Annotated in this window: 654 protein-coding genes, 9 tRNA genes, 3 rRNA genes, 4 pseudogenes, 1 CRISPR repeat array and 1 riboswitch (1 of these 672 running past the window's edge); of the genes and pseudogenes, 390 read left to right on the top strand and 280 right to left on the bottom strand. The window is 69.3% G+C overall.

Features of this window, described 5'->3' with window-relative positions; all coding sequences use genetic code 11:
- Positions 1-383: 383 nt before the first annotated feature.
- The 8 genes from rpmH to JJJ14_RS12495 all read left to right on the top strand — a co-directional run bounded on the left by rpmH (position 384) and on the right by JJJ14_RS12495 (position 6,388).
- Positions 384-521, top strand: coding sequence for a 50S ribosomal protein L34 (gene rpmH / locus JJJ14_RS12530; RefSeq protein ID WP_003788507.1), 138 nt, complete (start codon positions 384-386; stop codon positions 519-521).
- A gap of 1 nt (position 522) precedes the next feature.
- Entirely contained in the window at positions 523-891 is a 369-nt protein-coding gene (rnpA, locus tag JJJ14_RS12525) for a ribonuclease P protein component (protein WP_201444323.1), read from the top strand.
- Between the two features lie 23 nt (positions 892-914).
- Positions 915-1,199: a membrane protein insertion efficiency factor YidD gene (gene yidD / locus JJJ14_RS12520; protein WP_070510270.1), complete on the top strand. Its 285-nt coding sequence runs from the start codon at positions 915-917 to the stop codon at positions 1,197-1,199.
- Between the two features lie 93 nt (positions 1,200-1,292).
- Positions 1,293-2,477: a membrane protein insertase YidC gene (gene yidC / locus JJJ14_RS12515; RefSeq protein ID WP_201444322.1), complete on the top strand. Its 1,185-nt coding sequence runs from the start codon at positions 1,293-1,295 to the stop codon at positions 2,475-2,477.
- A 50-nt stretch (positions 2,478-2,527) separates the two neighbouring features.
- Positions 2,528-3,142 (top strand): Jag family protein, encoded by a 615-nt coding sequence (locus JJJ14_RS12510; protein WP_075378086.1) that lies wholly within the window; start codon positions 2,528-2,530, stop codon positions 3,140-3,142.
- Positions 3,143-3,144: 2 nt separating this feature from the next.
- A complete protein-coding gene (gene rsmG / locus JJJ14_RS12505) occupies positions 3,145-3,789 on the top strand; it encodes a 16S rRNA (guanine(527)-N(7))-methyltransferase RsmG (protein WP_075378085.1) in 645 nt (214 codons plus the stop codon).
- Between the two features lie 107 nt (positions 3,790-3,896).
- Positions 3,897-4,799: a ParA family protein gene (locus tag JJJ14_RS12500; RefSeq protein ID WP_003788519.1), complete on the top strand. Its 903-nt coding sequence runs from the start codon at positions 3,897-3,899 to the stop codon at positions 4,797-4,799.
- Positions 4,799-6,388, top strand: coding sequence for a ParB/RepB/Spo0J family partition protein (locus JJJ14_RS12495; protein ID WP_201444321.1), 1,590 nt, complete (start codon positions 4,799-4,801; stop codon positions 6,386-6,388). The genes JJJ14_RS12500 and JJJ14_RS12495 overlap by 1 nt, the downstream gene beginning before the upstream one ends.
- Positions 6,389-10,966: 4,578 nt before the next feature.
- On the opposite strand, the gene JJJ14_RS12490 is transcribed toward JJJ14_RS12495, so the two are convergent.
- The 8 genes from JJJ14_RS12490 to JJJ14_RS12455 all read right to left on the bottom strand — a co-directional run bounded on the left by JJJ14_RS12490 (position 10,967) and on the right by JJJ14_RS12455 (position 23,898).
- Positions 10,967-11,914, bottom strand: a complete 948-nt coding sequence (locus tag JJJ14_RS12490; RefSeq protein ID WP_201444320.1) for a D-alanine--D-alanine ligase family protein — start codon at positions 11,912-11,914, stop codon at positions 10,967-10,969.
- A gap of 8 nt (positions 11,915-11,922) precedes the next feature.
- Positions 11,923-13,236, bottom strand: a complete 1,314-nt coding sequence (locus JJJ14_RS12485; protein ID WP_201444319.1) for an aminotransferase-like domain-containing protein — start codon at positions 13,234-13,236, stop codon at positions 11,923-11,925.
- A gap of 229 nt (positions 13,237-13,465) precedes the next feature.
- Positions 13,466-14,905: a threonine synthase gene (gene thrC, locus JJJ14_RS12480; RefSeq protein WP_201444318.1), complete on the bottom strand. Its 1,440-nt coding sequence runs from the start codon at positions 14,903-14,905 to the stop codon at positions 13,466-13,468.
- A 262-nt stretch (positions 14,906-15,167) separates the two neighbouring features.
- Positions 15,168-15,494, bottom strand: a complete 327-nt coding sequence (gene trxA, locus JJJ14_RS12475; RefSeq protein WP_003788529.1) for a thioredoxin — start codon at positions 15,492-15,494, stop codon at positions 15,168-15,170.
- 108 nt (positions 15,495-15,602) lie between these two features.
- Positions 15,603-16,529 (bottom strand): thioredoxin-disulfide reductase, encoded by a 927-nt coding sequence (gene trxB / locus JJJ14_RS12470; RefSeq protein WP_101559258.1) that lies wholly within the window; start codon positions 16,527-16,529, stop codon positions 15,603-15,605.
- An 87-nt stretch (positions 16,530-16,616) separates the two neighbouring features.
- Positions 16,617-20,918, bottom strand: a complete 4,302-nt coding sequence (locus tag JJJ14_RS12465) for a murein biosynthesis integral membrane protein MurJ (protein ID WP_201444317.1) — start codon at positions 20,916-20,918, stop codon at positions 16,617-16,619.
- Complete coding sequence (locus tag JJJ14_RS12460; protein ID WP_201444316.1) at positions 20,915-23,392, bottom strand: DUF6049 family protein; 2,478 nt, start codon at positions 23,390-23,392, stop codon at positions 20,915-20,917. Before JJJ14_RS12460 ends, JJJ14_RS12465 begins: the two co-directional genes overlap by 4 nt.
- Entirely contained in the window at positions 23,389-23,898 is a 510-nt protein-coding gene (locus JJJ14_RS12455; protein WP_003788538.1) for an NUDIX hydrolase, read from the bottom strand. The genes JJJ14_RS12460 and JJJ14_RS12455 overlap by 4 nt, the downstream gene beginning before the upstream one ends.
- A 203-nt stretch (positions 23,899-24,101) precedes the next feature.
- Here JJJ14_RS12455 and JJJ14_RS12450 point away from each other — a divergent pair, with 203 nt between their 5' ends.
- The 3 genes from JJJ14_RS12450 (at position 24,102) to JJJ14_RS12440 (ending at position 28,464) form a co-directional block, all read left to right on the top strand.
- Positions 24,102-25,589, top strand: coding sequence for a CCA tRNA nucleotidyltransferase (locus tag JJJ14_RS12450; RefSeq protein ID WP_201444315.1), 1,488 nt, complete (start codon positions 24,102-24,104; stop codon positions 25,587-25,589).
- Between the two features lie 10 nt (positions 25,590-25,599).
- Positions 25,600-26,799, top strand: coding sequence for a Gfo/Idh/MocA family protein (locus JJJ14_RS12445; protein WP_201444314.1), 1,200 nt, complete (start codon positions 25,600-25,602; stop codon positions 26,797-26,799).
- A 156-nt stretch (positions 26,800-26,955) separates the two neighbouring features.
- Positions 26,956-28,464 carry a glycoside hydrolase family 36 protein gene (locus JJJ14_RS12440; RefSeq protein ID WP_201444313.1) on the top strand — a complete coding sequence of 503 codons (1,509 nt, stop codon included), beginning with the start codon at positions 26,956-26,958 and terminating at the stop codon, positions 28,462-28,464.
- A 43-nt stretch (positions 28,465-28,507) separates the two neighbouring features.
- Here the strand turns inward: JJJ14_RS12440 and JJJ14_RS12435 are convergent, their stop codons facing one another.
- On the bottom strand, positions 28,508-29,818 hold the full coding sequence (locus tag JJJ14_RS12435) for an ATP-binding protein (RefSeq protein WP_201444312.1): 1,311 nt from the start codon (positions 29,816-29,818) through the stop codon (positions 28,508-28,510).
- A 389-nt stretch (positions 29,819-30,207) separates the two neighbouring features.
- Here JJJ14_RS12435 and cas3g point away from each other — a divergent pair, with 389 nt between their 5' ends.
- From cas3g to csb2, 5 genes are all read left to right on the top strand, one after another.
- Positions 30,208-32,997 carry a type I-G CRISPR-associated helicase/endonuclease Cas3g gene (gene cas3g, locus JJJ14_RS12430; protein WP_201444311.1) on the top strand — a complete coding sequence of 930 codons (2,790 nt, stop codon included), beginning with the start codon at positions 30,208-30,210 and terminating at the stop codon, positions 32,995-32,997.
- Positions 32,990-33,901, top strand: a complete 912-nt coding sequence (locus JJJ14_RS12425) for a hypothetical protein (protein ID WP_236592848.1) — start codon at positions 32,990-32,992, stop codon at positions 33,899-33,901. The genes cas3g and JJJ14_RS12425 overlap by 8 nt, the downstream gene beginning before the upstream one ends.
- A gap of 24 nt (positions 33,902-33,925) precedes the next feature.
- Complete coding sequence (locus JJJ14_RS12420; RefSeq protein ID WP_201444309.1) at positions 33,926-34,501, top strand: type I-E CRISPR-associated protein Cas6/Cse3/CasE; 576 nt, start codon at positions 33,926-33,928, stop codon at positions 34,499-34,501.
- 64 nt (positions 34,502-34,565) lie between these two features.
- Positions 34,566-35,777, top strand: a complete 1,212-nt coding sequence (gene cas7g, locus JJJ14_RS12415; RefSeq protein ID WP_201444308.1) for a type I-G CRISPR-associated RAMP protein Csb1/Cas7g — start codon at positions 34,566-34,568, stop codon at positions 35,775-35,777.
- Positions 35,770-37,086 (top strand): type I-G CRISPR-associated protein Csb2, encoded by a 1,317-nt coding sequence (gene csb2, locus JJJ14_RS12410; RefSeq protein WP_101559248.1) that lies wholly within the window; start codon positions 35,770-35,772, stop codon positions 37,084-37,086. The genes cas7g and csb2 overlap by 8 nt, the downstream gene beginning before the upstream one ends.
- 18 nt (positions 37,087-37,104) lie before the next feature.
- A CRISPR array of direct repeats spans positions 37,105-37,866; the repeat unit is 28 nt; unit sequence GTCAGCCCCGCGCATGCGGGGGTAGAGG.
- A 384-nt stretch (positions 37,867-38,250) separates the two neighbouring features.
- On the opposite strand, the gene JJJ14_RS12405 is transcribed toward csb2, so the two are convergent.
- Positions 38,251-39,807 carry a DUF4832 domain-containing protein gene (locus JJJ14_RS12405; RefSeq protein ID WP_201444307.1) on the bottom strand — a complete coding sequence of 519 codons (1,557 nt, stop codon included), beginning with the start codon at positions 39,805-39,807 and terminating at the stop codon, positions 38,251-38,253.
- Positions 39,808-40,067: 260 nt separating this feature from the next.
- Between JJJ14_RS12405 and serC the strand changes: the two genes are divergently transcribed.
- Both serC and JJJ14_RS12395 read left to right on the top strand, forming a co-directional pair.
- Positions 40,068-41,147, top strand: a complete 1,080-nt coding sequence (gene serC / locus JJJ14_RS12400; protein WP_003788576.1) for a 3-phosphoserine/phosphohydroxythreonine transaminase — start codon at positions 40,068-40,070, stop codon at positions 41,145-41,147.
- A 112-nt stretch (positions 41,148-41,259) separates the two neighbouring features.
- Positions 41,260-42,450 (top strand): phosphoglycerate dehydrogenase, encoded by a 1,191-nt coding sequence (locus JJJ14_RS12395; protein ID WP_101559244.1) that lies wholly within the window; start codon positions 41,260-41,262, stop codon positions 42,448-42,450.
- 172 nt (positions 42,451-42,622) lie between these two features.
- Here JJJ14_RS12395 and JJJ14_RS12390 read toward each other — a convergent pair whose 3' ends face one another.
- Positions 42,623-43,840, bottom strand: coding sequence for a Fic family protein (locus JJJ14_RS12390; RefSeq protein WP_201444306.1), 1,218 nt, complete (start codon positions 43,838-43,840; stop codon positions 42,623-42,625).
- A gap of 253 nt (positions 43,841-44,093) precedes the next feature.
- Positions 44,094-44,855 carry a DUF4352 domain-containing protein gene (locus JJJ14_RS12385; protein ID WP_201444305.1) on the bottom strand — a complete coding sequence of 254 codons (762 nt, stop codon included), beginning with the start codon at positions 44,853-44,855 and terminating at the stop codon, positions 44,094-44,096.
- 789 nt (positions 44,856-45,644) lie between these two features.
- On the opposite strand from JJJ14_RS12385, the gene JJJ14_RS12380 reads away from it, so the two are divergent.
- Both JJJ14_RS12380 and JJJ14_RS12375 read left to right on the top strand, forming a co-directional pair.
- The gene (locus JJJ14_RS12380) at positions 45,645-46,925 is read left to right on the top strand and encodes a sensor histidine kinase (protein WP_236592847.1); all 1,281 of its coding nucleotides are present in this window, start codon (positions 45,645-45,647) and stop codon (positions 46,923-46,925) included.
- Positions 46,926-47,059: 134 nt separating this feature from the next.
- On the top strand, positions 47,060-47,821 hold the full coding sequence (locus JJJ14_RS12375; protein WP_101559240.1) for a response regulator: 762 nt from the start codon (positions 47,060-47,062) through the stop codon (positions 47,819-47,821).
- Between the two features lie 822 nt (positions 47,822-48,643).
- Here the strand turns inward: JJJ14_RS12375 and pknB are convergent.
- The 7 genes from pknB to JJJ14_RS12340 are packed head-to-tail and all read right to left on the bottom strand — an operon-like array spanning position 48,644 to position 57,609.
- Positions 48,644-50,692 (bottom strand): Stk1 family PASTA domain-containing Ser/Thr kinase, encoded by a 2,049-nt coding sequence (gene pknB, locus JJJ14_RS12370; protein ID WP_201444303.1) that lies wholly within the window; start codon positions 50,690-50,692, stop codon positions 48,644-48,646.
- Entirely contained in the window at positions 50,689-51,816 is a 1,128-nt protein-coding gene (locus JJJ14_RS12365) for a serine/threonine-protein kinase (protein WP_075253675.1), read from the bottom strand. The genes pknB and JJJ14_RS12365 overlap by 4 nt, the downstream gene beginning before the upstream one ends.
- On the bottom strand, positions 51,813-53,315 hold the full coding sequence (locus tag JJJ14_RS12360; RefSeq protein WP_201444302.1) for a peptidoglycan D,D-transpeptidase FtsI family protein: 1,503 nt from the start codon (positions 53,313-53,315) through the stop codon (positions 51,813-51,815). Before JJJ14_RS12360 ends, JJJ14_RS12365 begins: the two co-directional genes overlap by 4 nt.
- Complete coding sequence (locus tag JJJ14_RS12355; RefSeq protein WP_201444301.1) at positions 53,312-55,009, bottom strand: FtsW/RodA/SpoVE family cell cycle protein; 1,698 nt, start codon at positions 55,007-55,009, stop codon at positions 53,312-53,314. The genes JJJ14_RS12360 and JJJ14_RS12355 overlap by 4 nt, the downstream gene beginning before the upstream one ends.
- Before the next feature lies 1 nt (position 55,010).
- Positions 55,011-56,432 (bottom strand): PP2C family protein-serine/threonine phosphatase, encoded by a 1,422-nt coding sequence (locus tag JJJ14_RS12350; RefSeq protein WP_101559236.1) that lies wholly within the window; start codon positions 56,430-56,432, stop codon positions 55,011-55,013.
- Complete coding sequence (locus JJJ14_RS12345) at positions 56,429-56,905, bottom strand: FHA domain-containing protein FhaB/FipA (RefSeq protein ID WP_003788599.1); 477 nt, start codon at positions 56,903-56,905, stop codon at positions 56,429-56,431. The genes JJJ14_RS12350 and JJJ14_RS12345 overlap by 4 nt, the downstream gene beginning before the upstream one ends.
- Positions 56,902-57,609: an FhaA domain-containing protein gene (locus JJJ14_RS12340; RefSeq protein ID WP_003788601.1), complete on the bottom strand. Its 708-nt coding sequence runs from the start codon at positions 57,607-57,609 to the stop codon at positions 56,902-56,904. The genes JJJ14_RS12345 and JJJ14_RS12340 overlap by 4 nt, the downstream gene beginning before the upstream one ends.
- Positions 57,610-57,866: 257 nt before the next feature.
- Here JJJ14_RS12340 and JJJ14_RS12335 point away from each other — a divergent pair.
- Positions 57,867-57,950: transfer RNA gene (locus tag JJJ14_RS12335), tRNA-Leu, on the top strand.
- Positions 57,951-58,242: 292 nt separating this feature from the next.
- Here the strand turns inward: JJJ14_RS12335 and JJJ14_RS12330 are convergent.
- The 3 genes from JJJ14_RS12330 to JJJ14_RS12320 form a co-directional block, all read right to left on the bottom strand.
- The gene (locus tag JJJ14_RS12330; RefSeq protein ID WP_236592846.1) at positions 58,243-58,782 is read right to left on the bottom strand and encodes a VanZ family protein; all 540 of its coding nucleotides are present in this window, start codon (positions 58,780-58,782) and stop codon (positions 58,243-58,245) included.
- Positions 58,783-58,870: 88 nt separating this feature from the next.
- Complete coding sequence (locus JJJ14_RS12325) at positions 58,871-59,158, bottom strand: CstA-like transporter-associated (seleno)protein (RefSeq protein WP_185988922.1); 288 nt, start codon at positions 59,156-59,158, stop codon at positions 58,871-58,873.
- A complete protein-coding gene (locus JJJ14_RS12320) occupies positions 59,155-61,545 on the bottom strand; it encodes a carbon starvation CstA family protein (RefSeq protein WP_201444299.1) in 2,391 nt (796 codons plus the stop codon). The genes JJJ14_RS12325 and JJJ14_RS12320 overlap by 4 nt, the downstream gene beginning before the upstream one ends.
- 271 nt (positions 61,546-61,816) lie before the next feature.
- Between JJJ14_RS12320 and JJJ14_RS12315 the strand changes: the two genes are divergently transcribed.
- On the top strand, positions 61,817-63,400 hold the full coding sequence (locus tag JJJ14_RS12315; protein WP_201444298.1) for an aspartate:alanine exchanger family transporter: 1,584 nt from the start codon (positions 61,817-61,819) through the stop codon (positions 63,398-63,400).
- A gap of 289 nt (positions 63,401-63,689) precedes the next feature.
- On the opposite strand, the pseudogene JJJ14_RS12310 reads toward JJJ14_RS12315, so the two are convergent.
- Positions 63,690-63,833, bottom strand: a pseudogene (locus tag JJJ14_RS12310) (carboxymuconolactone decarboxylase family protein); the annotation flags it as partial.
- 29 nt (positions 63,834-63,862) lie between these two features.
- Between JJJ14_RS12310 and JJJ14_RS12305 the strand changes: the two are divergent.
- Positions 63,863-64,171 carry a thiamine-binding protein gene (locus JJJ14_RS12305; protein WP_201444297.1) on the top strand — a complete coding sequence of 103 codons (309 nt, stop codon included), beginning with the start codon at positions 63,863-63,865 and terminating at the stop codon, positions 64,169-64,171.
- A gap of 131 nt (positions 64,172-64,302) precedes the next feature.
- Here the strand turns inward: JJJ14_RS12305 and JJJ14_RS12300 are convergent, their stop codons facing one another.
- The 5 genes from JJJ14_RS12300 to JJJ14_RS12280 form a co-directional block, all read right to left on the bottom strand.
- Complete coding sequence (locus JJJ14_RS12300) at positions 64,303-64,962, bottom strand: DUF4276 family protein (protein ID WP_101559230.1); 660 nt, start codon at positions 64,960-64,962, stop codon at positions 64,303-64,305.
- The gene (locus JJJ14_RS12295; RefSeq protein WP_201444296.1) at positions 64,962-66,110 is read right to left on the bottom strand and encodes an AAA family ATPase; all 1,149 of its coding nucleotides are present in this window, start codon (positions 66,108-66,110) and stop codon (positions 64,962-64,964) included. Before JJJ14_RS12295 ends, JJJ14_RS12300 begins: the two co-directional genes overlap by 1 nt.
- A gap of 143 nt (positions 66,111-66,253) precedes the next feature.
- A complete protein-coding gene (gene mtnN, locus JJJ14_RS12290; protein ID WP_201444295.1) occupies positions 66,254-66,997 on the bottom strand; it encodes a 5'-methylthioadenosine/S-adenosylhomocysteine nucleosidase in 744 nt (247 codons plus the stop codon).
- 358 nt (positions 66,998-67,355) lie between these two features.
- Complete coding sequence (locus JJJ14_RS12285) at positions 67,356-68,309, bottom strand: hypothetical protein (RefSeq protein ID WP_101559227.1); 954 nt, start codon at positions 68,307-68,309, stop codon at positions 67,356-67,358.
- 324 nt (positions 68,310-68,633) lie between these two features.
- On the bottom strand, positions 68,634-69,257 hold the full coding sequence (locus JJJ14_RS12280; protein ID WP_201444294.1) for a TetR/AcrR family transcriptional regulator: 624 nt from the start codon (positions 69,255-69,257) through the stop codon (positions 68,634-68,636).
- Positions 69,258-69,386: 129 nt separating this feature from the next.
- Here JJJ14_RS12280 and JJJ14_RS12275 point away from each other — a divergent pair, with 129 nt between their 5' ends.
- Positions 69,387-71,735 (top strand): MMPL family transporter, encoded by a 2,349-nt coding sequence (locus JJJ14_RS12275; RefSeq protein WP_201444293.1) that lies wholly within the window; start codon positions 69,387-69,389, stop codon positions 71,733-71,735.
- Positions 71,736-71,865: 130 nt separating this feature from the next.
- On the opposite strand, the gene JJJ14_RS12270 is transcribed toward JJJ14_RS12275, so the two are convergent.
- Positions 71,866-72,834: an AlbA family DNA-binding domain-containing protein gene (locus JJJ14_RS12270; RefSeq protein WP_201444292.1), complete on the bottom strand. Its 969-nt coding sequence runs from the start codon at positions 72,832-72,834 to the stop codon at positions 71,866-71,868.
- A gap of 458 nt (positions 72,835-73,292) precedes the next feature.
- On the bottom strand, positions 73,293-73,775 hold the full coding sequence (locus tag JJJ14_RS12265; RefSeq protein ID WP_201444291.1) for an S-ribosylhomocysteine lyase: 483 nt from the start codon (positions 73,773-73,775) through the stop codon (positions 73,293-73,295).
- A 40-nt stretch (positions 73,776-73,815) separates the two neighbouring features.
- On the opposite strand from JJJ14_RS12265, the gene JJJ14_RS12260 reads away from it, so the two are divergent.
- Both JJJ14_RS12260 and JJJ14_RS12255 read left to right on the top strand, forming a co-directional pair.
- Positions 73,816-74,640, top strand: a complete 825-nt coding sequence (locus JJJ14_RS12260; RefSeq protein WP_201444290.1) for an alpha/beta fold hydrolase — start codon at positions 73,816-73,818, stop codon at positions 74,638-74,640.
- Between the two features lie 194 nt (positions 74,641-74,834).
- A complete protein-coding gene (locus JJJ14_RS12255) occupies positions 74,835-76,145 on the top strand; it encodes an AI-2E family transporter (RefSeq protein WP_201444289.1) in 1,311 nt (436 codons plus the stop codon).
- 278 nt (positions 76,146-76,423) lie between these two features.
- Here the strand turns inward: JJJ14_RS12255 and JJJ14_RS12250 are convergent, their stop codons facing one another.
- The 5 genes from JJJ14_RS12250 to JJJ14_RS12230 form a co-directional block, all read right to left on the bottom strand.
- Complete coding sequence (locus tag JJJ14_RS12250) at positions 76,424-77,371, bottom strand: ROK family glucokinase (RefSeq protein WP_075378051.1); 948 nt, start codon at positions 77,369-77,371, stop codon at positions 76,424-76,426.
- Between the two features lie 191 nt (positions 77,372-77,562).
- On the bottom strand, positions 77,563-78,510 hold the full coding sequence (locus JJJ14_RS12245) for a DsbA family protein (RefSeq protein ID WP_201444288.1): 948 nt from the start codon (positions 78,508-78,510) through the stop codon (positions 77,563-77,565).
- Between the two features lie 219 nt (positions 78,511-78,729).
- Positions 78,730-79,227, bottom strand: coding sequence for a fluoride efflux transporter FluC (locus JJJ14_RS12240; protein WP_201444287.1), 498 nt, complete (start codon positions 79,225-79,227; stop codon positions 78,730-78,732).
- Positions 79,224-80,021 (bottom strand): fluoride efflux transporter FluC, encoded by a 798-nt coding sequence (locus tag JJJ14_RS12665; RefSeq protein WP_236592845.1) that lies wholly within the window; start codon positions 80,019-80,021, stop codon positions 79,224-79,226. Before JJJ14_RS12665 ends, JJJ14_RS12240 begins: the two co-directional genes overlap by 4 nt.
- Positions 80,014-81,735, bottom strand: a complete 1,722-nt coding sequence (locus JJJ14_RS12230) for a DUF2079 domain-containing protein (protein ID WP_101559217.1) — start codon at positions 81,733-81,735, stop codon at positions 80,014-80,016. The genes JJJ14_RS12665 and JJJ14_RS12230 overlap by 8 nt, the downstream gene beginning before the upstream one ends.
- Before the next feature lie 80 nt (positions 81,736-81,815).
- On the opposite strand from JJJ14_RS12230, the gene JJJ14_RS12225 reads away from it, so the two are divergent.
- The 4 genes from JJJ14_RS12225 to JJJ14_RS12210 all read left to right on the top strand — a co-directional run bounded on the left by JJJ14_RS12225 (position 81,816) and on the right by JJJ14_RS12210 (position 88,596).
- Complete coding sequence (locus JJJ14_RS12225; RefSeq protein ID WP_201444286.1) at positions 81,816-83,282, top strand: amino acid permease; 1,467 nt, start codon at positions 81,816-81,818, stop codon at positions 83,280-83,282.
- On the top strand, positions 83,279-84,145 hold the full coding sequence (locus JJJ14_RS12220; RefSeq protein ID WP_201444285.1) for an inositol monophosphatase family protein: 867 nt from the start codon (positions 83,279-83,281) through the stop codon (positions 84,143-84,145). The genes JJJ14_RS12225 and JJJ14_RS12220 overlap by 4 nt, the downstream gene beginning before the upstream one ends.
- Before the next feature lie 224 nt (positions 84,146-84,369).
- Positions 84,370-85,932, top strand: a complete 1,563-nt coding sequence (locus tag JJJ14_RS12215) for an MFS transporter (protein ID WP_201444284.1) — start codon at positions 84,370-84,372, stop codon at positions 85,930-85,932.
- 795 nt (positions 85,933-86,727) lie between these two features.
- The gene (locus JJJ14_RS12210) at positions 86,728-88,596 is read left to right on the top strand and encodes an alpha/beta hydrolase (RefSeq protein WP_201444283.1); all 1,869 of its coding nucleotides are present in this window, start codon (positions 86,728-86,730) and stop codon (positions 88,594-88,596) included.
- A 126-nt stretch (positions 88,597-88,722) separates the two neighbouring features.
- Here JJJ14_RS12210 and JJJ14_RS12205 read toward each other — a convergent pair whose 3' ends face one another.
- From JJJ14_RS12205 to JJJ14_RS12125, 18 genes are all read right to left on the bottom strand, one after another.
- Positions 88,723-89,997, bottom strand: a complete 1,275-nt coding sequence (locus tag JJJ14_RS12205; RefSeq protein WP_201444282.1) for an SGNH/GDSL hydrolase family protein — start codon at positions 89,995-89,997, stop codon at positions 88,723-88,725.
- Positions 89,998-90,101: 104 nt separating this feature from the next.
- Positions 90,102-90,782 (bottom strand): hypothetical protein, encoded by a 681-nt coding sequence (locus tag JJJ14_RS12200; protein WP_101559212.1) that lies wholly within the window; start codon positions 90,780-90,782, stop codon positions 90,102-90,104.
- A gap of 432 nt (positions 90,783-91,214) precedes the next feature.
- On the bottom strand, positions 91,215-91,907 hold the full coding sequence (locus tag JJJ14_RS12195; RefSeq protein WP_101559211.1) for a response regulator transcription factor: 693 nt from the start codon (positions 91,905-91,907) through the stop codon (positions 91,215-91,217).
- Entirely contained in the window at positions 91,904-92,953 is a 1,050-nt protein-coding gene (locus JJJ14_RS12190; RefSeq protein WP_233431657.1) for a sensor histidine kinase, read from the bottom strand. The genes JJJ14_RS12195 and JJJ14_RS12190 overlap by 4 nt, the downstream gene beginning before the upstream one ends.
- A gap of 192 nt (positions 92,954-93,145) precedes the next feature.
- Entirely contained in the window at positions 93,146-94,171 is a 1,026-nt protein-coding gene (locus tag JJJ14_RS12185) for a YcaO-like family protein (protein ID WP_201444281.1), read from the bottom strand.
- Entirely contained in the window at positions 94,164-95,300 is a 1,137-nt protein-coding gene (locus tag JJJ14_RS12180; RefSeq protein ID WP_101559208.1) for an iron-containing alcohol dehydrogenase, read from the bottom strand. The genes JJJ14_RS12185 and JJJ14_RS12180 overlap by 8 nt, the downstream gene beginning before the upstream one ends.
- Entirely contained in the window at positions 95,297-96,538 is a 1,242-nt protein-coding gene (gene mpaD / locus JJJ14_RS12175; RefSeq protein ID WP_101559207.1) for a daptide-type RiPP biosynthesis aminotransferase, read from the bottom strand. Before mpaD ends, JJJ14_RS12180 begins: the two co-directional genes overlap by 4 nt.
- 27 nt (positions 96,539-96,565) lie before the next feature.
- Positions 96,566-97,309 (bottom strand): daptide-type RiPP biosynthesis methyltransferase, encoded by a 744-nt coding sequence (mpaM, locus tag JJJ14_RS12170; RefSeq protein ID WP_201444280.1) that lies wholly within the window; start codon positions 97,307-97,309, stop codon positions 96,566-96,568.
- A complete protein-coding gene (locus tag JJJ14_RS12165) occupies positions 97,302-98,210 on the bottom strand; it encodes a helix-turn-helix domain-containing protein (protein ID WP_201444279.1) in 909 nt (302 codons plus the stop codon). Before JJJ14_RS12165 ends, mpaM begins: the two co-directional genes overlap by 8 nt.
- A complete protein-coding gene (locus tag JJJ14_RS12160) occupies positions 98,210-99,832 on the bottom strand; it encodes a hypothetical protein (RefSeq protein ID WP_201444278.1) in 1,623 nt (540 codons plus the stop codon). Before JJJ14_RS12160 ends, JJJ14_RS12165 begins: the two co-directional genes overlap by 1 nt.
- The gene (locus tag JJJ14_RS12155) at positions 99,825-100,667 is read right to left on the bottom strand and encodes a hypothetical protein (protein WP_070511308.1); all 843 of its coding nucleotides are present in this window, start codon (positions 100,665-100,667) and stop codon (positions 99,825-99,827) included. Before JJJ14_RS12155 ends, JJJ14_RS12160 begins: the two co-directional genes overlap by 8 nt.
- Positions 100,664-101,398: an ABC transporter ATP-binding protein gene (locus tag JJJ14_RS12150; protein ID WP_020992116.1), complete on the bottom strand. Its 735-nt coding sequence runs from the start codon at positions 101,396-101,398 to the stop codon at positions 100,664-100,666. Before JJJ14_RS12150 ends, JJJ14_RS12155 begins: the two co-directional genes overlap by 4 nt.
- A gap of 74 nt (positions 101,399-101,472) precedes the next feature.
- Positions 101,473-101,601, bottom strand: coding sequence for a hypothetical protein (locus tag JJJ14_RS12745; RefSeq protein ID WP_267892485.1), 129 nt, complete (start codon positions 101,599-101,601; stop codon positions 101,473-101,475).
- A gap of 168 nt (positions 101,602-101,769) precedes the next feature.
- The gene (locus JJJ14_RS12145; RefSeq protein WP_201444277.1) at positions 101,770-102,768 is read right to left on the bottom strand and encodes a quinone oxidoreductase family protein; all 999 of its coding nucleotides are present in this window, start codon (positions 102,766-102,768) and stop codon (positions 101,770-101,772) included.
- Positions 102,769-102,839: 71 nt separating this feature from the next.
- Positions 102,840-103,013 (bottom strand): hypothetical protein, encoded by a 174-nt coding sequence (locus JJJ14_RS12140; protein ID WP_003788668.1) that lies wholly within the window; start codon positions 103,011-103,013, stop codon positions 102,840-102,842.
- A 13-nt stretch (positions 103,014-103,026) separates the two neighbouring features.
- Entirely contained in the window at positions 103,027-105,369 is a 2,343-nt protein-coding gene (locus JJJ14_RS12135; RefSeq protein ID WP_201444276.1) for a class III lanthionine synthetase LanKC N-terminal domain-containing protein, read from the bottom strand.
- A gap of 116 nt (positions 105,370-105,485) precedes the next feature.
- Positions 105,486-105,623, bottom strand: coding sequence for a hypothetical protein (locus JJJ14_RS12130; RefSeq protein ID WP_164719318.1), 138 nt, complete (start codon positions 105,621-105,623; stop codon positions 105,486-105,488).
- Between the two features lie 399 nt (positions 105,624-106,022).
- The gene (locus JJJ14_RS12125; RefSeq protein ID WP_201444275.1) at positions 106,023-108,992 is read right to left on the bottom strand and encodes a lysylphosphatidylglycerol synthase domain-containing protein; all 2,970 of its coding nucleotides are present in this window, start codon (positions 108,990-108,992) and stop codon (positions 106,023-106,025) included.
- A gap of 158 nt (positions 108,993-109,150) precedes the next feature.
- Here JJJ14_RS12125 and JJJ14_RS12120 point away from each other — a divergent pair, with 158 nt between their 5' ends.
- Together JJJ14_RS12120 and JJJ14_RS12115 are read left to right on the top strand one after the other, a co-directional pair.
- On the top strand, positions 109,151-109,804 hold the full coding sequence (locus JJJ14_RS12120) for a hypothetical protein (RefSeq protein ID WP_201444274.1): 654 nt from the start codon (positions 109,151-109,153) through the stop codon (positions 109,802-109,804).
- 1 nt (position 109,805) lies between these two features.
- Positions 109,806-110,207 (top strand): winged helix-turn-helix domain-containing protein, encoded by a 402-nt coding sequence (locus JJJ14_RS12115; RefSeq protein ID WP_141406024.1) that lies wholly within the window; start codon positions 109,806-109,808, stop codon positions 110,205-110,207.
- Positions 110,208-110,252: 45 nt separating this feature from the next.
- Here the strand turns inward: JJJ14_RS12115 and JJJ14_RS12110 are convergent, their stop codons facing one another.
- Positions 110,253-111,242, bottom strand: coding sequence for an IS481 family transposase (locus tag JJJ14_RS12110; protein WP_201443842.1), 990 nt, complete (start codon positions 111,240-111,242; stop codon positions 110,253-110,255).
- 288 nt (positions 111,243-111,530) lie between these two features.
- On the opposite strand from JJJ14_RS12110, the gene JJJ14_RS12105 reads away from it, so the two are divergent.
- The 11 genes from JJJ14_RS12105 (at position 111,531) to JJJ14_RS12815 (ending at position 121,456) form a co-directional block, all read left to right on the top strand.
- On the top strand, positions 111,531-112,535 hold the full coding sequence (locus JJJ14_RS12105) for an alpha/beta hydrolase (RefSeq protein ID WP_201444273.1): 1,005 nt from the start codon (positions 111,531-111,533) through the stop codon (positions 112,533-112,535).
- Positions 112,536-112,748: 213 nt separating this feature from the next.
- The gene (locus JJJ14_RS12100; RefSeq protein ID WP_201444272.1) at positions 112,749-113,477 is read left to right on the top strand and encodes a response regulator; all 729 of its coding nucleotides are present in this window, start codon (positions 112,749-112,751) and stop codon (positions 113,475-113,477) included.
- Positions 113,478-114,367: 890 nt separating this feature from the next.
- Entirely contained in the window at positions 114,368-115,021 is a 654-nt protein-coding gene (locus JJJ14_RS12095) for a hypothetical protein (protein WP_144033427.1), read from the top strand.
- Positions 115,021-115,221, top strand: a complete 201-nt coding sequence (locus JJJ14_RS12090; RefSeq protein ID WP_144033426.1) for a hypothetical protein — start codon at positions 115,021-115,023, stop codon at positions 115,219-115,221. The genes JJJ14_RS12095 and JJJ14_RS12090 overlap by 1 nt, the downstream gene beginning before the upstream one ends.
- Before the next feature lie 2 nt (positions 115,222-115,223).
- Positions 115,224-116,237 carry a TOMM precursor leader peptide-binding protein gene (locus JJJ14_RS12085; RefSeq protein ID WP_201444271.1) on the top strand — a complete coding sequence of 338 codons (1,014 nt, stop codon included), beginning with the start codon at positions 115,224-115,226 and terminating at the stop codon, positions 116,235-116,237.
- On the top strand, positions 116,230-117,570 hold the full coding sequence (locus JJJ14_RS12080) for a YcaO-like family protein (RefSeq protein WP_101559196.1): 1,341 nt from the start codon (positions 116,230-116,232) through the stop codon (positions 117,568-117,570). The genes JJJ14_RS12085 and JJJ14_RS12080 overlap by 8 nt, the downstream gene beginning before the upstream one ends.
- A gap of 23 nt (positions 117,571-117,593) precedes the next feature.
- Positions 117,594-118,403, top strand: a complete 810-nt coding sequence (locus JJJ14_RS12775) for a SagB/ThcOx family dehydrogenase (protein WP_330831695.1) — start codon at positions 117,594-117,596, stop codon at positions 118,401-118,403.
- Between the two features lie 25 nt (positions 118,404-118,428).
- Positions 118,429-119,361: an ABC transporter ATP-binding protein gene (locus JJJ14_RS12070; RefSeq protein ID WP_101559194.1), complete on the top strand. Its 933-nt coding sequence runs from the start codon at positions 118,429-118,431 to the stop codon at positions 119,359-119,361.
- Entirely contained in the window at positions 119,351-120,121 is a 771-nt protein-coding gene (locus tag JJJ14_RS12065) for an ABC transporter permease (RefSeq protein ID WP_201444269.1), read from the top strand. Before JJJ14_RS12070 ends, JJJ14_RS12065 begins: the two co-directional genes overlap by 11 nt.
- Positions 120,037-120,819, top strand: a complete 783-nt coding sequence (locus JJJ14_RS12060) for a class I SAM-dependent methyltransferase (RefSeq protein ID WP_180806227.1) — start codon at positions 120,037-120,039, stop codon at positions 120,817-120,819. Before JJJ14_RS12065 ends, JJJ14_RS12060 begins: the two co-directional genes overlap by 85 nt.
- A gap of 85 nt (positions 120,820-120,904) precedes the next feature.
- On the top strand, positions 120,905-121,456 hold the full coding sequence (locus JJJ14_RS12815) for a CPBP family glutamic-type intramembrane protease (RefSeq protein WP_442859500.1): 552 nt from the start codon (positions 120,905-120,907) through the stop codon (positions 121,454-121,456).
- Positions 121,457-121,692: 236 nt separating this feature from the next.
- On the opposite strand, the gene JJJ14_RS12050 is transcribed toward JJJ14_RS12815, so the two are convergent.
- The 4 genes from JJJ14_RS12050 to JJJ14_RS12040 all read right to left on the bottom strand — a co-directional run bounded on the left by JJJ14_RS12050 (position 121,693) and on the right by JJJ14_RS12040 (position 124,225).
- Positions 121,693-121,926, bottom strand: coding sequence for a hypothetical protein (locus JJJ14_RS12050; protein WP_236592844.1), 234 nt, complete (start codon positions 121,924-121,926; stop codon positions 121,693-121,695).
- Positions 121,927-122,042: 116 nt separating this feature from the next.
- Complete coding sequence (locus JJJ14_RS12740) at positions 122,043-122,168, bottom strand: hypothetical protein (protein ID WP_269089883.1); 126 nt, start codon at positions 122,166-122,168, stop codon at positions 122,043-122,045.
- Positions 122,169-122,198: 30 nt separating this feature from the next.
- A complete protein-coding gene (locus JJJ14_RS12045; RefSeq protein ID WP_236592843.1) occupies positions 122,199-122,939 on the bottom strand; it encodes an ABC transporter permease in 741 nt (246 codons plus the stop codon).
- The gene (locus tag JJJ14_RS12040; RefSeq protein WP_236592842.1) at positions 122,939-124,225 is read right to left on the bottom strand and encodes an ABC transporter ATP-binding protein; all 1,287 of its coding nucleotides are present in this window, start codon (positions 124,223-124,225) and stop codon (positions 122,939-122,941) included. Before JJJ14_RS12040 ends, JJJ14_RS12045 begins: the two co-directional genes overlap by 1 nt.
- 415 nt (positions 124,226-124,640) lie before the next feature.
- On the opposite strand from JJJ14_RS12040, the gene JJJ14_RS12035 reads away from it, so the two are divergent.
- Together JJJ14_RS12035 and JJJ14_RS12030 are read left to right on the top strand one after the other, a co-directional pair.
- Entirely contained in the window at positions 124,641-125,966 is a 1,326-nt protein-coding gene (locus JJJ14_RS12035; RefSeq protein WP_233431655.1) for a sensor histidine kinase, read from the top strand.
- A 127-nt stretch (positions 125,967-126,093) separates the two neighbouring features.
- A complete protein-coding gene (locus JJJ14_RS12030) occupies positions 126,094-126,828 on the top strand; it encodes a response regulator (protein WP_101559189.1) in 735 nt (244 codons plus the stop codon).
- Between the two features lie 376 nt (positions 126,829-127,204).
- On the opposite strand, the gene JJJ14_RS12025 is transcribed toward JJJ14_RS12030, so the two are convergent.
- Together JJJ14_RS12025 and JJJ14_RS12020 are read right to left on the bottom strand one after the other, a co-directional pair.
- The gene (locus JJJ14_RS12025; protein ID WP_075378928.1) at positions 127,205-127,873 is read right to left on the bottom strand and encodes a response regulator transcription factor; all 669 of its coding nucleotides are present in this window, start codon (positions 127,871-127,873) and stop codon (positions 127,205-127,207) included.
- Positions 127,870-129,045, bottom strand: a complete 1,176-nt coding sequence (locus JJJ14_RS12020) for a sensor histidine kinase (RefSeq protein WP_201444266.1) — start codon at positions 129,043-129,045, stop codon at positions 127,870-127,872. Before JJJ14_RS12020 ends, JJJ14_RS12025 begins: the two co-directional genes overlap by 4 nt.
- A gap of 150 nt (positions 129,046-129,195) precedes the next feature.
- Between JJJ14_RS12020 and JJJ14_RS12015 the strand changes: the two genes are divergently transcribed.
- Positions 129,196-130,305, top strand: coding sequence for an ABC transporter ATP-binding protein (locus JJJ14_RS12015; RefSeq protein WP_330831694.1), 1,110 nt, complete (start codon positions 129,196-129,198; stop codon positions 130,303-130,305).
- On the top strand, positions 130,302-131,045 hold the full coding sequence (locus tag JJJ14_RS12010) for an ABC transporter permease (protein WP_101559186.1): 744 nt from the start codon (positions 130,302-130,304) through the stop codon (positions 131,043-131,045). The genes JJJ14_RS12015 and JJJ14_RS12010 overlap by 4 nt, the downstream gene beginning before the upstream one ends.
- A 115-nt stretch (positions 131,046-131,160) precedes the next feature.
- Here JJJ14_RS12010 and pulA read toward each other — a convergent pair whose 3' ends face one another.
- Complete coding sequence (gene pulA / locus JJJ14_RS12005; protein WP_201444264.1) at positions 131,161-134,058, bottom strand: pullulanase-type alpha-1,6-glucosidase; 2,898 nt, start codon at positions 134,056-134,058, stop codon at positions 131,161-131,163.
- A 376-nt stretch (positions 134,059-134,434) separates the two neighbouring features.
- On the opposite strand from pulA, the gene JJJ14_RS12000 reads away from it, so the two are divergent.
- The gene (locus JJJ14_RS12000) at positions 134,435-135,823 is read left to right on the top strand and encodes an IS30 family transposase (RefSeq protein WP_201444263.1); all 1,389 of its coding nucleotides are present in this window, start codon (positions 134,435-134,437) and stop codon (positions 135,821-135,823) included.
- A gap of 136 nt (positions 135,824-135,959) precedes the next feature.
- Here the strand turns inward: JJJ14_RS12000 and JJJ14_RS11995 are convergent, their stop codons facing one another.
- Positions 135,960-138,569, bottom strand: a complete 2,610-nt coding sequence (locus tag JJJ14_RS11995; RefSeq protein WP_201444262.1) for a (Fe-S)-binding protein — start codon at positions 138,567-138,569, stop codon at positions 135,960-135,962.
- Between the two features lie 371 nt (positions 138,570-138,940).
- Complete coding sequence (locus tag JJJ14_RS11990; RefSeq protein WP_070510195.1) at positions 138,941-139,258, bottom strand: DUF4235 domain-containing protein; 318 nt, start codon at positions 139,256-139,258, stop codon at positions 138,941-138,943.
- A 448-nt stretch (positions 139,259-139,706) separates the two neighbouring features.
- Between JJJ14_RS11990 and JJJ14_RS11985 the strand changes: the two genes are divergently transcribed.
- Positions 139,707-140,024: a hypothetical protein gene (locus tag JJJ14_RS11985; protein WP_236592840.1), complete on the top strand. Its 318-nt coding sequence runs from the start codon at positions 139,707-139,709 to the stop codon at positions 140,022-140,024.
- A 257-nt stretch (positions 140,025-140,281) separates the two neighbouring features.
- Here JJJ14_RS11985 and JJJ14_RS11980 read toward each other — a convergent pair whose 3' ends face one another.
- The 3 genes from JJJ14_RS11980 to JJJ14_RS11970 form a co-directional block, all read right to left on the bottom strand.
- The gene (locus tag JJJ14_RS11980) at positions 140,282-140,647 is read right to left on the bottom strand and encodes a hypothetical protein (RefSeq protein WP_003788709.1); all 366 of its coding nucleotides are present in this window, start codon (positions 140,645-140,647) and stop codon (positions 140,282-140,284) included.
- Positions 140,648-140,722: 75 nt separating this feature from the next.
- Positions 140,723-141,172, bottom strand: coding sequence for a TetR/AcrR family transcriptional regulator (locus JJJ14_RS11975; protein WP_201444260.1), 450 nt, complete (start codon positions 141,170-141,172; stop codon positions 140,723-140,725).
- 78 nt (positions 141,173-141,250) lie between these two features.
- Positions 141,251-142,318, bottom strand: coding sequence for a YdcF family protein (locus JJJ14_RS11970; protein ID WP_201444259.1), 1,068 nt, complete (start codon positions 142,316-142,318; stop codon positions 141,251-141,253).
- 679 nt (positions 142,319-142,997) lie between these two features.
- Here JJJ14_RS11970 and JJJ14_RS11965 point away from each other — a divergent pair.
- From JJJ14_RS11965 to JJJ14_RS11925, 9 genes are all read left to right on the top strand, one after another.
- The gene (locus tag JJJ14_RS11965; RefSeq protein ID WP_201444258.1) at positions 142,998-144,095 is read left to right on the top strand and encodes a thiamine ABC transporter substrate-binding protein; all 1,098 of its coding nucleotides are present in this window, start codon (positions 142,998-143,000) and stop codon (positions 144,093-144,095) included.
- Positions 144,095-146,176 carry an ABC transporter permease gene (locus tag JJJ14_RS11960; protein ID WP_236592839.1) on the top strand — a complete coding sequence of 694 codons (2,082 nt, stop codon included), beginning with the start codon at positions 144,095-144,097 and terminating at the stop codon, positions 146,174-146,176. The genes JJJ14_RS11965 and JJJ14_RS11960 overlap by 1 nt, the downstream gene beginning before the upstream one ends.
- Entirely contained in the window at positions 146,173-147,303 is a 1,131-nt protein-coding gene (locus JJJ14_RS11955; protein ID WP_201444257.1) for an ABC transporter ATP-binding protein, read from the top strand. Before JJJ14_RS11960 ends, JJJ14_RS11955 begins: the two co-directional genes overlap by 4 nt.
- 536 nt (positions 147,304-147,839) lie before the next feature.
- Positions 147,840-148,895, top strand: a complete 1,056-nt coding sequence (locus tag JJJ14_RS11950) for a hypothetical protein (RefSeq protein ID WP_040322109.1) — start codon at positions 147,840-147,842, stop codon at positions 148,893-148,895.
- Positions 148,896-149,056: 161 nt separating this feature from the next.
- Positions 149,057-149,548 (top strand): hypothetical protein, encoded by a 492-nt coding sequence (locus JJJ14_RS11945; protein WP_201444256.1) that lies wholly within the window; start codon positions 149,057-149,059, stop codon positions 149,546-149,548.
- A 123-nt stretch (positions 149,549-149,671) separates the two neighbouring features.
- Entirely contained in the window at positions 149,672-150,112 is a 441-nt protein-coding gene (locus JJJ14_RS11940) for a YbjN domain-containing protein (protein ID WP_201444255.1), read from the top strand.
- Entirely contained in the window at positions 150,112-150,963 is an 852-nt protein-coding gene (locus JJJ14_RS11935; RefSeq protein WP_201444254.1) for a hypothetical protein, read from the top strand. The genes JJJ14_RS11940 and JJJ14_RS11935 overlap by 1 nt, the downstream gene beginning before the upstream one ends.
- 390 nt (positions 150,964-151,353) lie before the next feature.
- Positions 151,354-154,389 carry a hypothetical protein gene (locus JJJ14_RS11930; RefSeq protein WP_201444253.1) on the top strand — a complete coding sequence of 1,012 codons (3,036 nt, stop codon included), beginning with the start codon at positions 151,354-151,356 and terminating at the stop codon, positions 154,387-154,389.
- 173 nt (positions 154,390-154,562) lie between these two features.
- On the top strand, positions 154,563-155,429 hold the full coding sequence (locus JJJ14_RS11925) for a glutathione S-transferase C-terminal domain-containing protein (protein WP_201444252.1): 867 nt from the start codon (positions 154,563-154,565) through the stop codon (positions 155,427-155,429).
- Positions 155,430-155,502: 73 nt separating this feature from the next.
- Here JJJ14_RS11925 and JJJ14_RS11920 read toward each other — a convergent pair whose 3' ends face one another.
- From JJJ14_RS11920 to JJJ14_RS11900, 5 genes are all read right to left on the bottom strand, one after another.
- Complete coding sequence (locus tag JJJ14_RS11920; RefSeq protein WP_201444251.1) at positions 155,503-156,018, bottom strand: GNAT family N-acetyltransferase; 516 nt, start codon at positions 156,016-156,018, stop codon at positions 155,503-155,505.
- Complete coding sequence (locus JJJ14_RS11915; protein ID WP_003788750.1) at positions 156,015-156,320, bottom strand: type II toxin-antitoxin system TacA family antitoxin; 306 nt, start codon at positions 156,318-156,320, stop codon at positions 156,015-156,017. The genes JJJ14_RS11920 and JJJ14_RS11915 overlap by 4 nt, the downstream gene beginning before the upstream one ends.
- Positions 156,321-156,512: 192 nt before the next feature.
- Complete coding sequence (locus JJJ14_RS11910; protein WP_101559169.1) at positions 156,513-157,859, bottom strand: DUF4921 family protein; 1,347 nt, start codon at positions 157,857-157,859, stop codon at positions 156,513-156,515.
- A gap of 87 nt (positions 157,860-157,946) precedes the next feature.
- Entirely contained in the window at positions 157,947-158,387 is a 441-nt protein-coding gene (locus tag JJJ14_RS11905; RefSeq protein ID WP_101559168.1) for a TA system VapC family ribonuclease toxin, read from the bottom strand.
- Entirely contained in the window at positions 158,374-158,604 is a 231-nt protein-coding gene (locus JJJ14_RS11900; protein WP_040322114.1) for a hypothetical protein, read from the bottom strand. Before JJJ14_RS11900 ends, JJJ14_RS11905 begins: the two co-directional genes overlap by 14 nt.
- Before the next feature lie 193 nt (positions 158,605-158,797).
- On the opposite strand from JJJ14_RS11900, the gene JJJ14_RS11895 reads away from it, so the two are divergent.
- Positions 158,798-160,408, top strand: a complete 1,611-nt coding sequence (locus tag JJJ14_RS11895) for a cation:proton antiporter (protein ID WP_201444250.1) — start codon at positions 158,798-158,800, stop codon at positions 160,406-160,408.
- Positions 160,409-160,731: 323 nt separating this feature from the next.
- On the opposite strand, the gene JJJ14_RS11890 is transcribed toward JJJ14_RS11895, so the two are convergent.
- Complete coding sequence (locus JJJ14_RS11890) at positions 160,732-161,391, bottom strand: GOLPH3/VPS74 family protein (protein ID WP_201445184.1); 660 nt, start codon at positions 161,389-161,391, stop codon at positions 160,732-160,734.
- 256 nt (positions 161,392-161,647) lie between these two features.
- Between JJJ14_RS11890 and JJJ14_RS11885 the strand changes: the two genes are divergently transcribed.
- From JJJ14_RS11885 to JJJ14_RS11870, 4 genes are all read left to right on the top strand, one after another.
- The gene (locus tag JJJ14_RS11885; RefSeq protein WP_201444249.1) at positions 161,648-165,319 is read left to right on the top strand and encodes a DEAD/DEAH box helicase; all 3,672 of its coding nucleotides are present in this window, start codon (positions 161,648-161,650) and stop codon (positions 165,317-165,319) included.
- 509 nt (positions 165,320-165,828) lie between these two features.
- A complete protein-coding gene (locus JJJ14_RS11880; RefSeq protein WP_020992132.1) occupies positions 165,829-166,080 on the top strand; it encodes a DUF4244 domain-containing protein in 252 nt (83 codons plus the stop codon).
- A 200-nt stretch (positions 166,081-166,280) separates the two neighbouring features.
- The gene (locus tag JJJ14_RS11875; RefSeq protein ID WP_043538407.1) at positions 166,281-166,595 is read left to right on the top strand and encodes a TadE family type IV pilus minor pilin; all 315 of its coding nucleotides are present in this window, start codon (positions 166,281-166,283) and stop codon (positions 166,593-166,595) included.
- Positions 166,592-166,966 carry an Rv3654c family TadE-like protein gene (locus JJJ14_RS11870; protein WP_201444248.1) on the top strand — a complete coding sequence of 125 codons (375 nt, stop codon included), beginning with the start codon at positions 166,592-166,594 and terminating at the stop codon, positions 166,964-166,966. The genes JJJ14_RS11875 and JJJ14_RS11870 overlap by 4 nt, the downstream gene beginning before the upstream one ends.
- A 48-nt stretch (positions 166,967-167,014) precedes the next feature.
- Here JJJ14_RS11870 and JJJ14_RS11865 read toward each other — a convergent pair whose 3' ends face one another.
- The 7 genes from JJJ14_RS11865 to JJJ14_RS11835 form a co-directional block, all read right to left on the bottom strand.
- Positions 167,015-169,153: an ABC transporter ATP-binding protein gene (locus JJJ14_RS11865; RefSeq protein WP_236592836.1), complete on the bottom strand. Its 2,139-nt coding sequence runs from the start codon at positions 169,151-169,153 to the stop codon at positions 167,015-167,017.
- The gene (locus JJJ14_RS11860) at positions 169,150-170,883 is read right to left on the bottom strand and encodes an ABC transporter ATP-binding protein (protein WP_201444247.1); all 1,734 of its coding nucleotides are present in this window, start codon (positions 170,881-170,883) and stop codon (positions 169,150-169,152) included. The genes JJJ14_RS11865 and JJJ14_RS11860 overlap by 4 nt, the downstream gene beginning before the upstream one ends.
- A gap of 196 nt (positions 170,884-171,079) precedes the next feature.
- A complete protein-coding gene (locus tag JJJ14_RS11855; protein ID WP_201444246.1) occupies positions 171,080-173,989 on the bottom strand; it encodes a DEAD/DEAH box helicase in 2,910 nt (969 codons plus the stop codon).
- A 266-nt stretch (positions 173,990-174,255) separates the two neighbouring features.
- Entirely contained in the window at positions 174,256-174,873 is a 618-nt protein-coding gene (locus JJJ14_RS11850) for a zinc transporter (protein WP_201444245.1), read from the bottom strand.
- A gap of 212 nt (positions 174,874-175,085) precedes the next feature.
- On the bottom strand, positions 175,086-175,727 hold the full coding sequence (locus JJJ14_RS11845; RefSeq protein ID WP_201445182.1) for a DUF6318 family protein: 642 nt from the start codon (positions 175,725-175,727) through the stop codon (positions 175,086-175,088).
- A gap of 409 nt (positions 175,728-176,136) precedes the next feature.
- Positions 176,137-177,927, bottom strand: coding sequence for a M20/M25/M40 family metallo-hydrolase (locus JJJ14_RS11840; protein WP_201444244.1), 1,791 nt, complete (start codon positions 177,925-177,927; stop codon positions 176,137-176,139).
- 139 nt (positions 177,928-178,066) lie between these two features.
- Positions 178,067-179,659, bottom strand: a complete 1,593-nt coding sequence (locus tag JJJ14_RS11835; protein ID WP_236592835.1) for a serine hydrolase domain-containing protein — start codon at positions 179,657-179,659, stop codon at positions 178,067-178,069.
- Positions 179,660-180,199: 540 nt separating this feature from the next.
- On the opposite strand from JJJ14_RS11835, the gene JJJ14_RS11830 reads away from it, so the two are divergent.
- From JJJ14_RS11830 to JJJ14_RS11805, 6 genes are all read left to right on the top strand, one after another.
- Complete coding sequence (locus JJJ14_RS11830) at positions 180,200-181,078, top strand: hypothetical protein (protein WP_442859499.1); 879 nt, start codon at positions 180,200-180,202, stop codon at positions 181,076-181,078.
- A gap of 569 nt (positions 181,079-181,647) precedes the next feature.
- Positions 181,648-183,627 (top strand): ribonucleoside triphosphate reductase, encoded by a 1,980-nt coding sequence (locus JJJ14_RS11825; protein ID WP_201444241.1) that lies wholly within the window; start codon positions 181,648-181,650, stop codon positions 183,625-183,627.
- A 179-nt stretch (positions 183,628-183,806) separates the two neighbouring features.
- The gene (locus JJJ14_RS11820; RefSeq protein ID WP_201445181.1) at positions 183,807-184,517 is read left to right on the top strand and encodes an anaerobic ribonucleoside-triphosphate reductase activating protein; all 711 of its coding nucleotides are present in this window, start codon (positions 183,807-183,809) and stop codon (positions 184,515-184,517) included.
- A 296-nt stretch (positions 184,518-184,813) separates the two neighbouring features.
- A complete protein-coding gene (locus tag JJJ14_RS11815) occupies positions 184,814-186,565 on the top strand; it encodes a catalase (protein ID WP_201444240.1) in 1,752 nt (583 codons plus the stop codon).
- Positions 186,566-186,690: 125 nt separating this feature from the next.
- On the top strand, positions 186,691-187,077 hold the full coding sequence (locus JJJ14_RS11810; protein WP_075378963.1) for a hypothetical protein: 387 nt from the start codon (positions 186,691-186,693) through the stop codon (positions 187,075-187,077).
- 122 nt (positions 187,078-187,199) lie between these two features.
- Positions 187,200-188,270 carry a glycoside hydrolase family 16 protein gene (locus JJJ14_RS11805; RefSeq protein WP_201444239.1) on the top strand — a complete coding sequence of 357 codons (1,071 nt, stop codon included), beginning with the start codon at positions 187,200-187,202 and terminating at the stop codon, positions 188,268-188,270.
- A gap of 170 nt (positions 188,271-188,440) precedes the next feature.
- Here JJJ14_RS11805 and JJJ14_RS11800 read toward each other — a convergent pair whose 3' ends face one another.
- Together JJJ14_RS11800 and JJJ14_RS11795 are read right to left on the bottom strand one after the other, a co-directional pair.
- A complete protein-coding gene (locus tag JJJ14_RS11800; protein ID WP_075254072.1) occupies positions 188,441-189,079 on the bottom strand; it encodes a malonic semialdehyde reductase in 639 nt (212 codons plus the stop codon).
- 457 nt (positions 189,080-189,536) lie between these two features.
- Positions 189,537-190,334: a CPBP family intramembrane glutamic endopeptidase gene (locus JJJ14_RS11795; RefSeq protein ID WP_201444238.1), complete on the bottom strand. Its 798-nt coding sequence runs from the start codon at positions 190,332-190,334 to the stop codon at positions 189,537-189,539.
- A gap of 713 nt (positions 190,335-191,047) precedes the next feature.
- Between JJJ14_RS11795 and JJJ14_RS12770 the strand changes: the two genes are divergently transcribed.
- Positions 191,048-191,287 carry an excalibur calcium-binding domain-containing protein gene (locus JJJ14_RS12770; RefSeq protein WP_101559148.1) on the top strand — a complete coding sequence of 80 codons (240 nt, stop codon included), beginning with the start codon at positions 191,048-191,050 and terminating at the stop codon, positions 191,285-191,287.
- Between the two features lie 286 nt (positions 191,288-191,573).
- Here the strand turns inward: JJJ14_RS12770 and JJJ14_RS11785 are convergent, their stop codons facing one another.
- The 5 genes from JJJ14_RS11785 to JJJ14_RS11765 form a co-directional block, all read right to left on the bottom strand.
- Positions 191,574-192,014: a hypothetical protein gene (locus tag JJJ14_RS11785; RefSeq protein ID WP_201444237.1), complete on the bottom strand. Its 441-nt coding sequence runs from the start codon at positions 192,012-192,014 to the stop codon at positions 191,574-191,576.
- 69 nt (positions 192,015-192,083) lie between these two features.
- The gene (locus JJJ14_RS11780) at positions 192,084-193,043 is read right to left on the bottom strand and encodes an HNH endonuclease (protein ID WP_233431646.1); all 960 of its coding nucleotides are present in this window, start codon (positions 193,041-193,043) and stop codon (positions 192,084-192,086) included.
- 190 nt (positions 193,044-193,233) lie between these two features.
- Positions 193,234-193,977: a cupin gene (locus JJJ14_RS11775; RefSeq protein ID WP_201444236.1), complete on the bottom strand. Its 744-nt coding sequence runs from the start codon at positions 193,975-193,977 to the stop codon at positions 193,234-193,236.
- Positions 193,974-194,783: an ABC transporter gene (locus JJJ14_RS11770; RefSeq protein WP_201444235.1), complete on the bottom strand. Its 810-nt coding sequence runs from the start codon at positions 194,781-194,783 to the stop codon at positions 193,974-193,976. Before JJJ14_RS11770 ends, JJJ14_RS11775 begins: the two co-directional genes overlap by 4 nt.
- Complete coding sequence (locus JJJ14_RS11765; RefSeq protein ID WP_201444234.1) at positions 194,780-195,592, bottom strand: ABC transporter ATP-binding protein; 813 nt, start codon at positions 195,590-195,592, stop codon at positions 194,780-194,782. Before JJJ14_RS11765 ends, JJJ14_RS11770 begins: the two co-directional genes overlap by 4 nt.
- A gap of 130 nt (positions 195,593-195,722) precedes the next feature.
- Between JJJ14_RS11765 and JJJ14_RS11760 the strand changes: the two genes are divergently transcribed.
- Positions 195,723-196,787 (top strand): sensor histidine kinase, encoded by a 1,065-nt coding sequence (locus JJJ14_RS11760; RefSeq protein ID WP_201444233.1) that lies wholly within the window; start codon positions 195,723-195,725, stop codon positions 196,785-196,787.
- The gene (locus JJJ14_RS11755) at positions 196,784-197,515 is read left to right on the top strand and encodes a response regulator transcription factor (RefSeq protein ID WP_201444232.1); all 732 of its coding nucleotides are present in this window, start codon (positions 196,784-196,786) and stop codon (positions 197,513-197,515) included. The genes JJJ14_RS11760 and JJJ14_RS11755 overlap by 4 nt, the downstream gene beginning before the upstream one ends.
- Positions 197,516-197,652: 137 nt before the next feature.
- On the opposite strand, the gene JJJ14_RS11750 is transcribed toward JJJ14_RS11755, so the two are convergent.
- Positions 197,653-198,831, bottom strand: a complete 1,179-nt coding sequence (locus tag JJJ14_RS11750; protein ID WP_201444231.1) for a bifunctional glycosyltransferase family 2/GtrA family protein — start codon at positions 198,829-198,831, stop codon at positions 197,653-197,655.
- Between the two features lies 1 nt (position 198,832).
- Positions 198,833-199,864: a phosphodiester glycosidase family protein gene (locus tag JJJ14_RS11745; RefSeq protein WP_201444230.1), complete on the bottom strand. Its 1,032-nt coding sequence runs from the start codon at positions 199,862-199,864 to the stop codon at positions 198,833-198,835.
- A gap of 299 nt (positions 199,865-200,163) precedes the next feature.
- On the opposite strand from JJJ14_RS11745, the gene JJJ14_RS11740 reads away from it, so the two are divergent.
- The 4 genes from JJJ14_RS11740 (at position 200,164) to JJJ14_RS11725 (ending at position 203,852) form a co-directional block, all read left to right on the top strand.
- A complete protein-coding gene (locus JJJ14_RS11740; RefSeq protein ID WP_233431644.1) occupies positions 200,164-200,328 on the top strand; it encodes a hypothetical protein in 165 nt (54 codons plus the stop codon).
- Between the two features lie 421 nt (positions 200,329-200,749).
- Positions 200,750-201,922 carry an ABC transporter substrate-binding protein gene (locus JJJ14_RS11735; protein ID WP_201444229.1) on the top strand — a complete coding sequence of 391 codons (1,173 nt, stop codon included), beginning with the start codon at positions 200,750-200,752 and terminating at the stop codon, positions 201,920-201,922.
- Positions 201,922-203,097, top strand: coding sequence for a FecCD family ABC transporter permease (locus JJJ14_RS11730; protein ID WP_201444228.1), 1,176 nt, complete (start codon positions 201,922-201,924; stop codon positions 203,095-203,097). Before JJJ14_RS11735 ends, JJJ14_RS11730 begins: the two co-directional genes overlap by 1 nt.
- Positions 203,094-203,852 (top strand): ABC transporter ATP-binding protein, encoded by a 759-nt coding sequence (locus JJJ14_RS11725; RefSeq protein ID WP_201444227.1) that lies wholly within the window; start codon positions 203,094-203,096, stop codon positions 203,850-203,852. The genes JJJ14_RS11730 and JJJ14_RS11725 overlap by 4 nt, the downstream gene beginning before the upstream one ends.
- 60 nt (positions 203,853-203,912) lie before the next feature.
- On the opposite strand, the gene JJJ14_RS11720 is transcribed toward JJJ14_RS11725, so the two are convergent.
- From JJJ14_RS11720 to JJJ14_RS11710, 3 genes are all read right to left on the bottom strand, one after another.
- Positions 203,913-204,347: a serine/threonine protein phosphatase gene (locus tag JJJ14_RS11720; protein WP_201444226.1), complete on the bottom strand. Its 435-nt coding sequence runs from the start codon at positions 204,345-204,347 to the stop codon at positions 203,913-203,915.
- Positions 204,348-204,423: 76 nt separating this feature from the next.
- Positions 204,424-204,693, bottom strand: a complete 270-nt coding sequence (locus JJJ14_RS11715; RefSeq protein ID WP_236592833.1) for a hypothetical protein — start codon at positions 204,691-204,693, stop codon at positions 204,424-204,426.
- A 5-nt stretch (positions 204,694-204,698) separates the two neighbouring features.
- The gene (locus tag JJJ14_RS11710; protein WP_201444224.1) at positions 204,699-204,926 is read right to left on the bottom strand and encodes a hypothetical protein; all 228 of its coding nucleotides are present in this window, start codon (positions 204,924-204,926) and stop codon (positions 204,699-204,701) included.
- Between the two features lie 818 nt (positions 204,927-205,744).
- On the opposite strand from JJJ14_RS11710, the gene dnaK reads away from it, so the two are divergent.
- The 8 genes from dnaK (at position 205,745) to JJJ14_RS11670 (ending at position 215,312) form a co-directional block, all read left to right on the top strand.
- Complete coding sequence (gene dnaK / locus JJJ14_RS11705) at positions 205,745-207,604, top strand: molecular chaperone DnaK (RefSeq protein WP_009407705.1); 1,860 nt, start codon at positions 205,745-205,747, stop codon at positions 207,602-207,604.
- Entirely contained in the window at positions 207,601-208,230 is a 630-nt protein-coding gene (locus JJJ14_RS11700; protein WP_009407629.1) for a nucleotide exchange factor GrpE, read from the top strand. The genes dnaK and JJJ14_RS11700 overlap by 4 nt, the downstream gene beginning before the upstream one ends.
- Before the next feature lie 195 nt (positions 208,231-208,425).
- Positions 208,426-209,469, top strand: a complete 1,044-nt coding sequence (locus JJJ14_RS11695) for a DnaJ C-terminal domain-containing protein (protein WP_201444223.1) — start codon at positions 208,426-208,428, stop codon at positions 209,467-209,469.
- Positions 209,466-209,963, top strand: a complete 498-nt coding sequence (locus JJJ14_RS11690) for a heat shock protein transcriptional repressor HspR (RefSeq protein WP_201444221.1) — start codon at positions 209,466-209,468, stop codon at positions 209,961-209,963. Before JJJ14_RS11695 ends, JJJ14_RS11690 begins: the two co-directional genes overlap by 4 nt.
- A gap of 204 nt (positions 209,964-210,167) precedes the next feature.
- On the top strand, positions 210,168-211,619 hold the full coding sequence (locus JJJ14_RS11685) for a DUF418 domain-containing protein (protein WP_201444219.1): 1,452 nt from the start codon (positions 210,168-210,170) through the stop codon (positions 211,617-211,619).
- A 124-nt stretch (positions 211,620-211,743) separates the two neighbouring features.
- Positions 211,744-213,108, top strand: coding sequence for a DUF418 domain-containing protein (locus JJJ14_RS11680; protein WP_201444218.1), 1,365 nt, complete (start codon positions 211,744-211,746; stop codon positions 213,106-213,108).
- 160 nt (positions 213,109-213,268) lie between these two features.
- Complete coding sequence (locus tag JJJ14_RS11675; RefSeq protein ID WP_201444217.1) at positions 213,269-214,588, top strand: DUF418 domain-containing protein; 1,320 nt, start codon at positions 213,269-213,271, stop codon at positions 214,586-214,588.
- Between the two features lie 259 nt (positions 214,589-214,847).
- Entirely contained in the window at positions 214,848-215,312 is a 465-nt protein-coding gene (locus tag JJJ14_RS11670) for a collagen-like protein (protein WP_201444216.1), read from the top strand.
- Positions 215,313-215,393: 81 nt separating this feature from the next.
- Here the strand turns inward: JJJ14_RS11670 and JJJ14_RS11665 are convergent, their stop codons facing one another.
- Positions 215,394-216,677 (bottom strand): sensor histidine kinase, encoded by a 1,284-nt coding sequence (locus JJJ14_RS11665; protein ID WP_442859451.1) that lies wholly within the window; start codon positions 216,675-216,677, stop codon positions 215,394-215,396.
- Positions 216,674-217,333 carry a response regulator transcription factor gene (locus JJJ14_RS11660; RefSeq protein WP_003788865.1) on the bottom strand — a complete coding sequence of 220 codons (660 nt, stop codon included), beginning with the start codon at positions 217,331-217,333 and terminating at the stop codon, positions 216,674-216,676. The genes JJJ14_RS11665 and JJJ14_RS11660 overlap by 4 nt, the downstream gene beginning before the upstream one ends.
- A gap of 178 nt (positions 217,334-217,511) precedes the next feature.
- Between JJJ14_RS11660 and JJJ14_RS11655 the strand changes: the two genes are divergently transcribed.
- From JJJ14_RS11655 to JJJ14_RS11640, 4 genes are all read left to right on the top strand, one after another.
- Positions 217,512-217,979: a hypothetical protein gene (locus JJJ14_RS11655; RefSeq protein WP_009407646.1), complete on the top strand. Its 468-nt coding sequence runs from the start codon at positions 217,512-217,514 to the stop codon at positions 217,977-217,979.
- An 81-nt stretch (positions 217,980-218,060) separates the two neighbouring features.
- A complete protein-coding gene (locus tag JJJ14_RS11650; RefSeq protein ID WP_201444215.1) occupies positions 218,061-219,236 on the top strand; it encodes a peptidoglycan-binding protein in 1,176 nt (391 codons plus the stop codon).
- Entirely contained in the window at positions 219,233-219,946 is a 714-nt protein-coding gene (locus tag JJJ14_RS11645; protein ID WP_070658356.1) for an ABC transporter ATP-binding protein, read from the top strand. The genes JJJ14_RS11650 and JJJ14_RS11645 overlap by 4 nt, the downstream gene beginning before the upstream one ends.
- Positions 219,921-221,174 (top strand): ABC transporter permease, encoded by a 1,254-nt coding sequence (locus JJJ14_RS11640; RefSeq protein WP_081386014.1) that lies wholly within the window; start codon positions 219,921-219,923, stop codon positions 221,172-221,174. The genes JJJ14_RS11645 and JJJ14_RS11640 overlap by 26 nt, the downstream gene beginning before the upstream one ends.
- Before the next feature lie 221 nt (positions 221,175-221,395).
- On the opposite strand, the gene JJJ14_RS11635 is transcribed toward JJJ14_RS11640, so the two are convergent.
- A complete protein-coding gene (locus tag JJJ14_RS11635; RefSeq protein ID WP_009407609.1) occupies positions 221,396-221,578 on the bottom strand; it encodes an Rv0909 family putative TA system antitoxin in 183 nt (60 codons plus the stop codon).
- Positions 221,579-221,809: 231 nt separating this feature from the next.
- Between JJJ14_RS11635 and JJJ14_RS11630 the strand changes: the two genes are divergently transcribed.
- The gene (locus tag JJJ14_RS11630) at positions 221,810-223,198 is read left to right on the top strand and encodes an IS30 family transposase (RefSeq protein WP_201444035.1); all 1,389 of its coding nucleotides are present in this window, start codon (positions 221,810-221,812) and stop codon (positions 223,196-223,198) included.
- 117 nt (positions 223,199-223,315) lie between these two features.
- On the opposite strand, the gene JJJ14_RS11625 is transcribed toward JJJ14_RS11630, so the two are convergent.
- The 3 genes from JJJ14_RS11625 to JJJ14_RS11615 form a co-directional block, all read right to left on the bottom strand.
- Positions 223,316-223,789 (bottom strand): MmcQ/YjbR family DNA-binding protein, encoded by a 474-nt coding sequence (locus JJJ14_RS11625; RefSeq protein WP_101559123.1) that lies wholly within the window; start codon positions 223,787-223,789, stop codon positions 223,316-223,318.
- A 211-nt stretch (positions 223,790-224,000) separates the two neighbouring features.
- Entirely contained in the window at positions 224,001-224,714 is a 714-nt protein-coding gene (locus JJJ14_RS11620; protein WP_201444214.1) for a hypothetical protein, read from the bottom strand.
- Positions 224,715-224,857: 143 nt separating this feature from the next.
- Complete coding sequence (locus JJJ14_RS11615; protein WP_180806221.1) at positions 224,858-225,544, bottom strand: hypothetical protein; 687 nt, start codon at positions 225,542-225,544, stop codon at positions 224,858-224,860.
- Between the two features lie 244 nt (positions 225,545-225,788).
- On the opposite strand from JJJ14_RS11615, the gene clpB reads away from it, so the two are divergent.
- On the top strand, positions 225,789-228,470 hold the full coding sequence (gene clpB, locus JJJ14_RS11610) for an ATP-dependent chaperone ClpB (protein ID WP_201444213.1): 2,682 nt from the start codon (positions 225,789-225,791) through the stop codon (positions 228,468-228,470).
- Between the two features lie 168 nt (positions 228,471-228,638).
- Here the strand turns inward: clpB and JJJ14_RS11605 are convergent, their stop codons facing one another.
- The 3 genes from JJJ14_RS11605 to JJJ14_RS11595 form a co-directional block, all read right to left on the bottom strand.
- On the bottom strand, positions 228,639-229,670 hold the full coding sequence (locus JJJ14_RS11605) for a DUF3152 domain-containing protein (RefSeq protein WP_201444212.1): 1,032 nt from the start codon (positions 229,668-229,670) through the stop codon (positions 228,639-228,641).
- 85 nt (positions 229,671-229,755) lie between these two features.
- On the bottom strand, positions 229,756-230,385 hold the full coding sequence (locus JJJ14_RS11600) for an RES family NAD+ phosphorylase (RefSeq protein WP_236592832.1): 630 nt from the start codon (positions 230,383-230,385) through the stop codon (positions 229,756-229,758).
- Positions 230,382-230,972: a hypothetical protein gene (locus tag JJJ14_RS11595; protein ID WP_201444211.1), complete on the bottom strand. Its 591-nt coding sequence runs from the start codon at positions 230,970-230,972 to the stop codon at positions 230,382-230,384. Before JJJ14_RS11595 ends, JJJ14_RS11600 begins: the two co-directional genes overlap by 4 nt.
- 423 nt (positions 230,973-231,395) lie before the next feature.
- On the opposite strand from JJJ14_RS11595, the gene JJJ14_RS11590 reads away from it, so the two are divergent.
- Entirely contained in the window at positions 231,396-232,199 is an 804-nt protein-coding gene (locus JJJ14_RS11590) for a TetR/AcrR family transcriptional regulator (protein WP_236592831.1), read from the top strand.
- 157 nt (positions 232,200-232,356) lie between these two features.
- On the opposite strand, the gene JJJ14_RS11585 is transcribed toward JJJ14_RS11590, so the two are convergent.
- Entirely contained in the window at positions 232,357-233,037 is a 681-nt protein-coding gene (locus JJJ14_RS11585) for an HAD family hydrolase (RefSeq protein ID WP_010613339.1), read from the bottom strand.
- Between the two features lie 198 nt (positions 233,038-233,235).
- On the opposite strand from JJJ14_RS11585, the gene JJJ14_RS11580 reads away from it, so the two are divergent.
- Complete coding sequence (locus JJJ14_RS11580) at positions 233,236-234,246, top strand: LacI family DNA-binding transcriptional regulator (RefSeq protein ID WP_201444210.1); 1,011 nt, start codon at positions 233,236-233,238, stop codon at positions 234,244-234,246.
- 167 nt (positions 234,247-234,413) lie between these two features.
- Here the strand turns inward: JJJ14_RS11580 and JJJ14_RS11575 are convergent, their stop codons facing one another.
- Positions 234,414-237,245 carry a GH32 C-terminal domain-containing protein gene (locus JJJ14_RS11575; RefSeq protein ID WP_201444209.1) on the bottom strand — a complete coding sequence of 944 codons (2,832 nt, stop codon included), beginning with the start codon at positions 237,243-237,245 and terminating at the stop codon, positions 234,414-234,416.
- Between the two features lie 244 nt (positions 237,246-237,489).
- Here JJJ14_RS11575 and JJJ14_RS11570 point away from each other — a divergent pair, with 244 nt between their 5' ends.
- The 10 genes from JJJ14_RS11570 (at position 237,490) to JJJ14_RS11525 (ending at position 247,183) form a co-directional block, all read left to right on the top strand.
- The gene (locus JJJ14_RS11570) at positions 237,490-237,786 is read left to right on the top strand and encodes a PspC domain-containing protein (RefSeq protein WP_075414517.1); all 297 of its coding nucleotides are present in this window, start codon (positions 237,490-237,492) and stop codon (positions 237,784-237,786) included.
- A gap of 446 nt (positions 237,787-238,232) precedes the next feature.
- Positions 238,233-240,491: an NAD(+) synthase gene (locus JJJ14_RS11565; protein ID WP_201444208.1), complete on the top strand. Its 2,259-nt coding sequence runs from the start codon at positions 238,233-238,235 to the stop codon at positions 240,489-240,491.
- A gap of 302 nt (positions 240,492-240,793) precedes the next feature.
- Positions 240,794-241,234 carry a PTS sugar transporter subunit IIA gene (locus JJJ14_RS11560; protein WP_009407652.1) on the top strand — a complete coding sequence of 147 codons (441 nt, stop codon included), beginning with the start codon at positions 240,794-240,796 and terminating at the stop codon, positions 241,232-241,234.
- Positions 241,234-241,725: a PTS system mannose/fructose/N-acetylgalactosamine-transporter subunit IIB gene (locus JJJ14_RS11555; protein WP_201444207.1), complete on the top strand. Its 492-nt coding sequence runs from the start codon at positions 241,234-241,236 to the stop codon at positions 241,723-241,725. The genes JJJ14_RS11560 and JJJ14_RS11555 overlap by 1 nt, the downstream gene beginning before the upstream one ends.
- Before the next feature lie 109 nt (positions 241,726-241,834).
- Entirely contained in the window at positions 241,835-242,767 is a 933-nt protein-coding gene (locus JJJ14_RS11550) for a PTS mannose/fructose/sorbose transporter subunit IIC (RefSeq protein ID WP_003788909.1), read from the top strand.
- Positions 242,768-242,788: 21 nt separating this feature from the next.
- Positions 242,789-243,646, top strand: coding sequence for a PTS system mannose/fructose/sorbose family transporter subunit IID (locus JJJ14_RS11545; RefSeq protein WP_075373720.1), 858 nt, complete (start codon positions 242,789-242,791; stop codon positions 243,644-243,646).
- 224 nt (positions 243,647-243,870) lie between these two features.
- Positions 243,871-244,653, top strand: a complete 783-nt coding sequence (locus JJJ14_RS11540) for an HAD family hydrolase (protein ID WP_201444206.1) — start codon at positions 243,871-243,873, stop codon at positions 244,651-244,653.
- Complete coding sequence (locus JJJ14_RS11535) at positions 244,646-245,245, top strand: hypothetical protein (protein WP_201444205.1); 600 nt, start codon at positions 244,646-244,648, stop codon at positions 245,243-245,245. The genes JJJ14_RS11540 and JJJ14_RS11535 overlap by 8 nt, the downstream gene beginning before the upstream one ends.
- 82 nt (positions 245,246-245,327) lie before the next feature.
- The gene (locus tag JJJ14_RS11530; protein ID WP_201444204.1) at positions 245,328-246,221 is read left to right on the top strand and encodes an HAD family hydrolase; all 894 of its coding nucleotides are present in this window, start codon (positions 245,328-245,330) and stop codon (positions 246,219-246,221) included.
- Positions 246,222-246,379: 158 nt separating this feature from the next.
- The gene (locus tag JJJ14_RS11525; RefSeq protein ID WP_233431634.1) at positions 246,380-247,183 is read left to right on the top strand and encodes an HAD family hydrolase; all 804 of its coding nucleotides are present in this window, start codon (positions 246,380-246,382) and stop codon (positions 247,181-247,183) included.
- A gap of 183 nt (positions 247,184-247,366) precedes the next feature.
- On the opposite strand, the gene JJJ14_RS11520 is transcribed toward JJJ14_RS11525, so the two are convergent.
- Together JJJ14_RS11520 and JJJ14_RS11515 are read right to left on the bottom strand one after the other, a co-directional pair.
- On the bottom strand, positions 247,367-247,813 hold the full coding sequence (locus tag JJJ14_RS11520; protein ID WP_003788918.1) for a GNAT family N-acetyltransferase: 447 nt from the start codon (positions 247,811-247,813) through the stop codon (positions 247,367-247,369).
- Positions 247,814-248,193: 380 nt separating this feature from the next.
- Positions 248,194-249,537 (bottom strand): serpin family protein, encoded by a 1,344-nt coding sequence (locus JJJ14_RS11515; RefSeq protein WP_101559110.1) that lies wholly within the window; start codon positions 249,535-249,537, stop codon positions 248,194-248,196.
- Between the two features lie 321 nt (positions 249,538-249,858).
- Here JJJ14_RS11515 and JJJ14_RS11510 point away from each other — a divergent pair, with 321 nt between their 5' ends.
- Positions 249,859-251,223, top strand: a complete 1,365-nt coding sequence (locus JJJ14_RS11510) for a PAS domain-containing protein (protein ID WP_101559109.1) — start codon at positions 249,859-249,861, stop codon at positions 251,221-251,223.
- An 8-nt stretch (positions 251,224-251,231) separates the two neighbouring features.
- On the opposite strand, the gene JJJ14_RS11505 is transcribed toward JJJ14_RS11510, so the two are convergent.
- The 3 genes from JJJ14_RS11505 to JJJ14_RS11495 all read right to left on the bottom strand — a co-directional run bounded on the left by JJJ14_RS11505 (position 251,232) and on the right by JJJ14_RS11495 (position 253,673).
- Positions 251,232-252,458, bottom strand: coding sequence for a methyltransferase domain-containing protein (locus JJJ14_RS11505; protein ID WP_201444203.1), 1,227 nt, complete (start codon positions 252,456-252,458; stop codon positions 251,232-251,234).
- An 88-nt stretch (positions 252,459-252,546) separates the two neighbouring features.
- Positions 252,547-252,622, bottom strand: a tRNA-Thr gene (locus JJJ14_RS11500).
- Between the two features lie 121 nt (positions 252,623-252,743).
- A complete protein-coding gene (locus tag JJJ14_RS11495) occupies positions 252,744-253,673 on the bottom strand; it encodes a DsbA family protein (protein WP_101559107.1) in 930 nt (309 codons plus the stop codon).
- Between the two features lie 256 nt (positions 253,674-253,929).
- On the opposite strand from JJJ14_RS11495, the gene JJJ14_RS11490 reads away from it, so the two are divergent.
- On the top strand, positions 253,930-254,370 hold the full coding sequence (locus JJJ14_RS11490; RefSeq protein ID WP_236592830.1) for a hypothetical protein: 441 nt from the start codon (positions 253,930-253,932) through the stop codon (positions 254,368-254,370).
- Between the two features lie 421 nt (positions 254,371-254,791).
- Positions 254,792-255,214: a hypothetical protein gene (locus JJJ14_RS11485; RefSeq protein WP_101559106.1), complete on the top strand. Its 423-nt coding sequence runs from the start codon at positions 254,792-254,794 to the stop codon at positions 255,212-255,214.
- Between the two features lie 97 nt (positions 255,215-255,311).
- Here JJJ14_RS11485 and JJJ14_RS11480 read toward each other — a convergent pair whose 3' ends face one another.
- Positions 255,312-257,363: a serine/threonine protein kinase gene (locus JJJ14_RS11480; RefSeq protein ID WP_201444202.1), complete on the bottom strand. Its 2,052-nt coding sequence runs from the start codon at positions 257,361-257,363 to the stop codon at positions 255,312-255,314.
- A 354-nt stretch (positions 257,364-257,717) separates the two neighbouring features.
- Here JJJ14_RS11480 and JJJ14_RS11475 point away from each other — a divergent pair, with 354 nt between their 5' ends.
- From JJJ14_RS11475 to JJJ14_RS11460, 4 genes are all read left to right on the top strand, one after another.
- A complete protein-coding gene (locus JJJ14_RS11475) occupies positions 257,718-258,845 on the top strand; it encodes an ABC transporter ATP-binding protein (protein WP_003788927.1) in 1,128 nt (375 codons plus the stop codon).
- Between the two features lie 182 nt (positions 258,846-259,027).
- Entirely contained in the window at positions 259,028-260,401 is a 1,374-nt protein-coding gene (locus JJJ14_RS11470; RefSeq protein WP_070513438.1) for a DUF4032 domain-containing protein, read from the top strand.
- A 112-nt stretch (positions 260,402-260,513) separates the two neighbouring features.
- Positions 260,514-260,993 (top strand): hypothetical protein, encoded by a 480-nt coding sequence (locus JJJ14_RS11465; RefSeq protein ID WP_201444201.1) that lies wholly within the window; start codon positions 260,514-260,516, stop codon positions 260,991-260,993.
- 40 nt (positions 260,994-261,033) lie between these two features.
- Positions 261,034-261,498: a hypothetical protein gene (locus tag JJJ14_RS11460; RefSeq protein WP_201444200.1), complete on the top strand. Its 465-nt coding sequence runs from the start codon at positions 261,034-261,036 to the stop codon at positions 261,496-261,498.
- A 261-nt stretch (positions 261,499-261,759) separates the two neighbouring features.
- Here the strand turns inward: JJJ14_RS11460 and JJJ14_RS11455 are convergent, their stop codons facing one another.
- A complete protein-coding gene (locus tag JJJ14_RS11455) occupies positions 261,760-262,554 on the bottom strand; it encodes an SDR family oxidoreductase (RefSeq protein WP_236592829.1) in 795 nt (264 codons plus the stop codon).
- Between the two features lie 55 nt (positions 262,555-262,609).
- Between JJJ14_RS11455 and JJJ14_RS11450 the strand changes: the two genes are divergently transcribed.
- The gene (locus JJJ14_RS11450; protein WP_201444199.1) at positions 262,610-263,158 is read left to right on the top strand and encodes a TetR/AcrR family transcriptional regulator; all 549 of its coding nucleotides are present in this window, start codon (positions 262,610-262,612) and stop codon (positions 263,156-263,158) included.
- Between the two features lie 26 nt (positions 263,159-263,184).
- On the opposite strand, the gene JJJ14_RS11445 is transcribed toward JJJ14_RS11450, so the two are convergent.
- From JJJ14_RS11445 to ispF, 4 genes are all read right to left on the bottom strand, one after another.
- On the bottom strand, positions 263,185-264,426 hold the full coding sequence (locus JJJ14_RS11445) for a hypothetical protein (protein ID WP_075414415.1): 1,242 nt from the start codon (positions 264,424-264,426) through the stop codon (positions 263,185-263,187).
- A gap of 159 nt (positions 264,427-264,585) precedes the next feature.
- Positions 264,586-265,584 (bottom strand): 23S rRNA (guanosine(2251)-2'-O)-methyltransferase RlmB, encoded by a 999-nt coding sequence (gene rlmB, locus JJJ14_RS11440; protein WP_201444198.1) that lies wholly within the window; start codon positions 265,582-265,584, stop codon positions 264,586-264,588.
- A 63-nt stretch (positions 265,585-265,647) separates the two neighbouring features.
- On the bottom strand, positions 265,648-267,240 hold the full coding sequence (gene cysS, locus JJJ14_RS11435; RefSeq protein ID WP_201444197.1) for a cysteine--tRNA ligase: 1,593 nt from the start codon (positions 267,238-267,240) through the stop codon (positions 265,648-265,650).
- Positions 267,241-267,365: 125 nt separating this feature from the next.
- Positions 267,366-268,004 (bottom strand): 2-C-methyl-D-erythritol 2,4-cyclodiphosphate synthase, encoded by a 639-nt coding sequence (gene ispF / locus JJJ14_RS11430; RefSeq protein WP_201445177.1) that lies wholly within the window; start codon positions 268,002-268,004, stop codon positions 267,366-267,368.
- 293 nt (positions 268,005-268,297) lie between these two features.
- Here ispF and JJJ14_RS11425 point away from each other — a divergent pair, with 293 nt between their 5' ends.
- Complete coding sequence (locus tag JJJ14_RS11425; protein WP_236592828.1) at positions 268,298-268,690, top strand: transcriptional accessory protein; 393 nt, start codon at positions 268,298-268,300, stop codon at positions 268,688-268,690.
- A 575-nt stretch (positions 268,691-269,265) separates the two neighbouring features.
- Positions 269,266-270,306 (top strand): DUF559 domain-containing protein, encoded by a 1,041-nt coding sequence (locus JJJ14_RS11420; protein ID WP_201444196.1) that lies wholly within the window; start codon positions 269,266-269,268, stop codon positions 270,304-270,306.
- A 317-nt stretch (positions 270,307-270,623) separates the two neighbouring features.
- Here JJJ14_RS11420 and JJJ14_RS11415 read toward each other — a convergent pair whose 3' ends face one another.
- A complete protein-coding gene (locus JJJ14_RS11415; protein WP_201444195.1) occupies positions 270,624-271,301 on the bottom strand; it encodes a uracil-DNA glycosylase in 678 nt (225 codons plus the stop codon).
- A gap of 118 nt (positions 271,302-271,419) precedes the next feature.
- Between JJJ14_RS11415 and JJJ14_RS11410 the strand changes: the two genes are divergently transcribed.
- The 3 genes from JJJ14_RS11410 (at position 271,420) to groL (ending at position 275,514) form a co-directional block, all read left to right on the top strand.
- A complete protein-coding gene (locus tag JJJ14_RS11410; RefSeq protein WP_101587766.1) occupies positions 271,420-272,058 on the top strand; it encodes a LytR C-terminal domain-containing protein in 639 nt (212 codons plus the stop codon).
- A gap of 6 nt (positions 272,059-272,064) precedes the next feature.
- A complete protein-coding gene (locus tag JJJ14_RS11405) occupies positions 272,065-273,576 on the top strand; it encodes a glycoside hydrolase family 15 (RefSeq protein WP_201444194.1) in 1,512 nt (503 codons plus the stop codon).
- Between the two features lie 315 nt (positions 273,577-273,891).
- On the top strand, positions 273,892-275,514 hold the full coding sequence (gene groL, locus JJJ14_RS11400; RefSeq protein ID WP_065361822.1) for a chaperonin GroEL: 1,623 nt from the start codon (positions 273,892-273,894) through the stop codon (positions 275,512-275,514).
- A gap of 228 nt (positions 275,515-275,742) precedes the next feature.
- Here the strand turns inward: groL and JJJ14_RS11395 are convergent, their stop codons facing one another.
- The 7 genes from JJJ14_RS11395 to JJJ14_RS11365 all read right to left on the bottom strand — a co-directional run bounded on the left by JJJ14_RS11395 (position 275,743) and on the right by JJJ14_RS11365 (position 284,675).
- Complete coding sequence (locus JJJ14_RS11395) at positions 275,743-276,120, bottom strand: WXG100 family type VII secretion target (protein ID WP_101559713.1); 378 nt, start codon at positions 276,118-276,120, stop codon at positions 275,743-275,745.
- Positions 276,121-276,325: 205 nt separating this feature from the next.
- Positions 276,326-277,735 (bottom strand): HD domain-containing protein, encoded by a 1,410-nt coding sequence (locus JJJ14_RS11390; RefSeq protein WP_201444193.1) that lies wholly within the window; start codon positions 277,733-277,735, stop codon positions 276,326-276,328.
- A gap of 141 nt (positions 277,736-277,876) precedes the next feature.
- On the bottom strand, positions 277,877-279,475 hold the full coding sequence (locus tag JJJ14_RS11385; RefSeq protein WP_020992167.1) for a sensor histidine kinase: 1,599 nt from the start codon (positions 279,473-279,475) through the stop codon (positions 277,877-277,879).
- Positions 279,475-280,212 (bottom strand): response regulator transcription factor, encoded by a 738-nt coding sequence (locus tag JJJ14_RS11380; protein ID WP_009407606.1) that lies wholly within the window; start codon positions 280,210-280,212, stop codon positions 279,475-279,477. Before JJJ14_RS11380 ends, JJJ14_RS11385 begins: the two co-directional genes overlap by 1 nt.
- Before the next feature lie 243 nt (positions 280,213-280,455).
- The gene (locus tag JJJ14_RS11375; protein WP_043538398.1) at positions 280,456-281,058 is read right to left on the bottom strand and encodes an NYN domain-containing protein; all 603 of its coding nucleotides are present in this window, start codon (positions 281,056-281,058) and stop codon (positions 280,456-280,458) included.
- Between the two features lie 347 nt (positions 281,059-281,405).
- Complete coding sequence (locus tag JJJ14_RS11370; RefSeq protein ID WP_009407809.1) at positions 281,406-282,254, bottom strand: PspA/IM30 family protein; 849 nt, start codon at positions 282,252-282,254, stop codon at positions 281,406-281,408.
- A gap of 219 nt (positions 282,255-282,473) precedes the next feature.
- On the bottom strand, positions 282,474-284,675 hold the full coding sequence (locus JJJ14_RS11365; protein ID WP_201444192.1) for a TPM domain-containing protein: 2,202 nt from the start codon (positions 284,673-284,675) through the stop codon (positions 282,474-282,476).
- 112 nt (positions 284,676-284,787) lie between these two features.
- On the opposite strand from JJJ14_RS11365, the gene JJJ14_RS11360 reads away from it, so the two are divergent.
- Complete coding sequence (locus JJJ14_RS11360) at positions 284,788-285,696, top strand: type 1 glutamine amidotransferase (RefSeq protein WP_201444191.1); 909 nt, start codon at positions 284,788-284,790, stop codon at positions 285,694-285,696.
- Between the two features lie 82 nt (positions 285,697-285,778).
- Here JJJ14_RS11360 and JJJ14_RS11355 read toward each other — a convergent pair whose 3' ends face one another.
- Complete coding sequence (locus JJJ14_RS11355; RefSeq protein ID WP_201444190.1) at positions 285,779-287,473, bottom strand: DNA repair helicase XPB; 1,695 nt, start codon at positions 287,471-287,473, stop codon at positions 285,779-285,781.
- A gap of 487 nt (positions 287,474-287,960) precedes the next feature.
- On the opposite strand from JJJ14_RS11355, the gene JJJ14_RS11350 reads away from it, so the two are divergent.
- From JJJ14_RS11350 to JJJ14_RS11340, 3 genes are all read left to right on the top strand, one after another.
- On the top strand, positions 287,961-288,260 hold the full coding sequence (locus JJJ14_RS11350) for a hypothetical protein (RefSeq protein ID WP_201444189.1): 300 nt from the start codon (positions 287,961-287,963) through the stop codon (positions 288,258-288,260).
- Between the two features lie 84 nt (positions 288,261-288,344).
- Positions 288,345-290,933, top strand: a complete 2,589-nt coding sequence (locus JJJ14_RS11345; protein ID WP_236592827.1) for a helicase-associated domain-containing protein — start codon at positions 288,345-288,347, stop codon at positions 290,931-290,933.
- A gap of 156 nt (positions 290,934-291,089) precedes the next feature.
- Positions 291,090-292,787, top strand: a complete 1,698-nt coding sequence (locus tag JJJ14_RS11340; RefSeq protein ID WP_236592826.1) for a DUF3027 domain-containing protein — start codon at positions 291,090-291,092, stop codon at positions 292,785-292,787.
- A gap of 24 nt (positions 292,788-292,811) precedes the next feature.
- Here the strand turns inward: JJJ14_RS11340 and JJJ14_RS11335 are convergent, their stop codons facing one another.
- Both JJJ14_RS11335 and JJJ14_RS11330 read right to left on the bottom strand, forming a co-directional pair.
- Entirely contained in the window at positions 292,812-293,648 is an 837-nt protein-coding gene (locus JJJ14_RS11335; protein ID WP_201444187.1) for a uracil-DNA glycosylase, read from the bottom strand.
- A 67-nt stretch (positions 293,649-293,715) separates the two neighbouring features.
- Complete coding sequence (locus tag JJJ14_RS11330) at positions 293,716-298,719, bottom strand: DEAD/DEAH box helicase (RefSeq protein ID WP_236592825.1); 5,004 nt, start codon at positions 298,717-298,719, stop codon at positions 293,716-293,718.
- Positions 298,720-298,813: 94 nt separating this feature from the next.
- On the opposite strand from JJJ14_RS11330, the gene JJJ14_RS11325 reads away from it, so the two are divergent.
- Complete coding sequence (locus tag JJJ14_RS11325; protein WP_081379302.1) at positions 298,814-300,337, top strand: NCS2 family permease; 1,524 nt, start codon at positions 298,814-298,816, stop codon at positions 300,335-300,337.
- A gap of 336 nt (positions 300,338-300,673) precedes the next feature.
- Here the strand turns inward: JJJ14_RS11325 and JJJ14_RS11320 are convergent, their stop codons facing one another.
- The gene (locus tag JJJ14_RS11320) at positions 300,674-301,303 is read right to left on the bottom strand and encodes a hypothetical protein (protein ID WP_101559720.1); all 630 of its coding nucleotides are present in this window, start codon (positions 301,301-301,303) and stop codon (positions 300,674-300,676) included.
- A 41-nt stretch (positions 301,304-301,344) separates the two neighbouring features.
- On the bottom strand, positions 301,345-303,699 hold the full coding sequence (locus tag JJJ14_RS11315) for a Tox-REase-5 domain-containing protein (RefSeq protein ID WP_101559721.1): 2,355 nt from the start codon (positions 303,697-303,699) through the stop codon (positions 301,345-301,347).
- A 638-nt stretch (positions 303,700-304,337) separates the two neighbouring features.
- On the opposite strand from JJJ14_RS11315, the gene JJJ14_RS11310 reads away from it, so the two are divergent.
- From JJJ14_RS11310 to JJJ14_RS11275, 8 genes are all read left to right on the top strand, one after another.
- A complete protein-coding gene (locus JJJ14_RS11310) occupies positions 304,338-305,672 on the top strand; it encodes an MFS transporter (RefSeq protein WP_075379493.1) in 1,335 nt (444 codons plus the stop codon).
- Positions 305,673-305,934: 262 nt separating this feature from the next.
- Complete coding sequence (locus JJJ14_RS11305; RefSeq protein ID WP_101559722.1) at positions 305,935-306,606, top strand: metal-dependent transcriptional regulator; 672 nt, start codon at positions 305,935-305,937, stop codon at positions 306,604-306,606.
- 449 nt (positions 306,607-307,055) lie between these two features.
- Positions 307,056-307,218, top strand: a riboswitch (cyclic di-AMP (ydaO/yuaA leader).
- A 3-nt stretch (positions 307,219-307,221) separates the two neighbouring features.
- Positions 307,222-308,046, top strand: a complete 825-nt coding sequence (locus JJJ14_RS11300) for a C40 family peptidase (protein ID WP_101559723.1) — start codon at positions 307,222-307,224, stop codon at positions 308,044-308,046.
- Between the two features lie 227 nt (positions 308,047-308,273).
- The gene (locus tag JJJ14_RS11295) at positions 308,274-309,212 is read left to right on the top strand and encodes a universal stress protein (RefSeq protein WP_009407622.1); all 939 of its coding nucleotides are present in this window, start codon (positions 308,274-308,276) and stop codon (positions 309,210-309,212) included.
- 101 nt (positions 309,213-309,313) lie between these two features.
- Positions 309,314-309,386 (top strand) — tRNA-Arg (locus JJJ14_RS11290).
- A 219-nt stretch (positions 309,387-309,605) separates the two neighbouring features.
- The gene (locus JJJ14_RS11285; protein ID WP_201444185.1) at positions 309,606-313,919 is read left to right on the top strand and encodes a DNA helicase; all 4,314 of its coding nucleotides are present in this window, start codon (positions 309,606-309,608) and stop codon (positions 313,917-313,919) included.
- 82 nt (positions 313,920-314,001) lie between these two features.
- The gene (locus JJJ14_RS12655; RefSeq protein WP_233431779.1) at positions 314,002-314,316 is read left to right on the top strand and encodes a hypothetical protein; all 315 of its coding nucleotides are present in this window, start codon (positions 314,002-314,004) and stop codon (positions 314,314-314,316) included.
- A 50-nt stretch (positions 314,317-314,366) separates the two neighbouring features.
- Positions 314,367-314,543: a hypothetical protein gene (locus JJJ14_RS11275; RefSeq protein ID WP_180806273.1), complete on the top strand. Its 177-nt coding sequence runs from the start codon at positions 314,367-314,369 to the stop codon at positions 314,541-314,543.
- Positions 314,544-315,055: 512 nt separating this feature from the next.
- Here the strand turns inward: JJJ14_RS11275 and mscL are convergent.
- The 3 genes from mscL to JJJ14_RS11260 all read right to left on the bottom strand — a co-directional run bounded on the left by mscL (position 315,056) and on the right by JJJ14_RS11260 (position 317,291).
- Complete coding sequence (mscL, locus tag JJJ14_RS11270) at positions 315,056-315,448, bottom strand: large conductance mechanosensitive channel protein MscL (protein ID WP_201444184.1); 393 nt, start codon at positions 315,446-315,448, stop codon at positions 315,056-315,058.
- 102 nt (positions 315,449-315,550) lie between these two features.
- Positions 315,551-316,336: an SAF domain-containing protein gene (locus JJJ14_RS11265; protein WP_201445175.1), complete on the bottom strand. Its 786-nt coding sequence runs from the start codon at positions 316,334-316,336 to the stop codon at positions 315,551-315,553.
- Positions 316,337-316,628: 292 nt separating this feature from the next.
- The gene (locus JJJ14_RS11260) at positions 316,629-317,291 is read right to left on the bottom strand and encodes a 5-formyltetrahydrofolate cyclo-ligase (protein ID WP_201444183.1); all 663 of its coding nucleotides are present in this window, start codon (positions 317,289-317,291) and stop codon (positions 316,629-316,631) included.
- Between the two features lie 95 nt (positions 317,292-317,386).
- Between JJJ14_RS11260 and JJJ14_RS11255 the strand changes: the two genes are divergently transcribed.
- From JJJ14_RS11255 to JJJ14_RS11240, 4 genes are all read left to right on the top strand, one after another.
- Entirely contained in the window at positions 317,387-318,598 is a 1,212-nt protein-coding gene (locus JJJ14_RS11255) for a molybdopterin molybdotransferase MoeA (RefSeq protein ID WP_201444182.1), read from the top strand.
- Positions 318,598-319,344, top strand: a complete 747-nt coding sequence (locus JJJ14_RS11250; protein ID WP_201444181.1) for a GNAT family N-acetyltransferase — start codon at positions 318,598-318,600, stop codon at positions 319,342-319,344. The genes JJJ14_RS11255 and JJJ14_RS11250 overlap by 1 nt, the downstream gene beginning before the upstream one ends.
- A 253-nt stretch (positions 319,345-319,597) precedes the next feature.
- Positions 319,598-321,196 carry a hypothetical protein gene (locus JJJ14_RS11245; RefSeq protein ID WP_236592823.1) on the top strand — a complete coding sequence of 533 codons (1,599 nt, stop codon included), beginning with the start codon at positions 319,598-319,600 and terminating at the stop codon, positions 321,194-321,196.
- A gap of 110 nt (positions 321,197-321,306) precedes the next feature.
- Positions 321,307-321,382 (top strand) — tRNA-Ala (locus tag JJJ14_RS11240).
- Positions 321,383-321,564: 182 nt separating this feature from the next.
- Here the strand turns inward: JJJ14_RS11240 and JJJ14_RS11235 are convergent.
- The 3 genes from JJJ14_RS11235 to JJJ14_RS11230 all read right to left on the bottom strand — a co-directional run bounded on the left by JJJ14_RS11235 (position 321,565) and on the right by JJJ14_RS11230 (position 322,834).
- Positions 321,565-321,789, bottom strand: a complete 225-nt coding sequence (locus tag JJJ14_RS11235) for a hypothetical protein (RefSeq protein WP_201444179.1) — start codon at positions 321,787-321,789, stop codon at positions 321,565-321,567.
- 81 nt (positions 321,790-321,870) lie between these two features.
- The gene (locus JJJ14_RS12810) at positions 321,871-322,314 is read right to left on the bottom strand and encodes an integrase catalytic domain-containing protein (protein ID WP_442859498.1); all 444 of its coding nucleotides are present in this window, start codon (positions 322,312-322,314) and stop codon (positions 321,871-321,873) included.
- The gene (locus JJJ14_RS11230) at positions 322,304-322,834 is read right to left on the bottom strand and encodes a hypothetical protein (protein WP_201444178.1); all 531 of its coding nucleotides are present in this window, start codon (positions 322,832-322,834) and stop codon (positions 322,304-322,306) included. The genes JJJ14_RS12810 and JJJ14_RS11230 overlap by 11 nt, the downstream gene beginning before the upstream one ends.
- Positions 322,835-322,997: 163 nt before the next feature.
- On the opposite strand from JJJ14_RS11230, the gene JJJ14_RS11225 reads away from it, so the two are divergent.
- The 8 genes from JJJ14_RS11225 (at position 322,998) to rrf (ending at position 336,584) form a co-directional block, all read left to right on the top strand.
- Positions 322,998-323,561 carry a DUF5710 domain-containing protein gene (locus tag JJJ14_RS11225; protein WP_201444177.1) on the top strand — a complete coding sequence of 188 codons (564 nt, stop codon included), beginning with the start codon at positions 322,998-323,000 and terminating at the stop codon, positions 323,559-323,561.
- Positions 323,562-324,544: 983 nt separating this feature from the next.
- Complete coding sequence (locus JJJ14_RS11220; RefSeq protein WP_201444176.1) at positions 324,545-325,810, top strand: polysaccharide deacetylase family protein; 1,266 nt, start codon at positions 324,545-324,547, stop codon at positions 325,808-325,810.
- Positions 325,811-325,865: 55 nt separating this feature from the next.
- On the top strand, positions 325,866-327,398 hold the full coding sequence (locus JJJ14_RS11215; protein ID WP_201444175.1) for a glycosyltransferase family 2 protein: 1,533 nt from the start codon (positions 325,866-325,868) through the stop codon (positions 327,396-327,398).
- Between the two features lie 238 nt (positions 327,399-327,636).
- The gene (locus JJJ14_RS11210) at positions 327,637-329,631 is read left to right on the top strand and encodes an OPT family oligopeptide transporter (RefSeq protein ID WP_201444174.1); all 1,995 of its coding nucleotides are present in this window, start codon (positions 327,637-327,639) and stop codon (positions 329,629-329,631) included.
- A gap of 114 nt (positions 329,632-329,745) precedes the next feature.
- Positions 329,746-330,513, top strand: coding sequence for a polyphosphate--glucose phosphotransferase (gene ppgK / locus JJJ14_RS11205; protein ID WP_075379507.1), 768 nt, complete (start codon positions 329,746-329,748; stop codon positions 330,511-330,513).
- Between the two features lie 604 nt (positions 330,514-331,117).
- Positions 331,118-332,661, top strand: a 16S ribosomal RNA gene (locus JJJ14_RS11200).
- Positions 332,662-333,087: 426 nt separating this feature from the next.
- Positions 333,088-336,266, top strand: a 23S ribosomal RNA gene (locus JJJ14_RS11195).
- Positions 336,267-336,466: 200 nt separating this feature from the next.
- Positions 336,467-336,584: ribosomal RNA gene (rrf, locus tag JJJ14_RS11190) — 5S ribosomal RNA — on the top strand.
- The 16S, 23S and 5S rRNA genes sit together here, the layout of an rRNA operon.
- A 235-nt stretch (positions 336,585-336,819) precedes the next feature.
- Here the strand turns inward: rrf and JJJ14_RS11185 are convergent.
- Positions 336,820-337,710, bottom strand: a complete 891-nt coding sequence (locus JJJ14_RS11185; RefSeq protein ID WP_201444173.1) for a LysR family transcriptional regulator — start codon at positions 337,708-337,710, stop codon at positions 336,820-336,822.
- An 88-nt stretch (positions 337,711-337,798) separates the two neighbouring features.
- Here JJJ14_RS11185 and JJJ14_RS11180 point away from each other — a divergent pair, with 88 nt between their 5' ends.
- Both JJJ14_RS11180 and JJJ14_RS11175 read left to right on the top strand, forming a co-directional pair.
- A complete protein-coding gene (locus JJJ14_RS11180; RefSeq protein WP_236592822.1) occupies positions 337,799-338,752 on the top strand; it encodes an EamA family transporter in 954 nt (317 codons plus the stop codon).
- Positions 338,749-339,441 (top strand): NAD(P)-dependent oxidoreductase, encoded by a 693-nt coding sequence (locus tag JJJ14_RS11175; protein WP_201444172.1) that lies wholly within the window; start codon positions 338,749-338,751, stop codon positions 339,439-339,441. Before JJJ14_RS11180 ends, JJJ14_RS11175 begins: the two co-directional genes overlap by 4 nt.
- On the opposite strand, the gene JJJ14_RS11170 is transcribed toward JJJ14_RS11175, so the two are convergent.
- Entirely contained in the window at positions 339,394-341,589 is a 2,196-nt protein-coding gene (locus JJJ14_RS11170; RefSeq protein WP_201444171.1) for a dolichyl-phosphate-mannose--protein mannosyltransferase, read from the bottom strand. The two genes, JJJ14_RS11175 and JJJ14_RS11170, sit on opposite strands and share 48 nt — an antisense overlap.
- A gap of 53 nt (positions 341,590-341,642) precedes the next feature.
- Between JJJ14_RS11170 and rsmI the strand changes: the two genes are divergently transcribed.
- Entirely contained in the window at positions 341,643-342,572 is a 930-nt protein-coding gene (gene rsmI, locus JJJ14_RS11165) for a 16S rRNA (cytidine(1402)-2'-O)-methyltransferase (protein ID WP_201444170.1), read from the top strand.
- A 44-nt stretch (positions 342,573-342,616) separates the two neighbouring features.
- Positions 342,617-343,219 carry an isochorismatase family protein gene (locus JJJ14_RS11160; protein ID WP_070510127.1) on the top strand — a complete coding sequence of 201 codons (603 nt, stop codon included), beginning with the start codon at positions 342,617-342,619 and terminating at the stop codon, positions 343,217-343,219.
- Positions 343,220-343,340: 121 nt separating this feature from the next.
- Here the strand turns inward: JJJ14_RS11160 and JJJ14_RS11155 are convergent, their stop codons facing one another.
- A complete protein-coding gene (locus JJJ14_RS11155; protein ID WP_201444169.1) occupies positions 343,341-344,408 on the bottom strand; it encodes a hypothetical protein in 1,068 nt (355 codons plus the stop codon).
- Between the two features lie 259 nt (positions 344,409-344,667).
- Here JJJ14_RS11155 and metG point away from each other — a divergent pair, with 259 nt between their 5' ends.
- The 7 genes from metG to JJJ14_RS11120 all read left to right on the top strand — a co-directional run bounded on the left by metG (position 344,668) and on the right by JJJ14_RS11120 (position 354,012).
- On the top strand, positions 344,668-346,515 hold the full coding sequence (gene metG / locus JJJ14_RS11150; RefSeq protein WP_101559749.1) for a methionine--tRNA ligase: 1,848 nt from the start codon (positions 344,668-344,670) through the stop codon (positions 346,513-346,515).
- Between the two features lie 6 nt (positions 346,516-346,521).
- A complete protein-coding gene (locus JJJ14_RS11145) occupies positions 346,522-347,448 on the top strand; it encodes a TatD family hydrolase (protein WP_201444168.1) in 927 nt (308 codons plus the stop codon).
- Positions 347,449-347,768: 320 nt separating this feature from the next.
- The gene (locus JJJ14_RS11140; RefSeq protein WP_101559751.1) at positions 347,769-348,791 is read left to right on the top strand and encodes a G5 domain-containing protein; all 1,023 of its coding nucleotides are present in this window, start codon (positions 347,769-347,771) and stop codon (positions 348,789-348,791) included.
- Positions 348,792-348,960: 169 nt separating this feature from the next.
- Positions 348,961-349,896, top strand: coding sequence for a resuscitation-promoting factor (locus tag JJJ14_RS12765; RefSeq protein WP_201444167.1), 936 nt, complete (start codon positions 348,961-348,963; stop codon positions 349,894-349,896).
- 119 nt (positions 349,897-350,015) lie between these two features.
- Positions 350,016-351,119, top strand: coding sequence for a 16S rRNA (adenine(1518)-N(6)/adenine(1519)-N(6))-dimethyltransferase RsmA (gene rsmA, locus JJJ14_RS11130; RefSeq protein ID WP_201444166.1), 1,104 nt, complete (start codon positions 350,016-350,018; stop codon positions 351,117-351,119).
- Entirely contained in the window at positions 351,116-352,102 is a 987-nt protein-coding gene (locus JJJ14_RS11125) for a 4-(cytidine 5'-diphospho)-2-C-methyl-D-erythritol kinase (RefSeq protein WP_201444165.1), read from the top strand. Before rsmA ends, JJJ14_RS11125 begins: the two co-directional genes overlap by 4 nt.
- Complete coding sequence (locus tag JJJ14_RS11120; protein ID WP_201444164.1) at positions 352,102-354,012, top strand: ABC-F family ATP-binding cassette domain-containing protein; 1,911 nt, start codon at positions 352,102-352,104, stop codon at positions 354,010-354,012. The genes JJJ14_RS11125 and JJJ14_RS11120 overlap by 1 nt, the downstream gene beginning before the upstream one ends.
- A gap of 132 nt (positions 354,013-354,144) precedes the next feature.
- Here JJJ14_RS11120 and JJJ14_RS11115 read toward each other — a convergent pair whose 3' ends face one another.
- Positions 354,145-354,690 (bottom strand): hypothetical protein, encoded by a 546-nt coding sequence (locus tag JJJ14_RS11115; RefSeq protein WP_003780678.1) that lies wholly within the window; start codon positions 354,688-354,690, stop codon positions 354,145-354,147.
- Between JJJ14_RS11115 and JJJ14_RS11110 the strand changes: the two genes are divergently transcribed.
- The 3 genes from JJJ14_RS11110 to JJJ14_RS11100 are packed head-to-tail and all read left to right on the top strand — an operon-like array spanning position 354,647 to position 359,138.
- The gene (locus JJJ14_RS11110) at positions 354,647-355,501 is read left to right on the top strand and encodes an FHA domain-containing protein (protein WP_309342313.1); all 855 of its coding nucleotides are present in this window, start codon (positions 354,647-354,649) and stop codon (positions 355,499-355,501) included. The two genes, JJJ14_RS11115 and JJJ14_RS11110, sit on opposite strands and share 44 nt — an antisense overlap.
- 8 nt (positions 355,502-355,509) lie before the next feature.
- A complete protein-coding gene (locus tag JJJ14_RS11105) occupies positions 355,510-357,672 on the top strand; it encodes an FHA domain-containing protein (protein ID WP_201444163.1) in 2,163 nt (720 codons plus the stop codon).
- Positions 357,672-359,138, top strand: a complete 1,467-nt coding sequence (locus JJJ14_RS11100; RefSeq protein ID WP_101559757.1) for a serine/threonine-protein kinase — start codon at positions 357,672-357,674, stop codon at positions 359,136-359,138. Before JJJ14_RS11105 ends, JJJ14_RS11100 begins: the two co-directional genes overlap by 1 nt.
- Positions 359,139-359,427: 289 nt before the next feature.
- Here the strand turns inward: JJJ14_RS11100 and JJJ14_RS11095 are convergent, their stop codons facing one another.
- The 7 genes from JJJ14_RS11095 to JJJ14_RS11065 form a co-directional block, all read right to left on the bottom strand.
- Positions 359,428-362,823, bottom strand: a complete 3,396-nt coding sequence (locus tag JJJ14_RS11095; RefSeq protein WP_201444162.1) for an RDD family protein — start codon at positions 362,821-362,823, stop codon at positions 359,428-359,430.
- Positions 362,820-365,405 (bottom strand): transglutaminase domain-containing protein, encoded by a 2,586-nt coding sequence (locus JJJ14_RS11090; protein WP_101559759.1) that lies wholly within the window; start codon positions 365,403-365,405, stop codon positions 362,820-362,822. Before JJJ14_RS11090 ends, JJJ14_RS11095 begins: the two co-directional genes overlap by 4 nt.
- Positions 365,402-366,781, bottom strand: a complete 1,380-nt coding sequence (locus JJJ14_RS11085; RefSeq protein WP_201444161.1) for a DUF58 domain-containing protein — start codon at positions 366,779-366,781, stop codon at positions 365,402-365,404. The genes JJJ14_RS11090 and JJJ14_RS11085 overlap by 4 nt, the downstream gene beginning before the upstream one ends.
- Before the next feature lie 5 nt (positions 366,782-366,786).
- Positions 366,787-367,752, bottom strand: a complete 966-nt coding sequence (locus JJJ14_RS11080; protein WP_003787581.1) for an AAA family ATPase — start codon at positions 367,750-367,752, stop codon at positions 366,787-366,789.
- 80 nt (positions 367,753-367,832) lie between these two features.
- Positions 367,833-374,123, bottom strand: coding sequence for an Ig-like domain-containing protein (locus tag JJJ14_RS11075; RefSeq protein WP_201444160.1), 6,291 nt, complete (start codon positions 374,121-374,123; stop codon positions 367,833-367,835).
- Positions 374,120-374,560: an adenylyltransferase/cytidyltransferase family protein gene (locus JJJ14_RS11070; protein WP_009407724.1), complete on the bottom strand. Its 441-nt coding sequence runs from the start codon at positions 374,558-374,560 to the stop codon at positions 374,120-374,122. Before JJJ14_RS11070 ends, JJJ14_RS11075 begins: the two co-directional genes overlap by 4 nt.
- A complete protein-coding gene (locus JJJ14_RS11065) occupies positions 374,560-376,014 on the bottom strand; it encodes a sugar transferase (protein ID WP_201444159.1) in 1,455 nt (484 codons plus the stop codon). The genes JJJ14_RS11070 and JJJ14_RS11065 overlap by 1 nt, the downstream gene beginning before the upstream one ends.
- 718 nt (positions 376,015-376,732) lie before the next feature.
- Here JJJ14_RS11065 and JJJ14_RS11060 point away from each other — a divergent pair.
- From JJJ14_RS11060 to JJJ14_RS11050, 3 genes are all read left to right on the top strand, one after another.
- A complete protein-coding gene (locus tag JJJ14_RS11060) occupies positions 376,733-377,992 on the top strand; it encodes an oligosaccharide flippase family protein (RefSeq protein WP_201445174.1) in 1,260 nt (419 codons plus the stop codon).
- Between the two features lie 169 nt (positions 377,993-378,161).
- Positions 378,162-378,896, top strand: a complete 735-nt coding sequence (locus tag JJJ14_RS11055; RefSeq protein WP_201444158.1) for a CDP-alcohol phosphatidyltransferase family protein — start codon at positions 378,162-378,164, stop codon at positions 378,894-378,896.
- A gap of 123 nt (positions 378,897-379,019) precedes the next feature.
- Positions 379,020-379,925, top strand: coding sequence for a NodZ family protein (locus JJJ14_RS11050; protein WP_201444157.1), 906 nt, complete (start codon positions 379,020-379,022; stop codon positions 379,923-379,925).
- An 88-nt stretch (positions 379,926-380,013) separates the two neighbouring features.
- On the opposite strand, the gene JJJ14_RS11045 is transcribed toward JJJ14_RS11050, so the two are convergent.
- Together JJJ14_RS11045 and JJJ14_RS11040 are read right to left on the bottom strand one after the other, a co-directional pair.
- Positions 380,014-381,189: a glycosyltransferase family 4 protein gene (locus tag JJJ14_RS11045; RefSeq protein WP_201444156.1), complete on the bottom strand. Its 1,176-nt coding sequence runs from the start codon at positions 381,187-381,189 to the stop codon at positions 380,014-380,016.
- Positions 381,186-382,319, bottom strand: a complete 1,134-nt coding sequence (locus JJJ14_RS11040; protein WP_201445173.1) for a DUF1972 domain-containing protein — start codon at positions 382,317-382,319, stop codon at positions 381,186-381,188. Before JJJ14_RS11040 ends, JJJ14_RS11045 begins: the two co-directional genes overlap by 4 nt.
- A gap of 712 nt (positions 382,320-383,031) precedes the next feature.
- Here JJJ14_RS11040 and JJJ14_RS11035 point away from each other — a divergent pair.
- The 5 genes from JJJ14_RS11035 to JJJ14_RS11015 all read left to right on the top strand — a co-directional run bounded on the left by JJJ14_RS11035 (position 383,032) and on the right by JJJ14_RS11015 (position 391,148).
- Positions 383,032-384,588, top strand: coding sequence for a hypothetical protein (locus tag JJJ14_RS11035; RefSeq protein ID WP_201444155.1), 1,557 nt, complete (start codon positions 383,032-383,034; stop codon positions 384,586-384,588).
- A gap of 146 nt (positions 384,589-384,734) precedes the next feature.
- Positions 384,735-385,418, top strand: coding sequence for a hypothetical protein (locus JJJ14_RS11030; RefSeq protein WP_236592821.1), 684 nt, complete (start codon positions 384,735-384,737; stop codon positions 385,416-385,418).
- Positions 385,419-385,871: 453 nt separating this feature from the next.
- Positions 385,872-388,967, top strand: a complete 3,096-nt coding sequence (locus JJJ14_RS11025) for a LamG domain-containing protein (protein WP_201444154.1) — start codon at positions 385,872-385,874, stop codon at positions 388,965-388,967.
- Positions 388,968-389,110: 143 nt separating this feature from the next.
- A complete protein-coding gene (locus JJJ14_RS11020) occupies positions 389,111-389,353 on the top strand; it encodes a type II toxin-antitoxin system ParD family antitoxin (protein WP_201444153.1) in 243 nt (80 codons plus the stop codon).
- 823 nt (positions 389,354-390,176) lie between these two features.
- Positions 390,177-391,148, top strand: coding sequence for a diaminopimelate dehydrogenase (locus JJJ14_RS11015; protein WP_075375548.1), 972 nt, complete (start codon positions 390,177-390,179; stop codon positions 391,146-391,148).
- A gap of 72 nt (positions 391,149-391,220) precedes the next feature.
- Here the strand turns inward: JJJ14_RS11015 and JJJ14_RS11010 are convergent, their stop codons facing one another.
- A complete protein-coding gene (locus JJJ14_RS11010) occupies positions 391,221-392,300 on the bottom strand; it encodes a glycosyltransferase family 2 protein (RefSeq protein ID WP_201444152.1) in 1,080 nt (359 codons plus the stop codon).
- 142 nt (positions 392,301-392,442) lie between these two features.
- Between JJJ14_RS11010 and JJJ14_RS11005 the strand changes: the two genes are divergently transcribed.
- Positions 392,443-393,516 (top strand): glycosyltransferase family 2 protein, encoded by a 1,074-nt coding sequence (locus tag JJJ14_RS11005; RefSeq protein ID WP_201444151.1) that lies wholly within the window; start codon positions 392,443-392,445, stop codon positions 393,514-393,516.
- Entirely contained in the window at positions 393,513-394,565 is a 1,053-nt protein-coding gene (locus JJJ14_RS11000; RefSeq protein WP_201444150.1) for a glycosyltransferase family 2 protein, read from the top strand. Before JJJ14_RS11005 ends, JJJ14_RS11000 begins: the two co-directional genes overlap by 4 nt.
- Positions 394,566-394,763: 198 nt before the next feature.
- Here the strand turns inward: JJJ14_RS11000 and JJJ14_RS10995 are convergent, their stop codons facing one another.
- The 5 genes from JJJ14_RS10995 to JJJ14_RS10975 all read right to left on the bottom strand — a co-directional run bounded on the left by JJJ14_RS10995 (position 394,764) and on the right by JJJ14_RS10975 (position 400,662).
- Positions 394,764-396,080 carry an MFS transporter gene (locus tag JJJ14_RS10995; RefSeq protein WP_236592820.1) on the bottom strand — a complete coding sequence of 439 codons (1,317 nt, stop codon included), beginning with the start codon at positions 396,078-396,080 and terminating at the stop codon, positions 394,764-394,766.
- 292 nt (positions 396,081-396,372) lie between these two features.
- Positions 396,373-397,638 carry a hypothetical protein gene (locus JJJ14_RS10990; RefSeq protein ID WP_201445172.1) on the bottom strand — a complete coding sequence of 422 codons (1,266 nt, stop codon included), beginning with the start codon at positions 397,636-397,638 and terminating at the stop codon, positions 396,373-396,375.
- Between the two features lie 114 nt (positions 397,639-397,752).
- Positions 397,753-398,412, bottom strand: coding sequence for a YveK family protein (locus JJJ14_RS10985; RefSeq protein ID WP_075254898.1), 660 nt, complete (start codon positions 398,410-398,412; stop codon positions 397,753-397,755).
- A gap of 242 nt (positions 398,413-398,654) precedes the next feature.
- A complete protein-coding gene (locus JJJ14_RS10980; protein ID WP_201444149.1) occupies positions 398,655-399,437 on the bottom strand; it encodes a TetR/AcrR family transcriptional regulator in 783 nt (260 codons plus the stop codon).
- Positions 399,438-399,441: 4 nt separating this feature from the next.
- Positions 399,442-400,662: an acyltransferase family protein gene (locus tag JJJ14_RS10975; protein WP_101559776.1), complete on the bottom strand. Its 1,221-nt coding sequence runs from the start codon at positions 400,660-400,662 to the stop codon at positions 399,442-399,444.
- A gap of 231 nt (positions 400,663-400,893) precedes the next feature.
- Between JJJ14_RS10975 and JJJ14_RS10970 the strand changes: the two genes are divergently transcribed.
- The 3 genes from JJJ14_RS10970 (at position 400,894) to JJJ14_RS10960 (ending at position 403,266) form a co-directional block, all read left to right on the top strand.
- A tRNA-Gln gene (locus tag JJJ14_RS10970) sits at positions 400,894-400,965 on the top strand.
- Between the two features lie 192 nt (positions 400,966-401,157).
- The gene (locus tag JJJ14_RS10965; RefSeq protein WP_201444148.1) at positions 401,158-402,150 is read left to right on the top strand and encodes a bifunctional UDP-N-acetylglucosamine diphosphorylase/glucosamine-1-phosphate N-acetyltransferase GlmU; all 993 of its coding nucleotides are present in this window, start codon (positions 401,158-401,160) and stop codon (positions 402,148-402,150) included.
- Between the two features lie 123 nt (positions 402,151-402,273).
- Complete coding sequence (locus tag JJJ14_RS10960; RefSeq protein WP_003787536.1) at positions 402,274-403,266, top strand: ribose-phosphate diphosphokinase; 993 nt, start codon at positions 402,274-402,276, stop codon at positions 403,264-403,266.
- Here the strand turns inward: JJJ14_RS10960 and JJJ14_RS10955 are convergent.
- A complete protein-coding gene (locus JJJ14_RS10955) occupies positions 403,222-403,380 on the bottom strand; it encodes a hypothetical protein (RefSeq protein ID WP_201444147.1) in 159 nt (52 codons plus the stop codon). The two genes, JJJ14_RS10960 and JJJ14_RS10955, sit on opposite strands and share 45 nt — an antisense overlap.
- A 303-nt stretch (positions 403,381-403,683) precedes the next feature.
- On the opposite strand from JJJ14_RS10955, the gene JJJ14_RS10950 reads away from it, so the two are divergent.
- A complete protein-coding gene (locus JJJ14_RS10950; RefSeq protein ID WP_201444146.1) occupies positions 403,684-405,612 on the top strand; it encodes a hypothetical protein in 1,929 nt (642 codons plus the stop codon).
- Between the two features lie 113 nt (positions 405,613-405,725).
- On the opposite strand, the gene JJJ14_RS10945 is transcribed toward JJJ14_RS10950, so the two are convergent.
- On the bottom strand, positions 405,726-407,981 hold the full coding sequence (locus JJJ14_RS10945) for a chain-length determining protein (protein WP_236592819.1): 2,256 nt from the start codon (positions 407,979-407,981) through the stop codon (positions 405,726-405,728).
- A 511-nt stretch (positions 407,982-408,492) separates the two neighbouring features.
- Between JJJ14_RS10945 and JJJ14_RS10940 the strand changes: the two genes are divergently transcribed.
- From JJJ14_RS10940 to JJJ14_RS10905, 8 genes are all read left to right on the top strand, one after another.
- On the top strand, positions 408,493-409,866 hold the full coding sequence (locus JJJ14_RS10940) for a hypothetical protein (protein ID WP_201444144.1): 1,374 nt from the start codon (positions 408,493-408,495) through the stop codon (positions 409,864-409,866).
- A gap of 10 nt (positions 409,867-409,876) precedes the next feature.
- Positions 409,877-413,644: a transcription-repair coupling factor gene (gene mfd, locus JJJ14_RS10935; protein WP_201444143.1), complete on the top strand. Its 3,768-nt coding sequence runs from the start codon at positions 409,877-409,879 to the stop codon at positions 413,642-413,644.
- Positions 413,645-413,722: 78 nt separating this feature from the next.
- The gene (locus JJJ14_RS10930) at positions 413,723-414,613 is read left to right on the top strand and encodes a hypothetical protein (RefSeq protein ID WP_101559782.1); all 891 of its coding nucleotides are present in this window, start codon (positions 413,723-413,725) and stop codon (positions 414,611-414,613) included.
- Between the two features lie 210 nt (positions 414,614-414,823).
- A complete protein-coding gene (gene eno / locus JJJ14_RS10925) occupies positions 414,824-416,110 on the top strand; it encodes a phosphopyruvate hydratase (RefSeq protein ID WP_065362329.1) in 1,287 nt (428 codons plus the stop codon).
- 234 nt (positions 416,111-416,344) lie between these two features.
- A complete protein-coding gene (locus tag JJJ14_RS10920) occupies positions 416,345-417,037 on the top strand; it encodes an FtsB family cell division protein (protein WP_201444142.1) in 693 nt (230 codons plus the stop codon).
- Positions 417,034-417,549, top strand: a complete 516-nt coding sequence (locus JJJ14_RS10915) for a DUF501 domain-containing protein (protein WP_201444141.1) — start codon at positions 417,034-417,036, stop codon at positions 417,547-417,549. The genes JJJ14_RS10920 and JJJ14_RS10915 overlap by 4 nt, the downstream gene beginning before the upstream one ends.
- Positions 417,550-417,686: 137 nt before the next feature.
- Positions 417,687-418,715: a Ppx/GppA phosphatase family protein gene (locus JJJ14_RS10910; protein WP_201444140.1), complete on the top strand. Its 1,029-nt coding sequence runs from the start codon at positions 417,687-417,689 to the stop codon at positions 418,713-418,715.
- Entirely contained in the window at positions 418,712-419,563 is an 852-nt protein-coding gene (locus JJJ14_RS10905; protein WP_201444139.1) for a type I 3-dehydroquinate dehydratase, read from the top strand. The genes JJJ14_RS10910 and JJJ14_RS10905 overlap by 4 nt, the downstream gene beginning before the upstream one ends.
- Before the next feature lie 29 nt (positions 419,564-419,592).
- On the opposite strand, the gene JJJ14_RS10900 is transcribed toward JJJ14_RS10905, so the two are convergent.
- On the bottom strand, positions 419,593-420,090 hold the full coding sequence (locus tag JJJ14_RS10900) for an NTP pyrophosphohydrolase (RefSeq protein WP_201444138.1): 498 nt from the start codon (positions 420,088-420,090) through the stop codon (positions 419,593-419,595).
- Between the two features lie 254 nt (positions 420,091-420,344).
- On the opposite strand from JJJ14_RS10900, the gene JJJ14_RS10895 reads away from it, so the two are divergent.
- The 3 genes from JJJ14_RS10895 to pth all read left to right on the top strand — a co-directional run bounded on the left by JJJ14_RS10895 (position 420,345) and on the right by pth (position 422,930).
- The gene (locus JJJ14_RS10895; RefSeq protein WP_201444137.1) at positions 420,345-420,932 is read left to right on the top strand and encodes a hypothetical protein; all 588 of its coding nucleotides are present in this window, start codon (positions 420,345-420,347) and stop codon (positions 420,930-420,932) included.
- A gap of 684 nt (positions 420,933-421,616) precedes the next feature.
- Positions 421,617-422,228, top strand: a complete 612-nt coding sequence (locus tag JJJ14_RS10890) for a 50S ribosomal protein L25/general stress protein Ctc (RefSeq protein WP_003787507.1) — start codon at positions 421,617-421,619, stop codon at positions 422,226-422,228.
- 99 nt (positions 422,229-422,327) lie between these two features.
- Positions 422,328-422,930 (top strand): aminoacyl-tRNA hydrolase, encoded by a 603-nt coding sequence (gene pth / locus JJJ14_RS10885; RefSeq protein ID WP_201444136.1) that lies wholly within the window; start codon positions 422,328-422,330, stop codon positions 422,928-422,930.
- A 153-nt stretch (positions 422,931-423,083) separates the two neighbouring features.
- Here pth and JJJ14_RS10880 read toward each other — a convergent pair whose 3' ends face one another.
- From JJJ14_RS10880 to JJJ14_RS10865, 4 genes and pseudogenes are all read right to left on the bottom strand, one after another.
- A complete protein-coding gene (locus JJJ14_RS10880; RefSeq protein WP_020991814.1) occupies positions 423,084-423,821 on the bottom strand; it encodes a response regulator in 738 nt (245 codons plus the stop codon).
- Positions 423,803-425,367: pseudogene (locus tag JJJ14_RS10875) on the bottom strand (sensor histidine kinase). Before JJJ14_RS10875 ends, JJJ14_RS10880 begins: the two are co-directional and overlap by 19 nt.
- A gap of 368 nt (positions 425,368-425,735) precedes the next feature.
- Positions 425,736-426,638 carry an ABC transporter permease subunit gene (locus JJJ14_RS10870; protein WP_185988807.1) on the bottom strand — a complete coding sequence of 301 codons (903 nt, stop codon included), beginning with the start codon at positions 426,636-426,638 and terminating at the stop codon, positions 425,736-425,738.
- A gap of 67 nt (positions 426,639-426,705) precedes the next feature.
- Positions 426,706-427,677 (bottom strand): ABC transporter ATP-binding protein, encoded by a 972-nt coding sequence (locus tag JJJ14_RS10865; protein ID WP_201444135.1) that lies wholly within the window; start codon positions 427,675-427,677, stop codon positions 426,706-426,708.
- 434 nt (positions 427,678-428,111) lie between these two features.
- Here JJJ14_RS10865 and JJJ14_RS10860 point away from each other — a divergent pair, with 434 nt between their 5' ends.
- From JJJ14_RS10860 to JJJ14_RS10825, 8 genes are all read left to right on the top strand, one after another.
- Positions 428,112-429,077, top strand: coding sequence for a Bax inhibitor-1/YccA family protein (locus JJJ14_RS10860; RefSeq protein WP_201444134.1), 966 nt, complete (start codon positions 428,112-428,114; stop codon positions 429,075-429,077).
- Between the two features lie 211 nt (positions 429,078-429,288).
- Positions 429,289-429,696: an FKBP-type peptidyl-prolyl cis-trans isomerase gene (locus JJJ14_RS10855; RefSeq protein WP_070513962.1), complete on the top strand. Its 408-nt coding sequence runs from the start codon at positions 429,289-429,291 to the stop codon at positions 429,694-429,696.
- A 357-nt stretch (positions 429,697-430,053) separates the two neighbouring features.
- Positions 430,054-430,566 carry a YjdF family protein gene (locus tag JJJ14_RS10850; protein ID WP_330831683.1) on the top strand — a complete coding sequence of 171 codons (513 nt, stop codon included), beginning with the start codon at positions 430,054-430,056 and terminating at the stop codon, positions 430,564-430,566.
- A 259-nt stretch (positions 430,567-430,825) separates the two neighbouring features.
- Positions 430,826-432,712: a dihydroxy-acid dehydratase gene (gene ilvD, locus JJJ14_RS10845; protein ID WP_009406970.1), complete on the top strand. Its 1,887-nt coding sequence runs from the start codon at positions 430,826-430,828 to the stop codon at positions 432,710-432,712.
- Positions 432,713-432,793: 81 nt separating this feature from the next.
- The gene (locus JJJ14_RS10840; protein WP_201444133.1) at positions 432,794-433,645 is read left to right on the top strand and encodes an ATP-binding cassette domain-containing protein; all 852 of its coding nucleotides are present in this window, start codon (positions 432,794-432,796) and stop codon (positions 433,643-433,645) included.
- Entirely contained in the window at positions 433,642-434,553 is a 912-nt protein-coding gene (locus tag JJJ14_RS10835; protein ID WP_201444132.1) for an ABC transporter ATP-binding protein, read from the top strand. Before JJJ14_RS10840 ends, JJJ14_RS10835 begins: the two co-directional genes overlap by 4 nt.
- Positions 434,554-434,615: 62 nt before the next feature.
- Complete coding sequence (locus JJJ14_RS10830; protein ID WP_201444131.1) at positions 434,616-436,172, top strand: ABC transporter substrate-binding protein; 1,557 nt, start codon at positions 434,616-434,618, stop codon at positions 436,170-436,172.
- A complete protein-coding gene (locus JJJ14_RS10825; RefSeq protein ID WP_236592818.1) occupies positions 436,169-437,914 on the top strand; it encodes an ABC transporter permease subunit in 1,746 nt (581 codons plus the stop codon). The genes JJJ14_RS10830 and JJJ14_RS10825 overlap by 4 nt, the downstream gene beginning before the upstream one ends.
- Before the next feature lie 151 nt (positions 437,915-438,065).
- Here the strand turns inward: JJJ14_RS10825 and JJJ14_RS10820 are convergent, their stop codons facing one another.
- Positions 438,066-438,599: a DUF4242 domain-containing protein gene (locus JJJ14_RS10820; RefSeq protein WP_201444130.1), complete on the bottom strand. Its 534-nt coding sequence runs from the start codon at positions 438,597-438,599 to the stop codon at positions 438,066-438,068.
- 461 nt (positions 438,600-439,060) lie between these two features.
- Between JJJ14_RS10820 and ilvA the strand changes: the two genes are divergently transcribed.
- From ilvA to JJJ14_RS10800, 4 genes are all read left to right on the top strand, one after another.
- Positions 439,061-440,626: a threonine ammonia-lyase, biosynthetic gene (gene ilvA, locus JJJ14_RS10815; protein ID WP_201444129.1), complete on the top strand. Its 1,566-nt coding sequence runs from the start codon at positions 439,061-439,063 to the stop codon at positions 440,624-440,626.
- Between the two features lie 204 nt (positions 440,627-440,830).
- On the top strand, positions 440,831-441,385 hold the full coding sequence (locus JJJ14_RS10810) for an NADPH-dependent FMN reductase (RefSeq protein ID WP_201444128.1): 555 nt from the start codon (positions 440,831-440,833) through the stop codon (positions 441,383-441,385).
- Positions 441,386-441,528: 143 nt separating this feature from the next.
- The gene (locus JJJ14_RS10805) at positions 441,529-443,544 is read left to right on the top strand and encodes an ABC-ATPase domain-containing protein (protein ID WP_201444127.1); all 2,016 of its coding nucleotides are present in this window, start codon (positions 441,529-441,531) and stop codon (positions 443,542-443,544) included.
- A 118-nt stretch (positions 443,545-443,662) separates the two neighbouring features.
- Complete coding sequence (locus tag JJJ14_RS10800; RefSeq protein ID WP_201444126.1) at positions 443,663-444,613, top strand: hypothetical protein; 951 nt, start codon at positions 443,663-443,665, stop codon at positions 444,611-444,613.
- Positions 444,614-444,716: 103 nt separating this feature from the next.
- On the opposite strand, the gene JJJ14_RS10795 is transcribed toward JJJ14_RS10800, so the two are convergent.
- Complete coding sequence (locus JJJ14_RS10795; RefSeq protein WP_201444125.1) at positions 444,717-445,445, bottom strand: hypothetical protein; 729 nt, start codon at positions 445,443-445,445, stop codon at positions 444,717-444,719.
- Between the two features lie 484 nt (positions 445,446-445,929).
- Here JJJ14_RS10795 and JJJ14_RS10790 point away from each other — a divergent pair, with 484 nt between their 5' ends.
- The 3 genes from JJJ14_RS10790 to JJJ14_RS10780 all read left to right on the top strand — a co-directional run bounded on the left by JJJ14_RS10790 (position 445,930) and on the right by JJJ14_RS10780 (position 448,477).
- Entirely contained in the window at positions 445,930-446,358 is a 429-nt protein-coding gene (locus JJJ14_RS10790) for a hypothetical protein (RefSeq protein WP_201444124.1), read from the top strand.
- A 50-nt stretch (positions 446,359-446,408) separates the two neighbouring features.
- A complete protein-coding gene (locus tag JJJ14_RS10785) occupies positions 446,409-447,806 on the top strand; it encodes a hypothetical protein (RefSeq protein ID WP_201444123.1) in 1,398 nt (465 codons plus the stop codon).
- A 284-nt stretch (positions 447,807-448,090) separates the two neighbouring features.
- On the top strand, positions 448,091-448,477 hold the full coding sequence (locus JJJ14_RS10780; RefSeq protein ID WP_201444122.1) for a hypothetical protein: 387 nt from the start codon (positions 448,091-448,093) through the stop codon (positions 448,475-448,477).
- A gap of 126 nt (positions 448,478-448,603) precedes the next feature.
- Here the strand turns inward: JJJ14_RS10780 and msrA are convergent, their stop codons facing one another.
- The 3 genes from msrA to trhA form a co-directional block, all read right to left on the bottom strand.
- Positions 448,604-449,320, bottom strand: coding sequence for a peptide-methionine (S)-S-oxide reductase MsrA (msrA, locus tag JJJ14_RS10775; RefSeq protein WP_201444121.1), 717 nt, complete (start codon positions 449,318-449,320; stop codon positions 448,604-448,606).
- Between the two features lie 168 nt (positions 449,321-449,488).
- Positions 449,489-449,974, bottom strand: coding sequence for a GreA/GreB family elongation factor (locus JJJ14_RS10770; RefSeq protein ID WP_003787454.1), 486 nt, complete (start codon positions 449,972-449,974; stop codon positions 449,489-449,491).
- Positions 449,975-450,312: 338 nt separating this feature from the next.
- Entirely contained in the window at positions 450,313-451,023 is a 711-nt protein-coding gene (gene trhA / locus JJJ14_RS10765; RefSeq protein WP_201444120.1) for a PAQR family membrane homeostasis protein TrhA, read from the bottom strand.
- Between the two features lie 366 nt (positions 451,024-451,389).
- Between trhA and uppS the strand changes: the two genes are divergently transcribed.
- The 4 genes from uppS (at position 451,390) to JJJ14_RS10745 (ending at position 455,644) form a co-directional block, all read left to right on the top strand.
- Positions 451,390-452,217: a polyprenyl diphosphate synthase gene (gene uppS / locus JJJ14_RS10760; RefSeq protein WP_101559811.1), complete on the top strand. Its 828-nt coding sequence runs from the start codon at positions 451,390-451,392 to the stop codon at positions 452,215-452,217.
- A 371-nt stretch (positions 452,218-452,588) separates the two neighbouring features.
- Positions 452,589-454,130, top strand: a complete 1,542-nt coding sequence (locus JJJ14_RS10755) for a DEAD/DEAH box helicase (RefSeq protein WP_201444119.1) — start codon at positions 452,589-452,591, stop codon at positions 454,128-454,130.
- Between the two features lie 64 nt (positions 454,131-454,194).
- Entirely contained in the window at positions 454,195-454,620 is a 426-nt protein-coding gene (locus tag JJJ14_RS10750) for a helix-turn-helix domain-containing protein (RefSeq protein ID WP_201444118.1), read from the top strand.
- Positions 454,621-454,738: 118 nt separating this feature from the next.
- Complete coding sequence (locus tag JJJ14_RS10745) at positions 454,739-455,644, top strand: hypothetical protein (RefSeq protein WP_236592817.1); 906 nt, start codon at positions 454,739-454,741, stop codon at positions 455,642-455,644.
- A gap of 342 nt (positions 455,645-455,986) precedes the next feature.
- Here the strand turns inward: JJJ14_RS10745 and JJJ14_RS10740 are convergent.
- Positions 455,987-456,060: transfer RNA gene (locus JJJ14_RS10740), tRNA-Lys, on the bottom strand.
- Between the two features lie 240 nt (positions 456,061-456,300).
- On the opposite strand from JJJ14_RS10740, the gene JJJ14_RS10735 reads away from it, so the two are divergent.
- From JJJ14_RS10735 to pstB, 7 genes are all read left to right on the top strand, one after another.
- On the top strand, positions 456,301-456,963 hold the full coding sequence (locus tag JJJ14_RS10735; RefSeq protein ID WP_201444117.1) for a hypothetical protein: 663 nt from the start codon (positions 456,301-456,303) through the stop codon (positions 456,961-456,963).
- 337 nt (positions 456,964-457,300) lie between these two features.
- Positions 457,301-460,270 carry an RNA degradosome polyphosphate kinase gene (locus JJJ14_RS10730; RefSeq protein ID WP_201444116.1) on the top strand — a complete coding sequence of 990 codons (2,970 nt, stop codon included), beginning with the start codon at positions 457,301-457,303 and terminating at the stop codon, positions 460,268-460,270.
- Positions 460,271-460,282: 12 nt separating this feature from the next.
- Positions 460,283-461,311: an NUDIX hydrolase gene (locus JJJ14_RS10725; protein WP_201444115.1), complete on the top strand. Its 1,029-nt coding sequence runs from the start codon at positions 460,283-460,285 to the stop codon at positions 461,309-461,311.
- A gap of 178 nt (positions 461,312-461,489) precedes the next feature.
- Positions 461,490-462,563, top strand: a complete 1,074-nt coding sequence (gene pstS, locus JJJ14_RS10720; RefSeq protein WP_201444114.1) for a phosphate ABC transporter substrate-binding protein PstS — start codon at positions 461,490-461,492, stop codon at positions 462,561-462,563.
- Positions 462,564-462,654: 91 nt separating this feature from the next.
- Positions 462,655-463,671 (top strand): phosphate ABC transporter permease subunit PstC, encoded by a 1,017-nt coding sequence (pstC, locus tag JJJ14_RS10715; protein WP_201444113.1) that lies wholly within the window; start codon positions 462,655-462,657, stop codon positions 463,669-463,671.
- 1 nt (position 463,672) lies between these two features.
- Positions 463,673-464,908 carry a phosphate ABC transporter permease PstA gene (gene pstA / locus JJJ14_RS10710; protein ID WP_201444112.1) on the top strand — a complete coding sequence of 412 codons (1,236 nt, stop codon included), beginning with the start codon at positions 463,673-463,675 and terminating at the stop codon, positions 464,906-464,908.
- Positions 464,909-464,997: 89 nt separating this feature from the next.
- Entirely contained in the window at positions 464,998-465,777 is a 780-nt protein-coding gene (gene pstB / locus JJJ14_RS10705) for a phosphate ABC transporter ATP-binding protein PstB (protein ID WP_003781705.1), read from the top strand.
- Positions 465,778-466,224: 447 nt separating this feature from the next.
- Here pstB and JJJ14_RS10700 read toward each other — a convergent pair whose 3' ends face one another.
- Positions 466,225-466,896: a winged helix-turn-helix domain-containing protein gene (locus tag JJJ14_RS10700; RefSeq protein WP_075374805.1), complete on the bottom strand. Its 672-nt coding sequence runs from the start codon at positions 466,894-466,896 to the stop codon at positions 466,225-466,227.
- A gap of 207 nt (positions 466,897-467,103) precedes the next feature.
- Between JJJ14_RS10700 and JJJ14_RS10695 the strand changes: the two genes are divergently transcribed.
- From JJJ14_RS10695 to JJJ14_RS10670, 6 genes are all read left to right on the top strand, one after another.
- Positions 467,104-468,240 carry a hypothetical protein gene (locus JJJ14_RS10695; RefSeq protein ID WP_201444111.1) on the top strand — a complete coding sequence of 379 codons (1,137 nt, stop codon included), beginning with the start codon at positions 467,104-467,106 and terminating at the stop codon, positions 468,238-468,240.
- A 303-nt stretch (positions 468,241-468,543) separates the two neighbouring features.
- A complete protein-coding gene (locus JJJ14_RS10690; RefSeq protein WP_101559822.1) occupies positions 468,544-469,293 on the top strand; it encodes an FABP family protein in 750 nt (249 codons plus the stop codon).
- Positions 469,293-470,522, top strand: a complete 1,230-nt coding sequence (gene ygfZ / locus JJJ14_RS10685) for a CAF17-like 4Fe-4S cluster assembly/insertion protein YgfZ (protein ID WP_201444110.1) — start codon at positions 469,293-469,295, stop codon at positions 470,520-470,522. Before JJJ14_RS10690 ends, ygfZ begins: the two co-directional genes overlap by 1 nt.
- 229 nt (positions 470,523-470,751) lie before the next feature.
- A complete protein-coding gene (locus JJJ14_RS10680) occupies positions 470,752-471,141 on the top strand; it encodes a DUF2516 family protein (RefSeq protein WP_075414079.1) in 390 nt (129 codons plus the stop codon).
- Positions 471,141-471,569 (top strand): D-aminoacyl-tRNA deacylase, encoded by a 429-nt coding sequence (gene dtd, locus JJJ14_RS10675; RefSeq protein ID WP_009747827.1) that lies wholly within the window; start codon positions 471,141-471,143, stop codon positions 471,567-471,569. The genes JJJ14_RS10680 and dtd overlap by 1 nt, the downstream gene beginning before the upstream one ends.
- 39 nt (positions 471,570-471,608) lie before the next feature.
- Positions 471,609-472,115: a DUF3995 domain-containing protein gene (locus JJJ14_RS10670; RefSeq protein WP_201444109.1), complete on the top strand. Its 507-nt coding sequence runs from the start codon at positions 471,609-471,611 to the stop codon at positions 472,113-472,115.
- A gap of 175 nt (positions 472,116-472,290) precedes the next feature.
- Here the strand turns inward: JJJ14_RS10670 and JJJ14_RS10665 are convergent, their stop codons facing one another.
- Together JJJ14_RS10665 and JJJ14_RS10660 are read right to left on the bottom strand one after the other, a co-directional pair.
- Positions 472,291-473,127 carry a DUF559 domain-containing protein gene (locus JJJ14_RS10665; RefSeq protein WP_201444108.1) on the bottom strand — a complete coding sequence of 279 codons (837 nt, stop codon included), beginning with the start codon at positions 473,125-473,127 and terminating at the stop codon, positions 472,291-472,293.
- A gap of 410 nt (positions 473,128-473,537) precedes the next feature.
- A complete protein-coding gene (locus tag JJJ14_RS10660) occupies positions 473,538-474,563 on the bottom strand; it encodes a threonine ammonia-lyase (RefSeq protein WP_201444107.1) in 1,026 nt (341 codons plus the stop codon).
- An 82-nt stretch (positions 474,564-474,645) separates the two neighbouring features.
- On the opposite strand from JJJ14_RS10660, the gene JJJ14_RS10655 reads away from it, so the two are divergent.
- Together JJJ14_RS10655 and JJJ14_RS10650 are read left to right on the top strand one after the other, a co-directional pair.
- On the top strand, positions 474,646-475,563 hold the full coding sequence (locus JJJ14_RS10655) for a LysR family transcriptional regulator (protein ID WP_201444106.1): 918 nt from the start codon (positions 474,646-474,648) through the stop codon (positions 475,561-475,563).
- A gap of 53 nt (positions 475,564-475,616) precedes the next feature.
- A complete protein-coding gene (locus tag JJJ14_RS10650; protein WP_201444105.1) occupies positions 475,617-476,600 on the top strand; it encodes a ribokinase in 984 nt (327 codons plus the stop codon).
- 103 nt (positions 476,601-476,703) lie between these two features.
- Here JJJ14_RS10650 and JJJ14_RS10645 read toward each other — a convergent pair whose 3' ends face one another.
- Entirely contained in the window at positions 476,704-477,645 is a 942-nt protein-coding gene (locus tag JJJ14_RS10645) for a hypothetical protein (RefSeq protein WP_236592815.1), read from the bottom strand.
- Between the two features lie 332 nt (positions 477,646-477,977).
- The gene (locus JJJ14_RS10640; protein WP_201444103.1) at positions 477,978-480,083 is read right to left on the bottom strand and encodes a hypothetical protein; all 2,106 of its coding nucleotides are present in this window, start codon (positions 480,081-480,083) and stop codon (positions 477,978-477,980) included.
- A gap of 548 nt (positions 480,084-480,631) precedes the next feature.
- On the opposite strand from JJJ14_RS10640, the gene JJJ14_RS10635 reads away from it, so the two are divergent.
- From JJJ14_RS10635 to ppdK, 8 genes are all read left to right on the top strand, one after another.
- A complete protein-coding gene (locus JJJ14_RS10635) occupies positions 480,632-483,232 on the top strand; it encodes an ATP-dependent Clp protease ATP-binding subunit (protein WP_003787373.1) in 2,601 nt (866 codons plus the stop codon).
- Between the two features lie 587 nt (positions 483,233-483,819).
- Positions 483,820-485,268 carry a hypothetical protein gene (locus JJJ14_RS10630; protein ID WP_201444102.1) on the top strand — a complete coding sequence of 483 codons (1,449 nt, stop codon included), beginning with the start codon at positions 483,820-483,822 and terminating at the stop codon, positions 485,266-485,268.
- Positions 485,265-487,778 carry a GT4 family glycosyltransferase PelF gene (gene pelF, locus JJJ14_RS12725; RefSeq protein WP_101559830.1) on the top strand — a complete coding sequence of 838 codons (2,514 nt, stop codon included), beginning with the start codon at positions 485,265-485,267 and terminating at the stop codon, positions 487,776-487,778. Before JJJ14_RS10630 ends, pelF begins: the two co-directional genes overlap by 4 nt.
- Positions 487,775-488,884, top strand: a complete 1,110-nt coding sequence (locus JJJ14_RS10620; protein ID WP_201444101.1) for a putative glycoside hydrolase — start codon at positions 487,775-487,777, stop codon at positions 488,882-488,884. The genes pelF and JJJ14_RS10620 overlap by 4 nt, the downstream gene beginning before the upstream one ends.
- A 202-nt stretch (positions 488,885-489,086) precedes the next feature.
- Positions 489,087-490,499, top strand: coding sequence for an MFS transporter (locus JJJ14_RS10615; protein ID WP_065361936.1), 1,413 nt, complete (start codon positions 489,087-489,089; stop codon positions 490,497-490,499).
- 28 nt (positions 490,500-490,527) lie between these two features.
- Entirely contained in the window at positions 490,528-490,974 is a 447-nt protein-coding gene (locus JJJ14_RS10610; RefSeq protein WP_065361937.1) for a universal stress protein, read from the top strand.
- Between the two features lie 443 nt (positions 490,975-491,417).
- Positions 491,418-491,543 (top strand): hypothetical protein, encoded by a 126-nt coding sequence (locus JJJ14_RS12720; RefSeq protein WP_255304779.1) that lies wholly within the window; start codon positions 491,418-491,420, stop codon positions 491,541-491,543.
- 139 nt (positions 491,544-491,682) lie between these two features.
- The gene (gene ppdK / locus JJJ14_RS10605) at positions 491,683-494,388 is read left to right on the top strand and encodes a pyruvate, phosphate dikinase (RefSeq protein ID WP_201444100.1); all 2,706 of its coding nucleotides are present in this window, start codon (positions 491,683-491,685) and stop codon (positions 494,386-494,388) included.
- A gap of 66 nt (positions 494,389-494,454) precedes the next feature.
- Here ppdK and JJJ14_RS10600 read toward each other — a convergent pair whose 3' ends face one another.
- Together JJJ14_RS10600 and JJJ14_RS10595 are read right to left on the bottom strand one after the other, a co-directional pair.
- Positions 494,455-495,795 carry an alpha/beta hydrolase gene (locus tag JJJ14_RS10600; RefSeq protein WP_236592948.1) on the bottom strand — a complete coding sequence of 447 codons (1,341 nt, stop codon included), beginning with the start codon at positions 495,793-495,795 and terminating at the stop codon, positions 494,455-494,457.
- 91 nt (positions 495,796-495,886) lie between these two features.
- A complete protein-coding gene (locus tag JJJ14_RS10595; RefSeq protein ID WP_201444098.1) occupies positions 495,887-498,445 on the bottom strand; it encodes a bifunctional lysylphosphatidylglycerol flippase/synthetase MprF in 2,559 nt (852 codons plus the stop codon).
- Between the two features lie 411 nt (positions 498,446-498,856).
- Between JJJ14_RS10595 and JJJ14_RS10590 the strand changes: the two genes are divergently transcribed.
- The 4 genes from JJJ14_RS10590 (at position 498,857) to JJJ14_RS10575 (ending at position 504,864) form a co-directional block, all read left to right on the top strand.
- Positions 498,857-500,776, top strand: coding sequence for a hypothetical protein (locus JJJ14_RS10590; RefSeq protein ID WP_101558779.1), 1,920 nt, complete (start codon positions 498,857-498,859; stop codon positions 500,774-500,776).
- 173 nt (positions 500,777-500,949) lie between these two features.
- The gene (locus JJJ14_RS10585) at positions 500,950-502,914 is read left to right on the top strand and encodes a serine hydrolase domain-containing protein (protein WP_201444096.1); all 1,965 of its coding nucleotides are present in this window, start codon (positions 500,950-500,952) and stop codon (positions 502,912-502,914) included.
- A 43-nt stretch (positions 502,915-502,957) separates the two neighbouring features.
- The gene (locus tag JJJ14_RS10580; protein ID WP_236592814.1) at positions 502,958-504,220 is read left to right on the top strand and encodes a sensor histidine kinase; all 1,263 of its coding nucleotides are present in this window, start codon (positions 502,958-502,960) and stop codon (positions 504,218-504,220) included.
- Positions 504,217-504,864 (top strand): response regulator, encoded by a 648-nt coding sequence (locus tag JJJ14_RS10575; protein ID WP_201444093.1) that lies wholly within the window; start codon positions 504,217-504,219, stop codon positions 504,862-504,864. Before JJJ14_RS10580 ends, JJJ14_RS10575 begins: the two co-directional genes overlap by 4 nt.
- 24 nt (positions 504,865-504,888) lie before the next feature.
- Here the strand turns inward: JJJ14_RS10575 and JJJ14_RS10570 are convergent, their stop codons facing one another.
- The gene (locus tag JJJ14_RS10570) at positions 504,889-505,959 is read right to left on the bottom strand and encodes an alpha/beta hydrolase (protein ID WP_201444092.1); all 1,071 of its coding nucleotides are present in this window, start codon (positions 505,957-505,959) and stop codon (positions 504,889-504,891) included.
- A gap of 176 nt (positions 505,960-506,135) precedes the next feature.
- Positions 506,136-507,083, bottom strand: a complete 948-nt coding sequence (locus JJJ14_RS10565) for an alpha/beta fold hydrolase (protein ID WP_101558774.1) — start codon at positions 507,081-507,083, stop codon at positions 506,136-506,138.
- A 185-nt stretch (positions 507,084-507,268) separates the two neighbouring features.
- Here JJJ14_RS10565 and JJJ14_RS12715 point away from each other — a divergent pair, with 185 nt between their 5' ends.
- The 5 genes from JJJ14_RS12715 (at position 507,269) to JJJ14_RS10545 (ending at position 512,477) form a co-directional block, all read left to right on the top strand.
- Positions 507,269-507,391: a hypothetical protein gene (locus tag JJJ14_RS12715; protein ID WP_267892468.1), complete on the top strand. Its 123-nt coding sequence runs from the start codon at positions 507,269-507,271 to the stop codon at positions 507,389-507,391.
- A gap of 241 nt (positions 507,392-507,632) precedes the next feature.
- The gene (locus JJJ14_RS10560) at positions 507,633-509,066 is read left to right on the top strand and encodes a dihydrolipoyl dehydrogenase family protein (RefSeq protein WP_233431576.1); all 1,434 of its coding nucleotides are present in this window, start codon (positions 507,633-507,635) and stop codon (positions 509,064-509,066) included.
- A 104-nt stretch (positions 509,067-509,170) separates the two neighbouring features.
- Positions 509,171-509,620, top strand: coding sequence for an RpiB/LacA/LacB family sugar-phosphate isomerase (locus JJJ14_RS10555; RefSeq protein ID WP_201444091.1), 450 nt, complete (start codon positions 509,171-509,173; stop codon positions 509,618-509,620).
- A 380-nt stretch (positions 509,621-510,000) separates the two neighbouring features.
- Positions 510,001-510,696 (top strand): TetR/AcrR family transcriptional regulator, encoded by a 696-nt coding sequence (locus JJJ14_RS10550; RefSeq protein WP_201444090.1) that lies wholly within the window; start codon positions 510,001-510,003, stop codon positions 510,694-510,696.
- A 59-nt stretch (positions 510,697-510,755) separates the two neighbouring features.
- A complete protein-coding gene (locus JJJ14_RS10545) occupies positions 510,756-512,477 on the top strand; it encodes an MDR family MFS transporter (protein WP_201444089.1) in 1,722 nt (573 codons plus the stop codon).
- Between the two features lie 28 nt (positions 512,478-512,505).
- Here JJJ14_RS10545 and JJJ14_RS10540 read toward each other — a convergent pair whose 3' ends face one another.
- A complete protein-coding gene (locus JJJ14_RS10540; protein ID WP_201444087.1) occupies positions 512,506-514,710 on the bottom strand; it encodes a hypothetical protein in 2,205 nt (734 codons plus the stop codon).
- Positions 514,711-514,963: 253 nt separating this feature from the next.
- Between JJJ14_RS10540 and JJJ14_RS10535 the strand changes: the two genes are divergently transcribed.
- The 14 genes from JJJ14_RS10535 (at position 514,964) to JJJ14_RS10470 (ending at position 527,737) form a co-directional block, all read left to right on the top strand.
- Complete coding sequence (locus JJJ14_RS10535) at positions 514,964-515,458, top strand: methyltransferase family protein (protein WP_201444086.1); 495 nt, start codon at positions 514,964-514,966, stop codon at positions 515,456-515,458.
- An 83-nt stretch (positions 515,459-515,541) separates the two neighbouring features.
- Positions 515,542-516,609, top strand: a complete 1,068-nt coding sequence (locus tag JJJ14_RS10530) for an LLM class flavin-dependent oxidoreductase (protein ID WP_201444085.1) — start codon at positions 515,542-515,544, stop codon at positions 516,607-516,609.
- A gap of 47 nt (positions 516,610-516,656) precedes the next feature.
- Positions 516,657-517,106 carry a hypothetical protein gene (locus JJJ14_RS10525; protein WP_236592813.1) on the top strand — a complete coding sequence of 150 codons (450 nt, stop codon included), beginning with the start codon at positions 516,657-516,659 and terminating at the stop codon, positions 517,104-517,106.
- Between the two features lie 181 nt (positions 517,107-517,287).
- The gene (locus JJJ14_RS10520) at positions 517,288-517,500 is read left to right on the top strand and encodes a hypothetical protein (RefSeq protein WP_003780572.1); all 213 of its coding nucleotides are present in this window, start codon (positions 517,288-517,290) and stop codon (positions 517,498-517,500) included.
- The gene (locus JJJ14_RS10515; RefSeq protein WP_060957359.1) at positions 517,500-517,715 is read left to right on the top strand and encodes a hypothetical protein; all 216 of its coding nucleotides are present in this window, start codon (positions 517,500-517,502) and stop codon (positions 517,713-517,715) included. Before JJJ14_RS10520 ends, JJJ14_RS10515 begins: the two co-directional genes overlap by 1 nt.
- Before the next feature lie 65 nt (positions 517,716-517,780).
- Positions 517,781-519,193 carry a Rep family protein gene (locus JJJ14_RS10510; protein ID WP_225792350.1) on the top strand — a complete coding sequence of 471 codons (1,413 nt, stop codon included), beginning with the start codon at positions 517,781-517,783 and terminating at the stop codon, positions 519,191-519,193.
- On the top strand, positions 519,190-519,780 hold the full coding sequence (locus JJJ14_RS10505; protein WP_201444083.1) for a hypothetical protein: 591 nt from the start codon (positions 519,190-519,192) through the stop codon (positions 519,778-519,780). The genes JJJ14_RS10510 and JJJ14_RS10505 overlap by 4 nt, the downstream gene beginning before the upstream one ends.
- Entirely contained in the window at positions 519,777-521,063 is a 1,287-nt protein-coding gene (locus JJJ14_RS10500) for a relaxase/mobilization nuclease domain-containing protein (RefSeq protein ID WP_201444082.1), read from the top strand. The genes JJJ14_RS10505 and JJJ14_RS10500 overlap by 4 nt, the downstream gene beginning before the upstream one ends.
- A gap of 37 nt (positions 521,064-521,100) precedes the next feature.
- Complete coding sequence (locus JJJ14_RS10495) at positions 521,101-521,556, top strand: hypothetical protein (RefSeq protein WP_076078060.1); 456 nt, start codon at positions 521,101-521,103, stop codon at positions 521,554-521,556.
- A gap of 88 nt (positions 521,557-521,644) precedes the next feature.
- Positions 521,645-522,013 (top strand): Cd(II)/Pb(II)-sensing metalloregulatory transcriptional regulator CmtR, encoded by a 369-nt coding sequence (gene cmtR / locus JJJ14_RS10490; protein WP_003780589.1) that lies wholly within the window; start codon positions 521,645-521,647, stop codon positions 522,011-522,013.
- Positions 522,010-523,914: a heavy metal translocating P-type ATPase gene (locus JJJ14_RS10485; protein ID WP_003780583.1), complete on the top strand. Its 1,905-nt coding sequence runs from the start codon at positions 522,010-522,012 to the stop codon at positions 523,912-523,914. Before cmtR ends, JJJ14_RS10485 begins: the two co-directional genes overlap by 4 nt.
- 28 nt (positions 523,915-523,942) lie before the next feature.
- Positions 523,943-524,767, top strand: coding sequence for an LLM class flavin-dependent oxidoreductase (locus JJJ14_RS10480; RefSeq protein ID WP_201444081.1), 825 nt, complete (start codon positions 523,943-523,945; stop codon positions 524,765-524,767).
- 48 nt (positions 524,768-524,815) lie between these two features.
- The gene (locus tag JJJ14_RS10475) at positions 524,816-525,796 is read left to right on the top strand and encodes an arsenic resistance protein (RefSeq protein WP_201444080.1); all 981 of its coding nucleotides are present in this window, start codon (positions 524,816-524,818) and stop codon (positions 525,794-525,796) included.
- Positions 525,797-526,378: 582 nt separating this feature from the next.
- The gene (locus JJJ14_RS10470; protein ID WP_201444079.1) at positions 526,379-527,737 is read left to right on the top strand and encodes a PAS domain-containing protein; all 1,359 of its coding nucleotides are present in this window, start codon (positions 526,379-526,381) and stop codon (positions 527,735-527,737) included.
- Positions 527,738-527,831: 94 nt separating this feature from the next.
- Here JJJ14_RS10470 and JJJ14_RS10465 read toward each other — a convergent pair whose 3' ends face one another.
- Positions 527,832-529,121: a M48 family metallopeptidase gene (locus JJJ14_RS10465; protein ID WP_201445168.1), complete on the bottom strand. Its 1,290-nt coding sequence runs from the start codon at positions 529,119-529,121 to the stop codon at positions 527,832-527,834.
- Positions 529,122-529,398: 277 nt separating this feature from the next.
- On the opposite strand from JJJ14_RS10465, the gene JJJ14_RS10460 reads away from it, so the two are divergent.
- Positions 529,399-530,211, top strand: coding sequence for a peptidyl-tRNA hydrolase (locus tag JJJ14_RS10460; protein ID WP_442859448.1), 813 nt, complete (start codon positions 529,399-529,401; stop codon positions 530,209-530,211).
- Between the two features lie 258 nt (positions 530,212-530,469).
- Here the strand turns inward: JJJ14_RS10460 and JJJ14_RS10455 are convergent, their stop codons facing one another.
- Entirely contained in the window at positions 530,470-531,033 is a 564-nt protein-coding gene (locus tag JJJ14_RS10455; protein WP_075373810.1) for a GtrA family protein, read from the bottom strand.
- A gap of 96 nt (positions 531,034-531,129) precedes the next feature.
- Positions 531,130-531,783 (bottom strand): HAD-IA family hydrolase, encoded by a 654-nt coding sequence (locus JJJ14_RS10450; RefSeq protein WP_201444078.1) that lies wholly within the window; start codon positions 531,781-531,783, stop codon positions 531,130-531,132.
- Positions 531,784-531,865: 82 nt separating this feature from the next.
- Between JJJ14_RS10450 and JJJ14_RS10445 the strand changes: the two genes are divergently transcribed.
- Together JJJ14_RS10445 and JJJ14_RS10440 are read left to right on the top strand one after the other, a co-directional pair.
- Complete coding sequence (locus tag JJJ14_RS10445; protein WP_201444077.1) at positions 531,866-533,200, top strand: M18 family aminopeptidase; 1,335 nt, start codon at positions 531,866-531,868, stop codon at positions 533,198-533,200.
- A gap of 2 nt (positions 533,201-533,202) precedes the next feature.
- Positions 533,203-533,658, top strand: a complete 456-nt coding sequence (locus JJJ14_RS10440) for a YchJ family protein (RefSeq protein WP_236592812.1) — start codon at positions 533,203-533,205, stop codon at positions 533,656-533,658.
- Between the two features lie 50 nt (positions 533,659-533,708).
- Here the strand turns inward: JJJ14_RS10440 and JJJ14_RS10435 are convergent, their stop codons facing one another.
- A complete protein-coding gene (locus tag JJJ14_RS10435) occupies positions 533,709-534,815 on the bottom strand; it encodes an NADH:flavin oxidoreductase/NADH oxidase (protein ID WP_201444076.1) in 1,107 nt (368 codons plus the stop codon).
- Between the two features lie 89 nt (positions 534,816-534,904).
- On the opposite strand from JJJ14_RS10435, the gene JJJ14_RS10430 reads away from it, so the two are divergent.
- Positions 534,905-535,870 carry a patatin-like phospholipase family protein gene (locus tag JJJ14_RS10430; RefSeq protein ID WP_201444075.1) on the top strand — a complete coding sequence of 322 codons (966 nt, stop codon included), beginning with the start codon at positions 534,905-534,907 and terminating at the stop codon, positions 535,868-535,870.
- A gap of 2 nt (positions 535,871-535,872) precedes the next feature.
- Here the strand turns inward: JJJ14_RS10430 and JJJ14_RS10425 are convergent, their stop codons facing one another.
- Positions 535,873-536,439, bottom strand: a complete 567-nt coding sequence (locus JJJ14_RS10425) for an NUDIX hydrolase (protein ID WP_201444074.1) — start codon at positions 536,437-536,439, stop codon at positions 535,873-535,875.
- A 388-nt stretch (positions 536,440-536,827) separates the two neighbouring features.
- Between JJJ14_RS10425 and JJJ14_RS10420 the strand changes: the two genes are divergently transcribed.
- From JJJ14_RS10420 to dapC, 17 genes are all read left to right on the top strand, one after another.
- Positions 536,828-537,853 carry an alpha/beta hydrolase gene (locus JJJ14_RS10420; RefSeq protein WP_201444073.1) on the top strand — a complete coding sequence of 342 codons (1,026 nt, stop codon included), beginning with the start codon at positions 536,828-536,830 and terminating at the stop codon, positions 537,851-537,853.
- Between the two features lie 131 nt (positions 537,854-537,984).
- Positions 537,985-538,572, top strand: coding sequence for a biotin transporter BioY (locus JJJ14_RS10415; protein ID WP_201444072.1), 588 nt, complete (start codon positions 537,985-537,987; stop codon positions 538,570-538,572).
- A 115-nt stretch (positions 538,573-538,687) separates the two neighbouring features.
- Positions 538,688-539,803 (top strand): MsnO8 family LLM class oxidoreductase, encoded by a 1,116-nt coding sequence (locus JJJ14_RS10410; RefSeq protein WP_201444071.1) that lies wholly within the window; start codon positions 538,688-538,690, stop codon positions 539,801-539,803.
- Between the two features lie 163 nt (positions 539,804-539,966).
- The gene (locus JJJ14_RS10405; protein WP_201444070.1) at positions 539,967-541,592 is read left to right on the top strand and encodes an ABC transporter substrate-binding protein; all 1,626 of its coding nucleotides are present in this window, start codon (positions 539,967-539,969) and stop codon (positions 541,590-541,592) included.
- 17 nt (positions 541,593-541,609) lie between these two features.
- The gene (locus JJJ14_RS10400; RefSeq protein WP_201444069.1) at positions 541,610-542,539 is read left to right on the top strand and encodes an ABC transporter permease; all 930 of its coding nucleotides are present in this window, start codon (positions 541,610-541,612) and stop codon (positions 542,537-542,539) included.
- Complete coding sequence (locus JJJ14_RS10395; protein WP_003787287.1) at positions 542,532-543,491, top strand: ABC transporter permease; 960 nt, start codon at positions 542,532-542,534, stop codon at positions 543,489-543,491. The genes JJJ14_RS10400 and JJJ14_RS10395 overlap by 8 nt, the downstream gene beginning before the upstream one ends.
- Entirely contained in the window at positions 543,488-545,353 is a 1,866-nt protein-coding gene (locus JJJ14_RS10390; protein WP_201444068.1) for a dipeptide ABC transporter ATP-binding protein, read from the top strand. Before JJJ14_RS10395 ends, JJJ14_RS10390 begins: the two co-directional genes overlap by 4 nt.
- A gap of 235 nt (positions 545,354-545,588) precedes the next feature.
- Positions 545,589-546,548 carry an ABC transporter permease gene (locus tag JJJ14_RS10385; RefSeq protein WP_003787284.1) on the top strand — a complete coding sequence of 320 codons (960 nt, stop codon included), beginning with the start codon at positions 545,589-545,591 and terminating at the stop codon, positions 546,546-546,548.
- 30 nt (positions 546,549-546,578) lie between these two features.
- Positions 546,579-547,565: an ABC transporter permease gene (locus tag JJJ14_RS10380; RefSeq protein ID WP_009747860.1), complete on the top strand. Its 987-nt coding sequence runs from the start codon at positions 546,579-546,581 to the stop codon at positions 547,563-547,565.
- The gene (locus JJJ14_RS10375) at positions 547,562-549,769 is read left to right on the top strand and encodes a dipeptide ABC transporter ATP-binding protein (protein WP_201444067.1); all 2,208 of its coding nucleotides are present in this window, start codon (positions 547,562-547,564) and stop codon (positions 549,767-549,769) included. The genes JJJ14_RS10380 and JJJ14_RS10375 overlap by 4 nt, the downstream gene beginning before the upstream one ends.
- 107 nt (positions 549,770-549,876) lie before the next feature.
- Positions 549,877-551,544 (top strand): ABC transporter family substrate-binding protein, encoded by a 1,668-nt coding sequence (locus JJJ14_RS10370; protein WP_201444066.1) that lies wholly within the window; start codon positions 549,877-549,879, stop codon positions 551,542-551,544.
- Positions 551,545-551,617: 73 nt separating this feature from the next.
- The gene (locus JJJ14_RS10365) at positions 551,618-552,313 is read left to right on the top strand and encodes a PH domain-containing protein (protein WP_236592811.1); all 696 of its coding nucleotides are present in this window, start codon (positions 551,618-551,620) and stop codon (positions 552,311-552,313) included.
- An 84-nt stretch (positions 552,314-552,397) separates the two neighbouring features.
- A complete protein-coding gene (locus JJJ14_RS10360) occupies positions 552,398-553,591 on the top strand; it encodes an MFS transporter (protein ID WP_236592810.1) in 1,194 nt (397 codons plus the stop codon).
- 207 nt (positions 553,592-553,798) lie between these two features.
- On the top strand, positions 553,799-555,721 hold the full coding sequence (typA, locus tag JJJ14_RS10355; RefSeq protein WP_201444064.1) for a translational GTPase TypA: 1,923 nt from the start codon (positions 553,799-553,801) through the stop codon (positions 555,719-555,721).
- A 15-nt stretch (positions 555,722-555,736) separates the two neighbouring features.
- Positions 555,737-558,571 (top strand): VanW family protein, encoded by a 2,835-nt coding sequence (locus JJJ14_RS10350; protein ID WP_201444063.1) that lies wholly within the window; start codon positions 555,737-555,739, stop codon positions 558,569-558,571.
- Positions 558,572-558,857: 286 nt separating this feature from the next.
- Positions 558,858-559,208, top strand: a complete 351-nt coding sequence (gene fdxA, locus JJJ14_RS10345) for a ferredoxin (RefSeq protein ID WP_201444062.1) — start codon at positions 558,858-558,860, stop codon at positions 559,206-559,208.
- Between the two features lie 54 nt (positions 559,209-559,262).
- Complete coding sequence (gene dapC / locus JJJ14_RS10340; RefSeq protein ID WP_201444061.1) at positions 559,263-560,471, top strand: succinyldiaminopimelate transaminase; 1,209 nt, start codon at positions 559,263-559,265, stop codon at positions 560,469-560,471.
- Between the two features lie 16 nt (positions 560,472-560,487).
- Here dapC and JJJ14_RS10335 read toward each other — a convergent pair whose 3' ends face one another.
- Entirely contained in the window at positions 560,488-561,723 is a 1,236-nt protein-coding gene (locus tag JJJ14_RS10335; RefSeq protein WP_201444060.1) for an ATP-binding protein, read from the bottom strand.
- Between the two features lie 240 nt (positions 561,724-561,963).
- Between JJJ14_RS10335 and JJJ14_RS10330 the strand changes: the two genes are divergently transcribed.
- Positions 561,964-563,385: a citrate synthase gene (locus tag JJJ14_RS10330; protein WP_070510519.1), complete on the top strand. Its 1,422-nt coding sequence runs from the start codon at positions 561,964-561,966 to the stop codon at positions 563,383-563,385.
- Between the two features lie 229 nt (positions 563,386-563,614).
- Here the strand turns inward: JJJ14_RS10330 and JJJ14_RS10325 are convergent, their stop codons facing one another.
- On the bottom strand, positions 563,615-564,463 hold the full coding sequence (locus JJJ14_RS10325) for a VOC family protein (protein ID WP_201444059.1): 849 nt from the start codon (positions 564,461-564,463) through the stop codon (positions 563,615-563,617).
- Between the two features lie 56 nt (positions 564,464-564,519).
- Positions 564,520-564,921: a VOC family protein gene (locus tag JJJ14_RS10320; RefSeq protein ID WP_201444058.1), complete on the bottom strand. Its 402-nt coding sequence runs from the start codon at positions 564,919-564,921 to the stop codon at positions 564,520-564,522.
- Positions 564,922-565,001: 80 nt separating this feature from the next.
- Here JJJ14_RS10320 and JJJ14_RS12755 point away from each other — a divergent pair.
- A pseudogene (locus JJJ14_RS12755) lies at positions 565,002-565,127 on the top strand (DeoR family transcriptional regulator); the annotation flags it as partial.
- Between the two features lie 180 nt (positions 565,128-565,307).
- Complete coding sequence (locus JJJ14_RS10315) at positions 565,308-565,958, top strand: helix-turn-helix transcriptional regulator (RefSeq protein ID WP_236592947.1); 651 nt, start codon at positions 565,308-565,310, stop codon at positions 565,956-565,958.
- Between the two features lie 10 nt (positions 565,959-565,968).
- On the opposite strand, the gene JJJ14_RS10310 is transcribed toward JJJ14_RS10315, so the two are convergent.
- A complete protein-coding gene (locus JJJ14_RS10310) occupies positions 565,969-567,123 on the bottom strand; it encodes an MFS transporter (RefSeq protein WP_236592809.1) in 1,155 nt (384 codons plus the stop codon).
- 104 nt (positions 567,124-567,227) lie between these two features.
- Here JJJ14_RS10310 and JJJ14_RS10305 point away from each other — a divergent pair, with 104 nt between their 5' ends.
- Both JJJ14_RS10305 and JJJ14_RS10300 read left to right on the top strand, forming a co-directional pair.
- Complete coding sequence (locus JJJ14_RS10305; protein ID WP_201444056.1) at positions 567,228-567,587, top strand: MerR family transcriptional regulator; 360 nt, start codon at positions 567,228-567,230, stop codon at positions 567,585-567,587.
- Positions 567,588-567,759: 172 nt separating this feature from the next.
- Positions 567,760-568,587: a class I SAM-dependent methyltransferase gene (locus JJJ14_RS10300; protein WP_201444055.1), complete on the top strand. Its 828-nt coding sequence runs from the start codon at positions 567,760-567,762 to the stop codon at positions 568,585-568,587.
- A gap of 126 nt (positions 568,588-568,713) precedes the next feature.
- Here the strand turns inward: JJJ14_RS10300 and JJJ14_RS10295 are convergent, their stop codons facing one another.
- The 4 genes from JJJ14_RS10295 to dapD form a co-directional block, all read right to left on the bottom strand.
- Positions 568,714-569,469, bottom strand: coding sequence for a succinate dehydrogenase/fumarate reductase iron-sulfur subunit (locus JJJ14_RS10295; protein WP_201444054.1), 756 nt, complete (start codon positions 569,467-569,469; stop codon positions 568,714-568,716).
- On the bottom strand, positions 569,466-571,427 hold the full coding sequence (locus tag JJJ14_RS10290) for a fumarate reductase/succinate dehydrogenase flavoprotein subunit (protein WP_201444053.1): 1,962 nt from the start codon (positions 571,425-571,427) through the stop codon (positions 569,466-569,468). Before JJJ14_RS10290 ends, JJJ14_RS10295 begins: the two co-directional genes overlap by 4 nt.
- Positions 571,424-572,203: a succinate dehydrogenase cytochrome b subunit gene (locus JJJ14_RS10285; protein ID WP_201444052.1), complete on the bottom strand. Its 780-nt coding sequence runs from the start codon at positions 572,201-572,203 to the stop codon at positions 571,424-571,426. Before JJJ14_RS10285 ends, JJJ14_RS10290 begins: the two co-directional genes overlap by 4 nt.
- A gap of 178 nt (positions 572,204-572,381) precedes the next feature.
- A complete protein-coding gene (dapD, locus tag JJJ14_RS10280; RefSeq protein ID WP_201444051.1) occupies positions 572,382-573,365 on the bottom strand; it encodes a 2,3,4,5-tetrahydropyridine-2,6-dicarboxylate N-succinyltransferase in 984 nt (327 codons plus the stop codon).
- 60 nt (positions 573,366-573,425) lie between these two features.
- Between dapD and JJJ14_RS10275 the strand changes: the two genes are divergently transcribed.
- Both JJJ14_RS10275 and JJJ14_RS10270 read left to right on the top strand, forming a co-directional pair.
- Positions 573,426-574,166: a histidine phosphatase family protein gene (locus JJJ14_RS10275; protein ID WP_075373838.1), complete on the top strand. Its 741-nt coding sequence runs from the start codon at positions 573,426-573,428 to the stop codon at positions 574,164-574,166.
- The gene (locus tag JJJ14_RS10270) at positions 574,163-574,933 is read left to right on the top strand and encodes a hypothetical protein (protein ID WP_236592808.1); all 771 of its coding nucleotides are present in this window, start codon (positions 574,163-574,165) and stop codon (positions 574,931-574,933) included. Before JJJ14_RS10275 ends, JJJ14_RS10270 begins: the two co-directional genes overlap by 4 nt.
- A 45-nt stretch (positions 574,934-574,978) precedes the next feature.
- On the opposite strand, the gene JJJ14_RS10265 is transcribed toward JJJ14_RS10270, so the two are convergent.
- Positions 574,979-575,422, bottom strand: coding sequence for a PLD nuclease N-terminal domain-containing protein (locus tag JJJ14_RS10265; protein WP_009407058.1), 444 nt, complete (start codon positions 575,420-575,422; stop codon positions 574,979-574,981).
- A 111-nt stretch (positions 575,423-575,533) separates the two neighbouring features.
- Here JJJ14_RS10265 and JJJ14_RS10260 point away from each other — a divergent pair, with 111 nt between their 5' ends.
- Complete coding sequence (locus tag JJJ14_RS10260; protein WP_201444050.1) at positions 575,534-576,898, top strand: AMP-binding protein; 1,365 nt, start codon at positions 575,534-575,536, stop codon at positions 576,896-576,898.
- Here JJJ14_RS10260 and JJJ14_RS10255 read toward each other — a convergent pair.
- A complete protein-coding gene (locus JJJ14_RS10255; protein ID WP_201444049.1) occupies positions 576,882-577,814 on the bottom strand; it encodes a PfkB family carbohydrate kinase in 933 nt (310 codons plus the stop codon). The genes JJJ14_RS10260 and JJJ14_RS10255 overlap by 17 nt on opposite strands.
- Complete coding sequence (locus JJJ14_RS10250; RefSeq protein ID WP_201444048.1) at positions 577,811-578,869, bottom strand: ADP-ribosylglycohydrolase family protein; 1,059 nt, start codon at positions 578,867-578,869, stop codon at positions 577,811-577,813. The genes JJJ14_RS10255 and JJJ14_RS10250 overlap by 4 nt, the downstream gene beginning before the upstream one ends.
- A gap of 177 nt (positions 578,870-579,046) precedes the next feature.
- On the opposite strand from JJJ14_RS10250, the gene JJJ14_RS10245 reads away from it, so the two are divergent.
- Positions 579,047-580,027 carry a 1,4-dihydroxy-2-naphthoate polyprenyltransferase gene (locus tag JJJ14_RS10245; RefSeq protein WP_101558733.1) on the top strand — a complete coding sequence of 327 codons (981 nt, stop codon included), beginning with the start codon at positions 579,047-579,049 and terminating at the stop codon, positions 580,025-580,027.
- 45 nt (positions 580,028-580,072) lie between these two features.
- A complete protein-coding gene (locus tag JJJ14_RS10240) occupies positions 580,073-580,828 on the top strand; it encodes a hypothetical protein (RefSeq protein ID WP_233431570.1) in 756 nt (251 codons plus the stop codon).
- A 555-nt stretch (positions 580,829-581,383) separates the two neighbouring features.
- On the opposite strand, the gene JJJ14_RS10235 is transcribed toward JJJ14_RS10240, so the two are convergent.
- Both JJJ14_RS10235 and JJJ14_RS10230 read right to left on the bottom strand, forming a co-directional pair.
- Positions 581,384-581,965: a YagU family protein gene (locus JJJ14_RS10235; RefSeq protein WP_201444047.1), complete on the bottom strand. Its 582-nt coding sequence runs from the start codon at positions 581,963-581,965 to the stop codon at positions 581,384-581,386.
- A gap of 276 nt (positions 581,966-582,241) precedes the next feature.
- Positions 582,242-582,778, bottom strand: coding sequence for a hypothetical protein (locus JJJ14_RS10230; RefSeq protein ID WP_075373846.1), 537 nt, complete (start codon positions 582,776-582,778; stop codon positions 582,242-582,244).
- A gap of 224 nt (positions 582,779-583,002) precedes the next feature.
- Between JJJ14_RS10230 and JJJ14_RS10225 the strand changes: the two genes are divergently transcribed.
- From JJJ14_RS10225 to JJJ14_RS10215, 3 genes are read left to right on the top strand one after another with little or no spacing between them, the layout of a single operon-like run.
- Entirely contained in the window at positions 583,003-584,700 is a 1,698-nt protein-coding gene (locus tag JJJ14_RS10225; protein ID WP_201444046.1) for a cytochrome c biogenesis protein CcdA, read from the top strand.
- Positions 584,701-584,739: 39 nt separating this feature from the next.
- Entirely contained in the window at positions 584,740-585,372 is a 633-nt protein-coding gene (locus tag JJJ14_RS10220; RefSeq protein ID WP_003787220.1) for a sigma-70 family RNA polymerase sigma factor, read from the top strand.
- Positions 585,369-586,322, top strand: coding sequence for an anti-sigma factor (locus JJJ14_RS10215; RefSeq protein ID WP_201444045.1), 954 nt, complete (start codon positions 585,369-585,371; stop codon positions 586,320-586,322). The genes JJJ14_RS10220 and JJJ14_RS10215 overlap by 4 nt, the downstream gene beginning before the upstream one ends.
- Before the next feature lie 381 nt (positions 586,323-586,703).
- Here JJJ14_RS10215 and JJJ14_RS10210 read toward each other — a convergent pair whose 3' ends face one another.
- The 4 genes from JJJ14_RS10210 to JJJ14_RS10195 all read right to left on the bottom strand — a co-directional run bounded on the left by JJJ14_RS10210 (position 586,704) and on the right by JJJ14_RS10195 (position 590,032).
- Positions 586,704-587,783, bottom strand: a complete 1,080-nt coding sequence (locus tag JJJ14_RS10210) for a 1,4-dihydroxy-2-naphthoyl-CoA synthase (protein ID WP_101558727.1) — start codon at positions 587,781-587,783, stop codon at positions 586,704-586,706.
- Between the two features lie 65 nt (positions 587,784-587,848).
- Positions 587,849-588,520 (bottom strand): response regulator, encoded by a 672-nt coding sequence (locus tag JJJ14_RS10205; RefSeq protein ID WP_201444044.1) that lies wholly within the window; start codon positions 588,518-588,520, stop codon positions 587,849-587,851.
- Entirely contained in the window at positions 588,513-589,301 is a 789-nt protein-coding gene (locus tag JJJ14_RS10200; protein WP_236592806.1) for a sensor histidine kinase, read from the bottom strand. Before JJJ14_RS10200 ends, JJJ14_RS10205 begins: the two co-directional genes overlap by 8 nt.
- A gap of 536 nt (positions 589,302-589,837) precedes the next feature.
- Positions 589,838-590,032 (bottom strand): hypothetical protein, encoded by a 195-nt coding sequence (locus tag JJJ14_RS10195; RefSeq protein WP_201444042.1) that lies wholly within the window; start codon positions 590,030-590,032, stop codon positions 589,838-589,840.
- Positions 590,033-590,227: 195 nt separating this feature from the next.
- Between JJJ14_RS10195 and JJJ14_RS10190 the strand changes: the two genes are divergently transcribed.
- Entirely contained in the window at positions 590,228-591,571 is a 1,344-nt protein-coding gene (locus JJJ14_RS10190) for an arginine deiminase (protein WP_201444041.1), read from the top strand.
- 19 nt (positions 591,572-591,590) lie between these two features.
- Here JJJ14_RS10190 and JJJ14_RS10185 read toward each other — a convergent pair whose 3' ends face one another.
- From JJJ14_RS10185 to JJJ14_RS10150, 8 genes are all read right to left on the bottom strand, one after another.
- Positions 591,591-592,856, bottom strand: a complete 1,266-nt coding sequence (locus JJJ14_RS10185) for a galactokinase family protein (protein WP_236592805.1) — start codon at positions 592,854-592,856, stop codon at positions 591,591-591,593.
- Positions 592,853-593,695 carry a nucleotidyltransferase family protein gene (locus tag JJJ14_RS10180; protein ID WP_201444040.1) on the bottom strand — a complete coding sequence of 281 codons (843 nt, stop codon included), beginning with the start codon at positions 593,693-593,695 and terminating at the stop codon, positions 592,853-592,855. The genes JJJ14_RS10185 and JJJ14_RS10180 overlap by 4 nt, the downstream gene beginning before the upstream one ends.
- Before the next feature lie 22 nt (positions 593,696-593,717).
- On the bottom strand, positions 593,718-595,136 hold the full coding sequence (locus JJJ14_RS10175; RefSeq protein ID WP_201444039.1) for a phosphoglucomutase/phosphomannomutase family protein: 1,419 nt from the start codon (positions 595,134-595,136) through the stop codon (positions 593,718-593,720).
- Between the two features lie 84 nt (positions 595,137-595,220).
- Positions 595,221-596,084 carry a carbohydrate ABC transporter permease gene (locus JJJ14_RS10170; protein ID WP_201444038.1) on the bottom strand — a complete coding sequence of 288 codons (864 nt, stop codon included), beginning with the start codon at positions 596,082-596,084 and terminating at the stop codon, positions 595,221-595,223.
- Positions 596,081-597,034 (bottom strand): carbohydrate ABC transporter permease, encoded by a 954-nt coding sequence (locus JJJ14_RS10165; RefSeq protein ID WP_003787199.1) that lies wholly within the window; start codon positions 597,032-597,034, stop codon positions 596,081-596,083. The genes JJJ14_RS10170 and JJJ14_RS10165 overlap by 4 nt, the downstream gene beginning before the upstream one ends.
- 66 nt (positions 597,035-597,100) lie before the next feature.
- Positions 597,101-598,393, bottom strand: a complete 1,293-nt coding sequence (locus JJJ14_RS10160; RefSeq protein WP_236592804.1) for an extracellular solute-binding protein — start codon at positions 598,391-598,393, stop codon at positions 597,101-597,103.
- A 145-nt stretch (positions 598,394-598,538) separates the two neighbouring features.
- A complete protein-coding gene (gene gnpA / locus JJJ14_RS10155; RefSeq protein WP_201444036.1) occupies positions 598,539-600,749 on the bottom strand; it encodes a 1,3-beta-galactosyl-N-acetylhexosamine phosphorylase in 2,211 nt (736 codons plus the stop codon).
- Positions 600,750-600,846: 97 nt separating this feature from the next.
- Entirely contained in the window at positions 600,847-602,058 is a 1,212-nt protein-coding gene (locus tag JJJ14_RS10150) for an ROK family transcriptional regulator (protein WP_236592803.1), read from the bottom strand.
- A gap of 646 nt (positions 602,059-602,704) precedes the next feature.
- Between JJJ14_RS10150 and JJJ14_RS10145 the strand changes: the two genes are divergently transcribed.
- From JJJ14_RS10145 to JJJ14_RS10135, 3 genes are all read left to right on the top strand, one after another.
- Positions 602,705-604,000, top strand: coding sequence for a quaternary amine ABC transporter ATP-binding protein (locus tag JJJ14_RS10145; RefSeq protein WP_101558718.1), 1,296 nt, complete (start codon positions 602,705-602,707; stop codon positions 603,998-604,000).
- Complete coding sequence (locus tag JJJ14_RS10140) at positions 604,000-604,878, top strand: ABC transporter permease (protein WP_101558717.1); 879 nt, start codon at positions 604,000-604,002, stop codon at positions 604,876-604,878. The genes JJJ14_RS10145 and JJJ14_RS10140 overlap by 1 nt, the downstream gene beginning before the upstream one ends.
- 66 nt (positions 604,879-604,944) lie before the next feature.
- Positions 604,945-605,820 carry a glycine betaine ABC transporter substrate-binding protein gene (locus JJJ14_RS10135; RefSeq protein ID WP_101558716.1) on the top strand — a complete coding sequence of 292 codons (876 nt, stop codon included), beginning with the start codon at positions 604,945-604,947 and terminating at the stop codon, positions 605,818-605,820.
- Between the two features lie 225 nt (positions 605,821-606,045).
- On the opposite strand, the gene JJJ14_RS10130 is transcribed toward JJJ14_RS10135, so the two are convergent.
- From JJJ14_RS10130 to JJJ14_RS10110, 5 genes are all read right to left on the bottom strand, one after another.
- Positions 606,046-607,434, bottom strand: coding sequence for an IS30 family transposase (locus JJJ14_RS10130; protein WP_201444035.1), 1,389 nt, complete (start codon positions 607,432-607,434; stop codon positions 606,046-606,048).
- Between the two features lie 196 nt (positions 607,435-607,630).
- Positions 607,631-608,221 (bottom strand): hypothetical protein, encoded by a 591-nt coding sequence (locus JJJ14_RS10125; RefSeq protein ID WP_101558714.1) that lies wholly within the window; start codon positions 608,219-608,221, stop codon positions 607,631-607,633.
- Positions 608,222-608,291: 70 nt separating this feature from the next.
- The gene (locus JJJ14_RS10120; RefSeq protein ID WP_101558713.1) at positions 608,292-608,882 is read right to left on the bottom strand and encodes a hypothetical protein; all 591 of its coding nucleotides are present in this window, start codon (positions 608,880-608,882) and stop codon (positions 608,292-608,294) included.
- A 35-nt stretch (positions 608,883-608,917) separates the two neighbouring features.
- The gene (locus JJJ14_RS10115; RefSeq protein WP_101558712.1) at positions 608,918-609,466 is read right to left on the bottom strand and encodes a hypothetical protein; all 549 of its coding nucleotides are present in this window, start codon (positions 609,464-609,466) and stop codon (positions 608,918-608,920) included.
- Between the two features lie 313 nt (positions 609,467-609,779).
- Positions 609,780-610,343 (bottom strand): hypothetical protein, encoded by a 564-nt coding sequence (locus JJJ14_RS10110; RefSeq protein WP_233431566.1) that lies wholly within the window; start codon positions 610,341-610,343, stop codon positions 609,780-609,782.
- Positions 610,344-610,558: 215 nt separating this feature from the next.
- Between JJJ14_RS10110 and JJJ14_RS10105 the strand changes: the two genes are divergently transcribed.
- The 3 genes from JJJ14_RS10105 (at position 610,559) to JJJ14_RS10095 (ending at position 615,507) form a co-directional block, all read left to right on the top strand.
- Positions 610,559-611,659 (top strand): o-succinylbenzoate synthase, encoded by a 1,101-nt coding sequence (locus JJJ14_RS10105; RefSeq protein ID WP_101558711.1) that lies wholly within the window; start codon positions 610,559-610,561, stop codon positions 611,657-611,659.
- Between the two features lie 85 nt (positions 611,660-611,744).
- Entirely contained in the window at positions 611,745-613,556 is a 1,812-nt protein-coding gene (gene menD, locus JJJ14_RS10100; protein WP_236592802.1) for a 2-succinyl-5-enolpyruvyl-6-hydroxy-3-cyclohexene-1-carboxylic-acid synthase, read from the top strand.
- A gap of 211 nt (positions 613,557-613,767) precedes the next feature.
- Complete coding sequence (locus JJJ14_RS10095; RefSeq protein WP_201444034.1) at positions 613,768-615,507, top strand: S1C family serine protease; 1,740 nt, start codon at positions 613,768-613,770, stop codon at positions 615,505-615,507.
- Between the two features lie 23 nt (positions 615,508-615,530).
- On the opposite strand, the gene JJJ14_RS10090 is transcribed toward JJJ14_RS10095, so the two are convergent.
- Both JJJ14_RS10090 and JJJ14_RS10085 read right to left on the bottom strand, forming a co-directional pair.
- On the bottom strand, positions 615,531-616,901 hold the full coding sequence (locus JJJ14_RS10090) for an isochorismate synthase (protein WP_201444033.1): 1,371 nt from the start codon (positions 616,899-616,901) through the stop codon (positions 615,531-615,533).
- 34 nt (positions 616,902-616,935) lie between these two features.
- Positions 616,936-617,661 (bottom strand): demethylmenaquinone methyltransferase, encoded by a 726-nt coding sequence (locus tag JJJ14_RS10085; RefSeq protein WP_201444032.1) that lies wholly within the window; start codon positions 617,659-617,661, stop codon positions 616,936-616,938.
- A 377-nt stretch (positions 617,662-618,038) separates the two neighbouring features.
- Here JJJ14_RS10085 and JJJ14_RS10080 point away from each other — a divergent pair, with 377 nt between their 5' ends.
- The 17 genes from JJJ14_RS10080 to JJJ14_RS10000 all read left to right on the top strand — a co-directional run bounded on the left by JJJ14_RS10080 (position 618,039) and on the right by JJJ14_RS10000 (position 639,103).
- Entirely contained in the window at positions 618,039-619,340 is a 1,302-nt protein-coding gene (locus tag JJJ14_RS10080) for a geranylgeranyl reductase family protein (RefSeq protein ID WP_201444031.1), read from the top strand.
- On the top strand, positions 619,337-619,696 hold the full coding sequence (ndhC, locus tag JJJ14_RS10075) for an NADH-quinone oxidoreductase subunit A (protein ID WP_003787163.1): 360 nt from the start codon (positions 619,337-619,339) through the stop codon (positions 619,694-619,696). Before JJJ14_RS10080 ends, ndhC begins: the two co-directional genes overlap by 4 nt.
- A 62-nt stretch (positions 619,697-619,758) precedes the next feature.
- Positions 619,759-620,373 (top strand): NADH-quinone oxidoreductase subunit B, encoded by a 615-nt coding sequence (locus JJJ14_RS10070; protein WP_178385014.1) that lies wholly within the window; start codon positions 619,759-619,761, stop codon positions 620,371-620,373.
- Entirely contained in the window at positions 620,370-621,146 is a 777-nt protein-coding gene (locus JJJ14_RS10065) for an NADH-quinone oxidoreductase subunit C (protein ID WP_010614069.1), read from the top strand. Before JJJ14_RS10070 ends, JJJ14_RS10065 begins: the two co-directional genes overlap by 4 nt.
- A complete protein-coding gene (locus JJJ14_RS10060) occupies positions 621,146-622,534 on the top strand; it encodes an NADH-quinone oxidoreductase subunit D (RefSeq protein ID WP_101558706.1) in 1,389 nt (462 codons plus the stop codon). The genes JJJ14_RS10065 and JJJ14_RS10060 overlap by 1 nt, the downstream gene beginning before the upstream one ends.
- Positions 622,534-623,304 carry an NADH-quinone oxidoreductase subunit NuoE gene (gene nuoE, locus JJJ14_RS10055; RefSeq protein ID WP_141406597.1) on the top strand — a complete coding sequence of 257 codons (771 nt, stop codon included), beginning with the start codon at positions 622,534-622,536 and terminating at the stop codon, positions 623,302-623,304. Before JJJ14_RS10060 ends, nuoE begins: the two co-directional genes overlap by 1 nt.
- On the top strand, positions 623,301-624,632 hold the full coding sequence (gene nuoF, locus JJJ14_RS10050; protein WP_101558704.1) for an NADH-quinone oxidoreductase subunit NuoF: 1,332 nt from the start codon (positions 623,301-623,303) through the stop codon (positions 624,630-624,632). Before nuoE ends, nuoF begins: the two co-directional genes overlap by 4 nt.
- A 3-nt stretch (positions 624,633-624,635) precedes the next feature.
- Complete coding sequence (locus JJJ14_RS10045) at positions 624,636-627,386, top strand: NADH-quinone oxidoreductase subunit G (protein WP_201444030.1); 2,751 nt, start codon at positions 624,636-624,638, stop codon at positions 627,384-627,386.
- Positions 627,383-629,011 (top strand): NADH-quinone oxidoreductase subunit NuoH, encoded by a 1,629-nt coding sequence (nuoH, locus tag JJJ14_RS10040; protein ID WP_201444029.1) that lies wholly within the window; start codon positions 627,383-627,385, stop codon positions 629,009-629,011. Before JJJ14_RS10045 ends, nuoH begins: the two co-directional genes overlap by 4 nt.
- Positions 629,004-629,714 (top strand): NADH-quinone oxidoreductase subunit NuoI, encoded by a 711-nt coding sequence (nuoI, locus tag JJJ14_RS10035; protein ID WP_003787147.1) that lies wholly within the window; start codon positions 629,004-629,006, stop codon positions 629,712-629,714. The genes nuoH and nuoI overlap by 8 nt, the downstream gene beginning before the upstream one ends.
- Complete coding sequence (locus tag JJJ14_RS10030) at positions 629,711-630,712, top strand: NADH-quinone oxidoreductase subunit J (protein WP_020991759.1); 1,002 nt, start codon at positions 629,711-629,713, stop codon at positions 630,710-630,712. The genes nuoI and JJJ14_RS10030 overlap by 4 nt, the downstream gene beginning before the upstream one ends.
- Complete coding sequence (gene nuoK, locus JJJ14_RS10025; RefSeq protein ID WP_003787144.1) at positions 630,709-631,014, top strand: NADH-quinone oxidoreductase subunit NuoK; 306 nt, start codon at positions 630,709-630,711, stop codon at positions 631,012-631,014. The genes JJJ14_RS10030 and nuoK overlap by 4 nt, the downstream gene beginning before the upstream one ends.
- Positions 631,015-631,031: 17 nt before the next feature.
- Positions 631,032-633,026, top strand: coding sequence for an NADH-quinone oxidoreductase subunit L (gene nuoL, locus JJJ14_RS10020; protein WP_201444028.1), 1,995 nt, complete (start codon positions 631,032-631,034; stop codon positions 633,024-633,026).
- Between the two features lie 13 nt (positions 633,027-633,039).
- Positions 633,040-634,644 (top strand): NADH-quinone oxidoreductase subunit M, encoded by a 1,605-nt coding sequence (locus JJJ14_RS10015; RefSeq protein WP_201444027.1) that lies wholly within the window; start codon positions 633,040-633,042, stop codon positions 634,642-634,644.
- The gene (nuoN, locus tag JJJ14_RS10010) at positions 634,641-636,254 is read left to right on the top strand and encodes an NADH-quinone oxidoreductase subunit NuoN (protein ID WP_009407422.1); all 1,614 of its coding nucleotides are present in this window, start codon (positions 634,641-634,643) and stop codon (positions 636,252-636,254) included. Before JJJ14_RS10015 ends, nuoN begins: the two co-directional genes overlap by 4 nt.
- Positions 636,251-637,357: a polyprenyl synthetase family protein gene (locus tag JJJ14_RS10005; protein WP_101558697.1), complete on the top strand. Its 1,107-nt coding sequence runs from the start codon at positions 636,251-636,253 to the stop codon at positions 637,355-637,357. Before nuoN ends, JJJ14_RS10005 begins: the two co-directional genes overlap by 4 nt.
- A 369-nt stretch (positions 637,358-637,726) precedes the next feature.
- Positions 637,727-639,103 carry an OmpA family protein gene (locus JJJ14_RS10000; protein WP_236592801.1) on the top strand — a complete coding sequence of 459 codons (1,377 nt, stop codon included), beginning with the start codon at positions 637,727-637,729 and terminating at the stop codon, positions 639,101-639,103.
- 12 nt (positions 639,104-639,115) lie between these two features.
- Here JJJ14_RS10000 and JJJ14_RS09995 read toward each other — a convergent pair whose 3' ends face one another.
- Positions 639,116-641,608 carry an HNH endonuclease signature motif containing protein gene (locus tag JJJ14_RS09995; RefSeq protein WP_201444026.1) on the bottom strand — a complete coding sequence of 831 codons (2,493 nt, stop codon included), beginning with the start codon at positions 641,606-641,608 and terminating at the stop codon, positions 639,116-639,118.
- 483 nt (positions 641,609-642,091) lie between these two features.
- Between JJJ14_RS09995 and JJJ14_RS09990 the strand changes: the two genes are divergently transcribed.
- From JJJ14_RS09990 to JJJ14_RS09920, 13 genes are all read left to right on the top strand, one after another.
- Entirely contained in the window at positions 642,092-643,573 is a 1,482-nt protein-coding gene (locus tag JJJ14_RS09990) for an FAD-dependent oxidoreductase (protein WP_101558694.1), read from the top strand.
- A gap of 604 nt (positions 643,574-644,177) precedes the next feature.
- Positions 644,178-644,423 (top strand): hypothetical protein, encoded by a 246-nt coding sequence (locus JJJ14_RS09985; RefSeq protein WP_134771934.1) that lies wholly within the window; start codon positions 644,178-644,180, stop codon positions 644,421-644,423.
- Between the two features lie 88 nt (positions 644,424-644,511).
- Entirely contained in the window at positions 644,512-645,447 is a 936-nt protein-coding gene (locus JJJ14_RS09980; protein ID WP_180806188.1) for a radical SAM protein, read from the top strand.
- A gap of 122 nt (positions 645,448-645,569) precedes the next feature.
- Positions 645,570-646,277: a hypothetical protein gene (locus JJJ14_RS09975; RefSeq protein ID WP_101558692.1), complete on the top strand. Its 708-nt coding sequence runs from the start codon at positions 645,570-645,572 to the stop codon at positions 646,275-646,277.
- Between the two features lie 7 nt (positions 646,278-646,284).
- Entirely contained in the window at positions 646,285-646,974 is a 690-nt protein-coding gene (locus JJJ14_RS09970) for an ATP-binding cassette domain-containing protein (protein ID WP_070512292.1), read from the top strand.
- Between the two features lie 382 nt (positions 646,975-647,356).
- A complete protein-coding gene (locus JJJ14_RS12635; RefSeq protein WP_232022927.1) occupies positions 647,357-647,701 on the top strand; it encodes a hypothetical protein in 345 nt (114 codons plus the stop codon).
- Between the two features lie 562 nt (positions 647,702-648,263).
- Entirely contained in the window at positions 648,264-649,541 is a 1,278-nt protein-coding gene (locus JJJ14_RS12630) for an IS1634 family transposase (protein ID WP_236592800.1), read from the top strand.
- A 3-nt stretch (positions 649,542-649,544) separates the two neighbouring features.
- Positions 649,545-650,123, top strand: a complete 579-nt coding sequence (locus JJJ14_RS09945) for a GNAT family N-acetyltransferase (RefSeq protein ID WP_101558690.1) — start codon at positions 649,545-649,547, stop codon at positions 650,121-650,123.
- 33 nt (positions 650,124-650,156) lie between these two features.
- On the top strand, positions 650,157-651,026 hold the full coding sequence (gene htpX / locus JJJ14_RS09940; RefSeq protein ID WP_003787115.1) for a zinc metalloprotease HtpX: 870 nt from the start codon (positions 650,157-650,159) through the stop codon (positions 651,024-651,026).
- Between the two features lie 2 nt (positions 651,027-651,028).
- Positions 651,029-651,571: an AAA family ATPase gene (locus tag JJJ14_RS09935; RefSeq protein WP_075374730.1), complete on the top strand. Its 543-nt coding sequence runs from the start codon at positions 651,029-651,031 to the stop codon at positions 651,569-651,571.
- Positions 651,572-651,669: 98 nt separating this feature from the next.
- On the top strand, positions 651,670-652,596 hold the full coding sequence (locus tag JJJ14_RS09930; RefSeq protein ID WP_236592799.1) for a phosphotransferase family protein: 927 nt from the start codon (positions 651,670-651,672) through the stop codon (positions 652,594-652,596).
- A 95-nt stretch (positions 652,597-652,691) separates the two neighbouring features.
- Positions 652,692-653,957 (top strand): sensor histidine kinase, encoded by a 1,266-nt coding sequence (locus tag JJJ14_RS09925; RefSeq protein ID WP_141406604.1) that lies wholly within the window; start codon positions 652,692-652,694, stop codon positions 653,955-653,957.
- Positions 653,945-654,589, top strand: a complete 645-nt coding sequence (locus JJJ14_RS09920) for a response regulator (protein WP_070512283.1) — start codon at positions 653,945-653,947, stop codon at positions 654,587-654,589. The genes JJJ14_RS09925 and JJJ14_RS09920 overlap by 13 nt, the downstream gene beginning before the upstream one ends.
- Before the next feature lie 20 nt (positions 654,590-654,609).
- On the opposite strand, the gene JJJ14_RS09915 is transcribed toward JJJ14_RS09920, so the two are convergent.
- Positions 654,610-655,107 carry a YajQ family cyclic di-GMP-binding protein gene (locus JJJ14_RS09915; RefSeq protein WP_003787109.1) on the bottom strand — a complete coding sequence of 166 codons (498 nt, stop codon included), beginning with the start codon at positions 655,105-655,107 and terminating at the stop codon, positions 654,610-654,612.
- Between the two features lie 159 nt (positions 655,108-655,266).
- On the opposite strand from JJJ14_RS09915, the gene JJJ14_RS09910 reads away from it, so the two are divergent.
- The 6 genes from JJJ14_RS09910 to JJJ14_RS09885 all read left to right on the top strand — a co-directional run bounded on the left by JJJ14_RS09910 (position 655,267) and on the right by JJJ14_RS09885 (position 657,962).
- Positions 655,267-655,348: transfer RNA gene (locus JJJ14_RS09910), tRNA-Tyr, on the top strand.
- 110 nt (positions 655,349-655,458) lie between these two features.
- Positions 655,459-655,531 (top strand) — tRNA-Thr (locus JJJ14_RS09905).
- Positions 655,532-655,569: 38 nt separating this feature from the next.
- A tRNA-Met gene (locus JJJ14_RS09900) sits at positions 655,570-655,643 on the top strand.
- 60 nt (positions 655,644-655,703) lie between these two features.
- A complete protein-coding gene (rpmG, locus tag JJJ14_RS09895) occupies positions 655,704-655,874 on the top strand; it encodes a 50S ribosomal protein L33 (protein WP_003779904.1) in 171 nt (56 codons plus the stop codon).
- Positions 655,875-655,977: 103 nt separating this feature from the next.
- A complete protein-coding gene (locus tag JJJ14_RS09890; RefSeq protein ID WP_236592798.1) occupies positions 655,978-656,784 on the top strand; it encodes a MaoC/PaaZ C-terminal domain-containing protein in 807 nt (268 codons plus the stop codon).
- Positions 656,785-657,290: 506 nt separating this feature from the next.
- Entirely contained in the window at positions 657,291-657,962 is a 672-nt protein-coding gene (locus JJJ14_RS09885; RefSeq protein WP_101558685.1) for a MarR family winged helix-turn-helix transcriptional regulator, read from the top strand.
- 13 nt (positions 657,963-657,975) lie between these two features.
- On the opposite strand, the gene JJJ14_RS09880 is transcribed toward JJJ14_RS09885, so the two are convergent.
- Positions 657,976-658,641, bottom strand: coding sequence for a Maf family protein (locus JJJ14_RS09880; protein WP_201444023.1), 666 nt, complete (start codon positions 658,639-658,641; stop codon positions 657,976-657,978).
- Between the two features lie 34 nt (positions 658,642-658,675).
- Here JJJ14_RS09880 and JJJ14_RS09875 point away from each other — a divergent pair, with 34 nt between their 5' ends.
- The 4 genes from JJJ14_RS09875 (at position 658,676) to JJJ14_RS09860 (ending at position 662,883) form a co-directional block, all read left to right on the top strand.
- Positions 658,676-659,593 (top strand): biotin--[acetyl-CoA-carboxylase] ligase, encoded by a 918-nt coding sequence (locus JJJ14_RS09875; protein ID WP_201444022.1) that lies wholly within the window; start codon positions 658,676-658,678, stop codon positions 659,591-659,593.
- 89 nt (positions 659,594-659,682) lie between these two features.
- Entirely contained in the window at positions 659,683-660,831 is a 1,149-nt protein-coding gene (locus JJJ14_RS09870; RefSeq protein WP_070512272.1) for an adenylate/guanylate cyclase domain-containing protein, read from the top strand.
- A 217-nt stretch (positions 660,832-661,048) separates the two neighbouring features.
- Complete coding sequence (locus JJJ14_RS09865; protein WP_009406998.1) at positions 661,049-661,720, top strand: response regulator transcription factor; 672 nt, start codon at positions 661,049-661,051, stop codon at positions 661,718-661,720.
- A gap of 86 nt (positions 661,721-661,806) precedes the next feature.
- Positions 661,807-662,883, top strand: coding sequence for a sensor histidine kinase (locus JJJ14_RS09860; protein WP_201444021.1), 1,077 nt, complete (start codon positions 661,807-661,809; stop codon positions 662,881-662,883).
- Positions 662,884-662,930: 47 nt separating this feature from the next.
- On the opposite strand, the gene JJJ14_RS09855 is transcribed toward JJJ14_RS09860, so the two are convergent.
- The 3 genes from JJJ14_RS09855 to JJJ14_RS09845 all read right to left on the bottom strand — a co-directional run bounded on the left by JJJ14_RS09855 (position 662,931) and on the right by JJJ14_RS09845 (position 665,628).
- The gene (locus tag JJJ14_RS09855) at positions 662,931-663,644 is read right to left on the bottom strand and encodes a VTT domain-containing protein (RefSeq protein WP_201444020.1); all 714 of its coding nucleotides are present in this window, start codon (positions 663,642-663,644) and stop codon (positions 662,931-662,933) included.
- A gap of 111 nt (positions 663,645-663,755) precedes the next feature.
- Complete coding sequence (locus JJJ14_RS09850) at positions 663,756-664,316, bottom strand: GtrA family protein (RefSeq protein ID WP_442859444.1); 561 nt, start codon at positions 664,314-664,316, stop codon at positions 663,756-663,758.
- A gap of 40 nt (positions 664,317-664,356) precedes the next feature.
- Positions 664,357-665,628: a hypothetical protein gene (locus tag JJJ14_RS09845; RefSeq protein ID WP_201444018.1), complete on the bottom strand. Its 1,272-nt coding sequence runs from the start codon at positions 665,626-665,628 to the stop codon at positions 664,357-664,359.
- Positions 665,629-665,694: 66 nt separating this feature from the next.
- On the opposite strand from JJJ14_RS09845, the gene JJJ14_RS09840 reads away from it, so the two are divergent.
- The 3 genes from JJJ14_RS09840 to galE all read left to right on the top strand — a co-directional run bounded on the left by JJJ14_RS09840 (position 665,695) and on the right by galE (position 669,442).
- On the top strand, positions 665,695-666,990 hold the full coding sequence (locus JJJ14_RS09840; RefSeq protein WP_201444017.1) for a 5-(carboxyamino)imidazole ribonucleotide synthase: 1,296 nt from the start codon (positions 665,695-665,697) through the stop codon (positions 666,988-666,990).
- Between the two features lie 51 nt (positions 666,991-667,041).
- Positions 667,042-667,593 carry a 5-(carboxyamino)imidazole ribonucleotide mutase gene (gene purE / locus JJJ14_RS09835; RefSeq protein WP_075374741.1) on the top strand — a complete coding sequence of 184 codons (552 nt, stop codon included), beginning with the start codon at positions 667,042-667,044 and terminating at the stop codon, positions 667,591-667,593.
- 859 nt (positions 667,594-668,452) lie between these two features.
- On the top strand, positions 668,453-669,442 hold the full coding sequence (galE, locus tag JJJ14_RS09830) for a UDP-glucose 4-epimerase GalE (RefSeq protein ID WP_101558677.1): 990 nt from the start codon (positions 668,453-668,455) through the stop codon (positions 669,440-669,442).
- A gap of 84 nt (positions 669,443-669,526) precedes the next feature.
- On the opposite strand, the gene JJJ14_RS09825 is transcribed toward galE, so the two are convergent.
- Together JJJ14_RS09825 and JJJ14_RS09820 are read right to left on the bottom strand one after the other, a co-directional pair.
- Entirely contained in the window at positions 669,527-671,023 is a 1,497-nt protein-coding gene (locus tag JJJ14_RS09825) for an LCP family protein (protein ID WP_236592797.1), read from the bottom strand.
- Positions 671,024-671,038: 15 nt separating this feature from the next.
- Positions 671,039-672,313 carry an LCP family protein gene (locus JJJ14_RS09820; RefSeq protein ID WP_236592796.1) on the bottom strand — a complete coding sequence of 425 codons (1,275 nt, stop codon included), beginning with the start codon at positions 672,311-672,313 and terminating at the stop codon, positions 671,039-671,041.
- A 119-nt stretch (positions 672,314-672,432) separates the two neighbouring features.
- On the opposite strand from JJJ14_RS09820, the gene JJJ14_RS09815 reads away from it, so the two are divergent.
- Positions 672,433-673,386: a glycosyltransferase family 2 protein gene (locus JJJ14_RS09815; RefSeq protein ID WP_236592795.1), complete on the top strand. Its 954-nt coding sequence runs from the start codon at positions 672,433-672,435 to the stop codon at positions 673,384-673,386.
- A 35-nt stretch (positions 673,387-673,421) separates the two neighbouring features.
- Here JJJ14_RS09815 and JJJ14_RS09810 read toward each other — a convergent pair whose 3' ends face one another.
- Both JJJ14_RS09810 and JJJ14_RS09805 read right to left on the bottom strand, forming a co-directional pair.
- Positions 673,422-673,835 (bottom strand): DUF2304 domain-containing protein, encoded by a 414-nt coding sequence (locus tag JJJ14_RS09810; RefSeq protein ID WP_003787089.1) that lies wholly within the window; start codon positions 673,833-673,835, stop codon positions 673,422-673,424.
- Between the two features lie 22 nt (positions 673,836-673,857).
- Positions 673,858-674,574 (bottom strand): glycosyltransferase family 2 protein, encoded by a 717-nt coding sequence (locus tag JJJ14_RS09805; protein WP_101558673.1) that lies wholly within the window; start codon positions 674,572-674,574, stop codon positions 673,858-673,860.
- A 253-nt stretch (positions 674,575-674,827) separates the two neighbouring features.
- On the opposite strand from JJJ14_RS09805, the gene JJJ14_RS09800 reads away from it, so the two are divergent.
- From JJJ14_RS09800 to JJJ14_RS09780, 5 genes are all read left to right on the top strand, one after another.
- Positions 674,828-676,231, top strand: coding sequence for a glycosyltransferase (locus JJJ14_RS09800; protein ID WP_201444015.1), 1,404 nt, complete (start codon positions 674,828-674,830; stop codon positions 676,229-676,231).
- Positions 676,232-676,451: 220 nt separating this feature from the next.
- Positions 676,452-677,108 carry an acyltransferase gene (locus JJJ14_RS09795; protein WP_201444014.1) on the top strand — a complete coding sequence of 219 codons (657 nt, stop codon included), beginning with the start codon at positions 676,452-676,454 and terminating at the stop codon, positions 677,106-677,108.
- Complete coding sequence (locus JJJ14_RS09790) at positions 677,108-678,241, top strand: DegT/DnrJ/EryC1/StrS family aminotransferase (RefSeq protein ID WP_201444013.1); 1,134 nt, start codon at positions 677,108-677,110, stop codon at positions 678,239-678,241. Before JJJ14_RS09795 ends, JJJ14_RS09790 begins: the two co-directional genes overlap by 1 nt.
- Before the next feature lies 1 nt (position 678,242).
- Complete coding sequence (locus tag JJJ14_RS09785; protein ID WP_201444012.1) at positions 678,243-679,310, top strand: Gfo/Idh/MocA family protein; 1,068 nt, start codon at positions 678,243-678,245, stop codon at positions 679,308-679,310.
- A gap of 26 nt (positions 679,311-679,336) precedes the next feature.
- Positions 679,337-680,686: a lipopolysaccharide biosynthesis protein gene (locus tag JJJ14_RS09780; protein WP_201444011.1), complete on the top strand. Its 1,350-nt coding sequence runs from the start codon at positions 679,337-679,339 to the stop codon at positions 680,684-680,686.
- Here the strand turns inward: JJJ14_RS09780 and JJJ14_RS09775 are convergent.
- Entirely contained in the window at positions 680,680-681,798 is a 1,119-nt protein-coding gene (locus tag JJJ14_RS09775; RefSeq protein ID WP_201444010.1) for a glycosyltransferase family 4 protein, read from the bottom strand. The two genes, JJJ14_RS09780 and JJJ14_RS09775, sit on opposite strands and share 7 nt — an antisense overlap.
- A 29-nt stretch (positions 681,799-681,827) precedes the next feature.
- Positions 681,828-682,910 carry a non-hydrolyzing UDP-N-acetylglucosamine 2-epimerase gene (gene wecB / locus JJJ14_RS09770; RefSeq protein ID WP_201444009.1) on the bottom strand — a complete coding sequence of 361 codons (1,083 nt, stop codon included), beginning with the start codon at positions 682,908-682,910 and terminating at the stop codon, positions 681,828-681,830.
- Between the two features lie 290 nt (positions 682,911-683,200).
- Between wecB and JJJ14_RS09765 the strand changes: the two genes are divergently transcribed.
- Genes JJJ14_RS09765 through JJJ14_RS09755 form a run of 3 tightly spaced genes read left to right on the top strand, consistent with a single transcriptional unit; the run spans position 683,201 to position 687,872 of the window.
- A complete protein-coding gene (locus tag JJJ14_RS09765) occupies positions 683,201-684,355 on the top strand; it encodes a glycosyltransferase (RefSeq protein ID WP_201444008.1) in 1,155 nt (384 codons plus the stop codon).
- Positions 684,352-685,773 (top strand): glycosyltransferase, encoded by a 1,422-nt coding sequence (locus tag JJJ14_RS09760; RefSeq protein WP_101558664.1) that lies wholly within the window; start codon positions 684,352-684,354, stop codon positions 685,771-685,773. The genes JJJ14_RS09765 and JJJ14_RS09760 overlap by 4 nt, the downstream gene beginning before the upstream one ends.
- Positions 685,770-687,872, top strand: coding sequence for a DUF6541 family protein (locus JJJ14_RS09755; RefSeq protein WP_101558663.1), 2,103 nt, complete (start codon positions 685,770-685,772; stop codon positions 687,870-687,872). The genes JJJ14_RS09760 and JJJ14_RS09755 overlap by 4 nt, the downstream gene beginning before the upstream one ends.
- 56 nt (positions 687,873-687,928) lie before the next feature.
- Here the strand turns inward: JJJ14_RS09755 and JJJ14_RS09750 are convergent, their stop codons facing one another.
- The gene (locus JJJ14_RS09750; RefSeq protein ID WP_236592794.1) at positions 687,929-689,599 is read right to left on the bottom strand and encodes an asparagine synthase-related protein; all 1,671 of its coding nucleotides are present in this window, start codon (positions 689,597-689,599) and stop codon (positions 687,929-687,931) included.
- A 102-nt stretch (positions 689,600-689,701) separates the two neighbouring features.
- Here JJJ14_RS09750 and JJJ14_RS09745 point away from each other — a divergent pair, with 102 nt between their 5' ends.
- Entirely contained in the window at positions 689,702-691,006 is a 1,305-nt protein-coding gene (locus tag JJJ14_RS09745; RefSeq protein ID WP_075378553.1) for a nucleotide sugar dehydrogenase, read from the top strand.
- 31 nt (positions 691,007-691,037) lie between these two features.
- Positions 691,038-693,104, top strand: coding sequence for a DUF6541 family protein (locus tag JJJ14_RS09740; RefSeq protein WP_101558662.1), 2,067 nt, complete (start codon positions 691,038-691,040; stop codon positions 693,102-693,104).
- A gap of 24 nt (positions 693,105-693,128) precedes the next feature.
- On the opposite strand, the gene JJJ14_RS09735 is transcribed toward JJJ14_RS09740, so the two are convergent.
- The 3 genes from JJJ14_RS09735 to rfbB all read right to left on the bottom strand — a co-directional run bounded on the left by JJJ14_RS09735 (position 693,129) and on the right by rfbB (position 695,013).
- Positions 693,129-693,470 carry a type II toxin-antitoxin system HicB family antitoxin gene (locus JJJ14_RS09735; RefSeq protein WP_043538171.1) on the bottom strand — a complete coding sequence of 114 codons (342 nt, stop codon included), beginning with the start codon at positions 693,468-693,470 and terminating at the stop codon, positions 693,129-693,131.
- On the bottom strand, positions 693,467-693,718 hold the full coding sequence (locus JJJ14_RS09730) for a toxin HicA (RefSeq protein ID WP_101558794.1): 252 nt from the start codon (positions 693,716-693,718) through the stop codon (positions 693,467-693,469). Before JJJ14_RS09730 ends, JJJ14_RS09735 begins: the two co-directional genes overlap by 4 nt.
- A gap of 299 nt (positions 693,719-694,017) precedes the next feature.
- Complete coding sequence (rfbB, locus tag JJJ14_RS09725) at positions 694,018-695,013, bottom strand: dTDP-glucose 4,6-dehydratase (protein ID WP_101558661.1); 996 nt, start codon at positions 695,011-695,013, stop codon at positions 694,018-694,020.
- Positions 695,014-695,424: 411 nt separating this feature from the next.
- On the opposite strand from rfbB, the gene JJJ14_RS09720 reads away from it, so the two are divergent.
- From JJJ14_RS09720 to JJJ14_RS09670, 11 genes are all read left to right on the top strand, one after another.
- Positions 695,425-697,905: an N-acetylmuramoyl-L-alanine amidase gene (locus JJJ14_RS09720; RefSeq protein WP_201444007.1), complete on the top strand. Its 2,481-nt coding sequence runs from the start codon at positions 695,425-695,427 to the stop codon at positions 697,903-697,905.
- A 123-nt stretch (positions 697,906-698,028) separates the two neighbouring features.
- Positions 698,029-700,074, top strand: coding sequence for a rhamnan synthesis F family protein (locus JJJ14_RS09715; RefSeq protein WP_201444006.1), 2,046 nt, complete (start codon positions 698,029-698,031; stop codon positions 700,072-700,074).
- Between the two features lie 106 nt (positions 700,075-700,180).
- Complete coding sequence (locus JJJ14_RS09710; protein ID WP_232211300.1) at positions 700,181-701,227, top strand: glycosyltransferase family 2 protein; 1,047 nt, start codon at positions 700,181-700,183, stop codon at positions 701,225-701,227.
- Positions 701,224-701,691: a GtrA family protein gene (locus tag JJJ14_RS09705; RefSeq protein WP_075374382.1), complete on the top strand. Its 468-nt coding sequence runs from the start codon at positions 701,224-701,226 to the stop codon at positions 701,689-701,691. The genes JJJ14_RS09710 and JJJ14_RS09705 overlap by 4 nt, the downstream gene beginning before the upstream one ends.
- Entirely contained in the window at positions 701,681-703,690 is a 2,010-nt protein-coding gene (locus JJJ14_RS09700; protein WP_201444005.1) for a hypothetical protein, read from the top strand. The genes JJJ14_RS09705 and JJJ14_RS09700 overlap by 11 nt, the downstream gene beginning before the upstream one ends.
- 35 nt (positions 703,691-703,725) lie before the next feature.
- Positions 703,726-704,568, top strand: coding sequence for an NAD-dependent epimerase/dehydratase family protein (locus JJJ14_RS09695; RefSeq protein WP_003787057.1), 843 nt, complete (start codon positions 703,726-703,728; stop codon positions 704,566-704,568).
- A 74-nt stretch (positions 704,569-704,642) separates the two neighbouring features.
- Positions 704,643-706,523 carry a rhamnan synthesis F family protein gene (locus tag JJJ14_RS09690; RefSeq protein WP_070510634.1) on the top strand — a complete coding sequence of 627 codons (1,881 nt, stop codon included), beginning with the start codon at positions 704,643-704,645 and terminating at the stop codon, positions 706,521-706,523.
- Positions 706,520-707,626 (top strand): acyltransferase family protein, encoded by a 1,107-nt coding sequence (locus JJJ14_RS09685; RefSeq protein WP_201444004.1) that lies wholly within the window; start codon positions 706,520-706,522, stop codon positions 707,624-707,626. The genes JJJ14_RS09690 and JJJ14_RS09685 overlap by 4 nt, the downstream gene beginning before the upstream one ends.
- Positions 707,627-707,810: 184 nt before the next feature.
- A complete protein-coding gene (locus JJJ14_RS09680; RefSeq protein WP_201444003.1) occupies positions 707,811-708,905 on the top strand; it encodes an NAD-dependent epimerase/dehydratase family protein in 1,095 nt (364 codons plus the stop codon).
- A gap of 4 nt (positions 708,906-708,909) precedes the next feature.
- A complete protein-coding gene (locus JJJ14_RS09675; RefSeq protein WP_009747800.1) occupies positions 708,910-709,776 on the top strand; it encodes an ABC transporter permease in 867 nt (288 codons plus the stop codon).
- 8 nt (positions 709,777-709,784) lie between these two features.
- Entirely contained in the window at positions 709,785-711,086 is a 1,302-nt protein-coding gene (locus JJJ14_RS09670; RefSeq protein WP_201444002.1) for an ABC transporter ATP-binding protein, read from the top strand.
- 27 nt (positions 711,087-711,113) lie between these two features.
- Here JJJ14_RS09670 and JJJ14_RS09665 read toward each other — a convergent pair whose 3' ends face one another.
- The 3 genes from JJJ14_RS09665 to JJJ14_RS09655 form a co-directional block, all read right to left on the bottom strand.
- Positions 711,114-712,187, bottom strand: a complete 1,074-nt coding sequence (locus JJJ14_RS09665) for a glycosyltransferase family 2 protein (RefSeq protein WP_101558652.1) — start codon at positions 712,185-712,187, stop codon at positions 711,114-711,116.
- Between the two features lie 136 nt (positions 712,188-712,323).
- A complete protein-coding gene (locus JJJ14_RS09660; protein ID WP_201444001.1) occupies positions 712,324-713,334 on the bottom strand; it encodes a glycosyltransferase family 2 protein in 1,011 nt (336 codons plus the stop codon).
- Positions 713,331-714,443: a glycosyltransferase family 4 protein gene (locus tag JJJ14_RS09655; protein ID WP_201445156.1), complete on the bottom strand. Its 1,113-nt coding sequence runs from the start codon at positions 714,441-714,443 to the stop codon at positions 713,331-713,333. Before JJJ14_RS09655 ends, JJJ14_RS09660 begins: the two co-directional genes overlap by 4 nt.
- 167 nt (positions 714,444-714,610) lie before the next feature.
- Between JJJ14_RS09655 and JJJ14_RS09650 the strand changes: the two genes are divergently transcribed.
- From JJJ14_RS09650 to JJJ14_RS09640, 3 genes are all read left to right on the top strand, one after another.
- Positions 714,611-715,732 (top strand): glycosyltransferase family 4 protein, encoded by a 1,122-nt coding sequence (locus JJJ14_RS09650; RefSeq protein WP_201444000.1) that lies wholly within the window; start codon positions 714,611-714,613, stop codon positions 715,730-715,732.
- Positions 715,733-715,880: 148 nt separating this feature from the next.
- Positions 715,881-716,810, top strand: a complete 930-nt coding sequence (locus tag JJJ14_RS09645) for an SDR family oxidoreductase (protein WP_201443999.1) — start codon at positions 715,881-715,883, stop codon at positions 716,808-716,810.
- A gap of 54 nt (positions 716,811-716,864) precedes the next feature.
- Entirely contained in the window at positions 716,865-718,430 is a 1,566-nt protein-coding gene (locus JJJ14_RS09640) for a DUF2142 domain-containing protein (protein ID WP_201443998.1), read from the top strand.
- A 90-nt stretch (positions 718,431-718,520) separates the two neighbouring features.
- On the opposite strand, the gene rfbA is transcribed toward JJJ14_RS09640, so the two are convergent.
- Positions 718,521-719,393 carry a glucose-1-phosphate thymidylyltransferase RfbA gene (rfbA, locus tag JJJ14_RS09635; RefSeq protein WP_075374394.1) on the bottom strand — a complete coding sequence of 291 codons (873 nt, stop codon included), beginning with the start codon at positions 719,391-719,393 and terminating at the stop codon, positions 718,521-718,523.
- 203 nt (positions 719,394-719,596) lie between these two features.
- On the opposite strand from rfbA, the gene JJJ14_RS09630 reads away from it, so the two are divergent.
- Complete coding sequence (locus tag JJJ14_RS09630; RefSeq protein ID WP_201443997.1) at positions 719,597-720,178, top strand: dTDP-4-dehydrorhamnose 3,5-epimerase family protein; 582 nt, start codon at positions 719,597-719,599, stop codon at positions 720,176-720,178.
- A 32-nt stretch (positions 720,179-720,210) separates the two neighbouring features.
- Complete coding sequence (gene manA, locus JJJ14_RS09625) at positions 720,211-721,401, top strand: mannose-6-phosphate isomerase, class I (protein WP_075374396.1); 1,191 nt, start codon at positions 720,211-720,213, stop codon at positions 721,399-721,401.
- A 35-nt stretch (positions 721,402-721,436) separates the two neighbouring features.
- Here the strand turns inward: manA and JJJ14_RS09620 are convergent, their stop codons facing one another.
- Positions 721,437-722,228 carry a TIGR03089 family protein gene (locus tag JJJ14_RS09620; RefSeq protein WP_201443996.1) on the bottom strand — a complete coding sequence of 264 codons (792 nt, stop codon included), beginning with the start codon at positions 722,226-722,228 and terminating at the stop codon, positions 721,437-721,439.
- 328 nt (positions 722,229-722,556) lie between these two features.
- Here JJJ14_RS09620 and JJJ14_RS09615 point away from each other — a divergent pair, with 328 nt between their 5' ends.
- From JJJ14_RS09615 to JJJ14_RS09605, 3 genes are read left to right on the top strand one after another with little or no spacing between them, the layout of a single operon-like run.
- Complete coding sequence (locus JJJ14_RS09615) at positions 722,557-722,877, top strand: WhiB family transcriptional regulator (protein ID WP_003787027.1); 321 nt, start codon at positions 722,557-722,559, stop codon at positions 722,875-722,877.
- Complete coding sequence (locus tag JJJ14_RS09610; protein ID WP_201443995.1) at positions 722,874-726,950, top strand: glycosyltransferase; 4,077 nt, start codon at positions 722,874-722,876, stop codon at positions 726,948-726,950. Before JJJ14_RS09615 ends, JJJ14_RS09610 begins: the two co-directional genes overlap by 4 nt.
- Positions 726,947-728,878, top strand: a complete 1,932-nt coding sequence (locus JJJ14_RS09605) for a DUF5719 family protein (protein ID WP_201443994.1) — start codon at positions 726,947-726,949, stop codon at positions 728,876-728,878. Before JJJ14_RS09610 ends, JJJ14_RS09605 begins: the two co-directional genes overlap by 4 nt.
- A gap of 31 nt (positions 728,879-728,909) precedes the next feature.
- Here the strand turns inward: JJJ14_RS09605 and JJJ14_RS12625 are convergent, their stop codons facing one another.
- On the bottom strand, positions 728,910-729,386 hold the full coding sequence (locus JJJ14_RS12625; RefSeq protein ID WP_009407400.1) for a metallopeptidase family protein: 477 nt from the start codon (positions 729,384-729,386) through the stop codon (positions 728,910-728,912).
- 60 nt (positions 729,387-729,446) lie between these two features.
- Here JJJ14_RS12625 and JJJ14_RS09595 point away from each other — a divergent pair, with 60 nt between their 5' ends.
- Positions 729,447-729,881, top strand: coding sequence for a DUF3499 domain-containing protein (locus JJJ14_RS09595; RefSeq protein WP_009407388.1), 435 nt, complete (start codon positions 729,447-729,449; stop codon positions 729,879-729,881).
- Positions 729,878-730,117, top strand: coding sequence for a Trm112 family protein (locus tag JJJ14_RS09590; RefSeq protein ID WP_201443993.1), 240 nt, complete (start codon positions 729,878-729,880; stop codon positions 730,115-730,117). The genes JJJ14_RS09595 and JJJ14_RS09590 overlap by 4 nt, the downstream gene beginning before the upstream one ends.
- 58 nt (positions 730,118-730,175) lie before the next feature.
- On the opposite strand, the gene JJJ14_RS09585 is transcribed toward JJJ14_RS09590, so the two are convergent.
- On the bottom strand, positions 730,176-731,057 hold the full coding sequence (locus JJJ14_RS09585) for an RDD family protein (protein ID WP_201443992.1): 882 nt from the start codon (positions 731,055-731,057) through the stop codon (positions 730,176-730,178).
- A gap of 14 nt (positions 731,058-731,071) precedes the next feature.
- Here JJJ14_RS09585 and JJJ14_RS09580 point away from each other — a divergent pair, with 14 nt between their 5' ends.
- The gene (locus JJJ14_RS09580) at positions 731,072-732,067 is read left to right on the top strand and encodes a stage II sporulation protein M (RefSeq protein WP_201443991.1); all 996 of its coding nucleotides are present in this window, start codon (positions 731,072-731,074) and stop codon (positions 732,065-732,067) included.
- Positions 732,068-732,090: 23 nt separating this feature from the next.
- On the opposite strand, the gene JJJ14_RS09575 is transcribed toward JJJ14_RS09580, so the two are convergent.
- The 5 genes from JJJ14_RS09575 to JJJ14_RS09555 all read right to left on the bottom strand — a co-directional run bounded on the left by JJJ14_RS09575 (position 732,091) and on the right by JJJ14_RS09555 (position 737,770).
- Positions 732,091-733,383 (bottom strand): DUF58 domain-containing protein, encoded by a 1,293-nt coding sequence (locus JJJ14_RS09575; RefSeq protein WP_201443990.1) that lies wholly within the window; start codon positions 733,381-733,383, stop codon positions 732,091-732,093.
- Positions 733,384-733,448: 65 nt separating this feature from the next.
- Positions 733,449-734,552: an AAA family ATPase gene (locus tag JJJ14_RS09570; protein WP_201443989.1), complete on the bottom strand. Its 1,104-nt coding sequence runs from the start codon at positions 734,550-734,552 to the stop codon at positions 733,449-733,451.
- Positions 734,549-735,760, bottom strand: coding sequence for a DUF4350 domain-containing protein (locus JJJ14_RS09565; RefSeq protein WP_201443988.1), 1,212 nt, complete (start codon positions 735,758-735,760; stop codon positions 734,549-734,551). Before JJJ14_RS09565 ends, JJJ14_RS09570 begins: the two co-directional genes overlap by 4 nt.
- Positions 735,757-736,443 (bottom strand): DUF4129 domain-containing protein, encoded by a 687-nt coding sequence (locus JJJ14_RS09560; protein WP_201443987.1) that lies wholly within the window; start codon positions 736,441-736,443, stop codon positions 735,757-735,759. Before JJJ14_RS09560 ends, JJJ14_RS09565 begins: the two co-directional genes overlap by 4 nt.
- A gap of 7 nt (positions 736,444-736,450) precedes the next feature.
- On the bottom strand, positions 736,451-737,770 hold the full coding sequence (locus tag JJJ14_RS09555; RefSeq protein WP_201443986.1) for a hypothetical protein: 1,320 nt from the start codon (positions 737,768-737,770) through the stop codon (positions 736,451-736,453).
- A 268-nt stretch (positions 737,771-738,038) separates the two neighbouring features.
- On the opposite strand from JJJ14_RS09555, the gene mtrA reads away from it, so the two are divergent.
- The 3 genes from mtrA to JJJ14_RS09540 are packed head-to-tail and all read left to right on the top strand — an operon-like array spanning position 738,039 to position 742,430.
- The gene (gene mtrA / locus JJJ14_RS09550) at positions 738,039-738,719 is read left to right on the top strand and encodes an MtrAB system response regulator MtrA (protein ID WP_003786992.1); all 681 of its coding nucleotides are present in this window, start codon (positions 738,039-738,041) and stop codon (positions 738,717-738,719) included.
- A gap of 34 nt (positions 738,720-738,753) precedes the next feature.
- Positions 738,754-740,637: an MtrAB system histidine kinase MtrB gene (gene mtrB, locus JJJ14_RS09545; RefSeq protein WP_009747734.1), complete on the top strand. Its 1,884-nt coding sequence runs from the start codon at positions 738,754-738,756 to the stop codon at positions 740,635-740,637.
- On the top strand, positions 740,634-742,430 hold the full coding sequence (locus tag JJJ14_RS09540; protein ID WP_101558792.1) for a GerMN domain-containing protein: 1,797 nt from the start codon (positions 740,634-740,636) through the stop codon (positions 742,428-742,430). The genes mtrB and JJJ14_RS09540 overlap by 4 nt, the downstream gene beginning before the upstream one ends.
- Positions 742,431-742,546: 116 nt before the next feature.
- On the opposite strand, the gene hpf is transcribed toward JJJ14_RS09540, so the two are convergent.
- Complete coding sequence (gene hpf / locus JJJ14_RS09535) at positions 742,547-743,197, bottom strand: ribosome hibernation-promoting factor, HPF/YfiA family (protein ID WP_201443985.1); 651 nt, start codon at positions 743,195-743,197, stop codon at positions 742,547-742,549.
- Between the two features lie 216 nt (positions 743,198-743,413).
- The gene (locus JJJ14_RS09530) at positions 743,414-744,334 is read right to left on the bottom strand and encodes a ComF family protein (RefSeq protein ID WP_201443984.1); all 921 of its coding nucleotides are present in this window, start codon (positions 744,332-744,334) and stop codon (positions 743,414-743,416) included.
- Between the two features lie 330 nt (positions 744,335-744,664).
- On the opposite strand from JJJ14_RS09530, the gene secA reads away from it, so the two are divergent.
- The gene (gene secA / locus JJJ14_RS09525) at positions 744,665-747,499 is read left to right on the top strand and encodes a preprotein translocase subunit SecA (protein WP_101558631.1); all 2,835 of its coding nucleotides are present in this window, start codon (positions 744,665-744,667) and stop codon (positions 747,497-747,499) included.
- Between the two features lie 71 nt (positions 747,500-747,570).
- On the opposite strand, the gene JJJ14_RS09520 is transcribed toward secA, so the two are convergent.
- Positions 747,571-748,086 (bottom strand): Rv3235 family protein, encoded by a 516-nt coding sequence (locus JJJ14_RS09520; RefSeq protein WP_075375734.1) that lies wholly within the window; start codon positions 748,084-748,086, stop codon positions 747,571-747,573.
- 109 nt (positions 748,087-748,195) lie between these two features.
- Positions 748,196-749,041, bottom strand: coding sequence for a LysM peptidoglycan-binding domain-containing protein (locus tag JJJ14_RS09515; RefSeq protein ID WP_201443983.1), 846 nt, complete (start codon positions 749,039-749,041; stop codon positions 748,196-748,198).
- Between the two features lie 180 nt (positions 749,042-749,221).
- Between JJJ14_RS09515 and JJJ14_RS09510 the strand changes: the two genes are divergently transcribed.
- A complete protein-coding gene (locus tag JJJ14_RS09510) occupies positions 749,222-749,770 on the top strand; it encodes a hypothetical protein (RefSeq protein WP_003786977.1) in 549 nt (182 codons plus the stop codon).
- A gap of 23 nt (positions 749,771-749,793) precedes the next feature.
- On the opposite strand, the gene JJJ14_RS09505 is transcribed toward JJJ14_RS09510, so the two are convergent.
- Positions 749,794-750,018 (bottom strand): helix-turn-helix domain-containing protein, encoded by a 225-nt coding sequence (locus JJJ14_RS09505; RefSeq protein WP_003786975.1) that lies wholly within the window; start codon positions 750,016-750,018, stop codon positions 749,794-749,796.
- Positions 750,019-750,218: 200 nt separating this feature from the next.
- On the opposite strand from JJJ14_RS09505, the gene JJJ14_RS09500 reads away from it, so the two are divergent.
- The 5 genes from JJJ14_RS09500 (at position 750,219) to rplL (ending at position 754,665) form a co-directional block, all read left to right on the top strand.
- Complete coding sequence (locus JJJ14_RS09500) at positions 750,219-750,899, top strand: hypothetical protein (protein WP_101558629.1); 681 nt, start codon at positions 750,219-750,221, stop codon at positions 750,897-750,899.
- The gene (locus JJJ14_RS09495; protein ID WP_201443982.1) at positions 750,896-752,779 is read left to right on the top strand and encodes an AAA family ATPase; all 1,884 of its coding nucleotides are present in this window, start codon (positions 750,896-750,898) and stop codon (positions 752,777-752,779) included. The genes JJJ14_RS09500 and JJJ14_RS09495 overlap by 4 nt, the downstream gene beginning before the upstream one ends.
- Before the next feature lie 83 nt (positions 752,780-752,862).
- The gene (locus tag JJJ14_RS09490) at positions 752,863-753,345 is read left to right on the top strand and encodes a DUF6912 family protein (protein WP_201443981.1); all 483 of its coding nucleotides are present in this window, start codon (positions 752,863-752,865) and stop codon (positions 753,343-753,345) included.
- Positions 753,346-753,690: 345 nt separating this feature from the next.
- Positions 753,691-754,212, top strand: coding sequence for a 50S ribosomal protein L10 (gene rplJ / locus JJJ14_RS09485; RefSeq protein WP_009407225.1), 522 nt, complete (start codon positions 753,691-753,693; stop codon positions 754,210-754,212).
- A gap of 63 nt (positions 754,213-754,275) precedes the next feature.
- Positions 754,276-754,665 carry a 50S ribosomal protein L7/L12 gene (rplL, locus tag JJJ14_RS09480; protein ID WP_009747839.1) on the top strand — a complete coding sequence of 130 codons (390 nt, stop codon included), beginning with the start codon at positions 754,276-754,278 and terminating at the stop codon, positions 754,663-754,665.
- Positions 754,666-754,992: 327 nt separating this feature from the next.
- Here rplL and JJJ14_RS09475 read toward each other — a convergent pair whose 3' ends face one another.
- Positions 754,993-756,114: a hypothetical protein gene (locus tag JJJ14_RS09475; protein ID WP_101558626.1), complete on the bottom strand. Its 1,122-nt coding sequence runs from the start codon at positions 756,112-756,114 to the stop codon at positions 754,993-754,995.
- A 695-nt stretch (positions 756,115-756,809) separates the two neighbouring features.
- On the opposite strand from JJJ14_RS09475, the gene rpoB reads away from it, so the two are divergent.
- Positions 756,810-760,331, top strand: a complete 3,522-nt coding sequence (rpoB, locus tag JJJ14_RS09470; protein ID WP_201443980.1) for a DNA-directed RNA polymerase subunit beta — start codon at positions 756,810-756,812, stop codon at positions 760,329-760,331.
- Between the two features lie 180 nt (positions 760,332-760,511).
- Positions 760,512-764,465, top strand: coding sequence for a DNA-directed RNA polymerase subunit beta' (locus tag JJJ14_RS09465; RefSeq protein ID WP_009407052.1), 3,954 nt, complete (start codon positions 760,512-760,514; stop codon positions 764,463-764,465).
- A 125-nt stretch (positions 764,466-764,590) separates the two neighbouring features.
- Here the strand turns inward: JJJ14_RS09465 and JJJ14_RS09460 are convergent, their stop codons facing one another.
- Positions 764,591-765,547: a DUF4862 family protein gene (locus JJJ14_RS09460; protein WP_201443979.1), complete on the bottom strand. Its 957-nt coding sequence runs from the start codon at positions 765,545-765,547 to the stop codon at positions 764,591-764,593.
- A 148-nt stretch (positions 765,548-765,695) separates the two neighbouring features.
- Between JJJ14_RS09460 and JJJ14_RS09455 the strand changes: the two genes are divergently transcribed.
- From JJJ14_RS09455 to JJJ14_RS09440, 4 genes are all read left to right on the top strand, one after another.
- Entirely contained in the window at positions 765,696-768,128 is a 2,433-nt protein-coding gene (locus JJJ14_RS09455; protein ID WP_201443978.1) for a sialidase family protein, read from the top strand.
- 70 nt (positions 768,129-768,198) lie between these two features.
- Positions 768,199-770,412: a beta-galactosidase gene (locus tag JJJ14_RS09450; protein ID WP_201443977.1), complete on the top strand. Its 2,214-nt coding sequence runs from the start codon at positions 768,199-768,201 to the stop codon at positions 770,410-770,412.
- Positions 770,413-770,513: 101 nt separating this feature from the next.
- Entirely contained in the window at positions 770,514-771,581 is a 1,068-nt protein-coding gene (locus JJJ14_RS09445) for a hypothetical protein (protein ID WP_201443976.1), read from the top strand.
- A gap of 365 nt (positions 771,582-771,946) precedes the next feature.
- A complete protein-coding gene (locus tag JJJ14_RS09440) occupies positions 771,947-774,568 on the top strand; it encodes a hypothetical protein (protein WP_201443975.1) in 2,622 nt (873 codons plus the stop codon).
- A 66-nt stretch (positions 774,569-774,634) separates the two neighbouring features.
- On the opposite strand, the gene JJJ14_RS09435 is transcribed toward JJJ14_RS09440, so the two are convergent.
- The 9 genes and pseudogenes from JJJ14_RS09435 to hisN all read right to left on the bottom strand — a co-directional run bounded on the left by JJJ14_RS09435 (position 774,635) and on the right by hisN (position 792,233).
- A complete protein-coding gene (locus JJJ14_RS09435) occupies positions 774,635-778,090 on the bottom strand; it encodes an AAA family ATPase (RefSeq protein WP_201443974.1) in 3,456 nt (1,151 codons plus the stop codon).
- Positions 778,087-779,412 carry a metallophosphoesterase family protein gene (locus tag JJJ14_RS09430; protein ID WP_201443973.1) on the bottom strand — a complete coding sequence of 442 codons (1,326 nt, stop codon included), beginning with the start codon at positions 779,410-779,412 and terminating at the stop codon, positions 778,087-778,089. The genes JJJ14_RS09435 and JJJ14_RS09430 overlap by 4 nt, the downstream gene beginning before the upstream one ends.
- A gap of 51 nt (positions 779,413-779,463) precedes the next feature.
- Entirely contained in the window at positions 779,464-782,622 is a 3,159-nt protein-coding gene (locus JJJ14_RS09425; protein ID WP_201443972.1) for a tetratricopeptide repeat protein, read from the bottom strand.
- A gap of 37 nt (positions 782,623-782,659) precedes the next feature.
- Positions 782,660-782,794 (bottom strand): annotated as a pseudogene (locus JJJ14_RS09420) (exonuclease SbcCD subunit D); the annotation flags it as partial.
- A 51-nt stretch (positions 782,795-782,845) separates the two neighbouring features.
- Entirely contained in the window at positions 782,846-786,343 is a 3,498-nt protein-coding gene (locus JJJ14_RS09415) for a tetratricopeptide repeat protein (protein ID WP_201443971.1), read from the bottom strand.
- 42 nt (positions 786,344-786,385) lie between these two features.
- Positions 786,386-788,812, bottom strand: a complete 2,427-nt coding sequence (locus JJJ14_RS09410; protein ID WP_101558617.1) for a tetratricopeptide repeat protein — start codon at positions 788,810-788,812, stop codon at positions 786,386-786,388.
- Between the two features lie 226 nt (positions 788,813-789,038).
- A complete protein-coding gene (locus tag JJJ14_RS09405; protein WP_101558616.1) occupies positions 789,039-789,875 on the bottom strand; it encodes an undecaprenyl-diphosphate phosphatase in 837 nt (278 codons plus the stop codon).
- A 247-nt stretch (positions 789,876-790,122) separates the two neighbouring features.
- On the bottom strand, positions 790,123-791,235 hold the full coding sequence (locus JJJ14_RS09400) for an ATP-binding protein (protein ID WP_075373760.1): 1,113 nt from the start codon (positions 791,233-791,235) through the stop codon (positions 790,123-790,125).
- A gap of 104 nt (positions 791,236-791,339) precedes the next feature.
- Positions 791,340-792,233 (bottom strand): histidinol-phosphatase, encoded by an 894-nt coding sequence (gene hisN / locus JJJ14_RS09395; protein WP_060957515.1) that lies wholly within the window; start codon positions 792,231-792,233, stop codon positions 791,340-791,342.
- 270 nt (positions 792,234-792,503) lie between these two features.
- On the opposite strand from hisN, the gene JJJ14_RS12750 reads away from it, so the two are divergent.
- Complete coding sequence (locus JJJ14_RS12750) at positions 792,504-793,826, top strand: NAD(P)H-dependent oxidoreductase (protein ID WP_201443970.1); 1,323 nt, start codon at positions 792,504-792,506, stop codon at positions 793,824-793,826.
- Positions 793,827-793,919: 93 nt separating this feature from the next.
- Positions 793,920-794,414: a GNAT family N-acetyltransferase gene (locus JJJ14_RS09385; RefSeq protein WP_201443969.1), complete on the top strand. Its 495-nt coding sequence runs from the start codon at positions 793,920-793,922 to the stop codon at positions 794,412-794,414.
- A gap of 82 nt (positions 794,415-794,496) precedes the next feature.
- Here the strand turns inward: JJJ14_RS09385 and JJJ14_RS09380 are convergent, their stop codons facing one another.
- From JJJ14_RS09380 to JJJ14_RS09365, 4 genes are all read right to left on the bottom strand, one after another.
- Positions 794,497-795,048 (bottom strand): NAD(P)H-dependent oxidoreductase, encoded by a 552-nt coding sequence (locus JJJ14_RS09380; protein ID WP_201443968.1) that lies wholly within the window; start codon positions 795,046-795,048, stop codon positions 794,497-794,499.
- Positions 795,049-795,094: 46 nt separating this feature from the next.
- Positions 795,095-796,117, bottom strand: coding sequence for a zinc-dependent alcohol dehydrogenase family protein (locus tag JJJ14_RS09375; protein ID WP_201445155.1), 1,023 nt, complete (start codon positions 796,115-796,117; stop codon positions 795,095-795,097).
- 283 nt (positions 796,118-796,400) lie between these two features.
- Entirely contained in the window at positions 796,401-797,267 is an 867-nt protein-coding gene (locus JJJ14_RS09370) for an ABC transporter ATP-binding protein (protein WP_201443967.1), read from the bottom strand.
- A gap of 3 nt (positions 797,268-797,270) precedes the next feature.
- Positions 797,271-798,338: an ABC transporter substrate-binding protein gene (locus tag JJJ14_RS09365; protein ID WP_101558612.1), complete on the bottom strand. Its 1,068-nt coding sequence runs from the start codon at positions 798,336-798,338 to the stop codon at positions 797,271-797,273.
- A gap of 188 nt (positions 798,339-798,526) precedes the next feature.
- Here JJJ14_RS09365 and JJJ14_RS09360 point away from each other — a divergent pair, with 188 nt between their 5' ends.
- On the top strand, positions 798,527-799,510 hold the full coding sequence (locus JJJ14_RS09360; RefSeq protein ID WP_236592790.1) for a FecCD family ABC transporter permease: 984 nt from the start codon (positions 798,527-798,529) through the stop codon (positions 799,508-799,510).
- Positions 799,507-800,622, top strand: a complete 1,116-nt coding sequence (locus JJJ14_RS09355; protein WP_201443966.1) for a FecCD family ABC transporter permease — start codon at positions 799,507-799,509, stop codon at positions 800,620-800,622. The genes JJJ14_RS09360 and JJJ14_RS09355 overlap by 4 nt, the downstream gene beginning before the upstream one ends.
- A 289-nt stretch (positions 800,623-800,911) precedes the next feature.
- Here the strand turns inward: JJJ14_RS09355 and moeB are convergent, their stop codons facing one another.
- From moeB to JJJ14_RS09315, 8 genes are all read right to left on the bottom strand, one after another.
- Positions 800,912-802,159 (bottom strand): molybdopterin-synthase adenylyltransferase MoeB, encoded by a 1,248-nt coding sequence (gene moeB / locus JJJ14_RS09350; protein ID WP_201443965.1) that lies wholly within the window; start codon positions 802,157-802,159, stop codon positions 800,912-800,914.
- 41 nt (positions 802,160-802,200) lie between these two features.
- Positions 802,201-804,327, bottom strand: coding sequence for an ABC transporter permease (locus JJJ14_RS09345; protein ID WP_201443964.1), 2,127 nt, complete (start codon positions 804,325-804,327; stop codon positions 802,201-802,203).
- Between the two features lie 42 nt (positions 804,328-804,369).
- The gene (modA, locus tag JJJ14_RS09340; protein WP_101558607.1) at positions 804,370-805,362 is read right to left on the bottom strand and encodes a molybdate ABC transporter substrate-binding protein; all 993 of its coding nucleotides are present in this window, start codon (positions 805,360-805,362) and stop codon (positions 804,370-804,372) included.
- A 34-nt stretch (positions 805,363-805,396) separates the two neighbouring features.
- Positions 805,397-806,185 (bottom strand): respiratory nitrate reductase subunit gamma, encoded by a 789-nt coding sequence (gene narI, locus JJJ14_RS09335; RefSeq protein ID WP_075254575.1) that lies wholly within the window; start codon positions 806,183-806,185, stop codon positions 805,397-805,399.
- Positions 806,182-806,949 (bottom strand): nitrate reductase molybdenum cofactor assembly chaperone, encoded by a 768-nt coding sequence (narJ, locus tag JJJ14_RS09330; RefSeq protein ID WP_101558606.1) that lies wholly within the window; start codon positions 806,947-806,949, stop codon positions 806,182-806,184. Before narJ ends, narI begins: the two co-directional genes overlap by 4 nt.
- 1 nt (position 806,950) lies before the next feature.
- Complete coding sequence (gene narH / locus JJJ14_RS09325; RefSeq protein ID WP_101558605.1) at positions 806,951-808,630, bottom strand: nitrate reductase subunit beta; 1,680 nt, start codon at positions 808,628-808,630, stop codon at positions 806,951-806,953.
- On the bottom strand, positions 808,630-812,406 hold the full coding sequence (locus JJJ14_RS09320) for a nitrate reductase subunit alpha (RefSeq protein ID WP_201443963.1): 3,777 nt from the start codon (positions 812,404-812,406) through the stop codon (positions 808,630-808,632). Before JJJ14_RS09320 ends, narH begins: the two co-directional genes overlap by 1 nt.
- A 164-nt stretch (positions 812,407-812,570) precedes the next feature.
- Positions 812,571-813,899, bottom strand: coding sequence for an MFS transporter (locus JJJ14_RS09315; protein ID WP_101558603.1), 1,329 nt, complete (start codon positions 813,897-813,899; stop codon positions 812,571-812,573).
- A gap of 319 nt (positions 813,900-814,218) precedes the next feature.
- Here JJJ14_RS09315 and JJJ14_RS09310 point away from each other — a divergent pair, with 319 nt between their 5' ends.
- Positions 814,219-814,752, top strand: coding sequence for a MogA/MoaB family molybdenum cofactor biosynthesis protein (locus JJJ14_RS09310; RefSeq protein ID WP_043538155.1), 534 nt, complete (start codon positions 814,219-814,221; stop codon positions 814,750-814,752).
- Positions 814,753-814,795: 43 nt separating this feature from the next.
- Here JJJ14_RS09310 and mobA read toward each other — a convergent pair whose 3' ends face one another.
- From mobA to JJJ14_RS09295, 3 genes are all read right to left on the bottom strand, one after another.
- Positions 814,796-815,446 carry a molybdenum cofactor guanylyltransferase gene (gene mobA / locus JJJ14_RS09305; protein WP_101558790.1) on the bottom strand — a complete coding sequence of 217 codons (651 nt, stop codon included), beginning with the start codon at positions 815,444-815,446 and terminating at the stop codon, positions 814,796-814,798.
- 19 nt (positions 815,447-815,465) lie between these two features.
- Positions 815,466-815,978: a cyclic pyranopterin monophosphate synthase MoaC gene (gene moaC / locus JJJ14_RS09300; protein ID WP_201443962.1), complete on the bottom strand. Its 513-nt coding sequence runs from the start codon at positions 815,976-815,978 to the stop codon at positions 815,466-815,468.
- Positions 815,979-816,065: 87 nt separating this feature from the next.
- A complete protein-coding gene (locus JJJ14_RS09295; RefSeq protein WP_201443961.1) occupies positions 816,066-817,403 on the bottom strand; it encodes a molybdopterin molybdotransferase MoeA in 1,338 nt (445 codons plus the stop codon).
- A gap of 222 nt (positions 817,404-817,625) precedes the next feature.
- Here JJJ14_RS09295 and JJJ14_RS09290 point away from each other — a divergent pair, with 222 nt between their 5' ends.
- Positions 817,626-818,048, top strand: a complete 423-nt coding sequence (locus JJJ14_RS09290; protein WP_201445153.1) for a molybdenum cofactor biosynthesis protein MoaE — start codon at positions 817,626-817,628, stop codon at positions 818,046-818,048.
- An 87-nt stretch (positions 818,049-818,135) separates the two neighbouring features.
- Here JJJ14_RS09290 and JJJ14_RS09285 read toward each other — a convergent pair whose 3' ends face one another.
- The 3 genes from JJJ14_RS09285 to JJJ14_RS09275 all read right to left on the bottom strand — a co-directional run bounded on the left by JJJ14_RS09285 (position 818,136) and on the right by JJJ14_RS09275 (position 820,084).
- Positions 818,136-818,447 (bottom strand): MoaD/ThiS family protein, encoded by a 312-nt coding sequence (locus JJJ14_RS09285; RefSeq protein ID WP_201443960.1) that lies wholly within the window; start codon positions 818,445-818,447, stop codon positions 818,136-818,138.
- Positions 818,448-818,469: 22 nt separating this feature from the next.
- Positions 818,470-819,660, bottom strand: coding sequence for a GTP 3',8-cyclase MoaA (moaA, locus tag JJJ14_RS09280; RefSeq protein ID WP_201443959.1), 1,191 nt, complete (start codon positions 819,658-819,660; stop codon positions 818,470-818,472).
- A gap of 127 nt (positions 819,661-819,787) precedes the next feature.
- Positions 819,788-820,084 (bottom strand): DUF2249 domain-containing protein, encoded by a 297-nt coding sequence (locus tag JJJ14_RS09275; RefSeq protein WP_003785642.1) that lies wholly within the window; start codon positions 820,082-820,084, stop codon positions 819,788-819,790.
- Between the two features lie 236 nt (positions 820,085-820,320).
- Between JJJ14_RS09275 and JJJ14_RS09270 the strand changes: the two genes are divergently transcribed.
- Genes JJJ14_RS09270 through JJJ14_RS09260 form a run of 3 tightly spaced genes read left to right on the top strand, consistent with a single transcriptional unit; the run spans position 820,321 to position 824,596 of the window.
- Complete coding sequence (locus tag JJJ14_RS09270; protein ID WP_201443958.1) at positions 820,321-821,502, top strand: hypothetical protein; 1,182 nt, start codon at positions 820,321-820,323, stop codon at positions 821,500-821,502.
- Positions 821,499-822,902, top strand: a complete 1,404-nt coding sequence (locus tag JJJ14_RS09265; protein ID WP_201443957.1) for a hypothetical protein — start codon at positions 821,499-821,501, stop codon at positions 822,900-822,902. The genes JJJ14_RS09270 and JJJ14_RS09265 overlap by 4 nt, the downstream gene beginning before the upstream one ends.
- Positions 822,899-824,596 carry a multicopper oxidase domain-containing protein gene (locus JJJ14_RS09260; RefSeq protein ID WP_201443956.1) on the top strand — a complete coding sequence of 566 codons (1,698 nt, stop codon included), beginning with the start codon at positions 822,899-822,901 and terminating at the stop codon, positions 824,594-824,596. Before JJJ14_RS09265 ends, JJJ14_RS09260 begins: the two co-directional genes overlap by 4 nt.
- Positions 824,597-824,724: 128 nt before the next feature.
- Here JJJ14_RS09260 and JJJ14_RS09255 read toward each other — a convergent pair whose 3' ends face one another.
- The 5 genes from JJJ14_RS09255 to JJJ14_RS09235 form a co-directional block, all read right to left on the bottom strand.
- A complete protein-coding gene (locus JJJ14_RS09255) occupies positions 824,725-825,456 on the bottom strand; it encodes a helix-turn-helix transcriptional regulator (RefSeq protein ID WP_009406985.1) in 732 nt (243 codons plus the stop codon).
- Positions 825,457-825,715: 259 nt separating this feature from the next.
- The gene (rsgA, locus tag JJJ14_RS09250) at positions 825,716-826,834 is read right to left on the bottom strand and encodes a ribosome small subunit-dependent GTPase A (protein ID WP_201443955.1); all 1,119 of its coding nucleotides are present in this window, start codon (positions 826,832-826,834) and stop codon (positions 825,716-825,718) included.
- A complete protein-coding gene (gene aroA, locus JJJ14_RS09245) occupies positions 826,834-828,297 on the bottom strand; it encodes a 3-phosphoshikimate 1-carboxyvinyltransferase (RefSeq protein ID WP_201443954.1) in 1,464 nt (487 codons plus the stop codon). Before aroA ends, rsgA begins: the two co-directional genes overlap by 1 nt.
- Entirely contained in the window at positions 828,294-830,570 is a 2,277-nt protein-coding gene (locus JJJ14_RS09240; protein ID WP_201443953.1) for an NADP-dependent isocitrate dehydrogenase, read from the bottom strand. Before JJJ14_RS09240 ends, aroA begins: the two co-directional genes overlap by 4 nt.
- A gap of 223 nt (positions 830,571-830,793) precedes the next feature.
- The gene (locus JJJ14_RS09235) at positions 830,794-831,294 is read right to left on the bottom strand and encodes a DoxX family protein (protein WP_009407349.1); all 501 of its coding nucleotides are present in this window, start codon (positions 831,292-831,294) and stop codon (positions 830,794-830,796) included.
- A 356-nt stretch (positions 831,295-831,650) separates the two neighbouring features.
- On the opposite strand from JJJ14_RS09235, the gene JJJ14_RS09230 reads away from it, so the two are divergent.
- From JJJ14_RS09230 to JJJ14_RS09220, 4 genes are all read left to right on the top strand, one after another.
- Positions 831,651-832,319 (top strand): sigma-70 family RNA polymerase sigma factor, encoded by a 669-nt coding sequence (locus JJJ14_RS09230; RefSeq protein WP_236592946.1) that lies wholly within the window; start codon positions 831,651-831,653, stop codon positions 832,317-832,319.
- Positions 832,316-832,753: a mycothiol system anti-sigma-R factor gene (gene rsrA, locus JJJ14_RS09225; protein ID WP_201443952.1), complete on the top strand. Its 438-nt coding sequence runs from the start codon at positions 832,316-832,318 to the stop codon at positions 832,751-832,753. Before JJJ14_RS09230 ends, rsrA begins: the two co-directional genes overlap by 4 nt.
- A gap of 158 nt (positions 832,754-832,911) precedes the next feature.
- A complete protein-coding gene (locus JJJ14_RS12805) occupies positions 832,912-832,986 on the top strand; it encodes a 50S ribosomal protein bL37 (protein ID WP_370538935.1) in 75 nt (24 codons plus the stop codon).
- 293 nt (positions 832,987-833,279) lie between these two features.
- Positions 833,280-834,014 carry a YczE/YyaS/YitT family protein gene (locus JJJ14_RS09220; RefSeq protein WP_201443951.1) on the top strand — a complete coding sequence of 245 codons (735 nt, stop codon included), beginning with the start codon at positions 833,280-833,282 and terminating at the stop codon, positions 834,012-834,014.
- Positions 834,015-834,032: 18 nt separating this feature from the next.
- On the opposite strand, the gene JJJ14_RS09215 is transcribed toward JJJ14_RS09220, so the two are convergent.
- Entirely contained in the window at positions 834,033-834,626 is a 594-nt protein-coding gene (locus tag JJJ14_RS09215) for a GDSL-type esterase/lipase family protein (RefSeq protein WP_003785741.1), read from the bottom strand.
- A gap of 130 nt (positions 834,627-834,756) precedes the next feature.
- On the bottom strand, positions 834,757-838,050 hold the 3' portion of the coding sequence (locus JJJ14_RS09210; RefSeq protein ID WP_201443950.1) for a multifunctional oxoglutarate decarboxylase/oxoglutarate dehydrogenase thiamine pyrophosphate-binding subunit/dihydrolipoyllysine-residue succinyltransferase subunit. 534 nt of this gene lie beyond the right edge of the window; only the last 3,294 of its 3,828 coding nucleotides appear in the window; the start codon falls outside the window, past its right edge; it ends in the stop codon at positions 834,757-834,759.

Below are 838,050 nucleotides of genomic sequence, written 5' to 3'. Positions count from 1 at the left end.
AAAACAGTAGGTATCGATGGCCCGGATGATCTGCTGCGAGCCCGCGGAATGACACATGTGTCGTCATTGACGGGGCTTTTGAGGAGGTGTGAGCGGGTCCAGGAGTTATCCACATATCCGCAAGGGTGTGGACGGAGTCCTTCCCACAGCCGTGGACACGGACGACCCCGCTTGTGGACGGAGTGTGGAGAGGATGTGGATGACGCCACCGGTCACAGTGGTCACAGTCGGCCACATTCGTTTGACCGGCAAGAGGGCCAAACGTAGGCTGTTGCAGACGTTCGTGCGGAGTCAGGTCCCGATCCATGGGGCAGCCGCACGAGCGACAGTGCCGCGAACCTCGCGATGCACTGTTCCGATCACCTCAAGCAGGAGTTAAGCCCGTGAGCAAGCGGACCTACCAGCCGAACAACCGTCGTCGTGCCAAGGTGCACGGCTTCCGTAAGCGCATGTCCACCCGCGCAGGCCGCGCCGTCCTCGCTTCGCGGCGCCGCAAGGGCCGCGTTCGCCTCGCCGCCTGAGGTGCTCGGCGCGGCGCACCGATTAGCGCGGGGTGAGGACTTCACTACCGCGATTCGTCGGGGTACGCGCTGCGGGAACCGCAGGCTGGTCGTGCACTACCACGCCGGCGGGAGAGGGGATAACTCCCCGGCTCTCGTCGGCGTCGTCGTGCCCAAGAAGCAGGTCCCGCTGGCCACTCGCCGCAACCGCGTCAAGCGCCGGGTCAGAGCCCTTATGGCGCAGCGGGTCGGTTCCCTGGAACCGGGAACTCGCGTCGTCGTGCGCGGACTGGCGGGTGCCGACGGCGCCGACAGCAGCACCCTGGGACGTGACCTGGATCGGCTTCTGAGCCGGTGCCGGGAGCGTCAAGCTGAAGGGCACCGGCGGTGAGCCGGCCGGTTGCGGGCGTAGCGATGAGCGGATGGCTGACGCGAGTCCTCGTGGCTCCGGTGCGTTTCTACCAGCGCTTCATCTCGCCCGCCCTGCCGGCCTCCTGTCGCTACTATCCCACGTGCTCGGCCTACGCCGTCACGGCGCTCAAGGTGCATGGTCCGATCAAGGGCCTGCTGCTGGCCCTGTGGCGTCTGCTGCGATGCAACCCGTTGACCCGCGGTGGAGTCGACCATGTTCCGGACAAGGGGCAGTGGCGATATCACCATCCCCGTGACGTTCCGAGGTTCACGGTCGAGGACCCCTGACCGAAGCCGCTGAACCGGCGGTCACGACGCCGGCTCAAGCCCTGAGCCCACACTGATACCTCTCGCACGAGAACCCTCATACAAGGAGTACGGATGGACACGTTGCTGTGGCCGCTCAAGGTGGCCGTGGCCTGGGTCATGGTCACGATCCACAAGGCCCTGGTCCTCATCGGCTTCCCCGACGGACCGGGTGTTGCCTGGGTGCTGTCCATCATCGGTCTGACGATCGTGGTGCGGCTGCTCATCATGCCGCTGTTCGTCAAGCAGATCCGAGCCTCCCGCGGGATGCAGCTCCTCCAGCCCGAGATGCAGGCCCTTCAGGCCAAGTACAAGGGCAAGAAGGATCCCGAGTCGCGCCAGCGCATGAACGAAGAGATGATGGCGCTCTATCGCAAGCACGGGACCAACCCCATGGCCTCCTGCCTGCCGATCCTGGTGCAGATGCCCATCTTCTTCGCCCTGTTCCGGGTGCTGGCCTCCCTGGGTGCCGTTGCTACCGGCAAGTACGGCCGCCCCTCGATCGGTCCGCTCACGCAGCAGCTGGCCGAGCAGGTCCAGGCCTCCAGCGTCTTCGGTGCCAGCCTGTCCTCCTCCTTCCTGGGCAGCTCCGACACGCAGGTCAAGATCGTCACGGTCGCCATGATCGTCATCATGTCGGTGACGCAGTGGTACACCATGGCGCAGCTGTCGATGAAGAACATGTCGACGGACTCCCTCAACTCCGACAACCCCATGATCCGTTCCCAGCGGATGATGCTGTATGTGATGCCGGTGATCTTCGCCGTCTCCGGCGTCAACTTCCAGATCGGTGTGCTCGTCTACTGGGTGGTCTCCAACCTGTGGACCATGGGTCAGCAGTTCTTCACCATCCGCAACATGCCCGCCCCCGGCAGCGAGGCCGAGAAGAAGTACCGCGCCCGCATCAACGCCAAGCGGGCCCGCAAGGGACTGCCCTCCCTGGAGGAGGAGGAGCGAGCCGAGGCGATCGCCAAGGCCGAGGCCGAGGGACGCACCGGAGGTCAGCGGGTGCAGCCGGTGCGCAAGAACCGGCAGAAGAAGTCCGGCGGTCAGGGCGAGTCCCGCAGTGAGGCCTTCGCCGACGACTCCGATGTCGAGCAGCTCGAGAACGCTGATGAGGACAAGGACTCGACCTCGTCCAAGAGTGGTGGCCTCAGCGATGAGGAGATCGCTCGACGTCGTTATGAGCGCCGTGCCCGTCAGCGGCGCGAGGCGGCGGCCCGACGCAAGGCCCAGGCCAAGAAGAAGCGCAACCGCTGAGACGTGTTCAGCGGCCAGACAACCCGGTTCCCAGCACAGATACGGATGACATGATGAGTGAGCAGCACAGTAACGACTCCTCCCACCAGGCGGCGGATGAGGCCGTGAGCAGCCCCGTGAGCAACACCGTCTCGCGCCTCGAGGAGGAGGGCGAGATCGGTGCCGACTACCTCGAGGAGCTTCTCGACATCGCCGACCTCGGCGGTGACATCGACATCGACATCGATCACGGGCGCGCCTCGATTGCCGTGGTCGCCTCCGAGGAGGGTGACGAGCGCGAGCTCGCCGACCTCGTTGGACGCGACGGGGAGGTTCTCGAGGCCGTTCAGGAGCTGACCCGCCTCGCGGTGCAGGCGCGTACCGGCAACCGCTCCCGGCTCATGCTCGACATCAACGGCTACCGCGCCGATCGACGTACCGAGCTGACCAAGGTCGCCCAGGAGGCGGTCACCAAGGTCCTCACCTCGGGAGAGGCCGTCAGCCTCGAGCCGATGAACCCCTTCGAGCGCAAGGTGTGCCACGACGTCGTCGCTGCCGCCGGACTGGTCTCCGAGTCCGAGGGTGCCGAGCCGCACCGCTACGTCGTGGTCCTGCCCGCCGATGAGGAGGGCGTGGACGACGACGCCGAGGACGCGGCTGACGACTCCGCTTCGGAGCAGTCCTGAGCATGAGTGAGGAGCAGCGGGCCCAGGTGGAGGAGCCGACGGCGGAGATGCGGGAGATCTTCGGGGTCTCCTTCTCCGCGGCGGAGCACTTCGCGCAGATGCTCGCTGAGGAGGGTGAGCTGCGCGGTCTCGTGGGGCCGCGCGAGCTTCCCCGCCTGTGGACCCGGCACATCGTCAACTCGGCGGCCGTGGTCCCCTTCCTGCCGGCCCGGGGAAGCGTGGCCGACGTGGGATCCGGGGCCGGCTTCCCCGGCATCGTCGTCGCGCTGCTGCGCCCCGACCTCGACGTCACGCTCATTGAGACGATGGAGCGGCGCACCCAGTGGCTCTCCGACGTCGTCGAAGAGCTGGACCTGGACAATGTGAGCATCCGGCGGGCCCGGGCCGAGGAGGTCAAGGACCGCTACGACGTGGTGACGGCTCGCGCAGTGGCGAACCTGTCCAAACTCGTGCGGCTGACGGCACCCTTGCTCCGACCGGGGGGTGCCCTGCTCGCCCTCAAGGGGATGCGGGCGCAGGATGAGGTCGACGACGCCAAGTATGTTATTAAGAAGGCTAAGTTATCAGTCGCTGTCGTTCATGAGGTTGTCACCGCTGGCGACGAAACGACGGCGGTGGTTGAGATTCGCCGCCCGAAGAGCCGTTGAGATACGGCGCGCGTTCGGTGTAACGCGTAAGGATCGACCTGCTCGCGTAGACTCGTAACTGCCCGACTGGCTCGGGCTGTTGGGTCGCCGTCCGAGGAGAAGCAGGTTTGTCCGGATCGTCTATCTTCGATCAGCTCCAGGCCGAGCACCTCGCGTTAGACGAGGTAGCGGGTGGAGAGTTCCCACATCCCGAGCGGACTCGTGTCATCGCAGTCGCCAATCAGAAAGGCGGCGTTGGAAAGACGTCGACCGCGGTGAATCTTGCGGCGGCTTTAGCTGAAGGTGGGCTGCACGTTCTGCTCATCGATGCCGACTCTCAAGGTAATGCCTCCACTGCACTGGGGGTGGAGCATGATGAGGACAGCGCCTCCATCTACGACGTCCTCGTTGACGCTATGCCGATCAAGGATGTCGTCGCCAAGACGCGATTCTGCGAGTCCCTGTGGTGTGTGCCTGCGACTATTGACGTGGCTGCGGTTGAGATAGAGCTCATCTCCACTGCTGAGCGTGAGTCACGACTGCGGCGTGCGCTGGTGGACTACCTGGTTTCACGTGAAACGGATGGTCTGGAGCCCCTCGACTACGTCATCATCGACTGCCCGCCGAGCCTCGGCATTATGACGATCAACGCCTTCGTCGCTGCTGACGAGGTGCTTATTCCGATGCAGGCCGAGTACTACGCTCTTGAAGGCCTCGCCCTGTTGACGCGCTCCATTGACAGGATCGCGCGTATTCACAATCCGGGACTGGGAGTCTCCATGATCGTGCTCACCATGTTTGACGGACGCACCACCCTGGCCCGTGAGGTGGAGTCCGAAGTTCGTTCCTATTTCCCTGATGCGACGCTGGACACCAAGGTGCCGCGTTCCATCCGTGTTGCCGAGGCCCCCTCCTTCGGTGCTCCTGTGGTGTTCTGGGATCCCCGGTCCACCGGCGCAATTGCGTACAAGAAAATGGCTCGTGAGGTCGCTCTGCGGGGCGCTCCCCGAATTGAAGGCGAGGAAGCCTGATGGCTCAGAAACGGCGCGGACTGGGACGAGGTCTGCAGGCGCTGATTCCCGAGGCGCAGAAGGAGAAGGTACCTGCTGCGTCTCGTCCTTCCGATGTGTTCTTCCCCGACTCCCGGAAGGACGAGTCGCGTGATGAGGATGCGGCTTCCCAGGCCACGCATGACGCTCCGGAGCCTGAGCCGGCCGCCGAGGCGCGCAGTACTCGCGATCTGGCCGCTACTCTCCTGGCTCCGTCTCAGCGGAAGCGTGGATCCAAGAGTCGCTCGACTCGATCCACGACCGCATCCAAGACCGGTGCTCAGAACAAGCAGAAGAAGCCGGTTTCACGTGAAACCACGCCGGATTCGACGACTGATGCGGAGGTGACGGAGAAGAAGACTGCGAAGAAGTCGTCATCCGCCGGCTCAGCGAAGCGGAGTGCATCGGCCGCGCCGAAGCGAGTAACCAAGAAGGCAACGAAGGCAGTCCCCGCTGTGGTGGAGGAGCCTTCGCATGAGGCCTCGACGGTTGAAGACGTCCAGGAGGAGAGCGCTTCGACGTCGGTTCCTCAACCGGAATCTACGCCCGTGGTCCCTGAGGTTTCACGTGAAACGGAGGAGGAGCAGCTTGAGGCTGCCGATCACGGGAACTCCGATGCCGAGAAGGAGAGGACCGAGGAGGACCTGGCGGCGGTCTCATCTGACGCTGGAACTGAGCCGTCCGACGCGACCGATGCCGAGGAGGAGACGGCGGATACAGGCGCCGATGAGCTTGTTCCCGTTCCGGGTGCCCGCTTCGCTGAGATTCCGGTGGAGCTGATCCACCCGAACCCTCGTCAACCCCGTCAGGTTTTCGATGAAGAGGACATCTCGGAACTGGCAGCCTCGATTGCAGAAGTGGGTCTGCTGCAGCCGATTGTGGTGCGTCAGGTGCCGACTGCTCCGGGAGAGGAGCTTCGGTACGAGCTCATTATGGGTGAGCGGCGTCTTCGCGCTTCCAAGGAAGCCGGGCTGGAGACGATTCCGGCGGTCGTTCGGGATACGGACGACGTCGATCTGCTGCGTGACGCGTTGCTGGAGAACTTGCACCGTGTTCAGCTCAATCCTCTGGAGGAGGCTGCGGCCTACCAGCAGCTGCTGGAGGACTTCCAGTGCACTCATGCGGAGCTTTCCGAGCGGATTGCCCGGTCTCGGTCCCAGATCTCCAACACCTTGCGCCTCATGAAGCTGCCGCCGCTGGTGCAGCGCAGGCTTGCTGCGAATGTCATTTCTGCAGGACACGCTCGTGCGCTTCTGGGTCTTCCCAATGCGGCGGAGATGGAGCGACTTGCTCAGCGCGTGGTGGCGGAGGGGCTGTCGGTGCGTGCCACGGAGGAGCTGGTTGCGCTGCATGAGGAGCCTGAGCCGGGATCGGACCAGCCGAGGGTCTTGCGTGCTCGGAGCACTCCTCTCCCGGCGCTTTCAACCCGGCTGTCCGATGCCTTCGACACTCGTGTGAAGGTGACACGTGGAGCGAAGAAGGGGCGCATCACCATTGAGTTTGCGGGCGATGAGGACCTCGCTCGCCTGGTCGACGCGCTGGCGCCGGGAACGTCTCTTGACGAGGAATAGCCTGCTCTGATCCTTTGAGCGTGGTGGGGCCGAGACACTCAGTGTCTCGGCCCCACCGTCGTCTTTACTGAATAGCCATTGATGGGGGCTTGTGGATGGGTCGACAGTCGTGTTTCACGTGAAACACGGTGGCGCTCACCGGTGATCCAATGGTTCGGGGTGAACTCAGGGTGTCACTCACGGTATCGAACGCTGATTGTGTCAGCCCAGGTTTCACGTGAAACATGTGAATACCGACTTGTCGGTCATTGCTGAGGTACGTGGACACCGGCGAACGCTTGATGAGTTGAGGCGGAATGGTTGCGGATGTATGACGCGCCAGAATGCTGGGTGTCGTGACAACCGAGCCGCTGGTTGGGGCGTTGCCTGGAACCATCGTGAAGTACGCACGAGGCCTGACCAATGCCTCTCGCTACTCGCAGAGTGGGTCGACCTGGGGAGGGGGTCGGAACCGGCCTCTACCGTCCGCCTCGCGCCTCTGTGCTGAAGTCTGGGGGCAAGTAGGGGAAGGTGCGGTCGACCCCCAGCTGAGAACGCCGGGCCAGGCCACCATGACCCCGCGGGGTCGATCAAGCTCGCGGCTTAGTGCCCGCAGCGTTGACCATCATGGTTCCGTGGGCAAAGTGAGAAGGGAGCGTCGCTGGAATACGACCTCGGTTTCACGTGAAACCACCGGTCGCTTCGGGTTCGCGGCGTGGAAGCGCTACCGATGTGAGATCCATGAACGCTGCTGCGTCCTCAGATGCCTTTGCTTGCTCATCCCCGAGACGATGAACACCACCCCACGCTCCTACTCGAGCAGAGTCTTGGACGTGAGGAGATCAGATATAGACAGGTCCTGGTACTCCCAAGGTTTCACGTGAAACACGGGAAGTGGCGGTTGCATCGCTACCGAAACTGTGTGCGTGACCGTATCGAGGCGTAGCGGTACTAGTCGATGTGGTTCTCAGGCGGCGATAGAGGAGTGCGTATGGCAAGGAGCGCGGAGTCCGGACGCCTCCCGTGCGGCGTTGTATGGGCGATGACGCTTGATGAGGCTGTACGCGTATGCCCTTTTCAGAGTCGTTGCTAGGGCCGCTCGAAACTGACGTGGTCGCTCGCATGGATACAGAGAAACGGTCAATGTTCGCCGCGTCAGCTCCTCAAGAACGGGGGCGGTGGGTCCTGAAATGCTGAGCTCGTCGTCATGGGTCTATGCGTCGTCGATTGCTCAGGCACTTCGGTCCCGACGGTAGCGGTGAGACTGGGGATCCTTGTGGTTTCACGTGAAACCACAAGGCGAGCCCTTCCCCTCCTCGTGGGGTAGGGGGTAGCGCTCTGCGGGGTATCAGTGTTTCGTCGTGGCCAGGTAGATCGGTGGCCGGAGAATGCCGCTTCCCGGTGGGACTCACGACCGCGGGGCCATGCTGACCTTAGTGTGTCGGCCACGAACAGCGGAGGAATGCACACAGGGGAACTCATACCGAATACTCGTGATCGCTGGTTTCACGTGAAACCAGAAGAGGGTCGATCGGGGATGGCTTTCGTCGAGGTTTCTAGTCGACGTGGTGCGTGCGCATGTAGCAGATGAGTGGTCGGTGATGCCGTCTCAGCCCCTTCCCCGGGCGAGGCATCGGTTCGCATTCCAACAGTGAGGATTCCTCGTGTTGCTCACGTCCTCTGTAGCGCATCTGTTGGCGCACCAAGCGCGGCGTCAAGGGCGGAGTTCTGCATCGTGGCGCAGTGCTGAGGCATGAGTGAGGTTCCTGGCTACTCACAGGCGTCATCTGCGTGGCAGACACCGCGAAGAGGAGCACCGTGCTTACCTATCCTGGGAGAGCGGACCGTGGAATGACGTCGGCGCTGCCATGACGCCCGCGCCGTGTTTGTGAGTCAGTTTCACGTGAAACCAATGGCGAAGCGTCCGACGGCAATGCTCCGTGAGACTCTGCAGACGTCACCGATCGTACAAGGTGTGATCTCAAGCTGCTGATGAGACGTGATGCCCTCTCCCTTCCCGGAGGCAGGTAGGGCGCATGCCGTAGCACGTGAGGAGCAACGTGATGCCGCCTCCCAGTGCCCGGTAGCGGTCTCCCGTTGAATATGTCGTGCCCGACGGGATGCGACCTACTGCTGCCGCGGATGAACGTGGCAGATACATCTGCTTTGGGCGGGACAGATCGGGTGCCGTCTGTTAGAGAAGCACGGCAAATCTGATCGTGACAACGTGCGCTGCCTGACTGGCGTGGGCGGCATGGCAGCCGTTTCTCGGGGACTGAGGCTGGTTTCACGTGAAACCAATGGCGAAGCCTCCGCCGGGAGTGTTCCATAAGAGTCTGCAGACGGAACTGAGGACTGAGTCCGTGACGTCAAGTTGCCGGATGGCGTTGATGACTGATGGACTCTCGTTCCTGGAGGGAGACCCGTCATGTGCTGTAGCACGTGAGGACGAGCCGGACGCCGCTGCTATGTGGATACTGGAGGTCGGCCGTCGAGTACGTCGCGTCCGATGGGATGGAAGGCTTTGTGCTGAGATGGAAGAGTGTGGAAGATACGGCTGCTTTGGCAGGTGCTGATCGAGTGCCGTGTATTGGGGAAGCACAGCGAATCCGAGCGTCACGACGTGTACCGCCGCACCGAAGGGGTAGGCATGGTGTGCACTTCCTGGGGCTGTGAGCCGGTTTCACGTGAAACCGCCGTAAGTCGCTGAAGAGCGCTCTCGTTCCGATTGGGCCAGCGGTGTCGCGTCAATGTTCGTAGGGTTTATCCTGGTGTGCGGGAACGGGATGCTCAGGCCTCCCCCGGGGGAGGTACCGCTCGTCCCCGTGCGATGAGTACGACGCGAAGGTCCCGCGCACGTTCCGATGCGAAGAACAGAAGTCGGTCATGCTCCTGATCGCATGTGCCGATAGTCAGTGTTGGGCACGGAGCCGTGCAGCAGACTACTCGACTCGTTCACTTGGATTGTGAATGCATCTGCCTCCGCATCGGCGCATGAGGATGACGGAGGAGACGATACAGCGGAGTCCTGACTGTGCTGACGCTATACCAACGCAATGCGGAGCATGTTTCACGTGAAACCGCGAGATCAACAGGGTACGCGGAGCGCTCCGTTTCAGAACGGCAGTCTGGAATACGTGCTGATCGATGAGAGGGCATGAAGGGTGTCGCGGGCCTGCCCATCGACCCGATGTGTGGGAGAGGCGGAGTGGACGCTCCAGATACCGGAGGCCATCGGTGTTGAGCTCGTTCGTCAGGCTTCATTGGCAGAGACAGGAACCTCTGGGGCCTTCGACACCCCTCCCCACCTACCCGGCAGGGAATCCTCGCTGGTTCGGCCACCCACTATCAGGGCAGGAGGGGCAGAGAACGGCGGTCGTCATCGGCCACCAGTAACGCGCCACGCGGTACGGTGGCTAGCTCCAGGGGATGGAGCCGGGGCTGTCATACATGAGCGTGTTCCATCCGAAACCGATCTATGGGGACGCCGCTTGCTGGCTTGGAGTACCCCTACCCCGGGGATGGCTGTCCCTTATGGGAACCGTTGGGTGTCAGGCTGAGCCGGGCTGTATCTGGAACCGGGCCTCCTTCTCGTCATAAGGCCCACGCCCGTCTGCGCAGGAATCGAATAAGGCCGCAGTCAACAGCAGGTTTCACGTGAAACAAATGGACGCAGTATCGGTACTCGGTCGCGGGCGCCAGTGCGAGTCCTACGTGGCTCTGCGTCGACCTCGCTGGTGGCATTGCCCCATGCTGACGATGAGAGCCGATTCGTGCCCTGCTCGTCTGACGTGCTCTCTCCCGCGTCTCCTCGTAGCAGCCGTGCGGCCCGCCTCATCGCAGCGCTGGGTAGACCGGATGCGCTACCGCGCTTCTGACGCGCCACACGGTCTCTCAACGGCACACGATGAGATAGTGAATGGGAGAAGGGCGTGTGTCAGCGGACGTAGCTGAGACTTGCTGAATTGGTCAGTGGCACCGTCGATGTCTGGTTTCACGTGAAACATGAATGCGCTGTGTTGAGCGTGCATGCTCCATCTCCCGATCGACTAGCGCTTGGGTATGGGCAATGACGTCCATACCTATGACGCGCCGGGCAGCATTGTTTGCCGTGCGTTGCACGCGAAGCGGATGAACGGGCGCCGCAGTGCCATGCGCTCAAACTACGTCGCTCCCCGAACGAAGGAACCGTAGAACCCCTCCATCGGTATGGGAAGCGGGCAACTCACAAGCAGGTTTCACGTGAAACACTGAGGGTTCCGAATGTGTCGATGCTCTGTTCTCCCGTCACGATGCCAGCACTGATCGTTCTGACGGGACATTGAGGCCGGTCCGAGCAACGCCAGCCCCTGCCCCGTTCCGAGAGCAGCGTGCCTCGATGAGCGCGCGACAGACGTGTGTCACCAGGGCGATGACACACGCGCACCGCATCCGGTTTCACGTGAAACCGCAGGCCCTCCGGTTACTCGTGATGGAGTGTCGTTGAGAAGAATGCACTGATCGATATCCGCTTGCCGCCCTGTGGAACGTCACATGAAAACAGCGGTGGCTCCACTCAAGAGGAGTGGAGCCACCGTTTCACGTGAAACAGAGCCGGCGTTACGGATGAACCAGTGGGTTCCTCACCAACGCGTCATACAGGTCGTCCAAGGAGCCCTCGGCCTTTGCGGCAATGGGCAGCAGGGAGGTCTCCGTCATTCCCGGAATGACGTTGACGTCGATGAACCACGGAGTCCCCTCGTCATCGAGAATGAGGTCGGTGCGCGAGAGATTGCCCAGCCCGAGAGTGGTGTGAACCGTGATAGCCGTCGTTTTCACCTTCTCGATGACCGCCTCATCCAGCCGAGCCGGCACAAAGTACTCCGAACGGCCCGGGTTGTACCGTGCATCGAAGTCATACTGTCCGTCGGTGACGACCTCAACAGGGGGAAGTGCGCGTGGCCCCTCTCCTGTGTCGACGACGGAGACCGCCAGCTCCGTCCCGCCGACGTAGCGCTCGATGAGGGCGCGCTCGTCGTAGGCGAAGCACGCCACCATCGCGGATCGCAGTTCGTCCGCCGTCGATGCGTAGGAGACACCAAGGCCGGAGCCTCCCTGATGCGGCTTCACCACCACTGGCAGGCCCAGATGACCCGCCACGACGGTGAGAACCTCCTGGGCCCCCAGTTGACTGAAATAGGACTGTGGAAGCGTCAATGAATCAGGAGTAATCACTCCTCCGGTGCGAACACTCGCCTTGGCGGTCGGTTTGAAGGAGGCCCGCTGGCAGCCGTCGGAGTGCGTGCCGACATACGGCAGTCCCAGGGAGATGAGGATGTTCTGAAGCCCCCCGTCCTCCCCGGGGCCACCGTGAACCAAGGGCCACACGACGTCGGGCCCGAAGGTCTTGAGCGATCCAATGGTGCGTGCGTCGATGTCCAAGACGAGGACGGTGTGCCCGAGGTGCTTGAGTACCTGGGCGACGCGATGCCCCGAGCGCAAGGAGATGTCGCGCTCATGGCTCAATCCGCCGGCGAGGACAGCGATACGGAGTGGAGACTGGTTCATCGTCAACCTCAGATCTGGTCGGGTGCGGGCGCGTGGACGCCCTCGGACGGATGGGGACTGTGGGTGGGCCCGAACAGGTTCAGCAGCTCGAGATCGCGGGTCACGACGCCGGAGAGCCGGCGCACCCCTTCACGGATCTCGGTGGGCTCGGGGTAGCAGAAGGACAGTCGCAGGTGGTCCTGCCCTGCCCTGCCGCCGGCGTAGAAGGCCGTCCCGGAGACGTAGGCGACCAGGCTCGTGACCGCGCGCGGCAGCATGTCCTTGGCGTCGAGTCCCTCGGGAAGCCGTACCCACACGTAGAAGCCGCCGTCGGGCACGTTCCAGTGGCACATGGGCAGGAACTCCTCCAGCGCCGAGACCATGGCGTCGCGCCGCTCCTGGTACATGGCCCGGAAGTCCACAATCTGCTGCTTCCAGTCGAACTGCTCCAGGTACATGGAGATCGAGAACTGACCCACTGACGACGGGCACAGGATCGCCGCCTCGGAGGCCAGCTTCATCTTCTCCCGCACGGCCGGCGGGGCCACCGCCCAGCCCACGCGGTAACCCGGGGCGAAGATCTTGGAGAAGGAACCCAGGTAGACGACGTCGTCGGGCGCGAGGGTCTTGAGCGCGGTGTAGGTCTGCCCCTCGAAGCCCAGAAGACCGTAGGGATTGTCCTCCACGATGAGGATGTGGTGGCGTCGGCAGATCTCAACGACCTGTCCACGGCGCTCCTCGGCGAGGGTCACTCCGGCGGGGTTATGGAAGTTGGGGAGGCAGTAGAAGAACTTGATACGGCGTCCTTCGCGTTCGAGGCGGACGATCGTCTCCTCCAGCGCCTCCGGGACGACGCCCCCGGCATCAATGGGCACCTGCTGCACATCGGCCTGGTAGGTCGCGAAGATCGACAGTGAGCCGACGTAGGTGGGCGCCTCGGTCAGCACGACGTCGCCGGGGTCGACGAAGAGCTCGGTGATGATGTCGACGGCCTGCTGAGAGCCGGTGGTGACGATGACGTCCTCGGGATCGGCCCTGATCCCCTCCAGGGCCATGACCTCGGTGATCTGCTCTCGCAGCCGCGGCAGTCCCTGCCCGTTCCCGTACTGCAGCGCCCGGCCGCCGTCCTTGCGGATCATCCGTGCAGTGGCCTCGGCCAGACGCTCCAGCGGGAGGTCCTTGAGGTTGGGCATGCCGCCGGCCAGGGAGACGACCTCGGGTCGGGAGGCGACGGCGAACAGGGACCGCGTCTCCGAGGCACGCAGTCCGTGGGCTCGTGCCGCATAGCTGTCCAGCCACGGGTCGAGTCGGTTGCCCTTTACCTGGTTACTGCTCTCACTCACCTGCGGTCCTTCCTTGGTCGCCACTGATGCGTCCGTGGCCCTAAGTCTGCCACGGACCCAGCCGTGTTCAGCAGTCGGCGGGGGCAGGAGTATTCCGCGGTGTTTCACGTGAAACACGCTCCTCACCTCATCGCTGGGACGGCGCGTGCGCCGGACAAGGACGCGCCGCGCATCGTAGGTGCGATGCGCGGCGCGGTGAGGTGTCAGTAGCCCTACGGGCCGACCTCGGTCAGCGGGTCAGGGCCCGCTCCTCGATGAGGGCGCGCAGAGGAGCCTCCTCGTTGTCGATCGTCTCGACCTTCTGGGGCCGGGCAAGCAGATCAGCGACGACGTCGGGGGTCTCCGGCTCGCTCCCGAGCGCCTCGGCCACCGTCTGCGGGAACTTCGCGGCCTTGGCGGTCTCCATGACGAGTGTGGGGAAACCGGGCTCCATGACGCGCAGAGCGACCGTCACGCCGTCGGCGGTGTGCGGGTCGATGAGCCGGCCGGAGCGCTCCTTGACGCTGCGGATGGCCTCCAGCCGGTCGGCGTGCGTGGACGTGCCGGCGACGAAGCCGAACTCCTCGCGCAGGCGCGGGAGCTGATCGCGCAGGTCGAGCGTGCCGGTGGCCTCCAGCTCGGCCCAGCGCTGCACGAAGACCTCGGGGCCCAGCAGCGTCCAGACGAAGCGCTCCAGGTTGGAGGCCTTGGAGATGTCCATGGAGGGGCTGGAGGTGGCCAGGGTGTCCTCCGCGGAACGGGGTCGGTAGATGCCGGTGGTGAAGAACTCCTCGAGTACGTTGTTCTCATTGGTGGCCAGAATGAGGCGCCGGATCGGCACTCCCATGGACCGGGCCAGGAAGCCGGCGTAGATATTGCCGAAGTTGCCCGAGGGCACGCAGACATCGATGCGGTAACCAGCGCGGCGCCCCTCCTCCACCGCGTCGGTGACCCGCAGCCAGGACCACACGTAGTAGACAGCTTGCGCGGCGATCCGGCCGATGTTGATGGAGTTGACGGCGCCCAGGTGATGAGCGGCCTTGAACTCCGCGTCGTTGCTCAGCGCCTTGACCAGCGCCTGGCAGTCGTCGAAGACACCGCGCACCGCGATGTTGTGGATGTTGGCGTCCTGGAGGGTGTACATCTGGGCGCGCTGCACCGGACTCATACGCCCGGCCGGCGAGAGCATGAAGACGCTGACGCCCTCCTGCCCCCTGAAGGCGTGCTCGGCCGCCGAACCGGTGTCGCCGGAGGTGGCGCCCAGAATGTTGAGCACCTGTCCGTGCTTCGCCAGCACATAGGGAATCGCCTGCCCGAGGAACTGCATGGCCAGGTCCTTGAAGGCCATTGTCGGTCCCTCGGACAGGCCCACGAGGGTCAGGCCGTCGGCGACGTCGTCAAGCCAGGTGACAGGGACGACCGGCTGTGGGAACCGCTGCGGGCCATAGGCGGCCTGGGTCAGCTCGGCCAGGTCCTCCCGGGGAATGTCGGTGGCGAACAGGCCGATGACTTCCGTGGCCAGGTCGGCGTAGCCCAAGGGCCTCCAGGCCTCGATCTGCTCGGGGCCCAGGGCTGGCAGTTGGCTGGGAACCGCCAGGCCACCGTCGGGCGCCAGGCCCGCCACAAGAACGTCCGTGAACCCCGCTGCCGCCATCTGGCCACGGGTGGAGATGTACTGGGTGTGCTGCATGTGCCGCCTTCTTGCCGTGTCGCATGACCTGGTGCCGCGTGCGAATCCGGTGCGATTCTACGGGGCCGTGACGGCGGGTGACAGGTGCGGTGTCAGATGCTGTGTCAGATACGGCCTCGCTGAGGTGACGGCCCGCCCGACGACGGAACCAGACATCAGACAACCGTCGGGACAGGACATCGGCCCCGCCGAGACGCCCGCAAGGGGGCAGCACGGCGGGGCCGATGCGTGAGAGTCAGAAGACAGGGCGGAGGGCCCGGGCTCAGGCCAGGACCTTCTCCACCTCGGCCTTGAAGGAGGCCTTGGGGCGCGAGCCGGCGAACTGGTGGAAGACCTCGCCGTCGCGCACCACCGCGAAGGTCGGGATGGAACGCACGCCGTAGGAGCGGGCCGTGGCCGGGTTGGCGTCCACGTCGACCTTGACGAACTTGACCTTGTCACCGAAGTCAGCGGCGACCTCGTCCACGATCGGCGCCATCTGGCGGCAGGGGCCGCACCACTGGGCCCAGAAGTCGATGACGACGGGCACCTCGGACTTGAGGACCTCCTCCTCGAAGGTGGCGTCGGTGACGGCGAGAGCCTCGGACATGATTGTTCTCCTCGAACGTTGTGGGTGGGTGAGTCAGGATGGACGGGACCGGCGATGCGACGTCGGCGGTGCCGACTCCGCCCTGTGCTGAGTGGAGGCAGCCGGCCCTCAGGCCTGCAGAGTGGTCAGATAGTGCTCGGCGTCCAGGGCCGCTCGGCAGCCGGACCCGGCCGCCGTGATCGCCTGCTGGTAGGTGGGGTCGGCGACGTCACCGCAGGCGAAGACCCCGGGGATGCGGGTGCGCTGAGAAGGCGCTTCGACCTTGATGTAGCCGGCCTCGTCGAGCTCGAGGACGTCGGCGACGAGCTCGCTGCGCGGCACCTGTCCGATGGCGACGAACAGACCCGTGGCCTCGAGCCGGCGGCGGTCCCCGGTGACGGTGTCCTCCAGGGTGACGCCGGTCAGCGAGTCCTCACCGTCGAGCTCGACGACTCGCGAGTTCCAGGCGAAGGAGATCTTCGGGTCCTCCTGGGCGCGCTTGGCCATGACGGCCGAGGCGCGCAGCTCGTCGCGGCGGTGGACCACCGTCACGGAGCGGGCGAAGCGGGTCAGGAAGGTGGCCTCCTCCATGGCCGAGTCCCCACCACCGACGACGACGATGTCCTGGTCCTTGAAGAAGAACCCGTCGCAGGTGGCGCAGTAGGACACGCCGTGGCCGGAGAGGCGCTCCTCTCCGTCGATGCCCAGGTGCCGGTACTCCGAGCCGGTGGAGATGATGACGGTGCGGGCCTCGTAGACGCCGTCAGAGGTGGTGATGCGCTTGACGTCGCCCTCCAGCTCGAGGGCGGTGACGTCCTCGTAGCGGATGTCGGCACCGAAACGCTCGGCCTGCTCCTGCATCTGGGTCATGAGCTCAGGGCCCATGATGCCCGTGACGAAGCCGGGGTAGTTCTCCACCTCGGTGGTGTTCATCAGGGCACCGCCGGCAGTCACCGAACCGGCCAGGATGACCGGATTGAGCTGGGCGCGGGCCGCGTAGATGGCAGCTGTGTAGCCGGCGGGACCGGAGCCGACGATGACGACGTCGTGAATCATGACTCTCCTGACGAGCGGATAGGGGGCCGCAGTGCGCGGCTACCTGAGGTAACTGGTTACCAGTACGGCCTGTTCCCAGGGAAGGTCCTATTTGATTGTGACCTCAGTCACTGTTGCCTTGTAGGGGAACTCGGTCGGATCACTGTTCTTGGGCAGCTGGGTCACCCTGATGACGATGGTGTCGACCTCCTGGGGGTTGTCGACCTTGAGGGTGGTGCTTCCCGAGGTGAAGGCGCCCTCGGCGAGGACCGTACCGCCGCCTGCGTTGCTGAGGTCCGTGGCGCGGATCTCAAGATGTCCGCCCTCGTTGGTTCCCTGCAAGTCGATCTCAGAGACCTTGGCGCGGCTCTTGAGCTTGATCTCGATGTCGATCGGCTGGAGCAGCTCTTGACTGCTGCTGTTGTGGGAGAACCAGGCGTGGCTCGTGTCCCCGTCAGCCAGGTACTGCTGGTTGTTGGCCTGTTGCGTGCTCAGGTTGTTGACCACGTTGACACCGGCGATCTCGGGCTTGGCCTCAGCCGGCTGGGGCGCGGGCTGCTGTCCGCCGCCGCCGTTCTCCTGGGCACTGGCCGAGGGGACGGTGTCAGCGGCCGCGCGGTCCTTGTCCGCGAAGGGGATGCCGATCGTCTGGTACACGATGTAGCTGGCCACCACGAGCAAGACGATGACCATGAGGAAGAAGGTGACCAGGACCGAGCTGGTCGTGCGCTGCTCGCGGCGAGCGGCCTCGGGGTCGACCTCCTCGTCCTCGTCGTCATCGAAGGCCGGGAAGCTGCCGGTGAAGGGCTCGGCCGGGACCGGCGCCGGCCCGGGAACGGTCTCGGAGGCGGTCGACAGGACGTTTGGGATCGGGTTCGTCGGCCCGGTGACCTGGACGTAGACGTCGTCGGCGGACTGGTCCTGCGCAGCCGCTGACTCCGGCAGCTGCGGACCAGGGGCCTGCGGGGCCGGTGCTGCGGCAGCCGAGGCCGTCTCGATGACGGAGGTCTGCTCGGCAGGTGCGTTGGAGGCGGTGGGCACGACGGACGGTGCTGGTTCCGGCTGAACCGGTGCGGGTGCCGTCTGCCCCGACGGTGCGCTGACCGTGGTGCTCTTGCCCGCACCGCTGCGCCGCAGCCGGTCCAGGACTCCGCGCGCCGCGTTGGCGACACCGGCTCCCGCGGCACTGACGGCGGCCGAGGCACCCGCAGCGCCACCATTGCCACCAGTGGCGCCGCCGCTCGGCGAGGGGTGCTGGGACGAGGGGCGCTGCGCCGGCCCGGACTCGTGGTAGCCGGCCACCTGGTCCCAGGTGCCCAGTGAGCGCGCCACCTCAGCGGCGGAGATGGGGGGCTGGCTGCTCCAGGTGCGTTCGCACAGCTCGTCCAGGACCGGGTCGATTCCCGGCACGAGCGTGGAGGGCTTGACCGGGACACCGCCCAGTCGAGGTGCGGAGGGAATACCCGGCCGCTTGCCCGGCCACCGGCCGGTCAGGCCGTAGTACAGGATCTCCACTAGGGAGCGGGCGTCGGCACGGTCCGCGGCCGACGGGTCATGGCCGGCGACCCGGCTCTCCAGATCGAGGGCGGCGGCCTCAATGCCCAGGCCACTGACCTTCACCGTACCGTCGGGAAGAACGCGGATGGACTCCGGCGACAGGTTGAGGTGGTGCAGTCCCCGGCGAGCACCGGCGTCCAGCGCCTGCGCGGTCTCACCGATGATGGCGCGCGCCTGCGCCGGGGGCATGCCCCGGGAGACCAAGGAGGAGAAGGTCCTTCCGGTCAGCGGCTCGGTGACGATGACGGAGGGTTCGGCGCGCTCGACGTCATAGACCTGCTGGAGACGCTGGTCCTCGACCAGGACTGCCCTGCTGGCCGACTCCAGGACGTTGTCACGATGAAGCGTCGCGTCGGTGAGAACCAGGATCGTGACGTCTCGATCCAGGATCGTGTCGACGCCACGGTGCCTGACAATGCGCGGCAGGGTGGTGGACAGCGTTCCCAGGAGCCCGTAGCGACCACTGCCGATCGGCGTCGCCTCCGACATGCGTCTCCTTCCTTGAGATGGTTGTCCATCTGAACCAGTCGACCCCATCGTAACTGTCCGCGGGCTCCAGACCGGGGTGATGTGGCCGGTGTGGGCAGAGCTGTGTGACGGGTGGGCGGCGGAGCGCCCTGTGGCCCCCCGCGACGGGGGAATGCTGGCTGGCAGCGACGGCGGGATACTCCCGGGTGCGTCGGCTGGGACGTGCCCCGGGGTGGGCCAGTGGTGGGAGGAGCCGGCTGCGGCATCGGCGCTCGGGGGCGGCGGTGCGGCCGCAGCCTGCGAGGGTGCCGGTGGTGGCGGTGCGAGACGCTGGACGGGCTGCCCGTGGTGAGGGTGGCCCGCCGCGGCCTGCGAGGGGTGGCCGGCCGCGGGCTGGGACCCCATTTGACCCGGCTGTCCCCAGGAGCGGGTCTGGGCCTGAGCCGGTGGCGGTGGTGCGGGCGGAATCGCTTGAGCACCCCCGGAGGTGTAGCCAACAGCACCATGCGCCGTCGTCCCCGTTGAAAGACCGGAGGGGCCTGAGGTCGCCTGAGCCGGTGGCGGCGGGGGCGCAGGCGTCTGGACGGCCGCCATCTGAGCGGTCATCTGGGTCTGCGGCTGCGCCGGCGACAACCAGGCCGCCGCCGCCAGGACCGCTCGCCCGGGGGCGCCGGGCAGACGCCGACCGAGCGTGGACAGGATCCGCGAGAAGGGCCGGAAGGCGACCGTGATCTCCTCGATCCGGACAATGCGCCCCATCAGCAGGTAGATGAGTGACATGACGGTGGCGACCACGGCGATGTGTCCGAGGGCCGCGGTCATGTTGGCCAGGGAGGAGTCGGCGTCGATGTCACCGAGCATCGTGTTGAGCAGGATCCCGACGACGACCGCGGGCGCCACCGCCATGATGAGACGCAGGTGGGTGGTGACGATCTTGCGGCCGTCGAGGCTGGGCAGGTGGGAGCGCATCATGGGGATGACGACCACGCAGCCCCCGATCTGGCTGATCGTGTTGGCCGCGCCCGCCCAGGTCATCCAGTGGTTGGCCGGGGCGACGAAGTAGGCCAGGACGCACAGGATCACGGGGATGACGCCGACGACGACGTCGGCCAGCAGCAGCCGCTTGGTATCGGAGTAGGCCAGCATCACCCGCTGGGTCCCGAACCAGATCCCCTGCGGGACGATGCCCAGTGCCAGAGCGATGAGCATGGGGGCGCTGGCCTGGGCCTCGGGCAGGGAGATCGAGGGGGTGAAGAGCTGCAGGGCCGGGACGGCCAGGACGCAGATGCCCGCGGTGGCCAGCACCGTGAAGACGCCCGCCGAGCGCAGTCCCAGGGAGAGGTCCTCGCGCACGCCGGCCGCGTCCCCGGCTGCGGCCTTCTCACTCATCCGGGTGAACAGGGCCGTGATGATGGAGGTGACCACGAGGGACTGGGGCAGCATGTACACCAGGTAGGCGTTGAGCCACATGGTCGTGGAGGGCACGATGACGTTCGCGTACTCGGGCTGCTCGGAGGCCGTGACCGCGTAGGAGCCCAGGTTGGAGGTGATCCAGTTGCTCAGACTGGCCACGCCCACCCCGGCCAGGGCCCACAGGGCCACCTTGACGGTCTTGCCCAGCCCCAGGCCCCGCACCCCGAAGATGATGCGCGGCCGGAACCCGGAGCGCACCAGGGGGATGTAGAGGATCAGCGCCTGGACCGCGATGCCCAGGGTCGTCGTCGCCCCGATGAGGGTGATCCGGCCCCAGCCCCAGATCTCTGCGCCTTCACCAGCGGTGTAGCGGCCGTAGATATGGAGGTAGAACAGGATCGAGGCGATCGAGATGATGTTGTTGAGCACCGGCGACCACATGTAGGGCCCGAAGCTCGAGCGGGCGTTGAGCACCTGCCCCCACAGGGCATACAGGCCGTAGAAGAAGACCTGCGGCATGAACCAGAACGCGAAGGCGAAGGACAGCGCTCGCCACTGCCCCTGGGCCAAGGAGTTGGCGTTGAGGGTGAAGATGAGGGGCGCGGCAGCGGTCGCGATGCAGGTGACCACCAGCATGAGCGTGGCCGCGGCGGTCAGGAGGCGGTTGACGACCTCCTCGCCGTTGCGCCGTCGTAGCGCCTGAACGATCTGCGGCACCAGGATCGCGTTGAGGATCCCGCCGATCATCATGTTGTACAGGTAGGTGGGCAGGTTGTTGGCCGTGTTGAAGGCGTCGGCGGCCCCCGACCCGGTGGCGCCCAGCGCCATGACGATCAGGGCGTTGCGCACCATGCCCAGAATGCGGGAGACCAGGGTCCCCGAGGCCATGATGGCCGAGGAGCGCGCCAGGGAGGCCTGGCTGCGCCCCTGGGAGGAGGATCGCCCGATCCGTACACGCTTGATGATGCTCATGCCGTCTCCTGTGCAGCCGGGGCCACTGCGGTGCGGCGGCCCCGTCGTACTGTCCTCACCGTACCGGTCACCACGATGGCGACCAGGACCCCGACGATGACTCCGGTGCCGCGTCCCTCCCAGTCGGCGCGTACGCGCATGTTGACGGTGGTGGGGGTGCCCACAGTGGTGCCGTCGGCGGCGAGCACCTGCACCGTCAGGGCGACGTCGCCGGAGCCGACGGCCTGGATCGGCACCGTGACCTTGGCCTGTTGGTGGGCCGGGACCCGCACGGTGGTGGTGCGCGGGACCTGGAGTCGCTTGTTGTTCGAGACCAGGTAGACCTGAACCGTCACGTCCTGGTTCAGGGAGGAGGTGATGCGCACCGGCAGCTGGGCCTCGGAGCTGATGACGTTGATGGTCGACGACGGCACCGCGGCCAGCGAGGAGGTGACGCCGACGCCGGCCGCCTCGGCATAGGGGATCTGGGCGCTGCGGGTCTTGGGGTCCGAGCGCCAGGACGCTGAGGAGACCACCGTCTCCAGGCTGGTGTAGTCGCCCAGGAGGGCGGCCGGTTCGGAAAGCACTGAGGAGATCGACTGCAGGGTCGCGGAGGTACGGCCGGCGGCGGCGAGGGTGTCGGCGGACAGCTCGTTGGTGTCGATCACCGTGTCCGGCGTCTCGGAGCGATCGATCCGAGAGGTGCCCTCAGCCACAGCCGAGACCTCCTGTTGGGCGCGCTCCTGGAGGGCGGACAGAGACTGGGACTGGGTCCAGGGGACTGAGCGCAGGGCGGCCACCCGCTCGCGCACGACCGATGACTGCACGGCGGAGGCGGCCCTGCGGGGCATCGCCACGACGATGTCCCGCTCCAGTGCCGGGGCCTGGCGGGCCAGGATGGCACTGTCGCTGCGCAGCAGCTGGCGGGTGTCGAGCGCGGTGGCCTGGGCGCTCTGGGTGGTCGGGGTGCCCTGATCGGAGGCAGTGGGTTTGGCGTCCTCACCGGTGAGCGCCCCCGACAGGGACTGCTCCGGGATCAGGATCGCGTGGTCCCCGGAGGCGCCCAGACCGGAGGGGGTGTAGGTGAGATCGTCGGGCGGAGGCAAGGACTCCGGTGAGGCGATGATGGTCGAATCCGGCTGCGCCAGCGCATTGACCGTGGTGGCGTCCGCAACGCTGGAGGCCAACCAGGACACCGATGTCGGGGCCCCCACCTTGACGATGGCCGACTCCTGGGTGCGCCGTGCGGCGGTCTCGATGAGGCTCGTCTGCTGCAGGTGCGCCAGGGCCGCGGTGTCGGAGTCGCCCCACGGCAGAGCCACGAGGCTGTCGGTGTGGATGGCCCGCGCGAGAGCCGCGGAGAGCTGGATGACCTCGTTGGAGACTTGAGACGTCTTCTTGTCCGACGGCGACGTTGCGGTGCCCCCCGCCTGCGGGGACGGGGCGGCGCTCGCCGAGGGGGCCGGCGTCGACGGCGCGGTCGGGGCCGACGACGCGGAGGAGTCGGCGCTCTGGGGCGCCTGAGGGGAGGCGTCCGGCGTGGAGGGCTGGGAGCTGCTGTTGCGGGCGGCCTGCTCGAGGCTGGCCGTGGTGACACCGAGGGCCTCGATCAGTGCCGGGTCGACGGCGACCACGACGCCGTCGCCGGCCATGCTCACCAGGCCCAGGACCCGGTTGTGGATGCGACTGAGGGCCTCCGTGCGCTCCTGGGTATGCGGGGCGGACAGCACCGCCATCTCCTGAGCGGAGGCGGTCACCGGCAGGAAGACGGTCATGCGCACCGGCGCGACGGAGGTGCCGCTGTCCCACACGAGGATGCTGCGGTCCTGGGCCAGGGAGACGTCCTGGGTCGCCAGGGCGACGGAGACGCCGCGCGGCCCCCACTGGTCAGTGCTGTCCAGCGGCAGCTCGTCGGCGGGAATGGTGATGGAGAACTGGGAGACGCCCCCCGGCTGGAGGTCGTGACCCAGTGGGACCGTGAAGGGATCGGACAGTCCCGACTCGTCGGTCCCGGTCAGCCACTTGCTCAGGCCCCGACTCGTGGCCTCCGTGGATCGCTGCACCCGCGTCACCAGGTCCGCCCCGGTGATGGTCTGAGCGGTTCCGTTGGTGATGGTGCCGGTCAGGTTGAGGTCCTGGTCGCTGTGGAGCACCTCGGGGGCCATGGCGTCGATGCTCACGGTCACCTGGTTGGTGGTCTTGTCCTTCTCCGCCGGGGCGGATGGGGCGGCCGTCGTCGAGGCCGACGTCGCGGACGGCTTCGCCAAAGCTGCCGGGGCGGCCGGGGCAATCTCAGCGGAGAGCCCGGCGGACTGCGCGAGCGGGAGTGTGCCGGAGCCCTGGTCCGCCTCGGCCACGGGCAGGGCGGCCACCGGCCACAGCACCAGGCCGGCCACCCCCAGTAGGGCGGCAATGGTCACCATCGCCCTGCTCCGCAGCCGGGAGCCCAGCGTGGTGACCACCTTCGCGTACACAGAGGCGGCGGTGCCCGTCATCCATCCCCCACCAGGATGTCCCAGGCCGCGGCCACGATACGGCGCTCGTTGGGGTAGGCCAGGCGATGGGAGACGTCGTCGAGGGCGACCCACTCCACGTCCTCGGCCTCATGGTCCGGGTCGTTCTCCGTGGTCAGCGTGCCGCTGACCGCCTCCAGCAGGAAGTGGTGCACCACCTTGTGGACGCGGTGCTCGTGGCCGGCGAACCAGTAGTCGATGGTCGCCAGGTGGCGAAGAACCCGACCGGTGATCCCGGTCTCCTCCATGATCTCGCGGACCGCGGCCTGCTCGGGGGTCTCGGCGCCCTCCAGGTGCCCCTTGGGCAGGCACCACTCCAGGCGCCCTCCCCGGTTGCGCCGGGCGATGACCGCGGTGAAGGCCTGCCCGTTCTGGACGTCGACGACCAGGCCGCCGGCACTGGTCTCGTTGACGATGGGCAGGGCGCGTGCACTCGCCCGGTGTGCCGGGTTTCCGGCGCGGGGCGTGCGAGTGCGTGGAGAGGGCATGGGGACACTCTAGGGCGTCCGGGCCGCCGGGCGCCGCTGGCCGAGTACGTCGTCGCACACAACTGCGCCATCCGCGGACGGACGTGAGGGGGCGACGGCGGTCGGTGGCGGCCGTGGCCGGGGTGCGGGATGGTCCTCACCACAGGGCGGCGGAGGCCGAGGACGACGGCGCACCGGTGAGGGTTCATGGCAGGCTTGGGCCGATGACTGCGCACCCCGCTCCCGCTGACCCCGCCGACTCCCCGGAAGCCGCCGAGAACCGCGGCCTGACGCCCAAGGCCCGTCAGGCGCTCGAGGGCCTGCCCCCCGCCCTGGCGGCCCTGGGCCACGCCTTCGTGCGCGCCGGGCACGAGATCGCCCTGGTCGGCGGGCCGGTGCGGGACGCCTTCCTCGGCGTCGCCCCCCACGACCTGGACCTGACTACCTCGGCCCGCCCCGAGCAGACCGAGAAGATCCTGGCCGCCTGGGGCGAGACCACCTGGGACGTGGGCCGGGCCTTCGGCACTATTGGCGCGCGCAAGGGCTCCACTATCGTGGAGGTCACCACCTACCGCACCGAGGCCTACGAGGTCGGCTCGCGCAAGCCCCAGGTGACCTATGGCGACACCCTCACCGGGGACCTCACCCGCCGCGACTTCACCGTCAACGCCATGGCGCTGCGCCTGCCCGACCTCGAGCTCGTCGACCCCTGCGGAGGCCTGGCCGACCTGAGCGCCGGCGTCCTGCGCACCCCCGTCAGCGCCGAGCAGTCCTTCGACGACGACCCCCTGCGCATCATGCGGGCCGCCCGCTTCGCCGCCCAGCTCGGCTTCGACGTCGAGATGGACGTCATGACCGCCATGGAGGAGATGGCCCCCCGCCTGGAGATCGTCTCCGCCGAGCGCGTGCGCGCCGAGCTCGAGCGCCTGCTCATCAGCCCCTGGCCCCGGCGTGGACTGGAGCTGATGGTCCACACCGGCGTGGCCGATGTCGTCCTGCCCGAGCTGAGCGCCCTGCGCGAGACCGTCGACGAGCACAAGCGCCACAAGGACGTCTACGAGCACACCCTGACCGTCCTGGACCAGGCCATCGACCTGGAGACCGGGCCCGACGGGCCCGTCCCCGGCCCCGACCTGGTGCTGCGCCTGGCCGCCATCCTCCACGACATCGGCAAGCCCGCCACCCGCCGCTTCCTGCCCGACGGCACCGTCACCTTCCACGGCCACGACCACGTCGGCGCCCGGATGACGGCCAAGCGGCTGCGGGCCCTGCGCTTCGACAAGCAGACCATCAAGGACGTCTCCCGGCTGGTCGAGCTCCACCTGCGCTTCCACGGCTACGTCGACGCCGCCTGGTCGGACTCGGCCGTGCGCCGTTACGCCACCGACGCCGGTCCCCTGCTGGAGCGCCTCCACCGGCTCACCCGGGCCGACGTCACCACCCGCAACCGCCGCAAGGCCGCCATGCTGGACCGCGCCTACGACGACCTCGAGGAGCGCATCGAGGCCCTGCGCGCCGCCGAGGAGCTGGCCGCCATCCGCCCCGACCTCGACGGCGGCCAGATCATGGCCGAGCTCGGCGTGGCCCCCGGGCCGGTCGTCGGCGAGGCCTACCGCTTCCTCATGGACCTGCGCATGGAGAAGGGGCCCATCGGCGAGGACCTGGCCCGCCAGGCACTGCGCTCCTGGTGGGCGGCCCGCCAGAAGAGCTGAGGGAGACAGAGTGCTTGAAGCCTCAAGGGAGCTGCGGGTCGGTGTCGTCGGCATCGGGGCCCGCTGCTACCTGGCCGCGCTCGCGGACTCCTCGCCGGTGTCGGCCCGGCTCGTGGTCGCGGCCGACACCGCCCCCGACGCCGTCGAGCGCGCCCGGCGGCTCCTGCCCGAGGGCGTGGCGGTCGTGGCCGACCACCGCGACCTGCTGGGGCACGGGATCGACGCCGTCGTCCTGACCACCCCCGACGACACGCACGAGGAGCTGGCCTGCTTCTTCCTCGAGGCCGGCGTCCCGGTCTACCTGGAGAAGCCCCTGGCCATCACCATCGAGGCCGCCGACCGCATCTTGGAGACCGCCCGGCGCACCGGCACCCGCCTCTACGTGGGCCACAACATGCGCCACATGGAGGTGGTGCGGCTGCTGAAGTCGATCATCGACTCCGGGCGGATCGGCGAGGTCAAGGCCATCTGGTGCCGCCACTTCGTGGGCAACGGCGGCGACTACTACTTCCGCGACTGGCACGCCGAGCGCCGCCACGTCACCGGCCTGCTGCTGCAGAAGGCCGCCCACGATATCGACGTCATGAGCTGGCTGGCTCACTCCGCGCCCGCCCGCGTCGTCGGCATGGGCGGACTCATGGTCTACGGGGAGGCCGAGCGGCGCCCGGCGGGGACGAGCGCCGGCACCGTCATGCAGGACTGGTTCAGCCTCGAGCACTGGCCCGCCGACGAGGTGGACGGGCTCAACCCCGTCATCGACGTCGAGGACCACTCCATGCTCATGATGACCATGCGCAACGGGGTCATGACCTCCTACCAGCAGTGCCACTTCACCCCCGACTACTGGCGCAGCTACACGGTCATTGGCACCCGCGGCCGGGCCGAGAACCTCGGTGACGGGGCCGGCGACGTCGTCAAGGTGTGGACCGAGCGCACCGAGCACTACGCCGAGCGCGCCACCCAGGAGTACGTCATCGCCGAGGAGGGCACCGGGCACGACAGCGCCGACCAGCTCGCCATCGACGAGTTCCTGCGCTTCGTGCGCGACGGCGGGGCCACCGAGGTCTCCCCGGTCAGTGCGCGCGACGCCGTCGCAGCGGGGGTGCTGGCCACTCGGTCCCTGCGCTCGGGCTCCGTGCCCTTCGACGTGCCCGAGCTCGACGCGGAGCTGGCGGACTACTTCCACCGTGGGCAGCACAATTCTCACTGATCGACGGAAATCTCATCAACGACGCGGCTCCGCGTCATCTTTGAAGAAAATGTCGGTCTGTACGGTCGGTAGCACGTACAGTGCGAGCCGGGCGGTGCCGGTGCCTCGTGGGGGACCCGAGCCGCGGGCAGGACAGGCCGGAGCCGAGGAGAGCGCATGATTCACCACATCACCCTGACCGGGCGCAGCATCGCCCTGGCCTGCGACGGCACGGTGACCACCCAGCACGGGGCCGGTGGCGCCACCGGCGCGGTCTATGTCGAGGCATCCCACCTGACTCTCCTGCACGACATGCGCGACGGCGAGTTCTACCGCACCGGCCAGAACTCCTGGTCGCCGTCGGGCTGGCGCCGCCTGAGCGAGGCGCCCATGCGCATCGCCGACGAGCAGCGCCGTCGGACCGCCGACGACGCCCCCTGGGACGACCCGGCCCGCCACCACTCGGCCTGGATGGCGGTCCTGGAGGACTCCGCCGGGGCACTGCTCGTGGGCTGCCTGGACGGGCGCACGCCGCGGCTGCGCGCCGACACCGCGGTCCTGGAGGCCTTCACCGAGTCCGGCGACCCGGCGCGCTGGGTGATCCTGCCCGGCCCGGCCACCGCCGTCATGGCCCGCTACGCCCGCGAGCTCGGCGAGAGCCTGGGTGGCCGGGCGATCGAGCCGCAGAGCGTGTGGTGCTCCTGGTACTCCTACTACGAGGGCATCTCGCAGGAGGCCCTCGAGCGCGAGATCCCGCAGGTCGCCGAGCTGGGCTTCAAGACGCTTCAGATCGACGACGGCTGGGAGGTTGCGGTCGGCGACTGGGAGGCCGGCGAGAGCTTCGGCGACGGCATGGAGGCCGCCGCGACCCGGATCCGGGAGGCCGGCATGCAGCCGGGCCTCTGGGTGGCGCCCTTCATCGCCCTGCCCGGCTCGCGGGCCGTGCGCGACTACCCGGAGATGTTCGTCCACAACGCCGACGGCGGACTGGCCGTGGCCGGCTCCAACTGGGGCGGCGACTACTACGCGCTGGACACGACCCACCCCACCGCCCAGACCTACGTGCGCAAGCTCATCGCCAAGATCGTCCACCGGTGGGGCTTCAGCTACCTCAAGCTCGACTTCATCAATGCCGCCGCCATCCCCGGCTACCGGCACCGCCAGATCGACCGGGAGGAGGCCTACCGCACCGGGCTGCGGCTCGTGCGCGACACGGCCGGGGAGGAGACCTTCCTCCTGGGCTCCGGGGCGCTCATCATGCCCTCCATCGGGCTGCTCGACGCGGTGCGGGTGGGGCCGGACGTGGCCCCCATGTGGGAGAACTACGCCTCCGACGACCTATCCGATGCCAAGGCCTATAACGCCCTGCACGCCGGCATCAACCGGCTCTGGCTGGGGCGGGTCATCGGGGTCGATCCCGACGTCGTCTTCTTCCGTCACCGCCGCAACCTCCTGGACGACACCCAGATGCAGTGGCTGCGCGACGTGGCCGAGGCCAGCCGCTACCGGTGCCTGTCGGACCAGATGACCTGGCTCGACGAGGAGGAGAAGGAGGCCGTGCGCACTTTCCTGGCCGCCGAGGACGAGCCCCTGGAGATCCTGGGCCGCTACCGCTTCAGCCTGGGCGAGCGCGAGATCGACCTCACCGAGGCCATCGAGGGGACGCCGTCGGCCTACCCCCTGTGAGGCGGGGCTGGGACGACGTCGGGGCCGGGAGTCGGCTGAGGTCCTACGGTCCCAGCAGGGCGGCGGGCACGACGGCGATCCCGTCCTCGTCCCGGTAGGCCAGACGGCCGGTGGTCACCAGGACTGCGTCCGCGAGCCTTGGCCCGATTTTCTTGCGCAGCCAGCGCAGGTGCTTGGTGTCCTCCGGCTTGGGGGTGGCCCTTGCCTTGATCTCGAAGGCGACAACTCGACGGTCGGCTCCTTCGAGGATGATGTCGATCTCCTGGAGCCCGCCTTTGGTGCGCAGGTGGAAGACCCGGGCGCTGAGGACCTCTGCGTAGACCTGAAGACTTTGAATCACCAGGGACTCGAATAGTGAGCCGAGTACTCGGGGGCGGCGCGGGGTGCCCCGAGGGCTGGTGAGGATCGGGTGGCCGACCCCGAGCACCTCGGAGGGACCGTATCCGAGAAGGCGAGCGGCCAGGGCCGGGTCGCACAGCTGGTGCTTGTCGGTCAGGTTGTTGCGGGAGAACTCGTTCTCGCTGGGGCTCCAGCCCGGAACCGGGTCCAGTAGCCACATCCCGCTGAGGTGGTCTCGGTAGGAGCGCGCCGTCGCCAAGCCCATATCGGTGCTCAGGGGCCTGGTCGCCAGTTCGGCGATGGAGCTGAAGCTCGCCGTTGTGGCCACTGCGCTGGCGTAGGCCGTCAGCCACTCCCTGACGGATCGTGAACGTCGCCTGCCGCCCGTCGCTTCCGGTAGATCATGTCGAAGCGTTTGTTCGATGTATCCGTCCAGCTGGGCCTTGCGCCCCAAAGGTGGCTGCTCCCTGATGGCGGGGAAACCCGAGCGGCAGATTTCATCGACGTACTGGTCGATCGTGACACTCGTGTACCCCTCGATCGGGGTCAGGGCGGAGAGATCCTGAGTGGCGAGACCACTGCCTAACAGGCGCCCCACCGAGACCGTTGGGGTCTCGATCGCGCGCTCGGCCAGGCTGAAGGGACGCATCCTCAGAGTGATGATCCGTCCTGCGCCGGTGTGGGTGGGGGCCTGGGACGGTGTGGAGGATCCGGTGAGCAGAAAACGGCCGGGAGAGGGATCGTCGTCGACGGCGCGACGTACCCGGTCCCACAGCTCGGGCATGCGTTGCCACTCGTCGATGACGAGAGGACTGGGAAGAGTGGTGAAGCGCGATCCGATGGCGGCGAGCTGGGCGCGCTCATCGGGATCGTCAACGGCAATGAAGGTAGTGCCGTGGGCCCTGGCGGTGCGGGTCTTCCCGACGGCGCGGGCTCCCTCGACGCTGACCGCCGGGACCGACCGCAGCAGCTCCTCGAGGCGCTGGTCCATGAGACGCGGCTGGTAGGTGGTCATGAACTGATCGTAAGGGCCACTTTGTGCTGCCGTACAGCCAAAAGAGTGGGTCTGTGGATAACTCTGGGGTCTGGGAGCGCTGGGTGACGATCAGATTGGTCGTGCCTTCATCGACTATTTGGTCAAGAGTTAATGATCGGTTTGGTCAAGTGTTGTGGTGACCGCTGTGCCCCTCTGGAGCTCTGGTACGGCAACGGGCAGTGACAGGGGGACTCACCGAGTGTAAGATGAGTCTCATCATCGCCGTGCCTCTCAAGGGACGCATCGGCTCCACAGCTGGTGGAGGTGGCGGATTATCAATGGTCCGCATGGAAGTGCTGGCGGTGCAGCCCCAGGGGACTGGGGGTTGAACTTATCTATGGTGATACCAAGTTCTCAGGAGTGTTGATGTGAGCGGCCTCGACTTCACAGACCTCTTCCGCGAGATCACTGGGCATGAGCCCAGGGACTACCAGGTGCGCCTGGCCGAACGACTCGCCCAGGGAGAGCCGCCGTCCCACCTCAGCGTCCCGACCGGGATGGGCAAGACCCTCGCGGTCCTCATCGGATGGCTGTACGCGCTGGCACAGGACGCCGAGCAGGTAAGCCGACGTCGTCGGAGACGGGTGGTCCCCCTGAGACTGCATCTCGTTGTCGACCGGCGTGCCGTCGTCGATGACTCCTTCGAGGCGGCGCAAAGGATCAGGAAGGCGCTCGCAGAAGGTGCAGGTGACCGGTCGACGGTGAGACGCGTGGCCGAGGTGCTGCGCTCGGCTTTCGCGATCCCCGCTGAGGCGGAGGTGCTCGAGGTGCGTCGCCTGCGCGGCGGACTCGCTGATGCTGATCGGGACCTCACGGAGCACACGCGCTACCCCTCCCGGCCGGCCATCATCGTGGGAACACTCGACATGACCGTGTCCCGTCTGCTGTTCCGCGGCTACCAGCTCTCGCCCTACCGCCGCAGCATCGATGCGGCGCTGACGGGGATGGATGCGTTCTGGGTCCTCGACGAGGCACACCTCTCCGAGCAGGCCCTGACCACCTTGTTCGTGCTCCGCAGCGAGGAGAGCAGGCTCGAGGATCGTTGTGGTGGCAGCATCCCGGGCCTGCAGGTCATGCCGATGACGGCGACACCCATGACGCTTCCCGCCCTTCACCGGGGGGCCGACCGGGAACCGACGCCCGGTCTCAGTCTGGACTGGGAGGAGGAGTGCCGCCTGGACCCGCAGTTGGCTGCGCGGTGGGCGCATCGTGACGGTGTTCCGGTGGACGTTCACTGCGTGGAAGGCAAGGCCGTAGCTGCTCTCACGGAGCAGGCATGTAGCCGCGCGAAGGAGCTGAGCCGGGGAGAGTCGCTGGTCGTCTTCTGCAACACTCTGGACACCGTCAAGACGGTCGTGGCCGGGTTGAAGAAGGAGGCCCGAAAGCTGAAGGAGCAGGCTCCTCACGTGGATGTCATGGTCGGTGGGATGCCTGCTCGCCGTGGCGAGCACGTCGTGGAGGGACTCTCCCCTTATCGGACGGGGGCCGAGGGCCGTCAGGACGCGCAGGCCACCGTCGTGGTGGCCACATCGACTCTGGAGGTTGGTGCCGACCTCGACTTCACCCACCTCCTGACGGAGAGCTGCCAGGCCGGCTCCCTGGTGCAGCGCCTGGGACGGGTCAACCGGGTTGGCGCCCGCTCCGACGGCAGCGTGACCATCGTTCACTCCACCACGAGTCAGGACCCGATCCACGGTGGAGCCGCAGACGCCGTCGTCGAGCTGATTGACGGAGCCACCACTCTCGGTGAGGTGGTGAAGCGGCTCGATGACGCTGATGGGCGGGAGGATCTGGTGAACGCGACTCAGGTTCCGGTCGTCATCCCTCCGAATGTCTTCGCCGCCTATCTGCGCACTCTGGGGTCCCGCAACGACGCCCCGGTTCACCCGTGGATCCGGCCGCTGGCCGATCCGCGGCCGGACACATTCATCGTCTTCCGCAAGAGCGTGGGAGACCTTGCCGGGGTCAGTCCCGAGGCCCTCCAGGAGGACCTGACTCGTTGGCGGCCCGATCTTCGAGCCGAGGCCTGGAGCATCCCGCTGAACGATGCTCAGGAGGTAGCGAAACTGGCGGTGAAAACGCAGCCCCTCGTCATCATCGATCCGACGTCGCAGGAGCCGCGCGTCCTTGAGGCCGGGGACTCTCTTCCCGATCTGGTTCCCGGTCAGATCCTCGTCTTGGCGCCGAGTGACGGCAGCAACCCCTATGGACTGGAGAACGCCGGCCGTGACTACTCCGGGCAGCACGTCATGCCCGGCGCCACGGCTGAGGAGGTGTCCAAGGAGCTGGTGTCCCTCGCGACGGGGACGGACCGGGGAATGATCCGGAGGGAGGCGGTCATCCTCACGGACCTGTCCGGGGGTGACCTACGAACTGACGACCCGTACGCCGATCTCCTGGAAGAGACGGCCCTGCTCGCAGTGCCACCGGGTTGGCAGATCGTCGACGACGTCCTTGGCGCCGACAGTGGTCACCCGTGGCTCCGCCTGCGGCTTGTGGAGACCACCACCGAACGTCCCGCGAGCACCGAGGATGACGCCGACGAGCGCACCCTGTGCGGCCACGGAGACCGGGTGGGTGAGCGTGCAGGACAGTGGGCCCGAGCCATCGGCCTGCCCGAGAACCTGGTGGAGGACCTCGTCACGGCCGGGTGTCACCATGACGATGGCAAGGACGATCCCAGGATGCAGGCCGCCCTCGGGGCTGCCGTGGATGAGAGCGGCTTTCTCGTCCTGGAGGATCCGGGGCAGCGGAAGCGTCGAAGGCCGCTGAGCAAGTCTCGGCTCCCTCGCAGGTACTGGAACCGCTCCATGCGCATGGCCGGTGTGCCCTCCGGCTGGAGGCATGAAGCGTTCTCAGCGGATCTCCTCAAGGAGCAGCTGGAAAAAGGTGAGCAGACGGCGCACGATCCTGACCTGGTGATGCATCTGGTTCTCAGCCACCACGGACGCTTCCGAGGTCCAGGACCGGTGTGCTTGCCCGAGCACGGACCAGCTCCACGGCATCAGGACCCGAATGCCCTCTCCTGGGCGGAGGCCATAAGCCGTTTCCACCGTCTCAATGATCGCTACGGCCCCTACACCCTGGCGCTGGTTGAGACGATCCTTCGCCTGGCTGACTGGGACGTCTCGCAAGAACTGGAGCAGAACCATGAGTAGTGCGCCATGCCCTGATGAGCCTGCCGAGTACCGCCTGACTGCGCTGCCGGGAAATCGTGCAGCCTATGTCCTGGCGACCTGGGGACTGGTGTCGCTGCTACCGGAGGCGACGCTCCGCTTTGACGGGGAAGGCGTCCCCGTCGTCGGCTATGGCGGGGATACGGACGAGCTGGTGAATGTGGCCGCTCGTGGCCTGGTGGAGCGAACCTGGGGCCTCGGGGAGGGTGGATTGCGCGGCATCACCACGACGACGCCCAGGCGATCCGCGGTCAACGTCCTGTCACATGCCGGCTGGCAGGCCGCTGACAAGACGAGCGACCTCAGCGCATCCGGACCGGTAGCCGTCTTCGATGCGTCGGTGACGTCGGTCCAGGGTGGGGAGATCAGGAAAACGCAGGACCTCAAAGTTTGGCGTTCCACGTTGACCCTGTTCAGCGGCAAGAGCCATACCGTCAAGTCGGTGCAGGACACCTGGGGGCTCATGGGTGCGTTACGGGCCACTGCCGACGATGTCGTCGCTGCGGGGGCGGCACACCTTGACCGACTGGTGCACGGCGACCTTGCCGTTGCTCGGGCCAAGCCGGGGCTGCGCTTCTCCGCCAGTCAGGTGACTCCACGTATTACCAGTGGATCGGAGGAGTGCGATGTGTACCCGCTCGTGGATCTCCTGGCTTTCTGCGGGCACTTGCTCCTCCAGCCGCGGCAGCGCGAGATGACGCGAGAAGGTCCGGTCAAGGCCCTCTCCTGGGTGCTGCATCCGGTTCCCCTCACGATGGAGGCAATCATCGATCTGCACGAGTCCCCACCGCCCGAACTGCCGTGGCGCCGGTGGACATCCCTCATTCGCGGCACCAACACCGCATCCAGTGTGAGATCGTTCGCGCCCGCTCGCCCCGGGGCATGAGAGAGGAAGAGGTGACAACAACCCATGCCTGATCGCATCGCAGTCCTTCCGCTGGCACAGGCGCTACCGGACCTGGGAACACCGGATGCAGTCCATCGTCTCGCCATGTCGTACTTGCCCGATCTCAGAGGTGCTTCGCGGTCGATTCGCGCAGACCTCGGTGTCCTCTACCGCCTGGCCCTACCAACCGAGTACGGCGGGCAGAAGGGCTCCCTGGTCATCAGATTCCGGGCCGATCTCGATCTGCCCGGAACACAGGCCATTGAGGCGCCGTCAGGGTTTGCTGTTGGTCAGCGCTTCACTGTTCGAGTGGTGGCTGAGAAACGTCATGCCGATGAATCGGGAAAGAACCGCGTTCGCGCCGTCCTCGATGAAGAAGCTCACGGTTGGGCCACCGATTTGCTGGAGCGCCATGGTGTGGGGCTCAGTGAGCTGACGGTCACGCCGAGGTGGTTCGTGGGCCGACGAGGTGGACGCTCCTTCACGCTCCGGGACCTCACCGGCACTGTGAGCAGTATCAGTGAGGTTGGCGCATCCGCCTACCACCAGGGCATCGGGAGGGGAAAGGCCTACGGCTACGGAATGCCCCTGGTGCTATGACGACGTGAATGAGAACTGTATTCGGCCAGCATGACAATAGATATGCAGATGAGGAGATTGAACGATGATGACGGCTCAAGAATTTCGCTCCACCATCGGTGCCCTCATGGAGGAGGGTGCGGTGGCTGGAATCAGCGTGACCAGCAAATACGACTCATTGTCGGGAATGACCGTGACACCTCCGGCGGGCACGATCCGTCAGGACGGCAAGGTTGTCGGCTTCTTTGAAACTGTCGACGATGGGAAGGCGGCCACGATTGATACGTGGGGGTCTCAGGCCTCGCGGTGCGAGGTGCTTCTCGCTAGTCGCTTCAGAGGAGGACCCAGCACTCTTGCCGAGGTGCTGGGGTTTCCCCTGGTGGTCCTCGTCGATGAGGAAGGGGAGGTGCTGACCACCTCAGCGGAGCTCTCCCACCGGCAGGCCGACGCCACCTGGAGGCTCATACGAGACGAGCTCACCGCCAAGGGGGTCGATTTCGAGGGAATTCAGAATGCCACCCGCTCCCAGCCGGATGCCCTGCTCACTGGATTCCCCACAGCGATCCCCTTCGGATGGTGGCACTCGCAGACGAAGCGCTCCCAGAAGGCTGCAGACAAAGCCAATCAGGGAGGCAACAAAGAGGGGGGTAAGAACGCTCGTGAGCTGAATGCGACGCGAGACAAATATCTTGGTTACTACGTCATGAATCCTGCGGAGTCGCGTTCCGCGAGACTGTTCACATCGGAGATTATCGCGACCGGAGTGTCTGAGCGCCTCCGTATGGCCGGGAAGACGGATTCGCTTTTTGCGGGAGTTGCTAAAGAAGTGAAGATTCAGGGGGTGGAGTTGTCCAACTTAGGGCTGGGGTCGATGCCTCCCACCAAGGTAACTAAGGCTCCTTCTGACCTCACTTACAAATTCATCAAGGGGAAGGCTTTCTTCTCCCTCGCGGGGTTGAGGACATTCGCCTTCTCTCGCCCGGAGCCTGCGCGAGCCCTGGTGGTCAGCCTTACCCTGCTGCTGTACCGACTGCTACAGGAACGGCTGGACCTGCGCGCAGGGGCGGAGCTGCGTCTGTGTGAACCGGGCCTCGAGGTCAAGGTCGAGAGGCATGGAGCGCCCTCCGAACCCCTCGCACTGCCGGAGGTCGACGAGCTGGTGGACCTCGTACGTGACCTGGGCCAGGAGATCGGTTGGAACGGCGCCACCGTTGTCACGATCACCCACGACTCCCCGCTGGGAAAGATCATCCTGGACGTCGACGGGCGCAAGACCGACGGACGCAGCGATGAGTGATCTGACCATCACGGCCTCGTTCCCCCTCGGAGAGTTCAACGCGCACGACGGAGAGGGGCGCGCTGAATGGCCGCCGGCTCCAGCGCGGGTACTGGCCGCGATGCTGTCTGCCGCCCATGGCCTCGGAGAAGGCGTTTCCGAGGTTGAGGCTCTCTTTCGATGTCCTTCTCCACGGATCACCGCCCCTCCGGCCGGTGAGCGTCAGATCGGCTACCGGCGGTGGGTCCCTGTCAACAATGAGCTGAAGATGGACAAAAACGGTTCTCCGACCGGGATTGTCGACCGAAACGACCGCCTCCTGGAGAAGCAGGCGAAGGATCCCGAGTGCGGCATGATGGTCGCTACCGGCCCGAGCGACATCGTGCGTTGGACCTTCGCCGCCGATGGTCCGGTCGATCTGGGCGTTCTGCAGAAGGTGGCGCGATCCGTAGGGTACCTCGGGCGTCCGACCTCACCTGTGCTGCTCGACGTCGTCGACGGTGCTGTCGAGGTGCCACCTGGCCATTCCTGTTGGGAACCGGACCCGACGGGCTGGATTCAACTCCGGGTGGGAACAGAAGAACTTCTGGCTGCTTTGGACGCCCGAGAGGAGGAGCGGCGCCGCAGCACCGTGACGGGGACGCATCCGTATATGAGCGTGCGACCCACCTATCCTTATCGGCTCGTGGGTAGGAGGTCGGGTGACGGGGCTGCGCCTGATACTCGGGAGCTGCTACGCACGTGCTCGCTCTACCGAATGCCCCACAGTGGGCGACAAGGTGCAGTTCTGGTGCATGCCGCTGACGCTGCTCTCGTCACGGAGCAGCTGCGAGACTCCCTTGGGGAGGCGGGCTGGATGCTGCCACTCATCGGTGGGTTGGGTCGCCGTCACCTGCCCGTCCTGCGGGGGGTGCTCGTGGCCGGGGGTTCTCGGCTTGCCTCCGTGGGACTTGCGGTGAGAACGGGGGTGGTGGAGGCCAGACTCGCCGAGACCAGGACATTGGCTTCCCTGCCTCGAGTTCTGCGGGCCGCTACGGCTCCTTCGTTACGGTGGACCACTGTTGTGCCGACGGCGGAAGAGCCTGAACGCATTGTGTCCTTGTTGGAGGAATGCGCCTCGGGGCTCGGCTGCAGACTTGTTGGGGCTGAGCGTCACTCCGACTCACGAAGCGACGGAGGTGTCGATGGGCAGGAGGATAACGGGCGCTGGCACGTTTCGGTCGCCTTCGACGCGGAGGTGCCCGGGCCGGTGGTCTTTGACGGCGCCCTCATGGTTCCCCTGGGGGCCACCACCTTGACAGTGAACCCACGGCGACCCCGAACCGACTAATACCGCAGGTCAGCAAGTGTCAGCCCCGCGCATGCGGGGGTAGAGGGGAGATGACGCCGCTGACGCCTGAGGACACTGCGTCAGCCCCGCGCATGCGGGGGTAGAGGCGCGGTCTTGACGAACTGCTCCGGATCTGCGGCGGTCAGCCCCGCGCATGCGGGGGTAGAGGCGGCGGCGACCACATCCACATCATGGTCAATGTGTCAGCCCCGCGCATGCGGGGGTAGAGGGTCGGTGGTGCTCAACAACATCATCTTTCACCTGGTCAGCCCCGCGCACGCGGGGGTGGAGGCGTCCGCCCGATCAGGTCGGAGGCGCTGAACGCGTCAGCCCCGCGCATGCGGGGGTAGAGGGGGTCTTGAGTCGGAGGAGGAGTGGCGGCGCCGGTCAGCCCCGCGCATGCGGGGGTAGAGGCGATCCTGTTGGCCGCGACCTTCGCCCGTTACGGTCAGCCCCGCGCATGCGGGGGTAGAGGTGATGTCGCCGAGAAGGTTCAGCGCAACGGCGTGTCAGCCCCGCGCATGCGGGGGTAGAGGCGCCACCGGGCGCACCAACGGCGCTAAGGATGTGTCAGCCCCGCGCATGCGGGGGTAGAGGCATCGACATCGAGGGTGGGCCGGACTCCTCGGAGTCAGCCCCGCGTATGCGGGGGTAGAGGGGCTGATGAGCTCCAGGCAACGCTCAACATGGTATCAGCCCCGCGCACGCGGGGGTAGAGGGTCCACGACGGCGGCCGAGCTCGTGCTCGCCCTGTCAGCCCCGCGTATGCGGGGGTCTAGACAGGTCATGCGGCTGACGCTGTCATGGGCAGGACCTGAGGTGAGGGCACCCGGTCCCACCACTGAGACCACGCAAGACCTCGCGGAGTCGAGCCCGTCGGCAGCTCAGTGTCCACGGTGCTGACATTAGCGGTCCCGCCGTCGAGGCGCCCAGCAGGAATCGTTGGAATTCCAAGGCTCCATCTCGGCTCGCGACGTCGGTGCGGCGTTAATGTCAGCGTCGTGGACACTGACGCCCCGCCAGGCCGCTGTCAGCGACCGGCCCCTCAGCCGGCCGTGACCTCGAAGGCTCCGACCCGCCCTGCGATCCCCGCTGCCAGGTCCTCGATCCCCCGGCCCCGGGTGGGGGCCGGGCGCCCGCCGGGACTCCGCCGTCGGGCCCCGCCTACTTGGTGGGGGTGCGGCCCAGGGTGAGGTAGCCGGGAAGCGTCTGGTCCTGGCCGGCGCTGGAGAAGCGCAGCGGCTGGCCCGAGTCCAGCGGGTTGACCACGCGCACCAGGATCGTGTTCTGTCCGGCCGGGTCCGCCGGGAGCTGCCCGGAGAAGGTCTGGGACTTGCCGACCGCGACCTTGCGCAGGTCGCCGCTGAGCGTGGTGCGCCCGACCTCCATGCCGTTGGAGGTGTTGATGGCCACCGCCTCCACGTTCCAGTTGTAGTAGAAGGGCGCCACCCCGTTGTTGGCGATCTGCACCTCGACCTTGCCGTTGCGCATCCGCCAGCGCGCCACCGCCAGGTCGTAGCCGGTCTCGGCGGAGGCCTGCACGGTCCGCTCGCGCTCGGAGCCGTTGAGGGTCGTGGTGAAGGCCCAGTTGTCCACCAGCCAGCTCGCGTGCGTGGCCTTGATGGAGGCGTTGATGTCCACCGTTCCTCCGTTGGAGCCCGAGGCCATGCAGCTGCCCGGGTTGCGCACGGAGCACTCCTGGATGCCCGGGTAGACCTCGCCGCCGATGGGGTGCTGCTGCCAGGCCTGGTCCGCCCTGGCCTCCTTCAGCTTCGGCAGGAAGTGCCAGTCGGCGGTGTCCATCGTCGCGTAGCCGAAGGAGTCGTCGTGGTAGCCGACCCCGTGCTTGACCGTCTCCGCGGACGGGTAGCGCGCCAGCGTCGGCGTCACCTGGAAGGCGCTGCCCCAGGTGTCAACGAGGGTGTTCTGGTTCGCCGCCGACGGCATCCAGTTCTCGCCGGAGGGGTTCTCGCCGGAGACCTTGCCGTTCATCGGGTAGGTGTGCCCCTCGCCCCAGAAGCCCACCAGGCCGTGGGTGATGAAGGCCAGGCGCGGGTCGCCGTCGTACTGCTGGCCCAGGGCCGAGATGAAGCCGGTGAGCATCGACATCATCTCGGGGTCGTTGTAGTCCGGCGCCAGCGACTGGCCCGGCGCGTTGCCGTGGAACGTGTAGTCGTGGGTCGGCACCGCGTGGGAACTCAGCAGGTAGGCCGGGATGCCGCTGGGGCGCCCGGGGTAGTCGACGTAGAAGCGCAGCACCGCCTGGTGCCCGCGCGAGGCGATGGCATTGAGGTGCGCATCGAGCCTGTCCCACGAGTACGAGCCGGGCCCGGCGACGACGTCACTGACCGGCAGCGTCAGCCACTCCATCGTGTGGGGCGGGGCGTTCTCCTGCAGCGCCGGCGAGTGGGAGGCGTCCGCCGGCGCGAAGGGCATCATCCCCTTGAGCGGGTTAGCCTCCGGTGTGGCCGCCGCGGAGACCTCGATCCAGGCCCGGTTGCAGTTGCAGGCCCGGAACCCGGTGGCCAGGGACACCACGGCGACGAGCGCCATGAGGATGGCGCCCAAGCGCGGCTTGCGCCCCCTGCGGAGCCGGTCGAGCACCTGGTGTCCCAGGGAGGGCGTGCGATCGGAACCTGGGCCGTGCGATTGCTGCGCGGCCGCCGACGTGGAGCCGGAAGCTGCTGCAGAAGTGGTCTCGTCGTGCTGTGAAGCGATCATAAAAACTTGTCAGGTAGGGACTTGGGCGTGGGTAAACCCTACCGGCCAGTTGAGCGGTCCACCTGTGCTATCGCTGACAACGTGCTCGGTTGACGGGGTGAAGGGCCTGTGCCACCCGTGCTTTTGGAGGACATGAGAATTTCGTGTTGTGCCGCGTTCTGGCCGCATTCCGGCAGCGTTCCGGCAGCGGTCCGACGTCGGCGGGCGACGCCATGCGGGACGACATTGCCGCCGCGCGCATAAGCGGCCATGATGACTCCGTGCGCGTTTTCAATTTCTCCGCCGGTCCCGCCCAGCTCCCCCTACCCGTCCTCGAGCAGGCCGCCTCCGAGCTCACCAGCTGGGGCGGATCGGGAATGTCCGTCCTGGAGGTCTCCCACCGCGGAGCGGACTTCGTGGCCTGCGCGGCCGACGCCGAGGCCACCCTGCGCCGCCTCCTGTCCGTCCCCGACAACTACCGCGTGCTCTTCCTCCAGGGCGGGGCCAGCGCCCAGTTCGCCGGCATCCCCCTCAACCTGACCGCCCCCGGCGACACGGTCGCCTACCTCAACACCGGCCAGTGGTCAGCCAAGGCCATCAAGCAGGCCGGCGCCTATGAGCTCGACGTCGTCGTGCCCGCCGATGAGGCTGCCTCCTCCTACACGACCACCCCCGAGCCCGGCTCCTTCACGGTGCCCGAGGCCGCCCGCTACCTGCACTACACGCCTAACGAGACCATCGGCGGCGTCGAGTTCGACTACGTGCCCGAGGCCGGCGAGGTCCCGCTGGTGGCCGACTTCTCCTCCACGATCCTTTCGCGGCCCATCGACGTCTCCCGCTACGGCCTCATCTACGCCGGGGCTCAGAAGAACATGGGGCCCTCGGGCCTGGCCGTCGTCATCGTGCGCGAGGACCTGCTGGGGCGGGCCCGCCCGGTGACCCCCACCGTCCTGGACTACCAGAAGATGGCCGACGCCGACTCCATGCTCAACACGCCCCCCACCTTCGCCATCTACCTGCTGGGGCTCATCGGCCACTGGATCGAGGACGGCGGCGGCCTGGAGGCGATGGCCGAGCGCAACCGCGCCAAGGCCGAGCTCCTCTACGGCTACATCGACTCCTCCGACTTCTACGCCAACCCCGTTCAGGAGCGCTCGCGGTCCTGGATGAACGTGCCCTTCACCCTGGCCGACCCCGCCCGCGACGCCGACTTCCTGGCCGGCGCCGAGGCCGCCGGGCTCACCAACCTCAAGGGGCACCGCTCCGTGGGCGGCATGCGCGCCTCCATCTACAACGCCATGCCGATCGAGGGCGTTCGCGCCCTCATCGACTACATGACCGACTTCGCCGCCCGGGCCTGAGCGCCCGCCGTCCTGGCCGTCTCGCCTGGCCTGCGGGCCCGATCACCCGCCCGCGCGCCCAGTCGCCCGTCACAACCTTCCCCACCCGGACCGCTCTGCAGAAAGTACTTCCGTGACCACCAGCAGCGTTGACCACAAGTTCCGTATCCGCACCCTCAACGCCATCTCCGGAGCCGGCCTGTCCCGCCTGCCCGACGAGCTCTACGAGGTCGGCGGCTCCGTGGAGGAGCCCGATGCCCTCCTGGTGCGCTCGGCCAAGCTCCACGACACCCCCATCGAGGAGTCGGTCCTGGCCGTGGCCCGGGCCGGTGCCGGCACGAACAACATCCCGGTCGAGGCGCTCACCGAGCGCGGTGTGCCCGTGTTCAACACCCCTGGCGCCAACGCCAACGCCGTCAAGGAGCTGGTCCTGGCGGGCCTGTTCATCGCCTCGCGCAACCTCATCCCGGCGGCCCGCTTCGCGCACACCCTCGAGGGTGACGACGCCGAGATCGCCAAGGCCGTCGAGGCCGGCAAGAAGCAGTTCGTCGGATTCGAGCTGCCCGGCCGCACGCTCGGCGTCATCGGCCTGGGGGCCATCGGCGTGCAGGTGGCCAACGCCGCCCTGGGGCTGGGGCTCAATGTCGTCGGCTTCGACCCGGGAATCTCCGTGGAGCACGCCTGGCACCTGAGCGCCGAGGTCGAGCGGGCCGACTCCATGGAGGAGGTCTTCCGCCGCGCCGACATCCTCACCGTTCACGTGCCCCTCATCCCCGCCACCCGCGGACTGGTGAGCACCCAGCGCCTGGCCCTCATGAAGGAGACCGCGGTGCTGCTCAACTTCGCGCGCGCCGAGATCGTTGACACCGACGCCGTCGTGGCCGCCCTGGACGAGGGCACGCTGCGCGGCTACGTGTGCGACTTCCCCTCCACGCAGGTCCACAAGCACCCCAAGTGCATCTCCCTGCCGCACCTGGGCGCCTCCACCAAGGAGGCCGAGCGCAACTGCGCCATCATGGCCGCCGATTCCCTGCGCGGCTTCCTCGAGGACGGGCAGGTCCACAACTCGGTGAACTTCCCCGAGGCCGTCATGGCGCGTCAGGAGGGCACGCACCGGCTCGTCATCGTCAACCGCAACGTGCCCAACATGGTCGGCCAGGTCTCCACGATCGTGGCCCAGCACGGGCAGAACATCGCCAACCTGCTCAACAAGTCACGCGGCGAGCTGGCGGTGACGCTGGTCGACGTCGAGGGCGAGATCGAGCCCAAGGTTCTTGAGGAGCTGCGCGCGATCGACGGCGTGCTGTCGGCGCGCTGCATCTAAGCCGGGGGCCCGCGCGGCCGGGGACGTCTCGCGCGTGCGGGGACATTCTCTTTCGGCCGGGGACCTCTCGCGCGTGCGGGGACGGGATTGCTGTCCCCGACGGCGTCGAACGCCCCCGGCCGGAAGGACACGCACCCGGCTGCGTGGAATGTCCCCGCCGTGACGACGTCCGTCAGACGTCCGCGGGAGCCTGCCGGCGCCCGAGTCCCTCGGCCACATCATCCATGAGGTCCAGGACGTCCTGAGCCCTCCAGGCTCGGCGGCCCCGGGAGACCTGGTAGCCCCGAAGGATGCCTGCGGTCTCCAGACGCTCCAGCGCGCGCCGCGCCGCCTGCTCCGACACTCCCGCCGCGGCGGCCGCCCCGCGAACATCCGTCACCGGCTGGGAGACCAGATGACGTACGAGGTCACGGTCGGGGGTCCCAGCACGGGAGGACACACGAGCTTGCATCTGCCTGTGCACGTCGTCGAGCTCCCGGCCCGCCCAGGCCCCGAGCTCCGCGGCGCGCTGCGCCGCATCAATGAACAGCTCGACCATTGCTAGCGGCGCCCCTGCTCGGTACTTGTCCAGGGCTCGGAAGTAGGTCCCCACATTGGTCAGGAGGATCGCCGACAGCGGCAGCGGCGCGTTGAGGGACAGTCCTTCCCCCGACAGGATGACGTGAATCAGCGCCCGCCCGGTGCGGCCGTTGCCATCTGCGAAAGGATGGATCGTCTCCAGCTGGGCGTGCGCCAGCGCCGCCTTGGTCAAGGGCGGCAGGTCTGAGCGCCGCAAGAAGGAGAGCAGATCCTCCAGTGCGCTCGGGACTCGTTCATGGTGAGGAGGGACGAACATGGCGCCTGCCGGGGACAGGTCCGAGCCACCGATCCATACCGGTTCTTGCCGGAGACGGCCTGCGATGGTCGGGGCGGAGTCCCCCAGCAGGGCCTGATGCATGGACAGCAGGGAGCTGAGGCCCAGGGGCCAGGGTGCTGCGGTGGCCGTCTCCATCGCTCGGGTGTTGGCCACGATGAGGGCGGCGTTTCCGCTGCTGCGGTCGCTGCCGAAGGTCTCCTCCTCCACGATGCGGCGTGCCGACGACGTCAGGTGCTCAATGCGCGAGGACGCGCTCGACTCACTGCGCAGAAGTAGGGGTGTGAAGGGAAGCAGGGCGCAGGCCGCCGTCGTATCGAAGCGCGTGATGGCGGACACCGCAGCCGCTTCACGTGCCATGACCTCGGTGGGGAGCTCGACCGCGGCGTCGGCGATGTTCGGTACGACGGCCGAGTCGTAGGAGCGTGGCAGACGAGAGCGTTGCCGAGCGCTGAGGGCAGCACCGTCCCGGGGGCGCCAGGGCAAGGTCTCCCAGGTCACGCGCGGCCATGAGGCAGTGGCGGCTGCATGAACCATTTCTGACACCCCCGGTTAATCCGATGACAGTTCACCACCATAAGTGTCAACAGAATGTGTGTCGACTCTTTTCCGTACTGCGGCCGGGGACATTTCTGTGCGGCCGGGGACAGGTGACGCGTGCGGGGACGGGATTGCTGTCCCCGACGGCGTCGAATGCCCCTGGCGGGAAGGACACGCACCCGGCCGCGTGGAATGTCCCCGGCCGGTGGGGTCCGCACGTGCCAGATGCACCTGCGGACCCCGTGGGATGTCAGAGGTTGTTGATCCAGGCCCGGCGGTGCCCGAACAGCGAGAGTGTGGGCTTGTAAAGGAGCACGTACTGCCCTCCGGCCGACACGTCGGCATCGAAGCAGACATCGCCGCTGACCGAGCCGCCCGCGATGAGCGTGGATGAGGACAGGTGGTTGCTCGACCCCAGGAAGCCGCTGTTGCTGATCGCCCCGGCCGGGTTCTGCAACGTGAAGTCGAAGGCATTGACGTCCAGGGTGTTCTTGGAGCCGTTGGTGATCGTGATGGTCGAACAGGCGGTGGGACCCAGGGTGGCGTCACCCGCGGCCACCGGTGTGGCGCTCACCTTGATGCCGCCGTCGTCAATCGTGTCACCGGCGTTTCCGACGACGTCGTCGCTCTGCTTCCCGGGGAAGCTCAGTGCGGAGTCCGACTTCTCGGCATCCTTTGCCGGTTCCTGCTGCCGGGGGCTGGGGGCGGCTGCGGAGTCCTGGCCGGCGGTTGCTTGAGCGGGTGCGCTGGCCATCGACTGGATGGACGGCAGGGTGGCGGCGGTAGTGCTCGAGTTCCCCGAGCCCCCACCGCCGTTGAGTGCGGAGGCGATCATGCCGACGGCGACGAAGGCGCCGATACCGGTGAGGATCTTGTGCCGGGCGAACCAGGAGCGCTTCGGCTCGGGGGCGGGGAAGCCCATGCCTGCGGCCGGGGCGGGGAAGCCCACGGCGGGGACACCGGAGGGGACACCGGCGGGTGAGGAAGGGACTGGGTTGACGGGGCTGGTCATGATGGGTCCTTCGAGATGCGGGAGGTGAGGCACTGAGCGGGATGCGGCAGTGCCCATCACGGTGTGTCGTCACCGGAGCTGACGGGATCAGCTGACGGGAACAACGATGGCCCCGGCCGTGCGGCGCGCACATCGACCGATGAGTCCGAGGCGGCCGTCCTAAAGGGCACTCATCGCGACTGTCCAAAAGGACGATGCCTCCCTCGCCGTAGCGCCCGAATCGTGTCCTATCGGGCGATCATGCGTGTCAGTGCCCGGTTCTACAGTGAGCACATGTCAGTCCCCACCTACCCGCCCACTCCTGGACCCGGCACCCCACCCGTGTCGGGCTGGAGCGGTAGCCCTGGGGGTGGTCGGACTGAGCCCACTGCGCCCGCCTTCGGGGCGCGGGCCCTGCCATACCCGCCGATCCCACCGGCCTACCCCTACCCCTCCCATCCGGGATATCCGGGGTACCAGGGGTACGCGGGACTCTCCCCGCATCCCTCATACCCCGCTCCTTCCGCTGCTCCCGGCACTCCTGCGGCGTCGGACCCGCGCCTCCGCCCCCCGATGACTGCGGTTCCCTCCACCCCTGTGCCGTACGCGCCTGTAAGACCGGCTCCGTCGTTCACGCAGTCCCTGTCCCCGTCACAACGTCGCACTCTCGGGACTGTCCTCGCAATCCTGCGATCCCTGAGCCTCTTCGCCCTGTGCCTGCTCGCCTCCATGTGTGCACTGGGGTACCACTTCGGTCATGAGCAGGCTCTCAAGATAAGCAACCCAGTTCTTGATGTCACAGGGTTTGTGGTGGGGCTGGCGCTCCTCGTGACGGTCTTCCTGCGCCGGCGCTGGCCGATGCCCATCACGGTCGCCTCGGCGCTCGCGGGTATCGCGGTCTACCTGGACACCACGGTGGGACTCATCGCCTTCACCACAGTAGTCCGCCGGGCCCGGTCCCTGCGCGACCCCTTGCCCTGGGCCACGGGCGCGCTGCTCGCTACCGGCACCCTGGTGTCGCTCTTCCGGGATGCGAGCCAGGGCTCCACCGGGAACTCGATGATCGGCGCCATCGTCAATGCCTCGCCCGATCCTGGCGCCGTGACCCACGTGTCGGTGATGCAGGTGCTGTTCCTCGCGGTGGTGGCCATGTCCCTGCCGGTCGGCGTCGGGCTGTGGCTGCGCGCGCGTGACGGGGAGAAGAAGGCCCGACATCGCGCCCAGGAGGCGGCCGACGCATCAGCGCGGGCCGAGCGCGCCGCCCAGGAGCAGACCCGGACCTCCACCCGGTTGGCGGACACCGTCAGCCTGCAGGCTGAGCGTGAGCGGGTGGCTCGCGAGGTGCATGACGGACTCGGCCACCGCCTGTCGCTGCTCGCCCTCCACGCCGCCGCCCTGGAGCAGGGCGTCCTGGAGACGTCGGAGAGCTCGAATGCCCCGGAGGGCTCGCAGGCCCCGGACTCAGCCGGCGCCGTCGGTGAGGACGATCCGCGGGCCGCCGCCCAGCGCGTGCGACAGGAGGCCCAGGGCGCCATGCGGGACCTGCGTTCCCTGCTCGCCGTGCTGCGCGAGCCGGTGGGGGCGGTCGAGCCCGCCCCGCGCCTGGAGGACCTCAGAGAGGTGGTGGACGGGGTCCTTGCCGCCCGTCAGCCGCTGAGTTCCTCGATCTACCTCGACCGCGCTGCGCAGGCCGATGAGGTGCTTTCGCGAGCCGTCTACCGGATCGTCCAGGAGTCCCTGACCAACGCCCGCAAGCACTCGCCCGGTACGAGTGTGCAGCTGCGCGTCGAGGGCGGTCCGGACACCGGTATCGACATCACCTGCTCCAACCGGATCTCTCGGACCGAGCCGGAGGCTCACACGGCAGAGGCCAGTGAGGCGCCTCAGACCTCGGGTACTGACCGAGGCGCGGCGTCAGGACCCGGAGTCGTCGTCGGTGACCTCCAGGGCGGCTCGGGCCTGCGCGGCATGGCCCAGCGGGCGGCGATCTGTGGCGGTACGTTCCATGCCGGCCCCGACGGTCAGGGCAGGTTCGTCGTGAGCGCGCACCTGCCCTGGCGCTCGGCGGAGTCGCCCCGTACCGGTCGGTGAGCGGCCGCCAACCAGTATCTGCACAGCCCGAGATCGGAGACACCAGTCGGCGCGCAGTTCACGGGGCTGCACCATCCGGGGCCTGGGCCGTTGGGATGGTGATTGTGTCGGCGCACGCACCTAGGCTGGGCTCCGTGCCCGATCCCTCCGCCTCCTCCGCCTCCTCGGCCTCCCGGTTCGCGTCCCCCGCACCGGCCCGCCCGGTGCGGGTCATCCTCGTCGACGACGACCCACTGACCCGCGCCGCCATCAAGCCGCTCCTGCGGCCGAGCCAGGACTACGTCGTCGTCGCCGAGGCCGGTGACGGCCGTGAGGCGATCGACGTGGTGGGCCGTATCGAGGCCGATATCGTGCTCATGGACCTGGGCATGCCCGTCATGGACGGGATCGAGGCCACCCGTCAGATCTGTGCCGCACCGCGCCACCCCCACGTCGTGGCGCTGACCACCTGGGACGTCGACGACGCCGTCGTGCGCGTCATTGAGGCCGGTGCTGTGGGGTACCTGCTCAAGTACTCCGCCTCCGAGGAGCTCCATGCCGGGCTGCGTCGGGTCATGGCGGGCGAGTCAGTGCTCTCGCCGGGGGCGCTTGCCGAGCTGCTGCGATACGTGCGTTCCCAGCCGACGGCACCGACGGCGGCGGCCTATGACCTTCGCTCGCAGGAGCGTCAGCACGCCGTGGCCCAGGCTCAGCAGGCGGCGGCGGGGCTCAGCCGGCGCGAGCTCGAGGTCATCGCGGCGGCCGCCGAGGGACTGACCACTGAGGAGATCGCGAACCGGCTGTATATCTCGGTCTCAACCGTCAAGGCCCACCTGCGCAGTGCGCAGGAGCGGGTCGGTGCCCGTAACCGGGTGCACCTGGCGGTCCTCGCCGAACGCGCTGGGCTGCTGGGATAGGGGTGAGCCACGCCGACCGGTGAGCGGCCGGTGGCGAGAACCCGCCGGACTCGGGCACCCAGGGCCGCAGGCCTGATCCACTCCGCCGGGTCGTGGCGGCGAATCTGGGGTTCTCAGCTCGGGGCCGGCCGCGCCTTCCCTGCCTGGTCCCTTCTAGTGTCTGTGTGGGGTCCGGCGGTTGCGGTTTCGACGGCCGGTTCCGGCCTGGGCCGTCTCCGGCGCGGTCTACTGCACGAGGGCGGGGATCTACTGGTCGGGGGTTGTGCGTACTGCACGAAGGCCCCACCTACCTGGAGTATCCCCGACCCTCCTCCAGTGGCACCCGACCCTCGTGCAGTAGATGACAGGTGCCATCCGAGTGACTGCGAGCAGCCGGGTCACCCCCTGCCGGGGGAGGCGAGTAGCGGCAATCGAAGCCCGCCCGACGCACCGGTGTCTTGGGACGGGGCATGAACACCCCGCACTCAGGCGCCGTGGCTGGGGACGTCCTGCGCGTGCGGGGACGGGATTGCTGTCCCCGACGGCGTCGAACGCCCCCGCCCGGGACGACACGCACCCGGCCGCGTGGAATGTCCCCTTCGGTGGCGGGGGCGTGTCAGTGACGGACCCCCGGGGTCGGTTACTCCCACGCAAGGAGTGACATGACGACAGCGGGTGCATCCCGACGCGCAGGACTAGTTGCACCTCCGGGGCTGACGGTGATCGTCACAACACGGCCCCATCGAAAGGACGTGACTGGTGTCCCAGGCCAGGAAGGCCTGGAGCACCAGTCACCTGAGCGAAGGGGACACCGCTCGCGCGGCGCCATGGACCATCAGGTGCTCAGCCGCCGTTGCCGTCGCCGGGATTGGGGTTACCTGGCTGCTGCTGGTTGTTGTTGTTATTGTTGTTGTCACTGTCTTTACCGGAGGAGACCGTGAGGTTAACGGTCGAACCGGCGGGCACTTGGTCTCCGGCCTTCGGGCTCGTGCCGATGACCTTATTGGCGTCCACCTTGTCAGAGGACTTGTAGTCCACGGTGACGTTGAGTCCGAGCTTCTTCAAATCAGCAGTCGCGTCCTCGACAGTCTTCCCGTTGAGGTTCTTGGGAATCGTCACTGGACTGGTCGGCGCCTGTGTGGCCGCGCCGCTGGAGAAGCTCACGGTGATCGTGTCTCCCGCGGAGACGCTGGTGCCCGCGGCCGGGTTGGAGGAGACGGCCTTGCCGCGCTCGACCTCAGCAGAGGCCACGTCGTCACCCCTCTTGAACTGCAGGCCGGCGTCCTCGATGGACTTCTTCGCCGTGGCCTCGTCCTGGCCCGAGACGTCGGGGACGGAGGTGTTCCCGGTGGAGAGCACCAGGTCCACCGTGGTGCCGCGCGCAACGGAGTTCCCCGCCTGCGGGTTGGTGTAGATGACCCGGTCCTTGGCGACCGTGGCGGAGTCCTCCTGGGAGGTGTTTCCGCCCTCGAGCCCGGCCTCCTTGAGGGCCTTGCGGGCGTCCTCCTGGGTCTTGCCGGACAGGTCGGGAACCTTGACCATCGCCGATCCGGTGGAGAAGTGCACGGTGACGGTGGAGCCCGGCTCGACCTTCGTGCCCTTGCCCGGGTCGGAGGAGACGGCCAGTCCCGCACCGACCTCCTCGTTGGCGACCTCGTCCTTGGCGAACTTCAGGCCGGCGTCCTCAATGGTCTTCTTGGCCGATTCCTCGTCCTGACCGGAGGTGTCGGGGACCTCCACCTTGCTGATGGTCGGACTCGGCGTCGGGGTGGGCTGGTTGTCGAAGCCCCCGGCGGCCCACAGCCCGGCGACGACGGCTAGGGTCATGAACAGCAGGAACATGAGGATCCAGACCCAGGCGTGGCTCTTGGGCTTCTCCTCGGGTTCTTCGGCCTCCTTGGCCGCCTGCATCGGAGAGGCCCCGGAGGGCACCTGGGCGAAGGAAGAGGTGGGCTGAACCGGTTCGGCGGCCGGTGAGGCCATGACTGAGGTGGCTGGGGACCAGGAGTCGGCGGCCGGCGCGGCCACGGACATGCCCCGCGCGGCCGCCTGCAGGTCGGCGCGCATGTGGGCGGCGTCCTGGTAGCGGTCCTCGCGGCTCTTGGCCAGGGACTTGAGGATCACCCGGTCCAGGGACTCGGGCACATCGGCCGCCAGCGAGGAGGGGCGCTTGGGAATCTCCCGCACGTGCTGGTAGGCGATGGCCACGGCGGAGTCGCCCTGGAAGGGCGGCTGGCCGGTGAGCAGCTCGTAAAGGAGACACCCGGTGGAGTACAGGTCCGAGCGGGCGTCCACGGACTCGCCGCGGGCCTGCTCCGGGGAGAGGTACTGGGCGGTGCCTACCACCGTGTGGGTCTGGGTGACCGTGGAGGCGGAGTCCTCAATGGCCCGCGCGATGCCGAAGTCCATGACCTTCACGGCGCCGGTGGAGGTCAGCATGATGTTTCCGGGCTTGATGTCGCGGTGGACGATCCCGACCCGGTGGGAGTACTCCAGGGCGTCCAGGACCCCGGAGACGATCTCCGCGGCCTCCGCGATCGGGACGGCCTCGCCCTCGCTGAGGAGCTCACGCACCGTGTGCCCCTCGATGTACTCCATGACGATGTAGGGGACGGTGCGGCTGGCGCCGCCCGGCTGGAGGAGCTCCTCCTCACCGGAGTCGTAGACGGCGACGACGGCGGGGTGGTTGAGGGCCGCCGCGGACTGGGCCTCCCGGCGGAAGCGGGCCTGGAAGGTGGGGTCGCCGGCGATGTCCGAACGCAGCAACTTGATGGCTACGACTCGCGACAGGCGAGTGTCGTAGCCGAGGTGCACCTCTGCCATACCACCACGTCCGATGAGGTCGCGGATCTCGTAACGGCCCGCGAGGACCTGGGGGAACTGACTGGTCACAGTACCTCCTTGACAGGGATGCTCAGCATCAAGGCTGGCACGACCTGATGCGCATGGGCAAGCGTACCTGTGCTGTGCAGGGTGATGAGCGAGAGCGCCGGGATGAGGGCCCTGAGCGTCAGCAGGTTGAGGCCGAGGAAGGAGCGTCCCGAGGCGTGCCGGGCGGTGCGCGACGGCGTCGGCTCCTCGGCCGCGTGACGGCCGGGACGTACGGCGGCGGGCCGGGGCAGCTCGCGGGTCTGCGGGCCGCGGCGGCCAGTGGACTCCCAGCTGAGCGCCTCACGGGGATCCCACGCGTCCGTGGGCAGGTTCACCACCGCCCGGTCCAGGGCACGGGCCACCTCGCGGGCGGAGTGCGGCCGGTCGGAGGGCTTCTTGGCGAGCAGCTTGAGGATGATGGCCTGGACCTGGGGCGGGACGGCGTCGGGGAGGGCGGGCACCTCCTCGTTGACGTGCGCGAAGGCGATATCGACCTGGGTGGCTCCGCTGAAGGGGCGCCGCCCCACCAGGGCCTCGTAGGCGATGATGCCCAGTCCGTAGAGGTCGCCGGCCGGGGTGGCCATGTTCCCCATGGCCTGCTCGGGGGCGAGATACTGGGCGGTGCCCATCACCATGCCGGAGGCCGTCAGCGGGCGCTGGTTGATGCCGGTGGAGATGCCGAAGTCGGTGAGCTTGGCCAGGCCCTCGCGGTTGATGAGGATGTTGGAGGGCTTGACGTCCCGGTGGACGACGCCGGAGTCGTGGACGACCTGGAGGGCGCGGGCCACCTGCGCCAGGACCGGCAGGATCTCCGCGGGTGACAGGGTCCCCTTCTCGGCGATGATGTCGGACAGGGCGCGCCCCTGGACGAGCTCCATGATGAGCCAGCCGGTCCCGTCCTTCTCCCCGGAGTCCAGGACGACGGCGAGGTTCGGGTGGCGCAGCCCCTTGGAGTTCTTGGCCTCCGCACGCAGGCGGGACAGGAAGATCTCGTCACCGGTCAGCTCGGGGCGCAGGATCTTGGCGGCCACGGCCCGGCCCGAGCGCAGGTCGGTGGCGCGCCACACCTGGCCCATGCCGCCCAGAGCGATCTGCTCGACCAGCTCGTAGCGGCCCTGGAGCTGGAGCCCGGCAACAGGTTTCACTGGTTCACCGCCGCATCGATGACCTGGGCGGCGACGGGGCCGGCGATCTTGCCGCCGGTGGCGCCGTCCTCGGTCTCCGCATTGCCGTCGAGCACGACGGCCAGGGCGATCTCAGGCTTGTCGATGTCGGTGCCGGCGAAGCCCACGAACCAGGTGGTGGGGCCGCTGTCCGTGCCGGTCTCGGCGGTACCGGTCTTGCCGGCCACCTGGACCCCGCTGACCTGGGCGCTGGTGCCCGTGCCCTCGGCAACGGCGGTCTGCATGAGGGAGGACAGGGAGGAGGCGGTGGCCGAGTCGATCGGGGTGCGGGCCACCTTCGTGGAGGTGGAGCTGACCTCGTTGAGGTCGGGGTCCAGGATGCGCGAGACCAGGTAGGGGGTCATCTGCTCACCCTTGTTGGCTACGGTGGCGGCCACCATCGCCATCATGAGCGGGGTCGCCTGCACCGAGGCCTGACCGATGCCGGCCATCGCGGTCTGCGCCTGGGAGTCGTTGTGCGGGTAGGTCGACGGCGTGACCTTCAACGGGATGGACAGGTCGGAGTCGAAGCCCCAGTTCTTCGCCTCCTTGGAGAGCTCCTCCTCGCCGACGTTGATGGCCAGTTGCGCGAAGGGAGTGTTGCAGGACTCGGCGAAGGCGTGGGAGAAGGTGGTCCGACCGCCGCCGCAGGACTCCCCTCCGTAGTTCTCCAGGGAGTGGCTGGTGCCCGGCAGGGTGATGGTGTCGGGGGCGTCGACCTCCTGGTCGGTCTTGATCTTGCCGGTGCGCAGCGCCGCCGCCGTGGTGAGGATCTTGAAGGTCGAACCCGGCGGGTAGCGGTTGCCGGCGATGGCCCGGTTGTCCAGAGGACGGGAGGAGTCCTGGCTGAGGGTCGCATTGGCCTCATTGGCGGCGTTCCCGTTGCGGGTCGCGAAGGCCGAGGGGTCGTAGGAGGGGGTGGAGACCAGCGCCAGGATGGCCCCGGTCTTGGGGTCCAGGGCGACGACGGCGCCCTCGCGCCCGGCCAGGGCGTCGTAGGCGGCCTGCTGGATCTCGGGCTTGATGGTCAGCTCCACGGCCCCGCCCCGCTGGGAGTCACCGGTGATGAGGGTCTTGATCCGGGAGGAGAACAGGGAGGGGTCGTCCCCGTTGAGCACGGAGTTGCCCTCCTTCTCCATGCCGGTCATGGAGGCGAAGGCGGGAGAGAAGTACCCGGTCACCGGGGCGTAGAGCGGCCCGTTGGCGTAGACGCGCTGATAGTCCTCAGAGCCCTGGCCGTTGTCGGACTTCTGGGTGCTGGCGATCGTGGTGCCGCCGGCCAGGAGGATCGGGCCCCGCTCGGTGTCGAAGTTGCGGCTGACGGTACGGCGGTTGCGCGGGTCGGAGTTGAGGGCCCCGTTGGCCGACCACGACTCCCACACGGAGGGGCGGGCCAGTCCCTGGACGCTGGTGACGGACAGGGCCAGCGTGGCGAACATGACCAGCACCAGGAAGGCGACCTGACGGATCTGTCGGTTCATGGCAGCTGCCTCCTGTCAGTGTCCTCAGTGAAGCCCGGGGCCCGCGATGAGCGCAGGGTCTCCCCGTTCGGTGCGGTGTGCGGCGGAGGCGGCGCCTCCGGACTGACGGCGACGGCGGGCCGGGCGTCATCCTCCAGGCTGCCGAAGCCGGGTGCGGCCGACGGGGAGGCGTAGCCCCCGGCGTCAGCCGGTGCGCCTCCAGCCGGTGCGTCGTCGGCGGCCTGGGCCATCGACTCCTCGGCCCCGGCGTCCTGGACCCGACGGCGCAGGGACAGCGGCAGCTCGGCGGTGTCGATGATCCGCGGTGCGTGGGTGGCTGGCCGCCGGGCGGCGTCGGACAGGCGCAGCAGGAGAGCCAGAATGATCCAGTTGGCGATGAGTGAGGAGCCGCCATAGGCCAGGAAGGGCAGGGTCAGCCCCGTCAGCGGGATGAGCCGGGTGACACCGCCGATGACCACGAAGATCTGCAGGGCGATGGCGAAGGACAGGCCCACGGCCAGGAGCTTGCCGAAGCCGTCGCGCAGCAGTACGGCGGTGCGCAGTCCCCGCTGGATGAGGACGAGGTAGAGCATGAGGAGGACGAGCGTGCCGGTCAGCCCCAGCTCCTCACCCAGTGAGGCGAAGATGAAGTCGGAGTTGGCGAAGGTGACCAGGGTCGGTGAGCCCTTGCCCCAGCCGGCGCCCATGAGCCCGCCGGTGGACATCCCGAACATGCCCGTCAGCAGCTGCCAGGAGCCGCCCGCGGCGTTGTACACGGCATTGTCGGTGGCGTGGAGCCAGCCGTTGATGCGCTGCTGGACGTGGTTGAGGTGCGTGGCCGCGAACCAGGCCGCCGGGAGGAACAGGGCGGCACCGATGAGCAGCCAGGAGGGCCGGTCAGTGGCCACGTACAGGACGACGACGAACAGGCCGAACAGCAGCACCGAGGAACCCAGGTCCTTCTGGAGGACCAGGACGCCGATGCTCACGCCCCACACGATGAACAGGGGGCCCAGGTGCCGGGCGCGCGGCAGGCTCATCCACAGGACCTTGCGGCCCGCCAGGGCCAGGTTGTCCCGGTTGGCCACGAGGTAGGAGGCGAAGAAGACCGCCAGCAGCACCTTGGACAGCTCGGCCGGCTGGAAGCTCATCGGGCCGATCCGGATCCAGATGCGGGCGCCGTTGATGCTCTGGCCGATCCCCGGGATGAAGGGAAGGACGAGGAAGACCAGGCCGGACCACATGGCCCACCGGTCCCAGCGCCGCAGGCGCCGGTAGTCGCGCAGCAGGAGGAGCGTGACGGCGAAGAGGATGACGCCCAGCAGCGTCCAGACCAGCTGCTTGGAGCCCACATAGAACTGCCACTGCTCGTTGACCTCATAGGCCAGATCCAAGCGCCGGATCATGGCCAGGCCGATCCCGTTGAGCGCTACCGCCGTCGGCAGGAGCACCGGATCGGCCCACGGGGCGGCGTAGCGCACGCACAGGTGCATGAGGACGGTCAGGACGAGGAAGGCGATCGCCACGCCCACGGTCTGCGCCGGGGAGGAACCCGTGCGGTTGAGAGCGGTGAGCACGAAGCCGCCCAGCCCCAGGACCAGGGCGACGCCGAGCAGCGCCGCCTCCGCCCAGCGTCCCGAGTATCGAGCGACGCCGGCGGGCTGGATGGTCGCGACGCCCGCGGGGGCGCCCAGGGGACCGGGAGCAGCAGTCATCTCACCCCTCCTGCCCGGGCTTGGCGGGCTGGGTCGGTGCGGCGGAGGCCGGCGACGGGGTGGAGGAGGACGAGGAGGAGGGCTTGGCCGTGGGGCTCGCGGTGCCCTGCGGGGCGGGGGCCTGCTTGCGGTAGGAGCGGACCGTCTTGTCCACGTAGGTCTCCGCAGCGCTCATTGACGACTGGGTGACGGTGGCCTCCAGGCGCTCGCGGATGTTGTGATCGAGGGACTCCACGGGCAGGTCCGCGTAGGTCTTGACCGAGTGGCTCAGCTTGAGCGGGCCGACGGACTGGGGGATCCCCTGGTAGATGGCGACCTCGCCCTTGTAGGTGGAGACGTAGTAGCGGGTCTGGGTCCAGCGGTAGAACAGGGCGCTGGCGCCGACGAGCGTGGCCAGCAGGACGAGGCTGCCCACGAGGACCCGACGGCGGTGGCGGCGTCGGGCCTTCTCCTGGGTGGCGGCCTCGGCGGCGATGGCCTCGTCGACCTCGGAGGACTCCTTGGCGGAGGCGGCCTCGGGCTTGTCCTCCAGGGTGGCCATGAGGGCTGCGGCCTTGGCGGCGGGGCTGGCGGCCTCGGTGTCCTTGGCCTCGGCCTGCTCCTCACCGGCACGGTGGGCTGCGGCGGCGCGCTCCTGGGCCAGGCGCTCGGTGGCGGCACTGCCCACCACCTGTGGGACGGTCTGGGGCTCAGGGTCGTCCTTGACGACGTCGAAGACGACGGCGGTGACGTTGTCCGGTCCGCCAGCGCGCAGGGCCAGGTCGATGAGCTGGTCGGCGGCCTGACCGGGGTCGGCGACGCCGGCCAGGACCTCACCGATGGTCTCGGCGGTCACCGGGCCGCTCAGGCCGTCGGAGCACAGCAGCCAGCGGTCGCCGGGAACGGCCTCGCGGATCGACTCGTCGAGCTGGACCTCGCCCTCGGTGTCCCCCAGGACGCGCAGGAGGACTGAGCGCTGGGGGTGCTGGCGGGCCTGGTCCCGGGTCAGGCGCCCGGTCTCCACGAGGTACTCCACGAAGGTGTGGTCGGTGGTGACCTGGGTGAGGGTGCCGTCGCGCAGCATGTAGGCGCGCGAGTCGCCCACGTGGACCATGGCGAGCTTGTTGCCGCTGCGCATGACGCCGATGCAGGTGGTGCCCAGGCCGGCGAGGTCGGGGTCCTGCGAGGACAGGGTGACGAGCTCGGTGTGGGCGGCCTGGACGGCGTCGCGCATGAGGCCCAACAGCTCACCGGCCTGGTGGGAGTCGGCGTCCAGGGGCATGAGGTGCTCGACGGCGACCGCCGAGGCGATGTCTCCGCCCGCAGGTCCGCCCATCCCGTCGCACAGAAGGCACAGGTGGGGGCCGGCGTAGCCCGAGTCCTGGTTGGACTGGCGGACCAGGCCGACGTCGGAGCGTGCGGCGAAGCGCAGGGAGATGGTCATGAGCGCAGCTCCAGCGTCGTTTGGCCGATTCGGACAGGAATGTTCATGGGGAGCTCCACGGCGCCGTGCACGGGGCGGCCGTCCATCATGGTTCCGTTGGTGGATCCCAGGTCCTCCAGCCACCAGGCGCCGTCCTTGGGGAAGACGCGGGCGTGGCGCGATGAGGCGTAGGAGTCATCGAGGACCAGGGTGCAGGAGGGTGAGCGGCCGATGATGATCGACGAGGGGCTCAGGGGCACGGTCGAGCCGGCCAGGGGGCCCTCGGTGATGACCAGGCGGGTGGCGCTGCGGCGTCGGCCCCTGGGGGGTGGGCCCGAGGGCTGCTCGGAGCCGCCCGCGGAGCGTCGACGTGACGGGCCGGCGACGGGGGAGTCGGCCATATCGCGGCGCATGACGCGCACGATGAGGTACAGGAAGAACCAGAGCAGGACCAGATAGCCCAGCCGCAGGATCGTGAAGGCGAGTGCGCTCAACCGTTGACTCCGCTGTTCTGGGTGCCATCCCAGAACAGGATCTGGGTGCGGCCGATGGTGAGGGTGTTGCCGTCCACGAGCGTGACGGCGTCGACCCGCTGGCCCTCGACGAAGGTGCCGTTGGTGGAGCCCAGGTCGCTGGCGATGGCGTTGCCGTGCGTCAGGCGGATCTCCAGGTGACGGCGGGAGACGCCGGAGTCGTCGACGATGATGTCCGCCTCCGAGCCGCGGCCGATGACGGTGACCGGTCCGGTGAGCAGGTAGCGCTGGCCGTTGATGTCGACGATCGGGTGCGCCGGGGTGGCGGTGGCGGAGGCGGCCGGGGCGGCGGCGCCGCGTCGCGTGGAGGACTCGATCTCGATGGCCGGGGCGTTGGGGTTGTTGTTGACGAGGAAGGAGACCTCCACCGGGCCGACGAAGGAGTAGCCCTGGTCCGCGGCGTGCGAGGTGGCGACCTCCTCCATCTGACGCACCATCTCGTCCTGGCCCCAGGCGGTGATGCGCTCAATACTCGGCGGGGTGAGGTGGATGCGGAAGATGTTGGGAACCACGGAGCGGTCGCGGGCGAAGGACGCGGCGCGCTTGTCCATGGTCTCGCGGAGCTTCGAGGCGATCTCGATGGGCTCGATGTCGTCCGAGAAACGGGACATGGCGCGGTTCGTGACGTTCTCGACGCCCTTCTCGAACTTGTCCAGGAATCCCATGGACAGTACCTCCCCCAAATATGGTGTGGCGGCCCCCGGGATGGAGCCGGGAGACGGGACTGTCCCGCCTCGCTATGGGCCTGCACGGACCTGCGTGCAGGCCGATACCGTTCCCATCGTAACGGTAGCGAAGCCATCGCAGGGAAGACGGCCCCCTCTGTGTGAGGTAATTGTGTCGTGAGCGGTCTCACGGCCGGATATGGCGGTGAGGATTGGACGCGGGCGGCGATGGCAGGCTAGTCTCATGCTCGCTTCTCGCGCGAGTGGCGGAATTGGTAGACGCGCACGGTTCAGGTCCGTGTGATCTTACGATCATGGGGGTTCGAGTCCCCCCCCGCGCACAGAACGGAAAGGCCCGGGCCACATGGTCCGGGCCTTTCGCCATCCCGTTCTCTTGTCGCTTTGCGCCGGGCGGGCGTGCCGGTTGCTCAGAAGGCGGCGGGTGGCCCGATGGAAGAGGTCCGACGGGGCGTCAGTGTCCACAGAGCTGACATTGGCCTTGTGCCGGTGCCGCACGGAGCAGAGAAACCCCGGAATTCCACGGATTCCCTCTGGACGCTTCGACGGCGGGGCCGCCAATGTCAGCCTGGTGGACACCGGGCCGCGGGTCGGCCTACTGCACGGGGGTGGGTTCTACTGCCGCGCGTGCAGGCGGCGCAGGAGGTACCAGGCGGCCAGGGCCCCGATCCAGGCGCCGACGGCGTTCTGACCGACATTGGCCAGCGAGGGGCGCCGTTCCAGCATCGGCAGGAGGCTCTGGAGCACCTCGGCGCTCAGCCCGACCACGCAGCCGACCAGCGCCCACATCCACCAGGGGATGTCCCGCCAGCCTACGACCGCGCAGAAGGTGGCCGGCGCCAGCATCACCAGGTTGAGGACGATGTCCTTGCCCTCGGAGCTGAGGAAGCCCGGTCCCATGGTGTCCTTGAGCTCGGCGACCTCGCGCCCGGAGGGCCACACCACCGCCACGCAGACGATGGCCAGGAGGATGACCGCCGCGACGCGGGCGATCCGCTCGTAGGAGGCCCGGCCCGGGGGATGAGTCTTGGAGGGCTGGAGGTCCGTGGCGCGGCCGGCCGACGGCGAAGCGGCCGACGCCGGTGATGTCCCCCAGGAGGTGTCAGGGGACTCGGCGGACGTCAGTGCGTCGGGCGCGGGCTGCTGGGCGGGCACGCTCACGACGCTACCGCCCGCCCTCCGGGAACCCCGGAAGGCGGGCGGTAACGATCAGAGCACATCGGAGTGCGGGAGCGGCCCCGGCTCAGCAGCAGCTGGCGTTGATCTCCGTCTCGGCCTGCTTGGCCCGGGCGCGCCAGAACTCGCGCTCACTCATGGGGCCGTGCCCGGAGCCGTGCTCAGAACTGTGGGCGCCCCCGTGTCCGTGGGGGCACTGCGCGTGCTCGCGGGCGTAGCGCTCCAGGTAGCGGTCATAGGCGGACTCCCCGGTCATGTCCCGCCACAGGGTGCGGGCCCGGGTCAGGACCTGGCGGACCCGATGTCGGGCGCTTGCCCGATCCGCCGGCTGCGGCGTCGAAGGAGAAGGTGTCATGACTTCTCCGCGTGGGCCTTGTGCGGGATGAGGGCCGGGTCGCCCACCTGCTCGTACTCCCGGGAGACCTTCTTCATGAGCGAGGAGGCGATCATCGTCTCGGGCGCGTAGAAGTTGGACTCCTGGTACGGGTCCTCCGACGTCGTCGTGTCCCGGTTGCGGAGCGTCTGGACGATGCGGATGAGGGCGCAGACCATGACGAAGGCCACCATGACCAGGAAGATGATCGACAGCGTCCCCTGAATCATCGTGTTGCGCACGATCGCCCGGGTCTCCTCGATCTTGGCCGGGTCGGTGAGTGTGCCCAGCTTGGCCACGGCCTCCTGATGCTGCTGGAAGTAGCCCACGAGCGGGTCGCTGGAGAAGATCTTCTGCCACGAGGCCGTGAAGGTGACGGCCGTGTCGAAGACCAGCGGGATCGCGGGGATCCACACCCACTTCGTGTAGCCCTTGCGCACCACCATGACGGTGACCACCAGGAGCGCCACGGCCGCGATGAGCTGGTTGGCGATACCGAACAGCGGGTAGAGCGTCTGGATGCCGCCGCGCGGGTCGGTGACACCCATGAGGAGCAGTGCCCCCCAGGAGGCGACGACGACCGCCGTGGTCCCCCAGGCGCCCACGTGCCAGGACGGGTCCTTGAACTTGGGGAAGGCGTTGCCCAGCGCGTCGGAGAGCTGGAAGCGGGCCACGCGGGTGACGGCGTCGACGGCCGAGAGGATGAACAGGGCCTCGAACATGATGGCGAAGTGGTACCAGAAGCCCATCATGGCCCGGCCTCCGCCGATCTGGTGGAGGATGTGGGCGATGCCCACCGACAGGGTGGGGGCGCCGCCGGTGCGCGAGACGACGTTGGGCTCGCCGACGTCGCTGGCCAGGCGCTCCAGGGCCTCGGCACCCGTGTAGGTCTTGGGGTTGCCGTTGTCGTCCCAGGAGTCCCACTCGGGGGTGGGCTTGCGGCCCTGGGCATCGGTGACGCCGAGGTTGCCGACGGCGACCTCGGCGAGCTTCTCGCAGTGGTGCTCGGGGTCGTCGGTGGTCTTGCAGGGGGCGGCGGCCACCGTCTCGGGGCCGGCGAGCTTATTCATGGTCGCCGTCGAGGTGTTCATGGAGAAGTAGATGCCCGGGCTCAGCGAGACCGCGGCGGCCAGCGCCATGATCGCCACGAAGGACTCCATGAGCATGCCGCCGTAGCCGATCATGCGGACCTGAGTCTCCTTCTCCACCATCTTGGGGCTGGTGCCCGAGGAGACCATGGCGTGCATGCCGGACAGGGCACCGCAGGCGATGGTGATGAACAGGAAGGGGAAGAGGGTGCCGGCGAAGACCGGGCCCGCGGTGTTGAAGGCGAACTCGGTGACGGCGGACATCTCCACCAGGGGGCGCACGATGATGATGCCCAGGGCCAGGATCGTGATCGTGCCGACCTTCATGAAGGTCGACAGGTAGTCACGCGGGGTGAGCAGGACCCACACCGGCAGGACCGCGGCCAGGAAGCCGTAGACAATCATGGCCCACACCAGGGTCTTGGGGGACAGGTGCAGGTAGTGGCCCAGGGGTGACTCGGCCACCCAGCGCCCGCCGATGATGACGGCGATGAGCAGGCCGAAGCCGACGAAGGAGACCTGGGTGATCTTGCCGGGCTGGACGAAGCGCAGCCACAGGCCCATCCCGATGGCGATCGGGATGGTCATACCCACCGAGAAGACTCCCCAGGGGGAGGCGGCCAGGGCGTTGACGCAGACCATGGCCAGGACCGCCAGGACGATCATGAGCATGACGAAGACGACGATGGTCGCCACGATGCCGCCGATCCGGCCGATCTCGTCAGTGGCCATCTGGCCCAGGGAGCGGCCGCCGCGGCGCATGGAGAAGAACAGGACGAGCATGTCCTGGACGGCGCCGGCCACGAGCACGCCGATGATGATCCACAGGGTGCCGGGCAGGTAGCCCATCTGGGCGGCCAGGACCGGGCCGACCAGCGGGCCGGCGCCGGCGATGGCCGCGAAGTGGTGGCCGTAGAGGACGACGCGGTGGGTGGGGTCGAAATCGCGCCCGTTGTTGATGCGCTCGGCCGGGGTGGCGTTGGTGTCGTCGGGGCGCATGATGCGCCGCTGGATGTAGAGGGCGTAGAAGCGGTACCCGATCGCGTAGGTGCACACGGCGGTGACCACGAACCAGATGGTGTTGACGTGCTCGCCGCGCACGACCGCCAGCATCCACCACCCCAGGACGCCCAGGGCAGTGATGGCCACCCATGTGGCGATCCGTACGGGTGTCCATCGATTGTCAGGACGTATGCCGACGGGGACGCCGTCGGCGTTGCGGATGATCCGCTTCTCCTCCTCCGGTGAGTAGGTCGGCAGAGAGGCTTCTTTCTGGGGCATCGGGATTCCGTTCTCGTCGTCGAGAAAAGGTGTGACGTCATCGTCTGCGGTGACTCTCCCAGGGTATTCCTCCTGGTGGCGGAAAGGAAGCAATCGTGAGACCAGCGGCGGGGCGTTCGTCTTTCTGCTCCGATATCAGCACCATTTATCCCACCTATTGAATAATGCTTCCGGTGGCTGCTGTGCGGCGTCGCGCATGACGCCGGCGGGCCCGGGTCGGGACCGGTGCGCGGGGTTCGGGGTGCCCGGGGCCTGCGACTACCCTGGCGTCGTGTCCGTGCTCCATCCCGTTCTCGACGTCCTCGCGCAGGCGCCGATCCTCACCGTCTTCCTCGTCATCGGCCTGGGGACCGCCGTCGGGCAGATCCCGCTGGGGCCGATCCGCTTCGGCGCCGCCGGGGCGCTCTTCGTGGGCCTCGCGGTGGGCGCCCTCGACCCCCGGCTCGGCGCCGACCTCACCCTGCTGCGAAGCCTCGGCCTGGCCCTGTTCTGCTACACGGTGGGCCTGGCTGCCGGCAACACCTTCTTCCGCGACCTGCGCAGGCAGCTGCCGCTCATGGCCCTGTGCGTCGTCGCGCTCGTGATCGCCGGCGTGGCGGGCGGCCTCTACTCCCACCTGACCGGGGTGAGCCCCGCCATGGACTCCGGCGCCTACGCGGGGGCCCTGACCTCACCGGTGCTCGACGCCGCCATCGAGGCGGCCGGCACCCAGGAGCCCGCCGTCGGCTACGCCCTGGCCTACCCCGTGGGCGTCGCCGTCGCCATCCTCATCGTGGCCGGGGTCGTGGGGCGCACCTGGCCCGGGCGGCGCGACCCGCGGCCCGCCAGCGCCGACGGCATCACCGCCACCAGCGTCTACCTCCTGCAGCGGGTGGCCCTGGGCGAGATGAAGGCCTTCAAGGAGGGCCGCATCCGCATCTCCTACCTGGAGCGCGACGGCGAGACCCGGGTCGTGGCCCCCGGTGAGGAGCTGTTGCCCGGGGACAAGGTCGTCATCGTCGGGGCGCCGGCCGCCGTCGAGTCCGCCATGCACGACCTGGGCACCGGGCTCCACAACTGCCTGGCCAAGGACCGCACCGCCGTCGACTTCCGGCGCCTGACCGTCTCCTCGACACGGGTGGCCGGGCGCACGATCGCCGAGGTAGACATGCCCGGGCGCTTCCAGGGCGTCATCACCCGCGTCAAGCGCGGCGACCTGGACCTGCTGGCCCGCGAGGACCTCGTCCTGGAGCTCGGCGACCGGGTGCTGGCGGTCGTCCCCAGCGACGAGCTGGAGAAGGCCGCCGACTGGTTCGGCGACTCCGAGCGCTCCATCGCCCAGATCGACGCCTTCTCCGTCGGGGCCGGCATGGCGCTCGGGGTGCTCCTGGGGCTGGTGGCGATCCCGCTGCCCGGTGGCATCACGCTGCGGCTCGGGGTGGCGGCCGGGCCGCTCGTCGTCGGCATGGTCCTGGGGTGGGTGGGGCGCACCGGGCCCTTCGTGTGGGGGCTGCCGCACGCCGCCAACTCCACCATCCGCCAGCTGGGGCTGCTGTTCTTCCTGGCCGCGATCGGGCTGGCCTCGGGGCCGGACTTCGCGGCCTCGGCCTTCTCGATGACGGGACTCAAGGTGGGGGTGCTCGCCGCGCTCATTGTGGTGGTCAATGCGATCGTCCTGCTGGCCGGGGCGCGGTGGGCCGGGGTGTCCGCGCAGCGCGCCTCCGGTGGCCTGGCCGGGCTCGTCGGGCAGCCCGCGATCCTCGCCTTCGCCCTGTCCAAACGCGATGACGAGCGCATCGAGGCCGGGTACGCGACCCTGTTCGCCCTGGCCATCGTCGTCAAGATCGTCATGGTTCAGGTCCTCGTGGCGCTGTAGGTGCGGATCCTGACGGTGGTGGGCGGGGGAGTGCCTCCTGGGCCGCCGGATCCGGGCGACGGTGTACGAAGGAGCGCTTCTTGGGTGGTCGGAGCCGGTCCGAGTCAGCCTTGGTGTCCACATCGGTGACAAAGAAGCCTGCGGCCCGATGAGGCCGTCAATAGAACCGCGGAATCATGCGGTTCATTCACGGCGGTGTGCACGTGGAGCCCGCCTTTGTCTCCGATGTGGACACGCACGCCTCTTTGGCGACCTGCTGAGGTCGTGCGATACGGGCCGATGCGGACGATCAGTCGGTCGCGTCGCGCCCGGCGAAGACCTCGCGGGCCACGAAAGTGGCGTTGAGCGCCCGCGGGAAACCGGCGTAGACCGAGGCGTGCAGGATCGCCTCGACGATCTCCTCACGGGTCAGCCCCACGTTGAGGGCGGCCCCGGGCGGCGGCGCGGGGATAGCCTGGCTGCATGCTTGTCGCCTTCTCCGTGTCCCCGACCACCACTGACGCCCCTGACGGCTCTGTCTCCGAGGCGGTGGCCCGGGCTGTGCGCGTGGTGCGCGACTCCGGCCTGCCTTATGAGACGACGTCGATGTTCACCACGGTCGAGGGCGAGTGGGATGAGTGCATGGACGTGGTCAAGCGGGCCTGCGAGGCGGTCGCCGAGGTGAGCCCGCGCGTGGCGCTCGTCCTCAAGGCCGACATCCGCCCCGGCTGGACCGGCCAGATGGCAGCGAAGGTCGAGCGCGTCGAGGCCCGCCTGCGCGAGGCTGACTGAGCGGGCCCGGCAAATCGACCAAAACTTCATAAACGACGCGGCTCCGGGTCGATTCTGAAGAAACGGTCGATCTGTGAAGAAAAAGTCGGTGAGGCGCCGGGCGACGACGGCCGTGGGGATGGTGTGGCCGCTCAGGCCAGGAGGTCCTCCCACCAGGCCGTGAAGGTGGGGCAGCGCTCCAGGACCGCGGGGAGCCCGGCCTCGCTGACGAGTAGAGGGCCGGTGACGGTCTTCATGTAGCCGGGGTCGGCCGCCTCCAGGCGCTTGGACGGGGCGGTGCTGGGGCCGTCGTTGACCCGCTCGGGGCCGCCGGCCCGGGTGATGGCCTGCCGCAGCTCAGCGAGTCCCTGCCGGAGGAGCAGTCCGTCCCCCCGCCCGGCGTCGATCGCCGCCAGGACGAGGGCCTCGATCTCATGGAGGACGACGAGCGGACGGAAACGCGGATCCGGGTACTCGGCGCGTAGAGCAGCCATGAGCGCCGACTGCCGGCCGGCGCTGTCGAGACTCCCGGAAGGAGTCGCCACCTCTCGCCCAGGTGCGCCCTTGGGGTACTGGTAGTAGTCGAGGAGGAGCCCCACCCGCTCCCAGTGAGACGCCTTGAGAAGAGCCTGGAGCTGGGCGTGGTAGTGCTTCCAGTGGCCGCCGCCGTGGTGGGCGCCGGTGGGAGTCGCCGAGGTCGTGACGACGACCGGCGTGACATAGGTTCCGCGCATCGAGGCCGCAGGTCCCAGAACCTCGTTGACCAGAGTCTCCTCGGTCTGCCCCTCCACGAGGATGACGACCTGCCTCATCAGGCCCGTCCCTCATGTGCCGGGCGCCCGCCCAGAAGATTCATCTCCCACAGCGAGCCGGTGGAGTAGTCCTCCAAGAATCCCTCCAGGGCCTCGCGGTCCGGACGAGTGGCCTGGGTGGCGCCGTCGACCCGCTCCAGAACCACGACCTCCTCCAGGGCGAAGTGGGACAGCAGCGGCACCGACTGGGTGGCCAGGATGACCTTGTGCCCGTTCCTGCCCGCGATATGCGTCATCTCCGCGAGCAGCCCGATCGCGGCCGGGTGGAGCCCCAGCTCGGGCTCGTCCAGCACCACGGTGGCCGGCAGGTCCGGCCCCAGCAGCAGCGTGGCCAGGCAGATGAACCGCAGGGTGCCGTCGCTGGCCTCATGAGCCAGGAAGGTGCGGTCCAGCCCGCGTTGCTTCCAGCGCAGTCGAATCCGCTCTGAGGGGTCGGGGACGAGCACGAAGTCGTCGAAGAATGGCGTGACGTGGCGGACCGCTGAGACGATGCGCTGATAGTGCTCGGGGTGACTGTGGCGCACCTTGAAGAGGTAGGCGGCGATGTTCTCCGCGTCCGAGCGCAGGTAGACGTCGTCGCCGACCGTTGACCTGCTCTTGACCGGAGCGTTCTCGGAGACGTCGTCGAAGTGGAAGACGCGGCAGCCTTCGAGGATCGGGCGAACGTAGGTCGCGAAGTTGTGGAGCCTCATGCTCTGCGTGGACTGCGCGATTCGAGGGACGCGGCTGCGTGAGCCGAATCCGAGGTCCTCGGTGAAGGGCCGCTCCCGGTCGCGCCCGACCTGGAACAGCAGCGACTCGTGAAGCTCAGCCGAGTCGGAGTCGTCCCAGTCGTTGGAGCGAAGGATGGCCCGGTAGCCGTTGCGCTGGTCCTCGTCGTTGAACTCCGAGCACATCTCGACGGAGATCTGCTCCGAGGTGCCCTCGTCACCCTCGAAGAAGAGGTTGCTGACCCCGCCGCGTCTGCGCAGGTACTCCTGGAAGGAGTCGTCCCAGATCCGCGAGACCAGCTCCAGGGCGCTCACCAGGTTCGACTTGCCGGAGCCGTTGGCGCCGATGAGCACGGTGACGTCGGTGGTCAGGTCCAGCTCGAGGCGCCGAATCGACCTGAACCCCTCCACGACCAGGCGTCCCAGTGCAGCAGTCATACGCCGAGCCTAGCCAACAACCAGCCGATGCGGAGGACGCCCGGCAAATCGACCAAAACTTCATCAACGACGCGGCTCCGGGTCGATTCTGAAGATTCTGTCGAAGTGTGGGTGGGGAGGGAGGCACGGGCGGCGTTAGCGACTCAGCTGAGCAGGGCCAGGACGACGGCGGCGCTGCGGGCGGCGGCCTCCTCGACGGCGATGTGGAAGTCCTGGCCCGCCTCGGGGCCGCACAGGTCGGACACGCCGCGCACCGAGACGAAGGGGACGCCGGCGCCCGCTGCCACCTGCGCCAGCGCCGTCGACTCCATGTCCGTGCTCAATGCCGCGGGGAAGACCTCACGGGTGTCGGCCACGTTCGCGGCCGTCACGAAGGAGTTGCCGGCCAGCATCTGACCGACGCGCAGTCGCGCCGAGCCCGACGACGCCGTGGCACCGCGCAGGGCCTCCTGGCCCACCTGCTCCAGGCGCTCCAGCAGGGCCGCATCCCCGGCGAAGGTCTCCGGCTGGCCCGGGGTCTGGCCGCGGGCGTAGCCGAAGGCGGTGGCGTCGGCGTCGGTGTAGGCCAGGGTCGCCGAGGCGCACACGTCGCCGACCTCGACCTGGCGGCCGAGCCCGCCGGTGGTTCCCGCCGAGACGACGGCGCTGGGGCGGACCTGAGCCAGGACCGTTGCCAGTGCGCTCGCGGCCGCCACGAGCCCAATGCCGCTGCGCACGAGGATGAGCTCGCGCTCGCCGTCGGGAAGCTGGAGGGACCAGGCGCGTGCGGGCCCCGGCAGGGTCGGCGCCTGGGCAGCCGCGCGCTCGGGCAGGGTGTCCAGGAAGGGCTGGGCCTCCTCGGCCATGGCGCAGGAGACGATGACGGGTGCGGCACTGGTGCGACTCACGCGCCGAGCCTACAGGGGCGGCCGAGCCCTGAAAGTGTCCAGAGGGGACGGCTTTGACGGCCGATCGCAGCCACTATCAGGAAGTAACAGGGCGATGACCTGGGCTTTTGTAGACCGCGGTGCGGTTGCCGTGATTCAAAGTCGTCCCAGATGGACAGAATCGCTGCATGGTGACTCTGCCGGTGTCGTTGCTCTGAAGACATGCTGCCGTCATACGTCCGCGGGTCAAGAGCTGGGGCGTCTGGTTCCTGGGCGGGGCAGATGCGGCGGGATGCGCCCGCCAACGATCCAGGTGACGGTTCCCTCCGGTTCGTCTGCCGTGCCCGTCGCACTCGGAACCTATGAGGTAAGAGTGCCATCACCCTGCCTGGAGCGGGATGATCGGGGTGATCCCCATGCGCATGGCGATGGGGGCGACAATTTCGACCGTGCTGTGCTGGAGGACCTGTCGGCTAGTCAGACGCACTGGAACGTGACTCGCGGTGAGTGCGGCCTGGTCGCGCAGGTGGTCGTGCTCCCAGTCGAGATGGGAGGAGTGAAAGGCGTAGCCGTCCGTCTCGATGAGAAGTGCTGGGTGACTGTCTGCTCGAAGCGCCTTGGTGTCGGGCGTGAGACCGGGGATGAGGTCGTGTGGATGAGCTGTCAGCACCAGATCCACCTCTCCAACGCCCGGGACGAACACTGCCGTCGCCGGCCGGTATCCCGCCTCTTCCAGCTCGTAACGAGCGATCGTCTCCAGAAGAGAGCGGGCATCGGGGAGCGACCGCGACACAAGCGTGCGGGAGCGGTGGTTTCGCGGACCCCGTAGGAGGCTCTCAAGCTGAGAACGGGTCGTCAGACCAAGTCGAAGGGCCGCATCGAGCGCGATGAGTGCATCAAGCTCATCCGCACAACGCAGGTAACAGATGAGTGCCGGCTCCACGGGTGCCACCGGTGCCGCATCTGCGGCGGGCAGAATGAGTCCACTCAACCGATGGGTGACGACGCGTCCGATTGCGTCCGGTATGTGACCCTGGTTGCAGGGGATGGCGATATGCAACGTTGTGGGCGCTGATTGCAGCGGTAGGCCGTAGTGCCGCATCGCGTGGGCACAGGTGATGACACCCCTGATGCGTCGGCAGAGGATGAAACGAGGGTCGGCGCCCTTCAGCGCGGCCACGTGGTTCGGGTGAAGAGTGACGAGCCCGTCGGCGGCGGCTTGGGCAACCAGACGACGCTCGGTCCGCGTGCTGCACAGCGTGCTCAGGCGCGCTGCTCCCTGGTAAGCGGCGAGACGCGCTAGCAGTCCCTCGACCCTGGATGACTTATCCATACGTAAATGATGTCAAACATCATCAAAACGCGCCTTGCTGGAGTGGGGGGGTTGTGGACTGAGGTGTGTCCGTTTTGTCCAGAGGGGACGGCTTTGACGGCCGATCGCAGCCACTATCAGGAAGTAACAGGGCGATGACCTGGGCTTTTGTAGACCGCGGTGCGGGTGCCGTGATTCAAAGTCGTCCCATCTGGACAGATTCGCCGCACGGCAACTCTGTCGAGGCGCTGTAGAGAGCGTGCAGTGGGGGTCGGTGGGGCGGTGGCCTTCTGTCGGGGTGGAATCCTCGCTTCGCCAGGAGGCAAGCTCTGGTGTGGAGCGACGTCAGGCGTCGCCGACCTGCGTCGGCGTGCTCAGCCCGATAATGATCGCCTCGATGAGGTCTCGCAGCCTGTCGCAGTCCGTGTTCTCAGTGATCGAGTCCATGAAGAGCAGGCTGACGAGGTCGGCCAGGCTCGCTGTGGGGACGGTGGGGCGGCGCCCCATGCGGGCGAGAACCTTCTCGACCGTTCCGGACAGTCTGGCGGTGAAGTCGGCGCGCGCCGTTCCGGGGATCGTCGGGCTGTCGGGGTTGCGCAGCTGGAAGAGGGAGTACTCGGTGGTCAGCAGGTAGATGGTGCGGGCCTCGGGGCGGATGGCCTCGAGCAGCTCCACGAGCGAGTCCATCGTGGGGGTGCCCTCGAAGGAGTCGATGGCCTGCGTGACCCGTGACAGCAAGGTGTTGGAGCGCGTGACGATGGCCTCGGTCAGGATGTCCTGGAGCGAGGAGTAGTTGGAGTAGAAGGCGCCCCGGGTGAAGCCGGCTTTCTTGACGACGTCGTCAATGCGAGTGCTGGCGATGCCCTTGGAGGCGACGATGTCCGCAGCCGCCTCGATGAGGCGGGCGCGGGTGTTCTCCCGCTTGCGCAGCGTGCGCTCGGCGGCGGGCGGGTCGGTGCTCGGTGTCATGAGACCGCCCACCTTACCGGCGCCATAGGGGTGCGAGGAGTCACAACGTCCTGGGTTTCAATACATGAATGTATCCAGTACGTTTGCGTATCGAATTCGATCACCTCCGTACCTTCTGAAAGGTCCGTCATGTCCACCTTCCTCTTATCCCTGGGGCGATGGTGCGCTCGTCACGCCACCCGGGTCCTCGCGGCCTGGGCGCTGCTCATCGCTGCCCTCGGCGGCGTCGTCGCCACCACCGGCATCCAGCTCGACGACACCTTCACCATTTCCGGCACTGAGTCGATGCGCGGCCTGGAGGTCCTCACCGATCGGCTTCCCCAGGCGGCGGGCACCAGCGAGCAGGTCCTCATCACCAGCTCCAACGGCCGCATCGAGAACCACGCCCCGGCGGTCAACGCCTTTGCTCTTCGGGCATCGCAGATCGACGGCGTTGCCACGGTTTCCCCGCCCTTCGGTGACAAGACCACCGGCGTTGCGTCATCCGTCTCCGCGGACGGCACCCACGTACTCGTCCAGGTGCAGACGGACGCCTCGGTCGGCTCCATCACCACCGGAACCACACCGAAGGCCAAGACCGTCGCCCAGGACCTCGACACCCTCGCCGAGCGCGCCGAGGCCATGGACCCGTCCCTGACAGTCCAGCGCAGCGGCAACATCGACCAGGAGGTGGGGATCGGCATCTCTGCCGTTGAGCTTGTCGGCGTCGCCATCGCCGCGATCGTCCTGCTCATCACCTTCGGCTCCCTCGTGGCCGCGGGTACCCCGCTCATCGCCGCCGCCGTCGGCGTGGGCGTCGGCATGCTCGGCATCCTCGCGACAGCAAGCTTCACCGACATCAACTCCACCACCCCGGTCCTGGCCGTCATGATCGGACTGGCGGTCGGCATCGACTACGCCCTATTCATCGTCTCGCGGGCGCGCGAGTACCTCGCCGACGGCGTCGATCCGGCCGAGGCCGCTGGGCGGGCCACCGCCACCTCCGGAGGGGCCGTCGTCTTCGCCGGCACCACGGTCATCGTGGCCCTGTGCGGTTTGAGCGTGGCCGGCATCAGGTTCCTGACCACGATGGGACTGGCCTCGGCGGCTGTCGTGGCGGTGGCCGTGCTCGTGGCCCTGACGGTCGTTCCCGCTCTCATCGGCCTCCTCGGTCAGCGCCTGCTCCCGCGGCGTCGTAGGGCCGCCGACGCCGGTGCGGACGCGGACCGGAGGCCGGCCTCCCGCTGGGTGCGCACGGTGACCCGCCGCCCGTGGGTGACCATCGGCGCCGTCGTCGTCCTTCTGGGACTGTGCGCCGTCCCCGTCAGCGGCCTGCGCCTCGCCCTGACCGACAACGGCTTCGCCGAGAAGGGATCGCAGCAGCGCGAGACCTACGACGCCGTTGCCGCGGCCTACGGAGAGGGCTACAACTCCCCGATCGTCGTGATCGCTGACATCTCTCAGCCCTCCGGTTCGGTCGCCGCGGTCCAGGGTCTGGCCCGTGACCTCTCCCAGCTCGACGGCGTCGAGGGAGTCTCCCTGGCCACTCCCAACGAGGACGGGACCCTCGCCTTCGTCCAGCTCCGCCCCGAGAAGTCGCAGGCCGACCCCTCCACGATGGAGCTCGTGCGCAACATCCGCTCCCACGCCGGCGACTATGAGAGCCGCTACGGGCTTACTAACGTCATGGTCACCGGTCAGACCGCCGTTGCGATCGATGTCGCCGAGGAGCTCAACGCCGCCCTCATCCCCTTCGGCATCGTGGTGGTGGGCCTCTCGCTCATCCTCCTCATGGTGGTCTTCCGCTCCATCGCCGTTCCCGTGACCGCGACCCTCGGGTACCTGCTGTCTCTGGGCGCGGGCATGGGCGCCGTGGGAGCCGTCTTCGGCTGGGGCTGGGCTGCCGACCTCCTGGCCGTCTCCAAGGTCGGCGCCGTCATCTCCTTCCTGCCGGTCATCGTCATGGGAGTCCTGTTCGGGCTGGCCATGGACTACCAGGTCTTCCTCGTCTCACGCATGCGCGAGGAGTGGAGCCGACGGCGCGGCGACGCGACTGATGTGACGCTTGAGGCTCGCCGTGAGGTGGCCGTGGCGGCGGTCGAGACCGGATTCCTGGGCAGCGCGAAGGTCGTGGTCGCGGCGGCCGTCATCATGATCGGCGTCTTCATGGCCTTCGTCCACACCGACAACGTGTACGTCAAGCCCATCGCCCTTGGCCTGACCGTCGGGATCGCCGCCGACGCCTTCCTCGTGCGCATGACCCTCATCCCTGCGCTCATGGCGGCGCTGGGAGAGAAGGCCTGGTGGCTGCCGGCATGGCTGGACCGGCTGCTCCCCGTCGTCGACGTCGAGGGGGAGGGCTTGGAGCAGGCACTGGAGCAGGAGGAGGCTGCCGCAGGCGAGTCCGCCCGACCGGTGACGGACAGCTCGGGCGATGAGGCCGAGGATGCTGAGGGCGCCGCGGACGCCGAGGACAGGCAGGCCGCTGTCGTGTCCTGAGCCCGCGCTCGCGGGGTCTGGCGAGGGCGGGGCAGGTGGATCGCTGCCGGGCCTTGCCTTGCCGCGCCCCTTCGCTGGTCCTCAGGCCCCGGGCCCCGCTGTGTTCCGGCGCCCCATGGTCTGTGACGCCCTACTGACCCGCGCCCTCGTCGTCTCGGGAGCCCGTGGCGGCGGTGACGGCCGCTGCCGGGTTGATGGGCAGTGCCCGGCGCGACTGGTCGCGGCGCAGCAGGAAGTTCGCCAGCCGGATCGGCCAGGCCACGTGGTTGATCCGCGGCCAGCGCAGCATGACGTAGTCGACCGCGTCGTCCACCTCCAGGCGCCGCGTCGAGTTGCCGACCCGCACCCACAGCGCCGCTCCGTCGTGCCCTTTGGCCGGCTTGAGGTAGACCGGCAGCGGGGATGGGGGTGCCGTCACCCGGCACACCTCCGCGGTCCCGTCCGGGGTGGGCGCGAAGTCCACCTGCGGCAGCGCCGCCGCGTTCGTGCCCATGCGTGTGCGCCACATGCCGCGCAGCCACAGCTCGAAACGGTCGGCGTCGGGCTGCTTGAGGGTCGTGTAGTCGGGGCCGAGCCCGATGAGGTTGCCGCCGTCATCGACGCCGAGCAGGAGCGTGCCGCCCGCGGAGTTCATGAAGGCCGCCACCGTCTTGGCCACGATCTCCTCCATGGCCTCATCGCGCTTGTCCGTGCGCAGGTTCCAGCGCGCCGAGGACTTGAACTCCAGGCGGTCGGACTCGCCCATCTGGGCGACCTCCGCGATCGGCAGCAGCGTGGGATGGTGCTGGACGCGCGCCAGCACCGCGGAGGTTGCCACCAGCACCACGACCGCCACGCCGCAGGAGGTCGCCAGCATCTTGAACGAGAACAGGTCGCCCTCGTCGAAGATCCACCCCGCCAGCAGCAGCCCCAGCCACAGGCCGACAAGCGCGATGAGCGTGGCCGCCGCACCCGACACGGAGACTCGCCCGCGCAGCAGGAACCGCGTCAGCCGCCCCACAAGGAAGGACAGCAGGAGCAGCAGCGGCTGAGCGATGACCCACCAGATGAGGATGGGGTTGGCGGGGTTGGTGATGGTGACGGTCTCGATGCTCTCCACGTGCGTTAGGTTCTCTTCGTCTCGGTGCCTCGCAGCGCGGGCACAGGGTGGGCGGGGGCGGGCTGAGTGCGATTCAGGATGCGGTTGGTGCCGGTGCTGGACCGGGCCCGACGTCGGAGCCCGGCGACGGCGCGCTGTCTCGCCCCATGACTGTGCCAGGCCCGGTGTTGCCAGACTGTGAGGACTGTCCTCTCCTCAAAGCCGGGTTTCCTCGGCTCCGCGTCTCGCCGGCGGGGACATTCCGCGCGGCCGGGTGCGTCTCGTTCCAGCCGGGGGCGTTCGACGCCGTCGGGGACCGGAATCCTGTCCCCGCACGCGCAGGTTGTCCCCGGCTGGGAGGGAGTGTCCCCGCACGCGCAGGTTGTCCCCGGCTGGGAGGGAGTGTCCCCGGGCGCGCAGGTTGTCCCCGGCTGGGAGGGAGTGTCCCCGGCCGGGCGGGACAGGGTCGCGCGGCTGCGTCAGGCCATGACCTGCGTCCACTCCTCGCGGGCGGCGAGGAAGTCGCGCACCGCCTCCTGGGCGGCGGCCAGCGAGTGGTTCGCCCCCCAGCCGCACTGGACCTCGTTGGCCGCCGGCACCGCCTGAGCAGTGAGGATGTCGCGGAAGGTCGCCTCCAGCAGTGGCAGGAACTCCTCGGTCTCCACCCCCAGCATGAGGGCGTAGAAGCCGGTCTGGCAGCCCATGGGGGAGAAGTCGATGAGCCGGTCGGTGTGGTTGCGCATGAGCTCGGCGCTCAGGTGCTCGATGGAGTGCACGGCCTCCATCTCCAGGTGCGCGCGGTTGGGCTGGCAGAAGCGCACGTCGTACTTGACGAGCACGTCCCCGCCGGGCAGCTCCTTGCGGTCGGCCACGCGCACGTAGGGCGCGGCCACCTTGGTGTGGTCCAGGTTGAAGGACTCGACGTTCATCCTCGGCGTGCTCTGCTGGCTCGTCTCGCTCATGGGCTCAGCCTACGGGGCGGTCACGAGGCAGGATGGGGCCATGACTTCACTGGCGCGCATCGTCACGGGGCCCGACGACGCCCCCACCCTGGTCCTACTCCACGGCATCACCGGCTCCGCGGTCTCCCTGGCCGAGGCCATCGACCACTGGGTGGGCCGCGGCTACCGGGTCGTAGCGGCCGACGCCCGCGGGCACGGCCTGTCCCCGCGGTGGGAGTCGGCCGAGCTCGAGCGGGCCGGGGAGGTCCTTGTGGAGGACCTCATCGCCGTCCTGGAGGAGTTGGAGGCCGCCTCGCGAGGCCGGGCCGCCCTGGGCCTGCCGACGCCGCCCGCCCCGGTCGTCATCGGTCACTCGATGGGTGCGGCCACCGCCATGGTGGCCGCCGTCCGCCGCCCCGACCTGCTCTGCGGCGTCGTCCTGGAGGACCCGGCCCGCTTCGGCACCCGCAGCCCGCGCGAGCTCCTGGCCCGCGGCGCCGCCCGGGAGCGGGCCCGCGCCACCGAGGTCGCCGACCTGCCGGCCGCCGTCGGCCGCGCCCTGGAGACCATGCCCGACGCCGAGGCCCTCCCGGGTGTATGGGCCTCCCAGCGCACCGACCCGGGCCTGCTGTTGTCCGGCGTCGTCGCCCCCGAGGTCCCCTGGGACGAGGCCATGGCCGCCCTCGAGGTCCCCGCCCTGCTGCTCACCGGCGACCGGCCCGGCAGCGCCCGCGTGGGCAGTGAGGGCCTGGCCGCCGCCGCCCGCAACCCCCGCATCACCCCGGTCCTCGTGCCCGGGGCCGACCACCAGGTGCGTCGCAGCGACCCGCAGGCCTTCTACCGCGCCGTCGACACCTGGCTGGCCGAGGTCCTGCCGGTGGACTGAGACGGGGGAGCAGGCGGCTGAAGTGCCACCCGGCCGCCGGACTGCAACCGGACTGCAACCGGACTGCAACCGGACTGCCGCCGGAGCACCGTCGCCGCGCCACCACCGAGACCGCGGAAAAAGGGGAGAGCTCCCACGGCGCGCACAGGCCCGTCGGGGCGCAGTGCGCCGCCCGTCCGTGGGAGGATGCGCCCATGGCAGCTGTGTCGGAAAAAGCTCGGAAGGCCGCCGTTCCCCTCCCCGGGGAACGCACGCAGGGGGAGACCATCGCCTATCTCCTGGCGGCACTGACCATTGGCGCGGTGGGGCTCTACCTCATCCAGGACCTCTTCGCCCCGGCCTTCTTCGCCCTCACCCTCGTGGTGACGGTCCGGCCGCTGGTGTCCTGGATGACGCGCCACCGGGTGCCGCGCGTGGTCGCGGCGACGGCGGCGATCGCGCTCATCTTCACCTTCGTCATCCTGCTGTTCGCGGCCCTGGCCGTCGCCGTCGCCCAGCTCGTCGACACCCTGCCGCAGTACGCCCCCAAGTTCCAGGCGATCTGGAAGCAGGTCGAGACCCAGCTCAACGGCATGGGGGTCGACCAGTCCGCGGTGCTCAAGCAGGTCACCAACGTCCTGGACACCTCCCAGCTCGTCATGGTGGCTCAGTCGGTCCTGGGGCAGCTGACCTCGGCCAGCGCGATGATGGGCGTCATGTCGATGGTGGTCGTCTTCCTCATGTTCGACACCGCCAAGATCGAGATCCGCACTGCGGCCCTGGGCGTCCTCAAGCCGGGCATGGCCTCCGCCCTGGTGTCCTTCTGTGAGGCGGTGCGCTCCTACTGGATGGTCTCGACGGTCTTCGGTCTCATCGTGGCCGTCATCAACGCGGTCACCCTGTGGTACCTGAACGTGCCGATGGCCATCACCTGGGGCGTGGTCTCCTTCATCACCAACTACATCCCGAATATCGGCTTCGTCCTGGGCGTGGTGCCGCCGGCGATCCTGGGGCTGGTGGACTCCGGCCCCTGGACGGCGCTGTGGGTGGTGCTGTCCTACACGGCGGCCAACTTCGTCATCCAGTCCCTCATCCAGCCCAAGTTCACTGGGGACGCGGTGGGGCTCAACACGACGACGACCTTCCTGTGCCTGCTGTTCTGGTCTACCGTCACCGGTGCGTTGGGGACGATCCTGGCGGTGCCGCTGACCCTGTTCGTCAAGGCCCTCCTCATCGACTCCGACCCGCGCTCGCGCTGGGTGGGGATCTTCCTGTCCGCCGGCGACTCGCCCGTGCGCGACCCCGATGAGCTCGACCAGGGCGTACTCGACCAGCTCGACCTCGACGGCGACGGCGTCGGCGAGGCCGATCCCGACTACGGCCGGGCCGTCGTCGAGAAGCGTGCTGAGGTCATCAAGGAGCGTGAGAAGGCCGGTAGGTCGGCCACGCGTGCCAGCGGCGGTGGGGACGGCGACGACGTCGAGGTCTCCGCGCCCGCGGACTCGAGCCGGGCCACCAAGGACTGAGCTCAGGCCCCCGCTTCGGCGCACTGCTGGCCGCAGGGCGAGCCTGGCGCATCCCCCAGGGAATCGGCGACTGCGTTTCGCCCCGAGAACGTACTTCTCCTCCAGATCACTGAGGTCCGCTCCCAGTCATCTGGAGGAGAACGCAGTCCTCGTGCAGAAAGTACGTTCTCGACGACGTGGCCTCCGGCCCGGCCGGTGTGTGCCGGAGCCCTCGGGCTCAGGCCTCGGCGCGGTCGGCCGGCTTCCCGGACGGCTCCGCGACCTGCTCCCCGCGGCCCTCAGGGCTGGCGGGCCAGGTCCGCGGCGCCGACGAGCCCGGCCTCCTGGCCGCCCTCGGCCAGGACCACCGGGATGGCGGGGCGGTGGGTGCCGGCCGTGAGGTTCTCGGCGAAGGCCTTGCGTGTGGGGGCGAGCAGGATGTCGCCGGCCTCGGCCAGGCCGCCGGCGATGACGATGACCTCGGGGTCCAGCAGCGCGCACATATCGGCCAGCCCCACCCCCAGCCAGTGGGTGAGCTGCTCGTAGCACTCCAGGGCGGCGGGGTCCCCCTCGCGGGCGGCGGCGGTGACGGCCTTGCCGGAGATGTGCTCCGGGTCGCCGCCGGAGAGCTCGATGATGCGGGCCGCATAGCCGGGGCGGAACTGCGCCAGCTCCCAGGCGTTGACGCCCAGGGCCGTGCCGGCGCTGTAGCGCTCCAGGCACCCGCGCAGGCCGCACCCGCAGGGGCGTCCGCCGGGAACGACGTTGAGGTGCCCGATCTCCCCACCGAATCCGGCCGCCCCGCGCAGGAGGTGCCCGTCGACGATGATGGCCCCGCCCACGCCGGTGCCGATGGCCACGATGAGGGCGTTGCGCTTGCCGCGGGCCGCCCCGAAGCGGGCCTCGGCCCACCCGAAGGCATTGGCGTCGTTCTCGACGACGACGGGCAGGCCCACGCCCTCGGAGACGACGTCGCCGATCCGCATCCCGGTCCAGTCCAGGTTGGTGCCGTGCGCCATCGTGTTGCGGTCGGAGGACACGAAGCCCGCCGCCCCGATGCCCACGGTGGCTACGTCGGGGAAGTCCTCCCGCAGCCGGCGCACTACCGTCGTGATCGTGTCAATGATCGCCTGGCGGTCGGCGGCGGGGGAGTCGCGCCGAATCGTCTGAAGAACCTTCCCCTCGTCGTCGACGACGCCGGCCGCGATCTTCGTTCCGCCGACATCCACTCCGATGCTCAGTGCCATGCTCGCGCTCCTTGGTGAAACGACCGTTGCTGACGTCGCTGGTTGCGTCGTTGCTCGTCAGACGATCAATGGGATAAGTGATGGAAGAATAGCGTCCCCCGGCCCGCCCAGGGGGCGAGTCGGGGGAGAGGCTCCGGGGTGGGTGGGCGGCGGGCGCCGAGGGGCGCCGTCGGCGTTCCGCTGCGCGGCGGTCAGTGCGCCGACGCCGGTGCCGCAGGGCTCGTCGTGCTCGCGGACCCGGTAGCGCCCTGAGCCCCCTTGGCCTCCTTGGCCTTGGCGGCCTGGCTCTTGACGACGGCCGTCATGTAGTCGGCGTCCTTGTACCCGTTGATGTAGGTCTCGCCCACGATCATGAACGGGGTTCCCTGAATGCCGATGGAGTGGACGTGCTGGGTGGACTCGGAGACGGCCTTGACGGTCTCGGCGGCAGTCATGTCGGCGCGGAACTTCGACAGGTCCGCCACCCCGGCCTTCTTGGCGAAGTCGACCAGGGAGTCCTCGGTGTAGGCCGGGTGGCCCTTGGGGTCGGCGGCGGCGTAGACGGCGTCGTGGAACTCCCAGAACTTTCCCTGCTTGGCGGCGGCCCGCCCGGCCTGGGCGGCCAGGGGTGAGGTCTCGCTGATCTGGGCCAGGTCGCGCCACTCGATGCGCAGTGTGCCCTCCTCCACCAGCTTGTTCAGCTCGGGCTCGACATTTTGGGCGAACTGGGTGCAGAAGGGGCAGGCGAAGTCGGAGTAGATGACCATGACGACCGGCGCGTCGACCTTGCCCTTGGCCTGGCCGTCGGCCGGGTCCCGGTGGATCTCGGAGTGGATGAGCTCCAGGGTCTGCTGGTCGGCGACCGGCGGGGCCGGTACGGGCTCGGGGACCGCGGCGGCCGAATCGGAGGAGGAGGCGGGTGCCTGGCTGGCGGCGGCGGCTTGATGGCGGCGGGAGGCGACGTTCTGCAGCAGCACTGCGGCGAGGACGGCCAGGATGACGGCGATGACCACGAGGGTGATGACCGTGGCGCGGTTGGTCTTCGACTGCGTCCGCGTCGGCGTCGAAGAAGGCGGCTGAACACTCATGGCAGCGAGTCTGTCAGAGGAGACAGGCCCCGCAATACGCCTGATATGGCTGATGAGAGCACAGTTCGTCACAGCCGTCTCAGGCCGATCTCGGCAGACCCGCCAACCTCACGGGGCGCTCACGAGCCGCTTACGGCACGCTCACGAAGGTCACCGAAATTCATCGGCCCTGGAGGCGCCGTCGCCCATCCCCGACCCACACACTTCGACCGAATCTTCATATTCGACCCGGAGCCGCGTCGTTTGTGAAGTTTTTGTCGAAGTGAGGCGGGGTCCCGGCCGGGCGGCGCTCTAACGCAGGGCTGCGCCGGCAGCCAGCCCGAGTCCGACGGCGCCCAGCGTCGCCGCCGTCATGAGGGTCGCGTGCGCCAGGGCTGGCCCCCACCGCCCGGCCAGCAGCAGGCGCGCTCCCTCGACGCAGGCCGTGGAGAAGGTCGAGTACCCGCCCAGGAAGCCGGTCCCCACGACGGTCAGTGCGGTGGCGGCCCAGGTTCCGGAGTGCGGCGGGTCTGCCGCCCGGCCCACGAGCAGGCCCATGAGGAGGCAGGCGGTCACGTTGACGACGACCGTGCCCCACGGCATTCGCAGCATCCGCGACATCCAGGGCGCCCGCAGCCCGGAACGACGCCGCTGCCGGCCTCCCGCCGCGGCCTCCCGGGCGGCTCGGCTGCTGAGGCGGCTGACGGAGGTGTCCACGCCCCAGCGGCAGGCCGCCCCTACCCCGCCGGCCATCGCCAGGGGGAGCCAGTCGGTGAGCCAGGTTCCCAGCCCGGCGGCGGCCCCGCTCATGACGCCTCCGGGAGGCGGCCGCTGCCCGCTCGGTCCACTCGGCCTGCTCGGCCCACACTGCCCGTGCGACCCGTGCGACCCGTGCGACCCGTGCGACCCGGGCGGCGCAGACGGCCGGCCAGCCACAGCCCGAGCCCGGCCGCCACCAGCCCGGCCACCATCGACCCCACCAGGTAGGCGGCGCCGAGGACCGGGCGGCCGCCGTCCCCACCGGAGGTCAGGAGCTGGTGGCTCTCCAGGATGAAGGTCGAGTGCGTCGTCAGCCCGCCCAGCACCCCTGTGCCCAGGGCCAGTCGCAGGCGCGGGCGGCCTTCGCCGAGCGCCCCGAGCAGCAGCCCCAGGGCGAGGGCCCCGACGACGTTGAGGGCCAGGGTCGTGACCGGCAGGTGCCCGGGGGAGGCGGGCCAGGCCCGCTCCAGGGCCGCGCGCACCAGCGTACCCGCGCATCCGCCCGCGGCGACCAGGGCCAGGGAGGCGGCCACGGACGGGGTTCGCCCGGCTGCCGATGGGGAGCCGGCTGCTGAGGGGGAGGTGGCCTTGGACGGGGCGAGAGAGGTGGTCACGGACGGGGTTCGCCCGGCTGCCGATGGGGAGCCGGCTGCTGAGGGGGAGGTGGCCTTGGACGGGGCGAGGGACGCAGCCACGGATGAGGCCCGCCCGGCTGCCGGCGGGGAGCCTGCTGCCGAGGGGGACGCAGCCATGGTCGGGGCCGGCTCAGTCCCCGGCGCGGAATCGCCCCCGGTCTCGGAGGCGCCGCGGGTTCCGGCGCCGGCGCCGGGGTCGGCCTCAGCCATTGCGCTTGGCGATCTGGTAGTTGTCCTTGTTGTAGATGAGGGTGTAGGTGGCCCCCTGCTTGGAGTGCTTCTTGCCCCAGGCGGCGGCATCACTACTGCCCCACTGGTTGGCGCTGGTCGGGGTCATGACGATGTACTCCTTGTCGGGGCCGCTCGTGCCCGCCCAGGAGACCTCGGCCCGGGGCACCAGGTAGGCCAGCAGCGACAGGTCGGTGACCACCGTGGCCCCCTCGGGGATCGTGGCGATGACCTCGTGGGCGACGGCCACCCGATGCGTCTCGGTTCTCTTCGCCTCGTCGCTCTGCTTGGCCTCGGCGGCGAGCGGGTCGAAGTTCTTGTTGGTGGCCTGCCACAGTGGGAGGTAGGGGGCGGTCAGCACCCCGGTGGCCACCGCGGTGAGGATGCTCGTGGCCACCACGAAGCGGTGCCGCATCGGCACCGTGAGCCAGGTGGGGAAGGCGGTTGGGCGCCGGCGCGGGCCGTCGACGTCGGACTCGCCGGCGGTGCCTGCCTCCCCTGCCTCCCCGGCAGCCAGGGCGGCCTGGGCGGAGCGCCCCATGACCGCTCGGCCATCGACCCCCACCTGCCTGACGGGGTGGTCGGCCACGTAGGAGCCGTGCGCCCGGCGCCGGGCGACGACGTCGAGCAGCGCCCCCAGCGCGATGGGCATGAGGGTGGCGTTGTAGTGCCAGTTGTCCCACACCCAGTAGAACTCCACCGACCCCAGGAACCGCCACGCCAGCGTCGGCAGCACCACGAGCAGCCACGGCGAGGTGACCCCGACGATTCCGCTGGTGAGGATCAGCATGACGACCACCGTGGCCTTCTGGGTCAGGGCGTCGGGTGAGGTGGGCTGGTCCTGTGAGCTCAGGCCGTAGTCCCACACCCCGTTGATGTTGAAGGCCGGCAGGAACACCTGGATCGCGAAGAGGAAGGCCGCGATCCCGCCGACGATCATGCCCACGCCCAGGCGCAGCCCCCGACGCCGGTTGCGGGCGGCGTCGTCCTGGGGAGCGCTTCCAGCGGCGTTCCCAGCAGCATCCCCAGCGGCATCGAGGCCGTCGGCCCCGCGGCCACCGGGCCGGATGACCGTGCACGTGCGATACCAGGCTGGGACCGCTGAGGTGAGAATGACGGCCACTCCGATCATGAGCACCGTCAGCCCCATGTCCTCCTTGACCAGGACCAGGGGCACCGACCAGGCCGTCACCGCCCCCCAGCGCCGCTCCACGAAGGCCACCGAGGCGTAGGCCAGCAGCGGCATCGCGAAGGCGATCTCATGGAACTGTGCTGCCACGGCCCCCTGCATCCCCCACGACAGGACGTAGACGAGCCCCAGCCCACCGGCCACCCACTGATTCGTCAGGCGGCTGGCCAGGCGGGTCAGCGGCCAGGCCGAGAACGCCAGCAGCAGGTCCTGAGTGATGAGCAGGCTCAGGGGCGTGGGGAAGAGCCTCCAGATCGGCCCCAGCAGAATGAGGATCGGGTGGAAGTGGTCACCCAGGAGGTTGTATCCGTCACCCTTGACCGGCACGATCGGGGTCTGGAAGTGGGCGTAGGCCTTAGCCAGCTCGGAGAAGATCGCCAGGTCCCAGCTGGGCACCGGCTTCATCGTCTCCCACTGGACGATCGAGTAGTAGATCATCACCCAGGCGCCGATGACGACGACGATCGCAGCCGGAATCGAGTGGCGGATCTGCTCCTTGAGGTTCACGGCGCCGAGCCTACCCGTGTGAATCGGGGATGAACCTGGTAGCGCTAGGCTCGTGGTGTCACCCACGATCAGGAGACGAGATGCCCCTCACGCCGCCGCCCGCCGATTCCACCTCGGCGGCCGAGTCCTCGCCGCCTCAGCGGCCTGACCTCGACCAGATGGTGGACCACGACGCCGAGCCCCAGCTCCAGCGCCACCTCACCAACCGCCACGTCCAGCTCATCGCCATCGGCGGGGCCATCGGAACCGGGCTGTTCATGGGGTCGGGGAAGACGATCTCCCTGGCCGGCCCCGGTGTGTTCCTCGTCTACGCGATCATCGGCGCCATCCTCTTCCTGGTCATGCGGGCCCTGGGCGAGGTGCTGCTGTCCAACCTGTCCTACAAGTCCTTCGCCGACGTCGCCCACGACCTCATCGGCCCGTGGGCGGGCTTCTTCGTGGGCTGGACCTACTACGTGTGCTGGCTGGTGACGGCCGTGGCCGAGGTCATCGTCATTACCGGCTACGTGAGGTTCTGGTGGCCGCACCTGCCTCTGTGGATCACGCCAGTGGTGACCGTGATCCTGCTGTTCAGCCTCAACCTCGCCACCGTCAAGGCCTTCGGGGAGATCGAGTTCTGGTTCTCCATCATCAAGATCGTGGCCATCATGGCGCTCGTCGTCGTCGGTGTCCTCATGGTGCTGCGCGGGTTCACGGCGCCCAACGGCGCCCACGCCCAGTTCTCCAACATCTGGAGCGGCGGATTCTTCCCCAACGGTGCGAGCGGGTTCTTCGGGGCCTTCCAGATCGCCATCTTCGCCTTCGTGGGCACCGAGCTCGTGGGGACCGCGGCCGCCGAGGCCAAGGACCCGGAGGTCACCCTGCCCCGGGCCATCAACGCCATCCCGGTGCGCATCGTCCTGTTCTACCTGGGGGCGCTCGCGGCCATCATGGCCGTCACCCCGTGGCAGGAGATCAACCCCGAGGCAAGCCCCTTCGTGGCCATGTTCGCCCTGGCGGGGCTCGGCGTGGCCGCCAGCGTCGTCAACTTCGTGGTGCTCACGGCCGCGGCGTCGTCGGCCAACTCCGGGGTCTACTCCACCTCCCGGATGCTCTTCGGCCTGTCCTGGGCGGACAACGCCCCCCACGTCTTCCGCAAGCTGACGGCCCGTTCGGTGCCGGGAGTGTCCCTGGCCGTCACCTGCGCCAGCCTGCTCACCTCGATCCCGCTGCTCTACACCTCCAAGTCCATCATCGCGGCCTTCACAACAGTGACCACGGTGGCCAGCGTCCTGTTCATCCTCGTGTGGTGTGTCATTGTCGTGAGCTACCTGCGGTTCCTCACCCTGCGGCCCGAGCTTCACCGCGCCAGCACCTTCCGCCTGCCCGGTGAGCGTGGGGCGGCCTGGCTGTGCCTGGCCTTCTTCGCCTTCGTCATCTGGACCCTCACTCAGGCCCACGACACTCGCATCGCGGTCTTCGCCTCGCCCCTGTGGCTGGTGGTGCTGGGCGTGGCCTGGCTCGTCCACAGCAGCCGGCTCGCCAGGCAGCAGGAGCTCCAGTCGTGAGTGCCGGTGGTGGGTCAGTGACACCGGAGCCGTCGGACGGGCCGACGTCGTCGGCCTGCCTGGAGGAGCTGCTCGCCCGCGGGGTGGCCGCGGTCCGCCAGGCGGCCGCCTTCGCCCTGGACCCGGGTGAGGAGCTGCGCATCGAGGCCAAGGCCCACCGCAACGACCTGGTCACCCAGGTCGATCGCGGCGTCGAGGAGCGCATCGCCGGCCACCTGGAGGCCACGGGCGTCCCCATCCACGGTGAGGAGGCGCACCGTGTCGAGGACTTCGAGACCTACCGCGGGCGGGCCTGGGTGCTCGACCCCATCGACGGGACCCTCAACTACGTGGCCACCCACCGCGACTGGGCCATCTCCCTGGCCCTGGTCGACGACGGCGTGCCCACGCTCGCCGTCCTCGCCGACCCCGTGGCGGGCCGGCTCTACACGGCCATCCGCGGGCGGGGCGCATGGGTGCAGCCGCTTCTGGCGGGGTCGGCGGGCACCGACGACGCGGCGCCGCGGGCCCTGGAGCGGCTGGAGGACCTGCCCTTGAGTGAGGGCATGCTCATCGCCCACTACCAGCTCACGCAGGATGCGGGCATCGGCCAGGCCATCGAGGCCTCGCGCGGCATGCGCTGCTACGGGGCGGCTGCCCTGGAGATGGCGGAGGTGGCCGCGGGCGGCGCGGTTGTCTATGCCCAGCCGCGGCTCCAGCCCTGGGACGTCGCGGCCGGTGCGCTGCTGTGCACCGAGACCGGCGCGGTCCTGACCCGGATGGACGGGGCGCCCTTCGACGTGCGCCGCGCCGGCTCGCTCCTCGTGGGCACCCCGACCGCCCACGCCGAGGTGCTGGGGCACCTGCGCGCCGTCGGGGCCTGAGGCTCGCTGCGGCGGGCAGGGTGCCTGCCTTCGCGCGGTCGTGCCTTATGCCTCGGGATCGAGGGGTAAGGGGTGCGACCGCGCGACCTACCCTACGACCGCGCGGTCGTGCAGCCGGGTGAGCGCTGCGCACAGGTGGTCGCCCCGGTGTTAATCTGTGTGGCGGTCGTTTAGGTCTGGGGGCGCGTGCCGCCACCCGAGAACCCTCGCGAAAGGTGCGCCATGTGAGGCAGACACTCGTCTTGCTGCTGATCTGCACCGCCAGCTTCATGAACGTCCTGGACGTCACGGTCGTCTCCGTCGCGCTGCCTGACATGGGGGCCGCACTGGGGGCGTCGCTGAGCGAGCTCCAGTGGGTCGTCAACGCCTACACCCTGCCGCTGGGGACACTCCTCATGTCGGCGGCGACGCTGAGCGGGTCGGTGGGGCGGCTGCGCCTCTTCCGCTGGGGCGTTGTCCTGTTCACGGCCGGCTCCCTGGTCTGCGCGCTGGCGCCGTCGGTCGGTGTCCTGGACTGGAGCCGCTTCATTCAGGGGGTCGGTGGCGCGATCTTCCTGGGCGTCGGCGTCCCCATGATCTCGGACCGCTACCAGGCGGGCCCCGCCCGGGCGCGCGCGATCGGTGTCTACGGCGCGGTCTCCGGTGCGGCGATCGCCCTGGGACCGCTCCTTGGCGGAGGGCTCGTGCTGATGGCGGGCTGGCGCTCGATCTTCTGGGTCAACGTCCCGGTGGGCCTGGCGGTCTGGCTCGGATCGCGCTGGGTTCCCGAGGTCGGCGCGGACCGGGGCGGCGCTGCGGGCAAGGCGGCATCCAGGAAGGTCGACTGGCCGGGCACGGTGCTGTGCGTCGCCATGACGGGGGCGCTCACACTGGCGCTCCTCCAGGGCAACACGTGGGGATGGGCCTCGCCCGTGATCGTCTCCCTGCTGGCCGGCTCGGCGGTGCTGCTCGCCGCGTTCTGCCTCGTCGAGAGACGATCGGCCAGCCCCATGGTCGACGTCTCGATCCTCACCGAACCCACCTATGCCGGCAGCGTCCTGGTCGGCTTCATCATCCAGGCGGCCCTCATCGGGCCAATGGCCTTCCTGTCCCTGTACGCGCAGAACATCTACCGGCTCACTCCCGCCCAGACCGGACTGTGCTTCCTGCCCTTCAGCGCCTCCGCCCTCATCGTGGCCGCCACCTGCGGGGGAGCGGTCAGACGCCACGGAGCCAGGGCGAGCTTGCTGGGAATCGTGCTGGGCGGCGTCCTCGGCTCCTGCCTGCTCATGCTCCTGCGCGGATCGAGTACCTGGCTGGTCCTCATTCCCGGGCTCGTCCTGGCGGGGGCCGCCACCGGGGCCACCGGGACGATCGTCAACCAGCTGGCGATCTCCTCGGCCGATGAGGACACCGCCGGGATGACCTCAGGGTTCTCCGCCTCCGCTCGGCAGCTCGGCATCGTCATGGGGGTCGCGGTCATGGGTGTGAGCTATGAGCGCGTCATCCGGAGCGTGATGACGATGGCCCCGCAGATCGGTGTCCTGGGGCGGACTGCGGATCGGGAGCGTCTCATCTCCCTGGTGGCCTCCGGCAAGGGGCTGCGGGCCCTGGACGGATGGCCCACCGCCATGACGGCTGACATGCGCTCCCACCTGGAACCGCTGGTCCGCTCCGCCACGGATGCGGGGCTCGGCGTCAGCCTGGGGGTGGGGGCCGCGGTGATGCTCGCCGTCGCGATCCACCTGGCCCTGACCGTCCCCGGACGGCGCGCAAAGAGCGAGGTCTCACACCTGTTCGTCTCGTGATCGTGCTCCCGCGCGGCCGTGGGTCATGTCGCGAGATCGAGGGTTCAGGGTGCTGTGCTGTCTCCTCACTTCTGAGACATGTGAGTGTCATGACTTCTGAGACACTCGCTCGGGCAGGAACCCGGGGCGGGCCGGTGGTCCAGGAGGCGAGGGTGGCTGAGGGGCGAGGCATGATGGGGCGTGGGTGTCCATGGTGCTGACATCACAGGCGCACTGGCACCGCACACCGAAGAAGAACCGCAGGATTCCAACGATCCCCGCTGGGCGCTTCAACGCCAGGCTCGTCAATGTCAGCACTGTGGACACCGGGCCGCGCAGGAGCGAGAGCCCGTGGTTCGTACGGCACGGCCCGGCGCCTCCGTCACAGATCCGCCCCACCGTCCCCTGACCACCGCCTGCGCAGGGACCTGAAGGCTATGACTCGACGCCGGCGCCTCGTTGAGTAAGCCTGCTCCACGAGGGTCGGGATCTACTGGCCAAGGGTTGTGCATACTGCACGAAGGCCCCACCTACCCAAAGTGCCCCCCACCCTCCTCCAGTAGCACCCCACCCTCGTGCACTGCATCCAGACGACGGCAACCACCACAGAGACCGGGACAGCCCCTCCGACAGACCGAAACAGCAGCTCTCCCATCTCTCTCCCATCTGGCAGACGCACCCCACCGGTGTCTTGAGATGTCATGACATCCGAAACTCTCAGAAGTCATGAGACAACACAGAGGGTTCAGGGTACGGCCGCGTGACTTACCCTACGAACACGCCGGGCATATGGGGGACACAGGTGGCCTTCGTAAAATGCCGCGCATGACAAGAACACTAAGGCGGCGTCCGGTCGATTCAGGGCGCGCCAGCGCGGCGCAGACGTCCGCGCAGTCCTCGATGACAGGCGGCGCACCGCGCCGTCGTCGCACGGGCATCAGTGCCCTGGCGGTCCTCGTCGGCGGATGCCTGAGCGCCTGCGGGGCGGGACTGTCCGCCGCAGCGGGCGGCTCGGCCACCGTCCCGGGCCCGATTCCCTCCGGCCTGGAGTCCTTCTACCGCCAGGCCGTCAACTGGTACCCCTGCGCCGCCACCGACGGCGTGGAGAAGGCCTCCGAGAAGACCGCCCAGGCGAGTGCCTCCACGACGGCCGCCAAGGCCTCGGCGCAGGCCACCGCCACCCCGAGCGCCGACGGCGCGACCGGGACGGCCGGCTCCTCCGAGGAGGAGACCGACACGGCCACCTTCAGCTGCGCCGTCATCACCGTCCCCCTGGACTACGCCAACCCCAAGGGCGAGACCATCTCGATCGCCGTGAAGAAGCGCGCCGCCACCGGTGGCCACGCCCAGGGCGCCCTGTTCATCAACCCCGGTGGTCCCGGCGACTCCGGGGTCTCCTTCGCCGAGCGGGCGAGCAACGCCTTCAGTCCCGATCTGCTCGAGGCCTACGACATCATCGGCTTCGACCCGCGTGGGGTCGGCTCCTCCACGGCCATCACCTGCTCCAGCGACGACGACTCATCCTCCGGCACCGCTGAGCCCTCCGCCTCGGCTGGGGCCACGGCCTCGCCGTCGGCCTCGGGCACGCCGTCGGCAGGTACTGAGCCCTCCACTGGGGCCTCCGCCGGGACCGCCTCGGGCGGTGAGTCCTACGAGGAGTGGGCGGAGTCGACCCGGCAGTCCTTCCAGGAGCTGACCGAGCAGTGCGCCGCCAACACCGAGCCCGCCGCCCTGCTCGACCACGTCGACACCGTCTCCGCAGCCCGGGACCTCGACATCCTGCGGGCGCTGGCCGGCCAGGAGAAGCTGAACTACCTGGGCTTCTCCTACGGCACCTACCTCGCCTCCGTCTACGCCGAGACCTTCCCCGGCAACACGGGCCGCATGGTGCTCGACGGCGCCATCGACCCCTCCCTGTCCCTCGCCGAGCAGGGACTGGGGCAGGCCAAGGGCTTCGAGCAGGCGCTGCGCACCTACGTGGACTACTGCCAGAACTCCACCGGCTGCCCGCTGAGCGGGGGCACCGACGCCGGAGTCCAGCAGATCCGTGACCTCATCACCTCCGCCAACAGCACGCCCCTGGCGACCGGTGACCCGAACCGCACCGTGACCGGCGCGGACATCGTCACCGCCCTGAGCGAGTACCTCTACACCACCGAGCAGAACTGGGAGCCCTTGAACAAAGCCCTTGACCAGGCCATCAACCACCGCGACGGCTCGGCCTTCGTGGCCTCCGAGGAGCAGGACACCTCCTCGAAGGATGACGGCGGCGGAGCCTTCCAGGCCGTCACCTGCCTGGACTACCCGGTGGAGGGCGACAAGACGACCTGGGCCGCGCAGTACGAGCAGGCCCAGCGCGAGGCCCCGATCTTCGGGAACACCGCGGTCGGCATGGACCTGGTGTGCAGCGTGTGGGGGCACAACGGGACCCGCAAGCCCACGCAGATCCACGCCCGCGGGGCGGCGCCGATCCTCGTGGTGGGAACCACCGGGGACCCGGCCACCCCGTACGCCTGGTCGAAGTCCCTGGCCGAGCAGCTCGACTCCGGCCAGCTGCTGACCTGGGAGGGCAATGGGCACACCGCCTACGGCGGCGACGCCTCCTGCGTCAACGACGCCGTCGACGCCTACCTGATCTCCGGCACCATGCCCAAGAAGGGCCTGACCTGCCACGGCAACGAGTAGGCGCGTCGCCAACGAGTCAGCGGGCGGGCCGAGGTGCACTCGGCCCGCCCGCTGACGTCACTGAGGGTGTGCGTTCGACGACCGGGGCTGCGCAGGGGCGACCTGCTGGGAGGAACGCGCGGCGGCTCAGGCGGCGGGGGCGATCTGGGTGGTGAAGTCCTCCTTGCCCTGGTTGTCAGTGATGACGGCGGTGACGGAGACTTGCTCATCGGCGGGCACGGTGGCGGTGGCCTGGGCCCCGGTGAGGATCTCCTCGGAGCCGTCAGCGCGCTGGATGTACCAGTCGATGTTCACGATCGTGCCGTCGGAGTCGGTGGAGGCCGAGGCGTCCAGGGCCAGTTGGTCGCCGTCGCGGGCAAGGGTGAAGGAACCGGCGGGGCGCGTGTTGTCCACCTGCGCCTGCGCGGCGGCGGGCAGCTCCTGCGCGGCGGCCGGCTGCTCCTTCAGGACGCCCATGATGGAGCCGGCGATGGCTTTGTGGCCGGCGGCGTTGGGGTGGAAGCGTCCGTCGTTGATGAGGCCGTCGAACCAGGACGACTGCTTGCCGCACAGCTCGTGTCCGGCGAAGGAGCCGGAGGGGTCGGCGAACCGGTAGCCGTGGCGCTGGGCCGCGGCCTTGGCGGCGGCGTTGATCTCGTTGGTCTTGGCGTTGATCCAGCGCTGATCCACCTTGGTGACGCCTTCGCAGCGCCCCGGTACTGGGAGGATCTGGCCGGCTCCCTGCGGGGTGAACATGCGCGGGTAGCCGACGGCGACGACGGTGGCGCCCGGGGCGCGGGAGGCGATGTCGGCCACGAGCGTGTCATAGCTGGTGATGCCTGCGCGCGTGGTCTTGCCGGCCAGGGCGCTGATGGCGCCGTCAACCTGCTCGGAGACCTCCTTGTTGCCGGAGCAGGTGGTGAAGGGGGCGGCGGTGATGCACTTGGTGAGGATCGTGGAGAAGCCGGCGTCGTTGCCACCGATGGAGAAGGTGACCAGGCTCGTGGAGGAGTTCAGGTGGTTGAGCTGGGCGGGCTCGTTCCAGGAGGTCCTGGGGTTGTAGAAGTCGGGGATCCGGGCTCCTGAGCAGGCGCCGAAGTCGAGTGTCTTGCCGGTCTGGCTGGCCACTTGGTGGGCGTAGGCACCCGCGGCCCGTTTGCACCCGTTACCGCCTTGGACATCCGTGCCACTGGCGTAGGGCGGTGCCCCGACTCCGGAGGCGTAGGAGTCGCCCAGGGCCACGTAGGTGTTCCCCTGGGGGGCGGAGTGGGCGGGTGAGCCGCCGCCGATGGTCCAGGCCAGGGCTGCGACAGAGGCCAGGGTGCTCAGCCGGATGAGGCCGCGACGACGCCTCCGACTGGCCCGGGCTGTTTCATGCAGCGCTGTCCGGGGGGTGGGGGAAGAGGGGGTGTGGTTGAGCATGCTGCCTCCGGTGAGTCTGTCGGTTGTGTGAAATGATTGAGAATCGAGCGCTTGACTGCGGATGAATGCGTGCGGGAGCAAGCCTATGCCGGTGAGAGGGTGTGTCAGGCGGTTTTCACGGAGCGGACGATGACTATCCGGTGCCGGGTGAGAATGGGGTGCGGCTCGGAGTACTGAAAGGTCAAGCGCATGCTGTGACGTTTGATGGCCTCGGCGAGCCAGGCGGGAGTCACGAGGTGAAGGGTGAGGGTGGACCAGTGCCCGGCCTGCCGCATGGTGACGGTCCGCAGTCCGGATGCCGGGTCGGCGTTCTCCGTGATGAGGCAGCCGTCGGGAAGCCGCCAGGTCTCCGACAGTAATCCGTTGCCGACGACGTGCTGGGCGGAGACGATCAGCTGACCATCGGGGGGAAGGAGGTCGGCTGCCTGCTCGATGAGCTGTTCACGCTCCTTGTCCGTCGGCTCGGTGATCGTGCCGGCCGGCAGCAGAATGCTGGTGACGCCGTCTGCGAGGCCGTGGGAGGAGTCGTCTGTCCTGAGTAGCCAGTCGCGGCTCGCCGTCTCGATGGGGGCGACCTGCTCCGCGGGCGCCTGCGGGGAGGCGGGGTCCGTGCGCAGCTCGACGGCGTCCTGAGGGGAGGTGTCGATGGCGAGGGTCGTGCCCTGGGAGTCGGCGATGAGCCGGCGGAGGGTTGCCGCCTCAGCCGTGTCGGCGGCGATCAGTGCGCAGTATGAGGAGGCGCTCAGGAGCGGTTGAGGCGTGGAGGGGGTGGGGGAGTCGGTCATCGGTCACCTCCTGGGGGTGTCGCGGTGCTGCCGGGGTGCTCGTGCGGGTCGAATGCCTGGGGCTCTTTCCCTTATTTCATCGGCATGCGTATCGCGAGGGGATCCTCCGATCGGGTCAGTGGGCCGAAGGAGGGGGACGGCGAGGGCGGCCCTCACCCGCGTTGGGGTCAGGGCCGCCGCTAGGTCTTTAAGACCAGTAGGGTTTCTTCTCGCCCCCAATCTTGAAGGGAAGCAGTGCGGCGAAGGAGGCGAAGGAGAAGGTGAACAAGACGAGGGGCCTTTCGGAAGCAGTGGTTGATGATGGCTCTAGCCTCGCCTGCTCCAGTGGGGGATTCATCGGCTCCTCGACTCAGTCGATGGGTGGAGACCTCGTCTCGAGGAGGGCTGAGGGGATGCTCGGCCTCACCGGTTCGTCGGGGTCTGATGCGGCGCTCAGCTGACCAGGCCGTGCTGCATGGCGAAGACGGCGGCTCCGACCCGGTCCGGGACGCCGAGCTTGGCGATGATGGCGGACACGTGCGACTTGATGGTGGCCTCGCTCAGGTTCAGCCGGTTGGCGATCTGCTTGTTGGTCAGGGCCTCGCTGATGAGTGCCAGGACCTCCAGCTCGCGGGCGGACAGGGTGACGCCGAAGGGGAGGGGGGAGGCCTCTTTTCTGCTGAAGGAGGGCGGGGTGGTGCTCCCGGAGCCGGGCGAGGTGGGTTGAAGGCGCTCGCTGAGCACTGCCGAGGACTTAGGGGTGAGGACGATGTTGCCCGCCACCGCCTGCTTGATGGCGCCGGCCAGGGCGTCGACGTCGTCCTCCTTGGCCACGAAGCCGCGGACACCGGCGGCGAAGGCCTCGTTCGAGATCGAGTCGGCGATGAGCGTGCTCAGGATGATGATGGCCAGCTCGGGGTTCTCCTCATGGAGGGTCTTTGCCAGGGTGAGGCCGTCGAGCCGGGGCATCTGGACGTCGAGGAGGACGGCCTGGACCGGCTCCGTCTCGGTGGAGTGGATCAGGTCCAGGGCCTCCTGGCCGTCCTGAGCCGTCCAGGCCACGGAGATGCCCTCCTCGGTGGAGAGCAGCCGGGCCAGGGTGCGGCGTACCAAGGGGTCGTCGTCGGCGATACCGATGCGGATCATGGCAGTTCCTCCAAGGGGGCGGGGCTCGTGGTTGGCGCGGAGGGCACGGTGGCGGAGACCATCCAGGTCATATTCTCCTCCATGGTCTCCAGAGTGCCTCCGATAGCGGTGACGCGTTCGCGCATGCCGAGGATTCCGGCGCCGGATGAGGGCAGGTCGTGGGTCGTGGAAACCCCGTTGGTCATCACCAGGTGCACCTTGCTCTCGCTCTGGATGAGGGAGGCGGTCACCGGGCGGCGCGGGTCGCCATGGCGCAGGACGTTGGCCCCCATCTCACGGCAGACCCGGGACAGGGTGGTGGCCTGGAGACGGCTGCAGGGCGCCGTGGCGGTGCACTGGAAGGTGACGGAGAACCCGGAGGCGGAGAGGTCGTCGACGATGGCCCGCACGGCGCCCTCCAGATCCGTGGTCACCGTGCCCAGTCCGCCCTCGGCGCTGTCGTCGTCGCTGTCGTTGCGGCGCAGGGCGCGCAGAATGAGGCGGAGCTCGTGGAGCGCGTCAGCGGCGGTGGCCTCGATGGCGGCGAACTCCTCGCGAGCACGGTCGGGGGAGAGCTCCTTGCTGGCGGCCAGCTTGGCCCGTAGGGCCGTCTGGGACATGGAGTAGGCGACGAGATCGTGCATCTCCCGGGCCACCTCGTTGCGGATGGCCTCCAGCTGCCCGGACACCGCGGAGATCTCGCTGCGCCAGGAGTTCACGGTGACGCGGACCAGGAGTCCTGCTGGAAGTGCAATAACGAGGTCAAACAGCATGGAAGCGAAGTACGCGCCGTCCCCGGTGGCTAGCAGCACGATGACGGGTGGGGTGAGGGCGAGGGAGGCAGCGAGCCTCAGGGGGAGAAAGCGGCCCATGAGGAAGGCGGAGACGGCGTTGGTGATGGCCAGGTCCCCGGTCTCAGCGACAGGGGCGAAGGCGAGTGCTATCCACACGATGAGGTAGCCGATCGATCCGAGGCGGGGGCGCAGGGGCGTCACCATCGTTGTCAGGAGCGCCAGCACCAGGAAGACGATCCGCTCCGGAACGACCGAGCCCCGCAGAGTCAGCATGAGGATGAGGTTCGCCGTCCCGAAGACCGCCGCTACCGCGACGTACAGCCAGGGCTTGGCTGATGCGTACTGCCAGGCCTCCGAGGACGGCCATGAAAGCCGCGTTTGTCTGATGTTCCTATCAGTCTTATTCCCTCGGAGCACATATTTATTGTTGGTGGAGGTAACGAAGAAATCAAGGTGGCGGAAACCTCAAAGAATGGGGTGAGGGATGGGGTGAGTGTCAGGTGTCACGAGCTCCTGCCCCAGTGCGCTCTCATCCGTCACCAGGGGTGTGAGCGCTGGGTTCTCCGCACGCCCGGCATGCCAGCCGCCCTGGCGGATCCGCTGGGGGAGTGTCGGTGTCAGGTCGGTGAAGCGGGTTGACTCCACGAGGCTCTCCCACTCCATCTCCGCGCAATTCGTCTCCGCGCAATTCGTTATTGGAACGGTCACAACCTGATCTGCTGTACTGATCTTTGTCAGCCAGGCCCGAAAGGCGGTGACGTTTCCCGGGGCTCCCCACCAGGTCGCGCGGTCCGTGTCGCTGCGCAGGTGCTCGGGCCGGTCGGGACGACCAAGGGCTTCTCGCATGATCGTGAAAAGGTCCACGATCTGACATGCCTCCCGTGCGGCTGTGGCGATCGCCCCGTCCAGGGCTGAGTCGCACCCCAAGCCGCAGGCGACGATCTGCTCGGAAGGCTCGATGATCGCGCACATGATGACGCTCAGCTCCCGGCAGCGCGACGGCATCTCCAGCGTCACGAGCTCGGCTCCCCGGTCACACAGCGGTGCGATCACCGATTGCAGCGGGCCCAGTGCTGATCGGGCCTGGGCGAGGGGAAGGCGCCGTACTCCCCGGCACAGGTACCAGCCGCGCATCGCTGCATCGCGCTCGATCAGCTCCCGCAGACCGCGGGTGCGGCAGAACTCGACGCTCGGTCCGGCCGCGGCTCCGGAGGGTCCCGCATCAGGGAAGAGCGGTGGCGGGCCGAGACGGTCCTGGGCCGCGACCGCCCAGCGCTCCACGACCTCGCCCGCAGCCCGCAGCAGAGTCTCGTCGCGGCGCTGCCCGCAGGCACCGACGGCGTGCATGGTGAAGGGCCCCTCCTCCTGGTCGTCACCGGTGAGGAGTGCTCCAACGGACCACAGCAGACGCCTCCCGGCTCGCGGGGGCGTGACATGAAGGGTGCGGACGATTCCTGAGCCCGGCTCCAGGACGCAACGGATGTCAGGCACAGGAGCCCTCGGAGGTGCAGAGCCCGAGCAGGGTCTCGAGCTGGCTGGTGGTGAAACGCCGCATCATGGGCAGTCGCCCGCCCCAGCGGCGTTCGATCCGACGGATGACTCGCTGCGTGCCTCCGCCGGGCAGCGGAATCGAGGTCGGCAGGCCCCACCGGCTGACGACCTCGGTGGGCTCTGCGGAGCCGAGCGGCCACAGCTCGGCCAGCACCTCCGACCTCCCCCATTCGCGGCGGCCGTTCAGCACGAGGTGGGCCCAGGGCCCCATGAGGGCGCTGAGAGCCTCGTTCTTGCGCACTCCTGCGACCATGGACAGCTCGGTGGCGATGAACCATACGGGTGAGGGGGCACTGCCCCGGCCCTTGAGACTCAGCCCCCGGTGCGTCATGGTCGAGGCGAAGGCGATGCGGTGGAGCAGGTCGGGGTCCGCGCCGTCGGTGAGAGCATCGAGCCCCTCTCGAAGCCGGGAGACGAGCATGCGGGCCTCCCACTCCGAGGCGGCGAGGCTCGAGGGGGTGCACACGGTGCTCACCAGCGCACGGCTGAGTGCCTCCAGGGCGCCCTCCCTGGCCAGGGGCAGAGGCAGCGTGGTCAGGAGGTCGGGGTCGAGCCATGCGCGATCGGCCTCGAGCGCCGCCCCGACGACCAGGCTGCGGGCCCGTTCCCCGTCGAACCCGACGAGCCGATGATCGAAGCAGGCCCCGCTGCTCGACTCCGAGCCGGTGCCCAGCGTGGTCGGGACCAGGGTGAGGCGGCGCCGTCGGCCGATCCCGGCCAGCGGAATGAGCCCGCACCGGTCGGCGGCCTGCTCCAGGTGGTCGACCAGCGCCGGACGTTCCGCCGTGAGGGCGGCGAGCTTGGCCAGATCCATGGTGGCGCCGCCGCCGATCGCGATCACCTCACGCGGATCGGTCCGCTCGATGGCCTGCGCGACCTCCCTGACTCCTCCGAGCCCGGTGGCGCCGTCGACCGGGATGACCGGAAGACGGGAGGGCAGCCCGGGAAGAGCATGGTCCACCACCGCTGCGTCGATGATCGCCAGCTCAGTGCGCGGGGACAGCGTGCGCGACCAGGAACCGGTGCCGAGCTCGGGTCCGGTTGGCAGCAGCAGGGACGATGTCTTCATGCGGCGACCGTTCCCCGACCCGCGAGGACCGATGAGACGGCGTCCTGGACCCGGTCCATGAGACGGTCCAGGTCGCGCGCATCGTAGACGAGGGCGGGCACCAGCTGGAAGCTGCTCGGGCCAGGCTGAACAATGGCGCCGTTGCGGCGGCACCGATCGATGATGCGGGTGATGGTCTGGCCGTCGGCATCGGGAAGCTGAACCGAGCGGAAGCAGCCCAGCCCCGTGGTGCTGGATCCGGGGATCCGCTCGGCCAGGGCGTCAAGACGCTCATCGAGCTGCCGGGCGACGGCGCGTCCACGGGACAGGACGTCCTCGTTCTCAAAGGCCTCAAGGGTGGCCAGGATGGCGGCGCAGGACGCCGGGCTGCCCGCCTGCGTCTCACCGTGCATGAACGGGGAGTCCGCCGAGTCCAGCGCCTCGGTCACCCGCGTTGCCAGAAGGATCGCGGAGGCGGCCTGGGTGCCGTTGGTCAGTCCCTTGGAGGTGACGAGGATGTCGGGGCTCTCCGCCCAGGTCTCGCTGGCGAACATCGGTCCTGTGCGGCCGAATCCGGTGGCGACCTCGTCGGCCACCAGGAGATAGCCGTGCCGGCGGCGACCTTCCAGGACCGTGGAGAGGAACTCGGAGCCCACGACGTGAGTGCCCGAGCCCTGTACCGGTTCAAGGACGACAGCGGCGACGCGGTCCCCCTCTCGCTCCAGCAGACGGGCGAGGTCCTGGGGGCGGCGATGGTCGATATGCCGCACGGAACGGCCATCGACCCCGTAGATCCTCTGCCCCAGGTTCTCTCCGGTCAGAGACATGGCCCCCAGAGTCGTTCCGTGGTAGGAGCCCTTGAGGGAGACGATGATCGTGCGACTCGGCTCGCCGCAGACGACCTGGTACTGACGGACCATCTTGATGACGCTGTCCAGTGCGGCCGATCCCGACGTCGCATGGACGACTCGACGATAGTGATCGGCCCCCGCTGCGGCGAGCAGGCGGTGCCCGGTGCGTTCGGCCCAGGTGTGGGAACCGCGGAAGTGAGTGAAGTAGGAGGCCTCCAGGAGAGCGGCGTGAACCGCGTCGGCCACGCCTCGGTGCCCGTACCCCAATGGAACGTTCCATAATCCGGAGATCCCGTCGAGGCACTGGCTGCCGTCGGCGTAGGTGATCGCCGTCCCGTGGGCCCGGGTGGGCTGGGGTGAGGAGGAGAAGGTGCTCGGAGGAGTGAAGAACTCGGTGGTGACAGACATGGAAGGAAGGCCTCGTGGTGTAGTCGACTAGGGTTTGCGGGCGACCAGAAGCACCCCGGAGTGGTCCGGCATGGCCTGGTCGGGAGTGGAGTGGCGCTCCACGATCGTCAGCCCGAGCTGGGTGCAGGCCTCACTGATCCAGGACGAGGGGACCAGGTGGAGCTCGGAGACGTAGCACTCCTCGCCCCATCTGAGGATGCTGCGACGGCGGCCGCGGGCCTGATCGAGCTCCTCAGTCAGGGAGATGCCGGGCTGGATCTCGATCGTCGTCGTGTGCTCCGCGGCGATGTCGTCCGTGGAGACGATGAGCAGTCCGCCGGGGGCGAGGCTGCGCGCGGAGCACTCGAGGGCCCCGAGCCGCTGCTCGGCGTCGAGCTGAGTGATGGAGGCCGTGGGCAGGCAGACGGCCTTGAAGCGCTCTGTGAAGGAGAAGGAGCTCATGTCCGCCTCCTGCACCTCGATGCGTGCGGCCAGGTCTCCGGGAGCATCGGCGACCGAGTCCTGCTCGGAGATACGGGAGCGCAGGACCTCAAGCATGTCGGGGCTCAGATCGGTGGCCAGGATCCGGTAGCCGGCCTCCGCCATCGGCAGCGTGACCCGACCCGAGCCGCAGGCGAGCTCGAGGATGCGCAGATCCGCCAGATCCGGGCTCAGATGGTTCTCCAGCGTCTCCAGGATCAGTGCGATCTCGGTGTCGTCGTGGGCGGACAAGGCGTGATAGCGCTGAGCCCCCAGGCCGCTGTACAGGGGGGAGAGAACCGGGCTACGCACTGCAGACCACCTCCCGTGGGCTGATGAGGCCGGCCTCGGACAGGGAGGCGACGGCGTGGTAGATGGTCGATGGCGGAAGATCGAGGACGTGGGCGAGGTCGGTGTCGTTAGGAAGGGTCATGAGCGTCTCCAGGATCGTGGCCAGGGTGGTCGATACGGACAGCATTCGGCCGTTGCCGGGGATCAGGCAGCGGATTCCCGCGCGGGAGCGCACGATGATGGGTGCGTCAGCCGGTTCGACCGGGGTCTGCGGGCTCGTCTCCGACAGGCGCATGCCCAGGCCGGAGATCTCGACCGGCTCCTCCTGCAGGGTGTGCAGTGTGGTGAGTGCGTTGATGATGGTGAGGTAGCGGGGCAGCCAGGCGCGGTCGCCCCGGTCCCGCTGCGCCGGGCTGCGGTCGGTGCCGGGGAAGTGGTGGTGCACCCCGGTGGAGGACACCGTCAGGCGGGTCTGCGGCACGGTGCCGGTCCTCAGCGCGTCGGCATCCTCCAGGACCGTCATCGGGTGGATGAGCTGAGCCGGGACGCATCCGGTGGTGATGGCTGCGTCGGCGTCCTGAAGGAAGAGCTCCCACTCCTCCCGGGTGGCCAGACGGATGAGGGTCGGGCCGGCCACGGGGAGGAACGCGGCCAGGGAGTAGTCCATGACTGCGATCTCCATGGCTCCGTCGATGACCAGCAGCTCGCAGTCCCGGGCGAGGTCTCCTTCCCGGACGACGATCTCGTGGCCGGCGGCGGGTGCGGAGATGGGCTGCGGGGTGATGACCAGTGCCGACGGCGGCAGCTCGGAGGGGGTGTAGCGGGCGCCGTCGTCGAGCCAGACGGCGGCCCGATCACCTCGGGCGCCGACCAGGTAACGCCGAAGATCGGCCATCGCCTGAGAGGCGCGCTTGGGGGTCATCAGTCCTCCTCGTCGTCGGAGTACAGGCTTCCTCCGGGAAGCACTGGACCGAGCTGGTGGCGGATGACGCGTGCGAGCGGCTGGTACACCTTCTGAGAGGTGATCCTGCCGGTCGTCCCCGGGGTGAGCTCCACGTCCGACTCGACGACCAGGCAGGTCCCGGGCGGCATCTGTGCGTCGGAGAGCAGGGGCGAGACGGCCCGGAGCGGGACCGTGCAGTTCTCGGTGGCGACGACGGTCCCCTGCCCGAGGGCGGGGCCCGTCAGGAGCCCTGAGCGGTGGAAGGAGACCTTCGTTCCGGTCGTCACCGGGGCCGAGCCCGCGGCGTCCCCAGTCAGAGCGACCGCGCGGTGGCTACCGGTGGCCTGGAACCCCAGGGAGGTGGTGGTGCCGATCGGGGTGAGCAGGACCAGAACGGCTGCGGAGAAGCCGGTCACGAACAGTCGGATCTGCTGGGTGCGCTTCAAGCCGCGCAGCCCGTGGATCATCTTGACCAGGGCGTTCATGAGGCAGAACCCGATGAGCATGCTCAGCATGATTCGGCCTCCGGCGCCACCGCGAAGCAGGTTCGGCGCGATCGCCGTGACGGCCGTCCAGACGATGACCAGGGGCGTGACCAGGCAACCCACCCCGAACAGCGCGACCCACAGGGGCTCGTGCGGCTCCGGGATGCCGGCGACCCGATTGCGCAGCGCCTGGATGGAGCGCTGCCTGAGACCGGACTGGTTGGTGAACCCGACCAGGGCCACGTAGCCGTCCAGACGGAGGAACGGAATGAGGTTGCTGAGCGCCACGAGGTAGGTGCTGGCCCCGTACCAGGTGAGGAAGGCGTGCTCCCCACCCAGCAGGAGGTTCGCGATCAGGGCGATGGCTCCGATGCTCGTCTGGATGACGATGCCGGCGAAGGCGACCGCAACCCTGTCCTTACGGGGAAGCAACCACGCCTCGGTGACGTCGCAGAAGGCCGCCGGGGAGAAGTAGAACAGCATGATCCCCATGCGGTGAGGCATGCCGCCGCAGGCGGTGAGGGTCAGTCCATGAGCAAGCTCATGAATGGCGGTTGTCAGGGTGAGGGCCAGCAGCAGAGCGCCGTAGGTGCCCAGCGTCAGCGGCTGGAACAAGGTGCTGTTCGGGTTCCCGGCGAGGGAGAGCAGCGCGGGGATCCCCAGGATCGCGATGACCAGCGGGACCCAGCGCAGGAAGGTCTTCCTCAACGCCTTCACGACCGGGGCCGCCTTGATGAAGAAGGCCTCAGGGCGGTTGAAGCAGAGCTTGAGGATGAGCGGTCCGTCGTTGTCGACGCTCCACAGCGGCTTCTGCTCCGTGGAGTCCATCTCGTAATCGGCCACGACCAGGCCGTACTTGCTGACGGCGTCGAGAGCGTGATCGACATCGGAGGGCTGCCACTGCGGTGGCATCTGCTCCAGAAGATCCGTCTTGGTCAGTGGCCCCTTGGTCTTGAGGGTCACCAGCAGCTCGCCGAGCTGTTCGCCGACTCCGAGGAGCTTGTTGTCTGGGGTGCGAACCGCCCACCCGTCTCCGGCCTGAGGGCGGACGACGGCGACGTCTCGGTGCAGCCGGAGAGCTCCTCGGGGGCGAGAGAGCACATCCTGCTCAGGCACGTAGATCACCCATCTTCGTCACTGCGGTGGCGATGATGGACAGACCGACCGTCCAGGCCACGAGGAGTCCCGCGGCCAGCGGAGCCGACATGTCGCCGACGGCCGTGGCGTCCTTGATGAGCGTGAGCTGGAGGCCGCCGGGCAGGTACTGGCCCAGGTCGTTGGGCAGGGCGCGCACGATGGCCGGCTCGATGTAGGTGGTCCAGGCGACCAGGAGGAGGATGACCGGCAGCGTGCGGCGCAGCAGCCAGCCGAAGCAGGTCCCCCACGGGGCGGCCAGGGCGCTGACGGCGATGATGCCGACGACGGTGCTGACGAGATCCTCGTTCATCGTGATGCTCAGGTCACGCTGGTGGAAGATCACGAAGGTGGGAATGGTGGAGCTCAGGGCGCCGATGAGGCCGAAGAGCAGGCCGGCCGGCAAGGAGGCCAGGGCGTGGCCGGCAACGAGCCTGCCGACGCCGCGGTGCTGGGTGACTCGGGCCGCCACAGTGGCGTCGCGGAACTCGGTCGTCACCTGGGTGGCTCCCCACAGGGTGGACACCAGCAGAACGGAGAAGCCGATGCGAATGAGTCGCAGGGCCACGGAGTCGACGGCGGCCTGGTTGGACAGGTCGATCTCGCTGAGGAACTTGCTGGCGTCGAAGATCGTGGCGAAGCTGCTCAGAGCGATCCCGATCACGAGGAACCACTTCAGGGAGGCCTCGGTGAGCCCTCGGCGGGTCAGAGCCCACAAGGAGCGGAACACGGACAAGCCGCTGGGGCTGGGGGCCGGCGTGGCCAGGGCCCGACCGGAGGTGATGGTCTGCGCGGAGGAAAGGACGTTGGTGGTCATGCTGCACGGCTCCTGGAGGTGGTGGAAGAGACAAGGTTGAGGTAGGCGTCCTCGAGCGTGGGGCCACCGTGGTGGCGCAGCTCGTCGAGGGAGCCGTTGAAGAGGCAGCGGCGCTTGATGACGACGATGCTGTCGACCATGCGCTCGACCTCGGCGAGAATGTGGCTCGAGATGAGCAGGGCGCCGCCGGAGTCGATGTGCTGCTGGAGCACGCGGCGCAGCCAGTGGGCGCCCTCGATGTCCAGACCGTTGGTCGGCTCGTCCAGAACGAGGAGCTGCGGCCGCCCCGCCATGGCGGTGGCCAGGTTGACCCGCTTGCGCTCGCCCGTGGACAGGTCCTTGATCCGGCGACGCATCAGAGGATCGAGATCGAACTCGTCGACGATGCTGTCCATCTCGTCGCGTGACAGGCCGGCCGCGAGCCGGTGGTTGACGAGGTGGTTGTGGACCGTGTGGCTGGTGGGCAGCCCGGTGTTGTCGAATGCGAAGCCGATGTGGTGGGCCGCATCGGGAATGGCCAGGGGCGCGTGGCCGAACACGGAGACGCTGCCCGACGTGGGGCGAAGAAGGCCGTGGACGGCTCGCAGCGTCGTGGTCTTGCCGGCGCCGTTGGGGCCGAGGAGCCCAAGAGACTGTCCGGGCTCAATGCTGAAGGTGACGTTGTCCACCGCAGTGGTGGACCGGTAGCGCTTGGTGAGATGGCTGATCTCTAGGAGTGGCTTCAGGTTCATGGTGTGTTCTCCTTACGGCGACTGAGCTGCTCCGGGCCGCTCGGGTCGCGTGGGGCCGAGGGGGTCGCGGTGGGTCAGATGAGCGCGATGAGGGCGCCGAGTCCGAACAGGACACCGAGAGCGGCTGCGGAGTCCTTCCAGTCAGGTGCATCGAGTGACTCGAACTCAGTGATCTCGGTATCGAGGTTCATGGGTTTGTCCATGGGGGTCTCCTTACGTAGTGAGGTGCCGGGGAGGCATTCGATGTGATGTCACTACTCCACCGGAAAATCACTGTTTCCGGATCGCCTGGTCGGGCGCTTGGGGCTCATCCGATGGGCTAGTCCGATTGACTGAGCAGTGGGTCATGGGAGGGACTGACGGCAGGGGGCCTACACCGTCGTCGAGGGGCTCAGGGACAGGACGACCTTTCCCGAGCGCTCGCGGGAACCGAAGGCCTCCAGCAGGAAGTCGTCGATGTCGTCCCGGGGGTGGATGGCGCTGGGATCCAGCGGGATCGATCCGGTCCGGGCCAGCTCGAGGGCGTGAAGCAGGTCCTCTCGGGTACCCAGGCAGTTACCCATGAGGGTGAGGTTCGCCGTGATGATCCTGGCGATGAGCTCCCCCGGTGATCCGCACGATCCGACCCCGTCCATGAGTGGGTGCTGGTGCAGCATCCCGCAGGTGATGTAGGTGCCGGCCATCTCCAGGGAGGCGACGGCCCCGGCGAGGTTGAGGTCGCAGAAGGGATCGATGACGTGACTGACCCGGATCTCGGTCGCCGCGGGATCCTCGAGACCGGGATGCCTGCGCTCGTTGGGGAGAAGGGGAGTATCCGGCTTCGATGACACCACCCAGCACGAGGCGCCGATCGCCTGGAGCTGGTGGCGCACGGCCATCGACGTCGAGCTGGTGGCGGCGGTGACCAGGACCCGGGACTGCGGCCCGACTCCCGACCTGCGGATCATCGCGGCGGCGGTCTGGTGGCACAGGCCGAAGGCAGCGGCCTGCGGCGTCGTCATCCACGAGGGCACGGCAACGAGCTGGGACTCGTGGACGAGCAGAACGCCCCGGGACGCCGTGTTGGTGACGACGCCGGGTGCGGCTCCTTCGGCGGCCTCGGGGTAGGCCGAGCAGGCCATCACCCGCTGTCCCGGAGTGACGCGGCAGTCTGGTGAGGCGGCCAGGACGGTGCCGCAGAACTCGGAGCCGAAGGCGGTCAGGGAGGGCTCGTTCGCGGGACCGCGGTGAACCGCCTGAGGATCGGTCCCCTGCAGGATGAGTGAGCGGTCGCGGTAGTTGCATGACAGGGCGTCGACGCGGACAACGACCTTTCCGGAGAGGGTGAGAACCCTGTCCTCCAGGCGACGGCTCTCCACCTGAACGGGCACAGCCCGGATCTCACGTCCATACAGTGAGATCCCGGCTGTGTCGGTACCAGTGAGGAAGACGGCTGGGCACTTCATCGGCTGGTGATCTGCTTGTTTCCTCGAACGAAGGTCCAGATGGAGCCGATGCTCAGGCCTCCACCGAGCCCTGTCAGCGCGATCTGAAGCGATCCGCTCAGCTGGATGAGTGCGATGGCGGCGATGATGATGCCGGCGACGACTCCGACGACGGTGAGAGCAAGACGCATGATGGGGTTCCTTTCAGTGACGGGTGACCACGGATGTGGTCGGGTTGGGGAAAGAGGTCGTTAAGGACAAGGCGGTCCGCAGGAGGTGGAGAGCCGCGAGGGCGCCTGTGACGCCGTCGGCCGAGTCCCCCTTGAGGGACAGGCCCGGATCGTCGACGACGCCGATGGTGCTCGGCGTGCAGATGACCAGGTCATCGGCCAGGCACTCCAGGGCCACCTGCTCGACGTCGGGCAGCGGGGAGCCGGCCAGGCGCAGGACGCTGAGGGCCAGCAGGCTGCCGATGGCGCCGTTGCGCACACTCGACCCGGCGGTGCTCGCCGAGGGGGCGGGACGCATGGACTCCTTCAGGTCGGTGGGCACGGTGAGCTCGGTGAGCCCTTCGAGTGCGGCGACGACGGCGAGCCAGCCGAGTCGGCCGTCGAGCCCGCCGGCATGCGGTGGGACGAGCGTGGCCAGCTGCGCCGCGTCCTGGATCAGGAGCGAGCGGGCCCGGTGCCGTGACCCGGGGATGAAGGACAGAAGGTCCGCCAGCAGCCAGAACACGGCCTGTCCGGTGGCTCCCTCCCACATGCCCGGTCGGGCCGGTGGCTCAGGGCGGTCCAGACGCCTGGCCGCCTCCTGGATGATGGCCTCCGCTTCGTGGCGGGGCAGGTCTCCGGTGTGGGCCAGCAGGCAGGCGATGGCTCCCGTTCCCGCTGTGCCGGTCATCAGCCCGGGACTGTGGCTCAGGGTGTCGTCGGGGTGAGAGGGGCTCAGGCCGAGCCGGCTGAACACGGTGGCCAGGGTGCGCAGGCAGGCGTCGAAGGCGGGAGCCGGGCCGACGTCGCCGGAGAAGGTCTCGGTGGCGGAGGTCGTCCCGACCGGTGCGGGGGACGGGTGTGGCCGCTCCTGGTGCGTGTCGAGGGCGGCGATGATGGCGTCCAGGGTCGGTTCGACAGTGCTGCGGCCGGTCACCCCGGGGGCGTCGGGTGGCACGGGCGTGAGGGCCAGCAGGCGCCCGGCCGCCGCCTCGATGAGGTCTGCGCAGGATGGATGACGGCGCCGTGCCTGGTGGGCCAGGGCCCGAATACGTGCCGGGCCGAGCCGGATTCCCCGCTTGGAACGCACGAACATCGACAGGGTCATAATGTCGAAGGAGTACCAGTCGACCGTCGTTCCGCGGATGTTGGGCGGCGGCGTGTAGTCAATGGCCGCCATCGCCAGCTCATCATCGGAGTCCGCGCATGAGGCGGCTTCCAGGTCGAAGAAGATGATGCGGTCGTCAGCAAGAAGAATGTTGTTCTCGTGGACGTCGTTGAGTACGACGCCGCAGTCGTGCACCGCCTCGAGCTCCCGGCGGATCGTCTCGAGAGTGGTGCGTGCCCACTCCTCATAGGCGGGGGTCGACTGCTCGCGCAGGCGTCGGTTGCGTTCACGCATCAGCGTGACGCCGTCGATCATCTCGCGAATGAGATAGGCGTGGCTGGTGCCGTCGACCTGCTCGAGGAAGGCGGGGACGGATGCGCGTCCCTGCAGCCTGCGCAGGATCTCGGCCTCGTGCCGGATCCTCCACACGGCATCATGGTGGAGCCGGTCGATCCCGGCGTGGGGACGTCCCTCCTTGACCAGGACGGTGGCACCCGTGGAATGCATCTGTCCGGCATAGACTCCTCCGCCCGCGTGATGGGCGAGGGCGTGCGTCAGCGTGCATGGCAGGTGTGATGAGCGGTTGGCGCGGCGGTGCCGACCGGGCCCGGTCCATGCCGGCCACGTCACCCAGTCCGGGATGTGGAGGCCGGGACGCCGCGTGTCTGCGATGAGCTCGCCGTCGGGACCGTGAATGGCCAGACGGCGAATGCCGTCGGCGTCGGTGCAGTACATGGGGGTGAAAGCGCCCCACCTGACGAAGACCGGGGCGTCCCCGCACCTGAGGTCGGTGAGAATATCCGGTCCGTGCATGTGGCGAAGCGCGTGGAGCAGAATGTTGACGATCCTCCCGCATTCCTCCTCATCGCGGGGGTAGAGGCAGCAGAACTTGCCGGCCGCTGAGCGGGAGACGTTCTTCGAGAGCTTGAAGGCCAGCATCTCGCGTGTCGGTGTGAACTTGAATCCTATGGAGTTCTGCCGGCATATCTCAGAGACGATGTCGAGCGCGTGATCGGCCTCATCCAGAACCGTCGAGATGTGGATCTTCCATCCCTCGTCGGGAAGCTCGGCGTCCGTGGGGAAGTAGAACTTCCACTGATCGTTCTCCGTGACCTCCCAGCCCTCCGGGGTGGTGCCGTCCCAGATGCGGAACGGTGAGGCCGGAACGGTTGTCGGGGAGAAGGCGGAGTCGCCCTCATGCTCGGTCAGTGCGATTTCTCCAAGATTCACGGGGTGCCTCCTTTCTCGGCGTTCTGAACGGTGGTGTGTGGTGATGAGACTGCATGGTGGGGGCGCCGCACTGGGAACCCGCCCGGGGCGCCCCCACCATGCCGACCTCAGGCGTCTCAGGTCAGGGCGACGGCGACGCTGACACCGCCGGCGAAGGAGATCGAGGCGATGGCGACGTCGTCCCAACCGGGGGCGTCCATCGACTCCAGCTCCTCGGCGTCGAGCTCGGTGTTCTTCTTGATGTTCTTGGCCATGGTGTTCCTTTCGGTGTGGCGGGGGTGAGTTCCCCGGGTTGTGGTTGTCCGTCCTCTTGGATGTCATGTGAGGCTCGGTGTGCCTCCGGATCGGATGACTGAAATGAAACTCCTGTTCGCGGCGTCCCAAATCGGTGAAACGGTCGGGTCGGTCGGCTGATATCTGACGGCTGGTTGGGGGAGGCGGTGCGGGATGGGGTGGCGTGGGGCCGCCGTCTCAGTCGTCCTGCTGACACGCTCGTCCGGCTCTCTGGGCCGACTGACGCTGCTGCAGCCGCTGGCCGGACGGCCATCCGGCCCCGGCTCGCCGTCGGGACCTCGACGCGAAGACCCGCCCCGCCCGTGTCTCAGACGTGAAGAGACGCGGGCGGGGCGGGGGTGAGGAGCTCGGAGGTGGGTTTAGAGATCCCCGACCTTCTGAAGGCGCTGGAGGCTGAGCCAGCCCACCGGGATCGGGATCCAGAAGGTCACCAGGCGGTAGACGATCGCCGTGGACAGCGCCACCCCGTAGGGGACGCCGGCGGCGACGAGCCCGGCGGTCAGGGCGAGCTCGACCGGCCCGATACCGCCGGGGGAGGGCACGATCGAGCCCACCGTGTTGGAGGCCAGGTAGGTGATGGCCAGGACCGCGAAGGGCACCGTGTAGCCGAAGGCCCACAGGCTCGCACTGAAGGACAGGATGTAGGACAGGGTCAGCATGAGCGCGCCGCCGACCCCCAGCACCAGGCGCATCGGGTTGGACATGACCCACACGAGCCGCGGCCACACCTGGCGGTAGGTGGGCTCGATCTTGGCCCAGGCCCAGGTGCGCGCCTTGGGGATGGTCAGGACCACCGCCGCCACCACGACGACGGCGCCCGCGGCGACCAGCACCCAGCCGGACGGCAGGGTCAGTCCGGTCGACTGGCCTGTCATGGCCGCCAGCACCACGAGCAGCACCACGGTGACGACGAACTGGACCACCTGGACCAGGGCCACCGTGGCCACGCCGACCGCGGTGGGCACCCCCTTGCGGTTGAGGAAGCGCAGGTTGATGGCCGCCCCGCCCACACCGGCCGGGGCCACGAGTGAGACGACGGCGCTGGCCAGGTGCACCTCGGTGGAGCGCCACAGGGAGAGCCGCTCGGGGCTGAAGGCCACCAGCGTGAGCCCCGCGCCCACGTAGGTCGCCACCGAGAAGAACAGGGCCGCCAGCATCCACCAGATGTTGGCCTGCGAGACGGCGGTGGAGACCTGCTGGAAGTCCAACTGGGCCAACAGTGTCCACACCGCCACCAGGGCCACCACGGCCATGAGGACGGTGCGCGTGGAGAAGCGGTTGAGGCGGGCCGGCTCGGCGTCGGCCGTGGGGGTCAGCGCCACGAGGGCGTCGCGCAGATCCTGGAGGACCTGCCGGCTCGCTCCGCCCCGCCCCATGACCTCGCGGGTCTGACGCGGCAGCACCACCCGCTGGAGCATGGGGGCGATCGAGGCCAGCTGCGCGGTGGTCAGTGAGCGGGAGGCGGCGTCGATGGCCCGCTGGGCACCGACCGCCAGCGCCGTCAGCGCCAGGGCCTGAGCCAGGTCCACGCGGCGGGAGAGCTCGGTGGAGATCGTCTCGCCCGAGGCCCAGTCCAGGAGCCACAGCCGCCCGGACTCATCGACGACGACGCTCGAGGCGTCGATGCTGCCGTGCGCCAGCCCCGCGGCGTGAGCGCGCTGGAGCTGGCTCCACAGCTGGTCCAGGACGTCGTCGTCCACCTCGGCCCCCAGGTCGCTGATGGACCGGGCGCCCACGACGTGGTCGGTCACCAGCAGCACGGACTCGGCGGCCTCGGCCATCCCCAGCAGGCCGGGGGTGCGCACGCGGGCGCGGCGGGCCTCCATCGTCATGAGGGCGGCGTGCTCGGCGGCCGGGCGCAGGGACAGGTCGCGGGTGGGGGACAGGCCCCGAACGCGGATCTGGTCCCAGATGTTGGAGAGGAATCCGGCCACCTGCCGGTCGGCGTCGAGGAGGGTGACGTTGTGGCGCTCACCGGCCGAGTCCCACACGGCGTACATGCGGTGGACCGAGGCCCGCTCCTGGGACAGGGCCTCGCTGGAGGCCTCGGCCAGGACGGCGGCCAGGTCGACGTCGGTGGCCGGCCTGATCGTGTTCGCGCCCGCCGGCGCCCCGGGGCCCCCGGTCCCGGCCGTGTCCAATGGCGTCGAGTCGAGGGGGGAGGCGGTCTCGCCGCTCGATGAGCCGGTGGGGGCGTCGGTGACCTGCGCGTCGGTGGGGGCGGAGGCGTCGTCGGTGGTGGGCTCGAGGCCCGCCGGCTCCTGCGGGGCCGGGGCCAGCGGGTTCTCGCTCACCTGCTCACGAACCTGCTCACGCACCTGCTCGGTGTAGCCCAGGGGGGCGTCGGTGGTGACGACCCAGGCGCGCGCCTCGGGGGCACGGTCCATGCGGACCACGCGCACGGCGTCGATCCCGGCCCGGCGCAGGGCGCGCACGAGCGTGACCCCGTGGGCGCGGCGGTCCTCGACCCCGAAGACGTAACGCACCAGCAGGCCGACGGTGCGGCCCAGCAGCAGGGAGAGCACCGCGCCCGGCAGGGTCAGGGCGCCGCGCAGGACCGCCATGCCCAGGACCACCCACAGGGCCGCCCAGCCCGAGCGCATCACGGTGGAGCTGTTGCGGTCGCCGGCGGCTGTGAGCAGGCCGGCCATGGAGGCGAAGACCGTGGAGATGCCCAGCTGGGCGGTGCCCGAGGCGGTGACCGTCAGCCCCATGACCAGGGCGGTGGGGCCCCAGGCCACGAGGCCGGTCATCGCGGCGATGGCGACCGAGTAGCTGGCGATCCCCGACAGGACGGCCTGGCCCAAGGACCGCCAGGAGCGGCGCAGCACCCGGTCCAGCAGAACGGCCAGCGGCACGATGAAGGTAGCCAGGCCCTCAATGGTCTGCAGGGGGAAGACGAGGATGCGGCGCAGGACCACCGCCAGGGCGTTCTGGACGTCCTGGGTGACGCCGGTGGTGGTCTCGTGGGCGTAGATCGCCAGGACGAGGACGGCGAAGATGCCCAGGAGCGTCAGGGTCAGGTCGAGCAGGTCCTCCGTGCGGCGCAGGCGGTGCGCGGTGGTGTCCACCAGGAGTGTCGTCGAGCGGGGGGCGGCAGGGCCGGAGGCCGGGGTGGGCTCGGCCATGGGGGCGACCCCGATGACCGGGATGCCGACCGGAGAGGTGGAGGTCGATTCCGCGGAGGGCGCGGAGGTGGCCGACGGGACGGCGGCCGCAGATGCCTGCTGGTCGACGGCGGTGGGGGACTCGCCAGGAGGCGAGGTGAGCGTCGAGGCGTGGTCGAGGTCGCCTGCGGGCGGGGGCGACCCTGGTGCCGCATCTGTCATGACGCCGATTCTAGGGGGAGAGCCTGGGTGGACCCTCCTACGCCGGAAGGAGCCGCGCGGCGGCGTTGGCTTGTTCAAAGTAGTTTGCAACACAAACTAAGGGGCGCTATCCTGGAGCTGGTTTGAAACGCAAACCACTGTTGACGAGGAGGTTCACCATGAGTGCTGTCACTGAGCACCCGAAGGTTCCGGTGGGGCCCGATGAGGCGCTCGCCGTCGTCGAGGCCCAGCGGAGCGCCTTTCTCAAGCGGCACGAGATCAAGGCGACCCCACTCCTGACCGCCTGGGGGCTGGCCTGGCTGGTCGGCTACGCCGCCCTGGCCCTCTACCGCGAGGCGGACTACAGCCTGCCGACGGCGCCGTACCTGTTCTTCTGCGGCTGCCTCGCGGCGGCCCTGCTGTTCACCTTCGCCTACATCGTCCCCAAGACGCGCGGCATCCGCGGTCGGAGCAGTCGCGAGGGCACCTACTACGGTCTCGCCTGGAGTCTCGGGATGCCGCTGGGGGCCATTATCCTCAGCCGGGTCAACGCCTTCCTGGGCACCCTCAACACAAGTGAGGCCAATGAGGTGATGAGCGTGGTGTCCAACGCCGTGCCCTGCCTCGTCGTCGGCGTCATCTTCCTCATGAGTGCCGCACTGTGGAATGAGGCGGTCATGGGCGTCCTGGGCGGATGGATCCTCCTGGTGACCCTCGTGGTCACGATTGTCGGGATGCCCTGGGCCTGGTGGATCATGTCGGTGGCCGGTGGGGGCGGCATGTTGATGGCCGCCGTCGTCGCTGCTGTCGTGGGACCGAAGCGAGGTGCGTGACATGACCGGAGAAGCGCGGGCTCAGCGGCCTGGGGAACCGGAGGATGCCGGCAGGGCGGGGGAGTCGGCGGAGCCGGGCGGTGCTGAAGCTCCGGCTGTCGCGACGGCCTCCGCCGTCGACATCGACCCCGTCATTCACGCCCAGGCCCGCCTGCGGATCATGGCGACCTTGGCCGCCGTGCCCGTTGGCGACGAGCTGCACTTCCCGCGGTTGCGCGAGCTGCTGGACATGACGGCGGGCAACCTGTCCACCCATCTGTCCAAGCTGGAGGGGGCGGGATACGTGCAGCAGAACAAGACCTACGCCGGGCGCAGTCCTGCCACGTACCTGGCGCTGACCCCCGAGGGGCGGGTGGCCTTCGACCGGTACGTGCGCAACCTACGTGCCCTGCTCGACGCCTGAGCTCCTCCGGGCTGGACGCGACAAGGGGTGGTATTAACCGAGCGGTTAGCTGTACTGATCGGGGAGGTTGGTTAGGCGGGTGATGGGTGGGTGGCCTTGGGTGGCGGTGTGGGGTCGGTGGTGATTGTAGAGGTGCAGCCATGCGGGTAGGGCCTGGCGGCGTTGGGTCTCGGAGGTGTAGTGGCGGGCGTAGGCCCAGCCGTCGGCCAGGGTGCGGTGGAAGCGCTCGATCTTGCCGTTGGTCTGGGGGCGGTAGGGGCGGGTGTGCTTGGCCTTGATGCCCAGCTGCTGACAGGCGGCTTGCCAGGCCTGGGAACGGTAGGCAGAACCGTTGTCGGACAGGACTCGCTCCACCTTGACTCCTCGGGCGCTGAACCATGACACCGCGCGCTGGAGCACTCCGACGGCGGTATCGGCCTTCTCATCGTCGTGGATCTCGCTGTAGACCACGCGGGAGTAGTCATCAATCACCGAGTGCACGCAGGCGTAGCCCATCACCGGTCTGCGGCTGGCCTGGCTACGGGCCTTGCCGGGGGTGGAGGCGCGGTTGCGCGCGCCCTGGCGCGCACCGACGTAGCGCCATCCACCACCGTCGGGGATGTTGCCGATCTTCTTGACGTCGACGTGGACAAGAGATCCGGGGTAGGGGTGCTCGTAGCGGCGCACGACCTGACCGGTGGCCCGGTCGGTGTACGACAGGCGGTTGAGGTGGGCGGCTCGCAGGATGCGGTGGACGGTCGAGGCTGCGACCCCGGTGCGGGCAGCGAGCTGGACGGGGCCCTCACGCAGGCGCATGCGCAGCGAGACGATCCGTTTGACCACTGCCTTGGGTGTGCGGTGAGGGCACGAGCGTGGGCGGCTGGAGCGGTCGGTCATGGGCTGGCCGGCCCTGTACCTGTCGGCCCAGCGCTTGACGGTGGGCCATGAGCACTGGAACCGGGCAGCAACCTCGCTGACGGGCCAGCCCTCCTCAACCACCAGACGGGCGACCCTCAAACGAGCACGCGGGGTCAGGGCTGCGTTAGCGTGGGACATGAGGAGAGCACCTTTCGTGTCTGGCTGATGGGGAACTGCAACACCTCCACTCAACCAGCCCAAGGCGCTCTCCTCACCTCAAAGACTCAGATCACACCCCCTCAACCAACCCTCCCGATCAGTACAGTTAGCGTATGGTGTGAAGCAAGTCTCATAGGTGGATGCCGATGGAGGCGCCGCCGTGAGGCCTTGTCGCAAGGGTCGGCCGGTGCCCGTCAGCCGGCCGGTCCCCGGGGCGGCAGGTCCGCCCCGCCACTGCCGTCATCGTCGACTCACCAAGGACACGCCATGCCTTTCAGTGCACAGACCCCGCCCGCTGACTCGCCATCCCACCTTCAGCCCAACCGTGCCTGCGCCCACCGGCTCAGCCGCCGGACCCTGCTCAAGGGGGTGGGTGGTCTCGCCGCCGCCTCCGTCATCGGGGGCGGCGCCGTCGTCGCCGGAGCGGCCCCGGCCCAGGCTGCCCTCACCGTGGCCGAGCACGAGGACCACGGCCGCATGCAGTACTACAAGCTGGCCACGTCCTCGATCGGCTGGCTGCCACGCGTCAACGTGCTGCTGCCCGACGGCTACGACACCTCGCGCCGCTACCCGGTGCTCTTCCTGCTGCACGGCGGCGGCGAGAACTACTCGACCTTCGACACGAAGTACGACATCCGCAACCACACCGCGGGGCGCGACCTCATCGTCGTCATGCCCGACGGCGGGGCGGCCGGCTGGTACTGCGACCCCGAGTCCTCCAACGTGGGGCCGCGCAACTGGGAGACCTTCCACATCAAGGAGCTCCTCCCTTGGGTCGATGCCACCTTCGCCACCACCGGGCAGGCCTCCCGTCGCGCGATCTCCGGCTTCTCGATGGGCGGCTTCGGAGCCCTGAAGTACGCCGCGAAGTACCCCGAGCTCTTCGCGTCGGTCTCCAGCCACTCGGGGCCGGCCGATCTGCGCATCCAGGACGGGGCGGTGGTCCACTGGGCGAACTTCACCGCCAGCGCCACCGACCTCAAGGGCGGCACCATCTATGGGATCCCGTGGGACCAGGCGCGGGTGAGCGCGGACAATCCGGTCGAGCACGTGGAGAGCTACCGCGGCAAGCGCGTCTTCCTCGTCTGCGGCACCGACAGTGATCGCTACGAGAGCATCGTGCTGCCCAGCCAGCAGAACTTCGAGAAGGCGCTCGACGGCGCCGGCATCGGCTACGAGCGCTACGAGGACACCGGCGCCCATGTCGTGCGCTGGGGCCGCATCCAGCAGGATATCGACTCCTTGCTCAACCACTTCGCCAAGGGCGCGTGAGGGCCGGGCGCCGGCGGGGTCGGTCGGATCGGCCGGCTCCGCCGGGATGGTGGGTGGCGGCAAGGCTCCCCGCCTGCTCACAGTGAGAGCCAATCACTCTGATATGGCGAACCTCGCAGGGCGTCGTCGGCACTTCATCAGGACAAAACCGCACCGGCCGAACCGGAAGGGCGGATACTTCCGGTGAGTTGCCGTCAAGAAGGGGAGGCGCCTGTGATCCGCCTGGGTCTGGCTGACGACGAGCCACTGCACATCATGGGCCTGGCCACGCTGCTGGGGGCGCAGCCGGACCTGGAGATCATCTGGCGGGCCGCCGACGGCAAGGAAGCGCTCACGCGCAACGCCGCCGACCCGGCCGATGTCCTCCTCCTCGACGTGCAGATGCCGGGCCTGAGCGGCCCGGCCACCACCCGCGAGCTCATGGCCCGCGGCGCGACCGGCAGAGTCGTCATCCTGACCGCCTCCGACACCGACGCCCCCGTCATGGACGCCATCGAGGCCGGTGCCTCCGGCCTCCTGCTCACAAGCACCCCACCCCAGGAGCTCGCCGCCGCGATCCGTGCCGTCCACGACGGCAGCTCCGTCATCTCCCCGGGGCCCACACGTCGGCTGCTCACCGCCGCGCGCACCGGCCACGTCAGTGGTGTACGGGCCAGGGAGGGGGCCGGGCGCCACGCCTCCCAGGACTCAGTCGAGGCACTCCGGGCCGCCGAGGCCTCCCAGCAGGTCGCAGCCCTCACCCAGCGCGAGCGCGAGATCCTGGCGCTCATCGCCCTGGGGCTCACCAACCAGGAGATCTGCGACCGGGAGTGGCTGTCCATGCCCACGGTCAAGACCCACGTGAGCCACCTGCTGTCGACAACTGGCTGCCGCGACCGGATCCAGCTCGTGCTGCTGGCCCTGCGCGGCGGCGTCGTCGACCCCGCCGACGTCCTGGGCTAGGTGTGTGAGGTCATTGACGCTGGCGACGTGTGATGGGATGCGGGTGGCGGGAGGCCGGTTGTGGCAGGCGGTGTGGGGGCGATGATGATTGTAGTCATGGGGTGAGCCCAGGTACTCCAGAACCCGGCGCACACAGCCGGAGTCGGATGGGATCTGCACCGCTACAGCCCCGTGAAGCGGCCCTGACCTTGTATAGAGATACGGGTCCGTGGTGTCCTGCCGCCAGGCCTCGATATAGCAAAACCAATGATAACTTTCACCAATCTACCGCAGTACCAGACGGCTTGAATAGAAATCAATCCGTAACCGCTCGATCTGGTCCAATGATCCACCCTTCCGCTCTACGTCAGCACCTCCACGTAAAACGCTCTAGCGTGCCCGTTGTGACGACAGTCCCGATCCGCCCCAGAGGTCTGCTGCGCATGCCCGCCTTGGTCAAATAACTTCAAGGGCAGTTCTCAGTCAGGGGCGAGCATCCTATGTAGAATCCTTGTAACATCCTATCGAACGATTGATTATCAATGCGCCGATTTTCCTGGAGGTTTGACTATTAATCTAGTGATCTGTAATATATCTGTCGCAGGGCACATCCACGTGTCCGCGATGTCATTGACCGCTCAAGTTAACAAGACGGGAGAATCGCATGACCGAGACCAAGGCCCCACAGGGGTTCAGTATCGTAACCTACGGCGAGGTTGAGAAGTTCTTCGAGCCTACAGCTGCACGTTGTAGTTCTTCGTCGAGCACCTGCTGCGTCGCCTGCTGGAGCTGATGATGACGATCTCGGCAGAGTCGAGGCTAGTTTCGAGAAAAACACCCATTCGTTTCTCTCAACAGATACGACGCCTTCGATTCTGCCGAGACCTCGATTTCTCGGTGAGTAGTTCCCCATGGCAATTAAGTACTACGGAAAGCGGTCGTTACTAGGCAAGGTCTTGGCAGCGACATTACCTAATTTGTCTGCGATCGTAATCGATTTGATTGGTCTGAATCGCGAGGAAGCGATTGAGCTCCCGAAAAACGCGCTTCGAAATTCGGCTGCATTAAAGGCGATTCTTCTTTCAGTCGAAAGTGCTGCGAACAGCAAGAACAGCTTAGTTCGATACTACTCCGAACTTGAAAAAGTGGCCCGAAGAGAGTTTGAGAATAATGGTTTAGAAGTTGTCACTATTCTCGCACCGGCGGTCATGGAAGAATTGGGGCCGTATGTCGCCTCGCAGAGAAAAATATTCGGAAGTTATCCAGAAGCTGCCATGCCGTGGTGTTCCGCAACAGATATCGCTCTTAGAATTGCCGACGAAAATCTCTACGACACTGGCGAGGTAATTCGAATCGGTCATACCGTTACTGCAACTGTGGAACAAGTCCTGCGTCGCATAGAAGGAGATTCAGCCATACGTTACGCCTATCACCATCTTCCTCCGGACATTCTTGCGGACTCATATCGACGTCGAAAAATGGATGAACGCGACTCGCAGATCGCAGACCAACTTCCTTATTATCAATACTATGTGGGCACCATAAGTTCGCGAAAGGAAAAGTAATGAACTCCAGCAACATGCAAGGGATGATAACCGGAGTATCCTGTGCTTTCCTAGGCGCGCTGGGGTACTATCTCATCAATCCAAACCTTGCGAAAAGCATATTCGTGGGCGCTATTGGTTTGACCGTGAGTTTGCTCGTGTATGCCGTTATTAAGTTTTCCGGTAGGCGGGAATCGGATAAAAATTCAACGGAGGGGTGAACGTGAAGAAAGAAATCAAGAAATACCATTGGAATCCACTGCTAGTGCTCGAATCCGAAACGCACCAGTTGAGAATACGCAAGGGCGACTCTGTTACAGTACTAACGGAACCGAGTGACGCAACGGCTCTATCACAGATGCGGGAATTTGGGTGGTTTGAAAGTTCGGAATTTTCAGTTTCGGATATGACAAGTTTGCCGGAGGAGATAAAATTCATTCTGGCTAAACTAATTGAAGTGTCTGCTATCCGGGAACTCGGACGGCATGATTCTGTCGCACCTTTAGTTCACGAGATGTGCGCGCGCAGCAACTATCAAGTGAGTGAAAGTGAAGCAACGATGAGGTTGCTGAGTACAAACGTATTTCTGACAGGAGACTCAGACCATCTTTTAACAAGAATATCTGAAGATTTAAAAAATGTTGGCATCGAAGTTAAAAACCTGAAAGTATCAGCAGATGAGTCGTTAACTCAAGCCACAGATACCAACAGCGAAAATGACGCCGAAAACATTGTGATCGCCGCATATCGAGACCTATTCTCGAAGAAAGCACTCGAACACAATGAAGCCATAACCAATAGTCTTCTTCCCGGAAGAACACTGTTTCTTGGTGGATTCGATGGCTCCAGGGCGGTTGTGGGTCCATGGGTCGTTCCAGGCAAAAGTGCGTGCTTGAATTGTTGGACCACTCGTCGTCGCGCTAATTTAGTAGATGTGCCATACGCTGTACGCCCCGGAAGCGTGGACGGAATCAAGGTAGCATCTCCGCATTATCAAACGCGTGCGCAACGTCCTAGTGTCGATCAGGTGATCGCAGCTTTCGTTACCGATATGGTCGCAGAGTACATTGTCCTCGGAAAGTATTCCGCGTCGTCACGACCAGGGAGTTATAGAGTGGTGGAATCCTCGAGGAACGGAATTGTCTTTGAAACACACCACATACTACGTTTGCCAAGATGCGAAGTGTGCGGAAAATCGAGATCTACCGGCTACCCTCAGGTATGGCATCATGGCTGACACGCGCAGGGGCTGGACCTCTCTAAAGGTCGCCGATACCGTCTACAGTCGTTTCGTTTCACCGTTAACCGGAATTGTTAATTCAATTTATAATCAGCTGCATGAGACTGATGACATTCCCGGCTATGCGGTAGGCGCACGTGCTTGTGAAGGGACTGATTTAGTAGGTGCGCCGGTCAACAGTTTGAATGGCGGCGGAGCCCTGAGTTATATCGAGGCAAGAGTTGCCGCAATAGGAGAAACAATTGAACGTTACTCTGCGGCATATGTCCCCGACAATCTAATTGTCGGCGATTATGCATCCGACCTAAACGACGATGCCTTTCGGTATGATTGGAACCTGTTTCATCCGAGACAGTACATAGAGGATCAGTTTCCTTTTGTTCCCATTACTCCCGGATTGCAAATGTCGTGGGCTAAAGGTCGAAATCTTGCTACTGGATCTCAGGTCGCTGTTCCTGCAGATCTTGTTTATTTAAGTCCATTGCCCCGACGAAATGCAACAGTCGGCTATTCCACAAGCAATGGTCTTGCTTGTGGTCTGACGGAAACTGAGGCTTTAGTCTCGGCAATATTTGAGGCCTTTGAGCGCCACGCTTTCGTGTTGACTTGGCATGCAAGTTTGACTCCGCCAAGAGTCGATGGAGACAGGCTGCTAGGCGGCACTCAGTTCTGGCAACAACATGTGAAGCCAACAGGGTTAGATGTCAGACTGTTTGCTCTGTCGGAACTTGTCGGCGTCCCTACGGTTCTGGCAGTGGTCCTTAATACGAAAACGGAGTCGGCACCAATTGCGTTTGGCGCAGCGTCGGCTGCATCCATCGCTACTGCTTGCCGTAAGGCAATCGTAGAAGCCTTTCAAACTAGAGTTTGGATTAAAGCCGAGCAGCGTTCGGGTAACACTCTCAGATTTGATGGAAACTGGGCTTCCAACATTAATAGTTTTGATGACCACGTTCGACTGTTTGCAGGACCTGACTCCGAACAACTCTGGGAAGCGATCCATTTCTTGACAGAGGCTGATCGGTTTGAAACCTGCCCTACGAACTTCGACTTCAAACCGAAACTTACTCCTGCGGAGACGCTAGATTCGCTGCTGAAGGTTGCGTGTTCCCGAAACATCGAACTGTTTGCGGTAGACGTTACTTCGCCCGACGTCAAGGAAGAGGGGGTCGTGGTTATGAAGGTGGTTTCACCACAACTTGCGCAACTTGATGCGACGTACTTAGGTCGCTTTCTTGGGAATCCTTCGTTTTATGGCCCACTGCCATGGGGAAACCAGAACAGCCGAGGTTTCGACGACCTTAATCTCGTCCCACATCCATTTCCTTAAGCCCAAGAGAGAGGTTGTCCGATATGGACGGATCGACTATTCATGGAGCGAACTTAACAACGATCGTTTACGGAGCGGATGTTCCGAGTTCACAGGATTGTTCTGAGGTCTGGTTTGAGGCTTCTAAGATCTATAATGAATCAATGGGCTGGGACTGTCCTGGAGTTCAAGCGTTGCAGAGCTCGCCCGAGTTGAGGGTAATTTCCTCACGTGGAGCCAAGAGTTTCGATAATCTTGCTCGAATAGACCTGGGGAGCCCAAGATGCCCAGCTTCATCGCTAGAGTCAGCGTTACTCGGGCGGCGCTCAGCTGACATTTTTACTGGAACGATGACGGAAAGTGAGTTGAGCGGGCTTCTTCGTTACGGTGCAGGTATGACAGACGTCGCTGGACAGCAAAGTCACTTGCGTACCGTACCTTCAGCAGGAGCGCTACATCCACTCGACCTCTTTGTGTATGTCCGAAATGTTAGCGGGGTTGAGGAAGGAGTATATTATTATCTCCCGCAAGAGGATAGAGTTGTTCTAGTAGCCGGGAGTATCGACGAAGCAGTGGCAGATTCCTTTTTTAATGCGACCGGCAGCGCTGAAAGTGCCGTAATCTTTTTCTTGGCTGCTTCATTTTGGCGCTCGAGATTCAAGTACGGTCACCGTGGGATGCGTTTTTGCCTTATGGAGTCCGGTCACCTGGCACAAAATTTATTGTTGTTGGCGTCCGCCTATGACCTACCTGCACGCGCTTTAGGCGGGTTCGTTGATTGTGAGCTCAACGAATTGATTCCGACGCTCAACGGCGTCGATACAGCTTTGCTTTACGCGCTGGCTGTCGGATGATCCGATGGAAGGGACTTTGTAGGTAATGTTGAGTTCTGGGTCTGTTGTCCTATCAGTTCGAGGCGTTTCCAAATGTTTTCGAGACTTTTCGGCAGTTTCCGACGTCAGTTTTGACGTGAATTCCGGCAGTATTGTAGGGGTTCTGGGACGCAATGGCGCAGGTAAGTCTACTCTAGTGTCGATGTTGTCAGGCTTAAGCAAGCCTACTGCAGGCACCGTCCGAGTTTTGGGTGGAGACCCCCAGCAACCGCGAGTTCGACAACATCTCGGGGTTGTTCCTCAGGAGGTTTCTCTGCCAGGTAATCTTACCGGCAATGAGATAGCTGAGTTTGTTTCCGCCCATTATATGAATGAGGATTCTGCAGACGGTTCCGTCAACGTGGATAGGTTTCGTGAGGTGTTCCGAACTTGGAACTTAGAGGAGTTTAGTCATAAGAAGATTAAGCATCTCTCAGGTGGCCAAAAACGCAGAATCGCTGTCGGATTGGCTTTTGTTGGCAATCCCCTGCTCGCTATTCTAGATGAACCGACGACAGGGCTGGATCCGGAAGCTCGACGGACTATGTGGAACCAGATCCAGGCAGCGGCGGGAGAAGGCGTGACTGTGGTGATTACGTCTCATTATCTAGACGAGATCGAATACCTAAGTAGTCGAATTTTACTACTCGACGGCGGCGCTCTGATCGAGGACCGTCCTGCCGAAGATTTTCTGGCAATGCAGAAGAGTGCAACGGTTACTTTCGTTTCTTCAGCATCGACAGTAGAAATTTCGAACCTGGCAGGAGCAACGACGGATATAAGCTCAGCTAACGGTATTTATACTGTTAGAACGGCGGATTCTGACAGGTTTATAAAACGTCTGGTGCAATCAAGTTTGCAGTTTACGGATTTGAGGGTGCGTGGATGGAGTCTAGAGGACGTCTTTCTGGAGAAGTTGGAGAGTTCGCATGGAAACTGAACGAGTACCTGACCGCTCTGCTTCTCAGTTAAAGGTACTGATCGCACATCTGCGACTAGTGCTGATTGATACCTTTCGAGATCCTGCCGCTTTGATAGGAAACATAATTATTCCGACGGTGTGTTTTGTCTTCTTCGTCTTACCTAACCGCGATGTTGTCAATTCTGAAGTTGCGTCCACGGAAGCGGTACTACAGCTGACGAGCATGCTGGGCTTTTCGACCTGCCTGTTTGGATACTCTGCTTCGGTTGCTCAGGATCGAGAAAGTGGTTTTGGAGTTTATCTTCGCACCCTGCCCGTAGGAATTGCTCCACGGTTTATCGCTATAGCAGTGGGAGCCATTTCTGTTACCATTGTGGGGCTGGTTTTTCTTTGGATCATGGCGCTGTTCTTCACCGCAGCCTCATTGACTGCGAGTCTTTTTGCTGGTTTTCTAGGCCTTGCGGTTACTATGATTACCTGGAGCCTTTTTGGTGCTTCGTTGGGGCAGATATTTAGTGTGAAGACCGTAATCACGGTTGCTCAGCTGCTGTTCCTGGTTCTCGCTTTTGGTGGGGGAATGTTGGTCGATCCCAGGTACATGCCTGATTCCCTTAATGCCATTAGTCGTTATCTTCCTTCTCGCGCTTCCAGGGATATTGTTATTGAGCTGGGTGCTGGCGAGGATCTTCAGGTGTGGACAATAGTTTCGGCCGCATTCTGGCTGCTTTGCTTTGGAATAACGATGTTGTTCACTGTTCGTTTGGCAAAACGCCGGTAGGCTCGCGGGATAACATGATGGCGCAGAATGGTTACGTGATGGGTCATGAAGAGGGTTGTGAGTTAGATGCTGTTTTACAGTACGACTACTTCACGTCCCTACGGTATGCGCATTATGTGCAGAAAAGGTTGAAATTAAATTCGGATGAGCGAAGCCTAAGCCTCCTGGACGCCGGTTGCCAGTTGGCGTCTTTAGGGCGCTTGTTGGAAGGCACAAACTATTTGTATAGTGGATTGGACATAGATGCAGATGTTATCCGTAAAGTTAGAAAAGCGCTGCCGGATGCGGTTTTTTATCTAGGTGATATTGGCGAATCATTTGCCGGTTATACAGGCGCATACGACTTCGTTGTCTGTAGTCTGGTTCTCGGATTATTAAATGAGCCTGAAAGAGCTTGTAGAAATCTTCTTGAGGCGACGAAGGCCGGGGGGGAGTTGCTGATTATCGACATGCTGAATGATTCGCAGCTTAACGATATTCCCCAATACTCCCTGGAGTCTTATGTTGAAGACCAGGTAGACGCGTCTCTGGGGTGGGCTGAGGTAGAGGAGTTAGCGAGAAGGTTTACTGAATGCAGGCGGGATTGCAAAGTGTCGCTCCGCCGCTTGTTCGACGACGGAGTTCGTATTAGCGATGACCGCCAATCGGGAGTGGAAGAATCCTATGGGGTCTGGGTATTCGAGATTCATGTAGTTTAGAGTAATAAATGCGATGCTGTAAAAAGGGGGAGCAGTGCGTAGTTTAGGGATAGTGGCCTCTCGCTTTCCGCTGCGTGGTTCATTAATGCGAGTTATGCGTATAGCCCATGTTTCCTCATCCTTTCTTGTTCCCTTAGTTATGCGGAAAATGGCTGTCAGCAATCGTGCGTGTTATTATGATATTCCGACGGTGACTTTGGGTGCAGTTGCGCTCTCTAGGGTTCACGGACGTGTGGGTATGCGATGGGGGGTTTCTAAGTCGTTGGTTGTTGAGGTGGTTGGAGGACTGTGTGTGGGCTTCGTATACCATACTGCCAGCGTTGTCGTTATTTCGAGGAGACTCCCGCATTATTCTGCACGTTCGTTTGATCGTTGGCTTCTGCCTACTGCCATCTCGGAAGAGATCATCTGGCGGCTGAATAAGGGTGCTTCACAGAAGTCTGTGCACTTATTGGACTCTGTGTTGTTTGGTGTTATTCATTTTTCGGTTGGGGGATGGAAAAGTGTCGCACATATGTCGACATTTGGGCTTATAGCAGACGCCTGTGCGCGGAAAATAGGGTTTGCGTCGGCAATTAGTTTTCATGTCGGATATAATGTAGCTCGCGAATTCGATTCGAGAGCTAGCGGTTCGTGAATGTGGGTAATTTGGCGTTGCGCTTTTTCGGTGTTTTAATTGGGGTGCGTGGTGTTTCTCGGACTGGGGGGCGACAGCTCCCGGTAGGGTGTCCGTTGACGGTGACCTTGCCACCGGTGGGCTTGTCCAGGCCCAGGATCGTGCGCATTGTGGTGGGCTTACCGACCCCCTGGCCCCGGGGTGTGCCCGAACCCTATAAATTTTCGTAACACGACCACTTGAAGCGCGCCGCCGGTTCAGCGGGCGACGAGGGCCAGTAGGCTCCACAGGGCGGCGCCCACGCCTGCGACGGCGGCCAGGAGAGGAAGCATGCTCGCTGCGTCCAGCTTTCCTGCCGTCGACATGGCCGACGATCCCAGGGCCAGGGTCTTGCTGAGGATGCCCTGTGGGACGGCGTAGGCCAGGGGCTTCTTACCTGACTCGTGACACCTTAGTGCCCCGAAACGACCACCCCACCCCCAGAATCCCAACGAAAAACCCCACTCTGAAACACAAACCACCCCAACCTGTGTAACTCAGGGGGCGGGCTGGGCGAAGTCGGCACCATGGGGCATGGCGGAAGCGTTGACGGGAGTGCTCACGGGCATCACCTCTCGATCCGGTCGAACCGGCGGGTTGCGACAGTGAGGACGGCAGCGGTCAGGACGAGAAAGCCCGCGATCCAGCCCATGGTGACCTGGACGTACTCGTGGACGCCGTGGCGGTCCACCATGGAGACCTTGGCGGGTGTGATGACGGCGTATTAGCCCCAGGGCAGCAGGCGCGCCAGCGCTGGTGGGGCGAGCATCATGTAGACCCCGACGAAGCCTCCCAGAAGCCCCGCGCTCATGACGACCAGCTGGTTCTCCACCGTGGCCGCGAGCCACAGGTGATAGGCGCACATCGTCGTGTTGACCACGGCGAGCAGAAGCGTGTAGTTGACCCAGGGACCAACGTCGAGCGGGAGGGAGAGTCCCACCGTCCGCGCCACGAAGATGAGGGCGGCACTCTGAACGACGGCCGCGGGAACGATGAGGAGCGTCAGCGCGGCGAGCTTGACTCGGCACAGGGCACCGGGCGTCAGGCCCGACGTCGCCGCAAGGTTCCACCCGGCCCCGCTGTGCTCGATGTCGGTCTGCCGGCTGGCGAGGACTGCCACGAAGACCGGCTGTGTCAGGGCGTTGAACAGGGCCATGGCCAGCAGGAGGGCCGCCCACGGCTTGGCGGCCGGGTCGTCGAAGGAGTTGATCGTCGACTGGCTGAACAGGTTGATGCTGCTCAGCGCCACCGAGGCGATGACGAGCAGCGCGGTCACCAGCAGCACCCGCAGGCGGCGCATCTTGAGGATCTCGACGCCCACCGACGTGAGGAAACCGGGCGCCGCAGACGTCCGGGTGCTGTGGGAGCCGCGCGCCGACGGAGCAGGTCTCGCCGAGCCGGCGGTCTCGGCCGCGGTGGGGGACTGGGAGGGGGCGGGTACTGACGAGAGCGCGACGCCGGTCATCACAGCACACCTCCCCGGCCGGTGAGGTCCATGAAGACGTCCTCGAGGCTCTGGGCCTCGCGGCGCACCTCGTGCAGCTCGACTCCGGCGGCGGCCAGTCGGCCGATGAGCTCGGCGACCGCTTTCTTCGACATCCCAGGGATGCGCACACCCTGTGCCGTGAGCACCGGGCCGGCGATAGGGACGCTGGCAGCGCCACCGACCGCTCCGGGCGCTCCGGCCGTCGTCGACACCGCCTGGCCGGGAGTCTGCGCCGGCACGAGCCCGGCCAGGATCTGCGGGTCCAGGACGGCCTGCGGTGTCGGGGTGACGATGAGGATGTCCGGCACCGAGTGTTCCATGAGCTCGGAGTGCGTGCCCTGGAAGACGAGGCGGCCGCCCGACAGGATGCCGAGTGTGGAGGCCATGCGGTCGATCTCGTCGAGCAGGTGGCTGGAGACCATGACGGTGATGCCCTCGCCGGCGAGCTCAATCAGCAGGCGGCGCACCTCCTCGATGCCGGCCGGGTCCAGGCCGTTGGTGGGCTCGTCGAGGATGAGCAGCTCGGGTTCGCGGGCCAGCGCCAGGGCGATCCCGAGGCGCTGCTTCATGCCCATGGAGTAGGTGCGCACCAGGCGGTCCTTGTGCTCGGTCAGGCGCACCAGTGCCAGTGCGCGGCTGACCTGCTGGTCGCTCAGGCCCTGCATCTTCGCCGCGATCCGCATGTTCTCGGCCTCCGTGAGATGGCCGTAGCCGGGCGGGTTCTCGATCATGGAGCCGGTGCGCGACATGATCTGTCCGCGCGTGCCCGGGGTGAAGGGCCGCCCGAGCTTGCTGATCTGCCCGCGGGTGGGAGCCAGGAGCCCCAGCAGCATCTTCATAGTGGTCGACTTGCCCGAGCCGTTGGGTCCGAGGAATCCGTAGACGGCCCCGCGCGGCACCACGAGGTTCAGCCCCTCGACGACGGTGCGCTTGCCGAAGGACTTGGTGAGGTCGTGAGTCAGGACGACGGCGTTGTCGACGGCTCCGGCGAGCGCTGTGCCGACCTGCGGGAGGGGAGCCGCCAGGGCGGGCGCTGACGCTGGGGAGACGACGCCGGGCACAGCGCCGGTGGGAAGACGGTTGGGGGGCGGTGCGTCGTCGAGGCTCAGCCGAGGGAAGGGCTGCTGGACGGCCTGAGGCGGGTGAGCCGGCTGAGCGGGAGCGGCCTGGGGCTGAGGGCCGGCCGGCGGCGCCGGTATGCCGGTCGGCGACGGCGCCTGGAGAGGTGTCGATGGAGCCGGTGGAAAGCGGTGTGAAGTCGTCATGGGATCAAGCCTGCTTGCGCCGAGCCGGGCGATCATCAGCCCGTGGTCTGCTTCCGGAGCGGGCCCGCAGGCCCGGCTCATACCCGGGTATGAAATCCCAGCCGCGGCCTCTGGGACGCGCGGCCGCGACGGTACGGTTCAGGCATGACAAAACGGCGAGGCGGCGAGGCTGAGCAGGCGGGAACGGTGGCGATAGCGCCGACGTCGGCCGGGCGCGTGCTGCCGGCGGGCCCGATCCCGGCCGCCTGGCGCGAGCCGCGGTCGGGTCCGTGGACGACGGTGCCCGACGTCGTCATTGCCCTCGCCTTTTTCTTCCTGTCCCTCATCGGTCGGCCGGAGGTGGAGTCCGGGATCACTCAGGGGGGGGGCAGCGCCGGCGCTCTACCTCCTCCTGCTGGGAGTCTGCGCCCTGGCCATGGTGGTGAGGCGCCACTCCCCGCTGCTCTTCGTCCTGGTGGCTGGCGTCTGCTTGACCGCCCATCTGGTGCTGTTCACGGAGTTCTCCATCTTCTTCATCCTCACTGGGCTCATCGCGGTGGAGACGACCCAGTCCCGTCTGGAGGCGCCGTGGCGGTGGGTGGGGCTCGTCCTCGAGCTGGTGGGGGCGGCTGTGGCGACGACGCGGGCGCACGGCCTCATCGGTGACCAGGTTCATGCCGGTGCCGGACGGCTGATTCTCCTCACCAATGCCTGGCTGGTGGTGGCGGTGGCCGCATTCGTCGGCGCCGCACGGCGCCGCAGCCGCGACCGCTACAACCAGGCCTTCGAGCGGGCCACGGTGCTTGAGGCGCAGCAGGCCACCGAGCGGCGCCTCGCGGTCATCGAGACCCAGCAGCGCATCGCCCGCGACGTCCATGACCTGCTGGGCCACAGTCTCACCGTCATCGCCATGCAGGCCGAGGGCGCCCGCGCCATCCTGGTCACTGACCCGGCCGCCGCCGACGAGGCCCTGGCCGTCATCGGGGAGACCTCCCGCCGCTCCGTGGACGAGGTGCACGCCCTGGTCGACATGCTGCGCTTCGACGCCGGTGCTGCCGATGTCGATGCGGCCGCCGCGCCCGGTTCCGGCTCCGCTGCTGGTAGGGACTCTGTTGCCGGTGCTGCCGGTGTGGGCGGTCCCGCTGCTGCCGGCCGTCCCACCGGTGGTACCGGCGGCGGGGCTGCCGGCACTGTTGACGCCGGAGCCGAGGACGGTGCCGGAACCGGAGAGGCGACGTCGGGCCAGCACGTGGAGCTCCTGCGCGAGCCGCTGCGCCAGGCGCAGCGGGCGGGACTGCCCGTCACCCTGGAGACCGAACCGATCGGCCAGATTCCGCCGGCAGCGGAGCACGTCCTCCACCGGGTGGCCCAGGAGTCGCTGACCAACGTCGTGCGACACGCCCCCGGAGCGGCCACGACCGTCTCGCTGCGCACCGAGATGGGCCGCGTCGCCCTCGTCGTCAAGAACGCCCCGGCCCCGGGGGCGCCAACGGGAGACGCGGTCCCTGCGTCGAGGAACGACGACCGTTCGTGTCTCGCGGGCGCAGGGGAACAGGCGGATGCGGCCCCTGCGGGGCCACCGCACGAGTCGGCCACGGTGTCCCGCCCCGTGGTGCGCCCATCCGCGAGTCTGAAGCACCGCGGCTTCGGCATCATCGGCATGCGCGACCGGGTCGCCGACCTCGGCGGCTCCTTCACCGCCGGGCCCACCCCCGAGGGTGGATGGCGGGTGAGGGCGGAGCTCCCCACGTCCCCTGAGTGAGGGCCAATCACTCTGATATGGCGAACCTCGCAGGGCGTCGTCGGCACTTCATCAGGACAAAACCGCACCGGCCGAACCGGAAGGGCGGATACTTCCGGTGAGTTGCCGTCAAGAAGGGGAGGCGCCTGTGATCCGCCTGGGTCTGGCTGACGACGAGCCACTGCACATCATGGGCCTGGCCACGCTGCTGGGGGCGCAGCCGGACCTGGAGATCATCTGGCGGGCCGCCGACGGCAAGGAAGCGCTCGCGCGCAACGCCGCCGACCCGGCCGATGTCCTCCTCCTCGACGTGCAGATGCCGGGCCTGAGCGGCCCGGCCACCACCCGCGAGCTCATGGCCCGCGGCGCGACCGGCAGAGTCGTCATCCTGACCGCCTCCGACACCGACGCCCCCGTCATGGACGCCATCGAGGCCGGTGCCTCCGGCCTCCTGCTCACAAGCACCCCACCCCAGGAGCTCGCCGCCGCGATCCGTACCGTCCACGACGGCAGCTCCGTCATCTCCCCGGGGCCCACACGCCGGCTGCTCACCGCCGCGCGCACCGGCCACGTCAGTGGTGTACGGGCCAGGGAGGGGGCCGGGCGCCACGCCTCCCAGGACTCAGTCGAGGCACTCCGGGCCGCCGAGGCCTCCCAGCAGATCGCGGGCCTGACCCAGCGCGAGCGCGAAATCCTGGCGCTCATCGCCCTGGGCCTGAGCAACCAGCAGATCTGCGACCGGAAGTGGCTGTCCATGCCCTCGGTCAAGACCCACGTGAGCCACCTGCTGTCCAAGACCGGCTGCCGAGATCGGGTTCAGCTGGTGCTGCTGGCCCTGCGCGGCGGCGTCATCGACCCCGCCGACGTCTTAGGCGGGGACTGAACCCGCGCATGCCCTGTGAATCAGCCGTCCGGGGCCGCTTCGTGTCACTGCGGGCGACTTTTAGAGCCGATCTGCTCCTCGCTCCTCCGCGGCTTGTGAGCGTATGCCCAGGTCAGGACGGTTTGCTGGTTGCCGCGGGGTACCTAAGGCCGGGGAAAAGTCGCCAAACGTGACAGTTTTCCTCATCGAGGAGCCGTCCGGGAACTCGCGCGCCGCCTCAGCGGCTCTGGGGCTGCACCAGGACGGCCACGGTGCGCGCCGGCACCGAGATCGTCCCGCCTCATCGACAGGACAGGTCATGATTGAGGCCGCACTGCGCCGCCTCCTCCCTGTGTTGGAGGCAAGGCGGTCGTTGAGATGAGGCCGATCGCGGGCATTAACCGCTGATACCCCGCTTGTGCGCCTCGACGACGATCTCGAGCCTGCTGCGCACGTCCATTTTCCGCATGATGGAGGAGACGTAGGTTTTCACGGTGGTCTCAGCGACGTTCATCTCGCGCGCGATCTGATGGTTCGTGTGGGCCTGGCACAGGAGGTGAAGCACCTGCTGCTCGCGGCCGGACAGGTCCAGGTCAGCGATCGTGCCGACGTTGGGGATCTGGCCGTGGATGTATCGCTCCAGGACCCGCTTCGTCGGACCGGGTGAGAGAACCTTGCCGCCGGCGTGGATGGTGCGGATCACTCCCGCGATCTCCGACGAGTGCGTCGTCTTGAGCAGAAAACCGGAGGCCCCGGCGGCAATCCCGCCATCGAGGAAGGTGTCCTCGTCAAAGGTGGTGAGCAGGAGGACGCGGGTCCTCTCGCTGGTCTTCCGAATCCGGGAAGTGGCCTCCACGCCATCGAGCACGGGCATCTGGATGTCCATCAGTGCGACGTCGACGGTGCGTTCGTGGACGAGGGCGACTGCCTCGGCGCCGTTGTCCGCGGTGGCGATGACGTCGATGTCCGGTTCCGAGTCGAGGATCGAGGACAGCGTCTCACGCACGATGGCGTCGTCATCGACGACGATGACTCGGATCGTTCCGGCTGGGTTCTGCTGCGTCACGGGGTGTCCTTGGGTGTGAGGGGGAGGGTGGTGTGGAGGATCCATTGGTGGGCGGTGGGGGTGATGGTGGTGGTGCCTCCTAGGGCTCGGCTGCGTTCTTGGATGCCGAGGAGGCCCAGTCCGGAGGAGAGCTGTTGGTCGTGGTGGTGGTTGGCCAGGGGGTTGATGACGAGGAGCTCGGCGTGGGTGTCGGTGATGTCGAGCTGGATGGTGCACTGGGCGTCGGGGGCGGCGTGCTTGATCATGTTGGCGGTGGACTCGTGGAGGATGTGAGTCAGGGTGGTGGTCAGGGTGGGGGACAGGGTGGTGAGGTCTCCTTCGTGGGTGATGGTGGTGTGTAGTCCGGCGGTGGTCAGGTCGTGCTGGGTCTGGGTCAGGGCGGTGTGCAGGTTGGCGGTGGGGGTGGGGTCCAGTGGGGTGTTGGTGTCCTGTCGTAGGAGGCGGAGCATGGTGCGTAGGTCGGTGACGGATTGTCGTCCGGTGGTGATGATGTCGTCCAGGGCGGTGGTGGTCTGGTGGTGGTCGTGGGGGTTGTTGCGGGCGTTCTGGGCGAGTAGGACGATGTGGGTGTTGGCGCGGGCGAGGGTGTCGTGGAGCTCGCGTGCGATGAGGGCTCGTTGGTTGTGGAGGGCCTCGATGCGGGTGGCCTCGGCCTTGGCCAGGCTCGTGTCTGTCCGGCGCAGCACAACAACTATCCCGAAGCAGACGGTCGTGAAGATGGTGAGCTGTTGCAGGTGCGGCCCTACCTCCTGACCCATGAGCCAGGCGACCAGGTTCGTGCAGACGAGGGTGAGCAGGGCGAGGAAGAGCTGAAGGTAGAGGCGTCGGTACATGAGGTGGCCGATTGCGAACCAGGTGGCCACCGTGGCGCCGGTGAGCTGAGAGGTCAAGATGTTGTACGCCTCGCTCGGGACGATGACCGTGACGGCCGTCCACGGGAAGCGGGGTACCAGCAGCAATGCAGCCGAGGCGAGGAAACCCAGGAACTGGTTGGTGTGTAAGCCGGACAGGCGCGCGTCGAGGATCGAGAGGGCGACATTGATCGTCGTCAGGGTGTACAACCCCCAGTTGGCGCTCCAAGCCGCCCGCAGGCGGGTGTAGGCGTGGCTCAGCGTGGGCGACGACAGATACGGCACCAGTGATCCCCCGGTGCCGTCAGTGTGCACAGGCATCAGTTCAGTCCTCCCAATGAAGGGGCCTACACAGAGCATTTAACACGTATTTCGGGCTCAGGTTGGCGATACGAGTGGCCGACTTCAGCTCGGCTCCTTCTAAAGGAGGAACGGCCTGGGACGGAAAGCAGGAATCCATAGGGCTTGTCGATGCGGGACTCTGATGTCATCACACAGATCGACGGCGCACCGCCGTCGCCGAGTAGAGGAGAGACAAGCATGACTATTGTCCTCGATCATCCAAGTCCGGCCCCCTCTCGGTCGGTGGACTCCCCGGAGAGTCCGCCCCGGGCCTCAACCCACCGCAGGGCGAACACTGCTCCCGTCGGTGTCTCCAAGACCGCCTCGGAGGTTGCCGCAGCACCGGTGATCGTCCGTGGTGTGCGTCAGTCGTATGGGGGGCGTGAGGTACTCAGGGGAGTGGATCTTGTTGTGGAGCGGGGTTCGTTCCACGGCGTGATCGGCCCTAACGGTGCCGGTAAGACCACCCTGGTGGAGATTGTTCAGGGGGTTCGTCGGTGCGAGGCCGGCAGCGTGCAGCTGCTGGGGCAGGCACCGCTGCCCAGGGACCCGCATCTCCTGGCGCGGGTCGGGATTCAGCCGCAGGCCACGGCGTTCTTCACACGGGCCACCGTGTGGGAGCACCTGTCGACGGTGGCCTCGATCTTCGGAGCCTCAGCCGCCCGCGCCGAGCAGCTGGTCGAGCTCATGGGACTGGGGCACGTGCTCAAGTCGCGTGTGGAGAAGCTCTCGGGTGGGGAGCGCCAGAAGCTGGCGGTGGCCTCAGCGATGGTGCATCGCCCGGAGGTGCTGTTCCTGGATGAGCCGACGGCGGCTCTGGACGCCACGGCGCGCCACGACCTCGTGGGGCTGCTGGGATCGGTACGTGAAGAGGGAACGACGGTGGTCTACACGACTCACTACCTGGAGGAGGCTGAGCGCCTATGTGACGTGGTCAGCGTTCTCGATGGGGGTCGAGTCGTGGCCACGGGGTCGCCGTCGTCGCTGGTGGCGGGTACCGGCGGTGGTGCATCGGTGCTGCTGCCCAGTGCCGGTGGCTTCCTGGACGTGGTCCGGGGACTGGGTCCGGTTACCAGTGCTGAGCTGGGGGCCGATGGCCTCACGGCCCATGTGAGTGACGTGGGTGAGGCGTTTGCGGCCTTCAACGCGGCGGGTGTGCCGGTCGGGGGAGCGCAGGTGCATGGCCCGACGCTGGAGGATGCGTTCATTGAGCTGACTGGAAAGGAGTACGCATCATGATCGCCTACAAGACACTGACCGCCTCACTGGCACGCACCTGCATGCGTGACCCCGTGACCCTGTTCTTCTCGTTCGTCTTCCCGCCGGTGCTGCTCCTGGCTCTCGGTATCGGCATGGGAGACCTGCCTGGAATGAACGGACACACCCTCATCGACACCATTGGCCCCAATGTCATGGGCTTCGGTATTGCCTTCGTGGGTATGTTCGCCGGTGCCATGAACATCGCCGAGTGGCGCGAGAAGGGCGTCATGCGCGTCCTGCGCAGTGCTCCGATGAGTGTCGGCTCGATCCTCGGATCAGCCCTGACCGTCGCCATTGTCACCGCGCTCATCCAGGCCGTCCTCGTCGTCGGCGTCGGGCTCATCCCCGCGGTGGGTGTCAACCTGTCCACCTGGGCGGCGCTGTCAGTCGTGCCGGTGTTCCTGGGGACGCTCTTCTTCTACTCCCTGGGCGTGCTCGTGGGGCTGGCGGTGCCAACCGTCTCCGCCGTGTCCCTCGTCGTCACGATGGTGGTTGTGCCCATGGGCTTCGCCTCCGGTGCGATGATGCCGGTGGAGGTCCTGCCGAACTGGGTGCAGACGCTCTCGGACTTCCTTCCGCTGACCTATCTGCTCGACTCCCTGCGCTGGTCACTCACCGGGGTGGCCGAGATGAAGGACGCGCTGATCGGCTGCGGGATCACCGCCGCTGCTGGACTGGCCCTCTTCCTGACCGCCACCCGACTCATGCGCTGGAAGTGATACGCACGCTCCATCCGGATCGCTCGGATGAACCGCCGGTGGGCCACATCGCACCTGCGAGGTGGCCCACCGATCCGCGTCCGCGCCCTCGCCGCCCGGGAACGAGCGCGCCGCCTCAGCGGCTCTGGGGCTGTACCAGGACGGCCACGGTGCGCGCCGGCACGGAGATCGTCCCGCTGGCGCGGTCGAAGCCGGTGCGACGCACCACCTCATCGGCCCCCTCGGACTGGATGGGGCAGAGGCGGAAGTCCCGGCCCGCCAGCTCGGGCAGCGACTGAGTGAGCGTCTGCCCCGAGGCGTTGAAGACCACCAGGACGGCGTCGAGCTCGGGGTCCACGTCGCTCCCGCCCCGGGTGTCGTCGATGAGCATGACGATCACTCCCGCCGGCGCCCCGAAGCCCGCCCCCGGGAAGCTCAGCTTGTCCTGGATGAGGCGGGCCGAGCCCAGGCTGAACAGCGGCGTCGAGGCGCGCAGCCGCAGCAGATCCAGGGCCTGGGAGCGGGCCGCCGCGATCTCCTCGGGCGAGGGCCGCAGCCAGTCGTCCTGCAGCAGCGGCCCCTGGATCGCCCAGGAGCCCTCGTTGCGGCTGGCCGGCGGCAGACCCCGCCCGAAACCGTTGGACTGCCCCGTGAAGTCGATGGTGTTGAACCAGTCCCCCGAGTTGTAGGAGTCCCGGTCCAGCGACTTGCTGCGCAGCAGCTCAGTGCCTGCGCTCCAGAAGGCCGGCGACTGCGCCAGCGCCACCGTGGCCAGGCACACCGTGTTCATGCGCACCCGCTCGGCCACCGGCATGCCCTGGGGCAGCTTGTAGGCCAGCAGGTCGTAGAGCGTCTCGTTGTCGTGGGCGTCGACGTAGTTGACGTTCTCCTGGGGGTGGGAGGCGAAGGCCGCCGGCGCCCCGTTGTGGATGAGGTCGATGCCACGGCGCACCGACCCGTCCGAGATCGTCATGACGTAGTCCTTGAGGTTGCCCGCCAGACCTAGGCGCACCAGGTCGGTGCGGTGGGCCAGGTCCGCCGACTGCTCGTGCCAGCCTCGATGGTCCAGGCCGCTGGGCTGCGTGAGCAGGCCGGTGCCGAAGCCCTGGAAGACGCGGTGGTCGGAGTCGAAGGCGCCCCCGCCATGGACGGCGTCACGCAGACGGTCGTTGAAGGCACCGATCCCGGTGCCGTCGAGCTGACCCTGGGTGGCCTGCACGAACAGGGCGTTGCCTGCGACCTCCCCGAAGTTCCAGCCCTCCCCGTACAGGTAGATGGAGCGGCCGTCGACGCCGTCGGCCTCCAGCGTCAGCTCGTCCAGGGCCGCCCGCACCTGCTCCATGACGGCTCGCGGGTGGTGGCCCATGAGGTCGAAGCGGAAGCCGTCGACCCGGTACCAGCGCGCCCAGCGCACCACCGAGTCGACCATGAGGCGCGCGCACAGGGCGTTCTCCGTGGCCGTGTTGGCGCAGCAGGTCGAGCTCGTCACCTGCCCGACGGCGTCGAGACGGTGGTAGTAGCCCGGCACCACCCGGTCCAGGACGCTGCGCGGGTCCTGCCCGCAGGCGGCCGTGTGGTTGTAGACCTGGTCCAGGACCACCTGGAGGCCCAGGTCGTGCAGGGCCCCCACCATCTCGCGGAACTCGACGACGCGCGCCCCGCCATCCTGGTGGCCCTCGGTCGCGTAGGAGCCCTCGGGGGTGCCCCAGTGGAGCGGGTCGTAGCCCCAGTTGTAGGCGTCGTGGTCGGCCACCTCCGCGATGGCCGCCTGCTGGTCGGCCGAGGCCGGGTGCGCGCCGTCGGGGATGTCGGGGTGGCGCTGGGAGCCGCGGTGCTCAGGGATGGTGGCGATGTCGAAGGTGGGCAGCAGGTGGATCGTGTTCATGCCGGCCCGGGCCAGCTCGGCCAGGTGGCGCACGCCCGCTGAGCCCACCACCGTGAAGGCCCGGTAGGTGCCGCGCAGCTCGGGCGGGACGGTGCCGTCGGCGGCGGAGAAGTCCCGCAGGTGGAGCTCGTAGATGCTGCGGGCCGAGTCGTTGCGGACCGCCGGCGCCCGGGTAGTGGCCCACTGCTCGGGGGCCAGGCGCGGGTCGGCCAGGTCGACGGCGACCGAGCGGGTCGAGTCCGTTGTCAGCGCCGTCGAGTAGGGGTCGGTGACGACGTTGGTCTCCACGCGTCGAGTGCTGGGTACGTAGACCCGCACTTCCCACAGGTACTGGCAGCCGGCACTGATGGGGGCAGCGGGGGCGCTCGAGGCGGCGTCGGCCGGGGAATCGGGGCGGTTGGCGACGACCCAGCGGCCGTCGCCGGCGCGCACCGCCGGGGTGCGTCGCGGCGGGCCGGGGACCTCCGGCACCGAGCCCAGCGGGTCGCCGGTCTCCCAGGTCAGGAGGGTGACGGCCTGTGCGGTGGGTGCCCACAGGGCGAAGGAGGGTAGGCCGCCGGAGAAGGTGACGCCCAGCTCGGCGCGGGTGGCGGCCTCGGCATAGAGGTGGTCCAGGAGGATGGCGGTCTGCACCCCGGTGAAGGCGTCGAGGCGGGCGCCACTGACGTCGGCGTCCTCGGTGGGGTCCGGGAGCCCGACGTACTGGGCGATGGCGACCTGGCCGGTCAGGGCGGAGGCGACGGCAGCGTCGTCGAGCAGGGGGGTGCCGGCGGCGTCGGTCGCACTCAGGGCGATGTAGCCCTCCAGGTGGGGGTGTGCGGCGAGGACCTCGTCGGGAAGGTTCCCGACGATGCGCAGCGGCGTGACCGTCGGGGCGGGCATGCCGTCCGCGCCCAGGATCCGGCCGTGGATGGCTGCGGTGCCGCCGTCGGGCGCCGTGATGAGACGCAGGGCGAGGCCGGAGCCGGGGAGGGGGTCGCCGGCGTCGGTGACGACAACCTCGCGGTCCATCCCCCGGGGCAGCAGCGACAGCGGCCACGCCAGGATGGTGGGGGTGACCCAGTAGGCGCGCTGCTCCTCACTGCCGGCCACGGGTGGGAGGGCCGTGGTGGTGTCGAGTGTGCAGGTGAGCGTGTAGGTGAAGGTCATGGGGTGTGTCCTCCCGAGTGGAGGCGCCGTGGTGGGACGCCGCCGGTCCTGCCGGTCGTGTCGCGGGCGGCCCCGTGTGCGGGGGTCGGCAGTGGGACCGCGCACCTCGTAGTCTCCCCCGGGTGGAGGGGCCATGTCAGCCCGATGGTGGGAATTGTCCTGCCCGGCGGGCGGTGTGTAGCTCTCCGGCGTTCCGTCATCGTGTACGTACTGCCCCGGCCCGGGGCATTCGACGCGTGCGGGGCCGTTTCGCGCGGCCGGTGACATTTCTCTGCGGTCGGGTGCGGTTCGCGCGTTTGGGGACGGTGGGGTCTGGTGGTGGATGCACCACTCGTGGGAGGGGTGTTTTGTGTCTGGTACTGGGGTTGGTCAGGATGTGCGTCGTGATGCGGTGGCGCGGGTGGTGGCTGGTGAGTCGGCCTCGGCGGTGGGTCGGGTTCTGGGGTACCGGCGTGGGACGGTGAGCCGGTGGTGCCAGGCGGCGGGGGTGGAGCTGGTGCGCGGCCCCAAGGGTGGCACGCTCGAGGCTGACCAGGCCAGACGCGCCAAGGTCGTTCAGGCCGTCCTGGCCGGAGCGTCCCTGACCCGGGCGGGAGCCGAGGCCGGGGTGACTCGGGACACCGCCAGGCGGTACTGGCACGATCAGGCTATGGAGGACGCAGCAACAGCATCAAGACGCTCGTCAGGACGCTTAACGGGGCGGCGGGGGCGTGAGGGCTGGTCGGCGTCGGCCTGCGCCGGGCGGGTCGGGCGCGGGCAGCGCGTCAGCGACGCCGAGCGGGTCCTGATCGCTCAGGGCCGGGCCCGCGGGGAGTCGGCCGCCGCCATCGCCCGCATTCTGGGGCGGTGCCGTCAGACCGTCTCACGAGAGATCACCCGCAACACCGGCCCTGACGGGGTCTACCGGGCCCCAGGGGCCTCAGCTGCGGCCCAGGAGCGCCTGGCCCGCCCCAAGACCAGGAGGCTCGACGCCGATCCCGTCCTGCGCGCCGAGGTGGTGGCCCTGCTCGAGGACGGGGCCAGCCCCCGCCAGATCAGCGCGCGCCTGCGCTGGGCCCACCCCGACAATGAGTCCATGCGCATATCCCATGAGCAGATCTACCAGGCCCTCTACGTCCAGGGCGCCGGGAGCCTGCGCCAGCAGCTGCGGGTGGACAAGGCCCTGCGCTCAGGACGCACCCGGCGCCTGCCCCGCTCACCACTGGCCGGCCTGCCCCGCAGATCAAGGCGTCCCTGGATCGAAGGAGCCCAGATCAGTGTGCGCCCGCCCCAGGCCGCCGACCGGGCCGTGCCAGGGCACTGGGAGGGCGACCTGGTCATCGGCGCCGGCGGGCGCAGCGCCCTGATCACCCTGGTGGAGCGCACCAGCCGCTTCGTGCTCATACACCGCCTGGGCGCCGGCCACGACTCCCAGACCGTCACCACCGCCTTGCAGACCATGGTCGCTGACCTGCCCCGAGCCGTAAGGGCCTCGATCACCTGGGACCAGGGAAGCGAGATGGCCCGGCACGCCGACTTCACCGCCGCCACCGACATCCCGGTCTACTTCGCCGACCCCCACAGCCCCTGGCAGCGCCCCACCAACGAGAACACCAACCGCCTGATCCGCGAGTACCTCCCCAAAGGCACCAGCTTCACCGACGTCACCGACACCCAGGTCCAAGCCATCCAGGACCGCCTCAACCGCCGACCCCGCATCGTCTTGAACGGACAGACCCCAACTGAGAAACTCAACGACATCATCAACGGTGCAAACACCACCTGACCCCACCGACCGGAATCCTGTCCCCGCACGCGCAAGATGTCCCCGGCCGGAGGGGAATGTCCCCCCACCGCGTGTGATGTCCCCAGTGGGAGGGGAATGCCCCCAGCTGAGCTGACGGGGTGAGGCCGACGTCCGCCTACTCCCCGCCGCGGCGCACGGCCTCCAGCATGAGGGTGGCCACGTCCGTGACCCGCACGTCGGCGCCCTCGGAGGCGACGCCGTCGGAGAGCATCGTGGTGCAGAAGGGGCAGGCCGTGGCGATGACCTGCGCGCCGGTGCCGATGGCCTCGCGCGAGCGCTCGACGGCGATGCGCGTCCCGATGGTCTCCTCCATGAAGGCGCGCGCCCCGCCGCCGCCGCAGCAGAATCCCCGCTCGCGGCTGCGCGGCATCTCCACCGTGGTCGCGCCGGTTGCCTCCAGCAGCTCGCGCGGCGGGGAGTAGACCTGGTTGTGGCGGCCCAGGTAGCAGGCGTCGTGGTAGGTGACCGTCGGGATGACCGGCTCGCCCGTTGCCTTGCTGGCGGTCTCCCCGCCCGACGGTACCGCTGGGGCCTCGGCCTGCGGCTCGGCGGCCTCGGAGCTCGGCGTCGGGGTGTCCCCGGTCGGTGAGCCCCCGTCCTGCCCGGTGGCGGGTGCCGGCGTGGCCGGGGCGGCGGAGGCCGATGGGGGGACGGAGGCAGATGAGGTATCGGGCGCCGTCGAACCACCCGCGGCCTGCGGCGGCGCCGGACGCAGCCGGCCCTCGCGCACGAGCCGGTTGAGCAGCTGGGTGTAGTGGACGACCTCGTAGCGGCCCCCGATCTGCGGGTACTCCCGCGAGATCGTGTTGAAGCAGTGCGCGCAGGTCACCACGATCCTCTGCGCCCCGACCTCACCCAGGGTCTCCACGTTCTGCGCGGCGAGCATCTGGTAGAGGATCTCGTTGCCGGCGCGCCGGGCCGGGTCGCCGGTGCAGGTCTCGGCGTCGCCCAGCACCGCGAAGCTCACCCCCGCGGTGTGCAGCAGCTCGGCCACCGCCCGCGTCGTCTTCTTGGCCCGGTCCTCATAGGCGCCCGCGCAACCCACCCAGAACAGGTAGTCGACGTCCGCGGCGCTCTCGACGTCGTCGCCGATGACCGGCACCTCGAAGTCCAGGTTCTTGGCCCAGTCCATGCGCTTGCGTGCCGGCAGCCCCCACGGGTTCCCCTTGGACTCCATCTTGCGGAACATGCCGCCGAGCTCCTTGGGGAAGGCCGACTCCATGAGCACCTGCTGGCGGCGCACATCGACGACGTGGTCGACGTGCTCGATGTCCACCGGGCACTGGTCCACGCAGGCCCCGCAGGTGGTGCAGGCCCACAGGACGTCGGCGGGGATGACCTCCCCGGCCAGGGGCGCCGGCCGCGTGGCCACACCCGTCTCGGTGGGGGCCGCCTTGGCCGCCAGCAGTGCGCCGAGCACGTCGCCGGTGTGTGCGGTGCCCGGCTCCAGGCCCAGGTTCGTCTCGCGCGCCAGCCCGTCATGCATGCCCAGCGCCTTGCCGACCAGCCCGCCGGAGGTGGGGCGGGAGGCCACCATCTCCTCGGTGACGTCGTCGGGCTCGACCCCCAGGGCGCTCGCGGCCCGCAGGTAGGGGGCGGCCGCCGCGTGGTGATCGCGCAGCGCCATGACGAACAGCTTGGGGGACAGGGGCTTGCCGGTGTTCCACGCCGGGCACAGGTCCTGGCAGCGGCCGCACTCGGTGCAGGTGGAGAAGTCCAGCAGGCCCTTCCAGGTGAAGTCCTCGATGCGGCCCACGCCCAGGCGCACCTCGGGGCCCTCGCCGGAGTCGGCGGCCTCCATGGCCTCCTCCAGCGTGTCCATGGTGGCCTCAGTCAGGGGCTCGTCGCCGACCATGAGCGGCTGGAGCGGGCCCAGCGCCTTGGAGCCGTCCACCTCGCGGCGCGCGTAGACGTTGAGGATCGCCAGGAACCGGTGCCAGGCCACGCCCATCGAGGGCTGCAGGCCCACGACGACGAACCAGGTCATCGACAGCACCACCTTGATGGTGGCGACGACGAGGATCGCGTTGGCCAGGGCGCCGGCGCTCGCGGGGGCGAGCAGCGGGCCGGTCCATGCCGTCAGGGGGAAATGTGTCCAGGAGGCCAGGGCCCGCTGCGCCGGGTCGGGGGAAGCGGCCAGGTGGGCGTGCTCCAGCATCCGCAGCGCCAGCACGCAGGCGACCACGCCGATGATGGTGGCCTCGACGAACTTCGCCTGGGCCGACGTCGAGCCGGCGAAGCGGGAGGTGCGCGGGCGCTTACCGCCGTCGGAGTCCGGGGCGTAGGGCGGGGCGGCCCGGCCGGCCCGGGTCAGGCGCCAGCGCAGGATGGTCAGCCCCACGATCCCGAAGGTGGACAGCCAGGCGATGATCTCGACGATCCAGGCCCACCAGGCGGCGTGGCCGATGAGCGGCAGCGCGAAGTCGGGACCGCCCAGCACCTGCCCGTAGCCGGCCACGAGCGTGAGGAACAGCAGGGGGAAGGAGACCATGACCAGCCAGTGGGCGGCCTTGATGAAGGGACGGCCCTTGAAGGCGGTGTGGCCCACGAGCGCCCCCAGCGTGAGCGCCAGGCGCCGGCCGACCGGGCGCAGGCGCTCCGGTGCGGTCGCGCGGCCCACGGCCATGCGGGCGCCAATAGTGCAACAGGCGCGTGCGAAAACTGCGATACCGATCGTCGTGGCGATGACGACGATGACGACACAGGCGATCTGCACGGCACTCATCGGGGCGGGTTTCCTCAGGTCTCCGAAGGCAAAGGCGGAAGCGCTGGGAGGTGGCCGGTGGCGCCCCGGAGGGTCGCCTGCGCGGCACACCGTTGGCGCTTCCCGTCAGCCTACCCGTGGGTCTGCGGGGAGCTGGAAGAGGCAGGTGAGGCGCGGTAGAGGAAAAGTGTCACGATTGGCGACTTTTCGGGGCGCGGCCGGCGGCCGCGAGCTAAGCCGGATCCTCGGAGACTGGCTCTGACCTGCGCAGACGCCGTGGTGCCGAGTGTGCGGAGGGTCTTTGCGAACGGTGTGCCGGCGGGAAAAGTCGCCAATCGTGACACGTAGCCACCAAAAAGTGCCGGCCCCGCGATGGGGCCGGCACGGAGTCCTCAGGCGCTGATGGCGCGCATCGCGTAGGGGGAGTCGGGGCGGCGGGCGCTGTACCACTTGGCGGCCTGGCGCAGCCCGAGCTCACGCACCAGGGTGACGGTGGCCCCGGAGATGATGGCGAAGGTGACGATTTCAGCCAGCTTGTAGTTGAGGAGCTGGTCCTCCTCGCGCGGGGCGGGCTTGCCGGAGATGGCTCGCCAGCCGAGCGCGACGACCTTCTCAGCCACGAACCCGGAGGCCAGCGTGGCCACGGCCGCGGTCGCCTTCCACATGAAGTCGGTGGTCTGGTCGATCTCGGCGGGGTCCTGTGCGCTCATGAGTCCTCCTTGCGCCCGGGCCGGGCGGTGTCGTGGGTGCCTGCGTGCTGGCGGCGGACCGATGGTGTCGGCCCGTTCTGTCCCGATCATGCCGTACCCGGGCCGACGCCGCAGCCAGTCCGGGCCCGCGTGGCGCCAACCGCCGGGCCCGGGTGGGAGGGATTCTCGTGGCGCTAGGCGCTTGAACGAGCAGGGCAGATGGCATCAATGCATTGGATTGTTAAGACGTTTCAGGGGGAGCCTAAGTGGTTCCCAGAAAACTGAGTGGCAGGTGCCTTGTACTCGTCAGTTTGCCCTGTTACCTTCCTTTGTGAGGTGTTGGAAATTTCCTGATCCTCCTTGAATGGCCAGGATGTCCAGGGGGCTCCGGTTGGTGGACTCGCCTGCTGAAGAGTAGGCGCTGCGCTTGCTTGATGGGGGTGCATGAATGCTGCGAGAGAACAGTGGTGTGAGTGCCCTGCTGACGTATGTCATCGTCATTGTTTTCGCAGTGCTCTTTGTTGCCGTTAACTGGTCGGGTTCGGGAAGAGTGTTGTCACTGGCCTCCGCTGCTGTCATTGCCTGCGCGTTGCTGGCGCTTCACTCAAAGTCCTTCGCTGCGGCTGTCGGTGCCGCGCTTCTCCTCGTGCCGCTGCCCTTGATAGCGGTGTGGACGAACGCCGGCTCAGCGGCGGGCGTCATCGGGCCGCTGGTTCTGCTGGTCGGAGTCGCCTGCTGGCGAACCTGGAGGTCCTCAAAGAAGGTGGGGCTGAAGCAATCTGGTTGAGTCACTCGGCTGGAGGTGGCCTACCCCTTCGTGTGTGAGCGTGTCGGAGTGCGTGGCACCTCCTGATCTGACGGCGCAGTCAGTGCCCGCCCGCGTGGCGCCAACCGCCGGGCCCGGGCGTTCGTACCGTGCGCCGCGCGTTCGGGGGTCAGGGCTTGGAGCAGCGCCCTGCTCCACGAACGCGCGGGAGAGTGATGGGTGTCGTGGTGTGTGTTGCCGAGCCCCTGCCTGGATGCGGCAGCGGCTCAGGCCTGGGCTCACGCCTGGGCTGGGCGGATGGCGGCGTTGATCTGTGCGGCCAAGCCTGCGGGGTCGTCGACCGTGAGGTAGAGGTGCGTGAAACGCTCGTCCTCCAGGGTGACGACCAGGGTGTTCTCGTAACCGGAGATGTTCCAGAACTGCGCGGTGCCCTCGGCGTGGAAGGTCCCGGAGAGCTTGCTGCCGGCCTGCAGGCCGGGCCCGCGCCAGCCCTTGGGCTCGTGGCGCAGGCCGGGGTCATGCGTGGCGCCGCGTACGTGCGCGAGCGGGATCTCCAGCCGGGAGGTGTAGGACCACATCTTGTCCAGCCCGTGCGGCTCAACGCTCAAGGTGGTGTCGGTGATGGTGACGGTGTTGCGACTCATGATGTCTGCTCCTCTCATGGGCAGGTCGGTTGGGTGGAAGTGAGCTGGTGGTCTGGCAGGTGGGGGCGGGGTGGGCTATGTCGGCGGTGAGGCCGATGCCGTCGGGGCTGACGCGGCCGAGCTCGACGTCGTAATGCCGGCCCGCTCCAGCAGACGTCGGCCCAGCGCCTCGGCGGTGATGCCCGCCCGGTTCAAGGCGACCTCGAGGGGCTCGCGCACGGCCGGGTCCCCGGGGGCGATCTCCATGAGTGCCACGAGGATCAGGTCGAGCCCCTCGCGTCCCGCCCCTGCGGCGTCGGTGGAATCGTCGGGGGTGGCTGCAGTGCTCAGAGCGGCCAGCGCCTCGGTGAGGCAGCGCTGGAAGAGCCCGTCCTTGGAGCCGAAGACCCCGTAGAGGCTGGCGCGATTGACGCCGGTGGCCCGAACCAGATCGTCCACAGAGGCTCCCGCGAAACCGCGCTCGGCGAAGACCGCCGTGGCGGAGCCGATGGCCTCACTCTCGATGAAGGTACGTCGTCGTCCCATGAATCCAGAATAGACGTTCTGGAATGGGCAGTCAAGAACAACCGTTCTGAAATTCTTGGGCGGGAAAGGCTGCCTCCCTCAGCCGATATGCCCCGTCTGCGCGCCGAGGACCAGCAGCGCGTACAGCACGGCGAAGACCCCGGCGATACCAGCGCAGGCCAGGGCGGGGCGGCGCCGGTAGGTCAGCACGGCGACGTACTCACGCAGCCAGGCGTTGACAATGTAGAACCAGGCCGTGCGCGCCGGCTCCACCGCCCACGGCACCCCCATGTCGGAGGCCAGGATCGCGGTGCGCACCGCGTGGAAGGAGCTCGTCACCAGCAGCACCTGCGGGTCGACGATGCCGCGCTCGGCCAGCAGGTCGCGCGTGTAGGAGATGTTCGTGCGGGTCGTCGTCGAGCGGTCCTCCAGGAGGATCAGCTCAGGCGGGACGCCGCGGGCGATCGCGTAGTCGGCCATGGCGCGCGCCTCGCTGACCGGCTCGTCGGCGCCCTGTCCGCCGCTCATGACCAGCAGCGGCACCCCGGGGCGCAGGGCCTCCTCATCGCGCCAGGCCTCGATGCCTCCGGCGATCCGCGAGCCCAGCAGCGGGCCGACCTTCCCGTTGATGAGCCCGGCGCCATGGACCACGACGACGTCGGGGTGCGGCATGGCCCGGCGCCCGCCCCAGATCCGCTGCACCGCCGTCTGGCCCAAGAAGATGAGAAGGAAGACGCCCAGGTAGGCGCAGGCGCAGAACATGAGCGCGGCAACCAGCAGGGCCCAGGGGTTGGCGGTGGCCACGAGGGCGACCGCGGCCATCGGCGTGGCGATGAGTCCCAGGCCGGCCGCCAGGCACAGCAGGTTGCTCAGGCGCCGGCCCTCGCGGCGGATGAGGACGACGCCGTTGAACATGAGCAGGAACGGCATGAGGGCGATGAGCAGGAAGAAGGCGACACTGCCCAGACCCACCGGGATCGTGAGGACGGGGATGAGGGAGGCCAGGTGGAGCAGTGCTCTCACCGTAGCGCCGACCAGGAGCAGGAACAGGAGTCCGTTGCGAAGCCGGCGGTTGTCGCGGCGCCGCGAGAGCCTGAGGAGCCCCCACCACAGCGCCAGGGCGGCGACGTCGACCAGCGGAGCGGGGAGGAACCAGGGGGTGCTCATGGGGCGGCTTCCTCTCGTGGTGCAGGGGGTGGGTTTGTCCTGGGTGCGGGGAAGGCGGGGCCTTCCCGGCATGGCACGGGACGGTGGGTGCTGATGGGGCGGCGCTCATCATAGAACCGGGGCCAGCTGGTGCCGCCTCGCGCTCATATGAGCAGGTTAGGAGGCGGCTGCCGGTGGGTGTGAGCGTCGTTGGGACGATTCGTGGGAGCCGGCCCTCCACCCTACGGACGACGGCGTGCGCCCCGACTCCTCCCTGGGGGGAGGTGGTCGGACCGGCCGGGTACCGGCCGTCGGACCCGCGCGGTCGTACCGTAGGTCGCGCTGTCGAGGGTTAAAGGTACGACCGTGAGGATTACCCTACGATCACGCGGAAAGGCGATGGCGCGGGAAGGCGAACGCGCGGGGGCCGCGGCAGAGCTCGGGTGTGCCGCGCGGGCCGGATGGAGTTGGTGTCAACGGACGCCCTCGAACTACAGTTGACCTGCAACGACAGGGGAGCGCCCCGTCGTCGGCCCGGCTGCCACTGGCCAACGGGCCGCCGCCGACGGCGCTGAGAGTGCGGAAGCCCGCAGACCCTCGAACCTGCTCCGGTTAGTACCGGCGAAGGAAGTCGAGACCATCTCCCCGGCGCGCCGCAGATGGTCGCCGGGCCCTCCGGAGAACCATCCAGGAGGCACACATGAGCATCCAGTCCACCCACCGCCCCGGCCGGCCCCGCCCGGCCCTCAGCCGCCGCGCCCTGCTCGCCGGAACCGCCGCCGGCGCCGTCGGCCTGAGCCTGGCCGCCTGCGGAAAGAGCAAGAAGGCCGGCTCCCAGGGCGACTCCAAGACCGTCACCGTCGTCACCCACGACTCCTTCCACGTCTCGGAGAACCTCCAGAAGGCCTTCACCTCCGAGACCGGCTACACCCTCAAGATCGCCACCTCCGGGGACGCCGGTGCCCTGGTCAACAAGCTCGTCCTGACCAAGGACGCCCCCCTGGGCGACGCCGTCTTCGGCATCGACAACACCTACGCCACCCGCGCCCTCGACCAGGGCGTCATCGACACCTCCGCCACCGTCACCCTCCCCAAGGGCGCCGAGAGCTACGTCGTCGCCGACACCCCGGCCCTGGCGCCCATCGACGTCGGCGACGTCTGCCTCAACATCGACACCGGCTACTTCACCGGCAAGGGCCTGACGCCCCCCGCCACCTTCGAGGACCTCACCAAGCCCGAGTACAAGGGCCTGCTCGTGGCCATCAACCCCACGAACTCCTCGCCCGGCATGGCCTGGCTGCTGGCCACCATCGGCCACTTCGGCGCCGGCTCCTTCGCCGGCTACTGGAAGCAGCTCATGGCCAACGGCGCCCGGATCGCCGAGGACTGGAGCGCCGCCTACGAGACCGACTTCTCCGGCAGCGGCAAGGGCACCTACCCCATCGTCGTGTCCTACGCCTCCTCGCCCTCCTTCACGGTCTCCAAGGACAAGAGCTCCAGTACCACCTCCGCCCTGCTGGACACCGCCTTCCGCCAGATCGAGTACGCCGGAGTCCTCAAGGGCGCCGCCAACCCCGAGGGCGGCAAGGCCTTCGTGACGTGGATGCTCTCCAAGGCCGTCCAGGAGGACATCCCCGGCCAGATGTACATGTACCCGGTCCTGCCCGACGCCGCCCTGCCCGAGGCCCTCACCAAGTTCGGCCAGCTGTCGAAGTCGCCGGTGAAGGTCGACCCCAAGGAGATCACCACCCACCGCGAGGAGTGGCTGAACACCTGGACCGAGGCCGTCGGCAAGTGATGGCGCCGGGCGAGAAGACCCCAGGAGCCGACGCCGCGCGAGCCGACGCCGGAGCCTCCCGGAACGCTGAGCCCGCCGGGACGCCCCGCCGGGCTCGGGCGGTGGCCGGGGTGCAGGGCTCAGCAGAGGTCTCGGGAGGCGGTCCGGTCCGGCCCGCCGCCGGAGCCTCCCCGGTGACAGCGGCGCCGGGGGTGAGGCTGACGTCGGGGCAGGCAGTCCGACCGGCCGGGGGTGACGCGGCTGCCCGGCGCGCCGGCGGCCCCCGGCCCGGTTGGGGCGAGCGGGCCGGCTGGACCCTGGCCGTCGTCGGCCCGCTGGCCTTCCTGGCGGTCTTCTTCGCCTGGCCCGTGGCCACGCTCATGGGCCGTGGCCTCGCCCCCGACGGCGCCCTGGACCTGAGCGGCTTCGGCGAGGTCCTGGCCCGCGAGCGCACCTGGCGGATCCTCACGCAGACCCTCACCCAGGCGGTACTCGGCACCGCCGTGTGCGTGGCCCTCGGCATCCCCGGTGCCCTCGTCCTCTACCGGCGCGCCTTCCCCGGCCGCGACCTGCTGCGCGGGGTGGTGACCGTGCCCTTCGTGCTGCCCAGCGTCGTCGTCGGCGTCGCCTTCCACGCCCTGGTCACCCGCGGAGGGCCCCTGGAGGCCCTGAACCTGGACGGGACGCTGACCGCGGTCGTGGCCGCGCTGGCCTTCTTCAACTACGGGCTCGTGGTGCGCACCGTGGGCACCATGTGGTCGCGGCTCGACCCGCGCGCCGTGGAGGCCGCCCGGGCGCTGGGGGCCTCGCCGATGCGGGCCTTCGCCACCGTCACCCTGCCCGCGCTGGCCCCCGCCATCGCCTCGGCCGCCTCCCTGACCTTCCTGTTCTGCGCCACCGCCTACGGGGTGGTGCTCGTGCTCGGCGGGGTGGGGATCGGCACCATCGAGACCGAGATCTACCGGCTGACCACCCAGTACCTCGACCTGCGGGGCGCCGCCGTCCTGTCGGTCGTCCAGCTCGGCGTCATCGCCCTGGCCCTGTGGGTGGCCGAGCGGGCGCGCGCCGCCACCCAGACGCGCCTGCGCCTGCGCACCGAGGTACCTGCTCCACGGCTGCGGGCCGCCGACACCCCCGCGCTCGCGGTCACCGCGGCCACGGTCGGGGGGCTGCTGGTGGCGCCGATGGCGGTGCTGGTGGCGCGCTCCCTGCAGCGCGACGGCGCCTGGACCCTGGCGAACTACACCGACCTGGGCTCGACCGGCGGGCGCAGCGCCCTGCTCGTGACCGTGTGGGAGGCGGCCGCCAACTCGGTGGCCGTGGCCGTGGCGGCTGCGGCCATCGCCCTGAGCCTGGGGGTGGCGGTGTGCCTGGTGGTCTCGCGCCGCCCGCGTAGCCGGGCGCTGACCCGGGTCATCACCGGGCTCGACGCCGCCTTCATGCTGCCGCTGGGCGTCTCCGCCGTGACGGTCGGTTTCGGCTTCCTCATCACCCTGGCGCGCCCGCCGCTGGCCCTGACCCGCTCCTGGTGGATCCTCCCGCTGGCGCAGGCCGTCGTGGCCGTGCCGCTCGTGGTGCGCACCCTGCTGCCGGCACTGCGTGCCATCGACCCGCGTCAGCGCGAGGCGGCCGCCGCCCTGGGGGCCGGGCCCGGCCGGGTGCTGGCGACCGTGGATGGTCCCCAGCTGCTGCGCGCCGGCGGGCTGGCGGCCGGCTTCGCCCTGGCGACGTCGCTGGGGGAGTTCGGGGCGACGTCGTTCCTGGCCCGCCCCCAGGAGCCGACCCTGCCGGTGGTCGTCTACCGGCTCATCGGCAGCCCCGGCTCGCAGAACCAGGGGATGGCGCTGGCCGGGGGTGTCGTCCTGGCGGTGGGCAGCGCCGCCGTCATGCTCGGCTGTGAGTGGCTCCAGACCCGGCTCGGTCCCGGGCGGGGCGGGAGCGCGGGCGCGACGTCGAGGCCGGGTGGGGCGTCGGCGCATCGATCCGCCCCGCAGCGCGCAACCTCCGTGGACGCCGGCCGGCATGCGGCGGGCACGACGGGCGGAAACAACGAGACGGCCCGGTCGCGCGGGCCCAGGACGGATGGAGGCGAGCGGCCATGAGCCCGACTGCCAGTGACACCAGTGCTTCTGCGGGTCTGTCCGTGCGCGGGCTCGCCGTGACCTACGGGGACCTGTGCGCCGTCGACGGCGTCGACCTGGAGGTGGCCGCCGGGGAGGTCGTCGCCCTCCTGGGGGCCTCGGGCTCGGGCAAGTCCTCCCTGCTGCGCGCGGTGGCCGGCCTTGAGGACGTGGCCGCCGGCGAGGTCGCCTGGGACGGGCGGAGCATGGTGCGCGTGCCCGTCCACAAGCGCGGCTTCGGCCTCATGTTCCAGGACGGCCAGCTCTTCGAGCACCGCGACGTCGGCAGCAATATCGCCTACGGGCTCACCGGCCTGCCGCGCGCCCAGCGGGGTGAGCGGGTGCGCGAGATGCTTGAGCTCGTCGGTCTGCCCGGATTCGAGCGGCGGCGTGTGACGACCCTGTCCGGCGGGCAGGCCCAGCGGGTGGCCCTGGCCCGGGCGCTCGCCCCGGCGCCGAGGTTGCTGCTGCTCGACGAGCCCCTGTCTGCCCTGGACCGGGCCCTGCGCGAGCAGCTGGCCACTGATGTGCGCACCATCCTGCGTCGGGGCGGCACGACGGCGCTCTACGTCACCCACGACCAGGACGAGGCCATGACCGTGGCCGACCGGGTCGGCGTTATGGAGGCCGGCCGCCTCCTGCGCCTGGACACGCCCCAGCGCCTGTGGGCCGACCCTGCCAGCCGCAAGGTGGCGCGGTTCCTGGGCTTCGACGTTGTCGGCGACCTCGCCCTCGCCCCCGGCGCGCTGCGCGTAGTGGAGGCCGCGGCGGGGAAGCCAGGGGAGCCGGACGGGCCTGCGCAGACGGAGATACCGGCGACACCGGGGACACCGGGGACGCTGCCGGCCACCGTGCTGGCCTCGCGGCTGCGTCGTGGCCAGTGGGAGGCCGAGGTCGAGCTCGACCCCGAGAGGCTCACCGCCCTGGCAGGGCCGGACGGGTCGGCGGGACCGGCCGGGCCGGCTGAGCCGTCCGGCGTCGAGGCTGATGCGGCGGCGGATCGTGAGCCGGTCCGTGCTGCCCGTGCTACCGCCCTGACCCGGCGCCCCCACGCTCCCGGGACGCGCGTCACCCTGTACCTCGACCCCGCCCGCACCGCCCGGCTGTAAAACACCGGTGCGCCGCCGCCGGACCCGTCATCGCGGTCGTGCCTTATGCCTCGAGGTCGAGGGTTAAGGGCACGATCTCGCGACCTACCCTACGACCGCGCGGTTAAAGGCCGTTGGGCCACCTGCCGATCACGGAAAGGTCTCGCTGCGCGTCCCAGCAGGGCGGATTGCGCCCGCAGTGACGCCGTGATCCTTGTCACTTGCTAGCGTTTCCCGGCTCGCCCCGGGACGGCCTCCACCAGGACTTTTCTCCCGTGTGGCGCCGCCGTTGTGGGCGGGCGAGAAGCCATAGCGTCGGAGGAATGGCAAGGGGGAGTCCTGCCCGGATGTCGAGCCTGGCGATGCCAAAAGATCACGAACAGGTCGCAGTTGAAGTCTCCAGTTGAGTAGCATCCACAGTGCTGGCAGCCGTGGGCGCCTCTGCGCTGGGCTCGTGCGTCGGCGTTGTCGCCGGCCCCGGGGTCGCGTGTCTCCCTCCTCGGCAATCGGCGCCTTCCTCAGTGATAATCCCGATCCTCCACCGCAAGGAGCCTGACATGTCCGCCTACGTCCGCTACTACCGGCGGCTTCAGGCACTCACTCAGCGCCTGAGCACCTACCTGGACCGGTTGGAGGCTCGCGCCCGGGAGTTCGGCGTCAGCTCGGCCCGCACCGCGATGGAGATGCAGATCACCGACCCGGCCTCCGTCTCAGCCTTCCGCTCGGAGGTCGAGGCCCAGATCATGTTCCTGCACACCAAGGCCCAGCGGGTCTTCGCCAAGCACTTCGCCCCCTTCCTGGACATCGACGCCGACCTGTCCATTGACGAGGACCGTCAGCTCTCCGCCCGCCTCCAGGACGCGGCCAACCTCGTGGGCAGCTTCGAGGTGCGCCTTCGCAACATCATCGAGGAGGTCTTCGCCCCCGGCCGCGCCGAGCAGGCCCGCGAGGAGTGGAACCGCGCCATGACCGACTGGCGCCAGGCCCAGTTCTCCTTCACCTGCGACAAGTGCGGCGACCCGGTGCCGCTGCCCGAGCTCTACCACATGCCGGTGTTCATCACCTGCCCGCGCTGCAAGTCGCGCGTGGCCTTCCAGCCCACCGAGGCCATGGCGGCCGCGCCCACCTGGGCCAAGGAGGTCGCCAAGACCACCTGCTACGCCGAGTGGCAGAAGTCCGAGTCGGAGCAGGCCGCCGAGGAGGGGGTGGGCCTGGCCTTCTTCTACTACGTCGACTACGCCATCGCCCACCACCTCATGATGAACCGGCTGCTGCCCTTCTACGTGCGCTCCCAGGGCGGCCAGGAGGCCCTGCGCCGCGACGTGCGCAAGGCGCTGGAGACCCGCACCCACCAGCTGCGCCCCGACGAGGTCTCCCCCCAGTACCACGCCATGGAGTACGTCAACTTCATGGGCGGCCTGGGCCGCTCGGCCCAGATCCTGGGCCAGGAGGGCCTTGAGGACCGCCGCGAGCTCATCCTGCAGACGGTGCGCGACATCATGCGCCCCGACGACCCGCTGGCCCGCTCCATCCTGGACAACACCTTCACCGAGGAGCTGTGGAGCCAGCAGGCCCATGCCGCCGACCAGCTCTCCTGCGAGGTGCCCCGCTAGCGTTCCCACCCGCCGTCCGCCCGGCCTGGCACACAGGCGGCGCGCAGACGGCTCGAGCCCGACGGCGCATCGCGCGACTCCTTCGTCGTCCCGTCGGCCTGTCAGCTCTTCGTCCCCCGGGCGGCCCGACGCCGCTCGGAACCGTTCCCGAAAGGACCACCATGGTCGGCTTCCGCAAGAAGTCCCAAGACAGCGCCTCCTTCTCCCGGTCATCCGGTGCCAAGGCGGACGGGAGAGCGGGGGCCGCCTCCTCGGGTGCTGCTCAGCGCTCCCGCACCGGGCGCACCGAGCCCATCGCGCGCGCAGGCCAAGGGCGACGCAGCCCGGCCGCCGGCCGCCGCGGATACAAGGCCTCCGAGCAGATGGACTCACGCTGCCTGACCCTGGCCGAGTCGGCCTCCGGCGTCCTGGGCCGCTCCCTGGACCAGGCGCTGGCACGACTCCCGGAGGGTCCCGGCGCCCCTGCCGCCTCCCGGGGCCCCGCCGGACCGGCGGGCGCAGCGGGCCCGGCTACCGGGAACCGCCCCGACGCCGTCGGTGCCCCGCGCTCGACTAGGGGCCGGGGGGCTTCAGCGGGTAGCGTGCGCAGCACACAGGCCGGCGCCGGCCAGGTCGACACGGTCGCGGACATCGCCTCCGACATCGAGTTCTGACGGCCCGCCCTGCGCCTGAACCGGCCCCGAGCCGGCTCATCAGCTGCGCGCCGCACCCCCAAGCGGCGCCATCCGCACCGAATCCGCATCATGTCCCGCACCGGGTAGGAGGCGAGAGATCCCATGAGCGCCCAACCGGCTCTGACCCTGGACCGGGTCGAGACCTGGCTGTCCCAGCACGACATCACCGCCGGCCCCGAGGAGGACGGCGCCGTCTTCATGGGCTTCCCGGGCTGCGACATCGGCGTCTACCTGCATGACGAGGAGGACGCCCTCGTCGTGGCCGGCATGTGGCGCGGGCGCCCGGCGGCCGAGCGCCTCGACGAGATGCGCGCCTTCATCGATGCCCAGCACCGCTCCACCTACGGCCCGGACCTGGCCGTCACCCCCGCCCACGACCCCGGCCACCTCCTGCTGAGCACTCAGATGGTGGCCTATGTTGGCGCGGGCATGAGCCAGGCCCAGCTCGACGCCTTCATGGACATGGGCCTGGGCATGACCCGCGCCTTCTTCTCCACGGTGGAGGAGCGCTTCCCCGAGCTCGTTACCTGGGAGGAGGACTGATGGCCTGGTGGAATCAGCCGGAGAGGTCGGTGACCCCGACCGTGACCCTCAGGCGGCTCGCCGCCTGGATGGCCGAGCGCGGCCACCGCTACGACCTCGACCTGTCCGAGGGTGTGGTGCACTTCTCGGTGGCCGGATTCGACTACGTGCTCATGGTGGTCGACCGGCGGATCCTCGCCGTGCGCGCCCACCACCGGCTCGCCGCCACCCGGCCGGGCTCCGCGGAGCTCTCCCGGGTGCGCGCCGTGGCCCAGGAGGTCTCCAGCGGCCGGCTCATCCCCGCCTTCTACACCGAGGTCGACGACGCCGGCCTGAGCCTGTGCGCCGAGGTCCTCACCAACATCGGGGCCGGGCTCGACGACGCCCAGCTGGCCGGCACCCTGGACTTCACCCTCGACGGCGTCGATCAGGCCCTGCGCGAGGTCCTCGACCTTCTGGCCGCCCAGGACGCCGCTGCCGACAGCTGGCCCGACGTCGGGCCGGAGGCTGAGGGCGCGCCCCGGGTCGAGAGCGGGCCTGATACCGTCGGTGAGATCGACACTGAGGGAGAGGACGGCGGGGCGACCGTGATCGCCCTGCCCGAGGCGCCCCGGCCCGCCCGGGCCGCAGAGACCGTCGGCACTGCTGAGGTCGCGGGAGGAGGGCCCACGCAGGTGAGCCAGCAGGCTCCTGCGGTGGCGACGCAAGGCGCGGCTGCCGGCATGGCTGCCGACACAGCTGCCGGCATGGCCGATGCGACGGTGGAGATGGCCGCCGTCGTCGACGGGCCGGGCCCCGCAGCCCCGGGTGATGCTGAGGGCGGAACCGGGTCTGAGACAACCGACACCCCCAAGCCCCTGCTCGTGTCCTAGCGCTCGCCGGCCTCGCCGACGCGGTGCGGTGGCATCCGTTGGAAATACTGGAGTGACGGGCGCCGGCGTCGGAGTGGGCGGTCCTGGGGTCGACCGGTGCGGTCGGAGGGTACCCACCTCCGACATGCCCCGCGGCCGAGTTGCCGCTGGCCGTTGCAGTAGCGGATTCTATAACTGTTCGGTAACACTGGATGTCGGACAACCGCCCTCTGGACGAAAGGAGCACGAGATGCCCATGCCGCCGTTCACCGGTGAGCGGTGCGGGATGACGCTCCACCCACGGCATCCCTGGGGTCGGCGGAGCGCATTCCGTGCGTTCTTGCAGCACACGGTGGAAGCCTTCGCCTCATGACGGTGCAACGTCAGGCTCCGCCCGGAAGGACAGACTCCATGACCACACGCGAAGACATCCTCGAGCGTCTGGCCTACGCCGATGCCCTCGGCCACGGCCCCCAGACCTCGGCCCTCATCGCGGAGGCCGTCAGCTGGGCGGACGCACTGGGCGACGAGGACCTGCGGATCGCCACCCGGCTGGCCCTGACCGAGGCCTACCAGCAGGGCAACGAGGCGTGGAAGGCGCTGGCACCCTTCTCGTGGAACCTCGGCCGCTACCAGCGCCGCCCCGAGGCCTTCGACGACGCCCAGGTGCGCACCCTGCACTGGCACTTCAAGTGGGCGGTGGCCGTGGCGGGCGCCAACCCCAGGGTCTCCAAGGACAAGGTGCGCCAGCTCGAGGCCAGCCTCGAGGAGTTCTACCGCTCCGGGGGCGCCTCCATGCACGTCGTCCACGGTGAGCGCGCCTCTGTCGCCGGCCTGCTGGGCCTCGAGGAGGAGGCCGCCGAGGAGCTGGCCGCCTGGCGGGCCACCCACCGCGACGAGAACGCCGACTGCGAGGGCTGTGACCCCATGCGTCAGGTCGCCTTCGCCTACCGCACCGAGGCCTGGGAACTGGCCGTGGCCACCGCCGTGCCCGTGCTGACCGGCGCCGTCAGCTGCTCCGTGCAGCCCCAGACCACGCAGTCCCTCGTGCTGCTGCCCCTGCTGGCCTCCGGCCGGCCCCGGGCGGCCTGGGAGGCGCACCTGCGCTCCTACCGGGAGATCCGCCGCAACCCCAAGGCCCTCATCTCCCTGGCCTACCACCTGGAGTACCTGGCCCTCGTGGGGCGGGTGGACCGGGGCCTGGAGCTCCTGCGCCGCCACCTGTCCTGGCTGGCCCAGGCCGAGTCCGCCTACGTGCTGCTGTCGGCCCTGCGCGGCATGAGCCTGGTGCTGCGCGAGGCCGAGCGGGCCGGCCGCGGCGAGGAGGCCCTCGGCGTCGAGGTCCCGGCCGCCGACCTGTGGTACCCGCTGCCGGGACTGGAGGCCTCCACCACCATCTCGCGCGTCTACGCCGAGATGACCGGCTGGGCCCGGCGCCTGGCCCAGCAGTTCGACTTGCGCAACGGCAACTCCACCATCTCCGACCACCTGGAGCGCTCCCTGGCCCGGGCGGCCTTCGACGCCGCCCCCGGCGCGGTCCACGGGCTGGGCGTGGAGGTCGACCTCCTGGAGCCCTCCGAGGAGCTGCCCGAGGCGGCCCAGACGAGCCTGACCGTGGACGAGGACGGCGCCGCACCTGACGTCGCCTCCCTCCTGGGCCTCGTGGCCGACGACAACGGCCTGGTTCAGGAGCACGCGCCCCGCACGACGTCGTCGAGCCAGGAAGCGGCCGGCCGACGAGCCCGCGCCGCCACCAGCCACCAGAGCGGCGACGCGCCCTTCCCCCTGGTGGACCTCGTGCGGCCCCGGCCGGTGCGCAACGGCGAGGAGGCGGTGCGTCGCTACGTCGACCACCGCCGCACCATCGGCTCCTCGACGATGGACTACTGGTACGTCGTCGACCAGGTGGCCACGCGCGACCTGCTGCCCCCGCGCGGCGAGGAGATCCCGGGACTGGAGTACCACACGGGACTGCTGCGGGCCGCCGCCATGACCTGCCGCACCGAGATGGATGAGGCCATCGCCGAGCGCCTGCGGATCCGCCCCCTCGTCGAGCTGGCCTTCGGGCCGCTGGGCGCCTACTACGTGGACCTGCTCAACCTCGACAACGAGATCACCGCCGACTCCATCGCCGAGCTATCCCAGGACGCCGTGCGCGATGAGCGCCTGCAGCGGGCCACCTCCCTCATCGGGCAGATCGAGGCCCAGGTCGAGGACCTGGTGTCCACCGAGCTGCTCGACCCCGGGGGCACCGATGCCCTCGTTCTGGCCGCCGACGCCCTGCTCGTGGGGGCCTCGGTCCTCACCGACCTGCATGCCAAGGACGAGGCGCTCGGGGCGATTCAGGTCGTCGCCCGCGCCGCTGAGGCCGTCCCCGAGGACCGGCATGCCGAGCGGATGGAGGACATCCTCGACATGGCGCGCGCTGAGGTCCTGGCCGAGTGCGGCGACGTCTACAACGGCTGCCTGCTGGCCGAGGAGGTCATGCGCCGCCACGAGAAGGTCTCCCCGGTCCTGGCCGCCCGCGGTCGGCGCCTGCTGGGCATCTCCTCGATGGAGGTGGGCCAGTTCGACGAGGCCATCGCCCAGTTCCGCGAGCAGGCCAACATCATGCTGGCCGCCGGCATCACCCTCTACGCCGTGGCCTCCCTGCTGTCCCTGGGCTCGGCGCTGGAGGCCTCCGAGCGCTACCTGGAGAGCGCCGAGGTCCTGGAGTCCGCGCTGTCCCTGGCCCAGCGCACCGGGGCCAAGAGCATCGCCCTGTACCTGCACCGGCTCCTGGCCCAGACCGGCATGGCCATGGGTGAGGAGGAGAGCGTCGCCGAGCACTCGCTGGCCGCCGCCCGCATCCTGCAGGAGCAGGGGCGCCGGGCGCTGGCGGGGGAATACCTCTCGCACGCGGCGATGGCCGCCTCCAACCTCAAGGACAATGTGGGCGCAGCCGGCCTGTTCCGCCAGGCCGCCGACCTGGAGGACACCCGCACCGACCAGGGCTGCCTGGACCGGGGGCGGGCGCTGCGCCGCTCGGCGCGGGCGCTGGTGGATGACCTCACCCTGCCTATGGCCCGGGGGAGGCTCGACGAGGCCCGCCAGATCATGGAGGAGGCCCGTCAGGCCTTCGCCGGCGTGGCCGACACCGAGGGCTACTCCTCGGCCTGGGAGATCGGCGACTGGCACGACGACATGGCCTGGATCCTGTGGCGCACCGGCCAGAACTGGCAGGCCGTCCAGCACTGCGAGTCCGCCTACGACGGCTACATGGACACCGAGGACCGCGACTCGGCCTCGCGGGCCCTGTGCATGCTGGCCCGCCTGCACGCCGAGCGTGGCGAGCGCGACGAGGCCCTGGCCGCCTGCGCCCGTGTGCGCGACCTGCTGGGTGAGCCGCACTGGGACGGGCATGACGCCCTGGAGTTCGTGGCCTCCGTGGAGGAGACGCTGCGCTGACGTGTGGCGCGGGCTCTGCCGCCGTTGCCCCCGGTCAGTGAGGACTATCCGGCGTCGGCGGGCGCGGAGTGGAGGATTCCGCCCCGTGTGAATCGGGTGATGGCGGCCGATGCGCGAGGAATGATTAGCCTTGGGCATCACGACCCCTCGACGACCCTTCCGGGAGGCACCCCTTGGCCATCGCAGTCTCACGCCGATTCTCACCCAGCGGCGACCTTCCCGTGGAGGCGGGGCGCTACCGACTCGTGGCGTCGGGGGCCTGCCCGTGGTGCCGCCGCGTTCTCATCGCCCGGCGCCTGCTGGGTCTGACCGAGGCGATCCCCGTGTCCTGGAGCTACGGTAAGGGTGCGGACGGATACTGGGAGCTGACCGGTCCCGACGGCGAGCCCGGCGTGGATCCGGCGCTCGGCGCCCGCTCCCTGGCCGAGGTCTACGAGAAGACACCCGGCTATACGCCTCCCCCCACCGTCCCGGCCCTCGTGGACACCACCACCGGCCAGGTCGTCAGCGACGACTCCGGCGACCTGCTCTTCGACCTGTCCACCGCCTGGTGGGACCTCCACCGCGAGGGAGCCCCGGACCTCTATCCGCTCAACCGCCGCAACTCCACCGACGCCTGGGACGCGTGGATCGGCTCGCAGATCAACGTCGGCCATGCGGTGGCCACCCACTCCCAGGACCCGGAGAAGGCCGCGGCGGCGGCCAACGGCGTCCTCGTGGGCTTCGACGTCATCGACACTCTCCTGGCCCGGGCCACGCGGATGGAGGCCTCCCGCGAGGACGGCCTGACGATGCTCGACGGGCCGGCCCTGTCCGCCGTCGTCGCCATCGGCCAGTACCTGTGCGGCGACAAACCCACCGGCAGCGACATCCGCCTGTTCACCACCGTCCAGTCCTACGAGTACGGCGGGCGCCAGCACTACCCCGGCGGGGAGGCGCCGTCGATCTCCTTCTGGCCGGCGCTGGCCCGCTGGTTCCGCGCCCTGGAGGGCCGCTCGGGCTGGGTGGGGCCGGAGGAGCGCAGCGCCCTGGGCTGCTGAAGACAGCGCCGGTCCGGCGCGGGGCCGCCGACGTCGGTCCGGGTCTGCGCTTGGCTCTCGCGGCCGGTTCGGGTCAGGAGGACTCGAGCATCCGGCTCAACTGCTTCATGGACAGCAGCAGGTGCAAGGTGTTGGCCGGTGAGGGAAGAAAGTCGCCGTTGGCGAGGTAGAAGGCGCGCGCCTGCTCGTCTCGGCAGTGCACGATGAGGGCGGCGGCGCCCACTTCTCGGCTGAGCCTGTAGCACCGCTCAATCGCGTTCTTGAGCAGTGCTGCACCAACGCCCCGCCCCTGAGCCCGCTCGTCCACCGCAAGCCGGGCCAGGAGGATGCACGGGATCTCCTCAGGGTGGCTGCGGTGGTTGAGTCCCTGGGGTGCATCGTCGCGGGAGTATGTGGCCGTCGTGATGGCGTAATATCCGAGAATGACGTCATCTTGGGCGGTGATGTACACGACGGCGTTGTTGGCCTTCTGGTTCTGCCATGCGTAGCGCTGGAACCAGTCATCCAGCTCGGTGGCCCCGCTGCGGAAACCGGCCGTAACGTCCTGGCGCCTGAGGCGCCGCGGGGACTCGAGAGCTCCGGTGCTCACGATTCGTCGTCAAGGTCGATGCGGGTCCCGAAGGGGGAGGGGCGGTTCCATAGGCGGGCGAAGCGGGACGTCTCCTCCAGCGGAGCGTCCAGTACGGCCTCGATGGCATCGAACTGCTCTGATGTCACGGAGAACCAGCGGCGGTCGGCAAGGACGCGTTCAGCTTCGAGCGTTGCTGAGGACAGGATGAACTCGCTGACGGAGCGGTCCGTCTGGGAGGCCGCTTGCTGAATCAGGGTCTCCTGGCGCGGCGTGGCGCGCAGATCGATTCTCTGGGTTCTGCGGGCTGTTGAGATCGGCATGCTTTGGCCTCCTTAGTGGTACGGACAATGTACGTACAGGCGGGAGGGTGTGCAAGGTCAGTGACGTGCACGGTGTGGGCGCTCGGGCTGGGTGGGGCCGGAGGAGCGCAGCGCCCTGGGCTGCTGAAGACAGCGCCGGGCCGATGACGTGCCGGCGCTGGGCCGGCGACGTCGATCCGGGCCTGCCGACTGCTACGGCCGGGCGGTGAGGACCGGGTTGTACAGGAGCCGGTTGGGCGTCGTCGGGCACTCCTCACCCACGGCCATCGGCGCGATGAGCCGGTCGGCCCGCAGGTCCTCCAGTCGCGCCACCACACGGTCGCGCAGCGTCCACGGGTCGATGGTGTTGAGGTAGATCTTCGTGCCGCCCTCGAAGCCCGCCAGGGTGGAGACCCGCCACTTGAGCGTGATGTGCCAGGGCATGGGCTGGTCCACGTCGAGCGGCTTGTGATGCCACTCCTCGTTGCTGGGCACGTCCGCGCCCGTGGCCGCGTGCAGGGCGTGAACCAGGTCGGAGACGGCGTCGACCTCCTCGCGGCTCATGAGCCACGGCTCGGGCATGGCCGACGTCGAGTACACCTCCAGCGTCGGGTAGCGGTGCCCGAACCCGGCGAAGGCCACCGCGTGCTCGTTGCTCGCCACCAGCAGCCCCTGGTAGGCGGCGTAGTCCACCGCCATCTCGTTGTACAGGTTGGGGTTGGCCCGCACCTTCTGCAGCTCCAGCTGGCTGGTGACCCCGCGCTCGTCGATGCCCACCAGCTGCTTGTGCAGGTGGTCGAAGCTCGCCCCGGCCGGCCGCAGCCAGTTCTGGAAGACGGCCACGTAACGCACCCACCGGTTGGCCTCGTACAGGCTGTGCATCGCGTGGATCGCCAGGCGCGTGTAGGCGCGGTGCTCGGCCACGCTCAGCGTCCCCGAGCCGGCCAAGCCCGTGGTGTCGTGAGCGTCGTCGGTGAAATGGCGCCGGCCGATGATGACGTCATGGCCCCCGGCGAAGAAGGCCGCCAGGAAGGTGTGGCGGGTCCGCTCGTCCATCGAGTCCCAGGAGGCCGGGTCCGCGCCCGCGGCCGCCAGCTTGGTGCGAGCCACCCGCTCCACGTGCTCGATGCCGACCGGGTCAGCCAGGTAGGCCTCCATGCGCTCGCGGGCGGCGTCGGGGATCTCGTAGCCGTGGTTGATGTGCCAGTAGTCGAAGGAGAGGATCTCAAAGAGGTTGGGCACCCGCCGGAACTCGGCCACCGTGTCGAACAGGGCGGAGGCGGCGACGGCGTCGAGGCGCTCGAAACCGCCGTCGGCTCCGCGCACGACGCGCGCCTTCTCCGGGGGCGTCTCCAGGTAGCGCGCTGAGCAGAAGGCGCAGCTGTGGGTGCGGTCGGCCTCTTCCAGCGGGCGGACCTCTGCCACCGGGTGCGAGATGGGGCGGTTGGCGCGGCCCGGCACGGTCCACACCTCGGTTCCGGTGAAGGGGCTGATCTGCTTGACCGTCCCGTCGGCCAGGCGCGTGAGTGGTTCGGCGGAGGGTGAGTACGGCATGAGCATGCTTCCATTGTGACGCCTGATGGCGGCCCGTGCGCCCGGTGGCCCCGATGGCGGGCCCGGTTCTCCTCCGAGGGCAGTGAGTCCTGCCTACAGGGGAATGAGCTCGATATGTCGTCGATCCTGAGACATGAGTGCCTGCGCCATGCGTCCGTCCATGGTGGCGAGAACAGCGTTGTGACGTGCCGCGAGGTCCACCAGGTGCAGGTCGGTGACCTGTTTTGGGCCCTTCAGCCTCGAAAAGCTGATGGACGGCTCAGCAGGAGGGGCGTCGTCGACAAGGAACACGTGATCGTCAAGCGATGTCAGCTCACCGAGTCCGGAGAGCACATCAGCGGCCGCTATCTCGAATCCGGTGACTCGAGGATTCATGAGGATACGCAGGTAGGCGGCTTGGGTGATGGAACAGGTCGCCCACTGATCCACACCGTCGAACCAGGCGCTGACCACCTCATGGTGCGCATGGTTGGGCAGTGACAACGCCACGAGGACATTGACGTCAAGCAGTCGCAGGCGATCAGTGGTCGTCATCTCGGTACTGCTCGATGAGCTCTGGCGTCACCACATGAGCCTGCTGGCCTGCGGGCGGGAAGAATAAGGGGATCCCGTGCCTGCTGGTGCGGCTCCCGTGGGAGATTCCCTGGAGCGCGAGATCGGACACGGCGCGTCCGAGTGACACTCCGTCGCGATGAGCGCGTTCACGAGCCAGGGACAGGACCCGGTCGTCGATCTCAAGTGTCGTCCTCATACGATCATGATCGCACCAGTGCATCACGTCATCAATGAGCCGCTGAACTGTTGTGGATTCTGACGGCGGGCCCGGCCGGCCGAGGTCGGGGTAGTCTCACAGGCTCGTGCGGACCTGCGCCGGGCCCGGCCCTGCGCCCCGCACATCCCCCATCCCCTGCACCCCCGCACCCGACTGGAGACAAGGAGACGATATGGCCGAGGTCTTCACCTCCCTGCTGCTCATCGTCGCGGTGGCCTTCGTGGCGCCGCTGATCTCCTGGACCATCCCCAAGCGGCTCGTGCCCGAGGTCGTCCTGCTCATCCTGGGCGGGATGCTCATCGGCCCCCACGGCCTGGGGCTGGCCGTCGATGACTCCTCGATCGAGCTGCTGCGCGAGCTCGGCGTCGCCTTCCTCTTCCTCATGGCCGGCTACGAGATCGACATCAACGAGCTGCGCGGGGCGGGAGGGCGCCACGCCGCCGTCGCCTGGCTGCTCTCGCTGGGGCTGGCCTTCGGCGCGGTCAGCGTCATCGGGGTGACCGGAGGGGCGGCGTCGGCCAACGGCATCGCCATCGCCACCGCCATGACCTCCACGGCCATCGGCACGATCCTGCCGATCCTGCGCGACCGCGGCCTGCTGCCCACGGCGGTGGGGGCCTCGATCCTCAACCACGGCGCCGTCGGTGAGGTCGGGCCGATCCTCGTCATGGCGCTGCTGCTGGGATCGCGCTCCACCTGGGCGAGCATGGCGATCTTGGGCGTCTTTCTCATCATCACCCTGCTCATCGTCCGCTTCACCAGCCGCGTCAAGCGCGTGGGGCGCCGCCTGGTCGAGGCCATCCACCTGGGGGCCTCGACGACGGCGCAGACCACCATCCGCGCCACCGTCCTGCTCCTGGTGGGGCTGTGCGCCATCGCCGCCATCTTCGACCTCGACGTCATCCTGGGGGCCTTCGCCGCAGGCTTCGTCCTGCGTCACGCCCTGCCCGAGGGGGATGCCGAGTTCGAGGAGAAGCTCGACGGGCTGGCCTACGGGTTCTTCGTCCCGATCTTCTTCGTCACCTCCGGCATGGGCATCGAGGCCGGGCTCGACGCCGGGGACCTGGTCAACCTCCTGGCCTTCTTCGTGCTGCTGGTGCTCGTGCGGGGCGTGCCGGTGTGGCTGGCCTCCCGGGCGGAGCGCCGCAGGGACGGCACGCGCATCTACTCGATGCGCCAGAGCCTCCAGATCGCCGTCTACTCGACGACCGCCCTGCCCATCGTTGTGGCCGTCACCCAGGTAGCGGTCAGTGCGGGGGCCATGTCGACCTCCTTCGCCTCCACCCTCGTGCTGGCCGGGGTGCTATCGGTGCTGGTCCTGCCGGCCGCCGGGCTGGCGCTGGGCCACCGGAGCGACCACGTGCCGGCCAACGAGGTGATGCGCGTGGTCCAGGGGCCGGCCGCCCCCGATGGACGCACCCCCGAGGAGGCCACGGCCCCGGTCGGCGAGCAGGTCTCGGAGCCGCGCCGACCGGCGTCGCCGCCCAGTGGCATCAGGCTGCCGGCGGGGGAGCGCACCCCGGCGACAGGCGTGAGGCGGCCGGCGCAGCCCGACCTGGTGGGCCTGCCCGACCTGCGCGAGCAGGCGACACCGGCGATGGCGCGCCTGGCCGAGCTGGGGATGCACGCCCGAGGGCTGTCGCTGGAGGAGTCGCACCGCCTGGCCGCGCGCCTGGCCGAGATCGAGCAGGATCACGCCCTGTGGCGCGAGCGCTGGCACCACGTGCGCAGGCGCGGCGGCACCTCCCGGGCGGCCCGCCGTCGTCGGCCCCGCGGCGAGTGACGGCCCCGGCCCAGCCCTAGTGGCGGTCCTGCCCAGGCCCAGTGACGGCCCCGGCACCAGCCTTCACTGACGGTCCCAGCCCTCTCGCCCAGCCTCTCGTCTAGCCTCCTGCCCGTCGTCGTGTCCGTCCTCCCGCCGACGGGGACATCTCACGCGGCTGGGGACGTTCCACTCCAGCCGGGGACGTCTTGCGCGTTCGGGGACAGGATTTCGGTCCCCGACGGCGTCGAAGGTCCCCGCCCGGAAGGACACGCACCCGGCTGCGCGGAATGTCCCCGACGGGGCCGGAGTGGGGGCGGTGGTTCCCGGAGGGCCGACCCCGATCAGCTCGACGAGGCCGCCGCAACGCTCCCTGCGGCGATGATGGCCATCGTCACGGCTTCCACGGCCCGCTGCACCGCACGACCCACGGGGCTCTCCCCCGCGAGCTCCTTGATCCGGCGCTTGAGCTCGCCGCGGCTGAGACCGGTCTCCTGCTGCGGCAGGACGGTTGGTGCGACACCGAGCGCCTGCAGGATCGATAGCAGGGCGACGTCGGAGGCGGTCGGCGGCTGCACCCCGCGCAGGGCGGCGTCGATGCGGGCGCGCAGCTGCCGCTCGGGGACGGGGTCCAGCGTGGGGTAACTGGGGTTCAGCGAACCGAACAGCCCGCCGGTGTGGATGCGCACCACCCCGGCCGCCGCCAAGGACTCGGCGATGTGGCGGGTGGGGTTGAGCTTGCCCCACGACACCAGGGAGGAGAATCGCTTGCCGTCCTTGGCGGGCAGGATCTCCAGGGCCCGGTCCAGGACGGGGTGCCCGGTCGGCTCGGAGCTGACGATATAGATGCGGGGGCTGCGCTCCTCGGTCAGGCTGATGCGGCCGGCCAGCAGCAGGTCGGTGAGCAGTGCCCCGGTGAGCCCGTAGGACGAGTGCGCCATGCGGCTCTCCGGCTTGCCTGAATCCTTGGTCAGCAGCAGGAACAGTTCTTCACAGGTCAGCATCGCGTTCATGAATCCAGTACAACGCACCGTCATCGGAATGTGATCCACCCGGGGTGCGAGATCCGGGACCGACCCGGCTCCTCCTCACGGGGGAGGCCTCCACCCGCCCGTCCGACCGGGCTACGGCCGGTCGCTCACCCCATCCCTCACCCGGTCCCACGTGACCGGGTGCGAGACCGACGCCGTTCGCGCCCAGCGTGCGATCAGTAGCCGGACGGCGCCCGAAGCTGTCGTACCCCGCGTTTAACCTGGGGTCATGGCTCGCGCGATTCGGCATGACGACTGGCCGGTGGAGCTCACTGATGACCAGATCATCAGTCGGGTCGGCCACCGGGCCTTTGAGCGCGGCCTGGACTATGCGCGCAAGGGGCGGGTGCGGGGCATCAGTGTCGCCGGGGACGGGGACATCATCAGCGCCCAGTCCAAGGGCTCGGGCGCGCACACCTACCAGACCATGGTCTTCCGCAAGCAGGGCGCCCGCAGCGCCCCGGCATCCTGGGCCGGCACCTGCTCGTGCCCGGTGGGCAGCGACTGCAAGCACACGGCCGCCTTGCTCATCACCGCGCGCGCCCTGGCGCAGGCCGAGCCCGACGTCGCCGCCCCCTCCGGCGGGCCCGCCCCCTGGGAGAGGCGGCTGGCCGACCTGCTGCAGGTGGAGCGAGCCCCGCGCCGTCGGATGGCCCTGGAGATCATCGACGACCCCGGCAACATGTGGGGCACCCCCGCCGGCCTGTCCATGCTGCCGCTCATCGAGGGCAAACGTGGCTGGAACCGGCAGGGCGCCGCCTGGAGCCAGATCTCCTCCGGGGGCCTGGACGACGACGTCGATCCCGCCGTCATGGGCGTCCTGCGCGAGCTGGCCGGCATGGCCGGCGGCTACGGCTTCTACTACGCCGACGACCGCCTCTCCCTGACGACCGCGCCCGCCCACGTCTGGGATGTGCTGCGCCGCGGGGTGGCGGCCGGCCTGACCCTCACCACGGCCCAGCGCCACGGCATGCCCGTCTACCTCGCCGACGGGCTGCGCGGCGGCATCCACCTCACCCGGGAGGGCGACGGCGACATCGCCATCACCCCCGCCCTCGAGATCGACGACGTCGAGGAGCTGCGCCGCCTCCAGGTCCCTGGACTGCGCCTGAGCTTCTCCCTCATGCCGATCGGGGACCCGGTTCACGGCTTCTACACGTGGATGCCCGGGCGCGAGCTGCTCCTCATGCCGCTCGAGCCGCGCCCCACTGAGGCCCTCTCCCGGGTGCTGCGGGGCGACGGCGAGGCCATCACCATCCCGGCCGGGGACGTCGAGCGTTTCGAGACTGAGCACCTTGAGGCCCTCACCCGGGCGCTGCCGGTCCTGTCCGCCGACACCTCCATCCGCATGCCCCGCCCCACGACGCTGCGCGCCGCGCTCGCGGTCCACGTCGATACCGCCGAGCACCACCTGAGCACCGAGTGGTCCATCCGTTACGTCGGGGAGGACGGCGAGGTCCGGAGCAGTCACGCCCTGCCCGACCTGGCCGCGGCGGCCGAGGGCCGCGTTGAGGACAGGACCGCCGGCCGGGACATTGACGGGGAGACCCGCCTGGCCCGCGAGGTCCTCAACCACCTGCTGCCCCTGGCCGGCCGGCACCCGGCCCTCTGGCAGCCCCTGGACCTGCGCGGCATGGACACGGCCCGTTTCATGACTGAGACGCTGCCGGTCCTGCGCGAGCTGGAGGCCTTCGACATCGAGGTCGACGACGACGTCCCCGACTACCGCGAGGCCGACGCCGCCCCGGTCATCACCACCAGCGTGAGCGATGATGAGGACCGTCCCGACTGGTTCTCCCTGTCCGTGCGCGTCCACGTGGGGCAGGAGGAGATCCCCCTGGCGCTGCTCATGGCGGCCGTAGCCGGCGGGGAGCCTGAGGTGCTCCTGGAGTCGGGCACCTGGGTGAGCATCGACCGCCCGGAGATCGAGGCCCTGGCCCGCCTCATGGAGGAGGGCCGCGAGCTGGCCGACCCGCAGGCACAGGGCGAGCTACGGGTCAGTGCCCTGCACGCCGGCTACTACGAGGTCCTGGAGTCACTCGGAGTCATCGAGCAGGCCACGGCTCGCTGGAAGGAGCGGGTCGGGCGACTGCTGGAGCGGGCGCGCGCCGCCGAGGCCGCGGGTGAGCCCTCCGGTGGACAGTCCGTCGAAGGCAACGACGCGGGCGGCACCAGTGGGAGGACCGGCGAAGGGGCCGGTGGGGCGCCCGTGCCCGAGGGGATGCGGGCGACGTTGCGCCCCTACCAGCTCGAGGGTTACCGGTGGCTGGACTTCCTGCGCCAGGCGGGCCTCGGCGGGATCCTCGCCGACGACATGGGACTGGGCAAGACCGTCCAGGTGCTCGCCGCAGTCCAGCGACTCATCGAACAGCGTGAGGAGACCCAAGGGAGCGAGCCGACCGGCTCCGGCGACCCCGGTGAGCCGGAGGGGACCGGGCCGGTGCTCGTCATCGCGCCGACCTCCGTCGTCGGCTCCTGGGTGGAGCAGGCCGAGCGCTTCTGCCCGGGGCTGCGGGTCCGGGCCGTGAGGCGGACCGCCGCCAAGCGTGAGGAGACTCTGGCGCAGATCGTGGAGGGCTGCGACGTCGTCGTCACCTCCTACACGATCGCGCGCCTGTGCGAGGAGGAGTTCATCGCCCAGGACTGGGCCTGGGTGGTGTGCGACGAGGCCCAGTTCGTCAAGAACCACACCTCGGCCACCTACAAGGCGGTGCGGCGGCTGCGGTCGCCGTCGACCATCGCGATCACGGGCACGCCGCTGGAGAACTCGCTCATGGACTTGTGGGCGCTCATGAGCATCGCGGCGCCGGGGCTGCTGCCCGACCCGGAGCGCTTCGGGCAGGTTTACCGCAAGCCGATCGACCGTGGGGACGCCGAGGCGCTGGGGCGGCTGCGGCGCAGGATGCGGCCGTTCCTGCTGCGGCGCACCAAGGAGCAGGTGGCCGCGGACCTGCCCGCCAAGACCGAGCAGGTCCTGTCCGTCGAGCTCGGCGCCAAGCACCGCAAGGCCTACGACCAGCGCCTGGCTCGCGAGCGGCAGCGGATCCTCGGGTTGCTGGAGGAGGACACCGCCCAGTCGCGCTTCATCGCGCTCAAGGCGCTGACCACCCTGCGGCAGATGGCGCTCGACCCGGCGCTTGTCGACGGCGAGGACGGGGCCGAGCCTGAGACTGCCGCGAGCGCGGGTGGTGGGGAAGCCGGGGAGGCCGCCGGCGGGACGGGCGGTTCCGGCAGGAGGGCGGCCCGCGGCGCGAAAGCCGTGAAGGGCAAGGCTGCCGGTGCCCCCGTAACGGGCCGCAGGGGGCCGGGGCGGCGGCCGAGCCCGTCGGCCAAGGTCGAGGTGCTGGTCGAGCACCTGGGGCCGATCCTCTCCGAGGGGCACCGCGCCCTCGTCTTCTCCCAGTTCACGCGCTACCTCTCCGGCGTGCGCGAGCACCTGGAGGCCACCGGTGTGCGAACCGCCTACATGGACGGCTCCACCCCCGACCGGCAGAAGGTCATCGACGCCTTCCGGGCCGGTGAGGCCGACGTCTTCCTCATCTCCCTCAAGGCCGGCGGCTTCGGGCTCACGCTCACCGAGGCCGACTACGTCTTCCTGCTGGACCCGTGGTGGAACCCGCAGGCCGAGGAACAGGCCGTCGACCGCACCCACCGGATCGGCCAGGACAAGCCGGTCATGGTCTACCGGCTCGTCTCGGCCGACACCATCGAGGAGAAGGTCATGGCCCTCAAGGAGAAGAAGGCCGAGCTCTTCGCCCGGGTCGTCGAGGGGGCCGGGGAGGCTGAGGCCGGCGGCGAGGGTGCTGGTGCCGCCGGTGGTGCGGCTGCTGCGGCGGGCTCGGGCGGACTCAGCCCGGCGGCCCTGACCGCCGCCGAGATCCGCGAGCTCATCGAGGGCTGAGGCGCTCGACGTCGTCGGGCGCCGCCGTGGGCCGGCCGTGCCCAAGCAACTGCGCTGCGGCCCCCATCCGGTTGTGCTCGGGCGGGGGCCTTCTGCGTGGCCGGGGACATTTTCTTCCGGTCGGGGACGTCTCGCGCGTTGGGGGACGGGATTGCTGTCCCCGACGGCGTCGAATGCCCCCGCCCGGAACGACACGCACCCGGACGCGCGGAATGTCCCCGGCCGGGAGTGACGGTGGTGGCGGCCGGTGGCAGTCTGCACCTCCTCCCCGGTGTCCTTCGCGGTATCCGGCCATCGCCTCACGGGCGCCTGCAGCGGACCCATCCACGCCGATCGGCCAGGGTTCAGGCGGTCCCCGATGCCACAGAGCCGGGACTGCAGGTGGTCTCCACAGGGCTGACAAGCCCCTGAGCGCGGCGGCTCGGGGCGGCCCGATGCTGGTGGGGCGGGCACGGCGCCCGCTGGGGAGCGGCGGTGCGCTGGTCCCCACCGACCAGAGGAGAACCACCATGAGGAGACCCACCCGGACCACCTTGCGTACCCTGCGCACCAGCGTGATGCTGGCCCGCCCGAGTGACGCCTCAACGCTGCCGGCGCTCCTGCGGCGCTTGACGAGCAAGGAGGAGGGCATGGCCACCGCCGAGTACGCCATCGGCACCTTGGCGGCCGCGGCCTTCGCCGGCCTGCTGCTGGCGCTCATGCGCTCGGGCAGCCTGAGCGGGGCGTTGCAGTCCATCATCGAGCAGGCGCTCTCGGTGTGATGTGCGCTGTCATCGCAGCAGGTGGGCGCGCTCGCCCCCGAGTAGCCCGGGTACCCGGCGGTGGCCGACGTCGCCGCCCGGGTCCCGCTTCCCGCCGGCCCTCCAGCCGCGCGGAACCGCATCCCTCACCTGGTCGCCGGCCCCGACGAGGCCGCTGGGGCGGCGACCAGGGCGGGTGCACCGGAGGAGGAGAGGAGGGGATGGTGACGGCTGAGACGGCGTTGTCACTGCCTGCCGTCGTCCTCGTCCTGCTGATGGTGCTGGCGGCGGTCAGCGCTGGCGTCACTCAGCTGCGGGTGGCCGACGCCGCCCGCACCGCCGCCCGTCAGGCCGCCATCGGCCAGGAGGACTACGCCGGCGCCGCCCAGCGCGTGGCAGGAGGGGTGAGCCTCGGCGTCGAGCAGGGCGAGCTCACCTGCGTCACCGCAGCCCGACCCGTTCCCGGTCCCCTGGGCGGCCTGGGCCTGACGGCCCGGGCCCGCGCCTGCACCTACACCGAACCGAGCAGCCCATGAACCGCCCCGGTTGTGACGAGCGCGGCTCGGGGACTGTCTACGCGCTCGGCGTCATCGCCGTGCTGCTGGCCGCGGCCGTCGGCATCGCGGGCCTCATCCAGGCCCAGAGCGCCACCGGCCGGGCCAGGGCCGCCGCCGACCTCGCCGCCATCTCCGGTGCCACGGTCCTGTCCTCTGTCATCGCCCCGGGCGACCCCTGCGCCATGGCGCAGCGCGTAGCTGCAGCCAATGGCGCCTCGGTGAGCACCTGCTCCGTGGCCGGTGAGGACGTCACCGTCAGCGTCATCGTCCCGACGACGATCCTCGGCCGACCCCGCCAAGCCACCGCCCAGGCCCGCGCCGGCCCCGTCGACGCCCCACCCACGCCGTGAACTGGACCGAACCTGGTCGCTGAGACGGTGCGCCGAGGCGCCCGGCCCTCAGTCCTCGACGGCGACGGTGGCGCCGCCCGCGAACTGGGCCGCGTGGAGGCGCGCGTAGGCGCCGCCGGCCGCGATGAGCTCATCGTGGCTGCCCTGCTCGACGATGTCGCCGTGCTCCATCACCAGGATGGTGTCGGCGTCACGGATCGTGGACAGACGGTGAGCGATGATGAAGCTCGTGCGGCCCTCGCGCAGCGCGTTCATGGCCTGCTGGACCAGCAGCTCGGTGCGGGTGTCCACGCTGCTGGTGGCCTCATCGAGGATGAGTACGGCCGGGTTGGCCACGAAGGCCCGCGCGATTGTGAGCAGCTGGCGCTCTCCGGCGGAGATGTTGGCGGCGTCCTCCTCCAGAACCGTGTCGTAGCCCTGCGGCAGGGCCTTGATGATGTGGTCGACGAAGCACGCCCTCGCGGCGGCCTCGACCTCCTCATCACTGGCCCCGGGCCGCCCGTAGCGGATGTTCTCGCGGATCGTGCCCGCGAACAGCCACGGGTCCTGCAGGACCATGCCGGTGCGGCGACGCACGTCGTGACGCGTCATGGTGGCGATGTCGCGCCCGTCGATGAGGATGCGTCCCCCGTCGAGCTCGTAGAAGCGCATGAGCAGGTTGACCAGGGTGGTCTTGCCCGCTCCCGTGGGCCCCACGATCGCGACTGTGTGCCCGGGGTCCACCCGCAGCGACAGATCCCGGATGAGCTCGACCTCCGGGCTGTAGGAGAAGCGCACGTGCTCCATCTCGATGACACCCGGGCCCGCCGGGCTCTTCGGTGAAGCCCCCGCGGCGCCAGCAGTACCTGCGGCACCAGCGCTCCCCGGGGCGTCGTCGGGGCGCTCCTCCTCGGCGTCGAGCAGCTCGAAGATCCGCTCGGCGCTCGCGGTCCCGGACTGCACGGCCGTGGCCATGCCGCCGAGCTGGCCCAGGGGCTGGGAGAACTGCTGGGAGTACTGGATGAAGGCCTGCACATCGCCCAGGCGCAGCGACCCGGAGGCGACCATGGCGCCGCCGACCACCGCGATGGCCACATAGTTGATGTTCCCGATGACCAGCATGATCGGCATCATGATCCCGGAGAGGAACTGGGCGCGCAGCGAGGCCCGGAACAGCTCCTCGTTCTCGGCGGCGAAGGCCTCGCGCACCGAGGCCGTACGCCCGTAGACCTGCACCAGGGCGTGCCCGGAGAAGGACTCCTCCACCCGGGTGTTGATCTTGCCGGTGCGGGCCCACTGGTGGGTGAAGGCCTTCTGCGAGCGCGGCCCGATCACCCCGAAGACCACGCCCATGAGCGGGAACATGATGAGTGCCACCAGTGCCAGCTTCCAGGAGATGGAGAACATCATCCCCAGCACGCCCACCACCGTGAGGATCGCGGTCAGGGCACCGGACAGGGACTGCTGGAGGGTGTTGGTGACGTTGTCGACGTCGTTGGTCAGGCGGCTGAGCAGCTCGCCGCGCTGGACGGTGTCGAAGTAGCTCAGCGGCAGGCGGTGGACCTTGTCCTCCACCTGGGCGCGTAGCCGGTAGAGGGCCTTGATCGTGATGCGGTTGATGAGCCAGCCCTCAAGCCAGTTGAGCAGGCTTGAACCCACGTACAGGCCCAGCACCACCATCAGGATCCGCCCCAGGCGGGTGTAGTCGATGCCCGCGCCGGGGACGACGTCCATCGCCGAGAGCATCGTGGCGAAGTCATCCATCCCCCGTGCCCGCAGGGCCTCGATGGCCTGGGCCTTGGTGGTGCCGGCCGGCAGCATCGTGGAGACCACGCCCTCGAAGATGACGTTGGTGGCCTGACCCAGCACCTTGGGGGCCGCCACCGCCAGCACCACCGTGCCCACGGCGGCCAGGGTCACGACCACCAGGGAGACCCGGTAGGCGCCCAGCAGCCCGACCATCCGCTTGAAGGAGGGCCAGAAGGCCTCGGCCTTGCCCGGAGGCGGCCCGTCGTGCCAGTCGCTCGAGGCGGCCTGCGCCTCAGCGGCCAGCTTGAGGTCCTCCTCGCTGAGCTCATCGGGGGCGACGACGGCGCTCGCGGCGGTACGCGCACCGCTCCCGGCCTTCTTGCCGGCGATCTTGTCAGCGTTCTCGCCGGTGTTCCTGCCGGCCTTCTTGCCCATGTGGCTGCTCGCGTTCCTGCTCATGCTGCGGCCTCCGCCCCGAGCTGGGAGGTGACGATCTCGCGGTAGACGGCGCAGGTGGCCAGCAGCTCGGTATGCGTGCCGCTACCCACCAGGTGTCCGCCGTCCAGGACGAGGATCTGGTCGGCCTCGACGATCGTGGAGACGCGCTGGGCCACGATCACCTTCGTGATGCCGGCCGTCGCCGGCCCCATGGCCTCGCGCAGCCGCGCGTCGGTGGACACGTCCAGGGCCGAGAAGGAGTCGTCGAAGATGAGGATGTCGGGTCGGCGCACCAGGGCCCGGGCGATGGCCAGGCGCTGACGCTGACCACCCGAGACATTCGTGCCGCCCTGGGCGATGGGCGCCTCCAGGCCCCCGTCCATCTTGGAGACGAAGTCCTTGGCCTGGGCGACTTCCAGGGCCTGCCACAGCTCGTCGTCGGTGGCCTCCTCGCGCCCCAGGCGCAGGTTGGAGGCCACGGTCCCGGCGAACAGGAAGGGCTGCTGGGGCACGAGCCCCATCTGGGCCCACAGTGCCTCGGGGTCGGCCTCACGAACGTCGGTGCCGCCGATGAGCACCTGCCCGCTGCTGGCCTCCAGCAGCCTTGCCAGCAGCCGCACCACCGTGGACTTGCCCGACGCCGTCGAGCCGACGATCGCCGTCGTCGTCCCGGGCTGGACCGTGAAGCTCACCTCCGCCAGGACGCGGGCGTCGGCGTCGGGGTAGACGAAGGTGACGTCCCGCATCTCAACCGTCCCGGGAGCCGGGAAGGTGTCGACGGCGTCGGGGGAGGAGGTGATGGTCGGCGGCGTCGCCAGCACCTCGCTGATGCGCTCGGCGCACACGGCGGCGCGCGGGATCATGATCGTCATGAAGCTCGCCATGACGATGCCCATGAGGATCTGCATGAGGTAGGACATGAAGGCGATGAGGGTGCCGACCTCCACGTCGCCGTCGCCGACCCGGTGGCCGCCGAACCAGATGACGCCGACGATCGTCACGTCCAGCACCAGCATCACCAGCGGGAACAGCAGGACGAAGAGCTGCCCCACGCGCTCGCCGACCCGGGCGATATCGGTGTTGGCGCCCTCGAATCGCTCGGTCTCGGCCTCCTCGCGCACGAAGGCGCGGATGACCCGGATGCCGGTGAGCTGCTCACGCATCACCCGGTTGATGGCGTCGAGCTTGTCCTGGTAAGAGCGGAACAGGGGCAGCATCCGGCTCACGATGAGCCCCACCGCCACGAGCAGGATCGGCACCGACACCCCGATCAGCCACGACAGGCCCGGGGCGCGCGTGACCGCCATGAAGATGCCGCCCAGCGCCATGAACGGCGCCGTCACCAGCATCGTGGCACTCATCATCACCAGCATCTGGACCTGCTGGACGTCATTGGTGTTGCGGGTGATGAGAGAACCCGCCCCGAAGGCGGAGATCTCCCGCTCCGAGAAGCCGCTGACCCGGTCGAAGACCTCGCCGCGCAGGTCCCGGCCCATGCTCATCGCCGCGCGCGCCGCCAGGTAGGTCGCCAGCACCGTGCACACGCCCTGGGCCAGGCTGACCCCCAGCATGAACGCGCCCATCCGCCAGATATATCCGGAGTCCCCGGTGGCCACACCCTTGTCGATGATGTCGGCGTTGAGGGTGGGAAGGTACAGGGAGGCCATTACCTCAGCGAACTGAAGCACCAGAACGCACACCAGCAGCCCCGTATAGGGGCGCAAATACGTGCGCAGTAATCGAAGGAGCATGCCGGGAACATATCAGCCTCACGGTGCGTGAGGGCCAGCATCTCATGAATATGAGGGAGAGCGTCTTATGAATTTTGGTTCATGCCCGCGTAGGGGCGGGCTCACGTCGCGTCAGGTCCGGCGGCTGGATTGACCGTCTCGGATGACTTCGCCGCCGCTCCTGCGAGGTGCGACTCGCCAAGCAGCAGGTCGGAGCTCAGTTGCCTCTGGTCACTGGGGTCGAGGGGGCGTTCGAGTCGTCCGTTCTGGACAGGTCTCGGTGGGCGGGGTCGGTGGTTGAGGGGTTCTGGGGCGCCGCATCAATCAGGAGCCGCAGCAGGACGGCGGCCCCGGCCTTGTCCAGGGGCTCGTTGTTGTTGCCGCACTTGGGCGACTGCACGCAGGAGGGGCAGCCGCTCGCGCAGCCGCAGCCCTCGATGACGGCCAGCGTCGCCTCCAGCCAGTCGCGCCCGGCCCGGTAGCCGCGCTCGGCGAAGCCCGCCCCGCCGGCGTGCCCATCGTGGACGAAGACCGTGGGCGCCGCCGTCTGCGGGTGCATCGCCGTTGACAGCCCGCCGATGTCCCAGCGGTCGCAGGTGGCCAGCAGCGGCAGCATCCCGATGCTCGCATGCTCGGCCGCGTGCAGGGCCCCGGGCAGGTCGGTGGGCTCCAGGCCCGCTGCCTCACAGACCTCCTGCGGGATCGTCCACCACACGGCGGCGGTGGGCAGCACATGCTCGTCCATCTCCAGGGCGTGCTGGGAGACGACCTCCCCGCCCGGCAGCGCCATCCGCTGGTAGCCGGTCACCTGACTGGTGACCTCCACCGAGCCGAAGGACCAGGTGATGGCGGCTGCGCCCGTGGGCTCGGGGGCGTCACCGGGGGATGAACCGGCCCGCCCGCTGCCGGTCGGGACGGAACTGCCGCTGGAACCGTCGCCGGGACCGGCCGGCTCGTCGGACTCACGCGCTGACGGCTCACGGCAGTCCTCCGACGTTGTCTGACCCGGCTCGCCCCAGACCTGCTGCTCGCGCTCGGCGATGATGCGCACGCTCGAGCGCGACCGGGCCCGCGTGCGGTAGCCGACCGCCGCCTTCTGCCGCACGAGGGCGACGTCGTCGGCCAGCTCCTCGACCACGTAGACGCGCCCCTGGTGGACGTAGACCGCGCCCTCGTGGACGGTGGAGTCGGCGGCCGCGCCGTCGACCGTGCCGATGACGACGCCCGTGTCGGCCTCCACCACCGGCACCTCGGGCGGCCCGTCGCCGCGCAGGGAGGTCAGGTCCTGGGGTCGCCCGGGCAGGTTGACGTTCCAGAACCAGCCCGTGGGTCGACGCCGCAGCGCGCCCCGGCCCTCCAGCTCGCGCAGCAGGGCATCGTCGGGCAGGCCGAACAGGGCCAGATCCGAGGCCCGTAAGGGCGCCTCGGAAGCGGCGGCGCACAGGTGGGGCGCGAGCACGTAGGGGTTGGCCGGGTCGAAGACCGTGGCCTCGGGAGCGGCGAAGACCGCCTCGGGATGGTGCACGAGGTAGGCGTCCAGCGGGTTGTCGGAGGCGATGAGGACGGCGAGGCCGCGGCCACCGGCGCGTCCGGCCCGGCCCGCCTGCTGACCCAGCGAGACGCGCGTGCCCGGCCATCCGGCGATGAGGACCGCGTCCAGCCCGGTGACGTCGATGCCCAGCTCCAAGGCGTTGGTGGTGGCCAGGGCGCGCAGCCGGCCCGAGCGCAGGTCAGCCTCCAGGGCCCGGCGCTCCTCGGGCAGGTAGCCGCCGCGGTAGGCCGACACCGTGCCGACGAGCTCGGGCAGCGAGAGCCCCAGCGTGTGGCGGGCCCGCTCGGCCACGACCTCTGCCGAGCGACGAGAGCGCACGAACACCAGCGCCCGGGCACCCACGCTCAGCAGGTCCACGAGCAGCTCGGCGGCCTCGACGACGGCGCTGCGCCGTGCCGAGGGATCCTCACCGGGATCGCCCGAGTCCGGCTCGGCGCTGCCGGGTGGGGTGGCGCCGCTCGTGACCGGAGGCCGGCGGTGGGCGGCGGAGGCGATGGCGTCGGTGCCGGCCTTCGGCGGGGCCTCTGTTCCCGACACGTGCTGCGGGGACGGCGTGACGTTGGGGGCGGGGAGGCTGTCGTCGTCGGCTGTGGCGTGTGTGGGCTGGGGCGCGTCGGGGCTCGGGGAGCCCGAGGGCGCCGGACCGCCCTCGCCGGGGGACGGCAGCACCCAGGGGTCGCGCAGGGCCGGCTGCCAGAGGGCCAGGGTGCGCTCCCCGGCGGGTGCGGCGTCGTCGGTGACGGCCACGACGTCGTCGGGCTCGACGCCGATGAGGCGGGCCGCGGTGAGGGCCGGCTCGGCCGCCGTCGCCGAGGCGCACAGGACCACCGGCTGCGGGCCGCGCGGGCGCAGGCGCGCCACGAGCCGCAGGAGACGGCGCAGCACGAGGGCGACGTGCGCCCCCAGGATCCCGCGGTAGGCGTGGCACTCGTCGATGACGATGTAGCGCAGGCCCCGCAGGAGACGGGTCCAGCGCTCGTGGCCCGGTAGCAGCGAGAAGTGGAGGAAGTCGGGGTTGGTCAGGACGACGTCGGCGTGGGCGCGCACCCAGTCTCGCTCGGGCAGGGGAGTGTCGCCGTCGCAGGTGCCGGCGCGCACCGTGCGCAGCGAGCCCGTGAGAGTGCCGGCCTCGCGCTGGACGGCCTCGAGCTCGCCGACGAGCCGGGCCAGGGCTGCGGCCTGGTCGGCGGCGAGCGCCTTGGTGGGGGAGAGGTACAGGGTGGTGGGGCGCCGGGTGTGGGCGGAGATGCGTGAGTCGGCGCCGGGGGACTGGGCGGCCAGGACGTCGGAGAGCGCCGGTAGCCAGGCCGCCAGGGACTTTCCCGAGCCGGTGCCGGTCGCCAGGACCGTGTGGCGGCCGGCGTGGGCGGAGTGCGCGGCGGCGACCTGGTGCGTCCAGGGGCGCTCGACGCCAAGGCGGCGGTAGGCGGCCACGAGGTCGGGGTCCGCCCAGTCGGGCCAGTCGGTGTGGTGGCCGGGGCGGGCCGGGGTGCGCTGGAGGTGGACGAGCCGGCCGTCGCGCCCGCCGATGGACTCCAGGAGCCCGGTGAGGTCGCGTGCGGTCCCGTCTGCCATGGGGCACAGTCTGCACCACCGGTGGATGGAGGTGTCCGTGGGGCCTCGGTGGTGGGTTGTGGGGTCGTGGTGTCATGGTTGGCGACTTTTAGGGTGTCCGTCGGCTGGCGCGCCTGGGTCTGTGGGGCTCTGACCAGCGCATATGTGCCAGGGTGCGGTGGTTGTCGGGCCGGGTGTGTTCTTAAAAGTCGCCGATTGTGACACCGTTCGTGGAGTGAGCCTGGTGGTCTGTGGCCTGGGCGTGGGCGTGGGTGCTGGGGTGGGGGTTAGTGGCCTTGGGCTTCTTCGGCGTCGTCGGTGAGGTAGGTGATGACGCGGACCAGGTCGTAGGGGGTGGAGGTCTCGGTGGTGGTGATGGTGCCCTCGATGGGCCGCCACTGGCTCTCGCCGGCGGGGCGGAACCGGGTGGTCCAGGTCGTGGTCAGGGTGGTGGTGACTCCGGTGGCGGTGTGCTGGTAGTGGTGGGTGACGGTCTGGTGGGGGTAGGGGGCTCCGGGGTCGGTGGTGGTTGTGGTGGTGCCGTCTCCCCAGCCCCAGGTGTAGGACACCGGGGTGAACTCCACCTCGATGGAGGTACCCAGGATGGTGGTGGTCTGGTAGCGCACGGCGGGGTTGGTGTAGACGATGAAGGCCTTGGAGATGATGACCTTGGGACCCGGGGGCTGACGCGTGATACCCGAGCCCGAGGCGATCAGCGTGGCGGCCTGGCGAGTAGTGATCGTGACCGCACGAGCACCACCACTGGTGGTGGGCTGGTCGGGCTGGCCGGGGCGGTTGAGGGTGGCCAGGTTGCACCTGTACTTGTCCAGCCCGTAGGCGTCCTTCTCAGGCGAGCACTCCCGATGAGACTGCTCCTCCCATAACGACGGATCCGAGGCCCTCACAGACGGATGCTCCTGAGACGGAGGCTCACCAGAATCCGATGGGCCTTCTTGGGTGATGGTCTCGCTCTTTTCTCCGCGGAAAGTCTGGGTGTTGTCCTGGCTCTCAACGCTGTAGTTTCCTTTTGTTTCGGAAGGTAATGTCAGGGAGTTGTGTCCATTGCTTATCAGATATGTGGAGGCTAAGGCGATAGTTAAGGCAATGGTGTGGCTGCTCATTTTTGCTCAACCCTTACTCCGCCAATCATCCAACGACCACCGACGTAGCGTACGGCAAAGTCTAGTATCTCATTTTCAGTGGGACTTGAGGTCTCAGTGGCCGCCCCACCTCCCGGGTGGGATGTAATTGTTTGTCGGCTCACGGTAGCTTCAACCCTATTGAAGTCGTATCCGTCAAGTTTCTCATAATACCTGATGTTCGTAATCTCTTGTTCCCACTTATCGTTCCAGCCTCCTGCGTTGTGGAGGGTCGTCGCGTTGTCGATTGTTGAGCGACAGAATTTGCACTGGTCTTCGCTCATCTTTGCTAGCTCGGTGGTGTTGCCGGTGACGTAGGCGTAGCGGTAGAGGTTGAGGAAGTAGCCGACGCTGGCTGCTGCGCCCTCGGCGCTCTCCTCGTTTAGCTGTGGGGGCTTGGCCGGTGCGGGTTCGGCCAGGGCGGCATCGCGCTTGGCGCGCAGCTCAGGAGTCAGGGCGGCTTCGCGCGAGGCGGTCGCGCTGGCGTTGGCGTCAGCGATGCCCTTCTCCGCCCGGGCAATGGCCGCCGACGCGCTGGCACTGGCGCTCGCACTTGCCTCTGCCTTGGCGTCCTTCACCGAGCAGGCCGCCACCCCCAACGCCAGCACACACACCGCCACCAACCCAGCCACACCCCTGCGGCGGCTGTGCGCGGCAGGGTGGCGATCCAACACGGTGACCCGGCCAGAGCCGGATGCAGGACGCCGGGTATCTGTGGGCTCGGGGGATCGTAGGGACGTACTCATCACGGAAGCCTCCTCGCCACCGAAACAACTCCATATCCCGCCCGGCCGGGCGACACTGCCCGTCCAGATGGTGCATTGACATTACCTGCCCCAACGCCCCCAAACCAGACCCCGAGGACACCCTGTGGAAAACCTCGAAAAGAGACTCGTGCACCAGCTCCGTCGCACCCGGCCGGAACCTTGATCCACCCCGCTCAACAGGCCGGGGCCTCGGTGCCACTCACCAGGAGTGGTCCCGAGGCCCCGAGGCCGCGCTCGCAGCTACTCCTTCCTGCGCGCTGTCCTACGCCGTCGCGGCAGCCCGACCTGCAGTGGCAGCGCCGTTGGGAAGGCCGTCAGAACTGCTGCTGGTCCACGCGATGGTGCTCCGGGTGCGCCGGGAACCGGCCTGCAGGAGCACAAGCGCCAGCGGCGCCACCGGCACGATCGCGAAGAACACGGTCACCCACACTGCGCTCAGGCTGAGCATCTCGTGGATGAGCAGGACCGCGGGGGCAAGGATCGCCACGATGATGAAGGCCGCCAGGGCCCCGACCACCGGCCGCACCCGCCTCGGCGCCAGCGCGGTCAGCGCCAGGGCGAGCGTGGGGAGGACCAGGACGTAGGCAGCGCCGGGCAACAGCACCATGAGTGGCACGCAGGCGGCCGCCAGCAGGAGCAGCACCGCGGCGAGGGTCTCCTGCCCGAGCCCCTCCTTCCAGCGCCGCACCACGAAGTGCGCCGTGAGCCCAACCCCGATGAGGGCCCCGCCGGCGAACATCCACGGCAGCAGAGGGTTCGGTCCGAGTCCGCTCTCCGGCGCCCACTTCATCGCCATGGCCCCGCGCTGCACCAGCCCCGCGGCGGCAGAGGCGAACGCGGCCCGCCACGTCAGACCCCAGACGCTCCCCAGGACCCGCTTCCAGCGCAGCGACCGTGCCCGTACCGCGACGGCGCCGAGCGCCGCGATGACGGCCAGGCAGCCCAGCCCTGTTCCGACCGCGGCCGGGTAGCGCACCGTCAGCCCCCGCCACAGCTGGAAGAAGTGGAGGTCGTCGTCGGCCGTGAGCGTGGGGGCCTGCCCGTCGAAGGCCCAGGCCCGCGCGAGGTCCAGGACCTGGTCGCCGTAGTGCTGGAGGGTCGAGTGGTCGACGTAGCGTGGGGCGTCGGTGGGGTGGTGGTAGTGCTCGGCGTCCCCAATCGCCGCGATGTTGAGCACCGTGAAGCCCTCCGGGATGAACGCCGCCATGTCAGTGGTGTTGGGCATGCGCGCGTACAGCGAGGGGAGGAGTGAGCCGGCCACGGGCTGCTTCACGTGGCTGAGGAAGTAGCCGGCGACGGCGCTGTTGTTCGAGGAGGTCTCAAACATGAGTGCCGGGCCGCTCGTGCCGCGCGCCTCGAGGTTGAGGACCAGGTCGACGTTCTCGTAGTCGGTGCGGTGGTGGCGCATCTCGTTGCGGGCGCCGATGAGGCCGACCTCCTCGCCGTCGGTGATGACGATCTTCAGCGAGTTCTCCGGCTGGCGCCCATCGGCCTTGAGGGCCCGAAGCGTCTCGACGATGGCGGCCACGCCGTAGCCATCGTCGGCTGCCCCGAGAGAGGTGCCGTCGGTGATGTGCTGATGGCCGCTCTCGTCCGCCTCGACCGTGGCCGAGTCGTAGTGGGCCATAAGCGCCATGGTGTGCTCGGACTTCCCCGGCACGTCGACGACGATCGTCTCAGCCGGCGCGTCCTTGAGCACCGCCTGCTGCTCGGCGGACAAGCCGTCGAAGATCCTCTTGTCCGCCGGGTCGCTGAGATCGAACATCGGGTCGGAGTGCACCTCGGCGGTGTAGCCCAGATCGGAGAACATGCCGATGACGTCGTCGCGTGCCCGGTCGTGCGCCTCGCGGCGCAGGACACTGTGGGGCTCGTCGGCGAGGCGGTTGATGGCGGCCATGGCGCGCTCGGCGGAGAACGTGATCGGGTCGGCGGTGGTCGGTGCGGGGGAGGGCAGGATGAGGACGCTCAGGCCCGCCACCAGCCCCAGCAGGGCGGCGATCGGGGCCAGCAGGCGCCGGGCGAGACCGGGCGTGGAGAAACGGCGATCAGTCATGGTGTCAGCTTTCCGGACGTGAATCGGTGGTGAATGAGGGGAGGGGCAGCGTCGCCTTCACGCCTTCAGCTCGCTGGTGGTGAGGACAGGGCCCCGGGATGCGGCGTGGGGAGCGAAGGCGGCGCCAGGCGTGGCCGGTTCAGGCTTTGGGCCAGGCGACGACCAGGCAGACGGCGACGAAGGCGACAGTCAGCGCCACCTGCGTCCAGCCGAGCCAGGCCCGGCGACGCGGCAGGGCGGGCAGGTCCGGCCACAGCGTGATGCCCCGGACGATGCCGTACAGGCCGGGCAGCGACGCCGCCGCCAGAATCCAGGTGGGCACGTGCGCCCAGGGCTCCGAGGCCGCGGCCGCCGCCAGGCAGGTGAGGAGCGCGGAGACGCGGCAGACCACCGCCATGCGGCTGGGCGCGCTCGCCGCGCGGGCGGCCGTGTACAGGCCCATGACCAGCGTCAGGATGGTGAAGACGCCGAGGATGATGCCCTGGAGCAGCATCTCGGCCGGCACCGGTAGGCGCGCCGTCGAGATCTTCTGCCCGTCGGTCAGGAGCGTCGCGGCGAGCGCGGCGGCGGTGCCGTCCGTGTTCTGGTCGGTGTAGACCATGACGGCCTTGCCCGACTCCTTGTCGATGGCCAGGTGCGTCATGTACTCCATCGTGGTGCCGCCGTGGCCGATGATCGTGTGTCCGTCGACGACGTCGGTGTACCAGGTGTAACCGACCCTCTCACCCGGCAGCTGGAAGCCGGCCAAGACCTCCGCGGGCCACCGAGCCTCCTGGGGAGCGGCCTCGCCGGGGACGGTGTCGGTCAGGACAGCCTGGGCGTAGCGGGTCATGTCCTCCGGGGTGCTCCACACCCCGGCGCCGGCCGGGTTGGAGCCCGGGCCGCTGAGCGACTGGCCGCGGCGTCCATTGGCCTGGACTCCGTGAATGGCGCCGTCGGGAATCTCCGACTGGCCGGCGGTGAGGGTCGTGTGCTCCATGCCCAGGGGCGTGAAGAGCCGCTCCGAGACGTAGGACTCCCAGGACTCGGCCCCGGCGGCGCGCCTGAGGGCCTCGCCCAGCAGCGAGATGCCCAGGTTGGAGTAGGCGAATTCGCCGCGCTTGCCCAGTGTGGTGGTGCGGGTCTTCTCGATGAGCTGGTCGGTGCTGTCGGTGAAGGGGTTGAGACCCAGGATGTTGCCTCGCAGCACGAAGCCGATCATGTCGTGAGAGGGGACGCCCGGGATGCCGGAGCGGTGCGAGGCGACCTCCTCCAGGGTGACCTCGCCCGCTGGGGTGCCGGCGAGCTCGGGCAGGTGGGTGGACAGCGGGTCGCTCGCCTTGACCTCGCCGCGCGCAATGGTGTCGGCCAGGAGCTGGCCGCTGAATGTCTTCGTGATCGAGCCGATCTCCATGGGGGTGGTGGACGTGTACTGCTGGCCGGAGGCGGCGGTGCCGATGCCGGCGTGGCGGGCGCCCTCGGCGGTGATGACAGAGACGTGGATGCCCTGGGCCCGGTAGTCATCAGGCAGGAGGCTGATGACCTGCTTGGCCAGGTCCCTGTCGCCCGTGATGGAGGAGGTGTCGGCCTTCGGCGCGTGTGGCCCGACGGCGAAGACCGCCAGGGCCAGGCAGGCCGCCAGGACCGCGCAGGCCCAGCGGGGCAGGAGGCTGCGCGACCGGGTGGGAAATGTGGGTCTGACCTGCTGCGACGGAGGTCGGGAACGATGGAAGGGAGAGGTATCCGTGCTCATGGACCCAGGCTGTCGGAGCATGATCGTCCACACGATCCAGCCACCTGGTCGGTCGATGTCGGGCCAGCCCGACAACACCGTGACGGTCCACGAGAAGGACGGGGTGGCGAGGTGAGGTGGGGTGTCCCGTCCGGATCCGGGTGAGCGCGGGTAACGGTGATGCCGGCGAACGGCCTCCCGTGTGGTTCCGGGCGTGCAGAGGGCCTTGGGGCGGTGGGGAGTGTCCAAATCGGATACAAAGGCGGCAACGAGTACTGAGCGCGTCTGACAGAACCGCATGATTCCGCGGTTCGTATCGCTGGGTGAAACGTTGTTGGGTTCCTTTGTGTCCGATTTGGACACCATGCCTTGGCTACTGGGGCGTGAAGTCTCTGGTTGTTGTGTCTCGGGACATGGGTGACAGTTCTGTGTCAGGACATCGGTGACACTTCGATGGGTCCTGGAGGCCACAGGCTGACGGATGCGCCAGTTGTCCACAGGGCGTCGGCGGCCGGGTTGCGCCCACTCCGCAGCCGGGCGGCAATGAGTCCCGTGAACACCATGGACGCTGAGCTGCTCGCCATTGTTCGTGGCTGCTACGGAGCGGTGCGCATGCGGGACCTGGAGCCGACTCGCACCCAGCGCCGTCACATCGACTCGCTGGTGAGGACCGGTGAGCTCATTGCCTATGAGCATGGGGTTGTTGGTATCCCGGGTGCTGAGCGCGCCGTTGTGCTGGCGCGCATTCACGGAGGGCTCCTCACCTGCCAGGCCGCTATGCGCTACTACGGGCTGCCCGTAGCCCAAGGGGCTGAGCAGGTTCATCTTGTCGTTGCGCCCGGCAGGCGATTCTCGACTGCCGGGCGGGAGGTGCTCCATGCAGACCGGTACCGGACTCGTATATCGCCAACCTCTTACCCGGTTCAGCCGCTCCCTGAGGCGCTGGCTCGTTTCCTGCGCTGCCACGTCCAGGACGACTCTCCACTCATCGCTCTTGACGCAGCACTTCATGATGAGCGGGTCACTGCCGAGCAGATTCGGGACCTGCTGCGCGGCCCCGGCTCGGCTCGGGCGCTCGCACGACTCGATCGCGCCAGTGACCGGGCCCGTTCCCCGTTGGAGACGCTGGCGCGAATGGACCTTGAGGCTGCCGGCCTGAGCTTCGAGGACGGGGTGGAGATCGAGGGAGTCGGCGAGGTGGACTTGGTGATCGAGGGCTGGGTGGTCGTGGAGCTCGACGGCTACACCTACCACTGCGACGAGTACCAGTTCGGCCTCGACCGCTGGCGCGACCGCCGGCTTGTCGCCCGCGGCTTCCTGCCGCTGCGCTTCACAAGGAAGGATGTCTACGCGCATCAGGTCGTTCCGGACGTGCTGAGGGCCTTGGAGAGGTGGGAAGTGTCCAAATCGGATACAAAGGCGGCAACGAGCATTGAGTGAGCCTGACAAAACCGCATGATTCCGCGGTTCGTGTGGCTCGGTGAAAAGTGGTTGGAGTCCTTTGTGTCCGATTTGGACACGAACCTCCCTCAAGAGGGCTTCCACGGTTCCGGTGATGCCACTTCGCCGGGGATGACAGGAGGTCGGCGGCAATGATGCCGGGGCACATGGGTCGTGCGGAGAGTGATCGCGCGCGGGAGTGAGAGGTGCGCTCCCGACCTCGCCCCAACACGCCGAGCAGGAGTGATCTGGACCTCACATGTGCTCTCTAGGCGATCCTGCCGGCTCGCGTTCCAGCTTCGACGGCATCCGCAGGATCGTGCGGGAAGGCGACGCCTATCGGGACGAAAGTCCATACCTCTATCGCAAGATGTTGTGGTTGAGATACAATTTAGACACAAGATGATGTGTCTCATCGGTGTGATTTGGGAGTATGGTCGGCACCGGTGCCGCCGACCGGTTGGCTCCCAACAGGCAGTGCTCAGTCACTGACGGCACCCGGAAGGACCGGCCCCATCCATGCTCGGCAGGGCCGCGAACAGGAACGAGAAGGACCATCGGAGAGACCCGTGCTCGAGAAGAACCTTGCCTCCACCGCCCCCGCAGCTGATGGCTCGGCGCAGCCGCCGGCCGCCATCCCCGCCACCGACCCGCGCCTCGTGGCCCCCGGCTCGGCCGACTCGGCGGTCGCCCGCGGCGAGCGCCCTACCGTGGACGCCATCGCCACCATCACCGAGTACCTGGACCGCTCCGACTGGCGCGTCAACGCCAACGCCAACCAGGGCTACTCGCTGGGCGGGATGATGCTCAACACCTCCGGCAAGGTCGTCGCCAACTACTGGCTCAGCCAGGTCTACCCGGCCGCCGCCGGCCAGGCCCACCGCAACGCGGACCTCCACATCCACGACCTGGACATGTTCGCCGGCTACTGCGCCGGCTGGTCCCTCAAAGATCTTCTCCAGCAGGGTTTCAACGGCGTCCCCGGCGCCATCGCCGCCGGCCCCGCCAAGCACTTCTCCTCGGCCGTCGGGCAGATCGTCAACTTCCTGGGGACCCTGCAGAACGAGTGGGCCGGCGCCCAGGCCTTCTCCTCCTTCGACACCTACATGGCGCCCTTCGTCCGCCTGGACGACATGACCTACGCCCAGGTCAAGCAGTGCATGCAGGAGCTCATCTTCAACCTCAACGTCCCCTCGCGCTGGGGCACCCAGACGCCTTTCACCAACCTCACCTTCGACTGGACCTGCCCCGCGGACCTCGCGGACGAGCACCCCCTCATCGGCGACGAGGTCTGCGACTTCGCCTACGGCGACCTCCAGGCGGAGATGGACCTCATCAATCGTGCCTTCATGGAGGTCATGACCGAGGGCGACGCCGAGGGTCGGGTCTTCACCTTCCCCATCCCCACCTACAACATCACCCGCGACTTCGACTGGGACGCCCCCAACACCGAGCTGCTGTTCACCATGACCGCGAAGTACGGCCTGCCCTACTTCCAGAACTTCATCAACTCCGAGCTCGACCCCGGCATGATCCGCTCCATGTGCTGCCGCCTCCAGCTCGACCTGCGCGAGCTGCTCAAGCGCGGCAATGGCCTGTTCGGCTCGGCTGAGCAGACCGGTTCGGTCGGTGTCGTCACCATCAATATGGCCCGGCTCGGCCACCTCTACGCCGACGACGAGGCCGGCCTGACCGCCCGGTTGGACGAGCTGCTCGAGATCGGCCGCGACACCCTGGAGCTCAAGCGCACCGTCATCCAGCACCACATCGACGCCGGCCTGTTCCCCTTCACCAAGCGCTACCTGGGCACGCTGGACAACCACTTCTCCACCCTGGGCGTCAACGGCATGAATGAGATGGTTCGCAACTTCACCCACGACGCCTACGACCTGACTGACCCGCGCGGCCACGCCATGTGCGTGCGCCTCCTGGACCACGTGCGCGACAAGATGGTCGAGTTCCAGGAGGCCACCGGCCACCTCTACAACCTCGAGGCCACCCCGGCCGAGGGCACCACCTACCGCTTCGCCAAGGAGGACCGCAAGCGCTACCCTGGCATCCTCCAGGCCGGCATGGAGTCCAACCCCTACTACACGAACTCCTCCCAGATCCCCGTGGGCTACACCGACGACCCCTTCGAGGCCCAGGAGATGCAGGAGGAGCTCCAGACCAAGTACACCGGCGGCACTGTCCTGCACCTGTACATGAACGAGCGGATCTCCTCGGCCGCCGCCTGCAAGGAGCTGGTGCGCCGCTCCCTGACCGCCTTCCGCACGCCCTACATCACCATCACGCCGACCTTCTCCATCTGCCCCGTCCACGGCTACCTCGTGGGCGAGCACCTCACCTGCGACAAGTGCGCCGAGCTCCACCCCGAGGCCGAGCCGGTCGAGTGCGAGGTGTGGACCCGCGTCATGGGCTACTTCCGCCCGGTGCGCTCCTTCAACATCGGCAAGAAGGGCGAGTACGCCGAGCGGCAGATGTTCACCGAGGTCGCCGCCGGCGGCCACGGCCCGGCCGTCTCGCGCCTGAGCGCGGTCAGCGCCTGAGAGGACCCGCCGGGACCGCTGGGTGCCGTCGGATGATCCGGCGACGGCGCCCAGCGGTCCCGGTGCTATGACGACAAGACGTGAGAGGAGCAGTCGTGACCTCCCTGCCGAGAGGCTCGCATGCCTCCACATCCGTTCCGACGGCGAGGGGGAACTCCGACCGCCGGCCCGCCGACGACCTGGTGATCGCCGGGCTCGTCCCCATGAGCACGGTCGACTGGCCCGACCACCTGACCGCGACGGTCTTCCTGCAGGGCTGCCCCTGGAACTGCTTCTACTGCCACAACCAGGACCTCATCCCCACCCGCACGCCCGGCCAGGTGGCCTGGGAGGAGGTGCGCGCCCTGCTGCGCCGCCGGCGGGGACTGCTCGACGGCGTCGTGCTGACCGGAGGTGAGGCGCTGCGCCAGGACGCCCTGGCCGACGCCGCCCGCGAGGTCATCGACATGGGCTTCCAGGTGGGACTGCACACGGCCGGGCCCTACCCGCGGCGGCTGCACGACATGATCGCGGCCGGGCTCGTCAGCTGGGTGGGGCTGGACATCAAGGCTCTGCCCGAGCACTACGGGCAGGTGGTCGGCCGGGCGAACGCGGCCGCGAGGGCCTGGGAGAGCCTGGAGGTGCTCATCGAGGCGGCCGGCCGCGGCGGGCCCGATTTCGAGGTGCGCACCACCGTGGTGCCCGGGGATGTGACGGCTGACGACGCCGTGGAGGTGGCTCGGCGGGTGCACGCGGCGGGGGCGCGGGTCTACGCCCTCCAGCAGGCCCGCTCCGAGGGGACGAGCGGCGAGTTCGACGTAGTGGCGCCCGGCTGGGACGGGGCGTGCGAGCGCATGGCCGAGCGCATCGAGGCCCTGGGCTGGGACCGCTTCACCTACCGCCCGGCTTAGAGAGGCTGCCGTGGAGGGCGGTGTTCATGGTCGGTGTCCGCTGGTCAGCCGCCGATGCGCTGGTGGTGACCGCCGGCGAGCTTGCACGGTGTCCGACACCCACCGACACATTAGCAATCCCATTCAGTAGAGCAACTACTTAGACATCTCCTTATTGTTCGGCTATGGTTGCTGACAGGCGGTCATCTCGTCGTCGCGGCTGACAGCGGTCAGCGGTACCCACGGCGCCCTGACCGGCTCAGGCGCACCTCGCGCGTCGCGACACCCCGGCCCGCTGGCCGAGCAAGGAGATACTCATGAACGACACCAACCTGCCCGAGACCCCTCAGGACGGTGCTCCCGCCGGCTGCCCCATGTCCCGCGCCGGCCTTGGCGAGCACCTGCCCAGCCGCAACAACGCCGTCGGCCAGGGCCGCATGACGATGGCCAACGGCTCGCCCGTCTACAACAACCAGGACTCCATGACCGCCGGGCCCCGCGGCCCCGTCGCCCTCCAGGACGCCTGGCTGCTGGAGAAGCACGCCCACTTCAACCGCGAGGTCATCCCCGAGCGCCGCATGCACGCCAAGGGCTCAGGAGCCTGGGGCACCTTCACCGTCACCCGCGCCATTCCCGAGCTCACCCGCGCCGCGATCTTCTCCGCCGAGGGCAACCAGTGCGAGCTCTTCATGCGCTTCTCCACCGTCGCCGGCGAGCGCGGGGCCGCCGACGCCGAGCGCGACATCCGCGGCTTCGCCATGCGTTTCTTCACCTCCGAGGGAAACTGGGACGTCGTCGGCAACAACACCCCCGTCTTCTTCTTCCGTGATGGCAAGAAGTTCATCGACCTCAACCACGCCGTCAAGCGCGACCCCCGCACCAACCTGCGCAGCCCCAACACCAACTGGGACTTCTGGACCAGCCTGCCCGAGTCGCTCCTCCAGGTGACCATCACGATGTCCGACCGCGGCATCCCGTTGTCCTACCGCTACATGCACGGTTTCTCCTCGCACGCCTACTCCTTCATCAATGCCGAGGGCGTGCGCACCTGGGTGAAGTTCCACTTCCGTTCCCAGCAGGGTCTCGCCAACCTCACGGACCAGGAGGCCGCCGCCGTCATCGCCGAGGACCGCGAGTCCAACCAGCGCGATCTGTACGAGTCCATCGAGAAGGGCCAGTACCCCCGCTGGACCATGTACGTCCAGACCATGACCGTTGAACAGGCCGAGGCCCTGACCGACTTCAACCCCTTCGACCTGACGAAGATGTGGCCCAAGGCGGACTTCCCCTTCCAGGAGGTTGGCGTCCTCGAGCTCAACAGGAACCCCGACAACTACTTCCAGGACGTCGAGCAGGCCGGCTTCACGCCCCAGAACATCGTGCCCGGCATCGGCTACTCGCCGGACAGGATGCTCCAGGCCCGCCTCTTCTCCTACGGTGACGCCCAGCGCTACCGCCTCGGTGTCAACCACCACCAGATTCCGGTCAACTCCCCGCGCGGCGTCGCCTGCCCCCACGGCTTCCACCGCGACGGCGCCATGCGGGTGGACGGCAACGCCGGATCCCAGAACGCCTACGAGCCCAACTCCTACGGCAACTGGCAGGACTCGCGCGAGCTCTCCGAGCCCGTCCAGGCCGGAGGCGACGTCGCCATGTACGACTTCCGCGAGGACGACCACAACTACTACACCCAGCCCGGGATGCTCTGGTGCGCCATGACGCCCGAGCAGCAGCTCGTCCTGTGCGAGAACACCGCCCGCGCCATGGGGGACTCGACCCTGCAGATCAAGCACCGCCACATCTTCAACTGCTACCAGGCGGACCCCGACTACGGCCGTGGTGTGGCCCAGGCTCTGGGCATCGACATCGACAGCGTGGACCTCAGCGGCGCTACCGCCGACTCCTACGAGCTGTGGCTCGCGCGCAACCGCGCCAACGCCGAGCTCGATGTCCCGACGTCGCCCGCGGCCCCCGCCTCGGCCGCGAACCTCGGTCCGGCAGGCCGCGACACGAACGTGGCTGACCCGACCACCCTGACCGACCCGATGAACGACCCCTACGTGCTCTGAGCACTGCGTCCCGGTGCCCGACGGTGGCCCGCCATCTCCCAGCGGAGGCGGTGGGCCGCCGTCGGGGATCGCTGTGGGGAGCGGTGTCCATGGTCGGGCGGTGGGTGCGCTACTAGCCTCGGGGCATGAGCTACGACATCCTGATCTTCGAGCCGGCGGCGGTCTCAGACGAGGAATTCCCGCAGTGGTGGGAACAGATCTCCCGTTGGGAGGAGCCGCGCGACTACTACACCACCGAGGGCTCTACCCCGGCGATCAGGTCCTTCTACCGAGACCTCATACGCGTCTTCCCTCCGTTCAACGGCCCCGATGCGCTGAGCGAGGAGGAGCTCGAGGAGCGGGAGGCCGAAGGGCTGCCGGTCGCCGACTACACCATCGGCGCTGACTTCATTTACGTCGGTGTCGGCTGGTCGGATGCGAACGCGCTCGTCAAGATCGTCGGCCAGATGGCCTGGACGCATCGGCTTGCAGTCGCCTACGTCAGTGATGACAGTTCGATCGTCCGGCCGTAGCGGCGGGCGGGGCCGCGGCGCCACGCTGACCTCTCATAAGCGCGGGTGTCTTGTCCGATAACTACCGACTGGTTAGGCTTCTCGTATCTGCTGGAAGGGTTCCCGCATCAAAGGAGACGACCGTGAAACCCGCACGAGCAACCCAGCTCCTCATGACCGCGGGTCTCGCCGTGGCGACGGTCACCGCTTGCTTCCCAGTCCAGCCCCAGGGTGCGGGCCCGGGGGCTGCTGCTCTGTCGACCAGTGTCGGCACCGAGCAGGCATCCCCCGGCGGCCCGGCCAGTGCGGCGGCCTCGGTGCCGCCGGCCGGTAATGCCTCCGTGCCGGCGGCACCGTCGTCGAGCATGGGGGAGACGACCACTGCTGCCCCGTCCGGTGAGCCCTCCGCCTTGCCGAGCGAGACCGCCGCCTCCCCGTCCGACGCCGCAACCGCCCCGCCCTCGCAACTCTCCGAGGGGTCGGGTCGGGGGCGCTCCGAGGTCGAGATCGACGGCTGGAACGTCGACTTCTTTGAGGGCTTTGACGCCTCCATCGAGGAGACTGGTTGGGAGCAATACGGCGATAACCCCCTCACCGATCCGGGAGCCATGGGCATGAGGTTGAGGAGGGACTCCTTCACTCAGAACGGCGAGCTCATCATCCGCACCCAGTACCAGGATGGTCAGTGGAGCGCCGGTGGTGCCTCGACCAACAAGGTCTTCACAGCTTCGCGTGGCCGGTGGGAGGTGCGCGCCAAGTTCCCCCGGGCAAAGGGCATCGGGTACGCGATCCTGCTGTGGCCCGAGGACCAGAAGGCGCCGCCGGAGATCGATTTCGTCGAGGGGCGCTTCCATGGTCCGCCGGTGGTGGGCACCTACCACTGGGGTGATGCCACTCCGGAAGGGCACATGCGGAAGCAAGTGAGCCTCGACAACCCTGACATGGGTGGTTGGCACACATATGGCGTCATCGTGGAGGACGAGTACATCGCCTTCACCTTCGACGGCCAGGAGTGGGGCCGGATCACTCGGGACGACGTCGGCGAGGACATCTCCAGCAAGCAGATGTTCCTCGGGGTCCAGAGTGGGGCGATGAATCCCAACCACGCCTACGCCAAATGGTACGAGACCGTTGACGGCGGTGTCCCCGGCCCGCTCACTCCGGCCGTCTCCGACATTCAGATCGACTACGTCGCCCACTACACCAGGGGGTAGCTCGGCGCGCCAGCGCCCTGACTGGTGAGCTGAAGTCTCTCGATGCCATTCACCTGGCGACTGCGACGCTGCTGGACGACCCTCGCCACCCGGTCACGGTTCTGACTCATGACGCCCGCCTGGCCGACGCCGCCCGGTCCCGAGGCCTGGGCGCGATCGACCCGCTGGGCTCATAGCACCCGATAGACCTCCTCGAAGGGCAGGCGCGGGTTGCGCTCCTGGTAGGCGTCTGGCCCTGGGTGACCGACGTTGATGACCAGCAGCACCTCCACGTCCTGACCGGCGAAGAACTCTGTCGCCAACGCCTCGGCGTCGTCTCCGTTCATGGGGCCGGCTGCCAGCCCGACGGCGCGAATCGCCTGAATGACGTAGGCCGTCTGGATCAGCGCTGAGGCGCGTGCCCAACGCGCCCGCATCTCCGCCCCGCCCTCCTCCAGCAGCCGCTGGTAGCGCTCGCCGCGCGGGTGCAGCCGTGGCAGGGACCCGGCGAAGGAGCGGTCGGCTGCGCAGACGAGGGTGAGAGGCGCCCCCGCGGCCTGCTCGCGATTACCGCGAGGAAGACAGGGCAGCAGGCGTTCCCGGGCTGCCGCCGATCGGACGGCTACCACCCGTAGCGGCTGGGCGTTGACCGCCGTCGGCGCCCACTTGGCCAGCTCATGGATCGCCCGCAGCTGGGCGTCGGTCACCGGCTCGTCGGTGAAGGTGTAGGCGGTGCGTGCCCCGCTGAACAGCAGCGAAGCGTCGGACTCGGTCAGGATGGACTCGTCGGGCACGGGGCCCGGAACCGGAACGGGGGAGACGACTGCCATACTCCGATTGAAGCACGCGCCGTCTCCCCCGGGGCGGATGTTGTCCCGACAAGGCAGTCTTGCTGTCCCCGCCCTTGCTCGCCTCGCCCTCCTGACGTGCGGCCTCGCAGCGGGTCTCCGTCGCGCAGGCGATCCATGCGATGGCGGAGAGTATGCGCTGTGAGGGCCACGGTCTTGCTGCACGAGAAGTAGCCGTTCTTCTCGATGGGAGGGTGAGGCTCCGGGCCGAGCGCTGTAGGGAATGAGGCAGGAAGTTATGGATGAGAATGCCGCTCCTGGCGCTCGGCCTGATTGTGGTGGTCTGTATCTCCTCCTTGTGTCCCGTGCTGACGAGGCGCGTCGAGCGCCGTCAACAGTGAAGCTGTCGAGGGCAAGCCAATCGGAGCCGATGTTGCGAGGGTGTTGGCGCAAACGCTTATGTTTCCGCAACGCCCGGGCGGGGTGGCGGGGAGTCGCTTCAGTGCAGGAGGAGGGGCAGGAAGGCGCTGAGGTTGTTGAGGCAGTGGATGCTCGCTGGGTAGAGCAGGTTGCGGTCAGTCTTGACATAGAGCAGCCCGCAGCTGAGCCCGAAGAAGGCGTGCGGGATGACGCTCAGCACCTCGGAGAGCGCGAACGAGTGCATGTGCAGCGCACCGAAAAGAACGCTGGAGACGACAACAGCCACCCAGGTCGGCGCGAAGCGCTCGATGAGCCCAATGAGGAACTGGCGGAAGAACATCTCCTCCACAATCGGCCCCACGATCCCGAGCACGACGACGATGATGATCGGCGGGAACATCTGAATGACTTCGGCAACGCTGGCGTCATTCTGCAGGATTGCTCCGGACAGGCCGGCGAGGTTGAGCAGGGCCGAGGAGGCCAGGCCGCCGATGAGCTCGATCACCAAGGTGGCGAGTCCGCCCACGATGAGAGTGAGGACGGCCCGCCGCTTACGGGCCGCTACCTGACGGGCGGCCAGGGCCAGTGGGTGGCGGAAGGCGACGCAGCCGACGGCGAAGAGAGCGATGTAGAGCGCGAGGCCGGTTGCGGGGCCGGCGTCCTCGGAGATGAGAAAGTGGCCGAGGTGGAGAGGGAAGAAGAAGGCGTAGACGCTTGTGAAAATGACCAGCGCGACGGTGCTCAGTCGGTCGGGGCGGGTGCTTGCGGTCGGAGTTGAGACCGGAGCGGGACTCGGAGCGGAGTCCGACGGCGCAGGATCCGGTGCTCCGAAGGCGGTCGGCGTCTGCTGGGACAGGGACGTGCGGGAGGTGCTCATGGCCGGGAGTGTGCGGCGGTCGGCCCGAGAGCGGCATCGCCCCGGCGGCTGAGCCTCGGTGCGCCCCTCAGACCCTGGTTCGTCAGACTCCGGTTTGACTCCTAAGCCTCGCTGAGCTGCCCGAGCGCATGTGTGGCCGGCTGTTGTGGGGTTGGAAGACTGCGCACTAATCGTAAAAATAAGGGACAATCGTCAAGCGGTCTCACTTCGATTTCTATTCTCGGCAACAGTAAAAAATATGTGTATCAATCCGATTGCATTTTATGGCTGCGTGAGTTATTACTACCCCTGGAGTGCTTCAATTCTATCGGCTAGCCGCCCACCATCCCTTCTCCTGACTCGAGGCTCTCGTGAACGCGCCCTCTTTGTCCCCTATTTCTCCCATATTTTCCCGCTCGTCTGTTTCATCAGTGTCTTCCTCGACGTCGAGGCTGCGGGGGCTGCTGAGGACCTCGGCTCCTGTGCTCCTCGCCCTGGTTCTTGGCGTTGGAATCGCCGGCTGCGGGGTTCCGTCCGTGGCTGATGATGCGGGTTCACCGACACCGGCACCATCTCCGACGGTGACTGCTTCGCCGTCGCCGTCACCCACTCCGACTCCCTCTCCGTCGCCTACTCCCAGTCCCACCCCATCCCCGACCCCGAGTCCTACGCCTAGGCCGTCGCCGATTCCGACGACGCAGGCCCCGCCATCGCAGCCTCCGTTGCAGCCTCTCATGCAGGAGTCTGAGCCGACGCAAGAGCCTGAGCCAGAGTCGACACCAGAAGAGGAGACTCAGGCCGGCGGTGGTGCGGCGGCTCCTGCGCCCGTGCCGGAGCCGAGGCAGGAGAGCATGTACTTTCCCAACTGCAAGAAGGCAAAGGAGGCGGGAGCAGCTCCCTTGTATCGGGGCGATCCTGGATACCGCGAGGAGCTGGATCGAGACCGGGACGGCATCGCCTGCGAGATCAAATAGAGGTATCCCATTGATGACCGCCATCGAGAGCGATGGTGGCGTGAGGGTCTCACCCGCTCCATGTGCGTCGTTCGCAACGTCCTGGCGTTGCGAACGACGCACATCGGTTGGGAGTGGCCCGTGGGCCATGCGTAAGGTGCGTGACGTTTGCGCACATCGTGCGACTTCGGGTGCCGCAATGCGAGCGGAGGTCGACCATGTGCGGGCGGAGACTTGCGGAACCCTTGAACCCGCGTGCCGTGCAGGGAGCAGTGCCCGCGACGGTCAGGATTTCACCGACGCCGCCTCAGGCGGCTGGCCGGTCCGCACGTGACGCTGCTCGGACGGCGTCTGCTGCGGTGGGTGCCTGAACCTGTGTGCTCCAGGCACCGATGGCTACCTCCAGCCGTCGCCGGCCCGGGAGGACGGCGACGGGCTCGCGCTGACCGTCCTTGGTCGTGCCGATGACGGTGAACCAGACCGGCCGGCCGAGGCGGTGGAGCAGATCTGTTCCTTCCGGCTCTGCGGCGAGATGATCCAAGACAACGTCGAGTGCCGCTCTCCAGGTCTGCATCTCGATCCCTGTCTCGGCGTGCGCGCGTAGGAGGTCGGCGACGAGTAGCATGACGTCGTCTTGAGCGGTGTCGTCTGTGGGGTGCCAGTGCTTGCCGATGATGGCGGCGAGGCGATCAGCGTGTTCAAGCACCGCCGCCTCGGCTTCAGTCGTGATGTCTCGTGAGTGGATCATGATGGGCTCCTTCGAGTGGTGAAAGCCCATTGTCTGGAGTGGTACGTAGCTTGCTGGAAGCTTTGGGGCCTACCCGACTGTCTGCTCCTCTGTCTGGAGGAACTCTTTGAAGTGTTCGGCAAGGCGGTCGCCATCAGGGCGCATCTGTTTGGCGGCAGGCACGTGCGTCAGGGAGCGGCCTTCAAATGGCAGTAAGCCAGTTTGCAGATGGACGGTCTCGATGCGTTTTGCTCGTGTCGCCACGTGGATACGACGGTCGGCGTCGATGCCGAGGAGGTGACGGTCGTAGGCGGTGTGGTGGAGCCTGCACAGGGCCAAACCATTGCTGACCTCAGGGACTCCCGCTTCCCTGGAGTCGGCGATGATGTGCGAGGCTTCCAGGAGCTGCGCGTGCGGAAGATCGCAGACTGCGCAAGAGATCTGGTAGGCACTGAGTACGTGCTCCCTGAAGTCGTGCTGGTGGATTCGCTCCTTCGTCCATCTGGAAACGTACTTCTTCTCGATCTGGCCAGAATCCTTGTGATATGAGGTGGCTGGTGTCGTCTCATCGATGGCGATGATGAACTCTGCATTGCGTTCGTCGATGTCGACGATGTAGGCGGGGAACCGGGCGTAATAGAACAGCGTTGACGGGGTCGGCTTCACTCCCACGAGCCAGGCGAGGGGATAGTTCCGCTGGGCGGCTACCTTCATCGCATCGTTAGCCCACTTCTTCGTATCGGAGAACTTGTAGCGAAGTAACCCACTGTCGTCAATCCGGTCGGCGTACGGTGCTTCTTTTCTGGGATCGGGGGCTGCTGTCTTGAATGTCAGGGCGGCCTCAAATTCTTGTGGCTTCCAAATCCCCTGCGATTGATGAGTGAGGCGGAAGTGGTGGCCATGCCAAGAGAAACCGTCCATTAACTCTTTGTGAGAGAAGAGTTCGTGGCCACTCATCTGCTCTGCCTCGAACCACTGCATGGCGGCCAAGTGCGCATCACGCTCCTCCAAAGGAGTAAAAATTTGCCGGTCCATGGTGGCGTTCCTCATGAAAAGAGCAGGTGAGAGATTGGGATGTCTGCCTGCGATGGCAGAATGTCTCTGCGAGAGTATATCGTGCTGGAACGATGCTGAGTGATCTGGGTCTACTCGGCAAGGGATAGGGGTGGGAGGGTCCTCACCCGCTCCCACCCCTGGCGTTGATGGGCGGTGGCTGGGTCGACCTGTGGCGTCCTGATACTCATCCGTCCGCCCGCACCAGCCGGACGATGCCGGCGGCCTGGGCGGCCGTCGTCCAGGCCAGGATGATGAGTCCGGCAGAGGTGACGTCCGCCCGCGATGCGTCCGCCGCAAGCCAGATCTGGGCCGCCTGCCCCGGAATCCAGCGGGTGGCGTCGCCCAGGAACACGGCCAGCTGCGGTGCCAGAACCACCAGCACCACAGCCGCCGTCGAGGCACCAATGACGCTGCGCAGCGCCGCACCGAGCCCAGCCGACAGCAGCAGCACCGCCGTCAACCAGACCACGGCCCTCCCGCCGGCCCACAGCGCCGCCGTCGATATCGTCGGGCACGCCGCCAGGCTCGCTCCGACCAGGACGCTCGCCGCCACCAGTCCCGTACCGGCCAGCACCATGAGCCGCGCCACCGCCAGCCGACCCCGTGCCGGCGTCACCAGCAGACTCGTCATGCCCTGCGCCGTGGAGTGCTCAGCACCCGCCGCGGCCACCCCGGCCGCCACGAAGCCGATCTGCACCGCCAGCGCCCACACCGGAGCGACCTCCTCGAAACCGAGGCCCCGCCCATCCACCACGTCACGCAGAACCGACATCATCGTGGCGGCCGCAGCCCCGCCCGCCACCGCCGCCGACCACCACATCGCCGGCAGCGTCACCACCTTCACCAGCTCCGCGCGCAGCGCCCGCCCCCAGACGGTCGCCACCCCAGCGGTAGCCCTCACCCTGCTGGCCGCACCGGCCCCGCTCATGCGTCCCGCCTCATCCACACCCAGCAGCACACCGCCGCGCACCCGCCCGCCCACGCCGCGCAGACGGCGGCCGCCATCGGGATCGACAGCAGCTCGACAAGCCGGTAGTAGTTGAGCGTCGTCGGGTTCGCAATGAGCCGCACCGCCGCCGTGTCCGGCAGGAACCGGGCCGCATCGGTGGACTTGATGAGCAGCACCCCCGGCGAGAGCATCGTCGACATCGCGACGAGGACCGTCATCGACACCAGCGCGCTGCGCGTCACCATCGCCAGCGCCATCGACGCCATCGCCGAGAACACCCACCACGTCAGGATCCCCGTCAGCATCCACCAGGGCACCGACTCGAAGGGCACGTTCGCCTCCAGCAGGTGCCGGCACAGCGCGAAAGTCCCCGCCCACGCCGTCGCCAGCAGCACCGTCGCAGCCCCCAGCACCACGAGCAGCTTCGCGGCCACCGCCGCCCCGCGCCGTGGCAGCACCAGCATCGTCGTCGCCACCTGTCGCGGAGCGCTGGAGGCCCCGCTCGTGCGCGGATCACTCGCGTACTCGCTGACCACCACACTCACCGCCAGCACCACGATCCCCGTCGTCCCCACGTACAGCCCGATGACGCCGACGTCGCCCAGTCGCGCAGGTGCATCCGGGTCGCCGGCCGCCAGCCGCGCCGCCAGGTCATGATCCGTGTAGTACTCGATCAGGAGCGGCAGGACGATCGCCAACGCAGCCCCCAGCCAGACCCCCGGCAGACCCACCGTCTTGCGCACCTCCGCCTTGAGGGAGCGCACCAGCGCCGTCGCCGCACTCATGAACGGCCCCCGTCCTCGCGCTCAGCCCGGCCCGCCCGGCCCTCCCGGTCGGCCCGTCCAGTCCGGCCAGCCTGACCGGCCCCACCGCCGACCCCGCTGCCGGCCTCGCCCCCGGTCGGGGCAGTCAGTGAGAAGAACGCCTCCTCCAGGTTCGCGTAACCCGCCGCGACCTCCTCCAGCGTCCCGGCCGCCCGCACCCGCCCGCCGGCGATGACGACAACGTCGTCGGCCACCTCAGCCAGCTCAGCCAGAACATGACTGGACAGCAGGACCGTGCCCCCGGCGTCGGCCCGCTGCCGAAGCAGCCTGCGGATCCACCGGATCCCCTCCGGGTCCAGGCCATTGACCGGCTCGTCGAGGATGAGCACCTCCGGGTCACCCAGCAGCGCCGTCGCCAGCCCCAGGCGCTGCCCCATTCCCAAGGAGAAGGTGCGCACCCGCCGCCCGGCCGCCTCACTCAGCCCGACGACGTCGAGCACCTCAGCCACCCGACGCCGACTGATTCCCGCACCCGAGGCCACCCAACCCAGGTGACCACGGGCCGTGCGCGAGGGATGCGCGCCCGAGCCGTCGAGCACCGCCCCCACCGTGCGCAGCGGCTCACGCAGCTCGCGGTAGGGGCGACCGCCGATGAGCGCCCGCCCACCGTCGACCCGGTCCAGACCCAGTAGACACCTCAGGGTCGAGGACTTACCGGCACCGTTCGGCCCCACGAATCCGGTGACGCGGCCCGGACGCGCCTCCAGGCTCACGCCGTGAAGCACCTCCCGCGCCCCGTGCCGCTTGACGAGGTTCTCAATAGCGATCATGGGCCAACTCCAGCGCGCCGAGCGGCAGCGCGCATCGGCCGCCCAGCCGAGGCGGTCCCGCCACCTCAGACCCAGGTCCGTCAGACCCCGGTTCGATGAAGCGCCCGAGCCGCCTTCCTAGACTGGCCGCGTGCCAGCCCCAGACGTCCCACCGCGCCACTCGCCGCTCGGGCGCGCCATCACCGGGCTGACCGTGATTGTTCTTGGCCTGGGCACCCTGGTCGGCTACTCCCCGGATCCTTCTCGGCGCGCCCAGATGACGGTGCTGCTCGTCATGGCTGGGCTCGTCGCCGCCTCCCTGTGGCTGCGGCGGCGCGACCGGCGTGCCCACGAGCGGCGCCTGACCCAGGAGACCGCCGCGCGCGCCGTCGCCGAGGACCGCCTCGTCATCGCACGTGAGCTGCACGACGCCGTCTCCGGCAACCTCGGCGCCATCACCGTGCGCTGCGCCGTGGCCCGGCGACTCGAGACCACCCCCGACGGGTTGCGAACCGCACTCGACGACGTCGAGACCGCCTCCCGCGAGGCCACCGACGCGTTGCGGCGCATGCTCTCCGTCCTGCGCGACGGAAACAGGCCCCCGACGCCCGGGGCGCTGGCGGCGGTCCCGGCGGGAGACGCGCCGGCAGCCGGCCCCGGCCCCGTCAACAGTCTCGCCGAGGCCCTTCGGGAGCTGATCGGCAGGGCCCGCCGCACCGGTGTCACCGTCGATCTCGACGCCGATGCGCCGCACATCGGCGCAGATGCGGGCGCTGCCCAAGCCTGGGCGATGACCGATGGTCTCCCGGCTTCGACGGCGCAGGCCGCTACCCGGGTCGTGGCCGAGGCGCTGGCCAACACCGCCCGCCACGCCGGCCCCACGCGCGCCCGCGTGATCCTCCGCCGGGAGCTGGGACGGCTGCGCATCGCCGTTGTCGACGACGGGCCCGTAACCGGATGGGAGCCCCACCCTGGGGCCGGGCAAGGACTGCGCGGACTTCACGAGACCCTGACCGCGCTCGGTGGAACCCTGACTGCAGGCCCCCGCGCCGACGCTCCCGGCTTCGCCGTCGAGTCCATCCTGCCCATTCCCACCGACGACGCGGCCGGGGCCACCGGCAGCACCCGGGGTTGCGGGGACAGTGCGGGCCCGGAACGCAGACCCGGTAGTGAGTCACCGGATACCGATCCCAGGAGCGACAGGGGCAAGCCATGACGGATCCCACCAGTGTGCCGACCGACAAGACCGACAAGACCGGCGGGTCTCCCGGCGCCCCCATCCGGATCCTCATCGCCGAGGACCAGGCCCTCCTGCGCACCACCCTGGCCGCCCTGCTCGAGTCCGAGCCCGGCATGAGCGTCGTCGGCCTGGCCGAGGACGGTGCCCGCGCAGTTGCCCTGGCTGCTGAGCTGCGCCCCGACGTCGTCCTCATGGACATCCAGATGCCGGGCCTGACCGGCATCGAGGCCACCAGAAGGATCTGCGCCGACCCGACGCTCGCGGCCACGCGCGTCCTCATCCTCACCATGTTCGAGATCGACGACTACGTCCTGGGCGCCCTGCGCGCCGGCGCCTGCGGCTTCCTGCTCAAGGACGCCGACCCGCAGTCCCTCGTTGACGCCGTGCGCACCGTCCACGAAGGGCAGTCGCTGCTCAGCCCCCAGGTGCTGGCCCGCCTCGTGGCCCGCATGCCGCGCACGACGTCGACCGGCACCTCCCGTAGCACCTGGACCGGTGAGGTCGAGGCCCTCACGCCCCGCCAGCGCGAGGTTCTCCTGCTCATCGCCCGGGGCCTGTCCAACAGTGAGATCGAGGTCGAGCTCGGCATCACCCGGGCCACTTGCCGCAGTCACATCACCGCGCTCCTGGCCCGACTGGGCGCCCGCGACCGCGCCCAGCTCGTCATCGCCGCCTACGAGGCCGGCCTCATCAGCCCCCGTTGAGGTCAACCGGGACGATCTGGCGCGAGGTCGTACCTTAGGGCGTGAGATCGAGGGGTAAGGGTACGACCTCGAGACCTACGGTACGACCTCGCGGAGGTCGGCACAGCCCTGGCCGCCCCAACCGTCCCGGGCCCGCCTCACCTCCGCTCCTTGAACACCAGCCGGCGCTGCGCCACGTAGCTGGCCACGTAGATGGCCCCGTCGCCGAGAACCTTGGCGATCCCCAGGGGAATCCCGACCGCCGTGAGCGCCTTGAGCATCAGGTAGCTGGCCGCCAGCAGGCTCACCGCCAGGACCGTGTACCGCACCGCCGTGCGCACCACGGTCCCGCGCCGCGCCCGGAAGACCCGGCGATTCATGAAGAAGTTCGCCGTCCCGGACACCAGCCGCGCCCCCACGACTGCCGCCAGCAGGCTGCCCGTCATCGCGAAGATGACCATGACACCCAGCCAGTCGATCCCGAAGCTCGCCAGCGACGCCCCTATGAACCGCAGCAGCGGAGCATAGATCCGCGCCGAGTCCTGCACCGGCCGGAAGTGGGAGGAGGTGTTGCCCGGCTCGTAGACCGTGGCGATCTCCACCTGCTCCACCGCCATCCCCAGCTCGTGAGCGCGCAGCAGCGCGGAGAGCTCGTACTCGTAGCGGTCCCCGGGAACCTCCTGCAGCCACGCCAGCTGCCCGGCGGGGTAGCCGCGCAGACCCGTCTGGGTGTCGCCCAGCCTCCAGCCGGTCGCGCCCCGGAACAGCAGGGCAGTCACGTCGTTACCGATCCGGCTGCGCAGCGGAACCGGCCCGGTGAAGCGCCGCACCCCCAGGGTCATGTGCCCGGTCTCCCGCACCCGAGCGGCCACGGCCTCAATGTCCGACGGCGTGTGCTGCCCGTCGGCGTCGGCGCACACCACGTCCGCATCGGGCCAGGTGACGGCCGCGTGAGCCAGGCCCGTGCGCAGCGCCTGGCCTTTGCCCTGGTTGACCGGGGAGCTGACGACCTCGGCGCCCCGAGTGCGGGCGGCGGAGAAGAAGGGCGCGTACTGCGGCCCCGAGCCGTCGTCGACGACCAGCACCGCGCAGTCCCGGCGCGCCTCGCGCAGACGGGCCACGAGCACTGCCAGACGCTCATCGGGCTTATAGGCCGGGATGAGGACCACGAGCGCCACCGCCGCCCGGGGACGGCGCTTGCCCCCGGCCCGCGCCGCCGTCCGGTTGGCCGCGGTCCGGTTGGCCGCCGTCCGATTGGCAGCGGTCCGGTTCGTGGGGGCGACGACCCGCGGCAGGACGCGCGGCGAGATCTGAAGGGCTGTGTCGGTGCCGCTCATCTCAGGCTCCGTTCGCGATGTAGAGGATGTCGGAGGTGTCGCGCTCGCCCCCGTTGGAGGGCTGGTTGATGATCGAGCCGTTGAAGTACATGGCCGACGAGCCGCCGCCGTCGATGTTGTAGGCGCAGGCGCACCCCAAGTCGGCCATGATCTGGGCGAGCTCGGTCATGGTCACGCCGCGCGAATAGCCCTCGTTGCGGCCGTCGACGACGACGAGCTTGAGGTGGTTCGTCTCCACCCACCCCACGGCGGTACGCGGCTGCTTGCCCTGGATGGAGTGGTTGCCGACGTTGGTGTCCACCTCGACCTGGTCGATACCGGAGAGCACCTTGGAATCGTTGACCAGCGCCGGCCCGAAGGACAGCGTGTTCCACACGCCCGCGTCCAGAAGCGTCTGGGCCTTGGTGGTGGTCTCGTCATAGACCTCCACGCGCCCGTCGCTGTAGAAGGCCATGCCGTCGCGCGTGCCGCTGTCGCGGTAGATGACGCCGTTGCGGATGAGGATGCCGTCGCTGCGGAAGCCGTAATAGTCGCCGTTGATGGCCAGGACGGCGTCGTGCTCAGAGGCCATCGTGGTGGGCTTGGCGACGATGTTGGTGCCGTAGGAGTTGTTGGCGAAGGCGCTGCGCAGGTCGGTGGCGTTGGTGAGCTTGACGTCGGCCACGTAGTAGGTGATGGTGTCGCTACCCGAGCCGGTGGAGACCTGCTGAATCTCGATGCTCGTATTCGATGAGGAGTAGGAACTGTCGCCGACCGTCACGTTGGTGGCCGGGGTCGCCGAGGAGCCTGCCGCCTTCTGCGCCTTGGCCTCCAGCGCGGTGACGTCGCTGACCTCCACGTGTTCGATGACGAAGCGGTTGAGCGCCCAGGCGCTGGTGCCGGTGGCGGCCAGACCCAGGACGGCGGCGCCGCCCAGGAGGAAGCGGCGGCGCGGGTGCTTGCTGGACGTTGAGGAGCGGTCGCGCTGGCCGGAGTCGTGGTCCTGGCCGGACTGGGGCGGCTCGGTCGGGCTGAGGGTGTCGGAGCTGTGCATGACTCAACCGTGTCGGCCCCGCGTATGCCAGGCGTAGGTTGACCTTGTGGGTCTCCTGTGAAGCCGCGGCTGGTGGAACGACGGGGAGAATGGCGTCGCGTCAGGTGTCAATACTCCCGGAGGGTGAGAGTCCTGCGCGCAGATGGTCCCTGAAATCCTTCCAAGGGTCCTGGCCTGCGCATACAGTGAAAGGGGATCGGGTAGCTGGTGCCCGTAGATGGTGCCCACCGTGAGAATCTGCGACAAAGGAGGCGGTCGTATTGTCGGAACGGACTCTGCGCATTATTCGCATTGTGGTTGTGGTGCTCAACGTGATGGTGGCCGTCGTCTCCTTCCGGCGGGGAGACACCTCGGCCATGGTCATCGCCATTGCTGTTGCGGCGTTGTTCCTGTATCAGCTGATTCGTCCATTCGTCGGCGGCAAGGATGATGACCGCGACGACCGGACCCCGCCGAGCTCATGAGCGCCGTCGAGTCTGCGGCGTAGCGAGTGAGAGACCGACGGAGGCCCACTGAGGTCTGATTGGCATGCGGCTTCCAGCCTGAGCCTCTGCTTGGGCCGCTACTGCACGAGGGTGGGGGTGTACTGGTCGAGGGTTGTGCGCACTGCACGAACCCCCGACCCCCGTGGAGTATCCCCGCCCCTCCTCCAGTAGGCCCCGACCCTCGTTGAGTACGCCGTCAGGCCCCACCACAGCAGTCACATCCAGCCCACTCGGCCTGCAGTGACTCGTCGCGAGCGGCCCCCTGTGTCAACCTCTACATACCTCCCGTAAGATTTGTATGACCTTACTAAAATTAGATGACGTCCCTTGGCAAATTAACTGAGGTGGACCTAAGGTCCTAGGTGCTTCGTGTTCGCCCTCGCCTCACCGAAGGACTCTTATGCGCCGTCGTACCCTGCTCATGGCCCTCCCGCTCACCGCCGTTCTCGCCAGCTGCGGAGTCGCCTCCCGCGCCGGAAAGGGCTCCAGCTCCGCCGCTTCCTCGGGCGCCTCCGGCGGCGGCTTCGAGGTCACTGACATCGTCGGCCGCAAGGTCACCTTCAGCGCCCAGCCCAAGAGGATCGTCCTGAGCGAGTCCCGCCACGTCTACTCCCTGGCCTTCCTCAACAAGACCAACCCCATCGACAAGGTGGTCGCCTGGGGTGAGGATCTCCAGAAGGCCGCCCCTGACTTCTACGAGAAGGTCCTCTCCGTGGCCCCCAAGGCCGCCGACCTGCCGAAGATCGGCAACATCGCCAAGGACGGCCTGCCCATCGAGACCCTGGTGAGCCACAAGCCCGACGTCTTCATCATGACCCTGGACGCCTACAACTCCGCCAAGGAGAAGGGCTACCTCGAGAAGCTGGACGGCCAGAAGATCACCTACGTCGTCACCGACTTCCGCCGCGACCCGGTGAAGAACACCGTCCCCTCGGTTACCCTCATGGGCGCCGTCTTCGACAAGCGCAAGGAGACCGAGACCTTCGTCAGCTTCTACAAGAAGCAGGTCGACCCCATCGTGGAGAAGGCGAAGTCCCTGTCCTCCAAGCCCACCACCTTCCTGTGGCGCGGCCCGGGCGTCAACGACCCCGGCTCCACCTACTCCACCGCGAACCTCGGTGCGATCGTCACCGCCACCGGCGGCACCAACATCGCCGACAGCCTCCTGTCCGGCGAGGAGGGCGTACTCACCCCCGAGCAGGTCATCGCCTCCAACCCCAAGAACATCATCGCCACCGGCGGCGAGTGGCAGCAGCAGAAGATCAAGGACACCGCCCAGACCAGCTACGTCCACCTCGGCTACAAGGCCGACGAGGCCTCCGCCAAGGCCAGCCTGGAGCAGCTGAAGAACCAGCCCGGCTACGACCAGATCCAGGCTTTCACCGACCGGCACGTCTACGGCATCTACCACCAGTTCTACGACGCCCCCTACAACTTCATCGCCTACCTCACCTTCGCCAAGTGGCAGAACCCCGAGGCCTTCTCCGACATCGACCCCGCCAAGGTCTGGAAGGAGTTCCACGAGCAGCACATGCCCTGGAAGGCCGAGGGCGTCTTCTTCGCCGCCATCTGATGGGGGACCCCAACGTCACGGCTCCTTCCGACGACGTCGCAGCGCACCAGTCCGATACCGGCCGGGTACCGGGCGGTGCGGCGTCGGTGACGAAGGCTGACGGGCCGGCCGATGCGCCCACGGACACGGCGGCGTCGGCCTACGCCTCCTACCGCCGTCGAACTGCGCGGCGCGTCGCGATGCTCCTGGGGCTGGCCACCCTGCTCCTGGCCGTCTTCCTCGTGGCCCTCATGGTGGGGCCCCTCGGGTTCAGCCCGGCCCAGGTGCTCGGAGCCCTCTTCGACGCCGACTACGACCCGTGGGTCGCCAACATCGTCATCAACCTGCGCCTGCCGCCGGCGCTGCTCGCGGTCCTGGTCGGTGGGGCACTGTCCCTGGCCGGCGTCCAGATGCAGACGATCCTCGACAACCCGTTGGCCGAGCCCTTCACCCTGGGGATCTCGGCGGCCTCGGCCCTGGGGGCGGCGCTGGCCATCGTCACGGGCCTCGTGCTGCCTGTGGCCACCGGCGCCACCCTGCCGATCGTCGCGATGACGGCGGGGCTGGCGGCCTCCCTCACCATCGCGATGGTCTCCAGGCTGCCCTCGGTGACCAAGGAGATGACGATCCTGCTGGGCATCGCCCTGGTCTTCAGCTGCCAGGCGCTCCTGGCGCTCGTGCAGTACCGGGCCTCCACCGAGAGCCTCCAGCAGATCGTCTTCTGGTCGATGGGCTCCCTCATGCGCGCCACCTGGCCGGCCGTGGCCACCGTCTCGGCGGCCCTGCTCGTGGCCACGCCCGTCTTCTGGGTCAACGGCTGGCGGCTGACCGCCATCACCCTGGGGGAGGCGCGAGCCGCAGCCATGGGCATCAACGTGGCGCGCCTGCGGGCGTGGACCCTGGTCGGTGTCTCGTTGCTGGCGGCCCTGTCGGTGGCCTTCGTCGGGATCATCGGATTCGTGGGGCTCGTGGGTCCGCACATGGCCCGCGGCCTGGTGGGGGAGGACCAGCGCTTCCTCGTGCCCGCCTCCATCCTGTGCGGCGCCACCCTGCTGACCGCGGCCCACACCGCCAGCCAGCTCATCGTGCCGGGTGTCGCCGTACCCGTCGGCATCCTGACCGCCCTGGTGGGTGTGCCGGTGTTCCTCACCATCATCTTCGGACGCCAGCGCTCGGCGGTCAGGAGCGGTTCATGAGCCTCATCCTGAACGACCTCACCTTCTCCTACGGCAGGCGGGCCGTCCTCCAGGGCGTCGACGCCACCTGGGAGACCGGCCAGACGGTCGGGCTGCTCGGCCCCAACGGCGCCGGCAAGTCCACCCTGGTCACCTGCGTGGCCCAGCTGCGCCGCCACCTGGGGGAGGTAACCTTCGCCGGGCGCCGGGGCCATGACCTGCGCGGCACGATCGGCTACATGCCGCAGGGCCTGCCCGGCGACGCCGCCCTGACCGCCCTGGAGTCGGTGCTCACCGCCTCGCGGCGCGGCATGACCTGGCACACGAGCCGGGCCGACATCGACCTGGCCTGGAGCGCCCTGGACGAGCTCGGGGTGGCCGAGCTGGCCGACCGCCCACTGGGCCAGCTCTCCGGCGGGCAGCGCCAGCTCGTCGCCCTGGCCCAGACGCTCGTGCGCGAGCCCGACCTCATCCTGCTCGACGAGCCCACCTCCGCCCTCGACCTGCGCCGCCAGGTCTCGGTCCTCTCCCACGTGCGCCGGATCTGCCACCGGGACACCGGGCGCCTCGCCGTCGTCGCCCTGCACGACCTCAACCTGGCGGCCCGCTTCTGCGACCGCCTCGCCATCCTCGCCGGCGGGACGATCCGCGCCGAGGGATCGCCCGCCGAGGTGCTTCAGCCCGACATCCTCGCCGAGGTCTACGGGCTGCGGGTGCGGATCGTGCCCGACGGCGACCACGTCATGGTCGCCCCCGAGGCCGAGCAGGGGGCTTGAGCGGGGGCCTGGCGTCAGGCGTTCCGGCGTCGCATGAGGGGGTCTTCCCCGCCACGTTCCTCACCGTCCTGGCTGCGCGCAGGAGGCTGAGCGCAGCCGCGTCGTCGGAAGAGGCAGTTCGATGGCGCCGATGAGGTCCACGGACTTGGCGATGTTGGTGGCCGAGAGGTCCTCCATCGCCCTGGCGACGATGACGCGGTCCCGGTGAATCTCGCGGATCCTGACCCGGGTCCAGCTCGCCTCGCCCGTCTGCAGATTGTCCTCCTCAAGGAGCCAGTCCTCCGCCAGAAGCCGCAGGCCGATCGCGTCTAGGACCGCCTCGGCCTCGTCGAGATCCATGGCCTCGCCGCGCCGGACCCACAGCCGGTCATACGGGATGAACCGGCCGTCCGCACTCATCTCGATATAGCCCACATGCTCGCCGTCCTCGCGGCGCAGATGATCGAAGACGTCCTCGGGATCGGGCGGGCCTGCCTGCGGGTGGGGAGCGCTCATACTCGCGAGGCTACCGGGCTGGTGAATGCCGCGACGTCAGTGCAGGGCTGTCGCTTCCGATGTGGCCTGATCTGCCTCACGCCACGAGTGGCTGATAGCGCTGGCGGGCGGCTTCACCGGAGGTTCCGACCATATTTCCGATGGCTGCCCAGGACATCCCAGCGTCCCGAGCGCCTCTGATGGCATCAAGGACATGCCGTTCGGCCTGGGCCTGTTCAGCAACTGCGTCTCGCAAGGCCGCTAATGCGGCCACGTCGACCTCTTCGGCCTCGATTGGGTCGTAGTTTTCGAAGCGAGCAGCCAGCTCGTCGGCATGCGCCAGGATCTCGTCGACAGTACGGGGCATCGTCATCACCTCAGAAACTTCTCTCGGGCACGCATGGCGTGGACGACGACGATTGCTGTGATGCCTTGAATGTAGCCAATCTCGAGAACAAGGGCAGCCCGGTTGGCTCCCAGGAGCATGGTGAAACCATCTCCCATATCCCAGGCTCGGATGGGGTGGTGATAGGCGTGAAGGATGTCGGCCTCGCTCAGGCCGTGCTTCAGCACCGATCTGGCAATGATCGGATCGTCCACAGATCCAAGGTAACTTGCGGCGCGCTGTGTGGTCGAGGGGTGTGGTCCCAGGGTGACGCTGGTGGTTGTCGCAGGTTTGACTGCCCGGTGGGTGTGCGGATACCGCAGATGCCTTGGGCGACATCGGCGTCGAGCGGGGCACTCATGTCCGTGAGGCTACCGGGCTGGCGAATGCCTCCCCATCAGCGCAGGCCTGTTGCTTCTGCGGGCTGGTGTCACGATCGGCGACTTTTCCGGGGCCGGTACGGCATCCACCGGCAACCTCGCAGAGGTGACTTGGGGGCGTCTGTGCTGGTCAGGGCTGGTTGCGGGGAGGGGGAGTGTGGCGGGGCGAGGCTGGTGGGCTCTGAAAAGTCGCCAATCGTGACACGTCGGTGGTGCGTGGGGCTGGGTGGGCTGATCGAGAACGTACTTTCGCGCCGAGGACTGCGTTCTCCCACAGAACTCTCGGGTGGGGCCTCAGTCATCTGTGGGAATGCGCAGTCCTCGGCGCGCATCGCAGTCCCCGTATGTGGCTGGGATGCCCCGCCTGACGCGGCCGGAACCGTCCGTCAACCTGTCGCAGCCAGGGCGCTTCGCGAGGCAAGTGGCTCGCGCTGCGTCCGTGGCGGCAGTCCGTGTCGCAGGTCACTATAGACCTCGGGAATGGACTGCGGCCTGACAAGGTTGAGCCAGTCAGACTCAAGGTTGTATGCAGTCAAGTTGACAGAGCCTGACTCAATCACAATCCTGAGTGCATACGACTCAACCTGAAGGCGCCGGAACCTCCGGCCCTCACCTCGAACATCACAACTCAGCAACCACAAGGAGCACATCACATGGCACGCGCTGTCGGTATCGACCTGGGTACCACCAACTCTGCTATCGCCGTCCTCGAGGGTGGCGAGCCCACCATCATCCCGAACGCCGAGGGCGGTCGCACCACCCCCTCCGTCGTCGCCTTCTCCAAGTCCGGCGAGATCCTCGTCGGCGAGATCGCCAAGCGTCAGGCGGTCACCAACGTGGACCGCACCATCTCCTCGGTCAAGCGCCACATGGGCACTGACTGGTCCGTGGAGATCGACGACAAGAAGTACACCGCCCAGGAGATCAGTGCCCGCATCCTGGCCAAGCTCAAGGCCGACGCCGAGGCCTACCTGGGTGAGCCCGTCACCAACGCGGTCATCACCGTCCCGGCCTACTTCAACGACGCCGAGCGCCAGGCCACCAAGGAGGCCGGCACCATCGCGGGTCTGACCGTGGACCGCATCGTCAACGAGCCCACCGCCGCGGCCCTGGCCTACGGCCTGGACAAGGGCAAGGAGGACGAGCTCATCCTCGTCTTCGACCTCGGTGGCGGTACCTTCGACGTCTCCCTGCTCGAGGTCGGCAAGGACGACGACGGCTTCTCCACCATCCAGGTGCGCGCCACCAACGGTGACAACCGTCTGGGCGGTGACGACTGGGATGCCCGCATCGTCGACTGGCTGGTCAAGCAGGTCAAGAGCAAGGACGGCGTGGACCTGTCCAAGGACAAGATCGCCATGCAGCGTCTCAAGGACGCCGCCGAGCAGGCCAAGAAGGAGCTGTCCTCGGCGACCTCCACGAACATCAACCTGCAGTACCTCTCCATGAGCGAGTCCGGCCCCATCCACCTCGATGAGAAGCTCACCCGCTCCAACTTCCAGGAGATGACCGCGGACCTGCTCGAGCGCACCAAGATCCCCTTCCACAACGTCATCAAGGACGCCGGGGTCAAGGTCTCCGACATCGACCACGTGGTCCTCGTGGGCGGCTCCACCCGCATGCCCGCCGTCGCGGACGTGGTGCGCGAGCTGACCGGCAAGGACCCCAACAAGGGCGTCAACCCCGATGAGGTCGTCGCCGTCGGCGCGGCCCTCCAGGCCGGCGTCATCCAGGGCGACCGCAGCGACGTCCTGCTCATCGACGTCACGCCGCTGTCCCTGGGCATCGAGACCAAGGGCGGGGTCATGACCAAGCTCATCGAGCGCAACACGGCCATCCCGACCAAGCGCTCCGAGGTCTTCTCCACCGCCGAGGACAACCAGCCCTCCGTGCTCATCCAGGTCTACCAGGGCGAGCGCGAGTTCGCCCGGGACAACAAGCCGCTGGGCACCTTCGAGCTGACCGGCATCGCCCCGGCCCCCCGCGGCGTGCCCCAGATCGAGGTCTCCTTCGACATCGACGCCAACGGCATCGTCCACGTCTCGGCCAAGGACCGCGGCACCGGCAAGGAGCAGTCCATGACCATCTCCGGCGGCTCCGCCCTGCCCAAGGAGGACATCGACCGCATGGTCAAGGAGGCCGAGGCCCACGCCGAGGAGGACAAGAAGCGCCGCGAGGACGCCGAGACCCGCAACTCCGCCGAGCAGCAGGCCTACTCCATCGAGAAGCTCCTCAAGGACAACAAGGACAAGCTGCCCGAGGACGTCCACTCCGAGGTCTCCGAGGCCGTCGCCGACCTCAAGAAGGCCCTCGAGGGTGACGACATCGAGCCGGTCAAGACCGCTCAGGAGAAGCTGAACTCGGTGGCCCAGAAGGTCGGTGAGGCCCTCTACCAGGCCGACGCCGCCGCCCAGGCCGCGGGTGACGCCTCCGCCTCCTCGGCCGGCTCCACGTCCTCCGACGACGAGGACATCGTGGACGCCGAGATCGTCGACGACGAGGACTCCAAGTGACCTCGGCCGGCCCCACCCCCGAGAACGAGGGCGTCGACCCCGAGCTCCAGGCGGCCGTCGAGTCGGCCTTCGAGGAGGTGCCCGACGACGTCCGTGAAGGACTCGCCCAGGGCTCGCCCGAGGGCGCGGCCGGCCAGGCCGACGCCGCCTCCGATGAGGCGGCGGGGGAGGACCCCCTGGCCCAGGCGCAGGCCCAGGCCGCTCAGGCGGCCGACGACCTGGCCCGGGCCCGGGCGGACCTCTACAACCTCCAGCAGGAGTACCAGGGGTTCGTGCGCCGCTCCCGTGAGGGCGCGGCCTCCCACCGGGACGCTGGTGCCGCCGGCGTCGTCGAGGCCCTCATCCCGGTCCTCGACGAGATCGAGCTGGCCCGCCAGCACGGCGACCTGACCGGCACCTTCGAGACCACGGCCGGCAAGCTCGAGTCGATCCTGGCCGAGAAGTACTCCCTGGAGCGCTTCGGCGCCGTGGGTGAGGTCTTCGACCCCACGCTGCACGAGGCCCTCATGGCCACCGAGTCCAGCGAGGTCACCGAGCCCACCATCGCCGCGGTCCTCCAGCCCGGATACCGCCTGGGTGAGCGCGTCGTGCGCGCCGCCCGCGTCCAGGTCGCCAACCCGGCCTGATACCCACCGCACCACATACCCCGGCCCGACGGCGGACCCGAGCCAGCAGCTCTGGCGGGTCTGAGTCCGCCGTCGGGCCGGCAGGTGCACCAGGGCGCCCCAGGCCCCAGGGCCGCGGAGTCGTCCACCCCCACAATCTTCAGCTTCAGTAAGGAAAACCCACGATCACCCGGATAAGGAGGCGGTGAGACGACCATGGCCAGTCAGGACTGGATGACGAAGGACTTCTACGCGGTCCTCGGCGTGAGTAAGGACGCCGACGCCGCCGCGATCAAGAAGGCCTATCGCACACTCGCAAAGAAGTACCACCCCGACCGCAACCCCGACGACGCCGCAGCGGCCGAGAAGTTCAAGGAGATCGGAGAGGCCTACGCGGTCCTGTCCGATGAGGCCGAGCGCAAGCAGTACGACGCGATCCGCTCGATGGCCGGAGGCGGCGCCCGCTTCCAGGCCGGTGGCCCGGGAGGGGCCGGCGGCGCCGGCTTCGAGGACATCTTCTCCTCCATGTTCGGCGGCCAGGGCGGCAACGTCCGCTTCGAGACCGCTGGCGGCGCCGGCGAGCCCGACCTCGACGACCTGCTGCGCATGTTCGGCGGCACCCCCAGCCCCACCCGCTCCGGTGGCCGCTCCGGCCCCTTCGGCTTCGGTGGCTTCGGAGGCTTCGGCTCCCAGCCCCAGCCGCAGAAGGGCTCCGACGTCCTGACCTCGGCGACGCTGGACCTACGCGACGCCGTCGCCGGCACCACCGTGGAGCTCACCGCGGACGGGCGCACCATGAAGGTCCGCATCCCGGCCGGTGTGCGCGACGGCCAGAAGATCCGTCTGCGCGGCAAGGGCCGAGCCGGCCTGAACGGCGGCGAGAACGGCGACATGGTGGTGACCATCAGCATCAAGAAGCACCCCGTGTACTCGGTCGACCCGATCGACGGCGCCAACCTGCGCATGGACCTGCCGGTCACGCTGCGCGAGGCCGCCCTGGGCGCCACGGTCGAGGTCCCGCTGCTCGACGGCGGCACCTCCAAGATCAAGATCAAGCCCGGCACCTCCTCGGGCACCGTCATGCGCCTGCGCGGCAAGGGCGCCACCACTCGGAAGAAGACCGGCGACCTGCTGGTGACCATCCAGGTGGCCGTGCCCAAGAAGCTCTCCAAGGCCGCTAAGGAGGCCCTCGAGGCCTTCGATGAGGCCATGGGCGACACCGACCCGCGGGCCACCCTCATGGAGGAGGCGGCGAAGTGAGTCGGCACCGGGCCGGGCAGGGCCTGGGGCACCTGGCCGACGACGCCGCCGAGCGCGCGGTTTACGTGGTCTCGGTGGCGGCCGAGCTCGCCGGGATGCACCCCCAGACCCTGCGCCAGTACGACCGGCTCGGGCTGGTCAGCCCCGCTCGGACCCGCGGGCGGGGTCGGCGCTACTCTCACCGCGACGTCGAGCGCCTGCGTCGCATCCAGTCCCTGTCCCAGGAGGGCATCAACCTCGAGGGCATCCGCCGCATCCTTGCCCTGGAGGCCCGCGTGGAGGAACTGGAGGCTGACAACGCCCGCATGCGCAGTCGCGAGGCCGTCGTCCAGCGGATCTTCGCGGCGGCGGCCGACGGCGAAGTTCAGGTCGTCGCCCCCGGGCGCCAGGGCCGTGGGCCCGCCGCGCGCCACCCCGAGGCGGGGCGCGCACGCGCCGCCGGTACAGCGGGAGGCGCGAGCACTGCGCTCGTGCCCGTGCGTCGGTGGTACTGACCGACACGGATTGGCACTGACTGGGACTGACGAGCGCCGGCGGGCAATGATGAGCGCCGGCGCGTCCTGGATGCAGACACTGAGACGCCAGCACTGATGCGGCACTGAGCCCATGGGCCGCTGCGGCGGAACAGGCGGCCGGCCCCCGCACCTCATTCTCCGGGCGGATGCCGCCGGTCGACAACCGCCCGTAAGGTTCCGCTCATGCGGATGACGACCTCCTTCACCGGTGCACGGGGCGTGCGATACCCCGCCCCCGACGTGGCCCGTGGCTTCATGCTCCTGCTCATCGCGGTCGCCAATGTTCCGTCGTGGAACAAGATGCCGAACGGGGCCGAGCCTCCGGTCTCCTCCGTTGACGGCTGGTGGATGTTCGTCCGCACGCTGGTGGTGGACCACCGGGCCTACCCGCTGTTCGCGATGCTCTTCGGCTTCGGGCTCATGACCATGATTAACCGGCGCATCGCCTCCGGGACCGAGACCTACCTCGCCTCCCTTCCCGGCGCGCCGGAGGGCCGCGAGCCGATGCCGCACGAGGCGGCCTGGGCCCGTGAGATGGCCACCATTGACGCCTACCGCCTGGTGCGACGCCGCGGCTGGTGGATGCTGCTGATCGGATTCGTCCACGGCCTCGTCTTCCCCGGTGACATCATCGGCGCCTATGGGCTGGTCGCCGTCCTCCTGGCCAACCTGCTGGCCCGCAAGAACTACTCGGTGCTCTACCTCATCGCGGGCATCATCTCCGTGCTGGCCCTGGTGACGTATCTGGCCTCAGGGACCCTGTCGGGCGGCGACACCCTGACGGCCTCCGGGGAGCAGTCGGTCTCGCTGACAGTGGCGCTGCTCTGGGTCGTCACCAATGCCCTGCAGTGGGCCGTGGTGCTGGTCGTGCAGGTGCTCATCGCCCTTATCGTCCCGGCTGCGGTGATCGGTGCCCGCCTGGCCGACACCGACCTCCTCACCCATCCGGAGCGGCACCGGCGCCGGCTGATCTCGGTGGGCCTGGGCGGTCTGGCGCTGGGGGCGCTCGCGGCGTTCCACGGCGCGCTGACGCTCGCGACGACGGCGCAGCTCTGGCCGTGGGACTTCGCCATGACGGAGTTCTTCGGCCTGGCCGGCGCCTGCGGCTGGCTGGCGCTGCTGGCCCTGTATGCCGGTGGACCCAGGCCGGATGGCCGGCTGACTGGCCTGCGCCGGCTGGCTTCCGCCGTCGGCCGCCGTTCCATGACCGTCTACCTGAGCCAGACGATCCTGTTCGGCATCATCTTCGGCGTCGTTCCACTCCTGGTGACGGGCAGGCGCCTGTGGATGGGGCAGGCCGCGGCCGCCCTCGTCGCCCTGGGTGTCTGGCTGGCGAGCGTGGTCCTGTGCGCCGTCCTGGAGCGCGGTGGTCATGCCGGCCCCTTCGAGACCCTGCTGCGCACGGCCGTCGCCCGCAGCGAGCGCAGGAGGCCGACGCTGCCGCCCCCGCCCGCCGTCTGGCCCGGGATGCAGGCGGGACCGTGGCCGATGATGCAGATGGGGACCCACCCGGGAGCGCCGGTGCCGATGCAACCGGGCATGCCGCCAGTGGCTCAGCCGGGAGTCCAGCCGGAGGCACCGGACCAACCGGGCATGCCGCCTGCGCCGCAGCCGGGACCGCAGCCCGCCCCCTGAGCCGGCCCGACCCGGGTCCGTCCGCCGGAAGAATGGCCGGGCGGCAGGCTCCACCTTTCGGTGGACACGATCTCGGCGCTTAAGGCGGACGCCGCGGAACCACTGGTTTTCATACGGTCGAGTCATGAACACGACGACTTCCTCCGCGACCTCATTCACTGGTTCCCGCGGCCTGCGCTACCCCGCCCCCGACGTCGCCCGCGGCTTCATGCTGCTGCTCATCGCCCTGGCCAATGTGGGGTTCTGGGTGGCGGGTCCCGAGGGCCGTGTGCCATCGACCGCCGACAGGACCTGGGCCTTCATACGTGCCCTGTTCATCGACCAGCGCGCCTACCCGCTGTTCGCACTGCTCTTCGGCTTCGGGCTGGCCACCATGGTCAACCGGCGCATGGCATCGGGCATCGACGCCTACTGCCAGCAGTTGACCGGCGGGCTCCGGGCGCCGTCGGCGGCTGAGCTCGACCAGGCCCGGGAGCAGGCCGCCATCGACGCCCGCCGCCTCGTGCGGCGCCGCGGCCTGTGGATGGTCCTGTTCGGGCTCATCCACGGCGCCTTCTTCCCCTCGGAGATCATCGGCACCTACGGCATCGTCGCCGTCGTCTTCGCCGGGTGGTTCGCTCACAAGCACCACAAGCGCCAGCTGGCGGTGTGCGCCCTCATTCTTCTGTTCCAGATCGTGACGGTGGTCCTGGCCATGCTCATGGGCCCCGGAGGTGAGGCGGCCGGTGTGGCGGGGCCCGCTGCCCCGGCGGCGGCACCCACCGGAGCAGGCGAGTCCGTGGCGTCAGCGCTGCCCTGGTTCGTGACCAACGTGAATGAGTGGTTCTTCACCGCTCTGGGAGCCGCCTTCACCACGATGATTCTTCCCGCCGCCTTCCTCGGTGCCCGCCTGGCCGACACCGACCTCATCTCCCACCCCGAGCGCCACCGCAGTCTGCTGACGGTGGCCGGGATCGGCGGCCTGGCCCTGGGGGCACTCGGCGCGCTTCACGAGCTCCTGGTCCCGCTCACCAGCGCTCAGTCCTGGGAGGCCGACTCCGCCCTGATCGCGGTCCTGGGCCTGGCCGGGGGCTGCGGCTGGCTCGCCGTTCTGGCCCTCTACGCCGGCGGGCCGACGTCGGACAACCGGCTGACCGGCCTCAGGTGGCTGCTGTCCAACGTGGGGCGCCGCTCCATGACTGCCTACCTGTCCCAGACAGTCATGTTCGCCGGCATCTTCGTCATCGCGCCGCGGCTGACCGGGAGGCCCCTGGAGCTGGGAGTGGTGGCATCCGCCGCAGTGGCGGTGATGGTCTGGCTGACGACCGTGGTCCTGTGCGCGGTGCTTGAGCGGCTCGGCATGCCCGGTCCCTTTGAGTCCCTCCTGCGCATCGCCGTCGCTCGCAGCGAGCGCAGCCGCACGAACCCGTTCCCCCAGCAGATCCCCGCCCAGCGCGCGGCCCAGTTCCTCGGTCGGTCGACGAGCGCCCCGGTTACCGCGGGAGCCTGAGAGCGGGGCGGTGCCCGATGCCATCGCAAGACGGAAGAGCCCTGGTCCTCCGGGAGGAGGACCAGGGCTCGGTCCGCTCTCCGGGGAGGAGAGGATCAGCCCGTCATGATGGCTCCGCAGGGGGAGGTGGCGCTGGTGGCCGCCCCCTAGCGTGGAGGGCATGAAACTTACGACGTCATTCAACGGCACTCGGGGGGTGCGCTATCCGTCCCCGGATGTGGCCCGTGGCTTCATGCTCCTGCTCATCGCCCTGGCCAACATCCCCTTCTGGACCGATGTGACGCACGCTTCCGCCCCGTCTGACGCGGTCGACACGGCATGGCTGTGGGTGCGCTCCCTCCTGGTCGACTCGCGCGCCTACCCGCTGTTCGCGATGCTCTTCGGCTTCGGACTGGTCACCATGGTCAACCGGCGCATCGCCTCCGGCGCCGCGTCCTACCTCAGCTCCCTGCCCGGCGTGGAGGACGGCCGTGAGCCGACGTCACAGGAGGCGGCCTGGGCCCGTGAGCAGGCCACCGTCGATGCGCGTCGCCTGGTGCGGCGTCGGGGCCTGTGGATGATCCTCTTCGGGGCCGTGCACGCCGTGCTCTTCTCCGGTGACATCATCGGCCCCTACGGCCTGGTCGCCGTCATCTTCGCCGGCTGGATCACCCGCAAGCACTGGAAACGGGCCGGGGCCTTCTGCGCCGTCGTCGTTGTTGCCGGCGCCGCCACCACCCTCGCCATCGGCAGCTTCCTGGCCTCCCAGGGTGCCGCCTCCGCGACGGCCGTGCACCAGGGATCCGCTGAATCGACCGGAACGGTCCTCTCCTACGTCTCCCACGGCCTCCTGGCCTGGGGTGGAAGCCTGGTCTCGGCACTGTTCTTCTCCATGATCGTTCCGGCGATGTTCCTCGGCGCCCGCCTGGCCGACACCGACCTCATCACCCACCCCGAGCGCCACCGCCGGCTCCTGGTCGCCGTCGGCCTGGGCGGTCTGGGGCTCGGTGCCGCGGGAGGCATCGGGTTCGCCATGTGGGCCGCGGGCGGCCCCCTGGTCGCCTGGACCATGCCCCTTCACGCGGCCACGGGCGTGGCCGGGGCCTGCGGCTGGTTGGCACTGTTGGCCCTGTACGCCGGCGGGCCGAGGCCGGATGGCCGGCTGACGGGGCTGCGCCGGCTGGCCTCCAGTGTGGGGCGCCGCTCCATGACGGCCTACCTCAGCCAGACCTTCCTCTTCGCCACCATCTTCATGGTCCTGCCCGCCCTGACCGGGATCGAGCTCCACCTGGGCGAGGCCCGGGCCGCCGGGATCGCGCTGGCGGTCTGGCTGGTGACAGTCGGTCTGTGCGTAGCCCTGGAGCGCGGCGGTCACGCCGGCCCCTTCGAGACCCTGCTGCGCACCGCCGTGGCCCGCAGTGAGCGCCGACGCCGGCTGCCTGCCCCTCCGACCCCGGCCTCACCGGTGGGCACCTCCAGCACCTACGACCTGGTGCGCTGAGACCCCGGAGCACAGGCAGGCGCCCAGGACGATGGGGAGCGCTTCCCCGCGGGCCGGCGGGTGCCTGCCCACCACGGCCTTCAGGGATTCTGTATGGTGGGACGGCCTGATGACAGCCTTCAGGGCGCGTCATCGCACCATGTCCTGAGGACTGTGAGTCGCCTCGCAGAACGCGAGGGGTCACTTGAGCGTTTCACAGGGCATCGTTGACACGGTAGCCTGCCTGCGTCCCCAACTCTGAAGGAAGCGAACAGTCCTCATGACTCAGCCCCCCAACCCTGGTCAGCCCTTCTACCAGCAGCAGCCCTCGGCGCCCTCGGCTCCGGCCCCGGGGCAGCCCTACCCGCCCCAGCAGCAGTTCCAGGGCGCGCCCGGTGCCCCTGCCGCTCCTGGTGCGCCTGGCGCCCCCGGCCAGCCCTTCCCGCAGGCTCCGGCGGGGGACAGCTTCATGGGCAACCTCTTCGACACCGCCAAGCCCTTCGCCGAGAAGTTCGGCAAGGTGTTCTTCTACATCGCCGCCATCGCCCTGGTCGCGAGCTGGCTCTACTCGGCTTACAACGCCGGTGACATCGCTGGTAACTACGACATCGAGACGCAGAGCCGGAGCTTCAACTTCGGCAAGTTCCTGCTGAGCCTGCTCTTCGACGCCCCCTGGATCGTGACGCAGATCGGCCTCATCCGCCTCTTCATCGAGCTGGTCATCAACTCCGGCAAGAAGAACTAGCCACTTGCCCGACGGTGTCCCGTCTCCGCCGCAGCCAGCTGCTCGACCCTGACGGTCGCCGGCCCTCGCGGCCGGCGACCGTCAGTCGTTGGAGCCGCCTGCGCCCGAGTAGTCCTCGACCCCTCCCACCGGTAGCTCGAGGACGGCCGTCAGCCCGCCGTCGGGGTTGGCGCTCAGACGCAGCTCGCCGCCGTGCGCGGTGGCCACCGCCGTCACGATGGCCAGGCCCAGCCCGTGCCCGGAGCCCCGGGTCCGCCCCCGCCCCTCGCCGCGCACGAAGGGCTCGCGCAGAGACTCCACGCTCTCGGCCGCCACCACGGGGCCCTCGTTGCGGATCGTCAGGCGCACGCCGTCGTCCAGACGCGCCATGCCCACGGTGATGCGGCCGCCCTCGACGTTGTAGCGGGCCGCATTGCGCAGCAGGTTGGAGACGCTCTGACGCAGCAGCACCGGATCCCCGGGGACCCGGGCGGGCAGCAGGTGGGTGGAGACGTGAAGGTGGTGCTCGGCGACCTCCGGAGTGATGAGGCCCAGGGCGTCACGGACCGTGGCCTCCATGTCCACGTCCTCGTGGGCCAGTTTCCCGGACTGGGCGTCGGCCAGGTCCAGCAGGGCGTCGATCGTCTCCCGGTTGGCGCGGTTGGTCTCCAGGACCCGGGTCAGCACCCGGCGCAGATCCTCGGCCGAGGCCTGCGGGTCGGACAGGGCGACGTCGATCATTGTCTGCGTGGTGGCCAGGGGAGTGCGCAGCTCGTGGGAGGCGTTGGCCGCGAACCGGCGGTGGACGGAGAAGGACCGCTCCAGGGAGGCCAGCATGTTGTCGAAGGTGTCCGCCAGGTCGTGGATCTCGTCGCGCGGGCCGGACAGGTCCAGCCGCTGACTGAGGTCGCCCGAGGCGGCGCGCTTGGCGGCCGCATTCATCGAGGACAGCGGCTGCAGCATCCGCCCCGCCAGGATCCATCCGACGGTCCCGGAGAGCACCACGAGCAGTGCCAGCGCGCCGACGGCCGAGCGCATGATGCTGCTGAGCAGATCGAACAGGTTTGTGTCCACCTTGGCGGCCTCGCCGACCTGCGAGACCGGCACGGCGGCGGTCTCCCCGACCGGGTCGCCGATCTGGATGCTCAGCGTGACGTAGCGCGTGTAGAAGTAGACCAGGGCGATGAGGACCACGCCGGCGGCCGTCACCATCCCGGCGTAGGTCAGGGTCAGACGGGCCCGGATACTCAGGTGCCGGGCGCGACGCATGTGCTCCGTGCGGCCCGGCCGGGCGCCGTGGGCCTCACGGGCGCCGTGGGGCCCACTGTCGGCGCCGGGCCGCGCCGCGTCGTCGGCCCGGGTCCCCGCAGCCCCCTGCCCGCTCATGCGCTGAACCTGTAGCCCGCGCCGGGGACCGTCTGGATCACCCGCGGCTCACCGAGCTTGCGACGCAGGTGGGAGATTGTCACCCGCGTGGAGTTGGTGAAGGGGTCGGCATTGGCGTCCCAGGCCTTCTCCAGAAGCGTCTCGGCGCTGAGGACCCCGCCCTCGGCCTCCATGAGGACCTGAAGGACCGCGAACTCCTTGGGGCTGAGGTGAATGAAGTGCCCGTCCCGGTAGACCTCCCGGCGGAAGGGATCCAGGCGCACCCCGTGGGCCTCGAGGACCGGGGTGCGCGCCGGCTGGCTGCGTCGCCCCAGGGCCCGCAGCCGGGCCACCAGCTCGGGGAACTCGAAGGGCTTGGTGAGGTAGTCGTCCGCCCCCAGCTCGAAACCGCCCACGCGCGCGTCCAGCGTCCGAGACGCAGTGAGCATGAGGACCCGCGTGCTGGGGTGGTCGCGCACCACCCGCCGGCAGACCTCGTCGCCGTGGACCACGGGCAGGTCCCGGTCCAGGACGATGATGTCGTAGTCGTTGACCGCCACCTGCTCCAGGGCGCTGGCCCCGTCGCCGACGACGTCCACGGCCATCGCCTCACGCCGCAGCCCGGTGGCGATGGCCTCAGCCAGGTACTCCTCATCCTCCACGACGAGCACGCGCATCGCCCTGCCTCCTTCACTGTGGATTCTTTCGGCTGGTCCCTCAGCGAACCAGCCCCTGTGTTGCCACAACATAAGCGAATTTGTGAACCCCGTGGCAACACCGCTCCCGGTTGGCTGTTCCCCGAACGAACGGACGCCACCGCGCCCCGACCCACGTGAGCCGAAAGGACCCTCTCCCATGAAGCAGCCCCTCAACACCCGGATCCTCACCCGCGCCGCCACAGTGCTGACCTGCGCCGTGTGCGCCGTCGGCCTCATGACCGGATGCTCCCAGGGCTCGAAGGCGGACTCGGCCGCCTCCGCCTCCGCCACCAGCGGAGACGACTACCTGCTCAAGATGGCCAAGTGCATGCGCGACAAGGGCATCGACGTCTCCGACCCCGACGCCAACGGCAACGTGCAGTTCCCCGACAACGAGGCCGCCACCAAGGCCGCCCAGGAGTGCGAGCAGATCGTCGGCCCCGCCCCCGGCACCGAGGACCTCGCCAAGCCCGAGACGCAGCAGGACCTGGTCAAGGCCGCCGAGTGCCTGCGCAAGGAGGGCTACGACGTGCCCGACCCCGAGGCCGGCAAGGGCATCCAGATCAACGGTGACATCCCCCAGGACGTCATGAACAAGTGCTTCTCCCAGGTCGGGAGCAAGTGACACCGCGCCCTTGCAGGCGCCACCAGACCACAGGCTCGCGCGGCCAGGCCGCCGCGTAGACACACTCAGACAGGCAGACACATGGATCAGACCACCACCTCCACGCAGGCCGACGACGGCTCGACCGGCACCGCGGACAAGCCGGGCACGGCCCACCGCACCCGACGCCGGGCCTTCCTGGCCATGGGGGCCGCTGCGATCCTGGCGGCGGGCGCTGGTGCGGGCGCCTTCGCCTCCAGGTCGGGCCCCTTCGCGGCCAAGGCCAAGCCGACGACGTCGACCTTCAGCGGCGCCACCGACACCGTCACCAAGGGCGACCTCCAGGGACAGACCTCGGTGTCCGGGACCTTGCGCTACTCCGACTCGCGCAAGTTCAAGTCGGGCTTCGAGGGCGTTCTCATCCAGGTGCCGGCCTCCGGGGCCGTCCTGACCCAGGGCGACGTCCTCTACCGAACCGGCAACGAGACCGCCTACCTCATGCGCGGCAACCTGCCCGCCTGGCGCAGCTTCGAGGCCGGCATGGAGGACGGCGAGGACATCCGCCAGCTCGAGACGGCCCTGCGGGACCTGGGGTACTTCGACTACGAGCCCGACGACCACTTCAGCTGGGCCACCACCAGCGCCATCCTGAAGTGGCAGAAGGACCTCGACCTGCCCCGGACCGGGACCCTCCCACTGGGACGGATCGTCTTCACCCCCGGAGACCTGCGCGTGGGGACGGTCACCGCCCGCGTGGGGGACCGCGTTGCCGCCGACACCGAGCTCTTCGACGTCACCTCCACCACCCAGGTGGTCGACGCCAACATCAAGCTCTCCGACCAGAAGCTCGCCGTTACCGGCACCGCCGTGACCATCAAGCTGCCCGACGCCAAGAAGACCGCCGGGAAGATCACCTCCGTGGGCACCCCCACCGAGAAGTCCTCCGGCTCCGGGTCCGGCGCCGGCTCCGGCTCGGGTGAGTCCAAGGAGCGGGTCATCCCCATCACCGTCACCCTCACCGACGCCTCGGCGACCACCAACTTCCAGGAGGTCTCCGTCACCGTCGACCTGCCCAGCGAGAAGCGCACGGGCGTCCTGTCGGTGCCGGTCGGGGCCCTGCTGGCCCTGAGCGCCGACCAGTACGGCGTCGAGATCGTCGAGGCCGGTGGCACCACCCGCAAGGTGCCGGTCACCATCGGGCTGTTCGCCGGCGGGCGCGTGGAGATCTCCGGTCAGGACATCTCCGAGGGACAGCGAGTGGTGGTGCCGCAGACATGAGTCGCATCCTGTCCCTGCGCGACGTGAAGCGCACCTACGGGGAGCCGCCCGTGGCCGCCTGCGCGGGCGTGAGCCTGGAGATCGACTACGGCGAGTTCGTCGCCATCGTCGGCCCCTCGGGCTCGGGCAAGTCCACGCTCCTCAACCTCATCGGCACCCTGGACCGGCCCAGCTCCGGCACCGTCGAGATCGACGGCGTCGACGTCGGCTCCCTGTCCGACGCCAAGCTCTCGGCCCTGCGGGCCAGCCGCATCGGCTTCGTCTTCCAGCAGTTCCACCTGGCAGACGGCGTCAACGCGGTGGACAACGTCGCCGACGGCCTGCTCTACAGCGGGGTCCCCCGCTCCGAGCGGCGCCGGCGCGCCCGGGCCGCCCTGGAGCGCGTCGGCCTGGCCCACCGGCTCGACCACCGCCCCCACCAGATGAGCGGCGGCGAGCGCCAGCGGGTGGCCATCGCCCGGGCCGTCGTCGGCGAGCCCCCGCTGCTGCTGGCCGACGAGCCCACCGGGAACCTCGACTCCACCTCCGGGGCCTCGATCGTGGAGCTCCTCCACGAGCTCCACGCCCAAGGCACCACGATCATCGTCATCACCCACGACAACGAGCTGGCAGCCCAGCTCCCCAGGCAGATCGCCATCCGCGACGGCCGCATCGTGGGGGACTCAAGCTTGAAGGAGATCGTCCATGACGACGTCTACGCACCGGCGTGACCGGTCCGCGGCCGAGCGGGCCGGCCGCGCCCCGGCCCGGCGGATCCAGCGCTCGCGGCTGCGTCTGGCCGACGTGCTGCGCCTGGGAGGCACCGGCATCAAGGCCCGCCCCACCCGCGCCTTCCTGTCCGCACTGGGGATCGCCATCGGTATCGCCGCCATGATCTCGGTGGTGGGCATCTCGGCATCCAGCCGCGCCCAGCTCTCCGCCCAGCTCGACTCCCTGGGGACCAACCTGCTGACGGCCACCGCCGGCCAGGACCTGTTCGGCAACTCCTCCTCCCTGCCGCAGGACAGCGTCGGCAAGGTCCGCCTCATCGACAACGTCCAGAGCGCCTCGAGCACCGGGCTGGTCAAGAACTCACTGGTCTACCGCACTCCGCTCATCGACAAGAACGCCTCCGGCGGCATCACCACCCTGGCCGCGGACAAGTCGCTGCTCGACGTCGTGGCCGGACAGGTGGACAAGGGCGCCTGGCTCAACGAGGCCACCAGCAAGTACCCGGCCACGGTCCTGGGCCAGACGGCGGCCCAGCGCCTCGGCGTCGTCTCACCGGGAACCAAGGTGTGGATCGGCGGGAACTGGTTCACCGTGGTCGGCATCCTCAAGCCGGTGGTGCTGGCCCCCGAGCTCAACAATGCCGCCCTCATCGGTCAGGGCGTGGCCAGCGACCTGCTGGGGCACGATGCCAAGCCGACGACGGTCTACACGCGCAGCCAGGACGCCGCCGTCCCCACGGTGCGCAAGCTGCTGGCGCCGTCGATCTCGCCGCAGGCCCCCAATGAGGTCAAGGTCTCGCGCCCCTCGGACGCGCTGGAGGCCAAGAACGCGGCCGACAAGGCCTTCACCGGTCTGCTGCTGGGCGTGGGCTCGATCGCCCTGCTCGTCGGCGGCATCGGGGTGGCCAACACGATGATTATCTCGGTGCTCGAGCGCCGTCGGGAGATCGGACTGAGGCGGTCCCTGGGGGCGATGCGCGGACACATCCTCGTGCAGTTCATGACCGAGGCGCTGCTGCTGGCCTCCCTGGGCGGTGCCCTGGGGTGCGTCATCGGGATCGGGGTGACCGCCGGGATGTCGGCCGCCAACGGCTGGCCCTTCAGCCTGCCGGTGATCGCCGTCGTCGGCGGTCTGGGAGTCACCATCGCCATCGGCGCCCTGGCCGGCGTGTACCCGGCCGTTCGGGCCTCCCGCACTCCTCCGACTGCCGCGCTCAACGCGCAATAGGCGAGCGCCGCCGGCCCGAGGGGAGGCCGATGAGACGTCCCGGTGGGAGACGGCTGGGCCCCGTGGTGGCGGCACCGGACTGTGGCGGCCGGTGCTTGAAAGAGATGGGGAGAGCCCAGCTGGCCGGGAACGCGTGAGGGCCCCGCACTGAACGGTGCGGGGCCCTCACTCCTGCGATCAGAAGACCGCGGTGCCTGTGGGTAGGCAGGCTCTCAGCCGGGTCACTCCGTGCCGAGCTTGCCGTCGACGGCGTCGCGGGCGGCGTCGATCTTGTCGTCGTACTTGCCGCCGGTCGCCTTCTTGGCAGCACCGGCTGCGGCGTCCAGTGCCTTGTCGCTGATCGCCTCGGCCTTGTCGGAGCTGAGAGCGTCACCGGCCTTCTTCGCCAGGTCATCAAGTCCCATCTGTGTCTCCTTCCGTCGGGTGGCCAGACGTCGGATGACGACGGCCTCGGCTGAATAGTGCCAGGTTTGCGCACCCGCGTCATCTGAGGGCGGTTCGGCCCCTGGGGTGCGGCCGGGGACTTTTCCTTCCAGTCGGGGGCATTCGACGCCGTCGGGGACGGTGGGGTCTGGTGGTGGATGCACCACTCGTGGGAGGGGTGTTTTGTGTCTGGTACTGGGGTTGGTCAGGATGTGCGTCGTGATGCGGTGGCGCGGGTGGTGGCTGGTGAGTCGGCCTCGGCGGTGGGTCGGGTTCTGGGGTACCGGCGTGGGACGGTGAGCCGGTGGTGCCAGGCGGCGGGGGTGGAGCTGGTGCGCGGCCCCAAGGGCGGCACGCTCGAGGCTGACCAGGCCAGACGCGCCAAGGTCGTTCAGGCCGTCCTGGCCGGAGCGTCCCTGACCCGAGCGGGAGCCGAGGCCGGGGTGACTCGGGACACCGCCAGGCGGTACTGGCACGATCAGGCCATGGAGGACGCAGCAACAGCATCAAGACGCTCGTCAGGACGCTTAACGGGGCGGCGGGGGCGTGAGGGCTGGTCGGCGTCGGCCTGCGCCGGGCGGGTCGGGCGCGGGCAGCGCGTCAGCGACGCCGAGCGGGTCCTGATCGCTCAGGGCCGGGCCCGCGGGGAGTCGGCCGCCGCCATCGCCCGCATTCTGGGGCGGTGCCGTCAGACCGTCTCACGAGAGATCACCCGCAACACCGGCCCTGACGGGGTCTACCGGGCCCCAGGGGCCTCAGCTGCGGCCCAGGAGCGCCTGGCCCGCCCCAAGACCAGGAGGCTCGACGCCGATCCCGTCCTGCGCGCCGAGGTGGTGGCCCTGCTCGAGGACGGGGCCAGCCCCCGCCAGATCAGCGCGCGCCTGCGCTGGGCCCACCCCGACAATGAGTCCATGCGCATATCCCATGAGCAGATCTACCAGGCCCTCTACGTCCAGGGCGCCGGGAGCCTGCGCCAGCAGCTGCGGGTGGACAAGGCCCTGCGCTCAGGACGCACCCGGCGCCTGCCCCGCTCACCACTGGCCGGCCTGCCCCGCAGATCCAACCGTCCCTGGATCGAAGGAGCCCAGATCAGTGTGCGCCCGCCCCAGGCCGCCGACCGGGCCGTGCCAGGGCACTGGGAGGGCGACCTGGTCATCGGCGCCGGCGGGCGCAGCGCCCTGATCACCCTGGTGGAGCGCACCAGCCGCTTCGTGCTCATACACCGCCTGGGCGCCGGCCACGACTCCCAGACCGTCACCACCGCCTTGCAGACCATGGTCGCTGACCTGCCCCGAGCCGTAAGGGCCTCGATCACCTGGGACCAGGGAAGCGAGATGGCCCGGCACGCCGACTTCACCGCCGCCACCGACATCCCGGTCTACTTCGCCGACCCCCACAGCCCCTGGCAGCGCCCCACCAACGAGAACACCAACCGCCTGATCCGCGAGTACCTCCCCAAAGGCACCAGCTTCACCGACGTCACCGACACCCAGGTCCAAGCCATCCAGGACCGCCTCAACCGCCGACCCCGCATCGTCTTGAACGGACAGACCCCAACTGAGAAACTCAACGACATCATCAACGGTGCAAACACCACCTGACCCCACCGACCGGAATCCTGTCACCGAACGCGCAGGACGCCCCCGTAGGGAAGTATCCGCACCCCTACGCGCGCAATGTCCCCGGCCATTCTGCCAGGGCGTCAGCGGCGGCGGGCTTCACCACTGCCAGGTGGGGCGGGCGGGGGAGCCTGCGGCGTCGGCCAGCAGGACGGCCTCGCGCACGCGGCGGGTCAGGAGGGACAGGACGAGCCGGTAGGAGTCCTCGACCATGGCGGTGGCCTCGTCCGCGCGGTAGTCCGGGCTGGTGAGGTCGATGCTCACCCAGTGCCGCTTGGACTGGTGGAAGCCCGGCTCCACCCACTCGAAGGTGGCCCGCACGGCGACGACGTCCTCGGGGTCGAGCTTGACGTTGGCCAGGAGGCGGCCGTCGGTGTGGGGGATGAGCAGTAGGAAGAGGCGGGGGCCCACGGAGGCGACAGGGATGTCCCACTCGGGCTTGTGCCCCGCCCAGGCGCCGGGCAGCGTGGCCGCCTTGGCCAGGAGCTTGTCGCGCCGGGCAGCTGCGGTGGCCTCGTCGACGCGCGTGGAGGGCCCGTCGGGGCGAGGGCTGCGGCGGAGCGGTGCGGTCATCGACGTCGAGCCTACGTCCTCCCCCGCGGCTGGGGACATGGTGCGCGCCCGGGTGCAGGAACTTCTGGCCGGGGACAGCCTGCGCGGCGGGGTGCGGAAACTTCCGGCCGGGGACATGCTGCGCGTGCGGGGACGGGATTGCTGTCCCCGACGGCGTCGAATGCCCCCGGCCGCAAGAGAAAGTCCCCGGACGGAGTGGCGCGCGCGGTGCTCAGTGGATCGTCTCGAGGATGGCTGTCTTCAGCTCGTCGATGGACTGACCGCTGGAACCGGCGTTGACGGAGATGATGGCGTACTTCCCCTTCTCCTTGGTGGGGGTTGCGATGAGGGCGCCGTTGATCGTCTGGCCCCCGATGTTCGCGGTGTAGTTGAGCACGGCCGCCTCGCCATTGGCGGTCTGCTCGGTGGAGTAGCCGGTCGAGGTCGCTCCGGGGATCGAGGTGAGGGCAGGGCTCAGCTCGGCCTCGGTCAAGGGCTTGGTGGCGGGAATGGTGGTCTTGGAGACGTTGGCGTTGCCGAGGTAAGGAGTGAAGCCGTCGTCGGGGGCCTTGTAGTAGATGTCGGATGTAGCGTCCAGGGGGGTGGCCTGCCAGCCCTCGGGCACCGCGAAGGTGAGGTTGACGGTGGGGGCGGTGACCTCCTGGTACCCCGCGGGTGTCGCCTTGGGTAGGTCGCTCTGCGTGGCGCTGGCGCTGGCGGAGGCCTTGTCGTCGCCCTTGTTGGTCTTGTCCGCCTCGGCGTCCTTCTTGCTGTCCTTGGTGTCACTGTCCTTGTCGTCGCCCTTGTCCGATTCTGCCGTGCTGTCGGAGGTGGCCGAGCCGGAGGAGTCGGAGCCCTCAGTGCTCTGAGAGCAGGCGGTCAGAACGGGGGCGGCTGTCAGGGCGAGGCCGGCCAGCAGGGTCGCAGCGGTGCGTACGGGTTTCATGATGCTCCAGTGTGTGAGTGCGAGTGTGATCCCTAGGGCATCACGTTCTGGTGGGAACGCACGATGGGGATGCTTCCCCATCGTGGACTGAAGGAGGGTTTGCGGTCACTGGGCCGTGACAGGCTCGCTGTCGCCTCTGCCCGCTAGTGGGCCGTCGTGAGGATGGTGGACACGATGGTGTTGACCTCCTCGGCGCTGCCGGCCGTCACGGCGATGCGCACGTAGGTGCCCGACGACGTCGGAACGGCGACCACCGCGCCGGCCGTCTGGGTGCCCTGAACCTGCGCGGTGGAGGTGTCGACGGCGGCCTGCCCGTAGGTGGACGGCTTGGTGGAGTAGCCCGTCGGCGTGCCTCCCTGTCGGGTGATGATCTCGTCCATGCTCGCCTGGGATGGGGGCGTGGAGGAGGTCTCGGTCTCCTTGGCGACCGCGACGCTGTTGAAGGACAGGCCGCCGCTCTGCGAGAACCGGCCGTAGAAGGCGTCGGTGCTGCTCAGGCGCTGGGTGAGGGTGGACGGATCCACTCCCTGGGCCCGGGCGAGCAGCGCCTTTTGGGCCTCGGGAAGAGCATTGAGGTCCTCCCAGTCCTCGGGAATCGCGAAGGTGAGGCCGGATGTCGGTGCGGTGACCGCCTGGTGCCCCGCCGGGATGGAGGGGGTCGTGCTGCCGGAGGCGCTCGCGCCGCCCCCGCTCGACGACGTCGCCGCGGCTGCGGGGCCCGATCCGGTCGCTGTCGCTGCGGCCGAGCCCGCCGACGAGGGGCTGGTCTGCGAGCAGCCCGCCAGAATGAGGATGGTGGCCAGGGCCAGGGTGGCGCGCGTGGTTCTCATGATGTCTCCGGGGTGAGGACGGGGTCGTGATGTGACGATAGCGGCGTCGTGGAACAACGGTGTTTCAAGCGGTTGGTTGGCATGTTGCAGGTCGGCGCGATGACCGGCGGAATGTCTCCGGCAGCACCCCAAGGAGTTGCCCACGTCACTGCCGGTCTCAGAAGTTGAGTGGAATAGACTCAACTCTGCGAAGGTTGTGGTGACCAGAAGACGCAACACGTCACTACCTCTGAAGGAGATCCGCATGGACACCAACTACACCACCAAGTCGCAGGAGGCGATCTCCGGGGCCATGCAGGCCGCCGCCGCGGCCGGCAACCCCCAGATCGAGCCCGCGCACCTGCTCGTTGAGCTCCTCTCCCAGCCCGACGGCGTCGCCGCCGGACTCCTGGCCGCGGTCTGCCCCGACGCGGCGGCCCGCCAGGCTGTCGGCGCCTCCGCGCGCCGCATCCTCACCCAGCTGCCCGCCTCCTCGGGCTCCTCCATGACCCAGCCTCAGCCCTCGCGCTCCCTGCTGGCCGCCCTGGAGGCCGCCTCGACGGTCGCCAAGGAGCTGTCTGACGAGTACATCTCCACCGAGCACCTGCTCATCGGCCTGGCCAAGGGTGACGCCTCCGGCTCCGCCCCCACCGTGGCCCGCATCCTGGCCGACGCCGGCGCCACCCCGGAGGCCCTCATCGAGGCCCTGCCCCAGGTCCGCGGCTCGTCCCGCGTCACTTCCGCCAATCCCGAGGGCACTTACAAGACCCTGGAGAAGTACGGCACCGACCTCACCGAGGCCGCTCGGGAGGGCCGCCTCGACCCGGTCATCGGCCGCGACGCCGAGATCCGTCGCGTCGTGCAGGTCCTGTCCCGGCGCACCAAGAACAACCCCGTCCTCATCGGTGAGCCCGGCGTGGGCAAGACCGCCGTCGTCGAGGGCCTGGCCCAGCGCATCGTCGCCGGCGACGTCCCCGAGTCCCTGCGCGGCAAGCGCCTCATCTCCCTGGACCTGTCCGGGATGGTGGCCGGCGCCAAGTACCGCGGTGAGTTCGAGGAGCGCCTCAAGGCGGTCCTCAAGGAGATCAAGGACTCCGACGGCGAGGTCATCACCTTCATCGATGAGCTGCACACCGTCGTCGGCGCCGGCGGCGGCTCCGAGGGCGCCATGGACGCCGGCAACATGCTCAAGCCCATGCTGGCCCGCGGCGAGCTGCGCATGGTGGGCGCCACCACCCTGGACGAGTACCGCGAGAACATCGAGAAGGACCCCGCCCTGGAGCGCCGCTTCCAGCAGGTCTTCGTCGGTGAGCCCAGCGTCGAGGACACTGTGGCCATCCTGCGCGGCATTGCCCCCAAGTACGAGGCCCACCATCAGGTGACCATCTCCGACGGCGCCCTCGTGGCGGCCGCGACCCTCTCCGACCGCTACATCACCGGTCGCCAGCTGCCCGATAAGGCCATCGACCTGGTCGATGAGGCCGCCTCCCGGCTGCGCATGGAGCTCGACTCCAGCCCCGTCGAGATCGACGAGCTGCGCCGTCGCGTGGACCGCATGCGCATGGAGGAGGCCTACCTGGATGAGTCCATCGAGGACGTCTCCAAGGCTGACCCGGCTGACGTCGACCGCCTCGAGCGCCTGCGCGCCGAGCTGGCCGACGCCTCCGAGGAGCTGGCCTCGCTCAACGCCCGCTGGGAGGCCGAGAAGGCCGGCCACAACAAGGTCGGTGAGCTGCGCGCCGCCCTGGACGAGATGCGGACCCGCGCCGACCTGGCCGAGCGCGAGGGCAACTTCGAGGAGGCCGGTCGCCTGCGCTACGGCGACATGCCCGCCCTGGAGCGCCAGATCCGCGAGGCCGAGGCCGCCGACGACGCCGCCGAGCAGACCGCCGGCGAGCCCATGATCGCCGAGAAGGTCGGCGCCCCCGAGATCGCCGAGGTCGTGGGCTCCTGGACCGGCATCCCCGTGGGCAAGCTCCTCCAGGGGGAGACCGAGAAGCTCCTGACCATGGAGGACGTCATCGGTGAGCGCCTCATCGGGCAGAAGGCCGCCGTGGCCGCCGTGGCCGACGCGGTGCGCCGCTCGCGGGCCGGCATCTCCGACCCCGACCGCCCCACCGGCTCCTTCCTCTTCCTGGGCCCCACGGGCGTGGGCAAGACCGAGCTGGCCAAGGCCCTGGCCGAGTTCCTCTTCGACGACGAGCGCGCCATCGTGCGCATCGACATGTCCGAGTACTCCGAGAAGCACTCCGTGGCGCGCCTCGTGGGCGCCCCTCCCGGGTACGTCGGCTACGAGGAGGGCGGCCAGCTCACCGAGGCCGTGCGGCGTCGGCCCTACTCCGTGGTCCTGCTCGACGAGGTCGAGAAGGCCCACCCCGAGGTCTTCGACATCCTCCTGCAGGTGCTCGACGACGGCCGCCTCACCGACGGCCAGGGGCGCACGGTCGACTTCCGCAACGTCATCCTCGTGCTCACCTCGAACCTGGGCAGCCAGTTCCTCACCGACCCGCTCACCAGCCCCGAGGAGAAGCGCAACGGGGTCATGAGCGTGGTCCAGGCCTCCTTCAAGCCGGAGTTCCTCAACCGCCTCGACGACATCATCATCTTCGAGGCCCTCTCCAAGGAGGAGCTGGGTGAGATCGTCGAGATCCAGCTGGCGCGCATCGCTCAGCGCCTGACGGACCGGCGCCTGAGCCTGGAGGTCACCGACGCCGCCCGCAGCTGGCTGGCCGACGAGGGCTACGACCCCGCCTACGGGGCCCGGCCACTGCGCCGCCTCGTCCAGCGCGAGATCGGCGACCGCCTGGCCCGCATGCTGCTGGCCGGGGAGGTCCTCGACGGACAGAAGGTCGTCGTCGACAAGGTTGACGGCTCCGAGGGGCTCACGCTGCGGGCCGAGGGCGAGGCGCACCTGCCGTCGGCCTCCTCGGCGGCGTCACCGGCCTGATCCCGGAACCCGACCGAGCCGACCGCCTGGAGCAGAGGCTGTGACAGGCCAGTGACAGGCCAGTAACCGGCCAGTGCTGAGGGGGCGGGCCCACCTGAGTGGTGGGCCCGCCCCCTTCGTGCTGCTAGCGCATGCTGCCGGCTCATGCTGCCGGCGGCGTCGCGCGCCTCAGCCGGGCTGGTTGTCCTGGGTGGGCCAGGCGTTGTACACGCAGCCGCCGGCCAGGTCGTGGCTCTGCTGAGCCATGAGCGGGGCCTTGAGTCCGGCCCCGGCGCAGAACTCGTGCTCGTGGCCGAGGAAGTGACCCACCTCGTGGTTGGTGACATAGGTGCGGTAGGAGTCGACGTCGGGGTAGGTGACGGCGCCCCAGTTCCACCGGTCGGAGTTGATGACCACGTTGTCCCCGTTGCGGCAGCTCCACATGCCGCCGGTGTCCAGCGGTGAGCACAGGGCGTCGGCGCTGGGCGGCGTGGCGATGTTGAAGGTGAAGTCTGCGCTCGCGGGGTCGGCCACCGGCTGGAAGGAGGTGTTCTGCGCGGTGGGCCAGCCGCGCTCGTCATTGAGGATGCGCTCCACGATGGGGGCGGCCGTTGCGGCGTCGACATGTGTGCCGCCCTCGACTCGCAGCACGTAGCGGTAGACGGTGGCGGCTGCGGGGCGGGAGACGGGCACGGCCGGCGCGATGGTCCAGCTGCCGTTGCCGACGGCGCCGGAGTGCGCGAAGCCCTCGGAGTCCAGCTGCGGGGACGGCAGTGCCGAGGCCGACGGCGTCGATGAGGCGGAGGGGGTGGCCGAGGCCGACGGCGAGGCTGCGCGGCTGGCGGACGCCCGGGCGGAGGGCTGGGCCGTGGCCTTGGCCGGGGTTGAGGACTGGCGTGCGGAGGAGCTCAGCGGCAGGGCGAAACCGGGGCGGAGCCCCCAGACCCGTAGTCCGATGACGATCAGGACCAGTGCCACAACGAAGGTCGTGCCGTACAGGAGCCGGTTGCGGGCGCGACGCCGACGTCGCTCCCGGCGGGTGATGGTGAGGGCTCGCCGGCTGGCGGGATCGGGTGCGTCCGACGAAGGGCGCTGCGGGGAGGGCCGGCCCTCAGGGCTGCGTCGATGACCGGCGGATGTTCGACGGCGTCCAGATGCCGACGACGAGGCGCGGCCGGGGCGGGAGGGGCGCCGCGGCGGCTGCGGGGTCGAGGGACGCATACGACCATCGTAGGGGCGTGCGCCCGACCAACCCGCCGGGAGGCACCCCTGCGCGCCCAAGGTCACATGCGGTGTCGGGGCAGGCTCAGACGATCTCGTAGCCGATGTCGGGGGCGAGCGTCTTCAGCAGGGCGTAGAGCGTGGCGTCGGCCAGCGGGGCGGTGTCCCGGGGCAGGGTCGGCAGGCTGTCGCGCGCGGGGGAGAACAGCACTGTCATCTCGCCCCCGGTCATCGTCGAGCGGGCGCGCAGACCGTCGATGTCGGGCAGCTGAATCCGGATGGCTCGCGCCCAGGCCCGGCACGTCGAGCGCAGGGCGCTGTCAAGGCTGACCGACGCTCCGTTGCGCAGCGCCCAGGTGCTGGTGAGATCGAGCAGGCGCAGCGGACGAGTCGCCTCCCAGACCTGCAGAAGAGGCATATCGCTGCGCGTGTCGATGACGCGGGTATCGGCGAAGACCTCCGCGACGCACGTGAGCAGGTCGCCGGCGGTGTACAGGACCCCGTGCTCCGGATGCTCCCCCGTCGGCAGCGGGTGCGGATCCCAGCGGCATCGCGGGTGCGGCCCCCAGGTCCGCAGCTCGCCCCACGGCAGGGGGTGAGGGCTGTGTGCGAAGGCGACGCGGGAGAGTTCGGCGTGCTCCACCGTCACGATGTCCTCCGGGCGGGTGTCGAGCGTCGACGGTGGCTGTGGGGGATTCTTCGGTCGGGGACTCACCGATAGTCCGCATCCGAGAGCTGCTGGACGACCGCCGCCGGGTCCCCGCCGGCGATCAGCCACTGCGCGGGTGTCGCCCCGTCAAGCAGCTCGGGGTCCGACGTCGTCATCCGCGCCTCGATGGTGGCCGGCGTCAGTCCCTCGCGCAGGGCGGGCACCACCGTTGCCAGGCCCGGGATCGGGCGGCCCTCATGGAACTGCCACGTGGGGAACCTCAGCGACCGCCCCTCGCGGTAGGCGTAGAGAGTGCGCCCGGCCGCACGGGTGATCGTCGTCGTTGTCCGGCCGAGCAGGGTGGCGACCTGGCGGGTGCTCAGAGAGCGCGCCAGCGTGCAGGCCGCCTGGACGGCCTCATGCTGGGTGGTGAGCTGCTCGGCGTACGTGCGATCGGACAGGATGCGCTCCACTGTGCGGGCTGTGGACTTGCTGCGGCCGCGAGGGGTGGTTCGGGCCAGGAAGTCGGTCATGCCGGCGGACACCGGGCCGACGCCGCCCTGCGACGTGCGGGCAGTGGCCTCGCGCATCGCGTCCGCGAGCTCCTCTTCGCCGAGATCGAGCTGGTCGAGCAGTCCGGCAAGAACAGTCATGGAGTGAGTGTAATGCACCGAGCGTGCATGTGCATGCATAGACGATGCGTCATGGTGGCTCCTGGTGGGGCTGGTGGTCTGTCGACAGAGAGGTTCGCGGCATGTATTTGAACCGGAAACAAGAATCTCGCAAGTGTTATGCAACTGTGACCATCGGGGTGCTGCACCGCGAACCTGGATGAAATCACCAAAGAACCTGGGTGGTGACGGGAGGTTGTGGCGGCCAGCAATCCCAGCAGCCCCAACAGACCGCGCGGTCGGGGAACTCTGTGCTGGTAGGAGCCGGTTAATTGTGTGAAAACCGAGACCAAGTCGTCACTCACGTCACGGGGAGGGCACGCGGAGGTCACACTTGAGCGGATTATTCCGATGAGGGCCTTTCTGCCTTGCAATTCCCTTACTGGAAGGTGCCATGATGCCGCCATGAACACTGTCAGTACCCCGACTTCGCCCCAAGCTGCCCCGGCTAGGCGGCGCGGACCCGGGCGCCCCCGAGCGGGCAGCGAGGACAAGCGAGCACGCATCCTCAATGAAGCCGTGGTTCTCTTCGGAGAGCACGGGTATGCCGGCACCTCCCTGGCCGACATCGCCAACGCGGCAGACATTTCCAAGGCCGGACTCCTGCACCACTTCTCCTCCAAGGACGAGCTCTTCTGCAAGGTGCTGGAGCGCCGTGACCGCGAGGACGCCCTGAGCATTCTCGTGGAGTCCCCGGCCGTCGAGGGAGACGCCGCCGAGGCACCCGTCGACACCATCGGCAACCTGGACACCCTCGACGTCGCGGGTGCCTCCGACCTGGACGGCAACCCCTGGGCCCTGCTGGAGCGCTACATCGAGCTGCTCGAGCGCAACGTCGCCCACCGGGACCTCACGGCGATCTACACCGCGACGGCGGTCTCGGTCCTTGATGCCGAGCACCCCGCGCACCGGTGGATGGCCAACCACCTCAACAGCGCCGTCGAGCGCTTCGAGTCCAGCTTCGAGGCCGGCAAGACCGCCGGGCTCGTGGACCCGAAGATGCCCTCGCGCCTCGTGGCGCGCAGCCTGGTCGCCCTCATTGATGGCCTCCAGCTGCAGTGGCTGTGCTCGACGACGCCCGGGACGGCCGCCGCGGAGTCCCTGTCCACCGACCTGGTGGCGGAGATCCGCCTCTACGCCGACTGCCTGCGCAGCCAGTGGGAGGTCCAGGAGACCCCGGAGACCCCTCAGCGCCCCAAGGCCGCCTGACGGTCAGAGGCGCCGCGTCGCCCTGGGCTCGGCGCCTCCACGAATCCTCATCAGAATCCCTATCCATCCCATCCGGCTCGGGAACCTCGTGTTCCCGAGCCGGTCCTGTCCTCGGGCGCCGGTCGTGAGCGGGTGGCCCGCCTGATTCCGGACCGATTCAGCGGTCCGCCCACAGCAGCAGGTGCGGGGTGATCGAGGCCAGGTCCGGGACGACGACGAGGCCGGGGTCGGCCGGGAAGTGCTTCGTGGCCCCGATCTGCACGACGTGGATCCCGTTGCCCCGGGCCGAGGCCGCCCCTGTGGGGGAGTCCTCGACGACGACGCAGTCCTGGGGGCGCAGGTCGAGGCGCTCGACCGCCGTGGCGTAGGGCAGCGGATCGGGCTTGGCCCCGACGCCGTCGTCACCGGTGACCAGGACGGCGAAGACGTCGCCGAGCGCGGAGGCCACTTTCTCGACGATCCGGCGCGGTGAGGCCGACACGATTCCCTGGGCCAGCCCCACCTCCGACAGTGCCGAGGTGATCCGCAGCGCCCCGGGCAGCAGGGGAGGGGCGGCGCTCACGGAGGCCTCGACGTCGTGCGCGATCGCCTCGAAGACCTCCTGCGTGGCCGGATCGTCCCAGGAGCGGGTGGCGCCGGTGGCGGCAATGAGCTCGCGGGCCTGACGGATCGAGGCCCCCGTCATCTGGGCGACGAGCTCTGGGCGCGGGTCGCCGCCCAGGGCCTGGCAGTGGTGGATGAATGCCTCGTCCCAGAAGGGCTGGGAGTCCATGAGAGTGCCGTCCATGTCCCACAGGACAGCGCGCACCGTGAAGTTGGGAGTGGGGGAGGTCGTCATGAGAAATAGCCTAGCCGGAGGGTGGTGCGGCGCACAGGCGCTGGGCGCGCTGCCTCATGACCCGCCTGCCGGCGCTCGGGGTTATGCGCTGCGCCGTCGTCCTGGCAGACTGCCGTCAGGACGCCAGGTGGTGCACGTGCCGGAACCCAACGGGGTGTGCAGGTGGCGGCGCAGTCGGAGGGGCCGGGAGGAGAGCGGGTGGGCGACACCTACAGGACCACGATGGCGGACGTGGCCAAGGCGGCCGGCGTCTCGCGCACCACGGTGTCCTTCGTGCTCAACAACCGCGACGGGGCTCGTATCCCACCGCAGACCCGCGAGCGCGTCCAGCAGGTGGCTGCCGAGCTCGGCTACCGCCCGCACGGCGGGGCACGGGCCCTGGCTTCGCGCCGGTCCTCCCTCATCGGCCTGGTCTCCGAGATCGTCACCAGTCCCTTTGCCGCCGCCACGATCCGCGGGATCCAGGACAGCGTCCGGGCCGCCGGCTACACCCTGTTCATCGTGCCGACCTCGACGGAGGCCACCGTGGATGGCGAGGCCTTCGAGACGCTGCTGAAGTCCCGGGTCGAGGGGATCATCTACGCCACCGGCTGGAACTGTCGGGTTCGCATGCCGGCGCAGGCCCGCGAGATCCCCACCGTCCTGGTCCACTGCATCGACCCGGTCTCGGGCCTTCCCTGCGTGCGCCCTGACGAGGAGCAGATGGGGCGCCTGGCCGCGCAGGCGCTCTTGGAGGGCCATCACCGCGACATCGGCGTCATCGAGCTCGACCCCAACGACGGTGAGGCCGCTCCGGGGCGGCGCGTCGGCTACCGGAGCTACCTGGAGCAGGCCGGCATCCCCTGGAGCACCGTTCACGTGGCCGTCGGCCACGGCACCACCCGGGACGGCTACGCGGCCGCCTCCCGCCTCCTGACGGATCACCCCTGGCTGACCGGGCTTGTGTGCGGCAACGACCGCATGGCGATGGGGGCCTATGCCGCGATCCGTGAACAGGGGCTGAGGGTGCGTGAGGACGTGGCCGTCATCGGGATCGACGACCAGGAGCTCATCGCCGACCAGGTCCATCCGGCCCTGACGACGGTCGCGCTGCCCTTCGAGGAGATGGGGCAGGTGGCCGTCTCCCACCTGCTGGCCCTCATGGAAGGCGAGGAGGTGCCCGCTGAGACGCTCCTGCCGGGCACGATCATCCGTCGCTCCTCGGCCTGACAGCGCATCGTGCCGTCTATGCGGCCGGGGACAGTGTGCGCGTACGGGTGCGGAACCTTCCCGGTGGGGACATGCTGCGCCGTCGGGGGCGGGATACCGGTCCCCGGCGGCGTCGAACGTCCCCGGTCGCAGGGGAAGGTCCCCGGCCGTGAGGGAGACGCTGCTGCTCAGGAGTGCCGACGGCGCAGGCGCAGCGTGTAGGCGCCGGTCGCGGCGGCGGCCGCCCCCAGGGCGCCCAGGGTCAGGGAGGTGCCGGTGCGGGCCAGCGGGAACCGGGCGGAGGCACTCTTGCCGGCCGCAGCGGCGGTGGGGCTCGCCGACGCCGCAGCCGCCTTCGCCTGGCCGCGGGCCGGCTCCTGGACGGCGGGCTTGCCGGCCCCGGGGGAGTCGGGGCCCTCGGCCGGGGCGCCGGCGTCCTGGACGGAACCCAGGTGCCACAGGCTCAGGGAACCCAGATGCGCCGTGCCGCCCTCGGCGTAGAGCGAGACCCCCGTGGCGTCCTGTTCGGGGTAGACGGTCTGGGTGATGACCGGAGTGCCGTCGGCCGCGAAGACCTCCACAGAGTGGGCGTCAACAATGATGCGCAGGTGGACCTGTCCCTTGCTGTCCGGTGACAGCGGCGCGGTGGACCGGGCCGGGAACTTCGGGGAGAAGTCGGTGACCCCGGAGTGGGTGCGGTCCACGACGAGCTGCTTGGCCTGGGAGTCGTAGCCGATGAGCGTGTACTGCTCGCCGTTATCGAGGACCTTGAGACCGGCGAAGGAGGAGGCGCCAGGGCTCAGGTCCACGCTGATGTCCAGGGAGGTGCCCTGAGCGGCCTTGCCCAGAGAGGTCTCGCCCGCCGGGATGTCGGTGTCCTTCCGGGTGAGCTCCTGGCCGGTGCGCAGGGACTCCAGGGCGGTGATGGGCTGAGCGGTCAGGCGCAGCTTGCCGTTCACCCGGGTCAGTCCCATCTCGCGCACCGTGGACATGGCGGTGCGCCAGGTGGTGGTGGGCAGGTCGCGCACGTAGGCCCAGTTGCTCATCCAGCCCACCTGGTAGCGCTTGCCGTTGGGGACGTTGTCCCAGGTGATGGCCGCGTAGTAGTCCTTGCCGTAGTCCAGGCGCGGGACGACGTCGGCCCCGGAGAAGGCCTTCGTGTCCGACTGGAGGATCTGGTCGACCATGAGGTGGCCCCAGTCCTCGGCGTTGCCGTTGTGGTCCTCGATGACGAGCCGGGCCTTGCGGCCCTTGTAGGCCGTCACGTCCATGCTCGTCCACTCCAGGGTCCCGGAGTTGTTGCCAGTGGCGGAGGCGACGACCTTGCCGTCCACGACGAGGTTGACCGAGGTGTTGTCCGCGATGGGGGAGGCCTTCTTGTCCGAGGCGCGCACCTCGTCCAGGAGGATGTGTCCCCAGGGGCCGGTGGCCGTGTCAGTGACGACGATCTGGGCGGACTTGCCCTTGAGATCGCTGACGTCCCAGCTCTGCCAGTTGAGCTCCTCCAGGTTGCGGCCGGTGGCCGAGCGCACCACCTTGCCGTCGACGACCAGCTCGACGACGCTCACCCCGGAGCCCCCGTCGGCGCCGCCCTCGGGGCGCGGGTTGTTGCCGCCGCCCATGAGGAGGTTGAGGTAGGGGGAGTCGATGGTGAAGGTCGGTGAGGTCGCGGTGCCGGTAGTGGCATCCGAGCCCTGCCCGGTGGCGGCGTCGAGATAGGTGTTGAGCAGCCCGGCGCTGGAGTGGTTGACCAGCGGCTGCTGGCCGGGGGTGGCGCCCTGAGGTGGCGTGGCCCCGAAGGCGTTGCCCTCCACGGTCCAGCCCTCCCAGGAGCCGTCGAAGCCGGCCAGGAGCCTGCCGCCGCCGTTGTCGCCGGTGGCCTGCGGGTTGTAGGGGTGCTTGCCGCCGGCGGTGCGCAGGTTGATGTAGGACGAGGAGACCGTGAACTCATCCGAGGTCAGCGTGCCGGTGTCGGCGTCGCTGCTGCCGAAGGAGTCCACGTAGGCCTTGCCCTGGTGGCCGGGCAGGTCCCCGGTGGCCGGGCCTGAGCCGAAGGCGGCGCCGTCGGCCTTCCAACCGGCGTAGCCGTTCTCGAAGTCGGCCAGGGTCGTGCCCTCCTCACCGGTGTAGTGGGGGATCTCGTCGGGGGTGAAGGTGGTGCCGTCCCAGCTGCCCACGAAGTACTGGGCGGAGTCGGCCACCGTGACCACCAGGACCCACTTGACCTCCTTGGAGCTGCCGTCGACCGGCAGTGGGAAGAAGTCCGGGCACTCCCACACGGCCGAGGTGATGCCCTCCCCACCGAAGCTGGACTGCTCGGTCCAGTGGATGAGGTCGGGGGAGGAGTAGAAGGAGACGCGGTGCTCGGTGGCGTGGGAGACCACCATGGTCCAGCGCCCGGAGGTCTGGTCCCAGAAGACCTTCGGGTCGCGGAACTCCTTGGAGCCGATGTCCAGGACCGGGTCCCCGTTGTTGTACAGGTTCCAGGTGCGGCCCTTGTCCGTGGAGTAGGCCAGGGACTGGGACTGGTTGCCGCCGACGTCGGCCCGCGTCCACACCGCGACCATGGCCGGGTTGTCCGGGCTGCCCAGGCCGGAGGTGTTCTTGGTGTCGATGACCGCCGATCCGGAGAACACCCCGTACTGCGAGGTGTGCGGGATCGCCACCCCCAGCTCCTGCCAGTGGACCAGGTCCTTGGAGATGGCATGGCCCCAGGACATGTTGCCCCAGTCCGAGCCCTCGGGGTTGTACTGGTAGAACATGTGGTACTCGCCGTCGTAGTAGACGAGTCCGTTGGGGTCGTTCATCCAGTTCTTCTGGGGGGTGTAGTGGCTCTGCGGGCGCCACCGCTCGCCGGACTGGTCGGCCTTCGGCGGCGCCGGTGCGGCTGGTGCGTTCGGTGCGACGGAGGCCGGTCGGGCCTGGCCGGAGGCGGCTGCGGGCATGGAGGTCAGCGTAGAGGCGGCTGCCAGCAGGCAGAAGGCGGTCAGGGCGCTGAGTGCTCGGGTGGTCCGACTCATGTGCTGTCCTCCGGGAAGCGGGCTCGGCGTGAACGAGGGCGGGCGCTGTTGCGGGTCGGGGCGGTGCTCAGGGGCTGCCGCCCCGTTTCCCACGCCGATCCGATAACGCGCGTTAGCGCCGGTAATAAGTTACGCGGCCCCTCGACGTCGGGCAAGCACCCGGGGTCATTCCCGATCAGCATCGGGGACTTCTCAGGGTGCTCCCCGATAGTCGGTGGCGGGCCTCATCGTCCAGACTGTTGCCATGACGCAGCAGCAGTACCCCGGTCAGTTCAGCCAGTCCGCCCGCTCCGAGGGCGGGGGCTCCGCCTCCGGTCGGACCGGCGAGTTCTTCCGTTTCCGCGACTCCCTGCCCCGCCGTTCCCGCGAGCACCGCATTCTCGGTGGTGTCTGCGGGGGGCTGGCCGAGGCCTGGAACATGCCCGTGACCGCGGTGCGCGTCGGGGTGATCCTGGCCAGCTTCCTGCCCGGCCCCATGTTCCTGGTCTACGTCGGAGCCTGGTGCCTCATGCTCGACGAGCCCGCCCCCGCCCAGTACTGACTGTTCTCAGCCTGCCCGGGCGGGTCCGAGTCGACTGGCCCGGGCCGTGACAGTCCTCCGGAGACCTTTAGCGCTGCGGTAACACGACCTGTACCAGACTCACGACTACCGACATCGGCCGAGGACGTCGACGTCTTCGGCCTCGTAGAAAGAAAGGTGATGGCTGTCTCTTCGCTCTCCTTAATGCTTCTCTCCTGCCGTCTGTCCATCACTCGCTTTCTCCTGACGCATGCCCGTCCCTGCTGCCATCGGTTCCAGGCGGCGCCTCGGGCCCACGCGTGAGTGATGGGCTGCGCCCGCCTCGCCGCCCCCGGTTCCACGGGTGACGTGGTGGGCGCAGTGCGTGGCGGCGCCCATCGGCCGGAGCCCGGAGAAGGCAGGGTTCCCGGCCGTGACACGGGGGCGGCGGCTTCGCGGGAAGGCGCCGTCGATGGGAGGATCGAGCCGTGACCGACACCGTGAATGACGCCGCAACCGACGCCGTGACTGCTCCAGCGACTGACATCGAGTTCCTCTCCGCCTACGACCAGGGCTTCGCCCGCGTCGCCGCCGTCACCCTGCCGGTGGTGCCCGTCGACCCGGCCGCCAACGCCGCCGCCATCATCGAGCAGGCCCGCACCCTGGCCGAGGACGGCGTCTGCCTGGCCGCCTTCCCCGAGCTGTGCCTGACCGGCTACGCCATCGACGACCTCCTGCTGTCCGACGTCCTGCTGTCCGACGTGCTCGCCGCCATCGAGACCCTGCGCGCCGCCAGCGCCGGTCTCCTGCCCGCACTCGTCGTCGGCGCGCCCCTGCGCCTGGGCGACCGCCTCTACAACTGCGCCCTGGTCATCCAGGGCGGGCGGGTGCGCGGCGTCGCCCCCAAGTCCTACCTCCCCACCTACCGGGAGTTCTACGAGAAGCGGCACTTCGCCCCCGGCGACGCCCTGCCCGCCGGGGTGGAGAGCATCGAGCTGCCCGGCGTGCACGGCGGTTCCGACGGCGCTGAGAGGACCGAGAGTGCCGACGGCTCTGGTTGTCCTGAAACGGCCGCCCGGGTCCCCTTCGGGGCGAACCTCCTGTTCGAGGTCGAGGACGTCCCCGGCCTGACCTTCCACGTCGAGGTCTGCGAGGACATGTGGGTGCCCGTCCCGCCGTCGTCACTGGCGGCGCTGGCCGGGGCGACGGTCCTGGTCAACCTCTCCGGCTCGCCCATCACGGTGGGGCGGGCCGAGGACCGTGAGCTGCTGGCCCGCTCCTCCTCGGCCCGGGGACTGGCCGCCTACGTCTACGCCGCCGCCGGGCAGGGCGAGTCCTCCACGGACCTGGCCTGGGACGGCCAGACCCTCGTCTACGAGAACGGCGAGCTGCTCGGCACCACCGAGCGCTTCCCCGACGGTCCGCGCGCCACCGTCGTCGACGTCGACATCGAGGGCCTGCGCGCCGAGCGCCTGCGCCAGGGGACCTTCGCCGACAACGCCCGCACCCTGAGCTCCCCGGTCGCCGGCGCCCCGACCGCGGCCACCACCTTCACTGATCCGGCGGCCTTCCGGCGCATCCGGATCGGCGCCGCCGACCTGGCCGCCCCGCGCACGGACATCGGCCTGCGCCGCCGCGTGGACCGCTTCCCCTTCGTGCCCGACGACCCGGCCCGACTCGCCCAGGACTGCTACGAGGCCTACAACATCCAGGTGGCCGCCCTCGTCCAGCGCCTGGGGGCCATCGGCAACCCCAAGATCGTCATCGGCGTCAGCGGTGGCCTGGACTCCACCCACGCCCTCATCGTGGCCGCCCGCGCCATGGACCGCCTGGGTCGGCCCCGCTCCGACATCCACGCCATCACCATGCCCGGCTTCGCCACGAGCGCCGGCACGCGCCGCAACGCCGAGGACCTCGCCGTCGGCCTGGGCTGCACCTTCGAGGAGCTCGACATCCGGGCCACCGCCACCCAGATGCTCACCGAGATGGGTCACCCCTACGGCGAGTACGCCCGCACCGGGGCCCTGCCCGAGGGCGCGAGCGAGCGGGACCTCTACGACGTCACCTTCGAGAACGTCCAGGCGGGCCTGCGCACCGACTTCCTCTTCCGCATCGCCAACCACCGCGGCGGCATCGTCCTGGGCACCGGGGACCTCTCCGAGCTCGCCCTGGGCTGGTGCACCTTCGGGGTGGGCGACCAGATGGCCCACTACGGCGTCAATGCCGGCATCCCCAAGACCCTCATCCAGCACCTCATCCGCTGGGTGGTGGCCGAAGAGCTGTTTGACGACGCCGTCGGCCGCACGCTGCTGTCCATCCTGGACACCGAGATCAGCCCCGAGCTGGTGCCGGCCGAGGCCGGCGGCGCCATCCAGTCCACCCAGGCCAAGATCGGCCCCTACGCCCTGCAGGACTTCACCCTGTGGCACGTGCTGCGCCGCGGCTCGCGCCCCAGCCGCATCGCCTTCCTGGCGCACAAGGCGTGGGTGGACGCGCAGAGCGGGGACTGGCCCGAGGGTCTGCCGCCCTCGGAGAAGGTGGCCTATGACCTGCCCGAGATCCGGCGCTGGCTCGAGCTGTTCCACCGGCGCTTCTTCACCAACCAGTTCAAGCGCTCCACCCTGCCCAACGGGCCCAAGGTGGTGGCCGGCGGTTCGCTGTCCCCCCGGGGCGACTGGCGCATGCCCTCCGACGCCGCCGCGACCGCCTGGCTGGCCGAGCTCGAGCGCAACGTACCCCGAGTGTGAGGCTCCCGTGAAGAACCGGGACTATTGTCCTACAGTGTGAGGTAAGTCACAATGTGACGCGCAAGGCGTCTTGTGTTCGGGAATGATGAGATTAAAACGCTTATTTCCTGCGGAAACGTCCGGCGATGTGTTGGTAACGCGTGTTATCTCCGTTGGTTTTGTGCGCTTCTGTGTGAAAGTGGTGGGCTCCTGAGTGGTGGCGATCACGCTGATCCTTTTTATCGTCGCCCTGTCACACACCTTGCTGTTGCCCAGGCCATACACACCTTCGGCGGCAGCCCGGATGGGAAAGGTCCCCGCCCATGGTCTGCCTGGTCGTAGCCGCGCACGGACACCTGGCTGAAGGTCTTGTCGCCTCCTCAGCGATGATCGTCGGTCCCAGTGACGACGTCGTCGCCGTCACCTTCGAGCCCTCCGAGGGCCCCGATGACCTGCTGGCGAAGTACGCCGCCGCGGTCGAGGCCTCCTCCAGCCAGGAGTACCTCATCCTCGTCGACCTCTTCGGCGGCAGCCCCTATAACGCCGCCGCCCGGTTCGCGGCGGGGCGCGACGATGCCGACGTCGTCACCGGCGTCAACCTGCCCATGGTCATCGAGGTCCTGTCCCGACGTCTGACCGGCGCCGGTCTCGCCGAGCTTGTGGAGGCCGCCCGCACCTCCGCCGTCGACGGCGTCAAGGTCCTCTCCGAAGTCTTCACCCCTGCCCCCACCACCACTTCCGACGATGAAGGAGACGAGCTCTGATGGACGTCAAGCTCCTGCGTATTGATTCCCGCCTGGTTCACGGACAGGTCGCCAACAACTGGGCCGGATCCCTGGGCGCCGAGGCCATCCTCGCCGTCTCCGACGGCGCCGCCAACGACGAGCTGCGCAAGACCCTCATGCTGCAGACCGGCGGCGGCAAGGTGAAGGTCCACGTGCTGGGAGTGGAGAAGGCCGCGCGCGTCTACAAGAACCCCAAGTACGAGACCCTCAAGGCCGTCATCGTCGTCGAGACCCCGGCCGACATCGTGCGCCTGCTCGACCTGGGCGTGGAGGCCAAGGAGGTCAACGTCGGCGGCATGACCTTCAAGCAGGGCACCAGCCAGGTCTCCCAGGCCGTCTACGCCAGCCCTGCCGACGTCGAGGCCTTCAAGGAGATCGACTCGCGCGGCATCAAGCAGTACATCCAGCAGGTGCCCTCCACCGCGAGCTCCGACCTCATGGCGGCCCTCAAGGAGAAGGGCCTGCTCTAAGGGCGCGGCCTTCGTCCCCACACCTCCCTCGCACACCTCCATCCCGTCACCCTTCGGTGGCGGGCTCAGCAGGAGTGTGCTGTCAACCCTCACATGAGAGAGACATACCGTGCATGACATCAATCTGATCCAGATCATTCTGGTCACGCTCGTGGCGTTCGTCGCGGGTATGGCCAGCGTCCTGGACGAGCGGCAGTTCCACCGCCCGCTCGTCGCCTGCACCCTGACCGGGATCGCCCTGGGCAACCCCGCCGTCGGCATCATGGTCGGTGGCTCCCTGGAGCTGCTCGCCCTGGGCTGGATGAACGTCGGCGCCGCCATGGCCCCCGACTCCGCCCTGGCGTCCACCGTCTCCACCATCATCGCCGTGGCCTCGGTCGGTGACGCCTCCTCCACCAAGAGCGCCATCGCGGCCGCCATCGGTGTGGCCGTCCCGCTGGCCGTCGCCGGCCAGGCCCTGACGATCTTCGTGCGAACGATCGCCATCTTCTTCGCCCACCAGGCCGACCGCTTCGCCGAGCAGGCCAACTACCGGGGCATCGCCATCATGCACTTCACGGCCCTGGGCCTGCAGGGACTGCGCGTCGCCATCCCGACCGCAGTGGTTGCCGCACTGGCCTCGGGTGACACGGTCAAGCACGCCCTCGACGCCATTCCGAAGGTCATCACTGAGGGCCTGGGCATCGCCGGAGGCTTCATCGTCGTCGTCGGTTACGCCATGGTCATCAACATGATGAAGGCGCGCAAGCTCATGCCCTTCTTCTTCCTGGGCTTCATCTTCGCCACCTTCGCCACCACCGTGGGCGGCTCGGCCTCGGTCAGCGACCACAGCAAGGGCATCGACAAGTGGGTCATCGACCTCGCTCCCAACGGCGCCACCCTCGTGGCGCTGGGCATTCTGGGGGCCTGCCTGGCCGTCATCTACGTCCAGCTCAACCCCGAGTTCCACGACTCCGTGCGTCTGCCCGCCGCCGCCTCCCCTGCGGCCAGCGGCGGCTCCAGCAGCGACCTGGATGACGACCTCGACGACGAGCTCGACTGAGCTGGAAGAAGGAAGACTGTTATGACTACTGAAACCGCTCCGGCCACCGCGGAGAAGATGCTCACCACTCGTGACCTGCGCCGGATGTACTGGCGCTCCACCTTCCTGCTCGGCTCCTTCAACTTCGAGCGCATGCAGGCCATGGGCTTCTGCTACACGCTCATGCCCGCCATCCGGAAGTTCTACCGCGACGACAAGAGCGCCCAGGCCGCAGCTCTCAAGCGGCACCTGGAGTTCTACAACACTCACCCCTGGGTCTCCTCGGTCGTCTTCGGCGTCACCGCCGCCATGGAGGAGCAGAAGGCAAAGGGCGAGGAGATCTCCGAGGAGACCATCACCTCGGTCAAGGTCGGCCTCATGGGGCCGCTGGCCGGCGTCGGCGATCCCATCTTCTGGGGGACCGCTCGCCCCGTCCTGGCGGCGCTGGGCGCCTCCCTGGCCCTCAACGGCTCGATCGTGGGCCCGCTGCTGTTCTTCGTCGGCATCAACCTTCTGCGTGTGCTCACCCGCTGGTACGGCCTGAAGTTCGGCTACGAGCGCGGGACCGAGATGGTCACCGAGGTCGGTGGTGGGCAGCTCAAGAAGATCACCCAGATGGCCGCCATCATGGGTCTGTTCGTCATGGGCGCCCTGGTCTCCAAGTGGACCACCATCAAGTTCCCGACCGTGGTCTCCAAGGTCGCCGACCCCGACACCCAGATCGTCAAGGTGACGACCGTCCAGAGTATCCTCGACCAGCTGCTGCCCGGCCTGGCGGCGTTGGGCCTGACCTTCCTGTGCATGTGGCTGCTCAATAAGAAGGTCAACGCCCTGTGGATCATCCTGGGCATGTTCGCCTTCGGCATCCTGGGGCGCTGGACCGGCTTCCTGGGAGTCTGACGACGGCATCCGCATCCCGTCTCTGAGCGGGGAGGGGGCGTAGGACTTGCTTCCAGCCCCCTCCCCGTTCCGTGTGTTCGGTAGAATGCGCGGGGTCGGCGCCGGCTCTCCCGGCGCGCCATCAGTGCTCCACCGGGGCCGTCCGACGCCTCCTCCCGGCTCTCCTCCTCCCGCCCCGCTCCGACGTCGTCCCCGTCCTCCGCCCCCTCAAGCAAGGAACCCGCGTGACCCGACTCCTCGTCACCGACCTGGACGCCACCATCGTCTTCGACCGCTCCGTCTCACCCGCCGACCGTGAGGCCATGGCCCGCTGGCGGGCCGCCGGCAACCTCCTGGCCGTGGACACCGGCAAGTCCTCCTTCGCCACCTGCGACGTCCTGGCGCCCCTGGGCGTCGACTTCGACTACGGCGTCGTCTTCACCGGGGCGGTCCTCATCGACGGTGGCTACCAGGTCCTCTCGGCCCGCTACCTGCCCGACGGCGTCGCCCGCGACGTGGCGACCCGCACCGTTGACCTGCCGGGGGTGACCACCTACGCCACCACCATCGAGACCGACTACATCTTGGCTGACAACAACGAGGAGATCTCCTCCATCCTCGCGGTCTTCGAGCACCTGAGCCCGGAGGAGATGGACGCCCACCGCTTCATCGGCGTGCCCCTGCGCGTCACCGACGACGCCCTGCGCGAGCGCCTTCACCACGACCTCACCGGGCGCTGGGAGGGCGTCCTGGACTGCCACCGCAACCAGGAGTTCCTCGACCTCGTGCCCGCCGGCGCCACCAAGGGCGCGGGCCTGCGCGCCCTCCTGGACGGGCCCCTGGCAGGACAGGATGTCGAGGTCTGGACCATCGGCGACTCCTGGAACGACCTGGACATGCACGCCGTCGCCGACCACGCCGTCGCCCTGCCCTGGTCCCCTCCGGAGGTGACGGCAGCGTGCGAGACGACCGTGGGCTCCATGGCCGAGCTCATCACCACGATCCTGGAAGGCGACCGGCATGAGTGAGAACAGCAGGACCGACGGCGCACGGACCCTGGGCGCCCGGGTGCGCGACTGGTTCAACGGCGGGGATCCCGACGGGCGCGCCAAGCTGCGCGCCTGGGCCACCGGGGAGGACGGCCGCTGGCGCGGCTACACCCACTCCATGGGCAGGTACGTCACCTGGTTCATGGTCATCGCCTGCGTCCTCTACCCCTTCACCCGGGGCATCGGCTCGATCCTGGCCCTGCTCGTGGCCATCTTCCTCATGGGCGGACGCGCCATGATCGAGCGGCAGGTGCGCCGCGACGTCTCCGACCTGGAGGAGGCCAAGCGCCAGTGGGGGCTCACCCGCAACCCCGAGTACCTGCGGTTCATGACCCTGCGCGCCGAGGGGCTGCTCGAGGACAACAAGATCCTCACCCCCGACTCGCGCAGCCTCCTGCAGGGCTACGCCCAGTGGGCCCACGAGCGCGTGGAGCGCGAGGACAAGAAGCAGGCCAAGAAGGCCCGCAAGGCTGAGAAGAAGGCTCGCCGGGAGGGAACGGGTCACGAGTCTGACGAGCCCGCTGACGCTGCGGCGAAGAATGAGGAGAATAAGGCTGCTGACGGCTCCTAGCGATCCTGGGCGGCTCGCGGGCCGCACGCAGGCCGCTCTGAGGCGGCTGGAGACCGGCAGGACCGGAACGGAAAGGACTCCCATGCCACGCAGGCTCATCTCCACCGACCTGGACGGCACCATCGTCTTCAACGGGACGATCTCGCTGCGTGACCGCGAGGCCATGGCCCGGTGGCGGGCGGCCGGCAACCTCCTGGTCATCAACACCGGCCGGTCGGTCTCGGCGCTGGAGCACGTCGTGGTGCCCATGGGCCTGGAGTTCGACAACGCCATCCTCTACACGGGGGCCGCCATCGTGGACGAGGACATCCGGGTGCAGTGCTCCACGGCGCTGCCGGCCGGCGTCGTCGAGGACATCCTCGACTTCGTCGAAGGGGCGCCGGGCGTCACCGTCTTCACCACCGGACTGGACGAGGACCTGCTCATCTACGACACGATCGGCTCCGGCTCCGAGCTGCTGACCCTGTTCCGGCCGGCCACCCGGCGCGAGCTGGACGGGCGCGAGGTCATCGGGGTGCCGATGCGCTTCACCGACCCGGAGATGGCCGCACGCACCGAGACCTACCTGCACCGGCGCTGGGAGGGGCAGGCGGTGGGCTTCCGCAACCAGGACTTCATCGACGTCGTGCCCGCCTCGGCCTCCAAGGGGGAGGGCCTCAGGCGGTTGGTGGCGAGCCTGGCCGAGCCGCCCGCCGGGGAGGCGGCTGGGGCTGCCGGAGAGGGTGCGTCCGGGACGGGAATGGCCGGGGAGGCGACGGCCGGCGGCTCGGCGGGGCTCGACGTCGGTCCGTGGACGGCGGAGCCGGTAGAGACCTGGTCCATCGGGGACTCCTGGAACGACATCTCCATGCACGCCGCTGCCGACCACTCCTACGCCCTGCCTTGGTCGCCGCCGGAGGTGGTGGCCCAGTGCGACGGCACGGTCTCCAGCCTCGCTGACCTCATCGACTCCCTCATGGGGCGACCGGCTTTCTAGTCCCCACACACTTCGACAGAAACTTCAGAATCGACGCGGCTCCGGGTCTTTTTTGAAGATTCGGTCGAAGTGTTGCGGCGTTGCGGCGTTGATGCGCCGGTGGGCTGGGGTGTCGCGGCGCGCGGCGGGAGCGGGCGGCGCGGGCTATGCTCGCCGGCATGCGTCTGCTCGCCACGGATCTCGACGGCACCCTCGTCTTCCACCACGCCGTCAGGCAGGCCGACGCCGAGGCTCTCGTGCGCTGGCGGGCGGCCGGCAATCTCCTCGTGCTGGCCACGGGGCGCTCGGTGCGGCTGGTGCAGCACGCCGTCGAGGTGGCCCGGGCCTCGACGTCCATCGGCCTGGACTACGACTACGCCGTGTGCGCCACGGGCACGACCGTCATCGACGCCGCCGGTCGGGTCCACCGCACCCGGAGGCTTGAGGCTGCCCAGGTGCGGGCGGTCGTGCAGGCGATCGGCGACGTCGTCCAGGCCCCCGTCTCCGTGTTCGCCTCAACCCTTGAGCGCGACTACGTGCTGGACGACCCGATCGGCCTGTCCACCGACCAGCGCACGCCCCCGGACCGCTTCACCGCGGCGCCCCTGTCGCAGGTTGCGGGCCTGGGAGTGACCTCCATGCCGCTGCACATCCCCGACGTTCGGACCGCCGCGGCGCTGGCCAGCGGCCTGGAGGAGACGGTGGACGGCATCAGCTGCACCCGCTCGACCGGCTTCGTGGACGTCACGGCCGCAGGCGAGTCCAAGGGGATGGGCCTGGGCCGGCTCGCCGAGCTGCTGGCCGACCAGGGCATGGAGGTCAGTGAGGTGGCCGCCGTGGGCGACTCCTGGAATGACATCTCGATGTTCGAGCAGGCCGACGTCCCCTGCGCGATGGCCGGTGCCCCGGGCGAGGTCGTTGAGGCCGCCGGCGGGCGCACCACCCCGAGCGTGGCCGCCTTCATCGACGCCCTGCTGGCCTGAAGGCACGTGGAGGCCGGCCCGCGTGCCGTCGGCGCCTCTCGCCCGGCTGCTGAGCACCGACTGGCTCAGCGCGCCCACACACTTCGACAGAAACTTCAAAAAAGACGCGGCTCCGGGTCGTTTTTGAAGATTCTGTCGAAGTGATCGTGGCGGTGGTGGGAAGGGGGCCGTGGGGCGTGCCTCTCAGGCCTGGGCGTAGCGGTAGACGTTGGTCTCCCGCAGCTCGAAGCCGGCGCGGCGGTAGAGGCGGTTGGCGGCCTCGCGCGTGGGGCGGGAGGTGAGGTCCACGGTGCGCGCGCCCAGCTTCCCGGCGTGCTCGACGGCGGCCTCCACGAGGGCCTGCCCGGCGCCCTGACCGCGGGCTTCACCGTCGACGACGACGTCCTCCACCCAGGCGCGCAGGCCCGTGGGGATCGTGAAGGTCGCCAGGGTGAGCATGCCCAGGATCGGTGCGCTCTGGCCGGCCTCGGCCTCAGGCCGGAAGACGAAGAGGAAGACCCCCTCCTGAGCGATGAGGGCCTCGCACTGCTCGGCGGTCAGCGCCGGGGCGCTGCGGGAGAGCTGCGGGATGAGGCGCTCCATGGCCTCGACGATCTCCGGGCTGGAGGTGGTGACGAGCTCAACGGTCATGAGGAGTTCTCCTGCTGGTTGAAAAGAGGCGGCGGGCCGAGACGGGCTGGTCCCGCGACGGCTTCCTGTCAGCCCTGGAGCCTACCGCCTGGGAGCGCTCCGAGCGCCGAGATGCCCCACCGACCGGAAGAATCTGGACAGAGTCTCGGCCGGTGAGGTGGGATGCCCGGGCTTGTGGGGAGCCTGGGCTCATGGGGTGGCTCGGCCGACGGGGTGGGGAACCGCGGCCGGTGAGGTGGAGCGACCGGCCGATGAGGCGCCCCGGCTGGTGGAATGCCTCGGTGGGGAGCCTGGGCTCGTGGGGAGCCTCGGCCGACGGGCCACCTTGGTTTGCGGAGCCACGGTCCGAGGGTGCCTCGGCCGGCCGCCAGCGGGCCCGGTCAGGCCGAGCCGCTGATCTCCTTGACGGTGGGATCCATGATGGCGGCCTCGAGCAGAGCGGTGCCGCTGGTCAGGTCCCGCAGTCGCAGTACGTAGGGGTGGTCCACCGTGAACTCGACTGGCTTGGTCTGCTCCGCCGGCGCCGCCATCGCCGCTGCCTGGCCCTCGCTCAGAGCGGCTGCGACGGTGCCCTCCTCATCCAGGATGAGGCGTATCTGCTGGACCACCTGGGTCAGTGCCAGCTCGGGCGCGATCTTGTCCAGGCCCTCGGGCTTGAGCCCCTGCTCCTTGAGGAAGTCGAGGAGCTCCTTGGGCTCGGAGGTGAGGTCCAGCTTGGGCAGGGCCAGCTCCACCTCTCGGGGGCGCACCTTGTCCAGGGCCGTGGATGCCTCCGCCCATGTGCTGGCATCCATGGTACTCGGCAGGGTTCCGGCGTCGGGCAGGACGACGTCGAGAGCAAGGTCGGAGTCCCTCCCGTCCTGCCCGCCGGCGTAGGCCAGGCGCACTGCCGCCCAGCCCTTCCCAGTGGTGTGGGGGATGGAGCGAGTGTCGTGCATGAGGTCGGCCTTGACGGTCTTGCCCCCGGCGAGCGTGAAGTTCCTCTGCGAGGTGCTCCCGGCGTCGAAGGGGGATTCCCACTGGGCCGCGAAGAGCAGCGCGTTCTGCACCACCAGGCGGGTGTCCTGGGTGACATCGATGCCGCTTTCCGGGATGAGGCCGGCCGTGTTGCGCGAGGCCCAGGCATCGAGGTTCTCCTTCATGGAGCTCACACCGACCTGCTCGATCTCAGTGGAGAACCAGCGCAGCACCGCATCGAGGTAGGTCTGCTTGACCTTGAACTTCTTGTCATCGGCGATGAGGACGTGATTGGCCAGGTGAACGAGAGGCTTATCGGGGGCCTTGTCCGGGTCGAAGCCCTTGAGGTCACTGTCGTAGCGGTTCAGGGAGTTCTGGATGGCCGACCAGGCCCGGTCACGATCCTCACCCGAGAGCCCCAGGAGCGCGTCATAGCCCTGGGCCGAGGCGTCAGTGGCGCCGTCGGCCAGGATCGCCAGGACGAAGGCAAGACTGAGAGGGGAGGCCAACGCCGTCGCGGCCGAGTCCTCCTTGAGGTAGTGGGTCAGCAGCTTGCTCCCGAGCTGGTCGCAGGCGGTGGCGGCCTTGGTCACCTGGGAGGTGACGTCGGAGAGACTGACCTTCTCATGGGTGACCTTGGAGGTCAGCTGCGTGCCCGAGGCCAGGGAGCAGCCGCCCAGCAGCGCCACTGTTGCGGGAACCAGGGCGCCCAGTGCCAGCACCTGACGGCGGGCCAAGCCGCAGTGGTCGGAGGCGGACAGGCTCATCAGGGGATCACTCGGGGTCATGGCGTCAGGTTAGGGAGCCCGCTCGGCCCTGTCAGCGCCTTGGTGAACTCCCACCATGGGGAATCATCCCCGGGTCGGTGGCGGGTGGGCCGCAGCAGCTTGCGCCCGCGACCACTCGATCGGCAGAAAACGGCCCCATCGCGCCGTGACCACGGTGACGCGCCCTCCTGCCGGGATCAGCCGCCCCGAAGGCCGCTCAAGAGTAGGCTTCCGACCAAGGTCCCACAACGCCCCGCAGGCCCCGCAGCTCCGACGCCGCGCGCCTGCGCCGCCCCAGGAAGGTCACTAGGAAGGTCACTCATGGTCGAGTCCGCAGCTCACGTCGAGCACGTCTTCGCCGCCGACGAGCTCTTCTTCTCCACCACGGACTCCCACGGGCGCATCCGCCGCGCCAACTCCACCTTCATGCGCTTGTCCGGCTACCCGCGCGGCGCCCTGGTGGGGCGGGCCCACAACGTGGTGCGGCACGCGGACATGCCCGCCGGCCTGTTCCGCTCCATCTGGGACGCCATCGAGGAGGGCCGGGCCGCCAGCGCCTACATCACCAACCGCTCCTCCGACGACGGCCACTACCGGGTCTTCGCCACCATCGTGCCCTCCGGCTCCGGCTACCTGTCCGTGCGCACCCTGCCGATGCTCACCGACCTGCGTGACGACATCGAGGCCGCCTACGCCCGGGTCCGCGACGTCGAGGAGGCCTCCGCCGCGGCCGGCTCCACCCGCCGAGAGGTGGCCGCCGCCGGGCAGGCCGCCCTCCAGGCCGAGCTGCAGGCCCTGGGCTACGCCGACGCCATCGACTTCACCCGCAGGGTGCTGGTCGCCGAGGTCGGTGAGCTGCTCGCCCACGGCGTCGGCATCCCCGACAGCCCACAGAGCGAGGGCCCCGTGGCCCGCATCCTGGGGGCCATGGGCCGGATCGAGGCCGAGACCGCCGGGCTGGTCGGCATCCTCCAGGAGGGGCAGCGGCTCGCCGACCTCCTGGGCGAGAGGGCCGGCGAGATCGAGGCCCTCTCGACCCGCCTGGGCACCCTGCGCGAGGCCATGCGCGCCGTCGGCACCGACGTCGAGGTCCTGGGCCACGGCGAGCAGGCCGACGACGTCGCCGCGCGCTGCCAGCAGGTCGACGCCCTGGTCCTGGAGTGCTCCGAGCAGCTCCACCCGCTGAGCAGCCAGATCGAGGCGCTGCGCGGCGACCTGGACTCGGTGAGCTTCCGCATCGCCCTGGCCCGCCTGCACAACCTGGCCGCCGGGATCTTCGCCCTGCAGATCCTCCAGGGCCAGGACGAGGTTGACGCCAACGACGCCGTCGGCAGCCTCACCGAGCTGTGCTCGGCGCTGAGCGACGGCGCCGACAACCTCACCCAGCGCGTCGGCCTGCTCGACGCGCGCCGCGAGCTGGTGGGCGGCGAGCTGGATGTCGTGGCCGAGGACCTCGGCGTCATCCAGGGCCCGATCCTGGAGGTTCTCGAGGCGGCCGCGGCCGCCGGTGCCGGGCAGGCCGACTCCGTGACCGCCGCCCGCACCCTGGCCGAACAGGGCTTCGGCGAGGCCCGGGACCTGGCCGACCTGGCCGTGCGCCTGCGCGACCTCGAGGTCCCCTTCGAGGCCGAGGCCATCAACAGCGCCCTGGCCGACGTGCGCGCCGCCCTGGCCGAGCTCGAGTAGGCGCGGGCTCAGTCCCGTACCAGCTCCACGAGCACCTCGGCGTGATCGGTGTGCGGGAACATGTCGAACAGGCGCGAGCGCACCACCCGCATCGAGGGCAGGTGCTCCAGGTCCGCCGCCAGCGTGCGCGGGTTGCAGGAGGAGTAGAGCACCCGCTCCACGCCGGAGGCCTCGATCCTGCCGGCCAGCTGCTCCCCGATCCCGCGCCGGGGCGGGTTGACCACGAGCAGGTCCGGGCGCTGCGCCCCGCCGGCGCGCTCCCCAGCGGCCGGGTCCAGGATGCGGGCGTCGCCGGCCTCGAAGCGCACCAGGGCCGGGTCCAGGCCCATGAGGTCGGCCGCCGCGCGCGCCCCGTCAATGGCCGACGCCGAGACCTCCACCCCCAGCACCCGGCGGTTGGGCGCCGCCAGGGCCAGGGCGAAGCCGCCGACGCCGCAGAACAGGTCCCACACCCGGGCCGGCTCGGCCTCCTCGGCCCAGTCGCGGGCGGTGGCGTAGAGCGCCTCGGCCACGGCCGTGTTGGTCTGGAAGAAGGAACGGGTGGGTAGGTAGAGGGGCAGCTCGACGCTCTCGGCGGGCCGGCCTGCCCGGCTGCCGAGCCCCGGTGACGGCAGGCCCAGGCGCATAAGGAGGCGGTCCTCCTCGGTCAGGACGATCTCCTCGGGCCCCTCGATGACGGCCTGGTGGACGCTCTGGATGTTGACGGCGGCCACCGCCAGTTGGGGCAGGCGCCGACGCAGGTCCGCTACGGCGGCGCGCAGCCGCTCCTGGTATCGGCGGGAGCGCAGGACGAAGCGCACCATGAGGTCGTCGTCGGGCGAGGCGGTCACGAGGATGTACTTGAGCTCACCGCGGCGCGTGGGCACGTCGTAGGGGCGAAGGCCCAGCTCGGTGATGAGGTCGGCCAGCACTGGCAGGGCCGCCTCGATGGCGGGCACGTGCAGCGGGCAGGCGCGCAGGTCGACGCCGCACCCGGCGCCGTCGAGGATTCCCAGGGTGGGGTGGGCGGCGGTCCCGGCCACCGCCATCTTCGCCTTGTTGCGGAAGCCGGTGGGGGCGCTTGCCGCTGGTGCCTGCCACAGCTCGGCCGGGACGTGCTCGGCCAGGAGGGCGGCGACGCGGGACTGCTTGGCAGCCAGCTGGTCGGGCATCGGCAGGGACAGGTGGGGGCAGGAGCGGCAGGTGCCGGCGTCGTGGAGGGCGCAGGACGCCGCTGGTGCTGCGGTCACCGACATGTCCCCTCCCGGTGGTGCGCTCGTGGCCGTGTCGTGAGGTGGGGCCGCGACAGGAGTGGCCGGGCCCCGGACGGCTGCGGGCGATGAATGGAGCCGCTTGTCGGACTCGAACCGACGACCTGCTGTTTACAAGACAGCTGCTCTACCAACTGAGCTAAAGCGGCGCGCGGCCGGCCAGGCGGCCGCAGGTGCGTGGGACAGTCTGTCACAGACCGCCCCACGGCGGGAAACCGTGGGAGGCGGTGCTGCGCCCGTCGCCACCCGGGCCGGCGCGACGGGCCCCGGTCAGCCCTGCTGAGTCGGCTGCGGGCTGGGCTGCTGAGAGGCCTGCTGGCTGGGCTGCGCCGTCGGGGTGGCAGCGGCGACGAGCTCGGTCAGAGAGGTCGGAGTCTGAAGCTTGTTCAGGTCGACCTTCTCGCCCTTGAAGAAGACGGTGGGGGTGCCCTCCAGCTCCCGGGCCTTGAAGGCCTCGTCGCCGAGCGTGACCCACTTGCCGTACTTGTCGGAGTCGACGGCCGCCTTGAACTTGCCGGAGACCTCCTTGGGGACGTTCACCTTGGTGGCGGCGGCCACCAGGCCCTCCACCGTCATGTTGCTCTGGTTCTTGGTCTGAATTGCCTGGGAGAGGATCTCGAAGGCGGCGTTGTGGAAGCTCAGGGACTGGGCCGGGGCCTCATCGAGGACCACGCCCATCGCGTTCATGACGACGCTGGTCCACTCCTGCTCGAGGAGCTTGCAGGGGTGGAGGGCCAGGGTGATCTTCTTCTCGCTCAGGAGCTGGTTGATCTCCTGGGTGTGGAGGCCCTCGAACTGGGCGCAGTGAGAGCAGGAGTAGTCGAAGTAGATGTCCAGGACGGGGGCCGAGGCGGCGACGGTGTCGAGGGCGGGGCCCTCACCGTAGGTCCAGGAGGCATCGGAGAGGACCTGCTTGGGGATACCACTCTGGTTCGCCTTCGCGGTGGCCAGGCCCTCGCTCGGTGCGGGGAACTTCGACGACGACTTGTTGTCCTTGGTGCCGTTCTTGGCCTCGATGCCGCGGTAGACGAGGTAGCCGAGTCCGCCGGTCACTCCCAGGCCCGCGACCCCGATGAAGCTGCGGCGGGCGATCATGTTGCGGCGCTCGCGGCGGGCTGAGGCCTCGCGCAGCTCCTTGGCCTTGAGGCGTGCGGCCTCACGGCGCTGGGCCTTGGTCTGGCGGGGCTGGTTACTGGACACGCGGTGCTCCTTGTGGTGCGGTGACGAGCGGACGACCAGGAAGACGAATAGTCAACGAGTGATGGTTGTCGTGACGACATTCTGCCCGAGGATCCTGGAGGAAACCACGCCTGGTGTCTGCCGGTGGCGGATTGTGACGCATCGGTCGTCGTTGTCCCGGCGCGTGTAGCCGGGGTCGGGCAGAATCGGGGGGAATCAGACCGAGCGGTCCGAGAGTGACCGGGTGGAGGGGATTGTGACCATGATGGATGGGCCTATGGGCGGTCAGATGGAGGAGCAGATGGTCCTGCTCCAGAACATGTCGACCGACTGGGGCAACTGGATGCAGTCCGTGGGTGCCCAGGAGGTCGTGGTGGAAGTCGAGGGGGTGGGGACGCGCGCCGCCGTGACGAGTCGCGTGCTCAGGCCCCGTGGCATTCTGCGCCGCGCCCAGTGGGCCGAGAACGAGATGCCCGTTGAGCTGGTCCGTGAGGCCGTGCGCCTGCGGGCGCTCATGGCCCACCCCCGTGGCGGGACCTGGACGTGGGCGGCCCTGTCCATGAAGAGCAGCGAGGGCTACAAGCTCATCTCCGACTTCGACTACGACCGCGAGCCGGTCCTCGACCCGCCCTACACGGCGGAGGACTGCGCCAAGGAGCTGGAGGTCTTCCCCCGTGACCCCGGTGCGATCCCCGACTGGATGAAGATCGGGGTCTGAAGGCAGAAGAACTGGCTCGGAGGGGTGCGGCGGGAGCAAAGGGCGCGCGACTGCATCAAGACGTGCCGCAGCAAGAGTGCGGGAGAGTGAGTTGACGTCAAGTACTCAGAGAGATCGGGGAAACCCTGTCGTCGCGAAGTGCGAGGCATTGTTGCGTGACTGGCTGACTGAGGGTAACGGTGCTGATGAGCCGAGTTCCGGTAGGGTCGGTCGCTCTGGTGATGAGTGAGCGGGGAGTTGCGTGAGCGAGATGTGGGAGCCCGAGGCCGTAGCGTCCTCGGGTGGTTACTACACGGTGCAGGAGTCGGCGCCCGAGGTCGATCCCTCCAGACGATCCGTGTCGGGCCCAGTGTCGGGTTACGGTGCCTTCCCTGCGCCTGGGACTCCGGGTGCGCCGGCCCCCGGGATGGTGCCTGCGCCGATGATGGATCCGGTGCCTGTGAATGCGCCTGCTCCGTCGGGTGCTGAGGCCTGGTGTGCGGGGCTGTTCGGGCTGCTAGCGCCTCTGCCGATCCTCGATGTGCTGCTCGCCATGGTGGCGATGATGGTGGTCGGCCTGTGGAACAAGAAGGACCTGCGTGAACCGGCCCGGACGAATCGCCGCCTGGCGGCGAGCTGGGGACTGACGCTGCTGCTGGTGGAGCTGGCACTGGTGGTCATCCAGATCGCCGTGTTCACCATCGCGGACGATTTCTATGAATCGCTGCCTTTCATCCCGTGGGGCACCCCGATCATCATGGCGCTGGTCATGGTCGGGGTCCACGTGCTGGTGTGCATTGTCCAGGCGATCCGGGCCTACCGCGGCAAAACCCTCCGCTTCGGAGGCTTCCCCTTCTTCCACTGACCAGGTCCGCGCCCAGTCAGTACTGATCCCAGCGCACCGCGGGCCCCGGAGGCGGAAGTCGCCGGGCAACCATGGCGCCCGCCGCCGAGGCGGCATCTCAGGTCCCGTAAGGGCTCATCCTCGGAATCGGCATCAGCCCAGCAAAGGACAGAATCAATATCACGGCCCCAATACCCAACATGGCCATGACCAGGTTTCTTCGGGCATTGTCACTGGGGGCGACGGAATTGATGATATGTGCGCCACCGCGTCGCGTCGCCGCACCCCATGGCGCTAGCCACAGGATGAGGAGGTCCAGGGCGACCCCCAAGAGGAAGATGGTGTAGAAACGAACAGGTAGCGGGATCGATCCAAAAGTCTCGGATTTTTCCTGCCCCAGATCCGATGAGAAAATAGCCATGAGGAAGAGGAACGCAGTCCCCGAGGCCAGAAGAAAAGCGAAGCCAACAGAGATCGCCGAACGCACCAGGTACCACGGGGTCATGGCCCACATGCGGGAGTCGTCCGACGGCGAGGTGCCACCCCTCTGAAGCCGGTTCCAACGGCGAGCGTCCTGGGCCCGGCCCACAGCCCCGGCCACCACCGTCAGAATCGCCGCGATGATCGCCATCCAAACCGGTCTGAAGATCCCGGCCGCGGACAGCATGAACCACAGGGCCAGCATCGCTATCGGGTGACGCACCGGCTCCTGCGCCCACTGGGGCAGCTCCCCGGGACGTCTGGGAGCGTTGCCGCGGCTGATCTGCGCCCCCCGGGCGCCAGCTGCCATCGGTCCCGCCATTGCTCCCACCGAAGGCGCAGCTGTCGGACCGGCGACGGCCTGGGAGTAACCGGGCTGATACGCCGTCGGATGCTGACCCGAATAGGGGAACATCGGCACCTGCCCTGACGGCGCCGGCCGCGGGTACGCCCCCGAGGCGGCCGCAGGCGCAGGAGCGCCCACGCCGTACTGCATCGACTGCGCCCCCCGTGAGGGCATCGCCGAACTGTTCTGGTACCACTGGCGAGGTGGGATGGCCGGTGGGGGCTGGGTGGAAGCGCCGGACGCGGCCGACGGCGCCGAGTACCCGTACCCTCCCTCCGCGCCGGAGGGCGCGGAGACGGGGCTGCCGTAAGCGGCCGGGGAGGCCGAGGTCGCGCTGCGCGCATCCCGAGGCGACCCCGGGGTCGAGCCGTAACCAGGGGTGAACGTACTGGTGCTCCGCTCCAGCTCGCTGAACTCCGGCTCCTCGTCCTCGGGTCCCAGGAGCCGGTCGACCGCCTCCTGTCCGGTCCCGCCCTCGGCGATCTCATCGAGCACCTCCAGCAGGCCGTCCGGGGTCAGACGGTTCTCCGCCTCAGGGGCGAGCGCCGCCGTGAAGGCCCGCGCCAACGCCGGGCACTCCTCCTCCAGGTTCCCCAGCTCCGGGGTACCCGCGTAGACGCGCCGGAAGACCACCTGCCAGGCGCCCGAACCGAAGGGCGCCAGCCCGGTGACGGTGAACAGAAGCACGCCCGCGCAGGCGTACCAGTCGACGTCGGCATTCGGCTCCCCGCCGTCGAGCATCTCCGGAGGGATGAATCCCGGCGTACCCGTGACCTGGCCGGTCTGCGTGAGACGGACGTCGTCGGCCACCTGGGCGATGCCGAAGTCGATGAGAACCGGCCCCTGCGCGCCGAGCATGACATTGGAGGGCTTGAGGTCGCGGTGGATGACGCCGGCGGCGTGCACCGCGCGCAGTGAGTCGACCAGTCCGTGAGCCAGGTCGGCCAGGTCGCGGGCGTCAGTGGTCAGGTCGTAGACGCCCTCGTGCTCCACCTCGTGTTGCAGGGTGGGGCCCTCGATGAGCTCGGTGATGACGAAGGTGATGCCCTGGGAGCCGTCCCCGGTCTCGATGTCCAGGATGCGCGCCACGCGCGTGTCCCTCACTCGGGCCAGAACGCTGGCCTCCCGGTCCAGGCGGCGCCGAGCCGTGGGGTCCGCGGCGATCTGCGGGTGGAGGATCTTCATGGCCACGTGGCGCCCACCCTCATCGGTGGCCTCCCACACCACGCCCATACCGCCAGCGCCCAGGCGACGCAGAAGCCGGTATCCCCCCACTGAGGTGCCGGCGCGCAGTTTGCTCAGGGTGACCGGCTCGCCCGGGTGCGCGTCGAAGTTCTGCGTCATGCCCCCCACAGTACCGGCCCGGATTCGCTCGTGGGCGCCCCGAACCTGTGGGGCTCTTCGCCCGACTGTGGGCCATGTCGCGGGAGTAAAGCCAGTGGTGGAGCCGGATTGCCGGTATCGGGTCGGGCGGATTCCGACGGCGGGGATGGGGAGGTCTCCACCGTCCGCCATCGCCATCGAGGGCCGGGCTGACTGATTGCTGAGAATCTCTGGTCAAAGCGGGAAACCTGTGTCAAGATGAGCCCGTCCGCGGTCGAACGGCTGATCGCGGCACGTGTCAATGCGGACACGCATCGGCACCTTTCACGACGGATCGTCCGGCACGTACCTGCCGGTGAAGGGATAGCACCACTCATGGCAACTGTGACTTTCGAGAACGCCACGCGTATCTACCCGGGCAATGACCGCCCCAGCGTTGACGCTCTCAACCTCGAGATCGCCGATGGCGAGTTCCTCGTACTCGTTGGCCCCTCCGGCTGCGGTAAGTCCACCTCCCTGCGCATGCTTGCGGGCCTGGAGGACGTCAACGCCGGTCGTATCCTCATCGGTGACCGCGACGTCACCGACGTTCAGCCCAAGGACCGTGACATCGCCATGGTCTTCCAGAACTACGCGCTCTACCCGCACATGACCGTGCACGACAACATGGGTTTCGCCCTGAAGATCGCCGGCACCCCCAAGGCCGAGATCGACAAGCGCGTGCGCGAGGCCGCCAAGATCCTCGGTCTGACCGAGTACCTGGACCGTAAGCCCAAGGCTCTCTCCGGTGGTCAGCGTCAGCGTGTGGCCATGGGCCGCGCCATCGTGCGTAAGCCCAAGGTTTTCCTCATGGACGAGCCGCTGTCCAACCTGGACGCCAAGCTCCGTGTGCAGACCCGCACCCAGATCGCCTCGCTCCAGCGCTCGCTGGGTGTCACCACGGTCTACGTCACCCACGACCAGACCGAGGCTCTCACCATGGGTGACCGCATCGCGGTCCTCAAGGACGGCGTGCTCCAGCAGGTCGGCACCCCGCGCGAGATGTACGACCACCCCGCCAACGATTTCGTCGCCGGCTTCATCGGCTCGCCGGCTATGAACCTGGGACAGTTCACGGTCAAGGGGGACGTCGCCACCGTCGGCGCCGCCAAGATCCAGCTGTCCAAGGCGACCCTGGACGCCATCACCCCCGAGGACGGCGGCAAGGTGACCATCGGGTTCCGCCCCGAGTCGCTCGACGTCGTCTCCGCCCAGGACGAGCACTCCATCCCGGTGCGCCTGTCCTTCGTGGAGGAGCTGGGCTCCGACGCCTACATCTACGGTGAGCTCGTCGGCGCCGAGGAGTCCGAGGCCAAGCTCGGCTCCGGTGAGGACTCCAGCCAGATCATCGTGCGCGTGCCTCCGCGTACCGCCCCCGAGCCGGGTGAGACCGTCTACGTGCGGATCCGCCCCGGTCAGGAGCACATCTTCTCCGCCTCCACCGGCAAGCGCCTGCCCGCCTGAGGATGCTGAGCACGACGGCGCCGTTCCCCTTCCTTGGGGGCGGCGCCGTCGCCGCGCTCACCGCGGGGGCCGGTGGCCCACGCGCCCGGCGGAGGAGGTTCAGCGGCCGGCACTGTCAGAAGTGTGGTCGGCGGCTCATGTCTTGGAAAGCAAATTGGGTTCTGGCCTGAAAGAATGACCCCATGTCCCAGTCCATGAAGATCACGGCGGCGACCATTGATCCGGCGCTGCTCGACCTCCCCTGGGAGACGCCGTTGGAGGAGTGGCCCACCGAGGTCCTCGCCGCGCTGCCCCGTGGTCTGTCCCGCCACATCGTGCGCTTCGTCAACCTCTCCGAGCGCGTCATCGCGGTCAAGGAGATCGGCGAGTCCGTGGCCCACCGCGAGTACGAGCTCCTGCGCGACCTGCTGCGCCTGGGGGCGCCCTGCGTGCATCCGACGGCGGTTATCACCGGCCGCAGTAGCGTCACCGGTGAGGAGCTCAACTCGGTGCTCGTCACTGAGCACCTGTCCTACTCCCTGCCCTACCGGGCGCTGTTCAGCCAGTACATGCGGCCCGAGACCGCCACCCGACTCATCGACGCGCTCGCCGTGCTGCTGGTGCGTCTGCACCTGCTGGGCTTCTACTGGGGGGACGTGTCCCTGTCCAACACGCTCTTCCGCCGCGACGCCGGGGCCTTCGCCGCCTACCTGGTGGACGCCGAGACCGGGGAGCTCTACCCCGAGGGGCTCACGGACGGCAAGCGCCTCTACGACATCGACGTGGCCCGCACCAACATCATCGGCGAGCTCATGGACCTCCAGGCCGGCGCCCTGCTGGAGCCGACCGTGGACACCATTGAGGTGGGGGACCGGATCGTCAGCCGCTACACCGAGCTGTGGGACGTGCTCACTGCCAAGGAGTCCTTCTCCATGGATGAGCGCTGGCGTCTGCGCCGCCGGGTCGAGAAGCTCAACGAGATGGGCTACGACGTCGCCGAGCTCGCCATGAACACCGACTCCGACGGCAACCACATCACCATTCAACCCAAGGTCGTCGACGCCGGCCACTACCACCGCCAGGTGATGCGACTGACTGGCCTGGACGTCCAGGAGCGTCAGGGCCAGCGCATGCTCAACGACCTGGAGGCCTACCGGGCCATCACCGGCCGCAGCGAGGACCCCATCGAGCTCGTGGCCCACTCGTGGCTGGCGGAGGTCTTCGAGCCCACCATTCACTCCGTCCCCGTCGAGATGCGCCGCAAGCTGGAGCCCGCGGAGATCTTCCACGAGATTCTCGAGCACCGCTGGTACATGTCCGAGGCCCAGGACCGCTACGTCACCACCCAGGAGGCGGTGGAGGACTATGTGGCCACGGTGCTGCCCCAGCACCGTGACGAGCGGGCCTACCTGGGGGTCGGCGACACCCAGGAGATGGAGGCGATCGTCGTCGACGACACCGATGAGCCGATGCCCGAGGACGACGCCGAGTTCGCCGCCCGCGACGAGCAGACCCTGGCCGACTACGCCGCCAACCCCTTTGGCTTCACCGCCGGTATGAAGTTCAAGGGGGAGTAGGAAGCGCCCAGCAGGCCGGCTGGTGCGTCGTCGTTTGCGCCCGGTAACGCCTGGCCGGTTGATAGTCTGGCGTCACATCAGCTGAGGCGACGAGAAGGGCCGTGACGGGGATATGAGCCAGGACGTGCCCGCATTCCAGGCCCTGCCCGGGGCCACGCCACAGAACAGCGCGTTCATCGACCTGTACTTCGACCCGTCCGTCAAGGGATACCCCAGAAGGTCGAGGGTGTCGCTCGTCATCAATGGTTACCAGCTGTGGCTGGGCTTCGGTCAGTCCGTCGCGTTGGCGGTTCCGGCCGGGCCGGTGTCGATTGTTGTGCAGCAGATCAACCAGCTCCTCTACAGTTCGACGGCACGGCTTGACTTTTCTGTGCATGTCGATCAGAGGGTGCCGGTGTTCTATCGGGCTTCCCATTTCGAGCGCAACCCGGGATCACTGACGTTCCAGAGGTTCGAGGGGCTCTCGCCCTCCGAGCGGAACGATCTCAACTCCATGAAGATCATGTTCGCCGTCATTCTCGGCTCGATGGCCGTGTTCGCCATCTTCATGGGGCTGGTGTTCTGGTTTCTCAACAGCCTGGGCGCGTCCTAGCCGGCGTTGCGTATCGAGTGAAGACTGAGGGAGAGCTGGGATGAGTGCGTACAGTCAAGGTTTTCAGGCCCTGCCCGGGGCCACGCCGGACAACAGCGCCTTCATCGACCTGTACTTCGACCCGTCCATCTCACTGCCGGGCAAAAGCACCGTGTCCATCACGATCAACGGCTGGTCGATGCGCCTGTCCGCGGGCCAGTTCGTGAGGATCGCGGTGCCGCCGGGGCCGGTGACAGTCGTCTCCTACCACTTCGCGGCCTTCCTCAGTCCCAAGCCGCGTCTTGAGTTCGTCGTGCAGCCCGGCCAGGTGGTCCCGGTGTTCTACCGCGCCTCGATCATTCGTGGCGACCCGGGGGCGCTGAGCATAGGAAAGCACCGCGGCATGTCCCGAACCGAGAAGGGGTCGCTGATCTTCGTGCTGGTGGTGCTGTTGTCTATTCTCGTCACTGGCGCGACTTTCGTGGTGCCGTTGCTGATTATCTTGAGCCGGGGGATGCCTGAGTAGTCCGTCGGCGCACCTGTGGCCTACGGGCGGGGACATTGCGCGCGTCCGGGTGCATTCCGTCCCGGAGGGGGACACCTCGCGCGTCCGGGGACAGGATTTCCGTCCCCGACGGCGTCGAAGGTCCCCGGCCGTAGAGAAATGTCCCCGGACGCGTGGAAGGCCCCCACGGTCTCCATCCTCTGGGGCAATAGCCCAACGGCGCGCAGTACACGTCGACCCCGCCAGGGTGAGCGTGCCTGCCTCCACCGTTGATCCTGTTGGCTAGAGGCGGCGCCGTTCTTGTAGCCACTGCGCGTAGGTGGGACCCGTTGCAGGGACGTCGTCGCTGGGAACCAGTGCGCCGCGACGGAAAGCGAGTCCCCAGCCGGTGGGAACCACCAGGGGAACCGGCCTCGCCACGAGGCTCGGCAGTTGTGTGGTCATCTCCCACAGCGTCATGATCTCCGGTCCTGCGACGTGGTAGGTCTGACCGTCGGTCTCGCTCAGGGCCGCCCGGGCCACCGTCTCGGCAACGGAGTCGAGGCTGACCGGACGCATCCTCATCGAGGGAACGAGTGAGACGGGGCCGTAGCGCATGCGCTCCATGTTCTGCTCAGCGAACTCGAACCACTGGGTCGAGCGAACCAGTGACATGCGCTTGCTCAAGTCTTGAGCAAGCCGCTCCTGCGCGCACTTGCCCGCGAAGTAGCCGTAGCCCTGCACCTCCGGAAGGTCGCAGTTGACGATCGACAGTAGGACGTGCCTGGCTCCCAGGGCGTTCGCGGCCGCGGACACGGCGCGGGTCGAGCGCGTGAAGAACTCGGTGGCGACCCTCTTGCTGGTGGTGAACCGTCCGGTGGCCTCCACGATGACGTCCGCGCCGGACAGCGCAACAGCTCCGTCGTCGCGCAGAATGTCGAAGCCGGTACGGCGCGAGTGCAGCGTCACCTGCGCCCCGGCCGCCTGCAGGGCTCGCTTGATGGCTTTCCCTGAGTCACCTGCCCCGATAACTGCCACCTTCACTGCGGTCGCCTCCTCATGGCCCGATCCGGCCGTCGCGTAGACCTCTACGATCATAGAGTGTTCTATGATCGTAGAGGTCACTGTGGTCGGAAGGCAAGGAGCAGGCACGATGGGGCGCAGGGAGCACATCGGCGATGCCGGGATCGGGCTCATCGCCCGTGACGGGGTGCATGCCCTCACTCATCTGCAGGTCGACACGGAGGCGGGACTGCCCCGCGGGTCGACCTCCTACTACGCCCGGACTCGCCGTGATCTGCTGGCGCTCGTGGTCAACCGCCTCTCCGAGGGCTCACAGGCTGACATCAACGACCTTGAGATCCCCGCGTCGGTCAGCCGGCAGGAGGCCGCCGAGATCGTCGTCGGCATCCTGGAGCATATGGCGCGGCGCGCGGACGCCCAGGCCGCGCGTGGGGCTCTGCTGTTCGAGCTGCGCGAGGACGTCGAGCTCCGGGAGCTGCTCACGGCGGAAGCGCCGGTCAGGCAGCCGCTGACGCATCTGGCCGAGCGGATACTCCTTGCTGCGGGTATCAACCAGGCCTCTGCTCACGCTCCCGACCTGGTGGGGCTGGTGGACGCCCTGCTCATGTACCAGGCGGCCAGAGCGGCGCCCGTGAACGCCCGCAGGGTGCTGAGGGCCTACCTCGAGGGGCTTGACTGACCAGCCCGCCCTGCAGCGTGACGCTTCTAGGCGCCGAGCTCCTCGGCGACCAGGGCCATCTCCTCGTCGGCGCGGCGGCGCAGCTCGCGGTGACGCGTCCAGGAGGCCAGTGAGACCTCGGTGATGGCGTCCACCAGCAGGAAGGCCCCCACGGCCGCCATCCCGCCCGGGATGCTGCCGGTCGAGCGACGACGGCGCACGGCGGCCCCCACGAGCGCGCCGCCCAGACCCGCCTCGAGCAGCGCGGCGCCCCGCACCGCCCACGGCTTGTCCGTCACCGTGCGCACATAGCCTTGCCAGAAGGCCGAGCCCGGGGTGGAGGGGTCGGCCAGCAGCAGGCCCACGCTGCGGCCCACCGCGTTGGACAGCCCGCGCGGCTCGTGCACGACGACGCCGGGAACCTCCACCGGCGCCAGGCGGCCGGTGAGGACCTCCAGCACCCAGTCGGGCAGGCCCAGGGCCTCAAGCATGGCCGCGAATCCGTCGATGCCGGGCTTGACGATGGCGGCGGCCGCGGCCTCCAGGTCCGCGCCCGGGACGGCGTCAACGATCCCCGACGCATCGGTCAGGTCCGCCAGCAGCTCATCCACCAGGGACCTCAGGGCCGGTCCGGGCTCCTTGACCCCGCCCCACACGTAGCGCGACGTCATGCCCCAGGAGAAGACGGCGTCGTCCTCCGGGTCCCCGGTGGGGATGGCGCGGATGGACATGTCCTCGGAGTCGGAGGTCAGCACCAGGGCCGGCAGGGACTCCTCGTCCCAGCCGAAGGTGCCCAGCTCCGTGCCCTCACCGGAGTACATGACGATGCGGCGGTCCAGGCTCGGCGTCGAGGCCACCGCCAGGGGCCGCTCCAACAGGGTGGCCTGCAGCGGCACCATGTAGGCGCTCATCGGGGAGATCACCACGGTGCGGGCACTGGCCGAGCCGTGGTGGGTGATCGAGGGCAGCTCGACGTCGTCGGGCAGGGCGTTGAAGGTCGCCGGGCCCACGGCGACGTCGGCCGTGAACTGCCGGGCCAGGGACTCCACGAGCTCACTGACGCTCGGGCCGGGCACAACGCCCCCGCGCGAGGGCGGCGTCACCGCGACCCGGCCCTCGACGTCGGTCATGAGGGTCAGGCTCAGCAGGTGGGTGGTGGCCGGGAACCACTCCAGGCGCACGACCACCCCGCGCTCGGCGAAGGCGTCGGCGACCGCCTCCGGCGTCGTGCCCGGCGCGATGAGCACGCCGTCGGTGCGGTTCCAGCGCTGCGAAGCGTCCTGGGCCATGGGGACCTCCTGTGGATCGGATGCGGCCCATTGTGTCAGCAACGGGGCCGTCTTGGAGAAGTGTAAACCGGGCGCTTTTCCTGCCGGGGTGGCCGGATCCGTCGGATCCATCGGATCGGCAGGCTCCGTCGGGGCTGGGCCGGTCCTGAGCGGCGGGGGTCAGCTGCCGGCGCCGGCGGCCCGACGCCGCAGGCGGTCGACCTCATAGAGGCTGATACCCGTGGCCACGGCCGCGTTGAGGGACTCCACGCTGCGGCTGATCGGCACCGAGGCCAGCACGTCGCAGGTCTCGCGCACCAGGCGGGATAGACCCGCGCCCTCCGCGCCGGTGACCAGCACCAGGGGTGAGTCGGCCAGGGTGAGGTCCTCGATGACCGTGCTGCTCGAGCCGTCCAGGCCGACGACGAAGCAGCCCTCCTTCTTCAGCTGCTCCAGGGTGCGCACGAGGTTCGTCTCGCGGGCCACGCGCACCCGGGCGGCGGCGCCGGCCGACACCTTCCACACGGTGGCGTTGACGCCCACCGAGCGGCGCTCGGGGATGATGACGCCGTCGGCCCCGAAGGCCCCGGCGCTGCGCAGGACCGCGCCGAGGTTGTGGGGGTCGGTCACCTGGTCCAGGGCCACGAGCAGCGGCGTGTGGCCCAGGGCGCGGGCGCGCTCCAGCAGGTCGCGGGCAGTGGTGTACTCGTAGGCGGGTACCTCGATGGCGACGCCCTGGTGGGTGGCGGAGTCGGTCAGGGCGTCCAGGTCCAGCTTGGTGGTCTCCAGCACCGGGGCGCCCAGCAGGGCGGCGCGGCGCACCACGGCGCCCAGGCGTTCGTCGGACTGGGCGGAGACCGCCATGAAGACCCGGGTGATGGGCACCGAGGCGTAGGCGGCCTCGGCCACGGCGTTGCGCCCGCACAGGATCTCGTGGCCCTCGGGCACGTCGAAGCGGCGCTTGATCTTCTCCAGCTGCTTGGCGCGGGTGGGCTGGGCGGCCCGGGACTCGGCGCGGGCCTTCGCCCGGGCCTTGGGGTGGCCGACGCGGTTCTCCGCGCGCGGGGTGGGGCCCTTGCCCTCCAGGCCCTTGCGGCGCTGGCCGCCCGAGCCCTTCGTGGGGCCCTTCTTCGAGCCGGGGCGGCGCTTGGCGCCGGGGTACTGCTCGTTGCCGGGCATCCGGCCTCCTGTTCGTGACGGTACGAGTTGATGCGAAAGAGTCGTGGGTGGTGGGTGGGCCGCTCAGGCCAGGTGCCAGCGGGCGCCTGAGGGGGAGTCCTCGACGACGACGCCGGCCCCGGTCAGCTTGTCGCGCAGGGCGTCGGCGCGCGCCCAGTCCTTGGTGGCGCGGGCCTGGGCCCGCTCGTCGAGGTCGTGGCGGATGAGCCGGTCGAGGGCCTCCATGGCGGCGCCGCCCTGGGAGGAGCCGGCGCCGTCGAGCACCCGGGTGCGCCAGGGCTCGGCCAGCGGGTCCAGGCCCAGGACGTCGAGCTGGGAACGCAGGTCCAGGGCGAGGCCGGTCACCGAGGCGCGCAGGGCGTCGTCGGCCCCCTGACCGCCGCTCGGGGCGGCCTGGGTGAGCGCCACGTTGAGGGCCTTGAGGGTGGCGTGGATGACCGCCATGGCGCCGGCCAGGTTGAGGTCCTCATCCATGGCGGCGGTGAACTCGGCCGGCAGGGCCCGGGCGCGCACCTGCTCGGCGGAGGCGTCGACGGCGTTGGCGTCCCCGCCGTCGCAGAACTCGTAGGCCCGCAGGATCGCGCCCGACAGTCGCTCCCACAGGGCGGCGGCGTCGGCCAGGGTCTCCTCGGAGAACTCCACGGTGGAGCGGTGGTGGACGGTACCCAGGGCCAGGCGCAGCACGGCGGCGTCGTAGCGCTTGAGCAGCTCGGCCACCACCAGGGAGTTGCCCAGCGACTTGCTCATCTTCTCGCCCTTGATGGTCACCCAGGCGTTGTGGACCCAGTGGCGCGCGAAGCCCCAGCCGGCGCCGTGGGACTGGGCCTGCTCGTTCTCGTGGTGGGGGAAACGCAGGTCGATGCCGCCGCCGTGGATGTCGAAGGTCTCGCCCAGGTAGCGGCGTGACATGGCCGAGCACTCCAGGTGCCAGCCGGGCCGGCCCCGACCCCAGGGGGCGTCCCAGGCGGCGTCGGCCGGCTCGGTGGGCTTGGTGGCCTTCCACAGGGCGAAATCGCGTGGGTCGCGCTTGTCGGCCTCGACGTCGTCATCGAGCTGGGACTCGTCCTCGGTGGTGGCCAGGTCCTCCAGGCGCTGGTTGGTGAGGGAGCCGTAGCCCGGCAGCGAGCGCACGTCGTAGTAGACGTTGCCGGACTCTCCGACGTAGGCGTGGCCGGCGTCCAGCAGGCGCTGGACCAGGTCGACCATCTCGGGGATGTGGCCGGTGGCGCGCGGCTCGTAGGTGGGGGCGTCCACGCCCAGGGCGCGGTAGGCGGCGTCGAACTCCCGCTCGAAGCGCTGGGCCCAGGCCCACCACGGCACCGGTGGCTCGGCGGCGGCGGACTTGCTGAGGATCTTGTCGTCAATGTCCGTCACGTTGCGGATGAGGCGGACCTCCTGGCCGCAGCGCTCCAACCAGCGGCGCAGGACGTCGAAGGCGATGCCACTGCGCATGTGGCCGATATGGGGCGAGCCTTGGACGGTGGCACCACACAGGTAGATCGTCACCAGGCCGGGGGTGGCCGTGGGGGCCAGCGGCACGATCGCGCGGGCGGCGGAGTCGTACAGGCGCAGGGCCGGCGCGTCCGCCTGGGCGGCGGAGTCGGCGGAGTCGGTGGGGTCCGCGGACTCAGGGGGCTCAGTGGGGGTGATGCTCACAGGCACAGGCTACCTGGCCGCCCGCCACCGGTGTCTACCAGGACCAGGACTTTTTCCCGAGGTGCTCGACGTCGCGGTCGTACCTTATGCCTCGGGATCGAGGGTTAGGGGTACGACCTCGAGGGCTAACCCACGACCGGGCGAACGGCGTCGGGGACCGGGTAGACCAGGGCGGTGGCGACGGCGAGCAGGCCCTCAGTGCGGCCCAGGAAACCCAGGTGGTCAGTGGTGGTGGCGGAGAAGGAGACCCGGGCGGAGGCGGCCTCGGACAGTGCCCGGGATGCCTCGGCGGAGCGGGCGGCCACGCGCGGGCGCTCACCCACGAGCTGGACGGCGATGTTGCCGATCTCGAAGCCGGCCTCGCGCACCCGGCGGGCGGCCTCGCTCAGGAGCGCAGTCCCGGAGGCCCCCTTCCACTGGGGCTCGGCAGTGCCGAAGTTCGAGCCCAGGTCGCCCAGTCCGGCGGCCGAGAACAGGGCGTCGCAGCAGGCGTGGGCGACGACGTCGCCGTCGGAGTGACCGGCCAGGCCCACCTCGCCGGGCCACTCCAGGCAGGCCAGGTGCATGGGGGTGCCCGAGTCGGGGGCTGCGAAGGCGTGCACGTCGGTGCCGATGCCGGTGCGCGGCAGGAACTGGGCGATCTGGTTCAGGTCGATCGTGGCTGGGCCGGCGGCGTGGCGGGCCCGGGACGGTACCGGGGCCTGCGAGTCGGGGGCGGCGGGTGAGGCGTCACCGGGGACGACGCCGGTGGAGGCGGCGTCCATGGGCTGAGCAACGTGGGATGACTGGTCTGACTGGCGTGCGGACATGAGGCCGTGTCTACCAGATGGGCCCCGGCCGCGTTCCGAGCGGGGCGGCCCGGCCGTCGTCGGCCCGGCCTGGTGGTGGGCCGGAAGGGCGAGCGCTATGCGGTGGCGGCCTGCCGGCCAAGGTCACAGTCTCTCCGGCACTCAGTGAAGGCGGAAGCATTTATATTGCCTCCATGATTATTTGGCGTGGCTGGGGAATTCTGGGTCTGTTTGTCACTCTGGCGGGAGTATTCGGAACTCTGGCAGTCGTGCACGCACTGCTGGGGACCAGCGAGTCGGCGTCAGCGCTGGGCGGTGGAATAGGGTTTCTGCTGGCAGGGGTGGCCAACTTCTTCCTTGGTCGGTGGCTCAACATCATTCGCCCGGCTCAGAATGCTGAGGACTTCCGCAACCAGCTGCGGGCCGATCTGTGGGAGCGAGTGGCCAACGATGCCTTCCAGATGGCTCCCGGTGCCCCGGAGCCGTCTTCCGAGGCGGAGGCTGCTCAGCAGATCGAGCAGGTCGTGGCCGGTGAGAGCCGCAATGCGGAACGGGCGGGACGTAACATCCACACCTTCTTCTTCATCCCCCTTCAGTGGCTTGGTGCGCTTGAGTGCATCGGAGGTCTCGTGTTCTCCTTCTACTCGCCCTTCGCCGGCTGAGCAGTTCTCACGGGCGCGATTCCAGCAAGGGGGCTGGCCTGCGCTGAGCGGGCTACTGCGCTGCTGGTCAGAGGAGCAGGGCAGTCGGCCGACCTGCTGCGAGCCGATGCGGCGTATCAGGTGCGGGGGCGGTGCTGTCTTCTAGTGGGGTGTGAGGCCGGTGGGCGGTGTAGTGCACGAGGTTGGGGTGCTACTGGGGGAGGGTTGGGTGTACTGCATGGGGGTCGGGGATTCGTGCAGTATGGATAACCCTTGGTCATTGGATCCCGCCCCTCGTGGAGTGGGGCATGGCCGGCAGGTGGTCGGGTCGATCCCGACGTCGTCTCAGGACAAGTGGCTCCTGCCCCTCGTGGAGTGCGGATTTCCAGGTCGGGTGCGGAACCACAGGTGCGCGAATGCGACCTTAATCCACAGGGCTGATCGCAGCGGGTGACCCGTGCCGTCGCAGTAAGCAACCTTGAGATATGACTCCGCGACCTTCAGCCCCCGGCACTGTCTCTGATCTACGTCCGCGTCTGCTGCACACATCTCGCCGCTCCCGCCGAGGCTGTCTTCCCCCGCGTTCGTGGATCCGTTTGGCCCGTGGATACTACTGGCTGCCGGATCGTGATGCTGAGCGCTGGCAGCACCGTTACACCCTGTCGTTGGCGCGGGCCGTGGTTGCCCAGCGCTCCCAGCTGTCCACGGCCTATCTGTCGCACACATCAGCGGCTCTGGCGCTTGAGCTCGACATGTTCTCCCAGGAGCCCGATGTCTATCTCGCGGTGTCCAGCGCCCCGAACCAGGTCCATACCGTTCTGCCCCGTATCTGGGTTCCGGCCCGCGGTACACCCGCGCTGATCTCTGAGGGACCCTCAGACTCCTCCGGGTGCCGGGACGTTTATCTGTGGCGACGCCGTCTTGAGCTGATGCCGCATGAGGTCGAGTCAGTGGGGGAGACGGTGACGACGACGGCGGTGCGCACGGCCTATGACTGCGCCTTCGACGAACCAGCGCACAATGCGCTCGCCATCGCCGACTCGGTGCTGCGTCGCTGTTGTCAACCGGACCGGGAGCGGCCCGAGCTGTGCTCGGCGGCGATTGATCGAGTGAGGCAGGAATGGGCCCGTACGCTCAAGTGTGAGCCGAGACGCCGCGGGGTGGCTCAGGCTCGAGCGGTGCTGGGGCTGGCGACGCCGTTCTCCGAGTCGGCGCTTGAGAGCGCGTTGCGCTGGCTGGTCCTGGTTCTTGGGCTGCCGATCCCGCAGGTGCAGTACCCCGTCGAGACTTCCGAGGGGCGTTGGTGGGTGGATATGTGCTGGCCGGACAGGAGACTCGTCGTTGAGGCTGACGGCAGGAAGAAGTACCAGGGGGCTGAGGACCTGTGGAAGGAGAAACGGCGCCAGGACAGGATTGAGTCGCAGGGGTGGACGGTGCTGCGCGTGTCCTACGGAGACATGATGCGTCCAGGCCAGCTCGGCGCCAAGATTCTGACGAAGTTCCCTCCTGCGGAGGTCTCGCGCCTCCGGCCCCGACAGGAGCTGGAATGGGCGGGTATGCGTCTAGAGGCCGGCTTGCGTGAGGCATCGTTGCTGGGGCAGCGTCTTCCTCGAGGATCGGCTGAGCTTGTTCCATGAAGCAAGGGCAGCCGCCGTCGACCGTCGGGTACACGCGAGGCTGCGTACTCTCAGACGGAGTCTGTTGATCTTGCAATGCCGGCAAGACGCCAGATGGGGCGAGGAGCTGCGGGCGCGGGGGTCGGTGCTGTTGCCTGGTGGGGTGTGAGGCCTGCGGGTGTTGTACTGCACGAGGTTGGGGTGCTACTGGGGGAGGGGTGGGTGTACTGCATGGGGGTCGGGGGTTCGTGCAGTATGGATAACCCTTGGTCATTGGATCCCGCCCCTCGTGGAGTAAGGCCTGGTCGGCAGGTGGCCGGGCCGGTCCCGACGTCGTTTCAGGGCAGGCGCCAGTCGACGGGTGCGGCCCCCATCTCGGTAAGGGTCGCGTTGGCGCGGCTGAAGGGGCGCGAGCCGAAGAACCCGCGCGAGGCCGACAGCGGGGACGGGTGCGGTGAGGCGATGATAGGGGTCTGCCCCAGCATCGGGGTCAGCGACTGCGCCGGCCGCCCCCACAGGATCGCCACGAGTGGGCCGCCGCGCTCCACCAGGGCCTCGATCGCCCGCTGCGTCACCTTCTCCCAGCCCCAGCCCTTGTGCGAGGCCGGTGCCCCCGGGCGAACGGTGAGCACCCGGTTGAGCAGCATGACGCCCTGCCGGCACCACGGCGTCAGGTCCCCCGACGTCGGCCTGGGCACATCCAGGTCACTGACCAGCTCGCGGAAGATGTTCTCCAGGCTGCGCGGCGGCTTGATGCCGGGCGCCACCGAGAAGCTCAGCCCCATGGGGTGACCCGGGGTGGGGTAGGGGTCCTGTCCGACGATGAGGACGCGCACGTCCTCCATCGGGTAGGTGAAGGCGCGCAGCACGTCGGTCCCCGCCGGGAGGTACCCGACGCCGGAGGCCACCTCCTGGCGCAGCCGCTCCCCGATCTCATGGACCGTGGGCTCCACGGGGGCCAGGGCGCGCGCCCAGGAGGGATCGATGATCTCGGACAGGGGCTTGGCGGATGTCACGCTGCGAGCCTAACGGCCCACCTGTCACACCGCAGGAATCTGCCGGGCCCGATGTCACCGCCTTGTGAGCCGGACGTGGTGAGCAATACCCGACGAATGACGCTCGGACCGGTATCTTGTGAGCGTGAGCAACTATGACTACCCCGAGGACGAGTTCGACGTCGGCGATGATGACGGCCCGGTTCCTGTGGGCGTGCACCGTGCCCAGGTGCCCAGGTGGCGCAGCTGGGTGCCGCTGCTGGCGATCATCATCATTGTCCCGGCGCTCGCCTGGGGCGCGGTGACGCTGTTCCTCAACGGCTCAGGAGGCTCCGGCTCGTCGGACGCGGTCTCCTCCTCTCAGCCCGCCCAGGGCGGACAGGCCGGTGGCAACAAGAACGCGGACAGCAAGGGCGACAAGGGCGACAAGGGCGGCGCCGCCTCGGCCAAACCCAGTGCCTCGGCCAGCGCCTCCGGCAACGTGGACTTCAACACCGGGGTCTCGGTGGCCAACGGGACGAACACCGACGGCCTGGCCAAGGGGGCCAGCGAGAAGCTCACCAACGGCGGCTTCACCGCGGTGGAGGTCATCCCCGGGATCTACGAGAACGCGGAGCCGGCCCAGTCGACGGTCTACTTCAGCTCCCCGCAGGCCCGGCCCGCGGCCGAGGAGGTCGGCAAGCGCCTCGGGATCAGCAACGTGGTGGAGGGCACCGCGGAGAACACCCAGGGCGCCTCGATCGCCGTCATCCTGCGTGACGACTACAAGCCTCAGTAAAGGGGCATGAGGCCACTGGCGCTTCCCGGGCGTCGTCGGTTCCTGGCTCTCGCCGCGGCGGTCCCGCTCACCGCCGCCGCGGTCCTCTGGGGCGGCTCGCGCCTGGAGGGCCTCGGCCGCCGCGCCCCGACGCTGCTGAGCGGCGGGCTCGTCGTGGGCGGGGGAGGGGGCCTGTACCCCCTGGCCCCGGGTGACACTGTTGCCTACGTCCCGGGGACCCGCCTGCCTCGGGCCCCCGAACCGTGGGGCCTGACGATCTCGCAGCAGAGCACCCTGGCCCGTCAGGCGCTCGCCCGCCGCCAGGCTGCCCGCCTTCCTCAAGGCCGGTGGGCGGACCTGGCCGACGGCGCCCTGACCGACCTGCTGGCCCTGACCGGACCGGCACTCATGCCCGGTCCGATGATCCCCGCCGGCCCTGCTGACCCGTCTGCCGAACCTTCCGCCGGGTCGACGCCGCCCCCGACTCCCACCTCCGCCGTCGACGCGGCCTCCGCCCCTGCCGGGGGCACCGGGCGGGAGGGGCGCGACTCGCGCGAAGCCCTGCCGCCGGGGGCCGAGGTCTTCCCCACGGGTGCGGTCGTGGCGGCGCCCATGAGCATCTGGCGCTACGTCTGGCCCCGGGACGCCGCCTTCGCCGCGGCCGCCCTCAGTGCCGTGAACCTGGCCGATGAGGCGCTGGGCGTTCTGGGCAACCTGGCCTCCTGGCAGCGGGCCGACGGCGGCTTCGAGGCCCGCTACACCAGCAGCGGCCGCGTGCCGGACAACCGCCCCGCCCAGGCTGACGGCGCCGGATGGTTCCTGTGGGCCGCGGGCCGGCTCCTGGCCGACGGCGTTCCCGCCGCCGACCTGCGTGACCGCCTGGGCGCGCCCCTGGCGCGCGCCGCCTCCCGGCTCCTGGGGATCACGAACACGCCCTCCCACCTGCCGGCGGCCTCGCCCGACTACTGGGAGGTCGCCGAGACGGTCCTCACCCTGGGGACGGCCGCTCCGGTGCTCCTGGGGCTGGAGGCGGCGACGGCGCTGGCCCGGGCCGGGATCGACCTCGGCGGCCCCGCTCATGCCCTGGCCGAGCGGGCGGCAGCGGTGCGCAGCGCCATGGAGCGCAACTTCGCCCCCGCCTGGGGCCGCCACCTGCAGCGCGACGACGTCGACGCCGCCATCGCCCTGGTCCTGCCTCCCTTCACCCGGCCGCTGGCCGGGGCCCGAACAGTGCGGCAGACGGCGGCCGCACGCATGCACCGCCCCACCGGGGGCCTCGCCCCGGGAGCGGGCTGGCGCGATGACGGTATCTCCTGGACACCGGAGACCGCCCTCATGGCCTGGTCGGCCCTGGCGCTTGGAATGGAGGAGGAAGGGACCCGGCTGCTGGCGTGGCTCGAGGCGCACCGCACCGCTGCCGGCGCCCTGCCGGAGAAGGTCCTGGCCGACGGCGCCCCGGCGGGGCCCGCGCCCCTGGCCTGGACCTGCGCACTCATCCTGCTGGCCACCGCCTCACGGGCCGAGGCCCCGCCCTCCTGACTCAGGCAGCCGCCCCTAGGCAGGACCGGCTGCGGGACCTCCCGCTGGCCCACCCGCGGGCCCGGCGGGATTCCCTGCTTCGCCGTCGGAGGATTCAGTGCCGATGAGAACTGAGCTCCTTGCACTCAAGGGCTGAGAGTGCCAGCATTGCGGTTAGCACTCGGGCACCTCGAGTGACAAAGCATCCTTGAATGCACCAAGTTCATCCAGGCTGGAACGTGAGGGCCGGCGTCGGGCGTGACGTGAACGCCCGGGACCGATCCGTCCGTCGCGGGCACGAACCGGCCGCCCCTACCACGCAGTGGAGGAAACTCAATGTCCAAGATCATCGCCTTCGACGAGGAGGCCCGCCGCGGCATGGAGCGCGGCCTCAACACCCTCGCCGACACCGTCAAGGTCACCCTGGGCCCCAAGGGCCGTAACGTCGTGCTCGACAAGAAGTGGGGCGCCCCCACGATCACCAACGACGGCGTGACCATCGCCAAGGAGATCGAGCTCGAGGAGCCCTACGAGAAGATCGGCGCCGAGCTCGTCAAGGAGGTCGCCAAGAAGACCGACGACGTCGCGGGCGACGGCACCACCACCGCCACCGTCCTGGCCCAGGCCCTGGTGCGCGAGGGCCTGCGCAACGTCGCCGCCGGCGCCAACCCGATCGCCGTTCGCCGCGGTATCGAGAAGGCCGTCGCGGCCGTCGTCGAGCGCCTGCTGGCCGACGCCAAGGAGGTCGAGACCCAGGAGGAGATCGCGGCCACCGCCTCCATCTCCGCCGCCGACGAGCAGATCGGTGCCTTCATCGCCGAGGCCCTGGAGAAGGTCGGCCACGAGGGTGTCGTCACCGTCGAGGAGTCCAACACCTTCGGCCTCGAGCTCGAGGTCACCGAGGGTATGCGCTTCGACAAGGGCTTCATCTCCCCCTACTTCGTCACCGACCCCGACCGTCAGGAGGCCGTCCTGGAGGACGCCTACGTCCTGCTGGTCGAGTCCAAGATCTCCAACGTCAAGGACCTGCTCCCGCTGCTGGAGAAGGTCATGCAGACCGGCAAGCCGCTGGCCATCATCGCCGAGGACGTCGAGGCCGAGGCCCTGGCCACCCTCGTCGTCAACCGCATCCGCGGCACCTTCAAGTCCGTGGCCGTCAAGGCCCCCGGCTTCGGTGACCGCCGCAAGGCGATGCTGCAGGACATGGCCATCCTCACCGGCGGTACGGTCATCTCCGAGACCGTCGGCCTCAAGCTCGAGAACGCCACCCTGGAGGACCTGGGTCAGGCCCGCAAGGTCGTCGTCACCAAGGACGACACCACCCTGGTCGAGGGCGCCGGCGACAAGGAGGCCATCGAGGCCCGCACCGCCCAGATCCGCATGGAGATCGAGAACTCCGACTCCGACTACGACCGCGAGAAGCTCTCCGAGCGTCTGGCCAAGCTGGCCGGCGGCGTGGCCGTCCTCAAGTCCGGTGCCGCCACCGAGGTGGAGCTCAAGGAGCGCAAGCACCGCATCGAGGACGCCGTGCGCAACGCCAAGGCCGCCGTCGAGGAGGGCATCGTCGCCGGTGGTGGCGTCGCCCTGCTCCAGGCCGCCGAGGTCCTCGACACCCTCAAGCTCGAGGGCGACGAGGCCACCGGTGCCGCGATCGTCAAGGTCGCCGTGGAGGCCCCGCTCAAGCAGATCGCTGCCAACGCCGGCCTCGAGGGCGGCGTGGTCGTGGACCGCGTGCGCAACCTGCCCACCGGTGAGGGCCTCAACGCCGCCACCGGCGAGTACGTCAACCTGCTGGCCGCCGGCATCGCCGACCCGGTCAAGGTGACCCGCTCCGCCCTGCAGAACGCCGGTTCCATCGCCGGTCTGTTCCTGACCACCGAGGCCGTCGTGGCCGACAAGCCCGAGCCCCCGGCCGCCCCGGCCGACGGCGGCGCCGGCGACATGGGTGGCATGTACTGATCGACGCGACTGCCGACGAGCCAGTCATCACCCGGTAGCCCGGCCGCGACGTCGGCCGGTCCCGGAACCGTGGCGGGCCGTCTCTCACACACGTGAGGGGCGGCCCGCCGCCGTATCCGTACCTGTCCGTACTGAGCGGGTCGGCCGGGCCTGTGACGGCAGGACCGGGTGGCGCTCACGCTGAGGTCAGACGGCGCAGTCCTGAGCGAGCCTTGCCGTCGGCGCCTCCTACCAGGCGCCCAAGGGCGCCGAGCCGGCGGCCGGTGCGGGAGCCGGTGTGGGCGCGGGAGCCGGTGTGGGTGCGGGAGCCGGCGTTGAGCCGGCGAAGCGGCCCTGGTTGGAGGTCTCGGCGTCGTCGTAGCACACGGCGGCGTTGTCCAGGGCCAGGCTGATCTGATCGAGGTTGGACTGCACCTGGATCTGGGTGAGGTGCCAGTCGGCCGCGCAGGCGGCCATGGAGTCCGACGCCGTCCCGGTCCAGCAGGACTGGAGCAGGCCGATGTCTCCCCGCATGCCATCGACCTCGGTCTGGATCGTCGCGATGCGGGTACGGGTCCGGGCGGCGGTGTCGGCCACCGCGGCAGTATCGACGGAGTAGGTGGGCATGAGGGGCGTCCTTTCGTGAGAGGCGGCCCGAGGGCCGTGCGCGGTGTGCTGGTGGTGCACCGAGGTGCGCGCTGTGCCTCTCACGGTAGGGGCCCGGCCGGTGGCGTACCGGGCGAGGATCCGGCCCTGTGGAGGGGGCCTGCAGATCGTGGCCTGTGGCCCCGCAGACGGCGGGCCGTCCCTGAGGGAAGGGGAGGCCGGAGCCTCAGAGGTCCCCGGCGCCGTCGTCGATGATCTCTTCGGTGATGGGAGCGATCTCGCCGGTGCGGGCCTCGCGCAGCTCCTTGGCCTCCTGGGTCTTGGCCCGCAGCTTCTCGGTGAGCTTGTCCCGCTCGGCCTGGACCCGGGCGCGGCGGTCCTCGCCGTCGTCGGAGCGGTTGCGTGAGCACATGAGCAGGTCCAGGTCCGCGATGCACGACTCCATGGAGGCTGTGTGCGTCATCGCCTCCTCGCCGTCCTTGTCCTCGCGCCCCTCGCCGCGCTCAGCGGGCGCCTCGACGGGGCGGCGTGCCGAGGCCACGGCCGGGATCCCGCGGGCGGGGGTGCGCGGCGAGGAGGCGCTCGACGGGGAGGAGGATGATGCCGGAGCCGCCGGCGATCCTGAGGACGCCGTGGTGGCCGGGGCGGCGGGTGTCGTTGCGCTCGACGGAGGGACCGTGGCCCGCAGGGCCCTGAGCTCGGTGGGATTCAGACGCAGGGTGTCGCCGTCCTGGGCGGGGCCGGCCAGGGGGTCCTCGGCGGGCAGCGCCTGGAGGCCCAGCGGAGGGGTGCGAGGGGCGCGTTCGGCGGCCTCGCGCAGCTGCCCGGGAACGGGGGCGGTGGCGCCGGCAGGATCGCCCACGGGGGCGGCCGGTGCGGGACGCGCCGGTTCCTGAGCGGCCCCGGCCTCCGGAGCCGCCGGAACGGCCTGCACTCCCTGCTCATCGGTGAGCTTGTCGAGCTTCTCGTGGAGACGTCGCTGCTCGGCCGCCAGGTTCTCGCGGGCCGGGTGCTCCCAGCGCTGGCCCAGCGGGGAGTGGAAGAGATGATCGCGGTCCAGCAGGCGGGAGACGATCGTCAGGCGGCCGCGCAGGTACTCCTCCACGGGGATGTGGGAGTACTCCTCGCGCAGAAGCCGCACGTACTCGGTGTAGGTCTGGGGGTCCACGGCCAGGGTGCCCAGGTCGGCGTCGATGAGGGCCTGGGCGTCGATGTCGTCATCGGCGAGCATGTGTCGCTTGAGGTTGACGATGAGGCTGCACACCCGCTTGACCGTCTCCATCGGGACACCCAGGTGACGCAGGTCGGCCTCGGCGAAGGCGGCCGAGGCGGTCTCGTCCTCGCCGCCGTTGCCGCGGATGACCTCCTCGACGTCGGAGGAGAAGACGCAGCCGTGGTACCAGCAGGCGACCCGCATGATGTCCGGGTCGTGCGACTCCTCGGCCAGCTCATCGACCCGCGCGAGCATGTCGATGAGGTGGCGAAGATTGTGGAAGCGACGATCCGGTGTGGACCAGCGCTCAATGAGGAGCTCGCCGGCGGAGCCGATCGCCTCTGGGGGCTGCGTGGCGCCGATCGCCTTCACCGAGCGGGTGAAGGCGGGCAGAAGCCATTGCGGTGCTTCGATAACACCCATGGGTCAGTCTCCGTGTTGGAAATGGAACGCGTGCCATCGTAGGACTGTCCTCGCCGTGACGTCGACGTGACACAGTGTCTGGCGTGCCACTCTTATCGTGATCGAGGCCCGCCGGCGCTGCCTGAGGTGCGGCGGCGGGGCCTACCAGGCCGGCGCGGGCGGCAGCTCGATGTGGACGGTGGCGCCGCCGCCGGGGGTCTGGAGCATCTGGACGGTGCCTTTGTGAGCGGCCACGATCCCCAGCACGATCGCCAGGCCCAGGCCGGAGCCTCCGGTCTCCCGGTTGCGGGAGGTGTCCGAGCGGTAGAAGCGCTGGAAGACCTTCTCGGCCGCCTCCGGTGGCACGCCGTGGCCGTGGTCGCGGACCTCGACGACGACGACCGGCTGCGCCGTCGGGTTGGCCCGCGGGGGCGCCATGCCGATGGCGATCTCCACCGGCGTCCCGGAGGGGGTGTGGCGCACCACGTTGCCCAGCAGGTTGGTGAGGATCTGGGAGAGGCGGTCGCGGTCACCGATGACCTGAAGTGAGGGGGCCTCCTTGCCGGCGGCCTCGTCGCGGGGGTCGAGGGGGATGAGGCCGCAGTCGCGCTCGGGGGCCAGCACCATCATGTCGCTGAGGGCCCCGGCGGCCAGGTCGGTGAGGTTGACCGGCTCCATCGACATCTCCCGGCCCTCGTCGATCCGGGCCAGCTGGAGGAGATCGTCGACGAGGCGCCCCATCCGGTTGGACTCGGTCTCGATGCGCCCCATGACCTCACCGGTCTTGTTCGCGGGCACCCCGCCCATCCGGTAGAGCTCGCCGTAGCCGCGGATGGCGGCCAGGGGAGTGCGCAGCTCGTGGGAGGCATCGGAGACGAAGCGCGTCATCCGCTCCTGGGCCACGACCTGGGCGGCGAAGGAGCTCTCGTTCTGGGTGAGCATCGTGTTGATCGCCCGCTGCAGCGAGCCCACCTCCGTGGTGCGCGGCTCGGTGACCAGGATGCGGGCGGACAGGTCGCCGTGGGCGATCCGGGCGGCCACGCCCTCGATCTGGCGCAGGGAGCGGAACGAGCGGTGGACCAGGTAGGTGGCGAAGAGGGCGCCCACCGAGATGATCGAGACGTCGGCCAGGGCCACCACGAGGCGGGTGCGCTCGACGGTTTCCATGACGTCGCTCAGCGGGAGGGCCAGGGCCACGGCGCCGGTGTACTCGCCGGTGTTCTGGTCCCGGATGAGCAGGGTAATCATCCGCCACTGGTGGCCTGGCTGATCGGAGTTGACCGTCGTGATCGGGAAGTCGTTCTTGTCCGCGTGGGCCAGGGCGCGCCGGTAGTCCAGGCCCTTGATCTGTGGCCGGCCGTACGTGGCGGCGGTGTCCGGCGAGATCCACTCCCCGTTGCGGGTGGGGTCGAGGTACTCGGCCTTGACGTAGTAGTTCGAGGGGAAGGTGGTGCTGCTGGTCCCGCCCTCGCGGATCTGGGCCAGTCCCTGGCTTCCGATGGCCACGGAGGTGGTGCGCAGCTGGCTGTCGATCTGGCCCATCATGTGGCTGTAGAGCAGTGAGGTCACCACGAAGGAGACGACGATGAGCCCGATGGCGAGCAGGCCGGTGGTCATGAGGGTCAGGCGCGTGCGCAGCGGCATTGCCTGCCAGGGCCGCTGAATCGCGGTGATCGGGTGCCATCGGCCCCGTTTGATCGGGCGGTGCTGCTTACCGGACGACTTGGCCGGGCGCGTGCTCCCCCCACGCGCCGCCGCCATCACTCGGCCTTGGGTTCGCGGAGCATGTAGCCGACTCCGCGACGAGTCTGGATGAGCGGGGTGACGGGCTGGCCGTCGGCGCCCTGGATCTGGTCCACCTTGCGGCGCAGGTAGGAGATGTAGGACTCCACGATCGCGGCGTCGCCGTTCCAGTCGTACTCCCAGACGTGGTCGAGGATCTGGGCCTTGGACACGACGCGCCCGGCATTGAGCATGAGGTAGCGCAGGAGCTTGAACTCGGTGGGCGACAGATCCACCTCGACCTCGGCGCGGTACACCTCGTGGGCGTCCTCGTCCAGGACCAGGTCGGCCACGCGCACGACGCCGTCGTCCTGGTTCTCAATGGCGTGGGTGCGGCGCAGGATGGCGCGGATGCGGGCGATGACCTCCTCCAGCCCGAAGGGCTTGGTGACGTAGTCGTCGCCGCCGACGGTCAGGCCCTGGACCTTGTCCGCCATGTCATCGCGGGCGGTCAGGAAGAGGATCGGGGTGGTCACGTCACGCTCGCGCAGGCGCCGGGCCACGGTGAAGCCATCCATGTCGGGCAGCATGACATCGAGGACCACCAGGTCGGGGGATGTCTTCTCCACCGTCTTCAGCGCGCCGTTGCCGTCGCCTGCGATCGAGACCTCGAAGCCTGCGAAGCGCAGGGACGAGGCCAGCAGGTCGCGGATGTTGGGTTCATCGTCGACGACAAGGAGGTGAGCTTCGGTGCGGGACTGCTGGGAACGCTCCATGAGTCTCACCATTCCTTCAGTTTCTGGTCGTTTCCTGAACGACTTCCGAACGGTCGCTGTTGATAGGTCAAGTGGTTCGTGTGACCTCGCACCAATTGTAGACCCAGAAAGTCTTGGAATTCCCACAAAACGGGGGAGCTGTGTGGTTGCTGCTTGAACCGGGGTGATTGCCTGCGACTCTCCGGTGAGTCGGGCTGTGACATGAGGCGGGGCGGCGACACCTGTCGCCGCCCCGCCGTCGGGTCAGAGGAAGGCGAGAGGGTCGAAGTCCTCCAGCGGGATGATGCACACGCGCGGTAGCGGGATGGTGAAGGCCTTGACGTCACTCTCCAGGTCGTAGATCGTCAGGCCCTCGCCCTCCAGGGCGGCCAGCTGGGCGTTGAGGAACTCGCGGAAGCACAGGATCCCCACCGTGGCGCCGGCCTGCAGGAGCCGCTCGATGTGGGGGATGTAGTCGCCGTCGTGGCTGCCCAGCAGGACGTGGGCGTCCTGACCGGACTCGACCCGCTCGGCCAGCGCCTCCAGGGTGCGCTGAATACCGATGTCGACGACCTTCTCGTCATTGCTTCCGGACCCGGCCAGCGGCACGGGGCGGTAGTCCATGGCCAGCAGGGCCTGGATGAAGCTCATGGGCATATGGCCGCTGGTGGCGTTGAGGAAGAACAGGGCGCGGGCCTCGTCCCCCTCACCCTCGGCGGCGTCGGCGGAGGACAGTTCATCGCAGTATGCGAGGACCCGGTCCCAACGGGGCCGCTCCTCAGGTTCGGGACGCCGCCCCAGCACGCTCATGCCGAGAGTGGCGTCAATGTTCTCGCCATCGACGAGAAGATAAGTCGGTACGCTCATGGGGCTCATGCTACCGGTCACGGCGTCCAGTAGCCTCCGACGACGCCCAAAGACACCGCACCGATACCGGTCTCCTGATGCCCGTGACACCGATGGGTGCGGTCTGCGTGGTCGGGGACAAAGCTCTCCCGGTGGGGGCGTTCGACGCCGTCGGGTGCGGAAATCCTGTCCCCGCAGGCGTGAGATGTCCCCGGCCGGAGTGGAGTGTCTCCGGGCGCGTGAGATGTCCCCCGCCCGGATTGCTCGACGTCGAGGTGCACGAAGCCGCCCGGTGCTCATCGGGATGATGAGCACCGGGCGGCTTGCGTGGCTGAGGCGCCTGGGTGGCGCGGTGAGGTCAGCTCATATCAGTAGGAGGAGGTCTCCTCGCCGGCCGGCTGACCCTGGTTCTTCAGGGCCGCGAAGGCGGCGTTGATCGCGTCGTCGTCGCCGTCGGTGATCTGGGCGGGGGCCTGCTGCTGGGCGCCCGGAAGGGCCGGGTTCTGCCCGGACTTCAGGGCCGCCAGACGGGCCTCGGCCTCCAGGCTGGTGCCGGAGGCCTCGAGCTCGGCGAACTGGGACTCCAGGGAGGAGCCGGCCAGCTCCATCTGCCCGGCGGCCTGGGCCTCGACCCGACGCACCTGGTCCTCGTAGCGGGACAGCTCGCTGGTGGGGTCCAGGACGTTGATGGAGCGGATGGCGCCCTGCACCTTGACCTGGGCCTCGGCGGTCTTCTGACGGGCGATGAGCTGGTCGCGCTTGGAGCGCAGCTCGCCGAGCTTGACCTCCATCTGCTGCAGGCCGGTCTTGAGCTGCTCGACGACCTGGCGCTGGGAGGCGATCATCGGCTCGGCGGCCTTGGCCTCGTTCTCCGCCGTGATCTGCTTGGTCAGCGCGATCTTGGCCAGCGAGTCCCACTTGTCCGCGCCGGCCGTGTCACCGCCGGAGCGCAGCTGGTCGGCCTTGCGGGAGGCGGCCAGGGCCTTGTTGCCCCAGTCCTTGGCCTCGGCGACGTCGGCGTCGTGGTCCTTCTCGGCCAGACGCAGGTTGCCGATCGTCTGGGCGACGGCGTCACGGGCCTCGGCGATGGACGCCGTGTAGTCCCGCACCAGCTGGTTGAGCATCTTCTCCGGGTCCTCGGCGCGGTCCAGGAGCGCGTTGATGTTGGCGCGGGTGAGCTGGGCGATGCGCCCCAGGATCGACTGCTTCTCAGCCATGGTTGTTCGTCCTTCCGTCGAGCTGCGACGTCGGTGTGGGCAGGTATGGGCAGGTGTGGACCCGGCGCTCGCCGGGTGGTCGCCAGGTGGTGGCCGGTGGGCCAGGCGGATCAGGCGTCATGATCGCAGGTCCCGGCGTCCGGCGTCATGCGGGCGGGGGTCGCATCGCTCAGGGCATGACTGGAATGCGACCGGGGTCGGACGCCGGCAGGACGCGGCTCAGAAATCGCCGCCGCCGTCGAAGAAGCCGCCGCCCCCACCCGAGAAGTCCCCACCGCCGGAGAAGAAGCCGCCGCCTCCGCCCCAGTCGCTGTCGTGGTGGTGGGAGCTCCAGCCGCCGTAGTTGTGGCCGCCGCCCAGCAGCAGCCCGCCCAGCAGGAGCGAGCCCAGGTCGAGCCCGCCGCCTGAGCGGCCGTAGTCGCGGGAGTAGGAGTAGCGCTCACCGGAGTTCGGGCTCCACGAGCTCGACGATCCGCGCACGTCGGCCTCGGCCAGGGCCTGGGCCTGGGCCACGAGCGGCTCGGCCGCCGCGACCTCCGCCAGGGCGGCCACCGGGTCAGTGGTCTGGACGGTGGTGGCGGCCGTGGCGTGACGGGCGGCCTCACTGAGCGCGGTGCGCGCCGAGGGGCCCACCGCCCCGCGATAGGTGGTGATGTAGGAGGTCACGGACTCCACCTGGGAGTTGAGGCGGGCCAGGCGCGAGCCCAGGGAGGCCCGGGCGCGCGAGTCGTTCTCCTCGCGCTCGCGGGCCGGGGCCAGGGCGGCGTCGATGGCGGCCTCGGCCCGGGCCAGGTGGTCCAGGGCGGCCAGGGGATCGCCGCTCGGGTTGGCGCCACTGGCCTGACGGCCCTCGGCGACGGCGGCCTCGGCGTCGGCCACGAGCGGGGCCAGGGTCGCCGCCGGCACCGCGCCCTCCAGGCGCTTGGCGTCCACCAGGTCCGAGGAGATCGAGGCGATGGCCGCCTCCAGATCCTTCGCCGCGCTCTGAAGGCGCTCGCGGGCCCCGGTGACCTGGGCGGCCAGCTGACCGGCCTGGGCGATGGAGCCCTGGGCGATGCGGACCTGCTCGACCGCCGTCGCCTCCTGGGAGGCCTCGACGCTGGCGCGGGCCTGGTCCAGGGCGGTGCGCCCCGCGGCCAGCAGGCGGCGGGCCTGCTCGGGGGCCTGGGCCACACTGGTCAGGGAAGATGCGGGATAGGCTGCGCTGAGCGTCACCAGGATCGTCTCGGCCATGACGATGGCCTGCTCGGTCTCATCGGCGCGCTGGGCGGTCTCGGCGATCGACGTCGGCAGGTTCGCCTCGATGCCGCGCCGCTTGTTGAAGGCCTCCTCCTGAGCGCGGATCTCACCGACCGCCTCCGAGCAGTGCTGGAGGATCTCGGTGTACATCTGGCGCTGCTGCGGCTCGGTCTCGGGGATGTCGTCGTCGAGGATCTTGCGCAGCTCGAAGCACCGCGACAGGTGCTTGCGGGCGCTGTCCAGGGCGGCGGTGAAGGCGTCCGTGGCGGACAGGCCGAACTGCGCCTGCGCGTAGGACAGCTCCTCGGCGGCGGCGCGCACCGTGTCATCGGCCTGGACCAGGGCGCTGCCGGCCTGGGTGCGCAGCTGCTCCACCGTCATCGCCGCGGGGCCCGCGGGCTGGTTGCCGGGGGCGCCGCCAGCGGCGCCCTGATTCCTGCGCTTGCCGAACAGCATGTCGTCGTTCTCCTTGTTCTTCCTGCGCTTGTACACCGTCCAGGCGGCGGCCCCTCCGGCCGCGGTCGCGACCGCGCCCCCACCCAGCAGGAGCGGAAGCGCCGAGGAGCCTGAGTCATCCGAGCTGCCCGAACCCGATGAACCGGACATGTTGTCCGGGATGGCGGCCACGGCGTCGTCGTAGTTGCCCGCGCTGAGCTGCTTCTTGATGGCCGAGTCGATCCGCTTGTAGTCGGACTCGGAGAACTTCGAGGAGTTGTCGTGCGCCTGCAGCTTGTAGCTCTTCGAGGCCGAGCCGTCGGAGGGGATGTTGATGACCAGGAGCATGTCGTCACGTCCCAGCTTCGTGTCCTTGAAGGCCTGTGCGGCGATGGCGGAGGCCTTCTGGCTGGAGTCGGAGACGGTCAGCACCCACAGGCCCACGCCGTACTTGGAGGACATGGTGTCCACGGCCTGCTGGGCCTTGGAGGCATCCAGGATCCCGAGCTCATCGGTGACGTGCTCGGTCAGGATGGTCGACGCCGCCGGGAGGGCCCGGGGCGCGCCCGCCGAGGCGGCCGAGGTCTGCGCGGAGGAGGCCAGGGCCAGGGATGCGGAGCCGGGCGTCGTCGGAGCGGCCGCGGCGCCGGCAGAGAGCCCCAGCAGCCCCAGGGCGGCCGCCGTCGCGACGCCGGAAAGGGCCATCTGGTGCCAAGGACGAGGGAGTGGGGGCTGCTGGTTCTTCATCCGGGCCATCGTCCCCGCCGGGTCAGGGTGTGAGCAAGTCGTTTCGCCTCAGGCGGCACGCCTGCGCCTGTCACCGCGCGCAGGCAACCGAACCGGCGGCAGAATGTCGCCCATGACTGACACGCTCACGATCACCGTCATCGAGCCCGAGGAGCTCGCGCCCGTGGGGCGCCTGGGCGAGTGGCTCTTCGCCGAGGGTGCCTCCCTGCGCATGGTGCGCCCCTGGCGGGGCGAGCCCATCCCCTCCCTGGACGAGATCGGCGACGGCCTCGTCGTGCTGGGCGGTTCCATGAGCGCCCACGACGAGGGGGAGCACCCCTGGCTGGCAGACCTGCGTGAGCTGCTGCGCGGCGTCGTCGCCGACGACGTCCCCGCCATCGCCATCTGCCTGGGCGCCCAGGTGGCCGCCGAGGCCCTCGGCGGCTCCACGGCCGTGCCGGCGCTGGGCAACGACGAGGTCGGCGTCGTCGAGCTGACCATCACGGCCGCCGGCGAGAGCGACCCGGTCTTCGGGGCCGTCGCCGCCGAGGCCATCCGCGCCGCCCACCGCGCCGGAATCCCCACCTCCGACGGCACCCGCCTGCCCGTCATCGTCTCCCACCACGACGCCGTTACCCACCTGCCTGAGGCCGCCACCCTGCTGGCCTCCTCCGACCGCTCCCCGGTTCACACCTGGCGGGCCGGGCGACTCCTGGCCTTCCAGCACCACCCCGAGTCCGACCCGGCGCGCGTGGCCTACTGGCGCACCCGCGACGCCCTCAACGACCTGGCCGGCACCATGGACGCGGCCTCCCTCCAGGCTGCCCGCGATGCCCTGGAGGTGGCCGCCGGCCGGAGCGCCGCGCCGGGCGCCGCCGGAACCCACGGGGCCACGGCCGCCGACCTGCCCGAGGCGGCCGCCAGCGCCGGGGCCGCTGCCCGTGAGCAGGCCGAGCGGGTCGACCCCGCCATCCAGGCCTTCGGCCGCAGCCTGGCCCGCGTCCTCGTGCGCAACGTGCGCGCCCGCCGTCTGGCGCGCTGACCGGGCTGCCGGCCCTCGCTGGTCCAGCCGGCCTGGCCGGCTCGGTTTGTCCGGCTGCGCCTCGTGCGCCGTCGGGCCGGGCTCAGTTGTTCGCGGTGAGGTCCTCGGCGTCGATGATGGAGTAGGCGTAGCCCTGCTCGGCCAGGAAGCGCTGCCGGTGGGCGGCGTACTCCTGGTCGGCGGTGTCGCGGGCGACGACCGTGTAGAAGTGGGCCTGGCGGCCGTCCTCCTTGGGGCGCACGATCCGCCCGAGCCGCTGGGCCTCCTCCTGGCGCGAGCCGAAGGAGCCCGAGACCTGGATCGCGACGCTCGCCCCGGGCAGGTCGATGGAGAAGTTCGCGACTTTGGAGACCACGAGCGTGCGGATCTCGCCGGAGCGGAAGGCGTCGTAGAGGCGCTGGCGCTCTCGCACCGTCGTCGCCCCGGTGATGACGGGGGCGTCCAGGTGCTCGGCGATCTCGGTGAGCTGGTCCACGTACTGGCCGATGACCAGGGCCGACTCGCCCTCGTGGCGGGCCAGGAGAGCATCGATGATCGGCAGCTTGCGCGGTGAGCAGGCGGCCAGGCGGTAGCGCTCCTCGGGCTCGGCGGTCGCGTAGGCCATGCGCTCACCGGCGTCGAGGGTCAGGCGCACCTCGGTGCAGATCGCCGGGGCGATCCAGCCCTGGTTCTCCAGGTCCTTCCAGGGGGCGTCGTAGCGCTTGGGGCCGATGAGGCTGAAGACCTCGTCCTCGCGGCCGTCCTCGCGCACGAGGGTCGCCGTCAGGCCCAGGCGGCGGCGCGCCTGCAGGTCCGCTGTCATGCGGAAGATCGGGGCGGGCAGAAGGTGGACCTCGTCGTAGACGATGAGCCCCCAGTCGTGGGAGTCCAGCAGATCCAGGTGCGGGTAGACGCCCTTACGGCGGGTGGTGAGCACCTGGTAGGTGGCGATCGTGACGGGGCGGACCTCCTTGCGCGATCCGGAGTACTCGCCGATCTCCTCCTCGGTCAGGGTAGTGAAGCGGATGAGCTCCTCCTTCCACTGACGCGCCGAGACCGCGTTGGTGACCAGGATGAGCGTCGTCGTCGAGCTCTTGGCCATGGAGGCGGCACCCACGAGGGTCTTGCCGGCCCCGCAGGGCAGCACGACCACGCCCGAGCCCCCCGCCCAGAAGCTCTCCACCGCCTCGCTCTGGTAGGGGCGCAGCTGGAAGGTGGTGGGGGAGTCGGTCAGGGTGATGGGGTGGGCCTCGCCGTCGACGTAGCCGGCCAAGTCCTCGGCCGGCCAGCCCAGCTTGATGAGCACCTGCTTGAGGTGGCCGCGCTCGGAGGGGTGGACGACGACGTCGGCCTCCCCGAGTCGCGTCCCCAGCAGGCCCTTGGTGCGCTTGGAGCGCATGACCTCCTCCAGGACCGGCACGTCGATGGCGTGCAGGACCAGGCCGTGGGCGGGGTCGGTGAGCAGCCGGAGGCGGCCGTAGCGGCTCATCGTCTCGGCGATCTCGGTGAGCAGGGCGTGCGGCACCGGGAAACGCGAGTAGGTGATGAGCGTGTGGACGACCGTCTCCGCGTCCAGGCCCGCGGCGCGCGCGTTCCACAGGGCCAGCGGCGTGATCCGATAGGTGTGGATGTGCTCGGGGGCGCGCTCCAGCTCGGCGAAGGCGGCGATGGCGCGGCGGGCCTGCCCAGCCTGGGGGTGGGCGACCTCGAGGAGGACGGACTTATCGGACTGGACGATGAGCGGGCCGTCGGGGACCGAGGGCGCCGGGGACGCAGGATCGCTGGGCGTGGCGGACATGGGCGGGAGTATCCCAAGCCGGGGCAGCGCGCCGCCGTGATGGAGGAGACGTTCCTCTTCCAGCGGGAGGGGCCGGCCGGCCTCCTGCCCGCGCGAGCGCGGCTGACAGTGCTACCGACAGTGACGTCACATCCATTCGCGTCATGACCGGGCGCGCACAGCTGACGGCCCGGGTCTTGGGCTGCCGCGGCGGCGTGCGAGCCGCCGGGACGTGAACACGAGCCCCGAACGTGGGTCGGGAGGCGCAACAAGGGGCCAGAAACGGTGACATCTGCGGGGTTGTGTCCAAATCGGAAACAAAGGCGCGAGGCGCGCTGCGGCCTGCGAAAGAAAACCGCATGATTCTGCGGTTCGTGTTGCTGGCCTCAGGGGCGGTGAGGTCCCTTTGTATCCGATTTGGACACCGGCGCCCTTCATCCACGCTGCCGGGCGAGCCTCCTTCCATAGGATGAGGTATCCAATCAGGTGGTCTGTTTAGGGTGGTGGCATGAAACATGAGCTCGATCAGTCTGGAAGCGACCACGAGGACTCCGGCGCCGGTCAGCGCGGCCGCCGGGCTGCCTGGTCGGAGGTGATCGAGGAGGCCTTCAAGGCGGATCAGGGGCCGGCGACGCCGTGGTTCTGGCCCATGGTCTACGGCACCATGCTGGGGGCCGCGATGGGTGTGGCGGCGCCGGGGCCCTGGTTCTTGTGGCTGCCGGTGGGGTGGGCGATGGGCCTGGCCCTCGGAACCGCCTTCAAGACGAGGGAGGACTCGGAGTCTTCCGAGGGGACGGAGGACGAGTAGCCGGCACTGACGATCGGCGCTGGTCCCGTTCTCAGGCCCGCCCGGCTCTGTCCGTGACTGGGGCGGGGGCGTATTTTGGTGCGGATGAGCCCTTCCGCCTCCACCCAGGACCTCGCCGTGCACCTGACGGCGCTGCCGGACCGCGAGGTCGCCGCCCTGTTGGTGGCGCGCCCGGACCTGGCCGCGCCGCCGTCCTCCTCCTTCCTGGCGCTGGCGACCCGCGCCGGGGCTCCCGGCAGCATCGAGCACGCCCTGGCCGGGCTGGATGCGCCGACGTTGGCCGTGGCCGAGGCGGTGGTGGCACTCAGCCGGCCCGATGAGTCGCGCCAGGCGGGCGGGGCCGGGCCGAGCAAAGTCACCGAGGGCATCGAGGCAGCCGGGGATGGACTCGCCGAGGTGGCCGAGAACGGGCAGGATGGCGGGGTCGGTGGAGAACCTGCCGGTGGTGAGCCGGCCGATGACGAGACTGTCGGCCATCCCGCCGGCAATCCGGCCAACCCGGACCACACTGACCTGGCCGGGTTGGTCGCCGCCCACCTGCCGCTGCCCGCCGAGCAGGTCACCAATGCGCTGGAGCACCTGGGCCGGCTGGCGCTCGTCATCGAGGGCAGGCCCGTGGCCGCGCTCGAGGCGGCCTTCGGGCCACACCCCTTCGGCCTGGGGCCCTGGGCTGCTGAGCCCCTGAGCGCAGAGCAGCTGCCACCCACCCTGGAGGAGCTGAGCGAGGACGCCGCCGGTGGAGGCGGCAAGCCGGTCGTCCCGGTGGCCTCCGTGGAGATGCTGCAGGTCCTCACCTGGGGACCGCCCGCCGGCATCCTGCGCGCCGGCGGCACCGCACCGGGCGCGGCCCCGCTCATCGAACGCGGCTGGCTGGAGCGCAGCAGCGATGCCCACGGGCGCACCCGCTTCATCCTGCCGCGCCAGGTCGCTCTCGCCCTGCGCGGCGGCCGCCTGACCCGCGAGCCCCTGACCGCCCCCGAGGCCGGCGACCTGGAGACGGTGGGCGCCGACGTCGTCGCCTCCGAGGCCTCCTTCCACGCCGAGGAGGCCGTCCGGCTCGTGGCCGCCCTCCTGGAGGAGTGGGGCCGCGAGGGCGGGACGATTCGCCGCACCGGCGGAGTGAGCGCGCGCGCTCTGGCACGCACCGCCGACGCCCTGGGCCTGGAGGCCGACGACGCCGCCCGCATCATCGAGATGGCCGCGGGCGCCGGGCTCCTGGGACTCGATGAGGACGGCGCCGCCTGGGTGCCCTCCTCCTTGGCCGCCGGCTGGCTCACCGACAGCCTCCCGCAGCGCTGGGCGCCGCTCGCCCTGACCTGGTCGGGCAGCGCCCGCACCCCCTGGCTGACGGGCACCCGCGATGACGACGGCACCCTGCGCGCCGTCCTCAGCCCTGACCTGGAGGCCGGGTGGGCGGCGCGACTGCGCGCTCGGGTGCTCGCCCTCCTGGGCGACCTCCCGCCGGGGGCCAGCGCGACCCCCGCCTTCGTGCGGGCGGCCCTGACCTGGCAGAGCCCCCGGCGCACCATCCCCGGCGGGGCGATCTCCGCGGTCCTGGCCGAGGCCGAGACCCTCGGGATCACCGGCGGCGGGGCGCTGACCGAGGCCGGCAGGATCCTCGCCCGACGTGCTGCAGCGAGCCTCGACGAGCAGGCCCCCGGACTCAGTGGCGGCCCCGGCGGCCCCATCGACCCCGGAGACGCCGGCCGCGCTGAGGAGGCGGGCGGCGAGGCACACGCCGAGCCGCTGTCGGACGACCAGGCCCTCACCGCCCTGGAGGCGGCGCTCGCCGCAGACCTGCCGGCCGCCGTCGAGATGATCCTCGTCCAGTCCGACCTCACCGCCATCGTGCCGGGCCGTCCCGCCCCCGAGCTGGCCGCGCTGCTGGAACGCACGAGCGTCGTCGAGTCGCGCGGCGGGGCGCTCACGGTGCGCTTCACGCCCGAGTCGGTGCGCGGCGCGCTCGACGTCGGCTACCGGGCCGAGGAGATCACCCAGGAGATCGGCCGTTACAGTCCCGCGCCCCTGCCGGACTCGCTGAGCGTGCTCGTCCAGGACGCCGCCCGCCACCACGGGGCGGTGCGTGTGCGGGCCGTGTCCGCGCTGCTGCGGGTCGGCGACGAGGCCACGGCCGCCGGGCTCCTGGCCGAGCCGCGCCTGCGGGACCTCGGCCTGGACCAGGTGGCGCCCGGCATCCTTGTGGCCACGGCCAGCGCCGGGCAGGTACTGCGCGAGCTGCGCGCCACCGGGCTGGCGCCGGTGACCGAGGACGCCAGCGGCCACCTGGTGGTCGGGCCGGCCACCGCGCAGCAGGCCCGCCGGGCCCCCGAGCCGACGCGCCCCGGCAGCGAGCACTCGGTGCGACGGCGTCGGCCTGGAAGGCGTGAGCTGACGACCCTCGTGGGGCGGCTGCGCGTGGGGCAGGAGGCGCTGCAGGCCGCAGGCGAGACGGCTGTGGCCACCGACCCGGTGCACGCCCTGGCGGTGCTGCGCCAGGCCCAGTCCTCGCGCTCGCGGCTGCGGCTGAGCCTGGCCGGCCCCGACGGCGCCGTGCAGGAGCGGCAGGTGCGGGTCATGGCCGTGGAGCCCGGGCGGGTGCGCCTGCGCGACGTCGTGCGCGAGACCGAGCTGACCGTGGCCGTCCACCGCATCGTCTCGGTCGAGGCGAGCTGACGGTCCACTCGCTGACTCACCAACAAAATCTTCACAATCGACGCGTATCTGTGTCGATTATGAAGATTCTGTCGAAGTGTGGGCGGGCGGGGCGGTGTGCCCAGGCCAACCCGCGCGGGCCGGGGCAGTTCCAGGAGCCTCCCCTACACTGGCCGAGTGACCGACACGATCGACTCTCACACCGACGCCTCAGGCGAGCCCGCAACCGGGACCGACTCGGGTTCACCGGCGGGCGCCGCCACCGGGGTGCGTACCTCCACGGCGACCCTGGAGCGCCCGGCCCCGGCACCGAGTGCGGCCTCGCCCTCTCCGACGCCTGCCGCCGTGCCGCGCGCCGGCGCCCTGCCGACCCCCGCTGAGCAGGCCCTGGCCGCCAAGGACAAGACCCTCACCTCCCCGGCGGCCATCGAGCTGGCCCGCCACGCGCTGGAGGAGGTCACCGACCCCATCACCGTCGGCGAGTACGTGGCCGCCGCGCCCGACGCCGAGCGCCTCGTCACCCACCTGTTCGACTGCACCCTGAGCGGCTACCGCGGCTGGCGTTGGGCGGTCACCCTGAGCCGCGTCCCGCGTGGCCGCACCGCCACCGTCTGCGAGGTGGAGCTCCTCCCCGGTGAGGAGGCCCTCCTCGCGCCCGCCTGGGTCCCGTGGGCCGAGCGCCTCGAGCCCGGTGACATCACCCGCTCCGACCGCCTGCCCCGCAAGGAGACCGACGAGCGCCTCGAGCCCGGGTGGGAGGCCACTGGTGAGGACGCCGACGCCGTCGCCCTGGATGAGCTCGACCTGGGCCGCCCCCGGGTCCTGAGCGCTCAGGGTGTCGCCAGTGCCGCCGAGCGCTGGTACGGCGGCGACCACGGCCCCGACGCCGAGGGCGTCCGCAAGGCCCACGCCACCTGCTCTACCTGCGGCTTCTTCGTGCCCATGGCCGGCGCCCTGCGCGCCATCTTCGGTGTGTGCGCCAACGAGTGGGCCACCGACGACGGCAGCGTCGTCTCCCTGGACCACGGCTGCGGCGCCCACTCCGAGACCGATCTGCCCGACCAGGGTCCGGAGTGGCCCATCAACCCCTCGCGGGTCGACGACCACCTCATGGTGCCGCTGAGCACCAACGGGCTCGACCTGCGTGAGGGCCGCAGTATCGCCGAGCTCGCCGCCGAGCAGGGCGACGACATCGACGCCGAGCCGGGCGGTGCCCCCGCCGAGGACTCGGCCGACACGGCCGGTCAGGGAACCGGTGCGGAGTCGCCTGCTCAGGATGCCGACGGCCCGGCCGACGCCGTGAAGACCACCACCGACTCCGACGCCCAGGAGGCTCAAGCCGAGGGCGGCGCCGCCGGCACGGATGCCACCGCGCCCGCGGCCGAGGAGCAGGCGGAGGAGCTCGGGACGAAGACCACCAAGAAGTCCGCCGCGTCCGAGCAGAAGCCCGCTGCGAAGCGTTCCCGCCGCGCGGCCACCTCGACGCGCCGCCGTCGCACGGCCGTCTCTCCCGAGGAAGCCTCTGAGGAACGCAGCAGCCGCCTGGTGGGGCTCGACCTGGGAGAGCTTGAGCGGGCGACCGCCGCGGTGTCGGCCTCCTCGGCCCCCGATGCTGCGAGCGCCGCCGAGTCTCTTGAGGCAACCGCGGATCGGCCCTCACCGGCCCCCGCCAGCGGCGAATCCAGTGACACGCCCGGCGAGCGCGCCGCCTCGGCCCGAGCCGCCGTCGCCGATCTGTCCCTGGCCCTCGGGATCGACATGCCCCAGGACGACGCGGCCACCGACGACACCGAGAGCGCCGAGATCGACGCCCCCGCGGAGCAGACGCCGCGGACCCTCGCCGAGCTCGAGGCCATCCTGCCCAACCGCTCCTGAAGCCGCGTCAGCCGCGGCCCGTCATCATGCCTCGGCGAGGCGCTTGGCGGTCGCCAGCACCTCATCGAGCATCGGCTCGGTGAGCCGACCGGTGAAGGTGTTCTGCTGGCTGGGGTGGTAACTGCCGAGCAGCGTCACCGGCCTGCCGTCGGGCTTGGTCAGCTCCGCCGTCGCCCCGTGGCCGAAGCGCGGCTGGGGGCGGGGGAGGGCCCATCCGGCCTCGCGGGTGACCCGCAGCACCGCGCCCCATCCGATCCCGCCCAGCGCCAGCATCACCTTGACCTCAGGCATGAGGGCGATCTCGCGGGCGAGCCACGGCGCGCAGGTGGCGCGCTCGAAGGTCGTCGGCTTGTTGGCGGGCGGGGCGCAACGCACGGCGGCGCCCATGCGCGCGCCGACGAGCCGCTGCCCGTCGCCGGCCGCCGTCGAGGTGGGGGATGTCGCCAGCCCCGCCCGGTGGAAGGCCGCCCACAGCCAGTCCCCGGAGCGGTCCCCGGTGAACATGCGGCCGGTGCGGTTCGCCCCATTGGCCGCGGGTGCCAGCCCGACGACGTAGATGCGGGCATCCGCCGACCCGACACTCGCCACCGGTCGCCCCCAGTACGGCTCATGGGCGAAGGAGGCGCGACGGCCGGTCCGGGCCACCTCCTCACGCCAGGCCACGAGGCGGTCGCAGGCACGGCACACCGTGACCTGGGCATCAAGCGCGGACAGTTCCGACGACGAGTCGGCCAGGCGCGCCACGTCGGCGGCCGATCGGGCTACAGGTGTTGCGGCAGTAGCGGGATCCTCGGGCCACCCGGTCCCGGGAGGGACCGGGGAATCGAAGAACGCTCCGGTGACGGGGTGCGGATCGGCCATGTCCTCATTGTGGACGCGTGGAGCGCACCATGGGCCGGCTTCTGTCACCGGTGAAGGGCCGGCCCGCTCATCGCCAGGTGGCCCCGGAGGGGCCGACGGCGAGCCGCATCCCCCTGGGGTCGCGCACGAAACCGGCCTCACGCAAGAGGTCGCTCACGGCCGGCGCCAGCGCGGTGACCCCGTTGAGGGACTCCACCACCGTGCGGCGCCTGACCGCCGCTGCCCCCTGGCGCGCGAACATCGCCTGCCTGTCGGCCGCCAGCGCGGTCAGGGCGCGTGCCAGCTCCTCGCGCGCGGACGTGTAGGAGATGAGGACCTTGAGGTTCTCCGAGGCGTAGAGCACCGGGGCGCCACCCAGCACGACGACGCTCGCCCCCTGGCGCCGGACCGGCGGGCCGCTCGTCTCCTCACCGTGGCCCCCGGCCGACTCGCCGAGGCCAGCAGGTAGCACCGGCTCGGGCCACGGCACCCCGCGCCCGACGAGACAGGCCGGGTCCTTGAGATCGAGCACGACCGGTGTCTCCGCCGCGCCGGCGGGGCCGGGGGTGAGGGACCGCAGCCGCTCGACGCTCTCCCGCTCGGCGAACTGAGTCGGCCCCAAGCCTTCAATGAAACTGCCGCGCAGAACCACCCCGGTCTCCTCCATGCGCCGCAGCACCGGCATGAGCGGCCCGAGCCCTCCCGCCCCGCCGAAGGTCAGGGCGAGATCGCGGGAGACGACCCCGTAGCGGTCCAGCAGTGACTCCACCTCCGCGATCGCCCGCTCCTCATCGCCGGTCGGTGCGTGAGACAGCCTCACCCAGGAGGTGGAGACCAGAACGGAGGACAACTGCCCGGCCGCTGTCACCTCCCCGGCGCGCGGCATCCCCATCATGAGGCGACGGCCCCGGCGGCTGCGCACCCGCCGTGAGGGCGGGGCGGTGCGCGGCCCGGCCGCGGGCGCCAGCGCCCGACGCACCGGCTCGAAGGAGCGGCCCGTGGCGGCCCCCTCACGAACCAGCTGCCAGAGCTCCTCCCCGGTGACTCCCGTCTCCCGGCCCTCCGGCGCCTCCGGCTCACCCGGGGTAATCGCCTCCCCGGCGACCGGCGCCAGGGCGGAGTCCGTGGGGAAGAAGGCGATCTCGCCCGGCGCGGGGATGTCGTCGGCCCCGGTTCGCCTCCGGGCCGCATCGGACCGGGACGCGGCGTCGCCGACGGGCCGCGCCTGCCAGATGACCTCCCCGGCGGCGATGAGCTCATCAAGCATGGCCGGCCGGTAGTCGGCCACGCGCGCGGGCAGCACCACCGACTCCCACAGGCCGGCCGGCAGCCACACGCCCTCCAGCGCCGCCAGGGCCTCCGCCAGGGCGTCGACGCCGCTGCCCGGCTCATCCAGGCCCGCCCTCTCCAGCACGAGACGCTGGAGAGCCGCAGGTGGCACCGGCGCGACGGCGGCCCGCGCCCGGTCCAGGGAGCGGCGGCGCACCCGGGCGAGGATCGCCGGCTCCATCCATCCCGCCGCACCCAGGTCCACCAGGGAACCGTCCCCGGCCAGCTCGGCCAGGGCTCCCTCCGCTACTGCCGTCCCCAGCCCGAAGGCCTGCGCCACGCGCTGCGGCGTCACGGTCGTGTGGGTGCGCGCGTAGCGCAGAAGCAGGTCGTTCAGCGGCGAGCGGGCCGCTGCCTTCCGCTCGACCGCGACACCGGCCGTGGCCCGCTCCAGCGCCCAGTCGGGGACCTCAGCCCCCAGGGCCCGCCGCAGAGCCGGGGCGTCCTCGACCCGGGCCCACAGCTCCCGCCCGCCGACCCTCACCGCGGCGGCTCGGCGCGCCCCGGCCAGCTCGGCGAGCGCCCGACCGACCTCGCGCTCGACTGCGTGCGTGTCCGCGCCCTCGAAGCCGTCGCAGGCCCCGTCCGCGCCGTCGCCTTGCCCGTCCTTCCCTGGGACCCTCCCGCCGACGTCGGTGCACCGCTCAGCCAGCTCGGCCGCGCTCAACGGTCCCAGCTCACGCAGAAGATCGGCGATCGCCTCGGCGTCGGCGCGTACCCGCCTGCCGGGGGCCAGGTGCTGGAGCTCGGCCTCCACCTGGGCCAGGACCTCGTCGTCGAGCAGCTCCGCGACACCGCCGTCGCCCAGCAGGGCGTCGAGCGCCTTGGGGTCCAGGGAGAGCAGCTGGGCCCGGCGCTCGGCGTGGGGCAGATCCTCCTGGTAGATCAGAGTGCTCGCGTACCCGAACAGCAGCGGGTGGGCGAAGGGCGACGGCTCACTGGTGACGGCCTCGACGACGCGCACCCGGCCGGAGGCGAGACGCTCCATGAGGTCGGTGAGCGCGGGCAGGTCGTAGTACTGCTGGAGGCACTCGCGCGCCGCCTCCACGCTGACGGGGAAGTCCCGGAACTGGCAGGAGGCCTCGAGCAGCTGTCCGGCTTTGACCCGCTGCAGCCACAACGGCGTGCGGCGCCCCGGGCGGGCGGTGGGCATGAGCAGGGCGCGGGCGGCGCACTCGCGGAACCGGGCCGCGAATAGCGCCGTCGTCTCGATCCGGCTGCGCACCAGGGAGGAGATCTCCGCGGCGTCGAAGGTGATGAGCCCGGCCCCCGGGAGGTCGCCCTCAACCGGCGGGATCTGCAGGACGATGCCGTCGTCGGCCACGATGATCTGCGGGCGCACCTCCAGCACCTGGTGCACCCGCTCCCGGATCGCCATCGCCCAGGGCTCGTGGACGCACCGACCCAGCGTGCTGTGGACGATGACCCGCCAGCTGCCGGACTCGTCCTCATAGCGCTCCAGGACCAGGGTCTCATCGGTCGGCAGGGCGCCGGTGGCTCGGTACTGCTCGCGCAGCAGCGCCAGTAGGTTGCTGCGGGCATGGTCATCCAGTCCTGCCTCCGTGAGCCGGCGCCGCAGCGACCGCTCGCCCTCCGACTCCCCGGCTCCCGCCTCCGCCGGCAAGGAGTTCTGCGCCTCACGCAGGAAGACGCCCTTGGCGAGCCCGGTGGCCGCCGGCCTCCCCAGCCCCTCGCCCCTCCAGAACGGCAGGCGGGCGCTGCGCCCCTCAGCCGGGTCGACGACGACGCGGTCCCCCGTGATCTGGCGGATCCGCCAGCTCGACGTCCCCAGCGTGATGATGTCGCCCGGGCTGGACTCGTGCACCATCTCCTCGTCGAGCTCCCCGACCCGCCGCCGCCCGGCATCCTGCGCCCCCTCGGGCAGGACGACGGGGAACATGCCCCGGTCCGGGATCGTTCCCGAGGAGGCCACCGCCAGCCGCTGCGTGCTGGGCCGGGCACTGAGCTCACCAGTGGCGCGGTCCCACACGATCCGCGGCGAGAAGTCCGCCAGATCCGCCGAGGCGAAACCGCCGGCCAGCAGCTCCAGGACCGAGTCGAAGGCCGGGCGCGGCAGCGAGGAGTAGGGGGCCGCCCGCCTGACGGTGGCGAACCAGGTCTCGGCCGTCAGTCCCTCCGTCACACTCACCGCGGCAACCGTCTGCTGGGCCAGCACGTCCAGTGCGTTGGACACCAGCTCGGTGCGCTCGATCTCCCCGGCACGCATCCCCTCGGCGGCGACGACGGCGTCCACCAGGTGAGTGCGCTCCACGGGGTAGATGACGCCGCGCGGCCGCCCGCCCACCCGGTGGTCGGCGCGCCCCACCCGCTGCAGGCCCGCCGCGACCGACGGGGGCGGCGCCACCTGGAGCACGAGGTCGACCGAGCCGATGTCGATGCCGAGCTCGAGGGAGGCCGTGGCCACCACGCACCTCAGCTCGCCCGCGGCCAGCTCCCGCTCCACGCCCAGACGCTGTTCCTTGGAGACCGACCCGTGGTGGGCCTTGGCGATCACCGGGGCGCCCGCCGCCAGGGGCTCGGTGTGCGAACCGGTTCCCATCTCCCAGGACTCCCGGTGAACCGGCGCCCGCGGCGCCGGTGCCACCGCCCCGAGACGCGCGGCGTAGGCCTCGTTGAGGTGCGCGGTGAGCCGCTCGCAGGCGCCCCGGGAGTTGACGAAGACCAACGTCGTGCGGTGGGCCAGGACCTGGTCGAGGATCGCGTTCTCAAGGTGCGGCCAGATCGAGGCCGACACCCGGGCGGGCACCCCCGCACCGGGCTCGTCAGCCCGCCCCGCCGCCATGGCTCGACCCAGCGCCTTATCGGAGCGCCAAGCCTGCGAGGACCCCGCCCGTCCGAGCCCGGAGGGCCGGGAGCCGCGGCCACCACCCGCGCTCGCGGGGGCTGCCAGGGCCCGTTCCATCCGGGTACGGCGGTCCGAGATCGCCGGGATGCGGGCCATGTTCTCCACCGGAACGGACACTGTGACCTCCGGCGCCGCCCGGCCGTCGTCGGAGATGATCGTCACCGGGTGCGGCCCTCCGAGGAAGCGGGCGACCTCCTCCGGCGGCGAGACGGTGGCGGACAGGCCGATGCGCTGCGCCGGCCGCCCCAGGAGGTCATCGAGCCGTTCCAGGGACACGGCCAGGTGCGTGCCGCGCTTGGAACCGGCGAAGGAGTGGATCTCGTCGACGATGACCGTCTCCACTGTCCGCAGCGTCTCCCGCACGGCGCTGGTGAGCATGAGGTAGAGCGACTCCGGCGTCGTAATGAGGATGCTGGGCGGGTGGCTGCGCAGCCGACGACGCTCCCGCGCGGGCGTGTCCCCCGAGCGCACCCCCACCGAGATCGGGCGGGTGGGGCCGACGGCGCAGATTCCCGCCAGCGGCCGGCGCAGGTTGCGCTCCACGTCCGCTCCCAGCGCCTTGAGCGGGGAGATGTAGAGGACCCTCACGCCGTCGGCCCCGCCCTGCGCGCCCCCTGGCGCCGCCGCGTTCCCCTGCTCCTCCGCGGCCGGCTCCTGTCCCAGGCGGTCGATGGCGGACAGGAAGGACGCGAGCGTCTTGCCCGAGCCGGTGGGGGCGATGACCAGGGCGTTCTCACCCCGGCCGATCGTGGCCCAGGCCCGCTCCTGCACCGGGGTGGGACCGGTGGGGAAGGCGTCGAGGAACCAGATGCGGGTGGCCGAGGAGAATCCCTCCCAGCCCGGCTCGCGCGGACCTGCCGCGGCGGCCGGGTCCTCTGCTGCCTCGGTCACGGCCATCACCTCCTCCCATCCGGTCTCACCGACCATCCTTCCACGAGGGTGTGACAGTAATTCCGGGGTCTAAGCGATGGGGCGAGCGCCGGCGGCAACGATGACGGCAGCGCTCAGTTTCGCTCAGCGCTTGATGATCTGGAAGAATGCCGCCGTGAGCACACGTACCCCGACGAAGTCCTCATCTTCGTCCTCGCCCAGTCAGGTCTCCCGACTGGATCGGTTCTTCCACATCACTGAACGCGGTTCGAGCATCTCCCGAGAGATCCGTGGCGGCATCGTCACCTTCTTCTCGATGAGCTACATCCTCGTCCTCAACCCCGCGATCCTGTCCAAGGCGAGCCCCCCGGGAACCGAGGCCCAGCTCGCCGCCGGCACCGCCTTCGTCGCCGCGGTCATGACGATCCTCATGGGCGTCGTCGCCAACTACCCGATGGCCCTGGCCGCGGGCCTGGGGATCAACGCGATGGTCGCCTACACCCTCGTGGGCACCCAAGGCATGACCTACGCCGACGCCATGGGCCTCATTGTCATCGAGGGCATCATCATCCTCGTCCTGGTGCTTACCGGTTTCCGGGAGGCCGTATTCAAGGCCGTCCCCGACCAGCTCAAGACCGCGATCTCGGTGGGCATCGGCCTGTTCATCGCGCTCATCGGCCTGGTGGACGCCAAGATGGTGCGCCGCGGCGGCACCCCCCTGGAGCTGGGCCTGGGCGGCTCCCTCCAGGGCTGGCCGGTCCTCGTCTTCCTCTTCGGGCTCTTCCTCATGGTGGTCCTCCACGTGCGCAAGGTCCGCGGCGCCATCCTCATCGGCATCGCCTCGGCCACGGTCCTGGCCATCATCATCGACGCCGTCACCCACCTGGGCCCCTACAACGACGAGACGATGCCCGGTCCCGACAACCTCACCGGCTGGTCCCTGTCCGAGCCGCGCCTGGACGGCCTCCCGGTGGACCTGCCGAGCCTGTCGACGCTGGGCCACTTCAGCCTGCTGGGCAGTGTGCACAAGGTCGGGATCGTCTCGGTGATTCTCCTGGTCTTCTCTCTGCTGCTGGCCGACTTCTTCGACACGATGGGCACCATGGTCGCCATCGGCGCCGAGGGCGACCTGCTCGACGAGCACGGCAACCCGCCCAAGACGCGCGAGATCCTCGTCGTCGACTCCCTGGCCGCCATCGCTGGTGGTGTCGGGGGCGTCTCCTCCAACACCTCCTACGTGGAGTCCGCCGCGGGCGTGGGGGAGGGGGCCCGCACGGGCCTGGCCTCCGTGGTCACCGGCTGCATGTTCGCCCTGTCCATGTTCTTCGCACCGCTGGTCAAGATGGTCCCCTACGAGGCGGCCACCCCGGCGCTCGTGGTGGTCGGCTTCCTCATGATGATGCAGGTGACCGACATCGACTGGAAGTCCCCGGAGATCGCGCTGCCGGCCTTCCTGACCATCATCATGATGCCCTTCTCCTACTCGATCACCAACGGGATCGGGGCCGGCTTCGTGTCCTACCTGGTCATCGAGGTAGCTCAGGGCCGGGCGCGGAGGATCCACCCGCTCATGTGGGTGGCCTGCGCGATGTTCGTCGTCTACTTCACCCTCGCGCCCATCAAGGCGATCCTCGGCGTCTCCTGACGAGGGCCGACGCCTCCGGCGGGAGCGCCGGAGGCGGCCACTCATTGGGTGATGACGGTATAAGTGTCCATATCTGCAGCAAAGGCTGTGAACGGCCTCGTTCCTTCGGATGCAAACCGCATGATTCGGTGGTTCCTGCTGCTGAGGTGATCTGCGTTGAGTCCCCTTTGCTGCAGATATGGACACTCGGCGCCTGTGGGCGGCATTCCGCTCCTCTTCACCCGCGCCTCACGCCCCCGGCCAAGGGGGCGTTTCACGTGTTTCGGAGGTCGACGAGGGGCGGAGTCGGCGGTTCTGCTTGTTGACTGAAGCGGGCCGCGCGCAGCGGTTGGGTGTTCACCATTGGTTGAGGATGGTGGGGTAGGTGTCGGGGGTGCCGAAGGTGAAGATGGCGCCGTTGGCCACGGGAGTGGTTCGGGTGGCTAGTTGGGTGGCGCGTTGGTAGTGGGGTGAGTCGGAGGCGAAGAACATCTTCCAGCCTGGGATGTAGTTGTAGGGCTCTGGGGTGGGGCTAAGCGGGTGGTCCTTGCGGGTCAGGGCTCCGATGGTGTTGGGGGTGAAGGTGTTGGCGGCGCTGTGCATAAGGGTGTCGGCCAGGTCCTCGCTGGCGTCCAGGGCGGCCCCGAGAGCCTCGCTGATCGTGAGTCCGATGCTGGCGTCTCCGGGGTTGGGCATGTTGAAGTACAACGCAAGCTTGTTGCCCTGGTTGATCCGTCCGGAGAAGGCCGGGGTAACGCCGAAGCTCTCGCTTTCCCAGTCGACTTGGGCCTGCTGGATGCGTTGGAGGAAGCGGTCCTGGGTGATGGGTGGGGACTGTTCGGCTTCTTGGGGGCTGTCGGCGGTGGGGCGCCACAGGTCCAGGGAGGGGTGCAGGGGCCTGACCCGTTGGATCCACTCCCACGCCCGGCGTCCCTCCGATACCGGGTCACCAAGCGCCCTCCAGTCAAATACGAGACTCCATTCCATGGTCGTGGTTCCTTTCCTCGTGTTGCTGATTGACTGAGATGCTAGATGGGTGGTGTGTAGAAGAGCTCGATCTCGGTAGGAAACTTTCCGAACTTCTGTCGACTAAAGAGTTCGTTGAAGGTTTCTTTCTCTGCGATGTGCCATTGGATGGGGGTGTTGGTGCCGGTGGCGCGTACGGCCTTGACCTGTCGTTGGGCGGTGTTGAGGAGTCCGTACTTGCCTTCGGGTTCTGCTGACCAGCCGCCTTTGATGGGGTTGGCGTAGCCGGGGCCTTTGGCGTCGATGAGGGCGAAGCCGTCGAAGCCGTCGAACTCGACACCGTTGACGATGTAGGAGTGTTCGATGGGGACTCTGGTGATCTGCTCCTCGTAGAGTTGGGAGCGGGCGGAGCCGTAGTTCTTCCCGTTGCCCCACAGGCCGGGGCCGCCGTCGGATCGCCCGGGTCTGGGGGAGCGCAGTCCGGGGTGGTGGAAGCCGTTGCGAGGGCTCCACTCCTGGAGCCTGACGGCGCCGGTCTCGTCGTGGACGAGTCTGCGGCGTGCGTTTCGGACATAGTGGCGCCATGCGGTTCGGTCGGTGCGCCACAGGTAGGAGGCGTACTTGGCCTCGCGGGTGGCGGCGTAGGCGCCGCGGGCCATTTGCCCGCCCATGGCGCTGGCGGCTCCGCCGCCGACCGTGGTCAGGGCGGCGGCCGCCAGGTCTAGGGCGATCTCGGCTGGGGTGTGGGTGGACAGGTAGCGGGCCACCGTGCCCCGCGGGTCGCGCATGAGGGCCGCTGCCCCGCGAGCAGCCCCGAACACGGTGGCTACGCCCATGCCGACCTCGAAGGCCAGGCCGAGCGTGCCCCCGGACAGGAGGATGATGGCCCCGGCCAGAAGCATCAGCCCCAGCTTCTGCTCCCAGCTCAGCGACTCCCACGCCGCCCCCAGCGCATCAAGAATCCCCGCCAACCAGTACGGCTGTCCTTCGCCCAGACCATCGGCCATGCTCCGCGTGAGACCGGGAACCATGGCAATGACGAGCACACCGGCCGCGACCGCGCACAGCCCTGCGAGCCGTACTCTCCACCACTGTTCCGGCGCCGGATCCAGCTCGGCGCGCGCTGCCTCCTCCCGTGCGATCCGCAGTTTCGCGGGAGTTGTCAGCAGCAGCCTCGGCTCGCGGAACGCGGCCGCCTCCATGAGCGTCATCCACGCCCACCGCCACTCGATCCCGACGACGGAGACCAGGCAGGCGCCGTCGGCCAGGAAACGCCCGAAGGCATTGCGTGGCACTCCAGCCCAGACGCGCCACCGCCACGGGCCCCAGCGGTTCCCGTAGTTGTCGCTCTCAAGAGCGCTCACGTAACCGCCGCCCCACAGTGTGCGGCTATCGATGACCCAGGCCAGAGCCATCATCAGCAGAAGAATGCCGCCGCGTCCGTGCCCGTAGTTGGTCAGCGATGCCGTCACCTCGATGGGCCACGACGGCGCCTCTCCTCCCGTCCACAACCACAGTACGTAGTCGGAGGCGTTGCGTCCCATGTGGTCGACCACCGCCACCCACCATGTCCACAGCGGCACCACCGGGGCGAGAAACTGCAACGCGGCCCTGTATCCACCGTGATGTACCCGACCACGGCGCCACAGGGCGATCCCCAGCCCGATCGCCCCGGCCACCAGCCCAGTGATGAACGCGTGCCCGGCGTAGACGAAGACGTCGCCAGAGGCACCCGACAACGGGATCAGCGAGTAGGTCGTGGCGCCGTTGCACTTCAGCTGTCTCACCCCGCCCTCGGGGCAGAGGAGACGATCAAGGAAACTGCTTCCGTGACCGGTTAGGAGCATGATGCGGCGAGTGACCTCCTCGACCGCCTCGAAGGCGGCGCCCGCCGCCACTCCGAGAACGATCCAGTCGCTCACCAGGAAGCGGCGCACCCGCCCCGGAGCCACCAAAGCGAGGATCGCAAGCGGCGTCAGCTTGAGAACCTCCTCCACCACGGAGGCGACCACCAGGGAGGCAGACGTGTCTGAGGGGGTGACGCCGGCGGCGCTGCAGACCCACAAGCTCACCATGCCGATCAGCAGCGCCAAGGGCATCCCGGTGGCGAACACTCCCGACGTCAGTGCCCAGGAAACGGTCTTGGCCCGGGCCAGAGCGAACCAGCACACCACCAGCCACAGGCACCCGACCCAGGCCCCCAGCGCGGTGCGGACCGTCGGCGAGACCACCACTGCCACGAGAACCACCAGCAGCGCGAACCAGGAGGCAACGGCCCGCACTCGGCGCAGCGCCAGGAAGATGCGGGACCGCGACGTACGGTCTCGCAGCCGCTCCCACCACTCCCGCTGAGGCGACGGCGCGTCTGCCCCTGGTCCGGCTGCGGGCCTCGGCCTCGGTGCCGCAGCGGTCGTCATGGTCGCAGTGCTCGGTTGAACAGGCGTCGTTGCAGGCTGAGGCGACCGGGCGGTCCCCTGGGCGGGCCGCGGTTCGGAAGTTCCGTTGGAGACCGGCATGCGGCCATAGGCGGCCGCCTTCGCTCGGTCGACCGAATGATCGTCAGGCGGTACTACCCCATAGGTCGTGGCCGGAGCGCCCCCGTGGGGTGTGGACGGCATGACCCCGTATGTCGCCGTGGGGACGTAGCCGTAACTCGATGCCGATTCTCCCGACGTCGTACGCCTCTCCTGCTCCGTCCGGCTCGGCCGGCGCCGGGCCGCCGGCCAGATCCGGGGAGGCTCCATCCGAGGAGACTCTTCGGGGCTCGATTCCGGCACATAGCCATAGCCGTCACCGCTCACCGTTCGCGCCTCTCCAGGAACACCGTCTGCTGCCGTAACCATTTTGTGACTTTCGGGTGACTGGCACGGCGGTTCCGGTGTCTTTGGTGTCTTCGGTGCCATGGAGCCAATCGGGCACGTCGGCAAGAATCGTTGGTACGCCGGGGTCTACTCTTTTCAGACGGGGCCTTCGTCGCCCGCCTCGTACCCGTCGGCACCACCCCTGACACTCGTCAATCCGCCCCACGTCGTCACCACGTCAGGACATGACCCGCATGACCTCACCGCGCCGCCCCGGCGGTGGCATCTTCGCCTCCTTGAGATTCCACAACTATCGGATCTGGTTCCTGTCCGCCCTCGTGGCCAACACCGGGACCTGGATGCAGCGTGTGGCTCAGGACTGGCTGGTGCTGCGCGTCCTCACTGACGACTCCGCCTCCGCCACCGGTCTGACCACGGCCCTGCAGTTCCTCCCCATGCTGCTGCTGTCCGCCCACGCCGGCCTCGTCGCCGACCGGGTCGACCAGCGCAAGTTCCTCATCCTCACCCAGAGCGCCATGGGCCTGGTCTCCGCGGTCCTCGCCGTTGACGTCCTGGCCGGCACCGCTCACCTGTGGCACGTCTACCTGGCCGCCTTCCTCACCGGCGTCGCCGCCGCCTACGACGCCCCCGCCCGCCAGACCTTCGTGGCCCGGATGGTGCCCGCCGAGCACCTGTCCAACGCCGTGGGCCTCAACTCGGCCTCCTTCAACGCCGCCCGCCTCCTGGGGCCGGCCCTCGCCGGCGTCGTCATCACCTGGGTCGGCGCCGGCTGGGTCTTCGCCGTCAACGCCGCCACCTTCGTCTTCCCGGCCGTGGCACTGGTCGCCATGCGCGTGAGCGAGCTGGTGGACATGCCACGCGCCCGCCGCGCCGCCGGCCAGCTCCGCGAGGGCCTGACCTACCTGCGCGGCCGCACCGACCTCGTCGTCATCATCGCCGTGGTCGCCGTCGTCTCCATGCTCACCCTCAACTTCCAGGTCACCATGGCCGCGATGGTGCGCACCGTCTTCCACCTGGAGTCCGACGCCTACGGCACCGTCTCCTCAGTCTTCGCCGTCGGCTCCCTCTCCGGTGCCCTGTGGGCGGCCCGACGTCGTAACCCGCGCCCCCGCACCGTCGTGCTGGCGGCCCTCGCCCTGGGGGTGTTCACCCTCCTGCTGGCCATCATGCCCACCTACCCGACCTTCATGGTCATGACGATCCCAGTGGGCCTCTGCGTCCTGACCCTCTTGACCAGCGCCAACCAGACCGTGCAGATGACCACCGAGCCCTCCATGCGCGGGCGGGTTCTGAGTATCTACATGATGTTCTTCCTGGGGTCGACGCCGCTCGGCTCCCCGCTCATCGGCTGGGTCGCCGACACCTGGGGGCCGCGCATGGCGATCGCGGTCGGTGGTCTGAGCGCTGTCCTCACCGCGCTGGTCGCCGCCGCCTGGAGCTACAGGCACTGGAACCTGTCCCTGCACTACTCCTCCACCCGCCCCTACCTTCGGGCCGCACCGAAGTCGCCAACACCACCGACGCCGCCGCAGACCCCGCAGCAGACCCGCGCTGACGACGCCGACTAGCGCCGACTGACACCCACCGGACGCCGCTTCGCACCGCATGACCGGACCGCACCGGGCGCCAAACGAGTAATACGTACGCTACCTGTGGCGCATCTCCCCGGCACGGGGAGTCCTCCCCAGCCGAGGATCGGCGCGCTTTCAGGTGGTACTGGCCCACATCACAGGGTGACGCCTATCCTGGCGAGGAACGCGGTTCGGTGAGCGAGCCCTTCCGGAGGCATCGAATGTCCGCGGTAACCCACCTCAAGCAGGAGCCCACCCCATGACCGAGCTGATCGACACCACCGAGATGTACCTCAAGACCGTCTATGAGCTTGAGGAGGACGGCGTTCCCCCGCTGCGTGCCCGCATCGTCGAGCGTCTCGATCACTCGGGTCCCACGGTGTCCCAGACGGTGGCGCGCATGGAGCGTGACGGCCTCATCAAGGTCGCCGAGGACCGCTCCCTGGAGCTCACCGATGAGGGCCGCAGGCGTGCCACCGACGTGATCCGCAAGCACCGGCTCGCTGAAAGACTGCTGCTGGACGTCATCGGCATCGAGCGCCGATTCGTCCACGACGAGGCCTGCCGATGGGAGCACGTCATGAGCGAGCAGGTCGAGGAGCGCCTCGCCGACATTCTCGACGACGTCTCCACCGACCCCTTCGGCAACCCCGTCCCGCCGCGGACCGCGGAGCACCCGCGACCCTCCGCCGATGAGGTCAGTGTGGACCGCTTCGCCGGACGCGACACCGTCACGGCCGTCATCAGCCGCATCGGGGAGCCGATCCAGGCCGACGCGGAGCTCCTCGCCAGCCTCGAGGACGCGCAGATCGTCGCCGGGGCCGAGGTGGAGCTGCGCGTCAGTGCCGGTGGAGTGAGGCTCGTCGGGTCCTCCGGTGATCCCGTCGTCCTGGCCGACGACGTCGCCCGCCACCTCTTCGTGCGGCGCTGAGCGCCGACGCTCGACCTGCCTGTCAGCCCCCTCAAGGAACCCTGAAAACACCCTGTGCAGGCAGAGGGTTCAAGGGTGTTATCTGTCTCAGGAAGTGAGATGTGTGGGGTCCGCCTCGGTGACGGCGTGACGGCCGCCCGAACTCCCTCGCTGTGGGGTCCCATAGTTGCTGGGACAGAGGGCCTATGTCGGGGTTCCGTCGAGGTCCATGCAATTTTTCCGCGTCATCTCGCGCTTTTCCGGTTCTTGTTGCGAGCGCGCCGATGGACTGAGGTCCCTGGGGCAATATGGATAAAAGCGAGAAGTGCTTCATAGTGCTTCGGCTCACAAGAGTGTGTGACACCTGGCCGTGACGAAGCGTGGGTCTGTCATGTAGCGTTCAGGTCGTTGCCGCAGACAACCGTCTCGGTGATGTCTCGGATCGGGGCTTAGTCCTGCCGCTCGGTCTGAGGCTCGTGGAACCAACAACTCAAGTGGCAGGAACGGGGGAACCAACTACCGGTCGCCCAGGCGAACAGCCGAAGCGGCCTTGGGGTGAAGCCCGCATCTGCGGGCCGGACGTCTCCAGTCCGAACCCGACAGCTCACCTCGTCGGCTCAACAGGAGAAAGCATTCATGTCCTCACGCACCACCGCACGTCACCGCAAAGCCACCCGCGCCCTTACCCCACTGGATGACTTTGCTCCCACCGCGCGCCGCGGTCTGGCTGTCGCCGCTTCGTCCGGCCTCGCCCTGACCATGATGGCTTCGGGAGCCAACGCCGCCGGCCACACCGAGGTCACCTCCTCCGGCACCATCGAGGCTTCCGGCGTGACCCCTGGGGTTGGCATCTTCGCCGCCAACGCTCGCGAGGCCCTGGCCGCCCGCCAGCAGGTCACCATGTCTCAGGTCAACTGGGTCACCGAGGCTGCACCCGAGGTGGAGGCCGTTGCCCCCGCCCCTGCGGCTCCTCAGGCGCCCGCCGCCCCCGAGGCCCCCGCCGCCCAGGCCGAGCAGACCTCCTCCGAGGCCGCCGCCCCGGCTGCCGCTGCTGCTGACCAGGGCACTGACTCCGCTGCCGCCGACACGCAGGCCGCTCAGGCCACCCCGGCCGCTGCGCCGACCGGCGCCGCCAACTCCTCTGTCGTGGCCATCGCCATGCAGTACGTCGGTGCCCCCTACGTGTGGGGCGCCTCCGGCCCGAGCGCCTTCGACTGCTCCGGCTTCACCTCCTACGTGTACGCCCAGGTCGGCATCAGCCTGCCCCGCACCTCCGGCGAGCAGGCCGTGGCCGGGACCCAGGTGTCCGCCTCTGAGGCCCAGCCCGGCGACCTCGTCACCTGGCCCGGTCACGTCGGCATCTACGCCGGTGACGGCAAGGTCATCGACGCCGGTGACGAGTCCACCGGTGTGGTCTACCGCGAGATCTGGGGCTCCCCGAGCTTCGTTCGCGTCGGCTGATATCGGACGCTGAAGTCTTCACCGTGAGGGGTGAGCGCCATCAGGCGCTCACCCCTCACAGCGTGTCAGGAGGGTGGGGTCGGTCGATGCTGCTCAACGCCGGTCAACGGGGCGTCTCGAGGGAGCAAAACGAGGACAAGCCCCTTCATGTGGTGGTCCCCACACCCCTTTTCGGGGCAGAATGTTCCTAGGGTCGTAGACCGTGATCTCGAGAAAGGGCAGATCCCATGACTGATGACAATGTCGTCCTCGTTGGAGTCGATGGTTCACCGGAGTCCCTGGCGGCAGTGGACTGGGCCGTGGCGCGGGCTGAGTGCCAGGGCTGGCGCGTCCACATCCTGTGCGCCTACTCCCTGCCCTCCTTCACCACCGCCTCTCTCGACGGCGGCTATGCGGCGCTCGATGACTCGGCCATCAGGTCCGGCGCCCAGGCCGTCATCGATGAGGCCGTCGAACGTGTCAAGAAGTCCGGCGTCGCCGTCACCTCCTCCCTGGAGACCGGGGACCCGGCCGGGGTCCTCGTCGACCTCTCCGAGGAGGCGACGCTGGCCGTCGTCGGCACCCGGGGCGGTGGCGGCTTCGCCGACCGGCTCCTGGGGACCGTCTCCTCGGCCCTTCCCGCGCACAGCCACTGCCCGGCCGTCGTCGTGCCCCAGCACAACGAGGGAGCCGACTACACGCCGGTACGCCGCATCGTCGTCGGGGTCGACGGCTCCTCCTCGGCCCGCCGGGCCCTCAAGTGGGCCGTGACCGAGGCTGAGGCGTGGGGCGCCGAGCTCACCGCCATCGCCGCCGTCCCGATGGCCTCCGGGGCCGGGGCGCTGGCCTGGCTGCCTGCCGCGGTCGACCGCGAGCAGGTCCTGGCCGACGTCCGCTCCGGACTCGACCGTGCCATCAATGAGGCCCTCGAGGGCCACGAGGGCGTCACGGTGCGCCGCCACGCCCTGGACGGCAATCCGGCCGAGCTCCTGGCCGAGTTCTCCACTGCCGTGGACCTCATCGTCGTCGGCTCGCGTGGGCGCGGGGGCTTCTCCGGTCTCCTGCTGGGCTCCACCAGCCAGGCTGTCCTGTCCCACGCCTCCTGCCCTGTGCTGGTCGCGCCGACGCACCACGCCAAGGGGGAGCGGCGCACCTCGCGCACCTCCACCCCGTGGGGCCGGGCCTGAGGCCCCACCTGCCGCGGCGAGCACGTCTCGGCTCGCCGCGGCGCCACCCCGTGGCCCGTGTGGTCATGGGTGGGGCGATCCGCTGGTAGTCTTCCCTCCAGGCCCTCGTAGCTCAGGGGATAGAGCACCGCTCTCCTAAAGCGGGTGTCGTTGGTTCGAATCCAATCGAGGGCACTGACACCACCGGGTCCGCTCGGCAGGCCTCGCCGCCCGACGGACCCGATCGATTCCACCCGGTGTCCCTGCACGCCGGTGGCAGGCGCACTGCGTGTCGGCCGATGCCGGCCGGCAGATACCGGTGCTGGCGGGCGCCGGCCGGCGCCGGCCCATGGGGCGTGCCACGCCGCGGTGCGTCTCCACGCCCAAGGGTCGATCGGCCTATATCTTGAGCATATGACGCCTTCGTTCTTCTCCTTCGGCCGCAAACGGCGCGATGCTGCCCTGCGGGAGGATGAACGCAAGGGTGCCCGTTCCTCGACCGGCTCGGATCAAACCGCGAGCCGACGGCGTTTTGCCGCGGATCTGGGGGCTGTGGCCGCCGCACCGTGCCAGCCCGAGCCCGCTCCCGCACCGGAGCCTCCCGCCCCTGCTCGCCCCGCGCCCGCACCGCCGCTGAGCGCGGCGGACGTCGAGCGGCGCGAGCGCATTGACACGGCTCTGTCCACCTGGCGCAGCCAGCTCGTGGACCTGGGGGGCGTGGCCAGCCTGGACGACATCTCCCTGCTCGACGGCGTCGTCGACCTCACCGCCGCCCACCCCTCCGGCCTGGCCCAGCTCTACGCCGGCCGCCCCACCAACCTGTCCAGCATCGTGCGCGAGCGCAACGCCCTGGGCGAGGCCCGCCAGTCCCTGCGCGAGGTCTCGGCGCGCACCGACGTGCTGGCCCGCCAGTTCGGCGTCGCCCCGGTCTACCTGGCCATCGGGGTGGCCACCTGGAACGAGACGGTCCCCGAGGACGGCGAGGAGGACGGCAGCATCCACCTGGCCGACGGCGCCTCACCGGAGGCGGACCTGACCGCCCAGATCCCGCACGTCGAACGCATCGCCGCCGAGCACGCCGCCCGCAACGCCCTGGCCGCCGCCGGACTGACCGTCCCCGAGGCCCCCTCGGCCCCGCGCGTGCGCACGGTCAACGCCCCCGTCCTGCTGCGCCCCGTGCGCCTGACCACCGCCACCGCGGACGCCACCCTCACCCTGGACCCCACCATCGAGGTCAACCCGGTCCTCACCCGCGCCCTGCGCCGCTACCAGTGCACCACCGATATCGGGGACATCGCCCGCGCCGCCCTGTCCTCGGCGGGCTTCACGCCGCGTGCTGCCCTGGCCCGCATCGGTGCCCTGGGCCGGCAGTTCCTGCCCGGCTTCGAGATTCACGAGCGCCTCGTCGTCGGCGCCTTCGTCCACCCCGGCCAGGCCCTGGTGGAGGACTTCGACGCCGTCCTGGAGCGCTCGCGCACCTCCGCCCTGGTTGCCGCCATCGCCGGGGACGAGGGCGCTCGCGAGGCCCTCAGTGTCGAGCTGCCCCCCGCCGTCCCCACAGACCGGGTCCCCGGCGCCGAGCGCGGCGTGGGCGACCTGGAGCCCGCCCAGCTCGACGTCATCGAGGCGGTGGGCACCGGGGCGAGTTTCCTCATCGACGCGCCCCCCGGCTCCGACGTCGCCGGCACCCTGGCCGCCGTCTTCGCCGACGCCGCCGCCTCCGGGCGCACCGTCCTGCACGTGCCCGCCACCAGCGCTGACGGGCACGCCGTCGCGGCCGCCCTGCGCGAGGAGGGCCTGGGCTCCATGGTCCTGGACCTCACCGAGGACGCGGCCTGGCGCCAGCACGCCTCCGAGGGCATCCGCGAGAGCCTGGGCGTCCAACCGCCCCAGCTCGACGTTGCCGGGATCATTGCCTCACGCGACCGCCTCACCTCGGTCCGCTCCCGCCTGGACCGCTACGTGCGCGCCCTGCACCGGCCCCGCGAGCCCTGGTCGGTCTCCGCCTACGAGGCGCTGCAGAAGCTCGCCGAGCTCACCAGCCGTCGCGACCGGGCGACCACCCGGGCCCGCATCGACGCCGAGCACCTGGGTCGCCTCGATGAGGACGGTCGGGAGCACGCCCTGACCCTCCTGCGCCGCGGGCACACCCTGGGGCTGTTCACCCCGGAGGTCTCCTCCAGCGCCTGGAACGGGATCCCGGTGGAGGACATGGATGAGGCCACCGATGCGCTCGTCCACCTGCGCGCCCTGGCCAACGACCTGCTGCCCACCATCCAGGAGCACACGGCCGTGGTCGCCCGCACCACAGGCCTGAGCCGGGCCCGCAACCTGGGCCAGTGGATCGAGCAGCTCGACATGTTCGACGGCGTGCGCGAGTCCCTGGACGTCTTCCTGCCCGAGGTCTTCGAGCGCTCCGCCGCCGACATGGTCATCGCCACCGCCTCCAAGCGCTGGCGCGACGAGCGGGGCATCCACATGGACGGCTCGCGGCGCCGGCGCTTCACCCGGCAAGCCAACGACCTGGTGCGGCCGGGCCGTGTCGTCGATGACCTGCACGCCGAGCTGGTCAAGGTCCAGCGCCGCCGTGAGGTGTGGCGCCGCCACGACCCCGACGGCGGCTGGCCCCGCCTGCCCCAGGGCCTGGACGAGATGCGACGCACCGCCGGCCGAGCCCGCGGCGCCGTGACCGAGGTGCAGCCGCTGCTGGGGCGCGCCCAGGACTCCCCGGTGCTCATGGAGATGCCCCTGGAGGATCTCCTGGAACTGGCCCGCTCCCTGGCCGCCGACGACCTCACCGCCCAGAAACTCCCCGAGGTCAACCGCATCCGCACCGAGCTCGAGACCCTGGGACTGAACGACTTCGTGGCCGACATGGCCGCCCGCGGCGTCGAGGCCGACCAGCTCGAGCCCGAGCTCACCTACTGCTGGTGGTCCTCCCTGCTGGCGCAGACCCTTGCCGCCGACCCCGACCTCGGCGGTCTCGACGCGCGCGCCCTGTCCCAGATGGCCGTCTCGCTGCGCGAGCTCGACGCCGCCCACACGCGTTCCCTGTCCGGCCCTGTGGCCCAGGCCTGCGCCCGGCGGGTGCGGGCTGCCGTCGAGCAGGACAAGGCCGACGCGCGCGCCCTGTACATCGCCCTGGCCCGCGAGGACGGGGTCCCGCTGCGGGAGATCATCGACGCCCACCCCATGGCCCTGCTGGCCCGGCCGATCTGGATCGTCCCGCCCACGCTCGTGCCCCAGATCTTCTCGCCCACCGCAGTGGTGGACCTGGCCGTGCTGGACGCCTCCACGCCCATGCCCGTCCCGCAGGTGCTGCCCGCCTTCGTGCGCGCCGAGCAGGTGCTCGTCGTCGGCGACTCCCGGCGCGCCACGACCGGCCTGGCCGCCGAGCTCGGCCCGCTCCTGCCCTCGCGGACCCTGCCGACGTCCCGCAACAGCCTCGACGCCGGCATCGCCTCCTTCCTGGCGGCCAACGGCTACGAGGGGGTCGTCGAGGCCGTGCCCTCCCCGCCGGGGGACACCTCCCTGACCCTGGAACTCGTGGACGGGCGGGGCATGCCGGCCCCCGGGCAGACCGCGGTCGAGACAGTGGAGGCCGAGGTCTCCCGCGTCGTCGACATGGTGATCGACCGGGCCCTGACCCGGCCCGAGGAGTCCCTGGCCGTCATCGCGCTTAACCGGCTGCACGCCGACGCCCTGCGCTCGGCCATCACCCGGGCGGCGGCCGGAGCCCCCGCGCTGGAGGAGTTCTTCGCCCCCGGGGCGGCCGAGCCCTTCACCGTCGTCGAGCTGGCCGAGGCCCGTGCCCTGCAGCGCGACCACATCATCATCTCGGTGGGTTACGCCAAGACCCCGCACGGGCGCACCATCCACAACTTCGGGCCCGTCTCGGACCACAGCGGCATGGTGGGGCTCGTCGAGGCCCTGTGCGCCTCGCGGGGCAGCACCCAGGTGGTCTCCTGCCTGGCGGCCGCAGACATCGACCGCGACCGGCTGCGCGCCCCGGGGGCCCGCCTGCTGCGCGAGGTCCTGGCCCGGGCCGAGGACTCCTCCCAGTCCGGCAACTCCGCCGGCAAGGTGCCCGACCGGCTCCTGGTGGACCTGGCCGAGCACCTGTGGCGCAAGGGCCTGTCGGTCGTGCCCCGCTACGGGACCGACGGCGGCGTGCGCATTCCTCTGGCCATCGGCCACCCCGACTACCCCGATGAGCTGCTCGTGGCGGTCCTGACCGACGACGTCGACTACATCAGCGAGCCCAGCCTGCGCCGGCGCGACCGGCACCGCGTCGAACGCCTTGAGCGGCGCGGGTGGCGCGTCCACATGGCCTTCTCCGCCGGGGTGTTCGTGGACCCGGAGGCCGAGGCGAAGGCCGTCGAGGAGCTCGTCCTGGCCGTCCTGGTGGAGCGTCAGGGCGAGGCCGCCCCGGACATGGAGGCCGTGCCCGAGCGCGTCGACGACTCGGTGCGGGCCGTCGCTGAGGCGCCCGAGCCGCAGGCCGCCGAGGCCCACGATCGCACCGAACGCCCCCGCATCGCCCAGGGGCTGCCGCTGCAGGCCTACTCCGACGACCAGCTCGATGACCTCATGGCCTGGATCCGCTCCGACGGCGTGAATCGCTCCGAGGCGGGGGAGGTTGAGGAGCTGCGGTCTGCCCTGGCTCTGCGCCGCCGCGGCTCTGGGATCGACGCCGTCCTGGCCAACGCCGTGCGGCGCACCCGCTGAAGCCACCCGAGCGGTACTGGATGACTCAGTGAACGACCATGGCGACTCAAGCGATGCCGTGAGTGATGCCGCGAGTGGCGGCGTGAACCGCACAGTGGATGACGCCGTCGTGACCGGTGGATCGGGCTGTGCACGGGCCACGGAGGCGGAGCCTGCCGCAGACAGAGGCGTGACGCCCGGACGCGGGCGCGCGCGGCGCCGTCGTCGAGTGGTGGCCCTCTCGCCTCGGGACCGGGAGCGTGTGGCCCGCGGTCAGAGCCCGGAGGATCTGGCGAGAGCGGACTACGAGCACGACGCCCTCAGCGGTCCCGCAGAGGGGCTCGACGCCCCCGCCCCTGGTGGCACCGGCTCCAATGACGCCCGCCTCCGACGCGACGTCCCCCCTCACTGGGGCTGATCGTCCTGGAGGCGATGGTGGGCCGGTGGGGGAGGCCTGTCGGCTCGCCGGTGTCCATGGTGCTGACACCAACCCTGCACCGGCGCTGCACGTCGAAGACAAACCTCAACATTCCAACGATTCTCACTGGGCGTTTCGATGGCGGGATCGTTGATGTGCTGGTGACCGGGCTGCTCCTCATGCTGCGCGTGGGCAACCCCGTCGCTGACGAGAATCCGGTCGCATAGGCCGCTGTCGCGTTCGTACCTTAGGTCTCGCGGTGAGGGATCAGGGTACGAACGCGCGACCTACTCTACGATCACAAGGCGCTCGCTCAATGGGGGAGCTCGGAGGCCGGGATTCAACGTCGGCTCCGAGCCTGGCCCCCTTGCTGCCTCGAGTCGGCCTACTGCACGAGGGTCGGGGTCTACTGGCCGAGGGTTGTGCGTACTGCACGAGGGCCCCGCCTACCTGCAGTACCCCCGACCCTCCTCCAGTAGCACCCCACCCTCGTGCAGTACACGCAGAACACCACCGAGTATCGATGAACGAACACGTCCGCTCGGGCTGAGGTGAGCAAGCGATCTCAGGAATGAGCGTCCGGCCTCTGCCCCGGATGTTGTGACACCCGAAAGCTCCAGCAGCCATGAGCAGCACATGACGACACTGCGGCGCGGGAAAGCGGAAGGCCCCGCCGATCAGGAGGATCGGCGGGGCCTTCCGGTGACGCGATAAGGCGATGCTCAGATCGCTGCGGGACTCAGCGCTTGGTGGCGAGCAGGTCGCGGATCTCGGTGAGCAGCTCGACGTCGGTGACCTCCTTGGCCTCATCCTCGGCCTTCTGCTTGGCCATGCGCTCCTTGACCTTGTTCGTCGGCAGGACAATGGCGAAGTAGACGGCGATGGCGATGAGGAAGAAGTTCACCACGGCGGTGAGGATCGTGCCGGGCTGAATGTACTCGGTGGAGCTTGCGAAGATCTTGAACTGACCGATGGAGTCGAAGTTCGGCTGGCCGACGATCTGACCAATAATGTCGAGGATGACCTTGGTGATGGCGTCGACGATCGGCTTGAATGCGGCACCGATGATGACGGCGACGGCGAGCTCGAGGGCGTTGCCCTGGGCAATGAACTCCTTGAATCCCTTAATCATGGCGATCCTTTCTAGCGGCGCGGGCAGACGTCTGCCGGGGGTGCGCCATCGGGGGCTGGAAGTGAGAGTGTCTTATCGTTCGCGTAAGACGCCGCAGCGGCATTACGGGCTCAGCGCAATGCCGAGCGTGCTATTCGTTGCCGCGCCAACTACCAGAGTAGCGCTACTTGCAGGAATAGCCAGTGTGATAAGTGTTACTTTCTTGTTTCCTGTCCATTGTCCACCCTCTCCGACCTGCTGAATCATCACTACGCGAGCTCCGGAACAGAGAACCGTGCTGTGCGTTCCAAAAGGTCCAGCCGGTATTCCTTGGGAAATGCTCAGAGAAGACTCTTGAAATCCTGGTGATTCCTGGTCGGTTGGTGAAGAAGGCGCGTCGGGGCTTCCAGTGGGACTCGTTGTCGAGGTGTTCCCCGGGTTGTTCGGCGTGGTGGGGGCCTCGGGTTGCTCTCCGGGACTCTGCGTCGTCCCGCCCTGAGGGGTGTCGTCCTGCCCTGACGGCGTCCAGCCATCGGGGGCCTGTCCGATGATGTCCACCCGTGCGCCGGGGTGGGCCAGCTCGGCGCCGACGTCGATGGCCACCTGGACCAGTCGCTCGTCGTCTCCCAGCTGCTGGGCCAGGGAGCCGCTGGTCATCGAGGCCGTCAGTACCGTGCCCTTCTCCAGGGAGATGGCCGCGCGGTTCCCCACCGCCTGCTCCGTGGAGGTCAACGGGGACTGGGGGAGGGTGCCGGCCGGAAGCGTGCTGATCGAGACGTCCTGGTCGGTGAGGATCGCCCCGGCACTGATCGCGTGCGAGGCGACAAGAACCTGCTGCCCACGTTGGGGGCCGGGTCGCAGCACGCTGAGGGCCACCAGGACCGCGGTTCCCAGGCAGAGGGCCACCACGAGGTGGCGATGTCGCCACAGCAGGAGCGAGGGGCGGCCCCCGACCCACCTGGCCGGCCTGCCTGGACGGGCCGGACGGGAGTCGGGCGCGAAGGAGCGAGACGACCCTCCTCGGGGATCGTGAGGCTCCCGCGAGGTGCTGAGGGAGGGGCGACGGGGCAGTCCATGGCGAGCTCTCATGCCACCAGGGTCGGCGGCCGGCCGCGGCCTGGCACGCCCGCTCCTCGGCGCTGTGGACAGGGGTCGCCTCCGGTGAGCCTGTGGCCCCCGGAGGCCGGCGGCGTCGGTGGGCTCAGGACTCCGGTGACATGGCGTGCGCCGGCGAGCCGGCAGCCAGCAGGAACCACTCCTGGGCCGTGATGACGGCGTCCACGGGCTCGTCATGCTCCTCCATCGGCAGCGGCCCGGGCACCAGCTCCTCGGGGTGGAGGATGGCGAAGGTGTGGGCCTCCGGGGAGCGCAGCGGCAGCATCCGGTCGTACCAGCCGCCGCCCTGTCCCAGGCGGCGCCCGGCGCTGTCCACGGCCAGTGCCGGAATGATGAGGGCGTCGACCTGGCCGACCGCCTCGGCCGGCATGCTGGGGCCGCTGGGCTCCGGGGGGCGCCTCGGGGCCCGCTCCGCCAGGTCCTCACCGCCCTGGAACAGTCCCCAGCTGCGCGCCAGGCGAGGGCCGAGCACCGGCAGTAGGACCTGGACGCCGCTCTCGTGAAGCCGCTCCAGCAGTAGCCGGGTACAGGGCTCGGCCCCCACCGACACGAAGGCCGCCACCTTCTGCGCGCCGGCCACCGCCTCCAGGGCGTGCTCGGTCAGGGCCTCGCAGGCCGCCGTGTGTCCCTGGGCCGGGTGGTGGTGATGGGCGCGACGGTGCGCCCGCAGCACCTTGCGCAGCTCGTCCTTGGCATCGTCGTCCTCGAGTCGGCTCGTATCGGGAAGGTCCAGCGCGCCGGTCGTCATGGCCCCATCCTCGCAGGTGATGACACCTTGCACCTGAATCGTTCGTCCCGGCGGGGCACGGCGCGTGTCGTCAACCTGACGGTAACCTGAGTGTCATGAGAACAGTGGCCGAGCACCTGGCCGCCTGCCTGGAGATCGCCCAGGCGGCAGCGCCCCTCGACGTGGTCCTGCCCGACGCCGTCGGATGCGTCCTGGCCCAGGACGTCGTCTCCGGAATCGACCTGCCGGCCGTGGACCTGGCCGGACAGGACGGCTATGCGGTCATCGCCAAGGACGTCGCCGAGGCCGATCGCAACAACCCGCTCGTGCTCGACGTCGTCGATGCGGTACGCGCCGGCGACATGCGCCCCTGCCACCTCGTCTCCGGGGCTGCCGTCCTCATCGACTCCGGCGCCCCCATGCCGCTGGGAGCCGACGCCGTCATCCCCTGGGCCGACACCGACCGCGGCGAGTCCCGGGTCACCATCCACCACGCCGCCGCGGCCGGCGACAACGTCCGTCGCCGCGCCGAGGACGTGAAGTCCGGAACGACCGTCCTCACCCGGGGCTCGCGCATCAGCGCCCGCCATGTGGCCCTCCTGGCGGGCCTCGGGATGCACCGGGTGCGCGTGCGCCCTGCCCCGCGCGTCGTCGTGGTTTCCATCGGGGACGAACTGGTCGAGCCCGGCCAGTCCCGCGAGGCCGGGGACGTCTTCGACGCCAACGGCCACGCCCTGGCCTGCGCGGTCACCGACGCCGGCGGCCAGGCCTTCCGGGTGGCCGCCGTCCCCGACGAGCTGCGGGCCCTGGCCGACACCATCGAGGACCAGCTCGTGCGCGCCGACGTCCTCATCACCACCGGGGGGCTGAGCGTCGGTCAGGGGGACACCGTCAAAGACGTCCTGGCCCCCCTGGGGTCGGTGCGCTTCGACGCCGTCGCCATGTCCCCGGGCCGCCAGCTCGGCGTCGGGACGGTCGAGGGCACCCCGATCTTCTGCCTGCCCGGCGACCCGGTCAGCGCCCAGATCGCCTTCGAGACCTTCGTGCGCCCAGTCCTGCGCCAGATCGCCGGACGCACCTCCCTGCACCGCTCCAGCCTGCCGGCCACCATCTCCGAGGGCTGGCACTCCCCGAGCGGCAAACGCGAGTTCGTCCCCGTGCACGTCAGCGGCTCGCCCTCCCGCGGATACCGCGCCGAGCCGACGACGCCGCCGGGCTCGGTCCGACTGCACGGCCTGTCCGAGGCCAACGCCATCGCCGTCGTGCCCGAGGACACGAGCACCGTGGTGGCCGGCGACACCCTCCACTGCCTCCTGCTGGACGCCTGATGTCCGACTCGGCCTCGACGACGCCCACCGACTCCCTCGGCGGGGAGCTGCGGCGGGCCGTCGCCGGCCTGCTGCTCGGGGCCGGGACACCGGCGCGCTTCAACTGGCCGGTGCGCCTTGAGCCCGAAGCCGCCCAGGAGGGGCGGGCGTCCGGCGCCGCGCAGTCGCCCGGGCGCCCCCGGGTCGCCGTGCGCGAGCTGCGGGCCGAGGATGAGAAGCCCTGGAAGGCGCTGCGACTGGCGGACAACGACCGGCTCGCCCCCTGGGAGGCGACCCTGCCGGCCGGCGGCGGGGAGACGCTGAGCACCTTCCCCGTCTTCCTGCGCCGCCAGACGCGCCGAGCCAGGCTCGCCGAGGCGATGCCCTTCGTCGTCGAGGTCGACGGCGCCTTCGCCGGGCAGATCGCCGTCGACCCGATCATCTGGGGGGCCACGCGCAGCGCCCAGGTCGGCTACTGGATCGGCTCGCCCTGGCAGGGACGCGGGATCATGCGCCTGGCTGTGGCCCTCGTCCTGGACCACCTGCTGGGGCCGGTGGGGCTGCACCGCGTGGAGATCAACGTGCGCCCCGACAACGAGCGCAGCCTGGCCCTGTGTCGCGGTCTCGGGCTGCGCGAGGAGGGGTTGCGTCGCGGCTACATGCACATCAACGGCGCCTGGGCCGACCATGTCTCCTTTGCGGCCCTCGCCGAGGAGGTCCACGGGCCCGAAGGTGCCGGATTCGAGCAGCGACTCGCGCGCGGGTGACCGTTTTTCACGGCGATCGCGCCGGGCGGCGTGGGGCGCTCGCGGGGGAGCGATGGGGGTGCTGACGGCGCGTTCACGCAGGCTGTCTGCCGGTCGGTCACGGCGTGGTCAGGGAGGCGGAAGAAGCGGGTGTGACTCATGTGGTGACAGAGGTGTCATGCTGACGGTGTGACATCGTGAATCCCAGGTATTTCGAAGGAAAGTCGGAGTGTTCCTGCGCGGGGACGAGGGTGGGCGCACTTACGGTTGCGGTGTGGGAATCGAGATCTGGGCAGTCATCGCCCTCATCACGGTTCTCTCCGTGTACCTCCTTCCGCTTTTAGTGGGGCGCCGCGAGATGGCTCGCCGCTCCAACGTCCAGGACCGCTACTCGGCTGAGCTGCGGGTCCTGGCCACGGGTGCGGCCGCCGTCGAACGCGACGACACCTGCGCGAACAGTGGGCATGCGGAGATCTTTCGACGTCGACCGGAGGTGAGGGTGATGAACAGGCCCGCCGTGAGGAATGTGCGCGCCCTGCGCACCGAGCGTGAGCTCGACCGTGCCCGCCAGGTTCACGCCCAGGGGCGTGAGCGCCGTCGGGTCGCCGCCTCGCACCGCGGGATCGTCGCCAGCGTCCTGCTTGGAGTCTCGCTCGGCGCCTGGGTGCTGGGCCTGGTGACCGCGCTGCCGTGGTGGCCCGCCCTGCTGCCCTCCGCCCTGCTGGGAGCCTCGATGGTGGCCGGGCGCCGCGCCGCTCTGGCCTCGGCCGCGGCGGACCGCCGTGAGCGTCGCCGCATCGCCGAGCTCGAGCAGACCCTGGTGACCCTGACCGGCCGGCGCTCCTCGGCCTCGGTCGTGGCCGCGCCCCGCTCCGTCGTCGACGGCCCTCGCAGCGCCTCCAGCGGTGCGGTCAGTGCTGTCAGCGCCAGTGCGGCGTCGCCGGCCGTGTCCGCGGTGTCGGCCGAGTCTGTCGAGGCCGCTGGCGACTCAGGCGCGCAGGACTCCTTCATCGAGCGCCTCGCCCGCGAGGGCGCCCAGCGGTCGGCCGTGCGCTCTGCGTCCGCGGAGTCCGCGGTGTCCGCTGAGACCGTCGCCGGTAGCCCCGCCGAGGCAACCGGCACCGCTGAGCCGCGCCCCTCTCGGACCGTCGACTCCGAGAGTGAGCGCCTGGCCAGGCTCGACGCCGACCTCGATGACGAGACCGCCGCAGCAGTGGCCGCCGAGCGCGAGGCGGCCCGCCGCGCCTCGGTCTACGTGCCCTCCCGCCACGCCGGCCGGGTCACCCGGGACATGGGCGTGCGCGAGGCGGTCTCCCGCGACGGCGACGAGGAGAGCTCACCGCGCACCAAGGACTTCGTCGCCTCCCTGCCTGCCTCGGCCTCCCGCGGCCTGCCCGGTTGGGGCAAGCTCTTCGCCGAGGCGAGCGCCATTGAGCAGGAGGCTCAGGAGCGCGCCGCTGCGGCACCCTCCCCGCAGGTCGCCGCCGAGTCGGCCCGGCGCACCGCCACGGCCTCCGCCCAGCCCGCCCCCCAGACTGCCTCCGAGCCGGCCCGCCCGGCCGCCCGCCCACAGGCCCCCGCCGCTGCCCCGGTTGAGGTGGAGGGAGTCGTCAAGGAGGAGGCGACGACGTCGACCCCGCCCCAGGGCTGGAGGCCGGTCCACGTGCCCGCCCCGACCTACACGCTGGCGGCCCGAGCCCCCCGGCGCTCCTACGCCGACCCGGTGGTCGACCCGGGCACCTCCGCGCCGGTGCCCGCGCGCCCGCAGTCGGTCCGCGCCTACATCCCGGCTCCCGTGGAGGATGAGGAGGAGCTCTTCCATCCCATCGACCTCGATGCCATCCTCGAGGGGCGCCGCGCCGCCGGCGAGTAGCGTCGGGGCTCCCGCGGCACGTCGCCGGGCGACCCGGGTGCGGTGGGCGGGCTCACCGCCACCGAACTTGCCAGGACTCCCGGCGGCGATGCTAGGATCGGTCCGCACTTGGGGCTATGGCGCAGTTGGTAGCGCGTCTCGTTCGCAATGAGAAGGTCGGGGGTTCGAATCCCCCTAGCTCCACCACCTCAGAGGTCTGTCCCGCCAGGAAACTGGCGGGGCAGACCTCTTCCGCTTCCCGCGTGAGCTCAGGGGTGCCGAGTTGGTTCCCTCGATAAGACGACGCCGTCCCGGGGTGCCTCATGTCAAGGTGCCCGCGAAGTGTCTTCGGTGCCTCATGTAGGAATGCCCGCCAGGTTGAGGGGTGGTTAGGAGGCTTTCCTGACTCGTACGCCTTTGTGGACGTCGGGCAGGATGCTTGGGATCAGGGCGAGGTAGAGCTGGTCGGTCTTGTCCTTGGCCAGGCGGATGAGAACGTTCTGGAGCTCGATGATGCGGCGGGTGATAGAGGCGGGGTTGAGCTGGTTGCGGTACGAGACCAGGTCAGTCTTCTGGGCCTTGGTCAGGGCGCTGGTGTCCAGCAGCCGGTCCAATGGGGTACGAGGAGCGTCGTAGAGGCGCTTGCGCCTGCCGGCCTTATCGGTGCCCCATCCGATGGGCTTGCGGGTGGGGGTCTAGGGGAGTTGAGCTTGACGTTGACCTGCTCCCAGAGACGGCCCAGGACCTCGCGCTCCTCGCTGGTGTCGTAGCGGTAGTAGAAGGCGTAGCGGCGCACCAGGTGGTTGTTCTTCGACTCGATGGTGGCCTGGTCGTTCTTCCTGTAGGGGCGTGAGCGGGCGGGAGTAGATGTTCAAGTCCCCGGCCCAGCGCACCACGCTGTGGTTGATGAACTCTGAGCCGTTATCGAAGTCCATGCCCAAAACGGGGAACGGGACGCATCCCACGGCGGCGTCCAGGACGGAGATGATGTGCTTCTCAGCGTTGTTTCGGATTGAGCGAGTGAAGGTCCACCCCGTGAGCACGTCGGTCATGTTCACAGTCCGGGTGAACTCTCCTTTGAGGGTCGGCCCGCAGTGGGCGACGGTGTCGACCTCGAAGAACCCAGGTTCAGCCTCGATCTCGCCCGCCGGCCTTGCGGATCTTGATGGAGCTGCGCAGCAACGGACCGGCCTTGGTCGTCGACTTGCCCCGCAGCTGCTCGGTAGCCCGCACCGGGGCGAGGTAGCGGTCAGTGGTCGCCGCGCTCATGGCCACCAGCTCGTCTCTGACGGCTGGGGTGTAGCGCGGCTCGTCGTCGAGCTCACCGCTCGCCTCCAGCAGGTCCAGCAGCAGCGGCATGGACTCCTTGAGGTACTTGCCGCACTGCCCGCCGCTGGCGGCCCACACTCGCTGGAGCACCTTCAAGGTGTCGTAGGAGTACCTGCGGGCTCTAGCCCTGCGCTCCGCCGACTTTCGGCGACCCGGTGGGCGCTTGGCTGCGGCCACCAGGCGTCGGCGCGCGTTGTCCCGACTCCAGCCAGTGACTGCGCAGACCTCATCAAGGATCCGTCCCTTGTCCTTCTTCGACGCCCTGGTGTACACCCTGGCGTACTTTCCCGTGATCTCGGCCCTGGCCTGCATCGACAACCCACTTCCCATGCCCACCACGGTCCACGAGCTTCGCGGGCAGCCCTACATAAGGCACCGAGCCTCTTACGCGGGCATCCTTCATGAGTCTGGTCGGAGAGTCGCCGTGACCTCGTGACCGACGTACGCTGGAGTCATCAGGCTCAGCGGTGAAGAGGGGATAGGGGTAGTGATCATGCAACGCATCTGGCTCGATGTCGCCTACCGTGAGAAGGACCAGGCCAAAGCTGCTGGTGCCCGCTGGGATCCGCAGGCACGCCGCTGGTATGCACCCCGGCCTGGAATCCGCGAACTCGAAAAGTGGCTCCCCACCCCACCGCGACCTGCTCGACCGGCGCGTACAGAGGTCTCCCCGCTGTGGCCAGATGATCCCGCCGTGCTTCTCCGAAGCGCCACCGGCACCGTTCCGCTGCCGTGGGCGATCCGGGCGCCCTACGGCTGGTTCTGCCATATGTGTGACTCGACCTGCAGAGCCGGGGAGATTCAGATAGCGACGATCCAGACCCGCTGGTTGCGCCGACCGATGATCGTTACACAACCGATCGAATGGCGCCATCACCTCCAACGCCGCGGGGATGTCGACTGGCATCTGTTGGCCCACATCACCCACGTCCTCGAACAGGCCCTCGCCCCGGGAACCGCGATCCGATGGAATCCCGACACTCAGCAGCTCGACACGATCACCGGCCCCATTCACGACTGGCGCGATCTCCGTGTCCAGCAGAAGCGACGCCGCTAACCGTACCCCTGCCGCACTTCTCTGCGCCTCCCAGGTTTCCTTCGCCGCCAAGACGAATGAACGCATGCTTGCTGAGCTGCTTGCGTACCGCCTCCGTGAGTTGCGTGAGGAGGCCAAAGCTCACCCACTGGGGTGTGTTTCTATCTGGCGACGAGGTTCACGGGACGACAGCCACGCCCTCGCCTGGGCCGTGAGGTTGAAGCTGGCAAGGCGTCACGTGTCTCGGTGTACGTTGCTCGTCAACGATGGTCCTGCTGCGCCTTCAGGACTGTTCCACGGCCGTGCGTGTCGCGCATCATGACACCGGCGATGATCAAGCGTGTGCGGACTGTTCCCGCCGTGTAACCGAACCTGTCGCCCACGCGTTCCAGTGAAGCCCCTTGCTCATACATGGCACGCATCAGCCGAATCTCGCTGGTCTATGGTGAGTGGTTGCGGAGGATGACACCGCGTTCTCGCAGGAGGCGAGCGAGTCGCTCGTGTCCAAGGCCAACCTGTCGGGCCGCGGCTTTGAAGGACCCGCCAGCAGCGTAGGCGGCTTCCGCTCGTTGAAGAAGGTCTTCGGATGCCCCGCGGTGTCTGCCGTGGTTGGCGTCTCCGGCGGTGTGGTCCGTGCCGTCGAGCACGGATCGACTGGTGTACGCGCACCATCTGAATCACCGGCGGGGCAAGTTTCGACAAGTCTCCCGCTAGGTCCACCACATGAGAGGTCTGTCCCGTCAGGAAACTGGCGGGGCAGACCTCTTTTCTGGCTGGCGGCACGGAGGTGATCTCCCTCACTTGGGGTCGGTGCTGGTCGGCGGAGATGCGCGGGTTTGCGCGGATCTGCGGGGACTTGACGGCCTGGCAGCACGATGTGGCAGGCGTGCGGAGGGGTACTCGCGACTTTTGTCTGCGGTGAGAGCGATCTCGTGCGTATCCTAGAGAGGAAACCAACCGAGTGGACTGTTAACTGGAGAAGAACCTTGCCGCAGCATGAACGGATGAGGCGTCGCAGCTTTCTCATGGGCGGTCTCGCCCTAGCCGCCTCGAGCACTCTTCTACCTGAGCTGCAGACGGCGGCTCACGCCTCCCCGGCCCCGGTCGCCGGCCCTCCCGCGGCGCCCTCGCAGGTGCTATCGGATATGCAGGACCCGCGCGCCTGGACCCTCTCCTCCCGGGATGGCTCCATCCGTCCCGACACCTCCACCCACTCCCACGGGACCCAGTCGCTGGAGATCGCCACCACCGGTGACTCCCGCCGCCCCACCAGTGCGGACCTGACCCTGCCGGGCATCGACATGACCGACTGCCAGTGGGACCTGTGGCTGCGCGCCGAGGACTACCGGCAGATCGAGAGCATCCAGCTCGAGCTCGGCGGAGAGGGTGAGGACTGCCTGCGCCTGGACGTGGCTCCCGACATGCGCACGCTGCGCACCGGAAGCTGGTGCCGGGTGACCGTCAACCGTGCTGCCGAGCGCTCCGTCGTCGGACACCCCCGGCTGGACCGGGTGACGCGAGTGCGCCTGAAGGTCGTGCCCTCCTCCGACTCGGCGCCGAGTCGCCTGTGGCTCGGCTACCTGGCCACCCTGCCCTCGGCCGCCAGCGGCATCGTCTCCATCTCCTTCGACGACGGCTACGACAGCGACTACAAGACGGCCCGGGCGATCATGCAGGACTGCGGCATCGGCGCGGCGACCTCCTACGTCATCGCTGACAAGGTCGGACTGCCCGGCCGCATGAGCACCGCCCAGCTCGCCGAGATGCGCGAGCGTCACGGCTGGGATATCGCTGCCCACGCCTCCACCGATCTCACCACCCTCGACGAGGCGGGGGTGCGCCAGGAGTTCGAGACGATCAGATCCTTCCTCCTCGAGCACGGCTACCCCGAGGGCGCCGCCCACTTCGCCCTGCCCATGGGGCGGTACAACGACCTGGTGCTGCGCACCTCCCAGGACTACTTCACCTCGATGCGCACCATCGAGAACGCCCCGGAGACCCTCGCACCGGGGGACCCGTTCCGGCTGCGCGTCTTCTACTGCGGCTCCTACACCACCGAGTCCCAGGTCGAGAAGGCGCTGGCCCGCTGCCGGGAGCACCGCTGCTGGACCCACATGGTCTTCCACCGCATCGACGAGCAGGCCGACGGCGCCCCCGAGTCGATCAGGGCGGACAGCTTCGAGCGCTTCATGAGGCGAGTGGCGGACTCCGGCCTGCCCGTCAAAACGGTTCCCGAGGTCATGCGCAGCCAGTCGCCCGCCCTGGCCTGAGGCGCCGTCGCCTCCTGGAGCGGAACCGGCACCCCGACACGGAAAGACTGACGCTATGACCTGGTCCTTCGGTCCGCTCGTGCTGCTGGTCTGCCTGGTCATCCTGTTGGCCTGCTTCGCGGTCAAGCTGCTGTTCAAGCGCAGGACAGGGCTCCGGGCGGTCCACAGAGAGGGATACGGCGAGAAGCGGGGCGCAGGGCGCGGTGGGGTGGTCACCGTGCGCACCCCGGTGACGACGCCGGATGAGGCTCAGCGATCGGCCGACGCCACCGGGCTGCCCCGGGCACTCATGCGGGCCGGTGGGCCCCTGCCCGCCGTCGTCGTAGCCCTCGGTGTGGTGGGGTGGCTCTGCTGGCGGGTGCTGGTCAGCCGGCACCACGTGCTGGACGCGTGGATCGTGTGGACCTTCGATGTCCTCTTCGTGATCGTGGCCGTGCAGCTCGTGGTGGCCGGTTTCGAGGGGCGCGTCATCGGCCGCGGCGAGGCGCATCGGGTCGCCGTGCTCGTGCCGCTCTACAACGAGGATCCCGACGTCGTGGTGCGGATGCTCTCCGCCCTGCTGCACCAGAGCTCGCCGCCGGCCGAGATCCACGTCGTCGACGACGGCTCCACCCAGGGCGCCTATGTGGCGGAGCGGGACTGGTTCATCCGGCAGGCGGCGCTGGCCGGCATCTACGCCAGCTGGCAGCGCACCCCCAATGAGGGCAAGCGCCACGCGCAGGTGCACGGTTTCAGGAAGATCCGTGACGCCGACCTGTTCGTGACCGTCGACTCCGACTCCATGCTCGACGCCGAGGCCCTCCATGAGATCGTCCAGCCCTTCAGCGACCCCCGCGTCATGTCGGTCGCCGGTGTCATCCTGGCGATCAACAACCGGGAGAACCTGCTCGCCCGGGTCACCGACGTGATCTTCGTCGGCCAGCAGCTCATCGACCGCTCCTTCATGTCGCAGCTCGGCTCGGTCATGGTCAACTCCGGCGGCCTGGCCGCCTACCGGTGCTCCATCCTGGCCGAGAACATCGACACCTACCTGAACGAGAGCTACCTGGGGCGGCACGTGGAGTTCTCCGACGACTCCATGCTGACCCTCTTCGCCCTGCTGCACGGCCGGACCGTCCAGCAGCCCTCGGCCTTCGCCTTCGCCTGGATGCCTGACCGCTGGAGCCACCACTACCGCCAGCAGGAGCGCTGGTTCCGCGGCTCCTTCATCCGCGGGCTCTGGCGCATCCGCTTCCTGCCGGTCCTCTCGTGGGGCTGGTGGCGCCAGGCCACCGGGTGGATGCAGATCTGGCTGGTGATCTCGGTCTTCGTCTACCTGCTGCTGTGGCGTCCGCTCGTCCTGGGCGGCGGTGTGCCGCCGACGGTGGTGCTGGTGCCTCTGGCCATCGGGCTGGCGCAGGGCTCGCGGTACATCTCCGTGTGGCGCTCGGATACCACCGGCCCTCAGAGGTACGCCAGCCTCCTCCTGTCCCCGGTGGCGACGCTGTGGTCCGCACTGATCCTGCGTCCCCTGCGCGTCTGGGGGATGGTCACCAGCGCCAAGATGGGGTGGAACACGCGCCAGCAGGTCGAGGTGACCTCGCAGTGAGGCGATCGCGCCCGCTGCTCACGTCCTGCTTCGCTTACTTCGACCCGTGCCCCACTAACACTTCGACCGAATCTTCAGAAAAGACCCGGAGCCGCGTCGATTCTGAAGATTCGGTCGAAGTGTTGAGGACGACGACGGCCGCCCTGATCCGTTGTGCATCGAATGAGCTGTTAACGATCGTTTTCGGACACGGTGCTACTCTCACCCCGGAATCATCCCGACCTCGAGAGATCTCACCATGTCCACAACAACCTCACGCGGCTCCGCTGCGGCGAAGCCGTCCAGTGCCGGCTCCGGCCCGGTCAAGGAGCTGACTGCCCGCGGCATCGTCATCGGCGGCATCATCACGCTCATCTTCACCGCGGCGAACGTCTACCTCGGCCTCAAGGTGGGGCTCACCTTCGCCACCTCGATCCCGGCCGCCGTCATCTCCATGGCGATCCTGCGCCGCTTCTCCGATCACACGATCCAGGAGAACAACATCGTCCAGACGATCGCCTCGGCGGCCGGGACGCTGTCCGCCATCATCTTCGTGCTGCCCGGACTCATCATCGTGGGCTGGTGGACCGGATTCCCCTACCTGCAGACGGTCCTGGTCATCATCCTGGGCGGCATCCTCGGCGTCACCTACTCCATCCCGTTGCGGCGCGCGCTCGTGACCAACTCCGACCTGCCCTACCCCGAGGGCGTGGCCGGCGCCGAGGTCCTGCGCGTGGGTGACACCAGCGAGGGGGCCGAGGAGTCCAGCCGTGGACTGGGTGTCATCGTGCGGGGCTCCATCGCCTCGGCGGCCCTGTACTTCCTCAACGCCCTCAAGGCCATCAGCGTTGACATCTCCGGGGTCTTCCGGGTCGGTGCCGGCGCCACGATGGCGGGCACCTCCCTGTCCCTGGCGCTGGCCGGCGTGGGCCACCTGGTCGGCGTCGGCGTCGGCATCGCCATGATCGTCGGCCTGCTCATCTCCTACGGGGTGCTGCTCCCGATGCGCACCTGGGGCACGGCGGTCGCCGACAAGGACCTCGCCGACTTCGTGGGCGCCACCTTCGCCAGCGAGGTGCGGATCGTCGGCGCCGGCGCCATCGCTATCGCCGCCATCTGGACCTTCCTGAAGATCCTCGGCCCCATCGTCACCGGTATCCGCGAGTCCCTGGCCTCCAGCGCCAAGCGCGACGCCGGTGAGGAGATCCCCCTGACCGAGCGCGACCTGTCGATGAAGACGGTCATCGGCGTCACCGTCGGCTCCATGCTGCCCATCGGTGTGCTCCTGTGGCTGTTCCTGCACGGGACCTCCATGGCTCACCACGCCACGGGCCTCATCATCGTCTCCATCCTCTTCATCCTGCTGACCGGACTGGTCGTCGCCTCGGTATGCGGCTACATGGCTGGCCTCATCGGCTCCTCCAACTCGCCGATCTCCGGCGTCGGCATCCTCGTGGCGGTGACCGCGGCCGCGCTCGTGCGCACCATCGCCACCACCTCCTCGCCCGACGACGTCCGCACCCTGGTGGCCTACACCCTGTTCGTCACCGCGGTCGTCTTCGGCGTGGCCACCATCTCGAACGACAACCTCCAGGACCTCAAGACCGGCCAGCTCGTCGACTCCACCCCGTGGAAGCAGCAGGTGGCCCTCGTCATCGGTGTCGTCTTCGGCGCCATCGTCATCCCGCCGGTGCTCAGCCTCATGCAGGGCGCCTTCGGCTTCGCCGGCGCCCCCGACGCCGGTGACGACGCTCTGGCCGCACCCCAGGCGAACCTCATCAAGCACCTGGTCCAGGGCGTCCTCGGCGGGGACCTCAACTGGAGCCTGCTGGGGCTGGGCGCTCTCATCGGCGCCGTCGTCATCGCCATCGACGAGATCTTGCGCCGCACCAGCAAGTACTCCCTGCCGCCGCTCGCCGTCGGCATGGGCATGTACCTGCCCACGGCCGTCACCGTCATGATCCCGATCGGTGCCGCTCTCGGTCACCTCTACGACCGTTGGGCCGAGCGCACCACCAACCCGGAGCGGGCCAAGCGCATGGGCACGCTCATGGCGACCGGCCTCATCGTCGGCGAGAGCCTCGCCGGGGTGGTCTACGCCGGGATCGTCGTGGCCTTCGGCGGCAAGGCGGATCCGCTGGCCATCATGCCCGAGGGCTTCGCCGGCATCGCTCCCTGGGTGGGTGTGGTGCTGTTCGTCGGCACGCTGTGGTACCTCTACCGGGGCGCCCGCCAGGAGAGCTCTCGCGACTGAGCACTGCTGCTGCGGCCTGTGGCCGCCATCGGTTCCTCCGTCCGTCCTCGCGGTCGCCGTCCCTGCACTAGGCTGGGCAGCGGCCGCGAGGACGCGTAGTACCAGGAGGACCTCATGACTTCGACAGCACCAGCAGTTTCCGTGGCATGCGGGATCGACATCGGCGGATCGGGCGTCAAGAGCGCCCTGGTCGACCTGGCCACGGGCACGTTCATTGGTGAGCGCGTCCGCATCGACACTCCCGAGGAGTCCACTCCCGCAGCTGTTGCCGAGGTCTGCCGTGAGCTCCTCGAACAGCTCGAGGTGGGCGACGACGTCCCGGTCGGCGTGGCCCTGCCCGCCCCGATCGTGCACGGCACCGTCCCCTTCATCGCCAATCTCGACAAGTCCTGGACGGGCGTCAACCTCACCGAGCTCATGCGCGAGCATCTGGGCCGGCCGGTGACCGGACTCAACGATGCCGACGCCGCAGGCCTGGCGGAGGTCGCCTTCGGTGCTGCCAAAGATGTGCCCGGGACCATCATCGTCACCACCCTGGGCACCGGGATCGGCTCGGCTGTCATTGTTGACGGAACCCTGGTCCCCAACACCGAGCTCGGGCACCTGGAGATTGACGGCTACGACGCCGAGAGCCGGGCCTCCGCCGGGCAGCGCACCGCACAGGAGCTGTCCTGGAAGAAGTGGGCCAAGCGTCTCCAGCGCTACTACTCCCACGTGGAGATGCTCTTCTCCCCGGACCTGTTCGTCGTGGGCGGGGGTGTCTCCCGCAAGCACGAGAAGTACCTGCCGCTGCTCGACCTCAAGACCCCGATCGTTCCGGCCCAGCTGCTCAACACCGCCGGCATCGTGGGGGCCGCCTACCAGGCCTCTCGCGCCTCCTGAGGGGCTACGTGGTTCGGCGCCCCGCAATGCCGAGCTGAGCAGTGGTGAAGCGAGACGTTGGAGCGGGGAGAACAGACCTGACACCCTGGGAACATAGATGTGATGCAGGTCGCGCGAAAGTCGTTTGACAGGAGGCCGTCTGGTCTGGCTATAGTACTCCTCGCTGCCGACGCAACCGCATGGTTCGACGGCTGCACCGGTCGGCAGAAACGCCGAACCGGAAGGAGCGATCCTACCGGTACGGAAAAAGCAGAATAGTTCAGAGATCAGGGTCACGCGATCCGAGTTTGATTCCCGAACGACAACCTGCTTATGCTAGTCCGGTCGCCTTCGAGAGGCAAGTAAGGAACTCTTTCTGATCTTAAATCTCGATGGGTGTGTTGTTTGAGAACTCGATAGTGTGTCATGTTTTTTATGCCATGGCCCTGGGGGCTGCGCATGGTTTTGGTTGTGTGTGGTTTTTGGGGTTTGTTTTGTTTTGGTTTGCCTGGCCCTCTTTGTTGTGGGGGTTGGGTTGGGCCTGGTCTGGTTTTCTGGACTGTTGTACTGACTTTGGGTTCTGGCTGACTGTTTGTGGTTGGTTGGGGCCTGGTTTTGTTGGTTTTGTTTGGAGAGTTTGATCCTGGCTCAGGACGAACGCTGGCGGCGTGCTTAACACATGCAAGTCGAACGGTGAAGGGATCAGCTTGCTGGTTCTGGATGAGTGGCGAACGGGTGAGTAACACGTGAGTAACCTGCCCCCTTCTTCTGGATAACCGCATGAAAGTGTGGCTAATACGGGATATTCTGCGCCTGCTGCATGGTGGGTGTGGGAAAGATATTGTTTCGGTGGGGGATGGGCTCGCGGCCTATCAGCTTGTTGGTGGGGTGATGGCCTACCAAGGCGGTGACGGGTAGCCGGCCTGAGAGGGTGGACGGTCACACTGGGACTGAGACACGGCCCAGACTCCTACGGGAGGCAGCAGTGGGGAATATTGCACAATGGGCGCAAGCCTGATGCAGCGACGCCGCGTGAGGGATGGAGGCCTTCGGGTTGTAAACCTCTTTCGCCAGTGAAGCAGGCCTGCCTCTTTTGTGGGTGGGTTGACGGTAGCTGGATAAGAAGCGCCGGCTAACTACGTGCCAGCAGCCGCGGTAATACGTAGGGCGCGAGCGTTGTCCGGAATTATTGGGCGTAAAGAGCTCGTAGGCGGCTGGTCGCGTCTGTCGTGAAATCCTCTGGCTTAACTGGGGGCTTGCGGTGGGTACGGGCCGGCTTGAGTGCGGTAGGGGAGACTGGAACTCCTGGTGTAGCGGTGGAATGCGCAGATATCAGGAAGAACACCGGTGGCGAAGGCGGGTCTCTGGGCCGTTACTGACGCTGAGGAGCGAAAGCGTGGGGAGCGAACAGGATTAGATACCCTGGTAGTCCACGCCGTAAACGTTGGGCACTAGGTGTGGGGGGCCTTTTCCGGGTCTTCCGCGCCGTAGCTAACGCATTAAGTGCCCCGCCTGGGGAGTACGGCCGCAAGGCTAAAACTCAAAGGAATTGACGGGGGCCCGCACAAGCGGCGGAGCATGCGGATTAATTCGATGCAACGCGAAGAACCTTACCAAGGCTTGACATGTGCCGGTCGGCTCCGGAGACGGGGTTTCCTCCTTGTGGGGCCGGTTCACAGGTGGTGCATGGTTGTCGTCAGCTCGTGTCGTGAGATGTTGGGTTAAGTCCCGCAACGAGCGCAACCCTTGTCCCGTGTTGCCAGCACGTTGTGGTGGGGACTCGCGGGAGACTGCCGGGGTCAACTCGGAGGAAGGTGGGGATGACGTCAAATCATCATGCCCCTTATGTCTTGGGCTTCACGCATGCTACAATGGCCGGTACAGAGGGCTGCGATACCGTGAGGTGGAGCGAATCCCTTAAAGCCGGTCTCAGTTCGGATCGGTGTCTGCAACTCGACACCGTGAAGTTGGAGTCGCTAGTAATCGCAGATCAGCAACGCTGCGGTGAATACGTTCTCGGGCCTTGTACACACCGCCCGTCACGTCATGAAAGTCGGCAACACCCGAAGCCCGTGGCCCTACGGGGAGCGGTCGAAGGTGGGGCTGGTGATTGGGACGAAGTCGTAACAAGGTAGCCGTACCGGAAGGTGCGGCTGGATCACCTCCTTTCTAAGGATTGGTTATGCGGGGGTGGCTTCCTGGTCGTGTGTTGTCTGGATCGTTGAATGGGTCTGGGCCGGCCGGGGCTTGCCCTTGTGGAAGGCTGGGCGGCTGACCGTGTCTCGTGGGTTTGTTCTCGCGGGGTGGTTGGCTTGCCTGGTGCTGGCATAGAAGACACGCCCGCTGTGGTGGGCTGCTGGGGCTGTTGTGGTCGTGGTGGTCTGCTGGTGGTGGGTGCCCCTGCGTGTGTGGGGGTGGCATGCTGTCGGGGTTCTGGGGCAGTGCGCCCTGGTTGCCTGGCCTGTCTGGGGCTCCTGGTTGTTGGGGGTTGTGGGTGGGTGTGGGTGGGTTGGTTGTGAACTGTATAGTGGACGCGAGCATCTTACTGTAAGATTTCTGCGACAAAGTGTTTCTTGTTTTGTTCGTGTGTCTTTGTTGTTTGTTTTTTTGAGCGTTCGGTGGATGCCTTGGCATCAGGGGCCGATGAAGGACGTGGTGGCCTGCGATATTCCTCGGGGAGCCGGCTGGCGGGCTGTGATCCGAGGGTTTCCGAATGGGGGGACCCGGCACGAGTTATGTCGTGTCACCTGCATCTGAATTGTATAGGGTGTGGGGGGTGACGCGGGGAAGTGAAACATCTCAGTACCCGTAGGAGAAGATATTCCGTGAGTAGTGGCGAGCGAAAGCGGATGATGGTTAAACCGTGTGCGTGTGATACTCGGCAGGGGTTGCGTGTGCGGGGTTGTGGGGCTGTTCTGTTTTCTCTTCTGCCGGAGAGGGGGCGCGTGTGCTGGCTGGTAGCTGAATCGTCTGGGAAGGCGTGGCGTAGTGGGTGATACCCCCGTAGGCGGAACTGGTTGGTGCGTGTCTGGGACGGTTTGCCCGAGTAGCACGGGGCTCGTGGAATCCTGTGTGAATCTGCCAAGACCACTTGGCTGCCTGAATACCTCCTGATGACCGATAGTGGATAGTACCGTGAGGGAATGGTGAAAAGTACCCCGGGAGGGGAGTGAAATAGTACCTGAAACCGGGCGCTTACAAGCCGTCAGAGCCTTCCGCACCTTGTGTGGGGGTGGTGGCGTGCCTTTTGAAGAATGAGCCTGCGAGTCAGTGGCGTGTCGCGAGGTTAACCCGTGTGGGGTAGCCGTAGCGAGAGCGAGTCCGAATAGGGCGTTTGTAGTGGCGCGTTCTGGACCCGAAGCGGGGTGATCTACCCATGGCCAGGTTGAAGCACGTGTAAGAGCGTGTGGAGGACCGAACCCACCTAGGTTGAAAACTGGGGGGATGAGCTGTGGGTAGGGGTGAAAGGCCAATCAAACTCCGTGATAGCTGGTTCTCCCCGAAATGCATTTAGGTGCAGCGTCGCGTGTTGCCCGGCGGAGGTAGAGCTACTGGGTGGCTGATGGGCCCCACAGGGTTACTGACGTCAACCAAACTCCGAATGCCGTCGGGTTGTAGCGTGGCAGTGAGACCGCGGGGGATAAGCTCCGTGGTCGAGAGGGAAACAGCCCAGATCGCCGGCTAAGGCCCCTAAGCGTGTGCTAAGTGGGAAAGGATGTGCGGTCGCGCAGACAACCAGGAGGTTGGCTTAGAAGCAGCCATCCTTGAAAGAGTGCGTAATAGCTCACTGGTCAAGTGATCGTGCGCCGACAATGTAGCGGGGCTCAAGCACACCGCCGAAGCCGCGGACCCATGACGTTGTTCCCTTCACTGTCCGGCTTGCCCGGGTGGTGGCAGGGGTTGTGGGTGGTAGGGGAGCGTCCTGCACCGGGGGAAGCCTGTGGGTGACTGCTGGTGGACGGTGCGGGAGTGAGAATGCAGGCATGAGTAGCGATACTAGGGTGAGAAGCCCTAGCGCCGAATGACCAAGGGTTCCAGGGCCAGGCTAGTCCGCCCTGGGTGAGTCGGGACCTAAGGCGAGGCCGACAGGCGTAGTCGATGGATGACGGGTTGATATTCCCGTACCGGCGAAGCACCGCCCATGCTGACGCGCGGGTGCTAACCCACGCCCAACCACCATAAAGGCCGCATGTGTCAGGTTCGCCTGACGGTGTGGTTGTGGTGGTGGGGTCTGGGGATCCTCCGTGCAGGTAGGCAAGCGTGTTAACAGGGGTGACGCACAGTGGTAGCCCGGCGGACCTGATGGCTTGGTCCGTTCAAGCGCGCAGCCCGTCTCCCAGGTAAATCCGGGGGACTGTCTTTGATGACGGGGGTGAGGCGTGATGGTGACCTCACACTGGTGGGGGATAACAGGGTGATCCTGGGGTGCCGAGAAAAGCCTCGACGCGATGGTGCCAGCCGCCCGTACCCTAAACCGACACAGGTGGTCGGGCAGAGTATGCCTAGGCGCACGAGTGAATCATGGTTAAGGAACTCGGCAAAATGCCCCCGTAACTTCGGGAGAAGGGGGGCCTGATCCCTGAAGCCCCATCGCGGGCTAGGGGGGAGGGTCGCAGAGGCCAGGGGGAAGCGACTGTTTACTAAAAACACAGGTCCGTGCGAAGCCGTAAGGCGATGTATACGGACTGACGCCTGCCCGGTGCTGGAAGGTTAAGAGGAACCATCAACCCCCTTGTGGGGTGAAGTGGTGAATTTAAGCCCCAGTAAACGGCGGTGGTAACTATAACCATCCTAAGGTAGCGAAATTCCTTGTCGGGTAAGTTCCGACCTGCACGAATGGCGTAACGACTTCCCCGCTGTCTCAACCATGAGCTCGGCGAAATTGCAGTACGAGTAAAGATGCTCGTTTCGCGCAGAAGGACGGAAAGACCCCGGGACCTTTACTACAGCTTGGTATTGGCGCCCGCTATAGCTTGTGCAGGATAGGTGGGAGACTGTGAAGCCGCCACGCCAGTGGTGGTGGAGTCGTCCTTGAAATACCACTCTGGTTATGGCGTGCGCCTGAACCTGGGCCCGTGATCCGGGTTAGGGACAGTGCCTGGTGGGTAGTTTAACTGGGGCGGTTGCCTCCTAAAGTGTAACGGAGGCGCTCAAAGGTTCCCTCAGCCTGGTCGGCAACCAGGTGTTGAGTGCAAGTGCACAAGGGAGCTTGACTGTGAGACCGACGGGTCGAGCAGGTACGAAAGTAGGAACTAGTGATCCGGCGATCCCGTGTGGGTGGGTCGTCGCTCAACGGATAAAAGGTACCCCGGGGATAACAGGCTGATCCTGCCCAAGAGTCCATATCGACGGCATGGTTTGGCACCTCGATGTCGGCTCGTCGCATCCTGGGGCTGGAGCAGGTCCCAAGGGTTGGGCTGTTCGCCCATTAAAGCGGTACGCGAGCTGGGTTTAGAACGTCGTGAGACAGTTCGGTCCCTATCCTCTGCGCGCGCAGGAGACTTGAGAAGGCCTGTCCCTAGTACGAGAGGACCGGGACGGACGAACCTCTGGTGTGCCAGTTGTCCCGCCCGGGGCACGGCTGGTTGGCTACGTTCGGGAAGGGTAACCGCTGAAAGCATCTAAGCGGGAAACCATCTTCAAGATAAGGTCTCCACAGAACACCTTTGGTGTTCTGGTAGGCCCCCAGCAGACTACTGGGTTGATAGGCCAGAAGTGGAAGACCGGCAACGGTCTGTGAGCTGACTGGTACTAATAGGCCGACACAAACAACAACACCCCCCAATCACACGCGCCCAGCGTGCCTGGGAGTACCGGTGGGGGGTGAGTGATACGGTAAACGCGAGCGTCCACTATACGGTCCACACCCAACCCAACCACCAACCACACACGCACGCGCAAGCGCGTGTGCGGGTTGAGAGGCGAGCCGACAACAGAATCAAGGAACACACTGACGCACTGCCCATGTAGTCGTCTCGGTGGTCACAGCGACAGGGAAACGCCCGGTATCCATCCCGAACCCGGAAGCTAAGCCTGACAGCGCCGATGGTACTGCACCCGCCAGGGTGCGGGAGAGTAGGACACCACCGAGCACACACCACACAACTGGCCCGGAACCGCCACGAGCGGCTCCGGGCCAGTTTGGTTTTTACTCATAGGGCGCTCAACACCACCCCGCGCCGCGATGCAGGCGCACGCATCACGATGACTCTCATCTTTCCTGCCGCGGGATCCGTCGTTGGTGCAGGAGTAACTGTTCTGAGCGTTCTTCTTGGTGGCCGCGTACGGTGCCATGCTTCTCGCCCCGCATCTACGCCGTCGTCGCGGCTAGCGACAAGGGGTGTTGGCTGTGGGCGTGGGGACGGAGTCAACGAAGACCTGTGCAGCCGGGCTTGGGTTGAAGGAGTCCCACGCGAGATACTCCACCCGTACCGGACCGTCGCTGACGGGGATGCACACGCAGCCAGGCACATCGTGGGCCAGGCCGGGAGCGACAAGAGCGGCCCCCAGTCCCTGACGCACCAATCCGGTGAGCAGGTCGGCCGTGTTCACCTCGAAGCTCACCTCACGGCGGAGCCCAGCCCTGTCAAAGGCCAGATCGGACTGCTCGCGTCCCGACGACCCCTCCGGAAAGTCCACGAACGGCTCGTCTGCCAGGTCCTCCAGGCGGAGTCGGCGTCGCCCCGCCAATTGGTGCCCCTCCGCCAGCACCGCCACCAGGCGCTCCCGGGAGAGCTCTCGCGTCTGCACGCCCCGCGGCGTCACGCCTTCCGCCAGGCCGAGGAAACCCACGTCGAGCTCCCCAGCCGCAATACGACGCAGGAACTCATCACTGCCACCAGTGCGCACGTGCACACCCACCTCGGGGTAGCTGCGACGGAATGCGCCCAGCACCGCCGCAACATCCACTGCTGTCACGGTTGGGATCACCCCGATGGTCAGGGACCCCCGGATCTGTCCGTGAGCGGCCGCTGCCGAGGCCTTCGCGCGCTCCGCTGCCCGGAGGCACAACCGTGCCTGCTCCACGAACGCCTCGCCGGCGGGCGTCGCCTCCACCTTGCGGCTCGTGCGCGCGAACAGCCTCACCCCGAGTTCGCCCTCCAAGGACTTGATCTGCCGGCTCAGGGCCGACTGCACCACGAAGCACCTCTCAGCCGCGCGCGTGAAGCTCTGTTCTTCAGCGATGGCCACGGCGTACCTCAACTGCTGCAGTTCCACTCATCAATCTTATGCGTGCATCGCTCCCATCTCATCCATGTCATCGACGAATCGATGTGCGCACCTCAGGCTGGATGCATGACGACTCATGCCGCCCCCCTCTCAAGCCACGTGCGACTCCAAGTCGGCCGCGCCCGGCGGCGCCCTGTCAGGCCGCCGGACGAGAATCGCCTGGATTGCTCTGACATCCCTGGCACCGGCCGTGTGGGGGACGACGTACATCGTCACCACCCACGTCCTTCCCCCGGGGCATCCGGTCTTCGCGGCAATGATGCGGACACTCCCAGCGGGTGTTCTCGCCCTCCTCGCCTCCCGGACGCTGCCGCACGGAACGTGGTGGTGGAAGAGTCTTGTCCTCGGAGCCCTCAACATGGCCTGCTTCTTCCCCCTCCTCTTCGTCGCCGCGCAGCGCCTGCCCGGAGGTGTGGCCGCGACACTCGGGGCCGCGCAACCGATCATCGTCGCAGGCTTCGCCGTTGCCGTCCTGGGTGAGCGCCTATCGGCATGGAGACTGATATGGGGCGTGGTCGGCGTCGTCGGTATCGCTCTCGTCGTCCTGGGACCACAGGCGCAGCTCGACGCCCTCGGGGTGGCGGCCGGCTTGGGCGGAGCCGCCTCGATGGGGCTGGGAGTCGTCCTCACCAAACGGTGGGGCAGGCCCGAGGGCGTCAGTGCCCTTGGGCTGGCCGGATGGCAGCTCACCGGTGCCGGCCTCCTGCTCATCGTGCCTGCCCTCATCATCGACGGCGTTCCAACCGGAATCGATACGGCGGCTGTGGCGGGATACGCCTGGCTCGGGCTCGTAGGAGGGCTGGCCGCCTACGTCCTGTGGTTCGAGGGTATCCGCAGGCTGCCGGTCATACCGACAGCACTGCTGGGCCTGCTCTCACCTCTGAACGCGGCGCTCCTCGGACACGTCGTCGCCGATGAGGCACTCACGCCCTTCCAGTTCCTGGGGTTCGCGCTCGCTCTCACTGCGATGAGCGCAGGACAGCTCGCCCCGCACTCCTCCCGATCCTCCTCTCGAAAGGACCCCTCATGAGAATCACCGTCCTTGGTGCCACCGGCATGGCCGGGACCGCCGTCGTCAACGAAGCGCTCAGCCGCGGTCACGAGGTGACCGCCGTATCCCGACGGCGGCGCCATCGGGCTGGCGCCCGCCTCACCTCGCGCCTGCTGGACGTCACCGACGTCGAGGGCGTGGCCGGTCTCCTGAAAGACAGTGACGCCGCTGTGGTCGCACTGCGCCCGCCCGCCGGTCACGAGAGCGACCTGACCCAACTGACGACGGCCGTCCTGGACGCCGCCTCCAGGAACCGAACGCCCCTGCTCATCATCGGGGGCGCGGCTGTGCTGAGCTCGCCCGGCAATCCCGGCACCCTCGCCATTGACGACCCCACCATTGTGCCGCCGGCCTGGAGAGACGTGGCCCAGGCAAGCCTCGATCAGTTCCGGGCGTGCCAGGCGCACAGCTACAAGGGCTGGGTCTATCTCAGCCCTCCGGCGATCTTCGCTCCAGGAGATGCCACCGGCTCCTACCACCGCGGAACCACCACGCTTCTGCGGGACACCCGTGGGCAGTCCCGCATCAGCCCTGAGGACCTGGCTCTCGCCGTCGTCGACGAGCTGGAGCATCCCGGCGGCGAGCAGCACATCACCGTCGTCGCCGGGGATCCGGGAGGCTCAGATCCAGGACGACAGGAACATGTGGGAGACCCAGAAGGAGCGTGAGACCGTCTGCCCGGTCCAGATCGGCCACCAGAAGGCTGCCGCCGCACAGGCCAGGAGCGTGACCACGATGATGAGGCCGATGCCCTCGGTGCGGATCTGCCACGTGGGGGCCATCGTCCACTTCGCCAAGGAGGCCCACGGGCTGCGGCGGCCATCCAGCCGTGGCACCTCGCCGTCAGACCACGCCGGCTCGATGGTGTCCCCCGATGTCGACGGGGCCGGGTAGCCGGTCAGCTCGTCGTAGCTGCGCGCCAGGGCCGCATCGGTGCGCGGGTCGGTGAGGGGGGCGCCGGGCTCGAGGTCGTCGTCGACGTCGACCAGGGCCGGGTTGATGCGGTAGATGCCGGGGTCGGTCTCCTCCACCGGCGGCGTCCACACGGGTGTGCGCGCGAACTGCGGACCGAAACCCAGGAATCTGGCGCCCATGCCGCGCCACGGTCGGATGCCCGGGCCGATCTGCCGCCTGAGGAGGGCCTCCAACTGGGTGTCGGCGCTCGCCGAGCCCGGCAGCGGTGGCAGCAGCCCGGAGGCCATGCCCAGCGCCAGCACGAGGACGAGCACAACGCAGGGCACGAAGGCCACCGTGTAGAAGGTGAAGATGGTGCGATCCCGGTACTGGAACCAGGGCACGTACAGGCCCAGGTAGCCGATGAGCGGCACCCAGGCCCGCCAGTCGCGGTTCTTGACCCCGATGATGACCACGGCCACCAGCGCCACCACGGCCGACCACCAGATGACGATGTTCCCGATCGAGGTGATGGCCTGAATGCAGTCCCCACCCCCGCAGGTCTGCGGCACCTGAGCCTTGTCCTCCCAGAAGAAGGAGGTCGGGCGGGTCTGCAGCAGCCAGCCCGAGGGCTTCGACTGGTACGTGTGCGGGGCGTCCAGGCCCACGTGGAACTCGTACATCTGCTGGTGGTAGGCGATGAAGTCGTTGATCTTCTCGAACACCGAGTTGTCGACGTAACCGGACAGCCAGGGGGCGGGAACCGGCAGCCCCTGCTTGATCTGCTCGGCCGTCCAGCCGTGCTTAAAGGCACCCAGGTGGGTGAACCAGGACCACCAGCAGCCGACGTAGACCACGATGACCACCGGAATCGCCTGCAGGAAGTCGCTCACGCCCTGGGCGACCGTCCCCTCCAGGAACCAGGCCCGTGCGCGCACTCGCCGTAGCGCCAGAGTGTCCCAGATGACGACGGCGATGCCGCACACCGCGACGAGGTAGAGACCCGACCACTTGATGGAGCAGGTCAGCCCCAGTGCGATGCCCGCGGCCAGCAGCCAGGGACGGATGGTGGCGTGCGGGGCGCGCGCCCCGGGCGTGGTCCCCGCCATCCTGCGGGCCAGTCGCGCCCGTGACCACTCCCGGTCGCGGACCAGGCAGTACAGGGACAAGGTGGCGAAGAAGCCGATGAACACGTCCAGCAGCCCGATGCGGGACTCGGTCAGGGCCACGCCGTCGATCGCCAGGAGCAGCCCGGCCAGGCCCGCCAGCAGCGGTGAGCGCGTCAGGCGCATCGTCAGGCGCGCCAGCAGCATCACCGTGAGGATCCCGGCGACGGCCGGCATGAACCGCCAACCGAAGGGCGACTCCGGCCCGAAGATCTCCATGCCGGCGCCGATGAGCCACTTGCCCAGCTGCGGGTGGACGACGTAGGCGGCGCTGTCGGTGAGCTTGGAGAAGTCCCCCATGGCGAAGGCCGCGTCAGCCGAGCCGGCCTTGTCGTCCCAGGCGGCCTCATAGCCCAGGTGCCACAGGGAGTAGGCGTCCTTGACGTAGTAGATCTCATCGAACATGAGTGTCTTGGGGTGGTTCAGTCCGATGAGGCGTAGCAGGGCGGCGATGACGCCGACGACGCCGGTGACGATCCACCCGCGGGCCCTCACGCCGAGGGGCATCACGGCACCCACCGGGCCCAGCCCGAGCATGGTGCGCAGCTCGGCCTCGGTACGCTCGGCGGTGGGCTCGGTGTCGCGTTCAGCGATGACGGGCTCGGCGACGGCGACCTCGACCGGCGCGGGGCTCGTGGCCTCGTCCCGCGCCGGGGCGGCTTCCTGTGCTCGTTCCTGCTCCGCGTCCGGGCCGGGGGAACCGTCGCGGGACTGCTCGGGGGACTGTTCGGGAGACAGCGCGCTCGGAGTCGTCACACCCCGAGTGTAGGCGGAGGCTACATCGAGGGCGCACCGACATACTGTGTCCTATGACTGAGAGCAGCCCGCCCCCACCTGCCGCCGCCGACGACGCCGACGTTGATCCCGTCGATGCTCCCGCCGCCCACAGCCCGGACCTGCGCGGCGGGACGATCACCCTGGCTGCCACCCCGATCGGCAATGTCTCTGACGCCTCACTGCGTCTGCGTCGCGCCCTGGAGCAGGCCGACCTCATCGCCGCCGAGGACACCCGCCGGCTGCGGTCCCTGGCCCAGCGCCTCGACGTCGAGCCCCGCGGGCGCGTCATCGCCTTCCACGAGCACAACGAGCGCGAGCGCGCCGCCGAGCTGCTCGAGGCCGCTCGCGCCGGCCTGCGCGTCCTGGTCGTCTCTGACGCCGGGATGCCCTCGGTCTCCGACCCCGGGTACCGGCTCGTCCAGGCTGCGGTGTGCGAGCAGGTGCCCGTCACGGTCGCACCGGGCCCCTCAGCGGTGCTGACTGCCCTGGCCCTGTCCGGACTGGCCTCCGACCGCTTCTGCTTCGAGGGATTCCTGCCGCGCAGGCCGGGGGAGCGGCGCCGGGCCCTGGAGTCCCTGGCCACCCAGGAGCGCACCATGATCTTCCTGGAGTCCCCCCGCCGCGTCCACGACTCCCTGGTCGCCATGGCCGAGGCTCTCGGCGCCGAACGCCCCGCGGCACTGTGCCGGGAGCTGACCAAGACCCATGAGCAGGTGCTGCGGGCCCCCTTGGCCGAGCTGGCGCGGGCCACGGCCGACGGCGTCCTGGGGGAGGTGGTCCTCGTGGTCGCCGGAGCCGAGCCTGTCGCCGCCAGCCCCGAGGCCGCCGCGCACAAGGCCCTGGCGCTGGCCGAGGCCGGCATGCGCCTCAAGGCGGCCGCGGCCCAGGCGGCCGGTGAGGCCGGTCTGCGCCCCAACGAGGTCTACCGCGCGTCCCTGGCGCTGCGTGACACCGCAGACTGAGCCGAACGGGCTCCTGTCGGGGCCGATCCCGCTATGGTCGTGTCATGAACACCGAGCACCGCACCGGTTCCCAGGCCCCCGCTCGACGGGCCCTCATCATCGTCGACGTCCAGCCCACCTTCTGCGAAGGAGGCGCCCTGCCGGTGACCGGCGGCAACGCCGTCGCCGAGCGCATCGCCGCCCACCTGTCCTCCCACCGGGGGGACTACGACCTGGTGGTCACCACCCAGGACTGGCACATCGACCCCGGTGAGCACTTCTCCAGCGAACCCGACTTCATCGACACCTGGCCCGTTCACGGCGTGGCTGACTCCGCCGAGGCCCAGCTCCACCCCGCCCTGAGCGCCCTGGAGGCCGACGCCGCCGTGAAGAAGGGCCAGTACGCCGCCGCCTACTCCGGTTTCGAGGGCGTTGACGAGGACGGACGCACCCTGGCCGACATCCTCAGCGCCGCTGGAATCGAGGCCGTTGACGTCGTCGGCCTGGCCGAGTCCCACTGCGTCAAGGACACCGCCCTGGACGCGGTCCGGCAGGGCTACCGGGTGCGGGTCCTGACCGATCTGACCGAACCGGTCAGCCCCGAGCTGGGGCGCGCCGCCCGCGCCGACATGAGTGCTGCCGGCATCGAGCTGGTGCCCTCCCACTAAAGGACTGCTCGCACCGGCCACCGGGGCCGGTCGCCAGGGTCGGGCCCCGAATCGCCCCGAACACCATGGGTGCCCTCACCGATTGTCTCGGTGAGGGCACCCATGCGTTGCCAGAGGTGGGCTACTGGGCCGGCCAGCCGCCGGGCTGCTGGTACGGGCCCGGCTGCCCGGGCTGAGCCTGCTGCTGCCCCTGCTGCACGGGCTGGGTGAACACCGAGGGCTGTGCGGGCTGAGCCTGCTGCTGCGCAGGTTGCTGAGCCGATTGCTGACCCGTCCACCCGAACTGGGCGGTCGGGGCCACCTGCGAGTACTGGGGCTGGGCTCCCGCCCCCGCAGCCGAAGCCGCGTAAGGGGCCTGCTGGGGGGGCGGCTCCGGCTGCGGGTACTGGGGCTGCTGGGCGTACTGCGCCGCCTGCGGCTGCTGGTCGGACTGCCAGGCCCCCTGGGTGTAGACGGTCGGAGTCCCGGGCGTCGCACCGGCCGTTGTGCTGAAGGCCTCACCTGCCGCAGCCGGGGCCGTGCCAGTGGCGGCCAGCTTGGAGCGCCAGGCCATGCCGCCGGCGCCCATCGCCAGACCCACGACCGCCATGATGATCGCGCCGACGGCCCCGAACAGTGACAGCAGGGTGGCCGTCGCCGACGAGGGGGCGATGATCTCACCGACGGAGACCCCCGCAGTGCTGTTGCAGTCAACGGTGTAGGCGCCCGACTTCTTGGAGGAGAAGGTCGAGAAGAGCTTGCCGCCCTTGACCTTCGTGGACGACGAGCTGGACTTCGTGTCGACGTCGTCGCCATCAGGAGAGGTCACCGAGCAGTCCGGCGCGTCGTCGCCGTCGCTGTAGAACAGCCCGTAGGTGCTGCCCTTGTCCAGCTCCACCGTGGCGGCCTGGTCGTCCGGCAGGTTGGTGACGGTGGCGTTGAACTGGCCGCGGGTGACCGCCGAGCCGATTCCGCCGATGATGGCGATGAGGAGGATGGCCAGGCCGGCCACCGCCAAGGCCGTCGGGGCGGCCAGGCTCTTGGACGTCGCCGGCTGGCTCGCGGCACCTGAGTAACCGCCTTGAGGCGTCTGGAATGGTGCGGCCGGCGGGTACTGCGAAGACTGAGCGCCGGCGAGAGCCGGGTCGTAGCCGTTGGCCGACCAGCCGGCTGGGCTCGCTGGGTACTGGGAGCCGGGGTACTGGGACATAACTGGCCTTTCTGGTCCATCGTGTCCGTGTGAGAGGCGCGTGGGAACACGTCATGACGGCGTGCACGGCAGCATGGTGATGCCGGAAGCCCGCAGCGCACCCGAGACCTCACAGGAGGCGTCGATATGTCGGAACAATCACCGGGCGGGAGCCGCACGACTCGGACAGACTACCGGGTGGCGGTGCACCCCCGCAGGCCGTGGACCAGATCCGTGGCCCTGGACTGAAGCGGCCGCGGAACCCGATAGGCTGACCTCCATGACCCACATCCTGTCCGCAGTCGCCTGGCCGTACGCCAACGGCCCGCGTCACATCGGCCACGTCGCCGGCTTCGGTGTTCCCTCTGACGTCTTCTCACGTTACATGCGCATGGCCGGTCATGACGTCCTCATGGTCTCGGGCACCGATGAACACGGCACCCCGATCCTCGTCGCCGCCGACGAGGAGGGCCTCAGCGCCCGGGAGCTCGCCGACCGCAACAACCGGCTCATTGTCGAGGACCTCGTGGCTCTGGGGTTGTCCTACGACCTGTTCACCCGCACCACCGCCGGCAACCACTACCACGTGGTCCAGGACATGTTCACCACCGTGCGGGACAACGGCTACATGGTCCAGCAGGTGACCCGCTCGGCGATCTCCCCCTCCACCGGGCGCACCCTGCCCGACCGCTACATCGAGGGCACCTGCCCGATCTGTGGCGCCGAGGGCGCCCGCGGGGACCAGTGCGACACCTGCGGCAACCAGCTCGACCCCACCGACCTCATCAGCCCGCGCTCGCGGATCAACGGCGAGACCCCCGAGTTCGTGGAGACCACCCACTGGTTCCTTGACCTGCCCGCCCTGGCTCAGGCCCTGGGCGCCTGGCTCGACGAGCGTGAGGCCTCCGGCACCTGGCGGCCCAACGTCATCAAGTTCTCCCAGAACCTCCTGGGGGACATCCGCCCGCGCGCCATGACCCGGGACATCGACTGGGGTATCCCGGTGCCCGGCTGGGAGGACCAGCCCACCAAGCGCCTCTACGTCTGGTTCGACGCCGTCATCGGCTACCTGTCCGCCTCCGTGGAGTGGGCGCGCCGCAGCGGCGACCCCGAGGCGTGGCGCGCCTGGTGGAACGACCCCCAGGCCCTGTCCTACTACTTCATGGGCAAGGACAACATCGTCTTCCACTCCCAGATCTGGCCCGCCGAGCTCCTGGGCTACAACGGTCAGGGCGCGGCCGGCGGCGAGCCCGGGCGCCTGGGCGTGCTCAACCTGCCCACCGAGGTCGTCTCCAGCGAGTTCCTCACCATGGAGGGCAAGAAGTTCTCCTCCTCCCACGGCATCGTCATCTATGTGCGCGACTTCCTCGAGCGCTACCAGGCCGATGCCCTGCGCTACTTCATCTGCGCGGCCGGCCCGGAGACCGCGGACGCGGACTTCACCTGGGCGGAGTTCGTGCGGCGCACCAACGGCGAGCTCGTGGCCGGCTGGGGCAACCTGGTCAACCGCACCGCCTCCATGATCCACAAGCGCTTCGGGCAGATCCCCGAGCCCGCCGAGCTGGAGGACATCGACCGGGCCCTGCTCGACGCCGTCGAGGCCGGCTTCGCCTCCGTGGGCGAGTTCATCGCCCAGCACCGCCAGAAAGCCGCCCTGGGGGAGGCGATGCGCCTGGTCGGCGAGGCCAACAAGTACGTGGCCGACACCCAGCCCTTCAAGCTCAAGGGCGAGGACCCCGCCACCCAGGCCCGCCTGGCCACGGTCCTGCACACATTGGCCCAGGCGGTCACCGACCTCAACCTCATGCTCTCGCCCTTCCTGCCGCACGCCGCCAACGACGTCGACCGGGTCCTGGGCGGGTCCGGCAGGATCGCCCCGATGCCCCGCATCGAGGAGGTCGCCGAGCTCGACCCCGAGCACCTGCCCGAGGCCTTCGACGGCCGCACCGGCTACCCGATCATTACCGGCGACTACCGGGACGCCCCCACCTGGGGACGCCACCCGGTGACCGTCGGCACCCCCGTGGCCAAGCCGACCCCGGTGTTCACCAAGCTGGACGAGTCGATCGTCGAGGCCGAGCTGGCCCGTTACGCCGGCTCCGTGCCCGACGACGTCACCGGCTCCTGAGGGCGCATGGGCTCGAGGAAGCGAGACCGCTCCTGGCCGCCGGCCGACGCCGTCGCCCCCCTGGCGGCCCCGGTCACAGACAACCACACGCACCTGCCGGTCGCGGCGGACGCCGGCGGCCCCGGCTCCGAGGCGCCGCTGAGTGCCGCTGAGCTGGTCGAGCGCGCCGCCGCCGTCGGCGTGACCCGCGTGGTGACCTCCGCCTGCGAGATCACCACCTGGCAGGAGAGCCTGGCCCTGGCCCGCCAGCTGCCCGGCGTGCGCGTGGCCCTGGCCGTGCACCCCAACGAGGCCGTCCTCCACGCCGGGGTGCGCGAGACCGGCCCCGACGGGCTCGAGCCCCGGGCTCAGGAGCACCATGCCGAGCCGCTCGAGGAGGTCATGGTCCGCCTGGAGGAGACGCTCAGGGCGAACGCCGACGTCGTCGTCGCTGTCGGGGAGAGTGGTCTGGATTTCTTCCGCACCGGTGAAAAGGGGGCCGTCGCCCAGCGCGAGGCCTTCCGGGCGCACATCGCCCTGGCCAAGGACCTCGACCTGCCCCTGCAGATCCACGACCGTGACGCGCACGCCGCCTGTGTGGAGGTTCTCAAGGCCGATGGCGCCCCCGATCGCACCGTCTTCCACTGCTTCTCAGGCGGGCCGCAGCTGGCCGCCGCCTGCGCCGAGCACGGCTGGTACGCCTCCATCGCCGGCCCGCTCACCTACCCGGCCAACGACACCCTGCGGGGGGCAGTCGCCGCGCTGCCCGAGTCGCTGCTCCTGGTGGAGACCGACGCCCCCTACCTCCCGCCCAAGCGCTGGCGCGGCCGCCCCAACGCCTCCTACCTGCTGGGCGACACGGTCCGCTTCCTGGCCGAGCAGCGGGGCCTGAGTGAGGAACACCTCTGCCGGCGTCTGCAGGCCACCACCGAGACTGTCTACGGGACCTGGTGATCGCCGTCGGCCGCCGAGGGGCGACGGGATCCGTCTGAGACTCAGACCTATGGACCCTGACGTCCTGCGGGGAGGAAGCCCGCCATCAGAGGGAAAGGAAAAGACCCCGCGACCGTCCCGGTACGGCCGATTTTGTCCGGACGTTGCCTCCCAGGTTGCCACCGTTCGTTCAGGGGTGTCCCAGGTGGGAGACAGGTTGGAATCAGGGCCTATCTGCACGGTTCCATCACAAGCCCACAGGGTGTGAGCAGGCGCATTGGCACGCCCCTGGGTCATCGGTTACGGTGACACGCAGTCGTCAAAACGAAGGAAGTTCTATCGTGGGTCGTCACTCCCAGACCAGCTCCCTGAGTACTACACTCGCCGGCCTCGGGTCCTTGGCCTCCAAGAAGCGGGCCGCCTCCGCAAGCCACGGCCGTCGTCGCGCCGAGGGGCCTGCCAAGACCTCCCTGACCCCCATGCTCTTCAAGGCGGGGGGTGCTGCTGCGGCCTTCTCCCTGGCGGTCTCCGGTGCCGCCTACGCGGCCATCTCCGCGGGGGATGACGAGGGGCGTTCCTCCTCGGGCGGTTCCTTCGGGCTGATCGGTGGCGAGTCGGACGGACAGGCCAAGGCCGCTGCCACCCCGAAGGCCGGCGCCGGCAAGATCGCCAGCGCCCAGACCTCCACCACCACCGTCGACGAGCCGCAGGTTCACAGCACGGTGAAGAAGGAGACCGACTCCCTGCCCAAGGGCGAGACCAAGGTTGAGACCGCCGGCGTTGACGGTCTCGTGCGCACCACCTACGAGGTCACCACCCAGGACGGCAAGGAGGTCTCCCGCACCCCCGTCGCCCAGGTCGTCGTCACCAAGAAGGTGGACGAGGTCGTCCTGGTAGGTACTGGAGAGCAGCAGGATCAGCAGGCGCAGCAGGCTCAGCAGCAGGCCGCCCAGCAGGCCCAGTCCGCCGGTGACGGGCAGGCCGCCCAGGCCAACGGGGGCAGTGAGGGCTCGAACAGCAGCACTCCGGCTCCCGCGGCCAACCCCGGCGCGGGGACCGACCCCGACAGCGCCAAAGCCATTGCCCGCTCCATGATGGCCAGCCACGGCTGGGGGGACTCGGAGTTCTCCTGCCTGGAGAGCCTGTGGACCCGTGAGTCCAGCTGGAACTACCAGGCCGAGAACGCCTCCTCGGGCGCCTACGGCATCCCCCAGGCGCTGCCCGGCACCAAGATGAGCGAGGTCGCCGACGACTGGGCCACCAACCCCACCACCCAGATCACCTGGGGCCTGAACTACATCTCCGGCCGCTACGGCACCCCCTGCTCGGCCTGGGCCCACTCCGAGTCCGTCGGCTGGTACTGAGCCGAAGCAGCCGCCCGGAACGTCGTCGACGGCGCCCGTCTCCCAGCGAGACTGGCGCCGTCGCCATTGTCATGGGACGCAGGTCACGCCGGCGTGAGGTGGTTCATTGTCGCCGCCGTGACGCTTCCACTACCGTGGCACTCGCCGTCAACTGGAAGGACGTCTCCCCATGACTCCCCTCGCCCGTTCCCACGCCCACGCCCTGCCGGAGGAGCCGCAGGCGCCGGTCCCGCAGGAGACGGCCCATGGGGAGCATGGGCAACATGGGCAACACAGCATGCGCACTATCGCGCTGCGCGCCGGTCTGGCGGCCCTGGCCCTGTCGGTCGCGGTCTCCGGGGCCGCGTACGCCGCTGTCCGCGCGGGGGAGCCCTCACGCACCTCCGGTGTCGAGGCGGCTGCGAAGGGTACCGATGGCCTGGGGGCTGAAGGCGGTCGCAGCCGGGTCTCGGTCACGCCGAGCACCCAGAAGGTGACCACCGAGACGGTCGACGCCACCGACCCCCACGGCTCGGTCCAGCAGGAGAGCGGCGATCTGTCCGAAGGCGAGACCAAGGTGGCCACAGCCGGTGTCGACGGCGTCGTGCGCACCACCTACGAGGTCACCACCGTGGGCGGCAAGGAGGTCTCCCGCACCCCCGTCGCTCAGGTCGTCGTCACCCAGAAGGTTGATGAGGTCGTCCTGGTCGGCACCGGCGCGGCCAAGAAGCAGGAGAGCAAGCCGGAACAGTCTCAGGGACAGTCCCAGTCTCAGGGCCAGGCTCAGTCCCAGGGGCAGGGTCAGACTCAGGCACCCTCGGAGTCCTCCGGAGGCTCTGGTGGTTCGGCGTCCGGCGGCAGCGCCGGCACGACCGGAGGCGAGGTCGGCGACGACGTCTGGGCCCAGCTCGCCCAGTGCGAGTCAGGCGGCAACCCGAAGACCAACACCGGCAACGGCTTCTACGGCATGTACCAGTTCACCCTGGAGACCTGGCAGTCCCTGGGCGGAACCGGCTACCCCTACGAGGCCGACGCCGCCACCCAGACCGCCATGGCCAAGAAGCTCCAGGCCCAGGCCGGCTGGGGACAGTGGCCCGGCTGCGCCGACAAACTCGGCCTGCGCTGAGCGGCCCGAGCCGCGTCCGGGGTGCCGCGCAGACCCCGGAGTGGATGATGCAGAGAGCATGCGGCATGTTCCCAGATATCTCACAGTGACAAAAGGCGGGCGCCGGTTACTGTGTCCCCATGACGTTGCCGGCCCCCGATTCACAGGTGCCCCCGGCAGGAGCCGCCCCCACCGACGGGCCCGACCCTGCAGGAGCCTGTGAGGCCACCTCCGAGCCCCCCGCCGATGCCGTGCTCGCGGAGCACCCCCACCCGGGCCCTCGGGATCCTGAGGATCCTGAGGATCACGACGCCTCTCCGAGTTCCCGTGCCGCCGGCCTCCTGGGCCCCACGGAGGTCCGCGGCCTGTCCCAGGCGCTGGGCATCCGCCCCACCAAGACGTTGGGGCAGAACTTCGTCCACGACGCCGGCACGGTGCGCCGCATCGTCAAGAGCGCGGGCGTGCGCCCCCAGGACACGGTCCTGGAGATCGGGCCGGGCCTGGGCTCCCTGACCCTGGCCCTCCTGGAGACCGGGGCGCGAGTGATCGCCGTCGAGATCGACCCCGCCCTGGCCCGGGCACTGCCCGTCACCGTCGCCGACCGCATGCCGCATGCCGCCGGCCGCCTGACCCTCATCCAGGCCGACGCGCTGAGTATCACCGGCCCGGACTCGCTGGGCGAGGCCGGGCCCCCTCCCACCCGCCTCGTGGCGAACCTGCCCTACAACGTGGCCGTCCCCGTCCTGCTTACCGCGCTGGAGGCCCTGCCCAGCCTGGAGAGCGTCACCGTCATGGTCCAGGCCGAGGTCGCCGACCGCCTCGCCGCCGAACCCGGCTCGCGGACCTACGGGGTCCCCAGCGTCAAGGCCGCCTGGTACGCCGCGGCACGCCGCACCCTGACCATCTCCCGCCACGTCTTCTGGCCCGTGCCCAACGTCGACTCCGCCCTCGTCGAGCTCGTGCGCCGTCGTCCCCCCACCACGCGCGCCACCCGCGAGCAGGTCTTCGCCGTGGTCGACGCCGCCTTCGCCCAGCGCCGCAAGACCCTGCGCAAGGCCCTGGCCAAGCTCGCCGGAGGGGCCGACGCCGCCGAGTCCGCCCTGCGCGCCGCCGGCATCGACCCGACCCGGCGCGGCGAGACCCTCGACATCACCGCCTTCGCCGCCCTGGCCGAGGTGCTGCAGCCCGTCGTCGCCGATGAGACCGCTGCGCCAACGCCTCCCACCTCACAGGAGCAGTCATGAGCCATCTGCGTGCCGTCCCCGACGGCCCCGCCGGTCCGCGCGAGTCCACCGTGCCGCCCCGCAGCGGCTCGGCCAGCTCGGTGCGCGTCGAGGCCCCCGGCAAGGTCAACCTCTTCCTGTCCGTCGGCGCCCCCGGCCCCGACGGCTACCACCCGCTCACCACGGTCTTCCAGGCGGTCCGCCTCATCGAGACCGTCACCGCCCGCAGGCAGTCCGCCCAGGACCACGGCACCGTCACCCTCACCCTTGAGGAGCCCGACGCCGACGTACCGGTGGACGAATCCAACCTGGCCGTGCGGGCCGCCACGCTCCTGGCGCAGACCACCGGCGTGAGCGAGGGCGTCGACCTCCTGCTGCGCAAGCGCGTCCCCGTCGCCGGCGGGATGGCCGGAGGATCCGCCGACGCCGCCGCCGCCCTCGTGGCCTGCAACGCCCTGTGGGGCACGGGCCTGTCGCTGCCCGAGCTCTCCGCCCTGGCCGCGCGCCTGGGGGCCGACGTCCCCTTCTCCCTGACCGGGGCCACCGCCGTCGGGAGCGGCCGCGGCGACCTGGTCACCCCGATCATGACCCGGGGCGCCTACCACTGGGTCTTCGCCCTGGCCGAGGAGGGCCTGTCCACTCCGGCGGTCTTCCGGCGCTTCGATGAGCTGACCGGTGGCGGGCAGCCCGCCGTGCGCGACGTGCCCGAGGCCCTCACCGCCGCCCTACGCGCCGGGGACGCCCGCGCTCTGGCCGGCTCCCTCCACAACGACCTCCAGGCCGCCGCCCTCGACCTGCGCCCCGAGCTGGCCGAGGTCATCGCCGTGGCCGAGGAGGCCGGGGCCCTGCGTGCCATCGTCTCCGGCTCCGGCCCCACCATCGCCGCCCTCGTCGAGGACCCCGGCAGTGCCCAACGGGTCTCGCGCGCACTGAAGGCCTCGGGCCTGGTCGCCGAGGTCCTGCGCGCCGACGCCCCCGTGGCCGGCGCCCGGGTGGTGGGCTGATGGCGCACCTGCTCGGCGTGGAGAACCTGCGCCTGACGGTCGGCTCCCGCCTGCTCCTGGACGAGGTCACCCTGGGACTGGAGGACGGTACCCGCGTCGGCGTCCTGGGCCCCAACGGTGCCGGCAAGTCCACCTTCCTGGCGGCCCTGGCCGGTCGGCGCGAGCCCGACGGCGGCCGCGTCACCCGCACCGGCGGCGTGAGCGTGGCGGTCCTGAGCCAGGCCGACGACCTGCCGCCGGGCGCCACCGTGCGCACCGCCATCCACGGCCGGGCCCCCGAGCACGAGTGGGCCTCCGATCCGGCCGTGCGTGACATCCACGCCGGCCTCATCGCCGACCTTGACCTGTCCGCCGACGTCGCCACCCTCTCCGGGGGCCAGCGCCGCCGCGTCGCCCTGGCCGCGGTCCTCACCCGCCGCGCCGACGTCGTCATCCTCGACGAGCCCACCAACCACCTCGACGTCGAGGGCGTGGACTGGCTCGCCCGCCACCTGCGGGCCCGCTTCAACGGCCCGGGCGGCCGGGCCTCCGGCGCCCTGGTCACCGTCACCCACGACCGCTGGTTCCTGGACGCCATCTGCACCGACGTCTGGGAGGTCGTCCCCGGCATCGACCCCGGCGGCGGGCGCCCCCAGGTGGCCGGCCGCATCGAGACCTACGACGGCGGGTACGCCGCCTACGTCCTGGCCCGGGCCGAGCGCGCCCGCCAGGCCGCCGTGGCCGCCGTCAAGCGGGAGAACCTCCTGCGCAAGGAGCTGGCCTGGCTGCGCCGCGGCGCCCCCGCCCGCACCTCCAAGCCCCGCTTCCGCATCGATGCCGCCGAGGCCCTCATCGCCGACGTGCCGCCCCCGCGCGACACCGTGGCCCTGACCGCCATGGCCACCGCCCGCCTGGGCAAGAAGGTCCTCGACCTCGAGGACGTCACCGTGCGCTACCCCGGGCCGCCCACCGACACCGGCGAGGCGACCCAGCGGGAGGTCCTGCGCCGGGTCACCTGGCGGCTCGCCCCCGGTGAGCGCGTCGGCGTCGTCGGCGTCAACGGCGCCGGCAAGACCACCCTGCTGCGCCTGCTCGAAGGCGTCCAGGAGCCCACTGAGGGCCGTGTCGCCCGCGGTAAGACCGTCCAGGTGGCCACCCTGTCCCAGTCCACCCACGAGCTCGACGCGCTCGCGGACCTGCGCGTCGTCGAGGCCGTGGCCATGGTGGGGGAGAGGGTCGTCGTCGGGGACAAGGAGATGACGGCGGCCCAGCTCGTCGAGCGCCTGGGCTTCACCCGTCAGCGGGCCTGGACCCGGGTGGGGGAGGTCAGTGGCGGGGAGCGCCGTCGGCTCCAGCTTCTGCGCCTGCTCATGACCGAGCCCAATGTGCTCCTGCTCGACGAGCCCACCAACGACCTGGACACCGACACCCTGGCCGCCGTCGAGGACATCCTCGACTCCTTCCCCGGCACCCTCGTGGTCGTCTCCCATGACCGCTACCTCCTGGAACGGGTGACCGACCACCAGGTGGCGCTTTTGGGCGACGGCAGTGTGCGTGATCTGCCCGGCGGGGTGGAGCAGTATCTCCAGATGCGCCGCGAGGCCATGGGCGGCGCCGGGAGCCCTAGAGCCTCAGCGGGCGCTGCGGCATCTGCGGCGACGCGGGCGGCAGCGGAGGCCTCTGCTGAGCGCAGTGCTTCCAGCGGGGCCCGTCGGCACGAGGCCCGCAAGGCCCTGGGGCGCATTGAGCGGAAGATGGAGCGGGCGGCTCAGTCGCTTGCCGCTCTGCACGCGCGCATGGAGGAGGTCTCGGCCGATCCGAACCGGGTGGGGGAGCTGGCCGAGCTCGGCCGTGAGCTTGTGGCCGCTGAGGCGACCCACGCCGATCTGGAGGAGCAGTGGCTCGAGGCGGCGGAGGCGCTGGAGGCCTGAGGGGCGGTGCCTCTGCGCCCTGGCGGGGCCTCGTCGCTGGAAGCGGTGGGGAGGGAACGGGGCTCGGGGAGAGGGATCGGGGAGGTCAGTGGCGACGTCGCTGCTCACGGACACCCGGGCCGTCTGCGCCGATCAGACGACGGGGGCGACCTGGCGGGCCAGCTCGACGAGATGATCCAGGTTGGGGGCGATGTCCTCAGCGGCGGCGCCCCACAGGCGCATGACCAGGTCCACCGGGACCGTGGGCAGTCCCGCCAGCCTCAGGACGACGACGCCCTGGGTGGGGCCGTTGGACTCGTAGAAGGCGGAGAACCCCACCATGTCCGGGCCCGGCCGCAGGCGCACCAGCTCGGCCTCGGGCAGGAGCGCGGCGACGATCTGGCGCTGGGTGGCGCGGCGTCCCTCCTTGGAGCCGTCATCCTTGGCGATCTCCAGGCTGAGGTCGATGACGAAGGGCGGGTGGGCGACGTCGTCGATATGCATGAGGCGGGCGAAGCGGCCCTGGCGCTCCATGGCCTGCAGCTCGTTGAGCAGGGACTCCAGCTCGGAGCGCCACTGCGGCCCGGTCACTCCCAGGTGGGCGCTGCGGTGCCTGGCCTCCTCCCGCGCCCATCCCGGCGGTGGGAAGGGCGGGATGATCACCCATCGCTGGGGATCAGGAGTGACCGCGATCTGCACTGTGTGTTCCTTCCGAGACCTCGTCCGACTGCGAGGCAGTGGGCTGGGCGCCTACCATGTCTGTCCTATGAGGACCCGAGAGCGACATACGACAATTATGCCTGCATCCGCACGCCGACGTGTGGTCCGCGTGCTGGTGGATGCGGGGCTCATCATCGCACTGTGTGCCGTCACGGAGCGCTGCTGTGGAATCTTATTCGCTGTCGGGGCGGTTGTGCTGCTTATTGCTGTGATGACTGCCATGATGGCGATGACAGGCGCCACACCCGGCGGGCTGGTGACGGGGGTCCGGCTGCGGAGGGTGGCGGACACAAGCAGTCCCCCTGGACGCTCTGCGGTGATTTACGTCGCATTTTTGGGCCTCTCTTTGGTGGCAACCGCAGGTCTGGCCCCCCTGGTGTTGTGGATCCTCTCACTATGGCGTGCTGAACAGCGCACCTGGTTCGACCGACTGGCTGGAACAGTTCTTCTCAGCGCCAGGCCAACCTCGGTGTCGGCCTGTTCCCTGGTGGTTGAGGGCTCAGTAATCCCAGTTCTGGGGCCGATTGTTCTCGGGCGCCGGCCGGCCCCGATCGAGTCCCACCCCGATGCGCAGCTCGTCGCGGTGCTCCGTTCGGAGGACTCCGTGTCGAAGACGCACGCCCTGTTCGTGCCCGCTTCGGATGGGGTACTCGTCACAGATCTGGGTTCGACGAACGGAACCCACATCGAGGACGAGGAGGGCGTTCACCGACTCTCACCCGGCCGACCGGAGTACGTGCACCGGGGACGGCAGGCATACTTGGGTGACGGTGTCTGTATCGTCCGTTGAGGAGAAAAATGATGACAAACAGCCCGAACAGCAGCGCGAACAACGAGGTCTGGTGGACCGAGGGTTCGTGGACAGGCGTGGTCACGCCACGTGCTGTGATGATCCTGCCCCCGTCGGTGCCGCAGGACCTCACCGAGCGCCTGTGGCGGCTGCTGCGCAGTGAGGAGGCCTCGCTGACGCGGGCCCTGGATGAGCTGGTGATGGGGATGGGTGGACGTCTGGGTGCGATCCCGGACTTCGTGCTCGCCGTCTCAGCACCCGAGGACGTCTTCCACGTGGCGCTGCGCGGTGCCCCGCAGATGGAGGTCGACGGCAAGGCGCTGGACGCCTCCGCGGTCACCACCTGGTTCGAGACGACGGTGACCGCCCCCAACTCGGTCATCGTCAGCGCGCCCGACGGCGCCGGACAGGTGCGCCGCCCGGCGGTCGACGCCGTCGTGAGCACCGGCCACCTGGTGCTGCGTGGATCGGAGAAGTCGAGCGGGACCCCGTCCCCCAGCCGTGCATCGTCGAAGGGGTCCGGTGACTCCGACGACGATGACCCTGACCCGGCTGGTCCTGACTACTCCACCGCTTCTGCCGGCTCCGCCGGAACCCCTGCTGCTGCCGTGAGGACCTCTCGGTCCTCCCGTCGGGCATCGCGTCGCGCCTCGCGCCGTCAGTCCGCCTCGTCGGACCACTCGGAGCAGGACGACTCGTCTGAAGGGGCGCCTGCCGAGACCGCCGAATCCGCCGACGTCGTCGACGACCTCATCGAGATCGCGCAGGACAACGCCGAGCAACAGGCCCTCGATGGTGCTGAGCTCGCCGCGTCCCTCGAGAGCGCTGAGGCCGCTGAAGCCGCCGGTCAGTCGGAGGACTCCGCTGAGGACTCCGATGCTGCTGAGGAGTCGGCCCTGATCGCCGACTCCGAGGGACCCGCTGACCTGCTGGCCGTCGTGGCCGGCGTCTCCGAGGCCGCTGAGGCGACTGAGGTGACGCCGTCGCCCGAGCTGCCCGAGTCCTCAGAGACTCCCGACGAGACCCCGGAAGCCCAGACCCCTGAGGCCGCCGAGGCCGCCACTGAGTCCTCACCGGAGACCTCCGATGAGGATCTGCTGATCGCCCCCGTCTTCGATATCCCGGCCCTGCCGATCCCCTCCGCTCAGGAGGCAGAGGCCATGATCCCGCCCCCTCCGCCCCCGTCGAGCGAGGATCTTGAGGCTGCTGGTATCAAGGACGCTGCCGCCGAGGTCACCGAGGTCGCCCAGACCCCGGCCGACTTCGTGCCCGTTGAGGCCGCCGAGGCCGCCGTGGTCGCGGAGGCCACTGCTGTTGCCGAGGCCGCCGCGCAGGCGCACGCCGAGGAAGAGCCCGTACGCTCCGGGGACCACGACGGACAGACCATCAACAGTCTGCCCGAGGACCTCTCCCAGGAGCTGCGCGCCGAGCTGCTCAACCAGGGGCTCGGTCCCCTGGAGCCGAGCCAGTCGGCGGAGGTCGTCGAGTCGCCCGGATCCGCGGCTGTGGATGCCGCAATGGTCGAGCTCGTGCAGCCCTCCGTCGGTGAGCCGGCGACTGCCGAGCTCGGTCGCGGGGACCACGATGGGCAGACCATTAACGGTCTGCCCGAGGACCTGGTCGGCGAGCTCGTCTCCCTCGTGGGAACCGGGCCCTCCAGCCCGGCGTCCCCGGTCTCGGCGAGCTCTCCCAGTGAACCCGACGCCATCCGGATCGTGCTGTCGGCGGTGTGCCCCCAGGGCCACCCCAACCCCACGAACTACACCGTGTGCCGCGTCTGCGGAGCTGAGCTCAACCGTCCGGCCAAGTCGGTGGCCTGCCCCCCTCTGGGGCGCGTGGTCACCTCCGGCGGCGAGAGCATCGAGCTCAACCGTCCCCTCCTGGTGGGTCGCAACCCTGTGGCCGACGACATCAGCAGCGTCGCGGAGGTCCCCCTCCGTCCGCTGACTGTCGCCAGCCCCAACCAGCTCGTCTCCCGCAACCACATCCTCATCGACCTGGATGCGTGGAGCGTTCTGGCCCAGGACCTGGGCAACTGCAATGGCACCGTTCTCAACCGCCAGAACGAGGCGCCCGTGCGCCTGTCCTCGGCGAATCCGGTGCTCCTGCGCAGTGGAGACGTCCTCGACCTCGGCGATGGTCAGACCCTCGCCTTTGAGAACCTCCCCTGATGCTGGATCACAAGGGACCGCCTCCGGTCATCTCCGGGTTCACGTACCTGGAGAGACTCGGAGCGGGAGGCTACTCCACGGTCTACCTCTTCGAGCAGCACATGCCCCGCCGCGAGGTCGCGGTCAAGGTCATGAACGCTGACGTGGAGGACAAGACCGCCTCCCGCTTCGAGTCGGAGGCGAACCTCATGGCACGGGTCTCCTCCCACCCGGCCATCCTGTCCATCTACGGCGCGGGCGTCTCCGCCGACGGCCACCCCTTCCTGGTCATGGAGTACTGCCCGCCGCCGCAGCTGGGCGCCATCTTGCGCCAGGGTCCCCTCAATGTCGCTGAGACCCTGTCGACGGCGATTCAGATCGCCGGAGCGGTGGAGACCGCTCACCGGGCCGGCATCGTCCACCGGGACATCAAGCCCGCCAACATTCTGTTCACCACCTACCGCCGCCCGGTGCTCTCCGACTTCGGCATCTCCGCCATGAGTGGCCCGGAGGGGGCCGAGGAGCTGCGGGGGATGAGCGTGCCCTGGGCTCCCCCCGAGCAGCTGGTGGGGATGCGCTCGGCCAACCCCGCCTCCGACATCTACTCCCTGGGCGCGACCACCTTCGCGATGCTCACGGGGCGCAGCCCCTTCGAGACCGACGGCATCCCGGACGTCTACGAGCTCTCCCGCCGTATCGTCAAGGACCCCCTGCCGCCGCTGGGGCGTCAGGACGCCCCGCCGTCGTTGCACCGCGTGCTGTCGGTGGCGATGGACAAGAACCCGGACTCGCGCTACCCGACGGCGCTGGCCTTCGCCCGGGCGCTCCAGCAGGTCCAGGCCGAGCTCGACCTGCCCATCACGACGGTCGACCTGTTCCAGGAGCCGGACAAGGCCGCGAAGTCCGCCCGGCGTCCCAACCCCGACGAGGCCGACACCGCCACGAAGATGGGGGTCTTCAACCAGGTCGACGTCACCAGCGAGCACATCGCCATGCGGGTGGAGCCCGACAGTGAGGACAAGGGCTCGTCGTCGGACTCGGAGGCCGGTGAGTCGAGCCGCCCCAACCGCATGCGGGCCGTACTGACCGGTCTGCTGGTCGTGGCCATGGTCGCCGCCGTCGTCGCCGCGATCGTCGTCTCCCAGCACCAGGACAAGCAGAAGAAGCCCAACAACCCCATTGCCACGATCGCCCCGCAGCCCGACGCCAACCCCCTGCAGGCCTCAGTGCCCATGGTGGGCGATATCGTCGGCGAGGCACAGGGTGACGGCACGGTGAAGTTCACCTGGGGTGAGCCGGAGACGAACTGGTCCGGCAGCTACCTCTACCGGGTCAAGCTGCCCGATGAGGAGACCGAGGTGGACTCCACCCGCACCAACGAGGTCACCGTCAACGCCCAGCCGGCGCGCACCTGCCTCGAGGTCACCGCGGTGCGCGCGGACGGTAAGGCCTCGCCGGCCAAGACCGCCTGCGTCGACACTCCCTGAGGCTGCCTCCCGGGAGCAGCCAGTCGCAGTGGCAATGGGCCCGCCGAGTACTGCACGAGGTTGGGGATCTACTAACCAAGGGTTGTGCGTACTGCACGAATGCCCCACCTACCTGGAGTATCCCCGACCCTCCTTCAGTAGCACCCCACCTTCGTGGAGTAGGACGCCCCAAGGGCCGCAGGCTCCAGATGCCGTTGAGCGAACGCGCCGCCGGGACCGGCAGACACTGGGGCCCGCACTCTCTCGGAAGGAGTGCGGGCCCCAGCGCTTGAGGGAACCGGTGCGGAACTCAGACGACCTCCACCTTGAAGGCGATGCGGCCGAAGAAGATCGTGCTGCCCTCCAGGGCGGACAGGGCCTTGTCCGGTACGGCCTCGACGGTGCGCCCGTCGCGGTACTCCACCCGTGTCCCGTTGGTGGAGTGCAGGTCGGTGACCCACACCCCGTCCAGCAGCGGGAAGATCGCCGCGTGCGTCTTGGATACCGAGCGCGTGGGATCGTCGAGAGCCACGCGCTCCGCCCCGGGGTAGGCCGAGATGTTGTCGGGGTCGCGGCCCACCACCGTGGGCTCATGGATGACGATCGGGTTGCCGCCCAGCAGTGGAACAAGACGCACCGACAGGGCCGGGGCGGCCGAGGAGGCCGACGGCAGCGACGGTGTGGCGGTCTGGGCGCTTGCGGCGGGAACCGGGGTGAGCGGGGGCAGAGAGACGCCTGCAGCGGGGGCGGAGGCAGACGCGGCCGCCTCCGGCATGCTGCCGGCACCGTGCCTGGACGCGCCGGTGTGGGGCTGCGCCGACGCCTGGGCGGAGGCGGAGCGCTCGTGACGAGCGGCGCCGGCCTCCGCGGCGGTGGCATCGCTGCGGGACTCGCCGGGGACGGCGCGCTCATCCGTGGGAGAGGGGATACCCGGTCCCGAGAAGCGGTGCGAGGCGTGGGACCGGCGCGCGGAGCTCCCCTCCGCAGCGGCCGTGCTTGCTGCGCTGCCGGCGGAGGTCCGAGCGTGGCTGCGGTGACTGCGCACGGTCGGGTGCGTGTTCCCCTCAGAGGAGGCCGGTACACCACCGGGCACGGTGGCCGGGTTGGTCAGATCCATCGGGGACGCGTGCTGCGCAGGCGCCGAAACCGTCTTCGGCTGCTGCGGCAGGCCGTCGTCGGAGACGATGGCTCCTTCCGGCAGGGAGTCCACCGTGGCGGCATCGACCGAGGTGGGAACCGAGGACCAGGGCACCGAGTCGATGAGGGCCTGCGTGTTGCGGTCCCCTGAGGGCAGGATGCTGGAGGTGTCGAAGGTGTGCGCCACCTCCGGGACGGGGCCTGCTCCGGCAGCGAAGCGCTGCCGATCGGAGGCGAAGAGGCTCTCGCGACGAGGAACGCCGGGCTGTGACACCGACTCTCGCTGATCCTCGGCAGGTGCAGCAGACGAGCCGGAGGTCTTCTTGCCGGTGTGACCGGGCTGAATCCTCCAGCGCTGGGCGTGGGCGTGTCGTGGTTCCATCGTTTGTGATGTTACGGGTTTTGTGGCTTTCGAGCGCGGGACTTGTGGTGTGGAAGTCGCATCGTGCGACGTGGAGGACTCCGTTGCCTCGGAATCGGCAGCAGTTTTGGAGGATTCCGCTGAGGGCGTCGTCGCTTCGGACTGTTGCTGATCGGCCGGGTGCTCAGGTGAGGGCGGCGCGTGGGACGAGGGCTTCTCTCCCTCGTCACCCTGGCCGTCGGCGGCATCCGTGGACTGAGACGGCGCGTCTTCCACGACGTCGAGCGTAGCCGTTTCGGAATCCGTCTGCGAGGGCTGCTGCGTCGGGGCGTCGTCGGAGTCGGACGATGCGGCCGCCGGCAACTCCTCGGCGTCCGCCTCGGACGGCTCGTTGGACGGTTCCTCGACGTCCGCAGCCGGTTCCTCGACCGGTTCCTCGACGTCCGCAGCCGGTTCCTCAACCGGTTCCTCGACGTGCTCGTCAACCGTCTCCTCAGCTTCCCCTGCCGTTTCTTCGGCCGTCTCCTCGGTCGGCTCAGGGACGTCCGGCTGCGACGATGCGGCGTCGTCGTCCGCCTCCGGCTCGGTGGCCCCGGCGGGGGCGAGCGGTGCCGGCTCCGTGTCCTGGTGAGCCGGGGGAGCAGCATCCTCCGCGGCCTCGGGGGCGGTTGCGACGGTGTCCTCGTCGGCCGGCCCCGTCGAGGACTTCGATGCTCCTGCCACGGCCGGCCGGGAGTCGGCCCGGGCCGCGGCCATGGCAGCGGATGCCTGAGGGTCCATGGGGGTGGCCGAAGCGACGGCGACGGCCTCGGCGTCGGTGTCCACAATGGCCGGACCGGCGTCCGCCGCCGACTTCGCGGAGGCGGACGATGACACGGTCGCCGCCTTGGTGGCCTTGACGGTGACCTGAGGCGCGGCTGCGATCGTTGCGGCATCCGTGCTCGCGGCCTGGCTGGCGGCGGAGCCTCCTGAGACCACAGGCGCGTAGCCGTCCGAGGAACCGGCCTTCAGGGCGCGACCGGCATGGCGCGCGGGTCGGGCCGGACGGGGCCGACGGATCGAGGAGGAGACCGGATCCGACGTCGTCGGGTGCGCGTTCCTGCCGGAGGAGTCGGTGATGCCGGCCTCGGTGGCGCTCTGGGCGCCCGCGGTGGCGGCCTGCTGGGTCTCCTGTGCCGTCTCCTGGCCGGCCATGGCGCGCGTCGAGCCCGGACGGGGGCCGCGTTTCCTGGGCTTCTTGCCCCGTGCCGTCTTGCCCGCCTTCTTCTCGGTCTTGCGCACGGCTCGCTCGGAGGGCCGAGTGCGGGGGGCGGACTCGCCTGACTTCTCGGTGGCCTGAGTGGACAGTTCCGTGGCTGGTTCCTGGCCCGCGGCGCTGCGCTCGGCGGGGGAGGAGACAGACGCGCGCCTGGCGGCGTCCCAGGCCTCACCGATGTCCTGAGCGGAGGATGTCTCGGGCTCCTCCGGCGCCACGGCACCGGCGTCGGCCCGGGGGCCGAGGGAGGCGGGCTCGGTGACTGGGCGGTGTGTCGACCCGGCCTCTGAGGGAGCAGGTCGTGCGGGACGCTTCGGCCTGCGGGCGTTGAGCAGCGCCATCCCGGAGAGCTTGTCGTGCCAGCCGCGCCCCTCGGGGTCGGCGGCCGCCGTGCGCATGAGCGCGATGGTGCCCAGGCCGAGCGTGGTGATGCTGACGGCCAGGATGAGATCGGCGTGGAGGAACGAGCCCAGTGGTGAGGGAGTCTGGTTGCGGGCCCCCAGCATGCGGATCCTGAGCAGGCGCCCTCCCAGGGACCAGCCGGTGGCGGCGATGGCCAGCCAGCGTGCCCCGACGACCAGACCGAAGGCGATGAGCCCGCTGGTCAGGGCCGGGCGGCCGCCCACCTGCCAGATGACCGTGGTCAGGCCCCCGACCAGAAGCGAACCGATGACGAGGTCGATGACCCCGGCAACAACACGTGCCCGCACCGGGGCCGGGGGGAGGCGGCGATGCACAGCTGAGGGCGTGTGCGCGCCGGCCCGGGCAGCGTTGGGCTCCGGGCTCCGGGAGTCGGCCGTCTGCGCTCCGCCGTGCGGATCACCGGGGGCGCTCGGCGCCGTGCCGTACGGACTGACGACGTCGGTGCGCGGCGCGTCATCGGACGGACGGGAGGACGTCGGTCGGCCCGCAGCGGTCGAGGCGCTGCTACGGGCGTCAGCAGTGATCGTCATGACCGCAACCTCCTGGGTCGACGTGACCGCCTGTCGGCGGGATGGACGAGGGAGCGCGGGGACAAACGGGCCCATACCCGTCCCAGGCGCGAGCGGTCCGCCCCCATGCAGCGGACGATCGCATCTGAGGATTCCCACAACTCCCCTAGAGCGTACGATGGCGGCTCCCCGGAGCTGAAGACCTGGGTGTCAACTGCTCCGGCGAATCGAGGCAGATCGACCTGCGGGAAGTGAGGAGCCAGCTGCGCGGCCGCCTCCCTCCGAGTGGCCCCCCACCCGGGGTAGCGCCCCAGGTCGCGGGCCCGGTCGAGGATCTCCTCCCAGGCTCCCAGGGCCTTGCCCACGCCGGTGCGTGCGCGCCGGCGTCGGCGCCGCCAGGCCTTCCATCCCAGGACCGAGCCCACGATCATCGCGATCGCCAGGACGGAGCCTCCGACGGCGATGACCGCCGTCGGCAGACCGCCCTTGTCCTTGTCCTGGGGGTCGTCGCGCTGCGGGTCCTCGTAGTTGGGGGGCAGCTGGGCCGGGTCCTCATTGGGCAGCGGGGGCTGGAGGACGTTGGGTTCGGGATTGGAGACCTTCTGGGTGGTCTGCTGCTGGGGAACCTGGTCGCGGTCCGGCGTGACGTCGAAGGACACCCAGCCCAGCCCCTCGAAGGGGATCTCCACCCAGGCCTTGACATCCTCACCGGTGACGGTCTTGGCGTCGCCGTCAGTGGCCGGGTCGAAGCCCATGACGACGCGGGCCGGGATGTTGAGCGAGCGGCACATGAGCATCATGAGCACCGAGTACTGCTCGTCGTCGCCGATGAGGGAGTCGGCCTCCACCATGGAGGCGATGCGGGCGGCCCCGTGCCCGGGCTGGGAGGGGCTCTTGGTGCCGTCGGAGTAGTAGCTCGTGCGCAGGCGCTGCTGAAGTGCCCGGACCTGCGCGATGGGGTTGGACTCGGCCCCGACGATCTCCTTGGCCAGGGAGGCCACCGACGACGGTACCTGCTCGACCGGTCCCAGCGAGGTCTGCGCCAGCGAGGCCTTGTTGAGGGCGGCCTCGGAGGGCGCGGTGTAGGGGGCGACCCGCTCGGTGAGGACGTCACCCGAGGCCAGGCCGCTGGTGGCGATCCCGGTGGAGGAGAACTTGTCGTAGTACATGCCCTCGCGCAGGGCCGACTGACGCGGCCCGGAGGACTCGATGCGGATCGTCTCGGGCATGGTGGGCACCCAGGGGAAGCTGTAGTCCTCGATGGTCAGGGAGGAGGTCTGCTTGCGTCCGTCGAGCCGGTTGGCCGTCAGCTGGGTCTTGTCGCCGATGCGCTCGAAGCGCGATTGGCCGTTCTCGTTCTGACCGATGTGGGCCGACAGGCCGTCGTAGGAGTCCAGGGCGGCGATGCGGATGCGTCCGCCCGAGGGCAGGTTGATCGGCTTCATGAGCCGGGTGTGGGCCTTGTCCGTCTCCAGGGTGCGCACCAGGGACAGGGGGCTGGCATACTCGGTCACGTCCAACGGTGGCTGGAACAGGTCGCGCACCACCGTCCGGGAGGCGGGGGCGGCGGGGGTGAGGACCATGGCGGCCAGGGAGGTGACCAGCAGCAGCACGGCGGCGATGACCGTTCCGCGCAGGGCCGCCCGCCCCAGGTCCCCGGTGGAGCGGGCGCTCGTGGCGCCCGAGGTGGTCGAGAAGGAGCTCAGGTCCAGGGCCTCGACGACGTGGCTGCGCCGCTGCCGCAGGGAGCCGCAGGTCCACAGGGCCAGGATCCCGACGACGAACAGGACGCCCAGCACGGTGGGGCGCACGGTCTCCTGCCCGCCCCAGCCGATGCCGACGGCGGGCAGGCAGGTCAGGGTCAGGCCGGCCAGGACCTCACGGCCCGCCAGGATGAGGCGGGTCGCCAGCGCCGAGACCACCAGACCGGTCATCCAGGGCAGCACCGTCATGCCGCTGAAGGAGCTCAGCGGCATCGGCACGGTCAAGGCGTCGCGCCACACGGTGATCGTGGAGCCCAGCACCGTCTTGATCGCCGCGGTCCCGGAGCCGACGTCGGTCAGCAGCCAAGGGGCCACCAGGACGTGGACCAGCGCCAGGGCCGCCATGCTCGGCAGCACCGACAGGCGCAGGCGCGAGCAGAGCATGGAGGTCAGGGCGCCGATGAGCGCGCCGTAGCCGACGGCGAGGCAACCCACCACGGAGGCGAAGATCGGCAGGAAGGGGACCGCGCCGATGGCGAGGATCCCGGCCATGAGGACCAGCTCGAGGGCGGCGGCGGCCGGCGTGGGCGGCTTGGCACCGCGCCGGGGAGGCAGGAAGCGGCGGGCGGAGAGCGCCGGCCGGGAGGGGCGCGACAGGAGCGGTCCGGCGCCGGTGATCGAGCGGGCCTGACGAGTCGTCTCGTTGCTGTAGAGACTGCGCGTGCGCGACGATGTTGCCGTCGACCAGGAGGAGGGCGACTCGTCCGAGCCTCCGGAGGGTGCGGCGGTGACCTGCGAGGGGGCCTCAGCCGGAGAGGGCGCCCCGGCCGGCGAGGCGCCCGAGATCGGGGAGCCCGCGGTGCGGGGGGATGCGGTGGTGAGGGTTGTCGTGGGGGTCATAGTGCTCGCCTCAGGGCGGTGGGAAGCTGCTCAAGACGGTCCATGTCCACGACCGGCATCGTTCCGGCGTGGTGGCGCGACAGGCCGCGCTGGCCGGCGCGCAGGGCAACGGTCACCATGGGCAGTGGTGCGAAGCCGCGGGCCCGGGCCAGCACGGCGCGGTCGACCTGCTGGCCGGTGACGAGGACGACGATAGAGGCATCGGGGTGCGCCGTGCAGGCGTGTCGCACCAGCAGGTCGCAGCTGTAGTCGTCCTCACCGGTGCTCAGCAGGCAGGACGTGTCCAGCATTCGCAGGGCGGAGGAGGTGGGCAGAGCCCCGATCTGGGTGATGAAGCGGACCTCGCGCCCGTCCTGGATCGCGTCCATGGCAAGTGAGCAGGCGATGGACACGGCGGTCTCGAAGTCCTCCTCGCCGGCGTAGTCGTCCTGACGGGTGGACAGCAGGACGAGCAGGCTGGAGCGGCGGGTCTCCTCGAACTGACGCACCATGAGCCGGCCGGTGCGGGCCGTGGTGCGCCAGTGGACGTTGCGCCGGTCATCGCCGGGAACGTACTCGCGCAGGGCGTGGAAGGCGACGTCGGAGCTGGACAGGTCCTGGGTGACGGCGCCCTCGATGTCCCGCAGGACGCCGTGCAGGACCGTCCCCAGGCGCACGGTGCGCGGGTGGATGTGGATGTGCTGCGGGGTGCTCAGGGAGCGCTCGCGCTGGAGCAGCCCCACCGGGTCTCGCTGGACCGCCAGGACCGGACCGACGGTGACGATGCCGCGGCGCTGCGTGGGCAGGACGAAGCCGCGCTCGTGGACGGCCCCGGGGGTCAGGGTGGGCACGACGAAGACGGCACGCCCCGGCCCCACCGGCATCTCCATGCGTGAGGGCAGCAGTGGCCGGGTACGGGGGTTGGTGACGGTCAGACGGATGAGGGCGTGGTCGCCCACGGTGACGCGGGACTCGAGCAGGTTGTGGTTGACCGAGTAGCCGCGGCGGGGGATGAGCCACAGCCAGGCGCTCACCGCGACGATGCCGACGGCGGCCGCGGCGCTCCACGCCTCCTGCCAGCCCATGACGGCCCCGGTCAGTCCGCAGGCCGCCAGCAGCACCAGGCTGCCCCATCCGATCGGGGTCACGGTGTGCAGCAGCCAGCGCAGCGGTCGCAGCGCCACCGCGGCCGCTGCGGCCAGTCGGGACTGCGAGGGCCTGGTGGTCAGGGCCTCGTTCGTGGAGGTCGACGACGCAGCCGATGCCGCGGGCTGCGCGGAGGCCGGAGCCCCCGAGGAGGTGGGGGCTGCGGCGGAGGAGGCGGATGCGCCGGTCCCGCCCGCCGAGCCCGGACGGGCCTGGAGGGCAGGTTTCTGCGACGTCGTCTGAGGCGTCATACGGCTCAGTCGCGGGTCGTGGGGGCGGGGACCTGGGCCAGCGCGGCGGTGATGACGCCGGAGGCGGTGGCGCCGGTGAACTCGGCGTCGGGGTCCATGACCAGGCGGTGGGCCCACACGACCTCGGCGAGGTCCTTGACATCGTCGGGCAGGACGTAGCTGCGGCCCTGGGAGGCCGCCCACACCCGGGCGGCCCGAGCCATGCCGATGGCGCCACGGGTGGACACGCCCATGCGGGTCTCGTCGGCTGCACGCGTGGCCTCCACCAGCGCCCCGATGTAGTCCAGCACCGAGTTCTCGATGTGGTTCTCGGCGGCGAGGTCGGCCATGGAGGCCACCACGGAGGAGGCCACGACCGCGGACAGGCTCTTGGAGCGGTCTGGGTGGGCCGAGCTCGACAGGATCCGGGTGAGCGCCTCCCGGTTGGGGTAGCCCACGGAGGTCTTCATGAGGAAGCGGTCGAGCTGGGCCTCGGGCAGGCGGTAGGTGCCAGCCTGCTCGATGGGGTTCTGGGTGGCGATGACCATGAAGGGGCGCTCGGTCGTGTGACGCACGCCGTCGACCGTCACCTGGGACTCCTCCATGACCTCCAGGAGGGCCGACTGGGTCTTGGGGCTGGCCCGGTTGATCTCGTCGGCCAGGACGATGGAGGAGAAGATCGGGCCGGCGTGGAAGTCCCAGGTGCCGGTCTTCTGGTCGTAGATCGTCACGCCCGTGATGTCGCTGGGCAGCAGGTCGGGGGTGAACTGGATGCGCGAGTGCGTCCCCTGCACCGAGGCCGCCAGGGCCCGGGCCAGGGCGGTCTTGCCGGTGCCGGGGGCGTCCTCGAGCAGGAGGTGGCCCTCAGAGAGCATGGTGGTCAGGGCCAGCTTGATTACGTCCTCCTTGTCGAGCAGCGCCTGACCGACGTTGTTGACAATGGTGGAGAAGGCGTCAGCGAACCATGTCGCGTTCTCGGGAGTCATCGGCATGGAATCAATGATCCTTCGGGTGGAGAGGGGTGGGTGTGTGACTTGTTGCGTACTGGGCATCGATCCGGTTAATGAACCGGTTATTGCTGGGTGCAGGTGATGGTCTGGTCCCAGTTCGGTGTCCGGTGGGGGAACTTGTGCCGGGCGTAGCCGTTCTTATCCAGGGCGATCTCCTCCTCGTTCCAGGCGGGCTGCCAGTTCCAGGTGTCCCAGTACCAGTAGCCGCAGGACACGGTGCTGTTGGGGTTTCCGGTGATGTCGAAGACCATCTGGTAGCAGGTGCCCCAGGGGCCGAAGGGGTGGCACCTCTGCGTGTAGTCCACGTAGAACCTCTGCTCGGTGCCGACCGGGTAGGCCTGCTTCTTGTCATCGTCATCATCGTCGTCATCGTTGTCGTGCTTGGACGGCCGGGTGACGGTGTCGCAGCCCCACTCGGAGGTGCCGGCGTTGGTCCTGGCCCGCACGCACCAGGTGAGCGACTCGCCCCGCTTGAGCTTGCCGTCATAGGTGTCACCGATCTCGATGTCCTCGACGGACTTGCCGCCGTCGTCGGTCTGCTCGTACTCGGCGTTGGCGCCGTTGTTGGCACCGGGGCTCCAGGAGCAGGAGACCTTCTTCTGCTTCTTACCGGTGAGCTCGCAGCTGACCGAGGGGGCCGACGGCGGACCGTAGGGCGCCACCGGCGAGGAGGCGACGACGTCGGAGTACTGCCCGCCGCCGTTGGCGCGGGCGTAGACGGTGTAGGCCTGCCCGTCGTTCAGTCCCCGGATGGTCGAGGAACTGGTCCAGGTGACCTGGTCCACGGAGTACTCCACCGTCAGCTCGCCCACGCTCCAGCCGTTGCCGGCCCGGGGCGAGGAGCTCACGGACAGCTCGCCGCTGTTGCCGGTGGCCTTGACGGCCGGGGTCGACGGCGTCAGCGGGGTCGGCTTGTAGGTGTAGCTGGCCTGGCCTGAGGTCTTGGAGCCGTGACCGTTGTCGGCCTCGACCCAGAAGGTCCAGGTTCCGCGCGAGACCGAGACCGTGGTGGAGGTGGCCCCTCCCACGTTCTTGGAGTCGCTGGTGTGCCCGTTGGAGTAGTGCAGCGTGTAGCTCACGGGGCTGCCGTTGCCGTTGGCGGCCTGCCAGCCGATGGTGACCGTGTCCCCGTTGGGGGTGATGACAGGGGTCCCGGGGGTGCCGGGCTCGCCGTAGGGCGTCACCGAGTTGGACGGGGAGGACCACTCCGAGACCGTCCCCTGGCTGGACCTGGCGCGCACCTGAGCGGTGTAGGCGCGTCCCGGGGAGACGTCGAAGGAGGCCGAGTCCCCGGAGATTCCCGACTGCACGGTGCCGTCGGACAGGCGCACGTCATAGGTCGCCGTGCCCCCGAAGGGGTCGTCCACTTGGGTCCAGGCGGCGGTGACCTTGCCCGAGCCGGCCGTCAGCGTGGGCGCGGCCGGGGTCTTGGCGGTGGCGTTGTGCTGGTAGGACACCGTCGCGGCCTCGGAGTTGCCGTACTTGTTGGTGGACACGACCTGGATGCTGTAGCTCTGACCGGGCGCCAGGCCACTGATGAGGCAGTTCGAGGTCGAGCAGGACTGCTCGGAGCCGTTGACACTGACCTTGTAGCCGGTGATGGGGGAGCCGTTGGCGGAGCCGTCGGTCCAGGACACGCGCGCCGAGTCGGCGTCCACGGGGGTCACGCTCAACCCGGAGGGGGCTGCGGGCGCCACCCCACCGACCTGGACGGTGATGGTGCCGGTGACGGCCCGGGACTCCGAGCCGGTGGAGTCCAGCACCTTGTACTGCGCGGTGATGGTGCCGTGGAACCCGTTGTTGGGCGTGATCGTCACGGTCGTTCCCGAGGCGCTGATCGAGCCCTGGCCGGAGGTGATCGTCGGGGTGCCGGACAGGGTGATCGGCTTGTCCGGGAAGGGGTTGCTCACCGCCTTGGACACGTCGGTGCTGACCGCCTCGCCGTTGCGGGACTCCAGGTTGATCGGGGCCGTGGTCATGAGGGGCTTGTTGGAGGCGCTGACCCGCACGGGCAGGGAGGCGCTCACCGGCGGGTTGACGCCGTCGGAGACCGTGATCGGGATGGAGCCCGTGGTGCCCTCGGCGGTCTTGTCGGAGGCCTTGACCGACAGTGTCGAGCCGCTCAGGGAGATCTCGAATCCCGCGGGGGCGGGACCGGCCTGGAAGGAGAGCTTGTCATTCGGGTCGGGGTCGGTGGCCATGGCCGCCAGGTTGGCTGTCACGGCCCCCTCGCCAGGGGCCACCGTCATCTCGGTGGGGGTGAAGGTCGGCGGCCGGTTCGTCGAGGATTCCACGATGATCGGCAGCGTGAGCGTCGAGCTCAGGGCGTCGGAGCCGGTGCCGTCGGCCACGGTGAAGGTCACCGAGGTCTGCCCGGTGAAGCCCGAGTCGGGGGTGAAGGACAGCGCCGACCCGCCCGAGGCGACCTTGGCGTCCTTGGTGCCCTTGGCCATGTGGATGGAGGAGGTGTCCGTGATGACGGGCTTGGTGCCCTCCCGGGTGAGGATGTAGGAGGACAGGTTGATGTCCGTGGTCTTGTCCGCAAGCACTCGGGCGGGCACGGCCGAGGGGTTGATGCGGGGCCGCAGGGCCGAGCGGGCCGGCACCACGACGACGGCGTGGCCGGTCAGCCCGTCGGCGTCGGTGATCGTGTAGAGCACGAGCCGCTGGGTCTCGCCCACCGTCAGGCTCAGCGAGTCCTTGCCCACCTCGACGTCGGGGTCGGAGGAGGACAGCTTGAGGTCCCACGGCGAGCCGTCGGTGTCCTTGTCGTTGTCCAGGACCGGGACGGTGACCTTGCCGTTGGCGTCGACCTGGTCGACGGTGACGTAGTCGTCCACGCCCACCGGGTTGGCCAGGGGGGCGTTGCTCGAGACCTGGACGGTGACGGTGCCGGTGTCGGTGCCGCCGCGTCCATCGGAGACGGTGTAGGTGACCGAGTGGTTGCCCTCCTTCTCCGGCAGGTCGAGCACCAGGCGGCCGGCGCGGGTGGACACGCCCAGGGAGGGGTCGCTGGAGACCGGGTCGCCCTCCAGGGACAGGCTGTCGCCGTCGGTGTCCAGGTCGTTGGACAGCACGTCCACGGCCACGGTGCGCCCGGGCTTGGCCACGACCAGGTCGTCAGTGGCCACCGGGGCCACGTTGAGCGGTGAGGCCTGGGCCACGCCCACTCGGACCGTACCGGTGGCCTGGGCCCCGAAGCGGTCCTCGACGACGTAGGTGAAGGTGTCGGTACCGGTGGCCCCCTCGGAGGGCGTGTAGGTCAGCCACGAGGAGTTGATCTCCACCGAGCCCAGGGAGGGGGCCTGGTTGAGGCCCACGAGGCTCACCGAGTCGCCGTCGGGGTCGATGCCGTCCAGCGGCACGGTGATGTTCGTGGTCGAGCCGGCCAGGGTGCGGGCCTCCAGGTTGCGCGGTGAGGGCGCGGAGTTGTGCTCGGCGTCCTGGGCGCGCACCTCCACGGTGAGGACCCCCGAGGCGGTCTGGCCCTGGTCGTCCTTGGCCGTGTAGGCGTAGGAGGTGCGGCCGGGCTGGTTGCCGGCGCGGAAGCGCACGGTGTTCTCGCTGACCCAGGCGGTGCCCAGCTCGTCGCCCACCAGGCTGACCTGGGAGTCCACCGACAGGTTGAGACCGGCGGGGGAGGAGTCGTTGTCCAGGACGGAGGCGGTGACGACGTCGCCGGCTCGCACGACGGCGGTGTCGTTGGTGACCACCGGCGGCTGAGGCTGGGACTGGGTCACCGGGACGATGGCGACCTTCCCGGTGGCGCTGGAGGTGCCGTTGGTGACCGTGTACTCCACCGTCAGGTTGGCCGGCACGGTGCTGGCCGCACTGATCTGCAGCAGGGAGTGATCCACGACCGTGACAGTGACCCCGGAGTCCGGCGGGGTCTTGACCGACTGCAGGACCAGGATCCCCCCGGAGGGGTCGAAGTCGTTGGTGAGTGGGGCGATGGTCGTCGAGCCGCCGTTGCGCAGCAGGGCGGTGTCGTTCTCGACCTCGGGAGGCACGGTGGCGTCGGCCTTGGGCGTGACGTCCACGCGCACGATGCCCTGAGCCGTGTTGGCCCCGTCCATGACGTCGTAGGTGAGGTAGTAGGTCTGGGCCTGGGCATTGGCCTCGGTGGAGAAGGTGAAGACACCGGCCTGCTGGTCGATGCTGATCGAGGTCCCGGCCGGGGCCTCCTGCACCGCTGCCAGGCGCAGGGTGCCCCCGGAGGGGGAGGTGTCGTTGTCCAGGGGCGAGACGACGGCCTTGGAGCCGGCGACGACGCGCACATGGTCGGCGTTGGCGATCGGCTTGGCCGACTGGGCCGGCTGCACGTCGACCTTGACCACGCCGGAGGTGGTCTTCTGACCGTCGGAGACGGTGACGGTCAGGTCGCGGGTGCCGGTGCCGGCGCCCAGCTCGCGCACCGTGACGGTGCCCTCGTTGGAGACCTTGGTGTCCAGGCCCTCGCCCTGGGCGGAGACCAGGTAGAGGTCGTCCCCGTCGGGGTCCAGCCAGTGGCCCAGCACGTCCAGGGAGCCGGAGGCCTTCTCGGCGACGGTGAGGGTGGGGGTGGTGATCTGCTTCGGGGCGTCGTTGACGTCCCAGCCGTGGACGTCGACGGTGGCGACGGCGGAGTCGCTCATCCCGCGGCCGTCGTCGGCCGTGTAGGGCACGGAGAAGCTGCCGGAGGCGTTATCCGGGACATCCATGCGCAGGGCCAGTCCGCCCTGGGCCTTGGTGGCCTTGAGCGACCCGCCGTTGTCCTGGGGAGTGGCGGTGAGGACGTCGCCGTCGGGATCGGAGTCGTTGGCCAGCACCGGCAGGAGCGCGGAGCGGCCCGGGCGCACGCCGAAGCTGTCATCGGCCGCCTTAGGCGGGTGGTTCTCCTCGGTGCGCTCCGGCGGGGTCTGGGAGTCCGAGGTGTTGGCCGAGTCGTCCTTCTGATCGGCGTTGTCGTCGGTCTGGGCGGTCTTGTCCGTCCAGTCGTCGATGAGGACGAGGTCCTCGTTGGGCAGCCACACCGAGCCCGTGTCCAGGTCGTTGAGCACGATGGCGTCGCGGTTGACCCGGAAGATCGGGGCGGAGGAGGCGGCGAGCTTGTCGTCGTGGGCGGTGTCGGTGCCGCCGCCGAACAGCCCCGAGCAGCTGCGCACGAACTGGCCCGAGCCGGACCAGGCCGCGTAGACGCACTTGCCCAGGCGCACCGGCTGAGCGGGCACGCCCTCGGGGGCGGAGCCCTCCTTGGCCGACGGCGTCCTGGTGACCTTGCCCCCGTCCATGGGGACGGAGATGAGCTCGTTGCGGGAGGCGACCAGGACCGAGTCGGCATCGGGGCCGGGCTGCTGGAGCACCAGGCCGGAGGTCCCCAGGCTGACGGACTTGCCCTCGGGCAGGTGGAGGATGCCGGTGCCGCGCTCCAGGACCACGGGCTGGTCACCGACGGCGGTGATCGCCAGATCGGTGCCGGCGGTCAGCTTCAGGGAGGTGTTCGTGGCCTCCTTCCAGCCCTTGTCGCTGGTCTCCAGTGAGACCAGCGACTTGCTGGTGGCCGAGACGGCGTGGATGGCGCCGTCCTTGCCGATGGCGGCCACGACGTCGGGCATGCCGGTGACCACGGGGGCGGCTGCGGTCAGGGAGCCGGCCTCCTTGGCCTTGGCGGCGCGGATGGTGCCCTGGACCTTGTCGACCGCCATGACCCGGTCCCCGCCCTGGGCGATGGTCACGCCCTTGGTGAGCTGGGTGCGCCCGGAGAAGGCGACCTGGGAGGGGTCGACCGAGGAGACGGAGGCGTCGCCGGAGTCGGGGACCAGGACGTCCTCGGCGTTCTGGGTGACGTCGAAGGAGGACGAGGAGGTGCGGATCGCGCCGTCGACCTCGCGGGAGGGGTAGTTGAGGCGGGCCACCAGGTGCTTGGAGGTGGAGGTGACCCACACGCCGCCGTCATTGAGGTGCAGGTCGGCCTGGGCCACGCCCTCGTGGAGCCAGGCGGCCGTTCCCAGGGCGGTGACGCAGACGACGGCGGCCAGGGTCGACAGGCGCTTGCGCAGCCGCACGCGCTGGGCGCGCGACTGGGGGATGCGGAAGGTCGCGGCCAGCCGGGAGGTGGTGGTGCCGGAGGTCAGACCCGAGTCGACGTCCTGAACGTCGTCGGACCGGGAGGTCCGGCTGCGCCGCCGGGGGCGCAGGGCGCCGGCGGCACGGGTGAGCAGACCGGGACGGTCCGCGGCGGACGGTTCGGTCTGAGCGGTGCCGGAGTCGGATCGGTTGCTTCCGCCGTCACCGGCACCGGAGGTGGCTGCGGCGGAGTCGATGCTGCTCGACGGGGTGTCGGGCGTCTCGAAGTCGTTACGTGAAGTGGTCACTTGGCCCCTTGGGGACTACGGGATGCGACCTCCTGGACGAGGGTGCGGCGCAGCATCGTCGAGGAGGTGGTGGGTGTGTAGGGCAGGTAGATCACCGAGGCCCCGACCTCGGCCATCTCGGCCTCCAGACGGCGGCCCTTGTCGGTGCCCTCCCAGTCGGTGCCCTTGAACAGCACGTCGAAGGGGGAACGCTTCCAGGCCAGGCGCTTGTCCTGGTCATAGTCGGGGACCACGGAGTCCACCATGCGCAGGGCGGCCACCATGGCCATGCGCTCGGCCAGGGGCACGATGGGGCCGCGCCCCTTCATCCGCTCCAGCGACTCGTCGGTGGCGACCCCCGCGATGAGGTGGTCGCAGCGCTTGGCCGCCTCGGTGAGGATGTTGAGGTGCCCCACGTGCAGCATGTCGAAGCCGCCGGGGACGTAGCCGGTAATCATCAGTAGGCTCCCTTTCCGCCGATGACCGCGCGCAGCGTTCCGGCGAAGATCTTCGCGTCCAGGGCTCCGCCCCGGTTCTCCACGTAGTGACGGTCCAGGGCCACGGTCGAGGCCCAGGACAGGTCCGAGCGTCCGGAGATCTGCCACAGGCCGGTCAGCCCGGGCTTGACCAGGAGACGACGCAGCGCCTCGGCGTCGTACTTGGCGACCTCGACGGGAAGTGCGGGGCGGGGCCCCACCAGGCTCATGTCCCCGCGCACGACGTTGATGAGCTGGGGGAGCTCGTCAATCGACAGGCGGCGGATCCAGCGGCCCACACGGGTGATGCGCGGGTCCTGACGGTCCTTGAACATGACTTCGTTGCCGGCGTCGCCGCCGGCCTTGACCACCGAGGCGCGGCGCGCGTCGGAGTCGATGTACATGGAGCGGAACTTCCACATGGTGAAGGGCTTGCCGTCCTGGCCCACACGGGTCTGGGTGTAGAAGACCGGACCGGGGGAGTCGAGGCGGATGGCGAGCGCGGTGGCCGCCAGCAGCGGCGAGATGAGGGCCAGCCCGATGGCGCCGGCGAGCCGGTCGAACAGGGCCTTGCCCGCGGCGCGGGTGCGGCGGGTCTTGACGGCGATGAGACCGGTCCAGCCGTGTGTGACGGTCAGGGCCCGCATGCGCCCGGGCACGACGTCCTGCAGCCCGGGGGCGACGACGAGGCGCACCTGGGTACCCTCCAGGCCGCGCATGAGGGTGACCAGGTCCTCGGGGATGACCGAGCCGACCGTCATGACGGCGTCGATGCGCTCGGCGTGCAGGGTCTGGGCGATGTGCTGGGGGCTGCGCACGGGCTCAGCCGAGTGGAAGGCGCGGTCCTGCCCGGAGGACAGGTAGCCCACGATGAGGAAGCCGTCCATGGGATGGCGGCGCAGCTGGGTGAGCATGGGCTGGGAACCCGAACCCATGACGATGAGGGTGCGACGCAGGGCGTGCCCCTCGAGGCGGCGGCGGCGCAGCCACCCGGCCTCGATGGAGCGTCCGGTGACGGCCAGGAGGAGCTGGGCCGCCAGAGTGGCCAGCAGGGTGGTCCGGGCGACTCCGGACAGGTCGGCCAGCAGCAGGGCCACCGGAACGCTCACGGCGGCCGCGGCGACGAAGCGGCCCGTACCGGGGCCGGCCTGCTCGACGGCATCGATACCGAGCGCTCCCAGGAACCAGGCGATGAGCACCATCGTGATGCCCACGGTGGTCTCGGACCAGACCAGTGGCAGGTGGCCGCCCAGGAGGGCGAGCCAGAAGGGGACGGCGACGGCGAAGAGGTCGGACAGGACGAGCCAGATGACGAGGTCATGGCGCGTGCGTGCCCAAGGACTGCGCGGAGCGGTGGGGGAGGTGGCGTCGGCTGCTGCTGTCGAGGGACGCCGGTGCTGCTCGCGCTGGGGCAGTGTCAGGGTCGAACTAGACAAGGTGGACTCCGCAGGGATGATCGTGGGTGGGCAATAACTGGTCGGCTAGTGCTGACGGGACGTCGTGAACAGCAGCGTTTTAGAATGCTACTAAGTCTTGCGGACGTTATTTGTGGGAAGTGGCCAAGATCGCAGGGGCAAGATGAGGAGTCGAGAGGTTTCTGAGATGTCTGTATGTTACAGGTGCGCAACGATATGGAGGTGTCAATGCACCTCTGAGGGACCTTTCAGGGTTCTTCCAGCAGGCGGCGTTGTTGCAGGTCAGGGCTGGTTTGCTGGGGTTGTGCCAAGGGGGGTGGGTGGGGGACCGTCTATGTCACAAGACGATAAACAAAAGATACCAGGTCACCAGCCTTGATGCGTCTACTCTCGTGCCTGTCTTCGGGTGTCTTTCCGATGCCGGATTGTGACCTTCCTACAACATCAGGAGTGCTACGTGACCCAGTCGAGTTCTTCGGCACCCCGGTCGGCTTCCGGGCCGGCCGAGGCGCAGTCGGCGGACGGTGCTGCCCCGACGGGTGCCGCTGAGTGTGGGCGACCTGTCGATAGCTCAGTCGTCGCAAGCCTCTCGGCGGTTGAGGTGAGTGATGGAGCGGCCGCGTCCCAGGGCTCTCGACGTTCTCCGCTGAGGAGGCTCGGCGGGGTCCTCAGGCGGGGGTCGTCGTCAGGCGCCAGCTGGTCGTCTGTGGGAACCACAGCCGTGGCCAAAGTGGTGGTCATGGGGGTGTCCGGCGTCTTCGGGCTGGTCAACACCAGCCTCATCATCAGGCACTTCGGGGCCGATGCCTTCGCCCAGTACGGCCTGTTGGCCACCTTCCCCACCCTCATGCCCTTCACCGACCTGGGGATCGGTGCGGTCATCCTCAACACGGTGGCGAGCTCGAGCGACCCGGCCCACGACTCGACCGTACGGCGCACGATCACCACTGCCGTCCGGGTGCTGCTCGGCTCCGCCCTGGTCATCAGCACCGTCGGCGTCGTCATCCTGCTGCTGGGCGCCTGGCCCGGGCTGCTGGGGGGCAAGCTCATGGAGGGCGGCGGACTTACCGCCACCGTCTGCCTCATTATCTACGCCGCGGCCCTGCCGCTGTCCGTGGGGCAGCGAGTCATCATCGGTCTGGGGCGATCGGCCACGCAGGTCATCAGCCAGGGAGTCGTCTCGCCGGCCATGTCCTGCTTCCTGCTGCTGGCCATCGTCACCGGCCTGGGGCGCGGCAACGCCGTGTCCATCTACTCCTACATCGCCAACGCCCTGGTGTCGGTCATCTGCATCGTCGTCGCCTGGCGCGCCACCCGCCCCCTGTTCAAGGGTGCCCTGAGGGACGTGCCGCGGCTGCGCAGTGTGCGCGGTGTGCGCATCGTCAACACCGCGGGCCCCCAGCTGCTGCAGTCCCTGGCCATCCCGATCGCCTTCCAGACCGACCGCCTCCTCCTGTCCCACCTGGGGCAGTCTCAGGCCCTGGCCGAGTACAACCTGGCCAACAACCTGTTCAACATGCTCACCCAGACCGTCATGGCGGCCGGCGTCGCCATGTGGCCCATGTTCGCCAGGGCCCGGGCCGACAAGCGCGTCGAGAGCCCCTTCAAGCCGGCCATCGCCTTCAGCGGGGGCGGTCTCCTCCTGGCCCTGGCCCTGGTGGCCATCACCCCCTGGGCCGCCCGAGTCATGTCCCACGGCAAGATCGTCCTGCCGGCCGCGCTCGTGTGGGCCTTCGCCGCCTACGTCGCCGTCGAGGCTGGCAAGCAGCCGCTGGGCATGTACATGACCGACCCGCGCGGCCTGCAGTTCCAGGTCATTCCGGTGCTCATCCTGGTGCCGATGAATCTCGCCATCTCCTGGGTCCTCATTGGGCCCTTCGACGCCGCCGGGCCTATCCTTGGCTCGGTGATCTCGGTGGTCCTGTGCCAGATCCTCCCGTATGCCTGGTGGGTGCGCCGGGACGTGGCCAGGCGTCGTCGAGAGCTGGCCCAGCAGTGAGCCCCTCCTCGTCGGCCGCCGGTGCTGAGCCGGCTCGCGCAGCCCGGGAGCCGACGCCGCGCCCCTACGCCCGACCGCTGCCTCGCGTCCCCCGACTCCCTCATCTCGCCGTTCCTCATCTGTCCAACACCCGGCCCGGTTCCTCGGGCCCCGCTCAAGGAGAAGCCTCATGAGCTCCCCTGCTGGTTCCCCCACCATTGCCGAGAACATCAGGGCCCTGTCCCGGGCTCAGAAGTCCAAGGCCGGTGCCCCCCTCTACTCCCGCATCATCAACCGCCCCGCGGGCCGGGTCCTGGCCGCGATCGCCCACCGGCTGGGCGCGGCCCCTGACCAGGTGACGGTCCTGTCGGCACTGTGCACCTACAGTGGCATCGCCCTCATCGCCCTGTGGCGTCCCACAGTCGTGTCCGCCGTGGCGACCGCCCTGCTGCTCATGTTCGGATACGCCCTCGACGCCGCTGACGGACAGCTGGCAAGATTGCGTCACGGTGGTTCCAAAGCCGGTGAATGGCTCGATCACGTTGCCGACGTCATCAAGCTCTCGACAATTCACGGGGCCATTGCGATCTCGCTGTTCCGTTTTGCAGAACTACCTCCCTCGGTTCTGCTTATTCCGCTGGCTTTCGGAGCAGTTCAGAATATTCACTTCTTCAGCTACATCCTGACGTATCAGCTGCGTTATCACGGTGGGACGCCTTTGGCTAAGGATGAATCCCGACCGGGCATTCTCAAGTCGGTTCTGTCGGCCCCCACGGACTACGGGCTCATGTGCTTCGTGCTCATGACCCGTTTCGCGCCCACGGTCTTCCTGTGGGTGTACGGCATCATGCTCCTGGGCTACGCGGGCTACGTGGCGCTGGCTCTGCCCAAGTGGTACCGCGACCTGCGCAACGACCTCCAGTAGGCCCTCGTCGTCGGCCCTCATCGGGCATGGGGAGGCCGACCCGTGACGGGCTGCGGCGAACCGATCACCGGCACTCCCGCTGAGATCTCCATCTATTCCCCCTCATATCTGTTAAGGAATCTTATGGCTCTGCTAACCGGGCGCAAGGCGCTACTGGTCTATACGGGACGCAAGGACGGGTTGGGCAACCGTGTGCGTGCGCTGCTGTCCGCCCAGGAGCTCGCTCGGGTCGAGGACCGCGACCTCTACTACGTGTGGAGCACCGACGAGTACTTCGGCCCCCGGATGGATGAGCTCTGGCGATTCGAAGGGGGCAGTGCCGTATCGCGCCTGACCTCCCGGGCACTCCTGCCCGTAGCCCGGTACCGTCAGCCCAAGGGGGTCCGGATCACCTCCGATCTGCGCCGCCGCCACCTGTGGCAGATTCACTCCCACGGCCTGCCCGTCACCTGGGAGGACCCGGCTTGGAAGGGGGGCACCGCGGAGGGGACGGCGCCCGCCGGGCCGCGCCCCTGGACCGAGCGGCTGCGCGAGCTCACCCCGGTTGACGAGATCGCCGATGAGGTCCGCTCCCTCTACGACGCCCACCTGCGGGGACGCCCCTACGTCGGCATCCAGGTGCGCACCCACGCGGTCTCCCACGCCAAGACCATCGAGTCCTCACCGGTGGAGTGGTTCGCCAACCGGATGCGCCAGATCCGTGCCGACCACCCCGACGTCCCCTTCTTCCTGTCCTGCGACACTCCCGAGGCCCAGGAGCAGCTGGCCGGTGAGTTCGACGGCTGCGTCTTCCTGACGGACAAAGGTGGTTACAACACCGTCAAAGGCGTGCGCTCGGGCCTGGTCGACCTCTACCTGCTGGCCAGCTCCCAGCACCTCATCGGGGCCTCCTTCTCCAGCTTCGTGGAGATGGCCGTCTTCCTGTGCGACGGCGTCGTCCCCTTCGAGCGGCCCGACCAGCCCCTCGACGGCGAGTTCAGCCTCTCCCTGGGGCTGGCCGAGGACCCGCTGCGCCCCGCCCAGCGCTGACGGCCCACAGGTTGGTCAGCAGGCAGGACGCCTGCCGGCGGGGTCAGGCGGGAGGGGTGCTCCCGCCCGACCCGGTGGAGCGGGGGCCTCAGTGCCTGACGAGCTCGTCGATGATGCGGGTCATCGTGGCGCGATACCCGGCCACGGAGAAGCGCTCGGCGGCCTCGCGCGCACCCTGCGCGGCGAGCCGGGCTGCCAGGTCCGGGTCGGCCGCCAGGGATCCCAGGGCGTCGGCCAGGGCCTGCGCGTCGTCGGCGGGAACGAGCAGGCCGGTGGCCGAATCGGTGACGACCTCGGCCAGGCCCTGGACCCGGGAGGCCACCAGCGGCCGGGCCGCGTGCATCGCCTCAACCGCCGTGTTCCCGAAGGGCTCGGCCCGGGAGGGCACGACGACGGCGTCGGCGGCCTCCAGCACCGGCCAGGTGGGGTGCACATAACCCAGCAGCTCGACGTGCCCCTCCAGGTCCGCCCGACCTGCGCGCTCACGCAGCTCGGCCTCGTACCACTCGTAACCGGGGAAGACCGAGCCGCACACGCTTAAGGAGGCATCCACCCCCGAGCGGCGCAGCAGCCCGACGGCGTCGAGAGCCACGTCCACACCCTTGCGCGGGGACAGTCGCCCCACCATGGCGATCCGGAAGGAGTCCCCGGCTTGTCTGGGGCGCAGGGGCTCCAGAGGCTGGTCCGGTCCGGCGACCCCGTTGTGGACCACCTCCGTGCGTGAGGCCAGTCGCGGCTGGGCGTCCAGGAGCGCGTCGCGGGCCGCCCCGGAGTTCGCCACGATCCGGGAGGCCGCCAGCAGTGGGGCGTTGAGCCCGGCGCGGATGATCCGGCGCTGGGTGTCCTCGGCCTCGTGCACGTGGGCCAGTACCGGCACGCCGGCTGCGCTCGCGGCCACTGGCCACCAGGGGATGGTCACCGTGTTGCTGAGAACCACGTCGGCGCGGCTGGCACGGATGACCGACCGCAGGCGGGCGATCTCCGGGGCGGCCTGAGCGGAGAGCCTCGCCAGACCGGTGGGGCTGAGCAGGGCCTTGCGCAGGACCGTGAAGGGCATGACGGCCACGCGGGCGCCGGCGTTGCGCAGCACTGCCACCAGGGGGCCGTCCTGGGGCAGGGCCACGAGGACGTCGTGGCCGGTCTCGATGAGTCCGTGAATGGTCTCCACCAGCTGCCAGTCCGAGCCGTACAGGTCGGGGGAGGGGTGTGCCACGAGGGCTCGGGCGGCATCGGTGCGGGCGCTGGCCGCCCCGCCCCGGCTCACCAGCCCGCCTTCCCGGTGCGGCGTCCGGAGGGGCGACGGTGGGCCGGGCCCTCGAGCGCGAGGCGTCGGGCTAGGGCCTCATAGCCGGAGGCCACCTCGTCCCAGTCGTAGAGGGCCGCACGCTTGCGGGACTCCTCGCCGCGCGCGGTTTGGGCCTCCACGTCGGACTCGGCGGAGACGACCAGGGCTGCCACGTCGTCGGGCGTGGTCCAGTAGCGGCCGGCCTCGCCCAGGACCTCCCGGTTGAAGGAGACGTCGAAGGCGTCCACCGCGGCCCCGGCACCGATGGCGCGCAGCAGGGAGGGGTTCGTACCGCCCACGGAGTGGCCGTGGAAGTAGACCAGGGCGCCGGAGTAGAGGGCGTCGAGCAGATCCTGGTCCCACAGGCCGCCGAGCAGGCGGACCCGGCCGTCGGCCAGGGACTCGATGCGGGCGGTGTAGCCGTCGGCGTAGGGTGCCGATCCGACGACGACCAGGGGAAGCGTCGCCCCGGAGCGCACGTAGCCCTCCACGATGACGTCGACGTGGTTCTCCACCTCGAAGCGGGCCACCACCAGGTGGAAGCCCTTGGGGTTCAGGTCCAGCTCGGCCAGGCGCGAGGTGTCGGCGCTGATGCGGGGCGCCCCGTAGGCGAGAAGGTCGGTGGGGGCGTTGAACTCCTCGGTGTAGTAGTCGGCGATGCCCTGGGCGTCGGCGATGAGTGCGTCGGAGTAGCGCACGGCCAGGGCCTCGGCGGCGCGGTAGTAGCGCTTGCCGGTGGGACCCCACTTTCCGCGACGCCACTCCAGGCCGTCGACGTGCGTGGCCACCGGAATGCGTGCGGCGCGCAGGGCCGGCAGGAAGGGGGAGTTGGCGGCGTTGAAGACGAAGGCCGCGTCCGGGTGGGTGCGGCGCAGCAGGTGGGCCACTGACAGGGCTGTGTGTGACAGGGTCTCCAGGCTGCGGTTCTTCACCGAGGGCAGCTCAACCAGTCGCATCCCCAGGTAGGTGTTGGGCAGCGGGGTGTCCGGCTCAGGGTTGCGGCAGTAGACGAGGACCTGGTGGCCGCGGTTGGCCAGGCGTCGGCCGACCTCCTCGATGGCGGTCTCGAAACCTCCGTAGCGGGCGGGGACGCCTCGCGTCCCGATCATGGCGATACGGAGCCTGTCCGGGTTCACAGCAGTCAACGGAGTCCTTTCGAAGGGCGGCGGGGCCGCTCAGGGATGGGAACCAAAGGTCCTCTTCGATGCGACTGCCAGTCACGGTGACGGCGGAGGATCATCGACGAGGTGGATGGGGAGGCGGTGATGGTGGTGGTGATGATGGCGATGAGGCAACGGGCGAGGAGGCGGGGGCTTGGGCTCTTGCCCTTGAGGTCGCAGGTTCCCTCGGAGCGCCTACGAGCTCGTGGTACCGCGCCTGCCCGGTACACCCGGTCAGCAGTCTAGGGGCAGTCGACCGCGGGCATGTGCCGAAGGGAGCGTCACGTGAATACCTCCGGTGCACTGGAGCGCGGGTTCGGGGTGCCGCACTGGTGATGTGCCAGAACTATGGTGGAGGGATGGCGTTCGACTGGTCCACACCACCTGGGCAAGTGCTGAGCATTCCAGCCAAGAATCGGGTGTGGAACTGCGTGACGGTTAATGAGAGTCTATCTGTGAGAAAAGTGGGTGGGGCGCACCCTGCCGCGTGAGAAGTGATTGATTGCACAATGGGAGCTGGAACAAAGGCCCCTGGAGTCGTTTATCAAAGCGTTATCGCTGTAATACTCTCGTGACCGGCGCCGGTCTTGCTGAGTCAGGGCCGTCCCGTCATACCGCGCCACTTACCCACGTTCCCTCACGTCTTAAGAACGGAGCACTCGTGCATCCTTTCCGTGCTGCCTCCAGTGTGGGGGCGGTCCTGACCGCCCTCCCCCTCGCCCTCGGTGCGCTCGTCGCCCCTACTGTTGCGCCCCCGGCCGCCGCCGCCCCGGGGCAGGTCGCTCTCGCCTCCCCGCAGCCTCTGCCCACTGCTCAGATGGACGGCATCGTTCTGGACCAGGCGGTGGTGGGCAATACCGTCTACGTCGTCGGGGAGTTCAAGAACGCCCGCCCGGCAGGGGCGGTCGCTGGCGAGAACGAGTCTCCTCGATACAACGCCATGGCCTTCGACATCACGACCGGTGCGCTGCTGGACTGGGCCCCCAAGGTCAATGGCAAGATCAATGCGGTCGAGGCGTCGGCCGACGGCTCCACCATCTACCTCGGCGGCAACTTCACCTCTGTCAACGATGAGACCGTCTACCGGGTGGCGGCGGTGGACGCTGCAGGCAAGCGCAAGCCGCTGGGGGCCTCGGCCAACGGCGCGGTGATGGATCTGGAGCTCTCTCCCGACAGCTCCACCCTGTACCTGGGTGGTTCCTTCACCCAGATCAACTCCTCCGCGAGGCAGCGCGCCGGTGCTGTGGATCTCAAGACGAACAAGGTCACCAGCTTCGCCCCCCAGGTCGACGACTCCCTGGTTCGTTCCATCACGGTGGCCGCTGACAACTCCGCTGTGGCGATCGGCGGGTCCTTCACCTCGGTGGACGGATCGTCCGACGCCTATGGAATCGCCGTTCTGGAGAAGGATGGTTCGCTGCGGCACACCAACATCTCCAGCGTCATCCGCAACGCGGGCACGAACTCCGGCATCATGAGCCTCAAGTCGGACTCCCGAGGCCTTTACGGCACCGGATACTCCCAGGAGGGGACCTTCGAGGGGATGTTCCGCGCCAGCTGGACCACCGGGGACATCGACCTCATGGCCGACTGCCACGGCGACACCTATGACGTGCTGCCCACCAACGACGTCGTCTACATCGCCAGCCACACGCACGACTGCAGCAACATCGGTGGCTTCTCCGACGGGGAGCAGAGTGGCACCTACCATCACGCCGTCGGCTTCTCAAGTACGGCGACGGGCACCGTGCGCTCCAACACGGCTCGCGGCTACAGCGACTACTCGGGAATGCCCGCCCCCACACAGTACAGCGGCTTCCTGCCCGGGTTCCAGATCGGCGAGTACAGCGGTCTGAGCCAGGCCGTGTGGACCGTCGAGGGCAACAGCCAGTACATCGTCTACGGCGGTGAGTTCCTCGCGGTCAACGGCACCAAGCAGCAGGGGCTCGTGCGCTTCGCCGCTAGCGGGGGCGACGCCAACGCCGCTGCGCCCGGTGACGAGGGAGGCAACGACAATGACGACAACGGCAAGGACAACGGCGACAACGGCAAGGACAAGAAGAACAAGGATAAGAAGGACAAGAAGAAGAACAAGAAGAAGCAGGACGACTGGGACAACCAGGACGACTGGGACAACCAGGATGGCTGGGGCCAGGGCGGCTGGGGCCAGGATGGCTGGGGCCGGGGCGGCTGGGACAACCAGGACGACGAGGGGTGATGATGGCCATGAGAACCGTTCGGTCTGCGGACTTGCACGGCGTATCTCCTGAATCCTCCGGTTCTATCGTCGGTGGTGGTGTGCTTCCCGACTCAGTGGTCGCTGAGGGCGGTGCGGCGCGCGACGGAGGTCGTACGCTTCGGCACGTGTCACGAACTCGAATGCTGATCCTTCCCGCTGTCCTGGTGCTGGGTCTGGGGCTGGCCGCCTGCGGAGGCGGAAAGTCTCAGAGCACTGCCAGTCCCTCCGCTTCTGCTGCAGCCTCTGCCAGTGGCTCGGCCTCCGCTCAGGCCGCCCCCTCGAACGTCGCCACCCCGACGGTCCAGACCGCGAAGCCGACGGCCGCGCCTGCCTCCCCCTCGGAGGATGTCTCCACTCCGGACGCATCCTCGATCGACCCCAAGGCCGTCGAGACCGGTGATCTGTCGAAGGATGAGTACCCCGAGGTGGGCCTGGACAAGTCCGTCCGCGTTGACGGGGACCTGGTGATCTCCCTGGGGCAGATGCAGGCGAAGGACTTCGCCAGCGGGCCCGGCGAGGTGGGGGGTGCTGGAGTCCTGGTTCCGGTGACGGTGACGAACAAGTCCGGTCAGGACCTGCCGCTGGCCAGCGTGCTGTCCACTACCGTCAACTACGGTGAGGGTGCTGGTACACCCGCCAGCGAGATCGTCTCGGCCTCGGACGCGGTCCCGGCCACGCTCGCGGCCGGTCAGACGGTGACTGTTAATCGAGCCTTCGTCATTCCGGCGGATGGGCGCGGAAATGTCAAGGTCGTCGTGGACCTGGGGGCGGGCCGTGGGGCCGCCACCTTCCGGGGGTCCGCTGGCTGATCGGGGGTAGGCCCTCGAAGGCTTGACTCCTCTTCCACGGGTCTGCTCCAGGCGCCGTCCGGCACTCATGAAAGTGAGTGCCGGGCGGCGCCTTGGCGTGCGGGATGGTCCGTTCGGGTGGCTCGGCTCGGGGGTCGGCGTCGTTGCTTCGTTGTGACATGAGACGAGCTGGCGCCGAAGGCAACCTGAGTCGCGTCTATATAGAAGGTGGCTCCAATGGTGGGTACTTATGAGTGCCCCGCAGTCCTTGAAATGCTGGGATTGTGGCGGGATTTGAACGAAGGGTCAGTGTCTGGCGGATTTGTTCTGCTCTGTGGTGTGCACCAAAACCGGGGCGCGCAAGTTGTCGACGGTGTACGATAAGCGCGCCCGTCGACCCGTGCCGGGCGCGGAATACCAGCCATTCGTAAGGTTGCGTGTCCGTGATCTGAGTATGTTCTGAATGGAATACCTGTGAAGCTCCCCCGCCGACTCCTGAGCGGCCTGCTGGCCGCGGCTCTCGTTCCCCTCGGTGCCGTCACGCTCGCTCCGGCCTCCCCAGCCGCCGCGGACCCGGCCCCTGCCCCAGCCGGCGCCGCCGGTACTCCCAGCACCGTGTCCGCCGATGCCCTGCCCACCGCCCAGATCAATGGCATTGTCTGGGACCAGGTCGTAGTCGGCGACATCGTCTACGCCGTCGGGAAGTTCTCCGCGGTCAGGCCGGCAGGCTCGCCGGCCGGCCAGAACGAGTCCCCGCGCGGCAACGCGATGGCCTACAACATCAACACCGGTGAGATCCTCAACTGGGCGCCCACCACCAACGGCACCATCAATTCCATCGCCGCCTCCGCCGACGGCCAGACCCTCTACCTGGGCGGGGAGTTCACCACGCTGAACAACCAGACCGCCTGGCGTGTCGGCGCGGTCAGGGCCTCCGACGGTCAGCGCGCCCCGCTGGGCGCCGCCGCCAACGGCAGCGTCAAGGCCCTGAGCGTCTCCCCCGACGGCCAGACCCTCTACATCGGTGGCGCCTTCACCCAGGTCAACTCCTCGGCCCGTCAGCGCGTCGCGGCGCTCAACCTGGGCAGCCAGCAGCTGACGAACTTCGCTCCGAAGATCGACAACTACTACGTGCGCAGCATCGTCGAGGCCGTGGACGGTTCGGCCGTGGCCATCGGCGGCGCCTTCGAGTCCGTCGGTGGCAGCGACAAGCCCGGGCACGGCATCGCCATCTTCGAGAAGGACGGCAGCCTGCGCAAGAACAACGCCTCCAGCGTGGTTCGCGGTGCCGGCGCTGAGGCCTCCGTCATGAGCGTCAAGGCCGATGAGCACGGCCTGTACGCGGCGAGCTACTCCCGACTGGGCACCTTCGAGGGCGTCATGCGCCTGAACTGGGTCACCGGCGACATCGACTACATGGCCGACTGCCACGGCGACTCCTATGACGTCCTGCCCGCCGGTGACGTCGTCTACGCCGCCAGCCACTCCCACGACTGCTCCAACATCGGTGGCTTCCCGGACGTCTCGTACCACTACCACAACGCGGTGGCCTATACGAACGCCGCCACCGGAACGGTGGAGGACAACCACGGCGCGGGCTACAAGAACTACGCCGGCCAGAACGCCACCACGAACCTCAACTTCTACCCCGACTTCACGCCGGGCAAGATCTCCGGCGCCATCCAGGCGACCTGGACCGTTGAGGGCAACGACAAGTACGTCGTCTACGGCGGCGAGTTCCTGGCCGTCAATGGCACCGCCCAGCAGGGACTGGTGCGCTTCGCCCGCCGCGACATCGCTCCGAACAAGCAGGGGCCCATGGACAAGGGCGGTGCCTTCAAGGTCTCCGGCAGCTCGCCGCGCGCCGGAGTCGTCTCCCTGTCCTTCAAGGCCAACTGGGACCGGGACGACAAGACCCTGACCTACAACGTCTACCGTGACGCCATGAACGGTCAGCCGGTCACCAGTCAGACCGCGACCGCCGGCTTCTGGGAGCGCCCCGATCTGAGCGCCACCGACGTCGTCGAGCCTGGAAGCACGCACCGCTACCGGGTCCAGGTGACCGACCAGTGGGGGGCCTCCACGGTCTCGGACTGGGTGACGGTCAAGGCCGCTGAGGGCCAGGGCCTGAGCAAGTACGGCGCCCGTGTCCTGGCCGACGGCGCCGCCCACTACTGGTCCTTCGACGAGACCAGCGGCGACAAGGCCGAGGACTTCGTGGCCCAGCGCAACCTGACGATTCGCGGTAAGGCCTACAAGCGCGGAGCCGGGTCCGTCCTGGGCTCGGGCGCCTCGCTCGGCCTGACCTCGGACAGCGCTAACAAGTCGCACGCCGCGACGCGCGTCGCCTCCCAGGCCCCCACCGCCTTCTCCATGGAGGCTTGGGTCCGCACGACCTCGACCTCGGGCGGCGAGATCATGGGCTACGGCTCCTCCGCGGACAACCAGTCGTGGAGCCGTGACCGCATGGTGTACATGCGCAATGACGGCACGCTCAGCTTCATGCTCTACCCGGGCAAGCTGACCACCATCACCACTCCCAAGAGCTACAACGACGGGCAGTGGCACCACATCGTGGCCTCCCTGAGCCCGACCGCCGGCGCCATGCTCTACGTGGATGGCAACCTCGCTGCCTTCGACGGCGCCATGACTGCGGGGCAGAGCTACTCCGGTTACTGGCGCATCGGCGGGGACGCCCTCAGCGGTGTCAACGGTCAGCCCTCCAACACCAACATCCAGGCCGACATCGACGAGGCCGCCGTCTACAGCACCCCGCTGTCGGCGCGCCAGATCGGTGAGCACTACACCGCTGCCACCGGCAAGCAGGTCGAGCCGGACAAGGGCGACGACAAGGGCAAGGACAACGGCAAGGACAACGGCAAGGACAACGCCGGCAAGGACAAGGACAACGGCAAGGACAAGGGCAAGCAGCCCGAGGGCAAGGCCCTGCTGGACGACACCTTCGAGCGCAGTGTGAACGGCGGCTGGGGCAAGGCCCAGGCCGGCGGTGAGTGGAAGACCACCTGGAACGCCGCGGCATTCTCCGTCGACGGCACCAGCGGCCGGATCGCCATGGCTGGTCCGCGCTCCTCGGCCTCCATCATCTCCGACCCGGTCAAGTCGACCTCCACCGACGCCGTCGTGGACTTCTCCCTGGACGCGGTGCCCACTGGAAACGGAGCCTTCATCTCCTACGCCGCCCGCACCACCAAGGCCGGCCAGTACCAGGCCACGGTCCGCATCGGCAGCACCGGCAACCCGGTGGTCACGGTCTCGCGCGTGGTTAAGGGCAAGGAGACCTCCCTGGGCTCCTACGTGATGAAGCAGCCCTACACGGCCGGTCAGCCGCTCCACCTGCGCATGGTGGTTGACGGCGCGGAGTCGACCAACATCCAGACCAAGCTCTGGGCCGGAGACGCCGAGCCCGCCGAGTGGGGGATCGAGGCCGTCGACAACGACAAGACCCTCAACGAGGCCGGAACCGTCGGGCTGACCACCTACATGTCCAGCTCGGCCGGACCGGAGACCGTCACCCTGTCGGTCGACAAGGTCACCATCAAGCAGCACTGACGCCGTCGAGCGCAGCGCGCATACGGGGCGGGCCGGGAAGAGCTGATCTTCCCGGCCCGCCCCGTTCTGCTCGCGTGCCGCGAGGGGGCGTCGCCGAGGTGCGATACCGCTCGTGTCATACCAAAAACTGGTAGGTCAAGGGTATGCCAGTGAACACCTCCGTCAGCCTCGATGACCACTTCGTCGGATTCATCGCGAGCCAAGTCGGGTCCGGACGGTACCGGTCCGCGAGCGAGGTCATCCGCGCCGGCCTGCGCCTTCTGGAGGACCAGGAGACAGAGATGTCGGCGCTGCGCGAGGCACTCGCATCCGGTGAGGCGAGCGGACAGGCGGAGTCCCTCGACTTCGACGCCTTCATCGCCGCCAAGGCGGCAAGGACGTCGTGAGCACCTACTGTGCTGGCTCATGGCTTCTGGGAGGTTCGGATGTCACGACCTCCCAAAACACCGGTGGGGCGCGTCTGCCAGATGGGAGAGCTGCCGCTTCGGCCTGTCGGAGAGGAGCGCCCTGGTCACTGTGGTGGCTGCCGGCGTCGTCTGGGTGCACTGCACGAAGGTGGGGCGCTACTGGAGGAGGGTTGGGGGTGCTTCGGGTAGGTGGGGCCTTCGTGCAGTAGACACAACCCTTGGCCAGTGGACCCCGACCCTCGTGGAGCAGGTCGACTCGGGCCCACTCGAGCCAGTTCTGGGCGGGGCCGGAGTCAAACCATGACCACCGGGCCCCGGCGCAGGCGACGGGCAGGGGACGGTGGGGGCGGACCTGTGACGGAGGTGCTGGACTGTGCCGTAAGAACCTCGGACTCACTCCTGCGAGGTCTGGTGTCCACAGCGCTGACATTAGCCAGCCCGGCGTCAGCGCGCTCAGCGGGGATCGTTGGAATTCTGTGGTTTCTTCTCCTGTGTGCAGTCCCGATTCGGGTTAATGTCAGCGCTGTGGACACCCACACCCCGTCATGTCTCGTTTCTAGGCCGCTCTCTCCTCCGGGACCACCAGCCTGCCCAAGGTTCCTGCCCGAGCGAGTGTCTCAGAAGTCATGACACCCACATATCTCCCAAGTGAGGAGACAGCACAGACGTGAGCACCTACCGCTTGACCCCGACAGGCACGTGTAGCCCTGTCGGCCAGACGGCCACTCTCCAACATGTCACACGCAGGCAACACGGAGCGTCCCTAGGATCATCCTGTAGTGAGAACCCACTAGGAGGAACCATGCTCAGGGTAGCGATCAACGGATACGGCAACCTCGGCCGCGGTGTCGAGCAGGCCATCACCAAGAACGCGGACATGGAGGTCGCCGTCGTCTTCACCCGGCGCGACCCGGCCACCGTCACCACCCAGGGGGCGCCCGTCGCCCACGTCGACGACATGGCCGCCTGGGCCGACAAGGTCGATGTCTGCCTGAACTGCGGAGGCTCGGCCACCGACCTGATCGAGCAGACCCCGGCCGCCGCCACCCTGTTCAACACGGTCGACTCCTTCGACACCCACGCCCGCATCCCCGAGCACTTCGCCGCTGTCGACGCCGCCGCCAAGGCCTCGGGCCACGTCGCCCTGATCTCCGCCGGCTGGGACCCGGGCCTGTTCTCCATGCTGCGGGTCCTGGGCGAGGCCGTCCTGCCCGACGGCGCCACCACCACCTTCTGGGGGCCCGGCGTCTCCCAGGGGCACTCCGATGCCCTGCGCCGCATCGAGGGCGTCGTCGATGCCAAGCAGTACACCCGCCCGGTGGAGGCCACCGTCGCCGCCGTCAAGGCCGGTGACGACGTCGAGCTGACCACCCGTTCCATGCACACGCGAGACTGCTACGTGGTGGCCGAGGAGGGGGCCGACCGGGCCCGCATCGAGCGGGAGATCGTGGAGATGCCCAACTACTTCGCCGACTACGACACCACCGTCACCTTCATCACCGCCGAGGAGCTGGCCGCCGAGCACGCCGGGATCCCGCACGGCGGCTCTGTCATCCGCCGCGGGCACACCTCCGAGGGCGTGGCCGAGACCGTGAGCTTCGAGCTCCAGCTCGACTCCAACCCGGAGTTCACCGGCTCGGTCCTGGTCGCCACGGCGCGAGCGGTGGCCAGGCTGGCCGCCCGCGGTGAGACCGGTGCGCGCACCGTCTTCGACGTGACGCTCGCCGACCTGTCCCCGACGAGCCCCGAGGAGCTGCGCGCCCACTACCTGTGAGGCGGGCGGACGGCCCGAGGCGTCCCGCCGCCGGCACCGCGCCGGTGGCGGGACGCCTCGCCTCCGGCTGAGTCAGTCGCGGATGAGGGGGACGTCGACGTCGGGCAGCTCGCCGCGGCGGGCGGCACGTAGGAGCCTCATCCCGTCCCGGGTGGCCTGCGCCGCCGTGATGAGCGGGCGGCGGGTGCTCAGGAGCTGGCGCCTGCCGCCGCGCAGGACGATCTCGCGGGCGGCCCGGCCCGCCGTGGCCACCCACCGGCGCTGTGTGGCCCGATCCAGGTGCAGCGCCGCGTACAGCAGCCGGTTGCGCACGTTGTAGTAGTAGTAGATGTCCGACTTGGCGCGGTCGGACTGGTCGTCCTCGGAGTGGGTGCCGCCCTCATCGTGGACGGCCACGGCGTCGCGCACCAGGGCCAGGCTGCCCCCGGCCGCCAGCACTCGGGCCGAGAAGTCCACGTCCTCCCAGTACAGGAAGTAGCGCGCGTCCAGGCCGCCGGCGGCCTCGAACAGGTCCGCCGACAGCGCCAGGCAGGCCCCCGAGAGCCACGGCTGGGTGCCGCCGGGGGGAATCGGGCGCGGTGAGCGGCGCGAGCGCATCGAGCCGTCGGCCAGGCACACGACGATCCCGTCGGAGACGATGCGGCCACTGGAGTCCTTGAGCACCGGTGCCACCAGGGCGAGCCGGTCCGCGTGCGCCCTGGCCGCCAGGCGGATGAGGTCGGCCCGGGCGATGACGGCGTCGGGATTGAGCAGGACCAGCAGGTCGGCGCCGAGCTCGCGTGCCCGGGCCGCCCCCAGGTTCATGCCGCCGCCGAAGCCGGTGTTCGTCTCCGGCAGGACCGCCTCCCAGCCCCGCGAGGAGGCCAGTGCCACCAGCTCTCCGCGGGCGGCGGGCGTGGAGTAGTTATCGACGACGATGATGCGGGCCTCGGGGGAGTCCTCGGCCACACGCGCCAGCGTGTGCTCCAGCAGCGCCGCCGAGTCGTAGCTGACGACGATGACCGCCGTGCGCGAAAGCAGTTCGCCGCCGGAGAGAGCCTCGGAGGCCTCGGTGATCTCGACAGCCTGGGCGGGGGCGCCGGTGGCGGGGCCGGTCGGATCGGCGGCCTCGGGGGTCTCGGCGCCCTGGGCGGGGTCAGAGGTGGCGGTCATCGAAGCAGGAGCCTTCCGGGTGCGGGACGACGTCGTGGCTCGGGTGCTTCCACCGTGGGGTGCACCCGCTTCGTGATAGTACCGTTAGACCCTGATATGAGGCCGCGATCCGCCGGCAGGCGGGAGGAAGGACGGGCTGGACGTGCACCTGACCATCGCGATGCTCACCTACCGCCGCAACGACTACCTCGCGCAGGTGATCCCCGAGCTGCTGACGCAGACCGACGACGTCTGTGACGCGCAGACGACGGCGAGCGTGCTCATTGTGGACAACGACCCGCAGGCCGGGGCGCGGGCCGTCGTCGAGGCCGCCCGGGCGGCGCTGGCCGGCGGGCAGTCGGAAGCGGCGGAATCGTCCGGGCAGGCAGGGCCCTCCGGGTCGGCTGACTTGGACGCGGCGGTGACGTCGCGGCTGGTCTACGTTCACGAGCCCGAGCCGGGCATCGTGGCCGGCCGCAACCGGGCCCTGAGCCAGGCCCACGGCTCTGACGCCCTCGTCTTCATCGACGACGATGAGATTCCCTCGCCGGGCTGGCTCAAGGCCCTCGTGAGCACCTGGCGCGCCCAGGGCTGCGCCGCCGTCACCGGCCCCACGCCGCCGACCTTCGAGGTCGACCCCTCGGCGTGGGTCACCGCCTCAGGCGCCTTCGACTCCTGGGAGGCCGCCGACGGCGCCCAGGTCCGCAGCGCCGATACCGGCAACCTGCTCCTGGACCTGGCCGTCGTCGAGCGCCTGGGGCTGCGCTTCGACCCGCGCTACGGGCTCACCGGCGGCGAGGACTCCCTGTTCACCCGCCAGCTCACCCGCGCCGGCGGCGTCATCCGCTTCGCGGCCGGGGCGGTGGTCACCAAGCGCGTGCCCGCGGCCCGCGCCCGGCGCACCTGGGTGCTGGAGCGCTCCTTGCGCTCGGGTTCGTCCTGGGCCCGGGTGCGCATCGACACGGCCGGGCCCGCCGACGGCGGTGCCTCCGACAGGCTCGCGCGCCTCAGGCTGCGCCTGGGCTACGGCGCCAAGGGGCTGGCCAAGGCCGGAATCGACGGGGCACGGGCCGGCGTGGCCCGCATCCGCGGTGACGTGCCCGCCCAGGCCCGCTACGAGGTCTCCTCGCGCGGCGGACTGGGCATGGTGGTGGGCGCTCTGGGCGTCCACGTGCGCGAGTACGGACGCCCCCGGCGCCGGAGGAGCACAGCACGCCCCGGCAGGAGGAGCGCATGAACCGGCTGACGATCGCCATCCCCACCTTCCGCCGCCCGCAGGACCTCAAACGGGCCGTCAGCGGGGTCCTGGAGCAGGCCGGGGAGCTGGTTGGCGGCTCGAGTGCCGAGGCCCGAGAACCCGAGGGCGATGCCGCGGGCGCGGCGGATACGGACGGGGGCCCAGGCAGGGGCGTGAGCGACGTCGAGGTCCTCGTCATCGACAACGACGCCCAGGGCACCGGGCACGAGGCCGCCCTCGCCGCAGCGGCCGACGCCGGGGTGCCGGTGCGTTCCTCCGCGGAGGGCTCGGAGGAGCCCGGGGGCGTGGGCCTGCGCTACGTCATCGAGGAGAGGCCCGGTGTGGCGGCGGTGCGCAACCGCGCCCTGGACGAGACCGGTGGGCGCGACCTGCTCGTCTTCATCGACGACGACGAGGAGCCCGAGCCCGGCTGGCTCGCCGCCCTCGTGGGGCTGTGGGCCTCGACCGGCTGCCAGGCGGTGGCCGGACCCGTCATCCCCGCCTACGAGGTCGAGCCCGAGGCGTGGGTGCGTCAGGGCGAGTTCTTCGTGCGCAGGACCTGGCCCACCGGCACGGTCCGCCCGGTGGCGGCCTCCAACTGCCTGCTGCTGGACCTGGGTTTCGTGCGCCGGGCCGGGCTGCGTTTCGATGAGGCCTTCGGCGCCACTGGGGGAGAGGACACGCTCTTCACCCGCCGGCTGAGCGCCGCCGGCGGTGTCATCCGCTGGTGCGATGAGGCGCGCGTGCGCGACCACGTGCCGGCCTCGCGCCTCACCCGCCCCTGGATCCTGCGACGGCAGCGCTCCCACGCCGCCACCTCGGTGCGCGTGGAGCTGGCCCTGGCCGGCGGCGGGGCTCAGCCGGCCATCCGGGCCAAGGCCGCGGCCGGTGGCCTGGTGCGCATCGTCGTCGGCGGCCTGCGAACCGCCGGCGGAACGCTCATCGGCAGCCCCCGGCACGCGGCCAAGGGGGCTCGGCTACTGGCCCGTGGCCGCGGCATCCTGGCGGCCAGCGTCGGAGGCGGCGTCCACCGCGAGTACGACCACTGAAGGCCGGGGCCTGAACTCAGCGCGGTGCTGGCTGAAGAGCCCACATCGGGCAGCACCAAAAGCTTAACCGCCGTTTCCCGGACGATCCGCTCCAGCCATCCTTCGAGCACCAACTCCTGGGCGACTTCGGCCGGGATGTGCACGGCGGGCGTCAGGCGGTATGGGGCTCCAGTCTTGTCAACAAGCCGGGCGTCGGACTTAATCGTCTTTGATGCTTGCTGTGGTCGAGGAAAAGGTCAAGCCAGACATTAATGCTGCAAAGCCAATACCAACTCCGCCGAGCACAAAAACGAAAGGCGTTGAAGTAAGATCGGCGACCACGCCTCCCAAGGCCAGGCCCACCGTCGTGCCGAGGCTGCCAACCGTACCGATTACCGCATAGACCCTGCCGAGGAAGCGTCGATCGATCGTCAACTGTATCTGAGCTGACAGCGCGCCGCTCAACAGTACCAGCGGGAGACCTTGAACGAAGAAGGCCACCGCGGCGACCCAGAAACTGGGCCAGATTCCCGGAACAGCAAGAGTCAGTGCGTAGACTCCAAGAGCCAGGACGGTCACCCAACGAACGCTCACTGTGTCGGGGGTTACTAGCAATGCAAGTCCACCGACCAGTGCGCCGACGGACGTGATGGCTAACAGAAGGCCGTAGGTGTCGCCGCCACCTTCCAGCGCCTCTATGACGTAAACAACGAGAATAGACTCCGGCATCCAACCGAAGAGGTTCCAGATCCCGAAAACCGCCACAATGTTGCGAGCGAACGGATTTTGCCAAGTCACAACAAGGCCGTCCCACAATTCCTTCATGAAAGTGCGCGTGCGAGTCTCAATAGTTGCGGCCGTCGGTTCGCTGTTAACTTCCGCTGCGCACTCGTACCATGCGTCCTCCTGCCTGCCCTCATCGCATTGTCTCTCGGCTGACGACTGGTCAGGCATCAGTACGTGTGAGCGCTGAAGAGAGTGTAGTGCGAGCGCAATGATGAGCAATACCCCTGCACTCAAAGTGAATGGCGTTGTCACGGACCATCCTACCAATGTGGCGCCAACAAACGGCCCGATAGCACCATTGCCAAGCTCTTGCACCCATCGGATGGTGGCATTCGACTTCAGGTACTGGTTAGGTTCTGTGAGATCGGGGACGACCAGTACTGACGCTGCGTCATATAATTCTTCTAACATGCCGAAGAATAAGGCGAACGCACAAAGCAGCAGGATTGACCCGGCGCCAAGGTGGAGCGCCACGGCGAGCCCCACTAAAATGAGTGCACGGGCTAGGTTGACCAGGTACAGGGTGCGCAACTTGCACCATCGATCGAGCATGACGCCGATCGGTATGGAGAGGAGCACCCTAGGTAACGTTGCTACGGTGGCAACTAGTGCGACCTCCAGCGCCGAGTCGGCATATGCGGTGGTCAGCACGGCGAAGGCAGCGACTCGGATCCCGTCGACGATGTTCGACCCCAGAGACACTGCGGCGAGCCGCACAATCGGCCCGCGTACTAAGGTTCGTGCGCTCATGAGACTAATTCCTTGCGTATTCAAACACCTGGTACTGCCCGTTCATCCATACAGCGATAGAATTTGGCAGGTCCGGCATGTTCCGGACCGACGCATCGGCATCCTTGAGGTGTCCTCCTTGGAACAATAAAGCCGTGCGGATGTGGGATCAATCCCGGGCGTCGATAGGCGAGCTAGCGAATCTCCCGTGAAGGGGTGGCGACTACCTCGTCGTTCACTGTGCGCGGCATACATGTGCGCCACGGTGGCTGCGTCCACCGCGAGTACGACCACTGAGGGCTCGCGGTCGGGATCACGCCTGCTGGGCGGGCGCCGCAGCGGAGTCGGTGGGCTCATCCCGCGGTGGGGCGGCCGGCTCGTCGTCGATGCCCACCTGGGCGGCCTCACGCAGGGGAGGTTGCAGAACGGCGGCCCCCAGCACGATCGGCAGGTAGGCGGGCAGCACCGTCCAGGGCCCCACGAACACGTTCTGCACCACGGTCAGAGCCGCGAAGAACAGCCAGGGCGTGGCCTTGAGGCGTCCCAGGTCGCGCATCATCGCCGCCAGCGCCATTCCCGCAATGAGCAGCAGCAGCAGGCCGCCCGGGATCGAGGCCGCCGCCCACATGTCCATGAGACCCGAGTGCAGCTCGATGCGGCCGCCGAACATGAAGTTCTCGACGTAACCGTTCTCCGGGTCGTAGCCCAGGGCGGCCATGCCTTGCTTGGCCACCCACAGGTCCTCGAAACGGGGCTTGACGCCGGCGCCGTACCCCCAGGGCCGGTTCTGGAACAGCGCCCAGGAGGCCCCCAGTTCGGGGCGGGCGGACAGGAGCAGGCCCGCCGAGCTGGAGGACTGGGCAATGGTCCGGTTCTGGGCGTCCTCACCCAGGGTCCCGGACTCCGAGGCCATGACCACCCCAACCATCGCCACGATCCCCACGACCGCCAGAACGAGGATCTGGGAGATCGCCAGGCGCCTCGGAGTGGGCACGTGCCATCGGGCCCAGGACGCCAGGGCCTGCCAGATGACCGTGCCCAGGATGATGGCCAGGAAGGCCAGGGTGGAGCGCGAGTCGGAGACGAGGAAGACGCCGCTGAGCACCAGCAGGGCCACGATCTGCACCAGCCGGCGCTGGTCGGCCACGAGGCTGAGGACCATGATCGTCACCGCCGCACCGATCCCGAACTTCCACGGGTTGGAGCTGGTCTGCAGCAGGGGCAGCGCGTCCAGGAACATGCCGAAGCCGACCGCCAGGGCCGCGCGCCTCGCGCCCAGCCGGCGGGCCCCCCACACGAAGACGGCTACCGCGCAGGGCACCGCCAGCAGGCTCAAGGTGGTGACCCGGCGGGCCCAGGCCTCGACGACGAAGCTGCTCTCGGCCAGCAGGGACATGATGTAGGCCGTGCCCGACGCCAGGATGGACAGCACGAGCAGCAGCGAGAAGCGGCGCGCCTTGCGCACGGCCGTCCAGGTGATGGGGACCGAGGCGAGTGCGACACAGTCCCCGACGCTCAGGGCTGCCGCCAGCTCGCGGCGCACACCCACGCAGACCAGCAGGACGACGGCGATCGCCATCTCCAGCCGCCGCCATGTCGTCCCCGGTTCGCGGCTCGACTCGGGATCAGCGCCCGACGGCGTCCGCGAGTCCTGGTGGGAGGTGCCCTGCGACCATGTCTGGGCCACGGCCGGTCAGGCGTCTTCCCGAGAGCGACGACGCCCGATGATGAGCAGCGGGTCCTCGACCTTGTCCTGCGGGTTCTTCTGACTCAGGAAGTACAGCAGGATCGCCACGATGGCGCCGGCGGCCAGCCCGATGGCGGTCCCGATCAGCGCGGTCGACATGGCCGACAGGCTCGAGGGGGCGGAGGGGGTCGTGGGGGAGTCGACCACCTTGAGCGTCGCGGTGGTGTTTCCCGCCTGCCCGGAGCTGGACAGGTCGCGGGCCACCGAGTCCAGGGCGGTCAGCTCGGCCTCGGCGATCCTGTGGGCGCGCTGGGGATCTGTGCTGGTGGCTCGGATCTCCACCAGGGTGGTGCCGGTCTTGCTGGTCACCGAGACGGACTTGCGCAGCTCGTCCTGACTGATCCCCGTGTCCTTGGAGACCTCCGCGAAGGTGCTCTCCGAGGTCCCGATCTCCACCAGCGTCGGCATGATGGAGGTCAGGTAGTTGAAGGTGTTGGGGAGGTTGGCCTCACTGTTCTCCACACCCAGATTCGCATTGGCGGTGGAGGTGTACTGCGCCGGCGTCAACAGGCCGAAGACAGTGCCGATGATGGTGCCCAGCACAACGTGCATGACCACCAGGACTGCGTTCTTGCGCAGCGCGATGATGAGGGTTTCCGGGTCCATGGGTTCCGTTTCGGTGATTGCGGGAGCAACAGAATAGCGCGCTGTTTGGGGCAAGAGCCGGGCACAGGAAGTGACTCACCTCCTTCCCGGGCACTTTTCAGAACTCGTCGGGTCGTTGGGGTTTGAGGATTGCTGGCACTCGCAGGACGATCGACCGATCGGGTAGTGACGAATGCGACGGGCTTCCGCCAGGTGCAGCAACACCAACGACGACGCGGGTACGAGTGACTCCGGGGCGGCGCTCAGGGCGCGTTGGAGGACTCGGTGGCGCTGTGGCGGTGGGCGGAGCCCTCGGTGCGCGAGTCGGTCCCCGCCCCCGAGGCGCCCTCGGAGCCGTGTGAGTTGTCTGCAGGCCCGGAGTGGAGCGTGGGCTCGGCCTTCAGGCCGCGCAGGCCGTTCCACGCGAGGTTGACCATGTGAGCGGCCACCTCCTCCTTGCTCATCGAGCGGTTTTCCAACCACCACTGAGCCGGCATGGCCACGATACCCACCAGCATCTGGGCGTACAACGGGGCCGTGCGCGGGTCGAGGTCGTGGGCGGCGAACTGCGAGGCGAGGATCCCGGAGACCTCGATGGCGACGTCGGCCAGCAGTGTGGAGTAGGTGCCGGCGGCGCGGTCCGAGCCGGCCGAGAGGATGCGGAAGCCGTCGGGGGAGTCCTCGATATAGGTCAGCAGGGCCAGGGCGGCCCGCTCGGCGACCCGTGAGGCCGAGCCGGAGGCATCAGGCCCTTCCGTTGCGCGCCGCCCGGCCTCCGGCGCCGCCGCGGCGTCCGCGGCCGGGTCCGCGATCGCCGAGGAGATCGCGGCCGAGATCGTGGTGATCTCCCGGTCGACGACGACGGCGTACAGGCCCTCCTTGCCGCCGAAGTGCTCGTAGACCACCGGTTTGGACACCTGGGCGCGGGCCGCCACCTCCTCCACACTCGTGGCGTCGAAGCCGCGCTCGGCGAACAGCCCGCGGGCCACGGCGATGAGCTGCTCGCGCCGCTCGCTGGCGCTCATACGGGTGCGCTTGGCCGCCATGGCCCTAGCCCCTCTCGCTGTGGTCCGCCGACCGGGTGGGGCGACGGCGCTCGGACCACTGGGCGAAGCGAGCCGAGGCCAGAGCCCCGGTGCGGCGGGCCAGCCGGTGGCTGGGGGCCTCGATGTAGCGCTGGAACAACCAGGTCAGCGGCGCCGAGGCCAACGGCGCCAGGATGAGCACCCACCACGGCGAGATCGAGTGCGTCAGCAGCCGCAGCGAGACCACGACCGGCTCGTGGACCAGGTAGAGGGAGAAGGACATGAGGCCCAGGTACTGCACGGTGCGCGAGCGCAGCAGGCCGCGCAGCGCCCCGGCCCGCACCACGAGGTGGACCAGGTAGGCCGCGGCCGCCAGGGTGACCGCGTTGGCCAGACGCTGAGCCGTGTGGCTCTCCATCCCCGGCCACCAGGCCAGGGTGATGAGCAGCAGGCACACCAGGGCCTGCGCCGTCGCCCAGGGCTGGGGGCGCTGCGGCACCGGGGCGGGGTTGTGCCCCCAGGCCCAGCCCATGACCGCGCCGACGGTGAAGACCGGCAGGTAGCTGCCCGAGCCGGGGCTGGCGGTGATGACGGGCACCGCCAGGGCCGCCACCACCGGCAGCCAGGAGATCCGCCAGCGGGCGCACAGGGCCACCCCGAGGATCATCAGGGGCAGCACGAAGGAGAAGATCGCCTCGGCGTGCAAAGACCACAGGACGGTATTGCGGTAGGCGTGCTTGGGGATGAGCAGGTACTCCATGAGCATCTGGCGCGCCCCGAGCCCCACGGGGTGAGTGACGGTCATCCAGTGCCCCAGCGCCGGATCCTCCGAGCGCGGCACGAGCAGCATCGCGATGACCGCGAAGGTGGTGGAGGCCGCCGCCGGCAGCCACAGGCGCACGAAGCGCCTCGGGGCGTAGTCGACCCAGTCGAAGCGCCGCCCCTGGGCGTGGCGGCGGGCCACCGGGTAGGTCAGGGCCACACCGGACAGGACGAAGAAGATGAGGACGGCCTCATGGCCCGCCCACAGCAGGTGGAGGGGACTCTGGGTGAGGATCCGGTTGAAGGTGCCGGTGGGGACGGTGCCGGGCCGCGCCCCGACCTCCGCCAGCGCGGGGACGGTCTCCAGGGCGTGGTGGATGAGCACGACGACGGCGGCCAGCCCGCGCAGCCCGTCGAGCTCGATGAGTCGCACCGCTGCCGGCTTGCCGGAGGAGGGAGGGGGAGCGGAGGGGGAACTGGACATGCCCCCATCCTGCCCTGTCCTCCCAGCCGACCGCGAAGCCCAAGGAGTGTGGCATACGCCCCGCGCAGGTGGGAGGCCCGGTGCCAGGTCCGGTCCCGGAGGCGACCGGGACGCAACCGGGCGCGACCGGGGCGCGCTGAGCCGCCGCGAAGGTGCCGAGTGCGACCGGGACATGAGAGACTGTCCCGGCGTCTCGCCCCTCGCCGTCGGGCCCGGGTCGGGATGTGTCCTTCCGCCCTGGTGTAGCGGCAGCACGCAGGCCTTTGGAGCCTTGAGGCCCGGGTTCGAATCCTGGGGGCGGAGCGGCGTAGCATGAGCGGCGTTGGGGTTCCCTCGCTCTCACGCCCGACGGCGGTCACCCGGTCGCCGGTGGGATACGCGCCAACCGTCCATCCGTACCTGATTTCAGAAACCGTTGGAGTCCGTCCCCGGCCTCCGCCCGGTCGCGGCCGGAGACGTCGGGAGCCCGGGCGCGAACCTGTGAGAAGAGGACACGTGACGCCAACCGCACCCGCCGCCGTCATCGTCATGGCCGCAGGCAAGGGAACTCGTATGCGATCGGTCACCCCCAAGGTCCTGCACCGGATCGGCGGTCGCAGCCTCGTGGACCACGCCGTCACCGCGGCCAGGGGGCTGGAGCCCCAGCACCTCGTCGTCGTTGTGCGCCACGAGCGCGACGCCGTCATCGCCCACCTCGCCGAGGTCGCCCCCGATGCCGTTCCGGCCGACCAGGACGAGGTGCCCGGTACCGGGCGGGCCGTCGCCTGCGGGCTGGCCGCCCTCCCCGAGGACCTCACCGGGCCCGTCGTCGTCACCAGCGGGGACGTCCCGCTGCTGGACACCGCCACCCTGAAGGAACTCCTGGCTCAGCACCATGAGCGCGGGGACGCCGTCACCCTGCTGACCACCGAGCTCGAGGACCCCACCGGCTACGGGCGAGTCGTGCGCGAGGCCGACGGCACCGTCTCGGCCGTCGTCGAGCAGCGCGACGCCAGCGAGGCCCAGCGCGCTATCCGCGAGATCAACGCCGGCGTCTACGTCTTCGACGCCGCCCACCTGCGCACCGCCCTGGCGACCCTGGGCACGGACAACGATCAGGGCGAGGTCTACCTCACCGACGTCGTCGCCCATGCCCACCAGACCGGCCGGTCCACCAGCGCGCTGGTCGCCACCGACCACTGGCTCGTCGAGGGCTGCAACGACCGCGCCCAGCTCGCCGAGCTCGGCGCCGAGCTCAACCGCCGCGTCCTGGCCGGCTGGATGGCCCAGGGCGTCGGCGTCGTCGACCCGGCCTCCACCTGGGTGGACGTCACCGCCGAGCTCGCTCAGGACGTCACCCTCGAGCAGGGCGTCCTCGTACGCGGAACCACCCGGATCGGCCAGGGTGCCCGGGTGGGCGCCTACGCGATCCTCACCGACGCCGTCATCCCGGCCGGCTGTGTCGTGGCCCCCTTCAGCCAGCTCGACGCCGACGCCGCCCAGGCCTGACGCATGAGCGCACCGCAGCTTCGGCCCCGACCGGTCCGGCCGTCCGGGGCGATCATTGACCTTCACCTCCGTCTCCAACAGTCACATCGAGGGCCGCACCGGCCGTGAGAAGGGAACCACGTCATGACGGGCATCATTACCAAGGGTGAGAAACGGCTGGTCGTTGTCTCCGGACGCGCCCATCCCGAGCTCGCCCGGGACGTGGCCAGCGAGCTCGGCACTGAGGTGCTGTCCTCCACGGCCTACGACTTCGCCAACGGGGAGACCTACGTCCGCTTCAACGAGTCGGTGCGCGGCTGCGACGTGTTCGTCGTCCAGTCCCACGGCGACCGCGTCAACGACTGGCTCATGGAGCAGCTCATCATGGTGGACGCCCTCAAGCGCGCCTCCGCCAAGCGCATCACCGTGGTGGCCCCCTTCTTCCCCTACGCCCGTCAGGACAAGAAGCACCTGGGGCGCGAGCCCATCAGTGCCCGCCTCGTGGCCGACCTCTACAAGACCGCCGGCGCCGACCGCCTCATGAGCGTGGACCTGCACACCTCCCAGGAGCAGGGCTTCTTCGACGGCCCCTGGGACCACCTGTGGGCCCAGCCGGTGCTCGTGGACTACGTGCGCACCCGCGTCGACCCTGCCAACGCCGCCGTCGTCTCCCCCGACGCCGGCCGCATCCGGGTGGCCGAGCGCTGGGCCAACCAGCTCGGCGGCACCCCGCTGGCCTTCGTCCACAAGACCCGCGACGTCACCCGCCCCAACGAGTCGGTGGCCAACCGCGTCGTCGGCGACGTCGAGGGACGCTCCTGCGTCCTGGTCGATGACATGATCGACACCGGCGGCACCATCGCCAAGGCCGTCCAGGTGCTCCTGGACTCCGGGGCCAAGGACGTCATCGTCGCCGCGACCCACGGGGTGCTCTCCGGGCCGGCTGTGGACCGGCTCTCCACCTGCGGGGCCCGCGAGGTCATCGTCACCGACACCCTGCCGATCCCCGCCGGCAAGCGCTTCGAGCAGCTGACGGTCCTGCCGATCGCGCCGCTGCTGGCGCGCGCCATCAAGGCCGTTTTCGACGATGGCTCAGTGGCGGAGCTCTTCGATACCGTCGGCGTCGCCGGCGACTGAGACAGTCGGGTCCGCTCCTCGCAGGACCCCCATGAGCCACCGCGCGCCGGCTCCGGCCGCCGCGCTCCCGCCCTCGCCGAGCCCCTCACCGGGCCCGGCGAGGGCGTCTGTCATGGGGCGGGCTCCCCATGACGGCGAGTCGCGCTCGAAGTGTGCAGTAACCTTCAGATAACGATTTCGTTGCAAACCGACCTTGCGGTCACGTAGCGTGGCGCCGTCATCGAATTGTGTTCCTTTCGTTGCCTCTTCGTGTTCCGCATGGTCGGATGCGCTCCCCGAACTAACAAGCGCTACCAGTTACATTAATCGTTATCGCAGACATTCATCCGGTGACTTATGTGGGCCTCATCCGTCCCGGTACCAGTGATGATCTGTGATCCGCTTGCGCGTTGCTCGCCATATGTACCGGAGGTTCCTGTGCGTCGTCTCTCCACCATCCCCCGTCTTGCCATCATCGTCTCCCTCCTGCCGCTCCTGCTCGCCTCGATGGTTGTCCTGACCCCCGCCGCCCCGGTGGCCTCGGCTCAGGAGACCGAGGCCGATGCCGACGGAGACGACCCGGGCGACGGCTCCGGCGACGTCGGTGACAACGAGGCCGCCGCTGCCGCTGGTACTGACCCCTCCGGCCAGTCCTCCCGGGAGCCCGCCTACACGGCCGCGCCCCTGCCCACGGTGCAGATCGACGGCGTCGCCTGGGGGCAGCTCGTCGTCGGCGACGTGGTCTACGTCGTCGGCAACTTCAACAATGCCCGCCCGGCCGGGGCCCGTGCCGGACAGCAAGAGGTCCCGCGCTCCAACATCTTGGCCTACGACCTCAACACCGGGAAGCTCATTGAGGACTTCGCCCCCACCCTCAACGGCGCGGGACGAAGCCTGGCCCTCTCCGAGGACGGCAAGACCCTCTATGTCGCCGGGGAGTTCGACAAGGTCAACAACGAGTGGCACAGCCGTCTGGCCGCCTTCGACATCTCCCACGGGCACGGCACCCTCATCTCCTCCTTCAAGCCCGTGTTCAGCACCACCGTCAAGGACATCGCGGTGGCCGGCGACACCCTCTACGTCGGGGGCTACTTCACCAAGGTGAATAACCAGCAGCGGACCCGTCTGGCCGCCCTCAAGGCCTCCACCGGTGAGCTCCTGGACTGGACCGCCTCCGCCGAGGGCCCCAACGCCCAGGTCTACGCGATCGAGGTCTCCCCGGACCATTCCAAGGTCGTCATCGGTGGCTCCTTCTCCACGGTCAACGGCTCAAGCAAGCCCGGATACGGGATGGCGCTTCTGAGCGCCTCCACCGGTGAGGTGCTGCCCATGCCGGTTAACGACACCGTGCGCACGGCCGGTGAGAAGGCCGCCATCTTCGACATCGCCGTCGACGAGGACGGTTTCTACGGCACCGCCTACTCCGCTGTCGGGCGCCTCGATGAGGCCAACCTCGAAGGGAGCTTCAAGGCCGACTGGAACGGCAACCTCGTCTGGCTCGAGCCCTGCCACGGTGACACTTACGGGATCGCCCCCACCAAGGACACCGTCTACACGGTGGGGCACGCCCACTCCTGCGAGACCATCTACGGGTTCCCCAACATGCCCGAGGTGCGCAAGGACGGTCAGCACCCCCTGTACGTGCGGGCCATGGCCTTCACTAACAGCCCCGATATCACCATCCGCCACCAGGGGGTGGTCGACGGGTACCAGGACTGGTCGACCTCGGGTCTCAAGAGCCCCACGATCATCGGCTGGTACCCGGACCTGGAGGCGGGGAAGTTCACGAAGACGTCCCAGGCCGCCTTCAAGGTCGACGTCACCGACTCCTACATCCTCATGGTGGGTGAGTTCATCGAGGCCGACGGCAAGGTCCAGCAGGGGATCGTGCGCTACCCCAGGCGCGCGGGCCAGCCCACGCTGCCCCCCGAGGGCAAGGCCGAGACCCTGGCCGCCAAGGCGGAGGTGACGACCTCGGGCTCAGTGAGGGTGGGGTTCAACGCCACCTGGGACCGCGACGACCCGACCCTGACCTACAGCCTCTACCGGGATGACGACACCACGCCGGTGGCCACCGAGAAGATCAGCGACACCCGCTGGGCCCTCAAGAGCCACAGCCTGGAGGACACCACCTGCTTGCCCGGCGATCACACCTACCGCCTGGTGGTCTCCGACCCCAGCGGCAACACCATCACCGCCCAGATCCCGAGCCTCCCGGTCCCCAAGACGGCGCAGAACAACAAGGAGAAGGGCAAGAAGGCCAAGCCCGCCGCTGAGGCGAAGGACGCTGCCAACAACGCGAACCAGGACGGCAACCAGCAGGCCGCCGACGAGGACCAGGCCACCGATGAGGAGGACGACAACTGAGCGCTCCGGCCAGGCGGGTCCTGGCCTGGAACGCCTGGACCGGTGCAGACATGAAGGGCGGGTCCGATGCTCGAAGCATCGGACCCGCCCTGACGCTGGTGCCGGCAGCCGGCTCACCAGGAGCGGCGCGTCGGTTGCCTGCGGCGACCGGCCGAGGCCGCAGAGGCAGCCGAGGCGGAGGCTGTGTGCCGGGCCGAGGAGGCCGACGACGCCGAGGCCATCTGCTGGCCGGGCTGGATCGACGGCGGCGGAGGCGGGGGCGGGGCGTCCGGCCGATCAGGACTGCGGTGGCGTCCACCCGCTGACGCCGACACCGGCGTGAGATGGCGGGTCTGCTCGATGGAGGACTCCTCGGACAGCGGCGTCACGAGAGTCAGCCTCGGCTTGGACATCCGCCGGCGTCGAGCCAGGGTCTGCCGGCGCGAGGGCGCCTGCTGACGCATCGACGTCGAAGGGGAGGGGGAGTCGGTCTCGGAGGCCGAGTCCTGCGTGCGCGCCGCCACGCGCGAGACCCCGACGGCGGCCGGGGGCTCAGGGGCCGAGGAGGTCGGCTCGGCCCGACGTCGGCCCGTCGTCGGCAGGGCGGAGGCATCCTGCCAGCCAGCCGATGACCCCGAGCGGTCCGCTGAGGGCGAGGTGATGCGCCGTCGGACGGGCGTGCTCGGCGCGGAGCTCGACGTCGGTCCCGAGACGCGCCGGCGCCCGGTGGCCGGCGTGGCGGAGGCCGGGGAGCCGGCGGACGAGGTGATCGGTGCCGGGGCCGACATCGGTGCCGGCGGGTACTGGTAGGAGGGTCCCGCCGAGGGGGCGGAGGAGGCCGGGGAGGCTGAGGAGCCCGAGGAGGCCGAGACGGTCTGCCCGGTGGGCAGGGCGGTGCTGCGCCGGGTGGGGCCGTCGGGTGCGCCCGGGAAACGGTGGCTCCCGGACGTCGGGGCGGCCGTGTAAGGCTGCACCGCGATTGACGGGGAGGCCGGCACCGTCAGGTCGGCGGGGGTGGGAAGCGGAGGGGGCAACGGCGCGTGCCTGTAAGGGGCACTGGCCTCGGAGGCCGACTGGGCCGAGACGGTCCCGGCCGAGATGGTCTCGGCCGAGATGGTCCCGGCCGAGGCGCCTGGCGCCGACAGGTCGGCCTGCTGGCGCTGCATGGCAGAGGTGATGCCGGAGGTGAAGCTGTGTGCCGGGTCCGGGGTGGAGGGCTGGACGGACGGCTGTGCTGAGGACTGAGCGGAGACGGAGGCCGCCGAGGGCGACGACAGCGGCGCCGCGCTCATGGAGACGGGGCTCTGCGAGGCGGGGGAGTACGTCGGCACCGGGGAGGTAGCGGACGGCATCGGCGCCGGGGCGTGGGCCGGCTCCTGGGCGGAGGGCACCGGCTGGGCGGCCGGGTTCGCGGAGTCGGAGATCGCGGGCATCGCGGTCGTCTGCTGGGGCGACTGGGGGGCCGAGAAAGACGGGGCCGGTGCTGATGAGGCCGTCGGCTGAGAGGCCGGTACTGGGGCCGACGTCGAGCCCGGCAGCATGGGCGCGGAAGCGGGCGACGGCATCGAGGCCGGAGCCGCCTGCGGGGCCATAGCGCCGGGGGCCGGGATGACGGAGGCCTCGGGGGAGGTCGGGACCGGAGACTGGGCTGGGAGCTGCTGATACTGGTAGGGCGGCTGCGCCTGCACCTGAGGCTGCGCGGGCGGCTGACTCGGTCGCAGCAGGTCCGAGGTCTTCTGCCTCAGGGTGCTCAGCGTGGCCGCGGTGCGCCCGGGGTGGATCTCTGCGCCCCTGTCGGCGCCGTGGCCGCTGTCGCGCCGGTGACGGAACATCGCGTAGGAGACGGAGGCCAGAAGCCCCAGCAGCAGTCCGGAGATCGCCGCGGCCCGGGCGCCGGGTCGCTCCATGGTGGTGTTGGCCGTCGTGGCGGGCGAGGTGGTGCTCGTCGTCATGCCCAGGGCCTGCTTGCCCAGCAGCTCGCCGGAGGTGAGCTCCTTGTTGAGCGAGTCGGCTGTCGCCTGGGCCATGTCGACGGCCTTCTGCTTGCTGCTGGCCTTGGCGGTGATGGACAGGACCAGGGTCTCGGGCGGGTTGGTGACCGTCAGCGCGTCCGACAGGTCGGTGGTCTCCATGTTCAGGTCGGCTGCCGCCGGCTCGAGGACCTTCGGGCTCGTGGAGAGCTCCACGAGGGTCGGCATGAGGTCCTTGGCCTGGGTGGAGAAGGAGGGGGTCTCCTTGGACTTGGGCTGGATGCCCAGAGTCGTGGTGGCCATGGCCACCGGCTTCGTCGACAGGGCCACTCCCAGCCCGGCCAGGATGCATACGAGCAGGATGACGAGGCAGGCGACTAGGTTCCTGCGGATGGCGTGAAGGATCTGCGACGGCTGCACGCTGCTCCTCATCTGGTCTGGGGAAGATCTGGATCTGGTCGATACCGGCGGCCCGTCGGGCACCGTGGGCCGTGTGGCCCGGCGGATGCTGAAAGGCTACGGCCCAACCCTAACTGTAAGATCACGCTCAGGTCTCGGTGACTGTAGTAGCCTTCGCTGCGCCCCCGGCCACGTCTGGAATCCTCAGACGTGGGGGAGCGGGCGATGTGGTGAGTCTTTCACTGGAATCGTGTGATGGGTGAGGGTCCTGAGGACCCCCGTCCCCACAGTGAAGAAGGCGTCGGGGTCGGCCCAGTCGGGACGACGTCGACGGATTTCTTCCGGTCGGTCCTGACCTTGGTCAGGGCTGCCGAGGCCCTCCCAGCATCTTCCCGGGCATTTCTCACAGCGGTCCTGTGGCGGCTTGCCGCCCCGCCGGCCGGCCGCCGACACGCCACCTATTGACCACCTACCGACCACCGACTCGGCCGCTGTGACATCACGGTGGACACGACACAACAAGGGAGGAACGATGTCCTTCGCCAGGACCCTGTTCATCGTCCTCCCCATGGTGGGCGTCGCCCTGGCGGTCCTCATCTTGGTGGCTGACCGCATCCACCGCCGCCCCATCGCCGGGGCCGCACTGGTCATGGGTGCCATCGGTTTCGTGCCGGTGTGGGTGATGATCCCCTTCGAGCCCAATGTGCCTCCGGCCACCTTGGCCTGCTTCCTGGTGGTTCTCTCCCTCCTGCCCGGCTTCTCGTGGCGGCTGACCAGCGGTGACTTCATGGTCGCCACCGCCTGGTGCCTGGTGGGCCTGTCCGTCGCCGCGGGCTCGCCGCTCAACTACGTCCTGTCCGACGTCGTCTTCGGTGCCCTGCCCGCCTACCTCGCCGGACGGCTGCTCGTGGAGCGGCTCGGGCTGCGGCGAGTGGCGGAGGTCCTGGCCATCGTGTGGATCGTGGTGGCCGTGCTGGCGCTGTTCGAGGCTGTCACCACCATCAACCCCTTCAGCTACATCGCCATTGAGAACAACCTCTACGAGGAGTGGGCCCCGCCCCTGGCCCGGGGCAGCTTCACCCGTGTCGAGGGGGCCTTCGGTCATCCCATCGCTCTGGGGGTGTGCCTGGCTGCCGGGATCCCGCTCATCCTGGCTGCGCGGTGGAGGCCCGGCTACCGGATCGCGGCCGGTGCCCTCGTCCTGGGGGCGACCATCCCGACCTTCTCCCGCTCGGCGATCGCCTGCGCCGTCATCGCCGTCATCCTCAGCCTCATGCAGGTGCACATCAACATCCCCGCCCTGTGGAGGATGAGCTTCCTCATGGTGCTGGTCGGTGTGGGCAGCGTGCTGCTGCCCTACGTCCTGGGCGTCTTCGACTCGGCCGGCCGCGAGCAGGAGGACTCCGCCGGCTACCGCGGCGACATCCTCGTCCTGGTGCGCCAGCTCAAGCCGCTGGGACTGTCCTCTTCTTATCAGAAGGTAGGGGACTCGGTGGCTTGGGGCGGCTATAGCTCCATCGACAACCACCTGCTCCTGACCGCGTTGCGCTTCGGGTGGATCCCCGTGGTGCTCGTCATGGTGGGGCTGGTGGTCTACGCCGCCAGGGCCGTCGTCCAGCGCTCCAACCCCGCGCAGATCGCGCTGCTCAGCCTCATCCCGGCCTACGGTACGGTCGCCTTCATCACCCAGATCGGCACCGTTGTGTGGCTCATCGCCGGAATGGCCGCCTCGGCGCAGGTCTCCGTCCTGCTGGAGAGCCGCAACAAGACCACGGGTGGGGGCGTGGGCGTCGTCGCCGGGCACGCCAACCCCTGGAACCAGGTCCGCAGCGGGGACTGGGTCCGCCGGGCCTTCACCGGCCGACCGGTCCGGCCCGCCGGTGGTTCCGGGACGGGGAGTCACTAGACTCGCGGCCGTGCTCCTGACTGCGCTCCTGCCTCCGCTGCTCGCCGACGCCGACATCGCCCGCACCGTTCGCGCCTCCTCCTCCCGCTCGCGCACTGACCGCAGCCTCGTGGTGGCGCCGGGCGCCCGACCCGCTGTCCTGGCCGCCATGGCCCTGGGCGAGGAGGGTGTCCAACGGGTCGCCGGCGGCGACGCGCCGGCGACCGGCTCCGCCGAGGCCTCCGGCACGCCCCTGCTGGTCGTTACCGCCACCGGCCGCGAGGCCGAGGAGACGGCCCTGGCGTTGCGCAGCTACCTGCCGGCGCACGACGTCGCCGTCATGCCCGCCTGGGAGACCCTGCCCCACGAGCGCCTCTCGCCGCGCGCCGACACCGTCGCCCAGCGCCTGTCCGTCCTGCGCCGCCTGGCCCACCCCGAGGAAGGCGGGGCGATCCGCGTCCTCATCGTCCCCGTGCGCGCCCTGCTGGCCCCCGTCATCGCCGGGCTCGGCGAGCTTGAACCCGTCCAGCTGGCCCCCGGTCTGACCGTCGGCCTGGAGGAGACGGCCCGCCGCCTGGAGGCCGCCGCCTACACGCGCGTCGACATGGTCGAGTCCCGCGGCGAGTACGCCGTGCGCGGCGGCATCCTCGACGTCTTCCCGCCCTCCGAGCCCCGGCCGGTGCGCGTGGACTTCTTCGGCGACGAGATCGACGAGGTCTCCTCCTTCGCCGTCGCCGACCAGCGCACCATCGAGACGCTGGGCGCTGTCACCGCCACCGCCTGCCGCGAGCTGGTCCTCACCGACGCGGTGCGCGAGCGCGCCGCCGCCCTGGCCGACGCCGTCCCCGGCGCCGCCGACATGCTTGAGAAGATCAGCCAGGGCATCGCCGTGGAGGGCATGGAGTCCCTCGCCCCGGTGCTGGTTGAGAAGATGGTCCCGCTGCTGGACCTCGTCGGTGACCGGCTCACGGTGCTGCTGGAGCCCGAGCGGGTGCGCAAGCGCGCCGAGGACCTGACCGCCACCACCACCGAGTTCCTCGCCGCCGCCTGGACCTCGGCGGCCTCCGGCGGCACAGTCCCCGTCGACCTGTCCGCCGCCGCCTTCGCCCATCTGGCCGAGGCCCGGGCCCTGGCCCTGTCCTCCAACCGCGGCTGGTGGTCCTTCACCGCCCTGGCCGCCGGCCCCGAGACCACCCGCCTGGACCTCAGCGACCCCCACACCTACCGCGGCGAGCTCGAGCGGGCCGTGGCCGACCTGGGACGGATGGCCCGCCAGGGCTGGACCGTCGTCGTGGCCACCGACGGGCCCGGACCCGGCCGGCGCATGGCCCAGCTCCTGGGCGACGGCGACGTCCCCGCCCGCATCGTCGACCAGCTCTCGGAGGTCGGCGAGCTCGGCCGCGACAGTGACTGGGCCCCCGACCCGGCCACCCCTGCCGAGGACACGGTCGACGAGACCGACGCCGACGGCTCGGCCGGCGCCCCGACAGCGGGCCCCGGCGACGGCGTCGTGCGCGTCACCCAGGCCAGCGCCGGCCACGGCTTCCTCGCCGAGGGCCTGCGCCTGGCCCTCATCGCCGAGTCCGACCTCACCGGGCGGGCCTCGGCAGGCCCCCGCGAGCGCCGCAGCCTGCCGGCCCGTCGCGCCCGCCGTTCCGTGGACCCCCTGTCCCTGCACGCCGGGGACCTCGTGGTCCACGCCCAGCACGGGGTGGGGCGCTTCATCGAGCTGAGCCGGCGCACCGTGGGCGGTCCCCGCTCCTCGGCCACCCGCGAGTACCTCGTCATCGAGTACGCGCCCTCCAAGCGCGGCCAGCCCGGCGACCGCCTCCTGGTGCCCACCGACGCCCTGGACCAGGTCACCAAGTACGTCGGCGGCGACAGCCCCGCCCTGAGCAAGATGGGCGGCGCCGACTGGGCCAAGACCAAGTCCAAGGCCCGCAAGGCCGTGCGCGAGATCGCCGGTGAGCTCGTGCGCCTCTACGCCGCTCGCGCCGCCACCACCGGTCACGCCTTCAGCCCCGACACCCCCTGGCAGACCGAGCTGGAGGAGGCCTTCCCGTACACCGAGACCCCCGACCAGCTCTCCACCATCGACGAGGTCAAGGCCGACATGGAGAAGGCCCAGCCGATGGACCGGCTCGTGTGCGGCGACGTCGGCTACGGCAAGACCGAGATCGCCGTGCGTGCCGCCTTCAAGGCCGTGCAGGACGGAAAGCAGGTCGCAGTCCTGGTGCCCACCACGCTCCTGGTGAGCCAGCACGCCGAGACCTTCACCGAGCGCTACGCCGGCTTCCCGGTGACCGTGGCGGCCCTGTCCCGCTTCCAGGACGCCACCGAGTCCGCCAAGATCCTTGAGGGGCTGGAGAAGGGGAGCGTCGACGTCGTCGTCGGCACCCACCGCCTCATCACCGGCCAGGTGAAGTTCAAGGACCTGGGCCTGGTCATCATCGACGAGGAGCAGCGCTTCGGGGTGGAGCACAAGGAGACCCTCAAGGCGCTGCGCACCAACGTGGACGTCCTGTCCATGTCCGCCACCCCGATCCCGCGGACTCTGGAGATGGCGGTCACCGGCTTGCGCGAGATGTCCACCCTGGCGACCCCGCCCGAGGACCGCCACCCGATCCTGACCTACGTGGGCGCCTACGAGACCAAACAGGTCTCCGCCGCGATCCGCCGCGAGCTGCTGCGCGAAGGGCAGGTGTTCTTCGTCCACAACCGGGTCGAGGACATCGACGCCACCGCCGCGCGCCTGGCCGAGCTGGTGCCCGAGGCGCGCGTGGCCACCGCCCACGGACAGATGAACGAGCACCAGCTCGAGGCCGTCATCGACTCCTTCTGGCGCAAGGAGACCGACGTGCTCGTGTGCACCACGATCGTGGAAACCGGGCTGGACGTGTCCAACGCCAACACCCTCATCGTGGACCGCGCCGACCGCATGGGCCTGTCCCAGCTCCACCAGCTGCGCGGGCGCGTGGGGCGCGGCCGGGAGCGGGCCTACGCCTACTTCCTCTACCCCTCGGACAAGCCGCTGACCGAGACGGCCCTGGAGCGCCTGCGCACCATCGCCACCAACACGGATCTTGGGGCCGGGATGCAGGTGGCCATGAAGGACCTGGAGATCCGCGGCTCGGGCAACCTGCTCGGCGGCGAGCAGTCCGGGCACATCGCCGGGGTCGGCTTCGACCTGTACGTGCGGATGGTCTCCGAGGCCGTGGCCGCCTACAAGAAGGCCCTGGCCCGCTCCGGGAAGGCCGGGGCCGACGTGACCGGCTTCGAGGAGGGTGACGAGGAGGACGTCGAGCTGCGCATCGAGCTGCCCGTGGACGCCACCGTCCCCGAGGACTACATCCCCCACGAGCGCCTGCGCCTGGAGGCCTACACCAAGTTCGCGGCGGCGCGCTCGGGGGAGCAGGTCGACGACGTCCTGGAGGAGCTGGCCGACCGCTACGGGCCCGTGCCGGAGGCGACTGCCCGTCTGGCGGCGCTGGCGCGGCTGCGGGCCCTGGCCGCCGAGCTGGGGGTGCGCGAGATCGTCGCCCAGGGCAAGTCGGTGCGCTTCGCGCCGGTGGACCTGCCCGAGTCGGCGCGCATGAAGGTCACCCGCCTCTATCCGGGGACCGTGCTGAAGCCCGCCACGCGCACCATCGTGGTGCCCGCGCCGGGTACCAACCGCATGGGCGGGGCGGCCCTGTCCGGCGAGGAGGTCGTGCGGTGGGCCGAGGTGCTCCTGCGCGCCGTCGTCCAGGGCGACACCTCCTACGAGACCGAGGCCACCACCTACCGCAAGCGCCGCTGACGGTGGGCGGCGGCGGACCGGCTGCGTGCGTCGTCGCAGGCGGAACGGTAGGGTCGGGGGCAGAAATGTTGTGACACCATGTCGCCCTCCGGCGTCGTCCCCTTCCAGGAGCAGACCGTGACCCGAAGCCTTGCCGCACGCACGCGCGTCCTCGCCGCCAGCGCTGCACTCCTCCTCGCCGTCGGGGCGCTCGCCGGCTGCTCCGACCACCCCGGGCAGGTGGCTGACATGCACTACACCGGCCTGGACGGGGCCCGCCACTCCGTGGTCATCAGCGAGAAGGACGTCGACGTCGTGGTCAAGGAGCTGGACTCCGCACTCGGTTGGGAGAACCTGGAGCGTCAGGGCGTGAATCGGTCTGAGATCGTGAACGGTCTCCTTCAGGCCCCGGTCCTGGTTGAGGTCGGCCAGGCCCATGGCCTGACTGTCACTGACGCGCAGATCGTGCAGCTGGTCAAGGAGCGGCTGGGCTTCGAGCCCCGCAAGCCGGAAACGCTCACCTACCTGCGGGCGAGTTTGTTGAACGGCCAGTACCAGCAGCTTTCTCAGCACCCGGAGCAGGCTGGGCAGCAGGGGAAGGTCGCGCTCGCCGACCTGGACAAGGTTCGCGGCACGCTCGACGGTGACCTCTCCCCGCGCTACTCGAATAAGGCTCAGGCCTGGCTGACCCGGACCGATCCCCGCCTGGAAGCCGGCAACAACCCCTTCGGCGGTGGCCTGCAGCAGGCGCCCCAGCAACAGCAGCAGGACCCCCAACAGCAAGCCCCGCAGCAGGGCGGCCAGCAACAGGCTCCCCAGCAGCAGGCCCCGCAGCAACAGCAGCAGCCTCAGCAACAGGCTCCTCAGCAGGGCGGACAGCAGCCCGCCGACTCCGGTCAGACCGACGGGCAGGGCCAGACCGGTCAGGCCGACGGCGCCGCGGGCGAGGCCGGCCAGGGCGCCGAGCAGTCCGAGACCAGCGGCCAGTAGGGCCGCACAGAGCCCCCAGGACGACGGCGGAACCCAGGGACCGCCGTCGTCCAGTGTTTCTCGCCGGGCGTGAACACTGTGCAATCCTCAGGACCATGGCCCTCGTGGTGGGGGAGTCGGCCCGCTAGGCTGATCCTGCATTCGGCAGTCGCGCGCGAGCGTGCCCGACGCCGACGACCGCATCACGATCCCCTCAGCAAGGAGCACCAAGTGGCCCTCATCGAGAACGTTCACGCCCGCGAAATCCTCGACTCCCGTGGCAACCCGACCCTCGAGGTCGAGATCCTTCTGGAGGACGGTGCTTCCGCTCGCGCCGCCGTCCCCTCGGGCGCCTCCACCGGTGCCTTCGAGGCCGTTGAGCTGCGCGACGGCGACAAGGGCCGCTACGGCGGCAAGGGCGTGGAGAAGGCCGTCGACAACGTCAACGACATCATCGCCCCCGAGATCATCGGCTTCGACGCCGCCGACCAGCGTGGCCTCGACCAGCTCATGATCGAGCTCGACGGCACCCCCAACAAGGGCAAGCTCGGCGCCAACGCCATCCTCGGCGTCTCCCTGGCCGCCGCCCAGGCCTCCGCCGAGTCCGCCGGTCTGGACCTGTTCCAGTACGTCGGCGGCCCCAACGCCCACGTCCTGCCCGTGCCCATGATGAACATCCTCAACGGTGGCTCCCACGCCGACTCCAATGTGGACATCCAGGAGTTCATGATCGCCCCCATCGGCGCCCCCACCTTCCGTGAGGCCCTGCGCATGGGTGCCGAGGTCTACCACGCCCTCAAGGCGGTCGTGAAGGACCGCGGCCTGTCCACCGGCCTGGGCGACGAGGGTGGCTTCGCCCCCAACCTCGACTCCAACCGCGAGGCCCTTGAGCTCATCGTCGAGGCCATCGAGAAGGCCGGCTACAAGCCCGGCAAGGACGTGGCCCTGGCCATGGACGTCGCCTCCTCGGAGTTCTTCGACGAGAAGACCAAGACGTACCAGTTCGAGGGCGAGGCCCGCGACAACGCCTTCATGGTCGACTACTACGAGAAGCTCATCACCGACTTCCCGATCGTCTCCATCGAGGACCCGCTCTCCGAGGACGAGTGGGACGACTGGAAGGCCCTGACCGACAAGATCGGTGACCGGGTCCAGCTCGTCGGCGACGACTTCTTCGTCACCAACCCCGAGCGCCTCGCCAAGGGCATCCAGCTCGGCGCCGCCAACGCCCTGCTGGTCAAGGTCAACCAGATCGGCTCCCTGACCGAGACCCTCGAGGCCGTGGAGATGGCCCACCGCGCCGGCTACAAGTCCATGACCTCCCACCGCTCCGGTGAGACCGAGGACGTCACCATCGCCGACCTGGCCGTGGCCACCAACTCCGGTCAGATCAAGACCGGCGCCCCCGCCCGCGGCGAGCGCGTCAACAAGTACAACCAGCTCCTGCGCATCGAGGAGGCCCTCGGCGACGCCGCGGTCTACGCCGGCGCCGGCGCCTTCCCCCGCTTCCAGGCCTGAGCCTGACGGCGACCAGCCGACGTCGAGCCGCTGACTGACGCGCCGCCTCAGCCGCGACTCGACGACGACGCACCCCACCGCTTCGGGGCAGACGGGTTCTCCCGCCTGCCCCGAAGCGTCGTCTACGGAGCAGCGCCGCAGCATGGCCGTGAGGGGCGGGCCATGACCGAAGCGTGAGCAACGCGCCCGGTGGCGTGCGCTGTCTCCTGTGCCCTGGTGAGGCAGGATGCCGGTATGACTCCACGCCGCCCCTCCTCCAGCCAGTCCGGGACGCGCCGCGTCGCCGGCGGCGCCCGGCCCCGCCAGGTACCGGCCGAGAGGGCGGCCTCCGCGGCCGCGTCGGGCTCCGGCTCGTCCGGCTCCCGGCAGCGGGGCCTGCCGACGGCGGTGCCCGAGCGGACCCTGCCGCCCCGGGTCGTCATCCTGGCGGTCGTGTGCCTGCTGGCCTTCGTCGTCATCTTCACCTCCCTGCGCGCCTACCTGTCCCAGCAGGCCCAGTACGACGCCGTCGTCGACAGGATCAAGGAGGCCTCCGACACCTCCACCACCCTGGAGAACGAGCTGGCCCAGTGGAAGGACGACACCTACGTGCGCTCCCAGGTCCGTGAGCGCCTCGGCTACGTCATGCCCGGCGACACCAGCTACGTCGTCGTCGGCGCCGACTCCATGAAGGAGAACGAGGCCGGCGGCGGGGCCACCCCGGGCTCCCCGGACGCCCCCTGGTACGAGGAGCTCCGGGACTCCTCGCGGGCCGCCGGCCAGGCCAACAGCACCGCGCCAGCAGGATCGAAGGGTGGGACGGACGGCAAGACCCTCAACCCCGCCCAGAAGGAGCTGCCGACCGGGGAGCCCAACCAGGCGCCGTCGGATCCGCCCAAGACCACGCCGAAACCGGCCGTCACCCCGCAGACGAAGGAGACCCCGTGAGCCCCACGCCCCAGACGCAGCAGCCGGTGTCGTCGGCCGACCTCGAGGCCCTGGCCGAGCAGCTGGGGAGGGTGCCGCGCGGAGTCGTCGCCATCGCGGCCCGCTGCGTGTGCGGGCGCCCCACCGTGGTGCGCACCGCCCCGCGCCTCGACGACGGCACCCCCTTCCCGACCAGCTACTACCTCACCCACCCGGCCGCCGTGAAGGGCTGCTCCACCCTGGAGGCCGAGCACCTCATGGAGACCTTCAACGCCGCGCTGGCCGACGACGCCGAGCTGGCCACCGCCTATGCCGCCGCCCACGACGACTACCTGGCCCGTCGTGCCGAGCTCGGGCAGGTCCCTGAGATCGAGGGGGTCTCCGCCGGTGGCATGCCCACGCGCGTCAAGTGCCTCCACGCCCTGCTCGGGCACTCCCTGGCCGCCGGAGCCGGCGTCAACCCCATCGGTGACCGCACGCTGGAGGCCCTGCGCGAGCGCGGACTGTGGGATCCTGAGCGCTGCTCCTGCTGACCGCCCAATCGGCCTCGGCCCGCATCGGGCCTGAGCCCCCGTTCCGATCCAACCGCCCCGCGTCCGCACTGTCCGCACCGCTCGTTCGGGCCGTGCCCGCTTCCGCCGTCATTCCCCCTTCCCAGGAGGCCGCCGCCATGACACGCGTCGCCGCAATCGACTGCGGCACCAACACCATCCGCCTCCTCATCGCCGAGGCCCACCGCGACGACTCCGGGCGCCCCCGCCTGGAGGTGCTGCGCCGCCGCAACGAGATCGTGCGCCTGGGCCAGGGCGTGGACCGCACCGGCCTGCTCGACCCCGAGGCCCTGGAGCGCACCCTGGCCGCCGTGGCCTCCTACGCCTCCGACTGCACCGAGCTGGGCGTCGCCCCCGGGGGTGACGTGCGGCGCTTCGTGGCCACCTCCGCCACCCGCGACGCCCGCAACCGCGAGGACTTCGTGGCCGGGGTCAGGCGCCTGCTGGGCATTGAGCCCGAGGTCGTCAGCGGCCAGGAGGAGGCCCGCCTGTCCTTCACCGGCTCGCTCCTGGGCGCCCGCGGTGGCGAGGACGACCCGGCAGCGGAGCGGAGCGAGTGCGAGCCGGCGCCGCGCCTCGTCGTCGACCTCGGGGGCGGCTCCACCGAGCTGGTCCTGGGCGTGGATGAACCCAGCGCCGCCATCAGCCTGGACACCGGCAGCGTGCGCATCACCGAGCGCTTCCTCGCAGGCGGCGTTAACCCCGAGGCCGAGGCCGCGGCCCGGGCCGAGGTGCGCGGCCTGCTCGATGAGGCCGAGCGGGTGGTCGATCTGTCCGCCCCGGGACGGCTGGTCGGCCTGGCCGGCACCATCACCACCGTCACTGCCCACGCCCTGGACCTTCAGGCCTTCGACCCGCAGGCCCTGAACGGTGCCGAGCTGAGCCCACAGGCGGTCCTGGCCTCCTGCGAGGCGATCATCCACTCCACGCCCGAGCAGCGCGCCTCCTGGGGCTACCTGGCCCCCGGCCGCCGCGACGTCATCGCCGCCGGAGCCCTCGTGTGGAGCGAGGTCGTCACCCGCGTCGTGGAGCGGACCGCCGCCGGGCGCCCGCTGGCGCGGGTCACCACCAGCCTCTACGACATCCTCGACGGCATCGCCCTGTCGCTCGTGCCCGAGTCGGGGCCGGCCGAAGGGGGCCGGGCGTGAGCGCGGCGTCGCTGACCTGGGGCGGGCGCAGCATCCCCGGCCCCGGCGGCCTGCCCGCGGTGGTCGTCTCCCTGACCGGGCCGAGCCTCGCCCACGCGCGGACCCAGGCCCGCAGGGCCATCGACGCCGGCGCCGACGTCCTCGAGCTGCGCCTCGACCTGCTGGAGGAGGCCGGCACCCTGGCCGCCCCCGAACCGCTGGATGCTGCCGCGGCTGCCGCCCGGATCCTGGAGTGCCTGGGGGGACTGGGGGAGACCATCGACGGTGCCGCTCCCCTGCTGCTCACCTGCCGCACCGCTGCCGAGGGCGGCCGGGCCCGCCTGGACGACGCCTCCTACGGCACCCTCCTGCGCTCCGTCCTCGACGGGCTCACCGACTGGGTGCCCCAGCGCCGCCCGGCAGCCATCGATGTCGAGGTCCAGCGCGGCTGCCTGAAATGGGTCTGCGAGCAGGCCCACGGTCTGGGCATCGACGTCGTCGCCTCCTTCCATGACTTCGAGGCCACCCCAGCCGATGATCTCCTCGAAGAGGTCCTGGCCCGCATGGCCTGCGAGGACGCGGACCTGGCCAAGATCGCCGTGTGGCCCACCAGCGCTGACGACGTCGCCCGCCTCCTGGGCGTGTGCGCGCGGGCAACGGCGGGCACGGGGGAGAGGGCAGGCCTGGGTGTGCCCGTGGCCGCCATGTCCATGGGGGCGCTCGGGGCGGTCAGCCGTGTGGCGCCGGCCTTCGGGACGGCACTGACCTTCGCCGTCGTCCCCGACGAGCAGGGAGAGAGCCGGGCCTCCGCACCCGGACAGCTCCCGATCCAGGACGTGCATCGCTGCCTGGAGCTGCTGCGCGCCTGAGCGAGGCTCCGCGCGGAGACCGGTGGGAGCTAGATGTCGAGCCTGCGCAGGAGCTCCGTGGGTGGAAGCGCCCCGTTCTCGATGTAGGCACGAAAGACAGGGGTTGCCTGCTCGCCGGTGAAGACCTCCTCGGGGTGCAGGTGCAGGGTGAAGGGCTCGGGACTCCCGTTGTCCCAGGTGATCGTGGTCCACGCTGCGGGGTCGGCGACGGGCTCGCGGGCCACCGCGTAGTGCTCGTAGGAGTCGTCCTCGTGAGTCACGCGTATCTCAACGCTCATGGCGGCTGCCGAGCCGCCGCACTGGATGTAGGTGGCCCGCGCTGGGGAGGACTCGGGAACCTCGTCCATATGCGTCATTCCGTCGGGCAGCGCCCACACCGCAAGGGCGAAGTGCCTCGCGCCGTCCAGGTAAGCGGGCGAGGTGAGCTTGCGGGCGACCTCATCAGCGACGAGCTGCGGGGTCTGAGGCTGCAGGAAGACATCGATGGGACCGTTCCTGCCAACGATGTACTCGGCGAAGTACCTCATGATCTGCTTTCTGATAGGCGGATGTGGGACTGCTGCCAACGGTGTGAGGCGCTGATGTGCTCGGGGCCGTTGTCCTCCGAATGATCGCAGTTCTCCCCACCCGTTGAGTGCCCACATGGCTGGATATGGGGACAAGTGCCCGCCTCCGGCCGCCGTGAGCACGGGCCTCCGGCTGCACGGCGCGAGTAGTCTTCGCTGCACCCGCGGTGTCTTGCGACGGGCCTGGTCGCAGGCGGGAGCGAAGGAGGGCGGGCATGTCCGAGTACGGGCGGCGCGACGTCGTCGGCATGGGGCTCGCCGGTGGGACGGCACTGGCGCTGGGCGGGTGCGCCCCAGCGCAGGCCGGCCGGTCGCGGTCGAGTGCGACGCCGACGTCGGATGGTCGTTTCGCGAGCTTCGCCGAGTACGTCCCCGTGACGCTGGAGATCCGTACCGACCTGGGGCGCCTCGACAGACGCATGCCGGGCGTCACCATCTCCTCGGCTCACTGGGTCATGCAGTACTGGCAGGAGAAACGCGAGGTCCTGCCCGCGCCGGACCGCCCGATATGGGTGCACGGGGTGATGACCCTCGATCCCGCCAGCAGCCGAGCCCTCGCCGAGGCATCGAGTGGGAAAGCCGATCCGCTCCCGGGGATCTACCCCGACCTGCGCCAGTACGTCCCCGAGGGAAAGGTCTTCACCACGGTCCCGAAGGAGAAGGCTGATGGGATTCTCGACATCGAGCACGCGATGCAGGATGACCCGAGTCGTTTTGAGTCGTCCTACTTTGACACCGAGCAGGTTGCCATCTGCGCTGACGCCAACCTCCTGATCTTCATCGCGAGGGAATGGCATACGTGACGCGGCTGAGCGGCTGCAAACCTGCGGCCCGCACCATCGTAGGGTAGGTCGCGAGGTCGTGCCTTCAACCCTCGACCGCGCGACCTAAGGATCGACCGCGCGAGCCGGTTCGGCTTTGCTGGGGCTCGTCGCATGCGCCCGGCGGGTCGGCGGTGTCCATGGTGCTGACATTGAAGGCGCACCGGTGTCGCACACCGAGAAGAAACCACAGTATTCCAACGATTCTCGCTGGCGGTTTCGGCGGCTGGCTCGTTAATGTCAGCGCTGTGGACACTGGGCTGTCGGCCCGCTCCCGCCCCGAGTCGGCCTACTCCACGAGGGTGGGGAACCACTAGCCAAGGGTTGTGCATACTGCACGAACCCCCGACCCCCATGGAGTACCTCCGCCCCTCCTCCAGTAGCCCCCGACCCTCGTGCATCGCGTCCAGATGACGACGGGAGCCATCCGGGCGCCCGCCGTCCCCCCCCCCCCGCCAGGTGGGGCGCCTCACCGGCTGCGCGGCTGTTCGCGCGCCCCGCCCATGCCGTAGTCTTGCCCACGTTGCCCCGGCGAGGGACGCGCCAGCACGGCGCGCATCCGTGATCGACGTGGTGGTACCTGGCGGTACTGCGCGTCGTCGCGCCCAGCCGGACCACCATCAGCCGCGGGGCACCGGGCCCCGCCTCATCCGCAAGGAGAGCCACATGGCCAACAACGCCATCACCCTCAAGGCCCAGGACCGCACCGAGTTCGGCAAGGGCTCGGCCCGCCAGGCCCGCCGCGCCGGCCAGGTCCCCGCCGTCGTCTACGGCCACGGCACCGAGCCCCGTCACCTCCTGCTCGAGGAGCACGCCACCCGCCTGGCCCTGCGCAGCAACGACAACGCCCTGGTCGAGCTGGACATCGCCGGCGGCGAGACCCTCCTGGCCCTGGCCAAGGACGTGCAGCGCCACCCCATCCGCCCCGGCGTGCAGCACGTCGACTTCCTCCTGGTGGACCGCAACGAGCGCGTCGACGTCGAGGTCCCGGTCACCGTCATCGGTGAGGCCGCCCCCGGCACCATCCACATGATCGAGGCCGCCACCGTCATGGTCTCCGCCCCGGCCGTCTCCGTGCCCGAGGCCATCGAGGTCGATGTCACCGGCGTCGCCGCCGGCACCGTCCTGACCCTTGCCGACATCGCCCTGCCCAAGGGCGTCGAGGCCGTCGCCGACGCCGAGACCGCCGTGGTCAACGTGGCCAACGAGCACGCCGTCGCCTCCGAGGTCACCGAGGACGCCCCCGCTGAGGCCGCCGCCGAGGCCGAGGCCGAGTGAATCGCGCGTGACTGACATGTCCAGCCATGACGACCTGCCGGCAGGCGCCTCCCGTACCACCTGTGCCGCCCGCGCCGGGCTCACCCCGGGATTGGGCGCATGAGTGAGGCCTGGCTCGTCGTCGGGCTGGGGAACCCCGGGCCCCGGTACGCCCGCAACCGCCACAACGTCGGCTACATGGTGCTCGACGTCCTGGCCGAGCGCACCGGGTCCCGGTTCTCCCAGCACAAGAAGGCTCGTGCCCGTGTGGCCGAGGGCAGGCTGGGCATGATGCCCGGCGGAGCCCCCGGCCCCCGCGTCATCCTGGCCGAGCCCTCAGTGCTCATGAACCTCTCCGGCGGCCCCGTGGCCGGGCTCGTCTCCTACTACGGGATCGACCCCGCCAGCCGCCTGCTCGTCATCCACGACGAGCTCGACCTGCCCGCCCACGAGCTGCGCCTCAAGCGCGGCGGTGGCGAAGGCGGTCACAACGGCCTGCGCTCCATCAGCAAGTCCGTCTCCACCAAGGACTACGCGCGCCTGCGCGTAGGCATCGGCCGCCCGCCGGGCCGCCAGGACCCCTCCGACTTCGTCCTGTCCGACTTCCCCGGCCGTGAGCGCGCCGACCTCGGCGTCACCCTGGAGCAGGCCGCCGACGCCGTCGAACACGTCGTCACGGTCGGCTTCGACGACGCCCAGCAGCGCCTTCACGCCCCCCGCTGACGTGCGGTCGCCCGTTCTGGGCGGGTGGGGCAGGTGCTCGAAGGCGTGGACGGGCCTGGCGGGAGCACCGTGAGGAACGAGCGGTGCGGATGGTTGCCAAGAGCGCCTGTCCCGTCCGCCTCACCGCGAACCGGCTCAGCGATGCTGCTGGGCTCAGGCCATGAGGCCGGTCTCGTAGGCGACGACGACGGCCTGGACCCGGTCTCGCACGTCGAGCTTGGCGAGCACGTTGCCCACGTGGGTCTTGACGGTGGTGGCCGAGACGACCAGGTGCGCGGCGATCTCCGCGTTCGACATGCCCTGACTCATGAGCACGAGGATCTCCTTCTCCCGCGGGGTCAGTGAGTCGATCCGCGGATCCGAGGAGGACTGGGCCGGCGCCTCCGAGCTCGGCAGCGAGCCGGCGAACATCTCCAGCATCCGCTGGGTGATGCGCGGCGAGACGACCGCCTCCCCGGAGGCCACGGTGCGGATCGCCTCGGCGAGCTCGGTGGGCCGGGTGTCCTTGAGCAGGAAGCCGGAGGCCCCGGCGCGCAGCCCGGCGAAGGCGTACTCGTCCAGGTCGAAGGTGGTCAGGATGAGCACGCGCGTGCTCGGGCACTCCTGGGCGATGCGCTCGGTGGCCTCGATGCCGTTCATCCCCGGCATGCGCACGTCCATGAGGATGACGTCGGGGTGCAGGGCTTTGGCCTGGGCCAGGGCGGAGGTGCCGTCGGAGGCCTCGCCGACGACGGTGATGTCCTCCTCGGCCTCCAGCACCATGCGGAAGCCCATGCGCATGAGCGCCTGGTCGTCGGCGAGCACGACGCTGACCGGGCCGCGGACCTCGCCGGGGCGCTCAGGCTCGTCGGGCTGGAGAGGATCACCGCTGCTCACAGGGGCGTCTGCCATGAGAAAGTCCCTTCGTCATGCTCGTCCCAGCGCAGGACCGCGCGGACTCGCCAACCCGTGGGCGTCGGGCCGGCCTGTACGGTCCCACCATAGACCGAAGCGCGTTCCCGCATGCCGATCAGCCCCTTTCCGGATCCGTGCATCGGGCGCGTGCCGGGGGCGGCCTCGTTGTCCACGGTGAGGACCACGGTGCCAATGTGCCGCTCGACGTCGACGCTGACGGCCGGTGTCGTCGGTGCGTAGCGCAGCACGTTGGTCAGGGCCTCCTGGGCGATGCGGAACACGGTGAGCTGGAGGGCCTTGTCCGCTGGGAGCGCCGCACCCACCCACCGGTAGGTGACCGGCACCCCCGCCGCCACGAAGCGTTTGACGAGCTCGGTGATGTCAGCCTGCTCGGGGGAGGGGGCCAGGGGCAGGTCTCCGCGGGAGCGGTCGCCCGCGCCGTCGGTGGCCTGCTGGCGCAGGTTGGCGATGGGGACGCTGGGCTCGACCGGTGTCACCGTCCCCAGGGGGGCGAACTCGGGCACCGGCAGGTCGCGGACCTCGTGCTGGCGGGCCGACGACGGCGATTCCCCCGAGGGTGCAGGCGGCTCCGGGGACTGCGGGGCCTGTTCTGCTGCCACCGAGGGGTCCTCCCGCAGGACCCCCACCAGGCGGCGAGTGTCGGCCAGGGCACTGCGTCCGGCCTCGGCCAGGGTCTCCATGGCCTGCTTGGCCGTGGCCGGATCGCGCTCCACGATGGCGGCGGCGCCGTCGGCCATCGTAATCATGACGGCCAGGGAGTGGGCGACGACGTCGTGCATCTCCCGGGCGATGCGACTGCGCTCCTCGGCGGCCGCCAGCAGCACCGCCTGCTCGCTGGCCAGGGCCATGCGGGCCGAGCGGAGCTCCATGGCCTTGAGCCGCAGCCGGGCGGAGCGGGCGTTGAAACCGACCAGGATGCTGACCAGGAGCAGGAGAAGGATAATGGCGGTGTTGCGCAGGATCTCCTCAAGTGTCAGGCCAGGATTTGTCAGGATGACGTCCAGCACGAGCACCACTAGGGAGACCGTCCCCGCGGTCATGCAACAGCCGGCCGGCGGTGCGAGGTGACCGTTCCCAAGCCGATGGGGACTGATATCAGCCCCATGCCACTGACGCCGACGGCCGCGTACAGCAGCTGCTCCGCAGTGAGGTGGAAGACTCGCAGGACTGCGAACTGATAGATCTCCGGGATCAGGAGTATCGCAGTCCAGCTCCACACAGGGCAGCGTCTGCGAAACGACAGCGCGGTCCCCATCAGCGCGATCGCGATCAATGCCAGGGGCAGGATGGGGTAGGCCTTCACCGGGTTGCTCGGCCGCAGGAGAAGCGTGACGCCCATGATGAGGGTGTAGGCGACGATGCCGGCAGCGATGGAGATATCGGCGATCGTCGGATGGCGGTGGTACCACTGGCTGATCGTGCGCAGCGGGCCCCGGGGCTCGGGCTGGGGCTCCAGGTCGTCGTCCGCGGGCGTGTCGGTGGCTGAACGGCCGGGCTGAGGGACTGGCAGCTGGCTGGACATAGGGTTCAGTGTGTCATTCCAGGGGGTCGTGATCGACGTCGACTTGTGCGGCTGAGGCACCCGCTTCCGACGATGGGGGCTCTTCCCTTCATGGTCGGAGGCGGGGATCGCCGAACCGGGGGAGGGCGTCGCGGGCAGGGAGCGGATGAGGCTGCGCAGGACCGTGGGGTCGGTCAGGGCCGAGGGCAGCCCGGCGCCCGCCCGGCTCTTCTCGACCGATGCGGCTGTACAGCCGGGGGCGTCGGCTACGGAAGAGGCAGGAGGGGCGCCGGGGTCCTCGTGGGGAGAGGAGGGACCGGAGGCCTGGTGAGAGGACGCGGGGGCTGACATGGGCTTCGCCTCCGGCTGACGGCGGGGGAGTCGCCCGCTCAGGCGTCGCGCCGGGAGAAGACGAACCAGGCGGCGATGAGCGGGATGAGCGCCCAGGCGGCGAAGACCGCGATGGACTGGCCGTGGGTGAGGAACTGGGCTCCCTCAGCGCTCGACTGGGCGGCCTCCGGCAAGGGGTTGGACACAGCCGAGGAGACGGAGATCGGCAGGCATTCGATGATCTTGTTGACCCAGTTCCACTGACCGGCCGCGAGCTGAAGCGGCAGCAGGATGACGAACAGGAGGGAGACGACGACGGTGATGGCGCCGGCGGTGGAGCGCAGCAGGAAGCCGATGCCCAGGGTCATCAGCGCGATGCCGGCGAAGACCAGGCCTGAGCCCCAGATGTAGCCGGCGTAGTGCGCGTCGGTGAGGGAGCCGGCGTGCTCGCCGAGGAAGGGCTTGGAGATCGCCCAGGACAGGAAGACGGACAGGCTTCCCAGAAGGAAGGAGACGATGGCCAGGACCACGGCCTTGGCCAGGAGGAGATGCCCGCGCCTGGGGACGGCGGCCAGGGAGGAGCGGATCTGACCGGAGGCGTACTCCCCGGTGATGACGAGGGCTCCCAGGACCGAGACGACGATCTGCCCGAATGCCAGACCGGTGGTGATGAGGTCCTTGGCCGACTCCTGGCCCTCCGGCCGCTGCCCGGACGCGATGGCGATACCGGCGCCGAACAGGACGGTCAGGGCGATGGCGATGAAGGAGGTGATCCAGGTCGAGCGCAGGGACCAGAGCTTGATCCACTCGGCGCGCACGGAGCGCAGGAGGGTCTGGCGGCCCTGAATGTGTGGGCCGGCTGGGCGCGGGGCTGGGCCTGCGGGGGCGGTCCCGACGGCGGTGCGCGTCGGGGCGGGGTGTGCAGGGGCGGCGGAGGCGTGTGCGGGGCTGTGAGTACTCATGGCTGGCCTTCTGGAGTGAGACGGATGGAGCTTCTGATGGCGGGCGTGGCGCGCCGGCGTGCGGGCCTCAGCCCCGGGCGGAGCCCTGCGGCACGGCCTGGCGCACCCGGGTCTGCTGCATCTGGGCCTGGGAGGCGGGGTCGGTGCGGTACTCCACGGAGTCGCTGGTCAGAGTCATGTAGGCCTCTTCGAGGCTGGCGCGGATGGTGGTGAGCTCGTGCAGAACGATGCCGCCCTGGGCGGCCAGCTCGCCGATGGTGGCGGCGGTGGTCGCGGTGGTCTCCAGGACGTTGGGGGCCACGGGCCGGGCGGCCAGGTTGCGGGAGGCCAGGAGCTCGGCGAGCTGGGTGGCCTGAGGGGAGGCCACGCGCACCCGGTCGGTGGTGGCCGAGGCGATGACGTCGTTGACTGGGCCGGCCGTCAGGATCCGGCCGCGGCCGATGACCAGGAGGTGGTCGGCGGTCTGGGCCATCTCGCTCATGAGGTGGGAGGAGATGAACACGGTGCGGCCCTCGCCGGCCAGACGGCGGCAGGTCTCACGCACCCACTTGACGCCCTCGGGGTCCAGGCCGTTGACGGGCTCGTCGAACAGGAGCACACCGGGGTCGCCCAGCAGGGCCGCCGCGATGCCCAGGCGCTGGCCCATGCCCAGGGAGAAGCCCTTGACGCGCTTCTTGGCCACCGAGGTCAGGCCGGTGATGTCCAGGACCTCGTCGACCCGCTTGGCGGGGATGCCGTTGGAGGCGGCCAGCTGGCGCAGGTGACTGCGGGCGCTGCGCGAGCCGTGCAGGCCCTTGGCGTCCAGCAGGGCACCGACCTCGCACAGGGGGGCCGACAGCTGCCGGTAGGGGCGCCCGTTGATCGTGACCTTGCCGCTGGTGGGCTTGTCCAGGCCCATAATCATGCGCATCGTGGTGGACTTGCCCGCCCCGTTGGGGCCCAGGAAGCCGGTGACAGTGCCGGGCTCGACGGTGAAGGAGATGTTGTCCACCGCCGTCTTCTTGCCATAACGCTTGGTGAGATTGACTGCCTCGATCATGATGTTCTCTCTTCGACGTGGGCCTCTGGCCAGGGGGTGGGTGGTTCGCCGTGGTTCTTCCAAGGGGCTGCTCCCACGGAGCAACCGGATGGCTCCAGCCTAGGAAGGCGCCGTCGTCGGTGAATCGGCCGAGGTGAGGAACCCGGGGCCGGCCGGGGCGGGTCCGTCAGGCGGAGGGGGTCCTCCTGGAGGATGAGAACCGATCGGTCGATGCGAGCCGCCGGAGGCCACCGAGGAGTCGACGGCGTCCGACGCGCAGTGGGGATCTCTCCCCAGATGGCTACGTTGTGAGGGAAAAGGGTTCCCCTGACCGTGCGTGGGCTGCGCATAATATGCGCAGTTTCGGGTGCCGGTCCTCGACGGCCGGACCGGACTGCGAGCGGCGGCCTCCCCGGGCCGACGGTCCCAGCCCCCTCAGAGAGGATGAGAGGAACATGTCCAACCCCTTCTTCAGCCGAAGCACCGCCTTCCAGGAAGGCGGCCATGCGCCCGGGGCCGCCCCGGCTCAGACGCCCAACGGCTACCCCACGATGCCCGGCTACCAGGCCGGCCAGTACGGCCAGCAGGCCGCCGGCTACGGCCAGCAGTACGGCAACCAGTACGCCAACCAGTACGGTCAGCAGACGGCCGGCTACGGCCAGGTGAGTCCCGAGCAGATGGCCGGTCTGGAGGCCCAGTACCAGGCGCCGTCGGCCACCAACGCGGACATGCGCCGCATGACCTACGACGACGTCATCATCCGCACCGCCGGCATGTTCGCCGTCATCCTGGCCACGGGCGCCCTGTGCTGGAACCTGGTGACCAATGAGGCGACTTTCAGCCTGGGCGCCATGGCGGTGTTCGCCGGTGCCATCGGTGCCTTCGTCCTGGGCCTGGTCAACAGCTTCAAGCGGGAGCCCTCCCCGGCCCTCATCCTGGCCTATGCGGCCTTCGAGGGACTGCTGCTGGGCGGCTTCTCCGGCATCATGGAGGCCCGCTACGAGGGCATCGTCGTCCAGGCCGTGCTCGCGACGCTGGCCACCTTCGGCGCCATGCTGGCGGCCTACTCCTTCGGCGGCTTCCGGGTCCAGGGCAGGTTCCGGCGAGTCGTGGTTGTGGCCACCTTCGGCTACATGATCTTCTGCCTCATCAACTTCGCCCTCATGATGACCGGCATGACCACTGGCGCCTGGGGGCTGCGCTCCCTGACCATCATGGGGATCCCGCTGGGAGTCCCGCTGGGAATCCTGGCGGTCATCCTGGCCTCCTTCTTCCTGGCGATCGACTTCGAGTCCATTGAGAACGGGGTCCGCAACGGGCTGCCCCAGCGCTACGCCTGGGCGGGGGCCTTCGGCCTGGTCGTCACCCTCGTGTGGCTCTACGTGGAGTTCCTCCGCCTGCTGAGCTACTTCCGCGACTGAGAGCGAGGGGTCGGGCCCGGTTCGTCCGGTCCGACCTGACGCCACCACCTCGGCTGGGGCCGGGACGCAGCTGATGCGTCCCGGCCCCAGCCGCGTGCTCGGCGGTCTCGCTCCCGTTCCCGCCCCGGTGCTGCGCGGCCCGCTCGCCGGGTTCGCGCTGGGCCGAGGCCCGCTGCGGCGTCCAACCGGGGGCCTCACGTAGGCTCGCCGCATGATTAACACCAACATGCCCTCCGTCGAGGGCGCCAAGGGCACGAAGCCCACGCTCACCTTCCCCGGGACCGAGGCCCCCGAGGGGCTCCAGGTCCAGGTGCTCGACGCCGGCGACGGCCAGGTGATCGAGGCCGGCGACACGATCGTGGCCAACTACCTGGGCCAGATCTGGGGCGGCGACGTCTTCGACAACTCCTACGACCGCGGCCAGCCGCTGAACTTCCAAGTCGGCGTCGGCATGGTCATCCGCGGCTGGGACGACGGCCTCGTGGGCCAGCGCGTCGGCTCGCGCCTGCTGCTGTCCATCCCCTCCGAGCTCGGCTACGGCGACCACGGCGTCCCGCAGGCCGGCATCCGCGGCGGCGACACCCTCGTCTTCGTCACGGAGATCCTCGGCGTCATGTGAGCCAGGCCCACTGAGCCACTGACCGCGCGTTCGCACGGTAGGTGCCCAGAACGCACCCCTCAGGTGCGCCCTGGAGCCCTACCGTGCGAACGCGCGTCTGCATACGGTGCCCCCGGGGCGGCGTTCACTGCGCTAGCCTGAGGGCGGCGCGCTCGCGCCACACCCGGTAGCACGAACTGCACGGTCCGGAGGAAGTCCGGATGACGCCGTCGGGGCCGCAGACCCCGGATCCGCCCCGCCGATCTTGGCGTGTGCGAGCAACAACCAGGCGTTCGTCACCTCGGGGAGGCCGGTCATCGGCCGTCACGGGGACTCCTGCTGCACCGGGTGCGATCACTCGCACCCGCAGGAGCCTCCATGCCGAACATGCCCGCCTCAGACAACCAGGCCGGTGTCCCCGCCAGCATCTCAGCCCAGTTCACCCTCTTCTTCGACGGCCGCTTCTGGGTCGGTGTTCTTGAGGTCCACGAACGTCGTCGTGGGGCCGAGGCGAATGACCAAGGCGGCACCGTGCGGGCGGCGCGGCACGTCTTCGGGGCCGAGCCCAGCGACGTCGCGCTCTACGACTTCCTCCTGACTCACGGCGGGGCCCTCATCGACCGAGCCGCTGCTTGTCCTCCGGTACCGGCGTCCAAACCGGTGGGCTCGTCGTCGGCCTCTCGCCCCAACCCCAAGCGCGCCGCACGGCAGGCCGCCAAGGAGGCTGCCCGGGCGCGTCCGTCCACCGCTGCGCAGGCCGCCCTGGCCGCTGCCCGTGAGGAGACCGCGACCCGTGCCTCCCGTGACCGGAGCAGGCGCCGTCGCCAGAAGGCGGACGAGGACTGGGCGCGCCGTCGTCAGCGGGCCAAGCGCCGTCACCGCGGCCGGTGACGCAAGCCCGGTGTTCCGCAAATCGTGGTGGTGAGCGAGGCCCTCCTCGGGAACGGGACGACGGCCCGCGCGACCGCGCCGGGGCGGCCTTGGAGCGTCTCAGCGCGTCTCAGCGCGTCTCAGGGACAGGAAGCGAAGCGGCGCCCGGAGCCAACGAGGGCTACGCTATGGCAACACGGCGTCGTGAAGCGCTGGCCACCCCCTGAGGCCGGCTCCTTGCGACGCCGTTCCAGTCCGTCTGCCCGAGAAGGAATCACTCATGCCGCAGTACCGCAGCGCCACCTCCACCCACGGCCGCAACATGGCGGGCGCCCGTGCACTGTGGCGCGCCACCGGCGTCAAGGACTCCGACTTCGGTAAGCCGATCATCGCCATCGCGAACTCCTTCACCCAGTTCGTCCCCGGGCACGTGGGCCTGCGCGACGTCGGACGCCTCGTGGCCACCGAGATCGAGGCGGCCGGGGGCCTGGCCAAGGAGTTCAACACGATCGCCGTCGACGACGGCATCGCCATGGGCCACGACGGCATGCTCTACTCCCTGCCCAGCCGCGACCTCATCGCCGACTCCGTGGAGTACATGGTCAGCGCCCACTGCGCCGACGCCCTCGTGTGCATCTCCAACTGCGACAAGATCACCCCGGGCATGCTCATGGCCGCCATGCGCCTCAACATCCCGGCCATCTTCATCTCCGGCGGCCCCATGGAGTCGGGCAAGATGACCGCCGCCGACGGCACCACCCGCAAGCTCGACCTCATCGACGCCATGATGGATGCCGCCGACCCCACCGTGACCGACGAGACCATCAGCGCCATCGAGCGCCTGGCCTGCCCCACCTGCGGCTCCTGCTCGGGCATGTTCACCGCCAACTCCATGAACTGCCTCACCGAGGCCCTCGGCCTGGCACTGCCCATGAACGGCACCCTGCTGGCCACCCACGCCGACCGTGGCGAGCTCTTCAAGCGCGTCGGCCACCAGATCGTCGAGATCACCCGGGCCTACTACGAGCACGACGACGCCTCCGTCCTGCCGCGCTCCATCGCTACCAAGGCAGCCTTCGAGAACGCCATGAGCCTGGACATCGCCATGGGCGGCTCCACCAACACCGTCCTGCACCTGCTGGCCGCCGCCCAGGAGGCCGAGGTCGACTTCACCATGGCCGACATCGACCGCCTCTCGCGCAAGGTCCCCCACCTGGCCAAGGTCGCGCCCTCGACGAACCTCTACCACATCGAGGACGTCCACCGCGCCGGCGGCATCATCGGCATCCTCGGTGAGCTCGACCGCGGCGGACTGCTGGAGACCACCACCTCCAACGTCCTGGGCACCACCCTGGGCGAGGAGCTCGCCGCCTACGACATCGCCCGCCCCGGCCCCGACGGCGTCCCCGGCTCCCAGGTCAGCGAGGAGATCCGCACCGGCTACCTCGCCGCCCCCGCCGGCGTGCGCACCACCGAGATGTTCTCCCAGGCCTCCCGCTGGGAGTCCCTCGACACCGACCGCGCCGCCGGCTGCATCCGCGACATCGAGCACGCCTACTCCGCCGACGGCGGCCTGGCCGTCCTCTTCGGCAACATCGCCGAGAAGGGCTGCATCGTCAAGACCGCCGGCGTGGACGAGTCGATCCTGACTTTCTCCGGGCCCGCCGTCGTCTTCGAGTCCCAGGAGGACGCCGTCGCCGGGATCCTCGGCAAGCAGGTGACGTCCGGCGACGTCGTCATCATCAGCCACGAGGGACCGCGCGGCGGCCCCGGCATGCAGGAGATGCTCTATCCGACCACCTACATCAAGTCCATGCACCTGGGCAAGGAGTGCGCCTTGCTCACCGACGGGCGCTTCTCCGGGGGCACCTCCGGGCTGAGCATCGGCCACGTCTCCCCGGAGGCCGCGGCCGGCGGACTCATCGGCCTGGTGCGCAGCGGCGACATCATCGACATCGACATCCCGCGCCGCGCCATCTCCGTGCGCCTGAGTGACGAGGAGATCGAGCGCCGCCGCGCCGAGGAGGAGGCCCGCGGCGAGGCCGCCTGGACCCCGCACGTGGACCGCCCCCGCAAGGTCTCCGCAGCGCTGCGCGCCTACGCCATGCTCGCCACCAGCGCCGACCTGGGCGCGGTGCGCGACCTCAAGCGCCTCGGGATCAAGTAGCCCGCAGGGGCCGTCAGGGGCGGCCAGGGTTGACCAACTGCATATTTGAAAATCGTTGTCACTTGCGCCTAGGGTTTGCGTGTGACAATCGTTCTCAGATCGCTGGTGGTGCGATCCGGCAGCACGACGCTGGTCAACGGCGTCGCCCTCCGCCTGGAGCCCGCAAGCCGGACCGCCCTGGTCGGCGCCTCCGGAGCGGGCAAGTCCCTCACCTGCGCCGCGCTCGCGGGCACCCTCCCGGCCTCGCTGGGGGTCGCCGGCTCGCTGACCGTCGAGCCCGACGACGCCGACGCAGGCAGCGACCCGCGCGCGAGCTCTGATGCGGCAGGCGAGGCCGGCGGCGTCAACCTGCTGGGTCTGCCCGCCGCCCGCCGCCCCCGGGGCAGCCGGATCGCCCTGGTCCCACAGGACCACTCCACCGCTCTGCACCCGCTCATCGCGGTCGGCCGCCAGATCGCCCTGGCCTCCCAGGCCGCCGGACGCAGCCCGGACGAGGCCCGCCAGCGCGCCACCGACTACCTCTACGCCGTCGGGCTCGATGAGTCCTTCGCCGACCGCGTCCCCGGGCGCCTCTCCGGAGGCCAGCGCCAGCGCGTCAGCCTGGCCCTGGCCCTGGCCGCCGAACCGGCCCTCATCATCGCCGACGAGCCCACCACCGCCCTCGATGTCGTCGCTCGCGCCGAGATCCTCGGGCTTCTGAGTTCTCTGACCAGCCTGCCCCAGGCCCCCGCCCTGCTCCTCATCACCCACGACCTGCCCGCCGCCGCCATCTGCGAGAACATCGCCGTCCTCCACGACGGCGCCATCATCGAGTCGGGGCAGACCCGTTCCGTCCTGACCCGCCCCGAGCACCCGGTCACGGCCGCCATGTGCGAGGCCGGCGCCGAGGAGACCATCGACGGGGCCCTGGCCGCAGCGGGAGCCGCCGCATGAGCGGGCTTGAGACCCGGGGCCTCAGGCGCTCCCACCCGGGGGCGGGTGGCGAGCGGCGAGAGGTGCTGCGCGGCGTGGACCTGCGCCTGGAGCCGGGGGAGAACGTGGCCCTCATCGGACGCTCGGGATGCGGCAAGACGACGCTGCTGCGCGCCTTGCTGCTGCTCGACTCCCCGGGGCCGGAGGACGCCGGCGAGATCCTGCTCGACGGCGAGCCCGTGCGCCGAGGCGGAGCCCGAGCGCTGCGGGCCTTCCGGCGGGCGGTGCAGTACGTGCCCCAGGACGCCGCCGCCACCCTCCACCCGCGCCGCTCGGTGCTGGCGCAGGTGAGCGCCCCGCTGCGCACCCTGGGGGTGGTGCGCGACCGCGAGGAGGCCGCCAGTCGGGCCCGGCGGGTGCTGGAGAGCCTCGAGATTCACCGCGAGATTTGGGAGAACCGGCCCCACGAGATCTCCGGCGGCCAGGCGCAGCGGGTCTCCATCGCCCGGGCGCTGGCCCTGTCACCGCGCTACCTCCTGCTCGACGAGCCGGTCTCCGGGCTCGACCCGGCCCTGCGTCGCCAGACCCTCGACCTGCTTGCGGCCATCGAGGCCGACCCCGACGCCGCCACCAGCGATGAGCAGGAGCCCCCCGCGAAGTCCGGCGTGAGTGGCGAGCCGGAGCCCGCCCCGGCTGTGTCTGGCGCCGTGCCCGCCCCGGCTGTGTCTGGCGCCGTGCCCGCCCCGGCCCTGCTAGTGGTGTCGCACGACCTGGCCGCCGTCGCCCGCGTCTGCCAGCGGGCCCTGGTCATGGACGAGGGCTCCATCGTGGAGGACGCCCCCATGCGCCGCCTCCTCACTAAGCCCACGCACCCGGCCACCCGCGCCCTGCGCGACGCCGTGCCCACCCTGCCGACCGCCACCGACTGACGACCTCCCGACCGCTGACACCCCGACCGCTGACACCCCGACACCGGCCCGAAGGAGCATCCATGTCCCTGCCCGCCCCCGCCGTCACCCGCCGCCAGGTCCTCGCCGCCCTCGGCGTCGGAGCCGGCGCCGCCGCCATCGCGTCCTGCTCGCGCAGCTCCTCGGGTGACGGCCGCATCCGCCTGGCCATGTTCCACGCCCCCGAGAGCAAGCTCAACCCGCTCACCAACGACGGCTCCAAGCTCGTCCGCTGGTCCTGCGCCGAGAGCCTCACCACGCTCAACGCCGACGGCGACGCCCAGGAACTGCTCGCCACCTCATGGAAGCGCGAGGGCGAGACCACCTGGCGCCTCACCCTGCGCGAGGGCGTCACCTTCCACGACGGCACCGCCCTGAGCGCCGAGAACGCGGCCGCCGCCCTCACCTTCGCCGCCACCGCCGCCAAGCCGCCGCGCGTCCTGGACGGAGTCCAGCTCACCGCGAAGGCCGACGGCAAGGACCTCCTCCTGACCACCGCGGCCCCCGACCCCCTCATGCCGCAGCGCCTCTCCAGCCCCCAGCTCGTCATCCTGTCCCCGGCCGCCTACCCCAGTTCCGCCGACGGCGCCATCGACCCCGTCGGCCACGGCACCGGCGCCTTCATCCTCAAGCAGGCCAACGGCTCCTCCGGCGCCACCCTGGAACGCAATGACAAGTACTGGGGCACGAAGGCCACCGCCCCCGGCATCGACGTCACCTACGTTCCCGACGGCGCCGCCCGCGCCAACGCCCTGCGCACCGACACCGCCGACATCGTCGAGGCCGTCCCCGTCGCCCAGGTCGGCAACATCGACAAGAACCTTCTCCACGAGGTGGCCACCCCGCGCACCTCCACCCTCTACCTCAACACCCGCTCCGGCCCCTTCTCCGACCCCGCCCTGCGCGCCGCCGCCCGCAACGCCGTCGACCCCGCCGCCCTCATCAAGACCGTCTTCGAGGGCCACGCCGACTCTCCCGTCGGGCTCCTGGGGCCGGCCGTGCCCTGGGCCGCCGAGCTGCGCGCCTGGAAGAAGGAGACCTACCCCGGAGCCACGGGCGCGGCCGCCACCGGCAAGGTCCCCGGCGCCACCGCCGCCGGGACCGTCCCCGCCGGCACCGCCATCACCCTGGCCTCCTACACTGACCGTCCCGAGCTCGGAGAGATGGTCCCCCTCCTGGCCCAGCAGCTCGAGGCTGTCGGCTTCAAGGTCACCCAGGACGTGCGCGAGTACAACCAGATCGAGTCCGAGGCCCTGGCCGGCAAGTTCCACGCCGTCCTCGTGTCGCGCTCCACCGTCCTGGACTCCGGCGACGCCGTCGCCTACATGACCGCCGACTTCTCCTCCTCCGGCTCCTACTCCATGAGCGGCCTGCACGACGAGAAGGTCGACGCCGCCATCTCCAAGGCCGCCGCCACGCAGCCTGGCGACGAGCGCCACAAGGCCATCATGGCCGCCGAGCAGGCCATCCTCGCCTCCGGCGCCGCCATCCCGCTGGCCCACGAGCGCGTCATCCAGGGCGAGGCCGCCGGGGTCACCGGTGCCCAGCGCGACCCGGGCGAGCGCGCCCTCATCACCTCGGCCACGACCGTGAAGAAGTGAGCGGCGTGCTCTCCCGGCTCGCCGGGCGCCTGCGCACGGGCGACCTTGTCACCGGCATCTCGCGCCTGCTCGCCCTGGCCTGTCTCGTGGGCCTGGTGGGCATGCTGCCGTGGCTCTCGGGCAAGGACCCGGCCCTGACGATCCTGCGCGCCACCTCCTCCGACCGGGAGCCCACACCGGAGGTCCTGGCATCCATCCGCAAGAGCATCGGGATCGACGGCGGCCCCCTCCACGTCATCGGACACTGGCTGGCCGGGGTGGTTCGTGGCGACCTGGGCCGCTCCTGGGTCTCGGGGGCCGACGTCGGCCCGGATGCCGTGGACGCCTTCGGGGTCTCCCTGAGCCTCATGGCCGCCGCGCTCGGCGTCGGGGTCGTCGTGGCCGCCGCCCTGGTCCTGCCCGCCCTGCGCGACGGGCTGCGAGGGCGCCCCCGGCCTCGCGGCGGCGCCGCCTCCGCGGTCCTCATCTCCCTGCCCGAGTACCTCCTCGCCCCGATCCTCATGCTCGTCCTGGCCGTCTACCTCAGGATCCTGCCGCCCTTCGGGTGGGGCAGCCCCGAGAAGGTCATCATGCCGGCCCTCAGCCTGGGCCTGCCCACCGGCGGCTACCTCGGTGGACTCGTCTCCGATGCCGTCACCGCCACCTTCTCCGAACGCTGGGTGGCCACCTGGTCCACCGCCGGCATCCGCGGCCGAACCCTGGCCGGAGCCGTCCTGAGGCGGGCCCTGGCACCACTGACCGGGCAGGTGGCGCTCGTCGTCGTGGCCCTGACCGGCGGCGCGGTCGCCGTGGAGAAGATCTTCGCCATCCCCGGGCTGGGCCGCGAGCTCCTGGACGCCGCCTCCGCTCAGGACGTGCCGGCGCTCCAGGCCCAGATCCTGCTGCTGCTCGCCCTGGCACTGGCCGCCGGCGTCATCGCCGGGGCGGCCCGACGCCTCCTCATGGGGCGGGCCGCCGGGGCGGGCGGTCTCACGGCACCGCCCCCGGTGGAGCACTCGGGGCGGGCTGCCCGCGTCATCGCCGTCAGCGGTGCCGCCCTGCTGGCCCTCATGGTGGCCGTCGGGATTCGGCGCGACCCCTACGCCGTCGTCGCGGACAAGCTCGCGCAGCCCAGTGCCGCTCTCCCACTGGGCGCCGACTCGCTCGGGCGCGACGTGCTGGCACGGGTGGCTCACGGGGCCGTGTCCACGGTGAGCGGCGCCGTCATCGTCACGGTGGTCTGTTTCGTCATCGCCATCCTGGTGGGGCTGGCGCCGCGGGCGGCCACGGGGTTCATCGAGGTCGCCAACGCCGCCCCGCCGATCCTGGCCGGCCTCATCGTCGCCGGCGTCTCCGGGCCCAGCGCCACGGGCGCCGCCATCGCCGTGGCCGGCGTCGGCTGGGCGCCTCTGGCCTCCCACGCCGCCGGGCTCGTCGCCGAGAACCGGCAGCGCCCCGACGTCTTGCTCGCCCCGGTCCTGGGGGAAGGGCGGGTGCGGATCACCCTGACCCGGGTCCTGCCCGCCGTCGTCGGCCCCCTGGCGCGCCACGCGGCCCTGAGACTGCCCGGCAAGGCCCTGGCGCTGGCGGCACTGGGATTCCTCGGCCTGGGCGCCCAGAGCCCCGCACCGGAGTGGGGGCTGGTCCTGTCCGACGCGCTGCCCTACATCGAACGGGCCCCCTGGGCCGTGGCCACGCCCGCCGCCGCCCTCGTGGTTCTGTCGATCACGTCCGTCGCCGCCTCCCGCAGCATGCGGCGCTGAGACCGTAGAGGCCGCAGGAGCCGTTGAGCCCGCTGAGGCCCGGTGGCAGCGGCCCGGGCCGGGTGCGAGAAGCTGCGCCGTCGGGCATAGACAACGAGGCGGGCGCCAACCGCGTGATGGGTTGGCGCCCGCCTCATCGGTGGATCGGCCCTCAGCCCTCCAGGGCGTGGAGGCGGTCGATCGGGGTGGAGACGGCCTCGCGGGCGCGCACCACGGCCTCCTCATCGGGGGCGTCGTAGAAGCACAGGCACTTGACCGTGTCCTCGCGCACGTAGGTGCGCAGGAAGCTCACCTCCGGTACCTGGGCGTACTTGGGGGAGTTGGCCTTCTTGCGCGCCAGGTAGGTCTCCATGGAGATCTCCTCGGGGATGTCCCACTCCACGAGGTAGTCGGCCTTGCGGGCCAGGGCGCGCACGTCCTCCAGCTCGGCGCCCACGAGGCGGACCTCGTCGGGGCCGGTGACCTCGGCGTCGGCCGCAGCGGACCGGACGGCCTCGGTCAGGCCGGTGACGTTGTCGGAGTCGAGCTCGACGATGGTGAAGATGCGTTCGTGACTGGCGGTGACCTGCGACTCCAGGACGGAGGCGCCGGCGGCCTCAACGGCCTGGGAGACCTGCGCGATGAGGGCCTCGGCGGCCTCGCGTGACGGGGTGGTGGGGACGAGCTCGAAGAGCTGGAGCGACATGGCGGCTCCTTTCCGTAGGGTGTGCATACCAACCTTGCGGTCCAGCCGAATTATTCCCGCCGGCTCCGGTGAACTGAGGACGTGCTCGCTCTGCGGACTCACATAGGTATGAGTGTTTCCAGCTATAGGCGGGTGTGGGAGGTGTTGGCCGCCTGTGCGGATGAGAGCCTCCTTCCAGCCCTGCGTCCAGTTGTGCATCGGCGGGGTCTTGGCACCTCGGGTGCGCCGGCGTGCTGAGCAAGGTGGCCTGACGGCTTCGCAGAGCCGGATCGTGAGACGATCAGCCTGAAAATGTCCAAAACGGAGACAAAGACCCGAAACAGGGCCAAGGCGTCAGACAAGAACCGCATGATTCCAAGGTTCTATCAGCTACCTGATCGAGCCGCAGGCTCCTTTGTATCCGTTTTGGACATTCGGAGCCCTTCATCGTGATCGGCGCCTTGCCCGTTACGCTGTCACTCGTGAATGAGCTCGACAGCGTCAGCAGCAACGGAACTCCAGCCTGGGACAGCGCCCGCTACCTGCGGGAGATCCTCAAGGCCCCCGTCTACGAGGCGGCCGAGCACACGCCCCTGCAGGAGATGCCGTCCCTGTCGGCCCGCCTGGGCAACACCGTTGAGGTCAAGCGCGAGGACCTCCAGACCGTCCACTCCTTCAAGATTCGCGGCGCCTACAACGCCATGCGCTCCCTGAGCCCGGCCGAGCGTGAGCGCGGCGTCGTCACCGCCTCGGCCGGCAACCACGCCCAGGGCGTGGCCCGCTCCGCCGCCCTGCTGGGGATGAGCGCCATCATCGTCATGCCCACCGTCACCCCTCAGATCAAGGTCGACGCCGTTCGCGCCCTGGGCGGCGAGGTCCGCCTCCACGGGGACAACTTCGACGCGGCCAAGGCCGAGGCCACCCGCCTGGCCGAGGCCGAGGGCCTGTCCTACATCGCCCCCTTCGACGACCCCCGCGTCATCGCCGGCCAGGGCACCATCGGCCTGGAGCTCATCCAGCAGGACGCCCATCTCGACCGCGTCTTCGTGCCCGTGGGCGGTGGCGGGCTGGCGGCCGGCGTCGCCGTCCTCATCAAGCAGCTCATGCCCGGGATCAAGGTCATCGGCGTCGAGCACGAGGAGTCGGCCTGCCTCAAGGCCGCCCTGCTGGGCGGGGAGCCCATCACCCTGCACCACGTGGGCCTGTTCGCCGAAGGGGTGGCCGTGCGCCGCATCGGCGAGGAGACCTTCCGCATGTGCCGGGCCCTGCTCGACGATGTCGTCACCGTCTCCTCCGACGAGACCTCCGCCGCCGTGCGCGACATCTTCGACGACGTGCGCGCCATCTCCGAGCCCTCCGGCGCCCTGGCCCTGGCGGGACTCAAGCGCTACGTCGCCGAGCACCACCTGTCCGGCGAGCGCCTCGCCTTCATCCTGTCCGGCGCCAACCTCAACTTCCACCAGCTGCGCTACATCTCCGAGCGCAGCGAGATCGGTGAGCAGCGCGAGGCCATCCTCGGGGTCACCATCCCCGAGGAGCAGGGCTCCTTCCTGCGCTTCGCCTCGGTCCTGGGGGCCCGCTCGGTCACCGAGTTCAACTACCGCCTCTCCGCGGCCCGCACCGAGACCGACCCCGCCCGCATCTTCGTGGGCGTGCGCATCGCCCGGCGCCAGGAGCGTGCCGAGATCGTGGCGGACCTGGAGGAGGCCGGCTACGACGTCATCGACCTCACCGACGACGAGCTCGCCAAGGTCCACGTGCGCTCCATGATCGGCGGGCGCGCCACCCCGGGCGTGCCCGAGCGCCTCTTCTCCTTCCTCTTCCCCGAGTCGCCCGGGGCGCTGGCTCACTTCCTTCAGGTGCTGGGCACCCGCTGGAACATCACGCTGTTCCACTACCGCACCGATGGCGCCGACTACGGCCGTATCCTGTGCGCCTTCGCGGCCGGGCCCGACGACGTCGAGCTGACCGAGCACATGGACCGCCTCGGCTACTCCTACAACGAGGAGACCGCCGACCCCGCCTTCCGCTTCTTCCTGGCGCGATAGTCCGTGACGAGTTCGCGGCTCCATGCGCCCTCATCGGAAGGGCGGGGAGGGGGCGTTGTGGCCGGTATCATGCAATAAGGGGGAGTTCGTTCTGTCGAAACTCCCATAAGGTTGTTGGTAAATCAATTGTCGCGGCCGGGTGCGCCAAAGGAGTGTTCGCCTGACGCTGACCCCGCCCCGGCTCATCTCAACCAGGAGAGAAACATGACCCGTCTTGCCGTCGTCGTCGGTTCCGTCCGCCCCAACCGCGTGGGTGGCTCCATCGCCCAGTGGGTGGTCGACCAGGCCAACGAGATCGAGGGCGTTGAGGCCGAGATCGTCGACATCGCCTCCTTCAACCTGCCCCTGTTCGCCGAGGAGATCCCCCCGCGCATGGCCGTCCCCAGCGACCCGGCCGGCGCCGCCTTCGACGAGGCCCTGAAGTCCTTCGACGCGCTGATCTTCGTCACCCCCGAGTACAACTTCTCCATCCCCGGCGCCCTGAAGAACGCCATCGACTTCCTCCAGCCCGGCGCCGTGGCCAACAAGGGCGTGGGCGTGGTCGGCTACTCCTACAGCGTCGTCATCCGTGCCGTCAGCCACCTCCAGCAGATCCTCCAGGGCATGGGCGCCACCGTCGTGGCCTCCAACGTGTTCCTGTCGCTCAACACCGACTTCGCCGACGGCGCCTTCTCGCCGGCCGCCTTCCACGACGCCGAGGTCCCGGCCATGGTGCGCGACGTCGTCGCCCACTCCGACGCCCTGGCCTCCCTGCGCTGAGGACGTCGAGCTCGGTCGTTCGGCTGAGCCGGAGGACGCCAGTCCATCACGTCGCCGTCGGTGGCACCTGCGGGTGCCCCGGCGGCGACGTCGTTTGTGCCGGGGCTGGCGGGAGCGGTATGGCGGGTGGGTAGGGTTTCCCCATGACTGAGCGCAGCGAGCGAGGCGGTTCCCGCCGGGACGACAGGGGCGGATACGGCGACCGCGGTGACCGCGGTTATCGGGGCGGCTCTGGTGGCGGCCGCGGCGGTGACCGCGGCTACCGGGGAGGCTCGGGAGGCGGCCGTGGAGGAGACCGGGGTTACCGGGGCGGCTCCGGCGGTGATCGCGGAGGAGACCGCGGCTACCGGGATGGCGAGCGCGGCCGCTCGCGCCGCGTCTACGACGACGAGCCCCGCGACGGCCTCCTGGCAGACCTCGTCGGCCACCTCCACGCCCTCGACGGACGCTCCTACGCCGCCTACAAGGCGATCGTCGGACGCTACCGGGCGCCCGCCGGCTGGTTCCTGCACATTGACCGCGTCCAGTCCGACCCCTACGCCCCGCCCACGCGCATCCACGTGGACGTGCCCACCGACCTGCACGGCCTAGAACTGCTCGATGAGGCCGACCTGCTGGCCGATGCAGACCGCCGCCTGGCCGTGGGCGACTTCCTCACCCGCGAGCTGCACGCGGGCTTCCGCGGCACGGCGCTGTCCATCGCCTCCCCGGGCCAGGAGATCCTGCAGCGCTCCAGCATCATCCTGCGCCCCGAGGAGAAGAAGGAGGGGACCGGCTGGGTGCTGGAGGTCCGCGCCCGCCTGGCCCTGCCCGCCCAGGGTCGCTCCATCCAGGGCCACGAGGCCTCCCGGATCGTGGGGCGCGACCTCGTGCGCGAGCTGGAGGAGGCCATGGACCTCACCGGCGAGCGGGGCGACCGGCTCGTGCGCCACGTCGCCACCCTTGAGGACCACCGGGCCCTGACCGCGACTGTGGCCCGCAACGGCTGGGTGGCCTTCCTCGCCGACGGCTCCGTCCTGCCGCGCCGCTCCGGGGTGAGCGACGATCCCCTGGACGGCGGTGTTCCCCTCCAGGCCCCTGAGTCCATGGCCGCCACGGTGGAGCTCCCGCACTCCGGGACAGTGCGCGGCACCGTCGTCGAGGCGGGCGTCAACGTCATCGTCGGAGGTGGCTACCACGGCAAGTCCACGCTGTTGAGCGCCATCGAGCGCGGCGTCTACCCGCACGTGCCCGGGGACGGGCGCGAGCTCGTCGCCACGGTCCCCGACGCCGTCAAGGTGCGGGCCGCCGACGGGCGCGCCGTGACCGGCGTCGACCTGACCCCCTTCATCTCCCACCTGCCGGCCGGGCGCGACACCGCCTCCTTCACCACCCGCAACGCCTCGGGATCCACCTCCCAGGCCGCCTCCATCATCGAGGCCGTCGAGGCCGGCGCCACGACGCTGCTGCTGGACGAGGACACCTCCGCCACGAACCTGCTCATCCGCGACTCGCGCATGCGCGAGCTCGTGGCCGCCGAGCGCGAGCCCATCACGCCTCTGGTGGACCGCATCACCGCGTTGTTCCGCCGTCGGGGCGTCTCCACGGTCATGGTCATGGGCGGCTCCGGGGACTACCTGGACGTGGCCGACCGGGTCCTGCTCATGGACGCCTACCACCCGCGTGACGTCACCGAGCAGGCCCGCCGCGTCGTGGCCGACCAGCCCCGGCCCCTGACCGGCCTGGAGGACTTCGCCGAGCCCCGGCAGCGCGTCCCCGAGCCCGCCCCGCCGCGCACCCGCCGGGGGCCGGTGCGCACTCGCGCCCAGGGCACCTCCACCCTGGTCCTGGACCGGGAGGACATCGACATCTCCGACGTCGGCGGCGTCACCGACCCGGGGCAGGCCGAGGCCATCGCCTACGCGCTGCGCGCCCTGCTGGAGCAACGCTTCGACGGGGCCTCCCCGCTGCGCGAGTGCCTGGACGACCTCGAGGCCCTGCTCGACGACGAGGGCCTGGACGCCCTCACCGACGAGCGCGAGCGACCCGCCTTCCTCGTGCGTCCCCGCATGGTCGACGTCGCCGCGGCCGTCAGCCGCTACCGCAAGCTCGAGCTGGCCTCCCTCCACACACACTTCGACCAAAACTTCAGAATCGACCCGGAGCCGCGTCGATTCTGAAGATTCGGTCGAAGTGATCGGTGATCCCGGTGTCCACAACGGCGCCGTCGGCCACCTGTTTCCACAGGGCGGTGGGCGCGCCGAGTGAGGGCCGGGGTGTTGCGGGCAGCATGGGGGCATGACCGCCGCGATCTCCTCCCCGCCCCTGTCCGACGGCGGTGCCCTGCGCCCGCTGATGTGGAACGAGACCGGGCTCGACGGCGCCGCGTGCGCGCGCCCGGACCTCAGCCACGACTGGCTGCGCGTCGCCGCCGGCGTCTACGCGCCCCGCGCGGCCTGGCAGGAGGCCGCGTGGATGGAGCGCTATGAGCTGCTGCTCGAGGCGGCGCACCGGAAGTACGGTGACGAGCTGGTGCTGGCGGGCGCCTCCGCCGTCGCAGCCTGCGGGCTGCCACTGGTGGGGACGGTTCTGCGCCGGGTGGAGGTCGCGGGCGAGCGCACCGGCCGGGTGCGGACCTCTTTGCTGAGGCGCCACGTGCGGCGCCCCGGCACTGAGGTCGTCAGAGTGGGCGGGCATCTCGCCGTCGCGCTGCCGGACGCGCTCATTGACCTGGCTCGGTGGAACGGCCTCATGGCGGGGGTCGCCGCCATGGATGGGGCCCTGCACAACGGACTGTGCTCCGCGGAGACCCTGGAGGAGGCGCTGGCGCGTCTGCCCGAGACGGCAGGTGGCGGCCCTCGTGCTCGGCAGGCCGTGCGCTTGGCCGACGGCCGCTCCGAGTCGCCGGGCGAGTCGATGTCGCGTGTGCGCATGTGGGAGCACCGGCTTCCCAGGCCGGAGCTGCAGGTGAGTGTGCGGGTCGGTTCCGAGCTCTACATCCTGGACTTCTACTGGCCGGATCATGGGGTGGCCGGGGAATTCGACGGTCGGGTCAAGTACCGGTCGGCCTCCTTCGGGCAGGACCCGGAGGATGTCGTGTGGCGTGAGAAGCTCCGGGAGGACGCGCTGCGGGCCTCGGGCCTGACGGTGACCCGCTGGACATGGGCGCAGGCCTGGGGCGACGCCGGAGCGCAGATGCTGCGACGACTGTCCGCTGCCGGGGTCAGGCCCACTGGCCGACGCTGGTAAATCCTCCCACGCTTCGACCAAAACTTCAGAAACGACCCGGAGCCGCGTCGATTCTGAAGATTTGGTCGAAGTGAGTGGGCTGGTGGGGGCTGCGAGGCTCGCGCTAGGCGGCAGAGCCGGCCCGGTACTCGGCGCGGTACTCGCTGGTGCGGGTGTGGATGAGACGGGGGATGGAGATGGTCTTGTCGAAGCTGCCGTCGCGGTAGCCGGCCTGGAGGTTGAACAGCACCATGAGCCGCAGCACCATGGGGTTGCTCGTGCGAGCCACGCGCCGCAGCGTGGAGACTGGCATCTTGCGCAGGATGCCCGCGATCTTGCCGGCGTCACGCCAGTTGGCACGCACCGCCGGAACGTTGAGGCGGTTGAGGGCCTCGACTTCGCGCAGGAAGAAGTCGGCGCCCTCTCTCTCGGCCGCGCGCCACCAGCCGGCGCGGTAGGTGGCCTCGAGCTGCTTAACGGCGTCGCACAGGGCGTCGTAGTCGACGCCGACGACCTCGGTACGCAGCTCCTCGGCCCGGATCCGCTCCAGGGCGGCGTTCGCCAGCGGCAGGATGGTGCGGGCGACGGCGTCGACGGCGTTGTTGCGGGTGAGGCGGTCAGCTTCCGGTAGGGGCTTGCCGTCGCGGGGCAGATGCGCGTCGACCTCCTCCAGGTGCGCGATGGAGGTGCGCAGGTCGCCGGTGAGGCGGGCAGTGGAGCGCGGGACCCCCATGGCGATGAGCAGCTCGGTCGCGGCGCGCCACTGGAAGTCTATGTCCTCGGACCAGTGGGGCTGCGATGCCTCCCCCGCTGGAGACCGGTCCAACGGGGTGCTCGTCTGCTGGCTGCTCATCGGGGTTGAGCCTCCTGTGGTGCGCAGGGAAACAGGTCAGGAAGTCGCGGGCGCTCGCAGCAGGGAGTGCTGGCCGGCGGCCGGGGGACAGCATCTCAAGACAACGTGTGAGAACGCTGGTGATTGACGCTTCAAAGGCTGGAGTGGGCGGCGGGGTAGTGGGAGCGGCACCGGGGTGCCCTGCTGGACGATGCGGTTGCTGCTGGCGATGTGGGTGGAGTCCGAACCGGAAAGGGGAACCAGCGGACTCGGCGGTGAATCGAAGTGGGGACGTGCTTTGCGCATTACCACGGACGTTTCCGTGAAGTTCCTGCCCCTGTTAGTAGGGGCGGAGTGGGGGCGGACGGCCCTGTTGCTGCAAAAACAGTCGGAAGTACCGTTGGTTGTCATGTGCGGGGCGTGAACGATGATGCGATCGTCACGGTCGGGCGCTGGGTGTTGTATGTGCGCGGACCAGTGAGGAAGGTCGAGAACGATGGTTGGTTTGGATCGCGATGTGTCATACCGCGACAAGGTGGCGTGGTCGCCGCTAATGCTCGTCGTTGGGGCTGCGCTTCAAGTGGTACTGCTTATGGTGGCATTCGCGGTGATGCTGTCCGTTCCTGCGCTGACGCTTGACGCCCTTGATTCCGCGCAGTCTGTCGTCGGAACTGTTGCCTGGATGAATGGGCTCTCCTCTTTTGTTGCCAGCCTTCTGGCGATGTATATCGTGAGGCGTCGCCTTCGGTCAGTAGCGATGCTTGTCGCGCATTCTGCGATCCCTGCTGCTGCTGTCAGCGCCGTTAACATTGTTCCCACATACACGGTGCGTGGCTGGATATCGATCCTTGCAGTGATTATTCTCGCCACGATTGCAGCGGTTGTCTCAGCGCTCGTGTATGCGCTGCTGTTGCGAAGGGAAGACTATCTCTGAATGGTGGAGTTGTCCCGTGCGGTGAGTTGCATGTTCCTCGCGTAAAACTGGTGCAGTCTGATGTTATGGAGTGGGTGGTGAAGGTGGGAGAACACGTGTTTCCTTTGTTTTTGAAGTCGGGTGTTCGTGGTCGTGAGTTCCGGAAGGGTCGCGAACGCGGTGCGACACTCGTTGAGTTTGCAGGAATGGCTATCGTCGTAGCGATCCTTATTGGGGGGGTCATTGCTGTCGCTCCAAGTCATGGACGCGACATCTCATGCAGTATTTTCTCCAAGATCAGTGAGGCCATTGGGGCCGGAGGAATGCAGTGTGGCGGTACTGACGATAAAGCGAAAGAGGATAAGCATAAGCCGACTGATCCTTGTACCACCCATCAACATTCTCAAAATTTCAATGCCAGCGTTGCCCTGGTAGTTGACGTTGAGATCAATGAGGGTATTGTTACGGAAAAACTGTCCAATGGGCACTACAGGGTAACCGACAAGCGTGGAGACAAGGTTGGAGTCAGTGAGGGTGCCGGCGGCGGTGTTGAGTTTACGGTTGATAATCAGACCTACGGGTCTCGCGCCTCTGCGGAAGCTGCCGCAAAACTAGCCGAAGAGCGCGGGGTGACCTATGAAGTCGACTCAGAGCAAGCAAAGGATGGCCTGAAGAACTATCTTCTTAGAAAGAAGGTGGTTGACCGTTCCACTGGTATTATGAGTGGGTGGGTAAACGGCATGATCGATAACGTTACTCACTATGAACCCCCAAAACCAAAAGAAATATATTATCAGGTTGGTGTGGAAGGAAGCGCAGAGGCTGCTGCCACCCAGGGTGTTGCGGGTGCTAAAGCAGAGATTGGTGCGGCTGTTGCTATCGGAGGTAAGGTAAATCTCGAAAAAGGCACGGTTACTACGTACTATAAGGTGAATGCGCAGGCATCTGGTCGTGCCGGTGTTGTGGGTGCTGGGGGAGAAGGTGAGGTATCTGGGGAGATAGTTGTTGCTGTGACGGCCGATAATAATGACCCAGATAAGGTTTTGAATGTGTCCGTTACCGGCTCTTATGATGCCCAAATTGGTGCAACAACGCCGTTGGGGGTCGATAACCCGGCCCCGCTTGAGTCTGGGCAGGTGTGGACGGCCTCGGTTGATCTGAACTCCAAGGAGGCGTCTCAAATGACTCGCAACTTTCTAGCTGCTGCCAAAGTTCCCGGATTCAACTCCGGTAAGGACTCACTTCAAGAGCTTAATCAGGCTACAGCCACCTTCGTTAATGCTGCGGTGGATCGAGGGGTGCTGACTCGGCAAGACGTATCGAAGAGGTCTTCTAAGTATGGGGGGCGAGCAAGTTTGGCGTATGAGGTGGTGACCAGTGCGGGGATAGGGTATGCCGATGAGACTGTTGAGTTCTCTAATGGTCAGTACTACTCTGATGGAAAGTGGAACCGCCGGGAGGGCTGCTGATGTCGTTGATACTGCCTCGTAGGGCGGTTCTGATTCCGTTGGGGGTCGCTGGGTTGTCATATATTGCGGGTTGCTCCGGGCGTAGCGGTCAAGCTGCAGGAGCAGCGTCGTCGGGAAAGCCGTCGCCCAGTCCCGGCGAAACATCCACGTGGCGGCCGGTGTCAGATATCCCGGTCGTGCCCGATACGCAGCCGCGCAACGTGCAGCCGACGTCTCCGTCGGGTGACCCGGTTGAGGTCCACGGTCTGACGCTCACCGCCCCTGCTGGCGCCACCGTCAGCGAGGTGAGCAACTCCGAGGGCAATCCAGCTACGGAGATCCTCATGCCTGGAGCGCACAACGGCATCCCGCGCGTCAGAGTCCGGCGTGTGGAATCCTTCGGGCGCTCGCTTGTTGATGAGACCTACACCCAGGAGATGCTTCTGGTCACTGAGCGTCGGACCAATGTGTTCCGAACGAAGGAGACATGGCCTCACATGAAGGAGGCCTACGTCATCACCTGGGATACCTCTGTCCCAGCTTCGGACGGATCGGATCTGCCGCTGAGTGCTCTGGGGCTCTGGCTCGGGGACACTGAGACCAGTGGGTGGACGCTGTTTGCCACCGCCGAGCAGGGCAAGCTTGAGAACTCGCCTCTGTGGGACGTCACCTTCTCCGCGCGGTCCGCGTAACCGACCCCCGAGGTCGGGCACCCGATCGCCGCGTGAGTACGGCCGAGCCTGACGGCGCTGCGAGGAGGCCGCAGGTGCTGGCAGCCAACCGCGGTCTCAACGTTGCGGGCGCCGGCTGGATCCGTTTCAGGCCGGGGCGTCGTCGGGGGCCAGGATGTCGGTCTGTGCGGGAAGGTCCGTGAGGCCGACCGGGCAGGTCACCCCGTTGGGGCCGTGGTTGCAGTAGCCGCCGGGGTTCTTGTGCAGATAGGCCTGGTGGTAGTCCTCGGCCAGGTAGTAGGGGCCGCCGAACTGAGCCGGCGCGTCCGCGGCATCCTCGATGGTGGTGACGCAGGTTCCCAGGCCCAGGCGGGTCAGCTCGCCCTGGAAGGCCTCACGGATCCGCACGGCCGCCTCGTGCTGGGCGGGTGTCGTCGTCCACACCGCCGAGCGGTACTGGGTGCCGACGTCGTTGCCGTGGCGATTCAGGTGAGTGGAGTCGTGGTTCTCCCAGAAAGTCCGCAGCAGGGTCTCCCCACCCTCGCCACAGACGGCAGGGTCGTAGACGACGCGCACCGTCTCGGCGTGACCGGTCGCCCCGGTGCACACCTCCTGGTACGTGGGGTTGGGCGTCTGGCCGCCCATGTAGCCCACCGACGTCGAGACGACGCCGTCCTGGTGCCACAGGATCCGCTCCACCCCCCAGAAGCAGCCGGCCGCCAGGTAGATGACCCGACTGCCCTCGGGCCACGGCCCGTCCAGGGCAGTCCCCAGCACCGGGTGGTCTCCGGGGTCGGGCAGGACCGGCGTCTCGCGGCCGGCCGGCGCCGATCCGCTGAGCGAGTGACGAAGGGCGTTGAACATGAGGACACGCTACTGCGCCCGACCCCTATTCCCGCCCGCGCTTCACTGACCGCGAGGAGCGGCCGGGGCGGAGACGTCGAGCCGGGCATGTCTCACGGTGTCCCACGGAATGTCGGTGGGTTGCGCGAAAAATGCCCGGCTCGATGAAAAGGGGTGCGGGAAAGAGGTTCAGACCCGCTCGACCTTGACGATCTCGGCCTGGATCTTCCGGCCGTTGGGGGCCTCGTAGGAGACGGTGTCGCCCGCGCGGTGCCCCATGAGGGCCTGGCCCAGCGGGGCGTCGGGGGAGAAGACCTTGACGCCGTCGGGCACGTCCTCGGTGATCTCCTGGCCGCCCAGGGCGAAGACCTGCTCCTTGCCGGCCACCTTCGCGGTGACGATGGTGCCGGCCGAGACCGAGCCGTCGTCGGCCGCCTCGCCGATCTGGGCGTTCTCCAGGGTCTCCTCGAGCTGGATGATGCGCGCCTCGTTGAGCCCCGCCTCCTCGCGGGCGGCGTGGTAGCCGGCGTTCTCCCGCAGGTCACCCTCCTGGCGGGCCGCCTCCACGCGCTGGGCGATCTCCTTGCGCTCGGTCGTCTTGCGGTGCTCAAGCTCGGCGGCCAGCCGGTCGTAGGCCTCCTGGGTGAGCCAGGTGCCCTGTGACTGCTCGGACATGGGTCCTCCTTGGATGACTGGTGATGGTCGCTCGGCAGCCGACGGGTCACCTTGCGACGACGACACCCGGCGGCTCCTCGTAGGGCCGACCGGGTTTGAAGCGCGAGTCTACGCCGCAGCCTGAGGGAATGCTGTGCGGTTGGCGAAAGATACTGGAATACTCCGGGGCTGGGGTTGGGCGGCGGGGCGGGCGAATCCGTGCCGGCCCGCCTGACCGACGTCGTCGCAGGGGTTGGGGGAGGGGGGTGGACATAGCAGTCGGCTCGACGGCGTGGCGGGCCGCCCGCCGGGCCCAGCAGCCTCCGTGGCCGCCTCGCTCAGTCGGCCGGCCGTCCCCGCTAGCGCAGAACCGCCAGGAAGCAGGCCACGCACTGGCAGGCCCACGCGGCCACGGTGCACACGTGGAAGATCTCGTGGAAGCCGAACCAGCGCGGCGAGGGGTCGGGAGTCTTGCGGGCGTAGACGACGGCGCCCAGCGTGTAGGTGACGCCGCCGGCCACCAGCAGCCACACGATCGCGGGGCCGCCCGCCCGCCAGAACTGTGGCAGGAACCAGATCGCTACCCAGCCCAGAATGATGTAGAGGGCGGTGGTGAACCAGCGCGGGGCGTGCATCCACAGTAGGTTCGTGGCCGTGCCGATCGCCGCTCCCGCCCACACGATCCCCAGGACCAGGGTGGCCGTGCGCGTCGGCAGCAGCGCCGCCGACAGGGGTGTGTAGGTGCCGGCGATGAGCAGGTAGATGTTCGCGTGGTCGATCCGCCGCAGGGTGGCCGCGACCTTCGCCGGCCAGTGCCCGGTGCCGATGTGGTAGACGCCGGAGTTGGCGAACAGCAGCAGTGAGCACGTCAGGTAGACGGCGCAGGCCCACTTCAGGCCCGCTCCTGGCGCCAGCACCGTCAGCACGATGCAGGCCGCCAGGGCCAGCGGTGCGGTACCGGCGTGGATCCATCCGCGCAGCCTGGGCTTGACGGAGGCGATGACGCCCTTGGCGCTCATGGACGTGGAGCGGCGCGGGGCCTGCGACGTCGAGGGCGATGTCGGTGACATGGGCGTGAGCGTCCTTCTGGGTGGTGTGGGGTGGGAACGGGTTGATGCTGAACCTTACGACTCCGTAGGTTACGTGACCGTAGGTTGTGGTGGTAGCGATCCGGACGGCGATGTGACACGGCAGGCATGGTGGCCTGCGTCGGCAGGTTCCGCGGCCGCCGTCGCCAGAGCCGGTGCGGCCCGGCCGCCTGGCATGTCTCCGTTGTGCCCCGGCAACCCTGGGCGAACCTGATGGCCGGATTTGACCCGGCTGTTAACCGGCTCGTCCAGCGCAGGAGGGGCCTCGCGCGATAGCGTTGGAGGTGGCCCCGAGCCGTCGGGCCCCGTCCCCCATCAACCCCACCGAGGAGCCCCGAGGAACACGGCATGGCAGGCGACAACCTCCTCTACGACATCTACGAGCGCCGGCTGGCTGCGCGCATCGACCCGGCCACGGTGCCCCACCACGTGGGTGTCATCCTCGACGGCAACCGGCGCTGGGCCAAGTCCATGGGCTTCGGGGCTGCGCAGGGCCACAAGCGCGGCGCGGACAAGATCGAGGAGTTCCTCGGGTGGGCCGAACAGATGGGGGTCCAGGTCGTCACCTTGTGGCTGCTGAGCACCGACAATCTCTCCCGCGACCCGGCCGAGCTATCGCCCCTGCTGGACATCATCGCCCACGCCGTTGACGAGCTCGCCGAGACCGGCCGCTGGAGCCTGCGCCTCGTGGGCGCCGTCGACCTCCTGCCCGAGCCTCTGGCCGAGCGCCTGCGTGCCGCCGTCGTCCGCTCCCGGCCGGCGAGCGCCGGGGCCTCTGGGGAGGGTGAGCCGGCGGGCGAGGCCGTCGAGACCGCTGAGGCCGAGGACCGGCGCATGCAGGTCAACATCGCCGTCGGCTATGGGGGCCGGCAGGAGATCGCCGATGCTGTGCGTGAGCTGCTGCGCGAGCGGGCCGCCGCCGGGGCGAGCCTGGAGGAGGTGGCCGCCTCGCTCAGCGAGGAGGACATCACCGAGCACCTCTACACCAAGGGCCAGCCCGACCCCGACCTGGTCATCCGCACCTCGGGCGAGCAGCGGCTCTCCGGGTTCCTGCTGTGGCAGTCGGTGCACTCCGAGTACTACTTCTGCGAGGTCAACTGGCCGGCCTTCCGGCGTGTGGACTTCCTGCGGGCGCTGCGCGACTTCGCCAGCCGGGAACGCCGCCTGGGCAGGTAGCCCGCCTCATCACGTGGCCGTCGGGGCGGGCCTGGGCCCGCAGGTGTCACGAATGGCGACTTTTCCTTCGGTTCAGCGGCCGCTGTTTCTCGGGCGTGCCGTAAAACCGCTGGTCATAGCGTTTCGCGGGTCGCCGCATCGAATGCCTGCACAGTGAATAGTCGCCCGTAGTGACACATTGCGGGATCTCAGGCAGGATGGCTCCCTGGTCCGGGCGCCGCCCGGCCTGGCTGGTGCCCCGGTCCCGGCGCGCGTCGACTCACCTGACGCCCCGCGCTGTTGAGCCGCGTACGCCGGCACCTCACGCACCGACGCGCACGCTGCCAGCGACACGCGCCGGCGTGCCCGCGGTCCCAAACGACAGGATCCTCGTGGCCGCACACCGCACCTCTGCCTCACACCGCTTCGCCTCCGGGAAGACCCCGGCCGCGGGTGAGACCACCTTCGCCGACCTCGGCGTGGACTCAGACCTCGCCGCCGACCTCGACGCCCGCGGCTTCACCACGCCCTTCCCCATCCAGGCCGCCACCCTGCCCGACACCCTCGCCGGGCGTGACGTGCTCGGCCGCGGCCGCACCGGCTCGGGCAAGACCCTGGCCTTCAGCCTGCCGCTGGTCCAGCGTCTGGCGCAGCAGGACAAGGCCCGCCCCGGCCACCCCATCGGCCTGGTCCTGGCCCCCACCCGTGAGCTCGCCCTCCAGATCGCCGAGGTCATTGAGCCCCTGGCCCGCGTCGTCGACATGGACGTCACCACCATCTTCGGCGGGGTCTCCGCCAAGCCCCAGGTGAAGGCCCTCAAGGCGGGGGTCGACGTCGTCGTCGCCTGCCCCGGCCGGCTCCTGGACCTCATGGGGCAGGGGCTCGTCAGCCTCGACGAGGTCGAGATCACCGTCCTGGACGAGGCTGACCACATGGCCGACCTCGGCTTCCTGCCCAACGTCCGCCGCATCCTGCGCGCCACCCCGCAGCGCGGCCAGCGCCTGCTGTTCTCCGCGACCCTGGACAACGGCGTGGACACCCTGGTCAAGGACTTCCTCCACGACCCGCTGCAGCACTCCGTGGACCCCTCGACCTCGCCCGTGGACGCCATGACTCACCGCGTGTGGATGGTTGCGGACAAGACCGCCAAGGACGGCATCGTGCGGCGCCTGGCCTCGGGGGAGGGGCAGCGCATCCTGTTCACCCGCACCAAGCACCTCGCCCGGCGCCTGGCCCGCAAGCTCGTCCAAGCCGGGATTCCGGCCGTCGAGCTCCAGGGCAACATGAGCCAGAACGCGCGCGAGCGCGCCATGCGGGCCTTCTCCACCGGACAGGTGCACGTCATGGTCGCCACCGACATCGCCGCCCGGGGCATCGACGTCTCCGGCGTCGAGCTCGTGGTCCACGTCGACCCGCCCGCCGAGCACAAGGCCTACCTGCACCGCTCGGGCCGCACCGCGCGCGCCGGGGCCGCCGGCAGCGTTATCACCCTGGTCCTGCCTGAGCAGAAGCACGATGTGCAGGTCCTGCTCAAGAAGGCGCGGATCCGCGCGGACATCGAGCGTATCCGTCCCGACGACGACGCCGTGTCCGCCCTCGTGGGGCAGGTCGCCGAGGCCGTGGTGTTGGAGGACATGCCCGAGGGTGTTGCCATCAAGGGCGGCAGCCCCAGCGGTCGGGCCTCCACCGGGCGTCCGGGGCACGGCCACGGAGAAGCGGCGCGCGGCCGGTCCGGTCGCGGGGCCAAGGGTGGTCAGGGCGGCCGGGGTGGCCGCAGCGGGGGAGCGCGCGGCGGGCGCAGCGCGAAGCGACGTGGCGGAAGCGGCGAGCAGGGGGCCGGGCAGCCCTCCGGACGAGGTGGCCGCAGCGGCGGCTCCCGTGGACGTGGAGGCCGCGGTCGCGGGGCCAAGGGAGGTCAGGGCAGTCCTGCCTGAAGACTTGCGGTACACCAAGTTCGGGTGAAATAATCTTGGTGTAAGCAAAGCACCTAGGGGAACTGTGGACTACAACGCCACGCTCACGATTCACGCGAACAAGCCCGCCACTGAGAATGACGACATCGACGACGTCATGGAGACCTTCGCCTCCTACCACCCCGCCATCGGGGACGCACCCGCATGTCCCGGGGCCCTCAAGGCTGTCATCACCCTGCCCGCCCACACGCTGACCCAGGCCGTGGCCACAGCCACCGCCCTGGCCGCCCAGGTCGGCGACCTGGTGGGGATCGAGGTCATCCCCACCAGAATGTGGGACCGCCGCGAGGGCCTGAAGATCGACGACGTCGAGTTCGTGGGCGTGTCCGAGGCCGCCGTCCGGCTCGGGATCACTCCGCAGGCGGTGCGCGACCGCATTACCTCCGGGCGCCTGCCCGGCAAGAAGGTCGGACGCAACTGGGTCGTGTCCGACGCCGCGCTCCCGCGCTGAGTCCCTACCCGCCTTGATGAGCGGCGCCGGTGGTGCGGCGGTTCAGCCTCAGCTCCGGCCGAGCGGAACCGGGATGTCGGTGCTACCGTCGAGTGGCTGACGGCGATCGGGAAGGTGGGTGGAGAGCGTGGCAGCGCACCTCTCGCGGCGAGCCCTGACCGCCGCGATGGCGGGGGGCCTCATCCTGGCCGGCTGCGCTTCTCGGGGTCCGCAGCGAGCGGCAACGCACTCGACTCCGCCGCCGTACCTGCGCTCGCGCGGGGCCGGTGCTGCGCCGAGCCTGCGGCCGACGTCGGGCGACCTGTCGGCTCCCGCTGCGTTCTCCTACACCGACGACGAGGACGAGACCTCCGACTGCATCTTCTACGCGACCACGGGAGCTCCGGTCGGACTGGTCGTCTACCTCGACGGTGACGGGCAGTCCTTCCATAGTGAAGGGAACCAGGACCAGGACGAGAGGTCCCGCGGCGGCCTGGCCGGCGCCGGGGGAGTCGTCGAGGCGGCGAGCGCCCGCGGCTACGACGTGGTCTCGGTGCGCGCTCCCGGAGACGACGGGACCTGGTGGCTGGAGGATCAGGACGGCAAGGTCCACTACCTGGAGCAGACGCTCGGCTACGTGGTCGCCGAGTGTGGCGCCACCATGGATCGGGTCTGGCTCGTGGGCTACTCCGGCGGCTCGGAGTTCATCAGCCAGTGGTTCTTCCCGGCCTACGCCGACCGCATGGCGGGCGGGGGCTTCCTGCTCTTCGGGGGCGGCGACGCGCCCGAGGGGAAGATGGCCTTCTCCTCGGGCGCCAAGGAACGGCTCTGGTTGAACTGGGTGACTGGGACGCGCGACGTGCCCGCCAACAGCCTCGAAGGATTCGATGGCGGCGGGCATGCCCGCAACAGCCTGGCCTACTACCGCTCGGCGGGCTTCGGCCACACCTGGAGCGAATGGCCCGACGACGACCACGGCAGCATCACCGAGAAGTTCGGCAGCTACGTCGGGCGCGTGCTCGACGCCGCCGCAAACGGAAAATGACCAGGCTAGCGCGGAGGCTGGGTGGTGAGTCTCCGGAGCAGTCCCCGATCCGCGCGGTGCGTTTCTCTGGGGCAGGTATGTCGTTGTGGCTGAGTGAGTTGTGCTCACGTCCGGCTACGGGGGTGGGCACCGATCGAGCCCGGCTCAACGCGCGCGGCCTCTACCTTCCTCGTCGGCCGGAGTGTCCACCCCACGTGGATCGGCGCCACCTGAGCTCACCGGATTCCAGCAGCCATCACGCATCCCGAAACCATGTGCTGACAGGGCAGCGGGCTGGCGCAGCTGCCTGCGTCCCGGACATGAAGAAGGCCCCGGTCCCTTCCGGGGCCGAGGCCGGCGGGGTACCCCCTGTGGGGCTCGAACCCACGACCTTCGGATTAAAAGTCCGCAGCTCTGACCAACTGAGCTAAGGGGGCGCACCGACGGCCGGAAGCAGAGTCCAGACGCCATCGGCAGGGGCCAGCATAGCCGGACAACCGACCGCCGTGTCGAACTCGCCGCGCCGCCGCCGCTGAACCTGCCTCCGCCAACCGTCGAGCCTGCGGCCTGCCTCCACCGTCGGCCGGAAGTGAACCGGTGGGGGAGCGCCCACGCTCCCGCGAGACAATGGGGCTGCGCGTCGTCGCCGGCGCGCCCGCACCGCGTGAGGAGTCCCCATGGCCCGCCAGTTCCACCGCCCCGCCCGACTCGACCCCGAGGCCGCCGAACAGATCGAGGGCAGCACCGACACCGCCGTCGCCTCCGAGCTCGCCCACCGCGCCGCCCAGGCCCTCATCGGCGGCTTCCCCGGCACCGAGACCGAGGACGACCCCATCACCCGCTCCGGCATCGTCGCCGCGGTCGCCACCAACGGCGTCGACGACATCGCCGAGCTGTGGGCCGACTCCCCGGCCACCACCCTGCCCGGCACCCTGTGGCGCCTCTTCCTCGTGCGCGAGTGGATCCGCCGCGACCCCGAGCTCGTCGCCCGCCGCTACGCCACCCTCATCGACCTCACCGAGGCCGATGACACCACGAACGCCCGCCTCGAGTCCGCCCTCGACGAGGCGCGCCCCGTGCCTTCTCCGACCGACCTGCGCGAGCGCCTCGACGCCGTCCTGGCCGGCAGCGTCGAGGGCTCGGTCACCGAGATCGCCCCACTGCTGAGCGCCACCGCCGGATTTCTGCGCGCCCTGGCGGCCGGCTCCCACCCCGTGTGGATCGAGGACGACACCGACGAGCTCGCCGACCGCGTCACCCGCCGCGACTCCGCCCTCCTGGCCACCGCCGACGAGCTCGCCGACGCCGCCCGCCGCGCCGCCACCGGACTCCTCGACTGAGAGGGCCTTGCGCAGGGGCGATCCGGGCGCGAGATGTCCAAATCGGATACAAAGGCCCGAAGTGAGTGTGTGAAGGTAGATCGGAACCGCATGATTCCGCGGTTCTGTTGAAGGCGTGAAGAGTGCGCAAGCTCCTTTGTCTCCGATTTGGACACGATCGGCGCCATCGGCGAGATCATGCGCGCTTCGTGGGATGAGACGTGGGGGAGCGCGCAGCGGGGGCGCCTATCGGCCGCGAGTCCCGAAGAGTGGGCGGGAGCGGCGACGCCTCGCATCATCACCGAACTGGGGCGGACCCCCGCCCCACAAGGCCGCCCGGACGTGGGACCATGTGGCCATGACCAACGACGCCCCCCACTCCGCCCCCACCCCGCTCTCCCGCTTCCTGGGCGGGTGGATGCGTCACCCCAGCCCCCAGGAGCCCGAGCAGGTGCCCGACGACGCCGAGGCGACCGAGGCTGTTGAAGCCGCTGAAGCCACTGAGGCCGCCGAGTCGGCGGTCTCGCCCGAGGCTGCGAGCGCCGACGGACCGGCCGTCTCCGCCGAGGTCGCCGGCGCCGACGCCCAGGGCGAGCCCGACGCCACTCCGACCGCCCCCGGCGACTCCTCCACCGGTGGCGAGACCCCCGTGGGGCAGGAGGTCCCCGAGCGCGCCGAGGCCCCGGAAGAATCAGGCGACCCGGCAGGCCCGGCCGACCCGCACGGCTCCGAGCGCGCTGGCGACCCGGCCGACTCCACCAACCCCACCAACCCCGACGACCCCGAGGGCGTCGAGGAGACGGTCGAGGAGGAGCACGTCATCGAGGTCGCCGACCCGCGCGACTTCGCCGACGACTCCGGCCCCCAGTACGAGGACGAGGACTTCGATGACATCGTCGACGGCGAGGCGGCCCCCGCCCCCGGCCCCATCGGCATCGCGACCCCCGCCATCGCCCCCTCCTCCATCACCTCCGCCAGCTCGCACTCGGCCCCGTCTGCCGCCGAGGCGCAGGCGGCGCCGGCTGCCGTGGCGCCGGGGGACCCGGGTCTGCCCGCTCCCGGCAGCGCCCCCAGTGCGGGCCCCGCCGCGGGCTCCGGCAGCGCCCCCTCCGCAGCCTCCTCACTGAGCACGGCCGGTGCGGCCGGTGCCAGCGCTGCCGACGCCGCGGCCTCAGCCGCTTCCGCCGACACCGCCCAGGTGGACCCCGAGGATCTCCTGCCGCCCCTGAAGTCCTTCAAGAACCGCTTCATCGACCGCGAGCTGACCTGGCTGGATTTCAACGAGCGCGTCCTGGAGCAGGCCGAGGACCACACCCTGCCCCTGCTGGAGCGCGCCTGGTTCCTGTCGATCTTCTCCTCCAACCTGGACGAGTTCTACATGGTGCGTGTCGCCGGGCTCATGCGCCGCATCAAGGCCGGCATCACCCCGGTGCGCGCCTCCGGCCTGGACGCCCACCAGGTCCTGGCCCAGGTCACCAGCCGCACCAAGGAGCTCACCGCCCGCCAGGCCGCCCTCTTCCAGGAGGACATCCGCCCGGCCCTGGCCGAGCACAACGTGAAGATCCTTGGCTGGGACGAGCTCAACTCCGACCAGCAGGAGCGCCTGACCCGCTACTTCCGCCACCAGATCTACCCGGTCCTCACCCCGCTGGCGGTCGACCCTTCCCACCCCTTCCCCTACATCTCGGGCCTGTCCCTCAACCTCGCCGTCATCCTGCGTAACCCGCGCAGCGGCAAGGAGCACTTCGCCCGCATCAAGGTGCCCGACTCCCTGCCGCGCCTCATCCAGGTCCCCGGCCGCGAGCTCGACGCCGCGGACAAGGCCGCCGGCTGCGCCGTCATCCCCATCGAGATCGTCATCGGCCAGCACCTCGACCACCTCTTCCCGGGCATGGACATCCTGGAGCACCACCTCTTCCGGGTCACTCGCAACGAGGACCTCGAGGTCGAGGAGGACGACGCCGAGAACCTCCTCAAGGCCATGGAGAAGGAGCTCGAGCGGCGCCGCTTCGGCGACTGCGTGCGCCTGGAGGTGGAGGACACCATCTCCTCCTTCACCCGCCGCTACCTGGTGCGCGCCCTGGGCCTCAAGGGCGACGACGTCTTCGAGCTCCCCGCACCCCTGGACCTGACCTGCCTCAACCAGCTCCACGACCTGGACATCCCCGACCTGAAGTACCCGCGCTTCGTGCCGGTGACGGCCGCGGGCCTGGCCGCCTACGAGTCCTCCTCCGCGCCGGACGTCTTCGCCGCCATGCGTGAGCACGACGTCCTGCTGCACCACCCCTACGACTCCTTCTCCACCTCCGTCCAGGAGTTCGTGGCCCAGGCCGCCGCCGACCCCAAGGTCCTGGCCATCAAGCAGACCCTCTACCGCACCTCCGGCGACTCCCCGATCGTGGACGCCCTCATCGAGGCCGCCGAGGCCGGCAAGCAGGTCGTGGCCATCGTCGAGATCAAGGCCCGCTTCGACGAGGAGGCCAACATCTCCTGGGCCCGCAAGCTCGAGCGCGCCGGCGTCCACGTCGTCTACGGCATGGTCGGCCTCAAGACGCACTGCAAGCTGCTGCTGGTCGTGCGCCAGGAGTCAGACGGCCTGCGCCGCTACTGCCACGTCGGCACCGGCAACTACCACCCCAAGACCGCCCGCGGCTACGAGGACCTGGGGCTGCTGACCTGCGACCGCGACGTCGCCCAGGACCTGACCACCCTGTTCAACCAGCTCTCCGGCTACGCCCCGCGCGCCCGCTTCCGCCGCCTGCTCGTGGCCCCCCGCGGCCTGCGCGACGGACTCGTGGAGCACATCGAGCAGGAGATCGCCAACCACAAGGCCGGCCTGCCCGCCTGGATCCGCATCAAGGTCAACTCCATCGTCGATGAGACCGTCATCGATGCCCTCTACCGCGCCTCGCGCGCCGGGGTGCCGGTCGACATCGTCGTGCGCGGCATCTGCGGCCTGCGCGCCGGCGTCGAGGGCCTCAGCGAGAACATCCGCGTGCGCTCGATCCTGGGGCGCTTCCTGGAGCACTCGCGCATCTACGCCTTCGCCGGCGGAGGCCAGACCGAGCTGTTCATCGGCTCGGCCGACCTCATGCACCGCAACCTCGACCGCCGCGTCGAGGCCCTGGTGCGCATCACCGACCCCGCCATGGTCGAGGACCTCGAGTGGCTGGTCACCCACTGCGCCTCCGACGACGTCGCCTCCTGGCACCTCCAGCCCGACGGCTCCTGGGAGCGTCGCCTCTTCGACGCCGAGGGCAACCGCCTCGAGGACATCCAGGACAGCCTCATGGCCCGGGCGCGCTCGCGCGTCAAGGGCCGGCACTGAGACGGCCGTGCCATGAGCCCGTCCAGCAAGAAGAACCGGTCGCGCGAGACCGTGAAGGCCGCCGGCGCCCTCGTGTGGCGTGAGAACGGCAAGCACCTCGAGGTGCTCCTGGTCCACCGTCCCCGCTACGACGACTGGTCCATCCCCAAGGGCAAGGTCGATCCCTGCGAGTCGGTGCGCACCTGCGCCGTGCGCGAGGTCGCTGAGGAGACCGGCGTCCAGATCATCCTGGGCCAGCCCCTCAGCCGCGTGCACTACAAGATCGCCGACGGCTCCCGCAAGGAGGTCCACTACTGGGCCGCCCGCGTCGCCCCCGAGGCCTCGGCCGCCGTCGCCGCCCGCTGCGCCGTCAAGCCCGCCTCGACCAAGGAGATCGACGCCGTCGAGTGGCTGCGCGTGGGACAGGCCCGCAAGCGCCTGACCTACTCCTACGACCGCGACCTACTCGGCGAGCTCGTCGACCTGTGGGAGGACGGCAAGCTCGACACCTGGACCCTGGTCCTCGTGCGCCACGGCCGCGCCGTCAAGCGCTCCGTATGGAACCGCCCCAAGGAGCGGGACAAGGAGACCGACGAGGCCACCCGCCCCCTGACCCACGACCAGGGCGAGACCCGGGCCCGCGCCCTCGTCCCGATCCTGGCCGCCTACGGGGTGGGGCGCGTCCTCACCAGCCCCTGGAAGCGCTGCGTGGACACGGTCGCCCCCTACGCCGCGGCCGCGGGCCTGGACCTGGAGACGGCCGACGCCTTCACCGAGATGGCCCACGCGGACAGCCCCAAGGGAGTGCGCTCCGTGGTCAAGAAGGTCCTGCGCGTGCGCGAGGAGCCGACGGCGCTGTGCACCCACCGGCCGGTCCTGCCCACCATCATGGAGGTCGTCTCCCAGTACGCCCCCGGTCGGCTCCTGCGCTCCGTGCCCGACCGGGACCCCTGGCTCAAGACCGGCGAGATCCTCGTGGTCCACATGGCCCGCCGCCCCCGCGGCAAGATCCGCGCCGTCGCCATCGAGAAGCAGCGCCCCGTCCTGTCCCAGGGCCGCTGACCGGACCACCGGTCTGCGCACGGGACCTCACAGTGACGGTCCTCATAGGGATCGTTTACCAACCGTTTACCCCGGTCACCCGGAACCTTCATCCGGGGCGCCTATCGTGACCGCTGCCTGACAATCACCCGGTATCCGACTGGACCCCCGACCCCCTCTGACTGAGCGAGGAGAGCCCGTGCTCCTGACCCGTCGCTGCGCCCTGGGCGCCCTGAGCGTGGCCACCCTGACCGCGCTGACCGCCTGCGGGCGCGACGCCGGCGCCGCCGACCCCAACGCCTCCAGCGACCTGGTGGGGGAGATCCGCGGTGCGGGCGCCACCTCCCAGTCCGACGCGCAGGACGCCTGGATGAACACCTTCATGGGCGCCAACCTGCGCGCCACCGTCGACTACGCCGGCGGCGGCTCCGGGGCCGGGCGCACCAAGCTCGTCGAGGGCGCCGTCGACTTCGCCGGCACCGACACCCCCATGACCGCCGACGAGATCAGCCGGATCGGCGGCGCCGTCGAGCTGCCCCTCTACATCTCGCCCATCGCCGTGGCCTACAACCTGCCCGGCTTCACCGGCGAGTCCCACGTCAACATGACCGGCGAGGTCCTCGCCAAGGTCCTCTCCGGGGCCATCACCCGCTGGAACGACCCCGCCCTGGCCGCCCTCAACCCCGGCGCCGCCCTGCCCGACCTGCGAATCATCGTCGTGGGCCGCTCCGACGACTCCGGCACCACCAAGGCCCTGACCACCTACCTGGCCACCGTCGCCCCCAAGGCCTGGCCCCACGAGCCCGAGGAAACCTGGCCACTGCGCGGCGGCCAGTCCGGCGACGGCACCGCCGGCATGATCCAGACCGTCTCCGCGGCCACCGGCACCATCGGCTACGCCGACGCCTCCAAGGTCCCCGCCACCCTGGGCACCGTCGCCGTCGGCTCCAACGGGGCCTACGTGCCCGTCTCCGCCAAGGCCGCGGCCGCCGCCCTCGACGCCGCCACCCTGGGCTCCGAGGCCGACGAGACCCGCCTGCTCTACCAGCCCAGCCACGACGCCGAGGGCGCCTACCCCATCGTCCTGGTCTCCTACCTCGCCGCCCGCCTGCGCTACGACGACGCCCAGATCGCCGCCGTCGTCAAGGCCTACCTGCGCTTCGCCGCCTCCACCCGGGGGCAGGACGCCTCCACCAAGGCCACCGGCTGCGCCCCCATCACGCGCGAGATGCGCGAGAAGATCAACGCAGCCATCGAGAAGATCGCCGCCTGAGGCCGCCAGGCCCGACGCCGCACGCAACCACATGACCAGCCAGCACCTACCCGCCCAGCCGCCGCCCCAGACACCCCGAGGAGGGTCAGCCGTGGCCAGCACCACCGCACCGCCGTCGTCGCCGCCCCCAGCGGGAGCCGTGACCGCCTCCAGCAGCGCCGACGACGCCATCATCCAGCCCGGCAAGGCCCCCGGGCAGACCGGCAACCGGATCTTCACCGGCCTGTCCTTCGGCGCCGGCACCTTCATCATGGTGGTGCTCGCCCTCGTGGCCGCCTTCCTCATCCGGGAGGCGCTGCCGGCCCTGACGGCCTCGCGCGAGACCCTGGAGTCGGTCTCCTTCATGCGTGACCGCAGCCTGTGGGGCTACGTGGCCCCGCTCGTCTTCGGCACGCTGCTGTCCTCGACCATCGCCCTGGGCGTCGCGGTGCCGCTGAGCATCGGGGTGGCCCTGTTCATCTCCCACTTCGCCCCGCGCCGCCTGGCCCAGGCCCTGGGCTACATGGTGGACCTGCTGGCCGCGATCCCCTCCGTGGTCTTCGGCCTGTGGGGCTTCCTGTGGCTGGTGCCCCTGCTCGACCCCCTCAACACCTGGCTCAGCGAGCACCTCGGCTTCATCCCGCTGTTCGCCGACTACACGGCCCCGGCCAAGAACATCACCACCGCCTCCCTGGTCCTGGCCGTCATGATCCTGCCGATCATCACCGCCACCATCCGCGAGATCTTCCTCCAGACGCCCACCCTCCAGGAGGAGGCCTCCCTGGCCCTGGGCGCCACCCGCTACGAGATGATCCGCCAGGCGGTCCTGCCCTTCGGCCGCTCCGGCATCATCTCCGCCTCCATGCTGGGGCTCGGGCGCGCCCTGGGGGAGACCATGGCCGTCCTCATGATCCTCTCGCCCGGCATGGGGCTGAACCTCCGTATCCTCCAGGCCGGCCAGCATCAGACCATCGCCGCCAACATCGCCTCGCAGTTCCGCGAGGCCTACGGATTGAGCGTCAACGTGCTCATCGCCACCGGCCTGGTCCTGTTCATCATCACCTTCGCGGTCAACTCCCTGGCGCGGTGGATCATCGCGCGCCGCTCCGAGTTCTCAGGAGCCAGCTGACATGACGCCCACGAACACCCCCGAGCCCACCGCCGGCGCCGCTTCCGACGGCGCGGCCTCCCGCCCCGCCCCGGCTGCCGGTACCGCCGGCGCTGCCGGTTCCGCCGGCGAGACCGGCGCCCCCGCGCCCAAGTCCCTCAAGGCCGCGCTCGCGGCCGCCGAGGCCCCGGCCGCCCCCGTCGACCCGCTGGCCGACCCGCCCACTATCGAGGGCGTGCCCCTGACCTCCTACCGCCTGCCCGACTGGTTCATCTGGGCCGCGCTGGGAACCGCCTTCGTCGTCGTCGGCGGGATCGGCCTGCTGGCCGGATGGAGCATCGCCGCCGTCGTCGCCCTGACCGCCCTGGTGTGGGTGGTGGGCGCCACCGCCGTCTCCTGGGTGCGCGAGGGTGAGCGCTGGGGCCGCAACACCCTGGTGACGCTTCTCATCTACCTGTCCTTCGCCGTCGTCATGGTGCCGCTGGTCTCCCTGGTGTGGATGGTCCTGTCGGGCGGCTCGGCCCGCTTCGGCTACGACTTCCTGACCACGAACATGCGCGGCGCCGACGCCTCCAACGGCGGCTTCTACCACGGCATCGTCGGCACCCTCCAGATCACCGGGATCGCCACCCTCATCTCGGTGCCCCTGGGACTGTTCACCGCCGTCTTCCTCGTGGAGTACAACGGCGGCTGGATCGCCCGGGTCATCACCTTCCTCGTCGACGTCATGACCGGTATCCCCTCGATCGTGGCCGGGCTGTTCGCCTACTCGATCTTCCTCATCGCGGCCGGTCCCCGCTACCAGGCCGGCATCATCGGAGCCGTCGCCTTAAGCGTCCTCATGACGCCGGTGGTCATCCGTGGTGTGGAGGAGATGCTCAAGCTCGTCCCCTCCCACCTGCGCGAGGCCTCCTACGCGCTGGGCGTGCCCAAGTGGCTCACCATCGTCAAGGTCGTGCTGCGCACCGCGGTGGCCGGCATCACCACCTCCGTCATGATCGCCATCGCCCGCGTCATTGGCGAGACCGCCCCGCTGCTCATCACCGTGGGTCTGACGATCCGCACCAACACCAACCCGCTGAACGGCTCCATGTCCACCCTGCCGGTGCTCGTCTACGACCAGTACTCCCGCGGGGAGGCCGCCGCCATGGAGCGGGCCTGGGCCGGGGCGCTGACCCTCATCATCCTGGTCATGCTGCTCAACCTCGCGGCCCGCCTCATCTCCAAGTACTTCAGCCCCAAGGGCGGCCGGCGCTAGCCCGTCCGGAGCCGCCGGGACCACTGTGCCCGCAGCGACCCCAGCGACCCCAGAGCCCTCAGCAGTCCACCTCAGGTAAAGGAACCGACGTGTCCAAGCGCATCGACGTCATCGGCGAGAACATCTACTACGGCGACTTCCTGGCCGTGAAGGACGTCAACGTCGTCATCGAGCCCAAGTCCGTCACCGCCCTCATCGGCCCCTCCGGCTGCGGGAAGTCCACCTTCCTGCGCACCCTCAACCGCATGCACGAGACCATCCCCGGTGCCCGGGTCGAGGGGCAGGTCATCGTCGATGGCGTCAACCTCTACGGCCCCGGCGTCGATGCCGTCCAGGTGCGCCGCGCCATCGGCATGGTCTTCCAGCGGCCCAACCCCTTCCCCACGATGTCCATCGCCGAGAACGTCCTGGCCGGCGTGCGCCTCAACAACCGGCGCATCAAGAAGTCCGATGCCGACGACCTGGTGGAGGCCTCCCTGCGCGGGGCCAACCTGTGGGACGAGGTCAAGGACCGTCTGGACCGGCCGGGCCTGGGACTGTCCGGCGGCCAGCAGCAGCGCCTGTGCATCGCCCGTGCCATCGCGGTCAAACCGGCCGTCCTGCTCATGGACGAGCCCTGCTCCGCCCTGGACCCCATCTCCACGCTCGCCATCGAGGACCTCATCTCCGAGCTCAAGACGGACTACACGATCGTCATCGTCACCCACAACATGCAGCAGGCCTCGCGCGTGAGCGACATGACCGGATTCTTCAACCTGGAGGCCACCGGCAAGCCGGGGCACCTGGTCGAGTACGACTCCACCGACAAGATCTTCTCCGCCCCCAGCCAGCAGGCCACCGAGGACTACATCTCGGGCCGCTTCGGCTGAGGATCGAGGGGCCAAGTGTCACGAATGGCGACTTTTCAGGCCGCCTGAGGCCGGTCCGAGCGTCCCCTGATTCACGTTCGCGCAGGTCAGCGCATGACACGTTGATCCGGGAACTGGTGCTGCGCAGGTAAAAGTCGCCCGGAGTGACACTTGTGGGCGCCGTGCGTGACGCGGCGGTGCGATACGAGGGGGAGGCGGGCGACAGGGCGCTGGGGAGAGAGGGGGACGTCGGGCCGGAGAGCGCCAGTCGGCGCGAATGCCGCTCGCGGCGGCTTGAGTTGGAGCCCGGGGCCCGTCACGGCCCGACGCCGCCCACGAGTCTACAGGCCCGGGCTCCGGGCCGCGGCGGTGTCCACCCAGTGAATCCACCCGGCGGTCAGGGAGACGTCTGGACTGCTCCTGGCTGGGGCCTGTCCGGGCCTTCCCGGTCTGCCGGGGCCGGCGAGCTCAGGCGTCCTCGGGGGCGTCCAGGCGGTAGCCGACGTTGCGCACCGTGCCGATGAGGTTGTCGTGCTCGGTGCCCAGCTTGGCGCGCAGGCGACGGATGTGCACGTCCACCGTGCGCGAGCCGCCGATGTAGTCCTCGCCCCACACCTCGTGCAGGAGCGCGTCTCGGGTCAGGACCCGTCCCCGGTTGGCGGCCAGGAACTTCAGCAGCTCGAACTCCTTGTAGGTCAGGTCCAGGATCGTGCCGCGCAGTCGGGCCGTGTAGGCGGTGACGTCAATGACGAGGTCACCCACGTCGATGCGGTCGTCGTCGGTCTCGTCCACGACCGGGACGTGGGCGCGCAGCAGCCGCAGCCGGGCCGACAGCTCGGCGGGCTTGGCGCCGGCCATGACGAAGTCGGCGGCGCCCCAGTCGATCTGCACCGCGGCGGCGCCGCCCTCCTCCACAATGAGGATGATGGGCGGGCAGTCCATGGGGCCGGTGAAGAGCTGGCACAGGGCACGGGCACGGGTCAGGTCCCCGCGGGCGTCGATCATGACGACGTCAGCGCTGTCCACCTCCGCGTAGGAGGAGGGCATCGGGGGGAGACACTCCACCGGGGAGTCGAGGAAGGCAGTCGCCGGCAGGACATCAGTGGCGTCACTCTCACGAGTGAACATGATGATCCGCATGGCTGCTCCTTCCGTGGCTCGCGACCAGGAACCGCCGGCGCAGTCGAACTGAGCAGCGGCGATACTGTTGGGACAAGTCAACCACACCTGGTCGTAGGCGGAATCTCCTGGGGCAACGACTGTCCGGATAGTGACCGTCCGCGAGGAGTGTGGGGCGGGGCCGCAGTGAGGTCGCAGTGGGCCCTGCGGCCGCCCGGGTGTGGGACGATGCGTGCTGTGACTACCCACCACCGACGAGCCCAACCGGCCGCGCGCACCCGCAGAGCCTCCCGCGGCTCGCGCCATGACTCCCATGCCGCAGCCGTTCCGACGGCCGCCGGTGGCGCGTCGGACTGGGCCAGCGTCATCGGCGCGGGCGACTCCCACGCCTCGGCCGGGCCCACCGGGTCGGAGGCAGCTGCGGCCTTGGCCGGCTCGGGTGCCTCCGGCGAGACGGCCGCCTCCTCCGACGTTCCAGAGGCGGCCCGCTCAGCGGACTCAGGTGACACTGCCGACCTCGCCGAGGACCTGGGATACGCCACCCGTCGCGCCTCCAACCGCCCCAAGGAGCCGGGCCTGGTGGACCCGGCCTGGACCCGGCTCGCCTTCGCGGGCGTGGTGCCGCTGCTGCTGGCGGTCGGCTCAGTGCTGCCCGGCTGGGTGAGGCTGGCCCTTGTGGCCGTCCTGGTGCCGGCCGCCGCGCAGGGCTGGCCCGCGCTCGTGCGCGCCCGGCACGACCTGGGCGGCACGATCGTCATGACGATCAGCGGACTGTCGGCCGCCGTCAGCGTCTACCTCCTCGACGATATGGGGGTGGCCGGCCTGATCATGGCCTTTTCGATCCTGCTGGCCTTCGTCGGCCAGATGCTGCGCCGCGACGGCCGGCACAACCTGGTCGAGGACCTGTCCTCAACGGTGGCCGGCTGCCTCGTGGCGGTCTCCGGCTCGGCCTGGTGCGCCCTGGAACCGGGACTGGCCGACCCGGCCATTGTCGTGCCCACCTGCCTGGCGCTGTTCGTCGGTGCCGTCCTGACCGTCCTCAACGTGCGCGCCCGGATGCTGGAGGCCCTCACCGTCACGGTGCCGGCCCTGTTCGCCGGCGGCGCCGGCTACGTGCTGGCCTCGGCCGGCTTCTTCGGCCTGTCCCACATCAGTGCGACCGCGGCCCTGCAGAGCGCCGTGGCCTGCGTGGCCGTCGGCTTCGTGGCGGGGGTCCTCATGGCTTCGGGCAACCGTGTCCTGTGGACCCACCGCTGGGTGCCCGGCGGGCGGGCGGCGGTGGCCTCCGCGCTCGTGCCGATCCTGTCGGTCGGCGTGCCGGTCTACGCCATCGCCCGCCTCCTGGGCGGCTTCATCGCCGGCTGAAGGTGGCCCACCGGCCCCGCGAGGTCCCGAGAACGCCGCATCACGGCGGCCGGATGTCCAAATCGGATACAAAGAGACTCCGAGGCCCAGCGGTCACGCGAAGGAACCGCAGAATCATGCGGTTTCGTCTGGCGCACTCAGTGCTCCTCGCCGCCTTTGTATCCAATGTGGACACCGCGATGCCGATCCTGCCCGGATCTGCGGCTCCAGAGCGCGCCGGAGGCTCAGGGCGCCGGCGGATCCGCGCGGCCGCGGCGGGTGGCGCGCGTGATGCGGGCCGGGGTGACGTCGTAGGCTGCGGGCATGGCATTCACGCTTCCTGACGACCTGGCTCCCGAGCTCTACCCGCTGGCCTGGCTGGCCGGCACCTGGCGCGGCTACGGCATCCTCACCTATGGCGAGACCGTGCCTGAGCAGGCCGTCTACCAGGAGATGACCTTCGACCACGACGGCGGCCCTTACCTGCGCCAGACCACCACCATCTGGACGGTGGACGCCACCCGCTCCAAGAACCTCGACTTCGAGATGCCCGGCCTCCAGGGCGCCTCCCTCCTCGCCCCCGCTCAGATCTGGTCCACCGAGACCACCTACTGGCGGCCCGTCGGCCAGGAGCAACCCGATGGCGCCGAGACCACTGAGCCCGCCGAGGACGACGCCGACACCAAGGGCTCCGGCGGTCCGCTCGTCCCCGTCACTCAGCTCGAGCTCGTCTCGGCCGACCCCGCCGGCCACGTCGCCGTCTGGGAGGGTTGGATCCAGGGTCCGCGTGCCCAGGTCGGCACCCAGGCCGTGGGCCGGGCCCGCACCGCTGTCCCCGTGGAGGAGATGACCCGCATGTTCGGGCTCGTGGGCGGCGACCTCATGTGGACCCAGGATATGGCCGCCTTCGGCCAGAGCGAGGTGACTACTTACGCCTCCGGCCGCCTCGGCCGCGTCGACGACTTAGATGACCCCGCCGCCCAGCCCGGCTCCGCCCTCGACCCGGCTGAGCCGGAGGGCGAGTCCTCCACCTCCTCCTCTCCCGCCTCCGACGACGCCGAGCCGACCGTCTGATGCGCACCTCCCCGCTGCTGAACCGACCCGGCGCCGTCGCCTCCGCCCCGGACGACCCCGACGGCGCTGTCCCCGCCCACCTCGGCGACCCCGGCCGCGAGCAGGCCGCCCTGGCCGAGGGGCGCGCGGTCTGCGCCCTGGCGCGCGACGTCGTCACCGTCGCCGGGCCGGACCGCCTGAGCTGGCTGACCACGCTGTCCAGCCAGGTGCTCACCGGTCTGAAGCCCGGTGACGGCGGCGCAGAGACGCTGCTCCTCGACGCCCAGGGCCACATCACCCACGCGCTCGCGGCTCTCGACGACGGCCGCACGCTCTGGCTCGTCACGGAGGCCGGCCGCGGCGAGGCGCTGGCGACCTTCCTGGACTCCATGCGCTTCATGCTGCGCGTCGAGGTGACTGAGCGGCCCGACGTCATGGTGTTGGGCGCCCTGGGGGAGGGCCTCGAGGCCCTGGTCCAGGCGGCGCGCGACACCGCGCCGGACGCCTCCGATTCACCGGCCGAGGCCGGTGACGCCGAGCCTCAGGGCTCACTCATCGGCCTGTGGCGCGACCCGTGGCCGGGCGTCGTCGAAGGCGGCACGAGCTACGACGTCGGAGCGGACCGGCCCCATCCCGGCGAGACCTACCGGGGCGGTTTTGTCCTCATGCCCGCACAGAGCGTGGGCGCCGTGGTGGGCGCCTTCCTCGCCGCCGGGGAGGGGCGGCGCCTGGCCGGCGCCCTGGCCTGGGAGGCTCTGCGCATTGAGGCGGGCCGCCCCCGCTGGGCCCGCGAGGCCGACGCCCGCGCGATCCCCCATGAGCTGGACTGGCTGCGCACGGCCGTGCACCTGACGAAGGGCTGCTACCCGGGCCAGGAGACGATCGCGCGCACCCTCAACCTGGGCCGGCCTCCGCGCCGCCTCACCGTGCTCCAGCTCGACGGCCTCGTCGGCGACCTGCCCCGCCCGGGGGCGAGCGTGCGCATGGGGGAGCGGGCCGTGGGCGCCGTGACCTCCGTGGCGCGCCACCACGAGCTCGGCCCCATCGCCCTGGCCTTGCTGCGCCGCGCCGTGCCCGCGGGCGAGCAGCTGACCGTCGAGATCACCGAGGTCGATGAGGCCACCGGCGAGACCATCCCGGTCGGGAGGGTCGACGCCGCCCAGGAGGTGCTGGTCTCCCCCGAGGGACGCGCCCAGGCCAGTCCGGCCGAGCGTCCCGGCGCCGAACTGCGCAAGGGCCTGCGGCTCTGAGCCGTCCGGTCGTGCGCCGGATCCCGTGCGCTCCCGGGTCGGCTGCTCTGGGACCCGAGCCCGACGTCTACTCGGTGACGGTCCGGGGTGCTGTCACCCGCTGAGGCCAGTCTCTGACGGCCCGTGGCGGATGGAACGACTGCCGGCCGCCGTGTGAGGCCACCACTGTTCTCGCTGGGCGTGGCCGCCTCTCTGGGATCGTTGACCGGCAACCGGTAGCCTGGGGCGCGTGAGCGTCCTTTATGCTGTGTCATTCTTTCTCTCCGAGGCGGTCAGGTGGAGCTGGATCGCCGCCCAGGCCGTCTCCTTCGTCATGGGGGTCTGGGCGCTGATCGACTCCCTGATGCGGCCTGCGGAGCACTACGCGGCGGCCGGCAAGAACACCAAGCGATTCTGGAACGTGGTCAACGCGGTGGGCACGGCGGTGGTCGGCCTGCTCGGGGCCGCGTCGATGTTCGGTCTGCTGGGCGTCGTGGCCAGCGCCGTCTACCTGGTGGACGTGCGTCCCGCCTTGCAGGCGCTGGCGCCGGTGCGGGTGCGCTCCTCGATCCGCATCCCGGGGCGGGCCTCGCAGCGTCGGCCGGGGCGCGATGGGCGTGGCTGGAGCGCTGGTCGCTGATGCGCGCCGTCATTCAGCGGGTCAACCGCGCGGCGGTCCGGGTCGACGGCGAGGTGGTCGGCGAGATCACCCGCCCTGGCCTCATGGTCCTCGTGGGCGCCACGCACGACGACGGCCCCGCGCAGGTGGCCACGGTGGCCCGCAAGATCGCGGACCTGCGACTCCTGGAGGGCGAGCTCTCGGTGACCGACGCCGGAGCGCCGGTGCTCGTCGTCTCCCAGTTCACCCTGTACGCCGACACCCGCAAGGGCCGGCGCCCCACCTGGAACAAGGCGGCCCCCGGCGAGGTGGCCGAGCCCCTGGTGGAGGCCGTGGCCGAGGACCTGCGCGGGCGCGGCCTGGAGGTGGCCACCGGCCGCTTCGGCGCCGACATGAAGATCGACATGGAGGCCGACGGCCCGGTGACGATCCTCATCGAGGCCGAGTAGGCCGAGTAAGCCGAGGACGCCGCCGAAGGGGGTGCTGAGATGACGGGACGCTCACGGGCGGTGGTCATCGCCATGATGCTGTGGTGGGCCGTCTTCGGCTGCATCAGCGTCTCCTGGGCGCTGGGCTCCCCGTGGCTGGTCGACACGGTCCTTCAGGGCGAGGGGCTGCGTCTCGCCCAGGAGCGGCCCACCTGGTTCGTCGTGGTCGTCCTCGTCTCCGGGCTGGTGAAGCTGGGGTTCGTCGTCTTCGGCTTCGCGCTCCTGCGCCCGGATGTCATCAGGGTGCCGCGCTGGACGCGCCTGGCCTTCGGCTGGGTCTCGGGAGCCCTGCTCATGGCCTACGGGATGGTCGGCTCGGCGCCGGCGATCCCGACGATCATGTCCGGAGAGCCACTCTCTCGATACGGTTGGTGGCGCCTGGTTCTGTGGATGCCTCACTTCTGGGTGGGCGGGATCCTGGTGCTGTCCGCGACGGTCGCCTACCTGCGCTGGAGCCGGCCTGCGGCGGCCGAGCCCGCCGTGCACGCGGGCCCTGCTGGACGCTGACTCCCCGCGGCGGGTGTCCACAGAAATGACATTAGCCCGCACAAGCCACCCGCCCACCACCTAGAACCACGGAATCACACGGTTTTCAAGCCAGCACCAACCTCGTCGGGCATCCAATGTCATTTCTGTGGACATCGGGCGTGGCCGGGCGAGGTATGTCGATTCCATGCATCGCCTATGGGTGGGCGGAGAGAATCCGTTGGACATCGGTGACGATCTTCCCTGAACGCACATTGTTGGACGTGAAGCGGATGGGCGTATAACCCTGCCGGACCAGTTCGCGATCGCGTTCCCGGTCGTGGTGGAAGGACCAACGGTCGGAATGGAACTCGTAGCCGTCCAGCTCGATGACAAGCCACCCGGCCACCACCAGGTCCACTTCTCCAACGTCTGAGATGACCATGCCGTCGGAAACATCTATTCCAGCGTTCTGCAGCTGAACTCTGGCCAGGGTCTCCAGTGGGCTGCGAGCGCGATCGCTGGTGCGCTTCAGGCGATTCCGGCCAAGAACACGGCGAGGACCGCGCAGATATGCGGATACCTGCTGGCGAGTCGTTCTGCCCCGATGCAGGGCGGCGTCGGCGGCGACCAGAGCCGTCCACTCTTCTGCGCAGCACAGGAGATCGGCGATGCAGCGGGCGAGGGAGACAACCGGGAAGTCTTCCAGCCGAAGGACGGAACGCCCGCGAGTCTCGTGTCTGTGCTCACCCCATAACGGAGGTAATCGACGTCCTTGCGGAGTCAGAACATGGACACTGCGCGGTGGAGAGGGGAGCGGAAGGCCGTAGTAGGCGGCTGCATGCTCGCAGGTGATAAGACCTCGGTGAAGGCGGGCGATGAGGATGCGTCGGTCGGTGCCGGGCAGCGCTACGATTCCGTGCGGGTACCGTTTGAGTTCTCCCGCGTCTACCAGGGCCTGGAGGCGGCGGCGCCCGGTGCGGTTCAGATGTAGATCAGCCTGTGCAACGGCGCCAAGCGCGTCGCCGATGCGGGTCAGCACATTGTCGTCCATGAGACAATTCTTGGACTGCCGGAGCTGAGGCGCTAGGAAGTGGCTGGTCCCTGTGGATAACTTCCGGCGTTGACGAGCCGCGTCTCCTGCTTGACGTCCACAGAAATGACATTGGATGCCCGACGAGGTTGGTGCTGGCTTGAAAACCGTGTGATTCCGTGGTTCTAGGTGGTGGGCGGGTGACTTGTGCGGGCTAATGTCATTTCTGTGGACACTCGTGGCCGCGGGAGGGGCCATGGTGGGGTGACGCAAGAGCGCTTGTGGCGGCGCGGGCCGCCGGGGCAGAGGAGAGGGCCGGGTATGCGCCCCCGACTGCGCTCCCCGGCCCTCAACCGAGTGTCGCCTGATTCTCCGCACCGGCTCAACGGGGAGTGGTCCCCAACCGGCCGTCAGGTATGGATCGGCCGGCTTCAGCAGTTGAGGGTCGCGTCGGTGCCGACGACGGAACCGGCGGACATGCCGGCGAGCTCGTGGTCGTCGGCGTTGCCGCCGGTGCAGACGATCGCGCAGGGGCCCTGGCGGGTGGGGTCGGCCATGAGCCCGGCCAGGCTCGCAGCCCCGGCGCCCTCGGCGAGGGTGTGGGCGTGGGTCGCCAGAAGGCCGACGGCGCCCTGGATCGCGTCGTCGTCGACCAGGATGAAGTCGTTGAGGCTGCGGCCCAGCACCGACTGGGTGAGGGCGAAGCTCGCCCCAACGGCCAGTCCCGCCACGCGCGTGCGGCTGTGGACGGCGGCCGGCTCCCCGGAGGCCCAGGCGCGGTGCGCGGCCGGCGCGGCGCTGGACTGGACGCCGATGATCCGGCAGCCGGGGGCCAGGACGTCGCGCACGAGGCAGGCGCCTGCCGCCCCGGAGCCCGAGCCGACCGGCGCGTAGACGGCCTCTAGGCCCGGGTGGCGACGGAAGAGCTCGAGGTAGACGGTGGCGTGCCCGAGCACGATGGCCGGCTCGTCCCCGGGGGAGACCATGCGCATCCCCTCACGCAGGGCGAGGGCCTCGGCGTGGGCCAGCGACTCGCACATCGTCTCCCCCTCGACGACGACCCGAGCTCCCAGCGCGCGCACCGCGGCCACCTTGCGGGCCGGCGCGCCCACCGGGACGACGACGGTCACGGGGACCTCGCTGCGGGCGCCGGCCCAGGCCAGGGACTGCGCGTGGTTGCCAGTGGAGGCGGTCACGACGCCGCGGCGCCGCTCCTCGGGGCTGAGCGCCGCCATGAGCGCCACCCCGCCGCGGACCTTGAAGGCGCCGGTGGGCTGGACGTTCTCGTGCTTGACCGTGACCTCCACCCCGGCCTCGGCGTTGAGCAGCGGGTAGGACCAGGCGGGAGTCTCGGGCAGGACGCGCGAGACGGTCTCGTGGGTGCGCAGGACGGCATCGAAGTCGAGGCCGGACTGGATGGTGTCGGGAGCCTGGGGCAGGGTATCGGTGACGGTCATGGCTTCATGATGCGGACGGCCGGAGTATCGGTCCAATGAATCTTTTGACGAATACCCATCGATACAGGACATACTTGGTGGCGTGATCGATGTGCAGCAGCTGCGGGCCCTCGTGGAGCTCTCCCGCCTCGGCACCGTCTCGGCCGCCGCCGACTCCCTGGGTTTCAGTCAGTCCACCGTCTCCCACCAGCTCGCCGCCCTGTCGCGCGCGACCGGCGCGGTCCTGCTGACGCGAGCCGGACGCGGCGTGCGGCTCACCGAGGAGGGCCGGGCGCTGGCGGCCCGCGGCCAGGAGGTCCTCGACCTGCTGGACCGCACCGAGCGCGAGGTCGTCTCCATGGCACGCGCCGAGGCGGGGCGCGTGCGCCTGGCCGCCTTCCCCTCCGCCGTGGCCTCCCTGGTGCCGGGAGTGCTCGACGTCGTCGGCCGGCAGTACCCGGGCCTGGAGGTCGAGCTCGTCGACGCTGAGCCGCCCGAGGCCCTCGATGCGCTGCGGCGCGGGCGGGTGGACGCGGCCCTGTCCTTCTCCTACGTCGACGACGACGCCGGCGAAGGCCTTCAGGCCGAGCGGCTGCTCGACGACGTCCTCTACCTCGTCACCCACCCCGGCGGCATCACGCGCATCGCCGACGGCGCCCAGTGCCGGTGGGTGACCGGCTGTGCGCGCTGCCGCGAGGAGCTCCTCGCCGTGGGGCGGGCCAACGGCTTCACGCCCGAGACCGCCTACGCCTCCGACGACTACGTGGCCGTGCAGGCGCTCGTCGCCGCCGGAGTGGGGGCGGCCCTGCTGCCCGGGATGGCGCTGAACGCCTACCGGCACGAGGGGGTCCAGGTGCGGCCGCTTGCCCGCGAGCAGCGGCGCGTCGAGGTGGTCACGCGCGCCGAGCAGCCCTGCCCGCTGGCCATCGACGTCCTGGTGGAGGCCTGCCAGACAGCGGCTCGCCGCACGAGCCTGCGCCGACCGGCGGTCAGGACCGGTAGGAGTGCTGCCTCACGGTGAGGTGTGGTGTGATGAGGCATGCGTCCGCGCTGCATCACAGAGAGGAACCGGACATGGGAGCTGGTGTGCGAGCTGTTCTGGGTGACGTATCCGGCGAGGTCGCCGTCTTCGGGTCCCTCAATGCCGACCTGACGGTCCGAACGGAGCGCTTTCCCAAGCCCGGTGAGACGATCAGCGGGGAGGATCTGGTGATCCTGCCGGGAGGCAAGTCGGCGAACCAGGCGGTTCAGGCCGGTCTTCTCGGTGCTCACGTGAGGATGATCGGGGCAGTCGGGGCTGACGGCCACGGCGACCTGCTCATCGATTCCCTCCAGCGCGCCGGTGTGGAAACCTCCGCGGTTCAGCGCGAGGACGTGGCCACCGGCACCGCGATCATCACCGTGGACTCCGCGGGGGACAACACCATCGTGGTGTCTCCCGGTGCGAACGGGACAGTGGATGTCTCGACGGCGCGGCGGCACCAGGATGTCATCGGCGAGGCCCGTGTGCTGGGGCTGTGCATGGAGGTGAGCCCCGACGCGGTGGAGGCCGCGGCCCATATCGCCCACGACGCCGGCACCCGCGTGGTCTTCAACAACTCTCCGTTCCACCCCGTCCTGTCCGCCGGGCTCCTGGAGGCCATTGACGTCCTGGTCGTCAACGAACATGAGCTCGCCGACATGCTGAAGCCGGGTGCGAGTGACACTGCGGCTGAGCCGGAGGGTGACCGAGCCGACGACGCCACGGACTGGAGTGATTGCGCCAGGAGGCTGGCCGCGATGGGCATCCCCTCCGCGGTGGTGACCCTGGGGGGCCGCGGGTCGATAGTGATCGAGGGGGAGGAGATCACCCCGGTGGATCCTTTCCCGGCGGACGTCGTGGACACCACCGGTGCCGGCGACTCCTTCCTGGGCACGCTGCTGGCAGCGCTCGCCGCAGGCGCCGGGCTCAAGGAGGCGGCAGGTGCGGCCTCAGCCGTCTCCGCCTTCGCGACGACCTCCGTGGGAGCGCAGGCCTCCTACGGGGACGTCGCCGCAGTCGAGCAGCACTTCGGATAAGCACGGCTCGACGAGCGAGGCGAGTGCCGCGGCGGCTCGCGGCCACCGCGGAGGCCTGTGAGCCTCAGGGGAGAGGTGAGGACACGGGCTGCCGACCCGCGCCTCAGCTGTTCTTCAACTGCTCGAGGTTCTCGGTGTGGGGGTGGCCGTCGTCGTCGGCGCTGAGCCAGAACTGCTGGGGGTTGCTGTCGCTGTCGGCGGCCTCATGGCTGATGAGCAGGCCGGGGCCGGTGGGGACACCGACCGATTCGGCCCTTCCTCCCGTGAGGTCGTGCGTGCTTCCCGAGTTCAGGTCGACGATCTGGGTGGGCAGGGCGTCCCAAGCGGCTCGCGTCTGGTCATCGTCCTTCCCTGCGGTGCTGGCGGCGAGTGTGGCCGCGGAGGCAGGATCGCTGAAGCGTTCAAGCCATCCGCCGGGGTAGACCCGATTGACACCGGTGATGGTTCTGCGCACTGTGCCGTCCGTACCCATCTGGGTCACCGTGAACGGGCGGAACCGGGTGCTCCCATCGTTGCTGGCGGTGGGGGAGTACGGGGACAGGAGGAGTGAGTCCCGGGAGGCGCCGATGAGCCAGTGCTCACTGGAAATGGTCGATGGTTTGCCCGCAAGGTTGCTCAGCGGGTGGACGGAGATGACTCCCTGACCCTCGGCTCCCGGGTAGTAGTTCTGGGCGGTCTGGATGGCCAGGCTGTCATTGGTGAGGACCCGCCCCAGGATCAGCCCGGAGACCTCCACCGAGCCTTCGAGCTTCCCCGTCTCGGCGCTGAGGACGACGACGTAGGTGCGCTGGGCTGAGAAGTCGTCGTCCTGAGCGGTCCGGTGCGGTTGGAGAATGAGTGAGATGTGCTTCCCGTCGGGACTGACGACGCCCACGCCGGAGGACTTCTGCTTGAGAAGGCCGTAGGTCTGCGTTTGGGTGGTCGAGTCGCGGTAACGGTCACCCAGGTCGCCGGTTCTGAAAATGGGGTGATTGAGGCGGGCGGCCCACTGAAGGGCCTTGGTCTTCGGCTCGTCGTCGGTGCTCCCAGATTTGTAGCTGGCCACGACTCCTGAGGGCAGAGAATCATCATCGGATTTGGGTGGTGAGTTGTCCGCGCTGACCGTTCCGTAGCGGGTGGGCAGGTCGCGGACATAGACGGAAGAGAAGCTCTTCCGCTCGGACTCCACCTGATCTGCACTGAGCGGGGTGACGGAGACTCCCGCCGACGGCGTGGTCGCCGCAGTCTTTGGGGATGAGGAGCCGCAACCGGATAGAGGGAGTGAGACGAGGAGTGCTGTCACCAGGGCTCGAGCGGCACGGCTCGCCGCCGAACCGGTGCGGTGACGGCGCATCGAGGGCATGGGGGTGGGCTTCGTCGCGTGTGTCGTGTGGCGCCTCATCGGGCTTCACCTCCCACGGCGTAGATGCGAGAGGTGCCGGAGTGCTGCGTGCCTGTCCGAACCATGATGATGGTGGCGCCGGGAGTACTGATGGCGCTCACTAGATTCTCTTCGGGCCTCACGGCGGCCAGTGCCAGATCCTTGAGGTGAGGGTTGTAGAGCTTGTCTCCCGGCGGAGCGAATGTTGTCCCCGGCGCCAGAGGGATTGATACGCCCGATGACCCGTCTGCGGGCTTGACGGTGATCCGTCCCTCGACGGCTTCACCGACGGCGGCCTGGGTGATGCCGACGGAGGCGGCGGCGAGTCCCGGCGTCTGTGCCGCCGTCGTCACTGCCAGGGTCCGGGGGTTGAAGACGGAGCCGACAGTGCCGGAGGCCTCCCACAGGTGAAGCTCTAAGTCCACGTCATCCTTTGGCTTCTCCGCTGGGAGGGGCGGGAAGGTCACGAGGGCTCCGGCCTTCATGGAGGCGATGTCGTTGACCGCAGAGGTCATGCCGAGGTCATAGGCCCGAGTATCTGCTCCGGGAACACCGGCCAGGCCGTCGAGGCTGACGGCCTGGACCTCCCGGTCCTGCGGGTCGTTATCCCTGGACCACGACGGCCTGGACTGTTTCCCACGAGGCTTTTCAATGACCATCCAGCCGTCGATCACCAGAGGAACGTCCGCCTGGTTGTAGTCAAAGTAGATACGTCCGTCTGACCTGGGAGTGAGGGTCGGGAGCTCATGGGTGGCGGTGGGATCATTCTGCGGGACCGCAACGTCATGGTATGTCGCGGGGCGACTCAGGACGAAGGCCGAGTGACCGGCTGCGCCGGAGTAGGCGGCCTGAGCGGACTGAGAACCTGAGGCTCCGTCAACGCTGAGCTTTCGAAGGTCCCACATGGTTGACCGGTCCTTCAGCGAGTAGGCGGTGGTGCCGTAGAGGACCGCCGAGTCGGTCAGCTGGAGGGGAGCGTCGCCGCGCCAGTCGAAGACCGTTGCCCCGGTGATCGTGTCGAGCACGACGGTGGCTTTCGGCGTCGAAGGACTGAGATTTCCGTCCGTTCTGGTCATGGACGTGTAGATGACCGGCTCTTCGAATCTCATCGCCAGGTAGCGGCCGTCGGGGCCGGAGATGACGTCTGTCGCGGTTGCTCCCTTACGCTGGTAGCTCCATCGGTTCGAGCCGTCACGGGGGTCGAGCCCGGTGGCTCCATCTGAGGTGAGAACGATGGGGCCGGCGGCTCCGGCGACCACGTCCTGTCCGCTCGCCAGGTTCTTGGTCCACGTCTCCTTCGAGGCGAAGCCGGTGGGATACGCCGGCAGCTGGTCGGCGTTCACCGACGGGCCCGTGGACTGAGTGATGGTGGGCCGGTCGGACGTCGTTAGGTGGCCGAGGTAGGGCACGGCGAAGGACGCGACGAGCGCCACGACGGGAACCAGGGCGAGCAGGGCGCGAGGGCCCAGGGCCCGGAGGGAGGAGCGCCACGGTCGCCGCAGCTGATCGCGCAGGTCGTGTATCCGCGCCGAGATCGGATTGGGAACGTAGAGCGACTCGTCGGCATAGGGCTCGAACAGAGCGCGCGAGGCCCGCAGAAGAATGTCTGTGGACAGCAGCAGGGCGAAGGCGGCGACACCCATGATGTAGGCCAGGGCCTCGCCCAGGCTGACCGCGTAGGTGGAGAACACGAACCTCCAGAGACTGACGATCGGGAGGACGGCGTACACGGCAGCGGCCGGGACCAGGACGGCGGGCAGGAGCATGAGCGCTGAGCGGGCCGCGGTCAGGGCCCTGTTGCGCATGCTGCGGCTGTCATGGCGCGGCTCGGGCCAGAGGACGACCCCGCACGCCCACAGGAACACGGTCAGCGCCAGGCCCTTCCAGGTCAGCTGAGGGAGCTTGAACAGTACCTTGGCGATCCCGCTGCCGCAGATGACGTAGAGGGTGGCCGCGGCCACCATGCCGAGGAAGCAGCCGAAACGCAGCGACGTCAGGGCTGCGATGATGCGCTGATGGCGGCGTCTGCGCCGGTTGAGGGCCGCATCGGCCTGGTCGGCGCCGTGGCGGGAAGCGGAGGGGGAGTCGTCGATGGGGTGGTCGACGTCGGCGTCGCGTGGCATGGCGTGGGGTCTTTCGTTGTGGGCCGGCTTGGGCGCTACTTGGTGGAGAACTGCTCGAGGTTCTCGGTGTGGGGGTGGCCGTCGTCGGCGGGAGAAGTCACGGGGGGCATGGCCTTCATTGTGATGGGTGGATCCGAATCGTGCGGCAGAATTCGTGAGGCAGCTCGTCCTGTGCCGCGTGAATACACCGGCCGTCCCCGTAGCCGCGGTCGTGCCTTATGGCGCGCGATCGAGGGTTCAGGGGGCGATCGCGCGACCTAACCTACGACCGCGACCGGTGGGGTGGGGCGGCAGAGGTGGGGCGCCAGGCGTGGAATGCCGGGTGCGGGCGCCAGGAGGAGGAGACCGCCCTCGTGACTCCTCATCTTGAGCCGACCCGGCTCAAGGCTTACTCACGCCTACCGCGAACAGGGGCATGGCCCGGGCGTCGGCCTGGTTAGCCTTGTCAGCACGTGCTCTCAGCGCCATCTCTCCGCGGCGCTGCGACATCCCTCGCCACCACCGGACGAGCGGTCCCGCACTGAGCGCGTGCCGAGGAGGAATTACTGATGTTTGAACGCTTTACCGACCGCGCCCGACGCGTCGTCGTGCTCGCGCAGGACGAGGCGCGGGCCCTGAACCACAACTACATCGGCACCGAGCACCTCCTTCTCGGCCTCATCCACGAGGGCGAGGGAGTGGCCGCCAAGGCCCTGGAGTCCATGGATATCTCCCTGGACGCCGTGCGCAGCCAGGTCATCGAGATCATCGGCGAGGGGCAGTCCGCCCCCACCGGCCACATCCCCTTCACGCCGCGCGGCAAGAAGGTCTTCGAGCTCTCCATGCGCGAGGCCCTCCAGCTCGGCCACAACTACATCGGCACCGAGCACCTGCTCCTCGGCCTCCTGCGCGAGGGCGAGGGAGTGGCCGCCCAGGTCCTGACCAACCTCGGCGGGGATCTGTCCAGCGTGCGCCAGACCGTCATGCAGATGCTCTCGGGCTACGAGGGCAAGGAGACCGTCAACGCCGGCGGCCCCTCCAAGGAGGGCACGCCCTCGGGCAGCGCCATCCTGGACCAGTTCGGCCGCAACCTCACCGCCGCCGCCCGCGAGGGCAAGCTGGACCCGGTCATCGGCCGCAAGAAGGAGATGGAGAGGGTCATGCAGGTCCTCTCCCGGCGCACCAAGAACAATCCCGTCCTCATCGGGGAGCCGGGCGTGGGCAAGACCGCCGTCGTCGAGGGTCTGAGCCAGGCCATCGTCCACGGTGACGTCCCCGAGACCCTGCGCGACAAGCAGCTCTACTCCCTGGACATGGGCTCGCTCGTGGCTGGCTCGCGCTACCGCGGCGACTTCGAGGAGCGCCTCAAGAAGGTCCTCAAGGAGGTGCGCACTCGCGGCGACATCGTCCTGTTCATCGACGAGATCCACACCCTCGTCGGTGCCGGCGCCGCCGAGGGAGCCGTCGACGCCGCCTCCATCCTCAAGCCCATGCTGGCCCGCGGTGAGCTCCAGACCATCGGGGCCACCACCTTGGACGAGTACCGCAAGATCGAGAAGGACGCCGCCCTGGAGCGCCGCTTCCAGCCGGTGACCGTCGACCAGCCCAGCATCGAGGAGACCATCGGGATCCTCACTGGCCTGCGCGACCGCTACGAGGCCTTCCACCGCATCGTCATCACCGACGAGGCCATCGAGGCCGCCGCCAAGCTCGCCGACCGCTACATCAACGACCGCTTCCTGCCGGACAAGGCCATCGACCTGGTCGACGAGGCCGGCGCCCGCCTGCGCATCCGCCGCATGACGGCTCCGCCCGAGCTGCGCGAGATCGACGAGCAGATCGCCCAGGTCAAGCGGGAGAAGGAGTCGGCCATCGACGACCAGGACTTCGAGCGCGCCGCCTCCCTGCGCGACGACGAGCGCCGCCTGGCCGACGAGCGCGCCGCCAAGGAGAAGGCCTGGAAGTCCGGCGACCTCGACCAGGTCGCGGAGGTTGACGAGGCGCTCATCGCCGAGGTCCTGGCCATGTCCACCGGCATCCCGGTGGTCAAGCTGACCGAGGCCGAGTCCGCCAAGCTCCTCAACATGGAGGCCGAGCTCCACAAGCGCATCATCGGCCAGAACAAGGCCATCGAGGCCCTGTCGAAGTCGATCCGCCGCACCCGGGCCGGCCTGAAGGACCCCAAGCGCCCCGGCGGCTCCTTCATCTTTGCCGGCCCCACCGGCGTCGGAAAGACCGAGCTGGCCAAGGCCCTGGCGGAGTTCCTGTTCGACGACGAGGACGCCCTCATCCAGCTCGACATGTCCGAGTTCGCCGAGAAGCACACGGTCTCGCGGCTCTTCGGCGCCCCTCCCGGCTACGTCGGCTACGACGAGGGCGGCCAGCTCACCGAGAAGGTGCGCCGCCGACCCTTCTCCGTGGTCCTGTTCGACGAGGTTGAGAAGGCCCACCCGGACATCTTCAACTCCCTGCTGCAGATCCTGGAGGACGGGCACCTCTCCGACGCCCAGGGCCGCGTGGTCGACTTCAAGAACACCGTCATTATCATGACCACCAACCTCGGCTCCAAGGACATCGGCAAGTCGGTGGCCACCGGCTTCCAGTCCACCGAGTCCGGCGCCATGGACTACGAGGAGATGAAGGCTCACGTCAATCGCGAGCTCAAGCAGCAGTTCCGGCCCGAGTTCCTCAACCGCGTCGATGACCTCATCGTCTTCCCGCAGCTGACCAAGGAGGAGGTGCGCCAGATCGTCGACCTCATGATCGTGCGCCTTGACAAGCGCCTGGCCGAGCAGCAGATGACCATCGAGCTGACCGAGGCCGCCAAGGACCTCCTGGCCGAGCGCGGCTTCGACCCGGTGCTCGGCGCCCGTCCGCTGCGCCGCGCCATCCAGCGCGACATCGAGGACGCCCTGAGCGAGAAGATCCTCTTCGGAGAGCTCGAGCGGGGCCAGAAGGTCATCGTCGACGCCGAGGGCGAGTCCATCCTGGGTGAGTTCATCTTCCGCGGCGAGCCCTGGGAGCAGGGCGAGGCCGAGGTCGCCGCACTGCGTGAGGCCGAGGACGCCGCGGCCGGCGGCGGGGGTGGGGCCTCCAGCCCGCTGCGCATCTCCACTCCGCCCATCAGTCGTGGCGGCGGCGCCTCGCCGGCCGCCGAGCCCGGGCGCTGACCTCGCCGGGTCCCGCCCGGTCCAGTTCCCTTATCAGTTCCATACGATGGGCCGCAACCCCGCTGGGGTTGCGGCCCATCGTCGTCGCCGCGCATGGGAGCCCTCAGACTGCAAGACGCGTTGGCACGAACCTCGGGGGAGGTGGTGGGGCTGCCTTGCCCCCGTGCTCATTTTTCCAGGTGGAGACCATGATCGTGGACGCAGGAGTGTGCGGGGTGCAGTTCGCGGCTGCGAATATGCACGGGCCTCTTAGTCGCCTGAACTGCGAAGCAAGCACATGAAAAGTGAATGACGCCTGAATGCACTAAGAGAACATTCTGAGAGTTTGGCTTGACCGTCTCCTGTCTGTCCTCTGCCCGATACAGTGGAGTGACGATCCGTCGAAAGTCGTCCCTCGGACATGGTCGATCGGTGTCGTCACCCCGCCCCGCGCGGGGCCGTCTCAACCGTTATCGCCCCTACTCGTCCTCACTGTCCGTACCTGTCCGCCCTCATTCAGACTGCCGCGACACCCCTCGGTCGCGGCGCCGGAATGTCCGGCTCGGATCGCCCGTGCGTGCTCACGCATTCTTGGTGCCGCTACTCCCATGACCCAACTCAGATACGAACCGCGACATTTCCACCAGCACCGTTTTCCGCGCCTGCGGACCGCTAACGCTGCTGCGACCCTGAGCGTCCTCGGCGTGGCGGCGGCGGCGCTGCCCTGGGTCGGCTGGCCGAAGCAGGTCACCGTCGGCGTTCTGGTCCTCACGGTCCTCATCGGCCTGGGGCTGGTCACGGCGCCGCCCACCCGTGCGCTCAAGCGCGGCGGCATTGCCCCGGGGGCCCGCTGGCACTGGGGTGCGGCAATGCTCCTGGGCATGTCCCCGGCGATCCTGCTGGGCCTGAGCTTCCCCGTCGTGTCCCAGAAGATGGCTGCCAGTACGGTGAGTGGCATCGGCCTGCCGGTCATCGTCCTGAGCGTGTCAGTGGCCGTGCCCTGGCTCAGCCAGATCATCGGCACCCCGGTCTACCGGCTCCTGGGCGACTCCATCGGCCGCGGCCCGCGGGCGGTCCTGGAGCGCTACTGCTCCATCTGGCCGGCGCTGTTCCTGTGGGCGCTCCTGCCCACGGCGCTGGAGATCCTCGTCGTGGCCGCCGTGACCGGCTGGAACCTGCACGTCCTGGGCGTCCACACCGCCCTGCTCCTCCTGCACGTCGTCTTCGTCCAGTCGCTCATCGTCGCCGACGTCGCCGGACGCCGCCGCCTGTGGTCGGTGGGCTGGCTCTGCTACGCCGTCGCACTCGTCGCCGAGCCCACCTGGTGGTACCTGCCCCCGCTGGTCGGGGCCCTCAGCCAGCTCCTGTCCATGGGGCGCTCTCTGGGAAAGATCCTGCGGCCCCGCGGGTGCGCCACCGGCATCCTCGTGCAGGACATGCTGCGCGGTGCGATCCTGGGAGGAGTGCTGTGGTCGGACAAGTTCTTCCTCTTCCTGGGCGCCGGTCGTGACTTCGACGTGGCGCTGGTCTACCTGTGCCTCCAGCCCGCCGTCGTCGCCTACTGCTACTACTTCGCGGTCACCGCACCCCGGGTCAACACCGAGATCGCCCTGTTCCAGACGGTTCTCAAGCGTGAGGGCATGGCCAGTCTGCGAGAGCGCGGACGCACGCTGCGTCGGCTGCTGGACGCCAGCCTCATCCGCGCCTGCATCGTGGGGGTCGCCGGCGTCATCGTCGTCGTGTGCTCCATGGCGCTCATGTCCACCGAGCAGGTCCCGCTGGTCCTCGAGGTGTGCCTCGCCTCGACCCTGTTCACGGTGCTGACGCTCCTGAGCTACGAGATCGACCACATCGGCGACTCGACCACCGCTCTGCTCCTGTCCGGCATCCACGTGGCGATCGCCGCGGCCCTGCTGCTCAAGGTGGCCGACGCCGCCGCCTACCTGCCGCTGGCCGGCGTCGACCTGCTGCTGTGCGCGCTGGGGCTGCTGCTCTACCGCAAGCGGTGGGCCGCACCCGAGTACTCGTTCTTCTGGGGAAAGGCCATGTCCTGGTGAGCTCGTCATCCTCCTTCCGCGCCCGCCTGGAGAGCCTTCCGCTGCGCTACTCGGCTCCCGCCGGCGGCTACGCCCCGATGCCCAGTCCCGACGACGCCCCTGGCATCGGCGACCGGGGCGAGGAGACCGGCCCCAGGATCAAGGTCGGCCCCGACGGATACGGCGTCGTCGTCACCACCGGCGGCGCCCTGAGCGGGCCCTCGGCCGCCACCCCCACCGCAGGCTCGCCCGCCGTCCCATCCACTGACCCGCCCGCCACCGAACCGGTTGCCGAGCCGGCCGCGGCCTCGGCCTCCACTCCTGAGCTCCCGGCTCCTGAGATCCCGGCCGCGCCGATCTACGGCGTCGTCCAGACCCCGGCGCCGGCCGGCTACGGAGTGGTCCAGCCCCGCCCCAAGAGTCCGGAGCCGACCTCCCCGCAGAGCCCCGACGCCCTGGACTCCCCGATCTTCGGCGCCGTGAGCTCTGCTGCACCGGCTGCCTCGGGTGCCTCGGCCTCCTTACCAGTGGAGCCGGCCGCCCCCCGCTCCACCGCGTCGGAGCCACTCGTTGACGCCGAAGCCCCTGCCGCCCCCTCCGCCTTGGCCTCCGACGCCGCTGCAGCCGGAGCGCCCTCTGAGCCCTCCATGCCCCCGGTGTACGGCGATTCCTCGGTCCCCGCCGAGCCGGCCCCGCAGGAGTCCGTCCTCCCACAGCCCGACCAGCCCGAGCCCCAGCAGACCCCCGCACCCACCGCCATCGCCTGGGAGTCCGTGGCCTCGGCCGCCTCCCACGCCGCCGCCATCCCCCTGTCCCAGCAGCAGGCCGCCCAGGAGGAGGCCGAGGACGAGGAGGCCCCCGCCGGCGCGGCCGAGCTGCTCCCGCCCCCCGAGGAGCCGGAGCCCGAGGCCGATGAGCAGGTCCTGCCCGACGGCGTCCCCGAGGACGGCGTGTACGTGGACGTCGACGTCGCCATCGTCATGGAGTCCACCTACCCCTACCTCAAGGGCGGGGTCTCCGCGGTGGTCCACGACATCATCACCGGCAACCCGGACCTCACCTTCGGGATCATCCACATCACCTGGGACTCCCACTCGCCCCTCAAGGACCTCTACGGCATGCCGGACAACGTCGCCTGGGTGAAGGTCCTCTACCTGTCCATGGAGGAGCACCAGGAGGACTTCCTGCGCGCCCGTCCGCGCGACCTGCGCATGAACCGCCGCCAGCGCCGCGAACTGTCCCGGCGCATCCTGGGGGCCCTGCTCGCCCTGGCCCAGGACGGCCAGACCGAGCCGCTGTGGGACCTCATCAGCGAGGGCCTGAGCGCCTCGCGCCGCTACCCGGTCTGGGCGATCCTGGGCACGCGCGAGTTCATGGAGGCCTACCACGACATGATGCCGGACCTGGGGATGTCGATGACCGACATCTTCTGGTGCCTGCGCGACTTCTTCTCCCTGGCCTACGCGGTCCTGGCCGAACCGGTCCCGCGCGCCCAGGTCTACCACGCCCACACCACCGGCTACGCCATGCTGCTGGGCGTCAACGCCGCCCGCGAGCACGGCACCAAGGTGCTGCTGACCGAGCACAACCTCTACGTGCGCGACACCGTCAACACCCTCCTGGAACGCCGGCTGGACCTCAACGTCAGGCTCACCGACTACCGCACCTTCGACGTCACCGGGCGCGAGCGCATGTGGATGGCCTGGTGGCTGGAGATGGGGCGCCTGTGCTACCCCTACGCCTACGCCTCCACCTACCTCTACCCTCGGGCCATCACCGAGGCCAATGAGCTCGGCGGTGACTCCGGGCGCGCCATCGTCATCCCCAACGGCATCGTCACCTCGGAGTTCGACGCCTCCTACGCCGCGCGCCTGGCCGCCATCGAGGAGATCAAGAAGGAGGGCGCGGACAAGCACCTGTGGAAGCTGGTGTACATCGCCCGCGTCGTGCCCATCAAGGGGCTGCTGGACATGATCGACTCGGTGCGCCTCATGGTGGACCGGGGCCTGAACATCCACCTGGACGTGTGCGGGCCCACCGAGCACATGCCCTCCTACTTCGAGCAGTGCCTGACCCGCATCGTCGAGCAGGGCCTGGAGAGCGTCATCACCGTGCGCGGCACCGTCAAGGTCCGCGAGCTCCTGCCCGAGTTCGACCTGTTCGTCCTGCCCAGCTACAACGAGGGCCTGCCGGTCGTCTCCCTGGAGACCATGGGGGCCGGCATCCCCACGGTGAGCACCGACGTCGGCGCCGTGCGCTCCGTCGTCGAGGACATGATCGTCACCGACGACGGGCAGACCTGGGACCCCTGCGGCATCATCATCGAGCCCGGCGACCCCACCGTCATGGCGGACAAGGTCCAGGAGGTCATCTCCGACGTCGATCTCTACGAACGTCTGAGCCTCAACGCCCGCGGCCGAGTGGAGGCGGCCTACGACCTGGTCAAGGTCAACGCCTCCTACAACACGATCTACCGTCAGGGCGGCGCCGGCGAGCAGACCGGCGCCCGCGCCGACCAAGGAGGAGCATGAGGAGCAGCACCGGCGGCGTCGGAGCCTGGATCCGTTACGGCAACCCGCTCGAGCCCGGGGAGCTGGACTTCGCGATCGCCCACTATCGGGCCGCGATCCTCCAGCCCTGGGAGACCGAGGCAGCAGCCCGCCTCAAGGAGGCACGACCGGACATGACGGTCCTGGCCTACCGGTGCCTGTCCTCCACGCGAGACTTCGAGCCGGACTCCATGCGCGCCTCCGGGCTGTCCTACCGCGAGGCCCGACGCCGCGGCTGGCTCGCCAGGCGTGACAACGGCGACCTGGTCGAGTGGAACACCTACCCCGGCCACTTCCAGGCCCGCGTGTGGGACCCCGACTACCGCGCCCGCTGGGTGGAGGAGGTCTGCCAGGCCACCGCTGAGACCGCCTTCGACGGCGTCATGGCGGACAACGACGTCTTCGACGACTACTACGGCCTGGACCTCCCCCTGGACGGAATCGCCGACACCGCCGCCCTGCGCGCCGAGCTGAACATCTTCGTGGACCAGGCCGGTGCCGGCCTCAACGCCGTGGGCAAGATCCTCATCCCCAACGTGGCCGAGGCCCGCCGGGAACCCGGCCGCTGGGAGCGCCACTCGGCCTGGGGTGGTGGCTTCGACGAGTGCTGGCTGGGCTGGGGGGACCATCACCTCTTCGATGAGGCCACGGCCCTGGCCCAGATTCACGAGCTGCGAGGGCCGGGCCTGTCCATCGTGCGCACCCCCGACGGCGGGGGCGGCGGCTCCATGTCCGGTGCCCGCACGTCCCCCGGCCTCTACGGGCTGGCGGCCTTCTGGGTCTTCGGGGGAGGGGAGGGCGCCTACACGGCCACCGGTCACGACGACTACTCGCGCACTCCCTGGTTCCCCGCCCTCGACGCCGACCTGGGGCGCCCGCTGGGACGGCCCCGGAGGACCTCGGGCGCCTGGGTGCGCGAGTTCGAGGGCGGAGTGGCCGCCGTCGCGCTCGGCGAGGAGGGAGGCGGCACCGTGCGTCTCCCGGCGGGCCTCAGGTCACCGGGGCCCACCGGGGACCCGGACGGTGAGGCGCTGGCTCTGGAGGTGCCCCTCAGCGCGCATCGTGGGATGATTGCCCTGCGTGCATGAGTCATGACCCGGTCCGGCTCGTGCGAGATCCGATAATGGGGCTAAAGACCTGTCAAACGTTAGTCTTGTTGGGTGGATCATTGACCTGCTTGACTTCCTGAGATCCCCGCCGTCCCGTACAGCGTTCTCTCGGGCAGGAAGTGCGGCGTCCGTCTCGGGCGGCGTCGACAGAGTTCCACAGGACCCAGGACAAGGATGACCTATGGCACAGACTTCCCAGAATAGCGCGGCGGACATCGCGCACAAGCCCATGATGAGCACTGCTCAGATCCTGCTGATGAACGTCGGATTCTTCGGCATCCAGTACTCCTTCGGCATGCAGCAGAACGCCATGTCGCCCATCTACCAGTTCCTCGGGGCTTCCGCTGACGAGATCCCCATCCTCAATCTGGCCGGACCCGTCACCGGCCTGCTCATCCAACCGCTCATCGGGGCGCTCTCGGACCGGACCTGGAGCGAGAAGTGGGGACGCCGTAAGCCCTTCTTCCTGATCGGGGCCGTCGGCTGCTCCGTGTTCCTGTTCCTCATGCCCTTCGTCACCGCCTTGTGGATGGCGGTGCTGTGCCTGTGGCTGCTGGACGCCTCGAACAACACGGCCATGGAGCCCTACCGGGCCTTCATCGGCGACCGCCTGCCCTCCAAGCAGCTCGCCAAGGGCTTCCTCGCCCAGTCCCTGTTCATCGGCGCCGGCTCGGCCCTGGCCGCCGGGACCCTCGTCGTTCTGGAGAAGACCCTGGCGGGCGCCACCGCCGCCGGCATCCCCTACTGGGTCTTCGGCGCCTTCATGGTGGGCTCGGTGTGCTCCATCGGCTCGGTGCTCATCTCGGTGCTCTCCACCAAGGAGCTGCCGCCCACGCCGGAGGGCTTGGTCGAGCTCGAGCGCAAGAAGCGGGAGGAGGGCCCCTTCGGCTTCCTCAAGGACATCGGCGTCGCCATCGTCGAGATGCCCCGCGGCCTGAAGAAGATGGCCCTGGTCTACCTCTTCCAGTGGTACGCCATGAACGTCTTCTGGCAGTACCTGGGCCTCATGTGCGCCGTCACCTACTTCGGCGTGAACCTGTCCGACCCGGGGTACGCCAAGACCGAGGCCTTCAACGACGCCTCCGGCTTCGCCACCGGGCTCATGGTCGCCTACTACGTCTCCTGCACGGTCGTCGCCCTCTTCCTGGCGCGATTGTCCAACCGCATCGGTCCCAAGCACGTCCACACCGCGGCGCTGTTCCTCGCCGCCGTCTGCCTGGTCCTGCTCACCCGCATCGGCAGCCCCGGCCACACCGCGGTCCTCTACCTGCCCATGATCGGCATTGGTGTGGCCTGGGCTTCTATTACGGGCGTGCCCTACATCATGGCCATTGAGATGATCCGCAAGGAGCGCCGAGGCGTCTACATGGGCGTTATCAATATGATGATCGTCATCCCCCAGTTCATCCAGACCCTCACCTTCGGTCCCATTTACAAGCACCTGCTCGGCGATCACCCGGTCAACGCCATGCTCTTCGTCGCAGTCTTCCTCGTCATCGCCGGTCTGCTCATCGAGTGGATCGACACCGTCAAGGACGCGGACCCGCGGGTGCGCGCCGCCGCCGTGTCCGCCACTGAGACTGCCGTGGCCTGACCGGGTGCCCCACGAAAGGATGTCATCCGTGACCTATACCACCATTGTCGCCGGAGTCGGCGATGTCGAGGCGAACACCCACGTCATCGATCGCGCCTGCGAGATGGCTCGCCTGTGCGACGCCGCTCTTCTCCTCGTCGCCGGCTTCGACCCCGTCTCGGCGCGGGACAAGGCTCGCATCAACGAGTTTGCCCCCGTCGCCGATGTGCGGGTCGGGCTCACCGAGGACCAGGCCTACGCCGTCGTCGAGAAGGCGCGTGATATCGCCGTTGAGCGCGGCGTCGCCCTCGCCCAGGGCGTCGTCGTCGAGGGCACGGCGGTCGATGCCGTCACCCTCGTCACCTTGGAGACCGAGGCGGACCTCGTCATCGTCGGATCCAAAGGCGTCGATTCGCTGTTCGGCCGCGTCTTCGGAGCCGTCTCCGTCCAGGTGCTCCGCAAGTCGAAGTGCGACGTCCTCGTCGTCGTTCCCTAGTCGCCGGATAGACGTCGGACGCACGCGTCGGATCCTGCGCGATCGGACCGGCGGCGGATGCCCGCCACGCGGAAGTGTGGCGGGCATCCGCCGCTATGTTTTGAGGTTCTTCGTGTGTGAGGGCGTGGTCGGGGTGAGCGGGTGCCGGTGGTTCGGCGTCTCGGGGTCCTGCGCGGTCGTACTCGGCGTCGCGTGGTCGTACCCGGCGGCGCGCGGTCGTACCTTAGAGGGGCTCTAAGGTACGACCGCGCGGTTTTACGTACGACCGCGTGCGCTGGGGGTACGACCACGCGGTTTTACGTACGACCGGGTGGGATCGCGTACGACCACGTACCCCGAGACCCCGACGAGGAAAGCCCCGCACAACCCCATCCCCACGACACGAAGAACCCGTTTTGAGCAGTTGTCGTACCTCCTGTGATACGTGGGGCCGGGCTGGGCGCATGGTGGCGCTGCGTCTGCCCGGGTGGCCCCGCGCCCCGACCCGCTCCGGGGCGCCCGACGGTGAGTCCCTGTCCACCCGCATCACCCTGCCGGGACACACCGGCCTGCTGGCGCTGCGCCCTTAAGCCCCGGGGCCGGCCGGCGCAGCCCTGTTCGCGGCTGGATGAGTCACCTGCAACATGGGACTGAAGTCACATAGAGTGCTTCGTGTGCGCCTGCGCGTGCACGGAGTCCCTAGTTCCACAAGAACCGAAAGAGGCAAGGATGCCCAAGTACGTGTACCGCTTCAGCGAGGGTGACAAGGACCAGAAGGATCTCCTGGGAGGCAAAGGAGCGAACCTGGCGGAGATGACCCGGCTGGATCTCCCCGTTCCCCCCGGATTCACCATCACCACCGACGCCTGTCGCGCCTACCTGGCCAGCGGCGAGGTCCCTGAGGAGCTCTCGGTCCAGGTCACTACCGCTCTGCGCGGAGTCGAGGAGGAGCTGGGGCGCGAGCTCGGCGCCGCCGAGGACCCCCTGCTCGTCTCGGTGCGAAGCGGCGCCAAGTTCTCCATGCCCGGCATGATGGAGACCGTCCTCAACATCGGCCTCAACGACGTCTCCGTCAAGGGCCTGGCCGCCGCCAGCTCCGACGAGCGCTTCGCCTGGGACTCCTACCGCCGCCTCATCCAGATGTTCGGCAAGACCGTCCTGGACATCGACGGCGACCACTTCTCCGACGCCCTGGACGCCAAGAAGGACGCGCGGGGCGTCTCCATGGACTACGAGCTCCCCGTGGACGCCCTCCAGGAGCTGGTGGAGGAGTACAAGGCCATCGTCAAGGAGCACGCCGGCATCGACTTCCCGCAGGACCCCCGCTCCCAGCTGGACATGGCCACTGAGGCCGTCTTCCGCTCCTGGAACACCGAGCGCGCCCACATCTACCGCCGCCGCGAGAAGATCCCGCACGACCTGGGCACCGCGGTCAACGTGTGCACCATGGTGTTCGGCAACATGGGGGAGACCTCCGGCACCGGCGTGTGCTTCACTCGCGACCCCTCCACCGGGCGCACCGGCGTCTACGGCGACTACCTCGTCAACGCCCAGGGTGAGGACGTCGTCGCCGGCATCCGCAACACCCTGTCCCTGGCCGACCTCGAGCGCCTGGACAAGGCCTCCTACGACGAGCTGCGCTCCATCATGCGCCGCCTGGAGACCCACTACCGCGACCTGTGCGACATCGAGTTCACCATCGAGCGCGGCAAGCTGTGGATGCTCCAGACCCGCGTGGGCAAGCGCACCGCCGCGGCCGCCTTCCGTGTGGCCACCCAGCTCGTTGACGAAAAGCTCATCACCATGAACGAGGCCCTCACGCGCGTCTCCGGCGAGCAGCTCACCCAGCTGATGTTCCCCCAGTTCGACGACGACTCCAGCCGCGACCTGCTCACCCGCGCCATGGCCGCCTCCCCGGGCGCCGCCGTGGGCTACATCGCCTTCGACAACGACGAGGCCGTCTCCCGTGCCGAGAAGGGCGACTCCGTCATCCTCGTGCGCCGCGAGACCAACCCCGACGACCTGCCCGGCATGGTCGCGGCCGCCGGCGTGCTCACGGCCCGCGGCGGCAAGACCAGCCACGCCGCCGTCGTCGCCCGCGGCATGGGCAAGACCTGCGTGTGCGGCGCCGAGGCCCTCGAGGTCGACTCCGCCGCCAAGACCCTGCGCATCGCGGGGCGCGATGAGGTCCTCACCAGTGAGGACATCATCGCCATCGACGGCACCACCGGCGAGGTCTTCCTCGGCGAGGTCGGCGTCGTCGACTCCCCGGTCATGACCTACCTGCGCCGAGGCCTGGACGAGGCGCTCAAGGCGGCCGGCGACGACGACACCCGCGAGCTCGTCACCGCCGTGGACCGCCTCATGGGCCACGCCGACGAGGTTCGCCGCCTTCAGGTGCGCGCCAACGCCGACACCCCCGACGACGCCCGCCACGCCATCCACCGCGGCGCCCAGGGCGTGGGCCTGTGCCGCACCGAGCACATGTTCCTGGGCGAGCGCAAGCAGTTCGTCCAGAACCTCATCCTGGCCTCCTCCGACGCCGAGCGCGAGGCCGCCCTGGCCGCCCTCCTGCCGCTGCAGAAGGGCGACTTCATCCAGATGTTCGAGACGATGAACGGCAAGCCCATGACGGTGCGCCTCATCGACCCGCCGCTGCACGAGTTCCTGCCGGACCTGACCGAGCTGAGCGTCAAGGTGGCCGTGGACCGCGAGCGTGGCGAGCTGGACCCGGCCGACGAGGAGCTCCTGGCCGTGGTGCGCAAGAGCCACGAGGCCAACCCGATGCTCGGCCTGCGCGGGGTCCGCCTGCTGCTGACCATGCCGGGCCTCATCGAGCTCCAGGTGCGCGCCATCGCCGAGGCCGCCGTCGAGCGCCTCAAGGCCGGTGGCGACCCGCACCCCGAGATCATGATCCCGCTCATCGGGTCGGTGCGTGAGCTCCAGCTGGCGCGCGAGCGCGTGGAGCACGTGCTGCAGGAGGTCTCCCAGGCCTCCGGCTATGCCCTCGACTTCCCGGTGGGCTGCATGATCGAGCTGCCGCGTGCTGCCGTCACCTCCGCCCACGTCGCCGAGGAGGCCGACTTCTTCTCCTTCGGCACCAACGACCTGACCCAGACCACCTGGGGCTTCTCACGCGACGACGTCGAGGGCTCCTTCGTGGGCCACTACACCGACGACGGCATCTTCGGGGTCTCCCCCTTCGAGACCATCGACACCGACGGCGTGGGCGGCATGGTGCGCCTGGGGGTCGAGGGCGGCCGCTCCACCAAGCCGACGATGAAGATGGGCGTGTGCGGCGAGCACGGCGGGGACCCCGAGTCCATCGGCTTCTTCCACCGGGTGGGCCTGAACTACGTCTCCTGCTCGCCCTTCCGGGTGCCGGTGGCCCGCCTGGAGGCCGGGCGCGCGGCCGTCGCGGACAAGGCTGAGTAGCCGGGTAACCGGGTAGCCGGGTAGCGAGGTCCGTGGACCAACAGTGTCGTGGGGGTCGGGCTGGGATCAGGAGGCCGGCGACGGCGAGGCGATACCCAGGCGCCCGCCCAGCCAGTCGAGCTGGTCGGCCAGCGCCGGCCCCCACACGGCCCAGGTGTGGGCGCCGTCGTACTGGCGGGTGCTCACCGTCATCCCGGCCCTCGTGGCGGCCTCGGCCAGGACGGGCACGGCCCCGCGGTAGCTCGCGTCCTGGCGGCCCACCGACAAGATGCCGGCGATGCCGTCGTAGCGGCCGGGTGGTGCGGTGGACATCAGGGAGAGCGGGTCGTTGGCCTGGTAGGCGGCACGGTCTCCTCCGAAGCCCTGGGCGATGGTGCGCTCCACGCTGCCCAGCGTGGGGTGCTCCTCGGCGCTGATCGCCAGGAAGGTGCGGTAGACGCCCGGTGAGCGGGTGACGACCTGCATCGCGCAGGTGCCCCCGTTGGACAGGCCGGCCACTGCCCAGTGGGCGGGGTCGTCGTCGACCTGCAGGTTCGCCCTGATCCAGGTCGGGACGTCCTTCTCCAGGTAGGTGGCCACCTTGCCGCCCGCCTCGGTGTCGGAGCACAGGGGATTGGTGTACGGGCTGCCCAGGAGGTCGGCGACGACGACTACCGGGGCCAGGCCGTGGTGGTCGGCCGCGTAGGCGTCCATCGTGTCCTTCAGGTTCCCCAGCTCGAACCAGTCCGACGGGCTTCCCGGCTGCCCGGTGAGCAGGACGAGGACCGGCAGGGCCGGGCGCTGTGAGCCCAGGTAGGCCGGCGGCAGGTAGATGAAGGCCCCTCGCGGCGTGAAGCCCTTCGTTCCGGACTGGTCGCCGGCCGGGATGTCGGCGGTGACCGCCTGGCCGTGGGCGGGCATGTCCGACGGCGGCCTCCAGGTCTCCTCCAGCATCCCGCGGCCACGCACGGGTGCCGGAGACCGGGCCGCGGCGCCCTGCAGACGGTTGAGTGGCGTGGTCGCCACCCCGTAGCCCAGGACCGATGCCAGGGTGGGGTAGGAGGCGAAGAAGGTGTTGATGGCCAGCAGGGAGGAGGCCACCACGGCCACGAGGCTGGAGGCCGACTCCGTGGCGCGCACCAGGCGGCGGTTGCGTGAACGCACCGCCCGGTGACGTCCTTCGGTGCGGTTGCCGGTGACCAGCTGGGCGATGACGAGGCCGACGACGCCCACCCAGGTCCACACGAACCAGCCGACGCCGTCGGCGACGGGATGCCAGATGACGTCCACGGCCAGCCAGAAGGTCACTGCGCTCGCTGCGGCGGCGGCAGGTACGACGAGCTGGCGATGCCAGGGCAGGTAGCGGGTGCGCCGCCACCACAGCCAGGCGATGACCACCGCGGCAACGATCACGCAGACCGCCCCCAGTCAGGGCTGGAGGATGTGGACGGCCTTGAGAGCGTCCACGACGCCGCCCGACGCCTGCACGTCGGCGGTGGGCGTGCCAGCACCGCTGATCTCAGTCACGGTTCATCAGCACATGGGCGAAGCGCGCCGTCTGGGAGGGCTTGAGACCGGGCAGGTAGGCCCGGGCGATGGCGATCCCCACCGTGGGCAGGTCCACCAGGTCGGGAACCGCCAGGTACATGGGCACGGAGCGCGGCTTGAACTTGCGCTTGTAGGCGTGCAGGGAGCCGAATCCGTAGGCCGGCTCCAGCACGGAGGCCAACAGGTTCAGGAGCGGGTCGAAGCGTGAGGAGGCATCGCCGTCGGCCGGTGCGGAGCGTGACAGCGGCGCCCCGGACAGGGACAGGATCTCCAGCCCCTCGGCCTGGGCGTCCTGGGCGGCGCGCCCGATGAGGTACTCCATGACGGGGCGGAAGCCGCCCTCGCGGCGTCGCATGAAGTCCAGGGTCAGACCGATGACGCGCCCGTCGCGGTAGACCGGCAGCCAGGAGGTGACGCCCTGGACGGTGCCCTCGGCGTCCACGGCCAGCAGCAGGCGTGTCTCGGCGTCGTCGAGCTCGGCCAGGCCGCCGAGGGTGAAGCCCATCTCCGGCAGCGGCTTGTCACTGGCCCAGGCCTGGGAGATGGCCCGAATCTGGTCGCGCCGGCCGGCCGGGCAGTCGCGGAAGGTGGTCCATACCGCCTCGACGCCCTCCTTGTTGGCGTGGTTGAGGGCGGTGCGCACGTCCTGGTAGGCCTTGCCGCGGAAGGCCAGGTCCGGCAGGTCCAGGACGGACTCCTCAGCCACCTGCATGATCGTCCAGCCCATGTCGCGGGCGGCCTCCATGGCCGGGGCGTGCACCGAGTACAGGGCGGGGATGAGTCCGGCGTCGGTGGCGAAGTCGGCGAAGTCGCGCACCGCCTGGGCCACGTCGGCGTCGTCGGCGGCGGGGTCCCCGACCGTCAGGGCGACGTCGCGGCTGGGCCGGTAGGAGAAGCCGGCCGTGCCCGCCTCGTTGACCCAGGCCTCGTTGCCCTGCCAGGTGAGCATCCACCCCAGGGTCCCGGCGCCGCGGCTGCGCACCAGGTCGACGAGCTCCTCGCGGTCGGAGATCCGGGTGCGGGCGGGAGCGGACTGGGCCAGCCACACCCACAGGATCGTCAGGAGCCACACCAGGACCGGAACCCACGCGGTGAGCAGGTAGGCCAGGGGGGTCAGGGGCTCGACGATCAGGCTCATGATGCCGCCGGTGCTGATGGGCAGCAGGTAGGACACGTAGGTCTCCAGCAGGGCGGGCCAGGTCGCGTAGGGGGAGAAGTCATGCGACATGAGCAGGCCCCCGGCGACGGTCAGGACCGCCCCGCCCAGGAGGGTCAGGACCCAGGCGACGACGGCGCGGCGAATGACGCCGGGGCGCGAGCCCAGGGTGAAGCGCCTCCTGGTCCACACCACCAGGCTGATGACCACGATGTTGAGCAGCAGCGGCACCAGCAGGTGCCCCGAGCGCAGCCAGCTGTGCAGGAGCTGGGTCGTGGTGGAACCGGACTCGGGCAGTTGCTCGCCGATCTTCTCCACCAGGGCGAACAGGGCCGCGCACACCCCCAGGAAGATCTGCAGGGCGATGGTGCCGAAGGCCGCTGAGCGACGCCCCCGGCGCAGGCCATCGGCCAGGACCAGCTGCAGGAGCGCCGGCATGCACATCAGGAGCTGCTCGACGGGGTAGATGACGGCGTCCTTGGGCAGGATGGCGGGGGTCAGCCCGTAGCGGGCATCAGCCAGGGGGCCGGCGGCGTTACTCACCACCGCCAGGGCGCAGCTCACGGCCCAGCAGGCCACCAGGAAGGCCACGAGCTCGCGCTCCACGCGCCGGGGCAGCTCCTGGGAGGGGGCCGACTGCTGCCCGCGCTCCAGGACGACGCCCATGATGAGGCCGATGACGCCGGCTCCCAGGCGGGCCAGGGCGCCCACGGTTCCGGTCACGGCGGCCGAGACGATGAGGACGGCGAAGGCCGCCAGGCGCGTGCGCCGTCGCCAGGACGGGCGCATGACGCTGGTGGAGGCCGCCACCAGGCCGGCGATGGGCAGGCTGATGCCCTGGATCGGGGCGTGGATGAGGTAGGGGGACCAGGCGTCCCACACCCGGCCGATGAGGGGGTAGAGCGCCTGGGCCAGGACGATGCCTCCGGCGCAGGAGACGACGGCGGTGGCCAGCCACCGTCGCGTGCCCAGGAGCCTCTCCAGCAGCACGCCGACGGACAGCAGCATGAGGCAGCCTGTCACCGGCAGCAGGTGACCAGGGACCGCCCAGGCGGTCAGCAGGGTCCATGCCCGCTGGGGCTGGTGGATGTAGGCGGACAGGGCGATCTGCCCCCGGGGCCCCCAGGGCAGCAGGAGGATGCTGATGACGAGGGTCAGCGCCGCGCAGGTGGTTGCGGCCGGCGCGGGGGCCAGCCAGGCGCGCGCGGCCCGCGAGGCTCGGTGCGCGTAGGCGCTCAGGTGCGAGGGCTCAGACGCAGGGGCTGCCGGCGCCGATGACGGCGATGGTGCGGGTGATGGGGTGGAGGAGGGCACCGGCGAGGGCGCGAGCTCGGATGCGTCCGGGGGAGATGTGGTGGACGAGGCCGACGGCATGAACGCTCCTCAGCGGTAGGTGATGGGAGGCTGGTGATGCGATAGGGGATGGTCGGGGCTCCCCGCCGGGAGCCGACCAGCCGACATTCTTATCCACTTCCCGGGCATCCTCATCCACCTCCAGGTGGATGCGACCATGAGACCGGTCTCTCCAAGAATCGGGGATAACCCTAGGAGATAACCTCGATCTGGCCGTGTTCTCGCGGTTTTCTCCCTGTGAGTGGGCTGATGTGATGGGGTGACGGCCCGCCCCTCGTTGCCGTCATGAGATAGTCTGCCGTGTGCTGGCGGTCGTGACAGGATGGCTGGGCACTGTGTTCGTGGGGACTCGACTGTGAGCCGTCCACGCGCGTGCCCACCTGTGCTGGGGGCCATCGCGGAGCAGGACGACGAGGAAAGGCGGCCCCATCCATGGCCATGTACGAGCTCGACGGCAACCACCTCCTGCCCGTGCGCCTGGGTCGCTCCGCTGATGCCATCACCCTGTCTCATAGTCTGGTCGCCATCCAGCGTCAGATCGTCGATGTCCTGCGCCGCCCGCTCTTCCCCCTGTCATGGGAGGAGCTCGAGACTGGGGCGAGCCTGACCGCCCTGGACGCCACCGGGCAGGTCGTCGTCGTCGAGGTCCTGGAGAGAGTCGACTCCACGGGGCTGCTGGCCGCCATGTCGCGCCTGACCCAGGCCGCCACCGCGGGCCGCCGTGAGATCGCCAGCAGGTACGCCGGCGGGCTGGGGGCCTTCAGCCAGGACTGGAACGAGTTCCGCGAGGCGATGCCCGCCCAGGTCGAGGCCGGGCCGAGGCTGACGATCCTCAGCGCTTCCCTGGAACCCGACGTCGTCGGAGGGCTGGGAGTGCTGGCCTCCTCCGGGCTGGAGATCCACGAGGTGGACGTGCGCATCGTGGACGAGTCCCGCATCGTCGTCGTGGTGGAGAAGATCTCCGGAATGGACGTGGCCGCCGGGGGGCCGCTGCTCGTGGCCCGTGCGCCCCGCCCGGCCCTGGCCGGCTCCGCCTCCTCCGGCTCGAACGGTTCACGGGGTATGGACGCCACTGAGCAGGCCGAGCACATGAGTCCGGTCACCGGTCCCATCGAGATCGTCATGCCCTCCGAACCGGTGACCGCTCCCGAGGCCGGGGGCGTTGATGATGCCAGCGCCGCCATCCCGGCGGGGGCCTTCGCCGCGACAGGTGCGGCCGACGCGCTCTCCGAGCTGTTCGAGCCGGTGGCCGTCACCGCCGAGCAGCCCCAGGTGCATGCCCTCTCCGACCAGGGCGGGGACGAGGCTCCGCCTGAGGACCCCGAGGGGGCCGGCGGCGCCCAACCTGCTGGGCAGGCCGTGCCCGAACCGGATGAGGGGGCTGCTGACGTCGCCGACGGTCCCGTCGACGACGGCACTAGTGACAGTGCTGCCGATGCTGCCGATGATGGACCCGCGACCGATGCCGAGCACGAGGTTGAGCACAGTGCCGAGGCTGAGCACAGTGCCGAGGTTGAGCCGGAGGCCCCGCAGAGCCGGCCCGAGCCGGGACCGGAGAGCTCCGACGGCGCCCCGCAGGCGCCTGCCGCCGGCAGCGTCGGTCAGGACCTGGCCGACATCCTCAGCGGTGACACCGTGACCGTTCCCGCCGTCGTCGACCTGGGCGAGGAGCCCGTCGCCGACGACGCCGGCCATGGGGGCCGCTCCGACTCCACCGATGACTCCAGCGCCGAGGAGCGGGCCGTCGCCGCCCTGGCCGGAGGCGTGGACATCCTCGGCGGGAGCAGCCTGTCCGGGGGGAGTGGCTCAGCCGCCTCGGCCGGCGAAGCCCCGAGCGAGCCCGGTTCGCGCACCCGCATGGGACGGCGCTCGCGGGCGGCGCACTCTCAGTCGGAGGCCTCCTCGGCTGCGCCCGCCGCGCAGGCCTGGTCCACGGTGGCTCCCAACGAGTCCCGCCCGGAGGCGCCCACCGGCGCGGTGCCCCTCGTGTCCTGGGAGCCGCTGCGCGGCTCGGCCGACGCGCTCGACCCAGTGGCCGAGGCACTGGGCGGGGACCCCTCCAAGTCTCTCCTGGTCCAGGAGACCGCGGAGCTCGCGGCCGTGGCGGCCTCGCTGGGCAAACCGACCCAGCTCATCTGGCAACGGCTGCGCCGAGGCATCTACCACGAGGCGATCCTGTCGGTGGAGGGGGTCATCACCCTGTCCGACGGGCGCTCCTTCACCGACCCGACGTCGGCCGCCAACGCCGCCCAGGCCGTCACCGATGCCGATGGCTGGCGCGTGTGGCGCGTGGGGGTGCACGGCGCCCACCTGGGGGACCTGCGCGACGACCTGGCCGACCGCGGCCTCTGAAGCCCCCTGCCCCCGAGTCTGACTGTCCGGTCGGCTCGTCCGTGCGGTCGAGTCCCTTAGGTCGTAGGTCGTAAGCCCCTTGACATCCTCCGCCCGTAGAGGAGAGCCGGCTGGGGCCGCGAGGCTGGAGGCGGCTCGCGGCTTTCCCGATCACGCGGGCCGGGGAGATGATGATGAACGCGACGCGCAACGTGACGCGTAGGGCCATGGCGCTGGTTGTGGTGGCCCTGTTGGCCTCGCTGTCCCTGCTAACCGCTTGTGGATCGTCGTCGTCGGCCAGTTTGCCGCCGAGTGAACCTCCGTCCGGCGAGCATCAGCTCACGGCCGAGGACGTCAACGCCTGGTTGGACGGGAAGCTGCCCGATGCCTTCAAGAACGGAGGCATCCCCGGTGCCGTGGTGACCGTGGTCAAGGACGGTCAGGTGGTGACCACCCGTGGTTATGGGTGGTCCAATACGGGTGCTTCGGGCGGGCAGCCGGTGGCTGTGGATCCGCAGACGTCCTTGTTCCGGGTGGCCTCGATCTCCAAGATCCCGACCTCCATCGCGGCTATGCAGCTGGTGGAGCAGGGCAAGGTGGATCTCGATGCCGATATCAGCGCCTACCTCGACTTCGAGATCGAGCGGCGCTTCGATGAGCCCCTGACCCTGCGCAACCTCCTGACTCACTCGGCGGGCTTCGAGGAGAGCATCCGGATGGCTCAGGACGAGACGGACCTGGAGGCCTACGTCAAGACCAATCCGCCGGTGCAGGTCTTCGAGCCGGGGAGCACCCCGGGGTACTCCAACTACGGCATGGCCCTGGCCGGCTACATCGTGCAGCGGGTGAGTGGTCAGCCTTTTGAGACCTATGTGCGTGAGCACGTCCTGGAGCCGGCGGGCATGACCTCCTCCACCTATGAGCAGCCTCTGCCCAAGGATATGGCCGGCTCCCTGGGCCCGGGCTACACCTCCACGGGTGAGGAGGTCCCCTTCGAGCTCATGGGTGACTTCCCGGCCGGCTCGCTGACTGTCTCGGCTCCGGACTTCGCGGCCTTCATGAACGCTCAGCTGAGTCGCTCGCCCAAGCTGTTGCGTGAGGAGACCTGGGAGCAGATGTGGTCGCCCGGGCTGGGGGAGGAGCGGCTCGGCAACCGGGCCAAGGCCGGGGAGATGGGCCTGGGCTACTTCGACCTCTCCCGTCACGGCCGGCGAGTCGTGGGGCACGGCGGCGACATTGTGGGGTGGCACTCCCAGTTCGAGCTCTACCCCGAGGAGAACACCGGCATCTTCATCTCCTACAACGGCGATGGTAACGACAGCGACTCCTCGAACAACCTGCGCGAGGACCTGGCTCAGGGCTTCGCCGACCGCTACTTCCCCGGCGAGACGGTTAAGGCATCCGGCAGCAAGGACTCCGCCGAGCGCGCCCGCCAGGTGGCCGGCTCCTACGTGCCCAGCAGAGTCCCGTGGGCCTCCTTCGCGGCGGCCTGGGTGCCGACTCTCTTCCCGGCAACGATCGAGCAGACGGGCGACGGGGGACTCAAGGACGGTAAGACTCAGTATGTCGAGGTCGAGCCCTGGGTCTGGCGGCAGGTCGACGGGCGCAGCGCCTTCGCCGCCCAGGTTGAGGACGGCAAGGTCGTCAGCCTCAGCCAGGGGCCCGCGCTGACCCTGATCCCCATGACAGCGGTCCAGCAGATGCTCGCTCCTGTGTTCGGCATCTGCCTGGTCCTGCTGCTGGTGGTGACGGTGGCCTGGCCGATCGGGGCACTGCGACGACGTCGGGCCCTCGCGCGGGGCCGGGAGGTCGGCGCCCCGGTGTCGTGGCTGACCCGGGTGGCTCGGGGCGGGGGCGCCGTGGCGCTGGCCTCTCAGTTCACCTGGATCGTGATACTCGTCGTCTTCGCAGCCGTTCAGTCTTCTATCGTGGGCTATGGCTCCCTTGCCTGGGTCGTCCCGGTGGTACGGGGCGCCCAGGTCCTTCAGGCTCTGGGCGTGGTGGCCGTCATCCCGGCAGCAGCTGACCTCGTGATGTCCCTGAGGCGCCGGACGGGCTGGCGGAGGATCACCATGTCGACCGTTCTCCTGGCGACACTGGTGGCACTGGCCTGGTGGGCCTGGGCCGGCAACGCCCTGGTACCCAGGCTCGGACTGTGACCGGGGAACGTCGAGGCCTGTGCCCGTCGGCGACAATGCAGCTATGAGCCTGTCCGATCCCACCAGCTCGGTCCCGATCCGGCGCAACGACGTGCTGCTGGCTCTCACCTTCACCGTGGTTCAGCCGGCCGTGGCGTTCCTTGCGAGCACCTCGGTGCCGGTCGGCCCTCGGCCGTGGTTCGCCGCGACGGCGATTCCGCTCGCGGCCGAGGGGCTGGCCCTCGTGCTGTGGCGCAGTCGCCCCCTGGTCTGTCAGGCGCTGGTGTGGTCGGCGGAGGTGGCGACATCATTGCTGCTTCCCGCGGGCTACGTCGCCAGCGGCTACGGTCAGCTCGTCGTGTCCTTCAGTATGGGGATGCGGTTTCCTCTGCGCCGAACGGCGGCTGCCCTGACCGCGTTGTCCCTGGCCTACTCGGCGGTCGACAACTGGCGAGACCCGCCCAATCAGTGGGAGCTGGCCATGACAAGAGTGCTGGTGAACCTGGCGGCCTGCCTGCTACCGATGCTGGGCGGGGCGGCGCTGGCCAGCAGCCGCAGGTACGAACACTCCCGTCAGGAGCTCCTCAGGCGCGAGCACGGCCGGCAGCTGGAGGTGGCCCTCATCCAGGAGCGCCGCCGCCTGGCCGGCGAGCTGCACGACGTCGCCGCCCATCACCTGGCCGGGATCGTCGTGCAGGCGGCCGCGCTCGAGCGACTGATCGACCGCGACCCGCAGACGGCCAGGGACGCGGCTCAGCAGCTGCGCCGGCAGGCCAAGGAGACCCTTTCCGGGCTCCGCTCCGTGGTGGGCCTGCTGCGCAGTGACGAAGAGGCCGAGGAGTCCTCGCCCGGACTGCGCGACCTGCCCGAGCTGGTGGCCTCCACCCGGGCGCTCGGCGTTGACGTCGAGCTGCTCGACGGTGGCCTTCTGGGTGACGAGCCGGGTGATGGGACCACCCACACCACCTCCAGCGGTGCGCCCTCCAGAGATACCGCCGCTCGCATACCGGTCCTGTCGCAGCGGGCCGACACCGCCATCTTCCGGGTGGCGCAGCAGGCGATCAGCAACGCCCTGCAGCACGCTCCGGGAGCCCCGATCACGGTGGAGGTGAGACGTCTGGAGACCGCCCTCGAGCTGACCGTTCTCAACGGCCCGGCACACCGACCCTCGACCGACCCCGGTGGCGGCGGCACTGGCCTGACGGTCATGCGGGAACGGGCCGACGCCGTCGGCGGCTCTCTCCACGCCGGCCCGGTGGAGGGCGGCGGCTGGCGGGTACGGTTGGTCCTGCCGTTGGCTCAGGGGGCTCAGGAGGAGGACGCGTGATCGGGGTGGTACTCGTGGACGACCAGGCGGTGATCCGCGCCGGCTTCCGCATCCTGCTGGAGGAGAACGAGGACATCACGGTGGTGGGAGAGGCCTCCGGCGGCAGGGAGGCGGTGCGCGTGGTGCGCGCGACCCGGCCCGACGTCGTGTGCATGGACCTGCGCATGTCCGAGGGGGACGGCCTGACGGCCACGCGGCAGATCGTCTCCGAGCGGGAGGGCGGCGTCCCGGCGGTCCTGGTCGTCACCACCTTCGACATGGACGCCGACGTCTTCGGCGCGCTGGAGGCCGGGGCGGACGGCTTCATCCTCAAGGACTGCGAGCCCGAGGAGCTGGTCGATGCCGTGCGCCGCCTGGCCTCCGGCTACGGCCTGGTGGACCAGAGCGTCACCCGGCGGGTGATCGCCGAGTTCGCCCGCCGCCAGGGCCGGGTCGAGAACCGAGAGGCGCTCGGTGTGCTCACCGAGCGGGAGCGCGAGGTCGTCCAGCTCTTGGCCGGCGGCATGTCGAACGCGGAGATCGCCGCCGAGCTCGTCGTCGAGACCAGCACGGTCAAGTCGCACCTGACGCGGATCCTGCCCAAGATCGGCGCCCGCGACCGGGTCCAGGCCGTCGTGTGGGCCTTCCGCAACGGGCTGGTCTGAGGGGCCGGCCGTCGTCGGACCGGATCAGCGCAGCACGTAGGCGGCCATCCAGCGGCGCATGGCGGAGAAGACCTGCTCGCGCACGGGCGGCTCGGACAGGGTGAGGTCGTGGACGCCGCCGGGAAAGCGCGCGATGGTCACCAGCTTGCCGAGCATGACGGCGCGGCGGGCGGTGGCGTCGGCGTCGATGATCGTGTCCGCGCTGCGTGACTCCGGAGTCCAGGTCACCCCGAGGCGGGTGGAGGCCGCGCCCATGGACAGCACCGGGCAGCGGATGTCCAGGCCCTGGGCGACGCGGTTGTGGCCCTCCATGACGGCCTGGAGCCAGCCCACGCGCACGGGCGCGGAAGGCTTGATCGACCAGGCCGGGTTGATGTCCCAACCGGTCACGTAAGGGTCGTCGGCCCAGGCGGGATCGGGCAGCTCGCCGTCACGCTCGGGGAGCCAGCCGTCGGTGATGGAGAAGACGCGCGCCGGGTCGACCCAGCCGTCGAGGATCGACATGCGCGGGTCGCGCAGCGCCAGGGTGCGCAGAACCGGGTCGCCGACGGTGCGCACGAGCTCGGAGCCCTGGAGCGAGAGCCAGGCGGAGTTCAGGATCAGGGCGCGCAGGGCCCCCGGGTGGCGGTCCGCCCACAGAGAGGCGACGAGCCCGCCCGTGGAGTGACCCGACAGGACGAGCTCGGTCTCCCAACCCTGATCGGCGCGGATGGCCGACAGGGCCCGCCCCAGGTCCTCGTCATACTCGGCCAGCGAGGTGCACCAGCCCAGCATCTGGCCCTCGCGCCAGGAGCGGCCGTAGCGGCGCAGGTCCAGGGCGTAGAAGGCCCCGCCCAGGCGGGAGATCTCGCGGGCCAGGTGGGTCTGGAAGAAGTAGTCGTTCCAGCCGTGCAGGTAGAGGTAGATGAAGGTGGGGGTGGTGGGGGTGCCCGGCAGGGCGCCGGGGTCGAGGGCCGGCAGGTGGCGCACCAGGGTGGCGACGGCGCCGTCGTCCTCGTCGTCGGGCAGCAGCTCCAGGGTGCGGGCCTCGAAGCCCGGGCCCAGGAAATCCGGCCCCCAGGCGTCCACCGGCGCGTGCTCGGTCGTTGCGTTCACGACCCCATGATGGCACCGCTCGCTGGAAGGGGCGCCAAGACGGAATTCTCACCCACCGACCGAAACTTCAGAAACGACCCGGAGCCGCGTCTTTTTTGAAGTTTCGGTCGAAGTGAGGCGCGGGCGGCGAGAGGGGCGGGCGACGTGAAGTCCCGTTGCCACCGAGGCGACCGGTGTCAGCCGGCGTGCTGGCCGATGAAGCGGAGGATCGCCTCCTCGAGCTGGCGGCCGTGGCCGGCGATGAGGTGACCGCCGGTGGGGAAGAGCGACGTCGTCAGGTCCGGGTAGCGGTGCATGGAGGACTGCACGTGCCCCGCCGGGGGAGCGAAGGGCGCTATTCGGTCGTCCCGGGCGTGCAGGAGCAGGACGGGTGGCTTGAGCTCCTCGATCGGATAGTCCTCGAAGTGCACCGCCATGTCCCGGTTGGTGATCGAGGCGTCGATGTCCGCCCCTGTCCTGCGTTCGGACAGAGGGAGCATGCCGTGGATGGTCCGGGGATCCATGCCCAGGACGGGACTGAAGAATGGCGAGAGCAGCCACAGGATCCAGTCGTGGTTCATGATCGCCGGCGGCCCCATGCGACCGGGCGGTGTCGCGGGCCGGGACGGCCAGGGCGCGGCCGAGCTCAGGAGAATGAGCCCTGTGACGCGCTCGGGGTGGTCCAGGGCGAAGCGGATGGCAGGGGTGCCGCCGGCCGACGCTCCCAGGACGAAGACTCGTTCGATCCCCAGGCGGTCGAGCAACGCGGCGAAGACGGCGGCCTGGGCGGCCGGCGAGCCGTCGCCTCGCACGGCGCTGCCGGGGTAGCCGAAGCGCGACGGCGCGATGACCCGGCAGTGCTCGACCAGGCTCCCGACGCTGTCAAGCGCCTGGTCGTATCCGCCGTACAGCCCGTGAACCGACAGGATCGTCTCGCAGCCGGAGCCGGGGCCTCCTCCCGAGGGCTGCGGTCCACAGTCGACGTAGGCGACCTCGCCGTGACTGAGGGCCATCCTTCGCACCGGATGGGCGAGTAGTCGCGCGCGGGCTGCGGTGCGGGCTCGGCTGAGAGCGAGGGCCTGAGCCGCGCCGTAGATGACGATCCCGGCGCCGAGGAGTCCCGCGGCGAGCAGTGCGCGTCTCATGGCAGACCCCCTCAGGCCTCCGGCGGCGTGTGTGCACTCGTTGCGTTCACGCCCCCATGATGGCACCGCCCGCTGGGAGGGCGTCACGACCGAACTCTCACTCACCAACCAAAACTTCAGAAACGACCCGGAGCCGCGTCGTTTCTGAAGTTTTTGTCGAAGTGAGGCGGGGTGCCGGGGGAGAGGTGGGAGGGCTCCTCGGTGGGCCGCTGACGAAACGCGCCTCGGCATCGACCCTGACGACCGCCTTCGGTCTCCTGCTCCTGGGCGTCTGCGCCGTCACCGCCTACGACCTTCTGACCTCCTGAGCCAGGGATGGGAGCTCGCCCACCGAGCCTGCGGTGACCGCGGATACGGCGCTGCGGCTCGGCACGTACTTCGGGGTATCCGCGCAGTTCTGACTGAACCTGCAGACCCAATATGACCTTGACGTGGCGGAGGACCGTCTTTCGATGCAGATCGATGTCATCACTCCTCTGCGAGTGGCCTGAGGTTCGACATGCCGCGCAGGTCGGCCGGCCGGCCAAGATGCGTGGCAGTATCGGTGGCATGAGCAAGGAAACAGTGCCTGAGCAGACCAGCACCTACGATGTCGTCGTGATCGGTGGCGGGCCGGCGGGGGAGAACGTCGCCCAGTACGCCATCGAGGGCACCGACCTGACCGCGGTCCTCGTTGAGGGCGAGCTCCTGGGTGGCGAGTGCTCCTACTACGCCTGCATGCCCAGCAAGGCGTTCCTCGTGCCTATCGAGGTCGCGGCGGCGTCCGCCAACCTCGGCGGCTTGCGCCCTGCCGAGCTGTCCGCGCTCGATCTGCTCGAGCGTCGTGACGAGTGGGTTTCCCGCTATGACGACGCTGGTCAGGTGCGTTGGGCCGAGGGTGCCGGTCTCGACGTCGTTCGCGGATGGGCACGCCTCGACGGCGAACGGCGCGTCGCCGTGAGAACCGCTGAGGGAGAGCGGGTCCTCCACGCCCGCCGCGCCGTCGTTCTCGCCACTGGCGCGCAGCCCGTCGTGCCCGCTGCGTTCCAAGGCCTCGAGGCCTGGGACTCGCGTGACGCCACCGGCGTGCAGGAGATCCCGCAGCGTCTCGTCGTCGTCGGCGGCGGGGTCGTCGCCTGTGAGGCCGCCACATGGATGTCCGCCCTGGGCAGTGACGTCACCATGCTGGTGCGTGGCCCCCGTCTCCTGTCGGCCGCGGAGTCCTTCGCCTCCCGGCTCATCGAGGAGTCTCTCGCTGCCCGCGGTGTCACCGTCATGACGAATGCTCAGGTGACTGCCGCCGAGCGGTCCCAGGCCAGTGACACCGGGCTCGGTCGTATCCATGGCGGCCCTGTCACGGTCACCTGCGCCGGTCGAACCATCGAGGCCGATGAGATTCTGGTCGCCACCGGCCGTCGCCCGCTCCTGACCGGCATAGGGCTGGAGACCGTCGGCCTGGAGCCCGACGACGTCCTGGACGGTCGCCTGCCCGACTGGCTCTACGCCGTCGGTGACGCCAGTGGCGAGGCCCAGTTGACCCACATAGGCAAGTACCGGGCGCGCGTCGTAGGGGAGAGGATCGCCGCCCTTGCGGCTGGCTGCGAGCCCGAACCAGTGCCCGAGAGCATCCCGGTCCCACAAGTCGTCTTCACCGATCCCCAGCTCGCCTCCAGCGGCCTGACCGAGCAGAAGGCCCGGGCCCTCGGCCACGACGTCGTCACCGCCCAGGTCGGTTACACCTCGGCTGCTGGAGCTGCCCTCCTGCGCGACGATGCCCACGGTGAGGCCAAGCTCGTCGTCGACCGGCACACGGGGGTCGTGCTGGGAGCCACCTTCGTCGGCCCCGGTGCGGGTGAGCTCATCCACGCCGCCACCATTGCCATCACTGCGGGCGTCTCCGTCCATCGGCTGCGTCACGCCGTGCCCGCCTACCCCACCGCCAGTGAGATCTGGCTGCGACTCATCGAGTCCCTCCCGAGCGAGTTGCTCCACCCGAAGAGGTGATATGCGGCGTCACGCGCCGTCCTTGGGAAACGGATGAGAGGTCTTCAGTGATATCAGCCTGGAGCAGGCTCGCCTTGGGCGGAGAGACCTGAGAGACTGGGCGCATGCGAATCGCCATCGGTGCCCCGGGCAATGGAGCCCTTCTGAAGGATGCTCTTGAGGAACGACTGGCTGGGGACGGGCGCGTGAGCGACGTCGTCGACCTGTCCACGCCGGACATCACCTACCCGGAGGTCTCCTTCCAGGTCGCCCGGGCAGTCGCCGAGGGGCGGGTCGACCGTGGTCTTCTCATCTGCGGCACCGGAGTGGGAACGGCCATCGCCGCCAACAAGGTGCCCGGGGTGCGCGCGGCGACCGCGCACGACCTGCTCACCGTGCGCGGCTCGGTGGAGAACTACGACGCCCAGATCCTGTGCATGGGACAGAACGTCATCGCGGCCCCAGCCGCCTGGGCGCTCGTCGACATCTGGCTCGACCTGCGTCACGACCCCACCAGCAGCTACGGCCCCAAGGTCGGCGAGATCGCCGCCTACGAGGCGCGCCTCAACTCCTGACGGCGGCTCCATCGAGCGGACAGGCGCCCGTGGCGCTATCCGCAGCCTCTACGTGCGCGACCCTGATCGGAAACTCATCGAGGTCGCTGTCTACGAGGGTGCCTGAGGATTGCCCGGGTGCCACAAGAGCATCCGTGTCCAAATCGGATACAAAGGAGTCCGAGGCCCGACATAGCCGCTGACTGAACCGCGGAATCGCGCGGTTTCTTTCTGCGTGTCCGAGCTGGGGGTGAGCCTTTGTATCCGATTTGGACACCGCCCAGCACGTCGTGACCGGTCGCGCTGTGCGTGGGGCCGCGATGTCCGGTGCATGACCCGCGTGAGGAACCTCGCGCACCTCTGCATTGAGTGCAAAACTGCACTGAGTGCAAGATGGTGGCGTGACCGGAACCGACCTGCGCGCCACCCAGGCGCAACGCACCCGCGCCGCCATCCGCGCCGCCGCGCTCACCCTGACCCGGGAGCGCGGCTACGCCGCGATGACGGTGGATGACGTCGCCGCCCTCGCCGGAGTCTCCCGGCGCACTGTCTTCAACCACTTCGCCTCCAAGGCCGACCTCCTCGTCGTGGGCCTGGAGCCTCCGGTGCCCGCGGTTGTCGAGGCCTTCGTCAATGGCTCCGGAAGCCTCCTGGAGGACCTCGGTGCTCTGCTCGCCTCCGGCGCCGAGTCCGTCGAGTCCGAGCGCGGCTGGCTCCTGTCCTTCCCGGAGATCGTGCGGGACAACCCCGAGGTGGAGCGTGCCGTCCACGAGCGGCTGCGCATCGTCGCCCAGTCCTTGGCGGAGGCCGCCGGCCGCCGTCTGGGAGCCGAGCCCGACGACCCGCGCACCCGCGCCGTCGTCGCCCTGGCCATGGCCATCCAGCGCAGTTCCCTGGACCTGTGGTGCGGCCGCTCCCACCCCTGGGAGGAGCGCCGCGAAGCCGCAGCGCGCGCTGAGCCCGCCGGGGCCTCCGAGGGCCCCTCGACCGTCGAGATCTCAGGTCGGTGCTCCCAGGCCCCCTTGGTCGATGCCGTGCGCACCATGGTCGAGGCGATCTCCGAGGTCGTCTCCCCACCCCGTTCTTCTCGCAACTGACTGAACCAACTGTTTCCATCCTTTTCCATCCTTAGCCCTCAATCGATAAGGCCACACTCATGACTCAACGCACTTCGACGCCGGCCTCCGCCGGTACCGCCCTCCACGAACCGGGGGCGGAGTTCCACCCCGACCGCCGCTTCTGGGCGGTCTACGCCTCGCTCCTGATCGTCATGTTCCTGTCCGCCATGGACCAGACGATCGTCGGCACGGCCCTGCCCACCATCGTGGGCGATCTCGGCGGCGCCGCCCACATGGCCTGGATCCTGACCGCCTACACCCTGGCCATCACTGTGGCCATGCCGGTCTACGGCAAGCTCGGCGACCTCGTGGGACGCAAGAACCTCTTCCTGGTGGCCATCGCCCTGTTCCTGATCGGCTCGGCCCTGTGCGGCACTGCCGACTCCATGACCCAGCTCATCATCTACCGCTTCATTCAGGGGCTGGGTGGCGGCGGCCTCATGATCTCCTCCCAGGCGATCACCGGCGACCTCATCCCGCCACGGGTGCGCGGCACCTACATGGCCCCCATGGGAGCCATGTTCGGCATCGCGTCCATCCTGGGACCCATCATCGGCGGCTGGCTCACCGACTCGGTCTCCTGGCGCTGGACCTTCTGGATCAACCTGCCGCTGGGCGTCCTGGCCTTCATCGCCATCTTCCTGGTGCTGCGCCTGCCCAGCAGCCGTCTGACCAGTCCCATCGACTGGTGGGGGCTCGGACTCATGAACGCCGGCGCCATCGCCATCGTCCTCATGGCCACCTGGGGCGGCAACCAGTACGCGTGGACCAGCCCGGTCATCATCGGCCTGGGCGTCGTCGGCCTGGTGTGCTGGGGGCTGTTCGGCTTCGTCGAGACGCGCGCCACCGACCCCATCCTGCCCTGGACGATCCTCACCAGCCGCACCTTCATCGTCTCCACGCTCGTCGGCATGCTCGCGATGGGCGGCATGATCGGTGTGCTGAGCTACCTGCCCACCTACCTCCAGATGGTCTACGGATACTCGGCCACCACCTCCGGCCTGCTCCTGGTGCCCATCACCATCGGGATGCTCATCTCCTCGATCCTCTCCGGCGTGCTCGTCTCGCGCACCGACCGCTACAAGATCTACCCGGTGGCGGGACCCCTGGTCGCCGCCGGCGCCGCCTTCTGGCTCTCCCGCCTGTCGACGACGTCGCCCGTCTGGCAGATCTCCGCGGCCACCTTCCTCATGGGGGCGGGCATCGGGCTGTTCTTCCAGCTCCTGGTCACCGTGGTGCAGAACGCCCTGCCGGCCAAGCACCTGGGCACGGCCACCAGCGGCAACAACTTCTTCCGCGAGGTCGGCGTCTCCCTGGGCGCCTCGCTCATCGGTGCGGCCTTCTCCTCCGGCCTGACCTCCAACCTCACGGATCGGATCGGGGCGCTGGCCCGCAGCGCGGACCCGGCCGTCCTGGGGGAGCTGGCCCGGTTCAAGGACGCCGACACCTCCTCGCTCACTCCCGCCCTGGTCAACCAGCTGCCCACCGCCCTGCACGACGCCGTGGCCGGCTCCTACGCCGACGCCCTCCTGCCGATCTTCGGCTGGATGATCCCGCTGTTCGTGGCGACCTCCGTCATCGCCGGCTTCCTGCCCGAAGTGCCCCTGTCCCAGAAGACCGCCATGGAGCAGGTCGCCGAGGCTGAGGCCGCGGCCGAGGATGAGCTCAGTGGGCCGACGTCGCCGCAGGAGCCGGACTCGGCGCCGCAGCAGACGGAGCGGGAATCGACGGAGCCGGTGACGGCGGCTGACGCAGAGTGATGGGCGGCCCGGTGGCCGGGCGCCCGCCTCAGCCCGCCGGGAACCGGTAGCGGTAGATCCTGCTTCCCCGCGCGTAGTAGAGACTGCCGTCGGCGCCGAGGGCCAGGGAGTTGACGTAGACCTTTCCTTGAGGCGTGGTGGCGAAGTCGGCGATGACGGTGCCCTCATCCTGCAAGGACGTGCTCAGGGCCCGCAGGCGCCCCGCCAAGATCCCGTAGAGCACGCCGTCGCGCTCTATCAGCTGACTGCGGTTGGCGTCGGCGTAGCCCTGCCTGGTCAGCGCCCGGCTGCGTCCGATCGTGAAGTCGGCCGGGATCATGGCGAAGACGTGCATGCCGGTAGTCCCGTACACGGTGCCGTCGCTGCCCAAGGTCAGGGCCGTGATGGAACGCTGGTCCTTGAACGGCGTCATCACCCGGGTCACCTTCCGCGTCTTCAGGTCGAACTCGAAGAGCCTGGGCGCGCTCGCCTCCGTCTGCTCGGGGTTCATGCCGTTGCCGCTGGCACTGGTCCCCACGTACAGCTTGTCCTGGTGGTGGACGATCGACAGCGGCCGGCGGTCGCTCAACAAGCCCCGCAGCGACGGATCCGCATAGCTGATCGTGTCCAGCGGGTAGGTGTCGATCTTGTTGTGCGCGGCGTCGTAGATGGACAGCGCCCCGGAGCCGGCCTTGTTCTTGGGAGAGGTTCCGACGGCGAACTCGTCGTCATTGATCGGCACGATGGCGTACGGCCGCGCCTGGCGGGCATCAGACGTGATCCTCACCGACCGGTGATTCTCCAGCGTCGGCCCGGAGGCCCCCATCTCGTACCTGACCAGCTCACCACTGGGGTAGATGCCCGTGACGAACCACTTGCTGCTGTGCCCGAAGCCCTCGACCTGACCCAACGGGGCCTGGGGCAGGCTGTACTGCGTCTTGTCCACCTGCGTGTTGGGGATGGCGCGAAGGAGCATCGGAGCGGTCATGTACCAGGAGGCGTAGAGGTCTCCGCCGGGGACTGCCGTCAGGGCCTGGATGTCGCGGGGTGATCCCTGGATCGCGTTGCGTCCGTCGGCGTCCTTGGGAAGGCTCGCCGCGCTGCCGTCGGAGGCGTGGACAATGGCGATGCTGGCGTCGTCCTTGCCCGCTGAGATGAAGTGCTCGTGCGTCGCCCAGCTCGACTGACTCGGCCGGGCCGAGGGGGCCAGTCCTTGGGCCAGCGTCCGTGAGGTGTTGGTCCGGGGGTCGTACTCCTGGAGCGTCGGTGTGTTGTGGCTCTGGACGGTGTAGTAGACCTTCTCGGCCTCGCCGGGGCGAGTGACGACCTGGCTGGACCAGGTGTCCACCTCAAGCGGCTTGCCGTCCTTCATCTTCTGCGCCCCGGTGGTCGGGTCCAGGACGCAGGTTCCCCCGCAGGTCGGCCGGACGCCGCCCGGGACGCTCGTGCCGACGTACAGGTTGCCGGCCTTGACCTGCAGCCGCTCGACGTGGGAGAGGCCGGCGGTGACGTGACCGGGCACCGCCAGCCTGGTGGTGGCGTTGGTGGAGGTGTTGATTCGGACGATGGAGGGGTTCTTCGTGCCCGTCCCGGCGTAGAGGAACCCGTTGTCGTAAGCGAGGCTGCGCACGTCGCTTTCGCCTGCCTGAACGCCGCCCGGCAGCAAGTCGGTCCACTGGCCCCGTCCCTGGTTGGCGGCGGGGTCGTATCGGAGAATGTGGCCGCCGTGATTGCTCTGCGCTGCCACATAGACCCGGTCGTGCTCGTCGACGACGACGTCCCAGAGGAACGTGCTGTAGGCGGCGACCTGTTCGTAGCCGGGCCGGGACGGATCGCTCAGATTCGTGGCTTTCTGTCCCTCGGGGGCGTCCGGATCGATCTCGAAGAGCTGTCCGCCGCCGCTGGCGAGCAGGACGTGCCGGTTTGACAGCCTGGCGAACTCCCAGGGCTGCACGTCGGTGTTCTCCGGGACGAGCCGCTCGCGCGACCTCAGTGTGCGGGTATTGAGGTCCACGACGTGCAGCAGGCCGCCGTTGCCGCCGGCCACGACGATGCCGACGGGGGTGCCGTCACTCAGGACGGTGGTTCCGATGCTCGGCACGCTGGGGTCGGGTGGCGGTGTGGCGGGCAGGGCCTCCTCCCTGCCTCCTGGGTCGAGGGCGACGGCGGGGGCGGTGATGGATAAAGACAGGGCAAGGGCGGTGGCGAACGCGCCCCACAGGGTGAGGATGGTTGTCCTGGCTGACTGCTTCATCGCTGTTCTCGCCTTGTGTCGGAGGAAGGGGACTGTGCGTGCCGCCGTCCGGCGGGCTGAGCCCGTCGGAGCGGATGGAACCGCCCGGCCATTGTTCTACGGGGATGAGATGACGGGCGGCGAAACCAACCGTGAAGTTGATCGATAAATCACTGTGAGGATGCTGGTCGAGCTGCTCCGGTGGTCTTGAGTGCTCGCGCAGGCCGAGCCGGGTGCGCCGCCGGGGTTCGACAGGTGAGAGGATGGTCCGGTGATGAATCAGATCTTCAGACGACCGCCCCCGGCAGTGCTGCTGGCGATGGCGGGCGCGGCGCAGAGCGCCATGACTCGTGGTCGGACAGTGACGCCCGCGTCGGTGGTGGCGGCCACCGCCGTCGTCGGAGGCTCGCTGTGCCTGCTCGCCGGAAGCGCGGGTAACTTTCTTCGCCACCGCACCACGGTCGACCCAGTGAGGGTCGAGCGGGCTCAGCACCTCGTTGTGGACGGCCCCAACCGGCTGACGCGCAATCCCATGTACCTGGGCCTGACGGGCCTGCTGCTCTCGCACGCGATCGCGCGCAGGAGCCCGTCCGCGCTGATCCCGCTGGCCGGCTTCGTCTGGCTCATCGACCGCCACCAGATCCCGGCCGAGGAGAAGGCCCTGGAGGAGAGGTTCGGGCAGGACTACCTCGACTACAAGGAGGCCGTTCCCCGCTGGCTGGGTGTGCCGTGCGCTCGAGGGTGCTGCCGAGCCCGCTGCCGGCGCTGAGGACGTGTGACGCCTGAGGGTGGGGTGACCCGAATCGCGCGGTCGGCCGGAATGATCCGACGGCGCACATAGTTGAAGGTTGCATGAAAGCATTCGGGTTTCTCAGCTTCGGACACTATGGACACGGTCGCGGCCCTGGCGACCCCGACGCCGGCCAGGCGCTCAAGGAGGCCGTCGAGATCGCCGTCGGCGCTGATGAGATCGGTGTCAACGGCGCCTACTGGCGCGTCCACCACTACGCCCGCCAGGCCGCCGCCCCCATCCCGCTGCTCTCCGCGGCCGGTGCCCGTACCCGGCGCATCGAGGTCGGCACCGGCGTCATCGACATGCGCTATGAGAACCCGCTCTACCTGGCTGAGGAGGTCGCCGCTCTCGACCTGCTCACCGACCAGCGCATCGCCATCGGCATCTCCCGCGGCTCGCCGGAGCAGGCCCGCCGCGGCTGGGAGACCTTCGGCTACACCGGCGGTGCCGACCCGCGCGGAGCCGACGTCGCCCACGCCCACACCGCCCAGTTCCTCGACGCCGTCCGGGGCGTCCCGCAGGCGGACCTCGACACCAGCGGTGGCATGGCACCCGGCGCCAGCTCCCGCCTGCGCATCGAGCCGCACGCCCCCGGCGTGGACCGCCGCCTGTGGTGGGGCGCCGGCTCGCGGGAGACCGCCGAGTGGACCGCCCGCCAGGGCCTGAACCTCATGAGCTCGACCCTCCTGACCGAGGCCACTGGCGAGGGCTTCTCCCACCTTCAGGCCGAGCAGATCCGCCGCTACCGCGAGACGTGGAAGGAGGCCGGCCACAACTGGACCCCGCGCGTGAGCGTCTCGCGCTCCATCTTCCCGATCGTCTCCGAGGTCGACCGGAAGTTCTTCGCGCTGCGCGGCGAGGACTCCCACGACCAGATCGGCGTCATCGACGGCCTGCAGTCGACCTTCGGGCGCACCTACGCCGCCGAGCCCGACGTCCTCATCGAGCAGCTCGCCCGGGACGAGGCGCTCCATGCCGCCGACACCCTCATGCTCACCATTCCCAGCCAGCTCGGCGTCGACTTCAACCTCCACATCCTGCAGGCCTTCGCAGAGCATGTCGCCCCGGCACTGGGGTGGCAGCCCAACACCGCCGGACCGGTGACGGGCTACTCCCTGGAGGCGTAGGCGTCCGACAGCGGTCACGTCCGGTCCGGCCGCGATACGGTTCCGTCATGGAGGGCGCAGGCGATCAGGCCCCGGTGGTCGTGCACGACCTCGTGATGCCACAGGAGGACGATGGGCCGGATCGCGAGGAGCTGCTGACGGAGCGGAACGCCCTGGTCGATCGGGTGAAGGAGCTGAGCCCGCTGCTGCGCGACATCCATCAGCCGGTCCTGGAGATAACGGCAGCGATCAACGACGTGAAGGCCCGCATCGACGAGATCGACGCGGAGCTGCTCGACCGTTCGGTGTCGGCGGCGGCGAAGCTGCTCGCGGACGTCGAGGAGGCGGTCGGCACCGCGGAGCGCCGCGAGGTGGTCGAGGCGAAGTGGAAGGTGTTGGACGTGGACCGCCGCCGGATGCTCGTGGACGAGCTGGTGACGGTGACCATCGAGCCCATCAGGCCCGGTCACGTGAAATTCGACCCCGACCTGATTCGGATAGAGCCGCGTCGCGACTGACTCATGAGTCGACTCGTCATTGCAATGGTGAGTCGACTCGTGGGAGAATGGTTGCAGACAAGAAGATCCCACCGGGGCCGCGACTTAGAAGCGCGGGGTTCTGCTCCCGGATGAGTAGCCGGTCAAACAGCCCAATTACCGTGGCGGGGAACCGGAAGATACTCATGTCTGAGGACTTCCGATGTCTGTCGTTATCGACGTTCCCCGCGCATCCGCGCTCGACCGCCCTGGCCTCGATCAGGGCTCCACTCCTTCTCCGCAGGCAGACGGCCTCGATCCCGTCATCGCCGCCGCTCGTGCTGCTGGTCGTCTGGCCGGTGAACGCCTGGCTCGCACGCCCCTGACCCCGCGACAGCGCGCCGCGGTCGCCGCCGTGATGGGCGGTGGTCACTGATGAGCGCCAACTCCGCCGCCTTCGACCACGTGAACGGCTTCCGCTGGCGACAGGGCGACCCCTCCCTCGCCGAGTCCGAGGCACGTCTCTACGACCTCGGCGTGCTCCGCTCCGTGCTGGAGGAGTCCGTCGAGATCGCCGTCGCCGTCGCCGACGCCCGCGCTCCGTCGCGTGGCCTCGTGGGATCATTTTGGGTCTCATTTGGGGGTCAATAGGGGGTCATTTAGGCGCCGCACTCTCTCTGAGGCCCTCCGCGCTGTCCGCGGCGGGGGTGGTCGCCGTGGCTAAGCAGGAGAACAACCCGACGAGCATCGGGCTCACGCAGTACCTCGATCCGTCGTACTGGACCTGGGCTGCCGAGGACCCGAACGGGGCCGCGCTGCTCCAGCAGGGAGCCGAAGCGATCCTCGCCTACGTGGTGCAGCGGCTCGAGGCCACCGGCTGCGAGGTCGTCGAGGCCTACGGCATCGTGCATGACAAGGACGAGCGCGAGGTCTGGAGCGACACGGAGAAGGCTCTGGTGATCGAGCCGAAGCCCGATCACCTGCACGCGGTCATCAAGTTCGCCAGCCGTGCGAAGAGCGCACCGCTGGATCGGCTCGCGTTCGGCATCGGCGTCGAGCCCCAGTACGTCGAGAAGCCGGGCCGCGGGCGGTACGCCTACGACAACATGCTGTCGTATCTGACGCACGTGAAGTACGCGGACAAGCACCAATACGCGCCTTCGGAGGTCGCTACGGTGCGTGGGCCTGACTACCTCGGGATCGACGCCCAGCGTCGGGAGACCTGGCTCAAGGGGCGCGCGCACGTGAAGAAGAAGGTCGTCGCCGAGAACTTCGAGGACATGCGCGAGCGCGTGCTCCAGGGCGAGTTCACGCGGGATCAGATCATGCTCACGGACGAGCTGTTCGACATCTACTCGCGGCATCAGCGGGAGATCGACGACGCGCTGTCGGCCTACGGCCAGCGCCGCGCATACCGGGCGGCGGCGAAGCTCCGCGCCGGTGAGTTCTCGACGCACGTGGTGTTCGTCCATGGGGATGCCGGGATCGGCAAGACCCGGTTCGCCACGGACTTCATCACCGAGGCGATCAACGCGGCGAACGCGCACGGCGAGCGGTGGCAGGTCTACCGGGCCGCGACGGGGAACCCGCTTGATGACTGGCGAGGCGAGGAGGTGCTGCTGCTGGACGATCTGCGGGCCTCGGCGATGGATGCGAACGACTGGCTGCTGCTGCTTGATCCATACAACGCCTCGCCTGCGAAGGCTCGGTACAAGAACAAGGGCGAGGTGGCCCCGCGCCTTATCGTCATCACGGCGACGATCGAGCCTGTCGAGTTCTTCTACTACGCCCGCCAGAAGGGCAACGTGGACGAGGCGTTGGACCAGTTCATCCGCCGCTTGGCCTCGGTCGTGAAGGTCTATCGTGCCGACGACATCAATCGTTACCTCGTGCAGCACATTGGGAAGATCGAGCCCTACGAGTGGCACCAGTGCAGCATCCCGACCGCCGCACACACGCCCGGCATGTACGGCAACGCGTATCACCAGAACGTCGGGTCGCGGGAACTGACCTACGGTCCGGAGACCTCGGCGGAACATGACGCTGAGGGCGCGGTTGCTGAGCTGCTGGGCGGGCTCGCGGTGCGGAGCCCTGACGTGCCGCTGGCGCTGATCGGAGGTGCCGCATGAGCACCGAATGCGATGCGCTCTTCCAGGGGGTCGTGGGGGCCGGAGGCCCCTCGCAAGCAGCCGGGGAGGACATGAGCGCCAGCGAAATGTCCGACACGGCTACTGCTTGCCACTCTGGCGTACAGGTGGAGCAGCAGACCGACTCCCAGGTGAACACCGGTCGGGCTGATGCGGAGGCTGTGCGTCAGAGTCACGGCGGCGCGAAGCGTCGTCGTGGGGGCCGCGCGAAGCTCGATACCGACTTCGGAGAGGAGACGCTCGCGGCGCTTCGCACTCGTGCGAAGCGGCTCGGGCTGGCTCCGAGCACGTGGGTGCGGACCGTCGTCCGGGATGCCCTCCACGCCTCTCGGAGCGAGGAGTTGGACGCCGCCGTGGCCGCGCACCTGCTCGGGGTCGAGGCGCGGGTGCAGGCGTCGGCGGATGCTCGCGAGCTGGCCGCGCAGATTCGCCCGCTGGCGATCAACGTCAACGACCTCGACCGCCGGGCGCGGGCTGGTGAGTCAGTGGCGCTGTCGGCGGAGGTGCCCGAGCTGATCGAGTTGCTGCGCGAGGTCCGCGCCCTGCTCGGGGATCGGGCGGCCTCATGAGCACCACGCACTACAGCCTGAGCGCCAGCGCCGCCGACACGGAGCGCTATATCCGTGGCAAGGAGGACGAGCGGGGCATCGCGATCACGTGCGATGTGCCGGGAGGCCCCGGCGCGTTCTCGGCGCGCGCTCGGTCGCTCACGCGGAACACGACGCGCGAGGTCGAGGCGGTGCATTACCGCCAGTCGTTCAGCGACGAGGAGTTCGACCCGAAGAGTCCGGAGGACGTGCAGCGGGTGAACGATCTCGGTTATCAGCTCGCGAAGAAGATGCACCCGGATTCCGACTGCCTCGTAGTCAGTCATGTGGATGGGCGGGGCAAGAAGCCGCACAACCACATCTTGGTCATCAACCACAACAACCGGACGGGGAAGGCGCTCTCGGACTATCGCACGTTCCACGACCGCAAGGCCGGGAATCAGCGGGGCGTCCAGTCGGCGAACGACCAGCTGATGCGAGAACACGGGCTCTCGGTCGTGAAGCGGCTGGAGCACGCACCGAAGGACTGGGAGCTGCGCCGCGAGGACTTCGCCGAGGGATCGCTCGACCGCGAGATGGGCGACCGGATGAGCGCGGCGCTGGCCGATCCCCGGGCGGTGGACAAGGCCGGTCTGGTCTCGGTGATCGAGGAGCAGAACCAGCGGCTCGGCGATGACGGGGAGCGGGTGCCGCGGATGCGGTTGCACAGCCCCGTCAGCAAGAAGGGCAAGCGCGCCGGGCAAGAGACCTGGACGCTCTACATCGAGGATCGCCGCGGCGAGTCCGGCCGCGCCGAGCGCCGCAAGCGCGCGAGCGCCCTCTCGGCGGACTTCACCCCGGAGGGCGCGCAGGCGTTCTTCGACTACCACCAGCAGCAGAAGGAGAAGGAACATGAGCGCAGCGCTCGACAGGCTGAAGCAGCAGAACGAGCCCGAGCAGTCGCAGCAGCAGCTCGGCAGTCCGGAGACGATGGAGCTGTTGACCTCGATCCTCGCCGCCGTCGAGGCGCAGAACACGAGGATCGCCACGCTGACCGAACAGCAGAAGAAGCTCGCGGGGTTCGTGAAGGTCATGGACGAGGAGACGACGAGGCGGCTGGAGCGGATCACGGCCCCGGCGTCGACCTCCTCGCCCTCCAGCGACGTGTCCGCGAGGATCGCGAGTATCGAGAGCAGGCAGAACGAGATCGCGAGCACGCTCGGCGAGTTCGCGCAGAGTCTCAACGGCGAGAGCTTGAACGCCGCTTCGCGGAGCTTGGTCGCGGAGGCGCAGAAGAATCGCGCGGCTACGGCCTCGGCGATTGAGGGTCTGAAGGCGCAGGTCACAGCGAACCAGAAGCTCGTGAGCCAGGTCGGCGGCGCGGTCCAGCGGATCGAGAAGCGCACCGAGGAACGGGTCGAGAAGGCTGTCGAGCAGGTCGCCGGGGAGGCTTCGGCCACGATGACCGCGAGCCTCGACGCCTCGAACGCGCGGGCGGAGCGGATCATCGCCGCGACGGCGAAGCTGGAGGCGCGACAGCTCTGGTCCGCCGCCGCCGCGATGTGCCTCGTTCTCCTGCCGGTGGCCGTGGTCGTCGCCGGTCTCTGGATGGGCATCACCGGGCTCATCACGGGTGTTCAGTGGGCGCTGGACGTGGACGGGAGCGTGTGGCTCGGCATCGGCCGGTGGCTCGTGGTCGGCGCTGGCCTCGCCGGGGCCGGCTACGGGCTCTTCGCGTCCGTCAGCTGGGTTGCGGGTCTCGTGGAGACCTGGAAGGGCCGCGGGATGCCGAAGTGGCCCCGCTGGCGCAAGAGGTGATCACGCCTCACGAGGGCAAGCGCGCGCAGCGCGTGCGGCAGCCGCGACAACTGGACATTAGGTCAGCGGCTGCTGTATAGTTCAGTGCATGCTGACCATTGCTTCGCGTCTTGACGTCATGAACCGGCTCGGCCGGGCCATGGCCGACCCGACGCGCTCCCGCATCCTGATGTCCCTGCTCGACAGCCCGAGCCACCCCGCGGTGCTCTCGCGCGAGCTGGGGCTGACCCGCTCGAACGTGTCCAACCACCTGACCTGCCTGCGCGACTGCGGGATCGTGGTCGCCGAGCCCGAGGGCCGCCAGACTCGCTACGAGATCGCCGACCCGCACCTGGCCGCGGCGCTGACGGCACTGGTCGATGTGACCCTCGCCGTGGACGAGAGCGCGCCGTGCATCGACCCGGCCTGCTCGGTGCCGGGCTGCTGCGCCGCGAGCAGTTCGGGGGACGCCTCGTGAGCGCCGCCTGCGGCTGCGACGAGCCGACGACCAGCCCCGCGGACGAGGCAGAGGAGGCAGAGCGCCCGTGGTGGCGTGATCCCGGCCTGGTCGTGCCGATCCTCTCCGGCGTCGCGTTCGGCACCGGCCTGGCGCTGGAGTGGTCGGGGCTGCACATCGCGGCGCTGGTCGCGTTCTGGGCGGGCCTGCTGCTGGGCGCGTACACGTTCGTGCCCGGTGCGATCCGGAATCTCGTTGTGAAGCGCAAGCTCGGGATCGCGCTGCTGATGACGATCAGCGCCGTGGGCGCGGTGATCCTCGGCTACGTCGAGGAGGCGGCCGCGCTGGCGTTCCTCTACTCGATCGCCGAGGCCCTGGAGGACAAGGCGATGGACCGCGCCCGCGGCGGGCTGCGCGCGCTGCTGAAGCTCGTGCCGGAGACCGCGACCGTGCTGCGCGACGGGACCTCCGCCTCGGTCCCGGCCAGGGAGATCGCCGTCGGCGACGTGCTGCTGGTCCGCCCTGGCGAGCGGGTCGCGACCGATGGGCTGGTCCGCTCGGGCCGGTCGAGCCTGGACACTTCGGCGATCACCGGTGAATCGATCCCGGTCGAGGTCGCGCCCGGAGAAGCGGTGTCGGCGGGCGCGATCAACAGCGCCGGCGTGCTGGAGGTCGAGGCGACCGCCGCGGGCACCGACAACTCGCTGACCACGATCGTGGAGCTGGTAGAGCAGGCCCAGGCCGAGAAGGGCGACCGAGCCCGGATCGCTGACCGGATCGCCCGCCCGCTGGTGCCCGGCGTGATGGTCCTCGCCGTCCTCGTCGGCGTGCTCGGGTCCCTGCTCGGCGACCCGGAGACCTGGATCACCCGCGCCCTGGTCGTCCTCGTCGCGGCCAGCCCCTGCGCGCTGGCGATCGCGGTGCCCGTCACCGTGGTCTCCGCGATCGGCGCGGCGACCAAGTTCGGCGTCGTCATCAAGAGCGGGGCCGCCTTCGAGCGCCTCGGCGGCATCCGGCACCTGGCCGTGGACAAGACCGGCACTCTGACCCGCAACCGGCCCGAGGTAACCGCCATCGTCGCCGCCCATGGGTTCGACGATGCGCAGGTGCTTGCTTGGGCTGCCGCCGTGGAGCAGCACTCGACGCACCCACTCGCCGCCGCCATCGCCGCCGCGGGCCGGGGAACCCCCGCCGCGCAGGACGTGGCCGAGGAGGCCGGGCACGGCATCGGTGGCCTGGTCGACGGCCGCAGGGTGGCGGTGGGCAGTCCGCGCTGGATCGACGCCGGTCCGCTCAAGGCCCGGGTCGAGGACCTGGAGGCCGAGGGGCAGACCTGCGTGCTCGTCACCGTCGACGGCTTCCTGGCCGGGGCGATCGGCGTCCGCGACGAGCTGCGCCCCGAGGTCCCCGAGGTCGTGCGGACCCTGCGCGACCAGGGCGTCGAGGTGAGCATGCTCACCGGCGACAACTCCCGCACCGCTGCTGCGCTGGCGAAGCTGGCCGGGATCGGCGACGTGCACGCCGAGCTGCGTCCCGAGGACAAGGCTCGCATCGTCGCCGGGTTCTCGGAGACGTCGCCGACCGCGATGATCGGCGACGGCATCAACGACGCGCCCGCCCTGGCCGGGGCGACCGTGGGCATCGCGATGGGCGCGACCGGCTCCGACGCCGCGATCGAGTCCGCCGACGTCGCCTTCACCGGCCACGACCTCGGCCTCATCCCGCAGGCTCTGCGCCACGCCCGCCGCGGCGGCAGGATCATCAACCAGAACATCGTGCTGTCCTTGGCGATCATCACTGTGCTGCTGCCGCTGGCGATCACCGGCGTGCTCGGCCTGGCAGCGGTCGTCCTCGTGCACGAGGTCGCCGAAGTCGTCGTCATCGCCAACGGACTGCGGGCTGCGCGTGCCCGCAAGCAATAGGTGTTCCATCCAACGCCATAACTCAGACATGCGCTATGAGAACCCGCTCTACCTGGCTGAGGAGGTCGCCGCTCTCGACCTGCTCACCGACCAGCGCATTGCCATCGGCATCTCCCGCGGCTCGCCGGAGCAGGCCCGCCGCGGCTGGGAGACCTTCGGCTACACCGGCGGCGTCGACCCGCGCGGAGCCGACGTCGCCCACGCCCACACCGCCCAGTTCCTCGACGCCGTCCGGGGCGTCCCGCAGGCGGACCTCGACACCAGCGGTGGCATGGCACCCGGCGCCAGCTCCCGCCTGCGCATCGAGCCGCACGCCCCCGGCGTGGACCGCCGCCTGTGGTGGGGCGCCGGCTCGCGGGAGACCGCCGAGTGGACCGCCCGCCAGGGCCTGAACCTCATGAGCTCGACCCTCCTGACCGAGGCCACTGGCGAGGGCTTCTCCCACCTTCAGGCCGAGCAGATCCGCCGCTACCGCGAGACGTGGAAGGAGGCCGGCCACAACTGGACCCCGCGCGTGAGCGTCTCGCGCTCCATCTTCCCGATCGTCTCCGAGGTCGACCGGAAGTTCTTCGCGCTGCGCGGCGAGGACTCCCACGACCAGATCGGCGTCATCGACGGCCTGCAGTCGACCTTCGGGCGCACCTACGCCGCCGAGCCCGACGTCCTCATCGAGCAGCTCGCCCGGGACGAGGCGCTCCATGCCGCCGACACCCTCATGCTCACCATTCCCAGCCAGCTCGGCGTCGACTTCAACCTCCACATCCTGCAGGCCTTCGCAGAGCATGTCGCCCCGGCACTGGGGTGGCAGCCCAACACCGCCGGACCGGTGACGGGCTACTCCCTGGAGGCGTAGACCTCCGGCAGCGGTCACCGTCCGGTCCGGCCGCGATACGGTTCCGTCATGGAGGGCGCAGGCGATCAGGCCCCGGTGGTCGCGTGGATGGAGCACCACCAGGTGGTCCTGTACCTGGGTGCGCTCGTGGCCGGCGCCGTCCTGGGGCTGGCGGCTCCCGCAGCCAGCAGCCTTCTGGAGGCGGCTGTCTCCCCGGTGCTGGTCACGCTGCTGTACACGACCTTTCTCGGTGTCCCCTTCCATCGCCTGCGGGCCGCCTTCGCCGATGCCCGGTTCATGGCGGCGCTTGTGGCGGTCAACTTCCTCGTGGTGCCGGCGGTGGTCCTGCCTCTGTCCCGACTGGTCGCCGATGAGTCGGGGCTCCTGGTCGGCACCCTCCTGGTGCTCCTGGCGCCCTGCGTCGACTACGTCATGGTCTTCATCCGACTGGCCGGCGGCGCATGGTCACGCATCCTGGCGGCATCTCCGGTGCTCATGCTCCTCCAGGCCCTCGTCCTGCCACTGTGGCTGGCCCTCGCTGCCGGCTCACCCGGGGCTCAGGGAGGTGGTATCAGCTGGCGGCCTTTCGCGCAGGCCTTCGTCCTCATGATCGCACTGCCCATGGGGCTATCGATCCTCACGCGGCGCGCCGCACCCCGGGTCCGGTCCGCCGACCGGCTCGCTTCAGCAGCGACGGCGCTCATGGTTCCGCTCATGATGGCGACCCTGCTGCTCGTCGTCGCCTCCCAGGTTCCCCACGTCGCCTCCCGGCCCGACGTCGTCGCCCGGGTGGTTCCCCTCTTCGTGGCTTTCGCTCTGGTGATGCCGGCTGTGGGAGATGTCGCCGGGCGCATGGCTCACCAGGGACGCCAGGAGCGCCTGGCTCTCGCCTTCTCCGGGACCACCCGTAACTCGTTGGTGGTTTTGCCGTTGGCTCTCGCGCTGCCCGATTCCATGGGGATGGCGCCGATTGTGGTGGTGGCTCAGACGTTGGTGGAGCTCGTCGTCATGGCAATCGGTATCCGTCTGCTTCCCCGCCTTATTCGATAGGGGACTGTGGGGAAGAAACCGATGCAATGATGATGCATTGATGTCAATGATGCAGAAGAACGACGTGGCCTGTGGGTCTCGGACTGCTCCGAGCCCCACAGGCCCCTGTCGTTGAGGGTGGCATCGCCCCTGGATCCCATATTCCAGAGGAGAATCAACCCTCCTTCGCCAGAGCGGCTCGCGCCGAGCTCCCTATCAACTCGGGCGGCCTCGAAATCCGATCGGTCATTGGGCTCCCCAACCCTCGCGACCAGTTCCGTCCGGCGGCGGTCACTATGTAACCCACTGCTCCTGAGGGAGCACTTCAATGTACCTGAGAATATTCTGGGAATCTAGTTGCGGAATTTGTTTCGTTTTCCTAGGGCTGGAGAAGACCTTTTCAAAAGAGGGAAATATTGTCAATCTTTGGTGTATTTTAAACGTATAGGCAACCCTTTTGTGTTGATTCTCGTCGGTGTTGTCCCGGAAGTGCCGTGTATTGTTCATCCGTCCAACCGTTAATCAACGGGCGGAAGGTAGTGGTTGTCCGGCTCAGGGCGCCGGATGCCGCCAGCCCCCGATCTCTCCAAGGAGCAGTTGCCTATGCCGCAGGTCACCGGAGCCGTTCATGAAGTGGGTGTCGACCAGCTCTTCTTCTCCACCACTGATGCACGTGGCGTCATCCGCCACTCGAACAACGTCTTCATCGAGCTCTCGCGCTACCGGCGTGATGAGCTCTCCGGCGCCCCGCACAACATCATTCGCCACCCGGAGATGCCCGGTGGTGCCTTCAAGGCCATGTGGGACACCCTCAAGGCAGGCAGCCCCTTCGCCGCCTACGTGCGCAACCTCGCCGCCGACGGCAGCGAGTACGACGTCTTCGCCACCGTCACCCCGCTGTCCGACGGCGGCTACCTCTCGGTGCGCACCCGACCGGTGTGCTCCGACCTGTTCGACACCGCCTGTGCCATCTACCGCGACGCCCGCGCCACAGAGGATCAGGCCATCGATGGCGGGGCCAACCGTCGGGCGGCGGCCGAGGAGGGGCTGGGCCGCATCGCCGAGATGCTGGCCGGAGCGGGCCTGTCCTCCTACGAGGAGTTCCAGAACACGGCCCTGCCGGCGGAGGTGGCGCGTCGTGAGGAGCTCTCCGACGGTATCCCGGTGCGCCCCGACGCCGCCGGGGACCTGCGCGTCATGCTTGACTCGGTCACCAGGATCGCCGCCGGGCTCGACTCGTGGATGTCCGGTCAGCAGCAGCTCGCCGAGCTCTCCGCCTCACTCAAGGCCGCGGGGAAGGGACTGACCCGGACCCTGGAGGACCCTCGCCTGAGTGTCGAGCACATCGCCGCCCTGGACCGCTCCGACCCCAGGGTCAAGCCCCTGGCCGACCTGCTGGACCTGTGGACCCAGATGCAGGTTCTGGTCAGCCCCCTCGTGGCGAGGCTCGTCGACACCCTGGCCCAGCTCGACACCAACGGCGCCCGCACCCGCTTCCGCATCGCCCTGGCCCGTCTGCACACCACCATCACCTCCCTGTTCACCGTCGAGCTCATCGACGGCGTCGGAGACCCGCAGTACTCGGCGCAGGCCATCCCCGACCTCATCGAGTCGTTGCGTGAGGGCATCGCCGAGATGGAGCGTCAGGCTCAGGCCCACCGCGCCCTCGCGGCCCAGGCGGTCGCCTACATCGGCGAGGCCAGCCGCATGATGACGATCCCGAACCAGCTCCTCATGCTGTGGACCGGTTCAGCCGCGTCTCGCGACCCGGAGCTGCCCGCCATCGCCGCAGAGCTCTCCAGTGCCGCCTCCGGTGTGGTCGAGTCCGTGGGCCGTCGCCTGGCCGAGCTCGACGACCTCGCTGCCCGCTGCCAAGCCACTCATGTCGCCGACAACTTCGCGGAGCTGGGGGAGGCCCTGGACTCCTTCACGACGGCGGCCGGAGCTGTCGCCCCGAGCTGAACGGGTGCGGCGCCGGTCGGCGAACGTATCCGTTCATCAACCGGCGCCGCTGTGCTGACCGAGTGCTAGGCGGGCTCGTCCCGCCCGACCGGGCTCAGTAGGAGTCGGTCTCGGAGCGCGGGGCGTCCTGAGCCGTTGCCTCAGTGGGCGCCGCCCCCGGGTAGTCCACGTGTCGGTCCTGCACGGGGCTTGTCGGTGAGGCGTACCCGTAGGGGCCGGGTTGCTGCGGCCCGGTGGAACCGGCCGCGCTCGGGGGTGCTGAGAGGGCGCCCTGTCCGACAGACGCGGTTCCCACCGGGACGGGCACGGGAACGGGGGAGGCCCAGCGCAGCTCATCGCGAGGGATCTCATAGACCACACCGGGGTAGCGACCGAACTGCTCCTCGCTGGGCACGGCCGAGGAGGTGGAGTCCAGCACCGCGAGCATCTGCTCCGGCGTCGGCCACGAACCGGACGGCCCGCTGCCGCTGGGAGCCGGCGGCGGGAACCACGCTGTGAACTCCGGCGGACGGATCATGATCCGCCCCGGGCGGGTGCGGTCGCGCAGGGCGTGGGCGCGCCAGGTGATGACCGGGTGCGTGGACCGCCAGACGGTCATGTGGAGCCACAGTCCCTTCTCCCGGGTGGCGCGATCCGCCAGGGCGTGGGTGTTGACCTCGGCACCCAGGTACTTGCCGCCGGAGAGCACCCCCACGACCCCGGGCACACCCGCAGGCGCGTAGGTGTAGCCGTGGTTGTCCGCCGTGTACTCCTGGGCCCGAACCAGCGCTTTGCCCAGAAGCGGGACGTTGAGGCCGAGGGTGACGAACAGCAGGCGCAGCATGGAGATGTGACCCGCGGCGAGGTGCCCGACCTCGTGCCCGATCACGAAGCGCAGCGCCTCAGGGTCGCGGGCCCGACCACCGATCTCGAACATGTCGGAGTGGACGACCACGAAACGCCGGTAGCCGTGGCCGGCCGCGAAGGCGTTGATCTGACCGTTGCCCATGGTCACGTAGGCATCGGGGACCCGGCGCAGGCCGAACTGCTGGGCCGCCTCGACAACCATCCGATAGCCCTCCGGGAACTGGGTGGGACTCATCTGGACCGCGGTCGCGCGGAGCTTGGCGTACAGCATCGCGCGCGCCACCCACAGGATGATCGGGATGAGGGGCACCAGCAGGAGGAACTGCGCGCCGCTGCCCTCCTGGCTGAGGAAGAAGTCGCGAACCTGAGCCCCCAAACCGGTGGGCTCAGGCACGGCGACCAGCCAGATCACCAGGGCGATCCACACCAGGTAGGCCAGTGCAGTCGCAATGCTGGTCGCGATTAGGAGCGGGATCTCGGCGGGGTGACGCAGCTTGCGGATGCCCTTGATGCCGTGAACGGTCGCGCCGTTGAACATCCGGGGGCGGGAGGGCGGCACAGCCGGCGGCGGCGAGCCGAGGGGACCGGGGACGGTGGATGGAACATGTGGTGGCATGACGGCAACCTAAACGACTCGCCGCTGGATTCATCTCCTGCCCCAGGAGGATCTTCGCCTCCGGCGTATCGGCCGTCTGGTGGGAAAAGGTGCGGTTGATCGCTTCCCTCGAACGGCGCTGTCGCTCCAGCAGTCCTGCAGGAGGTGGGGAGCCGGTGGGACCTGACGCCGTCGATCGCGACCCCGTAGGCTCCTGCCCGTGCCGCACTCCGCCTCGCCGTCTTCGCCGTTCCTGTCCTCGCAGCCTCTGCCCTCCCTGTCCGGGAACCCGGACCACACCGTGCCCTGGGGCATGCAGATCGCCGTGCGCTACGACAAGGTCCACCCGCCCCGGAGGATCGACGTCGCCGAGGCGGCCGCGCGCGCCGTCGTCTCCCTCCTGGCCTCACCCGCCGCCGCCCCCGGCGGGCCGTGGAACCCGGCCGTCGACTACTGGCGCGACGGGCGCATCCGCAAGCTCGTGCGTCGGGCCCGCGGCAAGCGCTGGGAGGAGGTCCAGGACATCGACGGCGTCACCGTCACCCAGGACGGTCCGGCCGGCTGGGGGCAGGCGGCCGCCCGCGCCTTCGTGCCAGGGCCGGTGCGCCCCCTGCCCGGGGCCCTGGCCAAGACCCAGGTGGAGGGCACCCACTTCCCACCCGGTGACGAGCTGCCCCCACCGCCCGCCGAGATCACTGCGCGCGTCGCCCAGGATCCGGCCGTGGCCGAGCAGATCGCGCTCACGGCGGCGTCGGCCTCCAGCGGGGCCCTCGTGACGATCGAGGTGACCCCCCTGCACGAGATGACCTCGGGCAAGCTGGCCGCCCAGTGCGGCCACGCCGCCCAGTTGGCCTGGGAGAGCAGCGCCATGCCGCTCGCCATGAGGCGGGCCTGGGCCGAGGACGGCTACCGGGTGCGCGTCGTCGTGCCCAGCCGGGAGCAGTGGGAGACCACCACCCGGCCCGTCAGCGTCACCGACGCCGGCTTCACCGAGCTCGACGGCCCCACCGAGACGACTCGCGCCTTCTGGTGAGGGCGCGGTACCTGGGTGTCCCTTCGCGCAGGGGCACCGGCGGCCCGCCAGACATCCTCCATCAGCCCGCCATCGCCGCCAGGGCGGCCTGTCCCCGGACTCCCGCCCGTGCGAGCGTCTCAGGAGCCGTGGCGCCTTGAATCGGGAACTGCGTTTCCCGCCCAGAACGCACTTGTCCTCCAGACGACTGAGGCCGGACCTCAGTCATCTGGAGGACAACGCAGTCCTCGTCGAAGAAGGACGTCCCCGATCGGGTACCTACTGGGACTGCTCCTCGGGCTCCGGCACCCCGCGGAACACCCATAGCCGGATGAACACGTAGAGGTAGATGCCCTCGCAGCAGGCCGAGATGACGCGCGCCAGCTCGGCATTGACCCCGAACCAGTGCAGCAGCGAGGACAGGCCCAGGATGAAGATGACGTACTGGCTGACGACCCCGGCCATGTAGCCCGCCCCCTGCTGGACGACGTGCCCGTGGGCCTGGAAGTTCAGCCACCGGTTGAGCAGGAAGGAGTAGACGGCCGCGATGGCGTAGCCGACCGTGACCGCCACCGGGTAGAACCAGTGAAGGTGGTTGTAGAACACCCACAGGCAGGTGATGTCCAGGAAGAAGGCGGAGCCGTTGATGATCGCGTAGCCGATGAAGGTCACCGGCAGCCGACGGCGCACAAAGCCCGGCAGGACGGAGTGGATCGCCGTGATGAGGCGCAGGAAGACCTCCGGGGCGCGGCGGGTCGTGGAGGCGGAGGACTCGACGGTGGACGCAGCTCCTTCAGCGGTCGTGGTCCCGGGGGCCCGGTCGTCCGTCGCGGTTCCTGCCATGAGGTGTCCTTCCCTGTGAACGCTCCTGTCAGGGGGAGTCTTCCCCGACCGCGCCGGTTGGGCAAGTTCCGAAAGGAGGAACAGTGGCCCGCCGGCTCATCCGTGCGGCGCAGAGGCAGCCGGCGTCAGGGCCTGGGCGACCTCGCGACGCAACAGCTCGCCGCCGGCGTCGGCCGGGTGGTGGATAGTGCGCAAGCCCACCTCGTGGGCCGCGGCGATGTTGGTGGCGCTGTCATCGACGAACAGGGCCTGGTCCGCCTCCACCCCCGCCAGCTCCAGCAGCCGGTGGAAGTAGGCGGCATCCGGCTTGGCCACCCCCAGCGTGCAGGAGTAGCCGTCGATGTCGCACAGGCCGTCATAGCCCAGCTGCTCACGCATCCAGGCCCGACGCTCCCACTGCTGATTGGTGGCCAGGACCGTGGTGTAACCCGCCTCGCGCAGGTCCCTCACCACCTGCCAGGCCACAGGGTCGGGTGTGGCCCGGTGCCACATCTCCAACAGGTCCGATGCGCGCAGCTCCAGCCCCAGGTTGCTCACCACCCGCTCCAGCAGCTCGGTGAGGGTCTCCCGACCTGCCAGGGCGTCGGTCTCACCATCGATCATGGCCTGGGCGAAGGCGGGTCCGCCGCCGCGGGTCAGCGCCTCGCCCCACGGGGTGCCGATGAGCTGCAGAACGCCGTCGGCATCGAGCAGGACGGCGCGCACGGGCGTGGACGAGGCGGGCGGGATGACCGGCTGAGAGATACTCACACCCCGATTCTGCCCTACCTCACGGTGTGTTTTCTTGGGAGGTCGGTCGGGGCGCGGGGCGCACCGGTGGAAGACTGGGGCCATGACTGATGCCGCCAGCACCCCCACCCGTGACGCCGCCGCGATCCTGCGCGACGACGACGCCCACACCGACTCCCTCATCGACTTCGTCACCGCCTCACCCAGCTCCTACCACGCCGCCGCCGAGGTCGCCCGCCGCCTGGAGGCAGCCGGCTTCACCGGCGCCGATGAGACCGTCACCTGGCAGGAGGACCTGCCGCGGCGCGGCTACGTCATCCGCGATGGCGCCATCGCCGCCTGGGCGCTGCCCGAGACGCTCAGCCCGGGGGCGGGCGTGCGCATCGTCGGCGCCCACACCGACTCCCCGGCCCTCAAGCTCAAGCCCGCCGCCGCCCTCGTCCGCTCCGGCTGGCAGCTCATCAACGCCGAGGTCTACGGCGGCCCCCTGCTCGCCTCCTTCCTCGACCGTGAGCTGGGCCTGGCCGGACGCCTGACCACCCGCGACGGCGCCGTCCACCTCGTGCGCACCGGACCCATCGCCCGCGTGGCCCAGATCGCCCCGCACCTGGACCGCAGCGTCAACGACACCCTCCACCTGGACCGCCAGACCCACCTGCTGCCCCTGTGGTCACTGGCCGAACCCGACGCCGCCCCCGACGCCGTCGAGACCCACCTGTGCGAGATCGCCGGCATCGACCCGGCCGAGCTCGCCGGCCACGACGTCCTGACCTACCCCACCCAGGCGCCCGCCCGCTTCGGCCGCGACGGAGAGTTCCTGGCCTCCTCCCGCCTGGACAACCTCTCCTCCGTCCACGCCGGACTGGTCGCCCTCGAGGCGCTCGCGGCCTCTGGGGCGCAGCCCGTCGAGCCTGTCATCCTGGTCGCCTTCGACCACGAGGAGGTCGGCTCGGACACCCGCTCCGGGGCGGGTGGCCCCTTCCTCGAGACGCTCCTGCGGCGCCTGGCCCGGGTCCTGGGCGTCAGCGGTGACGGCCTCGAGGCCCTCATGGCCCGCTCGACCTGCGTGAGCGCCGACGCCGGGCACTCCGTCCACCCCGCCTACTCCCACCTGCACGACCCGGCCGTCCAGCCGCTCATCAACCACGGGCCCCTGCTCAAGATCAACGCCCAGCAGCGCTACGCCACCGACGCCGCGGGCGCCGCGATCTGGGCGCGGGCCTGCACCGCCGCGGGTGTGCCCAGCCAGGACTTCGTCTCCAACAACGCCGTGCCCTGCGGCTCCACCATCGGGCCCATCGCCGCCACCCGCCTCGGCATCACCACGGTCGATGTCGGCGTGCCCCTGCTGAGCATGCACTCGGCCCGCGAGATGTGCGGCGTCAAGGACGGCCCCTGGCTCGCCCAGGCCCTGCACTCCTACTGGCAGGGGGCCTGAGCGTGGCGGGGGAGCAGGTGGGCCGCAGGGGCCGGCCGGACTCGCCGATCCGCGCTGCCGGCGTGCACGGCGCCGCCCCCTGCCCCTGCGGCAGCGGCGCAACCTACGCCGAGTGCTGCGAGCCGCTCCACGACGGCGCCCCGGCGCCCACGGCCGAGGCCCTCATGCGCTCTCGCTACACGGCCTTCGTCGTCGGCGACGAGGACTACCTCTTCCGCACCTGGCACCCGCGCACCCGCCCCGAGGGGCCCTACTGCCACCCCGGGACCCGGTGGACGGGACTGACCATCCACGAGACCGTCGGTGGCGGGGAGGACGACGAGACCGGCCTCGTGGAGTTCACCGCCACCTACCGCACCGGCGACGGGCGTGGGGCAGTGGTGGACGACGCCCTGCGCGAGCGCTCCCGCTTCACCCGCCGTGCCGGCCGCTGGCTCTACCTCGACGCCGTCGGATAGGGCCGGCGGCCCAGGGGTGACCGGAGCGGACGGGGCGGATGGAGCCCTGCTCAGCTCCAGGTGCCGCGCCAGTACTGGATGGGCCAGGGGGCCTCCTCCCAGGAGCGCACCCCCAGGTCGGCCGCCCAGCGCAGCGGCAGGTAGGGATCGCGCAGGGCTGCCCGGCCCACGGCGATCGCGTCGGCCTGCCCGGCGATGAGCGCCTGCTCGGCCTGGGCCGCCTCCTCGATGAGACCCACGCCCACCACCGGGACGTCGCTGCCGGCCACGGCCCGCCTCACCTGCTCGGCCAGCGGCAGCTGGTAGCCGGGCCCCACCGGGACCTCGGCCGGGACGTTCCCGCCGCTGGAGATGTGCAGGACGTCGACACCGGCCTCCACCAGCTCGCGGCTGAAGTCGGCGGTCTCCTCGCCGGTGACGCCGCCCTCGGCCCAGTCCGAGGCCGACAGGCGGATGTCGAGCACCGTCTCCGGCCCGATGGCCTCGCGCACGGCCCGCACCACCTCGAGCGGGAAGCGCTGCCGGTTCTCCACGCTTCCGCCGTAGGAGTCAGTGCGCTGGTTGGACAGGGCGGAGCGGAACTCGTGGATGAGGTAGCCGTGGGCCCCGTGGATCTCGACGACGTCGTAGCCGGCCTCGACGGCGCGCCGCGCGGCCGCCGCGAAGGCCTCCACGATTCGACCGATCCCGGCCTCGTCCAGCTCGGTGGGAACCGCGTGCTGGGGGAAGGGGATCGCGCTGGGGGCCAGCAGCTCCCAGCCCTCCAGGGTGCCGGTGCGCGCGCCCTCCACCTTGGGGCGCCACGGAGGGGTCCCCGACTTGCGCCCGCCGTGCCCGATCTGGATGCCGGCCAGGGCCCCGCCGGCGTGGATCGCCTCCACCAGGCGGCGCTGGCCGGCGACCTGCTCGTCCGACCACAGCCCCAGGTCGTTGGGGGACAGGCGCCCCTCCGGGGTGACCGCCGTGGCCTCCACGATGACCGTGCCGAAGCCGCCCACCGCGCGGCTGGCGTAGTGGGTCACGTGCCAGTCGGTGACGACGCCGTCCTGCGCTTCGACCGTGTACATGCACATCGGCGGCAGCCACAGGCGGTTGCGGGCGGTCAGCCCGCGCATGGTCATTGGCTCAAGAATGCGTAGCGCGCTGGAGGTGCTCATGGCCTCACGCTACTCTCCCGACCGCTTGGCCGACATGGGGCGGGAATCACCCGTGCGATGACCCCCATGGACCCCATAGGCTCCCGGGCGTGATCTCGCGTCCTGTCCCCGTCACCGACCCTGTTCAACGGCCCGTCCCCGTCTCCGACCCCAACCACCGGCCCGCTCCCGTCACCCACGGCCCCGACGACGTCGCCCTCGTCTTCGAGAGCGGCGGCATGCGCGGGGCCTACACGGCCGGCCTCGTGCGCGTCATGCTGGAGGCAGGGCTGTCCTTCCCCTGGGTCGGGGGCATCTCAGCGGGCTGCACCAACACCTGCAACTTCGTCTCCCGGGACACCTGGCGCACCCGCGAGGCCTACCTGGGACTGACCACCGACCCCCAGGCCGGCGGCTGGGGCAGCTTCGTGACCGGCAAGGGCTACTTCAACTCCGAGCACATCTACCTGCACACCTCCGCCCCCGACGAGTCCATCCCCTTCGACTGGGAGACCTTCGCCGCCTCGCCCGCCACGGTGCGCCTGGGCGCCTTCCGCTGCGACACCGGCGAGGAGGTCTACTGGGGCCTGGAGGACATGCCCACCATGGGCGACCTGCTGGTGCGGGCCCGGGCGTCGTCGTCGATGCCGGTGCTCATGCCCATGGTCGAGGTCGACGGCGCCCCCTACGTGGATGGCGCCGTCGGACCCACCGGCGGCTTCGCCATCGACGCCGCCCGTGCCGACGGCTACGACAAGCTGCTCGTGGTCATGACCCGCCCCGAGGGCTACCGCAAACCGTCCATGCGACGCCACGAGATCGAGATCCTCCAGCGGCTCTACCCCCGCTACCCGGCCCTGGTCCAGGCCATCATCGACCGCCCCGAGAACTACAACCGCACCGTCGAGGAGCTGGAGCACCTGCGCAGCCAGGGACGCGTCTACCTCTTCCGGCCCGAGCGCATGCCCATCGCCAACGGCGAGCTGCGCTACGACCGCATCGTCACCGCCTTCGAGGCCGGACTGGCCCAGGCCCGCCGCGAGCTGCCCGCCATCGAGGCCTTCCTGGCGAGCTGAGCTCAGTGCGGCAGGGCGACGCCGTAACGGGCGATGTCCTGACCCGCATCGAAGCCGAAGGTGATGATCGGGGGCACCGGCCTACCGCCGTCGAGGGAGGCGGCCAGCAGCTCCAGGACGTGGCGCTCGTGCGGCGGGACCGCCTCGGGCAGGTCGGTCAGTGAGAACCAACGCAGACCCGCGTTCTTGGCCGGCTCACGCACGGCCGGCGTGCCCGCCCAGGTCCGCAGCGTGAAGAACAGGTCGATGCGCTGCTCCAGGGCCGCGCCGCCCAGGTCATTGGTGCGGTGCATCGCCGTCAGTGCGCTGAGGTCCTTCGCCTCGACGCCGATCCCCAGCTCCTCGTCGGTCTCGCGCAGAGCCGCCTCCAGGACGCTCTCGGCGGCCTCGACGTGCCCCGAGGCGCCGCAGGCCCAGTGCCCGTCCATGTATCCGGTGTTCCGCCGCAGCTGGAGGAGGACCTGGGTCGCGCTGCTCGCCGCCCCGGCTTTCCCGCTCATGGAACCCGGATCGGGGCGCAGGAGGTAGACGTAGGCGGCGGGAATGAGGGTGAAGGAGTGGGCGGCCATGGCGACCACCGTAGACCAGGTGCCGGAGCGGAGCCGGATGGGCGGGGGATATGCGGAGAGCGGTCGGGATACGGGAGACGGGGACTCATGAAACCATCAGGAATGTAGGCGATGCTCCGGTGCAGTCAGTCATCAGTGGCCGTCTGCGGCAGCTTCACAGTGTGCCCGTCCTGGGGCATCTGAGAATCACCTCGACGGTAACGCTGCCGGCTCGACGTCGGACAACTAGGATCCACCCTGGGGTGACGGGAGATCTCGGACCCAGCCCGCGGACCCGACGTCGCCGCCGACCGCCAGTCGTCGACACGATCAATGATGACCGATGCCGACCTGAGCCCGACCGACGCCCCGTTGACGTCGATTGACGACGCTGCCTGAGGAGGACCCGATGCAGACCAGCCTTACTCGGCTCACAGCCGACGACGGAACGCGTCTGGTCGTGCACATCTGGCTCCCCGAGTGGCTCATCGACGGCTCCCTCCTGGTGGCCGACGCCCCCGAGACCGACGCCCCAGCGCCCACCTCGGCCGCGACGCGCGCGCAGGTACCCGGCGCCGCCCGCCCCCGGGGCATCATCGTCATCGCCCACGGCATGGCCGAGCACGCCTCGCGCTACGCCCGCTTCGCCGCCTCGGCGGTGGAGGAGGGCTATGCGGTCCTGGCCGGCGACCACCGCGGCCACGGGGCCACCGCCGCCCCGGGCGGCTTCGGCTTCGTCGCCGAGAAGGGCGGCTGGGAGAGGGTCGTGGCCGACATGGGCATCGTGCTGGACGCGGCCCGGCGGGCCTGGCCCGATGCTCCAGTCTTCCTCATGGGCCACTCCTGGGGCTCCTTCCTGGCCCGCGACCTGGCCGCGCGCCGCGGCGATGAGTTGGCCGGCCTCATCCTGCTGGGGACCGGCTCAGGAACCGGTGCGCTGACCCGTCCCGCCGCCGCGGTCTGTGCCGGGGAGTCCCGGCTGCGCGGCCCGCGCCACCCCTCTCGGCTGCTCAACGCGCTCGCCTTCGGCCCCTACCAGCGCCACTTCGCCCCCAACCGCACCGAGGCCGACTGGATCAGCCGGGACGTTCATGAGGTCGACCGCTACGTCGCCGACCCCTGGTGCGGATTCGTGTGCACCGCCAGCTTCTTCCGCGACCTCGTTGCCGGAGGAAGGGCCGTCAATACGGCCGCCCACGCCACGGCCGTGCCCGCGCAGCTGCCTATGCTCCTGGCCTCCGGTGACCGGGACCCGGTCGGCGCCATGGGGCGGGGCGTCCAGCGCTCCGCCACCCTCTACCGCCGCGCCGGCGTGCGGGAGGTCTGCGTCATCCTTTATCCGGGTGGGCGCCACGAGCTGCTCAACGAGACCAATCGGGACCAGGTCACCGGCGACATCCTCACCTGGATCGACGGACACCTGCCTGAACTGTGAGAACCGACGGGTAATCGCGGATTTCAAGGCAGTTAACCGCGCCATTGTTGTAGGAAACCTACAAGTTGCGCGGTGGCTCTTCGGTGGGAACCGGTCGTTCGTCAGTTCTGTGATCCCCGTAGGGTGGGGCCATGGTCTCCAAACTCTCCTCCACGTCAGCCGCCGGCAGTCTCGCCCACAGTCCCGCGCTCGCCCGCGTTCGCGAGGCCGGCCTGGTCCTGGCCGGAACGCTCTCCCTGATCCTCATCGGCCAGATCACGATCCCCCTGCCCTTCACTCCCGTTCCGATCACCATGGGCACCTTCGCGGCCCTGGGTGTCGGTGCCGTGCTCGGCTCGCGCCGTGGCGCCCTGTCCGCGCTGCTCCTCGGTGCCCTGGCCGCTGTTGGGGCCCCGGTCCTGCACGGCTGGAAGGGCGGCGCCATCGTGACCTTCGGTTACGTCGTCGGATACGTCCTCATCGCCCTCATCGCCGGACGCGCCGCCACCGTGTGGTCGCGCCACTCCGGCTCCATGGCATCTCGGGTCGCCACCGGCGTCGCCCTCATGCTGCTGGCCTCGGCCTCGGTCTACGTCCCGGGCCTCATCTGGCTGAAGGTCGCCACCGGCGCCAGCTGGAGCACTTCCCTGAGCCTGGGCCTGGTGCCCTTCATCGCGGGAGACATCCTCAAGTCCGTGGTCGCCACCGGCCTGCTCCCCGCGCGCAGCCGCCTTCGCTGACCGCCCTGATCGTAGGGGTCTGACCCTCCCTGTGCCCCGCCGAGTTCCGCGCTCGGCGGGGCACGCGGGCCTGAGGGCCCGCTTCCGGGCGGTCGGCGCGGGTTAAAGTGCCCGTATGAGTCAGCCCGAAAGGCGGGCCGTACCCGTCCTGTCCGTCATGGACATGGTCCCCGTCAGCGCCGGATGCAGCCGCACCGACGCTCTTACCGACATGATCGCCCTGGCTCGAGCCGCCGACGCCGCCGGCTATGAGCGCTACTGGTTGGCCGAGCACCACGGCTCCACCACCTACCTGTCCTCGGCGACCATCGTCCTCATGGGGCAGGTCCTGGCCGCCACCGAGCGCCTGGGTGTCGCCTCCGGCGGGATCATGCTGCCCAACCACGCCCCGCTCGTCGTCGCCGAGCAGGTCGGAACCCTGGCCACCCTCTACCCCGGCCGGGTCGATCTGGGACTGGGGCGGGCCCCGGGCACCGACCGACGCACGGCCGCTGCACTACGCCGGCGGGCCTCCGAACCGGGTCGTTTCGCCGAGGAGATCCTGGAGATCCTCGCCTACCTCGGTGACGAGCCCGTGCCGGAACGGGTCCCCGGCTCCCTCCTCCTGGGCGCCCCCGGCAATCCCGACGACGCCCTCCACGCCCCTGAGCCCGGCGGCCCCCGCGTGCGGGCCATCCCCGGGGAGGGCACCCGCCCGACCGTGTGGGTGCTCGGCTCCTCGGTCAACGGTGCCCGCGTGGCCGGCCGGCTCGGACTTCCCTTCGCCGTGGCCTCGCACTTCGCCCCGGTCCAGGCCGAGGCGGCGATCGCCACCTACCGCTCCGTCCTGGAGTCCCGTACCGAAGATGCTCCCGGCCCTCAGTGCGCGCCGGACGTCCCCCGGGTCGCGGCCGCCGTCAACGTCATGGTGGCCCCCAGCCAGGAGGAGGCCCGCCTGCTGTTCAGCACCGCCATGGCCGCCGCCGCCCGCATCGTCGGCAACCGGCCCGGGCCGCTGGACCCGCCCAGCCAGGCCCCCCAGGCCTGGCGCGCCTACGCGCCCGGCCGGGAGGAGGCCGTCGAGGCGGCCATGTCCCTGTCCTTCGTGGGCACGGCCGACGACGTCGCCGCCCGCCTGCGTGAGCAGGCCGCCCGGTGGGACCTCGACGAGATCCTCGTGGTCACCTACGCCCACGACCCGGCCCTGCGACGCCGCTCCTACGAGCTGCTCGCCCAGGCCTGGAACGCCTGAATGCGCTGGTATCTCACGGTTTGACTCCCGTGCTACGTGACGGTCCTGTTTCCTCGGTGGACGTACTATCCCCGCCTGTGGGCGGCGCCTGAGCTCCTCAGCGTGCCGAAACCCTCTGATCCAGTGACGAATCCTCGTCGGTTCCATGCCCCATGGAGGTCGCATGAACAACGCCCTGACAGTGTCGCGCCGTGGCTTCGGGCTCGGCGCGGCCGCCTTCGGCCTGCTCCTGGTCTCAGGATGCTCGCGCGGATCGAGCTCGGAAGGAGGCGGTCTGGGCAGCGGCAGTGGCAAGCTGACCCTGGCCTACAACTCCGACGGCCCCCACAAGACCTGGGCCGAGGCCGTGTGCCACTCGGTGTCCAACGTCCTGGGCATCACCATGGAGCCCCTGCCGGTGGCCCAGTTCTCCGAGATGCGCTCGGCCATCACCAAGCACACCCTCCTGGGCGCCTTCCGCTCCGGATGGTCGGCCGACTACCCCTCGCTGGAGAACTTTCTCAACGCCACCTTCCAGACCGGCGCCAGCGCCAACGACGCCCAGTACTCCTCGAAGACCTTCGATGACCTCCTGGCTCAGGCGGCGGCCGCCACTGACCCCCAGACCGCCTACAGCTATTTCCGCCAGGCCCAGTCCCAGCTCTTCACCGACCTGCCCGGCATCCCGCTGTGGTACCAGAACGGCTTCGGCGGCTACTCCCGCAACGCCTCCAACGTCGACTTCAACTGGACCGCCACCCCGGTCTACGAGGAGGCCCGCTCCAGCGCCAACGGCGGCGTCATCCTGGCCAATCTCTCTGAGCCGCAGAACTCGCTGCTGCCCACCAACACCAACGAGGCCAATGGTGGGCGCGTCCTCGACCTGGTCTTCGCCGGCCTGATCCGCTACGACAAGGACGGCAAGGTCATCAACGAGGTGGCCTCCTCCATTGAGACGACGGACAATCAGCACTTCACGATCACCCTCAAGCCGGGCTGGACCTTCTCCGACGGCAGCCCGGTGACCGCCGACTCCTTCATCAAGGCCTGGAAGTTCGGCGCCCTGCTGTCCAATGCCCAGCTCGGCTCCTCCTTCTTCGAGAGGATCAAGGGCTTCTCCTACGACGAGGACTCCGAGCTGACCGGGTTGACCAAGGTCGATGACCTCACCTTCACCGTCGAGCTGAACGCTCCGGCGTCGGACTTCAAGATCAGCCTGGGGCACTACGCCTACTACCCGATGCCGGAATCCGCCTTCAAGGATCCCAAGGCATACGGCGCCAAGCCAGTGGGCAACGGCCCCTACCGCTTCGTCTCCTGGGACCACGACAGCCGAATCGTCCTGGAGCCCAACCCCGCCTACGCCGGCGGGCGCACCGTGGCGAACAAGGGCATCACCTTCAAGCTGTACACGAGCCTGGACTCGGTCTATAACGACCTGCTCGCCGATGCCATCGACATCGCCGACGGAGTCCCCGACTCCTTCCTGCCCATCTTCCAGAAGCAGCTGGGTGAGCGCGCCATCAACAAGCCGGCCGCCTTCTTCCAGGGGATCGCCATCGACGTCACCCACGAGCACTGGAAGATGGACGAGGAGGGGCGCGCCCGCCGCGCCGCCATCTGCCGGGCCATCGACCGCAAGCTCATCTGCGACAAGCTCTACTACGGCACCCGCACGCCCGCCAAGGACTTCACCGCCCCCACCGTTGCGGGCTGGACGGCAGATGTCCCGGGCAACGAGGTCCTCACCTACGACCCGGACGAGGCCAGACGCCTGTGGGCGCGGGCCGAGGCCATCTCCAAGTTCTGAGGGAGGAAGAAGGAGACATGCTTCGCTACGTCGCACGCAGGCTGCTGCAGATGGTCCCGGTGTTCTTCGGTGCCACGCTGCTCATCTACGCCATGGTCTTCGCCCTGCCGGGCGACCCGATCGCCGCGCTCGGGGGCCAGCGCTCGCTCAGCCCCGAGGTGATCGACCAGATCAAGGCCAGCTACCACCTCGACAAGCCCTTCATCGTCCAGTACCTGCTCTACCTCAAGGGACTGTTCACCCTGGATCTGGGCCAGTCGCTGCGGGGGACCGAGTCCGTCCTCGACGTGCTGGTGCGGGCCTACCCGATCACCATCAAGCTCTCCCTCATGGCCCTGGCCTTCGAGGCCATCGCAGGTATCGGCTTCGGCCTCATCGCCGGGGTGAGGAAGGGCGGCTGGTTCGACGCCACTGTCCTGGTGCTCTCCCTGGTGGTCATCGCCGTGCCCACCTTCGTCATCGGCTTCGTCCTGCAGTTCATCGTCGGGGTGCGGCTGGGCTGGCTGCCTGTGACCGCCGGTGAGAGCCCCGGTTTCACCGAGCTCCTCATGCCCGCGGTCGTGCTGGGCGCCGTCTCCTTCGCCTACGTGCTGCGCCTGACCCGCACCGAGGTGGCTGAGAACCTCACCGCCGACCACGTGTGCACCGCCCGGGCCAAGGGCCTGAGTGGGGCTCGCGTCATGATCGTCCACGTCCTGCGCAACTCCCTGGTCCCGGTCGTCACCTTCCTGGGCGCGGACCTGGGGGCCCTCATGGGAGGCGCCATCGTCACCGAGGGCATCTTCAACATCAAGGGCGTGGGAGGCACCCTCTACTCCGCCATCATCCGCGGCGACGGCCCCATGGTCGTGTCCTTCACGACCGTGCTCGTGCTCGTCTTCATCGTCTCCAACCTCCTGGTGGACCTGCTCTACGCCGCCCTGGACCCGAGGATCCGCTATGCCTGAGAACACCACGTCCCCCACTACCCGTCCGGGCCAGGAGCGCTTCGTCATCGCCGACGACGAGATCGGCCTGGGCGCCGTCGACGCTGTCGCCGACGAGTCCGCTCCGGCCTCCGTCTGGGTCGACGCCTGGAGGCAGCTGCGCCGTCGCCCCATCTTCTGGGCGGCCTCGGTGCTCATCGCCGTGGCCGTGGCCTTCTCCCTGGTCCCCGGGCTCATCGCCCCGCGCGACCCCGGCTACTGCACGCTGGTCAACTCCTACCAGGGGCCCTCCTGGGGCCACCCCTTCGGATTCGACATCCAGGGCTGCGACATCTTCGCCCGCACCGTCCACGGCGCCCGGGCCTCGGTGAGCGTGGGCATCTTCACCACCCTCGTCGTGGTTCTCGTGGGCTCGGCCGTCGGGGCTCTGGCCGGGTTCTTCGGTGGCTTCTTCGACGCGCTGCTCTCGCGCGTCACCGACATCTTCTTCGCCGTGCCCTTCGTCCTGGCGGCCATCGTCGTCATGCAGATGTTCCGCAACGACCGCTCGATCCTCACCGTCATCCTGGTCCTGGCCCTGTTCGGCTGGCCCCAGATCGCCCGCATCACGCGAGGCTCGGTGATGAGCGTCAAGAACGAGGACTACGTGACCGCCTCGCGGGCGCTGGGCTCGGGACGCATGGCCATGCTGCTGCGCCACGTCATGCCCAACGCCGCCGCCCCCATCATCGTGACCGCCACCGTCGAGCTCGGCGTCTTCATCGTCTCGGAGGCCACCTTGAGCTTCCTGGGCATCGGCCTGCCCTCCTCGGTCGTCTCCTGGGGCGCGGACATCGCGGCCGCCAAGGACGCCCTCAACAGCCACCCCAGCGTCCTGCTCTTCCCCGCCGGCGCACTGGCCCTGACCGTGCTCGGCTTCATCATGCTCGGCGACGTCGTCCGCGACGCCCTGGACCCGAAGGCCCGCAAGTGACACCCTCCAACGCATCCACCGCCACCGCCTCAGGCGCCTCCGACAAGACCTTCGCCCCCGCGGCCTCCTGGAAGGCCGAGAGCGACCCCCTCCTGGAGATCAGCGACCTGGAGGTCGCCTTCCGCTCCTCGACCGGGCTCGTCCCGGCCGTGCGCAAGGCGAACCTGACCCTCTACCCCGGCCAGTCCGTGGCCATCGTGGGGGAGTCGGGCTCGGGCAAGTCCACCCTGGCCCACGCCGTCATCGGGCTGCTGCCCGGAACCGGTCGGGTCACCGGCGGCACAATCCGCTTCCAGGGTCGCGACATCACCCACCTGGGCACCCAGGAGCTCACCGCCCTGCGCGGCTCCTCCATCGGCCTGGTGCCCCAGGACCCCATGTCCAACCTCAACCCGGTGTGGTCCATCGGCTTCCAGGTCAAGGAGGCGCTGCGGGCCAACGGGCTGGCCGGCGTCGCCGACGACCGCCTCGCCCACCTCATGGCCGAGCACGCCGGGCACGCCGGGCACGCCCAGAAGGCGGCCACCTCGGCCGGCGGGCGCATCGACGTCGACGAGCAGGTGGCCCTCCTGCTGGAGCAGGCCGGCCTGCCCGAGGCCTCCCGGCGGGCCAAGCAGTACCCCCACGAGTTCTCCGGCGGTATGCGCCAGCGCGCCCTCATCGCCATCGGCCTGGCGGCCCGCCCCGACCTGCTCATCGCCGATGAGCCCACCAGCGCCCTGGACGTCACCGTCCAGCGACGCATCCTCGACCACCTCCAGACCCTCGTGCGCGAGCTGGGCACCGCGATGCTCTTCATCACCCACGACCTGGGGCTGGCCGCTGAGAGGGCCGAGCACATCGTCGTCATGCACCGCGGCCGAGTCGTCGAGTCCGGACCCAGCCTCGAGGTGCTCCAGGACCCCCGCCACCCCTACACCCAGCGCCTGGTCAAGGCCGCCCCCTCCCTGGCCTCCCGGCGCATCGAGTCCGCCCATGCCCGCGGCATCCAGGTCACCGACGATGAGCTCCTGGGCGCCAGCCTGGGATCGAGCGCCACCGAGGAGATCCTGCGCGTGGAGCACCTCACCAAGGTCTTCGAGGTGCGCGGCGCCAAGGGCAAGGACAAGACCCTCACCGCCGTCGACGACGTCAGCTTCGGTATCCGCAAGGGCACGACGACGGCGCTCGTGGGTGAGTCCGGCTCCGGCAAGTCCACGGTCGCCAACATCATCCTGAACCTGATCGACCCCACCTCCGGCAAGGTGTTCCACGACGGGGTGGACCTGTCCACCCTAGGTCCCAAGGAGCTCTTCGCCCTGCGGCGCATCATGCAGCCGGTCTTCCAGAACCCCTACGGCTCCCTGGACCCGATGTACTCGATCTTCCGCGTCGTCGAGGAGCCGCTGCGGGTCCACGGGATCGGCACCGCCAAGGAGCGCGAGGCGCGCGTCGCCGAGCTGCTCGACATGGTCTCCCTGCCGCGCTCGGTCATGCGCCGCTACCCCCACGAGCTCTCCGGCGGTCAGCGCCAGCGCGTCGCCATCGCCCGCGCCCTGGCCCTCAAGCCGCAGATCGTCGTCCTCGACGAGGCGGTCTCCGCCCTCGACGTGCTGGTCCAGGCCCAGATCCTGCGCCTGCTGTCCGACCTGCAGGCCGAGCTGGAGCTGACCTACCTGTTCATCACCCACGACCTGGCCGTCGTGCGCCAGATCGCCGACGACGTCGTCGTCATGGAGCGCGGGCGCATCGTGGAGTCCGGGGCGGCCGACGAGCTCTTCGCCCACCCGCGCCAGGACTACACCCGCGAGCTCATCCGGGCCGTCCCCGGAGCCGGCATCGACCTCTACGGCGATGAGGCTCCCTCGAGATCCGAGAGCTGAGGATAGACGTCTGACGACGCGGCGGTGGACTCGAGGCCACCGCCGCGTTTCATTTCCCCTTTTTAACCAGGTGAGCGGTTTTTGAATGCTGGAAATGTATCCATTGAGTTTCACGCGACCGGTATTGTGACCTCATTCATTTGTTCGTACACGGTGTCACCTCCAAGGCTGTCAGGTGCTCGTGCTGCGGGCCGGTGATCCAAGCATCGGTGGGTTGTCCCAAGGAGGAGAACGCATGCTCCCGTACCTGGCGCGCCGGATCGCGAACTACGCGGTCCTGCTGTTCATCGCCACGTCGTTGGCGTACCTGCTGGCCTCGGCCTCCCTGGACCCCTCGGCCCTGTGGAACCGCCAGGACCCCTCCCTCAACTGGGACGCCATTCACGCCAACCTCGTGAAGTACAACATCAGCCACGACCTGCCCGTATGGGACCGCTACGTCACCTGGCTGCGCAACGTGCTCTTCCACTGGGACTGGGGGCGCACCCCCAAGGGTGAGCTCATCAACACCCTCATCGGCACCAAGATCTTCGTCTCGGTGCGGCTGGTCTTCCTGGGTGCAGCCATCGGCATGGTCGGGGGAGTGGCCCTGGGGGCCTGGACCGCCACGCGCCAGTATCGCTTCTCCGACCGCGCGATCTCCCTGATCTCCATGATTATCATCTCCACCCCCGCCATGGTCATCGCGATCCTCCTGCAGGTCCTGGCCGTCCAGATCAACCGCAGCTCCGGCTTCCAGATCTTCGAGTTCACCGGTGAGGGGGAGGGCGCCCTCGGTCGCCTCCAGCACCTGCTGCTTCCCACCCTGTCGATGTCGCTGGGCGGTATCGCCTCCTACTCCCGCTTCCAGCGCAACCTCATGCTCGACACCCTGGGCGCCGACTACGTGCGCACCGCCCGCGCCAAGGGCCTCATCAAGCGCAAGGCGCTGACCCGCCACGCGCTGCGCACCGCGCTCATCCCCATGGCCACCTACTTCGCCTTCGCCCTGGCCACCCTGTTCACCGGTGCCGCCATCACCGAGCGGGTCTACGGCTGGCACGGCATGGGCGAGTACTCCATCAGCGCGATCTCCGGTATGGACATCAACGGAGTGACGGCCGTCGTCGCCTTCTCCGGGCTGTGCACCCTCACCGGCGCGCTCCTGTCCGATGTCTTCGTGGCGATCGTCGACCCGAGAGTGAGGGTGAGCTGACCCATGGCGCGCAATGCTGAACCCAACGGGATGGCCTCCATCGGCAAGCAGATGACGGTGGGCGGCTACGCCGCCGTCGAGCAGGGCGGGGAGGCCCCGCTGAGCCCCGAGGACCTGGGCGACATCACCAAGGAGACCCCCAGGGACTCCCGGCGTCTGACCCGCAGGCAGATCATCACCCGGCGCTTCTGGCGCAACAAGGGGGCCGTCGTCGGTGCGATCGGCTTCCTGCTCATGGTGCTCTTCGCGCTCCTCGGTGACGCCGCGACCCACTGGACCTTCACCGACGTCGACTCCTCCGCCTTCCTGCAGGCCCCCAGTGCCGATCACTGGTTCGGCACCACCCAGGGCGGCCGCGACGTCTACGCGATGGTCGTGGAGGGCACCCGCAAGTCCATGATGATCGGCGTCTTCGTCGCCCTGCTCCAGACGGGCATCGCCGCCGTCATCGGGTCCTCCGCCGCCTACTTCGGCGGCTGGTGGGAGAAGATCGCCCTGTGGGCCACCGACCTGCTCCTGGTGGTGCCCTCCTTCCTCATCATCGCGATCCTCTCCCAGCGGGCCGGAGCCGCCAAGGGCTCCATCGCGCTGTTCATCATCCTGCTGGCCGGATTCGGGTGGATGCTCACGGCCCGCGTGGTGCGCTCCCTGACTCTGAGCGTGAAGAACCTGGAGTACGTCAATGCCGCCCGCTTCATGAACGTGCCCAGTCCCGTCATCATCGCCCGGCACATCCTGCCCAATATCGCCTCCCTGCTCATCGTGGACGCCACCATCAACGTGGCCTACGCCGTCATCAGCGAGACGACGCTGTCCTACTTCGGTTTCGGGGTCCAGTCGCCCAACACCTCCCTGGGCACCCTCATCGCCGAGGGGCAGCGCTCCGCGACCACCTACCCCTGGATCTTCCTGGCCCCGGCCGCCGTGCTCGTCCTCATGCTCCTGTGCGTCAACGTCATGGGTGACGGTCTGCGCGATGCCATCGATCCCTCGTCCAAGTCAGGAGGCAAGGCATGAGCCCCACGAGCAGCACCCGCACGTCCGCCGAGTCCACGAAGAGTGCCGCGGCCGTGCCCGCCGTCGATGCCCGCAGAGGCGACGACGCGCTGCCGGACCCCACCAGCACCGCCCCGCTGCTGGAGGTCTCCGACCTGAAGGTCTCCTTCCCCTCCGAGGACGGGCGCGTCAACGCCGTGCGCGGAGTCAACCTGTCCGTCGCCCGCGGTGAGGTGCTGGCCCTGGTCGGTGAGTCCGGCTCGGGCAAGTCCGTCACCTCGACGGCGGTCATGGGACTGCTCGACGAGTCCGCCGAGGTCACCGGCTCGGTGCGCCTCCACGGCACCGAGCTGCTGGGGCGGCCCGACGGCTACATGTCCCGCATCCGCGGCTCCCAGGTCGCCATGGTCTTCCAGGACCCGCTCAGCGCCCTGACCCCCGTGTACACGGTGGGCGCCCAGATCGTCGAGGCCCTGCGGATCCACCAGCCCGGCATGAGCGAGGCGGACGCCCACAAGCGCGCCGTCGAGCTGCTCGACCTGGTGGGCATCCCCAACCCGCAGGTGCGCGCCAAGGCCTACCCCCACGAGTTCTCCGGCGGCATGCGCCAGCGGGCCGTCATCGCCATCGCGATCGCCAACGACCCCGATCTCATCATCGCCGACGAGCCCACCACGGCCCTCGACGTCACCATCCAGGCCCAGATCCTTGACGTGCTGCGCACCGCCCAGAAGGAGACCGGTGCCGGCGTCATCATGATTACCCACGACCTGGGGGTCGTGGCCGGCATGGCCGACCGGGTGGCCGTCATGTACGCCGGGCGCATCGTGGAGACCGGCGACGTCGATGACATCTTCTACCGCTCGCGCATGCCCTACACGATCGGCCTGCTCGGCTCCCTGCCCCGTCTGGATGCGCGCAAGGACTCGGCCCTGGCCACCCTGGAGGGCAACCCGCCCTCCCTGCTGGAGCTGCCCCGAGGGTGCCCCTTCATCCCCCGCTGCCCCATGGCCCAGGCCGAGTGCGCCCAGGGGGAGCCGGAGCTCGCCCTCGTGGAGCGCGGCGGGGCCGACAGCGAGGAGGTCGGCTCCGGCGCCCAGTACTCGGCCTGCCACCGCCGCGACGAGATCGAGCGGGACCAGCTCGACTACTCCCACATCTACCCCGTCCCGGCTCTCAAGACTCCCGAGACCATGAGCCTGCCGCACGCCGAGCGCCCCGAGGTCCTGCGCGTCACCGACCTCGTCAAGGAGTTCCCCCTCTTGAAGGGCGCCGTCTTCAAAAGACGCGTGGGCACCGTCCACGCCGTCGACGGCGTCTCCTTCGACGTCCGCCGGGGCGAGACCTTGGCCCTGGTCGGCGAGTCCGGATGCGGCAAGACCACCACCCTCATGGAGGTCCTCTCCCTCCAGGCGCCCCAGGAGGGCACGATCGTGGTCCTGGGCAAGGACACGGCCGACCTGGGGCGGGCCCAGCGTCGCCAGGTGCGCCGCGACCTGCAGATCGTCTTCCAGGACCCCATGGCCTCCCTGGACCCACGCCTGCCGATCTTCGACATCATCGCCGAGCCGCTGCGGGCCAACGGCTGGAAGAAGGCGGACATCGGGCCGCGCATCGAGGAGCTCATGGAGCTCGTCGGGCTTGAGCCCAGTCACGCCAACCGCTACCCGCGCAACTTCTCCGGTGGGCAGCGTCAGCGCATCGGCATCGCCCGCGCCCTGGCCCTCGAACCCAGTCTCCTGGTCCTCGACGAGCCGGTCTCCGCCCTGGACGTGTCCATCCAGGCCGGCGTCATCAACCTGCTCGACGAGCTGCGCGCCACCATGGGGCTCAGCTACCTCTTCGTGGCCCACGACCTGTCAGTGGTGCGTCACATCGCCGACCGCGTCGCCGTCATGTACCTGGGGCGGATCGTGGAGATCGGCGACGTCGACACCATCTTCGAGGCCCCGGCCCACCCCTACACCCAGGCCCTGCTCTCGGCGATCCCCATCCCGGACCCGGCCAAGGAGCGCGGTCGCAGCCGCATCGTCCTGGAGGGCGACATGCCCAGCCCCGCCAACCCGCCGTCGGGTTGCCGCTTCCGCACCCGCTGCCCGAAGTTCGCCTCAGGACTCACCGATGACGAACGCTCGGCCTGCCTGGGAGCTATGCCGGAGTTCCGCTCCCAGGGTGAGGACCACGACGTCGCCTGCTACTACCCCGAGCGCACCGCGGTCTTCTGACGTCCCTCGCCCCCGAGTCCACCCATCGCACTGTCCACCGATCCAGTCCACCGATCCTGCCCACCACCGCGCGCCGACGACGGCGCCCTTAGTGAACGGAGATTCCCATGAAGCTCAACCGTCGCATGTTCCTCGCCACGACGGCCTCCGCGGCCGTCCTGACCGCCTTGGCGGCCTGCGCCAAGAACGGCTCCGGCTCCTCGGGCTCCACCGCCGGCGTGCCCACCGCCGCCCCCGAGGAGCTCCAGGACGGGGGTACGCTGCGCTTCGGCATCGGCTCGGCGCCGGCGAACTGGAACGCCACGACCGTGGACGGCAACGTCGTTGACGTGTGGCTGGTCATGAAGTTCGTCTCCCCCTTCGTCGTCGACTGGGCCGCGGACGGCAAGGCGACGCCGAACCCCGACTACCTCACCAAGCTCGAGGCTGCGGAGGTCGGCGGCAAGACTGTGGTCACCGTGGCCGTCAACGAGAAGGCCACCTGGGGCAATGGGCGCAAGTGGGACTCCGAGGACATCAAGGTGTTCTTCGACCACGTCAAGGACCCCAGCTACTCCTGGGCCACCGTTGAGGGAATCGACAAGGTCGAGAAGGTCGAGATCGTGGACAAGCAGACCGCCAAGGTCACCTTCAACTCGGTCTACCCCGACTGGTCCAATGCCCTGGCCGGCGTCACCCCCAGGGAGCTCATGGCCGATGCCAAGACCTTCAACGAGTCGATGGCCGGCGCCACCAAGTTCAACAACGACTACTTCGCCGGCCCCTTCAAGATCAAGAGCTACGACGAGTCCAAGCAGGTCATCACCCTGGAGCGCAACGACAAGTGGTGGGGCGCCACCCCCAAGCTCGAGACCGTCACCCTGCACGTCCTGGACGACTCGGCCTTGGGGCAGGCCTTCGCCAACAAGGAGATCGACGTCCTGGACTACATCTTCTCCGCCGACGTCTACCAGCAGGCCAGCGGTCGCGATGACGCCGAGGTCCGCCAGAACACCGGCCTGCAGTGGCGTCACATCATGTTCAACGCCTCCTCCGGCCCCTTGGCGGACAAGGCCGTGCGCCAGGCCATTGTCCGGGCCTGCGACCGCGAGGCCATCGCGGCCTCCGACCTGGCGGGCCTGCCGGTGGACGCCAAGAAGACCCTCCTGGGCAACCGCTTCTTCCTGCCCGTCCAGGAGGGCTACCAGGACAACTCCACCAGCTGGGGCCACGACGTCGAGGCCGCCAAGAAGCTGCTCGACGGCGCCGGCTGGGCGGCCGGATCCGACGGCGTGCGCGCCAAGGACGGCAAGAAGCTCGAGCTGGTGATGACCATCCCCTCCAACGCCCCGGTGGCCACCAACGAGGCCAACCTCCTTCAGAAGCAGCTGGGCGAGGTCGGTATCAAGCTCAGTGTCTCCACCGTCGAGATCGACAAGTACTTCCCGGAGTACATCAACAAGAAGAACTACGCGCTGACGGCCTTCACCTCCGAGAAGACCCAGTACCCCCTGGCCAACGTGGGCCAGTACTACGCCTCGACCAGCCAGTCCAACTACACCGGGCTGTCCGTTCCCGAGGTCGACGAGTACGTCGCCAAGATCGGCTCGACCCCCGACGGCACCGAGCGCAACAAGCTCGCCAACGAGCTCGACAAGGTCCTGTGGGAGAACGTCTTCAGCATCCCGATCTACCAGCGCATGCAGCTGACCGCCGTGCCCAAGACGCTGCGCAACTTCGGCGCCCAGGGGCTGGCCTCCTTCCGGCCCGAGAGCATCGGCTACGTCAAGAGCTGAGCCGGTGCCCTCAGCCGGAGCGGATGACGACGGACGCGAGTCGGCGCGGCATGATGCGCCCGTGCAAGAAGACGTGCCCACCACCGTGTCCACCACTGTGCCCCCTGTCATGCCGACCGTCGTCATCCGCTCCCTGCCGGCCCGCCTGGGCACCGTCCTCATCGGCCTGGCCGCGGCGGGGATGTCCCTGACGATCGGCCTGGCCGACGGCGCCGCCCACGGGCTGCGCACCCTGGCCTGGGCGGGGCTGCTCACCTTTCTCACCTGGCTGCTGTGGTGGGCCCCGCAGATCACCCTGACCCCGCAGGCCCTCACCATCCGCAACGCCTGGCGCACCCACGTGCTGGGCTGGGACGAGGTCGAGATGTGCCGCACCCGTTGGGGGCTGTCGGTCGTCACCCGTGACGACGTCGAGGTGCGGGCCTCGGCCGCTCCCCGCCGCGGCGGCATGGCCGAGTCCTTCCGGCGCCGCCAGGAGCTGCGCGAGCAGCAGGAGCGGCGCGACGGCCTGCGGAACGCCGAGCCGGCCCCGGCGGTGCGCCCGGAGTACCTGGTGGGGGAGGGGACCTACCGCACCAACCTCGACATCGGTGATGCCGGGTCCCTCATCGAGGCCTACGCCGAGCAGGTGCGCAGCCTGCCCGCTCGGGCCGCAGACGAGACAGCGCCCGGCGCGGCCGCCAGCGTGAGCAGCAGCCTCAACCGCCCGGTCGTCGTCGCCGCAGGGCTGCTCGCCGTCGCGCTCGCGGCCGTGACCGTGCTGCTGTGAGGTGACCTACCACTGCTCAGATGGACGGCGGGACAGACGGACACGCACGGGGATTACAGCGGGAGGGGTAGTCGAATGAAACTGATGGCGGAGGACTACGTCGTTGAGTTTCTTGTGTCGCGAGGCCTGTATGTCCTGGCGAATTCGGCAGTTCCCGTATTGCTGGCGATAGCTGTCGCATCGGAGGGTTACAGCGCCTCCGGTGTCGGGCTGGTTCTCGGCGTGGGGGCGCTGCCGGGCATCCTGGGTGCGTTGTTGGCTCCGCAGATGCTGGTCCACGTCAGCCCCAAGACCATGTTCGGCGGTGCGGCAGCTGCATGGATCGTCATCTGTGGCGGGATCGCGATGCTCAGTCATACCGGATCGGTTGGCCTCGGCGTGTACGTCACTGTGTCGTTCACATTGGAGTTTGTCGCATCGATCATGTATCCAACGATGGGGTCCTATGTCGCAGACCTGGTGCGATCGGATCTGCTGGATCGGATGAATTCTGCCAGGGCTGTCGTCGCTGGTCTGTGCGCGGTCGCCGGCCCTGGAGCTATCGCGCTGGTGCAGTCATGGCGAGGTGTTTCAGACGCTTGGTGGTTGGTATCCCTGCTGATGCTCGTGTGCCTGCTCTCCCAGAGCCGCCTGCCGAAGGGGCGCAGGACGGGTGGTGCGGATCGCGTGACCGCGCTGAAGCGGGGACTGCAGGCCGCTGCACGTTCCCGAGGTGTTCTCGTTGTGCTGGTCGCCTCCGGGGTGTGGCACTTTACTGTATGGGGAAGTTACATGACGCTATGCCCCGTCGTGCTGCGCGATGAGTATCAGGCGTTATGGTTCATCGGTGTCAGCGAGTCCCTGTTTGCGGTCGGTGGGATCGTGGGGTCCTTGGTTCGTCTGCCATCCCGCTTGTCGCGCCCAGTGCTGTGCCTGGTTGCGCTTCTCAGCTTCGTTCCGGTTCCGGTCAGCGTGGTGCTCGGTGCGCCTCTGTGGCTGGTCGCTGTGTCCCTCTTCGTGTCAAGTGCTGTGATTGCGTCGACGAGTGTGGCTTGGGAGACGTTTCTTCAGTCTCGAGTTGAGCGTGACGCACTGCCCTCTGTGTTCGCCTTGGACTACCTCGCCGGGGATGGTGTCGCTCCGCTTGGCTATGTGGCTGTTCCTGCTCTTGCGGTGTGGCTGGGGCAGGGGGCGGGTGTGCTGGTGGCCGCTGGGGTATGTGTCGTGGTGCTGCTCGGTTGCCTGTGGGCGTATGCCGTTTCTCCGGAGGTGGAGGACGTCGAATCGGCTGCGCAGTGACCGTCAGCTCGTGGTTCGCAGTTCCGCAGGGGGTTGAAGCTGCCGGTGCCTGAATGGTCGAGGTGAGGGGCGGCACATATCGGGTGTTGGCCCGGCCATGGCAGGTCGCGACCGGCGTCCTCTAGTCTTTCCCTGTTTCGTGCCCTGTGGTCGGTGCCTGAGCGGTGCCTGACCCGCGGCGTCCTCCCACCGGAAGAAGTGCCCCCTATGAGCGTGCGCCAGGATCTGCGCAACGTCGCCATTGTCGCCCACGTCGACCACGGCAAGACCACTCTTGTCGACGCCATGCTCTGGGAGGCGGGGGCCTTCGGGGCCCGGGCCACCGAGGAGACCACCGGTGAGCGCGTCATGGACTCCGGCGAGCTGGAGCGTGAGAAGGGCATCACGATCCTCGCCAAGAACACGGCGGTCCACTACTCGGGCCCCTCCGCCGCGGATGCCGGATGCCCCGAGGGCATCGTCATCAACGTCATCGACACCCCCGGTCACGCCGACTTCGGCGGTGAGGTCGAGCGCGGGCTGTCCATGGTCGACGGCGTCGTCCTCCTTGTCGACGCCTCCGAGGGGCCCCTGCCCCAGACCCGCTTCGTGCTGCGCAAGGCCCTGGCCGCGAACCTGCCGGTCATCCTCGTGGTCAACAAGGTGGACCGCCCCGACTCCCGGCTCGACGAGGTCGTCGGAGAGTCCACCGACCTGCTGCTGTCCCTGGCCAGCGACCTGGCCGACGAGCACCCCGACATCGACCTCGACGCCGTCCTGGACGTGCCCGTCATCTACGCCTCCGCCAAGGCCCGCCGCGCCGACACCGAGGCCCCGGCCGACGGCGAGCTGCCGGCCAACGACAACCTCGAGCCGCTCTTCCGCACCATCATCGAGCGGATCCCCGGCCCCTCCTACGAGGAGGGCGCCCCCCTGCAGGCCCACGTCACCAACCTGGACGCCTCACCCTTCCTGGGCCGCCTGGCGCTGCTGCGCATCCACAACGGCACCCTGCGCAAGGGGCAGACGGTGGCCTGGGCCCGCCACGACGGCTCGCTGGCCTCCGCCCGCGTCTCCGAGCTCCTCGTCACCGAGGGGCTGGACCGCAAGCCCGCCGAAGAGGCGCACGCCGGCGACATCGTCGCCGTCGCCGGGATCGAGGACATCACCATCGGCGAGTCCCTCGTCGACCCTGAGGACCCCCGCCCCCTGCCGCTCATCACCGTGGACGACCCGGCCATCGCCATGACCATCGGCATCAACACCTCCCCGATGGCCGGGCGCACCAAGGGCGCGAAGGTCACCGCCCGCCAGGTCAAGGACCGCCTGGACCGCGAGCTCATCGGCAACGTATCCCTGCGGGTCCTGCCCACCACCCGGCCCGACGCCTGGGAGGTCCAGGGGCGCGGCGAGCTGGCGCTGGCGATCCTCGTGGAGCAGATGCGCCGTGAGGGATTCGAGCTGACCGTCGGCAAGCCCCAGGTGGTCACCCGCACCATCGACGGCAAGCGCCACGAGCCCATCGAGCGCATGACCATCGACGTCCCCGAGGAGTACCTGGGCGCCGTCACCCAGCTCATGGCCGCCCGCAAGGGCCAGATGGAGACCATGACCAACCACGGCACCGGCTGGATCCGCATGGAGTTCCTCGTGCCGGCTCGCGGCCTCATCGGCTTCCGCACGCAGTTCCTCACCGAGACCCGCGGCACCGGCATCGCCTCCTCCATCGCCGAGGGCTACGCCCCCTGGGCCGGGAAGATCGTCTCGCGCACCACCGGCTCCCTCGTCTCCGACCGCGCCGGGGCCGTGACCGCCTATGCGCTCATCCGCCTGCAGGACCGCGGCAGCTTCTTCGTCGAGCCCACCCAGGAGACCTACGAGGGCCAGGTCGTGGGGGAGAACCCCCGCGGCGAGGACATGGACGTCAACGTGGTCCGTGAGAAGCAGCAGACCAACATGCGCTCCTCGACCGCGGACACCTTCGAGGCCCTTGTCCCGCCGCGCCGCCTCACCCTGGAGGAGGCCCTCGAGTTCGCCGCCGACGACGAGTGCGTCGAGGTCACCCCGGAGGCCGTGCGCATCCGCAAGGTCATCCTCAACTCCCAGGAGCGTTTCCGCGAGAACGCCCGCCGTCGTCGTGCCGAGGCCTGAGAGGAACCGCCGCCCATGAGCCAGTCCGTCAACCGCGGGGAGAAGCCTGCCGCCCCCGAGGCCGCAGCCGACGCCGTCGAGTCCGTTGAGGCTGCTGCGCCGGCCGAGTCCGTTGAGCAGGCCGAGGATGCTGCGGCGGTCGAGGAGTCTGAGGAGACTCCGGCCGCCGAGCGGCCTGAGGGGCGGACGGCCGAGGATGACTCCGCTGAGGGCGGGGACGCCGATGGCACCCCGACCCTCAACCTCGATGAGGAGTCCCAGGACGATCCGGACGAGGAGCCCGGCGCTGAGGCCCGTGAGGCGCAGGAAACCGCTGCTGAGGCTGTCGAGGCCGTGAAGCCCGCTCAGGTGGCCGAGCCGGCCGAGTCCATCGAGCAGGCCGAGGAGGTTCCGGCCGTCGAGCGGCCCGAGGATGGGACGGCCGAGGGCGACTCCGCTGAGGGCGGGGACGCCGATGACACCCCGACCCTCAACCTCGACGACGAGTCCCAGGACGAGGAGGCTGAGTCTGCCGAACCGGTCGAGGCGGCTGAGGAGACCAGCGCCGAGGTCCAGGAGGGGGAGCCAGCTGGGACGGTCGAGGCCGTGAAGCCCGCTCAGGTGGCCGAGGCGGCCCAGCCTGCTGCGCCTGCCGAGTCCGCTGTGCCTGTTGAGCCGGCTGAGTCCGTCGAGCACTCCGAGGAGTCTGAGGTGGCTCCGGCCGTCGTCGAGCAGGCTGAGGAGAAGGCTCCCGCCACTGAAGCCGCCGAACCGGTGGCGACGCCGGCATCGATGCGCGTCGTCGACGAGGCCGCCACCCCTGCTGAGGCCCTCTCGCCCTATGAGTCGGCCGGCGCCGATGCGTCTGCCGAGACCCGGCGGGGCACCGCGTGGAGCCCCGATTCCGGCGACATGCCGCCGTCGATCGTGCCGAAGAGCCTGTCCGGGGCGTCGCCCTCGGCGCCCGAGCAGTCCACGCCCGACGCCGCCCGAGCCGCTGAGCCCACCGAGGGCGATGCCGATCCGGTGGGGGACAACGCCGCTCCCGCAGCCGTCCCCGGGACCCTGGCCGCGGCCGCGACGACGCACAAGCCCGCCAAGGCCCAGAACGTTGCGAAGAAGACCAACAGCGCAGCAGTCGGGTCGGGCTCCTCGCGCCGTCGGCGCCTCATCCCCGCTGCCTGCGCCGCCGGGGCTGCGGCCCTGCTGCTGGCCTGGGGCGGCATCGCCTGGTGGACCACCCAGCACATCGCCTCGGGCACCACCGTCTCCGGCGTCGATGTCTCCGGCCTGAGCCCCAAGAAGGCCCACGAGCGCATCGGCAAGGGAGTCGGCGACCAGCTCGCCCAGCCCGTCACCCTCACCGTCGGGCAGGGAAGCTCCGAGCTCGTGCCCGCCAAGTCGGGAATCTCGGTCGACACCGACGCCTCGGTCAAGAAGCTCACCGGATTCACCCTCAACCCCCTCACCCTGGCCCAGCGCCTCGGTGGTCAGCACACTGACGCCGTCATCCGGGTCGATTCCACCGCGCTGCGCGGTGCCCTGGAGGACCGGGTCGACACGATGGCCAATGGTGCGGTCTCGGCGACCGTGACCCTGGATGGCACCAAGCCGGTCACCACGCCCGCGAGCAACGGCATCGGACTCGACGTCGAGGCCTCTCTCAAGCGGATCGGCGGCACCTGGCCCCTGGGGAAGAAGACTCTGGCCATGGCCGAGGGCACCGCGACCCCCGCCATCACCGACGAGGAGGCCTCCACGTTCGTTGACGGCACCCTCACGCCGCTGCTCTCCAGCGGACTGACCGTGAACACGGCCGGTGCCGGCGCGCAGAGCAAGAACCCTGGCGCGGCCGCGGCCTTCTCCCCGCAGGACACCGCTGAGATGCTGAAGATCTCCTCCGAGGGCGGCACCTTGAGCGCCACTTTCGACCCGACCGCGCTGCGCGACGCCATCGTCGCCAGAGTCGGCCAGGTCGAGACCCCCGCCCAGAACGCGACCTGGAAGATCGACGGCTCCGCCACCGGCGCCCCCGGGGCGCGTCCCCAGTACGTCCCCGCCGCTCAGGGGAAGACCATCGACACCGCCGCCCTGTCTGCGAGTCTGCTCAAGGCCGGCACCTCCGCCACCGACGTCGCCGGCCGGACCGTGACCCTGCCGATGGTCGTGTCCGAGCCGACGGTGAAGACGCCGCAGAACGAGTGGGGTATCAGCGAGGCGATCGGAGAGTTCGCCACCCCGTACAACGCCGGGGACGCGCCGCGCACCCAGAACCTCACTCGCGGGGCCGAGCTCGTCAACGGCACCGTCGTCAAGCCCGGCGAGGTCTTCTCCCTGGAGAAGACTCTCGGCGAGGTCGACTACGAGCATGGCTTCGCCGATGCCGGAGTCATCTCCAACGGGCAGCACGTCGACTCCCTGGGCGGCGGGCTGAGCCAGGTGGCCACCACCGTCTTCAACGCCGGCTTCGAGGCCGGTATGGACGACACCGAGCACCACGCCCACCAGTACTACTTCGACCGCTACCCGGCCGGACGCGAGGCCACCTTGTGGACCGGCAAGCTCGACGTGAAGTTCACGAACTCCACGTCCCACGCGGTGTTGGTCCAGGCCTGGCTGGACGGCGAGCAGATCCACGTGCGGATGTGGTCCGCGAAGTACTACGACGTGTCGATCACCTCCTCAGACCGGTTCAACTTCCGCCCGGTGTCCACCGAGCGCAAGTCCGGCCCCGGCTGCGAGCCCTACTCGGGTGGCAACCCCGGCTTCGACATCACCGTCACCCGCACCCGCAAGCACGACGGTAAGGCCCTGCCCGACGACGTGCTCACCACCCAGTACGCCGCCGACAACGACATCGTCTGCTCCTGAGACGGGGCGCCCCGGCAGCCTGGAGCCCTGCTGGGGTGCAGCGCCGGTGCGGGGTTGATGTCAGCGCCATGGACACTGAGGCCTTTCTCGGCGCTCCTAGGGCGGTGTTACCTGTGACATTCGCGCTGCGGCAGTGACGTAATCGAGGTGTGGCAACCCTGAGTTTTCGGCGTGCTGACGGCCACTCTTTCACCTCTTGGGCCGACGGGCGCCGGGGGACCATACTTGGCCCGACCCCGCTCACCCGCGCGGGAGGATTCCCCTGAGAAGAAAGGACACTGCTGCCATGACGTACGTCATTGCCCAGCCCTGCGTCGACGTCAAGGACCGCGCCTGCGTCGACGAGTGTCCCGTCGACTGCATCTACGAGGGTGAACGCAGCCTCTACATCAACGCCGACGAGTGCGTCGACTGCGGCGCCTGCGAGCCCGTCTGCCCCACCGAGGCGATCTTCTACGAGGACGATGTTCCCGACGAGTGGGAGGACTACACCCGCGCCAACATCGACTTCTTCGAGCTCAAGGGACTCGGCTCGCCCGGCGGCGCCCAGAGGACCGGCGCGCTGGACTACGACGACCCCATGATCGCCGCCCTGCCCCCGCAGAACGAGGAGTGGAAAGAGGCCAACGGCTACTGAGCCTGCGGGCCGGGGGTGGAGACGCCCCCGGCCCGTGAGGAAGAATCAGGGCCCGTGACCACCAGCGCGACACCTGAGACCCTCCCCAGCCTCCACCTGCCCCGCCGACTCGCCCTGCCCGACTTCCCCTGGGACTCGCTGACCCCCTACCGGGAGCGGGCTGCCCAGCACCCGGACGGCGTCGTCGACCTCGCGGTGGGCACGCCCGTCGACCCCACCCCTGAGATCGCCCGCAACGCCCTGTTCTCGGCGGCCAACGCCCCCGGCTACCCGACGGCGGTCGGCGCCCCCGTGGTGCGTGCCGCCATCACCGAGTGGATGGAGCGACGTCGGGGCGTAGCCGGCCTCGGTGATGACGAGGTCATCCCCACCATCGGCTCCAAGGAGTCCGTGGCCCTCCTGCCGCTGCACCTGGGGGTGCATCCCGGCGACCTCGTTCTGCACCCGCGTGCCGCCTACCCCACCTACGACGTCGGCGCCCGCCTTGTGGGGGCCACCCCCGTCCCGGTGGACACCGACGCCGACCCCGCCACCTGGGGCATCGCCGAGGACGCGCCCGTGGCCGTCGTCTGGCTCAACAGCCCCGGCAACCCCGACGGGCACGTCCTGAGCGTCGAGCAGATGGCCCGGATCGTCGCCTGGGCCCGGGCGCGGGGCGCCGTCGTCATCTCCGACGAGTGCTACGCCGAGCTCGGCTGGGAGGCTCCGTGGGACACCCAGCCGATCCCGAGCCTCCTGGACCCCCGGGTCGGGGGAGCCGCGGGCCGAAGCGGCCTGCTCGCCCTGTACTCCCTGTCCAAGCAGTCCAACCTGGCCGGCTACCGGGCGGCCTTCCTCGCCGGCGACGCGCGGCTCGTGGGCGCTGCCACCGAGGTGCGCAAGCACACCGGCATGCTCATGCCGACTCCGGTGCAGGCAGCCCTCGTGGCCGCCCTCGGCGACGAGGCGCACATGGAGGTGCAGAAGGAGGTCTACCGGGAGCGCCGTGAGGTGCTCGTCGAGGCGACCGCTGCTGCCGGGCTCGTCAACGATCCGGCCTCCGTGGCCGGCCTGTACCTGTGGCTCCGGGGGCCCGAGTCGATGAGCGCCTACGAGCTCGTGGGGGCCTTCGCCGAGCTCGGAATCGTCGTGGCCCCCGGCGACTTCTACGGCGAGGCCGGAGCCGGGCGGGTGCGGATGAGCCTGACCGACACTGACGAGCGAGTGGCCGCCGCCGCCGCGCGCCTGCGCTCGCCCGATGCCGCCGCCCTCTTCGCCGGCTGAGACCGGCCGGTCCCGGTCAGTCGACCTCGGGCCACTCGGAAGTGAGATAGGCCCCGACGGCGCGGTGTTGGAATCGGTAGGGCCTACCGCGCCGGATAATCCTGCGGGTCAGGTCGAGCCGCTGCGCGGTGGGGCCCGCGTCCGTGGCCCTCTTGTGGCCGAGCCGGTTAGCGATGTTCGTCAGAGAACGCTCCTCGGGTGCGAGCTCGGCCATTGCCTCGACGAACTCCCTCTCGCGTGGTGGGAGCCGGTCGAGGATGCGCTGCACATGCGACTCCGCCTCGTGGACCGCCTGCCTGCTCCATCCGGTACGGACGTGCTCGGCGGTGATGATGCTGTCAGTGCTGGCGTGCCAGGCGCACTGCCCGGCGAGCTGGAAAAGGAATGGCTCTCCGCAGGAGAGCTCGACGATGGCGCGTTGGGCGTCGGGCTCCATGAAGATCCGATCTGTGCCGCCGTCGGCCGTGGTGATGGGCCATCCCTGGCTGATGAAGGGGTGGAGTGCGGTCAGGAGGTCGTCGTCGTCGATGGTCTCCAGCGTGGTGGTTTGGAAGCGGCGCGCGAAGGTGGCACCGGATCGGGCTCCGGCCATGTCCGCGAACTCGGGCAGCCCGGTCAGGTAGACGGCGATAGGCAGCGCCGAGCCAACGCTCAGTCCGCCGGGAAGGGTCGTGGGCTCTTCGTGAGTGAGCGCGTCACCCAGGGCGATGAGCAGCTGGGAGCGCGCGTGCTCATCAGTGATGTTCTGGACCTCGTCGATGTGGATCATCACCACGGCATGGCGCTTGGTGGCCGCACGGCCGATCTCAATGAGCAGATCAGTCAGGGCGGAATACGGCTCGGGGCCGTCCTGGGCGCGCACGGACAGGGAGATGCCGGAGGCTGCCACGGACTCAACGCGGCGCAGGAGGTCGCCGATGCGCTGCTCCCTGGCTGCTGGCAGACCCGCCGTGTCGGCGAGGGTCAGCAGAGCCGAGGCGACTCGTTTGATGGGGTCGCTCCCCGACGGGATGCGCAGCTGCGGCGTGACCCAGTCGCCATCCTCCAAGGCCTCACTCGCGATCCGGCGCACCAACGCGGACTTTCCGGAGCCGGCTTCCCCCAGGATTGTGCGGCCGCGCTCGTGGATGCCGGCGGCGCGGCGCGGGCGAAGGGTGTCTCGCCAGTCGCTGAGGTGCTCGATGCGCCCCGCCCACACCAGAGGCACCGTGTCTGAGCCTGGGCTGAACGGCGAGTCAAGGGGAGTCCTCATGCTGATAAGTTTATCAACAAGCGACTGGCTTGATAAGTTTATCAAGCGCGGGTGGGCGTCCGGCTGCTGCCCCCGGCGGGCTGATCCGGGCTGATCGGCCGATCCGGTGGCCCGCGATGAGCCCATGAAACGACGCCGTGACGACGCACCCCGTACAGTGGACGCTGGGCCCGCCGGAACCCCGTGGGCCCAGGTCTCGCCGTCGCGATGCGTGCGGCCCCGAGCCCCCCAGGAGGCATGATGACGAGCACCCCCACCACCGCCGCGGCCGAGCAGCCCGAGCAGAGCCGGACCAGCGCCGTCGGCGGTCCTGGCCTGCTGGCCGTTGACGGCACCAACCTCGAGCTGCCGCGCACCCCGGCGACCGACGGCGCCGACGGCCTGGGCGTGTCCAAGCTGCTGGGCTCCACCGGCGTGGTGACGCTCGACCCGGGCTTCACCAACACGGCGTCGTGCACCTCGCAGATCACCTACATCGACGGCGCGGCCGGGATCCTGCGCTACCGCGGCTACCCGATCGAGGAGCTGGCCAAGTCCTCGACCTTCCTGGAGGTCGCCTACCTCCTCATCAACGGCGATCTGCCCGACCGCGAGTCCTTCGCGCGCATGGAGCGGCGCATCTCGCGCCACCGGCTCCTGCATGAGGACTTCCGCGGCTTCTTCACCTCCTTCCCCTCGTCGGGCCACCCGATGGCGATCCTCCAGGCCGGGATCGCGGGCCTGGCAACCTACTACGAGGACACCCTCGACCCGCACGACCCCTACGAGCGTGAGCTCGCCACCGTGCTGCTGCTGGCCAAGATGCCCACGATGATTAGCTACATCGCCCGGCGCGCCATCGGACTGCCGCTGCTCTACCCCGACCCGCAGCGCTCCTACGTCGAGGACTTCATCCGCCTGACCTTCGGCATGCCCTACCAGTCCTACGAGATCGACCCGGCCGTGGTGCGGGCCCTGGACATGCTGCTCATCCTGCACGCCGACCACGAGCAGAACTGCTCAACCTCCACGGTGCGCCTCGTGGGCTCGGCCGACGCCAACATGTACGCCTCCGTGGCCGCGGGCGTGGGCGCCCTGTCCGGGCCGCTGCACGGCGGCGCCAACGAGGCCGTCCTGCGGATGCTGGACACCATCCAGAGCTCGGGGATGAGCACGGCCGAGTTCGTCCGCAAGGTCAAGGACAAGGAGGACGGAGTGCGGCTCATGGGCTTCGGCCACCGGGTCTACAAGAACTACGACCCGCGCGCCGCCATCGTCAAGGAGACCGCCCACGACGTTCTGACCCGCCTGGGCTCCGACGACGGCGACCGCAAGCTCGAGATCGCCATGGAGCTGGAGGAGACGGCGCTGCGCGACGAGTACTTCGTCTCGCGCAGCCTCTACCCGAACGTCGACTTCTACACCGGCCTCATCTACCAGGCGATGGGCTTCCCCACGAAGATGTTCACGCCCCTGTTCGCCCTGGGGCGCCTGCCGGGCTGGATCGCCCAGTACCGCGAGATGATCGCCGATCCCGCCAAGCGCATCGGGCGGCCCCGACAGGTTTACGACGGCTCCACCGAGCGCCACTACGTGGCCATGCACCGCCGCAAGCACGACGACGGCCAGTACCCGGCCACCCGCGCCGGTGTCCCCAGCCTCGACCGCGTCACCAGGGTCTGAGTCACCAGAGTCTGAGCTTCACGGGCCACGCCGGTTGCCCAGGGCTGATTGTCTGTGGCCGGTTGTCTGGGGCCGGGCGATGCGGTTCGGGAACGTACATTCCCGACGAGGACTGCGTTCTCCCCCAAACCACTGAGGTCCGCCCGCAGTGGTTTGGGGGAGAAGTACGTCCCCGACGCAGAAGTACGTCGTCGATCAGGGCGTTGGGCCGTCCAGCGCGTCTCCTCGCCTACAGGCAGGCCAGGTTGATCTTGCTCATGCGCAGGAGCTTCTCGCGGGTGGCGGCGTCGGCCATGAGTTCGGCAATGTTGTGGGGGACGACCTGCCAGGAGACGCCCCAGCGGTCGACGCACCAGCCGCAGTGCTCGGCCTCGGGCACGGCCGACAGCCCCGCCCAGTAGCGGTCGATCTCCTCCTGGTCCCGGCAGGAGACGATCATGGAAACCCCGGGTGTGAAGGTGAAGTCGTGGAAGGCCCCCGAGTCCATGGCTGCCATCCAGGTGCCGCGCAGCGTGAAGTCGGTGAACATGACGGCCCCCGCCTCTATCGGCCCGCCCTCCCCGTAGCGACGCAGGGCCCCGCGGCGGGCGTCGTCGAACAGAGCGATCCAGGCCTCGGTGGCCTCCTCGGCGTTGGCGTGGTTGGTGCCGCCGAACATGAAGGAGGGCAGGATGAAGGGGCGCGGCTCGCCGGCCGGGTCGGTGAGCATGAGCTGCCAGGTCATGCCGAAGCGGTCGCGAACCCAGGCGTAGCGCGGCGAGAAGGGGTACTCGCCCAGCTCCGTGAGCACACCGCCGGCGGAGAGATGCTCATAGAGCTCATCGAGGTAGGCCCGGGCCTGCTCCTCGCCACCGAACAGGAGCGGATCGAAGTTCAGGATGCAGCTGATCGACGGGTTCGGGGCGTCCTGGTCGCCGCCGTTGATGAGCGAGAGACGGAACCCGTGGATGCTGACCGTGGCCGCGTAGCCGGGCACCTCCTCGACGACGGAGCCCTCGCGGAAGACATCGGCGTAGAACCGGGCCGCTTCGTCAACGGTGCCGTTGCATCGGATGGCGGGAGTGATGAGCTGGTCCATGTGAACACCGTAGCGTGACAAGTGTTGGGGCCGCTGAAGTGTTGTGGCCCCCATCTCTAGTGGCGCGCCCTCCAGTGAGGACTGTGCATGATGCCGACCGTGTTCCCGAACGGATCAACGATAGATGCTGTTGTGAACCCGCCTCCGCGTGAGGTGGTGGGAGTGTGAGTACGTGCCCCATGCGCAACGAGGGTGGTGAACGTCGTGTGAATATCGTCGGTGTGCCAGTAGGTGATGGGTGATGTTGTCGAACTCGGGGACGGTGTTATGAAGGAGCGATCCATGATGCCCAGTTCGTCCTCGTCCGGACCGATGCGGAACTCGGTGTAGGCGCAAGGGCCGGTTTGTGGACTGCGGTAATACGGAGTGATGCCCAGCAGGTCTGCGTACCAGCGAGAGGCGGCGTCGACGTCATCAGCGGTAAGAACCATCGTAGTGAGTCCCTGCAGGATGGTCATGGCGTGTCCTTTCGGTGAGATGCCTTGTGGCACCCAACCTAGAACTGAAAGTGCTCATCCGGTGCGCACCATTGTCTGAGATGATCTTTAGTGTGCGTGCAGACCGTCTGATCGCCCTCCTGTTGCGCCTCCAATCGCGTGGGAGGATGACTGCCTCCCAGGTGGCTGCGGAGCTCGAGATCTCGCCAGCTACTGCCAGACGAGACCTCGAAGCCCTCTCGACGGCGGGAATCCCGGTCTACTCACAGCCGGGGCGAGGTGGTGGCTGGCGCCTTGTCGGAGGTGCTCGAACTGATCTGACTGGTATGTCTGCGGGCGAGGCGCGAGCGCTGTCGCGGATGCTAGGAACGGCGGCACTGAAGGACCCGGAAACTCGGGTGCCCACGATGAAGCTTATCCAGGCCTTACCGTCTTCTTTGCGTGATGAGGCTGAACGGTTGATGAAGGCAGTTCATGATGACCGTGTTGCCTGGGGTGAGTTGACGGCTGATGCAACGTCGGGCCTAAGCCAACTTTGTGATGTCGTCGCCCAGCGCCGAGTGGTGGTTGCCTCCTATCGGTCAAAAAATGGGGAGTGTAGTGTTCGGCGTCTGCTTCCCCTGGGGCTGGTGAATAAGGTAGGTGTCTGGTACCTCATCGCTGATGGTGAATGTGGGATGCGGATATATCGAGTATCGCGGTTTGATGAGGTGGTCGTGACGAATGAGGTGTTCGACCCTCCGAAAAATTTTGATGTCGCCGCCTATTGGGATGCTCAAGCGGACGTCATTGAGGGAAAGCGGTCCGGGATTGCTGCGGTGCTGCGGGTGCACTCATCGATCGTTCCTGTGCTGCGTTACCAGTTTGGAAGGTATTTCACTCTCCTTGAGGAGGGTGACGTGAGCGTTGTTGAAGTTCGCGCCCACATGCTAGTCGGATTGGCTGAGAGGCTTGCGGGGTGGGGTGACCGCATCGACGTCTTGTCACCACCTTGCCTGCGGTCTGAACTCGCCCGTATCGGCTCAGAACTGGTTGCGCATCACGGTTCCGCACAATGATGAATCGGTGTCAGATATCGACCTCAGTTCTGAGATGGCTTGGGCGGATCATCAGTGCGCTGACGGTGCTCAACAGGAACGCGGTGATACCGATAGCGGTGAAGTTGCCGGTGAGAGTGAGCAGTGGGCCACCGATAATCCCTGCCACCGTTGTACCGAGGTACATCACGGCGCTAGTGAGGGTGGAGATGGTGCCGCGCGCTGTGCTGTCAAGTTGCTGCAGGTGGAGCATGCGGACGCTGAGCATTGCGCCTCCGCAGGCGAAGAGGGGCAGGAATACCAACCCCACAACGATCGGAGGCGGAGATATGGCGAGCGTCAGATAGGCGATGCCCATCACTACGGCGCTCAGGTAGATGGCTTGGGTGGGGGTCATACGGCCGGTCAGTCGGACGCCGAAAAGGCTGCCGATCGTGTTACCGACCCCGCCGGCCAGGATGATGAGCGCCACGGTGACCTTCGACGTGCCCAGGCCGTCCTCCAACCAGGTCGGTGCGTAGGTGAACACGGTGAAGAACGCCAGCGTGTACACGAGGTAGGACAGGAATCGTGTGATCGCCTGCGGCGCGTGGAGCAGGGTCAGGTATGGCACCTTCTTAGCCGCCGCGGTCGGGTGGATATCAGGGATCTGGTACCAGAGCGTGACTGTTAGCCCCAACGAACAGACCCCGATGATGGGGAAGACAATGCGCCAGTCTATGATTGCGAGGAGACTTCCGAGAGGGACCCCGACAACCTGAGCGATGGACAGTCCGGCGGTCGTATATCCCATGACGCGCAGAATGCGCTTCTGATCCGGGCCGACGAGGGCGGGAATCATCGCCCATACCTGCGGTGCAGCAACGGCCGCCGCACCGCCAGTGATAAAACGGAAGGTGAACATTGTCCAGAACCTCGGCGAAATTGCACAGGCGACTGTTGCCAATGCGAAAACCACCATCCCAAGCGTAAGGATGATCCGGCGGTTACCTCGGTCCGAGATTGGTCCGGACACCAGGCCGGTGAGCGCGTATCCGATCGCATAGATGCTGACCAGCCAGCCACTCTGCGTCGTCGACACGTCGTATGTCTTGGCAAGCGATGGCAGTAGTGGTGCGACGACGAAGGTGTCCGAACCGATCAGGAACATGACCGCGAACCCGAGTAGTGAAAGTTTTCGGTCCATAACGTCCTCCAGTCCGTTGAGAGCGCCTCAACGCTAAGCCTTGACAGTGCTGTCAATGTCAAGAGATGCTGGCGCGGTCCAGTAAGTTGATCGAAGAGGGGCGTATGCGCATCAACGAAGCTGCCCGGCATGCTGGGACCAGTCCACGGATGCTGCGCTACTACGAGGCTGAGGGGCTGCTGGCGCCCGTGCGTCGTGACAACGGCTATCGCGACTACGGTGCTGGAGAGGTTCTCGCCGCCCGCCAGATCGTCGCGCTGTCCCACGCCGGCTTGCCCCTCTCGCTCATCAGGACGGTGCTGCCATGTGCCACAGAAAGCGGTGCGTTGAGGGCGTGCCCCTCGGTCGCGCCCGAGCTGCGCCGTCGGCTCCGCGACGTCGAAGAACAGATTGACGCGCTCGCGAGCGGCGCCGAGGTCATCAGGAGCCTCCTCGACAACCTTCAACACGTCGCATCTGCCTAGCCCGCCATATAGCTGCGTGCTGGTGTCTTACTTGGCGGGCGCGAGCCGAACTTGGCTGCCACGCTGGCGTTTATCTTCTGAGGCCTGAGCCGTCGGGGAGTCCTGCTCGCGTTGCAGAGTCATCGACGGCGAACTCTGTCCGAACCGCAACCACTGTGGTTAGGCTGGCCTTATGAGCAAGAAGCCTGCTGCCTCTGCCGCTTCGACCGACCTGCCTCTGCCTCACGCCGACCGCCCCATCGCCTCAGCCCCCGGCCACTGGGTCCTGGCCCGCGCCGGCAAGCGCGTCCTGCGTCCTGGCGGCGCGGCCCTGTCCGCCGCCATGCTCAGCCGCGCCGGCCTCGCCGGCGCTGACGTCGTCGAGCTCGCCCCGGGCCTGGGGCGTACCGCCGCCGAGATCATCAAGGATCACCCTGCCTCCTACACGGCCATCGACCGCGACCCCGACGCCGCCCGGCGCGTGGCCGCCGTCGTCGGGGACCTCGGTGCCGTCCGCCAGGGCGAGGCCGCCGACACAGGCCTGGACGAGGCCAGCGCCGACGTCGTCGTCGGCGAGGCCATGCTCACCATGCAGGGGGACAAGGGCAAGGCCGCCATCGTCGCCGAGGCCGCCCGCGTCCTGCGCCCCGGCGGGCGCTACGCCATCCACGAGCTCGGCGTCACCCCCGACGACATCGACGAGGACTACTACACCCAGCTGCGCCGCGACCTGGCCCGCTCCATCCACGTCAACGCCCGCCCCATGACGGCGGCCGCCTGGAAGGAGCTCATGGAGGGCGCCGGACTCGTCGTTGACTGGGTCGACACCGCCCCCATGGCCCTGCTCAAGGTCGGACGCAACATCCGCGACGAGGGCCTGGGCGGCTTCCTGCGGATCGCCCGCAACGTCGCCGCCGACAAGGCGCTGCGCCAGCGCGTCCAGGAGATGGCAGCCATCTTCAAGCGCTACGAGAAGGACATGGTCGGCATCTCCCTCGTCGCCCACAAGCCCGCAGCCTGAGCCCCGCTTCTCGCCGGTCGTCGACGTCGCGGTCGTACCTTAGCTCGCGCGTTCGACGGGTCAAGGGTGCGAACGCGCGACCTAAGGTACGAACTCGCGGACGCGTCCCTATTTGTGCAACGGGCCCTAGTCGTCGCGGGTCGCCCCGCGCAGACCGGCGCGCAGCACCTCCCGGCTGAGCAGCGCGATCGCCTCGATCGGGATACCCGCCGGGCAGGCCGGCAGGCACTCGCCGAACTCAGAGCACGGCCCGAAGAGCGCATCGAGCTCCCGCGTCATCGCCCGAGCTCGGCGCCCCCGCTCGATGCTCCCCTGCGGCATGAGCGACAGGTGCGCCAGCTTCGCCCCCGCGAAGAGCGCCGCCGCCCCGTTCGGGCAGGCCGCCACACAGGCCCCGCAGCCGATGCAGGCGGCGAAGTCCAGTGCCCGCTCCGCCTGCAGGTGCCCCTGGGCGATGTCGTCGGCATCCGGTGCGGTCCCCGCAGCCACGTCCACGGTCCCACCCGCCCGGATGAGCTCATCGAGTGCCGTGCGGTCCACCACCAGGTCCCGGATGACCGGGAAGGCCGCCGACCTCCACGGCTCCAACCGGAAGCGTCTCACTCCCGGGAAGGCCCGCAGGTGCTGACGGCAGGCCGGGGTCGTGTCCAGCGGCCCGTGCGGCACCCCGTTGACGAGGAAGCCGCAGGCCCCGCACACCCCCTCCCGGCAGTCCGACTCGAAGACCACCGGCTCGCCACCGGCCTCAATGATCTGGTCGTTGAGGCGGTCGAGCAGCTCCAGCAGACTCATCTGCGGCTCGGCGTCCTCCACCACGTGGCTCTCGAAGAAGCCCCGCGCCCGCGGCCCGTCCTGGCGCCAGATCTCCAGCTCGATCCTCATCGGTAGTCCCTCACCTGCATGGGCACCAGCGAGAAGCTCAGCGGCTCCGTGCGGCGCGTGTGCCCGCCATCGTCCCCGGTCTGCCAGGCCGATACCGAGCACCAGGTCTCGTCATTGCGCTGGGCCTCACCGCCCTGGGTCGCGTACTCCTCACGGAAGTGGGCGCCGGCGGACTCGCGCCGGTCCAGGGCGTCGAGGACCATGACCTCCGCCAGCTCCAGGAAGTCGGCGACCCGCAGCGCCTTCTCCAGCTCCTGGTTGAGGCGCGCCTGGCCACCGACCACGGTGACGTCGGCCCAGAACTCCTCACGCAGGGCGCGCACCTCCTCCAGGGCACGCAGCAGCCCCGCCTCGGAGCGGCTGACCCCGCAGCCGGTGTAGAGGATCTCGCCCAGACGGCGGTGGAACCACACCGGACGGTGGGTCCCGCCCACCGCCATGAGCGCCTCAATGCGCTCGCGGGTGTCGGCCACGGCCTGGAGCGCCTCCGGCGCGTCGGGGCTCAGGGGCTTACTGCCCACCAGCCCGGCCAGGTAGTTCGGCACGGCCAGTGGCAGCACGAACCAGCCGTCCACGCTGGCGCTCAGCAGCGAGTTCGCCCCCAGGCGGTTGGCGCCGTGGTAGTTGTTCGAGGCCTCCCCGCCCACGAACAGTCCCGGGATGGTGGACATCTGGTCGAAGTCCACCCACAGCCCTCCCATCGTGAAGTGGGCTCCCGGGGCGATGCGCATGGGCACCTCGTAGGGGTCCTCCCCGGTGGCATCGAGGTACATCTCGAACAGGTTGCCGTAGCGCGAGGCGATGGTCTCCTTGCCCAGCCGCTCCAGTGCGTCGCGGAAGTCGAGGTAGACCGAGTTGCGCAGCGGCCCGACGCCGCGGCCGGACTCGATCTGCTCGCGGGCGTTGCGCGAGGCGACGTCGCGCGGGGTGAGGTTGCCGAAGGCCGGGTACTTGCGCTCCAGGTAGTAGTCGCGCTCGTCCTCGGGGATCTCGTTCGGGGCCCGCTCGTCCCCGGGTCGCACGGGCACCCAGATGCGCCCGTCGTTGCGCAGCGACTCGCTCATGAGCGTCGTCTTGGACTGCCAGTGGGAGCTCACCGGCAGCGCCGTGGGGTGGAACTGCACCATGCAGGCCGAGGCGAAGGCCGCCCCGCGCCGGTGGGCGCGCCAGGTGGCAGTGGCGTTGGAGGCCATGGCCAGGGTCGAGTAGTGGTAGACGCTGCCGTAGCCGCCGGTGGCCAGCACGACGGCGTGCGCGGTGTGGGCCTGTACCTCGCCGGAGAGCAGGTCCCGGGTGACGATGCCCTGCGCGCGGGAGTCGGCCACGATGAGATCGAGCATCTCGGTGCGGGTGTGCATGCGGACGCTTCCGGCGGCGACCTGCTCCTGGAGGGCCTGAGCGCAGGCGATCTCCAGCTGCTGGCCGGTCTGTCCGCGCGTGTAGTAGGTGCGCGAGACCTGCACCCCGCCGAAGGAGCGGGTGGCGAGCTGGCCGCCGTACTCGCGGGCGAAGGGCGCTCCGATCGCCTCCATGTGGTCGATGACCCGGCCGGACTCCAGCCCCAGGCGCACGACGTCGGCCTCCCGCCCCCGGTAGTCCCCGCCCTTGACGGTGTCCTTGACGAAGCGCGTCAGGGAGTCGCCGTCGACCTTGCGGGCCCGGGCGGCGTTGATCCCGCCCTGCGCGGCCACCGAGTGGGCGCGGCGCGGGGCGTCGTGCAGGCTGAAGCACTCCACCCGGTAACCCAGGCGTCCCAGGGTCGCGGCCGCTCCGGCGCCGGCCAGTCCGGTGCCCACCACGATGACGGTCAGCTTGCGGCGGTTGGCGGGATTGACCAGGCGGTACTCGTCGCGCCGGCGCGCCCAGGCCTGCTCGGGCGGACAGTCCGGCAGGCGCGCATCCAGGTTCTCGCCGACGTCGTACAGGCCGCCGACGGCACCCGGCACACTCGCGCTCATCCGATCACCCCCGTGCAGATGAGCACCGGCAGCAGGCCGTTGACGACGGCGACGGCCAGGGCCACGCCCAGGGCGAGGGCGCGACAGGCCTTGCGCAGCCTGGGGCCGGTGCCGCCCAGGTCGATGACCACGTTCCACAGGCCCTGCGCCAGATGGAGGGAGAGTGCCAGCATGACCAGGCTGTAGAAGAGCGCCATGCCGGGGCGCGACAGGCTCGCCACGAGGTTGTGGTAGGCGCTGACCTGCAGCTCGCCGTTCGACGTCGTCGGCGCCTGAAAGCCCTCAGGGGCGATGAGGCGGCCGATGGTCAGGTCGAGGACGTGGATGAGGACGAAGACCCCGATGAGGACGCCGGTCGCCAGCATGGAACGGGCGCCGATGGTGCGGGCGGGCAGGGCCCGGCGCCGGAAGGCCCCGCGAGCGCTCCTCGCCCGGCGCCACAGCGCGATTCCCGCAGCCATGTGCGCCACGACGCAGGCCCCCAGGGCCAGGCGCATCGCCCACAGGAGCCCCTCCTGCGGCAGGAGCGGGTAGGCGACCTGCCGCAGCCAGGCGGCGTAGCCGTTGAAGGCGTGCGGGCCCGCGAGAACCTTGAGGTTGCCGACCATGTGGACCACGACGAACAGGGCCATGATCGTGCCGGTGATCGCCATCGTCGCCTTGAGGACGCGCTGTGAGGCCCACACGGGGGTGCGGCGCCTGCGCCGGGGAGGAAGCGCGTCGCCAACAGGCTGAGCAGACTCGGGGACATGGGCGGCCGTGGATATCGCAGCCATCTGCCCTCCCCTCCATTGCGTAGAACAACCCATCACTATGATAACGAACACTGTGGTGCTGGTGTGGGGAATGCACCTTGTCCTTAGGGGGCGTCCAACGCGACCGGCCGCCTTCCGCGGTTGAGGCGGAAGACGGCCGGTACGAGAAGCGCGGCGGCGGGGGAGTAGGAGGAGAGCCCTACTGGCCGGCGTGCTGGGGCGAGCCCAGCTCAATGCTCTTGCCACCGCGGGCCAGCGCCTCGACGGCGCCGGACTGGGAGTTGCGGCGGAACAGGACGTTGGAGGCGCCGGCCAGCTCGCGGGCCGGGACCACGCGCGGCTCCTTGAACAGGCCGTGGTTGCCGGGCACCACGCCGCCCTGCGGCATGAGGGAGACCTTCGTGCCGGCCGTCAGGTACAGGCCGGCCTCGACGACGCAGTCGTCACCCAGCGGGATCCCGAGCCCCGAGTTCGCCCCCAGCAGGCAGCGCTTGCCCAGGGCCACGCGCTGGCGCCCACCGCCCGAGAGCATGCCCATCGTGGAGGCGCCGCCGCCGACGTCGGAGCCGTCGCCGATGACGACCCCCTGGGAGATGCGGCCCTCGACCATGGAGCGCCCCAGCGTCCCGGCGTTGTAGTTGACGAAGCCGGAGTGCATGACCGTGGTGCCCTCGGACAGGTAGGCGCCCAGGCGCACGTTCGCGCCGTTGCCGATGCGCACCCCCGAGGGCAGCACGTAGTCGGTCATGCGGGGGAACTTGTCCACCGAGTGCACCTGGACGGGGCGCCCCACGGCGGCGCGCAGGCGCATGCGGGTGTTCTCGAAGTCCTCGGCACGGCAGGGGCCGGCGGAGGTCCACACCACGTTGGGCAGGCGGGAGAAGATCCCGTCCAGATTGACGGTGTTGGGCTTGACCAGGCGGTGGGACAGTGTGTGCAGGCGCAGGTAGGCGCCGGCCACGGTCTGGGGGGCGTCGTCGAGGTCGGCCCAGGTGCGCACCACGGTGGTATGGACGCCACGGGCCTCATCGCGGCGCTCCATGGCGCTCAGGGAGGCCAAGAGGTCGGCGTGCCCGTCCTCGGGCTCGTCGCCGAGAACCGGTCGGGGGTACCACACGTCGAGGGTGTTGCCGTCGTCGGTCACGGTAGCCAGGCCGAGACCCCAGGCGCTGCGAGTCGTCATGGGAACACCCTACGGTCCCTGGTGGCTGACCGTTGCCGGTGGGCGTGCGAGAATCACCGCATGGCGCGCACGACGATCCACCTCATGCGGCACGGCGAGGTGCACAACCCAGGCGGCATCCTCTACGGCCGTCTGCCCGGGTACCACCTGTCCACCCTGGGCCACCAGATGGCCCAGCAGGTCGCCGACGTCCTGTCCGCCTCCGGGCACGACATCACCCGGGTCATCACCTCACCCCTGGAGCGGGCCCGGGAGACCGGTGCCCCCACCGCCGCGGCCTTCGGCCTGGCGCCGACAACGGATCCTCGCCTCATCGAGGCCGGCAACTCCTTCGAGGGCGTGGCCGTCAACCGCAACCGCTGGATCCTGGCCCACCCCACCTACTGGTCCAGCTACGTCAACCCGCTGCGCCCCTCCTGGGGCGAGCCCTACCGGGAGATCGTCGAGCGCATGCGCGGCGCCGTCGTCTCCGCGCTCGACCTCGCTGAGGGCCACGAGGCGCTCCTCGTCTCCCACCAGCTGCCTGTCTGGTCGCTGCGCCTCTTCCTGGAGGGCCGCCCCCTGGCCCACGACCCGCGCCGCCGCCAGTGCGCCCTGGCCTCCCTGACCTCCCTGACCTTCGAGGACCGCACCCTGGTGGGGCTGGCCTACTGGGAGCCGGCCGGCGATCTGCTGCGACAGGCCCGCGACATGGTGCCCGGCACCTCCTCCGCCCAGACCGCGGGCAGTGTCAGCCCCGGCAGCCCAGGCAGTTCTGCCAGCCCTGTCAGTCCCGCCGGGCACGTCGAGGCGGCCCGGTGACCCAGCAGCCGCCCTCGCGCCCGCTCGGCGGCGAGGTCGTGCGCACCGGCCCGCCCGGCGAGGTCGGCCGCCCCGGCCGCGCCCGCCCCGCCCCGCGCCGCCCCTGGACCGGACAGGACTTCGTGTGGTGGCACACCGCCGCCGTCCTGACCGCCACCCGCCAGGGCCGCCGCCCCAACCCGGTCTCACCGACCATCGACCCCGTGCGCCCTGCCCTGGGATCCGGGGAGGTCATGCTGGCCACCTGCGACGCCGAACTGCTCATGTGGCGGCGCGGGGACGCCACCTACAACCCCTCCCGGGGCTTCTTCCTGGCGGGCGGCCCCGTCGGCCTGGCCCTGACGGCCGCCTTCTTCGGCGGACAGGCCTACCTCAACCACCGGCGACGACGCGCCGCCGAGGCCGACGCCGTCGAGAAGTGGCGCCACCTGGCCGGCGCCCGCCTGACCGTGTCCACCCACGGCATCTACCTGGGCACGGGGGAGGGCGTCATGCCCATCTCCTACGCCGACATCCAGGAGGTCCAGCTCACCGCCACCGGTGAGATCGTCATCGCCGCCGCCAACGCCTCCGGCTCGGTGCGCCTCAAGGTCAGGGCCCAGTGGGCCGAGCTCGTCCTCATCCTGTGGTCGGTGCGCTACATGCCCGAGCACCCCCAGCTCGTCGGGCGCACCTGGATCCCCGGTGACTGGCTCATCCACGCCGCCGCCCACGGCTACGACGTCGACACCACCCCCTGGCCCCAGGCCCGCCACGCCCTGCCCTGAGAACAGGGCGCCGAGGCCGGGCCGGCGCGCACCCGTCAGTGCTGGTCAGTGTGAGTCGGTCCCGGAGCGGTCGGTCCCGCCCGTCTCGCCGGCCTCAGGATCCTCGTCAGCTCCGTCATTGCTGGCGTCGGGAGCGCCGGTGGGCTCTTGCGGGTGGTGCTTGCGACGACGGATGTCCTGCTCCAGGTCCCTGAGGAACTCCGGGTCGTCGTCGGGCGCCATGGGCCGGGGACGCTGCGGGCGACGGAAGGTCGTGCCCTCCTTGGAGGACCACACGGTGGGCTCGACGTAGCCGCCGCGCTCCTCAGCGGCCTTGACCCGCGAGAAGATGATCCAGGCGATCGGGCCGATGGTCGGGAACAGCACGACCAGGGTGATCCACAGGTACTTCGGCATCCGCGCCGGCATGCTCTCATCCGGCGTGCGTGCGCAGTCCAACAGGGCGTACAGCGTCAGAGCGAACACCAGGACGATGAGGACGATACGCATGGTCCAACCCTAACCGAGCCGGAGAGCTCCGCAGACCCCTCACCTGCCCGGCCGCCCCCGCCCAGCCGCCTGCCCGTCCCCATCGGGCCCTGGCCGTGGCACGATCATGGGGTGCCCGCCCCACCCGCCCTCCGCCTCCTGACCGGCGGAACCGCCCCCGACGACGTCGCCGTCCTGCGCACCGCCCTCGCCGAGCGCCTGGCCCTGCGCGGCCTGCTTACCACCTGCGATGGACTCCCGGCCCCCGCCGCCGAGGACGGTGAGAACCGGACGGGCTTACCACTCCCGTTGCTCGTCCCCATTGCCCCCGGGGAGGACCCCGCCCAGGTCCGGTCCGACCTGGCCCGCCGTATCACCCGCGTCCCGGCACGCACCGACCTCATCCTGCGCACGTCGGGCTCCACCACCGGTACCGGCCGACTCATCGCCATGAGCGCCGCCGCCCTCATGGCCTCCGCCCGGGCCACCCACGCGCGCCTCGGCGGCCCGGGAACCTGGCTCCTGCCCCTGCCGGCCCACCACGTCGCCGGCCTGCAGATCCTCATCCGCTCCCTGGACGCAGGAACCGAGCCCGTCGTGGTCGACACGAGCTCAGGATTCAGCCCGACGGCGCTCGCGGAGGCCCTGAGCTCGGCGCGTCGGTCCACCGGGGCGGCCGCCTCCCGGCTCTACGTCTCCCTGGTCCCCACCCAGCTGGTGCGGGTCCTACAGGCCCCGCAGGCCCGCCGGGCCCTGGCAAGAGCCGACGCCGTCCTCCTGGGCGGCGCCGCCGCAGACCCCGCGCTCCTGGACCGGGCTCGCGGGGCGGGCGTCACCGTGGTCACCACCTACGGCATGAGCGAGACCGGCGGGGGCTGCGTCTACAACGGCCGCCCCCTGGAGGGGGTCGAGATCGCCATCCAGGCCCCCGACGCCGAGGGCGCCGGCCGCATCCTCATCTACGGTCCCGTCCTGGCCGAGGACTACCTCGACACCCCCAGCCACAGCCCCGCAGGCAGGCCCAACGCCGGCGAGGGCTTCCACCGCAGCGGCACCAGTCGCGTCCTGGCCACCTCCGACCGCGGCCGGCTGCACCCCGACGGGCGCCTGGAGGTCCTGGGCCGCCTGGACGACGTCATCATCACCGGGGGCGTCAAGGTCGAGCCCCGCCACGTGGAGGAGGCCCTCACCGTTATCGACGGCGTGGCCGAGGCCTGCGTCATCGGCCTGCCCGACGAGCAGTGGGGAAGCACCGTCGTCGCCGCCGTCGTGCTTGAACCGGGCCGGCAGCCGGTGGGCCCGAAGCGGGGGGACGGTGCCGCCCTGCGCGAGGCCGCCCGCGCCCGGCTGGACGGCGCCCACGCCCCCAAACGGGTCCTCATCCTGGAGGCCCTGCCGTTGCGCCCCAGCGGGAAGGTCGACCGGCGCGAGGTCGCCCGGCTCCTCGCCGCGACCACGACAGATGTGACCCCGGAGCCTTCTACACCAGAGCCCTGATCTCCGCCTCAGTCGGGCAGGTGGCCGGGCCGAAGTGCGTCACGGTCAAGGCTCCGGCCACATTCGCCCAGCGCAGCGCCGTCGTCAGGTCGACGCCCCGGGCCAGGGCCGCGGCCAGGACACCGGAGTGCGCGTCACCGGCCCCGTTGGTGTCCACCGGTGTCACCGGGATGCTTGGAGTATGGCGCGCCGCGCCGCCGTCGGAGAACCAGGAGCCCTGCTCCCCGACCCGCACCAGCACGGTGCCGAGCCGACCCGATAGTGCCTCGCAGACGCCCGCGTGGTCACCGGCCTCCACCCGCAGCCCCAGGCGGTCGGCGAGCAGCCCGGCCTCACGCTCATTGAGAGACCAGACGGGCCCCAGCGCACCGAGGTGCTCCAGCGAGCTCATGGGGACCGAACCAACCATGGGGGAGACGTCGAACAGTGCCGTGCACCCCGCTCGGGCCTTGGTCAGTCTCCCGGCCAACCGCTCCAGCGCCGTCCTGGAGGCCTCATCGGCCAGGGAGTAGCCGGAGAGGTAGACGACGTCGTCGCCACTCACCTCCAGATGGTCGAAGGCATCCACCGGGCCACGAGTCTCGGCCCCGCAGGTGGAGATGAAGGTGCGCTCGGCCCTCGCATCGGTCATGGCCACGCAGTAGCCCTGGTCGCCGGCTGCGACCGGGCCGACATGATCCACCCCGATCTCCTCCAGGGCCCGCCGGGCCGCCTCGGCGAAGGGCCCCTCGCCCAGCGGCCCGGCGTACAGGGTCTCGACCCCCATCCGGCGGGCGGCGGCCAGCACGTTGAAGCCACCACCGACCGCCATGGAGGACTCGTCGGCGAACACGTCCCCGCCGGGCTCGGGAATCGCCTCAATGCGCAAGGTCAGGTCAATGACGACCTGGCCGGTGTGAATGACCCGCCCCATCATGGCCGCCTCTGCTCCAAAGCGTCTGGCTGACAGCGCCCGCCGCCGCGCAGCGCCAGCAGCGCCTCACAGACCGGCTCGAGCCGCAGGCCGGAGCGCTCCACCACCCGATCGACCAGCTCGACGGGGAGAAGATGGGGCGCGCTCGCCCCCAGGACCGCACCGGCCATCGCAGCAATGGTGTCAGTATCTCCCCCGAGCTCAGCGGCGAAGCACAGCCCGTCCAGGGGCCGCTGCGCGAACTCCCGCACGATCACCAGCGCGCAGGGGACCGACTCGGCCGACTCCACCGAGGTTCCGACGTAGGTGCGCAGATGCTCGGCCAGGGCCTCCCCGTGCAGATCGCGACTCGTCTCCAGGGCCAGGCGGGTGCGGGCGGCAACGGAGGCCTTCTCCGTCCAGTGGCCCGCCTCGGGGTGGGCGGCCACGAAGTCCAGCGCCGCCCCCAACGCCCCCGCCGCGTCGACGCCGTCGATGGCCGCGCTGACCGCTGCGGCGAGGAGACCTGCGGCCTCGAAGCCCTGCCGGGTGTCGTGGGTGACCAGGCACGAGGCCTGAACAGCCCGGGCCAGCGCGTCGCCGTCGGCACTCACGGAGAAGGCGATGCCAACTGGAGCCACCCGCATCGCGGCGCCGTTGGTGGTGCCCTGTCTGCCGGTGCAGTGCGGGTCCGCCCCGGCGCGCACCCGCTCCAGAGCGAGCTTGGTGGAGGGCCCCAGCAGATCCAGGGACCCACGGGCGCGCATATCATCCTCCCAGCGCAGGAGGGCATCGGCGAGCTGGTGGGGGTCGATGCGGCCACCACCGTCAATGAGGAGACCGGCCAGGATGAGAGCCTGCTCGGTGTCATCCGTGACGCTGCCGGCAGGTACTGAGGGGGCGATGGGCTGCTCGGCGACGGCGTCTCGCAGCCCGGTGATCTCGCCGTAGCACCGGCGGATCTGTGCCGGGCTCATCGACTGGGTGGGCATCCCCAGAGCGTCGCCCAGGGCCAGCCCGGTCAGCGCTCCCAGGGCGCGTTCGCGTGCCAGGGGCTCAGCCGCCGCGGGCCCAGGCATGGGTGAAGGAGTGCGAGGGCGGGAATCGGGGTGTCTCACGGAAGTCCTTCTGGCGATCGCGGTGCCGGCTGCCTTACCGGCCGAGGTGTGGCTCAGGCGCCGCACCGGTGAGGGCCACGGCGCTGGTAGGGTCACTGCCGCCTACCCTAGAGGACTGCGAGAGGATCGGAGGAAGCCGTGAGCGGCGAGAACGGCGAGCACGCGCAGAACAGCGTCCCCCGCGCCACCAGCTGGGGGGAGGTGGTGCGACTGCGCACCCTGCCGGCCGCCGTCGCCCCCGTCATCCTGGGCGCCGGGGCAGCCGCCGCGATGGGGGAGCTCTCAGTGCTGCGGAGCCTGCTGGCTGCGGGCGTGGCCCTGGCGCTGCAGATCGGCTGCAACCTGGCCAATGACTACTCCGACGGCGTGCGCGGCACCGACGACGATCGCACCGGGCCGCCGCGCCTGACCGCCTCCGGGCAGGTCGCCCCCCGCACCGTCAAGCTCGCCGCCTTCGGCTGCTTCGGGATCGGAGCCCTCCTGGGCCTGGCACTCGTGGTCCTCAGCGGCCAGTGGTGGCTGCTCGCCGTCGGGGCCGCGGCGATCGCGGCCGCCTGGTTCTACACCGGAGGCTCCCACCCCTACGGCTACGCCGGCCTGGGGGAGGTCTTCGTCTTCGTCTTCTTCGGCCTGGTGGCCACGGTGGGCACCACCTACGTCCAGGCCGATACGGTACCGGGGTGGCTGTGGCCCTCGGCCTGCGGGATCGGCCTGCTTGCCTGCTCCCTGCTCATGGTCAACAACCTGCGCGACATCGACACTGATCCCGCCCACGGCAAGATGACCCTGGCGGTCCGCCTGGGGGAGGAGGGCGCCCGGCGCGCCTTCTCCCTCATGCTTCACGTGCCTCTGCTGCTGGGGCCGGTCGCCCTGGTATGGGCGCGCGAGACCGGTTCGGCCAGCCCCGTCGACGGCGGTGGGCACATCAGTCCGCTGCTGACCCTGGTCATCGCGCTGGCGGCGCCGCTCCTGCTCCTGCCACTGGTGCGCCGGGCCACCGCGCCGGTCCGCTCCGGCGCCCGGGGGCGCGCTCTTATTGCCTCCCTGCGTGACGCCGGCCTGCTGGAGCTGGCCTACGGCGTCGTCTTCGCCGCCGCCACCGTCATCATCACCCTGTGAGCCCGGGTTCTGGAGAGCGCTAATCTCATGCGGGGAGATCTCAGGGTGTCAACGAAGTACATCGACTGGGCGCTGGTTCCGTCCCGCTGGATCGAGCGGCGATTCCTCATCTTCACCGCACTGCGCAACCCGGGGTACATCCTGCTGCATCTCGTTGCGGGCCCGCCTCTGGCGGCTGTCGTGGGAATCACCGTCGGAGTGCTTCTGGAGCTGATGGGGGTGCCCGACGGGAACGAGATCTGGGCCTTTGTGGTGGGGGCCCTGCTCGTGGCCTCTCTCATGGGGATCCGGCTGCTGAGCTTCACCGTGTTCAACGCCTCGGGCGTGCACATCTTCCGGTTCATCGGATGCTGGTGGTGGCGCAAGGACATCCCCTGGGTGGCCTTTCGGGAGACGGCGCGTGTGGACCTTCAGGAGGCGCCCTATGACATCCACGGCTTCACACCTCCCGATACTCACAATCTGGCGTTGCATCTGACGACCATGGAGCAGTGGGCCAGGTTCGTTGGGGCCGGGGCGGTGCAGGGGGATCGCCCCGATCCGCTGGCGGGTCTCCCGCCGAGGGATCGCATGGCGCTGGTCAAGGCATTCGACAAGCAGGGCACGTTCTGGCGGTTGGACAGAACTTCGACGATTATCCCCGGATTCGTGCGCCTGTCTCGACCTGACGACCGGCGTCAGGAGGCTCAGGAGCGTATCGCCCGCGACTGGCGTTCCCTCATCGAGTGGGCGGAGCAGAAGCAGTACCTGCCCAGGCGGCTCTACCCCTTCGAGTCCTACCCGGGCTTCCTTCCCTGGTAGCCCGGACCTCACGCCTCCGGGTGCCCGCGGTCGGAGTCGGCCTTCGCCCCGCGACCGGTACTGCATCAGTGTGGGCAGAGGGGGAGAGGTCTGGAGGGTCGCTGGTGTCCACGGTGCTGACATCAATCCCTCACCGGCGATGCGCACCGAGGAGAAATCGCGGAATTTCAACGATTCTTGGCGAGGGCTTTCGTGATGGGCTCGTTGATGTCAGCACTGTGGACACTGAGCCGTAGGGCTGAACGACTCTGCGGGGTCTAGGTGGCGGGGTGGGCTCTCTCACCTGCGCTGGCCGGTCCTTCCCCTGCCTGTCCCCTTTCGGCTCCTGCTCAAGAACACGGAGGCCATAGTTCGACGTCGGCTCCGGCCCACTCCCGTCCCGAGTCGCCCTACTGCACGAGGATGGGGGTGCACTGGACGAGGTTTGTGCGTACTGCACGAGACCCCGGCCCCCGTGGAGTACACCCGAGGCTCCCCCAGTAGCCCCCGACCCTCGTGGAGTACTGGCGGACGCCGACCGCCGCACCGATGAGAGACGCACCAAGCCCTGAGGGCTCAGCGGGCCGGTTCGGCGTCGAGCGGAACCCACGGGTCGGGCTGGTGGGTGATGCGGTTGCGCACATCCCGGCGCACGAGCTCGATCGACCACAACCAGATGACGTGCCCCAGCGCCTCGGAGAAGTGCTCCGCCCAGGTCTGCCCACCGGCGACCCACGGGAAGGGCGAGGGCACCGTGCCCGTCAGCGGCATGAGCACCAGGTGCGCCCCCACCCACACGAGCAGACCGAAGGCGGCCCCCTGCCACAGCGTGATCGACTTGTAGTACTCCGCCATGACGCAGTAGAAGACGGCGAAGACGATCGCGAAGCTGAAGTGGATGATGAAGGAGTAGATCGGCAGCCCCTCATTGCCGTTGAAGGTGACGGCGGTGTGGGACTGCTCCGGGGTCATCCCCAGCTGCTCCAGGAGCTGCTGGGGCGGGTTGGTGGCATTGCGCTCCGGCGTGCGGGGCGGGAAGGGGACCTCCCAGCCGAACTTGACGATGGCGGAGAAGAAGCCTCCGATGATGCCGACGATGATCGCGGTGCCGACTCGGCGCCGCGCAGGGTCGGTCCTCTTCAGCAGAGTGGACAGCATGGGTGTCTCCAGGTTGAGGGAGCAAACACGGAGACCGGGCCGGTGGACGGCTTGCAGATCGAACGGTGTCTTAGTCGTCCGTTGTCCACCGGCCCGGCCTCCCGGAAGCCTGGCACGGGAGGCGGCCGGGCCGCAACGTCGTCAGGATCCCCTCGCTCGCCTCCGTTGCGCCGTGGTGCGGCCGACGTCGAACCGTGGAGAAAAGCCGGCGAGGGCCTCGCCGCAGCCATTGCTGCTACGAGGCCCTCGCCAGACGGATAACGCAGGTCTACCGGCTCAGTTGCCGCCGCCCTGCTGTCCACCCTGCTGGGCACCGGCGCTGCTGTCCGCACCACCCTGCTGGCCGGGCTGCTGTCCACCCTGCTGCTGACCGGGCTGCTGGCCTCCCTGCTGGTTGTCGCCCTGAAGGGAACCGCCCTGCTGCTGGCCACCCTGCTGGTTGTCGCCGCCCTGCTGCTGGCCGCCCTGCTGGTTGTCACCGCCGGGCTGCTGACCACCCTGCTGGGTGCCTGCGCTGCTGTCCGCACCGCCCTGCTGACCGGGTTGCTGTCCACCCTGCTGGTTGTCACCGCCGGGCTGCTGACCCTGGGGAGCAGTGGGCTGGGCGCTTCCACCGGTGGCGCCACCGGTCATCTTGCTGTCAGCGCTGGGCGTGGCAACACCGCCGTCGCTGGTCTTGCCCGCGGTCTGCTTCGTGGCGGGAGTGGTCGAGTCACTCGAGCTGGAACCCGAGCAGGCCGCCAGACCGAGGCCGGCGGTCACGATGAGGAGCGAGGTGGCGAGGGTCTTGGCACGTGTAGCGGTGAATCGCATGAGTTCTCCTATGCGGTTGCTGGTGCAGTGTCAGAGCGGGATGGCCCGCTCTTGCGGGTCCGGAACGCCGTCGTCCATGGAGCTCGAGGAAGAACCCGACGACGCCCGTCACGAGTGATGATCGTCATAGACGGCTATGTGGTTGTTCGACAATCCCCGTTGCCGATGGCTCCGAACCTCTTTCGAGACTAGCAACAAGAAACTGACCGAAAGGGTGAAGTATCGTGACAACCGTCTCGAGTCTGGTGGCCATCGGGCTGCTGGGAGGGCTCATCACGGGTATCTCCCCGTGCGTTCTTCCCGTGCTCCCCGTCATCCTCCTCTCCGCAGGAGCACAGGGCGCACGCGGCGATGACAAGGGGGCCGACGGCGGCTTCGCCTCCCGCTTCCACCCCTACCTCGTGGTAACCGGCCTTGTGGTCAGTTTCACGGTCTTCACGCTCCTCGGATCGACCGTGCTGAGCCTGCTCCACCTGCCGCAGGACCTCATCCGCTGGATCGGTATCGTCATGCTCGCCCTGATCGGCCTGGGCATGATGGTCCCGAAGGTCATGGAGATCCTCGAGCGCCCCTTCGCGCGCTTCCAGCGCTTCGGCGGCTCGAAGAACCCCTCCAACGGCTTCCTTCTGGGCCTGGTCCTGGGGGCTGCGTACGTGCCCTGCGCGGGCCCGGTCCTGGCGGCCGTCGCTGTCGCGGGAGCCACCGGGAGGATTGGCGCCGACACCGTCGCCCTGGCCGTGTCCTTCGCCGTTGGCACAGCGATCCCTTTGCTGGCCTTCGCCCTGGCCGGACGCGGTATCACGGAGAGGATTCAGGCCTTCCGCACCCGCCAGCGCGCCATCCGCGTCACCGCCGGCGTCGTCATGCTCGGGCTGGCCGTGGCCCTGGTCCTGGACGCCCCGGCCGCGCTCCAGCGCCGCCTGCCCGACTACACCGCCTCCCTTCAGGCCCGCACCGACGACCTCCTCCACGGCGACTCCGCATCCGGTCCCTGCCGTCCCGGAGCCGCCACTCTCGGTGACTGCGGCCCCCTCCCTGCCATCGACGGCGCAGTGGCCTGGATCAACACGCCCGGCGACCAGCCCCTGACCCAGCAGAGCCGCGCCGGCAAGGTCACCCTGGTCGACTTCTTCGCCTACTCGTGCATCAACTGCCAGCGCTCGGTCCCCGGCATCGAGAAGCTCTACGAGACCTATGCCGCCTCCGGCCTGCAGGTGATCGGCGTCCACTCCCCGGAGTACGCCTTCGAGAAGGAGGTGGACAACGTGCGTGGCGGCGTCAAGCGCCTCGGCATCACCTACCCCGTGGCCGTCGACTCCAACCTGACCACCTGGACCAACTTCGACAATCACTACTGGCCCGCCCACTACCTGGCCGATGCTCAGGGCAACGTCCGCCAGACCCATGTCGGAGAGGGCGGGGAGGCGGCCACGGAGAAGCTCGTCCGCGAGCTGCTCATGCAGGCCAACCCGAAGGTGACCCTCCCCGCCCCCGTCTTCTCCGAGGCGAAGGACGACGCCGGCACGAACAGCCCCCGCACCCCCGAGACCTACCTGGGCTCCGACCGGGCCTCCGGCTTCGCCCAGGGAACCCTCCAGAAGGGACAGCACACCTTCTCCTTCCCCTCCCGGCTCCAGGCCGACACCTTCGCCCTGGACGGCACGTGGACAGTGGAGCCGCAGTCCATCACCCCGACCGAGGGCAAGGGCCGCCTGCGCCTGTCCTACCGCGGTAAGCAGGTCAACCTCGTCGTCTCCGGCGAGGGGGACCTGACCTGGACGGTCAACGGGAAGACCCGCACCACCCACGTCTCCGGCGTGCCCAACGGGATGGAGCTGGTCCACAGTGAGGAGGTGGGATCGGGCGAGCTCGAGCTGGAGGCCTCGCCCGGACTGCAGCTCTACTCCTTCACCTTCGGGTGACCCGGCGGTGAGAGCGGACATGACGCAGGAGACGGTGCGATGAGCCTGGCGACGCTGGAGGCGCGGACCGGGACGCGCACCGTCTCCGCCCGCGGTCTGGCCTACCATTCCCCTGTGACACGCAGCAGTTGCGCCGGCTCAGAGGGAGAGTGGATCGCGCAGGTGGCCGACGGTGACGCCGACGCCTTCGCCCGCCTCTACGACGCCTGGTCCTCTCGGTTGTTCGCGCTGATCGTCCAGATCGTCGTCGATCGCGCCCAGAGCGAGGAGGTCCTCCAGGAGGTCTTCCTCGAGGTGTGGCGCACGGCCGGCTCCTACTCCCCGGCGCGGGGCAGCGTCCGGGCCTGGCTGGTGACCATGGCCAGGCGCCGGGCCATCGACCGGGTCCGCTCCTCCCAGTCCTCCCGGGAGCGGGAGAGCCGCTGGCGTGACTACATGCCCGACGTCGACCAGACGGTTCAGCAGGTCGAGGACAGACTCGTGGGCGAGCAGGTGCACCGGGCGCTCGAGGCGGTGGGGGAGCCCTACCGCTCCACTATTGAGCTGGCCTACTTCACGGGCCTGACCCACCGCGAGATCGCCCGCCGCACGGGCACGCCGCTGGGAACGGTCAAAACCCGCATCAGGGACGGAATGGCACGGTTACGACGAGAGCTGGGGGTGCAGTCATGAGCGACCGCGACGACACTCACGAGGACACCATCAACGGCGACGCCGATGCGCAGGGCACCGAGGGGCTCGACGGCACACAGAGTGGAGACGACGTCGAGTACTTCGACGACGAGCTCGACTCGGAGACGGCCGCCCTACTGGGGGCCTCGCTACGGCCCGTGGACCCGCCGGCAGCGATCCGCGCCTCCCTTCTGGAGACCATTGCGCGCGAGCCCCAGACGGAACGCGCAGACCAGGCCGACCACACCGCGGAGGAGGACGCCGGCGACCGCGACGCTGTCGGCGGCAGCAACGGTGGCAGTGGCAGTGACCGCGACGGTGATGGCGACAGTGATGGCGACTCGGTGGGCTCTGAGGTCCTCAGTCTCGATGCGCACCGCCGTCGCCGCTCGGCCTGGCGCACCGGCCTGCTGCGGGCGGCCGCGGCCGTGGTCCTGGTCGGTGTCGGCATCGGTGTGGGGCGCTGGAGCGTGCGGGGCGCGGTCGATGAGGCCATGGACTCCATGGCGAGCTCCATGGCCTCGACCCAGCACTACGCCCACCTCAACCAGGCCCAGGACGTCCAGCGGGTCACCGACACGATGCCCGACGGGCACGTCGCGACCCTCACCTGGTCCCGGGACATGAGCATGACCGCGCTGACCCTCCCGGCCGCCATGAAGGAGTCCGCCAGTGGGCGCAGCCTCCAGGTCTGGCTCAAGGAGGGGGAGACGACCACCTCACTGGGCGTCTACGACCCCCGGGACGGGGCCGGCTTCTCCTTCCTCGACGTCATGCCCAAGCCCGGCCAGCAGATCGTCATCACCATGGAGCCGGCCGGAGGATCGGCCCAGCCGACGACGCCGCCCCTGGTCACCCTGCGAGTGAGTGAGGACTCCGGCCGGTCCGGCGCCGCCACCGGCTCGCCGAGCCCTGCGTCCTCGGCCGCTCCCACCGGAGACTCCGCCTAGCGGTGGACCGGGGTGGGGCGCGGTGCGCCGGGGCGACACGAGCGCCTGAATCGTGATGTATGTAACAGCAAAGTCGCTCTCGAGACACTGACCCCAATGCTGATGGACGTCAGTACCTCTCGGGTGATTTCCCGTCATTCCGCGGTTTCCTGAGGTCGGGCGGATGTGGCCGGCGACGAGGTCGGTCATCGCCGCGATGAGCGGACAACAATGCGCACTTCTATTTCCGAATCCAGCGGGAATCAGTGGAGAATCTCAAAGGTGCGATCCCCATTGAGATCGTTTTCTTCATTTCGATACTCGCCACAGTTCTCACCACAATTCTGAATACCCTCGATATATCGCGCCTGTTCCCTCATATGTGGTCGTGGCGGCTCCGGGTCAGAAGTAGTACGGGAAGGGCGACCAGTCAGGAGTGCGGCGCTGGAGGAATGCGTCGCGCCCCTCCACGGCCTCGTCGGTCATATAGGCCAGACGAGTGGCCTCGCCGGCGAAGACCTGCTGGCCGGCCAGGCCGTCGTCGGCCAGGTTGAAGGCGAGCTTGAGCATGCGGATGGCCTGCGGGGACTTGCCCGCCACGGTGGCCGCGTACTCCAGGGCCCGTTCCTCGAGCTCGGCGTGGGGGACCGCCTCATTGACGACGCCCCAGCGCTCGGCGGTGACGGCGTCGTAGGTGCGGGCCAGGAAGAAGATTTCGCGGGCCCGCTTGTCCCCGACCTGCCGGGCCAGGAGCGCGGAGCCGTAGCCGGCGTCGAAGCTGCCGACATCGGCGTCGGTCTGCTTGAAGCGCGCGTGCTCGATCGAGGCCAGCGACAAGTCGCACACGACGTTGAGGCTGTGACCGCCGCCGGCGGCCCAGCCCGGGACAGCGGCGATGACGGCCTTGGGCATGGTGCGGATGAGGCGCTGAACCTCCAGGATGTGGAGTCGGCCGGCCCGTGCGGTGTCGAGGCGGGCCTGGGCGGCTGCGACGTCGGCCTCGTGGCTGTAGGCGCGGTCCTCGGGCTCGCCGGCGGCCGTTGGGGACTGTGGTGAAGTCTCCCGCTCGTAGCGGTAGCCGTCCCGGCCGCGGATGCGCTGGTCGCCGCCGGAGGAGAAGGCCCAGCCGCCGTCGCGCGGCGAGGGGCCGTTGCCGGTGAGGATGACGGCGCCGACGTCGCCGCTCATGCGCGCGTGGTCCAGGACCCGGTAGAGCTCATCGACGGTGCGGGGCCGGAAGGCGTTACGGACCTCGGGCCGGTTGAAGGCCACCCGGACCACTGGCAGGTCCCGGAGCCAGGTGCCGTCCTCGTCTCGGACGCAGCCCCTGTGATAGGTGATGTCCGTCAGGGCCTGCGCCTGCTGCTGGGAGGGCTCCGTGCCGGCCTCGGCGTGGGGAAAACCGGACACCTCCCGCCAGCAGTCGGGGGAGAAGATCTCTGAGACTCGGCGCGGCAGCGGGTGGGCGGTGGTGGCGTTCATGGCCTCAGCGTAGGGCCGGCGAGGCTCGTCCCGCCCCAGGGTGCCGAAAGCAGTCGCCGTCGCCCCTAGTTCCCCAGGGCCGCGGAGATGAGCTCGGTGCGCGAGGTGTGGCCGAGGCGGTGGAGGACCTCGGAGACGTAGATGCGCACGGTGTTCTCAGAGATGCCGAGCTTGCGGGCGATACGCCGGTTGGTCAGCCCCTCCAGGAGACAGGTGTAGATATCGCGCAGACGGGGCGGCAGCTCGTTGACCAGCTCCTGGATGCGGGCCTCCGCAGTGGCGCGCTTCTGCTCGGACTGGTAGGCGCTGACGAGCATCTTCGTGGGGCGTGAGGACATGACGGGCTCGCCGCGGCTGGCACGCAGCAGCGCCGCCGCGACGTTCTCGGTGCTCTCGTCCTTGGTGATGAAGCCGTTGACGCCCTCAGCCAGAGCCTCGGCCAGCATCTCGTCACGACTGAAGACGGTGAACATGACAATGGGCATCCGGGGGAAGCGCTCATAGATCGCTCTCGCGGTCTGGGCACCATCCATATCCGGCATATCGCTGTCCAGCAGGACGACGTCAATGGGCTGCTGCCCGGTCATGAGCAGGCTGATGGCCTGGCGTCCGCCGGAGGCGGCGGCGACGACGGTAATGGCCCGCTGCGAGTCGAGCTGTTCGGCGAAGGTGGTGCGAATGAGCGGGTCGTCATCGACGATGAGGACTCGCAGGGAACGCAGGGTGTGGCTAGGCATAAGCGGCTCCGTCCGGTGGCGACATGAGGGATCTCGCAGTAGTGGTTGGTGTGGCGATATCGTTCCAGGGAAGACTGGCGAGAACGGTCCAGGAGGCTCCGATCCGGTTTGAGCTCAAAGAGCCTCCGGCATTCTCGAACCGGTCCTGGAGGGCCCATAAACCGTACCCCCCGTGCATCTCCTCAGGCACCTTCTGATCGTGCCAGGGCGAGCTGAAGCTGATGAAGAGAGTGTCCTGCTCCTGCTCCACGACGAGGGAGACGAGATCGCGGGGGAAGTTGTACTTGAGGGCGTTGAGGGTGTTCTCGCGGATGAAGGCGACCAGGAGCCGGCCGAGCTCGGAGCGGTGCAGCGCCGGAATCCTCTCGATACCGTCGAGGTCGGCGTCCAGAACGATCTCGCGCTGCGCCAGCGTGGAGGCGCTGGAGCCGATGATCTCCTGAAGGGTGGGCTCCTCCTTGGGTGGCCCCTGGGAGACGGCGAGGTTGTGGATGAGCAGGCGCAGGTGGGCGAGGGCCTGCTGAGTTCGGTCCTGCAGGTCGAGGACACGGTCGCGGTCATCGCCGTGGGGGAGCCTGATGGAGCGTGAGATGATGAGCATGCGGGTGAGGTCGGCGGCCAGGTCGTCATGGAGACTGTCGGCGATGTCGCGGCGTAGCTGCTGAATGAGCTCGGCGGCGATCTCCTTGGAACGCTCCGCCTCCCGCTGCATCTCCTCCAGGCGGTCTTTGGTGTTGCGGATCAGGACTCCGAAGGAGGCGGACAGGATTCCCCAGAACATTGTCCAAAATGTCACGGGAAGGAGTGGTATTCCTGCAATGAGTTGCGCCAGAAGGAATGCGGAGAGCTGAATAAGAGCGAGCTTAAATTTTCTGGCCACCGTGAGGTCGGCGACTATGACGTATGTAAGAATCCATGCCCACACCAGGCGCGATCCTGCAACGTAAAAGATGATGAGGAGTGCTATGGAGAAAATGGCTACTCCGACTCGCCGGTCTTTTGTGTAGACGTACGGAAGGAATGAGAGTGTCTGAAATATTTCCCCGATAATTATTGCACTTATGTCATCTTTGAGGGTGATGTAGGTGAAGGCATCCAAAAGGATGAGGGGGATGATGAATGAAATGAGCGTGGCTCGCCTCAGGTGCGGTAAAAACCTCTGGTGTCGCATCCAGAGTCGTGAGAGTAAACTGCCGTTCTGCATGGTCCTTGAGGTGGGCGCTGAGGCTGTGGTTGGGGGTTATCTCGAGTGCTTGGTGGCGGAAAGATGTCGCCATCCCTAAGAGGTGGGCTTAGGGATGGCGACGGAGATGCTTCTCAGGAGTACCAGCGGTTCTTTGACCTGTCGCACAAGATGGAGGGTGGGAAGACGCAGAAGTCGTAGAAGGGCTTCCCGAAGGTGCTTGCTGAGTCATCGTGCCGTGCGGGGGCGGTGGTCGGCGCGGCGCTGGCCGGCGCGGCGAAGCCCGCCATGAGGAGGGCGACAAGAGAGATGCGGACAACAGATTTCATGGAGGGAACTCCTGTCTCAGGGGGTGTTATGAACAATTTATCTTACCATTCCTGTGGTTTGCGCCAACTGCGTTCTTCGCCGTCCCGGTTGATTCTTCGCTCAACAAAACCTGTCGGTGGTGGGCAACGACGATGGTGCGGACCATTCCCGGCGACCGGGCGGAGACTCCCCTGGCCTCCGACTACTCTGTGCCCATGACACAGACCGGTGTGACCGCCAGCCGTCCCTTCGTTCCCGTGGCCGAGGGCGGGGGGCGAATCGACTCCGAGACCGGCGCCCTGCGCGAGGTGATCGTCCACCGTCCCGGCGGGGAGATCGCCCGCCTGACCCCCATCAACGCCGACTCCCTGCTCTTCGACGACGCCCTCAACATCCCCCGGGCCCAGGCCGAGCACGACGCCTTCACCGCGATCCTGCGCTCCGAGGGAGTCATCGTCCACGACTTCCGCGAGCTGTTCACCGAGGTCCTGGCCGTCTCCGAGGCCCGCCGGCTGGTCCTGGACGAGGCCGTCGGTCCCGACGTCGTCGGCGTCTCCGCCTCCGAGCTGCTCATTGACTACTTCCAGTCCCTTCCCGACGCCGACCTCGCCGAGGTGCTCCTGAGCGGCATCACCCGCACCGAGCTGCGCGAGCGCCTCAGCTCCTCCGAGGGGCGCGACCTGTTCTCCTCCACCTACCTGTCCACCCTCGAGGGGCCGTTCGTCGTCACCCCCCTGCCCAACCTGCTCTTCACCCGCGACGCGTCGGCCTGGCTCTACGGCGGGGTCTCGGTCAACTCCATGGCCCTGGAGCCGCGCCGTCGTGAGGCCATCGGCTATGAGGCCGTCTACCGCTACCACCCGGCCTTCGGCCCGCGCCTGGCCGAGCTCGCCGGCTCCGATGACCCGAATGCCCGCCTGTGGCGCGAGGTGGGGCGGGTCTCGGCCGCCTCAACCATCGAGGGCGGCGACTTCCAGATCCTGGGCAACCGGACCCTCGTCATGGGCCTGACCCACCGCTCCACCGCCGCCGGCGTGGAGCGCCTGGCCTCCCAGCTCTTCGCCTCCGGCGTGGCCGACCGGGTCATCGGCGTCCACATGCCCGACGCCGCCTTCTACACCCAGCTCGAGGCCGTCATGCACCTGGACACCCTCATGACAATGGTCAGCCCCGACACCTACCTGCGCTTCCCCGGATTCACCGAGGTCACCACCGTGGAGATCGAGCCCGCAGCTACCGGACGCTCCCTCCAGGTGACGGTCCACGACGGCTCTCAGATGGATGCGGTCCTCGCCCGCGCCGCCGGCATCGACTCCTTCCGCGTCATCAGCCCCGGCGCCTCCGACGAGGCCGAGGCCCTGCGCGAGCTCGCCCGGGACTCCTGCAACGTCGTGGCCCTGGCCCCCGGGCGCGTCATCGGCTACGCCCACAACCAGCGCGCCAACGACGCCCTGCGCAAGGCCGGCATCGAGGTCGTCGAGACCCCCGGCGTCGAGCTCGTGCGCGGCCGCGGCGGCTCGCACTGCATGACCTGCCCCGTCACCCGCGACGCGGTGTGAGCCCGGTCGACCAGGGCGCTCAGAGAAGCCGGCGGGCCCCCGGGCCCGGCCTGGTGACGATCACCGCGGCCTGCTCCGCGCCCGGCTCGCGGTCCCGGTAGGCCCCGAGCCACTGCGCGGCGAAGGTCTCGGCCTCATCGGCCCGCACCAGGGCGTACACCGACCCGCCCCACCCGGCGCCGAAGGAGGAGGCGCCGATGGCGCCCGCCTGGCGGGCCAGTGACACCATGAGCCGGGTCTGCGGCACCTGGTTGCGCAGGCCGCGGTCGGCCAGCTCCTGGGAGCGCTGGAGGACGTCACCCACGCCCGGGTCGGCCGCGGCGATCATCCGGGCGCCGGCGGGAACCAGGACGAGGGACTCGGTGAGGAACTGCTCGATGCGCTGTCTCTCGTAGCCGGGCTCGCACAGCCCCAGCAGCTCCTTCAGGGCCGGGTCGCCGGCCGCCTGCTCGCCGGTGGTCTCCCCGATCAGGTGCCTGACCGCACCGGCCAGGGAGGCGTCAGTGCGTCCGGTGGTCTCATTCCACCTGGCCAGCACCGCCTGGACGGTGCTCGGCCCGCGGTTGTAGTCCTCCAGGGCCGCACCGGTCTTGTGGGCCAGTACCCCGCTCACGCCGACGACGAGCGCCCACTGGGTGGGGAAGGAGATGGTCTGATCGATGCGCATCGGGTCGAATCCGGCCAGGAGCAGCCGGTCCTGGGCGCCGCACAGCATGCCGGTGTGGTCCTCGCTCCCTCCGCGGGTGCCCACCCCGCTGGTCCCCGGCAGGTCCCGCCACGCCCGTCCGCCCTCCACGGCGGCGAGGTATCCGGCCAGGGACAGCCGGTCGGGCATCGACTCGACCCACCGGGGATCCTCGTCCCAGCCGTTGAGGGAGGCCAGGGCCAGGGCCGTGGCGCACACCAGTGCGGAGGACGAGCTCATCCCGGAGGCCGGCGGCAGGTCCGAGGAGAGGGACAGGTGGGCCGCGGCGCCCGCCCCGAAGTTGAGGGTGAGGCGCTCCAGCACGGTCTGAAGGTAGCGGCCCCAGTGGCCCGGCTCCAGGCCCGGGTCCACCCCGGCGCGCAGGGTGACCGGATCGCCGCAGTCCGTGGTGGCGGTCAGGGATCCCGGCGGTCCCGCCACGCGGCGCGCCCGTGCTGTGATCGCCCGGTCGACGGCGCCGACCAGGACCGAGCCGCCGGCGTAGTCGGTGTGCTTGCCCAGCACCTCGATGCGCCCGGGCACCCGCCAGGCGGTCTCCTCGGGCGCCTCACTCAACGCCCCCTGCGTCCCCCGGCTCACAGTGACACCTCCGTCCCGGACAGGCGGGCCTCGACCTCGGCGATGTCCTCACGCCGCGACAGGTCCAGGACCCCGCCGGTCGCAGAGAGGACCGAGACCGGACCGGGCAGGGCGCGCACGGCGTCGACGATCTCCAGCTCGCCGCGCGGCGAGGGGGTGATGCGGCGGCAGGCGGCGAAGATCTCCGGGGTGAACCGGAAGGCGTTCATCGACACCGGGGCGTGGGGCCCAGCGGCCCGGACCACCTCCGCTGAGGGCTTCTCCACGATCTCCTCCAGCGCCCCGTCGCGGGCGCGCACGAGGGCAAAGGCGGCGATCCGCTCGGCGGGGATGTTGGACTCGGCCACCAGGGCGGCACGGTCGAAACCGGCCAGGGCATTGCCCCGGTGGCGGGCCAGGTCGCGCAGCACCCGACGGGGGTAGTAGTTGTCCCCGTTGACCATGAGGAAGGGCTCCCCGTCCACGGCCGCCTCGGCGGACAGGACGGCGTCGGCCGTCCCCAGCGGGTTGACCTGGACGGCCAGGTCGATCGTGAGCCGGGTGAGCTCCAGGGAGTCGATGTGGCGGCGGAAGTCCTCGTGCTCGGGCCCCACGACTAGGACGGCCCGCTCGATCCCGGCGTCGACCAGGGCCGAGAGGCTGTAGTCGATGAGCCGGTGCTCGCCGATGGGCATGAGGGCCTTGTAGCCGCTGGCCGCGGCCGTGGCCTGCTGGGAGGTCAGGGCGGAGCCGGCCGGGCTGCTCGCCCGCATGCGTGTGCCCAGGCCCCTGGCCAGGACGACGGCGACACGGGTGCGCTCCGCCGCGCCGTCCACCGTCTCAGTGATCGCGTCTGTCATGGGTTCCTTCCTCCTACCCGTCTCAGGCATCCAGACCGTAGTGGCTCGCGACGGCGGCCGCGGTCGCCCGGGCCTTGTCACCGGTGGGCATCTCGGTGAAGACCCTCAGGAGCGGCTCGGTCCCCGAGAAGCGGATCGTCACCCAGCCGCCGCAGGTGAAGTAGACCTTGCAGCCGTCCTGCCAGGAGACGCGCTCGACATCGTGGGTGAAGTTGGGCAGGTCGTGAGCCCCGAAGATGCGCTCCTCAAGCTCGGTGCGCCGCTCGGAGGTGAAGCCGTAGGCGTTCTCCACCATGACGAGCTCACCGTACCGGGCCACGATGTCGGCGTAGAGCTCGGAGAGCCGCTTGCCCGAGGCCGCCACCGCCTCCACCAGTAGCGAGCCGGCGTAGACCCCGTCCTTGCCGGGGATGTGACCGCGCACGGTCAAGCCCCCGGAGGACTCGCCCCCGATGACGGCCCCGGTCTCGGCCATCTTGGCGCTGATCCACTTGAAGCCCACGGGCACCTCGTAACAGACCTGCCCGTGGGCGGCCGCGACCCGGTCCAGCAGGTGAGTGGTGGACATGTTGCGCACAGCCGGACCACTCCACCCCTTGCGGGTCAGCAGGTAGTCGTAGAGCAGGACCAGGACCTGGTTGGGGGTGAGGTAGGCGCCGGTGTCATCGATGATGCCCAGGCGGTCCGCGTCCCCGTCGGTGGCGATGCCCAGGTCCGCGCCGGACTCGACGACGGCGTTGCGCAGGGTGGTGACGGTCCCCTCAGTGGGTGAGGGCATGCGGCCCCCGAAGAGAGGGTCGTGGCGGTCGTGGATGACGTCCACCTGGCAGCGGGCGGTCAGCAGGATCGTCTGCAGGCTGGTCTCGGAGACCCCGAACATCGGGTCCAGCACGATGTGCATGTGGGCGTGGCGGATGGTCTCGGTGTCGAGCTTGTCGATGATGGCGTCCAGGTACCAGTTGATGGAGCGCTGGATGGTGACCAGCTCGCTGGAGCGGGCCTTATGAGGCTCGACGCTGCGCACGTCCGCGTCGGTCAGGCCGTGCAGGGAGGCGGTGAGCTCGTCGGTGACCGCCTGGTCGGCGTCGCGGCCACCGGGAAGGAAGATCTTGATGCCGTTGTACAGGGCCGGGTTGTGGGAGGCGGTCACGGCCATCCCGTAGGCGGCCCCCAGGCGGCGCACCGTCCACATGGTGGTGGGGGTCGGGGAGGGGCGGTCGATGAGGGTGACCCGGATGCCGTTGCCGACGAGCACCTCAATGGCCCACCAGGCGGCGGTATCGGACAGGAAGCGCCGGTCGTAGCCGATGACGACGCCCTGCTCGGCCGTGCCCTCCTTCAGGATGCGGTTGGCCAGCCCCTGGGTCAGGAGCCTGACATTGGCGCGGGTGAACTCATCGCCGATCACGGCTCTCCAGCCGCCGGTGCCGAAGTGGATCATGGGGGTTCCTCTGCGGAGGCGCCGTTGCCCGGGACGGGGCGGCGAGGTGGATAGGGGTGTGGTGAGGGAGGGCGCTGCTGGGGCTCAGCCCTTGACGGCGCCGGCCGCCAGGCCGGACTGCCAGAAGCGCTGCAGGCCCAGGAACAGCACGATCAGGGGGATGACGCCCAGGAGAGCGCCCTGGAGGAGCGCCCCGTACTGGGGGTTGAAGTAGGTCGACATGCCGTAGAGCCCCAGGGTGACGGGCTTGAGCTCGGCGGAGTTGATGGTCATCAGCGGCAGGAAGAAGTTGTTCCAGGTGGCCACGAAGATGAACAGGAAGATGGTCACCATCGCCGGAGCGAGCAGCCGCAGCACGATGGTGAAGAAGATACGGATCTCGCTGGCCCCGTCGATGCGGGCGGAGTCGATGATCTCGTTGGGCACCGAGGAGTCGGCGTAGACGCGGCCCAGGAAGACCCCGAAGGGGCTGACCGAGCACGGCAGGATGATCGACCAGACGGTGTTGGTCAGGTGCACGGCGTCGAGAACCAGGTACAGCGGGATGGTCAGCAGTGCGATGGGCATGAGCAGGCCGGAGAGGATGACGACCTGGACGGCGCCCCGACCCGCGAACTCGAACTTCGCCAGGCCGTAGCCGGCGGCCACCGACAGCAGCGTGCCCAGCACCCCGGCGACGCTCGAGTAGAGCAGGGAGTTGAGGATCCAGCGCCAGAAGAGCCCCTGGGTCCAGCTCATGAGCGCGCTGTAGTTGGTGGAGAAGCTATTGCGTCCGGAGAACCACCACCCCGAGGTGGTCAGCAGGTCGGAGTTGGACTTGGTGGAGGAGACGATGAGCCAGTAGACCGGGCCGAGCATGTAGGCCAGGACGATGACCAGGACCGCGATGGTCACGGCCCGTGCGGGCACCGACGGGCGCAGCGAGCGAGGAGTGTCGGTGGGCTTCACTTGTCGATCCTGTTCTGCACGAGGGCGTAGAGGGCGGCCAGGACGCCGGCCACCAGGGCGATGAGGACGGAGATCGCCGAGGCCGGCCCCGAGCCGGACGGTGAGAGCGCACCGGTCATCGAGTTGTAGGCCATCATCATCGGCGTGTAGTCCAGCCCCATCCACTGGTTCTGGCTGTAGAGAACAGTGGGCTCGTTGAACAGCTGCACCGTCCCGATGATGGAGAGCAGGACCGCCAGCAGCGAGGCGGAACGAACCATGGGGATCTTGATGCGCCGGACGATCTGCCAGCCGGTGGCCCCGTCGATGCGGGCGGCCTCGTAGAGCTCGCGGGGCACGGACTGCAGCGCCGCCAGGAAGATGAGCATGTTGTACCCGGTGAAGGTCCACGTCGTGATGTTGGCCATCGACCACAGGATGATGCTGCGACCGAAGAAGTCCACCTTGAGACCCACCAGTCCCAGCAGCTCATTGATGGGGGAGAAGCTGGGGTTGTACATGTAGAGCCACATGATCGCGGCCACGATTCCGGGGATCGCGTAGGGCAGGAAGAAGCCCAGGCGGAAGACCGTCACCCGCTTCACCAGGAGGGAGTCGAGCACCAGCGCCAGGGCGAGGGCCGCCAGGATCATGACCGGGACCTGGACCACGCCGAACAGCAGGACCCTCCCCAGTCCCTTCCAGAAGGCGGGCTGTCCCGCCGCCTGGACGTAGTTGTCCAGGCCCACGAAGGTGCTCACCTTCTCCCCGCCGCCGTAGAGGTCCGAGCCGGAGGCGACGTCGCGGAAGAAGGACCGGTAGACCGACACCACGATCGGAATGAGGAAGACGACGGCGAACATGGCCAGGAACGGGGCCACGAACCCGATGCCCGCCCGGGCCTCCCTGCGCTTTCGCAGCGAGGTGGTGCGGATGGCGGATGCGCCCGTGGTCGTTGTCGTCGTGCTCATGATGCTCTCACTTCGATCGTGGTGCCGGTGGCTGCCTGTGTCTGCCCTTGGGCTGTGCTCGATCGCCTACTCGGCGACGGGCAGGTTGGCGTCCTTCAGGGAGCTGACCGAGGTCTTCTGGGCCGCCTGGAAGATCTCATCGACCTTGCCGGTCCCCTTCCCGGCCGCCTCGGCGGCCTTGGTCATGGGGTCGGCCAGGGAGGGCCAGGTCGGCATGAAGCCGAACTTGGAGTTCACGGCCGCGTTGGCCTTGGTGAACTCGGCGTAGACGTCCTGGCCTCCGAAGAAGGTGGAGATGGTCTGCGGGGTCTTCACCGGGGCCTTCGCGGTCAGGACCAGTCCCTGGGTGGCCAGGTCGTCGACCTGGGTGTTGAACCAGTCGTTGAAGGCCATGGCCCCCTCGGGGTTGGAGCAGCCCTTGAGGACGGCCACGCCCGAGCCGCCGTCGGGACCGGACATGGCCTTGTCACCGAAGGCGGGCAGCTGGGCGACCGCCCAGGACCCGGCATTGGGGGAGTCCTTCATGGTGTCGGCCAGGAGCGCGCCCTCCCAGGCGGCCCCGATGGTGCCGATGAGCTGCTGGTCGACCAGTGCCTTGCCGAAGGCGTCGTCCCAGCGGTTGGCCACGAGGGCCGACTTGGAGTCCAGGACCCCCTGCCAGAAGGAGGAGACCTTGGCGGTCTCGGGGCTGGCGACGTTGACCTTCCACTTGTCGTTCTCAGCGCTGAACCACTGGGCGCCGGCCGCGGCCGCCTGGCCCGCCAGGGTGTTGGGGGCCTCGTCGGGCTCGAAGGCCAGGGCGTACTTGCCCTGCTCGGCCGCCTTCTTGGCGACCTCGGCCAGCTCGGCGCTCGTCGTGGGCACCTTCAGCCCGAGCTGGTCGAAGGCGGCCTTGTTGTAGAAGTACACCAGCGGGCCGGAGTCCTGCGGCAGGCCGACGACGGTCTTGCCCACGGTCATCAGCGACATCGACCCCTCGGAGAAGTGCTCCTTGTACTTCTCGGCCTGGGAGGAGACATCGGTGAGCAGGCCGGAGGCGTAGAGCTTGGGGATCTCGGCGTAGCCGACCTGGGCCAGGCAGGGGCCGGTTCCGGCCTTGACGTCGTTCTCCAGCTTGACGTTCATGTCCGCGGCCTTGCCGTCGAACTTGGTGGCCTCGACCTTCATGTCGGGGTGCGCGGCGTTCCAGCGGGCCACGATGTCGTTGACCTTCGTCATCCCCTCGCCGTCGGGCAGGCGGTGCAGGTAGCGGATGACGCCGCCGGAGGAGGCCGAGCCGGATGAGCCGGTCGTGGCCGAGCAGCCGGCGGTGAGCATCGCGAAGGCGAGCAGCGAGGCGGCCAGTGCGTGTTTCTTCATGGGAGTTTCCTTCTTCGTCATTGAAAAGGCCCGGCGTCTGCCGGAAGGAGTGGGGGCGCGGCGGGGCGGTGACAGGGAGCTGTCGGTGCTGTCGGTGTTGCGGGTGCGCGCCCGTGAGTGGAGCGTGGATATGGAACGGGGGTGCTCACTGCGAGGCAGCGGTGAGCCACTGGTGCCCTCCTTCCTCCAGACGGACCGTCCGGGGACCCTGGGGCGTCGGCACCGTCGTGGTGACGGGCTCCAGGGAGTTGTTGATGACGAGGGTGGTGCGGCCATCGGGGTAGGCGGCCACCTCAACCCTGGGGTCGAGGGCCGCCCAGGCGGAGAAGTCCTCCTGGCACCCCGCGGCCCAGAAGATGGCCCGGTGCAGCAGTCGGGAGTTCTGGGCGCTGTAGGGCAGTCCCGTGGCGTACACCGTCCGGCCCCTCCCCAGCTCGTGGACCGCGAGGCGGACCTGGCCGTCCGCGGTGTCGAGCACCCGGGTGGCGGGACTGGTGACGACGATGTCGGGGGTGCCCTCGCCGTCGTCGAGACCGCCGGTCAGGTCCCGGGTGATGAAGTGCTCCTCCACCTCGGGCGGACGACGGCGCGTGCTCAGGCCCCAGCCGATCTCCCGGTCCACGCCCAGGACGTCGGCCAGCTGGAAGGTGACCCCGTGGGCGGGGTGGGCGCTAGGCGCTCCCACCCCGATGAGGCCGCCGCCGCCGGCCACGAAGGAGCTGACCTGGGCCACCAGCTCTGAGTCCGCCCACTGCTCGCCCCCGGAGAAGGCGGTGCCCTCGGCGCCGGCGCAGATAAGAACCTTGACGTCCGGGGCCAGGCCGGCGCGCACGTCGTCGAAGGACAGGAACTCCACGTCCACCGGCAGGCCCGACAGCGCCTCGAGGACCCCCAGGTAGGTGTAGGTCTGGCGGTACCACAGGGCGTGCGCGACCATATGCGTCATCCAGGAGCGCAGGCGGCCCCAGGAGTTGACGACCGCGACCTTGAAGCCGGGGGTCAGCGGACGCAGCCCCGCGGAGCGCTCGTGGATGGCGCGGAACTCCGCGACGATCTGCTCGACGCGGTCGATGAAGTCGGGGTGCTCGACGGCCAGGGACAGGTAGCCGCCGTAGCCGATCCGGTCCAGGGGGGAGCGCACGATGGCGCGCCGGGCCTCCAGCCAGCTGCGGTTCGCCTCGGAGACGGGGTCGCCCCCCGGGTGGAAGACATCGGGGAAGAAGTACGGCAGGAACCGGCCCTCGGTGTAGCGCACGTGCGGGATGTCGGCGATCATCCGGCAGGTCGCCCCCGATCCGACCGAGCCGACGACGGCGTCCAGGCCGGTGGTGGCGAAGTGCTCGCCGTAGGGCTCGGTGCCGATCCAGTTGTCGCCCAGGAACATCATCGCCTCCTTGCCCTGGGCGTGGACGGCGTCGGTCAGCTCGCGCACCCGGGAGCACACGAAGCGCTGCTGGAAGTCGATCCAGTCGCGGAAGGCGCGGGTGGGCACCCGGAAGGGGGAGTTGTAGTAGCCGGCGTCGACGAAGTCCTCGGCGGTCAGGCGGTAGCCGTACTCCTCCTCGAAGGCCTCCAGTGCGGGGACGCTCACCGAGGCGGAGTAGCCGAACCAGTCGACGAAGCGCTCGGTGGCGTCGGCGCCGTAGACGAGGGTGAAGTGGTAGAAGAAGGTGGTGAAGCGGACCACGTCCACCTCGGGGTGCTCCGTGAGCCAGGCGCTCAGGTGGGCGCGCACGTGGGACCACGTGGCCTCGTGGCGCACGTCGAAGGGCTTCTCCTTGACGCGCGTGGGGTCCTCGTCCCAGCCGTTGGTGAGGTAGTTGTACATCTGGGTCGGGTCCCAGGTCTGGACCGCCAGGAAGCTGACGGTGTAGACGTGCCCGGCGAGGGCCGCGTGCACGGTGACGGTGCGTCCGTCGGCCTCGATGCTCCACGCGGAGGCGGGCAGCTCCTGACCGGTGGTGCGGTCGTGGGCCTGCCACCAGCGCGTCACGTCGCAGCCGGTATCGGGGCGGACCTGGTCGGCGAACCAGGAGGCCAGCAGGTCGATGCTCACGGGGCCGTCAGCAGTGGCGGAGACCCTGTCGGACATGAGGAAGATGCGCGTGGCCTCATCGGGGTGGGCGTCGGCCCAGGCGTTGTCGCCGCGGCCCACGAAGTACGTGGAATAGACCTTGGTGGCCAGCTCCGAGACGATACCGGGCAGCTCGGTGCCGTCGGAGTTCCGCACGGCGTCGGCGCCCAGGCGGGCGATGAGGCGGCGGACCTCGTCATCCATGCCGGTCTGGATCGGCAGGGTGAGGCGTCCCCCCGCCTGAGAGGGGAGCGGCGCCGCGGGCTGGGTCTGAAGAGACATCAGCACTCCTTCGGGCTGAATAGTCTGAACTCCGAACAAACTACAGCATGCGGCGCCCGTCCGCTACTGGCGAGGCGGTCGATATGCCTGGTGGCGGCTAGGAGGTGGGCCTGAGATCGACCAGGGTGGGGTTGTCGAGCACGGACTCCAGCGCCACCAGGGCCGCCCCGTACGACGAGGCCCATTGGCCCAGGTGGGAGGTCTCCAGCCTCACGGCGGCGCGCTGGTCCAGCAGCCGGTCCTGCAGGGCGGAGGCGGTGGGGGAGATGAACACGTCGGCGAAGGCGGCCAGGTACCCCGACAACACGATCACCTCGGGGTTGAGGACGTCCGTGAGGATCGCCAGGGCGCGCGCGAGCGCCCGCTGGGAGAGCTCCAGTCTCCGGGTGAGCTCGGCATCCCCGGCGTCGAAGCGCTGGCGCAGGAGCTCGATGCGCTCATCCAGGGAGGTGGTCTCGTCGCGCACCGCGTCGCCCGGCGGGTAGATCGAGGTCAGGGCCTGCAGTCCGGAGCGGGTCTCCCAGCAGCCGCGCCGCCCGCAGCGGCACGCCAGGCCCTCGGGCTCCACGGGCATGTGGCCGACCTCGCCGGTCAGACCCAGCCAGCCGCGCAGGAGGTGGCCGTCGGAGATGATGCCGGCGCCGATCCCCTCACCGCCCGACAGGTAAAGCAGGTTGCGCACCCCGTCCTGCGCGTAGCGCTCGTAGGTGGCCAGTGCGGCGAGCTTGGCGTCGTTCTCCAGCGTGATGGTGGGGACGCTCCTTCCCGGGCCCAGGCGGCGGGCGACTGCGTCGCGGACCTGGTCCGCCACGGCGACGTCGTGCCACTCCAGCGTGGAGGAGTAGCGCACGGTGTTGTCGGTGTAGTCGATGATCCCGGTCTGAGCCAGGACGATTCCCGGAACCGTCGTCCCCTGCTGCGTCAGCTGCTCCAGGGCCTGGGACAGCATGGCTGCGACGTGCTCGATCATCGTCTCGGGGCGGTGTCCGGCGTCGTCGACGAGCTCGCAGCGGCGCGCGACGACCTCTCCGGTCAGGTCCGTGATGGATAGGAGCAGCGAGGCGCCACTGATCTCCAGGCCGATGCCGGCCGCTGTACGTGGAGCCGTGCGCAGGCCCGTGCTCGGTCTGCCGACGTTGCCCGACAGGTCCGGCTCCTCCTCGATGAGCAGCCCCCGGGAGCACAGCTCGGCCACCAGGGTTGAGACCGTCGCCTTGGACAGCCCCGTCTCGCGGGCCAGGCGCGTGCGCGACAGGGTGGGGCTCGTCTGAAGGTGACGCAGGATGAGGGACATGTTCGAGATGCGCACGTCGGCGTGGGCCTTGGGTCTGTGCGCGCCCGGGCCTCCGAGGGGGCCCCAGAGATCCGGTCCGTCCGCCGGGATCCATCCTGCAGCCGGCACGGCAGTCTCCTCCTCCTCCATCGGTGCCCGGTTGGTCCTGCGGACCGCGGGCGTGCCCCTCAGCGTAGTGATTCCAGGTGAGCGGGGAGGGGGTTTCGGTGGGCGTCCGGCTTGTTCTCTTGCGGCGCGGAACGGGCTGCGACGTAAATGAGACTATCATCACATTCTTCGGCCCTGAGGAGTTCCGGTTGCACATACGGACGTTGTTGGTTATGTGTCACGTTTGTGTGCGTGCGGTGCGAGGCTGCGGGGGAGTTGCGATGTTCGTGATGATTTCAAGCATTCTCGATGCTTATGGACGTTCATGCCCGACCGTGCGCGCCGGGTGGGTTCCACCCTGTTCCGCGAACGTGGCTCCGGACACGCCCGCGGGCGTGTCAAGGCCTGAAGTCCCCTGAACTCGCGGGATTCTGCGCCTACTCAAATTGACCACTCGAACACTGCGCAGGACCATAAAACGGGCTTGCCGTCGTCGCTGGGTCCGGACACGGCTCTCACAACTCGTCTTCCGGACTCTCGCGGCCAGGCCAGGAGCTAGATCGTGAGGAGTGCAGTGAAAGTCATTGAGGCCAACCATGTCTACAAGGTCTTCGGGCGGCGACCGTCCGACGGCGTCAAGAAGCTCAAGGCCGGCAGGACGCGGGACCAGTTGAGGAAGTCAGGGCAGACCGCCGCCGTCATCGACACCTCCTTCGACGTCGACAAGGGCGAGATCTTCGTGGTCATGGGCCTGTCGGGCTCCGGGAAGTCCACCCTCATCCGCATGGTCAACGGCCTGCTGCCCATCACGGCCGGCAGCATGACCCTCTATGGGGAGGACCTGGCGCACGTCTCGAAGTCGAAGCTGCGCGAGCTGCGCCGCGAGCGCGTCTCCATGGTCTTCCAGAACTTCGCCCTCCTGCCGCACCGGACGGTGGGGGAGAACGCCGCCTACGGTCTGGAGATTCAGGGCGTGAATCGCTCCGAGCGCGAGCGCCGGGCAGAAGAGGCCCTGTCCCTGGTGGGCCTGGAGGGGTGGGGCGGCTACAAGCCCGGTGAGCTCTCGGGTGGCATGCAGCAGCGGGTCGGCCTGGCCCGGGCCCTGGCCGCCGAGACCGACATCCTGCTCATGGACGAGGCCTTCTCCGCGCTCGACCCGCTCATCCGCCGGGAGATGCAGGACCAGCTCATCGACCTGCAGGGCAAGCTCGGCAAGACGATCCTGTTCATCACCCACGACCTCAACGAGGCCATGCGCCTGGGAGACCGCATCGCCATGATGCGTGACGGTCGCGTCGAGCAGGTCGGTACCGCCGAGGAGATCCTGCGCGACCCGGCCTCCGACTACGTCTCTCGGTTCGTGGCCGACGTCGACCGTAGCCGGGTCCTGACGGCCGGCTCCATCGCGGAGCCCCCGTACGCGGTCCTGGGCTCGGACCGCAGCCCCCACGCCGCCCACAAGCTCCTGCGGGAGAACCAGCCGCCGTGGCTGCTCGTGCAGAACCGCGACCGCACACCCTTCGGCTACGTCTGGGAGGACGACGTCGCCCGGGCAGTCAAGGAGGGCTCCAACGCCCTGCCGCTGTCCACGATCCACGAGATGCCGGTCGTGTCGCACTCGACCCCTGTCAACGAGCTGTTCGCCCACGCCGCGCAGCACGCCGCCCCCATCGTCGTCGTCGACGACGACGGACGAATCTCCGGCGTCATCCCGCGCGTCACCCTGCTGGCCGCCATCAGTGAGCAGAACCAGGAGGCCGGGGCATCCAGCGCCGCCAGTGCCTCCAGCGCCGATCCGGCCGCGGAGCAGACCGACGAGCAGGCCGGCAAGGCCAGTGAGACCACCGAGGCCGAAGGAGCCGACGCCTGATGATTCCCGTACAGACTCCTCTTCCCAAGATTCCCCTGGGCACAGCGGTCGAGGTCCTCATCGAGTGGATCCAGGTCCACCTCCATGGCTTCCTCACCGCGATCTCCCGGGCCGGCACCCTGGTCAACGACAACCTCGTGGACCTGCTCCTGGCCGTGCCCCCGTTGCTCATGGTGGTGGTCTTCGTCCTCATCGCCTGGATGGCGAAGTCGTGGAGGCTGGCGGTGGGGACCGCCGTCACCTTCCTCATCATCATCTCCCTGGGGCAGTGGGTCAACGCGATGGAGACGCTGGTCCTGGTGACCCTGGCGACCCTGACCGCCCTCGTCTTCGCCGTCCCCCTGGGGATCTGGGCCGCCCGCAACAAGTACGTCAGCGTCCTCATCCGCCCGGTCCTCGACCTCATGCAGACGATGCCGGCATTCGTCTACCTCATCCCCTCGGTCCTGTTCTTCTCCATCGGGGTGGTGCCCGGGATGTTTGCCACGCTCATCTTCGCGATGCCCCCCGGGGTGCGCATGACCGAGCTGGGCATCAAGCAGGTGGACAAGGAGACCGTGGAGGCGGGGCGTTCCTTCGGTGCCACCGACTGGCAGATCCTGCGGGGCATCCAACTGCCCCTGGCCGTCCCCACCATCATGGCGGGCGTCAATCAGGTCATCATGCTGGCCCTGTCGATGGCCGTTATCGCGGGCATGGTCGGTGCCGACGGCCTGGGGAAGGAGGTCGTCAAGGCGCTCGCGACGATCGACATCGCCAAGGGCACCGAGGCGGGCCTGTCCATCGTGTTCCTGGCGATCTACCTCGACCGGGTGACCGCGGCCCTCGGGGCGCCGCGGGAGAAGGGCTCGCTGCTCTCACTCATCAAGAAGCGGTGACCCATGACTCGACGACGCTTTTCTACTTCGCCCTCACCGGCGTCGGGCACGTATCGAAGGAACACCATGCAGACCTCCCGCCGCACCTTCTCCGCCGCTCTGGCCTCCCTGGCGGCGGCGGGCGCCCTGTCCGCCTGCGGTCAGGGTTCCGGTGGGAGCAAGCGGCTCCGCCTCGGCTTTCTTCCGTCATGGAGCGATGGGCTGTCCATGACCCACCTGCTCAAGACGCAGCTGGAGAAGGCCGGCTACCAGATCAAGCTCATGGATCTCAGTGAGGCCGGACCGCTGTACGCGGGCCTCAGTCAGGGGGCGGTCGACCTCTTCCCCTCCGCGTGGCCGGACGTCACCCAGAAGAGCTACATGGACAAGTACCGCACCTACATCGAGGATCTGGGGACCTACTACGACTCGGCTCAGCTGTGCTGGTCCGTCCCGGACTACTCCTCCATGCAGTCGATCGAGGACATCAAGCCCCACGCCTCGCAGATCGGCAACAAGATCATCGGTATCGAGCCGGGTGCGGGTCTGACCAAGGTGTCTCAGGAGGACGTGATCCCCGCCTACGGTTTGGGGGACATGAAGTTCCTGACCTCCTCCACCACCGGGATGCTGGCCGAGCTCAAGAAGGCCGTCGATGCCAAGCAGGAGATCGTCGTGACCCTGTGGCACCCCTTCTGGGCGAACACCACCTATGGCATGCGGGACCTGAAGGATCCCAAGGGCGCGCTCGGCAAGGGGGAGGGGCTTCACTTCCTGGGGCGCGAGGGCTTCGCGCAGGACTACCCGGAGATCGCCACGTGGCTCAAGTCCATCACGATGGATGAGGCCACTTACGGCAGCCTCGAGGACCTTGTCGTCAACACCTACGGTGAGGGCCGGGAGGATGAGGCCGCCATCGCCTGGGCCAAGAAGTACCCGCAGTACGACTTCAAGAAGTCCTGACGCCGGACCTCCGTAGGGCTTGGGCGTGCTCACCGGGCGGTGCAAGTGCGAGCCGCTGGGCGGTGCGGTCGGACCCGCCGGGCGGTGCAGGTGGCCCACCGACGGGGGCATTCCGCGCGGCCGGGTGCGTCCTGCTCCAGCCGGGGGCATTCGACGCCGTCGGGGACAGGAGTCCGGTCCCCCGACGCGTGAGATGCCCCCGGTTGTAGGGAAGAGTCGGTGGGGTCAGGTGGTGTTTGCACCGTTGATGATGTCGTTGAGTTTCTCAGTTGGGGTCTGTCCGTTCAAGACGATGCGGGGTCGGCGGTTGAGGCGGTCCTGGATGGCTTGGACCTGGGTGTCGGTGACGTCGGTGAAGCTGGTGCCTTTGGGGAGGTACTCGCGGATCAGGCGGTTGGTGTTCTCGTTGGTGGGGCGCTGCCAGGGGCTGTGGGGGTCGGCGAAGTAGACCGGGATGTCGGTGGCGGCGGTGAAGTCGGCGTGCCGGGCCATCTCGCTTCCCTGGTCCCAGGTGATCGAGGCCCTTACGGCTCGGGGCAGGTCAGCGACCATGGTCTGCAAGGCGGTGGTGACGGTCTGGGAGTCGTGGCCGGCGCCCAGGCGGTGTATGAGCACGAAGCGGCTGGTGCGCTCCACCAGGGTGATCAGGGCGCTGCGCCCGCCGGCGCCGATGACCAGGTCGCCCTCCCAGTGCCCTGGCACGGCCCGGTCGGCGGCCTGGGGCGGGCGCACACTGATCTGGGCTCCTTCGATCCAGGGACGGTTGGATCTGCGGGGCAGGCCGGCCAGTGGTGAGCGGGGCAGGCGCCGGGTGCGTCCTGAGCGCAGGGCCTTGTCCACCCGCAGCTGCTGGCGCAGGCTCCCGGCGCCCTGGACGTAGAGGGCCTGGTAGATCTGCTCATGGGATATGCGCATGGACTCATTGTCGGGGTGGGCCCAGCGCAGGCGCGCGCTGATCTGGCGGGGGCTGGCCCCGTCCTCGAGCAGGGCCACCACCTCGGCGCGCAGGACGGGATCGGCGTCGAGCCTCCTGGTCTTGGGGCGGGCCAGGCGCTCCTGGGCCGCAGCTGAGGCCCCTGGGGCCCGGTAGACCCCGTCAGGGCCGGTGTTGCGGGTGATCTCTCGTGAGACGGTCTGACGGCACCGCCCCAGAATGCGGGCGATGGCGGCGGCCGACTCCCCGCGGGCCCGGCCCTGAGCGATCAGGACCCGCTCGGCGTCGCTGACGCGCTGCCCGCGCCCGACCCGCCCGGCGCAGGCCGACGCCGACCAGCCCTCACGCCCCCGCCGCCCCGTTAAGCGTCCTGACGAGCGTCTTGATGCTGTTGCTGCGTCCTCCATGGCCTGATCGTGCCAGTACCGCCTGGCGGTGTCCCGAGTCACCCCGGCCTCGGCTCCCGCTCGGGTCAGGGACGCTCCGGCCAGGACGGCCTGAACGACCTTGGCGCGTCTGGCCTGGTCAGCCTCGAGCGTGCCGCCCTTGGGGCCGCGCACCAGCTCCACCCCCGCCGCCTGGCACCACCGGCTCACCGTCCCACGCCGGTACCCCAGAACCCGACCCACCGCCGAGGCCGACTCACCAGCCACCACCCGCGCCACCGCATCACGACGCACATCCTGACCAACCCCAGTACCAGACACAAAACACCCCTCCCACGAGTGGTGCATCCACCACCAGACCCCACCGTCCCCGCACGCGCAGGATGTCCCCGGCCAGAAGAAATTGCACCCGCACGCGTGGAATGTCCCCGGCCAGGACCGGCGCCGCCGCGACTCGCGCTCTGAGCGCAGCGACCGCGGGCGGGGGCTCTCAGTCCTCGATGCGGTTGCCGTCCTCATCGAGGTAGTAGCCCTCGTCATCGATGGGGCGGAAGTTCATCCGGCCATCGGCGATCTCCTCGGCGAAGTGCTCCCGGGTCATGATGCGAACTTTGCGTCCGCGTTCCTTGAGCTCCTCATAACTCACTGACGTGTTCCATGGTTTTTCAGTCAAGCAAATGACGATGATGAAGAACAGGCATACGAAACCTGTCATGTACAGGGCTGTGGGCAATGTCGGGATGAAGAAGGCTGATGCAGCGGCTGCAATGGGCGCGAATACGAAAGAGATGACCGTTGCTGCTGCTCCCTTATAGTCCGGCGATCGTCTGGTTCGCATGATGAGGCGTATCATGGCGGTGTCGACCGTCTTTCGGGCAAGGACTGTCAGTATGGAGATGCCTGTCACCTGGTCGAAGTTCAGCCCTAAGCGGGTGAGTGCAGACCATATTCCTATCAGAATTCCCAGGATCAGCGCCTCGGGAATCCCTACAATGATCTGCCCTATCACTGTTGTCTGAAGGGGGGTGGGAGGTTCCCAAGGTTTTTCGTTGACTTCTCTATTCTCAGTATGTGCTTCCATGGTCGTGCTCTCAAGGTGGTGGGTGACGCCGGAGAAACTTGTGATATTGCCGGCTGGTCGCCCTCTTGACCTATCGGTCCGTCTCGATGCGGTTGCCGTCCTCGTCGAGGTAGTAGCCCTCGTCATCGATGGGGCGGAAGGTCATCCGGCCATCGGCGATCTCCTCGGCGAAGTGCTCCCGCGTCATCAGCCGGGTCTGACGGCCGCGTTCCTTCATCTCCTCATAGGACATCGAAGTCTTCCACGGCTGTTCCAGTGTGCACGTGATGAGCATAAATAACGCCCAAGTGACCAAAGTCAACTGGATGACGGAGTACGGTGCGAAGACCATGCCTGCCAGCACCGCGCCGATGGCGGGACAGATGAGAGCTGCCACGGTCCGCTGCACCGCATTCATGTCGTTGGTGCGTTGGATGCGCATGGTCAGGCGCATCGATGCTGCGTCGAGCGTTTCTCGCACTGCGGTTGCCAGAGCGGCGAATCCTGTGATCTGGTCTGAACTGAGTCCGGCGCGAGTGAGGGTGGACCAGATGGCTACAACCACTCCAAGAGTGATGGCCTCAAGAATGCCCAATCCGATCCGCCCGTACACCACCCCCCACAGGGGGACGGCTGGCTTCCAAGGAGTGTTGCCTCCTGTGGGGGTGGTGTACGGGGGCATTGTGCATCTCCGATTCAGTCAGTTGCCGGGAGCGATCAGAAGCAGGCGTTGACGACGCTGTCGAGACCGAGGATTCCCATGAGAACGGTAGCAGCTTCCTCGCCGATCTGGGCGGCTGCGAATCCGCCTCGGATAGCTGCGATAATGCCCTTTACTCCACCCCAGGTTGCTCGGGCCTTCCTGATCCAGGAGACGACCTTGGCTGCGGGGATGCCATACTCGGCAATGACGACTGCGACAGCGAGTAAGCAACCTCCGACACCCATTTGGGCGGCTTCCGTCTGCGTGGCGACTGGGGCTTCAACGACAGTAATGCCGTTGGTGGCAACGGTGAGGCGTTCTTTGTAGTTGGGTGTCGTGGCTGGGTCGGCGTTCTTGAGGTCGTCGGGAACAGCCTCAAGGGCGTTGAGGATATCGGTGAGCTTTTGGTCCTTCTGAGCATCGGTCAACGCGGCTGTCTTGGCTGGCGCCATGGTGTTGCCTGGACGTGCTGTGCCGGCGAAAGCGGATGTTGATGTCAGAGTCAGCGCGATCCCTGCGGTGCTGGCTACAGTGGCAGTACTCAGGAACTTCCTGCGGTCCATGTTGCTTTTCCTCTCTCGGCGGGTGTGTATGTGAGGTTGGAAGTGCTTGCAGGATGATCCTAAGGGTCGTGTGTTGACTGTCACACTTGATAGGGCTCAAGGGTGAGCCTGTTAGGTGGTGCTAGTGGTGTTGCTGGGCGTTTGAGGGCGATCTGCCGCGTCGTGCTGCGGATGTGTCGACGCTCTGACGGGAGGTGGAAAAATTCGGGCGATGGCTGATCTCTTGTCTTCGCATGTGGGGGCAGTGGATGTGAGACAATCGGCCGATCGGTCGAATGGGGTGGTGGAGTCTCCCTGTCTGCTGCTGTCCGGGCTATCGCTGGAGCATCTCTGGCCGGAGCTCGGGCAGGTACTTGCGGGCGTCGCGGAAGTCGGCGGTGACGTACTCCGGCGGGATCGGCTGGGGCTGATGGATGCGCTCTTGGAGGGCGTCGTATCCGAGCGAGGTGTCCCACGGCCTCTCAATGAGAGCGACGAAGGCCATGAACGGCAGCCACGCGAGGACCGTCAGCGCCGTCGTCGATGCCGGGGCGAGGAGGCGAGCGGCCAGGAATCCTGCGACCGCGGGGCAGGTCGCGGCGATGATCGTCAGCAGCAGGCCGTGCGGATCCCTCGAGCGCCAGGCCCGCATGATGAGTCGGTGAGCCGAGGCGTCGATGAGCTCGCGAATCGCCACCGCCACCAGGGAGAACAAGCACGCCCTGCCGAATCCCAGCCCGGCGCGGGTCAGCGCCGACCAGACCAGCACGATGATCGTCAGGCCGACGGCGCTGGGCAGCCCGAGAACCAGGCGGCCCACAACCATCGCGGAGACGGGCGTGACGGGCTTCCAGTGATGGTGCCCCGCGTCCCCTGACCCCGTGCTGCCCTCGTTCATGGCTTCCCCTCGGCGTGATCGCGAATTCAACCGCACGAGTCATTCTACAAAGGCCCGCGGACAGGGGCCTGCGCTCACGGCCGCGCTCGACGCCGGCACGGGGGCGCGAGACGGCGCCGGACAGTCCAGTGCTCAGCCCCGTGGGCGTTTGCCGAGGTGGGCCCCGCCACCCTTGTCCCGGTTTCGTCGTCTTGATTGAAGATCGTGCGTATTCTGTGCCCGTGAGTCCGGACCATCAGCATGCCAACGGCGAGATCGACATCGCCTCTCTTCATGCTCAGGACTCCACGGGACTGCTGGATCGCATCGACCGCGCGGTCGTCTGGGACATTCCTCTGACGACGCCGTTTCGCGGTATCACCCGCCGCGACGGCGTCCTGCTCCACGGCCCCGGGGGCTGGGGTGAGGTCGCGCCCTTCTGGGACTACGGGTTGGAGGCCAGCGCTCCCTGGCTCGCCTCCGGACTGTGCCAGGCCCTGGGAAACTCCCTTCTTCCCCGCTACCGCGAGACCATCCCCGTCAACGTGACCGTCCCTGAGGTCGGTGCTCAGGACGCCTCCGATCTGGTGCGGGCCTCCGGAGCCAGGACTGCCAAGGTCAAAGTCAGCGGCAGCGGCGACAAGCGCTCGGCGGACCTGGAGCGCCTCGAGGCGGTCCGCTCGGCCCTGGGGCGTTCCGGCAAGGTGCGTATCGACGTCAACGGCGCCTGGGACCTGGACACCGCCCGCGAGAACCTGCCCCTCATGGACCGGGCTGCCGGAGGGCTGGAGTACGCCGAACAGCCCTGCGCCACCGTCTACGACCTGGCCGACCTGCGCCGCGCCGTCGACGTGCCCATCGCCGCTGACGAGTCGATCCGGCTGTCTGCCAACCCCCTGGAGATCGTCCACCGGCGCGCTGCCGACGTCGCCATCCTCAAGGTGGCTCCGCTGGGCGGGGTGCACCGGGCACTGGACATGGCAGAGCGCCTTGGACTGCCCGCTGTCGTCTCCTCCGCCCTGGACACCTCCGTGGGCATCATGGCCGGCGCGACGCTCGCCTTCAGCCTGCCCTCCCTCAGTCACGCCTGCGGCCTGGGGACCACGCGCCTGCTGACTCAGGACGTCGCCGAGCCCAGCGTTCGCCCCAGCAACGGGACCCTGCGTCTGGACGCCGCCGCCCCCGTCTCCGAACGCCTTCTGAACGAGGTCAAGGCGGGGCCCTACCTCACCAAGCACTGGCAGACGCGTCTGCTGCACCTGGCCGGCGCCCTGCACGCCCGCCGCCAGCGCGAGGCCCGTGACCCCAGCCGGGCCGTGGCGGGGCTGCCGCTGTAGACCCACCCCAGCCGTGCGCATGGCTCACCGGACTGTGACCAATCGCAGCGCAGTGCAGGCGGTGCGCTCTCGTATCCTCGCCCCTGTGACCGACTCCCCGGAGCGCCCGCAGCTCCCGCCCGCCATAGCCGACGCGCGCAGCCTCGTGGCGGCCCTCCTGGCCGAGGGCGTGCGCGAGGTCGTCCTGTGCCCGGGATCGCGCAGCGCCCCACTGGCGGAGGCCCTGGCCGACGCCGCCGACGCCGGGCGCCTACGGCTGCGCGTCGTGCTGGATGAGCGCAGTGCCGGCTTCATCGCCCTGGGGGCCGCCCGCGCCCACGCCCTGAACGGGCGCGGTCGCTGCGCCGCCGTCGTGACCACCTCGGGCACGGCCGTCTCCAACCTTCACCCGGCTGTCAGTGAGGCCGACGCCGCCGGCATCCCCCTGCTCGTCATCAGCGCTGACCGGCCCCACGAGCTGGTCGGCACCGGTGCCAGCCAGACCACCGAGCAGACCGGGCTCTTCGCACCGGCCCTGCGCCTGGGGGTGGATCTGCCCGCCGACCTGGCAGCCGACCTCGGGGGCCATGCGGCCGACGCCGCCATCGCCGGGCAGGTGCGCCGCGCCGTCGCTGCCGCCACCGGGACCCTCAGTCAGGATCCCGGGCCGGTCCAGATCAACGCCCGCTTCCGTCCGCCCCTGACGGTGGAGAACTCAGCGGAGAGCTCAGTGGGGGACACCGTGGAGGATGCGGTGCCGGCCGCTCCGGCACCGCCCTCCCCGCCCATGTTCCCGGCTGCCCGGGCAGCCGTGCTGGCCGGAACCCCGGAGGCCGGTGCCGGCCAGCCGGCCGGCTCTGGCTCCTTAGCGCAGGGGAGAGGGATCGTCGTCGCCGGTGACACCGCCCACCCGGGCGTTGGCACCCTGGCCAGGTCTCTGGCCGAGCACCTCAACTGGCCACTCCTGGCCGAACCCACCTCCCAGGCCCGCAGCGGCCCGCAGGCCCTGAGCCGTTACGCCGAGCTGCTGGGCACCCCTGCGGGTCGCGCGCTCGCCCAGCAGGCCGAGCACCTCCTCGTTCTGGGGCACCCCAGCCTCAGTCGCTCCATCACCGCGCTCCTGGGGCGCGAGGATCTCGACATCACCGTCCTGACCGAGCGTGCCCGGTGGACCGACGTCTCCGGGCGGGCTCGACGGGTCGTCCCCATGGACGGTCCCGATCATGAGCCTGCCGACGCCGCCGCCCTCCGTTCGGCCCGTCTAGTCGCCTCCCTCGGCCTGGAGAGCGCCGACACGGCCTGGACCGACTCCTGGCGCCGGGCCGTGGCGGATCTTCCCGAACCGGACCACTCCAGCAGCGCCGACGCCCTGGCCCGGGCCGTGTGGGAGGCCAGTCAGGCCCCCGGTGCCCCCACCCTTCTGCTGGGCTCGTCCATGACGGTGCGGCGCCTGGACCGACTCGCCCAGCCCGGCGCCGCTGCCCCGAAGGCGGTCGCGAACCGCGGCCTGGCGGGCATCGACGGCACCATCGCCACCGGGATCGGACTGTGGATGGCCTCAGGGGAACCGGTTCGCGCCGTCATGGGAGACCTCGCCTTCCTCCACGACGCCATGTCCTTGAACCGGGGTGTGCGAGAGGAGGAGGCCGACCTGCAGGTGATCGTCGTCGACGACGGCGGGGGCGCGATCTTCTCCCACCTCGAGTACGCCCGCACCACGCCAGCGGGCCGGTTCGAACGGCTCTTCACCGCCCCTCAGCGGGCGGATATCGCTGCGCTGGCGGCAGCCCTGGGGGCTCGCGTCCAGGTCCCCCATGATGTCGAGGCCCTCCGCGGACTCCTGGCTGAACCGGTCGACGGTGTGAGCGTCGTCGTCTGGGAGACCACGAGGCACGGTCCTCACACCGTGACAACATGAACGACGATAGAGATGGACGGAAACCAGCGGGATAGGACCTGCGGCGGTGGCCCCGGCTCAGCCCGAACCCACCGCCGGGCTCTCAGCCCGCTGCGATACAACAGTTATACGATCCACAGCACAGCCTCAGGGAATCATCGGAAACGGCACAGAGCCCTGGTGTTGTCTACTCGTGGATCTGAGAGGGCGACACGCCCGAGGAGGAGCACAGATGAGCGGATACGACGAGACGAACCCGGAGGCATACCGGCCCACTGAGCCCGAGGCGGCGGCGGACGGCGCTCACTCCGGTGTCGACTCCTGGTCCGCCAGCAGCCAGGCCAGCCCGGCAACGGCGTCTTCCGTCAGCGAGGGCGCGAGCGTGACCGAGGACCACGGCGGCTACGCGGATCTCTCCCAGGCCTACACCGCCGACGCCTCCCAGCCCGAGCCGGTCCTGCCTCAGGGGGCGAACGTGCAGCATGGGAACGAGACCCGGATACTTCCCACCGAGCCGCCGACCTCGCAGCTTCCCGCGGAGCAGTCCGCGTCGCTCTACGCGCAGCCCGCCCAGGGGCAGTACCAGCCCCAGCAGCCGTTCTACCAGCCGCAGCAGCAGCCTCAGGGGCAGTACCCCGCCCCTCAGGTGCAGCAGGCGGCGCCGTCCAGTTACTCATCCGCCCAGCAGCCCTACCAGGGGCAGCAGACGCATCTCGGCTCGCCCTATATGAGTGTCCCGACGACGCCCGGTGGCTACGCGCCGGCCGGCGCCCCCACCGGGGAGTCCTTCTATGCGGCCTCGGAGGCCACAGGCGCTGACAGCGGCACCAAGAGGCGCCGGCGGGGGCCGGGCTGGTTCGCCCTGGTCGCCTCCGTACTGGTCGCCTCCCTGCTGGGGGCCGGCGGTGCCGTAGGAGCGATCAAGGCTCTCGACGCCCGGGACGGAGGCGCGTCACAGCGCTCCACGGCCGCCCCCACCGCTATCGCCACCGGGAGCACGACCAAGACCGTTAACAGTGCCGGCCAGGCCCCCGACTGGGAGGCCGTCTCGGCCGCCGTGTCCAACGCCGTCGTCTCCATCGCCGTCGCCACGGACAGGGGCGAGGCCCTGGGCTCCGGAGTCATCTTCGACAAGGAGGGGCACATCATCACGAACAACCACGTGGTGGCGGGGGCCTCCAAGATCCAGGTGACGCTGGCCGACGGCCGCGTCTACGACGCTGAGACCACCGGTACCGACCCCGCCACCGACCTGGCGGTCATCCAGCTCAAGGACGCCCCCGACAACCTCACGGTCGCCCAGCTCGGAGACTCCGACAAGCTGGCCACCGGTCAGGACGTCATGGCGATCGGTAACCCGCTGGGCCTGTCCTCGACCGTCACCACCGGAATCATCTCCGCCCTCGACCGGCCCGTCGTCAACTCCCAGAATGAGGACGGATCGGGCGGTTCGGCGGTCTACACCAACGCCATCCAGATCGACGCAGCCATCAACCCCGGCAATTCCGGAGGGCCCCTTTTCGATGAGAAGGGGCGGGTCATCGGGATCACCAGCTCCATCGCCACGATGAGCCGCTCCGGCGGCGGCGAGGGAGGCTCGGGAAGCATCGGCATCGGTTTCGCCATCCCCGTCAAGCTGGCCGACAAGGTCGCCAAGCAGCTCATCAAGTCCGGGACGGCCACGCACGCCTACCTGGGAGTCAGCCTTGACACCGCTGGTGCCACGGCCGACGGCGAGAAGCGCGCCGGCGCCAAGATCACCTCGGTCGAAGGTGGCTCACCGGCCGACAAGGCCGGACTGAAGAAGGATGACGTCGTCATCGCCATCGATGGGAAGACCACCGCCCAGGGGTCGGCTCTCACCGGCTACGTGCGCCAGTACTCCGCCAACGACAAGGTCAAGCTCACGGTCATCCGCGACTCCAAGAAGCAGGACATCGACGTGACCCTGGCCGAGCGCAAGGACTCCTGACGCGATAGCCGCCCAGAGTCGTCTCAGAGACGCACGCCGAGTGCCCCCAGCATGGGGCGCATCTTGGCGGTCGTCTCCGCCAGCTCGTCGACCGGCTCGGAGTCCGGCATGATGCCGCCGCCCCCGAACACTCTCGCGGGCGACTGCGGTCCGGGACCTCCTGTGGGCAGCTGGGCGCTGCGCAACGCGATGCACCACTCGCCCTCGCCGTGCCAGTCCACCCAGCCCACGGGCCCGGCGTAACGTCCCCGGTCCATGGACTCGGCCTCCTCGATGAGGCGCGCCGCCGCCTGGGTTGGCGTCCCGCACACGGCCGCTGTCGGGTGCAGCGCGTCCACCAGGGCCAGCGCCCCGGTGTCTCCGGCAACAACCCCGGTGACGTCACTCGCCAGGTGCAGGACGTTCGGCAGCGTCAGGACAAAGCGGGCGGGGGCCTCCACCACCGAGCACAATGGTTCCAGCGCCGTGATCGCCGAGTCCCGGGCCAGCTCATGCTCCCGGTTGTTCTTCTCCGAGCCCTCCAGCCAGGAGGCCAGGCGTGCCGTCGCCAGAGCGTCCTCGCCGGCGTGCCGGCGGGCCGTACCGGCCAGCACCCTGCTCATGAGGCGTCGATCCTGTAGGCGCAGCAGCAGCTCAGGACTGGCGCCCACCATCTGGTCGACGGCGAAGACCCAGGTGGAGGGGTAGTCGCTGGCCAGGCGCTGCAGGACCGTACCGGTGGCCAGCGGCCCGCCCGGGTAGGCCAGCACGTCGCGGGCCAGGACCACCTTGCGGGCCTGCCCCGCACGCATCCGCTCCTGCGTGGCGCAGACCGCCCGGCACCACTGCTCCTCGCTGAGCGCCCCGGCCTCAACGGCGGTGGTGCCGCCGGAGTCCCCGGAGTCCCCATCGTCGTCGGCGGGCTCCCGGTCGACCGCTGCACGAGCATCGGCCACCAGTGCCCCCAGGAGCATCCCGGGATCCGGGTGCTCCGGCTCGCTCCCGTCGTCAGGTCCGGGCACCACGGTCGTCAGCCAGGCGCCGGAGTCGTCCAGCCCGACGAGGACCTCGGGAACCACCAGGACTGAGGACTGCTCGGAGCTGGGGGAGAAGGTGATCGCGCCCAGTGCCACCGGCCCGGTCCCGGGGCGGACCAGCGCATCACGCCACCAGGCCACGCCGACGACGGCCCGCCACGCGGCCCGCAGTGTCTCAATGCGGTCCGCCCCGCTGGCCTCGATCACCAGGACGCGGCCCAGGCCGATGAGTCCGCGCCCCTCGTGAACCCAGGAGCTGACGTCCTCGCGGCCCGCCAGTAGATCGATGAGAGCCAGCCCCTCCAGTGCACCCTCAGGCAGCTCATGGGTGCGGAAGGACAGCCGCGGCGGGGCGGCCAGGCAGTGCTCTGCCCTCACGACGTCGGCCCCGGGTCGCTGCTCAGGTCGGTTCTCACTGCTCGCCCTGGGCGGGCACGGGCCGCGTGGCCCGGTGAACCGCGACGATCCCGCCGGAGAGGTTCTTGTAGCCCACGCCCCGCCAGCCGGCCTGCTGCATGAGGCCGGCCAGCTCCCGCTGGTCCGGCCAGGCCAGGATCGACTCGCCCAGGTAGTCGTAGGCCTCGGTGTTCGACGAGACCAGGCGGGCGGCGGCCGGCAGGGCGCTGCCCAGGTAGAAGCGGTACAGGTGGCGGAAGGCCGGCCAGGTCGGGGTGGAGAACTCCGCGATGACGATCCGCCCGCCCGGTACCGTCACCCGGCGCATCTCCGACAGTGCCCGCGCCGTGTCCTGCACGTTGCGCAGCCCGTAGGAGATGGTGACGACGTCGAAGCTCTCGTCGGCGAAGGGCAGCGCCGTGGCGTCCCCGGCCACGAAGGCGATCTCGGGGTGGCGACGCTTGCCCTCGGCCACCATGCCGGTGGAGAAGTCGCAGGCCACGACCTCGGCGCCGTCGGCGGCGTACTCCACCGAGGAGGTGCCGGTCCCCGCGGCCAGGTCCAGGACTCGCGTCCCCGGCCTCGCGGCGACGGCCGCGCGCGTCACCCGGCGCCACATGTGCACCTGGAACAGGCTCATCACGTCATTGGACAGGTCGTAGCGGCGCGCAACGGCGTCGAACATCCCGGCGACCTCACGTGGGTCCTTGGCGAGGCTGGCTCGAAGGGGGGATCGGCTCATGGGGGTCATCATCGCAAATCCCGGCCGCGGTCTCGCCGCCAAGGCGTGCCGCAGACCGCTCCCAGCCGGCCTCCGACCGCGCCGGTGCCGCTCTAGGACGCAGGTCCCGTCCGACAGTGTTGAAATTCGTCACTCACTTGCAGCGTAATTCTGGGGCGCCACCATCTGCCGTTGAGGTGGGGACTTCTCTGAGGATTGCCGTCACGGCAACGAAAACTGCGGTTCGCCTCCTGTCTCGCCGCTCCCGTCATGGAGGCGTCGGTCGCCTGGGTACAGTCGGCACAGGCTCCGCCCAGTGCGGGGCCTGCATTACGGTGCCAACTGTGATGCCTATGACAACGCCCGCTGTACCAGAAGTGCCGAGGAGGGAAGCCCGAGTGAGCCAGGCAGCCGCCCAGTCCAGCGCCTCCGCCTCTGCCGACGTCATCGTCGTCGGGGCCGGCCCGGCCGGCTCCTCGGCGGCCTACCACATGGCCACTCTCGGCCTCGATGTCATCCTGCTGGAGAAGCAGGGGCTCGGCCGGGACAAGGTCTGTGGGGACGGCCTGACCCCCTCGGCCGTGCGCGAGCTGGTCTCCATGGGGATGGACACCACCGGCTGGCAGCGCAACCGCGGCCTACGCGTCATCGGCGGCGGGCACCTCCTCCACTTCCCCTGGCCGGAGCAGGCCTCCTTCCCCTCCTACGGGATGGCCCGCCCCCGCGCCCTGCTCGACCGCGACCTGGCCGAGCACGCCGCCGCAGCCGGCGCCCGCCTGCTCACCGGCGTCACCGTCACCGCCCCCGTCACCTCGCCCACCGGGCGCGTCACCGGTGTTGAGGCCCGCCCCACCAACCGGGTCGCCTACCCCGGCATCGAGGGGCCCACCACCTTCACCGCCCCGCTGGTCGTCGACGCCGGAGGCGTCTCGGCCCGCCTGGCCACCGCCGTCGGGCGCACCAAGAACGAGCGCCGCCCCATGGGCGTGGCCGTGCGCGCCTACTTCCGCTCCCCGCGCGCCAAGGACGCCTGGATGGAGTCCCGCCTCGAGCTGTGGGACGGCACTCCCGGCAAGTCCGACCTCCTGCCCGGCTACGGCTGGATCTGGTCCGTGGGGGAGGGGCTGGTCAACGTCGGACTCGGCTCGGTCTCCTCGCGCGCCCAGGCCACCGCCATCGACTACCGCGCCGTGTTCAACCGCTGGATGGACAACGTCCCGGCCTCCTGGGGCTTCACCAAGGAGAACCAGGTCGGCGGCCTGGTCAGCGCCGCCCTGCCGATGGCCTTCAACCGCAAGCCGCACTACGCAGACGGCCTCATGCTGTTGGGCGACGCAGGCGGCATGGTCTCGCCCTTCAACGGCGAGGGCATCGCCCAGGCCCTCATGTCCGGCCGCCTGGCCGCCCAGGCCGCCGCCCAGGCATCAGCCCGCACGACCACCTCCGGCCGTGAACAGGTCCTGGCCCAGTACCCCAAGGCCCTCAGCTCCGAGATGGGCGGCTACTACACGCTCGGCCGTGTCTTCGTCGCCCTCATCGAGCACCCCGAGGTCATGCGCCTGTGCACCCGCTACGGGCTGCCGCGCAAGCGCCTCATGAAGCTCGTCACCAAGCTCCTGTCCGACGGGTGGGAGCGCCGCGGCGGCGACGGAATCGACCACTTCATCCAGCTCCTGACAAGGATGGTGCCGGAAGCATGAACCCCTACGCCTCCCTGCTCATCATGGCCGCGCTGGCCCTCCTGGTGGCCGTCGGCGGTCTGGCCATGAGCGCCATCATCAGCCCCGCCCGGCGCAACCGGGTCAAGGTCGCCAACTACGAGTGCGGCATCGACCCCACCCCCGCCAACACCGAGCACGGGCGCTTCCCCGTCTCCTTCTACCTGGTGGGCATGACCTTCATCATCTTCGACGTCGAGGTGGTCTTCCTCTACCCCTGGGCGACGGCCTTCGGGCGCCTGGGCTTCTTCGGGCTGGGGGCGGCCGTCCTGTTCATCGGCCTCATCACCGTGCCCTACATCCTCGAGTGGCGTCGCGGCGGACTGGACTGGGACTGAAGCCGCTCTGAACGGCCAGGACCCAGCCCGACGATCCCAAGGAGAACACAGCAGTGAAGAGCATGAAGAAGCACAACGCCTACATGGCGTCCATCCCCTCCAAGCGCCACGACCCCTACGCCGCCGCTGCCGCCGAGGTGGACAGCCCGGGCTTCCTGCTGACCACCGTCGAGAAGCTCGCGGGCCTGGCCCAGGCCCGCTCCATGTGGCCCGTCACCATGGGCCTGGCCTGCTGCGCCATCGAGATGATGGCCGCCGGCACCCCCCGCTTCGACATGGCCCGCTTCGGCTGGGAGGTCTTCCGCGCCTCCCCGCGCCACGCCGACGTCATGATCGTCTCGGGCCGCGTCTCCCACAAGATGGCCCCCATCGTGCGCAACGTCTACGACTCCATGCCCGAGCCCAAGTGGGTCATCTCCATGGGGGCCTGCGCCTCCTCGGGAGGCATCTTCAACAACTACGCCGTCGTCCAGGGCTGCGACCACATCGTCCCGGTGGACATCTACCTGCCGGGCTGCCCGCCGCGCCCCGAGATGCTCCTCAACGCCATGCTCGAGCTCACCCGCCAGATCGAGAAGAAGCCGCTGTTCAAGCACCGCGAGGAGATCGCCCGCGCCGTCGAGGCCGCCGCGCTGTCGGCCACCCCCACCCATGAGATGAAGGGCCTGCTGGCATGAGTGAGAAGAACACCCCGGCACACGACTCAGGCTCCGAGGCCCTGACCGAGACTCCCGAGGCCCCCGCGGTCCCCGAGGTCGCCGGCACCCCCGTGCGCCCCGAGCTGCGCCTGGAGGTCATCACCGCCCCCACCGGCCAGTTCGGCGCCTCCGACGCAGGCGACACCACCGGCTACGGCGAGCACCGCAGCGTCGTCACCCTCGCCCCCGCCGCCGCGCGCCCCTACGGCGGATGGTTCGACGACGTCGTCGACGCCCTCATCGAGGACCTCCAGGAGGCCGGCATCGACCCGGCCGCAGCCATCGAGAAGGTCGTCATCGAGCACGACGAGCTCACCCTGTTCATCGCCCGCGAGCACCTGCTCGACGTCGCCCGCCCCCTGCGCGACGACCAGGACCTGCGCTTCGAGCTGTGCCTGGGCGTCAGCGGCGTCCACTACCCCGAGCTGGCCGGGCGCGAGCTGCACGCCTGCATCCAGCTCATGAGCCTGACCCACGGTGGACGCCAGCTGCGCCTGCAGGTCGCCTGCCCTGAGACCGACCCGCACGTGCCCTCCCTCGTCTCGCTCTACCCCGGCAACGACTGGCACGAGCGTGAGACCTGGGACCTCATGGGCATCGTCTTCGACGGCCACCCCCACCTGACCCGCACCGCCATGCCCGACGACTGGGTGGGCCACCCCCAGCGCAAGGACTACCCGCTGGGCGGCATCCCCGTCGAGTACAAGGGCGCCCAGACCCCGCCCGCCGACACCCGGAGGTCCTACCGCTGATGAGCACCGCACGCACCTTCCGCGCCTCCGGCCCCGCCACGGACGAGCTGTCCGCCGGCGCCGAGCAGTTCACCGTCAGCGGCGGAGACTGGGACGACGTCGTCGCCCAGATCGCCGAGCGCGACGAGGCCGACCGCCTGCGCAACGACCGGATCGTCCTCAACATGGGCCCGGTCCACCCCTCCACCCACGGCGTGCTGCGCCTGGTCCTGGAGGCCGACGGCGAGGTCGTCACCGAGGTCCGCGTCGGAACCGGCTACCTGCACACCGGTATCGAGAAGAACATGGAGTATCGCACCTGGGTGCAGGGCGAGACCTTCGTGACCCGCATGGACTACGTGGCCCCCTTCTTCCAGGAGGTCGCCTACGCGCTCGCCGTCGAGAAGCTCCTGGGCATCACCGACGACATCCCGGAGAAGGCCACCGTCACCCGTGTGCTGCTCATGGAGCTCAACCGCATCGCCTCCCACGTCGTGGCCGTGGGCACCGGGGGCAACGAGATGGGCGGCACCACGCTCATGACCATCGCCTTCCGCTGCCGCGAGAACATCCTCAAGGCCTTCGAGATGGTCTCCGGGCTGCGCATGAACCACGCCTACATCCGCCCCGGGGGCCTGGCCCAGGACATCCCCGAGGGCTTCACCGAGTTCGTGCGCTCGGTCATGCCGGACATCAAGAAGGACATCCACGAGCTCGAGCTGCTGCTCCTGGAGAACCCGATCCTCAAGTCCCGCTTCATCGGCGTGGGGGAGATCAGCCTGGCCGGAGGGCTCGCCCTGGGCCTGACCGGGCCCTGCCTGCGCGCGGCCGGCTACCCGCTGGACCTGCGGCGCACCAACCCGTACTGCGGCTACGAGACCTACGACTTCCGGGTTCCCACCTACAAGGTCTCCGACTGCTACAACCGCCTGCGCATCCGCCTGGACGAGGCCTACGAGTCCCTCAAGATCGTCTCCCAGTGCCTGGACCGCCTCGAGGAGATCGCCGCCCGCGGCGACGACCCCTCCAACACCACGATGGTGGCCGACCCGACCATCGCCTGGCCCGCCCGCATGTCCATCGCCACCGACGGCCAGGGCCAGTCCCTGGAGCACGTGCGCGAGATCATGGGCAGCTCCATGGAGTCCCTCATCCACCACTTCAAGCTGGTGACCCAGGGCTTCCGGGTCCCGGCCGGGCAGGTCTACCAGACCGTCGAGCACGCCAAGGGGATCCTGGGCGTCCACGCCGTCTCCGACGGCGGCACCCGCCCCTACCGGGTCCACTTCCGCGACCCCTCCTTCTCCAACCTGCAGTCGCTGGCCATGATGGGGGAGGGCGGCATGATCGCCGACCTCGTGCCCACCCTGGCCTCCATCGACCCCGTCCTGGGAGGCGTGGACCGCTGATGAGCACCACCGAGAACGCAGTCAACCCGGCCGTCGAGACCATCGCCACCGTCAGCGCGGTCGGCCCGGTGGGCACCGTCGCGCAAGCCGCCGTGGCCGCCGGCTACAGCTCAGAGGTCGCCCAGAGCCTGCAGGTCGACATCGAGCGGATCATCGCCCGTTACCCGGCGGGCAAGGAGCGCAGCGCCCTCATTCCGATGCTCCACCTCATCCAGTCCGTGGACGGCTACGTCTCCCCGGCCGGCATCGCCCTGTGCGCCGCCCGGCTCGGCCTGGAGCGGGCCGAGGTCAGCGCCGTAGCCACCTTCTACAGCCAGTTCCGCCGTCACCCGGTGGGCACCTACCACGTGGGCGTGTGCACCAACGCCCTGTGCGCCGTCATGGGCGGGGACGAGATCTGGAAGGCGGTCACCGAGCACACCGGCCTGGGCGCCGAGGAGACCAGCGAGGACGGCACCATCAGCCTCGAGCGCGTCGAGTGCAACGCCGCCTGCGACTACGCCCCCGTCGTCATGGTCAACTGGGAGTTCTTCGACAACCAGACCCCTGACTCCGCCGTCGCCATGATTAAGGCCCTCGAGCGCGGCGAGGACGTCGCCCCCACCCGCGGTCCCGAGACCGTCCCCACCTTCCGCGAGAACGAGCGCCTGCTGGCCGGCTTCGAGGACGGCCGCACCGACGAGGGGCGCGGCCCCGGCGAGCCGACCCTGCGTGGCCTGCGCATCGCCCGCGAGCAGGGCTGGACCGCGCCGAAGGAGGAGACCAAGTGAGTGACACCGCCACCTACACCGCGCCAGGGACCCTCACCCCGGTCCTGAGCGACCTGTGGGACCAGGAGCGCTCCTGGACCCTGCAGAGCTACCTCGACCACGGCGGCTACGAGGGCCTCAAGAAGGCCAAGACCCTCAGCTGCGAGGAGCTCATCGGCCTCATCAAGGACTCCGGCCTGCGCGGACGCGGCGGCGCCGGCTTCCCCACCGGCCTGAAGTGGTCCTTCCTGCCCCCGGTCGACGGCGGCCCGCGCTACCTCGTGGTCAACGCCGACGAGTCCGAGCCGGGCACCTGCAAGGACATCCCCACCATCATGTCCAACCCGCAGGCGCTCATCGAGGGCATCGCCATCACCTCGCGAGCCATCGGCGGCGACCACGCCTTCGTCTACCTGCGCGGCGAGGTCCCCCACGTCTACCGCCGCCTGCTCAGCGCCGTGCGCGAGGCCACCGAGTCCGGCCTGCTGGACACCGGCTTCGGGCTCGACGGCCAGCAGCGGCTTCGCATCACCGCCCACGCCGGCGCCGGCGCCTACATCTGCGGTGAGGAGACCGCCCTGCTGGACTCCCTGGAGGGCCGCCGCGGCCACCCCCGCCTCAAGCCGCCCTTCCCCGCCGTCGCCGGCCTCTACGCCCGGCCCACGGTGGTCAACAACGTCGAGACCATCGCCTCGGTCCCGGCGATCCTGGCCCGCGGCGCCCAGTGGTACTCCACCATGGGCACCGAGAAGTCCAAGGGCCACGGCATCTTCTCCGTCTCCGGCCACGTGGCCCATCCGGGCCAGTACGAGGCCCCCTTCGGCATCACCATGCGCGAGCTCATCGAGCTCTCCGGCGGCATCCGTCCCGGCCACGAGCTGAAGTTCTGGGTGCCGGGAGGCTCCTCGACGCCGATCTTCGGCCCCGACGAGCTCGACGTCCCCCTGGACTACGAGTCCGTGGCCGAGGCCGGCTCCATGCTGGGTACCCGCGCCCTGCAGGTCTTCGACGAGACCGTCTCCGTGGTGCGCGTGGTCACCCGGTGGACCGAGTTCTACCAGCATGAGTCCTGCGGCAAGTGCACCCCCTGCCGCGAGGGCACCTACTGGATGCGCCAGATCATGCTGCGCCTGGAGGCCGGGCGCGGTCTGCCCGGCGACGTCGAGAAGCTCGAGTCCATCGCCTCCAACATCGCCGGACGCTCCTTCTGCGCCCTGGGTGACGCCTCCGCCACCCCGGTCCTGACCGGCATCAAGCGGTTCCGCGAAGAGTTCGAGGCCGGCTACACCGCCGCCGCCGGCGAGCTCTTCCCCTACGCCGCCTCCTCCGTCTTCGAAAGCGCACGGTGAGCCATGACTGCTGAGACGACCACCAAGAGCTCCGCACCCGCGGCGCCCCCGGCCCCCGAGATGGTCCACATGACTATTGACGGGCTGCCCGTCGAGGTCGAGAAGGGGACCCTCCTCATCCGCGCCGCCGAGCAGGTCGGCGTGCGCATCCCGCGCTTCTGCGACCACCCGCTGCTCGCGCCGTCGGCCAACTGCCGCCAGTGCCTGGTGGAGGTGGCGATGCCCGGGCGCGACGGCGTCGTGCGGCCCATGCCCAAGCCCCAGCCCTCCTGCGCCATGACCGCCATGGAGGGCATGGAGATCTCCACCCAGGCCACCAGCGAGGTCGCCGCCAAGGCCCAGGCCGGCACCATGGAGTTCCTCCTCATCAACCACCCGCTGGACTGCCCGGTGTGCGACAAGGGCGGCGAGTGCCCTCTGCAGAACCAGGCCCTGGAGCTCATGGCCTCCGGCGCCCAGTCCGCCACCCGCTTCACCGATGTCAAGCGCACCTTCCCCAAGCCGCTGCGCCTGACCAGCAACATCCTGCTGGACCGCGACCGCTGCATCCTGTGCCAGCGCTGCGTGCGCTTCGCCGACCAGATCCCCGGTGACCCCTTCATCGCCCTCCAGGGCCGCGGCGGCGGGCACCCCTCCTTCGACATGGACGGCGAGCCCGAGCACGCCGGGGGCCTGTACTCCGAGCAGATCGGGCGCTTCGACGCCCGCGTCCTGGACTTCCACACCGAGGCGCCCCAGGAGGGGCTCGACGACGACCTCCAGACGATCCGCGGCGTGCCCTCCCTGAGCGCCCTGGGAGACCTGACCGGCCCCGGCGGCGAGCCCGGCGCCTCCGACGGCACCGACTACGGCCCCGACCTCGGCGCCGGCCGCGAGGATCTGGACGCCTCCGGGCGCCCCTTCGCCTCCTACTTCTCGGGCAACATCATCCAGATCTGCCCCGTGGGCGCCCTGACCTCCGCGAAGTACCGCTTCCGGGCCCGCCCCATGGACCTGGTCTCCACCGACTCCGTCACCGAGCACGACGCCTCCGGCTCCGCCATCCGCGTCGACATGCGCCGCGGCGTCGTCCTGCGTCACCTCGCCGGCAACGACCCCGAGGTCAACGAGGAGTGGATCACCGACAAGGACCGCTTCGCCTTCACCTGGTCCTCCCAGCCCGACCGCCTCACCGTGCCGCTCGTGCGCGACGAGGAGACCGGCGAGCTCGTCTCCACCTCCTGGTCCGACGCCCTGGACGTGGCCGCCCAGGGGCTGGTCCGCGCCGCCGCCGATGGGGGAGTGGGGCTCCTGCCCGGCGGCCGCCTCACCCTGGAGGACGCCTGGGCCTGGTCCCGCTTCGCCCGCACCGCCCTGGGCACCAACGACATCGACCAGCGCGTGCGCAGCCACAGCCAGGAGGAGGACTCCTTCCTGGCCGCCCGCGTGGCCGGCACCGGACTGGGCGCCGTCACCTACCGCCACCTGGAGCGGGCCGGTCAGGTCCTGCTCCTGGGCCTGGAGCCCGAGGACGAGTGCGGCTCCCTGTTCCTGCGCCTGCGCAAGGGCGTGCGCGCCGGCGGCGTCAAGGTGGCCACCGTGACCACCTGCCTGAGCGCCGGCAGCCGCAAGCTCTCCGCCCAGGCCATCCTCACCCCGCCCGGTGAGGAGGCCCGCGTCGTCGCCCACCTCAGCCAGACCCACCCCGAGCTCGTCGAGGCCCTGCGGGCCGACGGCGCCACCATCCTCATCGGTGAGCGCGCCGTCCGCGTCCCCGGCCTGCTGAGCGTCGCCGACGCCCTGGCCACCGCCACCGGCGCCCACCTGGCCTGGGTGCCGCGCCGCAGCGGCGAGCGCGGCGGCATCGAGGCGGGTCTGCTGCCCGGCCTCCTGCCCGGGGGGCGCCCCGTGACCGACCCCGAGGCCCGCGCCCAGGTCGAGCAGGCCTGGAACCTGGGCCCCGAGCACCTCCTGCCCGCGACGCCCGGCCGCGACGCCACCGCGATCCTCTCGGCGCTCCTGGAGGGGAGCCTGGGCGGCGCGGTTGTCGGCGGCATCGACCTGCGTGACTTCCCCGACCCGGGCCTGGCCCGCGCGGCCCTGGCCGCCAGCGGCTTCACCGTCCAGCTCGAGGTGCGCCGCAGCGAGGTCAGTGAGCACGCCGACGTCGTCCTGCCCGTGGCCCCGGCCGTGGAGAAGAACGGCACCTTCGTCAACTGGGAGGGGCGCGTGCGCCCCTTCGGCCAGGCCCACGTCTCGCGCTCGCGCACCGACCGCCAGGTCCTGGGCATGCTCGCCGACGAGATGGGAGTCGACCTGCAGGTCGACGACCTGGTCGTCCTGCACGAGCAGCTCGCCGACCTGGGCCTGTGGCGCGGGCAGCGCCCGTCGGTCGCCTTCGGGCCCGCCCCGGCGGTCTGCGCCGGCGCCCCCGCCCCCGCCGACGACGGCGTCGAGGCCCGACTGACCACTCACAAGCCCATGCTCGACGCCGGGCGCCTCCAGGACGGTGAGCCCTTCCTGGCCGCCACCGCCCTGCGCCCCGTCGCCCGGGTGGGCGCCGACCTCGCCCAGCGCCTGTCGCTGGCAGCCGGCCAGGAGGTGACCGTGGCGACCGCCGCCGGATCCATCACCCTGCCGGCCGTCGTCGGCGGCGTCAGCGACGGCACCGTGTGGCTGCCCGAGTGCTCGGCGGGCTCCACCGTCCACCAGACCCTGGGCGCCGGGCACGGCTCCCAGGTCACCGTGACCCATGCAGCGGAGGTACTGAGGTGAACCCGATCTACGCGGCTCAGGCCGCTGCCGACGACGCCCTGCCCAACGGGGGCGTGACCGCCGACTTCTCCGCCGAGACCTGGTGGCTGACCCTCATCAAGGCCGGCTTCATCGTCGCCTTCCTCATCGTCAGCGTCATGATGGCGCTGTGGGTGGAGCGGCGCGGCCTGGCCCGCATGCAGACCCGCCTGGGCCCCAACGTCAACGGCCCCCTCGGCCTGCTCCAGGCGGTCGCCGACGCCGGCAAGCTCATCATGAAGGAGGACTTCTGGCTCAAGGGGGCCGAGAAGGTCATCTACCTCCTGGCGCCGCTCATCGCCGCCTTCAGCGCCTTCATGGTCTACGCGGTCATCCCCTTCGGGCCGCAGGTGAGCATCTTCGGCCACTCCACACCCCTGCAGCTGACCGACTTCCCGGTGGCGGTCCTCTACATCCTGGCCATCACCGCCTTCGGCGTCTACGGGATCATCCTGGGCGGCTGGTCCACGCACTCCACCTACCCGCTCTTCGGTGCCGTGCGCAGCGCCGCTCAAGTCATCTCCTACGAGCTGAGCATGAGCCTGTCCATCCTCACGGTCTTCCTGGCCTCGGGGACCATGTCCACCTCCGGGATCGTGACCGCCCAGCAGCGCATCTGGTGGGCCGTGGCGATGGTGCCCAGCTTCATCATCTACGTCATCTCCATGGTCGGTGAGGTCAACCGCCTCCCCTTCGACCTGCCCGAGGCCGAGGGCGAGCTCGTCGCCGGCCACATGGTCGAGTACTCCTCGATGAAGTTCGCCTGGTACTTCCTGGCCGAGTACATCAACATGTTCAACGTCTCGGCCGTGTGCGTCACCCTGTTCCTGGGCGGCTGGCGCTCGGCGATCCTCAGCCTGTTCTGGGAGGGCGCCAACTCCGGCTGGTGGCCGATGCTGTGGTTCGTCGCCAAGGTCTGGGCCGTCATGTTCTTCATGATCTGGACCCGTGGGACCCTCGTGCGCATCCGCTACGACCACTTCATGAAACTGGGCTGGAAGGTCCTCATCCCGATCTCCCTGGTCTGGTTCGTGCTGGTGGCCGTGGTGCGCGCCTTCCGCACCTTCTCGGGCGCCTCCGTGCAGGCCCTGCTGCTGCCGATGGCCGTCGTCTTCTGCGTCATCATGTTCATCCTCTTCCTCATCCCCGACAAGGAGGAAGAGGAGGAGCTCTACGAGGACTATGAGGACGACGACGAGGACGCCGACGACGAGGATGTCGAGATCCTGGACGCCGAGGACGACCACGTCGCCTTCCTCGAGGGCTTCCCGGTCCCGCCGCCTCCGGGCACGTCCCTGCCGCCCTCACCGCGCGCCCGCCGCGCCGCCCTCGCTGCGGAGGAGACAGATCCCGAGACCGGGGCGGCCACCGCCGTCGGCCTCCTGGAGGACACCGACATCGAGGACGACGACGCAGCCGGCTCCGCAGACTCCGCCGCCTCTGCCGAGTCCCCCGACTCAGCAGATGTGGCCGGCACGGCAGCTCCGGCCGGTACGGACGCAGCCACCGCCCTGCCCACCTTCACTCTTGACCTCAAGGCCGATCCGGCCGGCGGCAAGGACACAGACACGGCCGCTGAGGCACCCCAGGAGGGAAAAGATGACTGATCGCCCCCACCGTTCCCGGGGCTCGCAGCACGACAAGTGGCTGCGTGACGCTCCCTCCGCCCTGGCCCGCGCCTTCGCGCCCGTGGCCGGCTACGGGGTCACCATCTCCTCGATGTTCCGCCCGGTGGTCACCGAGCAGTACCCCTTCGAACCGCCGCAGGTGATGCCCCGCTACCACGGGCGCCACCAGCTCAACCGCTACGACGACGGCCTGGAGAAGTGCATCGGCTGCGAGCTGTGCGCCTGGGCCTGCCCCGCCGACGCGATCTACGTCGAGGCCGCCTCCAACGAGCCCGGCGCCCAGTACTCGCCCGGCGAGCGCTACGGGCGCGTCTACCAGATCAACTACCTGCGCTGCATCTTCTGCGGCATGTGCATCGAGGCCTGCCCCACCCGGGCCCTGACCATGTCCACCGACTTCGACGAGCTCGTCGGCCCCGGCCGCGAGGGCCTCATCTACGAGAAGGAGGACCTGCTGGCCCCCGTGCCCGAGGGCGCCGTGTCCGCGCCCCACCCCATGGTCGAGGGCACCGAGGACGGCGACTACTACCGCGGGAAGGTCGTCGGCTCCACCCAGGCCCAGATCGACTGGGTGCGGAGCCACCGACCCGAGGACCCCAGCCTGGAGTCCGCCCGCGCCAAGGCCGCCCCCACCGCCTCCGGCCGGGGCAGCCGCCACACCGTGAAGGGAGCCCTGCGATGAGCACCCTGCTGATGACCGGCGCCCCCGCCGTCGCCCCGACCGCCCTGACTCAGGACGGTCACCTGGGGCTGGGCGAGGCCATCGTCTTCGGCGTCGTCGCCCTGGTCACCGTGGCCTGCGGCATCGGCGTCCTGACCGCCAAGCGCGCCGTGAACGCCGCCATCAACATGATCGGCATCATGATCTCGCTGGCCGTCCTCTACATCGTCAACGAGTCACCCTTCATGGGCATCACCCAGGTCGTGGTCTACACCGGCGCCGTCATGACCCTCGTCCTGTTCGTCATCATGCTCGTGGGCGTCGGCGGTGACGAGCCGGTGGGTGCCGCCGGTACCGTCATGAGGCGCCCGGTCCTCATCCTCCTGGGACTGGGGCTGGCCGGCGCCCTGACCGCCGTCGTGTGGCGCTCCACCCTGCCGAAGCCGGCCGGTCTCAAGGACGGCGCCAAGGCCGCTCCCGACCTGCTGGCCGTCACGCTCTACCACGACCACGTCGTCACCATGGAGCTGACCGCCATCCTGCTCATCGTCGCCGCCGTCGGCGCCCTGACCCTCACCCACCGCCAGCGCATCCGGGCCCGGCTCAGTCAGCGGGCGGTGGCCGCGGGCAAGATGCAGGACTACGCCGCCAAGGGCGCCCACCCGGGCCAGAAGCCCATGCCCGGCGTCTACGCCTCCACCAACTCCGCCGCCGCTCCGGCCCTGGACGCCCAGGGCGAGGCCGTCGAGGAGTCGGTGCCCCGGGTCCTGCGGGCCCGCGGCCAGGGCCTGGAGCTGTCGGACGTCTCCCCGGAGATGGGACTGGCCCAGCGCTCGGGCACGATCGTCTCCCGCCTGGCCGGGGCCGGCCAGACCGGTCGGACCGGCGGCCCCCGGGACGCCCGCCGCTCCGGGATGCCGTCCATGCCCGGCGCCGCCGCCCCCACCGTCAAGCAGCCCGTCCTCAGCGATGACGGGGCAGCCGACTCGGCCGCCCCGGAGCAGAAGGAGGAGAAGTGAGTCTCCCCATCACCGTCTACCTCATCCTGGCCGGGGTGCTGTTCACCCTGGGGGCACTCACGGTGCTGCTGCGCCGCAACGCCATCATCGAGCTCATGGGGGTTGAGCTCATGCTCAACTCCGTCAACCTCGTCCTGGTCACCTTCTCCCGGATCCACGGCAACCTCACCGGCCAGGTCTTCGCCTTCTTCGTCATGGTGGTGGCCGCCGCCGAGGTCGTGGTGGGTCTGAGCATCGTCGTATCCATCTTCCGCACCCGCAGGTCCACGTCGGTCGACGACGAGAACCTGCTCAAGAACTGAGGGGAGAGACCACCGACATGCTTCCCGCTCCTGTCACCGCCGTCGTGACCCCCCTGACCGAGGCCACCGGCCTGGCCTCCTGGGCCTGGCTGCTCATCGCCGTCCCCGCAGCCTCCGCCGCCTTCCTGCTGCTGGCCGGCCGCCGCTCCAACGCCTGGGGCCACTGGCTGGGGCTGGCGGCCTCCTTCGCCGCCGCCTGCCTGGGCGTGGGCATCCTCGTGCAGGTCCTGGGCCTGCCCGCTGAGGAACGCGTCATCGGCCTGCCCCTCTACCACTGGTTCTCCGCCGGGAACCTGAGCGTCGACGTCGGCCTGCGCCTGGACCCGCTGTCGCTGACCTTCGTCACGCTGGTCACCTGCGTCGGCTTCCTCATCCACCTGTACTCGGTGGCCTACATGGCCCACGACCGCGACCGGCGCCGCTTCTTCGCCTACCTCAACCTCTTCATCGCCGCGATGCTCACCCTGGTCCTGGGTGACTCCTACATCGTGCTCTTCGTCGGCTGGGAGGGCGTGGGGCTGGCCTCATACCTGCTCATCGGCTTCTGGAACACCGCCGACGCCGACGCCCCCCAGGGCGAGCAGGCCACCAGCCGCGAGAATGCCGCCGCTGCCAAGAAGGCCTTCATCATGAACCGTGTGGGCGACGTCGGCCTCCTGCTGGCCATGATGACGATGGTCGGGCAGGTCGGCTCGGTCTCCTTCGACGCCGTCTCCGCCGCCTCCCTCGACGGCTCGGTGAGCACCGGCTGGCTCACCGCCATCGGCTTCTTCCTGCTCCTGGCGGCCTGCGGTAAGTCCGCACAGTTCCCCCTCCAGGCCTGGCTGGGTGACGCCATGGCCGGCCCCACGCCGGTCTCGGCCCTCATCCACGCCGCCACCATGGTCACCGCGGGCGTCTACCTCATGGTCCGCTCCGCCGCCGTCTTCGAGGGCGCCCCCAGCGCCCAGACGGCCGTGGCCGTCATCGGCGCCATCACCCTGCTGCTGGGGGCCGTCATCGGAAGCGCCAAGGACGACATGAAGAAGGTCCTGGCCGCCTCCACCATGAGCCAGATCGGCTACATGATGCTGGGAGCGGGCCTGGGCCCGGTCGGCTACGCCTTCGCCATCTTCCACCTGCTCACCCACGGCTTCTTCAAGGCCCAGCTCTTCCTGGGGGCCGGCTCGGTCATGCACGCCATGGGCGACCAGGTCAACATGCGCCGCTTCGGCGGCCTGCGCGGCGCCATGACGATCACCTGGATCACCATGGGCATCGGCTGGCTCGCCATCCTGGGGGTGCCGCCCTTCTCCGGCTTCTGGTCCAAGGACCGCCTCATCGAGGCCGCCTTCGTCGGCGAGGGCGCCAAGCCCTGGATCCTGGGGACCATCGCCCTGCTGGGCGCGGGCCTGACCGCCTTCTACATGTCCCGCCTGTTCTTCATGATCTTCCACGGCAAGCAGCGCTGGACCACCAAGAAGGACCTGGAGGGCGAGGTCCACCCCCACGAGTCCGGCTGGCTCATGACCCTGCCCCTGATCGTCCTGTCCGTGTTCTCCGCGGGCCTGGGCGGGCTGCTGACCTACAACAACATGTTCGTCACCTGGCTGGAGCCGGTCACCGGTCACGCCGAGCACGGCGAGCCGGTCCTGCCGGCCACCGTCATCATGGGCGCCACCCTCGCCCTGGTCGTCGTCGGGGTTCTCGTGGCCTGGTGGATGTACGTGCGCCGCCCGGTGCCCGTCGTCCTGCAGCCGGCCAACCCCCTGGTGGAGGCCGCCCGCAAGGACATGTACCAGGACGCCATCAACGAGGCCCTGGCCATGCGCACCGGCCAGGGACTGGTCCTGGCCACCGACGCCGTCGAGCGCTACGTCGTCGACGGCGCCATCGAGGGTGCCGCCGCGGGCACCGGCGCCCTGGGGCGCCTGACCCGCCGTACCGAGTCCGGGTACGTGCGCTCCTACGCCGGCTACATGCTGGCCGGAACGGTCCTCGTACTCATCGCCGTCCTGGCCGCCAGGTTCTGAGAGGACACGACACATGCCGACTCTTCCCGCATCGCTGCCCGTCCTGACCGTCATGGCGGTCACGCCACTGGCCGGGGCGCTCCTGCTGTGGCTGGTCCCGCCACTGCGCCGGCTCTACGCCCGCGCCGTGGGCCTCGTGTTCTCCCTGGCGGTCCTCGCCCTGGGGCTGTGGGCGCTGAGCGCCTTCGACCTGGCTCAAGCCAGCACCGTCCAGCTGACCGACACCCACTCCTGGATCCCCGCCATCGGCGCCTCCTGGGCACTGGGCGTCAACGGCCTGGGCCTGTCCATGGTGCTGCTGGGCGCCTTCGTCACGCCCCTGGTGCTGCTCGCCTCCTGGGGTGAGGTCCCCGCCGACCGGCAGGGCCTGTTCACCGGGCTCGTCCTGACGCTGGAGTTCTTCGTCGTCGTCATCTTCTCGGCCCGGGACCTGCTCCTGTTCTACCTGTGCTTCGAGGCGATGCTCATCCCGGTGTACTTCCTCATCGGCTGCTTCGGCGGGCAGAATCGCCAGCGCGCCGCCCTGAAGTTCCTCCTGTACTCCCTGGCCGGCGGGCTCATCATGCTCATCGGCGTCATCGCCGTCTCCCTGCACTCCGCCAAGAACGGCGTCCCCAGCTTCCTCATCGACTCGGTGGCCGCCAACCTGCACGTGTCCACCTCCGCCGGTCACTGGATCTTCCTGACCTTCTTCATCGCCTTCGCCATCAAGGCGCCGCTGGTCCCGGTCCACACCTGGCTGCCCGACACCGCCGAGCAGGCCACCCCGGGCACCTCGGTGCTGCTCATCGGCATCCTCGACAAGATCGGCACCTTCGGGATGATTACCCTGGTCCTGCCGATCTTCCCGGAGGCCTCCCGCTGGGCCGCCCCAGTGATCCTGGTCCTGGCGGTCGTCTCCATCATCTACGGGGGCCTGGCCGCCATCGCCCAGGACAACCTCTACCGCCTCATCTCCTACACCTCCGTGAGCCACTTCGGCTTCATGGTCCTGGGAATCTTCATCGGCAACCAGGTGGCCGCCAACGGCGCCATGGTCTACATGGTGGCCCACGGGCTGTCCATTGCCGGCCTCTACCTGGTCACCGGCTTCATGGCCCGGCGCACCGGGACGGTCGCCATCAGCGAGCTCGGCGGCATCGCCCGGGTCATGCCGCTGGTGGCCGGCACCTTCCTGGTCAGCGGGCTGGCCTCCATCGCCCTGCCGGGCCTGAGCGGGTTCGTGCCCGAGTGGATGGTGCTCACCGGCACCTTCTCGGTCTCGCTGGCCCTGGGCGGTGCGGCCGTCGTCGGCGTCGTCATCGCCGCCGTCTACATGCTGCTGCCCTACCAGCGGGTCTTCACCGGGGCGCCCGCCCCCGAGCGCGTGGGCAGCCCCGACCTCGACGGGCGCGAGCGCCTCGTCGTCGTCCCCATCATCGCCGCGATGCTCGCGCTCGGACTGGCCCCGGGCGTCTTGACGTCCGCCTTCGACGACGTCGCCCGGCAGGTCGCGCTCACGGTCACCAGCTCCTCGCAGGCTGAGGCCTCAGCCCGCGGCGCCGGTGACAGCCCCGATGCCGGCGGTGCGACTGACGCTCCCGCCGCCTCCACCGCTACGGAAGGGAACACCAAGTGAGCCCCTCAGCCACTGCCCCGATCGTCAACTGGGACGCCCTGACGCCGGTCCTCATCATCCTGGGCGCCGGTGTCCTGGGTGTCCTCGTGGAGGCCTTCATCGCTCGTCCTGCCCGTCTGGCCATCCAGTCCACGCTGAGCTTCCTGGCCATCCTGGCCTCCGGGGTCTCCCTGTTCCTGCGCTGGGGCGAGGTCAAGGCCGCCGGGGCCGCCGCCGCGGCCGTGCCCCAGTTCCAGCTCCCCAAGGGCTTCCTGCCGGGCGCCCGCATGTCCGCGGGCCTGACCGAGGACCCCTTCTCCATCGCCGCCCAGGGCATCCTCCTGGTCATCGGGCTGCTGGCCGTCCTGGTGATGGCCGACCGCACCTCGGTCGGCGATGGGGCCTTCGCGGCCCAGGCCGCCGACCGGCCCGGCAGTGCGGAGGAGAGCGAGTCCATCCTGGCCGGCTGGACCACGACCGAGATCTTCCCCCTGACCCTGTTCTCACTGGGCGGCATGATGCTCTTCGGGGCCAGCAGTGACCTCATCACGCTGTTCGTCATCCTGGAGATGATCTCCCTGCCGCTGTACATCCTGGCGGCCACCGCCCGCCACCGCCGGCTCCTCAGCCAGGAGGCGGCGCTGAAGTACTTCGTGCTGGGGGCCTTCGCCTCCGCCTTCCTCCTCATGGGCTCGGCCCTGCTCTACGGGGTGGCCGGCGCCGTCGACTACAAGACCCTGGGCGAGGCCGTGAGCAGCGCGGCGGGGCAGGACTGGCTCATCCTGGCCGGCCTCATGCTGGTGATCGTCGGCCTGCTGTTCAAGGTGGCGGCCGTGCCCTTCCACGCCTGGAGCCCGGACGTCTACCAGGGTGCCCCCACCCCGGTCACCGGGTTCATGGCCGCCGGCGTCAAGGCCGCCGCCTTCCTGGCCCTGGTGCGCTTCTACTACCTGATCGCCGGCGCCATGGGCTGGGACCTGGCCCCCGCCCTGTGGGCCGTGGCGGCACTGACCATGCTCCTGGGCACCGTCGTCGGGGTGGTTCAGCGCGACGTCAAGCGCATGCTCGCCTACTCGGCCATCGCCCACGCCGGCTTCATGCTCATCGGGATCGGGGCCTACTCCAAGGCAGCGATCTCCGCGCTTAGCTTCTACGCCCTGACCTACGGGATCGCCACCGTGGGGGCCTTCGGCATCGTCACCCTGGTGCGCTCCCACCGCGACGGTTCGGTGGGCGGAGAGGACGGCGACCTGGATGCCTTCAAGGGCCTGGGACGCCGCAGCCCCTGGGCGGCCGGTGCCATGACCGTCTTCCTGCTGTCCTTCGCCGGAGTGCCCCTGACGGCCGGCTTCATGGCCAAGTTCCGGCTCTTCGCCACCGGCCTGAGCGGCAACGGGACGCCCTTCGTCATCCTCGCCGTCGTCTGCTCGGCCGTGACCGCCTTCTTCTACATGAGGCTCATCGTGCTCATGTTCTTCCATGAGCCCGACGGCGAGCGCTCCGTGGTCGTGGGCAGCCGCGGCCCGATCATCCTGGCGGTCAGCGTTGCGGTGATGGCCACAATCGGGTTGGGCATTTTGCCGCAGACCGCCTTCGACCTGTTCGACCAGACGGCTATGCTCCTTCCGTGATCGGATCACTGCCGCTGAGCGCCCCCGAGCTGGAGTCGCGCATCATCCCCGCCCTCCAGACCATTGAGGACCGCCTCATGGAGGTGGTCACCAGCGCCGACGAGACCATCAATCCGCCGACCTCGCACCTGGCCGAGGCCGGGGGCAAGCGCCTGCGTCCGGTCCTGGCCCTGCTGACCGCCCAGCTCGGCGACCCGGCCCTGGCCACCGGTGAGGAGATCCGCGACGCCGGGGTGGCCGTGGAGCTGACCCACATCGCCACCCTCTACCACGACGACGTCATGGACGAGGCCCCGCTGCGCCGCGGCGCCCCGAGCGCCCAGACCGTGTGGGGCAACTCCGCCGCCATCCTCACCGGCGACGTCCTCGTGGCCCGGGCTTCCCAGCTGGTGGCGGCCCTCAGCCCGGAGGCCGTCATGGCCCACGCCAAGACCTTCGAGCGCCTGTGCATGGGCCAGCTCCACGAGACCCTGCCACGCCCGGCAGGTACCGATCCGGTCGACCACTACATCCAGGTTCTGGCGGACAAGACCGGCTCCCTCATCGCAGTGTCCGCGCGCTACGGGGCGATGCTCACCGGTGCCGGGACGCACACCGAGCAGATCGTGGAGGAGTTCGGCGAGCGGATCGGTGTGGCCTTCCAGCTGGCAGACGACGTCATCGACCTCATGAGCGACTCGGCCACCACCGGCAAGACCCCCGGCACCGACCTGCGCGAGGGAGTGGACACCATGCCGGTCCTCCTCCTGCGCAAGGCCCTGGCGGCCGGCGAGCTCGACGCCGCCGGCCAGGCCATCCTCTCGCGCCTGTCCAGCGGCGACCTGTCCGATGACGCCTTCCTGTCCGACGTCGTCGCTCGCCTGCGTGAGCACCCCGTCCTGGCCCGTACCCGCGAGATGGCCATGGACTGGGCTGCTCAGGCAGTGGAGGGCCTGGAGGGACTGGAGGAGGCCGTCCTTGACGGAACCCGGCAGCGCCTGGCCCAGGCTGGCATCGAGGGCGAGGCCGCCGCGGCGGCTATGACTGATGCCGGTGAGCGGGTGAGGCAGGTGCGTGCGGCCATGGAGGACTTCGCCCGCATCCTCGTGGACCGGGCCGCCTGAGCAGTCGGCCTGGGAGCTGACGAGGCTCCGCAACTACCCATGACTCCCCATGGGCTCATGGGGAGCAAATGGGGAGTGATGGGGAGTTCCCCATCGTGGGTAGTGGATTGCGGTGCATAGGGTGCCACGTACGTGTTCCCGATGCGTTGAAAGGTTCCCGACATGCCGTCCTCCACGCCGACGTCTCCTGAAGCCTGCGCCCGACTGACCCGACGTGGTGTCCTGACCCTGCCCGCCCTCGCTGGTGCGGGAGCTGTCCTATCGGGATGCGGGATGCTCAAGAAGGGCGATACCGCCACCTCTGGGAAGAGCTCGGGTGCCGCGTCCCCACGTGCTGTTGCCACCGCGACTGGTCCACATGGTGGGGTGATGCTGGAGACTGAGTGGAAAGGAGCTCCGCTCTCGGTCGAGGTGGGGCCTGCTGCAGTCAATGGTAAATACGCTGTCGTGCGCTTGGTGTTCACAACGACCTCTGATGACAAGGTAAGCCTGTTTCAGTCATTCGGCTCCACCTATCGTCCGGGGACAATGGTCGCGATCAGGATGCTCTCTTTAGATAAGGGGCTGGTCTATCGTGAGCTGGATGAAGAAACACGTCATTTATATGATGATGTTGAAAAGAATAAGCCTCGGGAAGTATTTCCAGTATTTCTTGCGCCGCCCGAGGGTGTCGACGTCGTGGACCTTTTCCTTCCTTATGTGGGTGTCGCTACGGGCGTTCCGGTTTTGAAGGATACCGAGGCTGATTTCTCGGTGGATGATGTGCTGTCAAAGGCGAAGCTTGACGAGTCGGAGGCGGGGCCGTTCAAGATCGAGACGATGTCCCTGGCAGCTGACGATTCTTCGGACACGAAGCAAGAGGAGAAGTCGACGACGGTGACGGTGGCTGGGGATGTCACGTTCGCAACGGACTCCGATCAGCTCTCGGCTCAGGCTGACAGTGTGCTGGCGACTGTGGTGGAGCAGATCAAGAAGTATCCCTCTGGAGGGGAACTGACGATCACGGGCCATACCGATGATGTGGCCGATGACGCACACAACCAGGATCTGTCGGAGCGGCGGGCCAAGGCGGTGTCGGAGCGTCTCAAGAAGCTGACGGACTTGTCTGCGTGGAAGGAGTCGGTCTCGGGCAAGGGGGAGTCCTCGCCGCGGGTTGCGAATGACACTGATGAGCACCGACAGATCAATCGTCGTGTGGAGATCACGCTGACGCCATCAAAACCCGCCGAGGCCAGCGCGGCACCGAGCGCGAGCGCGGCACCGTCGTCCGCGATGCCAAAGGCTACCGGTCCTGTGGGCAAGGGACCTGAGGGTGTTGATGTGAAGATCGACGGTAAGACCGTGCGCATGGTGATCGACCATGTGGTTCGAGCCGGTGGCTACTTGACTGGAACAGTGGTGGTCACCTCCAGCGAGAAGGTCAGCATGCCGGTTGCTCCCTTCTCCTTGCCTGGAAAAATGATGGATATGCGTGGCCTCGGAGTTTTTGGTGTGAGTGGTATAACTATCCTCAGCGGTGGGTTGAGATATCTGGAGGCCGACTATACGTATTCCGATGGAAGTAGATATCCTTTAGCGAATGGCTTTGTGTACGATCTTGAGCCTGAGGCATCCCAGTCCCTCCCGGTTGTGTGGCCAGATGTCGGCGTGGATAGCATCACGATTGATATGCCGGCAGGTGAATATCTTTATACGAAAGAGCGAGTCGTCGCTCGCCTCACAGACATCCCGGTCGTCAGCGCGTAGTGGCCCGGTCACTTAGAAGGGTGGGGCTTGGTCGATGAGGGGTGCGAGTTGGAGGGTGTGGGCGGCTTTGGGGTAGGGGGTGGTCTCGTAGGCTCCGGGTTTCTGGCCGGGTTTGGGGCCGCGGGTCTCTAGCCGTGCCCTGCCGTTGGTGTTGGTGCCGGGACCGGCGTGGTTGTGGGCCTGGTTGTCGAGTGTTCTGTCAAGGGCTCGGTTGAGGCGGTTGAGGATGTCGTGGCTGATCTGCTTGCTCAGGTCGGCTGGGATGACGGTGCCGGGGACGTGGTGCTGGTGGGGGCCGGTCTTGCGGGGCAGGCGGGTTATGGTGCCGTTGGGGTGGCGCTGGTAGACGGTCTTGTCGGGGGTGTGCCAGGACAGGATCCCGCTGGACTGGTCTCGGGTGAGGGCCCATCCGGGGGTGTGCTTGAGGCGGTGGTGGGCCTTGCACAGGGTGGCGAGGTTGTCCAGGCTGGTGGTCCCGCCCTGGCTCCAGGCGGTGAGGTGGTCGATGTCGCACCGCTCGGCGGGGGTCTGGCAGGTGGGGAAGACGCAGGCCCGGTCGCGGGCGCGCACCAGGTCGGCCAGACCGGCCGGGGGCCGGTACCTGGTGCGGCCCACGTCGATCACGACTCCGCTTGCTGGGTCGGTGACCAGGCGCCTCCAGGCCCCGCCGGCGGCCAGGGCCCAGGCAGTCATAGCCGGCACCGCCACACTGCGCGCCCCGATGCGTACCTGAGCAACCCCGCCCGCAGCAGACAACGAGGCGGTGGCCTGGGGGACGGGCGCAGCAGTGAACGAGGCGGCCGGCTGGGAGGCGGGAGTGGCCGGGTCGGGTGTAGGCAGACTTTTCCTGCTGGAGCCGGGCAGAGTCCTCCCACCAGTGGTAGGCAGACTTCTCCTGCTGCTGGTGGTGGGCAGACTTCTCCTGCTGTCCCGGGGTGCTGCACCGTTGAGAGGATCGGTCGTGACGGTGGGGTTCTGGTCTGGGGAGGCTCTGCCGGACTTCGGGTGGCGGGGCGCCTCGGAGCACTCACTGCCCCTGGGATCACCTCTGCCGGTGGGGTCTTCTGGTGGTGCCAGACCAGCCAGGCTGGTCAGGGGGACGGTGACCTGGACGTCGACATGGATGCCCGCTGGCAGGGCGAGGTGCCCGGTGCCTGAGGGAGTCCACCACGGGCTGGCAGTCCCCACCAAGGAGCTCAAACTGCTCAGGAGCCCTTCCAAGGGCACCCCGTCAGGCAGTAGACGGCCCAGGGAGGTAGAACGCCTAGGAGGAGCTAAGGAGGTAGGCACTGGACCCAGCTCACTCAAACCATCAAGACCACCACCAAAGCCACCGGCGCTGCCCAGACCGTCACTACCGCCAATGCCGCCACTGGTGCCGTCGTCGGGGGCTTGCGTGGGTCTGTGGTAGGCGGCTTGCTGGCTGGTACGTAGTGTGGACAGGGCCATCGCGCCGAGTGCGTCGGCCCGCAGCTGGACCAGGGTGCGCTGCTCGCCGCAGGCCCTGGCGCTGGCGGCGATCGCGTCCAGGGTGGCGTCCAGCAGCAGCGCGTCCATCGTGGGCAGCACCAGGCGAATCTGGGACACGCCTTCACCGACCGGCCTGGGGCGCGACACGCACCGCCGGGAGACATTGACCCGCACCCGCTCAGCATGCCCGGCGGGGTCGACCTCCATCAGGGCCCGCTCAATGTCGCGTCCCACCTGGGACACGCTGCGCCTAGGCGCCTGAGGCAGCACCCGCTCCTGAACCGCCAGTGCCACCGGGGCCGGCACCCCCTCCAGGCGGCGAGTCACCAAGGACGCCTTGGCTGCATCCAGCACCCCGCACCGCTCCATGGCCTCGGTGGGCCCGAAACCGACGTCCATCAGCGCGCTACCGTGGTCCACGATCTGCCCGGCTTGAGTTCGAGACAGCCCCAGGCGGGCCGATAGCAGGCAGGTGGTGTTGAACCGCCGCTCCTCGAACCCCACCACCGGTGAGACCGCGCCGTCTGGGCCCCACTGATCCGGATGCGTCGACAGCTCGCCGCAGCCCGTCAGGCACGCCGCCGCCAGGGCCTCACCCCAAGACGCCCACGCCACCAGCCGGTGACACGCCGCCGCCAGCTCTGCCAAACCTGCAGCGCCTAGAGCCATCAACCCGGACGAGGCGGCCTCCTCCACGCTCGCGACCCTGCGCACCTCCGCCACGGCCGCCAAGGCTGCATCACCGCCCGGCTCACCGGAGAACAGGCCCTCACTCTCAGCGGTCCAGACCTTGCCCGCCAAGTCCACGGTGTCGACGGCGCTGCCGGCGTCCTCGCCATCGCTGCGGACGGGCACCAACAGGCGGGCCAACAACCCCTCCACCACACCGGCCAGCGCCCCACCCGCCCCCAGGGGTGCCAGCAGGTCAGCGGCATCCTCTGTCGGCAATGGCGCTACCGGCTCCTCGGCAGGCGCACTCACCCCACCAGCCGCACCGTCGGCCGGGTCGTGAGGAAGCACACCGCTTTCGAACATACGTACAGTATACCCTCGTCTCCCGCCGCCCGCACGACGAATCGCCCCCAGAAACCGCTGCAACAGCAACGAAAACCGAGGATGCTGATCGTCTCGGCCGGAGAAGAGGACCCCGGGTCGCCCCTCGGGCCTATCTCCCCGCTCGTCTCTGGAGTGCTGATGCCGACTGATGGATCGTCAAGGCCTCGCTCGCGAGGAAAGTCACTGCCGGCGCTCCCGCGACCAGCCTGAGGGTGGACTTCGATTGCGGCCGGAGTGACGAGGTGGAGGCTGCGCCGCTCTGTCCCACCGGTACCTCTCCGACGTGACGCGGCTCAAAGCCGCGTTGTTGCCCACACCCTGGGGGAGCCCCTGCCTTCCTCCATAGACTGTGGCGCGGTACCCCGCCGTCATCGCCGTCGCCCCGGACCGGAGCAACCGGTTCTCCCGGCAGTGGGAACGCGGGTGCCACGTCCACGTCCCCTGAAACAGGAACGAAGAACAGTGAACGCACGTCCTCTCAATGTCGCCGTCATCGGAGCAGGCCCCGCAGGCATCTACGCCTCGGACATCCTCTCGAAGTCGGGCATGGAGGTCTGTATCGACCTGTTCGAGCGGCTTCCTGCGCCCTACGGGCTGGTGCGCTACGGCGTCGCCCCCGACCACCCGCGCATCAAGCAGATCATCGTGGCCCTCTACAAGATCCTCCAGCGCGGGGACATTCGGCTCATCGGCAACGTCGAGGTCGGCCGTGACATCTCGGTGGCCGAGCTCCAGGAGCACTATGACGCCATCATCTTCTCCACTGGAGCCGACACCGACGCCCCCCTCGACATTCCCGGCGTCGACGCCCCCGAGTGCTACGGCGGTGCCGACTTCGTCTCGTGGTACGACGGTCACCCCGACCACCCGCGTACCTGGGACCTGAGTGCCAAGGAGGTCGCCGTCATCGGCGTGGGCAACGTCGCGCTGGACATCGCCCGCGTCCTGGCCAAGCACGCCGACGACCTCATGACCACCGAGATCCCCGCGAACGTGGCCGCCACGCTCCAGCAGTCCCCGGTCACCGACGTGCACGTCTTCGGTCGCCGCGGTCCGGCTCAGGTGAAGTTCACCCCGCTGGAGCTGCGCGAGCTCGGCAAGCAGGCCGACGTCGACGTCCTCGTCGACGAGGAGGACTTCGAGTACGACGAGGGCTCGCAGGCGGCCCTGGCCTCCTCCAACCAGCAGCGCCAGGTCGTCAAGGCCCTTGAGGGGTACGCGATGCAGGAGCCGGAGGACCTCACCGCCTCCCACCGCATCCACATCCACCTCTTCTCGGCGCCCCACGAGGTCCTCACCGACGACGACGGCCACGTCGTCGGCCTGCGCACCGAGCGCACCCGCCTGACCGGCGACGGCAACGTCACCGGCACCGGCGAGTACCGCGACTGGCCCGTCCAGGCCGTCTACCGCGCTGTCGGATACGCCTCCAGCGCCATCGAGGGCCTTCCCTTCGATGCCGAGCGGCACGTCGTCCCCAACGAGGGCGGCCGCGTCCTCGGCGAGGACGGCAAGCCCCTGACCGGCCTGTACGCCACCGGCTGGATCCGCCGCGGCCCCGTGGGGCTCATCGGCTCCACCAAGTCCGACGCGCAGGAGACCATCACCAACCTCGTGGCCGACGCCAACGCCGGCCTGCTGCACGCCGAGACCAACGACGAGGCCCAGGTCGGTCACGACGCCATCATCGCCCTGCTGGAGTCCCGCGGCATCCCCTTCACCAACTGGGAGGGCTGGGAGCTGCTGGACGCCTACGAGCGAGAGCTCGGCGAGGGCTACGGCGAGGTCGTCGTCACCGGAGGGGCCTCCAAGCCGCGCGAGCGCGTCAAGGTCGTCTCCCGTGACGCCATGACCGCGATCTCCCGCTCCACCGAGGTCCCCGAGGACCTCATCGGCCAGCCCGAGACGGGGCGCGTCCCCGAGCGCGTCGCCCACCGGCTCTGAGGAAGCGGGGGAGGGGCGGACGGGAGGTCCCGGAAGACCGGGCGGACTGGTTCACCGCACCTCGCCCCGTCGTTGCGCCCTCAGCCCGCTCCCGCGCCCTCGGCCCGCTGTTGCGCCCTCATCCTCGCAGTTTGAGGGCGCGGGAGCGGGCCGAGACGGTTTCTGCGGGCCCGACGGCGCGAGAAGGGACGGCTACAGCGCGCAGGGACGTTGGGGGCAGCGCTCCGGCGGTGCTCTCGAGGGTCCAGGGTCGCTCAGGAGCGCCCAGCGCCGCTCTGGACGTCCCACTTGGGTGCGTGCCGGAGGCCAATCCCCGCCCGCGATCATCCAAGATCGGGCACGACGGGCGGCCAAGTCATATCCGCGCTGCCCACTCGTGGGCCGCGATCGGCGACTGTCTCCGTCCCGGCGCAGATCCGCTCCCCGCATCATTGCTCCAGGTGAGCCCGGGGCCGCCGAGGCGTCGCAGATGGGCCTCGGCTTGCTGACACAGCCTCCTTGAAGGAGTCGCGACCGTCATACTTTCGGATGAGTTTGGCGGTGCCAAAGGGCGATGTAGTACACCTAAGTCCGCACGAATGTGCGACATGCGGGGAACTTCCGCATGGTGCGCGATCCCCTACCCGTGGTACTCTGGAGCGAAATCGATCGGATGGTTGGCGCTGAAGGTGTGAACTGCCTGACGTTGGCGTTGCCAATCGACCGACAATTGAGCTCGATTGAGGGAGGTGAGATCATGCAGGATCTGCTCGATGCGCTTATCGTGGACGACCGAGTCGTCAAGTTGTCTGACAGCGATGACCTTGGTTGGGTTCTTGTCAGCAACAACTGGGTTGCCGCTGGCTGGTGACGGCTGCGAAGTGGGTGCGGGTGCCACTGGAGGCGCCCGCACCCATCGCCCAATTCGATACCACTATCAAGGTGTTCTAATGCAACGTGTGATTATCGCTCCGCATATGAAGTGCAATGCCAGATGCGCTCATTGCTGCGTGTCGTCCCACCCAAAGGATGAGAGGCACTTAGAGGATGCTACAGTTGTTCGTCTGATCGACGAAGCCATCGCCTCACCGTCGATCAAGATAGTCGCGTTCACTGGTGGAGAGGCGTTGCTGCGCAAGTCCTTCATACTGGAGCAGATGAGACGTTTGAAACGAGCTGGCAAACGAAGCACGATCGTTTCAAATGGATTCTGGGGGATCACGGAAGCGAGCGCCAGGGGAGTTCTTCTAGAATTGGCAGACGCTGGCGTCCGAACTATCACGATCAGTGCTGACACCTTTCATCTGCCTTATGTGCCAATCGAGCGAGTGAGGAACATCCTCAAGGTGAGGGATGTCGCGCCCGAAATTGAATTCGCTGTCAACATCTGCCAGTCGCGAAGTGAGCCCGCCAGTAAGACGCTGGACCAACTAGAAGGCCTCCTAGAAGGTGTGCATATCAACAGTTTCGATATTACACCTGTTGGGCAGGCCGAGGGCATCGCATCATGCGAGATAACGTACGATCATGTCTCAACCGAGAACCTGAAGTGCCCAGGACAGGTTTTGCTGTTCTCGGGTGACGGCCAAGTCTACCCATGCTGTTCGCTGGGTGTCATCAACAGCGCTCTTTCGGTTGGTGACGCCAATGAACTCACGATCGAGGAGGGGGCGCGTCGCATAGAATGCAACCTTGCATTCAAGATTATGATAGAAGAAGGCCTGGGGTGGTTTGTGGAAAAACTCAAGAGGAATGGAGATGAACGATTCGCCGAGCCTTTTCCCGTTGTCGATGCCTGTCATCTGTGCAGCGTGATCTTCGCAGACAAGAGCAGAATCAGCGAGTTGCGGAATGATTTCGAGGAGTACAAGGCTCAATATGTGAGTGAGCGCTGAGCCGAGGGGATGGAAGCGTCTTGTCAAACCGACTCGATCGACTCAGTCGACTCAAAGAACGGCCGTCGTGGCAGTCGTGCTGCGAGGACGACATCGAAATCGTCAGGCACGGAGATCGTGTTGTGATACATGATCGCGCTAGCGATACCTACTTCAAGACGACCTTTGTGGTGATTGGGGAGAGACCTGTTGCCTGGGTGGACAAGGCTTCTCGCCTGTCGACGCTATGGCTGGGCGTCTACGTCATGCTGTTTCTCACGATGTTGATCAATGGGTTGCTATGGCTGCTGGGGTATCTCGCTTCAGACGTGGCTTCAGAAAGGCTCAACGGAGGCGGAGGCCTCGTCCTGGCGGCGACGTTAGTTGTCAGTAATCTGCTCATCCATGAGGCTGGTCATGTCCTGGCGTTGCGATGGTGCGGAAGGCGTCCTGACAAGGTGGGATTCAAGATGAACTATTGGGTCATGCCGGCATTCTTCGTTAGAATGAATCAGGTATCCCTTCTCCCTAGAAGGGAAAGGCTGCTCTGCCACTCTGCCGGACTCTTCGCTAACTTGATCGCCGTGAACCTGCTCGTATTGTGCCAGGAAGTTCTGGGCCTGGGTGAGGAGGGGAGATATGGAACTGCCTTGGTGATGATCTTTGTCGCCACCAACTTGTTGCCCTTGTGGAATGCGGATGGTCAACGTATGCTATTGGCGTGCTTCGATCTTGAGGAAGTCGAGGGCTGGTCGGATGCGCCAAAGCCCATTCTGGTTCTGAGGATTGTCTCGCTCGGGGTATTGGCCTATATTATCATTTTCGTTGTCGTGTCGTTCCTTTGGAGGTGATCTGGATATGGGTGATATTGTTGTTGAAGGGATTCGCCTTTCGGTGTCTTACGGCAAGCATCGTGCGGTCTCGGACATGAGTTTTAGAGTAGACGCGGACGATGGTGTTGTCGGCATGTTTGGCCCGAACGGTGCCGGGAAAACCACGTTGTTCAAGACGGTCTGTGGCGATATTGGGAGATATGACGGTGCGCTGAGGTGCCCCAGTCGAGATGAGATCGCCTATCTACCAGATAAGCCGTTCTTGTTCTCCTGGATGACAGTTGGGCAGGCGATTGATCTGTTTAGCGCGAGGCACCAGGATTTTCGCGATGATGTCGCGGAAGAGTTTCTCGCTGGGTCCGCGATTAAAAGGTCGGCGCCTGTGGGAAGCCTTTCGAAAGGGATGTCGGAGCGCTTGCATCTGGCTCTGATCATGGCGAGGCGGCCAAGACTATATGTCTTGGATGAGCCGTTAGCTGGCGTCGATCCCCTGACTCGTGATCGCTTGATCGAGAACATCATCGAAGTTCGATGTCAGGAGGCTCCAATGTTGTTGAGTACCCATCTGATCGAGGGGGTTGAGCGCGTCTTCGACGCTGTCATGATGGTGGTGGACGGGCGGCTGCTCCGCTCTGGAAAGGTTGCCGATGTTCGGCGGATCGGTGATGGGTCCCTCGAGATGGCATTTAAACGTTTGGTGGCCGCACATGAATGATTTGAGGATGGTCCTGCGTCGTCATGGACGGTTCTTCCTGCCCATCTTGGTACTCGCGTTGGTCGTTGCTGTCGCAGGGCGGGTGGGATCTGGGCAAATGGTGGCACAGATGCACGCGCTGGGTGTCATGCTGCTCTCATTCGGAGCGTCATTGTATGCGCTAGATTACTTGGTGCGGCATGTGGCCCTTTGCAGTGAGAGGATCTTCTTCCTCTCTCCACTGCCGAGATGGAAGATGGCGGGTTTGCACGGTTGTGTTCTCTGGTCGTTTTTGATGGTTTTGTACGCCGTCGTTAGCCTTCCGGATTCTGGTCGAGGCGAGACTAGTTGGAGTGCGGTGCTCCTAGGGCTCATCGCAAAGGGGGTCGCTCTAGCCTGTGGCATGTTGATGATGCTCATAGGCGCTTCTGCTGGCAAGCGGGTCGCCGGGCCTGGTATGGCGCGCTCGGTCTCATGGGCCATGTTCGTCTTTATGCAAATTCTTGCGTTCGCGACGCTGTATTTCTCCCTCGTCAGGCGTTTTGCTGATCACTGGGTCGTGGGCGCAGTGACTGGTGATGATTTCTCGAGCTACTATCTCGGAATGATCCCGCTTCAGGGGCAGTACGTGGTGGATCCTGAATATCGGATGCTTCAGCTAGTCTGCGCGAACGGCGTGCTCCTGGCGCTTCTGGTCGGGGTGTGTCTCCTCATCGGGAGGACGCGGCAGAATTATCTGGAGAAGTAGAGCGCGATCAGTCGGTGAATCCTGTCCTGGGACAAGCGGTCGTGTCGTGGTCGCATCGTCGGGTGCCTTGAGCACCGGTGGTTGCGCCTAGCACCTTCGGGCGCGGTGAGAACGCAACCCAAGGTGCCAGGCGCAACCACCGGTGCAGAATGTCGCCGCCGGTGCCACGCGCGCCTGACGTCACCGCTTCCAAACTTCGCCCAGATCGTTCCAGGACGTCTGAGACGCCAACACCGTCCCAGATGTCCTGACACACCACAGTCTTGATCCTGATGTCCACCGGTCTCGCGCGCGTAACTCGGGGCGACTGCACAGGGCGCGCACAGGTGGCTCCGCTACTCTGACGGCATGTCGGCGATCTACCGAGGCACCAACCACCACAACGGCCTGAAGACCACCGCCCTCCTGGGCGGCATGTGGGGCCTGCTCATCCTCATCGGCTACCTGCTCACCTGAGTTGCACAGGTTGGGGTGGTTTGTGTTTCAGGGTGGGGTTTTTCGTTGGGATTGTGGGGGTGGGGTGGTTGTTTCGGGGCATTAAGGCGGCGGTAGGATCTGGTGGGTGAGTCCGTACCTGCGTCAGGTCAAGACAGCCTCGGGGGCCACGGCCGTGCAGGTCGTGGCCAAGGACCATGGTGTGCGCCGGATCGTGGAGCACCTGGGGTCGGCCCATGACGAGGCTGAGCTGGCAGCGCTGATGCGTCTGGGGCGCCAGCGGCTCCTGGCCGGCCAGCAGGTCCTGGACCTGGGGCCGGCACTCAACGACGACGCTGACGAGGTGGGTGGTCAGGCACCCGGTGACGGTGGTGCGGTGCGAAGGCCGCAGATCATCTCGCGCAGGTCGGGCTGGCTGATCGAGGCCATCCGTTCGGCCTACAGGCGTCTGGGGCTGGGTGAGGCGGTCGGGGGTGACCAGGCCTTTGAGCAGATGGTCGCCGCTCGTCTGATCGAGCCGACCTCCAAGGCCGACACTCCCCGGGTCCTGTCCGAGATCGGCTGGCCGGCCCCGGCTCACCGCAACACCTTGTACGCGTCCCTGGGCCGCTGTGTCGAGCGGGGCTACCGCCAGGCGATCTCTGGGGCCTTGTTCGAGCACGTCACCAACACCTCCGGTCTGGCCCTGTGCCTGTACGACGTGACCACGCTCTATTTCGAGGCTGAGCGTGAGGACGACCTGCGGCGGGTAGGTTACTCCAAGGAGAGGCGGGTCGATCCTCAGGTCATTGTCGGCCTGCTGGTCGACCGTCATGGTTTCCCCCTGAGAATCGGGTGCTGGGAAGGGAACAAGGCTGAGACCACCACGATCATCCCGGTGGTGGAGGCATTCCAGGCCGCCCACGGCATCGAGGAGCTCAACGGCGGAACCATCCGCACCCGCTTCTCCACCGAGCTCGACGTGGCCCAGGCCTGCGCCGGGGCGGACCTGGTCATCGGCGCCGTCCTCGTGCCCGGGGCCCGCACCCCGAACCTCGTCACGCGGGCCATGGTGGAGACCATGCGGCCCGGCAGCGTGCTGGTCGACATCGCCATCGACCAGGGAGGCTGCTTCGAGGACTCCTGCCCCACCACCCACTCCGAGCCCACCTTCGAGGTGGACGGCAAGATCTTCTACTGCGTGGCCAACATGCCCGGAGCCGTCCCGCACACCTCCACCTACGCGCTGACCAACGCGACCCTGCCCTACACCCTGGCCCTGGCCGATGAGGGCTGGCATGGCGCTATCGCGGCGTGCCCCGACCTCGCCCGCGGACTGAGCACCCACGCCGGGACGCTCTACACCGCCGGGGTCGGCCAGGCCCTGGACCTCCCCGCGGCCGACGTCGCCGACCTGCTGGGCTGAGCGATGAGAACCCGTCGCATCCGCTTCGCCAGCAGAACCGACCGCTGGGCGCACGACCTCTACCTGCGCGCCTTCCCCGAGGATGAGCGCCTTCCCTGGGCGCTCATCCACGTGCTCAGCCTGCGCCGCGGCGTCGACCTCGTCGCCTGGTGGGACCAGCCCGCCGGACCGACCCGTGCGGCCCGCCCGGATCCTGTCGCCCTGACCTGGACCGTGCGTCGCCCCGGCTCCCGCCTGCTCTACCTCTTCTACCTCGCCGTCGACGACGCCGCACGCGGCCGTGGCGTGGGCACCCGCCTCCTGGCCGAGCTCGAGCGCCGTCACCCCGGCTGCACCATCGTCCTGAACATCGAGCCCGTCATCGCCGAGGCCGACAACGCCGAGCAGCGACGCCGTCGGTTCTCCTTCTACGAGCGCTCCGGCTTCCGCGACACCGGGTACGCGGTCCAGGACTCGACGGGGGAGTACTGGACCCTCGCGCGTGAGGCGCCGGGAACCACCTTCGATCCCGACGACTTCCGCGATGCCCTGAGCTGCCTGGACTGCATCACCGCGCGAGTGGTCCCGCGCCAGCAGACATAGGTCAGACACAGGTTCATCCCATAGTCTCCACCCATGACAAGGACTCACCACTACAACGGTCTCAAGACCGCCGTCCTCCTGGGCGGCATGTGGAGCCTGCTTCTCCTGCTCGGCTACGTGCTGGCCCGGGGGACCGGCTCCGCCATCTGGCTGGTGATCGCGCCGGTCATCGGCCTGGTGCAGACCGCCCTCGGCTTCTGGAACTCCGACAAGATCGCCGTGCGTTCCATGGGCGCCATCGAGGTCACCGAGGCCCAGCAGCCCCAGATGTACGCCATCGTGCGTGAGCTCTCCGCCGCTGCCGGCCAGCCCATGCCGCGCCTCTACGTGGCCCCCACGATGAGCCCCAACGCATTCGCCACCGGCCGCAGTCCCTCGCACGCCGCCGTGTGCTGCACGCAGGGCATTCTCCAGCTCCTCAACGAGCGTGAGCTGCGCGGCGTCCTGGGCCACGAGCTCTCCCACGTCTACAACCGCGACATCCTCACCTCCTCGGTGGCCGCGGGTATCGCCGGCGTCATCTCCTCCATGGTCACCATGGCCATGTGGTTCGGCGGCGGCAACCGGCGTGACCGGGACGGCGGCAACATCATCGCCGTCCTGCTGCTCTCCCTCCTGGCGCCCCTGGCTGCCGCCATCACCCAGTTCGCCATCTCCCGGACCCGCGAGTACGACGCCGACCACGACGGCGCCGAGCTCACCCAGGACCCGCTCGCCCTGGCCAGCGCGCTCAGTAAGCTCGAGTCCGGAATCTCGCGCGTGCCCATGGGGCAGGACCCACGCCTCGAACCGGTCTCCTCCATGATGATCGCCAACCCCTTCGGAAGCCTGCGCAACCTCTTCGCCACCCACCCGCCCATGGACAAGCGCATCGCCCGCCTCGAGCAGATGGCCGGGTACTGACAGTGCCACTGACCGTCGTCGGCGGACTACCGGCAGTCGGCAAGACCGCCGTGTGCCGGGAAGTCCTGCGCCTGCGGGCCGAGGCGCGGCCGCGGAGTCGACCACCGACCTGGTTGCGCATCGACTCCATCGAGCAGGCTCTGCGGGACAGCGGTGAGATGCTCCCCGGCATGCCCGCGGGCGCCGGATACTACGTGGCTGCCGCTGTGGCCCGGGACGTCCTGGACTCGGGCGGGGACGTCCTGGTCGAGTGCGTCAACCCGCTGCCCCTCACCCGCCGCCTGTGGGGGAAGACAGCCTCAGACCTGGGCGCCCGGTTTCTCGCCGTCGAGCTCATCTGCTCCGATGAGGCCGAGCATCGGCGCCGCGCCCAGCAGCGGGTGAGCGACATCAAGGGACTTGATCTGCCGGGGTGGCAGGAGATCACGCACCGTGATTACGTCCCTTGGCCTGAGGCCGACCTCCGCCTCGACACCGCCCGGCTCACCGTCACCGAGGCCGCCCGGGCCATCGTCGACCTCGGCCTCGCGGATGGAACCCGATGACGGTGGACAGGGGAGTGGACACTCCACCTCCCACTGGAACTGACGACGACATCGCCCCACGCATTAGGGCCGCCGTCGACGCCGGCGAATTGCGCGGCGTGACGACCGGACCGGTCGAGCGGCTGGGGACCGGTGAGAGCTACACCGCCTGGCGAGTCGGCTCCGGGGAGCAGGCCCGGGTCCTGCGCCTTCCACGACGCCCGCCCCATGACCTGCCTCGCTCCATGCAGGCCGAGTTCGAGGTCCTCAGACGCGTCCCACCCGAGCTGGGAACCAGCGCCGTCGCCCTGGAGACCGGCAGCGACAACCCGCTCGGCACCCCCTACATGGTGACCACCCACGTCCCCGGTCGGGCCCTGCGCACCGCCGACTGGAACCCGCGGTTCGCCACCGCCCTCGCCCACCAGATCGCCCGCCTGCACGAGGCACTCGCCACCGCCACCGCCACCGCCCCCACGCCGTCGGCCGCCTTCGTGCCTAGCGCCGACGAACAGGGGGAGGATCTGGCGACCTGGTGGGGAGAGCATCATCCGCAGACCCTCACCGACCCCCGCGTCCGCGAGCTCCTGCCCGCCTGGCGCCGTGAGCTCGACCGCCTCGCCCCGGCCTTCGAGGCGGTCCCCACCCACCGACTCATCCACGGCGACGCCGTCGCCCCCAATGTCATCCTCGGCCCCGACGGCCTGCCGCGACTCATCGACTTCGAGTGGTCCGGGCCCGGCGACACCGCCAAGGACCTGGCCCTCATCGGGGGCCGGGTGACCGGCGGGCCCTGGTACCTGCCCATGACGCCCGACGACGTCACCGCCTTCGTCACTGAGTACGCGCGGTACTCGCGGCGCTCGCGGCTTGCGCAGGACACGGGTGCCGCCGACCTGCAACGGCTGCTGGAGCGCCGCGAGGCCTACGAGCTCCTCGACCGCCTGGGCAACCTTCTGTACTGCCTCAGCCGCCCCGGCGAGGCCCGCTACGGCAGATGGGCCGATGAGCTCGCTCGCAGCCTGACCGCCCGACTCGGTGGCTGAGCCGCCCGCTTCAAGGCAGTGTCGGGCTAGCCCCACCATGGCTCCGCCAGGTGGCAGGATTGGGCGTGATTCCGGCCCTGAGGAGGATATGAGGCATGAACCGATCAGCATGGGCCGCGCGATACCGCCAGCTCGGCAGGGACGCTGCCTTCCTCCTCCTCAGCGGGCCACTGAGCCTGCTCGCCTTCTACCTGGTTGTGCCGCTGACCGCCCTCGGTGTGGTCACCACCATCATCTGGGTGGGGCTGCTGCTGCTCATCATCGACCTGAGCATCGCCGGGGGCTTCGCAAACATCGCCCGCCTCGCCGTGGCGCGCGTGGACGGGCGCGAGCCGGTACCCGGCGGCTACCTCGAGCCCGAGCCGGGGGCCTCCGCGCGCCGTCGGCTCTTCCGGCGCCTGCGCGACCCTCAGCGCTGGATGGACCTGCTGTGGGCCGTCATCTACTTCCCGGTCTCCCTCATCACCTGGATCATCAGCGTCGTGTGGCTGGCCCTGGCCGTGGCAGGTCTCCTGGCCCCCATTGCCGACATCACCCTCGACCTGGTCCTCGATCCGGCCGTGGGGCAGCGTCAGGGACTGGCTCATCTTCTGGGCCTGCAGCCGGAGCTGTTCTGGGACATCGGTTTCAACCTCACCTGCGGCATCGTCTTCTCCCTGACCGCCCCCGCCGTCCTGCGGGGCCTGGCCGCCATGCAGACGGGTCTCATCCGCGCCATGCTCTCCTGGCGCAGCGAGGTCAGCCGCCTCCAGACCTCCCGGGCCGCCGTCCAGCGCGCTGAGGCCGACACCCGCCGCCGCCTGGAGCGCGACATCCACGACGGCCCCCAGCAGCGCCTCGTGCGCCTACGCATGGACCTGGCCCGTGCCCACCGGCAGGCCGAGAAGGACCCGGCGGCCGCGTCGGCCATCATCCAGGGCGCCATGGAGCAGACCCAGCAGACTCTCGACGAGTTGCGTCAGCTCTCCCGCGGCATCGCCCCACCTGTCCTCATCGACCGTGGCCTGGCGGCCGCCATCACCGAGGCCGCCACCCGCTCCTCCGTCCCCGTCACCGTGAGCACCGAGCTGCCCGACCTGCCCGACCACGTCTCCCAGGCCGCCTACTTCGTGGTCAGTGAGGCGCTGGCCAACCTCAACAAGCACTCCGGGGCCACGGCCGCCGGCGTCGATGCCCGTATCGTCGACGGCGCCCTGCTCGTGAGGATCAGCGACAACGGCATCGGAGGGGCCTCGACCGCCAAGGGACACGGCCTGGCCGGCCTGGTCGAGCGCCTCAATGGTGTCGACGGTAGGCTCTTCATCACGTCCCCGACCGGCGGACCGACCACACTGGAGGCGAGAATCCCGTGCGCGTTCTGATCGCTGATGACTCCGTCCTCCTGCGCGAGGGACTGGCACTCATCCTGGCCGACGGCGGACACGAGGTCGTCGGGGGAGTGGGGGACGGTGAGGCCCTCGTGAGCGAGGCCCTGCGGCTGCGGCCCGACGTCGTCGTCGCCGACATCCGCATGCCGCCCTCCCACACCGACGAGGGCCTGCGGGCCACCACCCGCATCCGCGCCCAGTGGCCGGGTGCACCCATCCTGCTGCTGAGCCAGTACGTCGTCGCCGGCTACCTGCCCGAGCTCCTGGCCGACGGCGGCGGCGCCCTGGGCTACCTCCTCAAGGACCGGGTCGGCGACATCGACGCCTTCCTCGGCGCGGTCGAGCGGGTGGCGCGCGGCGAGCTCGTCCTGGACCCCGACGTCGTCTCCCAGGTCCTCCAGCGAGGCCGGCGAGACGACCCGCTCACCGAGCTCACGCCCCGCGAGCGGGAGGTCCTGGCCCTCATGGCCGAGGGCCACACCAACGCCGGCATCGCCACGATCATGGTGGTCACTGAGGGGGCCGTGGAGAAGCACACCCAGCGGATCTTCGCCAAGCTCGGCCTGCTGCCCGACGCCGCCGTCCACCGCCGCGTCAAGGCCGTCCTGACACTACTGTCGGCCTAGACGCCGGGGGCGAGCACCGCTCAGCGGTAGTTGACGAACTGGAGGGCGGCGTCGACGTCGAGGTTCTTCAGCAGGGCGATCACCGTCTGGAGGTCGTCGCGGGACTTTGAGGTCACGCGCACCTCATCGCCCTGGATCGTGGCCTTGACGCTCTTGGGGCCCTCGTCACGGATCGCCTTGGTGATCTTCTTGGCCACCTCCTGGGTGAGTCCCTCGCGCAGCGGGCAGGCCAGGCGGTAGATCTTGCCTGAGGGGCGCGGCTCCTTGTCCCCCAGGTCCAGGGCCTTGAGGGAGACGCCGCGGCGGAAGAGCTTGGACTCCAGGACGTCCAGGATCGCCAGGACCCGCTCGGCCGTGTTGGCCTCCAGGGTGATGGTGTCGCCCGACAGGCTCACGGAGGCGTCAACGCCGCGGAAGTCGTAGCGCTGGGAGATCTCCTTGGCGCACTGGTTGACGGCGTTGTCCACCTCCTGGCGGTCGAGGCGGGAGACGACGTCGAAGGAGGAGTCGTTGGCCATGGCGGCAGTCCTTTCCGGGGTGGGGACTTCAGTCGCCCCGAGTCTAGGTGGGTTGTTCTGTGAGGAGGGTCCTACGGGGGCGATTGGCGTTTCGCGCCGCTGCCTTGCTATTCTTCCACGGCGCCAAGCGATGACCGAGAGGTCGGAGCGCGGAGCCAAGGCGGGTTGCCCGAGCGGCCAATGGGAGCTGACTGTAAATCAGCCGCGTAATGCTACGGGGGTTCGAATCCCTCACCCGCCACGGCGATCACTCGTGATCGCACCTCGCCATCCGGTGAGGGCCGCAGTGAGCGAAGCCACGGCGGAACGAATTGCCAGAGCGATTCGAATCTGCCTAGGATTCGGCTCGTTGCCCCGATAGCTCAGTCGGCAGAGCGTCTCCATGGTAAGGAGAAGGTCAAGGGTTCGATTCCCTTTCGGGGCTCTCACAGCGGGGGCCACTGGCCCCCATTGTGTTCCTATGGCGAGGTAGCTCAGCTGGTTAGAGCGCACGACTCATAATCGTGAGGTCGAGGGTTCGAGTCCCTCCCCCGCTACGCAAGCTTTCGAGTACAGCGTTCCGTCGCATGCTCGAGGATCGACACGAGGAGACAAACGTGGCCAGCAAGTCCGCCGACGTTCGCCCCAAGATCACTCTGGCCTGCTCGGAGTGCAAGGAGCGCAACTACATCACCAAGAAGAACCGTCGGAACACCCCCGACCGTCTCAGCATCGCCAAGTTCTGTGCTCGCTGCGGCAAGCACACCGAGCACCGCGAGACCCGCTGAGCATCGCACAGCGATCCCGGTCTCGGCCGGATAGCGAGCCCCGTCGACATGACGTCGGCGGGGCTTCGTCGTCTCCTCGAAGCGGGTGCCTAGCATCGTGAGGGTGAACGGTCTCAGCTCCTGTGACGACGCCGTCGAGCGGCTCGCAGCAGTCCTGAGTGGGGTGCTCGCAACCGGCTCCTCCGGACAGTCCGACCGCGAGGCTCACCGCCAGGCCCGGCGGGGAGCGACAGCGATCCTCCCCGCTGTGCATGCCCTGCACCGGATCCAAAGCCGGCTGCGGGACTGCCGGGGAGAGGCCGCCTGGGAGGGCCTGGTGCACCGCCGTTGCCGTATGAGTGCGAGCTCCACGGGTGGAGGCGTCGCCCCGGGGCCGGCCGCGGCCGATGGAGTCTCGATCCGGCAGGTCGAGCGCGCCGGGTGGGAGCTCATCCAGGCGACGGTCGAGGCGCCGGCGGAGGGGCAGTACTGGCGGGTGACCCATGAGCTCGCCCGCCGGACGTCGCCGTCCGGGGCAGATGCCGTCGAAAACGGGACACTCACGGCCCCGGGGGCCGGATTTGATACACCGTCGGGCTGCGTGTTCTACCGGCTCGCTGACTCCGATGTGGTCTCCTGGGCACAGGCCAGCGGAGACCGGAACCCCATCCATCTCCTTCCCGGAAGGGCGGCTGAGGCGGGTCTTTCGGTCGGTTCCGGCGAGGTCGTCGCTCACGGCTTGCTCCTCGGAGCGATCAGTCTCGCCCTGGTCCAGCCTTCGCCTTCACGGCAGGTCGGCCTCGTATTCATTGGTTCTGCTGATGTTCCGGCCTCCGAGTGCGGCGCGGAGGAGTCGTGGGCGATGCTCGCCGTCGATCCTGTCAGCGGAGACATCACTCAGGGCCGGCGTCCCGTCCTGCGCCGCCAGTGATTCCATCCATCCCGTCAACGCCACCCGGAGATGGTGCGGAATCCAGGCAGTCTCCCTATCGGTACATGAAGGAATAGTGATCGCTTACTGGAGGGAATTCTGACGGAGATTCATTACCGCCTTGAAGGAAGTGACGCGAAGACGTGAAAATAAATTATAGACCCCCAGCCAATCATCGGTAGATGGGGATGATAGCGTAACAAAGGTGGGTATTTGGGATGTCAAACTGATGTATGTCAGGTGACATGAAGTCAGTGCCTGAATTGTTTTCCTGCACAGAAGTGGATCTCCGAGATCCGCTCAGTATCAACGAAAAGTGGAGGGGTTGCCTGTGTTTCCAAGGTTGCCTGATGTTGTGGGTCACTGTGGTGGAGTGCTGAGTCTCCGACCGAGTGTGATAAAAAAGAAGTGGAGCCGCGCTTGTATGAAAGCCAAAGTCGATCAACAAGTTCGTGCTCGAGGGTTCGCGACCTGCCACAGGTCGGTGCTGAGAGGAGTCGATAAAGGTGATTACCGCAGAGCGGACGATGGTGGAATCGACGGCCTGCGTCGAGGATGTCGAGATGACGTGGACTCAGAGCGATCAGGAAGCCGTTGAGGCCACCTACGGCCAAGAACTGGCCGGGGCTGCGGGATCTCCCGAGGACGGTCTGGAGCCGGCCGGTGGCTGCGGCCAGAGCGACTCCTTGGAGCAGAAGGGCTTCCGTCGGCTCGATGAGATCGAGATGGATGCCTGGCGCTCCTTCCTGGCGGCCTCCACCTCCGTCACCGCCCGTCTCAATCGTGAGCTCGAGGCCGGGTGCGGCATCTCCATGCACGAGTACGAGATCCTGGTGCGCCTGTCCGAGGCTCCTGAGCAGACTCTGCGCATGTCCACTCTCGCCGAGCACGTCTCGCACTCCCGCTCACGGCTGACCCACACGGTCCGACGCCTGGAGAACGTGGGGTACGTCGAGCGCAGTTCCTGTGACTCCGACCGTCGCGGCGTCAACTGCACGCTGACGCCGCAGGGTCTCAGCTTCCTGCGAGAGGCGGCTCCGGTACATCTCGACGGCGTACGCCGCCATGTCGTCGACCGTCTCAGCCGTGAGCAGCAGGTCGCCTTGGCTGAGCTCATGAGGGTCATCGCCCAGGCCCCGGACTCCTCCTGTGGGCTCTCGGCGGCCTCGGCCTCCTGAGACTCCTGCGCGATCAGTGGGCGTCGTCAGCCGGTTTCGTCATCGGTGGCGGCGCCCACAAGTCTGTCCAGACCACGTCCAGGTCCGCCAGAAGGCGGCGCAGCAACGGCAGGGAGATGCCGACGACTCCGTGAGGGTCGCCGTCAATCCCCTCGATGAAGGCACCGCCCAGGCCGTCAATGGTGAAGGCTCCGGCGCACCACAGCGGTTCCCCGGTGGCGATGTAGGCCTCGATCTCAGCCGGGGACGGGGAGCCGAAGCGGATGGTGGCCGAGCTGACCCCCTCGGCGATGGCGCCGTCGGCGGTGCGCATCAGGAAGTGCCCCGTGTGCAGGGTGCCGGTGCTCCCGCTCATCATCCGCCAGCGCTCACGGGCATCGGCGGCGTCGATGGGCTTTCCGACGACCTGGCCGGAGATCTCCAGCATGGAGTCGCAGCCCACGACCACCTCGGCCTCCTGCGGGTCGGTGGACGCCATGACGTCGAGGGCCTTAGCCCGAGCCAGGGCCTGGACCTGCTCGGCGGCGGTCGGGGCCGCTAGCCCGGCCTCGCGGCGCCGTCGGATCAGCTCGTCGAGCACGGCCTCCTCGTCGACGTCGGAGACCCGCACCAACGGCTCGACCCCTGCGGCTCGCAGGGTGGCCAGTCGGCCGGATGACTTCGAAGCCAGGAGAATCACGTCGCCAGACTATACGGGCCGGTAGTCTCGGATCATGATCTCAGGCGGAAGCCCCTTCTCGCGTCTCGACACCGTTCCCGTCACCGGATCCACCCAGGACGACCTGCGCGCAGCCCTCACGGGACCTGAGCGGGCATCCTGGCCGCACCTGTCGGCACTGCGAGCACTCGCTCAGACCGCCGGCAGAGGGAGGTCCGGGCGCGCCTGGGTCACCCCCGACGACGGAGGGGCGCTCCTGGTCTCCGTGGTGCTCAGGCCCCTCGTCCCCGCCCAGTGCCTGGGCTGGCTGCCGCTGCTGGGCGGCCTGGCCGTCCGGGACGCTCTGACCCCCCTCGTCGAGGACCTGCCCTGGCGCGTGGGGACCAAATGGCCCAACGACGTCGTCGCCCTGCCCGATGACCCGGCGGCCGTGCCCGCAGTGCCCGGCTGGGCCGGCACACGCAAGATCGCCGGCGTCCTCAGTGAGCTCATCATGCCGGAAGCCGCCGCAGGGGGTGCCGCCCGCGTCCTCGCTCCAGACATGGTTCCAGCCGACCGTGATGAGGCGCCCATGGTCATCCTCGGAGTCGGCGTCAACATCGGGCAGGCGGCTGAGGAGCTGCCGGTGCCCTGGGCCGGCTCCCTGCGCACGCTGGGCGCGGTCGGTACGGGGAGCGGACCCGATCCGGAAGACGCCGTGGAGATCGTTCTGACGGCGATCGGCCACCACCTGGCCCGGCTTATCGGACAGTGGGAGGAGGTCGGCGGGAATGTCGACGCATCAGGCGGCGCGCTCGGGCGCCGGCTGCGCGAGGCGCTGACCACCCTGGGGAAGCAGGTCAGTGTCCAGGCTCCTGACGGTGAGCTCGGTGGGCTGGCTGTCGACGTCACCCCCGCCCTCGTGCTGCGCACCCAGGCCGGTGACACAGAGGTTCGCGCCGGCGATGTGACCCTCGTGCGAATGGAGGGCTGAGAGGGTCGTGAGAATCATGAACTCGTTGCTGGTGAATGCGGTCTGTCGCCCAATGGGCATAAGCGTGTGATCTGCGCTACTGTGGCAGGGTGACATTGGACAGCCAAGCGAGCGAGGAGCTCGCACCGGACTCCCGCGGGGGTGTCTCCCAGCAGATGGCTCACCAGGGCGCGCATCGTGTCGAGGGTGAGGCCGCTGCTGAGGTGGACCCCGCGGAGAGAACCACCCTGGTGGGACACGAGAGCCTGCTGCTGGGGGCGCCCCCCAGCCTCACCCTGACCGAGCTGGCTCAGCGAGCTGGAACCAGCATGGAGGTGGCGCAGAAGTTCTGGCGCGCCATGGGCTTCGCCGATGTCCAACCCGATGAGGTCCGCTTCACTGACCAGGATGTTGCCGCACTTCAAGACACCGTGGCGCTGCTGGATGAGACCAGCGACTCCTCCCTGGCCTCGGCCAGCGTGCTCGAGCTCCTCAGGGCCCAGTCCTACACCATGGACCGCCTGGTCCTGTGGGAGCTGGAGACTTTCGTCACGGACCTCAGTGAGCGTCTCGGGCTGGATGACACCGCCGCACGGCTGGTGGCCCTCGATCGCATCGACGGCCTCGTGGAGCTCCTGTCGCGCCAGCTGACCTACGTGTGGCGCCGTCACATGGCCTCCATCCTGGGGCGCACCGATGCGGAGGTGTCGACCCGGGGCAGGGAGGACACCGGCCCCGATCTCTACCCGCTTATCCGCTCCCTGGGCTTCGTCGACATCGTCTCCTTCACCCAGCGCGCTCAGGGCATGAGCAAGGCCGCCCTGACCCACATGCTCGAGGACTTCGAGAACACGGCCCGGGACGTCATCACCTCGCGGGGCGCGCGGGTGGTCAAGACGATCGGGGATGCCGTCATGTACATCTCCGACGACCTGCTGATCGCCGCCGACGTCGTCACCGCCTTAGTCGAAGAGCTCCAGAAGGGGCCGGATGCGATCCGGGTGCGGGCCAGCCTCGTCGAGGGGCGGGTCATCTCCCGCTCCGGGGACGTCTTCGGTCCCACCGTCAACCTGGCCTCCCGGCTCGTGGACGCGGCCGAGCCCGGCGGCATCCGCCTGGACGAGTCCACCGCCATGGCCATTCTCCGCTCGCCCGAAGCGGGGCGGTACCGGGTGGGGCAGTGCCATGAGGTCGTGGCCAAGGGGCTGGGGCAGATCGTGCCCTGGTCGCTGGAGCGGACCTCACCGACCCGCCCCTGAGTCGAACCCCTCGTTCCGTTACCATCTCGTGATTTTCTGTCCCTTCGGCTCGTGAAGGGGCTGCTCGATCCTGGGTTTTTCCGCGGTATCCTCGCCGAAACGTGGTCTGGCTGTCAGAGGTTCGGGGAGCCAATGCCTCGGAGGTGGTCACGTCTTGATATCTTCTCCACCTCTGGGACGATGGCGGAGGGGTGCGTCGTCACCTAACATCGCGGATGTGACAACTGTTCTGCTCGTCGAAGACGATCCTGCCATCTCCGAGCCCCTCGCCCGCGCCTTCGGACGCGAGGGCTATGAGGTCCTGACCCACGGCACCGGTAAAGGCGCCCTCGAGGAGGTCTCGGCCGCCGACATCATCGTCCTGGACCTGGGACTGCCGGACATCGACGGCCTGGACGTGGCCCGTCAGGTGCGGGCCCAGGGTCTGACGATCCCGATCCTCATGCTCACCGCCCGCAGTGAGGACTCCGACCTCGTCGTCGGTCTGGACGCCGGGGCTGATGACTACGTCACCAAGCCCTTCCGCCTGGCCGAGCTGCTGGCTCGCGTGCGGGCACAGGTCCGCCGCGCCTCGGGGGAGGCCACTGAGGACGAGCTGAGCGTCGGGGAGATCCGGGTCGACGTCGCCGCTCACCGGGCCTTCGTCGGCTCGCGCGAGCTGCAGCTGACGACCCGGGAGTTCGAGCTGCTCCGGGTCCTGGTGCGCGCCGGCGGCAAGGTCGCCTCCGGTGAGGACATCCTCAAGGAGGTCTGGGGTGAGGACCCCACCGGGAGTCCCCAGACCCTCCAGATGCACGTGACCTGGCTGCGTCGCAAGCTCGGTGACGATGAGGAGCGGCCTGCGCTTCTGCTGGCCCAGGAGGACGGTTACCTCCTGACCGCCGGCTGAGTCGCTGACCGGGAGGGCTTCCCGAGAGGAGTGCTGGGTTCCCAAGGCGCCTCGATGAACTGATCGGGGCTGAAGGAGGGCTTGCCATGCGTCGTTACGCCATGACGATGACGATGTCGGCGGTGTCCGTGGCCGTCCTCCTGTTGGGACTGCCGCTGGGGGGCGCCTGGATCGCCAGCGCGTTGCGCTCCGCCGGAAGCGGCGACCGGGTCGTCATCATCGGCACGGTCATCCTCACGGTTCTGGTGCTCACCGGTACCGCGCTCACGGCGGCCTCCGTGGTGGCCTCCCGGGTGTCCAGGCGCATCTCGGCCCCGCTCATCTACCTGGCCGCCGAGGCCGAGCAGCTCGGCAGCGGCCAGGTCCGCCCGAGGCTGCGCTCCTCGGGGATCGAGGAGATCGACCTGGTCCAGGCCGAGCTGGTGCGTTCGGCCGAGCGCGTGGCCGGACGCATCGCCGCTGAGCGGCAGTTCGCCTCCGATGCCTCCCACCAGCTGCGCACACCGCTGACCAGCCTGTCGCTGCGCCTGGAGGAGATCGAGCTGCTCGCCGGCGAGGAGGAGGTGCGTGCCGAGGCCCACGCCTGCCTGGAGCAGGTCGAGAGGCTCACCGGCGTCGTCGAGGACCTGCTCAAGGTCTCGCGCCGCAGCGGAGGCGGGACCACCGAGGCGCTTCACCTCAAGGACATCTTCGCTCAGCAGCGCGAGGAGTGGGAGCTGGCCTTCGAGCAGGCCGGGCGCACCATCACCTTCTCCGACGAGATCAGCCACCCGGTCCTGGCCACGCCCGGGTCCCTGGCCCAAGTGCTGGCCACCGTCATCGAGAACTCCCTGCGCTACGGGGCCGGGACGACCTCGGTGAGTGTGCGCGGGGCCAACGGCGGTCACGCGGTCTTCATCGACATCACCGACGAGGGCGAGGGCGTGGCCGAGGACATCGCACCGCACGTCTTCGAGCGGCACGTCTCCGGCTACGGCTCCACCGGCGTCGGGCTGGCCCTGGCCAAGGACCTCGTCGAGGCCGACGGCGGCCGCATCGAGCTGTCGCAGCGCAGCCCGGCCGTCTTCTCCATCCTGCTCAACGCCGTCCCCAAGTCCCTGGACCCCAACAACGTCTTGCCGCAGGGAGCGCTGGTCTCGGTGGGCCGGCGTCGTCGCTTCTGAGTCGCCGCTGAACCCTCGCGCGACGGAGAGGTGAGGGCAGTGGCGCGTCAGGAGTTCTGGCGGCGGGACTTGATGACCTTTGAGATGGCGGAGGCGAGCATCGGCGCCACCGAGATGAAGACGATGACAAGGATCATCGTGTCGATGTTCTCCCGGATCCACTCGAAGGATCCCAGGAAGTAGCCCAGCCAGGTGATGCCGAAGGCCCAGAAGGTGGCGCCCAGGATGTTGAAGGTGATGAAGTGGCGGTAGCGCATCTTGCCGACGCCGGCGATGACGGGCGTGAAGGTGCGCACGATCGGCACGAACTGGGCCAGGGTGACGGCCTTGCCACCGTGGCGCTCGAAGAAGTCCGAGGTGCGCTCCACGTACTCCTGCTTGAACAGACGGGAGTCGGGCTTGTTGAAGATCGCCGGCCCCGCCTTGCGGCCGATGAGGTAGCCGGTCTGGTTGCCGGCGACGGCGGCAAGCCATACGAGGGGGGCCGCCACCCAGATGTGTACGCCGACGGCGCCGGTGCCCACGAACATCCCCAGCGTGAAGAGCAAGGAGTCGCCCGGCAGGAAGAAGCCGATGAGCAGGCCGGTCTCGGCGAAGATGACGAGCATGACGCCGAGGATGGCCCAGGGGCCGAACCACTTGACGATGGTCGTGATGAGGTTGGCGGCGTCGAGCCACTCGGGGCCGAGCATCGGCGCGTGGACTAAGGGGAGGGCTGTGGGCAGGTTCAGCGCCGGTGCGAAGGCGTTCAGGGCAGTCACCGTGCAAGGCTAAACGCTGCCCCGGCGGCCATGCCGTGAGAGTGATCCCCTCGGGGCTGTGGCATCGGGCACCCCTCAGGCCGCTGCCAACCGGGCCGGTCTTGTTGGGCCTCAGGGGCGAGCTGAGACGGGAACGGCCGCAGACGCGGCCTCGCCGCCTGCCTGCCCCTGGGTGTCGGTGCTGTCGGTGTCGTCGTCGGGGGAGTGGTCCTTGTGCCCGGTGAAGACGATGTAGTGGTAGAAGACGAAGCGGAATGCTGTCCCCAGGCCGAAACCGACGACGTAGGCGGCGACGTTGTCCGCCAGCGGGGAGGTCAGCCCCAGGACGTGGTGGGTGAAGAGCAGGCAGAACTGTGTGATGGCGATGCCGCCCAGGTTGGCCAGGACGAACAGTGTGGCCTCGCGGGCGACGTTCTTCTGGGTGCGACCCCGGTAGGTCCAGTAGCGGTTCGCGATCCACGAGAAGACGGTCGCGGTCGAGGAGGCTAGCAGCTGGGCGGAGTTGGGGTGACCGGAGAGGACACCTGTGGGGCCATGCTGGAGCAGGTTGAACAGGCCGACGTCGATCACGTAGGCCGCGGCGCCCACCATGCCGAACTGCATGAACTCCTTGACGAGGGCGATGAGCCTCTGGGTCAAGGAGTTGCCGGAGGAGCGCGTCATGGCGGGCATCCTATGTCGATGACAGTCAGGTCACGCAAGCCGGGGCCGCTCACGGCACCCAGTGAACACTGACGCTGCCCAGGTCCCACACCCACGAGACCCACAGCAGCTGGCCGGCGATGCCCGCCGCCAGCAGGGCCAGCTGCCGGCGGGTGGTGCCGGCCGCCACGGCCAGCGCCCAGCCCGCCGGGGCCAGGGGCAGCAGGAGGCGCAGCACCGACGTCGTCGGGTCGAAGAAGACCAGGAGGTAGAGCAGGTAGCCCAGGCACCAGAACCAGGCTGCGGGCCCCAGGGCCCGCAGGCTCGGGGCGCTCAGGAGCAGGCCCACCGCGACCAGCACAACGGCCAGCAGGGCTGGACCCAGGTGTGGTCCCACCCAGTCGCCCAGGCGGATCGCCCACTGCACGACGGGCGCCAGGTCCGCCCCACGCCAGGAGGTCTCGGTGGCGGTGTAGGCGTCCTGTCGGCCCGTGACCAGCCAGGCGATGACCGGCCAGCTCAGGGCCGCCGAGCAGGTGAGCAGGGCCAGCACCAGCAGTCGCAGGCGTGCGCCCGGCGCCTGCGGGGCGTGGCCGGGCACCAGACGCGCGAACCAGGTGGGCGGGACCCAGCCGCGGGCGCAGGCCACCTCCCAGGCCCACCACAGCCCCAGCGCCGCCCCCAGCGGGACACCGATGGGGCGGGCGAAGCAGGCCGCCAGCGCCAGGGGAATCGCCGTCAGTGACCGCCCGCGGCTCGCCAGCCACAGCGTCAGACCCACCAGCACCAGCCCCAGGGACTCGGCGTAGGGGACCTGGAGGACCGCGGCGCACGGCGAGGACCAGACCAGGGCCACCGCCCACAGGGAGGCCCGCCTGCCCGCCACCGGTGAGAGCCAGCGGTCCATGACGACGGCCGCACCCGCCGAGGCCAGGACCGATACGAGGGCGGCGCGCACGTAGAAGGACCAGCCGGTCCAGCCCAGCAGGGAGGCCGCGGCGCTCAGCAGCGGCATGAAGGCCCAGGTGTTCTGGGCCACCCGTCCGTCGCCGCCCACGGGCAGCCGCTCCGGGTAGCCCTCCTCGACGATCCGGTTGTACCAGCCCGAGTCCCAGAAGCGCAGGTGCTCCTCCCAGGACGGTGCGGCCCCGGCCCACGGGGTGGCGGGCGTGTCCTGGGCGCCCAGCCGCAGGATGAGGAGGGACACGGCGCTCGCCGCGGCCCAGACCGCCAGGACCTGGAGCCAGTGGTGCGGCCCCGAGGCGGCGTCGTGCGTCGAAGACGAGGGCGGGGCATGCCGGGCGCTGGAGGACGCGGAGGACTCTGAGACGGGTGGGGTCACGGCCCCCACCCTACGGTCTGGACCCGTGCGCGGTGAGGATGAGCGACATGCGGGTAGCCTTGGGGCGTGAGCGCACCCATCGTCGCCGTGATCGGAGGCGGGCAGCTGGCCCGCATGATGCAGGAGGAGGCCAGTGCTCTGGGGATTCACCTCAGGGCGCTGGTGGAGGCCGCGGACGGGTCCACCGGACAGGTGACCCCGGACGCCCCCGTCGGAGCCGCCGACGACGAGGCGGCCGTACGCGCCGTCGTCACCGGGGACGGTAGTGACGGGCCCGCAGGTGGGCCGGCCTCGGTCCTCACCTTCGAGCACGAGCACCAGGACTCGGCCCTTCTGGAGAGGCTCCAGGCTGAGGGGGTCAGTGTCCAGCCCACCCCGCAGGCCCTGACCCTGGCCCGCGACAAGCTCGCCATGCGGCGGATGATGAGTGCGGCCGGGCTCCCGCAACCCGCCTGGGCGGAGGTCGGCGGGCCGCAGCAGGAGAGCTCCGAGCAGATGGTCGATGCCATCGAGGCCTTCGCTGGCGAGCACGGCTGGCCAGTGGTCCTCAAGACGCCGCGCGGCGGCTATGACGGCCACGGGGTCCTGCTGGTGCGCAGCGCCGAGTCCCTGCGCCAGGGCGAGGCGGCCGACTGGGTCGCCTCGGTGGCCCGTGCCCGAGCGGGCCAGGGCGACGGCCGCGGGGCCGGCGGGGGAGGCAGCCTCGGAGGTGCGGCGGTGACCAGTCTCCTGGTGGAGCAGGCGATCCCCTTCACCCGTGAGCTCGCCGTCCTGCTGGCCCGCACCCCCAGCGGGCAGGTGGCGGTGTGGCCGGTGGCCCAGACGGTCCAGGAGGACGGCATGTGCGCTGAGGTCCTGGCGCCGGCGCCCGGTCTCGACTCGACCGCCGTCGAGGAGGCCGAGCTCATCGGCCGCACGGTCGCCGAGCACGCCGGGGTGACCGGGGTGCTCGCCGTCGAGCTCTTCGCCGTGGAGACCTTCGGGGAGCCCACGCGCCTGTACGTCAACGAGCTGGCGATGCGTCCTCACAACTCCGGGCACTGGGCTCAGGACGGGTCCGTCACCAGCCAGTTCGCCCAGCACCTGCGGGCGGTTCTCGACCTGCCGCTGGGTGCCACGGAGGCCACGGCGCCCACCACCGTCATGGTCAACCTCATCGGCGGCCGGCGCGAGCCGGGGCCCGATGCCTTGGCCCGGGCCATGGCCGCCCATCCCGAGGCCCGCATCCACCTCTACGGCAAGCAGTGGCGAGTGGGCCGCAAGCTCGGGCACGTCACCATGACGGTCGGTCCGGACCAGGAGATCGCCGACCTCGTCGAGCAGGCGCGCGGGGCCGTCGCCATCCTGCGTGGGGACGCCTGAGCCGGACGCATTCAGACCACAGCACGCAGGACACGACAGGGAGGACATTTCATGAGTGAGCTCAGCGCAACGACGACGGGCACGCAGGACGCGGGGCGGCCGGTGGTCGGCATCGTCATGGGGTCGGACTCGGACTGGCCGGTCATGGGGGCCGCCGCCGAGGTCCTCGACGAGTTCAAGGTGGCCTATGAGGCCGACGTCGTCTCCGCCCACCGCATGCCTACTGAGATGATCGACTACGGGCGCGCCGCTGCTGAGCGGGGGCTGCGCGTCATCATCGCCGGCGCCGGGGGAGCGGCCCACCTGCCCGGGATGCTGGCGGCCGTCACCGAGCTGCCGGTGATCGGGGTGCCGGTGCCGCTGAAATACCTTGACGGCATGGACTCCCTGTTGTCCATCGTGCAGATGCCCGCCGGGGTCCCGGTGGCCACCGTCTCCATCGGCGGGGCCCGCAATGCCGGGCTGCTGGCGGTGCGCATCCTCGCCTCCGGTCAAGGGCCGGAGGCCGCTCGCCTGGGCGCTGCCATGCGGGCTTTCCAGACGGACCTCAGCGAGGTCGCCCACGCCAAGGGCGCCGCCCTGCGCGAGCGGCTGAGTCGCTGAGATCGTGTTGCGGAGAGGGCGCCGGCGATCGTGTTCGTAGGGTAGGGCTCAAGGACGTACCCCAAGGTGCTGTGTTGTCTCATGGCTTCTGAGAGTTTCGGATGTCATGACATCTCAAGACACCGCTTGGGTGCGTCTGCCGGTTGGGAGAGCTGCTGATTCGGCCTGCCGGAGGGGGCTGCCCCGGTCACTGTGGTGGCTTCCGGCATCGTCCGGGCGAACTGCACGAGGGTGGGATGCTACTGGAGGAGGGTCGGGTGCACTTCGGGTAGGTGGGGCCTTCGTGCAGTACGCACAACCCTTGGTCAGTGGATCCCGACCCTCGTGGAGCAGGCCGACTCGGGCCCACTCTTGGCGGACTCGGCGTCGAGCCATAGCCTCCGTACCCCGGCACTGGCGGCGGGCAGGGAGTGGTGGGGGTGGACCTATGGCGGAGGCGTCGGGCTGTGCCGTAAGAACCCCTGACTCACTCCTGCGCGGCCTGGTGTCCACAGCGCTGACATGACCGAGCCTGCCGGCGAATCACCCAGCGGAGATCGTTGGAATTCTGCGGTTTTTCCTCGGCGAGCAGTCCCGATTAGGGGTTAATGTCAGCGCTGTGGACACCGACGCCCCACCAGACCTCTTCCCTTCGTCCTCACCCTCGCCCCCTGGGCCACCAGCCTGCCCCGGGTTCCCGCCCGAGCGGGTGTCTCAGAAGTCATGACACTCAGATGTCTCAGAAGTGAGGAGACAACACAGTACCCCCAAGGTGCGACCTCGAGCCTGAGGATGCGAACTCGTGAATGACGGGGAGAGGATTCGTAGATCTCGCGTTCGTTTCTGTTCGTTTCTGAGCGAGCGTGGGTAGACTGGGGGCATGAGCATTCTCGTTGCTGGAGGCGCCGGCTACATCGGCGCGCACGTGGTCCGACTTCTCCTCGAGCGCGGGGAGGAGGTCGTCGTCGTCGATGACCTGTCCTACGGGACGCCGGAGCGAGTCAAGGGGGCCTCCCTCGTCGAGCTCGACGTCGCCAGCGGCCAGGCCCCCGAGACCCTCGCCGAGGTCATGGACTCGCACGGCGTCACCGCCGTCATCCACTTCGCCGCCCGCAAGCAGGTGGGCGAGTCCGTCGAGCGCCCCGCCTGGTACTACCAGCAGAACGTCGGCGGCCTGGCCAACATGCTGCTGGCCATGGAGACCGCCGGCGTCAAGCAGATGATCTTCTCCTCCTCGGCCGCCGTCTACGGCATGCCCCCGGTGGAGGTCGTTCCCGAGGACATCGACTGCCGCCCCATCAACCCCTACGGAGAGACCAAGCTCATCGGGGAGTGGATGATGGCCGACGCCGAGAAGGCCTGGGGACTGCGCTGGGCGGGCCTGCGCTACTTCAACGTCGCCGGAGCCGGCTGGGACGACCTGGGCGACATGGCCACCCTCAACCTCATCCCCATGGTCCTCGACCGCCTCGCCAAGGGCGAGACCCCCAAGATCTTCGGCACTGACTACCCCACCCCCGACGGCACCTGCGTGCGCGACTACATCCACGTCAAGGACCTGGCGGTCGCCCACATCGCCGCCCTGGACTACCTGGCCGGCGGCCAGGAGATGGCCGAGCACGTCTTCAACGTCGGCACCGGCCAGGGCGCCTCGGTGCGGGAGGTCGTCTCCAAGGTCATCGCCTCCACGGGCCTGGACCTGGAGCCCGAGGAGCTCGCCCGCCGCGCCGGCGACCCGCCCCAGCTCATCGGCAACGCCACCCGCATCGGTGAGGTCCTGGGATGGAGGGCCGAGCACGACCTGGACGACATCGTCGCCTCCTCCTACACCTCCTGGCAGGCTGACCCCAACCGGCCCCACTTCGGCTGAGCGGTCCCAACACCACGACGTGCGGGCCGGTTCCCCCTCTCCCGGGGAACCGGCCCGCACGTGTTCGTCTTCGGTGACTGAGCGTCAGGACTGGTTGAAGTCCGCCGCCGTCAGCTTCCCGTCGCGCAGCTTGGAGAAGAAGTCCGGTGCGGTCGTGTCCCGCAGCAGCACCGTTTCGCCGATCTCGGCGTCCTCGGGGGAGTAGGCGGGATCCTCAATGGGCGGGGCCCCGGTCAGGCCGCCATCGGAGGCGGAGCGGAAGGCCAGCACCATCTGGGCGATACTCATGGTGCCGGCGCTGCGATCCACCGTGAGCGCGTTCGTACCGGCGTCGACCAGCGCGTCCTGCCGGGAGAAGGAGAAGGCGGTGGACGGCGCTGCCGCCTTGGAGACCACTGCGGAGATGACGGCGCGCTGGCGCTGACCGCGACCCACGTCACCGGTCGGGTCCGACTTTCGCATCCGGGAGTAGGCCAGTGCCTTCGTCCCGTCCACCGTCTGACACGTGCCCTGAGAGGTGTCCCAGACCAGACCGGAGTCCTCATCGGCGACGTCGTAGTCCAGGCAGACGTTGACCCCGCCGACGGCGTCGACCATCTGGGACACCCCGGTCATGCCGACCTCCACATAGTGGTCCACGGTCAGCCCGGAGAGCTTCTCCACGGTCTGGACCAGCAGCTTGGGGCCGCCGAAGGAGTAGGCGGCGTTGATCTTGTTCTCCCCGTACTCGGGAATGTCCACGAAGGTGTCACGCGGCAAGGAGGTCAGGCTCGTCTGTCCGTTCTCCGCCTTGTGCAGCAGCATGACGGAGTCGGCACGAGCCCCCTCGGTCTCGTCCTGGACAGCACCTCCGCGCGCGTCCGAACCCACGATGAGCCAGGTCTCGCCCGGAGTGTCCGCCGCCCCGGACAGGGCGTCGACGCGATGGAGCTGGGAGGAGACGTCGTTCCACAGCCAGGCGACCCGCGCTGCGATGAGAGCCAGGGCGACAACGATGACGACGACCGTCCAGCCCACGATCCGGCGCCACCTGGGACGAGCGCGCTTCGGCCGCTGCGGCCGCTGGGGCGTGAGTGAGGGTCCACCCGCAGCGGGCTCCTGCGGCGACTGCCGGCCCGCGGAGCCCACGGGGTAGGTGCCGCGCCGCACGGGCAAGGCCTGCGTGCGCTCCGGCCCGGCTGCGCCGCTGCCTCCGTCGGTGTCCGTTTCCAGGGGGATCGCACTCGACCCGGCCCGGGCATGGCTGCCCCGTTGAGACGGGGCGGAGGGACGACGGGGCTGGACCGACGGCGGCTGCTGTCCTCTGCGCGTAGAGGCGGGCTGAGCCGAGGCCGGCTGGTCGCCGTCCTGACGGCCCAGGACCGAGTGCCGTTGGGGGTTACGAGTGGCGGTTGATGACGGGCGGCGCGGAGCGCCGCCGGCAACGTCAGTGGGTTGGGCGACTGCCTCGCCGCCGGATGCCTCCCCGCGCTCGCGGCTGCGCTGGTTGACAGCATCGATGGGACGCTGCCTGCGTTGAGGCCTGCCTCCGCTGGAGCCGGGGGTGATGGAGGGCGGTAGTGAGTCGTCTGTCGGAATCACACCACTGATTCTGCCTCAGGCGGGGCAGGCAGGGGTGGTCGGCTTCGCGGCGGGTTGCTGCTGGGGGGAGCTCGTCTTGGGGGCCTGGGTGGCCGGAGCCGGCGTCGGGGTGGGCTGGGAGGGCTCGGAGGACTCCGAGGAGTCGTCAGTGCTCTCCGAGGTGGAGCCGTCCGCGGTGGCGCTCGAGTCCGACGAGGCGGGGGCCGAGGTGTCGGAGGGGATGGGCTTGTCGTCCTCGAGGGCCTTCCAGACCTTCTTGGCGCCCTCGGCGGGGACCACCTGGTTCGGGTTGTCTGCGGGCTGGTTCGGCATGGTGACGAAGTTGATCTTGTCGACGCCCACGCCCTGGATGGAGTAGGCCAGGCCCGACAGGTTGCCGATCTGACCGATGCGCTCGGACGTGGTGAGGGTCTCCAGGGTGGAGGTCAGGAAGCCGGACTGCGTCAGGAGGCTGGAGGACAGCGCCTTGGAGGCCATGGCTCGCATGAGGTTCTGCTGACGGGTGATACGGGAGAGATCCGAGCCGTCACTCACCCCGTGCCGGACACGGGCGTACTGCAGGGCGTTCTCGCCGTTCAGCTTCTGGCAGCCCTCGTCGAGCTTGAAACCGGTGTACTCGGAGTCGTCAATGGCCTCATCGACCTGCACGTGGACGCCGCCGAGGGAGTCGACCACCTTGGACAGGCCTGAGAAGTCGACGACGACGAAGTCGTCGATACGCACGTGCGTCAGCTTCTCCACGGTCTTGAGGGTGCAGGCGGCTCCGGAGGCAACGGCCTTCTTGTCGTCGCTGCTGCTGCCGGCTCCGTTGGCGAAGGCGGAGTTGAACGGTGCGTCCTCGCTGGCGTCGGTCTTCCCGCCGTCGAGGGTCGTGCACTCGGGGATGTCGACCAGGGTGTCGCGGGGGATGGACACGGCGTCGACGCGCGAGCGATCAGCCGAGATGTGCATGACCAGCGCCGTGTCGGAGCGGGCCACGGAGACCTCGTCGTCGCCCTGCGAGCCGTCGACGTTGTTGTTTCCCGCGCGCGAGTCGGTGCCCAGGATCAGGAGGTTGACGGCTCGGCCCTCGTAGCTGTCCGGCGGCTTGGTGCCGGGCCGGTCCTCCTCGGTCAGAAGGCTGTCGATGTTGAACCAGGCGATCCGCGACTGGATGTTGTGCCACGCGAAGCCCGCGGCGGAGACGACGAAGATCGTCACCGCGAGCAGGCTGAGTCCCACTCGCCGGGCCAGGCGGCGTCCGAGTTCCTTGGAGGAGTGTCGCGCATTCGGCTTACTGAACTGAGGCACGGAAGCGATCATAGGGAACGAGACTGCTAAACCATATGGGTCTGCCTACACCTGTTACATGAGATTTACCCAATGCTGGGTGAAGCCCCTCACACGGGTAACGGGGCTAGGCTCTGTCCGTGACCAGTGTTGCCAAACCCACGCCGACCAGTGCCTCGGCCGCTCCCGTCAGTGCTCCGGATCAGGTAGGGGAGTGCTCGGAGGCTCGGGCCCTCGCACCTGACGAGCAGAGCGTGCGAGTGGTGACGGTCGCCTTCAACCCGGGTGAGGAGCTGGAGCGCTTCCTGGCCTCCTTGGCCACGGCGACGGCGCGCAGGCTCGTCGTCGTCATCGCGGACAACGGCACCGAGCACGACGTCGTCACTGCTGCTGCTCAGCGGCACGGGGCGCGCGTCGTCGGGGACGGCACCAACCTCGGTTACGGGGCGGGCGCCAACCTGGCGGCCGCGGATCTGGAGGAGGACTGGATCGTGGTGGCCAACCCCGATCTCGTCTGGAGACCCGGGAGTCTCGACGTCCTCATTGATGCGGGCCTGGCCAACCCGGCGGCCGGCTGCCTGGGGCCCCTCCTGCTCAACCCCGACGGCACCGTCTACCCCTCCGGGCGCGCCCTGCCCTCCTTAGTCAAGGGTGCCGGGCACGCCGTCCTGGGCCGGATGTGGCCGGCCAACCCCTTCTCCGCCGCGTATCACACCGCCGATCAGGGCGGCTCGGGCGGGTCGCGGACGGTGGGCTGGCTCTCGGGGGCCTGCCTACTGCTGCCCGCCGCCGCCTGGAGGCGCCTGGAGGGTTTCGACGACGACTACTTCATGTTCTTCGAGGACGTGGACTTAGGGGAGCGGGTCGGACGGGCCGGCTGGCTCAACGTGCAAGTGTCGGACTCCATCGTCGTCCACGAGCAGGGGGCCAGCTGGAAGGCCCGCCCCGAGAAGATGATCCGGGCGCACCACGCCTCCGCCCGCCACTACCTCAACGGCGTCTACCACGCCCCGTGGCAGGCGCCGGTGCGCTGGCTGCTCAGCGGCGGGCTGCGCCTGCGTGAGGAGCTCGAGGTCCGCGCCTCCCGGCACTGAGGGGGAGCGCCCGCTGCTCTCCGGGAGCCTCGGGGTCAGTCGTCGGTCTCAGCGGTGAGCCGCGCGCCGGCAGGGGGCTCGGGGGCGTTGTCCAGGGCGATGCGGCGAGCCAGGTGAGTGATCTGCCGCTCCCTGGCGCTGTTGCGCCTGAAGGAGGAGAGGATCTGCGCCAGGAAGGCGATGACCAGGGCGTAGAGCAGGAAGTCAGTTCCTCGCCCGACTCCCATCCGGTGCGCGATCGAGCTCATCACCCAGGGGAAGGTGATGTTGAAGACGGCGAAGGCCACGAAGGCCAGGGTGACCAGCCTGCGGGCGGCCATGTGGCGGGCCCCGCCGGGGGTGCGCAGCATCATCCAGCCGACGGCGATCACGGCCAGGATCAGGGCGGCCTGGATGTAGAACTGGTGGTTCGTGATCGGCGTGACCCGGGTGGCGAACTGATGAATCATGGGCTGTGCCTTCCGTGCGGGCTCAGGAGAAGAGCAGGTCGACCAGGATGTTGACCGAGTTCCACAGGGACTGGCCCTTGGCGCGGGAGTAGTCGGTGTAGACGATGTGCACCGGGAACTCGCGCCAGGGCATGCCGGTGGCGCCGATCTGGCGAATGATCTCGCTGGCGTGCGCCATCCGGTTCTGCCTGAGGTCGAGCTGCGCCAGGACGTCGCGGCGGAGCACCCGCAGGCCGTTGTGGGCGTCGGTCAGGCGCATGCCGGAGGTGTGCGAGCTGACGGCCGCCGCCGTGCGCAGGACGATCCGCTTGAGCCACCCCACCGGGGAGGGACCTTCAAGGAAGCGCGAGCCGAGGACGACGGCGAGATTCTCCGCTCGCGCCGCGGCCACCATGGCGGCGGCGTCCGTGGTGGAGTGCTGGCCGTCGGCGTCGAAGGTGACGACGTAGTCGGCATTGGTCTTCTCCAGCACGTAGGAGAAGCCCGTCTGCAGCGCTGCGCCCTGGCCGAGATTGATCGGGTGGCGCACGACCACGGCCCCCGCGGCGGCCGCCTCCCGGGCAGAGGCGTCCTTGGAGCCGTCGTCGACGACAACGACATGGGGGAAGACTGTGCGGGCCTGGGAGATGACCTCGCGCACGACGGTCGCCTCGTTGTACAGGGGAATGACGAGCCAGGTGTCGGTGACCGGGAGCGCCGGGGTGGGCGCCCCGGTCTGCGATGCGGTGGAGGTAGTCACCACCGCATTCTTGCACGCGAACAGAGGGCGCCAGCCCTCTTGCGGGAGGCGGGGGCGGTCGGCCTTGGTGGGGTAGGTCTCCTTCGGGGCGTGCCCGGGCGGCGTCTGGCGGGGGTGGGTCCCCTAGGATGGGGCCGGTCGTGCAGTGCCCGCCGCCTCCGGCGACCGGAGCGGCACGGCTTCCGGCAGCCACCAGGCTGCCCGGACTCATTCGATCGTCAGGGCGGTGCGAGCCGCCCGCACAGGAGTCGCCGTGGCCACCAGCATCGCCCCGTCCGCCGATGTCTCTCCGGGTTCCAGCCGGGAGGGGAGTGATGGCGCGCATGGCGCCGGTGGCACCGGCAGTGCGTCCGGCCGTGCGGATGCGGCGACCGCGTCCCCGAGGGGTGCTGGGGCGGTGGGCCGGCGCAGTCTGCTCCTGCTCACCGACGCCTTCCCCTACGAGGTGGGGGAGGAGTTCCTCGAGCAGGAGATCGAGACCCTGTGCGCCGCATACGACGAGGTCGTCATCGTCCCGATGCGCCTGAGCCAGGGGGCCCGTCAGACCCGCGACCTGCCGGCCAATGCCCGCTGCGCCCTGCTGCCCGCCTCGCGGCTGGCCGACTGGCGCCTCCAGGCCCTCCTGCGCGCCCCGCAGATTCTGCTGGGCCGCGAGCGCATGGTGGAGACCCCGGTGTGGAAGAGCTTCGGCCGCTTCGGCATGGATGTGCGCTTCGCGGCGATCGCCCTGAGCGCGTACGGACGAATGCGTCGGCTCCTGCCGAGCCTGGGGCTGGAGGGGACAGGGCACCTGACCATCTACTCGTACTGGTTCTTCACCGGGGCAGCACTGGGCGGCATGCTGCGGCGTCGGGAGCTGAAAAGGCGCCCGGTGACGGTGGTCTCGCGAGCGCATGCCTACGACGTTGACGAGGCCGACGCCCCCCGCGGCTACATCCCCTCACGCGCCTTCGTCATGCGGGCCGTGGACCGGGTCTATCCGATCTCGGACTACGCGGCCTCCTTCCTGCACCGGCGCTTTCCCGAGGCCCGGAACATCGAGGTGCGCCGGTTGGGGGTGCCGCCCGCTCCGCGCCACGAGCGTCACCGGACTGAGCCCTTCCAGCTGGTCTCCTGCTCGCACATGGCCCCCTACAAGCGGGTCCACCTCATCGTGGAGGCCGTCGCCGAGCTGGAGCGACGCGGTCGGAGAGTCTCCTGGACCCACATCGGTGAGAACGACGCCGACCGTCTGGCCGCCATGCGCGCCCGGGCCGAGGAGCTGATCGACTCGACCCCGGTGACCTTCACCGGGCACCTGACCAACCGCGAGGTGCGCGAGCTCTATGCCGCCACCGACTTCGCCTGCTTCCTCAACTGCTCCGACGGTGAGGGCGTCCCGGTGGCCGTCATGGAGGCCCAGGCGGCGGGCATGCCGGTCGTGGCCACCGCCGCCGGTGGGACCGGCGAGATCGTCCACGACGGCGAGAACGGCCGGCTCGTCCCGGTGGAGGTCACCGCCGCGCAGGTGGCCGACGCCGTCGAGTCCGTGATGGACCTCAGCGACGCCCAGTACGCAGCCATGAGTGTGCAGGCCCACGCCACCTGGGCGAGGATGTCGGACGCGCAGCGTCAGTACCGGGAGTTCGTCGACGGCCTGGTGGCCCTGGAGGGCTGAGGTCATCTGCCGGGACCGTCTTCCTCCGCCTCTTCTCAGCGGCGTCGCAGAGGAGAGGCGCCGGCGATGTCGTCTCGCGGGGGTCAGTCCCCTAGGATGGGGCCGGTCGTGCAGCGCCGCCGCCTCCGGCGACCGGAGCGGCACGGCTTCCGGCAGCCACCAGGCTGCCCGGACTCAATCGATCGTCAGGGCGGTGCGAGCCGCCCGCACAGGAGTCGCCGTGGCCACCCGCATCGCCCCGTCCGCCGATGTCTCCGAGGAAGCCGTGCTCGGAGAGGGCACCAGCATCTGGCACCTCGCACAGGTCCGTGAGCACGCCGTCCTCGGACGGGACTGCATCGTGGGGCGCGGCGCCTACATCGGTGAGGGCGTCGTCATGGGGGACAACTGCAAGGTGCAGAACTACGCCCTCGTCTACGAGCCGGCCCGCCTGGCCGACGGGGTCTTCATCGGCCCGGCGGTCACGCTGACCAACGACCACTTCCCCCGGGCCGTCAACCCCGACAGCTCGCTCAAGTCGGCCGCCGACTGGGAGCCCGTGGGAGTCACCATCGAGGAGGGCGCGTCGATCGGCGCCCGCGCCGTGTGCGTGGCTCCGGTGCGTATCGGGGCCTGGGCCACGGTGGCCGCCGGCGCCGTGGTCACCAAGGACGTTCCCGCCCACGCCCTGGTCGCCGGGGTCCCCGCCCGCCGCATCGGCTGGGTCGGGCGCGCCGGTGAGCCCCTTACTCCCTCCGACCCCGGCCCCGACGGCGCCCCACGCTGGCGCTGCCCCGTCACCGGGACCCTGTACGAGCAGTTCGACGCCGAGCCCGCTGCCGGGTCCGGCTCGCAGTCCAGCTCCGAATCCACCACCATCCGAGAGGTCACCCACTGATGTCACGCGAGTTCATCCCAGCAGCCAAGCCGATCATCGGGCAGGAGGAGCGCGACGCCGTCGACGCCGTCCTCACCTCGGGCATGGTCGTCCAGGGGCCCCAGGTCAAGGCCTTCGAGGAGGAGTTCTCCTCCCAGGTCGTCGACGGTGTCCACTGCGTGGCCGTCAACTCCGGCACCTCGGCCCAGCACGTGGCCACCCTGGCCACTGAGCTCCAGGAGCGCGCCGGCGGGGCCCCGGAGGTCATCGTCCCCTCCTTCACCTTCGCCGCCACCGGCAACTCGGTGGCCATCAGTGGTGCCGTGCCGGTCTTCGCCGACATCGACCCGGTGACCTTCAACCTCGACCCCGCCAGCGTCGAGGCCTCCATCACCGAGCGCACGGCGGCCATCGAGGTGGTCCACCTCTACGGTCTGCCCGCCAACATGCCGGAGATCCTCGCCATCGCCGAGCGTCACGGCCTGGCCGTCTTCGAGGACTGCGCCCAGGCGCACGGCGCCGCCATCGACGGCAAGCCCGTGGGCACCTTCGGGGCCTGGGGCTCCTTCTCCTTCTACCCCACCAAGAACATGACCAGCCTCGAGGGCGGCATGATTACCACGGCCGACGCCGAGCTGGCCCGCCGCTGCCGCCTCATCCGCAACCAGGGCATGGAGCAGCAGTACGCCAACGAGCTGGTGGGCCTCAACAACCGCATGACGGACGTGGCCGCCGCCGTCGGCCGCGTCCAGCTGACCAAGCTGGCCGGCTGGACCGCTGCCCGCCAGGCCAACGCCGCGCGCCTCAACGAGCTGCTGGCGGGCGTCGAGGGCGTCGTCACCCCCTTCGTCCCCGAGGGCTACACGCACGTCTACCACCAGTACACGATCCGCCTCGAGGGGGCCACGGGCGCCGAGCGCGACGCCGTCCAGGCCGCCCTGCGCGAGGAGTGGCAGGTCGGCAGCGGCGTCTACTACCCGATCCCCAACCACCGCCTGGCCTCCCTGGCCCACTACGCCGAGGGTCTCGAGCTGCCCGGAACCGAGAAGGCCGCCCGCGAGTGCCTCTCCCTGCCGGTCCACCCCTCCCTGAGCGATGCGGACCTGGAGCGCATCGGCCAGGCCGTGGCCGCCACCGTCAAGGCAGGTGCCTGACATGGGTGAGAACGTCGCTCTCGACGGGCAGGCCACCACTGCGCTGCCCGAGGTCCACCACCTCACCGACAAGGGCACGGCGGACAACCCGCTGCGCGTGGGCCTCATCGGCCTGGGCTCCATGGGACGCCACCACGCCCGGGTCATCCGCGCCACTGAGGGCATGGAGCTCGTGGCCGTGGCCGACCCCGGCGGCGACCGCTTCGGCGTGGCCGGCGAGCTGCCGGTCCTGCCCGATGTCCGCGCCCTCGTCGACGCCGGGCTCGACGCCGCCATGGTGGCCGTCCCCACCGTCTACCACGAGGACGTCGCCCTGGCCCTGGCCGAGGCGGGCGTGCACACCATGGTGGAGAAGCCCATCGCCCACGACGCCGCCGCGGGCCGCCGCGTGGCCGCCGCCTTCGCCGAGCGGGGCCTGGTGGGCGCCGTCGGCTACGTGGAGCGCTGCAACCCGGCCCTGCGGGCCCTGCGCGAGCGCCTCGACGCCGGTGAGCTCGGTGAGGTCTACCAGGTCCTCACCCGCCGCCAGGGCCCCTTCCCGGCCCGCATCAGCGATGTCGGGGTCGTCAAGGACCTGGCCACCCATGACATCGACCTGACCGCCTGGGTTGCCGGCGCCCGCTACACCTCCGTGGCCGCGCAGGTCACGCACCGCTCCGGCCGCCAGACCGAGGACATGATGGTGGCCACCGGCCTGCTGGAGGGCGGCATCATCGTCAGCCACCAGGTCAACTGGCTCACCCCCTTCAAGGAGCGCGTCACGATCGTCACCGGCGAGAAGGGCGCCTTCGTGGCGGACACCCTCACCGGGGACCTCACCTTCCACGCCAACGGCACCGTGGCCTCCACCTGGGACCAGGTCGCCGCCTTCCGAGGCGTCAGCGAGGGCGACGTCATCCGCTATGCGATCCCCAAGCGCGAGCCGCTGGCCCTGGAGCAGGAGAACTTCCGCGACGCCGTGCGCGGTGTGGCCCAGCGCCACGTCACCATGGCCGAGGGCGTGGCCACGCTCGACGTCGTCGAGGCGGTCCTTGCCTCGGCGAGCGAGAACCGGACGGTCGCGCTCTGAACCGCTCAGCCGCACCGAGCGGACCCGTGGCGGGAGTACTCGCCCGGGTCCGCTCGGTCATGGAGTCCTCCCCGTTCCTGCGCCACGTCCTGACCCTGGTCAGCGGCACGGCCACCGCCCAGGCCATCGTCTTCGGCATGACGATGATCCTCACCCGCATCTTCTCCGACGCGGACCTCGGCCAGCTGGCGCGCTACACCTCGGTCGTCTCGATCATCACGGCCGTGGCGGCCCTCCGCTACGACATGACGATCATGCTCCCCAAGAAGGACGCCTGGGCCCTGGCCTGCGCCCGCCTGGGAATGGTGTGCATCGTGGTGGTCTCGGTCGTCTCCAGCGTTGTGGCCTTCCTCCTCAAGCCGCTGGTCACCCGGTACTGGGGGGCTGATATCGCCGTCTGGATGCCGCTGCTGGGCGTGACCACGCTGCTGCTGTCCACGGTCCAGCTCCTCCAGTACTGGTACAACCGTCAGTCGGACTACCGGACGATCTCGATCAACCGGGTCGAGCAGCAGGTCGGGCAGTCCCTCGGCCAGCTCGTCCTGGGGGCGGTGGGGATGGTCAGCGTCGGAGGCCTGCTGATCGGTCAGACGATCGGTCAGGCCTGGGCCTTCGTCAACCTGGGGCGCAAGGCCAAGCCCTTGCACCGGCCGCTGCCGCCGGAGGCGCCCACCCTGTGGCAGGTGGCCCGCCGCTACCGGCGCATGCCCCTGCTCAACGGCCTCAACGCCTTCGTCGACGCCGTGCGGCTCAACGGCATCAACCTGCTCGTGGGCTCCTACTCGGTGGCCAGCCTGGGGCAGTTCAACCTGGCCTGGCGCTGCCTGGAGGTTCCGCTGGCTCTCATCAACGCCGCCGTGGGGCAGGTCTTCTTCCACAAGCTCGCCACCCTGCGTCCCGGACAGATGCGCCCCCTGGTCCGCCAGGTCATCAAGCGGGTCCTCATCATCGGGACCGCGCCGTTCGTCCTGCTCTACATCGTGTCGCCCTGGCTCTTCCCCCTGCTCTTCGGCAGCAGCTGGACCGAGGCGGGCAGCTTCGCCAGGGCCCTGACCCCCTGGCTGTTCATCCTCCTGGTCACCTCCCCGCTGTCGACTCTCTTCGTCGTCACCGAGAACCAGGACTGGCTACTCATGTTCTCGGTGGTCTACGCCGCCGTCCCCCTGGCCTGGCTCTGGTTCAGCCCGTACTCGCTGCTGACGACCACCTACGTCCTGGGCGCCCTCATGTGCCTCATCCTGGTGGTGCAGATCCTCATGGCCGATGCCGCCGCCCGCCGCTTCGACGCCAGGCCCCCCGCCAGTGAGGCCGACGAGGGCCACTACGAAGCCGCTGACGACTCCGGGGACGCAGCCGGCACGCCCGAGGATCAGTAGGATTTCGAGTACTGGGCGATGGCGGCCTCGTAGGCGCGGCCGTAGGAGTGCGCCACCTGACTGGGGGAGAAGGCCCGCGGCAGCCTGTCCTGGATGTCGCGCGCCGTGAGGTCCGTGCACCGTCCCATGACGTCGACGACGGCCCTGGCCCACGCGGCGGGGTCGTCCTGAGAGACGATCTCGCTCACAGAGGGATCCAGGAAGCTGGTATGCGCCCCCCGGTCACTGGTGACCACTGGCCGGCCGGCGGCAACGGCCTCGGCGGCACCCAGGAAGAAGGTCTCGGCGAGCGTGGGTACGAGGAAGAGGTCGTTGTCGGCCAGGACCTGCTGCACCTGATCGCCCGGCAGCTGACCGGTCAGCTCCAGGTCGACGCCCAGGGCGGCCGCGAGATCCGTGCAGCGATCGGCCAGGGGCCCGCCACCCACCCAGGTCAACCGGGCCGGAACCCCCTGCTGCGCCAGCGCCGCGACCGCCTCAACCGCCAGGTCCGGGCGCTTGCGCTCGATGAGCCCCCCGATACCGACGATCCGCAGCGTGTCACGCCCTAGCTCAACGCTGCGGCGCGGCGCCGGCTCCTCAGGCATGGTGACCTCATTGGGGACCGTCAGGATCTCACCCTCGGGGCGGTAGGCCCGCAGGTCGGCGGCGAGCTGGTCGGAGACGGTGGTGACGACGTCGGGCCGGCGCTCCAGGCGCAGGACCATCTGAGCCCCCGCCCGCGCCAGGGAGCCGAGCTCGGCGCCGCGCTGGGCGATCCCCGACCAGTGCTCCGTGTGGAGCCACGGCTGACGGGGCCGACTCAGGGAGTAGGGCAGGAGGGTGGAGACCGCGTGAGTATGGACGACGTCACTGTCCCGAGTCAGCGCTGTCAGCTCCCGCCTGGCCGCGAGCACCTCGTGGGGCCGCGACAGCGACATGGGCAGGCGCACGACGGGCAGCCCCATCACCCGGTCGCGGCGCACCCCGTCGTCGACGGAGGCCGAGGCGAGGTGGACGACGCGAATATCGTGGCCGGCCGCCGCCATGGAGGCGGCGTGGCGTGCCACGAAGACCCCCAGACCCGGTGAGCGGTGCGTGGGGAACCAGGTGGTGACGATGGTGACGCGCATGATGCTGCCCAGGGAGCCAGTGCGGGCGATCAGCCGGGCAGGTGCTCGGTGAGGGCCTGGACCACTCGGGCCGCGGCGTTGCCGTCCCCGTAGGGGTGGGCATCGGCGTCGGCGGGCTCGGTCGGCCGGGTACGGGAGGCGGCGTCGACCAGGGCCTGACCGGGCTCGACCAGGACGTTCCAGCCCAGGTTGACGGTCTCGACCCACTCGGTCTGGGGACGCACCGTGGTGCACGGCGCCCGCAGGAGGAAGGCCTCCTTCTGCAGGCCGCCGGAGTCGGTGACCACGCCGCGGGCGTGCAGGGTCGAGGCGACGAGCTCGGGGTAGGCCAGGGGCGGGTGCATCCGCAGGTTGCCCGAGTCCTCCAGGGTGATGTCGTGCTCGGCGCACTTGGCCACCAGGCGCGGGTGGGCCAGGAGCACCACCGGGTGATCGACCGCCGCCAGCGACTCCAGGATGGAGCGCAGGCGCTCGGGGTCGTCGGTGTTCTCCGCCCGGTGGATGGTGGCCAGCGAGTAGCCGCCCTCGGGCAGGTCCAGCTCGGTCATGACGGGGGAGGGGGTATCGATGACGGAGTCGCGTACCGAGAACAGGATGTCGGTCATCACGTCGCCCACGACGACGGTGCGCTCTGCCAGGCCCTCGTCCGCCAGGTGGGCGGCCCCCACCTCGGTCGGTGCCAGCAGCAGGTCGGCGGCGTGATCGGTCAGGATCCGGTTGATCTCCTCGGGCATGGCCCGGTTGAAGGAGCGCAGGCCCGCCTCCAGGTGGGCGATGGGCACGTGGAGCTTGACGGCGGACAGCGCCCCGGCCAGCGTGGAGTTCGTGTCCCCGTAGACCAGGACCCAGTCGGGGCGATGGGTCTCGATGGTCTCGTCCATGGCCGCGAGCATCGTGCCGGTCTGCACCCCGTGCGACCCCGAGCCGACCCCGAGGTGGACGTCCGGGGCCGAGATCCCCAGGTCGCTGAAGAAGACATCGGAGAGCATCGGGTCGTAGTGCTGCCCGGTGTGAACAATCACATGGTCGATGCCGGCCTCACGGAAAGCGGCGTCGATCGGGGCTAGCTTGACGAACTGGGGCCGGGCGCCCACCACTGACATGACACGCATGGTTGAGACTCTACCGTGACTGCGCGGGCTCCAGTGCCATCGAGCGCCAGGGAGCCAAGGACGCGGAGGCCTTTTCGAACGGTCGTGAACATCGTTGGGGCGGCGCTGAAAGGGCGGTACTTCCACGGAGGTCGCCCCCGGCTGCTGAGCTCCACCGCGAGGTACCGGACCGCCGACGTCGTGTCATAACTGTGATCGGCCGATGGTACTATCATTCGCGCTCGAGTCTGTCTGCCTGGTGCGGCCGCGCCTGGTTCCTGAGATACCCCCTAAAGGAGGCGAGGCACCGTATGGCTGCGATCGTCTACCACGCCCCTTTCCCCCTGGATCGGGAGGCGTCGTCGGCTTCCGGTATCCGGCCTGTGCGCATGCTCGATGCCTTCCGGGAGCTCGGTTACACCGTGCTGGACGTGACCGGCTCGGCCCGAGAGAGATCGCGTCGCCTGCGCGCCCTGAAGGACCGCCTCCAGGGCGGGGAGCGCATCGAGTTCCTCTACTCCGAGTGCGCGACCATCCCCACCATGCTGACTGAGCCGCGCCACCTCCCGCCCCACCCCTTCGTTGACCCGGCGCTCATGGGGCTGATGCACCGGCATGGCGTACCCACGTCCCTGTTCTACCGGGACATCTACTGGGCCTTCCCCGACTACCGCGAGAGGGTCGGGGCCGCGCTGGCCACGGCCATGGGATGCGTCTACCGCTATGACCTGGCCTGGTACTCGCGCTACATCGACCGCCTCTACCTGCCCTCGATGCGCATGGGCGCCCACGTCCCCGGGTTCCCCGAGGAGCGCATGGCCCCGCTGCCCCCGGGCTGCGAGATCGTTGACGAGGCGCCCTCCTCCCGCCCCGACGGCGAGCTCCACCTGCTCTACATCGGCGGGCTGGGTGGCCACTACCGGCTCCAGGAGTGCCTGCGCGCCGTCGTCGACGTGCCCGGCACCAGCCTGACCATCTGCACCCGCCCCGACCAGTGGGAGGCGGCCGGCGACCAGTACGCCGACCTGGTGGAGGCCGCCGGTGGCCGGATCGAGGTCGTGCACCGTTCCGGGGAGGAGCTCACCGCCCTCTACGAGCGCGCCGACCTGTGCGTCCTGTTCGTCGAGCCGGACCCGTATCGGGAGTTCGCCTCCCCGGTCAAGCTCTACGAGTACCTCGGACGCGGCAAACCGGTCATCGCCTCCCAGGGGACCCTGGCCGCCGAGGTCGTGGGCGCCGCCGGCGCCGGCTGGACCCTTCCCTACGACGCCGCAGTGCTCTCCGGGCTGCTGCGCAGACTCCTCCAGCACCCCCAGGAGGTCGCCGAGGCCGCCGGCCGGGCCCGGCAGGCCCGCCAGGAGCACACCTGGCTCAGTCGGGCGCGCACGGTCGCCCAGGACATGCAGTCGGTTCGGGCCGGTGCACTGGCCCAGGCCCGCACGCTGCGAGCAGGAGGGAACCGATGAGCGCACGGGGCTTCGTCAAGGCGTCGCTGGGCGCTCTGGTCCTCGGCGGTGCCGCGGCCGCGCTGGCGACGGCGGTGACGTCGCGTCGGTGCGCCCGTTCCGGTCGAGCCGACGGCGTCCTGCTGGCCACCCGCATCCACCTGCCGGAGGCCGCTGCCGCCTCCTTCCGGCTCGACAGCGTGGAGAAGGCGCTCGCGGCCGACGGGACGGCGGTGCGGGTCCTCACCAGCCGGGCCCCGGCCGACGCGCCGCAGGGCGAGCCCGATCCTGAGGGGGTCCAGGTCTCGCGCTGGCCGGTCCTGCGGGACTCCTCGGGCTACCTGCGCGGCTACGTGCCCTACCTGTCCTTCGATCTGCCCCTGGCTCTCAGGCTGCTGGTGGCCCCTCGGCCGGAGGCGATCCTCGTGGAGCCGCCCCCGACGACCGGCGCGGTCGTGCGGGTCGTGGCGGCCCTGCGCGCGATTCCCTACGTGTGGTACGCCGCGGACGTCTGGTCGGCGGCAGCGGCCTCCACCGGAGCGGCCGACATCGTCGTGCGGGCCGTCGAGAAGCTCGAGGCCTTCGCCGTCGGCGGGGCGGCTCGGGTCATCGCCGTCAATGACGGAGTCGCCCAGTCCGTCGCCGAGCTCGTGAACGCGGCACCGGACGACGAGTCCTGGGCACAGCGGATACGGGTCGTGCCCAACGGGATCGACACCGCTGTCTTCGACGCCCACGGGCCGACCCCCTCCGAGCCGGACCGTGCGCGGATCGGGCTGAGCGGGCCGTACTTCGTCTACGCCGGAACGGCCTCGGAGTGGCAGGGTGCCGACGTCTTCGTCCACGCCCTGGCCCAGGTGCGGCGCACCCACCCGAAGGCCCAGCTGCTCTTCCTGGGCCGGGGAACGGCCTGGCAGGAGATCACCCAAGCCGCCTCCCAGCTGCCCGCGGGCCCCGACGGCGCCCCGGCCGTCATCATGCACCCGGCCGTGCCCGCGGCCGAGGCCGCCGTGTGGCAGCGGGGCGCCGCAGCGGCCCTGGTGTCCATCAAGCCCGGGCAGGGCTACGACTTCGCCTACCCCACCAAGGTCCTCTCCGCCCTGGGATGCGGCACGCCGGTGCTCTTCGCCGGTCGCGGGCCGGTGTCCGCGGACGTGCGCGACTTCGACCTGGGATGGGCGGCCGAGCACGACGCGGCGGCGGTCGCCGAGGCCATGCGCACGGCGCTGGACACCTACGACGCCGAGATCGCCTCGGGTACGCGGCCCGCCACGGCGCAGCGCTTCCACGACTGGGTCGAGGACCATCGCTCGCTGCGTGCCACGGGGCAGTCCGCCGCCCGTGTCGTGCAGGAGGCCGCCGGCAGGGCCGGTGACAGCAGCGAGGAGAGTGCTGGGGGCCATGAGGTACGTCGAGTGAGTGAGGCGCAACGTTGGTGACCAACAGCCTGGTCGACTGGTTCAACACCCTGCCAACCGCGGTCCTGCTTCTGTCTGCGCTCTTCGGGGTCGGGTGGCTCGTGCTGCGCGCCGCCGGAATGAGAGGGATCCGTCCCGTCGCGCTGGCCCCGACCATCAGCGCCCTCATCCTGACGGCCGACGGGCTCTTCCAGGCCGCCGTCGGCAAGCCCTGGGGCTGGATCCCCGTCATGGTGACGACCGCGCTCCTGGCCCTTGCCGCCACCACGGCGAAGCGTCTCATCGACCGCTGGGACCCGGGGATCCTCCTCATGCCCGAGGACCAGCGGGAGGGCATGACCATGCGCACCGACGGCGGACGCGCCGAGCGCAGGCTCTTCCTGACGGTCCTGGTGTTCTGGGCCGTCACCGCGCTGCCCGTCATCCTCACGATCCCGCCCAACGCGGTCTCCCAGAGCGGCGACGCCCTCTACCACTACATGCAGGTCGCCATCATCGAGCGCGAGGACTACGCCTCGATGTTCAACCCGAACGCCGGCATGTTCGGGCTCACGAGCCACGCGGGCTTCTACCCGATCGTGTGGCACCAGGTCGCCAGCCTGGGAGCGTGGAGCTGGCGCGAGACGCTCATCGCCAACAACGTCCTGCTGCTGGCCGTGGCGCTGGTGTGGTACCTCGGCCTGGTCTACCTGGCTCGTACCGCGCTGCCCAAGGTCCGCCACGCCCCCTACCTGGCACTGGCCGCCTCGCTCCTGGCTCCGGTCTTCCCCTGGCGGCTCACCTACGGTGCGGCGCTGTGGCCCTACTGCATGGCGGTGGCCACCTGCCCGGCCGTCATCGCCATGTCGATCGAGTGCTGGCGCCGTGCCCGCACCCTCATGGTGGTGGCCGCGCGGGAGCAGAACACGTCGGTCTGGGGCGCACGGGCGCGTGCCGCCATGGCGTTGAGCGCCATCATCCCCTTCTTCATCGGGTCCTGCCTCATCCACACCTCAGCGGCGGCGATGCTCCTGTGGCCGCTGTTCGGCATCCTCCTGTGCCAGGCGGTGCACTCGGGGATCAGGAGCTGGCGCTCCGAGCGACGCGCCCAGGCCGCGGCCTGGTGGATCGGCGCCCTCCTGGCGGTGGTCGTGCTCGTCGCCTTCGTCATGCTGCCCGGTCCTCAGCAGCACCACTTCGGCAGGTACACCGAGCTGGACTGGAGCAACCTGGTCACCAAGCTCCTCATCCCCATCACCCTGGACTACTTCGGCGGCTGGGCCATCGAGTGGATCGAGATGCCGTTGGCGGCCCTGAGCCTCCTGGGCGCCGCGATCTGCCTGTGGCGGCGGCGCAACTGGGAACTCGTCGTGGGCTGGATCCTCAGCATGTCCCTCATCCTGGCCGCCATCGCCCCCATCCCGGTGCTCTCATCGATCACCGGCCTGTTCTACCGAGTCCCCCACCGCATCAAGGCGATGACCGCCGTCCTGGCGGTGCTCCTCGTGGTGATCGCCCTGGACGCGCTGCGCACGTGGCTCAGCCCGCTGGGAGCGCGGGCCGGCTCCGCGCTGCGCGGAGCCTTTGGACGTATCGGCCTGGCCTCCGTGAGCACAGCGGTACTCAGGGCAGGGGCCGCCGTCGCCGCCCTGGCCGTGTGCCTGCCCATCATGCTGATCGGGAGCCGGGCCGTGGCCACCGATGTACGCGAGGGATATCTTCCCGTGCACGGCGACACCCGCTTCATCGCGGACAAGGCCGAGCTCGACATGATCCGCCGGCTGCCCGACGAGCTGCCGGACAACGCCGTCGTCATCGGCGACCCGGTGGCCGGGACCGGCTACATCCCCATCCTCACTGGTATGCGCAGCGTGTGGGTCTTCCCCGGTCAGGCCGCCGACGACCAGGACGGGATCTACCTGCGTGAGAACTTCAACCGGATTCACACCGACCCTCACGTGTGCGAGCTCCTCCAGCGGCACGGGATCCATTACTTCTACGCCGACAAGGACATCGTCTTCAACGGCAACCGGCTCAGCAAGTTCCGACCCGGCCTCTACAAGGTCGACACCTCCAGCGGATTCACCCTCGTCGACTCCGGTGGCTCGGCCTCGCTGTGGCGCATCGACATCTGCGGCTGACGGCCTGCTGACGCTCTGACAGCGCCCGCATCGGGGACTCTGAGCTCTCAGAGCTCTCAGCTCATGGGGACGACGGGCTCGGCGCCCCAGGTCCCGTCCAGGAACAGCTGTGTCCACAGGCCCGTCGAGGTGGCCCCCCTGGCCATGCGCAGGATCTGCTCGGCGTAGGGCATGGGGGCGTTGAAGGCCTCGAAGGCCATGGGGTGGTGCAGCATGGTGCGCATGGAGACCGCTCGGGACAGCGCCGTGCGGGTGCCGGTGACGGTCAGTGCCGCCATGAGCGCTCGCCGCGGCCCAGCCGGGATCCGCGCGGCCGGCGCCTCGAAGAGCTGGGAGGCAGTGCCCGTCGCCTCGCCGTAGACCTCCGCCGTGAACTGCGCGTACCAGTCGCGAGTGGCGGTCAGCTCCTCCGATCCCCGCAGCCAGGCGTGCCACATCTCGGTGTCGAGCATCGGCAGCGCCCAGCCGTATCCGAAGGCCTCGTAGGCCTTGAAGGACTCGTTGATGTACTTGGCCTGACGTTCCTGGAGGTTGACCCACTCCAGGAGCTCCTGGACGCAGCGCCCGCCTCCGGACAAGTCCTCGCCCGGGTTGGTCGGGAAGGAGACCTCCTGGGCTCCCTGCACCACGGCTCGGCGCAGCAGGGGCAGGTGGCGCCACGCATCGCGGTCCCCCTGAAGCAGCGAGTGGTGGCGGGCCACGGCGGTGAGCACCTCGTTGCGTGAGGGGGTGCCCTCGAGCAGGTGCTCGTCATGCATGTTGCCGACGATCGTGTGGCCGGGCAGGAACACCGCATCGGTGTCGATCAGGGCCTGGCGGCGCATCTTGAGCAGGGCGTACCAGTCCTGGACGTGCGGCAGGGAGGTCAGGCCCCAGGTGCGCCTCTGGAAGTCCACGCCGTCGGGCCCGGCCCAGGTACGAGCCACCTCGGCGGGGTCCAGGTCGACCGTGAACCAGTCCAGCTCGAGCGCCTTGGCCACGCCCCGGGAGATGGCGACCTCGGAGCTGCCCGGCACCCCGTAGGTGAAGGTCACCACGTCGCGGGCTCCGTGGCGCTTGAGCCAGACGGCCAGCAGGCGGGAGTCCAACCCACCGGAGAGGGGAACGAGGATCTGGCGGCCGTCGATGTCCTGAAGGACGCGCTCGACCGCGGTGTCGAGTGCGCTGCGGAAGACGGTCGCGAACTCCTCTGGGGAGGTGATCGGGTCAGCGGCGTACCGGTAGGTCTCCCACGAGCGGCTGCTCCAGGTGCCGTCGGGGCGCAGCTCCACCACCGATCCGGCCGGAGTGGCGTAGACCTCGTGGGCCAGTGTCCGCGTCCCCGGTGTGAAGCCAGCGTGCAGGAAGACCTCGGCGGCCTCCTTGTCGCGCACCCAGGCCGGGGCGTGTCGGCGCAGCTCCTCAGGGTCGTCGCTGATGACCCAGGTGTCGCCCGCGCGGGTGAACAACAGGTGGTGGGAACGGGTGCGGTCCGTGGTCAGGCGCACGAGGCCGTCGTCGGCCTCGATGAGTGTCCAGGCCCCCGTGCGCCGCTCGGGTTGCTCGCGCCGCAGGGACTCCAGGTCACCGGACCCGGGCGGTAGCGGTCGCCACAGGTGGTACTGGGGCGCTGTGGGCGCTGAGGACTCAGTGTCCGCGGGACCACTCGTCCACGTCGGAGACGTCAGGTGAAGGCGGTATCCGGAAGGGGACGTGTCCGTGCGGTCCGTGTGGTCCAAGTCGTGCATGTGGACATGGTAAGCGCCGTATCATACGGAGGGCTGCTACCCGAGCCGCCACCTGAGCATCAACCTGAGCCTCAGCCTGATCCGTCGGAAGGACCAACCCGTATGCGCATCGCCGTCGTCGCCCTGGGCAAGATCGGACTGCCTCTGGCCGTCCAGTACGCAGACAAGGGCCACGAGGTCATCGGGGTCGATGTCAACCCCGCCGTCGTCGAGGCCGTCAACGCCGGAACCGAGCCCTTCCCCGGCGAGGCCCACCTGGCCGAGAAGCTCGCCGCCCTGAGCCCCGCCACCGGCAACGGTGCCCTGCGCGCCACCACCGACTACGCCGAGGCCATCCCCGAGGCCGACGCCATCGTCCTGGTCGTGCCGCTCTTCGTCAACGACGCCACCTGGGAGCCGGACTTCGCCTGGATGGACGACGCCACCCGCTCCCTGGCCGCCCACCTGACCCCCAACACCCTCATCTCCTATGAGACCACCTTGCCCGTGGGCACGCTGCGGGGCCGCTTCAAGCCCATGATCGAGGAGATCAGCGGCCTGAAGGAGGGGACCGACTTCCACCTCGTCTTCAGCCCCGAGCGGGTCCTCACCGGCCGCGTCTTCGCCGACCTGCGCCGCTACCCCAAGCTCGTGGGCGGTCTGGACGAGGCCGGCACCCAGGCCGGTATCGCCTTCTACGAGTCCGTCCTCGACTTCGACGAGCGCGACGACCTGCCCCGCCCCAACGGCGTGTGGGACATGGGCACCGCCGAGGCCGCCGAAATGGCCAAGCTCGCCGAGACCACCTACCGCGACGTCAACATCGGCCTGGCCAACCAGTTCGCCGTCTACGCCGACAAGGCCGGCTTCGACATCGAGCGCGTCATTGAGGCCTGCAACTCCCAGCCCTACTCCCACATCCACCGCCCCGGCATTGCGGTGGGCGGGCACTGCATCCCGGTCTACCCGCGCCTGTACCTGTCCACCGACCCCGACGCCTCGGTGGTGCGCACTGCCCGCACCTTCAACGCCACGATGCCCGCCTACGTGGTGGGTCGGGCCACCGAGGTGCTCGGCTCGCTCAAGGGCCTGCGCGTCGTCGTGCTGGGGGCCTCCTACCGCGGCAAGGTTAAGGAGACCGCCTTCTCCGGGGTCTTCCCCACCGTGGAGGCCCTGCGCGAGGCCGGCGCCGAGGTCCTCGTCCACGACCCCATGTACACCGACGAGGAGCTGGCCGGCTTCGGTTGGACCCCCTACCACCTGGGGGAGCAGGTCGACGTCGCCATCGTCCAGGCCGACCACCCCGAGTACGGCGAGCTCTCCGCCGCCGACCTGCCCGGGCTGCGCCTCCTGCTGGACGGGCGCCGCGCCACCGACGCCTCCAAGTGGACCGGTGTGCCGCGCCTGACCATCGGCGGAGGCGAGTGACCCCGCAGGCGCTCTGAGGTCGGCAGGAGGAATGACTGCGAGCGTGGCGGCGGGGCTGTCCGGAGACTCCGGCTGGATCCTGACGGCCGCCACGCTCGTCGTGGCCGGGCTGCTCCTGGTGCCCGGCTGGATCGTGGGACGCTCGGCGCGCCTTGCCGCACTGCCGTCGCTGGCGGTGGCTCCCGCGCTCAGCTCGGCGATCATCGCGGCGGCGGAGATCCTCGCCCACACCCTCGCGTTGCCCTGGCTCCCCTGGGGGTGGGTGGTGATCGCCGGCCTGACGGCGGTCGTGGTGTTGATGGCACGTCTGATCGTCGGTGCTCCGCCGGAGCGTGCGCGACGAGCGGCGTCGCAGGGCCGGGCCGAGTGGGTGATCCTGGCTGCAGGCCTGACCGTGGCCGTTGCTGTGCCGGCCGGGGTGATTCTGTCCGTCCTGCCGGGGCCCGGCTACCCGGCGCAGGTCTTCGACGCCACCTTCCACCTCAACGCGGTGGCGGCCATCCGTGAGGGCGGCAACGCCTCCATGCTGGGGGGCCTGTCCGCCCTCTACTCCGGCCGCACCGTCTACTACCCCACGGTCTGGCACGGGGCGGTGGCGCTGGCACCGGGTAGCCCGGCCCCGGTCAGTACCGCGGGGGTGCTGGCCCTCGCCGCGGTGGTCTGGCCGCTGAGCCTACTGGGGTTGCTCGCCCGGGCCGCAGGTCTTGACGCCGCCCGGGCCTCGGAGACGGACCGAGCCCGCCGCAGGCAACGGACCTGCGCGGTCGCCGTTGTGCTCGCGCTCAGCGCCGCAGTGGTGGGCTTCCCACTGCTGCCCATGACGGCCTTGGCAGTGTGGCCCTACGCCCTGAGTGTTGTGGGGCTTCCCGGCGTCCTCGTGCTCTACGACCTGCTGCGTCAGGAAACCGCCTCGTGGCGCCTGCGTCTGGTACTGGTCCTCCTCGCCTTGGCCGCCGCCGGCGGCGTGGTGGCGGCGCACGGCACCGGCCTGTTCAACCTCGCCGTCTTGAGCCCACCCTTCTTGGTCAACCTCCTCGTCTCCCGATGGCGTCGCAGCGCCACCAAGCGGGGCGGCCGCGCCCTCCTGGTGGTCGGAGCGGTCGCGTCCGTGCTGGTCCTGGCCATGGGGGCCTGGGTCATGCGCGCCTCCCTGGCCTCTGTCCTGGGCTATCAGCGCCCGGCCGGGGGAGTGGGCGGCATCGTGGCGACCCTGGGGCAGGCGCTCATCGACCTGCCGATGTATGGGGCGGTCCCGGGGGCCTCCCTGCCTGTCGGGATCGTGTTCGGCGGACTCACCCTGGCGGCGGCATGGTCGGCACGTGCACACCGGGATCAGCGCCCCTGGCTCGTCATGTGGCTCCTGTCGCTGCTGCTTGTGGTCCTCGTGGGGGGACCCCAGTGGGCCGGCCGTCAGCTCGGGGCGCCCTGGTACCTCCAGAAGGCCCGGATCCTTCCGCTTGTCATCCTGCCGGCGCTCGTTCTCATGGTGCAGGCCGGGGCCGGGCGGCCTGGGCGACGACTGTGGGGGTTGCTGCGTCGACTGGCCTCACGGGTTGGCGGGGCCCGGCCGCAGCGTGCGGCGGTGGCCATGCTGGCAGCGCTTGTACTTCTGCCGGTGGTGGCAAGGGTCCCCCTGGAACGCAACCTCGTCGCCTCCGTCTACGACCCGCAGCGCATCAAGTACGGGACCTTGCTGACCGAGGACGCCCTGGCGCTCATTGAGCGCTCGAGGAGCGTCCTGCCTCAGGACGCGGTCGTCCTCGGAGCGCCATCGCGAGGGGCCGCCCACCTGTGGTCCTTGGGCGGGGTCCACGTCGTCTACCCGACGCGTGACCAGACAGCACCTGGAACCCCGGGTGCGACCCTGCCCTCTGCCTGGCCCACCCTGGGGCAGAAGGACTCGCGGACCTGCGCGCTCCTCAACCGGCTGGGGGTGCGCTACTTCTACAGCAGTTCGGACGCCACGGCCGCGGGCTCTGTGGCAGGAGCAGCCCCCCTGCGCTGGGACGCCCCGCTGACCCGGATCCCCAGCGAGGGGCTCGAGCTCATCGACTCCCAGGGCAGCACCTCACTGTGGCGCATCACCGCCTGTGACTGAGGGGGCTTGCTCCACGATCCTGAGTCAGGAGACTGAGGCCAGCTTTCGCACGACGTACTGATTCAAGCTGGTGGACTGCTCTGCTGCTTCCATGGCCAGACGTCGGTGCAGGTCCTCGCCGAGGCGCAGCTGGAACTTACCCGAGTAGTGACGGGTCGATAGAGGCTCTGGCACCGCTTCCCCCGACGCGAGGAGGTCGGCGACCACCTCGCTGACAAGGTTGCGTAAACCAGACAAGGCCAGCTCAGGGGTTCCGTCGAGCCAGGAGAGTGAAGGAAACTCAACGCAGGTGGCAACGAACTCGTCATCCTCCGCTGACCACGTCACGCGGAAGCTGTACCTTGCAGTGTCGATGGCTGTACTCATGTCTCCGTCTCTCCCTTCTTCTCGATGGCGGCGAGAACCTGTCTCACTTGATACGGCTTTGCCCGCCCATGGTCATTCTGGATGTTGACACGAGGATCTCCAGGCCAAGGGGTCTTGAACACTGCATGCGATCCGCCGGAACGTCGAGGCTTCCCGAAGTAGTGCTCACAGACCTTCATGAGTTCTGTGTAAGCGATTCCGCGGGGGTTGTCCTGCATCTTGGCGAGGAGCTTCACGACGCTTGACATCGCGACATGATACCACATGTAGTATCACTGCTTGTGGTTGCTCCTCTCGGACGGTGCTGTCGGCTCCCAGGTGGCTCGGATGGTGCTCAGCGGCACGGTAGGCCGATCGGCACCGCCATGATGAGGGGTGCCATCCAGTGCAACGGCGTGACGGTGAGGGAAATTGCTCCCGAGTTCCCGAGGTGGGCCGTGGTGGCCGGATCGGGAGGTGGGACGCAGGGCGGGAATGCGTGTGGGGCCCCGCGGGGACCCCACACGTCACGGCTTATCGATGGCGGCTCGATGGCGGCGCTGCCCGGTCACTGCCCCTGGGCGGCGTACTTGGCCTCGACCTCGGCCTTGAGCGGGCGCCACCAGGCCTCGTTGTCCCGGTACCAGTCGATGGTGGCCTGCAGGCCGGAGCGGAAGTCGGTGAACTTCGGCGCCCAGCCGAGCTCCTCGACCAGCTTGGAGTTGTCGATGGCGTAGCGCATGTCGTGACCGGGGCGGTCGGCGACGTGCTCGTAGTCGTCGGGAGCGTGGCCCATGAGCTCCAGGATCAGCTCGACGACCTCCTTGTTGTTCTTCTCGCCGTTGGCGCCGATGAGGTAGGTCTCGCCGATGCGGCCCTTCTCGATGATGTCCCACACGGCGTCGTTGTGGTCCAGGACGTGGATCCAGTCGCGCACGTTCTCGCCGGCGCCGTAGAGCTTGGGGCGCACGCCGTCGATGAGGTTGGTGATCTGACGCGGGATGAACTTCTCGATGTGCTGGTAGGGCCCGTAGTTGTTCGAGCAGTTGGAGATCGTCGCCTCCACGCCGAAGGAACGCACCCAGGCGCGCACGAGCAGGTCGCTTCCGGCCTTGGATGAGGAGTAGGGGGAGGAGGGGTTGTAGGGCGTTGTCGGCTCGAACTTCGCCGGGTCGTCCAGCTCCAGGTCCCCGTAGACCTCGTCGGTGGAGATGTGGTGGAAGCGCACCTTGTGGCGGCGCACCGCCTCCAGGAGGGTGAAGGTGCCCACGAGGTTGGTCTGGATGAAGGGGGAGGGGTCGCGCAGCGAGTTGTCGTTGTGGGACTCGGCCGCGAAGTGGACGACGACGTCGGCCTGGGCGACGAGCGGGTCGACGACGTCGGCGTCGGCGATGTCCCCGACGACGAGCGTGACGCGGTCGCCCAGGTCTGCCAGTGAGCCCTTGTTCCCTGCGTAGGTGAGCTTGTCCAGGACGGTGACGGTGGCGTCGGGGTGGCGCACCAGGGTCTGGTGGACGAAGTTGGCGCCGATGAAGCCGGCGCCTCCGGTGATGAGGACGTGCATAGAACTCGCTCCGATACGTGGGAACTGCGGGCGCTGAGCGCCCATTCTGGCCGACGCCATCATGCCACAGGAGCGCGCTCGAGCCCACGGGCGGCTGCAGAGCGCGACTCCCGGGCCGGCGCAGTCGGACCGAGAGTCCTGGGGTGGTGAGACCGGATTGCAATAGACGTGCCGTGAACCGGTAAAACCGCGGAGCCTCAAGAAAAGGTGTGGGGTGCGTTGGTGGTCTCCGGGATTTTGGGTGCCGATGCAGCCGGCGCCGTCAAGGACCCTCCGTGACATTCAGTAAACTATCAGCAATCTCTTGGAAATTGCTCAGAAATTTGATTTCGTGCCTCTCGAGGGAGCGCGTCGTCGGTTGTGATGGTGAGGCCTGATGGACGCCCGTCGGTATCACCTCAAAGGAACCCCATGAACGTCCCTCGCGCACTTGGTCGCATCGCTCCCCGCGGCGGCCATCGCCTCAGTGGCCATGCCGGTGGTCTCAGCGCCCGCGCACACGCGTGCCGCTCCGCCGGGCTCATCGCCCTGACCTCGCTGCTCCTGTCCAGCCTGGTCCCCGTGGCCGGTGCCGCTCCAGGCGCCGGCGACTCCGGTGGTCAGGGCGAGGCCCCCGCTCCGGTGCAGATCCTCGACCTGACCACCGCTAGCGGGCAGGCCACCGAGGTGGCGCAGTCGGGGCTCGACGACGTCCAGGCCTCGCCGGGGCAGGGCTCCGGCTCGGGGTCGCGCGATGGGGCGGGCGCCCAGACGCCAAGGCCGTCGACCGAGGATGCCAGTGGCTCCGATAGCGCCGCCTCGGCGAGTGCGGCGGCGGTGCTCGGCGCAACCGCCACCGTGACCGCCCTCGCTCAGACGATGGGAGCAGCCGGTGCGCCGGTTCCCTCGATCCTGCCGGCGGCCACGGATCCGCAGGCGGACGCCGCCTTGCTCACCGACCCCCTCGAGGTCGACCGCTTCTTCGTCGCCGGCTTCACCTGGACCGGCGGCGCCGACCTGCCTGACGGCGTGCGCATCTACCTGCGCGTGCGGGAGAGCGGGAGCTGGTCGCCCTGGTACCTGAGTGAGGCGGCCGACTCCGGCCGCGACGACCGCGCCACCCCCGGCACGGGGGAGTTCGTCACCGGCGGGGCCGACGCGATCCAGGCCTCCGTCGTCGGCAGCTCGCTTCCCGCCGGGCTCAAGTTGGCCCTGGTCCCCTCCCGTCCCCAGGGCGAGGAGGTCCTCGGTGCAGACGACCTCAAGACCACCGAGGCTGCACCGACCCCCGTCATCGAGGATGCCTCCGCCACTGACAACCAGGGCACTCATCTGGATCCGGCCGCCATGACGCTGCCCACGAGCCCCGCGCCGGTCGCCCAGCCGGCCGCAGCATCGGTTGCTTCGCCAGCCACTGCACCAGCCACTGTGCCTGTCGTCGCACCGGCTGCGACGACCGCTAACGGCCTGCCGGTCGCGGTGACCACCCGGGCCGAGTGGGGGGCCAATGCCTCCTACATGAGCTGGGATCCCGAGTACGCGAGAGCCGGCCACGTCGTCGTCCACCACACCGCAGGCACCAACAGCTACTCAGCAGGCCAGTCCGCCTCCATCGTGCGGGGCATCTACTACTACCACGCGGTCGTCCTGGACTGGGGCGACATCGGCTACAACTTCCTCGTCGACAAGTTCGGCACCGTCTTCGAGGGGCGCTCCGGCTCCGTGGCGGCACCGGCCGGCAGGATGAGCATCGGGGCGCACGCCCGCGGCGTCAACACCGGCACCATGGGCATCTCCATGATGGGGGACTACAGCACGGTGTCCCCCTCGGATGCCCAACTGAGCTCCGTGGGCAAGATGGCCGGATGGTTCCTCAAACGAGCCGGCATCTCCGATGTCACCGGCTGGGCGGGCCTGCACGTGTGGACCACCGAGCGCTACCAGGCCGGCTCCACCATCTCCATGCCCCGCATCCTCGGGCACCGCGACGTCGGCTACACCACCTGCCCCGGCAACGTCGGCTACTCCAAGCTCGGCACCATCCGCGCCATCGCCAAGGCGCAGGGCTCCTCCCCGCAGGGGGGAAGCAGTGGTGCGTCGTCGACCGTGCCCCAGGACCATCCGGGAGCCGTCGCCCTGCGCAGCGCCCTGGGCGCCAACGACTGGATCGGAGCGGCCACCTCCGGCGTCCAGGCCTCCACCAAGGGTGGGGTGTTCCAGAGCTTCGAGCACGGGGTGGGCTACTGGAGCCCGGCGACCGGTGCGCAATTCGTGGGTGAGCCGGTGCTCAGTGCCTGGGGCGCCTACGGATATCAGACCGGGTCCATGGGCTACCCGCGCAGTGGTGGCGTGGTAGGAGTCGGCGGCAGCCGTCACCAGATCTTCGAAGGCGGTATCGCCTACTGGCGCCCCGGGGGCCGGGTCAGCTTCATCCACGGCTCGATCCTCAACGCCTGGGCCGCCGCCGGCTGGGAGCGCTCCTGGCTGGGGCTGCCCACCTCCAACGAGACCGCCTCCACCAAGGGTGGAGTGTTCCAGCGCTTCGAGCGCGGGGTGGCTTACTGGAGCCCGGCGACTGGTGCGCAGTTCGTGGGTGAGCCGGTGCTCAGTGCCTGGGGCGCTTACGGCTATCAGACCGGGTCCATGGGCTACCCGCGCAGTGGTGGTGTGGCGGGAGTCGGCGGCAGCCGTCACCAGATCTTCGAAGGCGGCATCGCCTACTGGCGCCCCGGGGGCCGGGTCGGCTTCATCCACGGCTCGATCCTCAACGCCTGGGCCGCCGCCGGCTGGGAACGTTCCAAGGTGGGGCTGCCCACCGGGCGCGCAGTGCGCCAGGCCGACGGCACCACGACCCAGACCTTTGAGAAGGGCAGCATCTCCGTGGCGCCCAACGGGAAGGTGACCATCCGCTGACATCCCGCACCGGGGGAGCGGCGAGGCGGCCAGAAGTGCATGAGACAGCTCATGAGACACTGGCCGCCTCACCGCTTCCTTACCAGCCGCCTTCATCGACCACCTGCCGGGAAGGACCTCCACATGAACCGAGGACTCGTCTACTTCCACTTCGATCCTCATCATCAGGTCCGCGACTACGTCGTCGCCGCGCTCGGCTCCCTGCGGCCCCACGCCGACCACATCCTGCTGGTCTCCAACTCACCCATCAGTGAGGTCGACCGCGCCCGCCTGGCGACCTGCTGTGATGAGATCCTTCCGCGTCCCAATGAGGGGCTCGATGCCGGCGCCTACCGAGCCGGCCTGGAGCACCTGGGCTGGGAACGGCTCGCCGACTTCGACGAGCTCATCCTGACCAACCACACCTACTACGCGCCGCTGCGGCCCTGGGAGGAGGTCCTCACCCGCGCCGCGGGCTGGGGCGATATCTCCTTCTGGGGTATGACCGAGCACGCCACCATGCGCCCCCACCCCTTCCTCGCCCAGCGCGAGCTGCCCCGCCACCTCCAGTCCCACTGGATCGCGGTGCGCCGCAGGCTCCTGACGGACCCGGCCTTCCGGGAGTACTGGGAGCAGATGCCGCCGGTCTCCTCCTACCGCGACTCCATCCAGTGGCACGAATCGCGCTTCACCGGCCACTTCGCCGAGCTCGGCCACACCTGGCAGGTCGCCTTCCCCGTGGACCGCTACCGCTCGGAGAACCCGGCCATCGAGGAGGCCCCAGCGCTGCTGGCCGACGGCTGCCCCCTGCTCAAGCGCCGCGCCCTCTTCCACGACCCGCTCCACCAGGACCGCCAGGCCGTCGTCGGCGGGGAGCTGCTGGAGGCCGCCGCCCGGGCCGGCTACAGCGAGGACCTCATCCTGTCCGACGTCGTCCACACCGCGGCCGCCCGCGACCTCATCGTCAACGCCGGCCTCACCGAGGTCGTGACCGGGTGCGTCCCCGGGGCCGCGGGGGCCGGTGCCGAGACGAGCTCGCCTGAGCGGCGGCCCTCGGGCTGCGTCGTCGTCCACGTCCCGGCCGGGAGGGAGGCGCTCGAGCGCGCCGAGGCCGATGGCCTGGCCCGGCGCCTGGCGAGCCTGCCGGCGCACTGGCGGGTCGTCGTCACCTCGCCCGAACGGCTGGATGCCGCCGACCTGGAGCGGGTCACCGGCCGCCGTCCCAGCCAGGAGGACACACAGGAGGACTCAGCGCACGGGGAAGGGGATGTGTCCTTCCGCTTGGTGCGCGACCTCGACCCGCGGGGCACGATCGCCTTCCTCACCCAGTGTGACGACCTCTGGGATCCCGGACGCGGCGACGACGGTGACGAGGGCGGCGACGGTGGCCCCCTGGTCCTGCGGATCACCGTGGGGCCCCCGCCCGTCCCCGGTACGCGGGCCGACGACGTCGCCCACCGGCAGGCGCTCGACTGCCTGCTGGACTCGCCGGGGTACACGGCCGGCCTCATCGACCTCTTTGCGCGTCACCCCGGCCTTGGCGTGGCCATGCCCGCCGCCGGCCACATCGGGCAGGCTCATGGAGGACCCACGTGGGACGGGCTGGCCGGCGCCGCCAAGGCCCTGTCCCGGCGGCTCGGTCTGAGCGCCGAGCTGGATCCGCTCGCCCCCGTGGCTCCTCCCGGCGCGATGTTCATGGCCCGCCCCGAAGCGCTGCGCACCCTGAGTGAAGGGGCCAAGGAGCTCGTGCGGCTGACCGACCAGGCCGCCGGCGGAGCCAAGCAGTCCGCCGAGCGCCTCAGACGCGCCCGCGCCGCCGAGGTGCTTGAGCTGCTGACCGTCTATGCGGCCATGTCCAGCGGCTTCCACCCCCGCGAGGTACTCACTCCGGTCTGGGCCGGGCGGCTCTACGGGGCCCTGGCCTACAAGCATCGAGTCGTCACCGCGGACCTTCCGGCCCACACCGATGAGCAGGTCAGGTTCCTCCAGGCCCGGTTCGGACCGCTGGCCGGAGTCGGCGCCCGGGTGCGCACCTACGTTGACGTCCACCACCCCGACATGGGCAGTGCTCTCAAGCCCGCCTACCGCTACCTGACCGGTGGGGCCTCGGGCCTGGCGCGCGCCGCGACGAGTGCCGGCAGGCGTCTGCGCGGTGTCGGCCGCCATCGGGAGGAAGACAAGGGGGATTGAGCGAGGTGTTAGCATAACGAGAGGTGCTCCCCGCACCTCCTGCCGGCATGGTCGGGTATGCCCCTTGGAGCCCCTGTTGGAGCCCCTGCCTCGATCAATGAGTCACGTGAGGACCTTTGACCTGTCCATGAAGAAGATCAGCGTCGTCATCCCCAGTTACAATGAGGAAAAAAGCGTCAGGTTGATGTATGACCGACTGAACTCGGTATTTCACACGCATCTTCCTCAGTACGACTACGAGATCATCTTCGTCGATGACTACTCGACGGACGGCACCCGCGATGCGATCCGTGCTCTGGCGGGTGAAGACAAGCGGGTGAAGGCCGTCTTCAACGCCCGTAACTTCGGTTTTCACCGGAATGTCTTCTCGGCGCTCACCTACGGCTCGGGGGATGCGACCTTCATGCTCTTCGGCGACCTCCAGGACCCTCCGGAGAACCTCCCGGAGTTCGTGGCCCGCTGGGAGGCCGGAGCCAAGGTCGTCATCGGGCAGAGGAGATCCTCTGATGAGGGCTTCATCATGACGGGATGCCGTCACCTCTACTACAAGCTCATCGACTGGTTCGCCGACACCCCTCAGATCGCGCGCTTCACCGGATACGGGCTCTACGACGTCGAGTTCATCGATGTTCTGCGGCAGATCGGCGATATTCAGCCCTACTTCAAGACGGTGGTCGCCGAGTACGGGATCGGGCTCGAGATCGTCCAGTACGATCAGGCCCAGTCCTCCCGAGGAAAGTCGAACTTCAACTTCCTGCGCAACTACGACTTCGCCATGCAGGGCATCACCAGCTCCACCAAGCTGCTGATGCGCATGGCCACCTTCGTGGCCACCTTCGTCGGCATCATCTGCCTGGGCCTGGCCACCTTCGTCCTGGTCAAGAAGCTCATCGATTGGAACGCCTATCCAGTGGGTGAGGCCTCGCGCACCGTGGGCCTGTTTTTCCTGGGCTCCATCCAGTTGTTCTTCATCGGAATCCTGGGCGAGTACATTCTCAGCATCAACGGGCGCGTCGTCAGCAAGCCTCGCGTGGTCATCGGTGAGCGCCTCAACTTCGGGCCCTCCGAAGGTCCTTCGAGCTTCGGAGGCGGCCCGGCGTCGTCGCAGGCGGGTCCCTCCGCGCAGGAACGCCCCGGCGGGAACGCCTCTTGAGCACCCTCCAGGAGAAACTGCGTCCCCTCCTTGCGCAGTTCGGGCGATTCCTCGTCGTCGGCGGCATCTCCTTCAGCGTTGACTTCGGCCTCTTCACCGTGCTGTACGGGCTGGGCGTACCCCACCTCATCGCCAGTGCGACATCCTTCTCCACCTCAGTGGTCCTCAACTACATCCTCTCCAGGCGCTACGTCTTCGAGGCGCAGGAGAATGTCAGTGTCCTCAAGGAATTCACGCTGTATGTTCTGCTCAACGTCGTCGCACTGGGCTTGAACACACTCATCCTCTACGTCTGCGCCGACCTCGCCGGCATGAGCCCCTTCCTGGGGAAGATCCTCGCCACGGCGATCGTGCTCATCTACAACTTCATCTCCCGCAAAGCCCTCCTGGAGCGTCTCGGCGCCTCCGGCGGGGCGACCACTGTCCACCACCCCGATGAACAGGCAGGCTCTCGTGTCCGGTAAGTCCGCGAAGAACAAAACGAGTCAGGTCAAGAACAACGACGCCGAGAAAACCGATCACGACTCCACGCCGCAGACCCGCTCCGCCGCCGGCCTCGTCACACGGATGCGCGCGCTCACTGAGACGACGAGCGATCAGGGACGCCGGCTGGTCGAGCGCGTGGTGGACAGCCGCCTGGGCTCCTGGTGGAGCAGTACCGAGCGTCCCGGCCTCGTGGACTGGGCGCTGCTGGGCATCATCCTGCTCGGCGCCTACGCCTTCTTCCTCTACGGGGACGTGCGAGCCACCTTCGAGCACTCCTTCAACTTCCTGGACTCGGTTCTTCAGGGGAGGATCGGCGACTTCTACCGGATCGCGATCGAGCACACCTCGACCGGTCACCCCGCGGTCTACGACATCCCGCTCTACCTGCTCTTCGGACTGTGGAACCTGCCGACCTACATCATCTACCGGATCACCGGCTTCCAGTACCTGCTGTCGACGCCGGCGCAGCTGTGGCTCAAGACCATGATGGTGCTGGCCGCGCTTCTCGCCGCCAAGGTGCTGGTGGATATCGCGCGTGACCTCGGCGTCAGCCGGCAGCGCAGCAAGTGGGTCGCCTTCTTCTTCCTGTCGTCGATGACGTTGTTCGTCCCGGTCTTCGTCATCGTCCAGTACGACATCATCATGATCGTCTTCATCCTGCTGGGGCTGCGCGCCTACCTGCGTGGCCGGCTGGGCAGGTTCCTGCTGTGGTTCGCGATCGCCAACACGCTCAAGCTCTTCGCCCTCTTCATCTTCGTGCCGCTCCTGCTGCTGAGGGAGAAGCGGCTGCGCGTGGTGGCCCTCCAGGTCGTTGTCGGGCTCATCGGTCTGGTCGGGTGCCGCGCCATCTACCACGGCAACGTGGCCTACAAGGCGTCCACCGGCGGATTCATGAGCAGCATGCTTCAGAGGCTCACGGCCGTGGGGGTGCCGTGGCAGAGCAGCATGATTCCGATCTTCGTGGTGTTCATGGTCGGGATCGTCATCTTCGCCTACCTGCGCCGCCCTCAGGGGACGAAGGCCTTGGCGGCCGACGCGGTCTACATCTGCATGGCCATCTACCTCGTCTTCGCCACGGTCGTCCCGCTCAACCCCTACTGGGCCGTCATGGTCTCGCCCTTCGCGGTGCTCATCATCTTCCTCAACCCGCGTCACGTGCTGCTCAACTCTGCTCTTGAGGTGGGTGTTGGAACCGCGTTGTTCCTCATGTACACCTTCACCGGTTTCTCCATGTACAACCGGTCGATCCTCGATCAGCTGCTCCTGCCTCACCTGATGACTCCGACGGCGCAGCCCCGGTATGAGACCCCCGCGCAGTTCCTCGACGTCATGGGAATCAGCCGGCAGGGCTCCTTCATCGTCGGCTTCATGATCGCCTGCGCTCTGGCGTTCCTCTTCATCAACTTCCCGCGCACCGAGATGGTCGAGAAGCTGGGGCAGGGCGAGCGGGTCCCACGCTCCGCGGCCTGGTCGCGTCTGACCATGCCGGCGGCGTTCAGCGCGCTGGTGCTGCTCCCCTACTTCGTGCCGGCTGCTCCTGTGGCGTACTCGGCGGTCACCGACACCCCTCAGGCGGGGAGCGTCAACATCCTCGGCGATGGGGCCGGGGTCTCCGAGACCATCACCCTGCCGTCCACCGTGGAGGTCAGCTCCCTCAATATCGCCTTCCTGGCCGGAGACATCCAGTGGCTCGACTCCTCGGTGGTCAACGTCGAGGTCACGGACGCCTCCGGTGCCCGGGTCTTCAAGACCGCGGCGCCGGCGAACTCCCTCCATGAGGGTCTGCACGAGTTCCCGGCCAAGGGACTCGTCCTGCGCGGTGGCGAGAAGTACACCGTGACGATCACCAGTGAGCTGACCGAGGGCGGCAGCGCCGTCGTCGAGATCAATCCCGCGGTCGACCAGTTCCCGACCACGGAGAACGGAACCACCGTCAACGGCGATCTCCTCATGTCCATCAACGGCAGAACCAAGTGATTGCTCCACAACCGCACCTGTTAGGATCCAGAACCATGGCAAAGACAGTTCTCGTCACTGGAGCAGGCGGCTACATCGGTCGCCACGTCGTCACCGCGCTCCTGGAGCGCGGCCTGGACGTCAAGGCCCTCGACCTGCGACTCGACGGCGTCGACGAGCGGGCGGAGAGGCTTACCCTGGACCTCTTCTCCGGGGACGCCGACATCTACGACCAGATGGGACGCCCCGACGTCGTCCTGCACATGGCCTGGCGCGACGGCTTCAAGCACGCCTCGTCCGCCCACATGGACGACCTGGCCAAGCACGTCAACCTCATTGAGAACCTCTATGCGGGCGGTCTCAAGCAGCTCGCCGTCATGGGCACCATGCATGAGGTCGGCTACTGGGAGGGTGCCATCGACGAGAACTCCCCGTGCAACCCCGCCTCGCTGTACGGCATCGCCAAGAACGCACTGCGGGAGACCACCTTCCTGTCGGCCAAGGCACACGACGCCGTCGCCCAGTGGATCCGCGCCTACTACATCGTGGGCGACGACAAGTTCGGCAACTCGATCTTCTCCAAGCTCCTGGAAGCCGCCGAGGAGGGGCGCACCACCTTCCCCTTCACCACGGGTAAGAACCGCTACGACTTCATCTCCGTGGACGAGCTGGCCACGCAGATCGCCGCGATCGTGGACCAGACTGAGGTCGACGGCATCATTAACGCCTGCACCGGTGAGCCGATGAGCCTGGCCGAGCGCGTCGAGGCCTATATCCGGGACAACGACCTGGACATCACCCTGGAGTACGGAGCCTTCCCGGACCGGCCCTACGACTCGCCGGGCGTGTGGGGTGACCCGACCAAGATCCGCCGTATCCTCGCCTCAAGCGCGGGCTGACGCGCCCGGGAAACCCTATTACTCCGCTCTCCCGCTACGGTGAGCGGCTCGAACCACTGCCCAGAAGGGACATTATGGCAACGCTCGGCCAGGACCCGAAGCGACTCGGGATCTTCTTCTTCTTCGACGCTCAGGGCATCGTGGACTCCTACGTGGAGACCCTGCTCACTGACATGGTCAAGAACCTCTCCGAGCTGGTCATTGTCGTCAACGGTGAGTTGACCGCCAAGAGCTATGCCAAGCTGACCGCCTTCACGGACAACATCATCCTGCGGGAGAACAAGGGCCTGGATGCCTGGGCCTACAAAACGGCCATGGAGAGCTACGGCTGGGACCGGCTCGTCGAGTTCGACGAGGTCGTCCTGTTCAACGCTACCATCATGGGACCGGTGTACCCCTTCGAGGAGATGTTCACCGAGATGGCGGGTCGAGACATCGACTTCTGGGGAATCACCTGGTTCCATCTGGCTCCCGGAGACCCCTTCGGGCACGCCCTGGAGGGGTACCTGCCCCGTCATCTTCAGTCCCACTTCCATGCCTACCGGCGTTCCCTGGTCTCCTCCAAGGCCTTCCAGGACTACTGGGACAACCTTCCTCAGATCAATTCCTACGAGGATTCCGTGGGGCTCCACGAGGCGCCCTTCACCCAGCGCTTCGAGCGGCTGGGCTTCACCTCTGACGTGTATGTCAATACTGAGGACCTCGAGGGCTTCACCCTGCAGCCCATCCTCTTCGCCCCCAAGCAGCTCATTGCGGAGAGGCGCTGCCCCATCTTCAAGCGCCGCTCCTTCTTCCACAGCTACGAGGACGTGCTTCACCAGGCCGTGGGTAACGCAACCGTGGAGCTCTACGAGTACCTGCGCGACCACACCGACTTCGACACGAACCTCATCTGGGACAACGCCCTGCGCTCGATGAACATGGCGGACCTGGTCAAGAATCTCCAGCTCACCTACGTCCTGCCCACGCAGGCGGTGGCCCGCGAGCCCAAGCCGCAGAAGGTCGCTCTCATTGCGCACCTGTACTACATGGACCTCCTGGAGCCCACGCTCGCCTACGCCCGGTCCATGCCCGAGGGGACGGATTTCATCCTCACCGTCGGTTCTCAGGAGAAGGTGGAACTGGTGGAGGAGGCCTGCAAGGATCTCCCCTACAACGTGACCGTGCGCCTCATTGAGAACCGGGGTCGGGACGTCAGTGCGCTCCTGGTGGGGTGCAAGGACATCGTCAGCGACTACGACCTCGTCTGCTTCATACATGACAAGAAGGTCACCCAGCTGAGCCCGTACACCGTGGGCGAGGGCTTCGCCCGCAAGTGCTTCGACAACCTTCTCCCGACTCGAGAGTTCGTCGAGAACGTCATCTCCACCTTCGACTCGGAGCCCCGACTCGGTCTGCTGTCGCCGACCCCTCCCAACCATGCCGACTACTTCCCGATCTACTCCTACAGCTGGGGGCCGAACTTCGATCGCACGAAGATGCTCCTTGAGAAAGAGTTGAATCTGAGTGTCCCGCTCGATGCTCACAAGGAGGTCATCGCCCCGCTGGGCACCATGTTCTGGTTCCGGCCGGCCGCTCTCAAGCCGCTCTTCGACCACGACTGGCAGTGGGAGGACTTCCCGCCTGAGCCGAATGACATCGACGGGACCATCCTCCACGCCATCGAGCGCGCCTACGGCTATGTTGCGCAGGCATCGGGCTACTTCTGCGGATGGCTCTTCTCCGACTCCTTCGCGAGGATCGAGCTGACGAATCTGTCGTACTACACCAGGGAGTTCACCACCGCGGTGTCACAGCACTGGGGGGTTGACGTCGAGCAGCGAATGGTCCAACAGATCCGTAGTGCTCGCAGCACTCGTCAGCAGGTCAAGGATCAGGTCAGCCGCTGGATCCCGACCGCAGTGCGCTCACCCCTCAAGAGTGCCTACCGCCGAGTCAGGAGGATCGGGGAGTGACCGAGACGGGCGGGTCGGCGGGGGCGGCGGGTGTCAAGCCGGTCACCAGGAAACGGACCAGGATCTTCTACCTCGATCTGGTCCGAGCCTTGGCAGCGCTTCTCATCGTCCTCACCCACTTCAACAACCCCTACCTGGCTGATGGCGGCTACGTCCTGACCAACTTCCCCTTCGGCATCTATGTGGGTGGGTTGGGCGTCTCCTTGTTCCTCATCATCTCCGGGGCCGCCCTGACGGTGACCTATCGGAGACCGATCAATCTCAAACGGTTCTACTGGAAGCGCTGTCTCAACATCTACCCGATGTTCTGGACCGCCTGGGTCCTTGCGACGCTCTACTTCTTCGTCACGACCGGGGGGCGGCCGCCCAACAGTGCCCCGACCCGCTCCCTCATCTTCACGGTCCTCGGCGTGGACGGCCTGGTCGCCAACTTCCAGGTGCGTACCGCCTACCTCCTGGGGGAGTGGTTCCTCGGGTTCATCCTCCTGTACTACCTCGTTTTCCCAGCGCTTTTGTGGGCCATCGACCGCTTCCCGGTCGTCACCGGCGTCGTCATCCTGGCGGCCTATGCCGCCACCGTGATCGTCATGCAGCGCTACTTCGCGGGCTACCCCTCGGCGATGATCCTCACGACCAGACTCCCCGAACTGGCCTTCGGCAGCTACTTCGTCCTCTACGTCCGCCGGGTTCACTGGGCCGTCGTCATTCCGGCAGCCGCGGTCCTGGCCGTCTCGGCGATGCTCCCCGAGGAGATCCCCGAGGACGTGGCCACCACACTCGTCGGCATCTCGGCCTTCCTCATCCTCGTGGTCGTCGGTCGCTATGTGGCGATCCAGCCGGTACGTGCGCTCGTCGACCTGATCGCCAAGTACTCCTATCCGATCTTCCTGGTCCACCACGTCGTCATCATGGTCCTCTTCGAGAAGATCAACGTGGCGGGCTTCGTGCCGGTTCAGCGCTACACGATGCTGGCCGCGACCTGCGTCATCGTCTTCGGCCTGTCGGTGGCGCTGGTGAGGATCACCGACCACATCGTCGCTTTCGTCACCAAGGCCTTCAAAGGCATGAGCTGGCATCCCGAGGTCTCCGAGGTCGAACGCTGATATGTTCGGCGTGCGGCTCCGGGCAGGGACGAGCTCGTGTCCAGCGCCTCTGAGGCGTGTCGAAGGCAACGGCGGCCGCCGGCCCGCACGGCTCCGGGAACGCCGAGAATAGTGACGAGGCCGTTGTACGACGCGTGAGAGCTCGTCCCACCGCCCCGACTCGACTACACCAAGGGAGACCCTCGTGACCCGTACCTGCCTCGTGACCGGTGGTGCCGGATTCATCGGCTGCGCGATCTCGCATGACCTGGCGGACGCCTTCGACCGTGTCGTGGCCCTGGACAACATGCACCCGCAGATCCACCCCTCCCAGGCTCGCCCTGCCGAGCTCGACGAGCGCGTGGAGCTGCGCCGCCTGGACGTGTCCGTCGCCGAGGACTGGGACTCGCTCCTGACCGAGGTCGCGCCGGATGCCATCGTCCACCTGGCGGCGGAGACCGGGACTGGCCAGTCCCTCACCGAGGCCTCCCGGCACGCCAACGTCAACGTCGTCGGCACCACCCAGATGCTCGACGCCCTCGTGCGCCACGAGATCCGTCCCGACAAGATCGTCCTGGCCTCCTCCCGGGCCGTCTATGGCGAGGGGAAGTGGATCGATGCTGCGGGACACCCCTCCTACCCCGGGCAGCGCACCCACGCAATGCTCGAGGCCGGTCAGTGGGACTTCACCGGCCTGACCCCCTCGGTCCAGTCCTCCGCCGAGGTCAAGGCCTCTCCGGCCAACGTCTACGCCGCCACCAAGTTCTGCCAGGAGAACCTCGTGACCTCCTGGTGCGGCTCCTTCAACGTCACCCCGGTGCTCTACCGGCTTCAGAACGTCTACGGACCCGGCCAGTCCCTCATCAACCCCTACACCGGTATCGTCTCCCTCTTCGCCCGCCTGGCCAAGCAGGGCCAGTCCATCCCGGTCTACGAGGACGGCCAGATCGTGCGGGACTTCGTCTTCATCGACGACGTCGCCTCCGCCATCGTGGCCGGCGTCCTGCACTCGCCGGCCACCTCCACGCCCTACGACATCGGCCTGGGGGAGCGGACCACCATCATGCAGATCGCTCAGACCATCGCCGAGCACTACGGAGCGCCCGCACCGCACGTCACCGGCCAGTTCCGCGACGGCGATGTGCGTGCCGCCTGGGCGGACACCGCGCGTGCCCGCCAGGCGCTGGACTGGGAGCCCCGGGTCGGCGTCACCGAGGGCATCAACCGGCTGTGTGACTGGATCGATGCCCAGGAGGGGGCGGTTTCCCCAGCGCCCACCGGCACTGCGACGGAGGTGTGAGCCTATGAAGCTCTCTCGACTGCTCCGCTCGGAGGATGCCCGCCAGACGCTGGACCTCACCCTGCGGCTGACTCAGCGCTCGGTCTCCTCGGAGTTCAAGGGCACGGCCCTGGGGCGCCTGTGGTCATTCATCAACCCCCTGGCCACCATCGCCATCTTCGCCCTCATTTTCGGCGTCGTCTTCCGCGGAGGCGTGGAGCCGGGCCGCAACTCCGGCATCAACTCCTTCGCGCTGTGGATCGGCATCGGGGTGCTCAGCTGGACCTTCTTCTCCAGCGGCATCATGGCCTCCATGAACGCCCTCGTGGACAACGCGGGGCTCCTCACCAAGGTCTACTTCCCCCGCCAGGTCCTCATCTACTCCGCGGTCCTGTCACTGGCCGTGGACTTCGCCTTCGAGCTGCTCGTGCTGGTCATCATCGCCATGATCTTGGGAGGGCCGGGAGTCCTGGCGATGATCCCGGCACTGCTCGTCGTCACCGTACTGGTGGGGATGTTCGCCGTCGGACTGGGCCTCATGCTGTCCATCGCCACCGTCTACTTCCGGGACCTGGGCCACCTGTGGCAGATCTTCAACCAGATGTGGATGTACGCCTCCGGGGTCGTCTTCCCCCTGACCATGGTTAACAAGGTCCAGAACGACCTGTTCGACAAGGGCTGGCAGGTCAACGGCGGGCCGATCCCGCTGACCACGATCCTGCGTCTCAACCCCGCCGAGACCTACCTCGAGGCCTTCCGGTCCTGCCTGTACGACTTCGCCTTGCCGTCGCAGCCCGTCTTCCTGGCCTGCCTGGCATGGGCGATCGTCATGCTCACGTTGGGCCTGGTCTTCTTCCGCCGGCACTCGGCGAGCATCGTTGAGGAGCTCTGACACGCCAGATGACCGCATCAACCGGATCGTCCGCATCATCACTCACGTCGTCGGTGCCGGCTGCCTCGGCAGCATCCTCTGCCGCGTCGGCCGTGCGCATCGAGGACGTCTCCAAGCGCTTCCGGATCTATCACCACCGCAATCAGTCCCTCAAGGGCGCCGTCCTGCAGCGGGGCCGCGGCGTCTACGAGGACTTCTGGGCGCTCAAGGACATCACCTTCGACATCCCCGAGGGCAAGACCTTCGGGCTCATGGGACACAACGGCTCAGGCAAGTCCACGCTGCTCAAGTGCATCGCCAAGATCCTGGCTCCCGATTCGGGCTCCATCACCGCCCGGGGGCGCATGGCCGCCATGCTGGAGGTCGGCTCGGGCTTCCATCCCGAGCTCTCCGGGAGGGAGAACATCTTCCTCAACGGCGCCATCCTGGGGATGAGCCGCAAGGAGATCGAGGCCAAGTTCGATGACATCGTCGACTTCTCCGGGGTGGGTGAGTTCATCGACCAGCCGGTGAAGAACTACTCCTCGGGCATGTACGTGCGCCTCGGCTTCTCCGTGTCCATCCACGTCGAGCCGGAGATTCTCCTGGTCGACGAGGTCCTGGCCGTCGGCGACATGGAGTTCCAGGAGCGGTGCATGGACAAGTTCGCCGAGTTCCGCGAGGACGGTCGCACCGTCGTCGTCGTCTCCCACGGCCTGGAGCAGATGCGCACCTTCTGCGATGAGGTCGCCTGGCTCGACCACGGCCACCTCAAGGAGGTCGGCCCGGCCCCAGAGGTCATCGACAAGTACTCCGACGTCACCCACGGAGCCAAGAAGGTCAAAGAGGGCCAAGGCACCCGCTTCGGCAGTGGTGAGGCCCAGATCCGCCGCATCGAGCTGCTCGACCGCACGGGCCGGCCGGCGACCTCCATGCGTACCGGGGACGAGGCCACCATTCGCCTTCACTACCACTGCGAGGAGACGATCGAGAAGCCCGTCTTCGGCTGCTCCATCGACACCCGTGAGGGCATCTTCGCCTGGGGGCTTCACGGCCTCGACGACGGCTTCCAGCCCGAGAGGATCGAGCCGGGGGAGGGGACCGTGGACATCTCCATCCCCGCGATGATGCTACGGCCGGGTGCCTACCTCATCTCCGCCTCCATCCAGCCCTGGCAGCTCTCCAGCGTCATTGACGCCTACCAGAAGGCCACGGCCTTCGACATCATCCCCGGGCCGCGCATGGAGTCCGGGGGCCTGGTGGCCCTGGGGGCCCACTACGAGCGGATCGACCCGCCTCGCCCCATGGTCACGCTCACCAAGGACGACTGAGGCTCGGCGGGCGGTCAGTGCCGCTACTCAGCGTCTCTGCATCTTCTTGACCCCTTGGGCCACAGTGCGGAAGAAGGGCTTGGCCGTGGCCTCCACATGGTCGACCTTCAGGTTGATCTCATAGGCGTGCATAAGGACCTGGCGCATCGTGTCATGCAGGTCGCCGATGGTGAAGCGTAGGTCGTGCATGGCCTTCTTAAGGTGCGCGATCTCCTCGTCCTGCTGCTCCAGCCTCTTCTGGATCCGGTGGTAGTACTCCGCTGAGACGAGCAGGAGTCCGAGGTTCTCGGAAGCGGCCGCCACGCCCTGCGGGGAGGACTCGGTCCCGGTGCAGCTCACGGACAGACGGGCGTAACGGTCCCGGATAGCGAGGTTGTCGGTGCGGTGGTGGGCGGCGTCGACGACGACGGAGTTGCCGATCGTCCCGTCGGTGGAGTCACGGTGGTGCCAGTGCGCCAGCGGTTCGTCACTGATGAATCCCACCGGGGAGGTCGCCAGCAGCCGCAGATTGAAGTCCCAGTCGGCCTGGGTCAGCAGGGTGCCGTCCCAGTGGCCGATGCGATCGGCCACCTCACGGCGGATGAGCTGCGAGATCGGCGGGACGTAGTTGGCCACCATCGTGTCGATGAGGGTCCAGCTCTCCTTGTCCTGCGTCATCACCCACCGGCCACGCTCGGTCAGGCCCTCGTCGGTGACTATCTCATCGACGACGTCGCAGCGCGTCGCCACAGCGCCGTGCTCGGGGTGGTCATCGAGGTGGGCCACGCAGGCGGCCAGGAAGCCGGGCTCCCAGGAGTCGTCGTCGTCATGGATCGCGAAGAACTCGCAGGAGGAGACGGCCAGACCGTCCTCCAGGGCGGCCTCGCGCCCGTGAGAGGTCTCGTTGGTGACCACCCGGGTGCGCTCCCTGAGCCACTCGGGAGCGCTCTCCAGAGCGCTGTCCACCGACTCGGTGCTTCCGGCGTCATTGACGATGACGAGCTCGAGGTCCTGGAAGGACTGCGCCCCGACCGACTGGAGTGCGCGCGTCAGCAGCACGGGACGGTTACGGGTCCGGGTCACCACGGTGACTCGGGGGGATTGTGCGGCGTGTCCAGCCATTGTCGGGGATCCTCCTTGATCTGGTCAGGGGCGCATCATGCTTGGCGATGTTACCGAACCGCCTGGGGCGTCTGACAAGGTTTCAGCCCCGTCACTGTATCGAGTGGGGTGGCGCTGGCGTAGGCGCTTGCCACAATCAACAACTTCTCGCCGAGCCGCGTGCGCGGCTCCTGGCCCGCCGATGCAGCTCGCGGGGCAGGCCGGCGAGAGCCTGAGCCAGTCCCCTCAGCACCGGGCCGCGCTGCGGTCCTCGCAGGGAGCGCACCAGCGTACGGGCCAGTGCCTGCATCACCACTGGGGCCGGACTGTGGGCAGCTGCCGTCAGGATCCGGTTGCGGACGTTGACCCGGATGAACATCGGTGAGTCCGTGCCCGAGGAGGAGGCGTGCTCGTGGCGCGCCACGGCCTCACGCACGTAGAGGACTCGCCACCCGCGCTCGCGCAGGCGCCAGGACAGGTCCGTGTCCTCGTAGTACATGAACAGGTCCTCGCGAAAGCCTCCCAGGGCTTGCCACGCCTCACGTCGGATCGCGCAGGCGCCCCCGCACAGGCCGAAGACCTCACTGGGGGAGTGCTCCTGCCCAGCAGGCACCAGCCAGTCCCGGTCATAGCCGTTGCCGGAGGCGTCCACCAGGTTGCCCGTGGAGTTGACCAGGACCTCCCCCTCACCGCGGGCAGCGGCCTCATCGTCAACCCGGGTCCACCGCCCGGTGCGGGGGGAGACGAGGGCGTCCCGCTGGCCGGGGGTGGCGGGCTTCCAACGGCCGGCCAGCAGAATCCGTGCCGTGGTCGCGGCCGGAGCCGCCGCGGACGGCGGGTCGCCCAGGGGGGCCAGGAGCGCCTCGAGGAAGCCGGGCTCGGCCACCGCGTCATTGTTGAGCAGGACGAGGACATCCTCGATCATGCCCCGGGCCCCAATGTTGACGCCGGCGCCGAAGCCCCGGTTCTCAGGGGACTCGACCACCGTGAGTCCCTCTCGGCGAAGTCTCTCGGCCGAGCCGTCGCCGGAGGCGTTGTCCACGACGACCAGCACGTCCCCGTCTCCCAGCTGCTCACGGATGGAGCGGGCCGCCCGGATCGTCAGCTCGGCCTGGCGCCAGTTGACGACGACGACGCGAGCTGAGGGACGCCTGACGGGCTGGGTCACACCGCACCCCCGATGAGGGCGTGATAGACCTCCGTGTGCGCGGCGGCGCAGGCCTCCCAGGTGAAGGTCCGGGCGCGCTCGCGGCCGGCCTGGGCCAGTTCGTCGTGCTGCGGTCCGATGGCCTGGGCGAGCAGGCCGGCGATCTCACGCGGCGAGGCGGGGTCGGCCAGCAGGCCGGCCTCGCCGGTCACCTCGGCCATGCAGGTCCCGGCGCTGGTGACCACCGGGGTCCCATAGGCCATGGCCTCCAGGACCGGCAGGCCGAAGCCCTCCCAGATGGAGGGGAAGCAGAAGGCGCGGGCGCCGCGGTAGGCGGCCGCCAGCTCGTCGTCGTCGAGCCTGCCGGTGACGTGGACCCGATCACCCAGGCGGGTCAGCAGCTCGCGCTCGGCGGCGTCGTCGCCCCACCCGGCCGGACCGACGAGGACCAGGTCGAGGCCGCCGGCGTCGTCGTGCTCCTCAATGAGGAGGGCGAAGGCGCGCAGCAGTCCCAGTAGGTTCTTGCGGGGCTCACGGGTACCCGTCCACAGGACGTAGTCGCGCGTGAGGCCCCGGGCGGCTCGGAAACCCTCGACCTGCTCGTCGGTGACGGTGCGGGTGCGCACCCCGTGGGGAATGACGTAGAGGCGGGCGGCGTCGATCCCCGCCGCGATGCAGTCGTCGGCGGTGGCCTGGGAGGGGACGATGATGGCGCTGGCCTCAGCGATGACGCGCTCCAGGCAGCGGCTGAAGTAGGCGTTGCCGCGCGCGGTGAAGTGCTCGGGTGAGCGCAGGAAGGCCAGGTCGTGCACGGTGACGACCAGCGGCAGCGAGGTGGGGGGCAGTGCCCAGGTCGTGGCGTGGATGAGCTGGGCGCCGGGCAGGATGGACTCGGCCCGCGGCAGCCCCAGACGGTTCCAGGACTCGTACAGGGCGGTGCGCGGCAGGTGGGAGGAGCGCATCGGCATCGGCGGCAGTCCGACCTGGCGCGGCGAGGCGGCCCCCTGGTGGTGGGCGGCGATCCCGGCCACGGGCACCCGCCGGGCGCGCAGGGCCTGGGCGAGCTCGACGATGTAGGTGCCCGACCCCCCGGGCACGGGCTGCCACAGCTGCTCCACCACCATGCCCACGCGTGGCCCGCGGGGGCGAGCCGGTGGACGGGGGCCCTTGGCGGTGGAGGACGCGGTGCGGGAGGCGGGGGAGGGGGAAGGGGCCGGGGAGTGCGCCGGGCGGGAATGATCTGCGCTCATGGGCTCAGAGTACGGGGTGACCGCGCCAGGCGCGGTAGCCTGCCGTCATGAAGGTTCTTCTCGATGCGACGGCGATCCCGGCTGACCTGGGAGGCGTGGGACGCTATGTCGACGACCTCGTGCCCGAGCTCATCGCCTGCGGCGTCAACCTGGCCATGGCCGTCCAGCAGCGGGACGTGGCGCACTTCTCCGCCAAGGTGCCCCGCGCCCACCTCTTCCCGGTCTCGCAGTCCATGGAGTCGCGCGGCGCCCGGATGGCCTGGGAGCAGACGGGGCTACCGGCACTCATCCGCCGCATCCGCCCCGACGTCCTGCACTCGCCCCACTACACCTTCCCGGCCCTGCACCAGGTACCCGTGGTCGTCACCCTCCACGACGCCACGTTCTTCTCCCACCCGCAGGCGCACTCACCCCTCAAGCAGAGGTTCTTCACCAGCGCCATCCGCCGGGCCGTGCGCCGGGCCGACGCACTCGTCGTGCCCTCACAGGCCACTCGCAACGAGACCATCAAGTACGTCGGAGGCGACCCCGAGCGCTTCCACGTCGCCTACCACGGCGTGGACACCTCCGTGTTCCACCCGGTCGACGACGCCGAACGGGCCCGCGTGGCCGCCTCCCTCGGACTGGAGGGCCGGCGCTACATCGGCTTCCTGGGAACCTTGGAGCCCCGCAAGAACGTTCCCAACCTGGTGCGCGCCTGGGCCAGCGTCTTCCGCGACTGCGAGGACGCCCCGGCCCTGGTGCTGGCCGGCGGACCCGGGTGGGACGAGGACATTGAGCCCGCCCTGGCTCAGGTGCCCCGGCACCTGAACGTCCTGCGGCCCGGCTACCTGCCCCTGGAGGACCTGCCCGGATTCCTGTCCGGCTGCGAGATCCTGGCCTATCCCTCCATCGGTGAGGGCTTCGGCCTGCCGGTCCTGGAGGCCATGGCCTGCGGGGCCGCCGTGCTCACCACCCGCGAGCTGAGCCTTCCGGAGGTCGGGGGCGACGCCGTCGCCTACTGCGGATCGGACGTCCAAGCCATTGCCCGGGGCCTCGTGGTCCTGGACGCCCAGCCCGAGCGGCGCCGGGCCCTGGGGGTCGCCGCCCTCGAGCGGGCCGCCGAGTTCACCTGGAGGGCCTCCGCCCAGGCGCACGTCGAGGCTTACCGCGCCGTCCTGGCGCGCTAGTGCCTACCCCTGAGCGGAGCGCGGTAAGCCGTTTGTCCTTGGTGATATCGACCAACGTGGCCGGTGCACTCGTGTAGTGTTCATCGACGGGTTATGCCCATGGTGAGACGTCGGCGATACGACGCGCGCGGGAAGGAAGAGACGGCCAGTGAACGAGACCAAGCCGGTGCAGACTGAGGGGACCTCTCTCCCCCGTGCCGGGCACGACGAAGGGCAGATGCGCGGACGGGTTCTCGTCACCGGCGCCAACGGCCAGCTGGGGCGCGCGCTCATGACCCTGCTGCCACAGGTGGGCTTCGAACCCACCGGCGTCGACCTGCCCGAGGTGGATATCTCGGACGCGGCCGCCATGTCCTCCTGGGACTGGACTGGCTACGACGTCATCATCAATGCCGCGGCCTGGACCAACGTGGATGGGGCGGAGACTCCTGAGGGGCGCCGCCTGTCGTGGCGGGCCAACACGGTCGGCCCGGTCAACCTGGCCCGGGCGGCCGTCCAGCACGGCCTGACGCTGGTGCACCTGTCTACCGAGTACACCTTCGACGGGGCCACGGCCCTCCACACCGAGGAGGAGACCCCCTCGCCGCTGGGGGTCTACGGCCAGTCCAAGGCCGCCGGGGACGCCGCCGTCAGTGTCTGTCCCCAGCACTACCTGGTGCGCACCTCCTGGGTGGTCGGTGATGGCAAGAACTTCGTCAAGACGATGCTCTCCCTGGCTGAGCGCGGCATCACGCCGAGTGTCGTGGCCGACCAGACTGGGCGCCTCACCTTCGCCTCCGATCTGGCGGCGGGCATCATCCACCTCCTCACCTCGGGCGCCGAGTTCGGTACCTACAACCTCTCCGGTGATGGGCCGATCGTCTCCTGGGCCGATGTCGCCAAGCGGGTCTACGAGCGCGCCGGCCATAGTCCCGACGAGGTCACTGCTGTCACCACTGAGGAGTACTACGCCGGTCAGGAGGGGATCGCACCGCGGCCACTGAACTCGGCCCTGGACCTGGCGAAGATCAAGGCTGCAGGTTTCACCCCGGCTGACTCCACGGAGCGCCTGGAGGCCTATCTCCAGGGCCTCCTGTAAGTTGAATCAGACTGGTTTACACTCCCTCGCCCCCGTTTCTCGTCGGAGATCAGCATGAGACGTGAGCTCACCAAGTACTTACGACTGCCGACCATGAGTCGTATGGAAACCGGCGCCGTGCTGTCCCGGCGCCCGGCAGTGGTGGGCGGGCTCCTCCTCATCCTGATGCTGCTGACCGGACTCGGGTGGGCGGTGTCCTCTCCGGTGGAGTCGTCTCCCGACGACAACTATCACCTGGGCAGCATCTGGTGCCCACGTCCGGTGGGTGAGTCCTGCCAGACCAGTGTTGTCGACGGCGATCCGGTGGTCCGGGTTCCGATCGCGGTGGCGGACGAGTCAATGAGGTGCTACGTCCTGCAATCGAATAAGTCGGCGGGATGCGCGCTTGGGTACGACGATTCTCATATGGTGTGGTCCAAGCGCTTCGACAATGGCGCCTACCCAATTGGCTACTACCACTTCCATCACCTCCTCGTCGGCAAGGACGTGCAGACCTCGGTCCTGGTGATGCGCGGCGTCAATGTGCTCATCGCCGTGACGCTTCTGGGAACCATCGGCTTCTGTGCGCCGCGGCAGTTGAGGCGGCCATTCATCGGCGCGATTGTCGCCTCGTGGGTCCCCATGGGGGTCTACTTCATCGCTTCCAACAATCCCAGCTCGTGGGCCGTCTCTGGGTTGATGGCGTACTCCGCGGCAACATTGATGGCCCCGCAGCAGAACGGGCGTCGTCGTATTGCCCTCGTGATCTGCGCGGTGATCGGCGCCGTGATGTGCTTGACGTCGCGATATGACGCCGCCTTCTTCCTCCTTGTTGTCGGCCTTGCCCTGCTCTTCGCGGTGCCGTGGAAACGAGGGGGATGGATAGGGCTGAGTGCCCTCGCCGGAGTAGCCCTCCTCGGGTTCGGCACCTTTATGGCTTCGTCCCAGGTGTCGAAGGTCGCATACTTCCTGCGGGTTTTCGAGGCGTCTGATCCTGCAAAATCTGCCGACAAGCAGCCGTTCTTCGAGAAGCTCCTCGTTGGGCTGGAGACTGCTCCGAAGTATCTCGGCGGATTTTGGGGGCACACATGGACCCCGGGGTGGCACGATGTTCCTCTGGGGGCCCGTGCCCCCTATGTGCTCACCATTATGGCGGCCGGTGCTTTCGTGGCCGTCGGCTTGCGCCGTGGCGGTTGGCGGAAGTGGACCGCTCTGGCGATCATCGTGGGGTCGATGGTCCTTCTTCCGGCGTTGTTCTACGCTAACGGCGCCATGGACACCATCGAGCTCTATCAGGCCCGGTACATCTTCCCGCTGCTGGCGCCCACCTTCTTCCTCATGCTGGCCGTCGATCAGGATGAGGGGGCGTGGTTCACAGTTCCGCAGGCCGTCTGGGTCACCGTCTTCATATCGCTGTGCCAGACAATCACCCTGCATACGCTGCTGCTGCGATTCGTGCAGGGTGCCCAGGAACGGTGGGAACTCGACCTCAACAAGCATATCGAGTGGTGGTGGAGTGCACCGGTCTCACCCATGATGGTCTGGTTCCTCACGACCTGCTTCGCCACTGCGGCACTGGGAACCGCCATCGCAATGCTGACGCGCACAGCCGAGAAGCACGAGGCGCCCCAGGAGTCGTAAGCACTGTGGGCGGGCGGCGCGGAGTGGCGCCACCCGCCCACACGTCATGAGGCAGGAAAGGAGCAGGCCGGAGGTCTCCGGCCAGAATCCTCAGGACTGCTGGTTCTCCAGCAGACCCAGGAGGTAGGCGCCGTACCCGGACTTCACCAGGGGCTCGGCGCGCTGGCGCAGGCCCTCGTCGTCGATGAAGCCCATGCGCCAGGCGACCTCCTCGGGAGCGCCGATGTTGAGGCCCTGACGGTGCTGGACGGTGCGGATGAAGCTGGTGGCGTCGGCCAGGGAGTCGAAGGTGCCGGTGTCGAGCCAGGCGGTGCCGCGGGGCAGGACCTCCACGGTCAGCCGGCCGGCCTCCAGGTAGGTGCGGTTGACGTCGGTGATCTCGTACTCGCCGCGGGCGGAGGGCTGGAGGTTCTTGGCGATCTCGACGACGTCGTTGTCATAGAAGTACAGGCCGGGCACGGCGTAGTTGGAGCGGGGCTGGGCCGGCTTCTCCTCGATGGAGATGGCCTTGAAGCTCTCATCGAACTCGACCACGCCGTAGGCCGTGGGGTCGGCGACTTGGTAGGCGTAGACGACGCCGCCGTCGGGGTTGGTGTGACGGCGCAGCTGGGTGCCCATGCCGGGGCCGTAGAAGATGTTGTCGCCCAGGACCAGGGCGGCGCTGTCGTCACCGATGAAGTCGGCGCCCAGGACGAAGGCCTGAGCCAGGCCGTTGGGCTCCTGCTGAACCGTGTAGGACAGGTTGACGCCGAGCTGGGAGCCGTCGCCCAGGAGACGGTGGAAGGAGGGGGCGTCGTGGGGGGTGGTGATGACCAGGACGTCCTGGATCCCGGCGAGCATGAGGGTGCTCAGCGGGTAGTAGATCATCGGCTTGTCGTAGACGGGCACCAGCTGCTTGGAGGTCCCCAGGGTGATCGGGTTGAGTCGCGTGCCGGAGCCTCCGGCCAGAATGATTCCTCGCATGCTCCAAGCATGACCTATTGAGGCCCTCAATGGCGCCAGGATCGGGCGGATCGGGAGCTCATGTTCGTGTTTCCCGGCACGTTCCGCCCCTGGTGGCCTCGTCCTTCGGGGTGTCGACGGGCCGCACCGATAGACTCGGGCAATGGCGCCTGACGGATACGGGGCGCTGAGACCAAGACCTGTGCGCACAGAAGGGGCCATCAATGGGGCAGATCGAGCTGGGCAAGCCGCTTGCCATCGAGGAGACGCCGATTCCGGGATTCCTGCGGATCGACCTGACTGTTCACGGGGACAACCGCGGCTGGTTCAAGGAGAACTGGCAGAGGGAGAAGATGCTGGCCCTGGGGCTGCCCGACTTCGGGCCGGTGCAGAACAACATCTCCTTCAACAACGAGGTCGGGGTCACCCGCGGCATCCACGCCGAGCCCTGGGACAAGTTCGTCTCGGTGGCCACCGGCCGCGTCTTCGGCGCCTGGGTGGACCTGCGCGAGGGACCCTCCTTCGGAGCCGTCTACACCTGCGAGATCGACCCGTCGGTGGCGGTGTTCGTGCCTCGAGGCGTGGGCAACTCCTATCAGACGCTGGAGCCGGGCACCGCCTACACCTACCTGGTCAACGACCACTGGTCGGCCGACGCCCGGTACACCTTCCTTAACCTGGCCGATGAGACGGTGAACGTGCCCTGGCCGATCGCACTGAGTGAGGCGATCCTCTCCGACAAGGACAAGGCGCACCCCCGTCTGGCCGAGGTCACCCCCTTCCCGGCTCCCGGAGCCGAGGCCTAGGACGTGCCCGCGCACCGGTACGGTGAGGCGCCATGAGACGACTTGAGCCGGCGCGCCAGCGGTACGCCTGGGGGTCGACCTCCGCCATCCCAGCCCTCCTGGGCAGGGCTGACGACGGCGACCCCTGGGCCGAGGCCTGGTACGGATCCCACCCGGCCGGGCCCGCCCAGGTCACCGAGGGCGGTGTGCTCTCCGAGCTCATCGACGCCGAGCCGGAGCGCCTCCTGGGGGAGGACATCATCTGGCGCTTCGGGCGCCGGCTGCCCTTCCTTCTCAAGCTCATCGCGCCCGAGCAGCCCCTGTCCCTCCAGGTCCACCCCAGTCAGGCCCAGGCTGCCGAGGGCTACGCCCTGGAGGACGAGGCCGGCATCGCCCTGGATCACCCCTGCCGCAACTACAAGGACACGAACCACAAGCCGGAGATGGTCCTGGCTCTCACCCGCTTCCAGGCCGTCGCCGGTTTCCGGGCCCCGCGCCGCGCCGTCGAGGTCCTGGCCGGCCTGGACAGCCCCCTGGCCCGCCGGATGCGTCGCACCCTGCGCCTCAACCCCACGCGTTACGGCATCCGGCAGGTCTTCTCCGACGTCGTCTCGGCCGCCACGCGTCCCAGCCCCCAGGAGATCGACGCCCTCGTCACTGAGATCGCCGCCAGGTTCGAGGCCGGCACGTCCCCGTCGCTGCGAGTGGACTCCAACGTCGTGAAGATGGCCGACACCTTCCCCGGGGACCCCGGCATCGCCGCCGCGCTCCTGCTCAACCCCGTCACCCTGCAGCCCGGCGAGGCGCTGTTCGTACCGGCGGGAAGCGTGCACGCCTACATCTCCGGTCTGGGCGTGGAGGTCATGGCCTCCTCGGACAACGTGCTGCGTGCCGGACTGAGCGCCAAGCACATTGATGTCCCCGAGATGCTGGCCTGCGTCGACTACGTGGCGGCGCCGCCGGTGCGCCCCGCCCCCGAGTACCTCTCTCGCGCCACCCGCGCCTACTACGCTCCGGTGGATGACTTCGAGCTCATGGTCACCACCGTGGTGGCCGCCGACGGGCGCCTGCCGGTTCCCGGACGGGGGCCGCGCATCCTCCTGGCCGTCGAGGGAGCCATGACCCTGGTGACCCAGGCCGACACCCAGACGCTCGCCCAGGGCGAGGCCGTATTCGTCGGTGCCGACGAACGCAGCCTGTCCGTCGAGGGGGAGGGCACCCTCGTCCAGGCCGACGTCCCCTGACACCGGTGGGCGCGGCGGGGCTGAGCCCCGCCGACTCAGGCGGTGATGCCCTCCTGCCGGATGGCGGCCGCGGCGACGTCGTCATCCGCCTCGGGGGTGAGAACCACCGCGGTGCGCCCGGCGCGCCAGGCGACCAGCACCTCCAGGAGCATCTGGGCCGTGTCGGGGCTGCGCACCAGGACCGCACGTGAGGCGGAGCGATTGCCGGCCCCCGTGGATGCGCCTGCCGCCTCGACCCGGGCTGCCAGCTGGGCGCGCGTCAGGGTGGAGGGCCGCTCGCCTGAGGGGACGGTGGCCGCAGTGGTGCCCGGAGCCGCAGGCGCTGCCCCCTCGGCGGCGAGGTCCCTGAGGCACACCGAATCAGCCGCAGTGCTCACCGGTGTGAAGCGGTCGGGATAGTGCATGAGGTCGGCGGCGCCGTCGAGCACGAGGGCAGGCAGCTCGCCTGGCCAGCGCAGCGCCAGCGAGGCGGGCGGGACCAGCGCCTGCGCCTCGGCCTCATCGAAGAGGCTCTCCGGGGCGAAGGCCACGCTCAGCTCGGGGAAGAGGCCGGCGGCGTGGATGTGCGCGCTGCTTCCCAGGAGCACGCTGCGCCCCGCCAGCCACGTACCGCAGGCCCAGGCGACGCTCCGCCAGTGCGGAGGGAGGCCCACATGGACTCCGTCACCGGGCGTCGACTCTGATGTGACGAATCCCGCGATCTTCGCCAGCCACATGGACAGGACGTGCCCTGTCAGCTCGACTCGTTCGTCGATTCCATAACAAACGAGCCACGGCCTGTCGGCGTCCTGCGGACTGGGGAGCAGTGGGAGCAAGGGATCTGGCATGACCACGATTGAAGCAGATCCTGTGGCTTTCAGGAACTTCCCTGGTGGTGTCCAGTCGGTAGGGGCATGATGTGAACGTGCGTCAGGCGTCCTGTAATCCTCTGCAGTGCCGTGGGTATTTCCACTGTCAGCCAGGCAGTGGGAGCCTCTCAGGGGTTTTGTAGGAAGTCGACATATGGTTCCATCCAGATGGGGATTTTCCTTGATATATCAAGGAATGATGTCGACGGTCACGAGAGGGTGAACTTTCCCTCGCTGGCTTGACTGGCCTTGTCTCACACGCATGTAATTCTTACTGGCAAGAAGCTCGGATCGAAGGGAGGCCGGCATGTGGAACATCCTCGGCGACGGCCCACTGAAGCACCCAGAGGAGCCTGACGCGGAGGTACTGTCGCTCCTCTTCGGTGGCGGTGACGACGTCGATGAAGGTCCTCTGGCGTGGCAGGAGCGCGCTCTGTGCGCCCAGACGGACCCTGAGGCCTTCTTCCCTGAGAAGGGTGGTTCCACACGCGAGGCCAAGCGAGTCTGTGCGACTTGCGAGGTTCGTGAGGAGTGCCTCGAGTACGCCCTCGCCAACGACGAGCGCTTCGGAATCTGGGGCGGCATGTCGGAGCGCGAGCGGCGCAAGCTCAAGCGTCGCGCAGTATGACCCCCGCCGGCTCCACACAGGGAGCCAGTCGGGTAGGAGCCCTGGCCGTCGTCGTGTCGGCCGGGGCGAGCCCGTTTCTGGCGCAGACACTGTCCGCGATCACCTCACAGACCTGCGCGCCCGACGTCGTCCTCGTCGTCGACGTCGCCTCGCGAGCCAACGGGCTGGGGGACGGAACCCCGATCGAGGAGCTCGTGGAGAGGTCGGGGCTGGACGCCGTCACCGCCGTGCGCGTCGTCAGGGCCAAGGAGGCCAAGAACTTCGGCGACGCCGTCTCACGGGGATTGACCGCCTATGCCGGGCTTGTCGCCGCCGGTAACCGCAAGCGCCGCAGCTCCGAGGCCCTCGACGGCGCAGAGGGCTCAGATGCTGACACCACCTCGAGCGGGCCGCGCACCTCGGTGCGGGACCTGCTGCTGTCGGGCTCGGGTCCCATCACCGGTCCCACCGGCGCGCTCTCGCCGATCACCGCCTACGAGCAGCGGCTCGTGGCCCCCACCGAGGCCACCCCGGAGATGCCGGAGCACCAGGTGTGGTTCTGGCTGCTCCATGATGACTCCGCGCCCGCTGAGGACTGCCTCGAGCGGCTGCTGACCGCCGCGACCAACGCCCGCTCCGTGGGAATCGTCGGACCCAAGCAGGTGGGCTGGGACAACCCCGAGCTGCTCCTGGAGGTCGGGCTGCGCGCCACCGCCTCGGCCCGCCGCGCCAATGACATCGTCCCCGGCGAGGTCGACCAGGGCCAGCACGATGACCGCAGTGACGTCCTTGCCGTAGGAACAGCCGGCGCCCTCATCGACCGGGCCGTGTGGGAGGAGATCGGCGGCATCGCCCCGTGGCTCGGCCCCTTCGGTGACGGCCTGGAGCTCTCGCGCGCCGCGCGCCTGGCCGGATACCGCGTCATCGTCGAACCCACTGCCGTCATCCGCCACCGACGAGCCTCCTACCAGGGGCTTCGCCGCCCCGCATCCGTCTCCCACTCCTCCGACGCGCCGCCCCGCACCGATGCCGAGGCCATCGAGGTCGCCCTTCCCGAGCCCGACCCGGAGCGATCCTTCCGGGCTCGGCGCAGCGCCCAGCTCACCAACTGGGCGGCCTTCTCCACCCGTCCCATCGGTCTGCTGCTGACCTGGTTCGTCGTCCTCGGACTCTTGCGGTTCGTGTGGCGCCTGGCCTCCAAGGCTCCGGCGCTGGCCCGCGACGAGCTCGGCGCGGCTCTGGCCGTGGCCGGCCGTGGCCGACGGGTCAGGGCCGCCAGACGTCGGCTCGCCCAGCACACCAAGGTGCCCGCATCCGCACTGGGGCGTCTGTACGCTACGGCGGCCGAGATCCGCGGGGTGCGCCGTGATCGCAGCCGCCAGGAGCGCGAGCGTCGCGCCCGTGCAGCGGCCCCTAGTGAGCTTGAGCTGCGTGAGCTCGCCGCACTGGCCCGCAGCCGGCGCCGCACCCTGAGCGCGGTCATGGTGCTGGTGCTGGCACTGAGCACCTACGGCCTGTCCCGGCTGCTGCTGACCCGCTCGATCACCGGTGGGGCCCTGCCCCTGTTCAGCGGCGGCTGGCGGCAGATGTGGGACAGCGCCTGGAGCACCTGGATCGCCACCGCGGACGGCTACCCGGGCGGCGTCACCCCATTGCTGGGCATCCTGGCCCTACCGGCGGCTCTGGGAAGACTGGTCGGTCTGGAGACCAGCGCGCTCATCAGTGCTCTGGTGCTCCTGGCCGTGCCCCTGGCGGCGCTGGGGGCATGGTTCGCCGCCGGCACGATGACCCGGAAGGTAGTGCTGCGGGCCTGGGCGGCACTCGTGTGGTCCCTGTCTCCCAGCCTCCTGCTCGCCCTGGGCCAAGGGCGCCTCGGTGCCCTCCTGGTCCACCTCGTCCTGCCCTGGGCGCTGCTGGCACTGGCCCGCGCAGTGGGCGCCGACCGGCGTGACCTCGTCCTGTCCGGACTGGTGGGTGCCCACCTGCTCACCGACGAGGAGCGCGCCGAGCTCGACCGATTCTCCACCGAGAAGGTCACCGACCTCGCCCACCTGGATGAGGAGGCACAGGCCGAGTCGAAGGCTGAGGACACCGAGGACACCGAGGACACCGAGGACACTGACGACGCCGCGGCCACCGAGGATGCTGCGGATGCAGTGCATGCAGTGGATGTTGAGGGTGATACTGCGGGTGATGCCGAACCTGTCCAGGACGGGGAGGCCGACACGACCCCCGCCCGGGAGGATGCCTCGGACGATGAGGATCATGACCGCGGTGAGGATGAGGCGGAGACCGACCCTGTCGTCCGTGCCCCGGCCGCTCGCGAACCCGAGGTCGACCTGCCCCCCACGGAGAAGTACGGCTACGGGTCGGCGACTGCTGCCGCAGTCGCAGGGCTGCTGCTGAGCGTCGTCGTCGCGGCCGTCCCAGCCACCGCCGCCGTGCTGGCAGTCATCGTCCTTCTGCTGTCGGTGACCACGCGACGCGGCTTCAAGCTTGTCCTCACCCTGGTCCCCATGCTGGTCACCGCCGCCCCGGCCTGGTGGGGCGCCTGGCTGCTCGGCCACAAGGCGGGCTGGGCCGAGGGGGTCCGGCTGCTGCTGACCGACATCGGCCTGCCCGTCTCCGCGCCGGCGCCGAGCAGTCTCGACCTGCTGGTCGGCTCCCCGATGGACCTGGACGCCCTGGTCTCCTCCGGGGCTCTGAGTGTCCTGCTGCGGGTGCTGCTGGCGCTGGTCCCGGTCCTGGGCGTCGTCGGGCTCTTCGTCTCCCGGCGCGTCCGGGTGGCCCGCACCGGCATCCTCCTGGCCCTGGGCGGCCTCATCCTGGCCGGGCTCTGCCTGCGCACCCCGACCGGGCTGGGACCGGACGTTGCCGGAAGCGGCCTGGCTCCCGTCAACGGATGGTCCGGGGCCGGTCTGTCCCTGGCACTGAGCGGTTTCCTCGCGGCGGCCCTAACCGCCGGCGAGACCATCTGGGACCTGCTTGGGCAGCGGCCCAGAGGCGGCCGTCGAGCGCTGGAGCGCAGGAGCCGGAAGGATGCCGACGTGGCCTCCTCCTCGGCCGCAGACCCGACGGCGAGGCAGAAGCGATCGCGCCGCCTCAAGACGGCCTTCACGACCGCGGCCTGCCTCGTCCTGCTCGCCCCGGTGGTGGTCGGTGGCATCTGGTCCTACCAGGCTCACCGCGCCAGTAACCCGCGGGTCCTGGCGCTGCACTCCACGCCCCAGCAGATCCCGCTCATCGCTGAGCAGTTCCAGGGCTCGGCGGCGGCCGGACGAGTTCTCAGACTCACCTCCACGCCGCAGGGGCTCCAGGCCACCATCTGGCGCGGGCCCGGCACCCAGATCAGCGACGTCCTGCCCGGAGCGGTCAACGTCGAGGCGCGCACCCGTGCCGCCGCGGCACTGGCCGACCCCGGGCTCAAGCCCGGCAAGGACGCTCAGCCGGCCAGGCCCAACAGCGGAGCCTCAGGTCAGGCACTCGTCCTGGACGACCCCGCCGACGTCGAGCTCGCCCAGATCGTCACCCGCGCCACCGCCGGACAGGACAAGGGAGCCGCCGACGCCCTGGCGGCCCACGGCATCGCCGTCGTCGTGCTCGATCATCAGGAGGGCGACGCCGTCACCGCCGAGGCCCGCGTCGGCCTGGCCTCAACGCCGGGACTGGAGCAGCTCGCCCAGACCGCCTCGGGCAACTCCTGGAGGGTCACGTCCTCGGCTCACCCCGACTCGGCCCGCCTGAGCCTCCTGGACGCCGGAGGTGTGGTCACCCCGGTCGCCTCCACCGGTACCGGCTCAGGGACCCGCACCGAGATCCCCGCCGGAGCCGGCCCCCGCACCCTCGTCATGGTGGAGCGCTCCGACGCCGGCTGGAGCGCCACCCTCGATGGCCGGCGCCTTGAGGCCACCACGGTTCGCGCCCAGGACGGCAGCTGGAAGCAGGGCTTCACCGTCGGCTCTGAAGGCGGGGAGCTGGTGGTCACCCACACCCGCAGGTCCACGGCCGCCGCGACCTACACGATCTGGGCCGTCTGGGCCCTGACCCTGGTGGCGGCACTGCCCCTGCGACGCGGAAAGGAGATGGCCTCATGACGCAGCCCCGTCAGGACGACGCCGACAGCCAGCAGGAGTCGGAGGAGAAGGCCGAGACCCAGCCCCCGCAGCACAGGTCGACCAGGCCGGACCCGCAGCAGGCCGACGACGAGACCGCCTCCGCGGAGAAGACCGACGACGAGACCGCGGATGAGATCGCGGACGAGGCGGTGAACAAGGAGGCGGACACGCAGGCGGAGGAAGGCGATGACAGCCCCGCCGGCCAGGACCAGGGCTCAGGCAGCACCCCCACCGACGAGGCCACTGACGACGCCCCCCACACCGATGCCGAGGCGTCGGATGACACCGATGCCGAGACGGTGGATGAGACTGACACTCCCTCCACCAGCCCCTCCACGAAGCGGCGGAGGAGCCCCGCCAGCACCAGGCGGCACCGCCGGTCACTGGGGCAGACGGTCTCCCGCGGCGTCGGTGTCCTGACTTCCCTCGCGCTGGCCGCAGCCGTCGGAGGCGTCACCTGGTGGGGGTACACCGCACCGACCACACCGACCCCGCAGCTGCAGGCCCTGAGCCTGGCCCAGCCCGGAGGCACCACCACCTACGTCTGCCCGCACGCGCCCACCAATACATTGCGGGGCACCGACGTCGGCGCCATGGAGTCCGCCACCGCCATCGTCCCGGCCAAGGGAGACGGGGCCGCCAAGTCGGCCACCTATGCCGGTCGGAGCATCCCCACCGACACAGCCACCTCCATGAGTACCGCCGAGGGCGGCATCCTCACCCTCGCTCCCGCGGACGGCCGGGTGGCCAACGCCGTCGGGGCGGTGACGACTCTGACCAAGAGCGGTGACCTGCGGGGGCTCACCGCCGCCCCCTGCACCCAGCCGTCCGCCATGTCCTGGATCGTGGGCGGCTCCATCGCGGCGGGCTCCTCGGCCGAGCTGCGACTGGTCAACCCCGGCGTCACCCCCGCCACCGCGAAGGTCACCCTCTACGGTTCCATCGGTCGGCTCAGCCTGCCCAGCAACGGGGAGATCACCGTGCCCGCGGGCGGCTCCTCCTCCCTGGCCCTGGAGACGAAGGGCAGCCAGGACCCGCGCATCGCCGTATCCGTCGAGGCCGACGGCGGCTCCGTGGTGCCCACCCTCGTCACCGAGTCCCTCGACGGGGAGACCCCCGCCGGCACCGACGTCATCACCCCGGGAGCCGCCCCGGCCACCGACCTCGTGATCCCCGGCGTGGAGATCACCGAGCCGGCCGCACAGGGTGAGATGCCCGACGCCAAGACCGGTGCGGACTCCTCCGACACCCCGGCCGTGCGCATCGTCAACCCCGGTGCCGCCCCGGCGACCGTGTCGGTGACCATGCTCGGCAAGGACGGTGCCCGCCCGCTGAGCGGGGCGCAGTCCGTGACCATCGACGCCGGCTCCGTCTTCGACATCCAGCTGGCCGGCGTGCCCGCGGGCACCTACGGGGTACAGGTCACCTCGAACACGCCAGTGGGAGCCGCTGTCCGCACGGTGCGCAGCGGCGGCGAGTACCCCGCGCGCTCCAAGGCCCTCGTCCACGACCAGGCCTGGGCGCAGGCCGCGCTGCCCGGTGCCGCGGACTCCGGCCTGCTGGCGGTGCCGCGCGCGGCCTCCCTGAGCTCGGCGGTCACCGTGGCCAACAGCGGTGAGACCACCTCGGTGACCCTGTCCTCCCTCGACGGCTCCTGGAAGCAGGACGTCAAGGTCGCCAAGGGCAGTTCCAGCGTCGTCGAGGTGCCGGCCAAGGTCTCCGCCGTCCGCCTGAACGCGGCCGGTCGGAAGGACTCATCGGGGACCTCGCACACCCCCAGTGGCCTGGCCGCCGCAACCATCGTGACCGCGCAGGCCGGTGGGGACCTGGCCGGCACGCTCATCTCCACCGTGCCGGCTCAGCCCGATGCCACCGTTCAGGCCCAGCGCCGCATCCTGCTGGACTGACGACACCGGGCCCCGGGCGGGGGAGTCCGCCTCACAGGGCCGAGCCGGGATCGATCTCCTCGGGGCGGCGCCCCAGCATGAGGGCCACCTGCTCGACGACGACACGGTGCACCAGGTCGGCCAGCTCGGCATCGTTCGTGGCCCGGGAGGCCACCGGTCGGCGGTAGATGACGACGCGCGCCGGCAGTCCCGCACGGGGCTCAGCGGTGAAGCCGCGTCCCAGCACCACCGAACGCTCCCAGGGCGCCGGATCCGAGGGCGGGACCTCCTCGACGGCGAACTGGATCTGATCCACCGACGGCCAGCGTCTGGCCAGGTTCTGGGCCGCGTCCACGACGAGCTCGTCGAAGCGCTCGGCGCGAGTGCGCCAGGCCGGCAGATGTGGCGGCAGGAGTGGACCGCGCAGCCCCCGGCCGTGGCGGTCACGACGACTGCTCGGGCGGCGCCCCGGTGCCGCGGCGGAGCGCGGGGGGATCCGCCCGGGCGAGAAGGGGAACAGGTCGGTCACATCGGCCAGCCTAGGCGGCGTGTGGATGACCGGCGGGCAACGGCACGGTAACCTGCGAGCGTGAGAAGAGTCCGACACTGCCGCAAGCCCGGCTGCGAGCGCCCAGCCGTGGCCACCCTGACTTCCGTCTACGCGGACTCCACCATTGTGCTGGGGCCACTGGCCACCGAGGCCCAGCCCGAGGCCTATGACCTGTGCGACAAGCACGTCTCCTCCTTCACGGCCCCCCGCGGCTGGCAGATCATCCGCCTGGCCACCGAGTTCGAGCCGGCTCCCCCCAGTGAGGACGACCTCCTGGCCCTGGCCGACGCCGTGCGCGAGGCCTCCCGCGCCCCACGCCCGGTCACTTCGCCGGCCGAGCACCGGCCCCGTCCCGGCGGGATCATGCCGGCCTCCCTGACGGCCCCGCTGCCGCCCCCGCCGGAGATCGCCGAGGACGAGATCCTGCGGCGCGGGCACCTGCGGGTCCTGCGCGGACAGAAGGGGGATGCATGAGCCGGTCGGACGTTCCCGTGCCTGAGCAGCGAGCGGTCCTCCCCTCCGGACTGAGGTCCGCCCTGCGCTGCCCGCTCAGCGGCGAGGAGCTCGTTGACGGCCTCGACGAGGCCGGTCGCCCCGCACTCGTCTCCCGGGGCACGGGCCTGGCCTACCCGGTGCGCGACGGCGTTCCGATCCTCCTGGTGCACGAGGCATCACGCGTGCCCGCGCCCGGTCTCGACCCTCAGGGCTAAGGCTCCGCGCCCCCGCTGCAACCCGGGTGGCCCGTCGTGGGGCCGAGCCCGGGGCGGTTCAGCGCCGTCGGGTCTCCCCGCCCACCCCATAGGGCGGGCGAGCCATGTCCCGCAGCACGTCCTCCTCCAGCCGGCGGTCGCGGCTCTCCAGCACCAGCTCACGGTTACGGCGCTCGGTGAGAACCGCGGCAAGGAACCGTTCGGGGTGCGTGCCGGCGGGAGGCGGGGGAGAGACGTATCCCTGGACCTGAGAAGCCAGCTCGAGTCCCAGCTGGTGGCGGGAGGAGGGCACGAGGGAGGAGGCGCGCTGCAGGAAGGTGCGCGCCGTCAGGCTCAGGTTCCCTGGCAGGGCGCGCAGGTCCGTGCCCGCCGCCCACTGAGCCAGCTCGGGGGGCATCAGCAGCGGTGGCGCCATGTGGGAGCGGTGATGCTCTCGAACCACGTAGGTGCCGGCCAGCATGTCCCCGAACCGCTTCCCCCGCTTGGAGACGATGCTGGCGCACAGGGCCGGCACGGCCCAGGTGCCCCAGATCTCGACGACGGCCAGCAGCGTGCGCACCAGGCAGTGGCGCAGCCTGACGGTACCGCCGTCGTCGCGCACCACCCGGGCTCCGGTCACCATGCGGCCCAGGCTCCGGCCCCCGCTGAGGAGCTCGACGAGCAGAGGGATGACGACCACCCAGGCGAGGAGGGCCAGGGACAGCATCGCCCGGGTCAACGCGAGATTCTCTTGGAACTCCGAGCCCGTGGAGATGGCCAGCACCATCACCACGACCACGGACAGTCCTGCCCCCAGGGCATAGACGGCGTAGTCGATGAGTCCCGAGGTGATGCGATTGGCGACCGTCGCCGGGGTGATCTCCAGGGCGACCGCCTCCCCGGTGATGAGCAGCTCGGGCTCGATCATCCGCTCGGAGGATGTGGGGGATGCGGCCGTCATGACAGACTCCTTGCGTGGATCTTGATGCTTTCTCCGCGGCGCACCGCGATCAGTGGGAACGTCTCGATGTGCTCGTGGGGCGCGGCCACCTCAGCGGGGCTGAGACCGATGAGCTCGTGGCTCTCTACCGCACCTGCGCCCGTCATCTGTCGCGGGTGCGCTCGGCCGCGCCGGATCCGCAACTCATCGCCGAGCTGTCCTCCCGAGTGGCCGCGGCTCGCGGCCGCCTGACCGGAACACGGGAGGTGAGAAGCCGTTCGGTGCGCCGCTTTGTTCTCCAGTCCGTGCCGGCGGCCCTGTACCGCATCCGGTGGTGGACCTGCGGGGTCATGGTTGCCGAGATCGCCCTGGCGCTGGTGGTGGGGGCGTGGACCCTGCGCAGTCCGGAGGCCATGGCAGCTCTGGGCAGCCCCGAGACGCTGGACACCTACGCCCATGAGGCCTTCGAGTCCTACTACTCCACGTACTCCGCCCCCGACTTCGCCGCTGCGGTGTGGACGAATAACGCCCGTATCGCAGCGATCTGCGTGGCCGGAGGGATCACGGGGTTCCTGCCGCTCTACATGCTGTACCAGAACGCCGTCGGCGTGGGACAGGCCGGGGCGATCATGGCCGACCACGACATGCTCGGCGTGTTCCTCTCGCTCATCTCGCCGCACGGCCTGCTGGAGCTGACCTGCATCTTCATCGCCGGCGCGGCCGGACTCAAGCTCTTCTGGACCATGCTGGTCCCCGGCCGGCGCAGCCGCACGGCCGCGCTGGCCGCCGAGGGACGGGCCCTCATCACGGTGGCCGTGGGCCTGACCGTCGCCCTGGCCGTCGCCGGACTCATCGAGGCCTTCGTGACTCCGGCCCCCATCCCCTGGTTGGTCAAGATCGCCATCGGAGCCGGTGCGTTGGCACTGCTGTGGGCCTACACCCTCATCCTGGGCCGCTCCGCCGTCGCCGCAGGATCCACGGGTGACCTCGAGGAGGATGAGGCCGGCTACGTCCAGCCCGAGGCCGGCTGAACCGGGCGTCGTCGCAGTGCGCCTCATAGACGCCCCGCGGCCTTGAGGTCCAGGTAGCAGTCGGCCAGTGCCGGAGCAAGCCCCTGGTCGGGTGCCTCCACGACCTCCACCCCGCCGCGACTCAGGCGGCGGCGCACGGCGTGCATCTCCGCCAGGTCCTTCTCCGCGGAGGCGGCCACGTACACCGAGTCGGTGTCGTCACGCGTCGACCTGAGCTCCTCCAGCTCGGGGTCCAGGGCCGAGGCGAGAACTACCGTGTGCTCCCGGGCCAGAGCCGCCAGCGTCCGAATCATCGTCGCGTCCCCGGCGCTGCCGTCCAGGGCGGAGATGACCACCACCAGTGCGCGCTGCGAGAGCGTGGTGCGCACCAGAGAGGCCACGAGGGTCCAGTCGAGCTCGGTCAGGCGCGGCTCCACATCGGTCAGGTGCTCGGCCAGCTCGGTCATGAGCACCGGTCCGGCGCTGCCCCGCACCTGTGCGCGCACGGCGTCGTCCATGGCCAGGACGTCGACCCGGTCGCCGGCGCGGGAGGCCAGGGCCGCCAGCAGCAGGGTGGCCTCGATCTGGGCGTCGAGCCTGGGGGCGTCCCCCAGCCGGGCAGCGGACAGTCGACCCGAGTCGATGATGACGAGAACCCTCCGATCGCGCTCCGGGCGCCAGGTGCGTACCAGCACCTCGCCCCGGCGGGCAGTGGAGCGCCAATCGATGGAGCGCACGTCGTCTCCGACGACGTACTCGCGCAGGGAGTCGAACTCGGTCCCCTCCCCGCGCACCATGACGGCGCTGCGTCCGTCCATCTCCCGCAGCCGGGCCAGGCGCGAGTGCAGGTGGCGGCGCGAGCGGAAGGCCGGCAGGACCCGGACGGAGGCAGGGACGTCCAATGACGCCTGCCGCCCCGCGATGCCCAGGGGACCCATCACCCTGACAGTCAGTGGCCCCGCCTGGCGCTCCCCCCGGCGTCGGGGCGTGAGCACCGTGGAATGACGACGGCGCTGGGCCGGGGGGATCGTCATCGCCCCGCGATCGTGGGTCGCCCCGGCGCTGGGGGGCCAGGCATCGCGCAGCAGGAGGCGGGCCGTGCGTCGACCGGTGTTGGTGAGCGTCAGTGTCGCAGTGATCGACTCGCCCAGCCGCACGCCGTGGCTCACGGAGCGCGAGGCCCGCAGCACTGCGGGCGAGGGGGCGCTCACCACGTCGATCACGACGAGGACCATGACCACGCCGGCCCAGGCCAGCACGGTGGCCGGGCGCGGTGCGATGAGGACCAGGGCGATCCCCGCAAGCATCGCCCATACGGCGCGCATCGTCAGGAACATGCCACTCCTGTCGTGAGTCGGTCAGCTGATCGGTTCTGTGCTCGTGGTCTTCGGCGGCCGATGCCTCAGCGCGGGACCGGCACGGTTCGCAGCACGGCCTCGATGACGGACTGAGGGGTGATGCCCTCCATCTCGGCCTCGGCGTGCAGCTTGATGCGATGGCGTAGAGCTGGCAGCGCCAGTGCCTTGATGTCATCGGGAGTGACGAAGGACCTGCCGGCGAGCCAGGCCCAGGCCCGTGACGCGGCCAGGAGCGCCGTGGCCCCACGCGGCGAGACCCCCAGGGCCACCGAGGGCATGGAGCGGGTGGCGCGCACGAGATCCACCGCGTAGGCCAGCACCTCCGGCGTGACTCCGACCGTGCTCACCTGGGCCCGGGCCTGAGCCAGTTCCTGGACCCCGGCGACGGCCCGCAGCCCCGCTGAGAGCAGGTCGCGCGGATCGAATCCTGAGGTGTGGCGGGAGAGCACCTCGATCTCCTGGGCCCGCTCGGGCAGGGGCAGCACCAGCTTGAGCAGGAAACGGTCCAGTTGGGCCTCGGGCAGCGGGTAGGTCCCCTCGTACTCCACCGGGTTCTGGGTGGCGATCACCATGAACGGATCCGGCAGGGCCCGGGGCTCGCCGTCGATGGAGACCTGACGCTCCTCCATGGCCTCCAACAGCGCCGACTGCGTCTTGGGCGGGGTGCGGTTGATCTCGTCGGCCAGCAGGAGGTTGGTGAAGACGGGACCGGCCCGGAAGGAGAACTGGGCGCTGCGGGAGTCGTAGATGAGTGAGCCGGTGACGTCCCCGGGCATGAGGTCGGGGGTGAACTGGATGCGTTTGGTCTCCAGATCCAGTGCGGTGGCCAGCGACCGCACCAGGAGGGTCTTGGCCACGCCGGGAACCCCCTCGAGCAGGACGTGCCCGCCGGCGAGCAGGGCGATGACCAGCCCGGTCACAGCCGCCTCCTGACCTACGACGGCCTTGCCCACCTCGCTGCGCACGGCCACCAGGCGCCTGCGCGGGTCGGAGCCGTCCTCCCCGCGGGGGGAGGGCTGGGAGACCTGTGGGGCGCTGTGGGTTCCCGAGGCGTCCGGGCCCTCGGGGGCCTGGGAGTGGGGTGCGCCGGTATCCGCGTCACCTGCGATGCCCGGGGTGCGGGTGGGGTCGGTGCTGTCCGTGCTCATGTGGAGTGAACCTCGCTCTCGAGTTGGTCGAGCTGAACTGCCAGGGTGGCCAGGGCGTTGTCGCTGGTGGGCGGCGGGCCGTAAAGAAGAGAGTCCACCGTGGCCGGGGCGATGCCCGAGGCCAGGGAGACGGCGGCGATGACGTCACGGCGCGAGGTCCCGGGGGGCAGGCCCAGGGTGGCGCCCAGACGCAGTGCGGCACCCGAGCGCAGGGCCTGGGCCGCACGGGGCCGGTCCGAGCCCTGACGGTAGAGACGCCCGCGGGCCACCGTGGTCTCGATGGAGCGCACGACGACGGGCAGGTCCTCGCTCACGATGCCGCCGAAGCGACGCCCCTGGACGATCGCCAGCACGCCGGCGATGACGAGCAGCTGGAAGATGAGGACCGGAAGCCAGGGGGGAGTGGAGGAGGAGTTCCACACGGAGGGCGCCTCCATGTGCTCTCCGTCCAACCACAGCACGCGGCTGTGGTGGCCCAGTGCGCGCACTCCCAGGGCTGCGTGCCCCTCCTGGGCCAGGTGAACGTTGGTCACCGGCGCGGGATCGGGGAGGACCCGCAGCGTGGCACCGCTGGGCAGGGAGTCGGTGGCATAGGCGTAACGGTCCTCGCCCACCGGGAAGCAGCCGACGGCGTCGCCATCGCCCTGCAGGGACACCGAGGCGCGCGTGCCGGCCAGGCTCCGGGCGGCCTGGGCATCGGCGTCGTTGCACTGTGGCGCCCGGGTGGAGGAGGCCGCTGCCGCGGTGCCCTTGGCGGTCATGCCCGTCAGCCCCGCCAGGGCGTCGCTGCCGCTCTCGGCTCCGACGACGACGACGTCGCCGCCCGACTCGGCCAGGGCCCGCCGGTCCTGGTTGCTGAGCCGGTCGGCGTTGACCACGGCGATGGTTGCGCCCTGGCGGCCGGCGTCCACGGCCTGGGAGAGGCTGCCGGCCTTGCTCACGGAGATCCCCTCGTCGCGCAGCAGCTCGGCGAGCGCCATGGTTCCCCAGTCCTTGGGGTTGTCGATGGCCAGCGGCGTCGTGGAGGTGATGGTCCGAGTCCACACGGTCACCAGGACGGGGATGAGCATGAGGGCCACCGCGATGACCCCCGGGCGCCACCGGCGCCAGCGCCGGGACCAGTGCGGACCCGTCACCTGGGGCGAGGCGGCCTCGAGAGAGGAGTCCGGGGGAGGCGGGGGCTGCGACGTCGTCGTGGGGGTGCTCATGCCGGCGTCCCCGGGGCGTGGGCGGAGGCGCCGACGAGGGCGTGTCCGCTGGGGAGGCGGACCGTGGTCATCTGATCGGCGAGCTCGCGCATCTGCTGGTCCTGGGCGCTGGTGGAGACCACTCGACCGTAGAGGACGGCGTCGAACAGGTGGGCGGCCTCGTACAGCGCGGCCACGACCCCGTGCTCGCCGAGGGCCTGGTGGGTGAGTGTGGCCGCCTCCAGGGCCGTCATGCCCGGGTACTCGTCAATGATCCCGCGCTCATCGAGGGAGCGGATGATGGCGCGGAAGCGTTCGACGACGGCGGTGGTGAAGTCGGCCTGCGCGGCCGCCGTGTCCGCGGCTCGGGTCAGAGCGTCGGCATCGCGGTCGTCGGTGAAGACCGACAGCGACGGCGGCGTCGCTACCCGGCGGGCCGAGGACAGCCTGGTCAGCAGGAGGGTCAGCAGCGCGATACCGGTGGCGGCGATGAGGACCACGATGAGTGTGGACAGCCAGGGGGGAGCCCCGGGGACCATGCTGCCGACATCGAAGAGCCCCCTGAGCCAGCTCCAGAGCCGGTCCCACAGATCGTGATGGTCGTGGTAGATCGGACGGGAGAGCTCCCTGCCCGCGGCGCGCCGGGCCTCGTCGGCGTCGGGGGTCGCCGAGGCCTGCGCGCTGATCGTCCTGAGAGGTGTCACGGCCGGCTCATACTCCGGCGGCGTGACGCAGCTCGACGTCCAGGCCCTCGGAGCGCATCCGCAGGTCGGTGTACATGAGCGCGACCACGGCGGAGTCGAAGGGCAGGATCGCGGCCTGGACGAGACTGCTGAGAAGTGTCGATGCCACCAGGATCGCGAGGGTCATGTCCGGGGCGGCGTAGAGGAGCCCCTGCATGACGATGGACACGCCCTGGGACACGATCTGGGAGGCGAAGAAGACGATGATGAAGGAGAGCAGGCGGATGCCGACGATCCGCCAGAAGTAACCCCGCGTGAGGGTCCAGGAGCGGGATATCCCCTCCATGACGCCGATGTTCTCCAGGACCAGTGCCGCCGGCGCCAGGCACAGCTTGCACATCAGCGCGAAGATCGCCAGCCCGAGCACGGCGATCACCGCCAGGATCGCCAGGATGGCGAGGATGATGGTCCCGGCGGAGTCCTCAGCGGCCCCGTTGGCAATGACGTTCCCCAGGAGGGCCCAGCCGATGCCGACGGCGACTGCGGCGAAGACGGCGGTGATGACGGCGAGGATGAGCTCGATGAGGAGCGTCTGGCCGATGAGCGCCCACACTCGCGGCCGGGTGCGCTGCCACACGTCACCGAGGGACGCCTTGCGGCCCAGAATGGTGCGTGAGACGGTCACGATGAGCAGGCCGATAATGATCGAGGTGGCCATCATGCTCAGCACGCTGGTCACGCCGAGCTGGACGAGCAGGCCCACCAACGATGCCCCGATCTTGTCCAGGTCGGCGTCGGAGAGCTCAACCTTCCCGGACGTCAGGTTCGGCAGGCCGAGCCGGGACAGGAACAGGGCGAAGCTGCCGGCGGACAAGAGCCCCACAACGCTCATCACCACCAGCGAGGGGACGAACATGGCCTTGGGGTTGGCGCGCAGGGACTCGAAGGCTCCCCCGAGGATCTCCCCGATGGACAGCGGCCGCAGCGGAATGATCGAGGGCTTGGGGGCCAGTGCCGACGTGTAGCCGCCGTAGCCCGGGTATCCGGGGCCGCCGGGAGCTCCCGGATACCCCGGTGCTCCGGGATAGGGGGCGCTTCCGGGGACTGAGCCGCCTGCGTAGCCCGGCTGACCCACCGGTGGCGTCTGGTAGCCGCCGTAGCCGGGGTACTGGGGTCCCGCTGCTGAGCCCGGAGCCGGGTAGGAGGGAGCTCCTGTGAAGGCGCCGGCGTCGGGGGCCTGCCATCCGTCCTGATCGCCTCCGACGAAGTCGCTGCCGGAGGTGCCGTGAGCCTCGCGGTCCGGCTCTCCGCTCGGACCGCTGCCGTCAGGGGGGAAGTCGGTACTCATAAGCCCATGCTGTCATGTCCGGCCGTCATCTGGCCCTCCCCCTGGAGGAGGAAATCGTGCCTCTGGAGCTCCGCGCGTGCCCTGAGCCAGGTTCAGGGGGCGCAGCGAAGATCACGGTTCGGCCGCAATAATCCCGGCTTCTGGGCGCGATGACGCCGGTTTTTCCCGTAACTGAGGGGATTCTCTTAATTTCCTGGGGAAACTGTGGGCGCCACCTCGGTGGTCCGGGTGTCCCTCGGGTCCTGGGGCTCATGCCAAGATACGGGCTATGAGCACGCGCATTCTGGTCGTCGACGACGATGCATCCCTGGCCGAGATGATCGGCATCATGCTGGAGTCGGAGAGCTACACGCCCACACTTTGTCATGACGGGGCCAAAGCCCTGGACGCCTTCCACGAGGTCAACCCCGATCTGGTCCTGCTCGACCTCATGCTTCCCGGGCTCGACGGCGTCGAGATCTGCCGGCTCATCCGCTCCGAGTCCGACGTGCCGATCATCATGCTGACCGCGCGCACCGACACCCAGGACGTCGTCGCCGGTCTTGAGGCCGGTGCGGACGACTATGTGACCAAGCCCTTCAAGTCCAAGGAGCTGCTGGCCCGTGTCTCCACCCGCCTGCGTCGCACCAACCCCGGTGCGGCCGAGCACGTGCGTGCCGGGGACCTCGACATCGACGTCGCCGGTCACCAGGTCAAGCGCGGCGAGTCGGTCATCTCCCTGACGCCGCTGGAGTTCGAGCTGCTGGTGACTCTGGCCCGGTCGCCGTGGAAGGTCTTCACCCGTGAGGAGCTCCTCAGCCAGGTGTGGGGTTACCAGCACCCGGCCGACACCCGACTGGTCAATGTTCACGTTCAGCGCCTGCGGGCCAAGATCGAGAAGGACCCCGAGCGTCCCTCGATCGTGGTGACGGTGCGCGGTGTCGGCTACAGGGTCGGCGAATCCGCGTGAGCGACGGCGCATCGGGCGCCATACAATGAACCCGATGCGTAATTCAGGGGGCACGTCGATGGGGTCATCGGTGGGCACCGCGGAGGAGCGGCTGGTTCGGCGTCTGCCTCTGCCGGGGCTGCTGCGCCGCAGCCTCGAGGTGCGCATGGTGTGCACCGCCACCGTCATTGGTCTGCTTCTCATTGTGCTGCTGCTGACCTTCGTGACCGACCGGATCCGCTCCGAGGTGTTCGCCGATCAGCGTGACGTCATCCTCGCCGATGCCGCGTTGCGCGCCAGCGTCGCTCAGGCCGAGTTCGACTCGACCACGGCAGTCACTGTCGACGAGGTCTCAGCCGCCGCCGAGCGGCAGGTCAACGGCGCCAAGGACTCGATCTCCTCCTCCGGGGGAGTGGGGGTCCTCATGCTGCGCAACGAGGAGGAGACCTCGACGACGGTCGTCAACGACCTGGAGACCGACACCCGTCTGCGCTCCCTCATCACCCCTGAGATGACCCGGGCCCTCGATGAGGGCGGGGCGCGCGCCCAGTACTGGCAGTCGGTGGCGGTTCCCAACGATGAGGGGGGCACGGATCCGGGGCTCATCGTGGGGACCCGGGTGAGCCTGCCCCTGGCAGGGGAGTACGACCTCTACCTCGTCTACAGCCTGGCCAGCGAGCAGCGCATCGTCTCCCTGGCCTCGCGCAACATCACCATTGGGGGGCTGGGCTTCCTGGCCATCCTCATCGTCGTGGTGTGGGCCTTCACCAGGTGGGTGCTCAGCCCCGTGCGGCACACCGCCCGGGCCGCTGAGCGGCTGGCCTCCGGACTGCTGGCCGAGCGGCTGAGCATCCAGGGGGAGGACGAGATATCCACCCTGGCCAGATCCTTCAACCACATGGCGACCTCGCTGGAGGACCAGATCGAGCGCTTGGAGTCCCTGTCCAAGGTGCAGCGCCTCTTCGTCTCCGACGTCTCCCACGAGCTGCGCACCCCGCTGGCCTCGATCCGCCTGGCCACGGAGCAGATCCAGGACGCGCGCGAGGAGATCTCCGATCCCTTCGCCCTGCGCAGCATCCAGGTCCTGTCCAGCTCGGTGGACCGCTTCGAGACCATGCTCACCGACCTGCTGGACATCTCCCGCATCGACTCCGGGAACGTCAAGCTCCGGCTGGAGGAGATCGACCTCGCCCAGGTGGTCGACACCGTCATCGAGACCACCCAGTTCCACTTCGACGCCACCGGCACCGAGCTGCGCCTCCACCTCCCCGAGGAGCCGGCCACCGCGGAGATCGACGTCACCAGGGTCGAGCGCATCATCCGCAACCTCGTGGTCAACGCGCTCGAGCACGGTGAGGGCAAGCCGATGGACGTCACCGTCGCCGTGGATGCCGATGCGGTGGCGGTGCGGGTGCGCGACCACGGCATCGGCATGAGCCCCGACGTCGTCACCAAGGTCTTCGACCGCTTCTACCGCGCCGACCCCTCGCGCAAGCGCAGCCTGGGAGGCACCGGACTGGGGCTGTCCATCGCCATGGAGGATGCCCGTCTGCACGGCGGGCGCCTCTCGGCCTGGGGGTGGCCGGCCGACGGCTCCTCCTTCCTGCTGGTCCTGCCCCGCACCCAGGGGGCCGACGGCGGTCCCGGCCGGCTCAGCGGCCCCGGCCCCCTCGAGCTCGTCCCGCAGGACGCGCCCGCGGTGGCCCGCGCCGGCATCCCCATCGACGAAGAGTCCTCCTTCTCCCCGGTCGGCCCCCTGGGGCCCGCGCCCGCCACCCGCCGGGCCCGCCAGAGCGTCGTCCTGGGCGACATCCCCCTGGCCGGGGAGAGCCACGACGCGGTCACCGAGGACGTCGGCCGAGTCGTCGTCGTCCTTCCCGGTCAGGAGCCCGCCACCCGCACACCCGAGGAGACCGAGGAAGAGGGGTGGCGCCGATGACGCAGCCGATGAACCGCGACGCGCCCACTCAGGGGCGCAGATCCGCAGAGGCTGCAGAGCCCACCGGGCCCACTGAGCCCACCGGGATCCTCGGAACGGTTCCGGTTGGATTGTCGCGACGCGGCGCGCTGGGGCTGCTCTCGGCCACGGCCGCCGGAGTGCTGGCCGGCTGCACGGCGCTTCCGAGCTCCAGCCGCGTCACCCGCTCCGGAGTGGCCGCCTCCGACACCAACGCCCTCATCGAGACCGCTCCCGGACCGGGTGAGGGGGACTCGGCCGAGGACATCGTCAACGGTTTCCTGCGCGCCACCATCGCAGGGTTCTCCGACGACTTCGCCACCGCCAAGCAGTTCCTCAGCGATCACGCCGTCGCGCAGTGGAAGCCCCTGGAGACGGTGAGCGCCTACAGCGGGTCGACCGAGCCGCAGGTCTCGGTGGCGGCCAACGGCTCCTTCACGGTGACCTCCGGACAGGTGGGGGTGCTCAACTCCCTAGGTGTCTTCACCCCCGCCCCGGAGGGGAGCACCTATACCGGCGAGTTCTCCCTGGCCACCAACTCCACCGGCCAATGGCGCATCGTCGGCCTGCCTCACGGCATCCTGCTGCCCTTGTCCCGACTCATGCAGAACTTCGCGGTCAGCTCCCTGGCCTTCCTGTCCCGGGACCGGTCCAGGTTCGTCCCCGAGCTGCGCTGGTACCCGCGCAGCTCGCAGGCCGACTCCCTGGTCTCCGGGCTGCTGGCCGGGCCCTCGGACTGGCTTGCGAAGGGGGCCTCCAGCCTCATCCCGCGCAACGCCGAGCGGGCGGGGCGGGGGGTCGTCGTCGAGGGCGGCACCGCCACCGTCCACCTGAGCGCGGACTCCGACCCCGCCTCGGAGGACGCCCGCGGGCTCATGGTGGCCCAGATCGAGCAGAGCCTCGTCCAGATCAGCGGCATCGACCACGTGCGCGTGCTCGCCGGCACCGTCGACCTCGGCGCCGCTGCCCAGCTGACACCGATGGCCCCCGAGGTCGGAGGCATCGTGGGGATGTCGGAGGGTTCGGTCGTGCGCGGCACGGGGGCCAGGCGCGTCACCCTGGCCAGTGACCGGGTCCTGGGGACCAGTGACGCGCGTAGCCCGAGCCTGGGGGCCGACGGGGCCGTCTACGCACTGTCGGCCTCCAGCCTGCTGCGCCTGCCCCGGGGGCAGGGCTCCGCCAGCGTCATCCTCTCGGTGGGGGATCCCTCCGCGGGCGCCGGTGGGCTGGGAGCTCCGATGGGTGACCGGCACGGCTGGGCCTGGTTGCTGGCCGAGGGGCGTCTGACCGCCGTCAACGGCTCCGGGCAGCGCGCCACCCTGGAGTCCTCCTGGCTGCAGGACGGCACGGTCGCGGCCTTCGACCTGTCCGTGGAGTCCGAGCGGATCGCCGTGCGGCGAACCGACGGGCGGGTCGCCGTCGCCATCATCATCAGGGACCAGGACGGCCGTCCCACCGGGCTGGGGCCGGCCCTGGAGATGCCCCGCGCCAGTGGGGCGGGCACGCGCGGGCTGTCCTGGTGCGCCCCCAACGCCGTGTGCGTCCTGGCCGCTGCCGGCACCGAGGGCGGGGGCGTGCCGGAGGTGCGTCTGGTCCAGGTCGGCGGGGCGGTCAACACGCTGGTGGGGGTGCGTCGGGCCCGTTCGGTCATCTCCGACCGCTCCGAGGAGTCTCTCCTCATCGTCGACGAGGACGGGCAGACCTGGCAGCGTCGCGGGGCGATGTGGCGGGTGCTCACCGCCGAGGTCACTGACCCCTCCTTCCCCCTGCCCTGAGCCGACGCCTCTGACACGCGCGCCTCTGACACGCGACTCCGGGTGCCCCCGGTCGGTCAGGACCGTGGAGCACCCGGATATCAGGGGCCAACCCCGCGCCGCGGGGCCGGATGGGGCTACAGCACCTGGGCGTCCAGGCGGATGACGCCGTAGGTCCACCCGTGACGGTGGTAGACGGCACAGGGCTGCTTGGAGGACTTCTCGATGAACAGGTAGAAGGGGTGCCCCACGAGCTCCATCTGGTAGAGGGCCTCGTCAACGGTCATCGGCTTGGCCTCGTGCAGCTTCTGACGCACGATCACCGGGGAGTCGCCGAGCTGCGCCTCAACGGCGACACCCGGCTCGGTGGGGGCGGAGGGGGAGTCCTCGATCGGCGCGTCACCGGTGTCGGGGACCAGGGGCTCCTCCACGCCGGGAGCTGCCTGGAGGTCCTCATTCGGTGCGGCCACGGTGTGACGACGGTGGTGGTCCTTCTTGCGGTCCCGGGCCCGGCGAAGGCGCTCGGTCAGCTTGCCCATGGCGATATCAAAAGCGGCGAAGCGGTCCGAGGAGGAGGCCTCCGCCCGGATGATCGGGCCCTTGGAGACGACAGTGATCTCCACTCTCTCGGCGGTGTCGGCCTGGCGCGGGTTGCGCTCGTGGGTGACCTCAACCTCGACGCGCTGGACCCGGGGGTCGAACTGCTCAACCTTGACGGCCTTGTCCTCGACGTAGTCGCGCAGGCGAGAGCTGATCTCAGCGTTACGACCGACGACGGTGATATCCATGCTGGAACCTCTTTCTAGGCTCGTGGGCCGGCCCTGACGGGCCGTGTGCGACAAGTACCCGCCACGTCTCACGGCGGGTTCGGGACTGGTGTCATCACCTCCTGGTCACCTCGTGAGGGCCCTCAGGCACCGAGGCGGGGATCCGGTCGACTGTCCTTGTCGGCGTCGGGAGCCGCCTGTGCGTTGTGCCACATAAGGTACACCATGTGGGGCTGTTCACGCCTCCCTTTCGTGCGCGCCACGCCCGGAAGAAGCCTCCTGATCGCCGCAGGCGGACAAGGTGGAGGCCCTCGGATCCATGCGGCCAGGGGTGCGGCGGCCTGCGGTGATCGCCCGCGGGTCGGCCGGCACTGCGGCACGCGCATGCGCCGGGGGCGGGGCGGCGCTCAGCACCAGGGCGCCCAGGACCCGCCCACCTCCCACCCGCAGCGCCCGGGCGCAGGCCCCCAGAGTGGCCCCGGTGGTCACGACGTCGTCGACCAGCAGGATCGGCAGGCCGGTGACGGCGGCCAGCAGGCGCGGAGCCTGGGCGCGGTTGCCCCGTCGCTGACGGGCGGATCGGCCCGCCTGGTGCGCCCCACCGCCCCGACGGCGCAGCAGGTCCGTGCTCAGCACGAGCGCTGCGGGTTCTTGCCCGGCCCACTGCGCGCAGATTCCCCGGGTGACGGCGTCGGCCAGGTGGGCCGCCACCAGGCGGCCGCGCAGACGGCGCACGATCCCGGAGGGTGCGGGGACCACGACCAGCACCCGCGTGTACCCGGTGGAACCGGTCCAGACCTCTCCGGGAGGGTGCGCCTGCGCCCACCGGCGCCCCAGGTGCCGACCGGATCGGGCCATCACCTCCGACAGGTCCTCCCGGGCACCGTTCTTCCAGCCCAGCACCATGGTGCGCACCGGGCCGGTGTAGGAGGCCAGGGCCCAGATGTCCAGGTCGTCGGCGGCATCGGCGTGCTCCACGGCGAAGGGGGCGGCCTCGAGCAGCTCCCGGCACTGCGGGCACAGCGCCGTCTCCCAGCGCCCACAGCCCGCACAGCTGGTTGGCAGGCCCAGCGACAGGGCCGGGGAGAAATCCGCCGACAGGCCCAGTGGTGGGCCGAGTGCGGCGGGACGGCGGGGCTTGCGGCGACGGTGCTCCATGTCCCCACTGTGACGCAGGCGGAACCTTCCCGCTCCTGGCGGCGCTCGCGTTCCACACCACGAGGGGACGGCCGTCGTCGTCGTCCCCTGTGGCCCCGTGCCCCACCTGTGTCCTCGGTGGGAAGAATCTCGGTGCTGGAAAGACCGCCGCCCAGCGAGGTCCACTAGAGTACGGAGGCAGGTAGCCGGTGAGACCTGAGCCCATACCGAGCCGATCCTGAGCCGATTCCGCGTCGATTTCGAGTTGATTCCGAGTCGGCCGACTCGACCGATACGGCCTGCGTCTCATCGTCGCTCTTCGCAATCTGACGTCCCAAGGGAGAATGCAGCGTGTCGATCGTGGACCGGATCCTTCGCATTGGCGAGGGCCGCACCCTGAAGAAGCTTGATGCCATCGCCGATCAGGTGGAGGCTCTCGCCGACGAGTACAGCGAGCTCTCCGACGCCGAGCTGCGCGAAATGACTGATGAGCTCAAGGAGCGCTACCAGGACGGCGGGGAGAGCCTCGACGACCTGCTGCCCGAGGCCTTCGCCACGGTCGTGGAGGCGGCCGACCGCGTCCTGGGCATGCGCCCCTACCACGTCCAGATCATGGGTGGGGCGGCCCTCCACCGCGGCAACATCGCCGAGATGAAGACCGGTGAGGGCAAGACCCTCGTGGCCACGATGCCCTCCTACCTGCGGGCCCTGACCGGCAAGGGCGTCCACGTCGTGACCGTCAACGACTACCTCGCCGAGTACCAGTCCGACCTCATGGGGCGCGTCCACCGCTTCCTGGGGCTGACCACCGGCTGCATCCTCGTGGGCCAGACGCCCGCCGAGCGCCGGGAGCAGTACGCCTGCGACATCACCTACGGCACCAACAACGAGTTCGGCTTCGACTACCTGCGCGACAACATGGCCCAGCGCCCCGAGGACCTGGTCCAGCGCGGCCACGCCTTCGTCATCGTCGACGAGGTCGACTCCATCCTCATCGACGAGGCCCGCACCCCGCTCATCATCTCTGGTCCGGCCAGCGGCGACGTCAACAAGTGGTACAAGGAGTTCGCCACGATCTCCGAGCGCCTGCGCCCGGGCAAGGACTACGAGGTTGACGAGAAGAAGCGCACCGTGGGTGTGCTCGCCGCCGGCATCGAGCGGGTCGAGGACTACCTCGGGGTGGACAACCTCTACGAGTCGGAGAACACCCCCCTGATCGGCTTCCTCAACAACGCCATCAAGGCCAAGGAGCTCTTCCACCGGGACAAGGACTACATCGTGCGCGACGGTGAGGTCCTCATCGTCGACGAGCACACCGGCCGCGTCCTGCCCGGCCGCCGCTACAACGAGGGCATGCACCAGGCCATCGAGGCCAAGGAGCGTGTGGAGATCAAGGCCGAGAACCAGACTCTGGCCACCATCACTCTCCAGAACTACTTCCGCCTCTACCCCGAGGGCTCGCGCTCGGGCATGACCGGTACCGCCGAGACCGAGGCCGCCGAGTTCGCCGGCACCTACAAGATCGGCGTCGTCCCGATCCCCACCAACAAGCCCATGATCCGTCAGGACCAGCCCGACCTCGTCTACACCACCGTCGAGGCCAAGCTCGACGCCGTCGTCGACGACATCGCCGAGCGCCACGAGCTCGGCCAGCCGGTCCTGGTGGGAACCACCAGCGTGGAGAAGTCGGAGATCCTCTCCGAGCGTCTGCGCGAGCAGGGCATCCCTCACGAGGTCCTCAACGCCAAGCAGCACGCCCGCGAGGCCGCCGTCGTGGCCATGGCCGGCCGCAAGGGCGCCGTCACCGTCGCCACCAACATGGCCGGACGCGGAACCGACATCATGCTGGGCGGCAACGCCGAGCACATCGCGGTCTCCGCCCTCAAGGAGGCCGGTCTGGACCCCGAGGAGAACGCCGAGGAGTACGAGAAGGCCTGGCCGCAGGCCCTGGCCGCCGCCAAGGAGGCCTGCCGGGCCGAGCATGACGAGGTCGTCGAGCTCGGCGGTCTCTACGTGCTGGGCACCGAGCGTCACGAGTCGCGGCGTATCGACAATCAGCTGCGCGGCCGCTCCGGCCGTCAGGGGGACCCGGGCGAGTCCCGCTTCTACCTGTCCATGGAGGACGACCTCATGCGCATGTTCGCCTCCGGGCTCGCCCAGCGCATCATGTCCTCGGGCGCCTACCCCGACGACGTCCCCCTGGAGTCCAAGATGGTCACTCGCGGCATCGCCGGGGCCCAGCGCCAGGTGGAGTCGCGCAACTACGAGATCCGCAAGAACGTCCTCAAGTACGACGACGTCATGACCGAGCAGCGCGAGAAGGTCTACTCCGAGCGCCGTCAGGTCCTGGACGGTGAGGACCTGGAGCCCCAGATCGAGGCCTTCCGGGCCCAGGCCGTCACCTCCATCGTCGAGGCCGGCACGGCCGAGGGCCGTCCCGACGAGTGGGACCTGGACGCCCTGTGGGGAGAGCTCGGCCGCCTCTACCCGGTGGGCCTGACCCAGGACGAGGTCGTCGAGGCGCTGGGCGGCAAGAACGCACTGACCTCGGAGCGCCTCATCGAGGAGCTCACTGAGGACGTCGCTGTCGCCTACGAGGACGCCGAGGCCCGCATCGAGGCCAACGCCCTGGCCCATGTCCAGCTCGGTGAGGACCCCATGCGCACCCTGGAGCGCCGCATCCTGCTGGCCGTGGTGGACAAGCGCTGGCGGGAGCACCTCTACGAGATGGACTACCTCAAAGAGGGTATCGGTCTGCGGGCCATGGCCCAGCGCGACCCCCTCGTGGAGTACGCCAACGAGGGTGCCCGCATGTTCCGGGCGATGATGGAGGGGATCCGCGAGGAGACCGTCGAGCAGATCTTCGCCAACGTCGCCCGCTTCGACGCCGCCGCCCAGCGCGCCGCCGAGGACGGCACCGTCGAGGCCGCCCAGGCGGTCGCCAAGGCCAACGCCACCGCAGCGGCCGGCATCCGCGTGGGCCAGGCCGGCGGCCAGGGGCGCGGTACGGTTCTGGGGGACACCGGGCAGGCGTCCATGGAGCAGCGGGTCACCTACTCCGGCCCCAGCGAGTCCGGCGAGGAGGAGACCTCCGGGGCCTCCTCGCGCAGGGCCTCCCGTTCCGGCGCCGACTCCGGCGGCAACCGGGCCGAGCGTCGTCGCTCCAGGAAGAAGCGCCGGCACTGAGGCTCAGCGCGAGCTGACACGACTGTCAATGATCCCGTCGGAACCCGGCAACCAACCGGGGTTCGGCGGGATCACGCCATCTCCAGGCCGGTGAGGATCCAGCGTTCGCGCAGCAGCTCCAGGCGCGCTGCCGCGGCTCGGACCCGGTTGCCCTCCTCCAGCAGGACAGTGGCCTCGCAGGCTCCCGACATGGTCAGCTCGGTGCGCACGCTACGGATGCGTGGACGTCGTGGGCTGGACTGGCCTCCCAGGATCCGGGCGGCCAGCCCCGCCCGACGGGCGAGGGCCTCGAACAGGGAGGGGCTGGTCCAACGGACCAGGTGGTCCACCGGGCGCAGCCCGGCCAGGACCTCGCTGGCGGCCGTCACCACGATGGCGGCGGTGCGCGAGGCGTCAGTGCCGGCGGCGGGCCACTGCGTCAGGGGCGCACCCCGCGTGACGGAGCCTGCGTCGTTCACGGGCTTGGAGGGTTTGTGCGGAACCGCACGAGTCGGCGTCGGGTGGCTCGGTGTGGGGCGGCTACGACGTTGAGCGTCGGTCTTGCGGCGTGCGGGGCGGGTGGCTTGGACAGTGGTGGTCGCGGTCATGGTGGGCTCCTGGGAGTGGGAGGGTGCCCCGTGGGCACGGAGTGCGAAGTGGAATGGGGAAGGTGTTCGGGGCCTGCGGTGGGGGCCGCCGGCGCTGGTGCGGTGCGGTTCATCGTGATGGCGCCTGACCTCCTGCCGGTGTGCTCGGTGCGGACAAGGAGTCCGGGACGTTCAGGACCGTGCCGGGCCGGATCAGCGAGGGGTCGGCGCCGATGGCCTCGGAGTTGGCGCGGTACAGGGCCGGCCAGTCCTGTGCGATCTGTGCGGGGGCGGAGCCGGTGGGCAGGAGGTGAGCGGTGATGGACCACAGGCTCTCGCCGGGCGCGACGGTATGAGTGGGGCTCGAGGAGGGTGGGGCGTCGGGGCCGGTAGGGGGCTGCGCCGCCTGGCTGCCCGGTGGTGTCGAGTCTGCCGACTGGCTTGCGCCCTCCGAGTCGCTCGAACCGGTCGAAGTGCTCGACGGGGACTGATCGGCCGGCGTCGACGGCGTCGAGGACTGCGACGGCGGTGAGGCGGGCGCCGAGCTGGTGGGGCGCCATCCCAGGTCATCCCCGCCACTGGCCTCCTCGCTGGCCAGCGCCGGCGCCGAGGACAGGGAGACGAGCAGCGCGGAGGCGACGATGCGTCTGACCGCTGGCGCTCCCCAGGCCTCGAGGGCTCTGGCTGCCAGCGCATAGGCGCCGCCGCGACAGCGCTTGTCGGGGTCGTTCGCCCCGGGGCACGTCATGAGTGCCAGGAGGGCCGAGACCGCGTGCCACAGGGCCCCCAGGGCCCCGCATGTGCAGGTGCCGGCCACCACGGCGTTCGACAGGTCGCTCAGTCCCCAGGCCTGTGGCGGGACCTGCACGAGCTGCTCCGCGGCGCCGTGGGCCGTGCGTCCCAGAACTATCAGGACGGCCCCTGACGCTGCGGCCAGGAGCGTCAGTCGTTGACGAGCTCCCATGTCACCCTCCATCGCCGATGATGTCGTTTGATGATGTTAGGTGTACGCCTATGGTTTGATGATGTCAATAGTGATGATATGACATGCTGTGTGCTGAGTCGTGGTAATGGGGTGGGAGTGGTGCTGGAGGCACGTGGCCTGAGCCGCTTCGGAGTGCTTTCCTCGGCGTGCGGACTGTGGTGAGGTGGGCCTATGGACTGGGACGCGATGATTGCCGACCTGGAGAGCAGCTTCGATGCTGAGCGCCGTGCGGACCTGGTGGCTCAGAGCGTCGAGCTCGCGGAGGCCGAGCACGCCTCCATCGAGCTCGTCGACCGTCTGCGAGGCTCGGTGGGCCGACTCATCCACCTGCGGACTCGCGGCGGTGTCCCCGTCGACGGTGTGGCCTGCCGGGTGGAGCCCTCCTACGTCCTCGTCGATGAGGGGGAGGGGCTGCAGGCCGTCGTCCCGGTGAGCGCGGTGGCCACCGTGGCGTCACTGGCCGGTCCGGCGCCCCGGGACGGCCGCCGTCGGCCCACGCTGACGGCCCTGATGCGTGAGATCGCCCGACGCGGAGCGCGGGTGCGCCTGGTGCTGGGCTCCGGAGAAGTGGTGGGGCGGCTGGTCCGGGTGGGAGCGGACCATGTCGATGTCGCCGTCGACCCTGAGGGCGGCATTCGCTCGCGTCGCGCTCCCGGGGTGGGCGGCGCAGGGGTTGTCAGCGTCATGACCGCTGCGATCGAGGTGCTGCGCAGTCGCTGACGTCGGCTAGCGGGCAGAGAGGTTCAGGGCGCCCCGTCCTCGTTCCAGCCCGCGGCGACCATGGCCCTGGTGGAGGCGAGCTGGCGCTGGATGTAGTCCTCCAGGGCCTGGTCCTCGATGCGCCAGAGCTTGCGGGCGCCGACCTGAATGGCGGGAAGGTCGCCGGTGCGGATGAGAGCGCGCACGGCCTGGGCGGAGAGCTGAAGCTGCTCGGCGACGTCGGCGATGGTCAGGAATCGTGTGCTCATACCACGATGATCCCACTGCTGGATCCGCTCCACAATTCTTAAAGACACTTGTGGATAACCTTGAGGTACTATTTTATCCCAACGATGATTGCAGGAGATCAAGGAGGATTCCCGTGATGTCATCTCGCCGCAGTCGAACCCTGACCGGTCCTGAGCGTCCCCGCGGTCGTTGGCGCCGGCCTGCCTGGAAGGATCCGCGTATGGCTGGGGGAGTGGTGCTGGTGGCCGGGGCCGTGGCCCTGGGGGCTTGGGCGGTCGACGCGGCCGCTGATACCACTCGCGTCTACGTCCTCTCCCAGGACGTCGCTCCCGGGACGGACCTGACTGCCGACGGCATTCTTACGGTGGTCGAGGCCCATCCCGGCACCGATGCCTACGTCGAGGCCGGGCACCTGCCGGACGGCGCCGTGTCCACACGCTCCATGCGCAAGGGAGAGCTGCTGGCTGCGGCGGCCGTCAACAGCGGCCGGGAGCAGGAGCTGCGGCCGGTGGTCCTCACTGTCGCCTCCAACCTGCCGGCCTCGACCAAGGTCGGCGACTACGTCGATCTGTGGATCGTGCCCAAGGAGGGCGTGGCGGGCCGGCCCGCAGCCCAGGCGCCTGCCGCCGGGCAGACCGGGCAGACCGGGCAAAGTGGACAGGGAGGCCAAGGCGACCAGTCGGGGCAGGCCGAGGGGACTGGAGCCCGCCGCGTGGCCACAGGGCTGGTCATCGCCTCAGTCGGTGAGACCAGCAAGGGGTTGATCTCCGGACCCGGCACCGGGGTGGAGGTCAAGGTTCCCGAGGCCTCCCTCGCCGCCGTTCTCAGCGCCGTCGGTCAGGAGGGGGCGCTCGTCCTGGTTCCCACCGGCCAGGAAGCGCCGGCGGAGAAGGCCTCGTGAGCGCCCCGGGCGCCGGAGTCCTCCTGGCTCTCAGCGGCGACGACGCCGGGATCCTGCGGGCGCTGAGCCAGGCGGGAAGCGGGCTGTGCGTCGTGCGCCGATGCGCCGACCTGCCAGAGCTGCTCTCAGCGGGGATGGCCGGACTGGCGGGCTTCGCCCTGCTGGACACCGGTTTCGATGAGATCGACCGCACCGTCCTGGACCGGCTCGCGCGCGCGGGCCTGAGCGGAATGCTCCTGGTGGAGGCCCACGAGGAGGAGCGCTGGCGCAGTGCGGGGTGGCCGATTCTCCGGCGCGACACGGAGCCCGGCCGGATCTGTGCGGCGCTGCAGGACCTTGTGCGTCGTGGTGGGGTCTCCGGCGTGGCCCCCACCGGGAGCGGGCCGGCAGCTGACGGTGCCGACTGGCTGAGCGCCGCCACCCCCGCTTCGACGGAACCGAACACGGAACCGCACACGGAATCGAACACTGCCGCCCAGGAGACCGCCTGGCTCGAAGAGCTGTGGCGCCAGTCGCCCGGCTCCCCTGAGGGCGGGACGGCGCCGTCGCAGCTGCACCGGGTCTCCAACGACGCCGGAGCCGAGGAGGACACGGGGCAGGACCGGCTGCGCGGCCGGGAGCAGGCCGCCGCGGATACGCCGGAGCCTGTGCTGCCGGTCGCGGCGAGCCCGGCGGGTGACGAGCGTGGAGGGAGGATCGTCCTGGTGTGGGGGCCTCATGGTGCTCCCGGACGCTCGACGGTCGCTGTCTCCGTCGCTCACGGCCTGGCCGCCTGCGGCGGTGCGATCCTCGTGGATGCAGACGTCGAGGCTCCCAGCCTCGTCCAGCTCCTCGGCATGCCGGAGGACTCCTCGGCCCTGGCCGGGGCCGCCCGTCTGGCCACCCACGGCCGCCTTGACGCGGAGAGCTTTCGACGAATCCTGGCTCCGGTGGGCGATGGGCTCTTCCTGCTGGGCGGCCTGGGCAGGTCCGGGCGCTGGCGCGAGCTGCCACCGGCCTCGATGACCGAGGTGTGGGCACAGTGCCGCCGGGCCGCGGCCTGGACCGTCGTCGACGTCGCCGGCGGGCCCGCCGATGACGACGTCGACGACTTCACCCTTGAGCCTGGACGTGGGGCCGTGACGGCCGACCTGGTGTCGCACGCCGACGTCATCCTGGTCGTCGGCGGGGCCGACCCCGTCGGGGTGCGCCGGCTGCTCCAGCTCCTCGATGAGATGGGGGCCTCCATGAACCCCGCAGGCCGGGTCGAGGTCGTCATCAACCGGGTGCGGGCCTCGGCCGCAGGACCTTCTCCCCAGCAGGCTCTGCGAGAGGCCCTGGCGCGTTTCGGCGGGCTGGAGGACATTGTGCTCCTGCCCGATGATGCGGCAACGGCCGACGCCTGCCTGCTTCAGGGGTGCACTGTCCTGGAGCAGGCGCCCGCCAGCGCACTGGGCAAGGCCCTCAGCGCACTGGTCGACCGTATCGATCCGCAGGTCGCAGCGGTACGCAGGGCCGCCTCCCCGCGTCGTTCCCTGCTGTGGCGCTCCAAGCGGCGCGGTGGGCGCCGGGACCGCAGGAGTTCTGCGGCCCAGGCCGCGACCGGCAGAAGCAGGAGCCGCTCGAACGCGCGCAGCGCGGGTGCGAGGCGCCGCCGCCGAGGCGGGGACGGGGGACAGGTGGTCGGTGAACGACCGCCGGTTCCCCAGGCGCCCAGCGGACTCATCCAGGCGCTGCCGCAGTCGCCTCCGGGCCTGCCACCATCGATCCAGCCGGCGAGCCAGCCAGTGAACCAGCCGCAGAGGCCGGTCCTCGGCTCGCCGCACCAACCCGGGACAGAGTCGAGTACGGGAACGCCCCCGAGGTCGGCACCGCCGGGAACTGGTCGACACCGCTACTGAGAACCGGAGTGCGAGCGGTGCCGGGGGGCCGCCCGGCTGCTTCGGGGAAGGGGGTGAGCGCGGAGGTAGGGCAGACTGGGCGCATGCGCATCTACCTGCCCGCCACCGCCGCCCACCTGCGTGCAAGCGTCCTGGGCTCCTCGCACCAGCCGCTCACGGCTCACGCCGCCACCCCCGCCCTCGCCCAGGCCCTGCCCGAGGAGGATGAGGAGGGCTTGGAGGTCTCCGCCTCGCTGTGCGCCGCCGACGCCTCCGTCGTCCTGCTGGCCGAGCCCGAGGCCGCAGGGCTGGCCGACCGGCGCATCGTCATCGCGGCCGACGTCGATGCCGAGAACGTACGTGAGCTTCCCGTGGAGGGCGACGTCCTGCCCGGCACGATCGAGGTCACCGGTGAGATCTCCTGGGAGGACGTCGCCGCCCTGCTCGTGGACGAACCCGAGGCGCAGGACGATGTACGAGCCGCCCGGCTCGGTGACGAGGACGCCTTCGAGCGCGCCGCCGAGGCCGACCTGCTCTGGTACGACGTCACGGAGCGGGAGGCGCTGGCCGAGAGCCTCGGCGTCTGACCGGGCCGGCATCGCAGGTCAGTGCGGGGCGCGTCCGCGTCCGACGTCGGACTGCCCGCTGCCCCCGAACCCAGGCCGACCGGGGGTGCTTTCGTCCAGCATTCGCGGTGACGTGACCAGTTCCACGGCCGCCTGCCTTGCGCCGCGGAGGTCGCTGCTGGGTAAGGTGCTCTCTGCCAAAGACCGCAGGTCGCCCGCTCCGGCGGGACCAAGTCCACATCGGGTGGGGCCGGCGCAGGTGAGAACGAGACTTCTTCGGGCATGCCCGAATTCAAGCCCCGTGCCCACCGGCGCGGGGCTTTTCCAGTGAATGGACCCCTGCGGCATACCACGGAAGGAGGGCCCATGGCACGGCCTGACAAGGAAGCAGCCGTTGCTGCACTGGCGGACAAGTTCCGTCAGGCTGACGCGGTCCTGCTGACTGAGTACCGGGGACTGAGCGTCGCCCAGCTCAAGGAGCTGCGTCGTTCCCTCGCCGGTAACGCCGAGTACACCGTGGTGAAGAACACGCTTGCTGCGATCGCCGCCCGCCAGGTCGGGCTCGAGGACTTCGCCGACGACCTCACGGGCCCCTCCGCCCTGACGTTCGTCACCGGTGAGCCGGTCGAGGCCGCCAAGGCTCTGCGTGACTTCGCCAAGGACAACCAGCAGCTCGTCATCAAGGGCGGTGTCATGGACGGCGCCGTGCTGTCCGCCGACGGCGTTGACAAGCTTGCCTCTCTCGAGTCCCGCGAGGTGCTGCTCGCCAAGACCGCGGGCGCCATCAAGGCGTCCCTGTCCAAGGCTGCGTACCTCTTCGCCGCACCGGCCTCCAAGGCCGTGCGCACCGTCGACGCCCTGCGCGAGAAGCAGGAGACCGCGGCCTGAGGCCGCACGCGTCATCCACCAACCCTGCGCGCGCAGGAACCTGATAAGGAAGGAACGCCCATCATGGCGAAGCTGACCACCGAAGAGCTCATCGAGCAGTTCAAGGAGCTCACCCTCATCGAGCTGTCCGAGTTCGTCAAGGCCTTCGAGGAGACCTTCGACGTTACCGCCGCCGCTCCGGCCGCCGTGGCCGTTGCCGCCGCCCCCGGCGCTGCCGGTGGCGACGCCGCCGCCGAGGAGAAGGACGAGTTCGACGTCATTCTCGAGGCCGCCGGCGACAAGAAGATCCAGGTCATCAAGGAGGTGCGCGCTCTGACCTCCCTCGGCCTGAAGGAGGCCAAGGAGCTCGTCGACGGCGCTCCCAAGCCCGTCCTCGAGGGCGCCAACAAGGAGGCCGCCGAGAAGGCCAAGGAGCAGCTCGAGGGCGCCGGCGCCACCGTCACCCTCAAGTGAGTCTCCCCCCGCTGCCTGAGGCGGCCTGAGGGTCGCCGAGGGCCGGGGAAGCCCATCTTCACCGGGTCCCGTCCACCATGAGGTGGGCGGGACCCGGTCGTGTTCCGGGGGCCTGGTGCTGTCCGGCCTCCGTGTGCTTCGACGTCGTCGGGCTCGGGGTGCTGGGAATCGGGGACGTACATGTGCGCCGAGGACTGCGATGTCCTCCAGGTCACTGAGGTCCGTCCCCAGTGGTCTGGGGGAGAACGCAGTCGCCGATCGGAAAGTACGTTCCCGACGTCGGCACTCCGGTCGATGGACCCCGAGGCGACGTCGAGAGCCGCGACCTCATGGCACCAGCACTCCGGGTGGACGCTCGCCCCACAGTCCGCCACCTTGAAGCCCGGCCACCGGCGAGAGGCGGGAGACCACCCCCAGGGGGAACATCGACAGCAACCGGTCCGCCTGGGTGCGCATGTCGCTGAGCGAGGACCACGTCGCCCGGAAGAACCTCCACCCCAGCGACTCGAGCTCGTCCTGGCGGAGCTTCTCGAGGAAGACGTCCTCCTGGGTGTGGTACTTGGTGCGGCCGTCGAACTCCGCGACGACATGGTGATCGGGCCAACCCAGGTCCAGGAAGCGGTCCTTGGACAGCCCCGGAACCGGGTACTGGGCGATGGCCTGAGGCAGCCCTACCACGAGCGTCATCCACCGCAGCACACTCTCCCCGGGCGAGACCGCCCAAGGGGTGGCGGCGGCCAGTACCGCACGCGCCTGCGCTATCCCTCGCCGCCCCCGATGACGTGCCACGAGCTCCTCCCAGCAGGCGTGAGCCGAGCGCAGCCGCGTGGCGCAGGAATCTCGGTGCCACGGATCGGGTCGGCAGTGCTGGTTCAGAGCCGCATCGGCGATGGAGAGCGCGTTGAACGGGGGCTCGTCGCAGGCGCAGTCGAAGGCGGTGCGCAACACGGACGTGACGGGAACCCCTCCAACCGTCTCGATCTCCTCGTCGCGCAGCTGAAGCCGGCGACGGTGCATTCGGATCGGGGTGGCCTCGGGGTGCGCGGGATCGATAGGAGCGGGTACTCCCGACGACGGGTACCGGAAGGCGGGCAGTGTCGTTGTGGTCAGACGTGGGTTACCGGAGACGGCGAGGTAGACGTCCGGCTCACCTGTCCACATCGCCAGGCCATGAATCAGGGCGGCCGATGTGTGAGACAGACAGGTGGCGGAGGGGAGGAGTTGTTGCGCGGCAATCGCACGCGCTAAGGACACCATGAACCGCTGCTCCCAGCGTCGCCTGCCCGGGACTGCGTGCAGGTAGGCCCCCGGCATGAGTCGCAGCAGATCAGGATTGCGCGACGCGTGGAAGCGCTTGCGGCCGCCTGAGTAGATGATGGTCGGCCGAAGGTGCGCCGGGATCGGGCAGATGGGAGTGGGGCGGCTGGCAGTGGTGGCGACGGGGCTCATGCAGCGAGTCTTCTCAAGAGTTTCGGGGCATGGCGAGTGCAGAGCCCCGTGGGTGTGGACTCGCCGGAGTCTGAAGGCAGGAGTGCTTCGCTGTGGATCCCGCAGTGACCACTGAAAGCCCGCTTCCCGGACGAGATGCGGGACCGACGTGCTCGTCGCGACGTCGTCGGGTTGGGACGGCCAGCAGGTGGACGGGTTGGAGGGGCGGTGGGGGATCGGGGACGTACATGTGCGCCGAGGACTGCGATGTCCTCCAGGTCACTGAGGTCCGTCCCCAGTGGTCTGGGGGAGAACGCAGTCGCCGATCGGAAAGTACGTTCCCGACGCCGTCGGCCGGAAGGTATCGGGCGGGCGCGCGGGGCTGGCGTGCCGGGCGCGAGCCGGCCGGCAGCCGCTCAGCGAGAGGCGCCCACTGAGGGACTCAGGTCACGCAGTGGACACGGGTGGGGCAGTATGCGCGACTGTGGTGGGAATCGCAAGGAACCAGGGCGGATCGGCGTGGAGTCCTTGACGTCGGCCGTGTACGCTAGCGCTTTGCGTGCATTGTGTGTATTGGTGCGAGGAGTATCTGCCCTCCGTACGGGCTTCGGCCCGTCGGAACCCTGGCGGGCGTGAGCCCGGCAACGGAGATTCTACTCAACCCGGTGCTCGCAGTGCGCGTTGTGTGATCCCCGATCTGAGGGAAGGATCCCCCTTTGGCTGCCTCGCGCACCTCCGCACCCACTGCTGCTGACATCGCCGCTCGTACCGCGTCGCGTCGTATCAACTTTGCCAAGATCGCCGAGCCCATGCAGGCTCCGAATCTGCTCGCCCTCCAGACCGAGAGCTTCGACTGGCTCGTCGGTAACGAGAGGTGGCGCGAGCGGATGACCGCCGCCAACAAGGCACACCCGGGCTCCCTGCCCGAGACCTCCGGTCTGGAGGAGATCTTCGACGAGATCTCCCCGATCGAGGACTTCGGCGAGACCATGGCCCTGTCCTTCCACGACCACCGCTTCGAGGAGCCGAAGTACACGGCCGAGGAGTGCCAGGAGAAGGACCTCACCTACTCCGCCCCCCTCTACGTGGTGGCGGACTTCGAGAACTTCTCCACCGGTGAGATCAAGTCCCAGACCGTCTTCATGGGCGACTTCCCGCTCATGACCGACAAGGGCACCTTCATCGTCAACGGCTCCGAGCGCGTCGTCGTCTCCCAGCTGGTGCGCTCGCCGGGCGTGTACTTCGAGCGCACCACCGAGAAGGCCACGGACAAGTACGTCTACAACGTCAAGTTCATCCCCTCGCGCGGTGCCTGGCTCGAGTTCGAGATCGACAAGTCCGACCGCGTCGCGGTGCGCATCGACCGCAAGCGCAAGCAGGACGTCACCGTCTTCCTGCTGGCCCTGGGCATGGACGAGTCGGAGATCCGCAAGGAGTTCGCCGACTACCCGGCCCTGACCTCCGCCCTGGACGAGGACCGCAAGATCACCACCCAGGACGAGGCGCTCCTGGACATCTACAAGAAGATCCGCCCCGGTGAGCCGCCGAGCGTCGAGGCCGGACGCACCCTGCTGGAGAACTTCTACTTCAACCCCAAGCGCTACGACCTGGCTAAGGTCGGCCGCTACAAGATCAACAAGAAGCTGGGCCTGGCCTCGGACCTGACCGAGTCCACCCTGCGCATCGAGGACATCGTCGCGGCCCTGCGCTACCTGCTGGCCCTGCACTCCGGCGCCGAGACCGTCGAGGGCGTGCGTGACGGCGAGATCACCGAGATCGCCGTCGAGTACGACGACATCGACCACCTGGGCAACCGCCGCATCCGTGCGGTGGGTGAGCTCATCCAGGCGCAGGTGCGCACCGGTATGAGCCGCATGGAGCGTCAGGTGCGCGAGCGCATGACCACCCAGGACGTCGAGGCCATCACGCCGAACACGCTCATCAACATCCGGCCCGTGACGGCCGCGATCAAGGAGTTCTTCGGCACCTCCCAGCTCAGCCAGTTCATGGACCAGAACAACCCGCTGGCGGGTCTGACCCACAAGCGCCGCCTGAGCGCCCTGGGCCCCGGCGGTCTGTCCCGTGAGCGCGCCTCCATGGAGGTCCGCGACGTCCACACCTCGCACTACGGGCGCATGTGCCCCATCGAGTCCCCCGAGGGTCCCAACATCGGCCTCATCGGTTCGCTGGCGACCTTCGGGCGCATCAACCCCTTCGGCTTCGTCGAGACCCCCTACCGCGTCGTCGTCGACGGCCGGGTCACCGACGAGACCCACTACCTGACGGCCGACGACGAGGACCGCCACGTCATCGCCCAGGCCAACGTCACCCTCACCGAGGACGGCCACTTCGCCGAGGACCACGTCTTGTGCCGCGTCACCGGCGGTGAGCCGGCCCTCGTGCCCTCCTCGCAGGTGGACCTCATGGATGTCTCCCCGCGCCAGATGGTGTCGGTGGGTACCTCCCTCATCCCCTTCCTCGAGCACGACGACGCCAACCGCGCCCTCATGGGCGCCAACATGCAGCGCCAGGCCGTGCCGCTCATCCGCCCCGACGCCCCGCTGGTGGGCACGGGCATGGAGCGGCGCACCGCCGTCGACGCCGGTGACGTCCTCGTGGCCGACAAGGCCGGTGTCGTCACCGAGGTCTGCGCGGACTTCGTGCGCGTGGCCAACGACGACGGCACCGAGAACGTCTACAAGGTCGCCAAGTTCCGCCGCTCCAACCAGGGCAACTGCTACAACCAGCGGGTCGTGGCCACCGAGGGTGAGCGCGTCGAGGTCGGCACGGTCCTGGCCGACGGCCCCGCCACCAACGAGGGCGACCTGGCCCTGGGCCAGAACCTCCTGGTCGCCTTCATGACCTGGGAGGGCCTCAACTACGAGGACGCCATCATCATCTCCCAGCGTGTGGTCGCCGAGGACATGCTCACCTCGATCCACATCGAGGAGCACGAGGTCGACGCCCGCGACACCAAGCTGGGCGCCGAGGAGATCACCCGCGACATCCCCAACGTCAGCGAGGAGACCCTGGCCAACCTCGACGAGCGCGGCATCATCCGCATCGGCGCCGAGGTCCGCAGCGGCGACATCCTCGTGGGCAAGGTGACCCCCAAGGGGGAGACCGAGCTGACCAGCGAGGAGCGCCTCCTGCGCGCCATCTTCGGCGAGAAGGCCCGCGAGGTGCGCGACACCTCCCTGCGTGTGCCCCACGGCGAGTACGGCATCGTCACCGGCGTGCGCGAGATCGACGCCGCCTCCGACGACGCCGAGCTGCCCGCGGGCGTCAACCGCATGGTGCGCGTCTACATCGCCCAGCGCCGCAAGATCACCGTCGGTGACAAGCTCTCCGGCCGTCACGGCAACAAGGGCGTCATCTCCAAGATCCTGCCCGTGGAGGACATGCCCTTCCTGGCCGACGGCACCCCGGTCGACGTCATCCTCAACCCGCTGGGTGTGCCCAGCCGTATGAATGTCGGACAGGTTCTCGAGCTGCACCTGGGATGGGTCGCCTCCCGCGGCTGGGACGCCACCGCCGCCCGCGAGGCCGGCGAGGCCTGGACCGCAAACCTGCCCGAGAACGGGATCACGGCCGAGCCGCGCACGCCCGTGGCCACGCCCGTCTTCGACGGCGTGCGGGACAACGAGCTCATGGGGCTGCTGGGCTCCACGCTGCCGACCTCCGACGGCCTGCAGCTGGTCGAGCCCAACGGCAAGGCCCGCCTGTTCGACGGCCGCTCCGGCGAGCCCTTCCCGTACCCCATCTCGGTGGGCTACATGTACATCCTCAAGCTCCACCACCTCGTGGACGACAAGATCCACGCCCGCTCCACGGGTCCGTACTCCATGATTACCCAGCAGCCGCTGGGTGGTAAGGCCCAGTTCGGTGGTCAGCGCTTCGGTGAGATGGAGGTGTGGGCCATGGAGGCGTACGGCGCCGCCCACGCCCTCCAGGAGCTCCTCACCGTCAAGTCCGACGACGTCAACGGCCGTGTCAAGGTCTACGAGGCCATCGTCAAGGGCGAGGACATCCCCGAGCCCGGCATCCCCGAGTCCTTCAAGGTGCTCATGAAGGAGATGCAGTCGCTGTGCCTGAACGTCGAGGCCCTGGACGCCGAGGGCGTTGCCATCGCCCTGGACGACACCGACGACGACGGCTCCCGCGCCGCCGATGAGCTCGGCTTCGACCTGGGCCGGCGTCCGGGCGGGGCCATGGCCTCCACGGTTGACGAGATCTGAGTGGCCACCGCCTGGTGACGACTTCGTGACAACTTCATCGAGCCCCGGTTGAGGGCGGGTGGCCCACCCGCCACCCGCCCTCCCACCAGGCTCGCAGGCGCCGTCGGAGTCATGGAACAACGACGACGGAACGCCCCCAGACCACCACCTGATGAGATTTCACCATCGGAAGTAGGAACTGTGCTCGACGCCAACGTGTTCGACAGGATCCAGCTCGGCCTCGCCACCGCGGAGGACATTCGCTCGTGGTCCCACGGCGAGGTCAAGAAGCCCGAGACCATCAACTACCGCACCCTCAAGCCCGAGAAGGACGGCCTCTTCTGCGAGAAGATCTTCGGCCCCACCCGGGACTGGGAGTGCGCCTGCGGCAAGTACAAGCGCGTGCGCTACAAGGGGATCGTCTGCGAGCGCTGCGGAGTCGAGGTCACTCGCTCCAAGGTGCGTCGCGAGCGCATGGCCCACATCAAGCTCGCCGCGCCGGTCACCCACATCTGGTACTTCAAGGGCGTGCCCTCGCGCCTGGGCTACCTGCTCAACCTCGCGCCCAAGGACCTGGAGAAGGTCATCTACTTCGCGGCCTACATGGTCACCGAGGTGGATGAGGAGGGCCGCCACGACGACCTGCCCTCCCTGCGCAACGAGCTGGAGGTCAAGAAGAAGCACCTCGAGGAGTCCGGCCAGGCCGAGGTCGAGGCGCGCCAGCAGCGCCTCGAGGAGGACCTCGCCCAGCTCGAGTCCGAGGGCGCCGAGGCCTCCCAGCGCGACAAGCTCCGCAAGACCGCCGAGCGCGAGATCACGGCCATGCGCCGCCGCAACCAGCGCGCCCTGGAGCACATGGACAAGGTGTGGGACCGCTTCGTGAGCCTCAAGGTCGGTGACCTGGAGGGTGACGAGGTCCTCTACCGCGACATGGTCGCCGACTACGGCATCTACTTCAAGGGCTCCATGGGCGCCGAGGCCATCCAGGCCCGCCTGCGCAGCTTCGACCTCGAGGCCGAGGCCTCCGCCCTGGCCGAGATCGTCGAGAACGGCACCGGCCAGCGCAAGACCCGCGCCATCAAGCGCCTCAAGGTCGTCAACGCCTTCCGCATGACCGGCACCGCCCCGGAGTCGATGGTCCTGGACAACATTCCGGTCATCCCGCCGGACCTGCGCCCCATGGTCCAGCTCGACGGTGGCCGCTTCGCCACGTCCGACCTCAACGACCTCTACCGCCGCGTCATCAACCGCAACAACCGCCTCAAGCGGCTCATGGACCTGGGCGCCCCGACGATCATCGTCAACAACGAGAAGCGCATGCTTCAGGACGCCGTCGACGCCCTGTTCGACAACGGCCGCCGCGGCCGCCCGGTCACCGGCGTGGGCAACCGTCCGCTGAAGTCCCTGTCCGACATGCTCAAGGGCAAGCAGGGCCGCTTCCGCCAGAACCTCCTGGGCAAGCGCGTGGACTACTCCGGCCGTAGCGTCATCGTCGTCGGCCCCCAGCTCAAGCTCCACCAGTGCGGTCTGCCCAGCCAGATGGCCCTGGAGCTGTTCAAGCCCTTCGTCATGAAGCGGCTCGTCGAGCTCAAGGAGGCCCAGAACGTCAAGGCCGCCAAGCGCATGGTCGAGCGCGCCAACCCCAAGGTCTGGGACGTCCTGGCCGAGGTCATCCGCGAGCACCCCGTGCTGCTCAACCGCGCCCCCACCCTGCACCGCCTGGGCATCCAGGCCTTCGAGCCCCAGCTCATCGAGGGCAAGGCCATCCAGCTGCACCCGCTCGTGTGCGGCGCCTTCAACGCCGACTTCGACGGCGACCAGATGGCCGTCCACCTCCCGCTGGGCGCCGAGGCGCAGGCCGAGGCCCGCATCCTCATGCTGTCCTCGAACAACATCCTCAAGCCCTCCGACGGGCGCCCCGTGACCATGCCCAGTCAGGACATGATTATCGGCACCTACTACCTCACCTCCGACCCCGACCCGGCGGTCGAGGTCGAGCGCGACGCCGAGGGCAACGAGATCGTCCCGGCCTTCTCCTCCTTCGCGGAGGCGGTCATGGCCTACGACTTCGGCAAGCTCCACGTCAACGCTGCCTGCGACATCCGCTTCGAGGAGGGCATCGCCGCTCCCGAGGGCTGGCAGCCGCCCGAGGGCTGGAGCGAGGGCGACCCGATCACCCTGCGCACCTCGCTGGGTCGGGCCCTGTTCAACACCTCGCTGCCCGAGACCTTCCCCTACGTCAACTACATCGTTGACAAGAAGCAGCTGGGCAACATCGTCAACGCCCTGGCGGAGAACTACTCGCGCGTCGAGGTCGCAGCCTCCCTGGACGCCCTCAAGGCCAACGGCTTCTACTGGTCCACCTGGTCCGGTATCACCGTCGCCTTCGCCGACGTCGTCTCCCCGGAGGCCAAGCAGGAGATCCTCGTTCGCTACGAGAACGAGGCCGCTGAGATCGAGGAGCAGTTCGAGCTCGGTGCCCTCACCGAGGACGACCGCTACGCCTCCCTCATCGACATCTGGACCAAGGCCACGGCCGAGGTCGCCGAGGCGATGCGCGAGAACTTCCCGCAGCGCAACACCGTCTACCAGATGGTGGTCTCCGGGGCCCGAGGCAACTGGGACCAGATCCGCCAGCTCGCCGGTATGCGTGGACTGGTGGCCGACCCCAAGCAGCGCCTCATCGAGCGCCCGATCAAGTCGAACTACCGTGAGGGCCTGAGCGTCCTGGAGTACTTCATCGCCACCCACGGCGCCCGTAAGGGCCTGGCGGACACGGCGCTGCGTACCGCCGACTCCGGCTACCTCACGCGTCGTCTGGTCGACGTCTCCCAGGACGTCATCGTCCGCGAGGAGGACTGCGGCACCCGCAAGGGCCTGACCAAGCGGATCTTCTCCTGGATCGACGCCGGTGACGAGCGCATCAAGGAGCCCTCGGAGATCCTGGGCACCACCGTGTTCGGCACCACCCTGGCGCGCGATGCCATCGACGCCGAGGGCAACCTCATCATCGAGGCCGGCGCCGACCTGGGCGACGCCGAGATCCGGGCCGCCATCGACGCGGGCATCGAGGAGATCACGGTGCGCTCCGTGCTCACCTGCGACTCTAACGTCGGCACCTGCGCCGCCTGCTACGGCCGCTCGCTGGCCACCGGTAAGCGCGTCGACATCGGTGAGGCCGTCGGCATCATCGCCGCCCAGTCCATCGGTGAGCCCGGCACGCAGCTGACCATGCGTACCTTCCACACCGGTGGTGCGGCCGGCGCCGCCGACATCACCCAGGGTCTGCCCCGTGTGCAGGAGCTCTTCGAGGCCCGCACCCCCAAGGGCGAGGCCGCCGTGGCCGAGGCCGCCGGCACCCTCAAGATCGAGGACGACGCCGACGGCAAGCGCCTGGTCATCACCCGCGACGACGGCGAGGAGGACGTCATCGTCCCGGTCTCGCGCCGTCAGCGCCTGCTGGTGAACGACGGGGACCACGTCGAGCCCGGCCAGGCCCTCACCGAGGGTCCGGTCGACCCCAAGAAGGTCCTGCGCCTGCGCTCGGTGGCCGCCACCCAGCGCCACCTCGTCGAGGAGGTCCAGGAGGTCTACCGCTCCCAGGGCGTGGACATCCACTCCAAGCACATCGAGGTCATCGTGCGTCAGATGCTGCGCCGCGTGACCGTGCTGGACTCCGGGGACACCCGTCTCCTCCAGGGAGACCTCGTGGACGTCATGCACTACCGCGCCGAGAACCGCCGGGTCATGGCCGAGGGCGGCAAGACCGCCACCGGCCGTACCGAGCTCATGGGAATCACCAAGGCCTCGCTGGCCACGGACTCCTGGCTGAGCGCCGCCTCCTTCCAGGAGACCACGCGCGTGCTCACCGAGGCCGCCATGAACGGCAAGTCCGACCCGCTGCTGGGCCTCAAGGAGAACGTCATCCTCGGTAAGCTCATCCCCGCCGGTACGGGCCTGGCCCGCTACTCGGACATCGAGGTCGAGCCCACCGAGGAGGTCAAGGCGGAGGTCTTCTCCCGCGTGGACCTGGGAGACGGCGTCTTCGGCGAGTCCGTCGCCCTGGACGACTTCCACTTCGGTGGGGACCTGCGTGCGGACTTCTCCGACGACTTCCGCACCGGCTTCTCCAGCAGCGAGGACGTCGAGTTCTGACCAAGCCTCCACCGGGTCCACGGGACCTGAGGATCGCATAGCGTTCGGCCCGCTCCCCAGCAGGGGAGCGGGCCGAACGCCGTCAGAGACCGGGCCTGGAGGAGCCGGGCTCGGAGGAATGGGTCTCAGGCACTGAGCATGGTCTCGCGGACACGGCCGACCCAGGCGAGCTTGTCCTCCAGGGAGGCGCTCGCCGGGGTGTTGATCTTGAGACCCTCGTAGACCTGGACGCCGTCGGCGGCCCGCATCGTGGCGGCCACCCTCTCCGGAGTGAGCCAGCTGGTGGGCTCGTGCTCGGCCAGCGGCAGGTGGGCGTCAGCCCACGCCCAGGCCCACTGCGTCTCCTCCGGTCCGGCGCCTGAGATCATGACTCCGCCCAGGAGGCCCGCCTCCACGAGCTCGCGCACGTGGCTCTCCGGGGTGGACGGGTCATGGGTCTCGATGACGGAGCGCCCCCAGTTGACGGTGATGAGTGCCGCGGTGTCCCGGCAGGCGTCGATCTCTTGGGCCAGTGTCAGGAAGGCCTTCTCCGAGGGGCCCACGCCGCCCTCGGCATCGCAGTGCTCCACGATCATCCCCAGGCCGCGGGAGGCGAAGTCCTCGCTCAGCTCGCTCAAGGAGGCGTGGAAGGCCTCGGGGGTGGCCTGGTGGTGCGGCGCCGAGTGCAGCTCCACCCGGGTGACGAGCCGCTCGCCCGCAGCCTCGTGCAGGCGGTCGACGGCCTCCAGCAGCGAGCGGGTGTAGGCCAGTGCCTGAGCGCGTCCGCCATCGTCGGCGGAGGCCAGTCCGAAGACGGGGTCGGCTCCGGCGCGCCCCATGGTGCCCGGGATCGCCGTGATGACGCACTGGTCGAAGCGCCCGGCCAGCTGCTCGGCCAGCCACGGCTCGGGGGCGTCCAGGGCCTCCCGGAAGGGCAGCTCGATGCCGTCGACCCAGCCGAGGTCGGCCAGCGCGGCGTACAGGGCGGCGGCACCGCTGCGGTCCTCGTCGTCGGGCGGAAGCATGGGGTAGGCGCCGACGACGAAGGGCACGGTGCGGGGCTGGGCGGGTGTCTCAGTCCGATTCTCTGAGGTGGCGGACATATGGTCTCCTTGAGGTTCAGGGATCGTGCTACAGTGCGCGATACATCAGACATCATATGACTGGATGTGCGGTGGCGCACCGTCGCGCACGGCACTGCCGGTCGTTCAACGCCGGCGGAGAGCCGCTGCCGGCACAAAGGACCTCCCCATGCTCTTCGACCTCAGCGCATCCGAGACCTCCCCCCTGAGCCTCAGCGAGCAGGATGTCGCCGCCCTGGCCGCCTGCGGGCGCGGCACGATCCTTTTCGACGTCGCCGCCCGCGCCGACGCCACCCTCATCGCTCTCACTGGCACCAACGGGCGGATCACCCTGTCGCTTCGCGCCGGCCGTCTCGACGGCGAGCAGGTCCTCGGTGCGGTCGGCCGTCCGGAGGGGCCCTCCGGAGCCGGGAGTGAGAGCGGTATCCAGCGGCGGGTCCTCGACGCCGAGGACGCCCTGGGCCTGGACGACGGCCGCCCCCACACGATCGCCGTCACCGTCAACGAGACCGGCACCCACCTCTACGCCGACGGCTACGAGTGCTTCTCCACGACGCTGACCGCCTTCCTCGCCCAGATCGGGTTGACCGACGTGCGCATCGACCCCGACGGGATCGCCGCGGTCACCCGTCTGGCCGCCTGGGACGAGCCGCTCAGCGACCGCGCCGTCATGGCCCAGTCCCTGGCCGCCACCCCACTGGTCCAGTTCGCAGCCAGTGAGCTCTCCGCCCGCGACGCCCGCCGCGCCGGAGCCCTGGCCACCGGTTCCATCCGGGCGCTGCTGCGCACCCGGGGCCGCGGCCAGGGAGGCACCATCGTCGCCGCGAGCGGCCAGGGCGGCACCTTGTATCTCGACATCGACGCGCAGGGCCTGAGCTACCGGGTACTCCCCGGTGAGGACTCGCCGGAGACCGAGCCCCTCATCGAGGTGCGAGCCCCGGGCCACTGGGACGACGGGACCTGGCACGACGTCGTAGTCACCTCGGGGCGCGGCGCGGTGGAGATCCACGTCGACGGCTATCAGGTGGCCCTGGTCCCCGGCGGCGCCTTCCTGGCCGACATCGCGCCGGTGACGCGCGTCGTGGTGGGCGCCGACCTGGACGGCAGGCGCCTCTTCGGCGAGGCGCAGACCGCCATGATCTACGACGCCGCCCTCACCGACGCCCAGGTCAAGCGCCTGGCCGGGGCCGCCCCACTGCCCACGCGCGCCTTGTTCGACACCGGCTACCACGGCGCCCGGTCCTACCGGATCCCCTCCCTGCTCACCCTGGACAGCGGCGTCATTCTGGCCGGCGCCGACCAGCGCGTCTCCATCCCCAACGACGCCCCCAACGACATCAACCTCGTCATGCGCCGCAGTCTCGACGGCGGCGCCACCTGGGAGGAGATGCGCACCCTACTCAGCCTCCCGGGCACCGGGGCACTGGGCGCCAGCCTCATCGACTCCGTCCTGGTCCAGGACCGTTCCACCGGGCGCGTCATCTGCCTGGTCGACCAGTTCCCCGGCGGCATCGGCCAGCCCAACGCGGCTGTCGGTACCGGCTTCGACGAGGAGGGGCGCCGCGTGCTGCACAACCGCGCCGGCGAGCTCTTCGCCGTCGAGCCCGACGGCAGCGTCGTCACGCAGGCCGGCGAGGCCACCGACTACCGCGTCATCCTCAGCGGCGACGATGCCGCCGGGACCCGAGCCGGTGACGTGCTCCGGGGCGGCCGGTCGGTCGGCAGCATCTACCTCGCCCACGAGCAGGCCTCCGAGGACTGCCTCTTCCAGCACCGCGGCTCCCACCTGCTCATGCTCACCTCCGACGACGACGGCGCCACCTGGTCTGAGCCGATCGACATCACCGCCCAGGTCAAGGCCGACTGGATGTGCTTCCTGGGAACCGGCCCCGGCAACGCCATCCAGCTGACCGCGCCGGAGCACGCCGGACGCATCCTCGCACCCGTCTACTACAGCCACGAGGCCGGCGGTACCGCCTACCTGTCCTGCGCCGCCATCTACTCCGACGACGGCGGGACCACCTGGGCCCTGAGCGCCTCACCCAATGACGGACGCGAGGTGCTGGGCGCCGTCGTCCACTCCTGGGACCTGGCCGACGAGCGGGCCAGCCTGTACGAGTCCGTCCTCGTCGAAGGAACCGACGGCGCCGTACACGTGTGGGCCCGTAACCAGCACCCCTCGGGCAGAGTCGCCCACGCCGTCTCCCACGACGGGGGCGTCACCTGGGGGGAGGTCGACTACGACGAGCAGCTCCCCGAGATCTTCTCCCAGCCCAACGCCATCGCCATCACCGGCCTGGAGGGCGCAGCGGCAGCGGGGGACGGCGATGGCGTCAAGGGTGCGGTCGACCGGGGGATCGTCTTCGCCAACGCCTCCCGGATGCTGCCCTTCCGCGGCTGCGGCGTCCTGCGCCTGAGCGACGACGACGGCGCCACCTGGCCCCACAACCGAGTCGTCAACCCGCGCCACTACGTCTACCAGTGCATGGCCCAGCTGCCCAGCGGTGACATCGCCCTGCTGTGGGAGCGCGAGTGGCAGGGGCTGTTCCTGACCACCGTGCCACTGGCCTGGCTGACGAGCTCGCGCTCGACCATCAGCTGAGTCCGCCGGCCCCGCCGACCCGGGTGACCACGGTGGACGGGGCGGGGGAGAGGTGGGGGAGAATCGCCCCATGACGCGTCCCTCGCCCTCAGCCTCCACACCCCGCCGCGCCCCGCACGAGCTGCTGGGACTGACCGGCCCCGCCTACGGCGGCGACTACAACCCCGAGCAGTGGGATGAGGCCACCTTCGCCGAGGACCTCGAGCTCATGGCCGAGGCCGGCGTCAACCTGGTCTCCCTCGGCATCTTCTCCTGGGCGAGCCTCGAGCCGCGCGAGGGCGTCCACGAGCTCGACTGGCTGGTGGAGATCGTCGACCGTCTCCACGAGGCCGGCATCGCCGTCGACCTGGCCACCGCCACCGCCTCCCCGCCCGCCTGGATGGCCACCGACCACCCCGAGTCCCTGCCGATGAACGCCGACGGCGTGCGCCTGGGCCTGGGCTCACGCCAGCAGTACTGCCCCAGCTCCGCCGTCTACCGGGAGCGCTCCGCCGCCCTGGCCGCGGCGCTGGCCGAGCGCCTGGGCGACCACCCGGGCGTCGTCATGTGGCACATCGGCAACGAGTACGGCTGCCACATCGCCGAGTGCTTCTGCCCCGCCTGCGCCCGGGCCTTCCGGGCCTGGCTGGGTGAGCGTTACGGCGACGCCGAGCGCCTCAACGCCGCCTGGGGCACCGACTTCTGGTCCCAGCGCTATACGAGCCTGGAGCAGGTCGCCCCGCCCGGTGCCATGCCCACCTTCCCCAACCCCGCCCAGATGCTGGACTGGAGGCGCTTCAGCGACCACCAGCTGCGCAGCCTCATGGAGGCCGAGGCCCGTATCCTGCGGGAGCGCTCGACGCGGCCGGTGACCACCAACTTCATGGGTGACTTCCCGGCCACCGACTACTGGCGCTGGGCCGAGGCCCTCGACATCATCTCCGACGACTCCTACCCCGACCCCGCCGACCCGGCCGCCGCCCACGAGGTCGCCTGGGCCGGTGACCTCATGCGGGGCCTGGCCGACGGGCGCCCCTGGATCCTCATGGAGCAGGCGCCCAGCGCCGTCCAGTGGCGCAGGCGCAACTCGCCCAAGCGCCCCGGCCAGCTCCTCCTGTGGTCCCTGGCCCGAGTGGCCCACGGCGCCGACGGCGTCCTGCAGTTCCAGTGGCGCCAGTCCCGCCGGGGCGCCGAGACCTTCCACTCCGGCATGGTCCCCCACGCCGGGCGCGACAGCCGAACCTGGGAGGAGACCGTGGCCACCGGGCAGGCGCTCACACGCCTCGGGCCGGTCCTGGGGGAACCGGTGCGAGCCGAGGCGGCCCTCGTCCTGGATTGGGAGAGCCAGTGGGCCCTGAGCACCGCCATCGGCCCGGTCGAGGTCGGTGAGCGCTTCGAGACGGCCCGCGCCTGGCACCGCAGCCTGTGGGAGGCCGGGATCGCCACCGACATCGTCCCGGTGAGCCGGAGCCTGGAGGGCTACCGCCTCATCATCGTTCCCGCCGTGTTCATCGACCGCCCCGAGCTCGCCGAGCACCTGGAGCGGGCGGTCGCCGCCGGCGCCCAGGTCGTCGTGGCCGGTCCCACCGGGGTCGTCGACGCCAATGCGGGAGCCGTCCTGGGCGGCTACCTGGGATCCCTGCGGCCGCTGCTGGGGGTGCGGGTCGCCGATCATGCCGCCCTGACCGGTCAGGTCCAGCAGCCTGATCCCCGAGGCGCGCTCGTCAACCGCCTCAGCCGCGCCGTCGGGACCCCCGCCGCCGAGACCTGGATGGGACTGAAGGCCGTCAGCGAGCCTCTGTGCCGTGTCCTGGACCGGATGGGAACGCCCTCCCCCGATCTGCGCGCCGGCGGCTGGGCCGAGGAACTCCGTATCGACGAGACGCCCGAGGCGGCGGACGAGAACACCCGGGCGGGGCAGGGCCGGCAGCCGGTCGAGGTCGTCGCGGTCTTCGACGGCCGCGGCGGGGGAGCGGACCTGGCCGGCCGTCCCGCCATCACCCGGCGGTCTATGAGCGGGGCAGGAGCGGGCTGGTACGTGGCCGCCGACCTCGACGCACTCAGCCGGGCCGCCCTGCTGACACTGGTGTGCGCGCACGCCCGGCTGCGACCCGTGGTCGCAGACCTGCCTGACGGCGTCGAGGCCCAGCGGCGCGGGGACGTCCTCTTCCTGCTCAACCACTCCGACCGGGCCGCCGAGGTGGCTGGAGTCGTGGGCACCGACCTGCTGAGCGGCCAGTCCTGCACCGGCCACGTGATTGTGCCCCCGCGCTCGGCGCTCGTGGTGCACGAGAACACTCGGTGAGTCCTCCTTCGGGGCCGAGGCACCTCGTGCCGGTAGCCTCGGTGGCGTAGCCTCGTGGTCGTAGAGACCCCATCGTTACCCCTCTGGCAAGGAGCCTCATCGTGTCCCGTCCTCTCTCCCGTGGGCCGCAGTTCGACGACGATGCAGACGCGGACGCGGCTGTCGAGCGCACCGACCGCATCGAGCACATCGACCGCGGTCGGCCCACCGAGCGGATCGACCTTGCCCAGATGGAGGCGCAGTCGGGGGCCACGGAGGCCATCGCCATGCCGCCGGGGGACGAGGGATGGGGCTACCTGCCGCCGTCGACGTCGACCCCGCAGCTGGCCGCCTCCCCGGACCAGCGCAGCCAGTACACCCAGGTCCTCCAACCCATGCCCGCGGCGCCGCAGACGATGGCCATGGAGACGCCGCAGGTCTACCCGGCTGAGCCGGTCCAGCCGGTCTACGCTACCCCCGAGCCCGCACGGCCCATGGTCTCCCAGGTGCCAGTGCGTGAGACCTGGGACGAGCCCGAGCCGGAGCCCCCGGTGGAGCTTCCACGCCCGCCTGAGCGCCGTCGTACGGCCGCTCTGCCGTTGGGGACGATCATGGTGCTCGTGGCCTGCGGGGCTCTGGGCTGGGGGACCTACACGCTGCTGAGCACGCTGCACGTCTTCGAGATCCTCTCGACTCAGAGCTGGACGCCCAACTGGGCTGCGATCGGCGCCGTCGGCGGTGGCGCGGTGCTGGCCTTCTTCGCCTTCCTCGTGTCCTGCTCGGCGCTTGCCAGAGCCAAGCCGAAGGGGCCCGCCGCCCTGCTGGTCCTGGCGGCACTGTTCCTGCCCTTGGTGGCCACAGGAGCGGGCGTCTACTACGGGGCGGGCGTGCTCAAGACGCATACGTTGGCCGAGGCGGAGAGCTTCTCCGGCCAGCTCAAGATCGGCAATGTCGACCAGGTCCTCAAGGCGCTGCAGTCCGGAGTCTCCTTCCCCGGACGCGACGACCTCATCAGCATCCTCAACACGGTCAAGGAGAAGGCCGCTGAGCAGGGTGTCACCTCGCCGGACACGGACTCGCAGGGGACCGACCAGTCCGGGGACCAGCAGGACGGCTCCCAGGACGGAAGCGGTCAGGAAGGCGGCGACGGCCAGCAGGGTGAGGGCGACTCGGCGGGCGGCGAGGGCTAGCCTCAACTGCGGTAGGACGTTGGGCGCACCGAAGGCGGCTCTGCCCGTGCTCATCCGCGGACCGCGCGGATCGCATGTCAAGACTGGGTGATGAAACTGGTGCACGGCCGGTTTCCATGGGGTAGAACTGCCGTGTTTGATTCCCTATCGAAGGCAGCCCTGTGTCTACCAGCAGTTTTCCTCCTGATCCTTCGCATGGCACTGGTGAGGCTCCTGTCCCCGCGCCCCCGATGACGTCGGGGCCGGAGACCGGCAGCTTTCCCGCTGTGCCTGTGCCTCCTCCGCCGAGCGCCCCCGCGCCCCAGGTGCCCAACGCCGCCGAGGCTCCTCCGCCGCCTCCGGTGCCCGCCCCTGGAGGAGAAGCTGTGGCCGCCCCGAACACGATGGGCGTCCCGGTCGCCGCGTCCTCCGCACCTGCTGCGCCGGCGCCTCAGGCCCAGGGCGGATTCGTGCAGCCCGGGCAGGCCGCTCAGGCCTCGCCCCTGGCGCAGACCTTCACCGCCTGGTTCCGCGGCCCGGGCCTGACCTCCACGGCCCTGAGCCTGGCGATCGTGCTCGGATCCGCAGCCATCAGCGCGATCCTCACGATGGTGGCCATGTCCACCACGGACTCGACGAAGACGTTCCCGACGACCTTCTCCACGCTGCCGCTGCTCATGGGCTGGAGCCTGGGTGGGCAGTTCGTCATGTCAGGCTCGAACTCTTACGAGACGATCACCCTGACCTTCACCCTGCTGCCCATGGGGGCACTGACCGCCGCTGGCATCGGGGTCTTCTGGCTGGCGCGCCGCCGGGCCGCGGTTGACGGGTCGGCGGCCCCGCTGGTCCCGACTCTGGCGCGGGCCGGAGCCGAGGCTCTGGCTGTGGCCCTGGTGGCCTGCTTGGTGACGGCACCGTTCTCCATGACCGCCACGATGATGGGGCTGAAGGTCATGACGGTCTCCTCCTCCGCGCTGATGACGATCCTGCTGGTGACGGTGGTGGTCTTCGTGGCGCTGGTGGTGGCTCGTAGCGGTGGGGCGCTGATTGAGCGCCTGCCGCGCCCGGTGGTGCAGCTCGGCCGGGAGCTGGGTGCCCTGAGCACCGCACTGGGAGTGGTCCTGGGGGTCTTCGTCGTTCTTGCCTACATCGTTGCGGCGCTGACCCAGGGGTGGAACCTGGCCTCGATCCTTCTGCTTCCGGTCTTGCTGCCGAACCTGGTGCTGCTCGCCCTGGGTATGGGCTCCCTGGGAGGCATCACCCTGGACAAGAGCGAGGCCGCGGCGGCCCTGGCCTACTTCCTGCCGTCCCTGGGCGGCGAGGACGGCGGCGACGCCTACGCCTGGACCTGGTTCGGCAGCTGGTCGATCCTGCTGTTCGCGGCCATGATCGTGGCCATTGCGGCGGCGGCGCTGCGCGTGGGTGTCAGGCGCGCTCGCACGGGGCGGACCGAGTGGCAGCGCGTCTGGCAGCTTCCGCTCGTCTCGCTGGTCCTGGGGGCGATCTTGTTCTACGGGCTGCTTCCGTTGCGTTTTTCAGGCGCTGACACCCCGATGCGCTCCACGGGCGGCGGGGAAGGCCACTACATGTCTCTGAGCCTGCAGCCCAACGCCCTGACCTTCTTCCTGCTCGGGGTTGTCGTGGCGATCATCTCCGTGCTGGCCGAGCTGCTGCCCCTGTGGGTCTACTCCTCCTTCCCGGCGGTGCTGCAGCTGGCCGGCGGGAAGAAGGCGAGTGCGGCCTGGCGTGCGGGCACCTCCGGCGTGAGTCCGACGTCGTCGGCCCAGCAGTGGGCGTACAGCACCGACCCGGCCACCGGGGCCAGCATCGCCACGGACCCGGCCACCGGCGCCGTCTTCTCCATGGACCCGGCGACCGGCCAGTGGGTGGAGACCACGCCGGCCTCGCAGGCCCCGGCTCCCGGACCTGGCGGCGCGGCCGCGGGCGCGACTGCTGCGGGCGACCTGCCCGAGCCCGCCCCGATGAGTGCGGCCTCGCGCAAGAAGGTCATTCTGGGACTGTCGGCCTTCGGGGTCGTGGTGGCGCTGGTGGTGGCCGGCGTCGTCGCGCTCAACGTCGTCAACGGCATGCGCGGCCCCGAGAAGGCGGTCGAGAGCTACCTGACGCTCCTGTCGGAGGGGAAGGCCTCCGAGGCCACCAAGATGGTGGACCCCGGTGTCCCCAACGACCAGCGCAAGCTGCTGACCGACGACGCCCTCAAGGCCGCCAAGGCGAGGATCAAGGTCACCAAGATCGACAAGCCCACCATCTCCGGTGACACCGCCAAGATCAAGGCTCACCTGTCCCTGGACGGGAAGGCCTTCGAGTACGACTTCACCGCCTCGAAGTCGTCGGGATCCTTCGGCCTGGACAGCTGGAAGGTGGATAAGCCCCTCGTGGTCTCCGCGGACTTCAGCTCCTCCTCGCTCCCGGGGCTGAAGGTCGCTGGGGTTGCCATCGACCTGGCCAAGGAGAAGGACGGGTGGAGTGGGAGCCGCACCTCGACCCAGTTCGCCTACCCCGGTGTGTACCCGGTGTCGGCGCCGGACTCCGTCAGCAAGTACCTCTCTGCCAAGGAGACCTCCTTCACCCTGATTCCTTCGGGCAAGGGTGCCGCCTCGGAGGCCGAGTCGGTGGGCACCCAGAAGGTGGATGCCACTCCCACTGACGAGCTCAAGACCAAGGCGCTGGAGAAGGTCAAGGAGCAGACGAAGACCTGTGCGACCGTTCCGACGAACTCGGACAAGACCTGCCCCTACCAGACCTCCTCGGACATGACCTCGTTGTCGGTGGAGAAGGACGCCACGAAGGTGGAGTTCTCCGAGGACAGCAATGACCTGTCCTTCACCTCCGACGAGATCAGCATCTCCGGGTCTCCCAAGCCGACGGCCTTCGACAAGAACCCCAGCCCCCGCAAGGCGAAGTTCACCTTCTCCGGGAAGGTGGAGCTGCCGGAGGGTGATGGCGAGCCCACCATCACCATCGAGTCCAGCAGCAGCGTCTTCTAGGGCCACTGGCCGGTGCCGGCCGCTGGGTCGGCACCGGCCAGCAGGATACGTTCGCGGCGCGTCGTCTCAGGCGGTCACCTTCAGGGTGGATCCGCCCGAGGCGACGCGCCGCACTGCGATGCGCTCGGCGATCTGGTCTCGCAGCTCGGCCACGTGGGAGACGATGCCGACGGTGCGCCCGCCGGCGCGCAGGTGGTCGATCTGGGCCATGACCGCCTGGAGGGTGTCGGCGTCCAGGGTGCCGAAGCCCTCGTCGATGAAGAGGGTCTCCAGGCTCACGCCCCCGGACTCGGCCGAGACGACGTCGGCCAGGGCGAGGGCCAGTGACAGGGAGACGTAGAAGGTCTCCCCGCCCGAGAGGGTCCGGGGGTCACGGGTGCGCTCGTCACCGAGGTGATCGACGACGGCCAGCCCCAGTCCCTTGCGGCGCCGGCGCTGGCTGGTCTCCTCCGCAACCCGGATGAGCTCGTAGCGCCCGGAGGACATCTGGGACAGGCGCTCGTTGGCGAAGACGAGGACCTCCTCGAAGCGGGCCTGCAGCACCCAGGTGGCCAGGGGCGTGCCGGCCTCGTTCTCCCCGCGGGCGAGGTTCGCCACCCGGATGAGGTCGGCGCTGGAGCCGGCCGCCTCCTCATAGGCGGTGGCCGCCTGCTCGACGCCGTCAACGGCCCGGCGCAGGTGCTCGTGGGACTCGGCGGCGCGCGCCTGAGCGGAGGCGGCCTGCCGGGCGGCGGCGTCCGCCTGGGCGAGCTCGGCGGTGGCAGCTTCGAGGCGGTCCTCCTCCTGGCCGCTCAGGGCGGCGATCTGCGGGTCCTCCAGTCCCAGGCGGACCTGCTCGCGGGCGGTGGCGGCGGCGCGCACGCCGGCCGACAGGGCCTCGATGGCACCGCGCTCCATGAGGGCCGCCGTTGCCTGCGCCGCACCGGTGAAGCCCTCCTCCGTCAGCGCCGCGGCCAGGTCGGTCAGGGCGCTGCGGGCCTGGGCCAGGGCGATGCGGGCTGAGTCGACGTCCTGGGAGGCGCCCTCGGCCTCCTTGGCCCGCACGAGGAGCGCGGCGGCGCGGGCGGTGACGCTTGGCCAGGTCCCGCGCGCCTCCAGGCAGCGCCGCTGGTCCTGGGCGAGGGCCTCGCGCTCGGCCTCCAGGCGGCTACGGGCGGACTCCTGGGCGGCGCGGGCGGCATCGAGCGCGGCGCGCTCCTGCTCGGTGCCGGCATCGAAGGCCTCGAGCCGCTCCACCAGCTCTTCGACGCCGTCGGCTGCGGCCCGCGCGGAGGCCAGGGCGGTGGTCGCCGCCTCCAGCGCCTCCTTGGCGGCGGGGGCATCCATGCCGTCACTGCCGCGCTGGGCCTCCTCAAGTCGGGCGGCACAGGTATCCCGTTCCCGGACGGCGCCGCTGAGTGCCTCGTCGGCCTGCCGCTGCTGTTCCTCGGCCGCCTCGACCTGCTGGCGGGTGGCGCCGTCGGTGCCTGCGGAGGCGGGGGAGGGGTGCGTGGTCGAGCCGCACACGGGGCAGGGCTCGCCTTCGGTGAGCTCACCGGCCAGTGCCCCGGCGGCTTCGGAGATCCAGGCCAGGCGGGTGGCGCGAACCCGTTCGGTCGCCTCCCGCGCGAGCGCCGCTGCCTGAGCACAGGCGGCGTCCCGCTGAGCCAGCTGGGTGCCGAGCTGTTCGACGGCGAGGGCAGCTCGGTGACGCTCCTCGGCCCGGGCCCGGCGGTCCTGAAGGCCGTCGAGGCGCTCGTGGGCCGCGCGCGCCGCCTCCAGCGTCTCCACCAGGGCGGTGCGCTGCGCGGGACGCTCGGCGAGCTTCTCCGAGCGCTGCTCCAACTGGCCGGCGGCGCGCTGCAGCTCCCCGTCCCGCTGCTGCAAGGCGCTCTCGCGCTCAGGGAGGCCAGCCTCGAGGTCCACGAGGGCCTCGAGCTGCCCGTGCTCGCGACGGCAGTGGTGCGCCAGGTCCTCAAGGTCACGGGGGCTCAGGGCCTCGGCTTGGGTCGTCTCCGACTCATCGGCCGCCACAGGGGTCTCTGCCGCGTCGGAGTCCTGCGGGGCCGTGTCCACTTCGGTGGCGCCGGCCATTGCCTGGCTGGGTTGATCCTCAAGGGCGGTGAGCTGGCGCTGCGCCTCACGGACCAGGGGCTCGACGAGGGCGGCGGGCGTCACCGCCGCATCGAGACCGTCAGCGTCGCTGGTGGTGGCATCCTCCGTGCTGCTGACGCTGGTGCCTCCGGCCTGTTCGGCCAGGTGGGCCAGTCCGCTCTGGTCGGCACGGGCGGCCAGTGCAGCGACGGCCTGTTGGGTGCGGCGATGGGCGGCCTGCTCGGCGACCAGGTAGGGCCGCACCCGGGAGGCGCGCTCGGCGGCCTGGAGACGCCGGGCGTCGTCGGCCTCCTGCTCAGCGCGCTCAGCCAGCCGCTCCTTCTCCTCAATGAGGGCCCGGCGCCGCTCCAGGAGGTCGTGGAGACTCTGGGCCTCCTCACGAGCCGACTGCGCTCGGGTGAGGGCCGTCCCCGCGGCCTCAGAGCGGGCGTCGGCTAACGCGACCCGGTTGCTGGAGGCCTCCAGAACCTCAGCCCCGATGCGGCGAAGAGCCACCAGGTCCGGGGCGGCTCCCGCTATCGCCGCCTCCAAGGCCTGGGCCGGCGTCGGAGCAGGACTGGCGTCGGCCTCCTGAGGCTCCTGGCGGCCGGCGTCATCCATGGGCAGCGGCAGCGCCTCCTGGGTCCCCCCGGACGGGGCCTCCTGAGACGAGTCATCCGGCGACGAGTCCTCCGGGAGAACCGCCTGATCGGCGTCGGCAGTCTCCTTGCCGGCATCTGCGGGCTCAGCGGGGGAGGGGGCCTCGGTGAGGAGGGGGTGCCGCCCCAGGGAGGCGACCTGCCCGCGCAGGTCGGCTGCGGCCTGCTCGACCCGCCGGGCCCCGTCCCGGGAGGCCTGGATGAGGGCCTCCTGGATGGCGTCGTAGATGCCGGTGCCGAAGACGTCCTTGAGGAGGTGCTGGCGCTCGGAGGAGTCGGCGCGCAGGAACCGGGCGAACTTGCCCTGCGGCAGGACGACCGTCTGCGTGAACTGCTCCCGGCTTAAGCCCACGGCGCGCGCGATCTCCGCGTCGGCGTCGCCCACACGGGTGACGGGCTCATCGAGCGGCTCCCCGCCGACCTCGGCCAGGCGCCAGAGCTTGACGGTGCCGTTCTGGGTGGTGGTTCCCTGGCCGCGCCGCTTGGCCCGCTCGTAGGTGGGGGTGCGGCGCACCCGGTAGACGCCGGCGCCGGTGGAGAAGACGAGCTCGATGACGCTCTCGGTGTGCGGGCCCACGAGGGTAGAGCGGATGCGCTCCTTGGAGGAGTCGGCCGAGTCGGCCACGTCCCCGTAGAGGGCGAAGACGATCGCGTCGATGATGGTGGTCTTGCCCGAGCCGGTGGGGCCGGTGAGCAGGAAGCGACCCGAGGCGCCCACCGCGTCGAAGTCGATGTGCTCCCGCCCCGCGTAGGGGCCGATGCCGGTCATGGTCAGGGAGTGGATCCTCATCGCTCGCTCCTCGCGCTCGCCAGGGCGGACTCATACGCGCTGCGCAGGACGCCGCGCTCGGAGGGGGCGGGGGCGCGCCCGCAGACGTCGTCGAAGAAGTCCTCAGTGATGCGCAGCGGGTCGGCCGCGGCGGTGACGGCGATGCGCTCGCGGGCGGTGCGCGTGGGGGCCTCGTGCTGGAAGGCCAGGAGGCTGGGGAATCGCTCCTTGAGGGTGGCCAGGGCGCCTGGTGGTCGCTCGCCCTGGAGGATGACGCGCACCCAGGCGCCGGTGGCGTCGTCGAAGGCGGGGGAGAGGAGCTCGGGCATGGTGCCGGTCAGGGTGCGCACCTGGTGCAGGACCGGGGTGGGGATACGCTCCAGCCCGGTGACGCCGTCGGCGCCCACGTCCAGCAGGACGGAGGACTTGGTGGCGGAGTGGCGGGCGCCTTCGGCCTCGTCGAAGGAGAAGGGCAGGGGCGAGCCGGAGTAGACCAGGCGCGGGCCGGCGGGCCGGGTGAGCTCCTGGGGCCGGTGGAGGTGGCCGAGGGCCACGTAGTCCAGGCCGCCGCTGCGCTCGGCCAGGGGCGAGCCGCCCAGGCTGGTGAAGACGCCGGAGGGCACGGAGTCAACGCCACCGACGCGAATGTCCCGCTCGGACTCGCACGCCTCACCGCCGACGACGAAGGCGTGGGCCATGAGCAGGCTCGGCAGGCGCCGACTGCGGGCCGAGCGCAGGCGGTCCAGGTCTGCGGCCACGAGGCGCAGGGCGGCGGAGACAACGGCCTCGTGGGAGCGGGGCAGGCGCGGGCGCTCTGACGAACTGGGTTGGGAGGAGGCGTCCTCACCCTCGTTGCTCTCCTCTCTCACCGTGTGCTTCGCGGGGGTCTCCTCGCCGAGGCGTTCGGCGAGGAGGGGCGGGAGGATTTCGCGGGCGGCGTCGGGGTCGAGGTAGGGCAGGGCGTGGACGATGGCGGCCTCGTTGCCGCCGGCGTCGGGCAGGATGATGCCGCGGTCGAGGCCGGCGGTGCGGGCTCGGATGATGAGACCCTCGCGCATGAGGTCGGCGGCGAAGCCGAGGCGGCGGGCGGAGTCGTGGTTGCCGGGGGTGAGGACCACCCGGGTGCGCTCGGTCAGGCGGCGCAGCGTCTCATCGAGGAGGGCGACGGCGTCATTGGTTGGGATGGCGCGGTCGTAGACGTCCCCGGCGACGAGGACGGCGTCGACCGACTCGGCGGTGACGAGCTCGACGAGGTGGTCGGCGAAGGCGGCGTGCGCGTCATCGAGCACGCGCCCATGGAAGGTGCGCCCCAGGTGCCAGTCGGAGGTGTGGAGGATCCGCATGCCGACACTGTCTCACAGCCCACCGACATCAATGACGGCGTCATATCGCAGTCAGTTACCGATTTCCTCGGTGCCGTCCTGCTCATCCTCTGAGTCCGACGGCGTCTCCAGGAGTGCTTCCGCCTCTTCAGCTCGACCTGCGGCACTATAGGCATCAGCGAGGTTGTTGCGTGAGGTCAGGGTAAGGGGGTGGTTGGGGCCAAGGAGGTTCTCGAAGTCCTCGAGGTTCTGCTGGTGCAGGGTGATGGCGTCGTTGAGCCTGCCTGCGGCTCGATAGGCGTAGGCGAGGTTGTTGCGTATGGTGAGGGTGCTGGGGTGGTGGGGTCCCAGGATTCGGTCGGCGTCTTCGAGGTTCTGCTGGTGCAGGGTGATGGCGTCGTTGAGCCTGCCTGCGGCTCGATAGGCGTAGGCGAGGTTGTTGCGTGAGGTGAGGGTGCTGGGGTGGTGGGGTCCCAGGATTCGGTCGGCGTCTTCGAGGGTCTGCTTGTGAAGGGTGATGGCGTCGTTGAGCCTGCCCGCGTCCCGGTAGGCGCTGGCGAGGTTGTTGCGTGAGGTGAGGGTGTCGGGGTGGTGGGGTCCCAGGATGTGGGAGCGGTCTTCGAGGGTCTGCTCGTACAGGGTGATGGCGTCGTTGAGTCTGCCCGCGTCCTGGTAGGCGCTGGCGAGGTTGTTGCGTGAGGCCAGGGTGTCTGGGTGGTCGGGGCCCAGGATGTGGGTGCGGTCTTCGAGGGTCTGCTTGTGAAGGGTGATGGCGTCGTTGAGTCTGCCCGCGTCCTGGTAGGCGTAGGCGAGGTTGTTGCGTGAGGCCAGGGTGTCTGGGTGGTCGGGGCCCAGGATGTGGGTGAGGTCTTCGAGGTTCTGCTTGTGAAGGGTGATGGCGTCGTTGAGCCTGCCCGCTTCCCGGTAGGCGCCGGCGAGGTTGTTGCGTGAGGCCAAGGTGCCGGGGTGGCCGGGGCCCAGAATGCGTTCGGATTCCTCAAAGTTTTGCTCGTGCAGTTCAATAGCTTCGTCGAGCCGACCCGCGTCCCGGTAGGCGCCGGCGAGGTTATGGCGTGAGGCCAGGGTGCCGGGGTGGTCGGGGCCCAGAATGCGGGTGAGGTCTTTGAGGTTCTTCTCGAAGAGGGTGATGGCTTCGTTGAGTCTGCCCGCGTCCTGGTAGGCGTAGGCGAGGTTGTTGCGTGAGGCCAGGGTGCTGGCGTGATCTGGTCCCAAGATGCAGCCCGCCTGAGTGACAGAATCAGTGAGGGTAAGTGCCAGTTGTGACATTCCAAGGTTGGTTGAGTACCGTAGCGTCGTTGCGAGCGTTAAAACAAAAGCTGGATTAGAAAATAGCGAATAAGAGTAGTCTTGTGAAGTGATTGAGCGCATTTGTTCAACAAGGCTTCGAGTTTCCTGTCGTTGTTGGAAGAGGTTCGATCGGGTGACTTCAACTCCGTTGAGAACTATTGTGGCGCATGAACGTGCCTCACTGAGTTTCTCTGGGTTGCTCAGGTAGGTTTCGCGGTAAACTTTCCCCTGAAGGCGGTGAATGATGGTCTTGTCGCTGTCGATGGATTCTTGGAGAATTAATGCTCTCTTCAGGAATGACAGGGTGTCTCGAACTGCGTCGGAGTCATCGTCGAGATTCAGAAGCCAGTGAGTCGGTACTCCGGAAGCTGCCAGGAGAGACAATGCGTCGAGAAGTGATACAGCGCTCCTCTCATGCTGAGGATGCTTGGTTCTGATCTGCTCCAAGGCATGCTCGTACGCCATGAATAGTGCGATGCCGATGGCGTCTGGGTAGTCATCGCCCTCGAAGCGGCTGATACTTGAGTCGAGTGGGTGATTGCTTAGCCTGTCAAGGTAGCCGGATAAGGTGTATCCACCCTGTTGTGCTGTCGCAGCTGCTTGGGTCACGGCGACAGGGAGATCGCCAAGCGCCTCTGCGATCTGGTCGGCCGCATCTCGGTGAGCGTCACCGGTGCGTTGGCAGAGAAGAGCGATCGACTGCTCGCGATCAAAGACGCCGACTGCCAGTGGTGACCATCCCAAACTGTTCCAGTCAAGGTGGCGCGTCGTGGTGATGAGGGCTCGAACTCCGTTGCCCTCAGGGGTAAGGTCTCTCAGGTCGTCGAGATTCTCCACGTTGTCGAAGACGAAGAGGCGATCCGCCGCATTTGCTGAGCGCAGCTGATCCAGGAAGCGCCGAATAATAGTCTCCGGAGGGATGTCCTTTGGCGCATCGATACCTGTCTGCAGTGCGAGGTTGTATAGATTTGCAATGAGCACATCGCGTGACTCCGCATCGATCCACGCGACTAAAGGCCAACCCTCCTCCTCGCACCTCGTCGCAACCGTGGCTGCCAGCTGAGTCTTGCCGCTCCCTCGCATCCCCGTCAGCACCGTACGAGGCTCGGCGCGAGTGAAGATGGCGTTGAAGAGCTCGTCCTGCCCTTCTCGCTCGACGAAGCCTGTAGTGACCCTGGGGCGGCTGCCGAAGCGAATCCGTTTGGGGACGTTTTGCGATTGAGGGGGCGTGTTTCGAGTGTTGTTGATGCTGTCGACAATCTTGTCCAGCCGCTCGTGAGTCTTCGTGTGCTGGTCTAACAGCTGTGTCTGCCCGGCAAGTAACCGTTCCTGGCTCTTGTGAGTCTCTGCCTGCCCCTCCAGCAGTTGCTCTTGCCCGGCAAGCAGCTGTTCCTGGCCTGCGAGCAGCTGCTTGAGCGCGGCGATGTCAAAGGCCTGCGAGCCTGGCGCGAGACGGATGAACTCGTCGGCGACGATGCGGGTCAGGTCGTCGAAGAAGGGCTCGGCTGCCGCCTCGACGTTTTGGCGACGGCCAGCCGCTCGCCGTCGGAGGTAGGTTTCGAAGTTGTCCGGCAACCGCACCGCCTCCAGGACTGTGGCGTCGTCCCCGCTGAGCTCCTTGAGTGCCACCTCCATCTCGGTGACGGCTCCTGCTAGGGCGGATTGAGTGGCTGCGGTCCGCTCGTATCGTTCGCTGGCGTTATCCACCTGCTTCTGAAGGCGGGCCTTGATGGACGCCTCCAGCGGATTCTCCTCGGCTCCTCGCCCCTGCAGCAGGCCCCACATGCTGCGCCACGTGTTGAGGACCTCGTTAGGCAGTGACGCTGCGCTGCCCCATGAAGGATCAACGGCCACAGCGGCTCCACGCATGAGCAGCCCGGTGATGCGGGCAGACAAGACAGCGAGGGAGAGGGGATCAGCCATGCCGCTATCGTACAAGCGGTCAGCGGTGCCGAAACAGAATTCTCACGACATTGACTGACTCGGCGGTGACGAGCTCGACGAGGTGGTCGGCGAAGGCGGCGTGCGCGTCATCGAGCACGCGCCCGTGGAAGGTGCGCCCCAGGTGCCAGTCGGAGGTGTGGAGAATCCGCATGCCGACACTGTCTCACAGCCCACCGACATCAATAACGGCGCCCTGCGGCGGTCAGCTATCGGTCTCCTGGTCCGCGTTGTCCTCGGTGCTGTCCTGCTCGTCCTCCTCTGAGTCCGGCGGCGTCTCGAAGAGTTTCTCCGCGTCCTCAATTCTTCCTGCGGCGCGATAGGCCTCAGCGAGGTTGTGGCGTGCGGTGAGGGTGTCGGGGTGGTCGGGGCCCAGGATGCGGGTGCTGTCTTTGAGGTTTTGCTCGTATTGGGGGATGGCCTCGTGGAGCCTGCCCGCTGTCTGGTAGGCGTAGGCGAGGTTGTGGCGTGTGTTGAGGGTGTGGGGGTGGAGGGGGCCCAGGATGCGGGAGCAGTCGGTGAAGTTCTGCTCTAGCAGGGTGATGGCCTCCTCGAGTCTGTCGGCGTCGAGGTAGGTGTGGGCGAGGTTATTGCGTGAGGTGAGGGTGTCGGGGTGATCGGGGCCCAGGATGCGGATGCGGTCGTCGAGGTTCTGCACTAGCAGGGTGATGGCCTTGTCGAGCCTGCCCGCGTGCCAGTAGGCGCTGGCGAGGTTATTGCGTGAGGTGAGGGTGTCGGGGTGGTGGGAGCCCAGGATGCGGGTGCAGTCTTTGAGGCTCTGCTCGAGCAGGGGGATGGCTTCGTCGAGCCTACCCACGTCTTGGTAGGCGTAGGCGAGGTTGTTGCGTGAGGCGAAGGTGTGGGGGTGGTGGGGTCCCAGGATGCGGGTGCGGTCGTCGAGGTTCTGATGATGCAGGTAGATGGCGTCGTCGAGTCTGCCTGTGGCTTGGTAGGCGTTGGCAAGGTTGTTGCGTGAGATGAGAGTGTTGGGGTGGCTGGGGCCGAGGATGCGGGTGTGGTCCTCGAGGGTCTGTTGGAGTAGTTCGATGGCTTTGTCAAGCCTGCCAGACTCCAGATAGGCGCCCGCGAGGTTACTGCGTGAGAGCAAGGTGTCGGGGTGCTCGAGGCCGAGGATGCGGGTGCGGTCGGTGAGGGCCTGTTCGTACAGGGCGATGGCTTTGTCAAGCCTGCCAGACTCCAGATAGGCGCCCGCGAGGTTACTGCGTGAGAGCAAGGTGTCGGGGTGCTCGAGGCCGAGGATGCGGGTGCGGTCGGTGAGGCTCTGCTGGAGTAGTTCGATGGCTTTGTCAAGCCTGCCAGAGTCCCGATAGGCATTGGCAAGATTGCTCTGGGCGGCCAGAGTGTAGAGGTGGTTGGGGCCGAGGATGTGGGTGCTGTCGGTGAGAGCCTGTTCGTACAGGACGATGGCTTCGTTGAGCCTGCCGGCGTCCTGGTAGGCGTTGGCGAGGTTGTTGCGTGAGAGCAGGGTGTTGGGGTGGTTGGGGCCGAGGATGTGGGTGTGGTCGGTGAGGCTCTGCTGGAGTAGTTCGATGGCTTCGTTGAGCCTGCCGGCGTCCTGGTAGGCGTTGGCGAGGTTGTTGCGTGAGGTCAGGGTTTCGGGGTGGTCGGGGCCCAGTAGGTTTTCGAAGTCCTTGAGATTCTGCTCATATAGGGTGATGGCTTCCTCAAGTTTGCCGGCGTCCTGGTAGGCGTTGGCGAGGTTGTTGCGTGAGGACAGAGTGTCGGAGTGATCGGGGCCCAGGGTGTATACCGCCTTAGTGACAGAGTCAGTGAGAGTAAGGGCCAGCTGTGGCATTCCAAGGTCGGTTGCATTTCGCAATGTCGTTGCGAGTGATGCGATAAAATTCGGGTTGGAGAATAATGGATGAGAGTGGCCTTGAAGTGTGATGGCACCTATTTGTTCGACGAGATTACGTGTTTCCTGTCGCTGCTGTTCAAAATTAGTTAGTTGGTCTATGTCAATCTTGTTGAGGATAGTTGTTCCGTATGTGCATGCTTCGTTAAATTTCCCTGGTTCGCTCAGGTAGGTTTCGCGGTAAACTTGCCCTTGAAGGCGGTGAATGATGATCTTGTTGCCGTCGGTGGACTCTTGAAGGATGGATGATCTCTTCAGGAATGACAGGGTGTCGCGAACTGTGTCGGAGTCGTTGTTGACTGCTAGAAGCCAATGAGTTGGTACTCCGGAAGCAGCCAGGAGAGACAGTGTACCAAGGAGTGATATAGCGATCTTCTCCTGCTGAGGATGTTTGGTTCTGATCTGCTCCATGGCTTGTTCGTATGCCATGAATAGTACGATACCGACGGCGTCTGGGTAGTCATCGCCCTCGAAGCGGCTGATACTTGAGTCGAGTGGGTGATTTCTCAGCATGTTAAGGTAGCCGGATAAGGTGTATCCACCCCATTTTGCTGTCGCGGCTGCTTGGGTTACGGCGACAGGGAGATCGCCAAGCGCCTCCGCGATCTGGTCTGCCGCATCGCGATCAGTGTCGCCATTGCGTTCGCAGAGAAGAGCGATCGATTGCTCTCGTTTAAAGACGCCGACCGTCAACAGAAACCATCCCAAACTATCCCAGTCAAGGTGGCGTGTGGTCGTGATGATGATCCGTGCTCCGTCGCCCTCGGGAGCGAGACCCTTTAGGTCATCGAGATTCTCCACGTTGTCGAAGACGAAAAGGCGGTCCTCCGCATCTGCTGAGCGCAGCTGATCCAGGAATCGCTGAACAATAGTCTCTGGAGGAACATCCTTCGGCGCTTCGATGCCTGCCTGCAGTGCGAGATTGTAGAGATTTGTAATGAGTCTATCGCGTGAATCCGCATCGATCCACGCGACTAAAGGCCAACCCTCCTCCTCGCACCTCGTCGCAACCGTGGCTGCCAGCTGAGTCTTGCCGCTCCCTCTCATCCCCGTCAGCACTGTACGAGGCTCGGCGCAGGTAAGGACAGCCTCGAAGAGCTTGTCCTGTTCCTCTCGTTTGACGAAGCCTGCGGTGACCCTGGGGCGGCTGCCGAAGCGAATCCGTGTGGGCAAGGCGGAATGGTTTCGAGTGACCGCGCTATGGATCTCCTTAATATCCGTATCCATAGCCTCTAGTAATGCGTTAGTCTCTGCTTGTCCCTTCAGCAGTTGATTCTGCCCGGCAATAAGCTGATCCCGGCCTGTGAGTAGCTGCTTGAATGCGGCGATATCGAAACCGCATGAGCCTGGTGCGAGATGGATGAACTCGTCGGCGACGATGCGTGTCAGGTCATCGAAGAAGGACTCGGCTGCCGCCTCGACGTTCTGGCGGCGGCCAGCCGTACGCCGTCGGAGGTACCTCTCGAAGTGATCCGGGAACCGCACTGCCTCAATGACTGCGTCGTCGTCCCTGCTGAGTTCCTTCAGTGCCACCTCCATCTCGGTGACGGCTCCAGCCAGGGCGGATTGAGCGACTCCGGTCCGCTCGTGCCGCTCGCCGGCGGCATCCACCTGCTTCTGAAGTTGAGACTTGATGGACGCTTCCAGCGGATTCTCCTGTCCACCTCGACCGTGCATCAGGCTCCATATGCTGCGCCACGCGTTAAGGGCATCGCTTGGCAGCGACGCCGCGCTGCTCCACGAAGGATCAACGGCCACAGCGGCTCCGCGCATGAGCAGCCCGGTGATGCTGGCAGACAGGACAGCGAGGGAGAGGGGATCGGCCATGCCGCTATCGTATAAGTGCTCAACGGGGCAGGAGCAGAGTTCTTACGGCGCCTCGAAGAGCTTCTCCGCATCCTCAATTCTTCCAGCGGCGCGATAGGCGCCGGCGAGGTTGCTGCGCGAGGTGAGAGTGATGGGGTGAGCAGGTCCCAGAGTGCGGGTGCGGTCCTCGAGGTTCTGCTCGTACAGGGGGATTGCCTCGTCGAGCCTGCCCGCTTCCCGGTAGGCGCCGGCGAGCGTGCTACGCGAGGTGAAGGTGTCGGGGCGGTCGGGACCCAGAATGCGGATGAAGTCGGTGAGGTTCTGCTCAAACAGGGTGATGGTCTCGTCCAGTCTGCCAGCATCCCGGTAGGCGCCGGCGAGGCTGTGGCGTGAGGCCAAGGTTTCAGGGTGGTCGAGGCCCATGATGCGGATGAAGTCGGTGAGGTTCTGCTCCAACAGGGGGATGGCCTCGTCGAGCCTGCCAGCATCCCGGTAGGCGCCGGCGAGGCTGTGGCGTGAAGCCAAGGTTCCAGGGTGGTCGAGGCCCAGGGTGCGAGCGACGTCGGTGAGGTTCTGCTCGAAGAGGGGGATTGCCTCGTTGAGCCTGCCAGCATCCCGGTAGGCGACAGCGAGTCGGTTGCGTGCGGTGAGGGTGTCGGGATGGTCGAGGCCCAGGGTGCGAGCGACGTCGTCGAGGTTCTGCTTGAGCATGTTGACGGCTTCGTCGAGCCTGCCCGCATCCCGGTAAGCGCCGGCAAGCTGGTTGCGTGCGGTGAGGGTGTCGGGGCTGTTGGGGCCCATGATGCGCATGGCGTCTGCGAGGATCTGCTCCTTCAGGGTGATGGCCTCGTCGAGTCTGCCCGCTTCCCAGTAGGTGTCGGCGAGATGGTCACGCGCGGTGAGGGTGCTGCGGTGGTCGGGGCCCAAGACGCGGCTGCGGCCGCTGAAAACCTGCTCGTACAGGGTGATGGCCTCCTCGAGCCTGCCGGCTGCCCGGTAGGTGCCGGCGAGGTCGAAACGTGAGGTCAGGGTGCGGGGATGGTCGAGACCCAGGACGCGGATGGAGTCCTCGAGGATCTGCTCGTACAGGGCGATGGCTTTATCGAGCCTGCCCGCATCTCGGTAGGAGCCGGCGAGACTGTTGCGTGACGCCAGGGTGTCGGGGTGGTCGGGGCCCAAGGCTTCGCATGCCTGGGTCACGGAGTCAGCGAGACCAAGGGCCAGCTGCGACATCCCAAGGCTGGTCGCGTCGTGCAGTGTCTCGGCGAGCTTTGAAGACACCTGTGGCTCAGAAAACAATGACTGAGAGTAGTCCTGTGATGTGACTGAGAGAAACTGCTCGATGAGATGGTGGGTCTCGTCTCGCCGCTGTTCACCATCCTCTAGGCGGTCTACGTCAATCCCGCCGAGAAGTGTTGCAGCGCACCTACGCACCTCACCGAGCTTCTTCTGGTCATTCAGGTAGGTTTCCCGGTACACGTGTCCCTGGAGCCAGGGAATAATGGTCTTGTCGCCGTCGCTGGATTCTTGGATGACGGAAGCACTCTTCAGAACAGACAGAGTGTCGCGTACTGCATCGGAGTCGCCGTCGAGCCTCAAGAGCCAGTGAGTCGGCACTCCGGAAGCAGCCAGAAGGGACAGTGCGCCGAGGAGCGATACGGCGATCCTCGCCTGCTGAGGATGCTCGGTTCTGAGCTGCTCCAAGACCTGTTCATAGGCCATGAGCAGTGCGATGCCGACGGCGTCGGGGTAGTTGGCACCCTCGAGGTGACTGATGCGTGACTCGAGCGGGTGATGACTGAGCCTGTCAAGGTAGCCGGATAAGGCGTATCCACCCTGTTGTGCTGTCGCGGCGGCTTGGGTAATGGCGACAGGCACGTCGCCCAGCGCATCCGCGATCCGGTCAGCAGCTTCGCGGTGAGTGTCGCCAGTGTGCTCGCACAGGAGGGAGACCGACTGCTCCCGATCGAAGGCGCCCACCGCCAACCGCAGCCACCCCAGGCCGTCCCAGTCGAGATGACCCGTGGTGGTGATGAGGGTCCGAACTCCAGCACCGTCGGGGATGAGGTCCCTCAGGTCGTCGGGATTCTCCACGTTGTCGAAGACGAAGAGCCGGTCCGCCGCCTCTGCTGAGCGCAGCCGATCCAGGAGGCGCTGAACAATGACCTCCAGAGGGATGTTCTTCGGTGCGTCGATACCGATGCGCAGTGCGAACTCGTAGAGACCGGCAAGGATCTCCTTACGTGAGGCCGCATGAATCCACGCAACTAGGGGCCAGTCCTCCTCCTCGCACCTGGCCGCAATCGCAGCGGCCAGCCGAGTCTTACCGCTTCCGCGCATCCCCGTCAGCACTGTGCGAGGCTCGGCGCGAGTGAAGACGGCCTCGAAGAGCTCATCCTGTCCCTTCCGCCTGACGAAACCTGTGGCGACCGTCGGGCGACTGCCGAAGCGAATTGGCGTAGGAGAAGCGGATGGGTGTCGTGTGGTCATGCTACGAATCTCCCCGACGTCCTCAGCGGCTCGTGAGTCTGCGCTTACCCCAGGGGGTGGCCGCGCCGCCTATCGTACAAGCGGACGACAACGCTGGAACAGGATTCGTGCGGCGTCGGATCTCGATGCTGAGGAGCACAGAAATCACGTGGGGCAACGGAAGAATCCGTTGCCCCACGTGAAGAATGCCGGCGGAGGTGAACTGAGATCGGCGGCAAGGGCTCCGTCAGGCGGCGATGGTGCCGGCGGAGACCAGGGCGATGATGATGAGGCCCAGCAGCACGCGGTAGACGAGGAAGGACGTGAACTTGTTGGAGGACACGAAGCGCAGCAGCCAGGCGATGGTTGCGTAGGCGACGACGCCGGAGACGACGGTTGCGATGATGGTGGGCGTCCAGCCCACGGTGTTGCTGATGGTGCTGGCCTCCGTTGCGGCCTCCAGCAGTCCGGCCGCGACCAGGGACGGGATACCCATGTAGAAGGACAGGCGCGTGGCCGTCACCCGGTCGAACTTGAGGAAGAGGCCGGCGGAGATCGTCGCCCCGGAGCGGGAGATGCCGGGGAACACCGGGGCCAGAGCCTGGAATGCGCCGATGATGAGGGCGTCCTTGACGGTTACGTCCTTCATGCCCTTGGTGAGGTTCTGCTGGTGGTCGGCCAGCCACATGGCCCCCGACCAGATGATGAGGGCCCCGGCGATCACCCACAGGGAGCGGACCGGCCCCTCGATGAAGTCCTTGAACAGCAGTCCGACGGCGGCCACCGGGATCGATCCCAGGATGATGCCCCAGCCGAGCGTGTAGTCGGGGTCCTGGCGGGCTTGCTGGTTGCTCAGGCCCTTGAACCAGGCGGTGACGATGCGGACGATGTCGGCCCAGAAGTAGATGATGGCGGCGATGATCGCACCGACCTGGATGACGGCGGTGAAGGCGGTCATGCCGGCGGAGTTGATCTCGTAGCCGAGGAGCTTCTCGACGATGTTGAGGTGGCCGGTGGAGGACACCGGGAGGAACTCGGTGATGCCCTCGACGATGCCGAGGAGGATGGCGTGCAGCCAGTTCAAAGGGACTCCTGGGGTGGATGGATAGTGGACTCACGGCAGGTTACCGGCGCACGAGGTGGGGAAACGGCCGGGTCACTGTGGTACCCGCCGCAGCGGTGGCGGTTCAGCCGCGCGGCGACACCGGGGCAAAGGCCCAACTCTGCGGCCGCATATCAGTTTGTATCCCTTTTATAACGTCGGATGCGTGACAAGTCCAGCCCTTGCGACCTCCGCGTGTGGCTGAGGGGTGTCGGTCGGCGGTTGCGACTCACTCCATGACGAGGTGCGCTGCGTGCTCGCGCAGGTACTCGCGCAGATAGGGGGCGGCGAAGTCAACCTTGCCGTAGCCGGCAGTCTTGATGATTCCGGCGGCGAGCAGCCGGTTGCGGTAGACCGACACGTAGTTGACAGGGCGGTCCATGCGTTCGGCGATGTCGGCGATCTGTGACGGGCCGTCGTCCTTGGCCATGCACACGAGCATCGTGCGGTCGACGTCGGACAGGTCGCGCAGCGCCGGAGCGTGCACCAGGTTGCCGAGGCGCAGTCGGGCGGCGGTCGTTCCTGCTGCGACTGCTGGCTGGGTCACTGGGCCATCGCCGCTGTGTTTCCACACCTGATACCCCACGAGCTGGATCATGAATGGGTAGCCGCCGGTCGCGTTCGCGCACTCCTGAGCCAGGTCGTTGCTCAACGCCTTCTCGCCCGCGTCGAAGGTCGACTTCAGGGCCTCGCAGACGTCATCGATGGCCACCTCGCCGAGCTCGATCCGCTCGGCCCGGCGCAGGAAGGTGGTGATGTCGTCATTGAGGAGCTCCTCAACGGCCTTGGGGAGGCCTGCCATGAGCAGGCCGATAGGAGCCCCCTCACGAATGAGGTGCTGTACCTCTGCGGACAGCGCTCGCAGCTCCTCGCGCGGAATGGCGTGTACTTCGTCGATCGTGAGCAGCAGACCGGTGCCGTGTTCCGCGAGCCACTGGGTCAGTGCTCGCGCCTTCTGCCGCCAGGAGGGCTCAGGAGTGGGTGCGTGCTCGAGTGTTGCGCTACCGCCACCAAGCGGTGTGCTCAGGCTCAAGGAGGTCAACCGTGAGCGCTCCTTGCCGGCGAGCTGTGACAGCTGGCGAGTGAACTCGGCGGCGAGTCGGTCCATGAGGCCCTCGCGTGCGGTCTCATCAACGACTACCCAGCCGCGCTCTCGTGCCGAGTCTCCCAGAGCGGTGAGCATGACGGTCTTCCCGACGCCCCTGGCGCCAGTGATGAGTTCCAAGAGCCCAGGCGCTCCGGGGCCGTCGTCGAGGCTTTCCAGAAACTCCTCAATGACGCGGTTGCGGCCAACAAGCAACGGAGGCGTTGCGCCCGCTGTCGGTTTGAAGGGGTTGGCCATGTGTGATCGTCTCCACTTTTGCGCGTTTTAGATCTTTTAGATCTTTTATAACTTCGGGGCGCACTAGTGTCCAGCAGATGGGGTTGCGGCTCAAGCGGGCCGGCTCAGTCCGTCTCGGCGCTCAGGTGGTGCAGGGCGACGTCGTGCAGCAGCGAGTTCGTGGCCACGGCATTGCCCCCGAAGGGTCCGGGCTCGCCGTCCAGGGAGGTGAAGCGTCCGCCCGCCTCGGTGACCACGGGCACGAGCGCCGCCATGTCGTAGAGCTCGAGCTCGGGCTCGGCGGCCAGGTCGACGGCGCCCTCGGCCACGAGCATGTAGGACCAGAAGTCCCCGTAGGCGCGGGTGCGCCAGCACGACTGCATGAGCCCCAGCATCCCGCGCAGTCGCTTGGTCTGAGCCCACCCCGACAGCGAGGAGTAGGACATCGAGGCCCGGGTGAGGTCGTCGACGCCGGACACCGACAGTCGCCGCGCCGAGCTCAGGGAGCGCCCGGTCCAGGCCCCGCCGCCGGACACGGCCCACCAGCGCCTCCCCAGCGCGGGGGCCGAGACCAGCCCGACGACGCACTGGCCGTCCTCGATGAGGCCGATGAGCGTGGCCCACACCGGTACGCCCCGCACGAAGTTCTTGGTCCCGTCGATCGGGTCGATGACCCACTGACGCGAGGAGTGCCCGGTGGTGGGCAGCTCCTCACCCAGGACGGAGTCGCGCCCGCGCGCCCGCCCCAGCTGCTCGCGGATGACGCGCTCGGCCTCCTTGTCGGCCTCGGTGACCGGTGTGAGGTCCGACTTGGTCTCCACGGTGAAGTTGCCGGCATCGAAACGGGCCAGGGTGAGGCTGTCCACCTTGTTGGCGATCGTGTGCGCCAGGTGCAGGTCATCGCGCCAGCGCCGCTGCTTGGCCGGGGGTGCCGTCGGCGCGGGGGGCGCCGCTGCCGGTGAGGGCGCCGCGGGCGGTTCCGGAAAGACTGGGCGCTGTGGGCGGGGAGTCTCGCTCATGGCACCACGGTAACGGGGGAGCGGGCTCGGCGAGACCCCACCGTCGTCGGGCGCGCCACCCGGCAGACCGCCCGGCGCGTGCCGAGTCGTTATCTCGCCGTGAGATTCCAGGTGACGTCAGAGGTGCGGTGGAGGTGTGGGCGAGAGGTGGGTTTTTCTCGTTATATTGCGGAAGAACGGTGTCGGTCATCGCACGGATAGGTGCCTTCGATTTGGCGGCCCGTTATTGGTTCGTTACGCTGACGGGCATGACCCAACCCGGGAGGCTCAATGCAGCATAATGCCGGTTTTACCAGGGATGACGTCGTCACAGCGGCCCTTGAGATCGGTGTGGACCGGTTCACGATGGGCAAGGTGGCGCGTCGGCTCGGGGTGAGCACGGTTGATCTGGGACGCACCGTCAGCTCTCGTGACGACCTGCTCGTGGCTTGCCTGGAGCGAGTGTCCGCCGACGCCACACTGCCCCCCACCGGCCTGAGCTGGCAGGACTACCTGCGTCGGCTCTCCGACTCGCTGTGGGACGTGCTCGACGCCCATCCCGGCCTGGACCACACCCTCATCAACCTGGCCTGGGCCTACGTGCCCTTCATGTCCGTGGCCAAACGCGCCCACAACGCTCTCGTCTCCGGTGGCCTGCGCAGCGAGGACGCCTACCTAGCGCTCAACTACACCCTCTCGACGGTTCTGACCGCCCACCAGCAGGCGGTCGCCATGGCCGAGACCGTCGAGTCCGACCGTCATTCGGGCCGGAGCGAGCGCGGCATCGACGTCGCCACCCGCATGTGGGACGAGCGCTTCGGCGACTCGAATGCCGCCCTGGGCATGCGTGGGCCCAATGAGCTGCACAGTGGCGACGACGCCGATCGCGTCCCCTTCCGCCCCAAGGAGTCCTGGCTGGACCGCGGTGCGATGGCTCCCAAGCTGGAGGTCATCATCGGCGGCTTCTCCAGCCTGAGCGACGTCCTGTCCGGCGCCGGGAGCACCGGCGCCTCACGGGGGCCATCCCCCGCCTCACAGTCCAACGACACCAGGGAGTCCTCCGTGAACACTCTCGTACTCGTCTTCCACCCCAACATCTCCGAGTCCCGGGTCAACAAGGCCCTGGGGGCTGCGGCGGAGTCGCTCGGTGGCAACATCACCGTGCGCTACATGTACGACATCTACCCCGACTTCAACATCGATGTGGCCACCGAGCAGGCGGCTCTGCTGGGCGCCGACCGCATCGTGCTGCAGTACCCCATGTACTGGCTCTCCTGCCCGCCCCTGCTCAAGAAGTGGCTCGACGACGTCCTCACCTTCGGCTGGGCCTACGGCTCGACCGGCACGGCCCTGCACGGCAAGGAGCTGCTCCTGGCCGTCAGCGTCGGCGGCGCCGGCAGCGCCTACGGCCGCGAGGGCGCGCACATCTACACGATCCACGAGTTCCTGCGGCCCATGCAGGGAACCTCGCGAGTCATCGGCACCAAGTACGCGGTGCCCTTCCTGTCGGTGGGCGCGCTGGAGATCACCGATGAGGCCATCGCCCGCCGGGCGCAGGACTACGCCGCGGTCCTTCAGACCCCCGAGCTCCCGCTGCTCGATATCTTCGGCTGAGGTCCTTCAGCGGTCCTGAGCTACTGGGTCCCCGTCGGCGTAATGACCGGCGGGGACCCGGTGTAACTGTGGGGAGCGCCGTAGGATTTCGGCATGGTTGAGATCGTTGCGTACCGGCCGGAGCAGCGTCAGGCGCTGCTGGACCTGTCCCTGCGCGCCTGGGCTCCAGTCTTCCCACTCATGGAGCAGGACGTGCCCGCCTTCGTCTACCGCTCCTTCTACCCCGAGGGCTGGCGGCAGCGACAGTTCTCCGATCTTGCCGAGGTCCTCGACGGCGAGCCCGACGGCGTCGACGTCGCCGTCCTCGACGGTCGCCCGGTGGGCTGGGTGTGCACCCGTCTGCATCCCGAGGACAGGATGGGGGAGGTCTATATCGTCGTCGTCGACCCCGACTACCAGCGTCACGGCATTGGCCGTGCCCTCATGAACCACTCCATGGAGCGGGCCCGGGCCGCCGGGATGGCCATGGTGATGGTGGAGACCGGCGGGGACCTGGGGCACGCCCCGGCCCGCGCCACCTACGAGGGGCTCGGCTTCCAGCGCTGGCCGGTGGCGCGCTACTTCAAGGACCTGGCCGACGGCGACTGAGACACCCGTGAGACGCCCCGGGGGCCCAGACCGGCGAACCGGCCTGGGCCCCCGGGCATGTGGACGCTGCCTGCCGGCGGACTCAGCCGCGGAGGTCCAGAACCGGCAGGTTCGTGGACTGCAGGGTGGCGGCGTAGTCCTCAGCCCGCTGAGCCAGGGCCTCATCGGTGATGGTGAGGGTCCCGGTGGTGGTAAAGGGCTCGAGATAGGTCATCTGGACCATGTTCGCCGTCGCCTGGAGGGGCCGCAGCAGCTCGGTGAGCGTGTAGCCGTAAGAGGACTCGTGGCTGTAGGCGTCGCCGGGGCCACCGGTGCTCACAGCCACCAGCAGCTCCTTGCCGGCCAGGGCCTTACCGGTTGAGCCGTAGGCCCAGCCGTAGAGGAGCACGTCGTCCTGCCACTGCTTGAGCAGGGCGGGGGTGGAGTACCAGTACATGGGGAACTGGAGGACGACCCTGTCGGCGGCCTCCAGGGCGGTCTGCTCGGCGGCGACGTCGACCTTCTGGTCGGGGTAGAGGTCGTACATGTAGCGCACGGTGACGTCGTTACCGAGGGCCTCGGCCTTGGCCGCCAGGGGTCGGTTGGCGCGCGAGGTGGACATGTCGGGGTGGAAGACGAGAACGAGGGTCTTCATGAATGCTCCTGTTGTCAGACGATGATGGTGGGGTGTGCGGATCGGCTCAGGGCTCCAGGAGCACCTTGATGGCGCGGCGCTCGTCCATGGCCTTGTAGGCCTCGGGGGCCTCCTCCAGTGGGAGGCGCAGGGTGAAGACCTTGCCGGGGTTGATCTCGCGCTTGAGGATGCGGTCGATGAGGTCGGGCAGGAAGCGGCGCACGGGTGCGGGGCCGCCCAGCATGTGGATCTCGGCGGAGAAGAGCTGGTCGCCGGGCAGGGAGACGCCGTGGGCGACGCCCACGTAGCCGAGGTGCCCGCCGGGGCGGCAGGAGGCGATGGCCTGCATCATCGAGGTCTGGTTGCCCACGGCCTCGACGACGCCGTGCGCGCCGTAGCCGCCGGTGAGCTCCTTGACCTTCGCGGCGCCCTCGTCGCCGCGCTCGGCGATGACGATGTTGGCGCCGAACTCGCGGGCCAGGGCCGCCCGGTCCTCGTGACGGGAGAAAATGATGACCTTCTCAGCCCCCAGGGCCTTGGCGGCCAGGACGGCGGACAGGCCCACGGCGCCGTCGCCGACCACCGCGATGGTCTTGCCGGGGCCGGCCTGGGCTGCGACGGCCCCGAACCAGCCGGTTCCCAGGACGTCGGAGGCGGCCAGCAGTGAGGCGATGATCTCGGGGTCATCGGGCTTGCCGCCGGGAACGACGACGAGAGTGCCGTCGGCCTGGGGGACACGGGTGTACTCGGCCTGGGTGTCGCCCATGAAGCCACCGTTGGCGCAGCGGGACTGGAAGCCGTCCTCGCAGATCTCGCAGGTGTTGTCGCTGATGCAGAAGGAACCGACGACGAAGTCGCCGACCTTGACGCTGGTGACGTCGTCGCCGACCTCGACGACGGTGCCCACGTACTCGTGGCCCATGGGGCGTGCCTCCTCCACCGGGGAGATACCCCGGTAACGCCACAGGTCCGAGCCGCACACGCAGGCGGCCTCGAGCTTGATAACGGCGTCGGTGGGCTCGATGACGTGGGGGACATCGCGGTCCTCGACACGGACGTCACCGGCGGCGTGCATGACGACGCCGCGCATGGTGGTGGGCAGGGTGGGAGCAGAAGCAGTCACAGGTATGTCCTCACATCAGTTCTGGTTGATATGTGAAGACTAGGTGCGGGCCTTGGTGCGGGTCCACCGCCCAGCAGGTTGTGTCAGGGCAACCCTGCGGGGCCGTGGGGGACCGGTCCTGGTAGGTGAGGTTGGTGTGTATCGGCCCGAGAGCAGGCGAAGACCGGTGCCGGCGAGCGGGCATTCAGGCTCGCAGGCGGTCGCAGATGATCGCGCTCGGCCGAAGCCGGGGCGCGGGCAGCGCCGTTCCCTACCCGGCCTTGCTGCCCGACGCCGTGTCCCGGGTCTTGCGCGGAAGAGGCAGAACCAGCGGGGTCCCGGTGAGTGGGTCGGCAATGACCTGGACCTTCAGGCCGAAGACCTCCTCAACCATCTCAGCGGTGACGACCTCCTCGGGGCGGCCATGGGCCAGGATGCTACCGGCGCGCATGGCGATCACCTCGTCCCCGTAACGACAGGCCTGGTTGAGGTCGTGGAGCACCGCCACGATCGTGGTGCCCAGCTCGGCGTTCAGGTCCCGGCACAGCTCGAGGAGGTCCACCTGGTGGGCCAGGTCCAGGTAGGTGGTCGGCTCGTCGAGCAGGAGGATGTCGGTGCGCTGGGCCAGGGCCATCGCCACCCACACCCGCTGACGCTGCCCGCCGGAGAGTGCGGACACGTGCCGGTTGGCCAGGCCAACGACGTCGGTGCGCTCCATGGCCTCGGTGACGGCCGCGTCGTCGTCGGCCGACCACTGACGCAGGAGCGACTGATACGGGTAGCGCCCGCGCGCCACCAGCTCGTGGACGGTGATCCCGGGCGGGGCGATGGAGGACTGGGCCAGCATGCCCACTCGCCGGGCCAGCTTCTTGGGGGCCAGGGTGGCGATGTCGCGGCCGTCGAGGACCACCTGCCCGGAGCCCGGGGAGAGGACCCGGCTCATGGCGCGCAGCAGTGTGGACTTCCCGCAGGCATTTGGGCCCACGATCATTGTCACCGCGCCCGGGGTGATGGCCGTGCTCAGGTCCTCGATGACCGGATGGCTGGGGTGGTAGGCCAGGCGGATGCCCCGAACGCCCAGGCCCGCGGTGGGGACCTGGGCGTCTGAAGGAGCCTCCGATGAGACCGGAGCGGGCACGGACTACTTCTTCTTCGGCAGCGTGTCCGCCACCGTGGTCATGACGAGCCGTGCCGCGGTGGGGCCGGCGTTGAGGAAGAAGGCGTCGTCGTCAACGCGCACGGCGTGCTTGTCGTTGACGGCCTTGAGCCCCGCCCACAGGGGCATGGCGGTCAGCTCGGTGTTGTTCTTGTCCTTGTCCTTCTCGTCCTTCGGGGTCTTCTGCGCCCCGTAGAGGATCCAGTCGGCCTCTGCCTCAGCCAGCGTCTCGGAGCTGATGTCCTTGTTGCCGTTGTCGGTGAAGGTCTGGGTGCTGGGGCGGGCGACGCCCATGTCGGACAGGACCGAGCCGGCCAGCGAGACCGCCCCGAAGAGACGAAGCTTGTCGCTGGTCTTGCGCAGCAGGGAGACGGTGGGGTTGCCGTCAATGGCGGAGCCGGCTTTCTCGGCGTCGACCTGATAGGTCTCCATCCACTTCTTGGCGGTCTCCGGCTTGCCCAGGGCGTCGGCCACGAGGAGGAAGTCCTGCTTCCAGGCCTCACTCTTGCCCTGCGTGACGACGGTGGGCGCCACCTCGGACAGGGACTTGTAGAGGGTGTCGATATCGTCCTTGCCCGCCTGGTTGACAAGGATGAGGTCCGGGGACAGGTTGCCGATGTCCTCGACACTGGGGGACTTGCGAGAGCCGACGTCCTTGATCGCCCCCAGCTTGTCGGCCTGCTTGGGGAAGGCCTTCTTGAGGTACTCCGGGACCGTTGCGGCGCCGTCGCCCTTGGTTGAGCCGATCGGCACGATGCCCAGGGTCAGGGCGACGTCGAGCTGCCCGGTGGACAGGATGACGACCTTGGTGGGGGCCTTCTTGATCTCGGTGGTGCCCTTGAAGTGGACGACCTTGCGGGGGAAGACGTCGTCGGCCTTGCCTGAGCCCTTGCCCTCGGGCATGCCGGTGGGCACCGATGAGGTGGGCTTGGCCTTGGCGGTCGAGGAGGCGCTGGAGTCCGCCTTCTTACCGGAGCAAGCGGCGAGGACGGGGATGGCGGTGGCCAACCCTGCGAAGACGAGAGCGCTGCGGCGGCTGTAGTGGGATGTCATGGGCTTAGGCTAACCTAAGTCATAGCGTTTTTATCAAGAATCATCCTGAAGAAAGGTGGGGACGTGGCGGAGGTCGCTCGTCAGTCGCAGCCGGGAGCTCTGGCGTGATCGCCCGGTGGTGGGAGCGCCGCCGTGGCTCTGGTGAGAAGTCTGCCGGGACGTCCGCCCCTACGTCAGTGGGGGTCCCGGTGGGTGGGACCGTCCTTGTTCTCGGGGTGCTGTCGGTGCTTCTGTGCCTGGTGAGCCTGGCCATTGGGTCGCACAGTCTGACGCTGGAGGAAGTGGCCAGTGCCTTCGTGCCGGGGAGGACAACAGTCGCCTCGGTCATTGTCTGGCAGCTGCGGATGCCGCGGACTGTCCTGGCGGTCATGGTCGGCGCCGCGCTGGCCGTGGCCGGGGTCGTCATGCAGGGGCTGACCCGCAATCCCCTGGCCGAGCCGGGCATTCTCGGCATCAATGCCGGCGCGTCTCTGTCGGTGGTCCTGTCGATGTCTCTGCTGGGGCTGACAGATGTGAGTGACTTCCTCTGGTTCGCCTTCGCAGGGGCCGCCCTGGCCGCCTTCCTCGTCCATCTCATGTCGGTACGCAGGGCCGACGCCGGCCCCGCCAGACTCGTGCTGGCCGGGGTGGCCCTGGGGGCGAGTCTGCGGTCGATCACCGGGACCATCACGATGTACGACTCCGTCACCTTCGACTCCTATCGCTTCTGGGTTCTGGGCTCGCTGGCGGACCGGGATGCGGTACTGCTGGTGTGGGTGGCGCCCTTCCTCGTCGTCGGGCTGGTGCTGGCTCTGGCCTCGGGGCTCACGCTCAACGCCCTGGCGCTGGGGGAGGAGCAGGCCAAGGCGCTGGGTGTCAGCCCGAGGCGCGCTCGGGCGCTGGCACTGACCTCGATCACTCTGCTGTGTGGGGCGTCGACGGCGGCGGTCGGGCCGATCTCCTTCGTTGGGCTGGTGGTCCCGCAGGTGCTGCGGCTGGCCTTGGGGTCTGACCAGCGCAGGCTGCTGGCGGTCTCCCTCGTCGCCAGACCGGTCCTGCTGCTGGCCGCCGACGTCGTCGGGCGGGTCATCCTGGACTCCGGCGAGATGGAGGCGGGGGTCGTGACCGCATTCATCGGCGGTCCGGTGCTGCTGGTCATGGTCATCCAGCGCATGGGGGTGAGGGGACGATGAGGAGGGTTCGGGACGCGGCCGGTAGTCCGGCGTCGGAGACCGACGGTGTGCGCCTCGGGGCCCCGGCCTCTCAGCTGCGATGCCCCGTTGGAAGCCGCAGGGCCTTCCTCGTCCACCGGCGGGCCGCTGTAGTGACCGTGCTGGCGCTTGCTGCGGCGCTGGCCGTGGTGGCTGTCTCGGTGCTGTTCGGCGCCTACAACATCTCCGGGACCGACGCGCTGCACACACTGCTGACGGGATCTGGAAGCAGGATGGATCGCTTCTTCGTGCTCAACCAGCGGCTTCCGCGCGCGGTCGCAGCGGCGCTGGTGGGGGCGATGCTGGCGCTGTCGGGTGCTGTCTTCCAGAGCCTGTCACGAAATCCCCTGGGCAGCCCCGACATTGTGGGGTTCACGACCGGCGCCTCCAGCGGCGGGTTGCTCATGCTCCTGCTGGCGGCGTCGGCGAGTGATATCCAGGTCTCGGTGGGGGCGGTCCTCGGAGGCTTTGCGACCGCGGCGGTGGTTGCTCTTGTGTCGCGGCGCGGTGGCGTGGGCGGCGACAACCTGATCCTGACCGGGGTCGCCATCTCCGAGATGCTCTCGGCGGCCAACAGCTACCTCATCTCCCAAGCCAGTCTGCCTAGTGCCGAGACGGCCAAGGCCTGGCAGTACGGTTCCTTCAACGCGATTTCCTGGGGACAGGTCAAGCCCCTGGCTCTGGCTGCCGCGGTGCTGCTGATTCAGGTGGTGTGGCTCGTGCGGCCTGCGAGTCTGCTGGAGATGGGCGACGACGCCGCAACCAGCCTGGGACTGCCGGTCGGCAGAGTGCGCGGCGCGATGCTCGGCTACGGCGTCATGCTGGCGGCGATCTGCGTCGCAACGGCGGGCCCGATCGGTTTCATCGCCCTGGCCGCACCGCAGCTGGCGCGCCGGTTGAGCAGATCGGCTGGGATGACGATGATCGCCTCGGCGGCGATGGGGGCGCTGCTGCTGGGAGGGGCTGATTTTCTGGCGCAACGGCTGCTCAGCCCCTTCCAGATCCCGGTGGGCCTGGTCAGTGCGGCGCTGGGCGGGCTCTACCTCGTCTGGCTGCTCATGGCTCCCCTGGGGCGTGCGGAACGGGCCGGCTGAGGTTGTGGCAGAGAGGCAGAGTACGACCTGGTCCGTATCGTCACCTACCTCACCGACGACGCCGAAGAAGCCCAAGGCCACTAACCCCCAGCACACGCTCACACCACAGACCACCAGGCTCACTCCACAAGCGGTGTCACAATCGGCGACTTTTAAGAGCACCCCCTGGCCAATGGCCATCACTGTCCGGCACATATGCGCAGGTCAAAGCCCTACAGGCCCGGGCACGTCAGCCGTTGGACAGCCTAAAAGTCGCCAATCGTGACACCAAGGCCCGCTGATGCCGCGGTCAGGGTCGGCGAGAGCCCCAGGCCCTCATGCCGCCCTCAAGGTTGAGGAGCCGGCCGGGGTAGCCCGCCGCCTTCAGCGCCTCGATGGCGCGGGCCGAGCGCACCCCAGCGGCACACACCACCACCGTCAGCCGGCCCGGGTCGAGCTCGTCCATCCGTGCCACAACCTCGCGCAACGGAATGTGCAGCGCTCCTTCCATCGGCTCGAGCGCCACCTCGATGTCCTCACGAACATCCAGCAGCGCCGGCGGCACATCGCCCTCCAGGAGCCTCCTCAGCTCGGCCGCAGAGACACCCCCCGCTCCCGTCCCCAAGGCCTCACCCCCGGAGACGGGCTCCTGCGGCTGCGTGTCGGCCTCGGGAGTCCGGGGAACCAAGCAGGCATCAGCCTCCGTGACCAGTGCGGTGATACTCGGGTTCTTCCCGCACACCGGGCAGGCCGGGTTCTTCGCCACCGGAATCTCCCGAAAGCGCGCCCCCCAGGCGTCGAGCAACGCCAACCTCCCCAGCAGCGGCTGGGCGCCACCGATGACCAGTTTGAGCGCCTCGGCGGCCTGCATCGTCCCGATGATGCCGGGCAGCACTCCCAGCACCCCGGCCTCCGCGCAGGAGGGCACCGATCCCGCGGGCGGCGGGGCGGGATGCAGGCACCGGTAACACGGTCCCCGGCGCGCATCGAAAACCCCCACCTGCCCGTTGAACCCCAGTACCGCCCCGTGCACCAGCGGCAGCCCCAGCATGACGGCGGCGTCATTGACCAGGTACCGCGTGGGGAAGTTGTCCGTGCCGTCAATGACCACGTCCCAGCCGCCCAGAAGGCCCCGGACATTGTCTGCCGTCAACCGCCTCCGGTGGGCAACGACCTCAACGTCAGGATTGAGCGCCCTGATCGCCTCGGCCGCCGAGTCCACCTTGGGGCGCCCCACGGCCGCCGTGGCATGGATGACCTGGCGTTGCAGGTTGGACACGTCGACATCGTCGTCGTCAATGAGCCCGATCGTCCCCACCCCCGCGGCCGCCAGGTACAGGGCCGCCGGCGCCCCGAGCCCGCCGGCACCGATGAGCAGGATCCGAGACGCGCGGATGCGCTGCTGCCCCACGAGCCCCACCTGCGGCACAAGCGCATTGCGGTGGTAGCGCTCCAGCTCATCGCGGCTCAGCGGCCGTAGACGCTCCTCGGCAATCACCGACCCGCAGACGCCATCCAGATCGCTTCCCTCAACAGCGCTCACTTCGCCCTCCCTCATCTACACCCGGTCCTTCTCTCAACGTCTCAGTGCCGTGGTCCTCAACCCCGGCGAGCCAGGATACGCACCTGCACCGCCTTGATGACGCAGCAGACCTCCCGGCCCTCGGTGATGCCGAGTTCGGCCACGGCACCCGCGGTGACCGCTGCCGACAGCCGCTGCCCCTCCTCGAGCTCCAGGCGCACACTCACCAGCGCCCCCGAGCGCTCCAGCCCCGTCACCCGGCCGGTCAGGACGTTGCGGGGACTGCCGTGCGGCGCCTGCCGGTAGAGGGCGACGGCGTCGGGCGGCACCAGCGCAATACCCGGTGCTCCGGGCCGGGGCACCTCGTTGCGGTCGTCCCGGTGCCCCGGCTCGCCGACATGCCCGTCAGTGGCATCCTCCCGGGGGCGGCCATGAATGACCTGCCCCGACGGCAGCCGCAGTCCCGGCGCCTCGGCGTCGCCGTCGACGACCCCGGTGAGCACAGCCGTCCCGGTCAGGTGGGCGACGAAGTCCGAACGGGGCGCGGACAGGATCCTCGCCGTCGGCCCCTGCTCCACCACTCGGCCCCGGTCCAGGACGACGACGTCCTCGGCCAGCGCCGTCAGGTCCAGGACGTCATGGGTCACCAGCAGCAGCGTCAGCCCCTCCTCGGCGCACCGGCGCGCCACCAGGCGGCGCATCTCCTGGCGGGCGGTCACGTCCAGGGCGGCCATCGGCTCGTCCAGGACCAGCAGACGGGGCCCTGTCGCCAGCGCCCGGGCCAAGGCCACCCGGGCCGCCTGCCCTCCCGAGAGCGCTCCTCCCGGGCGGGAGGCCAGGTGATCGGCCCCGACGGCGGCCAGCTCGGCGCGGGCCCGACGCGTCGCCTCCGCCCGGCTCACCCCCTGGCAGCGCAGCGCGAAGACCACATTGCCCAGCACGGACATGTGGGCGAAGACGCCCGGCTCCTGGCTGAGCAGCGCCACCTGGCGCCGCCCCGCCCGCACGAAGCCGCCGGGGCCGTCCAGGACTCGTCCGCCCAGCACGACCCGGCCGTTCTCGGCGTCCAGCAGGCCGGCCACCACGGAGCAGACCGTCGACTTGCCCGAGCCATTGGGGCCGACGAGCGCCGTCGTGCGCCCCGCCTCCACCTCCAGGTCGACGACGACGTCACGCTCAGGCAGCTCGAAGGCCACCTGCAGGTCCTGGCCGCGTCCGCCGTCCCGAGGTGACTCGGGAATCCGCTCGTCCCTGCCTTGGGTGGAGGCCTGCGCGCCTCGGGGCTCCGACGCAGCGGCGTCGTGGTCCTGGTGCTCCTGGAGCCCGCGGCGGGGCAGTAGGTGAGAGGCGGTCCTGCCCCAGTCGATATTGGTCGCCCCGACGATGACGAAGGACAGGCCGATGAGTACGGCGGCCAGGGCCAGGGAGGTGGCCGTGTCCTTCTCCCGCTCCAGGTAGATGGCCAGCGGCATCGTGCGGGTGACGCCCTCCTTGGAGCCGGCGAAGGCGATGGTCGCCCCGAACTCGCCCAGGCTCCGGCCCAGGGCCAGGGCCGTGCCCCGAGCCAGAGCCGGTGTCGCCAGCGGCAGCGTCACCTGCGCCAGAACCCGCCACGGGCCGGCCCCGAGGCTCCGGGCGGTGACTTCGGCCCGCTTGTCACGGCTGCGCAGCGCCGCCTCCAGAGTGACCACCAGGAAAGGCATGGAGACGAACACCTGGGCGATGACCACCGCGGTAGTGGAGAAGGCGATGGGCACCCCCCACTCCTTCAGGTACGCCCCCAGCAGGCCGCGGTTGCCCAAGGTGGACAGCAGCGCGATACCGGCCACCACCGGCGGCATCGTCATCGGTAGCACCGCGAGGATCCGCGCGATCCTCACCCCCGGCCAGCTGCGGGCCAGCAGCAGCGCCAGCGGCACGCCCAGCACCACGCAGACGACCGTGGAGCTCAGACAGGTGCGGATCGAGAGCCACAGGGCGGCCTGCGCCGACGGCGTCGCCAGCAGCTGGGGGAGCTGCCCCCAGGACACGCGCGTCCCCATACCCACCAGGGGCAGGACGATTGCGCAGCCTCCCAAGACGGCCAGCGCGGTCACGAGGACGGGCAGAGGAGAGCGAGCGGCCCGCCCACGCCCCAGGAGGGCGCGGACGGGCCGCCGTACCGACTGCTGCTCGGAGCGCGCAGTGGGGGACATCTGGTTCACAGACTCATGTTTACCAGGCCACCGATTCAGACCGGCAAGCTATCACGGAGCAGTGGTCTGCGCGGTGGGCTTGTTCGCCTCCGGGGCGGAGGACCCCTCAGCGGTCGCGGCCTGGGACGGGGCGGCGCTGGCTCCGGAGCTGGCCTCGGAACTGGCCCCGGCGCTCGCCGCCGCACTGCCCGCGGCGGAGGCCCCGGCACTCGCCCCGGCAGTGGCGCTGCCGGGCTTGCCGAAGCCGTGCTTGGCCAGGATGTCCTGACCGGTCTTGCCGGTGACGGCATCGATGAAGGCCTGCGCGCCCGCGGGGTTCTCGGGCTTGGCCGTCGGGGCGATCGGGTAGTGGTTGACGACGCCGCCGTCGGGGATGTCGATCTTGTCCGCCTTGTCCTTGGCGGCCGCGGCGTCGGTGGTGTAGACGATGCCGGCGTCGGCCTCACCGGACTCGACCTTGCCGCGTACGTCGGTCACCTTCTGCTCCTCGGAGACCGGGTTGAGGGTGATTCCCTGGGCCTCGGCGAGCTTCTTGGTGGCCTCACCGCAGGGCACCTCGGGGGCGCAGATGACCAGGTTGGCGCCGTCCAGCGACGAGTCCAGCCCGGTGATCTTCTTGGGGTTGCCCTTGGGGACGATGAGGGTCAGGACGTTGGTGGCGAACTCGGTCTGGTTCCCGACCAGCTTCTGGTCCGCAGCGGTCTTCATCGTGGAGTTGTTGGCGGTGGCCAGGACGTCGGCGCTGTCGCCGCCCGCCAGGGAGGCCACCAGGTCCTGGGAGCCCTGGAAGTCGAAGGTGACGTCCAGGCCGGGGTTGTCCTTCTCCACGGTCTTCTCGATCTCTTCGAAGGCCTTCTGGAGGGAGGCCGCGGCCAGGACCGTGACCTTGCCGGTGGCTTTCTGCGCGCCGCCCGAGGCGCTCGCGGAGGCGGCTCCGGTGGCCCCACCCGTGGAGCTGTTGGAGGCGGAGCCTCCGCAGGCGGCCAAGGAGACGGCGGAGAGCAGGCTGACGGCGGCGATGGCCGCACGACGTGAGATACCCATTGCGTGTCCTTTCGTGATGGCGGGAACGTCCGGTTCAGGCTCCCTGAGAGGGAGTGACGTCGTTGGCCCCCTGGTTGCCGGTGCCCTGGGTCCGCACCGGGGTCCAGCCTCGTGAGGTCTGAGCGGTGGAGGTGGCGCCCTCGCGGGAACGGTAGACCACATAGGGGCGGGTCACGTAGCCCACGGGCGCGGAGACCACGTGGACCAGGCGGGTGAAGGGCCAGATTGCCAGGAGCAGGAAGCCCGCGATGACGTGGAGCTTGAAGGAGACCGGCACGTCGGCCATGAGCTCGGGGCGCGGCTGGAGCACCAGTACCGAGCGCAGCCAGGGGCTGATCGTCTCGCGGTAGTCGTAGCCGTGGGCGTCGGCGAGCTGGTTGAGGACCGTGGCCGCCGAGCCCAGCAGGATCGGCACGATGAGGAAGCAGTACATGACCAGGTCGTTGCGGGTGGTGGCCAGGCGCACGCTCTTGACGACGATGCGCCGGTAGATGAGCCCGACCAGGCCCACGATCGTCAGGATGGCCGCGAAGGTTCCCAGGTAGGTGGCGCCCAGGTGGTACATGTGCTGGGAGACGCCCAGCATCTCGGTGACGTCCTTGGGCACCAGCAGCCCGACGACGTGACCGCCCATCACCATGAGGAAGCCCAGGTGGAACAGGGGGGAGGCCAGGCGCAGGATGCGGGACTCGTTCCACTGCGAGGAACGAGAGGTCCAGCCGAACTGGTCGGTGCGCCACCGCCAGATCATGCCTGCCACCAGCAGCACCAGGCTGGCGTAGGGCAGGGCCACCCACATGAGGTTCTGCTGAATCGGGCTCATGTCATGCTCTCCTGGCTGCTTGTGAAGGGGGAAGGATCGGCGACTGGTGCCGAGCCCGGCACGGCGGTTACACCGGACAGGCTCGGGTTGCGCACGGGAATGGTCGGGAAGGGCAGGGTGTCGGTGACACCGACGGTCTCGGTGGGCGGTCCGGCCGCCACCAGGGCGCGTACGCGCTCGGCGGTGGCCTCGTCGATCCGGGGCAGGGTCATCGAGACGGCCTCCACCAGCCCCGCGTAGGGGGAGGCGGCGTCGGCCAGGGCGCTGCGCAGCACCTCGATGCCCTCCCGGTGGGAGGACAGGAGCGCACTGGCCACCTCGTCACCGCTGCGAGCGGACAGCTCGAGGACCACCGGCAGGTAGTCGGGCAGCTCGTCGGCGGCCATCTCGTAGCCGGCCGCCGCCAGCGCCTGCTTGAAGGCCAGCAGTGCGGCGCCCCGGTGCCGGGTGTCGCCCACCGTGTAGTACGTCAGGTACAGGCAGCAGCGCCGACGTCGGTCGAAGACCTCCACGTAGTGCTCGGCCATGGCCCGCTCGCCGCGGCGCCGCGCCTGAGCGATGAACTCCTCCAGGAGGACGGCTACCTCCGCCGGCAGTGTGGCCAGCTCGGCCTCGACGGCGTTCAGGCGCGTCTCCAGAGTCCCCTCGGCCGGGTAGTCCAGCAGCAGCGAGGCCGCCATGTGCACGGTGGCTCGTTGGGAGGGTGTCAGTTGCACCTCGGCGGGTTTCTCAAGAACCCGGGGGGCGCGGACGAAGGAGACCATCTCAGAGGTCCCTGGGGGCTGTGACCGCGGGGCCGGTCGAGGAGTCGGCCGCCGGGGCCTGACCCACCGGCTGAGGAACACCGACCTGCGGCATGCCCGGGCCGGCGGCCGGCACCGGCTCGCGGCGCACGGTCGGCAGCGGCAGGCTCACCGGGCCGCCGTTCATAGCGCCGCCGCCCTGGCCGTGGAAGGAGGCGACGTCGGGGTGGCATCCGGCCGGGGCCCCCTCACCCAGAAGGGTCATGACGTCGTTGCCCATGGACTCCATGCCGCGGGGGACCTCGGGCTTGGCGGTGGGGATGACGTAGCGGTCGTCGTACTTGGCGATGGCCAGCAGCCGGTACATGGCCTCCAGCTTCTTGCCGTCCAGGCCCACGGCGGCGGCGATGGCCGGGTCGGGCTCGCGGCCCAGGCGCACGTCGCGCATGTGGGAGCGCATCGCGGCCAGGCGCCGCAGCACGAGCTCGACCGTGTTGGTGTCACCGGCCGTGAACAGGCCCGCCAGGTACTCCAGCGGAATGCGCATGTCGGAGACGGCCGTGAGCAGCACCTTGTAGTTCTCACCGTCCAGTCCGGCGGCCGCGACCTCGTCGACGACCGGGGAGAGCGGCGGGATGTACCAGACCATCGGCATGGTGCGGTACTCGGGGTGCAGGGGCAGGGCCACCTCATAGGTGTCGATGAGGTCCCAGATGGGGGAGGCCTGAGCCGCCTCGATCCAGTTGTCCGGGACGCCCTCGGCGCGCGCGCCCGCCACGACCTCGGGGTCGTGGGGGTTGAGGAGGATCTCGCGCTGGGCCATGTACAGGTCCTGCGGGTCCTTGACGGCGGCGGCCTGCGAGACGCGATCGGCGTCGTAGAGGAGGACGCCCAGGTAGCGCAGGCGGCCCACACAGGTCTCCGAGCACACAGTGGGCTGGCCGATCTCCAGGCGCGGGTAGCACAGGGTGCACTTCTCGGCCTTGCCGGTGGCGTGGTTGAAGTAGACCTTCTTGTAAGGGCAGGAGGACACACACATGCGCCAGCCGCGGCAGGCGTCCTGGTCCACCAGGACGATGCCGTCCTCAGTGCGCTTGTACATGGCGCCCGACGGGCAGGCGGACACGCAGGTGGGGTTGAGGCAGTGCTCGCAGATGCGCGGCAGGTAGAACATGAAGGCCGACTCGATGTCGGTGCGCACCTTCGTGCTCATCGCCTCGATGATCGGGTCCTGCTGGAGGGTCTCCATGGAGCCGCCCAGGTCGTCATCCCAGTTGGGACCCCACTTGATGGTGGGCATGTACTCGCCGGTCAGCTGGCTCTTGGCGCGCGCCACCGGAATCGCCGGGGAGTCCTTGGGGGCCGAGAGCAGCTTGTCGTACTCGTAGGTCCACGGCTCGTAGTAGTCCTCGACCGTGGGCATCTCGGGGTTGGCGAAGATGTTGACCAGGCGGCGCAGGCGCCCGCCCGAGCGGGGCCGCAGGCGGCCCGAGGCCGTGCGCTCCCAGCCGCCGCGCCAGGTGTCCTGGTCCTCCCAGCCCTTGGGGTAGCCGACACCAGGGCGGGTCTCGACGTTGTTGAACCACATGTACTCGGTGCCCTCGCGGTTGGTCCAGGCCTGCTTGCAGGTCACTGAACAGGTGTGGCAGCCGATGCACTTGTCGAGGTTCATCACCATTGCGATCTGGGCCATGACCTTCATCAGAAAGTCACCTCCTGGTTGCTGCGGCGACGGATAAGCGTGACCTCGTCGCGGTTGTTGCCCGTGGGGCCGATGTAGTTGAAGGCGTAGGACAGCTGCCCGTAGCCGCCTGCGAAGTGGCTGGGCTTGAGCACGATCCGGGTCAGGGAGTTGTGCGTCCCGCCTCGCCTGCCGCTGGTCTCAGTCAGCGGGGTGTTCATGGTGCGCTCCTGGGCGTGGTGCATGAAGACCATGCCCTCGGGGATGCGGTGGGAGACAATGGCGCGCGCCGCCACGATGCCGTTGCGGTTGTAGGCCTCAACCCACTCGTTGTCCTTGACGCCGATCTTGTCGGCGTCCTGGGGGCTCATCCAGATGGTCTGGCCCCCGCGTCCCAGCGTGAGCATGTGCAGGTTGTCGAAGTACTGCGAGTGGATCGCCCACTTGTTGTGCGCGGTGATGTAGCGCACTGCGACCTCCGCCGTGCCCGCCTGGCTCGTGGACACCGAGCCCGGTGCGGCCTCCCCGTACAGGGCGTGGAAGTCCAGTGGCGGCCGGAAGATCGGCAGGGACTCGCCCATGTCTCGCATCCAGTCGTGGTCGAGGTAGTAGTGCATGCGCCCGGTCAGGGTGTGCCAGGGCTTGGCGTGCTCCACGTTGACCACGAAGGCCGAGTAGCGCCGTCCGCCGTGCTCGGAGCCGGACCACTCCGGGGAGGTGATGACTCCCTGGGGCTTGACCTGGGTGTCGGCGAAGGAGATGTGCTTGCCTGCCTCCTCCTCGCTGAGCTCGACCAACGTGGTGCCGGTGCGCTTGGACAGCGTGTCCCAGCCCTCGGTGGCGATGCGCCCGTTGGTGGTGCCCGACAGCGTGAAGATGGCGTCGGCGGCGCGGATGTCGGTGTCGAGCAGCGGCCGGCCGGCGGCCACGCCGTCGGAGGAGACCCCGTGGTTGCGGGCCAGGCGCTCCACCTCCGGACCCGGCTTGAGCATGATGCCCTTGCAGGGAATCCCCAGCTTCTCGGCCAGGGGGCCCAGGGCGTCGAACTTGGCCCGGATCTGGGTGTAGTCGCGCTCGGTGGGCACCAGCTTGGGCATCGTCACTCCCGGCACCCACTCCTGGGGCAGGGAGGACACGTCACCGTGCGCCATCGTCAGGGCGTCGGGGGTGTCGTGCGTCAGGGGCGCGGCGACGACGTCGGTCTGGGTGCCCAGGTAGCGCGGCGCCCAGGCGGAGATGAGCCCGGCCAGGGTCTGGAAGACCTGGAAGTCGGTGCGCGCCTCCCAGGGCGGGTCGATGGCCGCGTTGAAGGAGTGCACGAAGGGGTGCATGTCGGTCGAGGAGATGTCGTGCTTCTCGTACCAGGTGGCCGCCGGCAGGACGACGTCGGAGTGCAGGGTGGTGGAGGTGTTGCGGAAGTCCGCGGTCCACATGAGGTCGAGCTTGCCGGTGGGGGCCTCGTCGCGCCAGGTCACCGAGGCGGGACGCTGCTCGGGCGGGTTCTCGACGGCGTTGACGTCGTTGTCCGCACCCACCATGTGGCGCAGGAAGAACTCCGTGCCCTTGGCCGAGCTGCCCAGCAGGTTCGTGCGCCACGAGCACAGGATGCGCGGGAAGTTCTCCGGGGCATCGGGGTCCTCGCAGGCGAAGCGCAGCTCACCGGAGCGCAGCTGCTCGACGACGTAGTCCTTGGGGTCCATGCCCGCCTCGGCGGCCTGCTGGCCCAGGAGCAGCGGGCTGCGGTTGAAGGTCGGGTAGGACGGCGTCCACCCGCGCTTCATGGCCTCGACCATCGTGTCGGTCGTGGTCTTGCCCGCCAGGGTGCCGGGCCCCAGCGGGGAGGCCAGGCGCTCGGCCGAGGTGGTGTCGTAGCGCCACTGGTCGGTGGTGATGTACCAGAAGCCGGTGGAGATCATCTGCCGGGCCGGGCGATGCCAGTCCAGGGCGAAGGCGTACTGCTGGAAGCCGCTGAGCGGGCGGACCTTCTCCTGACCCACGTAGTGGGCCCAGCCGCCGCCGTTGACGCCCTGGGTGGCGCACATGGAGGTCAGCGCCAGGATCGTCCGGTAGATCTGGTCGGCGTGGTAGTAGTGGTTGATGCCCGCGCCCATGACGATCTGGGAGCGGCCGCCGGACTCCACGGCGTTGAGGGCGAAGTCGCGCGCCACCTGGATGATGGCGGGGCCGGGAACGCCGGTGATCTCGCTGGCCCAGGCGGGGGTGCCTGGGACGGTGGCGTCCTGGTAGTCCGCGGGCCACTCGCCCGGCATGGACGGGCGCTCGACGGCGTACTGGGCCAGGAGCAGGTCGTAGACGGTGGTGACCATGCGCTCCCCGATGCGGGTGACCGGCACGCCGCGGCGCACGACGCCGCCGCCCACGGATCCCTCGGGGGTGGAGGAGCCGGGTAGGTCGAAGCGGGGCAGGAGGACCTCGGCGGCCTGAACCTGGGGGCCCTGGCCGTGCAGGTCCAGGATGCTCATGACCGGGTCGACACCGTCCATGAGCAGGTTCCACTTGCCCTCACCCTCGGGGGTGAAGCGGTCGGCCAGGGTGCCGCCGGGGTCGGCCGGGCCGCGCTCGCGGTCCCACACGAGGGGGCGGAACTCGTTCTTCGGGGCGCCGGTGGCGACGCCGTTGACGTCGGAGGCCGTCACGAAGCGCCCGGGCACGTAGCCGGTGCCGTCGGGGGAGGGGTCCAGAGTGATGAGGAAGGGGGAGTCGGTGTGACGGCGCATGTAGTCCAGGAAGAAGGACTCCTCGCGCTTGACGTGGAACTCGGAGAGGATGACGTGACCCATTGCCTGGGCCAGGGCACCGTCAGTACCCGGAGCCACGCGCAGCCACTGGTCGGCGAACTTGGTGTTGTCGGCGTAGTCGGGGGAGACGGCCACGACCTTCTGCCCGTGGTAGCGGGCCTCGGTCATGAAGTGGGCGTCCGGGGTACGGGTCAGCGGCAGGTTGGAGCCCCACATCATGAGGTACTGGGCGTTGTACCAGTCGCCGGCCTCGGGGACGTCGGTCTGGTCCCCGAAGACCTGGGGTGAGGCCGGCGGCAGGTCGGCGTACCAGTCGTAGAAGGAGAGCATCGTGCCGCCGATGAGCTCGTGGAGGCGGCCGCCGGCTCCGTAGGAGACCTGGGACATGGCCGGGATGACGCTGAAGCCGGCGATGCGGTCCGGGCCCCAGGCGCGGATGGTGTGGACGTAGGCGGCCGCGACGATCTCCATGGCCTCGTCCCAGCCCACGCGGACCATGCCGCCCTTGCCTCGGGCGGACTTGTAGGCCTTGGCGGTGGCGGGGTCACCGGTGACCTGCGCCCAGGCGGCGACCGGGTCGCCGTCGTTGTCGGCCTTCGCGGCGCGGAAGGCGTCCAGCAGGACCGAGCGCACGTAGGGGTAGCGGATGCGCGTGGGGGAGTAGGTGTACCAGGAGAAGGCCGCACCGCGCGGGCAGCCGCGGGGCTCGTACTCGGGCATGTCCGGCCCCGTGGTGGGGTAGTCGGTGATCTGCTTCTCCCAGGTGATGATGCCGTCGGAGACGTAGACCTCCCAGGCGCACGACCCGGTGCAGTTGACCCCGTGGGTGGAGTGGACCATCTTGTCGTGGCTCCACCGGTGGCGGTAGAAGGTGTCGGCCTCGCGCCCTCCGGTGAGGAACAGGCGGCGGGCGTCGGCAGAGGCTTGCCCTCGACGCAGGTACGAGCCCAGCGTGAGCAGTCCGGGGGCGTTCTCGACCTGCTGGTCGGGCCCAGGGACGATCCCGGGGCCGGTGGTCTGGGAGCCGGTGGTGCTCATCAATGGTCCTTTGGTCCGTGAAGTTGATGGGTGTGGTGGTTGGTGACGAATGGTGGCCCGGAGCCGATGGGGGCGGGCCCTGAGTGGCTCCGGCTGCTCCCGGCGGACGCGACCATGATGCTGGCCGCGTCCGCTGTTGAGCGGGTCAGTCGGTGGTGGGCGGATCAGCCCGGACGCTTGGCGCCCGGCTTGGCGTAGCGGACCCAGCAGATGACGGCGCACAGGACGCAGAAGACGGCGCAGCTGTAGAAGAAGACGTGCGTCGGCATGAGGGTCAGGGCGATGCCGACCAGGAAGGGGCCGAGGGAGGCCACGGCGGCGGTGAAGCCGATGGCGCCGCCGGCCTGGCGCTTGGGCATAATCATCGGCATCTGCTTGAAGGTCGAGGCGTTACCGACGCCGGCGAAGAAGAACATCGCCAGCAGCGCCACCATGAAGATGGTGAAGTCGGCCGGGTCGTCCGCGGCGGCCACCAGGTAGCCGCACCAGGCCATCGTGATGGCCATGCCGATGGCGGAGACGAAGGTCCAGATGGCTCCGCCGAAGCGGTCGCACAAAGGGCCCCAGGCGAAGCGCAGGAAGGAGCCGATGAGGGTGCCGATGAAGGCGTAGGAGGCCCCCTGGGGCAGGTCGCCCTTGGCGAAGTGGTCGGCCAGGTCGGAGGCGGCGCCGTAGTTGTTGTTGATGATGTTGGCGGTCTGGGCGGCGAAGCCTGAGAAGACGCCGAAGGTCATGATGTACAGGACCGTCATGAGCCAGGTGTCCAGGTTGCCGAAGATGTCCATCTGCTCCTTGATGTTGGCCTTGAGCGGGACGTCCTTGATGTAACGGAAGGTCAGGAAGGCCGCGATGAGGGACCAGGGCAGGAAGAAGACGGTGGCGTTGACGACCATGGGGGCGCCCTCGTGGTGGGGGGCCACCCAGGTCAGCCCGAACAGGCTGATGCTCATGAGGAAGGGGGCGGCGAGCTGGATGATGCTCATGCCCATGTTGCCCAGGCCTCCCTGCAGGCCCAGGGCAGTGCCGGCCAGACGCTTGGGGAAGTAGAAGCCGGTCGAGGACATGTAGCCGGAGAAGGTGGCGGCCCCGATACCGCAGGCGAAGGACAGGGCGAGCAGGACACCGAAGGAGGTGTTGTGGTTCTGCACCGCGAAGAACCAGCCGAGCATCGGCAGGATGTACAGCAGGGAGGACCAGCCGATCATCTTGCGGGCGCCGATGGTGGCGGGCAGGAACATGTAGATCAGGCGCAGGGCGGCGCAGGACAGACCCGGCATTGAGGTGATCCAGTAGATCTGGTTCTTGGTCAGGTGGAAGCCGATGTCGTTGAGCCTGGGTGCCACCGCACTGGGCAGGAACCAGACGGTGAAGCCGAGCATGAGGGAGAAGGTGGTGATGGCCAGAGTGGTCCAGGCGATCTTCGCGGACCAGTTCTCCGGCTCCTCGGGGTTCCAGCCTGTGAGGACGCGACCGGAGGTGTCGAGCGTGGACATAGGGCTCCTGCTGTTGTGGGGCTCGGTCCGCTGGGCGACAGCGCCCTGGACCTGAGACTGTGTGGAGAGAGTCGGTGAAAGCCTGCGGACTCACACCGCGCTCAATGATGCATTGAGTTGGTCAGATCTTCATGCAAGGGACGAATGTCTGAGCAATACGAGGCGAAACCGACATCTCAGAGGTGACTAAGGGCGGTGAATTAGGTTCAATGTCAGTTGCCTAATTGAGGTTGCCGGTTGGATCGGGACGTGTTGCCCTTGAAACTCCGGGTGGGAGACGGAGGAGCCGCGCGGGGTGTATGCGGACTACGGTGGGTCCATGAGTGAGACCCCCATCGTCCAGAAGGGCCTGGCGGCCCTGCCCGAGCCCGTCAAGGGCGCCGTCATCACCGTCTCCGACCGCTGCGTCAGCGGTGAGAGAGAGGACCTCTCCGGCCCGCTGGCCCAGCGCCTCCTGGCTGAGCACGACGTCGTCGTCGAGAAGGTGGACCTCGTGCCCGACGGTGTTGAGCCGGTGCGTGAGGCGATCAGGCGGGCGGTGGCCGGCGGCGCCCGGGTGGTCCTGACCACCGGCGGTACCGGGGTGACCCCTCGGGACCTCACCCCGGAGGCGACGGCACCACTGCTGGAGACCCGCATCGAGGGCATCGAGGCGCAGATCCGCGCCCACGGGCTGACCAAGACACCGCTGGCGGGACTGTCCCGCGGGCTGGTAGGCGTGACCTCTCGCGGCGACGACGGCGCCCTGGTCGTCAACGCCCCCGGCTCGCGCGGTGGGGTCAAGGACACCGTTGCCGTCGTCGGCCCCCTGGTGCCCCATGTCCTGGAGCAGCTCGGCGGCGGCGACCACTGAGCACACTCGAGCACTACTGAGCGATTCGGATTGAGCCGGGCTGCTACTCGGAGCGGCCCGAGTCCCAGGAATGGACCTCGGCCCAGGTGTCCAGATCCCGCACGACATCGCGAGCCGTGGGGATGGCCCTGACGCGGAGCGTCCCGAGTGCCCGGCGCACAGCCGTGTCCCGCAGAGGCGCGCCGTCCGGGGCGACGGCCGCGGCCAGTGCTCGGCGGCGGTAGAGGCCCAGCAGGTACTGGGTGTGCTCGCCGTCGCGGGCGCAGACGCCGTCCAGCTCCGGCCCGGCCTGCGCCAGCGCCCGGTGCAGGGCCGGCAGCGCCCTCCAGGACAAGGGCGCGTCGCAAGTGAGGATCCCGGCCAGTCCCGCAACCGGGGCGCTCCGTCCTAGGACATCCAGCCCGGCCGCGATCCCGGCGACGGGTCCTCCCAGGGGAGGGTCCTCCAGCGCCCGTAGGACGCCTCCGGGCAGAGCGACCTCCGCCGGGGCAACAACGCACACGCGCCCGAGCGGAAGGCCCTGTTCGCGAAGCTGCTCCAGGCCGGCCAGCACGTGGTCGAGCAGGCGCAGCCCCCGGGCGACGACGTCGGGCTTGGAGGCTCCGTCCAACCGAGCGCCGGTTCCGCCGGCCAGCACGACGACGTCGGCGGTCTCGGCGACCTCGGTGACTTCGGCCGCATCCGCGGTGCTCATGATGGCGCCGACCGTCTGCTCAGGCAGCGTCACCGCGGTCACCGCGGTCACCGCGCGCCCAGTCCCCTGAGCGTCCCCCGGACTTGGCGACCACCTTGGCCTCTCGCAGCTCGACGCCCCGGTCCACTCCCTTGACCATGTCGACGATCGCCAGTCCCGCCACGGTGGCGGCGGTGAGGGCCTCCATCTCCACGCCCGTGCGGTCGGCCGTGCGCACCGTGGTCTCGATGCGCACGCCGCCGTCGACGATCTCCAGGTCCACGCGCGCCCCATGCACGCCGATGACATGCGCCAGGGGGAGGAGCTCGGGGACCTTCTTCGTTGCCGAGATCCCGGCCACGCGGGCCACGGCGAGCACGTCGCCCTTGGGGACAGAGCCGCTGCGCAGGGCGTCGACGATTGCCTCCGAGCAGGCCACGAAGGCGGTGGCGCGGGCCTCGCGCACGGTCGGGGTCTTGGCGGTGACATCCACCATGTAGGCGGCGCCCGCCTCGTCCAGGTGGGTGAGGGTGATCTCGGGGCGGGTAGTCACAGGGGCTCCTTCACTGGGGGTGGGATCGTGCGTCGTGGATGTGGCTCGTCGCTTGTACCGGCGGCCTTCAGGGGCGGCCGGCGGGCGCTACGAGGCGGACAGCGGGATGAGGGGCAGCTCGTCGCCGACCTCGACCGCCTCGACCTCGGCGGCCACCACCGCCAGTGCCTGCGCGGCCGGCAGCGATGCCACCAGGTGCGAGCCGGAGCCCAGCCGGTGGGTGGGCGTCACCCAGGGGAGGCCCGCGCCGTCACCGAGGTCGGAACGGACTCCGGAGCCGGTGGGGGCCTCGGTGAAGCGCACCGGAACGTGCTGGCGCCGCCCCGGCGGGGTCCGCCAGCCCACCGCCGCGCGCGCCGTCAGGACAGGCCGCCCCGGAAGCGGCTCTGCGCCGCCATCCTCTGCGTCCTGCCCGGCCAGGCGGGCCAGCGCCGGGGCCACGATCGTGGTGAAGGAGACCAGGACACTCACCGGGTTGCCCGGCAGGCAGATGATCGGCACCCGCCGGCCGTCGTCGGCCAGGACCCAGCCGTGCCCCTGGGGCTTGCCCGGCTGCATGGCCACCTTGACGAAGTCCAGGTGCACTGGGGCCTCCTCGCCCCGCTGCGCCTGCGCCAGCATCGTCAGAGGATCGAAGGCTCCCGCGGACACGCCCCCGGAGGTGACGATGAGGTCGGCGCCGGCCGCGGCCTGCCGCAGCACCTCGGCCAGGGCCTCGGCCGTGTCGCCGCTGCGGGCCACGCTCGTGCACACGGCCCCGTGCTCGGCGACCAGCCCGGCCAGCAGCAGGGAGTTGGAGTCGGGAATCGTCCCGGGCTCCAGCGCCTGGCCGGCGTCACGCAGCTCGGCCCCGGTGGACACCACCGCCACGCGCACCTGCGGCCGCACCAGCACCGAGCCGAGCCCCACGGAGGCCAGGGCGGAGATGGCCGCCGCCGACAGCCTCGTCCCCGCCGCCATGACCGGATCACCCGCGGCCACGTCCTCCCCGGCGCGGCGCACGCTGAGGCCCGGGCTCGCTGCCGCGCGGATCTCGACGCGCTCGGGAATCGGGTGCGGGCCGGGAGCCTGGTCGGTGTCCTCCACCTTGACCACGGCGTCCGCGCCCTCAGGCAGCATCGCCCCAGTCATGATCCGCTGGGCGGTTCCCTCCGCGAGGGGCCGCGGTGCGGCGCCGGCCGGAACGTCCCCGCTCACCGGCAGAACCACGGGCGTCTGTGGGCAGGCGCCGGTCGTGTCCTTCGCGCGCACCGCGTAGCCGTCCATCGCCGAGTTCGTCCACGGCGGCACCGGCACGGCGGCGGTCACGTCCTCGGCCAGCACCCGTCCGTGCGCTCGCCCCAGTGGCACACGGCCGCCCTCAAGGGGCGAGAGGGCCTCCAGCACCTGGGAGACGTAGTCCTCCAGCGGAATCATCTGCGCCATAGCGGTCCTTCCTTCGGCGAGCGCCCCGTGGGCTGCGACTCGGGGCGGGCGGTCGCGGGGCCGGTGCCCGAGCATCCGGGGCCTATCATGCCCGTTCAGCCGGGGAAGCCCACATGGGTATGCTCGCGGCCGACCATCCGATCATGCCCAGCCCGCCGCCCCGATCGAGGAGACCCCGTGACGCCCAGCCCCGACCAGCCCAGCCGGCCGCTCCCGGCTCCCATGGCCCGCGTGGTCCGTGCCGAGGTCACCGAGGCCCCCGTCAGCGTCACCGAGCTCGCCGACGCCGTCCAGGACGCCGCCGCCGGCGCCGTCGTCACCTTCGAGGGCGTGGTCCGCAACCACGACGCCGAGCGCGCCGTCACCGGCATCGGCTACTCCTGTCACCCCACGGCCGGCCAGGTCGTTAAGCAGATCGCCCAGGACGTGGCCCAGCAGGGGCGGGTGCGGGCCCTGGGGGTCGTTCACCGCGTCGGCGACCTGAGCGTCGGGGAGGTGGCGCTCGCGGTCGCCGTCAGCTCCGACCACCGCGCCGAGGCCTTCGCCGTGTGCAGCCAGATCGTCGAGGAGGTCAAGGAGCGCCTGCCCGTGTGGAAGCGCCAGACCTTCACCGACGGCTCGAGCCAGTGGAGCAACATCGCCTGACGTCGTGTCGCCGAGCCTGGAACGTCTCGGGCAGCCCGCCGGAAGAACGGTCGGGATGTGCGACAACCGCCCGGCTCGATGCGGTCGTCACCCGCCGGCGAAGGGCGGGAGCACGTCGACGGCGTCGCCGTCGGCCAGGGGCGTGAGCGAGTCCGCCGGGGTGGAGACCGAGTTGACGAGGAAGCTGCAGATCGGGATGACCCGCGCCATCTCCAGGCCTCGACCGGAGAGCTGCTCGCGCAGAGCCGCCAGTGTCGTGCCGGCGGGCAGGTCCAGGCGCTCCTCGGGACGTCCGGCGGCCTCCGTGGCCGCGGCGAAGTAGCGCAGGGTCACGGAGATCTGCGCCTGACCGGCGTGCGCGCCCGCCTGGGGCGACAGCTCGGGGCAGGGGTTCGTCATAGGGGGCTCCTGAGGATTCGGGTCAGCCACCGATGGCCGACATGGTGCGCTGCGGGCGAGCGAAGCCGTCGCTCTCGGTGTGGGGACTGTCCGAGCCGTGCGCGCGGGGCTTGCCCCAGGTTGCGCCGGCCCAGATGCGGATGAGCTCGTCGTCGTCGGCCCCGGCGCGCATGGGGCCGCGCAGGTCGGTCTCGGTGCTGGAGAACAGGCAGGTCATGAGGCGTCCGTCGGCCGTGATGCGGGTGCGGTCGCAGTCCGAGCAGAAGGGGGCGGTGACCGAGGCGATGACGCCCACCGTCCCGGCCGGATGCTCCTGGCCCAACGCGCTTCCGGCGGCGACCCGCCACAGCGCCGCCGGACGACGGTCCGGGCGGCCCACCTCGGTGAGGGTGAATCCGGCCTCCCGCAGCACCTCCAGGATCTGATCGACGCCGACGACGTCCTGGCTGCTCCAGGTCTCGCGCGGTCCCAGCGGCATGTGCTCGATGAACCGCAGCTGCCAGCCACGGCGCAGGCACTCGGCCAGGAGGCGCGGCGCCCGCTCCTCCACAGTGGCGGGCACGGCCACGGCATTGACCTTGATGGGGTCCAGGCCGGCCTCCTGGGCGCCGGCGATCCCGGTCAGGACGTCGGCGAGCCGGTCACGGCGAGTGATGGCGGCGTAGTCCTGCGGGTCCAGGGAGTCGATGGAGATGTTGACGCGGTCCAGGCCCGCCGCCCGCAGCCCGGCGGCCCGCTTCTCCAGGCCCAGGCCGTTCGTGGTCAGGGCGATGTCCGGCTTGGCTCCGGCCAAGGTCCGCAACGCGGACAGTGCTTCGACGATCTCCTCCAGGTCGCGCCGCATGAGCGGCTCGCCACCGGTCAGGCGGATGCGCTCGACTCCCAGGCGCTCGACGGCGATACGCCCCAGGCGGGTGAGCTCGCCGGTGGTCAGCAGATCCGGGGTGGGCAACCACTGGAGACCCTGCGCGGGCATGCAGTAGGTGCAACGCAGGTTGCAGCGGTCCGTGATGGACATGCGCAGGTCGCGCACGGTGCGCCCGTAGCGGTCGACCAGCTGCTGAGGGATGCCGTCGGCGGCCGGGGCCGGCGAGCCGGGACCTTCTGGCAGCTCGGGTAGCACCGGCCGGGTCGTCGGCATAGGCAGGTCCGCGGAGGTTCCACGGCTCCTGCTCGGGCCGACGACCGCGGCATCGAGTGGTGCAGGCGTCATGCGTTGAGCATATCGGGAGCGCGCCAGCGGCATGGTGTGAGGCCCGACGAGGCCCCGAGCCCGTGGCCGGAGCCAGGGGTTCGGGGCCGCGTGTGCCTCCGGCCGACCGACCGCGCTCAGGCGTGGATCAGGCGGTGCGCAGGATCTCGACGCGTGCGAAGCCCTCGGACTGCTCCAGCAGCGTGTGCTGGAAGGTGAAGGGCAGCTGGTCGATCTGGGCCAGCAGCGGGGTGGGCACGTGCGGGGCCACCAGGTCGAAGCCCTCACCGGGGTTGAGGGAGGAGGCGGCGCCGATGACCGCGGCGTGGCGCAGACGGTGCGGGATGGCGCGCGCGTCCAGGGTGAGGCGCTCGTCGCTGTGCTCGTGGCAGCCGCAGCTGGACTTCTTCTCAGTGACGGGCAGCAGCTCGGGGCTCTCGCTCATAGGGCTCTCCTTCGGAGTGTTTCGTACTGGTGGGCGTGACCTTACTACCACTGCGGGGCCGGCTGGAACGACCGTCCACCTCCAGTGGAACGGCTGTCCACCTCCGCAGGTGCGGCCAGCCCCACACAAACCTACCGAAACTTCATAAGTGACGCGGAGCCGTGTCGTCTATGAAGTTTCTGTCGATGTGAGTGCGTGGTGCGTGGGTTTGCGGCGCCGTTGGATACGGTTGGACCGTGGAGACGGACCGACTCAGCCGGGCGCTGACCAGCCGCGTGGCGCCGCGCCTGGTGGCCCTGGCTCTGGGCGCCGCCTGCATCCTCATGGGACTCAACGCCGCCCTCCTGCGCCTCAACCTGCCGGCCCCTGTCAATGGGGCCGAGCTGGCGGCGCTCCACGGCCCCCTCATGCTCGTCGGCTTCCTGGGGACCGTCATCGCCCTGGAACGGGCGGTCGCCGCCCGCACCCCCTGGGCCTTCCTCGCCCCCCTGGGAAGTGCCGCGGGCTGCCTGGCCCTCCTGGCCGGTGCCCCCGACGCCGTCGGCCGGGGACTCATGACCGGCGCCGCCGGCGTCCTGTGCGCCATCTACCTGCGGGTTCACCGGCGAGCCCCCAGCGCCGCCGTCGACGTCGAGGCCATGGGCGGGGCCGCCCTCCTGCTGGGGGACGTCCTGTGGCTGGGTGGGCGCGGCATGGAGGACGTCGTCCCGCTGTGGCTGCTCTTCCCCACGCTCACCATCATCGGCGAGCGCCTGGAGCTGGCCCGCATCGCCTTCCTCGACGAGATGGTGGAGACCGTCGTCGAGGCGCTCTCCGGCGCGGCGGTCCTGGGTGCCTGCCTGTTGCTCATCGCACCGGGCTCCCACCTCGTGGTTGGCCCGGCCCTGCTGGGACTGGCCGTCGTCATGGCCTACTACGACGTCGCCCGACGCACGGTCCGCCTGCGCGGCGGGGTGCGCTTCATGGCGGCCTCCATGCTCGCCGGCTACGTGTGGCTCGCCCTCGCCGGGGCGGTCTGGTCGCTGTGGGGCCTGCAGGGCCTGAACGGGGCCGCCTACGAGATCGTCATCCACTGCATCACGGTGGGCTTCGCCTTCTCCATGATCCTGGCCCACGCCCCGGTCATCATCCCCGCGATCGTCCACCGGGCCCTGCCCTACCACCGACTCATGTGGCTGCCCTACGTTGGGCTGCACGCCGGCCTGGTGGTGCGCGTCGTCGGCCTGCTGGCGGAGGCCTCCGCGGTCTGGAAGGTCGGCGGTGCCGTGGGAGTGGCGGCGATCCTCGTCTTCATGGTCCTCACCCTGGGGCGCGTCCTGACCTCCGGCAGCATCCGCAAGCCGGTCCGGGTCGGAACGCCGGATGCGGCCGCGGCATCCGGATCGACGACGTCCCAGGCGACAGGGGGCCGCGCATGAGCCTGTCCATCGGTTCTCCCGGTACCGGGTCCGCCCCCCGGCCCGGCTCGCTTCCCGGCCCCGGACGAGCAAGCGGCCCGGGCCGCCCCGCCAAGAAGCCCTCCCGGCGCACCACCCAGGTGCGTCGCAACGCCCTGGTCATGGCCTGGCTGCTCATTGCCGCGGTCCTGGCGGCCCTGACCATCGTGGGCCCGCTGGTCTCCTGGGGAACCTGGCTGCCCCTGCATGCCCTGCTCCTGGGCGGGATCGGCAGCGCCATCACCATCTGGTCCGCCCACTTCGCCGACACCCTCCTGCACCGCCCGGCTCTGGGTGGTGCGGCCCTCCTGGACGCGCGCCTCTACGCCCACAGCCTCGGCACCGCCGTCGTGCTCACCGGCATCACCATGGGCCAGCAGGCGGTGGCGCTCATCGGGGCGGGTATCGTCATGGCCCAGGCCATTGCGGGTGTCGTGGCCATCACCGTGCAGTACCGCAGGGCCATCGCCCCGCGCCTGGCGTCCCTGGCCCTCCATTACGCCGTCGCCCTGGTCCTGCTGGCCACCGGTGCGCTCCTGGGCTTCCTCATCTCCTGGTCCAACGCCCACGGGCGCTCCGCCCTGGCCGACGGCTTCTACCTGGCCCACACGACCACCATGCTGCTGGGCTTCGTGGGCACCACGGTCCTGGGCACGCTCACGGTCCTGTGGCCCACGATGCTGCGCACTCCCATGGAGCCGGTCGCGCCGCGCTGGACCACTCGCGGCCTGCCCTATCTCGTGGGCGGCACCGCGCTGGTGGCCGCCTGCGGGCTGTGGCCGCCCCTGGCGGGTCTGGGCACCCTGGTCTACCTCGGCGGCGCCTGCGCAGTCCTCGTGCCCGCCTACCGCACCGCCCGCCGGGTCCCGCCGACCTCCTTCGCCACGGCCTCCGCCACGGCCTCGGTGGCCTGGTTCGTCGGCTGCGTCGCCATCCTGGGGGCCCGCATGGCACTGGCCGATGACGCCGCTGCCTCCCGCCAGGTCATCCACTCCCTGCGCCTGCCCCTGGCGGCAGGCTTCGCCTTGCAGATCCTCGTGGCGGCCCTGAGCTACCTCACCCCGGTGATGCTCGGCGGCGGCCCCGCGGCCACCCGGGCCACCAACGCGATCATGGACCGCTTCGCCGCCTACCGGGTCACCGCAGCCAACGCCTGCCTCCTGCTGGCGCTCTACCCGGGGGCGCCCTGGCAGGTGCGCGTCGTCGCCGGCGCCCTGGCCGCGCTGGTGACCTCCTACCTGCTGGCGGGCATGATGCTCAGCCTGCGCGAGGTCTCCCAGCGCAAGCGCCCGCCGCGTACCCCACGCACCCCGGCCGACGCCGACCCCACCTCCGACCCCGCGGGCCAACGGTCCGCCCAGCCCCGAAGGGGAACCCGATGACGAAGACGCCCGACGCACAGGCACCATCCCCTGATGAGGCCGCCGCTCCTGAGACTGCTGGCTCCGAGAACGCCCCTTCTCAGGACGCTGCCTCCCAGGAGACCGAGCGCAGCGGCGCCGACAGTGCGGCTCAGGCCCCCGGCGACACTGCTGGGCGCGCGGCGACGGGCGCCGGTAAGCCCGAGGGCGCCCACCGCCGAGCGGTGACGGCCGGTACCGCCCCCGCCATCGACCGCAACCGCCGGCCCCTGACCGGCGGGGCCGGCCGGGCGGCGGGAGACGGGACTGCCGCACCGTCCTCGGGCGGCCTGCTCCAGTCCGCCGACCGCCGCGGCGTTCTCATGGGGCTGCTCACCGCCGGAGCGGCGGTCGTCGTCGGCAGCGTCATCGGCAACCGGGGTCAGGGCGGAACCACCCAGGACGTCACGCCCACCGGCAACACCGTCAACGCCACCATCACGGTGGAGGGCCTGCGGTTCGTACCGGACACGGTCGATGTCACCCCCGGCGACCGGCTCGTCATCACCCTGGACAACACCGCCGACCAGGTCCACGACCTCGTCCTGGCCACCGGCCAGACCACCGGGCGCATCGCCGCCAGAGCCAAGGGCACCCTCGACGCCGGCATCGTCGCGGGTCCGATCGAGGGCTGGTGCTCCATCGCCGGCCACCGCGCCCAGGGCATGGTCTTCCACGTCACCGCGGGCGGGGCGGCCGCCGCCGGCCACCAGCACGGCGATCACCAGCACGGCGGTGGCCAGAGCAAGCCGGCCGGCTCCGGCAAGGACGCGGTTCCCGACTATGCGGCCCAGCTGCCCGCAGGCTTCAAGGCCTTCGACGCCGCCCTGCCGCCGGCCCCTACCAGTCCCGACGGCGGCCCCATGACCCACCGGCACACCTTCACCGTCAAGGAGCAGGTCATGCCGGTCGGCGCCGGCGTCACCCAGCGGCGCCTGACCTTCAACGGGCAGGTCCCCGGCCCCGTCCTACGCGGCAAGGTGGGGGACACCTTCGAGATCACCCTGGTCAACGACGGCACGATGAGCCACTCCTTGGACTTCCACGCGGGGATCACCCCGCCCGATCAGGCGATGCGCTCGATCAACCCCGGGGAGTCCCTCGTCTACACCTTCAAGGCCCAGCACTCGGGGATCTGGCTCTACCACTGCTCCACCTCGCCGATGAGCCTGCACCTGGCCGCCGGCATGCACGGGGCCGTCATCATCGACCCACCGGGGCTGACGGCCGTGGACCGCGAGTACGTCATCGTCGCCTCCGAGGTCTACCTCGGCCCCGAGGGCGGCGAGCCCAACACGGAGAAGATCGCCGCCAAGACCCCCGACCTCATGACCTTCAACGGGGTGGCCTTCCAGTACCACCAGCAGCCGCTCAAGGCCAAAGTCGGGGAGCGCGTGCGCTTCTGGGTCATGGCCGCCGGCCCCTCTCTTCCGACGTCGTTCCACGCCGTCGGCCTGCAGTTCGATCAGGTCTTCTTCGAGGGGGCCTGGACCCTGGGCGGCCCGAACCGGATCGGGGCCGCCTGGTCCGGCGGCTCCCAGGCCCTCGGCCTGCAGCCGGCCCAGGGCGGATTTGTCGAGTGCGTCGCCTCCGAGCCGGGACACTACGTGTTCGTGACGCACTCCTTCGCCGACATGGAGAAGGGCGCTCACGGCGTCCTGGAGGTCACGGCCTGAACCGCGGGCGCCTCAGACCAGGGCTCGTAGCACCACCGAATGCCGCTTCGGCCCCGGGCGACTGTGCCCGGGGCCGAAGCCTTGCGATCTAGAAGTGGTGGACGGGTGATGCTGTTGGAGCCGCGTGCTCAGGCGACGTCGGCGTGGACGATCTTGAGATCCGGCTCCGTGTCGACGGGCTGAGCCGAGCTGATCTGGCAGCCGTCAGGACCGTTGGGCAGGAACTTGAGACGCTCGTAGGCGGCCGGGTCGGGGCCGACGACGGCCCGGAGGAAACCCTCGTGCATGGTGCACACCAGGTCGCGCGGCTGGTGGTTGCGGGTGATGAGCGGGCAGGAGCGCAGGACGACGCTGTCTCCGGAGACCTCCGGGGCGAAGCCCATGACCGCGAGGTAGGGGATGAGGGCGGTGACCCGGTCCACCTGCTCGCCGTCGACCGTGGGCTCAGCGATGGTGCCCGGGGTCAGCTCGGCCCAGCGGCGACCGATCTCCAGGGCGGTGGCGCGGGCGTCCTCGCCCTCGCCCAGGGTGTCGGCGATCGCGTCGAGCAGCAGCAGGTAGGCGTCGACCATCTGCTGGGGGTCGGGTGCCGTTGAGGCGTAGCGCAGGGCCGGGCGGCCCCGCTTGCCCGTCGGCTTGGTGGACACCGTGACGAACCCGGCGTCAACCAGGGCGTCGAGGTGCTCGCGGACGGTGTTGTGGTGCAGGTTGAGTGCGCTGGCGACCTGGACGGCCGTCATCGCGTCGTTAGAAGCCTCCACGACCTCCAGGACGCGCCGGCGCGCCGCAGAGAGGTTGGCGCGTGCGGACAGGTCGCCCAGGGCGGGACGTGGGAGCGAAGGAGTCGGACGGTTGTGCATGTCCTGAGACTAACGCGCTTTCGCTTGTGGGAACCGTCAAAATCGGTGTGTAGTTGAATCCTGCAACGGCTACGTGATGTGACTTTTAGCACACGACGTCCAATAGTGGCTCCGGCAGAACGTGAAAAAAGTCAGTATTGACGCCGTTTCTGCCGGGTCATCGCCCTGTACCAGGGAAAACGGCTCTCAGGGTTATAGGGCCTGCTGTCGACGAAACTGTGACGTGCCCGGAAGGGCTCTGCGCGCCGTCGGGAGTGCTTCAGGGGCGGGTGGGGTCCTCGGCCTCCAGTGAGGGGGCCAGCAGCCGGCGGAAGGACTCCACCCTCGCGCGCCGCTCCTTGCGGGCTGCCGAGGCGCTCGAGGCGTCGGGCCCGTCCGTCGCGCTCGCCCACGCATCCAGGGCGCAGTCGACGACGCCGTCCTCGTGGGTGCATCCGCGCGGACAGTCCTCGGCCACGTCGGCCAGGTCCGGGAAGCCCCGCAGGACGTCGGCGCTGCCGACGTGGGAAACCCCGAAAGAACGCACGCCGGGGGTGTCGATGACCCAGCCGCCCCCGGGCAGCTCGAGGGCCTGAAGGCTGGTGGAGGTGTGGCGGCCCCGGCCGGTGACCTCGTTGACGTGTCCGGTGGCGCGGTCGGCCCCGGGCACGAGTGCGTTGATGAGCGTGGACTTGCCGACCCCGGAATGGCCCACGAGCACTGAGACGGCGTCGTCGAGCGCTTGGCGGACCTCCTCGACGCCGTCGTCGGGCCGCTCGCCGCAGGCCTGGGAGGGGCCGGTCTCGGGGGCTTGGGGGTGCAGCTGCGTAGCCAGGCAGCGCACGCCCAGGGGACTGTAAAGGTCCGTCAGCGGAGCGGCGTCGGCCAAGTCGGTCTTGGTGAGCACGATGAGCGGCTCCATGCCGGCGTCGTAGGCGGCCACGAGGTATCGGTCGATCATGCGTGGGCGCGGCTCGGGGTCGGCCACGGCGGTGACGATGACGAGCTTGCCGGCGTTGGCGACGATCGCCCTCTCGGTGCCGGCTCCGTCCCCGTCCTCGGCGCTGCGGCGCAGCAGGGTGGTGCGCTCCTCGATGCGGACCATGCGCGCCAGGGTGCCCTTGCGGCCGCTGGTGTCCCCGACGACGGCGACCCGGTCGCCGACGACGACCTTGCCCCGCCCCAGCTCGCGGGCCTTCATGGCGGTGATGTTGCCGCTGGAGTCCTCAGTGAGGCCTGGGTCGTCCAGGCGGATGCGGTAGTGGCCGCGGTCGATGCGGGTGACCATGCCCAGGGCCGCGTCGGCGTGGCTGGGGCGCTGCTTGGTGCGCGGGCGCGAGCCCCGGCCGGGGCGGACTCTCACGCGCGGGTCGTCGGTGCCGATGTCGCGGCGGGCCATCAGGCACCATCTCCGGGGGTCTCCGGTTCACGGCGCGATGCGGTGGGTCCGGCACCGCCCTCACCGGAGGTGGCGAGCATGGCGGCCCACAGGTCCGTGAAGCCGGGCAGCGTCTTGGAGGTGCACTCGACGTCGTCCAGGCTCACCCCGTCCACACTCAAGCCGATGATGGCGGCGAAGGTCGCCATCCGGTGGTCTGCGTAGGAGCGCAGCGCGGCACCGTGCAGCGGGGCGGGGCGAATGATGAGCCCGTCGTCGCTCTCCTCGGCGTCCCCGCCCAGGAGGCGGATCTGGGTGGCCAGGGCCGCCAGACGGTCGGTCTCGTGCCCGCGCAGGTGCGCGATGCCGGTGAGGGTGCTGGTGTGGCCCTGCGCCCCGGCAAGCGCTGCCAGGGCCGCTACCGTGGGGGCCAGCTCGCCGACGTCGGACAGGTCCGCGTGGATCCCGGTCAGCCGCCCGGTGCCGTGGGCCGTGAGCAGTCCGTCGGTGAGTGTCACCTCTCCGCCCAGGCGGGGGAGGAGCTCGCGCCAGGCATTACCGGCCTGGGTCGTGGCCGCCGGCCAGTGGGGGACGCTGACCCGGCCTCCGGCCACGAGGGCGGCTGCCAGGAAGGGGCCGGCGTTGGACAGGTCCGGCTCGATCACGACCTCCCCGCCGTGCGGACGACCGGGGTGGACCCGCCAGGTGCGCTCGCCGTCGCCGGCCCCCGGGGCGGGCTCGTCGACGGCAATGCCCCGCTCGCGTAGTGTCGCCACTGTCATGCCCACGTGCGTCAGTGAGGGCACCGGCCCGGTGGGGGTGAGCTTCAGGCCGCCGGGGAGGAGTGCTCCCAGGAGCAGGAGGGCGGAGACGAACTGGGAGGAGGCCGAGCCATCGACCGCCACGCGGGCGCCCTCGGTTCGCAGGAGGGCGCCGTCGCCGGGGCCGACTCGGAAGGGCAGGAAGCCGGGCTCACCGAGGTGGGTGACGTCCGCGCCCAGGGTGGCCAGCGCGTCGAGCAGAGGCGCCATGGGGCGGCGCCGGGCGGCCTCGTCCCCGTCGAAGACGACCGGGGCATCGGCCAGCGCGGCCAGAGCGGGCACGAAGCGCATGACGGTCCCGGCCAGGCCGACGTCGATGCGTCCGACGCCGTCGGGCCCGGTCTGTACGTGCAGCGGCAGGGGAGCCGGCGTGACGCGCAGGCGCGTGCCGGTCTCGTCGAGGTCCTCGAAGCGGGCACCGAGCACGCTCAGGGCAGCGAGCATGAGCTCGGTGTCGCGCGAGCGCAGGAGCCCGGTGAGCGTCGTCGGCGCATCGGCGATGGCGGCCAGCAGTAGGGCCCGCGCGCTCAGCGACTTCGACCCCGGCAGCTCCACGACGGCCTCGAGCGCCCCCGCCGCCACCGGCGCCCGCCACGGCTCGGCCGATCCTGCCGAGCCGGCCGAAAGGGCCGCAGGGCCGGCGGCGCCGGGGGCGTTGGTCATGCCAGGGCCTCGATGACCGCGTTGAGGGTGCTCGAGGGGCGCATGGCGGCGTCGGTCAGGGCCGTATCGGGACGGTAGTAGCCGCCGATGTCCACCGGGGAGCCCTGGACGGCCAGGAGCTCGGCCTGGATCGTGTCATTGAAGGCCTCGAGCTGCTGGGCGATCGGTGAGAAGACGGCGGCGAGCTCAGGGCTGGTCTCCTGAGCGGCCAGCTCGCGGGCCCAGTACAGGGCCAGCCAGGCGTGCGAGCCGCGGTTGTCGATCTGCCCCAGGCGGCGCGCCGGGGAGCGGTTCTCCTCCAGCAGCCGGGCCGTGGCGGCCTCCAGGGCGTCGGCCAGGACCTCGGCGCGCTCGTTGCCGCTGACCTGGGCGACGTGGTGGAAGGCCTCGGCCAGGGCCAGGAACTCGCCCAGGGAGTCCCAGCGCAGGTAGTCCTCCTCAAGCAGCTGGCGCACGTGCTTGGGGGCCGAGCCCCCGGCGCCGGTCTCATAGAGGCCGCCGCCATTCATCAGCGGCACCACCGAGAGCATCTTGGCGCTCGTGCCCAGCTCGAGGATGGGGAAGAGGTCCGTGTTGTAGTCGCGCAGCACGTTGCCGGTCACCGAGATCGTGTCCTCGCCGCGGCGGGCGCGCTCCAGGGACAGGCGCGTGGCCGCCACCGGGTCCAGGACGCGGATGTCCAGGCCCTCGGTGTCCTCATCGGCCAGGTAGCGGTTCACCAGGTCGATGAGGACGGCGTCGTGCCCGCGCTCGGGATCCAGCCAGAAGACGGCCGGGGCGCCGGTGGCCCGGGCCCGCGTGACCGCCAGGTGCACCCAGTCGCGGATGGGGGCGTCCTGGGTGGTGCAGGCCCGCCAGATGTCGCCGGTGGCCACCTCGTGGGACAGCAGTACCGCGCCGGGCTCGGCGCCCGCGCCCTCGACCGCGACGACCTCCACGGTGCCGTCAGCCGGGATGAGGAAGGTCTTGTCGTGGCTGCCGTACTCCTCGGCCTTGCGGGCCATGAGACCCACATTGGGTACCGAGCCCATGGTGGCCGGGTCCAGGGCCCCGTGGGCGCGGCAGTCTTCGATGACGGCCTGGTAGACCCCGGCGTAGGAGGAGTCCGGGATGACGGCGAGCGTGTCCGCGGTCTGGCCGTCCGGCCCCCACAGGTGGCCGCCGGCCCGGATCATGGCGGGCATGGAGGCGTCGATGATGACGTCACTGGGCACGTGCAGGTTCGTGATGCCGCGGTCGGAGTCCACCATGGACAGGCGCGGTCCGGCGGCCAGCTCGGCCTCGATGGCGGCGCGGATCTGCTCGCCCTGGGGCAGCGAGTCCAGTCCTGCCAGGATCGAGGCCAGCCCGTCCTCGGCCCGCAGACCCGCCTCGGCCAGGACTCGCCCGTAGGTGGAGAAGACCCCCGGCAGGGCGGCGCGCACCGCGTGACCGAAGATGATCGGGTCGGAGACCTTCATCATCGTGGCCTTGAGGTGCACCGACAGCAGCAGGTCCTCGTCCTTGGCGGCCGCCACCTGCCCGGCGAGGAACTCATCCAGGGCGGCGGCGCTCATGAAGGTGGCGTCCACGACCTCCCCAGCGGTCACCGGCAGCGACTCCCGCAGGACGATCGGCTCGCCGCCGTCGGCCGGGCGCAACCGGATCTGCAGGGTGCCGGCCTCGGGCACGACGACGCTGCGCTCATTGCGCCGGAAGTCCCCGGCCCCCATCGTGGCCACGCGGGTGCGCGACTGGGGCGACCAGGCCCCCATCGAGTGCGGGTGGGAGCGGGCGTAGGCCTTGACGGCCGCCGGGGCGCGCCGGTCCGAGTTGCCCTCACGCAGGACGGGGTTGACAGCGCTGCCCTTGACGGCGTCGTAGGCGGTGCGCGCCTCGTGCTCGGCGGGCGTGGCCGGGGAGTCGGGGTAGTCGGGGATCTCGTGGCCCAGGGCCTGGAGCTCGGCGATGGCGGCCTTGAGCTGGGGCAGGGAGGCCGAGATGTTGGGCAGCTTGATGATCGTGGCCGCCGGGGACTGGGTGAGCTCACCCAGGCGGGTCAGGTCGTCGTCGGCCAGGGAGAATGCCGCCAGGATGCGTCCCGCCAGCGAGATGTCCGCGGTGCCCACGCTCACGCCCGCCCGCTGGGCGAAGCCGCGCACGATCGGCAGGAAGGAATGGGTCGCCAGCATCGGGGCCTCATCGGTCCAGGTGTAGATGATGTCGGGCTGGGCGGCCTGCTCCGACTGGGGTGACTGGCTTGCCTGAGCCGACTGGGCGGACTGGACGGTCATGAGTGCTCCCTAGCGTGTCGATGACGTGTCTGCGCGTGGTGGTCAGTGGTGCGGCGTGTCAGGGCGCCGCGACCGGTCGGAAGTGGACCGGGGCGAGAGTAGCCGCCGCCTGTGACGCCCAGGTGACAGGTGCCGGGGCGCTGCGGGCGGAGGTGGCGATGGGCCGACGTCGGCCCCTGGCCCGGAGCCAACGGGATCCGACGCAGGCCCGAACAAAGGCGACTCAGGCGGTCACGTAGCGCTGCTGAACGGCTTCGTTAGCGGCCTGCATCGCCTCACGCTGCTGGCGGGCGTTGCGCACCTGCCAGGCCAGGGACGGCCTGCCCTGACGGTCGACGGCGGCCAGCGCGAGCCCGGCCCCCAGGGCGGCCCCGCGCAGCAGCCCGGAGAGGGCCTCCTTGCGGGCCTGCGTCCCCTTGACAGCCCAGACGGGGTTGTTGACCACGGTCAGGGGCACATTGAGGGCCGCCAGGATGGTGGCGTTCGTACGGGGTGCCCGCCCGGCGGCCAGCCCCAGCCCGGCCACGAGGCTCACGGCACCCGAGGCGCGGGTGAGCAGCCGGGCGTCGGAGGCCAGAACGGGCGGCAGACCGACCCGCTCCAGCGTCGGGGCGACCTTCTCGAACTTCTCCACGTGGCGCGAGGGGCGCACCAGGGCGTCGAGTCCATCGACGATGAAGGGCGCGGCGAGCATGGGGCGGGCGAAGGAGCGCAGAATGTTCATGCCCCCATCCTGACCTACGCGGGCGGCTCGGGCCAGCGATATCGCTGCTCGAAGGTGGTATGTGCCTCGCTCAGGGCGGACGGGGAATGAAATCGGGGCGCCATCGTGTTGGCCGGGACATGAGCATCCAGCAGTCGATCGCGTCGCCGACGAGCCGGACCGCCCGCCGGCGGGGCGCACCGCCGAACGGGCCGCGCGGTCGCCGAGAGCGGCCCGGCCGACAGGACCGGCGCCGTCGGCACCGGGATCTGCCGGGACGGCCCGCCACGATCACGGAGGCGATGACCGAGACGATGACCAAGGCTCGTGGCGTCGGTGAGGCCGAAGACTCCCCGGGCACGTTAGGCTCGTGGCTGATGACGGACATCGACGACCACACTGATGAGATCACCCTGGATGAGGTGATCGATCCTGACGATGGCGCACGCGATCTGGACCGGGCGCCGGCCGGTGAGGACGAGGCCGCTCGGGCCGCCCGCTTCGAGGCCGAGGCCCTGCCCTACCTGGACCAGCTCTATGGCGCCGCCCTGCGCATGACCCGCAACCGGGCCGATGCCGAGGACCTTGTGCAGGACGCCTATGCCAAGGCCTTCGGCTCCTTCCACCAGTACCGGCCCGGTACCAACCTCAAGGCCTGGCTCTACCGGATCCTGACCAACACCTTCATCAACTCCTACCGCAAGAAGCAGCGCGAGCCGCTCCAGTCCGACGCGGAGACGGTCGAGGACTGGCAGCTGCACCGGGCCGCCTCCCACGACTCGGTGGGGCTGCCCAGCGCGGAGAACCTCGCCCTGGACGCCCTGCCGGACTCCGACATCAAGGACGCCCTGGGCCAGCTCACCGAGGACCGGCGCCTGGCCGTCTACCTGGCTGACGTGGAGGGCTTCTCCTACAAGGAGATCGCCGAGATCATGGACACGCCCATCGGGACCGTCATGTCCCGGCTGCACCGAGGTCGCCGCCAGCTGCGCGAGCTGCTGGCCGACTACGCCCGAGAGTACGGATACGGGGAGGAGGAGAAATGACAGACCGCATGGAACCGGGAACCCCCGGCGACAACAGCGCCGATCCCACCAAGGGCCCCAAGAGCGCGGACGGCTCCCAGGACTGCTCCTGCGCCGAGGCCCGCGCCCACCTGGAGGCCTTCCTCGACCGCGAGTGCACCGCCGACCTGGCCGAGCGCCTCGCCCAGCACGTGGCCACCTGCTCGCACTGCTCCCGCCTCGCTGACGCCGAGACCCACTTGCGGGAGATCCTGCGCTCGCGGTGCGCCGAGCAGGCCCCTCCCGAGCTGCGCGCCCGGGTTCTGGGGCGCCTGTCGGCCCTGCGCGCCACCGCGGTGAGCGTGACGACGACGTCGACCACGACTCGGACCCAGGCCTCCGCCTCCGGGCGGGTCGTGCGCGTCGTGGAGTCCCGGGTCGAGTCCTCCCGGACCGTCCGCTTCGAGCACGACTGAGGAAGGCGGCCGGGCCCCGGCTGCGACGTGCGCCGACGTGTGGTCGCCTTCACCGGCTGGTCAGCGGCGCCAGACTGGCCCAGGCGCGCCGCCGTGTGCGAGAATCAGCGGCGTTCCGTGCCCCCTCGTGGGGCGAGTCAAGACACGAGGAGGCAGTGATGAGCAAGCGCGGTCGTAAGCGTCGTGCACGCGCCAAGTCCAGCGCCAACCACGGCAAGCGTCCCAACGCCTGAGCCGGGTAGCGCACTGAGCGCAACGCCCTGAGACATAACAGACGTCGGCCGGTCACCCCAGTGGTGACCGGCCGACGTCGTTCTTAAGCCGTCCCGGAACTGTCCTGGTCAGGCGCCGGTTCGCGCTCGCAGCCTGGGTCCTTCGGCCTTGACGGTGATGAGACGCTGAGGTGTGAGCCGCGGAACACGGCCTGATTCGTGGTGAGGGGCACTGTCCAGCCTCTCACCAAGGAACCCGGTGGTGTCTCGTAGGTATGGCCTTGCCGGCTCCTCCTCAACGACGGCGGTGTGACATGAACCTGAGGAACCTGACAGCACCAGACCAGTGGACACTCTCTGACAACTCGCTCCTGCGGCGCATCCTCGTGTGCTTCCTGGGGGAGGTGATCACGGCAGTCGGGATCGCGATCTGCCTGGAGGGCAAGAGCGGCGTCGACCCGTTCACCGCCTTCCTGCAGGGCATCTCCCACGTCTCTGGGATCTCCTTCGCGGCGATCGTCCCGATCGTCAACATCATTATGCTGATCCTCGTCTTCCCCTTCGACCGGTCCATCTTCGGCCTGGGGACGGTCATCAACTTCACCGTCGTGGGTGTCCTCGTGGACTACTTCCGCCCGATCTACCGCAGCTTCTTCCATGTCGAGTACTCCGTCGGCAGCATGCTGCTCCACCTGGCGATCGGGCTGCCGCTGTTCTGCCTGGGAGTCTCCATGTACATCACCTGCGACCTGGGCCAGTGCCCTTATGACGGGATCGCGCCCTCGCTCAGGCGGCACTTCCCGCGCTACAGCTACCGCGTCTACCGGCTGGTTCAGGACATCGTCACAATCTTCCTGGCCCTGCTCTTGATCAGGTTCGACCTCTCGCTGGGCATCGTCGCCCTGGGTACGGTCATCATGGGCTTCTTCATCGGCCCCATCGTCGGTTTCTTCAACAACCACGTCTCCAACCGCCTGGTGGGGATCAGCGGCGACATCTTCGCCGTCTCCGAGTCGTCGTCTGACGAAGGCTCCCCGGCGCCTGCCTGACCGGCGGGTATCGAGGCCTCAGGACTCGGGGCGCTCGACGCCGAGCCACTCGTACCAGCCGCGGTGCAGCACCAGCCAGGCCAGCAGGCCGTATCCGGCCTGGCCCGGGTGCGTGCCGCCGGCGGCGGCGACGTCGGCCGTCCACTGCTCGTGGTTGCGCAGCGGCTCGAAGGCGTCCACGTAGGGCACGTTGCGCCGCAGGCACACCTCCTCGGCGGCCTGAGACAGCTGGGCGGTGGCGTCGGGGTCGGCCTCCGGCAGGGGAGGAGGACCGACGACGAAGCACTCGCGGTGGTCGGAGGCGGCAGTGTCGAGGATGTTGGCCAGGGCCAGGCGTGAGCGGGCGTAGGAGATGCCGGCGAGCACGTCGGCCACACCCAGCCCCACCACGAGCCGGTTGATGCCGGTGTGCGTGGAGCGGCGGGCCACCTCGGGCCCCCAGCGGTCCGACATCTGCGCCGTCGTCTCACCGGGAACAGCCAGGGAGGTCCACAGGATGTCCGCGTCCCGGGGCGTGCGGGCCATGACCCGGCCCGTCCAGCCCAGGGCGCGCCCGTCACCATGACCGGCCACCAGCTCGTCACCGATGAAGCTCAGCCTCGTCTCACGCATGACAGCGCCTCCTCATGCCTCACGATCCCTCATGCTGTCTTGACATTATCGTGACCTTGCGTTGTAACGGTGGAGGCTGACGGCATTTCGGCGGGGCTGACCCGGGAGGGGCCGGTGGACCGGCCTCGTCTCAGCGGCGGGCGAAGGCCTGGCGGAGGATCTCCTCCTGCTGGGCGCGGTGGAGACCGGCGGTGCCCACCGCTGGGGCGGCGGCCTCGGGCCGGGAGACCAGCGTCGGCAGGACGCCACCGGTCAGCTCCGTCGGCAGGTTGAGCGCCAGGTAGGGCCACATGCCCTGGTTGGCGGGCTCGTCCTGGACCCACACGAGCTCGGCCCCGCTGAAGGGGGCCAGTGCCTCGGCGATGGCCGAGCTCTCCAGCGGGTAGAGCTGCTCGAGGCGGACGATGGCCGTTCTCGTGTCCCCGGTCTTGGTCCGGTGGGCCAGCAGGTCGTAGTAGACGCGACCCGAGCACAGCAGCACCCGGTCCACGCCCTGTTTCTGCGCCGAGGCCAGGACGGCGTCGTCGGTCTCCCCGATGACCGGCTGGAAGGTGCCGGAGGTGAAGGCCTCCACCGGGGAGCAGGCGGCCTTCAGACGCAGCAGCTGCTTGGGGGTGAAGACGATGAGCGGGCGGCGCGGGCGGGTGTAGGTGTGCTCGCGCAGCAGGTGGAAGTAGCTGGCGGGCGTGGAGGGCTGGGCCACCAGCATGTTGTCCTGGGCGCACATCTGCAGGTAGCGCTCGATGCGGGCCGAGGAGTGGTCGGGTCCCTGCCCCTCCTGGCCGTGGGGGAGCAGCATGACCAGGCCGGAGCGCTGCCCCCACTTCTGGGCGGCGGAGGTGACGTACTCGTCGATGACGGACTGGGCGCCGTTGGCGAAGTCGCCGAACTGGGCCTCCCACATGGTCAGTCCCTCGGGGCGCTCCACGGAGTAGCCGTACTCGAAGGCCAGGGCGGCGTACTCGCTGAGCAGGGAGTCGTAGATCTCCAGGGGTGCCTGGTCCGGGGTCAGGAAGCTCAGGGGCGTCCACTCCTGCCCGGAGGTGTGGTCGTGCAGGACGGCGTGGCGCTGGGCGAAGGTGGCGCGGCGGGCGTCCTCGCCGGCCAGTCGGATCGGCACGCCCTCCATGAGCAGGCTCCCCAGGGCGATGAGCTCCCCGAGCCCCCAGTCGATGCCGCCCTCGCGCGTGGCCTCGCGGCGCTTGGAGAGCATGGCCTGGAGCTTGGGGTGGACGGTGAAGGACTCGGGCCAGGCGACCTGGGCGTCGCCGATGCGCTCGACGACGTCGCGCGGCACGGCCGAGGTCCAGCCGAGCATCATGCCGGTGCCCGCCCGCTGGGAGTAGGGGATCTCCAGGGAGGACAGGGGCACGCCCACCTTCGTGGGGTCCGACAGGTCCTGTGTGGAGGTGTCGGCCGCGTCTCCGGCGCCGTCGGAGCCCGTGCCCCCGGTGACCTGGATGCGGGCCTCGGTGAAGACCCGCTCCAGCTCGTCCTGGTAGCTCTTGGCGATCTCCTGGGCCTCCTGCGGGGTGATGTCGCCGCGCCCCACGAGGGCGGCGGTGTAGACGCCGCGCGTGGAGTCCAGCGAGTCGATGAGCCGGTACATGAGCGGCTGGGTCATCGAGGGGTCGTCGCCCTCGTTGTGGCCGCGCCGCCGGTAGCAGATGAGGTCGATGATGACGTCCTTGTGGAAGGTACGTCGGTACTCGTAGGCGTGGCGGGCGGTGCGGGCCACCGTCTCGGGGTCGTCGGCGTTGACGTGGAAGATCGGCACCTGCAGGCCCTTGGCCAGGTCGGTGGCGTAGATGGTGGAGCGGGCCGAAGCCGAGCCGGTGGTGAATCCGATCTGGTTGTTGACGACGATGTGGACGGTGCCGCCGGTGCGGTAGGCGGGCAGCTGGCTCATGTTGAGGGTCTCGTAGACCACGCCCTGGCCGGCGAAGGCGGCGTCACCGTGGACGAGGACCGGCATGACCGTGTAGCCCTTCTCGCCCAGGCCGATGCGGTCCTGCTTGGCGCGCACGATGCCCTCGACGACGCCGTCGACCGTCTCCAGGTGGGAGGGGTTGGCGGCCAGGGAGACGCGGGTGGAGACGCCGTCGGTCCCGGAGAAGACGCCCACGGTGCCCAGGTGGTACTTGACGTCGCCGGTGCCGGCGCCCTCGATGACGCCGTTGCCCTCGAACTCGTCGAAGACCTGGCCGTAGGACTTGCCGGCGATGTTGGTGAGCACGTTGAGGCGGCCGCGGTGGGCCATGCCGATGACGACCTCGTCGAGGCCGTCGTGGGCGGCGGCGTCGAGCAGGCGGTCCAGGGCCACGATGAGGGACTCCCCGCCCTCGAGGCTGAAGCGCTTCTGGCCCACGTACTTGGTCTGCAGGAAGGTCTCGAAGGCCTCGGCCTGCTCCAGCTTGGTGAGGATCCGACGGCGCTCCTCGTCGGCGATGTCCTCCCAGTCGCGCTCGAGGCGCTCCTGCCACCAGGCGCGCTGGGCCGGGTCCTGGATGTGCATGTACTCCACGCCCACGGTGCGGCAGTAGGCGTCGCGCAGCATCCTGAGGATCTCGCGCAGGGTGGCCCGGTCGCGCCCGCCCAGGCCCCGGGTGGGGAAGGAGCGGTCCAGGTCCCACAGGCTCAGCCCGTAGGAGGTGATGTCCAGGTCGGGGTGACGGCGCAGGCGGTAGGTGAGCGGGTCGTTGTCGGCCGCCAGGTGGCCGCGCTGGCGGTAGGCGTGGATGAGCTCGGCCACGCGCGCCGGCTTGCCGGTCTCCAGCTCGGGGTCGTAGGTGGTGTCACGCACCCACTTGACCGGCTCGAGGGGGATGCGCAGGGACTCGAAAGCCCGGTTCCAGAAGCCGTCCAGTCCCAGGAGCTTGCGCTCCACCAGGCGCAGGAACTCGCCGGAGGCGGCGCCCTGGATGACGCGGTGGTCGTAGGTGGAGGTCAGGGTGACGACCTTGCCGATGGCCTGGCGGGCCAGGGTGTCGGGGCTGGCACCGGCGAAGGCGGCCGGGTAGTCCATGGCGCCGACCCCCACGATGAGCCCCTGGCCGGGCATGAGGCGCGGCACCGAGTGCAGGGTGCCGATCATGCCGGGGTTGGTCAGGGTCACGGTGGTACCCCGGAAGTCGTCAAGGTCCAGCTTGTTCTCGCGAGCCTTGGCCACGAGGGCCTCGTAGGCCTCCACGAACTGGGACAGGTCCATGAGGTCGGCCTGCTTGATGGAGGGCACCAGCAGGCGACGCTGCCCGTCGGAGCCGGGCACGTCGATGGCCAGGCCGAAGGCCACGTGGGCGGGCTCGTGCAGGACCGGCTTGCCTGCCTCATCGACCCCGTAGGAGACGTTCATCGAGGGCATCTCGGTCAGGGACTCGACCACCGCCCAGCCGATGAGGTGGGTGAAGGAGACCTTGCCGCCGCG

It is taken from the genome of Actinomyces sp. HMT 175 (genome assembly GCF_016694895.1).
In the GTDB taxonomy this organism is placed as follows: domain Bacteria; phylum Actinomycetota; class Actinomycetes; order Actinomycetales; family Actinomycetaceae; genus Actinomyces; species Actinomyces oris.
The sequence above is the reverse complement of the archived record's forward strand: the minus strand, read 5'-3'. Positions and strand labels throughout refer to the sequence as shown.

Coding starts and splice junctions, on each gene's coding strand:
- yidD (WP_070510270.1), top strand. CDS start 915: ATGAGCGGATGGCTGACGCGAGTCCTCGTGGCTCCGGTGCGTTTCTAC.
- yidC (WP_201444322.1), top strand. CDS start 1,293: ATGGACACGTTGCTGTGGCCGCTCAAGGTGGCCGTGGCCTGGGTCATG.
- JJJ14_RS12510 (WP_075378086.1), top strand. CDS start 2,528: ATGATGAGTGAGCAGCACAGTAACGACTCCTCCCACCAGGCGGCGGAT.
- rsmG (WP_075378085.1), top strand. CDS start 3,145: ATGAGTGAGGAGCAGCGGGCCCAGGTGGAGGAGCCGACGGCGGAGATG.
- JJJ14_RS12495 (WP_201444321.1), top strand. CDS start 4,799: ATGGCTCAGAAACGGCGCGGACTGGGACGAGGTCTGCAGGCGCTGATT.
- JJJ14_RS12490 (WP_201444320.1), bottom strand. CDS start 11,914: ATGAACCAGTCTCCACTCCGTATCGCTGTCCTCGCCGGCGGATTGAGC.
- thrC (WP_201444318.1), bottom strand. CDS start 14,905: ATGCAGCACACCCAGTACATCTCCACCCGTGGCCAGATGGCGGCAGCG.
- trxA (WP_003788529.1), bottom strand. CDS start 15,494: ATGTCCGAGGCTCTCGCCGTCACCGACGCCACCTTCGAGGAGGAGGTC.
- trxB (WP_101559258.1), bottom strand. CDS start 16,529: ATGATTCACGACGTCGTCATCGTCGGCTCCGGTCCCGCCGGCTACACA.
- JJJ14_RS12465 (WP_201444317.1), bottom strand. CDS start 20,918: ATGAGCATCATCAAGCGTGTACGGATCGGGCGATCCTCCTCCCAGGGG.
- JJJ14_RS12460 (WP_201444316.1), bottom strand. CDS start 23,392: ATGACGGGCACCGCCGCCTCTGTGTACGCGAAGGTGGTCACCACGCTG.
- JJJ14_RS12455 (WP_003788538.1), bottom strand. CDS start 23,898: ATGCCCTCTCCACGCACTCGCACGCCCCGCGCCGGAAACCCGGCACAC.
- JJJ14_RS12450 (WP_201444315.1), top strand. CDS start 24,102: ATGACTGCGCACCCCGCTCCCGCTGACCCCGCCGACTCCCCGGAAGCC.
- JJJ14_RS12440 (WP_201444313.1), top strand. CDS start 26,956: ATGATTCACCACATCACCCTGACCGGGCGCAGCATCGCCCTGGCCTGC.
- JJJ14_RS12435 (WP_201444312.1), bottom strand. CDS start 29,818: ATGACCACCTACCAGCCGCGTCTCATGGACCAGCGCCTCGAGGAGCTG.
- JJJ14_RS12425 (WP_236592848.1), top strand. CDS start 32,990: ATGAGTAGTGCGCCATGCCCTGATGAGCCTGCCGAGTACCGCCTGACT.
- JJJ14_RS12420 (WP_201444309.1), top strand. CDS start 33,926: ATGCCTGATCGCATCGCAGTCCTTCCGCTGGCACAGGCGCTACCGGAC.
- cas7g (WP_201444308.1), top strand. CDS start 34,566: ATGATGACGGCTCAAGAATTTCGCTCCACCATCGGTGCCCTCATGGAG.
- csb2 (WP_101559248.1), top strand. CDS start 35,770: ATGAGTGATCTGACCATCACGGCCTCGTTCCCCCTCGGAGAGTTCAAC.
- JJJ14_RS12405 (WP_201444307.1), bottom strand. CDS start 39,807: ATGATCGCTTCACAGCACGACGAGACCACTTCTGCAGCAGCTTCCGGC.
- JJJ14_RS12390 (WP_201444306.1), bottom strand. CDS start 43,840: ATGGTTCATGCAGCCGCCACTGCCTCATGGCCGCGCGTGACCTGGGAG.
- JJJ14_RS12385 (WP_201444305.1), bottom strand. CDS start 44,855: ATGACCAGCCCCGTCAACCCAGTCCCTTCCTCACCCGCCGGTGTCCCC.
- JJJ14_RS12360 (WP_201444302.1), bottom strand. CDS start 53,315: ATGAACCGACAGATCCGTCAGGTCGCCTTCCTGGTGCTGGTCATGTTC.
- JJJ14_RS12355 (WP_201444301.1), bottom strand. CDS start 55,009: ATGACTGCTGCTCCCGGTCCCCTGGGCGCCCCCGCGGGCGTCGCGACC.
- JJJ14_RS12350 (WP_101559236.1), bottom strand. CDS start 56,432: ATGACCATCTCCCTGCGCTTCGCCGCACGCTCCGACGTCGGCCTGGTC.
- JJJ14_RS12340 (WP_003788601.1), bottom strand. CDS start 57,609: ATGGGATTCCTGGACAAGTTCGAGAAGGGCGTCGAGAACGTCACGAAC.
- JJJ14_RS12325 (WP_185988922.1), bottom strand. CDS start 59,158: ATGACACCTTCTCCTTCGACGCCGCAGCCGGCGGATCGGGCAAGCGCC.
- JJJ14_RS12320 (WP_201444299.1), bottom strand. CDS start 61,545: ATGCCCCAGAAAGAAGCCTCTCTGCCGACCTACTCACCGGAGGAGGAG.
- JJJ14_RS12305 (WP_201444297.1), top strand. CDS start 63,863: ATGCTTGTCGCCTTCTCCGTGTCCCCGACCACCACTGACGCCCCTGAC.
- JJJ14_RS12300 (WP_101559230.1), bottom strand. CDS start 64,962: ATGAGGCAGGTCGTCATCCTCGTGGAGGGGCAGACCGAGGAGACTCTG.
- JJJ14_RS12295 (WP_201444296.1), bottom strand. CDS start 66,110: ATGACTGCTGCACTGGGACGCCTGGTCGTGGAGGGGTTCAGGTCGATT.
- JJJ14_RS12285 (WP_101559227.1), bottom strand. CDS start 68,309: ATGGATAAGTCATCCAGGGTCGAGGGACTGCTAGCGCGTCTCGCCGCT.
- JJJ14_RS12280 (WP_201444294.1), bottom strand. CDS start 69,257: ATGACACCGAGCACCGACCCGCCCGCCGCCGAGCGCACGCTGCGCAAG.
- JJJ14_RS12275 (WP_201444293.1), top strand. CDS start 69,387: ATGTCCACCTTCCTCTTATCCCTGGGGCGATGGTGCGCTCGTCACGCC.
- JJJ14_RS12265 (WP_201444291.1), bottom strand. CDS start 73,775: ATGAGCGAGACGAGCCAGCAGAGCACGCCGAGGATGAACGTCGAGTCC.
- JJJ14_RS12260 (WP_201444290.1), top strand. CDS start 73,816: ATGACTTCACTGGCGCGCATCGTCACGGGGCCCGACGACGCCCCCACC.
- JJJ14_RS12255 (WP_201444289.1), top strand. CDS start 74,835: ATGGCAGCTGTGTCGGAAAAAGCTCGGAAGGCCGCCGTTCCCCTCCCC.
- JJJ14_RS12250 (WP_075378051.1), bottom strand. CDS start 77,371: ATGGCACTGAGCATCGGAGTGGATGTCGGCGGAACGAAGATCGCGGCC.
- JJJ14_RS12240 (WP_201444287.1), bottom strand. CDS start 79,227: ATGAGCGGGGCCGCCGCCGGGCTGGGAACCTGGCTCACCGACTGGCTC.
- JJJ14_RS12665 (WP_236592845.1), bottom strand. CDS start 80,021: ATGGCTGAGGCCGACCCCGGCGCCGGCGCCGGAACCCGCGGCGCCTCC.
- JJJ14_RS12225 (WP_201444286.1), top strand. CDS start 81,816: ATGCCCCTCACGCCGCCGCCCGCCGATTCCACCTCGGCGGCCGAGTCC.
- JJJ14_RS12210 (WP_201444283.1), top strand. CDS start 86,728: ATGCCGCGCATGACAAGAACACTAAGGCGGCGTCCGGTCGATTCAGGG.
- JJJ14_RS12205 (WP_201444282.1), bottom strand. CDS start 89,997: ATGCTCAACCACACCCCCTCTTCCCCCACCCCCCGGACAGCGCTGCAT.
- JJJ14_RS12200 (WP_101559212.1), bottom strand. CDS start 90,782: ATGACCGACTCCCCCACCCCCTCCACGCCTCAACCGCTCCTGAGCGCC.
- JJJ14_RS12195 (WP_101559211.1), bottom strand. CDS start 91,907: ATGATCCGCATCGGTATCGCCGACGACGACCCCTTGGTACGCCGCACC.
- JJJ14_RS12190 (WP_233431657.1), bottom strand. CDS start 92,953: ATGCTGACTCTGCGGGGCTCGGTCGTTCCGGAGCGGATCGTCTTCCTG.
- JJJ14_RS12180 (WP_101559208.1), bottom strand. CDS start 95,300: ATGAAGACATCGTCCCTGCTGCTGCCAACCGGACCCGAGCTCGGCACC.
- mpaD (WP_101559207.1), bottom strand. CDS start 96,538: ATGTCTGTCACCACCGAGTTCTTCACTCCTCCGAGCACCTTCTCCTCC.
- JJJ14_RS12165 (WP_201444279.1), bottom strand. CDS start 98,210: ATGACCCCCAAGCGCGCCTCTCAGGCGATGGCCGATCTTCGGCGTTAC.
- JJJ14_RS12155 (WP_070511308.1), bottom strand. CDS start 100,667: ATGACCACCAACGTCCTTTCCTCCGCGCAGACCATCACCTCCGGTCGG.
- JJJ14_RS12150 (WP_020992116.1), bottom strand. CDS start 101,398: ATGAACCTGAAGCCACTCCTAGAGATCAGCCATCTCACCAAGCGCTAC.
- JJJ14_RS12745 (WP_267892485.1), bottom strand. CDS start 101,601: ATGGACAAACCCATGAACCTCGATACCGAGATCACTGAGTTCGAGTCA.
- JJJ14_RS12140 (WP_003788668.1), bottom strand. CDS start 103,013: ATGCGTCTTGCTCTCACCGTCGTCGGAGTCGTCGCCGGCATCATCATC.
- JJJ14_RS12130 (WP_164719318.1), bottom strand. CDS start 105,623: ATGGCCAAGAACATCAAGAAGAACACCGAGCTCGACGCCGAGGAGCTG.
- JJJ14_RS12125 (WP_201444275.1), bottom strand. CDS start 108,992: ATGACAGATGCGGCACCAGGGTCGCCCCCGCCCGCAGGCGACCTCGAC.
- JJJ14_RS12120 (WP_201444274.1), top strand. CDS start 109,151: ATGAGTGCTGTCACTGAGCACCCGAAGGTTCCGGTGGGGCCCGATGAG.
- JJJ14_RS12115 (WP_141406024.1), top strand. CDS start 109,806: ATGACCGGAGAAGCGCGGGCTCAGCGGCCTGGGGAACCGGAGGATGCC.
- JJJ14_RS12110 (WP_201443842.1), bottom strand. CDS start 111,242: ATGTCCCACGCTAACGCAGCCCTGACCCCGCGTGCTCGTTTGAGGGTC.
- JJJ14_RS12105 (WP_201444273.1), top strand. CDS start 111,531: ATGCCTTTCAGTGCACAGACCCCGCCCGCTGACTCGCCATCCCACCTT.
- JJJ14_RS12095 (WP_144033427.1), top strand. CDS start 114,368: ATGGCAATTAAGTACTACGGAAAGCGGTCGTTACTAGGCAAGGTCTTG.
- JJJ14_RS12090 (WP_144033426.1), top strand. CDS start 115,021: ATGAACTCCAGCAACATGCAAGGGATGATAACCGGAGTATCCTGTGCT.
- JJJ14_RS12080 (WP_101559196.1), top strand. CDS start 116,230: ATGGCTGACACGCGCAGGGGCTGGACCTCTCTAAAGGTCGCCGATACC.
- JJJ14_RS12775 (WP_330831695.1), top strand. CDS start 117,594: ATGGACGGATCGACTATTCATGGAGCGAACTTAACAACGATCGTTTAC.
- JJJ14_RS12070 (WP_101559194.1), top strand. CDS start 118,429: ATGTTGAGTTCTGGGTCTGTTGTCCTATCAGTTCGAGGCGTTTCCAAA.
- JJJ14_RS12065 (WP_201444269.1), top strand. CDS start 119,351: ATGGAAACTGAACGAGTACCTGACCGCTCTGCTTCTCAGTTAAAGGTA.
- JJJ14_RS12815 (WP_442859500.1), top strand. CDS start 120,905: ATGCGAGTTATGCGTATAGCCCATGTTTCCTCATCCTTTCTTGTTCCC.
- JJJ14_RS12740 (WP_269089883.1), bottom strand. CDS start 122,168: ATGGTGGACCGCCACGGCGTCCACGAGTACGTCCAGGTCACCATGGGC.
- JJJ14_RS12045 (WP_236592843.1), bottom strand. CDS start 122,939: ATGACCGGCGTCGCGCTCTCGTCAGTACCCGCCCCCTCCCAGTCCCCC.
- JJJ14_RS12040 (WP_236592842.1), bottom strand. CDS start 124,225: ATGACGACTTCACACCGCTTTCCACCGGCTCCATCGACACCTCTCCAG.
- JJJ14_RS12035 (WP_233431655.1), top strand. CDS start 124,641: ATGGTGGTGAGGCGCCACTCCCCGCTGCTCTTCGTCCTGGTGGCTGGC.
- JJJ14_RS12020 (WP_201444266.1), bottom strand. CDS start 129,045: ATGCCTGTGCACACTGACGGCACCGGGGGATCACTGGTGCCGTATCTG.
- JJJ14_RS12015 (WP_330831694.1), top strand. CDS start 129,196: ATGCGGGACTCTGATGTCATCACACAGATCGACGGCGCACCGCCGTCG.
- JJJ14_RS12010 (WP_101559186.1), top strand. CDS start 130,302: ATGATCGCCTACAAGACACTGACCGCCTCACTGGCACGCACCTGCATG.
- pulA (WP_201444264.1), bottom strand. CDS start 134,058: ATGACCTTCACCTACACGCTCACCTGCACACTCGACACCACCACGGCC.
- JJJ14_RS11995 (WP_201444262.1), bottom strand. CDS start 138,569: ATGAGTGCCGTGCAGATCGCCTGTGTCGTCATCGTCGTCATCGCCACG.
- JJJ14_RS11990 (WP_070510195.1), bottom strand. CDS start 139,258: ATGAGCGCACAGGACCCCGCCGAGATCGACCAGACCACCGACTTCATG.
- JJJ14_RS11980 (WP_003788709.1), bottom strand. CDS start 140,647: ATGAGTCGCAACACCGTCACCATCACCGACACCACCTTGAGCGTTGAG.
- JJJ14_RS11975 (WP_201444260.1), bottom strand. CDS start 141,172: ATGGGACGACGACGTACCTTCATCGAGAGTGAGGCCATCGGCTCCGCC.
- JJJ14_RS11970 (WP_201444259.1), bottom strand. CDS start 142,318: ATGAGCACCCCCTGGTTCCTCCCCGCTCCGCTGGTCGACGTCGCCGCC.
- JJJ14_RS11965 (WP_201444258.1), top strand. CDS start 142,998: ATGAGCATCCAGTCCACCCACCGCCCCGGCCGGCCCCGCCCGGCCCTC.
- JJJ14_RS11960 (WP_236592839.1), top strand. CDS start 144,095: ATGGCGCCGGGCGAGAAGACCCCAGGAGCCGACGCCGCGCGAGCCGAC.
- JJJ14_RS11955 (WP_201444257.1), top strand. CDS start 146,173: ATGAGCCCGACTGCCAGTGACACCAGTGCTTCTGCGGGTCTGTCCGTG.
- JJJ14_RS11950 (WP_040322109.1), top strand. CDS start 147,840: ATGTCCGCCTACGTCCGCTACTACCGGCGGCTTCAGGCACTCACTCAG.
- JJJ14_RS11945 (WP_201444256.1), top strand. CDS start 149,057: ATGGTCGGCTTCCGCAAGAAGTCCCAAGACAGCGCCTCCTTCTCCCGG.
- JJJ14_RS11940 (WP_201444255.1), top strand. CDS start 149,672: ATGAGCGCCCAACCGGCTCTGACCCTGGACCGGGTCGAGACCTGGCTG.
- JJJ14_RS11935 (WP_201444254.1), top strand. CDS start 150,112: ATGGCCTGGTGGAATCAGCCGGAGAGGTCGGTGACCCCGACCGTGACC.
- JJJ14_RS11930 (WP_201444253.1), top strand. CDS start 151,354: ATGACCACACGCGAAGACATCCTCGAGCGTCTGGCCTACGCCGATGCC.
- JJJ14_RS11915 (WP_003788750.1), bottom strand. CDS start 156,320: ATGCCGATCTCAACAGCCCGCAGAACCCAGAGAATCGATCTGCGCGCC.
- JJJ14_RS11910 (WP_101559169.1), bottom strand. CDS start 157,859: ATGCTCATGCCGTACTCACCCTCCGCCGAACCACTCACGCGCCTGGCC.
- JJJ14_RS11905 (WP_101559168.1), bottom strand. CDS start 158,387: ATGACGACCACTGATCGCCTGCGACTGCTTGACGTCAATGTCCTCGTG.
- JJJ14_RS11900 (WP_040322114.1), bottom strand. CDS start 158,604: ATGAGGACGACACTTGAGATCGACGACCGGGTCCTGTCCCTGGCTCGT.
- JJJ14_RS11895 (WP_201444250.1), top strand. CDS start 158,798: ATGGCCGAGGTCTTCACCTCCCTGCTGCTCATCGTCGCGGTGGCCTTC.
- JJJ14_RS11890 (WP_201445184.1), bottom strand. CDS start 161,391: ATGCTGACCTGTGAAGAACTGTTCCTGCTGCTGACCAAGGATTCAGGC.
- JJJ14_RS11885 (WP_201444249.1), top strand. CDS start 161,648: ATGGCTCGCGCGATTCGGCATGACGACTGGCCGGTGGAGCTCACTGAT.
- JJJ14_RS11880 (WP_020992132.1), top strand. CDS start 165,829: ATGAGGAGACCCACCCGGACCACCTTGCGTACCCTGCGCACCAGCGTG.
- JJJ14_RS11875 (WP_043538407.1), top strand. CDS start 166,281: ATGGTGACGGCTGAGACGGCGTTGTCACTGCCTGCCGTCGTCCTCGTC.
- JJJ14_RS11870 (WP_201444248.1), top strand. CDS start 166,592: ATGAACCGCCCCGGTTGTGACGAGCGCGGCTCGGGGACTGTCTACGCG.
- JJJ14_RS11865 (WP_236592836.1), bottom strand. CDS start 169,153: ATGAGCAGGAACGCGAGCAGCCACATGGGCAAGAAGGCCGGCAGGAAC.
- JJJ14_RS11860 (WP_201444247.1), bottom strand. CDS start 170,883: ATGCTCCTTCGATTACTGCGCACGTATTTGCGCCCCTATACGGGGCTG.
- JJJ14_RS11855 (WP_201444246.1), bottom strand. CDS start 173,989: ATGGCAGACGGGACCGCACGCGACCTCACCGGGCTCCTGGAGTCCATC.
- JJJ14_RS11840 (WP_201444244.1), bottom strand. CDS start 177,927: ATGACTGATCGCCGTTTCTCCACGCCCGGTCTCGCCCGGCGCCTGCTG.
- JJJ14_RS11835 (WP_236592835.1), bottom strand. CDS start 179,659: ATGAGCACGGATACCTCTCCCTTCCATCGTTCCCGACCTCCGTCGCAG.
- JJJ14_RS11830 (WP_442859499.1), top strand. CDS start 180,200: ATGGACGCTGAGCTGCTCGCCATTGTTCGTGGCTGCTACGGAGCGGTG.
- JJJ14_RS11815 (WP_201444240.1), top strand. CDS start 184,814: ATGAACGACACCAACCTGCCCGAGACCCCTCAGGACGGTGCTCCCGCC.
- JJJ14_RS11810 (WP_075378963.1), top strand. CDS start 186,691: ATGAGCTACGACATCCTGATCTTCGAGCCGGCGGCGGTCTCAGACGAG.
- JJJ14_RS11800 (WP_075254072.1), bottom strand. CDS start 189,079: ATGGCAGTCGTCTCCCCCGTTCCGGTTCCGGGCCCCGTGCCCGACGAG.
- JJJ14_RS11795 (WP_201444238.1), bottom strand. CDS start 190,334: ATGAGCACCTCCCGCACGTCCCTGTCCCAGCAGACGCCGACCGCCTTC.
- JJJ14_RS12770 (WP_101559148.1), top strand. CDS start 191,048: ATGCAGGAGTCTGAGCCGACGCAAGAGCCTGAGCCAGAGTCGACACCA.
- JJJ14_RS11785 (WP_201444237.1), bottom strand. CDS start 192,014: ATGATCCACTCACGAGACATCACGACTGAAGCCGAGGCGGCGGTGCTT.
- JJJ14_RS11780 (WP_233431646.1), bottom strand. CDS start 193,043: ATGAGGAACGCCACCATGGACCGGCAAATTTTTACTCCTTTGGAGGAG.
- JJJ14_RS11775 (WP_201444236.1), bottom strand. CDS start 193,977: ATGAGCGGGGCCGGTGCGGCCAGCAGGGTGAGGGCTACCGCTGGGGTG.
- JJJ14_RS11770 (WP_201444235.1), bottom strand. CDS start 194,783: ATGAGTGCGGCGACGGCGCTGGTGCGCTCCCTCAAGGCGGAGGTGCGC.
- JJJ14_RS11765 (WP_201444234.1), bottom strand. CDS start 195,592: ATGATCGCTATTGAGAACCTCGTCAAGCGGCACGGGGCGCGGGAGGTG.
- JJJ14_RS11755 (WP_201444232.1), top strand. CDS start 196,784: ATGACGGATCCCACCAGTGTGCCGACCGACAAGACCGACAAGACCGGC.
- JJJ14_RS11750 (WP_201444231.1), bottom strand. CDS start 198,831: ATGAGCGGCACCGACACAGCCCTTCAGATCTCGCCGCGCGTCCTGCCG.
- JJJ14_RS11745 (WP_201444230.1), bottom strand. CDS start 199,864: ATGCACAGCTCCGACACCCTCAGCCCGACCGAGCCGCCCCAGTCCGGC.
- JJJ14_RS11735 (WP_201444229.1), top strand. CDS start 200,750: ATGCGCCGTCGTACCCTGCTCATGGCCCTCCCGCTCACCGCCGTTCTC.
- JJJ14_RS11730 (WP_201444228.1), top strand. CDS start 201,922: ATGGGGGACCCCAACGTCACGGCTCCTTCCGACGACGTCGCAGCGCAC.
- JJJ14_RS11725 (WP_201444227.1), top strand. CDS start 203,094: ATGAGCCTCATCCTGAACGACCTCACCTTCTCCTACGGCAGGCGGGCC.
- JJJ14_RS11720 (WP_201444226.1), bottom strand. CDS start 204,347: ATGAGCGCTCCCCACCCGCAGGCAGGCCCGCCCGATCCCGAGGACGTC.
- JJJ14_RS11715 (WP_236592833.1), bottom strand. CDS start 204,693: ATGCCCCGTACTGTCGACGAGATCCTGGCGCATGCCGACGAGCTGGCT.
- dnaK (WP_009407705.1), top strand. CDS start 205,745: ATGGCACGCGCTGTCGGTATCGACCTGGGTACCACCAACTCTGCTATC.
- JJJ14_RS11695 (WP_201444223.1), top strand. CDS start 208,426: ATGGCCAGTCAGGACTGGATGACGAAGGACTTCTACGCGGTCCTCGGC.
- JJJ14_RS11685 (WP_201444219.1), top strand. CDS start 210,168: ATGCGGATGACGACCTCCTTCACCGGTGCACGGGGCGTGCGATACCCC.
- JJJ14_RS11680 (WP_201444218.1), top strand. CDS start 211,744: ATGAACACGACGACTTCCTCCGCGACCTCATTCACTGGTTCCCGCGGC.
- JJJ14_RS11675 (WP_201444217.1), top strand. CDS start 213,269: ATGAAACTTACGACGTCATTCAACGGCACTCGGGGGGTGCGCTATCCG.
- JJJ14_RS11670 (WP_201444216.1), top strand. CDS start 214,848: ATGACTCAGCCCCCCAACCCTGGTCAGCCCTTCTACCAGCAGCAGCCC.
- JJJ14_RS11665 (WP_442859451.1), bottom strand. CDS start 216,677: ATGAGCGGGCAGGGGGCTGCGGGGACCCGGGCCGACGACGCGGCGCGG.
- JJJ14_RS11660 (WP_003788865.1), bottom strand. CDS start 217,333: ATGCGCGTGCTCGTCGTGGAGGATGAGGAGTACCTGGCTGAGGCCATC.
- JJJ14_RS11655 (WP_009407646.1), top strand. CDS start 217,512: ATGAAGCAGCCCCTCAACACCCGGATCCTCACCCGCGCCGCCACAGTG.
- JJJ14_RS11650 (WP_201444215.1), top strand. CDS start 218,061: ATGGATCAGACCACCACCTCCACGCAGGCCGACGACGGCTCGACCGGC.
- JJJ14_RS11645 (WP_070658356.1), top strand. CDS start 219,233: ATGAGTCGCATCCTGTCCCTGCGCGACGTGAAGCGCACCTACGGGGAG.
- JJJ14_RS11640 (WP_081386014.1), top strand. CDS start 219,921: ATGACGACGTCTACGCACCGGCGTGACCGGTCCGCGGCCGAGCGGGCC.
- JJJ14_RS11635 (WP_009407609.1), bottom strand. CDS start 221,578: ATGGGACTTGATGACCTGGCGAAGAAGGCCGGTGACGCTCTCAGCTCC.
- JJJ14_RS11625 (WP_101559123.1), bottom strand. CDS start 223,789: ATGACCGCACCGCTCCGCCGCAGCCCTCGCCCCGACGGGCCCTCCACG.
- JJJ14_RS11620 (WP_201444214.1), bottom strand. CDS start 224,714: ATGAAACCCGTACGCACCGCTGCGACCCTGCTGGCCGGCCTCGCCCTG.
- JJJ14_RS11615 (WP_180806221.1), bottom strand. CDS start 225,544: ATGAGAACCACGCGCGCCACCCTGGCCCTGGCCACCATCCTCATTCTG.
- clpB (WP_201444213.1), top strand. CDS start 225,789: ATGGACACCAACTACACCACCAAGTCGCAGGAGGCGATCTCCGGGGCC.
- JJJ14_RS11605 (WP_201444212.1), bottom strand. CDS start 229,670: ATGCGTCCCTCGACCCCGCAGCCGCCGCGGCGCCCCTCCCGCCCCGGC.
- JJJ14_RS11595 (WP_201444211.1), bottom strand. CDS start 230,972: ATGACTGTTCTTGCCGGACTGCTCGACCAGCTCGATCTCGGCGAAGAG.
- JJJ14_RS11590 (WP_236592831.1), top strand. CDS start 231,396: ATGAACACTGTCAGTACCCCGACTTCGCCCCAAGCTGCCCCGGCTAGG.
- JJJ14_RS11585 (WP_010613339.1), bottom strand. CDS start 233,037: ATGACGACCTCCCCCACTCCCAACTTCACGGTGCGCGCTGTCCTGTGG.
- JJJ14_RS11575 (WP_201444209.1), bottom strand. CDS start 237,245: ATGAGTCGGACCACCCGAGCACTCAGCGCCCTGACCGCCTTCTGCCTG.
- JJJ14_RS11570 (WP_075414517.1), top strand. CDS start 237,490: ATGACGCAGCAGCAGTACCCCGGTCAGTTCAGCCAGTCCGCCCGCTCC.
- JJJ14_RS11560 (WP_009407652.1), top strand. CDS start 240,794: ATGGTCTGCCTGGTCGTAGCCGCGCACGGACACCTGGCTGAAGGTCTT.
- JJJ14_RS11555 (WP_201444207.1), top strand. CDS start 241,234: ATGGACGTCAAGCTCCTGCGTATTGATTCCCGCCTGGTTCACGGACAG.
- JJJ14_RS11545 (WP_075373720.1), top strand. CDS start 242,789: ATGACTACTGAAACCGCTCCGGCCACCGCGGAGAAGATGCTCACCACT.
- JJJ14_RS11535 (WP_201444205.1), top strand. CDS start 244,646: ATGAGTGAGAACAGCAGGACCGACGGCGCACGGACCCTGGGCGCCCGG.
- JJJ14_RS11530 (WP_201444204.1), top strand. CDS start 245,328: ATGCCACGCAGGCTCATCTCCACCGACCTGGACGGCACCATCGTCTTC.
- JJJ14_RS11525 (WP_233431634.1), top strand. CDS start 246,380: ATGCGTCTGCTCGCCACGGATCTCGACGGCACCCTCGTCTTCCACCAC.
- JJJ14_RS11520 (WP_003788918.1), bottom strand. CDS start 247,813: ATGACCGTTGAGCTCGTCACCACCTCCAGCCCGGAGATCGTCGAGGCC.
- JJJ14_RS11515 (WP_101559110.1), bottom strand. CDS start 249,537: ATGAGCCTGTCCGCCTCCGACCACTGCGGCTTGGCCCGCCGTCAGGTG.
- JJJ14_RS11510 (WP_101559109.1), top strand. CDS start 249,859: ATGGTCGAGTCCGCAGCTCACGTCGAGCACGTCTTCGCCGCCGACGAG.
- JJJ14_RS11505 (WP_201444203.1), bottom strand. CDS start 252,458: ATGTCGGTGACCGCAGCACCAGCGGCGTCCTGCGCCCTCCACGACGCC.
- JJJ14_RS11490 (WP_236592830.1), top strand. CDS start 253,930: ATGGGCGGTCAGATGGAGGAGCAGATGGTCCTGCTCCAGAACATGTCG.
- JJJ14_RS11485 (WP_101559106.1), top strand. CDS start 254,792: ATGATGGATCCGGTGCCTGTGAATGCGCCTGCTCCGTCGGGTGCTGAG.
- JJJ14_RS11480 (WP_201444202.1), bottom strand. CDS start 257,363: ATGACGCAGAACTTCGACGCGCACCCGGGCGAGCCGGTCACCCTGAGC.
- JJJ14_RS11475 (WP_003788927.1), top strand. CDS start 257,718: ATGGCAACTGTGACTTTCGAGAACGCCACGCGTATCTACCCGGGCAAT.
- JJJ14_RS11470 (WP_070513438.1), top strand. CDS start 259,028: ATGTCCCAGTCCATGAAGATCACGGCGGCGACCATTGATCCGGCGCTG.
- JJJ14_RS11465 (WP_201444201.1), top strand. CDS start 260,514: ATGAGCCAGGACGTGCCCGCATTCCAGGCCCTGCCCGGGGCCACGCCA.
- JJJ14_RS11460 (WP_201444200.1), top strand. CDS start 261,034: ATGAGTGCGTACAGTCAAGGTTTTCAGGCCCTGCCCGGGGCCACGCCG.
- JJJ14_RS11455 (WP_236592829.1), bottom strand. CDS start 262,554: ATGATCGTAGAGGTCTACGCGACGGCCGGATCGGGCCATGAGGAGGCG.
- JJJ14_RS11450 (WP_201444199.1), top strand. CDS start 262,610: ATGGGGCGCAGGGAGCACATCGGCGATGCCGGGATCGGGCTCATCGCC.
- JJJ14_RS11445 (WP_075414415.1), bottom strand. CDS start 264,426: ATGGCCCAGGACGCTTCGCAGCGCTGGAACCGCACCGACGGCGTGCTC.
- rlmB (WP_201444198.1), bottom strand. CDS start 265,584: ATGCCCGGCAACGAGCAGTACCCCGGCGCCAAGCGCCGCCCCGGCTCG.
- ispF (WP_201445177.1), bottom strand. CDS start 268,004: ATGGACGCCGCCTCCACCGGCGTCGTCCCCGGTGACGCCTCACCCGCC.
- JJJ14_RS11405 (WP_201444194.1), top strand. CDS start 272,065: ATGAGGCCACTGGCGCTTCCCGGGCGTCGTCGGTTCCTGGCTCTCGCC.
- groL (WP_065361822.1), top strand. CDS start 273,892: ATGTCCAAGATCATCGCCTTCGACGAGGAGGCCCGCCGCGGCATGGAG.
- JJJ14_RS11395 (WP_101559713.1), bottom strand. CDS start 276,120: ATGCCCACCTACTCCGTCGATACTGCCGCGGTGGCCGACACCGCCGCC.
- JJJ14_RS11390 (WP_201444193.1), bottom strand. CDS start 277,735: ATGGGTGTTATCGAAGCACCGCAATGGCTTCTGCCCGCCTTCACCCGC.
- JJJ14_RS11385 (WP_020992167.1), bottom strand. CDS start 279,475: ATGGCGGCGGCGCGTGGGGGGAGCACGCGCCCGGCCAAGTCGTCCGGT.
- JJJ14_RS11380 (WP_009407606.1), bottom strand. CDS start 280,212: ATGGAGCGTTCCCAGCAGTCCCGCACCGAAGCTCACCTCCTTGTCGTC.
- JJJ14_RS11375 (WP_043538398.1), bottom strand. CDS start 281,058: ATGAGCGTACCGACTTATCTTCTCGTCGATGGCGAGAACATTGACGCC.
- JJJ14_RS11370 (WP_009407809.1), bottom strand. CDS start 282,254: ATGGCTGAGAAGCAGTCGATCCTGGGGCGCATCGCCCAGCTCACCCGC.
- JJJ14_RS11365 (WP_201444192.1), bottom strand. CDS start 284,675: ATGAAGAACCAGCAGCCCCCACTCCCTCGTCCTTGGCACCAGATGGCC.
- JJJ14_RS11360 (WP_201444191.1), top strand. CDS start 284,788: ATGACTGACACGCTCACGATCACCGTCATCGAGCCCGAGGAGCTCGCG.
- JJJ14_RS11355 (WP_201444190.1), bottom strand. CDS start 287,473: ATGTCCGCCACGCCCAGCGATCCTGCGTCCCCGGCGCCCTCGGTCCCC.
- JJJ14_RS11350 (WP_201444189.1), top strand. CDS start 287,961: ATGAAACATGAGCTCGATCAGTCTGGAAGCGACCACGAGGACTCCGGC.
- JJJ14_RS11345 (WP_236592827.1), top strand. CDS start 288,345: ATGAGCCCTTCCGCCTCCACCCAGGACCTCGCCGTGCACCTGACGGCG.
- JJJ14_RS11335 (WP_201444187.1), bottom strand. CDS start 293,648: ATGGCCGATCCGCACCCCGTCACCGGAGCGTTCTTCGATTCCCCGGTC.
- JJJ14_RS11330 (WP_236592825.1), bottom strand. CDS start 298,719: ATGGCCGTGACCGAGGCAGCAGAGGACCCGGCCGCCGCGGCAGGTCCG.
- JJJ14_RS11325 (WP_081379302.1), top strand. CDS start 298,814: ATGACGGCAGCGCTCAGTTTCGCTCAGCGCTTGATGATCTGGAAGAAT.
- JJJ14_RS11320 (WP_101559720.1), bottom strand. CDS start 301,303: ATGGAATGGAGTCTCGTATTTGACTGGAGGGCGCTTGGTGACCCGGTA.
- JJJ14_RS11315 (WP_101559721.1), bottom strand. CDS start 303,699: ATGACGACCGCTGCGGCACCGAGGCCGAGGCCCGCAGCCGGACCAGGG.
- JJJ14_RS11310 (WP_075379493.1), top strand. CDS start 304,338: ATGACCTCACCGCGCCGCCCCGGCGGTGGCATCTTCGCCTCCTTGAGA.
- JJJ14_RS11305 (WP_101559722.1), top strand. CDS start 305,935: ATGACCGAGCTGATCGACACCACCGAGATGTACCTCAAGACCGTCTAT.
- JJJ14_RS11300 (WP_101559723.1), top strand. CDS start 307,222: ATGTCCTCACGCACCACCGCACGTCACCGCAAAGCCACCCGCGCCCTT.
- JJJ14_RS11295 (WP_009407622.1), top strand. CDS start 308,274: ATGACTGATGACAATGTCGTCCTCGTTGGAGTCGATGGTTCACCGGAG.
- JJJ14_RS11285 (WP_201444185.1), top strand. CDS start 309,606: ATGACGCCTTCGTTCTTCTCCTTCGGCCGCAAACGGCGCGATGCTGCC.
- mscL (WP_201444184.1), bottom strand. CDS start 315,448: ATGATTAAGGGATTCAAGGAGTTCATTGCCCAGGGCAACGCCCTCGAG.
- JJJ14_RS11260 (WP_201444183.1), bottom strand. CDS start 317,291: ATGACGACCGGCGCGCTGGACCTTCCCGATACGAGCCGACTCGAGGAC.
- JJJ14_RS11255 (WP_201444182.1), top strand. CDS start 317,387: ATGAGAACAGTGGCCGAGCACCTGGCCGCCTGCCTGGAGATCGCCCAG.
- JJJ14_RS11250 (WP_201444181.1), top strand. CDS start 318,598: ATGTCCGACTCGGCCTCGACGACGCCCACCGACTCCCTCGGCGGGGAG.
- JJJ14_RS11230 (WP_201444178.1), bottom strand. CDS start 322,834: ATGGGAAGTGGGTTGTCGATGCAGGCCAGGGCCGAGATCACGGGAAAG.
- JJJ14_RS11225 (WP_201444177.1), top strand. CDS start 322,998: ATGCAACGCATCTGGCTCGATGTCGCCTACCGTGAGAAGGACCAGGCC.
- JJJ14_RS11220 (WP_201444176.1), top strand. CDS start 324,545: ATGAGGCGTCGCAGCTTTCTCATGGGCGGTCTCGCCCTAGCCGCCTCG.
- JJJ14_RS11215 (WP_201444175.1), top strand. CDS start 325,866: ATGACCTGGTCCTTCGGTCCGCTCGTGCTGCTGGTCTGCCTGGTCATC.
- JJJ14_RS11210 (WP_201444174.1), top strand. CDS start 327,637: ATGTCCACAACAACCTCACGCGGCTCCGCTGCGGCGAAGCCGTCCAGT.
- ppgK (WP_075379507.1), top strand. CDS start 329,746: ATGACTTCGACAGCACCAGCAGTTTCCGTGGCATGCGGGATCGACATC.
- JJJ14_RS11180 (WP_236592822.1), top strand. CDS start 337,799: ATGCCGCCCCCCTCTCAAGCCACGTGCGACTCCAAGTCGGCCGCGCCC.
- JJJ14_RS11175 (WP_201444172.1), top strand. CDS start 338,749: ATGAGAATCACCGTCCTTGGTGCCACCGGCATGGCCGGGACCGCCGTC.
- rsmI (WP_201444170.1), top strand. CDS start 341,643: ATGACTGAGAGCAGCCCGCCCCCACCTGCCGCCGCCGACGACGCCGAC.
- JJJ14_RS11160 (WP_070510127.1), top strand. CDS start 342,617: ATGAACACCGAGCACCGCACCGGTTCCCAGGCCCCCGCTCGACGGGCC.
- JJJ14_RS11155 (WP_201444169.1), bottom strand. CDS start 344,408: ATGTCCCAGTACCCCGGCTCCCAGTACCCAGCGAGCCCAGCCGGCTGG.
- metG (WP_101559749.1), top strand. CDS start 344,668: ATGACCCACATCCTGTCCGCAGTCGCCTGGCCGTACGCCAACGGCCCG.
- JJJ14_RS11145 (WP_201444168.1), top strand. CDS start 346,522: ATGGGCTCGAGGAAGCGAGACCGCTCCTGGCCGCCGGCCGACGCCGTC.
- JJJ14_RS12765 (WP_201444167.1), top strand. CDS start 348,961: ATGACTCCCCTCGCCCGTTCCCACGCCCACGCCCTGCCGGAGGAGCCG.
- rsmA (WP_201444166.1), top strand. CDS start 350,016: ATGACGTTGCCGGCCCCCGATTCACAGGTGCCCCCGGCAGGAGCCGCC.
- JJJ14_RS11125 (WP_201444165.1), top strand. CDS start 351,116: ATGAGCCATCTGCGTGCCGTCCCCGACGGCCCCGCCGGTCCGCGCGAG.
- JJJ14_RS11120 (WP_201444164.1), top strand. CDS start 352,102: ATGGCGCACCTGCTCGGCGTGGAGAACCTGCGCCTGACGGTCGGCTCC.
- JJJ14_RS11110 (WP_309342313.1), top strand. CDS start 354,647: ATGATCACCCATCGCTGGGGATCAGGAGTGACCGCGATCTGCACTGTG.
- JJJ14_RS11105 (WP_201444163.1), top strand. CDS start 355,510: ATGATGACAAACAGCCCGAACAGCAGCGCGAACAACGAGGTCTGGTGG.
- JJJ14_RS11100 (WP_101559757.1), top strand. CDS start 357,672: ATGCTGGATCACAAGGGACCGCCTCCGGTCATCTCCGGGTTCACGTAC.
- JJJ14_RS11095 (WP_201444162.1), bottom strand. CDS start 362,823: ATGACGATCACTGCTGACGCCCGTAGCAGCGCCTCGACCGCTGCGGGC.
- JJJ14_RS11090 (WP_101559759.1), bottom strand. CDS start 365,405: ATGACCCCCACGACAACCCTCACCACCGCATCCCCCCGCACCGCGGGC.
- JJJ14_RS11085 (WP_201444161.1), bottom strand. CDS start 366,781: ATGACGCCTCAGACGACGTCGCAGAAACCTGCCCTCCAGGCCCGTCCG.
- JJJ14_RS11080 (WP_003787581.1), bottom strand. CDS start 367,752: ATGCCGATGACTCCCGAGAACGCGACATGGTTCGCTGACGCCTTCTCC.
- JJJ14_RS11070 (WP_009407724.1), bottom strand. CDS start 374,560: ATGATTACCGGCTACGTCCCCGGCGGCTTCGACATGCTGCACGTGGGG.
- JJJ14_RS11060 (WP_201445174.1), top strand. CDS start 376,733: ATGGGGGTGTCCGGCGTCTTCGGGCTGGTCAACACCAGCCTCATCATC.
- JJJ14_RS11055 (WP_201444158.1), top strand. CDS start 378,162: ATGAGCTCCCCTGCTGGTTCCCCCACCATTGCCGAGAACATCAGGGCC.
- JJJ14_RS11050 (WP_201444157.1), top strand. CDS start 379,020: ATGGCTCTGCTAACCGGGCGCAAGGCGCTACTGGTCTATACGGGACGC.
- JJJ14_RS11040 (WP_201445173.1), bottom strand. CDS start 382,319: ATGATCGGGACGCGAGGCGTCCCCGCCCGCTACGGAGGTTTCGAGACC.
- JJJ14_RS11020 (WP_201444153.1), top strand. CDS start 389,111: ATGCCAGTGAACACCTCCGTCAGCCTCGATGACCACTTCGTCGGATTC.
- JJJ14_RS11015 (WP_075375548.1), top strand. CDS start 390,177: ATGCTCAGGGTAGCGATCAACGGATACGGCAACCTCGGCCGCGGTGTC.
- JJJ14_RS11010 (WP_201444152.1), bottom strand. CDS start 392,300: ATGACCGCCACCTCTGACCCCGCCCAGGGCGCCGAGACCCCCGAGGCC.
- JJJ14_RS11000 (WP_201444150.1), top strand. CDS start 393,513: ATGAACCGGCTGACGATCGCCATCCCCACCTTCCGCCGCCCGCAGGAC.
- JJJ14_RS10995 (WP_236592820.1), bottom strand. CDS start 396,080: ATGAGCGCACGAACCTTAGTACGCGGGCCGATTGTGCGGCTCGCCGCA.
- JJJ14_RS10990 (WP_201445172.1), bottom strand. CDS start 397,638: ATGGCGATCGCCGTCGTCCTGCTGGTCTGCGTGGGTGTGCGCCGCGAG.
- JJJ14_RS10985 (WP_075254898.1), bottom strand. CDS start 398,412: ATGGACCCGGAAACCCTCATCATCGCGCTGCGCAAGAACGCAGTCCTG.
- JJJ14_RS10980 (WP_201444149.1), bottom strand. CDS start 399,437: ATGGCGGCCAAGCGCACCCGTATGAGCGCCAGCGAGCGGCGCGAGCAG.
- JJJ14_RS10975 (WP_101559776.1), bottom strand. CDS start 400,662: ATGTCCAGTTCCCCCTCCGCTCCCCCTCCCTCCTCCGGCAAGCCGGCA.
- JJJ14_RS10960 (WP_003787536.1), top strand. CDS start 402,274: ATGACGGGCATCATTACCAAGGGTGAGAAACGGCTGGTCGTTGTCTCC.
- JJJ14_RS10955 (WP_201444147.1), bottom strand. CDS start 403,380: ATGACAGACGCCCTCGCCGGGCCCGGTGAGGGGCTCGGCGAGGGCGGG.
- JJJ14_RS10940 (WP_201444144.1), top strand. CDS start 408,493: ATGTCCTTCGCCAGGACCCTGTTCATCGTCCTCCCCATGGTGGGCGTC.
- JJJ14_RS10930 (WP_101559782.1), top strand. CDS start 413,723: ATGTCGCCCTCCGGCGTCGTCCCCTTCCAGGAGCAGACCGTGACCCGA.
- JJJ14_RS10920 (WP_201444142.1), top strand. CDS start 416,345: ATGACTCCACGCCGCCCCTCCTCCAGCCAGTCCGGGACGCGCCGCGTC.
- JJJ14_RS10910 (WP_201444140.1), top strand. CDS start 417,687: ATGACACGCGTCGCCGCAATCGACTGCGGCACCAACACCATCCGCCTC.
- JJJ14_RS10900 (WP_201444138.1), bottom strand. CDS start 420,090: ATGAGGTACTTCGCCGAGTACATCGTTGGCAGGAACGGTCCCATCGAT.
- JJJ14_RS10895 (WP_201444137.1), top strand. CDS start 420,345: ATGTCCGAGTACGGGCGGCGCGACGTCGTCGGCATGGGGCTCGCCGGT.
- JJJ14_RS10890 (WP_003787507.1), top strand. CDS start 421,617: ATGGCCAACAACGCCATCACCCTCAAGGCCCAGGACCGCACCGAGTTC.
- pth (WP_201444136.1), top strand. CDS start 422,328: ATGAGTGAGGCCTGGCTCGTCGTCGGGCTGGGGAACCCCGGGCCCCGG.
- JJJ14_RS10880 (WP_020991814.1), bottom strand. CDS start 423,821: ATGGCAGACGCCCCTGTGAGCAGCGGTGATCCTCTCCAGCCCGACGAG.
- JJJ14_RS10870 (WP_185988807.1), bottom strand. CDS start 426,638: ATGAGTACTCACAGCCCCGCACACGCCTCCGCCGCCCCTGCACACCCC.
- JJJ14_RS10865 (WP_201444135.1), bottom strand. CDS start 427,677: ATGATCGAGGCAGTCAATCTCACCAAGCGTTATGGCAAGAAGACGGCG.
- JJJ14_RS10860 (WP_201444134.1), top strand. CDS start 428,112: ATGTCCAACCCCTTCTTCAGCCGAAGCACCGCCTTCCAGGAAGGCGGC.
- JJJ14_RS10855 (WP_070513962.1), top strand. CDS start 429,289: ATGATTAACACCAACATGCCCTCCGTCGAGGGCGCCAAGGGCACGAAG.
- JJJ14_RS10850 (WP_330831683.1), top strand. CDS start 430,054: ATGCCGAACATGCCCGCCTCAGACAACCAGGCCGGTGTCCCCGCCAGC.
- ilvD (WP_009406970.1), top strand. CDS start 430,826: ATGCCGCAGTACCGCAGCGCCACCTCCACCCACGGCCGCAACATGGCG.
- JJJ14_RS10835 (WP_201444132.1), top strand. CDS start 433,642: ATGAGCGGGCTTGAGACCCGGGGCCTCAGGCGCTCCCACCCGGGGGCG.
- JJJ14_RS10830 (WP_201444131.1), top strand. CDS start 434,616: ATGTCCCTGCCCGCCCCCGCCGTCACCCGCCGCCAGGTCCTCGCCGCC.
- JJJ14_RS10820 (WP_201444130.1), bottom strand. CDS start 438,599: ATGTCGCTCCAGCTCTTCGAGCTCGTCCCCACCACCCCGTCACGCGAG.
- JJJ14_RS10810 (WP_201444128.1), top strand. CDS start 440,831: ATGACCCGTCTTGCCGTCGTCGTCGGTTCCGTCCGCCCCAACCGCGTG.
- JJJ14_RS10805 (WP_201444127.1), top strand. CDS start 441,529: ATGACTGAGCGCAGCGAGCGAGGCGGTTCCCGCCGGGACGACAGGGGC.
- JJJ14_RS10800 (WP_201444126.1), top strand. CDS start 443,663: ATGACCGCCGCGATCTCCTCCCCGCCCCTGTCCGACGGCGGTGCCCTG.
- JJJ14_RS10795 (WP_201444125.1), bottom strand. CDS start 445,445: ATGAGCAGCCAGCAGACGAGCACCCCGTTGGACCGGTCTCCAGCGGGG.
- msrA (WP_201444121.1), bottom strand. CDS start 449,320: ATGTTCAACGCCCTTCGTCACTCGCTCAGCGGATCGGCGCCGGCCGGC.
- JJJ14_RS10770 (WP_003787454.1), bottom strand. CDS start 449,974: ATGTCCGAGCAGTCACAGGGCACCTGGCTCACCCAGGAGGCCTACGAC.
- trhA (WP_201444120.1), bottom strand. CDS start 451,023: ATGTCACCGACATCGCCCTCGACGTCGCAGGCCCCGCGCCGCTCCACG.
- uppS (WP_101559811.1), top strand. CDS start 451,390: ATGGCAGGCGACAACCTCCTCTACGACATCTACGAGCGCCGGCTGGCT.
- JJJ14_RS10735 (WP_201444117.1), top strand. CDS start 456,301: ATGGCCCGCCAGTTCCACCGCCCCGCCCGACTCGACCCCGAGGCCGCC.
- JJJ14_RS10730 (WP_201444116.1), top strand. CDS start 457,301: ATGACCAACGACGCCCCCCACTCCGCCCCCACCCCGCTCTCCCGCTTC.
- JJJ14_RS10725 (WP_201444115.1), top strand. CDS start 460,283: ATGAGCCCGTCCAGCAAGAAGAACCGGTCGCGCGAGACCGTGAAGGCC.
- pstA (WP_201444112.1), top strand. CDS start 463,673: ATGACGCCCACGAACACCCCCGAGCCCACCGCCGGCGCCGCTTCCGAC.
- JJJ14_RS10700 (WP_075374805.1), bottom strand. CDS start 466,896: ATGCGGATCATCATGTTCACTCGTGAGAGTGACGCCACTGATGTCCTG.
- JJJ14_RS10695 (WP_201444111.1), top strand. CDS start 467,104: ATGCGTGCTGTGACTACCCACCACCGACGAGCCCAACCGGCCGCGCGC.
- JJJ14_RS10690 (WP_101559822.1), top strand. CDS start 468,544: ATGGCATTCACGCTTCCTGACGACCTGGCTCCCGAGCTCTACCCGCTG.
- ygfZ (WP_201444110.1), top strand. CDS start 469,293: ATGCGCACCTCCCCGCTGCTGAACCGACCCGGCGCCGTCGCCTCCGCC.
- dtd (WP_009747827.1), top strand. CDS start 471,141: ATGCGCGCCGTCATTCAGCGGGTCAACCGCGCGGCGGTCCGGGTCGAC.
- JJJ14_RS10670 (WP_201444109.1), top strand. CDS start 471,609: ATGACGGGACGCTCACGGGCGGTGGTCATCGCCATGATGCTGTGGTGG.
- JJJ14_RS10665 (WP_201444108.1), bottom strand. CDS start 473,127: ATGGACGACAATGTGCTGACCCGCATCGGCGACGCGCTTGGCGCCGTT.
- JJJ14_RS10660 (WP_201444107.1), bottom strand. CDS start 474,563: ATGACCGTCACCGATACCCTGCCCCAGGCTCCCGACACCATCCAGTCC.
- JJJ14_RS10650 (WP_201444105.1), top strand. CDS start 475,617: ATGGGAGCTGGTGTGCGAGCTGTTCTGGGTGACGTATCCGGCGAGGTC.
- JJJ14_RS10640 (WP_201444103.1), bottom strand. CDS start 480,083: ATGCCACGCGACGCCGACGTCGACCACCCCATCGACGACTCCCCCTCC.
- JJJ14_RS10635 (WP_003787373.1), top strand. CDS start 480,632: ATGTTTGAACGCTTTACCGACCGCGCCCGACGCGTCGTCGTGCTCGCG.
- JJJ14_RS10630 (WP_201444102.1), top strand. CDS start 483,820: ATGACCCAACTCAGATACGAACCGCGACATTTCCACCAGCACCGTTTT.
- JJJ14_RS10620 (WP_201444101.1), top strand. CDS start 487,775: ATGAGGAGCAGCACCGGCGGCGTCGGAGCCTGGATCCGTTACGGCAAC.
- JJJ14_RS10615 (WP_065361936.1), top strand. CDS start 489,087: ATGGCACAGACTTCCCAGAATAGCGCGGCGGACATCGCGCACAAGCCC.
- JJJ14_RS12720 (WP_255304779.1), top strand. CDS start 491,418: ATGGTGGCGCTGCGTCTGCCCGGGTGGCCCCGCGCCCCGACCCGCTCC.
- ppdK (WP_201444100.1), top strand. CDS start 491,683: ATGCCCAAGTACGTGTACCGCTTCAGCGAGGGTGACAAGGACCAGAAG.
- JJJ14_RS10595 (WP_201444098.1), bottom strand. CDS start 498,445: ATGCCGTCGGCCTCGTCCACCACATCTCCCCCGGACGCATCCGAGCTC.
- JJJ14_RS10590 (WP_101558779.1), top strand. CDS start 498,857: ATGGCCATGTACGAGCTCGACGGCAACCACCTCCTGCCCGTGCGCCTG.
- JJJ14_RS10585 (WP_201444096.1), top strand. CDS start 500,950: ATGAACGCGACGCGCAACGTGACGCGTAGGGCCATGGCGCTGGTTGTG.
- JJJ14_RS10580 (WP_236592814.1), top strand. CDS start 502,958: ATGAGCCTGTCCGATCCCACCAGCTCGGTCCCGATCCGGCGCAACGAC.
- JJJ14_RS10565 (WP_101558774.1), bottom strand. CDS start 507,083: ATGAGACGCGCACTGCTCGCCGCGGGACTCCTCGGCGCCGGGATCGTC.
- JJJ14_RS10560 (WP_233431576.1), top strand. CDS start 507,633: ATGAGCAAGGAAACAGTGCCTGAGCAGACCAGCACCTACGATGTCGTC.
- JJJ14_RS10555 (WP_201444091.1), top strand. CDS start 509,171: ATGCGAATCGCCATCGGTGCCCCGGGCAATGGAGCCCTTCTGAAGGAT.
- JJJ14_RS10545 (WP_201444089.1), top strand. CDS start 510,756: ATGACTCAACGCACTTCGACGCCGGCCTCCGCCGGTACCGCCCTCCAC.
- JJJ14_RS10540 (WP_201444087.1), bottom strand. CDS start 514,710: ATGAAGCAGTCAGCCAGGACAACCATCCTCACCCTGTGGGGCGCGTTC.
- JJJ14_RS10535 (WP_201444086.1), top strand. CDS start 514,964: ATGAATCAGATCTTCAGACGACCGCCCCCGGCAGTGCTGCTGGCGATG.
- JJJ14_RS10530 (WP_201444085.1), top strand. CDS start 515,542: ATGAAAGCATTCGGGTTTCTCAGCTTCGGACACTATGGACACGGTCGC.
- JJJ14_RS10525 (WP_236592813.1), top strand. CDS start 516,657: ATGGAGGGCGCAGGCGATCAGGCCCCGGTGGTCGTGCACGACCTCGTG.
- JJJ14_RS10520 (WP_003780572.1), top strand. CDS start 517,288: ATGTCTGTCGTTATCGACGTTCCCCGCGCATCCGCGCTCGACCGCCCT.
- JJJ14_RS10515 (WP_060957359.1), top strand. CDS start 517,500: ATGAGCGCCAACTCCGCCGCCTTCGACCACGTGAACGGCTTCCGCTGG.
- JJJ14_RS10505 (WP_201444083.1), top strand. CDS start 519,190: ATGAGCACCGAATGCGATGCGCTCTTCCAGGGGGTCGTGGGGGCCGGA.
- JJJ14_RS10500 (WP_201444082.1), top strand. CDS start 519,777: ATGAGCACCACGCACTACAGCCTGAGCGCCAGCGCCGCCGACACGGAG.
- cmtR (WP_003780589.1), top strand. CDS start 521,645: ATGCTGACCATTGCTTCGCGTCTTGACGTCATGAACCGGCTCGGCCGG.
- JJJ14_RS10480 (WP_201444081.1), top strand. CDS start 523,943: ATGCGCTATGAGAACCCGCTCTACCTGGCTGAGGAGGTCGCCGCTCTC.
- JJJ14_RS10475 (WP_201444080.1), top strand. CDS start 524,816: ATGGAGGGCGCAGGCGATCAGGCCCCGGTGGTCGCGTGGATGGAGCAC.
- JJJ14_RS10470 (WP_201444079.1), top strand. CDS start 526,379: ATGCCGCAGGTCACCGGAGCCGTTCATGAAGTGGGTGTCGACCAGCTC.
- JJJ14_RS10465 (WP_201445168.1), bottom strand. CDS start 529,121: ATGTTCAACGGCGCGACCGTTCACGGCATCAAGGGCATCCGCAAGCTG.
- JJJ14_RS10455 (WP_075373810.1), bottom strand. CDS start 531,033: ATGGCAGGAACCGCGACGGACGACCGGGCCCCCGGGACCACGACCGCT.
- JJJ14_RS10445 (WP_201444077.1), top strand. CDS start 531,866: ATGACTGATGCCGCCAGCACCCCCACCCGTGACGCCGCCGCGATCCTG.
- JJJ14_RS10435 (WP_201444076.1), bottom strand. CDS start 534,815: ATGAGCACCTCCAGCGCGCTACGCATTCTTGAGCCAATGACCATGCGC.
- JJJ14_RS10425 (WP_201444074.1), bottom strand. CDS start 536,439: ATGGCCGCCCACTCCTTCACCCTCATTCCCGCCGCCTACGTCTACCTC.
- JJJ14_RS10420 (WP_201444073.1), top strand. CDS start 536,828: ATGCAGACCAGCCTTACTCGGCTCACAGCCGACGACGGAACGCGTCTG.
- JJJ14_RS10415 (WP_201444072.1), top strand. CDS start 537,985: ATGGTCTCCAAACTCTCCTCCACGTCAGCCGCCGGCAGTCTCGCCCAC.
- JJJ14_RS10410 (WP_201444071.1), top strand. CDS start 538,688: ATGAGTCAGCCCGAAAGGCGGGCCGTACCCGTCCTGTCCGTCATGGAC.
- JJJ14_RS10405 (WP_201444070.1), top strand. CDS start 539,967: ATGAACAACGCCCTGACAGTGTCGCGCCGTGGCTTCGGGCTCGGCGCG.
- JJJ14_RS10400 (WP_201444069.1), top strand. CDS start 541,610: ATGCTTCGCTACGTCGCACGCAGGCTGCTGCAGATGGTCCCGGTGTTC.
- JJJ14_RS10395 (WP_003787287.1), top strand. CDS start 542,532: ATGCCTGAGAACACCACGTCCCCCACTACCCGTCCGGGCCAGGAGCGC.
- JJJ14_RS10385 (WP_003787284.1), top strand. CDS start 545,589: ATGCTCCCGTACCTGGCGCGCCGGATCGCGAACTACGCGGTCCTGCTG.
- JJJ14_RS10380 (WP_009747860.1), top strand. CDS start 546,579: ATGGCCTCCATCGGCAAGCAGATGACGGTGGGCGGCTACGCCGCCGTC.
- JJJ14_RS10375 (WP_201444067.1), top strand. CDS start 547,562: ATGAGCCCCACGAGCAGCACCCGCACGTCCGCCGAGTCCACGAAGAGT.
- JJJ14_RS10370 (WP_201444066.1), top strand. CDS start 549,877: ATGAAGCTCAACCGTCGCATGTTCCTCGCCACGACGGCCTCCGCGGCC.
- JJJ14_RS10360 (WP_236592810.1), top strand. CDS start 552,398: ATGGCGGAGGACTACGTCGTTGAGTTTCTTGTGTCGCGAGGCCTGTAT.
- typA (WP_201444064.1), top strand. CDS start 553,799: ATGAGCGTGCGCCAGGATCTGCGCAACGTCGCCATTGTCGCCCACGTC.
- JJJ14_RS10350 (WP_201444063.1), top strand. CDS start 555,737: ATGAGCCAGTCCGTCAACCGCGGGGAGAAGCCTGCCGCCCCCGAGGCC.
- fdxA (WP_201444062.1), top strand. CDS start 558,858: ATGACGTACGTCATTGCCCAGCCCTGCGTCGACGTCAAGGACCGCGCC.
- JJJ14_RS10335 (WP_201444060.1), bottom strand. CDS start 561,723: ATGAGGACTCCCCTTGACTCGCCGTTCAGCCCAGGCTCAGACACGGTG.
- JJJ14_RS10330 (WP_070510519.1), top strand. CDS start 561,964: ATGACGAGCACCCCCACCACCGCCGCGGCCGAGCAGCCCGAGCAGAGC.
- JJJ14_RS10325 (WP_201444059.1), bottom strand. CDS start 564,463: ATGGACCAGCTCATCACTCCCGCCATCCGATGCAACGGCACCGTTGAC.
- JJJ14_RS10320 (WP_201444058.1), bottom strand. CDS start 564,921: ATGACCATCCTGCAGGGACTCACTACGATGGTTCTTACCGCTGATGAC.
- JJJ14_RS10315 (WP_236592947.1), top strand. CDS start 565,308: ATGAAGCTTATCCAGGCCTTACCGTCTTCTTTGCGTGATGAGGCTGAA.
- JJJ14_RS10310 (WP_236592809.1), bottom strand. CDS start 567,123: ATGGACCGAAAACTTTCACTACTCGGGTTCGCGGTCATGTTCCTGATC.
- JJJ14_RS10305 (WP_201444056.1), top strand. CDS start 567,228: ATGCGCATCAACGAAGCTGCCCGGCATGCTGGGACCAGTCCACGGATG.
- JJJ14_RS10300 (WP_201444055.1), top strand. CDS start 567,760: ATGAGCAAGAAGCCTGCTGCCTCTGCCGCTTCGACCGACCTGCCTCTG.
- JJJ14_RS10295 (WP_201444054.1), bottom strand. CDS start 569,469: ATGAGGATCGAGCTGGAGATCTGGCGCCAGGACGGGCCGCGGGCGCGG.
- JJJ14_RS10290 (WP_201444053.1), bottom strand. CDS start 571,427: ATGAGCGCGAGTGTGCCGGGTGCCGTCGGCGGCCTGTACGACGTCGGC.
- JJJ14_RS10285 (WP_201444052.1), bottom strand. CDS start 572,203: ATGGCTGCGATATCCACGGCCGCCCATGTCCCCGAGTCTGCTCAGCCT.
- dapD (WP_201444051.1), bottom strand. CDS start 573,365: ATGACGACTCGCAGCGCCTGGGGTCTCGGCCTGGCTACCGTGACCGAC.
- JJJ14_RS10275 (WP_075373838.1), top strand. CDS start 573,426: ATGGCGCGCACGACGATCCACCTCATGCGGCACGGCGAGGTGCACAAC.
- JJJ14_RS10265 (WP_009407058.1), bottom strand. CDS start 575,422: ATGCGTATCGTCCTCATCGTCCTGGTGTTCGCTCTGACGCTGTACGCC.
- JJJ14_RS10255 (WP_201444049.1), bottom strand. CDS start 577,814: ATGATGGGGCGGGTCATTCACACCGGCCAGGTCGTCATTGACCTGACC.
- JJJ14_RS10250 (WP_201444048.1), bottom strand. CDS start 578,869: ATGCCTGGGCCCGCGGCGGCTGAGCCCCTGGCACGCGAACGCGCCCTG.
- JJJ14_RS10235 (WP_201444047.1), bottom strand. CDS start 581,965: ATGCTGTCCACTCTGCTGAAGAGGACCGACCCTGCGCGGCGCCGAGTC.
- JJJ14_RS10230 (WP_075373846.1), bottom strand. CDS start 582,778: ATGCGATTCACCGCTACACGTGCCAAGACCCTCGCCACCTCGCTCCTC.
- JJJ14_RS10220 (WP_003787220.1), top strand. CDS start 584,740: ATGAGCCTGGCGACGCTGGAGGCGCGGACCGGGACGCGCACCGTCTCC.
- JJJ14_RS10215 (WP_201444045.1), top strand. CDS start 585,369: ATGAGCGACCGCGACGACACTCACGAGGACACCATCAACGGCGACGCC.
- JJJ14_RS10210 (WP_101558727.1), bottom strand. CDS start 587,783: ATGAACGCCACCACCGCCCACCCGCTGCCGCGCCGAGTCTCAGAGATC.
- JJJ14_RS10205 (WP_201444044.1), bottom strand. CDS start 588,520: ATGCCTAGCCACACCCTGCGTTCCCTGCGAGTCCTCATCGTCGATGAC.
- JJJ14_RS10200 (WP_236592806.1), bottom strand. CDS start 589,301: ATGTTCTGGGGAATCCTGTCCGCCTCCTTCGGAGTCCTGATCCGCAAC.
- JJJ14_RS10195 (WP_201444042.1), bottom strand. CDS start 590,032: ATGAAATCTGTTGTCCGCATCTCTCTTGTCGCCCTCCTCATGGCGGGC.
- JJJ14_RS10190 (WP_201444041.1), top strand. CDS start 590,228: ATGACACAGACCGGTGTGACCGCCAGCCGTCCCTTCGTTCCCGTGGCC.
- JJJ14_RS10180 (WP_201444040.1), bottom strand. CDS start 593,695: ATGACAGACGCGATCACTGAGACGGTGGACGGCGCGGCGGAGCGCACC.
- JJJ14_RS10175 (WP_201444039.1), bottom strand. CDS start 595,136: ATGATCCACTTCGGCACCGGCGGCTGGAGAGCCGTGATCGGCGATGAG.
- JJJ14_RS10165 (WP_003787199.1), bottom strand. CDS start 597,034: ATGAGCACGACGACAACGACCACGGGCGCATCCGCCATCCGCACCACC.
- JJJ14_RS10160 (WP_236592804.1), bottom strand. CDS start 598,393: ATGAAGAAACACGCACTGGCCGCCTCGCTGCTCGCCTTCGCGATGCTC.
- gnpA (WP_201444036.1), bottom strand. CDS start 600,749: ATGTCTCTTCAGACCCAGCCCGCGGCGCCGCTCCCCTCTCAGGCGGGG.
- JJJ14_RS10140 (WP_101558717.1), top strand. CDS start 604,000: ATGATTCCCGTACAGACTCCTCTTCCCAAGATTCCCCTGGGCACAGCG.
- JJJ14_RS10135 (WP_101558716.1), top strand. CDS start 604,945: ATGCAGACCTCCCGCCGCACCTTCTCCGCCGCTCTGGCCTCCCTGGCG.
- JJJ14_RS10125 (WP_101558714.1), bottom strand. CDS start 608,221: ATGGAAGCACATACTGAGAATAGAGAAGTCAACGAAAAACCTTGGGAA.
- JJJ14_RS10120 (WP_101558713.1), bottom strand. CDS start 608,882: ATGCCCCCGTACACCACCCCCACAGGAGGCAACACTCCTTGGAAGCCA.
- JJJ14_RS10115 (WP_101558712.1), bottom strand. CDS start 609,466: ATGGACCGCAGGAAGTTCCTGAGTACTGCCACTGTAGCCAGCACCGCA.
- JJJ14_RS10110 (WP_233431566.1), bottom strand. CDS start 610,343: ATGAACGAGGGCAGCACGGGGTCAGGGGACGCGGGGCACCATCACTGG.
- JJJ14_RS10095 (WP_201444034.1), top strand. CDS start 613,768: ATGAGCGGATACGACGAGACGAACCCGGAGGCATACCGGCCCACTGAG.
- JJJ14_RS10085 (WP_201444032.1), bottom strand. CDS start 617,661: ATGAGCCGATCCCCCCTTCGAGCCAGCCTCGCCAAGGACCCACGTGAG.
- ndhC (WP_003787163.1), top strand. CDS start 619,337: ATGAACCCCTACGCCTCCCTGCTCATCATGGCCGCGCTGGCCCTCCTG.
- JJJ14_RS10070 (WP_178385014.1), top strand. CDS start 619,759: ATGAAGAAGCACAACGCCTACATGGCGTCCATCCCCTCCAAGCGCCAC.
- JJJ14_RS10065 (WP_010614069.1), top strand. CDS start 620,370: ATGAGTGAGAAGAACACCCCGGCACACGACTCAGGCTCCGAGGCCCTG.
- JJJ14_RS10060 (WP_101558706.1), top strand. CDS start 621,146: ATGAGCACCGCACGCACCTTCCGCGCCTCCGGCCCCGCCACGGACGAG.
- nuoE (WP_141406597.1), top strand. CDS start 622,534: ATGAGCACCACCGAGAACGCAGTCAACCCGGCCGTCGAGACCATCGCC.
- JJJ14_RS10045 (WP_201444030.1), top strand. CDS start 624,636: ATGACTGCTGAGACGACCACCAAGAGCTCCGCACCCGCGGCGCCCCCG.
- nuoI (WP_003787147.1), top strand. CDS start 629,004: ATGACTGATCGCCCCCACCGTTCCCGGGGCTCGCAGCACGACAAGTGG.
- JJJ14_RS10030 (WP_020991759.1), top strand. CDS start 629,711: ATGAGCACCCTGCTGATGACCGGCGCCCCCGCCGTCGCCCCGACCGCC.
- nuoL (WP_201444028.1), top strand. CDS start 631,032: ATGCTTCCCGCTCCTGTCACCGCCGTCGTGACCCCCCTGACCGAGGCC.
- JJJ14_RS10015 (WP_201444027.1), top strand. CDS start 633,040: ATGCCGACTCTTCCCGCATCGCTGCCCGTCCTGACCGTCATGGCGGTC.
- JJJ14_RS10000 (WP_236592801.1), top strand. CDS start 637,727: ATGCTGGAGACTGAGTGGAAAGGAGCTCCGCTCTCGGTCGAGGTGGGG.
- JJJ14_RS09995 (WP_201444026.1), bottom strand. CDS start 641,608: ATGTTCGAAAGCGGTGTGCTTCCTCACGACCCGGCCGACGGTGCGGCT.
- JJJ14_RS09985 (WP_134771934.1), top strand. CDS start 644,178: ATGGTGCGCGATCCCCTACCCGTGGTACTCTGGAGCGAAATCGATCGG.
- JJJ14_RS09970 (WP_070512292.1), top strand. CDS start 646,285: ATGGGTGATATTGTTGTTGAAGGGATTCGCCTTTCGGTGTCTTACGGC.
- JJJ14_RS12635 (WP_232022927.1), top strand. CDS start 647,357: ATGTTGATGATGCTCATAGGCGCTTCTGCTGGCAAGCGGGTCGCCGGG.
- JJJ14_RS09945 (WP_101558690.1), top strand. CDS start 649,545: ATGAGAACCCGTCGCATCCGCTTCGCCAGCAGAACCGACCGCTGGGCG.
- htpX (WP_003787115.1), top strand. CDS start 650,157: ATGACAAGGACTCACCACTACAACGGTCTCAAGACCGCCGTCCTCCTG.
- JJJ14_RS09925 (WP_141406604.1), top strand. CDS start 652,692: ATGAACCGATCAGCATGGGCCGCGCGATACCGCCAGCTCGGCAGGGAC.
- JJJ14_RS09915 (WP_003787109.1), bottom strand. CDS start 655,107: ATGGCCAACGACTCCTCCTTCGACGTCGTCTCCCGCCTCGACCGCCAG.
- JJJ14_RS09875 (WP_201444022.1), top strand. CDS start 658,676: ATGATCTCAGGCGGAAGCCCCTTCTCGCGTCTCGACACCGTTCCCGTC.
- JJJ14_RS09860 (WP_201444021.1), top strand. CDS start 661,807: ATGCGTCGTTACGCCATGACGATGACGATGTCGGCGGTGTCCGTGGCC.
- JJJ14_RS09850 (WP_442859444.1), bottom strand. CDS start 664,316: ATGCCCGCCATGACGCGCTCCTCCGGCAACTCCTTGACCCAGAGGCTC.
- purE (WP_075374741.1), top strand. CDS start 667,042: ATGAGTGAGCTCAGCGCAACGACGACGGGCACGCAGGACGCGGGGCGG.
- galE (WP_101558677.1), top strand. CDS start 668,453: ATGAGCATTCTCGTTGCTGGAGGCGCCGGCTACATCGGCGCGCACGTG.
- JJJ14_RS09810 (WP_003787089.1), bottom strand. CDS start 673,835: ATGATTCATCAGTTCGCCACCCGGGTCACGCCGATCACGAACCACCAG.
- JJJ14_RS09790 (WP_201444013.1), top strand. CDS start 677,108: ATGTCACGCGAGTTCATCCCAGCAGCCAAGCCGATCATCGGGCAGGAG.
- JJJ14_RS09785 (WP_201444012.1), top strand. CDS start 678,243: ATGGGTGAGAACGTCGCTCTCGACGGGCAGGCCACCACTGCGCTGCCC.
- JJJ14_RS09775 (WP_201444010.1), bottom strand. CDS start 681,798: ATGCGCGTCACCATCGTCACCACCTGGTTCCCCACGCACCGCTCACCG.
- wecB (WP_201444009.1), bottom strand. CDS start 682,910: ATGCGTGTCATGTCAGTGGTGGGCGCCCGGCCCCAGTTCGTCAAGCTA.
- JJJ14_RS09765 (WP_201444008.1), top strand. CDS start 683,201: ATGGCTGCGATCGTCTACCACGCCCCTTTCCCCCTGGATCGGGAGGCG.
- JJJ14_RS09760 (WP_101558664.1), top strand. CDS start 684,352: ATGAGCGCACGGGGCTTCGTCAAGGCGTCGCTGGGCGCTCTGGTCCTC.
- JJJ14_RS09750 (WP_236592794.1), bottom strand. CDS start 689,599: ATGCACGACTTGGACCACACGGACCGCACGGACACGTCCCCTTCCGGA.
- JJJ14_RS09745 (WP_075378553.1), top strand. CDS start 689,702: ATGCGCATCGCCGTCGTCGCCCTGGGCAAGATCGGACTGCCTCTGGCC.
- JJJ14_RS09740 (WP_101558662.1), top strand. CDS start 691,038: ATGACTGCGAGCGTGGCGGCGGGGCTGTCCGGAGACTCCGGCTGGATC.
- JJJ14_RS09735 (WP_043538171.1), bottom strand. CDS start 693,470: ATGAGTACAGCCATCGACACTGCAAGGTACAGCTTCCGCGTGACGTGG.
- JJJ14_RS09730 (WP_101558794.1), bottom strand. CDS start 693,718: ATGTCAAGCGTCGTGAAGCTCCTCGCCAAGATGCAGGACAACCCCCGC.
- rfbB (WP_101558661.1), bottom strand. CDS start 695,013: ATGCACGTCCTCATCACCGGAGGCGCCGGCTTCATCGGCGCCAACTTC.
- JJJ14_RS09720 (WP_201444007.1), top strand. CDS start 695,425: ATGAACGTCCCTCGCGCACTTGGTCGCATCGCTCCCCGCGGCGGCCAT.
- JJJ14_RS09715 (WP_201444006.1), top strand. CDS start 698,029: ATGAACCGAGGACTCGTCTACTTCCACTTCGATCCTCATCATCAGGTC.
- JJJ14_RS09695 (WP_003787057.1), top strand. CDS start 703,726: ATGGCAAAGACAGTTCTCGTCACTGGAGCAGGCGGCTACATCGGTCGC.
- JJJ14_RS09690 (WP_070510634.1), top strand. CDS start 704,643: ATGGCAACGCTCGGCCAGGACCCGAAGCGACTCGGGATCTTCTTCTTC.
- JJJ14_RS09675 (WP_009747800.1), top strand. CDS start 708,910: ATGAAGCTCTCTCGACTGCTCCGCTCGGAGGATGCCCGCCAGACGCTG.
- JJJ14_RS09670 (WP_201444002.1), top strand. CDS start 709,785: ATGACCGCATCAACCGGATCGTCCGCATCATCACTCACGTCGTCGGTG.
- JJJ14_RS09665 (WP_101558652.1), bottom strand. CDS start 712,187: ATGGCTGGACACGCCGCACAATCCCCCCGAGTCACCGTGGTGACCCGG.
- JJJ14_RS09650 (WP_201444000.1), top strand. CDS start 714,611: ATGAAGGTTCTTCTCGATGCGACGGCGATCCCGGCTGACCTGGGAGGC.
- JJJ14_RS09640 (WP_201443998.1), top strand. CDS start 716,865: ATGAGACGTGAGCTCACCAAGTACTTACGACTGCCGACCATGAGTCGT.
- rfbA (WP_075374394.1), bottom strand. CDS start 719,393: ATGCGAGGAATCATTCTGGCCGGAGGCTCCGGCACGCGACTCAACCCG.
- JJJ14_RS09630 (WP_201443997.1), top strand. CDS start 719,597: ATGGGGCAGATCGAGCTGGGCAAGCCGCTTGCCATCGAGGAGACGCCG.
- manA (WP_075374396.1), top strand. CDS start 720,211: ATGAGACGACTTGAGCCGGCGCGCCAGCGGTACGCCTGGGGGTCGACC.
- JJJ14_RS09620 (WP_201443996.1), bottom strand. CDS start 722,228: ATGCCAGATCCCTTGCTCCCACTGCTCCCCAGTCCGCAGGACGCCGAC.
- JJJ14_RS09615 (WP_003787027.1), top strand. CDS start 722,557: ATGTGGAACATCCTCGGCGACGGCCCACTGAAGCACCCAGAGGAGCCT.
- JJJ14_RS09610 (WP_201443995.1), top strand. CDS start 722,874: ATGACCCCCGCCGGCTCCACACAGGGAGCCAGTCGGGTAGGAGCCCTG.
- JJJ14_RS09605 (WP_201443994.1), top strand. CDS start 726,947: ATGACGCAGCCCCGTCAGGACGACGCCGACAGCCAGCAGGAGTCGGAG.
- JJJ14_RS09590 (WP_201443993.1), top strand. CDS start 729,878: ATGAGCCGGTCGGACGTTCCCGTGCCTGAGCAGCGAGCGGTCCTCCCC.
- JJJ14_RS09585 (WP_201443992.1), bottom strand. CDS start 731,057: ATGACGGCCGCATCCCCCACATCCTCCGAGCGGATGATCGAGCCCGAG.
- JJJ14_RS09575 (WP_201443990.1), bottom strand. CDS start 733,383: ATGTTCCTGACGATGCGCGCCGTATGGGCGATGCTTGCGGGGATCGCC.
- JJJ14_RS09570 (WP_201443989.1), bottom strand. CDS start 734,552: ATGAGCACGGACAGCACCGACCCCACCCGCACCCCGGGCATCGCAGGT.
- JJJ14_RS09565 (WP_201443988.1), bottom strand. CDS start 735,760: ATGAGCACCCCCACGACGACGTCGCAGCCCCCGCCTCCCCCGGACTCC.
- JJJ14_RS09555 (WP_201443986.1), bottom strand. CDS start 737,770: ATGAGTACCGACTTCCCCCCTGACGGCAGCGGTCCGAGCGGAGAGCCG.
- mtrA (WP_003786992.1), top strand. CDS start 738,039: ATGAGCACGCGCATTCTGGTCGTCGACGACGATGCATCCCTGGCCGAG.
- mtrB (WP_009747734.1), top strand. CDS start 738,754: ATGCGTAATTCAGGGGGCACGTCGATGGGGTCATCGGTGGGCACCGCG.
- JJJ14_RS09540 (WP_101558792.1), top strand. CDS start 740,634: ATGACGCAGCCGATGAACCGCGACGCGCCCACTCAGGGGCGCAGATCC.
- hpf (WP_201443985.1), bottom strand. CDS start 743,197: ATGGATATCACCGTCGTCGGTCGTAACGCTGAGATCAGCTCTCGCCTG.
- JJJ14_RS09530 (WP_201443984.1), bottom strand. CDS start 744,334: ATGGAGCACCGTCGCCGCAAGCCCCGCCGTCCCGCCGCACTCGGCCCA.
- JJJ14_RS09520 (WP_075375734.1), bottom strand. CDS start 748,086: ATGACCGCGACCACCACTGTCCAAGCCACCCGCCCCGCACGCCGCAAG.
- JJJ14_RS09515 (WP_201443983.1), bottom strand. CDS start 749,041: ATGGAGGGTGACATGGGAGCTCGTCAACGACTGACGCTCCTGGCCGCA.
- JJJ14_RS09510 (WP_003786977.1), top strand. CDS start 749,222: ATGGACTGGGACGCGATGATTGCCGACCTGGAGAGCAGCTTCGATGCT.
- JJJ14_RS09505 (WP_003786975.1), bottom strand. CDS start 750,018: ATGAGCACACGATTCCTGACCATCGCCGACGTCGCCGAGCAGCTTCAG.
- JJJ14_RS09500 (WP_101558629.1), top strand. CDS start 750,219: ATGGCTGGGGGAGTGGTGCTGGTGGCCGGGGCCGTGGCCCTGGGGGCT.
- JJJ14_RS09490 (WP_201443981.1), top strand. CDS start 752,863: ATGCGCATCTACCTGCCCGCCACCGCCGCCCACCTGCGTGCAAGCGTC.
- rplJ (WP_009407225.1), top strand. CDS start 753,691: ATGGCACGGCCTGACAAGGAAGCAGCCGTTGCTGCACTGGCGGACAAG.
- rplL (WP_009747839.1), top strand. CDS start 754,276: ATGGCGAAGCTGACCACCGAAGAGCTCATCGAGCAGTTCAAGGAGCTC.
- JJJ14_RS09475 (WP_101558626.1), bottom strand. CDS start 756,114: ATGAGCCCCGTCGCCACCACTGCCAGCCGCCCCACTCCCATCTGCCCG.
- JJJ14_RS09460 (WP_201443979.1), bottom strand. CDS start 765,547: ATGTCCGCCACCTCAGAGAATCGGACTGAGACACCCGCCCAGCCCCGC.
- JJJ14_RS09455 (WP_201443978.1), top strand. CDS start 765,696: ATGCTCTTCGACCTCAGCGCATCCGAGACCTCCCCCCTGAGCCTCAGC.
- JJJ14_RS09450 (WP_201443977.1), top strand. CDS start 768,199: ATGACGCGTCCCTCGCCCTCAGCCTCCACACCCCGCCGCGCCCCGCAC.
- JJJ14_RS09435 (WP_201443974.1), bottom strand. CDS start 778,090: ATGAGGATCCACTCCCTGACCATGACCGGCATCGGCCCCTACGCGGGG.
- JJJ14_RS09430 (WP_201443973.1), bottom strand. CDS start 779,412: ATGCGGATCCTCCACACCTCCGACTGGCACCTGGGGCGCACCTTCCAT.
- JJJ14_RS09425 (WP_201443972.1), bottom strand. CDS start 782,622: ATGGCTGATCCCCTCTCCCTCGCTGTCTTGTCTGCCCGCATCACCGGG.
- JJJ14_RS09415 (WP_201443971.1), bottom strand. CDS start 786,343: ATGGCCGATCCCCTCTCCCTCGCTGTCCTGTCTGCCAGCATCACCGGG.
- JJJ14_RS09410 (WP_101558617.1), bottom strand. CDS start 788,812: ATGACCACACGACACCCATCCGCTTCTCCTACGCCAATTCGCTTCGGC.
- JJJ14_RS09400 (WP_075373760.1), bottom strand. CDS start 791,235: ATGGCCAACCCCTTCAAACCGACAGCGGGCGCAACGCCTCCGTTGCTT.
- hisN (WP_060957515.1), bottom strand. CDS start 792,233: ATGAGCGAGACTCCCCGCCCACAGCGCCCAGTCTTTCCGGAACCGCCC.
- JJJ14_RS12750 (WP_201443970.1), top strand. CDS start 792,504: ATGCAGCATAATGCCGGTTTTACCAGGGATGACGTCGTCACAGCGGCC.
- JJJ14_RS09385 (WP_201443969.1), top strand. CDS start 793,920: ATGGTTGAGATCGTTGCGTACCGGCCGGAGCAGCGTCAGGCGCTGCTG.
- JJJ14_RS09380 (WP_201443968.1), bottom strand. CDS start 795,048: ATGAAGACCCTCGTTCTCGTCTTCCACCCCGACATGTCCACCTCGCGC.
- JJJ14_RS09375 (WP_201445155.1), bottom strand. CDS start 796,117: ATGCGCGGCGTCGTCATGCACGCCGCCGGTGACGTCCGTGTCGAGGAC.
- JJJ14_RS09365 (WP_101558612.1), bottom strand. CDS start 798,338: ATGACATCCCACTACAGCCGCCGCAGCGCTCTCGTCTTCGCAGGGTTG.
- JJJ14_RS09355 (WP_201443966.1), top strand. CDS start 799,507: ATGAGGAGGGTTCGGGACGCGGCCGGTAGTCCGGCGTCGGAGACCGAC.
- moeB (WP_201443965.1), bottom strand. CDS start 802,159: ATGAGGGAGGGCGAAGTGAGCGCTGTTGAGGGAAGCGATCTGGATGGC.
- modA (WP_101558607.1), bottom strand. CDS start 805,362: ATGGGTATCTCACGTCGTGCGGCCATCGCCGCCGTCAGCCTGCTCTCC.
- narI (WP_075254575.1), bottom strand. CDS start 806,185: ATGAGCCCGATTCAGCAGAACCTCATGTGGGTGGCCCTGCCCTACGCC.
- narJ (WP_101558606.1), bottom strand. CDS start 806,949: ATGGTCTCCTTCGTCCGCGCCCCCCGGGTTCTTGAGAAACCCGCCGAG.
- narH (WP_101558605.1), bottom strand. CDS start 808,630: ATGAAGGTCATGGCCCAGATCGCAATGGTGATGAACCTCGACAAGTGC.
- JJJ14_RS09320 (WP_201443963.1), bottom strand. CDS start 812,406: ATGAGCACCACCGGCTCCCAGACCACCGGCCCCGGGATCGTCCCTGGG.
- JJJ14_RS09315 (WP_101558603.1), bottom strand. CDS start 813,899: ATGTCCACGCTCGACACCTCCGGTCGCGTCCTCACAGGCTGGAACCCC.
- JJJ14_RS09310 (WP_043538155.1), top strand. CDS start 814,219: ATGAGTGAGACCCCCATCGTCCAGAAGGGCCTGGCGGCCCTGCCCGAG.
- mobA (WP_101558790.1), bottom strand. CDS start 815,446: ATGAGCACCGCGGATGCGGCCGAAGTCACCGAGGTCGCCGAGACCGCC.
- JJJ14_RS09295 (WP_201443961.1), bottom strand. CDS start 817,403: ATGGCGCAGATGATTCCGCTGGAGGACTACGTCTCCCAGGTGCTGGAG.
- JJJ14_RS09290 (WP_201445153.1), top strand. CDS start 817,626: ATGGCCCGCGTGGTCCGTGCCGAGGTCACCGAGGCCCCCGTCAGCGTC.
- JJJ14_RS09285 (WP_201443960.1), bottom strand. CDS start 818,447: ATGACGAACCCCTGCCCCGAGCTGTCGCCCCAGGCGGGCGCGCACGCC.
- moaA (WP_201443959.1), bottom strand. CDS start 819,660: ATGACGCCTGCACCACTCGATGCCGCGGTCGTCGGCCCGAGCAGGAGC.
- JJJ14_RS09275 (WP_003785642.1), bottom strand. CDS start 820,084: ATGAGCGAGAGCCCCGAGCTGCTGCCCGTCACTGAGAAGAAGTCCAGC.
- JJJ14_RS09265 (WP_201443957.1), top strand. CDS start 821,499: ATGAGCCTGTCCATCGGTTCTCCCGGTACCGGGTCCGCCCCCCGGCCC.
- JJJ14_RS09260 (WP_201443956.1), top strand. CDS start 822,899: ATGACGAAGACGCCCGACGCACAGGCACCATCCCCTGATGAGGCCGCC.
- JJJ14_RS09255 (WP_009406985.1), bottom strand. CDS start 825,456: ATGCACAACCGTCCGACTCCTTCGCTCCCACGTCCCGCCCTGGGCGAC.
- rsgA (WP_201443955.1), bottom strand. CDS start 826,834: ATGGCCCGCCGCGACATCGGCACCGACGACCCGCGCGTGAGAGTCCGC.
- aroA (WP_201443954.1), bottom strand. CDS start 828,297: ATGACCAACGCCCCCGGCGCCGCCGGCCCTGCGGCCCTTTCGGCCGGC.
- JJJ14_RS09240 (WP_201443953.1), bottom strand. CDS start 830,570: ATGACCGTCCAGTCCGCCCAGTCGGCTCAGGCAAGCCAGTCACCCCAG.
- JJJ14_RS09235 (WP_009407349.1), bottom strand. CDS start 831,294: ATGAACATTCTGCGCTCCTTCGCCCGCCCCATGCTCGCCGCGCCCTTC.
- JJJ14_RS09230 (WP_236592946.1), top strand. CDS start 831,651: ATGACGGACATCGACGACCACACTGATGAGATCACCCTGGATGAGGTG.
- rsrA (WP_201443952.1), top strand. CDS start 832,316: ATGACAGACCGCATGGAACCGGGAACCCCCGGCGACAACAGCGCCGAT.
- JJJ14_RS09220 (WP_201443951.1), top strand. CDS start 833,280: ATGAACCTGAGGAACCTGACAGCACCAGACCAGTGGACACTCTCTGAC.
- JJJ14_RS09215 (WP_003785741.1), bottom strand. CDS start 834,626: ATGCGTGAGACGAGGCTGAGCTTCATCGGTGACGAGCTGGTGGCCGGT.